782 protein-coding genes, 3 tRNA genes and 28 pseudogenes (1 of these 813 running past the window's edge) are annotated in these 922746 nt (G+C 73.2%); 360 read left to right on the top strand and 453 right to left on the bottom strand.

From position 1 onward, the window contains the following. Positions 1 to 74: 74 nt before the first annotated feature. Both Athai_RS10720 and Athai_RS10715 read right to left on the bottom strand, forming a co-directional pair. A complete protein-coding gene (locus Athai_RS10720; RefSeq protein WP_203961372.1) occupies positions 75 to 626 on the bottom strand; it encodes a ferritin in 552 nt (183 codons plus the stop codon). Positions 627 to 768: 142 nt separating this feature from the next. Beyond that, positions 769 to 1785: a uroporphyrinogen decarboxylase/cobalamine-independent methonine synthase family protein gene (locus Athai_RS10715; RefSeq protein WP_203961371.1), complete on the bottom strand. Its 1017-nt coding sequence runs from the start codon at positions 1783 to 1785 to the stop codon at positions 769 to 771. A gap of 110 nt (positions 1786 to 1895) precedes the next feature. On the opposite strand from Athai_RS10715, the gene Athai_RS10710 reads away from it, so the two are divergent. Together Athai_RS10710 and Athai_RS10705 are read left to right on the top strand one after the other, a co-directional pair. Next, positions 1896 to 3269 carry an NADP-dependent succinic semialdehyde dehydrogenase gene (locus Athai_RS10710; RefSeq protein ID WP_203961370.1) on the top strand — a complete coding sequence of 458 codons (1374 nt, stop codon included), beginning with the start codon at positions 1896 to 1898 and terminating at the stop codon, positions 3267 to 3269. A 54-nt stretch (positions 3270 to 3323) separates the two neighbouring features. Next, positions 3324 to 4307: a zinc-binding dehydrogenase gene (locus Athai_RS10705; protein ID WP_203961369.1), complete on the top strand. Its 984-nt coding sequence runs from the start codon at positions 3324 to 3326 to the stop codon at positions 4305 to 4307. A 21-nt stretch (positions 4308 to 4328) separates the two neighbouring features. Here the strand turns inward: Athai_RS10705 and Athai_RS10700 are convergent, their stop codons facing one another. Next, the gene (locus Athai_RS10700) at positions 4329 to 5120 is read right to left on the bottom strand and encodes a GNAT family N-acetyltransferase (RefSeq protein ID WP_203961368.1); all 792 of its coding nucleotides are present in this window, start codon (positions 5118 to 5120) and stop codon (positions 4329 to 4331) included. 158 nt (positions 5121 to 5278) lie between these two features. Here Athai_RS10700 and Athai_RS10695 point away from each other — a divergent pair, with 158 nt between their 5' ends. Further along, positions 5279 to 6145: an aldo/keto reductase family oxidoreductase gene (locus Athai_RS10695; RefSeq protein WP_203961367.1), complete on the top strand. Its 867-nt coding sequence runs from the start codon at positions 5279 to 5281 to the stop codon at positions 6143 to 6145. A 21-nt stretch (positions 6146 to 6166) separates the two neighbouring features. Here Athai_RS10695 and Athai_RS10690 read toward each other — a convergent pair whose 3' ends face one another. After that, entirely contained in the window at positions 6167 to 7375 is a 1209-nt protein-coding gene (locus Athai_RS10690; RefSeq protein WP_203961366.1) for an MFS transporter, read from the bottom strand. Positions 7376 to 7508: 133 nt separating this feature from the next. Here Athai_RS10690 and Athai_RS10685 point away from each other — a divergent pair, with 133 nt between their 5' ends. Next, positions 7509 to 8405, top strand: coding sequence for a LysR substrate-binding domain-containing protein (locus tag Athai_RS10685; protein WP_203961365.1), 897 nt, complete (start codon positions 7509 to 7511; stop codon positions 8403 to 8405). A 190-nt stretch (positions 8406 to 8595) separates the two neighbouring features. On the opposite strand, the gene Athai_RS10680 is transcribed toward Athai_RS10685, so the two are convergent. After that, positions 8596 to 9375, bottom strand: coding sequence for a TetR/AcrR family transcriptional regulator (locus tag Athai_RS10680; protein WP_203961364.1), 780 nt, complete (start codon positions 9373 to 9375; stop codon positions 8596 to 8598). Between the two features lie 89 nt (positions 9376 to 9464). On the opposite strand from Athai_RS10680, the gene Athai_RS10675 reads away from it, so the two are divergent. Next, entirely contained in the window at positions 9465 to 10370 is a 906-nt protein-coding gene (locus Athai_RS10675; protein WP_203961363.1) for an alpha/beta fold hydrolase, read from the top strand. Positions 10371 to 10533: 163 nt separating this feature from the next. Here Athai_RS10675 and mnmA read toward each other — a convergent pair whose 3' ends face one another. Then, positions 10534 to 11607 carry a tRNA 2-thiouridine(34) synthase MnmA gene (gene mnmA / locus Athai_RS10670; RefSeq protein ID WP_203961362.1) on the bottom strand — a complete coding sequence of 358 codons (1074 nt, stop codon included), beginning with the start codon at positions 11605 to 11607 and terminating at the stop codon, positions 10534 to 10536. A 119-nt stretch (positions 11608 to 11726) separates the two neighbouring features. On the opposite strand from mnmA, the gene Athai_RS10665 reads away from it, so the two are divergent. Then, complete coding sequence (locus Athai_RS10665; protein WP_203961361.1) at positions 11727 to 12074, top strand: hypothetical protein; 348 nt, start codon at positions 11727 to 11729, stop codon at positions 12072 to 12074. 35 nt (positions 12075 to 12109) lie between these two features. Here Athai_RS10665 and Athai_RS10660 read toward each other — a convergent pair whose 3' ends face one another. The 6 genes from Athai_RS10660 to Athai_RS10635 all read right to left on the bottom strand — a co-directional run bounded on the left by Athai_RS10660 (position 12110) and on the right by Athai_RS10635 (position 17042). After that, entirely contained in the window at positions 12110 to 13285 is a 1176-nt protein-coding gene (locus Athai_RS10660) for a cysteine desulfurase family protein (protein ID WP_203961360.1), read from the bottom strand. 44 nt (positions 13286 to 13329) lie between these two features. Then, positions 13330 to 13560, bottom strand: coding sequence for a DUF2630 family protein (locus Athai_RS10655; RefSeq protein ID WP_203965495.1), 231 nt, complete (start codon positions 13558 to 13560; stop codon positions 13330 to 13332). A 61-nt stretch (positions 13561 to 13621) separates the two neighbouring features. Next, positions 13622 to 14272, bottom strand: coding sequence for a hypothetical protein (locus Athai_RS10650; protein WP_203961359.1), 651 nt, complete (start codon positions 14270 to 14272; stop codon positions 13622 to 13624). A gap of 20 nt (positions 14273 to 14292) precedes the next feature. Then, a complete protein-coding gene (locus tag Athai_RS10645) occupies positions 14293 to 14880 on the bottom strand; it encodes a biotin transporter BioY (protein WP_203961358.1) in 588 nt (195 codons plus the stop codon). Between the two features lie 301 nt (positions 14881 to 15181). Further along, positions 15182 to 16141 carry an electron transfer flavoprotein subunit alpha/FixB family protein gene (locus Athai_RS10640; RefSeq protein ID WP_203961357.1) on the bottom strand — a complete coding sequence of 320 codons (960 nt, stop codon included), beginning with the start codon at positions 16139 to 16141 and terminating at the stop codon, positions 15182 to 15184. 121 nt (positions 16142 to 16262) lie between these two features. Next, the gene (locus Athai_RS10635; protein ID WP_203961356.1) at positions 16263 to 17042 is read right to left on the bottom strand and encodes an electron transfer flavoprotein subunit beta/FixA family protein; all 780 of its coding nucleotides are present in this window, start codon (positions 17040 to 17042) and stop codon (positions 16263 to 16265) included. Between the two features lie 187 nt (positions 17043 to 17229). On the opposite strand from Athai_RS10635, the gene Athai_RS10630 reads away from it, so the two are divergent. The 4 genes from Athai_RS10630 to Athai_RS10615 all read left to right on the top strand — a co-directional run bounded on the left by Athai_RS10630 (position 17230) and on the right by Athai_RS10615 (position 21353). Further along, the gene (locus Athai_RS10630) at positions 17230 to 18036 is read left to right on the top strand and encodes a class I SAM-dependent methyltransferase (RefSeq protein ID WP_203961355.1); all 807 of its coding nucleotides are present in this window, start codon (positions 17230 to 17232) and stop codon (positions 18034 to 18036) included. Positions 18037 to 18070: 34 nt separating this feature from the next. Further along, entirely contained in the window at positions 18071 to 19585 is a 1515-nt protein-coding gene (locus Athai_RS10625; RefSeq protein WP_203961354.1) for a DUF885 family protein, read from the top strand. Positions 19586 to 19674: 89 nt separating this feature from the next. Then, positions 19675 to 20958, top strand: coding sequence for a glycosyltransferase family 4 protein (locus Athai_RS10620; protein ID WP_203961353.1), 1284 nt, complete (start codon positions 19675 to 19677; stop codon positions 20956 to 20958). A gap of 119 nt (positions 20959 to 21077) precedes the next feature. Further along, positions 21078 to 21353 carry a hypothetical protein gene (locus Athai_RS10615; protein ID WP_203961352.1) on the top strand — a complete coding sequence of 92 codons (276 nt, stop codon included), beginning with the start codon at positions 21078 to 21080 and terminating at the stop codon, positions 21351 to 21353. Positions 21354 to 21391: 38 nt separating this feature from the next. On the opposite strand, the gene Athai_RS10610 is transcribed toward Athai_RS10615, so the two are convergent. Together Athai_RS10610 and Athai_RS10605 are read right to left on the bottom strand one after the other, a co-directional pair. Further along, entirely contained in the window at positions 21392 to 21775 is a 384-nt protein-coding gene (locus Athai_RS10610) for a hypothetical protein (RefSeq protein ID WP_203961351.1), read from the bottom strand. A 47-nt stretch (positions 21776 to 21822) separates the two neighbouring features. Further along, positions 21823 to 23619 carry an AAA family ATPase gene (locus Athai_RS10605; RefSeq protein ID WP_203961350.1) on the bottom strand — a complete coding sequence of 599 codons (1797 nt, stop codon included), beginning with the start codon at positions 23617 to 23619 and terminating at the stop codon, positions 21823 to 21825. A gap of 193 nt (positions 23620 to 23812) precedes the next feature. Here Athai_RS10605 and Athai_RS10600 point away from each other — a divergent pair, with 193 nt between their 5' ends. Continuing rightward, a complete protein-coding gene (locus Athai_RS10600; RefSeq protein ID WP_203961349.1) occupies positions 23813 to 25297 on the top strand; it encodes a carbohydrate binding domain-containing protein in 1485 nt (494 codons plus the stop codon). Between the two features lie 106 nt (positions 25298 to 25403). Here the strand turns inward: Athai_RS10600 and Athai_RS10595 are convergent, their stop codons facing one another. From Athai_RS10595 to Athai_RS10585, 3 genes are all read right to left on the bottom strand, one after another. Then, positions 25404 to 26990 carry a thiamine pyrophosphate-binding protein gene (locus Athai_RS10595; protein ID WP_203961348.1) on the bottom strand — a complete coding sequence of 529 codons (1587 nt, stop codon included), beginning with the start codon at positions 26988 to 26990 and terminating at the stop codon, positions 25404 to 25406. A 124-nt stretch (positions 26991 to 27114) separates the two neighbouring features. Then, positions 27115 to 27816: an acyltransferase gene (locus Athai_RS10590; protein WP_203961347.1), complete on the bottom strand. Its 702-nt coding sequence runs from the start codon at positions 27814 to 27816 to the stop codon at positions 27115 to 27117. 155 nt (positions 27817 to 27971) lie between these two features. Further along, a complete protein-coding gene (locus tag Athai_RS10585; RefSeq protein WP_203961346.1) occupies positions 27972 to 28193 on the bottom strand; it encodes a hypothetical protein in 222 nt (73 codons plus the stop codon). A 197-nt stretch (positions 28194 to 28390) separates the two neighbouring features. Here Athai_RS10585 and Athai_RS10580 point away from each other — a divergent pair, with 197 nt between their 5' ends. Then, positions 28391 to 28672 carry a hypothetical protein gene (locus Athai_RS10580; RefSeq protein ID WP_203961345.1) on the top strand — a complete coding sequence of 94 codons (282 nt, stop codon included), beginning with the start codon at positions 28391 to 28393 and terminating at the stop codon, positions 28670 to 28672. A 479-nt stretch (positions 28673 to 29151) separates the two neighbouring features. Here the strand turns inward: Athai_RS10580 and Athai_RS10575 are convergent, their stop codons facing one another. The 3 genes from Athai_RS10575 to Athai_RS10565 form a co-directional block, all read right to left on the bottom strand. Continuing rightward, on the bottom strand, positions 29152 to 30093 hold the full coding sequence (locus tag Athai_RS10575; protein WP_203961344.1) for a class I SAM-dependent methyltransferase: 942 nt from the start codon (positions 30091 to 30093) through the stop codon (positions 29152 to 29154). 62 nt (positions 30094 to 30155) lie between these two features. Continuing rightward, positions 30156 to 30941, bottom strand: coding sequence for an enoyl-CoA hydratase/isomerase family protein (locus Athai_RS10570; protein WP_203961343.1), 786 nt, complete (start codon positions 30939 to 30941; stop codon positions 30156 to 30158). A 127-nt stretch (positions 30942 to 31068) separates the two neighbouring features. Beyond that, positions 31069 to 31896 (bottom strand): ABC transporter ATP-binding protein, encoded by an 828-nt coding sequence (locus Athai_RS10565; RefSeq protein WP_203961342.1) that lies wholly within the window; start codon positions 31894 to 31896, stop codon positions 31069 to 31071. 86 nt (positions 31897 to 31982) lie between these two features. Here Athai_RS10565 and glgX point away from each other — a divergent pair, with 86 nt between their 5' ends. Further along, entirely contained in the window at positions 31983 to 34076 is a 2094-nt protein-coding gene (glgX, locus tag Athai_RS10560; protein WP_239156852.1) for a glycogen debranching protein GlgX, read from the top strand. Positions 34077 to 34103: 27 nt separating this feature from the next. Here the strand turns inward: glgX and Athai_RS10555 are convergent, their stop codons facing one another. Beyond that, on the bottom strand, positions 34104 to 34715 hold the full coding sequence (locus Athai_RS10555; RefSeq protein ID WP_203961341.1) for an N-acetylmuramoyl-L-alanine amidase: 612 nt from the start codon (positions 34713 to 34715) through the stop codon (positions 34104 to 34106). 375 nt (positions 34716 to 35090) lie between these two features. Here Athai_RS10555 and Athai_RS10550 point away from each other — a divergent pair, with 375 nt between their 5' ends. Further along, positions 35091 to 36080 (top strand): LacI family DNA-binding transcriptional regulator, encoded by a 990-nt coding sequence (locus Athai_RS10550; RefSeq protein ID WP_203961340.1) that lies wholly within the window; start codon positions 35091 to 35093, stop codon positions 36078 to 36080. On the opposite strand, the gene Athai_RS10545 is transcribed toward Athai_RS10550, so the two are convergent. The 10 genes from Athai_RS10545 to Athai_RS10500 all read right to left on the bottom strand — a co-directional run bounded on the left by Athai_RS10545 (position 36049) and on the right by Athai_RS10500 (position 46365). Next, complete coding sequence (locus tag Athai_RS10545) at positions 36049 to 36600, bottom strand: S26 family signal peptidase (protein WP_203961339.1); 552 nt, start codon at positions 36598 to 36600, stop codon at positions 36049 to 36051. The two genes, Athai_RS10550 and Athai_RS10545, sit on opposite strands and share 32 nt — an antisense overlap. Further along, the gene (locus Athai_RS10540; protein WP_203961338.1) at positions 36597 to 38453 is read right to left on the bottom strand and encodes an ABC transporter ATP-binding protein; all 1857 of its coding nucleotides are present in this window, start codon (positions 38451 to 38453) and stop codon (positions 36597 to 36599) included. The genes Athai_RS10545 and Athai_RS10540 overlap by 4 nt, the downstream gene beginning before the upstream one ends. Then, on the bottom strand, positions 38450 to 38992 hold the full coding sequence (locus Athai_RS10535) for a TlpA family protein disulfide reductase (protein ID WP_203961337.1): 543 nt from the start codon (positions 38990 to 38992) through the stop codon (positions 38450 to 38452). Before Athai_RS10535 ends, Athai_RS10540 begins: the two co-directional genes overlap by 4 nt. Positions 38993 to 39045: 53 nt before the next feature. After that, the gene (locus Athai_RS10530) at positions 39046 to 39612 is read right to left on the bottom strand and encodes a MauE/DoxX family redox-associated membrane protein (protein WP_203961336.1); all 567 of its coding nucleotides are present in this window, start codon (positions 39610 to 39612) and stop codon (positions 39046 to 39048) included. A 94-nt stretch (positions 39613 to 39706) separates the two neighbouring features. Beyond that, entirely contained in the window at positions 39707 to 39916 is a 210-nt protein-coding gene (locus Athai_RS10525; protein ID WP_203961335.1) for a hypothetical protein, read from the bottom strand. Positions 39917 to 40099: 183 nt separating this feature from the next. After that, entirely contained in the window at positions 40100 to 41119 is a 1020-nt protein-coding gene (locus Athai_RS10520) for an ABC transporter permease subunit (protein ID WP_203961334.1), read from the bottom strand. Next, entirely contained in the window at positions 41116 to 42006 is an 891-nt protein-coding gene (locus tag Athai_RS10515) for an ABC transporter ATP-binding protein (protein WP_203961333.1), read from the bottom strand. Before Athai_RS10515 ends, Athai_RS10520 begins: the two co-directional genes overlap by 4 nt. Continuing rightward, on the bottom strand, positions 42003 to 42395 hold the full coding sequence (locus Athai_RS10510) for a GntR family transcriptional regulator (protein ID WP_203965491.1): 393 nt from the start codon (positions 42393 to 42395) through the stop codon (positions 42003 to 42005). Before Athai_RS10510 ends, Athai_RS10515 begins: the two co-directional genes overlap by 4 nt. Positions 42396 to 42476: 81 nt before the next feature. Next, the gene (gene glgP, locus Athai_RS10505; protein ID WP_203961332.1) at positions 42477 to 45062 is read right to left on the bottom strand and encodes an alpha-glucan family phosphorylase; all 2586 of its coding nucleotides are present in this window, start codon (positions 45060 to 45062) and stop codon (positions 42477 to 42479) included. Between the two features lie 100 nt (positions 45063 to 45162). After that, a complete protein-coding gene (locus Athai_RS10500) occupies positions 45163 to 46365 on the bottom strand; it encodes an ROK family transcriptional regulator (protein WP_203961331.1) in 1203 nt (400 codons plus the stop codon). Positions 46366 to 46756: 391 nt separating this feature from the next. Between Athai_RS10500 and Athai_RS10495 the strand changes: the two genes are divergently transcribed. The 12 genes and pseudogenes from Athai_RS10495 (at position 46757) to Athai_RS10445 (ending at position 60202) form a co-directional block, all read left to right on the top strand. Beyond that, positions 46757 to 48094: an extracellular solute-binding protein gene (locus tag Athai_RS10495; RefSeq protein WP_203961330.1), complete on the top strand. Its 1338-nt coding sequence runs from the start codon at positions 46757 to 46759 to the stop codon at positions 48092 to 48094. Positions 48095 to 48228: 134 nt separating this feature from the next. Next, a complete protein-coding gene (locus tag Athai_RS10490; RefSeq protein ID WP_203961329.1) occupies positions 48229 to 49197 on the top strand; it encodes a carbohydrate ABC transporter permease in 969 nt (322 codons plus the stop codon). After that, entirely contained in the window at positions 49197 to 50057 is an 861-nt protein-coding gene (locus Athai_RS10485; protein WP_203961328.1) for a carbohydrate ABC transporter permease, read from the top strand. The genes Athai_RS10490 and Athai_RS10485 overlap by 1 nt, the downstream gene beginning before the upstream one ends. 351 nt (positions 50058 to 50408) lie before the next feature. Continuing rightward, positions 50409 to 51875, top strand: coding sequence for a glycoside hydrolase family 3 protein (locus Athai_RS10480; RefSeq protein WP_203961327.1), 1467 nt, complete (start codon positions 50409 to 50411; stop codon positions 51873 to 51875). A gap of 75 nt (positions 51876 to 51950) precedes the next feature. Next, positions 51951 to 52610: an ion channel gene (locus Athai_RS10475; protein WP_203961326.1), complete on the top strand. Its 660-nt coding sequence runs from the start codon at positions 51951 to 51953 to the stop codon at positions 52608 to 52610. After that, positions 52523 to 53029 (top strand): hypothetical protein, encoded by a 507-nt coding sequence (locus Athai_RS10470; protein WP_203961325.1) that lies wholly within the window; start codon positions 52523 to 52525, stop codon positions 53027 to 53029. Before Athai_RS10475 ends, Athai_RS10470 begins: the two co-directional genes overlap by 88 nt. A gap of 185 nt (positions 53030 to 53214) precedes the next feature. Continuing rightward, positions 53215 to 53676 (top strand): hypothetical protein, encoded by a 462-nt coding sequence (locus Athai_RS10465; protein ID WP_203961324.1) that lies wholly within the window; start codon positions 53215 to 53217, stop codon positions 53674 to 53676. Between the two features lie 171 nt (positions 53677 to 53847). Next, complete coding sequence (locus Athai_RS10460; RefSeq protein ID WP_476692251.1) at positions 53848 to 55476, top strand: maltotransferase domain-containing protein; 1629 nt, start codon at positions 53848 to 53850, stop codon at positions 55474 to 55476. A gap of 86 nt (positions 55477 to 55562) precedes the next feature. Then, the gene (locus Athai_RS35470) at positions 55563 to 55814 is read left to right on the top strand and encodes a hypothetical protein (protein ID WP_476692258.1); all 252 of its coding nucleotides are present in this window, start codon (positions 55563 to 55565) and stop codon (positions 55812 to 55814) included. A gap of 59 nt (positions 55815 to 55873) precedes the next feature. Then, on the top strand, positions 55874 to 57727 hold the full coding sequence (gene treS / locus Athai_RS10455) for a maltose alpha-D-glucosyltransferase (RefSeq protein WP_239156851.1): 1854 nt from the start codon (positions 55874 to 55876) through the stop codon (positions 57725 to 57727). Further along, positions 57724 to 57978 (top strand): annotated as a pseudogene (locus Athai_RS35050) (maltokinase N-terminal cap-like domain-containing protein); the annotation flags it as partial. The gene treS and the pseudogene Athai_RS35050, both read left to right, overlap by 4 nt. Positions 57979 to 59326: 1348 nt before the next feature. Further along, on the top strand, positions 59327 to 60202 hold the full coding sequence (locus Athai_RS10445) for a S1 family peptidase (protein WP_239156850.1): 876 nt from the start codon (positions 59327 to 59329) through the stop codon (positions 60200 to 60202). A gap of 95 nt (positions 60203 to 60297) precedes the next feature. Here the strand turns inward: Athai_RS10445 and Athai_RS10440 are convergent, their stop codons facing one another. After that, positions 60298 to 60492, bottom strand: coding sequence for a PLDc N-terminal domain-containing protein (locus Athai_RS10440; protein WP_203961322.1), 195 nt, complete (start codon positions 60490 to 60492; stop codon positions 60298 to 60300). A 62-nt stretch (positions 60493 to 60554) separates the two neighbouring features. Here Athai_RS10440 and Athai_RS10435 point away from each other — a divergent pair, with 62 nt between their 5' ends. From Athai_RS10435 to Athai_RS10420, 4 genes are all read left to right on the top strand, one after another. Then, positions 60555 to 61373: a MerR family transcriptional regulator gene (locus Athai_RS10435; protein WP_203961321.1), complete on the top strand. Its 819-nt coding sequence runs from the start codon at positions 60555 to 60557 to the stop codon at positions 61371 to 61373. A 55-nt stretch (positions 61374 to 61428) separates the two neighbouring features. Next, entirely contained in the window at positions 61429 to 62103 is a 675-nt protein-coding gene (locus Athai_RS10430; protein ID WP_203961320.1) for a uracil-DNA glycosylase, read from the top strand. 108 nt (positions 62104 to 62211) lie between these two features. Continuing rightward, entirely contained in the window at positions 62212 to 64404 is a 2193-nt protein-coding gene (gene glgB / locus Athai_RS10425; RefSeq protein WP_239156849.1) for a 1,4-alpha-glucan branching protein GlgB, read from the top strand. Between the two features lie 81 nt (positions 64405 to 64485). Next, positions 64486 to 65319 (top strand): alpha/beta fold hydrolase, encoded by an 834-nt coding sequence (locus tag Athai_RS10420; protein ID WP_203961319.1) that lies wholly within the window; start codon positions 64486 to 64488, stop codon positions 65317 to 65319. Between the two features lie 145 nt (positions 65320 to 65464). On the opposite strand, the gene Athai_RS10415 is transcribed toward Athai_RS10420, so the two are convergent. After that, positions 65465 to 66724: an MFS transporter gene (locus Athai_RS10415; protein WP_203961318.1), complete on the bottom strand. Its 1260-nt coding sequence runs from the start codon at positions 66722 to 66724 to the stop codon at positions 65465 to 65467. A gap of 61 nt (positions 66725 to 66785) precedes the next feature. Here Athai_RS10415 and Athai_RS10410 point away from each other — a divergent pair, with 61 nt between their 5' ends. Then, positions 66786 to 67424, top strand: coding sequence for a TetR/AcrR family transcriptional regulator (locus tag Athai_RS10410; RefSeq protein ID WP_203961317.1), 639 nt, complete (start codon positions 66786 to 66788; stop codon positions 67422 to 67424). A 69-nt stretch (positions 67425 to 67493) separates the two neighbouring features. Here Athai_RS10410 and Athai_RS10405 read toward each other — a convergent pair whose 3' ends face one another. Continuing rightward, the gene (locus Athai_RS10405; RefSeq protein WP_203961316.1) at positions 67494 to 68714 is read right to left on the bottom strand and encodes an MFS transporter; all 1221 of its coding nucleotides are present in this window, start codon (positions 68712 to 68714) and stop codon (positions 67494 to 67496) included. Further along, positions 68711 to 69763, bottom strand: coding sequence for a MerR family transcriptional regulator (locus Athai_RS10400; protein ID WP_203961315.1), 1053 nt, complete (start codon positions 69761 to 69763; stop codon positions 68711 to 68713). Before Athai_RS10400 ends, Athai_RS10405 begins: the two co-directional genes overlap by 4 nt. Positions 69764 to 70035: 272 nt before the next feature. On the opposite strand from Athai_RS10400, the pseudogene Athai_RS10395 reads away from it, so the two are divergent. The 3 genes and pseudogenes from Athai_RS10395 to arfB all read left to right on the top strand — a co-directional run. Then, positions 70036 to 70608, top strand: a pseudogene (locus Athai_RS10395) (DUF6642 family protein); the annotation flags it as partial. 211 nt (positions 70609 to 70819) lie between these two features. Beyond that, the gene (locus Athai_RS10390; protein ID WP_203961313.1) at positions 70820 to 72802 is read left to right on the top strand and encodes an elongation factor G; all 1983 of its coding nucleotides are present in this window, start codon (positions 70820 to 70822) and stop codon (positions 72800 to 72802) included. A gap of 67 nt (positions 72803 to 72869) precedes the next feature. Then, entirely contained in the window at positions 72870 to 73295 is a 426-nt protein-coding gene (gene arfB, locus Athai_RS10385) for an alternative ribosome rescue aminoacyl-tRNA hydrolase ArfB (protein WP_203961312.1), read from the top strand. On the opposite strand, the gene cydC is transcribed toward arfB, so the two are convergent. Genes cydC through Athai_RS10365 form a run of 4 tightly spaced genes read right to left on the bottom strand, consistent with a single transcriptional unit; the run spans position 73264 to position 78896 of the window. Continuing rightward, complete coding sequence (cydC, locus tag Athai_RS10380; protein WP_203961311.1) at positions 73264 to 74958, bottom strand: thiol reductant ABC exporter subunit CydC; 1695 nt, start codon at positions 74956 to 74958, stop codon at positions 73264 to 73266. The two genes, arfB and cydC, sit on opposite strands and share 32 nt — an antisense overlap. Continuing rightward, positions 74955 to 76724, bottom strand: coding sequence for a thiol reductant ABC exporter subunit CydD (gene cydD / locus Athai_RS10375; RefSeq protein WP_203961310.1), 1770 nt, complete (start codon positions 76722 to 76724; stop codon positions 74955 to 74957). Before cydD ends, cydC begins: the two co-directional genes overlap by 4 nt. Beyond that, the gene (locus Athai_RS10370) at positions 76724 to 77659 is read right to left on the bottom strand and encodes a cytochrome d ubiquinol oxidase subunit II (protein ID WP_203961309.1); all 936 of its coding nucleotides are present in this window, start codon (positions 77657 to 77659) and stop codon (positions 76724 to 76726) included. Before Athai_RS10370 ends, cydD begins: the two co-directional genes overlap by 1 nt. Before the next feature lie 13 nt (positions 77660 to 77672). Beyond that, on the bottom strand, positions 77673 to 78896 hold the full coding sequence (locus Athai_RS10365) for a cytochrome ubiquinol oxidase subunit I (RefSeq protein WP_203961308.1): 1224 nt from the start codon (positions 78894 to 78896) through the stop codon (positions 77673 to 77675). 140 nt (positions 78897 to 79036) lie between these two features. Here Athai_RS10365 and Athai_RS10360 point away from each other — a divergent pair, with 140 nt between their 5' ends. Next, positions 79037 to 79357: a PadR family transcriptional regulator gene (locus Athai_RS10360; protein ID WP_203961307.1), complete on the top strand. Its 321-nt coding sequence runs from the start codon at positions 79037 to 79039 to the stop codon at positions 79355 to 79357. 7 nt (positions 79358 to 79364) lie between these two features. Here the strand turns inward: Athai_RS10360 and Athai_RS10355 are convergent, their stop codons facing one another. The 8 genes from Athai_RS10355 to Athai_RS10320 form a co-directional block, all read right to left on the bottom strand. Beyond that, on the bottom strand, positions 79365 to 80039 hold the full coding sequence (locus Athai_RS10355; RefSeq protein ID WP_203961306.1) for a permease prefix domain 1-containing protein: 675 nt from the start codon (positions 80037 to 80039) through the stop codon (positions 79365 to 79367). 88 nt (positions 80040 to 80127) lie between these two features. Beyond that, the gene (locus Athai_RS10350) at positions 80128 to 85191 is read right to left on the bottom strand and encodes an NAD-glutamate dehydrogenase (protein WP_203961305.1); all 5064 of its coding nucleotides are present in this window, start codon (positions 85189 to 85191) and stop codon (positions 80128 to 80130) included. Between the two features lie 253 nt (positions 85192 to 85444). Then, positions 85445 to 86641, bottom strand: a complete 1197-nt coding sequence (locus Athai_RS10345; RefSeq protein WP_203961304.1) for an arginase family protein — start codon at positions 86639 to 86641, stop codon at positions 85445 to 85447. 165 nt (positions 86642 to 86806) lie between these two features. After that, positions 86807 to 87733 carry a tetratricopeptide repeat protein gene (locus Athai_RS10340; protein WP_203961303.1) on the bottom strand — a complete coding sequence of 309 codons (927 nt, stop codon included), beginning with the start codon at positions 87731 to 87733 and terminating at the stop codon, positions 86807 to 86809. A 130-nt stretch (positions 87734 to 87863) separates the two neighbouring features. Then, positions 87864 to 88091, bottom strand: a complete 228-nt coding sequence (locus Athai_RS10335; RefSeq protein WP_203961302.1) for a GntR family transcriptional regulator — start codon at positions 88089 to 88091, stop codon at positions 87864 to 87866. A 391-nt stretch (positions 88092 to 88482) separates the two neighbouring features. Next, complete coding sequence (locus Athai_RS10330; protein ID WP_203961301.1) at positions 88483 to 89571, bottom strand: TFIIB-type zinc ribbon-containing protein; 1089 nt, start codon at positions 89569 to 89571, stop codon at positions 88483 to 88485. Positions 89572 to 89663: 92 nt separating this feature from the next. Further along, positions 89664 to 90863 (bottom strand): SPFH domain-containing protein, encoded by a 1200-nt coding sequence (locus Athai_RS10325; RefSeq protein WP_203961300.1) that lies wholly within the window; start codon positions 90861 to 90863, stop codon positions 89664 to 89666. Positions 90864 to 91026: 163 nt separating this feature from the next. Beyond that, positions 91027 to 95307 carry a S8 family serine peptidase gene (locus tag Athai_RS10320; RefSeq protein ID WP_203961299.1) on the bottom strand — a complete coding sequence of 1427 codons (4281 nt, stop codon included), beginning with the start codon at positions 95305 to 95307 and terminating at the stop codon, positions 91027 to 91029. 130 nt (positions 95308 to 95437) lie between these two features. On the opposite strand from Athai_RS10320, the gene Athai_RS10315 reads away from it, so the two are divergent. Then, the gene (locus tag Athai_RS10315; RefSeq protein ID WP_239156847.1) at positions 95438 to 96481 is read left to right on the top strand and encodes a helix-turn-helix domain-containing protein; all 1044 of its coding nucleotides are present in this window, start codon (positions 95438 to 95440) and stop codon (positions 96479 to 96481) included. A 149-nt stretch (positions 96482 to 96630) separates the two neighbouring features. After that, complete coding sequence (locus tag Athai_RS10310) at positions 96631 to 97572, top strand: pyridoxal-phosphate dependent enzyme (RefSeq protein ID WP_203961297.1); 942 nt, start codon at positions 96631 to 96633, stop codon at positions 97570 to 97572. Between the two features lie 43 nt (positions 97573 to 97615). Here the strand turns inward: Athai_RS10310 and Athai_RS10305 are convergent, their stop codons facing one another. Continuing rightward, positions 97616 to 99310 carry a coenzyme B12-dependent isobutyryl-CoA mutase large subunit gene (locus tag Athai_RS10305; protein WP_203961296.1) on the bottom strand — a complete coding sequence of 565 codons (1695 nt, stop codon included), beginning with the start codon at positions 99308 to 99310 and terminating at the stop codon, positions 97616 to 97618. A 189-nt stretch (positions 99311 to 99499) separates the two neighbouring features. On the opposite strand from Athai_RS10305, the gene Athai_RS10300 reads away from it, so the two are divergent. Continuing rightward, positions 99500 to 100699, top strand: coding sequence for a hypothetical protein (locus Athai_RS10300; protein ID WP_203961295.1), 1200 nt, complete (start codon positions 99500 to 99502; stop codon positions 100697 to 100699). Between the two features lie 44 nt (positions 100700 to 100743). Here Athai_RS10300 and Athai_RS10295 read toward each other — a convergent pair whose 3' ends face one another. Further along, positions 100744 to 101754, bottom strand: a complete 1011-nt coding sequence (locus Athai_RS10295) for a potassium channel family protein (protein WP_203961294.1) — start codon at positions 101752 to 101754, stop codon at positions 100744 to 100746. 92 nt (positions 101755 to 101846) lie between these two features. Here Athai_RS10295 and Athai_RS10290 point away from each other — a divergent pair, with 92 nt between their 5' ends. Then, complete coding sequence (locus Athai_RS10290) at positions 101847 to 102581, top strand: nucleotidyltransferase domain-containing protein (protein ID WP_203961293.1); 735 nt, start codon at positions 101847 to 101849, stop codon at positions 102579 to 102581. Between the two features lie 378 nt (positions 102582 to 102959). Here Athai_RS10290 and Athai_RS35045 read toward each other — a convergent pair. The 10 genes and pseudogenes from Athai_RS35045 to Athai_RS10240 all read right to left on the bottom strand — a co-directional run. Continuing rightward, positions 102960 to 103139: pseudogene (locus Athai_RS35045) on the bottom strand (MarR family transcriptional regulator); the annotation flags it as partial. Between the two features lie 128 nt (positions 103140 to 103267). Beyond that, on the bottom strand, positions 103268 to 103573 hold the full coding sequence (locus Athai_RS10280; protein ID WP_203961292.1) for an MTH1187 family thiamine-binding protein: 306 nt from the start codon (positions 103571 to 103573) through the stop codon (positions 103268 to 103270). Positions 103574 to 103584: 11 nt separating this feature from the next. Further along, entirely contained in the window at positions 103585 to 104145 is a 561-nt protein-coding gene (locus tag Athai_RS10275) for an Asp23/Gls24 family envelope stress response protein (protein WP_203961291.1), read from the bottom strand. A 418-nt stretch (positions 104146 to 104563) separates the two neighbouring features. Continuing rightward, positions 104564 to 105670: an ATP-binding cassette domain-containing protein gene (locus Athai_RS35040; RefSeq protein ID WP_338028128.1), complete on the bottom strand. Its 1107-nt coding sequence runs from the start codon at positions 105668 to 105670 to the stop codon at positions 104564 to 104566. After that, a complete protein-coding gene (locus Athai_RS10265; protein WP_239156845.1) occupies positions 105667 to 106542 on the bottom strand; it encodes an ABC transporter ATP-binding protein in 876 nt (291 codons plus the stop codon). The genes Athai_RS35040 and Athai_RS10265 overlap by 4 nt, the downstream gene beginning before the upstream one ends. Positions 106543 to 106630: 88 nt before the next feature. Further along, the gene (locus Athai_RS10260) at positions 106631 to 108301 is read right to left on the bottom strand and encodes an FtsX-like permease family protein (RefSeq protein ID WP_203961290.1); all 1671 of its coding nucleotides are present in this window, start codon (positions 108299 to 108301) and stop codon (positions 106631 to 106633) included. Continuing rightward, positions 108244 to 109737, bottom strand: coding sequence for an FtsX-like permease family protein (locus Athai_RS10255; RefSeq protein WP_203961289.1), 1494 nt, complete (start codon positions 109735 to 109737; stop codon positions 108244 to 108246). Before Athai_RS10255 ends, Athai_RS10260 begins: the two co-directional genes overlap by 58 nt. Next, on the bottom strand, positions 109738 to 112773 hold the full coding sequence (locus Athai_RS10250; protein WP_203961288.1) for a hypothetical protein: 3036 nt from the start codon (positions 112771 to 112773) through the stop codon (positions 109738 to 109740). It lies immediately after the preceding gene. Positions 112774 to 112939: 166 nt separating this feature from the next. After that, positions 112940 to 113917, bottom strand: a complete 978-nt coding sequence (meaB, locus tag Athai_RS10245) for a methylmalonyl Co-A mutase-associated GTPase MeaB (protein ID WP_203961287.1) — start codon at positions 113915 to 113917, stop codon at positions 112940 to 112942. 3 nt (positions 113918 to 113920) lie between these two features. Then, positions 113921 to 115105, bottom strand: coding sequence for an acetyl-CoA C-acetyltransferase (locus Athai_RS10240; protein WP_203961286.1), 1185 nt, complete (start codon positions 115103 to 115105; stop codon positions 113921 to 113923). Between the two features lie 105 nt (positions 115106 to 115210). Between Athai_RS10240 and mce the strand changes: the two genes are divergently transcribed. The 4 genes from mce to Athai_RS10220 all read left to right on the top strand — a co-directional run bounded on the left by mce (position 115211) and on the right by Athai_RS10220 (position 120157). Further along, positions 115211 to 115726: a methylmalonyl-CoA epimerase gene (mce, locus tag Athai_RS10235; protein ID WP_203961285.1), complete on the top strand. Its 516-nt coding sequence runs from the start codon at positions 115211 to 115213 to the stop codon at positions 115724 to 115726. Positions 115727 to 116272: 546 nt separating this feature from the next. Then, a complete protein-coding gene (locus tag Athai_RS10230; RefSeq protein WP_203961284.1) occupies positions 116273 to 117592 on the top strand; it encodes a DivIVA domain-containing protein in 1320 nt (439 codons plus the stop codon). Between the two features lie 206 nt (positions 117593 to 117798). Then, entirely contained in the window at positions 117799 to 119343 is a 1545-nt protein-coding gene (locus Athai_RS10225) for a DivIVA domain-containing protein (RefSeq protein WP_203961283.1), read from the top strand. 37 nt (positions 119344 to 119380) lie between these two features. Then, positions 119381 to 120157, top strand: a complete 777-nt coding sequence (locus Athai_RS10220; RefSeq protein ID WP_203961282.1) for a trimeric intracellular cation channel family protein — start codon at positions 119381 to 119383, stop codon at positions 120155 to 120157. A gap of 67 nt (positions 120158 to 120224) precedes the next feature. Here the strand turns inward: Athai_RS10220 and Athai_RS10215 are convergent, their stop codons facing one another. After that, positions 120225 to 121094, bottom strand: a complete 870-nt coding sequence (locus tag Athai_RS10215; RefSeq protein WP_203965480.1) for a sulfurtransferase — start codon at positions 121092 to 121094, stop codon at positions 120225 to 120227. A 42-nt stretch (positions 121095 to 121136) separates the two neighbouring features. Between Athai_RS10215 and Athai_RS10210 the strand changes: the two genes are divergently transcribed. Beyond that, entirely contained in the window at positions 121137 to 121832 is a 696-nt protein-coding gene (locus tag Athai_RS10210) for an iron-dependent transcriptional repressor DtxR (RefSeq protein ID WP_275422418.1), read from the top strand. Between the two features lie 101 nt (positions 121833 to 121933). After that, complete coding sequence (locus tag Athai_RS10205) at positions 121934 to 122557, top strand: hypothetical protein (protein WP_203961280.1); 624 nt, start codon at positions 121934 to 121936, stop codon at positions 122555 to 122557. Positions 122558 to 122568: 11 nt separating this feature from the next. Here Athai_RS10205 and Athai_RS10200 read toward each other — a convergent pair whose 3' ends face one another. Further along, on the bottom strand, positions 122569 to 123171 hold the full coding sequence (locus Athai_RS10200) for a hypothetical protein (RefSeq protein ID WP_203961279.1): 603 nt from the start codon (positions 123169 to 123171) through the stop codon (positions 122569 to 122571). Positions 123172 to 123539: 368 nt separating this feature from the next. Between Athai_RS10200 and Athai_RS10195 the strand changes: the two genes are divergently transcribed. The 4 genes from Athai_RS10195 (at position 123540) to Athai_RS10180 (ending at position 126240) form a co-directional block, all read left to right on the top strand. Continuing rightward, positions 123540 to 124160: a hypothetical protein gene (locus tag Athai_RS10195; RefSeq protein ID WP_203961278.1), complete on the top strand. Its 621-nt coding sequence runs from the start codon at positions 123540 to 123542 to the stop codon at positions 124158 to 124160. 75 nt (positions 124161 to 124235) lie between these two features. After that, on the top strand, positions 124236 to 124667 hold the full coding sequence (locus Athai_RS10190) for a MerR family transcriptional regulator (protein WP_203961277.1): 432 nt from the start codon (positions 124236 to 124238) through the stop codon (positions 124665 to 124667). After that, a complete protein-coding gene (locus Athai_RS10185) occupies positions 124664 to 124993 on the top strand; it encodes a thioredoxin family protein (RefSeq protein ID WP_203961276.1) in 330 nt (109 codons plus the stop codon). Before Athai_RS10190 ends, Athai_RS10185 begins: the two co-directional genes overlap by 4 nt. An 83-nt stretch (positions 124994 to 125076) precedes the next feature. Then, the gene (locus Athai_RS10180) at positions 125077 to 126240 is read left to right on the top strand and encodes a peptidoglycan recognition protein family protein (protein ID WP_239156844.1); all 1164 of its coding nucleotides are present in this window, start codon (positions 125077 to 125079) and stop codon (positions 126238 to 126240) included. Between the two features lie 143 nt (positions 126241 to 126383). Here Athai_RS10180 and Athai_RS10175 read toward each other — a convergent pair whose 3' ends face one another. Then, a complete protein-coding gene (locus tag Athai_RS10175; RefSeq protein WP_203961275.1) occupies positions 126384 to 127088 on the bottom strand; it encodes a peptidyl-tRNA hydrolase in 705 nt (234 codons plus the stop codon). Positions 127089 to 127187: 99 nt separating this feature from the next. Then, the gene (locus Athai_RS10170) at positions 127188 to 127985 is read right to left on the bottom strand and encodes a class I SAM-dependent methyltransferase (protein WP_203961274.1); all 798 of its coding nucleotides are present in this window, start codon (positions 127983 to 127985) and stop codon (positions 127188 to 127190) included. 120 nt (positions 127986 to 128105) lie between these two features. Between Athai_RS10170 and Athai_RS10165 the strand changes: the two genes are divergently transcribed. Next, the gene (locus Athai_RS10165; RefSeq protein WP_203961273.1) at positions 128106 to 130502 is read left to right on the top strand and encodes a Tex family protein; all 2397 of its coding nucleotides are present in this window, start codon (positions 128106 to 128108) and stop codon (positions 130500 to 130502) included. Between the two features lie 687 nt (positions 130503 to 131189). Here the strand turns inward: Athai_RS10165 and Athai_RS10160 are convergent. The 7 genes from Athai_RS10160 to Athai_RS10130 all read right to left on the bottom strand — a co-directional run bounded on the left by Athai_RS10160 (position 131190) and on the right by Athai_RS10130 (position 137993). Next, positions 131190 to 131621, bottom strand: a complete 432-nt coding sequence (locus tag Athai_RS10160) for a protein-tyrosine phosphatase family protein (protein WP_203961272.1) — start codon at positions 131619 to 131621, stop codon at positions 131190 to 131192. Between the two features lie 28 nt (positions 131622 to 131649). Further along, positions 131650 to 133062 (bottom strand): bifunctional RNase H/acid phosphatase, encoded by a 1413-nt coding sequence (locus Athai_RS10155; protein WP_203961271.1) that lies wholly within the window; start codon positions 133060 to 133062, stop codon positions 131650 to 131652. Continuing rightward, complete coding sequence (locus Athai_RS10150) at positions 133059 to 133796, bottom strand: zinc ribbon domain-containing protein (RefSeq protein ID WP_203961270.1); 738 nt, start codon at positions 133794 to 133796, stop codon at positions 133059 to 133061. The genes Athai_RS10155 and Athai_RS10150 overlap by 4 nt, the downstream gene beginning before the upstream one ends. After that, positions 133793 to 134689, bottom strand: a complete 897-nt coding sequence (locus Athai_RS10145) for a Nif3-like dinuclear metal center hexameric protein (protein WP_275422417.1) — start codon at positions 134687 to 134689, stop codon at positions 133793 to 133795. Before Athai_RS10145 ends, Athai_RS10150 begins: the two co-directional genes overlap by 4 nt. A 221-nt stretch (positions 134690 to 134910) precedes the next feature. Further along, positions 134911 to 135432: a flavoprotein gene (locus tag Athai_RS10140; RefSeq protein ID WP_203961269.1), complete on the bottom strand. Its 522-nt coding sequence runs from the start codon at positions 135430 to 135432 to the stop codon at positions 134911 to 134913. A 35-nt stretch (positions 135433 to 135467) separates the two neighbouring features. Continuing rightward, the gene (locus tag Athai_RS10135; RefSeq protein ID WP_203961268.1) at positions 135468 to 136721 is read right to left on the bottom strand and encodes a helix-turn-helix domain-containing protein; all 1254 of its coding nucleotides are present in this window, start codon (positions 136719 to 136721) and stop codon (positions 135468 to 135470) included. 345 nt (positions 136722 to 137066) lie between these two features. Then, the gene (locus tag Athai_RS10130) at positions 137067 to 137993 is read right to left on the bottom strand and encodes a metallophosphoesterase (protein WP_239156843.1); all 927 of its coding nucleotides are present in this window, start codon (positions 137991 to 137993) and stop codon (positions 137067 to 137069) included. Between the two features lie 283 nt (positions 137994 to 138276). Here Athai_RS10130 and Athai_RS10125 point away from each other — a divergent pair, with 283 nt between their 5' ends. Further along, positions 138277 to 140604 carry an alpha-L-fucosidase gene (locus Athai_RS10125; protein WP_203961267.1) on the top strand — a complete coding sequence of 776 codons (2328 nt, stop codon included), beginning with the start codon at positions 138277 to 138279 and terminating at the stop codon, positions 140602 to 140604. 222 nt (positions 140605 to 140826) lie between these two features. Next, the gene (locus Athai_RS10120; RefSeq protein WP_203961266.1) at positions 140827 to 141681 is read left to right on the top strand and encodes a class I SAM-dependent methyltransferase; all 855 of its coding nucleotides are present in this window, start codon (positions 140827 to 140829) and stop codon (positions 141679 to 141681) included. A 70-nt stretch (positions 141682 to 141751) separates the two neighbouring features. Here the strand turns inward: Athai_RS10120 and nfi are convergent, their stop codons facing one another. The 5 genes from nfi to Athai_RS10095 all read right to left on the bottom strand — a co-directional run bounded on the left by nfi (position 141752) and on the right by Athai_RS10095 (position 147427). Then, the gene (gene nfi, locus Athai_RS10115) at positions 141752 to 142429 is read right to left on the bottom strand and encodes a deoxyribonuclease V (RefSeq protein WP_203961265.1); all 678 of its coding nucleotides are present in this window, start codon (positions 142427 to 142429) and stop codon (positions 141752 to 141754) included. Between the two features lie 52 nt (positions 142430 to 142481). Further along, entirely contained in the window at positions 142482 to 143498 is a 1017-nt protein-coding gene (locus tag Athai_RS10110) for an ABC transporter permease (protein WP_203961264.1), read from the bottom strand. Beyond that, entirely contained in the window at positions 143495 to 145120 is a 1626-nt protein-coding gene (locus tag Athai_RS10105) for a sugar ABC transporter ATP-binding protein (RefSeq protein WP_203961263.1), read from the bottom strand. The genes Athai_RS10110 and Athai_RS10105 overlap by 4 nt, the downstream gene beginning before the upstream one ends. Continuing rightward, positions 145117 to 146205, bottom strand: coding sequence for a sugar ABC transporter substrate-binding protein (locus Athai_RS10100; RefSeq protein ID WP_203961262.1), 1089 nt, complete (start codon positions 146203 to 146205; stop codon positions 145117 to 145119). Before Athai_RS10100 ends, Athai_RS10105 begins: the two co-directional genes overlap by 4 nt. A gap of 190 nt (positions 146206 to 146395) precedes the next feature. Next, a complete protein-coding gene (locus tag Athai_RS10095) occupies positions 146396 to 147427 on the bottom strand; it encodes a LacI family DNA-binding transcriptional regulator (RefSeq protein WP_203961261.1) in 1032 nt (343 codons plus the stop codon). 110 nt (positions 147428 to 147537) lie between these two features. Here Athai_RS10095 and Athai_RS10090 point away from each other — a divergent pair, with 110 nt between their 5' ends. Next, a complete protein-coding gene (locus tag Athai_RS10090; protein WP_203961260.1) occupies positions 147538 to 148386 on the top strand; it encodes a carbohydrate kinase family protein in 849 nt (282 codons plus the stop codon). Between the two features lie 164 nt (positions 148387 to 148550). Here the strand turns inward: Athai_RS10090 and ileS are convergent. The 3 genes and pseudogenes from ileS to Athai_RS10075 form a co-directional block, all read right to left on the bottom strand. Continuing rightward, positions 148551 to 151675 (bottom strand): annotated as a pseudogene (gene ileS, locus Athai_RS10085) (isoleucine--tRNA ligase). Positions 151676 to 152024: 349 nt separating this feature from the next. Next, the gene (locus Athai_RS10080) at positions 152025 to 152447 is read right to left on the bottom strand and encodes a phosphatase domain-containing protein (protein ID WP_203961259.1); all 423 of its coding nucleotides are present in this window, start codon (positions 152445 to 152447) and stop codon (positions 152025 to 152027) included. Next, a complete protein-coding gene (locus Athai_RS10075; protein WP_203961258.1) occupies positions 152444 to 153139 on the bottom strand; it encodes a nucleotidyltransferase domain-containing protein in 696 nt (231 codons plus the stop codon). Before Athai_RS10075 ends, Athai_RS10080 begins: the two co-directional genes overlap by 4 nt. Positions 153140 to 153417: 278 nt before the next feature. On the opposite strand from Athai_RS10075, the gene Athai_RS10070 reads away from it, so the two are divergent. Beyond that, positions 153418 to 153705, top strand: coding sequence for a hypothetical protein (locus tag Athai_RS10070; protein ID WP_203961257.1), 288 nt, complete (start codon positions 153418 to 153420; stop codon positions 153703 to 153705). Positions 153706 to 153781: 76 nt separating this feature from the next. Next, entirely contained in the window at positions 153782 to 154072 is a 291-nt protein-coding gene (locus Athai_RS10065; protein ID WP_203961256.1) for a hypothetical protein, read from the top strand. Positions 154073 to 154127: 55 nt separating this feature from the next. Here the strand turns inward: Athai_RS10065 and Athai_RS10060 are convergent, their stop codons facing one another. The 6 genes from Athai_RS10060 to Athai_RS10035 form a co-directional block, all read right to left on the bottom strand. Next, positions 154128 to 156893 (bottom strand): hypothetical protein, encoded by a 2766-nt coding sequence (locus tag Athai_RS10060; RefSeq protein ID WP_203961255.1) that lies wholly within the window; start codon positions 156891 to 156893, stop codon positions 154128 to 154130. A gap of 3 nt (positions 156894 to 156896) precedes the next feature. Beyond that, positions 156897 to 158096 carry a glycoside hydrolase family 16 protein gene (locus tag Athai_RS10055; RefSeq protein ID WP_203961254.1) on the bottom strand — a complete coding sequence of 400 codons (1200 nt, stop codon included), beginning with the start codon at positions 158094 to 158096 and terminating at the stop codon, positions 156897 to 156899. Between the two features lie 284 nt (positions 158097 to 158380). Continuing rightward, entirely contained in the window at positions 158381 to 159685 is a 1305-nt protein-coding gene (locus Athai_RS10050; protein WP_203961253.1) for an extracellular solute-binding protein, read from the bottom strand. A gap of 37 nt (positions 159686 to 159722) precedes the next feature. After that, entirely contained in the window at positions 159723 to 160616 is an 894-nt protein-coding gene (locus Athai_RS10045) for a carbohydrate ABC transporter permease (protein ID WP_203961252.1), read from the bottom strand. A 79-nt stretch (positions 160617 to 160695) separates the two neighbouring features. Then, on the bottom strand, positions 160696 to 161601 hold the full coding sequence (locus Athai_RS10040) for a carbohydrate ABC transporter permease (protein ID WP_203961251.1): 906 nt from the start codon (positions 161599 to 161601) through the stop codon (positions 160696 to 160698). 34 nt (positions 161602 to 161635) lie between these two features. Further along, positions 161636 to 162433 (bottom strand): IclR family transcriptional regulator, encoded by a 798-nt coding sequence (locus Athai_RS10035; protein WP_239156842.1) that lies wholly within the window; start codon positions 162431 to 162433, stop codon positions 161636 to 161638. 86 nt (positions 162434 to 162519) lie between these two features. On the opposite strand from Athai_RS10035, the gene Athai_RS10030 reads away from it, so the two are divergent. The 4 genes from Athai_RS10030 to Athai_RS10015 all read left to right on the top strand — a co-directional run bounded on the left by Athai_RS10030 (position 162520) and on the right by Athai_RS10015 (position 166378). After that, positions 162520 to 163728, top strand: coding sequence for a mandelate racemase/muconate lactonizing enzyme family protein (locus Athai_RS10030; RefSeq protein ID WP_203961249.1), 1209 nt, complete (start codon positions 162520 to 162522; stop codon positions 163726 to 163728). After that, positions 163725 to 164609 carry a dihydrodipicolinate synthase family protein gene (locus Athai_RS10025; protein ID WP_239156841.1) on the top strand — a complete coding sequence of 295 codons (885 nt, stop codon included), beginning with the start codon at positions 163725 to 163727 and terminating at the stop codon, positions 164607 to 164609. The genes Athai_RS10030 and Athai_RS10025 overlap by 4 nt, the downstream gene beginning before the upstream one ends. Beyond that, positions 164606 to 165427 (top strand): SDR family NAD(P)-dependent oxidoreductase, encoded by an 822-nt coding sequence (locus Athai_RS10020; protein ID WP_203961248.1) that lies wholly within the window; start codon positions 164606 to 164608, stop codon positions 165425 to 165427. The genes Athai_RS10025 and Athai_RS10020 overlap by 4 nt, the downstream gene beginning before the upstream one ends. 105 nt (positions 165428 to 165532) lie before the next feature. Continuing rightward, complete coding sequence (locus Athai_RS10015) at positions 165533 to 166378, top strand: SMP-30/gluconolactonase/LRE family protein (RefSeq protein ID WP_203961247.1); 846 nt, start codon at positions 165533 to 165535, stop codon at positions 166376 to 166378. Positions 166379 to 166441: 63 nt separating this feature from the next. On the opposite strand, the gene Athai_RS10010 is transcribed toward Athai_RS10015, so the two are convergent. Further along, positions 166442 to 168175: a hypothetical protein gene (locus Athai_RS10010; protein ID WP_203961246.1), complete on the bottom strand. Its 1734-nt coding sequence runs from the start codon at positions 168173 to 168175 to the stop codon at positions 166442 to 166444. 226 nt (positions 168176 to 168401) lie between these two features. On the opposite strand from Athai_RS10010, the gene Athai_RS10005 reads away from it, so the two are divergent. Beyond that, positions 168402 to 168911: a GNAT family N-acetyltransferase gene (locus Athai_RS10005; protein WP_203961245.1), complete on the top strand. Its 510-nt coding sequence runs from the start codon at positions 168402 to 168404 to the stop codon at positions 168909 to 168911. A gap of 189 nt (positions 168912 to 169100) precedes the next feature. Here Athai_RS10005 and Athai_RS10000 read toward each other — a convergent pair whose 3' ends face one another. Then, complete coding sequence (locus Athai_RS10000) at positions 169101 to 170033, bottom strand: endonuclease/exonuclease/phosphatase family protein (RefSeq protein WP_239156840.1); 933 nt, start codon at positions 170031 to 170033, stop codon at positions 169101 to 169103. 147 nt (positions 170034 to 170180) lie between these two features. Between Athai_RS10000 and Athai_RS09995 the strand changes: the two genes are divergently transcribed. Next, positions 170181 to 170678: a hypothetical protein gene (locus tag Athai_RS09995; RefSeq protein WP_203961244.1), complete on the top strand. Its 498-nt coding sequence runs from the start codon at positions 170181 to 170183 to the stop codon at positions 170676 to 170678. A 189-nt stretch (positions 170679 to 170867) separates the two neighbouring features. On the opposite strand, the gene Athai_RS09990 is transcribed toward Athai_RS09995, so the two are convergent. The 7 genes from Athai_RS09990 to Athai_RS09960 all read right to left on the bottom strand — a co-directional run bounded on the left by Athai_RS09990 (position 170868) and on the right by Athai_RS09960 (position 174995). Continuing rightward, positions 170868 to 171131, bottom strand: a complete 264-nt coding sequence (locus tag Athai_RS09990) for a DUF7660 family protein (protein ID WP_203961243.1) — start codon at positions 171129 to 171131, stop codon at positions 170868 to 170870. 545 nt (positions 171132 to 171676) lie between these two features. Further along, a tRNA-Val gene (locus Athai_RS09985) sits at positions 171677 to 171751 on the bottom strand. 39 nt (positions 171752 to 171790) lie between these two features. Further along, positions 171791 to 172252 carry a peroxiredoxin gene (locus Athai_RS09980; RefSeq protein ID WP_203965460.1) on the bottom strand — a complete coding sequence of 154 codons (462 nt, stop codon included), beginning with the start codon at positions 172250 to 172252 and terminating at the stop codon, positions 171791 to 171793. Positions 172253 to 172517: 265 nt separating this feature from the next. After that, a complete protein-coding gene (locus tag Athai_RS09975) occupies positions 172518 to 172952 on the bottom strand; it encodes a DUF3052 domain-containing protein (RefSeq protein WP_030444372.1) in 435 nt (144 codons plus the stop codon). Positions 172953 to 173158: 206 nt separating this feature from the next. Beyond that, complete coding sequence (locus tag Athai_RS09970; protein WP_203961242.1) at positions 173159 to 173932, bottom strand: hypothetical protein; 774 nt, start codon at positions 173930 to 173932, stop codon at positions 173159 to 173161. 124 nt (positions 173933 to 174056) lie between these two features. Then, positions 174057 to 174524: a hypothetical protein gene (locus Athai_RS09965; RefSeq protein WP_203961241.1), complete on the bottom strand. Its 468-nt coding sequence runs from the start codon at positions 174522 to 174524 to the stop codon at positions 174057 to 174059. A gap of 60 nt (positions 174525 to 174584) precedes the next feature. Beyond that, positions 174585 to 174995 (bottom strand): secondary thiamine-phosphate synthase enzyme YjbQ, encoded by a 411-nt coding sequence (locus tag Athai_RS09960; protein WP_203961240.1) that lies wholly within the window; start codon positions 174993 to 174995, stop codon positions 174585 to 174587. Between the two features lie 104 nt (positions 174996 to 175099). Between Athai_RS09960 and aceE the strand changes: the two genes are divergently transcribed. Beyond that, on the top strand, positions 175100 to 177829 hold the full coding sequence (gene aceE / locus Athai_RS09955) for a pyruvate dehydrogenase (acetyl-transferring), homodimeric type (RefSeq protein WP_203961239.1): 2730 nt from the start codon (positions 175100 to 175102) through the stop codon (positions 177827 to 177829). A 64-nt stretch (positions 177830 to 177893) separates the two neighbouring features. Here aceE and Athai_RS09950 read toward each other — a convergent pair whose 3' ends face one another. Then, positions 177894 to 179909: a sialidase family protein gene (locus Athai_RS09950; protein ID WP_203961238.1), complete on the bottom strand. Its 2016-nt coding sequence runs from the start codon at positions 179907 to 179909 to the stop codon at positions 177894 to 177896. A gap of 236 nt (positions 179910 to 180145) precedes the next feature. Between Athai_RS09950 and Athai_RS09945 the strand changes: the two genes are divergently transcribed. Then, complete coding sequence (locus tag Athai_RS09945; protein ID WP_203961237.1) at positions 180146 to 181084, top strand: phosphotransferase family protein; 939 nt, start codon at positions 180146 to 180148, stop codon at positions 181082 to 181084. A 65-nt stretch (positions 181085 to 181149) separates the two neighbouring features. Here Athai_RS09945 and Athai_RS09940 read toward each other — a convergent pair whose 3' ends face one another. The 7 genes from Athai_RS09940 to Athai_RS09910 all read right to left on the bottom strand — a co-directional run bounded on the left by Athai_RS09940 (position 181150) and on the right by Athai_RS09910 (position 189017). Next, on the bottom strand, positions 181150 to 182025 hold the full coding sequence (locus tag Athai_RS09940; protein WP_203961236.1) for an NAD-dependent epimerase/dehydratase family protein: 876 nt from the start codon (positions 182023 to 182025) through the stop codon (positions 181150 to 181152). A gap of 193 nt (positions 182026 to 182218) precedes the next feature. After that, positions 182219 to 182968: an SDR family NAD(P)-dependent oxidoreductase gene (locus Athai_RS09935; protein WP_203961235.1), complete on the bottom strand. Its 750-nt coding sequence runs from the start codon at positions 182966 to 182968 to the stop codon at positions 182219 to 182221. 12 nt (positions 182969 to 182980) lie between these two features. Beyond that, complete coding sequence (locus Athai_RS09930; RefSeq protein WP_203961234.1) at positions 182981 to 184798, bottom strand: aldehyde ferredoxin oxidoreductase N-terminal domain-containing protein; 1818 nt, start codon at positions 184796 to 184798, stop codon at positions 182981 to 182983. Positions 184799 to 184961: 163 nt separating this feature from the next. Further along, positions 184962 to 186257, bottom strand: coding sequence for an enolase C-terminal domain-like protein (locus Athai_RS09925; protein WP_203961233.1), 1296 nt, complete (start codon positions 186255 to 186257; stop codon positions 184962 to 184964). Between the two features lie 9 nt (positions 186258 to 186266). Continuing rightward, positions 186267 to 187109 (bottom strand): fumarylacetoacetate hydrolase family protein, encoded by an 843-nt coding sequence (locus Athai_RS09920; RefSeq protein WP_338028177.1) that lies wholly within the window; start codon positions 187107 to 187109, stop codon positions 186267 to 186269. A 13-nt stretch (positions 187110 to 187122) separates the two neighbouring features. After that, positions 187123 to 187974, bottom strand: coding sequence for an amidohydrolase family protein (locus Athai_RS09915; RefSeq protein WP_239156839.1), 852 nt, complete (start codon positions 187972 to 187974; stop codon positions 187123 to 187125). Positions 187975 to 188021: 47 nt separating this feature from the next. Then, positions 188022 to 189017: an aldo/keto reductase gene (locus tag Athai_RS09910; RefSeq protein WP_203961230.1), complete on the bottom strand. Its 996-nt coding sequence runs from the start codon at positions 189015 to 189017 to the stop codon at positions 188022 to 188024. A 72-nt stretch (positions 189018 to 189089) separates the two neighbouring features. On the opposite strand from Athai_RS09910, the gene Athai_RS09905 reads away from it, so the two are divergent. Genes Athai_RS09905 through Athai_RS09890 form a run of 4 tightly spaced genes read left to right on the top strand, consistent with a single transcriptional unit; the run spans position 189090 to position 192941 of the window. Then, entirely contained in the window at positions 189090 to 189767 is a 678-nt protein-coding gene (locus Athai_RS09905; protein ID WP_239156838.1) for a GntR family transcriptional regulator, read from the top strand. Positions 189768 to 189771: 4 nt separating this feature from the next. Continuing rightward, positions 189772 to 190503, top strand: coding sequence for a (Fe-S)-binding protein (locus tag Athai_RS09900; protein WP_203961229.1), 732 nt, complete (start codon positions 189772 to 189774; stop codon positions 190501 to 190503). 58 nt (positions 190504 to 190561) lie between these two features. Then, a complete protein-coding gene (locus Athai_RS09895; protein ID WP_338028126.1) occupies positions 190562 to 192301 on the top strand; it encodes a lactate utilization protein B in 1740 nt (579 codons plus the stop codon). Further along, positions 192294 to 192941, top strand: a complete 648-nt coding sequence (locus tag Athai_RS09890; RefSeq protein ID WP_203961228.1) for a LutC/YkgG family protein — start codon at positions 192294 to 192296, stop codon at positions 192939 to 192941. Before Athai_RS09895 ends, Athai_RS09890 begins: the two co-directional genes overlap by 8 nt. Positions 192942 to 192987: 46 nt before the next feature. Here the strand turns inward: Athai_RS09890 and Athai_RS09885 are convergent, their stop codons facing one another. Beyond that, complete coding sequence (locus Athai_RS09885) at positions 192988 to 193614, bottom strand: TetR/AcrR family transcriptional regulator (RefSeq protein ID WP_203961227.1); 627 nt, start codon at positions 193612 to 193614, stop codon at positions 192988 to 192990. Between the two features lie 99 nt (positions 193615 to 193713). On the opposite strand from Athai_RS09885, the gene Athai_RS09880 reads away from it, so the two are divergent. Together Athai_RS09880 and Athai_RS09875 are read left to right on the top strand one after the other, a co-directional pair. Next, positions 193714 to 194577 (top strand): ABC transporter ATP-binding protein, encoded by an 864-nt coding sequence (locus tag Athai_RS09880; protein ID WP_203961226.1) that lies wholly within the window; start codon positions 193714 to 193716, stop codon positions 194575 to 194577. Continuing rightward, positions 194564 to 195490, top strand: a complete 927-nt coding sequence (locus tag Athai_RS09875) for an ABC transporter permease (protein ID WP_203961225.1) — start codon at positions 194564 to 194566, stop codon at positions 195488 to 195490. Before Athai_RS09880 ends, Athai_RS09875 begins: the two co-directional genes overlap by 14 nt. On the opposite strand, the gene Athai_RS09870 is transcribed toward Athai_RS09875, so the two are convergent. Continuing rightward, positions 195426 to 195794, bottom strand: coding sequence for a MerR family transcriptional regulator (locus Athai_RS09870; protein ID WP_203961224.1), 369 nt, complete (start codon positions 195792 to 195794; stop codon positions 195426 to 195428). The two genes, Athai_RS09875 and Athai_RS09870, sit on opposite strands and share 65 nt — an antisense overlap. A gap of 226 nt (positions 195795 to 196020) precedes the next feature. On the opposite strand from Athai_RS09870, the gene Athai_RS09865 reads away from it, so the two are divergent. Beyond that, the gene (locus tag Athai_RS09865) at positions 196021 to 196539 is read left to right on the top strand and encodes a SigE family RNA polymerase sigma factor (protein WP_239156837.1); all 519 of its coding nucleotides are present in this window, start codon (positions 196021 to 196023) and stop codon (positions 196537 to 196539) included. Next, positions 196532 to 197347, top strand: a complete 816-nt coding sequence (locus Athai_RS09860) for a COG1361 family protein (RefSeq protein WP_203961222.1) — start codon at positions 196532 to 196534, stop codon at positions 197345 to 197347. Before Athai_RS09865 ends, Athai_RS09860 begins: the two co-directional genes overlap by 8 nt. A 25-nt stretch (positions 197348 to 197372) precedes the next feature. On the opposite strand, the gene Athai_RS09855 is transcribed toward Athai_RS09860, so the two are convergent. Both Athai_RS09855 and Athai_RS09850 read right to left on the bottom strand, forming a co-directional pair. Next, a complete protein-coding gene (locus Athai_RS09855) occupies positions 197373 to 197639 on the bottom strand; it encodes a hypothetical protein (protein WP_203961221.1) in 267 nt (88 codons plus the stop codon). Positions 197640 to 197722: 83 nt separating this feature from the next. Next, entirely contained in the window at positions 197723 to 198484 is a 762-nt protein-coding gene (locus Athai_RS09850; protein WP_203961220.1) for a GntR family transcriptional regulator, read from the bottom strand. A gap of 107 nt (positions 198485 to 198591) precedes the next feature. On the opposite strand from Athai_RS09850, the gene Athai_RS09845 reads away from it, so the two are divergent. Continuing rightward, complete coding sequence (locus Athai_RS09845; protein ID WP_203961219.1) at positions 198592 to 199026, top strand: NUDIX hydrolase; 435 nt, start codon at positions 198592 to 198594, stop codon at positions 199024 to 199026. 33 nt (positions 199027 to 199059) lie between these two features. On the opposite strand, the gene Athai_RS09840 is transcribed toward Athai_RS09845, so the two are convergent. After that, positions 199060 to 199671 (bottom strand): alpha/beta fold hydrolase, encoded by a 612-nt coding sequence (locus Athai_RS09840; protein WP_203961218.1) that lies wholly within the window; start codon positions 199669 to 199671, stop codon positions 199060 to 199062. Between the two features lie 247 nt (positions 199672 to 199918). Here Athai_RS09840 and Athai_RS09835 point away from each other — a divergent pair. From Athai_RS09835 to Athai_RS09810, 6 genes and pseudogenes are all read left to right on the top strand, one after another. Next, a pseudogene (locus Athai_RS09835) lies at positions 199919 to 201046 on the top strand (PucR family transcriptional regulator); the annotation flags it as partial. Between the two features lie 276 nt (positions 201047 to 201322). Continuing rightward, the gene (locus tag Athai_RS09830) at positions 201323 to 202276 is read left to right on the top strand and encodes an ACP S-malonyltransferase (protein WP_203961217.1); all 954 of its coding nucleotides are present in this window, start codon (positions 201323 to 201325) and stop codon (positions 202274 to 202276) included. Then, positions 202273 to 203238, top strand: a complete 966-nt coding sequence (locus Athai_RS09825; protein WP_203961216.1) for a beta-ketoacyl-ACP synthase III — start codon at positions 202273 to 202275, stop codon at positions 203236 to 203238. Before Athai_RS09830 ends, Athai_RS09825 begins: the two co-directional genes overlap by 4 nt. 108 nt (positions 203239 to 203346) lie before the next feature. Then, entirely contained in the window at positions 203347 to 203589 is a 243-nt protein-coding gene (locus Athai_RS09820; protein WP_030444347.1) for an acyl carrier protein, read from the top strand. Positions 203590 to 203725: 136 nt separating this feature from the next. Next, positions 203726 to 204961, top strand: a complete 1236-nt coding sequence (gene fabF / locus Athai_RS09815; RefSeq protein WP_203961215.1) for a beta-ketoacyl-ACP synthase II — start codon at positions 203726 to 203728, stop codon at positions 204959 to 204961. Between the two features lie 67 nt (positions 204962 to 205028). Continuing rightward, a complete protein-coding gene (locus tag Athai_RS09810) occupies positions 205029 to 205790 on the top strand; it encodes a class I SAM-dependent methyltransferase (protein WP_203961214.1) in 762 nt (253 codons plus the stop codon). 48 nt (positions 205791 to 205838) lie between these two features. On the opposite strand, the gene Athai_RS09805 is transcribed toward Athai_RS09810, so the two are convergent. Continuing rightward, the gene (locus Athai_RS09805) at positions 205839 to 207347 is read right to left on the bottom strand and encodes a sodium:solute symporter family protein (protein ID WP_203961213.1); all 1509 of its coding nucleotides are present in this window, start codon (positions 207345 to 207347) and stop codon (positions 205839 to 205841) included. A 168-nt stretch (positions 207348 to 207515) separates the two neighbouring features. Here Athai_RS09805 and Athai_RS09800 point away from each other — a divergent pair, with 168 nt between their 5' ends. After that, positions 207516 to 208361, top strand: coding sequence for an IclR family transcriptional regulator (locus Athai_RS09800; protein WP_203961212.1), 846 nt, complete (start codon positions 207516 to 207518; stop codon positions 208359 to 208361). A 100-nt stretch (positions 208362 to 208461) separates the two neighbouring features. Continuing rightward, positions 208462 to 209268, top strand: coding sequence for an NAD-dependent epimerase/dehydratase family protein (locus tag Athai_RS09795; protein WP_239156836.1), 807 nt, complete (start codon positions 208462 to 208464; stop codon positions 209266 to 209268). Positions 209269 to 209395: 127 nt separating this feature from the next. Here the strand turns inward: Athai_RS09795 and Athai_RS09790 are convergent, their stop codons facing one another. Further along, positions 209396 to 209842, bottom strand: coding sequence for an EamA family transporter (locus Athai_RS09790; RefSeq protein ID WP_203961211.1), 447 nt, complete (start codon positions 209840 to 209842; stop codon positions 209396 to 209398). Between the two features lie 184 nt (positions 209843 to 210026). On the opposite strand from Athai_RS09790, the gene Athai_RS09785 reads away from it, so the two are divergent. Further along, a complete protein-coding gene (locus Athai_RS09785; protein ID WP_203961210.1) occupies positions 210027 to 210965 on the top strand; it encodes a threonine ammonia-lyase in 939 nt (312 codons plus the stop codon). 43 nt (positions 210966 to 211008) lie between these two features. Here Athai_RS09785 and Athai_RS09780 read toward each other — a convergent pair whose 3' ends face one another. Then, positions 211009 to 212745 carry an ABC transporter substrate-binding protein gene (locus Athai_RS09780; protein WP_203961209.1) on the bottom strand — a complete coding sequence of 579 codons (1737 nt, stop codon included), beginning with the start codon at positions 212743 to 212745 and terminating at the stop codon, positions 211009 to 211011. Positions 212746 to 212994: 249 nt separating this feature from the next. Between Athai_RS09780 and Athai_RS09775 the strand changes: the two genes are divergently transcribed. The 4 genes from Athai_RS09775 to Athai_RS09760 all read left to right on the top strand — a co-directional run bounded on the left by Athai_RS09775 (position 212995) and on the right by Athai_RS09760 (position 216971). Next, positions 212995 to 215073 (top strand): MMPL family transporter, encoded by a 2079-nt coding sequence (locus Athai_RS09775; RefSeq protein WP_239156835.1) that lies wholly within the window; start codon positions 212995 to 212997, stop codon positions 215071 to 215073. A gap of 91 nt (positions 215074 to 215164) precedes the next feature. Further along, positions 215165 to 215935: a histidine kinase gene (locus Athai_RS09770; RefSeq protein WP_203961208.1), complete on the top strand. Its 771-nt coding sequence runs from the start codon at positions 215165 to 215167 to the stop codon at positions 215933 to 215935. Beyond that, positions 215923 to 216357: a sensor histidine kinase gene (locus Athai_RS09765; protein WP_203961207.1), complete on the top strand. Its 435-nt coding sequence runs from the start codon at positions 215923 to 215925 to the stop codon at positions 216355 to 216357. The genes Athai_RS09770 and Athai_RS09765 overlap by 13 nt, the downstream gene beginning before the upstream one ends. Beyond that, a complete protein-coding gene (locus Athai_RS09760) occupies positions 216354 to 216971 on the top strand; it encodes a response regulator (RefSeq protein WP_203961206.1) in 618 nt (205 codons plus the stop codon). Before Athai_RS09765 ends, Athai_RS09760 begins: the two co-directional genes overlap by 4 nt. Positions 216972 to 216992: 21 nt before the next feature. Here Athai_RS09760 and Athai_RS09755 read toward each other — a convergent pair whose 3' ends face one another. Beyond that, a complete protein-coding gene (locus tag Athai_RS09755) occupies positions 216993 to 218711 on the bottom strand; it encodes a glycoside hydrolase family 3 protein (protein ID WP_203961205.1) in 1719 nt (572 codons plus the stop codon). Between the two features lie 177 nt (positions 218712 to 218888). After that, positions 218889 to 219380, bottom strand: a complete 492-nt coding sequence (locus tag Athai_RS09750) for a DUF3145 domain-containing protein (protein WP_203961204.1) — start codon at positions 219378 to 219380, stop codon at positions 218889 to 218891. Positions 219381 to 219776: 396 nt separating this feature from the next. Between Athai_RS09750 and Athai_RS09745 the strand changes: the two genes are divergently transcribed. After that, positions 219777 to 220100, top strand: coding sequence for a hypothetical protein (locus Athai_RS09745; protein ID WP_203961203.1), 324 nt, complete (start codon positions 219777 to 219779; stop codon positions 220098 to 220100). A gap of 109 nt (positions 220101 to 220209) precedes the next feature. On the opposite strand, the gene Athai_RS09740 is transcribed toward Athai_RS09745, so the two are convergent. Continuing rightward, positions 220210 to 220848, bottom strand: a complete 639-nt coding sequence (locus tag Athai_RS09740) for a carbonic anhydrase (RefSeq protein ID WP_239156834.1) — start codon at positions 220846 to 220848, stop codon at positions 220210 to 220212. Between the two features lie 125 nt (positions 220849 to 220973). Here Athai_RS09740 and Athai_RS09735 point away from each other — a divergent pair, with 125 nt between their 5' ends. Continuing rightward, the gene (locus Athai_RS09735; protein WP_420829770.1) at positions 220974 to 221528 is read left to right on the top strand and encodes a hypothetical protein; all 555 of its coding nucleotides are present in this window, start codon (positions 220974 to 220976) and stop codon (positions 221526 to 221528) included. Between the two features lie 117 nt (positions 221529 to 221645). On the opposite strand, the gene Athai_RS09730 is transcribed toward Athai_RS09735, so the two are convergent. The 3 genes from Athai_RS09730 to Athai_RS09720 all read right to left on the bottom strand — a co-directional run bounded on the left by Athai_RS09730 (position 221646) and on the right by Athai_RS09720 (position 224128). Then, a complete protein-coding gene (locus Athai_RS09730; RefSeq protein WP_203961201.1) occupies positions 221646 to 222155 on the bottom strand; it encodes an EF-hand domain-containing protein in 510 nt (169 codons plus the stop codon). Between the two features lie 111 nt (positions 222156 to 222266). Next, on the bottom strand, positions 222267 to 222926 hold the full coding sequence (locus Athai_RS09725) for a response regulator (protein ID WP_203961200.1): 660 nt from the start codon (positions 222924 to 222926) through the stop codon (positions 222267 to 222269). Continuing rightward, the gene (locus Athai_RS09720; RefSeq protein ID WP_203961199.1) at positions 222923 to 224128 is read right to left on the bottom strand and encodes a sensor histidine kinase; all 1206 of its coding nucleotides are present in this window, start codon (positions 224126 to 224128) and stop codon (positions 222923 to 222925) included. Before Athai_RS09720 ends, Athai_RS09725 begins: the two co-directional genes overlap by 4 nt. 118 nt (positions 224129 to 224246) lie before the next feature. Here Athai_RS09720 and Athai_RS09715 point away from each other — a divergent pair, with 118 nt between their 5' ends. The 3 genes from Athai_RS09715 to Athai_RS09705 all read left to right on the top strand — a co-directional run bounded on the left by Athai_RS09715 (position 224247) and on the right by Athai_RS09705 (position 226620). After that, a complete protein-coding gene (locus Athai_RS09715) occupies positions 224247 to 224795 on the top strand; it encodes a hypothetical protein (protein ID WP_203961198.1) in 549 nt (182 codons plus the stop codon). Between the two features lie 258 nt (positions 224796 to 225053). Beyond that, positions 225054 to 225320, top strand: a complete 267-nt coding sequence (locus Athai_RS09710; protein ID WP_203965447.1) for a hypothetical protein — start codon at positions 225054 to 225056, stop codon at positions 225318 to 225320. Between the two features lie 145 nt (positions 225321 to 225465). Further along, positions 225466 to 226620: a CDP-alcohol phosphatidyltransferase family protein gene (locus tag Athai_RS09705; protein WP_203961197.1), complete on the top strand. Its 1155-nt coding sequence runs from the start codon at positions 225466 to 225468 to the stop codon at positions 226618 to 226620. Between the two features lie 225 nt (positions 226621 to 226845). Here the strand turns inward: Athai_RS09705 and Athai_RS09700 are convergent, their stop codons facing one another. Further along, entirely contained in the window at positions 226846 to 228099 is a 1254-nt protein-coding gene (locus Athai_RS09700; protein WP_203961196.1) for a phosphodiester glycosidase family protein, read from the bottom strand. A gap of 156 nt (positions 228100 to 228255) precedes the next feature. On the opposite strand from Athai_RS09700, the gene Athai_RS09695 reads away from it, so the two are divergent. Then, positions 228256 to 228615 (top strand): PRC-barrel domain-containing protein, encoded by a 360-nt coding sequence (locus Athai_RS09695; RefSeq protein WP_203961195.1) that lies wholly within the window; start codon positions 228256 to 228258, stop codon positions 228613 to 228615. Between the two features lie 175 nt (positions 228616 to 228790). Here the strand turns inward: Athai_RS09695 and Athai_RS09690 are convergent, their stop codons facing one another. Next, positions 228791 to 230881: a transglycosylase domain-containing protein gene (locus Athai_RS09690; protein WP_203961194.1), complete on the bottom strand. Its 2091-nt coding sequence runs from the start codon at positions 230879 to 230881 to the stop codon at positions 228791 to 228793. A 365-nt stretch (positions 230882 to 231246) separates the two neighbouring features. On the opposite strand from Athai_RS09690, the gene Athai_RS09685 reads away from it, so the two are divergent. Further along, the gene (locus tag Athai_RS09685) at positions 231247 to 232308 is read left to right on the top strand and encodes a fatty acid desaturase family protein (RefSeq protein ID WP_203961193.1); all 1062 of its coding nucleotides are present in this window, start codon (positions 231247 to 231249) and stop codon (positions 232306 to 232308) included. 93 nt (positions 232309 to 232401) lie between these two features. Here the strand turns inward: Athai_RS09685 and Athai_RS09680 are convergent, their stop codons facing one another. Next, entirely contained in the window at positions 232402 to 232605 is a 204-nt protein-coding gene (locus Athai_RS09680; protein WP_030444326.1) for a cold-shock protein, read from the bottom strand. Positions 232606 to 232990: 385 nt separating this feature from the next. On the opposite strand from Athai_RS09680, the gene Athai_RS09675 reads away from it, so the two are divergent. Next, a complete protein-coding gene (locus tag Athai_RS09675) occupies positions 232991 to 233212 on the top strand; it encodes a hypothetical protein (RefSeq protein WP_203961192.1) in 222 nt (73 codons plus the stop codon). Between the two features lie 2 nt (positions 233213 to 233214). Here Athai_RS09675 and Athai_RS09670 read toward each other — a convergent pair whose 3' ends face one another. Both Athai_RS09670 and Athai_RS09665 read right to left on the bottom strand, forming a co-directional pair. Then, positions 233215 to 234579 carry a hypothetical protein gene (locus Athai_RS09670; RefSeq protein ID WP_203961191.1) on the bottom strand — a complete coding sequence of 455 codons (1365 nt, stop codon included), beginning with the start codon at positions 234577 to 234579 and terminating at the stop codon, positions 233215 to 233217. Positions 234580 to 234631: 52 nt separating this feature from the next. Next, positions 234632 to 235315, bottom strand: a complete 684-nt coding sequence (locus tag Athai_RS09665; RefSeq protein ID WP_203961190.1) for a class I SAM-dependent methyltransferase — start codon at positions 235313 to 235315, stop codon at positions 234632 to 234634. 376 nt (positions 235316 to 235691) lie between these two features. Here Athai_RS09665 and Athai_RS09660 point away from each other — a divergent pair, with 376 nt between their 5' ends. The 7 genes from Athai_RS09660 to Athai_RS09630 all read left to right on the top strand — a co-directional run bounded on the left by Athai_RS09660 (position 235692) and on the right by Athai_RS09630 (position 245391). Continuing rightward, complete coding sequence (locus tag Athai_RS09660) at positions 235692 to 237017, top strand: hypothetical protein (protein ID WP_203961189.1); 1326 nt, start codon at positions 235692 to 235694, stop codon at positions 237015 to 237017. After that, on the top strand, positions 237014 to 238012 hold the full coding sequence (locus Athai_RS09655) for a glutamate ABC transporter substrate-binding protein (RefSeq protein ID WP_239156833.1): 999 nt from the start codon (positions 237014 to 237016) through the stop codon (positions 238010 to 238012). Before Athai_RS09660 ends, Athai_RS09655 begins: the two co-directional genes overlap by 4 nt. A gap of 5 nt (positions 238013 to 238017) precedes the next feature. Further along, positions 238018 to 239241 (top strand): hypothetical protein, encoded by a 1224-nt coding sequence (locus Athai_RS09650; RefSeq protein WP_203961188.1) that lies wholly within the window; start codon positions 238018 to 238020, stop codon positions 239239 to 239241. Between the two features lie 127 nt (positions 239242 to 239368). Then, complete coding sequence (locus Athai_RS09645; RefSeq protein ID WP_203961187.1) at positions 239369 to 242056, top strand: serine/threonine-protein kinase; 2688 nt, start codon at positions 239369 to 239371, stop codon at positions 242054 to 242056. Positions 242057 to 242082: 26 nt separating this feature from the next. Continuing rightward, positions 242083 to 243081 carry a PP2C family protein-serine/threonine phosphatase gene (locus Athai_RS09640; RefSeq protein WP_203961186.1) on the top strand — a complete coding sequence of 333 codons (999 nt, stop codon included), beginning with the start codon at positions 242083 to 242085 and terminating at the stop codon, positions 243079 to 243081. After that, positions 243078 to 244364 carry a VWA domain-containing protein gene (locus tag Athai_RS09635; protein ID WP_203961185.1) on the top strand — a complete coding sequence of 429 codons (1287 nt, stop codon included), beginning with the start codon at positions 243078 to 243080 and terminating at the stop codon, positions 244362 to 244364. The genes Athai_RS09640 and Athai_RS09635 overlap by 4 nt, the downstream gene beginning before the upstream one ends. 58 nt (positions 244365 to 244422) lie before the next feature. Next, on the top strand, positions 244423 to 245391 hold the full coding sequence (locus Athai_RS09630; RefSeq protein ID WP_203961184.1) for an FHA domain-containing protein: 969 nt from the start codon (positions 244423 to 244425) through the stop codon (positions 245389 to 245391). Positions 245392 to 245543: 152 nt separating this feature from the next. Here Athai_RS09630 and Athai_RS09625 read toward each other — a convergent pair whose 3' ends face one another. Both Athai_RS09625 and Athai_RS09620 read right to left on the bottom strand, forming a co-directional pair. Further along, positions 245544 to 246401 carry a hypothetical protein gene (locus tag Athai_RS09625; RefSeq protein WP_203961183.1) on the bottom strand — a complete coding sequence of 286 codons (858 nt, stop codon included), beginning with the start codon at positions 246399 to 246401 and terminating at the stop codon, positions 245544 to 245546. Between the two features lie 251 nt (positions 246402 to 246652). Further along, entirely contained in the window at positions 246653 to 247822 is a 1170-nt protein-coding gene (locus Athai_RS09620) for a glycosyltransferase (RefSeq protein WP_239156832.1), read from the bottom strand. A gap of 85 nt (positions 247823 to 247907) precedes the next feature. Between Athai_RS09620 and Athai_RS09615 the strand changes: the two genes are divergently transcribed. Then, positions 247908 to 249179 carry an NHL repeat-containing protein gene (locus Athai_RS09615; protein WP_203961182.1) on the top strand — a complete coding sequence of 424 codons (1272 nt, stop codon included), beginning with the start codon at positions 247908 to 247910 and terminating at the stop codon, positions 249177 to 249179. Positions 249180 to 249283: 104 nt separating this feature from the next. Here the strand turns inward: Athai_RS09615 and Athai_RS09610 are convergent, their stop codons facing one another. Continuing rightward, positions 249284 to 249835: a TetR/AcrR family transcriptional regulator gene (locus tag Athai_RS09610; RefSeq protein WP_203961181.1), complete on the bottom strand. Its 552-nt coding sequence runs from the start codon at positions 249833 to 249835 to the stop codon at positions 249284 to 249286. 273 nt (positions 249836 to 250108) lie between these two features. Here Athai_RS09610 and Athai_RS09605 point away from each other — a divergent pair, with 273 nt between their 5' ends. Then, positions 250109 to 250507 carry a nuclear transport factor 2 family protein gene (locus tag Athai_RS09605; RefSeq protein ID WP_203961180.1) on the top strand — a complete coding sequence of 133 codons (399 nt, stop codon included), beginning with the start codon at positions 250109 to 250111 and terminating at the stop codon, positions 250505 to 250507. Positions 250508 to 250592: 85 nt separating this feature from the next. Here the strand turns inward: Athai_RS09605 and Athai_RS09600 are convergent, their stop codons facing one another. The 5 genes from Athai_RS09600 to Athai_RS09580 all read right to left on the bottom strand — a co-directional run bounded on the left by Athai_RS09600 (position 250593) and on the right by Athai_RS09580 (position 256058). Next, entirely contained in the window at positions 250593 to 252113 is a 1521-nt protein-coding gene (locus Athai_RS09600; RefSeq protein WP_239156831.1) for a M1 family metallopeptidase, read from the bottom strand. 83 nt (positions 252114 to 252196) lie between these two features. Continuing rightward, positions 252197 to 252406, bottom strand: coding sequence for a dodecin (locus Athai_RS09595; protein ID WP_203961179.1), 210 nt, complete (start codon positions 252404 to 252406; stop codon positions 252197 to 252199). A 39-nt stretch (positions 252407 to 252445) separates the two neighbouring features. Beyond that, positions 252446 to 253306: a LysR family transcriptional regulator gene (locus tag Athai_RS09590; protein ID WP_203961178.1), complete on the bottom strand. Its 861-nt coding sequence runs from the start codon at positions 253304 to 253306 to the stop codon at positions 252446 to 252448. Positions 253307 to 254621: 1315 nt separating this feature from the next. Then, the gene (locus Athai_RS09585) at positions 254622 to 255233 is read right to left on the bottom strand and encodes a type III secretion system chaperone family protein (RefSeq protein WP_203961177.1); all 612 of its coding nucleotides are present in this window, start codon (positions 255231 to 255233) and stop codon (positions 254622 to 254624) included. 186 nt (positions 255234 to 255419) lie between these two features. After that, on the bottom strand, positions 255420 to 256058 hold the full coding sequence (locus tag Athai_RS09580) for a DUF8185 domain-containing protein (protein WP_203961176.1): 639 nt from the start codon (positions 256056 to 256058) through the stop codon (positions 255420 to 255422). A 266-nt stretch (positions 256059 to 256324) separates the two neighbouring features. On the opposite strand from Athai_RS09580, the gene Athai_RS09575 reads away from it, so the two are divergent. After that, positions 256325 to 256969, top strand: coding sequence for a TetR family transcriptional regulator (locus tag Athai_RS09575; RefSeq protein ID WP_203961175.1), 645 nt, complete (start codon positions 256325 to 256327; stop codon positions 256967 to 256969). A gap of 9 nt (positions 256970 to 256978) precedes the next feature. Here the strand turns inward: Athai_RS09575 and Athai_RS09570 are convergent, their stop codons facing one another. Then, positions 256979 to 257383 carry an acyl-CoA thioesterase gene (locus tag Athai_RS09570; protein WP_203961174.1) on the bottom strand — a complete coding sequence of 135 codons (405 nt, stop codon included), beginning with the start codon at positions 257381 to 257383 and terminating at the stop codon, positions 256979 to 256981. 133 nt (positions 257384 to 257516) lie between these two features. On the opposite strand from Athai_RS09570, the gene Athai_RS09565 reads away from it, so the two are divergent. After that, positions 257517 to 259097 (top strand): DUF1707 domain-containing protein, encoded by a 1581-nt coding sequence (locus Athai_RS09565; RefSeq protein ID WP_203961173.1) that lies wholly within the window; start codon positions 257517 to 257519, stop codon positions 259095 to 259097. On the opposite strand, the gene Athai_RS09560 is transcribed toward Athai_RS09565, so the two are convergent. Together Athai_RS09560 and ettA are read right to left on the bottom strand one after the other, a co-directional pair. Then, positions 259082 to 259489, bottom strand: a complete 408-nt coding sequence (locus Athai_RS09560; RefSeq protein ID WP_203961172.1) for an acyl-CoA thioesterase — start codon at positions 259487 to 259489, stop codon at positions 259082 to 259084. The genes Athai_RS09565 and Athai_RS09560 overlap by 16 nt on opposite strands. An 11-nt stretch (positions 259490 to 259500) precedes the next feature. Beyond that, positions 259501 to 261195 carry an energy-dependent translational throttle protein EttA gene (gene ettA, locus Athai_RS09555; protein ID WP_203961171.1) on the bottom strand — a complete coding sequence of 565 codons (1695 nt, stop codon included), beginning with the start codon at positions 261193 to 261195 and terminating at the stop codon, positions 259501 to 259503. A 285-nt stretch (positions 261196 to 261480) separates the two neighbouring features. On the opposite strand from ettA, the gene Athai_RS09550 reads away from it, so the two are divergent. From Athai_RS09550 to otsB, 5 genes are all read left to right on the top strand, one after another. Further along, complete coding sequence (locus tag Athai_RS09550) at positions 261481 to 262803, top strand: ABC transporter substrate-binding protein (RefSeq protein WP_203961170.1); 1323 nt, start codon at positions 261481 to 261483, stop codon at positions 262801 to 262803. A gap of 200 nt (positions 262804 to 263003) precedes the next feature. After that, positions 263004 to 263969 carry a carbohydrate ABC transporter permease gene (locus Athai_RS09545; protein ID WP_203961169.1) on the top strand — a complete coding sequence of 322 codons (966 nt, stop codon included), beginning with the start codon at positions 263004 to 263006 and terminating at the stop codon, positions 263967 to 263969. Then, on the top strand, positions 263966 to 264892 hold the full coding sequence (locus Athai_RS09540; RefSeq protein WP_203961168.1) for a carbohydrate ABC transporter permease: 927 nt from the start codon (positions 263966 to 263968) through the stop codon (positions 264890 to 264892). Before Athai_RS09545 ends, Athai_RS09540 begins: the two co-directional genes overlap by 4 nt. A gap of 194 nt (positions 264893 to 265086) precedes the next feature. Then, positions 265087 to 266571, top strand: coding sequence for an alpha,alpha-trehalose-phosphate synthase (UDP-forming) (locus tag Athai_RS09535; protein WP_203961167.1), 1485 nt, complete (start codon positions 265087 to 265089; stop codon positions 266569 to 266571). A 103-nt stretch (positions 266572 to 266674) separates the two neighbouring features. Beyond that, on the top strand, positions 266675 to 269227 hold the full coding sequence (otsB, locus tag Athai_RS09530) for a trehalose-phosphatase (protein ID WP_203961166.1): 2553 nt from the start codon (positions 266675 to 266677) through the stop codon (positions 269225 to 269227). Between the two features lie 78 nt (positions 269228 to 269305). Here otsB and thpD read toward each other — a convergent pair whose 3' ends face one another. The 6 genes from thpD to cobC form a co-directional block, all read right to left on the bottom strand. Continuing rightward, positions 269306 to 270214, bottom strand: a complete 909-nt coding sequence (gene thpD / locus Athai_RS09525; protein ID WP_203961165.1) for an ectoine hydroxylase — start codon at positions 270212 to 270214, stop codon at positions 269306 to 269308. Then, entirely contained in the window at positions 270211 to 270624 is a 414-nt protein-coding gene (locus tag Athai_RS09520; protein ID WP_203961164.1) for an ectoine synthase, read from the bottom strand. Before Athai_RS09520 ends, thpD begins: the two co-directional genes overlap by 4 nt. 12 nt (positions 270625 to 270636) lie before the next feature. Beyond that, positions 270637 to 271890: a diaminobutyrate--2-oxoglutarate transaminase gene (gene ectB, locus Athai_RS09515; RefSeq protein WP_239156830.1), complete on the bottom strand. Its 1254-nt coding sequence runs from the start codon at positions 271888 to 271890 to the stop codon at positions 270637 to 270639. Between the two features lie 24 nt (positions 271891 to 271914). Beyond that, a complete protein-coding gene (gene ectA, locus Athai_RS09510) occupies positions 271915 to 272466 on the bottom strand; it encodes a diaminobutyrate acetyltransferase (RefSeq protein WP_203961163.1) in 552 nt (183 codons plus the stop codon). 210 nt (positions 272467 to 272676) lie between these two features. Continuing rightward, on the bottom strand, positions 272677 to 273930 hold the full coding sequence (cobA, locus tag Athai_RS09505) for a uroporphyrinogen-III C-methyltransferase (RefSeq protein ID WP_203961162.1): 1254 nt from the start codon (positions 273928 to 273930) through the stop codon (positions 272677 to 272679). Further along, positions 273927 to 275051 carry an Rv2231c family histidinol phosphate aminotransferase CobC gene (cobC, locus tag Athai_RS09500; RefSeq protein WP_203965436.1) on the bottom strand — a complete coding sequence of 375 codons (1125 nt, stop codon included), beginning with the start codon at positions 275049 to 275051 and terminating at the stop codon, positions 273927 to 273929. Before cobC ends, cobA begins: the two co-directional genes overlap by 4 nt. Positions 275052 to 275611: 560 nt before the next feature. On the opposite strand from cobC, the gene Athai_RS09495 reads away from it, so the two are divergent. Continuing rightward, positions 275612 to 276202, top strand: coding sequence for a hypothetical protein (locus Athai_RS09495; protein WP_203961161.1), 591 nt, complete (start codon positions 275612 to 275614; stop codon positions 276200 to 276202). Positions 276203 to 276281: 79 nt separating this feature from the next. Here Athai_RS09495 and Athai_RS09490 read toward each other — a convergent pair whose 3' ends face one another. Continuing rightward, positions 276282 to 276875, bottom strand: coding sequence for a GNAT family N-acetyltransferase (locus Athai_RS09490; protein ID WP_203961160.1), 594 nt, complete (start codon positions 276873 to 276875; stop codon positions 276282 to 276284). A gap of 97 nt (positions 276876 to 276972) precedes the next feature. Beyond that, a complete protein-coding gene (locus Athai_RS09485) occupies positions 276973 to 278379 on the bottom strand; it encodes a cobyrinic acid a,c-diamide synthase CobB (protein ID WP_203961159.1) in 1407 nt (468 codons plus the stop codon). Between the two features lie 156 nt (positions 278380 to 278535). Here Athai_RS09485 and Athai_RS09480 point away from each other — a divergent pair, with 156 nt between their 5' ends. Continuing rightward, positions 278536 to 279432, top strand: a complete 897-nt coding sequence (locus tag Athai_RS09480; RefSeq protein WP_239156828.1) for an SURF1 family cytochrome oxidase biogenesis protein — start codon at positions 278536 to 278538, stop codon at positions 279430 to 279432. A gap of 34 nt (positions 279433 to 279466) precedes the next feature. On the opposite strand, the gene Athai_RS09475 is transcribed toward Athai_RS09480, so the two are convergent. Beyond that, complete coding sequence (locus tag Athai_RS09475; RefSeq protein WP_203961158.1) at positions 279467 to 281008, bottom strand: ATP-dependent DNA ligase; 1542 nt, start codon at positions 281006 to 281008, stop codon at positions 279467 to 279469. A 308-nt stretch (positions 281009 to 281316) separates the two neighbouring features. On the opposite strand from Athai_RS09475, the gene Athai_RS09470 reads away from it, so the two are divergent. Then, positions 281317 to 282132 (top strand): metal-dependent hydrolase, encoded by an 816-nt coding sequence (locus Athai_RS09470; RefSeq protein WP_203965429.1) that lies wholly within the window; start codon positions 281317 to 281319, stop codon positions 282130 to 282132. Positions 282133 to 282191: 59 nt separating this feature from the next. Here Athai_RS09470 and Athai_RS09465 read toward each other — a convergent pair whose 3' ends face one another. From Athai_RS09465 to ssb, 7 genes and pseudogenes are all read right to left on the bottom strand, one after another. Further along, complete coding sequence (locus Athai_RS09465) at positions 282192 to 282950, bottom strand: site-2 protease family protein (protein ID WP_239156827.1); 759 nt, start codon at positions 282948 to 282950, stop codon at positions 282192 to 282194. Beyond that, positions 282947 to 284308 carry a dipeptidase gene (locus tag Athai_RS09460; protein ID WP_203961157.1) on the bottom strand — a complete coding sequence of 454 codons (1362 nt, stop codon included), beginning with the start codon at positions 284306 to 284308 and terminating at the stop codon, positions 282947 to 282949. Before Athai_RS09460 ends, Athai_RS09465 begins: the two co-directional genes overlap by 4 nt. Positions 284309 to 284398: 90 nt before the next feature. Next, positions 284399 to 285556: a M48 family metallopeptidase gene (locus Athai_RS09455; RefSeq protein ID WP_203961156.1), complete on the bottom strand. Its 1158-nt coding sequence runs from the start codon at positions 285554 to 285556 to the stop codon at positions 284399 to 284401. A gap of 87 nt (positions 285557 to 285643) precedes the next feature. Beyond that, complete coding sequence (locus Athai_RS09450) at positions 285644 to 285793, bottom strand: hypothetical protein (RefSeq protein ID WP_203961155.1); 150 nt, start codon at positions 285791 to 285793, stop codon at positions 285644 to 285646. 485 nt (positions 285794 to 286278) lie between these two features. Beyond that, a pseudogene (locus Athai_RS09445) lies at positions 286279 to 287925 on the bottom strand (cobyric acid synthase); the annotation flags it as partial. Positions 287926 to 287930: 5 nt separating this feature from the next. Further along, positions 287931 to 288938: a cobalamin biosynthesis protein gene (locus tag Athai_RS09440; protein WP_239157372.1), complete on the bottom strand. Its 1008-nt coding sequence runs from the start codon at positions 288936 to 288938 to the stop codon at positions 287931 to 287933. A 365-nt stretch (positions 288939 to 289303) separates the two neighbouring features. Further along, entirely contained in the window at positions 289304 to 289759 is a 456-nt protein-coding gene (ssb, locus tag Athai_RS09435) for a single-stranded DNA-binding protein (RefSeq protein WP_203961153.1), read from the bottom strand. Between the two features lie 218 nt (positions 289760 to 289977). On the opposite strand from ssb, the gene Athai_RS09430 reads away from it, so the two are divergent. Beyond that, positions 289978 to 291003: a LacI family DNA-binding transcriptional regulator gene (locus Athai_RS09430; protein WP_203961152.1), complete on the top strand. Its 1026-nt coding sequence runs from the start codon at positions 289978 to 289980 to the stop codon at positions 291001 to 291003. 247 nt (positions 291004 to 291250) lie between these two features. Here Athai_RS09430 and Athai_RS09425 read toward each other — a convergent pair whose 3' ends face one another. Together Athai_RS09425 and Athai_RS09420 are read right to left on the bottom strand one after the other, a co-directional pair. After that, complete coding sequence (locus Athai_RS09425) at positions 291251 to 291751, bottom strand: DUF1444 domain-containing protein (protein WP_203961151.1); 501 nt, start codon at positions 291749 to 291751, stop codon at positions 291251 to 291253. 81 nt (positions 291752 to 291832) lie between these two features. Beyond that, a complete protein-coding gene (locus Athai_RS09420) occupies positions 291833 to 292294 on the bottom strand; it encodes a GNAT family N-acetyltransferase (RefSeq protein WP_203961150.1) in 462 nt (153 codons plus the stop codon). Between the two features lie 27 nt (positions 292295 to 292321). Between Athai_RS09420 and Athai_RS09415 the strand changes: the two genes are divergently transcribed. Further along, positions 292322 to 292945 carry a TetR/AcrR family transcriptional regulator gene (locus Athai_RS09415; RefSeq protein WP_203961149.1) on the top strand — a complete coding sequence of 208 codons (624 nt, stop codon included), beginning with the start codon at positions 292322 to 292324 and terminating at the stop codon, positions 292943 to 292945. Positions 292946 to 293117: 172 nt separating this feature from the next. Further along, a tRNA-Arg gene (locus Athai_RS09410) sits at positions 293118 to 293190 on the top strand. 100 nt (positions 293191 to 293290) lie between these two features. Here the strand turns inward: Athai_RS09410 and Athai_RS09405 are convergent. Beyond that, entirely contained in the window at positions 293291 to 293509 is a 219-nt protein-coding gene (locus tag Athai_RS09405; RefSeq protein WP_203961148.1) for a hypothetical protein, read from the bottom strand. Between the two features lie 193 nt (positions 293510 to 293702). On the opposite strand from Athai_RS09405, the gene Athai_RS09400 reads away from it, so the two are divergent. The 6 genes from Athai_RS09400 to Athai_RS09375 all read left to right on the top strand — a co-directional run bounded on the left by Athai_RS09400 (position 293703) and on the right by Athai_RS09375 (position 298109). Beyond that, positions 293703 to 294050, top strand: a complete 348-nt coding sequence (locus Athai_RS09400; RefSeq protein ID WP_203961147.1) for an ArsR/SmtB family transcription factor — start codon at positions 293703 to 293705, stop codon at positions 294048 to 294050. After that, positions 294047 to 294538, top strand: a complete 492-nt coding sequence (locus Athai_RS09395) for an SRPBCC family protein (RefSeq protein WP_203961146.1) — start codon at positions 294047 to 294049, stop codon at positions 294536 to 294538. The genes Athai_RS09400 and Athai_RS09395 overlap by 4 nt, the downstream gene beginning before the upstream one ends. Before the next feature lie 146 nt (positions 294539 to 294684). Beyond that, on the top strand, positions 294685 to 294873 hold the full coding sequence (locus tag Athai_RS09390; protein WP_203961145.1) for a hypothetical protein: 189 nt from the start codon (positions 294685 to 294687) through the stop codon (positions 294871 to 294873). Between the two features lie 233 nt (positions 294874 to 295106). Beyond that, positions 295107 to 296663 (top strand): hypothetical protein, encoded by a 1557-nt coding sequence (locus Athai_RS09385; protein ID WP_203961144.1) that lies wholly within the window; start codon positions 295107 to 295109, stop codon positions 296661 to 296663. A 52-nt stretch (positions 296664 to 296715) separates the two neighbouring features. Then, positions 296716 to 297177, top strand: a complete 462-nt coding sequence (locus tag Athai_RS09380; protein WP_203961143.1) for a PPOX class F420-dependent oxidoreductase — start codon at positions 296716 to 296718, stop codon at positions 297175 to 297177. Positions 297178 to 297353: 176 nt separating this feature from the next. Next, positions 297354 to 298109 (top strand): class I SAM-dependent methyltransferase, encoded by a 756-nt coding sequence (locus Athai_RS09375; RefSeq protein ID WP_203961142.1) that lies wholly within the window; start codon positions 297354 to 297356, stop codon positions 298107 to 298109. A 37-nt stretch (positions 298110 to 298146) separates the two neighbouring features. Here Athai_RS09375 and Athai_RS09370 read toward each other — a convergent pair whose 3' ends face one another. Continuing rightward, a complete protein-coding gene (locus tag Athai_RS09370; protein ID WP_203961141.1) occupies positions 298147 to 298956 on the bottom strand; it encodes a class I SAM-dependent methyltransferase in 810 nt (269 codons plus the stop codon). 158 nt (positions 298957 to 299114) lie between these two features. On the opposite strand from Athai_RS09370, the gene Athai_RS09365 reads away from it, so the two are divergent. After that, complete coding sequence (locus Athai_RS09365) at positions 299115 to 299555, top strand: GreA/GreB family elongation factor (RefSeq protein ID WP_203961140.1); 441 nt, start codon at positions 299115 to 299117, stop codon at positions 299553 to 299555. Positions 299556 to 299574: 19 nt separating this feature from the next. Here Athai_RS09365 and Athai_RS09360 read toward each other — a convergent pair whose 3' ends face one another. Then, on the bottom strand, positions 299575 to 300405 hold the full coding sequence (locus Athai_RS09360) for a class II glutamine amidotransferase (RefSeq protein WP_203961139.1): 831 nt from the start codon (positions 300403 to 300405) through the stop codon (positions 299575 to 299577). Between the two features lie 133 nt (positions 300406 to 300538). On the opposite strand from Athai_RS09360, the gene Athai_RS09355 reads away from it, so the two are divergent. Then, positions 300539 to 301624: a calcium:cation antiporter gene (locus Athai_RS09355; RefSeq protein WP_203961138.1), complete on the top strand. Its 1086-nt coding sequence runs from the start codon at positions 300539 to 300541 to the stop codon at positions 301622 to 301624. A gap of 71 nt (positions 301625 to 301695) precedes the next feature. Here the strand turns inward: Athai_RS09355 and Athai_RS09350 are convergent, their stop codons facing one another. Next, positions 301696 to 302205, bottom strand: a complete 510-nt coding sequence (locus Athai_RS09350) for a DUF6194 family protein (RefSeq protein WP_203961137.1) — start codon at positions 302203 to 302205, stop codon at positions 301696 to 301698. Positions 302206 to 302243: 38 nt separating this feature from the next. Between Athai_RS09350 and Athai_RS09345 the strand changes: the two genes are divergently transcribed. Then, positions 302244 to 302978: a MerR family transcriptional regulator gene (locus tag Athai_RS09345; protein WP_203961136.1), complete on the top strand. Its 735-nt coding sequence runs from the start codon at positions 302244 to 302246 to the stop codon at positions 302976 to 302978. A 178-nt stretch (positions 302979 to 303156) separates the two neighbouring features. Here Athai_RS09345 and Athai_RS09340 read toward each other — a convergent pair whose 3' ends face one another. Beyond that, positions 303157 to 303645 carry a carboxymuconolactone decarboxylase family protein gene (locus Athai_RS09340; protein WP_203961135.1) on the bottom strand — a complete coding sequence of 163 codons (489 nt, stop codon included), beginning with the start codon at positions 303643 to 303645 and terminating at the stop codon, positions 303157 to 303159. 336 nt (positions 303646 to 303981) lie between these two features. On the opposite strand from Athai_RS09340, the gene Athai_RS09335 reads away from it, so the two are divergent. Together Athai_RS09335 and Athai_RS09330 are read left to right on the top strand one after the other, a co-directional pair. Further along, positions 303982 to 304911 carry an RNA polymerase sigma-70 factor gene (locus Athai_RS09335; RefSeq protein WP_203961134.1) on the top strand — a complete coding sequence of 310 codons (930 nt, stop codon included), beginning with the start codon at positions 303982 to 303984 and terminating at the stop codon, positions 304909 to 304911. A 79-nt stretch (positions 304912 to 304990) separates the two neighbouring features. Then, on the top strand, positions 304991 to 305554 hold the full coding sequence (locus tag Athai_RS09330) for a GNAT family N-acetyltransferase (protein ID WP_203961133.1): 564 nt from the start codon (positions 304991 to 304993) through the stop codon (positions 305552 to 305554). 143 nt (positions 305555 to 305697) lie between these two features. Here the strand turns inward: Athai_RS09330 and Athai_RS09325 are convergent, their stop codons facing one another. From Athai_RS09325 to Athai_RS09310, 4 genes are all read right to left on the bottom strand, one after another. Next, complete coding sequence (locus Athai_RS09325; protein ID WP_203961132.1) at positions 305698 to 305973, bottom strand: hypothetical protein; 276 nt, start codon at positions 305971 to 305973, stop codon at positions 305698 to 305700. Between the two features lie 137 nt (positions 305974 to 306110). Then, positions 306111 to 306719, bottom strand: coding sequence for a GNAT family N-acetyltransferase (locus tag Athai_RS09320; protein ID WP_203961131.1), 609 nt, complete (start codon positions 306717 to 306719; stop codon positions 306111 to 306113). Beyond that, entirely contained in the window at positions 306716 to 308245 is a 1530-nt protein-coding gene (locus tag Athai_RS09315; protein WP_203961130.1) for an APC family permease, read from the bottom strand. Before Athai_RS09315 ends, Athai_RS09320 begins: the two co-directional genes overlap by 4 nt. 73 nt (positions 308246 to 308318) lie before the next feature. After that, positions 308319 to 309251: a GPP34 family phosphoprotein gene (locus tag Athai_RS09310; RefSeq protein WP_203961129.1), complete on the bottom strand. Its 933-nt coding sequence runs from the start codon at positions 309249 to 309251 to the stop codon at positions 308319 to 308321. Positions 309252 to 309716: 465 nt separating this feature from the next. Between Athai_RS09310 and Athai_RS09305 the strand changes: the two genes are divergently transcribed. The 6 genes and pseudogenes from Athai_RS09305 (at position 309717) to Athai_RS09285 (ending at position 313621) form a co-directional block, all read left to right on the top strand. Next, entirely contained in the window at positions 309717 to 310625 is a 909-nt protein-coding gene (locus Athai_RS09305) for a helix-turn-helix domain-containing protein (protein WP_203961128.1), read from the top strand. Between the two features lie 4 nt (positions 310626 to 310629). Then, complete coding sequence (locus Athai_RS09300) at positions 310630 to 310830, top strand: DUF397 domain-containing protein (RefSeq protein ID WP_203961127.1); 201 nt, start codon at positions 310630 to 310632, stop codon at positions 310828 to 310830. Between the two features lie 315 nt (positions 310831 to 311145). Further along, positions 311146 to 311664 (top strand): SigE family RNA polymerase sigma factor, encoded by a 519-nt coding sequence (locus Athai_RS09295; protein WP_203961126.1) that lies wholly within the window; start codon positions 311146 to 311148, stop codon positions 311662 to 311664. After that, entirely contained in the window at positions 311661 to 312893 is a 1233-nt protein-coding gene (locus Athai_RS09290) for a hypothetical protein (protein ID WP_203961125.1), read from the top strand. The genes Athai_RS09295 and Athai_RS09290 overlap by 4 nt, the downstream gene beginning before the upstream one ends. 97 nt (positions 312894 to 312990) lie before the next feature. Continuing rightward, positions 312991 to 313290 (top strand): annotated as a pseudogene (locus Athai_RS35245) (Scr1 family TA system antitoxin-like transcriptional regulator); the annotation flags it as partial. Further along, positions 313232 to 313621, top strand: a complete 390-nt coding sequence (locus Athai_RS09285; RefSeq protein ID WP_275422377.1) for a Uma2 family endonuclease — start codon at positions 313232 to 313234, stop codon at positions 313619 to 313621. The pseudogene Athai_RS35245 and the gene Athai_RS09285, both read left to right, overlap by 59 nt. Positions 313622 to 313667: 46 nt before the next feature. On the opposite strand, the gene Athai_RS09280 is transcribed toward Athai_RS09285, so the two are convergent. Then, a complete protein-coding gene (locus Athai_RS09280; RefSeq protein WP_203961123.1) occupies positions 313668 to 314789 on the bottom strand; it encodes a DUF4185 domain-containing protein in 1122 nt (373 codons plus the stop codon). A 403-nt stretch (positions 314790 to 315192) separates the two neighbouring features. On the opposite strand from Athai_RS09280, the gene Athai_RS09275 reads away from it, so the two are divergent. Together Athai_RS09275 and Athai_RS09270 are read left to right on the top strand one after the other, a co-directional pair. Continuing rightward, a complete protein-coding gene (locus tag Athai_RS09275) occupies positions 315193 to 315753 on the top strand; it encodes a hypothetical protein (protein ID WP_203961122.1) in 561 nt (186 codons plus the stop codon). Next, positions 315750 to 317147 (top strand): PrsW family intramembrane metalloprotease, encoded by a 1398-nt coding sequence (locus tag Athai_RS09270; RefSeq protein WP_203961121.1) that lies wholly within the window; start codon positions 315750 to 315752, stop codon positions 317145 to 317147. The genes Athai_RS09275 and Athai_RS09270 overlap by 4 nt, the downstream gene beginning before the upstream one ends. 16 nt (positions 317148 to 317163) lie before the next feature. On the opposite strand, the gene Athai_RS09265 is transcribed toward Athai_RS09270, so the two are convergent. The 3 genes from Athai_RS09265 to Athai_RS09255 are packed head-to-tail and all read right to left on the bottom strand — an operon-like array spanning position 317164 to position 319168. Next, entirely contained in the window at positions 317164 to 317871 is a 708-nt protein-coding gene (locus Athai_RS09265; RefSeq protein WP_203961120.1) for a hypothetical protein, read from the bottom strand. Next, on the bottom strand, positions 317868 to 318776 hold the full coding sequence (locus Athai_RS09260) for an ATP-binding cassette domain-containing protein (RefSeq protein WP_203961119.1): 909 nt from the start codon (positions 318774 to 318776) through the stop codon (positions 317868 to 317870). Before Athai_RS09260 ends, Athai_RS09265 begins: the two co-directional genes overlap by 4 nt. After that, positions 318773 to 319168: a GntR family transcriptional regulator gene (locus tag Athai_RS09255; RefSeq protein WP_203961118.1), complete on the bottom strand. Its 396-nt coding sequence runs from the start codon at positions 319166 to 319168 to the stop codon at positions 318773 to 318775. The genes Athai_RS09260 and Athai_RS09255 overlap by 4 nt, the downstream gene beginning before the upstream one ends. 220 nt (positions 319169 to 319388) lie before the next feature. Here Athai_RS09255 and Athai_RS09250 point away from each other — a divergent pair, with 220 nt between their 5' ends. The 4 genes from Athai_RS09250 (at position 319389) to Athai_RS09235 (ending at position 324430) form a co-directional block, all read left to right on the top strand. Further along, positions 319389 to 321086, top strand: coding sequence for a glycoside hydrolase family 43 protein (locus Athai_RS09250; RefSeq protein WP_203961117.1), 1698 nt, complete (start codon positions 319389 to 319391; stop codon positions 321084 to 321086). 126 nt (positions 321087 to 321212) lie between these two features. Next, a complete protein-coding gene (locus tag Athai_RS09245) occupies positions 321213 to 322568 on the top strand; it encodes an extracellular solute-binding protein (RefSeq protein ID WP_203961116.1) in 1356 nt (451 codons plus the stop codon). 43 nt (positions 322569 to 322611) lie between these two features. Continuing rightward, positions 322612 to 323547, top strand: a complete 936-nt coding sequence (locus tag Athai_RS09240; protein ID WP_203961115.1) for a carbohydrate ABC transporter permease — start codon at positions 322612 to 322614, stop codon at positions 323545 to 323547. A 1-nt stretch (position 323548) separates the two neighbouring features. After that, positions 323549 to 324430: a carbohydrate ABC transporter permease gene (locus tag Athai_RS09235; protein ID WP_203961114.1), complete on the top strand. Its 882-nt coding sequence runs from the start codon at positions 323549 to 323551 to the stop codon at positions 324428 to 324430. Positions 324431 to 324540: 110 nt separating this feature from the next. On the opposite strand, the gene Athai_RS09230 is transcribed toward Athai_RS09235, so the two are convergent. Further along, entirely contained in the window at positions 324541 to 326331 is a 1791-nt protein-coding gene (locus Athai_RS09230) for a glycoside hydrolase family 2 protein (protein ID WP_203961113.1), read from the bottom strand. 212 nt (positions 326332 to 326543) lie between these two features. On the opposite strand from Athai_RS09230, the gene Athai_RS09225 reads away from it, so the two are divergent. Then, entirely contained in the window at positions 326544 to 327554 is a 1011-nt protein-coding gene (locus Athai_RS09225) for a LacI family DNA-binding transcriptional regulator (protein WP_203961112.1), read from the top strand. Between the two features lie 47 nt (positions 327555 to 327601). On the opposite strand, the gene Athai_RS09220 is transcribed toward Athai_RS09225, so the two are convergent. Beyond that, positions 327602 to 328846: an APC family permease gene (locus Athai_RS09220; RefSeq protein ID WP_275422376.1), complete on the bottom strand. Its 1245-nt coding sequence runs from the start codon at positions 328844 to 328846 to the stop codon at positions 327602 to 327604. Positions 328847 to 329151: 305 nt separating this feature from the next. Here Athai_RS09220 and Athai_RS09215 point away from each other — a divergent pair, with 305 nt between their 5' ends. The 4 genes from Athai_RS09215 (at position 329152) to Athai_RS09200 (ending at position 334402) form a co-directional block, all read left to right on the top strand. Then, positions 329152 to 329937 (top strand): hypothetical protein, encoded by a 786-nt coding sequence (locus tag Athai_RS09215; protein WP_203961111.1) that lies wholly within the window; start codon positions 329152 to 329154, stop codon positions 329935 to 329937. Then, entirely contained in the window at positions 329847 to 332255 is a 2409-nt protein-coding gene (locus Athai_RS09210; RefSeq protein ID WP_203961110.1) for a putative bifunctional diguanylate cyclase/phosphodiesterase, read from the top strand. Before Athai_RS09215 ends, Athai_RS09210 begins: the two co-directional genes overlap by 91 nt. Positions 332256 to 332411: 156 nt before the next feature. After that, positions 332412 to 333560, top strand: coding sequence for an aminotransferase class I/II-fold pyridoxal phosphate-dependent enzyme (locus Athai_RS09205; RefSeq protein ID WP_239156826.1), 1149 nt, complete (start codon positions 332412 to 332414; stop codon positions 333558 to 333560). Next, positions 333557 to 334402, top strand: a complete 846-nt coding sequence (locus tag Athai_RS09200) for a hypothetical protein (protein WP_203961108.1) — start codon at positions 333557 to 333559, stop codon at positions 334400 to 334402. Before Athai_RS09205 ends, Athai_RS09200 begins: the two co-directional genes overlap by 4 nt. A 49-nt stretch (positions 334403 to 334451) precedes the next feature. On the opposite strand, the gene Athai_RS09195 is transcribed toward Athai_RS09200, so the two are convergent. The 3 genes from Athai_RS09195 to Athai_RS09185 form a co-directional block, all read right to left on the bottom strand. Further along, positions 334452 to 335510 (bottom strand): zinc-dependent alcohol dehydrogenase family protein, encoded by a 1059-nt coding sequence (locus Athai_RS09195; protein WP_203961107.1) that lies wholly within the window; start codon positions 335508 to 335510, stop codon positions 334452 to 334454. 104 nt (positions 335511 to 335614) lie between these two features. Continuing rightward, on the bottom strand, positions 335615 to 336514 hold the full coding sequence (locus Athai_RS09190; RefSeq protein ID WP_203961106.1) for an amidohydrolase family protein: 900 nt from the start codon (positions 336512 to 336514) through the stop codon (positions 335615 to 335617). 52 nt (positions 336515 to 336566) lie between these two features. Continuing rightward, positions 336567 to 337460 carry a universal stress protein gene (locus tag Athai_RS09185; RefSeq protein ID WP_203961105.1) on the bottom strand — a complete coding sequence of 298 codons (894 nt, stop codon included), beginning with the start codon at positions 337458 to 337460 and terminating at the stop codon, positions 336567 to 336569. A gap of 308 nt (positions 337461 to 337768) precedes the next feature. Here Athai_RS09185 and Athai_RS09180 point away from each other — a divergent pair, with 308 nt between their 5' ends. Next, positions 337769 to 338347: a VOC family protein gene (locus Athai_RS09180; RefSeq protein WP_203961104.1), complete on the top strand. Its 579-nt coding sequence runs from the start codon at positions 337769 to 337771 to the stop codon at positions 338345 to 338347. Positions 338348 to 338482: 135 nt separating this feature from the next. Further along, complete coding sequence (locus Athai_RS09175) at positions 338483 to 339652, top strand: Acg family FMN-binding oxidoreductase (protein ID WP_239156825.1); 1170 nt, start codon at positions 338483 to 338485, stop codon at positions 339650 to 339652. 78 nt (positions 339653 to 339730) lie between these two features. On the opposite strand, the gene Athai_RS09170 is transcribed toward Athai_RS09175, so the two are convergent. From Athai_RS09170 to Athai_RS34040, 4 genes and pseudogenes are all read right to left on the bottom strand, one after another. Further along, positions 339731 to 341206, bottom strand: coding sequence for an MFS transporter (locus tag Athai_RS09170; protein WP_203961103.1), 1476 nt, complete (start codon positions 341204 to 341206; stop codon positions 339731 to 339733). A 154-nt stretch (positions 341207 to 341360) separates the two neighbouring features. Then, positions 341361 to 342179 carry a carbohydrate ABC transporter permease gene (locus Athai_RS09165; protein ID WP_239156824.1) on the bottom strand — a complete coding sequence of 273 codons (819 nt, stop codon included), beginning with the start codon at positions 342177 to 342179 and terminating at the stop codon, positions 341361 to 341363. Positions 342180 to 342228: 49 nt separating this feature from the next. After that, positions 342229 to 343194, bottom strand: coding sequence for a carbohydrate ABC transporter permease (locus Athai_RS09160; protein ID WP_203961102.1), 966 nt, complete (start codon positions 343192 to 343194; stop codon positions 342229 to 342231). 72 nt (positions 343195 to 343266) lie between these two features. Beyond that, a pseudogene (locus Athai_RS34040) lies at positions 343267 to 344555 on the bottom strand (ABC transporter substrate-binding protein). A 233-nt stretch (positions 344556 to 344788) separates the two neighbouring features. On the opposite strand from Athai_RS34040, the gene Athai_RS09145 reads away from it, so the two are divergent. Beyond that, a complete protein-coding gene (locus tag Athai_RS09145; RefSeq protein ID WP_203961100.1) occupies positions 344789 to 347188 on the top strand; it encodes a beta-xylosidase/alpha-l-arabinosidase in 2400 nt (799 codons plus the stop codon). Positions 347189 to 347297: 109 nt separating this feature from the next. Further along, entirely contained in the window at positions 347298 to 348311 is a 1014-nt protein-coding gene (locus Athai_RS09140; RefSeq protein ID WP_203961099.1) for a LacI family DNA-binding transcriptional regulator, read from the top strand. A 149-nt stretch (positions 348312 to 348460) separates the two neighbouring features. Here the strand turns inward: Athai_RS09140 and Athai_RS09135 are convergent, their stop codons facing one another. The 7 genes from Athai_RS09135 to Athai_RS09105 all read right to left on the bottom strand — a co-directional run bounded on the left by Athai_RS09135 (position 348461) and on the right by Athai_RS09105 (position 354418). Further along, complete coding sequence (locus Athai_RS09135) at positions 348461 to 348658, bottom strand: hypothetical protein (protein ID WP_203961098.1); 198 nt, start codon at positions 348656 to 348658, stop codon at positions 348461 to 348463. Between the two features lie 656 nt (positions 348659 to 349314). Further along, positions 349315 to 350490 carry a WD40 repeat domain-containing protein gene (locus Athai_RS09130; protein WP_203961097.1) on the bottom strand — a complete coding sequence of 392 codons (1176 nt, stop codon included), beginning with the start codon at positions 350488 to 350490 and terminating at the stop codon, positions 349315 to 349317. 163 nt (positions 350491 to 350653) lie between these two features. Continuing rightward, positions 350654 to 350914: a hypothetical protein gene (locus Athai_RS09125; protein WP_203961096.1), complete on the bottom strand. Its 261-nt coding sequence runs from the start codon at positions 350912 to 350914 to the stop codon at positions 350654 to 350656. Positions 350915 to 351031: 117 nt separating this feature from the next. Then, entirely contained in the window at positions 351032 to 351262 is a 231-nt protein-coding gene (locus Athai_RS09120; RefSeq protein WP_203961095.1) for a hypothetical protein, read from the bottom strand. Continuing rightward, positions 351259 to 351537: a winged helix-turn-helix domain-containing protein gene (locus Athai_RS09115; RefSeq protein WP_203961094.1), complete on the bottom strand. Its 279-nt coding sequence runs from the start codon at positions 351535 to 351537 to the stop codon at positions 351259 to 351261. Before Athai_RS09115 ends, Athai_RS09120 begins: the two co-directional genes overlap by 4 nt. Positions 351538 to 352005: 468 nt before the next feature. Further along, on the bottom strand, positions 352006 to 352896 hold the full coding sequence (locus Athai_RS09110; RefSeq protein ID WP_203961093.1) for a glycoside hydrolase family 25 domain-containing protein: 891 nt from the start codon (positions 352894 to 352896) through the stop codon (positions 352006 to 352008). Positions 352897 to 353581: 685 nt separating this feature from the next. Then, positions 353582 to 354418 (bottom strand): NAD-dependent protein deacetylase, encoded by an 837-nt coding sequence (locus tag Athai_RS09105; RefSeq protein WP_239157371.1) that lies wholly within the window; start codon positions 354416 to 354418, stop codon positions 353582 to 353584. Positions 354419 to 354638: 220 nt separating this feature from the next. Here Athai_RS09105 and Athai_RS09100 point away from each other — a divergent pair, with 220 nt between their 5' ends. Both Athai_RS09100 and Athai_RS09095 read left to right on the top strand, forming a co-directional pair. Next, positions 354639 to 355490, top strand: coding sequence for an SAM-dependent methyltransferase (locus tag Athai_RS09100; RefSeq protein ID WP_203961091.1), 852 nt, complete (start codon positions 354639 to 354641; stop codon positions 355488 to 355490). 127 nt (positions 355491 to 355617) lie between these two features. Beyond that, complete coding sequence (locus tag Athai_RS09095; RefSeq protein WP_203961090.1) at positions 355618 to 356241, top strand: hypothetical protein; 624 nt, start codon at positions 355618 to 355620, stop codon at positions 356239 to 356241. A gap of 135 nt (positions 356242 to 356376) precedes the next feature. Here Athai_RS09095 and Athai_RS09090 read toward each other — a convergent pair whose 3' ends face one another. The 8 genes from Athai_RS09090 to Athai_RS09055 all read right to left on the bottom strand — a co-directional run bounded on the left by Athai_RS09090 (position 356377) and on the right by Athai_RS09055 (position 362862). Next, positions 356377 to 356676, bottom strand: coding sequence for a hypothetical protein (locus Athai_RS09090; protein WP_203961089.1), 300 nt, complete (start codon positions 356674 to 356676; stop codon positions 356377 to 356379). Further along, positions 356613 to 356867, bottom strand: a complete 255-nt coding sequence (locus tag Athai_RS09085; protein WP_203961088.1) for a hypothetical protein — start codon at positions 356865 to 356867, stop codon at positions 356613 to 356615. Before Athai_RS09085 ends, Athai_RS09090 begins: the two co-directional genes overlap by 64 nt. Further along, on the bottom strand, positions 356864 to 358141 hold the full coding sequence (locus Athai_RS09080) for a DUF58 domain-containing protein (protein WP_203961087.1): 1278 nt from the start codon (positions 358139 to 358141) through the stop codon (positions 356864 to 356866). Before Athai_RS09080 ends, Athai_RS09085 begins: the two co-directional genes overlap by 4 nt. A 161-nt stretch (positions 358142 to 358302) precedes the next feature. Further along, the gene (locus Athai_RS09075) at positions 358303 to 359313 is read right to left on the bottom strand and encodes an AAA family ATPase (RefSeq protein ID WP_203961086.1); all 1011 of its coding nucleotides are present in this window, start codon (positions 359311 to 359313) and stop codon (positions 358303 to 358305) included. Continuing rightward, positions 359298 to 359786: a hypothetical protein gene (locus Athai_RS09070; protein ID WP_203961085.1), complete on the bottom strand. Its 489-nt coding sequence runs from the start codon at positions 359784 to 359786 to the stop codon at positions 359298 to 359300. The genes Athai_RS09075 and Athai_RS09070 overlap by 16 nt, the downstream gene beginning before the upstream one ends. After that, entirely contained in the window at positions 359783 to 360772 is a 990-nt protein-coding gene (locus Athai_RS09065) for a DUF4129 domain-containing protein (RefSeq protein WP_203961084.1), read from the bottom strand. The genes Athai_RS09070 and Athai_RS09065 overlap by 4 nt, the downstream gene beginning before the upstream one ends. A gap of 103 nt (positions 360773 to 360875) precedes the next feature. Further along, a complete protein-coding gene (locus Athai_RS09060; RefSeq protein WP_203961083.1) occupies positions 360876 to 361706 on the bottom strand; it encodes a nucleotidyltransferase domain-containing protein in 831 nt (276 codons plus the stop codon). A 136-nt stretch (positions 361707 to 361842) separates the two neighbouring features. Then, the gene (locus tag Athai_RS09055; protein ID WP_239156823.1) at positions 361843 to 362862 is read right to left on the bottom strand and encodes a LacI family DNA-binding transcriptional regulator; all 1020 of its coding nucleotides are present in this window, start codon (positions 362860 to 362862) and stop codon (positions 361843 to 361845) included. 142 nt (positions 362863 to 363004) lie between these two features. Here Athai_RS09055 and Athai_RS09050 point away from each other — a divergent pair, with 142 nt between their 5' ends. Then, on the top strand, positions 363005 to 364249 hold the full coding sequence (locus Athai_RS09050; RefSeq protein WP_203961081.1) for a DegT/DnrJ/EryC1/StrS family aminotransferase: 1245 nt from the start codon (positions 363005 to 363007) through the stop codon (positions 364247 to 364249). Beyond that, a complete protein-coding gene (locus Athai_RS09045; RefSeq protein WP_203961080.1) occupies positions 364246 to 364992 on the top strand; it encodes an SDR family NAD(P)-dependent oxidoreductase in 747 nt (248 codons plus the stop codon). The genes Athai_RS09050 and Athai_RS09045 overlap by 4 nt, the downstream gene beginning before the upstream one ends. 85 nt (positions 364993 to 365077) lie before the next feature. On the opposite strand, the gene Athai_RS09040 is transcribed toward Athai_RS09045, so the two are convergent. Beyond that, on the bottom strand, positions 365078 to 367888 hold the full coding sequence (locus Athai_RS09040) for an aldo/keto reductase (protein ID WP_203961079.1): 2811 nt from the start codon (positions 367886 to 367888) through the stop codon (positions 365078 to 365080). 233 nt (positions 367889 to 368121) lie between these two features. On the opposite strand from Athai_RS09040, the gene Athai_RS09035 reads away from it, so the two are divergent. The 3 genes from Athai_RS09035 (at position 368122) to Athai_RS09025 (ending at position 370892) form a co-directional block, all read left to right on the top strand. Next, positions 368122 to 368976, top strand: a complete 855-nt coding sequence (locus Athai_RS09035) for an amidohydrolase family protein (protein ID WP_203961078.1) — start codon at positions 368122 to 368124, stop codon at positions 368974 to 368976. A 102-nt stretch (positions 368977 to 369078) separates the two neighbouring features. Further along, positions 369079 to 370062: an acetylxylan esterase gene (locus Athai_RS09030; protein ID WP_203961077.1), complete on the top strand. Its 984-nt coding sequence runs from the start codon at positions 369079 to 369081 to the stop codon at positions 370060 to 370062. 89 nt (positions 370063 to 370151) lie between these two features. Further along, on the top strand, positions 370152 to 370892 hold the full coding sequence (locus Athai_RS09025) for a GntR family transcriptional regulator (RefSeq protein WP_203961076.1): 741 nt from the start codon (positions 370152 to 370154) through the stop codon (positions 370890 to 370892). 172 nt (positions 370893 to 371064) lie between these two features. On the opposite strand, the gene Athai_RS09020 is transcribed toward Athai_RS09025, so the two are convergent. The 6 genes from Athai_RS09020 to Athai_RS08995 form a co-directional block, all read right to left on the bottom strand. After that, the gene (locus Athai_RS09020) at positions 371065 to 373038 is read right to left on the bottom strand and encodes a right-handed parallel beta-helix repeat-containing protein (RefSeq protein ID WP_203961075.1); all 1974 of its coding nucleotides are present in this window, start codon (positions 373036 to 373038) and stop codon (positions 371065 to 371067) included. An 85-nt stretch (positions 373039 to 373123) separates the two neighbouring features. Then, positions 373124 to 374026 carry a carbohydrate ABC transporter permease gene (locus Athai_RS09015; RefSeq protein WP_203961074.1) on the bottom strand — a complete coding sequence of 301 codons (903 nt, stop codon included), beginning with the start codon at positions 374024 to 374026 and terminating at the stop codon, positions 373124 to 373126. Positions 374027 to 374036: 10 nt separating this feature from the next. Continuing rightward, positions 374037 to 374975 (bottom strand): carbohydrate ABC transporter permease, encoded by a 939-nt coding sequence (locus tag Athai_RS09010; RefSeq protein ID WP_203961073.1) that lies wholly within the window; start codon positions 374973 to 374975, stop codon positions 374037 to 374039. Further along, positions 374954 to 376198, bottom strand: a complete 1245-nt coding sequence (locus Athai_RS09005; protein WP_203961072.1) for an ABC transporter substrate-binding protein — start codon at positions 376196 to 376198, stop codon at positions 374954 to 374956. The genes Athai_RS09010 and Athai_RS09005 overlap by 22 nt, the downstream gene beginning before the upstream one ends. A 68-nt stretch (positions 376199 to 376266) precedes the next feature. Then, complete coding sequence (locus Athai_RS09000) at positions 376267 to 378381, bottom strand: heparinase II/III family protein (protein ID WP_203961071.1); 2115 nt, start codon at positions 378379 to 378381, stop codon at positions 376267 to 376269. Then, positions 378374 to 379627: an alpha-L-fucosidase gene (locus Athai_RS08995; protein WP_203961070.1), complete on the bottom strand. Its 1254-nt coding sequence runs from the start codon at positions 379625 to 379627 to the stop codon at positions 378374 to 378376. Before Athai_RS08995 ends, Athai_RS09000 begins: the two co-directional genes overlap by 8 nt. Positions 379628 to 379775: 148 nt before the next feature. Between Athai_RS08995 and Athai_RS08990 the strand changes: the two genes are divergently transcribed. Next, entirely contained in the window at positions 379776 to 380606 is an 831-nt protein-coding gene (locus Athai_RS08990) for an RraA family protein (RefSeq protein ID WP_203961069.1), read from the top strand. Positions 380607 to 380639: 33 nt separating this feature from the next. Here the strand turns inward: Athai_RS08990 and Athai_RS08985 are convergent, their stop codons facing one another. Continuing rightward, the gene (locus Athai_RS08985) at positions 380640 to 381305 is read right to left on the bottom strand and encodes a TetR/AcrR family transcriptional regulator (protein WP_203961068.1); all 666 of its coding nucleotides are present in this window, start codon (positions 381303 to 381305) and stop codon (positions 380640 to 380642) included. Between the two features lie 191 nt (positions 381306 to 381496). Here Athai_RS08985 and Athai_RS08980 point away from each other — a divergent pair, with 191 nt between their 5' ends. Further along, positions 381497 to 382963 (top strand): MFS transporter, encoded by a 1467-nt coding sequence (locus Athai_RS08980; RefSeq protein WP_239156822.1) that lies wholly within the window; start codon positions 381497 to 381499, stop codon positions 382961 to 382963. On the opposite strand, the gene alc is transcribed toward Athai_RS08980, so the two are convergent. The 10 genes from alc to uraD form a co-directional block, all read right to left on the bottom strand. After that, entirely contained in the window at positions 382916 to 383992 is a 1077-nt protein-coding gene (gene alc / locus Athai_RS08975; protein WP_203961067.1) for an allantoicase, read from the bottom strand. The two genes, Athai_RS08980 and alc, sit on opposite strands and share 48 nt — an antisense overlap. A gap of 4 nt (positions 383993 to 383996) precedes the next feature. Next, positions 383997 to 385295, bottom strand: a complete 1299-nt coding sequence (gene allB, locus Athai_RS08970; RefSeq protein WP_203961066.1) for an allantoinase AllB — start codon at positions 385293 to 385295, stop codon at positions 383997 to 383999. Positions 385296 to 385461: 166 nt separating this feature from the next. After that, positions 385462 to 385854, bottom strand: coding sequence for an allophanate hydrolase-related protein (locus tag Athai_RS08965; protein WP_203961065.1), 393 nt, complete (start codon positions 385852 to 385854; stop codon positions 385462 to 385464). A gap of 39 nt (positions 385855 to 385893) precedes the next feature. After that, complete coding sequence (gene pucD / locus Athai_RS08960) at positions 385894 to 388248, bottom strand: xanthine dehydrogenase subunit D (protein ID WP_203961064.1); 2355 nt, start codon at positions 388246 to 388248, stop codon at positions 385894 to 385896. Beyond that, positions 388245 to 389600, bottom strand: coding sequence for an 8-oxoguanine deaminase (locus Athai_RS08955; protein WP_203961063.1), 1356 nt, complete (start codon positions 389598 to 389600; stop codon positions 388245 to 388247). The genes pucD and Athai_RS08955 overlap by 4 nt, the downstream gene beginning before the upstream one ends. Then, positions 389597 to 390067, bottom strand: coding sequence for a (2Fe-2S)-binding protein (locus tag Athai_RS08950; RefSeq protein ID WP_239156821.1), 471 nt, complete (start codon positions 390065 to 390067; stop codon positions 389597 to 389599). Before Athai_RS08950 ends, Athai_RS08955 begins: the two co-directional genes overlap by 4 nt. Before the next feature lie 2 nt (positions 390068 to 390069). Further along, positions 390070 to 390951, bottom strand: a complete 882-nt coding sequence (locus tag Athai_RS08945) for an FAD binding domain-containing protein (protein ID WP_203961061.1) — start codon at positions 390949 to 390951, stop codon at positions 390070 to 390072. 6 nt (positions 390952 to 390957) lie between these two features. Then, positions 390958 to 391827 carry a factor-independent urate hydroxylase gene (gene pucL / locus Athai_RS08940; protein WP_203961060.1) on the bottom strand — a complete coding sequence of 290 codons (870 nt, stop codon included), beginning with the start codon at positions 391825 to 391827 and terminating at the stop codon, positions 390958 to 390960. Positions 391828 to 391829: 2 nt separating this feature from the next. Further along, positions 391830 to 392147: a hydroxyisourate hydrolase gene (gene uraH, locus Athai_RS08935; protein ID WP_203961059.1), complete on the bottom strand. Its 318-nt coding sequence runs from the start codon at positions 392145 to 392147 to the stop codon at positions 391830 to 391832. A 61-nt stretch (positions 392148 to 392208) separates the two neighbouring features. Beyond that, positions 392209 to 392754: a 2-oxo-4-hydroxy-4-carboxy-5-ureidoimidazoline decarboxylase gene (gene uraD, locus Athai_RS08930; RefSeq protein WP_203961058.1), complete on the bottom strand. Its 546-nt coding sequence runs from the start codon at positions 392752 to 392754 to the stop codon at positions 392209 to 392211. Between the two features lie 208 nt (positions 392755 to 392962). Between uraD and Athai_RS08925 the strand changes: the two genes are divergently transcribed. Both Athai_RS08925 and Athai_RS08920 read left to right on the top strand, forming a co-directional pair. Continuing rightward, positions 392963 to 394495, top strand: a complete 1533-nt coding sequence (locus tag Athai_RS08925; RefSeq protein ID WP_203961057.1) for a PucR family transcriptional regulator — start codon at positions 392963 to 392965, stop codon at positions 394493 to 394495. 109 nt (positions 394496 to 394604) lie between these two features. Further along, positions 394605 to 395177, top strand: a complete 573-nt coding sequence (locus Athai_RS08920; RefSeq protein WP_203961056.1) for a nucleotidyltransferase family protein — start codon at positions 394605 to 394607, stop codon at positions 395175 to 395177. A 151-nt stretch (positions 395178 to 395328) separates the two neighbouring features. On the opposite strand, the gene Athai_RS08915 is transcribed toward Athai_RS08920, so the two are convergent. The 4 genes from Athai_RS08915 to Athai_RS08900 form a co-directional block, all read right to left on the bottom strand. Then, positions 395329 to 395949, bottom strand: coding sequence for a DUF1684 domain-containing protein (locus Athai_RS08915; protein ID WP_203961055.1), 621 nt, complete (start codon positions 395947 to 395949; stop codon positions 395329 to 395331). A gap of 69 nt (positions 395950 to 396018) precedes the next feature. Further along, complete coding sequence (locus Athai_RS08910) at positions 396019 to 397476, bottom strand: B12-binding domain-containing radical SAM protein (RefSeq protein WP_203961054.1); 1458 nt, start codon at positions 397474 to 397476, stop codon at positions 396019 to 396021. Positions 397477 to 397591: 115 nt separating this feature from the next. Then, positions 397592 to 398041 carry a lamin tail domain-containing protein gene (locus Athai_RS08905; RefSeq protein WP_203961053.1) on the bottom strand — a complete coding sequence of 150 codons (450 nt, stop codon included), beginning with the start codon at positions 398039 to 398041 and terminating at the stop codon, positions 397592 to 397594. A 284-nt stretch (positions 398042 to 398325) separates the two neighbouring features. Then, entirely contained in the window at positions 398326 to 399210 is an 885-nt protein-coding gene (locus tag Athai_RS08900; protein ID WP_203961052.1) for a LysR family transcriptional regulator, read from the bottom strand. Positions 399211 to 399297: 87 nt separating this feature from the next. Between Athai_RS08900 and Athai_RS08895 the strand changes: the two genes are divergently transcribed. From Athai_RS08895 to Athai_RS34035, 3 genes are all read left to right on the top strand, one after another. Then, entirely contained in the window at positions 399298 to 400134 is an 837-nt protein-coding gene (locus Athai_RS08895) for an aldo/keto reductase (RefSeq protein WP_203961051.1), read from the top strand. Positions 400135 to 400233: 99 nt separating this feature from the next. Then, entirely contained in the window at positions 400234 to 400719 is a 486-nt protein-coding gene (locus tag Athai_RS08890; protein ID WP_203961050.1) for a hypothetical protein, read from the top strand. Between the two features lie 51 nt (positions 400720 to 400770). Next, positions 400771 to 401880, top strand: coding sequence for a class F sortase (locus tag Athai_RS34035; RefSeq protein ID WP_239156820.1), 1110 nt, complete (start codon positions 400771 to 400773; stop codon positions 401878 to 401880). Between the two features lie 93 nt (positions 401881 to 401973). On the opposite strand, the gene Athai_RS08880 is transcribed toward Athai_RS34035, so the two are convergent. The 3 genes from Athai_RS08880 to Athai_RS08870 all read right to left on the bottom strand — a co-directional run bounded on the left by Athai_RS08880 (position 401974) and on the right by Athai_RS08870 (position 405616). After that, a complete protein-coding gene (locus Athai_RS08880; protein ID WP_239156819.1) occupies positions 401974 to 402795 on the bottom strand; it encodes an endo alpha-1,4 polygalactosaminidase in 822 nt (273 codons plus the stop codon). Between the two features lie 336 nt (positions 402796 to 403131). Next, positions 403132 to 404184, bottom strand: a complete 1053-nt coding sequence (locus tag Athai_RS08875) for an LPXTG cell wall anchor domain-containing protein (RefSeq protein WP_203961049.1) — start codon at positions 404182 to 404184, stop codon at positions 403132 to 403134. A 439-nt stretch (positions 404185 to 404623) separates the two neighbouring features. After that, positions 404624 to 405616 (bottom strand): MarR family transcriptional regulator, encoded by a 993-nt coding sequence (locus tag Athai_RS08870; protein WP_203961048.1) that lies wholly within the window; start codon positions 405614 to 405616, stop codon positions 404624 to 404626. A 174-nt stretch (positions 405617 to 405790) separates the two neighbouring features. On the opposite strand from Athai_RS08870, the gene pepE reads away from it, so the two are divergent. Continuing rightward, positions 405791 to 406519 carry a dipeptidase PepE gene (pepE, locus tag Athai_RS08865; RefSeq protein ID WP_203961047.1) on the top strand — a complete coding sequence of 243 codons (729 nt, stop codon included), beginning with the start codon at positions 405791 to 405793 and terminating at the stop codon, positions 406517 to 406519. Between the two features lie 84 nt (positions 406520 to 406603). Here pepE and Athai_RS08860 read toward each other — a convergent pair whose 3' ends face one another. The 7 genes from Athai_RS08860 to Athai_RS08830 form a co-directional block, all read right to left on the bottom strand. Further along, the gene (locus Athai_RS08860; protein WP_203961046.1) at positions 406604 to 407539 is read right to left on the bottom strand and encodes a DUF1177 domain-containing protein; all 936 of its coding nucleotides are present in this window, start codon (positions 407537 to 407539) and stop codon (positions 406604 to 406606) included. 44 nt (positions 407540 to 407583) lie between these two features. After that, entirely contained in the window at positions 407584 to 408228 is a 645-nt protein-coding gene (locus Athai_RS08855) for an aspartate/glutamate racemase family protein (RefSeq protein WP_203961045.1), read from the bottom strand. Positions 408229 to 408319: 91 nt separating this feature from the next. Continuing rightward, positions 408320 to 408997: an AroM family protein gene (locus Athai_RS08850; RefSeq protein WP_203961044.1), complete on the bottom strand. Its 678-nt coding sequence runs from the start codon at positions 408995 to 408997 to the stop codon at positions 408320 to 408322. Beyond that, a complete protein-coding gene (locus Athai_RS08845) occupies positions 408994 to 410265 on the bottom strand; it encodes an alpha/beta fold hydrolase (RefSeq protein ID WP_203961043.1) in 1272 nt (423 codons plus the stop codon). The genes Athai_RS08850 and Athai_RS08845 overlap by 4 nt, the downstream gene beginning before the upstream one ends. 1 nt (position 410266) lies before the next feature. Continuing rightward, positions 410267 to 411352: a 2,5-dihydroxypyridine 5,6-dioxygenase NicX family protein gene (locus Athai_RS08840; protein ID WP_203961042.1), complete on the bottom strand. Its 1086-nt coding sequence runs from the start codon at positions 411350 to 411352 to the stop codon at positions 410267 to 410269. Beyond that, entirely contained in the window at positions 411349 to 413028 is a 1680-nt protein-coding gene (locus Athai_RS08835; protein WP_203961041.1) for an OPT/YSL family transporter, read from the bottom strand. Before Athai_RS08835 ends, Athai_RS08840 begins: the two co-directional genes overlap by 4 nt. A gap of 100 nt (positions 413029 to 413128) precedes the next feature. Next, positions 413129 to 413905: an IclR family transcriptional regulator gene (locus Athai_RS08830; RefSeq protein ID WP_203961040.1), complete on the bottom strand. Its 777-nt coding sequence runs from the start codon at positions 413903 to 413905 to the stop codon at positions 413129 to 413131. A gap of 231 nt (positions 413906 to 414136) precedes the next feature. Between Athai_RS08830 and Athai_RS08825 the strand changes: the two genes are divergently transcribed. The 5 genes from Athai_RS08825 (at position 414137) to Athai_RS08805 (ending at position 418699) form a co-directional block, all read left to right on the top strand. Next, positions 414137 to 414661: a PadR family transcriptional regulator gene (locus Athai_RS08825; protein ID WP_239156818.1), complete on the top strand. Its 525-nt coding sequence runs from the start codon at positions 414137 to 414139 to the stop codon at positions 414659 to 414661. After that, positions 414658 to 415398 carry an ABC transporter ATP-binding protein gene (locus Athai_RS08820; RefSeq protein ID WP_239156817.1) on the top strand — a complete coding sequence of 247 codons (741 nt, stop codon included), beginning with the start codon at positions 414658 to 414660 and terminating at the stop codon, positions 415396 to 415398. Before Athai_RS08825 ends, Athai_RS08820 begins: the two co-directional genes overlap by 4 nt. Before the next feature lie 5 nt (positions 415399 to 415403). Next, positions 415404 to 417182, top strand: a complete 1779-nt coding sequence (locus Athai_RS08815) for an FtsX-like permease family protein (RefSeq protein ID WP_203961039.1) — start codon at positions 415404 to 415406, stop codon at positions 417180 to 417182. Positions 417183 to 417314: 132 nt separating this feature from the next. Further along, positions 417315 to 417812 (top strand): GNAT family N-acetyltransferase, encoded by a 498-nt coding sequence (locus Athai_RS08810; RefSeq protein ID WP_239156816.1) that lies wholly within the window; start codon positions 417315 to 417317, stop codon positions 417810 to 417812. A gap of 107 nt (positions 417813 to 417919) precedes the next feature. Then, a complete protein-coding gene (locus tag Athai_RS08805) occupies positions 417920 to 418699 on the top strand; it encodes an SDR family NAD(P)-dependent oxidoreductase (protein WP_203961038.1) in 780 nt (259 codons plus the stop codon). Between the two features lie 22 nt (positions 418700 to 418721). On the opposite strand, the gene Athai_RS08800 is transcribed toward Athai_RS08805, so the two are convergent. Next, positions 418722 to 419678 (bottom strand): GlxA family transcriptional regulator, encoded by a 957-nt coding sequence (locus Athai_RS08800; protein WP_203961037.1) that lies wholly within the window; start codon positions 419676 to 419678, stop codon positions 418722 to 418724. A gap of 95 nt (positions 419679 to 419773) precedes the next feature. Here Athai_RS08800 and Athai_RS08795 point away from each other — a divergent pair, with 95 nt between their 5' ends. The 3 genes from Athai_RS08795 to Athai_RS08785 all read left to right on the top strand — a co-directional run bounded on the left by Athai_RS08795 (position 419774) and on the right by Athai_RS08785 (position 423552). Next, positions 419774 to 421072 (top strand): MFS transporter, encoded by a 1299-nt coding sequence (locus Athai_RS08795; RefSeq protein ID WP_203961036.1) that lies wholly within the window; start codon positions 419774 to 419776, stop codon positions 421070 to 421072. Between the two features lie 73 nt (positions 421073 to 421145). Then, the gene (locus Athai_RS08790) at positions 421146 to 422081 is read left to right on the top strand and encodes a phosphotransferase (protein WP_203961035.1); all 936 of its coding nucleotides are present in this window, start codon (positions 421146 to 421148) and stop codon (positions 422079 to 422081) included. Between the two features lie 127 nt (positions 422082 to 422208). Next, positions 422209 to 423552 (top strand): serine hydrolase domain-containing protein, encoded by a 1344-nt coding sequence (locus tag Athai_RS08785; protein ID WP_203961034.1) that lies wholly within the window; start codon positions 422209 to 422211, stop codon positions 423550 to 423552. Positions 423553 to 423689: 137 nt separating this feature from the next. Here the strand turns inward: Athai_RS08785 and Athai_RS08780 are convergent, their stop codons facing one another. Next, entirely contained in the window at positions 423690 to 424043 is a 354-nt protein-coding gene (locus tag Athai_RS08780; protein ID WP_203961033.1) for an MmcQ/YjbR family DNA-binding protein, read from the bottom strand. Between the two features lie 159 nt (positions 424044 to 424202). Between Athai_RS08780 and Athai_RS08775 the strand changes: the two genes are divergently transcribed. From Athai_RS08775 to Athai_RS08755, 5 genes are all read left to right on the top strand, one after another. Then, positions 424203 to 424874: a response regulator gene (locus Athai_RS08775; protein WP_203961032.1), complete on the top strand. Its 672-nt coding sequence runs from the start codon at positions 424203 to 424205 to the stop codon at positions 424872 to 424874. An 85-nt stretch (positions 424875 to 424959) separates the two neighbouring features. Continuing rightward, positions 424960 to 426294 (top strand): glycosyltransferase, encoded by a 1335-nt coding sequence (locus Athai_RS08770; protein ID WP_203961031.1) that lies wholly within the window; start codon positions 424960 to 424962, stop codon positions 426292 to 426294. 20 nt (positions 426295 to 426314) lie between these two features. Next, positions 426315 to 427187 (top strand): hypothetical protein, encoded by an 873-nt coding sequence (locus Athai_RS08765; protein WP_203961030.1) that lies wholly within the window; start codon positions 426315 to 426317, stop codon positions 427185 to 427187. A gap of 256 nt (positions 427188 to 427443) precedes the next feature. Beyond that, on the top strand, positions 427444 to 427620 hold the full coding sequence (locus Athai_RS08760; RefSeq protein ID WP_203961029.1) for a hypothetical protein: 177 nt from the start codon (positions 427444 to 427446) through the stop codon (positions 427618 to 427620). Then, positions 427617 to 428393, top strand: coding sequence for a response regulator transcription factor (locus Athai_RS08755; RefSeq protein WP_203961028.1), 777 nt, complete (start codon positions 427617 to 427619; stop codon positions 428391 to 428393). Before Athai_RS08760 ends, Athai_RS08755 begins: the two co-directional genes overlap by 4 nt. 6 nt (positions 428394 to 428399) lie before the next feature. On the opposite strand, the gene Athai_RS08750 is transcribed toward Athai_RS08755, so the two are convergent. The 9 genes from Athai_RS08750 to Athai_RS08710 all read right to left on the bottom strand — a co-directional run bounded on the left by Athai_RS08750 (position 428400) and on the right by Athai_RS08710 (position 438261). Further along, on the bottom strand, positions 428400 to 429725 hold the full coding sequence (locus Athai_RS08750; RefSeq protein ID WP_203961027.1) for a glycosyltransferase family 2 protein: 1326 nt from the start codon (positions 429723 to 429725) through the stop codon (positions 428400 to 428402). Then, on the bottom strand, positions 429725 to 430777 hold the full coding sequence (locus Athai_RS08745; protein ID WP_203961026.1) for a glycosyl hydrolase family 18 protein: 1053 nt from the start codon (positions 430775 to 430777) through the stop codon (positions 429725 to 429727). Before Athai_RS08745 ends, Athai_RS08750 begins: the two co-directional genes overlap by 1 nt. Further along, complete coding sequence (locus tag Athai_RS08740) at positions 430774 to 431763, bottom strand: NAD-dependent epimerase/dehydratase family protein (RefSeq protein ID WP_203961025.1); 990 nt, start codon at positions 431761 to 431763, stop codon at positions 430774 to 430776. Before Athai_RS08740 ends, Athai_RS08745 begins: the two co-directional genes overlap by 4 nt. A gap of 1 nt (position 431764) precedes the next feature. Further along, on the bottom strand, positions 431765 to 432862 hold the full coding sequence (locus Athai_RS08735) for a glycosyltransferase (protein WP_203961024.1): 1098 nt from the start codon (positions 432860 to 432862) through the stop codon (positions 431765 to 431767). Continuing rightward, positions 432859 to 433611 carry a polysaccharide deacetylase family protein gene (locus Athai_RS08730; protein WP_203961023.1) on the bottom strand — a complete coding sequence of 251 codons (753 nt, stop codon included), beginning with the start codon at positions 433609 to 433611 and terminating at the stop codon, positions 432859 to 432861. Before Athai_RS08730 ends, Athai_RS08735 begins: the two co-directional genes overlap by 4 nt. 76 nt (positions 433612 to 433687) lie before the next feature. Continuing rightward, positions 433688 to 434290 carry a sugar transferase gene (locus Athai_RS08725; RefSeq protein WP_203961022.1) on the bottom strand — a complete coding sequence of 201 codons (603 nt, stop codon included), beginning with the start codon at positions 434288 to 434290 and terminating at the stop codon, positions 433688 to 433690. Between the two features lie 86 nt (positions 434291 to 434376). Beyond that, positions 434377 to 435603: an FAD-dependent oxidoreductase gene (locus Athai_RS08720; protein ID WP_203961021.1), complete on the bottom strand. Its 1227-nt coding sequence runs from the start codon at positions 435601 to 435603 to the stop codon at positions 434377 to 434379. After that, positions 435603 to 436901, bottom strand: a complete 1299-nt coding sequence (locus tag Athai_RS08715) for a carboxylate--amine ligase (RefSeq protein ID WP_203961020.1) — start codon at positions 436899 to 436901, stop codon at positions 435603 to 435605. Before Athai_RS08715 ends, Athai_RS08720 begins: the two co-directional genes overlap by 1 nt. 10 nt (positions 436902 to 436911) lie before the next feature. Next, on the bottom strand, positions 436912 to 438261 hold the full coding sequence (locus Athai_RS08710) for a nucleotide sugar dehydrogenase (protein ID WP_203961019.1): 1350 nt from the start codon (positions 438259 to 438261) through the stop codon (positions 436912 to 436914). Between the two features lie 351 nt (positions 438262 to 438612). Between Athai_RS08710 and Athai_RS08705 the strand changes: the two genes are divergently transcribed. After that, the gene (locus Athai_RS08705; protein ID WP_203961018.1) at positions 438613 to 440001 is read left to right on the top strand and encodes a polysaccharide deacetylase family protein; all 1389 of its coding nucleotides are present in this window, start codon (positions 438613 to 438615) and stop codon (positions 439999 to 440001) included. An 80-nt stretch (positions 440002 to 440081) separates the two neighbouring features. Here the strand turns inward: Athai_RS08705 and Athai_RS08700 are convergent, their stop codons facing one another. Further along, the gene (locus Athai_RS08700; RefSeq protein ID WP_203961017.1) at positions 440082 to 440792 is read right to left on the bottom strand and encodes a DUF998 domain-containing protein; all 711 of its coding nucleotides are present in this window, start codon (positions 440790 to 440792) and stop codon (positions 440082 to 440084) included. A gap of 119 nt (positions 440793 to 440911) precedes the next feature. On the opposite strand from Athai_RS08700, the gene Athai_RS08695 reads away from it, so the two are divergent. After that, on the top strand, positions 440912 to 441607 hold the full coding sequence (locus Athai_RS08695; protein WP_203961016.1) for a TetR/AcrR family transcriptional regulator: 696 nt from the start codon (positions 440912 to 440914) through the stop codon (positions 441605 to 441607). 213 nt (positions 441608 to 441820) lie between these two features. On the opposite strand, the gene Athai_RS08690 is transcribed toward Athai_RS08695, so the two are convergent. The 4 genes from Athai_RS08690 to Athai_RS08675 form a co-directional block, all read right to left on the bottom strand. Continuing rightward, positions 441821 to 442744, bottom strand: coding sequence for a hypothetical protein (locus Athai_RS08690; RefSeq protein WP_203961015.1), 924 nt, complete (start codon positions 442742 to 442744; stop codon positions 441821 to 441823). Positions 442745 to 442850: 106 nt separating this feature from the next. Continuing rightward, the gene (locus Athai_RS08685; protein ID WP_203961014.1) at positions 442851 to 443504 is read right to left on the bottom strand and encodes a response regulator transcription factor; all 654 of its coding nucleotides are present in this window, start codon (positions 443502 to 443504) and stop codon (positions 442851 to 442853) included. Beyond that, positions 443489 to 444937: a sensor histidine kinase gene (locus Athai_RS08680; RefSeq protein ID WP_239156815.1), complete on the bottom strand. Its 1449-nt coding sequence runs from the start codon at positions 444935 to 444937 to the stop codon at positions 443489 to 443491. The genes Athai_RS08685 and Athai_RS08680 overlap by 16 nt, the downstream gene beginning before the upstream one ends. Then, a complete protein-coding gene (locus Athai_RS08675) occupies positions 444934 to 445278 on the bottom strand; it encodes a hypothetical protein (RefSeq protein ID WP_203961013.1) in 345 nt (114 codons plus the stop codon). The genes Athai_RS08680 and Athai_RS08675 overlap by 4 nt, the downstream gene beginning before the upstream one ends. 153 nt (positions 445279 to 445431) lie before the next feature. Here Athai_RS08675 and Athai_RS08670 point away from each other — a divergent pair, with 153 nt between their 5' ends. Beyond that, a complete protein-coding gene (locus Athai_RS08670) occupies positions 445432 to 446448 on the top strand; it encodes a glycoside hydrolase family 18 protein (protein ID WP_203961012.1) in 1017 nt (338 codons plus the stop codon). A 286-nt stretch (positions 446449 to 446734) separates the two neighbouring features. After that, on the top strand, positions 446735 to 447703 hold the full coding sequence (locus Athai_RS08665; protein ID WP_203961011.1) for an acetylxylan esterase: 969 nt from the start codon (positions 446735 to 446737) through the stop codon (positions 447701 to 447703). 18 nt (positions 447704 to 447721) lie between these two features. Here the strand turns inward: Athai_RS08665 and Athai_RS08660 are convergent, their stop codons facing one another. After that, positions 447722 to 449269 carry a hypothetical protein gene (locus Athai_RS08660; RefSeq protein ID WP_203961010.1) on the bottom strand — a complete coding sequence of 516 codons (1548 nt, stop codon included), beginning with the start codon at positions 449267 to 449269 and terminating at the stop codon, positions 447722 to 447724. 218 nt (positions 449270 to 449487) lie between these two features. Here Athai_RS08660 and Athai_RS08655 point away from each other — a divergent pair, with 218 nt between their 5' ends. The 3 genes from Athai_RS08655 to Athai_RS08645 all read left to right on the top strand — a co-directional run bounded on the left by Athai_RS08655 (position 449488) and on the right by Athai_RS08645 (position 451918). Beyond that, entirely contained in the window at positions 449488 to 449823 is a 336-nt protein-coding gene (locus Athai_RS08655; RefSeq protein WP_203961009.1) for a YciI family protein, read from the top strand. Next, entirely contained in the window at positions 449820 to 451067 is a 1248-nt protein-coding gene (locus Athai_RS08650; RefSeq protein ID WP_203961008.1) for an RNA polymerase sigma factor, read from the top strand. The genes Athai_RS08655 and Athai_RS08650 overlap by 4 nt, the downstream gene beginning before the upstream one ends. Before the next feature lie 116 nt (positions 451068 to 451183). After that, a complete protein-coding gene (locus tag Athai_RS08645) occupies positions 451184 to 451918 on the top strand; it encodes a DUF899 family protein (RefSeq protein WP_203961007.1) in 735 nt (244 codons plus the stop codon). Positions 451919 to 452027: 109 nt separating this feature from the next. Here the strand turns inward: Athai_RS08645 and Athai_RS08640 are convergent, their stop codons facing one another. Beyond that, positions 452028 to 453260, bottom strand: a complete 1233-nt coding sequence (locus tag Athai_RS08640; RefSeq protein ID WP_203961006.1) for an acyltransferase family protein — start codon at positions 453258 to 453260, stop codon at positions 452028 to 452030. Between the two features lie 164 nt (positions 453261 to 453424). On the opposite strand from Athai_RS08640, the gene Athai_RS08635 reads away from it, so the two are divergent. Further along, positions 453425 to 454444: a hypothetical protein gene (locus Athai_RS08635; RefSeq protein ID WP_203961005.1), complete on the top strand. Its 1020-nt coding sequence runs from the start codon at positions 453425 to 453427 to the stop codon at positions 454442 to 454444. An 8-nt stretch (positions 454445 to 454452) separates the two neighbouring features. Beyond that, a complete protein-coding gene (locus tag Athai_RS08630) occupies positions 454453 to 454878 on the top strand; it encodes a DUF6924 domain-containing protein (protein ID WP_203961004.1) in 426 nt (141 codons plus the stop codon). Between the two features lie 135 nt (positions 454879 to 455013). Here Athai_RS08630 and Athai_RS08625 read toward each other — a convergent pair whose 3' ends face one another. Genes Athai_RS08625 through Athai_RS08615 form a run of 3 tightly spaced genes read right to left on the bottom strand, consistent with a single transcriptional unit; the run spans position 455014 to position 456374 of the window. Next, entirely contained in the window at positions 455014 to 455583 is a 570-nt protein-coding gene (locus tag Athai_RS08625) for a TIGR03086 family metal-binding protein (RefSeq protein WP_203961003.1), read from the bottom strand. Next, positions 455570 to 456052, bottom strand: a complete 483-nt coding sequence (locus Athai_RS08620; RefSeq protein ID WP_203961002.1) for an SRPBCC domain-containing protein — start codon at positions 456050 to 456052, stop codon at positions 455570 to 455572. The genes Athai_RS08625 and Athai_RS08620 overlap by 14 nt, the downstream gene beginning before the upstream one ends. Then, entirely contained in the window at positions 455985 to 456374 is a 390-nt protein-coding gene (locus Athai_RS08615; RefSeq protein ID WP_203961001.1) for an ArsR/SmtB family transcription factor, read from the bottom strand. The genes Athai_RS08620 and Athai_RS08615 overlap by 68 nt, the downstream gene beginning before the upstream one ends. A 137-nt stretch (positions 456375 to 456511) precedes the next feature. On the opposite strand from Athai_RS08615, the gene Athai_RS08610 reads away from it, so the two are divergent. Further along, positions 456512 to 458395: an aromatic amino acid ammonia-lyase gene (locus Athai_RS08610; RefSeq protein WP_203961000.1), complete on the top strand. Its 1884-nt coding sequence runs from the start codon at positions 456512 to 456514 to the stop codon at positions 458393 to 458395. Between the two features lie 31 nt (positions 458396 to 458426). On the opposite strand, the gene Athai_RS08605 is transcribed toward Athai_RS08610, so the two are convergent. Further along, on the bottom strand, positions 458427 to 458936 hold the full coding sequence (locus Athai_RS08605) for a MarR family winged helix-turn-helix transcriptional regulator (RefSeq protein ID WP_203960999.1): 510 nt from the start codon (positions 458934 to 458936) through the stop codon (positions 458427 to 458429). Positions 458937 to 459029: 93 nt separating this feature from the next. Between Athai_RS08605 and Athai_RS08600 the strand changes: the two genes are divergently transcribed. The 3 genes from Athai_RS08600 (at position 459030) to Athai_RS08590 (ending at position 461699) form a co-directional block, all read left to right on the top strand. After that, a complete protein-coding gene (locus Athai_RS08600; protein ID WP_203960998.1) occupies positions 459030 to 460298 on the top strand; it encodes an MFS transporter in 1269 nt (422 codons plus the stop codon). Positions 460299 to 460405: 107 nt separating this feature from the next. Beyond that, positions 460406 to 460828, top strand: coding sequence for an MmcQ/YjbR family DNA-binding protein (locus Athai_RS08595; protein WP_203960997.1), 423 nt, complete (start codon positions 460406 to 460408; stop codon positions 460826 to 460828). A 7-nt stretch (positions 460829 to 460835) separates the two neighbouring features. Beyond that, positions 460836 to 461699, top strand: a complete 864-nt coding sequence (locus tag Athai_RS08590; protein ID WP_203960996.1) for a PhzF family phenazine biosynthesis protein — start codon at positions 460836 to 460838, stop codon at positions 461697 to 461699. 294 nt (positions 461700 to 461993) lie between these two features. On the opposite strand, the gene Athai_RS08585 is transcribed toward Athai_RS08590, so the two are convergent. Next, a complete protein-coding gene (locus tag Athai_RS08585; RefSeq protein WP_203960995.1) occupies positions 461994 to 462623 on the bottom strand; it encodes an FMN-dependent NADH-azoreductase in 630 nt (209 codons plus the stop codon). 117 nt (positions 462624 to 462740) lie between these two features. On the opposite strand from Athai_RS08585, the gene Athai_RS08580 reads away from it, so the two are divergent. Then, a complete protein-coding gene (locus tag Athai_RS08580; protein WP_239156814.1) occupies positions 462741 to 463247 on the top strand; it encodes a MarR family winged helix-turn-helix transcriptional regulator in 507 nt (168 codons plus the stop codon). 28 nt (positions 463248 to 463275) lie between these two features. On the opposite strand, the gene Athai_RS08575 is transcribed toward Athai_RS08580, so the two are convergent. The 4 genes from Athai_RS08575 to Athai_RS08560 form a co-directional block, all read right to left on the bottom strand. Beyond that, positions 463276 to 466050 carry an AAA family ATPase gene (locus Athai_RS08575; RefSeq protein ID WP_203960994.1) on the bottom strand — a complete coding sequence of 925 codons (2775 nt, stop codon included), beginning with the start codon at positions 466048 to 466050 and terminating at the stop codon, positions 463276 to 463278. Next, complete coding sequence (locus tag Athai_RS08570) at positions 466043 to 468775, bottom strand: helix-turn-helix transcriptional regulator (RefSeq protein WP_203960993.1); 2733 nt, start codon at positions 468773 to 468775, stop codon at positions 466043 to 466045. The genes Athai_RS08575 and Athai_RS08570 overlap by 8 nt, the downstream gene beginning before the upstream one ends. Then, positions 468757 to 471852 (bottom strand): helix-turn-helix transcriptional regulator, encoded by a 3096-nt coding sequence (locus Athai_RS08565; RefSeq protein WP_203960992.1) that lies wholly within the window; start codon positions 471850 to 471852, stop codon positions 468757 to 468759. The genes Athai_RS08570 and Athai_RS08565 overlap by 19 nt, the downstream gene beginning before the upstream one ends. Before the next feature lie 476 nt (positions 471853 to 472328). Continuing rightward, the gene (locus Athai_RS08560) at positions 472329 to 472955 is read right to left on the bottom strand and encodes a helix-turn-helix transcriptional regulator (protein ID WP_239156813.1); all 627 of its coding nucleotides are present in this window, start codon (positions 472953 to 472955) and stop codon (positions 472329 to 472331) included. A 697-nt stretch (positions 472956 to 473652) separates the two neighbouring features. Here Athai_RS08560 and Athai_RS08555 point away from each other — a divergent pair. From Athai_RS08555 to Athai_RS08535, 6 genes and pseudogenes are all read left to right on the top strand, one after another. Continuing rightward, complete coding sequence (locus Athai_RS08555) at positions 473653 to 474489, top strand: ABC transporter ATP-binding protein (RefSeq protein ID WP_203960990.1); 837 nt, start codon at positions 473653 to 473655, stop codon at positions 474487 to 474489. Further along, positions 474486 to 475460, top strand: a complete 975-nt coding sequence (locus Athai_RS08550) for an ABC transporter substrate-binding protein (RefSeq protein ID WP_203960989.1) — start codon at positions 474486 to 474488, stop codon at positions 475458 to 475460. Before Athai_RS08555 ends, Athai_RS08550 begins: the two co-directional genes overlap by 4 nt. A 3-nt stretch (positions 475461 to 475463) precedes the next feature. Further along, a pseudogene (locus Athai_RS08545) lies at positions 475464 to 476852 on the top strand (iron chelate uptake ABC transporter family permease subunit); the annotation flags it as partial. Between the two features lie 53 nt (positions 476853 to 476905). After that, positions 476906 to 477553, top strand: a complete 648-nt coding sequence (locus Athai_RS34745; protein ID WP_338028125.1) for an iron chelate uptake ABC transporter family permease subunit — start codon at positions 476906 to 476908, stop codon at positions 477551 to 477553. 72 nt (positions 477554 to 477625) lie between these two features. Beyond that, positions 477626 to 478381 carry a creatininase family protein gene (locus Athai_RS08540; protein WP_203960988.1) on the top strand — a complete coding sequence of 252 codons (756 nt, stop codon included), beginning with the start codon at positions 477626 to 477628 and terminating at the stop codon, positions 478379 to 478381. 15 nt (positions 478382 to 478396) lie between these two features. Further along, positions 478397 to 479596, top strand: coding sequence for a hypothetical protein (locus tag Athai_RS08535; protein ID WP_203960987.1), 1200 nt, complete (start codon positions 478397 to 478399; stop codon positions 479594 to 479596). Positions 479597 to 479626: 30 nt separating this feature from the next. Here the strand turns inward: Athai_RS08535 and Athai_RS08530 are convergent, their stop codons facing one another. Further along, the gene (locus tag Athai_RS08530; RefSeq protein ID WP_203960986.1) at positions 479627 to 480910 is read right to left on the bottom strand and encodes an FAD-dependent oxidoreductase; all 1284 of its coding nucleotides are present in this window, start codon (positions 480908 to 480910) and stop codon (positions 479627 to 479629) included. Positions 480911 to 481015: 105 nt separating this feature from the next. On the opposite strand from Athai_RS08530, the gene Athai_RS08525 reads away from it, so the two are divergent. Then, positions 481016 to 481642, top strand: a complete 627-nt coding sequence (locus tag Athai_RS08525; protein ID WP_203960985.1) for a TetR/AcrR family transcriptional regulator — start codon at positions 481016 to 481018, stop codon at positions 481640 to 481642. 38 nt (positions 481643 to 481680) lie between these two features. Here the strand turns inward: Athai_RS08525 and Athai_RS08520 are convergent, their stop codons facing one another. The 4 genes from Athai_RS08520 to Athai_RS08505 form a co-directional block, all read right to left on the bottom strand. Beyond that, the gene (locus Athai_RS08520) at positions 481681 to 482424 is read right to left on the bottom strand and encodes a hypothetical protein (protein ID WP_203960984.1); all 744 of its coding nucleotides are present in this window, start codon (positions 482422 to 482424) and stop codon (positions 481681 to 481683) included. 250 nt (positions 482425 to 482674) lie between these two features. Beyond that, complete coding sequence (locus Athai_RS08515) at positions 482675 to 483061, bottom strand: PNPOx family protein (RefSeq protein ID WP_203960983.1); 387 nt, start codon at positions 483059 to 483061, stop codon at positions 482675 to 482677. Between the two features lie 208 nt (positions 483062 to 483269). Then, positions 483270 to 483557, bottom strand: coding sequence for a hypothetical protein (locus tag Athai_RS08510; protein ID WP_203960982.1), 288 nt, complete (start codon positions 483555 to 483557; stop codon positions 483270 to 483272). A 75-nt stretch (positions 483558 to 483632) separates the two neighbouring features. Beyond that, positions 483633 to 484271 (bottom strand): TetR/AcrR family transcriptional regulator, encoded by a 639-nt coding sequence (locus Athai_RS08505; protein WP_203960981.1) that lies wholly within the window; start codon positions 484269 to 484271, stop codon positions 483633 to 483635. A gap of 191 nt (positions 484272 to 484462) precedes the next feature. Here Athai_RS08505 and Athai_RS08500 point away from each other — a divergent pair, with 191 nt between their 5' ends. From Athai_RS08500 to Athai_RS08485, 4 genes are all read left to right on the top strand, one after another. Next, positions 484463 to 485410 carry an ABC transporter permease gene (locus Athai_RS08500; RefSeq protein ID WP_203960980.1) on the top strand — a complete coding sequence of 316 codons (948 nt, stop codon included), beginning with the start codon at positions 484463 to 484465 and terminating at the stop codon, positions 485408 to 485410. Further along, positions 485403 to 486242: an ABC transporter ATP-binding protein gene (locus tag Athai_RS08495; protein ID WP_203960979.1), complete on the top strand. Its 840-nt coding sequence runs from the start codon at positions 485403 to 485405 to the stop codon at positions 486240 to 486242. The genes Athai_RS08500 and Athai_RS08495 overlap by 8 nt, the downstream gene beginning before the upstream one ends. 121 nt (positions 486243 to 486363) lie before the next feature. Then, on the top strand, positions 486364 to 487329 hold the full coding sequence (locus tag Athai_RS08490) for an RNA polymerase subunit sigma-70 (protein ID WP_203960978.1): 966 nt from the start codon (positions 486364 to 486366) through the stop codon (positions 487327 to 487329). A 53-nt stretch (positions 487330 to 487382) separates the two neighbouring features. After that, a complete protein-coding gene (locus Athai_RS08485; RefSeq protein ID WP_203960977.1) occupies positions 487383 to 488015 on the top strand; it encodes a maleylpyruvate isomerase family mycothiol-dependent enzyme in 633 nt (210 codons plus the stop codon). 97 nt (positions 488016 to 488112) lie between these two features. On the opposite strand, the gene Athai_RS08480 is transcribed toward Athai_RS08485, so the two are convergent. The 15 genes from Athai_RS08480 to Athai_RS08410 all read right to left on the bottom strand — a co-directional run bounded on the left by Athai_RS08480 (position 488113) and on the right by Athai_RS08410 (position 506961). Continuing rightward, positions 488113 to 488742 (bottom strand): hypothetical protein, encoded by a 630-nt coding sequence (locus Athai_RS08480; protein WP_203960976.1) that lies wholly within the window; start codon positions 488740 to 488742, stop codon positions 488113 to 488115. Positions 488743 to 488820: 78 nt separating this feature from the next. Beyond that, positions 488821 to 490332 (bottom strand): sulfatase family protein, encoded by a 1512-nt coding sequence (locus tag Athai_RS08475; protein WP_203960975.1) that lies wholly within the window; start codon positions 490330 to 490332, stop codon positions 488821 to 488823. Beyond that, a complete protein-coding gene (locus Athai_RS08470) occupies positions 490329 to 491966 on the bottom strand; it encodes a glycoside hydrolase family protein (protein ID WP_203960974.1) in 1638 nt (545 codons plus the stop codon). Before Athai_RS08470 ends, Athai_RS08475 begins: the two co-directional genes overlap by 4 nt. Positions 491967 to 492066: 100 nt before the next feature. Further along, the gene (locus Athai_RS08465) at positions 492067 to 493341 is read right to left on the bottom strand and encodes an SGNH/GDSL hydrolase family protein (protein WP_203960973.1); all 1275 of its coding nucleotides are present in this window, start codon (positions 493339 to 493341) and stop codon (positions 492067 to 492069) included. Further along, positions 493338 to 494972, bottom strand: a complete 1635-nt coding sequence (locus Athai_RS08460) for a glycoside hydrolase family protein (RefSeq protein ID WP_203960972.1) — start codon at positions 494970 to 494972, stop codon at positions 493338 to 493340. Before Athai_RS08460 ends, Athai_RS08465 begins: the two co-directional genes overlap by 4 nt. Beyond that, entirely contained in the window at positions 494969 to 496699 is a 1731-nt protein-coding gene (locus Athai_RS08455) for a glycoside hydrolase family protein (protein WP_203960971.1), read from the bottom strand. The genes Athai_RS08460 and Athai_RS08455 overlap by 4 nt, the downstream gene beginning before the upstream one ends. An 85-nt stretch (positions 496700 to 496784) precedes the next feature. Further along, complete coding sequence (locus Athai_RS08450) at positions 496785 to 498215, bottom strand: sulfatase family protein (RefSeq protein WP_203960970.1); 1431 nt, start codon at positions 498213 to 498215, stop codon at positions 496785 to 496787. Beyond that, the gene (locus Athai_RS08445) at positions 498212 to 499096 is read right to left on the bottom strand and encodes a carbohydrate ABC transporter permease (protein WP_203960969.1); all 885 of its coding nucleotides are present in this window, start codon (positions 499094 to 499096) and stop codon (positions 498212 to 498214) included. The genes Athai_RS08450 and Athai_RS08445 overlap by 4 nt, the downstream gene beginning before the upstream one ends. Then, entirely contained in the window at positions 499093 to 500010 is a 918-nt protein-coding gene (locus Athai_RS08440) for a carbohydrate ABC transporter permease (protein WP_203960968.1), read from the bottom strand. The genes Athai_RS08445 and Athai_RS08440 overlap by 4 nt, the downstream gene beginning before the upstream one ends. After that, positions 500007 to 501410 carry an ABC transporter substrate-binding protein gene (locus Athai_RS08435; RefSeq protein WP_203960967.1) on the bottom strand — a complete coding sequence of 468 codons (1404 nt, stop codon included), beginning with the start codon at positions 501408 to 501410 and terminating at the stop codon, positions 500007 to 500009. The genes Athai_RS08440 and Athai_RS08435 overlap by 4 nt, the downstream gene beginning before the upstream one ends. Then, entirely contained in the window at positions 501407 to 503467 is a 2061-nt protein-coding gene (locus Athai_RS08430) for an ADP-ribosylglycohydrolase family protein (protein ID WP_203960966.1), read from the bottom strand. The genes Athai_RS08435 and Athai_RS08430 overlap by 4 nt, the downstream gene beginning before the upstream one ends. Further along, positions 503467 to 503856 carry a D-ribose pyranase gene (gene rbsD, locus Athai_RS08425; protein ID WP_203960965.1) on the bottom strand — a complete coding sequence of 130 codons (390 nt, stop codon included), beginning with the start codon at positions 503854 to 503856 and terminating at the stop codon, positions 503467 to 503469. Before rbsD ends, Athai_RS08430 begins: the two co-directional genes overlap by 1 nt. Continuing rightward, the gene (locus Athai_RS08420; RefSeq protein WP_203960964.1) at positions 503856 to 504788 is read right to left on the bottom strand and encodes a ribokinase; all 933 of its coding nucleotides are present in this window, start codon (positions 504786 to 504788) and stop codon (positions 503856 to 503858) included. The genes rbsD and Athai_RS08420 overlap by 1 nt, the downstream gene beginning before the upstream one ends. Next, positions 504785 to 505900 carry a LacI family DNA-binding transcriptional regulator gene (locus Athai_RS08415; protein ID WP_203960963.1) on the bottom strand — a complete coding sequence of 372 codons (1116 nt, stop codon included), beginning with the start codon at positions 505898 to 505900 and terminating at the stop codon, positions 504785 to 504787. The genes Athai_RS08420 and Athai_RS08415 overlap by 4 nt, the downstream gene beginning before the upstream one ends. 467 nt (positions 505901 to 506367) lie before the next feature. Beyond that, positions 506368 to 506961: a nitroreductase family protein gene (locus tag Athai_RS08410; protein WP_239156812.1), complete on the bottom strand. Its 594-nt coding sequence runs from the start codon at positions 506959 to 506961 to the stop codon at positions 506368 to 506370. A gap of 606 nt (positions 506962 to 507567) precedes the next feature. On the opposite strand from Athai_RS08410, the gene Athai_RS08405 reads away from it, so the two are divergent. From Athai_RS08405 to Athai_RS08350, 12 genes are all read left to right on the top strand, one after another. After that, positions 507568 to 508155, top strand: a complete 588-nt coding sequence (locus Athai_RS08405; protein WP_203960961.1) for a TetR/AcrR family transcriptional regulator — start codon at positions 507568 to 507570, stop codon at positions 508153 to 508155. A 223-nt stretch (positions 508156 to 508378) separates the two neighbouring features. After that, positions 508379 to 509542, top strand: coding sequence for an MGDG synthase family glycosyltransferase (locus tag Athai_RS08400; RefSeq protein WP_203960960.1), 1164 nt, complete (start codon positions 508379 to 508381; stop codon positions 509540 to 509542). Positions 509543 to 509571: 29 nt separating this feature from the next. Then, positions 509572 to 509928: a hypothetical protein gene (locus tag Athai_RS08395; protein WP_203960959.1), complete on the top strand. Its 357-nt coding sequence runs from the start codon at positions 509572 to 509574 to the stop codon at positions 509926 to 509928. Positions 509929 to 509941: 13 nt separating this feature from the next. Further along, the gene (locus Athai_RS08390; RefSeq protein WP_203960958.1) at positions 509942 to 510112 is read left to right on the top strand and encodes a hypothetical protein; all 171 of its coding nucleotides are present in this window, start codon (positions 509942 to 509944) and stop codon (positions 510110 to 510112) included. Between the two features lie 91 nt (positions 510113 to 510203). Beyond that, positions 510204 to 510722: a DUF2231 domain-containing protein gene (locus Athai_RS08385; RefSeq protein WP_203960957.1), complete on the top strand. Its 519-nt coding sequence runs from the start codon at positions 510204 to 510206 to the stop codon at positions 510720 to 510722. A 9-nt stretch (positions 510723 to 510731) separates the two neighbouring features. Next, a complete protein-coding gene (locus Athai_RS08380; protein WP_203960956.1) occupies positions 510732 to 511409 on the top strand; it encodes a response regulator transcription factor in 678 nt (225 codons plus the stop codon). A gap of 32 nt (positions 511410 to 511441) precedes the next feature. Further along, positions 511442 to 512803, top strand: coding sequence for a HAMP domain-containing sensor histidine kinase (locus Athai_RS08375; protein WP_203960955.1), 1362 nt, complete (start codon positions 511442 to 511444; stop codon positions 512801 to 512803). A 302-nt stretch (positions 512804 to 513105) separates the two neighbouring features. Beyond that, a complete protein-coding gene (locus Athai_RS08370) occupies positions 513106 to 513450 on the top strand; it encodes a hypothetical protein (RefSeq protein WP_203960954.1) in 345 nt (114 codons plus the stop codon). Further along, on the top strand, positions 513447 to 514337 hold the full coding sequence (locus Athai_RS08365) for an FAD:protein FMN transferase (protein WP_203960953.1): 891 nt from the start codon (positions 513447 to 513449) through the stop codon (positions 514335 to 514337). Before Athai_RS08370 ends, Athai_RS08365 begins: the two co-directional genes overlap by 4 nt. Continuing rightward, positions 514334 to 514867, top strand: coding sequence for a ferric reductase-like transmembrane domain-containing protein (locus tag Athai_RS08360; protein WP_203960952.1), 534 nt, complete (start codon positions 514334 to 514336; stop codon positions 514865 to 514867). The genes Athai_RS08365 and Athai_RS08360 overlap by 4 nt, the downstream gene beginning before the upstream one ends. Before the next feature lie 34 nt (positions 514868 to 514901). Then, a complete protein-coding gene (locus Athai_RS08355; protein WP_203960951.1) occupies positions 514902 to 516194 on the top strand; it encodes an NADH-ubiquinone oxidoreductase-F iron-sulfur binding region domain-containing protein in 1293 nt (430 codons plus the stop codon). Continuing rightward, positions 516185 to 516511, top strand: coding sequence for a ferredoxin (locus tag Athai_RS08350; protein ID WP_203960950.1), 327 nt, complete (start codon positions 516185 to 516187; stop codon positions 516509 to 516511). The genes Athai_RS08355 and Athai_RS08350 overlap by 10 nt, the downstream gene beginning before the upstream one ends. A gap of 74 nt (positions 516512 to 516585) precedes the next feature. On the opposite strand, the gene Athai_RS08345 is transcribed toward Athai_RS08350, so the two are convergent. Beyond that, positions 516586 to 516936, bottom strand: a complete 351-nt coding sequence (locus Athai_RS08345) for a DUF2200 domain-containing protein (RefSeq protein WP_203960949.1) — start codon at positions 516934 to 516936, stop codon at positions 516586 to 516588. Positions 516937 to 517080: 144 nt separating this feature from the next. Between Athai_RS08345 and arsM the strand changes: the two genes are divergently transcribed. Next, the gene (gene arsM, locus Athai_RS08340; protein WP_203960948.1) at positions 517081 to 517908 is read left to right on the top strand and encodes an arsenite methyltransferase; all 828 of its coding nucleotides are present in this window, start codon (positions 517081 to 517083) and stop codon (positions 517906 to 517908) included. A gap of 27 nt (positions 517909 to 517935) precedes the next feature. On the opposite strand, the gene Athai_RS08335 is transcribed toward arsM, so the two are convergent. From Athai_RS08335 to sigK (Athai_RS08320), 4 genes are all read right to left on the bottom strand, one after another. Beyond that, the gene (locus Athai_RS08335; RefSeq protein WP_203960947.1) at positions 517936 to 518694 is read right to left on the bottom strand and encodes an anti-sigma factor; all 759 of its coding nucleotides are present in this window, start codon (positions 518692 to 518694) and stop codon (positions 517936 to 517938) included. Beyond that, positions 518691 to 519302, bottom strand: a complete 612-nt coding sequence (gene sigK / locus Athai_RS08330; protein WP_203960946.1) for an ECF RNA polymerase sigma factor SigK — start codon at positions 519300 to 519302, stop codon at positions 518691 to 518693. Before sigK (Athai_RS08330) ends, Athai_RS08335 begins: the two co-directional genes overlap by 4 nt. A gap of 111 nt (positions 519303 to 519413) precedes the next feature. Further along, positions 519414 to 520181, bottom strand: a complete 768-nt coding sequence (locus Athai_RS08325) for an anti-sigma factor (RefSeq protein WP_203960945.1) — start codon at positions 520179 to 520181, stop codon at positions 519414 to 519416. Then, entirely contained in the window at positions 520178 to 520783 is a 606-nt protein-coding gene (sigK, locus tag Athai_RS08320; RefSeq protein ID WP_203960944.1) for an ECF RNA polymerase sigma factor SigK, read from the bottom strand. The genes Athai_RS08325 and sigK (Athai_RS08320) overlap by 4 nt, the downstream gene beginning before the upstream one ends. A 196-nt stretch (positions 520784 to 520979) precedes the next feature. Here sigK (Athai_RS08320) and Athai_RS08315 point away from each other — a divergent pair, with 196 nt between their 5' ends. Together Athai_RS08315 and Athai_RS08310 are read left to right on the top strand one after the other, a co-directional pair. Further along, positions 520980 to 521621 carry a fasciclin domain-containing protein gene (locus tag Athai_RS08315; RefSeq protein ID WP_203960943.1) on the top strand — a complete coding sequence of 214 codons (642 nt, stop codon included), beginning with the start codon at positions 520980 to 520982 and terminating at the stop codon, positions 521619 to 521621. An 85-nt stretch (positions 521622 to 521706) separates the two neighbouring features. Further along, positions 521707 to 523332: a molybdopterin-dependent oxidoreductase gene (locus Athai_RS08310; RefSeq protein ID WP_203960942.1), complete on the top strand. Its 1626-nt coding sequence runs from the start codon at positions 521707 to 521709 to the stop codon at positions 523330 to 523332. Positions 523333 to 523538: 206 nt separating this feature from the next. Here the strand turns inward: Athai_RS08310 and Athai_RS08305 are convergent, their stop codons facing one another. From Athai_RS08305 to Athai_RS08295, 3 genes are all read right to left on the bottom strand, one after another. Continuing rightward, on the bottom strand, positions 523539 to 524105 hold the full coding sequence (locus tag Athai_RS08305; protein WP_239156811.1) for a GNAT family N-acetyltransferase: 567 nt from the start codon (positions 524103 to 524105) through the stop codon (positions 523539 to 523541). A gap of 46 nt (positions 524106 to 524151) precedes the next feature. Further along, positions 524152 to 524907: a DinB family protein gene (locus Athai_RS08300; protein ID WP_203960941.1), complete on the bottom strand. Its 756-nt coding sequence runs from the start codon at positions 524905 to 524907 to the stop codon at positions 524152 to 524154. A gap of 128 nt (positions 524908 to 525035) precedes the next feature. Further along, the gene (locus Athai_RS08295) at positions 525036 to 525710 is read right to left on the bottom strand and encodes a TetR family transcriptional regulator (RefSeq protein WP_203960940.1); all 675 of its coding nucleotides are present in this window, start codon (positions 525708 to 525710) and stop codon (positions 525036 to 525038) included. Between the two features lie 69 nt (positions 525711 to 525779). On the opposite strand from Athai_RS08295, the gene Athai_RS08290 reads away from it, so the two are divergent. The 3 genes from Athai_RS08290 (at position 525780) to Athai_RS08280 (ending at position 528702) form a co-directional block, all read left to right on the top strand. After that, complete coding sequence (locus tag Athai_RS08290) at positions 525780 to 526466, top strand: antibiotic biosynthesis monooxygenase (RefSeq protein WP_203960939.1); 687 nt, start codon at positions 525780 to 525782, stop codon at positions 526464 to 526466. Positions 526467 to 526548: 82 nt separating this feature from the next. Then, on the top strand, positions 526549 to 527199 hold the full coding sequence (locus Athai_RS08285) for a class I SAM-dependent methyltransferase (protein WP_203960938.1): 651 nt from the start codon (positions 526549 to 526551) through the stop codon (positions 527197 to 527199). A gap of 132 nt (positions 527200 to 527331) precedes the next feature. After that, the gene (locus Athai_RS08280; RefSeq protein WP_203960937.1) at positions 527332 to 528702 is read left to right on the top strand and encodes a hypothetical protein; all 1371 of its coding nucleotides are present in this window, start codon (positions 527332 to 527334) and stop codon (positions 528700 to 528702) included. A 78-nt stretch (positions 528703 to 528780) separates the two neighbouring features. Here the strand turns inward: Athai_RS08280 and Athai_RS08275 are convergent, their stop codons facing one another. Continuing rightward, positions 528781 to 530004 carry a GNAT family N-acetyltransferase gene (locus Athai_RS08275; RefSeq protein ID WP_203960936.1) on the bottom strand — a complete coding sequence of 408 codons (1224 nt, stop codon included), beginning with the start codon at positions 530002 to 530004 and terminating at the stop codon, positions 528781 to 528783. A gap of 205 nt (positions 530005 to 530209) precedes the next feature. Here Athai_RS08275 and Athai_RS08270 point away from each other — a divergent pair, with 205 nt between their 5' ends. The 4 genes from Athai_RS08270 to Athai_RS08255 all read left to right on the top strand — a co-directional run bounded on the left by Athai_RS08270 (position 530210) and on the right by Athai_RS08255 (position 536099). Beyond that, positions 530210 to 532978 carry an ATP-binding protein gene (locus Athai_RS08270; protein WP_203960935.1) on the top strand — a complete coding sequence of 923 codons (2769 nt, stop codon included), beginning with the start codon at positions 530210 to 530212 and terminating at the stop codon, positions 532976 to 532978. A 153-nt stretch (positions 532979 to 533131) separates the two neighbouring features. Continuing rightward, positions 533132 to 534244, top strand: coding sequence for a sugar ABC transporter substrate-binding protein (locus Athai_RS08265; protein WP_203960934.1), 1113 nt, complete (start codon positions 533132 to 533134; stop codon positions 534242 to 534244). A 68-nt stretch (positions 534245 to 534312) separates the two neighbouring features. Further along, positions 534313 to 535326 (top strand): ABC transporter permease, encoded by a 1014-nt coding sequence (locus tag Athai_RS08260; protein WP_203960933.1) that lies wholly within the window; start codon positions 534313 to 534315, stop codon positions 535324 to 535326. Between the two features lie 11 nt (positions 535327 to 535337). Then, entirely contained in the window at positions 535338 to 536099 is a 762-nt protein-coding gene (locus Athai_RS08255; protein WP_239156810.1) for an ATP-binding cassette domain-containing protein, read from the top strand. A gap of 72 nt (positions 536100 to 536171) precedes the next feature. Here Athai_RS08255 and Athai_RS08250 read toward each other — a convergent pair whose 3' ends face one another. Continuing rightward, positions 536172 to 536951 (bottom strand): IclR family transcriptional regulator, encoded by a 780-nt coding sequence (locus Athai_RS08250; RefSeq protein ID WP_203960932.1) that lies wholly within the window; start codon positions 536949 to 536951, stop codon positions 536172 to 536174. A gap of 216 nt (positions 536952 to 537167) precedes the next feature. Here Athai_RS08250 and Athai_RS08245 point away from each other — a divergent pair, with 216 nt between their 5' ends. From Athai_RS08245 to Athai_RS08235, 3 genes are all read left to right on the top strand, one after another. Next, on the top strand, positions 537168 to 538103 hold the full coding sequence (locus Athai_RS08245) for a U32 family peptidase (protein ID WP_203960931.1): 936 nt from the start codon (positions 537168 to 537170) through the stop codon (positions 538101 to 538103). Then, positions 538100 to 539248 (top strand): mandelate racemase/muconate lactonizing enzyme family protein, encoded by a 1149-nt coding sequence (locus Athai_RS08240; RefSeq protein ID WP_203960930.1) that lies wholly within the window; start codon positions 538100 to 538102, stop codon positions 539246 to 539248. The genes Athai_RS08245 and Athai_RS08240 overlap by 4 nt, the downstream gene beginning before the upstream one ends. An 85-nt stretch (positions 539249 to 539333) precedes the next feature. After that, positions 539334 to 540341: a zinc-dependent alcohol dehydrogenase gene (locus Athai_RS08235; RefSeq protein ID WP_203960929.1), complete on the top strand. Its 1008-nt coding sequence runs from the start codon at positions 539334 to 539336 to the stop codon at positions 540339 to 540341. Between the two features lie 61 nt (positions 540342 to 540402). On the opposite strand, the gene Athai_RS08230 is transcribed toward Athai_RS08235, so the two are convergent. The 3 genes from Athai_RS08230 to sigJ all read right to left on the bottom strand — a co-directional run bounded on the left by Athai_RS08230 (position 540403) and on the right by sigJ (position 543509). Further along, positions 540403 to 541527 carry a hypothetical protein gene (locus Athai_RS08230; RefSeq protein ID WP_203960928.1) on the bottom strand — a complete coding sequence of 375 codons (1125 nt, stop codon included), beginning with the start codon at positions 541525 to 541527 and terminating at the stop codon, positions 540403 to 540405. A 106-nt stretch (positions 541528 to 541633) separates the two neighbouring features. Further along, on the bottom strand, positions 541634 to 542458 hold the full coding sequence (locus Athai_RS08225; protein WP_203960927.1) for a glycoside hydrolase family protein: 825 nt from the start codon (positions 542456 to 542458) through the stop codon (positions 541634 to 541636). A 109-nt stretch (positions 542459 to 542567) separates the two neighbouring features. Next, the gene (gene sigJ / locus Athai_RS08220) at positions 542568 to 543509 is read right to left on the bottom strand and encodes an RNA polymerase sigma factor SigJ (protein ID WP_239156809.1); all 942 of its coding nucleotides are present in this window, start codon (positions 543507 to 543509) and stop codon (positions 542568 to 542570) included. Between the two features lie 157 nt (positions 543510 to 543666). Here sigJ and Athai_RS08215 point away from each other — a divergent pair, with 157 nt between their 5' ends. Continuing rightward, on the top strand, positions 543667 to 544293 hold the full coding sequence (locus tag Athai_RS08215) for an LUD domain-containing protein (protein ID WP_203960926.1): 627 nt from the start codon (positions 543667 to 543669) through the stop codon (positions 544291 to 544293). A 38-nt stretch (positions 544294 to 544331) separates the two neighbouring features. Here the strand turns inward: Athai_RS08215 and Athai_RS08210 are convergent, their stop codons facing one another. Beyond that, positions 544332 to 544733: a VOC family protein gene (locus Athai_RS08210; protein ID WP_203960925.1), complete on the bottom strand. Its 402-nt coding sequence runs from the start codon at positions 544731 to 544733 to the stop codon at positions 544332 to 544334. Positions 544734 to 544880: 147 nt separating this feature from the next. Here Athai_RS08210 and Athai_RS08205 point away from each other — a divergent pair, with 147 nt between their 5' ends. Next, positions 544881 to 545426 carry a 2'-5' RNA ligase family protein gene (locus Athai_RS08205; protein ID WP_203960924.1) on the top strand — a complete coding sequence of 182 codons (546 nt, stop codon included), beginning with the start codon at positions 544881 to 544883 and terminating at the stop codon, positions 545424 to 545426. Positions 545427 to 545482: 56 nt separating this feature from the next. Continuing rightward, positions 545483 to 546136 (top strand): response regulator, encoded by a 654-nt coding sequence (locus Athai_RS08200; RefSeq protein WP_275422371.1) that lies wholly within the window; start codon positions 545483 to 545485, stop codon positions 546134 to 546136. A gap of 120 nt (positions 546137 to 546256) precedes the next feature. Here Athai_RS08200 and Athai_RS34030 read toward each other — a convergent pair whose 3' ends face one another. The 3 genes from Athai_RS34030 to Athai_RS08185 all read right to left on the bottom strand — a co-directional run bounded on the left by Athai_RS34030 (position 546257) and on the right by Athai_RS08185 (position 549963). Continuing rightward, positions 546257 to 548266: a sensor histidine kinase gene (locus Athai_RS34030; protein ID WP_239156808.1), complete on the bottom strand. Its 2010-nt coding sequence runs from the start codon at positions 548264 to 548266 to the stop codon at positions 546257 to 546259. A gap of 94 nt (positions 548267 to 548360) precedes the next feature. Continuing rightward, positions 548361 to 549155 (bottom strand): S1 family peptidase, encoded by a 795-nt coding sequence (locus tag Athai_RS08190; RefSeq protein WP_239156807.1) that lies wholly within the window; start codon positions 549153 to 549155, stop codon positions 548361 to 548363. Between the two features lie 187 nt (positions 549156 to 549342). After that, positions 549343 to 549963, bottom strand: a complete 621-nt coding sequence (locus Athai_RS08185; RefSeq protein WP_203960923.1) for a TMEM175 family protein — start codon at positions 549961 to 549963, stop codon at positions 549343 to 549345. A gap of 257 nt (positions 549964 to 550220) precedes the next feature. Here Athai_RS08185 and Athai_RS08180 point away from each other — a divergent pair, with 257 nt between their 5' ends. Beyond that, the gene (locus Athai_RS08180) at positions 550221 to 550625 is read left to right on the top strand and encodes a COG4315 family predicted lipoprotein (RefSeq protein ID WP_203960922.1); all 405 of its coding nucleotides are present in this window, start codon (positions 550221 to 550223) and stop codon (positions 550623 to 550625) included. Positions 550626 to 550686: 61 nt separating this feature from the next. Here Athai_RS08180 and Athai_RS08175 read toward each other — a convergent pair whose 3' ends face one another. Further along, positions 550687 to 551388 carry a DUF5134 domain-containing protein gene (locus Athai_RS08175; RefSeq protein ID WP_203960921.1) on the bottom strand — a complete coding sequence of 234 codons (702 nt, stop codon included), beginning with the start codon at positions 551386 to 551388 and terminating at the stop codon, positions 550687 to 550689. Between the two features lie 222 nt (positions 551389 to 551610). Between Athai_RS08175 and Athai_RS08170 the strand changes: the two genes are divergently transcribed. From Athai_RS08170 to Athai_RS35035, 3 genes and pseudogenes are all read left to right on the top strand, one after another. Further along, complete coding sequence (locus tag Athai_RS08170) at positions 551611 to 552618, top strand: cytochrome c oxidase assembly protein (protein WP_203960920.1); 1008 nt, start codon at positions 551611 to 551613, stop codon at positions 552616 to 552618. Positions 552619 to 552751: 133 nt separating this feature from the next. Beyond that, on the top strand, positions 552752 to 553495 hold the full coding sequence (locus tag Athai_RS08165) for a zf-HC2 domain-containing protein (RefSeq protein WP_203960919.1): 744 nt from the start codon (positions 552752 to 552754) through the stop codon (positions 553493 to 553495). After that, a pseudogene (locus Athai_RS35035) lies at positions 553492 to 555327 on the top strand (bifunctional copper resistance protein CopD/cytochrome c oxidase assembly protein); the annotation flags it as partial. The gene Athai_RS08165 and the pseudogene Athai_RS35035, both read left to right, overlap by 4 nt. Positions 555328 to 555390: 63 nt before the next feature. On the opposite strand, the gene Athai_RS08160 reads toward Athai_RS35035, so the two are convergent. Together Athai_RS08160 and Athai_RS08155 are read right to left on the bottom strand one after the other, a co-directional pair. After that, positions 555391 to 557610, bottom strand: coding sequence for a heavy metal translocating P-type ATPase (locus Athai_RS08160; RefSeq protein ID WP_275422370.1), 2220 nt, complete (start codon positions 557608 to 557610; stop codon positions 555391 to 555393). 281 nt (positions 557611 to 557891) lie between these two features. After that, positions 557892 to 558374 carry a winged helix-turn-helix transcriptional regulator gene (locus Athai_RS08155; protein ID WP_203960918.1) on the bottom strand — a complete coding sequence of 161 codons (483 nt, stop codon included), beginning with the start codon at positions 558372 to 558374 and terminating at the stop codon, positions 557892 to 557894. An 88-nt stretch (positions 558375 to 558462) separates the two neighbouring features. Between Athai_RS08155 and Athai_RS08150 the strand changes: the two genes are divergently transcribed. From Athai_RS08150 to Athai_RS08135, 4 genes are all read left to right on the top strand, one after another. Continuing rightward, positions 558463 to 559407, top strand: coding sequence for a tautomerase family protein (locus Athai_RS08150; RefSeq protein WP_203960917.1), 945 nt, complete (start codon positions 558463 to 558465; stop codon positions 559405 to 559407). 62 nt (positions 559408 to 559469) lie between these two features. After that, positions 559470 to 559946 (top strand): SAM-dependent methyltransferase, encoded by a 477-nt coding sequence (locus Athai_RS08145; protein ID WP_239156806.1) that lies wholly within the window; start codon positions 559470 to 559472, stop codon positions 559944 to 559946. Between the two features lie 178 nt (positions 559947 to 560124). Then, positions 560125 to 560799 carry a class I SAM-dependent DNA methyltransferase gene (locus Athai_RS08140; protein ID WP_203960916.1) on the top strand — a complete coding sequence of 225 codons (675 nt, stop codon included), beginning with the start codon at positions 560125 to 560127 and terminating at the stop codon, positions 560797 to 560799. A 208-nt stretch (positions 560800 to 561007) separates the two neighbouring features. After that, the gene (locus tag Athai_RS08135; protein WP_203960915.1) at positions 561008 to 562150 is read left to right on the top strand and encodes a PucR family transcriptional regulator; all 1143 of its coding nucleotides are present in this window, start codon (positions 561008 to 561010) and stop codon (positions 562148 to 562150) included. Between the two features lie 27 nt (positions 562151 to 562177). Here Athai_RS08135 and Athai_RS08130 read toward each other — a convergent pair whose 3' ends face one another. Together Athai_RS08130 and Athai_RS08125 are read right to left on the bottom strand one after the other, a co-directional pair. Further along, the gene (locus Athai_RS08130) at positions 562178 to 562711 is read right to left on the bottom strand and encodes a helix-turn-helix transcriptional regulator (RefSeq protein WP_203965396.1); all 534 of its coding nucleotides are present in this window, start codon (positions 562709 to 562711) and stop codon (positions 562178 to 562180) included. Positions 562712 to 563089: 378 nt separating this feature from the next. Continuing rightward, entirely contained in the window at positions 563090 to 563953 is an 864-nt protein-coding gene (locus Athai_RS08125) for an NAD(P)H-binding protein (RefSeq protein ID WP_239156804.1), read from the bottom strand. Positions 563954 to 564033: 80 nt separating this feature from the next. Here Athai_RS08125 and Athai_RS08120 point away from each other — a divergent pair, with 80 nt between their 5' ends. Then, positions 564034 to 564762: a TetR/AcrR family transcriptional regulator gene (locus Athai_RS08120; protein ID WP_203960914.1), complete on the top strand. Its 729-nt coding sequence runs from the start codon at positions 564034 to 564036 to the stop codon at positions 564760 to 564762. A 35-nt stretch (positions 564763 to 564797) separates the two neighbouring features. Here Athai_RS08120 and Athai_RS08115 read toward each other — a convergent pair whose 3' ends face one another. Continuing rightward, entirely contained in the window at positions 564798 to 565610 is an 813-nt protein-coding gene (locus tag Athai_RS08115; protein WP_203960913.1) for an alpha/beta fold hydrolase, read from the bottom strand. Between the two features lie 116 nt (positions 565611 to 565726). Here Athai_RS08115 and Athai_RS08110 point away from each other — a divergent pair, with 116 nt between their 5' ends. Both Athai_RS08110 and Athai_RS08105 read left to right on the top strand, forming a co-directional pair. Then, positions 565727 to 566266, top strand: a complete 540-nt coding sequence (locus tag Athai_RS08110; protein WP_203960912.1) for a hypothetical protein — start codon at positions 565727 to 565729, stop codon at positions 566264 to 566266. Further along, entirely contained in the window at positions 566266 to 567132 is an 867-nt protein-coding gene (locus Athai_RS08105) for a hypothetical protein (RefSeq protein ID WP_203960911.1), read from the top strand. The genes Athai_RS08110 and Athai_RS08105 overlap by 1 nt, the downstream gene beginning before the upstream one ends. 46 nt (positions 567133 to 567178) lie before the next feature. Here Athai_RS08105 and ligD read toward each other — a convergent pair whose 3' ends face one another. Continuing rightward, entirely contained in the window at positions 567179 to 568174 is a 996-nt protein-coding gene (gene ligD / locus Athai_RS08100; protein WP_239156803.1) for a non-homologous end-joining DNA ligase, read from the bottom strand. A gap of 121 nt (positions 568175 to 568295) precedes the next feature. On the opposite strand from ligD, the gene Athai_RS08095 reads away from it, so the two are divergent. The 7 genes and pseudogenes from Athai_RS08095 (at position 568296) to Athai_RS08070 (ending at position 572222) form a co-directional block, all read left to right on the top strand. Then, a complete protein-coding gene (locus Athai_RS08095; protein WP_203960910.1) occupies positions 568296 to 568643 on the top strand; it encodes an ArsR/SmtB family transcription factor in 348 nt (115 codons plus the stop codon). Beyond that, positions 568640 to 569128, top strand: coding sequence for an SRPBCC family protein (locus Athai_RS08090; protein WP_203960909.1), 489 nt, complete (start codon positions 568640 to 568642; stop codon positions 569126 to 569128). The genes Athai_RS08095 and Athai_RS08090 overlap by 4 nt, the downstream gene beginning before the upstream one ends. A 56-nt stretch (positions 569129 to 569184) precedes the next feature. Beyond that, positions 569185 to 569526: a hypothetical protein gene (locus Athai_RS08085; protein ID WP_203960908.1), complete on the top strand. Its 342-nt coding sequence runs from the start codon at positions 569185 to 569187 to the stop codon at positions 569524 to 569526. After that, positions 569513 to 570094: a carboxymuconolactone decarboxylase family protein gene (locus Athai_RS08080; RefSeq protein WP_203960907.1), complete on the top strand. Its 582-nt coding sequence runs from the start codon at positions 569513 to 569515 to the stop codon at positions 570092 to 570094. The genes Athai_RS08085 and Athai_RS08080 overlap by 14 nt, the downstream gene beginning before the upstream one ends. 166 nt (positions 570095 to 570260) lie before the next feature. Further along, a pseudogene (locus Athai_RS34020) lies at positions 570261 to 570332 on the top strand (hypothetical protein); the annotation flags it as partial. A gap of 155 nt (positions 570333 to 570487) precedes the next feature. Next, on the top strand, positions 570488 to 571375 hold the full coding sequence (locus tag Athai_RS08075; protein WP_239156802.1) for an FAD-dependent oxidoreductase: 888 nt from the start codon (positions 570488 to 570490) through the stop codon (positions 571373 to 571375). Between the two features lie 202 nt (positions 571376 to 571577). Next, positions 571578 to 572222 carry a GNAT family N-acetyltransferase gene (locus Athai_RS08070; RefSeq protein ID WP_239156801.1) on the top strand — a complete coding sequence of 215 codons (645 nt, stop codon included), beginning with the start codon at positions 571578 to 571580 and terminating at the stop codon, positions 572220 to 572222. 124 nt (positions 572223 to 572346) lie between these two features. Here the strand turns inward: Athai_RS08070 and Athai_RS08065 are convergent, their stop codons facing one another. From Athai_RS08065 to selD, 5 genes are all read right to left on the bottom strand, one after another. After that, on the bottom strand, positions 572347 to 572724 hold the full coding sequence (locus Athai_RS08065) for a nuclear transport factor 2 family protein (RefSeq protein ID WP_203960906.1): 378 nt from the start codon (positions 572722 to 572724) through the stop codon (positions 572347 to 572349). Between the two features lie 153 nt (positions 572725 to 572877). Further along, complete coding sequence (locus tag Athai_RS08060) at positions 572878 to 573471, bottom strand: GAF and ANTAR domain-containing protein (protein ID WP_203960905.1); 594 nt, start codon at positions 573469 to 573471, stop codon at positions 572878 to 572880. 355 nt (positions 573472 to 573826) lie between these two features. Then, positions 573827 to 575641 carry a selenocysteine-specific translation elongation factor gene (gene selB, locus Athai_RS08055; protein WP_203960904.1) on the bottom strand — a complete coding sequence of 605 codons (1815 nt, stop codon included), beginning with the start codon at positions 575639 to 575641 and terminating at the stop codon, positions 573827 to 573829. Beyond that, a complete protein-coding gene (gene selA, locus Athai_RS08050) occupies positions 575632 to 577026 on the bottom strand; it encodes an L-seryl-tRNA(Sec) selenium transferase (protein WP_203960903.1) in 1395 nt (464 codons plus the stop codon). Before selA ends, selB begins: the two co-directional genes overlap by 10 nt. Before the next feature lie 6 nt (positions 577027 to 577032). Then, on the bottom strand, positions 577033 to 578049 hold the full coding sequence (gene selD / locus Athai_RS08045; protein WP_203960902.1) for a selenide, water dikinase SelD: 1017 nt from the start codon (positions 578047 to 578049) through the stop codon (positions 577033 to 577035). A gap of 101 nt (positions 578050 to 578150) precedes the next feature. Here selD and Athai_RS08040 point away from each other — a divergent pair. Further along, positions 578151 to 578245, top strand: a tRNA-Sec gene (locus tag Athai_RS08040). Positions 578246 to 578547: 302 nt separating this feature from the next. Here Athai_RS08040 and Athai_RS08035 read toward each other — a convergent pair. The 3 genes from Athai_RS08035 to Athai_RS08025 form a co-directional block, all read right to left on the bottom strand. Then, on the bottom strand, positions 578548 to 579066 hold the full coding sequence (locus tag Athai_RS08035) for a sigma-70 family RNA polymerase sigma factor (protein WP_203960901.1): 519 nt from the start codon (positions 579064 to 579066) through the stop codon (positions 578548 to 578550). A 29-nt stretch (positions 579067 to 579095) separates the two neighbouring features. Then, positions 579096 to 579443 (bottom strand): sigma factor, encoded by a 348-nt coding sequence (locus Athai_RS08030; protein ID WP_203960900.1) that lies wholly within the window; start codon positions 579441 to 579443, stop codon positions 579096 to 579098. Between the two features lie 163 nt (positions 579444 to 579606). After that, positions 579607 to 580182 carry a PadR family transcriptional regulator gene (locus Athai_RS08025; protein ID WP_203960899.1) on the bottom strand — a complete coding sequence of 192 codons (576 nt, stop codon included), beginning with the start codon at positions 580180 to 580182 and terminating at the stop codon, positions 579607 to 579609. A 118-nt stretch (positions 580183 to 580300) separates the two neighbouring features. Here Athai_RS08025 and Athai_RS08020 point away from each other — a divergent pair, with 118 nt between their 5' ends. Further along, entirely contained in the window at positions 580301 to 581002 is a 702-nt protein-coding gene (locus Athai_RS08020; protein WP_203960898.1) for a VC0807 family protein, read from the top strand. Positions 581003 to 581142: 140 nt separating this feature from the next. Here the strand turns inward: Athai_RS08020 and Athai_RS08015 are convergent. The 8 genes and pseudogenes from Athai_RS08015 to Athai_RS34740 all read right to left on the bottom strand — a co-directional run bounded on the left by Athai_RS08015 (position 581143) and on the right by Athai_RS34740 (position 591197). Then, positions 581143 to 582911: pseudogene (locus tag Athai_RS08015) on the bottom strand (glycoside hydrolase family 15 protein). A gap of 177 nt (positions 582912 to 583088) precedes the next feature. Continuing rightward, a complete protein-coding gene (locus Athai_RS08010) occupies positions 583089 to 585056 on the bottom strand; it encodes a catalase (protein WP_239157366.1) in 1968 nt (655 codons plus the stop codon). Positions 585057 to 585450: 394 nt separating this feature from the next. Continuing rightward, positions 585451 to 586803: an MFS transporter gene (locus tag Athai_RS08005; RefSeq protein ID WP_203960896.1), complete on the bottom strand. Its 1353-nt coding sequence runs from the start codon at positions 586801 to 586803 to the stop codon at positions 585451 to 585453. A gap of 336 nt (positions 586804 to 587139) precedes the next feature. Then, complete coding sequence (locus tag Athai_RS08000; protein ID WP_203960895.1) at positions 587140 to 588282, bottom strand: glutathione-independent formaldehyde dehydrogenase; 1143 nt, start codon at positions 588280 to 588282, stop codon at positions 587140 to 587142. Then, positions 588279 to 588542 carry a ChaB family protein gene (locus tag Athai_RS07995; RefSeq protein WP_203960894.1) on the bottom strand — a complete coding sequence of 88 codons (264 nt, stop codon included), beginning with the start codon at positions 588540 to 588542 and terminating at the stop codon, positions 588279 to 588281. The genes Athai_RS08000 and Athai_RS07995 overlap by 4 nt, the downstream gene beginning before the upstream one ends. A 114-nt stretch (positions 588543 to 588656) precedes the next feature. Next, positions 588657 to 589511, bottom strand: coding sequence for an SDR family oxidoreductase (locus tag Athai_RS07990; RefSeq protein ID WP_203960893.1), 855 nt, complete (start codon positions 589509 to 589511; stop codon positions 588657 to 588659). Positions 589512 to 589614: 103 nt separating this feature from the next. After that, a complete protein-coding gene (locus Athai_RS07985) occupies positions 589615 to 591069 on the bottom strand; it encodes an MFS transporter (RefSeq protein ID WP_203960892.1) in 1455 nt (484 codons plus the stop codon). Continuing rightward, entirely contained in the window at positions 591066 to 591197 is a 132-nt protein-coding gene (locus Athai_RS34740) for a hypothetical protein (protein ID WP_275422369.1), read from the bottom strand. The genes Athai_RS07985 and Athai_RS34740 overlap by 4 nt, the downstream gene beginning before the upstream one ends. A 205-nt stretch (positions 591198 to 591402) precedes the next feature. Here Athai_RS34740 and Athai_RS07980 point away from each other — a divergent pair, with 205 nt between their 5' ends. From Athai_RS07980 to Athai_RS07965, 4 genes are all read left to right on the top strand, one after another. Continuing rightward, positions 591403 to 591933, top strand: a complete 531-nt coding sequence (locus Athai_RS07980; RefSeq protein ID WP_203960891.1) for a DUF1360 domain-containing protein — start codon at positions 591403 to 591405, stop codon at positions 591931 to 591933. A gap of 168 nt (positions 591934 to 592101) precedes the next feature. Continuing rightward, positions 592102 to 593124 (top strand): SDR family oxidoreductase, encoded by a 1023-nt coding sequence (locus Athai_RS07975; RefSeq protein ID WP_203960890.1) that lies wholly within the window; start codon positions 592102 to 592104, stop codon positions 593122 to 593124. Between the two features lie 42 nt (positions 593125 to 593166). Next, entirely contained in the window at positions 593167 to 596277 is a 3111-nt protein-coding gene (locus Athai_RS07970; protein WP_203960889.1) for an FAD-binding and (Fe-S)-binding domain-containing protein, read from the top strand. 256 nt (positions 596278 to 596533) lie between these two features. Further along, positions 596534 to 597730 (top strand): S53 family peptidase, encoded by a 1197-nt coding sequence (locus Athai_RS07965; protein ID WP_203960888.1) that lies wholly within the window; start codon positions 596534 to 596536, stop codon positions 597728 to 597730. 181 nt (positions 597731 to 597911) lie between these two features. Here the strand turns inward: Athai_RS07965 and Athai_RS07960 are convergent, their stop codons facing one another. After that, positions 597912 to 599012 carry an enolase C-terminal domain-like protein gene (locus Athai_RS07960; RefSeq protein ID WP_203960887.1) on the bottom strand — a complete coding sequence of 367 codons (1101 nt, stop codon included), beginning with the start codon at positions 599010 to 599012 and terminating at the stop codon, positions 597912 to 597914. After that, a complete protein-coding gene (locus Athai_RS07955) occupies positions 599012 to 600817 on the bottom strand; it encodes a thiamine pyrophosphate-requiring protein (RefSeq protein ID WP_203960886.1) in 1806 nt (601 codons plus the stop codon). The genes Athai_RS07960 and Athai_RS07955 overlap by 1 nt, the downstream gene beginning before the upstream one ends. Positions 600818 to 600979: 162 nt before the next feature. Between Athai_RS07955 and Athai_RS07950 the strand changes: the two genes are divergently transcribed. The 9 genes from Athai_RS07950 to Athai_RS07915 all read left to right on the top strand — a co-directional run bounded on the left by Athai_RS07950 (position 600980) and on the right by Athai_RS07915 (position 610308). Beyond that, positions 600980 to 601552: a type 1 glutamine amidotransferase domain-containing protein gene (locus Athai_RS07950; protein ID WP_203960885.1), complete on the top strand. Its 573-nt coding sequence runs from the start codon at positions 600980 to 600982 to the stop codon at positions 601550 to 601552. Positions 601553 to 601675: 123 nt separating this feature from the next. Continuing rightward, positions 601676 to 602242 carry a molybdopterin-binding domain-containing protein gene (locus Athai_RS35465; RefSeq protein WP_203960884.1) on the top strand — a complete coding sequence of 189 codons (567 nt, stop codon included), beginning with the start codon at positions 601676 to 601678 and terminating at the stop codon, positions 602240 to 602242. Between the two features lie 21 nt (positions 602243 to 602263). Next, on the top strand, positions 602264 to 604624 hold the full coding sequence (gene fdh / locus Athai_RS07940) for a formate dehydrogenase (RefSeq protein ID WP_476692257.1): 2361 nt from the start codon (positions 602264 to 602266) through the stop codon (positions 604622 to 604624). Beyond that, a complete protein-coding gene (locus Athai_RS35460) occupies positions 604543 to 604917 on the top strand; it encodes a molybdopterin dinucleotide binding domain-containing protein (RefSeq protein WP_239157365.1) in 375 nt (124 codons plus the stop codon). The genes fdh and Athai_RS35460 overlap by 82 nt, the downstream gene beginning before the upstream one ends. Position 604918: 1 nt before the next feature. After that, entirely contained in the window at positions 604919 to 605890 is a 972-nt protein-coding gene (locus Athai_RS07935; protein WP_203960883.1) for a 4Fe-4S dicluster domain-containing protein, read from the top strand. Continuing rightward, positions 605887 to 606855 (top strand): NrfD/PsrC family molybdoenzyme membrane anchor subunit, encoded by a 969-nt coding sequence (gene nrfD, locus Athai_RS07930; RefSeq protein ID WP_239156797.1) that lies wholly within the window; start codon positions 605887 to 605889, stop codon positions 606853 to 606855. The genes Athai_RS07935 and nrfD overlap by 4 nt, the downstream gene beginning before the upstream one ends. 128 nt (positions 606856 to 606983) lie before the next feature. Beyond that, on the top strand, positions 606984 to 608711 hold the full coding sequence (locus tag Athai_RS07925) for a DEAD/DEAH box helicase (RefSeq protein WP_239156796.1): 1728 nt from the start codon (positions 606984 to 606986) through the stop codon (positions 608709 to 608711). Positions 608712 to 609134: 423 nt separating this feature from the next. Continuing rightward, on the top strand, positions 609135 to 609845 hold the full coding sequence (locus tag Athai_RS07920) for a GAF and ANTAR domain-containing protein (RefSeq protein WP_203960882.1): 711 nt from the start codon (positions 609135 to 609137) through the stop codon (positions 609843 to 609845). Positions 609846 to 609996: 151 nt separating this feature from the next. Further along, the gene (locus tag Athai_RS07915) at positions 609997 to 610308 is read left to right on the top strand and encodes a DUF6458 family protein (protein ID WP_203960881.1); all 312 of its coding nucleotides are present in this window, start codon (positions 609997 to 609999) and stop codon (positions 610306 to 610308) included. Positions 610309 to 610320: 12 nt separating this feature from the next. Here the strand turns inward: Athai_RS07915 and Athai_RS07910 are convergent, their stop codons facing one another. The 6 genes from Athai_RS07910 to Athai_RS07885 form a co-directional block, all read right to left on the bottom strand. Then, entirely contained in the window at positions 610321 to 610647 is a 327-nt protein-coding gene (locus Athai_RS07910; RefSeq protein WP_203960880.1) for a DUF1048 domain-containing protein, read from the bottom strand. Position 610648: 1 nt separating this feature from the next. Then, positions 610649 to 611005, bottom strand: a complete 357-nt coding sequence (locus Athai_RS07905) for a DUF1048 domain-containing protein (protein WP_203960879.1) — start codon at positions 611003 to 611005, stop codon at positions 610649 to 610651. Between the two features lie 37 nt (positions 611006 to 611042). Next, the gene (locus Athai_RS07900) at positions 611043 to 611810 is read right to left on the bottom strand and encodes an ABC transporter permease (RefSeq protein ID WP_203960878.1); all 768 of its coding nucleotides are present in this window, start codon (positions 611808 to 611810) and stop codon (positions 611043 to 611045) included. Next, a complete protein-coding gene (locus tag Athai_RS07895) occupies positions 611807 to 612670 on the bottom strand; it encodes an ABC transporter ATP-binding protein (protein WP_203960877.1) in 864 nt (287 codons plus the stop codon). Before Athai_RS07895 ends, Athai_RS07900 begins: the two co-directional genes overlap by 4 nt. An 89-nt stretch (positions 612671 to 612759) precedes the next feature. Beyond that, on the bottom strand, positions 612760 to 613089 hold the full coding sequence (locus Athai_RS07890) for a PadR family transcriptional regulator (protein WP_203960876.1): 330 nt from the start codon (positions 613087 to 613089) through the stop codon (positions 612760 to 612762). A gap of 156 nt (positions 613090 to 613245) precedes the next feature. Beyond that, on the bottom strand, positions 613246 to 614415 hold the full coding sequence (locus tag Athai_RS07885) for a serine hydrolase domain-containing protein (protein WP_239156795.1): 1170 nt from the start codon (positions 614413 to 614415) through the stop codon (positions 613246 to 613248). Between the two features lie 448 nt (positions 614416 to 614863). On the opposite strand from Athai_RS07885, the gene Athai_RS07880 reads away from it, so the two are divergent. The 5 genes from Athai_RS07880 to Athai_RS07865 all read left to right on the top strand — a co-directional run bounded on the left by Athai_RS07880 (position 614864) and on the right by Athai_RS07865 (position 618304). Beyond that, positions 614864 to 615196 (top strand): ArsR/SmtB family transcription factor, encoded by a 333-nt coding sequence (locus Athai_RS07880; RefSeq protein ID WP_203960874.1) that lies wholly within the window; start codon positions 614864 to 614866, stop codon positions 615194 to 615196. Beyond that, positions 615193 to 616092 carry a PhzF family phenazine biosynthesis protein gene (locus tag Athai_RS07875; RefSeq protein WP_203960873.1) on the top strand — a complete coding sequence of 300 codons (900 nt, stop codon included), beginning with the start codon at positions 615193 to 615195 and terminating at the stop codon, positions 616090 to 616092. Before Athai_RS07880 ends, Athai_RS07875 begins: the two co-directional genes overlap by 4 nt. Before the next feature lie 313 nt (positions 616093 to 616405). Further along, a complete protein-coding gene (locus tag Athai_RS34005; protein WP_239156794.1) occupies positions 616406 to 616597 on the top strand; it encodes a hypothetical protein in 192 nt (63 codons plus the stop codon). Further along, a complete protein-coding gene (locus tag Athai_RS07870; protein WP_239156793.1) occupies positions 616597 to 617304 on the top strand; it encodes a diacylglycerol/lipid kinase family protein in 708 nt (235 codons plus the stop codon). Before Athai_RS34005 ends, Athai_RS07870 begins: the two co-directional genes overlap by 1 nt. A gap of 226 nt (positions 617305 to 617530) precedes the next feature. After that, positions 617531 to 618304 carry a hypothetical protein gene (locus Athai_RS07865; protein WP_203960872.1) on the top strand — a complete coding sequence of 258 codons (774 nt, stop codon included), beginning with the start codon at positions 617531 to 617533 and terminating at the stop codon, positions 618302 to 618304. 249 nt (positions 618305 to 618553) lie between these two features. On the opposite strand, the gene Athai_RS07860 is transcribed toward Athai_RS07865, so the two are convergent. Both Athai_RS07860 and Athai_RS07855 read right to left on the bottom strand, forming a co-directional pair. Continuing rightward, positions 618554 to 620596 (bottom strand): chloride channel protein, encoded by a 2043-nt coding sequence (locus Athai_RS07860; RefSeq protein WP_203960871.1) that lies wholly within the window; start codon positions 620594 to 620596, stop codon positions 618554 to 618556. A 61-nt stretch (positions 620597 to 620657) separates the two neighbouring features. Further along, positions 620658 to 621155 carry a MarR family winged helix-turn-helix transcriptional regulator gene (locus Athai_RS07855; RefSeq protein WP_239156792.1) on the bottom strand — a complete coding sequence of 166 codons (498 nt, stop codon included), beginning with the start codon at positions 621153 to 621155 and terminating at the stop codon, positions 620658 to 620660. Positions 621156 to 621402: 247 nt separating this feature from the next. Between Athai_RS07855 and Athai_RS07850 the strand changes: the two genes are divergently transcribed. Beyond that, positions 621403 to 621600 (top strand): hypothetical protein, encoded by a 198-nt coding sequence (locus Athai_RS07850; protein ID WP_203960870.1) that lies wholly within the window; start codon positions 621403 to 621405, stop codon positions 621598 to 621600. A gap of 60 nt (positions 621601 to 621660) precedes the next feature. Here the strand turns inward: Athai_RS07850 and Athai_RS07845 are convergent, their stop codons facing one another. Then, the gene (locus tag Athai_RS07845) at positions 621661 to 622227 is read right to left on the bottom strand and encodes a TetR/AcrR family transcriptional regulator (RefSeq protein ID WP_203960869.1); all 567 of its coding nucleotides are present in this window, start codon (positions 622225 to 622227) and stop codon (positions 621661 to 621663) included. A 148-nt stretch (positions 622228 to 622375) separates the two neighbouring features. Here Athai_RS07845 and budC point away from each other — a divergent pair, with 148 nt between their 5' ends. After that, entirely contained in the window at positions 622376 to 623143 is a 768-nt protein-coding gene (gene budC, locus Athai_RS07840) for a meso-2,3-butanediol dehydrogenase (RefSeq protein WP_203960868.1), read from the top strand. A 14-nt stretch (positions 623144 to 623157) separates the two neighbouring features. Beyond that, entirely contained in the window at positions 623158 to 624123 is a 966-nt protein-coding gene (locus Athai_RS07835) for an alpha/beta hydrolase fold domain-containing protein (protein WP_203960867.1), read from the top strand. Between the two features lie 137 nt (positions 624124 to 624260). Here the strand turns inward: Athai_RS07835 and Athai_RS07830 are convergent, their stop codons facing one another. The 7 genes from Athai_RS07830 to Athai_RS07800 form a co-directional block, all read right to left on the bottom strand. Next, entirely contained in the window at positions 624261 to 625853 is a 1593-nt protein-coding gene (locus tag Athai_RS07830; protein ID WP_203960866.1) for an ABC transporter permease, read from the bottom strand. Continuing rightward, entirely contained in the window at positions 625850 to 626803 is a 954-nt protein-coding gene (locus Athai_RS07825; RefSeq protein ID WP_203960865.1) for an ABC transporter ATP-binding protein, read from the bottom strand. Before Athai_RS07825 ends, Athai_RS07830 begins: the two co-directional genes overlap by 4 nt. Then, a complete protein-coding gene (locus Athai_RS07820; protein WP_203960864.1) occupies positions 626800 to 627438 on the bottom strand; it encodes a TetR/AcrR family transcriptional regulator in 639 nt (212 codons plus the stop codon). The genes Athai_RS07825 and Athai_RS07820 overlap by 4 nt, the downstream gene beginning before the upstream one ends. 88 nt (positions 627439 to 627526) lie before the next feature. Beyond that, positions 627527 to 628312, bottom strand: coding sequence for an ABC transporter permease (locus Athai_RS07815; protein WP_203960863.1), 786 nt, complete (start codon positions 628310 to 628312; stop codon positions 627527 to 627529). Positions 628313 to 628519: 207 nt separating this feature from the next. Then, positions 628520 to 629290, bottom strand: a complete 771-nt coding sequence (locus tag Athai_RS07810; RefSeq protein ID WP_239156791.1) for an ABC transporter permease — start codon at positions 629288 to 629290, stop codon at positions 628520 to 628522. Then, positions 629287 to 630282 carry an ABC transporter ATP-binding protein gene (locus Athai_RS07805; protein WP_203960862.1) on the bottom strand — a complete coding sequence of 332 codons (996 nt, stop codon included), beginning with the start codon at positions 630280 to 630282 and terminating at the stop codon, positions 629287 to 629289. The genes Athai_RS07810 and Athai_RS07805 overlap by 4 nt, the downstream gene beginning before the upstream one ends. A 101-nt stretch (positions 630283 to 630383) precedes the next feature. Next, on the bottom strand, positions 630384 to 631379 hold the full coding sequence (locus Athai_RS07800) for a winged helix-turn-helix domain-containing protein (protein ID WP_203960861.1): 996 nt from the start codon (positions 631377 to 631379) through the stop codon (positions 630384 to 630386). Between the two features lie 155 nt (positions 631380 to 631534). Between Athai_RS07800 and Athai_RS07795 the strand changes: the two genes are divergently transcribed. Both Athai_RS07795 and Athai_RS07790 read left to right on the top strand, forming a co-directional pair. Continuing rightward, the gene (locus Athai_RS07795) at positions 631535 to 632398 is read left to right on the top strand and encodes an SMP-30/gluconolactonase/LRE family protein (protein WP_203960860.1); all 864 of its coding nucleotides are present in this window, start codon (positions 631535 to 631537) and stop codon (positions 632396 to 632398) included. Positions 632399 to 632420: 22 nt separating this feature from the next. After that, positions 632421 to 633728, top strand: a complete 1308-nt coding sequence (locus tag Athai_RS07790; protein WP_203960859.1) for a lanthionine synthetase LanC family protein — start codon at positions 632421 to 632423, stop codon at positions 633726 to 633728. A 12-nt stretch (positions 633729 to 633740) separates the two neighbouring features. Here Athai_RS07790 and Athai_RS07785 read toward each other — a convergent pair whose 3' ends face one another. From Athai_RS07785 to Athai_RS07775, 3 genes are all read right to left on the bottom strand, one after another. Then, a complete protein-coding gene (locus Athai_RS07785; RefSeq protein WP_203960858.1) occupies positions 633741 to 634571 on the bottom strand; it encodes an aldo/keto reductase in 831 nt (276 codons plus the stop codon). A gap of 138 nt (positions 634572 to 634709) precedes the next feature. Beyond that, positions 634710 to 635876: an SGNH/GDSL hydrolase family protein gene (locus Athai_RS07780; protein ID WP_203960857.1), complete on the bottom strand. Its 1167-nt coding sequence runs from the start codon at positions 635874 to 635876 to the stop codon at positions 634710 to 634712. After that, complete coding sequence (locus tag Athai_RS07775) at positions 635873 to 636475, bottom strand: TetR/AcrR family transcriptional regulator (RefSeq protein ID WP_203960856.1); 603 nt, start codon at positions 636473 to 636475, stop codon at positions 635873 to 635875. The genes Athai_RS07780 and Athai_RS07775 overlap by 4 nt, the downstream gene beginning before the upstream one ends. A gap of 270 nt (positions 636476 to 636745) precedes the next feature. On the opposite strand from Athai_RS07775, the gene Athai_RS07770 reads away from it, so the two are divergent. The 4 genes from Athai_RS07770 to Athai_RS07755 are packed head-to-tail and all read left to right on the top strand — an operon-like array spanning position 636746 to position 640548. Further along, the gene (locus Athai_RS07770) at positions 636746 to 637759 is read left to right on the top strand and encodes a D-isomer specific 2-hydroxyacid dehydrogenase family protein (protein ID WP_239157364.1); all 1014 of its coding nucleotides are present in this window, start codon (positions 636746 to 636748) and stop codon (positions 637757 to 637759) included. Next, positions 637752 to 638792 carry a D-alanine--(R)-lactate ligase gene (gene vanA, locus Athai_RS07765; RefSeq protein WP_203960854.1) on the top strand — a complete coding sequence of 347 codons (1041 nt, stop codon included), beginning with the start codon at positions 637752 to 637754 and terminating at the stop codon, positions 638790 to 638792. The genes Athai_RS07770 and vanA overlap by 8 nt, the downstream gene beginning before the upstream one ends. Further along, positions 638789 to 639451 carry a D-Ala-D-Ala dipeptidase VanX gene (gene vanX, locus Athai_RS07760; RefSeq protein ID WP_203960853.1) on the top strand — a complete coding sequence of 221 codons (663 nt, stop codon included), beginning with the start codon at positions 638789 to 638791 and terminating at the stop codon, positions 639449 to 639451. Before vanA ends, vanX begins: the two co-directional genes overlap by 4 nt. Next, on the top strand, positions 639448 to 640548 hold the full coding sequence (locus Athai_RS07755; RefSeq protein ID WP_275422367.1) for a UDP-N-acetylglucosamine--N-acetylmuramyl-(pentapeptide) pyrophosphoryl-undecaprenol N-acetylglucosamine transferase: 1101 nt from the start codon (positions 639448 to 639450) through the stop codon (positions 640546 to 640548). The genes vanX and Athai_RS07755 overlap by 4 nt, the downstream gene beginning before the upstream one ends. Here the strand turns inward: Athai_RS07755 and Athai_RS07750 are convergent. After that, a complete protein-coding gene (locus Athai_RS07750) occupies positions 640541 to 641674 on the bottom strand; it encodes a sensor histidine kinase (RefSeq protein ID WP_203960852.1) in 1134 nt (377 codons plus the stop codon). The genes Athai_RS07755 and Athai_RS07750 overlap by 8 nt on opposite strands. After that, positions 641667 to 642361: pseudogene (locus tag Athai_RS07745) on the bottom strand (response regulator transcription factor). Before Athai_RS07745 ends, Athai_RS07750 begins: the two are co-directional and overlap by 8 nt. A gap of 87 nt (positions 642362 to 642448) precedes the next feature. On the opposite strand from Athai_RS07745, the gene Athai_RS07740 reads away from it, so the two are divergent. Beyond that, a complete protein-coding gene (locus tag Athai_RS07740) occupies positions 642449 to 642970 on the top strand; it encodes a M15 family metallopeptidase (RefSeq protein WP_203960851.1) in 522 nt (173 codons plus the stop codon). A gap of 262 nt (positions 642971 to 643232) precedes the next feature. Further along, positions 643233 to 644228, top strand: a complete 996-nt coding sequence (locus Athai_RS07735) for an NAD-dependent epimerase/dehydratase family protein (protein WP_203960850.1) — start codon at positions 643233 to 643235, stop codon at positions 644226 to 644228. Between the two features lie 116 nt (positions 644229 to 644344). Here Athai_RS07735 and Athai_RS07730 read toward each other — a convergent pair whose 3' ends face one another. After that, positions 644345 to 646489, bottom strand: coding sequence for an FUSC family protein (locus tag Athai_RS07730; RefSeq protein ID WP_203960849.1), 2145 nt, complete (start codon positions 646487 to 646489; stop codon positions 644345 to 644347). A gap of 246 nt (positions 646490 to 646735) precedes the next feature. Between Athai_RS07730 and Athai_RS07725 the strand changes: the two genes are divergently transcribed. After that, positions 646736 to 647986 (top strand): alpha/beta hydrolase-fold protein, encoded by a 1251-nt coding sequence (locus Athai_RS07725; RefSeq protein WP_203960848.1) that lies wholly within the window; start codon positions 646736 to 646738, stop codon positions 647984 to 647986. A gap of 157 nt (positions 647987 to 648143) precedes the next feature. On the opposite strand, the gene Athai_RS07720 is transcribed toward Athai_RS07725, so the two are convergent. The 9 genes and pseudogenes from Athai_RS07720 to Athai_RS35240 form a co-directional block, all read right to left on the bottom strand. Next, complete coding sequence (locus tag Athai_RS07720) at positions 648144 to 648890, bottom strand: aminoglycoside phosphotransferase family protein (RefSeq protein ID WP_203960847.1); 747 nt, start codon at positions 648888 to 648890, stop codon at positions 648144 to 648146. A gap of 117 nt (positions 648891 to 649007) precedes the next feature. Next, a pseudogene (locus Athai_RS07715) lies at positions 649008 to 650248 on the bottom strand (RNA polymerase sigma factor). After that, positions 650245 to 650631, bottom strand: coding sequence for a YciI family protein (locus Athai_RS07710; RefSeq protein ID WP_239157363.1), 387 nt, complete (start codon positions 650629 to 650631; stop codon positions 650245 to 650247). Before Athai_RS07710 ends, Athai_RS07715 begins: the two are co-directional and overlap by 4 nt. 5 nt (positions 650632 to 650636) lie before the next feature. Beyond that, positions 650637 to 651017, bottom strand: a complete 381-nt coding sequence (locus Athai_RS07705; RefSeq protein ID WP_203960846.1) for a YciI family protein — start codon at positions 651015 to 651017, stop codon at positions 650637 to 650639. A gap of 176 nt (positions 651018 to 651193) precedes the next feature. Then, positions 651194 to 652675, bottom strand: coding sequence for a DEAD/DEAH box helicase (locus tag Athai_RS07700; protein WP_420829768.1), 1482 nt, complete (start codon positions 652673 to 652675; stop codon positions 651194 to 651196). Between the two features lie 378 nt (positions 652676 to 653053). Next, complete coding sequence (locus Athai_RS07695) at positions 653054 to 653824, bottom strand: ABC transporter permease (RefSeq protein WP_203960844.1); 771 nt, start codon at positions 653822 to 653824, stop codon at positions 653054 to 653056. Next, complete coding sequence (locus tag Athai_RS07690) at positions 653821 to 655374, bottom strand: ABC transporter permease subunit (RefSeq protein WP_203960843.1); 1554 nt, start codon at positions 655372 to 655374, stop codon at positions 653821 to 653823. Before Athai_RS07690 ends, Athai_RS07695 begins: the two co-directional genes overlap by 4 nt. Beyond that, on the bottom strand, positions 655371 to 656072 hold the full coding sequence (locus Athai_RS07685; RefSeq protein WP_203960842.1) for an ATP-binding cassette domain-containing protein: 702 nt from the start codon (positions 656070 to 656072) through the stop codon (positions 655371 to 655373). Before Athai_RS07685 ends, Athai_RS07690 begins: the two co-directional genes overlap by 4 nt. Beyond that, positions 655961 to 656236 carry an ATP-binding cassette domain-containing protein gene (locus Athai_RS35240; protein ID WP_420829825.1) on the bottom strand — a complete coding sequence of 92 codons (276 nt, stop codon included), beginning with the start codon at positions 656234 to 656236 and terminating at the stop codon, positions 655961 to 655963. The genes Athai_RS07685 and Athai_RS35240 overlap by 112 nt, the downstream gene beginning before the upstream one ends. Before the next feature lie 235 nt (positions 656237 to 656471). On the opposite strand from Athai_RS35240, the gene Athai_RS07675 reads away from it, so the two are divergent. Next, the gene (locus Athai_RS07675) at positions 656472 to 657134 is read left to right on the top strand and encodes a response regulator transcription factor (protein ID WP_203960840.1); all 663 of its coding nucleotides are present in this window, start codon (positions 656472 to 656474) and stop codon (positions 657132 to 657134) included. Further along, a complete protein-coding gene (locus Athai_RS07670) occupies positions 657134 to 658237 on the top strand; it encodes a sensor histidine kinase (protein ID WP_203960839.1) in 1104 nt (367 codons plus the stop codon). The genes Athai_RS07675 and Athai_RS07670 overlap by 1 nt, the downstream gene beginning before the upstream one ends. 64 nt (positions 658238 to 658301) lie before the next feature. Here Athai_RS07670 and Athai_RS07665 read toward each other — a convergent pair whose 3' ends face one another. Further along, positions 658302 to 659855 carry a serine hydrolase domain-containing protein gene (locus tag Athai_RS07665; RefSeq protein ID WP_203960838.1) on the bottom strand — a complete coding sequence of 518 codons (1554 nt, stop codon included), beginning with the start codon at positions 659853 to 659855 and terminating at the stop codon, positions 658302 to 658304. A 249-nt stretch (positions 659856 to 660104) separates the two neighbouring features. On the opposite strand from Athai_RS07665, the gene Athai_RS07660 reads away from it, so the two are divergent. From Athai_RS07660 to Athai_RS07635, 6 genes are all read left to right on the top strand, one after another. Continuing rightward, entirely contained in the window at positions 660105 to 661652 is a 1548-nt protein-coding gene (locus Athai_RS07660; protein ID WP_203960837.1) for an ABC transporter substrate-binding protein, read from the top strand. A 71-nt stretch (positions 661653 to 661723) separates the two neighbouring features. Beyond that, positions 661724 to 662659: an ABC transporter permease gene (locus Athai_RS07655; protein ID WP_203960836.1), complete on the top strand. Its 936-nt coding sequence runs from the start codon at positions 661724 to 661726 to the stop codon at positions 662657 to 662659. Beyond that, on the top strand, positions 662656 to 663546 hold the full coding sequence (locus Athai_RS07650; RefSeq protein WP_203960835.1) for an ABC transporter permease: 891 nt from the start codon (positions 662656 to 662658) through the stop codon (positions 663544 to 663546). Before Athai_RS07655 ends, Athai_RS07650 begins: the two co-directional genes overlap by 4 nt. An 11-nt stretch (positions 663547 to 663557) precedes the next feature. Then, positions 663558 to 663806 carry an ATP-binding cassette domain-containing protein gene (locus Athai_RS34735; protein WP_203960834.1) on the top strand — a complete coding sequence of 83 codons (249 nt, stop codon included), beginning with the start codon at positions 663558 to 663560 and terminating at the stop codon, positions 663804 to 663806. Beyond that, the gene (locus tag Athai_RS34730) at positions 663776 to 664594 is read left to right on the top strand and encodes an ABC transporter ATP-binding protein (RefSeq protein ID WP_203960833.1); all 819 of its coding nucleotides are present in this window, start codon (positions 663776 to 663778) and stop codon (positions 664592 to 664594) included. Before Athai_RS34735 ends, Athai_RS34730 begins: the two co-directional genes overlap by 31 nt. After that, complete coding sequence (locus Athai_RS07635; protein ID WP_203960832.1) at positions 664587 to 665441, top strand: ABC transporter ATP-binding protein; 855 nt, start codon at positions 664587 to 664589, stop codon at positions 665439 to 665441. The genes Athai_RS34730 and Athai_RS07635 overlap by 8 nt, the downstream gene beginning before the upstream one ends. Positions 665442 to 665648: 207 nt before the next feature. Here Athai_RS07635 and Athai_RS07630 read toward each other — a convergent pair whose 3' ends face one another. After that, entirely contained in the window at positions 665649 to 665999 is a 351-nt protein-coding gene (locus Athai_RS07630; protein ID WP_203960831.1) for a hypothetical protein, read from the bottom strand. 210 nt (positions 666000 to 666209) lie between these two features. On the opposite strand from Athai_RS07630, the gene Athai_RS07625 reads away from it, so the two are divergent. Further along, a complete protein-coding gene (locus Athai_RS07625) occupies positions 666210 to 667109 on the top strand; it encodes a universal stress protein (protein ID WP_203960830.1) in 900 nt (299 codons plus the stop codon). A 27-nt stretch (positions 667110 to 667136) separates the two neighbouring features. Here Athai_RS07625 and Athai_RS07620 read toward each other — a convergent pair whose 3' ends face one another. From Athai_RS07620 to Athai_RS07610, 3 genes are all read right to left on the bottom strand, one after another. Then, the gene (locus Athai_RS07620; RefSeq protein ID WP_203960829.1) at positions 667137 to 667787 is read right to left on the bottom strand and encodes an Rv1733c family protein; all 651 of its coding nucleotides are present in this window, start codon (positions 667785 to 667787) and stop codon (positions 667137 to 667139) included. A 225-nt stretch (positions 667788 to 668012) separates the two neighbouring features. Next, a complete protein-coding gene (locus tag Athai_RS07615) occupies positions 668013 to 668258 on the bottom strand; it encodes a DUF1918 domain-containing protein (protein WP_203960828.1) in 246 nt (81 codons plus the stop codon). A gap of 1 nt (position 668259) precedes the next feature. Further along, positions 668260 to 669738 (bottom strand): MBL fold metallo-hydrolase RNA specificity domain-containing protein, encoded by a 1479-nt coding sequence (locus Athai_RS07610; RefSeq protein ID WP_239156789.1) that lies wholly within the window; start codon positions 669736 to 669738, stop codon positions 668260 to 668262. A gap of 265 nt (positions 669739 to 670003) precedes the next feature. Between Athai_RS07610 and Athai_RS07605 the strand changes: the two genes are divergently transcribed. Beyond that, on the top strand, positions 670004 to 670852 hold the full coding sequence (locus tag Athai_RS07605; protein ID WP_203960826.1) for a universal stress protein: 849 nt from the start codon (positions 670004 to 670006) through the stop codon (positions 670850 to 670852). 43 nt (positions 670853 to 670895) lie between these two features. Here the strand turns inward: Athai_RS07605 and Athai_RS07600 are convergent, their stop codons facing one another. Beyond that, complete coding sequence (locus Athai_RS07600; protein ID WP_239156788.1) at positions 670896 to 673361, bottom strand: cation-translocating P-type ATPase; 2466 nt, start codon at positions 673359 to 673361, stop codon at positions 670896 to 670898. Between the two features lie 219 nt (positions 673362 to 673580). Here Athai_RS07600 and Athai_RS07595 point away from each other — a divergent pair, with 219 nt between their 5' ends. The 3 genes from Athai_RS07595 (at position 673581) to Athai_RS07585 (ending at position 675924) form a co-directional block, all read left to right on the top strand. Further along, a complete protein-coding gene (locus Athai_RS07595; RefSeq protein ID WP_203966717.1) occupies positions 673581 to 674588 on the top strand; it encodes an Acg family FMN-binding oxidoreductase in 1008 nt (335 codons plus the stop codon). 150 nt (positions 674589 to 674738) lie between these two features. Next, entirely contained in the window at positions 674739 to 675563 is an 825-nt protein-coding gene (locus Athai_RS07590; RefSeq protein WP_203960824.1) for a phosphoribosyltransferase family protein, read from the top strand. 10 nt (positions 675564 to 675573) lie between these two features. Further along, a complete protein-coding gene (locus Athai_RS07585) occupies positions 675574 to 675924 on the top strand; it encodes a DUF5994 family protein (protein WP_203960823.1) in 351 nt (116 codons plus the stop codon). Positions 675925 to 675997: 73 nt separating this feature from the next. Here Athai_RS07585 and Athai_RS07580 read toward each other — a convergent pair whose 3' ends face one another. Beyond that, entirely contained in the window at positions 675998 to 676981 is a 984-nt protein-coding gene (locus tag Athai_RS07580; RefSeq protein ID WP_203960822.1) for a carbamate kinase, read from the bottom strand. Between the two features lie 290 nt (positions 676982 to 677271). Between Athai_RS07580 and Athai_RS07575 the strand changes: the two are divergent. Then, positions 677272 to 679000: pseudogene (locus tag Athai_RS07575) on the top strand (sensor histidine kinase). Positions 679001 to 679027: 27 nt separating this feature from the next. Here the strand turns inward: Athai_RS07575 and Athai_RS07570 are convergent. After that, positions 679028 to 679684, bottom strand: a complete 657-nt coding sequence (locus Athai_RS07570; RefSeq protein WP_203960821.1) for a CBS domain-containing protein — start codon at positions 679682 to 679684, stop codon at positions 679028 to 679030. Between the two features lie 277 nt (positions 679685 to 679961). Here Athai_RS07570 and Athai_RS07565 point away from each other — a divergent pair, with 277 nt between their 5' ends. Beyond that, positions 679962 to 680366 carry an Hsp20/alpha crystallin family protein gene (locus Athai_RS07565; RefSeq protein ID WP_203960820.1) on the top strand — a complete coding sequence of 135 codons (405 nt, stop codon included), beginning with the start codon at positions 679962 to 679964 and terminating at the stop codon, positions 680364 to 680366. A gap of 122 nt (positions 680367 to 680488) precedes the next feature. On the opposite strand, the gene Athai_RS07560 is transcribed toward Athai_RS07565, so the two are convergent. Beyond that, positions 680489 to 680944, bottom strand: a complete 456-nt coding sequence (locus Athai_RS07560) for a universal stress protein (protein ID WP_203960819.1) — start codon at positions 680942 to 680944, stop codon at positions 680489 to 680491. Positions 680945 to 681232: 288 nt separating this feature from the next. Between Athai_RS07560 and Athai_RS07555 the strand changes: the two genes are divergently transcribed. After that, positions 681233 to 681499, top strand: a complete 267-nt coding sequence (locus Athai_RS07555) for a DUF1876 domain-containing protein (RefSeq protein WP_203960818.1) — start codon at positions 681233 to 681235, stop codon at positions 681497 to 681499. Positions 681500 to 681577: 78 nt separating this feature from the next. Beyond that, a complete protein-coding gene (locus tag Athai_RS07550; protein ID WP_203960817.1) occupies positions 681578 to 682579 on the top strand; it encodes an Acg family FMN-binding oxidoreductase in 1002 nt (333 codons plus the stop codon). A 26-nt stretch (positions 682580 to 682605) separates the two neighbouring features. Here Athai_RS07550 and Athai_RS07545 read toward each other — a convergent pair whose 3' ends face one another. The 6 genes from Athai_RS07545 to Athai_RS07520 all read right to left on the bottom strand — a co-directional run bounded on the left by Athai_RS07545 (position 682606) and on the right by Athai_RS07520 (position 689758). Next, a complete protein-coding gene (locus Athai_RS07545) occupies positions 682606 to 685257 on the bottom strand; it encodes a bifunctional acetate--CoA ligase family protein/GNAT family N-acetyltransferase (RefSeq protein WP_203960816.1) in 2652 nt (883 codons plus the stop codon). Between the two features lie 54 nt (positions 685258 to 685311). Then, a complete protein-coding gene (locus Athai_RS07540) occupies positions 685312 to 685710 on the bottom strand; it encodes an STAS domain-containing protein (protein WP_203960815.1) in 399 nt (132 codons plus the stop codon). Further along, positions 685707 to 686735, bottom strand: a complete 1029-nt coding sequence (locus tag Athai_RS07535; RefSeq protein ID WP_203960814.1) for an alcohol dehydrogenase catalytic domain-containing protein — start codon at positions 686733 to 686735, stop codon at positions 685707 to 685709. The genes Athai_RS07540 and Athai_RS07535 overlap by 4 nt, the downstream gene beginning before the upstream one ends. A 233-nt stretch (positions 686736 to 686968) precedes the next feature. Then, positions 686969 to 687250 (bottom strand): hypothetical protein, encoded by a 282-nt coding sequence (locus Athai_RS07530; RefSeq protein WP_203960813.1) that lies wholly within the window; start codon positions 687248 to 687250, stop codon positions 686969 to 686971. Between the two features lie 130 nt (positions 687251 to 687380). Further along, complete coding sequence (locus Athai_RS34725; protein ID WP_275422640.1) at positions 687381 to 687914, bottom strand: glycosyl hydrolase family 65 domain-containing protein; 534 nt, start codon at positions 687912 to 687914, stop codon at positions 687381 to 687383. Then, positions 687914 to 689758, bottom strand: a complete 1845-nt coding sequence (locus Athai_RS07520; RefSeq protein WP_203960811.1) for a glycoside hydrolase family 65 protein — start codon at positions 689756 to 689758, stop codon at positions 687914 to 687916. Before Athai_RS07520 ends, Athai_RS34725 begins: the two co-directional genes overlap by 1 nt. Positions 689759 to 690066: 308 nt before the next feature. Here Athai_RS07520 and Athai_RS07515 point away from each other — a divergent pair, with 308 nt between their 5' ends. Continuing rightward, complete coding sequence (locus Athai_RS07515; RefSeq protein ID WP_203960810.1) at positions 690067 to 692808, top strand: cation-translocating P-type ATPase; 2742 nt, start codon at positions 690067 to 690069, stop codon at positions 692806 to 692808. An 80-nt stretch (positions 692809 to 692888) separates the two neighbouring features. Here the strand turns inward: Athai_RS07515 and Athai_RS07510 are convergent, their stop codons facing one another. The 4 genes from Athai_RS07510 to Athai_RS07495 all read right to left on the bottom strand — a co-directional run bounded on the left by Athai_RS07510 (position 692889) and on the right by Athai_RS07495 (position 696387). Further along, positions 692889 to 693401, bottom strand: coding sequence for a DsrE/DsrF/DrsH-like family protein (locus Athai_RS07510; RefSeq protein ID WP_203960809.1), 513 nt, complete (start codon positions 693399 to 693401; stop codon positions 692889 to 692891). Positions 693402 to 693418: 17 nt separating this feature from the next. Then, the gene (locus Athai_RS07505) at positions 693419 to 693733 is read right to left on the bottom strand and encodes a TusE/DsrC/DsvC family sulfur relay protein (RefSeq protein ID WP_203960808.1); all 315 of its coding nucleotides are present in this window, start codon (positions 693731 to 693733) and stop codon (positions 693419 to 693421) included. Beyond that, positions 693730 to 694971 carry a type III sulfide quinone reductase, selenoprotein subtype gene (sqr, locus tag Athai_RS07500; RefSeq protein ID WP_203960807.1) on the bottom strand — a complete coding sequence of 414 codons (1242 nt, stop codon included), beginning with the start codon at positions 694969 to 694971 and terminating at the stop codon, positions 693730 to 693732. Before sqr ends, Athai_RS07505 begins: the two co-directional genes overlap by 4 nt. 228 nt (positions 694972 to 695199) lie before the next feature. Further along, positions 695200 to 696387, bottom strand: coding sequence for a site-2 protease family protein (locus Athai_RS07495; RefSeq protein ID WP_203960806.1), 1188 nt, complete (start codon positions 696385 to 696387; stop codon positions 695200 to 695202). Positions 696388 to 696692: 305 nt separating this feature from the next. Here Athai_RS07495 and ppk2 point away from each other — a divergent pair, with 305 nt between their 5' ends. Continuing rightward, positions 696693 to 697535 (top strand): polyphosphate kinase 2, encoded by an 843-nt coding sequence (gene ppk2 / locus Athai_RS07490; protein ID WP_239156787.1) that lies wholly within the window; start codon positions 696693 to 696695, stop codon positions 697533 to 697535. Between the two features lie 49 nt (positions 697536 to 697584). Here the strand turns inward: ppk2 and Athai_RS07485 are convergent, their stop codons facing one another. After that, positions 697585 to 698313: a GAF and ANTAR domain-containing protein gene (locus Athai_RS07485; RefSeq protein ID WP_203960804.1), complete on the bottom strand. Its 729-nt coding sequence runs from the start codon at positions 698311 to 698313 to the stop codon at positions 697585 to 697587. Between the two features lie 633 nt (positions 698314 to 698946). On the opposite strand from Athai_RS07485, the gene Athai_RS07480 reads away from it, so the two are divergent. Genes Athai_RS07480 through Athai_RS07450 form a run of 7 tightly spaced genes read left to right on the top strand, consistent with a single transcriptional unit; the run spans position 698947 to position 706436 of the window. Beyond that, positions 698947 to 699825 (top strand): FAD binding domain-containing protein, encoded by an 879-nt coding sequence (locus tag Athai_RS07480; RefSeq protein ID WP_203960803.1) that lies wholly within the window; start codon positions 698947 to 698949, stop codon positions 699823 to 699825. A gap of 2 nt (positions 699826 to 699827) precedes the next feature. Next, a complete protein-coding gene (locus tag Athai_RS07475; RefSeq protein ID WP_203960802.1) occupies positions 699828 to 700394 on the top strand; it encodes a (2Fe-2S)-binding protein in 567 nt (188 codons plus the stop codon). Beyond that, on the top strand, positions 700391 to 702781 hold the full coding sequence (locus Athai_RS07470; protein WP_203960801.1) for an aerobic carbon-monoxide dehydrogenase large subunit: 2391 nt from the start codon (positions 700391 to 700393) through the stop codon (positions 702779 to 702781). The genes Athai_RS07475 and Athai_RS07470 overlap by 4 nt, the downstream gene beginning before the upstream one ends. A 20-nt stretch (positions 702782 to 702801) precedes the next feature. After that, positions 702802 to 703680: an XdhC family protein gene (locus tag Athai_RS07465; protein WP_239156786.1), complete on the top strand. Its 879-nt coding sequence runs from the start codon at positions 702802 to 702804 to the stop codon at positions 703678 to 703680. 2 nt (positions 703681 to 703682) lie between these two features. Beyond that, positions 703683 to 704276, top strand: coding sequence for a nucleotidyltransferase family protein (locus Athai_RS07460; RefSeq protein WP_203960800.1), 594 nt, complete (start codon positions 703683 to 703685; stop codon positions 704274 to 704276). Further along, on the top strand, positions 704273 to 705163 hold the full coding sequence (locus Athai_RS07455; protein WP_239156785.1) for an AAA family ATPase: 891 nt from the start codon (positions 704273 to 704275) through the stop codon (positions 705161 to 705163). Before Athai_RS07460 ends, Athai_RS07455 begins: the two co-directional genes overlap by 4 nt. A gap of 19 nt (positions 705164 to 705182) precedes the next feature. Further along, positions 705183 to 706436, top strand: a complete 1254-nt coding sequence (locus tag Athai_RS07450) for a VWA domain-containing protein (protein ID WP_239156784.1) — start codon at positions 705183 to 705185, stop codon at positions 706434 to 706436. On the opposite strand, the gene Athai_RS07445 is transcribed toward Athai_RS07450, so the two are convergent. The 4 genes from Athai_RS07445 to Athai_RS07430 form a co-directional block, all read right to left on the bottom strand. Next, positions 706420 to 707373, bottom strand: a complete 954-nt coding sequence (locus tag Athai_RS07445; protein ID WP_203960799.1) for a LysR family transcriptional regulator — start codon at positions 707371 to 707373, stop codon at positions 706420 to 706422. The genes Athai_RS07450 and Athai_RS07445 overlap by 17 nt on opposite strands. Before the next feature lie 206 nt (positions 707374 to 707579). Then, complete coding sequence (locus tag Athai_RS07440) at positions 707580 to 708758, bottom strand: PP2C family protein-serine/threonine phosphatase (RefSeq protein ID WP_203960798.1); 1179 nt, start codon at positions 708756 to 708758, stop codon at positions 707580 to 707582. A gap of 419 nt (positions 708759 to 709177) precedes the next feature. Further along, the gene (locus Athai_RS07435; protein ID WP_203960797.1) at positions 709178 to 709423 is read right to left on the bottom strand and encodes a hypothetical protein; all 246 of its coding nucleotides are present in this window, start codon (positions 709421 to 709423) and stop codon (positions 709178 to 709180) included. An 873-nt stretch (positions 709424 to 710296) separates the two neighbouring features. Then, positions 710297 to 710728 carry a hypothetical protein gene (locus Athai_RS07430; RefSeq protein ID WP_239156783.1) on the bottom strand — a complete coding sequence of 144 codons (432 nt, stop codon included), beginning with the start codon at positions 710726 to 710728 and terminating at the stop codon, positions 710297 to 710299. Between the two features lie 211 nt (positions 710729 to 710939). On the opposite strand from Athai_RS07430, the gene Athai_RS07425 reads away from it, so the two are divergent. Beyond that, on the top strand, positions 710940 to 711794 hold the full coding sequence (locus Athai_RS07425) for a patatin-like phospholipase family protein (RefSeq protein WP_203960795.1): 855 nt from the start codon (positions 710940 to 710942) through the stop codon (positions 711792 to 711794). A 148-nt stretch (positions 711795 to 711942) separates the two neighbouring features. Here the strand turns inward: Athai_RS07425 and Athai_RS07420 are convergent, their stop codons facing one another. Together Athai_RS07420 and Athai_RS07415 are read right to left on the bottom strand one after the other, a co-directional pair. Continuing rightward, entirely contained in the window at positions 711943 to 713748 is a 1806-nt protein-coding gene (locus Athai_RS07420; protein ID WP_203960794.1) for a serine/threonine-protein kinase, read from the bottom strand. Positions 713749 to 713955: 207 nt separating this feature from the next. Beyond that, positions 713956 to 714378, bottom strand: coding sequence for a MarR family winged helix-turn-helix transcriptional regulator (locus Athai_RS07415; RefSeq protein ID WP_203960793.1), 423 nt, complete (start codon positions 714376 to 714378; stop codon positions 713956 to 713958). 225 nt (positions 714379 to 714603) lie between these two features. On the opposite strand from Athai_RS07415, the gene Athai_RS07410 reads away from it, so the two are divergent. Further along, positions 714604 to 716667 carry an MMPL family transporter gene (locus Athai_RS07410; RefSeq protein ID WP_420829824.1) on the top strand — a complete coding sequence of 688 codons (2064 nt, stop codon included), beginning with the start codon at positions 714604 to 714606 and terminating at the stop codon, positions 716665 to 716667. 103 nt (positions 716668 to 716770) lie between these two features. Here the strand turns inward: Athai_RS07410 and Athai_RS07405 are convergent, their stop codons facing one another. From Athai_RS07405 to Athai_RS07395, 3 genes are all read right to left on the bottom strand, one after another. Further along, a complete protein-coding gene (locus Athai_RS07405) occupies positions 716771 to 717589 on the bottom strand; it encodes a COG4705 family protein (RefSeq protein ID WP_203960792.1) in 819 nt (272 codons plus the stop codon). A 116-nt stretch (positions 717590 to 717705) separates the two neighbouring features. Continuing rightward, positions 717706 to 718839: a serine hydrolase domain-containing protein gene (locus tag Athai_RS07400; protein ID WP_239156781.1), complete on the bottom strand. Its 1134-nt coding sequence runs from the start codon at positions 718837 to 718839 to the stop codon at positions 717706 to 717708. A 117-nt stretch (positions 718840 to 718956) separates the two neighbouring features. Then, a complete protein-coding gene (locus Athai_RS07395) occupies positions 718957 to 720555 on the bottom strand; it encodes a GNAT family N-acetyltransferase (protein ID WP_203960790.1) in 1599 nt (532 codons plus the stop codon). Positions 720556 to 720633: 78 nt separating this feature from the next. On the opposite strand from Athai_RS07395, the gene Athai_RS07390 reads away from it, so the two are divergent. Together Athai_RS07390 and Athai_RS07385 are read left to right on the top strand one after the other, a co-directional pair. Beyond that, complete coding sequence (locus Athai_RS07390) at positions 720634 to 723348, top strand: AfsR/SARP family transcriptional regulator (RefSeq protein WP_203960789.1); 2715 nt, start codon at positions 720634 to 720636, stop codon at positions 723346 to 723348. Continuing rightward, positions 723303 to 723542 carry a tetratricopeptide repeat protein gene (locus Athai_RS07385; protein WP_239156780.1) on the top strand — a complete coding sequence of 80 codons (240 nt, stop codon included), beginning with the start codon at positions 723303 to 723305 and terminating at the stop codon, positions 723540 to 723542. Before Athai_RS07390 ends, Athai_RS07385 begins: the two co-directional genes overlap by 46 nt. A gap of 27 nt (positions 723543 to 723569) precedes the next feature. On the opposite strand, the gene Athai_RS07380 is transcribed toward Athai_RS07385, so the two are convergent. Together Athai_RS07380 and Athai_RS07375 are read right to left on the bottom strand one after the other, a co-directional pair. Continuing rightward, positions 723570 to 724979, bottom strand: a complete 1410-nt coding sequence (locus Athai_RS07380) for an MFS transporter (protein WP_203960788.1) — start codon at positions 724977 to 724979, stop codon at positions 723570 to 723572. Positions 724980 to 725079: 100 nt separating this feature from the next. After that, on the bottom strand, positions 725080 to 725913 hold the full coding sequence (locus Athai_RS07375; protein WP_203960787.1) for an oxidoreductase: 834 nt from the start codon (positions 725911 to 725913) through the stop codon (positions 725080 to 725082). Between the two features lie 107 nt (positions 725914 to 726020). Here Athai_RS07375 and Athai_RS07370 point away from each other — a divergent pair, with 107 nt between their 5' ends. Continuing rightward, positions 726021 to 726917, top strand: coding sequence for a LysR family transcriptional regulator (locus Athai_RS07370; RefSeq protein ID WP_203960786.1), 897 nt, complete (start codon positions 726021 to 726023; stop codon positions 726915 to 726917). 149 nt (positions 726918 to 727066) lie between these two features. Here the strand turns inward: Athai_RS07370 and Athai_RS07365 are convergent, their stop codons facing one another. From Athai_RS07365 to Athai_RS07325, 9 genes are all read right to left on the bottom strand, one after another. Continuing rightward, positions 727067 to 728344, bottom strand: coding sequence for a hypothetical protein (locus Athai_RS07365; RefSeq protein ID WP_203960785.1), 1278 nt, complete (start codon positions 728342 to 728344; stop codon positions 727067 to 727069). Between the two features lies 1 nt (position 728345). Beyond that, positions 728346 to 728966, bottom strand: coding sequence for a hypothetical protein (locus Athai_RS07360; protein WP_203960784.1), 621 nt, complete (start codon positions 728964 to 728966; stop codon positions 728346 to 728348). Between the two features lie 53 nt (positions 728967 to 729019). Then, positions 729020 to 731161 carry a hydantoinase/oxoprolinase family protein gene (locus tag Athai_RS07355; protein WP_203960783.1) on the bottom strand — a complete coding sequence of 714 codons (2142 nt, stop codon included), beginning with the start codon at positions 731159 to 731161 and terminating at the stop codon, positions 729020 to 729022. Positions 731162 to 731202: 41 nt separating this feature from the next. Then, entirely contained in the window at positions 731203 to 732579 is a 1377-nt protein-coding gene (locus Athai_RS07350) for an FAD-dependent oxidoreductase (RefSeq protein ID WP_239156779.1), read from the bottom strand. A gap of 13 nt (positions 732580 to 732592) precedes the next feature. Further along, a complete protein-coding gene (locus Athai_RS07345; protein WP_203960782.1) occupies positions 732593 to 734194 on the bottom strand; it encodes an FAD-dependent oxidoreductase in 1602 nt (533 codons plus the stop codon). A gap of 13 nt (positions 734195 to 734207) precedes the next feature. After that, positions 734208 to 735269: a LacI family DNA-binding transcriptional regulator gene (locus tag Athai_RS07340; protein WP_203960781.1), complete on the bottom strand. Its 1062-nt coding sequence runs from the start codon at positions 735267 to 735269 to the stop codon at positions 734208 to 734210. Beyond that, entirely contained in the window at positions 735266 to 736051 is a 786-nt protein-coding gene (locus tag Athai_RS07335; protein WP_203960780.1) for an SDR family NAD(P)-dependent oxidoreductase, read from the bottom strand. The genes Athai_RS07340 and Athai_RS07335 overlap by 4 nt, the downstream gene beginning before the upstream one ends. Before the next feature lie 133 nt (positions 736052 to 736184). Beyond that, positions 736185 to 736829, bottom strand: a complete 645-nt coding sequence (locus Athai_RS07330) for a response regulator (protein ID WP_203960779.1) — start codon at positions 736827 to 736829, stop codon at positions 736185 to 736187. Then, positions 736826 to 738010 (bottom strand): sensor histidine kinase, encoded by a 1185-nt coding sequence (locus Athai_RS07325; protein WP_203960778.1) that lies wholly within the window; start codon positions 738008 to 738010, stop codon positions 736826 to 736828. Before Athai_RS07325 ends, Athai_RS07330 begins: the two co-directional genes overlap by 4 nt. A gap of 263 nt (positions 738011 to 738273) precedes the next feature. Between Athai_RS07325 and Athai_RS07320 the strand changes: the two genes are divergently transcribed. After that, a complete protein-coding gene (locus tag Athai_RS07320) occupies positions 738274 to 739236 on the top strand; it encodes an SDR family NAD(P)-dependent oxidoreductase (protein WP_203960777.1) in 963 nt (320 codons plus the stop codon). A gap of 438 nt (positions 739237 to 739674) precedes the next feature. Continuing rightward, positions 739675 to 741084 carry a tannase/feruloyl esterase family alpha/beta hydrolase gene (locus tag Athai_RS07315; RefSeq protein WP_239156778.1) on the top strand — a complete coding sequence of 470 codons (1410 nt, stop codon included), beginning with the start codon at positions 739675 to 739677 and terminating at the stop codon, positions 741082 to 741084. A gap of 261 nt (positions 741085 to 741345) precedes the next feature. Here Athai_RS07315 and Athai_RS07310 read toward each other — a convergent pair whose 3' ends face one another. Further along, the gene (locus tag Athai_RS07310; protein ID WP_203960776.1) at positions 741346 to 742266 is read right to left on the bottom strand and encodes an aminoglycoside phosphotransferase family protein; all 921 of its coding nucleotides are present in this window, start codon (positions 742264 to 742266) and stop codon (positions 741346 to 741348) included. A 232-nt stretch (positions 742267 to 742498) separates the two neighbouring features. Here Athai_RS07310 and Athai_RS07305 point away from each other — a divergent pair. The 3 genes and pseudogenes from Athai_RS07305 (at position 742499) to Athai_RS07295 (ending at position 746279) form a co-directional block, all read left to right on the top strand. Then, positions 742499 to 744399: pseudogene (locus tag Athai_RS07305) on the top strand (prolyl oligopeptidase family serine peptidase). 436 nt (positions 744400 to 744835) lie between these two features. Beyond that, positions 744836 to 745591, top strand: a complete 756-nt coding sequence (locus tag Athai_RS07300) for a hypothetical protein (RefSeq protein ID WP_203960775.1) — start codon at positions 744836 to 744838, stop codon at positions 745589 to 745591. Between the two features lie 37 nt (positions 745592 to 745628). Beyond that, complete coding sequence (locus Athai_RS07295) at positions 745629 to 746279, top strand: winged helix-turn-helix transcriptional regulator (protein WP_239156775.1); 651 nt, start codon at positions 745629 to 745631, stop codon at positions 746277 to 746279. Between the two features lie 95 nt (positions 746280 to 746374). Here Athai_RS07295 and Athai_RS07290 read toward each other — a convergent pair whose 3' ends face one another. Continuing rightward, positions 746375 to 746758: a hypothetical protein gene (locus Athai_RS07290; RefSeq protein WP_203960774.1), complete on the bottom strand. Its 384-nt coding sequence runs from the start codon at positions 746756 to 746758 to the stop codon at positions 746375 to 746377. Beyond that, on the bottom strand, positions 746755 to 747636 hold the full coding sequence (locus Athai_RS07285) for a hypothetical protein (protein ID WP_203960773.1): 882 nt from the start codon (positions 747634 to 747636) through the stop codon (positions 746755 to 746757). The genes Athai_RS07290 and Athai_RS07285 overlap by 4 nt, the downstream gene beginning before the upstream one ends. Positions 747637 to 747797: 161 nt before the next feature. Between Athai_RS07285 and Athai_RS07280 the strand changes: the two genes are divergently transcribed. After that, on the top strand, positions 747798 to 748733 hold the full coding sequence (locus Athai_RS07280; protein WP_203960772.1) for a helix-turn-helix transcriptional regulator: 936 nt from the start codon (positions 747798 to 747800) through the stop codon (positions 748731 to 748733). 52 nt (positions 748734 to 748785) lie between these two features. Here the strand turns inward: Athai_RS07280 and Athai_RS07275 are convergent, their stop codons facing one another. Further along, on the bottom strand, positions 748786 to 749703 hold the full coding sequence (locus Athai_RS07275) for an NADP-dependent oxidoreductase (RefSeq protein ID WP_203960771.1): 918 nt from the start codon (positions 749701 to 749703) through the stop codon (positions 748786 to 748788). A 498-nt stretch (positions 749704 to 750201) separates the two neighbouring features. Here Athai_RS07275 and Athai_RS07270 point away from each other — a divergent pair, with 498 nt between their 5' ends. Then, positions 750202 to 751692 (top strand): alkaline phosphatase family protein, encoded by a 1491-nt coding sequence (locus tag Athai_RS07270; protein ID WP_203960770.1) that lies wholly within the window; start codon positions 750202 to 750204, stop codon positions 751690 to 751692. Between the two features lie 193 nt (positions 751693 to 751885). On the opposite strand, the gene Athai_RS07265 is transcribed toward Athai_RS07270, so the two are convergent. Further along, positions 751886 to 752719 (bottom strand): hypothetical protein, encoded by an 834-nt coding sequence (locus Athai_RS07265; RefSeq protein WP_203960769.1) that lies wholly within the window; start codon positions 752717 to 752719, stop codon positions 751886 to 751888. Positions 752720 to 753001: 282 nt separating this feature from the next. Between Athai_RS07265 and Athai_RS07260 the strand changes: the two genes are divergently transcribed. After that, entirely contained in the window at positions 753002 to 754027 is a 1026-nt protein-coding gene (locus tag Athai_RS07260; protein WP_203960768.1) for a molybdopterin-dependent oxidoreductase, read from the top strand. On the opposite strand, the gene Athai_RS07255 is transcribed toward Athai_RS07260, so the two are convergent. Further along, on the bottom strand, positions 753957 to 754751 hold the full coding sequence (locus Athai_RS07255) for a P-loop nucleotide/nucleoside kinase family protein (protein ID WP_203960767.1): 795 nt from the start codon (positions 754749 to 754751) through the stop codon (positions 753957 to 753959). The two genes, Athai_RS07260 and Athai_RS07255, sit on opposite strands and share 71 nt — an antisense overlap. Positions 754752 to 754896: 145 nt before the next feature. Continuing rightward, positions 754897 to 755754, bottom strand: a complete 858-nt coding sequence (locus tag Athai_RS07250) for a phosphotransferase (protein WP_203960766.1) — start codon at positions 755752 to 755754, stop codon at positions 754897 to 754899. A 409-nt stretch (positions 755755 to 756163) separates the two neighbouring features. Between Athai_RS07250 and Athai_RS07245 the strand changes: the two are divergent. Both Athai_RS07245 and Athai_RS07240 read left to right on the top strand, forming a co-directional pair. Further along, positions 756164 to 756790: pseudogene (locus tag Athai_RS07245) on the top strand (phosphoribosyltransferase); the annotation flags it as partial. 15 nt (positions 756791 to 756805) lie between these two features. Then, positions 756806 to 757522, top strand: a complete 717-nt coding sequence (locus Athai_RS07240; protein WP_420829823.1) for a dienelactone hydrolase family protein — start codon at positions 756806 to 756808, stop codon at positions 757520 to 757522. Positions 757523 to 757614: 92 nt separating this feature from the next. On the opposite strand, the gene Athai_RS07235 is transcribed toward Athai_RS07240, so the two are convergent. Together Athai_RS07235 and Athai_RS07230 are read right to left on the bottom strand one after the other, a co-directional pair. Beyond that, positions 757615 to 758844 (bottom strand): MFS transporter, encoded by a 1230-nt coding sequence (locus Athai_RS07235; RefSeq protein WP_239156774.1) that lies wholly within the window; start codon positions 758842 to 758844, stop codon positions 757615 to 757617. 85 nt (positions 758845 to 758929) lie between these two features. Then, positions 758930 to 759760 (bottom strand): phosphatase PAP2 family protein, encoded by an 831-nt coding sequence (locus tag Athai_RS07230; RefSeq protein ID WP_203960765.1) that lies wholly within the window; start codon positions 759758 to 759760, stop codon positions 758930 to 758932. 120 nt (positions 759761 to 759880) lie between these two features. Here Athai_RS07230 and Athai_RS07225 point away from each other — a divergent pair, with 120 nt between their 5' ends. Further along, the gene (locus Athai_RS07225; protein WP_203960764.1) at positions 759881 to 760066 is read left to right on the top strand and encodes a hypothetical protein; all 186 of its coding nucleotides are present in this window, start codon (positions 759881 to 759883) and stop codon (positions 760064 to 760066) included. A 97-nt stretch (positions 760067 to 760163) separates the two neighbouring features. On the opposite strand, the gene Athai_RS33980 is transcribed toward Athai_RS07225, so the two are convergent. Next, positions 760164 to 760502 carry an SbtR family transcriptional regulator gene (locus tag Athai_RS33980; protein WP_239156773.1) on the bottom strand — a complete coding sequence of 113 codons (339 nt, stop codon included), beginning with the start codon at positions 760500 to 760502 and terminating at the stop codon, positions 760164 to 760166. Positions 760503 to 760895: 393 nt separating this feature from the next. On the opposite strand from Athai_RS33980, the gene Athai_RS07215 reads away from it, so the two are divergent. The 3 genes from Athai_RS07215 to Athai_RS07205 are packed head-to-tail and all read left to right on the top strand — an operon-like array spanning position 760896 to position 763145. Beyond that, positions 760896 to 761846, top strand: coding sequence for an SDR family NAD(P)-dependent oxidoreductase (locus tag Athai_RS07215; RefSeq protein ID WP_203960763.1), 951 nt, complete (start codon positions 760896 to 760898; stop codon positions 761844 to 761846). 25 nt (positions 761847 to 761871) lie between these two features. Next, positions 761872 to 762144, top strand: coding sequence for a hypothetical protein (locus Athai_RS07210; RefSeq protein ID WP_203960762.1), 273 nt, complete (start codon positions 761872 to 761874; stop codon positions 762142 to 762144). A 56-nt stretch (positions 762145 to 762200) separates the two neighbouring features. Beyond that, on the top strand, positions 762201 to 763145 hold the full coding sequence (locus Athai_RS07205) for a phosphotransferase family protein (protein WP_203960761.1): 945 nt from the start codon (positions 762201 to 762203) through the stop codon (positions 763143 to 763145). A gap of 199 nt (positions 763146 to 763344) precedes the next feature. On the opposite strand, the gene Athai_RS07200 is transcribed toward Athai_RS07205, so the two are convergent. Then, a complete protein-coding gene (locus Athai_RS07200) occupies positions 763345 to 764916 on the bottom strand; it encodes an FAD-dependent oxidoreductase (protein WP_203960760.1) in 1572 nt (523 codons plus the stop codon). Positions 764917 to 764968: 52 nt separating this feature from the next. On the opposite strand from Athai_RS07200, the gene Athai_RS07195 reads away from it, so the two are divergent. Both Athai_RS07195 and Athai_RS07190 read left to right on the top strand, forming a co-directional pair. Further along, a complete protein-coding gene (locus Athai_RS07195; protein WP_203960759.1) occupies positions 764969 to 765496 on the top strand; it encodes a nitroreductase family deazaflavin-dependent oxidoreductase in 528 nt (175 codons plus the stop codon). Further along, positions 765493 to 766791 (top strand): FAD-dependent oxidoreductase, encoded by a 1299-nt coding sequence (locus tag Athai_RS07190; RefSeq protein WP_338028176.1) that lies wholly within the window; start codon positions 765493 to 765495, stop codon positions 766789 to 766791. The genes Athai_RS07195 and Athai_RS07190 overlap by 4 nt, the downstream gene beginning before the upstream one ends. 27 nt (positions 766792 to 766818) lie before the next feature. On the opposite strand, the gene Athai_RS07185 is transcribed toward Athai_RS07190, so the two are convergent. Both Athai_RS07185 and Athai_RS07180 read right to left on the bottom strand, forming a co-directional pair. Further along, positions 766819 to 767538, bottom strand: a complete 720-nt coding sequence (locus tag Athai_RS07185; RefSeq protein ID WP_203960757.1) for an anti-sigma factor — start codon at positions 767536 to 767538, stop codon at positions 766819 to 766821. Next, positions 767492 to 768094, bottom strand: a complete 603-nt coding sequence (locus Athai_RS07180) for an RNA polymerase sigma factor (protein WP_239156772.1) — start codon at positions 768092 to 768094, stop codon at positions 767492 to 767494. Before Athai_RS07180 ends, Athai_RS07185 begins: the two co-directional genes overlap by 47 nt. A gap of 168 nt (positions 768095 to 768262) precedes the next feature. Here Athai_RS07180 and Athai_RS07175 point away from each other — a divergent pair, with 168 nt between their 5' ends. Further along, positions 768263 to 769102: a DUF4397 domain-containing protein gene (locus Athai_RS07175; RefSeq protein WP_203960756.1), complete on the top strand. Its 840-nt coding sequence runs from the start codon at positions 768263 to 768265 to the stop codon at positions 769100 to 769102. Positions 769103 to 769332: 230 nt separating this feature from the next. Continuing rightward, positions 769333 to 769812: a class F sortase gene (locus Athai_RS07170; RefSeq protein WP_239156771.1), complete on the top strand. Its 480-nt coding sequence runs from the start codon at positions 769333 to 769335 to the stop codon at positions 769810 to 769812. Between the two features lie 135 nt (positions 769813 to 769947). On the opposite strand, the gene Athai_RS07165 is transcribed toward Athai_RS07170, so the two are convergent. Beyond that, positions 769948 to 770397 (bottom strand): MerR family transcriptional regulator, encoded by a 450-nt coding sequence (locus tag Athai_RS07165; RefSeq protein WP_239156770.1) that lies wholly within the window; start codon positions 770395 to 770397, stop codon positions 769948 to 769950. Positions 770398 to 770585: 188 nt separating this feature from the next. Continuing rightward, positions 770586 to 771017 (bottom strand): Hsp20/alpha crystallin family protein, encoded by a 432-nt coding sequence (locus Athai_RS07160; protein ID WP_239156769.1) that lies wholly within the window; start codon positions 771015 to 771017, stop codon positions 770586 to 770588. A gap of 907 nt (positions 771018 to 771924) precedes the next feature. Here Athai_RS07160 and Athai_RS07155 point away from each other — a divergent pair. Both Athai_RS07155 and Athai_RS07150 read left to right on the top strand, forming a co-directional pair. Continuing rightward, a complete protein-coding gene (locus Athai_RS07155) occupies positions 771925 to 772293 on the top strand; it encodes a helix-turn-helix domain-containing protein (RefSeq protein ID WP_203960753.1) in 369 nt (122 codons plus the stop codon). 201 nt (positions 772294 to 772494) lie between these two features. Continuing rightward, complete coding sequence (locus tag Athai_RS07150) at positions 772495 to 776151, top strand: AfsR/SARP family transcriptional regulator (protein WP_203960752.1); 3657 nt, start codon at positions 772495 to 772497, stop codon at positions 776149 to 776151. Between the two features lie 208 nt (positions 776152 to 776359). Here Athai_RS07150 and Athai_RS07145 read toward each other — a convergent pair whose 3' ends face one another. The 5 genes from Athai_RS07145 to Athai_RS07125 all read right to left on the bottom strand — a co-directional run bounded on the left by Athai_RS07145 (position 776360) and on the right by Athai_RS07125 (position 781410). After that, on the bottom strand, positions 776360 to 777628 hold the full coding sequence (locus Athai_RS07145) for an erythromycin esterase family protein (protein WP_203960751.1): 1269 nt from the start codon (positions 777626 to 777628) through the stop codon (positions 776360 to 776362). Then, complete coding sequence (locus Athai_RS07140; RefSeq protein WP_203960750.1) at positions 777625 to 778443, bottom strand: ABC transporter permease; 819 nt, start codon at positions 778441 to 778443, stop codon at positions 777625 to 777627. Before Athai_RS07140 ends, Athai_RS07145 begins: the two co-directional genes overlap by 4 nt. After that, the gene (locus tag Athai_RS07135) at positions 778440 to 779390 is read right to left on the bottom strand and encodes an ATP-binding cassette domain-containing protein (protein ID WP_203960749.1); all 951 of its coding nucleotides are present in this window, start codon (positions 779388 to 779390) and stop codon (positions 778440 to 778442) included. Before Athai_RS07135 ends, Athai_RS07140 begins: the two co-directional genes overlap by 4 nt. Before the next feature lie 61 nt (positions 779391 to 779451). After that, entirely contained in the window at positions 779452 to 780525 is a 1074-nt protein-coding gene (locus tag Athai_RS07130; RefSeq protein WP_203960748.1) for a questin oxidase family protein, read from the bottom strand. A gap of 174 nt (positions 780526 to 780699) precedes the next feature. Beyond that, entirely contained in the window at positions 780700 to 781410 is a 711-nt protein-coding gene (locus Athai_RS07125) for a pyridoxamine 5'-phosphate oxidase family protein (protein ID WP_239156768.1), read from the bottom strand. Between the two features lie 16 nt (positions 781411 to 781426). Here Athai_RS07125 and pdxR point away from each other — a divergent pair, with 16 nt between their 5' ends. Further along, positions 781427 to 784237, top strand: a complete 2811-nt coding sequence (pdxR, locus tag Athai_RS07120) for a MocR-like pyridoxine biosynthesis transcription factor PdxR (protein ID WP_239156767.1) — start codon at positions 781427 to 781429, stop codon at positions 784235 to 784237. An 89-nt stretch (positions 784238 to 784326) separates the two neighbouring features. Here pdxR and Athai_RS07115 read toward each other — a convergent pair whose 3' ends face one another. Continuing rightward, on the bottom strand, positions 784327 to 785526 hold the full coding sequence (locus tag Athai_RS07115) for a cysteine desulfurase-like protein (protein WP_203960745.1): 1200 nt from the start codon (positions 785524 to 785526) through the stop codon (positions 784327 to 784329). Positions 785527 to 785799: 273 nt separating this feature from the next. Between Athai_RS07115 and Athai_RS07110 the strand changes: the two genes are divergently transcribed. Further along, positions 785800 to 786657 carry an aldo/keto reductase gene (locus Athai_RS07110; RefSeq protein WP_203960744.1) on the top strand — a complete coding sequence of 286 codons (858 nt, stop codon included), beginning with the start codon at positions 785800 to 785802 and terminating at the stop codon, positions 786655 to 786657. Positions 786658 to 786672: 15 nt separating this feature from the next. Then, positions 786673 to 787605, top strand: a complete 933-nt coding sequence (locus Athai_RS07105) for an aldo/keto reductase (protein ID WP_203960743.1) — start codon at positions 786673 to 786675, stop codon at positions 787603 to 787605. Between the two features lie 251 nt (positions 787606 to 787856). Here Athai_RS07105 and Athai_RS07100 read toward each other — a convergent pair whose 3' ends face one another. Further along, complete coding sequence (locus tag Athai_RS07100; RefSeq protein ID WP_203960742.1) at positions 787857 to 788576, bottom strand: DinB family protein; 720 nt, start codon at positions 788574 to 788576, stop codon at positions 787857 to 787859. Between the two features lie 235 nt (positions 788577 to 788811). Here Athai_RS07100 and Athai_RS07095 point away from each other — a divergent pair, with 235 nt between their 5' ends. Both Athai_RS07095 and Athai_RS07090 read left to right on the top strand, forming a co-directional pair. Continuing rightward, entirely contained in the window at positions 788812 to 791001 is a 2190-nt protein-coding gene (locus tag Athai_RS07095) for an alpha/beta hydrolase family protein (RefSeq protein WP_203960741.1), read from the top strand. 127 nt (positions 791002 to 791128) lie between these two features. Beyond that, positions 791129 to 792409, top strand: coding sequence for an MFS transporter (locus Athai_RS07090; protein WP_203960740.1), 1281 nt, complete (start codon positions 791129 to 791131; stop codon positions 792407 to 792409). A 189-nt stretch (positions 792410 to 792598) separates the two neighbouring features. On the opposite strand, the gene Athai_RS07085 is transcribed toward Athai_RS07090, so the two are convergent. The 4 genes from Athai_RS07085 to Athai_RS07070 form a co-directional block, all read right to left on the bottom strand. Beyond that, positions 792599 to 792892: a DUF1330 domain-containing protein gene (locus Athai_RS07085; RefSeq protein WP_203960739.1), complete on the bottom strand. Its 294-nt coding sequence runs from the start codon at positions 792890 to 792892 to the stop codon at positions 792599 to 792601. 254 nt (positions 792893 to 793146) lie between these two features. Then, a complete protein-coding gene (locus Athai_RS07080; RefSeq protein WP_239156766.1) occupies positions 793147 to 793605 on the bottom strand; it encodes a MarR family winged helix-turn-helix transcriptional regulator in 459 nt (152 codons plus the stop codon). A gap of 143 nt (positions 793606 to 793748) precedes the next feature. Beyond that, positions 793749 to 794399 carry a response regulator transcription factor gene (locus Athai_RS07075; RefSeq protein WP_203960738.1) on the bottom strand — a complete coding sequence of 217 codons (651 nt, stop codon included), beginning with the start codon at positions 794397 to 794399 and terminating at the stop codon, positions 793749 to 793751. Beyond that, positions 794387 to 795670 carry a sensor histidine kinase gene (locus tag Athai_RS07070; protein WP_203960737.1) on the bottom strand — a complete coding sequence of 428 codons (1284 nt, stop codon included), beginning with the start codon at positions 795668 to 795670 and terminating at the stop codon, positions 794387 to 794389. The genes Athai_RS07075 and Athai_RS07070 overlap by 13 nt, the downstream gene beginning before the upstream one ends. A gap of 135 nt (positions 795671 to 795805) precedes the next feature. Here Athai_RS07070 and Athai_RS07065 point away from each other — a divergent pair, with 135 nt between their 5' ends. Next, positions 795806 to 796321, top strand: coding sequence for a hypothetical protein (locus Athai_RS07065; protein WP_203960736.1), 516 nt, complete (start codon positions 795806 to 795808; stop codon positions 796319 to 796321). A gap of 437 nt (positions 796322 to 796758) precedes the next feature. Here Athai_RS07065 and Athai_RS07060 read toward each other — a convergent pair whose 3' ends face one another. From Athai_RS07060 to Athai_RS07050, 3 genes are read right to left on the bottom strand one after another with little or no spacing between them, the layout of a single operon-like run. Next, positions 796759 to 796956 (bottom strand): zinc-binding dehydrogenase, encoded by a 198-nt coding sequence (locus Athai_RS07060; RefSeq protein WP_239156765.1) that lies wholly within the window; start codon positions 796954 to 796956, stop codon positions 796759 to 796761. 17 nt (positions 796957 to 796973) lie between these two features. Beyond that, a complete protein-coding gene (locus Athai_RS07055; protein WP_239156764.1) occupies positions 796974 to 797213 on the bottom strand; it encodes a zinc-binding dehydrogenase in 240 nt (79 codons plus the stop codon). Positions 797214 to 797218: 5 nt separating this feature from the next. Continuing rightward, on the bottom strand, positions 797219 to 797731 hold the full coding sequence (locus Athai_RS07050) for an alcohol dehydrogenase catalytic domain-containing protein (RefSeq protein ID WP_203960733.1): 513 nt from the start codon (positions 797729 to 797731) through the stop codon (positions 797219 to 797221). Between the two features lie 51 nt (positions 797732 to 797782). On the opposite strand from Athai_RS07050, the gene Athai_RS07045 reads away from it, so the two are divergent. Beyond that, positions 797783 to 798436 (top strand): TetR/AcrR family transcriptional regulator, encoded by a 654-nt coding sequence (locus Athai_RS07045; protein ID WP_239156763.1) that lies wholly within the window; start codon positions 797783 to 797785, stop codon positions 798434 to 798436. A 400-nt stretch (positions 798437 to 798836) separates the two neighbouring features. Here Athai_RS07045 and Athai_RS07040 read toward each other — a convergent pair whose 3' ends face one another. Next, on the bottom strand, positions 798837 to 799259 hold the full coding sequence (locus Athai_RS07040; RefSeq protein ID WP_203960732.1) for a nuclear transport factor 2-like protein: 423 nt from the start codon (positions 799257 to 799259) through the stop codon (positions 798837 to 798839). A gap of 84 nt (positions 799260 to 799343) precedes the next feature. On the opposite strand from Athai_RS07040, the gene Athai_RS07035 reads away from it, so the two are divergent. Both Athai_RS07035 and Athai_RS33970 read left to right on the top strand, forming a co-directional pair. After that, a complete protein-coding gene (locus Athai_RS07035; RefSeq protein ID WP_203960731.1) occupies positions 799344 to 800183 on the top strand; it encodes a helix-turn-helix domain-containing protein in 840 nt (279 codons plus the stop codon). Positions 800184 to 800404: 221 nt separating this feature from the next. Beyond that, the gene (locus Athai_RS33970; RefSeq protein WP_239156762.1) at positions 800405 to 801949 is read left to right on the top strand and encodes a DUF1707 SHOCT-like domain-containing protein; all 1545 of its coding nucleotides are present in this window, start codon (positions 800405 to 800407) and stop codon (positions 801947 to 801949) included. Between the two features lie 413 nt (positions 801950 to 802362). Here Athai_RS33970 and Athai_RS07015 read toward each other — a convergent pair whose 3' ends face one another. Next, a complete protein-coding gene (locus Athai_RS07015; protein ID WP_203960730.1) occupies positions 802363 to 803205 on the bottom strand; it encodes an alpha/beta fold hydrolase in 843 nt (280 codons plus the stop codon). 143 nt (positions 803206 to 803348) lie between these two features. On the opposite strand from Athai_RS07015, the gene Athai_RS07010 reads away from it, so the two are divergent. Beyond that, positions 803349 to 803930 carry a TetR/AcrR family transcriptional regulator gene (locus Athai_RS07010; protein ID WP_203960729.1) on the top strand — a complete coding sequence of 194 codons (582 nt, stop codon included), beginning with the start codon at positions 803349 to 803351 and terminating at the stop codon, positions 803928 to 803930. Between the two features lie 197 nt (positions 803931 to 804127). Here Athai_RS07010 and Athai_RS07005 read toward each other — a convergent pair whose 3' ends face one another. Further along, the gene (locus Athai_RS07005) at positions 804128 to 804715 is read right to left on the bottom strand and encodes a hypothetical protein (protein WP_203960728.1); all 588 of its coding nucleotides are present in this window, start codon (positions 804713 to 804715) and stop codon (positions 804128 to 804130) included. A 268-nt stretch (positions 804716 to 804983) separates the two neighbouring features. On the opposite strand from Athai_RS07005, the gene Athai_RS07000 reads away from it, so the two are divergent. Then, positions 804984 to 806105 carry a serine hydrolase domain-containing protein gene (locus tag Athai_RS07000; RefSeq protein ID WP_203960727.1) on the top strand — a complete coding sequence of 374 codons (1122 nt, stop codon included), beginning with the start codon at positions 804984 to 804986 and terminating at the stop codon, positions 806103 to 806105. A gap of 316 nt (positions 806106 to 806421) precedes the next feature. Here the strand turns inward: Athai_RS07000 and Athai_RS35235 are convergent. The 6 genes and pseudogenes from Athai_RS35235 to Athai_RS06965 all read right to left on the bottom strand — a co-directional run. Then, a pseudogene (locus Athai_RS35235) lies at positions 806422 to 806951 on the bottom strand (transposase family protein); the annotation flags it as partial. A 66-nt stretch (positions 806952 to 807017) separates the two neighbouring features. Then, entirely contained in the window at positions 807018 to 807425 is a 408-nt protein-coding gene (locus tag Athai_RS06985; RefSeq protein ID WP_203960724.1) for an SgcJ/EcaC family oxidoreductase, read from the bottom strand. Next, positions 807422 to 808012 carry a MarR family winged helix-turn-helix transcriptional regulator gene (locus Athai_RS06980; RefSeq protein WP_203960723.1) on the bottom strand — a complete coding sequence of 197 codons (591 nt, stop codon included), beginning with the start codon at positions 808010 to 808012 and terminating at the stop codon, positions 807422 to 807424. The genes Athai_RS06985 and Athai_RS06980 overlap by 4 nt, the downstream gene beginning before the upstream one ends. Before the next feature lie 60 nt (positions 808013 to 808072). Further along, positions 808073 to 808951 carry an aldo/keto reductase gene (locus Athai_RS06975; protein WP_203960722.1) on the bottom strand — a complete coding sequence of 293 codons (879 nt, stop codon included), beginning with the start codon at positions 808949 to 808951 and terminating at the stop codon, positions 808073 to 808075. A gap of 149 nt (positions 808952 to 809100) precedes the next feature. Continuing rightward, the gene (locus Athai_RS06970; RefSeq protein WP_239156761.1) at positions 809101 to 810579 is read right to left on the bottom strand and encodes an alpha/beta hydrolase; all 1479 of its coding nucleotides are present in this window, start codon (positions 810577 to 810579) and stop codon (positions 809101 to 809103) included. Positions 810580 to 810632: 53 nt separating this feature from the next. Further along, positions 810633 to 811112, bottom strand: coding sequence for a hypothetical protein (locus Athai_RS06965; protein WP_203960721.1), 480 nt, complete (start codon positions 811110 to 811112; stop codon positions 810633 to 810635). A 161-nt stretch (positions 811113 to 811273) separates the two neighbouring features. Between Athai_RS06965 and Athai_RS06960 the strand changes: the two genes are divergently transcribed. The 3 genes and pseudogenes from Athai_RS06960 to Athai_RS35230 all read left to right on the top strand — a co-directional run. Next, the gene (locus Athai_RS06960) at positions 811274 to 812449 is read left to right on the top strand and encodes a sensor histidine kinase (RefSeq protein ID WP_203960720.1); all 1176 of its coding nucleotides are present in this window, start codon (positions 811274 to 811276) and stop codon (positions 812447 to 812449) included. Continuing rightward, positions 812446 to 813051: a response regulator transcription factor gene (locus Athai_RS06955; protein ID WP_203960719.1), complete on the top strand. Its 606-nt coding sequence runs from the start codon at positions 812446 to 812448 to the stop codon at positions 813049 to 813051. The genes Athai_RS06960 and Athai_RS06955 overlap by 4 nt, the downstream gene beginning before the upstream one ends. 809 nt (positions 813052 to 813860) lie before the next feature. After that, positions 813861 to 814094: pseudogene (locus Athai_RS35230) on the top strand (IS110 family transposase); the annotation flags it as partial. Positions 814095 to 814392: 298 nt separating this feature from the next. On the opposite strand, the gene Athai_RS06945 reads toward Athai_RS35230, so the two are convergent. Genes Athai_RS06945 through Athai_RS06935 form a run of 3 tightly spaced genes read right to left on the bottom strand, consistent with a single transcriptional unit; the run spans position 814393 to position 817505 of the window. Beyond that, a complete protein-coding gene (locus tag Athai_RS06945) occupies positions 814393 to 815283 on the bottom strand; it encodes an aminoglycoside phosphotransferase family protein (RefSeq protein ID WP_239156760.1) in 891 nt (296 codons plus the stop codon). Beyond that, positions 815280 to 816257 carry an aminoglycoside phosphotransferase family protein gene (locus Athai_RS06940; RefSeq protein ID WP_275422366.1) on the bottom strand — a complete coding sequence of 326 codons (978 nt, stop codon included), beginning with the start codon at positions 816255 to 816257 and terminating at the stop codon, positions 815280 to 815282. The genes Athai_RS06945 and Athai_RS06940 overlap by 4 nt, the downstream gene beginning before the upstream one ends. A gap of 24 nt (positions 816258 to 816281) precedes the next feature. Beyond that, on the bottom strand, positions 816282 to 817505 hold the full coding sequence (locus Athai_RS06935) for a GNAT family N-acetyltransferase (RefSeq protein ID WP_203960718.1): 1224 nt from the start codon (positions 817503 to 817505) through the stop codon (positions 816282 to 816284). A gap of 564 nt (positions 817506 to 818069) precedes the next feature. Here Athai_RS06935 and Athai_RS06930 point away from each other — a divergent pair. The 3 genes from Athai_RS06930 (at position 818070) to Athai_RS06920 (ending at position 820378) form a co-directional block, all read left to right on the top strand. Beyond that, positions 818070 to 819734: an ATP-binding protein gene (locus Athai_RS06930; protein ID WP_203960717.1), complete on the top strand. Its 1665-nt coding sequence runs from the start codon at positions 818070 to 818072 to the stop codon at positions 819732 to 819734. Between the two features lie 286 nt (positions 819735 to 820020). Further along, positions 820021 to 820212, top strand: a complete 192-nt coding sequence (locus tag Athai_RS06925; RefSeq protein WP_203960716.1) for a hypothetical protein — start codon at positions 820021 to 820023, stop codon at positions 820210 to 820212. Positions 820213 to 820219: 7 nt separating this feature from the next. Beyond that, positions 820220 to 820378: a helix-turn-helix domain-containing protein gene (locus Athai_RS06920; protein ID WP_275422638.1), complete on the top strand. Its 159-nt coding sequence runs from the start codon at positions 820220 to 820222 to the stop codon at positions 820376 to 820378. Between the two features lie 160 nt (positions 820379 to 820538). On the opposite strand, the gene Athai_RS06915 is transcribed toward Athai_RS06920, so the two are convergent. Then, positions 820539 to 821990 carry an MFS transporter gene (locus Athai_RS06915; protein ID WP_203960714.1) on the bottom strand — a complete coding sequence of 484 codons (1452 nt, stop codon included), beginning with the start codon at positions 821988 to 821990 and terminating at the stop codon, positions 820539 to 820541. 92 nt (positions 821991 to 822082) lie between these two features. Between Athai_RS06915 and Athai_RS06910 the strand changes: the two genes are divergently transcribed. From Athai_RS06910 to Athai_RS06900, 3 genes are all read left to right on the top strand, one after another. Continuing rightward, entirely contained in the window at positions 822083 to 822700 is a 618-nt protein-coding gene (locus tag Athai_RS06910; protein WP_203960713.1) for a TetR/AcrR family transcriptional regulator, read from the top strand. Positions 822701 to 822796: 96 nt separating this feature from the next. Beyond that, a complete protein-coding gene (locus Athai_RS06905) occupies positions 822797 to 823417 on the top strand; it encodes a DUF3592 domain-containing protein (RefSeq protein WP_203960712.1) in 621 nt (206 codons plus the stop codon). 70 nt (positions 823418 to 823487) lie between these two features. After that, entirely contained in the window at positions 823488 to 824945 is a 1458-nt protein-coding gene (locus tag Athai_RS06900) for a cysteate synthase (RefSeq protein WP_203960711.1), read from the top strand. Between the two features lie 7 nt (positions 824946 to 824952). Here Athai_RS06900 and Athai_RS06895 read toward each other — a convergent pair whose 3' ends face one another. From Athai_RS06895 to hppD, 8 genes are all read right to left on the bottom strand, one after another. Further along, complete coding sequence (locus Athai_RS06895; RefSeq protein WP_203960710.1) at positions 824953 to 827631, bottom strand: amino acid adenylation domain-containing protein; 2679 nt, start codon at positions 827629 to 827631, stop codon at positions 824953 to 824955. A gap of 29 nt (positions 827632 to 827660) precedes the next feature. After that, entirely contained in the window at positions 827661 to 828977 is a 1317-nt protein-coding gene (locus Athai_RS06890) for an aminotransferase-like domain-containing protein (RefSeq protein ID WP_203965368.1), read from the bottom strand. Beyond that, a complete protein-coding gene (locus Athai_RS06885) occupies positions 828967 to 830067 on the bottom strand; it encodes an alpha-hydroxy acid oxidase (protein WP_203960709.1) in 1101 nt (366 codons plus the stop codon). Before Athai_RS06885 ends, Athai_RS06890 begins: the two co-directional genes overlap by 11 nt. A gap of 8 nt (positions 830068 to 830075) precedes the next feature. Next, complete coding sequence (locus Athai_RS06880; protein ID WP_420829767.1) at positions 830076 to 830345, bottom strand: MbtH family protein; 270 nt, start codon at positions 830343 to 830345, stop codon at positions 830076 to 830078. Beyond that, complete coding sequence (locus tag Athai_RS06875) at positions 830335 to 848874, bottom strand: non-ribosomal peptide synthetase (protein WP_203960708.1); 18540 nt, start codon at positions 848872 to 848874, stop codon at positions 830335 to 830337. Before Athai_RS06875 ends, Athai_RS06880 begins: the two co-directional genes overlap by 11 nt. A 71-nt stretch (positions 848875 to 848945) precedes the next feature. After that, entirely contained in the window at positions 848946 to 867110 is an 18165-nt protein-coding gene (locus Athai_RS06870; protein WP_203960707.1) for a non-ribosomal peptide synthetase, read from the bottom strand. Continuing rightward, a complete protein-coding gene (locus Athai_RS06865) occupies positions 867107 to 870397 on the bottom strand; it encodes a non-ribosomal peptide synthetase (RefSeq protein ID WP_203960706.1) in 3291 nt (1096 codons plus the stop codon). Before Athai_RS06865 ends, Athai_RS06870 begins: the two co-directional genes overlap by 4 nt. Further along, on the bottom strand, positions 870394 to 871368 hold the full coding sequence (hppD, locus tag Athai_RS06860) for a 4-hydroxyphenylpyruvate dioxygenase (protein WP_203960705.1): 975 nt from the start codon (positions 871366 to 871368) through the stop codon (positions 870394 to 870396). The genes Athai_RS06865 and hppD overlap by 4 nt, the downstream gene beginning before the upstream one ends. Positions 871369 to 871987: 619 nt before the next feature. Between hppD and Athai_RS06855 the strand changes: the two are divergent. The 6 genes and pseudogenes from Athai_RS06855 (at position 871988) to Athai_RS06830 (ending at position 878238) form a co-directional block, all read left to right on the top strand. Beyond that, positions 871988 to 872789: pseudogene (locus Athai_RS06855) on the top strand (IS5 family transposase). Between the two features lie 154 nt (positions 872790 to 872943). Then, positions 872944 to 874450, top strand: a pseudogene (gene istA / locus Athai_RS06850) (IS21 family transposase). Continuing rightward, on the top strand, positions 874450 to 875241 hold the full coding sequence (gene istB / locus Athai_RS06845) for an IS21-like element helper ATPase IstB (protein WP_203960704.1): 792 nt from the start codon (positions 874450 to 874452) through the stop codon (positions 875239 to 875241). Before istA ends, istB begins: the two are co-directional and overlap by 1 nt. 148 nt (positions 875242 to 875389) lie before the next feature. Then, positions 875390 to 875887: an ATP-binding protein gene (locus Athai_RS06840; RefSeq protein ID WP_338028122.1), complete on the top strand. Its 498-nt coding sequence runs from the start codon at positions 875390 to 875392 to the stop codon at positions 875885 to 875887. Positions 875888 to 876540: 653 nt separating this feature from the next. Further along, positions 876541 to 877712 (top strand): IS3 family transposase gene (locus Athai_RS06835; protein ID WP_239156759.1). Its coding sequence is split into 2 segments (ribosomal slippage): positions 876541 to 876811 and positions 876811 to 877712, totalling 1173 coding nucleotides; the frame shifts between segments, so codons are not numbered across the junction. Positions 877713 to 877761: 49 nt separating this feature from the next. After that, positions 877762 to 878238, top strand: a complete 477-nt coding sequence (locus Athai_RS06830; RefSeq protein ID WP_203960703.1) for a hypothetical protein — start codon at positions 877762 to 877764, stop codon at positions 878236 to 878238. Between the two features lie 397 nt (positions 878239 to 878635). On the opposite strand, the pseudogene Athai_RS06825 reads toward Athai_RS06830, so the two are convergent. Then, a pseudogene (locus tag Athai_RS06825) lies at positions 878636 to 879160 on the bottom strand (phosphotransferase); the annotation flags it as partial. Positions 879161 to 879353: 193 nt separating this feature from the next. After that, positions 879354 to 879767 (bottom strand): annotated as a pseudogene (locus tag Athai_RS06820) (transposase family protein); the annotation flags it as partial. 152 nt (positions 879768 to 879919) lie between these two features. Here Athai_RS06820 and Athai_RS06815 point away from each other — a divergent pair. The 4 genes and pseudogenes from Athai_RS06815 to Athai_RS35225 all read left to right on the top strand — a co-directional run. Next, positions 879920 to 880255, top strand: a pseudogene (locus tag Athai_RS06815) (ISAzo13-like element transposase-related protein); the annotation flags it as partial. A gap of 108 nt (positions 880256 to 880363) precedes the next feature. Then, positions 880364 to 880904, top strand: a pseudogene (locus tag Athai_RS06810) (IS5 family transposase). 125 nt (positions 880905 to 881029) lie between these two features. Further along, positions 881030 to 882256 (top strand): cysteine--1-D-myo-inosityl 2-amino-2-deoxy-alpha-D-glucopyranoside ligase, encoded by a 1227-nt coding sequence (gene mshC / locus Athai_RS06805; RefSeq protein WP_203960700.1) that lies wholly within the window; start codon positions 881030 to 881032, stop codon positions 882254 to 882256. A 12-nt stretch (positions 882257 to 882268) separates the two neighbouring features. Continuing rightward, a pseudogene (locus Athai_RS35225) lies at positions 882269 to 882854 on the top strand (IS5/IS1182 family transposase); the annotation flags it as partial. A 529-nt stretch (positions 882855 to 883383) separates the two neighbouring features. Here Athai_RS35225 and Athai_RS06795 read toward each other — a convergent pair. From Athai_RS06795 to Athai_RS06710, 19 genes and pseudogenes are all read right to left on the bottom strand, one after another. Continuing rightward, a complete protein-coding gene (locus Athai_RS06795; RefSeq protein ID WP_203960698.1) occupies positions 883384 to 885210 on the bottom strand; it encodes an ATP-binding cassette domain-containing protein in 1827 nt (608 codons plus the stop codon). Beyond that, positions 885207 to 887039, bottom strand: a complete 1833-nt coding sequence (locus Athai_RS06790; RefSeq protein WP_203960697.1) for an ABC transporter ATP-binding protein — start codon at positions 887037 to 887039, stop codon at positions 885207 to 885209. The genes Athai_RS06795 and Athai_RS06790 overlap by 4 nt, the downstream gene beginning before the upstream one ends. A gap of 84 nt (positions 887040 to 887123) precedes the next feature. Beyond that, the gene (locus tag Athai_RS06785) at positions 887124 to 888026 is read right to left on the bottom strand and encodes an FAD-dependent oxidoreductase (protein WP_203960696.1); all 903 of its coding nucleotides are present in this window, start codon (positions 888024 to 888026) and stop codon (positions 887124 to 887126) included. 77 nt (positions 888027 to 888103) lie between these two features. After that, complete coding sequence (locus Athai_RS06780) at positions 888104 to 889639, bottom strand: lyase family protein (RefSeq protein WP_203960695.1); 1536 nt, start codon at positions 889637 to 889639, stop codon at positions 888104 to 888106. Beyond that, the gene (locus Athai_RS06775; RefSeq protein WP_203960694.1) at positions 889636 to 890613 is read right to left on the bottom strand and encodes a 1-aminocyclopropane-1-carboxylate deaminase/D-cysteine desulfhydrase; all 978 of its coding nucleotides are present in this window, start codon (positions 890611 to 890613) and stop codon (positions 889636 to 889638) included. The genes Athai_RS06780 and Athai_RS06775 overlap by 4 nt, the downstream gene beginning before the upstream one ends. Next, entirely contained in the window at positions 890613 to 891989 is a 1377-nt protein-coding gene (gene xcbD / locus Athai_RS06770; RefSeq protein ID WP_203960693.1) for a 3-sulfopropionylcysteine synthase XcbD, read from the bottom strand. Before xcbD ends, Athai_RS06775 begins: the two co-directional genes overlap by 1 nt. Then, positions 891970 to 892695 (bottom strand): annotated as a pseudogene (locus tag Athai_RS06765) (XcbA family protein); the annotation flags it as partial. The gene xcbD and the pseudogene Athai_RS06765, both read right to left, overlap by 20 nt. A 29-nt stretch (positions 892696 to 892724) precedes the next feature. Next, positions 892725 to 892907 (bottom strand): annotated as a pseudogene (locus Athai_RS35220) (DUF7714 family protein); the annotation flags it as partial. Beyond that, positions 892904 to 893719: a phosphosulfolactate synthase gene (locus tag Athai_RS06760; protein WP_203960691.1), complete on the bottom strand. Its 816-nt coding sequence runs from the start codon at positions 893717 to 893719 to the stop codon at positions 892904 to 892906. The pseudogene Athai_RS35220 and the gene Athai_RS06760, both read right to left, overlap by 4 nt. A gap of 525 nt (positions 893720 to 894244) precedes the next feature. Next, on the bottom strand, positions 894245 to 895987 hold the full coding sequence (rfbH, locus tag Athai_RS06755) for a lipopolysaccharide biosynthesis protein RfbH (protein WP_203960690.1): 1743 nt from the start codon (positions 895985 to 895987) through the stop codon (positions 894245 to 894247). Positions 895988 to 896021: 34 nt separating this feature from the next. Beyond that, a complete protein-coding gene (locus tag Athai_RS06750) occupies positions 896022 to 896942 on the bottom strand; it encodes a class I SAM-dependent methyltransferase (protein ID WP_203960689.1) in 921 nt (306 codons plus the stop codon). Continuing rightward, positions 896942 to 898117 (bottom strand): glycosyltransferase, encoded by a 1176-nt coding sequence (locus tag Athai_RS06745; protein ID WP_203960688.1) that lies wholly within the window; start codon positions 898115 to 898117, stop codon positions 896942 to 896944. Before Athai_RS06745 ends, Athai_RS06750 begins: the two co-directional genes overlap by 1 nt. A 1-nt stretch (position 898118) precedes the next feature. Beyond that, positions 898119 to 899444, bottom strand: a complete 1326-nt coding sequence (locus tag Athai_RS06740) for a protoporphyrinogen/coproporphyrinogen oxidase (protein WP_203960687.1) — start codon at positions 899442 to 899444, stop codon at positions 898119 to 898121. A 12-nt stretch (positions 899445 to 899456) separates the two neighbouring features. Continuing rightward, entirely contained in the window at positions 899457 to 903827 is a 4371-nt protein-coding gene (locus Athai_RS06735; RefSeq protein ID WP_203960686.1) for a non-ribosomal peptide synthetase, read from the bottom strand. A 141-nt stretch (positions 903828 to 903968) separates the two neighbouring features. Further along, positions 903969 to 908828 carry a non-ribosomal peptide synthetase gene (locus Athai_RS06730; RefSeq protein ID WP_203960685.1) on the bottom strand — a complete coding sequence of 1620 codons (4860 nt, stop codon included), beginning with the start codon at positions 908826 to 908828 and terminating at the stop codon, positions 903969 to 903971. An 18-nt stretch (positions 908829 to 908846) separates the two neighbouring features. Then, entirely contained in the window at positions 908847 to 909074 is a 228-nt protein-coding gene (locus Athai_RS06725) for an MbtH family protein (RefSeq protein WP_203960684.1), read from the bottom strand. Positions 909075 to 909182: 108 nt separating this feature from the next. Next, the gene (locus tag Athai_RS06720; protein ID WP_203960683.1) at positions 909183 to 909992 is read right to left on the bottom strand and encodes a TrmH family RNA methyltransferase; all 810 of its coding nucleotides are present in this window, start codon (positions 909990 to 909992) and stop codon (positions 909183 to 909185) included. A 55-nt stretch (positions 909993 to 910047) separates the two neighbouring features. After that, on the bottom strand, positions 910048 to 910419 hold the full coding sequence (gene panD / locus Athai_RS06715) for an aspartate 1-decarboxylase (RefSeq protein ID WP_203960682.1): 372 nt from the start codon (positions 910417 to 910419) through the stop codon (positions 910048 to 910050). A gap of 18 nt (positions 910420 to 910437) precedes the next feature. After that, positions 910438 to 911484 carry an NAD-dependent epimerase/dehydratase family protein gene (locus Athai_RS06710; RefSeq protein WP_203965366.1) on the bottom strand — a complete coding sequence of 349 codons (1047 nt, stop codon included), beginning with the start codon at positions 911482 to 911484 and terminating at the stop codon, positions 910438 to 910440. A 16-nt stretch (positions 911485 to 911500) separates the two neighbouring features. On the opposite strand from Athai_RS06710, the gene Athai_RS06705 reads away from it, so the two are divergent. Then, positions 911501 to 912430, top strand: a complete 930-nt coding sequence (locus tag Athai_RS06705; protein ID WP_203960681.1) for a class I SAM-dependent methyltransferase — start codon at positions 911501 to 911503, stop codon at positions 912428 to 912430. On the opposite strand, the gene Athai_RS06700 is transcribed toward Athai_RS06705, so the two are convergent. The 4 genes in view from Athai_RS06700 to Athai_RS06685 are tightly spaced (each overlapping or abutting the next) and all read right to left on the bottom strand, a layout consistent with a single transcriptional unit that may run on beyond the window. After that, positions 912416 to 913234: a sugar phosphate nucleotidyltransferase gene (locus Athai_RS06700; RefSeq protein WP_203960680.1), complete on the bottom strand. Its 819-nt coding sequence runs from the start codon at positions 913232 to 913234 to the stop codon at positions 912416 to 912418. The genes Athai_RS06705 and Athai_RS06700 overlap by 15 nt on opposite strands. Next, positions 913231 to 917664: a type I polyketide synthase gene (locus tag Athai_RS06695; protein ID WP_203960679.1), complete on the bottom strand. Its 4434-nt coding sequence runs from the start codon at positions 917662 to 917664 to the stop codon at positions 913231 to 913233. Before Athai_RS06695 ends, Athai_RS06700 begins: the two co-directional genes overlap by 4 nt. Further along, the gene (locus tag Athai_RS06690; protein ID WP_203960678.1) at positions 917661 to 920939 is read right to left on the bottom strand and encodes a non-ribosomal peptide synthetase; all 3279 of its coding nucleotides are present in this window, start codon (positions 920937 to 920939) and stop codon (positions 917661 to 917663) included. The genes Athai_RS06695 and Athai_RS06690 overlap by 4 nt, the downstream gene beginning before the upstream one ends. Continuing rightward, positions 920936 to 922746 carry the 3' portion of a non-ribosomal peptide synthetase gene (locus Athai_RS06685; protein WP_203960677.1) on the bottom strand. The gene runs 1411 nt beyond the window's last position, so the window shows 1811 of its 3222 coding nt (coding positions 1412-3222); its start codon lies off the right edge, out of view; the stop codon is at positions 920936 to 920938. Before Athai_RS06685 ends, Athai_RS06690 begins: the two co-directional genes overlap by 4 nt.

Below are 922746 nucleotides of genomic sequence, written 5' to 3'. Positions count from 1 at the left end.
CGCTGCGGACCGGGCGAACGGGGCCGCCGCAGCCGGCGCCCGGGCGTCCGGACGTCCGGACGTCCGGACGGACCCTAGATCGCGCCACCGGCGGCGCGGGGGCCGGTGGCGCCGGCCAACTGGTCGCCGACCCGCTCCCGGGCCAGGAAGTTCTCCACGTCGAACAGGTTGCCGTTGCTTCGGCGTACCACGTTGAGCAGGGTGGACATCTGCGCGATCTCCTCGACCTGCTCGCCGACGAACCACTGCACGAACTGCTCGCCGGAGTAGTCGCCGTCGGCGCGCGCCGCCGCCATCAGGGCGTCGATCTCGTCGGCGACGTCGCGCTCCTGCTGCAGCGCGAGCGCGATGAGTTCCTCGGCGTTGTCGAAGTCGTTGCGCACCTCGTCCACACCCGGCACCGCGACCGGCAGGTTCTGATCCATCAGGTACTGGATCATCATCATCGCGTGGTTGCGCTCCTCCAGCGCCTGCCGGTAGAAATGCGCGGCCAGCCGCGGCAGGTCCCGGTTGTCGAACCAGACGGCCACCGCGACGTACTGCTGGGCCGCGGTGAACTCGTTGCGCACCTGGGCCTGCAGCAGTTGGGCGAACTTGGTGCGGGGCAGCTTCTTCGGCACCGACATGTGCCGGACCATACTCCGGGTGATCGGCCGGTGACCGACCTTTGCCGCGGCCGCTCCGCCCCGGACGCTGTTGATCATGGTGTCGTCTCGACCGTCGACGTTCACCCGCCGAGACGACACCATGATCGACATGGTGCTGGGGCTAGCGGACGTCCGGCTCGTCGGCGATCCGGCGGGCGGCGTCCCGCGCGTACCGCAGCGCTGCCCGGGCCTGTTCCGGGCCGGCACCGACCAGGCCGCAGGCCTGGGTGAGCACCATCTGCTCCGGCAGCCGGCCGGCTGGCAGGCCGAGCCGGTGCCAGAACCGGCGTACCTCGTCCGCGGCGGCGGCATCGGCACCCCGCGAGGCGGTGGCCGGTACGGCGCCGGCGAACAGGCCGAGGCCGGCGTCGAGCGCCTCGCCCCAGACATCCAACCCAGCCGCATCGGACGGCAGCAGCGCGGTATCCACGGCGACCGCGGCGGCGCCGGCGGCGCGCACCACGCCGACCGGTACGTCGGCGGCGCAGCAGTGCACCAGCGCCGGCACCCCGGCCGCGGCCAGCACGGTCCGCAGGGTCTCGACGGCGTCCGGCTCGGCCACCGGCCGGTAGCTGCCGAACCCGCTCTCGGTGCGGACCCGGCCGGCGAGCACCGCCGGCAGCGACGGCTCGTCGAGCTGCAGCAGTACCCGGGCGCCCGGAACCCGGGCGGCGACGTCGGCGACGTGCCCGGCGACGCCCTCGGCCAGCGAGGCGGTCAGGTCCCGCAGCGCGCCCGCGTCGCGCAGCACCGCACCACCGGACGGCAGCTCCAGCCCGGCCGCGAGGGTGTACGGACCACCGACGGCCACCTTGAGCGTCCCGGTGTACCCCTCGGCCACCTCGACCAGCTGGTCGAGGTCACGTTCCAGCAGGTCACGGGTGCGGCGCAGGTCGCGGCCGGGGCGTGCGGCGATGCGCCAGCGGGCCGCGTACAGCTCGACCGGCAGCTCGGCGAGCAGCCCGGCGGTACGGCCGAGCAGCTCGGCGCCGGGGCCGCGGTCCGGCAGCTCCGGCAGGTACGGCAGGTCGGGCAGCTCGCCGAAGACGACGCGCAGCGCCTCGCCCGGATCGGTGCCGGGCAACGACCCGACCCCGGTCGCCGCACCGGCCGGCCACGGATACCCCTGTTCAGTCACGACGGCAGGCTACTTGGCACCGCGGCGCCGGCCGCCGACGGCGTACCCGTGGTGGGGCGGGATCGCCGAAACCCGCCACGGCGCCCCCGCCCCGGGGCGACGCTGTCGGCATGGCGATCGCGACGGTGAACCCGGCGACGGGCGAGACCCTGCGGACCTTCGACGCGTATCCGGACGACGAGGTCACGGCGCGCATCAGACGGGCGTACGAGACGTTCGGCGACTATCGGAACACCAGTTTCGGGCAGCGGGGCGGGTGGCTGCGGGCCGCGGCGGACCTGCTGGACGCCGAAACCGACCCGACGGCGCTCACCATGACCACCGAGATGGGCAAGCCGCTGCGGCAGGCCCAGGCCGAGGTCGGCAAGTGCGCGCGGGCGATGCGCTTCTACGCCGACCGGGCGGCGGAGTTCCTCGCCGACGAGCCGGCGGACGCCGCCGCGGTCGGCGCCCGCCGCGCCTACGCGCGCTATCAGCCGCTCGGCGTCGTGCTCGCGGTGATGCCGTGGAACTTCCCGCTGTGGCAGGTGGTGCGGTTCGCCGCGCCGGCGTTGATGGCCGGCAACGTCGGACTGCTCAAGCACGCCTCGAACGTGCCGCAGACCGCGCTCTACCTGGGCGAGCTGTTCGAACGGGCCGGGTTCCCGGCCGGCTGCTTCCAGACCCTGCTGATCTCCTCCGGCCAGGTGGAGCAGGTGTTGCGGGACCCGCGGGTGGCGGCGGCGACCCTGACCGGCAGCGAACCGGCCGGCCGCTCGGTGGCGTCGATCGCCGGCGACGAGGTGAAGAAGACGGTACTGGAACTCGGCGGCTCGGACGCGTTCGTGGTGATGCCGTCGGCCGACCTGGACCGCGCCGCCCAGGTCGGGGTCACCGCCCGGGTGCAGAACAACGGCCAGTCCTGTATCGCGGCCAAGCGGTTCATCGTGCACACCGACGTGTTCGACGAGTTCTCGGCCCGGTTCGTGACCCGGATGAAGGAACTGCGGATGGGCGACCCGGCCGACGAGGTGACCGACGTCGGCCCGCTCGCCACCGAGGCCGGTCGCGACGACGTGGAGGAGCTGGTGGCCGACGCGGTCGGCCGCGGCGCCACCGTGCTGACCGGCGGGGTCAGCCCGGACCGCAAGGGCTGGTACTACCCGCCGACGGTGGTCGGCGACCTCACCCCGGGCATGAAGATGTACGGCGAGGAGGTGTTCGGGCCGGTCGCCGGGCTGTACCGGGCGAGCGACGTCGACGACGCGATCCGGATCGCCAACGACACCGGGTTCGGTCTCGGCGCGAACGCCTGGACCGAGGACCCGAACGAGGCCGACCGGTTCGTCGACGAGCTGGCCGCCGGCGCGGTCTTCGTCAACGGCATGGTCACCTCGTACCCGGAGCTGCCGTTCGGCGGGATCAAGCGCTCCGGGTACGGCCGGGAGCTGTCCGCGCACGGCATCCGCGAGTTCTGCAACGTCAAGTCGGTCTGGCTCGGCTGACCGCCGCGGGCCGGCCGACCGGGCCGGCGATGGTGACCGACTCGGGAGTGCACGATGGGCGAGACGATGCGGGCAGCGGTGTGGACCCGGCCCGGCGGGCCGGAGACGATCGAGGTACGGACCGTGCCCCGGCCGGCCGCCCGCGACGGGTGGACGCTGATGCGGGTGCACGCCGCCGGGCTGAACCGGTCCGAGCTGATGACCCGGCAGGGCCACTCCCCCGGTGTCGAGCCGCCCCGGGTGCTGGGCATCGAGTGCGTCGGTACCGTCGCCGAGTCGCTCGACCCGCTGCTGCCGGCCGGTACCACGGTGGCCGCGGTGATGGGCGGCATGGGCCGGGCGTTCGACGGCGGGTACGCCGAGTACGCGCTGCTGCCGGACCGGCTGCTGATGCGGCTGGACACCACGCTCGACTGGCCGACGCTCGGCGCGCTGCCCGAGACGTTCCTGACCGCGCACGGCTCGCTCACCGCGCTCGGCGCCGGCAGCGGCGAGACCCTGCTGGTCCGCGGCGGGTCGTCGGCACTGGGGCTGGCCGCCGTCGCGCTCGCCCGCGAGCGCGGGCTGACCACGCTCACCACCACCCGCAACCCGGACAAGGTGGCCCGGCTCGCCGCCAACGGCGCCGACCACGTGGTGCTCGACGACGGTGACCTGGCGACCGCGGTACGCCGGATCCTGCCGGGCGGGCCGCACCTGATCCTCGACCTGATCGGCGCACCGACCATGCTCGACTCGCTGCGCCTGGTGCGGCGCGGCGGCACCGTGTGCATGACCGGCCTGCTCAGCGGCGAGTGGCTGGTGCCGGACTTCGAACCGGTCGGGTCGATCCCGTCCGGTACCAAGCTGACCGCGTTCGGCTCGCAGGACCTCGCCGGCCGGGCCGGCGCGGACGCGTTGCGGCGCATCGTGTCCGACGTCGAGGACGGCCGGTACCGACCGGTGGTGGACCGGGTGTTCGCACTCGACGAGGTCGTCGCCGCGCACCGGTACATGGAGCAGAACCGGGCCACCGGGAAGGTCGTCCTGCGCTGCTGACCCCGCCCGGCGGGCCGGGTGTCAGTCGGTGGCCACCGAGAACGGGGTGAACAGGCGCTTGACGTCGCCCGGTGCGGTTCCGTTGGCCGACATCAGGGTGACCCGCTCGCGCCGGGTCAACCGGCCGGCGGCCCAGTCCTCGAACTCGGGTTGGGTCGAGGCGATGTCCAGCCGGATCGGCCCGTCGCTGGCGAGGTCGGTGCACAGCGCGATCGCGGTTGCCACGTCCTCGGCGACGACCGGCCCGAGCAGGCGGTACGAACCGTTGCGCCAGCTCGCGCCGTAGCCGCCGGCGGCGAGCCGCAGCCGACCGAAGCCGGCCACCCGACGCAGCAGCCGCGACCGGTCGGCGCCGAACGCGTCGGCGTCCAGCCGCAGGATCTCCGGCAGGTCCGCCGGCCCGGCCGGACGGGTCGGCGGCAGGTCGGGCCGGTCGCCGGCCAGCGTGCCGAGGTAGGTCACCGAGCTGCCGTCGGCGACGAAACCGAGCCGCTCGTACAGCGGGCGGCCGTTGTCGGTGGCGCGCAGGCAGACCGGGCCGCCCGCCGCCGCCATCGCGTGCGACATCAGGGCGCGCCCGAGCCCCTGCCGCTCGTACCGCGCGGCGACGAGCATCATGCCGATCGCGGCGTGCGTGTCGTACCGGGTCAGGGTCACCGCGCCGGCGAGACCGCCGTCGGGTGCGTCGATCCCGTACACCTCGGCGACGTCGATCAGCAGCGCCCAGCGGCGGTCCTCGCGCAGCCAGCGGCGGTCGGCCGACAGCTCCTGGCAGGCCGGCACGTCGGCCGGCGTCAACCTGCGTATCTGCACGCCGACCATCGTCACGGCACCGGCCGCGGCGCGCCAGCGTGATTCGGCTCTCGCCAGCCTGGTCCTCGCGGTCCCAGGAGAACCGGAACCTGGTCGGCGGTGCCGCCGGGACGGACGGTGAAGGCAGCCGCGGCGAGCGTCGCGGCGGGAGGGTGATCATGACAACCACGCAGCTTCCCGGCGGCACCTACCGCGTCGGTGACCTCGACCTCACCCGCGTCGGGTACGGCGCGATGCAGCTCGCCGGGCCCGGCGTGTTCGGACCGCCGGCGGACCGGGACGCCGCGATCGCGGTGCTGCGGGCCGCGGTCGAGGCCGGCATCAACCACCTCGACACCGCCGACTTCTACGGCCCGTACGTGACGAACGAGCTGATCCGCCAGGCGCTCGCGCCGTACCCGGACGACCTGCACATCGTCACGAAGGTCGGCGCCCGGCGCGATGGCGAGGGCGGCTGGCCGCCGGCGCGCAGCCCGGAGCAGCTGCGCGAGCAGGTGTACGAGAACCTCGAGCACCTCGGCCTGGACGTGCTCGACGTGGTGAACCTGCGGGTCGGCGGCGTGCACACGCCCGAGCCCGGCTCGCTGGCCGAGCAGTTCGAGGCGCTCGCGCAGCTGCGCGAGCAGGGCCTGATCCGGCACCTGGGGGTCAGCAACGTCACCGCCGAACAGCTCGCGCAGGCGCGGTCGATCGCGCCGGTGGTGACCGTGCAGAACATGTACAACATCGCCCAGCGCAGCGACGACGAGCTGGTCGCGGCGACCGCGGCGGACGGCATCGCGTTCGTGCCGTACTTCCCGCTCGGCGGGTTCACGCCGTTGCAGTCCGGCGCGCTGGACGCGGTCGCGAAGCGGCTGGACGCGACCCCGATGGCGGTCGCGCTGGCCTGGCTGCTGCGGCGCTCCCCCAACATCCTGCTGATCCCCGGTACCTCGAACGTCGCGCACCTGCGGGAGAACATCGCCGGTGCCGGGCTCGACCTGCCGGCCGACGCCCGCGCCGAACTCGACGCGATCGGCGGCTGACCGGGGCAGTCCTCGCGGCGGCTAGCCGGGTTGCCGCGTCCGGCGGCGGTCCAGGCGCAGCACCGCGAACAGGGCGCCGAGCGCCACGACGGCGACCGCGGCGGTGAACGCGATCCCGGCGGTACGCAGCCCCCACAGGGTCGCCGCCACCCCGACCGCGACGACCGGCAGCGAGATGCCGACGTAGGCGACGACGAAGAAGCTGGAGACCGTGGCGGCCCGCTCCGGCTCGGGGCTCGCGGCGGTGATCGCGGCCATTCCGGACCGGAAGCTGAGCGCCTGCCCGACGCCGATCACCACGGTACCGGCGATCAGCGCGGCGACCGACCGGCCGAGCAGGCCGCCGGCGATCCCGGCCAGTCCGGCCACCAGCACCAGGCAGCCGACCGGCAGCGCGACCCGGCTCGGTACCCGGGCCAGCCCGACCTGGCCGAGTGCCGAGCCGGCGAACATGGTGAACACCACCAGGCCGGCCAGGGCCCGCGAGTCGAGCCCGAGCACGGTGGCCAGGAAGCCCGGCTCGATCGAGGTGAGCAGCCCGAACACGGCGAACGCCGCGAACGCCGCCACCGACGCCGGCACGAACACCGCCCGGGCCGGCGCCGCCACCGACGGCCGTTGCACGCTCAGCCGGGCGCCGGGGCGCACCGCGACCGGTTCGGGCGCGCGCAGCACGCCGATCGCGGCCGGCACCAGCAGTAGAAGGTTCGCCAGGAACGGCAGCCGCAGCGGCAACGGAGCCCACTGCGCGAGCACCCCGGCGAGCAGCGGGCCGCAGCCGAGGCCGAGCATGTTGACGGTGGTCGCGACCAGCGCCGCGGTACGCTGCCGGGCCGCCGGCGCGAGGTCGACCAGGGTCACCGTCGCGGTGGTGGTGAAGATCCCGGCGGACAGCCCGGACAGCACCCGGCCGACGAACAGCGCGGCCAACCCGGCGTCGGACAGGAACACCAGCGCCGAGGCGGCCGAGGCGGCGAGGCCGACGAGCAGCACGCGGCGCCGCCCGTACGCGTCGGAGGCCCGGCCGAACAGCAGCAGCGCGGCGATCACGCCCGCCGCGTAGACCGCGTAGATCACCGTGGTCAGCAGGCTGCCGAAGCCGTACTCGTGCTGGTAGATCGCGTACAGCGGGGTCGGCAGGGTGGTGCCGACCATGGTGACGCCGAACGCGTACGCGACGAACGCGAAGCCGACCGCCGCGCCTCGCCGGGCCGTCCGCTGCTCCGTCATGACCCCCATCGTGCCCCTTCCACCGGTTCGTCCTCGGCTCGTTCCGCCGGGCCGCCGTCCTCCCCAGCCTGCCAACCGCTCGGCGATCCCTCCAACGGATTGTTTCGATCCTGTCGATCGGTACCCTCGATCAATGGAGCTGCGGCAACTCGACCACTTCGTCGCCGTCGCCGAGGAGCTGCACTTCACCCGGGCGGCCCGGCGGGTGCACGTGGTCCAGTCCAGCCTGTCCGGGTCGATCCGGGCGCTGGAGCGCGAGCTCGGCACCGATCTGTTCGTCCGGACCAGCCGGCGGGTCCGGCTCACCGCCGCCGGCGCGGCCCTGCTCCCCGCCGCCCGCCAGGCGCTCGCCGCCGCCGCGGACGGCCGGGACGCGGTCGCCGGGGTCCGCGGGGTGCTGCGCGGCCGGCTGTCGATCGGGGTGCTGCAGACGCTCGGCGGCATCGACCTGCCGGCGCTGCTGACCGAGTTCCACCGCCGGCACCCCGGGGTGGCGCTGCGGCTGACCAACGCCAGCGCGTCCGGGCTGGCCCGGGCCACCGCCGCCGGCGAGCTCGACGTCGCCTTCGTCGACCGGCCGATCGACCCGCGCGGCCTGCGCGAGATCCCGCTCGGCAGTGAGGACCTGGTGCTCGCGGTCGCCGCCGCGGACCCGCTCGCCGCGGCCGGCACCGTCGCGCTCGGCACGCTCGGCGACCGCGACTTCGTCGAGTACCGGCCGGACTCGTCGCTGCGCCGGCGCATCGACGAGGTCTGCGTCCGGCACGGGCTGACCCGCCGGATCTGCTGCGAGGTCGACACCATCGCGCACCTGGTCGAGCTGGTCGCGCACGGGCTGGGCGTGTCGCTGCTGCCACCGCTGACCGTGCGCGGCACCGACCGGATGGTCGGGCTGCGCACCGACCCGCCGGTCCGGCGCGAGCTGCTCGCGGTCGTCGCGGCCGACCGTACCCCGCCGCCGGCCGCCACGGCCCTGCTCGCCCTGCTCCCGGAGGCGACCGCCGGCGGACGCCGCCCTCGTACGGCATGACGCCGCGCCACGACGAGCACCTGACACCGTGCCGAGCGGTCGACGCTCGAAGTAGTTCGGGGTCGACTCGCGGTGTGGTGGGGTGCTCTCGGGAGCGGCCGGGTGGAGGCCGCCGGCGCGGTCTGGAGCGGATCTCACCGGGTTTCCGTCGAGACCGTGGGAGCGCGGGCGTGGCTCTCTCGATGCGACATCAGGAGTCCGTCGCCGGCCCCGGACCGGCTGCGGATGGCGCTGCCTGCGCACGACCGGGTACCGGGTCGTCGATCTCGTCGGGCTGCAGCAGCCCGGTCAGCACGCGGGTGAGGATGCGGTCGAAGAACGACTCCGATGAATCCTCGGCCCCGGACGGCTGACCGGCCAGCGCGGTGGCGAGATTCGGGTGGTGGCCCGCCATGGCGACCTGGGCGAGATATTCCGCCTGGTCCTGCTGCCACCGCGGGATGGTCTGCCCGGCGAGACGCTGGGTGTGTATGGCTCGCGTCAGAGTGGAGACGACGGCGTTGAGGATTGCGATGGCCTCCAGCTTGGTGCGGGGACCGACGTCGAGCTCGGCCAGCGCGGCCAGGGCGTGTTCCAGGTAGCTGACCGCGTTCGGTCCCATCGGGGGCCTCGTCGCGGTCGCGTCGAGCAGCCACGGGTGCGCGAGGTAGACGCCCCTGCTCTGCCGAGCCAGGGCGAGCAGGTCGTCGAGCCAGTGCCCGGAGCCGAGTGCCGCGTAGGAGATCTCGCCGTTGACCTGGTCGATCATCAGTTCCAGCAGTTCGTCGCGGGTGGCCACATAGCGGTAGAGGGATGCCGGGCCGGCCCCCAGTGCGACCGCAACGGCCCGCATGGTGACGGCGGGCAGGCCATCCGCGTCGGCCAGGGCGACCCCGGCGGCGGCGATGCGGTCGCGGTCGAACGTGGGCGTCGGACCGCGTCCCGAGCGTTCCGGGCGCAGCCAGATGCTGTGGGTGGACGGCTCGGCCATGGACCCCTCCTGTTCTGCGAACGTCGTTTGCAGTACCTTAGTTCATATGAACTGCGAACATGGATCGCAGTAAATGAAGGAGAGCCGACATGCCCCAGCCTCAGCCGCAGCAGGAGTGGACGCCGACCCGGTACGCGCACAACGGGGATGTACAGGTGGCCTTCGACCGACTGAAGGGCTCCCAGGGCGAACCGCTGCTGCTCATCATGGGGTTGGCCACCGCCCGGTTCTGGTGGCCGGCCGGACTGTGCCGGGCATTCGCCGACGCCGGGTTCGCCGTGGCTCGATACGACCAGCGTGACGCCGGCCAGTCGAGCCGGATGCCGGACACCTCCACCGCCAACCCCTTCAAGGCCCTGTTCGCCAGGCGTGGAGACGCCTACACCGCCGAGGACATGACCGACGACGCCATCGCCGTGATGGATGCACTCGGCTGGGAGCGGGCCCATGTCTTCGGCCACTCCCTGGGTGGCGCGATCGCTCAGCGGGTCGCGCTGCGACACCCCGACCGGGTACTCAGCGTCACCTCCTCGGCGGCCCTGCCCAGCGATGTCTCTGGCCTGGGGGTGGTGCGCTACCTGCGGTTCGGCCTGCTCGCCAAGCTCGCCCGGACCAAGTTCCCCGAGGGCCGCGAAGGCGACATCGAGGCCGCCCTCACCGTCTGGCGCGGCATCGCCTCACCTGGCTACCCCTTCGACGAAGCCGCGGCGCGCGCCTGGGTCGAGGCCGAGGTGGACAGCGGCCCACGCGACAGCAAGGCACAGAGCCGCCAGATCGGCGCCCAGTGGCACGGACCGAGGCTCAAGGAGCTGCGCCACCCCACCTTGGTCCTGCACGGCGAGCAGGACCCCATCCTGCGCGTCGGCGCGGGCCGCGCCACCGCCCGCGCCATCGACGGCGCCCGCCTGGTGACCTACCCGGGCGTCGGCCACGACCTCCCCGCCGCGCTGTGGCCCGACATCGCCCACCAGGTCAGCGCTCTGGCGGTCCGTTGATTGCGATCGGGCCGCAGTCGGCCGCTGGGGCTCTGGAAGCCGAGCACGCAGACGGGACCGCCAGCTGACGCCGCCCCTGGGACGCGACCGCAGGCTGGCTGCGACGCGGCACCGGCCGTCGGGGCGGGCCGGCCGCACCGGGCGCGGGCCGGGCCGGCGTGGATCAGGCGGCGGCGGCGATCGTCGCGGAGCCGAGCACCACGTCGCCGGCCGGATCCCGGCGGTACGCCACGATCGCCTGCCCCGGCGCGACCCCGCTGGCCGGCGCCCGCAGCGTCGCGGTGAGCCCGGCGGCGTCGTACGTCACCGTCGCGTCGTACACCTCGCCGTGCGCGCGCAGCTGCACCTGGCAGTCGAACGGGCCGGCCGGCGGCGGCACCGTCCACACCGGACGCTCCGCGGTGACGGTGTCGACCGCGAGCGCCTCGCGCCGGCCCACCGTCACCGTGTTCTGCACCGGCGTGATGGACAGCACGTACCGCGGCTGCCCGTCGGGCGCCGGGCGGGTCAGGTTGAGCCCGCGCCGCTGCCCCACCGTGTACGCGTACGCCCCGTCGTGGCTGCCCAGCACCTCGCCGGTGTCCGCGTCGACGATGTCCCCCGGCTCGCTGCCCAGCTCGCGGTGCAGGAACCCGCGGGTGTCGCCGTCGGCGATGAAGCAGATGTCGTGGCTGTCCGGCTTGTCGGCGACGGCGAGGCCGCGCCGCGCCGCCTCGGCGCGGACCTGCGCCTTGGTGGAGTCACCGAGCGGGAAGACCGCCCCGGCCAGCTGGTCCGGGCGCAGCACCGCCAGCACGTACGACTGGTCCTTGGCGTGATCGACCGACCGGCGCAGCACCCCGCCGGCCAGCCGGGCGTGGTGGCCGGTGACCACCGCATCGAAGCCCAGCGCCCGGGCCCGGTCCAGCACCGCGGCGAACTTGATCTTCTCGTTGCAGCGCAGGCACGGGTTCGGGGTGCGACCGGCCGCGTACTCGGCGACGAAGTCGGCGACCACGTCCTCGCGGAACTCCTCGGCCATGTCCCACACGTAGAACGGGATGCCCAGCACGTCGGCGGCGCGTCGGGCGTCCCGGGAGTCCTCCAGGGTGCAGCAGCCGCGCGCGCCGGTGCGGTAGGCCTGCGGGTTCGCCGACAGCGCCAGGTGCACCCCGGTCACGTCGTACCCGGCGTCGACGGCGCGCGCGGCCGCCACCGCCGAGTCGACCCCGCCCGACATCGCCGCCAACACCCTCATGCCCGTTCCTTCCTCGACGCGTACCCTGCCGAGCGTATCCGGCCCGTCGGCGGTGCGGCCGCCGCGCCGGCCCGGCGAACCGATCGGGCAGTGACCCGACAGAACGGAACAAGAGGGCGATGAAGCGGCTTTCCTGGTGGCCGGTGCTGGTACTGGCGGCGCTGTGCGTGGCGAGCTTCGCGCTGCTGGTGTGGGGCGCGCACGAGGCGAAGACCGCGTACGACTGCCTGACCAACGACGTCTACCCGGCGAGCCTGGGCGACGGCGTCTGCGAGCTGCACACCCCGAACGGGGTGCGGCGCATCCCGCTGCACGGGCCGGGATTCCTGGTCACCGGCATCGCCGGAGTGGTCGGTACGGTGCTGCTGGTCCTGGTCGCGGTGCAGACGATCCGCCGGCTGCTGCGGGCCTCCCGGGGCGAACCGGGTGACCCGCCCGGACGTGGACCGACCCGTCCCCCGCGCTGAGCCGCCCGCCGGCCCGGCTGGGCCGCGCACCGGCGTCAGTGGCGGCGGGAGACCGCGGTGGCGCGGCGGGCCCGCTCGACCGCGGTCGGCAGCGCGTCCAGCAGCGCCGTCACGTCGGCCGCCGTCGAGGTGTGGCCCAGCGAGAACCGCAGCGAACTGCGAGCCCGGTCGGCGTCGGCACCCATCGCGAGCAGCACGTGACTCGGCTGCGCCACCCCGGCCGAGCAGGCCGAACCGGTCGAGCACTCCACGCCGGCCGCGTCCAGCAGCATCAACAGCGCGTCGCCCTCGCAGCCGGGGAACGAGAAGTGCGCGTTGCCGGGCAGCCGGTCGACCGGGTCGCCGTTGAGGATCGCGTCCGGCACCGCGGCGCGCACCCGCGCGACCAGCTCGTCGCGCAGCGCCGCCACCCGACGCGCCTCGTCCTGCTGCCGGGACACCGCATGGTCGACGGCGGTGGCGAGCGCGGCCACGCCGGCCACGTCCAGCGTGCCGGACCGGACCTCGCGTTCCTGGCCGCCACCGTGCAGCACCGGGGTGCAGGCCACGTCGGTGCGCAGCAGCAGCGCGCCGACCCCGACCGGGCCACCGATCTTGTGTCCGGTCACGGTCATCGCGGCGACGCCGGACGCACCGAAGTCGACCGGTACCGCGCCGAGCGCCTGCACCGCGTCGGTGTGCAGCGGCACCCCGTGGCCGGCGGCGATCGCGGCCAGCTCGGTGACCGGCGTGACCGTACCGACCTCGTTGTTCGCCCACATCGTGCTGACCAGCGCGGCCCGGTCGGCGTACTCGGCGAGCAGCGTGCCCAGCGCGTCCGGGGTCACCCGCCCGGCCGGGTCCACCGGCACCGGCAGCACGGTGGCGCCCTGGCGGTCGGCCATGAAGTGCGCCGAGTCCAGCACCGCGTGGTGTTCGGCGGCGCCGACCAGCAGTACGTCCCGGGCCGGCTCGGCCTCCCGGCGCGACCAGCTGATCCCCTTGACCGCCAGGTTGTCGCTCTCGGTGCCGCCGGAGGTGAAGATCACCTCGCTCGGCCGGGCGCCGAGCCGCTCCGCGATCTGCTCCCGGGACTCCTCGACCACCCGCCGGGCGGCCCGGCCGGAGGCGTGCAGCGACGAGGCGTTGCCGAACCTGCCGGCGGCCCGCACGTACGCGTCGAGCGCCGCCGGCAGCACCGGAGTGGTGGCCGCGTGGTCCAGGTACGCCATGAGGCCCAGCTTAGAGGTCCGCATCCGGGCCCCGGCGGCGCCGCCTATTGCAGGTAGGACTCGACCTCGGAGCTGGGCCGCACCCGCTCCGCGGTCGGGTCCTGGCCGGCGTCCTCCCGGGCCCGGCGGCGGCGCAGCAGGTCCCAGCACTGGTCGAGCTGCTGCTCGACCGCGGCCAGCCGGGCCCGCTCCTCGTCGCTGCCGCCGGCGTCGCGCAGCCGGTGCTCCTCGGCCACCAGGTCGTGGATCTGCCCCAGCACGTCCTTGTCGTTCACCGCACCCACCCCAGTTCCGTTCACCGTGGCTCGACGGTACCGGGAAACGCGCCGAGGCTGCTCAGCCTTCCCGGACCCGCTCGATCCAGGCGTGGCCCGGGTGGACCAGCAGCAACGCGGCGGCCAGCCAGTCACGCTGCGCCGGCGACAGCAGCGGGAGGGTGGCGACGAGGTCCGCCACGTCCTTGTCCCGGGCGTGCTTGGCCTTCATCAGCAGCACCACCTCGGGCCGCTGGTACGGCACGCCGGACGCGGACCGCGCGATCGTGTCGGCCAGCGGCCGGACGAGCCGATCGTCCCGCTTGCACACCCACTGCCGCCGGCTGCCCGGATCGAGGAACAGGTCGGTCCGGAACACAGCGTCCGCGGCGGTCGCGGTCCACACCTGCGCGAGGTGCGGCGGCGGTGGCCGATCCGCCGGCAGCGGCCACAGCATCCCGTCGCCGGCCGCGTACTGGGTGAGCGTGCGGTCGGCGAGCAGCGCGGCCCGGACCGCCGGGAAGTCGGCACGGCAGATGCCGAACTCCAGGTCCTCGTGACCGCGCAGCGGTCCGGCACCGGCATCGCGGTGGAACAGCTCGATCGCCCAGCCGCCGCAGACCCACCACGGCACGTCGACGCCGGCCAACCGGCGCGCGAGCTGCTCCGGCGTCCACGGGTCCCAGTTCTCCACGTCGAGGTCGGCCGGGGTGCCCGGACCGGGCACGGGCACGCCCTCCCCCGGCGCGTGGCTCACTTGCCGAAGCGGCGCACCAGCGCCCAGGTGCCGGGCAGCACACCGGCCGCCAGCGCCACCTTGATCGCGTCGCCGAGCAGGAACGGCAGCACGCCGGCGACCAGCGCCGCGGGCACCGCCATGCCGACCACGCCCACCAGCCAGGACACCCCGAACGCGTAGATCACCGCGTTGCCCAGCAGCATCGTCCCGACGGTGCGCAGCGGGGTCCGGTCGCCGGCCCGGCGAGCCAGCTCGCCCACCAGCAGCCCGGCCGCCAGGTAGCCCAGGATGTAGCCGAACGACGCGCCACCCGCGCCCGACGTGCCGCCGGCGAACCACGGCACGCCGGCCATGCCGACCGCGAGGTAGAGCGCCATCGAGGCGAGCGCCCGCCACGGACCGAGCGCGGCGGCGACCAGCAGCACGGCGAAGGTCTGGCCGGTCACCGGGACCGGCGACAGCGGTTCGATCGACACCGACAGCTGGGCGGCCAGCCCGGTCACCGCGGCGCCCCCGACGACCAGCAGCGCGTTACGGGCGACCGAACCGGGAATCAGGTCGGCGAGCACGTGCCGACGCAGGACGACCGGGCTAGTGGACACAACTTCCTCCAGGGGGTGAGGGCCGGGGCCCACGTGAAGTCAACCGCGGACAGCGTAAGACACCGCGATCGGCGCGCCTGTCGGCTTTCCCGCCCGGCACCGCGCATCGCGGCCCCGGCCGGGGGTGGTGTGCCGGGCCTTGCCGGGGCGCGGCGGAATGTCAAGCCCTCGGCACGACAGATCGCCACCGCAGACCCTGTGCCGCCGGCGGCGCCCGGCGTCGCCGGCCGCCGCGGGGCAGGGGGTGCGAAGCGGTACGCCGCCACCGCGACGTACCGCTTCGGACGGTGCGGCGATCGGGTCAGCCCTGGCGCTTGCGGATCTCCTCGACCGCCTGCGGGACGACCTTGAACAGGTCGCCGACGATGCCGTAGTCGGCGAGCTCGAAGATCGGTGCCTCGTCGTCCTTGTTGATCGCGACGATCGTCTTCGAGGTCTGCATCCCGGCCCGGTGCTGGATCGCGCCGGAGATGCCGATCGCCAGGTAGAGCTGCGGCGACACGGTCTTGCCGGTCTGGCCGACCTGGAACTGGTGCGGGTAGTAGCCGGAGTCGACGGCGGCCCGGGACGCGCCGACCGCGCCGCCGAGCAGGTCGGCCAGCTCCTCGATCAGCGCGAAGTTCTCGGCGCTGGCGACACCGCGACCGCCGGAGACGACCACGCCGGCCTCGGTCAGCTCGGGCCGGGAGCCCTTCTGCTCGGCGACCCGCTCCAGCACCGTGGCGCCCTTCGCGGCATCCGACACGGTGGTGTCCACGCTGACCCGCTCGCCGGCGGCCGGCGCCGGCTCCGGGGTCACCGAGTTCGACCGGACGGTGACGACCGGCAGCCCGTCCGCCTTCGCGGTGACGATCGTGGAGCCGGCGAACACCACCTGGGTGACCGTGCCGTCGGCGGCGATGTCGGACACGTCGGTCAGCAGGCCGGCGTCGAGCTTGACCGCGAGCCGGCCGGCGATCTCCTTGCCCTCCTGGCCGGATGCCAGCAGCACCGCGGCCGGCGACACCTCGCCCACCAGCCGGGCCAGCACCTCCGCCTTCGGCGCCACCAGGTGCCCGGCGATCTCGTCGCTCTCGGCGGCGTAGATCTTGACCGCGCCGTACTCGGCGAGCGGGCCGGCGAGCGCGTCGGCCGTGCCGGGTGCGCCCAGCACCACCGCGGCGGGCTCGCCGAGCCGACGGGCCAGCGTCAGCGCCTCCAGCGTCACCTTCTTCACGCCGCCCGACGCCGTGCCGTCCGCGACGACCAGTACCTCAGCCATCTGTCCTTGCCTCCGCGATCGCGGTCAATCGGTGCGGGCGACTAACGCCGGCCTTCTTGACCTAGCCGTACTCGTACGTGTTGGTGTCCAGTGCGAGCCGCCGACGCGGCCCCGCGCCGGGTCAGACGAACTTCTCGGTGGCCAGGAACTCGACCAGCTTGGCGCCGCCCTCGCCGTCGTCCGGCACCCGGGTACCGGCCTGCCGGGCCGGTCGCGGCTGCGCGGAGAGCACGGTGGTGTGCGCGTTCGCGCCGCCGACCTCGCCGGCGGCGATGCCCAGATCGGCCAGCGTCAGCGAGTTCACCGGCTTCTTCTTGGCCGCCATGATGCCCTTGAACGACGGGTAGCGGGGCTCGTTGATGGTGTCCCAGACGCTGACCACGGCCTTGCCGGTGGCCTGCACGACCTCGTAGCCCTCGTCGGTCTGGCGTTCGATCGTCTTCGTGTCGCCCTCGACGGTCAGCTTGCGGGCGCCGGTGAGTGCCGGCACCCCCAGCCGCTCGGCGATCATGTGCGGGATGACCTGCACCCGGCCGTCGGTGGCCTCGGCGCCGGCGAGCACCAGGTCCCACTCCAGGGTGTTCAGCGCGGCGGCGATGACCTTGGAGGTCTGCACCGCGTCGGAACCGGCGATCGCGTCGTCGACGACGTGCACGGCGCCGTTCGGGCCCATCGACAGCGCCTTGCGGATCGACTCGGTGGCACGGTCCGGACCGACGGTCAGGATGGTGACCTCGCCGCCCTGCGCCTCGGCGATGCGCAGCGCCTCCTCGATGGCGTACTCGTCCATCTCGTTGATGACGTTGCTGGCCGACGCACGGTCGACCGTCCAGTCATCGGACTTCAGCGTGCGCTCGGCACCGGAGTCCGGTACCTGCTTGACCAGGACGACGATGTTCATCGTTGCCGCAGACCTCCTGCTTACCCGAGCATTGTCAGGACACCACGACCGGTGACCGGCCGCCCGCAGCCAACATAGTCTGCCGGCCGAAGGCTCGTTCAGGGGCTATGTTACTAGCGGGTAGCCGACCGCGCGCGGCGACCACCGCGATACATCTCACAGCCGCACCCGCCCGTAGGCTGCGGGCATGCCGACCGCCCCCGCGCTGCCGCTGACCGGCGAGCGCACCGTCCCCGACCTGCCGGTGGAGAACTACTGGTTCCGCCGGCACGAGGCGGCCTACCAGGCTCTGGAACCGCTGCTGCCGGCCGGGCCGGTGCTGGAGGTCGGTGTCGGCGAGGGGTACGGCGCGGACCTGCTCGCCGCCGGCAGCGGCCCCAGTGGCGCGGCACCCGGCGCATTCGGCGGCCGGCCACGCCGGGTGCTCGGGCTCGACTACGACCCGGCCACGCTCGGGCACGTGCGCCGCCGGTACCCGGCGATCGCGGTGGCGCGTGGCAACGCGGTGGCGCTGCCGGTGCGCACCGGTGCCGTCCCGGCGGTGGTCAGCATGCAGCTGATCGAGCACCTGTGGGACCAGCCGGCGCACCTGGCCGAGTGCGCCCGGGTGCTCGCGCCCGGCGGCACCCTGGCGCTCAGCACCCCGAACCGGCTGACCTTCTCCCCCGGGTACGACCCGGCCACCGACCGGCCGCGCAACGTGTACCACTCCCGCGAGCTGTCGGCGGCCGAGCTGGCCGCGCTGGTCGCCCCGGCGTTCCCGGACTCGACCATGTACGGGCTGCATGCCGGCGCCCGGCTCGCCACACTCGATGCGCGCTGCCGCCGGCACTACGGCGCCGATCTGGTCGAGGCGCAGCTCGCGACGCCCGCCGCGAGCTGGCCGGCGGGCCTGGCGGAGCTGGTCGGGTCGGTGACCGCGGCCGACTTCGTACTGTCCACATCGGACCTGGACAGCGCGCTCGACCTGATCGTGGTCGCCGGAAAAGTGTGATCACCACGACCGTCGCGGCGGTAGATTGCCGCGCATGGATGCACGGCTGCGCGCGCTCTGTGACCTGATGGTGCCGACCGCCCGCGAGTCGGTCGGCCGGCACGAGTACGACGGCGTGGTCCAGGACCTGTCCACCGCCGGGGTGGCCGCGGCGCTGTCCCGGCTGGCGCCGGCCGGTGCGCACGTCTACCCCGACCCGCACGACGAGGCGCACGCCTCGGCCGCCGAGGACGCCACCCGGGTCGAGTACGGCGAGCTCGCCCTGCACCGCAGCAACCCGCTGTACCACGTCGCCAACCTCGACCTGGCCTGCTACGACCGGGAGTACGCGCCGGCGCCGGAGCGCGCCGCGGCCCGCGCGGCGCACCTCGCCGCCTGGCCGGACGCGGTCGACGCGGCGATCGACGCGCTCGACGCGGTGCCGGCGCCGGTCGCGGGCGCGACCCTGTCGGCGGCCCGCGGCCTGGCCGGCCAGGTCGGGCCGGCCGACGGGGACTCCGGGGTGGCCGCCACCGCCGCGCACCGCCGGCTGCTGGACCACCTCGAACGCTGCGCGCGGACCGGGCCGGCCGACTCGGCGCTGGGCGAGGCGGGGCTGGCCCGGCTGCTGTCCGCGTCCGAGGCGATGCCGGTACGGCTGGGCGCGCTCGCCGAGGCCGCCGACGCCGAGCGCCATCGGCTGCGCGCCATGCTGGCCGAGGCGTGCCACCGCATCGACCCCGACGCGGACACCGCGGGCACCGTCGCCGCGCTGGCCGCCGACCATCCCGGCATCGACGGGGTGCTGGCCGAGGCGCGGGTGCTGACCGCCGAGGTGATCGACTGGACCGCCCGGCACGAACTGGTGCCCTACACCGACGGCGAATGCCTGGTCGGCCCGGCTCCGGAGTCGCGGCGCTGGGCGATGGCGATGATGGCCTGGGCCGCCCCGTACGAGCCGGACGCGCCGGGCTGGTACCACGTGACCCCGCCGGAGCCGGGCTGGCCGGCGGCCGACCGGGAGCAGTGGCTCGCCGTGTTCAGCCGTACCAGCCTGCCGGCGATCACCGTGCACGAGGTGGCGCCGGGACACTTCTCGCACTCCCGGGCGCTGCGCCGGGCGCCGTCCGCGGTGCGTCGCACCCTGATCGGCGAGGCGTTCGTGGAGGGCTGGGCGCACTACACCGAGGAGATGGCGCTGGAGCAGGGTTTCCACGCCACCGATCCCCGGTACGCCGCGGGTGTCGCGTTGGAGGCGCTGGTCCGGGTGGTCCGGCTGACCGCGGCGATCGGGCTGCACACCGGCACGATGACCGTCGACGAGGCCGCCGCGCTGTTCACCTCGGACGCCCACCTGCAGGGTCCGGCGGCGCTGGCCGAGGCGTACCGCGGCACGTTCGACCCGACGTACGGCCGCTACACCTGGGGCAAGCTGGTGATCGGGCAGGTACGCGACCGGGCCCGGGCGGCGTGGGGCGCGGGGTTCTCGCTGCCCCGGCTGCACGCCGCGTTGCTGGAGCTGGGCGCGCCGCCGCTGGGGTTGCTCGACACCGCGATCGAGCGCGGCTGACCGGCCGGGTGCCCGCGCGCCCGACCCGGCCGGCCCGCGGCCGACCCGGGGTGGGTACCGGCCGGTAACGGGTGCCAGAATCGGTGCCCATGCGCGTGCTGATGCTGTCCTGGGAATACCCGCCGGTCGTCGTCGGCGGCCTCGGTCGGCACGTGCACGCGCTGTCGGTGGCCCTTGCCGCCGCCGGGCACGAGGTCACCGTGGTGACCCGGCACGGGACCGAGCCGGACGGCACCGACGCGCCGCTCGACGAGATCCGCGACGGGGTGCGGGTGGTGCGCGCGCCGGCCGACCCGCCGCTCTTCCCGTTCAGCACCGAGACGCTGCTGGCGTTCACGATGTCGCTGAACCACGCGCTCACCCGGGCCGCCCTGCGAGTGGCCGGCGAGCAGGGCTTCGACGTGGTGCACGGGCACGACTGGCTGGTCACGCACGCCGCGGTGACGCTCAAACACCACCTGGGTGTGCCGCTGGTGGCCACCGTGCACGCCACCGAGGCGGGCCGGCACTCCGGCTGGCTGCCCGGCGAGCTGAACCGGTGCATCCATTCGGTCGAGTGGTGGCTGACCTACGAGGCGCGCCGGGTGCTGGTCTGCTCGGACTACATGCGCTGGGAGGTCAGCCGGCTGTTCGAACTGCCCGCCGGCAAGGTCCGGGTGATCCCGAACGGCGTCGACCCGGCCGCGTTCACCGCGACACCGCGGCAGGTGCGGGCCGTCCGGCAGCGGTTCGCCGGCGACGGCCCGCTGGTGGTGTACGCCGGCCGGCTGGTGCACGAGAAGGGGGTCCAGGACCTGATCGCGGCGACCCCGACGCTGCGTCGCCGGTTCCCCGGGCTGCGGGTGGTCGTGGCCGGCGAGGGCAAGTACGCCGAGGAGCTGGCTGCCGAGGTCCGGCGCCGGCGGCTGTCCCGCACCGTGCGGTTCGTCGGTTTCCTCGGTGCCGAACTGCCCGCGCTGTTCGCCGCCGCCGACTGCGCGGTGGTACCGAGCCGGTACGAACCGTTCGGCATGGTGGCGGTCGAGGCGGCGAGCGCCGGCGCACCGCTCGCAGTGGCGGCGACCGGCGGGCTCGGCGAGTTCGTCGCGGCCGGCCTGGCGGCGGTCAGCTTCACCCCGAAGGATCCGCGCGCGCTCGCCGAGGCGGTCAGTTCGGTGCTGGCCGACGAGGTGCTGGCGCGCCGGCTCGCCCGGCAGGGCCGCAGCCTGGTGGCGCAGCGGTACGCGTGGCCGGTGATCGCCGAGCGCACCCTGGACGCGTACGAACAGGCGCGGCGGGACGAGCGGGCGCTGCGTGCGGCCGGTACGGCGGACGGCCCGGTCCCGCCGATCGTGGTACCGGACGGCAACCTGCTTCGCGACGGCTCCGCCTGACGGGCGGGAACTGCTTCGCTGCGATCGAGTCGGGCCCGCGGTTCGCGCCGTCGGACCCTGGTGCGCGGCTGAACGACGCCGGGGCGCCCCGACCGCTGCCGCGGCTGCGCCGAGCCGAGGTGCCCCGCGCCGCCGCGATCCTCGGCGTCGAAAACGAGCTCCTCGGCTTCACCGACTCCGGCCTGCCGGCGAGCGGGGAGCCGCTGCCCACCAACGGCTTCGCACTGACACCCGACGAGGTCGCGGTCGGCCGCCTGACCGCCCTGCCGTGCTACCTCGCGGTCCTGTCGCCGGACTGGCTCGCCGCGATGCACCGGGAATGCGGGAGCGCGGCGTGCGGTCCGCGATGGGGCCGGTACTCGCCGAACCCGACGGCGTCCAGGGGCCGCCGGTGACGACCCGGACCGACTGCGCCGACCGATCACGTCGCCCGTCACGGCCCGGGTTCGGCGCTCGATCCATCGCCGGCACCCGCTGACTCCGGCGGGTCGGCGGCGCCGGGCAGCCGCGGGGACGTCCCACGATCCGGGCCGGCCTGCCGCGGCAGCCCGCCGACGTCGGCCGCACCCCGGCGTGGCAGCCGGGACAGCGCTGCGGTCCACCAGGCCACCCCGATCGGCCGCCGGACCAGCCGCGCCTCCAGGTCGGCGTGCCAGAACTCGTAGCGGTCGCCGCGCTGCCGCAGGACGCCACGATCCCCCGCCTCGTCGAGGAAGTGGATCAACCGCAACGGAGTACGGCCGGCCAGCGCCAGTGTCACCCGGGCGATCTGAAGCCGACCCCACGGCGTGTAGCACAGCACCAGCCAGCCGCACATCGCGACACCGACGGCGACCCGGATCAGCAGCGGTAGCCCGGTGCGGCTCAGCAGCCCGACCGCACAGGTCGAGGTGACCAGCGGCAGCCACAGCGCCCCAGCAGCAGGGCGCGGGCACGTTCGCGGTGCAGGACGGCGATCGGCTGGGAGACGCGCGGGCGGATCCGGTCCCCGACCCAGGTACTGAGCTGCACCGGAAGGTTCGCGATAACCACGACAGCGACGTAGAGCAGCAGCATCCGTCCCACCGAGGCCAGCGCCGCGTCCCAGCCGTGCAGCCCGAACACCACCGCGAACTCGACGGCCAGCACCGCACAACCGACGCCCAGCCCGACGCGCAGCGCGATGACATCGATCCGGCGCCGTCGCCTGGTGTACTGCGAGGGCCTGGGCAGCACCGCGTACACCACCAGGAACGCGACCAGCAACGGCGGTACCCAGACCGTCCACAGTGCCCCGGCGTGCCACGGTCGCACCAGGTGGACCAGCTCGGGAAGCGCGGCGAGGGCCCAGAACGCCCCGGCGGCGATGCCGCGCAGGATCCGCTGTTCGAACCGGTCCGCGAGTTCCCACCAACCCAGGTCGTGGCGTTGGGTGGCCGCCAGCTGAGCCGCGAGGAACCGCAGGTACCGGGTCAACCGGCGGGCGTGCCGCCGGTCCACGCCCGGGTCGTCGTCGAGCCCGAACGCGGCGGCCGGGTACCGGTCGAGCAGCCGGGCTCGGACGTCGGCCACCGCGGCGTCGGACTGCCCTGCGGTCTCGCTGGCGACCTGCAGCAGCGTCTTCGGCGCCCGGTCGGCGTCGTTGTTGTCGTCGTAGACCGTGAGGGCCAGGCGCACCATCGACGGCGTCGAGAGCAGTTCGGCCAGCGGGCCCACATCGTCGCCGTCCAACCGTTCCAGCACCGGGTACCACTCGGCCTTGCCCGGATCGAACTGGCCAATGAGCGCCATCTGCTCCTTCCCGCACAGCGGTTCGATGGTGAGCACCGCCGCCTCGTCCAGGCGAAAGGCCGGGAGGTGAGCCGAGTCGGTCGCACGCAACCGGTCGCTGCGGCCGGCGAGGATCACCGGTATGTCGTTGAACGAGCTGTTCAACTGCTTGACCAGCGCCGCCAGCCGGTCGGCGCGCAACTCGTCCACGGCGTCCAGGACGGCAAGGACGTGGACTCGCTCGTCCTTGATCAACCGTTCGGCCGCGGTGTCGCAGGTCTCGCACGGGCGGCCCAACTTCGGGAACAAGTCCACCAGCTGCCCGACAAGCCAGCTGTCCAAACGCTCGATGCCGTCCCAGTGGGTTATCTCGACCATCACCGGGATCGGCGTGCGCTGGTTGGCGGCCGCCCGGGGTGGATCGTCGTCGGCTGGCGAAGGCCGTTCCAACAACTGAGCCACCAGCTGAAGTAGCAGGCTCGTCTTTCCCGCACCTTCGTGGCCGACGATCACCAGCCGACCGGACTCGACGGCCCGGTACTGCTCGACGATCGACGCCCGCGCGGGCAGCGGGTCGCGCCGCGCACGGCGCGCCTGTTCGAGCAGCGGCAGCGGGTTGATCTGCACCGCGCCACGCACCGTCCACGGCACGGTGAACGGTGCGGAACCCAGCAACCGCTGGCTGCGAGCGGCCACCTGCCACCGGCGTTTCGCCTCGTCGTGCAGGTACCGGACAGCGGCGTCCCGCGACAGGGGCTCGCGCCTGGTCAGCAGCCGGCTCGCCAGCCCGAGGAGGGTGGTGACGAGGGTGACGAGTTCCGCGACTCGCAGCGGCCAGAAGACCCAGGCAAGCGCCAGCGTCACGCCCAGGACGAGCCACAGAAGCCAGATCCCACCAAACCGGATCTTCATCCACATGAGTGTGGCATGCAACCGGCCGAACCGTGTACCGCGGCCGTGTGCCGGCAGAGCTTGACAGGCGGGGTGAAACGTACTTAAGTGCACTGCATCAGTTAGGAAACCTTACTGATATGCCGGGCGCGCGACCGGCCACGCTCTCCCCCGCATCTCCTCCTGCGTCACCCCCGCGTCAAGGAGCCCCCACATGCTTCGATCACGCCTGACCGCCGCGCTCGCGGCGGCCGGTACCGTGCTCGGCGGCGCCGTCGCCATCGGGTTCGCGGTCAGCGGACCGGCGACCGCGGCGAGCACGCTGCCGGCGCACGTGTCCGCCCCGTACTTCGAGACCTACAACGGCGACAGCCTGGCCCAGCAGGCCCAGCAGTCCGGCAACAAGTACCTGACCCTCGCGTTCCTGCAGACCGAGGCGAAGGGCTCGTGCACGCCGTACTGGGACGGCGACACCTCGATGCCGGTCGACGCCAGCCAGTACGGCAGCGACATCGACACGATCCGCGCCGGCGGCGGTGACGTGATCCCGTCGTTCGGCGGGTACACGGCGGACCACACCGGCACCGAGATCGCCGACTCCTGCACCGACGTCGGCAAGATCGCCGCCGCGTACGAGAAGGTGATCACCACCTACGACGTGACCCGGCTCGACCTCGACATCGAGGACAACTCGCTGACCGACTCGGCCGGCATCGACCGCCGCAACGCCGCGATCAAGCAGGTGGAGGACTGGGCCGCGGGCAACGGCCGCACCGTGCAGTTCGCGTACACCCTGCCGACCACCACCAGCGGCCTCGCCAGCAGCGGCCTGAACGTGCTGCGCAGCGCGGTGTCCCACGACGCGCGGATCGACGTCGTCAACATCATGACGTTCGACTACTACGACGGCGCGAACCACGAGATGGCCACCGACACCAAGACCGCCACCACCGGACTGCAGAGCCAGCTGGCCGGGCTGTACCCGAACAGGTCGGCCGCCGAGCTGTGGCACATGATCGGCGTCATCGAGATGCCCGGCATCGACGACTACGGCGCGGCGGAGACGTTCACCACCGCCGACGCGCCGGTGGTCGAGCAGTGGGCGCAGGACAAGGGCCTCGCCGCGCTGTCGTTCTGGGCGCTGCAACGCGACAACGGCGGCTGCCCCGGGACCGGCGGCTCGGACACCTGCTCCGGCATCCAGCAGGACACCTGGTACTTCAGCCACACGTTCGCCGCGTTCAACGGCGGTGGGTCCGCCCCGACGACCCCGCCCACCACGACACCACCCACCAGCCCGCCGCCGGCCGGAGGCGGCCTGACCAACGGCGACTTCGAGACCGGTTCGCTCGCCCCGTGGACGTGCACCGGCGGCACCGGCAGCATCGTGTCGTCGCCCACCCACGGCGGCTCCGGCGCGCTGAAGCTGGCGCCCACCTCGTCCGACAACGCCACCTGCAGCCAGTCGGTGACGCTCGCGGCGAACACGACCTACACGCTCAGCGCCTGCGTGCAGGGCGACTACGCGTTCCTCGGCACCACCGGAGCCGCGACCGACGCCAGCACCTGGACCAGCGCCGGCGCCTACACGAAGCTGTCGACCACCTTCACCACCGGCGGCAGCGGCACCGTGCAGGTCTTCGTGCACGGCTGGTACGGGCAGAGCGCCGTCCACGTCGACGACGTCAGCGTGCACTGATCGCGCCAGGGCGTCCCGCCGCTCGCCGGCCGGCGGGTTGCGGGCACGCCCGAGCATCGGGGGCAGGGCTCGGCGCCGGCGCGGCGCCGAGCCCTGCGGCGCAAGGCTACGCCGGGTCCGCCCGCGGTTCGATGAGCACGTTGAGCAGGTACGGCACCCGGGACTCGAACGCCCGGCGCAGCGCCGGGGCGAGTTGGCGCGCGGTCGCGACGGTCTCGCCGGCGCCGCCGAGCGCGGCCACCACCTTCTCCAGCCGCAGGCCGGGCGTCCGGTCGTCAGCGCCGCGCAGCCCGGCGGTACCGATGCTGCCGTTGTTGCCGACCACCAGCACGACCGGCAGGTGGTGCCGGACCAGCGACTCGACCTCCAGTACCGAGCCGGCGGCGGCACCGTCACCGAGCAGCCCGCACACCGGGCGGTCCGGGCAGGCCAGCGCGGCGCCGAGCGCGTACCCGAGGCCGGCGCCACCGTTGCCGTACCGGCCGCCGTCCAGCCAGCTGCCGGGCCGGCCGACATCGAGGTGGCGGGCCGCGGCGGACACCACGTCGCCGCCGTCGCCGACGATGATCGCCTCGTCGGTCAGCGCCCGGCGCAGCTCCGCGTACAGCCGGGCGGACCGGATCGGTTCGCGATCGTCGGCGAGGTGGCCGGCCTCCTGTGCCCGGGCGGTGTCCTCGGCGACGCGCAACAGCTCGATCCAGTCCGCGTGGTCGGCCCGCACGCCGCGGTGGTCGGCCATCGCGGACAGCACCAGCCGCAGGTCGCCGGCCACCCACACGGTGTCGTCGTCGTTCGGCGGGTCGGCCGGAGCGCCGGCCGGTGGCGCGTCGACGACGTGGATCAGGCGGGCCCCGGTACCGCCGCCGAGCCGCAGGTCGGGCGCGGTACCGAGGACCGCGACCAGGTCCGCCCGGGCCAGCGCGGCCCGCTTGCAGCTGCGGAAGGCGAGCGGATGGCCGGCGGGCAGCGCGCCGCGCGCCAGCCCGGTGCCGAACACCGGGACCCGCCAGGTCTCCGCGCACTCGCGCAGCGCGGCGATCGCGTCCCCGGTGTACACGTCGGAACCGGCGACGATCACCGGCCGTTCCGCCGCCGCCAGCAGCGCACCGGCCCGGGCCACCGCCGCCGGGTCCGGCTCGATCGGCGGCGGCAGCGTCGCCGGCGGCAGCTCGGCCTCGCCCGCACAGAACACCACGTCCATCGGCAGGTCGAGGAACGCCGGCCCGCGGTGCGGGGTCAGCGCCGCCAGCACCGCGGCCCGCACGTCGGTGCCGATGTTGCGCACCTCCGTACAGGTGGCCGCCGACCTGGTCACCGACCCGACGATCGCGACGTGGTCCAGCGCCGGCAGGCTGCCCGAACCCCAGCGCCACCGCGGCGCCCGACCGGCCAGTACCACCACCGGGGCGCCGTTGAAGTGCGCGGCGGTGATCGCCGAGACCGCGTTCGTCACACCGGGGCCGGCGCCGAGCACCGCCAGTCCGGGCCGGCGCCGCAGGGTCGCCACCGCCTCCGCCGCGAACACCGCGGTCTGCTCGTGCCGTACCTCCACGACGCGCATCCGGGCCGCCCGGGCCGCATCGTGAATCGCGGGGACGTGCTCGCCGGCCGGCGTGAACACCTCGCCGATGCCGTACCCGGACAGCGCCGCGACGGCCAGCTCCCCGCCGCGCCCGGACACCATCTGCCTCACTCCCTCCACCGCGGCAACCCGCCCACCGAGCAGGTGCCGGCCCGCTGCCGTACGCACCGGCCGGCGACCCGCCCCGGACGCTGGTGACCCGCCCCGGGCGCGCCACCAGACCGGCCCAGATCGATCATGGACCGGTCGGCGTCGGTCCGGGCGCGAACCGGGCAGGACGACCCGAGCCGGTCGGCGCCTCGACCCGCAGCTCCGGCGCCGGCAGCCGGCTGCGCAGCACCCGGGCCGGCACCCCGCCGGCGATCGTGTACTCGGCGATGTCGCGGGTGGCCACCGCGTTCGCGGCGAGCACGCTGCCGCGGCCGATCCGCACCCCGCGGGTGACCGTGGCCTTGGTGCCGAGCCAGCAGTCCGGGCCGATCCGCACCGGCGACTTGACGATGCCCTGGTCCTTGATCGGCCGGGTCAGGTCGGTGGTGACATGGTCGAAATCGGCCACGTAGACCCAGTCGGCGACCAGTGTCGCGGCGCCGACCTCGATGTCCAGGTAGCCGTTGATCCGCACGTCGGCGCCGAGCACCGCCTTGTCACCGATGCGTACCGTGCCCTCGTGTGCCCGGATCGCGGTGCCGTCGCCGAGGTGCGACCACCGGCCCAGCACGATCCGACCCCGGCCGCGGGGCGCGGTCAGCTCGACCCGCCGCCCCAGGAACACGAAACCTTCGGTCACCACGTCCGCCCGGCGCAGCCGCAGCAGCGCGAACCGCCAGTACCGCAGCAGGTAGTACGGGGTGAACGCGCGGTGCCGCCACACCCACGCCAGCGACGCGCGGGTCACGAACCGCGCCTGCCGCCGGTCACGCCGCCGCCGCACCATGCCCCGAACGTACCGGACGGCGCTGCGCCGTCGAGTCACCGCGGCGGGTGCCGTACCGCGGCCGGCACCGAGCCGCCGCGGCGGTGCAGCACCGTGCGGCGGCGTGGCGGCGGCCGGCGACGCGCGCCGGGCGGCCGGCTCGCCGGCTCGCCGGCTCAGCGCAGCGAGCCGACCAGGGCCCGTGCCGTGCTGGTGACCCCGCGGCTCGGGTTCTCGATGTCGCCGGAGGCGTCGAGGCGCAACACCAGGTTGCTGCGCCGGACCAACACGCTGGTACCGGCGGGCGAGGAGACCCGCACGGCCTCGTCGCCGAGCCCGGGCAGGGTGGTGCGGCCGTGCGTGCCGGACAGGTCGGAGGTGAACCCGGCGTGCGCCATTCGGGGGCGGACAGCGGCCCCTTCGTCCCGTACCGGGTCAGGGTGAGCGTCACCCGCGCGTTGCGGCCGGACGCGGCGCCACCGAGGTAGGTACAGGTCGACTCGTCGCCGGTGTCCGACGGGTAGTCGCGGACCAGGCCGGCGCCGAACGCGGACTCGACCCGCTGCGCGGTGAGCCGGGCGCACGCGTCCGGGGCGTGCCCGTACGCGCCCGGGTCGGCGAACGCACCGGTGAAGAACAGGATGCCGGCGCCGCACGGCACCAGGATCACCAGCGCGACCACGGTCAGCGCACCGAACAGGCCCGGGTAGCGCAACCAGTGTCGCCGCGGCTCGGCCGAGCCGTCGTTCAGCACGGCGGCCAGCTCGTCCAGCTCACCGGTGTCCGTCAGGTGGTCCGGCGCACCGGCGTCGCCCGGTCCGGCCGACCCGCCGTCGTCGAGCCGTTCGCTCCCGTCGACCGGCTCGCCACCGACTGACGGCCCGGCCGACTCCGACGGCTCGGGAGGCTCCGACGGCTCTGCCGACTCAGCCGACTCCGACAGCTCTGCCGACTCGACCGGATCCGATGACTCTGCCGACTCAGCCGACTCAGCCGACTCCGACGGCTCCGACGGCTCCGACGGCTCCGACGGCTCCGACGGCTCCGACGACTCTGCCGACTCGGAAGGCTCCGACGGCGGCTCTGCCGACTCGACCGGCTCGGGCTCGGGCGGCCCGCCGCCGTCGGATCGCGCTGCCAGCCCGCCGTCGTCGACCGGCGCACCGTCGTCGACCCGTTCGCCGCCCTCGGACGCCTCGGCGGGCACCTGCTCGGCGGCCGGATCGCCGTCCCGGTCCACCGGTCCGGCAGCCACGGTGGGCCGCTCCAGGGCGGGTACGTCGGCGGACAGCGCACCGTCCGGTGCCGCGGCCCCGGCGCCGGACGGTTGGTCGGTGGTACCGGCGAGGTCCGGCACTACGGCTTCACACCCGTGATCTCGACGTTGTAGAACAGCTCCTTGGGCAGCACGTGCGAGAGCACCTTGGTGTCCACACTGGACAGTGCGCGCCAGGAGCGGTAGGCGAAGTTGGCCCACCCCCAGCCGAGCTTCTCCTTCGGCACCGCGGCCTCGAAGGTGCGCACCGGCCAGCCGAGCAGCGCGGCGGTGAACTCGTCGGTGGCCACCTCGACGTCCATCGCGCCGGCCCGGACCGCGGTGCGGCGCAGTTGCTGCGGGTCGAAGGTGTGGATGTCCACGACCGCCTCCAGCGCCGCCGCCGCGGACGAGGAGTCCAGCTCGGCCTGCGGCCGGCGCCAGTCGGTGAGCCCGGGCAGCTTGGTCAGGTTCGTAGTGGCCCACCAGGTCAGCTGACCGAGCTTGCGGGCGTAGAAGTCGCCGACCTTGCTCGGCTCGCCGCAGAACACGAACCGGCCGCCCGGACGCAGCACCCGCAGCACCTCGCGCAGCGCCTGCTCGACGTCCGGGATGTGGTGCAGCATGGCGTGCCCGACGACCAGGTCGAAGCTCGCGTCGTCGTACCCGATCGTCTCCGCGTCGCTGACCCGGCCGTCCACATCGAGGCCGAGCTGCTTGGCGTTGCGCAGCGCGACCTCGACCATCCCCGGCGAGATGTCGGTGACGTGACCCTTCTCGATCACCCCGGCCTGCATCAGGTTGAGCAGGAAGAACCCGGTGCCGCAGCCCAGCTCCAGCGCGTTGCGGTACGGCCAGCCCTCGGTGCCGGCCACGTGCGCGAACCGGTCCCGGGCGTAGCTGACGCAGCGCTCGTCGTACGAGATCGACCACTTCTCGTCGTAGGTGTTGGCTTCCCAGTCGTGGTAGAGGATGTTCGCCTGCTTCGGATCGTCGCGGGCGGCCTCCACCTCGGCGGCGCTGGGCTGCGACTGGCCACTCATCGACGTTCCTCCCTCGCCGGCACGGCGACGAGGCCCGCCCGGTACCCGCACTGGCTCATGCGTCACTTTCCGGTGAAATCGGGCTTGGTCTTGGCCACGAACGCCGCCATCCCGATGTTCTTGTCCTCGGTGGCGAACAGCGCGGCGAACAGGTGACTCTCCAGCGCCAGCCCGCTCGCCAGGTCCACCGACAGGCCGCCGTCGATGGCCTGCTTGGCCGCGCGCAACGCCTGCGCCGGCCCGGTCAGGTACGGCTGGACCGAGGCCACCGCGGCGTCGAACACCGACTCGCCGGCCGGCACCACGGCGTCGACCAGGCCGATCCGCAGCGCCTCGTCGGCGGCCACGTGCCGGCCGGTGAAGATCAGCTCCTTGGCCTTCGACGGGCCGACCAGCCGGGGCAGCCGCTGGGTGCCGCCGGCGCCGGGGATGATGCCCAGGCCGATCTCCGGCTGGCCGAGCTTCGCGTCCGCGGCGGCGACCCGGAAGTCGCAGGCCAGCGCCAGCTCGCAGCCGCCGCCCAGCGCGTACCCGGTGATCGCGGCGACGACCGGCTTCGGGATGCGCGCGACGGCGTCGAACGCGGCGGACAGCTCCAGCGCCCGGCCGGCCATCTGCGCGTAGCCCTCGTCGGCCATCTCCTTGATGTCGGCGCCGGCGGCGAACACCTTCTCGCCGCCGTACACGATCACGGCGCGGATGTCGTCCCGGCTGGTCACCTCGCTCGCGGCGGCCCGCAGCTCGTCCTGCACGGTCGAGTTGAGCGCGTTCATCGGCGGCCGGGTCAGGCGGATCACGCCGACCCCCGGCTGCTCGGCGAGCGTCTCCAGCCGAACGAACTCCCCCACTGCGACCTCCTCGATCACGACACTGCGGGCCGGGTCGCGGCGCCGCCTCGCACCGACCTTAACCGGTCGGTAGCCCCCGCCCGGAGCGCACCGCCCGACGCGCCGGAGCCGGCGTCCCCACCGCAGGTCAGGGCGCCGGTACGGGCCGGGACAGTGCGGTGTAGCGCGCACCGATCCGGCTCACCGCGAGCGGTAGGCCGAACGTGTCGGACAGGTTGTCGCCGGTGATCACCTCGGCGAGCGGGCCGGCGGCCACCAGCGCGCCGTCCCGGATCAGCAGGGCGTGCGTGAACCCCGGCGGGATCTCCTCGACGTGGTGGGTGACCAGCACGATCGCCGGCGCATCCGGGTCGGCGGCGAGCGTCGCGAGCCGGTGCACCAGGTCCTCCCGGCCGCCCAGGTCGAGGCCGGCGGCCGGCTCGTCGAACAGCAGCAGCTCCGGGTCGGTCATCAGCGCCCGGGCGATCTGTACCCGCTTGCGCTCACCGTCGGACAGCGTGCCGTAGCGGCGCCCGGCGAGCGCGGCGACACCCCAGCGGGCCAGCAGCTCGTCCGCCCGCGCGTCGTCCATCGCGTCGTAGCTCTCCCGGTACCGGCCGAGCACGCCCCAGGCCGCGGTGAGGACCGCGTCGTGCACCGTCTCGTCCGGCGGGATCCGGATCACGTGGTGGCCGCCGACCAGCCCGAGCCGGGTGCGCAGCTCGGCGACGTTGGTGCCGCCCAGCCGCTCGGCGAGCACGTGCACCGTGCCGGTGGTCGGGTAGAGCCGGCCGGCGGCGAGGTTGAGCAGGGTCGTCTTGCCCGCGCCGTTGGGGCCGAGCACGACCCACCGCTCGTCCAGCTCCACCTGCCAGTTGACGTCGCGGACCAGGTCGTTGCCGTCGCGGGTGACCGTCACCGCGTCCAGCGCGACGACCAGATCGGGATCGGTGTTGGCTGCCACCGCGCCATCCAATCATGACCGCCGGCGGGTGCGATCGGGTGTCGGCAGCGATCATGGAGGGCGGGACCGGCCGATCCCCGAGCGCCGGTGGAGGTGGCATGGAGCTGGGTGCGACGCCGATGGCGGACGGGGTGCGCTTCGCGGTCTGCGCGGCGCACGCCGAGGCGGTCGAGGTGTGCCTGTCCGACGGCGCCGGCGGCGAGCGGCGGGTGCGGTTGACCGAGCGTACCGACGACGTGTGGCACGGCCACGTGCCCGGCGTCGGGGTCGGCGACCGGTACGGGCTGCGCGCGTACGGGCCGTGGCAGCCGCACCGCGGGCACTGGTTCAACCCGGCGAAGCTGCTGGTCGACCCGTACGCGCGGCGGTTGACCGGGGCACCGGCCGACCACCCGGCGCTGTGCACCGCCCGGGTCGACGGCGCGCCGGACGGCCGCGACTCGGCGCCGTACCTGCCGCGCGCCGTGGTGACCGCCGCACCGGCGCAGGTGTGGCGCCCGCCGCTGCGCCCCTGGACCGACACCGTCCTGTACGAGCTGCACGTGCGGGGCTTCACCGCCCGGCTCCCGCAGGTACCGGCGCGGCTGCGGGGCAGCTACGCCGGCCTCGCCCATCCGGCGGCGGTGGCGCACCTGCGCCGCCTCGGGGTGACCGCGGTGGAACTGCTGCCGGTGCAGCACAGCGCCACCGAGCCGTTCCTCGCGCAGCGCGGCCTGACCAACTACTGGGGCTACAACACGCTCGGCTACTTCGCGCCGGACACCCGGTTCGCGGCGACCGCCGACCCGGTGGCGGAGTTCCGCGACATGGTCGCGGTGCTGCACGACGCCGGGATCGAGGTGATCCTCGACGTGGTGTACAACCACACCGCGGAGGGCCCGCCGACCGGTCCGACGTTGAGCTGGCGCGGCCTCGCGAACCGCACCTACTACCGCCTGGAGCCGGCCGACCCGGCCCGCTACCGCGATTTCACCGGCTGTGGCAACACCCTCGACGTCCGACAGCCGGCGACCCTGCGACTGGTACTGGACTCGCTGCGCCACTGGGTGCTCGCGCTCGGCGTGGACGGGTTCCGGTTCGACCTGGCCAGCGCGTTGTTGCGGGGCGAGTCGGGCGTCGAGCAGTACCCGGGTTTCCTCGCGGCGATCGCGGCCGACCCGGTGCTGCGCGAGGTACGGCTGATCGCCGAGCCGTGGGACCTCGGGTCCGGCGGCTACCGGGTGGGCGGGTTCGGGCCCGGCTGGTCGGAGTGGAACGGCCGCTACCGGGACGCGGTGCGCGACTTCTGGCGGGGCCACGCGGCGAGCCTGGCCGAGCTGGGTACCCGCCTCGCCGGCTCGGAGGACCTGTACGGCGCGGGCGGCCGGGGGCCCGGCGCGTCGGTCAACTTCGTCACCGCGCACGACGGGTTCACCCTGCGCGACGTGGTCAGCTACGCGCAGAAACACAACGAGGCGAACGGCGAGGGCGGCGCCGACGGTACCGACGACAACCGGTCGGAGAACAACGGTGTCGAGGGCGACACCGACGATCCGGCGATCCTCGCGGTGCGCCGCCGGCAGGTGCGCAACCTGCTCGGCACGCTGCTGCTGTCGGCGGGTACGCCGATGCTGCTGGCCGGCGACGAGCTGGGCCGCACCCAGCAGGGCAACAACAACGCGTACTGCCAGGACAACGAGGTGTCCGCGGTGAACTGGGACGGCGCGGACACCGAACTGCTGGCGTTCACCGCCCGGCTGCTCGAGCTGCGGGCCACCGAGCCGGTGTTCCGGCGCCGGCACTTCTTCACCGGCGCCGCCGTCGACGGCCACCGCGACCTGGTCTGGTACCGCGCCGACGGAGCCGAGGTGACCGCCGCGGACTGGCACGCCGGTGGCGCCGGTACGCTCGGCGCCTTCCTCGACGGCGCCCGCGCCGACACGCGCGCCCCGGCGGGACGTGCGTCGGCCGGCACCCCGACGCCCTCCGCGGCAACACCTGCGTCGGCCGGTACCGGCGGGTCCTACCTGCTGTACCTGCACGGCGCCGGGGTCGACGCGCCGGTGCTGCTGCCGGAAGCCGCGGCCCGCTGGCAGGTGGTGGTGGACACCGCGGAGAGGCTGGCCGGCGAGTACCCGGCCGGCGCCCGGGTCACGATGACGGCGCGCAGCCTGCTGGTGCTGCGCGCCGTCGACGGGCCCCCGGCGAGCTGACCGCCGGTCGGTGCCCCGGCGGACCGGTCAGGCCCGGACCAGCGCCATGTACTTGTCCCAGTCCCAGTACGGGCCGGGGTCGGTGTGGTCGGTGCCGGGCACCTCGACGTGGCCGATGATGTGGTTCCGGTCCATGGCGATGCCGTACCGGTCGCAGATGTCGCGGGTCAGCTTCGCCGACGCGGTGTACATGGCGTCGGTGAACCAGCTCGGGTCGTCCACCCAGCCCTCGTGCTCGATGCCGATGCTGCGGGTGTTGTAGTCCCAGTTGCCGGCGTGCCAGGCGATGTCCTTCTCCCGCACCATCTGGTCGAGGTAGCCGTCGGCGGACCGGGTCACGTAGTGCGCGCAGGCGGCGTGGCTCGGGTCCTGGAACAGCGTGATGGTGTTGTCGAAGGTCTCCTGCGTGACGTGGATGACCACCAGTTCGATCGGGTAGGTGCTCGGCCGGTTCGACTTGGTGTAGTTGCTCGTGCTGGCCGGCACCCAGTGCGCCGCCGGGTAGTCGACGGCGCTGGCCTTGCGACCCGGCGCGGCGGACGCGCCGCCGGCGGCCAGACCGGCACCGAGCACGCCGGCGGCCCCGGCCGCGGCGGTGAACAGCGCGCGACGAGACAGTCCACTGTGGACCGATGTCATGGGCACTCCCCAGAACCAGGCCCGACGCCGGGTGGCGATCGGGCGATAACCGGATGATCCCGATCAGACAGGCTTAATACACCGGAATGCCCATGTCAATAGTTGCCATTCTAAAGAGCGGTTTCGATTCTTTCCTACACGACGGGTGTTCTCGACCCCGTCGCGGCGTGTGCCGTACCGCAGTGCCCGCCGCCGCCGAGCCGGACACCACCGCCGGCCGATACAGTCCCGGTACGCAGGCCGTGGCGTGACGGTCGCGCGAACGGGAGGTGGCATGGGGTCGACACGACGGGGGCTGGCCGCGCTCGGCAGCCCCGAGCTGGACCTGACCCGCAGGGTGCCGCGCTGCCCCCGCCCACCGGCGAGCCGGTAGCCGTGCGCGTCACCATCCGCGACGTGGCCCGCGCGGCCGGTGTGTCGGTGTCGACCGCGTCCCGGGCGCTGACCGGCGCCCGCCCCGTCGGCGAACAGATCGCCGTCCGGGTCCGGGACGCCGCCACCGCACTCGGCTACCGGCAGAACCGGGTCGCCAGCGCGCTGCGCACCCAGCGCACCGACACCATCGGGATGGTCGTCCCGCAGATCTCCAACCCGTTCTACCCGGTCCTGGTCGAGGCGATCGAACGCTGCCTGGGCGACGACAACCGGCAGTTGCTGCTGTGCGACGCGCAGCGCGACGCCACCGTCGAGTCGTCCCGCATCCACGCCCTCGCCGACCGGCAGGTCGACGGCCTGATCGTGGCGCCCGTCAGTACGGTCGCCAGCGCCGCCGCGCTGACCGCGATCGCCGGTGAGGTCCCGGTGGTCCAGGTCGACCGTTCGGTCGCCGACACCGCGCTGGACTGGGTCGGCGTCGACGACGTCGCCGGCCTGCGGCTGCTCACCGAACACCTCGCCGAGGTCGGCGCCCGCACCGCCGTGCTGGTCGGTACCGTCTCCGAGTCGTCCGCCGGCCGGACCCGGCTCGCCGAGTTCGGACCGGCCGCCGCCCGGCACGGGCTGTCGACCGCCGAACCGCTGCTCGGCGCCTACGGCGTCGAGTGGGGCGTGCGCGCCGTCGACCAGCTGCGTGCGCGCGGCGCGCTGCCGGACGCGATCGTCTGCGTCAACGACGAGATCGCCCTCGGCGTACTGCAGGGCCTGCGGGCGGCCGGCATCTCGGTGCCCGGCGAAGTGGTCGTCACCGGGTTCGACGACAACGGCTTCGCCGCCCTGGCCGACCCGCCGCTGACCACCGTGCGCCAGCCGCACCAGCAGATCGCCGCCGAGTGCCTGCGGCTGCTGGACCGCCCCCGCGGCGGCCCCACGCGGCGCATCGCGCTGGCGCCGTCGCTCATCGTCCGCGCCTCCACCACGCTGCGCTGACCGCGGCGCGCCCGGCCACCACGCCCACGACGCGGTCCCGCGGCAGCGGCCCGTACTGCCGCGAGTCACGGCTCGCGACCGGGTTGTCGCCGGCCAACAGCACCATCCCGGCCGGCAGCCGGCCGCCCGCCCCGGGGAACCCGGCCGGCACCGGGTCCCCGGCGGTGGCGACGACGCGCTTGACGACGCGGCCCGGTGCCGGGGCGGGCACCCGCAGCCCCCGCGGGCGCCCGATCGCCGAGGCGGGTCCGGGCAGCGGCCCGGTGACCGGCGGGTCGGCGACCACGACCCGGCCGCCCAGGGCGATCCGGGCCGCCCGGTCCGGCGCCAGCCGCCGGACGAGCAGCCGGTCACCGTCCCGGTAGGTCGGCGACATGCTCGACCCGCGCACGGTGACCACGAGCACCCGGCGGCGCAGCCACCACCCGAGTGCGCCCACGACGGCCCCGCCAGCCACGATCGACAGCACCACGCCGCCGATCACGCCGCCGATCACGCCGCCGATCACGCCGCCGATCACGGCGCCGACCGGACCGGCTCGGCGTAGCCGCGGGCCTGCAGGGCGAACAGCCGCGCGTACTCCCCACCGAGTTCGATCAGGCTGGCATGATCGCCCTGCTCGGCGAGCCGGCCACCGGCGAGGACCACGATCCGGTCCGCGTCTCGTACCGTGTTGAGCCGGTGCGAGATCAGCAGGCTGGTGCGGTGCCGCCGGTGCTCCCGGATCCTGGCGTGGACGGTCGCCTCCGCGTCGGCGTCCAGGCCGGCGCTCGGTTCGTCCAGGATCAGCAGGTCCCGCCGGTCCCGCAGGAACGCCCGGGCCAGCGCCAGCCGCTGCCCCTGACCGCCGGACAGCAGCACGCCGGTCTCCGGGTCGTCCCGGTCGGCGTTGTCCTGGAACATCCGGGTCAGCGGGGTGTCGTACCCCGCGGGCAGCGCCGCCAGCGTCTCGTGAATGCCGGCCAGCCGGGCCGCCCGCTCGATCCGGGTACTGTCGTCGAACACGCTCAGATCACCGACGCCGATGTTCTCCCGGGCCGGCAGCTCGTACTGCACGAAGTCCTGGAACACCGCACCGATCCGCTCCCGCAGCCGGTCCGGGTCGAGATCGCGCAGGTCGAGCCCGTCCCAGTGGATGCTGCCGCGGCTCGGGTCGTACAGCCGGCACAGCAGCTTGACGATGGTGCTCTTGCCCGCCCCGTTGAGCCCGACCAGGGCGAGCGAGCTGCCGGCCGGGATCGTCAGGTCCACCCCGCGCAGCACCCACGGCCGGTCCGGGCCGTAGCGGAACCACACGTCGCGCAGCTCGATGGCGTGGCCCAACGCCGGCACCGCCGACGGCTCGGCCGGTGCCGGCAGGTCCGGTTGCACGGTCACCACCGCCTGGTAGTGATCCAGCATCAGCAGCGCCTGGTGGGTCAGGGCGAGCCCCTGCACGATCTGCGACAGGCCGCTCTGCACGCCGGCGACCGCGGCAACGAAGACGCTGACGTCACCGACCGAGATCCGTCCGTGCCGGGCTGCGTCGATCGCCCAGACCAGCCCGCCACCGGCGATCACCGCACCCATCAGCCCGAGGCCGGCCTGCACCGCCAGGTCGCGCCGGTCCAGCGCCTGCTGGGTGCCGTTCGCCGTCCGCAGCTCGCGAAGCATCCGGTCCCGGAAGAACGGCCCGAGCCCGAACAGCCGGATCTCCTTGGCCTCCCGCGGGTTGCTCAGCAGGCCGGCGTAGAACAGCTGGCGCCGCTCGGCGTGGCCGATCCGCAGCATGGCCCGTGCCCGGCGGCGGCTGAGCAGCAGCTCCGCCCGCGCGGTCGGTATCACCGCCACCGCCAGCGCCGCCGCCAGCCACGGGTTGACGACGAGCAGGGTGCCGAGGAACCCGCCGAGGGTCAGCACGCTCTCCCCGATGCCGATCGCGTTGGTGACCACCCGGCTCGGCGCGTACGAACCGTTGTGCTGGGCCAGTTGCAGCCGATCGTGGAACCGCGGATCCTCCAGCCGTGCCAGGCCGCGCAGCCGGGAGACCACCCGGGTGAAGAGCCGGTCGAACGCCACCAGCCGGGTCGCCCGCCCCAACTGCGACTTCGCGTACGACGCGGCCCGTGGCAGCACCGTCCGGGCCACCCCGAGCAGGGCCAGCAGGACGCCGAGCCAGACCAGCACCCCGCCCAACCCGTGCCGCACCAACCCGTCGAGCACCAGTTTGAGCAGCCACGCGGTCGCGACCGGGAGGAGCCCGGCCAGCACCGCCAGCACCACCAGCGCCGCCAGACCGCCCGGCGCCGCCCGCACCGCGAGGCCGAGCGCCACCCGCAGGTACCGGCACGCGCGCGCCGGGCCCAGACCCGACTCGGTCGGCCGCCCGCTCATCCCGCCACCGGGCTCGTGACCACCTCGTACGGGTCGGTGGCCGCGACGGTGCCGTCCTCCGCGAGCCGGTACAGGGTCGGATAGCCCGCCACCCCGAACGACCGGCCCATCGGGCCGTCCAGCTCCTCGGTGACCACCATCGCCGCCGGCCGAAGCTGCGCGACCAGGTCCGCTGTCTCCTCCTCGGTACCGACGACGACGGCCAGCGCGCGCTCCCGCCCACCGGGGAGCGCCCCGGCCGCGCGGGCGAACCGCGGCACCCACTCCTTGCAGGGCTGGCAGCGCCGGGCGAAGAAGCCGACCAGCAGCGGCGCGTCCCGCCCGGTCAGCCGGCGACCGTCGACGGTGGCGGCCTCGAACTCCGGCGGCCGGTCACCGATGCGCAGCTGCGGGTCGGGCCGGCCGGCGACCCTGCCGGCGCTCAGTCGGTTCAGCCGGTCGGTGTGTTCCCGCAACCTGCGTACCAGCCCCAGCGTCAGCAGCAGGTTCAGCAGGGCGATGACACCGACCAGCACGATCGCCGCATCGAGCACGTTCACACGCTCCCTTCCGAAGGCGGCCGGGGCCGCGTCCAACGACCAGCTCGACGCCGTCAACGTGGCGGCGCGCCCGGTGTCGACGCGGCGCCGAACAGGTCGACCACCTCGTCGAGCCGCACCATCAGCGCCGCCGCGACCGCCCCCGCCACCAGCGCGACCAGTACCCCGGCCACGCCCAGGCCCGGCGCGACGGGTATCGCCGCGACGCCGCCGGGTGCCAGCCACGCACCGGCCAGCGCGGCCAGCGCCAGCAGCACGTTGCGGGCCACGTGCACCCGGCTCAGCGGTGCGCTCGACGCGCCGAAGCAGCGGCACGGCGCAGCCTCCCCGCGACGCAGCGCGGCGACGATCGCGAGCCCGAATCCGATGCTCGACAACAGGACGAGCGCGAAGCCGGCGACGGCGCCGGCACCCCCGACGACCAGGAGCAGCACGATCGCCCACTCGAGCCACCGCACCACGGTCGCCACCGGCCGGGCGGTCCCGGCGAAACGGCTGGGCAGCAACCGCCCGGTGGCCGCGACGAACTCCTGCCGGCCGGCCGTGCCCCGCTTGCCGCCGGCCGCGACCGCGAAGACCCCGGCCAGGAACACCCGCAGCCCGAACTCGACGTACCCCATCGCCCACCCCGGCTCTCGATCGGCTGGCCCGCCGGGGCGGCCGGTTCGCCGCCCCGGCGGGCGCGCTGCTCGCGCACCTCGCTGTGGTACCGGCTCAGCAGCAGCCGTCGAACTCCCACGGCCCGACCGAGCCGTCGCAGTAGACGTTCCTGACGTAGTAGCCGATCCCGCTCGTGCACGACGCGTCCGCCGCGGCGCCGCCGCGACAGCTCACGTCGATGGCGCAGACATCCTGAGCGGAGACCTCCTCGTGTGGAACCAGTCGACCGAGGACTCCGTTCAGACCACGTTGCAGCAGCCCCATCGGGCCACCTCCTCCACCAGGACGACACAACGGAGACGATGCCAAAACGGTCATAGGTGACCAGGCATCGTCAACGGCAGAATAGGTGACGATCGATGATCATTACGGCGATGTGAGGCAGGTAACGTTGCGTGCCTCGAACGATGCGGAGTGCGGCGAGAGGGCGACCCGGACCGGGGGCCGTCAACGGATCCGGCGGATCCGCCAGAGGCAGAAACCCGCCAGCGCGGCGGCGATCACGAGGTACCCGCCGGCCTCGCGCCACTGCAGCGACCAGAACCGGCTCGCCGGCTGGTAACTGACCCGCTGCCGGTAACCGAGCCGGCGCAGCCGCGCGAAGCACGCCTGATGGCGGTCGGGCTGCCCTGGTGGCGGCGGCCCACACTGGATGACCCAGTGCGGCAGGGTGGCCACCGCGTGCCCGCTCGCGTCGACCGTCTCGTTGGCCAGGATCCAGTCGCCCGGCCGATGCACCCGCACCTCCAGGTCGATGACCCGGCCGCCCGGCTGCGCGACGATCCGGCCGAGGTTGGCCGCGGTGATCGTGGTGGTGTAGCGAACGGGCTCGATCAGGTGCGGCCGGACCCACAGCGGCGTGCCCACCTGGGCGGCCGCCAGCAGTACCAGCGTCACGGCCATCGCCGGAATGCTGCGGCGGAGCACCAGGCCGACCGCGACGCCGAGCGCCAGCGCGAACACGGCGTAGCCGACGGGCACGATGCCGTGCGCGCCGAACACCAGCGGCGACAGCCGCGGCATCGAGAAGGCGCCGGCGGTCAGGCCCTTGTCCAGGTCGGTGTCGATCGGGCTGGCCCACCAGGTGAAGCCGACGCCGACGATGCCGGCGAGCACCGCCGCGGCCAGCGCGCTGACGCCGAGCTTGACGGCCAGCCACCGGGTCCGGGTGACGCTCTGGCTCCACGTCAGCCGGTACGTGCTCGCCTCGAGTTCCCGCGCGACCAGCGGGGCGCCCCAGAACAGCCCGACGGCACCCGGCAGCAGGTACAGCAGGCCGATGCCGACGCGGTACACGGTCGGGTCGGTGCCGCCCACGCTGGCCTGCGCCAGGAACGAGTTGCCGGACTCGTCTGCCAGCCGCGCCAGTTGCGGCCCGGTGCACAGCAGCACTGCGGCGAACGCGACCACGATCGCGGTCACCACCAGCGCCTGCACCCGGTACTGCCGCCAGGTCAGCCAGATCATCGCAGCACCTCCAGCTTCCGGCGGCGGGGTTCGTCGGCGGGTCCACGCAGGTATGCCAGAACCAGGTCCTCGAGGCCGAGCCGGGCGACCGACCAGGCCGGATCGTGGATCGGCGACGCGGTGCGCACCAGCAGGGTGCTCTGCCGGTCGGTGTGGCTTGCCGTGACGACCTCCTGGTCGGCGGGCAGGGTCGCCGGGTCCCGCCGGGGCCCGGTCAGCAGGTGATGGGTGGCGAGCAGGGTGTCGATCGCACCGGACAGCCGCAGCCGGGAGTCCACCAGCACGACGAGGTGGTCACAGGCGCGTTCCAGGTCGGAGATGAGATGCGAGGAGAGGAGGACGCTCAACCCGTGCTCGGCGACCGCCGCCATCAAATCCTGCAGGAACTCCCGGCGGGCCAGCGGATCGAGCGCGGCCACCGGCTCGTCCAGGATCAGCAGTTCCGGCCGCTTGGCCAGGCCCAGGGTCAGCGCGAGCTGGGCGCGCTGGCCGCCGGAGAGCCTGCCGGCCCGCTGCTTCGGATCCAGCCCGAGGCGGCGGATCCGGTCCCGCGCGACGGCGTCGTCCCACCGCGGGTTGAGCCGCGCGCCGAGCCGCAGATGGTCGGCGACGCTGAGCCCGCCGTACAGCGGGGTCTCCTGGGCGACGAAACCCACCTTGGCCAGCTGCGCCGGGCCGGTGGCCGGTCGCCCGCCGCACACCTCGATCGTCCCCGCGGTCGGGGCCAGCAGGCCGCCGGCCAGGTTGAGCAGCGTGCTCTTGCCGGCGCCGTTGGGGCCGACGAGCCCCACCACGTGCCCGGCGGGTATCTCCAACGTGCAGTCCGACAACGCCCACCGCCGCCGGTACCGCTTGCCGAGGCCGTGGGTCTCCAGCACGGCGGTCATGCGATGCCCTCCCCGGCCGCCGCGCGAAACGTGGTGGCGAACAGTGCCTCGATGCTCTCGTCGTCGAGCCCGGCCCGGCGCGCCTTGGCCAGCCACCGTCGCAGCTCCGCACGCAGCGGGCCGTGCGCGGCGAGGGTGGTGTCGGCGAGCGTGCGGGTCACGAACGTACCGACGCCGGGCCGCGCGGCGACCAGCCCGTCGTGTTCCAGCTCCCGGTACGCCTTGAGCACGGTGTTGGGGTTGATCGCCAGTCGCCCGACGACGTCCTTGACCGTCGGCAGCCGGTCGCCCTCGCGCAGCATGCCCAGCCGCAACGCGTGCCGGACCTGCTGGACGAGCTGCGCGTACGGCGCGACGCCGGACCGGCCGTCCAGGTGGAACTCGATCATCCCTTCCTCCATTTGACTACTCACCTAGCACTTTAACCCGATGGCGGGAGCCACGCGCGGCGAGCGGAAGGGACGGCGGCGTCAGGACTGGTCCGGGTAGCGGATCAGGGGCAGATCCGTCGGGCTGGCGAGCAGCGGATGAGCGGGCAGCACCCGCACCGTGCAGCCGGCGGCGCCCGCGCGGGTCAGCGGGACGTCCGCGACGTAGCGGTAGCCGTCGCCATCGCCGTCGACCACCCGCATCGGCTCGGTCGACACCGCGGTCAGCTCGTCCGAGCCGTCCTCACCGAGGGCACCGGTACACACCTGGACCTGCACCTCGTCCGGGGACAGCCGGTCGAGCCGGACCCGGGCCCGGACCCGCAGCACCCCGCCGAGCGCCGCGACGGCCTGCTCGTCGACCTCGACCTGGTCGACCGCGACGCCGGGCCACGCGGCGGTGGCCCGGCCGGCGAACTCGGCGAGCTCACGGCCCGGTGCGCCGCCGTCCGCGGCCATCCGGCGGGACGCCACCGCCGCCGGCAGGTAGAGCCGCTCCACGTACTCGGCGAGCATCCGGCCGGCGAGCACCCGCGGGCCGAGCGTGGTCAGGGTGTGCCGGACCGCCTCCACCCAGCCGGTGGGCACCCCGTCCGCGCCGCGCGCGTAGAACAGCGGTACCACCTGCTGTTCGAGCAGCTCGTACAGGGCACCGGCCTCCAGCGCGTCGCGCCGGCCGGGGTCGGCGACGCCGGCCGCGGTGGGGATCGCCCAGCCGTTGCGGCCGTCGTACAGCTCGTCCCACCAGCCGTCCCGGATGGACAGGTTGAGCCCACCGTTGAGCGCCGACTTCATCCCGGAGGTACCGCAGGCCTCCAGCGGTCGCTGCGGGTTGTTCAGCCACACGTCGCAGCCGGCGACGAGATGGCGGGCCAGCCGCATGTCGTAGTCGGGCAGGAACACGATGCGGCGGCGCAGCCGGGGATCGTCGGCGAACCCGACCATCTCCTGGATCAGCCGCTTGCCGCCCTCGTCCGCCGGGTGCGCCTTGCCGGCGATCACGATCTGCACCGGCCGGTCGGTGGCGGTCAGCAACCGCTCCAGCCGGGCCCGGTCGGCGAGCATCAGGGTCAGCCGCTTGTAGCTCGGCACCCGGCGGGCGAACCCGATGGTCAGCGTGTCCTCGTCGAGAGCGTCGGACACCCAGCCGAGTTCGGCCTCGGTGGCACCCCGGCGCAACGCCGAAGCCCGCAACCGGCGGCGTACCTCGGCGACCAGGTCGGCGCGCAACTCGCGGCGCACCGCCCACAGGTCGGCGTCCGGCATCGCGGCGACCTTCGCGAACGCGTCGGTCTCGTACGGGGTCTGCGCGGCGGCGGACTCCGAGGTGTCCACGCCCGCGCGCTGCGCCAGCTGCCACCCCGGACGAGACACCCAGGTACCGCCGTGCACGCCGTTGGTGACCGAGGTGATGGGCACCTCGGCGACGTCGAAGCCCGGCCACAGCGAGGCGAACATCTCCCGGCTGACCCGGCCGTGCAGCGCGGACACGCCGTTGGCGTGCTGCGCCAGCCGCAGCCCCATGTGCGCCATGTTGAACACGGCCGGGTCGGTCTCGGCGCCGAGCGCGAGGATCCGGTCGGCCGGCAGGCCGGGGCTCGCGTTGTCACCGCCGAAGAACCGCGCGATCGTCTCGCGCGGGAACCGGTCGATGCCCGCCGGTACCGGGGTGTGGGTGGTGAACACCGTGCCGGACCGGACGATCCGCAGCGCGGTGTCGAAGTCGACGTCGGCCGACTCGACGAGTTCCCGGATGCGTTCCAGCCCGAGGAAGCCGGCATGGCCCTCGTTGGTGTGGTACACCTCCGGCTCGGGCGCACCGGTGACCCGGCACCAGGCCCGTACCGCCCGGATGCCGCCGATGCCCAGCAGCGCCTCCTGGACCAGCCGGTGGTCGACGCCACCGCCGTAGAGCCGGTCGGTGACGGCGCGTTCGGCGGGGCCGTTGTCCGGCACGTCGCTGTCGAGCAGCAGCAGCGTCACCCGGCCGACGTGGGCCTGCCAGATCTGCGCCCGCAGCTGCCGGCCCTCCGGCAGCCCGACGCCGATGACGACCGGCACCCCGGCGGCGTCGCGCAGCAGGTCCAGCGGCAACCGGCCGGGATCCAGCGTCGGGTACTGCTCGGTCTGCCAGCCGTCCGCGGTCAGCCCCTGGGTGAAGTAGCCCGCGCGGTAGAGCAACCCGACACCGAGGATCGGCACGCCCAGGTCGCTCGCCGCCTTCAGGTGGTCACCGGCCAGGATGCCGAGCCCGCCGGAGTACTGCGGCAGCGTCTCGGTGATGCCGAACTCCGGCGAGAAGTACGCGATCGCGTCCGGCACGTCGGCCGGCAGCGTCTGGTACCAGCGGGGTTCGGTCAGGTAGCGGTGCAGGTCGGCGTGCACCGCGTCGAGCCGCAGCCGGAACTGCTCGTCGTCCGCGAGTTGGGCGAGCCGCGGCGCCGACACCTGCGCCAGCAGCCGGACCGGGTCCTGACCGACGGCCTGCCAGCCGGCCGGATCGACCGCGGCGAACAGGTCGCGGGTGGGCGGATGCCAGGCCCAGCGCAGGTTGACGGCAATGTCGTCCAGGGCGGCCAGCGGCTCGGGCAGGGTGGCTCGGACCGTGAACCTTCGGAGCGCTCTCACGGGTTCTGGACAGTACCGGCTGGGCGCCGCCGGACGGGCCGAAACGCCCGAGGCACGCCAGATCGGGTCGCGGTGACGGACCAGAAAGTACGTCGCGGCGTCACGGCGCGGGATCCGGCTCGGCGTCGTCGGCGTCGTTGCCCTCGAAGATCTCCTCCCGCGCCGACTCCAGCGCGGTCAGCACGGCACCGTGCAGCACCGGGTCGGCGGCGATGGTGGTACCGACGACCCGCGGCGCGACCGGCGCCAGCTCGCGCACCTCGCGCTCGACCCGGGCGGCGAGCTCGTCGCCGCCGGCCGAACCGACCTCGCCGGCGAGCACCACCAGGCCGGGGTCGAGCACCACCGACACGGCGGCGGCGCCGAGGGCGATGCGCCGGGCGATCTCGTCCAGCAGTGGCCCGCCCTGGCCCGGGTCGGCGACCGCGGCGGCCACCGCGGCGGCGGCGGTGCGCTGCCGGAAGCCGTGTTCGCGGGCCAGCGCCCGGATCGGCTCGGCCCCGGCGAGCGCACTGTACGGCGCCTTGTGCGCCCGGGTGACCCCGTGCACCAGCTCGACGCCCGGCACGGGAAGGTAGCCGACCTCGCCAGCGGCGCCGAGTACGCCCTGGTAGAGCCGCCCGTCGAGCATCACGCCGACACCCATCCCGCGGTCGCACCACAGCAGGACGAAGTCGTCCACGCCGGCGCCGGCGCCGAGCTGGTGTTCGGCGACGGCGGCCAGGTTCACGTCGTTGACGATGCGGACCGGCCGGTTCAGGTCGGCGGTGAGCGCGGCGAGCAGGCCGCGGTGCCAGCGCGGCAGTTCCCAGGAGAACGACACCTCACCGGAGCGCGGGTCGATCACGCCGGGCGATCCGAGTACCACGTGCCGGATCTTCCCGACGGGCACCTCGGCCGCCTTCGCCGCCTGTGCGAGCACCTCGTGCACCAGCCCGACCGGGTCGTCGGAGATGTCGGCGGCGACCTCGATCCGGCCGTGTTCGGCGCCGGTGAGGTCGGCGGCCTGCGCGGTGACGCCGTGCGGACCGATCGCCATGCCCACCACGTACGCCGCGGACGGCACGACCGCGTAGAGCTGGGCGTTCGGGCCGCGGCCGCCCGCGGACACGCCGACCCGTTCGACCAGGCCGCGCTGTTCCAACCGTTCGACCAGCTGGGACGCGGTGACCTTCGACAGCCCGGTCAGCTCGCCGAGCTTGGCCCGGGTCAGCGGGCCGTGCGCGAGCAGCAGTTCGAGGGCAGCGCGGTCATTAAGAGCTCGTAACAACCGCGGCGTGCCGGGCTGTCGGCGTCGACTCATCACCATTCGTCCTCTAGTCTTTAGGAAACTTTCCTATTAGATTCCCTCAGGGGTCCGAACAGGAAGGCGTCGGACGGCTGTCGAGGCTCAGGGCAGGCCTGCCAAGGCGGAGGTGCGAGCGCATACCGGGTGCCGGTGCGCTCGTGCCGACCACGCCGGCAGCGTCGTTCTGAGTCGACAGGCGCCGACAGTCCTTTTTGTTAAGGCCCCTAAGGGACACCCGCCAGCTTAGAGCGCCGGTTGACCGCGGGCGCCGTGCGCTGCACAGCGCCCCGGTCAACCACGCCCGTACCGGTCGCCGACCGGGCAGCCGGCAGCGGCGAACGCCGCGACCCGACCGACGAGCGCGCCGGCGGGAACCGCCCGAGCGCACCACATCCAGGGAGGATGCGTGAAACATCGGCTGATGGCCGCGGCCGGACTGGCCGCGGTTCTGCTGGGAGCCACGCTGGCGACCACGGCCTGCGGCAACGGCAGCGGCGCCGCCGGCAGTACCGGCAAGATCGACACCAAGGGCGACAAGAACGCGACCGGCACGCTCACCGTCTGGCTGCAGGTCGACGCGCAGTCCAGCTGGCCCAACGCGGTCAAGGCCGCCACCACCTCGTTCCACAAGAAGTACCCGAAGGTCACGGTCAAGGTCAGCTACCAGGCCTGGAACGATCACCTGACCAAGTTGGACGCGGCCCTGACCGGCAAGCACGTGCCGGACGTGGTCGAGATGGGCGACACCGAGACGACCTCGTACCTCGCCAACGGCGCGTTCCGGGACCTGACCGACTCGAAGAACCTGTTCGCCGACTCGGCCAACTGGAACTCCGGCCTCGCCGCCTCCTGCACCTACGAGGGCAAGGTCTACTGCGTCCCCTACTACTCGGGCAGCCGGATCGTGTTCTACCGCAAGGACATGTTCGCCAAGGCCGGCATCGGCGCCCCGCCGAAGACGCTCGCCGAGCTGATGACCGACGGCGGCAAGCTGAACAAGAAGTACGGCAGCGACCCGAAGTTCTCCGCGTTCTACATGCCCGGCAAGTTCTGGTACTCGGCGATGTCGTTCGTGCAGGACGCGGGCGGCACCATCGCCACCAAGAAGGGCGGCAAGTGGGTCGGCGGACTCGACTCGCCGGCCGCGATCAAGGGCCTGACCCAGTGGAAGGCGCTGTCCGACCAGCTGTCGGCGGCCAGCAAGACCAGCGACGAGGCCAACCCCCAGCAGTACACGGTGATGGCCCAGGGCCACGTGGCGATGATGTACGGCCTGGGCTGGGAGGGCGCCAGCGTGTCGGCCGACGGTAACGGCGGCAACCCGAAGCTGAAGGACTCCATCGGCAGCTTCGCGATGCCCAGCGGCTCCGGCAAGGAGGCCATGCAGTCGTTCGCCGGCGGCTCGGACCTCGCCATCACGGCGAAGAGCCAGCACCCGGACTGGGCGGCGGCCTGGACCGCGGCGATGACCTCGCAGTCCAACGAGAAGCTGCTGATGAAGGCCGGCAACGTGCCGAACACCACCACGCTGCTGGCCCAGGCCAAGTCCGACCCGGCGCTGGCCGCGGCCGCCTCGTCGGCCACCGACAGCTGGATGGTGCCGATCTCCACCGGCTGGCCGAAGGTCGAGAAGAGCTCCATCCTGCAGAACGGCCTGTCCGACATCGCCACCGGGAAGAAGAGCGTCGCGGACGCCTGCAAGCAGATGAACCAGCAGGTCGAGCAGGCGCTCAACGGTTCCTGACCCGACCGCGCCCGCCGGGACGGCCCGATTGCCTCCGATCGGGTCGGCCCGGCACACCCCCCGAGGTCGGTCCGGCCCGGCGAGCCTCCCCCGCCGGGCCGGACCGGCGCACCGCACTCACCGCAGGGAGCAGCATGACCGCGTACACCCAGGCGCCGGCCGAGGCGGCCGGTGCGGCACCGCCGGGGTCGCCACCGCGCCGCCGGCGCCGCCTCGCCCCCAGGACCATCGGTTACCTGCTGATCCTGCCGACCGTGCTGGTGCTGGCCGGGGTGCAGGGCTACCCGCTGGTCAAGCTCGCGCTGCTGTCGGTGCAGGACCTGACCCAGCGGGAGCTGTTCAGCGGCCTGCCGGCGCCGTTCATCGGCCTCGGCAACTACGCGAAGATCCTCTCCGACCCCGACTTCTACCTCGTGGTGCTGCGCACCGTGGCGTTCACCGCCGCGAACGTGGCCCTGACGCTGGTGCTGGCCACCGGCCTCGCGCTGGTGATGCGGGCGGCGTCGCGATGGTGCCGGCTGCTCCTCACCGTGGTGCTGATCTGCGTCTGGGCGATGCCGCAGGTGGTGTCCACGCTGGTGTTCAACTGGCTGTTCGACTACGAGTTCGGCGTGGTGAACTGGCTGGTCGGACGGCTGCCCGGGGTCGACATGAACGGGCACGACTGGTACGCGAACACGATCTCCGGGTTCGGCGTGATCACCATGATCGTGGTGTGGGGCGCGATCCCGTTCGTCGCGATCACCCTCTACGCCGGCATCTCGCAGGTGCCGAAGGAGTTGGAGGAGGCGGCCCGGGTCGACGGCGCGAACAGCCGGCAGATCTTCTTCCGGGTCACCTACCCGATCCTGCGGCCGATCTACACGATCGTCACGGTGCTGTCGGTGATCTGGGATTTCCAGGTGTTCAACCAGGTCTGGGTGGCGCGCGGCGGCCGGCCGGAACCGCAGTACCAGACGCTCGGGGTCTACTCGTTCGTGCGGGCGTTCGGCGTCAACGAGTACAGCCTGGGCGCCGCCATCGCGGTGATCACGGTGCTGCTGCTGCTGATCTTCACGGTGTTCTACATCCGGCAGAGCCTGCGCCAGGGGGAGATCGACTGATGGCCAGTCAACCCAGCACGCGAGCTCGGCGCGGCCGCCGCGGGGGCGGCCGGATCGCCGCCAACACCATCGGGATCGTCGCCTCGGTCGTGCTGATCTTCCCGGTCTACTGGATGGTGCTGACCGCGTTCAAACCGGGCGACGAGCTGATGACCTACACCCCGCACTTCGCCACGCTGCATCCCACCCTGGCGAACTTCTCCCGCGCCGTGCACGCGCCGCACTTCGCCGACGCGTTGGGCAACAGCGTGGTCATCGCGTTCAGTACGATGATCATCGCGTTGGTGCTGGCGCTGCTCGCGGCGGTCGCCATCGCCCGCTTCCGGTGGTACGGGCGGCGCGCGTTCATCTTCGCCATCCTGGTCGTGCAGATGGTGCCGATGTCCGCGCTGATCATCCCGCTCTACCTGATGCTCAACTCGATCGACCAGGTCAACAAGCTGTCCGGGGTGGTCCTGACCTACCTCGCGTTCGTCCTGCCGTTCAGCATCTGGACGCTGCGCGGTTTCGTCGCCGGGGTGCCGGCCGAGCTGGAGGAGGCGGCGATGGTCGATGGCTGCACCCGGCTGCAGGCGTTCTTCCGGATCGTGTTGCCGCTGGTGTTTCCCGGCCTGGTGGCGACCTCGATCTACGCGCTGATCCAGTCCTGGAACGAGTACATCATGGCCTACGTGCTGCTGTCCGACCAGCAGAAGGAGACGCTGCCGGTGTGGCTGGTGTCGTTCGTCTCCGCGCACGGCGTCGACTACGGGGCGCTGATGGCGGGCGCCACGATGATGGCGCTGCCCGTCGTCGTCTTCTTCGCCGTCATCCAACGACACGTCGCCAGCGGCCTGACCGCCGGCGCGGTCAAGGGGTGACACCAGTGGGCAACCGAAAGGCCGGCAACCAATGAGCGAGCGCCAGCGAGCGAATCATGGGTATCGCGCGACCCCGTGTCTCATCGCCGTTCCGACAAAGGAGGAACGGCGATGAGCCGGCGCCAGCGAGCGAATCATGGGTATCGCGCGACCCCGTGTCTCATCGCCGTTCCGACAAAGGAGGAACGGCGATGAGCCGGCGCCAGCGAGCGAATCATGGGTATCGCGCGACCCGGTGCCTCATCGCCGTTCCGACAAAGGAGGAACGGCGATGAGCCGGCGCCAGCGAGCGAATCATGGGTATCGCGCGACCCGGTGCCTCATCGCCGTTCCGACAAAGGAGGAACGGCGATGAGCGAGTCGCTACGCAGCCAGGCGCTGCGCACCCTGCTCGCCGCGTTCCCGGCCGCCACCGCGCCGGACTGGGTGCGCCGGCTGGGCGACGAGGGGCTCGGCGGGGTGGTCCTGTTCGGCCACAACATCGTGGACGAATCCCAGGTCACCGGGCTGATCTCGACGCTGCGGGCGGGCCGGCCGGAACTGATCGTCGCGCTCGACGAGGAGGGCGGTGACGTCACCCGGCTCGGCTACACGTCCGGGTCCCGCTACCCCGGCAACGCGGCGCTGGGCGCGGTCGACGACGAGAACCTGACCCGCCAGGTGTACGCGGCGCTCGGCGGCGAGCTCGCCGCGCTGGGCATCACCCTCGATCTCGCCCCGACCGTCGACGTGAACTCGGCGCCGGACAACCCGGTCATCGGTACCCGTTCGTTCGGTACCGACCCGGCCCGGGTCGCCGCGCACACCGTCGCCGCGGTCCGCGGGCTCGGCGACGCCGGGGTCGCCGCCTGCGCCAAGCACTTCCCCGGTCACGGCGCGACCCGGGTCGACTCGCACGAGGCGGTACCGGTGGTCGACGCGCCGATGTCGGTGCTGCGGGCACGCGACCTGCCACCGTTCGCTGCCGCGATCGGAGCCGGCGCCCCGGCGATCATGACCGCGCACCTGCGGGTACCGGCGCTGACCGGTGCCCTGCCGGCCACCTTCAGCCGGGCCGCGCTGGGCGATCTGCTGCGCGGCGAGCTGGGCTTCGGCGGCGCGATCATCACCGATGCGCTGGAGATGGGCGGCGCGGGCGGTGACGCCGGGATGGGTAGCGCCGCGGTCCGGTCGCTCGCCGCCGGCGCCGACCTGCTCTGCCTGGGTGCGAAGATCACCGAGGAGCTGGTCGAGACGACGGTCGCGGCGATCGTCGCCGCGGTGGGCGACGGCCGGCTCGCCGCCGAACGACTCGCCGACGCCGCCCGCCGGTCCGCGGTGCTGGCCGCCGCCACCCGGGCCGGTACCGGCTCCACCCGGGCGCCGGTACCGGACGGGATCGGCCTCGCCGCGGCCCGCCGCGCGCTGCGCGTCTACGGTGCGCTCCCCCGCTCGCCGCGACCGCTGATCGTCGAGCTGGACGCGCCGCCGACGATCGCCGTCGGCGAGGTGCCCTGGGGGCTGCTGCCGTACCTGGAGGCGGCGGACGCACCGGCCGACCTGGTCCGGCTGCGACCGCTGTCGGACGAACCCATCGACGTGGGCGGACTGGCCCGCCGGGCCGCCGGCGGGCCGCTGATCCTGGTCAGCCGGGACACCCACCGGCACGCCCGGATCCGCGAGGTGATCGAGCAGATCACCGCCGCCCACCCGCAGGTGGTCGTGGTGGAGATGGGCTGGCCGGCGTGGCGTCCGCCGCACGCGGTCGGTTATCTCGCCACGTTCGGCGCCGGACCGGCCAACGCCCGGGCCGCGGCCGAGGCGCTGCTCGCCGGCTGACGGGCGGGCCGCCGCCGGGCGGCGGGGGTTGGCCCGCGCGGGCGGCCGGTCGTTATGGTGGGACCGATCCGATCAATGGGATGTCTGGTGCCGCTGTTCGTCTATCGCCTGCTGACCCGACTGACGTTCCTGCGCAAGTGGGCAACGCCGGTGGTCGTCGTGTTGTTCGTGTTCGGCACGAGCTGGCCGCTGATGGCGGTGGCCGAGCCGGCCGGCAGCGCGTTGGTGCGCCCGGCCAACTACTGGTGGTACTTCACGGTGACCGCGGCGACGGTCGGTTACGGCGACATGACACCCGAGACGGCGCTCGGCCGACTCGTCGGCGGCTATGTCATCCTCGGCGGCATCGCGGCGCTGACCACCGTGTTCACCAACCTGGTCGCGGCGCTGGAGCAGCTACGGGGACGTCGGACGCAGGGAGCCATCACAGTGAGCCTCGCCCAACACATCGTGCTGATCGGGTACACGCCGGGGCGGACCGAGCGCATCGTGGGACAGCTGCTCGCCGACGACGCCGCGTCGGTGGTGCTGTGCACCTGGGAGGAGGTGACCAGCCACCCGATGCCGGAGCGGCCGGTCGAGTTCGTGCGTGGCGACCCGACCGACGGCCAGGTGCTCCGGCGCGCGGGGTGCACCGGGCCCGGACCGTGCTGGTCGACGCCCACGACGACAACGAGGCGCTGGCGGTCGCGGTCGCCGTCGACCACGTGTACCGGGGGTCGCACCTGGTGGTGACGCTGCGCGACATGGCGCGCGCGCCGCTGTTCGGCTACGTCGACGCCGCGATCCGCTGCGTGCAGTGGCACGCGCCGCGCATGATCACCGAGGAGCTGACCTCGCCCGGCATCTCCGACGTGTACGCGGAGCTGATGACGCACGGCGGCGCCAACACCTACTCCGTGGCGCTGCCCGACACGCTGGGCCGGGTTCCCGTGGACCGCTGCCGCACGCTGCTCAACCAGCGCCACCAGGCGACCCTGCTCGCGGCGCGTTCCGCCGACGGGCTGCTGGTCAACCCGTCGGTACGGACCGTGCTGCCCGCCGGCGCGGTGCTCTACTACATCGCCGAGCGCCGGCTCGATGCCGGGAAGCTGACCGACGGGCTGCGCGGCGCGCCGGCCGCCGAGGACGCCTCGGCGGCGCTGCGCCGGTAGCGCTGCCCGGCCTGCCCGGCCGCGACGGCGCTACCGAGGGCGCCCGCCCGACGCGCCCACCCCGCCCGCTGGGGCGAGTGCCCGCCCGGCCTGCCCCGGGCACGCCACCGGACTGGCGCGTCCGGCTGGTTGTCGGCGCGCGGTAGCGTGACACGGTCAGTGCGAAGACCGTCCGTGGAGACGTCATGTCCTACCCGCCGACCGGCGACCCGCAGTACCCCCCGCCGTACGGTCAGCCGGTGCCGGGCGCACCGATGCAGGCGCCGCCGCAGGGGCCCGCGCCGATGTCCGGGGCGCCGGGCGGCCAGTTCCACCCGGCGGCGCCCTATCCGGGGCCGGGCGGGGCACCGATGCCTCCCGGCCCGTACCCGCAGCAGCCCGCCGCCGGGCAGTACCCAGCACAGTATTCGCAGCAGCCCGCGGGCGGACCGTACCCGCCGCCGGGTGCGGCCCCGCAGTACGGCCCGCCCGGCTACGACCCGTACCGGCCGATGCAGCTCGGGCAGCCGCGCTCCAGCCGGTTCGGGGAGGTCGCCGCCGGGGTGGGCAGGACGCTCGCGATCCGGTTGGCGATCCGGATCGGTGTCGCCGTGCTGGCGGCGATCATCGCCGTCGTCATCGCGCTGGTGAAAATCGCGGCGAGCTGACCGCCGCCCGGCGGGGCGCTGTCCGCGGCCCGCATCCGGGCGCGCCTGACCGGTCGGCACCGCGGGAAAGCGGCCACGCCGTGACCGCCGAGGCAACGGTGCGACACATCGCGAGGACAGATGTGCGCGGCGTAGTGCGCAACGGCACGTCGGTGGATACCGTGGACACCGATGACCGGACGAATTCCCATCGAGTCCGTCTCCCCCGTCGTGGACTGTGGCCGGACGCCGGCCAAGGCTGTCGTGGGCGAGTGGATGACGATCTCGGCAACCGTGTACCGGGAGGGCCACGACGCCCTCGGCTGCGCCGTGGTCTGGCGCAGCCCGGCCGGGCTCAAGCAGCCCTTCACCCGGATGACCGAGGTCGGGTCGGGCACCGATCGGTGGGCGGCGCAGATCAGGCCGGACCTGATGGGCCGCTGGAGTTACTGCGTCGAGGCCTGGAGCGACCCGTACCGGACCTGGCGGCATGCGGTGGTCGCGAAGCTCGACGCCGGTCAGGGCGTCGAGGACCTCGCGAACGATCTCGCCGACGGCGCCGAGGTGCTGGTGCGAGCGATCCGGCTGGTGCCCAAGGACGACCGGCCGCGGGTCACCGAGGCGGTGCTGGCGCTGCGAGACACGGGTGCCGACCTGGCGCACCGGGTCGCCCCGGCGCTGGCGCTGGAGCGGCTGCTGTGGCACCACCCGGTGCGCGACCTGGTGTCCCGCTCGTCCAGCCAGGCCGTCTGGGTGGACCGGCCGCGGGCGGCGTTCGGCTCCTGGTACGAGTTCTTCCCGCGCTCGGAGTCCGGCCACCCCGCGGCCGAGGGCCGGCCGGAGCACGGCAGTTTCAAGACGGCGGCGGAGCGGTTGCCGGCGATCGCCGACATGGGCTTCGACATCGTCTACCTGCCGCCGATCCACCCGATCGGGGTGGTCAACCGTAAGGGCGCCAACAACGCGCTGGTCGCCGGGCCGGACGATCCGGGCGTGCCGTGGGCGATCGGTTCGGCCGAGGGCGGCCACGACGCGGTGCACCCGCAGCTGGGCAGCCTCGACGATTTCGACGCCTTCGTCGCCCGCACCCGTGAGCTCGGCATGGAGGTGGCGCTCGACCTGGCGCTGCAGTGCGCGCCGGACCACCCGTGGGTGCGGGAGCATCCGGAGTGGTTCACCCAGCGTGCCGACGGGTCCATCGCCTACGCGGAGAACCCGCCGAAGAAGTACCAGGACATCTACCCGCTCAACTTCGACCGGGACCCGAAGGGGCTGCGGGCGGAGATCCTGCGGGTGGTGACGCACTGGATCGAGCACGGGGTGAAGGTGTTCCGGGTGGACAACCCGCACACCAAGCCGGTCAACTTCTGGCAGTGGCTGATCGACCAGGTGCACGCGGCACATCCGGACGTGCTGTTCCTCGCCGAGGCGTTCACCCGGCCGGCCATGATGAAGGGGCTCGCGAAGGCCGGCTTCACCCAGTCCTACACCTACTTCACCTGGCGCACCAGCAAGGCGGAGCTGACCGAGTTCGGCGCCGACCTGGTCGCCAGTGCCGACTTCATGCGGCCGAACCTGTGGCCGAACACCCCGGACATCCTGCACGCGAGCCTGCAACACGGTGGCCCGGCGATGTTCGCAATCCGCGCGGTGCTGGCCGCGACGATGTCCCCGTCCTGGGGGTGTACTCCGGCTTCGAGCTGTTCGAGCACGTCGCCCGGGCGCCCGGCAGCGAGGAGTACCTCGACTCGGAGAAGTACCAGCTGCGGCCGCGAGACTGGGCTGCCGCGGCGGCGTCCGGGCACACCCTGGCGCCGCTGATCACCCGGCTCAACGCAGTCCGGCGGGCCAGTCCGGCCCTGCAGCAGCTGCGCAACCTGACCTTCCACCACGTCGACAACGACGCGGTGCTGTGCTTCTCCAAGCGCGATCCGGCGAGCGGCAACACCGTCCTGGTGGTCTGCTCGTTGGACCCACACAACGTGCAGTGGGGGAACACCGCACTGGAGCTGCCGGCGTTGGGTGTCGGCTGGTCGGACCGGTTCGCCGTGCGCGACGAGCTGACCGGCGCCGAGTACGACTGGGGCCAGTTCAACACGGTCCGGCTCGACCCGTACGAGCAGCCGGCCCACCTGCTGACCGTGCACCCCCACGGCTGAGCCACACCCACCCCCCACCCACACGACAACAGCGACAACGGCGAAGCGCGAGGTGCGCGGTGAGTGAGACGACCCTCCGGCGACCCCTGGAGGCGGGCAAGGCCATCCCCGATGGCGGGCGGCGGACTCCGGACGCGGACGACGGCAGTTACGTCACCGCCGACGGGCAGGTGTCGCATCCGGTACCGGACGACTTCCGTTCGGCGCGGACGTTGCCGACGGATCCGCACTGGTTCAAGCGGGCGGTCTTCTACGAGGTGCTGGTCCGGGCGTTCAACGACTCGTCGGCGGACGGCTGCGGCGACCTGCGCGGGCTGACCGCGAAGCTGGACTACCTGTCCTGGCTCGGCGTCGACTGCCTGTGGTTGCCCCCGTTCTACGCCTCGCCGCTGCGTGACGGCGGCTACGACATCAGCGACTTCTACCAGGTACTGCCGGAGTTCGGCACGGTGGAGGACTTCGTCCTGCTGCTGGACGAGGCGCACCAGCGGGGAATCCGGGTGATCACCGACCTGGTGATGAACCACACCTCCGAGGCGCACCCGTGGTTCCAGGAGTCGCGGCGCAACCCGGACGGCGACTACGGCGACTTCTACGTCTGGTCCGACGCCGACGAGCGGTACCCGGAGGCGCGGATCATCTTCGTCGACACCGAGGAGTCCAACTGGACGTTCGACCCGGTGCGGCGGCAGTTCTACTGGCACCGGTTCTTCTCCCACCAGCCGGACCTCAACTACGACAACCCGCGGGTGCAGGAGGAGATGCTGTCGGTGCTGCGGTTCTGGCTGAACCTGGGCATCGACGGGTTCCGGCTGGACGCGGTGCCGTACCTGTTCGAGCGGGACGACACGAACTGCGAGAACCTGCCGGAGACGCACGCGTTCCTGCGCAACGTGCGCAAGGTCGTCGAGGACGAGTACCCGGGCCGGGTGTTGCTGGCCGAGGCGAACCAGTGGCCGACCGACGTGGTGGAGTACTTCGGCGACCCGGACGTCGGCGGCGACGAGTGCCACATGGCGTTCCACTTCCCGCTGATGCCCCGCATCTTCATGGCGGTCCGGCGCGAGTCCCGGTTCCCCATCTCGGAGATCATGGCGCAGACGCCGGCGATCCCGTCCGGCTGCCAGTGGGGCATCTTCCTGCGCAACCACGACGAGTTGACGCTGGAGATGGTCACCGACGACGAGCGCGACTACATGTACGGGGAGTACGCCAAGGATCCGCGGATGCGGGCCAACATCGGCATCCGCCGCCGGCTCGCGCCGCTGCTGGACAACGACCGCGACCAGCTGGAGCTGTTCAGCGCGCTGCTGCTGTCGCTGCCCGGCTCGCCGATCCTGTACTACGGCGACGAGATCGGCATGGGCGACAACATCTGGCTCGGCGACCGGGACGCGGTGCGTACCCCGATGCAGTGGACGCCGGACCGCAACGCCGGCTTCTCGCAGGCCAACCCGGGCCGGCTCTACCTGCCGACGATCATGGACCCGATCTACGGGTACCAGGCGATCAACGTGGAGTCGCAGCTCAACTCGTCGGCGTCGCTGCTGCACTGGACCCGGCGGATGATCGAGATCCGCAAGCGGCACCCGGCGTTCGCGCTGGGCGACTTCCACGACCTCGGCGGCTCCAACCCGTCGGTGCTGTCGTACCTGCGGGAGTACCGCGGGCACGCCGACCCCGGGGACGAGAGTTCACCGGAGATCCACGACGTGGTGCTGTGCGTCAACAACCTGTCCCGGTTCCCGCAGCCGATCGAGCTGAACCTGCGGCCGTGGGAGGGCTGGGCGCCGATCGAGCTGTCCGGGCTGGTGCCGTTCCCGCCGATCGGCGAGCTGCCCTACCTGCTGACGCTGCCCGGGCACGGGTTCTTCTGGTTCCAGATCAGCCCGCGCGACGAGGTCACGTCGTGACCGCCGACGGCGGGCGGGCCGCGACCGATCGGGCGCAGGCGCTGGCCGCCGCGCTCGCCGGCTGGCTGCCCGAGCAGCGCTGGTTCGCCGGCAAGCACCGGGCGGTGCAGGCGGTGACCCCGGTGTCGGCGGTACCGCTGGGCGACGCGCAGCCGCGGCTGGACCACCTGGTCGTCGAGGTGGAGTACGCGACCGGCGAGCCGGAGTGCTACCAGCTGCTGGTCGGCTGGCGCACCGCGCTGCCGGACCGGCTGGAGCACACCCGGATCGGGACCGTCGGCGGGTACGTCGGGTACGCCGGGCTGTGGGACGACGAGCTGGCGGACCTGCTGCTCGACGAGCTGGCCGGCGGCGAGCACCACGGCGGGCTGGCGTTCCGGCCGGAGCCGGACGCGGTCATCGCTCGCGGCCTGCCCAGCCGGGTGGTCGAGGTGGAGCAGTCGAACTCGTCGGTGGTGTTCGACGAGGAGTCGATCCTGAAGCTGTTCCGCCGCCCCACCCCGGGTGCCAACCCGGACGTGGAGCTGAACCGGGCGCTGCGCCGGGTCGGCTGCCCGCACGTGGCGCCGTTGCTCGGCGAGATCGGCGGCGAGCTGTTCGGCGCCGCCGTGTCGTACGGGATGCTGTCGGCCTACGCGGCGAACGCCGCGGACGGCTGGGCGATGGCGACCGCGAGCGTGCGGGACCTGTTCGCCGAGGCGGATCTGCGGGCCGACGAGGTGGGCGGCGACTTCGCCGCCGAGGCGCGCCGGCTCGGCGAGGCGGTCGCGCAGGTGCACACCGACCTGGTCACCGCGCTGGGTGCCGGCCAGCGGGACGCCGACGGGCAGGCGGACCTGTCCGCGGCGATGATCGGCCGGCTCGCCGAGGCGGTGCGCACGGTGCCGGAGCTGGCCCGGTACGCGGCCGCGCTCGGGGCCGAGTTCACCGCGGTCGCCGACGTCGCGACGCCGTGCCCGGTGCAGCGCATCCACGGCGACCTGCATCTCGGGCAGGCGCTGCGCACCCCGACCAGCTGGCTGCTGATCGACTTCGAGGGCGAACCGGTCAAGCCGCTGGCCGAGCGGGTGCTGCCGGACTCGCCGCTGCGCGACGTCGCCGGGATGCTCCGCTCGTTCGACTACGCCGCCGAGCACCTGCTCGTCGGCGAGGGCGCCGACCACCAGCTGGAGTACCGCGCGCAGGAGTGGGCGACGCGCAACCGGTCGGCGTTCGCGGCCGGGTACGCGGGGGCCGCCGGCCTGGATCCCGATCGGCACCGCGCCCTGCTGCGCGCCTACGAGCTGGACAAGGCGGTGTACGAGGTGGTGTACGAGGCGCGGCACCGGCCGGCGTGGCGGTGGATCCCGCTGCGCTCGATCGCCCGGATGCTCGGTTTCGAGGTGCCCCGCCGGGCGACCTGCCCGCCGCCTGACCGCCGCGGCGGCACGCCAGCCGGTCCGGTCGCCGTATCGCCCGATACGACGGGATTTTCGGCTAAACGGAGACTCTTGCGGAATGTCTCCTTCCGAGTACCGTATGACGGGAAACGGGATTCAACGACGGTCCTACCCCCAGCCGCGGCGAGCCCCCCGCCCCGGCACCGTGAAGGAGGAACCCGTGCCGATCTCCCCTGCCCCCCGTCGCCTGGCCCGGACGATCCGGACCCTCGCCGCCGCCGTCGGCCTCGCCGCGGCGTCCGCGCTCAGCCTGCCCAGCGCCGTCACGGCGGCACCGTCTCAGCCCACCGCCAGCCAACTCGCCGGAGTCCGTGCCGCCGTGGCCGGAACCGGCGTCGACGGCATCGCCTGGTACACCGACACCGCGTCCCATCGGGTCGTGGTCACCGCCGACGCCACCGTGTCGGCCGCCGAGATCGCCACGATCAGGAAGGCAGCCGGCAGTACCGGCGCCGTCCGCGTGACCCGCACGGCGGGCGTGTTCCGGCCGCTGCTGTCCGCCGGGGCCGCCATCTACGGCGGCCAGTACCGCTGCTCGCTCGGGTTCAACGTGGTCAAGGGCGGCACCTACTACTTCCTCACCGCCGGGCACTGCGGCAAGGTCGCGGACACCTGGTACTCCGACTCCCGGCACAGCACGCTGATCGGGCCGACGATCGGCTACACGTTCCCCGGCCACGACTACGCGCTGGTCCGGTACGACAACAGCTCGCTGAGCCATCCCGGCGGCTTCACCGCGGCGAACGCGTACGTCGGCGAGTCGGTCAAGCGCACCGGCTCGACGTCCGGTACGCACAGCGGCACCGTCACCGCGCTGGACGTCACCGTGCACTACTCGGGCGGCGGCGGCACCGTGCGGGGCCTGATCCAGACCACCGTCTGCGCCGAGCCGGGCGACTCCGGCGGCCCGATGTACGACGGGTCCAAGGGGCTGGGCATCACCTCCGGCGGCAGCGGCGACTGCTCGTCCGGCGGTACCACCTTCTTCCAGCCACTGCCGCAGGCCGCCAGCGCCTACGGCGTCACGGTCTACTGACCGACCCGCACCACGCACCCGCCCTGCCGGCGAGCTGGCCGGCAGGGCGGGTGCGTGGTGCGAACCGCCCGCCGCGCCGGGACCCGGCCATGGGTTCAGCGACGGCGCCCGAGCAGCAGGTAGGCGATACCGCCGATCGGGACCGACAGCACACAGATCACCACCCAGGCCATCCGTGGCAGCAGCAGGATGTCCCGGTCGTCGGCCCGGGCGAGATCGGTCACGCAGTATCCGGCGAAGCCGGCGGCCGCGACCACCACCAGCAGGGCCGCCGTCAGCGTCGGGCTCATCGGGCAGACTCCGTGCCGACCATGTGTCGATTGTCGACCCTGATGCGGCGGGAGGCCAGGCGATGTTGACGATCGGGGACTTCGCCCGGCACGGCCGGGTGTCGGTCCGGATGCTGCGGCACTACGACGCGCTGGGGCTGCTGACCCCGGCCCGGGTCGACGCGGCCAGCGGCTACCGGTACTACACCGCCGACCAGCTGGCCCGGCTGAACCGGATCGTCGCACTGAAGGACCTCGGCCTGAGCCTGGCGCAGATCCGCGAGGTGCTCGACGACCGGCTCACCGCCGAGCAGCTGCGCGGCATGCTGCGGCTGCGGCACGCCCAGCTGCGGCAGCAGATCGAGGCGGACACCGCGCGGCTGGCCGGCGTCGAGGCGCGGCTCGCGGTGATCGAGCGGGAGGGCCGGCTGCCCACCGGCGAGATCGTGGTCAAGGACCTTCCGGCGGCACGCCTGGCGCAGCTGGCCGGGGTCGCGGCGAGCTGGGACCCGTCGGACATCACGCCCGTCATCGTCCCGTTGTACCAGCGGCTGGGCACCCTGCTCGACCGGCACGACGTGCGCCCGGTGGCGCCCGACATCGCTTGGTACACCGAGGATCCGGACGGTGGCGTGCGGGTGCACGCCGGCGTGCAGGTGACCGTGGCGCCGGACCCGGCGTACCCGTTCGAGGTGGTCGACCTGCCGGCGGTGCCGGCGGCGGCGACGCTGCTGCACCGCGGCCCGATGGCGGAGTCGGATCCGTCGTTCCAGGCGCTCGGCCGCTGGATCGGCGACAACGGGTACCGCCCCACCGGGTACCGCGAGTCCTACCTGTCCTGCCCGGGGCCCGACCAGGCCGACTGGGTCACCGAACTCCAGGAACCGGTGGAGCCGGCATGACCGGCCGGCACCCGATGTGTGCCCGTGTCGTACCCGGTGGGTAGGCTCCGCGGTCATGACTGGGCGACCATTGGCCGAGGTTGTCGACGCGAGTTGGGCACAGGCGTTGACGCCGGTGGCGGAGCAGATCACCGCGATGGGCGAGTTCCTGCGGGCGGAGAACGCGGAGGGCCGCGGCTACCTGCCGACCGGCGACCGGGTGCTGCGCGCGTTCACCCAACCGCTCGCCGACGTGCGGGTGCTGATCGTCGGGCAGGATCCCTACCCCACGCCCGGCGATGCGGTCGGGCTGTCCTTCTCGGTGGCGCCGGACCGGCGGATCCCGGCCAGCCTGCGCAACATCTTCCGGGAGTACTGCGACGATCTGGGCTACCCGAAGCCGGCGAGCGGCGACCTGACCCCGTGGGCCGAGCACGGTGTGTTGCTGCTCAACCGGTGCCTGACCGTGCAGCCGGGCAAGCCGGCCGCGCACCGCGGCAAGGGCTGGGAGAAGGTCACCGACGCGGCCATCCGGGCGTTGGTGGCGCGCGGCGGTCCGCTGGTGGCGATTCTGTGGGGCCGCGACGCGCAGTCGCTGCAGCCGCTGCTCGGCGACACCCCGGTGCTCAAGAGCGTGCACCCGTCGCCGATGTCGGCCGACCGCGGCTTCTTCGGATCCAAGCCGTTCACCCGCGCCAACGACCTGCTCGTCCAGCAGGGCGCCGCCCCGGTCGACTGGAAGCTCCCCTAGGGCGTGCGAACCGCCTCGACACCGGAGGCGGCCACCGTACGCGACATGCCGGGCACCCACCGGTGCGTCCGGGGCGCGGCGCGGGCCCCGGGCGCTTAGGGTTGTCTGGTGGCGACATCGGTGGACTCAGAAGTGCTCGACCGCCTCGTCCGAGGCGAGGCGTACGATCCGCACGCCGTGCTCGGCGCGCACCCGCTCGGCGGCGACCGGACCGTGGTGCGCATGCTGCGGCCGGACGCGCTGCAGCTGGTCGTCGTCGACGGCGACCAACGGTTTCCGGCGCGCAAGGTGCACGACGGCGGTGTGTTCGAGGCGACGCTGCCCGGTGCGCCGCGCGACTACCGGATCGAGGTGACCGGCGCCGACGGCGAGCAGCGGTTGGTCGATGACCCGTACCGGTGGCTGCCGACGCTCGGCGACACCGACCTGTACCTGATCGGCGAGGGCCGGCACGAGGAGCTGTGGCGGGTGCTCGGCGCGCACCCGCGCCGCTACTCGACGCCGAACGGCCCGGTGAACGGCGTCGCGTTCGCGGTGTGGGCGCCGAACGCCCGGGCCGTGCGGGTGATCGGCGACGGCATCGGCTGGGGCGCCTACGACGGGCTGTCGATGCGCTCGCTCGGCTCGTCCGGGGTGTGGGAACTGTTCGTCCCGGACTTCGCCGCGGACGGGCTCTACAAGTACCGCATCCTCGGGCCGGACGGCCGCTGGCGGGAGAAGGCCGACCCGATGGCGCAGTCGACGGAGGTTCCGCCGCGCACCGCGTCGCGGGTGTACCGCTCGGCGTACGAGTGGGGCGACGCGGACTGGCTCGCGACCCGGCGCCAGACCGAATGGCACCAGCGTCCGGTGTCGATCTACGAGGTGCATCTGGGCTCCTGGCGCCCCGGCGCGACCTACCGCGAACTGGCCGACGAGCTGGTGTCCTACGTGACCGAGGTCGGGTTCACGCACGTGGAGTTCCTGCCGGTGGCCGAGCACCCGTTCGGCGGCTCGTGGGGCTACCAGGTCACCAGCTACTACGCGCCGACCGCCCGGTTCGGCTCCCCCGACGAGTTCCGCTACCTGGTGGACCGGTTGCACCAGGCCGGTGTCGGCGTCTACCTCGACTGGGTACCGGCGCACTTCCCGCGGGACGAGTGGGCGCTGGCACGCTTCGACGGGACCGCCTGCTACGAGCACGCCGACCCGCGCCGCGGCGAGCACCCCGACTGGGGCACGTACGTGTTCGACTTCGGCCGCCGCGAGGTGCGCAACTTCCTGGTCGCGAACGCGCTGTACTGGTGCGAGGAGTTCCACGTCGACGGGCTGCGGGTGGACGCGGTCGCCTCGATGCTCTACCTCGACTACTCGCGCAACGAGGGTGAGTGGACACCGAACGAGCACGGCGGCCGGGAGAACCTGGACGCGGTGTCGTTCCTGCAGGAAACGAACGCGACCGTGTACCGGCGGCATCCCGGCGTGGTGATGATCGCCGAGGAGTCGACCGCCTGGCCGGGCGTGACCCGACCGACCTATCTGGGCGGCCTCGGCTTCGGGTTCAAGTGGAACATGGGCTGGATGCACGACACCCTGTCGTACGTCTCGAAGGACCCCATCTACCGGCAGTACCACCATCACGAGATGACGTTCTCGCTGATGTACGCGTGGAGCGAGAACTTCGTGCTGCCGATCAGCCACGACGAGGTGGTGCACGGCAAGGGTTCGCTGCTCGGCCGGATGCCCGGCGACGACTGGAAGCGCTTCGCCGGGGTGCGCGCGCTGTTCGGCTTCATGTGGGCGCATCCGGGCAAGCAACTGCTGTTCGCCGGCTGCGAGTTCGCGCAGGTCGGCGAGTGGAGCGAGGAGCACGGCGTCGACTGGGCCGCGCTGGAGCACCCGGCGCATGCCGGGGTGCAGGCGATGGTCAGCGACCTCAACGCCCGGTACAAGGACGCACCGGCGCTGTGGACCCAGGACACCTCGCCGGCCGGGTTCGCCTGGATCGACGCGAACGACGCCGCCGGCAACGTGTTCTCCTTCCTGCGCTGGGGCTCCGACGGGACGGTGGTGGCCTGCGTGGCGAACTTCGCCGGCGGCCCGCACGCCGACTACCGGTTGGGGTTGCCCCGGACCGGGCGCTGGACCGAGCTGCTCAACACCGACGCCGAGTCGTACGGCGGGTCCGGGTGGGGCAACCTGGGCGAGGTCGTCGCGACCGACGAGCCGTGGCACGGCCAGCCCGCCTCGGCCACCATCCAGGTCCCCCCGCTCGCCACCCTCTGGCTCCGCCACACCCCGGGCGAGCCGGAAACCGGGTGACAGGCGCGACGGCGGCGCCGATCATGGCGGGGGCAGGCGCCGCGCGGTCGTGCGCCGCCCCGAGCCGACGAGGACACCAGCATGAACGCCGTTGCGTACCAGGACTTCCAGCTCACCGCCGCGGACGGTGTCCGGCTCGCGGGTAGGTACGCGGGTGCCGGTGACCCGGTGCTGTTCCTGCACGGTTCCGGCGGCGGCCTGCACTCCTGGGCCGCGATCGCGGACCGGCTGTCCGACCGGTACCAGGTGTGGCTGGTGGCTCGGCGCGGCTACGGCCCGAGCGGGCAGCCGGCGGTGGGCAAGCGGTTCGGCGACGAGGTGTCCGACGTGCACCGGATCGCGGGCCACATCGCCGCGCAGACCGGTACCGCAGTGCACCTGGTGGGCGCGTCGTACGGGGCCTACCTGGCGCTGCACGCCGCGCGCGCCGAACCCGGTGGGCTGCGCAGCCTGGCCATCTTCGAACCACCGCTGTTCGCCGCCGGGCCGCGGATCGTACCGCTGGCCCGCCGGTACGCCGCGGCGTTCGAGCGCGGGGACTCGGCCGCCGCGGCAGCGGTGCTCAACGAGGTGACGCTGGTACCGGAGCAGATCGTGCGCGCGTTCGCCGCCTCGTCGACCGCCGAGCCGGACCCGGTCGAGGCGCAGCGGTCCGGCCTGGGCTGGCGGCACGACCTGGACGCTCTCGCGGCGGACGAGACGGACATGGCCCGGTGGTCGGCGGTGACGCTGCCCGCCCTGCTGATGGCCGGCGCCGACACCTGGCCGCCGATGCCGGAGACGGTCCGCGACCTCGCCGGGGTGTTGCCCGAGGTGCGCACGGTGGTCTGGCCCGGCCAGATGCACTTCGCCACCGCCACGGCTCCCGACCTGGTCGCGGACACCCTGCGGGAGTTCTTCGCCGCCCAGCCCTGACCGACGGCTCGCCGCGGACGGTCGATGTGGCTGCCGGCGCCGCCCACGGCTCGCGGTCGGTGCCGGCACGGCCCGCAGCCGAACCGGCACCCGGCGAGGTCCTGACCCCGGCGACCGGTCGGCAAGCGCGGGCCGCGAGGGTCGGTCAGCGGGTGCCGGGCGGGTGGAGGTCGGCGCGGCGCAGCAACGACGGCGCGGCGCAGGTACCGGCGAGCAGCAGCGCGGCGGCCCCGGCGACGGGGGCGCGCAGGCCGTACCGGTGGGCGACGAAGCCGGCGGCCAGCGCCCCGAGCGGGCCCACCCCCAGGGTGACCAGCCGGAACGCGCTGGTGACCCGGCCGAACAGCTCGTCGGGCACCAGCGACTGCCGGATGGACACCGCGACGACGCCACACAGCCCGCTCGCCGCGCCGAACACCCCGACCGAGATCCCGGCCGGTACCGGGTGCTCGGCGAGCGCGATGCCGGCCGCGCCGAGTGCACCGCAGCCCAGTGCGGTCAGCAGCGCGGCACGGCCACCGATGGCGGCGGCGAGGCGGCCGGCGAGCAGCGAGCCGAGCACGCCGCCGACCGCGAACGCCGCGACGAGCAGCCCGTAGCCGAGGCTGCCGAGGTGCAGCACGTCGCGGGTGTAGAGCACCAGCAGCGCCACCGCGACCGTGGTGACCAGGTTGATCAGCGCACCGTACGCGCAGAGCCGGCGCAGCAGCCGGTGCCCGAGCAGGAAACGCAGGCCGGTGGCCACGTCGACGCGCACCGGGGCCGCGGCGGCCGGCGCGGCCGGCGCGGCACCGGCCGGAATCGCCGCGACGAGCGCGGCGGCGACCGCGAAGCTCGCCGTGTCCACCAGGAACGGCGCGGCCGCGAGCAGGGTGAACAGGGTGGCACCGACCGGTGCGCCGAGCAGCGTGTCGGCGACCAGGACGCCGGCCTGCAGCCGACCGTTCGCGGCGGGCCGCTCGGCGACCGGGACGAGCGCGGGGACCATCGCGGCGGCGGCGGAGTCGTACACGGTGCCGAAGCTGGTCAGGGTGAACGCGACCAGCAGCACGACCGGCAGCGTGACGGTGCCGGTGAGCACGGTGCCGGCCAGCACCGCGACGATGCCGGCCCGTACCAGGTCGAGCCGCCACAGGACGCGCCGGCGGTCGACCCGGTCCGCGAGAGCGCCGGCCAGCAGGCCGAACAGGACCCAGGGCAGTTGCTCGGCGACCGACACCAGGGACACCAGCCGGGGGTCGCGGGTGACCGACGCGGCGAGCAGCGGCAGCGCGATCCAGTGCACGCCGTCGCCCAGCGCCGAGACGGTACCGGCACCCCAGAGCAACGCGAACGGCCGCGGACGTCGCGACGGCCCGCGACGCGCCCCGGCGGCGACACGGTGGGCGGGTGGGTCACCGGGCATGGCCTACCCTGATTGCATGCACAACGAACATGAACCGGAGTCTGGTTCAGGTTTTGCCGCGGTGTCAAGCCGCGGTACCCCACGACAGCAGCGAAGCAGGGCAAAACGGGACCAGATCCTCGACGCCACCGCGACACTGCTGGCGGAACTCCCGTACCCGGAGATCGGGACCAAACTGATCGCCGAACGCGCCGGCGTCTCGGTCGGCTCGCTGTATCGCTACTTCGCGGACAAGGACGAGATCGCCCGCGCGCTCGTGCTGCACTGGCTGGACCGGATGATCACGGTCCTGGACGGCGCGCTCGCCGACCCGCCGCCAGCGGCCGGCGACCTGGTCGACCGGGTGGTCGACGCGTTCGCCCGGTTCTACCGGTCCGAGCCGGGCTTCCATCAGGTGTGGTTCTTCAGCGGCCCGGCAGGTCACCTGGACCGGGCCGTCGGCGACGCGCACGACGCCGCGCTGGCCACCCGGTTGCGCGCCGCGCTGGCCACCCCCCGGTACCGCATCGACGTGTCGATGCGGCGGGCCCGGATCGCCGTCAGCATCGGCGACAAACTGCTCAGCGAGGCGTTCCGGGACGATCCGGACGGCGATCGGGAGATCGTGGCCGAGCTGAAGGTGGTGCTGCGCGGGTACCTGCTGGCCGCCGACCGATCCACCATGGACAGACCGAGCGTGGACCGATCGGCTGCGGACTGATCGACCCCGCCGCCGCCCGCGGGCGCGCTCCCGCCGGTGCGCGGCCGGCTCGGCGGGCAGGCGAACCGGTCAGCCGGCCAGCACGCCGCGCAATCGGCGGCTGGCCAGCCCGCACAGCCCGGCCAGCAACGCCGGCACCGCGCAGCCGGCGACGACCGCGCCGGCGCCGACCCGGTCGGCCAACCAGCCGAAGACGTTGAGCGTCAACAACAGCGGCGCCGTCTGGACGATCAGCAGTACCGCCTGGATCCGGGAGAGGTATTCGGTGGGCGACGCCCGCAGCAGCAGCGGGCCGATGTGCGTGGTGAACGCGCCGGTACCCAGCCCCAGAACGAACGCTGCCCCGGTCGCGGCCCGCCCCGAGCCGGCGAACGCCAGACATCCGGCGCCGAAACCGGCGAGCAGCAGGCCGCCCGCGAGCACGACCCCGGCGCGACGGGCGGTGCCACGCAGCAGTACCAGGACGATCACCGACCCGACGCCGAGCGCCTCGGCACCCACCACCCAGCCCGCCGTGGCGGCCGGCCAGCCGTGCTGCCGCACCAGCAGCGGCACCAGCAGCGAGGCGATGGGCAGCAGGCAGCCGGCGGTGACCGCGACGAGCGCCAGCAGCGCACGCAGCAGCCGGTCCGCCGCCACCACCACGATCCCGGCCCGGATCCGCGCCACCACGCCGCCGCCGTCCACCAGCCCGGGCCGGTCCAGCCGGCCGCGCAGCAGTACCAGGACGCCGAGCAACCCCAGGTAGCTGGCGGCGTCGAGCACCGAGGTGCCGAGCAGCCCGAGGGCGGCGACCAGCAGCCCGCCGAGCGCGGGGCCGACGAACGCCGAGGCGCGGCCGGCGACCTGGTTGGCCGCCATCGCGCGGCCCAACGCCCGGTCGGCGGCGAGGTGCCGGACGACGCTACCGGCAGCCGGGTACTGGAAGGCGCTGGCGGCACCCAGCAGCACCGCCACCGCGAGCAGCAGCGGTGGCCCGATCCCCACCGCGGCCACCGCGACGGCGAGCCCGGCCATCACGGCGAGCATCGACACGCTGGCCCCCACCAGTACCCGCCAGGGCCCGTACCGGTCCGCCACCGCGCCACCGAACAGGGCCAGCACCAGCCTCGGTGCCGTGGTCGCGGTCAGCACCAGCGCCGCCCACGAGCCGCCGTAGCCGGCCGCGGACCAGCCGAGCGCGAAGCCCTGCGCCGAGGAACCCAGCAGCGAGACGGCGCTGCCGGCGAGCCACCAGCCGTACCCGGAACGCGCGACCGCGTCGGCCGGCAGCCGGCGTACCGCCGTCACGGCAGGCGGACGGGCATCAGGATCGAGTAGCTGGCGGGGTCGCCGGGGTCCCGGAGGGCGAGCGGATGGATCGGGCCGGCGAAGTCGAGGACGAGCTGACCGGCGGGCGCCGCGGCCACCGCGTCGAGCAGGAAGTCGCGGTTGACCGCGGTCAGGAACCCGGCGTCGTCGGCGTCGAGCACGGCGAGCGTCCCGGCGGCGTCCACGCCGAGGGCGGCGACCGGGCCGGAGCACTCCGGTACGCTCCGCAGCGGGCCGGCCGTGAGCATCGCCCGCAACGCCGCCCCGTCGGTCGGGATACGTTGCCCACCAACCGATGCGGTCACCTGCCGGTAGTCCGGGTACTGCCCCGGCTGGGCGGTCAGACGCAGCTCACCGAGCCGCATCACGGCGCCGTCGATGCGCCCGGCGACGTGCTCGCCGGCCAGCTCGGCGAGCCGCGGCAGCGCGGCCCGCGGCACCGGTAGCCGTCCGTCGGGCCCGGTCCGGTCGGTGACCGGAACCGAGCTGACGGCCAGCCGGTACCGGTCGGTCGCGACGAGCGTCAGCCGGTCCCCGTCGACGTCGAACAGCACCGCGTCCAGCACCCCGGAGTCCTCGGCCGCGGATGGCACGGCGTGCGAGCCGGTACCGGACGGGAGGGCGAAGGTGACCGCGCCGAGGGCGCGGCGCAGCTCGGTGGGGGCGACCCGGAAGGTGGTCACCGCGGGATCGGTCTCGGACACGACGTGCTCCAGTTCTCGTCGGGCGTCGGCCAGCCCGGCCTCCAGGCGGGCCAGGTGTTCGGCGACGAGCGCACCGACGAGCTGCCGGTCGTCCCGGGCGGCCAGCAGCAGCCGCATGTCGGCCAGCGGCATGCCGACCCGGCGCAGCCGCGCCAGCAGCCGGGCGGCGGCGACCTGGCCCGGGCCGTACCGCCGGTAGCCGCTGCGCGGATCGACCTGCGCCGGCACCAGCAGCCGCGCTCCGTCGTAGAAGCGCAGCGCGCTGACCGGCAGCCCGCTGGCGCGGGCCAGCTCCCCGATGCTCAGTAGTCCCCCGTCGAACACGACCCGAACCCTCCCCCCTCGACCAACTGGAGAGTCAATCCGCGAGTGGACGACCAGCGTAGGTGCCGGCCCGCCGGCTGCCGGGAGGATGCCTGGCACGCGCGGGACCGCAGGCTCCCGATCGGCGGCAGAAACCACGAACAGTGAGAAGAAAAGTGCCGAGAGTGTAGGCGGCTGTGGAAATTCGCACGGGCTCTTTCGGGCGATGTACTCCTGTCGGGGGCGCTGCCTAGACTCCGCGTGGCGCCGTACGGCGAAGGGAGCGCTGCGGAATGTCACGAGGTGGCGTGTTCTGCGTGGAAGGTCAGTGGGCGCGCGACATGACCAGTCGCGGCTCGGTGTTGCCGACCCTGGAGCTGCTGGAGCGCATCCAGAGCATCAAGTACATCCACAAGGACGTCGCCACCGCCCAGGAGCTGGAGTACTACCTCGACCGTTGGACCCTCAAGCAGTACGACGACTTCAACGTCGGGTTCTTCGCGGTGCACGGTGAGCCGCAGCGGCTGCTGCTGACCGAGTTCAACCACCACGACAACACCATCGAGCTGGACGAGGTGGGCGAGATCCTCGCCGGCAAGTGCCCGGGGCGGCGGCTGTTCTTCGGCAGCTGCGCGGTGCTCAAGGCGCCCGACCGCGCGCTGCGCGACTTCCTCGACCGCACCGGTGCGGCGCTGATCTGCGGCTACACCAAGACCGTCGACTGGGTGGAGGCAGCCGCGTTCGAAACGGTGTTGCTGGATCGGCTGGTCAACGGCAAGCGAGTCGACTCGGCCGAGTCGACGATGCGCTCCGCCCGGTTCGCGCACTTCGCCGATCACCTCGGCTTCCGCGTCGTCTACCGCAACCGCTGACCCGGCCGCGGCCGGCCCTGGTGCGCGGCGGCAGCGTCCGACGGGACGGCAGGACGAATAACCACTGGTACCGGTTCGGGGCCGGCCCTACGCTGGCGGCGACGGTGCGGTTTTGGCATGCCCATACAGGAGGCTTCCTCGATGCGAGCGGCGCACGCGATTCTTCGCCCCAGCCTTCGGCCTTCTCTCGCATCGAGGTCTTCGCGTGCCGTCCACCGCCACCCGCTTCCTGAATCTGGGCGTTCTCGCCCACGTCGACGCCGGTAAGACAACCCTCACCGAACGGCTCCTGCACCTCGCGGGAGCGATCGACGAGCCGGGCTCGGTCGATTCGGGCACCACTCGTACCGACAGCCTCGCGCTGGAGCGCCGGCGCGGCATCACCATCAGGTCGGCGGTGGTCTCGTTCGGCTTGGGTGACCGGCGGGTCAACGTCGTCGACACCCCCGGCCACCCGGACTTCATCGCCGAGGTCGAGCGCGTCCTCGGGATCCTCGACGGCGCGATCCTGGTGCTGTCGGCCGTCGAGGGCGTGCAGCCACAGACCCGTGTCCTGATGCGCGCGCTGCAGCGGCTGGAGGTGCCGACGCTGCTGTTCGTCAACAAGATCGACAGGGTCGGCGCCGACCTCGACGCGGTGGTCGCCGCCATCCGCTCCCGGCTCACCCCCGACGTCCTGGTGATGGGCCGGGTGCAGCGGGCCGGCTCGCCGGCCGGCGCCTTCGTTCCGTACCGCGGTGCGGATCCGGTGTTCGCCGAGCGCGCGACGACCACGCTCGCCGAACACGACGACGACGTCCTGCGGTCCTACCTGGCGGGCGCCCCGGTCCCGGCCGGTGCCCTGCACGCGGACATCGCCGCGCAGACCCGAGCGGGGTTGCTGCACCCGGTGTTCGCCGGGTCCGCGGCGACCGGCGCCGGCGTCGAGGAGATCCTGGCGTCGCTCACCACGCTGTTGCCCACGGCGGAGGGGTCGGCCGACGGCCGCATCGCGGCGCGGGTGTTCAAGGTGGAGCGGGGCCCGGGCGGCGACAAGATCGCCTACCTGCGGGTGTCGAGCGGCGTGCTGCGGCCCCGGCAGCGACTCGAACTGGCCGGCGGGCGCAGCGGCAAGGCGTCGTCGGTGGAGACCTACGGCGACGGCGGGTGGACCCTCGTCGACGCAGTCGGTCCCGGCGAGATCGGCCGGGTTCGCGGCCTGTCGGCGGTACGGGTCGGCGATGCGGTCGGCGAGCTGCCGGAACCCGCCGAGCCGCAGTTCCCGCCGCCGACGCTGGAAGCCGCCGTCGAGGCGGCTCGGCCCGAGGACGGTCCCGCGCTGCGGACCGCACTGGCCCAGCTCGCCGATCAGGACCCGCTCATCGACGTGCACCTCGACGCGGCCGGCCAACCGACGGTGTCGCTGTACGGGCGCGTCCAGCAGGAGGTGCTCGAAGCCACGCTGGCCGAGGAGTACGGCATCCTGGCACGGTTCGCCGACGCCGCGGTGCTGCACATCGAACGCCCCCGCGGTACCGGCACGGCGGTCGAGCGGCTCAACACCGCGAGCAACCCGTACCAGGCGACGATCGGCCTGCGGATCGAACCGGCCGAAGCCGGCAGCGGGATCCGTTTCGTGGTCGCCGCGGCCGCCCGGGACATGCCGCTGTACCTCTACGGCGACGCCACCCGGTTCGCCGCCACCATCGAGCAGCACATCCGGGACACCCTCCGGTACGGGCTGCACGGGTGGCCGGTCACCGACTGCGTGGTCACCCTGGTGGAGGCCGGCTACAGCGTGGCCGACGGCCCACCGTCCAAGCGCGGGCCGCGCAGCACCGCGCTGGACTACCGCAAGGTCGCACCGGTCGTCTGCCGCCAGGCACTCCGGCGCGCCGGTACCCGGGTCTGCGAGCCGGTCCTGCGGGTCTCGCTGGAGGTGCCCGAGCAGCACGTCGCCGCGCTGCAGACGGTGCTGGGACGGATGGGCGCCGAGCTGACCGGCCAGTGGTCGGCCGGGCCGATGGCGCGCATCGATGCCCGGCTGGTCGCGGCCCGACTGCACGCCCTGCAACACCAGCTCCCCGACCTCACCGGCGGGGAGGGCGTGCTGGAGTACCGGTTCGACAGCCACCGGCCGGTCCGCGGACGCCCGCCCCGGCGTGCCCGGCCCGGCGCGGACGGCGAGCTGGGCGAGTCGCCGACCTGATCCGGGCGTGCCGGGCCGGGCGTAATGCGGTGACGCCGGTCGATGGGTACGGCATAGGCTGGGAATCATGCCCGAGCCGCTGACCGTGACCCGTTCGCTCGCCATTCCCGGGGCCGAGCTGCGGTGGCGGTTCTCCCGCTCCAGCGGGCCCGGCGGGCAGGGCGTCAACACCACCGACTCCCGGGTCGAGCTGTCCTGGGATCTGGTCAACTCGCCCGTGTTGTCCCCGACACTGCGCGACCGGGCGGTGCAGCGGCTCGGTTCCCGGCTGGTCGACGGGGTGCTGACGGTGGCCGCGTCCGAGCACCGCGCGCAGCTGGACAACCGGCGCGCCGCCGCCCAGCGGCTCGCCGACCTGGTCCGGAACGCGGTCGCGCCGCCGCCGCCGGCCCGCCGGGCGACCAAGCCGTCCCGCGGATCGGTGACCCGCCGGTTGAACGCCAAGCGCCGCCGCGGCGACATCAAGAAGCTGCGCCGCGACACGAACGACTGACGGCGTCGCGGGGCGTTGTCGCCCCGCGACGCCCCGCGACGCCGAGGTCGAGGACCTGGTCGGCGTGCGCCAGGGCGGTCGGGTCGTGGCTGACCAGGATCGTGCTGCGGCCAGCGGTGGCGGTCAGCACATCACGCAGCAGCCGGTCCGCATCGGCGGCCGGGAGCCCCTCCGTCGGCTCGTCCAGCAGCAGTACCGGCGGGTCGGCGAGCAGCGCCCGGGCCAGCAGGACGCGCTGCCGCTGGCCGCCGGACAGCGCGCCGCCGTCCTGGCCGAGTGCGGTGTCCAGGCCGTCGGCGGTACCGGCGAGCCAGTCGCCGAGCCCGACCCGGTGCAGTACCGCCCGCAGCTCGTCGTCGGTCGCCGCGGGGCGGCCGAGCCGGAGGTTCACACCCAGGGTGGTGTCGAACAGGTGCGCCTCCTCGCCGACGCCGCCGATCAGCCGCCGCACGTCGTCCCCGGCGTACGCCTCGATCGGGTTGCCGCCGAGCCGGATCGTGCCGCCGTCCGGCGGGACGAACCGGCGCAGCGCGGCGAGCAGGGTGCTCTTGCCCGATCCGCTCGGCCCGGTCACGACCAGCCGGCTGCCGGGCGGGATGTCGACGCTCACTCCGTCCAGCGCCGGTGCCCGGCCGCCGGGGTGGCGCACCCGCAGGGCGCGAATCGCGATGCCGACCCGGCCGGTCGGTACCGGCAGCGGCTCGTCCGGTTCGGTCACCGGAGCCGGCGCGGCGAGCACCGCGCGGACCCGGCGCAGCGCGGTGCGCGCGTCCACCAGCCGGCGGGCGGCGACCGGCAGCGCCAGCGACGGCTCCAGTGCCACCAGGACGGTCAGTGCCACCACCGCGACGGCCGGCCCGCCGGCCGGCGCCGCCAGTACGGTCGCGGTCGCGGCGGCGAGGCCCTGCAGCGCGAGGCCGGCGGCGGACAGCGCGCCGGCCACTCGCGCCTCGGCGCGGTCCCGGGCGGCCCGGTCGGCGTGCGCGGCGCCGGCGGCGGCCAGCGCGGCCGGCTCGGCGCCGTACGCGGCGAGTTCGGCGGCGCCGTCCAGCAGGTCGGTGGCGGTTACCGGCACCGACGTGTCGTCGTCGCCGGCGGCGCGGTGGCGCCGTTGGCCGGCACATGCCGGCAGCACCAGGCAGGTACCGACGAGCGCCGCGAGCAGCGGCAGCGCCGATGCCGGGGACAGCCCGGCCACCACGACCAGCCCCAGGGTGCCGGCGAGCGTCGCGCCGGCGGCCGGAACCAGGCAGCGCACGACCAGGTCCTGCACCGCCTCGGTGTCGGTGACCATCCGGTGCAGCAGCTGCGCCCGCCGCCAGCCCGGCAGCCCGCCCGGCGCCAGCGGGATCAGCGCCAGGTACACCCGTTCGCGCAGTACGGCCAGCGCGCGCAGCGCCGCGCGGTGCCCGGTGAGCCGCTCCGCGTAGCGCAGCCCGCCCCGCAGCAGCGCGAACGCCCGGACCGCGACGATGGCCACCGACAGCGCGGCGAGTGCGGGTTGCTCGGCGGCGCGCGCCAGCAACCAGGCCGCGGTGGCGAGCAGCGCGGTACCCGCGAGTTCGGCACCGGCGCCGGCCACCGCGGCGAGCAGCACCGGGCCGGCGACCGGGCGCAGCACCCGCCCGTCGCGTTTCCCTTGTCCGGCAACCGGTGTGGTCATGGCCGCGGCTCCACCAGCTCGGCGACCGGCGGCATCGGTACCGGCCGGGCGGCGGCGATGGTGGCCGGCCGGTGCGCGACGGCGAGCAGGGTACGGTCGGCCGGCAGCCGGGTCGCGGCGGCCAGTACGGCCGCCTCGGTGTCCGCGTCCAGCCGGGCGGTCGGTTCGTCGAGCAGCAGCAGCGGCGCGTCCCGGCACAGCGCGCGGGCCAGCGCCACCCGCTGCCGCTGCCCCGCCGACAGCCCGTGCCCGTTCTCCCCGAGGACGGTGTGCAGGCCGGCGGGCAGGCCGGTGACCACCTCGTCCAGGGCGGCGGCCCGGATCGCCCGGCGAATCCGCGCTTCGGGGACGTCGGGAGCACCGAGCGCGACGTTGGCGGCGAGCGTGCCGGCGAACAGCCTCGGCCGCTGCGGCAGCCAGCCGAGCCGGGCCCGCCACGCGGCCAGCTCGGCCCGCCCCGCGCTGTCCAGGTCCAGCCCGTCGAGCAGCACCCGGCCGCGCGCCGGCCGGACGAACCCCAGTACCAGCGCCAGGACCGTGCTCTTGCCGGACCCGCTCGGGCCGGTCAGCACCAGCCGGTCGCCGGCCTCGACGGTGAGGTCGAACCCGCACAGCGCGGGTTCGTCGCGGCCCGGGTACCGGACCGTCACGTCCTCGCACCGCACCAGCACCCGCCGTCGCCGGGCGGCGCGGCCGGTGGGCGCCGGCCGGGGCGCCGGTACGTCGGCGGCATCGGGACGGCCCGCTGGCCCGGTGGACGCCGGCCGGGGCCGCGGTACGGCGGCGCCGGCATCGGGTCGATCCGGTGCCACCGTGGGCGCCGCGGCATCGAGGACGGCGAAGGCGTCCTCGGCGGCGGCGAGCCCGGCGGCGCCGGCGTGGAAGCGCGCACCGAGCGCGCGCAGCGGCAGGTACGCCTCGGGCGCGAGCAGCAGCACCACCAGCGCGGTACGCAGGTCGAGGTCGCCGGCCAGCAGCCGCAGCCCGATCGGCACCGCGAGCAGCGCCAACGACAGCGCCGCGACCAGCTCCAGCACCAGCGAGGTGAGGAACGCCACCCGCAGCGCGGTCATGGTGGCGTGCCGGTGCGCGTCGGCGACCGTTCGCAGCCGTACCGCGTGCGTCCCGGCGCGGCCGAACGCGCGCAGCGTCGGCAAGCCGAGCACGGTGTCCAGGAAATGTCCACTCAGGACGGACAGCCGGCGCCACTGCCGCCGGGTGGCGGATCGCGCCTGCCGACCGGCGAGCGCGCCGAACAGCGGGATCAGCGGTAGCGTCGCCGCCACCACCAGCGCCGAGGCCGGATCGGCCCAGCAGAGCCGGATCAGCACCGCGACCGGCAGCGCGGCGGCGAGCGCGAGCTGCGGCAGGTAGTCCCGCAGGTACGGGGTGAGCCCGTCGATGCCACGGTCGGTCAGCGCGACCAGCTCGCCGGTCGGCCGCCCGGCGACCCACTGCGGGCCGAGCGACTGCGCCGCGGCGAGGACGCGGTGCCGCAGCGCCGCGGTGGCCCGCGCGGCGGTGCGACCCGCGACCGCCTCCCGGCAGCCGGCGAGTGCGGCGCGGGCGACGGTCGCCGCCGCCAGTGCCGCCGTGAGCCCGGCGACCGCGCGGCCGTCGATCACCGCGACGATGAGCCGGGCCAGCAGGTCCAGCTGCGCGACGGTCAGCGCGGCGAGGGCCGCGGCGGCGAACCAACCCGCCGCCAGGTGCCGGCGTACCTCGGGGAGCCGGGCGACGCGGGCCCGGGTTCGGCTGGCGGGCATCAGAAGAAGGCGACGGTGCGGTCGGTGACCGGGTGCCGGAACAGCCACCACAGCAGGCCCTGGTGGGCGAGCACGACCGGCGCCGCGGCGAGCAGCACCACCGCCAGCACGGTCGAGTCGCCGGCGGCCGCGGCCAGTTGCGGCGCGGCGCAGCCGAGCACGGCCAGCGCCGGCGCCGCGGCGGCGACCGCGGTACCGGCGGTGGCGCGTTTCGGCTGCCGGTGGGCCAGCGCGCGCCGGGCGTACAGCAGCCCGAGCGGGGCGAGCAGGACCAGGGCGGCGGGCGGCGCGAGCTGTGCCCGTACCGCCGGCAGGGTGAGGCCGGCGAGCGCCACCGGCAGGGTCAGCGCGGCGGCTGGCCGGGCCAGCCGCTCGACCAGCTTGACCGCGCGGGCGGCGGCCGACGGCACCCGGACGGCGGTGACGGCCGCGCCGTGCGTACCGAGCACGCCGACCACGACCAGCCCGCACACCGGGGCGAACCAGGCGGTGCCGGGATCGCCGAGGCCGAGCCCGGGCGGCAGGCCGAGGGCGAGGCCGCCGAGCAGCAGGCCCCAGCAGAACGCGAACACCAGGCTGCCCAGCGCGTACCCGGACTCCCAGCAACGGCGCCAGCGTGGCGAGTCGCGCCGGCCGCGCAGCCACAGCCCGGCATCGCGCAGCACCCATGCGGCGAGGCCGGGCACCACCGCCGGCCAGGCGGCGGCGAGGACCCGTTCGGCGGCCGGGAACGCGCCGGCGACCAGCCCGGCGGCGGCGACCAGCCACATCTCGTTGGCCAGCAGTACCGGGCCGACCCCGGTCAGCACCCGGCGGCGCGGCCGGCCGGGCGGGGCCAGCCACCGCAGCAGGATCCCGGTGCCCAGCCCGTACCCGTCGAGTACGAACCAGCCGGCCACCAGCAGCAGCAACATCGCGGTGAGCGCAGTGTGCATCCGTTGTCCCCTCTCACACCACGGCCGGCTCGGGCGCGGTCGTCTCCTCGTCGCCGAGCACCCGGCCGAGGATCAGCCGGTGCGGCCCGCGCCGCGCGAGCATCAGCAGTACCAACCAGTTCGTCACGGCGAGCCCGACCACCAGCACGCCGAACAGCGCGAGTGACACCGCGACCGGGCCGGTCGGCAACGAGGCGGCGTCCGCGGTGCGCAGCACTCCGTAGACGACCCAAGGCTGCCGGCCGACCTCGCGCACCAACCAACCGCAGACGACCGCGACGAACGGCAGCGGAATCCACCAGGTCATCACCCGCAGCAGGAGTCGCCGGCGCACGATCCAGCGGCGGATCAGGAAGGGCAGCAGGAACAGCCCGAGGTAGGCGGAGTACTCGCCGAACTGCTGCATGATCGAGAACGGCACCGAGATCCAGCCCGGCGGCCGGTCGGTCACCGGTGCCGTGCCCTTCGACGCCATGATCGCATCGACCTTGCCGGGCTGATCGGTGCGCAGGTAGTCCAGCTGAGCCCAGCCGTACTGGAAGGTGAAGAACGCGCCGACGAGCCCGACCAGGACGCCGATCCGCAGCGAGCGGAGGAACACGTCGGTGTCGTCCGGGCGCCGCCGCAGCTGCCAGGCGCTGATCCCGGCGACGACCATGCCGCCGAGCATCGACGCGGCGGGCAGCAGGTGGCGCAGCGCGCCGACCGCCTCCGGGTTGGTGAACAGCGCCCGCAGGTCGGTGACGTGCGCGGTGCCGTCGCGCAGCAGGTATCCGACCGGGTGTTGCAGGAATCCGTTGGCCACCATGATGAACACCGCGGACGCGTACGCGGTGATGGTGACCAGGTAGAACGACACCAGGTGCGCAACCTTCGGCAGCGTGCCCCAGCCGAAGATCCAGATGCCGAGGAAGGTCGCCTCGGCGAAGAACGCGATGATCGTCTCCAGCGCCAGCGGCGCCCCGAACACCTGCCCGGCGACCCGGTCGACGCCGGTCCAGGCCAGGCCGAACTGGAACTCCATCACCAGCCCGGTGACGATGCCCAGGCCGTAGTTGACCACGTAGAGCTGGCCCCAGTAGCGCGTCATGGCCAGGTGCACGTCCCGGCCGGTCAGCACGTACCGGGTCTGCATGATCGCGATCATCGGCGTCAGCCCCAGGGTCAGCACGACGAACAGGAAGTGCACGTTCGCGGTGAGCGCGAACTGCACCCGGGCCAGGTCGACGGCGGTCACGTACCCTCCCATGAGTTGACGTCCTACGTGTAGACACGCTACATGTAGAGGTCCAACACGCAACCCCGAGGGAACCCCGAGACCGGCCGGCGGGCCGCGGGCGGTGGGCGCCGAGATCGGCGGGTGGGTAGGTTGACGGCATGAAGGCGGACCGGCTCCGCGGGCACCTCGACGCGCTGGTGCTCGCCGTCCTCGACGACGGCCCCCGGCACGGGTACGCGATCGCCGAGGCGCTGTCGGCGCGCAGCGGCGGTGCCGTCAGCATGCCCACCGGCACCCTCTACCCGGCACTGCGCCGGCTGGAGCGTGCCGGCTACCTGCGCAGCGAATGGGCCACGGTGGCCGGCCGACAGCGCCGCACCTACTGGATCACCGACGCCGGCAGCCGGTTCCTCGCCGCCGAGCGGGCCGACTGGCGCGACTTCAGCGCCGTCATCGAAGGCGTCCTCGGCACCGGCTGACCGACGTTCAGGCCGGCCGGGGCGCCGCCGCCACGAACGACCGGCGGGCGCTCGCCGCAATCAGCCCCGCCGGCGCCGCGACCGCCAGTACCGACGTGACCACCGACCCGACGCCGGCCAGGCCCGGGGTAGCCAGCGACATCACCGCGCACGAGACCAGCATCGTCGCCGCGACGCCGAAGCCGAAGGCCCCCGACGCGCGGGCCAGCAGATCGGGCCGGGGCAGCACCCGCTGGCCGTAGGTGAACGCGACCAGCACCGCGCACAACGCGACCCCCACCGGGATCAACTGCAACGCGTCGACCGCCCGGGCCAGCAGCCGGTACCCGTCCGACGGCGCCGCGCCCGACCACAACCGGTGCTCGCCCAGCCGCCAGGACAGCTCGGAGAACAGCCACACGCCGAGCTGCACCGCGGCGGTCAGCAACAACGTGCGCCGGCCCTGGGACAGCGCCAGCTCGGTGCGGTACTCGCCGGCCAGCTCGCGGACCGTGCCGAAGTCGGCGACCGCCAGCTCCTCGGCCCGCCGCGCCGGCCAGCCGGCGGACCGGTAGGCCGTCGCCGCGTCGACCAGACCGTCCCGGGCCTCACCGACCAGGCTCGCCCGGGCCCGCGCCGGGCCGGGCAACGCCGCCGTCAGCGCACGCACGTACTCCTCGATCGGGCCCACTTCGCCGCGCATCCCCCAGGATGCCGCAGCGGCCCGAACCGCGCGTCCGGGAATCTCCCCGACCCGCCGGCTGCCGGGCCCGGCCGGGCCCGGCAGCAGCTCAGTTCGCGGCCAGCGCGGAGGTGCGCACCACGGTACGGATCTGGCGCAGCAGCACCGACAGCGCGGCGAGGTCCGAGCTGGTGCCGTGGAACTCGCCGATCGCGGCCAGCGCCCGGCCGATCGGGGTGGCGTTCTGCTCCGCCCACGCGTCGACCCGTTCGGTGGCCGGCAGCGACGAGTCGGTCGCCGCCAGCGCCTCGGCGGTCAGCGCCGCGAGCGCCGCGTACAGGTCGTAGCGCAGCGCCTGCCGGGCCTGCGTCTGCCACCGGTCGTGCCGGGGCAGGTTGGAGATCTTGTCCAGCAGCTCGTCCACCCGGAACCGCTCCGACATCGCGTAGTACACGTCCGCGATCTCCGCCAGCGGCCGGCCGGTCGCGTGCGCGACCTCCACCACGTCGAGCAGGCCGAAGCCCCACAGCACCCGGGTCGCGCGGTCGGCCAGCTCCGCCGGTACCCCCTCGGCGGCGAGCTCGTCGCGGTGCTTGGCGTACGCCTCCTGCTCGGCGCCGCGGTACAGGCTGCCGACCTTCGGCAGCAGCTCGGCCATGCCCGAACCGAACCGCTCGATCTCGTCCGGTACCGCCAGCGGGCTGCGCCGGTTCTGCAGGATCCAGCGCACCGCCCGGTCCAGCGCCCGGCGGGTCCGCAGCAGCGCGTCGACCTGCGCCGCCGCCGGTACGGTGTTGTCCAGCGCCTCCAGCTCGCGCCACAGCGGCGCCAGGCCGAACACGTCCCGGGTGATCACGAACGCCCGCAGCACCTCCACCTCGCTCGCGCCGGTCTCCTCCATCGCCCGGAACACGAAGGAGATGCCGCCGCGGTTGACGGTCTCGTTGACCAGCAGGGTGGTGACGATCTCGCGGTGCAGCGGGTGCTCGGCCATCTGGTCGGCGTACCGCTCGCGCAGCGCCGTCGGGAAGTAGTCGACCAGCGTCTGCGCGGTCCACGGCTCGTCCGGCAGGGTCGAGTCGAGCAGCTCGTCCTCCAGCGCGATCTTGACGTAGGCGAGGATCACGCAGAACTCCGGCGAGTACAGGCCGAGGTTCTGCTTGTCCCGGGCCGCCAGTTCCTCGTCGGTCGGCAGCCCCTCCAACACCCGGTCCAGCCGACCCGAGCGCTCCAGGTCGGTGATCAGCCGGCGGTGCACCGGCAGCAGCGGGTACGCCTGGGCCCGGGCGCAGCCCAGCGCGGTGTTCTGGTCGTAGTTGTCGAGCAGCACGTGCTCGCCGATCTCGTCGGTCATCTGGAACAGCAGCGCGCGACGCTCGTCCTCGGTCAGCTCGCCGGCCGCCTTCGCCCGGTTGAGCAGCACCTTGATGTTGACCTCGTGGTCGGAGGTGTCCACCCCGGCGGAGTTGTCGATGAAGTCGGTGTTGATCCGGCCGCCGGCGGCCGCGAACTCCACCCGGCCCAGCTGCGTGCAGCCCAGGTTGCCGCCCTCGCCGACGATCTTGCAGCGCAGCTCGCCGCCGTCGACCCGGATCGCGTCGTTGGCCTTGTCGCCGACGTCGACGTTGTTCTCGGTGCGCGCCTTGACGTACGTGCCGATACCGCCGTTCCACAGCAGGTCGACCGGCGCCAGCAGGATGGCGCGCATCAGCTCCGGCGGCGACAGCGACGTCACGTCGTCGGCCAGGCCCAGCGCGGCCCGCGCCGGGCCGGAGATCGGGATCGACTTCGCGGCGCGCGACCACACCCCGCCACCGGCGGAGATCGTCGACGCGTCGTAGTCGGCCCAACTCGACCGGGGCAGGTCGAACATCCGCCGCCGCTCCGCGTACGACGCGGCCGGGTCCGGGTCGGGGTCCAGGAAGATGTGCCGGTGGTCGAACGCCGCGATCAACCGCGTCGTCTCGCTGCACAGCATGCCGTTGCCGAACACGTCGCCGGACATGTCGCCGACACCGACCGCGGTGAACGGCTCGGTCTGGCAGTCGGTGCCCAGCTCCCGGAAGTGGTACTTGACCGACTCCCACGCGCCGCGGGCGGTGATGCCCATCTTCTTGTGGTCGTAACCCACCGAACCGCCGGACGCGAACGCGTCACCCAGCCAGTAGCCGTAGTCGATCGCGATCTGGTTGGCGATGTCGGAGAACGTCGCGGTGCCCTTGTCCGCGGCCACCACCAGGTAGGTGTCGTCGCCGTCGTGCCGCACCACGTCGGTGGGGTGCACCACGGTGCCGTCCGGCTCGATGTTGTCGGTGACGTCCAGCAGCGCCGAGATGAACATCTTGTAGCAGGCGACGCCCTCGGCCTGGAACGCTTCTCGGTCGCTCGCCGCGGGCGCCTGCTTGAGCACGAAGCCGCCCTTGGCGCCGACCGGCACGATCACCGCGTTCTTCACCATCTGCGCCTTGACCAGGCCGAGGATCTCGGTCCGGAAGTCCTCCCGGCGGTCCGACCAGCGCAGCCCACCCCGGGCCACCGCGCCGAACCGCAGGTGCACGCCCTCGAACCGGGGCGAGTACACGAAGATCTCGAACCGGGGTCGCGGCTTGGGGAGCACCGGCACCCGCTGCGCGTCGAGCTTGACCGCCACGTACGGCTTGGGCCGGCCGGTGCCGCGCTGGAAGAAGCTGGTGCGCAGGGTCGACTCGATCAGCGTCAGCAGGTTGCGCAGGATCCGGTCGGCCTCCAGGCTCGCCACGTCGTCCAACTGCGCGGTGATCGCCTCGATCAGGTGCTGGCCGTGCTCGGCGCGCGCGGAGTCGGAGAGCTGGATGCGCGGGTCGAAGCGGGTCTCGAACAGCGCCACCAGCAGCGTCGCGATGCCCGGGTAGGCCACGATGGTGTCCTGGATGTAGTCCTGGCTGAACACCGTGCCGGCCTGCCGCAGGTACTTCACGTACAGCCGGAGGATGACGATCTGCCGCCAGGTCAGCCCGGCGCGCAGCACCAGCTGGTTCAGACCGTCCACTTCGGACTCACCGCGCCAGGCGGCGGAGAACGCGTTCTCCACCTTGGCCCGCACCTGCGACATGTCCAGCGCATCCGCCGGCGGGCGCAACCCGAAGTCGTACAGGTAGATCGTGCCATCGGCGCGGCAGATCTCGTACGGCCGCTCGTCCGCGACCCGCACCCCGAGCGAGTGCAGCACCGGCAGCAGCGCCGACAGCATCATCGGCTCGCCCAGGCGGAACACCTTGAACCGCAGGTCGTCGTCGTTCTTGCGGCGCCGGTACAGGTGCATCGCGAGCTCGCCCGGCTCGTCCAGCAGCTCCAGCTTCGCCAGGTCCTTCGACGCCTCGTACGGCGTGTGCTCGTCCTGGTAGGTCTGCGGCAGCGCCGACGCGTACCGCTCGTACAGGTAGCGGGACTGCTCGTCGCCGAGCTTGGCCTGCAGCACCAGCCGGAAGTCGTCCTCCCACAGCCGGGTCGCGTCGGCCAGCTCGTGCTGGATCGCCTCCACGTCCAGCTCGCCGGGCGGGTCGGCCGGGTCGGTGCGCACCGTGACGTGGATGCGGGCCAGCTGGCCCTCGGTGACCCGGGTCGAGTAGTCCAGCCCGACACCGTTGAGCCGGTCCATCAGGATCCGCTGGATGCGCAGCCGGTTACGGGTGGAGAACCGGTCCCGCGGCAGGAACACCAGGCAGGAGATGAACCGGCCGTACGCGTCGCGGCGCACGAACAGCCGCAGCTGCCGGCGACCGGCCAGCCGCAGCACGCCCATCACCGTGCGGTACAGCTCGTCGGTGGAGATCTGGAACAGCTCGTCGCGCGGGTAGGTCTCCAGGATCTCCATCAGGTCCCGGCCGGAGTGGCTGCGCGGCGACAGCCCGGACCGGCGCAGCACCGTGGACACCTTGCGCCGCACCACCGGCAGCTCGCGGGTGGACTGCACGTACGCGGCCGAGGTGAACAGGCCCAGGAACCGCTTCTCCCCCACCACGTTGCCGGCACCGTCGAACGTCTTGATGCCGATGTAGTCGAGGTAGGCGTTGCGGTGCACGGTGGCCCGCGAGTTCGCCTTGGTGATCGTCAGCAGCCGCTTCTCCAGCGCCTTCGCCTCCGCCTCCGGCGCCATCGAGGACAGGCTGCGCGGCTTGGTCGGTGCGCCACGCAGGATGCCCAGGCCGCTGCCGTCCACCGGCGCCAGCAGCTGCTCGTCGTCGCGCTGGGCCAGCTGGTACTCGCGGTAGCCGAGGAAGGTGAAGTGGTCGTCGGCGAGCCACTGCAACAGCTCCACCGCGTCCTCGATGTCCTTGTCCGGCACCGGCAGCTGCGCGGCCTGCAGCCCGGCGGCGAGCTGCCGGGCCCGGTCCACCATGTCCGGCCAGTCCTCGGACACCTCCCGGACGTCGGTGAGCACCCGCTCGATGTCGCTCGACAGCGTCCCGAGCGCCGCCTCGTCCTGCTGCCGGTCGACCTCGAAGGTCATCCAGCTCTCCACCGTGTCGTCCGGGCCCGCCTGGTCGGCCTCCAGCCGCGGCAGCACCTCGACCAGCTCGCCCGCGGCGTCCCGGCGCACCACCACCTGGGGGTGCACCACCAGGTGGATCTCCAGGTCGTGCGCGACCAGCGCGGCGGTCACCGAGTCGACCAGGAACGCCATGTCGTCGGTCACCACCGACAGCACCGTGTGCCCGCTGTCGTCGGGGTTGCGCAGCTCCACCTGCGGCTGGCCGCTGCCGCGGCGCTGCGCCAGCTTGCGGTGCCGGCAGGTCGTCTCGTACAGCTCGGCGCCGGTCCGGCCGACCAGCTCCTCGTCCGGCACCAACCGCCAGTACAGCCGGACCAGATCGGCCATCTCGTCCGGCGAACTTCCGGCGGCACGGCCGGCGTCGGCGGTGGCGAGCTCGGCCGCCTCGGCCAGCAGCGCCTCGCGGTTCTCCACCGCCTCGGCGAGGGCGGCATCGTCGGCCACCTCGTCGATCGCCGCACCGGTCGGGTCACCGGCCGCCGGCGGTGCGCCATCGTCGCCCGGCGCCACTTCACGCCCGGTCGGAAGAGCCGAGCCGAACGAATCGGCGCCCTCCGACGTCTCGCCCGCTGCGGTCTGGTCGTCCGCTGCGGTCCGGCCCGCTGCGGCCGCCGAAGGATCCGTCGCCGAACGGCGATTCATGGGTAGCCACTCCCCTCGCCCCACCACGCTGTGGGTCATCCGGCTCCACCCTATGACCTTCCTGCAGCGTGGAGCCATCCGGTGCGGCCGGATGCGGAGCGTGCGCAACCCGACTACACACGGGCGGATGACGGCGCACCGGACATACCGGCGCCGCGATACCCAACCCCGCGCTGCGCGGGCGGTCACGTCCGCGCGCGCCAAAGTGATCGAGCCCATGCGGCCCGATGGTCGGCGGACTGGACCAGCGGGACTATTCGGGCCATCCGAGCCGGGACGAAGTACCGACTCCCGTCCCGGCGTTCGGCTCGTCGACGGGCCAACCGAGACCGGTCGACCGGCGCGGCGCGACCGGACCGGCGCCGGCCGCCGGCGGGTCCGCCAGCGCCACCGTGATCGTCGCGTGCCGCGGGGCGGAGCCGGCGGCGATCGGCGCCGACCGCCCGGCCGGACCGGTCGGCCCCGCCAGCTCGGCCGACCCGGCAGTCGCCGGGTCAGCCGCCGCAACCGGCGCCGCCGGCCGGTCCCACCGGGGCCGTAGCCCGGCCACCAGCGCATCCACCAGCTCGCGGGCGAACGTGCCGTCCGGGTCGTAGTCCGGGTCGAACACGGTGACCTCGACACCCAGACAGCCCGGCACCGCGACCAGATCGGCGAGCAGATGCTCCAGCTCCCCGTAGCCGATGCCCCCGTCGCTGGGCGCGTCGACCGCCGGCAGCACCGTCGGGTCCAGCACGTCGGTGTCCAGGTGCACCCAGAATCCGGCGGTGTCGGACAGCAGCGACGCCGCCCACGCCGCGGTGCGCGGCATCCCCTCGGCCCGCAGTACCGGCACGGTGCGGTGCGGGATGCCGGCGGCGGTGATGTCCATCCGGTACGCGTCGTCGTCGCGGATGCCGAGCACCACGATGTCGGACTCCCGCAGGTACGGCTTGAGCCCGTCGATGTTGGTCAGCCGCGCGTCGCCGCGCCCGGTGACCAGCGCCAGCTCCTCGCCGCCGGCGGCACCGACGTAGTCGGCGTTGCCCGGATGCCGGAAGTCGGTGTGCCCGTCGACGAAGACCAGCCCGTACCTGGTGCCGGCGTCGGCACCGCGGCGGCGCAGCGCGAGCGCCGACCCCAGCAGGATCGAACAGTCCCCGCCCAGCACCACCGGGAACGACTCGTCGGCGAGCAGCGGAGCCAGCCGCTCCGCCAGCTTCACCGCGTAGTCGGCGACCTGGTCGGCCTGGTTCACCCCGTCGCCGGGCGCCCACTCGCCGGGGTCGTAGCGCGGCGGCACGACGCAACCGGCGTCGCGCGCGTCGAGCCGGGCGAGCAGGTCGTGGTCGCGCAGCGCACCGGGCGCCTTGGCACACCCGGGGACCGCACCCGCCGTCGGGGGCGTCAACCCCAGATTCGACGGCGCGTCCAGCACCGTGACCGGCTTGGCCCCCCGCTCGCCCGCCATCCGTTCAGACCTGCGCGGAACGGGGGTCGGCGGGCTGCGGCCGGGCCAGCCACCCGCTGGCCGCGTTGTCGGCACGCCCGAGTGGCTCCACCACCCGGACACACCGCCGCCTGGCCAGCCTGCGGCTGGACTCGGCCTCGCTGCACCACCCCATTCCGTGCACGCCTAGAACAACGCCGACGCCAGGTCGCGACGGGCCGCGGCGACCGCCGGGTCGTCCGGTCCGGCCACGTCGAACAGGCCGAGCAGGTGCTTGCGCACCGCGTCGCGTTCCGGGCCGCGCAGCCGGCGCACCGTCTCCACCAGCCGCTGGTACGCCTCCTCGGCGCGACCGTTCATCACCTCGACGTCGGCGGCGAGCAGCTGCGCGTCCGCGTCGTCCGGGCGCTGCTGGGCGTCGGCCAGGGCACGCCGCGAGTCGACCGTCTGCACCCGGCGCATCAGCGCCACCTGGGCCATCCCGGACGTGGCCAGCGGGTCGTTCGGCCGCTCGGACAGCACCTGGGAGAACAGCTCCTCGGCGCCGTCCAGGTCACCGGCCGCGAGGTTGTCGTCGGCGTCGACGATGCGCGGGTCGACCTCCGATTCGGCCGGCGCGGCACCGCCGGCGGCACGCACCGCGTCGATCCACTGCCGCAGTTGCTGCTCCCCGATGCCGCCGGTGAAGCCGTCGACCGGCTGGCCGCCGACGATCGCGTACACCGTCGGAATGGACTGCACCCGGAACGCCTGGGCGAGCCGCGGGTTGGCGTCCACGTCGACGGTGGCGAGCACCCAGCTGCCGGCCGCCTCCGCGGCCAGCTTCTCCAGCAGTGGGGACAGCTGCTTGCACGGCCCGCACCACTCGGCCCAGAAGTCGACCACGACCGGGACCTGGAGGCTGCGCTCCAGCACCTCGGCCTGGAAGTTGGACTCGTCGACGGCGACGGACACGCCGGCCGGCGGCGTCCCCGCGGCCGGGCCGGCGGTGTCGGTGGACGGGGCCGGCTGCGCCGGCGCGGACTGGCTGGCGGCGGGCGGCCGCAACGCGCCGAGGTCCACCGCTCCACGGGTGAACGACGACGGAATCGAACGGGGGTCGAGCTGACTCATGCCACCTAGTCTTCCACCTGGATGCGGGTAGCCGCCGCCCGGCGCCGAAGGTAGCCGACCGTTCACGCGGTATGCACATATTGCCGAAAACGTCCGCCCCCGTCATGCTCCGCCACGCCCGCGATCGGCTCTATTCCTGGCCCTTGATCCAGGTGCCGCGGCGGGAGGTGACGACCAGGTCGCGGTCACGGAGCAGTGCGATGGCCTTGCGGATCGTCTGCCGGGCGAGACCGAACTCCTGCCGGAAGGTCTCCTCCGACGGGATGCGACGCCGGTACTCGCCGGAGGAGATGCGAGCCGCGATCAGGTCGGCGAGCTGGACGTACATGGGCGTCATGCCGTCCGGGTCGAGGCTCATGAACCGATGGTGTCGAACAGATCAGTCAGCCTGCGAGCGCATACGAAACTTCCCTACCCTAGACGTAGCTTGCCTATAGTTTCCTATTGACGTACGCTCCACTGCCATACCGATTCGTCCCATTCGCGCGGGGGTTCACCATGGTTCGTCGCACTGTTCATCGCACCGCGCAGGCGCCTCGGGCGGGGTCGGAGGTGTGGATCAGCCCGGCGGCCGGGGTGCACGGCCGCGGCTCCTTCTGGGCGATGGTGGTCGCCAGCACCCCGGCGCTGGTCGCGGGCGCCGCCTACCTGCGGGTAGTGCCCATCGACGACATCGACGGCGACCCCGTCGTCCGCACTTACTACGTCCGGCTCACCGGCCTGCTGGTCCGCGAGCCGAACCGAACCGATCAGTGCTGGGACAGGACGATCAGGGTGATGATGGCGGCGATGAGCAGGACACCGGCGGTGATCGCGGCGGCGATCTTGGCTGCGCTGTACGGCCGCTCGCCGTGCACCTCACCGCTGCGGGCGTTGATCATCACCTGGTACGTCTTGCCCGAGTAGAGGTAGTTCGCCAGCCACACCGGCAGCAGCATCAGCTTGTACATCAGGTTCGCGTACCGGGTGTCGAACCAGTCGATGCGCTGCACGTCGCCGCCGATGTCGCGGCGGATGTCACCCTTGATGACCGCGGCCATCTTTCCCTTGGCGACCTCCAGCCCCTGCTCCGGCTCGACGTCGTAGCGCAGCGTCTGGTAGCCGGCCAAAAACGCCGGCTGGTAGGGCACGGACTGCTGCAGCGGCCACGGCTCGAGCTTCTCGGTGCGCGACGCGTCGAGCTGCCGGGTGCCGACCACCAGCACGTCGTCGAAGAACCGCCGCACCTCCCCGGACGCCGGGTACCACCGGGTGTGCTGGACCTGGCGGGTCTGCTGGTTGCCGTTGGAGTCGGTGTAGGTCTCGGTGGTGTAGTAGTGCTCGCCGCGGGCCCCGGTGTAGCGCGACGCGGTGTGCGCGTCGTAGGTCCAGTGCGGCAGGTAGGTGCCCTTGGTCGACTCGGCGGTGGCCACCTTCTTCAACGCGCTCGGCGCGAACCAGCGGGACGAGGTCCACTTGCGCAGCGCGCCCCGGGCCGCCTTCTCGTCCAGTTGGAACGGCAGCACCGCCTCCGGCACCACCTGCTCGCCGGAACTCAGGTCGGCCACCATCGGCGCGCCGCAGAACTGGCAGGCCTGCGAGAGCGTGGTGCCCTGGGTGCGCGCGCCGCACTTGTGGCATGCGTACTGCTGGGGAGCGAGCTGCGCGACCGGCTTGCGCGGCAGCGTGGCCAGCTCCTCGATGTGGTGCTCCAGCACCTGCCGCTGGGCGAGCGGGATCGCCTGCTCGTGCCCGCAGTACGGGCAGCGCAGCGTGTTGGTGCCCGGGGCGAACTCGACCCGGGCACCGCACGACGCGCAGGGGAAGGCGTGCGGTGTGGAGGTGGCTTGTTCGGTCATGAGGGGCCTTACCGGAACAGACGATCGGACAAAAACGGCGCGCCGACCGGGGCCGCGTCGGTCCGGGGCCGCAGTGGCCCCGGGGGCGCCGGTCAGGACTGTGGCGGCAGCGGCGGCGGGGTGGCGCCGAACAGGTGGGCCAGCTCGCCGACCTGGCCGGCCGCGGTCCACTGCGCCATCCCGTTGCGCCACACCAGGGTGTCGCGGGTCAGCGCGCCGCCGGACACCTGACCGGACAGCGCGGCGGAGTCGAACGGGCCCTGTTGGGCGCCGTTGACCGCGATGTACCACTGGGTCTGCTGCGGCAGCGGCGGCGGGGCGGCCGGCGCCGGCGGCTGCTGGTAACCCTGCTGGGGCGCGCCCTGCGGCGGGTAGCCGGGCGCGGCGGCCGGCGGGTACTGCTGCTGCGGGTAGCCCTGCTGTGGGTAGCCCTGCTGCGGGTTGATGTTCTGCGCGAACCGCTGCCCGGCGGCGACGCCCATGCCCAGACCGAGGCCCTCGCCCATGCCGCTGCCCGGGGTCCCGGCGGCCTCGGCGATCGCGTTGGCGGTCTGGTATTTGGTGTACCTGTCCAGATCGCCGACCACGCCCATCTCGGTGCGCTTGTCCATCGCCTTCTCCACCTCGGGCGGCACCGAGATGTTTTCGATGATGAACTTCGGGATGGCGATGCCGACCTCGGCGAGCTCCTGGCTGAGCGCCCCGGCCAGCCGGTCACCGATGTCCTGCTGGTGTGCGGCGAGGTCCAGCATCGGCACCTCGGCCTTGGCCAGCGCGCCGGACAGCCGGCCGACCAGCATCTGGCGGAGGTACTCGGAGACCTCCTCGGTGCGGAACTGCGGGTCGGTGCCGACCAGCTCGGTCAGCAGCCGACGCGGCTCGACCACCCGCATCGAGTAGGCGCCGAAGGCGCGCAGCCGCACCATGCCGAACTCGGGGTCACGCACCATGACCGGGTTCTGGGTGCCCCACTTCAGGTCGGTGAACTGCCGGGTGTTGACGAAGTAGACCTCGGCCTTGAACGGCGAGTGGAAGCCGTACTTCCAGCCCTTGAGGGTGGACAGGATCGGCATGTTCTGGGTCTGCAGCTCGTAGGTGCCCGGCCCGTACGCGTCGGCGATGCGGCCCTCGTTGACGAACACCGCGACCTGCGACTCGCGCACGACGAGCTTGGCGCCCATCTTGATCTCGTTGTCGTACCGCGGGAAGCGCCACACGATCGTGTCGCGCGTCTGGTCGAGCCACTCGACGATGTCGATGAACTCGCCCTTGATCTTGTCGATCAGCCCCATGAGCTTCCCTTCACGCACGCGCCACCCGGTCGAGCCGCCGCTCAGGGTAACAACGGCACACCAGATCCCGGACCGACCGTACGCCGGATCGGTACGGTCGGTCCGGGCCGGCCGGTTGGTGCCGGGTGGCCGACCGGGCCGAACCCGGTCGGCCGCCCGCCGGTCAGCGGCGCAGCCGGAGCCGGTGCACCCCGCCGTCGGCGGTGCCGGCGAACAGCCAGCGGCCGTCCGGGCTGCCGGCGAGGCTGGTCACCGCCGTACTGCGCAGCCCGCCGGACACGTTGTGCCAGCTGCGCCCGTTGTCCGTACTGCGCAGTACGCCCCGACCGCCCTGCGGCAGCCCGTTCGCGGCGTACGAGGTGGTCGATGCGTACAGGGTGTGACCATCGCCGGGCGGCGCGTACAGATCGCTGACCCGCACCGGCAGCCCGCCGGTGTCCGCGGTGGCGAAGTGCCGGCCACCGTCGGTACTGACCCGGATCGCCGAGCCGCCCACCACCACCCGCGACCCGGTGACCAGGATCGACCCGACCATGCCGCCGGCCACCTTGACCGCGGTCACACCGCCGTCGTCGGAGCGGTACAGCCCGTCCGCGGCACCGAGCCAGAGCCGGTCGGCGTCGGCCGGGTCACCGGCGATCGCGGTGTACGCCCGCGGGTGGTACAGGTTCTTCCAGGTCCGGCCGCCGTCGGCGGTGACCCGCAGCCCGTACCCGTGGGCGTAGCTCTTCATCGACACCACCACCCGGTCCGGATCCGCCGGGCTGGCCAGCACCGCGTACGCGACGCCGTTGGTGCGGTCCGCGCGGGTCCAGGTAGTGCCGCCGTCGGTGCTGGTCTGCAGCTCGTAGCTGTCCACCGCCGGGAAACCGAGCGACTTCCACGCCAGCCCCGGCCGCTTCGGCGACACCCCGTAGTGCGGCGCCGAGTAGGTGTATCCCTCCTTCGCCGGACCCCACTCCGCGGTACCGGCGTCGATCCGACCGGTCGGCAGCGGCGTGCTGTAGGTGTCCGCGCCGGGTGCACCGGCCAGCAGGTGCGCCGCGCCGCCGGTGTCGGTGGCCACCGCGAGATCGGACACCTCGGCACCAGGTACGCCGATCCGCCGGTAGCTGGCGCCCCGGTCGGAGGTGGTGTAGAGGCCGCCGTTCTCCTGGGACACCAGCAGCGCGTCGTCGCCGGGCCAGGCGTCGGCGTCGGTGTCGACCGGGCCGCGAGCCGGTCGCGGCATGGTCGTCCAGCTCGCCCCGTGCTCGGCACCCAGGTAGTCGACCTCGCCCAGGGCGGCCAGCCAGATCGTGCCGTGCACCAGCGACAGCGCGCTCGGATACGAGCTGGGCAGGGCGAACTTCCTCGTCCAGCTGGCGCCGCCGTCGGTCGAGGTGTAGACCACACCCTGGTTGTCGGCGTAGACCACCGCCTGGTCGTCGGCCACCACACCGGAGACGAACGCCGACCGGTCGGACACCTCGCGGACCACGGTGGCCGGCGCCGGCTGCGCCGAGTCGAACCCGGCCACCTTCACGATCCGGCGCAGCGTCCCCACGTACAGGTCGTGCCCGGACACCGCCGCCCACTGCGGCGCGTCGCCCCAGGTCACAGCCTCGGTGCGCCAGCGGTCACCGTGGTCGCGGCTGGTCAGTACACCGGTGTCGGTGACCGCGGCGAGAGTGCCGCCGGTGGCGTCGGAGACCAGCGCGTGCACCTGGGTGTCCGGGAAGTCCAGCGTGGTCCAGGTCCGGCCCCGGTCGTCGGTGCGCAGGATCTTGCCCTGGTAGGTGGGGTCGAACACGGTGCGCAGCGTCTGGCCGGTCGCACCGTTGACCGCGAGGTACAGCCGGCTGGACCGGTGCGGGTCGACGACCACCTGGCCGTCGCCGCCGGCCGCGACCGGCAGCCGGCCCGCGCGGGTCCAGTGGCCACCGCGGTCGGTGGTGATCCACGGCGCCGGGCTGGTCCACTCCAGCAGCACGGCCATCCGCTCGTTCGCCGGCGTGGTCGTCAGGTGCCAGGCGGTGGAGTTGGGGCCCACCGGCTGCCACTTCGCCGGTTCGCTGCGCGCGGTGACCTCCAGCGCGCCGGCGCCGGCCAGCCGCGGCCCGCTCGCCGCCCAGCCGGTGACCGCGACCTGGTAGGCGCCGGCCCGGCTCAGGTGCACCTCGGCCCGGTACCACTCGTCGTGGTCGCGCCGGGCGGTCACCGTCAGCGGCTTGCCGTGCCGGCCGGCCACCCGGACCTGCGGGGCACCGGTCAGCGGGGTCGGGCTGTGCACGAACACGGTGCTCGTACCGTCGCTCGGGTCCGGTGCCGCGCGCACCACCAGCGGCCGCTCCGCCAGCAGGTACGGCACCCGCAGCGCCGGGCCCTTCGCCGGGGCCGCGGCCACCCAGCCGGACACGTTCGTGTCGCCGGACAGGTCGCGCTTCGCCGACACCGTGACGGTGACCGTCGCGGTACCGCCGGCCGGCATGGTGATGCGGGAGGGCGTCACCGTCGCGGTCCCCGGGGTGCCGTCCGCGGCGACCGGCGTCAGCGCCGTGGTCGCGGCGGCGGCGCCGTCGTTGTGCAGGGTCAGCGTCGCGCTGCCGCGCACCGTGTCGCCGGACAGGTCGGCCAGCCCCAGCGACAGGCTGCTCGGCTGCGCGGTGACGTCCGCCGCCGCCGCGCGGGCCACGTCGAGCCGGCCGGCGCCCTGCACCGTCGGGTCCACGTCGGCCAGCCCGTGCGCGGTACCGACCAGCGCGGCGCCGATCGCCGCCGCCGACCGGTCCGGGTGCGCCTGGCGCAGCAGCGCGGCGGCACCCGCCACGTGCGGCGCCGCCATGCTGGTGCCGGACATCCGGTACTCGCCCGGCCCGTACAGCGAGGTCGGTACGGTCGAGCGGATCTCGACGCCGGGGGCGACCAGGTCCGGCTTCAGGCCGAAGCCGGCCGACGGGCCGCGGGAGGAGAACGACGCCATCGTGTCGGTGACGTCGGTACCGCCGATCGTGATGCGCAGCGCGTCGGTGGCACCGATCCGGCCCAGCTCCGCGTACTGCGAGTCGTCCATGCCGAGGACGACCAGCCGGTCCATCCGCAGGCTGTCGCCGGAGTCCAGGCCGTGCGCCGGCAGGTCGACGCCGGTGGCGGCGGACGGGGCGAACTGCGGTCCGGTGTTGCCCTGCTCGTACCCGATGACCGCGAGCGCGCCGCGCTGCTCGTCGGCGCGGGCCGCCGCGATGTCGGCGGAGCTGATCCGGTCCGCGCTGGGCGGCACCTGCCAACGGCGCAGCACGATCTTGCCGTGCACGTCGCCGACCCGGTCGTAGTCCGCGTCGGTACCGGCGCCGACGTCGACCACCGCGGCGCTGACCGGCTTGGCCGGCGGGTTGGCCGACAGCGGGCTGCGCTGCACCTGCAGCGGCTCGCGCTTCGGCGCGGTCAGCGTCGCCGCCGGCAGCCGGACGCCGGAGGTGGACGCACCGACCGCGAGCACCCCCGGGGCGTCGCCCGGCGAGCTCAGCGTACCGGCGCCGGGACCGTCGTTGCCGGCCGCGGCGACCACCACGACACCGGCGGCCACCGCCGCGGACGCCGCCTGGCCCAACGGATCCGTGCCGTCGCCCGGGGCGCCGAGGCTGAGGTTGACGACGTCGGCGCGGTGCTCGTTCGCCGGATCCACCGCCGCCTCGATGCCGGCGATGATGTCGGAGGTCCAGCCGCTGCCGGAGTCGTCGAGCACCTTGTACGCGGTCAGCGTCGCGTCCGGCGCCACGCCGGTGACGCCGCCCGGCTTCGCGGCGCTGCCGGCGACGATGCCGGCCACGTGAGTGCCGTGCCCGTTGTCGTCGGCCGGGTCGGCGTCGTCGTTGGCGAAGTCGTAGCCGGCGACGACCTTGTGCCCGGCCCCGAACCCGCCGCCCAGGTCGGGGTGGGTGTAGTCGACGCCGGTGTCCACGATGGCCACCGTGACACCGGTGCCGCGTTCCGGCCGGCCCTGCGCGTCGTGCTGCTGCCACACCTGCGGCGCGCCGATCAGCGGCACGCTGGTGTCGGTACTGGTGTGCGCGCGCACGTCCGGCAGCACCGCGGTGACGCCGGGCAGCGTGCGCAGCATGGCCACCTCGGACGCCGGTACCCGCAGCGCGATCGCGTTGTCCAGCAGGGTCAGCGAGCGCTGTTCGCGCACCGCCACCCCGGCCTTCCTGGCCCGGGACAGGAACGCCCGGTGGTCGTCGGCGAGCTTGGTGCGGGCCGCACCCACCTTGGCCCGGCCGGCCGCGGCGACCGTCCGCGCCGGGGCGGCGGCGATCGCCGGCTTGCCGGACAGTTCCACGATCACCCGCTGGTCCGCACCGGACGGTGCGGCCGGCGCGGCGCCACCACCGGGGCCGAGCAGCCCCGCGGTGGTGACCAGCGCGGCCGCCGCCGCGGCAGCCAGCCGGAATCGATGCCGTCTCATCGTCGTCACTCCTCGCGGCCGGCATGAGGGGATGCACCGGCCGCCTAGATTCCAGCCGGCGCCGCCGCCAGCCACAACGCGTACGGGTGGCCCATTGCGGTCGGTGGCACCGATGGGCCACGATCCCCGGATGGTTGTCACCTCCCTGGGCGCGGCCGGGATCGGCGAACTCGACGAGTCGGTCTACCGGTACGCGCTCGCGCACGGCGACGTGACCCCCGGCGGGGTCGCACTGGCGCTCGGGATCGGCACCGAGCGGGCCGCCCGCTCGCTGGACCGGCTGCGCACCGACGGGTTGCTGCACCGGCTCGGCGGCCGTCGCCGGCGGTACGGCCCGAGCGAGCCGCGGGTGGCGGTCGAGGCGCTGCTGCGCGCCCGTACCGCTGAGCTGGACGCGACCCGGAGCGCGGTCGACGAGCTGGTCGCGTTGTTCCACAATGGACAGGCGCCGGCTCCGGACACCGACGCGATCCAGGTGTTGCACGGAGCGGAGGCGCTCGGCCACTGGTTCGTCCGGCTGCAGCAGGAGGCCCGCGACGAGGTGCTGTCGCTGGACCGTCCGCCGTACGCGTTGACGTTCAGCAACCCGATCGAGCCGGTCACCCTCGGCCAGGGGGTGCGCTACCGCGTGGTCTACGCGCCGGAGGCGCTCGACCAGCCGGGCGGGCTGGACGAGATCCGCCGCCAGGTCGCCGGCGGCGAGCAGGCCCGGGTGATGCCCGGCCTGCTGCTGAAGATGACCGTCGCCGACCGGCGGCGCGCGCTGCTGCCGCTGAGCCTGGACTTCACCGAGGTTCGTGCCGTGGTCGTGCACCGCTCCACGCTGCTGGACGGGCTCGTCGACCTGTTCGAGTCGTACTGGCGGCGCGCCGTTCCGCTGTCCCACGTCCTCGCCCACCGTGCCGCCGCCCAGGACCCCCCGGACGCCCCGGACGACGGCCAGGACGACGCCCGCGAGCCCCGCGACGCCCGGGAGGCCGGTGAGGGCGTCGATCCGGACGACCGGGAGCTGCTCGCGATGCTGGTCAGCGGGCTGAAGGACGAGGCGGTGGCGCGCCAGCTGGGCTGGTCGTTGCGCACCATGCGGCGCCGGGTGCAGCGGCTGCACCAGCGGCTCGGCGCCACCAACCGGTTCCAGGCCGGCGTCCAGGCCGCCCGCCGCGGCTGGATCTGACCGCGGCGACCGCGGCGCGGGCCAGCACGCCGCCCGGGGCCGCCCCGCCCGCAGGTCGGCACCATCGCCGCACCGCGCCGTCGCGCGCGGCCCGACCGGCATCCCAGCCGTACCAGCACCCGGCCGTGCCGGCATGAGACGGTGGACGCATGATCGAACTGACCGAGATCCGGGCAGCCGCCGACCGGATCGCGCCGTACGTGCTGCGCACCCCGACGGTGCCCTCCCCCGGCCTGTCCGAACTGCTCGGCGTCCCGGTCACGGCCAAGCTGGAAGTGTTGCAGCGCACCGGCTCCTTCAAGGCTCGGGGCGCGACGAACAGGCTGCTCCAGCTCGGCGACGCGGACCGGGGCGCCGGTGTCGTCGCGGTCAGCGGCGGCAACCACGGCATTGCCGTCGCCGTGATGGCCGGCGAGCTCGGCGTCAAGGCGACGGTGGTGATGCCGCGCACGGCGCCGGAACACGCCCGGCAGGCCGCCACCGCCGCCGGTGCCACGGTACGGGTCACCGACGACATGCCGGCCGCGTTCGCGCTCACCGCCGCGCTGCGCGCGGACGGGCTGGTCGCCGTGCACCCGTTCGACGATCCGGCGGTCCTCGCCGGTCAGGGCACCGTCGGGCTGGAACTCGCCGACGACGCCGGCGACCTGACCGACGTACTGGTCAGCATCGGTGGCGGCGGGCTGATCGCCGGCATCGCGGCGGCGCTGCGCGAGCTTCGCCCCGGGGTACGGGTCTGGGGCGTGGAAACCGAAGGGGCGCAGGCGATGTCCGCGGCACTCGCGGCGGGCGGGCCGATCGACGTGGAGCTGTCCTCGATGGTGTCCACGCTGAGCGCGCCGCGCGTCTCGCAGCTGACCTACGACCACGCGGCAGCGCTGGTCACCGATGTCCTCGTGGTCTCCGATGCGGACGCGGTCCGCGGCACGTTGGAGATCGCCGACCGGGCGAAGGTGTGGACCGAGCCCGCCGCCGGTTGCCTGCTGCCCGCCGCGCGGCGGGTGCTCGACCGGGTCGGCCCGCAGGCGCGCCTCGGCCTGGTGCTGTGCGGCGGCAACGCCACCACCGCCTCGCTCGGCCTGGGCGGCTGATTCGCGCCGGCCGGGCCGGCGACGTCCGGCCCGGCGGCAGCGGTCAGAAGCGGGCGGGTTCGGTGTAGGCACCCCAGGTGTCGCGCAGCGCGGAGCAGATCTCGCCGAGCGTCGCCTCCGCCCGGCAGGCGGTGAGCATCGCCGGGATCATGTTGCCGTCGCCGCCGGCGACCGCGACCAGCTCGGCCAGCGCCGCCCGTACCGCGGGCTCGTCCCGGCCGTCGCGGCGCCGGGCCAGCAGCGCCTTCTGCTCCACCTCGACCTCGTGCGACACCCGCAGGATGTCCAGCTCCTTGCTGACGGTGTTGAGGTGGCTGTTGACCCCGACGATGCGCTTGTCCCCCTTCTCCAGCGCCTGCTGGTAGGCGAACGCGGACTCGGCGATCTCGCCGGTGAACCAGCCGTCCTCGATGCCGCGCAGGATGCCGGAGGTCATCGGACCGATGGCGTGCTCGACGTCGTCGCCGCCGCCCATGGTGAGGATCCGGGCGAAGATCTGCTCGGCCTGCTGCTCGATCCGGTCGGTCAGCGCCTCCACGTACCACGAGCCGCCGAGCGGGTCGGCCACGTTGGTGACGCCGGTCTCCTCCATCAGCACCGCCTGGGTGCGCAGTGCGATCTCGGCGGCCTGCTCGGTGGGCAGCGCCAGCGTCTCGTCCAGCGCGTTGGTGTGCAGCGAGTTCGTCCCGCCGAGCACCGCGGCGAGTGCCTCCACCGCGGTGCGCACCACGTTGTTGTACGGCTGCTGCGCGGTCAGCGAGACCCCGGCGGTCTGGGTGTGGAACCGCAGCCACTGGGCCTTCTCGCTGGTCGCGCCGTACCGGTCGCGCAGCCACCGGGCCCAGATCCGCCGGGCGGCCCGGAACTTCGCGATCTCCTCGAAGAAGTCGACGTGCGAGTCGAAGAAGAACGACAGCCCCGGCGCGAACGTGTTCACGTCCATCCCCCGGGACAGCCCCAGTTCGACGTAGCCGAACCCGTCGGCGAGGGTGAACGCCAGCTCCTGCGCGGCGGTCGACCCGGCCTCCCGGATGTGGTAGCCGGACACCGACAGCGGCTTGTACCGCGGGATCTCGGCGTTGCAGTACTCCATCAGGTCGCCGATCAGGCGCAGGTGTGGCTCGGGCGCGAACAGCCACTCCTTCTGCGCGATGTACTCCTTGAAGATGTCGGTCTGCAGGGTGCCGTCCAGGGTGGACAGATCGGCGCCCTGCCGCTCGGCGGCGACCAGGTACATGCAGAACACCGGCACCGCCGGCCCGGAGATCGTCATCGAGGTGGTCACGTCGGCCAGCGGGATGCCGTCGAACAGCACGTCCATGTCGGCGGCCGAGTCGATCGCCACCCCGCAGTGCCCGACCTCGCCGAGCGACCGCTCGTCGTCGGAGTCGCGGCCCATCAGCGTCGGCATGTCGAACGCCACGCTGAGCCCGCCGCCGCCGGCGCCGAGCAGCATCTTGTACCGCTGGTTGGTCTGCTGGGCGTTGCCGAAGCCGGAGAACTGCCGGATCGTCCAGGTGCGCCCGCGGTAACCGGTGGCGTACAGCCCGCGGGTGTACGGGAACTCGCCCGGCCAACCGATCCGCTCGAAGCCGGGCACGTCGGCGCCGGGCGGCGGCCCGTACACCGGGTCGACGTCGTCGCCGGACAGGGTGCTGAAGTCGGCGTCGCGCCTGCGCGCCGCGTCGTAGCGCCGCTGCCAGCGTTCGCGGCCCGCCTCGATGTCGGCCGAATCCATCAGCACTCCCTAAGTCCCTGAACGATCCCTCAGGCCCACGATACTAGGACGCCCAACTATCGGGTCGCCACGCCGGTCGGGCACTGTTTCGCAGCTCTTCGACCTAACGTTACAAAGCCGCACTGTCAACAATAAACAGCGTGATCGTCCTCATTGAGGGAGGAAAGCCATCTGGCTACGTTCGGCACCATGACGATCACCAGACGTACTCTGCTGCAGGGACTCGCCGTCACCCCCGTCGCCGCTGCACTCGGTACCGCCGCCTCCCCCGGCGCGGCCAGCGCCGCCGACCCGGTCGACCCGAACCCGGAGAAGTACACGGTCAAGCACCGCACCACCACGACGGTCGGCACGACCGCCCCGTACACCCAGGTCATCGACGACATCCGCACCCTCGGCGGGCTGCCGTACGCGGCCGTGTCGACGGTGCTCGCGTCCGCCAACCGGACCGGCTTCGCGATCACCACCTCCGGCTTCCCCGCCGACTGGCGGTGGCAGAGCGGCGACGACGGCGACCCGAACTGGGTGCCGCAGGGCATCACCACCAGCGCCGACTACCACGACGACGGCCTGTTCGGCGGTCGCCAGGTCATCCTGATCTCCTGGTACGACCACGCCAACCCGTCCGACGGCAAGGGGGTCCGGATCAGCTTCGTCGACATGGCCGACCCGAACGCGCCGACCTACCGCCACGTGCTGCTCGTCGAGCCGTACTACGAGGCCAACGGCGGCGCCGGGTTGCCCAACTACCGCGCCGTCAACGTGCACGCCGGCGGCATCATGTGGTACGGCGACCTGCTCTACGTGGTCGACACCGGCAAGGGCATCCGGGTCTTCGACACCACCAGGATCATGAAGGTCACCGCCACCGGCGACAAGACCACGATCGGCCACCAGGCCGACGGTACCTACACCGCGCACAACTACGCCTACGTGCTGCCCCAGACCGCCGCGTACGACTCGCAGCAGACGATCCAGTGGTCCTGCATCTCGCTGGACCGCAGCTCCACCCCCGACTCGATCGTGGTCGCGGAGTGGGCCAGCAACGGCGACGGCAAACGGGTGTTCGCCTGGGACATCGACTACACCACCCGGCTGCTCAAGACCGGCTCGGACGGTCTCGCGCACGCGAGCTTCGCCGCCACCCCCAGCATCGACGACGTGCAGGGCGTGACCCGGATCGGCCCCAAGTTCTTCTTCAGCCGCAGCAACGGCACCCGCGGTGACGTCGTCACCTGGGTGCCCGGCAACCTGGTGCACATCGACAGCAGCCTGCCGTACTGCGAGGACCTGTCGTACGACCACAACAGCGGCTGGCTGTGGACACTCAAGGAGTCACCGACCGACGCCCGGATCGTGTACGCCCAGGCCGCCGCGGACCTGGCCTGAGCACGCCGGTACGGCCGGCCCACCCGGCCCGGTCGGCCGTACCGTCAGGCCTCCGGGAACAGGACGAACACCAGGGCATCACCGGCCGCCAGCGGTGCCGTCGCGGCCGGCAGCGGTACCGGTTTCTCCGATCCGGCGCGGACCACCGCGAGGACCCGGTCCGGAAGATCCGCGGCGCGCCGGCCCACCTCCTCCGGCGCCACTGGACGCTGCTTGAGGTCCAGGCCGTGACCGTAGGAGAACAGGTCCTGCGCGATCGTCGCGACCGACGGCTTGCACGCGGACAGCCCGACCAGCCGGCCGGCGGTCTCCGACGAGGTCACCACGGTGCGGGCGCCGCTCTGCCGCAGCAGCGGCACGTTCTCCTGCTCCCGCACCGAGGCGAACACGTCGATGCCCGGATCGACCTGCCGGACGGTCAAGGTGATCATCACCGCACTGTTGTCCGAGTGCACGGTCACCAGCACCGACGCCGCCGACCCCAGCTCGGCCTGGCGCAGCGTCTCGGCGCGCTCGGCGTCGGCCTGCACCACCGCCAGGCCTATCGCCTCGGCGGCGGCCACCGCCTCCTGCCGCGGATCGACCACCACGATGCGCCGCGGGTCGGTCCCGTCGGCCAGCAGCGCCCGCGCCGCGGCCCGGCCCTTGGTACCGAACCCGCAGATGATGGTGTGTCCGCGCACCGACGACCTCCAACGCGAAACCCGCAGTTGCTCGCGCCCCCGCTCGGTCAGTACCGCGAGGGTGGTGCTGACCAGGATGACCAGGAACAGGACACGCAGCGGGGTGATGAGCAGGATGGTGAGCAGCCGAGCCCCGGACGTGACCGGCACGATGTCGCCGTACCCGGTCGTGGTCAGGCTGACCGTGGCGTAGTACAGCGCGTCCAGGAAGCTCAGCGGACCGCCGGCCGAGTCGCGGTAGCCGCCGCGGTCCAGGTAGACCACGATGGCCGAGGCGAACAGCAACGCCAACGCGAGCAGCACCCGCCGCCCCACCTCGACCAGCGGCGGCCGTTCCCGGCGGGGCAGCCGCACCAGCGGACGACGCCACACGCACCAGACCCTACGGTGCGCCGGCCACCACGGCGCGGGGTCCCACCGGATCGGGGCCGGCGCCCACCACTCCCTCGTGCGATGCTGACCGGATGCCGACCTCGCCGGTACAACCACTGCTGGACCGGTTCGTCACCGCGCTGCGGGAGCAGGTCGGGCCGGTCGCGGTGTGGGTGCACGGTTCGTTCGCACTCGGCGACCATCAGCCCGGCCGCTCCGATCTCGACCTGCTCGCGGTCGTCGACGCCGCCCCCGACCGCGACCGGATCGGCCAGCTGCACCGCCGGCTGGACGCGGAGCCGTTCGCCGACCGGCTGCACTGCTCGTACCTGCGCCGCGACCAGCTCACCGACCCCGAGCAGTGCCACCTGACCTGGGCACACCGGCACCTGCTGGAGCGACCGGTGACACCGGTGACCCGGCGCGAGCTGGCGATCGGCGGCCGCACGCTGCACGGCGCGACACCGGCCGAGCTGATCCCGGACGTGACCGACGACCAGCTGCGCGATTTCGTCCGTACCGACCTGGCCGGGTTCTGGCGGCCGGCGACCCGGCACCCCACCTGGTGGCTGCGGGACGTGTGGGTCGACCTGGGCCCGATCACCGTGGCCCGCGCGGGCGTCACCCTGGCCGAGGGCCGGCTGATCAGCAAGGGCGAGGCGCTGCGGCTGCTGGCCGCGACCGGCGCGCCGGCCCGGCTGTGCGCCGACATCCACCGCCGCCGGTACGAGACAGCCGTCCGGCTCGGTCCGCTGGCCAGGCTGCGGCGCGCGCAGCTCGCCCGCCGGCTGGTTCGGGACCGCATCGACGCGCTGCTGGGCGACTGACCGCCGGCGCGGCCGGCCGCCGGACGATGCCCGGGCGACCCGGGCCGACCCGTCGGCGGTACTGCTGGTGGACCGGCCGCTGGCTCGGTCAGTCGTCGCCCGGGGCGCCGCGACGCCGCCCCGCTGGCCGGGCGGCGTCGCGCCCGGCCCGGAGCACCCGTCGGTGAAGTCACCGGCGGCCAGCCGCACCCGGCGCAGCGCCGCGAACACCGCATCACGCTCCGACGCGGCCAGCGCGTCCAGGCCGAACCCGGCGGCCATCAGTTCCTCGGTGGCCTCCGCCGCGACCCGGCGGCCGGGGCCGGTGATCGCGGCGAGCACTCCGCGGCCGTCGGTCGGGTTGCGCCGGCGGGTCACCAGACCCTGCCCGACCAGCCGGTCGACGATGTTCGTCGCGCTGGTCGGATGCACCATCAACCGCTCGCCGATCACCCGCATCGGCAGCTCACCGTCCCGGCTGAAGGACAGCAGCACGAGCGCCTCGTACCGGGCGAAAGTCAACTCGTAGCGCTTCAGCAGGGCGTCGAACGACGCGAGCAGCAACTGCTGAACCCGCATGATCGAGGTCGCCACCATCATCGGGCCGCTCGGGCCGAACTCGGTCTCCCAGCGCGCGCCGGCCCGTTCGATCGGATCGAACGGCAGGTTCAGCTCTCTGCCCACCGCCCCACCGTAACCAGCGGCGGTCACCGGTCGGCGAGGCGCTCCTCGATCCGCCGCACCTTCGTCTCGATCGCGTTGTCGACGCCGTCCCGGATGTCCGCCTTGAGTACCAGCGACACCCGCGACGACCGGGCCCGTACCGCGTCGGTGGCGCGCCGGACCACGTCCATCACCTCGTCCCACGACTCGCCCTCGATCGTGGTGAACATGGCGTCGGTGCGGTTGGGCAGGCCGGACTCGCGGACCACCCGCACCGCCTCCGCCACGTACTCGGCGACCGAGCCGTCCGCCCCGCTCGGCGCCACCGAGAACGCCACCAGTACCGACATGGGCCCGCCCCTCAGTCCTCGACGTGGATGTCGTCGATGATCACGTTGCACTCGCCGACGTCGGTGGCCATCATCGTCTCCACCGCCGCGATCACGTTCTCCCGGACCTGCTCGGCGACCTGCATCGCCGGGTGGCCGAACTGGACGACCAGGGTCAGCGTGATGCGCACCTGCTGCTCGGCGAGTTCGACGTGCACGCCGCGGCGAGAGGTGCCCTCACCGATCGCGATCGACTCGCGCACCGTCGAGATCGCCCGCGCCACGTCCCCGCCCAGGTCGTACACCCCGTCGACCTGCTCGGCGGCGAACGCCGCGATCTTCTCCACCACGTCGCCGGCCACCGCGGTGGTCCCGCGCAGCCGCGCCGGCCGGTCCCCCGCCGGCTCGGCCCCCGGCGCGGGCTCCGGCGCCGCCTCCCGCATCACGTGCGAACGGCCCGGCCGCGGTGCGGGTACCGGTGCGGCCGCGGCCGGCGGCGGCCCATCGGCCGGGATGCGCGGAATGATCGTGGTCGAGTCGTTGTCCGAAAGCATCGGCAGGTCGGCGATCGCGGTCGCAGCCGATCCGTTCATCCGTCGGTCCGGATCGTCCGCGGCGTGCGCCGGCTTCCCCCCGCGCGGTCCCGCCGCATGCGATCCCGCGTTACGCCCAGCTTCGGTCTCGGTCATGCCCTCTCCGTATGATCTCTGCCCGCCCCCGTCGGCACGGTGATACGCGAACGCGAGGGTACCGGCACCGACATCTCGACCCAACCGGCCGGGCCGAGTGTCGCCCGGCCATCGGGTGACACGAACGACACCCGACGCCACACCGGTACGGCCGACAACGCCGTGTCCCCGCATGGTCGCGCCCGCGCGTACGTCAGTGTCCAACGACCGGCGCGGCCGAGGGCCACCGGCAGAGATCACCGAATTGTCACCATGTGCGGAACGATCACCTCCGGACGGTACGCACGGCCGCCGCCGACGGTCCGGGCCGCACCCACCGCTCTCAGGCGCCGCCCCGGACCAGGTCGCCCTTGCCGTCCCGCAGGTGCAGCTCGGCGTCGCAGGCCGCGGCGGCGTCCGGGTCGTGGGTGGCGAACACGACGGTCGCCCCGCGCCACGCCTGCTCGCGCAGCAGTTCCACCACGCGCTGCCGGTTCTGCGCGTCCAGCTCGCTGGTCACCTCGTCGGCCAGCAGCACCCGCGCGTTCGCCGCCAGGCCGCGCGCGATCGCGACCCGCTGCTGCTGGCCGCCGGACAGCTCCTCCACCAGCTGGTCGGCCTGGCCGCCCAGCCCGACCGCCGCCAGCATCCGCTCGGTACGGGCCGCCGCCTCGTCCGGCGGCACCCCGGCGGCGAGCAGCGGTACCAGCACGTTCTCCTGCGCGGTGAGGATCGCGGCGAGGCCGTTGTCCTGCGGGATCAGCGCCACACCGGCGGCGAGGGTCTGGTCCCGGTCGCGTACCGCCTCCTCGTCCAGCAGGACCGTACCGGTCTCCGGGCCGACCAACCCGGCGATCGTCCACAGCAGCGTCGTCTTGCCCGCACCGGACGGGCCGGTCACCGCGAGCAGCTGGCCGGGCAGTGCCCGGACCGTCACGCCGGCGAGTACCGGATGGCCGCCGTAGCTGATCGTGAGGTCCGCCACGCCGACGACCTGGCCCGCGCGGGCGTCCTGCTGCTCGTCGGCACCGGGCTCGCCGGAGCGGCCCGGCCGGCGCTCCCCGGACTCGGTGCCCGCCACCACCGGGCGCTCAGGGCCGGGCCCGACCGCGCCCTCGGTCTCGGGCCCGACGGTGCGCTCGCCGTCGGGCCCGACGGTGTGCGCGGACCGCTGGGCGACCGGGAACCCGGTGCCGGTGGCGGCCGATCGGTCGCCACCGAAGTCGGCCACCGCCTCGTCCCGGTAACCGCCGACCTCGGCGCGATAGCGGGGGCCCGGATCGAAACGCGCCATCGGATCCGGGCCGGGCTGCCCGCCGTCCGGGCCGCCGACGTCGCCCGCCGTTCTCGGGGCACCGGTGTCGCGCCCGGTGCGATCGCCGTCGACCCCGCCGGCGGGATGATCGGTACCGGCGGGATCGCCGGTGCGGTCGGTGTCGGTGGGTTTCACCGCGACTCCTCTCGGGATGCGTCCTCGGCGGGGGTCAGTCGGACCGCCGTACCGTCGATCAGCTCCACCCGCAGCAGCGTGCCCGGCACGATCTCGTCCAGCACGTCCGGCGGCAGGTGCACCGAACCGTCCCGGCCGACCACCGAGTACTCCTCGCCGCGGCGGCCCTCCGCGCCGACCCGGCCGTCCCGGATGGTGACGGTGCGACCCATGCTGCCGCCGACGTCCGGGTCGTGGGTGACCACCACCACCGTCCGGCCGGCCCGGTTCACCGCGGACAGCACGTCGAGCACCTCGTCCCGGGCCGCGGTGTCGAGCTGGCTGGTCGGCTCGTCGGCGAGCAGCAGCCCGGCGCCGTTGGCCAGCGCGGTGGCGATCGCCAGCCGCTGCCGGGCGCCCGGCGCGAGATCCGGCGGGCGGGTGTGTGCCTGGCCGGCCAGGCCGACCATGTCCAGCAGTTCACGCGGGCCGGCGAGCCCGGAGCGCCGCGCCTTCGGCACGCCGGACTGCGCGAACCGCACGTTCTCGACCGCCGACACGTACGGCAACAGGTTGCGCATCGCGCCCTGCAGCATCACCCCGACGTCGGTGGACCGCAGGTACGACAACTCCGCCGCACCGGCGCGCGCCAGGTCGTGCTCGCCGACGGTCAGCCGGCCCGCGGCCGGCGTGAGCAGCCCGGCCAGCAACGACAACAGCGTCGACTTGCCGGCGCCGGACGGGCCGAGCAGCGCCACCGACTCGCCCGGCTCGATGTCGAGGTCCACGCCGGACAGCGCGACCACGTCGTAGCCCTCCAGCCGGTAGATGTAGACCAGCCCGCGGCAGGTCACCCCGATCCCCGTCACCTCGGTGACGCTGGCGGTACTCACACCCGTCCCCCCTCGTGCACGGCGGTTGCCGCTCGGCCGGAACACCCGGCGGGCACGAACCCGCGACGCCCCTGACTCGCTCGCTCGTTCACGTGGCTCCCTCCCGGAGACGTTCCGGCCGGCCGCGGGTGACGGCGGCGCCGACCGCCACCGCCGCGGCGAACCCCAACAACAGCACCGACGCGACCAGCGCGCCGCCCGGCCACCACGGGCCGGGCAACCACAACGGCGGCGGCCCACCGGTCTGCGTCACCTGCGGCAGCCGCGGTACCGCCAGCGCCGCGCCGACGCCGCCGGCGAACGCGCCCACCAGGACCCCGGTGCCCAGCAGCAGCGCGTACTCGCGCCAACCGGCCCGGCGCAGCAGCCGCCGGGACAGGCCGGCCACCCGCAGCGCGGCGAGCTCGTACCGCAGTGGCCGGGCGGTCAGGTGCGCGGTGACCAGGATCGCGGCCGCGGCGAGCAGCAGCGCCACGAACGCGGCGACCAGGTACAGCCGCAACGCGAGTGCCGGCCCCTGGCGGGCCAGCCGGGCGCGGTGCGCGGCGAGCGTGTCGGTACCGGTGATGGTCAGGCCGGCGGCGCTCAGCCGGGACCGAAGGCCCGCCGGTGCGCCCGGTGCCGCCCATACCTGGTAGCGCATCGGCGTCTCCAGCGCGGACCCGTCCGGAGCGGACCGGTCCGCGTAGGTCAGGTCGACCAGCAGCCCGTTGCGGATCGCCGGTACCGTCTCGGCCCGCGCCACGATCCGGTACGGCTGGTCCAGGCCGTAGAGCCCGGGGCCGGCGGTGCGGCCCCGGTGCCGGCCGATCCGCCCGGTGCTCACCGCCGGCAGCGGGTACGGCGCGTCCACCCGCAGCACCCGCAGGTCCTCACCGCCGGGCGCGTCGAACCGTACGGTGGTGCCACCGGCGGCCGCCGAGACGGTACTGACCGGCTGGTCCATCGTCGGCTCGACCCCGCGCCACCGGCCGGACCGGTTCATCGGGGCGACGGTCCGGCCACCGGCGGTCAGCCCGGTCAGGGTGAGATCCCCCCGGATCCGGGCCGGCGCGTCCGGCCCGCGGTACAGGTCGAAGCCGACCACGCGGCAGCCGCTGCCGCAGCCGCTGACCCGCCCGGTGAGCCGGTGCCGGCCGGTGGCCAGCCCGCCGAGCCGAACCACCCGCTGACCGCGCCGGTCGTCGGACAGCAGCGCCACCAGGGTGAGGTCCGGGCTGATGGTGCGGGCCGTCAGGTCGACGCCGAGGGTGCCGTCCCGCACGGTCAGCAGCGGCGGGGCGGCCGGCCGCAGCAGCCGGGCCAGCTGCGCCGGCGACCGGTCGGCGAACGACGGCTGCCAGTACGCGACGTCGGCGAACCGGCCCGAGTCCACCGCGAGGACCTCGGTGGTCTTCGCGCCGTTGCCGTACAGCCCGCGGGCCACCGCCATCGCCTGCTTTCCGGACGGGTCGGCCCGGCGGACCGCGTCCCGCAACTGCTGCGCCGAGGCGACCTGCACCGAGTAGACCGTCGGGGCCCCCAGGTCGGCACCGGCCCGCTGGACCTGGTTGCGCCCGGCGACATCCCACACCACCGCGCCGTAGCAGAGCAGGGCGACGGCCACCGTGGTCAGGGCGACGGTACGGGGCACCTGCCCGCGCCGGCCCACCCGGGCCGCGGCGAGCATCGCGGCGATCCGGCCGCGCCGCCGGGCCCGGGTCACCCCGCGCCGCATCGCGACCGGTACCAGCCGGCCGGCGAGGATCCCCGCCACCATCGCGACCAGCCCGCCGGCGAGCAGCCCGAGCCGCCCCCGGCGCCGGTCAGCAGCTCGTAGCAGGCGGCCACCGCGAACGCCACCAGCGCGCCCTCGGCGATGCCGGCGCGCAGCCGGCCGGAGCGCGGCGGCACCCGGCGCAGCAGCTCGATCACCGGAGTCGCGACGGTACGCCGGGCGGCCAGCGCGGCGGCCGCGAACGCACCGGCGAACGCTCCCGCCGCCGCGACGAGCACCGGCCAGCGCAGCTCGGCGTGCGCACCGGCCGCGAGACCGACCCGCGAGTACAGCTCGGTGCCGGCCAGGCCGACCGCCACGCCGACCGGTGTCGCGGCGAGCACCAGCATCCCGATCTCGGCCAGCCCGAACCCGGTCACGCCGCGGCTCGGCAGGCCGCGCAGCTTGGCCAGCGCCAGCTCCGGTACCCGCTCGTCGATCGCCGCCCGCACCACGCCGAACAGCACGAACCAGCACAGCAGTACCAGCTGCACGGCGACCAGCAGGGCGGCGGTCACGACCTGGCCGCGCTCGTGCTCCACATCGGACAGCACCCCGGTCAGCGGCGTGCTGGTGCGCAACCCGGCCGCCTCGATCCGGCTGCTGCCGGCGGCCAGCCGGGCCTTCAGCGTCGGCACGTCGTCCAGCCGGACCCGTTCGACCAGCAGCCGGAAGTCGGCGACGTTCTGGAACTGGCCGACGCCGATCGAGCGCACCGTCGCCTCGGCACCGAAGAACGCGTCGACCCGCCGGACCTCCTCCTGCTGGTCCAGGTAGACCGCGGCGTCGAAGTAGCCGTGGTCGAACCAGTAGTCCGCCGACCCACCCGGTACCCGGTACCGGCCGACCACCCGCACCGTGGTCTTGCCCGGCGTTCCGGCGTCGGCGCTGGACACGCCGCTCGCGGTGACCGGGATCCGCTGCCCCAGCCGGTACGGCGAGCGGCTGCTCGCCAACACCTCGCCGGCCGCGGTCGGGCAGTGCCCGGACGCCAGCGTCAGGTGCCGGCAGTAGCCCTGCCGGTACACCAGCCGGCCGGTGGTGCGGTCGCCGGAGACCGCCGGCAGGGCCACGGACGTGGTCACCCCGCCGATCGGCGCCGCGTAGAAGTGCTGCGACTGCATGGTCCGTGCCGCGTGCCGGGTCAGGTAACCGACCGGGATCCGGGCCAGCGCGTCCGACGACGGCGAGTTGCCGCTGCCACCGGCCACCACCGCCGGTGACTGGTCGCCGGCGGTACCGATGGACTCGACGCTGAAACCGGTCAGCCAACTCGGCGCGGCCCGCAGCTGGTCGAGCAGGATCGACTGCTCGGCCGCGCGGGCGCAGGCCGGCCCGATCACCGCGGCGGCCACCGCGACCGCCGCGATCAGACCCACCACCACCGACCGGGCGCCGCGGTACCGCAGCCCGGCGAGTGCCAGCCGGAACGTGTGCATCTAGCGTGCCCCTCCCCGGAGCAGCGCCGGCTCGACGCGCTCCAGCATTCTGGTGGCCAGTACGGTCACCGCCAGCATCGCCGCCACCGCGGCGAACATCGCGCCCGGCAACCAGTACGGGCCGAGTGCGTAGCTGCGGTGCACCCCGGCGTCGGTCGCCGTCACCAGCTTGATCGCCGGCAGCAGCAGGACCGCACCCACCGCCCCGGCCATCAGCCCGGCGAGCAGCGGGATGCCCAGCACGGCACGGAACTCGGCCCGCACGGCGCGGCGCAGCTCGCTCGCCGGCACCCCGGCGACGGCGAGCGCGGCGGCCTCGTACCGCCGGGTGCCGGCGCCGGTGTAGCAGCTGAGCAGCACCGCACCGAGCGCGAGCAGGACGGCGGCGACACCGGCCACCAGGTACAGGTGCAGCGCGAGGCCGGGCGCCTGCCGGGCCAGCCGGTGCCGCGCCTGGGCGAGGGTGGCGGTGCCGGTCACCGGCACGCCGGCGGCGGCGAGCCGGGCCGCCAGGTCGGTCGGCGCGCCCGGCCCCGCCCACACCTCGTACGTCGGGACGGTGTCGGCGCTCGCGTCCGGGGTCACCGCGGTCAGCCGCTGCAACCCGCCCAGGTCGGTCAGCAGCGCGCGCCGCCCGGCACGGGGGATCTCCCGGTCGTGCCCGACGACGGTGAACGGGAGCGGGGTACCGCCCAGCGCCGGGAACTCGAACCGGGTCGCGTGCGGGTCGTCCGCCGGCGCCGGGCCGGCCAGTACCGCCGGCAGCCGGCGCGGCACGCTCGCGTAGCCGAGCAACGCGTCGACGTCCTGGCTGCCGTCGTACCCGAGTACCAGTCCATCCGATGTGGACGGTGCCGGGGTGAGTGGGCTGCCGGCACCCATCGCCCGCCACCGGCCGGCGGTGCGCAGCCCGGCATCGAGCGCCGTGCCGTGATCGGTGAGCGCGGTGATCGCCAGCCGCGCCCGCAGCTGGCTGGAGTCGCCCGGGTAGCGGGAGATGCCCAGGCCCACCAGCCGGCAGCCGCGCGCGCAGCCCGGCAGCGCCGCGGAGTAGGAGTGGGTACCGGCGCGCAGGGTGCCGAGTTCGATCGTCCGGGCCGCGCCGACCGCGTCGGTCACCTGCGCGGTCAGCGTCAGCGCGTGCGCTCCGGTGGGCGCGTCGCCGGCCCGCACGGTCGCCGCGAGCGGGCCGCGCACCGCCAGCGGCGCTGCGGTCCGGCTGGGCAGCGCGGCGACGAGTGCCCGCAGCGACCCGGCGTCGCGGCCGGGCCAGGTGGCCGCCACCGGCAACCGGCCCGAGTCGACCGCGAGTACCGACATGGTGCCGTCGCCGTAGTGCACGCTGGTCCGCATCGCCGCCATCAGGCTGTGGCCGGCGGGATCGACCTGCCGCACCGCGGTCACCAGCTGCTGCGGGGTGCCGGCGCGCACCGTGTACACCGCGTTCGCCCCGACCCGGTCCGCGGCCACCACCGACCGGTTGTGCGCGGCGACGTCCGTGGCGACCACGGCGAACCCGAGCAGCGCCACGGCGACCGTGACCGTCAGCACCAGCCGCTGCGCGATCGGCCGGCGGGCCAGCTGCGCCCGCGCCAGCAGCCGGTACGGGCGGACCCGCCCGGACCCGGTGATCCGGCGGCGGCCGGCCAGCAACGCCGTCGCGCGGGCCGCGGCGAGCCCGACCACCAGCGCGATCAGCGGCGGCGCGAGCAGGCCCAGCGTCGAACCGGGATCCGACAGCACCTGGTACAGCGCCGCGGCGGCCAGCGCCGCGATCGCGCCCTCCAGCACGTTCGCCCGCCACCGGCCCCGCGCCGGCACCCGGCGCAGCAGCGCCAGCGGCGTCGCCCGTACCGTGTGCCGGGCCGCCACCGCGGCCGCCGCCGCGGCGCCCAGCAGCGCCAACCCGGCGGCGGCCAGCACCGGCCAGGACAGCGCCACGTGCGTACCGGGCGCGAGTACCAAGGCGGCGAGCAGCTCGGTGCCGCCGAGCCCGGCCAGCAGCCCCACCGGCGCCGCCAGCACGATCACCAGCAGCGTCTCGGCCAGCCCGAACCGCGCGGCACCCACCCCACCGAAACCCCGCAGCTTCGCCAGCGCGACCTCGGGCCCGCGTTCCTCGGTCACCGCGGCGACCGCCAGGTAGAGCACGAACAGGCACAGCAGCACCAGCGGGACCACCACCACCGGTACCGAGGACAGGATCGCGGAACGGTCCCGGCCCGCCGCGTCGATCGCCGCCGGCAGGCCGGTACTCAGGTGGCAGCCGGCCTGCTCCAGCGTGACGCCGGCGTCGACGGTCGCGGTGCGCAGCGCCCTCGCGCCGGTCAGCGAGACCGCGTCCGGCAGCACCTCGATGTCCACCTCGGCGGACGCGTCGCGCACGCCGGGGAACGCGACCGAGCGCGGGTTGCTGGACAGCAGCGGTTCGGTGTCCAGGGTGCCGAACGAGCCGCCGCCCCACCAGTAGGTCGCGCCCGCGTCCGGCATCCGGTACAGGCCGACGATGCGGTGCACGTACCGGCTGGCCGGGGTGCCCTGCGCGTCGCCGTCACCGCGGTGGAACCGGACGGTGTCACCGACCGACAGCCCGTACCGCCGGGCCGTGCCGACCTCGGCGAGCAGGCCGGTGCCACCGGCCGACGGGCAGTGGCCGGCCGCGAGCCGCAGCTGGGCGCAGAGCCCCGAGCGGTACGCCACCATGGCGTCCGGCAGGTCGGGCTGCGAGGCCAGGCCCACCGTCCCGGAGGCGCCGGCCCACCGGCGGCCGGTGACCGCCGCGAGCCTCGGGGTGTCTCGCAGCATGGTCTTCGCGGCGTCGTCCAGCGTGTCCAGACCGTCACCGGTGACCGTCAGCCCGATCGACTCCGCCGGGCGCGACCGCAGCTGGTCGGCCAGCGCGGACCGCTCGGCGGCGAGGGTGTAGCCGGGGACCAGTACCACCGCGGTGGTAGCCACCACCGACAGCACGAACACCACCAGCGACCGGCCGGCGCGATATCGGATCCCGCGCACAGTCACCCCGACGGCAGCCACCGCACCTCCCCGGCACCGCACGGCCGCCGGTCGCGGCCATGCCCTGACTGCTCGACCCGCGAGCGGCCCGGCCGGTTCAGCCCGGCGCCGGCTCCGTGACCCGATCGTTGCCGGCGGGCGGATCCGTGACGTCCCCGTGTCCGCCCCGCAATGCGGGCGGCCCGGCTCAGCGGTCGGTGAGGGTGTTCACCAAGGTGTCCGCAGCGGCGTACGGGTCGAGTTCGCCGGCGACGACCCGGTCGGCCAGCGCGCTCGTCGAGGAGTCGGGCGCCAGCTCGTCCAGCCGCCGGCTCAGCTGCGCCATCGCGATCGCGCGTACCTCCGCGGCGGCCCGGGCCGCCCGGCGCCGGGCCAGCTCGCCGTGCTCGGCGAGGTGCGCCCGGTGTTTGTCCAGCGACTCGACCAGCTCGTCCAGCCCCTCGCCGGTGGCCGCGACGCAGCGCAGCACCGGCGGGCGCCACTCGTACGGCTCGCGCCGGGCCAGCGCCAGCATCCCCCGCAGGTCCCGGGCGGCGGCGTCGGCACCGTCCCGGTCGGCCTTGTTGACCACGAACACGTCCGCGATCTCCAGCACACCGGCCTTGACCGCCTGGATCGCGTCGCCCATGCCCGGCGCGGTCAGCACCACGGTGGTGTCGGCCAGGCTCGCGATCGCGACCTCCGCCTGGCCGACCCCGACCGTCTCCACCAGCACCGTGTCGCACCCGGCGGCGTCCAGGATCCGGACCGCCTGCGGGGTGGCGGCGGCCAGGCCGCCGAGGGCGCCGCGGGAGGACATGGAGCGGATGAAGACCCCGTCGTCGAGCGCGTGTTCCTGCATCCGTACCCGGTCGCCGAGGATCGCGCCGCCGGTGAACGGCGAGGACGGGTCGACCGCGAGCACACCGACCCGCTCGCCGCGCGCGCGCAACGCACCGACCAGTGCCGAGGTCGTGGTCGACTTGCCGACGCCGGGCGCGCCGGTCAGGCCGACGACCCGGGCGCCGCCGGTGTGCGGGGCCAGCGCCGCGGCGACCTCCCGCAGTTCCGGCGCGCCGTCCTCGACCAGGCTGATCAGTCGGGCGACCGCGCGCGGCCGGCCGGCGCGCGCCGCCTCGACCAGTTGCGCCACCGTCGCCCGGGGCGCGACCGACCGGTCAGGCACCGGTCACTCCCCCGGTACCGACAGCAGCAGCGCGTCGCCCTGGCCGCCGCCGCCGCAGAGCGCGGCGGCACCCAGCCCGCCGCCGCGGCGGCGCAGCTCCAGCGCCAGGGTGAGCGCCAGCCGGGCGCCGGACATGCCGATCGGGTGGCCGAGCGCGATGGCGCCGCCGTTGACGTTGACCTTGTCGGCGTCGACCCCGAGTTCCTTGCTCGACTGCACCGCGACCGCCGCGAACGCCTCGTTGATCTCGACCAGGTCCAGGTCGCCGACGTTCTTGCCGGCCCGGCCCAGGGCCCGCTGGATCGCGTTCGCCGGTTGCGACTGGAGCGAGTTGTCCGGTCCGGCGACGGTGCCGTACGGCCCGATCTCGGCCAGCCAGGTGAGCCCCAGCTGTTGCGCCTTCTCCTTGCTCATCACCACGACCGCGCAGGCCCCGTCGGAGATCTGCGAGGCGGTACCGGCGGTGATCGTGCCGTCCGGCAGGAACGCGGGTCGCAGCCTGCCGAGCGTCTCGACCGTGGTGTCCGGCCGGATGCCCTCGTCGGCGGCGAACTCGATCGGCTCGCCCTTGCGCTGCGGCACCGACACCGGGGTGATCTCCTCGGCGAACACGCCGTTCTTGACCGCGGCGGCGGCGAGCTGGTGGCTGCGGGCGGCGAACGCGTCCTGCTCGGCCCGGCCGATGCCCAGCCGGGCGTTGTACCGGTCGGTCGACTCACCCATGGCGACCTGGTCGTACGCGTCGGTGAGCCCGTCGTAGGCCATGTGGTCGCGCAGCGTCACGTCGCCGTACTTGTAGCCGGTGCGCTGGCCGGTCAGCAGGTGCGGGGCGTTGGTCATCGACTCCATGCCGCCGGCCACCACGATGTCGAACTCGCCGGCCCGGATCAGCTGGTCGGCGTGCGCGATCGCGTTCAGCCCGGACAGGCAGACCTTGTTGACCGTCACCGCGGGGGTGGTCATCGGGATGCCGGCGGCGACCGCGGCCTGCCGGGCGGGCAGCTGCCCGGCGCCGGCCTGCAGCACCTGCCCCATCACCACGTACTCCACCTGCTCCGGCGTGATGCCGGCGCGCCGCAGCGCGGCCGAGATGGCGACGCCGCCCAGCGCGCTCGCCGGGAAGCTCGCCAGGCCGCCGAGCAGCCGGCCCATCGGGGTACGGGCGCCGTGCACGAGCACGCTTGTCATGGTGATGTCCCTCCACGTCTCACACCGCGGTGCCGCGGGCGGTCGGCGGGCGCCGGCCCGGCCGTACCGCTGGCTTAACGACCGTTCACCAGCCAGACTACCGACATGCCCACCGAACACGAGTCCGGCCGTACCGCCCGCCCCGTCGACGACCATCTCACCACCGGTACGCCCGGCGCGAACGACGGGCTCGGCGTGCTGCGCGTCGACCATGTCGGGATCGCGGTGCCCGACCTGGACGCGGCGGTCGCCTTCTACACCGAGACGTTCGGGATGACCTGCGTGCACACCGAGACCAACGCCGACCAGGGGGTACGGGAGGCGATGCTGCGGGTGGGCGACGACCGCGCCGGCGCCCAACTGCAACTGCTCGCGCCGGCGTCGCCGGACTCCTCGATCGCCCGGTTCCTGGACCGCCGGGGGCCCGGCGTCCAGCAACTCGCGTACACCGTCCGCGACGTCGCCCGCGCCGCCGACACGCTGCGCGAACGCGGGCTGCGGCTGCTCTACGACGAGCCCCGTCCGGGCACCGCGGGCTCGCGGATCAACTTCGTCCACCCGGCGGACGCGGGCGGCGTACTGGTCGAGCTGGTCGAGCCGGCCGGCGATCACGCACCGTGACTCGGCCTGCGGTGAGCGTTCCGGTACCGGTCAGGCCGTCCCCTTTGGCGCTTCCGGTCGTTGTCAGTGTCGGACCGAACGCTGCGCCGTGCCCGCCGCGGTGTGGCACGAACCGCCGCCCGCACGGGTGGAGCAATCCGAAGCACAGGCCTAAAGTGGCGCACACGGATGCAGGTGGCCAAGGTCACTGATCCGATCCAGGACACCCGTCCACACGTTGGGGACTATGTCGGCTGACGCGACGAACCGTACCGCCGGTGACGCCGCCGCTCCGCATGGTCCTGCCGACCCACCAGGTCGAGCGCCGGACAGCAGTACCGTTCCGGCACCCACCGGTCGGACGTGCGGCACCGGAGTGGAGTCCGGCATTTCTCCATCGGCACGGCACAGCCAGGGCTAGTACCATCGGGCCCCGGAAAACCCCACCAACCATCGGCAAACCGACAAATGACATCCCCCGAAACGTCGGTGGTCGCCGTTCTCCCCCCGTACGGACCGGGACCTGCGGCCTCCCTCGGCAGCCCGGGGGTCTGCGAGGATGTGTCCATGGCCCAGCAGCAGCCCTCCCTGAACTTCTTCGAGCAAGCCAACAGCCAGCCCGACTTCACCGTCGTGCTGCGCGGCTACGACCGCGCCCAGGTCGACGACTTCGTGCAACGCCTCAACGCGGCGCTCGCCCAGTCCGAGGGCAACCGCGGCGAGGCCGAGCAGCGGATGAACGACGCGCAGCGCCGGCTGCGTCAGGCCGAGCAGCGCACCGCCGCGCTGGAGCAGAAGCTCGGCGACCAGTCCAAGCAGCTGGAGGAGAACAGCCGCCCCACGCTGTCCGGACTCGGTACCAAGGTCGAGCACATCCTGCGACTCGCCGAGGAGCAGGCCAACGAGCATCGCGCCGAGGCCAAGCGGGAGGCCGAGGGCATCCTGTCCGCGGCCCGGCTGGAGGCGCGCGAGATCACCGACAAGGCGCGGGCCGAGTCGGCGGCGGTCAAGTCCGGCGCGGAGCGAGAGGCCACCGCGACCAAGACCGCCGCCGAGCGGGAGGCGTCCGAGACCCGGGTGCAGGCCCGCCGCGAGTCGGACAACCTGCGGGCCGACGCCGAACGGGAGACCAAGCAGCAGCGCACCGCCACCGCGCACGAGATCGCCGAGACCAAGGCGACCGCCGAGCGCGAGGTCTCCACCATGCGGGCGACCGCCGAGCGCGAGATCACCCAGCTGCGGGCCAAGGCGATGCGGGAGGCCGAGGAGCGCCGGGCCGAGGCGGCGAAGCTGCTCGCCGAGGCCAAGGACAAGCGCGACAAGGAACTCCAGGCGCTGGCACTGGAGCTGGCCGAGCGCCGGGAGAAGTCCGAACGCGAGGAGTCCGAGCGGCACACCGCCGCGGTCGCCCAGACCCAGAAGCTCGTCAGCGAGGCCGAGCAGCGGGCGAAGGCGGCCGAGGACCGGGCCAAGGAGATCGAGCACCGCGCCGAGACCCGCCGGCAGGAGTCGGAACGTACCGCCAACGAGACGGTCGACAAGGCCAAGGCGCTGGCCGACAAGACGCTCTCGGAGGCGCAGGCGGAGGCCACCCGGGTCACCTCGGAGGCCCGGTCGGAGGCCGACATCACCACCACCGCGGCCCGCCGCGAGGTGGAGGACCTGACCCGGCAGCGCGACCAGATCACCGCGCAGCTCGGTCAGCTGCGCGAGATGCTGGGCGGGCTGGCCAACTTCGGCGGCGCGCCGGCCGCCGCGGCGGCCGCGGCGGCGGAGAGCGTCGACAGCAAGTCCGAAGCGAGTTCGGAGAAGTCGTCCGGCAAGTCCGGCGGCAAGTCCGGCAGCGACGACCAGACGCAGCGCATCCCGGCCACCAGCGGCAGCTGAGAATCCTTTCCCAGTACGGAAAATCGCACCGGACGGCACTCCCGTCCGGTGCGATTTTTCCGTCCGGGTACGCCTGTGTACTCTCGTCGGGTCGGCCGCCACGAGGCGGGTGTGCCGACCAGAATCCAGCAGGCCGAACAAAACGCGACCCCCGTCACTCTGCCGCCTTCCGTGTGTGACGGGCCGTCACGTGTGAGGATGGGACCATGGCGCACGGCGGGGAACAGGGTCTCTTCTCGTTGACCGACGGTGGCTCGCGCGGCGAGGCGAGCTTCGAGATGGTGCTGCGCGGATACGATCGGCGACAGGTCGATCGGTTCGTGGCACAGGTCGAAGCCGACCTCACCGCACTCGCCACCGAACGAAACGACGCGTACACCCAGTTGCAGCAGGCCTCCGGCCAACTGCAGCAGGTGCAGACCGAGCTGATCGACCTGCGCCGCCGCGCCGCGGTCGACGAGCAGCCGTCCTACCGCCACCTCGGGCCCCGGGTCGAGCAGATCCTCGCACTCGCCGAGGAAGAGGCGGATGCGATCAAACACGGCGCCGAGAAGGAGATCGCGGACAACCGCGCCCAGGCCGAGCAGGTGCTCGCCGAGGCCAAGGAGAAGGCCGAGCAGGCCCGGCACGACTTCGAGACCGCACTGGCCGCCCGGCGAGCCGAGGCCGAGGAGGCCGAGGAGGCGCACCGCGCCCAGGTCGAAGCCGAGTTCGCGGAGAAGTCCGAGCACGCCACGCGGCTGGTGGCCGAGGCCGAGCAGCAGGCCGCCGCGCTGCGTGCGGCCACCGAGGAGCACGCCGCCAAGCTGCGCGAGCAGACCGAGCAGGAGATCAGCGCGCAGCGGGCCGAGGCCGAGCAGGAGCGGGCCGCGGTCACCGAGGAACTGCGCGCGCTCAAGGAGGAGACCACCAGCTACGCGAGCCGGGTCCGGGCCGAGGCCGAGCAGATCGCCCAGCAGACCACCGCGGCTGCCGAGCAGCACGCGGCGGAGCTGCGCACCGCGGCCGAGACCGAAGCGGAGCAGATCCGGCACGACGTCGCCGCGCACGACGCGAACGTCCGCGGCGACGCGGATGCGTACGCGCAGAAGACCCGGCAGGACGCCGACTCGTACGCCGAGCAGGTGCGCACCGAGGCCGAACTCGGCGTCCAGCAACTGCGCACCGCGGCCGAGGAGCACTCGCAGGCCGTCCGCAGCAAGGCCGAGGAGTCGGCCCGCCAGGCGAACGAGTCGGCCCGGCGGGACGCCGAGGCGATCCTCGGCACCGCCCGGGCGCAGGCCGACCGGATCGTCGCCGAGGCCAGCCGGAAGGTCAGCGAGCTGGACGAGCGGCGCAAGGTGATCAAGCGCGACATCGGCAAGCTGCGCGAGACGCTGACCCGGCTGACCGGTGCCAGCGCCGCGCTGCTGGACGAGGACGACGAGCCGGAGACGCCGCCCGCGACCGAGGCTCCGGCCGCCGAGGCGGACGAGCCGACCCGGGTCGACGGCATCGCGGACGAGCCGACCCGGGTCGACGGCGCCGCGCCCGGGGACGAGCCGACCGAGGCCACCGAGACCAGCCCGGCCGACGACACCGCGGTGCTCACCGACAGCACCACGATCCTGGAGCCGGTCACCGCCGATCCGGGCATCGACCGCAACAACGGCGGCAGCTCCCGGGCCAACGGCAACGACCGGCAGCACAACCGCACCCCGCGGCGGGCTCAGTACCTGCAGGCGCAGCAGCCGGGCCAGGGCCGCCGCTGACGCGGCGCGCCGACCCGGTTGACCCGGCGGCGGAGCGATGGCCGCGCTGAGCACCGACACCCTGTCGGAGGTCACCCGGGCCATCGACCTGGCCGGGGTGTTCGCCAACGCGGTGCTCGGCGGCGCGCTGGCCGCCCGGGAGCGACTGGACGTGGTCGGCCTGGTCACCCTGGCCGTCATCTCCGGGACGGGTGGCGGACTGATCCGCGACACCCTGCTGCAACGCGGTACCCCGGTCGCCCTGACCGACTACGCGTACCTGCTGACCGCGCTGGCCGGCGCCGGGGTGGCGTTCCTGATCAAGGTCGAGGGGTCGGCCTGGCGTCGCCCGCTGCTGTTCGTGGATGCGCTGGCGCTCGGCTTCTGGGCCGTCGCCGGCGCCCAGAAGACGCTGGAGAGCGGGCTGGGCTGGCTGCCGGCGGTGCTGCTCGGGCTGATCACCGCGGTCGGCGGCGGCGTGGTGCGCGACGTGCTGATCCGCCGGGTACCGGCCATCTTCGGCGGCACCCTGTACGCCGCCGCCGCGCTCGCGGCGAGCGTCGTGGTCGTCGTCAGCACCCGGCTGGGCCAGCCGACGCTCGGGGTGGCCGCCGGCGTGCTGGTGGGCGCCGGGCTGCGGCTGCTGAGCATCCAGTTCCACTGGACGCTCCCGCAGGGCCGCAACTGGACGCTGCGCGACGGGCGGGAGTGGTGGGCGCGCAGCAGCCCGCTGCTGCGGCCGACGCGCGGCCAGCAGCAGCGCGCCAGGCGGTGGGAGTCGTGGCGGGCCAGCCGGCTGTCCCGGCGCGGTGGCCGGGACCATCCGAAGCCGTGAGTCCGCGGGATCCGGCCGTGCGAGCCGCGCCCGCCGCCGGCCGGGTCACCGGCGTCGCGGCCGGCCGCTACGGCGTGTCGCCGGTCGCCACCGGGCGGTTCGGGTCGCCGACCCAGTCGCTCCAGGACCCGACGTACAGCGCGGGCCGCAAGCCGGCGACGGTCAGCGCCAGGGCGGTGTGCGCGGCGGTGATCCCGGAACCGCAGTACGCGCCGACCGGCACGCCGTCGCGCACCCCGGCCGTCGCGAACAGCGCCCGCAGGCTGGCCGGGTCGAGCAGCCGGCCGTCCGGCCCGACGGTTTCGGTCTTCGGCAGGTTCACCGCACCGGGGATGTGGCCGGCGACCGGGTCGATCGGCTCGCGCTCGCCCCGGTAGCGCTCCGCGGCCCGCACGTCCAGCAGGACGCCGGTGGCGGGCAGCGCGGCGGCGGCTCCGGCGTCCAGCGTCGGCAACTGCCCCGGCCGTACGGTCACGTCGCCGGGCACCGGCTGCGGCACCGCGGTCTCGACCTCGCCGCCGGCGGCGAGCCAGGCCCGGTAGCCGCCGTCCAGCACCGCCACCCGGTCGTGGCCGGCCCAGCGCAGCGTCCACCAGGCGCGGGCGGCGGGCAGCCCGTCGCCGTCGTCGTACACCACGACCGTCGAGTCGGCGCGGACCCCGGCGGCTCGCAGTACCGCCTGCAGCCGGTCCGGATCGGGCAGCGGATGCCGGCCGCCGTCCGGACCGGACCGGCCGGTCAGATCGTTGGACAGCTCGACGAACACGGCGCCGGGCACGTGCCCGGACAGATGGTCCGGACGGGCCGAGGGGGCACCGAGGCGCCATCGGACGTCCAGGATCGTCAGAGGGGACTGGTAGGAATCGGGTGAGGATCCGGCCGGGTCGAGGGCCGCCCGCAACCAGGCGGGATCGACCACGGTGCCGGGAGTCGTCATGGGCGTCACGACCCCAGTGTTCCGCAATCATTTTCAGGTAGCATGGTGCCCCGGGAGGGTGTGTTGAACGATCTGGTTGACACCACGGAGATGTACCTCCGCACGATCCTCGAACTCGAGGAGGAGGGCGTCGCCCCGCTGCGCGCGAGGATCGCGGAGCGACTGCACCAGAGCGGCCCCACGGTGAGCCAGACGGTCGCCCGGATGGAGCGCGACGGTCTGCTGCGGGTCGAGGGTGATCGGCATCTGGCGTTGACCGATGTCGGCCGCGAGCACGCGATCGCGGTGATGCGCAAGCACCGCCTCGCCGAGCTGCTGCTGATCAACGTGATCGGGATGCGGTACGAGGCGGCCCACGACGAGGCGTGCCGGTGGGAGCACGTGATGAGTTCCGACGTCGAGCACCGGGTCTACGAGCTGCTCGGCCGGCCGACCCACTCGCCGTACGGGAACCCGATCCCGGGGCTGCACGTGTTCGACCCGGGCGCGGTCGAGCCCGCCGCGGGCGACGAGCACAACCTGGCCAGTGCCACCGTGCGCGGCGCTGTGACGGTGGGACGCATCTGCGAGAGCGTGCAGACCGATGCGGCGCTGCTGGAACGGCTGCATGCGGCGGGCATCGACCCCGGTGCGAAGGTCCACGTCGAACAGGACGGCGACACCGTGACCATCACCCATGACGGTGCGGAGCTGCGGCTGCCCTCCTCCGTCGCCAGCCGGGTGTTCGTCACCGCCTGAGCCGTCCACCCCGACCCATCCACCGCCGTGGATGCTCCGTGTGGTTCGACTTTCCCGGGTTCGGCCTGGTGCCAACGGTTTTGCGTGGTACCCAGAAGTGGATGAGCGCACCGGTGCACCCGGCGGACGGTCAGCTGTTCCAGCCGGGAGAAGAGATCTTGTGGTGGCTGCGGCCGACCGGGGCCGGCAGCCGCGGCGGCTACCTGATTCGCCGGTTCTCGCGTGCGGTGGCGGCGTTCGCGATCGCCGGCGTGGCCACCGTGCTGACCTTCGGCGTGGTGCTGCCGCTGCTGTCCGCGGTACGACCGGACGTCACCGCCTGGCTGCTGCCGCTGCTGGCCGGCGCGGCGCTGGTGGTGGCCGGCGGCGTGCTGCTGCTCGCGGTCGGCGTGCTGGCCCTGCTGGTACCCGAGCCGGCCTGTCCCCCGCCGCCCAGGGTGGTGTCCGACCTGCTGTACGTGATCACCGACCGGCGGGTGCTGGTGGTCCGGGCGTCCCGCGGGTCGGGCCGCGAGTACCGGCCGGACGACCTGGCGCCGAGCGGTCAGCTACCGCCCGTCTACCGGATCGACGAGGTCGAGCCGGGTGTCGGCAACATCCTGGTCGGGGCGCAGTCGCCGGGTGGTTGGATCCCGCGGATGAGCCTGTGGTCGGTGCCGGAGCCGGCGAAGGTGGTGGCCCGGTTGCAGGAGTGGGCCGGCGGGACGGTCCAGCCGGCGGACTGAGCGGCCGGTTCTCAGCGCTTGGCTTCGAGCTTGCGCGCGTAGTCGGCGAGCTTGCCGACGTTTTCGCGCGCGGTGTGCGCGCCGACGTCCTTCGGGTACGTGTAGCGCAGCGTCACGATCTGCTGGTGCTTGCCGAGCCAGGCGATCTCGACGGCCGGGCCGGCGCCGTCTCCGGCGGCGAGGATCCGGCTGTACGCGGCGGATCCGAGGTTCGACACGCCGCTCGCGTCGCCCGGCGCGGCCTTGCCGAACGCCTTCGCGTCCGCCTTGGTGCCGATCACGCTGAGCACCAGTGACGGGTAGTCGGAGTAGAGCACCTGCAGCGCGCAGGCCTTCGCGCCGGAGTTGTCGCTGGCCGCCGCCACCTGGAACTCGGTACCGGTGGCCGCCTGCACGCTGGCGTAGTCGAGCAGGGTGCAGGTGCCGCCCGCCTTGCTCGGCGGGGTCGGCGACGCCGACGGGCTCGGCGCCTTCTCGAACTCGCCGGCACCGACCGGTGCCGGCGTGGCGGTCTTCGGCTCGTTCGCCGTGGGGTGCTCCAGCCGGGCGCAGCCGGACAGTGCCGCCGCGCCCGCCAGCAGGGCACCGGCGAGAGCCACACCTCTCGTACGCATCGTGTCGGTCTCCCGGGTCGGGGTCGGCCGCGCCGCGCGATCTGCCGCGCGGCGGGCGGTGCGCGTGGCCGGGTACGGCCCGGCCGGCTCCCCACCGTACGCGGCGGGTGCCGGCCGGGACGGACCGCACGTGCGTGAGCTGGACCGCATCGGCAGGAATATCGCCATGTTCCAGGACCAAAGCACCCAAGCCGAGCGGTACTGCCGGGTCGATGCGGTGCACGGCCGCACGACTCGACGCGCACCACGGCGACCGCGCCGGGGTGCGTGAACCGGTTCGCGGTAACGCGGCGGGCCGCGCGCCGTTAGACACCGCGGAGTGAGCGCAGCACGACGCTGCGCCGATCGAACCGTGATAGGAGACCCCCGTGCGCGCCACCGTGGCCCTCGCCGCCCTCACCACCGCCGCAGCCCTGGTACTGACCGGCTGCGGCGGTGGTTCCGACCAGCACGCGGCGGCGAAGGCGAGCGGATCGGCCAAGCCCAGCACCAGCCCCAGCCGGTCGAAACCGGCGTCCCCGTCCCCGGCGCCGACCGTGTCCGGCGGGCCGCACAGCCTGCTCGCGGTCAGCGAGGCGCCGATCGACCTGTCCGACGCCCAGCAGCCGCCGGCGGACGCGGTCGTGCAGTACTGGACCCGCTACGGCACCGCGGTCTCCACCCGGGACCTGAAGGGCTCCGGCCTCGCCGAGGTGGTGACCGGCAAGACGGGGGTCGCCGGTACCGGCAAGCTGGTCGACGCGCTGGCCGCGAAGAACCAGCGGTACCGGGGCAAGCTCGTGGTGAACGTCCGCAGCGTCGGGATGGGCGGCGACACCGCCACCGTGGACGCCTGCATCGACCAGAGCCGGACCCGGCTGACCGACGACAACGGCAACAAGGTCGACGAACCCGGCAAGCAGAACATCCTGCCGATCGCGCACACGCTGGTGCACGAACACGGGCACTGGCTGGTGGACCGGATCCAGCAGGGCGGTTTCACCTGCTGACACCGCGGGCCCGCCCGAGCCACACGCCCCGCTGTGCTGGCGTTGACAGCGGTGTGCATCGCTAGCGTGGGTGGCATGCGGATCGGGGAACTGGCGGAACGGTGCGGGACGAGCACCAGGATGCTGCGCTACTACGAGCAGCAGGGGCTGCTGGCCGACCGGCGCGACAGCCTCGGCTACCGGCGCTACCAGGAGTCCGACGCCCGGCTGGTGCAGGAGATCCTTGCGCTGCAACGGATCGGGTTCACGCTGGCGGAAGCGCGGCCGTTCGTGGAGTGCCTGCGCTCGGGGCACGACAGCGGGGATGCCTGCCCCGCCTCGCTGGAGGTCTACCAGCGCAAGCTGGCCGCGCTGGACACCGGCATCGCCCGGCTGACCGCCGCCCGCGATCAGGTCCGCAGCCAGCTCGCCGCGGCACTGGCCCGCCGTACCGGCGCGCCCGGTGCGCCGTGCTGCGAGTTCAGCGCCGCCGAGGCGGCGACATCGAGCCGAGAGGGGCAGTCATGATCGACACCAGCAGGGTCCGACCCGTCACCGACGCCACGTTCGCCGCCGAGGTTCTCGGCTCCCCGCTGCCGGTGCTGGTGGACTTCTGGACCGACTGGTGCCCGCCGTGCAAGCGACTCGCCCCGGTGCTCGCCGAACTCGCCGCCGAGTACGCCGGGCGGGTGGAGTTTCGCAGCATGGACGCCGAAGCGGAACCGGACACGGCGCGGTCGCTGCACGTGCTGGCCTTCCCGACGCTGGCGCTGTACCGCGACGGCGAGCTGATCCGTACGGTCGTCGGCGCGCAGCCACGCCACCAGCTCCGCAAGCTGCTCGACGTCGGCTGAGCCGCCGGACGGCGACGGGTCGCGCCGCGCGGAGCGCGACAATATCCTTCTTTGGTCAGTGGACGGCAGAAAATCCTCACCGGATGGAGTTCGCCACGATGACCAACGACCCCTCCGCGCTGGACCGGCGCACCCTGTTCAAGGCCACCCTCGGTGCCACGACCGTCGCGGTCGTCGGTACCGAGCTGGCCGGCTCCGGCACGGCATCGGCCACGCCCGCGATGCCCCGGACCGCCTCGGCGGCCGGCCCGTTCGACTTCGTGGTCGGCTGCGACCAGTGGGGCGCCCGCCCGCCGGCGAGCCCGATCCAGCTCAGCGGCAACGCCACCAACAAGATCATCGTGCATCACATGGAGTTCCCGAACAGCACCGACTACTCGCTGGACCACGCGAAGCAGCTCGCCCGGGACTGCCAGGACCTGCACATGGACACCAACGGCTGGGCCGACACCGGGCAGCACTTCACCGTCAGCCGCGGCGGGTACGTGCTGGAGGGCCGGCACCGCAGCCTGGAAACGCTGGAGGGCGGGCAGCAACAGGTGATCGCCGCGCACTGCCCGGGCGAGAACGGCAACGCGATCGGCATCGAGAACGAGGGCACGTACTTCACCGAGACGCCGCCGCAGGCGCTGTTCGACGCGCTCACCACGCTGTGCGTCACGGTGTGCCGGCAGTACCGGCTGCACGCGTACGACCTCTTCGGGCACTGGGACTTCCGCGACACCGACTGCCCCGGTGCCGCCTTCTACCGCGAGTTCCCGCAGTTGCGGCGGGCGGTGCAGACCGGGCTCGGCGAGTCCGCCGCCGACGCGCCGGAGCGCCGCTGGCCGGACATCTGGCGGTTCGTCGGCGGGCCCGTCGTCCAGCTCGGTCAGTACCTGCTGATCGCCGGCGGCGCCAAGCTCACCGCAAGCGGCACGTTCGACCAGAAGACGATCAAGGCCGTGCAGAAGTGGCAGTCCGCGCACGGCATCCCGGTCGACCCGGACGCAACCTTCACCGCGCCGACCTGGGAGACGCTGGTGCCGGCCCTCGCGCCCGGTGCGACCGGCGCCGCGGTCACCGGCGCGCAGACCATCCTCGCCCACAAGGGCTACCCGGTCACCGCGACCGGCACCTACGACGCGAACACGCAGGCTGCGGTCACCGCGATCCAGCAGTTGCACGGCCTGCCCGGCACCGGCTCGCTGGACGTCACCACCTGGTGCGCCGTCGCCGGCGGCACGGTACGCGCGGCGCTGTCCTGAGCGGCCGGTACCGCGGCGGCGTCGATGCCCGGCGCTCCCGCGGTACCGCCGCCGGCACCCTGACACCCACGGAGGTGCCGCCCGGCGCCCCGATCTCGCCCGCCGCCGCCGTGCCGCCCGGCGCCCCGGTGGTGTCGCCGGGCTCAGCGGTGCAGGGCCGGATGGTCGCCGATCACCGTCGCCGAGTTCGGCGCGACCTCGGTGAAGCCGGCGTCGTGCACGACCGGCAGCCCTGCCGCGGCGAGCCGGCGCCACCCGGCCGGGGTGGCGGTCCGTACGGCCAGCGGGAAGCCGGCGTCGGCCCAGACCTCCCGCGCCGCGGCCGGCAGCGCCGCGTAGGTGAGCTGGGCGCCGTGGCCGGTCTGCGCCATCGCCTTGCCGGCGGTCATGCTCAGCGCCGGGTTGAGCCACAACACCGGCACGCCGGCGGCCGGCTCCGCGACCGGCTCGGTGTCGTCGAAGTCGGTCCCACCCACCTGCAACCGGGCCAGGTCCGCCGGCCAGCCGTCCAGCGGCACCGGCGGGAACACCCGCACGGTCGCGCTGCGGTGCCGCAGGGTCAGCCCGTCCAGCGCCTCGGCGCGGTGCCACTGCGCGCCGCGGGCCCGGCGGACCACCTTGCGGATCCGGCCGTCGGTCCACGCGGTCACCGCGTCGTGCCACTCCCCCGCCGGCTCGGTACTGCGCGGGTCGGTCAGGAACGTCAGCACCGCCCGCGCGGACGCCTCCAGCGCGTCGGTCCGTTCCGGTGGCGCGTCCCGCTCCAGCCGCACCACCAGCGGCAGCACGTACTGCGGGGCAGCGTCCCGGGGATCGGTGTCGCGAGGATCGTTCGCCGCGTCGGTCACGGCCGCAGCATGCCACGTGGTCGTCCCGCCCGGCCGGCCGACGCGTACCGGCGCGGCCCGGATCACCGTCCCCGACCGGGCCCCGGGACGGCGGCGCGATCATCGGGCGGGCCGGTGCGCCACGGTCACGAGGTGGCTGGAGGCGCCGAGCAGGCTCGGCTCGGCCTCCACCTTGCGCAGCTGGTCGAGCACCAGCCAAGCGCCGTCCGGGTCGGCCAGCAGTTCGTCCAGCCGGTCACCGAGCGGCCACACCGCGCCCTCGACCGCGAGTACCCGGTCGACGGCCAGGCCGGCCTCGCGGGCCTCCGCGGCCGGTTCGTCGGGCCGGTGGAAGTACGCGTCGGTGAACCAGGTCCGGCCCGGCCCGGTGTTGCGGTGCACCCCGGTGGCGAGCGTCCGGTCCACCATCGCCCGGAACCGTGGATCGCCGTGGTAGCCCCGCACCACACCGTCGAGCAGCGAGGCGAACCGGCTGATCGTCGCGGCCAGCACCGGCCCGCCGGGCCGCACCACCCGCAGCGCCTCGCCCCAGGCGCGCCGTCGGTCCGCGCGTTCCAGCAGGTGGTAGAGCGGGCCGAGCAGCAGCACCGCGTCGACACTGGCGTCCGGCTGCGGCAGCGTACGGGCGTCCCCGACTGCGGCCGTGACGCCGGGCAGTGCCGCGGCGACCGCCACGTGCTCCGGTACCGGATCGACCAGGTGCACGCGATGCCCGGCGGCGGCCAGCCACCCCGCGTACGCCCCGGTGGCGCCGCCGACGTCGAGGATCGTGGCCGGCGGCGCGGGCAGGTGCCGGGCCAGGATGTCACGGGTCCGCAGCCCCTCCAGCAGGCCGGCGCCGGCGTCGAGCCGGGTGCGCTCGCCACCGCGCCGGTAGTACTCCGTGATGTCGGCCATCCACGGATCGTTCCGGGCGACCGTTCGGTCCGGCAACCGGTTTGGGTGGGTTGGGCGTGGCGGTGTCGGGGGCGGGCGGCAGAATGCTTCGCAACGCGACGTCGTACGAAGGTGGCTCTCGTGGCAGTCAGTGTCAACCAGCGGATCGCCGAGGAGCTCGGGGTGCGCGACGGCCAGGTGGCCGCCGCCGTGCAGCTGCTCGACGCCGGCAGCACCGTGCCGTTCATCGCCCGGTACCGCAAGGAGGTGACCGGCGCCCTGGACGATGCACAGCTGCGCACCCTGGAGGAACGGCTGCGCTACCTGCGCGAGCTGGAGGAGCGGCGGGCCGCGGTGCTGGACGAGATCCGCGGCCAGGGCAAGCTCGACGAGGCGCTGGAGCAGCAGATCCTCGCCGCCGACTCGAAGGCCCGGCTGGAGGACATCTACCTGCCGTTCAAGCCGAAGCGGCGGACCAAGGCGCAGATCGCCCGGGAGGCCGGGCTGGAGCCGCTGGCCGACACGCTGCTGGCCGACCCGACCCAGGATCCGCGGCAGGTCGCGGCCGGGTTCGTGGCCGAGGGTGTCGCCGACGCCGCGGCCGCACTGGACGGCGCGCGGGCGATCCTGGTGGAACGGTTCGCCGAGGACGCCGACCTGATCGGCGAGCTGCGCGAGCTGATGTTCACCCGCGGTCACCTGGTGTCGAAGGTGCGCGAGGGCAAGGAGCAGGACGGCGCCAAGTTCGCCGACTACTTCGACTTCGCCGAGCCGTACCCGAAGCTGCCCTCGCACCGGATCCTCGCGCTGCTGCGCGGCGAGAAGGAGGAGGTGCTGGAGCTGTCGTTCACCGCCGACGCGCCGCCCGCCGAGGGGGCGGCACCGGCGCCCGGCCCGACCACGTACGAGCAGCGCATCGCGGCCCGGTTCGGGGTGCGCGACGAGGGGCGCGCCGCCGACCGGTGGCTCGCCGACTCGGTGCGCTGGGCGTGGCGGACCAGGATCCTGGTGCGGCTGGGCATCGATCTGCGCACCCGGCTGTTCGGGACCGCCGAGGACGAGGCGGTGCGGGTGTTCGCGGCGAACCTGCGTGACCTGCTGCTCGCCGCGCCGGCCGGCGCGCGCGCCACGATGGGGCTCGACCCGGGCTTCCGGACCGGCGTCAAGGTGGCGGTGGTCGACCCGACCGGCAAGGTGGTCGACACCGCGACGATCTACCCGCACGTGCCGCAGCGCAAGTGGGACGCATCGCTTGCCACCCTGGCCGCGCTGGCGGCGAAGCACTCCGTCGAGCTGATCGCGATCGGCAACGGGACCGCGTCGCGGGAGACCGATCGGCTCGCGATCGACCTGATCAAGCAGCACCCGGAGCTGCCGCTGACCAAGGTGGTCGTCTCCGAGGCCGGCGCGTCGGTCTACTCGGCCTCCGCCTACGCCTCGCAGGAGCTGCCGGAGCTGGACGTGTCGCTGCGCGGCGCGGTGTCGATCGCCCGCCGGCTGCAGGATCCGCTGGCCGAGCTGGTCAAGATCGACCCGCAGTCCATCGGCGTCGGGCAGTACCAGCACGACCTGTCGTACGGCAAGCTGTCCCGCTCGCTCGACGCGGTCGTCGAGGACGCGGTGAACGCGGTCGGGGTGGACGTCAACACCGCCTCGGCGCCGCTGCTGACCCGGGTGTCGGGCATCGGTACCGGGCTCGCCGAGAACATCGTGCTGCACCGCGACGCGAACGGCCCGTTCGCCTCCCGCGCGGCGCTGAAGTCGGTGCCGCGGCTCGGCCCGAAGGCGTACGAGCAGTGTGCCGGGTTCCTGCGCATCCGCGGCGGCGACGACCCGCTGGACGGCTCGGCCGTGCACCCGGAGGCGTACCCGGTGGTGCGCCGCATCATCGAGCGCACCGGCACCGCCGTCACCGAGTTGCTCGGCAACGGCCGGGTGCTGCGCGCGCTGAAACCGGCCGACTTCGTCGACGACACGTTCGGGGTGCCGACCGTCACCGACATCCTCACCGAGCTGGAGAAGCCGGGCCGCGACCCGCGGCCGGAGTTTCGTACCGCCACGTTCGCCGACGGTGTCGAGACGCTCGGCGACCTGAAGCCGGGGATGGTGTTGGAGGGCACCGTCACCAACGTGGCCGCGTTCGGCGCGTTCGTCGACATCGGGGTGCACCAGGACGGCCTGGTGCACGTCTCGGCGCTGTCGAACACCTTCGTCTCCGACCCGCGCGACGTGGTCAAGTCCGGCGATGTGGTCAAGGTGAAGGTGCTCGACGTCGACATCGCCCGCAAGCGGATCTCGCTGACCCTGCGGCTCGACGACGAGCCCGGCGCGGCCGGTGAGCGCCGCAACGGCGCGGCCCGGCGCGGTGAGCGCGGTCCGCGCACCGAACGTGCCGGTCAGCCCGCCGCCCGGTCGGGCCAGCAGCGGACCGGGCAACAGCGCGGTGATCGGCGGCAACCGGCCGGCCGCGGCCGGCCGGCGCCGGCCGACACGGCGCTCGCCGACGCGCTGCGCCGGGCCGGCCTGGTCAAGGACTGAGCAATCCGGGCCGGACTGGTCAAGGACGATCCACCGCAGGGCCGGGCCGTCGGCCGAGCCTCCGCGCACGCGTCAGGATCCGCTGGTCGAGCCGTCAGATCGGCCGGTGAGCCTCGCTGCGCCGCTGGCCGGGCCGTCAAGGCCGGCTGGTGGGGCCCGCTGCGCCGCTGGTCGGGCCGTCAAGGCCGGCTGGTGGAGCCTCGCTGCACCCCGAGCCCCGGCCAGCGACGCAGCTGGTCGGCCTTGCATGCCAGGGGCGGTCGGCTTCGGCTCCGGGACCCCAGCCCGGTGCCGCGGGCGGTCAGGTCGCCGGCTCGGGCCCAGGCCCCGGCAGCGGCGGCTCCGGCGCCGGCGGCTCGGGTACCGGCGGGGCCGGTGCCGGGCCGGGCGGCGCCGGTGGCCCGCCCGGTTCGGGCGGGAGCGGCTCGGGTGGCCGCGGCGGCGGGCCGGGCGGTCGTTGCGGCGGCACCGGTACGGGATGGGTCGGGTCCGGGACCGTCATCTGCGCCTCCGTCTCCGACCGGCCGGTGCCGCGTCGACGCCGGCCGGTCCGCCGCCTCTCGGCAACCCCGGCGGCGGACCCCCCAGCCGCACCTTCCGGGGTCCTCTTCGGTGTGCCCAGCCAGGCCGCGCGCTAAACCCACCGGGGTCGGCCACGGCCTCCGGCCGAAGCGATGACGTGCCTGGTCAGGCCCGAAAACTGCGCACATAGCGACGCTGCCACGGGGTCTCCACGGCGCGCGGCGAGTAGTGCGACCGCACGAAGTCGACGGCGTTCTCGGCGGGCACCCCGTCGAGAACGGCCAGGCAGGCCAGCGCCGTCCCGGTGCGGCCCTGCCCACCGAGGCAGGCCAGTTCCACCCGCTCGGTCGCGGCGCGCTGCCACGCCTCGCGCAGCGCGGCGGTGGCGTCGGCCCGGTCGGCCGGCAACCAGAAGTCGCGCCACCGCACCCAGCGGGCCGGCCACCGGGTTTCCGGCGGGCGGTGGCCGAGCAGGTACACGCCGAACCCGGGTTCCGGACCGGCCGGCACCGGCCGCGCCAGCCCGCGACCGCGCACCAGCCGCCCGGACGGCAGCCGCAGCACCCCGGCCGCCCCGTCCTGCCACAACTCGCTCACCGCATCGACCCTAGCGACGGCGGCGGCGTCAGGTGGCCAGGTGGGCGGTGTCGTTGACGGTGGGGACCGCGGCGTTGCCGTCGTCGAACAGGTCGACCACCGACAGCCCGGCCGGGTCGATCTGGATGGTGTCCAGGAAGCGCCGGCCTGCGTCGAGCACGTCGCGCAGCATCAGCTTCACCATCGAACCGTGCCCGACCAGCACGACGGTCCGCTCGTGCTGGTGCCGGCGGACCTCGTGCAGCGCCTCGGTGTATCGCGCCCCGGCGGCGTCCATGCTCTCCCCGCCGGGCGGTGCGACCGAGGTGGACGCCAGCCACGCGTCGAGTTCGGCCGGCCAGCCGACGGCGATCTGGTCGAACGTCAACCCGTCCCAGGCGCCGTACGCCACCTCGACCAGCCGCGGCTCGACCCGCGGTACCGTGTCGAGCCGGTGCGCGATCGCCTCGGCGGTCTGCCGGGCCCGCGCCTGCGGCGAGGTCACCAGCACCGCGTCCGGCGCCAGGACGGCGAGCCGGTCGGCCAGCGCCGCCGCCTGCCGGCGGCCGATCTCGTCCAGTTCCGGGTCGCACTCGGCGCCGCAGAACGCGCCGCGGCGGGTCTGCGCGGTCGCGGCGTGCCGGACCAGGATCAGCCGGGTGCGGCCGGCCACCGGCGCGGCGGTCGCCGCGACCGAACCACCCGGACGCGCGGCCGCGACACCGGGCCCGCCGACCATCGCCCGCAACGCCGCGTCGACCGGATCCTCCCCGGCCGCCGTCGGAGCCGCGTCGGGTGCCGGCACACCGGGTCCCCCCGCACCGGATTCCGCCGCATCGGACGGCCGCTCCGGGCGGGAGCCCACCGGTTCGGGGTCGGCGGGGCCCGCCGCACCGGCCGGCAGCTTCGCCCCGGCGCCGGGGCCGGCCGGGCCGGCATCTCCGCCGTCCGGGCCCGCCGGGTCGGCCGGGTCGGCGGCGGCGCCAGGACCGTCCGATGTGGACGGATCGGCCAGCACGTCGACCAGCTCGACGGTGCCGAACTCGCCGGCATCCATCGCCTTGTTGGCCAGCGCGTCCGCGTGCGCGTTGCGGGCCCGCGGAATCCACTCGTAACCGATCTCGGCGAACCCGGCAGCGAGCCGGGTCGCCTCGGCGTGCAACGGTCGCAGGCCGGGATGCTTGACCTGCCACCGGCCGGACATCTGCTCCACCACGAGCTTGGAGTCCATCCGGACCGCGACCCGGCGGGCACCGAGGGCCGCGGCTGCCTTCAGCCCGGCGACCAGCCCGGAGTACTCGGCGACGTTGTTGGTGTTGATGCCCAGGTACGCGGCGCGTTCGATCAGCGTCTCGCCGGTGTCGGCGTCGAGCACGGCGGCGCCGTACCCGGCCGGGCCGGGATTGCCGCGCGACCCGCCGTCCGCCTCGACCACGACCCGCTCGTGGTGTGTTCGGGTCACAGCCCCGACTCGTCGGTGCGTACCAGGATCCGGCCACACTCCTCGTGCCGGATCACCTCCTCGGCCGCCGCGGCGCGCACCTGTGCCAGCTCCGAACCGGACAGCTCCAGCCGGCAGCCCTCGCACCGGCGGGCGCGCAGCATCGCGGCGCCGATACCGGTGTTGGCGCGGATCCGCTCGTACAGCGCGAGCAGATCGCCCGGCAGCGCCGCGGCCAGCGGGTCGCGCTCGGCGCGCCGCTGCTCCTCCTGCTCGGACAGCTGCACCAGTGACTCGTCCCGCCGCTGCTCGGCGGTGTCGCGCAGCTGGCGCACCTCGGACTGCTGCTGGCTCGCGGCGGCGAGCGCGCCGGCCGCCTGCTCGCGCTGCTCCATCAGCTCCAGCTCGACGTCCTCCAGCTCGCTCTGCCGCCGGCCCAGCGACGCCAGTTCGTGCTGCAGGCTCTCCAGCTCCTTGGCGCCGCCCCGCCCGGAGTCCAGCAGCGACCGGTCCTTCGCCGCGCGGGCCCGCACCTGCTCGACGTCGCGTTCGGCCCGGGTGATGTCGCGGTCCAGGTCGTCCACCGCCGTCTGGGCGCGGACCGTTTCGTCGGTGGCGGCGCGTAGCTCGCCATCCAGTTTGTCCAGCTCGGCCAGCTCGGGCAGGTGGTTGCGCCGGTAGGCGAGCTGGGTCAGGGCGGTGTCGGTCGCCTGCAGGTCCAGCAGTCGGCGTTGGTGCGCCGGGTCGGCCTTCACGAACGAAACTCCTCACTTCCGCTGCCCTCGGCGGCAGTGGAACTCGTACCGCCGTCGGCGGCGGGACCCGCGCCGGCGGCGCCGGACGCGGCGTGCACGGTCCACGGATCGGTCACCACCGAGGAGACTATTCCCTCCACGGCGAGCCGGTCGGTCAGCCCTGCCGCTACCTGCGCCAGCCACGGCCACTCGGTGGCCCAGTGCGCCGCGTCCAGCAATGCCGGGCCGCCCTCGGCGAGGTGCTCGCTGGCCGGATGGTGCCGCAGGTCGGCGGTCAGGTACGCGTCGACGCCGGCCGCGGTCGCGGCGTCCAGGAACGTATCGCCCGCCCCACCGCAGACCGCCACGGTCCGGACCAGTCGCGCCGGGTCGCCGGCCGCCCGGATCCCCCAGGCGGTGGCCGGCAGCGCCGCCGCGACCCGGCCGGTCAGCTCGGCCAGCGGCACCGGTGCCGGCAGCGTACCGATCCGGCCGAAGCCGCGACCACCGCCCGCCGCGGCGTCCTCGGCGGGTACCAGCGGGCGCAGCTCGGCGAGCGACAGCGTCGCGGCCAGCGCGTCGGAGACGCCCGGCGCGGCCACGTCGGCGTTGGTGTGCGCCACGTACAGCGCGATCCCGGCACGGATCAGCCGGTGCACCACCCGGCCCTTGTAGCTGGTGGTCGCGACACTCGACACGCCGCGCAGCAGCAGCGGGTGGTGCGCCACGATCAGCTCGGCGCCGGCCTCGACCGCCTGGTCGACGGTCTCCGGCACGCAGTCGACGCAGTACAGCACCCGGCTGACCGGATCGGCCGGGTCGCCGACGACGAGCCCGACCCGGTCCCACGGCTGCGCCCACCGCTCCGGGTACCACTGCCGCATCGCGTCCTGCACGTCCGCCACTGTCCCCACTGAGGCAGGCTACCGTCCGGAACGGCACCGCGGAGCGCCCGCCCGGCGAGGCCAGGGGCACCGCACCCGCCCCAGCGAGGCCAGCGGCACTGCGCGCGCCCGGCGAGGCCACCGAGCACCGCGCCCGCCCAGCGAGGCCCGGAACCGCACCGCGGCCACACCCGGCGATCCGGAGCGCCGCGGCGCGCGCCGCCGGGTCGGGCCCGCTGCGCGCCGCCGGGTCAGGCCCGCTGCGGGGTGAGCGCGTCCAGCGCGAGCCGCCAGGGCAGCGACGCGGAGGCGGCACCACCGGGCAGCGGCAGCGGGCACACGTCGTCGCCGAACAGCACCCGCACGCCCCAGTCCCGCAGCCGGTCGAGGCTGGCCCGAAACGCCGGATGCGCGGCGTGGAACCGGTTCGAGTACGGCACCGCCACGATCGGCAGGCCCCGCCCGTACGCTTCGGTCAGGATGCCCAGCAGCAGCGTGTCGCTGATCCCGGCGGCCCACTTGTTGATCGTGTTGCAGGTCGCCGGCGCAACCACGATCGCGTCCGGCTGCGGCAGCAGGTCCGGGGCGTCGGGCGCCTTGTACTCGCTGCGCACCGGGAAGCCGGTCTGCGCGACGAGCGCCGGGATGTCGAGGAACCGCAGCCCGGACGGTGAGGCGAGCACGCAGACCCGCCAGCCGTCCCGCTGCGCCGCGGCCACCAGCCGACCCACCCCGGACGCCGCCGGCGAGCCACACACCAGGGCGTACAGCACCGGCCCGGATCCGACCGGCGCGCGGTCACCGGCGTTCACACCGCGACGCCGAGGTGGTCGGCCAGTTCGGCCAGCGGGGCGGCCGGGGTGCCGTGGCTGCGCCGCAGCACGCCGGTGAGCACCTCGTGCGCGTGCGGCCGGCAGCGAATCTCCGACGGCGCCAGCCGGTCCGCCTCGACCAGCAACTCGGCCGCCTTGTCCAGATCACCGAGCTGGGTGTACGCCCGGCACACGTCGACCAGGTGATGTGCCCGGCGCTCCGGCAGCAGCGCGCCGAACGGCTCCGGGTCGAGCGACTCGTGGGTGCTGATCGCGATGCCGTGCTCGCCCAGGTCGACGGCCGCGGCGGCGCGGTGCAACGCCACGTTCGTGGGGCCGAACACGGTCCAGTAGTGGTTGGCGTCGCGACCGAGCCGTTCGGCCGCCTCGTCCGCGGCGCGCAGCAGGTCGCGGCTGGTGGCGAGGTCACCGACGCGCGCGGCGGCCATCGCGCCCTGCAGCAGCAGCATCCCGTACACGCTGAGCCGCTGCGGGGTGACCTCGGCACCGGATGCCGGCGCGAGCCGGTGGGCCACCTGCACGTTGAGGTCCAGCGCCGGCCTGGCCCGGCCGAGCGCGAGCATCGCGTTCGCCACCCGGAAGGTGGCGACGCCGGCCAGCAGCGGGTCACCGGCCCGGTGCGAGACTCCGATCGCGCGGTCGGCGGCGAGCCAGCCGAGTTCGTGCTCGCCGAGCTTGCGCAGCACCGACGCGGCGATCTGGTACGTCTGGGCGAGCAGGTGCGCGGCGTTGATCCGGGTGCCGCGCTCGGTCGCGGTCATCGCCGAGTCGTCGTACGCGGCGTCCGCGCTCTGCGCGTCGCGCAGCAGCTTGGGCAGCGAGCGGGCGACCATGCCGTACTTGGCGTGCTGGAACGACGCCCAGGCGTGCGAGATCGCCTTGCGCAGCTCGTCCAGCGAGACCTGCTCGACCAGCGGCGGCTCGAAGAACGCGACCACCTGGTCGTAGTTCTCCAGCGCGGCGCGGATCTCCTCGACCTCGACCTGGTCGACGCAGTTGACGCTGTCCGGTTGCCGGTGGCTCTCACCGCCGAACAGGACCTGCGGATCGACCTTGAGCACGTCGGCGATCTCGTACAGCACGGAGAACTTGTCCAGCCGCCGCACGCCGCGCTCGACCTTGTCCACCCAGCTCTTGGACTTGCCGATCTGATCGGCGAACAACTGCTGGGACATCCTTCGTCGGGCCCGCCAGTAGGCGACCCGGCGCCCGATAGGCAGCTCGTCCATCCCTGACCCCCTGTGCGCCGCTCGGCTGCGGGTCGGCGGATCGCCGACGCCTCGACACGGTCGGGCCCTCGCGGGGGGCGGCCGCGCCTGCCGGAACTCGTAGGAACATCACCGGTCTTGCGCTGCGCAACTAGCCGTCGTGGTCGTGTTTCATTGCATTTCTACCATCTTGGTCGACCACTTCATATGGCGCAACGAACCGGAACGGGACCAGGTGACGAGAATTCGGCCGTTCGCGTCACCCGGCCCGGTGACTGCCGCAATCGACGTAGTTGATCGTTACGCCACCGGCCGGGCCCCGTGCGACCGGTTCGACCCCGCGCGGCGCGGCGCCAGCCCGGCGCTCTAACGCGGGTCCTCCCGGTAGGGCAGGCGGGTGACCAGGCACGGACCGCCGGCGAACAGGCCACCGTCGACCGACAGCGCGCGTCCGTTGGCGTACCGCAGTGGCGCGGTGACCTCGCTCGGGTCGACCGCGAGGTGCTCCGGAATCGGGCTGTGGCCGTGCACGTACTGGTGCCCGCCGAGGGTGCCCAGCACCTCCCCCACTCGGGCCGCGCCGTCCTCGCCGCGGAAGTCGTGCCGCCGGGTCAGCTGCCGGAAGCACTCCCACCAGCGCGGCGCGTCACCCTCCACCAGCTCGGTACGCAGCGCCGTCACGATCTGCTCGACGCTGTCGCCGTAGTCCAGGTAGGCCACCGTGTCGGAGTGCGCGAGCAGGAAGTCGTCGGCACGGACCATCGCCGGCCGCTCGGTCAGCCACTCCGCCTCGTCGTCGGTCAGCGCATCCAGGTCGCTGTCCCGGCCGCCGTTGAGCTGCCAGGTGGTGTGGAAGCTGCGGGCGCCGGCCGGCAGGTCGATCAGCTCGTCGCCGAACCGCCGGCTGCCCAGCAGCAGGATCTCGTGGTTGCCGAGCAGCGTGTCGACCCGACCGCCGACCGCCGCCGCCTCGCCGCCGAGCCGGCGCACCAGCCGGATCACGCCGATCCCGTCCGGGCCGCGGTCGGTCAGGTCACCCAGGAACCACAACCGGGTGGCGCCCCCGGACCAGTGCCCGTCGGCGTCCACCAGGCCGTTGCCGGCGAGGGTGGCGAGCAGCGGTTCGTACTGGCCGTGCACGTCGCCGACCACGTAGAGCGGCCCGGCGGGCGGACCGGCCAGCGCGGCGTCCGCGGGCGAGTCGGCCGTCGACGGATCGGCCCCGGGCGGCTCGGCCGCCGGCTGGGACGCGGACGGCTCGGGCGCGGACGGTACGGAACTGGAGATCGGCACGGGCACATGCTAGATGGCGCGGCGGTGAGGTGCGGCACCGTCCGAGCGGTTCGGTGTGGCACGCGGCGTGCCGTGGCGGACATGTCGGCTGTGGCGACACGGACCGCGGGGCCGGGCCGCCGGTTCGTGCCCGGTCGCCGGGCTTGACGTCTTCGCCCGGTCGCGGTCCAATAGCGCGTGGTCGATACATCCGACCTCTTTCCGGCGCACTCCCGCGTTGGTCCGCAAAACGCGGCAGTTGTCCGATCAGAGATCGGGTGAAACCACCGATCGGGAGGAATGCATGGGACTGCCCAGGAGACACCTGCTGACCGCCGCAGCCGGTACCGGCGGCGCCCTCGCGCTCGGCGCCGCGGTGCCCGCGTCGGCCGAGACACCCGGCGCCCGACCGGCCGCCGCCGGCGAACCGGAGCCGGCCGCGCCGGTACCGGTGTCGATCGCCGCGAAGTACGACAACAACGGCATCGGCGTCGCCGCCGGCGACGCGAACATCGACGGCAGCGGGTACGGCTTTCCGGCCGGCCAGCTGCCGTCCGGCAGCGTGACCGTCGACGGCGTGCGGTACGAGTTCCCGGCCACGACCACCGCCGGCGCCCCGGACAACCTGGTCGCGGCCGGCCAGACCATCGACCTGCCGGCCGGCCGCTACCTCGCCGCGTACCTGCTCGCCACCTCGACCTACGGTCCGGCCGGCGGCGACGCGACCGTGCACTACGACGACGGCAGCACCAGCACCGCCGCGCTGTCCGCACCGGACTGGTACACCGCCGCGGGCGCGCTCGCCACCACCGACCGGTACTCCCCCGACGGGACCGACCACCACCCGGTGTCGATCTTCCCGGTGTCGGTGTGGTGCGACCCGAACCGCACCGCGACCGCGCTCACCCTGCCGGCCACCGCGCAGCCGGCGGCGGGCGCGGCCAGCCTGCACGTGTTCGCGCTGTCGTTGCAGCCGGTGACGGCCGGCCGCGCGGTGGCGGTCCGGGCCGCCGCGTCCACCACGCTGTGGTTGGGCGCGGGGCGCTCGCAGGTCGTCGCGGTGACCGTGGCCAACCTGGGCAGCGAGCCGGTCACCGCCGCGCACCGGTTGACCGTACGGGTGGCCGCCGACGGCGTGCACACCACCGCACCGGCCCGGATCGCCCGGTTGCTGCCCGGCGAGCAGGCCCGGGTGCAGGTCGGCATCCGGTCGCCGGGCCTGCCCGCCGGTACCAGGGTCGACGGCACCGTCGAGGTCACCGGGCGGGGCGTGTCCGCGCAACGGGACGTCACGCTGACCGCCGGCATCCCGCGCTACCGCGGCACCGAGACGTCGCTGGCCACCCACCAGGCGCCCAACTGGTACGACGACGCCAAGTTCGGCATCTTCATCCACTGGGGCGTCTACTCGGTACCGGCCTGGGCGCCGGTCGGCAAGGAGTACGCCGAGTGGTACTGGGCCCAGCTGGACAACCCCGACGACCCGACCCACGCGCACCACGCGCAGACCTGGGGCGAGGACTTCGCCTACGACGACTTCATCCCGCGCTTCACCGCGGCGAGGTTCGACCCGGTGGCGTGGGTCCGGCTGTTCGAGCAGGCCGGCGCGCGCTACTTCGTGCTCACCGGGAAGCATCACGAGGGTTTCGCACTGTTCGACTCGCACGTCTCGGACCGCAACGCGGTACGGATGGGGCCGCGCCGGGATCTGGTCAAGGCGCTGTTCGACGCGGCGCGGCGGCACGCACCGTCGCTGCACACCGGCGTCTACTACTCGTTGCCGGAGTGGTACAACCCGGCCGACCCGTGGCGCGGGCGCGGCCCGCAGAACCCGTACACCGGGGCGCCCGAGCCCTACACCGGCGACCGGGGCGAGACCGACTACCTGCACCAGTTGCAGATCCCGCAACTGAAGGAGCTGATCACCCGGTACCGGCCGGATGTGCTGTGGGGTGACATCGGCACCCCCGCAACCGATCCCGCGGTGCTGGCGCTGCACTTCAACCAGGCCCTGGAGTCCGGCCGGCAGGTCACCGTGAACAACCGGATGGGGCTGTCGGCCAGCGACTTCAGCACGCCGGAGTACGCGTCGTCGTTCGCGCTGTCGACGGCGAAGTTCGAGGCGTGCCGCGGGATCGACCCGTTCTCGTTCGGCTACAACGCCGCCACCCCGGACGACGCGTACGCCACCGCGGACGAGCTGATCGGCCAGCTCGTCGACGTGGTCAGCAAGAACGGCAACCTGCTGCTGGACATCGGGCCGCGCGCCGACGGCAGCATCCCGGAGATCATGGCCACCCGGCTGCGCGAGATGGGTGCCTGGCTGGATGTCAACGGCGAGGCCGTGTACGGCACCACGTACTGGGACAAGGGCGCGGCCGAGGGCGACCTGCGGTTCACCGTCGCCGGCGACCGGGCGTTCTACGTCAGCTCGCTGGTACGGCCCGGCTCCCAGCTGGTCGTGCACGCGCCGGTACCGATCACCGCCGGCGACCGGGTCGAGTTGCTCGGTTACCGGCCGGAGCTGTCCTGGCGGCACCGGGACGACGGAGCGCTGGTGGTGGACGTGCCGGCCGCCGCGGCGGACGCCGGCCGCCACGTCTGGACCTTCCGCATCTCCTGGCCGCGCTGAACCGCCCGCATCCCCCGGACCGCGTCGAGTCGCCCGGCCGCGCTGAACTCGCCGACGCGCGGCGGCAGCCGGCCGCGTCGTCCCTCCCGGCTCGGCGGTACCGAGCCGGTCGACTACACCCCCGGGGAGTACCACCGGGGTGTAGTCGACGATGCGCCCGCTCGACGATGCCTCACCGGGCCGCCGGTGCCATGCTGGCAAAAACACCCCCGGGAGGTATCAGTGACGCTGGTCGTGAACACCCACCAGGCGCAGGCGTGGAACGGCTACGAGGGCCGGCACTGGGCGCGGCACCAGGACCGGTACGACGCGCTGAACGCCGGCCTGACCGGGCCGCTGTTCGCCGCCGCCGGCATCGTGGCTGGCGAGCGGGTGCTCGACGTCGGCTGCGGCAACGGCGCGACCACCCGGCTCGCCGCCCGGGCCGCCCGGCCGGGCCGGGTGGTCGGCATCGACCTGTCCGCGCCGATGCTGGCCGTCGCCCGCGCGAGCAGCACCGCCGAACGGCTCGACAACGTCGACTACCGGCAGGGCGACGCCCAGGTGTACGACTTCGGCGCCGAGCGCTTCGACGTCGCCATCAGCCGCGCCGGGGTGATGTTCTTCGCCGACCAGCGGGCCGCGTTCGGCAACCTCGGCGGCGCGCTGCGCCCCGGCGGGCGGCTCGCGTTCGTCTCGCTCGGGGCGCCGACCGGCGACGACGAGATGTGGCAGCTGTTCGACGCCGTCCGAGCGCACGGGTCCGGCACGCCGGACACCGGCGCGCAGCCCGACTCGCTCGCCGACCCGGCCCACGTGGCCGCGGTGCTGACCGACGCCGGCTTCACCGGCATCCGGGTCGAACCGACCCGGGTACCGCTGAGGTGGGGGCGCGACGCCGCCGACGCGGCGGAGTTCCTGCTCGGCTGGGGCCCGGTGCGGCACTGGCTGCGCGACGCCGACCCGGCGGCGATCGCTGCCGCGCGCGCCGACCTGCACGCCGCGCTGTCCCGGCACGAACGGCCGGACGGGGTACGGACCTGGTCGACCTGCCTGGTCACCAGCGCCCGGCGCCCCGGCCCCGGGCCCGCGCGCTGACGCGGCCCGCACCACCCGACGGAGGGGGCGGGAGCGAACGCCCGGCCCGGCGGGCGCCGGGCCGTGGCGGTCAGTCGCTCGCGGCGGCGAGAGCGTCGCGGCAGAGCCGGTCGGCGCGGCGGGTGGTCTCCGGCAGCCGGTACCGCGGGGTCAGCCGGAGCGCCAGCGTGCACGCCGCGGCGAGGTCGAGCCGGTGGCCGACCGACACGTACACCGGCTTGACGTCGTCGCGGGTGCGCAACGCGCAGCCGAACTGCTCACCGTCGTCGAGCAGTGGCGAGCCGTCCCCGCGCTGCCGGCCGGGCGGATCGTGCCGGCCGGACAGCGGCGTCTTGGCGATGCCGATCGCCGGCCGGTCCAGGAGCACGCCGAGGTGGCAGGCGAGGCCGAACCGGCGCGGGTGGGCGAGCCCGTGGCCGTCGCACACCAACACGTCCGGCACCGTGGTCAGCGCGGCGAGGGCGGCCAGCAGGGCCGGCAGCTCCCGGAACGCGAACAACCCCGGTACGTAGGGAAACGCCGCGACACCCACGCTGGTGGCTCGGTCGACCGGCGCGAGGGTGTTCGCGTCGAGCACCACGACCGCGGCCGCCAGCCGATCATCGTCGCCGTACGCGACGTCGAGGCCGGCGACGGTCCGCAAGGGTTCGGGCAGCGATCCGGTGGTGCGCACCAGCGGCCGCAACCGGTCCTGTTCGGCTCGGGCCTGCGCCGCGGTGGCCGGCCAGTCGAGTTCGGGTACCCGCACCCGGCCACGGTACGGCCCCGGCCGGCGCGCCGGCCGGCCGGGACCGCGCCGGTCACTCGCTGCTGCGCTCGCCGCCGACCAGCCGGGACAGGGCCAGGGCGACCAGGATGACGGCCCCGTCGACAGCGTCGATCCAGTAGCTCTGCACCTGGGCCAGCGCCAGCAGGTTCTGCACCAGCCCGAGCAGCACCACACCGGTCGCGGCGCCGAGCATGTTGCCCCGGCCGCCGTTGAGGCTGACGCCGCCGATGACCGCGGCGGCGAACACGGTGAAGATCAGGTTCGTGCCCTGGTTGGCGGTGACCGCGACGACGCGGCCGGCCTCCATCAGACCGCCGAGCGCGGCGAGACCACCACCGACGACGAACACGCCGATGCGGATCCGGTCCACCTTGATACCGGCCGCCCGGGACGCCTCCCGGTTGCCGCCGATCGCGTACAGCGACCGCCCGGTCCGGGTGTAGCGCAGGTAGAGCCCGGCGACGACGAAGATCACCGCGGCCACCCACACCGAGATCGGGATGTCGGCGAAGTAGAACGAGCCGAGCGCGATGAACGACTTCGGCAGGCTGCCGACGGTGTGGCCGGACACGATGCCGGTCTGCACGCCGGCGAGCAGGATGTACATCGCCAGCGTCAGGATGAAGCCGTTGATCTTCGCCTTGACGATCATCGCGCCGTTGAACAGCCCGATCAGCCCGCCGACGAGCAGCCCGGCGAGCAGCCCGAGCAGCGGGTCGATCTCGATGCCCAACCCGGACGAGGCGGCCGGCGCGACCAGCCACGCGGCCACCATCGCCGACAGGCCGTAGTTGGACTGCAGCGACAGGTCCATGCTGCCGGTGACCAGGATCAGCGTCTCGGCCACCACCACCACGCCGAGCGCGGAGATCTGCTGGCCGACATTGGCCAGGTTGGTCAGGGTCAGGAACGAGTCGCTGACGAACGCGCCGACCACGCACAGGATCACGATCACCGGGATCAGCGCGAACTGCTGGATCAGGTTCACCGCGGCGCCGCGCCGGGCACCGGCGGCCACCAGCGCCGGCTCGACAGTGGTGTTGGTCATCGCTGCGGTTCCCCCTCGGTACCGGCGCCGGCGCCGCGGTGCCGGTCGCGCTCGTCCTTGCCATCCACAGTGGACGGTTCTGCCGGGTCCGGTGTCGCCGCGCTCGGCAACCCCTCGGCCGCGGCGATCAGCCGCTCCCGGTCCCAGGGCGGGTCGGTGAACTCGGCGAACACGGTGCCGCGTACCAGCACCACGATCCGGTTCGCGATCGCCAGATCGGCCAGATCGTCCGAGACCAGCAGCACGCCGGCACCACCGGTGCGGGCGTCCGCCAACGCGCCGAGCAGCGACCGCTTCGACGCGACGTCGACGCCCTGCGTCGGGCCCACCGCCACGACCACCTTCGGATCACGCGCGAGCGCCCGCCCGACCACCACCTTCTGCTGGTTGCCGCCGGACAGCTCGCCCACCGGCTGCCCGGTACCGGCGGAGACCACGTCGAGGCGGTCGGCCAGGGCGCGGGCCGCGGCCCGGTGCCGTGCCGGGGCGAGCACCCCGTAACGGGTCAGCCGGTCGTTGATGGTCATGGTGATGTTGTCGGCCACGCCCAGCAGCGGCACGTAGCCGCGGTCGTGCCGGTCCTCCGGCACGTAGCCCACGCCGCGGCGCAACGCCACGTCCGGCCGCCCCGGCGGTACCTCCCGGCCCGCCACCAGGATCCGGCCGCCGCGCGCCTTCACCAGGCCGGCGACCGCGTCGGCCAGCGTGCTGGTACCGGAGCCGGCCAGGCCGAGCAGACCGACGCACTCGCCGGGCCGCACGTCCAGGCTGACGCCGGCGACGCTGCCGCGGCCGTCGACGGCGGTCAGCCGCTGCACGCTCAGTACCGGCTCGGCGGTGGTGTCGCGGGTCGGTGCGGCGTCGATCGTGGTGGCGTGCACGTCCTGCGCGTCCGCGGCGCCCACCATCGCCGCGACCAGCCGGTCCTGGCCGATCTCGCCGACCGGCGCGGTCACCACGTGCCGGCCGTCGCGCAGCACGGTGACCTCGTCGCAGATCTCGTACACCTCCTCCAGATGGTGGGAGATGTAGAGGATGCCGACGCCGGCCGACAGCAGCGGCCGGATCCGGTCGAACAGCCGGCTCACCGCGGCCCGTTCCAGCGCCGCGGTCGGCTCGTCCAGGATCAGGCACCGGGTACCGGCCGAGAGCGCCCGGGCGATCTCCACGATCTGCCGCTGCTCCACCGAGATCGCGCCGGCCAGCGCCGTCACGTCGATCTCGACACCCCAGTCGGCCATCACCCGGGCGGCCTCGGTCCGCATCGCGGCCGGGCTGATGGCGCCCCACCGGCGGCGCGGCTGCCGGTTGAGGAACATGTTCTCGGCCACGGTCAGCGTCGGCACCAGCATCGAGTGCTGGTAGACGCAGGCCACCTTGCGCCGCCACGCCGCCGGGTCGCCGACCGGTGGGGCCGGCTCGCCGTACAACCGGACCATCCCGGCGTCCGGCCGGCGCAGGCCGGTCAGGATCGACACGATCGTCGACTTCCCGGCGCCGTTGCGGCCGACCAGCCCCAGGCACTTCCCCGGCTCGATGGCCAGGCTGACGTCGTCGAGGGCGCGGGTACGGCCGAAGGTCTGGGCCAGCCCCACGCCCTCGATGACGGCGGTCGAGGTCACTTCGTGGCCGCCTGGTTGCCCCACAGGCTGGGGTCGTCGACGTTGTCCTTGGTGACCAGCGGCGCCTTGATCGGGTCCTCCAGGTTGCTGCCGACGGTCACCAGCGGGCCGGCACCGGACGCCGCCTGCTGGCCCTTGGCGTACTTCTTGCCCATCAGCGCGTCCCGCGAGTAGGACACCGCGTACTTGGCGTACAGGGTGGCCGGCTGGGACACCGTCGCGTCCAGCACGCCGTCCTTGATGTCCTTCATCTCGAACGGCACGCCGTCGTTGGAGACCATGATGATGTGGCCCGGCTTGCCGACCGGCTTGTACTTCCCGGCGCTCTTCTCCGCCTGGAGGATCCCCGGCACCGGCCCGCTCCACTGGGTGTAGATGCCCACCAGGTCCTGGTGGCTGGACATCGCGGTGGCGGCCGCCGTGGTCGCGGTGCTCGCATCCCACTTCGTCGGGTACTTGGCGACCTTCAGCTTCGGGTACTTGCTCGCCATGCACTTCTCGAACGCCGTCGAGCGGTCCCGGCCGTTCAGCGACGACAGGTCGCCCTGCAGTTCGGCGACGGTACCGGACTTGGCGTGCCTGCCGATGTACTCGCACGACTCGGTGCCGTACAGCTCGTTGTCGGCGCGCACGATCATGTACGTGTCGCCGGCGCTCGGCGCCACGTCGACGGAGACGACCGGGATGCCCTTGCTCTTGGCGTAGTCCAGCGCCGGCTTGATCGCCGCCGAGTCGACCGGGTTGACGATCAGCGCCTGCGCGCCCTCCGAGATCAGGGTGCGGATGTCGGAGATCTGCTTGCCCGAGTCGTTGTTGTTGACCAGCGGCCCGATCAGCTTCGCGTGGTACTGCTTGGCGTACTGCTTCTGGTAGGAGATGTACGAGGTCCAGAAGTCGGTGTTGTTGAGCGCGAGCGAGACGCCGAGCTTGAAGGTCTCGGTCCTGCCCAGCTTGCCGCCGCCGGAGCCGCCGGACGACGAGCCCGGGCCCGACTCGGAGCAGGCCGCGAGCGGCCCGATCAGCAGCGCCGTCACCGCCGCCAGACCGATCAGCCGCCGCCAACCGCGCCGCGTGGATCCCTCCATGCGTGGCCGGACCGTGCCGGTTCGCCGCGTAGCATCCGTGCCCACCTGTCCCCCTCTGCCGGGTCGGTTCCACGTGGACCGCCGGGAATGGACGATTCACGTCGCAGCGCGACACTAACCAGGCAATCATCCGATGACAAGACCGTAAGATGCCGGAAACAGACCAGGCGCTGCGGGAATCAGCGGTCGCTCATCGGATGTCAGCGGGTGGGCGCTCTCCGGAGCCGCGCGGAATGATCCTGGTCGGCAGGACCACGGTGCGGGCCGGGCTGTCGTCCCCGTTGAGCCTCGCCACCACCCGCTCGGCGGCGATCCGGCCCATCTCCTCCGGCTCGTGACCGACCACCGTGATGCCCAGGACGTCCGCCAGGTCGAAATCGTCGAAGCCGACCAGCGCCGGCGGGGTGGCCACCCCGGTCAGCGCCCGCAGGGCACCGGCGGTGTTGACGTTGTTGCTGGTGAACAGCGCGGTCGGAGCCGGATCGGTGGCCAGCAGCTCGCGGGTGCTGCGCGCCGCGGTGGCCTGGTCGTGCGAGTCCGCCCGCACGTACCGCTCCCACTGCAGCACCCCGGCGGCACGCATCGCGTCGGCGAAGCCGGCCATCCGTTCCCGCTGGGTCGCGAGCCGGGACAGGTCACCGACGAAGCCGATCCGCCGGTGCCCGCCGCGCAGCAGGTGCGCCACGCCCGCCCGGGCGCCCGCCCGGTTGTCCACCAGTACCGTGTCGACGGCCAGCCGCACCGGCGGCCGGTCCAGGAACACCACCGGGGTGCGGCCGTGCTCCGGCTCCAGGTACGCGTGATCGGTACCGCTGGGCACCACCAGCAACGCCCGCACCCGCCGCTCCAGCAGCTCCTCGACCAGCGACCGTTCCTGGGTCGAGTCCTCGTCGGTACTGGCGGTCACCAACTGCAGGCCGGACGCGCGCAGCACCCGCTCGGCGCCGCGGGCGATCCGCGAGTAGAACGGGTTGGCCAGGTCCGAGATGATCAGGCCGACCGACGTGGAGGTGGCGCCGGAGCGCAGTTCCCGGGCGATCCGGTTCAGCCGGAAGCCGAGCGCGTCGGCCGCCCCGCGCACCCGCGCCGCGGTGGCGTCGGAGACGTGCGGGTGCCCGTTGAGCACCCGCGAGGCGGTCTTGAGGCTGACCCCGGCCTCGGCCGCCACCTGCCGCAGCGTCGGCCGGGCCGCCCGCCCACCCACCGCATCCGGACCGTCCATCGTCACTCCTCGCCATCAGGCGCCCGTACCGCAGCAGCGTAACGACCGCCGTCCCCGGCACCGGAGCGCGTCGGTCGCCGAACTCGCCGCGACCCGACGATCATGGCCCCATGACCATCTTCGTCGCCGGGCCGGTGTCCTGGAACCGACTGGTACAACTGGCCGAACTGCCCGCTCCGCGCCCGCACATGGTGGTGGCGCGCGGGTGGCACGACACTCTCGGTGGCACCTCCGCCGGCAAGGCACTGAACCTGCGCCGGCTGGGCCACGACGTCACGCTGGCCACCGTCATCGGCACCGACCCGGCCGGCGGCCGGGTCCGGTCGGCGCTCACCGGAGCCGGGGTACGGCTGCTGGCCGCGGACACCGACGTACCGACCGAGCAGCACCTCAACCTGATGGACGCGCGCGGCGCCCGCGTCTCGGTGTACCTGGAGACCGGCCCGGCCGATGCCGAGCTGCCGGTGGAACCGGTCACCGCGGCGATGGCGACGGCCTCGGCGGTGGTACTCGATCTCGCCACCCACTCCCGGGCGCTGATCCCGGCCGCCCGGTCGACCGGCGTACCGATCTGGACCGACCTGCACGACTACGACGGGCGCAGCGAGTTCCACGAACCGTTCCGTGACGCCGCCGACCACGTGTTCCTCAGCTCCGACCGGATGCCCGGCTACCGCGACTTCCTCGCCGAGCAGGTCGCCCGGGGCGCCCGGCTCGCGGTGTGCACCCACGGCGCCGACGGCGCGACCGCCCTCGACGCGCGGGGCCGCTGGTACGAGGTGGCCGCCGAGCCGGTGCCCGAGGTGGTGGACAGCAACGGTGCCGGCGACGCGTTCTTCGCCGGGTTCCTCACCCGATACCTGGCGGACGGTGACGTGGCGCACGCGCTGCGCGCCGGCGCCCGGCAGGGTGCCCGCGCGGTACTCAGCCCCGAACTCGCCCCACTCCCGGACGCCTGACCGGGCCGACCGCACCCGTTCCGGTCGGGCGGCCCCGCACCGTCTGGAACCCGGTGGGCTCGGCGCCCACCGGGCGGCACAGCGCCGGCCGGTCGCCCGCGCCACCACAGGTGACCCGGCCGGTGGGCCGCGCCACCGCAGGTGACGCGGCCGTACCGGACCGGTCAGGCCCGGCGCAGCCGGAACGTCAGGCCGAGGCCGTCGTCGGTGAACGGCCTACCGAACCCGTTGCCGTCGCCGGTACCGTGCGCGAAGTCGACCGCGAGCACCTCGTCGGCGACCAGCGCCGCGTGCTCGGTCAGCGCATCGGAGGTCTCCGCCTCGCCCGCGTCCCAGCGCACCGCGATGCGGTCGGACACCTGCAGTCCGCTCGCCTTGCGCGCCTCCTGGATCAGCCGGATCGCCTCCCGGGCCAGCCCGGCCCGGCGCAGCTCCGGGGTCACCGCGAGGTCCAGCGCGACGGTGGCGCCGGACTCGGTGGCCACCGCCCACCCCTCCCGCGGGGTCTCGGTGACGACCACCTCGTCGACGGACAGCTCGATCCGCTCCCCGTCGACGTCGACCGCGGCGGTACCGTCGCGCAGCGCCGCGGACAGCTCCGCCGCGTCGGTGGCCGCGATCGCCGCCGCCACCTGCTGGGTGCGCTTGCCGAACCGCTTGCCCAGGGCGCGGAAGTTCGCCTTCGCGGTCACGTCGACCAGCGACCCGCCCACGGTGGCGAGCGAACCGAGTTCGGTGACGTTCAGCTCGGCGCAGATCTCCGCGGCCAGTTCTTCCGGCAAATCGTCCGCGCCCGCCGCGGCGACCAGCGCCCGGGACAGCGGCTGCCGGGTCTTCACCTTCGCCTCGGCCCGGGCGCTGCGGCCCAGCTCCACCAGCCGGCGGGCCAGCGTCATCTGCCCGACAGCCGCGGGTCGACCAGCGCCTCGTCCGGTTCCGGGAACGCCGCCAGGTGCACCGACTCCGGCGCGTCCGGGGTCACCGGCCGGACCAGGTCCTGCCAGACCCGCTCGGTGACGAACGGAACGATCGGCGCCAGCAGTCGGGTGACCGTCTCGATCGCGGTGTGCAGGGTGGCGAGCGCCGCCGGATCGCCCTGCCAGCAGCGGCGCCGCGACCGGCGCACGTACCAGTTCGACAGGTCGTCGACGAACGCGGCGAGCAGCCGCCCGGCGCGCTGCGTGTCGAACCCGTCCAGCGCCGCGTCCACCTCCCGGACCAGCGTGTTGAGCTCGGACAGCAGCCACCGGTCGAGCAGCGTGCGGTCGGCCGGCTTCGGATCCGCAGCGGACGGCGACCAGTTCGCCAGCCGCGCGTACAGCGCCTGGAACGACACGGTGTTCCAGTAGGTCAGCAGCGTCTTGCGGACGACCTCCTGGATGGTGCCGTGGCCGACCCGCCGCGCCGCCCACGGCGAACCGCCGGCGGCCATGAACCAGCGCACCGCGTCCGCGCCGTTGGCTTCCATCAGCTCGATCGGGTCGAGGATGTTGCCCAGGTGCTTGGACATCTTGCGGCCGTCCTCGGCGAGGATGTGCCCCAGGCACACCACCGTCTCGTACGAGGAGCGGTCGAACACCAGCGTGCCGATCGCCATCAGGGTGTAGAACCAGCCGCGGGTCTGGTCGATCGCCTCGCAGATGAACTGGGCCGGGTAGGTCGACTCGAACTGCTCGACGTTGCGGTGCGGGTAGCCCCACTGCGCGAACGGCATCGACCCGGAGTCGTACCAGGCGTCGATGACCTCCGGCACCCGGTGGGCCTCGCCGCCGCACTGCGGGCAGGTCAGCGTCACCTCGTCGATGTAGGGCCGGTGCGGGTCCAGGCCGGTCAGGTCGCGGCCGGCCAGCTCGGCCAGTTCGGCGAGCGATCCGACGCAGGTCAGGTGCTCCTCACCGCAGCGCCAGATCGGCAGCGGGGTACCCCAGTACCGGGTCCGGGACAGCGCCCAGTCGATGTTGTTGTTCAGCCAGTCGCCGTAGCGGCCGTGCTTGACCGTCTCCGGGTACCAGGTGGTGCGCTCGTTCTCCCGCAGCAGCTCGTCCTTGACCTGGGTGGTGCGGATGTACCAGGACGGCTGCGCGTAGTACAGCAGCGGGGTGTGGCAGCGCCAGCAGTGCGGGTAGGAGTGCTCGTAGGCCAGGTGCCGGAACAGCAGGCCGCGCGCGTCGAGGTCGGCGGTGAGCGCCTCGTCGGCGGTCTTGAAGAACACCCCGCCGACCAGACCGACCTCCGGCGCGAAGGTGCCGTCCGGGCGCACCGGGTTGACCACCGGCAGCCCGTACTCCCGGGCCACCTGCATGTCCTCGGCGCCGAACGCCGGCGACTGGTGCACCAGGCCGGTGCCGTCCTCGACGGTCACGTAGTCGGCGTTGACGACGAAGTGCGCGTCCGGGATGTCGACCAGCTCGAACGGCCGCCGGTAGGCCCAGCGCAGCATCTCCCGCCCGGTGAACCGCTCACCGGTCGTCGTCCAGCCCTCTCCCAGCGCCGAGGCGACCAGCGGCTCGGCCACCACCAGCCGCTCGGTGCCGTCGGTGGCCACCACGTACGCCACGTCGGGGTGCGCGGCGACCGCGGTGTTGGACACCAGCGTCCACGGCGTGGTGGTCCACACCAGCAGCGCCGTGTTGCCGGCCAGCGGGCCGGAGGTGAGCGGAAACCGCACGTACACCGACGGGTCGACGACCGTCTCGTAGCCCTGCGCGAGCTCGTGGTCGCTCAACCCGGTGCCGCACCGCGGGCACCACGGCGCCACCCGGTGGTCCTGGCTGAGCCGGCCGTCGTCGAAGATCTTCTTCAGCGACCACCACACCGACTCGATGTAGGCCGGGTCCATCGTCCAGTAGGCGTCGGACAGGTCGACCCAGTAGCCCATCCGCTCGGTGAGCTTGGTGAACGCGTCCACGTGACGCTGCACCGACGCGCGGCACTTGGCGTTGAACTCGGCGACGCCGTACGCCTCGATGTCGGGCTTGCCACGAAAGCCCAGCTCCTTCTCCACCGCCAGCTCGACCGGCAGCCCGTGGCAGTCCCAGCCCGCCTTGCGGCCGACGTGGAACCCCTTCATCGTCTTGTACCGCGGGAAGACGTCCTTGAACACCCGCGCCTCGATGTGGTGCGCGCCGGGCATCCCGTTCGCGGTCGGCGGACCCTCGTAGAACACCCACTCGGGACGGCCCTCGGTCTGCGCCATCGACTTGGCGAAGATCTTGCTGTCCCGCCACAGCGCGAGCACCTCGTGCTCCAGCGCCGGCAGGTCGACCTGCGCGGGCACCTCGTTGTACAGCGGTGTGTCGGTCATCGACGACGATCCTCCGGCGGACGTGTGCGGCTCCGTCGAAGGGACGAGGACCAGGCCCCGCGGTACCACCCTCCTTGGCCGCGCCACCCGTGCTGCCGGGCGCGACCCACTCGTTGCGCAGCGATGCCGGATCTACTCACCGATGACGGTTTTCTGCCGGCAGCTCCGGGGTGATCTCGCCACCGCGCGCACCGACCGGGCTTCCACCGTCCCCGGATCGCTCTCGGCCGCCTGCGGCGCTACCTGTCCCCATCAGCGCCGTTCCGCTACCACCCCAGCATACCCACGACCCCGGGCCGTCCGACAGCCGATATCGCCACCTCCGGCGACCCGGCTAGAAGTCGCCCGCGGCGACCTGGAAGACGGTGAGGCCGAGGCCGCGCCAGGCCCGCACCACCTGGTCGCGGTCGTCCAGGACCAACAGCACGTCGTACCGCGGCTCGATGTGCTCGCGGAACAGCTCCGACTTGACCACCCAGTCCTTCCGGCGGTCGCCGACCCGCCGCATGTGCAGGCCCTCGTACGCCACCGCGACGTGCTCGCCGAGCCACCGCTCGGTGGCCGTCCGGCAGCCGTCGGTGCGCCCGGAGCAGAACACGATCCGCTGCCCCGCCGCGTGCAGCGCCCGAACCGTGGCGATCACCGGCCGGTTCGGCGTGTCCAGGTGCACCCGGCTCTCGTCGTACGGCGAGCGGTCGCCGCGCAGTGCGACCGTGCCGTCCACGTCGACCAGCACCGCGCTCGGCCGTCTCGTCACGCCGCCCCCTCCGTCCATCGGGCCGCCCGGACCGATCGCAGCCAGCGCTCCACGGCCGGCTCGTCCGGCCGGTCGGGCAGCGCGCTGGGCACCGTGTCCAGCGTCTCGCGGGCCCGCCGCAGCAGCCGCCGCGCCGCGGCCAGGTCGCCGTCGGCGACCCGCTCGCCGAACGCGGCGACCCCGGCCGGGTCGGCCAGCTGGATCCGCACGGTACCGGTCCGGTACAACTCCTCGCCCTGCGCCACCAGCCGGGCCAGGTGCCGCGCGTGCTTGGCGCTCCGGCGCCGAACCAGCTCGCGGTCCGCGGCCGGAACGGCCGCGCCGCCGGACAGTGCCCGCAGCTGCCGGGTCGCGTAGCCCAGGTACGCGTCCCGCACCCGCGGCGCGGACAGGAACGCGGTGCGGATCCCGATCAACCGCTCGCCCAGCCCGGTTCGCACCTCGTACAGGTCGTCCGGCAGCCAGGCGAGTTCCGTGACGGTCGGGTTGGCGCCCAGCGCCAGCCGGCACCACTTCGCCGCCTCGTGCATCGTCACGTCCGGCGCGGTGGTCACCACCGACTCCGTCGGCCGGCGCAGGCCGTGCAGCTCGACGGTGGGCACCGCGAAGACGCCGAGCCGGTCGACGTCCGAGCCCGGGCCGGCCAGCCCGTACGCGGTGGAGCCGACCACGCCGGACAGCAGTACGTGCATCGTCGCCTCCGCCCGCTCCGGTCCCCGATCGAGTCGCACGGTAGGTCGCGGCCGGAGCGGGCACAACCGGGTTGTCGGTGTGCACCGGCAGCAGACCGGGACGGTCCGCTCAGGCCGGGCCGAACTGTCACACCCGGCGACTAGCGTGCGCGGTACATCCCGCACCGATCCGGCGTGCGCGCTGCTGCCGAGCTGCGCAACGGGCGGCCGGCCTGTCGCCCGCGACATTCCCGGCCGGCGATCGGATGCCTCGCCGTTTACGTTCGTATACAGTGGAGATGGTCGTGGACGAGACCTACCGGTTCGACGACGAGAGCTACCGCCACCTCGGCGCGGCCGGTGTCGGCTGGCAGTCGGCGCTCGACGTGCTGCACGCCCGGCCCCGGTTGCGGCAGCACCTCGGCGGCGTGCTGCGGGTCGCCGCCGCCGACCGGGACGGCCGGTGGCTGACCGTGGCGCTCGTCGAGGAGGGCGACGACGGCTACCTGGTGGTCTCGGCCCGCGACCTGTCCGACGCGGAGCGGGCGACGGTGCGCCGGCTGATCGGCGAAGGAGGCTCGGCATGAGCGAGCGGCAGCGAGCGAATCAGGGGAATCGCGCGCCCCAGTGCCTCATGGGCGTTCCGACGAAGGAGGAATCCTCATGAGCGCGGCTCGGGACGATGCGATGAAGGCCCTGGAGTCCGACGACTGGTCCGGCGCACAGGTGGAGCGCGCGCCACGGCGGGCCTCCACGGTGTTCTCGGTGCGGCTTCCGGCGGAGCTCGCCGACTGGCTGGCCGGCGAGGCCGACCACCGACACGTCACCCCGAGCGCGGTGCTGCGGGAGCTGGTCGCGACCGCGGCGCGGGCCGCGAGCGCCGACAGCACCGTCACCCTCCGGCTGTCCGATCTGCACCGGGCCATCGACGCGTTGGCGCACCCGGCGGCCTGACCGGCTCGCGGCGCGGGCGGTCGGCGAGGGGTGAGCCGGCCGCCCGCACCGGGTCTCAGCGGCGGATCGCCGGGGCGTAGGCGACCGCACCGTCGGCGCCGCGGGTGACGGTCCGCAGCTCGACGGCACCATCCACTGTGGACAGGTCGAGTTGTTCCCGGAAGCTGTGGCCGCGCACCGGGGTGGTCTGCCGCCAGTTGCCGCCGACCGGCCGCCACTGCAGCCACGAGGTGATCGTCGTCCGGTACGACCAGGTGACCGTCGGGCGCGTCGTGGTACCGGTGACGGCGAAGCCGCGGTGCACTGGCCCCGCCGGATCGGCGCTCAGCGACACGTCGATCGCGAGTACCGCGAGGCCGTTGCCGGCGAGGTTCGCGGTGATGGTGTCGCCGTCCCGGCTCGCGTCGCCGGACAGCACGGTGGTGCTGCCCCAGGCGGCCCGCTGGCCGGGGTCCAGGGCGCGCGGGTCCAGCGTGGCGGTGGTGCGGGTGGCGGTCGGGGATCCGTTCAACAGCACGAGATAGAGCGTCGTACCGTCGGCGGAGCGGGCGGTGAGCCAGTCGACGTCCGGGTCGGCGACCGTCACCAGCGCGTGCGGGCGGACCAGGTGCGCCGCCCGACCGTACAGCCGGCCCGGGGCGAAGCCGGTCGGTTTGCTGGCGCCGACCTTGGCGGTCATGAAGCCGCGGTCGAAGGCGATCGCGCCGCCGGACCGCAGTTCGGCCTCGGCGACCAGGTAGTCGACCAGCCAGCCGAGGTGCCACCAGCCGTGCCACGGGTAGGTGTGCGCACCGCCGCTACCGGCGAACCAGTAGTACGACGGGATGCCGCTCGCCGGGTCGACGAACGCGTCGCGGCCGCGGGCGGCGGCCCGGGCGAGGTCGAGGAACACCCGGTCGCCGGTGAGCCGGTGGAACCGGACGAACGCGCCGGTGTGGCAGGCGAGCAGGATCGGGCCGCGGGAGTTCGCGGTGCCGTAGAACCCGGCGTGCTCGTAGTTCATCCCGGCCTGGCTGACCTGCCACTCCTCGACCGTGCGCCCCTCGAAAGTACGCGGGTCGCGGCTGGCCTGCGGGTGGGTGAACAGGTGCGCCAGGTAGGTGCGCGCCACCTCGATTGCGGCCGACCGGTAGGTCGCGCTGCCGGTGGCCTCGGCCAGGTCGAGCAGCGCCTGGGCGCAGAACACCACGTGGAAGTCGGGGATCAGCCGGGAGTCGTCGCAGACCCCGAGGTAGCGCCCGGCGCGGACGGCATGGGCGACGAACCAGTCGGCGCCGCGCCGGGCCGCGGTGAGGTAGCGCGGCTCGCCGAGGACGCGGTGGGCGACGAGCAGCCCGTACCAGGTGGCGCGGTAGTCGGTCAACTCCGGATACATCAGCGTCGTCGGGTCGTCCCGCAGGTAGCCGACGTCGAAGCTGCCGTCGGCGTGCTGCCAGGCGAGCAGCCGGTCGGCGGCCAGCCGCACCCGGTCGCGCACCTCCGCGTCGTCCGGGTCGAACAGCAGGATGTTTCCCATGTCGGCGAGCGCGTAGAACGTGGTGAACATCGGCGAGACGTAGTTGGCCGACTGCCCGGCCCGGAAGTTCTCGCTGATCCAGTCGTCGTGCCCCTGGTAGCGGCCGAAGTACTCGCCGAGGGCCGCGCCCTGGAACGGGCCCCCGTCGGCCTGCTGCTGGGCCAGCTTGAAGTTCCGCGCGTACGGCAGCCGCTCCGCCTGCACGACCGGGTCGCCAGACAGCCGGCCGAGCATCCACATCGCGCCCACGTCGGACAGCTTCGCGCTCTCCGCGCCGAGGGTGCGCCCGCCGTACGACCAGGTGTGCCACTGCGAGTCCGGGCCGGTGAGGAAGTCCTGCGAGGTGTCCAGCCGCCAGGACAGCGACTTCAGGTTCCGCGCCACGGCGAGGTAGCCGCCGATCGGGTACACCTCGGTCATCGCGTGCCGCAGCGCGGCGAACCAGCCGTCCGCGGTGAGCAGGAACCGCACCCCGAACCGTACCGTGTCACCCGCGGCGAGCCGCGAGCCCGGCTGCCCCAGCACCGGGTGGTACCCGGTCGGGGCGAAGTCGCCGGCCGCGTCGGTGCTGGCGAGGCCTAGCTGCCAGGTGGTCTGCGCGGAGGCGCCCGCCGGCCACGGGTCGCGGCCGGTGCCCGGCTCCGCGATCATCGCGACGGTCAACCCGTCCCGGCCGGTCAGCAGCGACAGCGGGGTCGGCGCGCTGCGTTCCCGGGCCACCATCGGCATCGTCGGGATGCCCAAGCCGTACCGGGAGGCGGCGGTCGGGTCGGCCTGCGGTGCGGTGCCGGTCCAGTACCCGGGGACGAGCCCGCGGGTCAGTTCACCGGCGTCGAAGGTGGCGAGGGTCGGCGTGGCGATCGAGTACCAGCCGTCGGTGGCGGCGGTGAACGCCAGCTCGACGAGCACCTCGGCACCGTGCAGCGACCAGTCGGCCACCAGCGTGCCCCGGTCGAAGGCGGCGGTGGCACGCACCGCGGCGCCGTGCCGGGCGACCGTCGTCGTCACGGGCACCAGCACCGTTCCGGCGGTGCCGTGCACGACCGCGTCGGAGGTCGGTGCGGTGTCGGCGGCGAGCACCGAGTACGTCCCGGACGGGTGCGGCAGATCCCGCCAGCCGCCCGCCGCGCGCAACCGGATCCGTTGCAGCGCGCCGGATCTCGACCAGCAGAGCTGCACCGAACCGTTGTCCAGCGGTACGGTCGCCGGGGCCGCCTGGGCCGCGCCGGTCGGCAGCAGCGCCGGTACCGCGAGGCCGGCGGTGCCGGCGCCGGCGAGCCGGAGCACGTCTCGTCGGTTCGGCATCGCTCACACCTCCCGGACGAACTTGACGGCGTCGGCGCGGGCGTTGCCGTTGCCCCGGGTCAGCGTCACCGACGAACCGGTGCCGGCCGGGAAGTCCCACGCGCCGAGCGACACCCAGCCGGTCGTCCCGGTGGTGTAGTTCAGGTGGGTGGTCGTGGTGGTGCCGCCGTGCACCACGTCGAGCCGGGAGTCGGTGTCGCTGCCCGGATAGACGGTGCGGTAGACGTAGACCTGGTAGTGGCCGGCGGCACGCAGGTTCGGCCGCCAGGTCGCGCTCGCCCCCGGCGCCGCGGACCAGCGGCTGGTGTTGCCGACGGTGAAGCCGGGCAGCGTGCTGTCGTTCCAGGCGCCGTTCTCGCTGTAGCCGTAGCTGGCCGGGGTGTCGTTGTCGACGTAGTAGTCCTTCTGGTAGTAGCGCACGTAGTCGAACTGGGCGGTGGCCGGCAGCTTCGTCTCGTCGACCGTCTCGTACCCGATCGAGGTCAGCCAGATGTTGAGGTAGTCGTGCGTGTCCGCACTCGGCGGGTAGGTCGCGGTGTCGGTCAGCGTGCCGTCCACGTAGAAGGCGACCCGGTCCTCGGTCCAGTCGAAGCCGTAGGTGTGCCAGCCGGCCGAGGTGTCGAACCCGGGCTGCGCCGTCCTGCGCCCGATGCTGGTGGAACTGCCGTCGGCCCGCCAGGCGATCACGCCCTGGCTGATGTTCTGCGGCGCGCTGGAGTTGATCTCGAACTGGTCGATCTCGGTGCGCCGCCGCGGCGTGTAGGTGTCCGTGCCGTCGCCGGCCATCGCCCAGAACGAGGTGTGCCAGCCCGCGCCGACCGGCGTCTTCGCCCGCGTCTCGTAGTATCCGTACCGGAACGGCTGCTTGCTGACCACGCCGCCGGCGGTGTAGGCGTAGCTGCCGTACTGTTCCTTCTTCAGCGCGATCGACAGCACGCCGCCGCCCTCGGACACGTTGCGGGCCAGCTGGGCACTCTTGGCCTTCTGGTCGGTGCGGAAGTTCCACCTCGTGGTGTCCACTGTGGACCCGTCGAACTCGTCGTCGAACGCCAGGGTGTACCCGTCCCCGGCCGGGGTGGTGACCTCCGGGCGGGCGCCGGACGGTGGTGCGACCTGCTGCCGTGCGGCGGCGGGCGCCGCGAGCGACGCGCCGACGATGGCGGCAGCCGCGGCCACCGCGAGTGCGTTGAACCTTCTGGACATGGGACGACCTCCGGGGGGTGGGAGAAGTCTTGCCAGTCGTTGCGTGCACTGTCGCCGAGACCGGGCGCGGTCGCGCGCCCGCCGGCCGGGCGCCGGTTGCGGCGCCCGGCCGTCGAGTCGGAGCGGGGCACCTCGGCCCCGCCGGGTCAGCCGGCGGGGCGGCGGGGTACCTCGGCCCCCGCCGGGGCCGCCGGCGGGGCGGCGGGGCGCCCGCCGGTCGGGTCACGGGGCCACGGCCACGCCCCGGGCGGTGTCGTGGGCGGCGCCGGTTCGGCCCCGGTGGGTCAGCTCGTGACGAGCTTCTGCATCGCCTCCCGCGCGTCGGACATGGCCTGCTTCGGGCTGGACTTACCGGTCAGCACCGCCTGGACCTGGGTGGCGAGCGCCTGCTCGATCTGCGCGTACTGCGGGTAGGCCCAGAACGGGTCGGTGCGGGCGGTGGGGGTGACCCGCTTGCTGAACTGGCTGATGAACGTGTCGCTGGCGACCTTCGGATCGGCGAGCGCCTTGCCGGTGGTCGGCGGGTTGCCGGTCTTGGCGAAGTAGGTGGCCTGGGTGGCGGTGTCCGCGGTGACGCTGCGGGCGAACTTCGCCGCCGCGCCGGACCCCTTGCCCGCCAGCACGACCAGCACCCCGCCCCAGGCGAACGCGATCGGCTCGTCACCGGCGTGGGCGACCGGCCGGGCGAACGGCACCAGCTGCTTCTCGATGTCCTTGTTCTTCGCCGCCGCCACCACGGCACCGCGGCCGACCGGGGCGTCCTCGTACACCCCGACCTTGCCCTGGCCGAACAGCGCGCGGGCGTCGAACCGGTCCAGCGCCGGCGCGATCAGCTTCTTGTCGTAGAGCTTCTTGTACCAGGTGACGGCCTCGATGCTGCCGTCGTCCCCGACGGTCACCTTGTCGTTCTGCACCACCGGGCTGCCGAACGTCCACATCCACGGGATGATGTCCTTGAGCTGGTCGACCTTGGTCATCGCCGCGTACGGCACGATCCCGTTGCCGAGCGCCTTCAGCGACTCCAGCATCGCCTCGAAATCGTCCACCGTGGTCGGGATCTTCTTGATCCCGGCCTTGTCGAACAGCTGCTGGTTGCCCACCATGCCGATCGCGCCGGCCGTCCACGGCAGGCCGTACTGCACGCCGCCGACCTTGCCCAGCCCCAGCGCCGCGTCGGTGTAGCCGGCGCCCGCCGCGGTCCTGGTCAGGTCGGTGAGCTTGCCGGTCGCCTTCAGGGTGGCGAGCCAGGCCGCGTCGCACTGCGCGGCGCCGGTGGCGTTGCCGCCCCGTACCTGCAGCAGCAGCTGGTTGAGGTAGTCGTTGTACGGGTACGACACCGTCTTGATCTTCGCGCCGGACGACTTCTGGTAGCCGGCGACGATGTCGCCGAGCGCCTTCTTGGTCGACGCCTCGTTGAGTGACCAGCCGGTGAACGTGAAGTTCTTGACGCCGTCGTCGGAGACGCTCTGCGCCTTGCCGGTACCGCCGGCGGACGGGGCGCACGCGGCGGCGCCGGTCAGGGCCAGGGCGCCGGCGCCGACCGCGCCGAGCACGCCGCGCCGGGTCAGGGACGGGGTGGTCTGGGACATGGCTTCTTCTCTTTCGGTCGGAGGCCCACCGGGCCTCTTAGCCCTTCACCGCACCGCTGGCCAGACCCGCGACGAGGTGGCGTTGCAGTACGACGAAGGCGATGACGACGGGGAGCGAGGTCACCAGCGACGCGGCCATCAGGTCCGGCCAGGCGGTCTGGAACTCGCCGACATAGGTGTTGACCAACCCGGGCGGCAACGTCTGCCGGTCCGGCCCGGCCAGGGTGAGCGCGAAGATGAAGTCGTTCCAGCCGCGAATGAACGCGAACAGGCCGGCCGCGATCAGGCCCGGTGCCGCGATCGGCATCATGATCCGGTGGATGATCGTCCGGGTGGGCGCGCCGTCCACCCGGGCGGCCTCGATCAGCTCGTCGGGAATGGTGTCGAAGAACCCCTTCAGCATCCAGATGCACAGCGGCAGGGTGAACGTGGTGAACGACAGCACCAGCGCGAGATAGCTGTTGAGCAGCCCGGTCGCGCTGAACACCAGGTAGATCGTGATCAGCAGCAGCGCCTGCGGGAACATCTGCGAGGCGAGTACCAGGTACATCAACGACCGGCGGCCGGCGTAGCGGAACTTGGAGAACGAGTAGCCGCAGTAGGCGGAGACGAGCACCGACAGCGCGGCGGTGATCAGCGACACCAGCACGCTGTTGAGCAGGTAGCGCAGCAGCTTCGGGGTGTGCAGCAGGTTGTCGAAGTGCGACAGCGTCAGGTGCCGGGGCACCAGGTGCGGCGGGAACGCGAACACGTCGCCGGTCGGGCTGAACGCGGTCACCAGCAGCCAGTACACCGGGAGCAGGCCGAAGCAGCCGATCACCACGATCGCGACCACCGCACCGACGCGACCTCCCCGGCCGCGCCGCCGCGCCGCGCCGGCCGCCACCTTGCTCGTCGCCGCGCGCTGCGGCGTCGCGGTCGCCACCGTCATCGGGACACCTCCGAAGTGCGCACGGTGTCGAGTGCCCGCGATCGAGCCGCGCACCGCGACGGGTACCCGGGAGCCGGGTTCATGCCGACCGCCTTTCCGAGAGCCAGACGTAGCCGACCACCAGGACGCTGAGGATCAACATCCACAGCGCGCCGATCGCACCGGCACTGCCCAGGTCGAACCCCTTGAACGCGGTGTCGTACACCGAGACCGCGAAGGTGGTGGTGGCACCCGCCGGACCGCCACCGGTCATCACGTAGATCGTGTCGAAGTGCTGGAAGTTCCAGATCATCTCCAGCAGCAGCACCATGCCGATCATCGGCCGCAGGTGCGGCAGGGTCACCGCCCGGAACCGGCGCACCGCGCCAGCGCCGTCCAGCGCGGCGACCTCGTGCAGGTCGCGCGGCACCGTCTGCAGCCCGGCCAGCAGCATCACCATCATCCACGGGAAGCTGTTCCAGGTCTTCGCCACGATCACCGCGAGCATCGCCGTCCCGGGCTGACCCAGCCAGGCGACCGGGTCGCCGATCAGGTGCAGCTTCATCAGCACGCCGTTGAGCACGCCGTAGTTCGCGTTGAAGATCCACAGCCACAGGAACGAGACCACGACGCTGGGCAGCACCCACGGGAACAGGAACAGGCCCCGCAGTACCGCCCGGCCGCGCAGGCCGACGTCGAGCGCCAGCGCCAGGCCGAAACCGAGCAGGAACGACGCCGCCGTGGTACCGATGGTGAACACCAGCGTGTGCCCGAGCGCCGGCCAGAAGTCGCCGGACAGCACCGACCGGAAGTTGTCCAGGCCGACGAACGACCGGCCGGGCAGCACCAGGCTCTGCTTGTAGAGGCTGGTCACCAGGCCGGAGACCAGCGGGTAGCAGACCACCCCACCGAGCAGCAGCAGTGCCGGCACGGTCAGCAGGAACCCGACCATCCCGTTGGACAGCCGATCCCCGCGCTCGCGCCGGAACCGGCTCACGGTACTCATGCCGCCCCCGCGGTGCGGCCCGCGTCGGCGGTCGTCATGCGCTGGCTCCCGCGGCGTGCGGCCCGGCGTAGCCGAGGGCGATGCTGATGGAGTCGGCGGTCTCCACGACGGCGCGGGACAGCTCGTCCTCGCGCTGCGGCAGATCGATCGCCGACAGCGGGCCGGACACCGACAGCGCGGCGACCACCTCGCCGGCCTGGTCCCGGATCGGTGCCGCCACGCAGGCCCGGCTGAACGCCAGCTCCTCGACCTCCTTCGTGTAGCCGTGCGCGGCGAGCTGGTCGAGCTCCGCGTCGAGGCGCTGATGGTCGGTGAGCGTGTGCGGGGTGTAGCCGACGAGCTGGTCGGCCGGCAGCAGCTCGCGCCGCTGCGCCGGGCTCAGCCCGGACAGCAGGCACTTGCCCAGCCCGGTGGCGTGCAGCGGGTTGTGCGCCCCGATCAGCACCGAGTTGCGTCGGGCCTTCGCGCCCTCGAAGTTGAGCAGGTAGCAGAGCGTGTCGCCGCGCCGCACCGCGACGTTCGCGCCGAGGCCGAGCCGGGCGGCGAGTTCCTGGGACAGCTGGCGGGCGGCCCGGTGCACCCGGTTCTGGTTGAGCGCGATGCCGGCGTAGGTGACCAGGTCCAGGCCCAGCCGGTACAGCCCGGAGACCGGGTCGCGCTCGACCGCGCCGACCGACTCCAACGTGGTCAGCAGCCGGGACGCGGTGGACAGCCCGAGGCCAGCGCGCTTGGCGACATCGGAGACCCGCAGCTCGGGCTGCCCCCCGGTGAACGCCGAGAGCACGGCGAAGGCCCGCTCCACGGACTGATTGTTGCCAACTTCGGTCGCCACGGCGCCCTCTCTTGTAACTGGCTTGCAATATGTGGAAACATAAACCTCATGTTGCAAGCCGTCAACCATTCTTCGGCCGGTACCGCATGAGGATCAGCGCGGTGCGGGCCTACCCGCTTCGACTCACCGGTCGCGAGGCCTACCTGGGCGCCTTGCCCGACGGCGCCCATCCGGCCGGCGACGACTACTTCACCCGTCCGCCCTGGCGCAGCCTGTACTCGCGGCACTTCGAGACGGTGCTGGTGCGCGTCGACACCGACGAGGGCGCCACGGGCTGGGGCGAGGCACTCGCCCCGGTCGGGCCGCAGATCGTCGCCGCCGCGATCGACCGGCTGCTCGCGCCCGCCCTGCTCGGCCGGGACCCGACCCGAGTTCGTCCACTGTGGACGATGATGTCCGGGCTAATGCGGGAGCGCGGGCACCTGGTCGGCCACCAGGCCGACGCGCTCGCCGCGGTCGACATCGCACTGTGGGACCTCACCGGGCAGCTCACCGGGCGGCCGGTGCACGCGCTGCTCGGCGGGGCGTACCGGGAGCACGTGCCCAGCTACGTCTCCGGCCTGCCCCGACCCACCGACGAGCAGCGCGCCGAGCTCGCCCGCGAGTGGGTCGACCAGGGAGTGCGGCACGTCAAGCTGGCACTGGGGTACGGGGTCGCCGCCGACCTCGCCACCTTCGACGCGGTCGCCGCCGTACACCCCGACCTGCGGGTCGCCATCGACGCGCACTGGGCGTACGACCTCGCCGACGCGCAGCGCCTCGGCCGCGGGCTGGACGAGCGCGGCGGCTGGTTCCTGGAGGCGCCGCTCGCACCCGAGGACGTCACCGCGCACGCCGAGCTGGCCGCCGACCTGGTCACCCCGGTGGCGGTCGGCGAGGCGCTGCGCAACAGGTACGAGTTCGGTGACTGGCTGGCCCGGCGCGCGGTCGACCTGTGCCAGCCGGACGTCGCCCGGACCGGGATCACCGAGGCGATGAACATCGTGGGGCTGGCCGCCGCGCACCACATCCCGACCGCGCCGCACCACTCGGTCGGGCTCGGAGTGGCGCTCGCCGCCGGCATCCACGTCGCCGCCGCGGTCGAGTCACTGCCGGCCTTCGAGTACCAACCGGGCACCGTGCCGATGGCCAACCGGATCCTGACCGAACCGATCACCGGCGGCCCCACCGGCTTCGCGGTACCGACCGGACCCGGCCTGGGCATCACGGTCGACACCGCGGCGGTCGAGGCCGCCACCCAGCAGGCCGCGGCGGTCGAGGCCGCCACCCGTGCCGCAACCGAGGAGCTGCGTTGAGAAGCGGACTGACCCGGGGCCTGATCCCGGTACTGGCCACCCCCTTCACCGACAACGGTGACCTGGACACCGACGGGCTGCGCCGGCTGGTCGACTTCCAGCAGTGGTGCGGCGTCGACGGCGTCGCAGTGTTCGGCTTCGCCAGCGAGGGGTTCACCCTCACCGCCGCCGACCGCGAGCAGATCCTGCGCATCGTGGACCGCGGGCTGGCCCCGGACCAGCCGCTGGTCGCCGGCATCAACGCGACCGCGATCCGACCCGCGATCGAACAGGCGGCGGCGTGCGCGGACGCGGGCGCGAGCGCGCTGATGGTGATCCCGCCGTACCAGGTGAAGCCGACCGCGGACCAGCTGGTCGACTTCTACGGCGAGCTGGCCGCCGCGGTCGGCCTGCCGGTGATGGTGCAGGACGCCCCCGGCTCGACCGGGGTGACCATGCCGGTCGAGCTGCTCGCGAAGCTGTCCACGCTGGACGGGGTCACCGCGGTGAAGATCGAACCGCAGCCCACGGTGCCGAAGATCGCCGCGGTCGCCGCGGCCACCGCCGACGACTTCGACGTGCTCGGCGGCCAGAACGCGCTGTTCGCCCTGGACGAGTACCAGCGCGGCGCGGTCGGTTCGATGCCGGCCTGCGAGTTCGCCGACGCGCTCGCGGTGGTGCTGCGGGACAGCGACCGCGCCGGGTTCGACCGGCTGCTGCCGCTGATCCGGTTCGGGCTGCAGCCCGGCCTCGCCTGGTCGATCCACAAGCACGCGCTGGTCCAGCGCGGCGTGCTCGACTCGGCGGCGGTGCGCGCGCCGGCCCGCGACGCGGACGCCGGTACCCTCGCGGCGCTGGCGGCGATCCTGGCCGAGCTGAACCTGCCGCGGTACCCGCGATGACCGGCCGCGGGGTGCTGGTGGTCGGCGCGTCCGCACCGATCGCCGTCGCCATCGCCGAGACCTTCGCCGCCGAGCCCGCGAAAGGTGCCGACCCGGCCGTCGGCGCGCACCGGCGAGCGACCGGGCGCGACCGCTCGCCGGGCGACGACGAGCGGGTGGTTGGCGGCGGTGACCAGGTCGCCGGGGTCGCGCTGGAGCGGCCACCGACCCCGCCGTACCAGGTGGCGCTCGCCGCGGACTGCTCGACCGCGACCGGCGCGCAGTCGGCGGTGGACGCCACGATCCGGGCGTTCGGGCGGCTCGACGTGGTGGTCCTGGCGGCGGCGGTGATGCCGGTCGCGCCGATCACCGGCACCACCGACGAGCAGTGGCGCACCGGGCTCGACGCCACCCTGGGCACCGCGTTCGCGGTGTGCCGGGCCGCGCTGCCGCGGATGCCGCGGGGGTCCGCGATCGTCGCGGTCAGCTCGGTCAACGCGACGCTCGCCGCACCCGGCCTGCCCGCGTACGCGGCGGCCAAGGCCGGGCTGGAGGGCCTGGTCCGGCAGCTCGCGCTGGAGTACGGGCCGGTCGGGGTGCGGGTGAACGCGGTGGCGCCGGGCATGATCGGCAACGCGGACCTGCCGCACGTGGCCGACGGGTACCCGCTGGGCCGGGTCGGCACGCCGGCCGACGTGGCCGGTGCGGTGCACTACCTCGCGTCGGACGCGGCCGGCTTCGTCACCGGCGCCGTGCTGCCGGTCGACGGCGGGCTGTCCATCGCGTCCCCGGCCGCCTACCTGCGGCCCGACCTCCGGGCCCGGTTTCTGCCAGACTGAGTGACCTGCGACGCGGGCGCGCTGCTCCGATCGCCGGTGCGGCACCCCGCGGTACCGGGCATCGGGCCGAGCAGGTAGCCCGATCGACGGCGAGGAGGCGTGCTGGTGGAGCAGCTCGGTGCACCGGTCGCCGGGCACGGCGAGGGTCCCTGCTGGGATCCGGCGGCCGGCCTGCTGCGCTGGGTCGACCTGGAACGCGGCGACCTGCTCGGTACACCGCCGGGCGGCGGCCCGGTGACCCGCCACCACGTCGGTACCGTCGCCGCCGCGCTGCGCCCGCGCACCGGCGGCGGCCTGGTGGTGGCGGTCGAGCACGGCTTCGCCCTGCTGGACGCGCCGGACGCGCCGCCCCGGCCGCTGCCGGAGCTGTGGGCCGACCCGACGGTACGGATGAACGACGGCGGCTGCGACACCGGCGGCCGGTTCTACTGCGGTTCGATGGGCTACGACGGCCGGCCCGGCGCCGGCGCGCTGTACCGGCTCGACCCGGACGGCAGCACGCACACCGTGCTGACCGGGGTCACCATCTCCAACGGGCTGGCGTTCACCCCGGACGGCGGCACCGCCTACTACGTGGACACCGCGACGGCCCGGATCGACGCGTTCGACGTCCAGGACGGCGCGTTCGGCCGCCGCCGGCCGGTGGTGACCGTACCGCCGGACGACGGCGCGCCGGACGGGCTGACCCTCGACGCGGAGGGGCACCTGTGGGTCGCGCTGTGGGGCGGCGGCGCGATCCGCCGCTACTCCCCCACGGGCGAGCTGGAGGAGCACGTCCCGGTGCCGGTCCGGCACGTCACCGCCTGCACCTTCGGCGGCGCCGACCTGGCCACCCTCTACGTGACCACCTCGACCGTGGACGCCACCACCGACGAGCAGCGCTACGCCGGCGCCGTGTTCGCGCACCGCCCCACGGTCGGCGGCCTCCCGCCACTCCCGTACGCCGGCTGACCCGGGCTCCAGAGCTTCCCCGAGGTTGCAGAGCCGACCCGACGTTTCAGGTCGACCACGGTGTCAGGACTGGCGGGGCCCGCCGTACCAGGGGGGCATGTCCACGACCGCCGGCGGTAGCGTCGCGACGGCCGGCGAGCCACCGAGCCACCAGCCCAACGCCACCGACGCGGCCAACGAGTCCACCGTGGCGGCGAACGCGCACAGCGACGCGTCGGACAGGTTCACCGGCAGCCCGAGCGACCAGCCGAGGTACGGCAGCGCGTAGCCGGCGCCGACCACGAACGGCACCAGGATCAGCAGCCAGGCACGACGGCGTGGCACCGCGGACTGGCCCAGCACGGCCGCCACCGTCCCGGCCAGGACGAACACACCCAACGCGATCGTCGGCTGCCACGCCTGCACGAGGGCGCCGGCGACAGCGAACATGACGCCGACCGGCAGGCCCGCGACCGCACTCACCGTGACCGCGGAGAACTCACCATTCGATACCGACCACCACCCGGCACGGCGGCACCGGACGAACATCGCCAGTATCGCCGCGATGGCGCCGATCAGTGCCAGCAGCGGCGCCGCGGCCAGCCGACCGGTGACGCCCACCCCCAAGCCCGACAAGGGCAACGGGGTGATCGCGCTGGTCTCTGGCAGCCGCACCGCGACGCGTCGCCAGCCACCGCCCGGGTCCCGTACCGCGAGGCCCTCCACTCCGTTCGCGACGACGACCTGGTAGCCACCGGCGACCGGCCGGACCACGATGTCGGTGCTGGCCAGCAGCCCGTCGTCGCGGCCGGGCAGCAGATCGTGCGCCCGCTTCAGGTACTCCCAGCGCCCCGGTGGCAGCCGCCACGCCGGGCGCCAGCTGGCTCCACCGTCGGTACTCTCCTGCACCCATAACGCGGCAGCACCCCGCGGGGGCTCGGCGGAGCCGGGATCCTCGACCGCACCGGGGATCCGGAAGCAGTGCCCGGTGACGCCGGGTACGCAGGCGAGCGTGTGCGCGGGCGGCAGTTCGGCGCCGCTGCGATCGATGCCGAGCCGGCGCGCGTCGGTGCGGCCGAGACGCCGCCACCCGCCGTCCGGGGTTCCGATCGCCGGACGGATCGTGCCGGCCACGACGACCTGGTCCCCGTCGGCGAGCACCCTGGTCACCGCCGGCTGTTGCGGCAACGCCGAGGTGCCGGCCAGCGCCACCAGCACGAGTGGCGCGCCCAGCAGCGCGCCGCCCCACCGTGCCGCCGTCCGCACCGAACCGGACCGGTGCCACCGTCCGAACCGGCTGGCGGTTCCGGTGGCACGTCGAACGACCCCACCGCCCGCAGCGGCCCGACGAACGACGGCGCCCCCGGCGGTACGGCGGGCGGGCCGGGCAGGCACCGAACTGGCGGCGAGGGTACGGCGGGCGACGGTGCGGCAGACGAGGGAGGCGAGCAGCAGGGCGGGGAGCGCGAGCAGGTCGGTCGGGTCGCGGACCACCTGCCCGCTGCCGGCGACGTGCTGCCAGCCGGCGACCGCGAGCGCGTTGCCGGTGGCGGTCGCCTTCGCCAGTACGAAGCCGGCCCCGGTCGCCGCCAGCGCCCCGGTGCCGACGAGCCGCACCGGTGCGCGCGGTACCAGCAGAGCGACCAGTACGGCGAGCGCGGCGGGCGCGACGACCAGGCCGGCGACGTCGCTGGCCTTGCCGGTGAGAAGGCCCGGCCACAGCGCCTTGCCGATCCGGTCGTTGAACAGCAGGATGCCGGCGGCGGCGAGCGTCACCGGATGCGCCACCCACCGCGCCGCGACACCGACGGTACGCATCCGGTCAGCATCGCGGCGCTCGGTCACGACCCGGCCGCGGAGCGATCCCGAATCCGCCCCGCAGGGTCGAAGCGGCCCCGAACCCGGCCCGCCTCGGCACGGGCCGCCGTCCGACCTGCGGCTCGACGCCGCCCGACCCGGATCGCCGGTGCGAAGGCGTTCCGAACCGAGCCGGGCCGGAACAACCCGGGTGCGGTGCGCCGGAACGGTGTGATGGGGTCGACGGATGATGCAGATCAGAGCCGCGGCGGCGGACGACGTCCGGGCCCTCGCCGAGATCCAGGTCGCCGCGGGTGCCGCATTCCGCGCCGTCGGGCTGGGCTGGATCGCCGACAACCCGGTGCCGACCGACGAGCAGTACCTGGGGTACGTCCGGGACGGCCGCGCGTTCGTCCTCGCCGACGGCGCGGTACCGGTCGGGTTCGTGCTGGTGGACCTGGTCGACGGCGCGGCGCACGTCGAGCAGCTCAGCGTGGCGCCCAGCCATGCCCGTCGCGGCCTCGGCGCCCGGCTGATCGACCACGTGGACGGCTGGGCCGCTGCCCGCGGTCTGCCGGCGCTGACCCTGTGCACCTTCCGCGATGTGCCGTGGAACGCGCCGTACTACGCGCGGCTCGGCTTCGTCGAGATCGGCGCGCCCGGTCCCGGCCTGGCGGCGCTGCTGCGTGCCGAGGTGGCCTTCGGCCTCGACCCGGCCACCCGGGTCGCGATGCGCCGCCCGGTTCGCGCCGCCTGACCCCAGCGGCCCGCGACCCTCGGTCACGAAACGCCGCCCGGCACCTGCGGACCAGCGCTCGGTGGCGCCCCGACCAGTCGGAACGCGACGCCCTCCCGGTGCAGACGAACGGCGTCCGGCGCGTCCGGCTGGCAGCGGCGCGGACGGATCGCTGGCCCGTGGGCCGGACGGCTGGCATCCGCGTGCCGGTCAGGTGACGACGAGGGTGGCCAGCACGGTGCGGTGATCGGTGCCGGCGACCCGGCGAACCTGGTACGCGTGCACTGCCAGCCGGCGGTCGGCCAGCACGTGATCGAGGGTGACCGCCGGGAACGGATCGTCCGGCCACGTCGGACGCCACCCGGACCCTGTCACGTCGGCCGCGTCCCGGTAACCGGTGGCGATCAGCCGGCGCAGCGGCGGATGGTCCAGCGTGGCGTTGAAGTCGCCGAGCAGCACCCGGCGCACGCCGTGCGGGGTGGCCGCCGGTTCCGCCGCGATGCCGCGGGTCCAGCAGCCCTGGTGGTCCGCGGTGTACGGCGAGCACGGGTGCACCGAGCGCACCGCGAGCCGGGTACCGCCGGGCATCGTCACCGTCGCCGACGCCTGCACGAACCCGCCGATCCCGGTCGGCGTCCGCTCGTCCGACAGCGGCAACCGGGAGTACAGCGCCGAGCCGGCGGCATACGGCGCCGGATCGGCCACCCGGTACGGCAGCAGCCGGGCGAGCCCGGCCCGATCCAGCCGCCGCTGCGCCGGCGCGGTGAACTCCTGCAGTGCCAGCACGTCGACCTTGCCCTCGTGGACCAGCCGCACCACGTCACCCGCGTCGGCGCCGCCGATCCGCAGGTTCACCGTCATCACCCGCAGGGCTCGGCCGGTGCGTTCCTCACCGGAGCCCCACGCCCGCGGGACCACCACGGCCACCAGCGCCACCATCGCGACGGCGGCCGCCAGGCCCGCCCACACCGCCCGCGCCAGCAGTGCCAGCCCGGCCATCACCGCGGCGGCGAGCACCGCCCACGGCGTCAGCGCCAGCACCGCGACCCCCGGCCACGGCGGCAACACGCCGGCGACCCGCACCGCCGCCCACGACAGGAGGACGAGCGTCAGCAACCACAACCCGCCCCGTACCGCCCGCACCGCGCCACCCTAACCAGGCGCGCCGATCCGGCCCGTACGACACGACGATCGGGCGGCCGACTCAACCCCCGACCTGGCTCCGGACGCGGCGCCGCTCGCCGCCCGCGTCGATGACCTCGACTGGCCGCCGGCTGGGATGATGCCGTGGTGGCAATCGGAGTTCGTGTCGTCGAATACAGCGGTGCTGTCGTCGGCAGGCTGGAAGCTCCGGTGGACGTCAACCGACTGTGCGCGGTCGCTGCGGGGGATCCGGCTCGCTACCCGCTGTTGGCCGGCGTCGACAAGTACGACCACACGTACTTCAATTCGCGTCAGTCGATGGTGCTGGTTCAGGAGTTGGAAGCCCTCGCGGCTGCTACGAGCGACGTGGGACTTGCCGCCGAAGCCGTCCGGCAGCTTGCCGAGCTGCTGCGCCCGGCCCGGGGCCGACCTCATCACCGGCAGCTGGTGTTCGTCGGCGACCAAGGCGGCATGACCCGGACACCCGAGCGTCACCTCGACCGTGGTCCGACACTTCTCGGTAGGCCGACGGTGGCGCGCTGGAAGCCGTTCGGTGCACCGCATCGTGGGCAGGTCGAGCATCGCCCTCGGCTGCACCGTGTCGCCCGCTGTGGCGACTTCTTGTTCGAGAAGCGTCGGTCTTGACTGGTGGCCGGGTGGTGGGCGCGGCAGGGTTCGAACCTGCGACCCCTCGCTTGTAAGGCGCACCCGCCCGGTCCGTCACCGTCTCGACTCGTCCGGCAGAGCGGGTGCCGCTGCCCTGATGTATCGGATGATCCGCTCTCGTCCGTCGTCGTTGATGTCAACTGCTGATGTCAGGCACAGGCGTGGTGTTCACTCATAGATGACCGCTGCTGCCAGCGCACGCGCGAAGAACTTCCAGTCGCCCGACTCCGGCATCGACTGGCCGAAGTTCTTGTACCAACCCGGCGAGTCCTTGATCCACGCGGCGAGCGCTTCGAGGAACCGGTCGAGCGTCGGATTCTCCCACTCCTCGCCCCGGCGGGCGAAATCGTCCTGGAGCGCGCGCACGAATGTCGCAAGTTCTTCCCGGCTGCTCACGTCTTCCGCCGGATCGGGCGGCAGTTCCCAAGGCATGGCCTGAACCTACCGACATTCGAATGCAACATCTTCCCCGATTCTTCTCCCATCCCGCCTGCCGTCGACCCACCCTTGGGGTAGCAGGCCGTGGCCAGGGCGCCAAGGTGGAGCGCCCTACTGGACGAACGACCTTGGCGCCCTGGTCGCGGTCTGCTACGGCTTCGCCTGGGTCGTCGGCAGGCGGGATGGGAGCCACCAGCCACTCGCGATCCGGTACCCGCGCTGGCTCCTCCCCCATCCTGGAGCCGGAGCCCCCGCCGGAGGCAAAGACCGTGCCGCCAGCATGCAGACGGCCCGCACCCTCCGTTGAGGATCATCAACGGAGGGTGCGGGCCGCTGTCGTTCGGGCGCCGGCTGCCGGACTGCGCGCGCCGCGCTGGAGGTGTGGGCGCGCGCCGGCCGAGCGGCCGGCGCTGCGGCCCGCGTGCGGGCCGCCTTGGTGACGCCCTCGGGCAGGACGGTTGATGTCAGCCGGTGATGTCAGAGGGCCTGGGCAAGATCGAGTTCGGTTCGAAAGACGTCGGTCTTGACTGGTGGCCGGGTGGTGGGCGCGGCAGGGTTCGAACCTGCGACCCCTCGCTTGTAAGGCGAGTGCTCTTCCGCTGAGCTACGCGCCCGGGCTGGCGACGAGGGTACCCGCCGCCAGTCGGGGACGATCAGGCAACCTCGGCCAGGGCCTTGCGCCAGGCGCCCTGGTCGCGGGCGTCGCCGGGCAGGTTCATCTCGGCGAAGCGCACCACGCCCTGCTTGTCGATCAGGAACGTACCGCGGTTGGCGATGCCCGCCGCGTCGTTGAACACCCCGTACGCGGTGGCGACGGCGCCGTGCGGCCAGAAGTCGGCGAGAATCGGGAAGTCGTAGCCTTCCCGATCGGCCCACACCTTGTGCGTGTACGGCGAGTCGACGCTGACCGCGAGCACCTGCGCGTCGTCGGTCTGGTACTGCGTCAGGTTCTCCTGCAGCTCGCACAGCTCACCCTGGCAGACGCCGGTGAACGTCAGCGGGTAGAACACCAACAGCACGTTCTTGTCGCCGCGGAAGTCCGACAGCGCCACGTCCTGGTTGTTCTGGTCCTTCAGCGTGAAATCCGGCGCCTGGGCGCCCACCTCGATCGGCATGTGCTCTCGAACGCTCCTCGTCTGTTGCCCGACGGCGGCGCGGCGCAGGGTGCTGCCGGCGCGGAGCGCCGACGGTACCGCCGCCACGGCGCCGGTGGTCGTGCTCAGCATGCCACCGGCCGGGGGTGACCCCACCGGCAGCCCGACGGCTGCCCGGGGCACGACCCAGCGGCCGGTGGCGGATCGGGGACCCGCCGCCGGCCGCGCACCCGGCACCGACGGCCAGGCGGTCTGGCACGGCCCGGCCCGTCGACGGCATGACCGGTCAGCGCTTGCCGCGACCCGCCTTCGGCGTCACCAGCCGGGCGCCGGACCAGTCCCGTGCCGCGTTGATGTTGCTGGTCTGCTGGAACCCGACCGTGCGCACGGCCTCGGAGATCTCGCTGGGCTCGACATGGCCGTCGCGCCCCGGCTTCGGGGTCAGCAGCCAGATCATCCCGGTGTCGGCCAGTGGGCTCCGGGCGTCCATCAGGGTCTCGACCAGGTCACCGTCGTCCTCCCGCCACCACAGCAGGACCACGTCGACAACCTCGTCGGTGTCCTCATCGACGATCTCCCCACAGCGGTCGATGACCGCCTCGCGGAGTTGTTCATCGACGTCCTCGTCATAGCCGATCTCCGTGACGATGCTGCTCGGCTCGATCCCGAGCCGTTCCGCCACGTTCGTCACGCCGTCGGCCTGACCAGCCGTCGCGCTCACTGTCGAGTGCCTCCTCGTCGTCGCCCCCGTGGCGCCCGAACGGGCGCCGCAGCGGATAGTCCCATACGCCACCGCAATGGTGCCGCACCGACCAAGTTACGTTCCCCGAGCCGTCCCGGCGCGGCGAATCCCGGCACCGGGCCGGAGTGGGACACACGGGTTGGCGGGAGACTAACGTGTCTCCCGCCGTCCGGGGAGCCCCACCCTTACCGGGTCGGGTACCCGGGTGACGACGGCGGGTAACCACCGGGCGGCGGCGAACCGGTCGGATCGGCCCGCGGCGCACCCGCGCCGTACTGCCCGGGGACCGGCCCGGCCTGCGGTCGCGTCCCGTACTGCGGGGGCGGCTGCTGGCCGTGCTGGGGCGCGCCGTACTGCCCGGGCGGGCCGTACTGGGGTGCCCCGTACCCGGGCGGCTGCCCGTACTGCGGGGCACCGGGCTGGCCGGCCGGCGGGGCGCCGGCCGGCGGGTACGGGGCGGACGGCTGCCCGTACGGCGGGGGTGGCGGGCCGTACTGCGTGGGCGGGCGGCGGCCCCGGCCGAAGCCGCCGGCCAGGATGCCGCCGCGGAACCCGCGCAGCGATCTGCGCACCGCGAACCCGGCGGCGACGGACAGCACCACGCCGAGGGCGGCGACGCCCAGCGGCCACAGGGCGCCCAGCGAGCTGTCCTCGACGACGTCGTCGCCGAGCGCCCGCAGTTGCACGTCCTTGCCCTCGTCGGAGTTGCTGTCGGCACCGGGAATCTCGCCGTCGTGCTGCTGGCCGTCGGCGGTCTTCCAGGTGCCGTAGCAGTCCGTCTCGTTGTGACTGCCGTGCCGCGAGTGGACCCGGCGCGTCTGGCACCGGTCGACGTGGGCGGTGACCGTCTCGCCGGAGAAGTAGGTGTGTGCCTGGAAGATTCCGACAGCAGTGAAGACGACCGTCATCAGGATGGCGATGACCAGCCAACCGACGGTACGCACGGGTCTGGAGAACACGCCGCCCACCGTAGGTCACCGAGGCACGTGCACGGCGACACGGGCACACCGGCACGGCCGGGCCGCCCCGCCCGCCGCCGCCCGAACTCGCGGCCGGCGACAGGCGCCGTCCTCGACCGTCAAATCACGGAGCGTGATCCGACTGGCCGGACCGGACCGGGTCGGCCGGCGCCCTCCGAGCCGAGCGTCGGACCTTGTGCCGTACGACGAGGATGAGCACGATGACGGCCAGCGCGCCGACAGTCAGCGCGAACGGCCACAACGCGCCGAACACGTTGCCGGAGACGACCCGGTCACCGAGCGCACGCAGGGTCACCTGGCGCCCCTCGTCGGACCGCCCGGCGTTGGGGATCGTCCCCTCGTGCCGGGTGCCGTCCGAGGTCGTCCAGTGACCGTGACAGGTTGTCTTGGTGTGTCTGCTGCCGCCCGAGTACTCCTGGTGCGTCTCGCAGTAGCCGACGACGGCGGTGACCTTCTCGCCGTCGAAGTACGTTCGCGCCTGGAAGCCGCCCACGATGGCGGCGATCACCGCCATCAGCAGCAGAACGCCGAGCCAGACCGCCAGGATGGGATTGATGCGGGGTCGAGACACCGGCACACGGTAGAGCATCTGCCGACCTGGTCCGCAACGACCTCGCAACCGGCCCCGGCCTCAGCCCGACAGCAGGGAGAACCGAACCGTCCGGACAGGGTTGTCGATATTGGTATCTACCAGGCAGATCGACTGCCAGGTACCGAGCGTCAGCCGGCCGTCCAGCACCGGCACCGTCGCGTACGGCGGGATCAGCGCGGGCAGCACGTGGTCGCGGCCGTGACCTGGGCTGCCGTGCCGGTGCCGCCAGCGGCCGTCGGCGGGCAGCAGCTCGTCCAGCGCGGTGAGCAGATCCTCGTCGGAGCCGGCGCCGGTCTCCAGGATCGCCACGCCGGCGGTGGCATGCGGTACGAACACGTGCAGCAGGCCGTCCACGCGCCCGGCCCCGGCCAGGAAACGCTGCGCGGAGTCGGTCAGGTCGGCGACGGTGGGGTTGGCCCCGGTGCGGACGGTGATCTCCTGGGAGTACATGCGCCGATCCTCGCCCACCGATCGGACCCGCGTGACGCGACCCGGCGATCGGAGGCAGGATGGCAGCAGCAGAAGACTCCACAAGAGATGACGAGGGACGACCCGTGGCCACGGAACGCAAGCGCCCGGTGATCAGCGACGGGCTCCCGAGCCAGATTCCGGACATCGACCCGGAGGAAACCACCGAATGGGTCGAGTCGCTGGACGCGGTCGTGGACAGCCGCGGCCGGCAGCGTGCGCGCTACGTCATGCTGCGCATGCTGGAACGGGCTCGGGAGCGCCAGGTCGGTGTGCCCGCGCTGACCAGCACCGACTACATCAACACGATCCCGCCCGAGCAGGAACCCTGGTTCCCGGGCGACGAGTACATCGAGCGCCGGATCCGGGCGTACATCCGGTGGAACGCGGCGATCCAGGTGCACCGGGCGCAGCGGCCGGGCGTCGAGGTCGGCGGGCACATCTCCACCTACGCCTCGGCGGCCAGCCTGTACGAGGTCGGGTTCAACCACTTCTTCCGGGGCAAGAACCATCCCGGCGGCGGCGACCAGGTCTACTTCCAGGGGCACGCGTCGCCCGGCATGTACGCGCGGGCGTTCCTGGAGGGCCGGCTGTCGGAGCGCCAGCTGGACGGGTTCCGGCAGGAGTTCAGCAACCCGGGTGGCGGGCTGCCGAGCTACCCGCACCCGCGGCTGCTGCCGGACTTCTGGGAGTTTCCGACCGTCTCGATGGGTCTCGGCCCGTTGGGGGCGATCTACCAGGCGCGGTTCAACCGCTACCTGCACAACCGCGGTCTCAAGGACACCAGCCAGCAGCACGTGTGGGCGTTCCTCGGCGACGGTGAGATGGACGAGCCGGAGACGCTCGGCGCGATCACCCTCGCGGCCCGCGAGGAGCTGGACAACCTGACCTTCGTGGTCAACTGCAACCTGCAGCGGCTGGACGGCCCGGTCCGCGGCAACGGCAAGATCATCCAGGAGCTGGAGGGCCTGTTCCGCGGCGCCGGCTGGAACGTGATCAAGGTGATCTGGGGCCGGGAGTGGGACCCGCTGCTCGCCGCCGACGCCGACGGCGCCCTGGTCAACCTGATGAACGTGACGCCGGACGGCGACTACCAGACCTACAAGGCCGAGGACGGGGCGTACGTCCGGGAGCACTTCTTCGGGCGCGACCCGCGCACCCGCCGGATGGTGGAGAACTACTCCGACGACGAGATCTGGAACCTCAAGCGCGGCGGCCACGACTACCGCAAGCTGTACGCGGCGTACCGGGCGGCGACCGAGCACACCGGCCAGCCGACCGTCATCCTGGCCAAGACGATCAAGGGTTGGACGCTGGGCAGCCACTTCGAGGCCCGCAACGCCACCCACCAGATGAAGAAGCTCAAGGCCGACGACCTGAAGAGCTTCCGCGACCGGCTCTACCTGGACATCCCCGACTCGGCGCTGGACCCGGTGCTGCCGCCGTACTTCCACCCGGGCGAGTCGTCCGACGAGTGGCAGTACATGATGGAGCGCCGCAAGCATCTCGGCGGCTCGCTGCCGGAGCGCCGGCATCCGGTGATCGCGATGCCAGCGCCGAAACCGGAGCGGTACGACATGTTCGCCGCCGGCTCCGGCAAGCAGAAGGTCGCCACCACGATGGCGATCGTGCGGCTGTTCAAGGAGCTGATGAAGGACAAGGAGTTCGGCGCGCACGTGGTGCCGATCATCCCGGACGAGGCACGCACGTTCGGGATGGACTCGCTGTTCCCGACGGCGAAGATCTACTCGCCGCACGGGCAGACCTACACGCCGGTCGACCGGGACCTGTTCCTCGCGTACCGGGAGGCCACCAACGGCCAGATCCTGCACGAGGGGATCACCGAGGCCGGGTCGGTCGCCGAGTTCACCGCCGCCGGCACCGCGTACGCCACCCACGGCGTGCCGATGCTCCCGCTGTACATCTTCTACTCGATGTTCGGCTTCCAGCGCACCGGCGACGGGTTCTGGGCGGCGTCGGACCAGATGGCGCGCGGTTTCGTGCTCGGCGCCACGGCCGGGCGCACCACGCTCAACGGCGAGGGGCTGCAGCACCAGGACGGCCAGTCGCCGCTGCTGGCGTACGCCAACCCGGCGGTCGTCGGCTACGATCCGGCGTTCGCGTACGAGATCGCGCACCTGGTCAAGGACGGCCTGCGCCGGATGTACGGCGACGCGCCGGAGGACGTCTACTACTACTTCACCGTCTACAACGAGCCGATCGTCCAGCCGCCACAGCCGGCGGACCTGGACGTCGAGGGGCTGCTCAAGGGCATCTACCGGTACGCGCGGGGCGCCGGTGACGGTCCGAAGGCGCAGCTGCTCGCCTCGGGCGTGGCGATGCCGTGGGCGTTGAAGGCGCAGCAGCTGCTCGCCGACGACTGGGGCGTGTCGGCCGACGTGTGGTCGGTGACCTCGTGGACCGAGCTGCGCCGCGACGCCGACCGGGTCGAGGAGCACAACCTGCTGCACCCGGAGCAGGAGGCGGCCACGCCGTACGTGACCGCCAAGCTCGCCGACGCGGCCGGGCCGGCGGTGGCGGTCAGCGACTACATGCGGGCGGTGCCGGACCTGATCGCTCGGTACGTGCCGACCGACTTCACCGCGCTGGGCACCGACGGGTTCGGCCACTCCGACACCCGCGGGGCGCTGCGCCGGCACTACCACGTGGACGCCGAGTCGATCACGGTCACGGCGCTGCGCCAGCTGGCCCGCCGCGGCGAGGTCGACGCGCAGGTACCGGCGCAGGCGTTCAAGAAGTACCAGCTGGACGACGTGAACGCGGCTCCGCAGGCGGAGGCCGGCGGGGACAGCTGAGTTCGACCGAGCACCGCGTCCGGCCCGGCACCGACCACAGGTGCCGGGCCGGACGCGTGCCTGGTCAGTCCGGGTCGACCGAGTCGAACGGGAGGCGCAGCACCAGGCCGTCGCGGACCGGGGCGTTGGCGCGGACCGCGGCCAGTTCGTCGGCGCTCAGCGCCCGGTCGTAGCCGCGAACCTCGTCCAGCGCTCCGTCGAACCGGCAGGCGTTGTCCAGCCGCTGGCCGACCTGGATCTGGAACGACACGGTCTGGCTGACCGAACCGGCGACCGCGTCGCCGGCGGCGACCGCGGCTCCGTCCACGTACATCGTCAGCCGGCCGGCGTGGCGTTCCAGCGCCACGTGGTGCCACTGCTGGTCGGCGTACGCCGAGGCGCTGGCGATCGACGCGGTGCCCTGCGCGGTGGTCATCAGCGCGATCAGCCGGTGGTTGGCCGGTTCACCGCGCAGCCAGACCTGCGGCGCCCTGCTTCCCATCCCGCCCAGCCACAGGATCGCCTGCTTGCCGGTACTGGCGCCGTACCGGAACCAGGCGGTCCAGGTGAAGTCGCCCGCGCCGGGCAGCTGCGCCGGGTCGTACGGGACGCGGACGAAGCCGTCCGAGCCGTCCAGCGAGACGGCCGAGCCGTAACGGCCGTCGGTGAGCGTGGGACCGCACGCCGTTCCACCCTGGCAGCGGGAGGATCCGGAGCCGGCCCACGGCCCGATCAGGTGCGCGTCGGCGTGCTGCCCGGAGACGTCCGGTGTGCTGGGCCCGGGTGACGGGTGGAACCCCAGGTACTCCTGGTTGAAGCGGGCGAACCGGATCTCGTCGCGGGCGTCGACGGTGCCGCCCTCGTACAGCAGGCCGATGCCGTCGGCCGAGATCTGCACCAGGTCGGAGTAGCCGGACCAGTCGGTGGTGATCAGCCTGCCCTGGTCCGCGTCGTCCCAGGTGCGGCCCTCGTCGTAGGAGGAGCGGATCATCATCCAGCGGCGCCGGTCGGTGTCGGACGGCGACGCGAACAGCATCCGCCGGCTACCGGCCAGCCGTAGTACCGAACCCTCGACCATCGGCGTGACCAGGTCCGGGATCGTACGGAACGGGGTCGAGAACGTCTCGCCGCCGTCCCGGCTGACCGCGTAGTCACGGTTGCCGACGTCGGTGCCGCCCTGCTCGCGCCCGGCGACGTAGATCGACCCGTCGGTGCGTTCGGCGACGCTGAGTTCGGACGGCTTCTGGGTGCTGGTGCCGCCCGCCGGATACCGGAAGGTGTCGACCGCGCCGATGTGCCAGTCGGTGCCGCCGTCGTCGGAGTACATCAGCGCGGCGTGGTTGGCGATCGGGTGCCCGGCGCCGTCGCTGGTCTCGGCGTTGACGCCGAACACCAGTCGGCCGGCGTGCGTGCCGTACCGGAGCTGGATGCCGTGGTTGGGCCCGCTGGCGTACCAGGAGTCCCAGTCCGGCCGCTTGATCTGCGCGCTGATGTCGCGCGGGGTCGACCAGCTGCGACCGTCGTCGTCGGAGTACTGCAGGTGCGGGGTGCGCGGGCAGGGCGTGGCGCAGCCCTGCGAGTCGCTGCGGCCGAGGTTGTAGGTGCTGATCAGCAGGATGCGGCCGGTCCGGCGGTCCACGATCGGCACCGGGTTGCCGTGGGTGTCGCCGTGGCCGGCGTTGACGAGTCGTTCCGGGCCCCAGGTCCGGCCGCCGTCGGTGGAGCGCCGGACGACCAGGTCGATGTCCCCCGCGTCGCCACAGTTGTCCAGCCGGTGCTCGGCGAACGCGAGCAGGGTGCCCCGGGTGCTGCGCACGATGGCGGGGATCCGGTAGCAGCCGTGGGCGAGGTCGGTCGGCGCCCGGAACAGCACCTGCTGGTCGAAGGCGGGCGCGGGTTCGGTGGCCCCGACCCCGACCCCGGCCCCGGCCCCGGCCCCGACCCCGACCCCGGCTCCGGCCCCGGCTCCGGCTCCGGCTCCGGTGGACCGTGCCGGTGCGGCGGTTGCGGCCGCGGTGGTCAGTGCCAGCAGGATGGCGGCCAGTGCCGCCACCACGCCGGGTCTGCGGGCGGAAACCGCCCGGCCGTGCGGTCTGCTCATGATGTGCGATCCCCTCTCTGCGGCGTCGGCCGCGCGGACATAGGACGTACTATGTCTATGGATCGGGATGGACAGTAGGACGATCCGGGCGACGGTGTCAACCGAGCGCAGCACGGCCGACACGTTCGCTGCGCGACGACCAGCCGGGAGCGCCGCCGGGTGGCGGGTACGCGGCTGGCGGGTGGCGGCTGTGGCATGGTCGAGGCCGACGACGCCCCACCGATCGGAGCGGCCCGATGCACGACCAGCCCAGCGGTCGAACGCTGATGTCCGATCGCGCGCACCTGGACGTCGCCGCGGCGGCGATCGCGGCGTCGGTGCTGGGCCGAGATCCCGGGCCGCTGTCGTTGGTGGGCAGCCTCTCGCACCGGGTGTCGGTCGGCGCCGACATCGTCGTCAAGGTCATCGAGGTCGACCGGCACGATCGGCTGGACCGGGAGGTCGCGCTGGTGTCCCGGCTACCGGAGGGGCTGGCGCCGCCGCTGCTGCGCAGCGGGCGGTACGGGTCCGGGGCCGGCCAGGTCCGGTACGCCTGCTACGCCCGGATGCCGGGCACGGCACCGCGGATGGGCCTGCCCGGCGTCGACGAGCCGACCGCTCGCCGGCTGGCCGAGCAGGCGGCCGAGCGGATCGGCATGCTGCATGCCTGGCGCCCACCGGCGGCGGCCGGGCGGATCCTGCGGGAGCCGATGGACCACGGCGGGTTCACCGGCCGCGACGAGTTGCTGGCCGGGGTGGAGCGGGTCGCCGCCGGGCTCGGGCTACCCGCACCGGTACTGGACCGGCTCTGGACGATCGCCGAGCGCGCGCCGGCGCGGGCGGGTACCGACGTGCCGGTGCACGCCGACTGCCACTGGGACAACTGGCTGACCTGTGACGGGCGGGTCAGCGCCCTGCTGGACTTCGAATGGGCCCGCTACGGCGACCCGGTCGACGACTGGTTCTTCCTGGCCCGGTTCAGCGGACCGCACCTGCACGCCGTCCTCGACGTACTGGGCCGCGTCACCGGGACGGCGGTCGACGCGCTGCGCACCGGCTGCGAGCTGCGGGAGGCGGCCCACCTGGTCGCGGACCTCGCGGAGAGCCTGGACCGGCCGGACGCTGCCCACCCGGGATCCGCGGGCCGGCTCGCCGAACTGACCGAGCTCACCGCCGGTCACCGCTGGTGGCCCTGACCGCCGCCGGCCGTGGCACGGCGACCTCGCCGGCGCCGCGGCCGGCCGGGCCCGCCGGCGCGCTGTCAGGCGAGTTCGCGCTTGCGCCGCTCGACGTAGTCGGCCAGGTCGATGGTGGGCTGCCAGCCCAGGGCGCGGGCCTTCGAGGTGTCGGCCTGGCCCTCGGTGCGCTCCCCGCGCCGGGCCGGGATCAGCACGTACGGCGCGTCGAACAGCTTCGCGACCGACAGCAGGCTGCGCTCCTGCCCGTACCCGAGGAGGTAGCCGTCGCCGCTGCCGTGCCGGTAGCAGGTGATGATGCCGGAGACGATGTCGTCGACGTGGGTGAAGTCGCGGGTCTGGGTGCCGGGTTCGACGACGGTCAGCGGCTCGCCCTTGGCGTACTGCCGCTCGAAGATGCCGATGACGGTGGCGTAGGGGCCGTCGGTGATCTGGCCCGGCCCGTACACGTTGTAGAAGTAGGTGACGACGTAGTCCAGTCCGTACCAGTTGGACACGTTGCGGATGTACTCGACGTTCTTGGCCTTGATCCACGCGTACGGGTTGAGGTTCTCGTCCTGCCCGCCGTTGCCGAACTTGGAGCTGGACCCCGCGTACACCAGCTTGGCGCCGTGCTCCTGGGCGAGCGCGACGACCTCCTTGGTGCCGTACATGTTGTACTCCCAGACCCGGTCCGGCTCGTCGAACGACTGCGGAATGCGGGAGTACTCGCCCAGGTGGAAGACCGCGTCCAGGTCGCCGCCGCGGTCGGCCCACAGCTTGCGCACGTTGACCGTACTGTCGTGCAGGTATTCGACCCGCTCGTCGTCGACGTGGTTGGCCAGGGTGCCGGTGAAGTAGTTGTCCACCGACACGATGTGGATGTCGCCGAACTCGGCCAGCAGCCCGCGGATGAGCCGGCTGCCGACAAACCCGGCACCGCCGGTCACCAACACCTGCATGCGTTCTCTCCTGTCATCGGTGCCGGCCGGCGGCGCTGCGGCGCCACCCCCGGTACGACCGGGCAACACGCTAGCACGCAGGGACGATCGCCCCTGGGCGTAGCGCCTCGCCCGACGGTCCAGCGCCCGGCGGTCCAGCGCGCGGCGGTCCAGCGCGCGGCGGTCCGGCGCGCGGCGGTCCGGCGCGCGGCGGTCAGGCGCGGGGCAGGCGCAGACCGAACATGCCGCCGTCGACCGGCAGCGCGGTGGCGGTGGTCGAGCCGGACGCCGGCGAGGCAAGGTAGCAGACGGCGCGCGCCACCTCGTCGGCGGCGACCAACCGGCCGATCGGCTGCCGGGCCTGCAGCCGGGCACGCTCCCCCGCCGGATCCGCGGTACGCGACAGCAGCCGCGCCACCCACGGTGTGTCCACGGTGCCCGGCTCCACGCAGTTGACCCGGATCCCGTCGGCGACGAAGTCGGCGGCCATCGCGAGCGTCATCGCGTGCACCGCGCCCTTGGTCGCCGAGTACAGCACCCGCTGCGGCAGACCGGCGGTGGCGGCGATCGACGAGGTGTTGACGATCGCGGCGTGGTCGCTGCGCCGCAGGTACGGCAGGGCGGCCCGGGTGGCGCGGGCCACCCCGACCACGTTGACGTCGAGGTTGCGGTGCCACTCGGCGTCGTCGTTGTCGGCGACGGTACCGACCGAGCTGATGCCGGCGTTGTTGACCAGGATGTCGATGCCGCCGAACCGTTCCGCCACGGCCGCCATCGCGGCGTCGAGCGCCGCGTTGTCGGTCACGTCGGCGGTCACCGGCAGCACCTGGTCGGTCGGGGTGCCGGGGTGCACGTCGAGCGCGCCGACCCGTGCCCCGGCAGCGGCGAACGCCTCCGCGCACGCCTTCCCGATTCCGGAGCCGCCGCCGGTCACCACCGCGACGAGCCCGTCCAACTCACCCATGCGTTCCTCCGTTCAGGACAGTTCGAGTCCGGCCCGCAGCCGCGCCAGGGCGGCGGCGAACCGGTCCGGGTCGAGTACCGCGCCGGCGTGCACCCCGGCCGCCACCGGCTCGGTGTGCATCCGGTCCGGCAGCCGCCGCGGCTCGGTGACGCCGAGCGCGTCGTTGATCCGGTGCTGCCGGCGCAGCCGGTCGGCACCGAGGTCCAGCAGTGCGGGGGTGTCGAGCCGGTGGCCGGTGCCGGCGGCGATCAGGTCGGCGAGCAGCGCCAGGCTCAGCGGCCTGGTCGGTGTGCTCGCGTACGGGCAGATGCCGTACGCGTCGAGCGCCGACCACAGCGCGAGCAGCACCGCGGTGCGGTCGGCCCGGTCGGCGTCCAGCCGCCGCGCCGGTTCCGGCGCGGTGAGGCCGAGTTCGCGCAGCTGCGGCCAGCAGTGTGGGGCACCGAGAGCGGGATCGAAGTCGAGGTCGTGCTCGACCGTGTCGTAGCGCGGTCCGGTTGGTGCGGCGGCGTACGCGAGGGCGAGGCCGGGCTGGATCCTCGGGTCGAACGGCGGCAGTTCGACCCCTCGTACCGCCATCGCCGCGTCCGGGACGCCGAGCCGGGCGGCGAGCCGGGTTGCTCCGTCGCGCAGCGCGGCGGCGAACTCGTCGTCGCCGTCCGCGGCGGCGGCGATGAACGGCGCCGGGTCGGTACCGAAGCCGCAGTCCGGCCAACCGGCGGGGAGCCGGCCACGGTGCGCGGCCTCGTACAGGCAGCCGAGGGTGCCGCCGACCGAGACCGGGTCGAGCCCGGCGTCGAGGCACGCCGCGGCGGCGGCCAGCACGGTGTCGGCGTCGTCGATGCCGAGGTTCGGTCCGAGCGCGGCGACCGCCTCCTGATGCAGGGCGACCGGCGGGCCGCCGGGCGGCGCGAACACCTTCAGGCAGTCGGTCGGGCAGTCCGGGCAGGGCGCGGCGGCCCGGTACCGGTCGAGGAACCGGCCCGGCGCGAGTCCCGCACCGGCGGTGGCGACGGTGTCGGTGAAGTTGTGGCGCGCACCGTATCCGGGTTCGGCGCCGTACGGCCAGACGCCGAAGCCGGGCGGGCGGTGCTGCCACTCGGTGAGCGGGTTGGCCGGCTGCTCGGCGCGGTAGCGGGCGGCCACCGTCGCCAGCGCCCGCGGGTCCGCGACCGGCGGGGCCGGCCCGCCGAGGCAGACGATCGCGACGAGGTTGCGGTCGCCCAGCACGGCGCCGAAACCGAGCCGCGGCAGCGGGAAGTACCGGTCGGTGAGGATCGTGGCGGCCCGCGCCCGGCGCCGCCCGGCGGGCCCGATCACCGCGATCCCGGCCCGTTCGCCGTAGCGGGCGGCCAGCATGTCGGTGGCGGCGACGGTACCGGTGCCGGCCAGCTCGGACGCGTCGCGCAGCTCGGCCGATCCGTTGCGCAGCAGCAGGATCGACGGCCGGTCAGCGCGGCCGGTCAGCGCCAGGGTGGCGGCCCCCGCGGCCCGCAACGCGGCGCCGAACGGCCCCTCGGCCCGAGTCTCCCCGACCGCGTCGGACAGCGGCGACAGCCCGATCGCGGCCACCCGTGCGGTACCGGGCGCGCCGCTGCCGGCGAGCGGCCCGGCGGCGAGGATCAGCGGTACCGCGGGGTCGAACGGGTCCCGGTGACCGGCCGCGACCGCGTCGGCGAGGATGCGCAGCGCGGCGAGCGACGCCGGTTCGTGGGGCGGCTGCTCAGGCGCATGGTCAGGCGCGCGGTCGGTCGCGTCGCCGGGTCCGTGGTGGGCAGGCGCGCGCGGGTCCGTTAGCACGGTTGCGGGGGCGTCGTCCAGCTCGTCCACAGCACCCCCGCACCGTCCACAGCCGGCCCGGGATCCGCCGCCCCGACCGGAATCGCGGGCTATCGTTGTGTCGGGGTCGCCCCCGGGAGGGTGGGGGAAGGTGTTTCGCGCCCGCCATCCCCCGAACCCACCGGCCTGGCCGACAGCGCGGCCAGGTCGACGTTCAGCGCCACGCCGGCCCGTCCGGGTAGCGATAGCGGGCGATCGACTCCGGCCTGATCTCGGTGGAGAACCCTGCCGCCGTGGGCGCCCGGTAGCAGCCACGCTCGATCACGGCCGGGTCGACGAAGTGCTCGTGCAGGTGGTCGACGTACTCGATGACCCGCCCGGTCAGCGACCCGGACACGGCGACGTAGTCGAACATCGACAGGTGCCGGACCAGTTCGCACAGCCCGACGCCGCCGGCGTGCGGGCACACCGGCACCCCGAACTTCGCGGCGAGCAGCAGGATCGCGACGTTCTCGTTGACGCCGCCGACCCGGGCGGCGTCGATCTGCACGATGTCGACCGCCTGGGCTTGCAGGAGCTGTTTGAACATCACCCGGTTGTGCACGTGCTCGCCGGTGGCGACGAGCGTCGGCGCCACGGCGCGGCGGATCGCGGCGTGGCCGAGGATGTCGTCCGGGCTGGTGGGTTCCTCGATCCAGTGTGGTGTGAACGGGGCGAGGGCGGCCATCCACTCGATCGCGGCGGGCACGTCCCACCGCTGGTTGGCGTCGACGGCGATGGGCAGGTCCGGGCCGACGGCGGCACGGGCGGCGGCGAACCGCCGGATGTCGTCGTCGAGGTCGGCGCCGACCTTCAGCTTGATCTGGCCGAATCCGTCGGCCACCGCCTGCTTGGCCAGCCGGACCACCTTGTCGTCCGGGTAGCCGAGCCAGCCGGGCGAGGTGGTGTAGGCGGGGTAGCCGTCGGCGAGCAGCGCGGCGGTCCGCTCGGCCCGGCCGGGTACCTTGTCCCGCAACAGCTGCAGCGCCTCGTCGGGGGTGAGCGCGTCGGTCAGGTAGCGCCAGTCGACCAGGTCGACCAGCTGCTCCGGTGACATTTCGGCGAGCAGCCGCCACACCGGCTTGCCGGCGCACTTTCCGGCGAGGTCCCAGGCGGCGTTGAGGATGCCGGCGGCGGCGAGGTGCATGACGCCCTTCTCCGGGCCGAGCCAGCGGAACTGCGAGTCGTGCGTCAGCCGCCGCCCGAACTCGCCCGGGTCGGCGCACAGCGCGGCCACGTCGGTGCCGATCACCAGCGGTGCCAGCGCACCGATCGCGGCGCACACCACGTCGTTGCCACGGCCGATGGTGAACGTGAACCCGTGCCCGTCCGGTACCGCCGGGTCGTCGGTGCGCAGCACCACGTACGAGGCGGAGTAGTCGGGATCGGGGTTCATCGCGTCGGAGCCGTCCAGTTCCCGCGAGGTGGGGAACCGGATGTCCACGGTGTCCACCGCGGTGATCGTCGCCATGGTGCCGCCTTATGCGTTGGTGAGGGACTGGCGCTGCTCGCCGAGCCCATCGATGGACAGCCGCATCGTGTCGCCGGCCGCGAGGTAGGGGAACCGGCCGGACAGCGCGACCCCCTGTGGCGTACCGGTGTTGATCAGGTCGCCGGGCTCCAGCACCAGGTACTGCGACAGGTGCCAGATCAGGTATCCGACGGTGAAGATCATGTCGGCGGTGGTGGAGTCCTGCCGCGGCTCGTCGTTGACGTACGAGCGGAGCCCCAGCTGCTGCGGGTCGCCGACCTCGTCGGCGGTGACCAGCCACGGCCCGAGCGGGTTGAACGTGGCGCAGCTCTTGCCCTTGGACCACTGCCCGCCGGACTGCTCGTTCTGGAAGGCACGTTCGGACACGTCGTTGGACACCGCGTACCCGGCGACGTGCGCCAGTGCCTGCTCCGGCGAGTCCAGGTAGGACGCCTCGCGTCCGATCACCACGCCGAGCTCGACCTCCCAGTCGGTCTTGGCGCTGTTGCGCGGGATCCGCACGTCGTCGTACGGACCGACGACGGTGTTGCTGCCCTTGTAGAACAGGATGGGCACGGTCGGCGGTTCGGAGCCGGACTCGGCGGCGTGCGCGGCGTAGTTCTGCCCGATGCACAGCACGGCGCCGGGCCGGGCGATCGGCGCGCCGACCCGCTGCCCGGCGACGTCCACCTCGGACAGTTCGCCGGCCACGTGGGCGGCGCGGACCCGCTCGACGCCGCCGGCGGCGAGGAACGCGCCGTCGATGTCGGCGGTGACCGGTGTCAGGTCGAGGTGGCGTTCGTCGTCGGTACGCAGCACCGGGCGTTCGGCGCCGGGTGCGCCGACCCGCATCAGCTTCACGTTGTCATGCCTCCAGTCGGTAGGTGGTCCGCGCGGTGGTGCCGAAGATGGCCTCGCGCTCGGTGTCGGTCGTCTCGGTGGGCAGCGCGGCGCGCAGCGCGGTCAGCACCTGGCCGTAGCTCGCGGCGGTGGTGCACACCGGCCAGTCGGAGCCGAACATCAGCCGGTCGGCGCCGAACGCCTCGATCGCGGCGGCCACGTACGGGCGCAGGTCGGCGACGCTCCAGCGGCCCCAGTCCGCCTCGGTGACCAGCCCGGACAGCTTCGCGGTGGCGTTGCCGCAGGCGGCGAGCGGCGCGATCGCGGTACGCCATTCGGCGAGCCCGGCCGCCCCGGCGCTGATGCGCGGCTTGCCCAGGTGGTCGAGCACGAACCGCAGGTCGGGATGGGCGGCGGCGGCGCGGGCGGCGGCGGGCAGTTGGTCGACCCGGACGACGAGGTCGAAGGCGAGTCCGCTGGCGGCGATCGCGGCGAGCCCGGCGTGGGCCTCGGCGGTGTCCAGGAAGTCGGCGTCGGCCCGCCCCTGCACCTGGTCTCGGATGCCGACGAGCTTGTCCGCACCGGGCAGGGTGCGGTAGCCGGCGAGGGTCGTCGCGAGGTGGGGGTCGGTCAGGTCGGCCCAGGCGACGACGCCGGCGATCTCCGGGGTGGCCGCGGCGATGGCGAGGTGGCGGGGCACCTCGCCGGCCCGGCAGCAGCCGCCCTCGACCAGCACGGTGCGCGACACACCGTGCGCACCGAGTTCGGCACGCAGGTCGTCCGCGGTGAACGGGCGCCGGATCGCGGTGAGTTCGGGCGCGTCCAGCCAGCTGTAGCCCAGGTCGGGGTCCCAGAGGTGGTGGTGTGCATCGATCACGACGTGCCGAGAGGTCGCCGCTGGGTGATCGGATGTATCTGCCGGCGTCACGGCGTCGGCACCCCCTCTTCCAGCAGCTTCTCCGCTTTCAGCTCGGACCATAGCGCGGAAGGGATCGGATGTGTGAACATGGCCGCGTTCTCTTCGATCTCCACCACACTGCGCGCACCGATCGCCACGGAGGCCACCGCCGGATGCCCGAACGGGAACTGGATCGCCGCTGCCGGCAGCGGCACCCCGTGCCGGGCGCAGACCGCGCCGATCCGCCGGGCCCGCGCCACCAGTTCGTCGGACGCCGGCGCGTAGTCGAAGGTGGCGCCCGGCCGGGGGTCTGCCAGCAGCCCGGAGTTGTACACCCCGCCGGCGATGATCGCGATGCCCTTCGCCGCCGCAACCGGGAGCAGGTCGGCGAGCCCACCGGTGTCCAGCAGCGTGTACCGGCCGGCGAGCAGGAAGCAGTCGAAGTCACCGTCCCGGGCGAAGTCGGCGAGCATCGCCGACTGGTTCATCCCGGCACTGACCGCACCGATCACCCCCTGCTCGCGCAGCTCGTGCAGGGCCCGGTACGCGCCGTCGAGCGCGGCGGCGTAGTGCTCGTCCGGGTCGTGGATGTGCGCGATGTCGATCCGGTCGACGCCCAGCCGGCGCAGGCTGTCGTCGAGCGAGCGCAGCGTCGCGTCGTAGGAGAAGTCGAACACCGGCGTCAACCCCGAGTCCTCGACGTAGATGTCCTGCCCGGCGGGGTCGGCGCCGGCGGTGCTCCCGCGCGCTACCAGCACCCGGCCGACCTTGGTGGCCAGCACGTACCGGTCGCGGTCGAGCCCGGCGAGCCCGGCGCCGAGGCGGCGCTCGGCCAGGCCCGCACCGTACAGCGGGGCGGTGTCGAACAGCCGCAGGCCCAGCTGCCAGGCCCGGCGGACGGTGTCGACGGCGGCCTCGTCGCCGACCGCGTCGTACAGCCCGCCGAGTGGCGCGGTGCCCAGCCCGAGCCGGGTGACCTGCAGGTTCGTGCGGCCGAGCCGGATGGTGCCGGTCGGGTCCATGCGTTCCTCCTCGTGCCGGTGCCGGCAGATCCTATAGGATTCTGCCGTGGCGACGATCCTGGACCGGCACCGGTGACCCCGCCGGCGCAGCGCACCACGCTGGTCGACGACGTGTACGAGTCGATCAAGGGCCAGCTGATGGACCTGGTGATCGAGCCGGGCGCGCGGGTCAACATCGAGGCGCTGGCGCGCGACCTCGCCGTCTCCCCCACCCCGGTACGCGAGGCGCTGGCGCGGCTGGAATCCGACGGCCTGGTGCGCAAACGCGCCATGTCCGGCTACACCGCCACCCCGCTGCTCACCGCCGACCAGTTCGAGCAGCTGTGCCAGCTGCGCGCGCTGCTGGAGGTGCCGGCCGCGCGGCTGGCCGCCGGCCACCCGGACGCGGCGGCGCGAGCCGCGCTGGCGACCGCGGTGACGCCGCCGTCGGCCGAGATCGACCCGAGCAACTACCGGCGGTACGCGCCGTTCACCGCGCACGATGCGGCCTTCCACGACCGGCTCGCCCGGCTGTCCGGCAACCCGATGCTGGCCGACTCGATCGTCCGGCTGCACGCCCACCTGCACCTGCACCGGCTGTACCTGCCGGCCGGGCCGACCACCGACACCGTCGCCGAGCACCGCGCCGTCGCCGCCGCGATCGCCGGCGGCCGGCCCGACGTGGCGGCGACCGCGATGGCCGAACACCTGTCCGCGACCCGGGCGCGGCATATCGTCGCGTTCAGCATCACCGAGACCGGCAAGGAGTGAGGCAGTGCGCATCGGCCTGTTCGTGACCTGCGTCAACGACCTGATGTACCCGGGTACCGGGCAGGCGGTGGTGCGCATCCTGCAGCGGCTCGGGCACGAGGTGGACTTCCCCGCCGCGCAGACCTGCTGCGGCCAGATGCACGCCAACTCCGGCTACCGGGCGGAGACGATGCCGTTGCTGCGCCGGTTCGTCGACGTGTTCGAGCCGTACCAGGCGATCGTCGCACCGTCCGGCTCCTGCGCCGCGATGGTGCGCGAGTCCTACCCGCGGCTCGCGGCCGACGATCCCGCCCTCGCCGAGCGCGTCGCCGCCCTGGCTCCCCGGGTGTACGAGCTGTCCGAGCTGCTGGTCGATGTGCTCGGCGTGACCGAGCTGGGCGCCGAGTTCCCGCACCGGGTCACGTACCACCCGACCTGTCACGGGCTGCGGATGCTGGGGTTGGGCGACAAGCCGCTGCGGCTGCTGCGCGGCGTGTCCGGCATCCGGCTGGTGGCGTTGGACGCGGCCGAGCAGTGCTGCGGCTTCGGCGGTACGTTCGCGGTGAAGAACCCGGACGTGTCGACCGCGATGCTGGCCGACAAGGCCCGGCACGTGCTGGACACCGACGCCGAGGTGCTGGCCGCCGCCGACAACTCCTGCCTGGCACACATCGCCGGCGGTCTGAGCCGGATGCGTACCGGGGTCCGGGCCATGCACTACGCCGAGATCCTCGCCAGCACCGGGGGTACCCGGTGAGCCGGCGCCGACACCGGGCGCGGTGCCACGCCGGCATCGCGACGAAGGGGGAGAGCCGATGAGCGTTGCACCGCAGGGCAGGCGGCTGCTTCCGGTGCTGCCGCACGGATCCGGGCACCTGGCGCCGCCGCAGCCGTTCCCGCAGCGGGCCCGGGCCGCGGTGGCCGACCCGCAGCTGCGGGCGAACATCCGCCGCGCCACCCGCACCATCCGGGACAAGCGCGCCGCCGCGGTGTCCGAAGTGGACGACTGGGAGCAGCTGCGGGAGGCCGGCCGGACCATCAAGCGCCGGGTCGCCCGGCACCTGCCGGAGCTGCTGGAGCGGTTCGAGCGGGCGGCCACTGCGGCCGGCGCGACCGTGCACTGGGCGCGGGACGCCGCCGAGGCCAACCGCATCGTCACCGACCTGGTCCGGGCCACCGGCAGCGACGAGGTGGTCAAGGTCAAGTCGATGGTCACCCAGGAGATCGAACTCAACGACGCGCTGGCCCGCGCCGGCATCACCGCGTCCGAGACAGATCTCGCCGAGCTGATCGTGCAGCTCGACGACGGCGAGCAGTCGCACATCCTGGTACCGGCGATCCACTACAACCGGGCCGAGATCCGCGAGATCTTCCGCCGCGAGATGGCCGACGCGCCGGCCGACCTCACCGACGACCCGGCGGTACTGGCCGAGGCGGCGCGGCGGCACCTGCGGCGCAAGTTCCTGTCCACCAGGGTGGCGATCTCGGGCGCCAACTTCGCGGTCGCCGACACCGGCAGCCTGGTGGTGCTGGAGTCGGAGGGCAACGGGCGGATGTGCCTGACCCTGCCGGAGACGTTGATCAGCGTGGTCGGCATCGAGAAGCTGGTGCCGAGCTTCGCCGACCTGGAGGTGTTCCTGCAGCTGCTGCCGCGCAGCTCGACCGCGGAGCGGATGAACCCGTACACCTCGGTGTGGACCGGCAGCGTCCCCGGCGACGGGCCGAGCGACGTGCACATCGTGTTGCTGGACAACGGGAGGTCGGCCACGCTCGCGGACACCGTGGGCCGGCAGGCGCTGGCCTGCATCCGCTGCTCGGCCTGCCTCAACGTCTGCCCGGTGTACGAGCGGACCGGCGGGATCGCCTACGGCTCGGTGTATCCGGGACCGATCGGTGCGATCATCTCGCCGCAGTTGACCGGCATCGCGGCGAACAAGTCGCTGCCGTACGCGTCGTCGCTGTGCGGCGCCTGCTACGAGGTCTGCCCGGTCAAGATCGACATCCCGGAGGTGCTGGTCCACCTGCGACAGTCCGGTGTGGACGGGGCCCGGGACCGCCCGTCCGCGGAGCGCACCGCGATGCGCACCCTGTCCTGGGTGATGTCCGACCAGCGCCGGTACGAGAACGCGCTGCGCGCGGCCCGGATCTCCACCGGCCCGGTCGCCGCGCTGACCGGCCGCGGCCGGCGCCGGCGCCCGGGCGGGCCGGCCGGCAGCCTGGCACACCTGCCGTGGCCGCTGTCGGCCTGGACCACCTCCCGGGACGCACCGCTGCCGGCCCGCCAGTCGTTCCGGGACTGGTGGCGCGCCCGGGACGATCGACCGGGCCGCTCCGCCGCGCCCGATCCCGGCACTCCGGCCGGGCCGCCCGATCCCGGCACCCCGGCCGGGCCGCCCGATCCCGGCACCCCGGCCGGGCCGCCCGATCCCGGCACCCCGGCCGGGCCGCCCGATCCCGGCACCCCGGCCGGGCCGGCGGCCCTGGGAAGCTCGGCCGGGCCGGCGGGGTCGGGCAGCGGGCGGCCCGCGCCGAGTGAGGAGCACGCCGATGAGTGAGGCCCGTGCGGAGATCATGGCCCGGCTGCGGGCGGCGCTGCGCGACGTGCCCCCCGACGAGACGATCGAGGACGTGCCGGTGGCGCGCGACTACCACCGGGACGGCACCGGCGCCGGGCCGGCGCAGCTGCGCGACCTGCTCGCCGAGCGGGTCGCCGACTACCGGGCCACCGTGCACCGCTGCGCCGCCGACGACCTCGCCGGCACCGTCGGGACGATCCTCGCCGAGCACCGGACCTCGACCCTGCTCGTCCCGCACGACCTGCCGGAGGACTGGCATGCCGGCTACCCCGGCACGATCTACCGCGACTCGGCGAACTTCCCGTACCCGCTGGCCACGCTGGACGCGACCGACACCGTACTGACCGGCTGCGCGGTGGCGATCGCCGCGACCGGCACCCTGGTGCTGGATGCCGGGATGGCGCAGGGCCGGCGGGCGATCAGCCTGGTGCCCGACCATCACGTCTGCGTGGTCGGCGCCGACCAGGTGGTCGGTACCGTGCCGGAGGCGCTGGCCCGGCTGGATCCGGTGCGGCCGTTGACGTTCGTCGCCGGCCCGTCGGCCACCAGCGACATCGAGTTCGACCGGGTGGAGGGCGTGCACGGCCCTCGCCATCTCGATGTGGTCCTGCTGAGCTGACTTCCGGGTTCGCCGCGGAACTCGCCGGTCGCCCCGGCGGCGGGCGTCAGCGCGGTGCGGCGAGGACGTGCTCGACGAAGGCGATCAGGTCGGCGACGTCGGCGTCGAACTCGGCGTCGAGGTCCAGCGGCTGGTCCAGTTCGGCGGCGAGCTCGTGGTGCGCGGGCAGGTGGTCGGCCGGGAGCTGGGCGCGGCGGGAGGTCGCCGGGAGGCTGCCGCCGGCGAACCGGCCGCCCTGCTCGCTGACGGCGAACCCGAGCACGAAGGTCGAGAGCATCCGCTCGGCCCGGGCGATCTCGGTGCGCGGCACCCCGGCGTCGAGCAGCAGCTGGTAGAGGAAGTCGATCACCGGCAGCGAGTCGGCGGTGACCGCCGGCCGGTCGAACAGCAGCGCGAACGCGGTCGGATGGCGCCGGGCGCTCTGGCGCGCGGCGCGCGCGAACCCGGCGAACCGGTCCGGCCAGGGCAGCCCGGCGGCCGGCATCGGCAGGTCGGTGATCAGCAGCTCGACCAGCCCGTCGAGCATGTCCTGCTTGCTTCCGACGTGCGGGTAGAGCGCCATCGGCGTCACACCGACGCGCTGCGCCACCGCCCGCATGGACACCGCCGCGAGACCCCGCTCGTCCGCCAGGGCCAGCGCCTCGGTCAGGATCTCGCGCCGCCGATCGGTCATCTCGACACCGTAGAACATCATCTCTTCCCTTCTCGCCAGACCCGCTATACAGTGTAGATCTTCGTCTTATACGGCGTAGATCATTTACGGGAGGCAGACATGCTGCACGCCACCGGCCTGACCAAGCGGTACGGGTCGACCACCGCCCTGGCCGGTCTCGACCTGACGGTCGGCGCGGGCGAGATCGTCGGGCTGATCGGTCACAACGGTGCCGGCAAGACCACGTTCGTCGAGATCACCGCCGGCCTGACCCGGCCGGACGCCGGGACCGTCCAGATCGCCGGCGTCGACGCCGTCCGGCGCCCCGCCGCGGCCCGCCGGCATCTCGGCCTCGCGCCGCAACACCTCGCTCTCTACCCGAGCGCCACCGTCCGGCAGAACCTCACCGTCTTCGGCGGGCTCGCCGGCCTGCGCCGCCGCGCGCTGCGCGCCGCGGTCGACGACGTCGCCACCGCCACCGGGCTGGCCGGCGTGCTGGACCGGGCGGTCGGGCTGCTGTCCGGCGGCCAGCAGCGGCGCGCCCAGACCGCCACGGCGCTGCTGCACCGCCCCGCCGTCCTGCTGCTCGACGAGCCGACCGTCGGCGCCGACCCGCAGACCCGGCAGGCGATGCTCGCCGTGGTCCGGCAGCGCGCCGACGCCGGCGCCGCCGTCTGCTACACCACCCACTACCTGCCCGAACTCGACGAGCTGGGCGCCACCCTCGCGGTGCTGCGGGCCGGCCGGGTCATCGCCCGCGGCAGTCGCGACGAGCTGCTCACCGGGCTGCCCGGCGAGCTGCTGCTCGGCTACGCGGACGGCACCGAACGCCGGATCAGCAGCACCGACCCGCGCGCCGCGCTCGCCGCCGCCGTCACCGACCCGGCCCGTACCGCCGGGCTGTCCACCGTGGACATCCGGCGGCCGTCGCTGGACGACCTGTACCACGCACTGAGCCGGGAGGCCCACCATGTCGCTGCCTGACCGCCTGCACCGCGTCGGCGTGCTGCTGCGCCACAACCTCGTCCTGGTCGCCCGCGACCCCGGTCACCTCATCGCCTACCTGGTGATGCCGATGGTGCTGATGGCCGTGCAGGCCCCGCTGTACCAGCGGGCGCTGCGCGGCGTGGCCGGTACCACCCAGGTGGTGTCCGGGATGCTGGTGATGTTCTCGCTGCTGGCCCTGTCGATCGTGGGCAACGCGGTGCTCGCCGAACGCACCTGGCGCACCTGGGACCGGCTGCGCGCCACCCCGGCCGGCGCCGGTGAGCTGATGGTCGGCAAGGCCGCCGCGGTGTTCGCGGTGCTGCTGCTGCAGCAGCTGGTGCTGCTCGGCTTCGGGGCCGGGGTGTTGCGGCTGCGGCTGGGCCCGCACCCGGTGCTGCTGGCGGTCCCGGTGCTGTGCTGGGGCGCCGCGCTGCTCGCCGGTGGCGCCGCCCTGGCCGTGCTGGTCCGCGGGCACGGCCAGCTGTCCGCGGCGTGCGACGTCGGCGGGCTGCTACTGGCCGGCCTGGGCGGCGCGCTCGCGCCGCTGTCCGCGATGCCGGGCTGGGCGCGGGCGGTGGCGCCGGTCTCCCCGGGTACTGGGCGATGGGCGGGTTGCGCGCCGCGCTGGCCGGTGACGCCGGCGAGACGGTACGAGACGCCGCGGTACTGCTCGGCCTGGCACTCGCCGCCGGCGTCGTCGTCGCGGTGCGGATGCGGCGCGGCTGGACCCGCACCGCCCTGCTGTGACCCGCGGGCCCACCCGCGACGGGAGCGGGCCCAGTGCCGACCCGACCGCAGCGATCCACCCCGGAGCGAACGCGACCGGTGGGTTCGCCCGCCGGCGGCTACGCGTCGCGAATCGAGCGGTAATAGGCGATCTTGCCCTGGATGTGCCGGCGGCGGGCGGTGAGCACCTCGATCCGCTCGCCGAGCTCGGCGTCGTGCTCGACCAGCAGGTCGATGCGCTCGTCCACGGTGCCGTCGCCGGCCCGGACCAGGTCGGCGAAGGTACGCAGCGCCGCGATCGGCATGCCGGTCTCGCGCAGGCAGCGGACCAGGTCGAGCAGTTCGACGTCGGAGCTGCGGTACCGGCGGTGGCCGCTCGCCGAGCGCTCCACCGCGCCGAGCACGCCGGCGCGTTCGTAGTAGCGGAGGGTGTCGTGGCTGACGTCGAACCGCGCCGCCACCTCGCCGGGGGTCAGGTACTCGCTCACCCGCCGAGGATCCCACCTGGAGCGCACTCCAGGTCAACCACGAATCGGGAGCCGGCCGCCGCTCGTCCGAAGTGGCCGGGGCGACGCAACCGGCGATCGGGCGGTGGCGTGTTGTGGCAGCAGCACCGCCACCCACGGGGAGCCCAACGGGATGAATGCGCCTGGAATCGCGGTACGTCCGACCTCGGCGTCGGGCGCGCTGGCGCGCACCCCTAGGCTACGGGTGGTGAGTGCCACGGATTCCGCGTCGAGCGCCGAACGCAGCTTCGACGAGTTCTACGCGGCCAACGTCCGTGGCATCACGGTGCAGATCTACGCATACTTCGGCAACATCTCCGATGCTCAGGACGTGGTGCAGGAGGCGTTCTGCCGGGCGTACCCGCGCTGGGAGACGCTCCGTGGCTACGACGACCCGGTCGCCTGGGTGCGCCGGGTCGCCTGGAACCTCGCCACCAGCAAGTGGCGGCGCATGCGCACCGCGATGAAGTTCGCCCGCAAGCAGCGTGAGGAGCACATCCCCGGGCCGGGCCCCGACCACGTCGCCCTCACCGACGCGCTGCGCACCCTGCCCGACCGGCAGCGCCGGGCGGTGGTGTTGCATTATCTGGCCGACCAGAGCGTCGCGGAGATCGCCGAGCGCGAGGGTGTCGCCCCCGGCACCGTCAAGTCCTGGCTGTACCGGGCGCGCAACGCACTCGCCCAGCAACTGACCGACACACCCCGCGGGGAGGTGAACGATGCCTGACGCAGGCCCCGACGACGACCGCGAACTGCGTGCCGCGTTCGACAGCCTCCGTGACGCCGCGCTGCACGACCTGCCCGCACCCGGCGCCGACGCGGTGCGTCAGGCAGCCCGGCATCGGCGGCGGGTGCACCAGATCGTGGCCGCCGCGGCCGCCGGCCTGGTGCTGGTGCTCGGCGGCGGCGGGGCGCTGCTCGCCACCCAGCGGGGCCACTCGCCGCAGCAGGTGACCGCGGCGAGCTCACCGTCCACCGCGCACCCGACCACCCCGGCCCCCAGCGCCACCTCGTCGCTCGGTGGGACCGCCGGCCCGAGCGAGCCGACCGGCGACAGCGGCTCCGGCGGTACGCCGACCGCCGGCAGCGGCACGCTCGCCGTGTCGGTCGGTTCCGGGCCGGCGACCACCACCGGCCCCGGCCACGACACCCAGCTGACCGTGACGGTCCGCAACACCGGTACCGAGCCGATCGCGAACGCGGTCGTCGTGATCCAGCCGCCGGACGGCCTGTCGGTGCACGGCGACAGCCCGTGCGACGCGAACGGCTGCCAGCTCGGCACGCTGCACGACCTGGCCCCCGGTGCCGAGCGCGCGGTCACCGGCACCCTGTCGTACCTGCGCACCTTCGCGTCGGCGGCCCCGCCGGCCGGCGGCACCGTCACGGTGACCGCGCAGGACGAGCAGGGCGGCACCGTGGGTACCGTGTCGCAACCGTTCCAGGTCGACGCCGGCGCCTCGCCGACCCCCAGCGGCGCCGTCAGCCCGTCCGAGCCGCCGTCCTCCCCCTCCCCCAGCCCCACCCCGAACAACTGAGGCCACGCGGCTGGCCGGCCGTCGCTCAGCACTGCAACACCCGCCAGTGCGGCCCGTCCCGGTCCAGCTCGATGCCCTCGCGGTCGGCGTGGACGTCCTGGACGATGGCCCGGACTTCGGCCACCTCGAGTTCGGCCCAGGCGGCGAGTTGCGCATCGGTTGCTCCGCGCCGGTGCGCGCGGTAGATCGCCACGTCCCGGCAGGCGATCGAGCCGTGAATCAGGTCGCTGAAGTCCCGGATCCGGGCGCGTGAGCCGACGAGCAGGCCGGGCACCGCTTCGGTAGGTAACACAGGACAACACCCCCAGAGATACAGCTTATCTAGATGAGATACGGTAGGACTCATATCTAGATGAGTCAAAGGTATTCGGGACGTCAGGGCCGGATCTCGTATTCCAGCACGTACAGGTCCGAATTCACCACGATCTCGTTGACCTCGACCGGCCGCTCGGAGGTGTGCGCCACGCGAACGACGGTGATCACCGGGACACCGGCCGGCAGCACCAACAGCCGCGCCTCGTCCGGGCTCGGCATCCGAGCCTGGACCTCCTCGACGAACCGCTCCAGTGGGTGCCCCAGCTCCTCCAGCCGCGCGTACGTACCGCCCGGCCCCGCGTCGGGCTCGGCGATCGCCGTCCCGGCCGCGATGTCGGCAGGCAGGTGTGCCGCCGAGAGCTGGAGCGGCTGCCCGTCGACGGAGTGCAGCCGGCGCCGCACGACGACGTCGGTACCCGACGGGATCCGGAGGCGTTCGGCGACGTCGTCGGTGGCGCGCTCGCGCGTGACGTCGATCGTTGCGGCGAACGTCCGATCGTCGGCGGTGTCGGCTTCCCACATCGCCCGCCCGCTACCCCACTGGCTGCGGGACAACCGCTGGACGCTGCGACGGCGGAACGGACGCCGCTGTCGAACGAAGACACCTCGCCCGTGTTCGGCGACCGCGAGCCCTTCGTGCTGCAGCACCTGGAGGGCGGCTCGTACCGTCATCCGTGCGACGCCGAACGTCTCGATCAGCTGGGTCTCGGAAGGGAGCTGGTCACCATCGCCGAGTTCCCCCGACCGGATCGAGGCACGCAGTTCATCGGCGATCTGCTGGTACGCCGGCCGACCCGGCTTCAAGGTCCGGGGCCGAGCCACCAGCCACTCCCTGTCGATCGAGGTTCCCGCCGGACGGTACACCTCTGGACGTGCCCCCGCTACCGACGAATCCCGCGCACCCCGTACCTGTCGAAGGAGTTGAGAAGATGGCGGATCTGCCCCGGCATCCGGTCGCGGTCGCGGCGGCCGTGACGGACGACAACGGCCTGGTGCTCGCGCTGCGCCGGCCCGAGGACGGGCGGTGGGAACCGCCCGGCGGCATGCTGGAGATCGGCGAGACCGTTCCGGACGGTCTGCGTCGCGAGGTTCGCGAGGAGACCGGGCTGGAGGTCGCCCCGGTGCGGTTGGGCGCGGTCTACCAGAACACCACGACCGGCACCATCGTGTTGACGTTCCGGTGCCGGGTGCTCGGCGGCCGGCTCACGGTCAACGACGAGGCCAGCGAGTTCCGCTGGATGACACCGGACGAGGTCCGCGAACGGATGCCCGAGATCTTCGCCGGCCGGATCCTCGACGCGTTGGCCGACGTCGAGGCACCGGTACGGCTGCACGACGGCAGGCGGCTGACCGCGCGGCTCTGACCGGTGCGTCGGGTGGCCGGTGGCTCGGGTCGGTCAGCCGGTGGGCCACACGACGGTGTCCAGGAACTGTTCGATCGCGGTGGCGACGACGGCGTGCGCGGCGAGGCTCGCGGCCAACGGCCCGGGCAGCAGCATGCCGTGGTCGGCGCCCGGGATCTCCGCCACGTGCGGCGTCAGCCGGCGTGCCTCGGCGCCGTCCCACGCCTCGTCCTCGGTACCGCCGACGAGCAGGAACGGCGCCTCGCTGCGGCCCAGTTCGGCGACCACCCGCGGGGTGTGCAGCAGCGGGGTGAGCCAGATCGCCGGCAGCCCCCGGTCGGCCGCGACCGAGGCGGCCCGGGTGCCGAGGGACTTGCCGACGAGCACGGTCTGGGCGCCGGGCAGGCTCTTCTCCACCCGGGCGATCGCGTCGCTGACCTGGCCGCACACCCAGGCCTCGGACTCGGCGCCGGTCAGCCAGGCGCGGGTGGCGGCCTGGTCGAGTTCCGGCGCGGTCCAGCGGACCGGCTCCACGTACGCGTCGCGTACCTCGACGGCCTCCTGCGCGAAGAACAGCAGCGGCGACTCGACGGGGTAGCGGCGACCGGGAACCAGGACAGCGGCCCGGGAAACGCCACCGGACACCGAGTCGGACGTATCAGTCATAACTGGGAACCTATCGCCCGACCGGGCACCCCGCGACCCCGGCGCGCGGTGCGCCGGATGCCGACCGTCACCGCCGCTGGGCTGGCGACCGGCAGCACCGGTACGGCGTGGCAGGCTGCAGGGTGTGAGCAGTTCAGCGGACCGGCCGGTGCCGGACGAGGCGCAACCGCGCGACGGCGAGCCCGTCTCGTCGCCGTCCCGCAGCACCGGCGGACCGCGGCCGGGCGAGCCGCCGCGGGGCGTCGCGCTGGAGGCGACGCTGCGCCGGATCGAGCGGGCGGCGGGCGGGCTGGCCGCCGAGAGCGTCGCCCGGATGGACGCGACGCTGCCGTGGTTCCGCGAGCTGAGTGCCGACCGGCGCAGCTGGGTGATGCTGATCTGCCAGTCCGGGGTCAACTCGTTCGCCGCCTGGACCCGGGATCCGGCGAAGCCGCCCGAGTTCGGCGACGAGGTCTTCGCCGGTGCGCCCCGGGAGCTGGCCCGGTCGATCTCGTTGCAGCACACCGTCGCCCTGATCAAGGTGACCATCGACGTGGTCGAGGAACGGGTACCGGAGCTGGCCGCGCCCGGTGAGGAGTCGGCGCTGGCCGAGGCGCTGCTGCGGTTCTCCCGGGAGGTCGCGTTCGCCTCCGCCCGGGTGTACGCGCGGGCCGCCGAGTCGCGCGGCGCCTGGGACGCGCGGCTGCAGGCGATGCTCGTCGACGCGCTGCTGCGCGGCGAGGTCGGCGACGCGATGGCCAGCCGCGCCGCCGCGCTGGGCTGGTCGGACGCGACGCCGGTCGCGGTGGCGGTGGGCCGCTCCCCGGCCGGCGACGCCACCTCGGTACTGCACGGGCTGCACCGCACCGCGCGCCGTATCGGCGTCGAGGTCCTCGGCGGGGTGCACGGCAACCGGCTGGTCGCGGTGCTCGGCGGCGCACCGGACCCGGTCGCGGCAACCGCGAAGCTGCTGGAGGACTTCGGCGACGGTCCGATCGTGGTCGGGCCCGCGGTGCCGTCGCTGGACGAGGCCACCGAGTCGGCCCGAGCCGCGATCGCCGGCTACCGTGCGGCGCACACCTGGCCGGACGCGCCGCGCCCGGTCTCGGCCGGCGACCTGCTTCCGGAGCGGGCGCTGGCCGGCGACCCGGAGGCGCGCCGGCTGCTGCGCACCAACGTGTACGGGGCGCTGCAGCGGGCCGGTGACCTGCTGGACACCCTGGACGCGTTCTTCGCCGCGGGCGGCGTGCTGGAGTCCACCGCGCGCGCCCTGTACGTGCACCCGAACACCGTCCGTTACCGGCTGCGCCGGATCGCCGATCTGACCGGGTTCACCGCGACGCAGCCGCGGGACTCGTTCGCGCTGCGAGTGGCGCTGGTGGTGGGCCGGCTGGACCAGGCCGCGCCGCGGCCGCCGCTGCCGGCGCCGGCGCTGGCCGACGGCCGCGCCGGCGCCGTCGACCCGACGGCACTACCCGATGCGGTGGAAAGCGGCACGCAAGGCGACGGATCGGATGCCCAGGCGACACAACTCACAGCGCCGCCGGAGGACCCGCGTACCGCCAATCACGCGGGTTGAACGCTCGTTTTGTCGACTCTCCACAACGTCCGTGGTCGGGTTTGGTTGATCAGAACCGGTCGCGAAGAGCGCCGGATCGGTCAGAGTCAACGCGTGCTCGCGATACTCGCCCCGGGACAGGGGTCGCAAAAGCCCGGGTTCCTGGCTCCGTGGCTCGACGTGGACGGCGTCGAGGCGCGGCTGCGCTGGCTGTCCACCGCTGCCGGCGCCGACCTGGTGCACCTGGGTACCGACGCCGATGCCGACGAGATCAAGGACACCGCACGCACCCAGCCACTGCTGGTGGCGGCCGGGCTGGTCGCCGCCGGGCAGCTGCCGCTGGCCGGGGCCGCGGTCGTCGCCGGGCACTCGATCGGCGAGCTGACCGCCGCGGCGCTGGCCGGCGCGCTGAGCGCCGAGTCGGCGATGCTGCTCGCCGGTGTCCGGGGCCGTGAGATGGCGGCCGCCTGCGCGCTGGAGCCGACCGGGATGAGCGCGGTACTCGGCGGCGACCCGGACGAGGTGGCCGCGGCGATCGAGGCGGCCGGGCTGACCCCGGCCAACCGGAACGGCGCGGGGCAGATCGTCGCCGCCGGTGCGCTGGCCGCGCTGGAGAAGTTCGCCGCCGAGCCGCCTGCCGGTACCCGGGTGCGGCCGCTCGCGGTGGCCGGGGCGTTCCACACCCGGTACATGGCGCCGGCCGAGGAGGCGCTGCAGCGTCTCGCCGGTGGCATCACCCCCAGCGACCCGCGCCGGCAGCTGCTGTCCAACGCCGACGGCGCCCCGGTCGGCTCCGGTACCGAGTTGGTCCGCCGGCTGGTCCGCCAGGTGACCAGCCCGGTGCGCTGGGACCTGTGCATGGCCACGCTGGCCGACCTGGGCGTCACCGCGGTGCTGGAGCTGCCGCCCGCCGGCACCCTGGCCGGGCTGGTCAAGCGCGAGCTCAAGACCCGTGGGGTGCCCGAGATCGTCACCCTCAACACCCCCGACGACCTGCCCGCCGCCCGCGACCTGATCGCACGGCACGGCGAGCCGGCCCGCAACGCCTCGACGGGAGACAACGCATGACCATCCCCGCAGGTCCCGCACGCGGTACCAAGATCGTCGCGATGGGCCACTACCAGCCGGCGAAGGTGCTCACCAACGAGGACCTGACCCGCATCGTGGACACCACCGACGAGTGGATCACCACGCGGGTGGGCATCAAGGAGCGCCGGGTCGCGGAGGGCGAGACGGTCGCCGACATGGCCACCGCCGCCGCGGGCAAGGCGCTCGCCAACGCCGGCCTCACCCCGTACGACATCGACCAGGTCATCGTGGCCACCTGCTCCTCGATCGACCGGTGCCCGAACGTGGCCTGCCGGGTGGCGAACAACCTCGGCATCACCGCGCCGGCGGCGTTCGACCTCAACACCGGCTGCTCCGGCTTCGAGTACGCGCTGGCCACCGCCGACCACGCGATCCGGGCCGGTGCGGCCCGGCGGGCGCTGGTGATCGGCTCGGAGAAGCTGACCGACGTCACCGACTACACCGACCGCACTTCGTGCATCCTGTTCGGCGACGCCGCCGGCGCCGCGGTGGTCGAGGCGGTCGCGGACGACGAGGAGCCGGGCATCGGCCCGGTGCTGTGGGGTTCGGACCCGAGCAAGGGCTCCGTGCTGACCATCGAGGGGCGCCGCGGGTACATCAAGCAGGACGGGCCGACGGTGTTCCGCTGGACCCAGACCGAGCTGCCCAAGCTGATCGCCGAGACCTGCCGGCGGGCCGGTGTCGAGCCGGCCGAGCTCGGCGGGTTCGTCGCGCACCAGGCGAACCTGCGCATCATCGAGCCGCTCGCGGCCAAGCTCGGCGCCACCAACGCGGTGGTCGCCCGCGACATCGTCGAGTCCGGCAACACCTCGGCCGCATCGGTGCCGCTGGCGCTGTCGAAGCTGATCGAGCGCGGCGAGATCGCCTCCGGCGCGCCCGTGCTGCTGTTCGGCTTCGGCGGCGGGCTCACCTATGCCGGGCAGATCGTGCGCTGCCCGTAGCCGATTTCGTAGACCGTCGCCGACCCGGCACCCCGGGTGCGGCACCATGAGACGTCGGGTACGGCGACAAGCGCCGCGACACCCGACAGGACAAGGAAGGAACACCGCATGACCCGCGACGAGATTCGCACCGGCCTGGCCGACATTCTGGAAGAGGTGGCCGGCGTGGACAAGTCCGACGTCGCCGACGAGAAGTCGTTCACCGAGGAACTGGACGTCGACTCGCTGTCGATGGTGGAGGTCGTGGTCGCCGCCGAGGAGAAGTTCGGCGTGAAGATCCCCGACGACGAGGTCCCGAACCTCAAGACCGTCGGCGACGCGGTCACCTACATCGAGAAGAACGCGGCCTGACCCGCACCGCCAGGATGGCAGCCGGCGGACCGCCGTCCCGTCCGCATTCCACGGCTGGTACGGCCGGATTCCACGGCTGGTACGCCGGCCGCACAGGCAGGCCGGTGACGATCGAAACGCTGGAGGCGACATCACGATGACGAGCCACTCCACACCGGAAGTGGTAGTCACCGGGCTCGGCGCGACGACCCCCCTCGGCGGGGACGTCGCGTCCACCTGGGAGGGCATGATCGCCGGCCGCTCCGGCATCCGGGCTCTGGACGCCGACTGGGCGGCCGAGCTGCCGGTGCGCATTGCCGGGCTGATGGTCGACGACCCGACCAACCACATCGACCGGGTGAAGGCCCGGCGGATGGACCGGTCCGAGCAGGCGGCCCTGGTCGCCGCGCGGCAGGCCTGGCGGGACGCCGGCCTGGACGAGGACGACCCGGACCGGGAACGGCTGGCGGTCAGCGTCGGTACCGGCATCGGCGGCGCGCGCACCCTGGTCGACCAGCACGACCGGCTGCTCGCCAAGGGGCCGCGGCTGGTCAGCCCGCACACCGTGCCGATGCTGATGCCGAACGGCCCGGCCGCCTACGTGGGGCTGGAGTTCCGGGTGCTCGGCGGCGTGCACTCGGCCGCGAGCGCCTGCGCGACCTCCTCGGAGGCGATCGCGCTGGGGCTGGACATCATCCGGTCCGGCCGGGCCGACGTGGTGCTGGCCGGCGGTACCGAGGCGGTGGCGTTCCCGCTGCCGATCGCCGGTTTCGCCGCGATGCGAGCGATGTCGACGCGCAACGACGAGCCGACCCGGGCGTCCCGCCCGTTCGACAAGGGCCGGGACGGGTTCGTCCTCGGCGAGGGTGCGGGCGTGGTGGTGCTGGAGCGTGCCGACCGGGCCGCCGCTCGCGGCGCGACGGTGTACGCGAAGCTCGCCGGTGCCGCGCTGACCTCCGACGGGTACGACATCGTGCAGCCGGACCCGGAAGGCACCCAGCAGGCGCGGGCGATGCGGCTGGCGATCGCCGACGCGGGGCTTTCCCCGGCCGACATCGCGCACGTCAACGCGCACGCCACCTCGACCCCGATCGGGGACATGGGTGAGATCGCCGCGATCCGCAAGGCGGTCGGCGAGCAGCCGGTGGTCACCTCGACGAAGTCGATGACCGGCCACCTGCTCGGCGCGGCCGGCGCGATCGAGTCGATCGCGACGATCCTCGCGGTACGGGACGGGATCGTGCCGCCGACCGTCAACCTGGACGACCCGGACGACGAGCTGACCCTCGACGTCGCGGCGAACGTCGCCCGCCGGATGGAGGTGCCGGCAGCACTGAACAACTCGTTCGGCTTCGGCGGTCACAACGCGGCACTCTGCTTCCAGCGCGTCTGACCGCGGCACGACGACGGCGGCCCTGTCCACGATGGACAGGGCCGCCGCACCCGTTTCGGGAGTACCGATGAAGCGCGTCGACTACGACGGACCCATCCACCGCCACTACCACGCCAGTCGCGCGCTCGGCCCGGCGGCGAGCGACACCTGGCTGTCCCGGTTCGCCGCCGCCCTGCCGGCCCGCCGGCCGCTGTCCGGGCTGGACCTCGGCTCCGGTACGGGCCGGTTCGCCCCGCTGCTGGCCGACGCGTTCGGACCGGTCACCGGGGTCGAGCCGGCGGCCGCGATGCGCTCCGTCGCGGAGCGCGAGTCGGCCCACCCGCGCGTCCGCTACCTCGCCGGTTCGGCCACCGCGATCCCGGCCGCCGACCGCGAGTTCGACTTCGGGCTGCTGTTTCTGGTGTGGCACCACGTGGCGGACCCGCCCGCCGCGGCCCGGGAGCTCGCCCGGGTGCTGCGGCCGGGCGGCACGCTGCTGCTGCGCGCCCAGTTCAGCGACCGGATGCCGGACATCTGGTGGCTGCGGCACTTCCCGGGCGGGCCGGAACTGGACGCCACGATGTACCGGCCGCTGGCCGACGAGATCGCGACGTTCGAGGCCGCCGGTTTCGCCGCGTCGCCCGGCCTGCAGGTCGTTGCCGAACCGTCCACCACGACCCGGGCGCAGCGGCTCGCCCAGCTGCGGCAGCGTTCCCAGTCGGTGTTCGAGCTGATGTCCGCCGACCAGCTCGCAGCCGGTTTCGCGGCGCTGGAGCGGGCGGTCGCGGCCGACCCGGACGGCGCGGTGCCGGACACCGAGGCGACGCTGCTCGTGCTGACCCGTACCTGAACCGCCCCGGCGCGGCCCACGGCGCCGCACCGCCGGGAGGTCCCGGTCTCAGCCGCCGGTGGCGGGCGCGGGGGCCGGCTCGACGGGTTCGCCGGTGTCGTCGTGGCCGACCACGGCGAGCATCTCGTCGGTACCGGGCCGGCGTTCCGAGGCGATCCGCCCGAGCCCGACGTAGACCACCAGCGAGGTCAGGATCGGGGTGGCGACCACGACCACCTGGCTGCTCGGGATCACGTAGTAGACCAGCACGTAGGCGGCGAGGCCGGCGGCCCAGGAGGCGATCGCGGCGCGCGAACCGCTGTGCCGGAACCACGGCAGCATGCCCAGCAGCAGCGGGATCGAGATCGGACCCATCAGCGCGGCCACCCAGGACACCACGATCGCCAGCACGCCGCCGAGGTTGGCCGACTGGGTCGCGACCAGCATGCTCAGCGCCACGAACACGACGGTGACCACCCGGGCGGTGGTGAGGCTGCCGCGGTGGGCGCGGTGTCGCAGCCGGCTGGTGATCACCGGCAGCATGTCGCGGGTGACCACCGACGAGATGGCGTTCGCGTCGGACGAGGCCATCGCCATGGTGTGGGAGAACATCCCGGCCAGTACCAGCCCGATCAGCCCGTGCGGCAGGAACGTCGTGGCCATCACCGCGTACGAGGTGGTGGCGTCGTCGACGTGCACCAGCAGCGGCGAGGCGAACATCGGGAACATCAGCACGATGGGCCACAGCAGGTAGAGCAGCGAGGACAGCCGGGCGGTGCGGCGGGCGGCGGGCGCGCCCTCGGCGGCCATGTACCGCTGCGCCAGGTTCCACATCCCGCCGTTGTACTCGATCGTCTTCTCCAGCACGTACACCAGCAGGAACACGGTGGTGTACTTGGAGGTGGTGGGTGACAGGTGGCCGTGCGGCAGCTGGCCCCACATGGTCCAGATCGCCGAGATGCCGCCGAGTTTGCCGAGCACCACGACGATCATCACGATCGCGGCGATGGCCTGGATGACGAACTGGCCGAAGTCGGTGAGCGCGTCGGCCCACAGCCCGCCGGCCGTGCAGTAGACCAGCGTGATCACCCCGGTGATCAGGATGCCCCAGGTCAGCGGTACCCCGGCGAACACGTTGAGCACCACCGAGATGGCCGCCCACTTGCTCGCCACGTCGAACACCTTCAGCAGCGCGCCGCTCCAGGCGAGCAGCTGCTGGGTGGTCACGTTGTACCGCCGGGCGAGGAACTCCAGCGGCGAGGCCACGTGGTACTTGCTGCGCAACCGGTTCCAGCGTGGCGCGAACAGCCAACTGCCGATGCCGACGCCGATTCCGATGGTGGCGAATCCCCAGAAGTAGATGGTGATCCCGTCGGTGTAGGCGACCGCGGCGTACGCGACGAACAGCACCGCGCTGTAGCCGGACATGTGATGCGAGATCCCGGCGAGCCACCACGGCATCCGGCCACCGGCGGTGAAGTAGTCGCTGACGTTGCCGATGCGCCGGTGCGACCACAGGCCGATCAGCACCATGACGCCGAAGTAGCCGGCGAGGACCGTCCAGTCGAGTGCGTGCACGATTCCACCCTCTTCGGGGTTGTCCACATATCTGAACGAAGTCTGAACTGTGAACCAATGTCGTGTACGAGAATCCTGCCGGAGAAGCTAGTGTTGGGTCACGTGCCTGTCAATGCACGAATCGGGCCGGGGCACGGTGATGGGCGGTCCGACCGCGAAGGGAGCGCCATGGCACGGCAGGCACCGGATACGGCGACGCAGCGCGCCCAGCGGGCAGCGGGCGCGGAGCCGGCCGGGGATCGGCTGGTCGAGTCCGGCGCCGGGGTGAAGTCCGCCCGGCGGGCGATCGAGTTGCTCGAGACGTTCGCCGCGGACCGCGCCTGGACCTCGCTGTCGGACCTGCACGCCCGCACCGGGGTGCCCCGCTCCAGCCTGCACGGCCTGCTGCGCACCCTGCACGATCTGGGCTGGATCGAGTCCGACGACGGCGGTACCCGGTTCCGGCTCGGGGTGCGGGCGCTGATCTGCGGCACCGCCTACCTCGACCGCGACCCGGCCCTGCCGTACGTCACCGACGCGCTGGAGCGGCTGCGCGAACGGTCCGGTTTCACCACGCACTACGCCCGCCGCAGCGGCGACCAGGTGGTGTACCTGGAGACCCGGGAGTCGCGGCACTCGGTGCACCTGATCTCCCGGGTCGGCCGAACCCTGCCGGCGCACGCCACCGCGCTGGGCAAGGCGCTGCTGGCCGAGCTGACCGACGACGAGATCGCCCGGCTGCTGCCCGCCCGGCTGCCGGCGCTGACCGAACACACCGTCACCAGCCGGGAGGGCCTGTGCACCGAACTGGCCGGCGTCCGCGCCCAGGGGTACGCGACCGAGTCGGAGCAGGGCACGCCCGGGGTGGCGTGCGCCGCCGTCGCGATCGGCTACCGGATCCCCGCCACCGACGCGTTGAGCTGCTCGATGCCGGTCGCCAAGGCCACCGACGCCACGGTACGGCGGGTCTGCGGGCTGCTGCGGGAGATCACCGAGGAGCTCGGCGCCCAGCTGCGCCGCGCCGGCATCCGATGACCCGGTACGAGTCGACCGGGTTCGGCTCGCCCGGCTCGGCAACGCCTGCCGCGCAACGGATCGGACCCGCTTGCCGGGCAACGGAAGGGACGGGTCGATCGTGACCGAGACGGTACTTGTCACCGGCGCCGCCGGTACCGTGGGCGCGCTGCTGCGGCCCCGGCTGGCCCGCCCGGGTCGACGGCTGCGGCTGCTGGACCGCGCCGAGCAGCCGCCGGCGGGCCCGGGCGAGCAGGTGGAACTGGTCACCGCGTCGGTGACCGACCTGGCCGCGATGACGGCGGCGTGCCGCGGCGCGGCGGCGCTGATCCATCTGGGCGGGATCAGCCGGGAGGCACCGTGGGAGCAGATCCTCGCGGTCAACATCGACGGCACCCGGACCGTTCTGGAGGCCGCGCGGCTGGCCGGCGTACCTCGGGTGATCCTCGCGTCCAGCAACCACGCGGTGGGGATGCGGCCGGTCAGCGATGCCGGCGACGCCGGCTTCCCGGCCGAGTCGACGCCGCGCCCGGACACCTACTACGGCGTGAGCAAGGTGGCGGTCGAGGCGCTGGGTAGCCTGTACCACGACCGGTTCGGGCTGGACGTGGTGTGCATCCGGATCGGCTCCTGCTTCCCCGAGCCGCCGGGCATCCGCGGCCTCGCGACGTGGCTGTCGCCGGACGACGGGGCCCGGCTGTTCGAGGCGTGCCTGTCCGCGCCGAGCCCGGGTTTCCGGGTGGTGTGGGGTGCGTCCGCGAACACCCGCGGGCACTACTCGCTGGCCGAGGCGCGGGCGCTCGGCTACTCGCCCCGCGACGACGCGGAACGGTTCGCCGAGCGGATCCTCGCCGAGTCGTCCCCGGCGCCCGGCGACGAGCTGCTCGGCGGCGGCTTCACCACCACCCCGGTCGGCGAACCGAACTGAACTGGTCCGCCGGGTGCACCCGCGGCGCGCCACGGCCGGGCTCATCCGGCGGCGATGAACACGATGGCGGCGCCGGCGGCGACCAGCCCGACGGCCTGACCGCGGGAGAGTCGTTCGCGCATCAGGGTCAGCCCGACCAGCACCGGGATCGCCGGCGACCGGCGTTCGGCCCCCGCGAAACCAACCACAGTGCGGGCAGCGCGGCGGCGATGCCGCACCAGGCCAGCGGTGAGGGCCGATTGCCCAGCAGCGCGACGCCGGTCAGGACCGGCAGTGCGACCCCGGCGACGTCGCTGAGCGGGACCACGATGCTCAGGTTGCCGCGGCTCATGCCGCGGTACAGGTAGCTGATTCCGACACCGGTACCCAGCCCGGACAGCGCGCCCCGGCCCAGTGCCGTCGGCGCGACGTGCCGGGCGCCGATCAGCAGGGCGGCGGCGAGCACCAGCAGCGTGCCGCCGATCTGGCCGGTCAGCGCCACCGCGAAGCTGCCGGAACGCCGGGCCAGCAGCGCGCTGAGGACGTGGTTCGTACCGAAACAGACCGCGGCGGCCAACGCCAACAGTTCACCCATGGCCACCCCGGTACCGGCTCGCCTCCGCCGGCACGGCGACCCGAACGGATGCCTCGTCCGAACCGGCGGGTATCCCGTTGGCGGCTGCCCATGACCCGGGCACCGAAACGTCCCGATCAGGATTCGGCGGCGGCGATCAGGACCGTACTGCACCGGCCGGTACGCGACCGGCGAGACTGGGCGGATGAACCTCAACGACGTACTGCGGGCCGGCCGGGCGATCGCCGGGGTGCTGCCACCGACCCCGGCCTGGTCGTACCCGCTGTTGGACGAGGCGACCGGGGCGCGGGTGGTCGTCAAGCACGAGCACGTGCAGCCGACCGGCGCGTTCAAGGTCCGCGGCGGCGTCGCGCTGCTCGCCGGGATGTCCGCCGCCGACCGGGCCCGCGGCGTCGTCACCTACTCGACCGGCAACCACGCCCAGTCGATCGCCTACGCGTGCCGGCGCTTCGGCGCGCCGTGCCGGATCGTCATGCCGGCGAATCCGAACCCGACCAAGCTCGCCGCGGTACGGGCGTTGGGCGCGCGGGCCGACTGCCACGGCGCCGATCTGACCGCGGCGCAGCGGTACGCGGAGGCGACCGCGAACGGCATGCGGCTGGTCGGGCCGGCCCACGAGCCGGACCTGATCGCCGGGGTCGGCACCGCCTACATCGAACTGTTCACCGCGCACCCGGACCTCGACGCGCTGCTGGTCCCGGTCGGTGGCGGCTCCGGCGCCGCCGCGGCCGGCGTGGTCGGCGCCGCGTTGGCGCCGGGTTGCGAGGTGATCGGCGTGCAGTCGGACGCCTCCCCCGCCGCGTACGAGTCGTGGCGCGCCGGCGAGCCGGTCGACGCGCCGAACCGTACCGTCGCGGAGGGGCTCGCCACCGGCAGCGGTTTCCCGCTCACCCAGCAGCTGCTGCGCGCCCACCTGCACGACTTCGTGCTGGTGTCCGACGAGCAGCTGCGTGCCGCCCAGCACGTGCTGCTGACCCGGGCGCACACGCTGGCCGAGGCGGCGGGTGCCGCCGGCCTCGCCGCGCTGCTCGCCGACCCGGACCGGTACGCCGGCCGCCGGGTCGGCATCGTCGTCACCGGCGGGAACGCCGGCCCGGCGGAGCTGTCGGCGGTGCTGGGTTGACCGGTCGCCCGGGCGAGTCCGGTGACCCGTCCGGGCACCGCGCTCACCGCCGGACGTAGAGGTTCAGGAACGACTCGGCGCCGGTGGAGGACAGCAACGCGCCGCCGATCTTCGAGCCGTGCAACAGGAACGACTGCTGGTAGTACAGCGGGACGACCGGGGCGTAGCTGGAGATCATCTGCTTCTCCAGCGCCGACCACCGCGGCCCCGCCTTCGCCGCGGGCAGCTGGTTCAGCTCGTCGATGTGCTTGTCGATGGACGGCTGCTCGAAGTAGGCGGTGTCGTTGTTTCCGTTGGGCCGGATGGAGCGGCCGTCGAACAGCACCGGGATCGTCGCCGCTCCCGACGGCCAGTCCGCACCCCACCCGGTCTGGTAGAAGTCGTACTTCGGGTGCTTGCCGAGCGCGGTGTTGTAGCTGGTGGCATCCAGCGCTCGCAACACGACCTTGAACCCGGCCCGCTGGAACATCTGCTGCACCAGCGGCGCCTCCCGCTGGTTGACCGCGCTGTTCGCGTAGGCGTACGTGAGGGTGGGGTGGCGGCCGTTCAGCAGCTTCTTCGCCTTCGCCAGGTTGCCGTGCGCGCCGGCCGGGAACGCGTCGAAATTCTGCCAGCCGGCGACCGTCGGCGACAGCAGCGTGGTCGCCGGCCGCGCCGCCCGCGGCCCGCCGAGTACCTGCACGATCGCGCCCCGGTCCACCGCGTACGACATGGCCTTGCGCACGGTGGGGTCGGTGATCCGCTCGCAGTTGATCGCGAAGTAGAAGGTGAAGCCGTTGGAGCCGGTCAGCGATCGCTTCATCGCCGCGGGGTTCTTCTGCACCTCGGGGATCAGCGACTGCGGCACCTGCGCGGTCGACAGCGCGGTCCGGTCGGTGCCGTTGTCGGCGACCAGCCGGTTGGTCTGCTCGACGTCGCTCGCACCCAGATCGACCTCGATCGTGTCCGGGTAGTCGTGCCGCACCGGGTCGGTCTTCGCGTCCCAGTACCTGTTGCGCACCAGCACCAGCTTGCTGTCCCGCTGGTAGCTTTCGATCTTGTACGGCCCGGACGAGAACGGATGCCGGTCGTACTTCGTGCCGGTGTCCTTGCTCGCCGGTACCGGCACGGTCTCGGCCATCGCCGCGGCGTACGGCAGGTCGCAGTGCGACTGCGGGAAGTGGAACGTCAGGGTGTCGCCGGAGACGGTCAGGTTGGGCGGCAGCGCCTGCCCACCGTCGTACGGCCCCCGGTAGTCGGCGTTGTAGACCTGCTTGCCGGTCAGCCACTGCTGGATGTAGTGCGGCCCCTCGGACAGCTCGGGCGAGAACGACCGGGCGATGCCGTGTGCCACGTCGGCGGCGGTGATCGCCGACCCGTCCTCGTACCGCATGCCCTTCTTGATCGTGTACCGCCAGACCCGGCAGTCGCCGTGCACGTCGGTGCCGGGGTTGGTGGCGAGGTCGCCGACCAGCTTGGCGTTCCTGCCGCTGGGGGTGAAGGCGGTCAGCGTGCGGGTGAACAGCTGCTCGATGATGCCGGCGTTGGACACGTAGGTGCGCTGCGGGTCCAGGTGCTCGTAGTCCTTCTCCTGCAGGATGTGCACGGTGCCGCCGGAGGTGGCGCCGGGGACCGCCGGCGCCGGCCCGAGGGAGTCTTTCGGGTCGGTGGAGATGGTGGCGTGGTAGGTGCGCGACGCGTCCGGTTTCGCGTCGGTACCGGTGTTCTTGCTGCAGGCGCCGGTCAGCCCCGCCGCCAGCACGACGGCGCCCAGGGCGGCGACGCCTCGTCCGATCCGCATGACGCTCCTCCTCGGTTGGATGCCGGCCTGCCCCGGCGTATGACAGCGTTGTCAACGGGTCGGAACCGGCCTATCCCGCACAGCACTCATCTCACCACGTAAGACGCAGAGCACCGATTACCGGCGGTGCATCACGGCCCGGCTGCAACTTTCGTTGGGGACGATGCCCCATCTTTCGCGCCAGGTACCCGACCGAATGTCCGATTAGCGTTGCCACCGGTCGAGACGAACGAGCGAGGTCGGGGTGCGATGACGGAGGCGTGGCGGCGGCTCGCCGCGGTACTGACGGGCCGCCGGAGCCGGTGGCTGGTCATGGTGTTCGGGCTGCTCGCGGCCGCCGCAGTGAGCGGCGCGCTGGCCGGCGCGACGCCGCCCGGCGCCGCGCAGGCGCTGCCGACCGGTTCCGAGTCCGCGCAGGTACGCCAGCTCGAGCAGCGGTTCCCGCAGCACGAACTCGCCCCGGTGGTCGTGGTCGTCAGCCGGTCCGACGGCGGCCGGCTCACCGGCGCCGACCTGGCCGCCGCCGACCGGCTCGGTACCGCGCTGGGCCGCCAGGTCGGCCAGCACGCGTCCGGGCCGATCAGGTCCGCGGACCGGCAGGCGGCCGTGGTGAACGTGCCGGTGGACGCCGACCGGTCGAACGCCGAGATCGGCGACACCATCGCGCGGCTCCGCGGCACCGCGCACCGCGTCGTGCCGGACCAGCTGAGCGTCCAGATCACCGGCGGACCGGCATTCGGCGCCGACATCGCCGCGGCCTTCGACGGCGCGAACGTCACCCTGCTCGCCGTCACGATCGGGATCGTCGCGGTGCTGCTGCTGGTCACCTACCGGTCACCGATCCTCTGGCTGGTACCGCTGGCGGTGGTCGGCCTCGCCGACCAGGTGGCCGCCCGTGTCACCGCCGCTCTCGGCGCCGCCGCCGACCTGCAGTTCGACGCCGGCATCATCAGCGTGCTGGTGTTCGGCGCCGGCACCAACTACGCGCTGCTGCTGATTTCCCGCTACCGCGAGGAGCTGTACCGCAGCGCCGACCACCGGACGGCACTCGCCGCCGCCGTCCGGGGCACCGGCCCGGCGATCCTCGCCAGCAACGTCACCGTGGTCGCCGCGCTGCTGACACTGCTGCTCGCGACGATGCCCAACACCCGCGGGCTCGGCGTCGCCGCCGCGGTCGGCCTCGCCATCGCGCTGCTGTTCGTACTGGTCCTGCTGCCCGCCGCGCTCGCGGTCTGCGGCCGACGGCTGTTCTGGCCGTTCGTCCCGCACCCCGGCGCCGCGCCGGCGCGGGCGGGCGGGTTCTGGCGGCGGACGGCCGGCGGCGTCACCCGGCGGCCCGCCCTGGTGGTGGCCGCCTCCCTGGTCGTCCTCGCGATCCTGGCCGGCGGGCTGCTCGGCACCCGGGTGGGGCTCAGCCAGCTGGAGCAGTTCCGCGTCTCGTCCCAGTCCGCCACCGGGCTGCGGGTACTGGCACGGCACTTCCCCGCCGGCGAGTCCGCGCCGCTGGTCGTGGTGGCCCGCGCCGGCGCGGCACCGGCGGTGACCGCGGCGGCTCGGCAACTCCCCGGCGTGCAGGTACGGCCGGCCGGCAGCTCGCCGGACGGGCTGGTCAAGCTGACCGTCGTCGACGCCGCCCAGCCGGGCAGCGCCGCCAGCCTGGACACCGTACGGCGGCTGCGCGCCGCGGTGCACGCGGTGCCGGGCGCGCAGGCGAAGGTGGGCGGCCAGACCGCGCAGGACCTGGACGTGCGGGACGCGTTCCACCACGACCTGCGCACGATCGCGCCGCTGATCCTCGCGGTCGCCCTGGTACTGCTGGTACTGCTGCTCCGCTCGCTGGTCGCGCCGGTGCTGCTGGTGGCCGTCAACCTGGCGTCGGCGATCGCCGCGATCGGCGCCGGTACGTTCGTCGGTACTCGGCTGTTCGGGTTCCCCGCGCTGGACGTGAACGTCCCGCTGGTCGCGTTCCTGTTCCTGGTGGCGCTGGGCATCGACTACACGATCTTCCTGGCACACCGCACCCGGCAGGAGTCCGCCGCGCGGGGCACCCGGGCCGGCGTGATCGCCGCGATCGGCCGCACCGGCGGGGTGATCACCAGCGCCGGCGTGGTGCTGGCGGCGGTGTTCGCCGCGCTCGGCGTGCTGCCGCTGACCACGCTCGCGCAGCTCGGCCTGATCGTCGGCCTCGGCGTCCTGATCGACACCCTGCTGGTCCGGACGATCGTGGTACCGGCGGTGTTCGCACTGGTCGGCGACCGGATCTGGTGGCCGTCCCGGCCGCACCGCCCGGACCGCGAACCCGAGCTGGTCGCCGCCGCCAATGGCTGAGGCTCGGGCCGGCGACGCGCCCGTCGCGCCCGCCCGGGGGCGGGCGAACGGTCCCGGCCGCCGGGCAGCGCCGGCTAGCGTGAGCAGCACCATGGCTGTCCGCCCGTCCCGCTCGATGGCGTTGCTGCTGCTGCGCCGCAGCGAACACGTCCTGTTCCTCGGGCTGCTGGCGCTCGGCGCCGCCGGTACCGCCGGGGAGCCGGGCTGGCCGGTCCTGCTCGCCGGCACGGTGCTGGTCGCCGGCTGGTACGCGGCCGGTGTGGTGCTGGCCCGGCGCCGCGGCACCCGGGGGCTCGCGATCGGCTGGCTCGCCGTACTGGTCGCCGGGTGCGCGGCGCTCGCGCTCGGCTCGGCGAGCTTCGTCTGGCTGGCGTTCCCGCTGTTCCTGCTCGCCACCCAGCTGCTCCCGCTGGCCGCCTCGGTGCCGGTGGTGGCCGCGCTGACCGCCGGCACGATCGCGGTGATCGCCGCCGACCGGGACCGCTGGGACGCCGCCGCGGTGGTCGGTCCGGTCGTCGGAGCGCTGGTCGCGGTCATGATCACGGTCGTCTACCGGGACCTCGCCGACCAGCTACGCCAGCGGGCCGAGCTGCTCGACGAGCTGACCGCCGCGCAGGACCGGCTCGCCGCCTCGCAGCGGGACGCCGGGGTCCTCGCCGAACGGGAGCGGCTGGCCCGGGAGATCCACGACACCATCACCCAGAGCCTGACCAGCATCGTGCTGGTGCTGCGCACCGCCCGCCAGTCCGCGGTCACCGGGGCGGCCCGGCCGTACCGGAGCCGCTGGTCGACCAGCTCGACACGGCGATCGGGGCGGCCCGCGGCGCCCTCGCCGACACCCGGCGGTTGGTGCGCGACCTGACCCCGGCCGAACTCGCCGGCGCCTCGCTGCCCGACGCGCTCCGCCGCATCGTGGCCGACCAGCCCGGCGACCGTACCCGGCTGCACGTCGAGGGGGCGCCGGCCCCGCTGCCCACCCCGGTCGCGGTCACGCTGCTGCGCACCGCGCAGGAGGCGCTGGCGAACGCCCGGGCGCACGCCGCGGCGGGCCGCGTCGAGCTGACCCTCACGTACCTGCCGGACGCGGTCAGCCTCGACGTGGTCGACGACGGGGTCGGCTTCGACCCGGCCCGGCCGCTCGGCGGCACCAGCGGTACCGGGCTGGGCATCGGCGGAATGCGGGCGCGCGCCGACGAGGTCGGCGGCAGCCTGTCGATCGACACCGCGCCCGGCCGGGGTACCGCGGTCAACCTCACCGTGCCGCGGCAGGAGGACGTCCGATGATCCGGGTGCTGCTGGTCGACGACCATCCGGTGGTACGCGGCGGGCTGCGCGCGGCGCTCGGCGCCGACCCCGAGATCAGCGTGGTCGGCGAGGCGGCGAACGGCGCGGACGGTGTCGAGCAGGCCGCGGTACTGCGCCCCGACGTGGTGTTGATGGACCTGGCGCTGGGCGGCGGCATCGACGGCGCCCAGGCGACCGATCTGATCCGCCACCAGCCCGACCCACCCCGGGTGCTGATCCTGACCACCTACGACCGGGACGCCGACATCCTGCCGGCGATCGCCGCCGGTGCTGCCGGTTACCTGCTCAAGGACGCCACGCCCGAGCAGTTGCTCGCCGCGGTGCACGACACCGCGGCCGGCCGTACCGTGCTGGCCCCGTCGGTGGCCACCCGGCTGGTGGAACGCGCCCGAACTCCGGAACCGGCGCTGACCCGGCGCGAGACGCAGATCCTGGCGATGGTCGCCGACGGGCTGTCCAACCAGGCGATCGGCCGCCGGTTGTTCATCACCGAGGCCACCGTCAAGTCGCACCTGGTGCAGGTGTACGCGAAGCTGCGGGCCGACAACCGCACCACCGCGGTCGCCGAGGCCCGCCGGCGCGGCATCCTCTGACCGCGGCCGGGACGAGACCGGTCAGCAGGCGGATCGGGGCAGGCCGGGCACCGCCACCGGGGAGCGGCCGGTCGCCCGCGCCCGGCCGGCGAGCACGTCGGCGACCGCGACCATCGACTCCTGGGTGGCGCCGAAGCTCGCCAGCACCGTCGGCGAGTGCACCTTCGCCGCCAGGTACGGCTCGTCCATCGCCACCGTGACCGCGGCGCCGGGCGACAGGTCGGCGGTGGTGTCGCCGTATCCGGTCAGCGCGACCTGGGTGCCGCCGGAGTCGCCGACCGACACCCCGTCGGCCCGCAGTGCCGCCGACAGCCAGGCGCGCTTCTGCTCGGTACCGCCGGTCACCCGCACCGTGCCGGACACCAGCGGGCCCGAACACCTGCCCCGCAGTACGGTCATCGCGGCCGCGGCCACCTGCCGGGCCACCTTCTCGTGCCCGGAGCTGTGCACGCTCGACGCGGCCGGTTGGTCGAACCGGGCCAGCCGCGCCCGCAGCGTCAACACCCGCTGCGCCGCCTCGACCAGCCGGGACCGGGGCAGCTGCCCGGACTTCAGAGCGGCGAGCAGTCCGTGCTGCGCGGCCGGCAGGTTCGGCGGCTCCAGCAGCAGGTCGTCGCCGGCGAGCAGGGCGTGCACCGCGGCCTGCCCACCGTCGTACCGATCGGTGATCGGCGCCATGTTGAGCGCGTCGGACACCACCACCCCGTCGTAGTGCAGCTGGTCGCGCAGCACGTCGTGCAGCAGCTTGTGGGACAGCGTGGCGGGCACCCCGGGGTCCACCGACTGCACGTCCAGGTGCCCGGCCATGATCAGCCAGCTGCCGGCCCCGACCGCGGCCCGGAACGGCGGCAGATCCTGCGCGTCGAGCTGCGCCCGGCTCTGCGTCAGGACCGGCATCGCGTGGTGGCTGTCGGTACTGGTGTGGCCGTGCCCGGGAAAGTGCTTGGGGCTGGCGGCGACGCCGGAGCCCTGCAGCCCGCCGACCGCCGCCGACACCTGGCCGGCGACCGCGGTCGGGTCCGAGCCGAACGAGCGCGACCCGATCACCGTGTTGCCCGGCCCACCGAGCACGTCCGCGTCCGGCGCGAAGTCCACGTTGACGCCCAGCGCGGCGAGTTCGGCGCCGGCCATCGACCACGCCGTGCGGGTCAGTTTCGGGTCGTGGGCGGCGCCGACACCCAGCCCGGTCGGCAGCGGGCTGATCCCGGTACCGATCCGCAGCACCGTGCCGAACTCCTGGTCGGTGCCGATCAGCATCGGCAACCCGGCGGTCCGGCCGGCCTGCTGCAGCCCGCCGGTCAGCCGCCGGACCTGCGCCGGCGTGGCGATGTTGCTGGTCGGGTTGGTCTCCGCGGTCGGGTCCGCGTCCCCACCGCCCTCGTTGACGAGCATCAGCCCGCCCAGGTGGTACTTGCGCACGATCCGCGCCGGGGTGTCGGCGCCGGCGATGCTGCGGTTGTGCGCGGCGGCCTGCCGGGACACCGAGTCGGCCCGGTATCCGTACGCCACCGGCATCAGCACCTGGCCGACCAGCTCGGCGTCCGACAGATGCCGGACCAGGTAGGCGGCCTGCTCGGCCGGGTCACCGGACGGGGTGGGGGTGGGCGCCGCGGATCGGTGCGGGTGGTTGCCGCCGGCGCCGGAGCCACCGTCGGCGCCGCAGCCGGCGGCGAGCAGCAGGCCGGCCAGCACGGCGGCGGCCACGGACAACGACCGGGAGGTACGGGAGGGGCGGGTCACGGCGAGTAGCACACCAGCCGGGCGGTCGCCGGGTTCCACCGGGGTCGCCCCCGCCGCCCGTACCGCGGCGGCGGCGCCGGGCTGCGGCGGCACCGGACCGCGGCGGCACCGGACCGCGGCGGCGCCGGACGGCTGGGTACGGCCGGCCGCGACGGCCCGGCCGTACCGGGGGGTTGGTCAGCCGACCTGGGTCAGCCAGGTGACCGGCGCACCGTCACCGGCGTGCCGGTACGGCTCCAGCTCGGTGTCCCAGGACGCGCCGAGCAGCCGCTCCAATCCGTGCGCGAGCGCCTCCGGACCGGCCGCGGTGGCCAGCAGCGAGCGCAACCGGTCCTCCGGTACGACGATGTCGCCGTTGGCGCTGACCGAGGCGCGGAAGATGCCGCGACCCGGCGCATACATGACGCGTTCGCCGTCGACGCCGGGGCTGGGTTCCTCGGTCACCTCGAACCGGAGCATCGCCCACTGCCGGAGGGCAGCGGCAAGCTCCGACCCGGTCCCGGCACGCCCGGACCACGAGCACTCGGCCCGCACGGTGGTCGGATCGGCGGGCTGCTGGGTCCACTCCAGTCGAACCGGCGTGCCCAGCACACGCGCGATAGCCCACTCGACGTGCGGGCACACGGCAGGCGGGCTCGAATGGACGTACACGACGCCTCTAGTCGGCACGATCGACCTCCCGGTTGACGAGGTGCGCCTTCCCCGCGTCCTCGCTCTACCAGGTGGTCGGAAACATGATGACTTGTGGCACTGGCGTTGCGCCAGCGTTCTGCGGATTTTGATGTTGTGGTTGTCTGCCGGCGGGTGGTAACGCTAGCGGAGTCGGGTTCGACGGGCGGGCCGAATGGTAACCGGAGTGGTCAAGATGACCCGGCGGTCCCCCATCCCGACCAAGCCGGTGCCGTACCGCATCGGATACGCTGGGATGCGGACGGGGTCGTGCGGCGACGCTGTCCCCCATCAGGTTGAGTGTTCTGGCCCCCCGGCTCGGCGCTCAGCGACCCGACAGCATCGCCCGGCGGAGATCCGCCGCGTGGCGATCGAGGAGTGCAAGGAGTTCCACGCGTGGCCCAGTCAAAGACCGCACGCGCCTCGGTTCGCGCTGGCCAGGCGTCCGGTGGCGCCCTCAGCGTGCTCGGCGAGTACAAGTACCTCATCCCGCTCAACGGCGGCAAGAACGTCTACGTGCGCAACCTGCTGAACGGCAAGACCACCCGGCTGCGCACCGACTCGGACAAGTTCGTCGACGAGGTCAAGTCGCTGGCCGAGGGTGGCCACGGCGCCAAGATCAAGGCCGAACTCGAGGGCCTTCAGGTCGCCTTCCCCGACCACGGTTGGGACGTGACCACCAAGCGGCTGGTCGACGCCGGCGTGTTCGGCGAGGCCTGATCCCACCGGTCGGTGCCCGACGCGATCGGGCACCGACCGCACAGCAGACGATGCCCCGGCGCGGTGCGCCGGGGCATCGTGGCGTCCGGGCCGGGCGTGGCCGGCCCGGTCAGCCGATCAACCGGACCTGGGCCCGGGTCAGGTCGTAGCGGGCGCCGAGCAGCCCGACGCTGCCGTCGGCCAGCCCGTCCCGCACCGAGGGCACCGCAGCGAGCTGGGACACCGTTCGGGTGACATGGCGGCACATGATCCGGTCGTACCGGTCGGCGCCGAGGCCGTGCCGGACCGGGCCGTCGGCACCCTCCCGGTCGACCTCCTCGATCGCCGGCGCGATCTGGTCGACCAGGTAGCCCAGGTCACCGCTTGCCGAGCCGGCGTGTTCCATCGCGTAGCCGACCGCGCCGCACCGTTCGTGACCGAGGACCAGCACCAGCGAGACGCCGAGCACCGCCACCGACAGGTCGACCGAACCGGTCACCGAGGTGTCGAGCACGTGCCCGGCGGTACGGAGCACGCAGACGTCGCCGAAGCCCTGGTCGAAGATGGTCTCCACCGGCAGGCGCGAGTCCACGCAGGTGATCACCAGCGCGTACGGCGCCTGGCTGGGTGCTGCCCGACGGGCCTGGTCGACCCCACGGTCGGCCTCGGTACGGCCGGACAGGTACCGGCGGTTGCCGGCGAGCAGCCGGCGGAGGGCGGCCGGCGGAGTCACCCTGTCCGGCCCTGGCGAGTTGGTGGTAGCGGTCACGGCTACAGGGTGCCCAGTCACCACCTGCGTTCGCCACCACCCGGTGGCCGGAGCGGCGTCGATCACCGTGGGACGACCGGACTCGGGCGGTTCGCTCGGTGCGCGCAGTGACTACTGTGACCCAGGTGGACACACCCCTTCCCGAATTCGTCAACTGGCCGACGTTCCCGTTCAGCGGTTCGCTCACGGTGCGTCCGCTGGAGCCGCCGGCACTGCCCGAGCCGCCGCGCGACGGCGAGGAGATCGCCACCTGCCGGGCCTGCCAGGCCCACGACGATGCGTACGTCTGGGTCGACGAGCGCTGGCGGGTGAAGGCCACCGACCAGCCGCCCGGCCTGCCGCTGGTGCTCTACCTGGAACCCCGGATGCATCTCGACCTGGGCGACCTGCCGAACCTGGAGGCCGCCGAACTCGGCCTGCTGACGGTACGCATCGAGCGGGCGATGCGGTCGCTGCCGGGCGTGGCCCGGGTGCACGTCAACCGGTGGGGCGACGGCGCGGCGCACCTGCACTTCTGCTTCCTGGCGCGGCCGGCCGGCGCGCTGCAACTACGCGGGTCGTTCCTGTCGATGTGGGACGACATCCTGCCGCCCATCAGCACCCACGACTGGCGGGAGAACCAGTCGTTCGTGGCGGCCTGGCTGGCCGACCAGGGCGGCACCTCGATGCTGGCGTCCTGACCCTCGGGTCCGCTCCGCGGACCCGAGGGAGGCGACAGCCGGACACGCCGGAGGCGCACCGCGTCGCGCGGTGCGCCTCCCGTACCGAGGTCGGCGCGTGCGCGCCGGTCGGTCGGCTCAGGCGCCGGTCGCGAACGGGTTGGTCGCGCCGTCGGTGGTGTAGTGCACCGTGTCGAAGGTGCCGTCGTGGTTGCTGTCGGTGGCCACCGCGTCGACGTGACCGTCGTGGTCGGTGTCGGCTGCGACCTCGTCGATCTGGCCGTCGTGGTTGCTGTCGACACCCACCTCGTCGACGCGACCGTCGTGGTTGCTGTCGACCGCCATCTCGTCCGGCGAGCCGTCACCGTTGGTGTCCACGCTCCAGGTGTCGACCCGGCCGTCGCCGTTGGTGTCCATCTCGCCGTGGTCGGGGTTGCCGTCGCCGTTGGCGTCCCAGTCGACCTGGTCGATCTTGCCGTCACCGTTGGAGTCGTACTCCCAGGTGTCCGTGTGACCGTCGCCGTTGGAGTCGAGGTCGACCTGGTCGGCGTAGCCGTCGTGGTTGGCGTCGACGATGTCGGCACTGGAGCCGTCGGTGTACTCGACCTGGATGTCGTTGCCGGCGTCGCTGGTGTCGAAGTCGCTCATCGGGGATCCCCCAGGTTGTCCAAGGCGGCGCCCTCGTGCACCGCGTTGGAGGTAACCCTAGGTGAGCCGCACAACCGCCGGATCACCGATTCGTGCCAGCACCGGTCCCGGTCACTTCGGCGGCGGTCCGTCCGCGGCCAGGCCGAGCTCCCGGGCCAGGATCGCCGCCTGGGCCCGGTTACCCAGTGACAGCTTGGCCAGTACCCGGTGTACGTGTGTCTTCGCGGTGGGTTCGGCGATGCCCAGCGCGGCGGCGAGCTCGGCGTTCGACGCGCCGTGGCCGAGCTGCACCAGCACCTGCCGCTCCCGCGGGGTCAGCTCGTCGAGTCCCGGCGGCGCAGCTGGCGGGTACGGCCGGGCGGCGAACGCGGCGATCAGCCGCCGGGTGACACCGGGCGCGACCATCCCGTCACCGGCGGCCACCACCCGTACCGCGTCCACCAGCCGCTGCGGGTCGGTGTCCTTGAGCAGGTAGCCGGCGGCGCCGGCCCGCAGCGCGCCGAACACCAGGCGATCGGTGTCGAAGGTGGTCAGGACGAGGACCTCGGTGAGCCGCTCGGCGGTCAGTACCCGGGTGGCCTCGATGCCGTCGACGCCGGGCATCCGGATGTCCATCACGGTCACGTCCGGGCGCAGTTCGCGGGCGCGCGCGATCGCCTCGGCGCCGTCGCCGGCGGTACCGACGACGGCCAGCCCAGGTTCGGCGGCGAGGATCATCGCCAGGCCGGCGCGGACGGTCGGCTGGTCCTCGGCGATCAGTACCCGGATCACGACGCCGCCTCGGGCACGCGCAGCGGCAACCGGGCCCGGACCGCCCAGCGGTTGCCGTCCGGTCCCGCGGTGAGGGTGCCGCCGAGCAGCGCGGCCCGCTCCCGCATGCCGATCAGGCCGTGACCGGAGCCCGGCGCGGCCGGGTCCCGGCCCGCGGCGGCCAGCGGGCTGGTGACCAGCACCGTGACGGCATCCGTGACGCGGCCGAGCCGTACCTCGACGGGGCCGGGCGCGGCGTGCTTGAGCGCGTTGGTGAGCGCCTCCTGCACGATGCGGTACCCGGCGAGGTCGACCGTGGTGGGCAGCGCGGCCCGGTCGGACTCGGTGAGTTCGTCGTGCAGTGTGACCGCCACCCCGGCAGTGTTCACCAGCCGCGCGACGCCACCGAGGCCGGGACGGGTGGTCGGCGGCTCGTCGGAGTCTGGCTCGCGGAGCAGGCCGATCATCGCGCGCATCTCGGTCAGTCCCTGCACGCTGTCGTTGCGCACCCGGTGCAGCGCCTCGCGCAGCGCCGGCGCCGAGTCGCCGGCGACCCGTAGTGCGGCCGCCGAGCCCACCGCGATGGCAGTGAGGTGGCCGGCGATCACGTCGTGCAGTTCCCGGGCCATCGCGGCGCGTTCCGCGGCCACCGACGCGCGATGGTCGAGTTCGGTCAGCCGGGCCAGCTGGCGGGCGTGCTCGCGGTGTTCGGCCAGCCGGTCGCGGTGCGCGCGCACGGCCGCACCGGTGGTGGCCGGCAGCACCGTCACCAGGGTGACGGCCATCGCGACCGCGACGCCGGCCTGCACCGCGAGCCGCCAGCCGGACCCGTCGGCGCGCAGCACCAGCAGCGTCACCACCAGCGCCGCGAACGTGACCACCGCGGAGGCGCCGATCAGCCACCGCACCGCGCCGCGCGGACCGTACCCGCAGGCCGCGTAGACCAGGTCGAAGAACACCTGCCAGGTACCGATGGAGCCGCCCAGCAGCAGGTCGGCGGCTACGGCGGCGACCCCGACGGCGAGGGCGAGCAGCGGGGCGGTACTGCGGAACAGGTCGGCGCAGACGATCACCGCGAACGGGATCAGCACCAGGGCCAGGGGCGTCTTCGGGTCGTACAGCCCGACCGCGTAGAGCACCGCACCGACCGCGGCGCACAGGGCGGCCGAGCCCACGTCGCGCCGCGGCGGCAGGCGCCGCGGCCACCATCCGGTCACCGCCATGGGCACATCTCACCATCACCGGGCGACCCGCCGGGACGATCGCGTACATCGTTCGGTGCATGCCGGGTTCGGCTGCCGTGACGATGCGGTGCCGGTGTGCGGCCGGGACGATCGACTGGTGCTGTTCGCGGTGATCGTGGGATGCGAGATCGGGTTCTGGGTGCTCGTCGGTGCCGGGCTGACCTGCCGGTACCTGCTGCGCCGGCGACGGGTGAGCACCGTGCTGCTGGCCGCGGTGCCGGTGCTGGACCTGGTGCTGCTGGCTGCCACCATGGCCGACCTGCTGGCCCGGCACGCGGTGGCCGGGCCGCAGCACGGCCTGGCCGCGGTGTACCTGGGCAGCACGGTGGTGTTCGGCGCCGGGATGGTGCGGTGGGCGGACCGCTGGTTCGCCCACAAGTTCGCGGGCGGGCCCCGGCCGCCGAGGCCACCGAAGTCCGGCCCGGCGCGGGTTCGGTACGAGTGGCGTGAATGGGGCAAGGCCGTCCTCGCCGCCGCGATCTCCGCCGCGCTGCTCGGGCTGATGGCGCTGGCGTTGGGCGATCCGCACCGGTCCGCGGCGCTGCTGTCCTGGCTGCCCCGGATCGGGGTGGTGCTGGCGATCTGGCTGATCTGGCCGGTGACGACCAGCATCGGTGCGCTCGGCGCGGCACGGCGAGACCCGTAGCGCACGTCGCTCGGCCCGACGCGCGACGGCACGGCACCTGCCGGCACCCAGGCTGTTCCCAGCTTGCCGGCAGGCTCGCTCCATCCAGGCGTCGTAGCCTCGGTCGGGAAGGCACCCGGGCAGTTGCCCGGCCCGGGGTGAAGCGGGGAGGTCCGGATGGGGTTGGCAGCGCGGCTGCGCCGCTTGTTCTCGCCGTCGCGCCCGCGCGGGATCCGGTCGACCGCCCAGATCCGCGCCCACCGCGGCGGCTACCAGTCCATGCTGGACCGGGAGGCCACCGCCGCCGACCTGGACGAGCTGCGCGAGTTCGTGGCGAGCCGCTCCGGCGTCGAGTTCTACCTGGAGCCGGAGACCACCGCCACCGACACCACGGTCGCCGCGGTCGCCGCGGACGGCGAGTGGATCCGCCGCCGGGTCGGCTCGGCCAAGGTCGCCAGCCGGCTGGCGACCGAGCTGCACACCCCGCTCTACGACGCGGGTGTGCTCGGCTATCCGGCCGCGATGCGCCGGTACCGGCGCGGCTGAGCCCACCCCTGCGCGTCGCATGGTGGCGATTTCCGGCACCGCCGGATGCCACCGGCGGCTCTAGGATCGAGGGTGATCCCACGGATCCGTTGCGGCGTCACCGTGCCTGTGCCACGGCGTACGCCGGTCGTGGCGGAGGTGATGGATGACCCGAGGCAAGGGCGAGCCGGCGCCCGGCACGGCACGGTGGTCCGATCCGGCCGGACCGGTGGTGGCCGTGGTCGTGCTGGCGGCCGAGCCGCCCGCGGCACGCCCGCCGGTGGAGTCGACCCGGGTCGGCGGGCGGCCGTTGCTCGACCGGACGGTACGAGTGCTGCACGCTGCCGGGGTGCGCCGGGTGCTGGTGTCGGCCGGCCGGCGCGGCCCCGACCTGGTGGCCGGGCTGGTCGCCCGGCACGCGCCACCGGCCGAGCCGTGCCCGCCACCCGCCGACCTGCCGCCCGGCCGGTACCTGCTGGTGGGCGCGGCGGCGGTGTTCGACGCGGAGACGGTGCGTGATCTGGCGACCGAGACCGGAGTCCGGTGCACCGACGCGACGCTTGCGGTGGTCGACGCCGACACCGCGCGGGAGGTTCTCGCGGCCGGCCCGGCGGACGCGGCGCTGGCCGGCATCGCCGGGTTGCGGTTGCGCCCGGCGGCCGGGTTCGCCACCACGCTCGTCGACGACCGGGACGGGCGCCGGGTGCACCGGGCGCTGTGGCAGCGGTACGGCTCGAAATCCACCGACGGACTGGTCTGCCGGTACCTGAACCGGCCGCTGTCTCGGCCGGTGACGCTGCTGCTGGCGCGGACCGGGGTGTGGCCGGACCTGCTCAGCGGCGTGAGCTTCGCGGTCGCGGTCGCCGGTGCGGCGGTGATCGGGTTCGGCGGGCACTGGTGGACGATGCTGCTGGGTGGCGTGCTGGTCCAGGCCGGGAACGCGCTGGACGGGGTGGACGGTGAGGTGGCCCGGATCGGCCTGCGCACCTCCCGGCGCGGCGCGTTGCTGGACACGATCCTGGACCGCTACGCCGATCTGGCCATCATCGCCGGGCTGGTCCTCGCGGCCGGCGGCCGGCCGGTCGACTGGGCGTTCGGGTTCGCCGCAGCCGCCGGCAGCCTGCTGGTGTCCTACATCAACGTCCTGGCGCCGGGCGCGCCGCAGCGGCTGCTGCGCCGGGACGTACGGCTGTTGCTGTGCGCGGTCGCCGCCGCGGTGTCGGCGCCGCTGGCCGGTCTCGCCGTACTCGCGGTGCTGGTGAACGCGGACGCGGCGCGGGTGTTCGCGATGGTCCTGCGCCGCGCGCCCGGCCTCCGTTGACCGCTCCCCCGGCCCCGCCGCCGGTCCGTGCGCGGCCGGGGCGGTCCCGCCCTCCGCCGGCACGGGCAGCCACCCGGGCGGCCGACAACCCAGGCGACCGGCAACCCGGGCGGCCGGCAACACGGATGGCCGGCAACACGGATGGCCGGCAACACGGATGGCCGGCAACACGGATGGCCGGCAACACGGATGGCCGGGTCCGGGTCCGGACCCGGCCATCCGGGTTCAGCGGGAGACGATGCCCAGGCCGTTGGCCACCGGGCGCTCGGCCGCGCCGACGGGCAGCTTGTTCACCAGGCTCACCCGGTCGCTGCCGGGCAGCCGGGCGGCACAGGTGGTGGAGCCACCACCGTCCAGGTTCATCGCGTCCGTCGCGCCGAAGCCGGCCAGCAGCCCGGCCTCCTCGGCGAGGGTCAGCCCGCTGCCGGACTCGGCCAGCCCGTCGGTGGTCATCAGGTACAGCCGGCGGCCGTCCGCGCTGATCCCGGCCCCGGTACGGGTGGCCGCGACCTTGTCGTCGACGCCGGTCAGGGTGGCGCCGTCGCGCATGATCGGCGCGCCGCCCACCGCGACCCGGAACGGCACGTGCGCGCCGGCCAGCCGGTACGAGACGTGCACCGGGTCACCGACGTGCAGCCCGCGCAGGGTGTCCGCACCCGCCTCGCGGCCGACCAGGACGGTACTACCGGCCGGGATCGCACCGGCGCCCGGCGCGTCGGCGACCGCGACCACCCGGCCGTGCCGGATCGTCACCTCGGCGGTGTCGGTACTGCACGGGTCGCCCCGCCTGGTGTCGCTGCCGCACACCGCACGCTCCCGCGAGGTGGCGCCCCAGGCGCTGGTGAACGCGTCGATGCCGCCCTCGGTGACCGCGTACTGGTTGAGCCCGGCCAGCGGGTACCGGTGGGCGGGGGTGACGACGCTGCCGGCCAGGGTGAGGGTGCCCAACCGGGCCCGCCCGTCGACACCGACGCCGATCACGTCGCGGGTGGAGGTGCCGGGCGCCATCGCCGGGCCGAACCGCTGCGAGTCGGGCACCGCGGCCTTGACGGCGCGGCCACCGTCGACCTCCGGGCCGTCGGAGGAGCCGGTCGCCTCGACGCCGGGATGCTGCGACTCGCTGATGTTGAAGTAGTCGGCGTTGACGCCGGCGACCGCGTGCTCGGCCGCGGTCAGCTGCGTCACCGTCTCGCGCTGGGCCACCGCGTCCGGCCGCAGCAGCCGCACCGACACGTGCCGGTCGGCGAGATCGGCGGTGACCAGCTCGCCGGTGACGGTGCCGTGCGACACGGTGGCGGTGAAGGTGGCCAGGGTGACCCCGGACGCGAGTCGCTGGGTACCGGTGAGCTGCACGTCACCGACCGCTGCGGCCGGGGTGAGCGTCGCGGGTGCCGCGACCGCGGACGCCGGTACGGCGAGCGCGAGGCCGGCCGCGGCGAGCCCGGCCGCGAGCCATCGGTGGGACCGGATACGGCGCATGGAAGTCTCCGTCCTTGTCGACTGCGGATGGATCTCAGCACCGATGGGACGGTCCGGTCAAGATCGCCTGGCTGTACGGGGCGTGACGTTTTGCCACGTAGAACCGGATAAGGCGGGAGAATATCGGTGACAGTACCCAGGACTTCGGGGGCAGGAATGATCGGAATTCAGGACATCTCGCAGTGGAAGGGCGCACCGGTGGTGGGTCCAGACGGTGGGAAGATCGGCACGCTGGAGTCGGTCTACGTCGACGCCGCGACGGACGAACCGATGTTCGCGGCGGTCCGCCTCGGCCTGCCGGGGATGCGCAAGATCGCCCTGGTACCGCTGGACGGCGCCCGGGTGGGCCGCAGCGACCTGCAGGTGCCGTACGACAAGGGTCAGATCAAGAACTCGCCGACGCTGGCAGTGGACGAGGAGTTGCCCGCCGAGCGCGAGCCGGAGATCTACGCCCACTACCAGCTGGGATACACCCCGGCCCCGACATCGTCCGGGCGCCGCCTCGCCCGCCGCTGAGCCGGCGGCCACCGGGCCGCCCCGGCGCAGCGGCGGGCCACGCCACGGGGCCGCCCCGGCGCAGCGGCGGGCCACGCCACCGCCGGTTCGCCGCGGGCCAGTCCACCGGGCCGCACGGATGCCGCCGGCCAGCCACCGCGCCGCGGATCGGGCGCGGGCGATGCGGCGAGGCCGATCAGCCGTAGGCGATGTGGTGCGAGGGTTGGTGGAAGCCGCGGATCGGGTCGCCGGACAGCGCGGTGAGCATCGTCTTCGCCACGGCGACGTCCACCGACGAGGAGACGCCGGCGCCGACCGAGTCCCACGGATTGTCCGGGGTGCAGGCGGTGGCCGCCGCGGCGATCTGCGGGGTGAACCCGACGAACGATTCGGTCGCGTTGGTCTCCGAGCTTCCGGTCTTGCCGCCGAGCGGCCGGGAGCCGAACATCCGGCCCACCTCGGGCGCCGTTCCACCGTTGCACTTGTGGTAGAAGCCCTGCTGGCCGACCGGGCAGCGGGCCGCATCGGTCGCCGCCCGGGCCACGTCCTTGGACACCGCGCGATGGCACTGCGGCTTGGCCGCGTCCGACCCGTGCCCCCGGGCGTCCACGATGGACTCGACCGGCAGTTCCTTGCAGTAGACGCCCTCGGCGGCCACCGTCGCGTACGCGTTCGCAAGGTCCAGCGGGGTGGTCTGGGCGACGCCCAGGGTGAAGGCGCCCCAGCCGTGCGCCCGACCCTTGGACGCGTACATCGCGTCGGTGTGCGCCCGGAACTTGATGCCGAGCCGCTTGGCCATGTTCACGGCCTTCTCGGCGCCGATCTTCTGCTCCAGCCAGACGAAGTAGGTGTTGACCGACCGGCCGTAGCCGTCCCACATCGTCCGGTAGCCGTCCATCCACTTCGGGTTGTCGTTCACCGGCGAGTAGTAGCCGTTGCCGGCGATGTAGTTGGTACGCAGCGGGCTCGGCGCGTGGAACCCGGTGTCCAGCGGCAGCCCGGATTCCAGCGCCGCGAGCATGGTGAACATCTTGAACGTCGACCCGGTCTGGTACCCGTTGACGTCACCACCGCCGGCGACCAGCTGGTCCACGGTGTTCGGCCGGTTCTTCATCCCGTACGGGTTCTTCTTCAGGCTGTAGTCGCGGTTGACCGCCATCGCCACCACCCGACCGCTACCGGGTTCGATCGCGGCGATCGGCAGCGCCTTGGTGTTGGTCTTCGAGTACACCGCGAGCGACGCCTTGCGCGCCGAGGCCTGCACCTTCGGGTCCAGCGACGTGACGATCTTGTAGCCGCCGGTACGCAGCGTGTTCTCCCGCGCCGCCGAGGTCGCGCCGAACTCCTTCTGCTGGTCCCACCACTGCACGAACCAGTCGCAGAAGAAGCCCCAGTCCTTGTGCTTGCTCGGTACCTCGGTGCAGCCGTTCGGCGTGCTCGACGGGTGCAGCCCGATCGGCGCCGCCTTCGCCTTGGCCGCCGCCGCCTTGCTGATGTAGTGCAGCTTGGCCATCGAGTCCAGCACGTACGAACGGCGCACCAGCGCCGCCTTGCGCCCGGCGGCGCCGGACTCCGGGTCGAACGCGTCCGGCGACTTGACCACGCCGGCCAACAGCGCCGCCTGGTCCAGCGTCAGCTTGTCCGGCGTGGTGTCGAAGTAGACGCGCGCCGCCGCGACGATCCCGTACGCCTGGTGGCCGAAGTAGACGATGTTCAGGTAGCCCTGCATGATCTGCTTCTTGGACAGCTTGCGCTCCAGCGCGAGCGCGTAGCGCATCTCCTGGATCTTGCGGGCCATCGACTGCTCGGTGGCGGCGTGCAGCTCCTGCGGCGTCTTCGCCGAGTAGATCCGCACGTTGCGCACGTACTGCATGGTCAGTGTCGACGCGCCCTCGGAGACCTGCCCGGCGCTGCGGTTGGCCAGAAGTGCCCGCACCACGCCGCGCGGGTCGACGCCGTGGTGCTGGTAGAACCTGGTGTCCTCGGCGGCCACGATCGCGTGCTGCATCACCGTCGGGATGTGATCGATCGTGGTGGGCGTCCGGTTGTCCGAGTAGAACGTCGTGATCAGCGTCTTGCCGTCGTTCGCGTACAGGTAGGAGTTCTGCGGCGGCGGCGGGATCTTCAGCTGGTCGGAACTGTTGGTGAACACCCCGGTGCCCGACTTGACCGCGAGGCCGCTGACCCCGAAGCCGGGGAACGCGAGCAGCGCCACCACGATGCCGGCGAGCACCCCGCAGACCAGCAACGAAGCCAGGTCACCCAGCAGCGAATTCTGTCGACGCACCAACACCACCCTCGTCCCGCACCGAGAGGCGTAAAGGATCTCCCCGTACCAGAATGGCACAGAACCGGATCAGCCCGACGATCCGCGTGCCAGTCATCCTTGATCATCGATGCTTTTCCTCCGGCACGGGGGAGGATCCGGGAATCTCACCGGTAAAGAGTCGGCGACGGCTCCGCCGCCGGAGGGGGGCGCCGGGCCCGTGGCGAAAACCGGTCGCGGCCGGCGCCGATTAGGTTCACCCGCCGGTCAGCGGCATACTTGGGCGCACACCGCGGAGCCACCCCCGGTCCCCCACCGGCTCCGCCTGCGGTGCGGTGACGTCCGGCGCCTGGGCGGCACGTTCACGGATCGTGCCGGAGGCCACGATGACCGTCCCGTACCCGAAAGCGCTCGCCGCACCGGAGCCATGGCACCGAACCGGCTCGGACTACGCGGAGCTGTCCCGCCGGATCCGCCGGGCCGGGCTGCTGCGCCGGCGCACCGGCTACTACGGCGCCAAGATGGCGATCAACGGCGTGCTGTTCGTCGCCGGCTGGGTCGCGGTCCTGCTGCTCGGCAACTCCTGGTACCAGCTGATCGTCGCCGCCGCCCTCGCGGTGGTGTTCACCCAGCTCGCGTTCGTCGGCCACGACGCCGGCCACCAGCAGATCTTCCGCTCGCACCGGATCAACCGGCTGGTCGGGATGCTGCACGGCAACTTCGCCGTCGGGCTGTCGTTCGGTTGGTGGGTGAGCAAGCACAACCGGCACCACGCGAACCCGAACGACGAGGACCGGGACCCGGACGTGGCGCCCGGCGCGCTGGTGTTCGTCGAGGAGCACACCGCCACGCGGCGCGGCCTGGCCGGCCTGCTGACCCGATCGCAGGCGTACCTGTTCTTCCCGATGCTGCTGCTGGAGGGGTTCAACCTGCACGTGGCGAGCGTGCGGGCGCTGCTGCGGCCGTCCGGCAAGGCGAAGATCGCCGAGGTGGCGCTGCTGGTGGCGCACATCGGTGGCTATCTGACGATACTGCTGCTGGTCATGTCGCCGGTGCACGCGCTGGTGTTCGCGGCCGTCCAGCAGGGGCTGTTCGGGCTCTACATGGGGTGCAGCTTCGCCCCGAACCACAAGGGCATGCCCACGCTGCGGCGCGAGGACAACGTCGACTACCTGCGCCGGCAGGTGCTCACCTCGCGCAACGTGCGAGGCGGCCGGTTCGTCGACTTCGCGCTCGGCGGGCTCAACTACCAGATCGAGCACCACCTGTTCCCGAGCATGCCGCGGCCGAACCTGCGCCGGTCCCAGCCGCTGATCCAGGCGTTCTGCACCGAGTACGGCGTCTCGTACCGCGAGACCGGGCTGCTGCGGTCCTACCGGGAGGCGCTGCGGCACCTGCACGAGGTGGGTGCGCCGCTGCGCCGGGCCGCGGCGGCCGAAACCGCCTGAACCGGACACGAAAGTTCAGTGAACGACAAACGACCCCCGATGCGCATCGCATCGGGGGTCGCTTCGCGTCTGGTGTGTAACCAGGCCCGTGGCTCAGATGCCGCGGACGCGCTCGGCCTGCGGGCCCTTCGCGCCCTGCGTCACGTCGAACTCGACGCGCTGGTTCTCCTCGAGGTTCCGGTAGCCGGAGCCCTCGATGGCGGAGAAGTGGACGAACACGTCCGGCTCGCCGCCGTCAGGCGTGATGAAGCCGAAGCCCTTGTCCGGGTTGAACCACTTGACCGTACCCTGTGCCATGACTCTCCTTGTGGTAGCTACTCGGCCGCCGCGCGGGCGACCGCCTTGTTGCGGCGGGAGCCGATCGACCCTTCGGAGAGATCTTCCCGAAAAACGAGACGCCCCGCTGTCACAAATCCCGCGTGCGCATCAAACGTTCGGGGAAACTACGACTGCAACGCCAAAAGGATACACGACTCGGAGCCGTTCGGGGTCGTACCGGCGTGCCGTGGACCACGCCCGGTTACCCGACCGGTACCAGTGCCCGCGCTTCCCGCTGGCCGGCGCCGACGGCGCCGTTACGATCGATGGGAGGCCGGTGCGTTGCCGTTGGGCGCCCGGCCCCGGCCGCACGGGCCGCCATTGCAGGTGGCCGCTCACCACCCACGCGGGAAGGGGCGGACTCATGCCTGATGTGGAGATCGAACTCGTCGGCGGACCCCGGGACGGGGAACGCATCACGGTGCCGCTGACCGATCCGGTGCCAGCACCGCACCTGGAGATGACCACGGTGGACAGCACCGTGGACGGACTGCCCGACATCTGGCGGTTGAACTACCGCCGCGACGACGCACCCACCGGCGACGCCGTCTGGCGCTACCGGTTCCTGTCCACCCAACACGGTTGACCCTAGGTTCCCGATCCGGCCGCCGGCGGCGTCTCGTCGCCGGCGGCTCCGTGTTCGACCGCCCGCGCCCCCTCGGCCGGCTCCGGCTCCCCCGCCGGGCCGGGCCCCGCCGCCGACTCCGGCATCGCCACCGCGTCGCCGGTCGCCGCGACCGCCGCGTCGCTGGCCGGGTCCGTCGCGTCCCTGGCCGGCGCGGCCATCGCCACCTGCACCTCCGCGGCGTCGGCCAGCCGGTTCAGCCGCCCCAGCTCGGCGCCGACGACCACCAGCATCAGCACGTCCACCAGCACCGACACGGTGGCCACGAACTGCGTGACGTCGAACTCGAACACCCGGGTGAACAGCAGGTTCACCAGCAGGCTGCGGTGGAACCAGGTGAAGGCGCGAAGCCGGTCGCGGCCCAGCCGACGCCAGCCGCCGATCACCAGTACCAGGCAGGTGACCGTCGAGGCCAGTCCGAGGACCAGCGGGATCGGTCCCGGCGCGCCCCGCCAGACGGCCCCGGCCGGGCCGTCCAGCCGGCCGACCAACCGAACCCCGAACTGCGCACCGGAGTACGCGATCTGGGCCAGCAGCACGACCAGGGTGATGGCCGGCAACGCCTGCGCGATCCGGCCCTGGCCGTGCACCTCGCGGCGGGCCCACAGCCGCAGCCGGGCCAGCAGCCGGTGCGGGTCGACGAACCGCAGCGGGTCGAACAGCTCGACCGGGTCGTCGGGTACCGCGCCGATCAGGGCGGTCGCCTCGGTCCGGCCGGGCGCCCGACCGGACCGGCGCAGCTGCCGGCCGGCCGCGGCCCGGCGGCGCGGGGTGAACCCGCCGACCACCCCGGCGACCGCCTGGTCGACCGCCGCCGCGAGGTGCTCGGACGGGTGGTGCGGCCGCCGCCCGTGCAGCGCGTGCACCAGCAGCACCAGGACCACGACCAGCACGTACATGATCGCCGTCGCGGGCCGGTAGAAGTAGTCGTTGTCGCTGGTGACGAACTTGCCCACCTCGTCGATGAACAGCCCGATCCCGATCCCGGCCAGCACCGAGGCGAGCGGCCGGATCACCGGCCCGACGAACGACAGCAGCAGCACCAGGCCGACGATCATCAGCAGCCCGCCCCACAGCACGTGCGCGATGTGCAGGCCACCGCCACCGACCTGGGGGTACCCGGCCAGTGCCAGGCCACCGCGGACCAGCAGCACGGTACTGACCGCGGCGACCAGCATCGCGGTCAGGTGCGCGGTGGCCTGCGGATCCCGGGGCAGGCCACGCACCAGCAGCCACCGGGACAGCCCGCGGCCCGGCAGCTGGGTCAACCCGGACGCCGGCGCGGCGGGCTGCGGCGTGGCGGCGGGCGCGGGATCGTTCGGCGGCATGGCGGACACCCTACGAAACCGGCCGCCGCCACACCGGCCCGGGCGCCGCCGCTCAGGGGCGCCGGAACCAGATCATCGGATTGTGCCGACCGGGGTGCACCGGGTCACCGAATCCCAGGTCGGCCCGGCACTCCTGCAACCGCCGGTACGCCTCCGGTGCGCGCCGGGCCGCCGCGGTGAAGTACCCGGCGCCGGCGCCGCGCAGGTGTCGCAGCAGTACCGAGCCCTCCGAGTACGGCCTGGCCCGGCGACCGTGGAACACGTCGTGCACGCTGACCGGCGTACCGGCCGGGACCGCGGGCAGCAGCCGGTCCAGGTACCAGCGGGCGAACCGGGCGGAGTGCGCCGCGTCCAGGAACAGGTAGTCGATCCCGTCCGGCATCGGCTGCCGGCGGACGTCACCGGCGACGAACCGCCAGCGCCCGGCGGCGAGCGCCGCCGGCACGTTGCGGCGGGCGTTCTCGATCCGGTCGTAGCTGGTCAGCGTGCCGGTCTCGTTGTCCCGCAGCGCCCGCAACAGCCAGCTGGTCGACCAGCCGTGCAGGCAGCCGATCTCCACCACCCGCTCCGGCCGCTGCTGGCGCACCAGCAGGTAGGTCAGCTCCGCCTCGATGTCGTCGAGTTGCGCCCGCATTCCCGGCCGGTCGGCGAGCAGCCGGCGCTGCTCGTCGCGTACCGCCTGCAGTGGTTCGTGGTGTTTGACGTAGAGCTCTATCGCGTCGTCGATCGTCAGCACGACCGCTTCGCCCCCTTGTTACCGCTGGTCCGGGCAGTGACGACGGGACGGTAGGAGCGGGAAGGCGGGCGGCACGTCCCGCGGCGGAGCCAGAACCGACCCCCTACTCCGGCGGTAGCCGGGCCGGCCGCGTCCCACCCCGGCGGGACATGCCGGACATCGGCACCGACCGGCCCGGACCCGGCCGAGCTCGGTACCGCCGGGGGCACGGCGGCGCGATCGCGCCGGTTGACACGACCGGCTATGTTGGCCCGAAAACACGACGGAGGGCATCGATGCTGGGCAGCACGTCGGGCACCGGCCGAACGGGCCGGGACAGGGTCTGTGCCCACCCCACCGGTCGGCGCACGGCCCGGGCCGACGGGCCGGTGCCGCGATGACGCTCGCCCCGACCGCGCCGACGCCGCCCGCGCCCGCCGTCGACCCGACCAGGCCCGGGCTCGGCGCCCTGGCCCGCACCACGCCGGGCCGGTTGACCATCCTGCTCGCCCTGCTCGTCGTGCTCGGGCTCGCGTTCGGTACCGCGATGGTGGTCGGGGTGCAGCAGCGCGGCGGTCGGCTCGACGAGGTGCGCTCGCATTCGGGCCCGCTCACCGTGCAGGCCCAGCAGCTCTACCGCTCGTTGTCCGACGCGGACGCGACGGCGGCGTCGTCCTTCCTGACCGGCGGGGTCGAGTCGGCCAGCGCCGCCCGGCGCTACCAGCAGGACATCGCCGAAGCCGGCAAGGCGCTCGCGACCGCGAGCAACTCCGGCGGCGCGAACGCCCGGGTGGTGCAGCAGTTGACCAGCCAGCTGCCGGTCTACACCGGGCTGGTGGAAACCGCCCGGGTGTACAACCGGCTCGGCATCCCGCTCGGCGCCGCGTACCTGCGCGAGGCCTCCGGCCTGATGCGCGACAAGCTGCTGCCGGCGGCGAAGTCGCTGTACCAGGCGGAGACCGCGCGGCTGACCGACGACCGGTCGGCGGCGGCCGGGTTCCCCTGGGTGGCGATCCCGGTCGGCCTGCTGCTGCTGGCCGGGCTGATGGTCGGGCAGGTCCACCTCAGCCGCCGGACCAACCGGGTGTTCAACCGCGGGCTGCTGGTCGGCTGCGCCGCGGCGGTGGTGTCGCTGCTCTGGCTGACCGCCTCCTGGGGTGCGCTGGCCAGCCACCTCGGCTCGGCCCGGGACACCGGTTCGGCGCAGGTCGAGGCGTTCGCGCAGATCCGGTTGACCGCGTTGCAGGCGCGCGCCGACGAGTCGCTGACCCTGGTGGCCCGCGGCAACGGCGCCGCCTTCGAGAAGGACTTCCGGCAGCGGATGACCGATCTGGTCGGAACGAACGGCAGCGGCGGCCTGATCGGCGCCGCCCGCAGCGGTGCGAACGACGCGCAGCGCCGCCAGCTCGACACGGTCCGCAGGGATGTCCGCGACTGGCAGGCTGCGCACGCCAAGGTGCGCTCGCTCGACGACGGCGGCCGGTACCCGGAGGCGGTGCAGGTCGCGATCGGCTCCGGTGCGGGCAGCGCCGCGGATGCGTTCGGCAACCTCGACCGGCACACCGCGAGCGCGATCGAGGCCGCCAACGGTCGGTTCACCGACCAGGCGAGCGCCGCCGCGTCGAGCCAGACCGGGGCCGCGATCGGACTCGGCCTGCTGGCCGCGGTGTGCGTGCTCGGCACCACGGTCGGCCTGCAGCGCCGGGTCGCGGAGTACCGATGAGGCAGACGATGCGGGAGGGCACACCGGTGCGGCGACGCGTGCGCGGGGTTCTGGCGGCGGGGGTTGCGCTGGCCGCGCTGCTGGTGGTGGCCGGCTGCGGGGCGTCCACGCTGCCCGATGCCGGCACGCCGGCGGCGCCGCCGCGGCCGGTCGGGGTGCAGGACCCGGCGAAGATCCCGGGCGCCGACTCGCAGGACACCTCCTGTGCGGCCGACAGCTACCGGCCGCACGGGTCGCCGGCCGACATGCTGCACGGGCCGGCGGTGTCCCGGATCAGGAAGCGCGGCCGGCTGGTCGTCGGTGTCGACCAGAACACCTACCTGTTCGGCTTCCGCGACCAGAACAACGACCTGCAGGGCTTCGACATCGACATGCTGCGCGAGGTGGCGCGGGCGATCTTCGGCGATCCGGACAAGATCCAGTTCAAGGTGATCACCTCCGCGCAGCGGATCCCGGTGCTGCGGAAGCACCAGGTCGATCTGGTGGCCGACGTGATGACCGTCAACTGCGAGCGGTGGAAGCAGGTGGCGTTCTCCTCGGTCTACTTCGACGCCGGGCAGCGGGTGCTGGTGCCGTCCGGGTCGACCGCGAGCAAGCTCGGTGATCTGGGCGGCAAGAAGGTCTGCGCGGCGAAGGGGTCCACGTCCATCCGGGCGATCGCGGCCGACCCGGCGAAGCCGGTTCCGGTCGCGGTCGACGACTGGACCGACTGCCTGGTGATGCTGCAGCAGCGGCAGGTCGCCGCCATCTCCACCGACGACACGATCCTCGCCGGACTGAAGAAGCAGGACCCGAACACGAAGGTGATCGGCCCCAAGTTCACCGACGAGCCGTACGGGATCGCGGCGAACCTCGACGACGTCGACCTGGTCCGGTTCGTCAACGGCGTGCTGGCGAAGATCCGCGGCGACGGCACCTGGAAGAAGCTCTACGACCAGTGGTTGACGGTGCTCGGACCGGCGCCGAAACCGCCGGCCGCCCAGTACCGGGACTGACCGCGATGGCCACGGCACCACTGCGGCGCGAGGAGGCCGACCAGCGGCTCACCGCGATCGGCGCGGAGTACGACCGGCTCGCCGCCGCCATGTATGCGCTGGACTCGCATCCGGCGCTGCGTTGGCTGCGGGCCGGCGGCGCGACCGGCGCGACCGCGGAGCGGCTCGCCGATCTGCCCCAGCGGGTCAGCGTGCTGTGGGCGCACTTCAGCGTCGCCGGCGACCTGCTGGAGGCCGCCCGGGCGGCGCGGGCGAGACACGGCCGGCCCACCGACGACGACCTGGCAGAGCTGACCGCGCTGCTGCGCGAGCCGATGGTGGCGCTGGACGAGGCCGGACTGCCCGCCGACGGTACCGGCGGCCCGGTCGCCCGCCGGCTGTGCCTGGTCGACCTGATCCCGATGGTGCTGGCGGACGCCGAGGCGGCCGGCAACCGGCTGGCCGCGGTGCAGGGCGCGCTGACCGCGCTGACCGACCTGCTGTCCCCGACCGCGGACGCGGTGGACGCGGTCGCCACCCTGGGCACCGAGTTCGGGGCGACCGACCTGGTCCGGCCGCTGACCGACGAGCTGGACGCGGTCCGCGGCCAGGCGCTCGGCGACCCGCTGGCCGGGGCGCCGGACGGTACGCCGACGGCGGCGGTGACCGCCCGGCTCGGCCGGCTCGACGCCGCCGCGGCGGCGGCCCGGTCCCGGCTGTCCGGGCTGGTCGCGCTGCGCGACGACTATGCCGGCCGCCGGGCGGCCTGGACCGACGCGCTGACCGCGCTGGCCGAGGCGGAGCACGCGGCCGCGGCGGCGTACCGGGCGACGGCGGCGAAGATCGCCGATCCGGGCCTGCCGCCGGTGCCGGCCGCGGCGGAACGCCTGCGCGGTCGGCTGGCCAACCTGGACGAGCTGCACCGGGGCGCGGCCTGGCCGGCCCTCGCCGACGCGGTGGCCGCGACCGAGCGCGAGATCGCCGCGGCCGCCGACCGGGCGCGGGAGCTGCACGGCGCGGCGGACGGGTTGCTCGCCCGGCGCGAGGAGCTGCGCGGCCGGCTCACCGCCTACCGGGCGAAGGCGGCCGCCCTGGGCCGGTTGGAGGACCCCGAGGTGGCCCGCCGCTACGGCGCTGCCGAGCGGCTGCTCTACACCGCGCCGTGCGACCTGCCGGCGGCGACCCGCGCCGTGTACGGCTACCAGCAGGCGCTGTCCGAGCTGGCACGGCAGAGGGAGGGCTCGGCATGAGCGAGCGCCAACGAGCGGACCACGGACCCGGCGCGGCTCGGTACCCGCGGAGCACGCGGCGGCGGGCACGCCGTGGGCATCGCACGGCTCGGCGTCTCGTCGGCGCCCCGACGATGGAGGACAGGCCATGAGCGAGCGCCAGCGGGCGAATCCTGGGGAGGGCGCCTTCGTGCCTGGTGCCGGTACCGGCGAAGGGGCCCGCACGAGTGCCGCGCCGTGCCAGCAGCCGGGCTGCTCCGGCCAGTACGCCCCGGACGGCTACTGCGACCAGTGCGGGTCGAAGGCCGCCGCCCGGCCGCCGAGCCAGCGCAACCCGGCGCCGTCCGTTGGCGCGCCGCCGGCCGCCGGGACCGTCCCGGGCGCCGGCGGTCCCGGTGCTGCCGCGCCGACCGGTTGGCCGGCCGGCGCGAGCTGCCAGCAGCCGGGCTGCGCCGGCCACTACGCCCCGGACGGCTACTGCGACCAGTGCGGATCGAAGGCCGCCGCTCCCCCGGCCTCGGTGCCCGGCCCGGCACGTCCGACCTCCGGGCCACCGGCCGCAGGTGGCGGGCTGCCCGGAGCTCCGGTGTCGCCGCCGTTGCCGGGCGACCCGAGCGTGCCGACCGGCGCGATGACCGGCGGTTGGCGGCCGACCGGTGCGACCGCCGGTTTCTCCGGTCGCACCGGAGCCGGCCTCGGCGGCGCCTCCGGCACCGGTACCCGCAGCAGCCGCAGCCGGGCCACCGCGCGCGGTGGGCTGGGTGCCGGCCTGGTCGAGGTACCGCCGGTGCCGCTGCGCGATCCGACCACCGCCGTGATGGCCGACCCGAAGGTGTCGGAGTCGCGCCGCTACTGCGGCAAGTGCGACCAGCCGGTCGGCCGCTCGCGGGATGGCCAGCCGGGTCGGGCCGAGGGGTTCTGCCCGCAGTGCGGTACCGAGTTCTCGTTCCTCCCGGGCCTGTCCGCCGGCGAGGTGGTCGACAACCGGTACGAGATCCTCGGCTGCCTGGCCTACGGCGGGCTCGGCTGGATCTACCTGGCCCGCGACCGGCACGTGTCGGAGGGCGGCGCGGACCGCTGGGTGGTGCTCAAGGGCCTGATCAACACCGGCGACCCGGACGCGATGGAGTCCGCGGTCGCCGAGCGGCGGTTCCTGGTGGAGGTCGACCACCCGAACATCGTCAAGATCCACGACTTCGCCCGGCACCCGGACCCCAAGACCGGTGAGCTGATCGGCTACATCGTGATGGAGTACGTGGGCGGCCAGTCGCTGAAGGACCTGGCGCTGGATCACCGCGACGCCGCCGGGCAGCGCGCCCCGCTGCCGCTGCCGCAGGTCCTCGCGTACGGGCTGGAGGTGCTGCCGGCGCTGGGCTACCTGCACGGTCGCGGGCTGGTGTTCTGCGACTTCAAGCCGGACAACGTGATCCAGGCCGAGGAGCAGCTGAAACTGATCGACCTGGGTGCGGTGCGCCGGCTGGACGATCCGGACGGCGCCATCTACGGCACCCCGGGCTATCAGGCCCCGGACGTGGCCACCCGCGGCCCGTCGGTGGAGTCCGACCTGTACACGGTGGGCCGGGCGCTGGCGGTGCTCAGTTTCACCTTCACCGGCTTCTCCAGCAGGTACGCCACCTCGCTGCCGTCGCCGGCCGAGATCCCGCTGTTCGCGCAGGAGCCGTCGTTCCACCGGCTGCTGGTCCGGGCCACCCACCCGGAGCCGGAGCGGCGGTTCGCCTCCGCGGCGGAGATGGCCGACCAGTTGCTCGGCGTGCTGCGGGAGGTGCTGTCGGCAGCGGACGGGATACCCCGACCGTCGATGTCGACGCTGTTCACCGCGGAGCGCCAGCCGTTCGGGACCGGCGCCGGCGACGTGTCCACCAGCCCGGCGGCTGCCGGTGGCGCCCGGCTGGACGGGCGGGAAGTGGTGGCCGCGCTCCCGCTGCCGCTGGTGGATCCGGCCGACCCGGCGGCGGCGTTCCTCGCCACCGTCGACGCCGCCGCGCCGGCCGAGGCGATCCAGGCGATGCGGCAGGCGCCGGCGCGCACCGTCGAGGTGGCGTACCGGGTGATCCGGGCGCTGATCGAGACCGGTGACGTGCCGGCGGCCCAAGCCGAGTTGCGCCGGCTGGACACCCCGGACGCGGACTGGCGGCACGGTTGGCATCGTGGTCTGCTCGGCCTCGCCGCCGGGGCGCCCCGGGAGGCGCTCGGCGCGTTCGAGGCGGTGGCGGCGGCGCTGCCGGGCGAGCCGGCGGCGCTGCTGGCCGAGGCGGTGGCCGCGGAGCTGTCCGGTCACACCGACCTGGCACTGGCCCGGTACGCCCGGGTCTGGCGGGTCGACCACGGGTACGTCAGCGCCGCGTTCGGGGTGTCCCGGCTGCTGCTCGCCGCCCGCGACCGGCAGGGCGCGATCGCGGTGCTGGACGAGGTGCCGGACTCGTCCAGCCGGCACACCCGGGCGCAGATCGCCGCGATCCGGGCCCGCCTGGACCGGACCGCCGGCGCGTGGGCCGAGACCGACCTGGTCGACGCCGCGGCCCGGCTGGAGAAGCTCGGGCTGGACACCGGTACGCACGCGCAGCTGTCGGTGGAGGTCTTCGTCGCGGCGTTGGAGTGGCTGGGTGTGCCGGCCGACGCCGCACCTCGCAGCACGCCCGGGCGTCCGCCGCGGCAGGCCTCGGGCACCGTGCTCGGTCGGCGGCTGGTGGAGCGCGAGCTGCGGCTCGGCCTGGAGGCCGGCTACCGTGCCCTGGCCAGTCTGGAACGCACCCCGCTCGCGCGCTACGCGCTGGTCGACCGCGCGAACGCGGTCCGGCCGAGGACGCTCGTCTAGGAGGACACGTGGTAGGCAATCCGGCCATGGCGCCGACGATCGACTGCCCGGCCTGCGGGGCGCCCGCGTCCGCCGGGTTCCGGTTCTGCGAGGCGTGCGGCACGCCGCTGCACGGCGTACCGGCGCCACAACTCGCGGTCGAGTGGGTGTCGTCGTCCACCGCGCCGCAACGGTGCGAGGCGTGTGGGCACACCGCGTTCACCCCGGACGGGTACTGCGAGCAGTGCGGCCAGCGCGGGCCGACCGGCCCGGACCACAGCGAGTTCGACCTCGGCCTGGTCGCCGGGGTGAGCGACATCGGGCACCGGCACGAGCGCAACGAGGACGCCTTCGCTCTCGGTGGCCTGCCGGGCACCGCGCTGGTCGCGGTGTGCGATGGGGTGTCCTCGTCGTCGCGCGGCGACGCCGCCTCGCATGCCGCGGTCGACGCCGCGTTGCCGGTGCTGCGGACCGCGCTGACCGAGGGTTCGCATCCCGAGCGGGCGATCGGCCGGTCGGTGCACGCCGCCCGGGAGGCCGTCGCCGCGGTCGCCGGGCCGGACCAGGGCAACCCGCCGAGCTGTACCTTCGTCGCCGCGGTGGTGGCAGCCGGCGCGATCACCGTCGGTTGGGTCGGCGACAGCCGGGCGTACTGGCTGCCCGACGGCGCCGTGCCGCGCCAGCTGACGGTGGACGACTCGCTGGCGAACGAGCTGATCGCGTCCGGGATGCCCGCCGACGAGGCCCGCGCCCAGCCGCACTCGGGTGCGCTGGTGCGCTGGATCGGGGTCGACGCCGACGACGGCCCGCCGAAGGTGCTGACGTTCACGCCGGAGGGTCCGGGACGGCTGATCGTGTGCAGCGACGGGCTGTCCCGCTACCGTTCGGCGCCGGAGGCGTTGGCGTCGGCCACCCCGACCGGGCCACCCCTCGCGGTGGCCCGCCAGCTGACCCAGCTGGCGCTGGACGCCGGCGGCGTCGACAACATCACCGTCGTGGTCGTGCCGTACCCGCCGGCGGCACCGGCCGAAGGGAGCGCTCAGTGAGCCCGCAGTCCGGCTTCACCGCCGAGGTGTACCAGAACCCCTATCTCGCCGCTGGCGCGGAGACCGTCGACGCGGTGATCACGGTGACCGCCGGCGAGGGCGGCGCGGCGCCGGCTCCGACCGGTACGCCGAGCGCGGCCGAGGCCATCATGATCGACTGCTCGGGTTCGATGGGTTACCCGCGCAGCCGGATGATGGAGGCGATCAAGGCCACTGGCGTCGCGGTCGACACGCTGCGCGACGGCGTGCTGTTCGCGGTGATCGCCGGCCGCAGCCGGGCCGAGCAGGTCTACCCGAGCCACGGCATGGTCGCCGCCTCGGCCGAGACCCGGGCGGCGGCGAAGCGGGCCATCTCCGGCCTGACCCCGAGCGGCGGGACCGCGATGGGCAGCTGGCTGGCGCTGGCGAACAGGCTGTTCGCCGACGTTCCGGCGCAGGTCAAGCACGGCATCATGCTCACCGACGGGCGAAACCAGCACGAGACGCCGGAGGCGCTTCGGCAGGTGCTGGCCGAGTGCGAGGGCCGGTTCAGCTGCGACTGCCGCGGGGTCGGCGAGGACTGGGCGGCCAGCGAGCTGCGCACCATCGCGTCCGCCCTGTTGGGCAGCGCGGACGGGCTGGAGGAGCCGGCCGAGCTGCCGGCCGCGTTCCGGGCGATGACCGAGCAGGCGATGGGCAAGTCGGTCGCGGACGTGAAGCTGCGGTTGTGGACCCCGGCCGGGTCCACGATCAGGTTCGTCAAGCAGGTCTTCCCGCAGGTGGAGGAGCTGACCGGGCGCCGGGTCCCGGTGAGCGACCGGATCGGCGAATACCCGACCGGCGCCTGGGGCGCGGAGAGCCGCGACTACCACGTCTCGGTGCAGGTGCCGCCGGGCACGCTCGGCGAGGAGCGGCTCGCCGCCCGGGTCAGCCTGGTCTCCGACGACAACGTGATCGCGCAGTCGCTGGTGCTCGCCCGGTGGACCGAGGACGACGCGCTGTCCACCCAGATCAACGACCGGGTGGCGCACTACACCGGGCAGGCGGAGCTGGCCGAGGTGATCCAGCAGGGCCTGGAGGCACGAGAGTCCGGCGACGACGCCACCGCGACCGCGAAGCTCGGCCGGGCGGTGCAGCTGGCCGACGAGTCCGGGCACGAGCAGACCGCGAAGCTGCTGCGTCGGGTGGTCGACGTCGAGGACGCGGCGACCGGTACGGTCCGGCTGCGCCGGGACGCGTCGTCGCTGGACGCCGAGCTGACCAACGTCCGATCCACCAAGACGATCCGGGTCAAGCGGTCCTGACGGCGGTCGCCCGGTGGCGGCGCCGGCACGACCGGCCGGTACGGATTCGAAAGGCTGCATGCACATGCCGATCTGCCCGAACGGACACAACTCGACCGACGCCGACTACTGCGACGAGTGTGGTGCGGCGATCGGTGGTGCCGCGGCGTCCGCCGGGGCGACCGCGGTGGCGACCGAGGCGTCGGCGGCGCCGGCCCCGCAGACCTGCCCGCAGTGCGGCGCGACGCGCACCGGGCGGTTCTGCGAGGTGGACGGGTACGACTTCGTCGCGGCCGACCTGCGTGGCGACCAGCCGGCCGCCGCTACCGGCGATTCCGGCAGCGGGCAGGCCGGTGGCGGCGGTGCCGGCAGCGGGGAGGCCGGTGGCGGTGCCGGCTCCGGCGGTACCGACGCCGGCGACACGGCCGGCGGCGGGGCCGCGGCCGGCCCGAACGCCGGGAACGGCGGCGCCCACCCGACCGGTGCCGGTGCGGGTGCGAACGACACCGGTCCAGCCGGCGGGCAGGACGCCGGCACCGGCGGCGCGGGTACCGCCGCCGGCGACGTCGCGGAGGGCAAGGGCGCCGCCGGGGACGGCGAGGGCGGTGCCGGCCACCCCAGTACGGCGGGCGATGCGCCGGCGGGGACGCGCTGGCGCCTCGCGGTGCGCGCCGACCACGACTACCACCTGCGGGTGCTGGCGATGAACGGGCCGGACGCGGACCACATGGAGTTCCCGAAGTTCGCCCCGGAGCGGCAGTTCGCGCTGCAGCACGATCAGGTGCTGGTCGGCCGGGCCAGCCGGTCTCGCGGCATCGAACCGCAGATCGACCTGACCGGCCCGCCCGAGGATCCGGGCGTGTCCCGCTCGCACGCGATGTTGGTGCGCGGCGCCGACGGCTGGTCGGTGGTCGACCTGGATTCCGCGAACGGCACCTACCTCAACGACTCCGACCAGCCGATCGCGGCGAACCACCCGGTGCCGCTGCACGACGGCGATCGGATCCATGTCGGCGCCTGGACCACGCTGCGGCTGCTCACCGCGTGATCACCGGGTGAGGGGCCGTCGACCGGCCGTGGCCGGAAGCGGCGCGCACCACCGTGCTGTTCGCCGACCCGGGTGGCGGGTACGACCAGCTGGCCGGTTGTCTGAAACGCCGCCGCCCGCTCTGACACCTCGGTGCGGCGGTGCGGGACGTCTCAGCGGGACAGGAAATCGAGGTACTCCCGGGCCAGGATGGCCTTCCACCAGTTCCGTGCGATCGCCCACTCCTGCGGGTGGGCGTCCCACTGCCAGTTCGGCTCCCAGCTGCCGTCCGGGTTCACGGTGCGCCGCAGCTGGTCCTGCTCAGCGGCGATCAGCTCGGCGTACGGCGCGGCGAACTCGTCGCGGCCCCGGGCGAACAGCGACGACGGTCGCACCACGTATTCGCTCCACCGGGCCGGATCGCGCTCCAGCAGCGCCGCCACGTCGGCCGCCAGCCGCGCGGCGAACCCGGCCGGCGCCTCGGCGCCGAGCGCGCGCAGGTCGTCGTACAGGTCCAACGCGCAAGGCAGCTCGGTCATCGTCACCGGCCCGCCCGCCACGTACCGCTCGATCAGGGTGGTGGCGTCGTCGGCGACCGGCAGGCCGGCCCGCAGCAGGAAGCCGAGCAGCGACGCCGTCGGGTTGATCCCCCACACCCGGTCCTCGGGGCCGGTGTCCTGCCACCACGGCGCGTGCGGGTACGCGTTCGTGGACGGATCGGTGGCGTTCCAGCGACCGTCCGGACGGCGGGTGGCGAGCAAGTGGTCGACGGCTTTGCCGACCAGCGGCACGTTCCGGTCGTAGCAGTCGATCTCGCGCAGCACGGTGGTGGCCCGCCAGGTGCCGATCGGGGTCGAGTGCGGTGAGAAGTTGTCCGGCTCGATCGCCCAGCCGAACCCACCGTCCTCGTTCTGGTACGCCGCGAGCACCGTCAGGACCTGGACGCGCCGGTCCTGGCCGCGGGAGTGCTCGAACAGCAACAGCTCCAGCGGCCTGGCGTTGCGCCGGATGAAGGCCACGGTCTCGTCCATCGGAGGTCCTTTCCCCGCCGGCTCGCCACACCGTAGCGGTCGGCACCGACAGCCACCGCACGATCCGCCCGACAGCGCCGGCAGACGGCCCCGGCGTCACGCGCGGCCGGCCGACCCGGCCGGACCGGCGCGCGCTCGACCCCCAGGATCGGTGCGGGGCCGGTCGGCACCGCCATGGTCGGCGGCCCGCCGCGCGGTGCTGGTCGGACGCGACGACGTCGGCGGGGAGCCGCTTGGCGGTACCGTGCCGGTCAGCCGTAGGTACGGCCCTTCCACGCGGCGCCGCGGCCACGGTAGTGCGCGACGGCGGACTCGACGGTCATCGCCGCGTACAGCAGGCCGGTGGCCGGCAGCAGCAGCGCGGCGACCGCCGGCTGCCGGTAGTAGCGCAGCATCGGCAGGTACGTCGCCGCCTGCAGCAGCCAGGCCGCGGCGCCGAGCCCGGCAGGCAGCCAGTGCGCGGAGACCGCACCGACCACGGTGGCGACCACCGGCACCGCGAACAGCAGCAGCAGGCCGAGCACGGTACCGGCGAGCAGCGCAAGGTCGTGCCGCAGCTGGGCGTACGCGCTGCGGGCCACCATCCGCCACAGCGAGCGCAGCGTGGGGTACGGCCGTACCGAGTCGGTGCCGTCGGCCAGCCCGAGCCAGATCCGGCCGCCGGCTCGGGCCACGCCGCGGGCCAGCGACACGTCGTCGATGACCGCGCCGCGGATCGCCGTCACTCCGCCGGCGGCGGCGAGCGCGTCCGCCCGTACCAGGGTGCAGCCGCCGGCCGCGGCGGCGGTCCGCGCGGACGGCCGGTTCACCCAGCGGAACGGGTAGAGCAGCGCGAAGAAGTAGACGAACGCCGGGACCACCAGCCGCTCGGCGGCCGAGACGGTCCGCAGCCGGGCCATCTGCGACACCAGGTCGAGCCGGTGCCCTTCGGCGGCGGCGACCAGCGCGGTCAGAGCACCCGGCCGATGCGCGATGTCCGCATCGGTCAGCAGCAGGTACTCGGCGCCGGCGCCGGGCTCGGTGCGGGCGGTCGCGGCGGCGACACCGGCGCGCAGCGCCCACAGCTTGCCGGTCCAGCCGGCCGCCGGTTCCCCCGGCGCCAGTACCCGTAGCGGCAGCCGGGCGGTCGGCGCGGCGGCGAGTTTCGCGGCCAGCTCGGCGGTGCCGTCGGTGGAGTTGTCGTCCACCACCAGCACCCGCGCCGGGCCCGGATAGTGCTGGGCGAGCAGGCTCGGCAGGCTGTCGGCGAGCACCGCCGCCTCGTCCCGGGCCGGCACCACGGCGACGACGCTGGGCCAGCGCTCGGGCGGGTCGGTGGGCGGCGGCAGCCGCTGGTCGGTACGCCAGAAGCCGCCACGGGCCACCGCGAGCCACAGCCAGGCGGCGAGCGCTGTCGCGGCCGCCACGATCAGCGCCAACACGGCGAGCAGCGTACGCATCCACGGTCGGCGCGCATCGTTGGGTACCCTACGTGATCATCACATCGCAATGAGGAGTGGTGCATCGATGCGTCGAGCCACCGTCGTCGCCGGACTGTTCGCCGCGCTGCTGGTCGCCGCGCTACCGGCCGCGGGAGCCAGCGCCGGCGGCGCCCAGTCCAGCGTGGTCTCCGCCGACCCGGTCGACTGGACGCCGAACGTGCTCGACGGCACCGTGTACGCGGTCGCCGTGGTCGGCGACGAGGCGATCGTCGGTGGCGACTTCCACCGGGTACGCAGCGCCGACGGCGACATCGAGCTGACCCGGTCCGGCCTGTTCGCGTTCCAGCTCGGCACCGGCGCGATCTCCGCGAGCTTCGACCCGCAACCGAACGGCACCGTGCGCGCCCTCGCCGCCGGGCCGGACGGCACGGTGTACGTGGGTGGCTCGTTCACCGAACTCGCCGGCGGGGCGCACCACGGCCTCGCGCGACTGTCGGTCACCGACGGGACCGCGACAGCCGGATTCACCGCCGGCATCGACACCGGAACCGTCCTCACTCTCGCCACGGACGGCTCCGGACTGTACGCCGGGGGTACCTTCGGCGCCGTCGGCGGCACCGCGCGGCCGGCACTGGCCCGGCTGTCCACCCGAACCGGCGCCGTCGACACCGGCTTCGACGCGGCCGTCGCGCAGCAGCGTTCCGGCCGGCTGCGGGTCAGCCGGCTCGCCCTTTCCGGCACCGGCGCGCTCGGCATCATCGGTACGTTCACGCAGGTCGGCGGGCAGTCGCGGAACCAGCTGGCGGTGGTGTCGGCGGGCACCGGTGCGGTGCGGAACTGGTACACCGACGCGTACCGGCCGCAGTGCAACGAGGCGTACAACAGCTACCTGCGCGACATCGACTTCGCCCCGGACGGGTCGTCGTTCGTGGTGGTCAGCACCGGGCACCAGGCGGGGCCGAAGGCGATGTGCAACTCCGCCGCGAAGTTCGAGCTGGCCGGCGCCGGCCGGCACCACCCGGCCTGGGTCAACCGCACCGGCGGGAACACCCTGCTGTCGGTGGCCTGCACCGGCGCCGCGGTCTACGTCGGCGGGCACCAGCAGTGGCTGGACAACCCGTACGGCGACAAGTCGGCCGGCGCCGGCGCGGTGTCCCGGCCCGGGATCGGCGCGATCGACCCGGCCACCGGCAAGGCGCTCGGCTGGAACCCCACCCACGACCGCGGCAACGGCGTCGACGTGCTGCGCACCTACCCGGCCGGCACCGGCCATCCTGGCGGCCTGCTGGTCGGCAGCGACACCGAACACATGGGCCACGAGTACCACGCCCGGATCGGTGCCTTCCCGCTGTCCTGACCCCGCGAAGCCAGGCCGGGACCCTGTTCCTGGGCTCGTCGTCGAAGCGGCCTCCGCCCGGAGACCGCCTCGTGGATCCGCCGGCGACGGCCGGCGGATCCACGTCAGCGAGGCCGGAGGCCGTCGAACATCATCCGCAGGGTGGCGGCGCGCAGCGCGTCGTCGGTGATCGTCGGAACCGCCCGGGACGCGCCGTGGATGAACACGAAGACCTGCCCGACCGCGACGTCCTCGCGCACCGCGCCGGCCCGCTGCGCCCGGTCGAGCAGCGTGGCGACCGCCTTCGTCACCCGCTCCCGCACCGGCGCGACGACCTCGTCGGTACCGATGCCGGCCCGCTCCAGCGCGTCCGCGTAGGCGATCTTGAGGCCGGACGCCTGCACGGTACGGGCCAGGAAGTCGAACAGTGCGGCGCCCGGATCGGGGTCCTCGGCGAGCCGCTCGGCGTCGTCGGCCAGCGTCTCCAACCGGGCGGCGAGCACCGCGGACAGCAGCGCCTCCTTGGTCGGGAAGTGCCGGAACACGGTACCGACGCCGACCCCGGCCCGGCGCGCGATCTGCTCGGTGGAGGCGCCGAGCCCGTCGGCGGCGAACACCTGCTGAGCGGCGTCGAGCACCCTGGCCCGGTTACGGGCGGCATCCGAACGGGGACTCATGCCCGCTCTCCGCTGCGCTCCGACCGGCCATGAGGCACGGGGGCACGACGCCCACGATTCGCTCGCTCACGCTCACTCATGCCCGCTCTCCGCTGCGCTCCGACCGGCCATGAGGCACGGGGGCACGACGCCCACGATTCGCTCGCTCACGCTCACTCATGCCCGCCCTCCATCGTGCTCGTGCCCCGCTGGACAAACGGAGCCATCACTCCGTATCCTCGAAACGGAGTGGCCGCTCCGAATTCTACCGTCGCCACGCCCGAGGAGTTCACCATGTCCGACACCGCCACCCCGCGCCAGGTCTTCGAGGCCCTGCTGCACGGCATCACCACCGGCGACCTCGCCGGCCTGTGGCAGCTGTACGCCGAGGACTGTGTCGTCGAGATCCCGTTCGCCCGGCCCGAACCGCTGCGTTACGAGGGACTCGCCGCGATGAAGGAGCACTTCGGCAACCCGCTGGCGGGTCGCCTCCAGATCGTCGCGGAAGACGTCCAGGTGCACCAGACCACCGACCCCGAGCTGATCGTCGGCGAGTGGGTCTACCGGTTCACCGCCGGCGACCGGACCGTGGCCTCGCGCAACATCCAGGTCATGCGGGTCCGCGGCGGCAGGATCGTCTGGTCCCGTGACTTCCACGACCACGGCGCGGTCGCCGAACTGATCGCCGGCTGACCGCGCTGGCGGGACCGCTTCGACCCGCGCGCAGCCAGGTCGGGCCCGGGGTCGGGACGGCTGGCGCCGTCCCGACCCCGGCGGCTCAGCGCCCGGCGAGCAGCGCGTCGGTGTGCCGGATCCGGCTCAACGAGGCCGGCGCGCCGGCCGGCACCGCGCCGCCCGCCGGCAGGTGGAACACCGAACGTGGCGGCTTGCCGGTGCTGAACAGCCAAGTGTCGAACAGCTGCGACAGATCGCGCCCGGACAGCCGCTCGGCCAGCCACTCGAACTGCGGGATGCTGCCGTTGCCGTACCGGTGCGTCGCCGCCCAGGCGCGCAGGATGCCGAAGAACGTCCGGTCCCCCACCACGTCGCGCAGCGCCTGCAACGCCATCGCGCCCCGGTCGTACACCGCGTCGGAGAACTGGTGCTTGGCGCCGGGATCGCCGGGCTCGACGCTCCACAGTGGATCGTCGGCCGGGTGCGCGTCGTAGTCCGCCAGCGCCACCGACAGCGCGCTGCCGGCACCGACGTGCTCGGAGTACAACCACTCGGCGTAGCCGGCGAAGCCCTCGTTGAGCCAGATGTCCGACCAGTGGTGCACCGAGACCGAGTCACCGAACCACTGGTGCGCGTTCTCGTGCACCACCACGTACGGATCGAAGGAGGTCTCGAAGAAGTCCAGCCCGTACATCGGCCGGGTCTGGTCCTCCAGCGCGAAACCCGCCTCGTAGTTGGGCACGATCCCGCCCAGCGACTCGAACGGGTACGGCCCGAACAGCGAGCTCTCCCAGTCGATCACCGACGCGGTCAGCCCGACGCTGGCTCGCGCATAGAGCGCGTGATCCTTGCTCAACCCCTGGTCGTACGCCTCGATCACCGGCCGGCCGCGCGCGTCGGTCGAGGTGTCGAGGTCGTAGTGACCCACCGCGAGCACGGCGAGATAGGTCGCCATCGGGCGGCTCTCCCGCCACCGCCACCGCGTCGTACCGTTTCCGGCGGGCTGCGTGCCGGCCAGGATGCCGTTGCTGATCGCCTGGTAGCCGGTCGGCACCGTCACGTCGATCGCATAGCTCGCCTTGTCCAGCGGGTGGTCGTTGCTGGGGTACCACCACCAGGAGATCTCCGGCTCGTTCGCCGCCACCGCGCCGTCGGCGGTGCGCATCCACGAGGTGAACCCCTCGGCGGTCACCGTGGACGGGACCCCGTGGTATCGCACCCGCACCACCATCCGCTGCCCGGTGTGCAGTGGCCGCGCCGGGGTCAGCACCAGCTCGTGGTCGCCGCTGCGGGCGAAGCGCGCCGGCCGACCGTTCACCGTCACCGCGTCGGTGGTGAGCGCGAAGTCCAGGTCGAACCGGGTCAGGTACTGCGTCGCCCGGCCGGTCAGCGTCGCAGTGCCGGCCAGGTGGTCGTTGCCGGGTCGGTAGTCCAGATCCAGGTCGTAGTGCGAGATCCGATAGCCGCCGTTGCCGTAGTCGGGGTAGTACGGGTCGCCGATGCCGGGCGCGCCGACGCCGCCCGACGCGGTCGCTGCCGCCGGCGCCACACCGGCGGCGAGGACGGTGGAAAGGGCCGCCGCGCCGAGCGCGGTGAGCACCCTGCCGATTCTGTTACCGGACACGGATTCACCTCCGGGGACGAAATCTCCGGAAGGAACCTATCGAACATGTCGGTCGGCGCGACCGCGATGCCGGCCGGAACGGATCACTCCTCGATCCGGAACCCGACCTTCAGCCCGACCTGGTAGTGCGCCACCCGGCCGTCCTCGACGTGCCCGCGTACCTGGGTCACCTCGAACCAGTCCACGTGCCGCAGGGTGCTGCAGGCGCGGGAGATTCCGTTGTCGATCGCCTGGTTCATCGACTCGGACGAGGTGCCGACGATCTCGGCCACCCGATATGTGTGATCGGTCATGCCTCACCATGACATGCCGGGCCACCCGGCGGATCCCGATCAGGTCAACCCGAGCTCGGCACGCAGCCGCGGCAGCACCGCGAGCAGCTTCGGATGGCCCGGCCGCCGCGTCACCAGCGACAGCCGCAGCCGGGTTCGGAACGGCAACCGGTCGATGACCTCGCCGGGCCGCAGGTCGGTCGCGACCGCCGAGCGGGGCAGGACCGCGAGATGACCGCGGCGGCGGGCCATCGCCACCGTCGTCGGCACCGAGGCGCCCCGTCGCACCGTGGCGCCGAGCAGCGTCAGCCGCTGCCGCGTCGGGGCGCCCTGCATGTCGTACGTGTAGCAGACGACCTCGCGGTCCCGCAGCGGCGTGCGGCCGGCCCCGGGCCCGGCGACGCCGGCCGGCCGGAACCAGACCAGCTCGTCCCCGCCGACCGACCGGGACTGGGTGCCACGCGGCAGCTCGACCTGCTCGGCGATGGCCACCAGCGCGGCGTCCATGGTGCCCTCGGCGACCCACTCGATCAGCCGGTCGCCGTGGTCGACCCGCTGGTCGACCACGGCGTCCGGCAGCAGCGCGTCCAGCACCGGGAACAGCGCGGCGGCCATGCTGGCGAACGTGCCCACCACGATCGGCCGGGCGGTGTCGGCCGACTGCGCGGCGGCGAAGACCCGGTCCAGGTGGCCGAGGATGTGCTCGGCCTGCCGGGCCAGTTCGGCGCCGGCCGCGGTCGGTCGGGCGCCGGTGGTGTCGCGTTGGAACAACCGCAGCCCGACCCGCCGCTCCAGCCGGGTCAGCCGGGCGCTCGCGGCCGGCTGACTGAGCCGTACCGACCGGGCGGCAGCGCCGATCGAGCCGCACCGGGCGACGGCCACGACCAGCTCCAGGTCATCGATGTCCGGGCGGGAAGCCATAACGCGAGTCTATGGGTCGCGGCCAACATCAGCCCGCTACCGGCGACCGCCGGCGGCACCGACGATGAGGCCATGTCCGTACCGAGGCGCGATGTCACGATCATGCTGGGCACCACGTTCGTCGTCTGGCTGGGCCAGCGGATCACCGCGGTGGCGATGCCGCTGGTGGCGCTGGCGGCGAGCCACTCCGCCTGGTCCACCGGCCTGGTCGGCGGGATGGCCGGGCTGCCGCTCGTCACCGCGCCCTGGTGGGCCCGGCGCTGCTGGCAGCGCCTCACCAGCGGCCGGGCGATCGCGCTGGTACTGGCCGGGCAGGTGGTCGGCCTGCTGATCGTGCCGGTCGCCGCGATCGCCGGCCACGTCGGCTGGTACGCGCTGGCCGCGACGGGCCTGGTCTCGGGCGGCTGCACCGCGCTCGCCGGGCCGGCGCAGCGCAGCCTGCTCGCCGAGATCGCCGAGCCACTCGGCGACTACGCCGCGGCGAAGGCGCTGGCCTGGCAGGACTTCGCGCACCGCAGTTCGATGGTGGTCGCGCCGGCGCTGGGCGCGCTCGCGGTCGGCGCCTGGGGTCCGGTACCGCTGCTGTGGTGCGAGGCCGCCGGTGTCGCGGCAGGCGCCGCGCTGCTCGCCACCGTGCGCGCCCACGCCACCGGCGTGACCGGGGCAGCCGCCGCGGCGGTCGAGCGGCCGACGATGCGCGCGGCGCTGCGGGCGCACCCGTCGATCGCGGTCGGGGTGGCGATGTCCGGCCTCGGCGGCCTGGTGTGGTTCGCCTTCACGCTGGGCCTGGCGGTGCGCGGCGCCGAGGCGCACCGGCCGGGTGCGCTCATCGCGGCCGCGATGACCGGCTACGGGCTCAGCTCGGTGCTGTCCGCGCTGGCCAGCCCGCGGCTGCTGCCCCGGCTGCCCTGGCTCGCGACGGCGGCCGCCGCCTGGATCGGGCTCGGGCTGATGTTCGTCGGGGAAGCCGGCGCCGGCGCCTCGGTACCGCTGATCGCCGCGATCGCCGCGGGCGGCGGCCTGCTCGCCCCGCTCGGCAACGGCGCGCTGGACGCGCTGATCGGTACCCGGACGGCCGGCGCGGAGCGCCGCACCGCGTTCGCCGCCGCGGACTTCGTGCACGACGGGGCGGTGTCGGTCGGCCTGGTCGCCGGCGGCACGGTGCTCGGGCTCGCCGGCACCACCGGCACGCTCCTGGTCGCCGGCCTGGCGCAGCTCGCCGCCGGCGTGGCCGGGCTTGCCTGGCGGGCCCGGCGCCGCGCGATCCGGCGCGACGGGATCCGGCGCCGCGGGATCCGGCGCGGCGCCGACGGAATCAGAGCACGGCGCCGTCGCCGTGCAGCCAGTCGGCCCACGCCTCGGCCACGTCCACCGCGCAGCCGAGCAGCTCGTCGAGCAGCTGGTCGTGCGCGCCCGGAACCAGCGGCACCTGCATCTCCGCGTACAGCGGGAGCCGGCCCGACTCGCCGGGCTCGCCCAGGTACGCCTTGAGGAAGCGCCGGTCGTGGTTCCACGAGTTGACCGCCGGGAACGCCTGCGACGCCCACTCCGGCGCGACCGTCCCGTGCGCCCGGGCGCGGACCATCAGGATGTCGCGGTCCGGCCCCTCCAGGGCGAACATCACCGCGTGCCGCTCCCACATGGCGACCAGGTTGCCGGTACCGGGGTCGGTCAGGAAGTACACGTCGAGCCGGCGCAGCGCCGCCGACAACCGGTCGGTGGTCACCGGGCTCGGCCCGCTGCTCGCCGCCTTCAGCAGCGGCATCAGGTCGTGCACGCCGGTGCGCTCGGCCGGCACCCGGCGCCGCACCGTCACCGCATCGATCGGCCCGAAGGCCTCCGGACCGAACGCCCTGTCGTCGGCGACCTGCTCGGCACCGTCGTTTCGAGAAACACCGTCGCGCTGGCTCCTACGCCACCATGGCATCGCGTCGTCCCCTGCTCGCTTATCGGGAGGTGTCCGAGCGCCGGCGGGTACGCACGCACGATCTTCGGGCGCCGGCACGATCGGATCTGGTTGTCGGTGAGCCGACCGGTGGGACGCCGGTTTGGGGGGCTCCGCGGCCGACGTTACCGGCGATCGGCAAGCACGTCGCGGTCGCTGTTGGACAGATCACCCGTCACTGCGTGTGATCTCACCGTGGTTCACCGGATCGAGCGTCAGCCCACCGGGGCGTTGGTACCACGCCGTGCCGTTTCGGGCCTGCGCCGACAGCCACCGTCCCGAGATGCCGAAACGTACCGGTTCGTCAGCCAGGAAGCCCATCCGTACCAGCGCCAGCACCACCCGCATCGGCACCCCGGCGCGGACCGTACCGGAAGCCAGGGTGATGCCCGGGTGGTCGAGCAGGGCGTCCCGGACCCGGCGCTCGCCGACGCCGCGGCCGGTCGAGTCGCGCAGTGTGGTGGCGGCGAGCTCGGCGATCCGGCGCAGCTCCGGCGCCGGTACCTGCTCCACCGGTTCGGCCGCCGCCGGGGGGAGCGCACCGCGCCACCGCGCGTCGTACCGGGCGGGCAGCGCACCGTCGGGCAGCGCGGCGAGCAGGTCGGCGGCCCGCACCGTGGCGTCGTCGGCCAGCTCGCTCCGGACACTTCGGCCGACCAGCACGGCGAACGGCAGCCGGGACCACAGTGCGACCAGCCCGCCGCCCGCCGGCCGCAGCCGGACCAGCGCGGCGGGATCCAACCGCACCAGCCGGGCGCAGTAGGCACCCGCGTCGGGCACCGACTCCGCGGCGATCACCCGCACCACGCCACCCCTTCCCGGCCGACCGGCACCATCGTCCCGGTGCCCCGATCCGCAACCTGGCTGGACCCTATCCGGCCCGGTCCGCGAGCGGCACCTCAGCGGTCGGTACGGGATGCGGGCCAGCGGACAGTGCGTACGGGCCCGCGCCGGGCACCGGGTACTCGCGGGTGATCGGGTACCTTCGCCCGTCCGGTGCGGGCCGCGAAGGTGACGGCGAGCTACACGTTGGTCAAGCACATATTTCGGCTCGACCCAGGTATGGTGCCGGCATGACCGCCGAACCGGTGGGTCTGCGTGCCCGTAAGAAGCAGCAGACCAGGGCCGCCATCTCCGACCAGGCCACCCGGCTGTTTCTCGCCCGCGGGTTCGACCGGGTCACGATCGCGGAGATCGCCGAGGCCGCCCAGGTCGCCAAGATGACCGTGACGAACTACTTCCCGCGCAAGGAGGACCTCGCGCTCGACACGCACGACGAGTTCGTGACGCTGCCGGCGGCCACGGTGCGCGACCGGCAGGTCGGCGAGTCCGCCCTGGCCGCGCTGCGCCGCGGCTATCTCGCCGCGGTGGCCGCGCGGAACCCGCTGATCGGCTTCGCCGGCGCCGAGTTCGCCCGGCTGATCACCGGCAGCCCGGCCCTGGTGGCCCGGTTGCGCGAGTTCCACGAGGACCGGGAGGCCACGCTCGCCGAGACGCTCGCCGACGAGACCGGGGCCGAACCCGACGACGTCGTGCCGCGAGTCGCCGCGGCACAGCTGGCCGGCGTGCACCGGGTGCTGTTCACCGAGGCGCTGCGCCGCACCCTGGACGGCGCCGCCAACGACCGGATCGCCGCCGACCTCACCCGGCTCGCCGAGACCGCGTTCGCCCTCCTGGAGCCGTCCCTCGCCGGCTACGCCGTCCGCGCCGTGGCCTGACGCGGCGCCTCAGGCGTCCCGCCAACGAGACAGGAACTCGCGCTCCGCCGCCGACAGCCGGCGCGGCCGGCCCGCCGCCAGGTCGTACGGCACGAGCACCGAGGTGGCGCGGGACGCCAGCCGGCCGTCGTCGAACAGCTCGTAGCAGACCCGGAACGAGGCGTTGCGGATCTCGGAGAGCCACAGCTCGATCCGTACCGGCTCGCCGAAGTCGACCGGGCGCAGGTAGTCGACCTCGTGCCGGGCGATGACCGTACCGGCCTCCAGCGACGTGATGCCCTCGGTACGCGCGGTGAGGAACATCAGCGCGGCGCGCGCCTCCTCGTACAGGGTGAGGAACCGGGCGTTGTTCACGTGCCCGTAGGCGTCCAGGTCCGACCAGCGGACCGCGCACTCGTACTCGAACCGGGCCACGTCGCGTCCTCCTCCTTCGCCGCCGGAGCGACCCTATCCGCTCGGCCGCGCACACGACCGGCGGGCGACCGGATCCGGCCATCGCCGGCGAAACCGCCAAAACGGCGTTGACCAGGTACGTTACTGTCAGCCGGTGCAGCTGGGGTGGCGGGACGGCGGGTACGGCGACCTGCGGGCGAGCAACGAGGATCGCGCCGCGGTGCGACGGGTGCTCCGCATCGCCGAGGGTGAGGGCCGCCTCGACGCGGCCGAGTACGACCGGCGGCTGCGTGCCGTGGACACCGCCGAGACCCGCGCCGGGCTGGCCGAGCTCACGACCGACCTGCCGGTGCGGCGCGGTGAACGGGAATGGGACGACCGGGCGCGGGTCCGCACCGCCGACCGGGACACCGCGATCGCGGTGCTGGCCCGCGGCTCCCGGGACGGCCGGCTGTCGGCCCGGGAGTACGAGCGGCGCATCGCGGCGGTGCCCGAGGTGGTCCGGTACGCCGACCTCGCGCAGCTGCTCGCCGGGCTGCCCGGCTGGCCGGGCGCCCCGGACACGCTGCTGGCCGGCGACACGGACCGCGAGGTCGCGCTGGCCGCGCTGGCCGAGGCGGTGGCCGAGGGCAAGGTCGGCGCCGTGGAGCTGCCGGCCCTGGACGCGGAGATCGCCCAGGCTCGGTGGTGCTCCGATCTGACCACGATCACCGACCGGCTGGCCAAGCGGGTCGGTGACCGTGCGCGGGCGGCCGTGGTCGACGAACTCGACGCCGCTTACCAGGCGGGTCAGCTCGACGCGCGGGAGCAGGCCGATCGGGTGACCCGGGCACGGCGGGCCAGCAGTCCCGCGCAGTTGGCCCGGTTGGTACGCGACCTGGCTGGCGCCGATCGGCGCCCGTCGGACGCGGATCGCGCGAAGACGACGAGCGCGCTGGCCCGTGGTCTGCAGACCGGGCGGCTGACCCTCACCGAGTACGACCGGCGGCTGGTCGCCGCCGCCGAGGCCACCGGCACGGCGGCGTTGCGGGAGCTGGTGGCAGACCTCGTCGAGGCGCCGCGACGGGTCCGGCGCACCCCGCTGGACATGCTGTTCGACGCGCTGATCCTCAACTCCGCACTGATTCCTCTGCCGCGGTACCGGTGGCTGACCTGGCTCGTCAAGCCACTGTTCGGGCTGCTGGCCGCCGCCGTCACGACCGCGGTCGTGGGAATCGAGGCGGCGGCGCTGGTGACCGGCGAGTGGGGGTTCGCGGTCGGGTTCCTGCTGCTCGGTTTCGTCGTCGGCATGCTCCCCGTCACGGTGTGCTTCCTGCTGCTCCGGGCGCTACTGCGGCGGCTCTTCGGCCGCGGCGAAGCGGACCGCGAACAGACGATCCTGCATCAGGTGCGGTCGGCGCTGCAGGAACGCCGGGACGTGCGGGAGGCCACGGTGAACTGGGACTTCCCGGCGCTGGACATCGAGATCGACGGGGTCGCCGACCGGCGCGAGGTCGCCGAAGAGGCGGTGCGCCTGCTGTGGCCCACCCGGCTGTACCCGCTGCGTGCCGTGCGGGTGCGGGACTGGTCGAGCAGCCACGACGAGCGCCCGGTCCAGGTGCGGCTCGACCGGGCGCGACGGCGTCACCTCCGGGACACGTACGGACCCCGGCCGTACGGCCCGTTGCCGCGCTGGGAGGACGAGCGACCGCCGGGGGGCACCACGGGCCGCGACCGGCGTCAGGCTTCGTCGTAGCGCGCCAGGAACTCCCGTTCGTCGGGCTCCAGCGGCCGGGACCGCCCGGCGTCGTAGTCGTAGCCGACCAGCACGCACTCGCACCGCGCGGACAGCGTGTCACCGTCGCGCATCTCGGCCAGCAGCGTCCACGAGCTGGTACCGATCTTCGCGACCCAGGTGTCGATGTCGAGCAGCAGCCCGGGGCGGTAGGTGACCGCGGACAGGTAGTCGACCGCGACCCGCGCGGCGATGAAGCCGCGGCCACCCGGCGCACCCGCGTACCCGGCCGGCGAGGACGCCAGCATCGCCATCCTGGCGTCCTCGAACATCGTGAGGTAACGGGCATGGTTGAGGTGCCCCAGCATGTCCGGGTCGGACCAGTGCACCTGCGCCCGATGCCGTGCGCGCACCCCGCGGCCCCTCAGTCCCGGGTGAGCTTGCGGTAGGTCACCCGGTGCGGGCGGGCCGCTTCCGGGCCGAGCCGTTCGATCTTGTTCTTCTCGTACGCCTCGTAGTTGCCCTCGAACCAGAACCACCGCGGCCGGCCCTCCGCGTCCAGGCCCTCCCAGGCCAGGATGTGGGTGGCGATGCGGTCCAGGAACATCCGGTCGTGACTGGTGATCACCGCGCAGCCGGGGAAGTCCAGCAACGCGTTCTCCAGCGAACCGAGCGTCTCCACGTCCAGGTCGTTGGTGGGCTCGTCGAGCAGCAGCAGGTTGCCGCCCTGCTTGAGGGTCAGCGCCAGGTTGAGCCGGTTGCGCTCGCCGCCGGACAGCACCCCGGCCGGCTTCTGCTGGTCCGGCCCCTTGAACCCGAACGCCGCGATGTACGCCCGGGACGGCATCTCGACCTTGCCGACCATCAGGTGGTCCAGCCCGTCGGAGACGACCTCCCACAGCGGCTTGTCCGGGGCGATCCCGGCACGGTTCTGGTCCACGTAGGACACCTGCACCGTCTCGCCGATCCGGATCGTGCCACCGTCCGGCTTCTCGTCGCCGACCAGCATCTTGAACAGCGTGGTCTTGCCGACGCCGTTGGGGCCGATGACGCCGACCAGGCCGTTCTGCGGCAGCGTGAACGACAGCCCGTCGAACAGCGTGTGCTCGCCGTCCCCCGGAACCTTGAACCCCTTGTGCAGGTCCTCGACCTCGACCACGACGTTGCCCAGCCGCGGGCCCGGCGGGATCTGGATCTCCTCGAAGTCCAGCTTGCGGGTCTTCTCCGCCTCGGCGGCCATCTCCTCGTACCGGCCGAGCCGGGCCCGGCTCTTGGTCTGCCGGGCGCGGGCGTTGGAGCGCACCCACTCCAGCTCGTCGGACAGCCGCTTGCGCAGCTTCGCGTCCTTGCGCCCCTCGACGCTCAGCCGGGCCGCCTTCTTCTCCAGGTAGGTGGAGTAGTTGCCCTCGTAGCCGTGCACCCGGCCGCGGTCGACCTCGGCGATCCACTGCGCGACGTGGTCGAGGAAGTACCGGTCGTGCGTGACGGCGATGACGCACCCGGGGTACTTCTCCAGGTGCTGCTCCAGCCACTGCACGCTTTCCGCGTCCAGATGGTTGGTCGGCTCGTCCAGCAGCAGCAGGTCGGGCTGCTCCAGCAGCAACTTGCACAGCGCGACCCGGCGGCGCTCACCACCGGACAGGTCGGTGACCGGCGCGTCCGGCGGCGGGCAGCGCAGCGCGTCCATCGCCTGTTCCAGCCGGGAATCCAGCTCCCACGCGTCGGCGTGGTCGAGCTGCTCCTGCAGCGCCCCCATCTCGGCCATCAGCTCGTCGGTGTAGTTGGTCGCCATCTCCTCGGCGATCGCGTTGAACCGGGCGAGCTTCGCCTTGGTGTCCGCGACCGCTTCCTCGATGTTGCCCAGCACCGTCTTCGCCTCGTCCAGCGGCGGCTCCTGCATCAGGATGCCGACGGTGGCGCCCGGCGCCAGCTCGGCGTCGCCGTTGGACAGCGGCTCCAGCCCGGCCATGATCTTCAACAGGGTGGACTTGCCGGCACCGTTCGGGCCGACCACACCGATCTTGGCGCCGGGCAGGAAGCTGAGCGTGACGTCATCGAGGATGACCTTGTCACCGTGCGCCTTTCGCGCCTTACGCAGGACGTAGATGTACTGGGCCACGGTGGCCACAACCTCCGGGACTTCTCGACTGCCGGGCTGCGGCGGGGCGGACCCCGCCTCTAGACGCTCAATCGTCTCAGGCCGGCCGCTATTCCCGGCACCGGGGCGGCCGGGGCGCCCGCCGGGCGTACCGACGGTGATCGCGGGGCGAAAGTGTCGGCAAGGTAACGGCGGTTGCCAGCAGGTTACGCGTCGGATGGGATGTGTGTCACCACGAATGTGCGGCGCCGGTGGTTGACATGTCCGGCGTACCTCATGTTCTTCACGTCGAAGGAGCAGCCAGGAATGCGGATCAAGCGTTCGATGGCACGACGCGCGGTCGCCGCGCTCGGGGTTCTCGCCCTGGCCGGCAGCCTCGCCGCCTGCGGTGACTCGGGCGGCGACTCGGCGTCGGGCGCCAAATCGGACAAGCTGACCGGGGTCGGCCCCATCACGCTCGCCACCGGCAAGGACACCACCGGCACCCTGAACGAGATCCTCGCCGAGTGGAACAAGGCGCACCCGAAGCAGAAGGTGACGCTCACCGAGCTGCCGGAGGACGCCGACCAGCAGCGGCAGCAGATGGTGCAGAACGCGCAGACCAAGTCCGACGCGTACACGATCCTCAACCTCGACGTGGTGTGGACCTCCGAGTTCGCCGCGAACGGGTGGGTCGAGCAGCTGCCGGAGAGCGAGTTCGCGATGGACAAGTACCTCGCGCCGGTGGTCAAGACCGCCAAGTACTTCAACAAGCTGTACGCGGCGCCGTACGCGTCCGACGGCGCGCTGCTCTACTACCGCACCGACCTGCTCAAGCAGGCCGGCATCGCCAAGGCGCCCACCACCTGGGACGAGATGAACGCGGACTGCACCAAGGTGCTCAAGCTGCCGGCCGGCAAGGGCATGTCCTGCTACGGCGGCCAGCTGGACAAGTACGAGGGCCTGACGGTGAACTTCTCCGAGGCGGTCGACTCGGCCGGCGGCGAGGTCGTCGGTGCCGACGGCAAGCCGAACGTGAACACCCCGGAGGCCAAGAAGGGCCTGGACTTCCTGGTCGACGGCGTCAAGGACAAGACGATCCCGAAGGACGCGCTGACCTGGAAGGAAGAGGAGTCGCGCCGCGGCTTCGAGAGCGGCAAGGTCGTCTTCCTGCGCAACTGGCCCTACTGCTACTCGCTGATGGCGAACAAGAAGGACGCGGGCAACAAGGTGTCCGGCAAGTACGGCGTGGCGCCGATCCCGGGTCTGTCCGGGCCGGGCAAGGGCACGCTGGGTGGGCACAACCTGGCGATCAGCAAGTTCGCCAAGAACAAGAAGACCGCGCTGGACTTCATCAAGTGGTTCACCAGCGAGAAGAACGAGCGGACCTGGCTGACCAAGAACTCGCAGGCCCCGGTGTACGGGTCGCTCTACGACGACCCGGCGCTGCAGAAGCAGTTCCCGTACCTGGCGACGCTCAAGCAGTCGATCGAGAAGGCCGAGCCGCGCCCGGCGATCGTCAACTACGGTGACGCGACCGCGGCGATCGAGGAACAGGCGTACGCGGCGATCTCCGGCAGCAAGTCCTCGGCGCAGGCGCTGAAGGACCTGCAGGCCAACCTCACGAAGATCACCAGCAAGGACAAGTAACCGCTGTACCGACGGCCGGGCCCGGTTTCCGGGCTCGGCCGTCGGGTCTCTCCGGGCCGGCCCGACGCCGCACGCGGAGGCCGGCCGTCCTCCTCCCCCGCGCGTCCCTGGAAAGGCTGACCGATGAGTTCTGTGCCCGCAGGCCGCCCGCTGCCGCCCGGCGGCGCCGGCCGTTCCCGCCCCGTACCGGGGGTGACGTCATGACCGCCGCGGTCCAGGCACCCACCCCACCGGCCAAGGCGGAACGCCCGGTGCGGCTGGACCGGCGTCGCGGCGTCGGCCGGTTCGCCGCCGCCCTGCTGTCGCCCACGGTGCTGGTGCTGGCGCTGGTGATCGGCTACCCGATCGTGTCGGCGCTGCGCCTGTCGTTCCAGGTCACGCACCAGGGCATCAACCCGACCACCGGGATGGTGGAGAACACCAGCCACGTCGGGCTCGCCAACTACGCGGGCATCTTCAGCGGCGACTCGGCAAGCCAGTTCTGGAACGCGTTCTGGAACACCACCACGTTCACCGTCGCCGGTGTCGCGATCGAGACGGTGATCGGGGTGGCGATGGCCCTGATCATGCACAAGGCGTTCCGCGGTCGCGGCATCGTGCGGGCCAGCGTGCTCGTACCGTGGGCGATCCCGACCGCGATCTCCGGCCTGCTGTGGAAGTGGATCTTCCAGTCGGACGGCATCGCGAACACCGTGCTGCACACCCACGTGCTGTGGACCACCGAGGGCTTCCACGCCTGGGGTGCGGTGTTGATCGCCGACGTGTGGAAGACCGCGCCGTTCATCGGGCTGCTCGCGCTCGCCGGCCTGCAGGTGATCCCGGGCGAGGTGTACGAGGCGGCGAAGGTGGACGGCTCCGGCGCGTGGCGGACGTTCTTCCGGATCACGTTGCCGCTGGCGCGACCGGCGCTGGTGGTCGCCGTGCTGTTCCGGATGCTGGACGCGCTGCGCATGTTCGACCTGCCGTTCGTCCTGATCGGGGCGCACAAACACTCGGTGGAGACGCTGTCCACGTTCGCCTGGTACGAGGCGTCCAACCTGCGCTACGGCACGGCCGCCGCCTACTCGACGGTGCTGTTCCTGTACATCGCGGTGGTCGCGTTCGTGTTCGTCAAGGTGCTGGGCGCCGACCTGATCGGCCGCGGCGTGGAGGGGAAGAAGAAATGACCTCAATGCCTCCCGCCGGTTCCTCCGTCCAGCTCGCCGGCCCGCTCGCGGCCGACGCCACCCGCACCGCCACCGGCGTTTCCGGCAAGCGGGGCAAGCGGCGCGGCGGGACGAGCCCGTGGGCGTACGTGGGGATCGCGGCCATCGTGCTCTACTGCCTGGCGCCGTTCTACTGGATGGTCGTGTCGGCGCTGCGCCGGCCGGCCGACCAGTTCTCCAACAAGGCGTTCCCGTGGCCGATCTCGCTGACGAACTTCGAGAGCGCCTTCAAGCCGAGCAACGGGTTCGGTCGGGCGCTGCTCAACTCGCTGGTGGTGGCCGGGCTGACCACGATCCTGACGCTGATCATCGGGATCACCGCGGCGTACGTGCTGGCCCGGTTGGAGTTCCGGTTCAAGAACGTGATCCTGGCGGCGATCATCGCCACCTCGATGTTCCCCGGCATCTCGCTGCTGGTGCCGCTGCTCAAGCTGTTCGTGTCGATCCACTGGATCAACACGTTCCAAGCGATGATCCTGCCGAGCATGAGTTTCGCGCTGCCGCTGGCGGTGTTCAACCTGACGGCGTTCTTCAAGCAGATGCCGTTCGCGCTGGAGGAGGCGGCGCAGATCGACGGCGCCTCGCCGATGCAGGCGTTCCGCAAGGTGATCCTGCCGCTGGCCGCACCGGGCGTGTTCACCACCGCGATCCTGACGTTCATCGCGGCCTGGAACGAGTTCATCATCGCGCTGTCGGTGACCAACAAGCAGGACATGCGCACCGCGCCGGTGATCACCTCGCTGTTCACCGGCCAGTACGGGTACGACCAGCCGTTCGGCACCCAGATGGCGGCCGGCGTGGTGGTGACCGTACCGCTGGTGATCCTGGTGCTGTTCTTCCAGCGCCGCATCGTCGAGGGGTTGACCTCCGGCGGCGTGAAGTAGCCCACCGGGCGGTCCCGGCCGGGGTACCCGATTGCGGGTGCCCCGGCCGTTTCGCTGCGGCCGCCGCGTTGTTTGCACCCGTTCGTCCCGAAAACGCTCACGGTGAGATTCACCTTACCGACCGCTCCGCCGGCCGGCAGCCGGGCATTCAGTAGGCTCGATGCCTGTCCGGTCCGGCGACGGTAGGAGGCAGCGTGTCGACAGCCAGCCCGTTCGTGGTGGTGGCCAACAGACTTCCGGTCGACGAGGTGACCACACCGGACGGCAGTCGGGAATGGCGCCGCTCCCCCGGCGGGCTGGTCACCGCACTGCACCCGATCATGCGGGCCGAGCACGGTACCTGGCTCGGCTGGGCGGGTGGGACCGGTCCGGCCGCCGACGAGTTCGAGCTCGACGGGATGCGGCTGCACCCGGTGGCGCTGTCCGCGCAGGAGTTCGAGAAGTACTACGAGGGGTTCTCCAACGCCACCCTGTGGCCGCTGTACCACGACGCGGTCGAGCCGCCGGTCTACCGGCGCAGCTGGTGGGACAACTACCGGGAGGTCAACCGGCGGTTCGCCGCGGAGACCGCGAAGGTGGCCGCGGACGGCGCGGTGGTGTGGATCCAGGACTACCAGCTGCAGCTGGTCCCGGCGATGCTCCGGGAGCTGCGGCCCGACCTGCGGATCGGCTTCTTCCTGCACATCCCGTTCCCGCCGGTGGAGCTGTTCATGCAGATGCCCCGCCGGATGGAGATCATGCAGGGGCTGCTCGGCGCCGATCTGGTCGGCTTCCAGCGCCCGCTGGCCGCACAGAACTTCCTGCGGCTGACCCGACACCTGCTCGGCCTGCATCCGAAGGGGCCGGAGGTGCGGGTGGGCGACCGCACGGTGCGGGTGGCGGCGTTCCCGATCTCCATCGACGTCGGCGAGATCGAACGGCTCGCCGGCAGCGAGTCGGTGCGGGCCCGCACCGCGGAGATCCGCGAGGAGCTGGGCAATCCGAAGCACATCATCCTCGGCGTCGACCGGCTCGACTACACCAAGGGCATCGACCGGCGGCTCAAGGCGTTCCGGGAGCTGCTCCAGGAGGGCACCCTCGCGGTACCGGACGTGGTGATGGTGCAGGTGGCGACGCCGAGCCGGGAGCGGGTGGCGCACTACCAGACCCTGCGCGACGCGGTGGAACTGCAGGTCGGCCGGATCAACGGCGACTACGGGAAGGTCGGCGTGCCGGCGGTGCACTACCTGCACCAGTCGGTCGACCGGGCCGAGCTGACCGCGCTGTACTGCGCGGCCGACGTGATGATGGTGACCCCGCTGCGGGACGGCATGAACCTGGTCGCGAAGGAGTACGTGGCGGCCCGGGTCGATCTCGGCGGCTCGCTGGTGCTGTCCGAGTTCGCCGGGGCCGCCTCCGACCTGCGCCAGGCGTACCTGGTGAACCCGCACGACACCGACGCGCTCAAGGACGGCCTGGTGCGGGCGGTGCGGGTCGATCCGACGGAGGCGGCGCGCCGGATGCGGGCGATGCGCCGGTTCCTGCGCGGGCACGACGTGGATCACTGGGCCCGGTCGTTCCTGACCGCGTTGGGCGTTCCGGAGGCCACCGACGCGCTCGACTCGGTCGCGACGCCGGCACCGCAGACCGGCCGCGCCGCCCGCCGACCGACCCGCCGCGTCGACGGCGCCCCGCGCTGACCGTGCCGCCCCGGGAGAGACCGATGACCCAGTTCGCCCGACCCGACGCGCCCCGCGGAGCCGGCATGAGTACCGACGACGCGATCACTCCCGCGGAGGCGGCATGAGTACCGTTGCACCGACCGAGCCGTTGGACGCGGCGCTGCGGGAGACGCTGGGCCGGCTGGCCCGGGTGCCGCAGCTGCTGGTGGCGGTGGACTACGACGGCACGCTGGCGCCGATCGTGGACGATCCGGCGGCGGCCCGGCCGCTGCCGGAGGCGGTGGCCGCGCTGCGCGCGCTGGCCGAGCTGGCGCAGACGAAGGTGGCGGTGGTCTCCGGCCGGTCACTGCGCGACCTGGCCGCGCTGTCCCGGCTGCCCAGCGAGATCCATCTGGTCGGCAGCCACGGCTCGGAGTTCGACGTCGGCTTCGTGCAGCAGCTGTCGGAGGAGGCCCGGCAGCTGCGCACCACGCTGCAACAGCAGGTGGAGCGGATCGCCGCCGGCGCCCCGGGGGTACGGCTGGAGGCGAAGCCGGCGAGCGTCGCGGTGCACACCCGCACCGCGAGCGACGAGGTGGCGAGCAAGGTCAACGCGGCGGTCCGGTCCGGGCCGGCGACGCTGCCCGGGGTGCACGTGACCGAGGGCAAGAAGGTGATCGAGCTGTCGGTGGTGCACACCGACAAGGGCACCGCGCTGGACACGCTGCGCAGCCGGCTGGGCGCGTCCGCGGTGCTGTTCATCGGCGACGACGTCACGGACGAGAACGGCTTCGCCCGGCTCCGCGGCCCGGACGTCGGGGTGAAGGTCGGTTTCGGTGACACCCGCGCGACGCATCGGGTGGCCGATCCGGTCGAGGTGGCGAAGCTGCTCGCGCTGGTGCTCGACATCCGCCGCCGCTGGTTGTACGGGGAGCGTGCGGTGCCGATCGAGCGGCACTCGATGCTCGCCGGCGGCGACAACCTGGCGCTGCTCACCCCGGACGCGCGGATCACCTGGCTGTGCCATCCGCGACCGGACTCGGCGGCGATCTTCGCCGACCTGCTCGGTGGCAGCCCGGCCGGGCACTTCAGCGTCGCGCCGCAGCGCGGCGGGCTGCCGCTGGGCCAGAAGTACGTGGGTGGCTCGATGACGGTGCAGACGCGCTGGTCCGGGCTGAGCGTCACGGACTGGCTCGACCCGGCCGGTCCGGCGAACCGCACCACCCTGGTCCGGCAGCTGACCGGCAGCGTCAGCGTCCGGGTGCAGTTCGCGCCGCGGCCGGAGTTCGGCCAGGTGGCGGTGCGACTGCAGCCGCTGGGTGACGGGCTGGTGATGCTCGGCTCGAACGAGCCCGCGGTGCTCTACTCCCCCGGCGTGGACTGGGACATCGTCCGGGAGGGCGAGCACGACACCGCGCACGCGTTGATCGACCTGCGGGCCGCGGGTGGCAGCGCGGTGTTGGAGCTGCGCTGCGGCACCGACAGCCTGGAGGCGGATCCGCTGCCGGCCGACCGGCGGGCCGACGACGCCGCGCGGCAGTGGCGCGGCTGGCTGGACGGGTTGCGGCTGCCCGGCGTGAGCACCGATCTGGTGGCGCGCAGCGCGCTGACCCTGCGGGCACTGACCTACCGGCCGACCGGTGCGATCCTCGCCGCCGGTACCTGCAGCCTGCCGGAGGAGCTGGGCGGGGTGCGCAACTGGGACTACCGGTACTGCTGGCTGCGGGACGCGGCGCTGGCGGCCCGCGCGCTGGTCGACCTCGGCTCGGTGGACGAGGCGGAGGGGCTGCTCGCCTGGACCGCCGGGGTGATCGAACGTACCGGCGGGCATCCGGAGCGGCTGCACCCGCTGTACACGGTGGAGGGGCAGACGCTCGGCCCGGAGGCGGTGATCGACACGCTGCCCGGCTACGCCGGGTCCCGGCCGGTGCGGGTGGGCAACGCGGCGAACAAGCAGCTGCAGCTCGACGTGTTCGGCCCGATCGCCGATCTGGTCGACGCGGTGGCACAGCGTCGCGGGGTGGTCAGCGACTTCGATCGCGAGGTCCTCACCGCGATGGTGGACGCCGTCGCGCGGCGGTGGTTCGAGCCGGACCACGGCATCTGGGAGCAGCGGCAGCCGCCTCGACACCATGTGTACTCGAAGGTGATGTGCTGGCAGACGGTCGACCGGGCGTTGCGGGTGGCGGCGCGGCACGGGTTGCCGGAGCGACCGGACTGGGTGGAGCTGCGCGCGGCGATCGCCGACAACGTGCTGGAGTACGGGTGGAACGAGCAGGTCGGCGCCTACACCACCGCGTACGACGGGACCGACCTGGACGCCGCCTCGCTCTGGGTGGGGCTGTCCGGGCTGCTCGCCGACGACGACCCGCGGTTCCTGTCCACGGTGCTCGCCATCGAGGCGGAGTTGCGCAGCGGGCCGGTGGTCTACCGGTACCGCTCCGACGACGGGATGCCGGGCGTCGAGGGCGGTTTCCACGTGTGTACCGCCTGGCTGATCGAGTCGTACCTGCGCACCGGCCGCCGGGCCGACGCCGAGCAGCTGTACGGCCAGCTCGTCGCGTGCTGCGGGCCGACCGGGCTGCTGCCCGAGCAGTACGATCCGCTCGCCGAGCGGGGTCTGGGCAACCACCCGCAGGCGTACAGCCATCTGGGCCTGATCCGCTGCGCGCTGCTGCTCGACGCGCGCCGCTGAACCGTCCACTGTGGACACGCTGTGGGCCGCCGCGATCGAGTGTCGCGGCGGCCCACGGTGTCGCGGTGTCCCGGGTCGTCAGCCGACCGGGGTGAAGTCCCGGCTGGCGATGAACGGCGGGCGCGCCGACGGCGCCGCGAACGGCTCCACCGTGGTGTTCTCCACGCTGTTGAACACCACGAAGATGTTCGACCGCGGCCACGGCGTGATGTTGCCGTTGGAGCCGTGCATGCAGTTGCAGTCGAAGATCGTCGCCGACCCGGCCGGACCGGTGAACTGCTCGATGCCGTGCTTGTTCGCGAGCAGCTTCAGGCTGTCCTGGTCGGGAGTGCCGATCTCCTGTTCCTTCAGCGACTGCTTGTAGTGCTCGGCGGGTGTCTCGCCGACGCAGGAGACGAACGTGCGGTGCGAGCCCGGCATGATCATCAGGCAGCCGTTCTGCGCGAAGTTCTCCGTCAGCGCGATGGAGATGCTGCACGCGCGCATCGCCGGCATGCCGTCCTCGGCGTGCCAGGTCTCGAAGTCGGAGTGCCAGTAGAAGCCGGCGCCACCGAACCCGGGCTTGTAGTTGATCCGACTCTGGTGCACGTACACGTCGGAGCCGAGGATCTGTCTCGCCCGGCCGACGACCCGCTCGTCCGCGACGAGTTTCGCCACCAGGTCCGAGATCTTGTGCACCTCGAAGATCGAGCGCACCTCGTTGGACGTCTTCTCCACGACGGTGCGCTCGTCCGCCCGGACCGCCGGGTCACTCGCGAGCCGGTCCAGCTCGGCCGAGTAGGTCTCCACCTCGGCTTCGGTGAGCAGCTGGTCGACGCTGAGGTAGCCGTTCTTGTCGTACTCCTCCAGGGTCTGCGTGTCGATCGGCCCGGCCGCACCGGTCGACCACACCACCGGGTCACGGCGGAAGATCAGGCTCGGCGTGGGGCGCTTGCGCGTCGGGTACTCGTCGGGCACCGTCGTCGGCAGGGTCACGGTCGTGGTCATGCGGACACCTCCTGGGTGGTCTCTTCCTCGACGATCAGCGGATAGACACCGTTGTCGTCGTGCACCTCACGGCCGGTCACCGGTGGGTTGAACACGCAGATCGTGCGGATGTCGGTGATCGGGCGCATGATGTGGTGCTCGTGCCCGTCGAGCAGGTACATGGTGCCGGGCACGATGTGGTGCTTCTCGCCGGTCTCGGCGTTGGTCAGCTCGGCCTCGCCGTCGATGCACAGCACCGCCTCGATGTGGTTCGCGTACCACATGTGCGTTTCGGTGCCGGCATACATCACCGTCTCGTGCAGCGAGAAGCCGACCTTCTCCTTCGCCAGCACCAACCGCTTGCTGCGCCAGGTCGCTGCCTTGACGTCGCGGTCGGTCTCGGTGATGTCGGCAAGTGAACGAACGATCATTGGTCCTCCAGCTCAGTGTGCGGCGTCGGCGACCGCGTCGGCGAGGATCTCGAGTCCCTCACCCAGTTCGTCGTGGCCGATCGTGAGCGCGGGCATCAGCTTGGCGACCTCGCCCTCCGCCCCGGCGGTCTCGATGAGCAGGCCGCGGTCGAAGGCACCGGTCACCACCTTCGCCGCGACGTCCGCGTCGGCGAAGGCGAGGCCCCAGGCGAGTCCCCGCCCGCGTACCGCGATGTCGAGTTCGGCGTGCTTCGACGCGATGGCGTTCAGCGCCGACTCGACCACCTCACCCTTCGTCGCCGTCTGGGCCGGCAGCAGGTCGTCGGTCCAGAACAGTTCGAGGGCGCGGGTCGCGGTCACGAACGCCGGATTGTTGCCCCGGAACGTGCCGTTGTGCTCACCCGGCGACCACACGTCCAGTTCCGGACGCAGCAGCACCAGCGCGAGCGGCAGCCCGTACCCGCCGATCGACTTGGACAGGCACACCATGTCCGGCTCGATGCCGGCCACCTCGAAGCTGAAGAACGGCCCGGTTCGGCCGCAGCCCATCTGCACGTCGTCGATGATGAGCAGGATGTCGTGCCGTTTGCACAGGTCGGCCAGCGCGCGCAGCCATTCCGGCCGGGCCACGTTGATGCCGCCCTCGCCCTGCACGGTCTCGACGATGACCGCGGCCGGCGCGTTCAGCCCGCTGCCCGAATCGGCCAGCAGCCGCTCGAACCACAGGAAGTCCGGCACCTGGCCGTCCAGGTAGTTGTCGAACGGCATCGGCGTCGCGTGCACCAGCGGAATGCCGGCACCGCCGCGTTTCATCGCATTGCCGGTGACCGACAGCGAGCCGAGGGTCATCCCGTGGAACCCGTGCGTGAAGCTGATGATCGACTCTCGTCCGGTCACCTTGCGGGCCAGCTTCAATGCCGCCTCGACGGCATTGGTACCGGTCGGTCCGGGGAACTGGACCTTGTAGTCCAGGCCCCGCGGGGCCAACACGTGCTCGCGCAGCGCCGCCAGCAGGTCGCGCTTGGCGGTCGTGTGCATGTCCAGCCCGTGCGTGACGCCGTCGCGTTCGAGGTACGCGAGCAGCGCGCGTTTCAGCTCGGGTTGGTTGTGGCCATAGTTCAGTGCGCCTGCACCTGCGAAGAAATCAATGTAGGCGCGACCGTTCTCGTCGTACATTCGACTACCGATGGCGCGGTCGAAAACAACCGGCCAGGTCCGGCAGTAGCTGCGGACTTCGGATTCGAGATCGGCGAAGAGATTCATCATCCTCCGTCGGTTGTTCGGTTGTGGTCAGCGTGGCAGCGGACCGATTCGGAACAGCACCTCCTCGTTGTGCGGGCCACCACTGAAATGCTCTTCGGTAAACAGGGATTGTTTGGTGAGCGAGGCACCGCGAGCGCGGGCGAAGCCCGCGAACAGACGCGCCGAGGGCACGTTGTCTGGTGTCACCGTGGCCTCCAGGAAGACCACGGACTGCGTCCTCGCAACCCGATCGACCAGCGCGTCCAGCGCGCGCACGGCCAATCCACGCCGCCGGTATGTGGCGTCGACCGCCACCTGCCAGACAAACAGCGTGTCCGGCGCGTCGGGGCGCACGTACCCGGTGACGAACGAGGTCACCGAGTCACCGTCACAGCCCACCACCGAGGTGGCCGCGAAATCGCGACACCACAGCAGATAGCTGTATTCGGAGTTGACGTCGAGCGTGCCGGAATCGGCCGCCATCCGCCACAGTCGGGACCCGTCGGCAACCGTCGGGGCCCGAAAGACGACCGAGCCGCCGCGGTCGTCGGTCATCGACTCGACGCTCGCGGTTGGCGAATCCTGCGGTTGCCCGGTCATGGCTGCCGACGATAGCCGGGGGCCCTGACCGCTCAACCGGAAGGGCGCACAGCAGGCCCGGATTCCCAATAGCCACAACAGATCCCGAGAAACTGTGGCATAATTAACAGAAATTAACTTGGCCGAAACTCTGGCCAGCTAACCCACCGCACGAGTAACGTAAGACGGATCCCCTGATCGACGCTGCGCTCCTTCGGTGCGACCCTCGGATCAGCCCGCCGCGATCGCGGCGACCACCGCACCGATCACCACCACCGCCGGCGCGCCGACGCGCTCCCGCTCCGCCGCCGCGGCGATCGTCGACAGCGTCCCGCGCACCGTCCGCTGTTCCGGCGTGCCACCCCGTTCCACCACGGCAGCCAGCGTGTCCGCGGCGCGCCCGAGCTGGATCAGGCGGTCCGCGATCGCGGCCAGGTTCCCCACCGCCATCAGCAAGACCACGGTGCCGCGCAACCGGGCCAGCGCCGGCCAGTCCACCAACGAGTCCGGGTGGTCCGGCGGGACGTGCCCGGAGCACACCACCAGCTCGTGGGTGATCCCACGGTGGGTGACCGGAATGCCGGCCAGCCCGGGTACCGCGATCGCGCTGGACACCCCGGGGACCACGGTCACCGGAACGCCGGCGGCCAGGCAGGCCGCCGCTTCCTCCCCGCCACGCCCGAACACGAACGGATCGCCGCCCTTGAGCCGCACCACGAACCGGCCGGCCAGTGCCCGCTCCACCAGGACCGCGTTGATCGACTCCTGGGCGAGCTGACGGCCGTGCGGGATCTTCGCCGCGTCGATCACCTCGACGTCGCTGCGCAGCCCGTCCAGCAGCAACTGCGGCGCCAGCCGGTCGACCACCACGACATCGGCGCGGGACAACAACCGGCGACCACGTACAGTGATCAGCTCCGGATCGCCCGGCCCGGCACCGACGAGCGCGACGCCGGGAACCGGGCGCGGCGCCGCCGGTACCAGTCGGCCGGCGGGCGCCGTTTCCGGCGCCCGGAACCGGGGCGCGTCGAGGCTGCCGTCGGCCAGTCCGGCGGCGATCGCCTCGCGCAGCCGGACCGACCGGCGCGGGTCACCGCCACCCCAGACCGCGACGGTCAGATCGTCGGCACCGGTGACCGTCGGCGTCCAGGCGGTGGCCGCGGCGGCGTCGTCGGCCCGGACGCAGAACACCCGTACCGACTCGGCCGCGGCGGACACCGTGGCGTTCACGGCGGGGTCGTCGGTGGCCGCCAGTACCAGCCACTGACCGTCCACATCGGACGGTTCGAACTTCCTTTGCTGCCAGGTGATCTCGCCCAGCGTGGCGCGCTCGTCCAGGGCCGGGGTGGCGGCCGGTGCGACGAGCATGACGACCGCGCCGGCGGCGAGCAGCGCGGGTATCCGCCGCTGCGCGACCGCACCGCCACCGACCACCAGCACCGGCCGGCCGGCCAGCCGCAACCCCAGCGGGTACGGCCCGGTCACCGGGCACCGCCGAGCGCCACCAGCGCCGCGACGAACCGGTCGGTCGTGCCCGGGTCCCGGACCGTGACGCGCAGCCAGTCGGCACCCAGCCCGGGGAAGGTGTCGCCGCGCCGCACCGCGTACCCGGCGGTCCGCAACGCGGCGCGCAACCGGTCCGCGCCCGGCCGATGCACCAACACGAAGCGTGACCTCGGTACGCCGACCACGGGCAGTCCCACGGCGGCGAGCCGGCCCACCAGGTACCGCCGGTCGGCATCGAGCTGCTCGGCGATGCGCCGTTCCGCGGCCACCGCGCGGGGCTGCGCCAGAGCCAGGGCGGCGGCCAGCGCCGGCGACGAGACCGGCCACAGCGGCTGCGCGGCGGCGCACCGGGCGACCAGGTCCGGTGCGCCCAGCAGGTACCCGATGCGCAGCCCGGCGAGCCCCCAGGTCTTGGTGAAACTGCGGATCACCACCAGGCCGGGCAGGTCCCGCCGGCCGGCCAGCGACTCCGGTTCACCGGGCACGGTGTCCGCGAACGCCTCGTCCACGACGACGACCCGGCCGGGCCGGCACAGCCCGGCGATCGTGTCCGCCGGGTGCAGCACCGACGTCGGGTTGGTCGGGTTGCCGATCACGACCAGGTCGGCGTCGGCCGGCACCAGCTCGGGCGCCAGCACGAACGGCGGCGGCAGGATCACCCGGTCGACCCGGTGCCCGGCCGCCCGCAGCGCCGCCTCCGGCTCGGTGAACTGCGGATGCACCAGCACCGCCCGGCGCACCGGCAGCGCCCGCGCCAGCAGCACGAACGCCTCCGCGGCACCGGCGGTGAGCAGTGCCTCGGGCGCCGAGCGGCCGTGCCGGGCGGCTACCGCGCCGCGCGCCGGTGCCGGATCGGGGTAGCGCGCGAGGTCGTCGAGCGCGGCCCGGACCGGCTCGGTGAGCCAGCCGGGCCCCGGGTCGTGCCGGACGTTCACCGCAAGATCCACGAGCCCGGGCGCCAGTTCGGTGTCGCCATGATGACTCAGATCGACGTCGCCGGCGGCTAGGCTCCGCACCGGACATCCGGCGGCAGGCCCACCCGATCCCGTGATGGGCGCTTCATCCGATGATGCGGTGACGAAGCCACCACCGTCCGACATACCCGGAGCGTCCGGAGGCATCACCACGATCGCGTCGTCGGTCGCGCCCCCCAGCTCCATAGCCATGACGCCATTCTCACAACCGAACGAACGGCCGAGTGTGTGCGGGTCGGTCTTGTCTTAATGTGCCTCGCTGGGATTTCGTGACCCGCCAACCCGGCATGCCGGTCGAGCGGCGATCGGCGCGGCCGGTCGACGGCCACGAAACACCGCAGTCTCGGCGTACGGGAGGATTCAGCGTTGACGACTCCACAGAGCGGCTCGCCCGACGAACGTCGCAACGCGACGCCGCCGGGCGGTGGTCGGCACCGTTCGGATCTGCCCGTGCAGCCGCCGAACGGACCCACCACGGCCGGCCCGGCCCCGAACGGGTTCGCCGCACCGCCGCCCAGCTCACCGGGCCCGTACGGGTCGCCCGGTCCGTACGGACCGCCCGCCACCGGCAGCTATCCGCCGCCGGCCGGCGCCCGGCCGTACCTGCCGTCGGCGCGCCCCGCGCCCCGAGCGAGCCGGTCGCACCGCCGGACTCGGCGGCCGGGCGGTACCGGTCGCTGAAGGACATGTCGGCCCAGCAGCCCGAGACGCCACGGCGCACGGCACCGCGCCAGACCGGCATGCCGGAGTCGCTGCAACACCTCACCACCGGTACCGAGCAACCGAAACAGAAGTGGACCCGGCGCCGGTGGACGATCCTCGGCAGCGTCGCCGGCGCCGTGGTGCTGGTGCTGGTCGTCGGCGGCTACTTCGGCTACCGGGCGCTGGCCCCCTACTACGGGCTGGGCTACGTCAGCGGGCGCTCCACCACGGTCGCCGGCGTCACGCTGACCACCACGCAGGTCAAGTGCGGGCTGTCCACGCCGCCGTTCGGGGAGCGCGGCACCCCGCACGGCGCGTACTGCGCGATCGTCGTCTCGGTCCACAACGGCGGCAAGCAGACCGCGGTGATCAACCTGCGTACCTGGACCGCCGACCTGGACGTCGGGCTGGACCACGTCGAGCCGGTCACCGAGTGGCTGGCGTTCCGCAACGAGATCGTCGAGACGGGGCAGAAGGCCAGCTACCAGCTCGCGTACGACATCCCCACCGGGGCCCGGCTGGAACGGCTGCACCTGGTCATCGGGGATCAGAGCGGCACCATCGCCACCACCTGAACCGGTACCCGCGCCGCCCCGTACCGGCCGGGGTGGCGCGGCCGGGCGATGCATCGGGGCGGACGACGAGGTTACCGAGTCAGCCGGCGGCGTGCGGTTCGCCGCGCAGATCTGCCGGCACCAGCGACCAGACGCTCAGATCGACCCGGCCCGACTCGACCACCCCGGCGTTGCGCAGCAGTCCCTCGTAGACGAAGCCGGCCTTCTCCGCCACCCGCCGGGAGGCCACGTTGCCGGCCGCGACGCGCACCTCGACCCGCTGGAACCGGTGCTCCAGGATCAGGTCGACGGCGAGCGCGTCGGCGGCCTCCGCGGTGTAGCCGAATCCGCGCGCGTCGGGCGCCACCGCGTACGAGATCTCGGTGCTGCGGGTGCCCCAGTCGGTGCGCTTGGTCCACAGCAGGCCGACCAGCCGGTCGTCGTCGCGCTGCACGATGCCGTAGTGGTCGCCGTCGCCGCGGGTACGCCGCTCGGCAGCCATCCAGGTGCACCACATCTTCGCGTCGGCATCCGTGTACGGCGAGGGGAGCGCCATCCACCGCCGGGTCTGCCGATCGGCGAACACGGCGGTCACCTCGGCCGTGTCCGCACCGGTCAGCGGTCGCACCAGCAGCCGAGGCGTCACCACCGTCAGCTCCGGGAAGCGGGCAGCCGAAACTGTCTGCGCGGTCATCTGCCCTGCCTCTGTCATACCGCCCCCGCGGGACCAAAGCACGTCAACAGTACTCACCTGCCGTGCGCGGAACAAAGCCACCGGCACGGCACGAAAGTCAGCCGATGGCCGCGACGAACCGCGCGGCCATCTCGGGATGGCCGGCCCAGTGTACGGTCAGGAACGAGGCGTGCACCTTGCGCCAGATGAAGCCCTCCGGCCGACCGCCGTTCCACTGCCAGGCGGCGTTGTCCCCGGCTCGCGGCGTCACCGTGGCGCGGTGGTGTTTGTGCCCGACCACCCGCGCACCGACCTTCACCACCGAACTCGACGCCCGCGCCACCGCATCCCGGTAGCCCAGCACCAACAGGTTCGTGGTCTGTGCGGACGCATCGAACATGCCGCACATCTCGCGGCCGTCGTGCTCCTTGACCAACCAGAGCAGACCGGCGTTCTCGGCGTAGATCGGGCCGTCCTCCCGCGCCAACGCGACCACGTCGTCGCGCAACCGCCGGTTCGCGGACAGCTCGTCGGCGAACGCCTCCGGGAATCCACCACCGAACACCAGGCCACGGGTACCCGCGGGCAGCCGCTCGTCGCGCACCGGGTCGAACGGCACCACCTCGGCGCCCGCGGCGGCCAGCAACTCCCCGGTCTCCGGGTAGGCGAAGCTGAACGGATCCGAGCCGGCCACCGCGACGATCGGCCGTTCACCGGCGGCCGGCAGCCGCTCGGTGGCGTAGCCCACCGCGGCCGGCGAGACCGGCGCCGCCGACTCGGCCGCGGCGCCCAGCGCCGACTCCGGCCCCCAGGCATCCACCGACAGCGGCGGCGCCGACCGGGCCAGCGCGAGCAGCCGCTCCAGATCGAGCCGGGCCAGCATCCGCTCCCCCAGCCGGCGCACCGCGCGCACCGCGTCGACCGCGCCGTCCACCACCGGCACCATCCCGTACGTCCGGGGCGGCAACTGGCTGAAATCGTGCCGGCGCAGCACCCCCAGCACCGGGACGCCGATCTCGCCGAGCGCGGAACGCAGGATCTCCTCGTGCCGGTCGGAGGAGACCCGGGTCAGGATCACCCCGCCGAGCCACAACTGGTCGTCGTACGCCCGGAAGCCGTGCACCAGCGCGGCCGCCGACTGCCCCATCGCCGCGGCGTCCACCACCAGCACCACCGGCGCCCGCAGCATGCCCGCCACCTGGGCGGTGTTCTCCTCCCCGGCCCGCCCGGACAACCCGTCGTAGAGGCCCATGGTGCCCTCCACGATGGCCACGTCGGCGTCCCGGGCGCCGTGCAGGAACAGGCCGGGCAGCAGGTCGCCGCCGACCATCCGTGGATCCAGGTTGCGGCCGACCCGACCCGCCGCCAGACCGAGATAACCGGAATCGACATGATCCGGGCCGATCTTGAACCCGGCCATGGTCAGACCGCGTGCCGCCAGCGCGGCGATCAGGCCGACGGAGACGGCGGTCTTGCCGTGCCCGGACGAGGGCGCGGTGATCACAAGGCGGGGAACGGCGGGCATCGGAGCACTCCTCGGTGAGGAAAGGGCAATGATCCACCGACAGTCTGCGCAACGCATGCAAGCCACTCCCCAGCGCCCCCGGCGCCGCCGCCCCGCGCAGGTCGGTAGCGTTGACCCGTGCCCGAGACCGGCCCGCCGACGCCCCACGCTCTGAGCGTGCTCCGCACGCCCCGCTGGGTGCTGTTCGGGCTGCTCGCGGTCGCGCTCGCGGTGGTCATGGTCTTCCTCGGCGTCTGGCAGCTGCACCGCTACCAGCTGCGCAGCAGCATCAACGACCGGATCGACCGGCACGCCGCCGCGGCACCGGTCGCCGGGACCGACCGGATCCTGCCAGCCGGGCGCAGCCCGTCGGACGCCGACGAGTACCTGCGCGTCCGGCTCACCGGCCGGTACGACCCGGCCCACCAGATGCTCGCCCGGGTCCGCACCGTCAACGGCAACGTCGGATACGAGATCCTCACCCCGCTCCGGCGCTCCGACGGCACCGCCGTGCTGATCGACCGCGGCTGGCTGCCGCCGGCCGACCCGGACGGCGCAGCCGATCCGGTGGTGCCGACCGCGCCGAGCGGCCAGGTCACCGTGATCGGCCAGGTACGGCTGCCGGAGAGCGGTGGCAGCGGCCCGACCCGACGCAACGGGCACGTGGAGGTGCGCCGGATCGACCCGCGGCTGCTCGCCTCCGCGGTGCCCTACCCGATCGCCGGCGGCTACGTGACCGCCACCGCGCAGACCCCGGCACTGTCCGACCGGTTCGTCCAGATACCGATCGACCACCAGAACGCCGCCATGAACCTGTCCTACATCCTGCAGTGGTGGTTGTTCTCCGGCATGGCGCTGGTCGGTTTCGGGCTGCTGATCCGCTGGGAGGCGCGCAAACGGGCCGGGCTGTCGGCACCCGGCGACGGGCGGCGCGGTGCACGGTCGGCGGGGTCGTCGCCGGGGCGCGGTTCGCGGCTGCCCGAGGACGACGAGAACGACGCCGACTCTCCGGCACGCACGGCGGTGCCCGACCGGTCGTCCCGGTTGCCCGAGGACCATCCCGGCACCCGTTGATCAGGGTCACCGCCGAGCCAGCGGCGCCGGGCGGTCAGCCGGCCGGCTCACCGCCCGCGGCTCGCCAGATCTCCCGGACCGTGTCGATGGTGTCCGCCTCGGCCGCCGACTTGTCCTCTCGGTAGCGCAGCACCCGGGCAAACCGCAGCGCCAGCCCGGCCGGATAGCGCGGGCTGGTCTGCACCCCGTCGAACGCGATCTCGACGACCAGCTCCGGCCGGACCCGGACGAGGTAGCGCCCGGACTCGGTGGCGAGTTCACGCAGCCGCTCGGTCTGCCATGCCAGCATCGCGTCGGTCAGCCCCTTGAACGTCTTGCCGAGCATCACGAATCCGTCCGGCCCGGCCGCGCCGAGATGCAGGTTGGACAGCAGACCACGGCGGCGGCCGTGCCCCCACTCGGCGGCCAGCACGACCAGGTCCAGGGTGTGCCGGGGCTTCACCTTCAACCAGCCGCCGCCGCGCCGCCCCGCCTCGTACGGCGCGGCGAGCGACTTGATCACCACGCCCTCCTGTCCGGCGGCGACGGCGTCGGCGAACCGCTGCTGCGCCTCGGCCGGCGATCCGGTGGTGCGGCGACCGACCCGAGCCGCGTCGGGCACGATCCGGGCAAGCTCGGCGAACCGAACCGACGCCGGCTCGTCGAGCAGGTCGGCCCCGTGGGCGTGCAACACGTCGAAGAAGAACGGGTGCAGCGGAAGCTCCGCCGGGTCGGGTGCCCGCCGCCCGACCCGGGCCGCGGTCACCTGGAACGGTCGCGGCCGGCCAGCCGCGGTCAGCGCCAGTGCCTCACCGTCGAGCACCAGGCTGCGCGCCGGCATCGCGCGGGCCGCCTCGACCAGCTCGGGCACCCGATCGGTGATGTCGTCCAGGCTGCGGGTGAACACCGCGACGTCGCTGCCGTCCCGATGCACCTGCACGCGCACCCCGTCCAGCTTGTCGTCGATCGACACCGGCGTCTCGTCCGGCGCCAGCCGGCGCATCGCCTCGGCCACGTCCGGTGCCGGCTGAGCCAGCATCGGAGCGAGCGGCCGGCCCACCGCCAGCCCGAACTCGGCGAGTGCCGGCTCGCCGCCGGACAGCGCGGCGGCGGCCACCGCACGCAGGTCACCGGAGCGCAGCAACGCTCGGCGGACGGCAGCCGCATCGACTTCGGCGGCGCGGGCCACCGCCTCGGCCAGCACGCCCGCCAGCGCGCCCTGCCGGACCTCGCCGGCGACCAGGCCGGACAGCAACCGCTGCTCGTCGGCGGTGGCGGCGCCGAACAGCTCACGAAGCAGGTGCCGCCGCCGGGCGGTGGCGCCGGCCCCGCGCTGGCCGGCGATCTCGGCGAGCGCGGTGTCGACCGCGACGACCGTCAACGTCGACTCCTCGACCGGTGCGGGCAACTCGCGCAACCCGGCCCAGCCGACGCCGAGCTGGCGCTGGCGCAGCTCCCCGGACAGGTACGCGACGCCGGCCGGCACCTCCGCCGGCGCCAGCCGGCGCAGCGCATCGGCGAGCAACTCCACCTTGGCCAGCCGGGACCGGGTCGCCGCCACCGCGGCGGACGTCGCCGCCACCTCCGCGAACAACATCAACCCATCCTGCCCGGCCGGTACGACACTCTCGCCGCGATCGGGTGCCACCGCACCCTCGCCACGATCGGCTGCTACCGCGACGGCCGGACCGTCCAGATCGGACCGTCCTGATCGGAGGCCCGGCCGGGACCGGACGCCGGGAACGTCGTACCCATCTGGCACAGTGGGCGCGGCCGTGCCGATCGGTGCGTTCCGGTGCCGCACCGGCCCGTCGGTACGAGCGGCGACCGCATCGTGCCATTCGGTGCATCGACGCCACCGTCCTCAGGTGGCGCAGCGAGTTTCTGGGGAGGATGCCGACGATGGTGATGGGGCCGACACACGCGATGTCCGGCGCCGCGGCCTGGTTGGCCGGCTGCTGGGTCGCCGGGCACTGGTGGGACTACCACCCCGGCCCGGTGCAGCTCGGTGTCGGCGCCGCGGTGTGCGCCGGCGCGGCCCTGCTGCCCGACCTCGATCTGTCCGGCCGGGTCACCGCGAACAAGGGCGGCGCGACCGTCGCGCACACCTTCGGTGTCGTGTCGCTGTTCCTCGCCGAGTGCGTCGAGAAGATCTCGCTCGGGGTGTACAAGCTGACCCGGATGCGCCGCGATCCGCGACGCCACAACGGCCACCGCACGCTGACCCACACCTGGCTGTTCAACGTCGGGCTCGGCTTCGGCGTCGGCGCACTGTGCGCCAGGTTCGGCAAGTGGGCGGTGATCGGCGTGCTGTTCTTCATGTTCGCGCTGGCCATCCGCGGGTTGCTGCACACCTGGGCGAAGAAGCGTGGCTGGCTGATCACCACGCTGTGTGCGCTGGCCGCCGCCTTCGGTGCATACTCGCTGCTGCCCACCGGCCGCGGCTATCCGATGATCGGCGCGGCCATCGCCGCCGGCGGCATCGTGCACACGTTCGGCGACATGATCACCAAGCAGGGTTGCCCGGTGATCTGGCCACTGCCGACCGGGCGACGCACCTGGCGTGAGTTCGGCGTGCCCGACGCGGTCGCGGTCAAGGTCGGCGGCGGCGTCGAGCGAAGGCTGCTACTGCCGGTGTTCGTGCTGGTCGCGGTCGTCGCCGGGGTCGCGGTCCTCTCCCCGGGCTTCTTCCATCACCTGGCCGACTCCGCGCTCGGCTGAGCCGGCCGCTGCCGGTGTGCGGAAGCCCGGTGCCGGCCCGCACCGGGCTTCCGGGACGCTCAGGTCCAGAAGCGGAACAGCTGGTCGCCGGTCGCCACCGCGCCGAGCGGAATCCCGACCAGGTCGGCGAGGAAGAACACCAGCCGGAAGAACAGCGCGTTGACCCGCGGCTCCCACAGCAACGCGAAGATCAGCAGCATGCCGTACGGAGCGATCATCGCCGCACCGCGCCGCCAGTGCGGCGGCAGCCACGGTTCGAGGATCCCGTAGCCGTCCAGGCCGGGCATCGGGACCAGGTTCAGCACGCTCGCGGTGACCTGCAGGAAACCGAGGAACGCCAGTGCCGACCAGAAATCCACGTGCGTCGAGTTCGCCGCACCGAGCCAGAACGGAACCGCCAGCGCCACGGCCAGCACCACGTTGAACGCCGGGCCCGCGCCCGAGACGAGGCTGTGCCGCGCCCGACCACCGATTCGGGCGCGATCCACCCAGACCGCACCACCGGGCATGCCGAAACCGCCCAGCAGGACGAACACCAGCGGCAGCACGAACGACAACAGCACGTTGGAGTACTTCAGCGGGTTGAGCGTCAGGTAGCCACGCTCCACCACGCCACCGTCGCCGAAGCGGTAGGCGAGGAACGCGTGACCGAACTCGTGCAGGCACAGCGAGACCAACCAGCCCGAGCCGACCAGGACGAACGCGTCGACCCGGACGTTGCCCAGACCCGTCCAGGTCGCGGCGGCGGACAGCACCAGCAGCGCCACCAGCCCGAGAAAGATCCAGGACGGGCGGCGCTGCCGGTCGGCGGGTCTCACCGACCCGATGCCCGGGCCAGCTTGGCCAGCAGCAGCGCCTCGGCCACGCAGGCCCGCCGCCACTCGCCGAGGTGCAGGCTCTCGTTGGCCCCGTGCGCCCGCGAGTCCGGATCCTCGACCCCGGTCACCAGGATCGCCGCCGACGGGAAGGCGTCGGCGAACTCCGCCACGAACGGGATCGAACCGCCGATACCCATGTCCACCGGCGCCGCACCGTCCCACGCGGTCCGGAAGGCGTCCCGGGCCGCGTCGAACACCGGGCCCGTCGCGTCGATCTGGTACGGCGCGCCCAGCTCACCGCGCGTCACCGTCACCGAAGCACCCCATTCGACGTGCGTCCGCAGGTGTTCGACCAGCGCGGCCATCGCCGCCTCCGGGTCCTGGCCGGGCGCGAGCCGCAGGCTCACCTTGGCGCGCGCGGACGCAACCAGCGTGTTGGACGCGTTCTGCACCGACGGGCAGTCGATACCGATCACGGTGATGGCCGGCTTGTTCCAGTTGCGCTCGGTGATCGAGCCGGTGCCGACCAGCTGCACGCCGTCGAGCACGCTGGACTCCTCACGGAGCCGCTTCTCCGGCATCTCCACGCCGGTCGGGCCGGCCTCGTGCAGGCCGGGGACCGCGACGTTGCCTGCCTCGTCGTGCAAGGTGGCGAGCACCCGACACAGGGTGGTGAGCGCGTCGGGCACGACCCCGCCGTACATCCCGGAGTGCACCGCGTGCTCCAGCGTCCGCACCTCGACGTAGCAGTCGGCCAGGCCACGCAGCGAGGTGGTCAGCGCCGGCGTGCCGACGTCCCAGTTGCCGGAGTCGGCGAGGACCAGCACGTCGGCGGTGAGCAGCTCCGCGTACTCGTGCAGGAATCGCTCCAGCGTCGGCGAGCCACACTCCTCCTCGCCCTCGATGAACAGGGTGACGCCGACCGGCGGCCGGCCGTCGAAGGCGCGGATGGCGGCCAGATGCGCGGTCACCCCGGCCTTGTCGTCCGCGGCGCCGCGTCCGTAGAGCCGCTCCCCCTGCTGGGTCGGCTCGAACGCGGCGGTGTTCCAGCCGCTCTCGTCGCCGACCGGCTGCACGTCATGATGCGCGTAGAGCAGCACCGTGGGGGCGCCCGCCGGCGCCGGGATGCGGCCGACGACCGCCGGCTGGCCGCCCTCGACGCTCAGGATCTGGACGTCGGGCACACCGGCGGCGCGGCAGAGGTCGGCGACCATCTCCGCCGAACGCTGAACGTGCCCGTGGTCGAAGCCCGGGAACGCGACGCTCGGCACCGTGACCAGCCGTTCCAGGTCGGCGCGCACTTCCGGCAGGACCCGGTCGACCGCTGCGGTGACGTCCGCATCGCTGGGTGCACTCACGCGGCACCTCCCCGATCGGGTCGCGGCGAGGAGGACAACGGCGCAGGTCGGGGTGGGGTCATCGTCATGGTCCGGATCGTATGCACCCGGTCAGCGATCGTCTCCCCCCGGGTCCTCGCCGCGACGGGCGTCGCCGGACACCCAGGCACGCAGCTTGTCCGCACCCGCCTTGGCCCACTCACCCGCGACGTTCGCCCCGTCGCCGAACCGGCGCAGCAGGCCAGCCAGCGGGTCCTGGGACCGGGCGAAGGCGTCCTGGTAGGACTTGGCCGCCGCCTTGACCTCCTCGCTGACCGAGGCGTCCGCATCGTCCTCACGCAGCGGGTAGTCGCCGGACAGCACCCGCCGGTACTCCCCGGTCTCCACCCAGCGGCGCAGTTCGGCGGCGCGCGCGACCGGCATCGGATGCGTCGACGCCTCCAGCAGCATCAGCTTGACCAGGCTGTCGCGCAGGTCGCCGTTGGCCCGGTCGTACTCGTTCGCCTGGGCCAGGAACGCCGCGGTGTCGATGTCGGACAGGTCGCCGCCGCCGGCGAACTTCATGTGCACCCGCAGTGCGGCCGCCGGATCCTGCCCGGCGAGCAGGCCGGCCCGGTCGGACGACAGCTCGGCCTTGCGGTACCACTCCATCAACGCAGCGACGATGCCGCGCAGGGCGAGCGCACCGAGCGGGATCCAGTTCAGCCCGCGCATCAGCTCCAGCAGCCACACCAGCAGTGTGTGGTAAACGGCGTGCCCGGAGCGGATGTGGCCGAGTTCGTGCCCGAGCACGAAACGCAACTCGTCGTCGTCCATCATCTGCACGGTGGCGCTGTTGACCACGATGAACGGCTTGTCCATGCCGAACGCGCCGGCGTTGGCGAACGGGGTCTGCGAGACGTACAGCTCCGGCAGGTCGGCCGGTTCACCGGCGTCGAGCGCCGCCGCGGCCTCCAGGTAGACGGCGTGCACCCGCGAGTACTGCCAGCCGTTGGCCCGGATCGACGAGCCGAGATACTTCATCCGGAAGTAGCGCTCGTTGAACAACCCGAAGAACTTGCGCAGAACGTCGTCGAACCCGCGAAGCTCGCGCAACGCGACCAGGGCGCCACGATCGGCCGGATGCTCCCACGCTCGCGAGCTGATCCCGGTCAGGGTGACCCGACGGCGCGCCGGCTGCCGGGCGCCGGCGTCATCCCGGCCCGGGCTGCCGCCCGCACCATCCTGACCGCTGCCGCCGCGCGATCCGTTGCCGGTCGAGTCGGTCATCGTGCCCTCCCGCGATGTCGTTCGTGTGCTGTCAACGCTAGGCCGTCCCGGCCACTGCCGGCTGCCTTCCGCACCCGCAAGATGCCCCTACGGGAAACCCTGGCACGTCTCGGCACCGGGAACTATCCGGACAAAGTGTGTTTCCGGCCGATGATCGATCGCCGGAGCACCATCCACCACCACCTCGACCCGCTCGACCGTGCGATCGGCCGCGAAGTGCTGGTCCTCGTCGGTCATCCACCTGGTCCAGTCGGGCACGACCCCGGCACCGTCCCGGCGCACCCCCGGTCGAACCGGAGCTGGCGGTCGGTCTGCACATAGCACGAACGGGTCAGCAGCGGCCGGGCCGCTGCCCGGGCGGTGGTGACGCCGTCGAGCACCAGCACGTCCGGCCGGCCGATCTGCTCGAACCGGTCCGGGAACGCACCGCGGTGCCAGTCGTAGCGCCGGAACCGCGCCGGCTCACCCCGGCGCAGCGGACAGAGCACCCATTCCTCCAGGCGGGGCCAGAACGACACGATGTCCAACCAGCCCTGCAGCAGGTCGTCGGTGTGCAGCAGGAACACCCGGGCACCGGTGGCGGCCAGCGCGTCGGTGAGCCGGGCCGCGAACGTGCTCTTGCCGGAGCCCGCGCGCCCATCGACCGCCACCAACCGGACCGGGCCGCAGCGGGCCGGTGCGGCCCGGATGCCGGCGGCGAGCCGCTCGAACGAGACGACCTCGCGGCCACCGGTCACGACCGGTTCGGCCGGCCGGGCCGGCGGCGCGCCGGTGGCCGAGATGGCCCGGTCGGTACCGGAGACCACCGCGAGCACCCGACCCGGACGCGCCGATGGGATCGGGGGCGGGCCGGGCGGCACGAAGGGCAGGCCGGCCGGTGCACCGCCCCCGATCAGCCGGTCGAGTGCCGTGCCGTCGAGATGCTTCTCGACCAGGTCGCCGAGGCGATCGAGGGACGCCTCGCGCAGTGCGGGGACGTCGGTGTCGGGGGCGAGCCGGAAACCGTCCCGGCCGGCCAGCCGTGCCACCTCGGCCAGGAACGCCCGGCGGAACTCGTTGCCGTCGAAGGCACCGTGCCAGTGGGTGCCGAACACCGCGCCGGAGCGGCAGCCTTCCGGAGCGCCGGCCGCGTCCGTGATCAACGGGGTGACGTGCGCGTCGTAGCCCACCTCGGCGCGGCCGTGATGGATCTCGTAGCCGCGCACCGGTGCGGCGAGTGCGGTGCCGGCGACCCGGCCCAGCTTCTTGTCGGCGACGAACCGCACGTGCACCGGCAGCAACCCGAGCCCGTCGACCTGCCCGCGGCCGCTCTCCACCGGATCGTCGATCAGCGCGCCGAGCATCTGGTAGCCGCCGCACAGCCCGAGCACCGGCCGCCCGGCCGCGGCATGTGCCCGGATCGGCGCGTCGAGCCCGCGCTCGCGCAGCCACTCCAGGTCGGCCACGGTGGCCTTGCTGCCGGGCAGCACGATCAGGTCGGCGTCGGCCAGCTCGCCGGTCGTGGCGGTCAGCCGGACCGAGACGCCCGGTTCAGCGGCGAGCGCCTCCAGATCGGTGGCATTGGAGATGCGAGGCAGCCGCACCACGGCGATCCGCAGCCATTGTTCCCCGCGGGCCGGACCCGGTCGGCCCAGCAGCCGGCCGTCGGAGTACGACAGGGAGTCCTCGGTGTCCCACCACAGGTCCGGCTCGTACGGCAGCACGCCCAGGGTGGGCCGGCCGGTCAGTTCGGTGAGCATGCTCAGGCCGGGCGCGAGCAGTTCGGCGTCGCCGCGGAACTTGTTGACCACGAAGCCCGCGACCAGCCGCTGGTCGGCCGGCTCCAGCAACGCAAGCGTGCCGAACATGGAGGCGAAGACGCCGCCCCGGTCGATGTCGCCGACCACGATCGTGGGCAGGCCGGCGCTGCGGGCCAACCCCATGTTGGCCAGGTCACCGGACCGTAGGTTGATCTCGGCGGGGCTGCCCGCCCCCTCACAGATCACCACGTCGTACTCGGCGCGCAGCTGGTCGAGGGTGCCCGCCACGATCCGGCCGAGTTCGGCGCGCAGCGCGCCGCCCTGCCCGGCGGAGACCTCGCCCCGGGCCCTGCCCAGCACGACGAGCTGGCTGTGACGGTCCGACCCCGGCTTGAGCAGCACCGGGTTGAACCGCACGCTCGGCTCCAGGCCGCTCGCAGCAGCCTGCCACGCCTGCGCCCGGCCGATCTCGCCACCATCCAGCGTGACCGCGGAGTTGTTCGACATGTTCTGCGCCTTGAACGGCGCGACCCGCACTCCGCGGCGACGCAGGTACCGGCACAGCCCGGCGACGAGGGTGCTCTTGCCGGCGTCGGAAGTGGTTCCGGCGACCAGCAGGGCTCCGCGCAGCTCGGTCACCAGGACCGCCCGCGTCGAGCCGCGATGCGGTCCACCACCCGCAGGCCGGCGCGGCGCAGCAGGGCGCGGCGGGCCGGCGCGGTGGCCAGGTGCCCGGCGGTGAGCGCGACCGTCGCCGCGCCGACCGCCGCGGACAGCCGGGCCGCGCGGACGATGTCGACTGGTTCGACACGGCGCCCGTCGCCCAGTTGCGGCCGCTCGTCGACCCGGCCCGCATACACGTTGCGGCCGCCCAACCGAACGCCGAGAGCGCCGGCCGCGGCAGCCTCGCACTGACCCGCGTTGGGACTGGGATGCCGGAGCCCGTCCCGCAGCCAGGTGCGCAGTGCGGCCCGACGGCTGCCGCCGACCAGCGGTGCAGCCGCGACGGTCAGCGCCGCGGTCAGCCGCGCCGGGGCCAGGTTCGCCAGGTCGTCCAGCCGGGCCGCCACCGCGCCGAAGCGTCGGTAGCGCGGCGACCGGTGCCCGACCATCGCGTCGAGGGTGTTGATCGCCCGATAGCCGACCAGGCCAGGCAGCCCGGCCAGCGCGCCCCAGCACAGCGGCGCGACCACCGCGTCCGAGGTGTTCTCGGCGACCGATTCGACCGTCGCCCGGGACAATCCGGCCGTGTCCAGTGTGGACGGGTCCCGGCCGCACAGCCCCGGCAGCCGGGACCGTGCGCCGGCGAGGTCGCCTGCGGTGAGGGCGGCGGCGACCCCGGTGGCCTCGCGGCGCAGCGAGGTGCCGCCGAGCACCAACCAGGTGGTACCGGCGACGGCGGCGGCGCGGGCCAGCGGTCGGCGCCGGGTGGCCGCGGCCACGCCGAGCGCCGCTGCCACCGGGACGCCGATCGAGACCGCGGCGAAGCGCAGGCCGGCCGCCCGGGACGGCTGGTAACTGTGCCGCTCCCAGCGCTGCACGAGCGACCCGAACCCGGCCACCGGGTGCAACCGGCGCGGATCTCCGACCACCAGATCGAGGCCGGCGCCGAGGACGAGACCGGCACCGTTGGCCGCCGCCAGTTGCCAGGCGGCGAGGTCGCCGGTGGTTCGCGGCCCGGCGGCCAGCAGCCGCGCCGACCGCTCGGCGAGGGTCCGCGCCAGGCCGGCCGAAACCCGCGACCCGAGACCGGACCGGGCGGCGGCCCCGGCCAGCAGCTCGGCGCCCCGGCGTACCGCGGGCAGCCAGGCGTCGAGCGCCGGGGCCGAGGCACCGCGACGACGCGCCGGCGCGAGCGCCCGGCCGTCCAGCAACGCGACGGCAAGGCGGACGATCTCGTCGCTCCTGACCATGGCATTCCTCCCCGAATCGCCGCGAGCCCGGCGCCAGCCCGACGACCCGTCATTCGGCAGCCTATGTGGCGCCCGGCTGGCCTCCGACACCCGTGTCAGGCCGCCTCCGGTGTGGCGGTGGCCGGCTCCGGGTCGGCGCCGCCCAGAGCGAGCACCGTGGCCGGGCCGGCCGGCTCGGCATGCGGCGAGGCCCGTCGCTGGAAGGTCGCGGTGCCGCGGCTGAGGTCGGGGCCGACGGTGGTCGCCTCGACCTCGTACGACCAGCGTCGGGTGCCGTCGGTGGCCTCGTAGGACCGGCTGTAGAGGTTGCCGGAGACCAGCACCGGGTCGCCGCGGTGGACCGACGCGGCGACGTTCTCGCCGAGCCGGCGCCAGCAACTGACCCGCAGGTGGAGCGAGTTGCCATCGACCCAGCTGCCCTTCTCTCGGTTGAACGTGCGCGCGGTGGTGGCGAGGCTGAAGTTCGCCACCGGCACGTCGTTGGTGCGGGTGTGCGTCAGCCGGACCTCGCTGATGACCGTGCCGACCAGGGTGAGCTTGGTTTCGAACATGCTGGCTCCCGTGACAGGCGGCCGAACCACCGGATCCGGCCGCGGCTGATGACCGCTCGCCGCCACCGTGCCGCGCCGTACCGTCCGGTGCCGGCCGGTCGCCGGGATCTGTGGACGACGCCGAGGGCTGTGGACCGTCTCGACGCCTCGCCGGTTTCGTGCTACCCGCGACCGACCGGTCCGGTACCGTCCGGGGCCGAGACTCGGGAGGCGAGCCGGTGGACGGTACCCGCGGCAGCGGCGACGGGCCGGTCACGGTGCACGACGTGGCGGTCGCCGCCGGCGTGTCCCGGCAGACCGTGTCGAACGTGGTGAACGCGCCGGAGCGGGTCAGTCCGGCGACCCGGCAGCGAGTGCGGGCGGCCATCGACGAGCTCGGCTACCAGCCGAACCGGGCGGCCCGGGCGCTGCGCGCGCACGCGTCCCGGCTGATCGGGTACCGGATCCGGCCCAACCGTCCGGACGCGCTCGCCGCGATCCTGGACCGGTTCCTGCACGCGTTCGCCGAAGCGGCCCGGGATCTGGACCATCACCTGCTGCTGTTCGCCGCGGCCGAGGCGGACGAGGTGGCCGCCTGCGGACGGCTGTTGCGTGGCGGTGCGGTCGACGGGTTCGTGCTGACCGACCTGGACTACCGGGACCGGCGGCCGGCGGCGATCGCGGCGCTGGGCGCGCCGTTCGCGTCGTTCGGCCGCACCGGCGACGAGTTCGTCTGGGTCGACGTGGACAACGCGGCGGGTACCGAGCGGGCCACCGAGCATCTGGTGGCGGCCGGGCACCGGCGCATCGGGTACGTCGGAGTGCCGGCCGGCGACCGGATCGGCGACGACCGCGAGTCGGGCTGGCGCACCGCGATGCGTCGCCACGACCTGGACGAGCGCCTCGCCCGGCACGCCGCGGACAGCATCGAGGCCGGTATGCGGGCCGGCGGCGAGCTGCTGGACGCCGCCGAACCACCGACCGCGATCGTCGCCGCGACCGACGTGTTCGCGGTCGGGGTGCTGCGTGCGGCCGGCCAGCGCGGCCTGCGGGTCGGCCCGGACCTGGCGGTCTGCGGTTTCGACGACACGCCGACCGCCGACGTGCTCGGGCTGACCAGCGTGCGGCAGCCGGTCGAGGAGGTGGCCCGGGCGATGATGGCGGTGCTGGCGCCGCGACTACCGGGTGCGCCCGCCGAACTGCCACCGCCGCCGACCACCCGGCTGTTCGTTCCGGACCTGGTGGTGCGCGACTCGACCAGCTGACCACCGCCCCGGCTGGCCCGGCGAGCCGGCCGGGCACAGCGTGCGCCCGCTTACCGGGTGGCTGCCCCGCCGGCCGCCCAGGTGCGCCGCGCGCCTGCCTGCCGGATGGCTGCTCCGCCGGCCGCCCAGGTGCGCCGCGGTCTGTTTGGCGGCGGCGTGCCCCGCCGGCCGGCCGGCGTACCGACCAGGTGCGCGACCCGGCTGCCGGCCGGGCGAACGGCAGGTGGACGGTCCACAGTGGAGGTGGTCAGAGCGACTCCCAGCCGCCCTGGCGCCACACCAGCAGCCGCCGGCTGAGCAGGTTCTCGTGACCGGCGAAGAAGACCCGTTCGCAGGCCCGGTGCACCTTCTCCAGCCCGGCCTGCGACTCGCTGCCGGTCACGAACATCACGTCCCGGGCCGGCGCGCCGACGACCACCTCGCCGTCGACCTGCTCGGCCAGGCTGGACCAGACGTCGTCGGAGGTCAGCAGCGTGGCCTCGACACCCTCGAAGGAGAGCGTGAACACCGGCGGGAGGCCGTGCACCTCGACCCGTTCCAGCTGCCCGGCCAGGTTGTCGGCGGCCGCTCGCCGCAGCTGACGGTGTCCCAGGTCGAGCGCGGTCAGGTCGTCTGCGGTGACCAGCCGGTCGCCGTGCGGCGGCGGCAGGTGGTAGCCGACCACCAGGTCGGCGTACCAATCCTCCAGCACCGGCGCGTCCGGGCCGGCGGTCGGGAACGCGCTCGCGACGTCTCGGGACAGGGGCATCGGAATGATCGCTGACACACTCGGCTGCACGAAAGGAAACGTACTGCCTGCCGCCAAGTCCGCGCTGACCCGACCCCGCCGTCAGACCGGCCCCGCCGCCGGCAACGCCTTCTCCAGCCAGTGCGTCGCGGACGGGTTGTCGTTGTAGCGCGCGATCTCCCGGTACCCGTGTCGGCGGTAGAGCCGCAGCGCCTCGGTCAGCGGCGCCGCGGTGTCCAGCCGCATCGTGTGGCAACCGAGATCACGCGCGGCGTCCTCGGCGACGGCCAGCAACCGGCCACCGAGCCCGGTGCCGCGGCCCGCGGGGCGCAGGTACATGCGTTTGAGTTCGGCGATGCCGGGGGCGATGGTGCGCACGGCCAGGCAGCCGAGCGGGGTGCCGTCGTCGGCGCAGCACACGATCATGCTGCCGTCGGCCGCCTCGACGTCCGGGTCGCCACCGCCGCCGTCGAAGTCGGCCAGCCGCGCCGCGACCTCGGACAGGTACTCACGTAACAGTTCGGCCGCCGGTCGGTACGCCTCGGCCCCGCTCAGGATCTTCATCGTACGACGTACGGTACGTTGTACGGCATGCCGACGCAACGGCTCACCCCCGAGCAGATCACCGCCGCCGCACTCGACCTGATGGACGCCGAGGGCCTCGCCGCGGTCTCCATGCGGGCGCTCGCCCAGCGACTCGGCGTCGGCACCATGACGCTGTACGGCTACTACCGCTCCCGCGACGAGCTGCTCGACGCGGTGGTCGATGCGGCCACCGCGGATGCCGCGAATCACCGCACTTCAGGCCGTACCAGCGCGAAACCGCTGGCGGAGCTGACCGCACTGTTCACCGCACTGCACCGGACCCTGTCCGAACATCCCGCCTTGTACCGGATCCGGATGTCCCGACCGTTCCTGAGTCCAGGCGTCCTGCGGGTGTGCGACCGGGCCCTCGGCCAGCTGCGCCGGGCCGGGCTGGACGACGCGGCGGCGGTCCGCGGCTACCGCACGCTCTACCTGTTCACGCTCGGCTGCGTCACCTATGCCAGCCAGGATGCGGCGGGCACCCGCAGCGCGCTCGACGCGTTGCCACCCAGTGATTTCCCTCACCTGAGCGCGCTGGCGCCGACCATGGCACACACCGCCGGTGGCCCCGACGAGTTCGACACCGGGCTTGCCACGCTGCTCACGGCCCTCCTCGGCCAGCACGGCTGACACCCGCCCGCGCGGCGACGCCGCGGTGCGCCGGGAGCGCGCCGACCGACCATCCGGTTCCGGCCCGTTGCCGCCGTGCCGGGACTGGCGTCACGGTTCGCACTCCGCCAAGATGTCTCGGGGGCCACCCACGGTAGCCTTCAGCCGCGAGCTGATCCCCTCGGCGAGCGACGCGCCCGTAGCTCAGTGGATAGAGCAGCTGCCTTCTAAGCAGACGGTCGTAGGTTCGAGTCCTACCGGGCGCACCTCGTTTCTGCAGGTAGACGCAGTGGACTCAGCTACGCGTAGTCGTCCGAAGGCCCCGGAGTGGCAGTGGCGGGCAGCAGAGCGCACCCGGCCGGAGCGCTAACGGTTCTTGGGATGGAAGCCGAGGATGCCGACGTGCTCCTCGGCGTAGCGGTCGTACCCGGGTTCGAACTGGCCGGACGAGGTGCCCGCGTCGCCGCGGCCGAAGCGCGTCTCCCGCCACAGCGCCAGCGCGACCGGCGCGAGTTCGGCGTGCCCCGCGTCTTTCGCTTCGATCTCGACGATGTGGCCGGCGGTCTCGATCCGAACCCGGGTCATCGAACCCTCCTCGTAGCGGCGCTCGGCCGGCGACCTCCGCGGCCGCCTCCACGATCGCAGCCCGGTACCAGTCGCACCTCCCCTGCCTCGGCAACTCGACTGACGGTTCGGTGGAGCCGGTGCGGTTCGACGGGTCGACCGCCACCCGGGAAGCGGTTGTGGCGGGCCGGCGATCGCGCTAACGTACAACCAAATGGTTGTAGATGAGTTCGCGGACGGCGAGCTGGACCGGGTCTTCCGCGCACTGGCGGACCCGACCAGGCGCGACATCCTGGCCCGCACCCTGCGGTCCGGTGAATCGGTGTCGTCGCTCGCCGGCCACTACCGGATGAGCTTCGCCGCCGTGCAGAAGCACGTCGCCGCGCTGGAACGAGCGGGCCTCGTGCGCAAACGCCGACACGGGCGGGAGCAGATCGTGCACGGTAGCCCGGAAACCCTGCATCGGGCCGCGACGCTGCTGGCGCAGTACGAGCGGCTCTGGTCCGACCGCGCCACACGCATCGCCGGCGTTCTCGCCAACGAGGAAGGGAGTACGACATGACAGTCCCGAACGGCACCGCCGACCCGACCACCCTGACCCTGACGTTCGTCGCGGAGTTCGACGCCGCGCCGGAGGCGGTCTGGCAGGTGTGGGAGGACCCGCGCAAGCTGGAGCGCTGGTGGGGCCCGCCGACCTACCCGGCGACGTTCACCCGGCACGAGTTCGTCGCGGGCGGCGAGTCCCGCTACCACATGACCGGGCCGGACGGGGACCAGCCGAGCGGCTGGTGGCGGATCGAGGCGATCGACCGGCCACGCTCGCTGGAGTTCAGCGACGGCTTCGCCGGCAGCGACGGTGAGCCGCTGCCCGGCGACGAGCCGGTCACCATGCGCGTGACGTTCGAGCCGACCGACCGCGGTACCCGGATGACGACCGTGACGCACTTCGTCAGTACCGAGCAGATGGAGAAAATGATCAAGATGGGGATGCAGGAGGGCATGGGGCTGGCGATGGGCCAGATCGATGCCGTACTGGCGTCCGCCGGCTGAGCCGGCAGCCGGGTCACCGCCCGGCGATGCCGGCCGGCAGGGGGCGCGGCGGGGATCGACCCTCCCGCCGGCCCCTCCAGGTGATCTTGGCCGAAAGCCCGTCGCGGCACCGGTGCCCGTCGCTACGTTGTGGCGGGGGTGGGGACATGAGTGCGAACACCGGGGTGAGCACCGGCATCGGGGTCGTGGGGTCGATCATCATCGCGATCTCGTGCGGCTACATGGCCTATCTCAAGGGCCGCGGCAAGTGGCTGTGGGGCATCCTCGGCTTCTTCTTCACGCTGGTCATCCTGATCATCGTGATGCTGTTGCCGCGCAAGACACGTCGCCCGTGACGCCCGGGACCGGCACCGGAGCACGGCGGCCGGACGGATCGGCGGAAATCGATGGGTAAGGGTTCTCGTTCGGCCCGGTGATCATGGCCAGCGGCGTGGCACGCTAGCAGGTGGTGACCGCGCGATCGCGGAAACCGTAGAGTGCATCCCCGGCTGGTTGGAATGCCGTATACGAGGGTATTAGTAACTCATGATCGAGTGACGTCGTGGCCGCGGCGGGCTGGAGGCGGGACATGGGTATCCGACGGGATTTCGACACCCACGACGTTGCGCTGCAGGACACCGGTTTCCGGCCTGATGCCGACTTCGAGAGCGCCGTGCACGGCTACGACCGCGGCCAGGTGCGGCGCTACGCCGAGCGGGTCGAACGGACCCTGACCGAACTCGCCGTCCGGATGGCCCGCAGCCAGGACCGGGAGCGGGCGCTCGCGCTCCAGATCGCCGAGCTGCGGGCCGACCAGTATGCCGAGCAACGTGAAGTCGCCATCGCCGAACTGTCCCACACCCAGTTCCTCGGTGGCCGGATGGAACAGTTGCTCGGCGCGTCGGAGCAGCTGGCCGCCGAGATCGTCGAGCAGGCACACACCGAGGCCGAGCGGGTCCGGGCGGAGGCACGCGACGCCGCAGAGGAGGCCCGGACCGCGGCCCGGAACGAGGCTCGGGCCCGCCTGGGTACGGTGCGGCGCGAGATCGACGAGACGCTCGGCGCGGCGCGGCAGGAAGCCGCGAACATGGTGTCGGCCGCGCAGCAGGAAGCGACCACGATGCTGACCGGGGCGCACCAGGAAGCGGATGCCACCGTGCACTCGGCGCGCGCCGAGGCGAACGCGACGCTCTCGTCGGCCCGCGAGGTCGCGGCCGGTTCGGTGGAGGCGGCCCGGCAGGAGGCGGACGAGGCGCTGACCGCCGCCCGCACCGAGGCGCGGCAGACGCTGACCGACGCCCGCGAGGAGGCGGACGGCACGCTGGGCGCCGCGCGGCAGGAGGCGCAGCAGACGCTCGGCGAGGCACACCGCACCGCGAAGAGCACCATCGACGCGGCCCGCGCGCAGGCCGAGCAGGCGGTCACCGCGGCGCGAAGCCAGGTCGACCGGATCCGTACCGAGGCGACGGCGGCCGCGACCGCGGAACGGGACGCGGCACACCGGGACGCCACCGCGTTGCTGGCCGCGGCCGAGCGCGACGCCACCGCCGAGCGGGAGGCGGCGCACGCGGAGGCGACCACCGAGCTGGACACCGCACGCCGGGAGGCGGCCACCGAGCGGGAGAACGCGCGCAACGAGGCGGCGGCGGAGCGGGAGACCGCGCACGACAAGGCGACCGCGGAGCTGATCGCGGCGCACGAGGCCGCAGAATCGGAGCGCCAGCAGGCGCACAGCCAGGCCACCGCGGAACTCGCCGACGCGCACCTGAAGGCCAGCGCCGAGCTGACCGACGCGCACGAGCGGGCCACCGCCGAGCTCGCCGCGGCCCACCAGCAGGCATCCGACCAGCTGGCGGCGGCCAACCGGGAGGCCGAGCAGACCCGCGCCGAGGCACGGGCGCAGGCCGAGCAGATCCTGGTCGACGCGCGGCACCGGTTCGCCCAGCTGACGCAGCTGCGGCACCGCATCCAGCACGAGATCGCGACGATCCAGTCGACGGTCGAGGCACTGGCCGGCGACGCGGCACCGCCGCTGGACAGCAGCGCCGACCCGCGCTGGCCGGTGGAGAACGCTCCGCGCCGGCACCGCGCCGACGACCGCAAGGTGACCGAAGCTCTGTCCATCGTGGACACCGCGGAGCACTGAGTACCGGATCACCGAGTCGGCGCCGGCACCGGTGCGGTCGTAGGGTCGGGGCATGGTGAGCTATGCAAGTGCGAACACGGTCGAACGCGACGAGCTGCTCGACTTCGTCCGGCCGCGGCACCATGCGGTGCTGATCACCACCCGGCGGGACGGCCGGCCGCAGGCCTCTCCGGTCACCTGCGGCACCGACGGCGCCGGCCGGGTGGTCGTGTCGACCTACCCGCAGCGGGCCAAGGTGCACAACGTCCGGCGTGATCCCCGGGTGACACTGTGCATCCTGTCCGACGAGTTCGACGGGCCGTACGTGCAGCTCGACGGCACCGCCGAGGTGCGCGACCTGCCGGCGGCGCTGGACGACCTGGTCGAGTACTACCGGGGCATCGCCGGCGAGCACCCGGACTGGGACGAGTACCGGGCCGCGATGCAGCGCCAGGGCAAGTGCCTGATCCGGGTCACGATCGAGCGCTGGGGCCCGATCGCCACCGGCGGCTTCCCGCCACCGGCCGCCGACTGACCCCGGCACCGGCCGCCTCCTGCTTCCCGACCTCGCCGCCGGCTGCCGCTCGATCCCGGCGCCGGCCACGCTTGGTACCGGCGCCGAACCCGGCCCGGGCGCGGTGGCAGGGCCGGCCGCCGGTGGCGCCGGAAACCGGTCGCGCCGAGGCCGCCCGGTCCGCCAGACTGCGAGGCATGCCCCGCACCTTCGACGATCTCGTGGCCGAAGCGCTCGCCGTACCCGTCGGCTGGGACTTCGGCTGGCTCGCGGGGCGGGCCACCGAGGCGCGGCCGTGGTGGCGCTACGCGCGGCTGGTCGGCAAGCGGATGGCCGGCGCCCAGGCCGCGCTGGACATCCAGACCGGTGCCGGTGAGCTGCTCGCCGGGTTGCCGGTCGTCCCGCCGCGGCTGGCCGCGACCGAGTCCTGGCCGCCGAACGTGGCGCTGGCCCGGCAGCGGCTCGCGCCGGTCGGCGGCACCGTCGTCGAGGTCGCCGACGACGCCGATCTGCCGTTCGACGACGCGTCGTTCGACCTGGTCACCTGCCGGCACCCGACGGTGCTGCGGTGGCCGGAGATCGCCCGCGTGCTGGCACCCGGCGGCAGTTACCTGTCCCAGCAGGTCGGTGCGGGTTCGGTGCGGGAACTGACCGATGCGCTGATGGGCCCGCAGCCGGTCAGCCAGGTGCGGGCCGCGGCGCGGGCGCTCGGCGGCGCCGAGGCGGCCGGGCTGGATGTCGTCGCCCTGCACCAGCAGTCGCTGCCGATGCGGTTCGACGACATCGCCGCGGTCATCGTGTTCCTGCGGACGGTGATCTGGATCGTGCCGGGCTTCGACGTGGAGCGCTACCGCGACCGGCTTGCCGCGCTGCACGAACAGATCAGCGCGCACGGGCCGTTCCGGGCCACCTCGGAACGCTTTCTCATCGAGGCCCGCCGCCCGGGCCGGTGAGCCGGCGCCGCGGTCGCCCGGTCGGCGACGGCGGCGGTCAGGCCGGGACGGTACCAGCGGCGAGCAGCGCCGCGGTGGGAATCGCGCAGTCGCCCGCCGGGCTGCGGTACGGCTCCGCCAGCCGTTCCAGCGCGGCCCGGATCCGATCCCGGGTCGCCGCCGGTTGCCCGGCGAGCAGCACGCTGGCCGCGCCGATGCCACCGTCGAGGCCGGCCCACCAGTCGGCGACGGTGGTCCGGTGCCGCCAGTCCAGCCGCCGTACCGTCACCCCGGTCAGCCCGGCCACGGACAGCAGCCCGGTCAACCCGGCCACGGTACGGGGAAAGTCGTGTTCGGCGGCGAGCCGCGGCAGCTCGACCGGCTGGACGCCGACGGCCTGCACCGCCTTTCCGAGAAGCGCCTGCAGCGGCGGCTGCGGGTACGGCCAGATCGTCACGGCGACGCGGCCACCGGGTCGGGTCAGCCGGGCCAGCTCGGTGACCGCGGCGGCCGGTACCCCAACGTGGTTGAGTACGAAGTTCGCCAGCACCGCGTCGAAGGTGCCGGTCCGGAACGGCAGCGCCGGCAGGGCGCCGACACCGACCGCGGCGGCCGGTACGGACCGGCGCGCCGCAGCGGCCATTCCGGGGGCGGCGTCCACGGCGGTGACCGCGGCGCCGCGGGCCGCCGCCAGCGCCGCGACGGTGCCGGTCCCGGTACCGACGTCCAGCGTCCGGGTGCCGCCGGCCACGCCGGCCGCGGCGAGCAGCGCGTCGGCCGGGTGGGCGCACAGTGTGGCGAAGGTACGGGCGAAGGCGGCGGTGCCGCCGCGCCACTGCTCGCGTTCGTAGCTGTCGAAGACGGTCATGCCACGCCGCTCCCCCGGGTCTGCCGGATCGGTGCCGCCATGATCGCCGAACCCACCGCGGCCGGCACCGGCAGGGTCGATAATCGCGGGATGATCGGCCAGGCCCGCCTCGACGTCCGGACACCGCGGACGGCGGGGCGGCCCCGCGGGAGGTGCGAATGAGCGAGCCGGATCCGGTGCAGCGGTTGCGCGACGAACTGGAGTCGGTCGGCGAACAGCGTCGGCGGCTGGCCGAGACGCTGGCCGACGACCGGCAGCCGGGAGACACCGCCGATCAGGCCGAGGGCATCGAGCGGGCCAACGAGCTGCGCCGGCTCGATGCGCGCATCGAGCAGTTGCAGGGCCTGTTGGCGGGCGGCGACACCGGGACGGGCCTGCCCTTCGGTACCCGGGCGGTGCTGCGGTTCGCCGACGGCGACACCGAACGCATCGAGATCGCGCCGGTGCCGGCGTCGGGTACCACCGGGGCGGCGATCACCCGGGACAGCCCGCTGGCCCGTGCCCTGACCGGCCACGCCGTCGGTGACACGATCACCTGGCGCACCCCCGGCGGGGACGCCTCCGCCGAACTCGTCGAGCTGCGCCCCCCGGCCGGCTGACGGCGCCGGGCGGTGGCGGTCAGACCGGCTCGGGATGGAAGTCCTGCAGGAAGTCGCGGCCGGGATCGACCAACCCGCAGGCGGACTCCGGCACCTCGTGCCACGCGCCGGGCAGGTCGCCGAGCGGCTCGGACACGATGATCCGGGTCTGCTCGGACAGCCGGCGGAAGTTGGCGTTGTCCGGGTACAGCTCGCGCAGCGCCTCGATCCGCCGGGAGTAGAACAGCGACCGGGACTGGTGCTGTGTCGAGTACCGGAAGACCCAGACGTGCTCGCCGTCGGAGGTGGCGATCGTCATCTGCATCGGGTCGCGGATGTCGTGCGCCGCGGCGACGCGTTCGACGTGACCGACCATCCTGGCCACCCCGGCGATCGGGTCGTCGCGCAGCCCGTAGCTGAGCGCCAGGTAGAACATCAGCTCCGAGTCGGTCGAGCCCTCCAGGTGCGGGAACAGTTCGGGCTCGATCGCGAGGACCAGTTCCCGTTTGATCTGGTGGAAGCCGTGGATCTCCCCGTTGTGCATCCACAGCCAGTCCCGGTACCGGAACGGATGGCAGTTGCTCTCCTGCACCGGGCTGCCGGTGGAGGCCCGGATGTGCGCGAAGAACAGCGGGCTCTCCAGGTGCTCGGACAGCTCGCGCAGGTTCCGGTCGCCCCAGGCCGGGCCGATGCCGCGGAACAGGCCGGGCGGGCGTGGCCCGTCGTACCAGCCCATGCCGAAGCCGTCGCCGTTGAGCGTCGTCGCGCCCAGCTTGGAGTGCATGCTCTGGTCGATCAGCGAGTGGTCGACCTTGTACAACAGTTCCTCGGGCCGGATCGCCGACCCGGCGTACACCAACCATCGGCACATACCCCCATCATCGGCGGCGCTCCGGCTCGGCCGGGCCGGAATGCCGCAGCATCACCCCGCTCCCCGTCTCCGCCACATCGGAGCTGGACGATTCACCCGACACCGGACAGGTGGTTCTGCCAGGGTTGAGCCCATGCGGGTACGGGTGTCCTGGACGCTGATCGTCCCGGTACTGGCCGTGGTGGTGCTGGCGGTGTCCTGGGGCCGCCACCTCGGGCCGGTACCGGTCGCGCTGGTCGCGGTGCTGCTGGCCGGCGCGGTACTCGCCGCGGTGCAGCACGCCGAGGTGGTCGCCCACCGGGTCGGCGAACCGTTCGGTTCGCTGGTGCTCGCGGTGGCCGTGACGATCATCGAGGTCGCGCTGATCGTGACGCTGAGCGTGTCCGGTGGCGCGAAGTCCGAGACGCTCGCCCGGGACACCGTGTTCGCCGCTGTCATGATCACCACCAACGGGATCGTCGGGTTGTCGCTGCTGATCGGCTCGGTGCGGCACGGGCTGGCCCGGTTCAACCCGGAGGGCAGCGGCGCGGCGCTGGCGACGGTCGGTACCCTCGCCACGCTCAGCCTGGTGCTGCCGCGGTTCACCGGTTCCTCGGCGGCCGGCGAGTTCTCCGGGCCGCAGCTGGTGTTCGCCGCGATCGCCTCGCTGGCCCTGTACCTGGTGTTCGTGTCCACCCAGACCCGCCGGCACCGCGACTTCTTCCTCCCGGTGGAGACCGGTACCGCGGCGGCGGATCCGGATCGGCCGGCGCCGGCGCCGTCGAACCGGCGGGCGCTCGCGAGCCTCGGCCAGCTACTGCTGGCGCTGATCGGCGTGGTGGGGCTGGCGAAGGTCGAGTCGCCGGCGATCGAGGCGGGGGTGCGCGCGGTCGGCTTCCCCGCCTCGTTCGTCGGCGTGGTGATCGCCCTGCTGGTACTCGCGCCGGAGACGCTGTCGGCGACCAGATCGGCGCTGCGGGACCGGGTGCAGATCAGCCTGAACCTCGCGTACGGCTCGGCGATGGCGTCGATCGGCCTGACCATCCCGACGATGGCGCTGGCCTCGATCTGGCTGCCGAACCGGCTGGTGCTGGGGCTGGGCCCGACACACATCGTGCTGCTCGCACTGACCGTCGTGGTCAGCGTGCTGACCGTGGTACCGGGCCGGGTCACCCGGCTGTCCGCCTGCGTGCACCTGGTGCTGCTGGCCGCGTTCGTCCTCCTCGCCATCCGGCCCTAGGCCGTGTCTTCGTGGCCAGCCACCCGGCTGCGCCGGGCCCGTTCGCCCGGGCGGAGCCACGAAGACACGCCCTAGGAACTCCGGTCACCGCCGGGGTCGGGGTCTCCGACCGCGTGCCCGCGATCGTTGCGGCGCTCGGCCCGGTGCCGCGCCCGGTCGTGCGCCTGCCGGAGCAGGCGGGTCGCCAGTTCGGTCGTCCGGGCGGCCGGGTTGACGATCGACACCCAGCCCTGCGCGCGGTACACCGGGTGCGGGATGACGACGTCGGTGGCGGTGTGGTCCCGCGGCGTCGCGGTGGTCCGCGGATTCTCCCCGATGAGTTCGACGAACGCCGCGGTGCCCACGTGGATGTTCAACCGCCAGCGATCCGGGCGGTCGAGGTCGCATCGGTCGTCGTCGGGGTAGTTCTTCGTCACAATGGTGGCGTAGGGCTGCTCGCGCCGGGGCACCCGCCCGTCGGGGGCGTAGTAGAAGAAGTGGTCCCCCCAGGCGAGCTCCGGGAACGCGCTGCCCTCGGCCGGCGCGAGTTCCAGCACCCCGTCGAAGCCTCGGATCGTTTCCAGCAGTCGGTCCATACTCATGGTTCGAGCATGTACTTGAAGTGCTAGTGGAGGGTTCGATGGACCGTGCCGGCGCGGGTACCGCTCCGCTGACCACCGCGGCGGTGGCGGCGGCCGCGGGCTGCTCCGCTCAGCAGGTACGCGATCTGGAGGCGCTCGGGGTGATCCCGGCCGCGGTCCGCTCCGGCAACGGGTACCGGCGGTTCTCCGCCGCGCACCTGAACGCGCTGCGCGCGTACCGCGGCCTCGCCGACGCGGTGGGGCCGGTCGACGCCAGACAGGCCATGCGGGCCATTCGCCACCAACCGGCGGACCAGGGGGCGGCGCTGATCTGCGGGTTCCACGCCCGGCTCAACAAGGAGCGGGACCAGGCTCTCGCGGCACGCCGCGCGCTGGTGGCCATCCAGGCCGAGGCGGGCACCGACGCCGAGCCCGTCGAAGGCGACTCGATGACCATCACGGAGCTGTCGCAGGCGCTCGGGGTCAGGGCGTCCACGCTGCGCTTCTGGGAGCAGGCCGGCCTGCTGACACCCGTACGCATCGGCACGCCGGCGGGTACGGCCCGCCGGTACCCGCTTGCGGCCATCCGGGAGGCGCGCATCACCGCGGCCCTGCGTGCCGGCGGCTACCGCATTCCCGACGTGCTGGCGGCCATCACGGCGACCCGCGAACTCGGCGAGGTGAGCCACTCGCTCGCCGCGCTCGACGCCCGGCTGGCCGCCATCGCAGACCGGGCACTGGCCCTGCTGCGGGTCGGCGACCTGCTGGCGGAGATCGTCGAGTCCCGGCGGTGACGGCACGGTCGGTCGCCCCGGCGCAGGGCTCTGGGCCTCCCGGGCTCCGGGGCCTCCCGGGCTCCGGGCTTTTGGGCTCCGGGCTTTTGGGCTCCGGGCTCCGGGCTCCGGGCTCCGGGGGTATGGCACCGGCGCCCGGCCCGCGGCGGTCCGGGACCGGCCACGGACCGGGCGTCGATCACTCCCCGCCGACGGCGGCGAACGTACCGGGCTCGTACGAGCTGCCGGGGTTGTGCACCATGACGTTCATCCGGGTGGCTGCGTTGATCATCGCGATCAGGCAGACCAGCGTGCCGAGCTGGTCGTCGTCGTAGTGCTCCCGGGCGGCGGCCCAGGTCTGCTCGGCGACACCCGGCCGGCCGTCGCCGAGCCGGGTGCCCTCCTCGGCGAGCGCCAGCGCGGCGCGTTCCGGCTCGGTGAACACGGTCGACTCGCGCCACACGGCGACCAGGTTGATCCGTACCGGGGTCTCGCCGGCCGCCGCCGCCTCCTTGCTGTGCGCGTCGACGCACAGGCCGCAGCCGTTGATCTGACCGACCCGCAGCTGCACCAGCTCGCGCAGCGTCTTCGGCAGGGTGGACCGTTCCAACGCCATGGCGGCGTTGGCGAAGCGCTTCAGCGCCTTGCCCGCGGTCGGGCTGGCGAACAGGTCGAGTCGGGGTTCCATCGCAGTGTCCTCACTGTTCGAGGTGGCCGCGCGGGGTGGGCGCGGCTGGTGACGACCATGAAGATGCCGCCGCCAGGATCGGTGTGACGGCGCTGCGCTGTGACCTGCTCCACCCGGCCGGGCTGTCACATCGCGCCGCCGGCCGGCGTCTCGTGCACGGCGGCCGACGCCGAGGGCCGAGCGGCCGGCAGCGCCGGCAGGTCAGGTGGTCGGCAGGATGCCGGATGGGCACCAGCCGGGCCCGGCAGTATCGGGCGGCACGGCGTGGGCGGGGCCGGGGTCGGCGGCGTCAGGGCGCCGTCCGAACGGTGTCGCGGCAGCGAGGAGGAGCGGGCGATGAGCGGAACGGACGAGCGGCGCGGCGCCGACCGCGCGGACCGGGGCACCGGGCCGGGACGCCCGGATCCGGCCACCGAGGTGTTCCTCGCCCACCGCAACCTGTTGTTCACGGTCGCCTACGAGCTGCTCGGTTCGGCGACCGACGCCGAGGACGTGTTGCAGGAGACCTGGCTGCGCTGGATCGGTGTCGACCTCGACGCGATCCGGGACGAGCGGGCCTACCTGGTCCGGATCACCACCCGCCAGGCGCTGACCCGGCTGCGCACGGTCCGCCGCCGCCGGGAGTCCTATGTCGGACCGTGGCTGCCGGAGCCGCTGCTGACCGCGCCGGACGTGGCCGAGGACGTCGAACTCGCCGACAGCGTCTCGATGGCGATGCTGCTGGTGCTGGAGACGCTCGCGCCGACCGAGCGCGCGGTGTTCGTGCTGCGCGAGGTGTTCGACCTGCCGTACGAGCAGATCGCGGCCGCGGTGGACCGGACGCCCGCGACGGTGCGCCAGATCGCCCACCGGGCGCGCGCGCACGTGGCGGCGCGCCGGCCGCGCGAGGCCGTGTCGGCGGCACAGTCGCGCGGGGTGGTCGAGGCTTTCCACCGGGCCGTCGAGACCGGCGACCTGCAGCGGCTGCTCGACGTGCTGGCACCGGACGTCGTCCTGCTCACCGACGGTGGCGGCGTGGTGCCGGCGGCGCTGGCGCCGATCGTGGGCGCCGAGCAGGTGGCATCGGTACTGGGCAGCATCGCCGGCACCGCGACGCTGCGGTCCGTGCTGGTCAACGGCCACCGGTCGGTGTTCGTCCGGTTCGACGACGGTACCGCTGCGGTGGTCGCGGTGCGGATCGGTGCGGGCCGCGTGACCGGCCTGTACGCGGTTCGCAACCCGGAGAAGCTGGCGCACCTGGACCGCCCCTCCCCGCTGCGCCGTTGAGCTCGCGGCGGTTCCGGTCGGTGAACGTCCGGTTTCGGTGCGAACCTGGAACGACCGATCGTCGAGACGGGGCAGGCAGATGAGCGAGTACGAGGTCCGGCCGCTGCAGCCGGACACCTGGGACGGGTTCGCCGCGCTGGTGGAGCGGCACAACGGCGTCTTCGGCGGCTGCTGGTGCACCTGGTTCCACACCATGCCCGCCGACAAGGAGCGTAGCTACCAGGCGAACCGGTGCCTCAAGCGGCGGCTCGTCGACGAGGCGCGGGCGCACGCGGCGCTGGTGTTCGACGGCGCGCGGGCGGTCGCGTGGTGCCAGTACGGCAGCCCGGCCGAACTGCCGAACATCTACCACCGCAAGCAGTACGAGGCGGAACTCGACGTCGTCCCCGACTACCGGATCACCTGTATCTTCGTGGACCGCCGGTACCGGCATCGGGGGCTGTCGGCGATCGCGCTGGACGGCACGCTGGCGCTGATCGCCGCGGCCGGCGGCGGCGTCGTCGAGGGGTACCCGCACGACAACGCCGGCGCGCGCAAGTCGGTGCTGTACGACGGGACCAGGGCGCTGTTCGAACGGGCCGGCTTCGAGTACGTGCGCAGCAAGGGCACCGGCAACTGCGTGATGCGCCGCACCGTCCCGTGAGCGCACCGGACCGTCAGCGCGAACCGTCCCGTGGGCGCACCGGACCATCAGCGCGCACGTCCCCCGGCGCGGACCATCGGCGGGCACCGGGCGGCGGCGCGTCGAGCCGTGCCGTGGGGCCGTCGGCGTGCTGCGCGCGCCGGTCAGAAATCGCGCACCGGGTCGACCTGCGGCGGCTCGTCGTCGGGTAGCTGGTAGGCCACGTCCTCCGGCGGCATCGGCAGGCTCGTCGCGCCGAACGGCGAGGACGGCCCGGCGTCGTCCGCGAGCAGTTCGCTGACCGGGCGGCCGAGCGCCGCGTGGCCGGCCCGGCCGGTCTCGCCACGCTCGGCGAACGCCGGATCGACCCCGTACGGGCCGGGACGGCCGCCGGTACCGGCGTTGGGCCGGTTGTCCGGCCGCTTCTCTGACTGCGCCATCGCACTCACCTCCGCGCACCGCGCGATGTCCGCCCCACCAGTCTTCCGCACCGGAGGCCGGATCGACGCCCGGTGCGGCCGGAAGCGGCCCCGATCGGGCGAACGATCGCCCGGTTTGGGTCGAACGCCCGGCCCGCTCAGCCGGCGTCCCGCGTCTCGCGCAGCATCGGGTACAGGGCGGGTGCGCCCGCGGCGGGGCGGATGTCGGCGCCGCACGGCCGGTACCCCAGCCGCCGGTAGAGCCGCGCCGAGTCGGCCGAGGAGGCGATCAGGAACGCCGCGGTACCGGCCCGGTCGAGCCGACGGTGCCGGTGCGCCAGCAGTGCGGCGCCCAACCCGGACCGCTGCCGCGCCGGCGTGACGCCGACGAAGCCGAGGTAGGCGTAGCCGGGCCGGTCCGGGTACCGGTCGTGCATCGCCTCGTCCAGCGCGGTGAACCGCCCGACGTACCGGCCGCACGCCGCGGCCAGTCGCGCCGGGTAGTCGGCTGGCACCAGGTCCGGTTCGCCGTCGCGCCCCGGGTACCAGAGGGCGGCGGCACTGTCCACGTCGGTGACGTCCACGGTGGCCGCGCCGGCCAGCGCGTGCCGGGCGACGATCGCCCAGTACCTGGGGTAGATCTCGCGCCGCTGCGCCAGGTCGGGCACCAGCCAGTCGGCGAGGTCGCCGTGCAGGAAGGCCTCCGACAGCAGCCGGGTGAGCCGGTCCGCGTCCCCGGGGCCGGCCGACCCGATCGGCACCGTCACCCGTCACCGCCGAGCACCACCGCCTCGCTGGTGGCGGCCGGGCTCGGCTCGGGCACCGGGTCCGGGCCGGTGACCAGGTGCCGGCCGCCCTGCCCGATCCGTCCGTACGCGGTGCGGTTGGTGACCCGCCGCAGCAGGCCCCAGACGATCCCGAGGACCGCGACGGCGCCGATGCCGGCCGGCAGCGCCCGCGCCCAGAACGAACCGTTCGGGATGCCGACCAGGGTGCCGAAGTTGACCGTGGTGACGCCGGCGATCACGGCGAGGCCGAGGAAGCCGAGTACCGGGGCGATCCGGGACTGCCAGACGTTCTCGTTTCGCCGGTGCCGGACGAAGTAGACGAGCGCTGCGGCGCAGCACAGCGTCATCAGCAGCAGCACGCCGTACCCGGCGAAGACCGTACCGCCGAAGAACAGGGCGGTTTCCGGGTCGGCGCCCAGCGACACCATCACCACGATGATCGTGAGTACCAGCACGGACTGCGCGATGGCGCCGCCGGCCGGCGCCGCGGTGCGCGACCAGGTGCGGCCGAAGACGCCGGGCAGCACCCGGTCCCGGCCGAGTGCGAAGAAGTACCGCGCGCCGGTGTTGGAGAAGCCGATCGCGGCGGCGAGCAGCGAGGTGCACAGCAGGATCTGCGCGATCCGCAGGCTCCAGCCCGGCACGTACGGCGAGACCAGGTGGAACAGGTACTGGTCGGCGTACTTGCCGGCGCCGGCCACCACGTTGCCCGGACCGGCGGCGACGGTCATCGCCCAGGCGCTCAGCGCGTAGATGGCGGCGGTGAACGCGAGGGCGCCGTACACGGCGATCCACGGCGCGCCCTTCTTCGCCTCCTCGCTGTAGTTGTACGAGTCCTCGAAGCCGACCAGGCCGGTCAGCGCGATCACCATGCCGACCAGCGCGGTACCGCCGCCACCGAACAGCTCCACCGGGTTGAGCGCGGCGAACGACACCGAGCCGTGCGGGTGCGCGATCTCGATGACGTCGAACACCAGGATCGCCGCGATCTCGGCGACCAGGGCGACGGCGAGGATCCGGCCGGCCAGGTTGACCTTGAGCACGCCGAGCACGGTGATGACCACCAGCGCGGCGATCGCCACCCACCAGGGCGAGATGTCCGGGCCGAACAGCTCGGTGACCTGCCGCGCGCCGGCGACCCCGAACCCGCCGAGCAGTCCGGCCTCCATCGCCGCGTACGACACGACCGCGACCAGCCCGGCGGCGACCGCGGCGACCCGGCCGATGCCGGCCGCGACCGTCACGTACAGCGCACCGGCGTTCGGGATGCGCCGGCCCAGCGCCACGTAGCCGACCGCGAACCACCACAGGATCAGCGCCACCGCGAGGTAGGCGATCGGGATGGAGGTCAGCCCGGTGACGGCCCAGCCGTTGGTCAGGCCGGCGCCGACCACGGTCAGCGGCGCGGCCAGCGCGATGACGTAGCCGCCGAGCGTGCCCCAGGACAGTCTGTTGCGGGCCAGGCGGTTGGTCACCGCGCTGGCCGGGAAGGCTTCCACAGCCACGGGAAGGACCCTTTCGTGAGGGGATGGCGCGACCCCGGTGCGGTGTCGCGGAGCGCACCGGGGCTGTCGCGGGTCAGTGCCGTCGGGTCACGGCGGCCTGCAGTGCGCTCGCGGCGTCCAGCACCGACTGCAGGTCGGGGGTGAGCCGCAGGTCGGAGGGCATCGGGAAGTGGTCGGAGAACTCGCGGCGGACCACCGCCATCAGCCCGATCGCGTCGTAGAGCCCGAACAGCACCCGGTCGGACTCGCCGATCGGCTCCCGGTCGCGCAGCTTGCGTGGCAGCCGGGTCAGCGCGTTGACCGAGGCGGTCGGCTCGACGTCGAGGAACACCTGCCGCCGGCGCAGCCCGGACCGGCGCTGCTCCTCGACGACCAGCCGCGCCATCGCGAGCCGCTCGCCGACCATCCGGTAGGCCCGGTCGGAGAGGTACTCGACGAACTCGACGACCGGTCGCCGCTGGTCCCGGGCGTCCTCCACGATCTCCGACAGCACTCGGTAGCAGAGCGGGTCGCGCGGCGGTGCCTCCAGGTAGAGCCGGTGATCCGGCGCGAGCACCGGCTGGCCGGTCTCGGCGGCCGGGAAGGTGCGCAGCAGCCGCTGCCGGCCGTGCACCTGGTCGTCCCGCCAGGTCAACATCAGCTCGGCGACCAGCGCCGCGGCGCAGCCGATCCCGACCAGCCGGTGGTTGATCCGGGTGGCGCCGGTGAACGCGTCGGTGGCACCGCGGAACAGTTCGTCGGCGATCGGCCGTACCTTGGCGCCACCGGCCGACGGGCGGGTCACGCCGGACGGCAGGTACGCCGGGTCGGTCCGCGGCGGGCGGGCCTGCTCGGGGTACGGGGCGTGCGGCGGCTCGGCACGTGGAGCGTGCGGCGGCTCGGCGCGTGGAGCGTGCGGCGGCTCGGCGCGTGGCGGCGCCGGGGGGCCGGGCCTGCTCGGCGGGGCGGCGTCGGGGTGCAGCTGCTCGTACCACCCGGAGTGGTTCGTACGCCGCGGGTCGGTCACCGTCGGCCTCGCCGGCGTGGTGGATGCGGGAGTGATCGGGGCATCGGCGGCTGCGTCCTATCCGCCGTGCGGCAGCGGGCGAGGGAATCCGAACATTTGCGTGCAGACAATGCTGTACTGGGTGAACCTCACGCCGTCTCCACCTGGTAGGGACAAGGAAGACATATGTGCCAGGCCCGGCACGCATGCAGTGAACACCACGGCGCCGGTTTTCACAAGGTAGCGGAACCGGTATCGCGTAACCGACTCGGCATCCCGATCATGACTGTTCGTGCTTGCCGGGGCGCGACTGGATCGGTGCACCAGTTCTGCAACATCCGAGTGACAAGTACCGCATCGTGCCGTTGGTGCCGCCCGCGCTCCCTCAGGTTCGGTCCGGCCACCTAATACACTCGTCCGAGCCAGACAGCCGGGCACGATCCGCCGCGCCCCGGCGCCGCCAGGGCACAGCGTCAGGGGGTCACAATGCGTAATCGGTCGAGCCTCGACGCGGCGGCGACCGAGAGCGGCGAGTCGGTCGGCGCGGCGTGGGCCCGGCGCAAGGTCGGCAACCTGCTGCGGGAGTTGCGCGAGCGAGCCGGGTTCACCCAGGAGGACGCCGCCGAGTTCATCGAGCGGCACGTGACCACGCTGTACAAGATCGAGAACGGGCTGCCCGGGGTGAAGCTGCGGCCCAAGGGCGACATCGACGGCCTGGTCGAGCTGTACGGGGCGGACGACGCGACGCACCGCCGGCTCACCGAACTGCTCGCGCTGACCCGGCTGAAGGGCCCGTTCACCCGCTACCGCGACGTGGTGTCGCCGGAGTTCGACCTGTACCTGGGGCTGGAGGGCAGCGCGACCGAGCTGGTCAGCTACGAGCCGGACCTGGTGCCCGGCCTGCTGCAGACCGAGGCGTACGCGGCGGCCATCACCAGCCTGCCCGGCGGTGACGGCCGCAGCCGGCCGCCGACCGAGGTGGCCAAGCGGGTCCGCCTGCGGCGCAGCCGGCAGAGCGTGCTGACCCGGGCAACCGACCCGCTGCGGCTGGACGTGGTGCTCTCCGAGACCGTACTGCGGCGGCCGGTCGGCGGGCCGCAGGTGCTCGTCGACCAGCTCGACCACATCGTCGCGATGACCGAGCTGCCGACCGTGTCGGTGCGGGTGGTCCGGTTCGATGCGGGCCTGCACCTGGGCTACACGACCGGCCAGTTCATCGTGCTGCGCTTCCCGGAGGACCATCCGATCGCCTACAGCGACGGGTTCCTCGGGGACAACTACTTCAACAAACCGCAGGAGGTGGCGCGTTACGACGAGGCATTCGCCGACATCAGCAAGCACGCCCTGAACGCCGCGGACAGCCGCGCGCTCATCGGGCAGATCATGAGGGAGTGACCACGTGAGTGGCCTGACCGGCGCGGTGTGGCGCAAGTCCAGCCGCAGCAGCGCCAGCAACCAGTGCGTCGAAGTGGCGACGAACCTGTCCGGGATCGTCGGGGTACGCGACTCGAAGGACCCGGCCGGGGCCGCCCTCGCGGTGGCCCCGACGGCGTTCGGCGCGTTCGTCCGCTTCGCCGCGGGGTGTGCCACCGCGCGATGACCCGGGTACGGCTTCCTGCCCGAAGCCGGCACCCGAGCCATCGCAGTGGTGAGACACCGCGAGACATGATGCCGCATGCGGGCACGTACCGCTAGGCCGCATCACTGTCAGTAGCCGGCCCGCGGATCCGAGGCGGATTCGCGGGCCGCACCGCATCGGCCGGCGACGCGCTCCGGCGCAGACGCCGAGGCGGATGCGCGGGCCGCGCCCTCGCCGCACCCCGGCGCGGTCCGGGCGCGATCCCGACAAGTTCGCCGGGACATCGAACCTCGCTCGGCCTCTCGGCCCTCGTAGGCAGTGTCAAGGGAGGTACGGGTGAAGAAACTCGACGGGTTCACGGAGTTCGTGACCGCCCGGTTACCGGCGCTGACCAGGCTCGGGTTCGCGCTGACCGGCGACCACCAACTCGCCGAGGACCTGGTGCAGACCGCGCTGTTCCGGTTGGCGCAGCGCTGGGGCCGGGTGGACGAACCGCAGGCGTACGCGCGCCGCATCATGATCAACGAAAGCACCTCGTGGCATCGTCGCCGCCGGCTGCGGGAGACGTCGCTGGCCGCGGCCGGCGACCCCGCCGCCCCGGTCGAGGTGGCCGAGTCGGTCACCCGGCGCGAGGCGTTCATCGCCGCGCTACGCAGGTTGACGCCGAAGCAGCGCGCGGTGCTGGCGCTGCGCTACTACGAGGATCTGTCCGAAGTGGACACCGCTGCGGCGCTGGGGTGCTCCGTCGGCACCGTCAAGAGCCGCACCCATCAAGCGATCCGCCGGCTGCGCGAGCTGGCACCGGAACTCGCGATCGGCACCGACCGGTCGCTCGCCGAGGAGGTTGCCCGATGAACGAGCTCGGCCAGCTGTACGAGGAGGCCACGGCGACCAGCCGGCCGGCGTCGGCGCAGGCCGTCACCCAGCGCATCCAGCGCCGCTTCCGGCGGCGCCGCGCCGGACGGTTCGGCGTCGGGGCGCTGGCCGCCGCCGCGCTGGTGCTCGGCGGCGTCGCCTGGCACGGTGGTGGCGCGACCCCGCCGGCACCGATCGACACCGCGGCGCAGCTGCCCGCCAACCGCCCGGTTGGTCGCGGCGAGTACCTCCAGCCGTACTTCGCCAACGACGGGACGCCCCGCAACGCGCTGCTACGCACCCGCTCCGGCTCGCGCTACGTCGTACCCGGGCAGGTCGGCCCGAGCGTTGCGCTGATGGGTACCCCGCTGTCGCCGAACGGCCGCTGGCTGGTCACCTACGCCGGAACCGACGTCGTGGTGCGTGACCTCACCGGCAACCGCAGCTACCGCACCGGCCGCGCCGGCAAGGACGGCATCCCGGTCGCCTGGTCGTCGAACGACCGGTGGCTGGTGCTGCGCGGCGCGCCGGACGGCAACCGCGTCGACGACACGCTGTTCCGGGTCGATCTCCGGAACGGCGCGGTACGCAAGCTGGCGCTCGGCGCGCACCACTCCGCGGCCGAGATCGCCGCGATCCTGCCGAGCGGCGAGCCGGTCTTCGAGGTACCGGGCAGCAAGCCGACGCCGAAGCCGACCAAGGCACCGCAGCAGCGCTACGGCACCGGCATCTACCAGGTGGTCGACCCGGGCACCGGCGCGCTGCGCAAGGGTTACTCGGTGCCGAACGCGCAGCTGTGGCAGGCCGAGGACGTGGCCCGCATCGATCCGGCCTCCCCGAAGCACACCCCGCGGCTGGCCTGGGTCGCGCAGACCCGGTCGCCGCTGATCCTGTCGCCGGACGCCACCCAGGGCGCCGCCGTGACCACCCAGTACGGCCGGCGGACCACGCTTCGGCTCGGCGTACTGGACGTGACCGGCGGCGTCGGGCGGGCCGTCAACGTGGTCATCTCGCCGAACGGCACCGCGGCCGACGGGATCTCGGCGGTACGGGAGTGGCGACCGGTCACGCTCGACCACGGCAAGCTCACCGTGCTGGGCCGCACCGGGTCGAACGCCTACGTCGTCCGGCTCACGATCGACCTCGCGGCGCACAACGCGGTGGCCGTCGACAAGATCCACTATCCGGAGGACAGCCTGCCCGCCGGCGTCGTCTCGACCGCGCGCTGACCGGCTACCGATCCGCTACGGGCCGCCCGCGAGGCGGCCCGTAGCGTGCGACCGCGCCCGAAACAGCACCGTGTCCGTTGGAGTTTCCCCGCAGGCCATGCAACCGTGTGCGGTCCTCGCGGCTCATGAAGGGTGGGGACGATTCCGTAACCGGGAGGGCGAATGGGCCGTCGATCGAACACCGGTCATCGCCAACACGATCACAAGCCGTGTACCTGGCCAGCTTGAACACCTGTTGGCGATGGCCGATTACCCACGAGTGACCGTTCAGTTACTGCCGTTCAGCGTCGGGGCGCACCCTTGTATGGACGGTGGCTTCTCCATCCTGGAGTTCACCGATGTCGAGGACGCGACGCTCGTCTTCGTGGACAGGACGGTCGGATCGACCTGGGCCGAGCGCCAGTCCGAGGCTCCGAGTCGCAGTCAAGGAGTCCAGGGTGCTCGATGTCGCCGTGTTCCGCCGCGAGATCGACCTCTACAGCGCGTACTTCGAACCCACGGACATCGAAGTGGCCGTCGAAGTGGTGTGGCCGAGTAGCCGGGACGATGACTACGTGGACAAGCCCAAGCTGTACGCGCAGCTCGGGATCCCGGAGTTCTGGCGAGTCGATCAGGACGCAAACGAAGTGATCCACGTGTGTCGCCATCGGCTCGACGAGGCCGACGGCAGCTACCTGCTCTACGACGACACCACCCTCGATGCACTGGAGACCGAGACCGGTCGATAGCGGCGGCACGGCCCCGGCATCCGCGCGGATGCCGGGGGTGTCGGCGTCAGTGGGCGAGGCCGTTGATCTGGTAGTGCATGACGCGGTAGTCGGTGCTGTCGTACCACTGGCTGACGCAGATGTGGTAGTCGTCGAAGGTGGAGCCGGGGATGACGAACCCGCCGTAGGGGCTCGCGACGAGGTTGCCGACCTCCAGGCCCGGCGAGGTCGGCACGATGATGGTCTGTTCCGGCGTGGTGAACAGGTTCGAGGTGGGCAGCGGGAACACCTGCGCGCGGATGCCGAGCGCGTCCATGTTGAGCCAGCTGAACGAGTACTGCCCGCCCATCGCGCGGAAGCAGGTCTCACCCCACTTGCGGGCGCCGGTGATCGTGGTGGGCGCGTTCCCCCAGGCCCAGGCGCCGTTCGCGTAACCCCACGGCTGGTAGGCGGCGGGCACCCCGAGCTGGTCCTGCGGTACCCGGTGCAGCAGCAGGCCGGAGGTGACGTCCCGGTTGAACACCGTGGACAGCACGTAGCAGTACCCGTCGTCGGCGACCGCGTAGGTCTTCTGCTGGAACTGCCCGCCGTACAGATCGGCCGGCCACTGGCAGAGGTACTCCCAGGTCTCGCCGTTGTCGGTGGAGCGCCAGAAGTCGGTGTGGTCGGTCTGGTAGATCACCCCGCGCATCAGGTGCAGGTACATGGTGTCGCCGACGGTGAACACGTCGGACGGGATCGCGGTGGTGTAGCCGCCGCCCACCGGCGCGTGCCCCTCCGGTACCAGGCCGACCGCGCTCGATCCGCCGACCGCACCGTCGATGGTCAGCGAGCCGAGGTCGGCCGAGGAGGAGCGCAGGCCGACCGGCGCGCGCCAGTTCGAGCCGCCGACGCCGTCGCCGTCGAACGTGTCGCCGCAGACGAACAGGATCGACCCGTTCGGGCAGCGGGCCGGGATGCCGAGGTCGGTCCATGGGGCGGCGAAACCGCCGGTCTCGGCCGGGCCGGTCAGGTTCTTCACCTTGAATCCGGTGATCACGTCGGGGTGCACGGTGCCGGCGCTGGCGACGGCATCCAGCGCGCCGGCACCGAGTGCGACGCCGGCGGCGGCGCCGAGGCCGGCGGTCAGCAGCCGGCGCCGGCCGATGGCCGGTCCGGCGGGGTCGCGGCGGTCTCTGCCTGTGGTCACGGTTCGCCTCCGATGCGTCGGTGCAGCTGACCGGATGTCGTCGATGGTCCACCTTGCCAGCTGAGTACCTTTTGGGTGAGAAATCGAATTCTCATACCTGGGAGCCGAGCTGACAAGACCCCGGCCACCCGGCCGGGGTGGCACACCCGCGCCGCCGGCGCGCGCGCCGCGCGTCCGCCGCCAGCTCGGCGCGCGCCGTGGCCCGACCGCGTCGACGCAGCCGTACCCCGACCGGGCCGGGCGCCGGCCGGGCGGATGAACGAGGGCTATCCGGGCCGAACCGCGCGAGGCACCTCGAACACCCGCCGATCGGTTAACTCGGATGTGCCACAGTCGCCGCTTTCCCCGCGTACCGCGGTGACCGGCCTCTTTACTGGCCAGAAGTCGATCTTTGGAGGTACGGATGGCCGCTACCGGGACCGCCGACCGTGCCGGCGCGCGGTGGCCGGCGATCGTCGTCGTGCTACTCCTCGCGGTGCTCGTCGGCGCGATCACGATCCTTGCGAGGAGTACCCCCGGGTCGACCAGAACGGCCGATCCGCACGAGACGGTGACGCTGACCGCCGACGCCGAGTCGACCCGGGTCGACCCCATCCCCGGGTGGCAGATCGACAGCCAGTCCGACGCGCAGCTGGTCCTGACGCATCGCGGCGACCGGGTCAGCGTGACCGCGCTGACGGTCACCGGACCGCCGCCGTCAGCCGAGACGTTGTTCCAGCGCCGGGCCCGGCTGCTGACCGTGGCGCACATCGCGGCGACCCAGGAGTCGGTCCAGCGCACCAGGCACGGGTACGCGGGCGGGACCGGTACCGCGGTCGGCGACGACCGGATCGGCCGGCTCAGCGTGCTGCGGCAGGCCGACCGCGTGGTGTCGGTCCTGGTCCTCGCCGCGCCGGAGCGTCTCGACGGCTACCAGCCGCAGCTGAGTGCGCTGTACGACTCGATCTCGGGGGCGAACACATGACCGCGCCGGCACTCCCGTCACCACGCGAACTGCTGTGGCAGCCGCGCAACTGGACCTACTGGGTGTACCTGGCGCTGCTGGTCGTCGCGTTCTTCTCGCTGCTGTCGGCGTTCCAGCCGTTGCAGGTGCTCGCGCCGGCGGCAGCGGCGACCGCGGTCGGTGCCAACCTCGCCCTCGGCGTCGTCGTCGGGCTCGTCGTCGTCTGGCTCAGCGTGATCCACCGGCCACCGACGACCCTCGCGGTCGCCGCGGTCGCCTGGGGCGGCATCATCGCCGTCGCGATCGCCTTCTACGTCAACGACAACCTGCTCGCCTCGCTGTCGACGACGCTCGGCGCGCAGACCGCGAACGACTGGGGCGCCGCGATCGCCGGCCCGAGCAACGAGGAGTGGCTGAAGGCGGTCGGTACCCTCGCGGTGATCGGCATCGGCATCCGCTGGGTGTCCCGGCCGATCCACGGGCTGTTCATCGGCGCCTGGTGCGGGCTCGGCTTCCAGGTCGTCGAGGACATCTCGTACGCGATGAACGGCGCGCTGAACGACCCGAGCAGCGATGCGACCGGCCTGGCCCAGATCCTCGGCGTACGCGGGATCCTCGGCCTGCTGCCGTCGCACTGGGTGTTCGCCGCCTGCTCCGGCTACGGCATCGGGTACGCGCTGCTGCGCCGGGACCGCCCGTTGCCGGTGCGGGTGCTGTTCGCCGTCGGGATGTTCGCGGTCGCCTGGTCGATGCACTTCCTGTGGAACTCGCCGCTGATCACCGGGCAGCTCGAACCGATGATCGGGATGCTGGTCAAGGTGGTCGTCATTCTCGCCGGATTCTTCGTCGTCTACCGGCTGGCGATGCGCGCCGAGTGGCGCTGGTACCGGCACGTCGTCGCCACCGACCCGGCCCTGGCCGGCGCTGCCGGAGCAGACGGCGGGGCGCAGCCGGGTCTCGGCACGCTGGTCACCGACGCGGAGATCCGGTCGCTGCGTACCAGGCGGCGCCGGTACCGGGTGCGCCGCCGGTTGCGCGGGACGGTGCGGCGGGAGGCTCGTGGCTCGGCGAACCGGCGGGGCGCGAAGGCGCGCGGTCGCCAGGCGGGCCGGCTGATCCGCCGGCTGCAGCGGGCCCAGGGCTGGCTCGCGATCACCGCGGCAACGGCGCCCGACCAGCTGCCGGCGCTGCGGACCCGGATCACCAGCCTGCGCATCGATCTTGCCCGGTTGGGCGCCGCGCCCGGCGGGAGCGGTACCGAACGGCGCCGCCGGCACCGCCGCGCCGACCGGCAACGCGAACGCCGCGACGTCGACCGGGCGCGCGAGCGACGCGGTGCCGACCGGCCGGGCGGCGCCGGACTACGGGAGCCGTCCGGTACCGACGCGGCGAACACCGACGGCGGGGAACGGTAGCCGGCCGTTCCCGCCGTCAGATCTGCAGCCGGCGGACCGTGAGCAGTCCGCCGGCGAGCAGCAGCGCGGCCAGACCGGCGAGGATCGCGGCGACCGGGCCGGTGGCGAGCAGGTGGCCGAGGCGGAGCCAGTTGTGCGTCCAGGTGACGATCGCGGCGAGCAGGGTGAGCAGGGCGCCCTGCGCTGCACCGAACACCACGGTGCCGATCAGGCCGGCGCCGCGGTGGACCAGGCCATACCACATGCCGTAGGCGAACACGAGCACGAACGCGGCGGAGGCGGTCAGCCAGGTCTGCCACCAGGTTCCGTCCAGCACGCCGGGCACCCGGAAGTACGCCATCCGGATGCCCCAGCCACCGGTGCCGCGCTCGACCACCTGGCCGATCGTGACGACGGTACCGAAGCAGGCGGCCAGCCCGGCGGCCAGCGCGCTGGCGCCGAGAAAGTAGGTGCGGCGGCTGACGCCGAGTGCCAGGCCGAACGGAAGGGCTCGGGCGACCGTCTGGATGCCGAGGGCGAACACCACGGCGAACGCGGCGAGCAGGCCGCCGACCCAGCGCTGCGCGGAGTGGTCGTCGGGGAGGAGTTTGAGGATGACGACGTCGAGGCCGAAGCCGAACGCGGCCCACAGCCAGGGCAGCACCAGGTAGGTGACGCGATCCAGCAGCAGGTAGCGGGACACGGTGAGGATCGGCGGAACGCGCGGTGCGGCGGTGGTGGTCACGATGCCCCCGTCGGGATGAGTGTGGCGCCCGCCGCGGAGTCCACGGCGTGCATGGCCAGCTGTTGCAGGGTGAGGTAGCCGACGTCGAGGCGCAGGTGCTCGGCGAGTTGCCGGTCACGCTGGTCGAGCCGGCCGGCCATCACCACCGTGGCCTGCGCGCCCAGGGCACGGCGGCTGAGCGTCGCGCGGTCGGCGACGAAGCGGTCGACGTCGTCGGTCCGACCGGTGACCGTGACGGCGTTGCCGCGCAGGTCGTCGGTGAGCGCGTCGATCACCAGCCGGCCGTGGTCGATGACCAGGACCCGTTCCAGCAGGTCGGCGACCTCGTCGATGAGGTGGGTGGAGAGCACGATGCAGCGCGGATGTGCGGTGTAGTCGGCCAGCAGGTGCTGGTAGAACATGTCCCGCACGGCGGCGTCGAGGCCGGCGACCGGCTCGTCCAGCAGGGTCACCTCGGCGTGCGCGGCCAGCCCGAGCACGATGCCCAGCGCGGCGCGCATGCCGCGGGACAGCTTCTTGATGCTGCGCCGCACCGGCAGCTCGTACGCGTCGAGCAGGGTTGCGGCGAGCCCGGCGTCCCAGTTCGGGTAGCACAGCGCGGCCGCGGCAAGCGCCTGCTCGATCTTCAGGTCGGGGTAGGTCTGGTCCTCGCGGATGAGCACCATCCGGCGCAGCACCGCGTCGTTCTCCAGCGGCGCCGCGCCGAAGACCCGCACGCTGCCGGTGCTGGCGAACCCCTGGCCGGTCAGGATGCGCAGCAGGGTGGTCTTGCCGGCACCGTTACGCCCCAGCAGACCGACGATCGACGGGCTCGGGATCTCGAAGCTGACCTCGGACAGGGCCTGGTGCCCGCCGCGTCCCGGGTATCGCAGGCCCAGGCCCGAGACCGCGACCGCCGGCGTCACGACGTGCTCCGGGCGGGCGCCGGGGCCACCGCGGCGAGCTCGGCGAGTTCGTCGCGCACCAGCGCCAGCAACTCCTGCCGGCCGAGCCCGAGCCGGTTCGCCTCGGTCACCAACGGCCGCACGTAGCTGTCGGCGAACTGGCGCCGGCGTACCCGCATCAGCCGCTCGCGCGCCCCGGCGGCCACGAACATGCCCACGCCGCGCCGCTTCTCCGCAATCCCCTCGTCGACCAGTACGGACAGGGCGCGGGCGGCGGTGGCCGGGTTGACTCGGTGAAAGGTCGCGAGTTCGTTGGTCGAGGGAATGCGTTCCCCCTCGGCGAGCGTGCCGTCGGCGACCTCGTCGGTCAGCCGGTCGGCGATCTGGGCGAAGATCGGTCCACTGTCTTTCACGCGTCACTCCCGCCGGACAGAGCTGGTTGGTTCATTAGTTGAGTAGCATACCCCACAACCAGTGCACCAGTTAACCCACTGCCCATGAGCCGGCTCGGACGTCTCGACGCAATCTCTACAACGTTGTACATTTCTGGCAACACTCCGAGGGCCCGTTGCGGGGTGCCCGCCGCGCCCGGCACGGACCTGGCACCGGGCCCCGTCCCTCGGGAGGTACGCCATGGCCGTAGCACTTCCCCGGCTGGCACCCAGACGGGTGCTCGCGGCGGCCGCGCTGGTCGCGGTCGCACTGTTGATCGGGGTCCTGCTGTCCCCCACGAGTCAGGCCGGCACGCCGCGCGCGACCGGCACGTTCGCGAACCCGATCCGCGGCACCACCAGCGATCCGTACCTCGTGCGCTGGAACGGGTACTACTACCTGACCAGCACCGACGGCTGCGACGGCGGCTGGCTGTGCGTGTGGAAGTCGGCGACGCTGACCGGGTTCGGCAACGCCGAGAAGCACGACGTGTGGCAGATTCCCAGCGGCGCGCCGAACTCCGCCGAGGTGTGGGCCCCGGAGATCCACCGGATCGGCGGCACGTTCTACATCTACTACACCGCTGGCGCCGGGGCGGATCACCGACTGTACGTGTTGCAGGCCGACGGCGCGGACCCGACCGGCGGCTACCACGAGGCGAACACCGGTGCGCCGCACGGGCAACTGACCGAACCCAGCGGGCAGTGGGCGATCGACCCGGACGTGTTCACCGGCGCCGACGGCACCCTCTACCTGGCCTGGTCCGGCTGGCGGTCCACATCGGACACCGCGCAACGCATCTACGTGGCGCCGATGAGCGATCCGCTGCACGTGTCCGGCAACCGGGTGGAGATCTCCGCACCGACCCGGCCGTGGGAGACGGTCGGCAACCCCGACCAGCCGGACCAGTCCTCGGTCGGGTACTTCCCGGTGAACGAGGGCCCGGTCGGTTTCCGGCACGGCGGGAAGACCTACCTCACCTACTCGGCGAGCTTCTGCGGCACCCGCAGCTACGCCGTCGGGCTGCTGACCAACGGCAGCAACGACGTGCTGAACGCGGCGGCGTGGAGCAAGACCGGGCCGATCTTCAAGTACCACGGCGGGGTGATCGGATCGGCATCGTTCCAACCGATCACGTCACCGGACGGCACCGCGGACTGGTTCATCGTGCACGACAACACCACCGGCTGCGATCCGGGTCGGCGGCTGCGCGCGCAGCAGCTGTACTGGGACCCCCGGGACGGCTCGCCGCTGCTCGGCTACCCGGTGAACGACGGCGTGGCGCTGCCGTTGCCGTCCGGCGAGCCGGGGTCGAGCCCGAACCCGAACCCGTACGCCTCGGGCTGGGGCGACGCGTTCGGCGACGCGGCGGAGGGCAACGGCAGCGCGGGCCGGCGTACCGGCAACTGGACGGTGACCGACCCGCACAGCGCGGCGCTCACCTCGTTCGGCGGCACCGGCTGGACCAGGCTGTTCTACGCGGCGAACCCGAACTACGAGAACTTCACCGTGTCCGCCGACGTGGCGTGGACCGGCACCGGCAGCACCTCGGCGTACCCGAAGTACGGCATCTACGCCTCCTACGCCGACGCGGCGAACCACGTCGAGGTCTTCCTGGACCGGCAGTACGACGTGCTCGCCACCCACGCGGTCGTGCAGGGCGTCGAGCAACCGTGGCAGAACTCGCCGCTGCCGGCCGGCTTCGACCCCGCCGCATACCACACGCTGAAGGTGGTGAAGTCGGGCGCGCACTACACGTTCTTCCTGGACGGGGCGCAGGCGCAGGACCGCACGTTCACCGGCACCACCTTCCCGGTGCTGCTCAACGGGCAGCCCGGCCTGGTCACCGAGGACAGCACCGCGGCCTACCGCAACGTGACGGTGACCGACACCTACTGACCGCTCCGCCGGGTCACCGGGCGGCGGCCGTCGCGACCTCACGCCGGTCGCCGCCCGACACGCGGTCTTTACAGGAAATGTACAACGATGTAAAAACAGGGTCACCCGCTCCGGCAGGAGGCCGCCATGACCGTCTCGTACCCGCAGGGCACCTCCCGGCGCGCCGCTCTCGGCGCGCTCGGCCTGGCCGGCGTCGGGGCGCTGACCGCCGGCTGCGGAAGCCCACTCGCGGCCGGGATCGCCGGCACCGGGCCGGATGCGACCTCGCTGACCTACTGGAACCTGTTCACCGGCGGCGACGGCATCAACATGGTCGCGATGACCGACAGGTTCCGGGCCCGCCACCCTCGCGTGCACGTCGACGCGGTCACGCTCGCCTGGGGCACGCCGTACTACACGAAGCTGGCGCTCGCGGTCATCGGCAACCGGCCGCCGGACGTGGCGATCACCCACCTGTCCCGGCTGCCCACGCTCGCCGACGGCAACCTGGTCGAGCCGCTGCGCGCCGACGACCTGGCCGCGCACGGGCTGACCGGCGACCGGTTCACCACCGCCGCCTGGCGCAAGGGCCAGGTCGGCGGCAGCCAGTACGCGATCCCGCTGGACACCCACCCGTTCGTGATGTTCTACCGCACCGACGTGTGCAGGAAGGCCGGCCTGCTGGACGCATCCGGGAAACTGAAACCGATCGAGGGCACCGACGGGCTGATCGCGGCGCTGTCCGCGTGCGCGAAGGTGACCGGCGGGTACGGCGGGGTGGTCAACGTCAACGCCGACCCGGCGACCTGCTGGCGCTGGTTCGACACGCTGTACGGGCAGCTCGGCGGCCAGGTGCTCGCCGACAACGGCACCCGGATCGTGCTCGACGACGCCAAGGCGGAGCGGGCGCTCTCGTTCGCCCGCGAGCTGACCGTGCAGCGCAAGCTGATGCCGTCCAACATCGACGGTTCCGGCGTGACGCAGCTGTTCGCGTCCGGCAAGGTGGGGCTGCTGTTCGACGGCGAGTGGCAGATCCCGACCTATCAGGGTGCGAAGACGCCGTTCTCGGTGGCGCCGGTGCCGAACCTGTTCGGTGGCACGTACCACTGCTTCGCCGACTCGCACGCGCTGATCCTGCCGCGCAACGCCCGTCGCGACGCGCGGCGCCGCGACGAGAGCCTCACCCTGGTCCGCGGGCTGCTCGACAACAGCCTGATCTGGGCCAAGGGCGGGCACATCCCGGCGTTCCGCGAGATCCAGGACTCCGCGACGTTCCGGAAGATGGAGCCGCAGTCGCAGTACGTGCCGGCGGCGAAGGCGGCGATCTACGACCCGGCCGGCTGGTACTCCGGTGCCGGCTCCGACTTCGAGAACATCATGGGCTTCGCGGTGTCCGCGGTCGAGGCCGGCCAGCTGCATCCGGCCGCCGCGATCGCGCAACTGCGCCAGAAACTGGCCGACTACGCCGGCAAGCCGGCCCCGGTGGGAGGGACGCAGTCATGAGCGAGCGCCATCGTCGGGTCACCGCGGCTGGAAGGGAACGCCGATGAGTGCCACGGCTGCCGCGCCGCCGACCGGCGCGCTGCCCGGGGTGCGGGACACCCCGCGCGGCGCCGGCACCATCGGACAGACCCGGGCCGGCTTCGGGCTGCTGACCCCGTTCCTCGTGCTCTACCTGGCGTTCCTGATCGGCCCGGCGCTCTACGGGCTGCTGATGAGCTTCTTCGACGGCAGCTCGGTGCGCTCCGGGCTCGGCCCGTTCGCCGGCTTCGGCAACTACACCGAGGCGCTGACCAGCAGCGACTTCTGGTCGTCGATGTGGCACACGGTGCTGTTCACCCTGCTGACCACGCCGCCGCTGGTGCTCGTGGCGCTCGCGCTCGCGATGCTCACCGACCGCATCCGGCGCGGCAGGTGGTTCTTCCGGCTGGTGTTCTTCGCCCCCTACGTGATGCCGGTGACCTGCGTCGGCCTGGTCTTCACCTGGATGTACGTGCCGCAGACCGGGCTGTTCGCCACCTGGCTGGACGCGCTGGGGCTGCCCGCACCGGCCTGGTTGGCCGACCCGAACTGGGCGATGATCGCGGTCGCGCTGATGACCGTGTGGTGGACGATCGGCTTCAACTTCGTGCTCTACCTCGCCGGGCTGCAGGACATCCCGCGCGAGCTGTACGAGGCGGCCGCGGTGGACGGCGCCGGCCCCGGCGCGCAGTGGCGGCGGATCACCGTACCGCTGCTGTCCCGGACCACGGCGCTGGTCACGATGCTGCAGACCATCGCCTCGCTCAAGGTGTTCGACCAGATCTACCTGCTCACCGTCGGCGGGCCCAACTACTCGACCCGGCCGGTGATCGAGTACATCTACGACGTCGGGTTCACCGACTTCCGCACCGGTTACGGCGCCGCCGCCTCGATGCTGTACTTCGTCGTGATCCTCGCGGTGTCGGCAGTCTGGTTCGCGATCAGCCGCAGGAGGGCCTGAGATGGCGACGCTGACGGTACCCGAGGCCCCGATCCGGACCGCGCCGGCCAAGGCGCCGGTGGACCCCCGGCACCGCGCCTTCACCGTACTGTGCGTGGTGGTGCTGGTGGTGTTCGCCGCACTGTGGCTGGTGCCGATGGTGTGGGCGGTGGACACCTCGATCCGGCCGGAGAGCGAGATCACCACCGCGCCCGCCACCTGGTGGACCAGCCATCCGACCCTGGACGCGTACCGCCAGGTGCTGTCCGCCGGCCGGATGCCGGTCTGGTACCTGAACAGCTTCCTCGTCGCGCTGCTGACCGCGGTGTTCGCGGTCGTGGTGTGCTCGATGGCCGGCTTCGCGGTGGCCCGGGTGCGTTTCCGCGGCCGGCGCATCGTCACCGGGCTGGTGCTGGCCGGGCTGCTGATCCCGCCGCAGACGCTGATCATGCCGCAGTTCCAGGAGTTCGCCGGGCTGCACCTGCTCAACACGTACTGGGCGCTGATCCTGCCGTCGGTGCCGACCTCGGTGGCGGTGTTCGTGTTCGCGTCGTTCTTCGCCGGGCTGCCCGGCGAGCTGGCCGAGTCGGCGCGCATCGACGGCGCCGGCTGGTTCCGGGTGTACTCGCGGATCTTCCTGCCGCTGTGCCGGCCGGCGGCGTCCGCGGTGTTCATCTTCACCTTCGTGTGGAGCTGGAACAACTTCCTGTGGCCGCTGTTGACGATGACCTCGACCGAGGTGATGACGATCCCGGTCGGGCTCAACGTCGTGCAGGACTCCTACGGCATCCGGTACGCACAGGTGATGGCCTCCGCGGTGCTCGGCGCGCTGCCGCTGTTCGCGGTGTTCCTGGTCGTCCAGCGCCGGATCGTGGAAGGCATCGCCAACACCGGCATCAAGTAGCCCCGGCCCCGGCCCGTCCCGTCGGATCGATCATGGTGTCATCGGAGCGGAATGCGCTTGCCGAGCAGGACAACACCATGATCAACCCGCACCGGGACGGCGGGGCGGGGTCAGCGTTCGGTGGCGGCGGGACGCTGCTGGGCGGCGCGCAGGCGGGCCAGGTCGACGCCGGGCTTGACGCTCCGGTCGAAGCGGTAGATGCCGTTCTGCTCCTGGAAGACGTCGGTCAGCTGGGTGTAGCAGTAGCCGAACATCCGGCGATCGCCGAGCAGCGCGCCGACCAGGCCCTCGAACCGCTGGTGGAACTCCTCCACGGTGGACGGCCGGACCCCGTACCCCCAGGAGTACTCGTCCTCGCCCGCGTCCGGGTTCCACCAGATGCCGCCGAACTCGCTGACGAAGTACGGCTGCCCCGCGTACGGCAGCGACCAGGAGTCGGCGGCGTCGCCGCCCGGGTTGGTGTACGGGAAGCCGTCGACCACCTCGGCGGTGAACGTCGCCGGGTCCTGCGTGTAGTTGTGCGAGTCGTACACGTCGGCGCCCGGGACGCGGTGGGCGTAGCCGGAGGCGTCCAGCACCGGCCGGCTCGGGTCGGCGAGCTTGGTGGCGAGGTACATCGCCCGGGTCACGTCGTCGAGCACGGTGATCTGGTCGGTGCGGCGCTGCCAGGTCTCGTTCAGCGGGCACCAGCCGACGATCGACGGGTGCGAGTGGTCGCGCTCCAGTGCCTCCAGCCACTGCGCGACGTAGCTCGGGTCCGGCCGCTGGTTGTCGCCGTCCGGGCCGTAGCCGTTGCAGCCCCAGTCGCCGAACTCCCCCCACACCAGGTAGCCGAGCCGGTCGGCGTGGTAGAGGAATCGCTCCTCGAACACCTTCTGGTGCAGCCGGGCGCCGTTGAAGCCGGCCGCCATCGCCAGCTCGATGTCCTGCCGCAGCGCCGCGTCGTCCGGCGCGGTGAGGATCCCGTCGGCGTAGTAGCCCTGGTCGAGCACCAGCCGCTGGAACACCGGCGCGCCGTTGAGCCGGACCGCGGTGCCGTCGATCGACACCGACCGCAGCCCGGCGTAGCTGTCCACGGCGTCCACGACGGCGCCGTCGGCGTCGAGCAGCTCCAGCCGCAGCTGGTAGAGGTGCGGGTCGCCCGGCTGCCAGACCCGGCGCCGCGGGGCCGGGACGGCGAGGCGCAGCCGCGGCGCGAGGTCGAGGTCCGCGGCGGTGTCGCCGACGGCCACGACGCCGTCGGCGTCGGACAGGGCGGCCCGCACCCGGTACCCGGCGCGGTTGGCCGACAGCGGCAGCACCAGGTCGAACGCGGAGCCGGCCAGGTCCGGGGTGATCCGCGGCCGGCGCAGGTGCACCGCCGGGACCGGTTCGAGCCACACCGTCTGCCAGATGCCGGTGGTTCGGGTGTAGTCGCAGTCGTGGTTGGCGTACCGGGTGGACTGCTTGCCGCGCGCCTGCGGCCCGGTGCGCGGATCGCGCGCCCGTACCACGATCGTGGCGGTCTCCCCCGGCGTCGCCGCCTCGCCGAGATCGACCGTGAAGCCGGTGAACCCGCCGCGGTGCCGGCCGACCTCGGCGCCGTCGACCCAGACCGTTGCGTCGTGATCGACCGCGCCGAAGTGCAGCAGGATCCGACGGCCGGCCCAGCCGGCGGGCACCTCGACGTCCCGGCGGTACCAGACGGCGGTGTGGAAGTCGGTGTCACCGATGCCGGACAGGCTCGACTCCGGGCAGAACGGCACCGTGATCTCCCCGGTGAGCTCGCGGCCGACCAGCCCGCGGTCCATCCCGCTGTCGCCCCGGTCGAACTCGAACTGCCAGGGTCCGTTGAGGTTGAGCCAGTCCGGCCGGGCGAACTGGGGCCGCGGGTATTCCGGGCGCGGTACGGGGTGGGGCACGGTGGCGCTCTCCTCGACTGGTGTGCGGCACGTCCCGGGCAGTCTATTACATCGTTGTAAAAGGGGCCCGGCCGGGAAACGACGCATCGCCGGGGCCGCTCCGGCGCACCGATGATCGTCCGACCAGGACCGCGCACCCGCCAACCGAGGGCACTCGACGCGGTCGGGATACGCTGCGGGGCGGCGCGAACCCGGTCGGTGGCGGAGGTGAGATGGGTACCAACCTGAAGGACGTGGCGGCGCTCGCCGGCGTCTCGGTCAAGACCGTGTCCAACGTCGTCAACGGGTACGTGCACGTGTCCGCCACGACCCGGGAACGGGTGCAGCGCGCCATCGACGAGCTCGGCTACCGGCCCAACGCGACGGCACGCAGCCTGCGCTCCGGGCGCAGCGGAGTGCTGGCCCTCGCGGTACCGGAACTCGGCGTGCCCTACTTCGCCGAACTCGCCAGCCTGGTCGTCGATGCCGCCGCGTCCCACGGGTACACGGTGCTGATCGACCAGACCGCCGGCGCCAGGGACCGGGAACTCGTCGTACTGGGCGGCATCCGGCACCACCTGGTCGACGGGGTGCTGTTCAGCCCGCTCGCGCTCGGCGTCGCCGACCTGCGCCGGCGCACCGACTCGACGCCGATGGTGCTGCTCGGTGAGCGCGGCCTGCGCGGCCCGACCGACCACGTCGGCATCGACAACATCCGGGCCGCCCGCGAGGCCACCCGCCATCTCGCCGAGCGCGGCTGCCGGCGCATCGCCGCGATCGGCGTGCAGTCGGTCGGCACCGGGGCCACCGCCCGGCAGCGCTACGCCGGCTACCGCAAGGGGCTCGCCGACGCCGGGCTCGACCCCGATCCGGCGCTGGCACTACCGGCGCCCCGGTTCCACCGCGCCGAGGGGTACGCGGCGATGGCCGCGCTGCTCGACCGGCCGGACCCGCCCGACGGCGTGTTCTGCTTCAACGACCTGCTCGCCCTCGGCGCGCTGCGCTGCCTGCACACCCGCGGCGTCCCGGTGCCGGGAAGGGTCGCGCTGATCGGCTTCGACGACGCCGAGGAGGGCTCGTACGCGACGCCGTCGCTGTCCACGATCGCGCCGGACAAGGCGACGATCGCGGCCACCGCGGTCGAGCTGCTGCTGTCCCGGATCCGCGCCGACACCCCGCCGGACCGGCCGCGCCGGCTGTCCGCCGGCTACACCCTGATCGCCCGCGAGTCCTCGGCCCGCTGACGCCCCGCCGACCAAGCGGCCCGCCAACCGACGCCGACCGACGACCGTCAGCCGACCGACGCCGCCCGGTGGCGCAACACCAGCAGCCGGCCGGCCAGGCCGGCCGCGAACAGCACCACGCCGGCCAGCAACGAGACCCAGGGCAGCGTGCCGACCAAGGTCAGGCAGCCCAGCACGCCGAGCACCTGCAGCACCCGGGGCCACCGCCGGTCGGCCGCCGGCTGGGTGAACGCGGACGCGTTCGCGACGCCGTAGTAGACCAGCACCCCGAACGACGAGAAGCCGATCACGCCGCGCAGGTCGGCGCCGAGTACCAGCAGCGACACCACCACCGCGAGCGCCAGCTCGGCGTGGTGCGGCACCCGGTACCGCGGATGCACGGCGGCCAGCCAGCGAGGCAGGTCGCCGTTGCGGGCCATGGCGAGGCTGGTCCGGCCGATGCCGGCGATCAGCGCCAGCAGCGCGCCCAGGCTGGCCAGCGCCGCGCCGACCCGGACCACCGGGGACAGCCCGCCGGCACCCGCATCCTGGACCGCCTCGGCCAGCGGCGCGACCGCCGCGGCCAGCCGGTCCGGCCCGGCGGCGAGCAAGGCCGCCACCCCGACCACGGCATACACCACCACGACGATGCCGAGGGCGACCGGGATCGCGCGCGGGATGGTACGGCGCGGGTCGCGCACCTCCTCACCCAGCGTGGCGATCCGGGCGTAGCCGGCGAACGCGAAGAACAGCAGCCCGGCCGACTGCAGGATCCCGTACGGCCCGGCCGCGGTCACCGCCGGCCAGCCGCCCAGGTGCGCGGTCGACGCCCCGCCGCCCACCCCGACCCCGACCACCAGTACGGCCAGCGCCACCAGGGTGGCCGCCACCAGGATCCGGGTCAGCAGCGCCGTCTTCGTCACGCCCCGGTAGTTGACCGCGGCCAGCGACAGCACCGCGGCCACCGCGACCAGCCGCTGGAGCCACGGGTGCCCCGGGATCGCGTACGCGGCGAAGGTGAGCGCCATCGCCGCGCAGGAGGCGGTCTTGCCGACCACGAATCCCCAGCCGGCGGTGAAGCCGAACCAGTCGCCGAGCCGCTCCCGGCCGTACACGTAACTGCCGCCGGAGGTGGGGTAGGCCGCGGCGAGCTGCGCGGACGAGGTGGCGTTGCAGTACGCGATCAGCGCGGCGATGGCGAGGCCCACCAGCAGGCCGGTCCCGGCGGCGCGGGCGGCCGGGCCGAACGCCGCGAACACGCCGGCACCGATCATCGAGCCGAGCCCGATGATCACCGCGTCGCCGGTGCCCAACCGGCGAGCCAACTGTGGGGTGGGTTCCGTGGCGTCCGTGCCGAAATCATACGGGCCGCCCGGCCCGGCCAGCCGGCAGGAATCACGACACTCGACGCGCCGGCGCCGCCTCCACTTCTACGGCAGGTAGACGATCTTGGCGCATCCGCGGCGCCGGGACGCGTGTGATGTCCGTGGCCGCGGGCGCGTAGCAGGACGCTCCAGCGCCGGGAGAGATAACGTTCCGTGGTGGAAGCCGGGCGTATCGTGGGCTTCCACCGGTGCCGCCCGCGGTGGCACCGGCAGCCGGCGTCGGGGGGTGGCAGATGGCCGCACGGCCGGAGCTGACCTGGCGGCTGGCCGCCGGTTACTCGGCGTGGATGGCCGTGCTCGCCGCCGGCTACTTCGCCCGCCCCGACTGGCACCTGGTCACGTGGGGGCTGATCGGGCTCAGCTGCGTGGGCGGCATCATCGCCGGCATCGTGCTGTACCGGCCGGCGCGGATCTGGCCGTGGCTGCTGCTGGCCGCGGCCAACCTCGCCTACAGCTCCGGCGACACCGTCTACAACGTGCTGACCACCTACTTCGGCGCGGTCAACCCGTTCCCGTCGGCCGCCGACGTGCTGTACCTCGCGACCTATCCGCTGTTCGCGATCGGTCTCGCCGGTTTCAACCGGTACCGCACCGGTCGCGACCTGGGTGCGGTGATCGACGCACTGATCGTCACCGGCGGCGTCGGCCTGCTGTCCTGGGTGTTCCTGATCCAGCCGCTGCGCGCCGAGCACGATCCGCTCAACCGGATCACCGCCATGGCGTACCCGCTGGGTGACGTGCTGATGCTGCTGATGCTGGCCCGGCTGGTGTTCTCGCCCGACGGCACCCGCAACCCGTCGGTGCGGCTGCTGACCATCGGCACCGCCGGCATCCTCGGCTCCGACGTCGCGTACGGACTGTTACAGCTCAACGGGCACTGGGCGGTCGGCAGCGCGATCGACGTCGGCTGGCTGCTGTTCTACTGGGCGTGGGGCTGGCCGCCCTGTGGCCGTCGATGGTGGGCCTCACCGAGCAACTACCACCCAGGCCGGCCGGTCTGCTGCCGCTGTCCCGGCTGATCATGATCAGCGCCGCGGCGCTGATCCCGCCGGTGCTGCTGCTGGTCGAGGTGATCATCCACGACCAGTCCTTCGTCCGGGCCGGCATCGGCGCGACGATCGTGCTGTTCACGCTGGTCATCCTGCGGCTGGCCGGGGTGGTCCGGACGCACCGGCGGGCGGTGGAGCGCGAACGCGCGCTGCGCAGCTCCGCGGCCGACCTGGTCGGCGCGCTCGACCACGGCCAGATCTGCGACCGGTTGCGGGAGGCGGTCGACCGCCTGGTACCGGCCGGCGCACCGCACCGCTCGCTCGCCGCGGTGCACCGGGGCGAGCAGGTCATCGAGGTCACCGGCGATCCCGACCCGCTGGTCTGGCGGCGCGGTTCGATCCCGGTGGTCCGCGACGTCGCGCTGGGCCACGCCGGCACCACGATCGTGCCGACCGGCGAGCTTCCGGAGATGCTGGCGGACCGGTTCCGCGGCTCGGACTGCGTACTGCTGTGCGCGCTGCCCCGGGAGGAGGCGCGGCCCCAGGCGTCCGGTGTGCTGGCCGTCGGCGCCGACCGCGCGGCGCTCGCCGCCAGCCAGGACGCCCTGGAGACCCTCGCCGCGCAGGTCGCGCTCGCGGTGGGGCGGGTCGACCTCGCCGAGGAGGTCGGCCGGCGCAAGAGCGAGGCGTACTTCCGCACCCTGGTGCACAACTCGTTCGACGTCATCCTGATCGTCGACGAGGGCGACACCGTGCGGTACGCGAGCCCGTCGGCCGCGACGATGTTCGGGGAACCGCCGCTGCCCGGCCAGCTGCTGCCCGAGCTCGTCGGCACCACCGACCGCAGCCGGGTGATCGCCTCGCTGGGTCGGATGCGCGCGTACGACTCGGCCGAGGGGCACGAGGAGTGGCGGCTGAGCGCGGACCAGGACGGCGAGGTCTTCTGGGAGGTGCGGTACGCCAACCTGCGGGCCGACCCGACCGTACGCGGGTTGGTACTGACACTGCGCGACGTCACCGCGCGCCGCCGGCTGGAGGCCGAGCTGCGGCACCGCGCGTTCCACGACCCGCTGACCGGCCTGGCGAACCGGCCGCTGTTCGCCGACCGCGTCGCGCACGCGCTGGCCCGCGCCCGGCGTACCGGCAAGCTCGCCGCGGTGATGTTCGTCGACCTGGACGACTTCAAGATCGTCAACGACACGCTGGGGCACTCGGCCGGCGACGGGCTGCTGGTGGCGGTCGCGAACCGGCTGTCCGGATCGGTCCGGGGCTCCGACACCGCGGCCCGGCTCGGCGGCGACGAGTTCGCGCTGCTGCTGGAGGACGTCGACTCGGTGGCCGACGTGGAACGCATCGCCGCCGGGCTCACCGACACGCTGGCCCTGCCGTACACCCTGACCGACGGCACCACCCGCGCCACCGCGAGTGTCGGGATCGCCACCTCGGCCGAGTCCGGCGACGTCGACGAGATGTTGCGGCACGCCGACCTCGCGGTGTACGCGGCGAAGGCCGCCGGCCGCCGCCAGTGGTGCCGGTTCCAGCCGGAGCTGCACACCGGGATGCTGGAGAGCCGGGCACTGTCGGCGCAGCTGGAGGAGGCGGTCCGCTCCGACGAGTTCCGGCTGCGCTACCAGCCCATCGTGGAGCTCGCGGACGACCGGATCGTGGCGATGGAGGCGCTCGCCCGCTGGCCCACCCGGCGGCACGGCGTCGTCCTGCCGGAACGGTTCATCACGCTCGCCGAAGAGACCGGCCACATCGTGCAGCTGGGCGCCTGGGTGCTGCAGCGGGCCACCGCGGACCTGGCCGGCTGGCGGCGTCGCACCGACTGGTCGACCCCACCGTACGTGAGCGTCAACGTCTCGGCCCGGCAGTTGCACGACGGCGGGTTCGTCGCCGGGGTGCACACCGCGCTGGAGTCGGCACAGCTACCCGGCGAGGCGCTGGTACTGGAGCTGACCGAGAGCGTGCTGATGGGCCGGCACGACAAGATCGAAACCGACCTGCGCGCGTTGAAGTCGCTCGGGGTACGGCTGGCCATCGACGACTTCGGCACCGGGTACTCGTCGCTGAGCTACCTGCGCGAGCTGCCGATCGACGTGATCAAGATCGACAAGTCGTTCGTCCGCGGGATCACCAGCAGCCAGCAGGACCTGCGGCTGTTGGAGGGCATCATCCGGATCACCGACACGTTCGGGGTCCAGCTGATCGCCGAAGGCATCGAGACCGCGCAGCAGCGCGACCTGCTCATCGAGATCGGCTGCGGCTTCGGCCAGGGCTACCTGTTCTCCAAGCCGGTGCCGCCCGGCGAGGCCGAGCGGATGCTCACCGCCTCCAACGACCGATGACCGACGACCGGCAACCGACGACCGACGCCGAAGACCGGCACCGAAGACGGCGACCGAAGACGGCGCCCGAAGACCAGGAAGGAACGCCATGGCCCTCCCTCGACCCGCTGGCCGGACCTGACCGAACTGCAGCGCTCCCACCCGATGTGCGACGCGGTGATCGACGAGATCGACGGCCGCCGCATCCGGATCGGCGACCACTGGCTGACCGACTTCGCCTCCTGCAACTACCTCGGCTTCGATCTCGATCCGGAGATCCAGGCCGCGATCGAACCGGCGGTGCGCCGCTGGGGCACCCACCCGAGCTGGTCCCGGCTGCTCGGCAGCCCGCGGCTCTACGTCGACATCGAGGACCGGCTCACCGAACTGCTGCACGCGCCGGACGTGCTCGCCCTGCCCACCATCACGCTGATCCACGACGCGGTGATCCCGGCGCTCGCCGCCGGCGGCACCGTGTTCGTGGAGGCACGCGGGCACCGCTCGCTGTACGACGCGGCGAAGGCGGCGACCACCACCGGCGCCACCCTGCGCCGGTTCCGCGCCGAGGACCTGGACGCGCTGCGCGCCGCGCTGCGCGACGCCGCCGCCCCCCGCCTGGTCTGCCTGGACGGCGTCAACAGCATGACCGGCAACCTGCCGGACCTCGCCGACATCGCCGCGGTCTGCGCGCAGTACGACGCCACCTGCTACGTCGACGACGCGCACGGGTTCGGCGTGGTCGGCGAGCGGCGGCCCGGCGAGACCAGCCCGTACGGGATGCGCGGCAACAGCGTGCTGCGCCACCTGGACGTCGGCTACGACCACGTGATCCTCGTCGGCGGCTGTTCCAAGGCGTACTCGTCACTGCTGGCGTTCCTGGCGCTGCCCACGGCGGTCAAGGAGCACCTGAAGGTCGCCGCCGCGCCGTACCTGTACTCCGGGCCGTCGCCGACCGCGTCGCTGGCCACCGTGCTCGCCGGGCTGGACGTCAACGAGCGGCGCGGCGACGCGCTGCGCGCCGACCTGTACCGGCGCACCGCCCGGGTGCTCGACACCGTCCGCACGCTCGGGCTGGTCACGCCGAACCGCAGCGGGCTGCCGGTGATCGAGCTGCCGATCGGCGCCGCGGGAATCGCCGAGGTGGGCCAGTTCCTGTTCGACCGCGGCATCTACGTCACGCTCGCGCCGTACCCGCTGGTACCGCGGGACGAGGTGGGCGTGCGGATCCAGGTCACCGCGGCCAACACCGACGCCGAGATCGACGAGCTGAACGCGGTCCTGATCGAACTCGCCGACCGCTTCGAACTGCCCCGGGAGCAGGCATGACAGCGCAATCACGGCCCGGCGCGCACGACGCCACGACAGCCCCCGGTACTGGCGGCGCCACGCCGCGGCAGGGGGCGCAGGACGCCGCGCCGCGGCAGGGTGCGCAGGACGCCGCGCCGCGGCGCAACGCCGACGCGGACTGGGACGCGTGGCCGGTCGAGCAGTACCTGGCCGAGAACTACCGCACCCTGCACCCCAGCGACGCGGCGGTGATCGCCGCGCACTCCGCGCTGTACCGGCGGATCGAGCCCGGCTCGCTGGAGCGCACCGTGGAGCTCGGCGCCGGGCCCAACCTGTACCCGCTGCTGCTGGCCGCGGCGGCCAGCCGGCACATCGACGCGGTCGAGCCGGGCGCCGCCGGGGTGGCGTACCTGCGGCGCACGCTGGCCGACGGGCCGGAGCCGAGCTGGCAGCCGTTCTACGCGGAGTGCCGGCGGCTCGACCCGGCACTGCCGGCGACCATGCGGCAGGCGCTGTCGGTGGTGCAGGTGCACCGCGCGCCGCTGACCGCGCCGCCGGCCCCGCCGTACGACCTGGCGTCGATGCACTTCGTCGCGGAGAGCGTGACCGCCGAGGAGGACGAGTTCCGGTCGCTGTGTGCCGGCTTCGTCGCCGCGGTGCGGCCGGCCGGGTGGCTGGTCGCGGCGTTCATGGCGGGGATGCCCACCTACCGGCTCGGCGACGGGTCGGTCTGGCCCGGCCTGCCGGTGACCGCCGAGATCCTGCACGACGTGTTCGAGCCGCTGGTCGACGACCTGGAGATCGTCGCCGTCCCGCGTGACGACACCCTGCCGGCCTACGGCGACGACGGGATGCTCGTCCTGCACGCCCGCCGCCGCTGAGCACCCGCCAGCCACCGGCCGGGGCCGGTCCGCGTCGACCGCGGCGCGGTCAGCGGCCCGCCCCGGCCGGCACCAACGCGATCTTGCCGCGGTCGCCGGTGTCGGCGAGCCGGTACGCGGCGTCGGCGTCGGCGAGGGCGAACCGGTCGGTGACCACGACCTCGGGGTGCAGCTGCCAGCGGGCCAGCCGGTCCAGCAGCTCGGCCATCCGGTACGTGCTGGTCACCCAGGACCCGTGCACGGTCAGCTGTCGGTGCAGCAGCAGCGGGCTCGCCTCGACGTCGAGCCGGGCGCCCTCGCCGAGCAACACGACCCGGCCGCGGCGGGCGGTGCCGCGGACCGCGAGGGTCCGGCCGGCGGTCGCGCCGGAGCAGTCCACCGCCACCTCGCAGCCGGCTCCCCCGGTCAGCTCGGCGATCGCGGCGTCCGCCTCGTCGACGGTCACCGCCCGGTCGATCGCGCCGAGTTCCAGCGCGGCGGCCAGCCGTCGTGCACTGACGTCGACGCCGATCCGCAGCGGCGCGCCGAGGGCGCCGCCGAGCAGTCCGACGGCCTGGCCCACCGGCCCGAGGCCGATCACCAGCAGCCGGTCCGCGCCGGAGACGGCGGCCCGGCACAGCCCCTCGTACGCGGTGCCGAAACCGCACGCGACGCAGGCACCGTCCACCATGGACAGTGACGGGGGCAGCGGCAGGCAGTCGCGGGCCTGCGCGAGCAGGAACTCGGCGTGCCCGCCGTCCCGCTGCCAGCCGTACGCCGCGCGCTCCGGCGACGTGCAGCTGATCTGGTACCCGAGCCGGCAGTCGGCGCAGCGCCCGCAGCCGCTGACGTGGTAGACGACCACCCGGTCGTCCACCGCCAGCCCCGCCACCTGCGGACCCACCTGGACCACCGTGCCGGCCGGCTCGTGCCCGGCGATCACGTCCTGGTACGCCTCCGGGCCGGCGCCGAGGTGCTCCCGGTAGATGGCGCGCAGGTCGCTGCCGCAGATCGTGGAGGCGCCCACCCGCAGCAGCACCTGTCCCGGCCCCGGCACCGGGACCGGCACCGACGCCAACCGCACCGTGCGCTCACCCGGCAGGTACACCCCGGTCATCGTCTCGCCCATGCGCCCTCCCACTTCGCCGGCCCCGAGGGCCCGCATCCGTGCAGCCGCCACGGCCCTCCCACCGACCCTAGGGTCCGTACCGGCCGTCGGCGGTGTGCAGGTGGTCACCCCGCGGCGACGTCGGCGAGCAGCCGGGCGGCGTTGTCGTGCAGGACCGCGCGCAGCCAGTCCGGACCGAGACCGAGCCGGTGCAGCGCGGCGACCTGGTGCGCGTAGGGGTAGGGGATGTTCGGGAAGTCGGAGCCGAGCACGATCCGGCCGGCGAGCACGTCGAGCAGCGGTACCAGCTCCGGCGGGAACGGCGCGATCCGCTCGGCGAAGTCGGTGAACGCCATCGTGGTGTCCAGGTACACGTGCTGGTACCGCCGCGCCAGGTCGAGGAAGTTCGCGTAGTCCGGCATGCCCAGGTGCGCCACCACCAGCCGCAGGTCCGGATGGCGGGCCAGCACCTCGCCGATCGGCCCGACGCCGGTGTGCGCACCCTCCTCCGGGCCCCGGCCGCAGTGGCAGACCACCGGGACCCGGTGCGCGGCGAGCAGCGCCCAGACGCCGTCGAGCAGCGGGTCGCGCGGGTCGTACCCGCCGACCTGCAGGTGCGACTTGACCACCACGGCGCCCCGGCGCAGCGCGTCGGCCAGGTAGCCGACCGCGTCCGGTTCGGGAAAGAACGTCGCCGACGGCAGGCAGTCGGGTGTCGCTGCGGCGAACTCCAGCGCCCAGTCGTTCAGCCATCGGGCCATGCCCGGCTTGTGCGGGTAGACCAGCGCCGGGAACCGCAGCACACCCAGCGAGCGCAGGTGCGCCAGCCGCGCCGGCTGCGCCCACCGGTACGTGATCGGCCAGCGCACGCCGAGCAGCGGCTCGGCGCGGTCGAAGTAGCGCCAGACCTTGTGCAGCACCCGGTCCGGCAGGAAGTGCACGTGCAGGTCGATCGCCCCGGGCAGGCCGAGCGCCCGCAGGTAGCCCGGCACCGCCTCGTCGTCGTCCGGCGGCAGGATCGGCATCGCCCGATCGTACGAGCCGGCCCGGCGCGGCCGGCTCGGCACCCGGAACCGGTCAGCGGGAGCGGATCACCGCGACCGGGCACGGCGCGCGATGCAGCAACGACCGGCTGGTCGAGCCGAGCACCAGGCCGGCGAAGCCGCCGCGACCGCGGGAACCGACCGCGAGCAGCCAGGCGTCGGCGCTGCGCTGCAGCAGCTCGGGCACCGGCATGCCGTGCACCAGTACCGGTTCGACCGGCACGTCCGGGTACTCGGCGCGCATTCCGGCGAGCGACTCGGACAGCATCCGCCGCTCCTCCTCGGCCACCTCGTCGAGGTTGTAGTAGAGCGGCACCCGGTCGTGCGGGCGGTCCGAGCCGGGCGCCATCCAGGCGTGCACGGCCACCAGCCGGGCCCGCCGCCAGGAGGCCTCGGCGAACGCGAACTCGATCGCCGCCCCGGACAGCGTCGACCCGTCCACGCCGACCACGACCGGGCGGTCGACGCCGGAGGGCGGTACGTTCTCGGTCGCCGGGACGACCACCACCGGGCCGCTGGCATGCGCCGCGACCTGCGCGCTGATCGACCCGAGCAGCAGCCCGGAGAGCCCGCCGACGCCGCGCTGGCCGACCACCGTCAGGGCCGCGTCGCGGGACCGTTCCACCAGCACCCGGGCGGGCGACGCCTCGACGAAGTCACCGTCGATCGTGACGTTCGGGTACTCGGTGCGCAGCAGGTCGACCTCGGCGGCGAGCTGCCGGCGGGCGTCGTCCCGGATCTGCTCGGTGTCCGGCGGATCCCCACGCGGTTCCACCGTGTACGCCTGGGCGGGCCAGCGGAACGCGGCCACCAGCCGCAGCGGGTGCCGGCGCAGGCTCGCCGCGTCGGCCGCCCACCGGGCGGCGGCGAGGCTCGCCGGTGAACCGTCGACGCCGACCAGGATCGGCGGGTTGGCGGTGCCGGTCATGTCGTTCCCCTCCCTGCCGACCGTCGGGCCGTCGGCACTGCCGGCCGTCGGGTTCGGCGTCGTCGGCACTGCCGGCCGTCGGGTTCGGCGTCGTCGGCACTGCCGGCGGTCGGGTTCGGCGGTGCGCCGTGGACGGCGTTCGCGGGGGTGGGTACCCGTGATCGTACCGGCGCGGCGGCTCCCGGACCCGGTCCTCGCCCCGACGACACCGGCCGATCGGGCGCCGCACCTCGCCCGTTCGGCCGACCTCGGCGCCGCGCGCCAGCCCCGATACTTGCCCAGGCAAAAACCAGAGAGGACTCAGGCCGGTGACAGCTGCGGGCGCTACCTGGTTGGTTCCGACCTTCGGTGTGCTGGCCGCCGGCTACCTGCTCGTCCTCATCGCCTGGGCGCTCTGCCGGCTGGTGTCGGACCGCCGCGGTGGCGGGACACCCGGCCCGGACGACCCGGACGACCCGCGGGTGTGGTTTCGCACCGGTACGGTCCGCTGGCTGCCGGAACGGCCGGACGAACCGGCATCGCCGGCGAGTTCCGACCTCGGCCCGTCGCTGGCGCTGTGGCGCGACGTGCTCGGCTTCGACGTGACCACGGCCGGCGAACCGGTCGGTACCGGTGAGGAGCCGTCGCTGCGCGTCGTCCTCGCGGCAGGCGGTCGCCGCATCGAACTCGCGCCGGGCCGCCCCGGCGGGTACCGGGCGTTCGATGTCCGGGGCATGCGGCTGGCGCTGCTGGTCGACGATCTCGACGCCGTCCTGGCCGCCGCCGACGACGCCGGCTGGCACCGGACGGACCCACCGGTACCGGGAGAATTCGACGCACCCGGTCCGCGGTACGGCTACCTGCGCGACCCGTCCGGGACGACCGTCGAGCTGATCCAGCCCGCCTGATCCACCGGCTGCCGCGAATCCGCCGGCTACCGCGAACGGGCCCACCAGCCGGGCACCGGGCCGCACAATGGACCGCAGGCAGACTCACCGCGGGTAGCGACGTCGGCCAGCGGCGTGGCGTGGGAGGAGTTGCGGATGAGTGAGCTCCGCGACCTGCTACGGCGGGCCGAACGCGACCTGCAGCGCGGGCCGCGCGGCGCCGAGCACTCCGATCCGGCGCGGCTCTGGCGCGAGCTCGTCGAACTGCGCGAACGGGCCGCCCACACCGAGGACGAGCCGCGGCTGATCGGCGCCGCCCGGCAGCTCGCCGAACGGGCCGCGGGCGTGGCCGCCGGGCCGGCGGTGAGCGCCGAGACGCTCGTCGGCACGATCGCCTCCGCGATACTCGCGCCGTCGATGCACAACAGCCAGCCGTGGCGCTTCGCCGTCGGTACCGGGCGCATCGAGGTGCGGCTGGATCCGGAGCGGCGGCTGCCGGTGGCCGACCCGGACGGCGTCGCGGCACGCATCGCCTGCGGCGCGGCGCTGCACAACCTGCGGCTGGCGTTCCCGGTCCGGCTGGGCCGGGCCGCCGACGTCGCGGCGCTGCCCGACCCGGCCGACCCGGAACTGCTCGCGGTGGTACGGCCCGGAGTCGCCCGGCCCGCCGCACCGCGGGAGCAGGCGCTGCACGCCGCGATCGCCCGCCGGCACAGCAACCGGTACCCGTTCCGCGACGACCTGCCGGTCGACCCCGCGCTGCATGCCACGTTGACCGAGGCGGCACGTACCCGGGGCTGCTGGCTGGACCTGGTGGTGGAGCCGGCGACGCGACGGATGCTCGGCGAGCTGATCACCGACGCCGACCGGGTACTGCGCGCCGACCCGGCGTACGAGCAGGAAGTGTCCCGGTGGATCCGGCGGGACGCGGGCGCCACCGACGGCATACCCGGCCGGGCCGCCGGCCCCCGACCGGAGCCGGGCGACCTGCTGCCCGGCCGCGACTACGGCGGCGCGCCGCGGCGCCCGGACCGCGGCTTCGAACCGGCGCCGCTGGTGGCGGTGCTGGGCGGACCGGGCGAGCATCCGGCCGACCAGGTCGCCGTCGGCGAGGCGTTGCAGGCGGTGCTGCTCGCCGGCACCGACGCCGGCCTGGCGGCGTCGCTGTACTCCCAGGCGCTGGAAGTGCCGGAAGCCCGGTCCCGGCTGCGCCGGATGTCCGGCCGGCTCGGCTCGCCCTACCTGGTGCTGCGGATCGGCTACCCGTCACGGCCGATGTTCGCCACCCCGCGCCGGCCGGTCCCCGACGTCACCGACCTGCTCTGAACCGGCCGGCTCGCCGGTCGACGGGCACCGGCCCGGCGGCCGACGGGGCCGCGGCCCGCGGAGCGCCCGGTTGGGGGCTCACCGGTCGTCGCGGACGGGAAAGCGGCGCGGGGCGATCAGAACACAGCCGACGCCGAGGACCGCGGTACCCAGCAGCGCCAGGAACACCTGGTGGCTCGCGGTGTGCACGGCGGCCCGCAGGTAGTGCGCGACCGCCGACCGCGGGTCGGCCGCGAGCGCCCGGCCGATGCCGTCGACCTGCCGGGGCACCGGGCCCAGGTCGGGTACCGGCCTGGTCAGCGCGGCGGACAGGCTGGCGTTGCTGATCGCCGCGTACACCGCGGCGCCGATGCTCTGACCGAGGTAGCGGCCGAACATCGTGCCGCCGGTGACCACGCCGCGCCGGCCGTAGTCCACCGTGGACTGGGTGCCGACCAGCATCGAGGTGGACATCAGCCCGAAACCGCCGCCCATCACCACGGTCGCGACCACCAGCTGCCAGGCCGGCCCGCTCGGCGGCACCAGGACCAGCACGCCGGTGGCGAGCACCACCAGCAGGGTGCCGGCCAGGGCGGTGTCCCGGAACCCGATCCGCAGGTACAGCCGGTTGGACAGGCTGGAGGAGATCGGCCAGGTGATGCTCATCGCGGCGAGCACGAACCCGGCCGCGGTCGGCGACAACCCGGACACCTGCTGCGCGTAGCTGGGCAGCACGGTGTTCATCCCGATCACGATCAGCCCCAGTACGACCATGGTCAGGTTCGCGCCGACCAGGGTGCGGCGGGTCCACAGCCAGCCCGGCAGCACCGGCTCGGCCGCATGCCGTTCGACCACCACGGCCACCCCGGTGAGTACCGCCGCGACGCCGAACACGCCGATGCCGGGAGCCGACAGCCACGGCCACCGGCTGTCACCGGACAGCAGCCCGACGATCAGCGCGGCGGTGGCACCGAGGATCAGCGCGGCACCGGCGTAGTCGATCCGGTGCCGCTTCCGCTCGATGCGTTCGGTCAGGTGGCGGAGCAGCATCCAGAGCGCGAAGCCGCCGAGCGGCAGGTTGATCAGGAAGATCCACCGCCACGAGACGTACTGGCTGAACAGCCCGCCGGCGGCCGGCCCGACCAGCGCCGAGATGCCCCACACGCTGGACAGCCAGCCCTGCACCCGGCCGCGTTCGGCGATCGTGTAGAGGTCACCGGCGACGGTCGCGACGGTCGCCTGGATCGACCCGGCGCCGAGGCCCTGGATGCCGCGGAACACGATCAGCGCCAGCATGCTCGGTGCCGCCGCGCAGGCGGCGGAGGCCGCGAGGAACGTGGCCACCCCGGCGATCAGCACCGGCTTGCGCCCGTACAGGTCGGCGAGCTTGCCGTACAGCGGGATGGTCACCGTCTGCGCCAGCAGGTAGGTGGAGAACACCCAGGCGAACAGGTGTCGGCCGCCCAGGTCCGCCACCACCGAGGGCAGCGCGGTCGCCACGATCGTGGTGTCCATCGCGGCCAGCCCCATGGTCAGCACCAGCGCCACGAGCACCCGGGCCCGACGGTCGGCCATCGGTCTCCATTCGTCCGCTGCGGCGTCCCCGTTACCCGTGCTCGGCCGGGTCGTACTTCGTCACCTGGTACACGTCGGGCAGCGTCACCGGGCACCAGCAACCGTCGTCGACAGGCCGTCAGGGTATTTCGGCCGAGCCGGTCAGCGCCAGCGGTCAGCGGCCGAAACCGGCGGCGAGGCCGCGGAGCAGGTGCCGGCGGCCGAACAGGTAGAGGGCGAGCATCGGCAGGGCGGACAGCACGACGGCGGCCATCAGGCCGGGCACGTCGGTACCGTGCTGGCCCTGGAAGTTCCACAGCCCCAGCGGCAGCACCCGCCAGCGCGAACTCTGCGTCAGCACGAGCGGGAACAGGATGCCGTTCCAGGCGTTGAGGCCGGCCACGATGCCGACGGTGATCAGCCCCGGCCGCGACAGCGGCAGCACCAGCCGGGTGAAGACGCGGCCGTTGCCGGCGCCGTCCAGCTCCATCGACTGGTACAGCTCGTCCGGGATGTCGCGCAGCGAGCTGGTCAGCACCACGATCGCGAGCGGCAGCGAGAACGCCGCGGTGGGCAGCACGATCGCGGTGAGCGAGTCGTACAGCTTCAGCCGGGTGATGATCAGGTACACCGGGACGATCACCGCCTGCGCCGGGATCGCCAGCCCGAACAGGAACACCGACAGCCAGACGCGGACCAGCCGGCTGCGGTTGCGCACGATCGCGTACGCGGCCGGCAGCGCGGCGCCGAGGGTGAGCACGATCGTCGCGACGGTCACGATGGCGCTGTTGCGCAGGAAACCGCTGAAGCCCAACCGCAGCGCCCGGCCGTAGTTGTCCAGGCTCAGCTGGGTCGGCACCGGCAGGGCACCGTGCGACAGGTACGCGTCGGCCGGCCGCAGGCTGGTCACCACGATGAAGTAGACCGGGATCGCCACCACGAGCAGCCACAGCACCAGCGCGATCGCCGCTGGTACCTTGCCGCGCCGCCTCACGGCCGCCCACCCGTTCGGGTGGCGCCGGCCGGACGCGCACCGCCGGGGCTCACAGCCCCTCCCGGTCGCTGTCCATCCGGGCGAACCCGCTGGCCCGCACGATCAGCACGGACAGCGCGGCGCCGACGACCACCAGCAGCAACGCCAGCGCGCTCGCGTAGCCCATGTCGAACCCGACGAACCCGGTGCGGTACATGTGCAGCGGCAGCACCTCGGTCGCGTCGCCCGGCCCGCCACCGGTCAGCAGCAGGATCGTCTCGAAGTAGGTCAACGAGCCGACGATCATCAACACCGACGAGGCGACGATCGTGTGGCGCAGCTGCGGCAGCGTCACGGAGACGAACCGGCGAACCCGGGTGGCGCCGTCCAGCGCGGCGGCCTCGTACAGCTGGGTCGGGATCTGGCGGGCGGCGCCCTGGTAGATCAGGGTGTGGAACGGCACCCACTGCCAGGCCAGCACCGCGACCACCACGTACAGCGCCCGGTGCGGGTCACCGAGCAGGTTCGGTGCCGGGACGTGCAGCGCGTTCGCGAGCGCCGCCGGCACGCCGAAGTTCGGGTCCAGCAGCGCCTGCCAGCTCAGCGCGATCGCCGCGAGCGACAGCAGCAGCGGCAGGAAGAACACCGCCGACAGCACCGCCCGGTGCCGCTGCGGGCCGGCCGACCAGACCCCGAGCAGCAGCGCCAGCGGCGTCTGTACCAGCCAGGACACCGCGGTGAGGAGCACCGTGATGCGGATGCCGTGCGGTACCTCGGTGTCGTGCAGCAGCGATCGCCAGTTCGCCAGGCCGGCCCAGTGCGGTGCGCCCAGCCCGTTCCACTCGGTCAGGCTCAGGTAGGCCACCACCACGATCGGCAGCAGCGCGAACACCACGAACAGCACCCCGGCCGGCACCAGCCAGCCGAGCCCGGGCCGCTGCCGGTACGCCGCGGAACCCGTGCCGCCGCCCGGCGGCCGGCCCCGGCGCCGGGAACCGTCCCGGCCGCGTGGGAGGCTCGCGGTGGCGGTGTTCATGCCGCCTCCGCGGGACAGATCACGTCGGCGGTGTTCATGCCGCCTCCGCGGGACAGATCACGTCGGCGGTGTTCATGCGGCGGCGTCCATCGCCTTGACGAAGCCGGCCGGGTCGAGTTGCTTGACGAACAGCTTCTGCACGTTGGTGTTGACCGCGGTACCCACCGACGGCGACAGCGCCTGGTCCCAGGCGAGCTGGAAGTGCGGCGCGGCGGACACCAGGTCGTAGCAGAAGGTGGCGAAGTCGGCGGCCTTGCTCGCGGCGAGCTTCGGCTTGATCCCGTTCACCGGTGGGATCTCCCCGATGCCGATCATGCCGCCGACGTACTCGTCGCTGGCGAGCGTGTCGAGCAGGAACGCCGTCGCCTGCCGGACGTGCTTGCCGCCCTTCACCACGGAGAAGTAGTTGGTGGGCACGCCGACCACGTTCTTCGCGTCGCCCTTGCCACCGGGTACGGACGGGAACGGCACCCAGCCGAGCTGGTGCCCGGACACGAACTTCGGGCTGGACGCCACCTGCGTCTGGTACTCCCAGGAACCCATCACGTGCATCGCGCACTTGCCGGTCGCGAGCAGCTTCGACGCGGCCTGGTTGTCCGAGCTGACGGACGGATAGCTGGTACCGAAGGCGCCACGCTCGACCAGTTGCACGCAGTGCTCGGCGGCGGCGCGGATCGCCGGATGCCGCCAGGCGCCCGGCTTCTTCGCCACCAGCGCGTCCACCACGGCGGGGCCGCCGATCCGGTCGGTGAAGTACATCAGGTAGATCAGCTCGGTCCAGCCCTGCGCACCGGCGAGCGCGATCGGGGTGATCCCTTGCGCTTGAAGGTGTCCACCAACCTGAGCAGGTCCGGATAGCTGGCCGGTGGCTTCGCGCCGGCCGCGTCGAACACCTTCTTGTTGTAGAACAACACTTCCGGCTGCATGCCGGACATCGGCAGCCCGTACTGCTTGCCGGTGATGGTGGCGCCGGCGAGGACACTGGGCAGGAACGCCTTCGCGACGGCGGGGTGGTCGGCGAGCGCGGAGTCCAGCGGCTGCACCTGGCCGGCGTCGACGAACTGGGCGAGATTGCCGCCGCCCCAGTTGAAGAAGATGTCCGGCGCGTTCGGCGAGCCCATCGCCACCTGGAGCTTCTGCTTGTAGGGGTCGTTGACGTAGGTGGTCATCTCGACCTTGACCGACGAGTTCTTGTTGAACGCGTCGATCCGCTTCTTGAGCACCGGGTTCTCGGTGTCGCTCTGCAGCACCCACAGCCGGATCGCGCCGCTGTCACCGCCGGCGGGTCCGGACGTGCCGCAGCCGGCGACGGTGAGCCCGGCGGCAGCGCCGGCCAGTCCGAGTACCGATCGTCGGGTCATCCGCATGGTCATGTCTCGCCCTCCCGCACAGTCGGGCCGCCCACCATCCCAGCAGGCGTGACGAACATCCGAAAAGTCGCCGAAACTTTCGGATCGCTCGTAAGCTACGACGCGGCGCGCTTCCGGTCAAGACCTCCCCATCGTCCGGCTCTGTCGGTATGTTGTGACTGGTTGGCCTGGATCATGAACCGAAACTTTCGGTCTCCGGGTGGCCGCGGCCGGGAAGGAGTCGGATGACCACCTGCGACAGGGACGCCACCCCGCCGGAGATCTGGCGCGACGTGTCCCGGCCGGCCGACGAGCGGGTCGCGGACCTGCTCGCCCGGCTCACCCCGGCCGAGAAGATCGCCCAGCTGTACGGGATCTGGGTCGGCGCCGACGCGAACGGCGGCGGCGTCGCGCCCTACCAGCACGACCTCGCCGACGAGCCGGTCGACTGGCCGGCACTGATCGTCGACGGCCTGGGCCACCTGACCCGCCCGCTCGGTACCGCGCCGGTCGAGCCGGACCGCGGTGCGGCCGCGCTCGCCGCCGCGCAGGCCGAGATCGTCGCCGCCGGCCGGTTCGGCATCCCGGCGATCGCACACGAGGAGTGCCTGTCCGGGTTCACCACCTGGGGTGCCACCGTCTACCCGACGCCGCTGGCCTGGGGCGCCAGCTTCGACGCCGAGCTGGTCGAGCAGGTCGCCGCCCGGATCGGTACCGCGATGCGCTCGGTCGGCGTGCACCAGGGCCTCGCGCCGGTGCTCGACGTGGTCCGGGACCCGCGTTGGGGCCGTACCGAGGAGACCATCGGCGAGGACCCGCACCTGGTCACCGCGATCGGTACCGGCTACGTGCGCGGGCTGCAGTCGGCCGGCGTGATCGCCACCCTCAAGCACTTCGCCGGCTACTCCGCCTCCCGCGCCGGCCGCAACCTCGCACCGGTGCCGATCGGGCCACGGGAGCTGGCCGACGTGATCCTGCCGCCGTTCGAGGCGGCGGTGCGGCTCGCCGGCGCCGGGTCGGTGATGCACTCGTACACCGAACTCGACGGGATGCCGGTGGCCGCCGACCCGGCGCTGCTCACCGACCTGCTGCGGGACCGCTGGGGGTTCACCGGCACCGTCGTCGCCGACTACTTCGGCGTGTCGTTCCTGCAGACGCTGCACGGCGTCGCCGCCGACCCGGCGGAGGCGGCCGCACTCGCCCTCGCCGCCGGCGTCGACATCGAGCTGCCGACGGTCCGCTGCTACGGCGCCCCGCTGCGCGACGCGCTCGCCGCCGGCCGGGTACCCGAGCATCTGATCGATCGGGCCGCCCGGCGGGTGCTGACCCAGAAGTGCACGCTCGGCCTGCTCGACCCGGACTGGCGGCCCACTCCCCCGGCGCTGGACCGCGACCGTGCCGCCGACGGCGCGGGCAGCGCGAGCGCCCGGATCGACCTCGACGGCGCGGCGGACCGGCAGTTGGCGCGCCGGCTCGCCGAGGAGTCCGTGGTGCTGCTGCGCAACGCGGGCGGCGCGCTGCCACTGCCGCCCGCGGGGCGGATCGCCGTGGTGGGGCCGAACGCGGACGATCCGCGGGCGATGCTCGGCTGCTACTCGTTCCCGAACCACGTCGGGGTCCGCCATCCCGGGCTGCCGCTCGGCATCCCGGTCGAACCGGTGCTCGGCGCGCTGCGGGCCGAGCTGCCGGACGCCACGATCGGGTACGCCCACGGCTGCGGCGTCGACACCGGCGACGACACCGGCCTCGGCGCCGCCGCGGCCCTCGCGGCCGACGCCGACGTGTGCGTCGCGGTGCTCGGCGACCGGGCCGGGCTGTTCGGCCGCGGTACCTCCGGGGAAGGGTGCGACGTGGCCGAGCTGCGGCTGCCGGGCATCCAGCAGGAGCTCCTCGCCGCCCTGGTCGCGACCGGTACGCCGGTGGTGGCGTTGCTGCTCGCCGGCCGCCCGTACGCGCTGGGCGAGCTGGACGACCGGCTCGCCGCCCGGGTCCAGGCGTTCTTCCCCGGGGCGGAGGGCGGGCCGGCGATCGCCGGGGTGCTGTCCGGCCGGGTCTGCCCGTCCGGGCGCACCCCCGTGTCGGTGCCGCACCTGCCGGGCGGGCAGCCGACCACCTACCTGGCGCCGCCGCTGGGCCACCGCACCGAGGTGTCCAGCATCGACCCGACACCGCGCTACCCGTTCGGGCACGGCCTGTCCTACACCCGGTTCCGCTGGTCGGACGTGCTCGTCGACGGGCGCGCGCCCGGCACCGAGCCGGTGCGCGTCGCAACCGACGGCGCGGTGCGGCTGTCGGTACTGGTGCGCAACGTCGGCGACCGCGCCGGCACCGAGGTGGTCCAGCTCTACCTGCACGATCCGGTCGCCGAGGTGACCCGCCCGGTGGTCCGGCTGGTCGGCTCGGTACGGGTGCCACTCGCCCCCGGCGGCACTGCACGGGCCGAGTTCACCGTGCCGGCCGAGGCCGCCGCGTACCCCGGCCGGGACCTGTACCGGCTGGTCGAACCGGGCGAGCTGGAGCTGCGGCTGTCGGCCTCCAGCGCCGACCACCGGCACACCGTGGCGCTGCGGCTCACCGGCCCGCGCCGCCGGCTCGACGACCGGCTGCCCGGCGCGGTGCTCGCCCGGGTCGAGGGCGCACCGTAACCTGCGACAGCAGCACACCCCCGCGCCACAGCTCGGCGTCACGCCCCGCCCCGGCGACGCGACGGCAGCCGGCCGCGAGGGCAGCACATCCGTCTGCGAAGGAGGCAGCGTGGCCGACGACTCCCGCGTCACCATCACGGCGATCGCGCGCGAGGCGGGCGTGTCCGTACCCACGGTGTCCCGGGTCCTCAACGGCCGCTCGGACGTCGCGCCGGACACCCGTGAACGGGTCGAGCAGCTCCTGCACCAGCGCGGGTACCGGCGGCGGCAGTCGCGGTCCCGGCCCACGGCGGGGCTGATCGACCTGGTGTTCAACGACCTGGACAGCCCCTGGGCGGTGGAGATCCTGCGCGGCGTCGAGGAGGTCGGGCACGCCGCCGGTACCGGGACCGTGGTGTCGGCGCTGCACCGGCGCACCGGCCCGACCCGGCAGTGGCTGGAGAGCGTGCGGGACCGGTCCACCGACGGGGTCATCCTCGTCACCTCCGACCTGGAGCCGACGCTGCGGGCCGAGCTGCACCGGCTGGACGCGCCGGCGGTCGCGGTCGACCCGGCCGGCACGCCGGCGCTGGAGGTCCCGACGGTCGGCGCTACGAACTGGGCCGGCGGGCTGACCGCCACCGAACACCTGCTCTCGCTCGGCCACCGGCGGATCGGGCTGATCGCCGGTCCGCCGCGACTGCTGTGCAGCCGGGCCCGCCTGGACGGGTACCGGGCCGGGCTGGAGTCGGCCGGCATCGCCGTCGACGACGCGCTGATCGCGCCCGGCGACTTCTACCACGAGTCCGGCTTCCGCGGCGCCGACACGCTGCTGGACCTGCCCGACCCGCCGACCGCGATCTTCGCCGCGAGCGACCAGATGGCGTTCGGGGTGTACGAGGCGGTGCGGCGTCGCGGCCGACGGGTACCGGACGATGTCAGCGTGGTCGGCTTCGACGACCTGCCGGAGGCCCGCTGGGCGAGCCCGCCGCTGACCACGGTGCGCCAGCCGCTGGCCGACATGGGCCGGGTCGCGGCCCGTACCGTGTTGCAGCTGGCCGCGGGTCGGGCGCCGGACAGCCGGCGGGTCGAGCTGGCCACCGAGCTGGTCCGGCGGGAGAGCACCGCCGGACCAGCCGGCTGACCCGGTGCCGGCGCCGAACCGGTGCCGGTGCCGGGACCGGAGCCGGGCCGGGCCGGGGCGGGCCGGGGCGGGGCGGGTGCCGGGACCGGAGCGGGGCCGGCCCGGCGGCCCGGGAGCTGGCGTCCGTCCGGCTGGAACGGCGGTCAGCGTCAGCGGTACAGGGTGCGGATGCTGATCTCGTCGCCGCCACGGCGGCGCGTCGTGGGCGTGGCGCGGGCGTAGCGCCGGGCGGTGGCGTCGGCGTAGCGGCGCAGCCGCCGCTCGGTGCGCCACGCGCCGTACAGCACGACCGTCGCCGCGATGTCGACGCACAGCAGCGTCACCAGAAGCACGATCACGAGCCGCATCGGCAGACCCTCCCGAGGTGACCGCCACGCGTGGGGACGGCGCGGCGGGCTGGCGCTCATCGGGGCGTGTCGGGCCGTGCGCGGTCGGTCGGTGGGCCGCACCGGTCGATCCGGTACGGCCGGCGATCGCATCGGCGGGGCCGCTTCGATGGGCGTCGGCGTGAATCGCGCGGCGGCGGGGCGCGTCGGGGCGGCTCTGCACCGAGTCGTCCGGACCCGGGCCGCGCCGGGCGTTGGAGACGGCAGCTTAGTACCAGATGCGCTGGGTGACCAGCGACGCGCCGCCGATCCGGGCGGAACCGACCCAAACATCACGCTCGGTGAGCGCCGCAGCGCGCGGCCGTCATCGGCCGGCGATTCGGGCACCGCGGGTCGCAGCCGACCGCCGGGGTGAGGCGTGTATGGACAGCGCGCCGGGCGCGGCTGGGGTGTGTCCGGCGCGCACCTCGGGGGTGGGGTCGGGCGGGTCGCGGGACGCGGGGAGGACGACCCGCGGCCCGCCCGCCGGCTACTCCCGATGCGAGCGGCGGAGGTGGACCGCAGCTGCCGCCGGTGCCCGCACCGCCCCCGGCTGCCCCCCGGCTGACCCCGGCTGACCCCGGCTGACCCCGGCTGACCCCGGGTGACCCCGACTGGCCCGGCTGGCCCGGCCGCGGCTACCCGGGCTGCGCGCCGGTGCTGGCGCCGGCACCGGCTGCGCGGCGCCGCATGTACCAGATCGCGCCGGCGATCGACAGTGCCGCCACGAGCAGCGCGGCGGCGCCGATGACGGTACGCAGCCACCAGGCGGGCGGCGGTCCGTAGTCGGCGGCGCCCCGGGCGATCGTCAGATGCCGCGAGTCGATCAGGGTGATGGCGACGTCGTCGAGCGCGGCACCGGCCGGCAGGGTACCGATCCGCCGAGCGGTACCGGCGTGCGCCAGCGGCTGCCGCAGCAGCGCACCGCGGTCGGTGACCAGCAACGTCTGCGCGTCCGCCCAGCCGACGAACCGGGCGTGCCGGTCGGCCAGCGGGGCCGGCGGCGCGTCGCCGCTGCCCGGGTCGGTCGACGCGAAGTGCACCGACGCGCCGCCGGTACCGGTGAGTGCGAGCCAGCGGCCGTCCGGTGACCAGGCGTGCGGCCCGGCGAGGACGCCGCCGACGTCGGGCAGCCGCCCCGCCAGGACTCCACTGCTGTGTGCCACCTGCACGTCGCCGCCGACCTGCACCGCGATGCTGCCGCCGTCCGGGGAGAACGCGGCGGCGCGCGCGGTGCCGGTCACCAGCAGCAGGCTGGTACCGGCCTTCGGATCGAGCAGGATCACGCTGTCCGGCCCGGATCCGACCGCGGTCACCGCACAGACGATCCGCCGGCCGTCCGGCGCGAACGCCAGCGCGCGGACCCGCCGAGCGTGGTGGATCCGGTACGAGCGGACCGAGCCGTCGTCGAGCCGCACCAGCCGCAGCACGTCGTCGATGCCGCCCACCGCGACGCTGCGCCCGTCCGGGCTGAGCAGACCCTCCCCGTCGGTGTGCCCGGTGAACACGTGCCCGCCGAGCACGCTGCGGTAGTCGGTGCCGTCCGCGCCGATCGCGAGCTGCCCGGAGTCGCCGTACCCGACGAGCGCGATCGCCGCCCCCAGCGGCGCCCGCCGCACCGACGAGGCGGTCGACGACCAGCCCCCGACCGTACGGGGAAAGGACGGTCGCCGCGGCGCCGCCTGCCGCCCCGACTCGGCGGCCAGCCACGGCACCAGCACCAGCGCCACGACCACCACCAGTACCCCGGCCGCCACGAGCAACGGAGTCCTGACCCGCCGAGCCGCCGCCGGCGCCTGCTCAACCAGTTGCATTGCCCCATCTTGCCCGGATCAACCCCCACGAGTGACCCCGCACCCGATCACCGTCCACCGGCCCATCGGCAACGTGCACCGGGCGGCACCACGCTGCGCATGCACGCAGACAGACTGCCGCGATCGACCGCACGCCGGATGCCCCACCCCAGGGCACCGCTGGTCAGCCGGCGTGGCGGCTCAAGAACTTCACGAAAGCGTAGAGCGCACAGAGGAAAGCGACGACGCCCACCGATGCCAGCACCATGGCAACCACCTCGCCCGAGAACGTCGACGGCCGTGCACCGAAGTCGCTCAGACCCGACGCTCTCCGCTCGCCGTCTCCCGTCCTTCGCCAGTTTCGCCAGGCCACGAACCCGCCGACGATCGCCATGCAGGCCACGATCATCGCGGTCAGGCTCGGCCAGATCGTCGTGGTGTCCATCAGGTCGATCGAAGGACGGGAAGACGGCCCCATCATCCATCACTTCCCCACTCAGCAACATCGCGTACCGGCACCGGTGCACCGGGAGACAACCAGGCTCGACGTCGACGCTCGGCGTTACTTCACGACCAGGATCGCGCCGACGAAGGCGGCGATCCCGCACAGCAGGGTCACGCCGGCGAAGAAGAACCGCTGAAACGTCAGGAGCCCGTCGCCATTTTTCCGGGACGTGGCCCGGTCGTAGAACTCGTTGAACCACGTCTTCCGGGCAAGCGCACACACGCCGAGTCCGCAGAGGAACAACCCCAGCACGACGAGCGAAAACGCATCACCAACGGCTCTGCTCATTCGCCGGCCCTCATCAGCACACCACGGTCAGGAATCGGAGTCTCGGTCGGCCGACTTGACCACGTAGACCGCCACGCCGGGAGGATCTTGACCACGCCACGATCGGCCAGTAGGCGCAGGGCGTGCCGCAGCGTGTTCCGGCCGACGCCCAGATCCCGGGACAGCTCGATCTCGCCGGGCAACCTGACCGGCCACTCGCCCGACTCGATCCTGGCCTCGATCACGTCGGCCGCCTGCTCGTACTTGTAACGCGGGACGTCACCGGAGATCTCCATGAGGCCATGGTCGGTGTCCAGAAGGGCCGAGGCTCGTTGGTCAGCGGCAAGTAGCTCCTAGGAGTTCCTGGACTCGGATGGGCGCGGAGCGTAGAGTCCACGGCCAGCAGACACTCCCGCGAGCAAGCAAGAGCGGCTCGCTCGCGGCACCAGCCGAAAGTAGGTCCAGCATGGGTCAGGGAATCGTCCACCGCAGGGTCAAGGTCCCACCGGCAGGCTCGCAGGTCTTCATCTCCCCGCCGCCGGAGTCCACGGCCAAGGGAGTTTCTGGGGACTGCTCGTCTCCAGCACCGACGGGCTGGTCGACGACCACGCGTACCTCAGGGTCTGCCGAATCGAGGATGTCGACGGTGACGCCACCGTTCGGACGTTCTACTGCCGACTGTCCGGGCTGCTCGTGAAGGACGCCGCGTGACTTCTGGCTGGCCCTGGTCCGGTCCGGGCGCGATGTTCGCGCAGTGAGGGCGGTCAGGTGGCGCGTTGGGCGACGCGGAGGCTGGCGCCGGCCAGTACCGGGGCGGCCCGGTCGGTGCCACCGGCGTCCGGCCAGACCGCGACGTCGAAGTACAGGTGCTGGCCGTGGTGGGCGTAGCGGCGGACCGGGACGTTGACGTACTGGTCGCCGGTGGTGCAGACCCCGTCGTCGAGCACGTCGATGCCGGCGACGCGCTTGGACCTGTGGTGCGTGGTGTCCCAGTCGTGGATCACCAGCCGGGCCTGGTAGTGGTCGCCCGGCTTGGTTCCGGTGATGCGCAACAGGAGGACGCCGTCCACATAGGACGATACCGGGGCGACGTAACCGGGGTAGGTGCCGTTCGCGTGCGCGTGTCCGGGGTCGGCGTACTCCTTGCTCCACCGGATCAGGGTGAAGTCGCCGAACGACAGCTTCGTGTCGCTCGCCCCGAGGCTGGTCTCGATCATCACGTCCTCCTCGCTGACCAGCTGCCGCAGTGCGGCCAGCGAGCCGGCGTACTCGTTGGTGTCACCGATCGACGGCCGCGCGTCGTACTGCAGGATGGTGAGCTTGTCGTAGCCGCCGTAGCCGGCGACCCAGTCGCTGGTGCGCACGTTGTCGGCCTTGCCGACGTAGCCGCGGTTCGGCGCCGCCCACAGCCCGGCGAAGCCGAGGCTCGCCACGTTCCAGCCGCGCGGCCGCAGCCACCAGTCGCCGGTGTAGAACAGGATCGGTGCCCCACCGGTACGCGAGTCCCACCGCTGCTTGAATGCCTTGACGTCGGCCCAGGTCGCGTCGTCCTCGCAGTCGAGCTGCCACAGGTGCCCGCGCAGCTCGGGCCCGAACAGCGCCCGGGCCCGCGCGACGAAGTGGTCGGCCTGCCCGGAGCCGTTGCCGGCCCGCACGTAGTGGTAGCCGCCGAGTACGGGCAGGTGCCGGCCCGGGCGAACGCCAGGTTGTGCGCCGCGTACGGGTCGAGGTAGGTGGTGCCCTCGGTCAGCTTGTGGCACAGGAACGAGGCGGCCACCCCGTCGAACCCGGTCAGGTTGCCCTGATGGTTGGAGCAGTCGATCCCGTACAGGGTCATGACGACTCCCCGCGCCGCGGCCCGCCCTCGTCGGCGGAGCCAGCAGAACCGGCGGGAGCGCCGGAACCGGCGGGGCGGCCCGAACCGGCGGGAGTGCCGGAACCGGCGGAGCTACCGGAAGCGGCGGGGCTACCGGAGCTGGGCGGGCCGCCGGGCCGCTCTGCCGGTATCGGCCCCTGATCCGCGTCGCCCGGGCCGGCCGGTGCGTACTCCCCGGATCGCGGTACCGGCCGGGTCGACGGCTGGTGTTGCTCGGCGGTGACCATCGTCCCGCTCCCCACGTCTTCGATGCCGACTTGACCTTACTCAACAGGAAACAGCTGTTAAGTAGCCTATGTCCGCTAACGAGCAAGTGCGAACCATCGCCTCGCACCGGGTGAACGATCATCCGATCGGTACCGGCGAGGCCGGGTAGCCGACCGGCGCACCGGCGGCGAAAGTCCCGGCACGCGACCGGCGAGCCCCGAGGACGAGGCGCCACCGGCGGAGGCCCGCGGCACGTCTCAGGCGCAGCCCAGACGGCTGGCGAGTTCGGTGAGCGCGGCGCCGAGCGGCCGGTCGACCCGGATCGCCGCGAGCGGATCGCCGCGGGTGGCACCGCGATTGACGATCGCGATCGGGATGCCGCGCTTGCCGGCGTGCCGGACGAACCGCAGCCCGGACATCACCGCCAGCGACGAACCGAGTACCAGCAGGGCGTCGGCGCCGTCGACCAGGCGGTAGCAGTGCTCGACCCGGTCTCGCGGCACGCCCTCGCCGAAGAACACCACATCCGGTTTGAGCACGCCGGACCCGCAGGACGCGCAGTCGACCAGCCGGAACCGGCGCACCTGCTGCTCGGCCAGCTCGACGTCACCGTCCGGGTTGACCGCGCCGGCCGTGGCGGTGAAGCCCGGGTTCGCGGCACGCAGCCGGCGCTCCAGTTCGGCCCGGTCGCTGCTGGCCCGGCAACCCAGGCAGATCACCCGGGACAGGCTGCCGTGCAGCTCGGTGACCTCGCGCGCGCCCGCGGCCTGGTGCAGGCCGTCGACGTTCTGGGTGATGATGCCGGACACCCGGCCGGCGGCCTGCAGCGCGACGAGCGCCCGATGCCCCGCGTTCGGCCGGGCGCGGGTGATGGTGCGCCAGCCGAGATGGCTGCGCGCCCAGTACCGCCGGCGACCGTCGAGACTGCCGACGAACTGCTCGTAGGTCATCGGGGTATGCCGGCGCAGGGTGCCCGTTTCGCCGCGATAGTCCGGGATCCCGGACTCGGTGGACAACCCCGCACCGGTCAGCACCAGCACCCTGCCCGCCTCGACCACCCGGCTCAGTTCGGTCAGGCTGGTGGTCGCCGGCACGGCGGCGCCGGAGGGCGTCCAGGTCAGGGTGGGTCGGATACGCACGATCGCAGCCTACGTCGGCCGGTGCGCGATGCCACCGATCGTCGGCCGTCCCGTACCGCCCGACCAGCGCTCCCGTACCCGCCGGCCGGGGACCGGAGGGTGCCCGTTGTGACGACGCGGACGCACATCTGGATGGCGTAGGTTGCTGCCCAACAGCCCCGATCGGGAGGACCAGATGGCAGCAGAACCGCACGGTGCACCGACCACGCCAGCACCCGGCGCGATCGACATGTCGGTGCCCAACCCGGCGCGCATCTACGACTACCTGCTCGGCGGGGCGCACAACTTCGCGGTCGACCGGGAGACCGCCGACCGGGTGATGGCCGCCGGGAAGGTCGGCCCGAAGATCGCCTGGGCGAACCGGTCGTTCCTGCGCCGCGCCGTCCGGTACATGATCGCGAGCGGCATCGACCAGTTCCTCGATCTCGGTTCGGGTATCCCGACGGTCGGCAACGTGCACGAGATCGCGCAGGCGGCGAACCCGGCCGCCCGGGTGGTGTACGTGGACAGCGATCCGGTCGCGGTCACCCACGCCCGGCAACTGCTCGCCGACAACGACCACGCCACCATCCTGGACGCCGACCTGCGCGACGCCGACGCGGTGCTGCGGGCCGCCGACCGGACCGGGCTGCTGGACCTGTCCCGGCCGCTCGGCATCCTGCTCGTCGCCGTCTTCCACTTCGTCCCGGACTCCGCCGACCCGGCCGGCATCCTGCACCGGTACTGCGCTGCCGCCCGCGGCGGTGGCCTGCTCGCGCTGTCGCACTACACCGACGAGGCGTACAGCGCGGAGAAGCGCGAGCTGTCCAAGGTCGGCGTGCAGGAGTACCAGGAGCGCACCCGGACGGCGCCGATCTCCCGCCACCGCGACCAGCTGGCCGAGCTGCTGGCCGGGGCCGGGCTCGACCTGGTCGAGCCCGGCATCGTCTGGGCGCCGCAGTGGCGACCCGATCCGGGTGACGAGGTGCCGGACGACCCGTCCGACACCGAGATCCGCGCCCTGGTCGCCCGCGTCCCCGCGCACTGACCCGGCACCGAACAGCACGTTCCGTCGGTACCGGCGCGCCGGTCGATGGTCGTGCCGACGATTTACCGCCGAGTTACCGGGCTCCTGCATCGTCGCCGGCAGCCATGCCGTCACGAAGGAGAAGTCCGTGCGTCGAACCACCGCATCCGCCGTCGCCTCGCTCGCCGTCGTCGCGCTCGCGGCGACGGGTTGTCAGGGAGCCGGCACCGACGGCGCGTCCGGCGTCGCCCGCTCGGCCGCGCCCACCTCGGCCGCGCCGAGCAGCGCCACGCCCGCCCCGTCCACCGGCGGCACCGGGGCCGGCAAGCCGGTCGCGGTGCACGAGACGATCACCGATCCGGTGATGGGCGACAAGGTGCTCGTGCGGCAGGTGGTCCGCGACTTCCCGGTACCGGCGAGCATGTCCGCGGTCGCCGACCGGGAGATCGTGCTCGTCCAGGTGCGGGCCACCGCCGGCAGCAAGTACTACGCCGGCTGGCAGGCCACGTCGCTGTCGGTGGTGGCGAACGGCGAGGAGAACCCCGAGACGTCGACCGACGCCCTCATCGCGGCGATGAAGCGGGCCGGCTACCCGCCGATGGCCGACGACGGCGACCTGGACACCGGCAAGTCGGGTGGCGGTTGGCTCGCGTTCGTCGTCGACCCGGAGGACGTGCCGCGGCTGACCCTGCGGATGAAGCGGCCCGCGGCGACGACCAGCGATGGCGGGTCGATCAGCGCGCACGACTTCGACGTCCCGCTGGCGCGCTGACAGCCGACCGGCCGGCCCGCCGGCCCGCCGGCCCGCCGCTCGCGGCGGCGCGGCGTGCCCGGCGGCCTGCGGCTCGCGGCGGCGCGGCGTGCCCGGCGCCCGCCCGTCGCCGCTGAACGGCGGCGGCCGGACGGATCAGCGATCCGGTGCCGTCGACCGGGTCGGGGCGAAGGCAAGCCAGCCGGCGGCGGCCAGGGCGACGGCACCGATCGCGAACAGCAGCAGCGAACCCGGCACCGGCAACGCTTCCAGCGCAACGAGGACCAGCACGGTCGCGAGGACCGCGAGCACCGCCCGGCCGCGGCGACGCAGCCAGGCCCGCGGCCCCGGCCAGTGGTCGTCCGCCGCCTCGGCGGACAGCAGGTAGCCGGTCAGGGCGAAGCTCGCGCAGCAGCCGAGCGCCGCGCCGGCCAGCGGCGACGACGCGCCGGCCACCGCGAGCCCGCCCAGCAGTACCCCTGCACCGCGGTCAGCGTCACCGCCACGCCGCGGTGCCACCAGGCGCCCAGTACCAGGGTGAGGGTGCCGGTGATCAGCAGCAACCGGCCGCTGACCGGTCCGGACAGCGCCGGTACCACCAGCAGCACGGCGCCGGCGAGCAGCTGGGCGACCCGTACCGCCCTCACCGGGACCGCCCCCGCGGCGGCATCCGGCGAGCCAGCTCCAGCGCCGCGGACAGGCTCGCCGGATCCGCGGCCGGCAACGTCATCCCGCCCAGCTCGGCGATCTCGCGGGCCATGATCGCCCGTTCCGAATGCCACAGTTTCAACGCCGCCCCACCCGGGAACCCGTCGATCCCCGCCGGCGGTGCCCCGGCCGCCGGCTCCGCCGGCAGTGTGTCCAGTACCAGCATGGCCATTCCGCGCTCCCCCAGCCGCCGGACCACCTCGACGACGCGATCGGACAGCAGCGGAGTCAGCAGTACCACCAGGGCGCCCGGTGGCAGCGCGGGCAGCGGGATCCGCGGCGGGCCGGCGATCGGTACCGACCGGTCCCGGCGTACCGACAGCACCGAGTCGACGATCGGGTACAGGGTGCGCCGGCCCAGGCCGACCGGCAGCCAGCGCAACAGGCCGGACAGCGTCACCACACCGACCCGGTCGCCGGCGGCGAGCCACGAGGCGGCCAGGCTCGCCGCGGTACGCACCGACACGTCCAGGCTGCTGCCGCCCGCCGGCCCGACATCCGAGTACCCGTCGATCATGAGCACCACGTCGGTCAGCCGTTCGGCGTGCCGCAGCACCACGTGCGGCCGCCCGTACCGGGCGCTCGACGCCCAGTGCACCAGCCGGACCGGGTCGCCCGCCTGGTACGGCCGGATGCCGGCGAACTCGACGCCGGTGCCGGTGCCGGCCACCACGTGCTCGCCGACCAGCTGCGGCAGCCGGGCCGGATGCGGCGGAGCAGCCGGCGGCACGGTCTGCGGATAGACCGTCAGCTCACCCAGCGGTACCCGCAGCCGGGCCCGGTCGAGACCACCCGGGGCGAGCACCGTGACCAGCGCGTGCTTCAGATCGAGCCGTGCCCAGCACTGCGGTACCAGGGTGAAGGTGAACACGGTGGTCGCCGTGCGCACCGCGACGCCCTGGTTCGTGCCGTCCACCGGGAGGTCGTCGTCGAGCGTCACCGACAGCTGCTCGACCGGCGCCGGTACCGTGAGCCGCAACGCCAGGGTGACCGTGTCGCCCTCGACGCAGCGCGGCGGATCCAGCGACACCGTCGCGGTCAGCGTGTCCGGCCGGTCCCGCCGGGACCGCATCGCGAGCAGCAGCAGCGGCGGGGCCGCCAGCGCGAGCGCCGCCGGATGCCCGACGATCAGCGCGACCACCACCGCCGCGACCGCCAGCACGCCGAGCCGGGCCGCGGCGAGCGTGCGGCCGTACCGTACCGACAGGGGCACCGACGATGCGCCGCTGCCGGCCACCGTCGACCCGGTGGACGGCACTCCGGCGCCTCGCGGCCCGGCAGCCCCGGTGGGTACGGCGGTTGCGGGGTCGCCCGCGCTCGGGGTGGCCAGCGCGATCGCTTCCGGCGTCCCGGATGCCGGTTCGGGTGGGCCGCTCATCCGGCCCGGTCCAGCCGCGGGACCGGGACCCGGCCGACGATCTCGGCCAGGACCTCCGCGCCGCCGATCCGGCGCGCCCACATCTCCGGCCGCAGCCCGATCCGGTGCGCCAGGGCCGGTACCGCCAGCGCCTTGATGTCGTCGGGCAGCACGTAGTCGCGGCCGGCGAGCAGCGCCGCGGCCCGGGACGCGGCGAGCAGCGCGAGGCAGCCCCGGGGACTGGCACCGACCTGTACCGACGGGTGGGCCCGGGTGGCGTCGACCAGCGCGACGATGTAGTCGACCAGGTCGCGCGACACCTCGACACGTTCCACCGCGGCGCGCATTCCGCGCAGCGTGGCGGCGTCCAGCACCGGGTCGAGCGTCACCTCGGGGGTGTCCCGGGCCAGCCGGGCGACGAGCAGGTCCGCCTCCTGCGGCGGCGCCAGGTAGCCGATCCGGACCCGCAGCAGGAACCGGTCGAGCTGCGCCTCCGGCAGCGGGTAGGTGCCCTCGTACTCGATCGGGTTGTCGGTCGCGAGCACCAGGAACGGGTCCGGCAGTGGGCGGGCCGTGCCGTCCACACTGACCTGGTTCTCCGCCATCGCCTCCAGCAGCGCGGCCTGCGTCTTCGGTGGCGTGCGGTTGATCTCGTCGGCGAGCAGCACCTGGGTGAACACCGGGCCGGGCCGGAACGTCAGGTCACCGGTGCGCTGGTCGTACACGGTGGCGCCGAGCAGGTCGGCCGGCAGCAGGTCAGGAGTGAACTGGATCCGGGTGAAGTCCAGGCCGGTGACGGTGGCGAGCGACCGGGCGATCAGCGTCTTGCCCAGCCCCGGCAGGTCCTCCAGCAGCAGGTGGCCGCCGGCCAGCACGCCGGTGAGGACCAGCCGCAGCACGTCGGACTTGCCGATCACGGCCCGGCTCAGTTCTGCCAGCACGGCGTCGAGCCGCTCGGCGATCTGCGGCCCGGTCAGGGCCGGTGCGGTACCCACCCGGCTGTCGGCGACGCTCACAACGACTCCCATCGGTCGATCAGGCGAAGCAGGACGGTACGGCCCGGCGCCCGATCGGTGGCCTGCGGTGCCCGCGCCGGGCACACGTACGGCCAGAGGTCGGCGCCGATCGCGGCGCACGCGGCGGGCTCGTCGTCGAGGTCGATGCCGCGGTCGGCGAGCGCCGCACCGAAGTGCCGGCGCAGCAGCCGCCGGGTGCTCGGGTCGTACCGGGCGTTCGGCGTGGCCGCCCCGGACAGCTGGCCCTCGATCGCCCGCAGCGAGCCGTACCCGGCCAGCGGGTCGGCCGGCTCGTCCTCGGTACGGGCCGGGGGCCGTTCACCGCGGCCGGCCAGCACTCGCCCGGCGTACCGCTCGCGCAGCCCGACCAGCACGCAGACGACCACCACCGACAGCATCGAGACCACGCCGAGCCGGCCGCCGAGCGCGTACCCGGCACCGGCCGCGAGAACGGCGGCCAGCACGGCACCCGACGCCGCCCTCATCGCTGGCCCGACGGGTCGTGCGGCGTCGCGCCGGCGGCGCCGGGCGTACCACCGCCGGGCGCGCCGCCCGAAGCGGTACCGCCGCGCGCGTCGCCGCCGTGCCGGCCACTCTCCTGCCAGTCGCCGTCGTGCCGGTCGCCGTCGTGCCGGTCGCCGTCGTGCCGGTCGCCGCGGTGCCGGTCCAGCTCGGCGAGCACGCCGTCGAGGGCGCGGCGGGCCGCGGCAGTCGCATGCCGGTCCACCGGATGCGCGGAATAGCGGGCCTCCCCGAACAGCGCGACCAGGTCGGCGCCCGCACCGTCGGCGCGCAGCAGGCCGGCATCGGCGGCGCGGCGCACCACCTCGGCGGGCGTGTCGGCGTCCGCGGGCGCACCGGCACCGGCCGCGAGCGACCGCTCCATCGCCCGGTAACAGGCCAGCACGGCGCCGCGCGGGTCGTCGGCGGTGTCCAGCGCGACCCGGCCGGCGTGCGCGGCGGCACGCAGCGCGCCGGGCTCCGGCGGGGCGTCGACACCGCGCACCGGGGCACGGTCGGCGCGCGGCCGCAGCAATAGCGCGACCGCCACCGCGACCGCCACCACCAGCAGCGCGCCGACCAGCACCATCCACCGCGGCGGCTCCGGCAGCGGCTGCCGCGATCCCGGCGCTGTTCCGCCGGTCCCGGCCCCGCGCCGGTACGGCTCGCCGCCCCCGGTCAGCAGCGTGTAGACCACCACGCCGACCATCAGCAACAGGCCGAGCCCCATCGCGATCAGCAGGGCCGGCGGGATCGGCAGCCGTTGCACATCGCCGGGCTCGGGGCGGCGACGGTACCGGGCCGCCCGGGACACCGCGATCGGCGCCGACACGGCCAGTACCAGGAACCCGGCGGTCAGTACCCGAAACTGCAGCGAGCCGGGTTCGATGCCGACCAGGTTGTGCGCATCGGTGCGCGCGCCGCGTCCGGCGGCCAGCCCGACCGCGGCGACGACCAGCAGGGCCACCACGGGCAGCCACCGGCCAAGCACGGAAACGTACGCCCTCACACCCTCCACGACGCCTGGCGGGTGCCTCGCGTTGACGCCGAGATCGGATCGAGACCTGCTCGTATCAGTCGGGCAACGCCACGCCCAGCTCCCGGTCGAGGTGTTCGCGCAGCGCGGCGACCATCTCGGCCGGCCACGACGCGCCGCTGCGCTCCGCCAGCGCACGGGCCAGCGGCAGGAACAGCCCGGCGCAGGCCAGGTGCGCGGCCAGAACCGACTCGCGGGTCGCGGCGATCGGCGGCAGCGCGGCCAGCTGCGCCATCCGTTCCGGCGCAAGCAGGCTGCGCAGGTGCAGCGCGCCACCCGGGTCCGGCGCCGCGACCTCCTCGACCATCAGCTGGATCAGCAGGGTGCGGGCCAGTCCGGCGCCGGAGGCGCCGACCACGTACTCGTCCCGGCCGAGCACCACCGGAAGCAGCCCGAGGATGCGCAGGAACTCCCGGGTCAGCCGGTCCACCGCCGACGCCGCCGGCCCGGTGCGGGACGCCGGTCCCGCCAGCCGGGCGGCGAGGCCGTCCGGGTCGAACAGCGCCAGCAACCCGTCGGCGGAGCGCTCGGACAGCTCGTCCGGGTCGACGAACGAGACGTCGAAACGCAGCCAGCCGGCGGTGATGTGGTTGACCACCGTGCTGCCGAGCCGCTGGGTGTGCACGATCGGGGCGACCGACCCGGCCAGCCGGGACCAGTCGTCGAGCAGCGCGGGCCGGTCGGCGCCGGCCACCGCGACCAGCACGTCGACGTCGCTGTACCGGTCGCCGGCGCCCCGGCCGAGGCTGCCGGTCAGCCACGCCGCCCGGATCCGCTCGTCGGCCCGCAGCGCGGCCGTCAGCCGGCGCAGCAGCGCGTCTCGATCGGTCCGCGCCCCGGTCGTCGCGGCCGCTTCCGGAACGTCCACCGTGCCTCCCACCGTCCGCGCCGTGCGGCGCCACCCCGCCCGATCGTGCGGCGGCCGTTCTCGGCCGTGCAGCGGGCCCTGGTCGCACGGTATCCCCGCCGTCCCGGACCGCACGCCGGGCCCCGTCGTGGCGGGGTCAACGGGGCGGCGCGGCCGACGAGTCGCGCACCACGAGCGTCACCGGCAGCGGCGCGGGCTGGTGCGGGTGCCGGCCGGCGCGCAGTTCGGCGGCCAGGCCGCTGGCCAGCCGGCCCTTCGCGGTCAGGTCCTGGCGGACGGTGCTGAGTGCGGGGTCGGCCGATCCTGCGGTCGGGGTGTCGTCGAACCCGACGACGGTGAGCTGATCGGGCACCCGCAGGCCGAGCCGGCGGGCGGCGTCCAGCACCCCGGCCGCCAGCTCGTCGGACAGGCACAGTACGGCGGTGGGCCGGGCGCCGGTCGTCAGCAGTGCGGCGGCGGTGCGGGCGGCGGCCGGCCGGGAGATGCCGGCGGCGACCCAGACGGCCGGTTCGATCCCGGCCCCGGCCAGCACCTCGCGGTAGCCGGCGTACCGCTCCCGGTCCACCCGGTACCGGCTGGCCAGCGCCTGCCGGAGGTCGACCGGTCCACCCAGGTTGCCGGCACTCAGCGGGGTACCGAGGACGGTGACGTCGCGGTGCCCCAGCTCGACGACGTGTCGGGCCGCGGCGGCGGCGCCGGCCCGGTCGTCGGTGCGCACCAGCGTCGCGCCGCGCCGGGCCGGCCCGTCGAGTACCACCAGCGGCAGCCCGCGCTCGCGCACCGCTCGCAGCACGGGTGCCCGGTCCGGCAGCGAGTACGCCACGGCGCAGTCGACGTGCGCCTCGCGCAACTGGGCCGGGGCGGCGGCACCGCCGGGTACCAGCAGCAGCGCGTCGGGGGCGACGGCGGTGGCGAGGGCGTCCAGGGTGATCGACAGGGCCGGGTCGCAGAACGCCGTGGACACGCTCGCGTCCAGCAGGAACGCGAGCGCACCGGACCGGCGGGCGGCGAGGCTGCGGGCGACCGGGTGCGGTCCGGGGTAGCCGAGCCGGCGAGCCACCCGGAGGATCTCGCCGCGCAGCGCGGCGGAGAGCTGGTCGGGCCGGTTGTACGCGTTGGACACGGTCGCCCGGGACACCCCGGCGGCGGCGGCCACGTCGTCGAGCGTGGGGTGGCGGCGGGTGGCGGGCTCACCCCGCCAGCCTACGAGACGCACCCGGTCGGCGCCCGGAACCCTGGACGCGTCTGAAGCGCTCTAGATAGGATGACGTTGTCCGCACACGCCAAGGGGGTGCACGATGAGCTTCACCGTTCCGTACAGCGGGGTGTCCAACCGGCTCGGCGAGGCCGAGATCGCCGCGGTCGTCGACGCGCTGCGGTCCGACACGCTGGCCATGGGGCCGCGCGGCGCCGAGTTCGAGCGCCGGTTCGCCGACCGGATCGGCGCCAGGCACGTGCAGGCGACCAGTTCGTGCACGAGCGCGCTGTTCCTCGCCGCGCAACTGCTCGACCTCGGCCCCGGCGACGAGGTGATCACCACCCCGCAGACGTTCTGGGTCACCACCTGGCCACTGCAGGCCCGCGGCTGCCGCATCCGGTTCGGCGACATCGACCCGAACAGCCTCACCCTCGACCCGGCCACGATCGAACCGCTGATCACCGAGCGGACCCGGTCGATCTGGGTGGTGCACCACGGCGGCCAGGCCACCGACATGGACCCGATCATGGCCCTCGCCCGACGGTACGGGTTGAGCGTGGTGGAGGACTGCGCGCATGTGCCCGGCGGCACCTACCGCGGGCGGGCGCTCGGCACCATCGGCGACATCGGCTGCTTCAGCTTCCACTCGCTGAAGAACATGACCACCGGCGAGGGCGGCGCGCTGGTCACCAACGACGACCGGTACGCGGAGATGGCCCGGGCGCTGGGCACCATCCACACCTGGGGCGACACCGTGGCCCGCCGAGACCCGCACATCGGGCCCTACCCGCAGCCGGCGTACTACCGGGACGCGCACGTGCGATCGTCCTACACGCTGGACTACCGCGACGGGCGTTACCTGGTGGGCAACAACTACCGGATGAGTGAGCTGTCCGCGGCGCTGGGGATCGCCCAACTCGACCGGCTGGACGAGCTGAACGACCGCCGCCGTGCGATCGCCGCCCGGCTCGACGACGGGTTGCGCGACGTGCCCGGGATCGGCCTGCAGGTGGCGAAGCCGTACGCGCACCACATCTACCACCTGTACACGATCTTCTACGATCCGGCCGCGGTCGGCGCACCGAAGGACGACTTCCTGCGCCACCTGCAGGAGGTGGAGGGGGTCGAGATCGTCCTGCGGTACTTCCCGATCCACCTGCTGCCGGAGTTCCGCGCCGCCGGCCACAGCTACGGCGAGTGCCCCGTCGCCGAACGCACCTACTTCGAGCACCAGGTGCAGCTGCCGATCTACCCGCACCTGACCGACGCGCAGATCGACCACCTGATCGGCGCGGTACGCCGCGGCGTCGCGGCGCTGCGGTCCGGCGCGCGGAGCCCGCGATGAGCCCGCGGGCCCGGGTGGCGCTGGTGACCGGGGCGTCCCGCGGCCTCGGTGCGGCTATCGCGACGGCGCTGGCCGCGGACGGCGCCGCGGTGGCGGTGAACTACGCGCGCGACGCCGCGTCGGCGGACGCGGTGGTGGCGGCGATCGAAGCGGCCGGCGGCCGGGCCGCGGCGTTCCGTGCCGACGTCACCGACGAGGCCGAGGTGACCAGCCTGCACCAGGCGGTCGTCGCGGCGCTCGGCGAGGTGGACGTGCTGGTGGCCAACGCGACCGGCCCGCAGCCGGAGATCGGCGTCGAGTCGCTGCGGGTCGACGACCTGCTGACCCAGTTCCGGTTCTTCGCGGTGAGCCCACTGCTGCTGGCCCAGCAGGTACTGCCGGGGATGCGCCGACGCGGCTGGGGCCGCATCGTGCAGATCGGCTCGGAGGCGTTCGAGCTGGGCACGCCGGGCTCCAGCGCGTACGTGGCGGCCAAGGGCGCGCAGCTGGGCCTGACCCGGTCCTGGGCGCGCGAGCTCGGCGGCACCGGGGTCACCGTCAACCTGGTCGCGCCCGGCTTCGTCCCCACCGAGCGGCACGTCGGGGTGCCCGACGCCGACCGCGACCGGTACGCCCGGGGCGTACCGATGGGTCGGCTCGGCACCGCCGACGAGGTCGCGGCGGCGGTGACGTACCTGGCGTCGGACCGGGCGGCATTCCTGACCGGGCAGCGCATCGCGGTCAACGGCGGCAACACGCTCTGAGCAGCAACCGCGCGCCGCACCCGGCGGTCCCGCCCGGTCACCGCTGCGGGCGGCCGGCCGCGGTGTGCTGCGCGGTGCGGTCCGGCTATCCGGCCAGCAGCGACGGCGGGACGAAGCCCGCGCCGGCCAGCCGGTGCCACAGCTCGTCCGGTACCGGCGTCGCCGCCGCCCGGACGTTGCCGGACACCTCGTCCGCCGAGCGGCACCCGACGACGACCGACCGGACGGCCGGGTGCAGGTACGGGAACTGGATGGCCGCGGCGGCCAGCGGCACGTCGTACTCGGCGCAGATGGCCCGGCACAGCTGCGCGCGGGCGAGCGCCTCCGCCGGCACCGGGCGGTAGTGGAACATCGCGGCCGGGTTCGGATCGGCCAGCAGCCCGGTGTTGAACACCCCGCCGACCACCACCGCGGTACCGAGTCGCTGGCACAGCGGCAGCAAGCGGTCGGCGGCGTCGTGGTCGAGCAGCGAGAGGCGGCCGGCGATCAGCACCACGTCCGGCTCGTACCGTTCGACGAGGTCGGCCAGCGGACCGCAGTTGTTCATGCCGAAACCGATCGCGCGCACCAGGCCCTCGTCGCGCAGCCGGCGCACCGTCGGGTATCCGGTCGCCGCCACCTCGTCTGCGAACTCGTCCGGGTCGTGCAGGTAGACGATGTCCACTGTGGACCGGTTGAGCCGGCCCAGGCTGTCCCGCAGCGACGCGCGGATGCCGGCCTCGGACCAGTCCGGGACCACCGTGGTGGATGCGGCCGCACCGGTGCCGGGTCGGAGCCGCCAGCCGACCTTGGTGGACACGATCGGGGCCGGCTCGCCGGTCGGCAGCAGCGCGCCGAGCCGGGTCTCGGCGAGGCCGTGGCCGTAGCGCGGCGCGGTGTCGAACAGCCGGACGCCGGCCGACAGTGCGGTCGCCACCGTGGCGGCGGCGTCCGCCTCGGACACCTCGCTGAACAGCCCGCCCAGGGGCGCGGTGCCGATCCCGAGTCGTGGCAGCTCAACGACGGTCATCGTGGTCCCCGGATCGTGCCGCGGCGCCCGGTAGGTGGGCGACTCGGTTCGTGGTGTCAGCGCGAGCGCGAGCCGCAACCGGCTGCGCGCCGGCAGCTCCACCCGCAGGTAGCGGGCCTCGACCGGCCGCGGCGGCCCGTCGTCGACGGCGACCGTGCGCAGCCGGTGCTCGGCGAAGGTACCCGCCTGCACGATCAGGGCTCGTGGCGCTGCGGCGAGGTTCACCAGTTCGACCACGGTGTGCCCCGGATCGGTGTCGGTGACCAGCGCGGCGACGTCGGCCGGCAGGCCCGGCCGGCCCGCGCCGGCATCGTGGTAGCGCAGGTGCAGCCGCACCAGCCCACCGTTGTAGAGCACCTGGGGCGACCCGGTGGTCAGCAGCAGCAGCGCCTCGGTGAGTACCGGGTTGCGGTCCTGCCAGTGGTGGATGTCCAGGGCGCTCGGGCCGGTCGCCGGATCGAGCGGGTCGTGGTCGATCGCCTCGACCCGCTCGGCGGTCACCGCGAGCGCGGCGCGCAGCGTCCGCTCCGGGAAGTGCGGGTTGCGCCCGGCGAGGAACTCGTACCACGGCTCCTCGTGTCCGGCCTCCTCCTTGCGTCGCTGCGGGTGCACCGCGGTCCAGTCCCAGCTGGCGCCGGCCCGCAGCCGTTCGATCCGGTCCCGGTCGGCCGGGTCGCGGCTGACCTGCCACAGCGTGATCGGCCAGGCCGCGGCGAGCACCGTGTGGTCGAACCAGCCGGAGTCGTTGTGTCGCTGCGGAACCATCAGGGTGGTCTCGCCGTCCATGGTGGACAGTTGCGGTCGCCACCGGCCGGCGAGGGTACCCATCTGGTCGGGTCGGCGCGCCGACGCGTGCGCCAGCGTCGCGTCCAGCGGGTTGCGAGCGAGGTCGAGATACCCCGGGTCGCCGGACAGCAGCTGGGCGTTGACGGCACCGATCAGGGTGGCCGGGGCGACCGAGTGCAGCCCGTGCGGCCACGCCCAGCCGTAGTGCCCGCCGTACCAGCGGCCGTCCAGGTGCTGGCCGACCACGCCGGTGCTGCCGGCGTTGTCCGGCAGCACCTCCCGCCCGGTGAGCCGGTCCCGCCATGCCATCACGTAGTCGAGCACCCAGTCGGCGTAGCGCCGCTCCCCGGACAGCAGGTACGCGTTGGTCGCGAGGCTGGTGACCGCCAGGTTGACGACGGTGTCGCCGCGCCCCATCCGCCGGTCCATCTCCCGCCCGTACGACCGGGCGCGGTGCGGATCGCCGGCCAGCTGGTCGAAGTCGGTGACACCGTCGACGAAGTCCAGCGGCAGGCCGTAGGGCCGCAGCGCCGGGCTCCACGGGAAGTACGTGTCGGAGTCGACGAACCCGTACCGCGGCCCGTCGGCGCCGGTGTGCGGGGCGCGGATCACCCGGTGCACCGGGTCGTAGTTCGGGCCGCCCGGCAGGTACAGGTCGGCGAACCGCAGGCCGAGTTCGCGCAGCGCCGCGTCGTCCGGGTCGGCGAGGCACAGGGCGTAGTAGAGCAGCAGCCCCTCGCCCTGGTGGAACCAGTCGTAGCCGCGTTCGATCCCGTCCCGCAGCATGCCCATCTCGGTGAGCTGGGCGGTCACCCCCTGCCAGTGCCGGCGCGCCGCGGCCAGGATCGCCGGGTCACCGCCGAGCAGGTACAGCGTCGGCCAGTTGAAGAACGGCTCGTAGAAGTCGTCCACGCCGTCCCGGTCGTCGAGCCCCTGGCCGAGCCGGTCGGTGAACACCAGCCGGCCGTCTCCCCGGGTGTACCGGTCGGAGAAGCGCCGCCACGCCACGTCCTGCGCGGCGAACAGCTCCCGCTCCAGCCGCGCCCAGTCCGGCGCCTCGGTGACGGGCCGGCTTGCCCGTACCGTCGGGGTGCGGGTCATCGTGGCACCGCCGGCCCGCTGCCGTGGTCGCCGCATTCCCGGCCGGCGGCCGGCGGTGCGCACCGTGGCCGGCACCGGGCCCGTCGCCGCTGCGGGGTGCCCCGCTCGGGAGGTTCGCGCACTGCCCATCACCCGACCGTCTTAATCGCTGATCGATACCCGATGGCTAAGATCTTCACGAGCCGCGCCGGGCCTGTCAACACCGGCGGCCGGCCGTACGGGAGCGAGCACGCATGATCGACTGTCACGCCCACCTGTGGGACCCGGCCGCCGGGCACCCGTGGATACGTCCCGGTTCACCGCACCACCGCTCCTTCGGTATCGACGATCTGGCCGCGGCCGACGCGGGTACCGGCGCCGAGTCGACCGGAACGATCCTGGTCGAGGCGTCGCGCGGGGACGCCGGTGAGACGCTCGCGCTCGCCGAGACATACCGCACCCACCCCGGCCTGGTGGCCGGCTATGTGGCCAACCTGCACGTACATGCCGCGGCCGGGCCGGCACGGTTCGCCGCGCTGCTGGACCGGCTGGGCGCCCACCGCCCGCACGGCATGCGGCTGGGCGGTGCGGAACTGGCGGACACGCCGGCGCCGGAGCGAGCGCTGCTGCCGGTGCTCGCCGAGCGCGGTGTGGTGCTGGAACTCCACCTCGGTCGGAACGCGCTCACCGACGCCGCGGCGCTCGCGGCCCGCGAGCCGGCGCTGACGGTGGTCGTCGACCACCTCGGCAACCCGCCCCACCTTCGCACCGATGGACTGGCCGGCTGGCGCCGCGGCCTGGCGCTCGCCGCGGCCCGACCGAACGTGGTGGTGAAGCTCTCCGGGCTGGCGACCCAGCAGCGCGGCGTACCGGGTGGCCGGGTCGCCGCGCTGGTCGGCGAGGTGGTCGACGCCGTCGGGCCGGACCGGTGCGTCGTCGGGTCGGACTGGCCGATCTGCCTGCCGGCCGCCACCCGGGCCGAGTCGCTCGCGCTGGCGCGGGCCGGCCTGGCCGGGCTGACCGCGGCGGAACGCGAACGAGCGCTGGCCGGCACGGCCACCCGGATCTACCGGCTGCGTCCGGCGCGGCACGGCGGGTCGGCGAGTTGACATGCTCCGGGCCGGCTGGTTGACATGCTCCGGGCCGGCTGGTTGCATGCCATAGATGATCGATAGGCGATGATCCGTCGCCCCGACCGCGGAGACACCACGATGGCCCTCTTCGACCTGCCCCTGGAGCAGCTCGAAACGTACCTGCCGGAGCTGCCCGAACCGGTCGACTTCGACGAGTTCTGGGCCAAGACGCTCGCCGAGCAGCGGGCGCACGAACTCGCCGCGCGGTTCGAGCCGGTACCGAACGGGCTCGCCACGATCGACACCTACGACGTGACGTTCCACGGCTACGGCGGGCACCCGATCCGCGGCTGGCTCCAACTGCCGGCCGCCCGCAGCGGCCCGCTGCCGGCCGTCGTGGAGTACCTGGGCTACGGCAGCGGACGGGGGGTGCCGCACGAGAAGCGGCTGTGGGCCGACGCCGGCTACGCGCACCTGGTGATGGACACCCGCGGGCAGGGCGCCGAGACACCCGATCCCGACCCGGCCAGCGGCGACGTCGCCGCCCCCGGCTTCCTCACCCGGGGCATCCTCGACCCGTACCGGCACTTCTACCGACGGCTGTACACCGATGCGGTGCGGGCGGTCGAGGTGGTGCGTGGGCACCCGGCGGTCGACCCCGGCCGGGTCGCGGTCGCCGGGACCAGCCAGGGCGGCGGGATCGCACTCGCCGCCGCGGGACTGGTACCGGACCTCGCGGCGGTACTGCCCGACGTGCCGTTCCTGTGCCACTTCCCGCGGGCCACCACCATCACCGACAAGCCGCCGTACGTCGAGGTCTCGCAGTACGTCAAGCTGCACCGCGAGCACGCCGGCACGGTGCCGCGGACCCTGGCGTACTTCGACGCGGCCAGCCACGCCCGGCGGGCCAGCGCGCCGGCACTGTTCTCGGTGGGCCTGATGGACCACATCTGCCCCCCGTCCACCGTGTACGCGGCGTTCAACCACTACGGCGCGCTGGGCGCGGCGGGCGCCGACAAGCAGATCCACCCGTACCCGTTCAACGACCACGAGGGCGGTGGCCCGACACACGAGGTGGTCAAGCTCGGGTGGCTCGCGGAACGCCTGAAAACCGCCGCCTGACAACGATCCGCCGCGGGCGTCCGTCGGCCTCCGGCCGGCCCCGCGTGCGTATCATGGGTGCGGTCCGGGCAGCGCACGATGGGACGTTCATGGCATCGAGACGACAGGACAGCGGCGCGGCCGGTGGCTTCGCCACCACGCTGGCCACCAACAAGGGCCAGTTTCGCAACACCCTGATCTCCGACCGGGTGTACGAGCTGCTCCGGCAGGCGATCGTGGACGGCGAGCTGGCGCCCAACGAGCGGGTGGTCGAGTCGGAGATCGCCCGCCGTCTCGGAGTCAGCCAGGCGCCGGTCCGGGAGGCGGTCAAGCAGCTGGCCCGGGAGGGGCTGCTGATGCACGTGCCGCGGCGCGGGAACTTCGTCGTCGAGATCTCCACCGAGGACGCCGACCACGCGCGGCAGGTCCGGGAGCCGCTGGAACGGCTCGCCGCGCAGCTGGCCACCGGCCGGCTCACCGACGAGCAGCTGGCCGAGCTGGACGAGCTGGTCGACCAGATGCACCGAGCGGTCGCAGCCAACGATCTGAGCCGGTTCCGGGATGCCGACATCGCCTTCCACACCCTGGTCAGCCGCAGCGCGGGGAACCCGTTCCTGTTCCGGATGTGGGAGGTGCTGGAGCCCAGCCTGCGGGCGCTGCACGCGATCGCCGACCCGCTGTTCGAGGGCGACTGGCACGCGATGGCCGACGAGCACGGCCGGCTCGTCTCGTTGTTGCGGGCCGGCGACGCGGCTGCCGCGGCGGAGGCGTTCGCCGGGCATGCCGCCGGCCGCGCGCCGGTGCCGGACCGGCGCACCGCCAAGAAGACCGCCCGCCGCAAGCGTCCCTGACACCGGCGGGCCCGCTCCGGCGCCGCCGCGCGAGCCCGCTGTGGCTCCCGGCCGCGAGCCGGCCCCGGCGCCATGTTGCGAACCCGGGTCCGGCGCGACGCCGGGCGAGCGACGCGGCGGCGGATCGGGCCGGCAACCGACCCGATCCGCCGCGCACACTGCCGGCCGGCGCTCAGCGCCGGGCGCCTGCGGTCCACATCACCGCACCGTACTGGTAGGCCCCGAGGCTCGGCGTCGGATCGGTGGAACCGTCGTTGATTCCGGGCAGCGGGATCGCCTGGTTGCGGGCCGGCGAGTCGGCGCTGAGCCGGTAGTCGTGGCCGGCCGCGTCGACGAACTTCGGATCGACGTCGCCGCCGAGGTTGTGGGACAGCACCATGCCGCCGTCGGTGGCGCCGTCCGAGCCGGCGATCGTGCCGATGTTGTCGTACACCTTCGTCCCGGTCGACTGGCCGGGCCCCTTGACGTAGAACAGGGTCATCCCGCCGGTGTTGTTGTAGACCCCGTTGTCGTGCGACCCCGAACCGAGCCCGTTGAGCATCACCGTACCCTCCAGGTTGTTCCACCCCACGTTGTTCGCGATGACCAGGTCGCTCTGCCCGTTGTCGGCGTACACCCCGGCGACCGCGAACGGCGTCACCCCCGGCGTCGGCGTACCGTCGTGCAGCAGGTTGTGGTCGATCGAGGTCTGCCGCATGTCCGCACCGCAGCAGGTGTAGATCCCCGCGGTGTCCAGGCTGAGCCGGGCGTACTGCGAGATGTCGTTGTAGGCGATCCGGTCCGCACCGGCGGACCCGTCGGCGTCGACGCCCCACTGCAGGTTGATGCCGCTGCGGCCGAGCCGGTACATGGTGTTGTGGGTGACCGTCTGGCTGTTGCCCTGCACCGCGACCCCGGCCGCGTAGGTGCCGAGGTAGTCGACGTCGTGGATCACGTTGTCGGTCGCGGTGTTGTGGCTGCCGGCCAGCGCGATGCCGTTGCCGGCGCTGTAGGCGAGGTCGCTGTCGAGCACGGAGTTGTTGCTGCCCTTGATGATCAGCCCGGTGTCCGCGACACCTCGGGTCACCGTGGAGCCGCAGTCGGTGGCGCCCCGGGTGATGTCGGTGTAGTGCGACAGGTACCGCCCGGTGAGGTGGTCGAGCAGCACGTGGCTGCTGGCCGTCCCGGTGCGCACGGTCGAGGCGAACAGGCCGAGACCGGTGACGGTGGTGTAGCTGGCCTCGTCCAGGTCGAAGGCGAACTGCCGCCGCTTGGCGGTGATCCGGTGCCCCGCCGGGTCGTCCGCGCTGTAGATGTAGAGCTGCTTCGCCGCCGGATCGTAGAACCACTCCCCCGGGTGGGCGAGTTCCCCGATCTTGCCGGACAGCGCGTACCGGGTGTCGGTGGGCACCACCTTGTGCACGCACGGCGGCGCCGCGCTGAGCACCACCGATCCCACCTCGGAGCTCTGTACCGTGGTGGTGGCGGAGACGTACCAGTAGCCGGTCAGCGCGCGGGCACCGGTCCAGTAGCCGGCGGGCCGGTCCAGCGCCGCGTCGACGATGGTCGCGTCGGCGCTGCCCGCGCCCGCGTGCTCGATCGTCGGCGTGACCAGATCCAGCCCCGGATAGGGGAACTGCGCCTCCACGTCCATCCGCCGGTCGGTGAACACCTGCACCGTCGTCACGTCCGCGCCGAGGTCGACGCCCGCTCGGTACACGTGGCCGTCGGCCACGGCGGCGCTGAACGCCGAGTCCGCGGCGTACGGGTCGGTCTTCGCGATCCGGTCGACGTCGGCGCTGGTGACCCGGGCGAAGCCGGTCACCGGATCGGCGCCGGTGACCGTGACGTGTGCCCCGGGTACCGGCCGGTAGGTGATGGGCCGGCCCTGCAGGCCGGATCGGGCCGGTGTGACCGTCTCGGCGTAGGTGCCGGAGCCGATCAGGCAGGTGTCGCCCGGTTCGAGCACGTCGGCGCACCGCTGCAGGTGCCGGAACGCGGTCGCCATCGAGCGGCCGGGTGCCGCGTCGTTGCCGCTGGGTGAGACGTAGTAGGTGGCGCCGGCGCCGTGCAGGTGCCCGGCGACGGCGGGGGTGCCGGTGGCGCCGAGCGCCACCGCGGCGAACGCGCCGGCCAGTGCCGGCGCGAAGAGTCTGGTTCTCCGCACGTGCGTGTCCTTCCGGTACTCGGACGGTTCACTGTGGACGGTCCCCCGTGCAGCGGGCCGGCCCGGACGCGGGCCGGCCCGGGTGTCAGCCCTTCACGGCTCCGACGGTGAGCCCGCTGACGATGTGCCGTTGCAGGTAGATGAAGAAGATGATCACCGGCGCGACCGCGAGCAGCAGGTTCGGGAACACCTTCGTCAGATCCGTGGAGTACTGGCTGATCCCGGCGTAGATCGCGGTGGTCACGGTGTAGTGCCCGGAGCCGGGGCTGAGCAGCATCTGCGGGCTGACGAAGTCGTTCCAGATGCCGATCGAGTTGAGGATCAGCACCGTCACCACCGCCGGCCGCATCAGCGGGAACACGATCCGCCAGAACGTCCGGTAGCGGCCGGCGCCGTCGATCGCCGCCGCGTGGTCGATGTCGACCGGGATCGTCCGGATGAACCCGACGAACAGGAAGATGCTCACCGGCAGGGTGGACGCCACGTCGTGCGCGACCAGGCCGGTGATCGTGTTCACCAGTCCGACCGCGCGCAGTACGTAGATGACCGGGATGACCACCGCGGCGCCGGGAATGAAGGTGCCGGCGAGGAAGTACAGCAACAGCAACCTGGTCCGGCGCCGCGCGCTGCGCGCGATCACGTACGCGGCCGGGCCGGCCATCGCGATGCACAGCACGTCGACCACCACGACCAGGAAGACGGTGAAGCCGTACCCGCCGATCACGTTGAACTGCGGGCTCTCGATGGCGTCCAGCAGGTACCGCCCGGTCAGCTCGCTCAGCGGAATGCCGAACGGGTTGTCCGCGATCTGCTGCTGCGGCTTGAAGCTGTTCACCAGGAGCAGGTAGACCGGCACCGCCATCGCGACGAACAGCAGCCCGAGCATGACCAGCCGCAGCGGCGACGGCCGCCGGCGCCGCCGCGGCCGAAGCGACTCGGGCGCGCGGAAGGCGGACGGCGTCGCCTCGGTCTCGGTCTGTACCACCACGTGCGCTCTCCTATCCTGCCGCCGCCTGGTCCTGCCGGTTGCGCAGCGCGGTCACCAGCAGCGCCAGCGCCGCCGACACCACCATCAGGAACACCGCCTGCGCGGTCGCGTAGCCGACCTTGGTACCGGCGAACGACCGGGCGAGGATCAGGTACGAGTAGGTCTGGGTGGAACCGGCCGGGCCGCCTCCGGTGAGGCTGACGATCAGGTCGTACGCGCGGATCAGCCCGACCAGGTTGAGCACCGTGGCGACGGTGACCACCGGCGCGATCATCGGCACCACCACCCGGCGGTTGGTCTGCCACCTCGACGCGCCGTCGATCGCCGCCGCCTCCAGCAGTTCGGCCGGCACCGTCTGCAGCGCGGCGACGAACAGCACCACGTTGAATCCGAACCCGGCCCACACGATCACCCAGATCAGCGAGACCAGCGCGAGGTGCTCGTCGAACAGGAAGCCGACCGGGCCGATCCCGAGCTTGGCCAGCGTGGAGTTGACCGCGCCGTTGGTGCCCAGGATCGCCGCCCACAGGTAGCCGAGGATCAGCGCGCTGATCACGTGCGGGTAGTAGGCGAGGGCGCGGAAGAACGAGTTGGACCGCGACCGTCCCTTGAGCAGCAGGGCGTACGCGAGTCCGCCGCCCACCATGCCGATCGTGCCGACGACCGCGATGGCCGCCGTGACGTACCAGGCGTGCGTCGAGTCCGGATCGGCGAACAGGTGCCGGTAGTTGGCGAGCCCGACGAACAGCGCGTCGGAGAACCCGTTCCAGTTGGTCAGGCTCAGGTAGACCGCCACCCCGACGGGGACCACCGTCATCACGGTGTACAGCGCGACGGCCGGCCCGGCCATGCCCAGCGACACGGCGGTCTCGCGCAGCCGGGTCGAACCGCGGCCGGCGCGCTCGCCGGCCGCGGCCCGCCGGCGGATCAGCTCTGCGAGTTCCACCACGTGTCCAACCCGTTCGCGACCTTGCTGGCCGAGGCCCCCGAGTACAGCGACTGGACCTCGGTGTTGAGTTCGTTGCTGTAGCCGTCGATCGGTTGCCGCGCGCCGGCCTTGACGAACACCGACGGCGCGGCGTCCAGGATCTTCTGCACCGAGGCGCCCAGGCTGGACATGTCGTAGGGCATCCCCCGGCGCAGGTTGCCGTCGGCGGCGAGCTGGCTCTTGACCGCCGTCGGGTCGGTGACGAGCCACCTGACGAACTCGATCGCCTCGGCCTTGTGCGGCGAGTTGTTCACCACCAGGTAGGGGTCGGCGATGTTGCCGAACTGCCCGGACGGGTACCTCCCGTCGGTCGGCATGGTGAACACGCCGAGCTGGTCGCTCTTCTTGGCCTGGTCGGCCGCGGGGACGAAGAACGAGCCCATCATGTACATCGCGGACTTGCCGTTGAGGAAGGCGTTCTGGCCGTCGGCGTAGGTGAGCCCGAGCGCGCTCTTCTGCAGGTACCCGGCGTCGATCCAGCTCTTGTACCGTTTCAGGTAGTCGAGGTAGCCGCTGGTGGCGAAGCTGACCTTGCCGCTGGCGCGCTTGGTGGTCCAGTCCGGGTCGGCGGTGAGCACGCCGGAGTCGGCCAGCAGCGAGAACTGCGCGCCCGGCACCCATTGCCCGGCGGTCTGCAGCGGCGTGTAGCCCGCCTTCTTCAGCGCGCCCATCGCCGCGGTCAGCTGGTCGAGGGTCTTGATCGACGCCGGATCGAGCTTCGCCTTGGCGAACGCCGCCTTGTTGTAGAACACCAGCGACTGGATCTGTTCTCCGACACCGACGAGGTAGCGCTTGCCGTCGACCGCGTACTGGTCGGCGAGCGGAGTCTGCTTCGTCCAGGCCTGGTCGGTCAGGTCGGCGAACAGGCTGGCGTTGTCCTTGGTCGGGGTGATCTGCTGGGCGATGTCCGGCGGGTCGCCGGCGGCGAGGTCCTGGTTGAGTTTCGCGCTGGCCGAGATGGTTCCGGTCAGCTCCAGCTTGACGTGCACGCCGGGGTGCGCCTTCTCGTACGTGGCGAACAGCTTCGTCCAGTACTGCTGCGTCAGGTTCGGCGTGATGTTGACGATGATGCGCAGCGTCGTCTGGCCGGGCTTGTCGCCTGAGCCGCCACATGCCGCGGTCGAGGCCAGCACGGCGGTGGCCGCGACAACGGCGATGCCGGCCCGACGCAACAGACGTCTCATGTCCGCCTCCGTTAACAGAGTCGTAAATAATCGATAGTCGAAGATGTAACCACGAGTGGGAGTGAAGGTCAACACACTCCCGCCGCGCGGAACGCGACGACGACCCGTCCGTCGCGGACCGTGCCAGCGCCGTGCTCGTCGGTCGCGGTCAGCGTCAGCCGGGTCAGCGCGGGTCCCCAGCTGCGCCGCAACACCGGATCGTCGATCTCCTGCCGGGACAGCGAACCGGTGGCCCGCCGGGCATCCCACTCGATCCGCAACACGCCCGCCACGAGCGCGAAGCCATCACCGAGCCGTACCTCGCCGGCGAGCAGCTGCCGCAGCAGCACCGGCCCGGCGGCACCGGCCCACTCGTCGGTCACCAGCACCCGGGCCGGCTCGCCCGCGGCCCGGCCGGTCAGCCGCACCTCCCGGCGCAGGCTCGTCACGGCGCCGGGAGGGTACGCGCCGGCGAGCTCGGCGCGCAACGCCGCCATACCGGCATCGAGCACCACCTCGACGTCCCGGGCCCGGTACCGGTCGCCCGGTCGCTGCCCCGCGCCGGGCTCGGGCACGTTGTGCCAGTCGCTGCGCATCGGCCACCCGGCGTACCGGTCCGGCCCGAACGTGGCCGCGGTGTAGGTCGGCCGGCCCGCGTCGACGACCAGCGGCGTCCCGTCCAGCGCCACCCAGTAGCTGCCGACGTCCAGATGGTTGTGGTGCTCGCCGTTGTGCCCCGCCTTCACCGCCACGGCCAACCCGGCACTGGTACCCGCCGCCTCGCGAGCCACCAGCAGCTGGGTACCCGGAAACCAGCAACGGTCCGGCAACCACGGCTGCGCGGCCGCCCCTCCCGGACCGGACACGATCGGTCCCCGGCCGCTCGCCTCGGTGTTGTCCAGCCGCTCCCCGCCCGCCGGCGGCACGTCCGGGCGCACCACGTCCCGACACGCGGCGTCCAGGGACACGGCGTCCGGGACGAGCATGCCGGGGGGTGCGGTCGCGGTGGCCGCGGCGCACCAGTCGGGGTCGGCGAGGGCGGCGAGGGCGCGGCCGAGGCCGCCAGCCGGGTGCACCGCGCGGCCGGTGGCCCGTGCCCCGGCGAGCGCGTGCGCCACCGTCGCCGGCTGCGCCAGCCGCCGGCCCCACCGGTACGGCACCTGCCAGGGCTGCTCGCCCGGCAGCCGGGCGGGCGCATCGCCGACGTTGACGTACCAGTCGGCACCCAGATGCACCCGCTGCGGGTATCGCAGTACCGCGGCCAGTACCGGCACCCGCTGGATGCCGGGTACCGCGTCGACCGCGGCGAGCAGGTCCAGCGCCTCCAGCAGTCGGCACGGCCCCTGCCACCAGTACGCGATCCCCTCGTCGAGACCGCCGTCCGGCGGCAGCGCCGCGAGGTAGTGGTCCAGCCCGGCAGCGGCGAGCCGGACCAGCCGGGCCCGCCGCGCCGGGTCGTCGCACAGCAACAGCGACGCCGCGAGGACGGCACCGTGGATCCACGGGTTCCAGTTGTTCGGCCGGCCGCCGGCGCCGATCCACGGCCAGTCCCGGGTCCGTTCGAACGGGCCGAGCACCCGCCGGTCCGCCTCGCGCCGCAGCCGGCGGCGCAGCCCCGGCAACCGGACGTCCAGGTACCGGCCGAGCGCGTGGTCGGCCCAGGCGAACAGGGACACGACCTCCGCCGCGCCGAGGTCGAGGTAGGGCTGGTCCGGGTCGGCCAACAGCTCGCCGCGCGCCGCCGTGTACCGGTCGTGCGGGGCCCAGCACCAGGTGGTCGCCTCGGCGAGCAGCACCAGCCCGTCGATCGCCGCGTCCAGGTGCGGGCAGTCACCGGCCGGGGCAGCCGCCGGCGCCACCTCTCCGGTCAGTACCGCCGCGAGGGTCAGCCGGGTGATCCGGTCGCGCAGCCGCCACACGGTCGTCTCGTACTCGCCGCGGGCGCCGTCCCGGAAGGTCCTCGCCCAGCTGCCGGCGAGCGGCTGCGGCGCCGGGCCGGCCAGTTCCTCGGTCGCCGCCGCGAGCACCGTCGCCCGGGTCCTCGGCTCCACCCGGTCCCACCGGGCCCGGTCGGTGACATCGGCGACGCCGATCCGGCGCCCGGGATCGGCGAGCAGCCGCACCAGCTCGGCGTCGGTCGGGAGCATCCCGGTGATCGGCCGCGCCGGGACGCGCGGTGCGCCACCGCCGGCCGGATCAGGCATCGTCGGTGAGGATCAGCTCGACCACCGGCAACGCCACCTCCGGCGCCACCACCGGCAGGGTCAGCGTGAGCGTGCCGGCGTCCTGACCGGGTGGCGCGAGGTTGTTGTGCTCGTGCGCGGCTCCGTCCAGCGCGGTGCACCGCACCTCCGACCCGTCGTGCAGCAGCTGCGCGTAGCGCACCCGGCCGGCGAGACCGGCGAGGTGCACGTGCTTGAGCGGCCAGGACGGCAGGTGCAGGTAGAGCCGGTTGCCGCGCTGGGTGTACAGCGCGTTCGGCGGCGGCGGGAACGGGCTCGGGCCGGCGCCATGGACCGACCGGGCATGCAGGTCCATCCACTCGCCGATCGCCCGCAGCGTCCCGGCTGCCCGCCGATCCACGCCGCCGCGTCCGGTCGGGCCGACGTTGAGCAGCAGGTTGCCGCCGCAGGCCACCGACTGCACCAGCATCCGGACCAGCAGCCCCGGATCCTTGTACTCGTGGTTGTCCCGGTCGTAGCCCCAGGAACCGTTGAGCGTGTGGCACGCCTCCCAGCGCACCGGGACGCCGGCGCGGGTCAGCGGCCGGTCCGGCTGGTACTGCTCGGGTGTCACGTAGTCGCCGCCGAGACCGAGCCGGTCGTTGACCAGGATGCCGGGTTGCAGGCCCCGAACCAGGTCGAGCAGTTCGCGCGCGCCCCAGGCGTCCGGCCCCTTGCCGGGGTAGCTGAAGTCGAAGAACAGCAGGTCGATCGGGCCGTAGCCGGTGAGCAGCTCGCGGACCTGCCCGTGCAGGTACTCGCGGTAGCGGCGCAGCTCGCGTCCCCGGCCGGCGGCCTCGTCGTCGCGCAGCGGGTGGTGCCGGTCGACGGTGAAGTCGGGATGGTGCCAGTCCAGCAGCGAGTAGTACAGGCCGACGCGCAGCCCCTCGGCCCGCATCGCGGCGACGAACTCGCCGACCAGGTCCCGCCCGGCGGCGCGCATGCTGGTGTAGTCGGTCGACGCCGAGTCGTACAGGCAGAACCCGTCGTGGTGCTTGGCGGTCAGCACCGCGTACCGCATGCCGGCGTCCTTGGCCGCGCGGGCGAGCGCGGCGGCGTCGAACCGGTCCGGGTCGAACCGGTCGAGGTAGCGGTCGTAGTCGGCCTGCGTCATCCGTTCCCGGCTGCGCACCCACTCGTGCCGTGCCGCGAGGCTGTACAGGCCGAAGTGGACGAACAGTCCGAACCGTGCGGCGTCGAACCACGCGCCGCGTGCACCGTCGGGCACCGCGGGACCTCCCCCAGGTTGACAGCCGTCGTACCGCGGCTGTTACATCTATCTACCATCGATAGACGATAATGTCATGACCGATGTGCGCCGGCCGCCGCACGACCCGGTGCCGGGCGGCCACCGACGCGCATGGAGAGGCAGTGCAATGAACCCGACAGGCGGCCCGACGGCGCCGACGACGAGCGACACCGAGACCTACGACTCGATGCTGGCGCCGGTGCAGGCCGCCTCGTTCACCCGGCCCACCGAGCCGATGGTGACCGCGCTGGCCGACGTCGGCGCCGCCACCGCGTGCGCCAAGCTGCACCAGCTCGGCATCACCCGTACCTTCATCGACGGCCCGGTGCCGCTGCACCGCACCCCCGACGTCAAGGTCGTCGGCGGCGCGGTGACCCTGCAGTTCCTCCCGCAGCGCGAGGACGTGTTCTCCGGTACCGCGCAGGAGGACGCCGAGCGCAGGACCGCGCTCTGGCAGGTACTGGAGTCGATCCGGCCCGGCGACGTCCTCGTGGTCTCCGCCTACGCCAGCCACTTCACCGGCTGCCTCGGCGACATGCTGGTGCGCTACTTCAAGCTGCGCGGCGGTGCCGGCATCGTCGTCGACGGCCGGGTGCGCGACGCGGCCCGCATCCGTGCCCTCGGCGTACCCGTCTGGTGCACCGGCGTGACACCGCACTACGCCTCGCAGAGCGAACTGTTCCCCGCCGCGTTCAACGTGCCGGTCGGCGCCGGCGGCGTGCTCGTCACCCCCGGCGACCTGATCGTCGCCGACGAGGACGGCGCGGTCGTCGTACCGCAGCACAGCGCGCTGACGATCGGGCAGGACTCGATGGAGCACCAGGACCGGGAGGCGTTCGCCCGGCGCCGCCTCGACGAGGGCGGCCGGCTGTCCGACTACTACCCGCTCACCGAGGCGAACCTCGCCGAGTACCTCGCCGCCCGCGGCGGCGCCCCCGGCCCGGCCGCGGCGGGCTGACCGCCCCGGCGCCGGTCGTGCCGGGGCCCTCGTTCACCGCCGGGGGCTGCGCCGGTGGCGGGTGACCGGCGCCAACCACACGCCGACGATCGCGTCGATCAGTCCGTCCGCCGTGTCGCGCCAGGTGGCGCGGCGCAGCGTTCGGCCGTCGGCCAGCGCCTGCTCGCGTTCGGCGACCATGTGCACGAGCATCAGCCGGGTCATGTCGGACCGCTCCCGGCCGACCTCGTCGGGCAGCTCGGGCAGGCAGCGCCCGAGCCCGGCAAGGATCCGCTGGATCGACGGGCGGGCCAGCGCCTCGTCGGTGGTCAGCGCGCGCAGCGCCGGATCGGTGGTCACCTGCGCTCCGAACCGGCCGAACCAGCTGGGGCTGCCCAGCTCGGCCAGGTGGTCGGTGAGCGGCCGCACCAGGCAGCCGACCCAGTCCCGCACGCTGTCGGAGCCGGCGGTCTCGGCCACCAGCTCGACCCTGATCTCCTCGATCCGGTCGTTGTGCCGGCGAAAGATCGCCCGGATCAGGTCGGCCTTGGTACCGAAGTGGTAGCCGACGGCGAAGTTGTTGCCCTGCCCGGCGGCCTCGCCGACCTGGCGGTTGGACACGGCGGCGAGACCGCGCTCGGCGAACAGCCGCTCGGCCGCGAGCAGGATCTGTTCCTTCGTCGTGTCGGACCGCTCGGTCCGTGCGGCTCTGCCGGACATCGCCACCACCTCACCTGCCATGTTGCCCGCCGCGCGCCGCCGGCCGGCACCGGGTACCGGGCGCCGTGGCGGCGTGGCCTCCGTCACGCCGGTTCCGGCAACGTCCCGCGCGGCCCGAAGCGGACCAGCTGGCAGTGTTACTTTAAGTCAGGCGACTGACTTATCGCAGCACCCTTCCGGAGGTTCCCGCCATGCCCGTCGACACCTCGGCACCGCCTGCCGCACCGCCCCGGCCGATGGTCGTCGTGACCGTGCTGGCCCTCGCCGGGATCGTGGTCTCGCTGATGCAGACCCTCGTCATCCCGCTGGTGCCGCAGCTGCCGACGCTGCTGCACGCCGATACCGGCGACGCCACCTGGGCGGTGACCGTCACGCTGCTCGCCGGCGCGGTCGCCACCCCGGTGATGGGCCGCCTCGGCGACATGTACGGCAAGCGCCGGATGCTGCTGGTGAGCCTGGCGATGCTCGCCGTCGGTTCCACCGTCGCCGCGCTGAGCAGTTCACTCGCCCCGATGATCGTCGGGCGCGCGCTGCAGGGCCTGGCCGCCGGCGTGATCCCGCTGGGCATCAGCATCATGCGCGACGAGCTGCCGCGCGAGCGGCTCGGCTCGGCCATCGCGCTGATGAGCGCCTCGCTCGGGGTCGGCGGCGCACTCGGGCTGCCGCTCGCCGCGCTGCTGGCCGAGCGCACCAACTGGCACGTGCTGTTCTGGGTCTCGGCCGGGCTGGGCGCGGTGGTGGCGGTGCTCGTCGCGCTGCTCGTCCCCCCGGCGCCGGCCCGCACCGGCGGGCGGTTCGACGTGGTCGGCGCGGTCGGGTTGTCCGCGGCACTGGTCTGCCTGCTGCTCGGCGTGTCCAAGGGCGCCGACTGGGGCTGGGGCAGCGGCACCACGATCGTGCTGTTCGTCGCCGCCGCGGTGCTGCTGGTGGCCTGGGGCGCCTGGGAGCTGTCGCACGGCCAGCCGCTGGTCGACCTGCGCACCACCATCCGCCGGCAGGTACTGCTGACCAACCTCGCGTCGATGGTGTTCGGCTTCGCCATGTTCGCCCAGTCGCTGGTGCTGCCCCAACTGCTGCAGGCACCCACCGCCACCGGGTACGGGCTGGGCCGCAGCATGCTCGCCGCCGGCCTGGTGATGGCGCCGTCCGGCCTGGTGATGATGGCCGTCGCGCCGCTGTCGTCGCGGATCACCGCCAGCCGGGGACCGAAGGTGACGCTGATGACCGGTGCCCTGATCGTGGCGATCGGGTACGGCGCGGGCATCGTGCTGATGTCGGCCGCCTGGCAGCTGGTCGTGGTCTCGGCGGTGATCGGCGCCGGGATCGGCCTGGCCTACGGGGCGCTGCCGGCCCTGATCATGGGCGCCGTGCCGACCTCGGAGACGGCGGCGGCGAACGGGCTGAACACGCTGATGCGCTCGATCGGCACCTCGGTGGCCAGCGCGGTGGCCGGGGTCATCCTGGCGCAGCTGACGATGACGCTCGGCCCGGCCACGCTGCCCACCCAGGCCGCGTTCCGGGTGGTGCTGGCGGTCGCCGCGGCGGCGGCCGTGGTCGCCCTCGGCGTCGCCGCGTTCCTGCCCGGCCGGGGCAGGGCCGCCGGGCAGAACCTAGCCCGCGCCGGCGCCGAGCAGCGCAGCCCGGACCGGGTCGGGTAGCGCCCGGTACGGGCGTTCCGCCGCGGCGGCCCCCAGCACGACGCGGGCGTGCGGCTCGGGCAGCGCGTTGGCATAGCGCAGCGCCAGCTCGTCGAGCGCCGCGGTGGTGGGCGACCCGTACAGCCGGAACCGGGCCAGGCCGCCGTCCGGCACCAGATCCAGCCGGACCCGGTGCACCGGCTCGCCGGCCGCGAGCCGGAAGCGGTGGCAGGTGCCGGGCTGCAACCCGGTCTCCGGCAGCACCTCCCGGATCGGCGTCCCGTCGGCGGCCTGCCCGGTCAACCGGACCGCGCCCGGCGCGTTCCCGAGGAAGTGCCGGGCGTCGATCTCCGCCAGGTGGGGCACGCCGGGGATGCCGAGGGCCAGCTCGACCCAGTCGTTGCCGTCCGCGCGGCGGCGCCGGGTCTCGAAGCCGTCACCCATCACCGCTGCCGGGTCGGGCAGCAGCAGGTTGTCGGCCGGGGCGAAGAAGCTGTCGCTGCGGTCCGCCACGTACCCGCCGAGCGCGGCGCCGGTCAGCTCGGCCGGGCAGCCGGCGAGGTCGCGCGGATCGGGCAGCGGCGCACCGAACACCCGCAGCCGGGCCACCCCGCCGTCCGGGAAGATCCGCAGCCGCACGTGCGTGTACCGATGCTCGTCGGTCACCGCGAACTCGTGCGCGGTGTCGCCGCGCAGCGACCGGACCGGTACCAGGGTGGTCCAGTCGGTGAGTTCGTCGACGCCCGGGTAGCCCTCGGCGGCGGTCGCCTCCACCGCGCACCGCTCCGGGAAGTTGCCGGTGAAGTGCGCGGTGTCGACCACCACCCGGCGGACCACGCCGGGCGCGCCGAGCCGGACCACGGCCCAGTCGGCGCCGGGGCTGCGCCGCCGCCTGGTCTCCCAGCCGTCGTAGATCTGGCCGTGCGGGCCGAAGGTGCGAGCCGCGAAGCTCGGCGCGGCCGGTTCGATCAGGTTCTCCTTGCCGGCGAAGAACTCGTCGTTGGCGGCGATGACCGTACCGCGAACGGCGACCGAGGCGAGATCCAGCATGCGGTCAACTCCCTGTCGTCGCAGCGGCCGGCCGGCGCAGCAGCCGGCCGGACGGCTCGGCCGGGTCGACGACCTGGCCGCGCAGCCAGGTGCGGTGCACGACCCCGGTCAGCCGCCACCCGGCGTACGGCGTGACCGGGTGCCGGTGGTGCAGCGCGGCCGGATCGACGGTGAACGTCTCGTCCGGCGCGAACGCGACCAGGTCGGCGTCGGCGCCGACCGCGATCCGCCCCTTGGCCGCCAGGCCGACCAGCCGGGCCGGTCCGGCTGCCATCCAGCGCACCACGTCGGACAGGGTGTGCCCGCGGCGCCGGGCCTGCGTCCACACCAGCGGCAGGCCGAGCTGTACCGAGGCGATGCCGCCCCACGCGCGGTCGAACCCGCCGCGCTTGAGCTCCGGCGGGGCCGGCGAGTGGTCGCTGACCACGCAGTCGAGCCGGCCCCGCGCCAGGGCCCGCCACAGCTCCTCCCGGTTCGCCGCCGACCGTACCGGGGGGCAGCACTTCGCCGCGGTCTGGTCGTCGGCGATCTCCTCGGCGGCGAGCGTCAGGTAGTGCGGGCAGGTCTCCGCGGTCAGGCCGGTACCGGCCAGCGGCTCCAGCGCGCTCGCCGCCGAGACGTGCAGCACGTGGATGCGCACCCCGGTGGTCGCGGCGAGCCGGACCAGGCGGCGGACGGCGGCGCGCTCGGCACGTTCCGGCCGGGCGGCGAGGAACTCGGCGTAGCCGCCGCCGGACGGGCGGCCCAGCTCGGCCGCGTCCTCGGCGTGCACCAACAGCAGCGCGTCCAGCTCGGCCAGCCGGTGCGCCACCGCGGTCAACTCGGTGGCCGACAGCGGCGGGAACTCCGGCACGCCCGAGTCGGTCAGGAAGCACTTGATGCCGAACACGCCGGCCTCGTGCAGCGCGGCGATCCGGTCCAGGTTCCCCGGCACCGCGCCGCCGAAGAACCCGACGTCGATCGTGCACTGGCCGTCGGCCGCGGACCGCTTGCACGCCAGCGCATCGGGGTCGACGGTGGGCGGGATGCTGTTGAGCGGCATGTCGATCAGCGTCGTCACGCCGCCGGCGGCGGCGGCCCGGGTCGCGGTGGCGAACCCCTCCCACTCGGTCCGGCCCGGCTCGTCGACGTGCACGTGGCTGTCCACCAGGCCGGGCAGCAGCGCGAGGTCGCCCAGATCGGTCCCGCCGCCGCCGTGGTACGCCGAGATCCCGGTGATGCGGCCGGCCCGCACCTGCACGGTCGCCGGCCGCTCGCCGTCGGGCAGCACCACCCGCCGGGACCGGACCCGCCACTCGTCCATCCGCCCTCCCTTCACCGATCGTCCGCCGGGCACCGCCGGCGGATCCGTCCGCCCGCGTCGAAGCGGGAACGTGCCACCACGAGGCCGCGGCGACCGGCACCGGGCCGCCGGTCACCGACCGGTACCGGGTCGCCGGCCGACAGCCGGCAGCCGCCGGGGCGCACCGTCACGTGGCGGCGCCCGGCTGGTCGGCGCGGTAGGCGCGCCAGTCGGCGAACCGGTCGATGACATCCAGCCTCGCGGTGCCGCGGTGCTCGCGGCGCAGCACCGTCGCGAGCGCCCAGGCGCCCTCGGCGAGTTCCACCGCGCCGAGTTCCAGCTCGGCCGGCTCCGCCGGCAGCAGCGCGCCACCGACGGTCGCCAGCGGCACGTCGTACAGCTCACCGCGCACCGCCACCCCGCCGGCGCCGACCCGTTCCAGGGCCGGGAAGCGGTCGTCCACCGCGTACATCCGGTACGCCGGGACGGTCCGGGTGACCGCGACCAGCGGGGCGCCGCCGAGCCGGTCGTGCAGCCGCCCGCCGCGCATCCCGTCCCCGGTCAGGAACAGCAGTGTCATCGTCGTCTCCCGGTCGATCGGTGGGTGGTCGCGGTGGAATCAGTCGATGAGGTCCGGTGGCCGGATCGGGACCCGGCGGACCGGCTTGCCGGTGGCCGCCCGGATCGCCGCCAGGACCGCCGGGCCCGCCGAGATCGTCGGCGGCTCGGCGGCGCCGCGCACCCCGTACGGCGCGTTCGGGTCGGCCAGCTCCAGCACCCGCACCGACATCGACGGCATGTCGAGGATCGTCGGGATCAGGTAGTCGGTGAACGACGGGTTGCGGACCTTCCCGCCGGACACCTGGATCTCCTCCATCAGCGCCAGGCCCATGCCCTGGGCGCTGCCGCCGTGGATCTGGCCCCGAACCGCCTCGGGGTTCATCGCCTTGCCGACGTCCTGCGCCGCGGCCAGCTGCACCACCTTCACCAGGCCGAGTTCGGTGTCCACGTCGACGACCGCGCGGTGCGCGCAGAACCCGAACTGGAGGTGCGCGAAGCGCTGCTGCCCGGTCTCCGGGTCGAGCCGCCCGGTTCGGCGCGGATGCCACTCGACGGTCTCCTGCACCGTGTCGTCACCCAGTACCTCGACGAGGTCGGCGACGGTCTCGCCGGCCGCCGTGACCACCTTGCCGCCGACCAGCTCCAGCGCCCGATCACCGCCGACGCGGTCGAACACCCGGCGCCGGACCCGGCGGCACGCCTCCTGCACGGCGCCACCGGTCAGGTACGTCTGCCGGGACGCCGACGAGGAGCCGGCGCTGCCGATGCCGGTGTCGGCCGGCGGGATCACCACCTTCGCCACGCCGAGTTCGGTCCGGGCGATCTGCTGCTGCAACGTGACGTGCCCCTGGCCGACCTCGACCGCCGCGGTGGTCACCACCGCGACGGCTTCGCCGCCGAGGACGCGCAGCGCGACCCGGGCCGTCGAGTAGTCGTCGAAGCCCTCCGAGTAGCCGACGTTCTTGAACCCGACGGCGTAGCCGACCCCGCGCCGCACCCCCTCGCCGTGCGTGGTGTTGCCGGCGCCGCCGGGCAGGCCGAGCGGGTCGCGGACCGGGTCCGGGTCGGCCGGCAGCGGAAGGTCCCGTACCGCGGTGAGGATCTCGCGCACCGCGGCGGCGCTGTCCAGCAGCTGGCCGGTGGGCATGCTGGAGCCCTCGTGCAGCGCGTTGCGCAGCCGCAGCTCCACCGGGTCCAGGCCCAGCGCGTCGGCCAGCCGGTCCATCTGCGCCTCGTACGCGAAGGCGGCCTGCACCGAGCCGAACCCGCGCATCGCGCCGCACGGCGGGTTGTTGGTGTACATCCCCCAGACGTCCATAGTCACGTTCGGCACCTCGTACGGGCCGGCGCCGAGGCTCACCGCGTTGCCGGTCACCGCGGTGGTGGTCGACGCGTACGCGCCGCCGTCCAGCACGATGTCCCCCTTGACGTACACCAGCTTCCCGTCCCGGTCCGCCCCGGTCTCGTACCGCAGGGTGGCCGGATGCCGGTGCACGTGGCCGAAGAACGACTCCTCGCGCGAGTAGCAGAACTTGACCGGCCGGCCGGTACGCAACGCGAGCAGGCAGGCGTGGATCTGCATGGACAGGTCCTCGCGGGCGCCGAACGCGCCGCCGACACCGGCGAGCGTCAGCCGTACCTTGTCGGCGGGCAGCCCCAGGCAGGGCGCGATCTGGCGTTGGTCGCCGTGCAGCCACTGGGTCGCGACGTAGAGGTCGACGCCGCCGTCGGCGGCCGGTACCGCGAGACCCGACTCGGGCCCGAGGAACGCCTGGTCCTGCATCCCGACCTGGTACTCGCCGCGCACCACCACGTCGGCGACCGCGGCCGGATCGCCGCGGCGGATCCTCGCGTACCGCACCACGTTGCCGTCCTCGTGCACCCTCGGCGCGTCCTCGGCGCGGGCCGCGCGCGGGTCGGTGACCGGCTCGCACACCTGGTAGTCGACCGCGATCGCGGCGATGGCCCGGCGGGCGGTCTCCGGGTGGTCGGCGGCCACGATCGCGACCGGCTCGCCCTGGTAGCGCACCCGGTCGATGGCGAGCACCGGCTGGTCGACCCGGTCCAGCCCGAAGTGCTTGCTCGGCCCGGGGATGTCGTCGTGGGTGAGCACCGCGGACACCCCGGGCATGGCCACCGCGGCGGTCAGGTCGACGCCGCGGATCCGGGCGCTCGGGTGCGGGCTGCGCAGCGTGGCGCCCCACAGCATGTCGTCGGTCCACAGGTCGGAGGAGTAGGCGAACTCGCCCCGTACCTTGAGGATGCCGTCCGGCCGGTCCGGGCTGGCGCCGACGCCGCCGGCGATCGGCAGGCTGAGGTCCTGGGCGGACCGGGTCGGCGGGCCCGCCGCCGCCCCTTCAGCCCGCGCCGCCCCCGATCGAGCGCCGGCGGTGGGCCGGGTCGGTGCACTCATCGTTCGCGCACCTCCCGCATCCGGGCCGCCTGCCTGGCCAGGTCCCGGCTCGCCGTCGCCGTCGACACGGTGCGCAGCGCCCCGTGCTCGATCACCGGGCGGCCGCCCACCAGCAGCGTGTCCACCGCCGGCGCGGCGCCCAGCACCAGCGCGGCCACCGGGTCGGCGATGTCGGCGTGCGCCAGGTCGTCGATCCGCCACACCGCGACGTCGGCGAGCTTGCCCACCTCCAGCGAACCGAGCTCGCTGGTCCGGCCGAGGCACGCGGCACCACCCATCGTCGCCAGCCGCAGCGCCACCCGGATCCGCATCGCGGTCGGGCCGCCGCGACCGCGCGCGGTCAGTACCGCCTGGCGCAGCTCGGTGACCAGCCCACCGTCCTCGTTGGACGCCGGGCCGTCCACGCCGAGACCGACCGGGGTACCGGCGTCCAGCAGCTCGCGCACCGGGCTCGTCCCGGCGCCGAGCCGGGCGTTGGAACTCGGGCAGTGCGCGGTGGCGCTGCCGGTCGCGGCGAGCCGCTTGATGTTCTCGTCGGACAGGTGCACGGTGTGCGCGAACCACACGTCCGGGCCGAGCCAGCCCAGGCCCTCCAGGTACTCGGTGGGGGTGCAGCCGTGCTCGGCCAGGCACTGCCGTTCCTCGTCGCCGGTTTCGGCCAGGTGGGTGTGCAGCCGCACCCCGTACCGGCGGGCCAGCTCGGCGGACTCGGCGAGCAGCCGGGAGCTGACCGAGAACGGCGAGCACGGCGCGACGCCGACCCGCAGCATCGCGTCCGGGCTCGGGTCGTGGTACCGCTCGATCGTCTCGGCCGTCGCGGCCAGCACGTCGTCGGTGCGCTCCACCGCCTCGTCCGGCGGCAGCCCGCCGTCGGACGCGCCCCGGTCCATCGACCCGCGGGTCGGGTGGAACCGCAGCCCGACCTGGTCGGCGGCGGCGACGCCGGCACCGAACAGGTCGCCGCGGCCGGCCGGGAAGAGGTAGTGGTGGTCGGCGGTGGTGGTGCAGCCGGTCAGTGCCAACCGGGCCAGCCCCGCCACCGACGCGGCGTGCACCACGTCGGCGTCCATCCGGGTCCACGCCGGGTACAGCGTGACCAGCCATTCGAACAGCGTCGAGTCGGTCGCGAGCCCGCGGTACGCCCACTGGTAGAGGTGGTGGTGCGCGTTGACCAGCCCCGGGGTGACCAGGCACCCCGCGGTGTCGATCCGTCGCCCGGCCACCGAGTCCGGCGCGGCACCCGCGCCGACCGCGGCGATCCGGCCGTCCTCGACCACCACGTACCCCGTCTCGTACTCGGTGTCCCGGCCGTCCACGGTGGCCACCACGCCGCCGGTGAGAACGAGGCTCATCGGGCCACCTCCCGGCCGGCGCGCCGCGCCGCCGCGAGGCGTACCGCATCGAGGATCTTCTCGTACCCGGTGCACCGGCACAGGTTGCCGGACAGCGCCTCGCGGATCGTCGCGTCGTCCGGCGCCGGGTTGCGGGCGAGCAGGTCGTGCGCGGCGACGATCAGCCCCGGCGTGCAGAACCCGCACTGCACCGCACCGGCGGCGAGGAACGCCTGCTGCACCACGTCCAGCGCGTCCCCGTCGCACAGCCCCTCGACGGTACGCACCTGCCGGCCCGCCGCCTGCCCCGCGGCGACCAGGCAGGCGCACACCGGCGCACCGTCCAGGTACACCGTGCAGGAGCCGCACTCGCCCTGCTCGCAGGCGTTCTTCGAGCCGGGCAGGCCGGCCCGTTCGCGCAGCACGTAGAGCAGGCTCTCACCCGCCCAGACGTCGTCGACCACCCGTTCGGTCCCGTTCACGGTCATCGTCAGGCGCATGTCCGACCCCCCTGTCGGTACTCCCGGAGGCTCCACGTCGCCGTCCGCCGGGCCAGTACGGCCAGCGCCCGGCGCCGGTAGTCCGCGGTGCCGCGCACGTCGTCGATCGGCGCCGCCGCGGCGGCGACCAGCGCACCGAACCGCCGCAGCACCGGCTCCGACACCGGGGTACCCACCGTCCACCAGCGACGGTCGGCCAGTTCGGCGGTGAGGAACCGTTCGGCCTCGGCGCACCGGCGCGGTGTCGGGGCCGCCGAGCCGAGCGCCACCCGTACCCGCTCGGTGGCCGGGTCCAGCGCGAGCGCCAGCGAGCAGACCGCGATCACCATCGCGTTGCGGGTACCGACCTTGGCGAACTGCTGCGGCCCGGCCGCCGCCGGCAGGTGCACCGCGACGATCAGCTCGTCGGCGGCCAGCGCGGACCGCTTGACCCCCTGGTAGAACTCGGTCGCCGGGATCCGCCTGGCGCCGCGCACCGAGGCAACCTCGATCGAGGCGTCGGACACCAGCAGCGGCGGGTGCGCGTCGCCGGCCGGCGAGGCGGAGCCGAGGTTGCCGCCCACGGTGCCCCGGTTGCGGATCTGCGGCGACCCGACCGTCCGCGAGGCCATCGCGAGCGCCGGCAGTGCGGTCGCCAGTTCCGCCACGATCCGCTGGTAGGGCAGCCCGGCGCCGACCCTGATCGTGTCGCCGTCCCGGTCCCAGCCGTCGAGTTCGTCGAGCCGGCCGAGATCGAGCAGCGCGCCGGGCCGGCCGCGGTCGAAGTTGAGCTCGACCATCAGGTCGGTGCCGCCGCGGATCGGTACCGCGTCCGGCCGCCGCGCGCGGATCGCCAGCGCCTCGGCCAGCCCGCGCGGTCGCAGGAAGTCCATCGTGCCCTACCAGTCCATCATGGACGGTGCCGCGTCGTCGCGGGTCACCGTCCCCTCGATCAGCCCGTACGGGCGGTCCGCCGCGTAGTAGACGGTGTCGGCGTTCTCGATGCCGTGCGGGGACAGGTCCACCAGGAAGTGGTGCTTGTTCGGCAGCGACAACCGGATCTCGGCGATCTCCGGATGCGCGGCGAGCACCCGCTCCCCCATCGCGTACAGCGTCTGCTGCAGCGAGTAGCTGTAGGTCTCCGCGAACGCGGTCGTCAGCAGCCGCCGGACGTCCCGGTACGACGTGCCGAAGTCGCCGTCGGCGGACCGGTGCCGCCAGCGCGCGTCCACGGCGGTGGCGAGGACCCGGTCCCGCGTCTCGGCGAGCGTGGTGTACCGGTCCCTCGCGAAACCCCAGAACTCCGAATCGGTGGTGTTGAGCAGCGTCAGCCCGGTCAGCCCGGACCCCACCTCGACCCCGTCGGCGGTGCCGCACACCTGGGCGGTACGCAGGCAGGTCCCGTTGCGGGCGAACGAGTGCGGCGCCGGTCCGCCGTCGCCCTCGATGCGGTCCCACGGCTGCTCGGTCAGCCGCACCACGGCACGGCGGATGGCCGGCTGGCTCGCCACGAAGTGCCGCGCCAGCCGCAACCCGAACTCCTCGATCTGCCCGACCCCGTCGGCGGCGAACGCGAACACGGTGTTCTTCTGCGCGTCGGTGGTCAGCACGTTCCTGTTGTCGCCGCGCAGGTGCACGTCCGCCAGCTCACCGGACAGCGACACGCTGACCGTCACGTCGGCCAGGGCGTGCCGGTCGGCGGCGCGGTCCACCCGGACCAGGTGCACCTCCGCCTTGCCGTACCGGTTGTCACCGAGCACGATCCCCACGGTCAGCTCCCTCGGTAGGTCGAGTACGCGAACGGGCTCAGCAGCAGCGGCACGTGGTGCCGCGCCCCGGCATCGGTCACCGTGAAGGTGATCGCCACCTCGGGGAAGAACCCCTCGGTGCCGGTCGCCGCGAACCAGGCCGCGGTGTCGAACACCAGCCGGTACCGGCCGGGCGCGGCCAGCGGCAACCCGGCCAACCGGCCGTCGCCGTCGGTGACCCCCGCGCCGAGTGCGGTGCCGTCGGCCGACTCCAGCCGGACCGGCACACCGGCCGCGGGCCGGCCCCGGCCGGTGTCCAGCACGTGGGTCGACAGGCTCATCGGCCCTCCTCGGTCGGCCGCCCGGCGAGGCGCCACCGGCCGCAGCCGCGGCTCTGCTCGCTCATGGCATCGCCGGCTCGTCGGCCGCCGCCAGCTCCGCCAGCAGCCGGTCCAACCGCAGCGCGGCGATCGCGGCGAGTTCCCGGCGTACCACGACGCGTTCGGTCGCCTCGTCGTTGCGCAGCCGCTCGGCCAGCGCGGCGAGGATCTGCGCCCGGCTGCGGCCGGTCGCGCAGATCAGGAACACGTGCCCGAACCGCCGCTCGTACGCCTCGTTCGCGGCGACCAGCGGGTCGCCCGCACCGCCGCCCGCGGGCGCGGCCCCGGCCGGTACGGACGCGGCCGACTGTTCGGCGCGGGACCAGGCGGCCCGCCGGTCGTCACCGCGGGGCGGCGCGCCGATCCGGGGATGGTCGGCCAGCGCGGTCGCGACCGCGGACCAGTCCGCGCTGGCCAGCGCCGCGTCCGCGGCGGCCCGCAGCGCGGCCCGGTCCCGGTACGGGCGGCCGGCGGCCACGGTCTCGGCCCAGCCGGGCGCACCGCAGCACCCGGCGAGCGACGCCCTCGGTGCCGGCAACGCGTTGAACACCCGCAGCCCCCGGTCCATCCGCCACTCCCCTCGTCGGTGCCGCGCCGATGTCGCGGTACCGACCTGCCAGCACTACCCGGACCGGATCGGCTGACACCCGGCCGGCCCGTCGGTAGTAGAACCCGCCGCGGGCGGGCCCGGCCAGGCACCGAAGCTCCGAAAGGACGACCGGTCCCGAACCCCCGTCTTGTACGTTCCTCCAAGACCCGGCGGCTACCGTGGGTACGTGCGGCTACGTGCCCTGCTCGACGCGCCGGATCTGCGGCTCCGCCTGCTCACCGGTGGCTCCCAGCTGGACCGGGCGGTCCGCTGGGTGTACACGACCGATCTGCCCGATCCGCGGCGGTATCTGACCGGTGGCGAACTCGTGCTCACCGGAATGCTGTGGCGGCACGGTCCGGCGGATTCGGCCGCGTTCGTCGCCGCCCTCGCCGAGGGCGGGATCGCCGCGCTCGCCGCCGGGTACGCGGACGACGAAACCCAGGCGGTACCGGACGATCTGGTCCAGGAGTGCCGGCGGCGCGGTGTGGTGCTGTTCGAGGTGCCGCCGGACGTGTCGTTCGCGACCGTCACCGAACGGGTGGTCCGCGCGGTCACCGAGGAACGGCCCGGCGGCGCCGAGCAACGCTGGCGGGACCGGCTGCACACCCTGGTGGCCACCGGCGCGGGGCCGGACGACATGTGCCGCCTGCTCACCGACCGGATCGGCGCCGACTGCGTCGTGCTGTCCGCGGCCGGCCGCCGGGTCGCCGGAACCGGCCTGCTGCCTGCCGACGACCGCCGCCGCCTCGCCCGCCGCTACCTGTCCGCCGAGCCGCTGCCGGCCACCGAACGGCTGCCCGCCGGCCGGTACACGCTGCTGGCGATCTCACCGCGGCAGCCGCGCATCGCGGGCTGGTGCCTCGCCGTCGCCGGCGATCTCGACGCCGACGATCCGGGGGTACGCGGCCCGGTCGGCGAGGTGTGCACGCTGCTCGCGCTGGAGTGGTCCCGGCAGGAGGAAGCCCGCCAGGTCGCCGACCGGCAGGGCGCCCAGCTGGTCCGGCTGGCCGGCTCCGACTCCGCCGCACCCGCCGACGTCGCGTCCCGGTTGCAGGTCGCGGGTTTCGCGCCGGATGAACCGATCGCGGTGGTGGTGGCCGCCGCCACCGGCGCCACACCGCCGACCGCGCTGCTGGGGGAGATCTGTGCCGGGCGGTCGGACCGGTCGCTGGTCACCGGGGTCGACGGCGAGTCCGTTGCGATCGTCGCGACCGACATCGACCGGTTCGGCGAGTTCGTCGAGTACGTCCGCGCCCAGGCCGAGGCGCTGCGACCCGGCCTGTCCGGTTCCCGGGTCGGCATCGGGGTGGCGGCGGCGCCGGCCTGCGCGGCCGGGCTGCACGGCGCGTTGGAGGAGGCCCGGGCGGTACGCAGGCTCGGCGAGCACCGGCCCGGCCAGGTGCGGGTGGCCGGTTCCGGGGAACTGACCTCGCACGGGCTGCTGCTCGCCACCGTGCCGGACGAGTTGCGTCGCTCGTACACCGACCGGCTGCTCGGCCCGCTCGTCGGGTACGACGCGGCGCACCGCACCGACCTGCTGGCCACCCTGGAGGCGTTCCTGGACTGCGACGGGTCGTGGACCCGCTGCGCCGCCCGGCTGCACCTGCACGTCAACACACTGCGGTACCGGATCGGCCGGATCGAGCGGCTGACCGGCCGCGACCTGTCCACCTTTCCCGGGCGGGTCGACCTCTACCTCGCGCTGAAGCTCGCATGAGCAGCCGGCGCGGCGCGCGGGCGGCACGCGGGCGGACCCCGGACCGCACCGGACCGGCCGACCACCGGTGCGTGCGCCACCGCCGCTCGAAGCGCCGCGGAGGTCGGCCATGACCGGTACGACGGTGGCCGGGCTGCTGCTCGCGGCGGGAGCGGGGCGCCGGTTCGGGCGGCCCAAGGCACTGGTGTCGTTTCGCGGCCGGACGCTGCTGGAGCACGGCGTCGCCCTGCTGACCGGCGGTGGCTGCGATCCGGTCTACGTGGTGTCCGGCGCCGCGCCGCTGACCTGCCCGGGCGCCACCGTGGTGGCCAACCCTGGCTGGGCTACCGGGATGGGATCGTCGCTGCGGGCCGGCGTCGAGGCGTTGCCGGCCCGCGTCGACGCGGTCGTCGTCGCGCTGGTGGATCAGCCGCTCGTCGGGCCGGCGGCGGTGCGCCGGTTGCTGGCGGCGTACCGCCGCGGTGCCCGGCTCGCGGTGGCCGGCTATGCCGGTCGGCCGCGCAATCCGGTGCTGCTGAGCCGGGAGTACTGGCCGGGCGTGCTGGCGTCGGCCCGGGGTGACCGGGGGGCACGCGGGTACCTGCGGAGCCATCCGGAGCTGGTGACGCTGGTCGACTGCGACGGTACCGGGTCGCCGGCCGACATCGACACCCCCGAGGACCTGGACTCGCTGTCCGGCTGAGCACCCGCTGGCACCGGCCCGGGTTTCGGTGCTGCTCGGCGATCCGGTGCTGCCGGCGATCCGGAACGCGGCACTGCCCGGAATCGGAGCGTCCCGCTACCGCACCGGGCGCTCGCGTCCCGCGCCACCCGGCACCCGTGACCGCCGTCGGTCAGAGGCGCTCGCCGGCGCGGATCTCGGCGGCGAGCGTGTTCTCGGCCGGCGCGAGCGGGCACACCCAGCTGTCGTCGTACCGGCAGGACGGGTGGTAGAGGAAGTTGAGGTCCAGCAGCAGGCTGCCGCCGGAGCCGCCGAGGTCGGCGCCCTTGGCGGTGTCCAGCAGGTAGCGGCCGGCCCCGTAGCTGGTGCGCCCGGCGGTGCCGTCGCGCACCGGCAGGAACAACCCGCCGCCGTACTGCCGCGTCCACCACACCGCGAGCGTGCCGGACACCGGCGCGGGCAGCCGCACCGAGCCGATCAGCTCGTAGCTGGTGACGCCGTCGGCGCCGGTGTCGACCTCCCGGCGCTGCGGCGCGTCCGGCGGCGTCACCGGCAGCTCGAAGCGCAGCGCCGGATCGTACGGCCAGTAGGGCAGGCCGGTGCCCCGCAACGGATCGGTGGCCGCGAGCGGGCTCTGCGGGTGCCGGCCGAACAACGCGTCGCGCCCGGCTCGCCAGCGGGCGTGCCCGGCGACCGGGTCGGCGGCGGCGCGCACCTGGGCGTACAGCTCGGCGACGGTGCGGCGCCAGTCGGCGAGCTGCAGGGCGGTGTCCGCGTCGGTCCTCGACTCCATACCCCGACGCTACCCCGCCCCGCCCGCGCGGGCCGGAGCTGTCGCGGCGCCGGCGCCGATCCCGGACGGCTACCTGGCCGGGTCTCGCGGGCGGGCGGTGTCGAGAGACGGTGACGCTCCCGGGCGGGCAGCCCGTGCGGTGCGAGCGGGCGGGGCCGAGCGGCGGGCACCGAAGCTGCCCAGCAGCGACTCCAGGAACGGCAGCGCGCGGGACACCTGGCGGGCCCGGATCAGCGGGTGCCACAGCGGGGAGAGCTTCTTCCAGCCGCCCGCGTAGGCCAGGTGCCGCAGCCGGTCCCGACCGGGCGGTTTGGTCCCGGCGCCGCGCCAGATCGCCGGCCAGCGGTAGAAGTCCCGGTACGCCCGCCGGTACCCGTCGGTCAGCTCGGCCGCGGTCAACCTGGCCGGCCGGTACACCACGTGCCGGGTGTCGTACCGGTCCCAGTCGGTGTGCAGGATCCTGCCGGCCTGCTGCATCCGTTGGTACAGCGCGGTTCCCGGGTAGGGCGTCATGATGTGGAAGGTCGCGGTCTCGATCCCCTGGCCGACCGCCCAGTCGACGGTGCGGTCGAACACGTCCGGTCCGTCGTCGTCCATGCCGAACACGAAGCTGGCGTTGACCATCACCCCGGCCCCGTGCAGCCGCCGCACGACAGCCGCGTAGTCCCGGCCGATGTTCTGCCGCTTCCGCTGGGCCGGCAGGTTGGCGTCGTTGACGGTCTCGAAACCGACGAACAGGCTGCGCAGGCCGGCGTCGACCGCGCGCTCCAGCAAACCCGGCGCGAGCACCGAGTCGACGGTGCCGGCGGCCTGCCAGACCCGGCCCATCCCCCGCATCCCGTCGAACAGCGCCTCTGCGAAGCGCCGGTTGCCGAACAGGTGGTCGTCCAGGAAGTACAGGTGCCGGCCGGGTAGCCGCTCGATCTCGGCGAGCGCGTCGTCGACCGCCTGGGTGTAGAACGACTTCCCGCCGGTGAAGAAGGCGTCCTTGTAACAGAAGTCGCAGTGGTGCGGGCAGCCGCGGGACACCACCAGCGAGTTCGGCACCAGGTAGCGGCGCCGGTCGATCAGGTCGCGCCGCACCGGCGGCAGCCGGACCAGGGTGCGCTCGCGCGACTCGTACCGCGGTCTCGGGCGGCGCGCCCGGAAGTCGGCCAGGAACGCCGGCCAGATGTCCTCGCCCGGGCCGAGGAAGATCGTGTCGGCGTGCCGGGCCGCCTCCTCCGGCAGCGACGTGACGTGCAGCCCGCCCATCGCCACGTGCACGCCCTTCGCCCGGTACGCCGCCGCGAGCCGGTAGGCCCGCCGGGCCGACGTGATGTACGGCTGGATCACCGCGAGATCGGGCCGGTCGTCGTCCAGCCGCAACGGTTGCACGTGCTCGTCGACGATCCGCACCTCGTCGGAGTCGGACAGGTAGCCGGCCAGCGTGGCCAGCCCCAGCGGGGGAAACAGCGAGTACTTGATCGGCCGCAGCCGCGGGCTGGTCGCCTCGGTCAGCGCCGGCAGCACCATCGTGACTCTCATGCCCGGCGAAGCTACTCACCGGTTGTGCGGATTCCCGGGATCCGCCGTGCACACGGTGCACCGAAACCGTGCCGGTTCCGTGGCGCCGGGCGGGCCACCGCGGCCGGCGCGGGCCTCAGCAGGTCTTCCAGCCGGACGAGGTCGACCGGGTCCAGCGGCAGGTGTCGTGCACGCGGTGGGTGTCCCGCAGCGTCGCGGTGTCCCCGTTGTTGTTCCAGATGTGCCAGCCGGAGCCCCAGTAGAAGGTGCGGTGCGTGTGCCTGCCCTTGCCGGAGTGCAGCCAGAGGCTGTCGTGCGCCTTGATGGTGTAGGTGGGGAACGTGTACCGGTGGCCGGCCGCGTCCCGTACCGACCAGCCCCGGATGCTGACCGCCCTGCTACCGGAGTTCGAGATCTTCACGTACTCACCGTTGACGTTCCTGGTGGTGTCGGCGCCGGGGGCGTTGTACTGGATGCCGGCGAAGTGCACCGCCGGGGTCGCCGCCGTGCCCGGTGTCGCCGTCAGCACCACGGCCGCCAGACCGGCCGCGGCCGCCCCGATTCCGACCCGCATCGCCGCACGCATACGCCGCTCCTTCGCTCGCGCCGCCACCCGGCGACGCACGGTGATCACACCGTAGCTTTCGGGCCGGGCCGGGCAGCTCAGCCGGTCGGCTGCTCGCGCGCGCCGATCGGTTCGCGCCGGATGCCCTGTCGCACAACCGCTCCGGTACCTCCGGTCGACGGGTCGGCCGGCCGGCCACGCCGCGCCGCCGGCGACGTCCTCTCCGATCAGTGCCCGGACCTGCCGGCGCGGCCGGTCGCCGGCCCGCACGAGCCGCGGTGACCAGCGGACCCGCAGTACCCGAGTCAGCGGCGGCCGGCGTCGCGCAGCGCGGCGAGGGCTGCCCGGATGGCGGGCTGGCGGGCCGCCGCGGACCGCCAGACCGCGAACACCCGGCGTACCGGTGCCGGCCGCACCGCGGCGAACCGAACCCCGTCCGGTACCGGATCGCGGCCGAGCCGGGGCAGCAGCGCGACGCCGAGCCCGGCGGCGACCAGCGCCAGCTGGGTGGCGTGTTCGCTCGCGGTGTGCGGGACCCGGGCGTCCGGCACGGTGCGGCGCAGCCAGTCGTGACACAGCTGCCCGGCCGACCAGCCGACCCAGTCGTCGGCGGCGAGTTCGACCAGGTCGAGGGTCGGGCGGTCGGCGAGCCGGTGCCCGGCGGGCAGCGCGACGTCGAACACGTCGTCGAGCAGGCCGGTCCGGGCCGAGCCGGCCGGCAGGGTCAACGGCGACTCCGGCCAGTCCTGGGCGATCGCGAGGTCGAGATCCCCGCTGGCGACGGCCGGGAGCGCCACGTCCGGCTCCTGCTCCGCGGTGCGTGTTCGCAGCGCCGGGTACCGGTCGTGCAGCGCCGCGAGGGCGGTCGGCAGCAGGCCGCGGGCGGCGGTGGCGAACGCGGCGAGCCGCAGCTCACCGACCACCGCGCCGCGGTGCCGGGCGAGGTCCGTCTCGACCGCCTCGGCCTGGGCCAGCAGCGCACCGGCGTGCTCGGACAGCAGCAGCGCGGCGTCGGTGAGCCGGATGCCGCGACCGTTGCGTTCCACCAGCGGCTGGCCGATCTCCCGCTCCAGCCGGGCCATCTGCTGGGAGACGGCGGAGGTGGTGACGTGCAGGGTGGCCGCGGCGCCGCGGACCGAGCCGGTCGCCGCGATCGCACGCAGCACTCGCAGCCGTTCCAGATTGAGCACGTAGTGATGCTACGCGATTCGACAAAGACAGTCTTGCTTGTCTTAACGATATGCGTCCCGCACAGTGGAGCGGGCGAAGGGAGACCCATGACAGACACGTTCCTGCTCGGCGGTGACCTGCCGGTGCGCCGGATCGGATTCGGTGCGCTGCGGCTGCCCGGGAGACCGGCCGCGGCACGCACCCGCGCCGTCGCGGTGGCCCGACGGGCGGTCGACCTCGGCGTCACGCTGATCGACACCGCCGACTCGTACGACCTGGGCGACAACGAAACGTTGCTCGCCGAGGCGCTGCACCCGTACCCGGACTCGCTCGTGCTCGCCACCAAGGCCGGCCGGATCAACCTCGGCGACGCCTGGTACGACTGCGGCCGGCCGGAGTACCTGCGGCAGCAGGCCGAACTGAGCCTGCGCCGGCTGCGGCTGGACCGCATCGACCTGTTCCAGCTGCACCGCATCGACGCGACGGTGCCGCCGGCCGACCAGTACGGGGCGTTGCGGCAGCTGCGCGACGAGGGCAAGGTGCGACACGTCGGGCTCTCCGAGGTGTCGGTGGCCGAGATCGAGGCTGCCCGCCGGATCGTGCCGGTCGCCGCCGTGCAGAACCGGTACAACCTGAGCGACCGGCGGCACGAGGACGTGCTGGCGTACTGCGAGCGGCACGGCATCGCGTTCCTGCCGTGGCTGCCGGTGGCGCCCCGTACGCTCACGCCGGCCGCGCGGGCGGTCGCCGCCCGGCACGACGCGACGCCGCCCCAGGTCGCGCTGGCCTGGCTGCTGCAGCGCTCCCGGGTGCTGCTGCCGATCCCCGGCACGGCGAGCCAGCGCCACCTGGCCGAGAACGTCGCCGCCGCGACACTGCAACTGTCCACTGAGGACGTCGCTGCACTGACGGCCGAGCCGGCGGGGCTGCCCGACCGGCCGTGACACCCGGCAGGGTGGCAGCTGGCCAGAACGTGATCACGAACGGCCGGCAACGTTTACGGTGACTGAGTCACCTCATATGCGATTTGGGGGGTGTAGGGGATGTCCTTCGTGCGCAGGATCGTCGTCGCCGGGGCGTTCGGTGCCGCTGGTGCATCCCTGGCCCTGTCGTCCGGTGCCTCCGCGGCGCCGGTCGTCGCGGTCGTGGTGCAGGGCAGCACGGTCACGGTGAGCACCTCCGACTGCGCCTCGACCGGCGCCGTCGCAGCCATCCAGACCGGCTCCAACGACGCCACCGAGCAGGACATGGCGGGCAACCCGGAGGCGAGCGGCGTGCTGAGCGCGACGTTCAGCAACGTCCAACCCGGCACCTACACCGCCACCGTCAACTGCAAGAACACCTCGACACCCGACCCCGGTACCAAACAGTTCACGGTGACGCCGGGCGGCAACCCGGACACCGGTGACGGGGCGACGGCGCAGCTGGGCGGCGGCAGCACCGCCCTCGCCGCGGCGGGCCTGGGCGTGCTCGGCGTGGTCGCGGCAGGCGGCGTGCTGCTGCTGGTACGGCGCCCGAAGAAGCACTGACGCGTCACGGTGTCGGGCCGCGGGCCGCTCGGGCACCGGGACGGAGGGGTGATGACGCAGCCGGCGAGCGACCCCGGCGGCCGGGACTCCGAGGCCCCGACCGTCGAGTTCCCGGCGCCCGCCTTCCCGGCACCCGAGTTGCGGGCACCCGCCTTCCCGGCACCCGACTTCCCGGCATCCGACTTCCGGGCACCCGCGGCCCCGGCCCCGGTGCCGCCGACCGCCGGGCATCCGGGCGCCGGAGCCGACACCGTCGAGCTACCCGAGCGGGGCGCCGAACGCGAGCCGCGCGGGCGCCCCGAGGGTGACGGCGCGCACGAGCGGGGCAAGCAACCCGAGCGAGACGTCGAACGCGAGCGGCCCGGCCGGCCCGAACGAGACGGCGCGCACGAGCGGGGCGGGGAACGCGACGGACCGCCCCCGGCCGAGTGGGATCCGCTGGCGCACGGTGGGGCGGCGGGTTGGCGGACGGTGCTCGGCGTGCTGCTGGTCCTGGGCGGCGTGCTCGGCGCGACACTGCTGGTCCTCGCGATGATGCGGGCCCCGACGCCGCCGCCGCAACCGACCGCGGCGCAGGCGCCGCCCAGCGCCGTCGTCGCACCGCCCGCGCCGAGCACCAGCGCGACACCAGCGCCGTCGGCTGCCGCCCCGCTGCCGCCGTCGACACCGGTACGCATCGACGTGGCGCGGGCCCACATCCACGCGCCGATCATCGCCACCGGCCTGGACGCGGACGACACCGTCGCGGTGCCGCCGATCGACCACCCGTACCTGACCGGCTGGTACGACCGGAGCGTGACGCCTGGACAGTCCGGCGCCGCCGTGCTGCTCGGCCACGTCGACTCGCACCGCACCGGCCCCGCCGTGTTCTACTACCTCGGCGCGCTCACCCGCGGCGACACCGTCCAGGTGACCCGGGCCGACCACACGGTCGCGGTGTTCACCGTCGACGGCGTCGCCGGGTACGAGAAGACCCGGTTCCCGGCGACCGCGGTGTACGGGCCGACTGCCGGGCCGAGCCTGCGGCTGGTGACCTGCGGCGGCCGGTTCGACGAGCGAACCCACAGCTACGAACGCAACGTGGTGGTGTTCGCGAGCCTGACCTCGTCGCACCGGGAGACCGCCGCGGAAGCGGCCCGGCCACTGCAGACCACCTCCTGACCGACCGCTGCACCCGGCGCCCGCGCCGGGCGGCGGGGCCGCCGCCTGGTCCGGTCGATCGGCGTGCGCTCCCCCTGGGTTCGGGCGGGAGGATCAGCAGGCGTCGTGGACGTAGCTGGCGGAGCCGGGCGCCGTGACCTCCCGGTCGCGCAACACCACCGAGAGTCGCTCGCCCACGGTGCGGCAGGCCCGGACGAATCCGGCCCGGTCGTACTCGATGACGAACACCTCGTCGCCGTACACCGCCGTGTAGTCGCCGCACTCGCCGTACTCGGCGCACTCCTCGGCGACCGCGAAGTCGAACCCGGCCCGCCGGCCGGCGGCCGACACCTCGGCGGTGTTCTTCTGGCCGATCGCGAGCCCGTCCGCATGCGCCCGGGCAATCAGCAGCCCTGCGTACGCCAGCGCGTCGGAGCGGTCCAGCAGCCGCCGCGAGCGGGTCCACGAGTCCAGGTTGTCCGGCTCGACGGCGCGGAAGCCGTCCCTGGCACACCCGTGCATCCAGCGGCCGACGACGGCGGCCAGCGTGGCGCGCTTCGCCGCGGTCGAGGTGTCCAGCAGCACCTCGCCCCAGTCGGGGTCGACCACCTCGTTGCCGTCCGCATCGTGCAGCAACAGGTCATCGTGGTGGGCGCGCCACCATCCGAGCTCGCCCGGCTGGGTCTGGTAGGCGTTCACGTAGCAGATGGTGTAGACGCCCGGCGCCGGCCGCGCGCTGCGGTCCCGGGACACCACCCGCACCCCGCTCGGCGGCGGGTAGGGCGCGCCGAGCTGGTAGTCGACACCGGCGTTGCCCGGCGGGGCCACGACGTCCGGCACCCCACCGGCCGGCACGCCGGCGGCGACCAGCGTCGCGGCCAGCACGATCACGGCCGAGAGCGCGCGACGGGTACCGGAACGGGAACGGTCGATCACGACGACACTCCGAGCCGTTCGGGATCGGCCCCGCCTCGGGCGACGACGCCCTGGCGACCTTGGTGCCGGCACCGGAGAACACCGGCGTCGACCGGGCCCGATCTACCTGGTCGGCACGACCCGTTCGGCACGGTGTCGTGTCGGGGTGCATACAACCGTCGGCCGGCGTGGTTGTCAAGGACGCCGCCCCCGGGCCGGCGCCGACGCCTGCGCCCCTCCCGGGGCCCGGCCGAAGCGGGCGAGGGCCCCGACCCCCGGCGGCCGGGGTCGGGGCAGCCCGTGCACGACGGGTTCGGGGCGCCGATGGCGCCCCGAACCCGATCCGGCCCGCAGTGTTCAGCCGCGGTGGCGGGCCAGGTAGCGGCGCCGGCCGAGGAAGAACAGGGCGGCACCGGCCAGCAGTACCGCGGCACCGCCGCCGGCGATCGCGCCGGTGCTGGTGCCGGTGACCGGCAGGGTGGAGCCGTCGCCGCCGCCCTGGCCGCCGGTGGCGGTGATGTCGAACGCTGCGCTGTTGTTCTTGGCGTTGGTGTCACCCGGCGTCTTGGTCGTCACCGTGATGCCGCCGTCGTGGCCGACGTCCGCCTTGTCGATGGTGAACTTCAGCGCGAGCGTGGCGCCCTTGCCGGCAGCGACGACGGCATCGTCGCTGTGGCACGTCGCCTTGGCGCCCTTGGTGGCCCACTCGCAGCCCTTCGGCAGCTCGGCCAGGCTGGTGCCGGACGGTGCGACGATGGTGATGGTGCCGCCGATCAGGTCGGACGGGCCGGTGTTGTCGCCCCTGGCGGTGACCGTCACGGTGTCGCCGACCGCACCGCTCGCCTTGGTCGCCGAGACCACGTAGTCGTAGTGGTTCGCGGTGGTGGTGATCGGCGTGCTGACCGTGTTCGGGCCCTTCAGGTCGTGCCAGTCCTCCGTCGGCTTCCCGCTGGCGTCCAGCGGAACCACCAGCGCGACGACGGTACCGATCGACTGCGGCCCGGGCGCGTTGGCCGCCACACTGAACTTCGCGTCGTTGTCGGCCCGCTGGCCGGGCGCGAGCTTGCCGCTCTGGTCGGTGATGGCGCAGCTCCAGAGCGTCTGCGCACCCTGGTCCTCGGTCTGCTTGCAGGCCTTGTCCTGCTGGATGTCGGGAATCGTGACGTAGCGCGGGATCGCCACGTTCATCAGCACCCCGTCGGTGGCCTGCCCGCTGACGTTCTGCACCGAGTAGTGGAAGCTGCCGGAGCCGCCCGGGGCGACCGCGGCGGGCTTGGTGATCGTCGCCTGCAACGCGTGGTCGCTGCCGGGATCGGCGGCGGCCGGCGTGGCGAGGGCGAGTGCACCGGCACCGGCGGCCACGACGGCGCCGAGGCCGGCGAGCACCCTTCTCGTTGCGAACCCTGACATCTGGCTTCCTCCAGCACTGGTTTCGGTCGATCACACCGCGGCGCCTCGTCCGGCTCGGCGGCTCGGTTCATGTCCACACACGACACTGCACAATGGACGCAACCGGTCGGCGCCGGCGCCGGCGATCGGGCGTGGCGCCCTGCCCGCAGCGGTTTCCGCTGGTACGACGGGGTTTCCGGCGCCCGCGATGGACCGTAACCGCGCGTCCCGCGGCCGGCAACGGCGTCGATCACCGCCTCGACGACGGTTCGGATGTTTCCGAATCCTCGCGCGGCCGCGGTCCGGACCATCGGTCAGCTCGTCGACACGGTGGGTGCCCGCCCGGCGGGTCGGCCGTGCCGGGCGCCGGCGCCCGCCGCCCGGCGGGCCGGGGTCGGTCGCGAATCTTCCGAACCGTCCGCCGGCGGCCCGGAGCCCGGCGACGGCCCGAGGCGCGCCGTCAGGGCGTGTTGAGCAGATCGCGCAGCCGCCGGCCCCGCGGGGTGAGGGTCACGTACACGTGCCGGCCGCGGCGTTCCCGGCTGACCAGCCCGGCGCCGGACAGGGCATCGACGATGCCGGTGACGGCGCTGCGCGAGCGGTAGGTGGCATCGGCCAGCTCGCTCATCGTCAGCGGTACCGACAGCCGTTGCAGAACCTCGGCCCGCGAGCCGCCGAGTGCCGCGGCGAGCAGCGAGTCGGCCGACTCCCCCGCGCCCGGCCACAGCGTCTCCAGGCCGGGCAGCCCGTACGCGATCCAGGACCGCTCCGGGTCGTCCAGGTCGTGTGCCATCACCCGGCGGCCGGACACCAGCGGGATCAGGGTGAGCGCCCGCCCCCGCACGTCCAGCCGGCCCGGCTGCACCGACGGCAGCCGCAGCACGCCGGCGGCGAAGCTGGCGCCCGGCAGTACGGTCGTGAGCAGGTCCGGCACGGTGCGCCGGACGAGCGTCTCACCGGCCCGGGCGATCTCGGTCGCGATCAGGTGCTCGGCCCGGCGCCACACCGGCCCGAGCACCGTCCACGCGGCGCGCAGCACGTCCACGTAGCGGCCGAGCCAGGTGCGCGGCGCGCGCAGCACCGGGTCCCACAGCGCCGGCGCGCCGTCCGGGAACGCCTGCCCGATGTCGGCCACGATGTCCTCGCCGCGCAGCGCGGACAGCGCCGCCATCGCCGCGTCGAAGCCGACGTCGCGGTCGACCCGGCGGTACGGCAGGGTCAGCAGGTCTGGGGTGCGCGCGCTGCCGGCGGTCAGCGGGTGCAGCGTCTCGGCCGCATGCTCGGGCATGGCGTGCCGCAACTCCCGCCGCCACTGCGGATGCACGTCCCGGTCCCAGCCGCCGACCGCGTCGTACAGTGCGGTCAGCGCGCTGAGCATCGGATGCAGCGCCACGCTGACCCGCAGCCCGTCCCAGCAGGCGCAGTGCACCTCGTCCGTCCCCCGCCGATCCATCGACCCGTCCCCGCGCTGGTGTCTCGCCCGCGCCCGGCAGAGCGCGCAAATCGGAAATCGAATTTCACTGTAGGTACGGACGCAAGCGCCACGGCCGGTCGACGGCGGGCGACCGGGTCGCGCGCACCCCCGCCCGGCACACCGCGGGCGACCGCGTCGCGTAAGAATGGCCGCATGGACCTGCTGCTGCTGTCGAACTCGCGCACCCACGGCCACGGCTACCTGGAGCACGTGCGCGACGAGATCACCGAGTTCCTGGCCGGCGCCACCGAACTGGCCTTCGTGCCGTACGCGCTGCGCGACCACGACGGCTACACGGCGACCGTCGCCGACGCGCTCCGGCCGCTCGGGGTGACGGTGACCGGGGTGCACACCGCGGCCGATCCGGGCGCGGCGATCGACGCGGCGCCGGCCGTTTTCGTCGGCGGCGGCAACTCGTTCCGGTTGCTGAAGACGTTGCAGCACACCGGGTTGGTCGAGGCGATCGGCAGCCGGGTGCGGTCCGGGGCGCTGCGCTACATGGGCGCCTCGGCGGGCACGAACATGGCCTGCCCGACGCTGCGTACCACCAACGACATGCCGATCACCGAGCCCGCCTCGTTCGCGGCGCTGGGGCTGGTGCCGTTCCAGATCAACCCGCACTACGTCGATCCGGACCCGTCGTCGACCCACATGGGCGAGACGCGCGAGCAGCGCATCACCGAGTTCCTGGAGGACAACGACGTGCCGGTGCTCGGCATCCGCGAGGGTGGCCTGCTCCGGGTCCGGGACCGATCCGCCCGGTTGGGCGGGGTGAAGGGCGCCCGGCTGTTCACCCGCGACGCCGAGCCGCGCGAGTTCGTGCCCGGCGACGACGTGTCGTTCCTGCTGTCCGGTACGCCCCGCTTCGACGCACCGGCCTGACCTCGGCGATCCCGCCTCGCGCGGGTCTGCTACCGGCCCGCCGCCCCGTGCCGGCCGGCGGGCCGGGGTCCTGGGCCGGCAGCCTCAGGCGTTGCCCTGGGTCTGCAGCGCGGTCATCGGGCCGTACCGGGTGACCAGGTGCTCGAACTCCGCCTGGTCGTGAAACCGCAGCGCGCCCCGGCCGAAGTCCTTGGCCACCTCGATGCAGAACCGCACTGCGGACTCCACGCTGGACAGCTGGGTGGCGCCGGTGGCCGACCCGGCGACCGGCGTCTCGGTGGTGATCGCGACACCGACCACCGGGGCCGCCGTCGAGGTGGTCGGCTGCAGGATCGAGTTCACGTGGTAGGCACCGTTGCCGTACGGCGTGATGTCCGCCATCGCCAGCGGCAGCACCGCCGGCAGCGAACCGGTGACCCGTTGCTGCACCGCCAGCAGATCCTCGGACACCCGCAGGATCCAGCCCTGCTTGACGGTCGGCGAGATCGCGAAGCCGTTGACGTTGACGATCCGGTTGCCCTTCGTGGTGTCCACCGACAGCACCGCGTCGGCGTCCGGGTCGACCTCGTGCTCGTTCATCGCGGCCAGGTCGACCGGGGAGTCCATGAACGGGACCGGATCGTGCGGCCGGGTCGGTGCGTCCGGGCAGATGTGCGTGGCGACCACCACATCGCCGTCGAGCACGTCGCCCCGGGCATGCATGGCCGACAGCTTCGCGGCGACCGACACCGCGGTCAGCGCGCCGTCGCCGTCGGAGACGAAGCCGATCTGTTCCGGCCGGGCGCCGAGCCCGCCGAGCCGGCCGATCACGCTCAGCGTCGGGGCGTCGCCGCCGGCCGCCGCGCCACGCCGGCCCGGGACGGTCAGCCGGACGAAGTCCGTACTGCCCTTGTCGCCGCGCACGGTGTGCACCGCCGGCTGCGGCGCGCCGCAGGCCACCAGGTACTCCGCCACCGCGGTTCCGGTGACGGCCGGGTCGTCGAGCAGCTCGTACGCGTCGATCACGTGCCGCCAACTCATGGGTCCCCCTTGCGTTCTGTCCTGTGTGGAGTGTCGGGTGTCGCTCAGCGCATCGCGTACGAGGCGAGCAGGCCGCCGGCCAGCACCGCGTCGACGGCCGGAACGCCGAGCCGGTCGCGGATCGGACCGGCCAGGCCGATCGTGGTCATGCCGGTACAGGCGAACAGGATCGCCTCGGCCCCGGCCGAGACCAGCTCCCGGCCGGCGTCGACCGCGCGGTCGACGGCGCCTGGTTCCAGCAGGTCGGTGGTCTGGTGCACGCCCGCGGGCCGCAGCGAGCCGACCAGCCGGTCCCCGAGCACGGCGGCCACCGGGGCCGGCGGCTCGGCGTTGAGCCCGAGCACCCCGATCCGCCCGCCGAGCCCGAGCGCGACCGCGGCGGCGGCCGAGCCGGCACCGATCACCGGTACCGGCAGGGCGGCGCGCGCCGCGACGAGCGCCGGGTCGGCGGCACAGCTGATCAGGATCGCCGTCGCGCCGCCGTCGACCAGCTCGGCCGCCAGGTCGAGGATCTTCGGCTCGGCCGCCCGTTCGGTGGCCGCGTCGTGGATCCCGTGCGGCTGGTCCGGAATGCACGCCGAGGTCGTCGCGAGCTGGTACCTGGCCTGGATCGCCGCGCCGTGCGCACCGACGAACGCCGGGTCGTCGCTGGTGACCACCCGGACGACGCCCAACAGTCCGTCACTCATCGTCGTCCCTCCTTCGCGAGGACGGCGCGGCATCCAGCCGCTCGCGCGGGTTCGCGCAGCACCGTTTCTCGTTCCCTTCCCCCGGCGCCGGTCAGGCGACCAGCTCGCCGGCGAGGCGGGCGACCACCGACCGGGCCAGCAGCACCGGTACGCCGGCGGCTTCGGTGGCGGCGGAGCGCATCGCGGCGGTGTAGCCCATGCAGTCGAGCACGATGCGGGTCGCACCGCCGGCAGCGAGCCGGGCCGCGGCGGCGGCGACCGCCGCGACCGCGCCGTCCGCGTACGGAGTCGCCGCCGCCACGGTGACCGCACCGACGACCGGTTCCCACTTGCGCCGGCTCATCGCTTCCTGTTCCGGCAGCGGGCACACGATGCCGACCGGTTCACCGGCGCACAGCGCGGCGACACCGCCGAGCAGCAGCGGCTCGGCGAACAGCAGCGGCCCGTCGTGCGCCAGCGGCGGGAACGTGCCGGTGCACACCACCAGGGTGGCGTGCACGGCGCGCCCCACCTCGGTCACCGCGTCCTGCACCGCGCCGACCGCGGCATCGTGGTCGAGCAGCACCGAGGTGCCGTCGGCGAGCCGGGTGGTCAGCACGTGCTCGGCGCCGGCCGCCGGCCCGAGCGCGGCGATCTGGGCACCGGACATCCCGTCCAGCGCACCGCGTTCGGTCACCGCCGAGGCGGGGAGGCCCAGCGCCGGCAGCATCTCCGGAACCATGTCGACCCGCGGCGACTGGCCGATGGTGACGAGACCGAGGGTGCTCACCGGTCCTCCGCCGCCATCCGCAGCAGGGTGTCCAGTACCGCCGGGGTCTCCCGCAGCCCGTCGTGCTGGTAGGCGTTGGTGATCCACGGGCGCACCGCGCCAACCAAGTCCACTGTGGACAGCGACAGTTCCCGGGGTACGTACATGTCGTCGTGGTAGACCGCCGCGTACACCGGTACCTCGTTGCGCCGCAGCCGATCCACGTCGTACAGGGCGGGCCAGTCGGCCTTCGCGGCGAGCAGCTCGGCCGCCGGGGCGAGCGGCACCAGCGCCGGATCCTCGGCGAAGTGGAACGGGTGGTAGGTCTCGCCGGTGAACAGGAACTCCGGGTTGTCCACCGCGAAGTTCTCGCGCCGCCGGTACTCGCGCTCGGCGGCCCAGTTCGACGCGGCGCCCTGGTTGTAGATCAGCTCCTGGAACACCGCGTACAGCGGGCGGGTGGCGAGGGAGACCTCCGCCTGCACGCCGGCGAGGAACGTGTCGGACAGTTCGCCGCCGACGAACGCCTCGTCCAGCAGGAAGTGCAGCGCGTCGAAGCTGCTTCGCTGGCCCAGCCCGACGCCGAGCCCCTGGAACCGGCGCGGGGAGAGCCGTTCCCCGGTGGGCAGCCGCACGTCGTGCTCGGCCAGGTGCCCGGCGATGCGGGCGGCGAGCGGCCGGTCGTCCGGGTACCGGGCGAAGTACGCGCCGTTGCGTTCGGCGGTCCGGTCGAAGGTCAGCCGGTACACGTCGGCCGCCGAGGCGGTCGGCGAGGACAGCCCGCCGGTGACGAACGCCCGGCGGATGCCCTCCGGGGCGTACGACAGGTAGGTCAGCGTGACGAACCCGCCGTAGCTCTGGCCGAGCGTGTCCCACTGCGCGTCACCACCCAGGTAGCGGCGCAGCAGCTCGGCGTCGGCCACGATCGAGTCGGCGCGGAAGTGGGTCAGGTAGCCGGCCTGTGCGGCGGTGTCCCCGCACTGCGGCAGCGTCTGCCGGTTGACCGGGGTGGACCGGCCGGTGCCGCGCTGGTCGAGCAGCACCACCCGGTAGTCGTCGAGGGCGCGGCCGACGAACCCGCCCCGGTTGGCCGGGCGGACCGCCTTGCCGCCCGGCCCGCCCTGCAGGTACAGCAGCCTGGGCAGCGCGCTGTCGGCCTTGGCGGCATCGACCAGCTCGCGGGCGAACAGCTGGATCGTCTCGCCGGCCGGGTTGGTGTGGTCCAGGGGCACGTCGATCACGTGATCGGTGTAGACCACGCCGTGCTGGCGGAAGGTTCCGACGATCATCTCAGTACCCCGCGATCCCGAGCCGGTGGCAGATCTCGACGAGGGTCGGATGCACGTACCGGCCGTCGATCTCGATGGCTTCGCCGTCCAGCTCGATGGTCGGGTTGAGCAGGCTGCCGTCGGTGTGCGCCGGCGCCACCCAGTGCTCGCCGCCGATCCAGGCCCCCTTGGTACCGATGCCCAGTTCCACGCAGCCGAACACCCGCTCGTCCTCGACGATGCGGCCGGTCGGTTTGGTGACGCCGGGGTTGAAGCCGAGCGACCAGTGCGCGATGCGGAACATGTTCTCACCGGTGGGCAGCGCGGCCTGGGCGTCCATCCAGCCGCGGAACGTGGTGGCGTCCGCACCGTCACCCTCGATCGAGGTCACCACGCCGTTCTCGACCGCCATCCGGATCGGCGCGCGCAGCAGGCCCAGCTCGTTCGGCGGCCAGCACGCGCCGTCGAAGACCAGGATCCCCTGTTGCGTCTCCTCCAGCGGATTCCAGGAGATCTGGCCGGCGAGCATCACCGTCTCCCCCGGCTTCTCGGCCGGCTTGCCGCGCAGGTTCACCGGCCGGCCGCCGTTGCGGGCCCGCAGGTCGGTGCCGGCCGGGGTGGTGACGTGTACCTCGTCGGCGGCGGACAGCAGCGCCACCAGCGCCCGGCCCAGCTCGGTCGTACCGGCGAAGTCGACCCGGCCGACGGTGTCCACCAGCATCTGGACGTCCATCCCGGTCAGGTTCGCGTACCGGGCGCCGGCGGCCATCGCGGCCCGGAACGCGTCCGAGTGCATGATGTAGCTCAGGGTGTACTCGATCCACACGTCGGCGTGCGCGATGGCCCCGGCGACCGGGGCCGGCGGTTCCATCGCCACGGTCGGCCGGGTGTCGTAGCGGATCACCGTCGGCGTGGCGCCGGCAGCGGCGGCGGCCTGCGCGGTCAGCTCCAGCACTCGCCCGTCGGTGGCGGTGTCGCCGGTGATGACCACGTTCTCACCCGGCTTGACGAGCATGATCTCCTCGACGAGCTTGCGGGCGCCCAGCGCCGCCTCAAACGAGAGGTACTCCGGGCGCGACTCGATGCGACTCGTTACTTCCATGCTCATCCCTTCACGATCCGGCTCACGTCGGTGACGGAGCTGCCGGCGATCAACCCGGCACCGAACAGGTTCAGTTCGGTCGCTGCCTTGTCCCTGCCGCGCACCCGGCCCCAGACGATCCGGAACACCAGCGCGCCGAGCACGAACCAGCACGCGTACGGGCTGAGGATCAGCAGTCCGGTGGCGAGCAGCACGCCCATCTGCCGGTTCGGTCCGCCGATCAGCTGGATCGCCGCGCCGGGGATCGCCCACAGCAGGATGTTGACCAGCATCGAGGTGTCGGTCAGGCCGTGGCTGACGGTGTCCGCGTAGACCTTCGCGACCGGCGGGATCTGGCCGGAGTCGAAGTAGGACTGCCAGACCAGCGCGACCACGATCAGCGCCACCGCGAACCCGACGAGGCCGGCGAGGTACTGCTGCTTGCGGCCGGCGCGCTCCACCAGCCGGTGCGGCACGCCGCCCTGCCGGACGATCCAGCCGGCCTTGAAGTCGTACCCCATGTCGGCGAAGGCCGGGCCGGTCGCCGCGACGTAGGCGACGAACAGCGCCAGCGGCACCGTCGGGAACCCGATGACCAGTCCCAGTACCAGGAAGATCAGCGTCACCGCGAACGCCGGGAACCAGCCGGAGTGCATCGCGGCGAGACCGACGATCAGCTCGTGCACCAGCGCGGCGAAACCGGCGAGCAGGCACCAGCCGATCAGCGCCGGTACCGAGAAGTGCCCGATCAGGCCGCCCAGCAGCGCGACGATCACCGCGCCGAGGGCGAACAGCAGGTACCCCTCGCCGAGCGCGCGGCGCAGCCCGCGGGAGTCGACGCTCGGCGGCTCGTCGGCCAGCCCCGGCGCGGCGGCCTCGGCCTCCGGCGACGCCGGCGCCGCGGCCCGCTCCGGTACCGGCTTGGCGCGCTCCCGGCGGAACAACAGCACCAGCGCCTGGACCAGGGCGACCAGTCCGGCGCCGACCATGAAGCCGTGCGGGATGTACATGGCGTTGAGGTCGACGCCGAACCACTCCTGCGCGTACTGCCGGAAGCCCAGGCCGACGCCGAACATGCCGAGCGCCCAGATGTTGCCGATCAGGGCGACCCCGGCGGCGGAGAACGGCAGCGCGGCACCGGCGATCTTCACGAACGAGCCGGCGAAGCCGACCAGTCCGGACAGCCCGAGCAGTGCCGCCTTCCGGCCGCCCTCGTCGCCGGCGATCATCGTCTCCGCGGCGGCGACCCCGGCCGGCCAGGTCGCCTTCGCCGGGTAGAGCTTGGAGTCGAACACCCGGAACAGCACCCAGGCGTCCACCGCGAGGCCGATCGCGGCGCCGGCAAGCATCGGCCAGACCAGGTCGCGGCGACCGATCAGGAACGGGACGGCGATCGGCACCAGCAGCGAGTTCGCCGCGGCGAACGTGGCGCCGGAGATCGCGCTCTGCACCAGGTTCTGCCGGTGGATCGAGCGCATCTTGCGCAGCTGGTTGATCGGGATCCGCCCGACCAGCATCGCCACCAGCGCGCCGATGACCGCGGTGTTGGCCGAGACGCCCAGCGTGGTGATCAGGTGCAGCCCGATGAAGGCACCGAGGACCGACAGCACGATGGTGAGGACCAGTACCACCGGCTCGACGGTGCGCGGATGCGACCTGGGCCCGTTCAGGACGGCGCCCTTCGGGATCGTCGGGTTGGTCATGACTCTCCTTTGGCGTGGCGTGTCGCCGCTTCGTGGCGCCGCCCTCTGGCGTGGCGTGTCGCCGCTTCGTGGCGCCGCCCTCTGGCGTGGCGTGTCGCCGCTACGTGGCGTCGCCGCCCAGCAGCCGGGTCAGTGCCGCTCCGGCGGCGCGCACCCGGTCGACGACGCGATCGACCTTTCCCGACATCCGGTCCTGCGGTCCGATGACGACCAGCGAGCCGACGACCTCGCCGGCGGCGAAGACCGGCGCCGCCACCGAGGTCACGTTCTGGTCGAACTCGCCGTGCGAGACCGCGATGCCTTCCGCGCGGATCCTGGCGTAGCGATCCGCCAGCTCGTCGAGCGAGGCGATGGTGTGCTCGTTGAACCGCTGCAGCGGTCCCTCGCCGAGCAACTGGTCGATCTGGTCCTTCGGGTAGAAGGCGAAGATCGCGTGACCGGCCGCGCCACCGTGGCCGGGGATGGTCTCCCCCACGGTGGCCGAGTAGCGGACCGGGCCGGTCGAGTCCACCGCGAGCACGCACCGGTAGTGCGCGCCGTGCGGCACGTTCAGCACGGAGCTCTCGCCGAACTCGTCGACCAGTTCGGCGAGCAGCGGCCGGGCGGCCGTCTCGAGGCCGCCGCCGCGTTCGGCGGTGCGGGCCAGCACGGCGATGGCCGGGCCGAGCCGGTACCGCCGGCTGTGCGGGTCGGCGAGCACGAAGCCGCGGCCGGCGAGCGTGGCCAGCAGCCGGTGCACGCCCGCCTTGTCCAGGCCGAGTTCGCGAGCGAGGTCGCTGACGCCCCACTCGGGTCGGCGCTGGAACGCGAGCAGCACCCGCAGCGCCCGATCGGCGGTCCGGGCCGGACCGCGGTCGCCGTCACCGGTTGCGTTCATGAACCCTCCGTTCGACGTGTTTCAATAGTTGAAACATTGTTCAATTATCTGACACGCTTGCGGGGAGTATTGCCCGGCCGGACGCACCCGGTCAAGCGTTTCCGCTGCTCGATCGAGCGCCGCGGCGATCCATCACCCAGCCGGTACCAGATCGGGTGAGGGCGCCGATCCATCCGGCTGATCTTGACGAGCGGACAGCTAACCGCTATCTATGAGAGCTAACCGTTAGGGGTGTCGGTGCAGGATGTGGTGTTGGCCCTGCTGGCCAAGGAACCCGCACACGGGTACCAGCTGCGCGCGCGACTGCGCGCGGCGCTGGGCCCGCTGGGTGCGGAGCTGAACGCCGGCCAGGTGTACGTCACGCTGGCGCGGCTGGAGAAGGCCGGGCTGGTGTCGGCCGAGCGGTCCGCCGGACCGGACCGGGACCGCAAGACGTACGCGCTGACCCCGGCCGGGCAGCACCGCGTCGCCGAGTGGGTCGGCGAGGTCAGCTGGCCCAAGCCGGACCTGGCGGAGTTCCATCTCAAGCTCGTCGCGGTGGCGGCCGGCCGGCTGGCCGACCCGATCGCGGTGATCGACGCGCAGCGCCGCGAGCTGCTGCGCCGGCTGCGGGACGCCCAGCGGGCGGCGCTGGCCGAACCGGACGACTCGATGGCCGCACTGCTGTTGGAGGGGATCGTGCTGCGGTTGCAGGCCGACCTGCGCTGGTTGGAGACGTGCGAGAAGACCTGGGTGCCGCGCCGGGGCGACGCGTGACCGGGTCGGGGTTCGCGATCCGGGCCCGCGCGCTGTGCAAGGAGCACGGCGAGGGGCAGACCCTGGTCCGCGCGGTCGACGAGATCGACCTGGACGTACCGGACGGCCAGACGCTCGCGGTGACCGGGCCCAGCGGCTGCGGCAAGTCCACCCTGCTGCACCTGCTCGGCGGTCTGGAACGACCCACCGGCGGCGCGCTGTGGCTCGCCGGCCGCCGGGTCGACGGGCTCGGCGAACGCGCCCTGGCCCGGCTGCGCCGCCGTACGGTCGGATTCGTGTTCCAGGCGTTCCACCTGGTCGAGGAGCTGTCCGCGGTGCAGAACGTGGAGCTGCCGGCGCTGCTGGCCGGCGACTCGCCGCGGGCCGCCCGGCGCCGCGCGGCCGAGCTGCTGGACCGGGTCGGCCTCGCCGCCCGGTCCCGGCACCTGCCGTCGGCGCTGTCCGGCGGCGAGCGCCAGCGGGTCGCCATCGCCCGCGCGCTCGTCAACGCCCCGCTGGTGGTACTGGCCGACGAGCCGACCGGGAACCTGGACAGCGCCGCCACCCGCGAGGTGCTGCGGCTGTTCGAGGAGCTTCGCCGGGGCGGCCAGACGCTGGTGATCGTCACCCACGACGACCGGATCGCGGCCACCGCCGACCGGTTGGTCTCGATGCGCGACGGCGCGTTCGTCGACGACGTCTGGTTGGCCGCCGCCGCGCCGACCGGGCTCGGCGGGCTGCTCGGGCTGGACGGCTGACGCGGATGGGGCGAGTCTTCCTGATCGGCCGGTTGATCCGGACCGACCTGCGGCGCTGGCCGGTGCCCGCGGTGCTGTTCGTGATCGTGGTCGGGGTCGCGGCGGGCACCCTGGCGGTGGGCATGGCGCTGGGCCGCACCACCGCGGCCGACTACGCCGCGACCCGGGCCGCCACCAACGGCCCGGACCTGATGATCCTCACCGCCGACCAGCTGCCCGCCGAGCGGGCGGCGTTGCGCTCGATCGCCCGCCGGGACGGCGTCACCGGGCACGTCGGGCCGTACCGGCTGCTGCGCGGCGCGACGCTGTCCGTGCACGGACGGCGGATGACGGCGACGGTGGAAGGTCGCGGTACGACGCCCAGCAGCGTGGACCGGCCCCGGGTCACCGCCGGGCACTGGCTGCGCCCGGGCGGCGCGGTGCTCGAACGGGGCTTCGCCAGCGCGCTGCACATCCGGGTCGGCGACCGGGTGCTGCTGGCCGGCCGGTCGTTCCCGGTCGTCGGCATCGCGGTCACCACCGCCACCGGCGTCTACCCGGGCGCCGGGCTCGACGTCGGGCCGAACGACTACGCCGGCCTGATCTGGCTCACCGACGCCGACCTCGGCCCGCTGACCACACCCGCGCTGCGCCCCGGGTACGCGATGGGGTTGACCCTGGCCGACCCGAACGTCAAGGCATTCCAGAACGCGATCAGGCCCGCGCTGCGGGCGAATCCGGACGTCCGGGTCAACACCCGGGGCGCGTTCACCACCGAGGACAGCAGCAACCGCGTCCTGGCCGACACCGAGGCGGTGCTGCAGATCGGCGGCTGGCTGATGGCCGTCGCCGGGCTGGCCGGGCTGGCCAGCCTCGCGACGCTGCGTTCCGACCAGCAGGTCCGCCGGGCCGGCCGGTTGAAGGCGGCCGGCGCGACACCCGGACTGATCGGGACGGTGCTGCTCGCCGAGTACGCCGTGCTCGCGCTCGCCGCGGCGGCGGCCGGGCTGCTGGCCGCCCGGCTCATCGTGCCGGCGATCGGCCACCCCAGCGACAGCCTGCTGCACGCGCCGGTGTCGATCGGCGCCGGCACCGCGGTACCGGTGTGCGCGCTGGCGCTGCTGGTCGCGCTGCTGACCTCGGCCGGGCCGGCGATCCGGGTGGCCCGCACCCCGACGGTCGCCGCGCTGGCCGGCGCCGGCGGTCGCGAGCTGACCCACCCGGCCGGGCTGACCGGCCTGGCCGGCGCGCTGCCGGTACCGCTGATGCTCGGGTTGCGGCTCGCCGCGCGGCGGCTGCGCCGGGCCGTGCTCACCGCCGCCGGAGTCGCCGCGGTGGCCGCGGTGATCGCCGGGCTGCTGTGCTGGCACGCGCAGCCGCAGTCCGGCTCGCTGACCGCCCGCACCGAGCACACGTACCACGCGATCGTCGCGATCACCGTCGCGCTGATCGCGCTGGCGGCGCTGGATGCGATCGTCATCGTCTGGTCGACCGCACTGGACGGGCGGCGCTCGCTCGCGGTGGCGCGCGCGTTCGGCGCCACCCCGGCCCAGGTCACCGCGGCCCTGGTGATCGCCCCGCTACCGGCGGCGGCGGCCGGTGCGGCGGTCGGAATGCCGATCGGGCTCGGCCTGTACTGGCTGGTGTCCAACGCCGGGGCCCGGATGGCTGCCACGCCACCGACCTGGTGGCTGCTGCTCGGCGCCGCCGGCATCGTGCTGGGTGTCGCCGTCCTCGGCGCGATCCCGGCCCGGCTGGACGCCCGCCGGCCGGTCGCCCCGGTCCTCGGCGCCGAGACCCACTGAGCAACCGGCGCAGGACCGACGAAGGTCCCGCGACCGAACCGGAGCAGCCCCGGCGGCCGGCGGCGGCACGGTTGGCATACTCGGGACCGGCCGGGGGCGAGCAACCCGGGAGCCGTGCGGAAGGGCGTCGTCGTGGCCGAGACCGAAACGGGTGCCGGGTCGGAACCGGGAACCGGACCGGGCTGGGCGCTGCGCGCCGCGGTCGACGACGATCTCGAACCGCTGGCCGAGCTGCGGGCCATCGTGATGCGCGCGGATCTGACCCGGCTCGGGCGGTACGACGAGCACCGGGTCCGGCAGCGGCTGCGCGACGGCTTCACCCCGCGGTACACGTCGGTGATCGTCTCCGCCGGCGAGGTGATCGGCTGCGTCACGGTACGGCCGGCCGACGACGGGCTGTGGTTGGAGCACTTCTACCTCGCCCCGCACCGGCAGGGCGGCGGCGTCGGCTCGGCCGTACTGCGTCGCCTCCTGGCCGACGCCGACGCCCGGCGCCGGCCGGTACGGCTGATCGTGCTGCGGGGCAGTGCCGCGCGCCGGCTGTACGAACGGCACGGGTTCGTGTTCGAGCGCGAGGATGCCGTCGACGTGTACCTGGTCCGCCCGGCCGCCGCCCCGGCACCGGCCTGAGTTCGGGCGACCCGCGAATCCGTCACTCCCGACGCGGGCCGTCGTGGCCGGCCGGGCCGCCGTGCCGGCACGCTCTGGAGTCGGTCGGCACTCTAGAGTCGGTCGGCATGAGTACGGGTGAGTACCTGGCCGGGCTGTTCTCGCTGGACGGGTTGGTGGCGGTGGTGACCGGCGGCAGTTCCGGGATCGGCCGGGGCATCACCGATGCGCTGGCCGGCGCCGGGGCGAGCGTGGTCGTGGTGGCGCGGACCCGTTCGGCGCTGGACAGCACGGTCGCGGAGCTGACCGCGGCCGGCCACCGCGCCGCCGCGGTCGACGCCGACCTGGCCACCCGGGACGGGGTGCGGTCCGCCGCCGAGCGGGCCGTCGCCCCCTTCGGCGAGCCGGACATCCTGGTGAACTGCGCCGGCATCAACCTGCGACCGCCGATGAGCGAGCTGACCGAGCAGGACTGGGACAGCACGATGGCCGTCAACCTGACCGCGCCGTACCTGCTCGGGCAGCGGTTCGGCCCGCGGATGGCCGACCGCGGCTTCGGCCGGATCATCCACGTCACCTCGCAGCAGGCGCATCGCGCGTTCGTGGACAGCGGCGCGTACGGGGTGTCGAAGGGCGGGCTGGAGTCGCTGGCGCGATCCCAGGCGGAGGCCTGGTCGCGGCACGGCGTCACCTGCAACGCGCTGGTACCGGGCTTCGTCCTGACCCCGTCGAACGCCCGGCTGCAAGGTGACCCGGAGCGGGTGGCCGCGCTCGCCGCCCGCACCATGGTCGGCCGCAACGGCCGGGCCGACGACTTCGCCGGTGCCGCGGTGTTTCTCGCCAGCCGCTCCGCCGGGTACGTCACCGGCCAGTCGGTCTTCGTCGACGGTGGCTTCTCGGTGCACTGAACCGGTTGCGCGGCAACGGGTTTCAGCGAGCGGCGCCGAACGCCTCGCGGTACCGGCCGGGGGTCGTGCCGGTGCGCCGGGCGAACTGCTCGCGCAGGGCGAGCGGGCTGGCGAAGCCGCACCGGTGTGCCACGGCGGTGATCGGCAGGTCGGTGTCCTCCAGCAGTTCCCGGGCCCGCCGGACCCGCTGTTCGAGCAGCCAGCGGGTCGGCGACTGGCCGGTCTCGGCGCGGAACCGGCGGGTCAGGGTGCGTGCCGACATTCGGGCCCGCTCCGCCATCGAGCCGAGCGAGTGCGGCTCGGCGAGGTGCTCGGTCAGGTACCGGCGCAGCTGCGCCAGGTCGTCGCCGGGCCGGCCGGGCACCGGGCGCTCGATGAACTGCGCCTGTCCGCCGTCCCGGTGCGGCGGCACCACCATCCGGCGCGCCGCGTGGTTGGCCGCGGCGCCACCCAGGTCGCGCCGGATCAGATGCAGGCACAGGTCGATCCCGGCGGCGAGCCCGGCCGAGGTGAGCACCCTCCCCTCGTCCACGTAGAGCACGTCCGGGTCGACCCGGACCGACGGGTACCGCTGGGCGAGCAGCGGCGCGTGCGCCCAGTGCGTCACCGCTCGCCGGCCGTCCAGCAGACCCGCGGCGGCCAGCGCGAACGCGCCGGTGCAGATCGAGGCGAACCGGCCGCCCCGCTGGTACGCCGCGCGCAGCGCCGCGCACGCCGCCGCCGGCACCGGCTCGGTCAGCCCGCCGAAACCGGGCACCAGCACGGTGTCGGCGCGGGCCACCTCGTCCAGCCCGTACCCGACCTCCAGCGGCACCCCGGTGCCGGTGCGCACCGGACCGGGCGCGAGCCCGCAGAGGCGCACCCGGTAGCCGTCCGCGCCGGTGCCGAAGTCGCGCAACGTCTCGCCGAGCACCTGCACCGGGATGGCCAGGTCGAACAGCACCACATCGGGCAACGCCAACACCGCGACCGATCGCATGGCTGGAATCCTACCTGAGATGTCTTTCCAGCCACTCCCCGTTCCGGCCGCCGGCCTGCCAGGCTGCCTCCGGGCCGATCGAGAAGGGACCACGCGTGACGCAGACCAGCACCACCGAGGCGGCCGGGCCGACCCGGTACCGGCGCAACCTGGCGATCCTGACCGTCGCGCAGGCGCTGTTCCTGTGCGGCACCAGCGTGGATCTCACCCTCACCGGACTCGTCGGGTACCGGTTGGCGCCGACGCCGACGCTCGCCACCCTGCCCGCGGCACTGATCACGGTGGCGACGCTGGCCGGCACCGGGCCCGCTGCGGCGCTGCTCGCCCGGTACGGCCGGCGGGTCGCGTTCCCGGCCGGTTCGATCACCGCGGCCGCCGGCGGGCTGGTCTCGGTCCTGGCGGTGAGCGTGGCGAGCTTCCCGCTGTTCTGCCTCGGTACCGCGCTGGTCGGTGGCTACCAGGCAGCGGCCGGGTACTACAGCTTCGCCGCCGCCGACGACGCGCCCGCCGGCCGACGCGGCCGGGCCGTCGGCACCGTACTGGTCGGCGGGGTGCTCGCCGCGGTCGTCGGACCGTTCCTCGCCACCACCGGCGTGCACGCCCTCCCGGTCCCGTTCGCCGGGGCGTACCTGCTGGTCACCGTGCTGGCGCTGGGTTCGGCCGGGCTGCTGCGGCTGCTCCGGGAGGCGCCCGTGACCGCACCGGCCGACGAGCCGGACGCCGCGCGGGCGCGACCGCTGCGGGTGATCGTGCGTACCCCGCGGTTCGTCGCCGGCGGCGTCGGTGGTGCGGTCGCCTACCTGGTGATGTCGCTGCTGATGACCGCCGCGCCGATCGCCGCGGTCGACGAGCACCACTCCGTCGCGCAGGGCGCCAGCGTGGTGCAGTGGCACCTGGTCGGGATGTTCCTGCCGGCGCTGGTCAGCGGGCACCTGGTGCAGCGGCTGCGACCGGTGCCGGTGCTCGTCGCCGGGATCGTACTGGCCGTGGCCGGCGCCGCCGTCGCCGCCAGCGGGACCGGCGTGATCACGTTCATGGTGGCGCTGATCCTGGTCGGGGTCGGCTGGAACCTGATGTTCGTCGCCGCCACCACGCTCGTTGCCGCCAGCTACCGGCCCAGCGAGCGGGTGCGCACCCAGACCGCGGCGCAGACCATGGCGCGGGTCGCTTCGGCGGCCGGCTCGCTGTCCGCGGGCGCGCTGCTTGCCACGATCGGCTGGGACCGGACCGCGTTGCTGACCCTGATCCCGCTCGCGGTCGCCGCCGGGTGCCTGGTCCCGGCGGTTCACCGCCGCCGCACCATCCCCACCGACGCCGCCCCCACCACGGCCACCGCCGGCGCCGCCGGTGCTGCCGGTGCTGCCGGCGCTGCCGGCGCTGCCGGCGAAGGCTGACCCGCCGCCGGCAACCGGCAGGTCCGGCCGAAATGCGGTTGGGTGGCGGTGGACGCCTCGCGATACTGCGGCCATGAAGGACAGGCCGGCCGGCGTGTCGGACGAGCAGCTCGCCGCCGCGGTGAGCGACGGGTGGGGAGTCGAGGTCCGGTCGGTGACCTACCGGCCGGTCGGGTTCGGCAGCTACCACTGGGAGCTGGACGCCGGCCGCCCGCTGTTCGCGACCGTCGACGTGTTCCACGACGACGCGGCCGCCGGGCTGCGCCGACTGGGCCGCGCGCTCGACACCGCGCTCGCGCTGCACCGTGACGCGGGCCTGGAGTTCGTCGTCGCGCCGCTCCCGGCCGGTACCGGCGCGTCCGTGCTGCCGCTCGGCGACCGGCACTCCGTGGCGGTGTTTCCGCTGGTCTCAGGCGAGGCGGGCCGGTTCGGCGCGCACCGCGAGCAGGACGCACCCCAGGTCCTGAACCTGCTGATCCGGCTGCACGCGGCCACCGTGGACGCGCCGCGCACCGAGCTCGCCCTCCCCGGCCGGGACCGCCTGGAGGACGCCCTGCGCACCCTCGACCGGGTATGGACCGGTGGCCCGTACGCCGAGCCGACGCGGGCGCTGCTGATCCGCCGCGCCGACCGGATTTGGTCGCTGCTGGCCGAGTTCGACCGGCTCGTCGAGCGGGTGCGCGGCGCCGCCGGCGGGTGGGTCGTCACGCACGGTGAACCGCATCCGGGCAACGTGCTGCGCGGACCGGACGGGCCGCGCCTGATCGACTGGGACACCGTGCGGCTCGCCCCGCCGGAACGCGACCTGTGGATGCTGGGCGGCGCCGGCCTGCACGCCGAGTACGCCCGCCGCACCGGCCGGTCGGTCTCGGCCGCCGCGCTGGAGCTGTACCGGCGGTGGTGGGCGCTGGCCGACATCGCCAGCTACGTCACCGAACTGCGCCGCCCGCACGACATCAGCGCGGACAGCACCGCGTCCTGGACCTACCTCAACCACCATCTCGGCTGACCGCGGCCACCATCGTGGCCGGCGCCGGCCGCGGTGGTTGGCCTCACACCGCGCCCCGGACCGCACCGCGCCGACCGGGCGGCTGGGACGATGACGGTCCGGAGGTCGCCGTGGCGAGGGAGTGCGGATGCTGGAACGGCTCGGCGAGTTCTGCACCGCGGCGTTGGCCGCGCACGGCTGCCCGTCGGCCTCGGTCGCGGTGGTCCGGGACGGCACCGTGGTACTGGCCGAGGCGTACGGGCTGGCCGACGTCGCCGCGGGCCGCCCGGCGACCCCCGACACCGGATACCTGCTGGCGTCGGTCACCAAGCCGATGACGGCCACCGCGGTGTGCGTCCTCGCCGACCGCGGGCTGCTGGACCTCGACGCGCCGTTGCCGGCGGCCGAGCTGGCGATGCCGGCGGGCGTCGACTGGCCGGCGCCGACCCCGCGCCAGCTGCTCCAGCACCGCGGTGGCCTCACCGGCCACTACGACTTCCAGTACGGGAAGGATCCCGAGCCGCCGATCGACGTGTCCTTCTACACCCGGGCGTACCGGCGGCCCGGCTCCGGCTACGAGTACGCCAATCTCGGCTACCGGCTGCTGGGCACCCTGGCGGAGACCGCGAGCGGGCTGCCGCTGCCGCGGCTGCTGGCCCGGGAGGTGTTCGCGCCGCTGCGGTTGGCCAGCTGCGCGCTCGGCACGGACGCACCGGGCCCGGTCGCCACCCGGTACAGCATCGACGGCCGCGGCTACCCGGCGGAGCTGTCGACCAGCCACCCCGGCGCCACGCTGGGCCGGGCGACGGCGGCCGACCTGGCGCTGTTCGGGCACCGGCACGAGACGCTGCTGGCGCCGTCGACGGTCGCCGCCACCCGGACCGCCGCCCCGATCAGCGACCACCTCGGGTACGGGCTGGGTTGGTGCGTGTCCCGCGGCGCCGGGCCGCTGATCGTCAGCCACGGCGGCGGCATGGGCGGTGTCGCGACGATGGTGGTCGCCGTGCCCGAGCTGGCGCTGTCGGTGGCGGTGCTGACCAACAGCACCGGCAAGGCGGCCCGCGACGCCATCGTCGACCACCTGCTGCGGAGCGAGGTCCCCGGTTACCGGCCGGCGATGATCAGCACCGCGGGTACCGCACCGGCGCGCCCGGTCGCACCGGCCGTCGGCGACTGGTCGGGCGAGATCACCACCCCGGACGGGCCGGTGCCGGTCACGCTGCGGGTGCGCCGGGACGGCCCGGCCGATCTGACGCTGGCCGGTGGCACTGCGACCGCGACCGCGGTCCCGTCCGGTGAGTGGGACCTCTCCGCCACCTTCGACCTCCAGCTGCCCACCGCCGACGCCCGGCGCAACAGCCCGCTGCTCGGCCTCACCGTGAGCGCCACCCAGGGTGCGCTGACCGGCGCGGCCCGCACGTACCGGGACGGCGACCGCACCGGCTGGCTCGGCAACCTGCTGAGCCACCCTGTCCGGCTGATCCCCCGTTGACCGCGATACCGGGAGCCCGGGCCCGGCGGGGCTCCGTGCGGTGCCCACCGCCGGCCGGATCCGGGCCGCGCTGAGCGGCACTGCCCCGGCTCGCCGGTACCAAGCCGCTGCCGGCGAACCGTCCCTTGTGGATGCTGTCAGTCCGGCAGGTACCGGGCCACCAGCCGTTTCGGTGCCTGCGCGGCCCACGCCTGGCGTACCCAGTCGTGCAGCTGGTCGGCCGCGACCCCGGCCAGCCTGACCTCCAGGCCGAGGAAGCTGCGCCGGGCATCGCTTCGCCGGACCACCCTGGTGTGCTCGGGGTCGGCGGTCGCGGCGCGCACCGCCGCCTCCTCGGTGAGGCAGCAGACGACGGTGGACTCGTCGGCGCCCAGGCCGAGGAAGGTGCGGCCGTGCACCGACCACTTCGGCGTCCGGAACCGGAAGTGCTGCGTCTCGGTCGCCTCGGGCAACGCCATCGCCCAGCCCCGAAGCTGCGCCGTGTCGGTCATGACGAACCATTCTGCCGCGCCCGCCGGCCGATCGCCCCGCCACCCGCGACGACCGTTCGGCGCCTGATACCGGCCGACGATCCGGGCGGCACGACGGTGGGGCCGGTGCTCCGTCGTTCGGACGATGACAGAACGACGGTGCCGGCGCAGCATCGGTGGGTGGACCCGATCCGGGTACTGGTCGTCGACGACCAGCCGCTGTTCGCCGAGGCGTTGGCGGTGTGGCTGGCACGGCAGCCGGGGTTCGAGGTCGTCGGCGCGGTGCAGACCGTCGCCGCGGCCCGGGAACTGCTGGCCGGCGCGCACGTCGACGTGCAACTGGTCGATCTGGATCTCGGCGCCGATTCGGGGGTCGAGCTGCTCGATCACGCCCGGGACCGGTACCCGCTGCTGCGCTCGGTGATCCTCAGCGCGTCGCGGTCCCCGGAGGCGGTGGCCACCGCGGTACGGCACGGCGCGGTGTCCTGGCTGTCCAAGACCGCCGACGGGGACACCCTGCTGCAGGTGCTGCGCGGGGTGCTGCGGGACGAGTCCTGGATCCCGCCGGAGCTGCTCGCCGGCCTGCTGCGCACCCTCACCGAACCGGCCGGCAGCCCGGTACTGGACCGGCTGACCGTACGGGAACGCCAGGTGTTGCAGTGCCTGGTGGACGGCATGACCCGGGCGCAGATCGCCGAGTTGCTGTTCATGTCGCCGAACACGGTGCGTACCCACACCCAGAACCTGCTCGGCAAGCTGCCGGCGCACTCGGCGTTGGAGGCGGTGTCGGTCGCGTTGCGGTGCGGGATGCGACCCAACGACGTCGGCCCGCGTCGGGCATCCGCCGAATGACGTAGCGCCGGCTGGTCAGTTCGCGAGGTTCACCGCGCCGCGGCGGGGGTTAGCGTCGAGGAACCCGCCGCGGGAGGGTCGTGTGATGGGACACCGGATCCGGGTCGCCACCGTGATCACCAGGCTGGCCGCCGGGGCCGGCGGGGTGGCGCTGCGCGGTGCGCTCGCCCTGGACCCGGAACGGTTCGCGGTGACCGTGGTGACCGGTGCCGCGGCGCTGTTCCCGGGCCGGTCGGCGCGGCCCGGGGTGCTCGCCGGCGACGCGGCGCTCGCGGTCGCCGAGCCGGGCGACCTGCTGGCCCGTGCGGCGGCGGCCGGCCTCGCGGTACGCCGGATCCCGGCGCTGCTGCCGCAGCCGGCGCCGGCTGCCGACGCGCTGGCGTTCGCCGCGCTGGCCCGGTTGCTGGCCGACTTCGACGTGGTCCACACGCACTGCGCGAAGGCGGGCGCGCTGGGCCGCGCGGCCGCGTACCGGCGCGGCGTGCCCCGCATCGTGCACACCCTGCACGGGCTGCCGTGGCACGACGACCAGCCCGCCTGGCGGCGGCTGGCGTACCGGCGGATCGAGCGCCGGCTGGCCGGCCGGACCGACGCGTTCCTCGCCGTGGGTGCCGCGGTACGGGCGGCGGCGATCCGGCACGGGCTCGCCGCGCCCGGCGCGATCCGGACCATCTGGCCGGTGGTCGACCCCGATCCGGCACCGGCCGACCGGGCCGCGGCACGCCGCCGGCTCGGCCTGCCCGCCGGCGTACCGGTGGTCGGTACCGTCGGGCGGATCGACACCCAGAAGGCGCCGCTGGACTGGGTCGACGGGCTCGCCGCCAGCGGGCCGTCGATCTGGGGGGTGTGGGTCGGCGACGGGCCGCTGCGCGCGGCGCTGCGGGACCGGGTCGCCCGGCGTGGGCTCACCGACCGGGTCCGGCTGGTCGGCCACCGCGACGACGTGCCGGCACTGCTCCCCGCGTTCGACGTGTTCACGCTGGCCAGCCGGTACGAGGGGATGCCGTGCGTGCTGGTGGAGGCGATGCGGGCCGGAGTGCCGGTGGTCGCCACCGCCGTGGACGCGGTACCCGAGCTGGTGGTGCCGGAGGTGACCGGCCTGCTGGTGCCGCCGGGCCGGCCGGAACTGCTCGGCCGGGCGGCCCGGCGGCTGCTCGCCGAACCGGACACGGCGCGCCGGTTCGCCGCCGCGGCGGCGAACCGGCTGGACGACCGGTACGAGCCGGCGGCGCTGGGCGCGGTCCTGGCCGCCACGTACACCGGCGTCGACGACGCCCGCGACGCCGAACCGGCGCCGGGTCCGGGACCGGCGCCGGGCACCGGCCCACGACCCGGCCCGGAACGCGGTCCGGCGCCGCGGCCCGGCGGCGACCGCGCGGCGCGGCGGTGGCGCGACGCCACGGACCCGGCGGTGTCATGACCGGGCCGCAGACTGCCGCCATGGTCGAGGCGCACCGGCTCGGCCTGCGCATCTGGCTGGAGGCCGACCTGGTCCGGCCGTGGCAGGACGGGCCGGCCCGGTTGCACGCGGCGCTGCGTACCGTGCACGGACTGGCCCGGGAACCCGGCGTGGTCGGGGTCAAGTTCACCGAGGCGCTCGGCTACGCCGACGGGTTGACCGTTCCGGGGCGAATCGGCCGGTTCCTCACCGAGGTGGGCGACGCGCTCGCCGGCGCCGCGCCGGGACGGCTTCGGCTGCTGGACCTCGCCGTACCGGAACTGTCCTGCCTGCCCGACGACCCGGCCCGGCCGCACCTGGCGACGGTCGCGGCGGCGCGACTGCGCGGCCGGTACCCGCAGCTGGCGATCGACCACGTGCACGACTACCTGCGGCTCGGTGCGGCGGATGTGGCGCAGGTGGCGACGCTGCCCCGCTCGTCGGCCACCTACGCCGGGTGGGGTGTGGACGACGACACCGCGCAACGGTCCGCCTGGTCGGCCACCGTCGGTTACTGGGGCCGGCTGGTCCGGCTCTACGCGCGTGCCGATCTGACCCATCCGGGCGCCTACCCCGGCGACGCGGACTCGGCCGCACGGCGGCTCCGCGGCGCGGTCGACGTACCGCTGCGCGCTGGCGCCGAGGCGGTCGACGCGTGGACCTGGCGCCGCCCGTACCTGGGCTGGGTGGCGCGGCTGGCCGACCCCGGCCCGCGCCGCAACCTGCTGTGGGACGGGCTGGTGGCCCGGCACGGTGCCGGCACCCGGCTGCTGACCCACCTGGATCCCGGCGCTCCGGAACGCACCGTCGGCGCGGATCTGGCGATGATCGCCACCGCCTGTACCGACGTGTACCTGGCGGTCGGCGTCGACTGAGCCGCCGGACCGGGGTGGCCGGTCCGTTCGGCCGGTCCGGCCACCCGCCGGACGGTGCCGATCCGACGAACGGACACCCGGGCGCGGTACTGACGGTTCGTTCGCGGTCCGGCCGTCCATTACTCGCCAGGCACCTCGGCCCCGCCCCGGATTGTGTGCTGTCGTGGGACGAGATCTTCCGGGCCGCCGACCCGCACCAGCCAGGTGCGGTCACCGACCCGACGGGGGGAACATCATGCCTGGCCACCACCAGCCCATGGGGCGCCAACCCGGCGACTCGGCCGGCCCGCACCGGCGGCTCGGACCCGACGTCCGGCACGAGATCGTCACGATCATGCTGCTGACCCGGGCGGTCACCGACGCCGTCGACGTCGGCCCGGACAGCCGGGCCCGGCTCGACCAGCTGCTGTCACCGGGTGGTGCCCGACCATGACCGCCACCGGAACGATCACCGCCCCGGCCGGCGCGGCGCTGCGTTCCGCCCCGCGCACCGCGGCGGTGACAGCGACCGGGCCGGCGGCGGTACCGGGCCGCGCCGGTACCGGATCGGCCGGCGCCCGGGTGCTCGTGTGCGACGACCACCTGGTGTTCGCCGAGTCGCTGGCCATGGTGTTCGTGGACGCCGGGTACCAGGTCACCGCGGTGACCCGCAGCCTCGACGAGGTGCTCGGGGTGCTGCACGCCTTTCCGGTGGACGTGTGCGTGCTCGATGTGGGACTGGATCTCGGCGACCGGTTCGAGCGGCTCGCCGAGATTCGTGCGGCCGCGCCGGCGACGCGCCTGGTCCTGCTGGCCGGCCGCCGGCAACGGCAGGTGGCACCGGCGGCGCTCGCCGCCGGGGTGTCGGGGCTCGTCGACAAGGGCCAGCACGTCGCGGCGATCCTGGACACGGTGGCGCGGGTGTGCGCCGGCGACACCGTCGTCGGCCCGCCGTACCAGCAGTTGCCCCGCCGCGGTTCGGTGCCGGAGCTGTTCCGGCTGGCCGCGTTCCTGACCCCGCGCGAACGCGAGGTGCTGTGCCGGCTGGTCCGCGGGGAGCACACCGCGGCGCTGGCCCGGTCGATGGGCGTCACCCCGGCGACCGCCCGCTGCCACGTCCAGAACGTGCTGACCAAGCTCGGCGCGCACACCCGCCTGGAGGCGGTCACCGCCGCCGTACGGTGTGGCCTGGTCGACGCCGCGAGCGGCGAGTGGCTCGCCGGCTGAGCCCCGTCAACTGGCGGTGTCCAGCGTCGAGGGTGCGGTGACCGGATCCGGCGGGCGCCTGGTCGGCGAGGTCCACCGCCCGGTGGAGCGGGCCACGAACGCCCGCGGCAGCGTGTAGAGCGTCACCGCCGCGTCCACCACCCGCAGCAGCACGAAGAACGGCAGGTACAGCAGGTACCGCGGCCGGCGCTGCAGGCATGCCACCAGCACCGTGGTCAGGTAGTCCGGCAGCAGCACGCCGACCGCGAGGGTCTCCAGCCGGACGTAGCCGTGCACCGTGGACAGGCCGGGCAGGCTGGCCGCCGCCGGTGCCAACTCCGGCACCGCGAGCAGCAGGAACAGCAGCGGCAACAGCACGAACAGCACGCTGCTGGAGACCAGTTCCAGCAGCGTGAGGGCAAGGACCACGGAGAACAGGTTGCGGCGCAACCCGTGCCGGCGCACCGTCTGCCACAGGCCGAGCGACCACCGGGTGGTCTGCGTGAGGTAGTCACGGAAGGTGTCCGGGTCCTGGGTGGTGGCCGCGGCGGCGAGCCGGAAGCCGACCCGGCCCAGCCGCCGGCGGTACACCTCGAAGGTCATGTTGAAGTCCTCGATGACCAGTCCCGGTGGGTTCATGTCGATGCGGGGCAGGATCTCGGTGCGGTACAGGCTGGCGAAGCCCGGCACGATGTGCGTGGCGTTGAGCGACCGCCAGGTCTGGCCGTACTTGAGCAGCCGCTGGGTCATCGTGTAGATGCGCTCCCGGTGCGCCACGATCAGCTGGCCGGTGTGCGACAGCGTGTCCGGCGACCAGTGGGTACGGGCGCAGCCGGCGACCGCGACGACCGCCGGGTCGTCGAACAGCGGCAGCGCCGCGTCGAAGTACCCGTCGGCCAACTGGGTGTCGGCGTCCAGCAGCAGCACCGCCCGGTACCGGCGGACCAGCCCGAAACGCCGGATCGCGTACTGCAGCGCGCCGGCCTTGCCGAGGTTGCCCGGGGTGGCGACGACCCGGGCGCCGCAGCGGCGGGCGATGGCGACGGTGTCGTCGGTGGAACCGTCCGAGACCACGTGCACCGCACCGGCCGGTACCAGCCGCCGCACGGCGGCGATCGACGCCGCGAGCACCACCGACTCGTTGTGCGCCGGGATCAGCACGGCGACCTCGTCCAGCCCGATCGGGCCGGTACGGGGTGCGTCCGGGTCGCGCAGCAGCCGCGGTCCGGGCGCCGCCTCGGGCCGGTCACGCCGGCGGACGAAACGGTCGTCGACCAGCCGCAGCAGCCCGATCAGGCCCCACAGCGTGAAGTTGAGGCCGAACACGAACACCAACAGCAGCCAGGGGAACATCAGCCACCTCCGCGCGCGGCGGCGCGCCAGATCGCGCCGTCCGCGGCGCCCTCGTTGAGCCAGAAGAACACCCCGGCCAGATGCGCGGACCGGGCCAGCGCCAGCTTCGCGGCCACGCTGCGGTCGTTCTCGAACCACACCTCGTGCCGGCGGCCCTGCGCGTCCCGGTACCGGTACCACGGTGCCTGGGCGGCGGCGTCCCACCGGACCGGGACGTGCCGGTCGGTCGCGGCGCGTTCCAGCGCGGCGGCGCTGCGGTCGGTGCCGCGGTGACCGACCCAGTCGTACCCGGACAGCGACATGCCCAGGACGAGCTTGCCGGCGCCGATGGTCGCGGTGGCGTAGCGCACCACCCGGCGTACCCACGGGGTCGGCGAGATCGGCCCGGGGCCGGAGGTCTCCCAGTGGTAGTCGTAGGCCATCAGCCGCACCTGGTCGACGGCGCGGCCGAGCCGCGGGTAGTCCTGCGCGACGTTGCGCGGCGCGTAGCCGGCAGCGCTGTCCTTGGCGAACAGGTCGACGCTGAGGGTGCGGCCCCGCGCGTGCAGCGCGGCGGCGACCTGCCGTACCAGCGCGGTGAACGCGGCCCGGTCGCCGGCGCGCAGGTCCTCGTAGTCCAGGTCGATCCCGGACACGTGCGGGGCCTGCGCGAGCGCGATCAGGGACCGGACGTGCCGGGCCCGGGCGGCCGGGTCGTGCAGCACCCGCGACACCGGGCCGTAGGAGAAGGTGCCGTCGAGCGCGTTGGCGACGGTCGGCACGTACCGGGTGCCGGGCGGCCGGGACCGCAACGCCGCGGTGTCCGCGCCCGGATGCTGCGGCACGACGGTGCCGTCGGCGGCGATGCCGTACACCCAGGGCGAGTACGTGTCGATCCGGCCGGTTTGGCCGGCCAGCCCGGCCGTGCCGAAGTTCCAGTACGGTACCGCGGCGAGCACCCCGTCCCTCCACTGTGGATGTTCCTGTCGCGTGCAGCCCACGAGCGTTCCGATCAGCAGCAGCAGCACCGCCGCGAGCGCCGGCGGTCGGTACCTCGTGCCGCGGTGGTTCATGAGGTGGTGAGCATCCGGTCTTCCAGCGGGGTGGCGCGATGCTCGTCGATGACGTCACGCAGGATCGCGTCCAGATCGCGGCTCGGGACGAACCCGACCAGCTCCCGGGCCCGCCGGCAGTCCGGCACCCGGCGCATCATGTCCTCGTAACCGTCGCCGTACGCCACCTGGTACGGGATGCGGTCGATCGTCGAGTGCGACCCGGTCAGCGCCAGTACCCGCTCGGCCAGCCCACCGATGGTCACCTGCTCGGCGGAGCCGAGGTTGAACACGCCGCCGATCGCGTCGCGGTGCGCCAGCAGTGCGGGCAGCGTACCGGCCACGTCCGCGACGTGACAGAAGCAGCGGATCTGGTCGCCGGTGCCGTACACGGTCAGCGGCACCCCGGTCAGCGCCTGGCCGACGAACCGGGGCACCACCATCCCGTACCGCCCGGTCTGGCGCGGCCCGACGGTGTTGAACAGCCGCACCGTGACGGAGCGCAACCCGGCCCTCCCGTACGCGGTGACCAGCGTCTCGTCGATCGCCTTCGCCTCCGAGTAGGACCAGCGGCTCTTGGTCGGCGAGCCGATGATCCGGTCGTCGTCCTCGCGCAGCCCGACCCGGTCGTTCTTGCCGTAGATCTCGCTGGTGGAGGCGAGCAGCAGCCGCACGTCGTACCGGTGCGCCGCGGCGACCACGTGTTCGGTGCCGTGCAGGTTGGTGCGCAGGCTGTCCAGGGTGCGGTCCCGGATGGTGAACGCGCCGACCGCGGCGGCCAGGTGGTAGACGGTGTCCGCGCCCAGCACCAGCCGGTCGACCAGGTCGGCGTCCAGCACCGAGCCACGCACCAGCCGCAGCCCGGGATGGTCGGCGACCGCGGCGAGGTTCTCCCACCGGCCGGTACTCAGGTCGTCGAGCACGGTGACCCGTTCGCCGGCGGCGAGCAGGGTCTCGGTCAGGTGCGAGCCGATGAAGCCGGCTCCCCCGGTGATCAGTGTCCGCATCTCATCCCCCCGTGGTTGCGGCGGCGAGCCGCTCGTACAGCGCGTCGATCCGGTCGGCGACCGAGGCCACGCCGTACCGGTCGGTGATCGCCTCGACCGGCCGGCGGTCGGCGTGCGGTGCGGCCAGTACCGCAGCCAGTTCGGCGCGCAGCCCGGCCACGGTGCCCGGCACCCGGCGCGCCTGCGGCACGTCCAGCCCGGCCAGCGCCGGGCAGGTGGTGTAGCGCACCGGCAACCCGGCCGCCAGCGCTTCCAGCGCCGACAGCCCGAACGTCTCCTGGGCCGAGGCGGTCAGGAAGACGTCCATGGTGGACAGCAGCGGCCCGACGTCGTGCCGTTCGCCGGTGAACCGGACCCGGTCGGCGACGCCGAGTTCGGCGGCCAGGGCGCGCAGTGCGGCCAGCTCCGGGCCGTCGCCCACCACCAGGAACAGCCGTCCCTCGGTCAGCAGCGGAGTCACCGCCCGCAGCGCCAGGTCGACCCGTTTCACCGGGTCCAGCCGGCCCAGCATGCCGAGCACCACGGTGCCGGGCGGCACCCGAAGCTCGGCCCGCAGCCGGTTCCGGGCGACCGGATCGAACCGGGACCGGTCCAGGTCCACGGCGTTGGGAATCACCGTGATCCGGGCCGCGGGCACGCCCCACCGCACCAGCCGGTCGCGTACCGTCTCGGACACCGCGACGGTGACCTGGCCGCACCGTTCGCTCGCCAGGTACAGCGCGCGCACCCCGGCGCTCATCCGGCGCCGCTCCAGGTGCGTCTCGCCGATCGAGTGCTCGGTGGACACGATCACCGGTGTCCGGGCCAGCCGGGCCGCCGCCCGCCCGTAGATCTGGGCGCGGTAGAGGTGCGCGTGCACCACGTCGTAGCGGCCGGCGGCGATCAGCCGGGTCAGCCGCGGCAGCGCGGACACCTGGGTGTTGCGGCGCATGCCGAGGTCGCGCACCCCGATGCCGGCGGCGGTCAGCCGGTCGGCGACCGGCCCCGGGTTGTACAGGCTGAGCACGTCGGCGTGGTGCCGGGTGTGCGACAGGATCGTCGGCAGCTGCAGCTCGGCGCCGCCGACGCCCAGCCCGGTGATCACGTGCAGCACCTTCACGATCGCCCTCCCCTGGCCAGCCGGGCCCGGTAGAGCAGCCGCTTGCCGGTCAGCCGCAGCCCGCCGTCGCGCTGGCCGACGTAGATCCGCGGTACCGCGGCGACGCCGAGCGCCGACCGCGGCGCGTCCACCGCGCACGCGTACCGGTAGCCGGCGGCGGTGACGGCGGCGCGCGCGGCGGCGTCCATCGACCCGTACGGGTAGCAGAAGCCGTCGACGGGGCCGCCCAGCACCGCGGCCAACCGGTCCCGGCTGCCGGCCACCTCGTCGTGCAGCGTCCCGCCGGCGAGCCCGGCGAGCGGTACGTGTCGCGCCCCGTGCGCGCCGATCTCCCAGCCCGCCCCGGCGAGCGCGGCGAGGTCCGGCCCGTCCAGCAGCGCCAGCTCGCCGCCGTCCCAGTCGTTGACCGCGCCGATCCGGTCGGCCACCACGAACACGGTCGCGGTGCAGCCGAACCGGCGCATCAGCGGCAGCGCGTGCCGGACCACGCCGGCGTACCCGTCGTCGAAGGTGATGCCGACCAGGCCGGCACCGCGCCCGGCCCGGCGCGCCGCGAGAAGTTGACCGACGCCGACCCCGCGCAGCCCGAGCCTGCGCAGCGTGGCCAGTTGCGCGCCGAACCGGCGCGGCGACACCGCGAGCCGGTGCGGGTCGGCGGCCAACCGGTCGACGGTGTGGTACATCAGCACCAGCGGTACGTCGCGCCAGCGCCACGGCGCCGCCGGCCGGGTCCGCTCGATCACCGCCATCGCCGATCACCTCCCCGTGACGCCGCCGTCGCGGCGCCTGCGACTCCCCGTGGCGCCACCGTCGCGGCGCCCGCGCTCACCGCCATGGCCGCCACTCCCGTACCGTCGTGGTGAGGATCTTCAGGTCGCGGCGCAGCGTCCAGCCGTCGATGTAGCCGTTGTCGGCGACCACCCGGGCGTTCAACGGGGTGTCCCCGCACAGGCCGCGGACCTGGGCGGCGCCGGTGAGGCCGGCCGGCATCCGGTACCGGTCCGGGTAGCCGGGCACCGTCGCGGCGAACAGCTCGGCGAAGTGCGGCCGCTCCGGGCGCGGCCCGACCAGCGACATCTCCCCCCGCAGCACGTTGACCAGCTGCGGCAGCTCGTCCAGGTGGCTGCGGCGCAGCGCCGCGCCGAAGCCGGTCACCGCGCCGGCCGGCACCGTCCAGCGCACGTCGGCGTCCGGGTCGGGCGCCACGGTGCGCAGCTTGACCAGCTCGAACGGTGCGCCGCCGGCGGTCAGCCGGACCTGCCGGAACAGGACCGGCCCGCCGTCCAGCAGGCGGATCGCCAGCGCCAGCAGCGCGATCAGCGGCGCGGCCACCGCGAGCAGCGGTACCCCCAGGACCAGATCCAGCGCCCGCTTGCGCCGGTACCGCCGCACCAGGACGCCGCGGTAGCCCGCTGCCGGGGCGCGCACGACTGCCCTGCACGACGCCGGATCCGCGCGGTACCCGGATCCGGCGCGGATGGGCCGCGCCCCGGCACGAGGGGTGGTCTGGGCGCTCATCCGGCCGCCCGGGCCAAGGGCCGTCCCGCCGGTACGGTGCCGGTCAGGTGCCGGGCGATCCGGCGCGCGGCGAAGTCGCAGCCGTGCACGAACCGCATCACCGGGCCGAACGAGTTGGCCACCACCGGCCCGGTGAAGTACAGGCCGGGCACCGAGGACTGGAAGGCGTGGTCGACCGCGGGAGCGCCGTCCAGGGTGGCGATGTCGGCGGCGAGCCGCTCGTCCAGGAACGCCAGCCGGGACAGCTCCGGGCGGAAGCCGGTGGCCGCGATGACGTGGTCGGTGGTGATGCGTACCGGCCCGGAACCGTCGCGCAGGGTCAACCGGACGGAGTCGGCGCCGGGCTCGACCCCCACCAGCTCGTGGTCGGTGAGCACCGGCAGCCGGCCCTCCACCCGCGGGCGCAGCCAGTACGCACCGGCGGGCCCCAGTGCGGTACGGGCGATCCGGGCCCGGCGGCGGGCCGGCAGCCGGTGCAGCAGATCCGGCCGGGTCGAGTAGAGCAGCGTGGTCCAGCCGGAACCGAGCGGCGCCTCCGGTTCCCGCAGCCGTACCCGCAGCGAGCGCCGGGCCCGCAGCGGGTCGCCGTTCCAGACGACGCGCGGCGCCCGCACCACGACCCGTACCGTGGCACCGGCCTCGGCGGCGAGCGCGGCGGTCTCCAGCGCCGCCTGGCCGCCACCCAGCACGGTCAGGTCGGTACCGGCGAAGCGGCTCAGGTCGGTGTGCGCCGACGAATGCGTGACCAGGGTGTCCGGCAGGTCGGCCAGCAACGGCGGGATGCGGTCGAAGTGCTCGACACCGACCGCCACCACCACCCGCCGGGCCAGCAGCGTCTCCCTGTCGTCGAGCGCCAGCTCGAACCGGTTCCCCACCGGCCCGATCCGCCGCACCAGCGTCTCGGCCACGTCCGGCACCTGGGTGTGCTGGAACCACCCGCCGTAGGCGACGAAGTCGGCCAGCCGCACCGGCCTGCCGTACGGCACGTACGGCTCGCCGCGGTGCGCGCAGTAGGCGGCGAGCGTCGCCGCGCCGGCCGGGTCGGACAGGTTCGAGGCGTACGGCTGGGACTTCAGCTGCATCCCCGCCGGCATCGCCGTGCGCCACAGCGCCATCGGCCGGCCGAACACCCGGACTGCCAGGCCACTGCCGCGCAGGTGCGCCGCCAGCGACAGCCCGTACGGCCCGGCACCCACGATGGCCACATCGATCATCCTGTTCATCACGCCGTTCCTTCCGCCCCGTCGATCGGTACCGGTCCGGCCGAACGCGCCGGCCTCAGCGGTGTGGTCAGCCGCCCCGACCTCGCCGGCCGGGACGGGAGCGCCGAGCCGCCGAGCCGGCGCCGACCGATCGGGCGGTGCGCCGCACGCCACGCGGTGCGCAGGCACATCAGGCCGAACGGGGCGAGGTCGTCGGCCGCGAACCAGGCGGCCTCGTCGACCCCGCGCAGGCTGCGCAGCCAGGCTCGGAGACCCAGCTCGCCGCGGCGCAGGTAGCCCAGCGCGGCGAAGGTGTCGTAGTTCTCCACCACGAAGCGGCGGCCGGCGACCGGCACGCCGTCCGGTACCGGCCGCCCGGTGAGGTCCAGGTGCGCGGCCCGCGCCACGTCGACCCCGTCGGTGGTGGTGAACAGCCGGAACTGCGCGCCGATGCGCGGGTTGAAGTCCAGCAGCCGGAACCGGCCGTCGCGCGCGTCGCGGCGCAGGTCGCAGTCCATGATCCCGCGGTAGCCCAGCCGGGACAGCAGCGCCGTCAGCTCCGCGGTGAGCGCCGCGTTCGGTACGCACTCGCCGAGGCTGGTGAGCCCGGCGTGCGGCGGGTACGAGCGGTGCTTGCGACCGGTGAACGCGGGCCGGCAGACCGAGTCGGCGTCGCAGTAGCCGTGGAAGAACCAGTCGTTGCCGGGCACGTGCTCCTGCAGCAGCACCGGCACCCCGGTCGCGTACACGGTCGCCAGTGCGGTCGGGTCCGGCACCACCGTGGTGCTGCGCAACCCGCCGGTGTCCCGCCACGGTGCGGTCAGCTTCGCCACCACCGGGTAGCCGACCCGTTCGGCGAAGCGCCGAGCCTCGGCGGGATCGCGGGTCTCGACCGACTCCACCGCCGGCAGCCCGAGTTCCCGGCCGAGGGCCGCGAGGCTCGCCTTGCCGGCCAGCCGGCGAGGCAGCGCGGGCGGTGGCGCGGCGAACGAGAACCACCGCCGCAGCACCGATCCGTGCTCCGCCAACAGGATCGCGCCGGCGTCGTCGGTGGGGATCAGCACCGCCCGGCGGCCGATCCGCTCGGCGACCCGGGCCAGGCCGGCCAGCACCCGCTGCGGCTGGTCCGGGTCCGGCAGCCAGTCGAGCCGGCCCCGCAGGTACCGCGACCGTGCCGCGGGCGCGAGCGGATCCTCGCGCACCGCGTACATCTCGACGCCGGCGCGGCCCAGGCTGCGGATCACGCCGAGGCCACCGTGGTGGAACACGTTGCGGTCCAGCTTGAGCACCACCGCGGGGACGTCCCGGTCGAGTCGCATCGCCGCTCCCCTAGACGATCTGCCGGTGCGAGGCGACGTCGAAGCGGTACGTCGCGTCGAGCACCCGCGGGCAGTCGGCCGCCCAGCCGTACTCGACGCCCGGGTGCACGGTGTGCACCAGCGCGAGGTCCCAGTCGCCGCCGTGCGGGGCTCGCTCGCCGCGCAGCCGGGTGCCGTCCGGCAGCACGCACTCCGCCACCAGCGGGTCGTAGTAGTGCACGTCGGCACCGCGCCGGGCCAGCTCCGCCAGGATCTCCACCGCCGACGAACCGCGCAGGTCGCGGACCCCGGGCTTGTAGCTGACCCCGATCACCAGGATCCGGGCGCCGCGCAGCGCACCGCCGGTCTCGGCGAGCAACTCCACCGCGCGGGTCACCACCCGCCGCGGCCGGGCCGCGATGGCCGTCATCGCCTGCTCGATCAGCGGCGCCGGATGCGCCGAGGTACGCAGCTGCCAGAGCAGGTAGTGCGGGTCGCACGGGATGCAGTGGCCACCGACGCCCGGCCCCGGGAAGCAGGCCAGGAACCCGTACGGTTTGGTCGCCGCCGCGCTGGTCACCTCGATCGGATCCAACGCCAGGTTCCCGCAGATGTCGGCGATCTCGTTGGCCAGCGCGAGGTTCACCGCACGGTAGACGTTCTCGTACAGCTTGGCCAGCTCGGCGGCCTCCGGCGTGGAGACGGTGTAGACCGCGTCGGTCAGGTACCCGATCAGGCGGGCGGCGCGCTCGGCGCACCGGGGTGTCTCGCCGCCGACCAGCCGCGGGGTCTCCCGCTGCCGGTGCGCGGGGACGCCCGGGTCGATGCGCTCCGGGCTGAACGCCACGCAGACGTCCCGGTCGACCTCCAGCCCCCGGTCCCGCAGCGGCTCGATGAGCATCTCCCGGGTGGTACCGACGTAGCTGGTGGAGGTCAGCACGATGGTCTGGCCGGCACGGGCGTGCTCGACGACCGCGGCGCACGCCGCCCGCAGCGCGCTGGTGTCCGGTACCCGGTGCCGGTCCACCGGGGTCGGCACGCAGACCACCACCGCGTCCACATCGGACAGCAGCGCCGGGTCCCGGGTGAGCCGCAGCCCACCGTCCGCCAGCGCCGCCGACAGCGTCGTGCGGTCGTCGTCGGGCAGATCCACCGCGCCGGTACGGATCGCGGCCAGCCGCTCGGCGCTGACGTCCACGCCGATCCCCGGCACGCCCCGCGCGTACAGTCCCAGCGCGGTCGGCAGGCCGACGTAACCCAACCCGACGATGCCCACCGACAGCGCTTCGGTGTCCGGAGCCGCCGCGGCGCCCTGGATCAACCGCGAGCGCACGTCGTCCAGCGGGCCGTTGACCGCCAGTGCGAGCTCCAACCCGGCCATGGCGACACCACCTCGTGTCCCTCGGGCGGCCCGGCGGGGACGCGCCAGCGTCCGTCGAGCCCGGTACGCCGCCGGCTCCCGGCGGCCCTGCGTGCACCGTAGGTCGCCGAGGTACCCGCGGTCTCCGGGCGAAGCGCGTAGCAAGCCCTACGCCGATTGGCGGAGCGGGCCGGCGGTACCGGTGCCGGCCCCACGGCGCGGGTGAGCCCAGAACCTGCGATCGGGCCGCGGATCCGGGCCGGCCGGCCGGTCCGCCGCGGCTGGCAGCGGCGGCCGGTCGAACCGCTGGCGTAGCCCGGTCTACGTCGTTTGACGGGGGCGCCGGCAGGCCGGCCGGCTTAGCGTGAGGCGATGCGCGCGCACCGCCTCGCCCGTGGCTGGCTGCTGCCGGCCTGGCTCGCGTTCGCACTGCTCGTCGCCGGGTTGGTGGTCGCCGCAGGGCACCGGGGCGGCCGGCCAGCGCCGCCGGCCGACCCGCTCGCCGGCCTGGCCGCGGTTCCCGCCGCCCGTGGCGCGCCGACCGGTCATCGCCTGGTCGTGTCGCTGACCTTCGACGACGGCTACGCGGACCAGCTCGTCGGCGCCCGCGAACTGTTGCGGCACAAGCTGCCCGGCACCTTCTACGTGCCGTCCGGGTGGGTCGGCCTGCCCGGGTACCTGTCGCTCGCACAGGTGCGCGAGATGCGCGCGAAGGGGCTGGAGATCGGCGGCCACACCGTGCTGCACGAGAACCTGCCGGACGTCACCGCCGCCGAAGCGCGCCGGGAGGTGTGCGACGATCGCAGCAACTGGCTGCGCTGGGGCATTCCGGTGACCTCGTTCGCCTACCCGTACGACGCGCTCGGACCGCGGGAGCGCCGGATCGTGCGCGACTGCGGGTACAACAGCGCCCGGCAGCTCGGCGACCTGCACTCGGTGCGTACCCCGACCGACTGCACCGAGTGCCCGTACACCGAGCGGATCCCGCCGCCGGACCCGTACGACGTGCGGGCGCCCGCCGAGTTCGACAGCGGCTGGACCCTGGCCGACCTGATCAACGAGGTTCGCGGCGCGGAGCGGCACGGTGGCTGGCTGCCGCTGACGTTCCACCACGTCTGCGACGGCTGCAGCGACATCGGGATACCGCCGCGGACGTTCCGGCGGTTCCTGGACTGGCTGGCCCCGCGCGCCGCCCGGGGAACGGTGGTCCGGCCGATGGACGCCGTCGTGCGCGGCCCGGTCCGTCCCGCGCACCGGCTGGCCGCACCGGCGCCGGTGGCACCGCGGCACAACGCGGTGCGCGACCCGTCGCTGGAGAACTGGCAGCACGGCGAACCGGCCTGTTTCCGGCACACCGGGTTCGGCCACAACTCGGCCGCGGTGAGCCGCACCGGGGCCGCGCACGGCGGCCGGTTCGCCGCCCGGTTGACGGTACGCGGCTACCACTCCGGCGGGGCGCAGCTGATGCCGTCGCTGGACCTCGGCAGCTGCGCGCCCGCGGTCGCGCCGGGGCGGCGGTACACGCTGGGCGTCTGGTACACCGCGACCGCCGCAACCCGGCCGGTGCTCTACTACCGCACCGCCCGGGGCGCCTGGACCGCCTGGCCGGTGCACCCGCCGAAGCAGCCGGCCACCGGAACCTGGCGGCACCTCTCGTGGCGCACCCCGCCGGTACCGGAGGGCGCCACCGCGGTCTCGTTCGGCCTGCGGCTGACCTCGGCCGGCACGGTGACCACCGACGACTACCGCCTGGCCGAGTGACCGTGCGGGGTGCGTGCCGGCCGGCCCTGAAGCCGCACCGTGACCGACCGGCCCGCAGCCGCGGCCCGGCCCGCACGCGCTCAGGCGCCGGGCTTCGGGGTGGCGCGGTAGAGCCGCACCGACACCGCGGCGAGCCAGGCCCAGGCGAGCAGCACTCCGGCAGTGAACCCGAGCACCACGGGGGCGCTGCTCGAACCGCTGGTGATCCCGGCGAACGAAACCAGGAACAGCACCCCGGTCAGCGCCGAGTAGAGCGCCCAGCCACGGTGGCCGAGCCGCCGGAGGCGGCGGGCGTACACCAGGCACGCGGCGATCAGGCACAGGAACCCGAGGCCACCGGCCGCCAGGTGCAGCATCCCGTGCCAGGAGACCTCGGCCGCCCGGCCCGCGGGAGTACCGATCGGGAAACCGTTCGCCGGATCCGCGACGAACGCGCCGGCCAGCACCAGCCCGATCCCGTACCCGGCGACCAGCCGTGGCACCCACCGGCAGCCGGGCGTGCCAGCCAGCGCGCGGCGCATGCCGACGGCCGCCGCGACCACCATCGCCCCGGACAGCACCAGGTTGGCGATCTGGATCCAGCCGAGGCTGCCGTTGGCGAGCAGGCTCCAGTCGTGGTGCGCGAGGTCGAACCCGCGCCGGGTCATCGCCTGCGCCAGGCTGACCAGCACGTAGAACGGGCCGGCCAGCACGCCGTAGCCGAGCAGCGAGCGAGTGACGGCGCGGCTGCGGTCGCAGCTGCTCCGGCTCCGTGCCGCGGCGGCCCCGACCGGTTGCGTGGGTGTCGTCATGTCAGCCTCCCGGGTTGGACCGCATCGTCTGATTCATTGGACTGATCAGTACCGAGTGGACTGGACAGTACCGCATCGGGTACTGTCCAGTCCAGTACGGCGGAACACCGGGAGGGCAGATGGGCGAACCGGCCGGGAACACCCACACCGACGAGCTGATCGTGCGCATCGGCCGTGCCGCGTCGAGCGACTCGGCCGGCGCGACCGGCAAGCGGGGCGCCATCGTGCAGGCGGCCACCGGCCTGTTCCTGCGCCAGGGCTACCAGGGCACCAGCACCGACCAGATCGCCGCCGCCGCGGCGGTGTCCAAGCAGACCGTCTACAACCAGTTCCGGGACAAGAAGACGCTGTTCGCCGAGATCATCCTCGGCGTCACCGCGACCGCCGAACGGTTCGCCGCCGAGGTGCCGGCCGAACTCGCCGAGGTGCGCGCCGCCGACGATCTCGAACCGGCGCTGCGCTCGTTGGCCCGGCGCTACCTGTCCACCGTGCTCAATCCGCAGGTGCTCGCCGTGCGCCGGCTGATCATCGGCGAGTCCGGCCGCTTCCCCGAGCTGGCCCGCGAGTACCACCGGCGCGCGCCGGCCCGGGTGCTCGCGGCGCTGGCCGACGTGTTCTCCCGGCTCGCCGACCGGGGCCTGCTCACCGGCGACCCGGGCGACGCCGCCGAGGACTTCGCCTTCCTGGTCCTCGGGCCGGCGCTGGACCGCGGCATGTTCCACGTCGACGACGACCGGGTGCCCGAGCCGGAGATCCGCCGCGCCGCCGACCGCGCCGTCGCGGTGTTTCTCGCCAGCTACCGGGCCGCTCGCTAGGGCGTGTCTTCATGGCTCCGCCCGGGCGAGCCGGAGTCCGTTGGTTCGCGCGCAAGGCGGAGGTGCGGGTGCATACCGGTGTCGGATGCGCTCGTGCCGACAACGCCGCGAGCGGGCAGACGGGCCCGGCGCAGCCGGGTGGCTGGCCATGAAGACACGCCCCAGGGTCCGACGCGTGGTCCGGTGCGGCCCTCGGCACGCGACCAGCCCCGCCTAGTCGTCGGGACGGCGGTGCTGCGCGGCCCGTCGCTGCGCGACCTGCGCGGTGCGGTCGGCCCGGGTCAGCTCCCGCCGCGCGGTCCGGGCCCGCTCCTTGGCGGCCTGCTGCTCGCGGCCGGCGCGGTCCAGTTCGCTGCTGAGCTCGGCGATCCGCCGCTCCGCGGCACGGACCGCGGACTGCGCGTCGGCCAGCTCCCGCTCCGCCGCCGCCCGCGCCTCGACGCTGGTCCGCAGCGCCCGCTCGGCCTCGGTGCCGCGCCGGGTGCCGGTGCCGTGACCGGGCGCCGAGCCTGCGGTACCCCGGTCGGCCGCGGGTCCGTCGGTACCCGATCTGCCGGCGCCGGCCCGGCGCCGCGGCCGTCCGGCCGACGTGCCGCGGCGGGCCGCGGCCGCCCCCAGCTCGACCACCTCACCGCCGGCCGCCGCGGCATCGCCCGGGGCGGCGACGGCGGCCAGCCCGGCGGTGGCGAGCGGCCGGTCCAGCCGGCCGCGGATCCACCGCTGTCCCGCCTGGGCGTCGGCGACCACCGCGTGCAGCGTCTGCTCGACCTCGCGGCGCGCGTCGGCGCCGAGCGGGTGGCCGGCCGCGGCGGCCAGCCGGGCGGCGTCCCCGACCAGTACCGGAATCAGCCGCCGTTGCTCGGCCGACAACGCCCGGATCCGGGAGCCGTCGAGGTCGCGGTACGCCGCACGCAGTTCCTCGCCCAACCCCAGCAGCCGCTGCGCCTGGGCCGACCGGGTACGGGCGAGCAGGTTGCCGGCCCACGCGGCCACGGTCGGCCGGCGCAGCGCATGGATCCGGGCGGCCAGCGCCCGCTCGCCGTCGGACCGTGCCGCCTTCTCCCGGTCGGTGCGTGCCGCGGTGAACTCGCTGGGCGACAACGCGTACAGCTGGTCGGCGACGGCATCCAGATCCATCACGCAACACCATCCACTCGGTCGGCGACCCCCCGCCACGACCTCGATGCACCAGCCTACGACGGCAGCGGCGGCGCGGCGGGCACAACCGGGACCCCGCCGCAGATCAGCTACCGGCGCCGTCGAGGTAGGCGAGCACCGCCCGGACCCGGCGGTTCGTGTCGTCGGCAGCCGCGATGCCGAGCTTGGCGAAGATCGACGTGGTGTACTTGCTGATCGCGCCCTCGCTCAGGAACAGCCTGGCCGCGATCGCCGCGTTGGACAACCCCTCGGCCATCGACTCCAGTACCGAGCGCTCCCGCTCGGTGAGGGCGGCGAGCGGGTCGACCCGGGCCGGCCGGCCGAGCAGTTTCGCGACCACCGTCGGATCCAGCGCGGTACCACCGTCCGCGACCCGCTGCAGCGCGTCGGTGAACTGGTCGGCGTCCAGCACCCGGTCCTTGAGCTGGTAGCCGATCCCGCCCCGGTCGTCGGCCAGCAGCTCGCGCGCGTAGAGCTGCTCGACGTGCTGGGACAGGATCAGCACCGGCAGGCCGGGGATCTCCCGGCGGGCGGTGAGCGCCGCCTGCAGGCCCTCGTCGGAGAACGTCGGCGGCAGCCGGACGTCCACGATGGACACGTCGGGCCGGTGGGTGCGCAACGCGTCGAGCGCCTCCGGACCGGTACCGACGGCCGCGACGACGGTGTGCCCGTACGCTTCGACCAGCCGGACCAGCCCGTCCCGCAGTAGGAACAGGTCCTCGGCTACGACAACGCGCATGGCACCGCCACCGTGATCCGGCTCGGCCCACCGGCCGGGCTGTCGATCCGCAACACCCCGCCGAACGCCGCCATCCGGCGCTCGATCCCGGCCAGCCCGGACCCGGTCAGCCCGGACCCGGCCCCGCCGGCACCGGGCTGCCCCGTCCCAGCCGGCTGGCTCGCCCCGGCCCCGCCGGCACCCGGCTGCCCCGTCCCAGCCGGCTGGCTCGTCCCGGCCGGTGCCGGACCGGCGCCCGGTGCGGCACCGCCGATACCGTCGTCGGTCACGGTCGCGGTCAGCACCCGCTCACCGTAGTCCAGGTCGATCTCGACCCGGCTCGCCCGGGCGTGCTTGACCGCGTTCGCGAGCAGTTCCGCGACGGCGAAGTACACCGCCGACTCCACCGGCCGCTCCGGCCGGGCCGGCAGCGTGCTGCGCACCTCGACCGGCAGCGCGGCGTCCAGCGCCAGCGCCCGTACCGCGTCGACCAGGCCCCGCTCGGCGAGCACCGGCGGGTTGATCCCGCGTACCAGCGCGCGCAGCTCGGCCAGCGCCGCCGCCGACGAGGTACGGGCCTGCGCCAGGATCCGCTTCGCCTGGTCCGGGTCCCGGTCGACCAGCCGCTCCGCGGCGCCCATCGACATGCCCAGCGCGACCAGCCGGGCCTGCGCCCCGTCGTGCAGGCCGCGCTCGATGCGCTCCAGCTCGGCCGCCTGGTTCTGGGTCAGGTCGGCCCGGATCGCCTCCAGCTCCTCGACCCGCTGGTCGAGCCGGCGCGGCGACGGGCCGAGCAGCCGGGTCCCCAGCGGACCGAGCAGCCGCCAGCCGAACGGCGCCGCGGCCAGGCCGGCCGCGCACAGCGCCGCGCCGTACCCGATGCCACCGGGCCGGGCGAGCAGGTAGCCGCCGGCCGCGAGGCAGGCCAGCGGTGCCGCGGTCGCCGGCAGGACGGTGACCGCGGCGACCAGCAGCCAGCGCGCGTCGCGGCGCAGCTGCGGGTCGTGGTGGCGGGCGTCGAGACCGGCCCGGCGGCGGGCCTCGCGCTCCGACTCGTGGTAGGCGTAGCCGTTCCACCAGAAGCCGGTGGCCATCCGGGTGACCGGCAGCACCGGGTTGTACCGGGGTTCGATCGTCACACCGAGCCAGCGTCCGGCCGCCCAGCGGGCGGCCCGGCTCAGTGGCCGGCCGAGGAACGCCACCACGAACCAGCCGGCCGCACCGGTCCACACCAGCGTCATCGCGACCTCACCGGCGGTCACCAGCAGCAGTACCGGGAGCGGGGCGGACAGGTCGGCCGACCAGGTCCGGGCAAACCGGAACCCGAAGAACGAGACGGGCACGGCGACCGCGGGCAGCACGCCGGTCACCCCGACCAGCACCGCCGACCGGTACAACCCGAGCCCGACGGCGCGCGCCCACCGCAACGGACCGTCCTCGGCCGACCGTGTCATCGCCGCCCTCCCCGCATCGTCGTCATTGTCGCAACCGGCGCCGGCCCGGCCGGCGCCGCCGACCCACTCGCGCGGGTCGCCGATCCGGTAACGCCGGGTTCCGTCCCGCCCCGCGGTGCACCGCTCGGCTTGGCCGACAGCCGGGCGGCGCGGCGCCGGCCGACCGCACCGCTGACCGCGAGCACCGCACCGACCGCGGCCAGCGTGACGGCGTGGATCAGCAGCCCGGCCGCGACGATCTCCGACACCGCGGCCAGCGCCACGCCGGCGACGACGAACACGGCGCCCAGGCCGGCCCGGATCCGCGGCGAGACGCGGTTCAACAGCAGCAGTAGCAACACTTCTCGGCTCCGTTCGCTTCGTCCCCGGGCAGCCTGCCGGGCGACACCGACGACGCTACGAACCGTGCGGTGCGGCCGGTATCCGTCCACACCCCGGGACGGGTGGGTCCAGCCCCACCCGTCCGGCCCGACCCCGGTGGCAGGATCTGCGGCATGCCCCGGCTCCTCCCGCGGCGACGCTGGCCGCGCCGCGCGCTGCTCGTGGCGCTCGGCCTGGCTGCCGCCGCCGTACTCGTGGCGGCTGCCGGTGCGGTGGCACTGCAGGTCGAGGGCAGCGGCACCCCTGCGCCCACCGCCCGCGGCACCGGGCACGACGCCGAGTGGCTCGGCCACGCGTGGGTCGACGGCCGGAAGAGCCAGTCCGACGTGGACGCGCTGGCGGCCCGGTTGCGGCACACCGGCATCCGCGACCTGTACGTGCATGCCGGCCCGTTCCGCGACGACGGCAGCCTGGACCGGTCGCAGCGGCCCCGGGCCAGGTGGCTGGTGACCGCGCTGCACCGGGCGTTGCCGGGGGTACGGGTGCAGGCCTGGCTCGGCGCCCATCCGGTGCCCGGGCAGCTGCGGCTGGGCTCCGCGAGGACCCGGGCCACGATCCTCGCCTCGCTACGCCAGGTGCTGCGCGACGGGTTCGACGGCGTGCACTACGACTTCGAGCCGGTCGCCGACGGCGACGCCGACCTGGTCACCCTGCTTGCCGCGAGCCACCGGGCGACCCGCCGGTACCATGCCGTCCTGTCCCTGTCGGCGAGCCTGCTCGCGCCGGTGCCGGGGCTCGCCAGCACGATCCGCGCGCTGCCGGGCGGGCCGCGGGGCGTCTGGTCGCCCGGTTACCTGCGCCGGCTCGCGGGCCACGTCGACCAGGTCGCGGTGATGCTGTACGACAGCTGCCTGCCGACCGCGACCAGCTACGCCGGGTACGTCCGCCGGGCCACCGGCCTCGCGCTGGGCGTGGTGCCGGGCAACGTCGCCCTGTTGATCGGCGTACCGGCCTATCACGACCGCACCGCCTGCCACCGCGGCGACGCCGAGACGATGGCCGCCGCGCTGCGCGGGGTGCGGCTGGCCCTCGGGCACCGGCCGCGACGCCGGACCTTCGGGGTGGCGCTGTACGTCGACTTCGCCGCCACCGCGGCGGACTGGGCCAGCTACCGCACCGCCTGGTCCTGACCGCCTGGTCCTGACCGCCTGGTCCTGACCGCCTGGTCCTGACCGCCTGGGCCTGACCGCCTGGTCCTGACCGCCTGGGCCTGACCGCCTGGGCCTGACCGCCTGGGCCTGACCGACTGGGCCTGACCGCCTGGGCCGGGCACGCCGGGGCCGTGCCGGACCGGCCCCGCCCGGCCGACGCCGCGGTACCGGGGCCGCGTCGGGCCCGGCCCGGATCCGCCCACACCGCGCGATGCCCGCGTACCGGCTGGTCGGGTGCGAGACCGCGACCGTTAGGTTCAGCGGCATGGGCATCCTCGCGCACGGCTTCGGCTTCGACCCGACCTACGGCTACGACCTCGACCGGTTGCTCGCCGTGCCGGCACCGGTGGCGCCGGCCGGGTTCGCCGAGTTCTGGCGCGGGCAGTACGCGGCGGCGCTGGCGGTCGATCCGGACCCGGTGCTCGGGCCGGTGGAGGACAAGCGGGACGGCTGCCAGGTCTTCGGGGTCACCTTCAGCTCGGTCGGCGGCGTACGCCTGGGCGGTTGGGCGGTGCTGCCGGACGAGCGACCGGCCCGGCACGGTTTCGTCGTGGGGCACGGTTACGGCGGCCGGGCCGCAGCGCGGTCGCCGTTGCCGCTGCCGTGCTCGGCCGCGATCCAGCCGTGCGTCCGCGGGTTGCCCGACCGGGGCCGGACGCCCGGCATCCCGGACACCACGGCCGAACACGTACTGCACGGGATCGAGGCGCCGGAGACGTACGTCATCGGCGGCTGCGTCGCCGATCTGTGGTGCGCCGCCACCGCGCTGCGCCAGCTGGTACCGGAGCTGACCGAGCGGTTGGGCTACCTCGGCGAGAGCCTCGGCGGCGGGCTCGGCGCGCTGGCACTGCCGTGGGACGAGCGGTTCGCCGCCGCGCAGCTGACCGTGCCGACGTTCGGCAACCAGCCGCTGCGACTCACCCTGGACTGCGCGGGCAGCGGCGAGTCGGTTCGCCGGTACGCCGCGCGCCATCCGGAGGTGACCGAGGTGCTGGCGTTCTTCGACGCGGCGACCGCGGCCCGGCAGCTCACCGCGCCCACGCTGGTGGCCGCGGCCCTGTTCGACCCGTCGGTGCCGCCGCCGGGCCAGTTCGCGGTGCACAACGCGCTGGCCGGGCCGGCCGAGCTGGCGGTGCTGACCGCGGGCCACTTCCAGTACCCGGACCTCGACGCCGAGACCGCCGCGCTGGCCGCGGCGACCAGCCGCTTCTTCGCCGCCCACCTGGCCGCCTGATCGCCGGGCCGGGCCCGGTCAGGCGCGGGCGACGCGGTACAGCACGTCGTGGCCGAACCGCGGGCTGCGCCCGAGCTCGTGCAGCCGCACCCCGGCGTGCCGTAACGCGGCGGCCTGCCCGGGATAGACCACCAGGAAACGGATCCGGTAGGCGCCGAGCAGGGCGGCGCGGCGGGCGTGGCCGGTCGCCGGGTCGAGGATCGCCGCCCGGGCGGCGCGGCGCGCCGGCGCCGAGCGCAGCCACGGTTCCGGGTAGGCCGGGGCCAGCGTGAAGATCCGGTAGCCGGGCAGCATCCGGGCGGCGTGGTACGTACCGGCCAGCACGGTCCGTCCGGTGCCGATCCAGCGGGTGACCCACCCGTAGCCCACCCAGTCCCGTTTCGTCGCCAGGTGCCGGTCCAGGCTCGCCGGCAGCGGCGCGGCGTAGTGCAGCACGCCGGCCTGGGTGGGCAGCGCCACCAGGCAGCCGAGCGCCGCCGCGGCCACCGTCAGCCGGCCGCGGCCCGTGCCGGGACGGCGGGCGAGCTGTTCGGCCACCTCGATGCCGACCGCGAGCTGCCCCGCCAGCAGCACCGCCGGCAGCAGCCGGGCCCAGGTGGCGTGCCCGGTGACCCAGCCGTACCCGACGAACAGCCCGGCGAGAACGGCCAGCCAGGCCAACGGATCGGTGCGCCGCCGGTACACCCGCAGCGCCAGGGCCGGGATGCCGGTGGCGAGGCCGAGCCCGTAGAAACCGAGCAGATGGTGGTAGAGCGGCGCCTGGATCCGGTCCAGCCCGCCGGTCGACGACAGCAACGACAGCACCGGGAAGTACGGCCAGGTGGCGAGCGCGGCGGCCGCGATCGCGACGGCGGCCGACCAGCACGCCACTTCGACCAGGTTCAGCCGGCGCCGGCCGCCGACGACCAGTGCCAGGCAGCCGAGCGCCGCCGCGACCGCGGTGAACTGGTGGTCGAGTACCACGTCGGCGGCGAGCAGGCCGGCGACGGGGAAGGTCCAGGGGCCGCCGCGCCCGACGAGCCGGGCGGCGACCAGCCCCCACAGGTGCAGCGTGACGCCCAGCGCGAACGCGGCCGGGTAGGACAGCGTGATGGCCAGCGACTGGAGGCCGAGGAACCCGCTCCAGGTCAGCAGCGTGGTGCCCTGCAGCAGGAGGATCGCGACCAGCGCCGCGAGCGGCGCCCACGGCGCGGTCGACAACCGTCGGACCAGGTGGTGCAGGCCGCTGGCGATCAGCAGCGCGTTGCCGAGCGCCGAGACGCGCAGCACGTCGTACCCGCCGAGGCCGGTGACCCGCGCCAGCAGCGCCTGGACCAGGCTGTACGGCGAGTAGTAGGGGCTGGCGGCGTGCGCGCCGACCAGCGGGTCGGGCGGGTCGCCCAGGTGCCGGGACAGCTGCTCGACGACGGCGATGTGCAGCCCGGTGTCACCGCTCCACGGAAACCACCAGGCGACGGCGAGGCCGAGGGCGGCGCCGACCGCGTAGAGCGCCACGGTCGGGACGAACCGGCCGCGGCGCGGCACGACGGCGCGCCGCGGCATCACCTGCGTCAGACCGACGAGCACCGTACGACCCCCCGTGAAACGTCCGGTTCCTGCCGGCCGGGGGGATCAGGGGCCCGTTTCGGGCCCGGTGCCGGTGCGATGGCCTCGCCCATCGAGCCTAACTACGACAACGTTATGTAGTAGATAACGGCCGCTCAGAACTGGGCTCGATCCGCTGCGTGTCCGTCCTCAGTAGACGGACACCGCAACGGTACGCACCGGCGAGGCAGAATGTGGCGATGAAGTACGCGCTGTTGATCTGCGACGACGAGACGGCCGCACCGAGCAACGAGGAGCTGGCCGCCGACCCGGTGCACCAGGCGTGGCTCGACGACCTGGAACGCCGCGGCGCCCGCCTGACCGGCGCCCGGTTGCGTCCGGTGGTGGACGCGACCACGGTGCGGGTCCGGGACGGCGAGACGCTGGTGTCGGACGGCCCGTTCGCCGAGACGAAGGACTTCGTCGGTGGTTTCGCCATCGTCGAGTGCGCCAGCCTGGACGAGGCGATCGAGATCGCCGCCGGCCATCCGTACGCGCGCTGGGGCGCGGTCGAGATCCGCCCGGTCTGGGAGTGAACGCGCCCGGCGACCGGGTCACCGCGGCGGTCGAGACGGCGTACCGGGAGGAATGGGGCCAGCTCGTCGCCACCCTGATCGGCCTGACCGGCGACTGGGACCTCGCCGAGGACTGCGCCCAGGACGCGTTCGCCGCGGCGCTCGCCACCTGGCCGCGGGACGGGGTGCCGCGCCGCCCCGGCGCGTGGCTGCTCACCGCGGGTCGGCACCGCGCCCTCGACCGGCTGCGTCGCGACGCCACCGGCGCGGCCAAGCTGCGCCAGCTCGCGGTGCTCGAACGCGACCCGGCGGTGGCGGCGGCCGAGGAGATCCCGGACGACCGGCTGCGCCTGATCTTCACCTGCTGCCACCCGGCGCTGCCGTTCGCCGCCCGGGTCGCGCTGACGCTGCGCACCCTGGCCGGGCTGACCACCACCGAGATCGCCCGGGCGTTCCTGACCACCGAGCCGGCCATGGCACAACGGCTGGTGCGGGCCAAGCGCAAGATCGCCGAGGCCGGGATCCCGTACCGGGTGCCGCCGGCGGAGGTGCTCGGGCAGCGGCTGTCCGCCGTGCTCGCGGTGCTGTACCTGATCTTCAACGAGGGGTACGGCGAGGAGCGGCCGAACGCGCGCCGCGCGTTGACCGCCGAGGCGATCCGGCTGACCCGGGTGCTGTGCCGGCTGCTGCCGGCCGAACCGGAGCCGGCCGGACTGCTCGCACTGATGCTGCTGCACGAGGCGCGCCGCGCCAGCCGCACCGCCGACGGGACGCTGGTGCCGCTGGAACGCCAGGACCGGTCGGCCTGGGACGCGGCACTGATCGCCGAGGGGGTCGCGGTCCTCGACGGGGCGCTCGCCGCCCGCCGCACCGGGCCGTACCAGGTGCAGGCCGCGATCGCCGCCTGCCACGCCACCGCACCGGACCCGGCGAGTACCGACTGGGGCCAGATCGCCGCGCTGTACGCGACGTTGGCGCGGTTGGCGCCGTCGCCGGTGGTGGCCCTGAACCGGGCGGTCGCGGTGGCGATGGCCGACGGGATCCCGGCCGGCCTGGCGCTGGTCGACGAGTTGGCCGCCGACGGCCGGCTGGACGGCTACCACCTGCTGCCGGCGACCCGGGCGGACCTGCTGCGCCGCGCGGGCCGTACCGGCGAGGCCCGGCAGGCGTACCGGGACGCGCTGGCGCTGGCGCCGACCGGGCCGGAGCGCCGCTACCTGGAGGCCCGGCTGGCCGAGCTGGCCCCGGACGAGCCCGCCACCTGACCTGCCGCGCCGGCCGGGAGACGCCACCGGGAAATTGTTTCGCTGCCGGTGTCGATCCGGCGGCGCGCGGTTCGTCGGTGGGGTGAGAGTCCACCGACACGGAGGGAACGGTTCCGATGAACACCGAGATCGACACCGCGGCGCCTGCCATCACCGATCGCGCCGCATACCAGGCACAGCTGGACGAACTGCGCAGCAGGGAGAAGGAGCACAGCCGGGCCGGTGACGCGATCGCCGCGGCCCGGCGGCGGCTGCCGATGGTGGAGGTACCGGCGGCGAGCCCGCTGATCGGCCCGCACGGGCCGGTGACCTTGCTGGACGCGTTCGAGGGGCGGCGCCAGCTGATCGCGTACTACCAGATGTGGCACACCGGCGCACCGGCCGCGCAGCAGTGCCCCGGCTGCACGTTCTTCAACAGCCAGGTGCGGGAGCTGGCGTACCTGCACTCGCGCGACGTGACCTACGCGACCCTGTGCCAGGGCCCGTACGAGCAGAGCGTCCGGTACCGCGACTTCATGGGTTGGGACGTGCCGTGGTACTCGGCGCAGCCATCGCTGGACACCCTGCTCGCCGGCCGCGGCCCGTTCGTACTGGCCTGTTACCTGCGCCGGGGCGACCGGGTCTTCGAGACGTACTGGACCACCGGGCGCGGGGTCGAGGCGATGGACCAGAGCTACGGCCTGCTGGACCTGACGGTGTACGGGCGGCAGGAGCCGTGGGAGGACTCGCCGGCCGGCTGGCCGCAGGACATCCCGGACCCGGCCCGGGTCGGCGACCGCCCCGCCGCGCAGTGGTCCCGGATCCGGGCCGGACGCTCCGACGACCTGGGTGCCCCGGCCACCGCCGACTGATCGGGCCCGGCCGCCGGCCCGGCGGCCGGCTCCGGCCACGCCGGCCGGTCGCGCCGGCAGGATCGGCGGTCCGGCGCCGCGGCCGGGCCGCGGCCCGAACCGGGCCCGGTCACAGCACCCGGCGAACGCCGGGCAGCCGCCGGATCGGGCCGGCCAGGGCGAAGCAGGCCGGCACCGTCACCGCCGCCAGCAGTACGACCTTCGGCAGCGTCGGCACCGCGAGTGCGGAGAGGCCGTAGCCGGCGGCGGTCACCACCGCGGCGTGGCTGACGTAGACGGTGAACGCGTGCCGGGACAGGTACCGGCGCAGCGGGCCCTGGCCGTCGAACCGGTGGCGGAACAGGGCGATCAGGGCGAGCAGCAGGCCCACCGCGAAGCCGGAGTCGAACAGGGCGTAGCACAGCGAGCTGGGGGTGCCGTGGCCGGTCCAGCCGGTGAGGCCGCCGCTCAGAGCCAGTGGCAGGAACAGCACCGTGGCCCCGGCCGCGAGCCCGGCGCCGAACCAGCCGAGCCGCGGCGTGACGGCGTGGAACCAGCCGCGCCGGTACGCCAGCGCGCCGAGGGCGAAGAACCCCGCGTACTGCGGCAGGTAGGCGCCGGTCGGAAAGTCGACCACCGGCAGCCAGAACCCTTCCGGTACCACGATCCGCAGCGCGTACGTCGCGAGCGCCAGCAGCGCCACGAACCCGAGCACGGCGCGCCGCTTCGGCGCCCCGCCCGCGTCCTCCGCCCAGCGCAGCAGCCCGTTCGGGCGGCCCGGCCGGCCGACGCCGGTGCCTGTCGCGGGCTCTCCGGCCCGCGGCGACCGGCCGCGGGTCCGCGATCGACGGGCGCCGGCCACCGCGCGTACCGCCGCGTAGCAGCCGTCGAAGACCAGCAGCGCCAGCGCGAACCACAGCGGCCCGGACCCGATCGCGTGCAGGTACGCGGTCCCCAGCGAACCGCCGTGGTAGTCGCCGACCGACAGGATCGGGTTGAGCACGAAGTAGAAGACGAGCAGCGGGATGCCCAACCGGACCAGCCGGTCGCGCAGGAACGCCCGGGCACCCTTCCGCTGGTACGAGCCGGGCGTGAAGTGCCCGGACAGCAGGAAGAACGCGCCCATGAACCATGCCTGGTTCAGCATCAGGAACGCGGTGAGGCCGATTCCGACCGCGGTGCTCGTCGGCTGCTCGTCGTAGTACCACATGCCCAGACCGCTGTAGCCGACGGCGACGTGGTGCAGCACCACCAACACCGTGAGCAGGATCCGCAGGTTGTCCACGAACCACAGGCGGCGCCCCGCCCGGTCGCCGGTCCCGTTGCGCACCAGGGAATCCGGCTGGTCTCGCAACACGCTCATGATGGTCTCCGTTCGCCGATGTCCTGCCGCGTCACCGGCAGCAGGACGAACGTACGAAGCGGGTGACATCGGCGGTATCCCGCTGGACCCCGTGCCGGGTGGGTCCAGGCCCACCATCGGCGAGCAGCCGATTAATAGAGTGGTTGCTCTGGTAATGTGCTCTCATGACCCGGGAACGGACGGAACGACGGTGGCCGCTGCTGGTCGGGCTGTTCCTGCTCGCGCCGTACCTGGGCGAGTTCCTGCTCGGCAACCAGCCGATCACCGCGCTGCCGTGGCTGCTCGCCCTGGCACCCATGTACGGCGGGGGCGCGCTGCTGGTCCGGGAGGTCGGGCGCCGCCTCGGCGGCGGCTGGCCGGTGCTGGTGCTGCTCGCCGCCGGGTACGCGCTGCTCGAAGAGGGCCCGATCGACCAGATGCTGTTCAACCCCGGCTACCTCGGGCTGCCCAGCTTCGCCGGCCTCGCCCCCATCCCGGGGCTCGACATCAGCGCGGAGCTGGTGCAGGGATCGCTGACACTGCACACCATCTGGAGCATCTGCGTGCCGATCGCCCTCGTCGAGGGGTTCGCCACCGAGCCGCTCCGGCCGTGGCTGCGCCGCACCGGTCTCGCCGTGACCGCGGCGATCTTCGTCCTGGGCTGCACCGCGCTGGCCTTCGTGCAGTACGACACGTACCGGTTCGTCGGCAGCGGCGGCCAGTTCGGCGTCGTCGCCGTCGCGATCGTGCTGCTCGTCGCCTCGGCCGTGCTCGTCGCGCGGCGCTGGCCCGGGCCACCGCGGATCGACCCGCGGCGCCGGCCGGCACCGCCGGCCGTGCGCGTCGGCGTCGCCGCATTCCTCGTCTCCAGCGGCTACTGGGCGATCGACACCGTGCTCTCCTGGTTCCTCGGCGCGTGGCCGCAACTGGCGATCTGGGCGGCCTACGCGGCCGGCTGCGCGGTACTGCTGGTGCGCTGCTCGCACCGCGCCGGCTGGGGCGCCGGGCACCGGCTCGCGGTCGCCGGCGGGTTGCTGCTCACCTACGTCTGGTACGGGCTGGTGCACGCCACCGACCTCGGTACCCCGCTGCCCCTCGCCCTCGCCGGCACCATCGCGTTCGGCGCCGGCGCGATCGCCCTGCTGTTCGCCGCGGTACGGGCGCACCACCGGCACACCGCCATCACCGTCGTCCCACCGGAATGAGAAGGCACATGCCGCAGCCACTCCCTGCCACCGAGGTCGCACTGCTGGTCCGCACCGGCTTCGCCGACGACACCGGGTGGACCTCGATCCTGACCGACGTGTTCGAGCCGGAGGAGGACAGCGGCCTCGGCATGCAGGCCGGCGTGCACCCGCTGAACGACCCGCAGTACGCCGGATGCACCCTCGCCGAGGTGCTCGCCCTGGTGCCGCCGGAGTACCCGCACACGTTCCTGTTCGTGGTCGACGACGTCGCGCTGCGCGAGTTCCGGCACCCGCTCCTCGTCGTCGACCTGCACCCGGCGGAGCGGGGACGCAGTTTCCGGTGCGTGCCGGAGGCGGTGCGCACCATCGAGGCGAACCTGTTCACCGACAACCTCAGCTTCGACGAGCTCGTCGCCGGCGCCGACGCCGACGGCATCTACCGCAACCACTGAGCCACCACCTTCCGGCCCGGTGGGCGGAAGATGGGGCAGGCGGTGCGGTCGGGCGGCCGGTGCGGTCCGGCCGCCCGTCGTGGTCAGGTGGCGCAGTACGGTCAGACACCCAGCGCGAGCAGACAACCGGTGCGGTCAGGCGGCCCAGTGCGGATCGCGGCCGATGAAGCCGATCAGCCGGGCCTGCACGTCGGCGTCGTCGCTCACCGCGACGCGCGGCCCGTACTGGCCGGACGAGCGCAGGATCTCCTCCATCGGCTCCAACCCGCCGAGCAGCTGCCCGCAGAAGTCGGCGTCCAGCCGGTCGTCCTGGCCGGTGGCCCGGGCCAGGTCCCAGGTGTGCATGAACACGTCGGCGGTGTAGAACTGGTCGATCGCGGCATCGAGCGGCACCGTGCCGAGGTGCGGGTTGGACAGGCTGCGGTGCACCGTCTCCGGGTCGTCGAGGATCGCCTGCACCGACTCGGTGTGCGCCTGCCAGGCGGCCACCGGGTCGTCGTCGACCGACGGCCGGGCCGGCAGCTCGATGCCGGCGCCGGCGGCCAGGAACGCCGGGAACCAGTCGGTCAGGTGGCGCACCACGTCGCGGGCGGTCCAGCCGGCGACCGGCGCCGGCGCATCCCAGCGGTCGGCGCCCCGGACCCGGTCGGTGAACAGGCCGGCAACCTGCCGGTGCCGGTCGGCCGGGCGGTCAGACAGTGCCATCGTCGAGCATCCTCTCCAGCTTCGCGTAGCCCTCGGCGATGCCGACCTCCATGCCGCTGCGCAGGATCGCGTCGCGGGCCTCGAAGCTGTCCACCAGCGACTGGGTGTGCAGCCGGGTGCGGCCACCGCCGAGTTCCTCGAACCACATCGTCTCCAGCGCGACACCCTCCGGCGCCCCCTCGTACGTGAAGGTCTGCACCAGACGCGCCGGGCCGACCTCGTGGAAGCAGCCGTGGAACCAGTGCTCGGTGTCGCCGTCGACCGAGACGTAGCGCCAGCTGCCGCCGGTGCGCGCGTCCCAGTGGTCGATCCGGGTGGTCAGCGCATCCGGCCCGACCCACCGCACGAACAGCCCCGGGTCGGTGTGCGCGCGCAGCAGTTGCGCCGGCGTCGCGCCGAAGTCACGCGTGACCCGGACGATCGGCAGCCGGCGGTCCGCCTCGATCCTCGCCTCGGTGAGCTGGCTCATCGTCGTCTCCCCCCATCTGCGCCAGGACCGCGTCCAGGCGCTGGTAGCGCTGTTCGACCCGCACCCGGTGCCGCTCGATCCAGGTGTCCAGCAGGTCCAGGGCCTCGATCTCCAGCCGCACCGATCGGGGTTGCGGGCCGCGCGGTCGGCTGACCAGCCCGGCGTCCTCCAGCACCCGCAGGTGCTTGTAGATCGCCTGCAACGAGATCCGGTACGGCTCGGCGAGCTGGCTCACGGTGGCATCGCCGTCGGCGAGCCGGGAGACCATGTCGCGCCGGGTCGGGTCGGCGAGGGCGGCGAAGGCTCGGGTCAGCGTGTCCATCGCACCCCCTTTCAACTCATCGGTTTAAAGAGAGCCTAGCCGGCACCCGCCACTCCGTCAACCTCTCGGTTGAAAGCGCAGTATGAGTGGGCCGGGCGGCGAACACCCGGCGGCGACTCGGTGGGACTGGGGGCAGGGTGCGCGACGGCGACGAGCGGCAGGTGCGGGTCGACCGGGTCGCCGTTCCCGGCATGGCCGGGCACGGCACGACGAACCGGCAGGGCACGATCGGGTACGGCACGAACGGGCAGGGCACGAACGGGCACGACACGAGCGGGCAGGACACGAACCTGCGCGGCGTGCGAGGCGGGCCCGGCGCGGACGGGCACGACACGAACCTGCGCGGCGTGCGACGCGGGTCCGGCGCGGACGGGTCCGGCGCGGACGGGCCGGGTACCGGCAACCCTGACGCCGCCGGGCCCGACGCGGGCGGTCCCGACGCCGCCGAACCCGGCGCGGACCGATCGGACGCGAGCGTTTCGGGTACCGACCGGTCGGCCCGGGGCGGCTTCGGCGCCGACGCGATCCGCGCGATCGCCGACGGCGCCCGGCTGACGCTGTCGCCGCGGCTGCTCGCCGAGGTGGCCGCCAACCGCGAGCAGGTCCGCGCCGCGCTCACCGACCCGAACCGCCCGGTGTACGGGGTGACGACCGGCATGGGCGCCTTCGCCGGCCGCCGCCTCGACCCCGACGAGCAGGCCAGCCACCAGCTCCGGCTGCTCACCGCGCGGGCGGTCGGTGAGCCGCCCTGGCTCCCGGTGGCGGACGTCCGAGCGCTGCTGGCGATCGTGCTGCGCACCGCGCTGCGGCCGGAAACCGGGGCGAGCGCCGAGCTGTGCCGGTTCCTCGCGGACCGGCTCAACGACGGCTTCCATCCCGCGGTGCCGCGCGAGGGCATCGGCTGTGCCGGCGAGATCATCCCGCTGTGCCACGCCGGCCAGGCCCTCGCCGGGATCGGCACGGTACTGGCCGAACGCGACCCGGCCGCGCCGGGCGGGGATCCGGCCGCCGCGGCCGGCCTCGCAGACCCGTCCGGCGACCGCGTCGAGGTACCCGCCGCCGAGGCGCTCGCCGCCCGTGGCGTCGAGCCGTACCGGCCGGGTCCGAAGGAGGGCGTGATCCTGCTGGAGGGCATCCCGGTGGCCACCATGCACGGGATCCGGCGCGGCGCCGAGGCGGCCACCGCGACGGAGCGGCTGCTGGTCGCCGCGGCGGCGACGATCGACGCGCTCGGTGCCCCCCGCGCCGGGTACGACCCGCGGCTGGCCGCGGGCGATCCGGTGCTGGCGGACCGGTACGCGCGGCTGCGGGCGCTGACCGACGGCGGCACCGTGCGGGCCGGCGTGCTGCACGCGCCGGTGTCGTTCCGGGTGGTACCGCAGGTGCTCGCGCACCTGAGCCGTACCGTCGCGGATCTCGCCGGCGCGGTGGACCGGGCGCTGGGCTGGGTGACCGACTCCCCCGCGTTCCTGGCCGGCGAGTTCGTGTCCACGGCCGGTTACCACGCCTGCGAGCTGGGGCTGCGGCTGGACGCGGTGACCGCGGCGCTCACCCACGCCGCGGAGTCGAGCGTGCAGCGGATGGCACGGCTGCTGGACGAGCGCTACAGCGGGCTGCCGCCGCAGCTGGCTGCGGTACCCGGGCCGCAGGCCGGGCTGGTGACGGTGCACAAGCGGGCGGTCGGCGAGTTGCAGGCGCTGCGGCGCCTGGCGGCGCCGGCGACGCTGGGTTCGCTGGACACCTCGGCCGGGCAGGAGGACCTGCAGGCGTTCGCGCCGGCGGCCGGCGAGCAACTGCGTGCCGCGCTGGACCGGGTCGAGTCGATCACCGCGGCCGAGCTGCTCACCGCGTACCAGGCGTGGACGGTGCGGGGAGCGGCGATCGCGCCGGCGCTGGTACCGCTGCGCGCGGCGATCGGCGAGCTGGTGCCGCCGGTGTACCAGGACCGGCCGCTGGGCGTCGACCTGCGCCGGCTGCGCACCGCGCTGCGGTCCGGCGCCCTCGACGTGGCCTCGGCCTGACCGGCCCCCGGCGCGGGCCGGGTCCGGCCGGTCAGTCGGGCAGCGACTCGATGTGCAGGGTGAGCTTCTTCAGGATGCGGTTGAGTGCGGCGCGTTCCCGCTCGGTCAGGCTGCCGACCAGCTCGTCCTCGGCGGTGCCGCGGTTGGCCATCGCGCCGCGCCAGATCTCGGTGCCCTTCGGGGTGATCTGGACGATCACCCGCCGCCGGTCCTCGATCGCCGAAACCCGCCGGATCCAGCCCTTCTTCTCCAGCGTGTCGAGCCGGCCGGTCATCCCGGCGCCGGAGATCTTCAGGTCGTCGGCGAGTTCGCCGGGTGAGGCCGAGCCGGGGGTGTTCCGGATCATCAGCTCGTGCAGCGTCTTGTACTCCGACTCCTGCAGGTCCGAGGCGGCCGCGGCACGCTTCATCGTCTCGCCGAGGTAGTGCGCGATGCGCCCGATCCGGGTGACGATGCCTTCGACCTGGTCGTCGTACGAAATGCCCGACCAGTGGTCTCGCCAACGGGCCACGTGACGGTCGGTCCAGTCCTCCGGCGGCATACCCCCATCCTAGCGACAGTGCTTCGGCGACGAGAATCTCGCTGGCGAAAATTTCGTTGACGAAAGATTCGCCAGCGAAATACCATCATCGCCATGACCTCTGCTCCGGCCGCGGCGCGGCCGCTGGCGTACCGCAACTTCCGGTTGCTCGTGATCGGCGCCGGCACCAGCTCGTTCGGCAACGCCATCACCCCGGTCGCCCTCGCCTTCGCGGTCCTGGCGCTCGGCGGCTCGGCGAACCAGCTCGGCCTCGTCGTCGCCGCGTACGCGCTGGCCGACGTCGCCACCGTGTTGTTCGGCGGCGTGCTCGGCGACCGCCTGCCCCGCGCGGCGATGATGCAGGGCTCCGCGATCGCCGCGGCGGCGACCCAGGCACTGATCGCGGCCAGCCTGATCGGCGGCTGGTCGAGCATCTGGCTGCTCGGGGCCGTCGGCGCCGTCAACGGATGCCTCGGCGCCCTGGCCAGCCCCTCATCCTCGGCGATGACCCGGCACACCGTGCCGGAACCGTTGCTGCGCAAGGCGGTCACCCAACGCCGGCTGGCGCAGAACGGCGCCCAGATCGTCGGCTTCGCGGTCGCCGGGGTGATCGCCGCGACGCTCGGTTCCGGCTGGGCGATCGCGATCGACGCGGCCACCTTCGCCGTCGCCGCCGCCTGCTATCACCTGCTGCGGGTGCCCGAGCCGGCGCGGGAGCGGCACGCGTCGATGCTGGGCGACCTCGGCGCCGGACTGCGCGAGGTGCTCCGGCACACCTGGCTGTGGATGCTCATCCTGCAGGCCCTGCTGTACCACCTGTTCTACGGCGGCGTGCAGGGCGTACTGGGCCCGATCGTGGTGTCGGCGACCTGGAGCAAGGCGGCCTGGGGCTGGGCGCTGGCGGCGCTGATGATCGGGTTCCTCGCCGGTGGCCTGCTGTCGCTGCGCTGGCGACCGCACCGCGGGTTGTTCCAGGGCACCCTGTTGCTCGCGTTGACCGGCTGCTTCCCCGCCGCGATGGCCCTCGGCGTACCGGGAACGCCCGGCCTGGTTCTGGTGCTGACCGGCGCGTTCCTGCACGGCCTCGGGCTGGAACTGTTCTCCGTCAGCTGGGAGCTGTCCATCCAGCAGAACGTGCCCGAGGACAAGCTCTCCCGGGTGTACTCCTTCGACATGGTCGGCTCGTTCGTGGCGCGGCCGGTCGGGCTCGCGCTGACCGGGCCGCTGTCGGTGCTGACCGGAACCACGTCCTGGCTGTGGGTGTGCGCGGTGATCATGGCGGGCGGCTCGCTCGCCGCCGCGATGCTTCCCTCGGTCCGGCAGCTGCGCCGGCACGACCCGGCCCCCGTCGAGGAACTGGACCCGGTCGGCTCCGGTACCTGACCAGCACCGCACCCCGACCGGGCGGGTCGGCGCGACCGCGGTCGGCCGTGGCGACCCGCCGCTGCGTGGGCCGGCCGGTGCCCCTCCCCCGCGCCTACACTGGTGCGATGGCGGGCGACGGGCGGCCGGCACGGGTCGAGGACGTGCACCAGCTGGCGCGAGCGATGCCGTACGTGAAGGTCGAGCGGGGATCGACCGGCAACCCCGTCTACAGCGTCGGCGGGAAGTCCTTCGTGTTCTTCCGCACGCCGCGGCCGGACGCGGTCGACCCGGACACCGGCGAGCGGTTCCCGGACGTCATCGTCTTCTGGGTCGAGTCGGAGGCCGACAAGCAGGCGCTGGTGGCCGATCCCGACTCGCCGTTCTTCACCACGCCGCACTTCGACGGCCACCGGTCGGTGCTGGTCCGCGCCGAACACCTGGACCGGTTGAGCTACCAGGAGCTCGCCGAGGTGGTGCAGGACGCCTGGCTGTCGCAGGCCTCCGCCCGCCGCGCCCGGGCCTGGCTCGACGCCCACCAACTGACCTGAGGACCCGATGACCGACCAGATACTGCACTACACGGCGTTCACCAGCACCCCCGACGGCGGCAACCGGGCCGGGGTCGTCCTGGACGCCAGCGGGTTGAGCGATGCCCGGATGCTGGAGATCGCCGCGGCCGTCGGGTACTCCGAGAGCGCCTTCCTGACCCCGGGCGCCGGGCCGCGCGATCACACGTTGCGGTTCTTCAGCCCCCGGGCCGAGGTGGACTTCTGCGGGCACGCCACCATCGCGACGGCGGTCGCGCTCGGCGACCGGATCGGCCCCGGCGACCTGCTGTTCCACACCCCGGCCGGCCCGGTACCGGTACGCGTGGCCCGGCGCGACGGGGCGCTGACCGCGACGCTGTCCAGCGTGCCGCCCCGGGTGTACCCGGTCGACCCGGCGGACCTGGCCGAGGCGCTCGCAGCACTGCGCTGGCCGGCGAGCGAGCTGGACCCCGCGCTGCCTCCGCGCATCGCGTTCGCCGGGGTCCGTCACCTGGTCCTGGCGGCGGCCACCCGGGGCCGGCTCGCCGCCCTGGACTACGACTTCGACCGGCTGCTGGCGCTGATGCGGCGGCTGGAGCTGACCACCGTCCAGCTGGTGTGGCGCGAGTCGGCGACGGTCTTCCACGCCCGTGACCCGTTCCCGGTCGGCGGCGTGGTGGAGGACCCGGCGACCGGGGCGGCGGCGGCCGCCTTCGGCGGGTACGCCCGCGAGCTGGGGCTGGTGCCTGACGATGCGCGGCTGACCATCCACCAGGGGTACGACATGGGCCGGCCGAGCCTGCTGCGGGTCGATCTGCACCCTGGCGAGGCGTCGGTGCGGGTCACCGGCACGGCGGTACCGATCGACCCGCGGCCGACGGCCGCACCCTAGGGCACCTTACGGAGTCCCACGTGCCGGCGGCACCTGGGAGCTGCACCGCAGGTCGGCCTGCCGGCCCGGGCGCCGCATCTCGGGTGCCGCGCGCCGGCGCCGCATCTCTGGTACTGCGCGCCGGCGCCGCATCTCGGGTGCCGCGCGTCGGCGCCGCATCTCGGGTGCCGCGCGTCGGCGCCGCATCTCGGGTGCCGCGCGTCGGCGCCGCATCTCGGTGCCGCGCGTCGGCGCCGCATCCGGGTACCGCGCGCCGGGCGCCGCGGCCCGGAGGAGGGCACGGTCGTCCGACGGTCAGGCCGCCAGGGCGCGGCCGGCCTCGGCGGCGGCCTCCTCGGCGCTCTTGCGCAGCATGGCGGCGTGCTCGCGGAACTCGTCCAGCGCCGGGTTGACGCCGACCAGGGTGAACTCGCGTTCGACCACGGTCAGCTGGGCGCCCCACACGTCGGCGAGGATCCGCCGCAGGTAGCCGGTGTTGTGGTCCCAGCCCTCCCGCGGCGTGCCCGGCCCGTACGCGCCGCCGCGGGTGGTGACCAGCACCACGGGCGTGCCGGCGAGCAGCGCCGCCCCCTGGTCGGCGCCGGCGATGGCCAGGTCGATCCAGGTCTTGACGTGCTGTGAGACGCCGTAGTTGTAGAGCGGCAGGGCCAGCACGGCGGCGTCCGCGGCGCGCAGTTCGTCGGCGACCTCGCCGGCCAGCGCCAGCGCCGCCCGAGCGGCCGGGGTCCGCTGCTCGTCCGGGACCGCCTTGGCGCCGAGCGCGGCCCGCCAGGCATCGGCCGGCAGCGGCTGCTCGCCCAGGTGCCGGGTGACGATCGGGTCGGCCGGCCGGGCGGCACGGAATGCGGACACCACCTGGTCGGCCAGTGCGCTGCTGCTCGAACCGTCGCCCTGGATGCTCGAATCGATGCGCAACAGGGTCATGAAGGGTGCTCCTCGCGACGCACCCGGCGACGCGGGCGCCGGGCTAGTTGAATGTTCAATCGGCACCGTAGCGCGTTGCAATTGAACATTCAAGTTCCCCTGCCGTAGACTTGCCGCGTGCCCACCGAACGAGCCGCCGACGAGGTCCCCTGGCTGCGGCGTGACCAGCAGGAACACTGGATCGCGTTGATGGGTGTGATCAGCACCCTGCCGCCGGCGCTCGACGCGCAGCTGAAGCGGGACGCCGGCCTCAACCTGTACGAGTACCAGGTGCTCGTCCAGCTCAGCGAGTCGCCCGACGGGTCCGTCCCGATGAGCGATCTGGCGATGATGGCGCGCGGTTCGCTGTCTCGCCTCTCCCACGCGGTCGGCCGGCTCGAACGCTCCGGCTACGTCCGCCGGGTCGCCTGCCACGAGCACGGGCGGCGCACCGCCGCGCTGCTCACCGACGCCGGCCGGGCCAAGCTCGAACAGACGGCGCCCGGACACGTTCGGGAGGTCCGGCGGCTGGTCATCGACGCGCTGACCCCGGAACAGCTCACCGCGCTGGGCGCGGCAGCCAGGGAGATCGTCGCGGTGACCGCACCGGACGTCGCGGCGGTCCTCGACACGATCGGACGGTGACGGCGCCGCACCGCCCGTCGCCGGCGGCTCAGCCGAGCGCCTCGTCGTCGGCCGGTTCGACGGCCGGGAACAGCTCGGCCAGCTTCCCGGCGAGCATCGCCCGGCCCGGCACGCCGAGCTTCCGGTAGCAGTTCGTCAAATTCTTCTCCACCGCCCGCCGGGTCACCCCGAGCAGTTCGGCGATCTGCCGGTTGGAGCTGCCGCCCGCCGACAGCCGGGCCACCTTCAGCTCGGCCGCGGTGAGCGGGCTCCCGGCCCGGCCCGGCTCGCCCAGCAGCGCCGCCGCGCGGTCGGCGACGCGGTCGGCGCCGGCCCGCCGGGCCAACCGCATGCCGCGCACGAGCCGCTCCGGCGCATCCGGCCGGCCCGCCGCGCGCAGCCGCACGCCGTACTCGACCAGGGTCCGCGCCAGCTCGGCGTCGTTGCCGGCGTCGGTGAGCACGTCGACCGACTGGGCCAGCAGCTCCACACCCGCCGGCCCCTCGGTGAGCCGGCCCAGGATCCGCAGCGACCGCCCGATCGGGATCGGGCAGCCCCACCAGGTGGCCCGGTCGTACTCGCGCTCCATCAGCTGCCGGGCCCGCCGGGACCGGCCCGCCGTCACCAGCGCCCGGGCCGACCAGCTACCCACCGGCAGCAGCGCCGGATTGCGCCAGCCGAGCCGCTCCAGTTCGGCCAGGCACTGCTCCCAGTCGTCCCACTCCGTCGAGGTCGGGCCCCGATCGAGCGCGAGCGCCGCACGCAGCGTCTGGGCCAGCAGCCGCAGGTGCGGCCGGGTCGCGGTGGTCGGGTCCGGCCACACCTCGGCCACCCGGTCCAGGATCCGCCGGTCGCCCACCTTCAGTGCGGTGGACACCAGCCCGATCGCGCCGGTCGGATCCAGCGTCGCGCCGGCGCCGCGGGCCAGCCGGGTCGCCCGGAGCAGGTCGCGCCGGCATTCGGCGAGGTTGCCGCGCAGCCAGTGCAGGGTGGCCCGGCCGATCAGTGCCAGCAGCACGTCGTCAGGGGGCCGGCGGCCACCGGGCAGCAGCGCGGTGGACAACCAGTCCGCCACGTCGGTCGTCTCCCCCGCGGCGAGCGCGCAGGCGACCGCCAGCGGCGCGGGGGTGTGTGCCAGCAGCGGCCGGTACGGCAGCTGCTCCAGCAGCCGGCAGGCGAGCCCGGCGACCTGGGCACCCGAGGTCCGCACGGTCAGCGTCGCCGCGTACAGCAGCACCGCGACCAGCTCCCGCTCCGCCTCGGTGTCGAGGGGCGGCAACGCGCCGTACCCGGCCCACCGGCCCAGGGTGTCCCGCAGCGCGTCGCCGTCGTCCAGGTCACGAAAGCGGCGGCGGGCCTCCAACCGCAGCGCCAGCTCCCGGTCCACCGGAAGGCTCTCCCGGGTCGCCGGCAACGCACGTGCGGCGGCGTCGATCAGCCCGAACAGGTCGTCGGCGCCGGTCAGCGCGATCGGGGTCAGGCGGGACAGGATCGCCGCCCGGGAGCGTACGTCGGGCATCAGCCGGGCGGCCCGACCCACGTGCCGGATGGCCGCCACCGGATCGGTGCGCAGCTCCGCCTCGGCCAGCCGGGCCAGCAGCCGGGCCCGTTCCGCCCCGTCGTCCGTGCAGTCGATCAGCGCCCGTCGCAGGTAGCGCACCGCCCGCCGCGGGTCGTGCGCGCGCAACGCCGCCCGCCCCGCCGCCGGCAGTACCCGGGCCGCGCAGGCCGGCGGCGCACCGGACACCGCCATGCACTCGTCGGCCACCTCGTCGATGGGGTGGCCGGCCGCGTCGAGCGCCTCGGCCGCGCGCCGGTGGAACTCGTCCAGCTCCGCCGGCGACATCGCGTCCTCGACCACGACCTGGGCGTACCCGCGCAGCCCCGCCCGCAGCAGGCCGAGCCGGTCCAGCCGCCGCCGGGCGAACCGGCTCTGCACCTCGTCCAGCCCGGCGACCGCGGCGACCGTGGCCGGGCCGGCCCCGGACGGTAGCAGCACCAGCGCCCGCGCGTACGCCCGGACCTCGTCGGCGAGCGCGTCGAACGCCTGCACCAGCCGCTCCCGCAACGGGGACGGGCAGCCGGACGGGTGCCCGCCGGTACCGACCAGGGATCGCAGTACCAGCGGGTTGCCGCGGCTCGCCCGGTGCAGGCCGGGCGCCTCGGCCGGATCGCGCCCCGCCGCGCGCAGGATGTCGGCGACGGCGCGCTCGGACAGCGGGGCGGGCCGCAGTACCACGTCGGCCGCCTGCACGATCTCGTCGACCGGCTCGGCCTCGACCGCGCTCGTCTCGTACTGCACGGCGACGGCCACCGCGACCGGCATCTCCTCCCGGCACGCGACGAGATCCGCCAAGAACGCCAACGAGAGCAGGTCGGCACGCTGCAGGTCGTCGACCACCAGCAGCAGCGGGCGCTGCGCGCAGATCCGGCGGACCAGCAGGCGCAGCCCGTACCCGACGTCGGGGTCGTACCGCAACCGGGACACCGCGGCGAGAACGCTCGGATCGTCGCCGAACAGCGGCGCCGCCGCGGACGCCGCGCCGGCCAGCCACCCCGCGGCGTTCGCCGCCGGTACCGCGGTGACCAGCGGGTAGAGCAGCGCTCGCAGCACCGCACCGCCGAAGTCGCGTTCCAGCCGGGTCGCCTGGGCACGCGAGACCTGCATGCCGGCCGCCGCGCCGACCCCCGCCACCGCGGCGAGCAGCGCGGACTTGCCGGCGCCGATGCCGCCCTCGGCCACGATGAGCTGCCCGCGGCCGGACAGCGCCGTGGCCAGCGCCCGCTGCGCCGCGCCGAGTTCGCCGTCGCGTTCCTCAAGCACCGCCGGCACCCGCGCGGACGGCACGATCCAGCGCGGCGGCCAGTTCGGCGCGGCGCCGGATCCCCAACTGTCGGTACGTGTTGGTCAGGTGCAGTTCGACGGTGCGCAGGCTGACCCGGCGGCGCTGCGCGATCTGCTTGTTCGACAGCCCGGACGCCGCCAGTTCGGCGACCGCACGCTGCGCCGCGGACAGCGCCGGCCCGGCGCCTCGCTGGCAGCGCTGGAGGATCGCGGCCGCCCGGTGCAGCACCGGCGGCCAACCGTGGCTGGCCGCCAACTGCTCGGCCTCCCGGGCGGACGACACGGCGAGCGCCACGTCACCGACGGCCGCCGCGGCGGCGGCCAGATCCACCAGCGCCCGCGCGTACCGCAGCCGGGACAGGCAGCCGCGCAACGTGTCCACCGCGCTGCGCAGTTGACTCAGCCGCTGACCCTCGAAGGCCTGCCCGGCGCAGACCCGGACCAGCCCGAGCGCGCTCGGCGCGCCCCACGCCTCGGCCCGTACCAGCGCGTCGGCGATCAGCCGGGCGGCCCGCCGCGGGCGGTCGCTCGCGGCGTCGGCGACCGCGGCGTACGCCCGCCAGTTGAGCAGCGCCGGGTTGTCCAGGCCGTCGGCCGACATCCGCCGGCCGCACTCGTGCAGCAGCGCGCTGGCCACCCCCATCCGCTCGCGGCGCAGCTCCAGCACCCCGCGCGCGTAGAGCAACGCCGACCAGCCGAAGCCGCCGGAGCCGGCCGGCGACGGCTGCAGCTCGGCGAGCTCCTGCGCGGCGTCGAACCGTTCCTGCTCGATGTCGAGCATCATCTGCACCGCGACCACCTGGCGCAGCACCGCCGGCGGCCAGGCGTGCGGGGCCAGGTGCCGCAGCGCGCGCTCCAGCGCCTGCTCGCCCGCGGTGAGGTGCCCCTGCCGGTACGAGAGCTCGGCGTACACCAGCAGCGCATGGATGAGCACCGTGTCGGCCCGCGCCCGGGTCGCGTCGGCGAGCACCGAGTCCAGTACCTCGCCGGCTCCGGCCAGGTCGTCGGCGAGCAGCAGCACCCGGGAGGCGACGAGCCGGGGATGGAACAGCGGGGTCGCCGCCGCGGCCCGGGCGATGGCCAGCGCCGCGGTACGCTCTTCCGCCCGCACGGTGAGCCACCAGGCCCGGCCGGCGAGCTGCGCGGCCGAGGGCAGCTCGCCGCGGGTCAGCCAGGCGTCCTCGTCGTCCTCGTACCCGCGCGGGTGAGCCAGCCAGGACAGCCCGAGCAGCCCGGCCCGTTCCGCGTCGCTGCGCGCCGAGCGCAGCCCCGCCCGCAGCGCCGGCCGGCAGTCCGACCCGCCCAGCGACAGCAGATCCGCCGCGGCCAGCCGGTGCGCCACCTCGTGCAGGCTCGGGTCGCGCAGCAGCGTGCCCAGATGACGTTCGCCGGCATCCGGCGAGACCGACAGCTCCGTCGTGCCCAGTGCGAGCAGTAGCGCGCCGCGCCGCGGCCCGTCACCCTCGGTGTCGAGCGCCCGGCCCAGCAGCCGGACCGCGGTGTCACGCCGGCCGTCCCGGGCGGCCCGCCAGCCGACGTCGGTGAGTACCTCGACCGCCCACGCCGGCCGCCGCGACCCGGCCAGGTCCAGCCACTCGGCGAGCACGTGGTCGTCCACCGCACCGGTGCGGCCGATCTCGGCTGCCCGCCGGTACAGCTCCGGCAGTTCGGTCGGGCCCAGCCGGCCCAGGATGCGGTCGACGACCTCCGGCCAGACCGGGTGCAGCCGGTCGGTGTAGGCGAACAGGCCGGTGGCGAGCAGCCGGTCCAGATCCACCGCGTCCACCCCCGCCAGCTCGCACAGCGAGCCGAAGGGCAGCTCCCGGCCGGCCACCGCGACCGCCTGCAGCAGCCCGGTCAGCTCCGCCGGTACCCCGTCGTACACCCGGTCGACGTAGCCGGCGATCACGTCGGCGGTCACCGAGGACAGTCGCGGCAGCAGCGCCGGGCCGGCCGTCGTGTGCGGGCAGCGACGCACGATCGCATGTACCAGTGCCGGGTTGCCGCGGCTGGCCGCCGCGACCGCCTGCACGTACTCGTCGGGTACCGGGCCGGCGAGCCGGACGCACACCTCGCGCACCCCGGCGAAGCTCAGCGGGCGCAGCTGGATGCGGTGCGGCGCGGTCAGGTCGGCGCAGCGGCCGGTGGCCCAGCGAAACCAGGACGCGACCCCGCACACGACCAGCGCGGGACCGCCGCCGCTGCGGCAGGCCAGCCGGGTCAGCCAGCGCAGGCCGGCCGGGCCGGCCCGGTGCACGTCGTCGACGGCGAGCAGCGTCGGCGTGGCCGTGGCAAGCCCCGCCTCCGCCTCCCGCATCAGCGCCGCCGGGATGCCGACCGATCCCGGCGGGTCCGACTCCACCGTGCCCGGCCCGGGCGCCGAACCCACCGTGCCCGGCCCGAGGGCCGAACCCACCGTGCCCGGCCCGAGGGCCGAACCCGGCGTGCCCGGCGCCGGGACCGTGCCCGGGGCGTCGGGCACCGGGCGCGCGAACCGGATCTGCACCACCGCGATCCCGGCTGCGCGGGCATCGGCTGCCGCGCGCGCCAGCAGTGCGGACCGCCCCATCCCCGCGGGGCCGGCCACCAGAACCGCGCCGGACTGCCCGTCGCCGAGCGCGTCGATCCGCCGCCGCAGCGCGTCGATCGCCGAGGTGCGCTCGGCGAGCCGGTCCTCGGCTCCGATCACGCCTCCGGCAGCCATCGCTGCGATGCCTCCGGCGGCGTCCGGTGCGGCCCGTCCGGTACCCGTGCCCGCGAGGTCTCCGGTGACCGCCATCCGGTCGCCTCCGGACGCCGGCGCTGCGGCGCGGCCGGCCGGGCGTCGGCGGAGGTCAGGACCGCGGCGAGGCGCCGCCGATCCGGTACGCCGGTCTTGCGGTAGACGTTGGTCAGGTGGAACTCGACGGTGCGCGTCGACAGGAACAGTTCCGCGGCGACCTGCCGGTTCGTCAACCCCTGGGCGGCAAGCTCGGCCACCCGGCGCTCGCTGTCGGTCAGCCGGCCGGTCGGCGACCCGGCCGGCCCGGGGTCGGCGCCGGCCGGCCGGGTACCACCGGCGGCGGACAGCGCGGTGCCCGCGGCCCGGCGCAGCTCCAGCAACCCGAGCGACTCGGCGCCGGCCAGCACGGCGCGCAGTTCCTGCCGCGCGGCGTGCCGGTCGCCCTCGGCCAGCAGCAGCCGGCCGATCCGCAACCGGGCCTCCAGCCGGGGCACCGGGGCGCGCTCGCCGCTCGCGTCGGCGGCGTCCCGCGCCAGCCGCAACCGGTCCGGTTCGGCGGCGAGCATGCTCGCCGCGAGCAGGTACCTGCCGCGCGCGTGCGGGGTGGGCCAGCGCCGGGCCAGCGCGCCACCGCGATCGAGGTAGGGCTCGGCGAGTTCGGGCCGGCCGGCGTCGGCCAGCACCGTCACCGCCTCGAACCACCACGGTGCCAGTAGGTGATCGACGATGCCGGCCCGGCGCAGCGCCGCGCCGTGCTCGTCGAGTACCGCGACCGCCGCGCGCCAGTCACCCTGCCGCCCGTGCAGCCGCGCGGTGATCGAGGCGTACATGCCCCGCAGCCACACCGAATCGTCGACCACGTCGCGGGGCAGCTGCGCGACGATCCGGCCGGCCAGGTCGGCGCGGCCCTGCGCCAGCCGGCAGCCGGCGAGGACCAGCCGCGGCCCGGACGTGTCCGGTCGCCAGCGGCAGCGGCGGGCCGTGCCCAGCGCCACGAGCGCCGCATCGACCGCGTCCTCGATCCGGCCCAGCTGCAGCAGGATGACCGCGCGAGCGAGCTGGGCGACGTACTCCGCGCCGGGCTGGCGCAGCCGCCGGCTCACGCCACAGGCCCGGTCCAGCAGCCGCAGCGCGCCGGGCGCCTCGTCCAGCAACAGCAACAGGGTCGGCCCAGCCATCCCGGTCCACCCGGCCAGGGCCCGATCGCTGCGCGGCATCCCGTCCGCGTACCGGCGTGCGGTGTCGAGGTCGCCGCGGCACAGCGTGTGCAGCACTCCGCGCAGCGCGGTCAGCTCGTCCTCGACCGACTCGCGTACCCCGAGCAGCCGGTCACCGTTGGCCGCCCGCCGGCCCGGGCCGGCCGGTTCGGTGAGTTGCTGCCAGGCCTGTCGGGTACGGCCCAGCCGCATCATGCCGATCGCGCCGACGGCGGCGCGGATCCGTACCCGCAGCGCCGCGTCGGCGGCGGTGGCCGACTCCCGCGTCGCCGCGGACAGCTGCCGCTCCGCATCGCACAGCGCCGACCAGCCGCCGTCGGCACGGCCGAGCACCAGTTCGGCCCACCCGCGGCACAGCGCGAGCCGGGCCGCGACGCGCACGTCGTGACCGGTGCCGCCGGCGTGGCCGGTGCCGGCGTGGTCCGGGCCGCTGGCATGGCCGGTGGCACCGGCGTGGTCGGGGCCGCCGGCACGGTTGGTGGCGCTGGCGTGGTCGAGGTGGCTCAGCGCGAGTTCGGGGTCGGTGCGCAGCAGCGCGGTCGCGAGTTCCAGCCGGATCGACAGCTGGTCGGGGCGCTCCTGCCGCAGCCGGGACAGGTAGTCGACCGCAGTGGGCGACCCGGCGGAGACCGCGCTGGTCGCCGCGGCGTGCACGGTGTCGAGCATCCACCGCTCGTCCAGCCGGGGCAGCCGCAGCAGCAGGTCGGCGATCTCGGCCAGCGGCCGGCCGGCGTCGTCCATGAGCCGGGCGGCCCGGGCCAGCAGCTGGTTCGCGGTCGGCTCGGACAGCTCGGCGACCAACGCCTCGCGCAGCAGCGGCTGGCCGAAGCCCGCCCCGGCCGGCTCCAGCACGCCGTCGCGGCGCAGCTGCGCGGTCGCCTCGGCGGCGACCCGGGACGGCAGTCGCAGTGCGCCGCCGATCAGGTCGGCATCGGCGGTGCCCAGCAGGGCGATCGCCCTGGCGACCTGGCTGCGTACCCGCGGCCAGCGCAGCAGGTCGGCGAACACCCGGGGACCGATCGACGACACCGCACCGGATCGAAGCTCCGCGGCACCGGCGTCGTCGGGCCGGATGCGGCACGCGCGCAACGCCCCGACCAGGCGCTCCAGTGCGGCCGGATTGCCGCCGGACAGCTCGGCGCAGCAGCGTCGGAACCGGTCGCTGGCCGGTTCCCGGTACGCCTCGGCGAGCATCTCGCCGACTGCCGCCTCGGTGATCGGACCCAGCTCCATCGCCTCACAGCGCCCCTCGGCGACCATCCCGTCGACGACGGCCGTCGAGCGGGTCCGGTGTCGCGACTGGCCCAGCAGCAGCGTCACCGGATGACGGGCCGGTAGTGACGACAGCAGCGCCAGCCACCGGGCGGACGCCTCGTCGCACCACTGCACGTCGTCGACGACGAGTACCAGTGGCGTCTCGGCGAGGCGCTCCTCGATGTGCTGTCGCAGGCCGACGAGGAGGTCGCGCTGGCAGCGCCCGGCAGCGACGGCCGGGTGGGCCGGTCCGGGAGGCCCGGCCGGATCGGTCGGGTGCGCGACAGTGCGGGCGATGCCGAGCCCGGTAGCGTCCCGGAGTGCGACACCCAGTTCCGCGATGATCTGCCTGGCCACCGCGAACGCGGTGTCTGCGCTGTCGTGTCGGCAGCAGACCCGGACGGTGGGCGCGGCCGGCAGGTCGGCCGCGGCGAGCAGGCTGCTCTTGCCCACTCCGGAGGCGCCGCGCACGACGACCGCCCGGGACCGGTCGCCGGCGGCCGACGCCAGCGCGGTCCGCAGCCGACGCAGCTCCGCGGCGCGCCCGAACAGTCGCGGGGGCGTGGTCACCGCCGAGGTCCGTGCCACCTGCCCTCCCCAGGAAGATCCAAGCAGGATCCGCTGGTGGTCCGCGGCCGTTGCCGGCCGAACTCACCGACCGCAAAGTACCCCGTAAGGCAAAGTTTCACGCCCACCGCACTGGGCGCCGCGGTGACCGGAACGCCGCGGCGAGCGGGGACCGGCGCCGGCCGGGGCGAGCGTTCTCACCTGGCGAGACGACGAGTGTGCCGGTCCGATCGCGGTCGCCGGCCGGTGACCCGGCGGTACGGTACGGCGCAAAGTCACGGTGAAATAACGAGACGGCGGCGCGCACACCCCGAGGGGCCGGCCGGCGCGGGGGGAGCCCGGCCGGCCGCCTCGGGAGCCGGGGCGCCGCAACATCGCGGTGCGGCGACGGGTCCGCAGCGCCGCATCATCGCACTGCGGCGACGGGTCCGCAGCGCCACGCGTCACGCTGCGGCGACAGGTGACGCCGACGGCGGATGAGCGCCGGCCAGCAGGTGTCAGCGCACGACGTAGTCGCGCACGACCTGCGGCGGCCAGCAGCCGATCCGGAAGATCCCCGCCGAGAACGCCTTGGAGGCGAGCGAGGCACGGTTGGGCACGTTGAACTTCCGCAGCATCGTCCCGATGTGGTACTCGACCCCCTGCCGGCTGAGGTAGAGCTTCGCGGCGAGCTGGATCGTGGTCATACCCATCGCGACGCCTTCCAGGATGCGGGCGTCGAGATCGGTCAGCAACTTGGTCGAGCCGATCAGGTGCCGGCCACTGGACCCGCCCGGGCCGGGCGAGATCAGCACCGCCACCGATCGGGGTTGGCCGGGTTCGCGGTCGACGGCCACGCCGGTCAGCTCGCCGCCGGCGCCGCTGTCCTCGTCCGCCCAGCGGGCCGCGACCCGTTCCAGCGCGCGGGTCTGGCCGCGGACCAGGCGGGCCAGCTGGCGGCCGAGGTGGTGCCGGATGCTCGGGTGCAAGAGCTCGCAGAAGCTGCGCTCGACCCCGGTGCCGTACCAGCCGGCGAAGACCGCGTTCGAGTCGACGACGTACAGCCGGCTGTCCAGCACCGCGAGCCCGATCCCGGAACGATCGAACAGCGAGCGCCACAGCGGACTGCTGTCCACCGGGCTCACTGCGGCTCGTTGGGTCGCCACCGGCGCGACCGGCACCACCGACATCATTGCCTCCGTATTCCCCCAGGACCCGACACGACGGTGCGCCCGGAATTGCGGCCGAGAGCCATCGACATCGTGTGGAAACAAACCGGACCCTATTCAGGTAAATCGACGACGGTCAACGTCTTCGATGCCGCTGGGGGAAAACTGTGGTCGGCGGGGTTCGGTTCGGTCGGCCCGACTACGGTTGCCACCGAACCATGATCCACACCGTCTCGCGGCGACCCGTTCGTACGGGAACGTAGTGCTGGCCTCACCGACTGTCGTCAGAATAACCGCCAAAAGCCGTCAACCGGGCCGGCGCGGCGGGCGGCGGGGGCGCACCGTACCGAAGTTTCCCGAAAGGCTACGGACCCGTCGGTATCGGCCCGGCCGGCCGGCCGCTCGGAATGGCCGGTTGATTGATTCCGAAAATACCTGTAACGCGAACTCGGCAAAGGCCGGGAAATCAAGGGACCAAGGTCCCGCCAGGGTCCCGCAGAACGCGGCGCTCCGTCGAACCGGCAATGAACAATCGCCGCCATCCGAGACACCGGCAGCGGGACCGCCGGCACGGCGTCCCGACCGGGCACCGGCGTGACACCCCCGGCACCCTCGGCAGGCCGGTGCCCACCCCCGGCGACCATCAAGTCAGGGTAGGCTAACCTCAGTCGGCGTGACGAGCATCGATGCCCGCAAGCTGACGGTCGCCTACGGTGGCGACGACGTCGTCCACGGCGCCTCCCTCACGCTGCGCCCGGGCGAGGTCACCGCGCTCGTCGGGCCCAACGGCAGCGGCAAGTCGACCCTGCTGCGCGCGATCGCCCGGCTGCACCGAGCCCGCCTGGGTGACGTCAGGCTGCGCGAGAGCGCCGACGGCGGCACGGACGTCGACTGCCTCGCCCTCACCGCGAAGGCGTTCGCGCGCCGGGTGGCGCTGCTCGGCCAGGACCGACCCACCCCGGGTGGGCTTCGGGTCCGCGACGTCGTCGAGTTCGGCCGGTACCCGCATCGCGGCCGGTTCGGCGGCGGCGACCCGGGCGGCGCCGACGAGATCGCGCACGCCATCGAGCTCACCGGGCTCACCCCGCTCGCGGACCGGCCGGTCGACCAGCTGTCCGGCGGACAGCGGCAGCGGGTCTGGCTGGCCAGCTGCCTGGCCCAGCAGACCGGCGTGCTGCTGCTCGACGAACCCACCACCTACCTGGACCTGCGCTACCAGGTGGAGCTGCTCGACCTGGTCCGCGACCTGGCCGACGATCGCGGCATCGCGGTTGGGGTCGTCCTGCACGACCTCGACCAGGCCGCCGCGGTCGCCGACCGCGTCACCCTGCTCTCCGCCGGCGACGTGCTCGCCGACGGCACCCCCGAGGCCGTCCTGACCGCCGACCGGCTCACCGCCGTGTACGGGATCCGGATCGACGTCGACACCGACCCGGCCACCGGCCGGCCGCGAACCCGCGCGGTCGGCCGGCACCACACCCGACCCGAAAGGCTGCGCAGCACCTCATGAAACGACTCCTCGCCGCGGGCGCCATCCTGGCAGTGGCCGCGCTCCCCCTCACCGCCTGCGGTACCACCGAACCCGTCACCCGCCAGGCGTCGAGCGCCGGTGCCGTCACGCTCACCGACGCCACCGGCACGACGGTGCACCTCGACGCACCCGCCGCCAAGGTCGTCGGTACCGAGTGGAACGCGGTCGAGGACCTCGTCTCGCTCGGCATCACGCCCGCCGGGGTGGCCGACGTCAAGGGCTACCGCGACTGGGACAGCGCAGTACCGCTGAAGGGGTCACCGACCGACATCGGCAAGCGGAACGAGCCCTCCACCGACAAGATCGCGGCGCTGGCGCCCGACCTGATCGTGACCACCACCGACCTGCCCGCGTCCGCGGTCACCCAGTTCCGCCGGATCGCACCCACCCTGGTGATCGAGTCGGCGAAGGCGTCCGACCAGCTCGGCGTGCTGAAGCAGAACCTGGACCTGATCGCGCGGGCGACCGGCAGGACCGGTACCGCCACCTCGGTGTGGCAGCGGTTCGAGTCCACCCTCGCCGCGGCCAGGAAGAAGCTCGCGCGGGCCGGACTGGCCGGGCAGCACGTCGCGTTCGCCGACGGGTACGTGACCGCCGACAAGGTGACCCTGCGGCCGTACACGGCGGGCTCGGCACTGGGCACCGTCAACACCCAACTGGGCCTGGCGAACGCCTGGAGCGTCCGGGGCGACAAGGCCTACGGGCTGGGCTCCACCGATGTCGAGGGGCTGACCGCGCTGCCGGCCGACACGACGTTCCTGTACATCGAGAACGACGCCGACTCGACCACCCCGTTCACCACGGCGCTGCGCGACAACCGGGTGTGGACCTCGCTGCCGTTCGTGCAGTCGGGCGACACGCACCGGCTGCCGGACGGGATCTGGATGTTCGGCGGTCCCGACTCGATGGCCGCCTACGCGGACGCGGTCGTCTCGGCGCTGACGAAGTAAGCGATGGCGAACACCGCACCGGCGACCGAGCTGCCCGCGGTCCAGCGGCCGGCGCCGCACCGCCGGCGGACCGCGCTCGGAGCCGGGCTGCTGGTCCTCGGCGTCGCCGCGATCGCGGCCCTCGCCGCCGTGGACCTCACCCAGGGCAGCGCGGCGGTGGGGCTCCGGGACGTGTGGGCGGCGCTCGCCGGGCACGCCGGCGCCACCGACACCTCGGTGGTCGCGGCCTCACGGCTGCCCCGTACCGCGGCGGGTGTGCTGGTCGGAGTCGCGCTCGGGGTGGCCGGCGGCGCGATGCAGTCGGTGAGCCGCAACGTGCTCGCCGCGCCCGACACGCTCGCCGTCAACGCCGGCGCCTACCTGGCGCTCGGGCTCGTCGCCGTCACCGGCACCGCGGTACCGCTGCTCGCCCAGTCCGGTGTCGCCTTCGCCGGCGGTCTGGTCGCGGCCGGCGCCGTCCTGGCGCTGTCCGGGCCGGGCGGCGGCACGGTGCGGCTCGTCCTGGCCGGCAGCGCGCTCACCCTCGGCCTGGGTGCCGTGACCCAGGCGCTGCTGCTGCTGTTCCCGGAATCGACCAACGGCCTGTACGCCTGGGGCCAGGGCAGCATCGGCCAGAACGGTTTCGCCGGCGTCACCGGGCTGCTGCCGGTGATCGTCGTCGGTACCGCCGGGTTCCTGCTGGTGTCCCGCCGGCTCGACGTGCTCGCGCTCGGAGACGACACCGCCCGGTCGCTGGGCGTGCGGGTGGCGCCCACCCGCACGCTCACCGTGGCACTCGCGGTACTGCTCAGCGCCGCCGCGGTGACGCTCGCCGGCCCGATCGGGTTCGTCGGGCTGTGCGCGCCGGCGCTGGCCCGGCCGCTGGCCCGCCGGTTCCCGCTGCTGCACCGCAGCTGGGCGTTCCTCGGCGTCGCCGGCCTGACCGGTACCGCGGTGGTGCTCGGTTCCGACGTGCTGCTGCGCGCCGCGGTGTCCGGGCAGGACGCGGTCGCCATCCCGACCGGCGTGGTCACCAGCGTGGTCGGTGCGGCGTTCCTGGTCGCGCTGGCGATCCGGTCGACCGACACCGGGCAGGCCGCCCAGTTGCCGGCCGGGCGGCTCGCCGGGCGCCGCCGGACGGCGACGGTGCTGATCGTGCTGGTCGCCGCGCTGTGCGCCACGCTGGTCGCCGCGCTGCTGCTCGGCGACGCCAAGCTGCTGTCCGGTGACGTGCTGAACTGGGCAACCGGCCGGGCCGGTCGAGTCGTGTCGTTCATCCTGGACACCCGGGCACCACGGGTCGCCGCCGCGGTGCTGGCCGGCGCCGCGCTCGCGCTCGCCGGTACCGTCGTGCAGGCGGTCACCCGCAACCCGCTCGCCGATCCCGGCCTCCTCGGGGTGTCCAGCGCCGCCGGCCTCGGCGCGGTGCTGGCGGTCACCGCGGTACCGGTGATCGGTTCCTGGGGGTGGCCGGCGCGGCGTTCGCCGGGGCGGCGCTCGCCGCCACGCTGGTGTTCGGGCTCGCCGCCCGCGGCGGCTTCCGGCAGAACCGGCTGGTACTGGTCGGTGTCGGGGTGTCGACCGGGCTCACCGCCGGCATCAGCCTGGTCATCGTGCTCACCGACCCGTTCAACCAGGCCAAGGCGCTCACCTGGCTGTCCGGCTCCACGTACGGGCGCACCTTCGCCGACGCGGTACCCGTGGCGGTGGCGCTGGTCGCCGCGATCGCGTTCGTCGTGCTGCGCCGGCGCGAGCTGGACCTGGTCTCGCTCGACGAGGACACCCCGCGGCTGCTCGGTGTCTCGTTGGGCCGCAGCCGGCTGGTGTTCCTCGCGCTGTCGGTACTGCTGATGGCGACGGCCGTCGCCGCGGTCGGCACGATCGGTTTCGTCGGACTGGTGGCGCCGCACGCGGCGCGGGCGCTCACCGGCCGCCGGCACGCCCGGGTGGTACCGGTGGCGATGCTGACCGGTGCGATCCTGGTCGGCGTGGGCGACCTGCTCGGCCGGACCGTGATCGCACCCGCCCAGCTCGGTGCCGGCGTGTTCACCGCGCTGCTCGGCACCCCGTACTTCCTCTGGCTGCTGGTGCGCGCCCCGCGTGCCACCCGCTGAACTCCCGGCGATGCCGGCCCGCCGGCGGTGGTCGGCGCGGTAGCGTACGGGCAGTCGCCGCGGAGGGGTGTCGTGTACCGGTTCGAGGAGCAGACCAGGGACCGGCTGCGGGAGTTGGCGCCGTCGTCGACGGCGCTCGTCCCGGTCGGTTCCACCGAGCAGCACGGGCCGCACCTGCCGGTGTGCACCGACACCACCATCGTGACGGCGCTCGCGCACCGCGCCGCCGAGGCCGCCGAGGTGCCGGTCGTGGTCACGCCCACCCTGCCGTACGGGTTCGCGCACCATCACCTGCCGTTCGGCGGCACCGTGAGCCTCGCGCTGGCCGGCTACCTCGACGCTCTCACCGACATCGGCAGGAGTCTTGCGGTCGACGGCTTCCGGCGCATCGTGTTCCTCAACGGGCACGGCGGCAACGACGGCGCGGTCCGCTCGGTCGGCGACCGGATCGTGTTCGAGCGCGAGCTGGACGTGCACGTCGCCGGCACCTCGTACTGGACCTGCGCCGCCGAGGTGCTGGCCGGCACCGAGCTCGGCGTCGGCCCGGTGCCCGGCCATGCCGGCGGGTTCGAGACCTCCTGCATGCTCGCGCTGCGGCCCGACCTGGTCCGCCGGGAGCTGGCGCCGGCGCCGGAGCCCGACCTGCAACCGTTGGCGTACAGCGACATCCCCGGCGCGACGATCCGCCGGGCCGGTGTCTGGGCGGCGAGCGACGGCCGCACCGACGACTCGCGGCACGCCAGCGCCGAGGCCGGTGAGCGCGCCCTGGCGCTGGTCGCGGCCAGCGTGACCGCGTTCCTCACCGAGTTCCACCACTCCGTGCCGTGAAGTGAGGCGCCTGCCATGACCGAGCCGACCCAGCAGCGACCGCGGGTCGCGGTGCTCGTGACCACCTGGTTCCCCGGCTCGCACGCCGACGTGATCGCCACCCGGCTGGTCGAGGGGTACGAGTGGCAGGGCGCGCACCGGCCGGCCCGGGTCGAGGTCGCCTCGGTGTACCTGGAGCAGCTCGGTTCGCGCTCCGAGGTGTGGGCGCAGCCGGACATCGGCGTCGAGATCACCGACCGCAACGGCGTACCGCGGTTCCCGACCGTGGCCGAGGCGCTCGGCGTCGGGCGGCCGGGGGTGCACGTCGACGGGGTGGTGATCGTCGGCGAGCACGGCGACTACGAGCTCAACGAGTACGGCCAGACGATCTACCCGCGGCGGCGGCTCTTCGACGCCGCGGTGGCCACCATGCTGGGCGCCGGCCGCACCGTCCCGGTCTTCAACGACAAGGGCCTCGCCTGGTCGTACCCCGATGCACTGTCCATGGTGGACGACGCGGAGCGGCTGGGCGTCCCACTGCTCGCCGGTTCGACGATCCCGCTGTCCTGGCGGGTCCCGACGGGGGCGCAGTGGCCGCTGGGCGAGCGGATGGACGCCGCGGTGGTCGTCGGCTGGGGACCGACGGAGCGGTACGGGTTCCACAACCTGGAGGCGTTGCAGGTGCACGCCGAACGGCGCGCCGGTGGCGAGACCGGCGTCGCGACGGTACGGGCGCTGACCGGCCGGGCGGCGCGGGACGCGCTCGAGACCCGGATCGTCGACGCGGCGCTGTTCGACGCCGCGCTCGGCACGTTCGAGCTGACCGCCGACCAGGCGGCGCGGGCCCGGGCCAGCGTCCGGGACGTCTTCCTGATCGAGTACCGGGACGGGCTGCGCGCCGCGGTGGTGCTCTGCAACGACGTGCTGCGCAACTTCGGTACCGCCTGCCGCGGGCCGGAGCACCGGTTGGCCTGCCAGATCTGGCTGCCGGGTGCCCCGCACGACCACTTCATCTTCCTGGTCCGCCAGATCGAGACGCTGGTGACCACCGGCGTGGCGCCCTACCCGGTCCGGCGCACGCTGCTGACGACCGGGATGCTGGACGCCGCCATGCACTCGCTGCACGCCGGCACCCGCGTCGACACCCCGACCCTGGACCGCGGCTACACCCCGGTGGCGACCGTCGCCGACACCGGCGTGGCGCTCCCCAGACCCGAGGGCGTGCCCACCCCCTGACGCCGGGCCCGATCGCCGGCCTCGCCGGCCTCAACGCCGGCGTACCGTGCCGGGTGGCGGCGACGCCGTGTTCGGTGCCGCGGTGGCCGGTGCCTCGCCGGCCGAGGCCGGCACGGGCGGCAGGTGGTGGCGCAGCGGGCTGCGGTCGAGGCCGGTGATCCAGCCGGTGACGGTGCTGTTCACCCGGGGAATGCGGGGCAGCGCCCCCAGCGCCACCCGGCGCAGCCGCCGGGTGAACGGGCTGGCCGCCAGCGCCATCCGCGTCATGCGATCGGTGAACCGCAGCACCTCCAGCGCGGCGGCGCGTCGGTGCCGCTGGTAGTCGTCCAGGGTGTCGGGGTCGGCGGTCCCGGCCAGCACCGCGGCCAGCCGGGTGGCGAGATCGTAGGCGTCGGCGATGCCGGTGTTCATGCCCTGCCCGGCGGCCGGGCTGTGCACGTGCGCGGCGTCACCCACCAGGAACGTGTCGCCGATCCGGAACCGGTCGGCGACCCGGTGATGCACCCGGAACCGGGAGGACCAGGACGGCTCGGCCGCCAGCCGGGCCCCGGTCTCGCGGCGGGCCAGCAGCTGATCCAGGTAGGACCGGTCGGGGCGCTCGGGCACCGCTGCTGCCGGTTCGACGGTGGCGACGATCCGGTGGTTGCCGCCGGGAAGCAGCCCGAGCACCGTGACGCCGTCGGCGGACAGCACCACGGCTGCCTCGTCGGCGGCGGTCGGCGCCTGCCGCAGCGGTACGTCGGCCAGCACGAACTGCATCGGGTAGGTGCGGCCCGGGAACTCCTGCCCGACGCTGGCGCGCACGGTGCTGTGCGCGCCGTCGGCGCCGATGACATACCGCGCGCGCAGCGCGAACGGCTGCTCCCCGGCGTGACCGCGCAGCACCTGGCCCGCGCGGTCGACCTCGACCGTCTCGACCCGGTGCCGGCGCCGCACCGATCCGCCGAGCTGGCGCAACCGGGCCAGCAGGAGCCGTTCGGTGCTGCTCTGCGGGACGCTCAGCGCGAACGGGTAACCGCTGCGCACGGTCGTGAGATCGATCGCGGTGACCCGACGGCCCCAGTCGGCGAGAACGAGCCGGTGGATCCTCCGGCCCGCCGCCACCAACTCGTCGGCCATCCCGAGTTCGGCGAGAATCTCCAGCGTCGAGGCGTGCACCAGGCTCGCGTTGGAGGTTCGCGTGGGCTCGCCGGCCGCGTCCAGCAGCACCGGCACGAGCCCGAGTTCGGCCAGTCGGATCGCGGCGGTCAGGCCGGCCGGCCCGGCGCCCACGACGACCACGTCGGCAGCTGCCGGTTGGGTTCGGTTGCTCATCCTGCACCCCACGAAGAACGGTGTGTTTCTCAGAAGACCAGGGTTCTTACAGTCATGTCCCTTGGTTAAGATACAGTCTGTATCTGATTGGGAGAAGGAGAAGGGATGACTTCGGCGAGCGAGCGAGCGGGCCGACGCCGGGGCCCGGCGTTGGAACGGGCGATCCATGCCGCGGTGCTGGAGGAGCTCGCCGACGTCGGCTACGCCCAGCTCGCCTTCGACCGGGTGGCACGACGGGCCCGGCTGAGCCGGGCATCGCTGTACCGCAGGTGGGACCGCAAGGCAGACCTGGTCGCCGACGCACTCGCGCACGCGCTGCCGCCGCTGCCGGCCGTGCCCGACACCGGCAACGTACGGGACGACCTGCTCGCCTGCTTCGCGCAGATGCATCAGCTGGTCGACCGGCTCGGCACCCTCGCCGTGCAGGCGCTGGCCGCGGAACTGCGGGGCCCGGCCGACAGCGCGCTACGCACCCTGCTGCGCGATCAGGTCCTCGAACCGCGGCTGCAGACCGTGCTGGACATCCTGCTCCGCGCCGCGGCCCGCGGCGAGGTGCGCCCGCAGGCGGCGACGCCGGTACTGGCCCGCACCGGGCCGGCGCTGATGTTCCAGCACCTGCTGCTGTACGGCAGCCCGCCGGCCCACGCCCTCGTCGAGGACATCGTCGATCGCGTCGTGCTGCCCGCCGCCACCGCCGCCCCGGCCGCCGGCGCCGAGCGCCTCCCGGCGTGAACGCGGCGCGGCCGTGCGGCAGCGGGACGGCCCGCGCGTCAGCCGGCGGTCAACCCGCGCGCCAGGTCGAGGGCGAGGATGCGATCGACGTACAGCAGGGTCTCCAGCCGGGCGCCGGCCGGTACGGCCCCGTCGAGGTCGTCGAGCGCGCGCAGCAGGGTGACGGCATCCAGGTCGTCGTCGCAGGCGTCCCGGATGCGCGCCAGCACCGGTGCCGGGATCGGCGCCGACGGCTGCCGGGCGGCGAGCGCCACCTCGGCACGCCACCGGGCCAGCCGCCGGTCCGCGGCGGCGAGCCGCACCTCGGCCACCGTCTCCCGCCGCGGCCGGCTCAGCAGCGCCAGCCGTACCGCGGTCGGGTCGGCCCCGTCCACGTCGAGGTCGGCGACCGGCGCCACGGCGAGGACCGGGCGACCGGCACCGATCACGCCACCCCGCAAATCGATGCCGCCCGGCTGCCGCGGGTCCGCGGCGGCGACCACCAGCTCCGCGCCCGCCGGCGCGGCCCGGACCTCGTCCGGCGGCACGATCCACAGCGCGCGCAGCCGATCCCCCGCCGGAGCCAGCGCCTCCGCCGACCCGACCAGCGTGGTGCGCACCTGCCTGCCGTGCAGGCCCTCCAGCACCCGCCGGGCCAGATCCGCCACCAGCAGCACGCGCACCGCCTGCCAGCGGACCGCGTCGCCGCCGGACGGCGGGACCACGGAGAGCCGGACCAGCCGGCTCGGCTGCTCCCCCACGGGCATCGCCGCACCGCTGCGATCGTCGATCACGGTGAGCATCGGCACCCTCCGGCCCGCTGGATCGTTCGACCGTAACAGCACGGGAACGGCCTGCCGCCGGTTCGCCCGCGCACCATCGCGCCGCGGATCCGAACACCCCCGCCCGGCCTGCCGCCGGTTCGCCCGGGCACCACCGCGCCGCGGATCCGAACACCCCCCGCCCGACCATGCCGTCACGGGTGCGGCGCGAGCCGGCTACCGACCTGCTCCGCCGCGGACCTTCGCGGACGCCGTCCTGCGGTGCCGGCGTTCAGCGGGTGCGGAGCAGCCGGTACTCGGCGCGCCGGGTCAGGGTGAGCACGAGCCGGGCCGGGAAGCCGAACGCGCGCCGGCCGCGCTCGGCCGGGTACCGCTCGACCCCGACGATCGGGTGCGGCACACCGCCGACGACCAGCTCACCGCCGCCGGCGGCCACCACGTTGCGGTACCAGTTGACGTTCTCGCCGTAGGTCAGCTCGGCGACGAAACCCTCCGGTACCCGGGCGACGATCAGCGGCGTCTCGTACCGCCGGCCGGAGCTGCGGCCGACGTGCCGCACCAGCGAGAACGGGCCGCGGCCGGCACGGGCCAGGCGCGTGGTGCCACGGTTGAGGGTGTTCTTGAGCAACCAGAACCACGCCCGGCGGGCTCGCGTCATCGCCCGTACCTCTCTCTCGGTCTCCGGCACCCCGTGGACGGGACCGTCCGGCACCGACCCGGCTCGGCATCATTCTGCGCCGGGTCCCGGGACGGCGCGAACCGTACGACCGCGGCCGGCGGGCACGCCCTGCCGCCGGCCCCGCGGCGGCGGCGCCGGCAAGGCGCGCGGATCGTCGGCCGGGCACCGCATCCGACCGGCGCCGGCGTCACGCGCGGGGTACCCGGATGGTCAGTCGCCAACGTCGCCGGGCGCCGACCCGCTGCCACCCGTCCCGGTCCGGCCCGACCGCCCGGAACCACAACAGCCGGAACGTCGCCGCCCCGATCAGCGCCTCCGCGTCCCGGCTGGCCGCATCCGGATGCAGCATGAGTACCGCATGCTTGGTTTCGGCGGTCAGCACGGCGACCCGCGGATCCGCGGGCTGCGCACCGACGGCTATCTCCAGGGTCCCGCCGAGTGCGGCGAAATCGGCGATCGCACTGTGCTGCGTCACCAGCAGAACACTAGGGACGAACCGGGGCGGCCACTATCGGCCAGGTAGCCGATACGACGCGGCGCGACAACGGCCTCAGGTCGAGGGCGCGGCGGTGACGGCGGTGGTGGCGGCGGCGGCCAGTTGGCCGAGGTAGTTGGCCGTCAGGGGCGCCCGGGCCACGGCGAGCCGCCAGTACAGCGGGCCGACGATGAGGTCGACGAAGAAGTCGGGGTCGACCGGGCTGGTCAGTTCACCGCGCCGCCGCGCCCGCTCGATGAGCAGGGTGCCGATGCCACGCTGGTTGTCGCTGAGCGCCTCGTGCAGGATCGTCGCGATGGCCGGGTTCCGCGCCGCCTCGGCGAGCAGGTCGGGCACGATGTGCGCGGCGAGCGGGTGGCGCAGCGCGTGGGCGGCGATCATGAGCACCGTCTCGATGTCGCCGTGCAGGCTGCCGGTGTCCGGTAGTTCGGTGATGTCCACCGCGACGGCGGACACCATGTCGATGACCATTTCGAGCTTCGAGCCCCAGCGGCGGTAGACGGCGGTCTTGCCGACCCCGGCCCGGCGGGCGACCCGTTCGATCGACATCCGGCCGTACCCGCCCTCGGCGAGTTCGGCGAAGACGGCGGCGCGGATCGCCTCGGTCACGTCCTCGCGCAGCACCGCGGCGCCGGCTGGCGTGCGTTTTGCCCGAGATGGAGACTCCTCGGACTCGTCGCTTGCCGAACGCATCCGCGCAGTCTAACGCCGGGACGAACCTGTTGCGTTCGCTCGCCCGACCGGCCTACCGTGGGTCGATACGACGATACGGTATCGTCCCGGCGTGAACGGTCGGCGCACCGTACGTCCAGGTCGACGGCCGGTTCGGCCGGGCCGCGACGAGCACCGACCGCCCGGCGGCGGCAACCGAGCGAGGAGCACGGATGGGTGACGGAGTTCAGGCGACCGCGACCGAGCCGCCCGGCTCACCGGGCGCGGCACGGGGCGGCGGGACCGGCGGCGCCGGTACCGCGGATCTCGGGGAACTCGCCCGGCGGTACGGGCTGGCGGTCAGCGGCGCGCGACCGGGCCTGGTCGAGTACGCCCGGAAGGTGTGGGGGCGCCGGCACTTCATCCGGACGTTCGCCAGCTCCAAGCTGGCCGCGCAGTACACCACGGCGCGGCTCGGCCAGGTCTGGCAGGTGGTGACGCCGCTGATCAACGCGGCGGTGTACTTCCTGATCTTCGGCGTGCTGCTGGGCACCCACCGGGGCATCGACAACTACATCGCGTACCTGTGCGTCGGAGTGTTCATCTTCAACTTCACCCAGCAGGCGGTGCAGGCCGGCACCCGGTCGATCCCGAGCAACCTGACGCTGATCCGGGCGCTGCACTTCCCGCGCGCCAGCCTGCCGGTCGCCGCGACCATCTCGCAGTTGCAGCAGCTGGTCCTGTCGATGGTGGTGCTCAGCGGCATCGTGCTGGTCACCGGCGAGCCGCTGACCTGGCACTGGCTGCTGATCGTGCCGTCGATCCTGCTGCAGACGATCTTCAACGCCGGGCTGGTGATGATCGTCGCCCGGCTCGCCGCGAAGACCACGGACCTCGCCCAGCTGGTGCCGTTCGTGATGCGGGTCTGGATGTACCTCTCCGGCGTCTTCTACAACACCAGCGTGGTGGCCCGACACGCGCCGCACCTCGTGGTGACCGCCCTCAACTGGAACCCGTCGTACGTGTTCATCAGCCTGATGCGGCACTCGCTGATGACCTCGGTACCGGCGAACACCCTGCCGGGCCACCTGTGGCTCAAGGCGGCCGGGTGGGCGCTGGTGATCGGGCTCGGCGGGTTCGTGTTCTTCTGGCACGCCGAGGAGGAGTACGGCCGTGGCTGACCAACCGGTACCCAGCTTCTTCGACGAGCAGGCGGAGACCCTCGACGACCGGGTAGCGCCGGCCGACCGGGAACCCACCGTCATCGTCGACGACGTGCACATCGTCTACCGGGTCTACGGCGCGAGCGGCGGCCGGAACTCGCCGACGGCGGCGTTGAGCCGGATCCTGCGCCGGCAGAACTCGCCGTCGATGCGCGAGGTGCACGCGGTCAAGGGCGTCACCTTCGTCGCGCACAAGGGCGAGGCGATCGGCATCGTCGGCAGCAACGGCTCCGGCAAGTCGACCCTGCTGCGCGCCATCGCCGGTCTGCTGCCGCCGCGCAGCGGCACGGTGTACACCAACGGCCAGCCGTCCCTGCTCGGCGTCAACGCCGCGCTGATGAACGACCTGACCGGCGAGCGCAACGTGGTACTCGGCTGCCTCGCCATGGGGATGAACCCGGCGCAGGTGAAACAGCACTACCAGCAGATCGTCGACTTCTCCGGCATCAACGAGCGGGGCGACTTCATCTCGCTGCCGATGCGTACCTACTCCTCCGGCATGGCGGCCCGGCTGCGCTTCTCCATCGCCGCGGCGAAGAGCCACGACGTACTGCTCATCGACGAGGCGCTGGCCACCGGCGACGCGGCGTTCCAGAAGCGCAGCGAGGAACGGGTCCGGGAACTGCGCGGTCAGGCCGGCACCGTGTTCGTGGTCAGCCACCAGAACCGGACGATCCGCGACATGTGCGAGCGCACCCTCTGGCTGGAGGCCGGGGTGCTGCGGATGGACGGCCCGACCGAGGAGGTCATGTCGGCCTACGAGGAGTTCTCCCGGACCCGGCGCCGCTGACCACCCCGCCCGGCGCCGCTGACAACCCGCCCGGCGCCGCTGACAACCCGCCCGGCGCCGCCGATCACCCCGCCGGCGCCGCTGGCCGCTCCGCACCCGGACGTCGTGCGACCATGTCCGGGTGCGGCAGGCGACACCGGGAGTCGAGGACATCGAGGCGCTGCGTGGGCCGCTGACCGGCTACTGCTACCGGATGCTCGGTTCGGCGGCGGACACCGAGGACGCGGTTCAGGAGACGGTGATCCGCGCCCACCGCCGGCTCGACCGGTTCGATCCGGCCCGGGCGTCGCTGCGCACCTGGGTGCACGCCATCGCGACCAACGTCTGCCTGGACCTGCTGCGCGCCGCCCGGCGGCGGGAGCTGCTGGCGCCGGTGCCGGCCACCGTGGACGGTGAGCTGGGCGCCCCGCTGCCGGCCGACGCCTGGCTGGAACCGATGCCGGACAGCCGCACCGTGCACGCCGCCGACCCGGCGGAGCTGGCCGTCCAGCGGGAGAGCGTCCGGCTGGCCTTCCTCGCCGCGCTGCAGCACCTGCCGCCACGGCAGCGGGCCGCCCTGCTGCTGCGCGACGTGTTCGGGTTCACCGCGGCCGAGACCGCCACGGCGCTGGAGCTGTCGGTACCGGCGGTCAACAGCGCGCTGCAGCGGGCCCGGGCCACCCTCGCCGAACGCCGGCCGGCGCCGGGCGCGGTGGCCGAGCCGGCCGACCCCGCGGTACGGGACCTGCTGGCCCGCTACGTCGCCGCGTTCGAGGCGCACGACGTGGCGGGGCTGCGGGAACTGCTGCACCGGGACACGGTCAGCTCGATGCCGCCGTTCGCGTGGTGGCTGTCCGGCCGCGACGCGGTGCTGCGGGCCTTCGGCGGTTCCGACGCGTGCGCCGCCGACCGGCTGCTGCCAGTACACACGAACGGGACGATCGGCTACGGCCAGTACCGGCCGGCCGAGGACGGGACGTTGCGGCCGTTCGCGATCGTCGCCCTCGAGGTGCGGGACGGTCTGGTGGTGCACCAGATCACCTTCCTCGGCACCGGCCCGCGCTTCGGCGAGTACGGCCTGCCGGAGTTTCTGCCCGCGCGCCGATGAGTTTCGCCCTCCCGGCACGTACCAGAGGCGTACTGCCGATCAGGAGGAGCGAGATGACCGAGAAGGACACCCAGCCGACCGGGGAGAACACCCTGCCGGCCGAGGCGAGCATGCTGCAGGCCGAGACGTTCGCGGAGCGGGAACGGCTGGCCGCGCTGCTGGCCGGGTTGAGCCCGCAGCAGTGGGCGGCGCCGTCGCTGTGCGCCGGCTGGCGGGTGCGCGAGGTGGTCGCGCACGTGACCATGCCGTACCGGATGGCCAGCGCGGACGAGTTCCAGGCCGCGCTGTCCGCGTACGGCTTCGACTTCGACCGGTACGCCGACGCCGAGGCGCGCGAGACCACCGAACGGCTCGGCGACGCCGAGCTGCTCGCGCTGTACCGGGACAACGTGCGGCACCCGTGGCAGCCGCCGGGCGACGGGCCGGCCGGCGCACTGAGCCACGAGGTGATCCACGGCCTGGACATCACCGAGGCGCTGGGCCTCCCCGCCGTACCGACCGAGCGGATCGCGCGGGTGCTGGAACACGTCGGCACCAAGAACCTGGCCTACTTCGGTACCGACCTGAGCGGCATCAGCCTGGCCGGCACCGACGCCGACGTCACGGTCGGCGACGGCACCCCGGTGCCGGCCCCGGTCAAGGAGATCCTGCTCGGCATCACCGGCCGCCGACCGCTGCCGAGCTGATCCGCCGCCGGAACGGCACGGCGGACCCGCAGCCACCGCTGGACCGGGAGCCGGCGATTCGTGACGCCTGCCCCCGGCTCGCCGGGGGCAGGCGCGCTCAGAACACGATGGCGCGTCCGACGACGCCGCCCACGGTGAGCAGGCCGAGCGCCAGCAGCATCCCGACGGCCGCCAGCGCGGTCCCGATCCAGCGGCGGCGCCCCGGACCCGGTCCCAGCGCGAGCCACGCCACCGCGGCGAACAGCAGCCCCTGGGCGAGGAACCACGGCTCGTTGAACAGCAGGTCCTGCAGGTCGGCGGCGCGGCGGTCGATCTCCGCCCACATCGGCGGGTAGGGCACCCGGATCGCGCCGGCGAGGCTGAGGATGCGTTCGGCGATGTCGACCAGCGCGTGCATGCAGCCGGCCACCGCACCGGCCCAGCACACCGCGAGCAGTACCGGCCGGGCCCGGCGCCGCCGCCACAGCGGGAGGGCCGCGACGGGTACTGCCGCGGCGGTCGCGATGACGATCGCGCCGGCCGCGTTCAACAGCTGGAACGTGGTCTGCGCGGCGGGCTCGATGGTGCCGGGCAGGAAGGCGTGGCCGCCCAGGGCGTAGTAGCCGCGGTACGCCGCATACCACAGCGCCCACCCGCCGGCGGCCAGGCTGACCCGGCGCAGCCGCCGGCGGGGGTCGGCACGGGTCGGCAGGTGACGGGTGACGGTGGTCGTCTCCGGCGTACTCATGCACCTCACGGTGCCGCCGCCACCGCGGGCGGGGCTCCCCCGGTGGCGGGAACCGGCTCCCCCGCGGGTGTGCGCCGGTCAGCTGGTGGACTCCGCCGGCGCCGGCAGCGCGACGTCGAACGCCAGCCCGCTGCTGGCATCCACGCAGATGCCGCGCAGCATGTCGTAGAGCCGCGCCACCAGTTCCGGCTCGTCGTCCCACCGGTTGGTGGTCTCGGCCGGATCGGTCACCATGTCGTACAGCTGGCCGGCCGGGTGCTGCGCGTCCCACGGCGGGGCGGCGTGCGGCTTACCGCTGCCGGTGGCGAAGAGGTTGTCGATCGACGGCTCGGAGAAGCCGCCGCCGGAGCCGGCGGAGAAGATCGCCTTCCAGCGTCCGGCCCGCAGCGCGAACCGGCCGCCGAGGCTGTGGTGCACGATCGGCCGCTCGGCGTCGCCGGCCTCGGCGCCGGTGAGGATCGGCAGAACGTCCCGGCCGTCGTCGACCGGAACGGCCGCACCGGTCGCCGCCGCCGCGGTCGGCAGGATGTCGGTCAGGCAGATCGGCGCGTCGGTGCTGGTGCCGGCCGGGAAGTGGCCGGGCCACCGGGCCACGAACGGTTCCCGGTGGCCGCCGTCCCACAGGTCGCCCTTCTGGCCGCGCCAGTCGCCGTTGGGCCGGTGCAGCCGGAGGTCCCCGTCGTCGGTGAAGTGGGTGACGGCGCCGTTGTCGCTGGTGACGATGAACAGCGTGTCGTCCAGCTGTCCCTTGGCCTCGATCGCGGCGCGCAGCTCGCCGACCGCCCAGTCGACCAGGCAGACGCCGTCGGCCCGATCGCCGAGGCCGGAGCGGCCACGGACGAAGGCCGGCGGTACGTTCGGCCGGTGCGGCGCCGACGGCGCCAGGTAGCACAGGAACGGGCCGGTGGCCGCCTCGACGAAGGCGACCGCCTCGCGGGTGAACCGGACGTCGCACTCGCTCTCGTCGAACGCCTCGACCTGCAGCCCGGGCCGCTGCTCGGTGAGGTAGCGCTGCTTCTCCCGGTCCGGCACCCCGACGGTGCGGTCCTGGTCGAGGAACGCGTACGGCGGCATGTCGAGAGAGCCGGCGATGCCGAAGAACCGGTCGAAGCCCAGCGCGGTAGGCCCGCCCGTGACCGGTGCGGTGTAGTCGATGTCCCGGCCGAAGTCGGTGTCCACGTCGTCGTGCAGCGCCGCCCCGGGCGCGAACGCGTCGCGTACCGTGCCGTCGGTGTGCCGCCAGCCGAGGCCGAGGTGCCACTTGCCGAACGCACCGGTGGCGTAGCCGCGGTCGTGCAGCATGCTGGCCAGCGTGGTGCGGTCCGGCTCGATCAGCGCCGGGCCGTGCCCCATCAGCACGAAGTTCTTCAGCGGGCCGCGCCAGGCGTACCGGCCGGTCATCAGCGCGTACCGGCTGGGCGTGCACACCGCGGACGCGGAGTGGCAGTTGGTGGCGCGCACCCCTTCGGCGGCGAGCCGGTCGATGTTCGGGGTGGGTATCCCCGAGCCGTAGCAGCCGAGGTCGCCCCAGCCCATGTCGTCGGCCAGCACGACGACGACGTTGGGCCGGTCGGTGGTGGTGTCGCTCATGTCCAGCAGCTCCCGTCGGCGCTCTTGACGATGCGGATCGCGTTGGTGGTGGCGGGATCGATGGTGAAGTCCTCCGCGTCGCCGATGCACCTGTTGTCGGTGAACACGTTGACGAAGTTGACGTCACGGACCTTGTGCGTGCCGTCGATGCCCTGCACCACGTTGGGATGGGTGTAGTTGGTGTACGCGTGGATGTTCCGGAAGATCAGCTGGTCGAGCTCACCGTAGCCGAGGGCCGGGTCGTACCACTTGTTGTTCTCCACGGTGAGGTAGAACAGCCGCCAGGTGGCGTTCTCGACCCGGATGTTCTCGAACAGGTACCGGTTCGGGGTGCCCGCCCCGGCGTGCAGCGCGCGGAACACCGCCGACTTCTCGATCTGGTAGTGCTCGGCGTGGATCACGTCGTCGTCGTACACGTGGAAGTTGCTCGGGTCGTTCTCCAGGTTCCAGCTGATCATGAACGGGGCGCCGTTCTCCAGCTGCCACACGGTGTTGCCGCGCACCACCTCGTCGCCCCAGAACAGCTTGATCGAGTCGTCGTTGGACTTGACGAAGTTGTTCTCCACCAGCGCCTTGTTGCCGGCGACCATCCCGTCGGTGCTGTACCACCAGGACATCGTCTTGACGTTCTCGATGGTGGTGTACTGCGCCAGCGCACGCACGTTGAACCGCGGCGCGTTGACCAGCGTGATGCCCTCGATCAGCAGGTTCTGCGAGGACTGGTCGGCGATGTCGATCATGCCGGGCTGGTTCTTGTTCGAGTCCTGGTTGCCGGTGTCCATGAACGACCCGTCGAGCACGCCGCGACCCTTGATGGTCACGTTGTCGACCGGGCCGTTCGCGATGAACGCGCCCTGCACCCAGGCGCCGCCGGCCAGGTAGATCGTCTCGTTGGAGTGCAGCACGTTCCCGGACCCGATCTGGTGCACGCCGGGTCCGAAGTACAGCACGTTCGGGTCGCCGGTGGCGGGTGGGACGTCGTTCTCCGCGGGGTTGGCGAACACCAGCATCGGGTGCTGGATCGGGTTGTGGATGTTCGGCTGGAACTCCACCGACACGTTGCGCGGCTGGCTCATGGTGAAGGTGCAGGTGTCGCCGGCGAACGAGGTGCTGATCGCCGCCGAGTACGGCCGGACCAGGCAGCCGGTCAGCCCGCTGCCCGCGAGCGCGGTCACCCGTACGGTCACCGAACCGGTGAACGAGAAGGTCGTCCAGGAGGTGTCCGCCTCCCGGTTCGTGTCGTGCTTGGCGGCGAGCGACTCGTACACGAACGACGGCTGGTCGTCGACCGTCACGGAGTACTGGTCGGAGGCCGGGATCCCGGACGGCCCCGGGTACAGGCTGAGCGCCGGCCCGGTGCCCGGCGTGATGTCGCCGTACGGCAGGCTCGCGCGGTGGTTCGCGACGTCGGCGAGCGTCGCGTCGGTGGAGCCGGTGATGCTGTCGGCGATCGAGTCGACGGTCGAGATGTCGCCGTCGATCGGTGTGCGCACCCCGCCGTAGTCGTACTGGTTGCCCACGTACGGCGCGCCGTTCGCGTTGGCCGGCGTCGCGCCGGCGATCGCCGCGGCCGTCGCGGTGACCACGACGGCGGCCGCGGCGCAGAGTCTGCGAAGACGGATCCTGGTGTGCATGGCCACTCCTCCATGACGGAACGCGGGTCGGCTGGTGACACGTTGGTATCGCCTGATGGCGGCGCGGTTCCGGCGTCGTCCCGGTCGCGGTGCGCGCGGTTCAGCCATGCCGACACCCCGACAGCGGGGACAGGTCCGACCGGCTCACCGCGTCCGCCATGACCCGGTAGCCGAGGTCGTTGGGGTGCAGGTCACCGACGGTGTGGTAGCGCGGTTCGATGGTCAGCGGGTCCGCCGGGTCGCGCAACACGCGGTCGAAGTCGGCCACCGCGTCGAAGGCCCCGCCGGTCCGGATCCACCGGTTGACCGCCTGCCGGGTCTGCTCGTGGGCCGGCGTGTCGTACACCGAGCCCCCGAACGGGGTGATCGTGCCGCCGACCACCCGCAGGCAGCGTTCGTGTGCCTGCGCGACGAGCCGTGTCATCCCGGCGACGAGTTGCGGCGCGGTGGCGCCGGCGCCGATGTCGTTGACGCCCGCCAGGAACACGACGGCGGTGACGCCGGGCTGGTCGAGCACGTCACGGCCGAACCGGTGCAGCGCGGACTCACCGCCGCCCGCCGTGTCGGCGAGGATCTGGTTGCCACCGATGCCCTCGTTGAGCACCGCGTAGCCGGCCAGCCGGTCCGCCAACCAGTCGGGGTAGGTGTGCCCGGCGTCGAGGGTGGAGAAGGCGCCGTCGGTGATGGAGTCGCCGAACGCCAGCACGGTGCCACGCACCGGCGGGCCCAGCACGTCCACGCCGTCGAGGAAGAACCACGACGGCGTGATGGCCTGGTACGGCGAGCCGCCGGGCTCGGTTGCCCAGTTGCCGGCGCCGGAGACGTAGCTGGTCATCTGCGCCTTGTTGTGCCAGGTGGCCGGGCCGGTGGCGGCGGCGAGGTAGACGCTGACGACCAGGTTGTGCCCGGCACGCGCCGGCACCGGTACCGGATCGCTGACCGCCTCGCCGCCGGCCGCGACGGTGACCGCGTCGCCGCCGCCGAAGGTGGCGACCTGCTGGCTGCCCGGCACGACGATCGGGCCGGCGTCCTGCTCGGCCACGGCGACCGTGCCGATTCGCAGGCCGGCGGTGCCGTACCGGTTGGACAGCCGGATCCGCACCGCCGTTCCGCGCACCGTGGGCCGGACCACCATCCGTACCGTCCGGTTGCCGAACCCGTCGTGGCTCGGGCCGCTCGCGACCGGCGGCTGCGGCGCGGCCCGCCAGGCCGCCTGCCAGACCGGTGCCCTGCTCGCGGCGTCCCGCCGATCGGCACTCGACGTCTCGGCGTCCCCGCGGTCGTGGGTCGCGTGGTGGACGGCGGCGTATGCGGACAGCGGCACCGCCAGCGCCAGTACGGCGACGGCCACGGTGCCGATCCGCCGCCGCCTCATCGGTGCCCACCTGCGGTCGTGACGAACCGGATCGCGTCCGAGTTCGACTGGTCCACCACGAGGTTCGCGTCGGTGGCGGAACGGATCGGTTGCCCGCCGATCGTCACGTCCTGGAACGTCACGTCGGCCACGGTGTGCTCCGGATCGATGCCGTGTACCTGGCTGGCGATCCGGAACGGGCCGTCCGCGGTGACGTTGCGGAAGATCAGGTCGCGAACCTGCCCGTACCCGAGCGCCGGGTCGTACCACTTGTTGTTCTCGAGGGTGAGGTCGAACAGCCGGTAGTGCGCGTCGGCGACCCGGATGTTCTCGAACAGGTAGCGGCTCATCGTGGCGGCGCCGGCGTGCAGGGCACGGAAGATCCCGGACTTCCGGATCGAGTTGTGCTCGGCGTGGATCACGTCGTCGTCGTAGACGTGGAAGTCGGCGGCGTCCCGTTCGATGTTCCAGCTGATCATGAACGGGGCGCCGTTCTCCAGCTGCCAGATGGTGTTGTGCCGGGCGATCGTGTCGCCCCAGAACAGCTTGATCGAGTCGTCGTTCACCTTGACGAAGTTGTCCTCCAGCACCGAGTCGTGCCCGCCGACCATGCCGTCGGTCGAGTACCACCAGGACATCACCTTGACGTTGTGGATCGTGGTGTACCGGGCGAGCGCCCGCACGTTGAACCGCGGCCCGTTCACCAGCGTGATGCCGTCGACGAGCACGTTGCTGGACGACTGGTCGGCGATGTCGATCATGCCCGGCTGACCCTTGTTCGAGGCCTGGCTGCCGGTGTCCAGGAAGCCGCCGTCGAGGATGCCGCGGCCCTTGATCGTCACGTTGTGCACCGGGCCGTGCGCGATGAACGCGCCCTCGACGTAGGCGCCGCCGGCCAGATAGATCGTCTCGTCGTCGTGCAGTTCGACGCCGCTGCCGAGGTGGTGGAAGCCGGGCCCGAGGTACAGCACGTTCTCGTCGCCGGCGGCCGGCGGCGTGTCGACCTCCGGCGGGTTGGCGAACACCAGCATCGGGTGGGTGACGTAGGCGCCGGCCTGCGGGGTGAACTCGACGCTCACGTTCGCCGCCGAGGTCAGCGCGAACACGCAGGTCTGCCCGACGAGGTGGGCGCGGACCTCGGCCGAAGCCGGGCGTACCAGGCAGCCGGTCGCCGCGATCGGTTGCAGCGCGGTCACCGCGACCACGATCGGGCCGGTGAAGGAGAACGAGGTCCAGGAGGTGTCGACCTCCTTGTTGGTGTCCGTCTTGCGGGCCAGCGCCTGGTACACGAACGACGACCGCGGCTGCCCCGGCCGCTGCGTCACGCTCACCCGGTACCGGTCGGAGGCGGCCACGCCGGCCGGCGCCGGGTAGGTCCACAGCGCCGGACGCTGCCGCGGCGGGGTGATGTCGCCGGACGCGAGCTGCGCCCGGTGCGCGGCCACCTCCCGGGCCACCGCGTCGGTGCGGCGGGTGATCCGGTCCGCGGTGGCGTCGACCTGGGGCAGCGGCCCGTCGATCGGCGTCACCGCGCCGCCCTGGTGGTACTCGGTGCCCAGGTAACGGTGCGCCGGGTGCGCGTTGGCCGGTGCCGCGCCGAGCGCGACGAGGGCGAGCGCGACAGCGGCGGTCAGTACGCGGGTGCGTTTCATCGGGCACCTCCACAGTGCGGGCCGGCCAGCACCCGGATCTGGCTGGTGGCGTCGGGATCGAGCCGCAGGTTGGCCGCCGCCGCGGTGGTCAGGCAGCGCTCGCCCATCCGCACGTCGACCAGGTCGACGTTGCGGAAGCCGTGTTCGGCGTCGATGCCGTTCAGCACGCTGGGCAGGGTGAACGCGCTGGCCGGCGGCGCCGTGACGTCGCGGAACACCAGTTCGGAGAAGGAACCGTAGCCGAGCGCGGGGTCGTACCAGCGGTTGTGCTCGACGTTGAGGTAGAACAACCGATAGCTGGCGTCCTCGATGTGGATGCGTTCGAACAGGTAGCGCTGCAGGTGGCCGGCACCGGCGTGCCGCGCGTCGAACACGCCCTGGGTCGGTGCGTTGTACTGCTCGACGTGGATCACGTCGTCGTCGTAGACGTGGAAGTTGGCCGAGTCCTGCTCGATGTTCCAGCTGAGCATGAACGGCGCGCCGTTCTCCAGCTGCCACACCACGTTGTCCCGGACCACGCTGTCGCCCCAGAACAGCTTCAGCGAGTCCTCGTTCACCTTGACGAAGTCGTGTTCGACCAGGCTCTTGTTCCCGGCGACGATGCCGTCGGTGTTGATCCACCAACCGATCATCTTCACGTTGCGCACCGTGGTGTACGAGCTGAGCGCGCGCACGTTCAGCCGCGGGCCGTCGATCAGGGTCAGCCCGTCGATCAGCACGTTGCTGGACGTCGGGTTCGTGGCGCAGGTACGGGCCGGGTCGCCCTGGTTGTCGCAACGGATGTCGATGAACCCCGGCTGCTTCTTGTTCTCCGCCTGGTTTCCGGTGTCCAGGAACAGCCCGTCGAGCACGCCACGCCCCTTGATCACGACGTTCTTGACGTCGATACCGACGAACGTGCCCTCGACCCAGGCGCCGCCGGCCAGGTAGACGGTCTCGTTGTCGTGCAGCGCGACGTTCGGCCCGATGCGGTGCACGCCGGGTCCGAAGTAGAGCACGTTCCTGTCGTCCGGCGACGGCACCTGGCGTTCCAGCGGGTTGGCGAACAGCAGCATCGGGTGCGTCACCACCGGCCCGTCCTGCGGGGTGAACTCCACCGACAGGTTCGCCGGCCGGCGCAGCGCGAACGTGCAGGTGCCGTCGTGGTACCGGGTGCGCACGCCGGCCGAGGCGGGGCGCACCAGGCAGCCGGTCGCGCCGGTGCGGTGCAGTGTCCGTACCGACACCACGATCGGGCCGCGGAAGGAGAACGACGACCAGGAGGTGTCCTTCTCCCGGTTGTTGGGCCGCCGGGCGGCGCGGGTGTAGGTGATCGGGTCGTGCGACCGGCCGGCCTGCGACACGGTGGTCGCGTACCGCGTGGAGGCCGGTTCGGTGTCCGGCCGCGGGTAGGTCACGAGCTTCGGGCGGCCGGTGGTCACGGCGTAGTCGTCGGCGCTGTAGGGCAGCCGTGCCCGGTGCGCGGCCAGGTCGTGCAGCATCCGGTCGGTCGAGGAGGTGATCTGCCCGGCGAGGCGATCCACCGCTGGCTGCGGCCCGGCCAGCGGTGTGGCCTGACCGAGATCGTACCGGGTGCCCACATACGGGGTGCCCACATACGGGGTGCCCGCGTACCGGGTTTCCGACGATCGGGCGTCGGCGGCGGCTGGTGCGCCGATCGCGGTGACCGCGGTGAGCGCTACGACGACCGCGGCGCCGAGTCTGTGCAGGGGGATGCGGACGCGCATGGTGACTCCTCTACTGGGGGGATGAGGATCGCCTTGCTGTCCGGCCGGTCCGCTCTCGATGTCGACGCGGACCGGCCGGGGTGGTTCAGCCGAAACGGAGCCGGTGCTCGGCGTTCGCGTCCCACTCGTTGAGGCCGGGTACGCCGAACGCGGGCGCCAGCACGTAGTGGTCGTAGGTTTCGGCCATCCGGTCGCGCAACAGCTGGTGGTGGTGGCGCAGCAGCTGCGTCTGGGCCGGATCGTCGACAAGGTTGGTCAGCTCGTACGGGTCGTTCTCCAGGTCGAAGAACTGCCAGGGCTTCCCGCCGTCCGCACCGCCGAGCACGGTGTACTTGTAGCGCCCGGTGCGGATGCCGCGCCAGGTCTGCTCGTGGAACGGAATGTTGGGCCGCATCTCGGCCACGAACTCCAGCAGCACGCCCTCGCGGTCCAGCGCGTCGGTGCCGCCGCGGGCGATCGGCGCGAGATCCAGCCCCGGCTTCGGATCTCGCGGGGTGATGCCGGCGAGGCCGAGCAGCGTCGGGAACAGGTCCTCGGTACCGACCGGGTCGGCGATCACCCGGCCGCCGGCACCGAGGTTGCCGACGATCAGCGGGATGCCGATCGACTCCTCCCACGGTCGCTGTTTGGCGAGCAGGCCGTGGCAGCCGAGCAGTTCGCCGTGGTCTGCGGTCAGCGCGATGACCGTGTTCTCCAGTGTCCCCGCAGCGCGCAGGCTCTCGACGAGCCGGCCCACGTTGTCGTCCAGGTTCTCGATCGCCGCGTAGTAGGAGCGCAGGTCGTCCAGCAGGTCCCGGTTTCCGTCACCCCGGGCGCGGATCTTGTAGTCCTTGTCCAGCTCGACGTTGTCCCGCAGGGTCAGCTCGCGGCCCCGCCACCGGTCCAGGTACTCCTGCGGTGCGGTGAACATCGGGTGCGGCGGTTCGACCGACAGCACCATGGCGTACGGCTTGTCGCGTGCCGCGGTCGCGTAGTCCGACGCCATCGAGAACAGCGCGTCGGTCTGGTAGCCCTCGATCTTGTGCATCGTGGGCTCGTCGTTGGTGGAGTACCAGGTGTCGTACGGGTCGTTGCAGATGTCGAAGCCGGTGAAGGTGCCGAACCGGCCCTGGAACGGCCGCGGCACCGGGGTGCGGGACGCCTTCACCACGGTGTGCCCCGGGTAGTGCCCGAAGTTGCCGTACAGGTGCCACTTGCCGAACAGCGCGGTGTCGTAGCCGTGCTCGTTGAACTCGTCGGCCAGGGTGCGTTCGGCCGGCGACATCCGCCACTCGATCGCCGGGATGAACCGGGTGTGCGCGTACTCGCCGGTCATCAGCGAGAACCGGTACGGCACGCACACCGGGTAGGTCGAGCAGGCCGCGTCGAACCGGGCACCGGAGTCGGCGAGCGCGTCGATGTGCGGGGTGGCGACGTTCGGGTCGCCGTAGCAGCCGAGCGCCTGCCGCCGCAGCTGGTCGGCGATGATCAGGATGACGTTGGGACGGTCGGCCGCGGGGACCGGTGCAGTGCTCACTTCAGACCACCAGAGGTCAGGCCGGCGACGAACCGTCGCTGCAGCACGAGGAACAGGATCAGGATCGGTACCAACATGAACAGCGCCGCCGCGCTGGACAGCCCCCAGTTCGTCGAGTTCTCGTCCTGGAAGGCCATGAAGCTGGTGGAGATGGGCCGCTTGGCCGGGTCGTGGATGAACGTGATCGCCCAGAAGAACTCGTTCCACGCCCACAGCCCGACCACCAGCGCGACGGTCATCAGGCCGGGCCAGGCCAGCGGCAGCATCACCCGGCGGGCGATCTGCACCTCCGACGCGCCGTCCAGCCGGCCCGCCTCGACGTACTCCTTGGGCACCTTGAGCAGGAACGAGCGCAGCAGCAGCGTCGCGAACGGCGCGTCGGTCGCCCAGTAGATGACGATCAGCCCGAACAGGTTGTCGGTCAGCCCCAGGTCGGTCCACAGCGAGAACAGCGGCACCACGAACAGCTGCACCGGCATCGAGGAGGCCAGGAACAGGTAGGTGATGACGCCACCGCGGCCGGGCAGGTCCAGGTGCGACAGCGCGTACGCGGCGAGGCCGGCGATCACGCAGGTACCGGCGGCCGAGCCGACCACCAGGATGGCGCTGTTGCGCATCGTGGCACCGAAATCGCCCTGCTGCCAGGCGATGCTGAAGTTGCTCCAGCTCAGCGACGTCGGCGGGGCCAGCGGGCTGGCGCCGATCTGCGCGTTGGACTTGAACGCGTTGAACACCATCAGCACCGCCGGCCCGATCGCGAACAGGGCGAGCACGGTCAGCACCAGGTACGCCGGGAAGTGCAGGTTGCGGCGGCGACGGCGCCGCGGCGCGGTGCCGGGCCGCAGCGCCGAACCGCGTCGTTCGATGACGGTGCTGCTCATTCTTCCCACCCCTTGCGCCGCAGGAACTGGTACACGGCCAGCACAAGGCCCACGATCACGGTCATGGACAGGCCCAGCGCGGCGGCGTAGCCGGCCGAGTACTGGTTGAAGGCCTGGTCGTACATCAGCGTCGACACCACGTCGGACGAGTTGGCCGGACCGCCGTGGGTCATGATGAAGATGTAGTCGAACGCCTTGAGCGACCAGATGATCGTCATCAGCACCACGAAGATCATCGTGGGCCGGATGCCGGGCAGGGTCACCGACAGGAACTGGCGCCAACGGCCCGCGCCGTCCAGCCGCGCCGCCTCGTACAGCTGGACGTCGACGCCCTGCATCGCGGCGAAGAAGATCACCGCGAGGAACCCCCACCAGTGCCAGTCGACCACGAAGTTCACCGCGTACAGCGAGGTCTTCGGGTCGCCGAGCCATGCCTGGTCGATGCCCAGCGTGTGCCCGATCCCGCTGTCCGGGGACAGCAGCATCTTCCAGATCGCCGCGTTGATCACGCTGGCCGTCACGTACGGGATGAAGAACAGCGTGCGGTACAGCATCCGGAACCGCGTCACCTGGTTGATCAGGTGCGCGCCGAGCAGCCCCAGCGCCATCGGTACGAACAGGAACAGCACGAACCAGATCGCGTTGTGCAGCAACGCTTCGCGCACCGCCGGGTCGGTGACCGCCCGGACGTAGTTGGCCCCACCGACGAACTTCGCCGGCCCGATGCCGGACCAGTCGGTGAACGAGTACCAGACGGTGGCGAGCGAGGGCCCGAGCACCACGATGACGTTGAGGACCAGCAGCGGAGCGAGGAACGCCCAGCCGATCAGCCCACGTCGCAGCCGCAGCCGCCGCGCACCGGAGCGCGGCGGAGCGGCCAGCGCGGTACCGCCGGGCGCCGGGGCGGCGGTCACTTCGCCGCCCCGCGCGGCATCAGCTTCGGGATGGTGCCCTGCTGCCGCTCCTGGTCGAACAGGGTCGCCAGCTGCTTGCAGTACGCGGCCGGGGTCATCTTGTTCGTCAGCACCTTCTCCAGGCCCTGGAAGACGAACGTGTCTGACTTCGGCGGCCACCAGGTCCAGGTCACGTACCCGTAGTTGCCGGTGTCGATCGCGGTGTTGAGCGAGGTGAGCACCCGCTTGGCGCGCGGGTCGATGCGGGACGGGATGTCGCTGTCGGAGAACGTGATCGGGATGTTGTAGGTGGCCGGCACGTCCGCCATCCGGCCCAGCGCCGCGGACTTGTCGCCGTAGTACCAGTCGAGGAAGTTCGCCGCGGCGTCCTGGTTCTTGCTGGCCTGGTTGATGGCGAACGACCCGCCGATCCCGATCGGGAACGTGTTCGGCTGCACCGACGAGGACAGCGGCGGCACCGGCATCCAGTCCCAGTCGTTGTCGTTGCCGGCCTTCGAGCCGAAGAACTGCCCGACGTTGCTCATGTACCACTCGCCCTGCGGGACGGTGGCCACCTTGCCCTTGCCGAAGTTCGCGCCGACCTCGGCCGCCGGTACCGAGAAGTACTTGGCGACGCTGCCGCCGATCCAGCCCTTGTCGAAGTACGACTTGAGCAGCGTCACCGCATCGACGAACACCGGGTCGGAGAACTTCGCCTTGCCGGTCAGCGCCTGGTACACCGCCTCCGGGCCGGAGACGTTGTTCCAGAACACCGTCATCAGCCACTCGCTCGCCGCGGCCCAGTCGGTGTTGGACGAGCCGAACGGGACGATGCCGTGCCCGGCGGCCTCCTTGGCGAACTCCTCCAGCTCGGAGCGGTTCTGCGGCTTGCTCCAGCCCTTCTGCTCGAACAGCGTCTTGTTGTAGTACAGCAGCATCGTGTCCACCCGCATCGGCAGCGCGTAGAGCTTGCCGTCCACGGTGAACGCGTTGATCGCCCACTCGGCGAGCTTCCCGTTCCAGCCCCACTTCTTCGCGTACGGGGTGAGGTCGGCGAGCACGTGCGCCTTGCTCCACGCCATCGTCTGGGTGGCGGCGGGGCCGCGCACGATGTCCGGGCCGGATCGGGACTGCAGCGCGGTCTGCACCAGTCGGCGCAGGTCCTGGCCCTTGTAGTAGGTGGTCTTCATGGTGATCTTCGGGTACGCCTTCTCGAAGCCGCCCTGCACCTTGTCGGTGAAGTACTGCTGGTTGGCGTCGCCGGTGATGTCGATCCACAGCTTGACGGTGCCGGTACCGTTGCCGGCCGATCCGCCGCCGCCACCGCCGCACGCGGTGAGCAGGCTCGGCACGGCGGCGCCGGCACCGAGCAGGCCGACGCTGGACAGCAGACGACGACGGCTCAGGGATGGTCCAGTCATGGGGTGTCCTCGGGGAGCGTGACGCCGGGCTGCGAGGCCGGATCGGCGCCGGTGGTTGGGGAGAACTGTGTGACGTCGACGACCTGGGTCGCGGTGCGGCCCTCGGTGACGGTCAGTGCGACGCCGCCGCTGTCGAACGCGTCGTCGCGCTCGTCGAACAGCGACCGACCGTCGACGCCGGCGCGGATGCGATCGCCGTCGACGGTGAGGAACAGGTGGTAGGTCCGGCCGTAGGACCAGTCGTAGCGCTGCCGGGCGAGCACGGTCGGCTCGCCGTTCGGCACCCCGCGCACCAGCCGGACGTGCTCGCCGGCCAGTTCGACCGCGTAGTACCGGCCGAGGCCCTGAACCCGGGCGGCCAGGCCGGCCGCGGCGGCCAGGTGCGGGGTCACGTCCGCGGTCACGGTGTAGTCGCGCCAGTCCCGGGTGCCGGTGATCAGCATGCCCCGGCCGCGGTTCTGCACGATCCGGAACGGTTCGGGCCAGCGGTCGTCGAACCGGTCGACGGCCGGGACCCAGGCCCGGCGCCACATCGCGCCGCCGTCGGCCGGCCGGGTCAGCCGGACCGCCGGCGCACCCTCCCAGGTCAGGTCGCGCAGCGTGGCCGGGCCGGCGGTACGGATGCCGACCGCCACGACGGGTTGCCCGTCGAGGTCGGGCACGGTCCAGATCAGTTCGGTGTCGCGGCCGGCCGGGCCCTCGAGGGTGCGTGGCTCGTCGCTGCCGGTGTACACCCGCAGCACGAGTTGCGCCGCACCCTCGACGGTGGCCCGGATGGTCTGGCCCGGGTACAGCGTGGGGCTCGCGACCAGCGCGTAGATCGGCATCCGCTGCGCCTCGGGCGGGATGAACGTCGGCGTGACGACCGTTGCGGCGCCGTCGATCGCCAGCCGCCCGCCGGGGTTGGTGACGGTGGCGGCGCCGTCGACCACCTCGAACCCCTGGACCGAGCCGGGCAGGGTGAAGTGGAACCGCTGCGCCGGTACGGGTGCCGGCGGCGCACCGTAGCGGGCGCGGCCGATCCCGGCCAGTACCAGCGCCTCCCTGGCCGCGTCGGTGACGCAGGAGCCGCCGTCGGCGGCGGGCAGGTAGATCCGGTCCGCGAGCGGGCCGCGCCAGTCCTGCCGGGACAGGCCGGCGAGGCCGCCGAACACGCCGCAGATCGCGCCCACGTTGCCCGCGTTGGAGTCGGTGTCCCAGCCGGAGGTGCACACCACGGTCATCGCCTCGTCGAAGGCGCCGCCGCTGTGTGCGAGCGCCGCGATCACGATCGCGTGGTTGGGCACCACATGGCAGTTCCCGCCGTAGATGTGGTAGCCGTACCTGTCGTCGATGCGCTGCCGGGTGGCCTTCCAGTCCCCGTCCGCGGCCCAGGCCCGCACGTCCCGGTGGATCTCCGCGATCAGGCTGTCCGCCGGGATCAGCGTCACCACCTCGTCCAGCAGCCGGCCCATGTCGTCGGCGGTGAACGCGCCGGCGACCAGCGCGGCCACCACCCGGGCGGCGTGGATCGCCGCGCCGTCGTGGCTGACCCGGGCGGCGCGTTCGGCGAGATCGGCGGCGCCGGCCGGGTCACCCGGGCAGGTCAGCGCGAAGCCCTCGACGAAGATCTGGGCGCCGACCTGCTCGGCGACGACGGTGCCGTTGCGGGCGATCGAACCGCTCTCCGGCGGCGCGATACCGGCCCGCATCCGCAGGTAGGCGGTGTGCTCGGTGGAGTTGCCCAGACCGCCCCACCACAGGATGGAGGTGTCCGGGACGATGTAGTTCAGCCAGGCGTCGCCGACGTCCACCGACGTGGGGTCGACGCCGGCGTCGCGCAGCGCGCGCGGGAACACCAGCGTGCCGCTGATGTCGTCGTCGGTGACGACCAGCAGGTGGTGCTTGAGCGCGACGTCGGCCCGATCGTTGACGTAGTAGGTGATGTCGCCGAGTTCCGCCTGGATCCGGTCGTACCGCCAGCCCTCGTACGGGCGGCCCAGGTAGACGGCGATCACCTTGCCGAGCACGCCGGCGTAGACGCGCTCGGTGTAGTCCGCTGGCACGGTAGGAGACATCAGAACGCCACCCCCGCCCGCAGGACGATGTTGGAGAACGGCGTGTCCTCCCCGGTCCGGACCACCGCGGCGGCGCCGGCGGTGTGCGCCTTCAGCTCCTCGTGCGAGGTCCAGGTGACGGCGATGTCGCCGAGTTGCCCGATGATCTCGTCGATCAGCTTCGCGTCGGTCAGCTCGGTGGCGAGCGTGGCGTGCTCGACCACCAGCTCGGCGAGGATCGGCCGCAGCACGGTCAGCAGCCCCGGCTCGCCGCGGGCCACGGCCAGGTCGACGACCTCCACACCCCGCGGTACCGGCAGGCCGGCGTCCGCGACCACCAGCAGGTCACCGTGGCCGAGGCCGGCGGCCAGCGCCGCGAGCCGCGGATGCCACAATCCCGATCGGCGCATCAGGCACCCTCTCCCATCCGTGCGTCCAGCTGGTCCCGGCCGTACAGCGCGGCCTGCGCGCCGCGCCCCTCGGTCGCCGCGGCGCCGGCCGCGCAGCCGGCCCGTACCGCCCGCGGCAGGCTCCGACCGTCGGCCAGCGCCGCAGCGAGGACGCCGCAGAACGCGTCGCCGGCGCCGGTCGTGTCGAGCACCGCGGCCGGCAGCGCCGCCTGGTGCCAGGCCTCGTCACCGGCGCAGGCGACCGCGCCGTCGCCGCCCAGCGTGATCACCACCGCCGCCGGCCCGAGCGCGCGCAGCGCAGCGGCGACCGGTAGCCAACCGGCGGTCTCCCCCGGCGGCCCGGTCCCGGCCAGCGCGGTCGCCTCGGTCTCGTTGACCACCAACACATCCACGCCGGCCAGCAATTCGGCCAGGCCGCCGCTGGCCGGCGGCGGTGGCGCCGCGTTGAGCACCACCCTGGCGCCGGCGGCGCGCGCCGCCGTGGCCGCCGCGGCGGCGGTCGCCAGCGGTACCTCCAGCTGCAGCAGCACCACGTCACCGGCGCCGAGGTGCGCCGGCAGATCGGCCACCGCACCCGCCGTCAGCGCCGAGTTGGCGCCCGGCGCGACGACGATGGTGTTCTCCGCGTCGGCGGCGACCGTCACCAGCGCAAGCCCGGTCGGCTCCGAGCCGGTCTCGATCAGCCGGTCGAGCCCGACACCCTGCTCGGCGAGCGCGCTACGCAGCAGCCGACCGAACGAGTCGGCGCCGACCGCGGCGTACAGCTCGGTGTCGATCCCCCATCGGCTCGCCGCGACCGCCTGGTTGGCGCCCTTGCCGCCGGGCAGCAGCGCGGTGCCGGTCGCCAGCAACGTCTGCCCCGGCGCCGGCAGCGTGGGTACCTGGGTGGTGACGTCCACGTTCGCGCTGCCGACCACGACGACCCGACTCATGCCGGTACCCCCGCGTCGTCGCCCGGGTTCGGCGCGTCGGTGTGCAGCCCCGCTTCGTCGCCCGGGGCCGGCGCGTCGCCGTCCGCACCGGACTCGTCGCCGACGACCGGATCGGGGCAGCCGCAGGAGCCACGCGCTACCAGGTCGACCGGCAGCACCGAACTCGCGGTGTCCGCGTCCGGGTCGTCCAGGCGGTCCAGCAGCCGGCGTACCGCGGTCTGGCCCAGCTCGTCGAACGGCTGCGCCATCGTGGTCAGCGCCGGCGAGGTGTACGCGGCGGCGGCGATCCCGTCGAACGAGGCGACGGCCACGTCGTCGGGGCACCGGATGCCGAGGTCCTGCATCGCCCGCAGCACCCCGATCGCCTGCTGGTCGCTGGCCACGAACACCGCGTCGAACCGGCCGTCGGCGAGCATCTCCCGCGCGGCTCGGTACCCGGCCCGGCGGCCGAAGGAGCCGTGCCACACCGACATCTCGCTGGGGCGTACCCCGGCCTCGGCCAGCGCGTCGCGCCAGCCGGTGACCCGGGCGTTCGCCGGTACCACGTCTTCCGGGCCGGCGATGCAGCCGATGCGGCGCCGGCCGTGCGCGAGCAGGTGCTCGGTGGCGGTACGGGCGCCGCCGCGGTGGTCGGCCATCACGGCCGCGGCGTACCGGCCCGGGGTCTGCCGGTCGAGCGTCACCCAGGCGACGCCGGACTGCTGCAGTTCGGGCAGGCAGCTGGTCGGTCCGTGCGCGGGCACCAGGAACAGGCCGTCGACGCGGCGGGCGAGGAAGGTCCGCACGTACGCCGTCTGCCGGGCGTCGTCCTCGGCGGCGTTCCCGATCAGCAGCGTGTAGTTCTCGGCGAACGCCGCCTCCTCGATGGCGCGGGCCAGCTGGGCGAAGAACGGGTTCGAGGTGTCCGGTACCAGCAGCCCGAAGGTCATGGTCCGGTTGAGCCGCAGCGACCGGGCGATGCCGTTGGGCCGGTAGCCGAGTTGCTCGATCGCGGCGAGCACCCGGGCCTTGGTCTCCGGCGCGACACCGCGCGGTCCTCCGTTGAGCACGTAGCTCACGACCGCCGGCGAGGTACCCGCCAGCTTCGCCACATCTGCCCGGCGTACGGCCACCGAACCTCCTAGCAACGCGTGTTGCTGCATCAGTTGCCGAAGATGGTGTGACGAGGCGGTTAACAGAAGCAACACGTGTTGATTCGTCGTGGCCGAATCGTGACCTGGCACACCGTGGTCCGCACTGCCGCGCTGACCGTGCGTGGCCGGCGCCGCCGGACCGCCGGACCGCCGGACCGCCGGACCGCACGACCGCACGACCGCACGACCGCACGACCGCACGATCGGAAAGTCGGAGACGGAGGGCCAGCACGGGGTCGGAAGGCGAGCGGGGCGGGAGGTCCAGCGCGGGGCCGGAGGCCAGGAGTGCCTGGCCGCAGAGTCGGTGACCGGAAGGTCGATGGCGGGGGCGCCCGCCGGGCAGGCGGGGCCCCGCACCCTCCGGACAGCCGGGCAGGCGAGGCCCCGCCTTCTCGGGGCAGCCGCTCAGGCGGTGCCGGCCAGCTCGGCGCCCACGAGGCAGCCGGTCAGGCGGTGCCGGCCAGCTCGGCGTCCTCGGCCGCGCCGGTACCCGGAGTCGCGGTGGGCCAGCACAGTTCGCTCAGCGGCTTGCGCTCCCGGCGCGCGGTGACGGTGCCGTGCGCGGGTGCGCCGTCGTCGGCGTGCCCGATCGCCGTCATGGACGTCGCCTCCCAGTGCGGCGGAACGGCGAACTCGGCCTCGACAGCCGCCCGGTCGAAGGCGCGGAACTGGTGGGCCTGCAGACCCAGCGCCACCGCCTGCACGGTCATGTGCGCCACCGCCTGCCCCAGGTCGTAGTGGGCGAACTCGGAGTACTCGAAGTCGGTGCCGGCGACGAATCGCTGGGCCAGATTCACCACGAGCAGCCCCGCCTCCGGCGCCCACGCGGACGAGCTCCGGGCGAGGTGCGGCGCCAGGCGGCGATGGGTCCGGTCGCCGCGGCGCGCGACGAGGAACGCCCACGGCTGGGAGTTGCCCGCCGACGGCGCGCGCCGGGCGGCCTCCAGCAGCACCTGCAGTTCGTGCTCGGTCACGTCGCGGTCGACCCGGAACCGCATCGGACTGTGCCGCTCGGCGAGCAGGCGGTGGAGGGCTGGCATGGGCTGCATGGCCGTGCCAACCCGCGCCGAGCGGTCCGCATTCCCGCCTCGCCGACCGCGCCACCGACGGCGCGGCGAGTCTCGGCAGTGGGCCACCCTGGGTGGCGGCGGACTGCGGCGACCGCAACCGAACGGTTGCGATGCCACCACCGACCGTACGGGTCAGCCGAACGTGTGGACTTCGATCACACCCATGCCCCCGGGTTGGCCACTCGCGCCGGTGGCCAGGTAGGTTTCTGGACAGCGCGGCGGTCATCCGCTGGGGGGCGTAGGACCGGTCGCGCAGTGGGGGGAGTCGTCGAGCGGTATCGGGGGGTTCTGCTCGACCCGAGACTTCCACGGGCCCCGCCGGTGTCGACCGGCGGGGCCTCTTCACGTCTGGCGCCGATCCGCGCGTCGCACACATCCGCCACGCCGACACCGGTGGATGAGCGGACCGGCCCCCGGGAGACGAGCGGGCACTCACCGACTCGGCCGGCAGCGGGCCGACGCCGGCCGGTCCGCACGACTGCTGCTAGGCGAACACGACTGCTGCTAGGCTAACCGGATCAGTGTTCCTGCTAACCTCATCGGAACGCGGTTCCGGATCGAAGCCGAGGAGCGGGCGTGGCCGCAGCGCAGGAGACCGGGAAGCCGGCCCGAGCCCGGCGCGCCGACGCGGTGCGCAACGAGCAGTCGCTGCTGACCGCAGCAGCCGAGGTATTCGTCGCGGCCGGCGTCGACGCGCCGATCCGCCAGATAGCGGCCAGGGCCGGGGTCGGGCTGGGCACCATCTACCGCCACTTCCCCACCCGCGCCGATCTCGTCGTCGCCGTGTTCCGGCAGCAGGTCGAGGAGTGCGCCGAGGCCGGTCCGCGGCTGCTCGCCGCCGCCGACTCCCCCTTCACCGCGCTGCGCGAATGGCTCGACAGGTTCGTCGACTTCCTCGTCACCAAGCACGGCCTGGCCGCGTCGGCGCAACCCGACAGCAGCGGGTTCGCCGCGCTGCACGACTACTTCGTCGACCGGCTGGTGCCGGTCTGCCGGCAGCTGCTCGACGCCTGCGCCGGGGCCGGTGAGATCGACACCGACCTGACGCCGTACGAGCTGCTGCGCGGCATCGGCAACCTGTGCATCGCCGCGGACGAGCGGTACCAGCCCGGCCGCCTGATCGACCTGCTGCTGCGCGGCCTGCGCGCACCGTCCGCGAACTGACCGGCAGCGGGGCCGGCAGCGCGCCGGCATACCGGCCGGGTACGTGCGATCTTGTGGTAGCCGGCATGTGCGGGCCACGTGTTCGTCACCCTCCCGTAGGCCGGCATCGGATGTACTGGGCAGCGCCTGCCACCGGCCCGATCGTCGGCCAGCGCCGCCCACCGGCGGCTGCCGGCGCGGCGGGCGACAACGAACATCCAGCGGCCGCGGGAAAGGGCACGCCGTGACCCACATCGCGATCATCTCGGCGAGCGTCGGCGCCGGGCACGACGGCGCCGCGGCCGAGCTGGGTCGCCGGCTGACCGCAGCCGGGTACCGGGTCGACACGCACGACCTCGTCGAGTTGCTGCCGAAGCCGTTCGGGTCGCTGCTGTCCCGCGGGTACCAGCGGCAGTTGCAGAGCGCGCCGTGGTTGTGGCATGCGACCGCCAGCACGTTCGACCGTGCCGTACCGGCGGCTGCCGCCGCCCGTGCCACCCGGACCGGTGACCGTCGGATCCTGGACGTGCTGCGCGCCGACACGGCGGCGGTCGTCTCGACCTACCCGCTGGCCAGCCAGATGCTGGGGCGGCTGCGCCGGTCCGGCCAGCTCGCCGCCCCGGTGGTGACGTACCTGACCGACCCGTACGTGCACCGGACGTGGATCGCCGACGGCGTCGACGCGACGCTCGCCGTGCACGCCGCCACCGCGACCCAGGCGCGGCGGCTCGGCGCCCGGAACGTACGGGTGGTGGCGCCCGCGGTGGCCCCCGGGTTCCGGCCCGCCGCCGGCGCCGACGAGGTCCGGCTCGCCCGGCGCGCCTTCCGGCTGCCGCCCACCGGCCCGCTGGCGTTGATCGTCGCCGGTTCGCTCGGCCTCGGCCGGCCGGAGCGCACCGCGACCGACGTGCTGGGTACCGGGCTGGCCACCCCCGTCGTGGCCTGCGGCCGGTACCACCCGCTGCGCCGGCGGCTGGCCGCGTTGCCCGGCCCGGTACCGCTGGGCTGGGTCGACGACATGCCCACCCTGATGCGCGCGGTCGACGTGGTCATCCACAACGCCGGCGGCCTCACCAGCCTGGAGGCGCTCGCCGCCGGGCTGCCGACCCTCACCTACCGGCCGTTGGCCGGCCACGGCCGAGCCAATGCCGCCACTCTCGAACAGGCCGGCATCATCCCCTGGGTACGCGACGTCGAGCAGCTGGACGACGCCCTGCGCGCCGCGCTGGGCCGGCCGGATCGCCGGAGCGCCCACCGGGCCGCGCCCGATCCGGTGGCCGCCATCGTCGGCCTGATCGACCGGCCGTCGGCGACCCGCGAGCACGTACCGGCCCGGTGGCCAGGGCCGCGGCCGCGGGGCGCCGGTACCCGGCTGGCACGCCGGCCACCGACCCGCAGCCACCGCTGACCCGCTCGTTCACCGGAGAGGAGCGATCGATGTCGATCCGCTGCCAGACCTGCCAGCATCCGGATCTCGACCACTTCGACGGTGTCTGCTGGCACAGCTCACCCGAGGACCACTGCTGCGAGATCCCGGACCTCGGCACCCCGCAGTGCCGGTGCGAGGACTACCGGCCGCCCTCGGCCCCGCCGGCGGATCCGAACCCGGCGCCGGGGCGGGCGGTGTGCGTCGTGCCGCGGCCGACCGGCGGTCGGCCGCTGCCCGGGCCGCTCTCCCGGCCCCGGTCGGCTCGCCCGGCCGGGGCGCCGGCGCGGCATCGGGTCGAGCGCCCCGGAGCTGCCGAGAACCGCCAGGGCCCCGATCGCCGGTTCCCGGTGCATCCGGGCCGGTGAGTCGCGGCGACCGGTGAGCCGGGCCACATCCGGGCAGCCGGTCGGATACTCCAGCAACCCGCCGCCCGCCGCGCTGGTCGTCCGGGACGCGGCGGCGACCACGGCACACACGCTGCTGGGCGCGACGAAGATCACCCGCTGGCCGCCCGACGGCGGTGTGGCGACGCGCCGCCAGGCCGCGTGACAACCAGGGACGAGTCGGACGTCTCATCGAGTTCTCATGGTGGCCGGCGAGGATGCGCGGGCTGTTTGCATCGACTTGTGAGGAGGTTCCCGTGTTCGGGAAGATCGCCGGGCTGCCCGCCCACGTCCTGCTGGTCCACGTGGTCGTGGTGCTGGTGCCACTGACGGCGCTGGCCGCGGTGGCGTGCGTGGTGTGGCCGGCACTGCGGCGGCGGATCGGCGTACTGCTGCCGATCCTGGCGCTGGTCGCCCTGGTGGCGGTACCGCTGACCACCCAGGCCGGTGAGTGGCTGGAACACCGGGTACCGGAAACCGCCGCGCTGCACGCACACACCCGGCTCGGCGACAGCCTGCTGCCCTGGGCCGGCGGGCTGTTCCTGATGTGCGCGGTGATCTGGCTCGTCCACCGGCTGCCCGCCTCACCGCTCGCCGACGGCCGGACGGTCAGCGGCGGCGGAACTATGCTGCGGGTCGTGCTGATCGTACTCACCGTCGTGCTGGCGGCCGGCAGCGTGACGCAGACCTACCGCATCGGCGACTCCGGGGCACGGGCCGCCTGGCAGGGCCGGTTCGCGTCGAACGCCGCGCCGCACGGCGACCGGGACGACTAGGCTTTCCGCGTGGTCATCGGGGTGGCCGACGACGAGCCGGCGGTCCGCGACGCGCTGGTCCGGGCGCTGCGCTTCGAAGGGTACGAGGTGTGCACCGCCGCCGACGGCGCCGCGGCGCTGCGACTGTTCGTCGAGCACGACGTGGAACTGCTCGTGCTCGACGTCCGGATGCCCGGCATGGACGGCCTCGACGCCTGCCGGGCGCTGCGCGCCGCGGGCAACCCGGTGCCGGTGCTGATGTTGACCGCGGCGGACGCGGTGCAGGACCGGGTGGCGGGTCTCGACGCCGGCGCCGACGACTACCTGGCGAAGCCGTTCGCGCTGCCCGAGCTGCTGGCCCGGATCCGGGCGTTGTTGCGCCGCGCCGCGCCCGCCGCACCGGAGGTCCTCGGATACGACGACCTGCGGCTGGACACCGCCACCCGGGAGGTACGGCGGGGTGATCGGCTGCTGCGGCTGACCCGCACCGAGTTCAGCATCCTGGAGATGTTCCTGCGTCACCCGCGGCAGGTGCTGTACCGGTCGACGGTGGTCCAGGCGATCTGGGGCGGTGACGTGTCACCGACGTCCAACAGCCTGGACGTCTACGTCGGGTACCTGCGGCGAAAGCTGGAGGCGGGCGGTGAGCCGCGGCTGCTGCACACCGCCCGCGGCATCGGCTACGTCCTGCGGGCCACGCCGCTGTGAACCGGTGGCGCGGTCTGACGTTGCGCGTCCGATTGACGTTGATCGCGGCCGCGGCGGTCGCGGTGGCGGTCGTCGGGGTCTCGGTGGTGGCGTTCGTCGCGGTCGGCCACCAGGTCGGCGCGTCGGTCGACCTGACGCTGCGCCGGGACGCCGAGACGGTGGCGGCCGCGCCGGACCAGTGGGCGCACCGCACCGTGGTGGACGGCGACGACGGCGCCCGCGGCGACCCCGATCACGACCACGACCTCAGCCCGCGGGTGCAGGTACTGGACTCGGCCGGGCGGCCGACCACCTCGACCGGGCTGCCGGTGACCGCGCGGGCGCGGGCGATCGCCGCCGGGCAGGGCCGGGAGGCGTTCGAGCAGGTGCAGGTGCATGGCACCGAGTACCGGATGCTCACCCGGCGGTCGGCCGACGGTGGCGCCGTGCAGGTCGCGGTGTCGCTGCACGGGGCGCACGAGACGATGACCGGGGTCGGGCTGGCGATCCTGGTCGTCGGGATCGTCGGCGTCGCCGCCGCGGCGGCGCTCGGTGCGTTCGTCGCCCGGGCCGGGCTGCGGCCGGTCGACCGGCTCACCGCGGCGGTGGAGCACGTCACCGTGACCGCCGATCTGGAGGCCGGGATCGACGTGTCCGGCCGCGACGAGATCGGCCGGCTCGCCACCGCGTTCAACACGATGCTCGCCGCGCTGCGTTCGTCCCGGGCGGCACAGCGGCTGCTGGTCGAGGATGCCGGCCACGAGCTGCGTACCCCGTTGACCAGCCTGCGGACCAACATCCAGTTGCTGATCCGGGCCGACCGGCAGCGGGAGCGGCAGCTGTCCGACGCCGATCGCGGACGGTTGCTCGCCGATCTCGACGCGCAGACCGCCGAGCTGACCCGGCTGGTCGGTGAGCTCGTCGACCTGGCCCGCGACGACCATGGCGCGGAGCTGGTCGAGACGGTCGACCTGGCTGAGCTGATCGACCTCGCGGTGCAGCGGCTGCCCGCCGGGACACCCGTCGACACCGAGTACCAGCGCGTGTCGGTACCGGGCCGGGCCACCTCGCTGACCCGAATGGTCGCGAACCTGCTCGACAACGCCGTCAAGTGGAGCCCGCCGGGCGCGCCGGTGACGGTAGGGTTGCGCGCGGCCGCCGGGCCGGACGGTGCGCCGGGCGCGGAGCTGTCGGTCGCCGATCGAGGCCCCGGGGTGGCGGAGGCGGACGTACCGCACATCTTCGAGCGATTCCACCGCGCGCCGACGGCACGCTCGGTGCCCGGTTCGGGCCTGGGTCTGGCGATCGTCGCGCAGGCCGTCGCCCTGCACGCCGGTACCGTCCGGGTCGAGCCGGTACGCCCCACCGGCGCCCGCTTCGTCGTCTGGCTCCCCGCCGCACCGGCCGGTTCCTGAGGCGGCGGGCGGGCGCCCCGGGCGGTGGGACGTCGGTTCCGGGCGCTGGGACGTCGGTTCCGGGCGCTGGGACGTCGGTTCGGACGCTGGGGGCGGCGGTTCCGAGCCGGGCACGCGCCGGGTGATGCCCGTCGCGGTCTCATCGTTGGTTCATGAAGTGGTGTCACGGTGGGCGTGGGTCGGGGACAGCCCGACCCGGAACGGGTGAACCGGGCGACCTTTCAGCCAGCTCTCAGGTTGGCGACAGGTCGCTCTGGGTGTCCGGACCGACGCTTGCAGTACGACCAGCCGAAGGGGGCGCCATGGACACCGACCCGAACGCACGGTTGTGGCGGGGACGTCGCAGGCTGCGGCGAGTCACCGGCGGACTGGCCGTCGGCGCCGCGGCGGTGGCCGCCGCGTTCGCCGGCGTGTTCGCCAGCGGCGTGACGCACACCACGACATCGTCCGGTACCACGCAGTCTTCCGGCAGCTCGACCGGTGCCGGCTCGGACGACCAGGGCACCGGAGCCGGCACGGGCTCCGACGATGGCGCCGGTACCGGCTCGGACGACCACCGGGACGGGAACCAGCTGACGCCGCCGACCCAGGCACCCACGTCCTCGTCGGGCAACTCGGCACCGAACGCGCGGTCCGGTGCGTCATGACACCGACCGCCCGGTTCCCGCGCTGGGGTGGCACCGTCGTGGTCGCCACCGTCGACCGCGCCGCACTGTCCGGCGCGGTGCGGACGACCCGCACCGTGCTGTCCACTGTGGACCGCGCGGCCAGCCGGTTCCGGCCCGACTCGGAGGTACGGCGGGTCGAGGCCGCCGGTGACTGGCGACCGGTCGGCGCCGTACTGGCCGAGCTGGTCACCGCGGCACTGCGGGTGGCGGCGGCCACCGACGGGCTCGTCGACCCGACCGTGTCGGTTGCCGACCTCGGGTACGACCGGGACATCGCGGCGCTGCCGCCGGAGGTACCGGCCCGGCCGGTGCGGCCGGCGCCCGGCTGGACCCGGATCGGTTGGCGCCCGGCGGAACGGTTGCTGCGGCTGCCACCCGGCGTCCGGCTCGACCTCGGCGCGACGGCGAAGGCGTTGACCGCGGACCGGGCGGCCGAGCGCGCCGCCCGGCGGTACGGCAGCGGGACGCTCGTCGCGGTCGGGGGTGACGTGTCGGTCGCCGGCGGCGGGCCGGTCGACGGCTGGCGCGTCGCGGTCGGCGACGACCACGAGCGCCCCGCCCACGGCGACCCGGTGGTGGCGATCACCGGCGGCGGCCTCGCCACCTCGGGGGTGACGCGGCGGCGCTGGCAGCGCGACGGGGTCACGGTGCACCACATCGTCGACCCGCGTACCGGTCGCTGCGCGGCGCCCTGCTGGCGCACCGTCACCGTCGCCGCGGGCAGCTGCCTGGACGCCAACGCCGCCAGTACCGCCGCGATCGTCCGCGGCGCCGGTGCCGCCGGCTGGCTTGCCGAGCAGACGTTGCCGGCCCGGCTGGTCGATCTCGACGGCCGGGTCACCACGGTGGCGGGGTGGCCGGCATGACCGCGCTCTGGTACGCGGCACGCGGCACCGGTGTGGTGGCGTTGCTGCTGCTGACCGCCACCATGGTGCTGGGCCTGCTCGGGTCGATGCGGTCGGGGTCGGTGAACTGGCCGCGGTTCGTGGTCGGTGGGCTGCACCGCAACCTGTCCCTGCTGGCGGTCTCGTTCGTCGGGGTACACGTGGCGAGCAGCGTCGTCGACACCTACGCGGGGATCGGCTGGTGGGACGCCGTCCTCCCGTTCGGCTCCGTGTACCGGCCGTTCTGGTTGGGCCTCGGCGCCGTCGCGTTCGACCTGATGCTGGCGCTGATCGTGACGAGCCTGCTGCGCGGCCGGATCCGGTACCGGTGGTGGCGCGCGGTGCACTGGCTCAGCTACGCGTGTTGGCCGTTCGCGATCGTGCACGCCTGGGGCACCGGCACCGACGCCGGTGGCGGCTGGGTGCTGGCGTTGACCCTCGGCTGCCTGGCGGCGGTCGCGGCGGTGGGCGTCACCCGCCTGGTGGTCGCCCCGAAGCGCCGGATGCCGTGACGTACCACCGATGCCGGGACGGCTGGAGGTCTCGATGACCAGTACGACACCGATCGCCGCCACCGCGCGGCTGCTCCCCACCCGTGGGGTGCAGCTGGGGCGGGGCGCCCGGATGCCGTTGGCGGCGGCCGGCCTGGCCGAACACCGGGCCAGGTACGGTGCGGTGCCGGCGATCCGCGACGCGCGCGAGCTGGCCGCGGTGGTCGACGCGGCGGGGGTGCGCGGTCGTGGCGGGGCCGGCTTCCCGACCGCCCGCAAGATCACCGCGGTCGCCGCCGGCCGGCGCCGGCCGATCGTGGTGGTGAACGCCTGCGAGTCGGAGCCGGCCAGCAACAAGGATGCCGTGCTGCTGCGCGGCGCGACGCATCTGGTACTGGACGGGGCGCTCATCGCGGCCCGCGCGCTGCGCGCGCCGACCGTCGTGGTGTGCCTGCACCGCGGTGATCCCGTTACCGCGCAGCTGAGTGCGGCGATGGCGGAGCGGGGCGGCGACGGCGTCGACTGGCGGCTGGCCGAAGTGCCCCGCCGCTACGTGGCGAGCGAGGCGTCGGCGCTGGCCCGGTTCCTGACCGACGGCGAGGCCCGCCCCACCGCCCGGCCGCCGCGCCCCGAGCAGCGCGGGGTGCGTGGCCGGCCGACGCTGATCGACAACGCGGAAACGCTGGCGCAGTTGGCACTCGCGGTCCGGTACGGGCCGGACTGGTACCGGGCCGTGGGCACCCGCAGCGACCCCGGCACCGCGCTGGTGACCGTCAGCGGCTGCGTCGCGCGGCCCGGCGTGTACGAGATCGAGCTGGGTGCACCGCTCTCCGCAGCGATCGGTGCCGCTGGCGGCCCGGCCGCACCGATCGGCGGCACCCTGGTGGGCGGCTACGGCGGCACCTGGGTACGTGATCCGGGGTTGCCGCTGAGCCACGACCCGGCCGGGCCGGACGGCACCACGATCGGCGCCGGCGCGATCGTCGCGCTGCCGGCCGACGCCTGCGGCGTCACCGAGACCGCCCGGGTGCTGCGCTTCCTGGCCGGCGAGTCGGCCGGCCAGTGCGGGCCGTGCGCGTTCGGCCTGCCCGCGGTGGCCGACGACGTGGCGCGGCTCGCCGCCGGGCGGGTGGACGCCGACCTCGCGGCCCGGCTGACCCGCCGGTTGCGGCAGGTGAACGGCCGCGGCGCCTGCGCGCATCCGACCGGGGCGGTACGGCTCGCGCGGTCGATGCTGCGGGCGTTCGCCGACGACCTCCGCGCCCACCAGGCCGGCCGCCCGTGCCCACCGCGACCGCCGGTGCTGCCGATACCGGCGCCGACCATGATGGAGCGGACATGGCAGTGAACAACCGGGACAGGCCGCATCCGCCGGGCAGCCCGCGGGCGCGGGGCACCGCCCCGCTGCCCGACGCCCGCCGGGGCCGGGCCGCCGTCACCGGCGCCCGGGGTGCCCACGCGCCCAGGGATCCGGCGCTGCGGGTCGATCCGATCGGCTGCCAGGCGCACGGCCTGTGCGCCGAGTTGCTCCCCGGCTACGTGACGCTCGACGAGTGGGGGTACCCGATCGTGCCGGCCGGACCGGTACCGCCGCAGCTGCGGGCCGCTGCCCGCGCCGCGGTCCGGGAGTGCCCCACCCTCGCCCTGCGCCTCGCCACCGAGTAGTCGCCGGCTCGACGTCGGCAGCGGCGCCGGACCGGTCCGGTGGCGCGGTGTCGCCAGGAGCCGGCCGGGGACGGTCAGGCGCGCAGGATCCTGGCCATCGCCTTGCCCCTGGCGAGTTCGTCGACGAGCTTGTCCAGGTACCGGATCTCGCGCATCACCGGTTCGTCGATGTCCTCCACCCGGACGCCGCAGACCACGCCCGTGATCAGGGAGCGCGCCGGGTTGGGCCGGGGCGCCTCGGCGAAGAACGTCTCGAAGTCGACCTCCCTGGTCAGCTGCGCGTCCAGGCCGGCCTGGTCGTATCCGGTCAGCCAGCGAATGATCTCGTCGACCTCGGCCTTGCGTCGCCCCTTCCGTTCCGCCTTGGTCACGTAGTGCGGGTAGACGCTGGCCACACTCGTCGTGTAGATGCGATGTCCGGGCACGACGCCTCCTTGCCGTGAGCGTGTCCTCCGGACATCCCACCACATCGGCGCTCGGGCAGGGTCGACCACGCTGCCTTGACAGATGTCTAATCAAGGGGCACTCTCTGATTAGACAGACATCAATTCAGAGACGAGGTACCGACCATGACTCCGCAGCAGACCACCGGAGACGCCCTGCGCGACGAGGTGCGCGCCCGCTACGCCGCGGCCGCCCGAAGGATCACCGCCGCGGCGCCGGCCGCCGGCTGTTGCGGCAGCACCGACAACGCGGCGGTGCTGGCCACCATCGAGGCCAACAGCGACTGCTGCGGTGCGGCCCCCGGCGGCACCGTCGAGACCGAGCCGTTCGGTGCCGCGCGGTACGACCAGGCGGACCGCGACCAGCTTCCCGCCGACGCGGTGACCGCCTCGCTCGGTTGCGGCAACCCGCTCGCGGTGGCCGACCTCAACGAGGGCGAGACGGTCCTCGACCTCGGATCCGGCGGCGGGATCGACGTGCTGCTGTCCGCGAAGCGCGTCGGCCCCACCGGCAAGGCGTACGGGCTGGACATGACCGACGACATGCTCCAGCTGGCCCGCCGCAACGCCGAGCAGGCCGGCGCCGACAACGTCGAGTTCCTCCGGGGCGAGATCGAGCGCATCCCGCTGCCGGACGAGACCGTGGACGTGATCATCTCCAACTGCGTGATCAACCTGTCCACCGACAAGCCGGCGGTGCTCGCCGAGGCGTTCCGGGTCCTCAAGCCGGGCGGCCGGATCGGCGTGTCCGACGTCGTCGCCGAGGACCGGCTGAGCCCCGCCGAGCGCGCCGAGCGCGGCCAGTGGGTCGGCTGCATCGCCGGCGCGCTGTCGGTCACCGAGTACCACGACGGGCTCACCGCCGCCGGATTCACCGGCATCGAGATCACCCCGACCCAGCAGGCGGCCGACGGCATGCACGCCGCGATCGTCCGCGCCACCAAGCCCGCCTGACCGGCCCGGCCGGCGAGATCGGGCCGGTCAGGGGCGCAGCGGCACCGACGCCCACAGGTCGGTGGGTCGGGGCGACCCGCCGGCCGGCTCGGTGGAGATCGCGAACGTCCGGGCGGCCCGGACACCGGTCAGCACCCGGCTGGCGGCGGCGGCACCGACCGGCAGGACACCGGCGTCGCGCGGCGTGCCGGCGACGACCAACCACAGCTGGTAGGTCCGCCGGCCGGACAGCGCCGGCAACCCGGCGAGGCTCACCACGGCGAGGTCCCGCCGCCGGGACAGCACCAGCCGCCCGCGCGCGCCGCCCGGCAGTGTCGCCGGCACCAGCGCGGCGTCGGGCGCGGACAGGATGCTGTCGATCCGCCGCTGCCGGGCCTGCGCGGCAGCGGCGGTGCGCCGGGCGTCGTCGATCCGACCCTGCTGCACCGCGTACGTGCCGAGCACCGCGGCCAGCACCAGCACCACCGCGGCCGCCGCGGCGCCGGCCCAGCGCCACCGCGGGCGACCGACCGGCCGGCGGTCGCGCGCCGCCGGCGGCTCCTGCCGGGTGTGTCGCACCTCGGCCAGCACCGCGTCGCGCAACCGGGACGGCGGTACCGCCGTCGCGGCGTCGGCCAACCGTGCCGCGGTGCCGCGCAGCTCGGCGACCTCCGCGGCGCAGGTCGGGCACTCGTCCAGGTGCGCCCGCACCACCGCGCGGTCCGCCTCGTCCAGCGCATCCAGGACGTACGGACCGATCAGGGTGTGCGCCGGATCGTCCCGGCCGGGGTGCTGGCGGCCGGTCATCGTCGACTCACCTCCAGACAGTCCCGCAACCGGATCAGCGCGTCGCGCATCCGGCTCTTGACGGTCGGCAGCGCCACGTCGAGGCTCTCGGCGACCTCACGGTAGGTGCGACCACCGTAGTAGGCAAGATCGATCGCCTGACGCTGCACGGCGGTGAGGGTACCCAGGCACCGGCGCACCCGCTGGTACTCCAGCCGCGCCGCGACGGTGTCCAGCACATCGTCGACCACGCCGCCGCCGGGCGGCCCGCCCGCCCGACGCTCGCGATCGCGTCGCGCCTCGGCGCTGCGTACCCGGTCGACCGCCCGACGGTGGGTCACGGTCAGCACCCAGACCAGCCCGGAACCGCGCTCGGGCCGGTAGCGGGCCGCCGTGCGCCAGATCTCCAGCAGCACCTCCTGGCAGACCTCCTCGGCCTGCGCAGGGTCCCGGACCAGCCGCAGGCAGAGCCCGTACACCCGGGGAGCGACCGCGTCGTACAGGTCGCCGAACGCCCGCTCGTCCCCGCGCGCGGTGCGCACCAGCAGCGTCCCCACCTCGTCGCGCGGGCGCGCCGGCGGAGCAGCCTCGGCGGCCGCTTCGCCGGCACCGTCGCGTCTGCGCTGCACCACACCTCCCCCGCGACGAACATCCCCCCGATGCTAGGGCTGTCCACGCAGCTCCGTCGGTGCCAGCCGGAGCTGCGCGGCCACCCGGGACCGTCTCTCCCCCGGCGGCGCTCACCCGGTGAGCGGCACCGAAGCCCAGATGTGCGTCGGTGTCGGCGATCCACCGGCCGGCTCGGTGGAGATGGCGAACGCCGTCGCCGGCGCGATCCCCGACAGCACCCGGGTGGTCGACCGGGAGCCGACGTCGAGCGCCCCGGCCGACGCCGGGCGGCCGGTGCCGGGCACCAGCCACAGCTGGTACGTGTGCCCGCCGGGCAGCGCCGGCAGCCCGGTCAGGGTGACCACGGCGCGGTCCGCGCCCCGGGACACGACCAACCGGCCCCGCGCACCGTCCGGCAGCGCGGCCGGTACCAGTTCGGCGTCCGGCGCGGCGAGCACCGCGGCCACGTCCCGCTGCTGGCTCTGCGCCACCGCGTTCTGCTGCCGGGCCCGCGCCACCCGGCTCTGCTGGACGCCGTAGGTCACCAGCACGGCGAACACCACCAGCAACACCACCGCGGCGACCGCGTCCCAACCATGCCAGGCGATGCGGTGCGCGGTGGGCTCGCCGCGCGCGGGCGGCGGTTCCTGCCGGGTCCGGCGCGCCTCGGCCAGTACCCGCTGCCGCAACCGATCCGGTGGGGTGCGGGTGGCCGAGTCGGCCAGCCGGGCGGCGGTGGCAGTCAACTCCGCGATCTCGGTGTCGCAGGTGGTGCAGTGCAGCCGGTGCCGTTCCACCGCGCGGCGTTCCGGGTCGGTGACCCCGTCCAGGACGTACGCGCCGACCAGCGCGTGCACGTCGTCGGTGGGTCGTCGCCGGATCAGCCGCCCGGGGTTCATCGGGCCACCGCCAGGCAGTCGCGGAGCCGGATCAGCGCGTCGCGCATCCTGCTCTTGACGGTCGGCAGCGGCACGGCGAGCAGCTCCGCCACCTCGCGGTAGGTCCGACCGTGGTAGTAGGCCAGCGTCACCGCCTCCCGCTGCAGCTCGGTCAGCGCCCGCAGACAGCGGCGGACCTGCTGATGCTCCATCCGGATCGTCACCTGCTCCGCCACCTCGTCGCCGCTCTCCGGTGCGGCGGTCGCCGCCGCCCGCTCCTCCCGGTCGGTACGGGCCTGCGCGCTGCGGACCCGGTCGACCGCGCGCCGGTGCGCCACCGTCAGTACCCAGACCAGACCGGTGCCGCGATCCGGCCGGTACCGCGCGGCGCGCCGCCACACCTCCAACAGGACCTCCTGACTGACCTCCTCGGCCTGCCCCGGATCGCGCAACACCCGCACGCACAGCCCGTACACCCGCGGCGCGACCTGCTCGTACAGGTCGGCGAAGGCCGGCTCGTCGCCGCGCGCGGTGCGCACCAGCAGCGCGCCGACCGGGTCCTCGCCGTCCGTCGCCTGCGGTACCGGCCGCCCGCCGCCGAACCGAACTCTCTCCCGTACCACGAGACCTCCCGCTCGTTGCCGACTGGTGTTCGGCGCCGCAGCCGCCCCGGATGGGTCCCGGCTGGGTGGTCGGGCCCCCACCCGACTCGTTCACCGGCACGGTGGGCGGCGACCCATCCGGACCGCCCGGTGCCACGAATCCCGTCCGTTCCACGCAGACGTTCCACGACAGTTCCGACCGAGACGAGGTTCGATCATGGGTAGGAAGCATCTGGTGGCGGCGGTGGGTCTGACCGCCGCGTTGGCGTTGCCGCTGGCGGCGTGCGGCAGCAACGACTCCGGCGGCAGCGGCTCGTCGAGCACGCCGTCCGCCGCGGCGACGAGTACGAAACCGGCCGAGCCGGCGTCGAAGCCGTTCGGTGCCGCGTGTTCGAAGATCCCCACCGACCCGTCGAACCCGGGCAGCACCGCCGCGATGGCGAAGGTACCGGTGGCCACCGCGGCGAGCGGCAACCCGCTGCTGTCCACCCTGGTGTCGCTGGTGAAGAAGGAGAAGCTGGTCGACACGCTCAACGGGGCGCCGAAGCTGACGGTGTTCGCCCCGGTGAACGACGCGTTCGCGAAGATCCCGAAGTCGACCATGAGCAAGCTGACCGACCAGCAGATCGTCTCGATCCTCAAGCTGCACGTGGTAGGCGAGCGCCTCGGCCCGGACCAGCTGACCGGCAGCCACAAGACGCTCAACGGCGCGTCGCTGACGGTCTCCGGCAGCGGCGACTCGTTCACCGTCCAGGGCCCCGGCAACAAGACACCCGCCAACGTGGTGTGCGGCAACGTGCAGACCGCCAACGCGACCGTGTACCTGGTCGACACGGTACTGATGCCGGCGATGTCCTGACCCCCACCAGGCTCGTCGGTGGCGGGCGGGGGTGCGCCGGCCGCGCCTCCGCCCGTCCGGTCACTCGTCGGTACGGGGAGGGCGCATGTTCGGCTGGAGCAGGGTACGGGCCGCGGCCCGGCGGTTCGGTCTCGGGGCGGTACTGGGGCTGGTGAGTGCGGTGCTGGCGCTCGGCGTCGGCCGGCTGGCGGCCGCGTTCGTCCGGCCCGAGTCGGCGCCGGTGATCGCGGTGGGCAACCGGTTCATCCTGCTGACGCCGGAATCGTTGAAGGACTTCGCGATCCGCACGTTCGGCCAGCAGGACAAGACCGCGTTGCTGGTGGGCATCCACCTGGTTCTCGCCGGCTACGCGATCGTCGTCGGGGTGGCCGGGCTGCGTCGCCGGTGGCTCGGCGTGGCCGGGGTGGCGGCGTTCGGCGCCGTGGGGGTGCTCGCCGCGGTCACCGGGAACGCGGCGGGGCCGCTGGACGCGGTCCCGTCGGTCCTCGCCGCGGCAGCCGGCATCGCCGGCTTCCTGCTGCTGCGACGGCTGCTGCGACGCCCGCTCCCGGTGGCCGGCGACGGTACCGGCCGATCGGGCGGCACCGATCCGGATGAGGCGACCGCCGGTGGAACCGGCACGCCCGGCACCGACCGCCGAGCGGTGCTGCAGGCCGCCGGCGGTGCGGCCGGCCTGGTCGTCCTGGGCGGTGCCGCCGGTACCGCCGGCGCGACGCTGCAGGACCGCCGGTACTCCGCCGCGTCGTCCCGCTCCGCGGTCCGCATCCCGGCACCGGCCGAGCGGGCGAAGCCGGTCCCGGCCGGGACAGAGCTGTCGGTGCCGGGGATCAGCCCGTGGCGGACGGCCAACGCGGACTTCTACCGGGTGGACACCGCGCTGGCGCTGCCGCAGGTACCGGCCGACTCCTGGCAGCTGCGGGTGCACGGCATGGTGGATCACCCGCTGACCCTCTCGTACCAGGATCTGCTGCGCCGGCCGCTGATCGAGCGCGACATCACGCTCAGCTGCGTGTCCAACGAAGTCGGCGGCCACCTCGCCGGCAACGCGCGCTGGATCGGCGCCCGACTCGCCGAACTGCTGCGCGAGGCGGGCGTGCAGCGCGGTGCCAGCCAGCTGGTGTCCCGCTCCGCCGACGGCATGACCATCGGTACCCCGGTCGAGACGGTCCTGGACGGCCGGGACGCGCTGCTCGCCGTCGCGATGAACGGCGAGCCGCTACCGATCGCGCACGGCTTCCCGGTGCGGATGCTGGTGCCCGGCCTCTACGGGTACGTGTCGGCCTGCAAGTGGCTGGTCGACCTGGAACTGACCACCTTCCGCGCCTACGACCCGTACTGGGTGCGGCGCAAGTGGTCCCGGTTCGGCCCGGTCCGGACCGCTTCCCGGATCGACACTCCCAAGCCGTTCGGGCAGGTGGCGCCCGGCACGGTCACCGTCGCCGGGGTGGCGTGGGCGCAGCACCGCGGCATCGCCGGGGTCGAGGTGCGCATCGACGACGGCCCCTGGCAGCGCGCGCGTCTCGCCCGGACCGTGGACGACGACGTGTGGCGACAGTGGTCGTTGCGCTGGCAGGGCGCCACCACCGGCGACCACCAGCTGACCGTACGGGCCACCGACGGGACCGGGGCCACCCAGCCGCAGACCCGGCGGACGCCGTTCCCTCGCGGCGCGACCGGCTGGCACAGCATTGCCGTCACCGTGACCGGCTGACCGACCCGGGCCGACCGACGGGCCAACCGATCCGGGCCGACCCGCCGGGCGCACCTACCGAGCCGACCCGCCGGGCCACCGGGCCGCCGGGCAGGTCTGCCGGGCCGGTCTGCCGGGCCGACCGATGTGGGCCAACCGATCCGGGTCGGCCCGGCGGGCCGACCCGGCCGTTCGCCGGCACACCGGTCGCGGCGCCCACGCACCGGTCAGCTCGGGTCGACGACGCGGGCGACGATCCAGGCGTGCTTGCCGACCGGGCGGAGGCGTTCGAACCCGAGCTGCTCCAGCAGCTCGACGGTGCCGCTGAACAGGAACCGGCCCGGCGTCGAACGGTCCGCGGTGGTCTCCGAGATCGCCTCGACCACCCCGCCACCGGCCGCCGCGATCTGGTCCAGCGCCCCGACCACCGCGGCCCGCGCGATCCCCTGGCCGCGATGGCGCTTGTCGACGAACACGCACGTGATGCGCCAGTCCGGCCGGGGCGGTGGGTCCTTCTCGTACTCCCGCCGGTTCTTGATCCGCGACAGTTCCTCCGGGCTGCCGTACTGGCACCAGCCCTGCGCGGCGCCGTCCGCGTCCAGCACGAGTGCGGCGTGCGCCCGGCCGGCGCGTACCCGCTCCTGCTTGGCGGTGCGGAAGTCCAGGCCGGGCTCGTTGCGCTCCGGGTGGAACCCCATGCACCAGCAGCCGCCGTAGATGCCGTTGTTGCGTTCGACCAGGTCGGCGAACCGGTCCCAGGTACCCGCATCCAACGCGACGATCGTGCGCGACACTGCCCTCTCCCGTCTGCTCGTGGTTCCCCGCTCCGGCACGCGCCGGTCACTCGGCCGGCGACTCGATGACGTCCAGGTCGCGCACCGCGAACCGCAGGTGCTCCCACTCCTCGTCGAAGATCACGTGCAGGCAGGACCGGACGGTCTCCGGGTACTGGGCGTTCCACGGGTTCGCCCGCGGCTCGTCCAGCAGCTCGGGGGTGAGCGCGGCGAGCTGGTCGCGCACCATGGTCACCCGGCCGGCCCGTACTTCCAGGACGTCGGGATAGCTCGGCGTCTCGGTGACGAAGATCGACATGTCCAGGCCGTCCTCCTCGGCGCCGGTGTTCGGCAGGCCGAGCGGGTGCCACGGTCGGTCGAGCTGCCGCACCGCGCGGCCGAGCCAGGTGTCGGTGGCGAAGATCAGGTGCCGCAGCGTCTGCGCGAAGGACCACTCGCCGGCCACCGACACCTCCACCGCGTCCGATGGCAGCGCCGCCACCCGTGCCAGCACCGGCGCCCAGCCGCGTTCCAGCGCCGCCCACGCCGCCCGCAGGCCGGCCGGGTCGGTGGCCCGGCGCAGGGCACGGCCCGGGAACCGGCGGTCGAGTTCGGCCTCGACCAGCGGTACCACGTCGACGCCGTTGATGCGCAGGTAGCCGTCCCCGTCGGCGAGCCAGGGGGCGTCGATCTCGGCGTCCTGGATGTCCACACCCCGCAGTACCGCGCCGGACAGGTTCGCGCCGACGAACCGGGCGCCCCGCAGGTCGGTCTCGACGAACCGCGCCCCGTGCAGGTCGTCCGACTGCCCGAAGGTCGCCATCGCTGCTCCTTGTCCGGCGGGCGGCGCCGGCGCCACCCGCCCGTGGCACCGGCCGGAAGCAGCGATCGTACGGCAATCGCCCCGGCCCGGCCGGCCCGTCGGGCCGATCCGGTGCCGCCGCCGCACGGTCAGCGGCGGTCCCGGTGTGGCGGCGTGACGCCGACGGGCTCCGGCGCGCGCAGGTCGAGCGCGGCGGGCAGCGCCGCGAACGCGTCGTCGAGGTGCCCGATCAGGCCCTCGACCTTGGCACCGCCGGCGCGGCTCTTGTCGCCGCGCACCCAGTCGCGGGCCGCGCACCGCCAGGCGGCCAGGGTGATCTCGGCGAGCAGCCGGCCCGGCAGGCCGCCGCCGCCGAGCGCGGTGTCCAGCACCTCGACGACGCGGTACTGCGTCTGGATGCCGGCCGCGTCGCTGGCGGCGCGCAGCGCCGGGGTGCGCGCGATCAGCCCCCGGGTGGCGAGGAACCGGCGCAGCCACTCGTCGCCCATCGCGCGGATCGTGTCGATGAGGGTGTCCCGCAGCACCGCGAGGACGCTGCCGCCGAACTCCCGTTCGGACAGCCGTCGCAGGTATGCCTCCCACAGCTGGGTCTCGGCGGCCAGGGCCACCGTCTCCTTGGCGGCGAAGTAGCGGAAGAAGGTGCGCTTGGACACCTCCGCCGCCTCACCCAGGTCGTCGAGCGTGACGGCGTCGAAGCCGCGCTCCAGGAACAGCCGCAGCGCCGTCTCGTGCAGCAGCACCCGGGTGCGCTGCTTCTTGCGGTCGCGTAGCGAGGGCGCCTGGGCGGCGCCGGTCTCCGTCACGCAAGAAGCTTATCAGAGGCATTAGCCACTGGTGGTAAAGTGCCACTGAGAGGCACTTTGGAGGAAGTCATGTGGACCGACGACGAACCGGTTCCGGACCCGCGCCGCGCCGCGGCCGGCGTGGCGCTGATCGGCGAGTGGGAGGTGCGGCCGGGTGACCAGCGCCGGGCCGCCGACGCGGTGCTCGCCGCCTGGCGTGAGACCGCGCCACCGGTGGGCCTGCTCAGCCACCACTGCCTGCTCGGCGAGGACGGCGTGACGGTCCTGCACTACCAGCAGTGGACCCGCCCCGGCGCACCGCGCGCGTTCGCCGGCGGCGCCCGGCGCCGCTGGCTGGATGCGGTCCGGGCGCGGGTGCCCGGCATCGACCATCGGCGCGTCACCGCCTGCCACGGGTACCGCAGCACCGTCCGGGCACCGGCGGCACCGGCGACCGGTTGCCTGGTCACGGTCACCGTCGACTTCGCCGGCACCGACCCGTACCGGGCGCGGGAGTGGGTCGACGGCGTGTTCGCCGCCGCCGGTACCCCGGAGCCCGGGGCCGCCAGCGGCCTGATCGCGGCGCACTTCCACACCGGGCTGGACGGCACCCGGGCGGTCAACCTCGCCGAGTGGACCACGGCCGCCGCACACCGCGCGGCGGCCCGGACCCCCGCGCCCCGGCTGCGCGCCGCCGCCGGCGGCGCCCCCGGGGTGGCCGGCATCGCCGTCGCGCGCTTCACCCCGTACCGCGGGATCTCCGTCAGCACCCGGTGAGCGCGGCGGCGACGGGTGGGCGACGGTGGATCGGCTGGCGTAGCGTCGATCACCCGTCCCCGACGATGCGGTGGTCCGTTCCATGAGTGATGCCGGTGGCTCCACCCACGGCGAGGACCCCACCGCTCGGCAGCGGCGGGTGTGGGACGACAGCGCCGCGCACTACGACCGGCAGATGGCCTTCTTCGAACGGATCTGGTTCGGCGGTGGCCGGGAGTGGCTGGGCGAGCGCGCCCGGGGCCGGGTGCTGGAGGTCGCCCCCGGCACCGGGCGCAACCTGCCGCACTACCCGGCCGACGTGACGCTGACCGGGGTCGAGCTGAGCCCCGCGATGCTCGCCATCGCCCGTCGGCGCGCCGCCGAGCTCGGCCGCGAGATCGACCTGCGGGAGGGCGACGCGGAGCATCTGCCGCTGCCCGACGCCTCGTTCGACACGGTGGTGTGCGCGCTGGCGCTCTGCTCGATCCCGGACCCGGCCGCGGCGATCGGCGAGATGTGGCGGGTGCTGGTCCCCGGCGGGCGGCTGCTGCTGGTCGACCACGTCGCGAGCACCTGGCCACCGATCCGCGCCGCGCAGTGGCTGCTGGAACGCTGGACGATCCGCAGCGCCGGCGAGTACTTCACCCGGCGCCAGCTGCCGCTGGTGCGGGCCGCCGGCTTCGAGATCGTGGCGACCGAACGGCTCAAGGCCGGCAGCGTCGAACGCGTGTTCGCCCGCAAACCCGCCGCCTGACGGCGACGCCGCGACGCGCGGGTGAAAAGGCGGAGATCACCGGTTCGTGCGAGCCGACCCGCGATGAAATCACCGAGAGCGATCGTGGATCTACGCTGAGCGCGATTCGGTGGTCTATCCGAAGAGGTCAGCATGCCCACGACGGATCTCCTGCTTCGCGACCGGCTGCTCGCCGTCCTGACGTGCCTGTGTGTGGTGGGCGCCGCCATCGCCGGGGCCAGCCCGGCGCGGGCCGCATCCCAGGGTGGTGCGCCCGACCCGGCCGTCTCGCCGGCCGCAGGTACCGCGGCGGTGGGTCGGGCCGGGGCGACGGCGACGCCCGGCCGGGTGGTGTCGGACGACCCGGCGGGCTGGACGCCCGACGTGCTCGACGGGGCGGTCTACCAGGTGATCCAGCTCGGCGGGCTGATGTACGCGGCCGGCTCGTTCAGCCGGGAACGCGAGGCCGGCTCGCAGCGAGTACGGCGGGTCGGGTCGCTGTTCGCGTTCGACGCCCGGACCGGCGCCATCGACACCCGGTTCCGGCCGCAACTCGACGGGCCGGTCACCGCGGTCGTGGCCGCGCCGGACGGACGGTCGCTGTACGTCGGGGGCTCGTTCCGGTCCGGCGGCTCGGCCCGCGCGCCGTACCTCGCCCGGGTGGACGCCAGCACCGGCGCGGCGTGGCCCGGCTTCCGCCCCGCCGCGCTGGACCGCGCGGTGGACCGGCTGGTACTGGTGGGCGACCGGCTGATCGCCGGGGGCTCGTTCCAGACCGTCGACCAGCGGGCCCGGCCGGCGCTGGCCTCGTTCGACCCGGCCACCGGTCGCGCCACCGCCGACGTCGACCTGCACCTGACCGAACCGCGGCACACCTCCAGTGGGGCCAGCGCACCGATCAAGGTCACCGCGCTGGCCGCGACGCCGGACCGGCAGAAGTTGATCTTCGGTGGGAACTTCGACCGGGTGGCCGGCGCGACCCGCTACCAGCTCGCGGTCGCCGACCTCGGCACCGGCGCCGCCCGGCTGGACCCGTGGTCCACCACCCGCTACCAGCCGGAGTGCTCGGACCACTTCCCCACCTACGTACGGGGCATCGCGGTCGCCCCGGGCGGCGGCTGGTTCGTGGTGACCGCGACCGGCGGCGGCCGGGCCGGCAAGCTGTGCGACGCGGTCGCCCGGTTCGACCTCACCGGCGGCGGCAGCCCGGCCTGGGTCAACTGGACCGGCGGCGACACGCTGCTGTCCGCGGCGATCACCGACGCCGCCGTGTACGTCGGCGGGCACCAGCGCTGGATGAACAACCCGCAGGGCAACAACAGCGCCGGCCCCGGTGCAGTGTCCCGGCCCGGCATCGCCGCGGTGTCCCCCACCAACGGACGGGCGCTGCCCTGGAATCCCGGCAAGGACCGCGGGGTCGGCGTGTTCTGCATCCTCGCCACCGACGCCGGGCTGTGGATCACCAGCGACACCACCCACGTGCACGGCGAGTACCACGCCCGGATCGCCTTCTTCCCGGCCTGAACCGGCCGCGACGGGCCGCGACGCGCCGGCCCCAGCGACACGAACCATCTCGTGCACCGGGGCGGCGCGGCCGGCGGCTCAGAACGCGGGAAACGCCCCGCCCGAGGGGTGGAACGGGTCCCGGTCGCCACGGAAGGCCCGGGAGGCGGCGGCGACCGCGCCGGGACGCAGCTCCTCGACGCGGCCGGCGGCGGCCAGCTCCGCCAGGGTGGTACCGCCGAGGTACGCGGCGCCCAGTTCGGTCGCCGACAGCCGCAGGTCGGCGCGGTCCCGGGTGCGCTCCCATTGGACGCCCCCGTCGCCGGCGCACAGCCGGTAGCGGCCGGCGTTCCACGGGCAGAACTCGTCGTCGAGCTGGAACGCCAGGTCGACCGGGCCCGCGTAGCCGCGGGCGGTGAGCGCCCGGCCGACGTCCACCAGCCGTACCCACAGGTTGTCGACCACGGTCGCGCGCACCGACCGCGGGTCGCGCAGCAGGTGCGGCAGCACCTCGTCGGTCGAGCCCTCGTAGCGGACGTGGTCGTGCGCGTCGAGCTCGATCAGGTACCGCCACAGCGCCGTGTACGACTCGCGGGTGGTCGCGGCGAGTTCGACCACCTGCACCGTGCGCTGCCGGGACCGGTAGAACGCGTAACCGCGGACCGCGCCGGTCCCGTCGGTGTGCACCGCGAAGCGCAGCGCGGTGCCGCCCTCCCGCACGTGCTCGGCGTCGTAGAGCCGGGCCGCCCAGTACCTGTCGGTACGGTCGACCCAGCCGGCGGTGTCCCGGCGCGCCGTGTCGTACACCTTCTCCAGCAGCGGCCGGGCGGCGTCCACGTCGAGCAGCGCGATGCTGCCGCCGTCCGCCGGCACGTCCGGGCGCATCGCCATGAACCGGGTGTCGCCGTCCAGCAGCGCGAGGTGGCTGGCGATCCCGTACCCGAACCGGCCGTAGATGGTCGCCTCGGCGGCGTTGAGCGCGGCGACCGGTTCGCCGCCGGATTCGTGCAGTTCGGTGAACTGGCGGCGCATCATCGCGGTCAGCAGGCCGCGCCGGCGGTGCGTGGGCAGCACCGCGACCAGCGTCACGCCGGCCACCGGAACGTACCCGCCGGGAACCGTCAGCGACCGCCCGTAGATGGACATTCCGCCGATCAGCTGCTCGCCGTCGAACGCGGCCGTGGTGCGTTCCGGCTCGATGGAGGTCTGCGCGCTGCGCAGCGCGCCGTCGCGCCAGTCCTGGCCGTAGGTGGTGGTGATCATGCGGGCCCAGGTCTCGAACTCGTGGGCGGCGATGCTGCGCAAGGGGTAGGTGTTCGTCATGCGTCGAGCCTCGCCGGCTAAACAGCCGTCCCGCATCGGGCAATCTCGGTATTTACCGTCCCGCCCGGCCGTCCCGGGCTGACACGGCTGCACCGGCGCGCCCGGCTGCGAGCGCACCCGGGCCGGGCCGCCGGCCGTCCGGCGCACCGGCCACCGGCAGCTCGGCGACCACCGGCGTGCCGCCCGGATCTCCTATGCTGGCTCGGTGGCGGTGCAGCAGGTGGTCAGCCCGGTGCTGGTGGGCCGGGACGAGGCGTTGGCGACGCTGGCCGCGGCCGTGCGGACGGCGGTCACCGACGGCCCGGCGGTGGCGTTGCTCGCCGGGGAGGCGGGCCTCGGCAAGTCGCGGCTGCTGGCCGAGTTCACCCGATCGGCGGGCCCCCGGGTACGCGTCGTGGAGGGTGCCTGCACGGAGCTGGCCGGTGACGGCCTCGCGTACGCACCGTTCGTGGCGGTGGTGCGGCGGCTGATCCGCAGCGGAGCGGCCGGCCGGCCGCACGAGCTCGCCGACTGGTTCCCGCAGCTCGGCACCGCGGGCACCGGCACCGGCGGGAAACACCGGCTGCACGAAGCGGTACTCGCGCTGTTCGAGCAGGTCGCCGCCGACCGGCCGCTGCTGGTGGCGATCGAGGACCTGCACTGGGCCGACGCGGCGAGCCGCGAGCTGTTCGGCTTCCTGGCCCGCAACCTGGCCCAGCCGGGCGTACTGCTGGTGGCGACCTACCGGCCGGCCGGGGCCGATGCCGGGCGGCTGGGTCCCCTGCTGTCCGAACTCGCCCGCGGCCGGCGTACCACGACGCTGCGGCTGGCCCCGCTCACCGAGCCGGAGGTCGGCCACCAGCTCGCCGCGATCCTCGGCGCGCGGCCCGATCCCGCCGCGGTACGCCGGATCCACGAACGCAGCGACGGCAACCCGCTGTTCGTGGAGGCGCTCGCCCGGGCCGGTGACCGCACCCCGGACAGCCTGCGCGACCTGCTGCTGTACGGGCCGCGGTCGCTGCCCGCGCCGGCCCGGCGCCTGCTGGGTACCGCGTCGGCGGCCGGCGGGCACGTCGACCACCGGCTGCTGGCCGCGGTGGCCGACCCGGACACCGGTGACGACCTCGACCTGCTGCTGCGCGAGCTGGTCGACCGCAGCCTGCTGGTGGTCGACGGCGACGGATACGACTTCCGGCACGCACTGATCCGGCAGGCGGTGTACGAGGACCTGCTGCCCGGGGAGCGGGCCCGGGTGCACGCCCGCTACGCCGCAGCGTTGCGGCACAGCGAATCGCTGGCGGAGCTGGCCGCGCACGCGTACGCCGCCGGCGACCACGAGACGACGCTGACGGCCGCCCACCGGGCCGCGGCCCGGGCGTACCGTGGCTACGCGTACGACGAGCAGTTGCACCTGCTCGACCGGGTCCTGGCGGTCTGGGGCCGGGTGCCCGATCCGGCCGCCCTGCTGGGCGCCGACCGGGTGGACGTGCTGACCGCGGCGGCCGAGGCGGCCATGCTCACCGGCGACTACCGGCACGGCATCGAGCTGGCCGGCGCCGGCCTCGCCGCCGTGGACGAGCGGGCGGAGCCCGGGCGGGCCGCGCAGCTGCTGGAGCATCGCGGTCGGCTGTCGATCCGGCTGGACGGTACCGGCATCGCCGATCTGGAACGGGCGCTCGCGCTGCTGCCGGACGACCCGGGCAGCGTGCAGCGCGGCCGGATCCTGGGCATGATGGCGATGGGCCGGCCGTTGCGCTCCGCGGAGTCACGTGCCGAGTTCACCGCCGCGCTGCGCGCCGGACGGCACACCGGCGACCCGACCGTGACCGTACGAGGCCTGCTGGGCGTCGGCGCGATGACCGGTGAACCGACCCTGCTGGCCGAGGCGGCGACGCTCGCCGATCGGCTCGACAGTCCGGACCTGGCCCTGACCGTACCGATGTACCAGGCCGCGCTGCACACTCGGCTCGGCGACCAGCAGCGTGCCGTCGCGGTGGCCGGCGAGGGCATCCGCCGGGCCCGGCGGCTCGGCCTGGCCCGCAGCCGCGGTGCCGAACTCGCCCGGTACGCGGTGCGTGGCATGATCCTCGCCGGCCGGTGGGACGAGGCGGACGCGGTACTGGCCGAGGCGCTCCGGGAGGATCCGCCGCCGTCACCGCGACTGGCGTTGCGCATCCTGGCCGGCCTGCTGGCGCTGCTGCGCGGCGACCTCGACCCGGCCGACGAGGTGGCCGCGGAGGTCGCGGACATCGACGGCAGCGAGCTGCTCGGCCTGCTGGCCCGGCACCAGCTGCTGTGCCTGGTCGCGCTGGCGCACGGTGACCTGGACCGGGCCGACCGGCACCTCGACCGGGCGCTCGCCGATCCGGCGCTGGCCGCCAACTACGGCAACGACGTGCGGCCGATCCTGGTCGCCGGGGCGCTGGTGCAGCGTGCCCGGCTGGACCGGGGTGGCCGCGGCGCGTCCGGTGTCCCGGCCCGGCGGGCCCGGCTCGCCGCGCTCGATGCGGCGGTCGAGGTGGACGGGCCGTTCGACGGGGCGCAGCAGGCGACGCTGCGGGCGCTGCTCGAGGACCGCGGCTTCGACCGCGCGGTCACCGCGTGGCGCGACCTGGGTCAGCCGTACGAGCTGGCCGAGGCGCTGGTGCACAGCGTGCGCGCCGAGCAGCCCACCGACGGCGCGGCGCGGCTCCGGGAGGCGGCGCTGCTGGCCGACCGGTTGGGCGCGGCGCCGCTGACCGAGCGGATCGCCCGGGTGGCCGGGGCGACGCCGGCCCGGCACGGCCTCACCGACCGGGAACGCGACGTCCTCGACCTGCTCGCCGAGGGGTTGAGCAACCGGCAGATCGCCCAGCGGCTGCACATCTCGCCGAGCACCGCCGGGGTGCACGTCTCGCACATCCTGAGCAAGCTCGGCGCCGCCACCCGGACCGAGGCCGCGGCCATCGCGCACCGCGAGTCCCTCACCGAGCACCGCACCGACGCCCCGGCCTGACTCCCTGCGGTACGGGCGCGGCGGCCGCTCCGGCGTGCCCGCCGCCGACCGGTCTGGCGCGTTTCCGCCTCGCTGGGAAGGCTTGACAACATTCGTGATACCGAACATAGTTCGGTATCACGTACATCGTCGAGAGCCGGTGTGAGGCCGAAATTGACTGACGAGCGCGCCGCCACGGATCGTTCGCGGCGAGACATCCTCAAGTGGTTCGGCGCCGGCGGCGGTGCGGTGGCCGCGACCATGGCCCTGTCCGCCTGCAAGGGCGCACACAGCGACGACCCCGGTGGCACCGGCGCCACCGGCAACTTCCCCAAGCCGGGGAGCAAGTGGAAGTTCGTGTTCATCAATCACGTCACGACGAACTCGTTCTTCGCCCCGACCCAGAACGGCATCAAGGACGCCGCCGCGTTGCTGGGGCTGGACTACCAGTGGACCGGCGCCGAGGACGGCAACGTGTCCACCATGGCCACCGCACTGGAGACGGCGATCTCCGGCGGCGCGGACGGGATCGCGGTCGCACTGACCGACGACAGCGCCTTCAAGAACGGCTGCAAGAAGGCGTTCGACAAGGGCATCCCGGTCGTCGCCTACAACGCGACGGCCGCCGGCAACTACGCCCTGGCCTACATCGGGCAGGACCTGTTCCTGTCCGGGTACAAGATGGGGCAGCGGATCCTGTCGGACGTGCACTCCGGCGAGATCATCGTCGGGATCTCCCAGCCCGGCGGCAACAACGTGCAGCCGCGGCTGGACGGCATCAAGAAGGCCATCGCCGACGCGGGCGCCAACGTCACCGTGCACACCGTCAACACCGGCGCCGAGCAGGCGGCCGAGCTGTCGGCGATGGAGGCGGCGTACGCGGGGCGCAAGTCGGCCAAGGGGGTCTACGCGGTCGACGCCGGCAGCACCGCCGGCATCGCGCAGATGGTCAAGAAGCAGGGGCTGAAGGGCAAGTTCCACGCCGGCGGCTACGACACCCTGGACGACACGATCGAGGGGGTGAAGTCCGGCGCGCTGGACTTCACCATCGACCAGTCCGCCTACCTGCAGGGCTTCCTGCCGATGCTCACGCTCTACCTGTACCGACTGTCCGGCACGCTGGTGCACCCGCCGGAGATGGACACCGGCCTGACCTTCGTCACCGCCGACAACGTCGCGCCCTACACCAAGGCGGAGTCGGTGTACGAGGGCGCGAAGGGCAAGCGGCTGCTGCCCATGCCGGCGAGCCTGCCGCTGCCGGCGCCGCTGACCGTCACCCAGTCCTGACCCGCTCGCCCGCCGGTGCGCATCTGCCGGCGGGCCGGGAACGCACCCTCGTTGCGGAGAGCGCCCAGATGACAGAGACTCCCACGAAGTCCACTGTGGACGCACCGGACCGCGCGGGCCGCGGCGCCGGCCGGCTGCTCGTCGACGGCCTGCTGCGCCGGCGGGAACTGAGCATCGCGCTGGTCACGATCGTGCTCGCGCTCTACTTCGCCCTGACCACCCAGGGCTTCGCGGACAGCTCGAACTACCACATCATCGCGCAGTACTTCGCGCCCTGGGCGATCATCGCGGCGGGCGAGGTGATGCTGCTGATCTGCGGTGAGATCGACCTGTCCGCCGGCTACATGTTCACCCTGTCGCCGTTCGTGCTGGCGGTGTTCGTCAACAACGGCGCGCCGCTGATCGTGGCGCTGGTCGGCGCGCTGATCGTCTGCGCCTGCGTCGGCGTCGCCAACGGGCTGATCGTGACGGTGTTGAAGATGCCGTCGTTCATCACCACCCTGGGCATGTTCTTCCTGCTGTGGGGCGTGGCGCTGCTGCTGTCCGGCGGTTCGCCGGTACACGCGCCGGAGGGCGGTGCGCTGGTCGCGGCCATCGGCGGCTGGCAGTGGTCGGAGCTGTGCTGGGCGATCGGCATCGTCATCGTGATGCAGGTGGTGCTGTCCGGCACCAGGTTCGGCATCTACACGTTCGCGGTCGGCGGCAACCCGACCGCCGCCTCCGAGGCCGGTATCCGGACCCGCCGGATCAAGACCGCGTGCTTCGCACTGACCAGCTTGCTGGCCGGCTTCGCCGGCATCCTGGACGGGGTGCGGGTCGGCTCGTTCGACCCGACCAACGGCGGCGCCAACTACATGTTCCTCGCGGTCGCCTCGGCGGTGATCGGCGGTACCGCGCTGCTCGGCGGATCCGGCACCGTGGTCGGCGCGCTGATCGGTGCGATCGCACTGGGCATCGTGCACGAGGGGTTCACCCTGGCCGGCATCAACGCCAACGCGTTCAACGCGGTACTCGGGATCGCCGTGCTCGCCGCGATGATGCTCAACATCTACCTCGGCCGCTTCAGCCGGGCCGGCACCTGAGAGGGCGAACAGTGCACAGCACGAACGACTCCCCCGCGGCGATCCGGGCCGAGCACGTCGGCAAGCGGTTCGGCCCGGTCACCGCGCTGCGCGACATCAACCTGTCGGTACGCCCCGGCGAGATCCTCGGCCTGATCGGTGACAACGGCGCCGGCAAGTCGACGCTGATCAAGATCCTCACCGGTTACCACAGGCCGGACAGCGGCCAACTGCACGTCGGCGGCGAACCGGTCAGCCTGCGGTCGGTCTCGCACGCCCGGTCGCTGGGGATCGAGACGGTGTTCCAGGACCTCGCGATGATCAACGGCCTGCCGGTCTACCTCAACCTGCACCTCAACACCGAGCGGGTGTACCGGCCGATCCCGTTCCTGCGCCGCAAGGAGATGAAGCGCCGGGCCCGGGAATGCCTGGACTCGATCGGCATCGACATCCCGTCGGTGACCACCGAGGTGGGCCGGCTGTCCGGTGGTCAGCGGCAGGCGATCGCGGTGGCCCGGTCGGTCTACTCCAACGCCCGGATCCTGCTGCTGGACGAGCCGCTGGCGGCGATGGGAGCCCGGGAGGGCGGTCTGATCCTGCGCCTGCTGCGCACCCTGAAGGAGCGCGGCGACCTCGCGATCGTCCTGATCGCGCACAACTACACCCAGGTCGTCGACATCTGCGACCGGGTCAACCTGTTGCAGCACGGCCAGATCACCCTGGACAAGCCCACTTCGGAGACCTCGGTGACCGAACTGCTCGACCTGGTGGCCGCCGAGTACCGGGTGCAGTGAGGTCGGCGTCGCTGCGGGGGCGCGGCCCCGCACCGGTCAGGCGCGTGGCCGGGCCGGGCGGCCCCGCACCGGTCAGGCGCGTGGGCGGGTCGGGCGGTGGCCGAGGCGCGCCGACAGGGCGTCCGCGCCGTCGCGCACCACGGCGGTCAGCGTCGCCGCGCTCTCGTCGGTCCAGCGCAGCACCGGGACCGAGACGCTCATCGCCGCGACGACCTCGCCCTCGTGGTCGCGCACCGGCGCGGCCACGCAGGCCACCGCGTCGTTGGACTCGCACCGCTCGTACGCGATGCCGTCGGCGCGCACGGTGGCCAGGTGGCGGCCGAGGGCGGCGACCGAGGTGATGCTGTTCGGTGTCATCGCGGTCAGGGCGGCCCGGCTCGGGTAGCGGGCACTGAACGCGTCCGCCGGCAGCATCGCGAGCAGCAGCTTGCCCACCGCCGTGCAGTGCGCGGGCAGCCGGCGGCCGACCGCGGAGACCATCCGGACCGGCTGGGTGCTGTCCACCTTCGCCACGTAGACGACTTCGGTGCCTTCCAGCACCGCCACGTGCACGGTCTCGTCGCAGCGGGCGGCGACCTCGCTGGCCACCGCCTGGCCTTCCCGGGCCAGGTCGAGTTGGCCGGCGAAGACGCCGCCGAGCTGGAAGACCCGCATGCCCAGCCGGAAGTGGCCGGGCCGGTCCGGCACCGTCGACAGGTAGTGCCGGTCGCAGAGCGTGTGCACCAGCTCGTGCACGGTGGTACGGGGCAGCCCGAGACGGGCGGTGATCTCCGGTGCGGTGAGCGTCTCACCGTCCAGGAACAGTTCGAGGATGTCCAAGGCCCGGACCACTGCGGGCACCGCTCGCCCCATGATTCACCTGCGTTTTCTCTTGGTCGGTCGGTTCACGATAGCCAAGCGGCGCGCGCGGCCGGAGGGCGCGTCGCGTGCTTGACGGGATGACCGATCAGCCGTTAGCGTCCGATATATCGACTCTCATTCGTGTTATCGAACAAAGGTAGCGCGCCTGTCCGCGGTCGCCGAGGCCGCCGCGCGCGAGCTGGCACCGATGCACCCAGGGATGTGACCGTGGAACGTACCCGAGCCTTCCTGCGCTCGATCGACCTGCCGGACCGCGATCCGGGCACCCCGCCGGCAAGCCGGAAACGGTTCCCCGACGGCGCCCAGTACCGGGTGGAGATCCCCAGCGTCGAGGGCCCCGAGGTGCTCGCGGCGGTGCTCGCCGAGGCCGACCGGCGCGGCGTGCCGGTGCACCGCGTCTCGCAGGGCAGCGGCACCATGCTGCTCACCGACGCCGAGGTCGCGGCGATGGCCTCGACCGCGGCGGCACGTTCGATCGAGGTCAGCCTGTTCACCCGGCCGCTGGCCGGCTGGGACACCGGCGCCGCCGCTGGCGCCAGCGGCGCCACCGCGCTCGCCGCCCAGGCCCGCGGCACCGAACAGCTCGTGTACTGCCTGGAGGACCTGCGCCGGGCCGCCGAACTCGGCATCCGCAGCGTGCTGGTCACCGACCTCGGGGTGCTGCGGGTGGCCGCGCGGATGCGTGCCGCCGGTGAGCTGCCGGCCGACTTCGGATTCAAGGTCAGCGTCCAGATGGGGCTGTCGAACCCGCCGGCGATCCAGCTCGCCGAGCAGCTCGGCGCGAACACCTACAACGTGCCGACCGACCTGTCACCCGCCCAGCTGGCCGCGATCCGGGCCGCCGTCGACATCCCGCTGGACGTCTACATCGAGGCACCGGACGATCAGGGCGGCTTCGTCCGGCACTACGAGATCGCCGAGATCGTGCGGGTCGCGGCGCCGGTGTACCTCAAGTTCGGGCTGCGCAACGCGCCCAACATCTATCCCAGCGGCAGTCACCTGGCCGCGACGGCAACCGCGCTCGGCGTCGAGCGGGTACGGCGGGCCGAGATCGGCCTCGGCCTGCTCGCCCGGTACGCACCGGACGCGGTCTGCTCGACGCTGCCGGCGGCCGGGCTGGCAGTACCGGAGGCGATGGCATGAAGATCAGCGCGATCGACACGTTCGTGCTCGGCACCCCGTGGCGCAACCTGACCTACGTGCAGGTCAGTACGGACGAGGGGCTGACCGGGGTCGGCGAGACGCGGATGCTCGGGCACACCGCGGCGCTGCGCGGCTACCTGACCGAGGCGGTACCCAAACACGTCCTCGGGCACGACCCGTTCGACATCGAGCCGCTGGTACAGCGGATGAAGTACCGCGACTTCGGGCGGGCCGGCGAGATCGTGATGTCCGGCATCGCGTGCGTCGAGATGGCCTGCTGGGACATCGTCGGCAAGGCGCTGGGCCAGCCCGTCTGGCGGCTGCTCGGCGGCAGGGTCAACGACCGGATCAAGGCGTACGCCAACGGCTGGTACACCGTGGAGCGCGAGCCGGACGAGTTCCACGCCGCGGCCCGCCGGGTCGTCGAACGCGGCTACCGGGCGTTGAAGGTCGACCCGTTCGGCCCCGGCCGGTGGGAGCTGTCGCCGGCCGAACGCCGCCGCTCCATCGAGCTGGTCGAGGCGGTCCGGGACGCCGTCGGACCCGAGGTGGAACTGCTGGTCGAGATGCACGGGCGGTTCACCGCCGCGGAGGCGGTCCGCATCGGGACCGCGCTGGCCCCGTTCGACCCGGCCTGGGTGGAGGAGCCGGTACCGCCGGAGAACCTGGCCGCGCTGGCCACGGTGCACGACAAGCTGGCCATCCCGGTCGCCACCGGCGAGCGCATCCACGACCGGATCGAGTTCCGGGAGCTGTTCGAACGCCGCGCCGCCGACATCGTCCAGCCCGACATCGGGCACACCGGCGGCATCGCCGAGGTACGCAAGCTCGCGGCCACCGCCGAGACCCACTACCTCCAGGTCGCGCCGCACAACGTGGGCGGGCCGGTACTGACCGCCGCCAACCTCCAGCTCGCCACCTGCACGCCCAACTTCAAGATCCAGGAGCACTTCAACGACTTCGCGGACGAGTTCGTCAAGGCGGCGGCGCCCGGCGTCCCGGAGGTCGTCGACGGGTACTTCAGCGCGCCCACCGCGCCGGGCCTCGGCGTGACGCTGAACCCGGACTTCATCGCCGAGCATCCGCCCACCGAGGCCGCCTTCGACCTGTACGCCGAGGGCTGGCAGTACCGGGGCACCCGGTGACCGCCGGCCCGAACGGTGCCGTGCCCGCGCCCCCGGCCAGCACGCCGGTGGCCGGCGCTGCCGTCGCCAGAGCCGCGGTCACCTCGTGAGCACGGTGTGGTTGGACGCACCGGGCACCCTGCGGGTGGCGGGCAGCGACCGGCCGGAGCCCGGCGCCGGCGAGGCGGTGGTGCGGGTCGGGTACGCCGGGATCTGCGGGTCGGACCGGGAGGCGCTCGCCGGCACCCGGCCCGCGCCGTACCAGCGCTACCCCGTGGTGCCCGGGCACGAGTGGTCCGGCACGGTGGCGGCGGTGGGCACCGACGTCGACCCGGACCTCGTCGGCCGCAAGGTCGTCGGCGAGGGGTTTCGCAACTGCCAGGTCTGCGCTGCCTGCCGGCGCGGTGACGCGAACCTGTGCGCCGCGCCGTACGCGGAGACCGGGTTCACCGAACCAGGTGCCTGGTCGGACTGGCTGCGGTTGCCCGCCCGGCTGCTGCACACCCTGCCGGACGCCGCCGACCTGCGCGCCGCGGCCGGCCTGGAACCCGCCGCCTGCGTCGCCGCCGCCTGCCTGGAGGCCGCGGTGACGACCGGCGATCGGGTGGCGGTGGTCGGCGGTGGGATGCTGGGGCTCCTCGCCCTGCAGCTGCTGCGCGCGGCCAGCCCGGCCGAACTGGTCCTGGTCCACCCGAACACCCGGCGGGCCGCCCTGGCCACGGCCTGCGGCGCGGACGAGCTGGTCACCGTCGCCGCCGCGGGCACGCTCGCCGGCCGGTTCGACGCGGTACTGGAGACCGCCGGCGCACCCGGCGCCGCGCAGCAGGCCGTCACGCTGACCCGGCGCGGCGGCCGTACCGTGCTCGCCGGGCTGCCCAGCGGCACCGATGTCCCGCTGGTCCCGGCCGAGCTGGTCACCGCGAAGGCGACCGTGCACACCGTGTTCGGCGCCCCGCCGCGGGCCTGGACGCACGCGGTCCGCGCGTTCGCCGCCGGCATCCTCGACCCCGGCCCGCTGATCACCCACGAGCTGGCGCTGGACGAGGTGGCCGAGGCGTTCCGGCTGCTCGACGAGCGGCGCGACGACACGGTCAAGGTGCTGCTGCACCCCTGACCCGACGACCGGCACGCGATGCCCACCGTCCGCGTGGACGGCAGGCATCGCGTGCCGCCGATCAGCTGAGGACCCGGGGGCCGATCTTGAAGATGGCCAGTGTGTCGTCGATGGCCGGGCCGGTCGACTGGTTCGCCGCCTTGGTCATGAAGGACGTCTCGGCGCCCACCCAGCCGCGGAACCGCCCGCTGTCGTCGATGACCTGCAGCGACGGCTTCACGTGCGAGTTGAGCTGGTAGCAGCTCTGCTTGTGCGTCTTCGCGTTCCAGGCCAGGCAGCGGAACCAGTGCTCGGTCGCGTCCCGCCGGTCACCGCCGAAGTGTGCCAGGTAGTAGTTCACCGTGGCGCTGGTGGGCGTGTCGCCCGGCGGGTAGGCCACGCAGCCCTTGCCCGGCTTCGACTTGCCGGCCGCACCGAGGCAGCGGCCGTCCTTGCACTGCCGGAAGATCCGCAGGTCGTACGCACTCGGTCCGCCGCTCAGCTTCCCGGCCACGATGCCGTTGAACCGGTAGGCGTACTTGACCCGGTTGGCCGACTGCATCAACGTGGCCGCGCTGGCGTTCGTGGACAGGCTCGCGTTGGAGCCGAACGCGTAGCCGGTGGTGGCGCTGTAGCCGCGGCCGACACCACCCCAGACCAGCTGCACCAGGCTGCCATCGGTCGAGCCGCCCGCCTTCTGCACCCGGGTGACCGTCCACTTCTCCTGCACGTACCGGTCGCCGCTGGGCCAGGCGACCACCAGCGCGGTGCCGTTCAGCGCGTACTTGCCGGTGACGGTCTCCGTCGCCCCGGTCAGGAACCGCTTCATCGTCTGCGTGTAGCACTGCGTCGCGCCGCAGCCGGACGCCAGCACCGGCGTGTCCACCCGGATGTCTCGCTTGTTGGTCTGGTTCCAGCGCCACCACTTGCCGGTGACGGTGCCGTTCGACGGGTGGAAGACGTAGTAACCGAGCCGCTCCCAGTTGGTCGTGCTGCCGGCCTTGAACGAGCCGACGCTGACCACGAAGTTCGCCTTGCCGCCGGGCAATGCCTGCGCGGCCGCGCTGGACCGCGAACTGCCGGTGTCGAGCGGCGCCCGCTGCGCACCGGCGCTGGCCGGCAGCACACCGACCCCGACGAGAACGGCGGCGGCACCGGCGACGATCCCCGAGACCACCCGGGTCCGCCGGCTGATCCTCTTCTTCATCTACCAAACCTCCCCCAGCGCGGACATTCCACGCACCCATGTGACGCACAGGGTCGCATATCGATGCTCGTCACCGACGGTGCGCGCTGTCTCCCACGAACCGGGGCTACCGGCCGGAGCGCATGTGGTCGATGAGGCGGGTGGCGCGGTCGCCGACCTGGTCGGCCCAGCGGGAGTCCTGCATCGCGTTCGCCGCGGCGTTCCAGTCCCCGTTGGTCAGCGCGGTGTGCAACTGGTGGAACTGGCCGAGCGTGGCCGGGCCCATGTTGAACGCCATGTTGGCCAGCACCCGCTGGCGGGCCGGATCGAGCTGGTCGAAGCCGGCGTAGTAGTCGCGTGCGGTGGTCACCGCGGTACCCACGTCGTGGCGGAACAGCTGGTTGATCTGGTCCTGGGTCAGATCCCGGGTGCCGGCGCGTACCGCGTCGTAGTCCGCCCCGACCGCGGCCAGCCGGCTGCGCGCGTCGCCACGGTCGAGGTTGAACCCGATGCCGACGGTCGGATGCCCCTCGGTGTCGGTGTACACGTGTGGCCGGCTGTCCTCGTCCTGCGCGAGCTGATCGCGCAACTGCCGGTCGGTGGTCATGTCGACGCCCTGCGAGCCGGCGCCGGCCGGTGCCGCCGCGGCGCCGTCGCCGTAACCGGCGGCGACCGCCCGGTCGGCCTGCTGGTAGGCCTGGTTGCTCGCATCGACGGCCTGGTTGACCTGCTGCAACCCCTGGTGCAGCAGCCGCAGCGAATCGACCTGGCTGCCCTGCAGGCTCGCGTTCGCCGCGGCCACGTCGCTGCCGATACCGGCGAACGAGGCACCGTCGAGCACCGTGGCGGCCAGCTCGCTGATCACGTCACCGGCTTCGGCCAGCAGCGAGCCGACGGTACCGACGTTCTCGGTCACCGCCTGCGGTTGGATCTGGAACGAGTCGGTGGACATGCGCGCACTCCTCGGACGGGTTCGGCCCACCCATCGTGGCGCCGTCCGTGCCCGCCGGACACGACACAATTACCCAATCTCCGCGCCAACCCGGGGCTCCGGCGCCGGTTCACCGCCGCGACCGGCTCGACCCCGGCCGGGCCGACCAGTGGCGGAGCTTGTCGGGATTGCGGACGACCCAGATGTGCCGGATCCGGTCGCCGGCGACGTCGAACGCGAACACCGTCACGATGGCGCCGTCACGTTCGACCACCAGGCCCGGCGCCCCGTTGACGGTACGTTCGTGCAGCGTGGTGCCGGGATCCCTGCGGCGGGCCAGCTCGACCCAGGCGCGCGCGATCCGATCGCCGCCCTCGATCGGATGCCGGAACGTCACCGCGTTGCCGCCACTGTCGGCGGTCGCCACCGCGGCCGGATCCAGCAGACCGAGCAGCGCGTCGATGTCCTGCGCCTCCCATGCCTGCCGGAAGCTGCGCACCACCGCGGCGTGCCGGGCGGCCGGCGCCGGCGTGGCCCGCGCGGTACCCAACCGGTGCCGGGCCGAGGAGGCGAGCTTGCGGCAGGCCGCCGGGCTGCGGCCGACGATGTCGGCCACCTCGACGAACGAGTAGCGGAACACGTCGTGCAGGATGAACGCGACCCGCTCCGCCGGGGTCATCGCGTCGAGGACGACCAGGAACGCCATGTTCACCGACTCGTCCAGACTGACCCGATCGGCCGGGTCGACGGCGCCGCCCGGCTCGCCGAGCACCGTGTCGGGCAGCGGCTCGGGGATCCAGTCACCGACGTAGCGTTCCCGCCGCATCCGGGCCGAGCCGAGCAGGTTGAGGCAGATCCGGCTGGCCACGGTGGTCAGCCAGGCGCCGGGGGACGCGATCCCGGCCCGCGCCGGCTCGGACATCGCGTACCAGCGGGCGTAGGTCTCCTGTACCACGTCCTCGGCCTCGGCCAGCGAGCCGAGCAGCCGGTACGCCACGTTGATCAGCTGGCGCCGCTCGGCCAGCGCCGTGTCCGGGCCCGGGCCGTCGCCCGCCTGCGTTCCGCTGCCCACTGCGCCGCCCTCCCCGTTCCGCGTCGCCCACTGGTACGACCGGATGGCCCGCCGAAGTGTGAGGTGCGGCGCCGGCCTCACATCCGGTGGCGCTGTCCGGTCGGACCCGGTGGCGGCGAACTCGCCCCCCACGTCGAACAGCACACGGGAGATCGACATGATTCCGGCACCGACCACCTCGTTCACCGAACCGGCCACCGGCGAACGGCTGGAGCGCACGGCCGCCGCGCTGCGCGCGCACGGCTTCACGGTGGAGATACACGACACCCTGGCCGCGGCCCGCGGCCGGGTCCGGGAGCTGATCCCGGCCGGCGTGAGCGTGTTCACCGGGGCCAGCGAGACGCTGCGGCTGTCCGGGATCGAAGCCGACCTCAACACCAGCGGGCGCTACGACGCGCTCAAACCGCGGGCGGTGGCGATGGACCGCGCCACCCAGGCGGACCAGATCCGGCGGATGCTCGCCACCCCCGACGTGGAGATCGGCAGCGTCGCCGCGGTCACCGAGACCGGCTCGCTGGTCATCGCGTCCGGCAGCGGCAGCCAGTTGCCCGGCTACGCCGGCGGCGCGGCGCGGGCGATCTGGATCGTCGGCGCGCAGAAGGTGGTACCGGACCTGCCGGCCGCGCTGCGCCGGGTCGAGGAGCACTGCCTGCCGCTGGAGAGTGAGCGGGCGATGCGGGTCTACGGCACGCCGAGCGCGATCACCCGGTTGCTGGTGCTCAACGCCGAGTACCAACCGGATCGCGGCACCGTCCTGCTGCTGCGCGAGGCCGCCGGGTTCTGAACCGCGCCGGGCCGGCGCGGTTCGTCGCAACCGCCCGGTCAGTCCGCGTCCGCCGGGTACCAGCGCAGCTCGATCGTGTTGCCGTCCGGATCGCGGACGTAGATCGACTGCGCGTCGCCGCGCGCCCCGTACCGGCCGACCGGCCCCTCCAGCACGGTGAACGTGCCGGCGTCGATGACCTCCTGCCAATCCAGCGGGTCCACCACCAGGCAGAAGTGATCCACGTTGGATTCGGCGCGGGGCCGGTGCAGCAGGTCGATGATCGTGCTCTCGTTCACCCGGACGGACGGGAACGGGACCTCGCCGCGCCGCCACTCCTCGACCCGGACCGGCTCCAACCCGAGCGGCCCGCAGTAGAACGCCAGCGACCGCTCGACGTCCTCGACGTTGACTACCAGATGGTCGAACGCCTTCACCCGCACCGTTGCCCCCTTCGTCACGGACCGATGCCCGGATCCTAGGCCCCGGCTACGACACTCACCCGACGTCGGGCCGACATCGACCGCGGTGGGTGCGGGTACGGCCGTCCGACCAGGCCCACCGGGGCGGCGGTCCGGACGGGCGCACCTGGCCCCTAGGATGGCGGCGTGATCGCCCCGGATGACCGCCGGACCGCGGTGGTGGTGCTGGTTCCCGGTGCGGACCGGGTCGTGCGGCGCTGGCGCGACCGGCACGATCCGCACGCCGCCGCCGGCGTCCCGGCGCACGTCACGGTGCTCTACCCGTGGATCCCCGCCGACGCGTTGACCGCCGAGGACGAGCGCGCGCTCGCCGCGCTCGCCGCCGCCCACGACCGGTTCGCGCTCGACTTCGCCGGCTTCGGCACCCTCGGCCGGACGCTCTGGCTCGCGCCCTCCCCCGCCGAACCGGTGGTCGCGCTGACCCGTGCGGTGGCCGCGCGGTGGCCGCAGCACCCGCCGTACCGCGGACGCTTCGACGGCGACCACCCGCACCTGACCATCGCCGACGGGGCGGATCCGGTGCTGTTCCCCCGGATCACCGACGACGTCGGCGCCCACCTTCCGCTTCGGGTCGACGTCACCGAGCTGACGCTGGTCGAGCAGCGCGCCGGCGGCTGGCGGCTGCGACGGTCCTTCCCGCTCGGCACCGCGGGGTCGCCAGCCGGACGCTGAGGGCCCGGCGACGCGCGACTGGCCGGATCCGGGCGGGTCGCGGCTATCGTGACGGCGTGGCGGAGACGATCCGGGTGCTGGTGGTGGACGACCATCCGATGTGGCGCGAAGCGGTGGCCCGGGACCTGCGCACCGCCGGGTTCGAGGTGGTCGCCGACGTCGGGGAGGGCCAGCAGGCGGTGCGGATCGCGCCCGCGGTGCGACCCGACGTGGTGGTCCTCGACCTGCAGCTGCCCGACATGCCCGGTGTCGAGGTGATCCGCGGCCTGCTCTCGGTCCGTGCGGAGACCCGGATCCTGGTGCTGTCGGCCAGCGGCGAACGGCAGGACGTGCTGGACGCGGTGAAGGCGGGGGCCGTCGGCTACCTGGTGAAGTCCGCCGGGCGGGACGAGTTCCTGGCAGCGCTGGCCCGCACCGCGCAGGGCGACCCGGTGTTCACCCCGGGGCTGGCCGGCCTGGTGCTGGGCGAGTTCCGGCGGCTGGCACGAACCGAACGGCCGGCCGACGGCGACGCGCCCCGGCTGACCGACCGGGAAACCGAGATCCTCCGGCTCGTCGCCACCGGGCTGTCCTACCGGCAGATCGCCGAGCGGCTCACCCTGTCGCACCGCACCGTGCAGAACCACGTCCAGAACATCCTGGGCAAGCTGCAGATGCACAACCGGGTCGAGCTCGTCCGGTACGCGATCGAGCACGGTCTGGACGGCTGACCTCGCAACGGCCGAGACGACGCCGACCCGGCCGCGAGCCTTCGGCCCGGCGACGCCGACCGGGCCGCGAGGCTTCGGCGCGGCGACGCGGGGCGGCGGTTCGGCAGGCGGTGCGGCGGGTCAGCGGCGCGGCAGGCGGAGTTCGACCTCGGTACCCGCGTCGCCGGAGCAGCCGATCTCCGCGCTGCCGCCCAGGTTGCGGACCCGCCCGACGATCGACTGCGCGACGCCGAGCCGGCCCTGGGCCGCGGCCTGCGGCAACCGGCCGGCGCGGATGCCCACGCCGTCGTCGCGGATGCTGACCCGCACCTCGCGCGGATCGTCGTCCACCAGTACCCAGGCGTGGGCCCGCTCGCCGGCATGCCGCCGGACGTTGTCGAGGGCGGCGATGACCGCAGCGGCGAGTTCCCGGGCCCGGTGGACCGGCAGCAGCACCGGCTCGGCCGGCAGGGCAAGCTGGACCTGCGCCGACTCGTACGGGGCGAGCAGCACCCGCAGGTCGATGTCGCCGGACTCCGCCGCCGCCGCGTCCGCGCCGGCGATCAGCCGGCGCAGCGCGTCACCGTGTACCTTGGCCAGCTCGGCCAGCCGGGCACCGTCCGGGCCGAGGTCCGGGCCGTGCCGCGCGACCAGCGCGAGCACCTGCAGCGCGCCGTCGTGGATGGGGCGGGCCAGCCGCTCCCGTTCGGCGATGGCCGCCTGCCGCCGGATCTCCTCGGCGGCCCGGCGTTCGGCCCGGCGGGTCACCAGGAGTTCCGCGCCGTACAGGGCGCCCACCGCGGCGGCCGTAACCAGCAGCCCGGTCGCCGCGGTCGAGAGGTGGTACACCGGGTTCAGGTAGCTCGACTCCGGCAGCCCGTCCGCGCCGAGGTAGGTGGCCTGCAGGATCTGGTGACCCGCGTACACGAGGACGGCCACCAGCGGGCCGAGCGCCACCGGCAGCTCGGTCCGGTGCGCCACCGTGGCCGCCGCGCTGCCCGCCAGCGCCGTCGCGGTGGCGCACAGCCCGACCAGCAGCAGCGCACCCGGCACCGACTCCCGTTGGTAGATCAGCTTCTCCGGCGCGCCGGCCGTCGCGGCGACTGCGATGAACAGGGCCACCGCGCAGAACACCGCCGCACCGGCTGCCAGTGGCACCCGACGGCGGCTCGCCGCGCCGGCCGCGCCGAGCGCCACCCCGAACACTGCGGCGGCCCAGCGCAGCGGCGTCTCGCCCGCCAGCGCCCACACCGCGAGCAGCAGCGGAGCCGCGACCACGAGCTGGACCACCGCCACCGTCAGCCCCGCCGCCGCGCCCCACCGCCCCGCCAGCCCGGCCGCGCCGAGCCCGGCGAGCAGGACCAGCGCACCGGTCACCCCGGCCACCGCGGACGGGTGGCGCATCAGCGCGCTCATGGTCACGCCGAGGATGCGGGACATCCGGTCGTCGGTCGACAGGTTCGGCAGCATCAGCGCCGCGGCGGCGACACCGGCGGCCAGTACCGGCCGGATGCGCCGCCGGGGCGCGCGCGGCACGGTGCGTGCCGCTACCAGCGCGGAGCCCGCGAGCACGGCCGGGACGGTACCGGCCAGCGCGGCGACGGTCAGGCCGACGTGCCAGGCGCCCATCTCCGGTACCTGGCGCAGCCAGCCCGCGCCGACCATCGTCGCGCCGACCAGCAGCGCACCGGTACCGCTGCCGGCGGCCACGGCGCCCCAGCCGACGTGCCCGGACCGGATCAGCCAGCCGGCCGCACCGAGTACGCCGATGAGCGCCACGGGTCCGGCCGCATCGGCCGCCCAGCCGGCCAGCAACCACCCGGTGCTGGACATCCCGGGCCGACCGGGTACCTCGGTGTAGGCCATCGGCACGGTGAGGCCGATGCCGGCCAGGATCAGTCGCGGCCAGTGCCGGGCCCAGATCACCGCGAGCACGGTGACCACCAGGAGCATGCCACGCGGCAACACCCACTGCCACCAGACCTGCGGCTCCGCGGCCAACGGCCCGGCCGGCGGCCCGGCCAGTACCGTCGAGACCGGGGTCGTCGAGGACGCGCCGACGGTGAGTACGAGACAGCCGCCGGACACGGCGGCCAGCGTCCGGGCGAGCCTGGCCGCGGGCAACCGGGGCACCGCGGCGGGGATCGTCACCACAGGATCCTCCCTCACGTCCGGCCACCGGCAATCGTCCCGACGGCCGAACCGGGCCGGCTGGCGGATCCGGCCGGCCCGGCACCGGTACCGGTCAGCCGAGGTGACCGGTGATCCAGATCAGGTTGGTGTCGACCCGCGACGTGGTCTCGTCACCGGTGTGCGGGCAGTCCGGTCCGGTGGACTCGACGCCCACCAGCACGTCCCCCGCGTCGGTCTCGGCGAAGTACGGCGCGCCGGAGTCGTACGGGCAGGCGCTGGTGTCGGCCGACGGCTGGTAGCCGGCGACGTACACGTCCTGCGCGTCGAGGCCGGTCACGGTGAACCGTCCGGTCTGCAGGTGGGTGACCGGCGACCCGTCCGCGGTGGTCGCGCCCCAGCCGGTGAGCCGCAGTACCTCGCCGTCGTGCGGTACCCCCTGGCCGAGCGCGATCGGCTGCACGTCGGTGATCGGCGTCGCCAGCTTGGCCAGCGCGAGGTCGGTCGACGGGTCCTGCCGGACGTCCACCACGTCGACCACGTGCCCGGTCGTGTCCGCCAGATCGGTGCGGCCCACCGTGGCGGTGGTACTGCCGTACTGCGGCGGGCCGCCGACCGGGTTGCGGTTCACGTCGTGGAAGCAGTGCCCGGCGGTGATCACCCACTGCGGGGCGACCAGCGCGCCGGAGCAGGCGCTGTCGTACGTCGAGCCGTCCGGGCGGGGGATGTCGGTCATGGTGAACTTCACCGAGAATCCGTACGCGCCGTCGGGTGCCGGATCGCCGTGCGTGATGTGCGGGACGACGGTCGCCTGCGCTGGCAGCGATCCCAGCCCGGCGACCAGCGTCGCCACCGCCCCGGCCACCGCGAACGCCCGCCGCAGCCTTCCGTGCCCTCGTCTGTTCTGCACTCTCGGTCCTCCTCGTCGGTGTGCTGCCACGAGGAGAATCGTTCCGGCCGCGGCGGCCGGCCGGCAGGGTGCGCGCACTCAGATCCGGGTTGAGTACCCGCGCTCGGCCCAGGGCCTGCCGACCCGGTAGCGGAAGGCCGGACACCTGGCTTGCCCGGCGGGCGGAGCCGGGTGACCGGCGGGCCGCTCAGCGTTCCAGCGCCGGCCAGAGCCGCCGGACCAGGGCCGCCGCCTGTCCGCCCAGCACCAGCAGCAGCAGCGGGAAGTAGCTGAGTACCGGGACGAACACCGAGAGCAGCAGCGCGATCGCGTCGACCACGGCGTCGACCGCGGCGGGGATCACGCTCGGCCGGTGCGGCGCGCCCGGCGGGCGCTGCCGGCGCACCGCGGCGGCGAGCAGCGCCAGCAGGATGGAGCTGACCAGCAGCGACCCGATGTAGAAGATCTTCGTCGCGACCTGGCTGCCGGTCGCGGCCAGCAGCGCGGTCGGGAACGGCAGGAACACGATGGTCAGCGTCCACGCGATCAGGGACCAGAAGATGTCCGACCGGTCCTCGACCGCGCCCCGCACGATCTCGTGCTGGGCCCGCCACATCCGGGCGATGACCACGAAGCTGAGCACGAACGCGCCGAACTGGCCGGCGTGGTCCCGGACCACCTGCCAGACCGAGTCGTCGGACTCGATCTCGCCAGCCAGGTCGACCAGCGGCAGCACCAGCAGGGTGATGGCGATGGCGACGGCCGCGTCGACGAAGGTCAGTAGCCGATCGAGGTCACGGCTGCGCTCGATCGAATCCGGCGATAGCACGCGGGAACCATATCGTAGGAGGTTCGATTCGTTCCGAATCACCCTCCATGTCACGGGTTGTCGCCGCACGGTTGCGCGGGAACTTCCGACCCCGCCGCGACGACTCCCTGGAGAAGGCGAGTCTGTCACGAGAGGCGGCAGGGATGCATCGGGTACCAGGCGCGACGCTGGCGGTCCTCGCCACGGTGGCGGCGGGTTCACTGGCGGGATGCACGTCGGCCGGCGGCCCGCCAGGGTCGGGATCCGCGGGCGGTCGCGTGGTCATCGACGCGAAGCGGCTGCCGTCGCTGGGTACGGTCCTGGTCGACCAGCACGGCAAGACCCTCTACATGTTCCTGCCGGACAGGAAGCACGCGGTGACCTGCACCGGGCGCTGCCTGGGCACCTGGCCGCCGGTGGTGGTCGGCCAGGGCGGTTCGCCGAAGGCGGGGTCCGGTGGCGTCCGCCAGGGGCTGTTGGGCACGGTGCCCGACGGGCAGGGTCGTTCGGTGGCGAGCTACGCAGGGTGGCCGCTCTACACCTATGCCGGGGACACCGCCCCGGGGCAGACTTCCGGGCAGGCCCTCGACGACAACGGCGGTCCGTGGTACGTGATGCGGGTCGACGGGCATCCCGTGATCCCCAGCGGGTCGCCCTCACCCGGCGCCTCGTCGACATCCTGAGATCGCCGGTTTCGGGCCCCGCCGCGCCGTTTCGATCGCCCCGGCGCGGCACGAGATGCGCTCACATGCCCGTCATGCCGCCGTTCTCCGTGCTGGACGGATGCGGCATGCCCAACTGCATGGCGAGAAGCATGTAGGCCATGCCGAGCGCCATCAGCGCCAGGGTGGCCCGCAACGCCAGGTCGTGCCGGTCCCGGGAGGCACCGGCGGCCGGCTCGGTCGCGGTACGGTCGACGACGCCGACGGCCGCCGCACCGGCGGAGGCCGGTACCGGTGCGGGCTCCAGGCGCAGCCCGGCGACCCGGATGGCGATGCGGGCCGGGGCGTCCAGCGACGGCAGGACGCCGGCGATCCAGCCGACCGCCTCCAACCCGAACCATCCGATCAGGACCCAGATCAGCAGGACGAACCCGGCCACCGGCATGGCGAACATGCACAGCATGCCGGCCTGGCTGACGGCCGCCAGCAGCCACGGCAGGCATCGCCGATGCCGGCCCAGCTGAACCAGTCCGGCACCCAGGGCGAGCACGGTGCAGGTGGCGAAGACCGCTTCCCCGACCACCGCGGGCACCGGCGTCCTGCTCAGCGGCAGCGACATGTCGATCATGCCGAGCGCCATCAGGACGTGGCCGGCGTGCCAGACCCGGGACTCGCGGCTGCCGTGCCGCAGGTGCACCGCGTGTGCCACCGCGACGATCACGAACAAGGTCGTGGCCAGCACCTTGAGCCAGGTCGGTAGCCAGGCATTGGTCATCGTGGTCATGCCGACCTCCCTGGGGCTTGTCGTCCACCTGCTTCGTCGGTATAGGTCGCCGGGAGTGGCCGGCCGGTTCCCGGCGGACCGATGTCGTCGTACCGCCCGCACCAGGTTCCCGCGATTCCGGCGTCCCGGGAACCCCCGTACCGGCTCCGACGACTAAGTCGTGGGGATGGTTGTGGAGCTGGCCCGAGCGGGGCCGCTCCGGATCGCAGGAGGAGCGTCTCGATGGTGACCGGGATCGGTGTGGCCGTGGCGCTGCCACCGGAGTTGACCGCCACCCGGGCGGTCACCCTGTGGCGGTGGGATCCGGTCGCCATCGTGCTGGTCCTGATCGCCGCGGGGCTGTACGGGTGGGGGATGTGGCGGGTCTGGCGACGGCATCCGCGGCGGCCGTGGCCGGCGTTGCGCGCCGCGTCGTTCTATGCCGGCCTGGCCGTCGTGACGGTGGCGCTGTGCAGCAGCGTCGGGGTCTACCAGGACACCCTGTTCTGGGTACACATGGTGCAGCACCTGATGTTGATCATGGTGGCACCCGCGCTGCTGGTGGTGGGCCGACCGTTGATCTTGCTGCTGCATGCCAGTCGCAACCCGGTACACACGGCGGTAAAACGGATACTGCGCTCCCGCCCGGTGACCGTGCTGACCTGCCCGCTGGTCGGCGTGCCGGTCTACGCCGCGGCGGTGGTCGCCACGCACCTGACCGGGTTCATGAACGTGGTGATCACCAACCCGTGGGCGCAGACCGGCGAGCACGCGCTCTACCTGATCGCCGGCTGGCTCTACCTGGCCCCGGGTTTCGGCCGCGAACCGATCCGGTGGCGGCTGTCCCCACCGGCGAAGATCCTGCTGGTCGTCCTCGCGATGCCGATCGACACGTTCACCGGCGTGGTGCTGCTGATGACCCGGCACGAACCCTGGTCCGCCTACCTCGACCAGCACCGGAGCTGGGGCCCCACCCCGCTCACCGACGTGCACTGGGGCGGCGCGGTGATGTGGATCGGCGCGGACGCGGTGATGATGGTCCTGATCGTGGCGGCGCTGTTCAGCTGGCTCGCCGCGCCCCGGCGGGAACGCGGCCTGCGCTGGGTGGAGCAGGCGCGCCTCACCGCACTCGAACAGCGCACCGGCACGGCCACCACCGGCCACACCGACGTCGACGAGGACGAACAGCGTCTCGCCGCCTACAACGACTGGCTGGCGAGCATGGCCAGGCACGATGACCGCCGACGCTGATCGGCCGGCGCGGCCACCGGCTGTCCCCGGTACCCGTCTCGCGGCGCGGCCCGGGCGAGGCGGCCGACCGCGGCCCGGGCACCGATCCCGGGACGTCGGGAACCAGGCGGCGCCGCCCGACGACTTGCACAGCATGGAGTGCGATCAGTGCCGGGAGGCGCTGTCGGCCCGGCTGGACGGGGAGCCCGAGCCAGGGTCGGCGGTACAGACCGATCACCACCTGGCGGGGTGTCCCGGCTGCCGGGAGTGGCAGCGGCGGGCCGGCGCGCTGACCCGGCGCCTGCGGCTGCGGCCGGTGCCGGAACTGCCCGCCGTGCGGGTCGAGCTGACCGCACCGGTGCCGACCGCTGGCGGCGGTGCCGGTCCGTGGCGCATCGCCCTCGCGGTCGTCGCGGTCGGGCAACTGGCACTCGCGGTGGCGCAGATCCTCGGCTGGCACGCCGGGATGCTGATGTCCACCCCCGGGCCGCACGACATGGGCGCGCATCTGTTCGACGAGAGCACCGCCTGGAATCTCGCGCTGGCGGTGGCGATGGCCTGCGTGGCGTGGCGCGCCGGGACCGCCACCGGCCTGATCCTCGTCGTCGGCGGCTTCCTGGTGGCGCTGACCGTGTTCTGCGTCCGGGATCTCGCCGCCGGTGAGGTGACCGCGGCGCGGTTGGCCGAGCACGGCCTGCTGGTGGTCGGGTTCAGCCTGATGCTGACCGTGCGGCGAAAGTCGGCGCAACCGGGGGGTCCGGCCGAGACCGCCCTGGACGGCGCCGGCATGCCGGAGGCCGAGCCCCGGCCCGCCGCACCGGCCGACACCGAGCCGGATTCCGGCGGTCCACCGCGTACCAGGTGGTTGCACCCGGTCGACCGGCATCAGGCGGCATGACCATCGCCCGCCGCGGGTACCCGCGGACCACGGTGCTGCTGGTCGCGCTGCTGCTGGCGAGCGTCCTGGTCGGCGCGGTCGTCGGCATCGCCGGGGTCGGCCCGTACCGGGCGCTGGGGAACGGCGATCCCGGCGCGCTGGTGCGCTACGGTGCGCCGCTGGTCCGGCTCGCCGCGGACGCCGCCGCCACGATGTGCGTCGGGTTCCTCGTCACCGCGACCTTCTTCAGCGGCCGGCCGCAGCCATCGGGGGTGATCAGCCCGCTGGGCTACGCGCGGCTCCGGATCGCCGGCCGCTGGGCGGTGGCGTGGCTGCTGGCGGCCCTGGTGCTGATCCCGTTCGACGCCGCCGACACCGGCGGCATCCCGTTCGTCCGCACCCTGTCTCCGGGTGCCCTGGCGGCGCTGCTGTCCGCGCTGGAGGGTCCGAAGGCGTGGCTGACGGTCGCGGTCGTGGCCGGGCTGGTCGCGATCGGGTGCCGGGTCGCGCTGCGCTGGACCACCGCGGTCGTGCTGGCGGTACTGGCGGTGCTGGCCCTGCTGCCGCCGCTGGTCACCGCGCACGTGTCGTCGGACACCGGGCACGACGTGTCGACCTCGGCGCTGCTGCTGCACGTACCGGCCGCGGTGCTCTGGCTGGGCACCGTCGTGGCGCTGGCGTGGCGGTCCGGTGGCTGGTCGGGCGCGGTGGCGGCCCGCTACCGCCGGCTGGCCACCTGGTGCTGGCTGGTGCTGGCCGGCTCGGGCCTGCTCGACGCGTACTACCTCGTCCCGGCCGACGGCATGACCAGCGGGTACGGCCTGCTGCTCGGGGTCAAGCTGATCCTGGTCGGCGGGCTGGGGTGGCTCGGCTGGCGGCTGCGTGGCCGCGTCATGGCCGGCCGGCCGCGGCGGCTCGTGGTCGGCGAGGTGCTGGTGCTCGCCGGCACGTTCGGCGCGTCCGTCGGTCTCACCCACCTCGCGCCGCCCTCGCTCGTCGGCCATCCGGTCAGCGCCGACCAGACGCTGCTCGGGTACGACCTGGCAGGCCCGCCGACGCTGCTGCGGTTGCTGTTCGACTGGCGGGTCGATCCGATCTACCTGGCGTTGACGGCGCTGCTGGTGGCCGGATACCTGGTCGGGCTGCGCCGGCTCGGACGCGACCGCCGGTCGTGGCCGGCGTCCCGGACCGCGGCCTGGTTCGGCGGCTGTGCGGTGCTGCTGCTCGCCACCTGCTCCGGCGTCGGCCGGTACGCGGCGGCGATGTTCAGCGTGCACCTGGCGGCGCACATGCTCGTCGGGATGCTGGTCCCGATCCTGCTGGTACTGGGCGCTCCGCTCACGCTCGCCGGGTCGGTCCTGCCGCGCACCGGCGCGCAGCGGGCCCGCCGCGCCCTGCGGAACCTGCGGGACTCGGCCGGGCTGCGCTGGGCGACCCATCCGGCGGTCGCGGCGACGCTGTTCGCCGGGGCGCCGTTCCTGCTGTACTTCACCGACCTGTTCGATCTGGCCGCCCGGTTCCACTGGGCGCACGTGGGATGGAACCTCGCCTTCCTGGCCGTCGGGTACCTGTTCGCCTGGGTGGCCGTCAGCCCGGACCGGCTGCCCCGCGAGGTACCGCAGCTGGCCCGGCTGGGCATGCTGCTCGCCGCGATGCCGTTCGACGTGCTGTTCGGTGCGCTGGTCGTCAGCACCCACCGGATCCTCGGCAACGGCGCCGCCGGCGCGAACATGTACTCCGCGCTGGGCCTGCCGTGGGTGCCCAGCCTCGCCGCCGACCAGCGACTGGCCGGCGCGCTCGCGCTGGTACTCGGGGAGCTGGCGCTGCTGGTCGCGCTGGTCGCCGTGGTGGCCACCTGGCGGCGGGCCGAACGCCGGGAGGACGCCGGCTACGACGACCTGCTCGCCGCGCTGCGATCAGCCGGCCGGGGTGCTCCGGTCGGATCGGGCGAAGCCGCGCAGCCGCAGGCTGTTGGACACCACCAGCAGCGAGGACAGGGCCATCGCGCCGCCGGCGATGAGCGGGTTGAGCAGCCCGGCGGCGGCGATCGGTAGCGCCGCCAGGTTGTAGCCGAACGCCCAGAGCAGATTCCCGCGGATGGTGCGCAGCGTCGCCCGCGCCAGCCGGATCGCCGCCGGCACCACGGTCAGGTCGTCGCGCACCAGGATGACGTCCGCGGCGGCGAGCGCCACGTCGGTACCGGTGACCACGGCGAGGCCGAGGTTCGCCGCGGCCAGGGCCGGGGCGTCGTTGACGCCGTCGCCGACCATCGCCACCGATCGCCCGGACCGGCGCAGATCGGTGATCACCGCGGCCTTGTCGGCCGGCAGCACCTCGGCGATCACCTCGTCCACGCCGACCTGTTCGCCGACGGCGCCGGCGGCGGCCTTGCCGTCGCCGCTGAGCAGGACGGTGCGCAACCCCATCCGGTGCAGCTCCGCGACGGCGGCCGGGGCCTCCGGGCGCAGCGTGTCGGCCAGTGCGAAGGCACCGGCCAGTGCACCGTCGACCGCCACCAGCACACCGGTACGACCGTGCCCGGCCCACTCGGTTCGAACCGGTTCGGCCGCATCGGTGTCGATGCCACGGTCGGCGAGCAGCCGTGGCGAGCCGACGAGCACCCGGTGGCCGTCGACGTCGGCGGCGGCGCCCAGCCCGGCCTCGGCGACGAACCCGTCGACCGCCGGCAGCGCGCCGACCTGCTGCCGCGCGTAGGCCTCGATCGCCCGGCCGGCCGGATGCTCGGAGGCGTGCTCCACCGCGCCGGCGCGGCGCAGCAAGGTGTCCCGGTCGACCCCGGGGGCCGGCCACACGTCCACGACCGACATCCGGCCGGTGGTCAGCGTGCCGGTCTTGTCCAGTACGACGGTGTCCACCGCGCGGGCGGCTTCCAGCGCCTGATGCCCCTTGAGGAAGATGCCCAGTTGCGCGCCGCGGCCGGAGGCGGCGAGCAACGCGGTCGGCGTGGCGAGTCCGAGCGCGCAGGGGCAGGCGATGATCAGTACCGCGAGCCCGGCGCTGAACGCCGGCTCGAACGGCTGGCCGAGCAGCAGCCGCGTTCCGACCGTGGCCACCGCGAGCAGCAGCACGACCGGCACGAACACCGCCGAGATCCGGTCCGCGAGCCGCTGCACCCGCGCCTTGTCCGTCTGCGCCCGCTCCACCAGCGCGACCAGCTGGGACAGCTGGGTGTCGGAGCCCACCCGGGTGGCGCGCACCACCAGCCGCCCGGCCACGGCGGTGGTACCGCCGGTCACCGGGTCGCCGGCCGCCACCTCGGTCGGCCAGGACTCCCCCGTCATCGCGCTGGTGTCCACGGCGCTGTCGCCGGACAGCACGGTGCCGTCGGTGGCGATCGTCTCGCCCGGCCGGACCACGAACCGGTCCCCGACCCGCAGCCGGCCGACCGGTACCCGGTGTTCGGTGCCGTCCTCGTCCAACACGGCGGCATCCCGGGCGCCGAGCATCGCCAGGGCGCGCAGCGCGTCACCGGCGGCCCGCTTCGCCTTCGCTTCGAACAGCCGGCCGGCCAGCACGAAGATCGTCACCACGGCCGCGACGTCCAGGTACACCGAGCCGGCCGGGCGCAGCAGCAGGCCGAGCGCACCGTCGCCCTGCCCGGTCTCGCCGCCGGTGCGGAAGATCGTGTACAGCGACCAGGCCGACGCGGCGACGATGCCCAACGACACCAGGGTGTCCATCGAGCTGGTGCCGTGCCGCGCCGCGATCACCGCCTTGCGGTGGAACGGCCAGGCGCACCAGGTCACCACCGGCAGGGTCAGCGCCGCGACCACCCACTGCCAGCCGGTGAACCGCAGCGAGGGCGCCAGCACCATGGTCAACGACAGGTCCGCCAGCGGCACCCCGATCAGCAAGGCGACGGCCAACCGCCGCCACAACGAGCGGACCCGCTCGTCCGGCCCCGCCGGCTCGGCGCGCCGTACCGGTCGAGCCTGGTACCCGGCCCGCTCCACCTCGGCGACCAGCGCCGCCACGGTCAGCGCCGACGGTGCCTGGACCGCGGCCTTCTCGGTGGCGTAGTTCACGCTCGCGGTGACTCCGGGAAGCTTGTTGAGCCGTCGCTCCACCCGCGCCGCGCACGCGGCGCACGTCATCCCGCCCACGGCCAGTTCCACCGACCGGGTCACCTCGACCGCCGACGACACTGCGCACCCCCAGCACGAACCGGCGCGCCACCCCGGCGCCCATGGTTACTGTCGTCCGGGCCGCCGGTCTGGTTCCCCTGATCGGCGAATCCGGTAACGGAGGCCCGGTCACCGGCCGCCAGATCCGATCCAGAACCGGGCGAACCAGGGGAAACCGGATCGACGAGCGTACGCCCAGTCGTCCCCACCCCGGCCGGCGACAGCAGGGCGGCCCGGCACGGCCGGGGCGCCGAGCGCGGGCCGGGTGGGTGTCAGGATCGGGGCGAGCGCCGAAGCGGTACGGCGCCGGGTCCGGGTTCGACGTCGATCTCGTCCAGGCCAGCCAACCGGTGCCCGGCCTCGCACCGGAGCGTGACCGCGACGGGGCTGCCGCAGCCGTGGTGCCGGTGGATCGTCGCCGGCCCGGTGGGGCCCGCCAGGTGCCGGTCGCCCCACGATTTCAGCGCCGAGAGCACCGGGAACAGCTCCTCGCCGGAGGCGGTGAGCCAGTACTCGTGGCGTGGCCGCTGGCCGGGCTCGCGGTAGGGGCGGCGCTCCAGCACGCCCCCGTCGACGAGCATGTGCAGCTGGCGGGTGAGCACCGCCGGGGAAATCCCGATGTGCTCGGCGATCTCGTCGAAGCGGTGCAGTCCGCGGAACACCTCACGCAGCACCAGCAGCACCCACGGCTTGCCGACGAGGTCCAGGGTCAGCGCGATGCTGCAGTTCTCCGGGCTCTGTTCACGCCAGTCCACCCTCGAAGCCTAGCTGGCTATTTGACTGAAAGCCAGATCGGGTGCATGCTGCTGACTATCACATTGGAAGTCAGACAGGAGCAGTCGCATGCCTCTCGTCCGTATCTCCGCACCGACCACCGGCAGCGCCGACACCCGCCGCGCCATCGCCGACGGCGTGCACCGCGCGCTGGTCGACGCGATCGGCATCCCCGACGGCGACCGTTTCCAGCTCGTCACCAGCTACCGACCGGACGAGGGCATCTTCGATCCGCACTACCTCGGCATCGCCCGGCGCCACGTCGTCGCCGTCGAGATCACCCTGGTCCGAGGCCGCAGCGACGAACAGAAGCGCGCGCTGTACCGGCGCATCACCGAGGAACTCGTCGGCGTCGGCGTGCGCAGCCAGGACGTGCTGGTCACCCTCACCGAGAACGACCGCGCCGACTGGTCGGTCGGCGACGGCCAGGCCCAGTTGCTGGACCTCCCGCGGCCGGGCCTGCCGGAGCGCGCTCCGGCGACCGGCGACGCCGCCGGAGCCATCGAACACGTCACGGCCACGTTCGGCGCCGCCACCCGCAACCGCCTGGCCGGCAGCGCCGATCCCGGCCGAGCCGGGGCGTTCGCAGCGCTGGAAAGCTTCTACCACGCGCTCAACCACGCCGACCTGGAGCTGCTGGCCGCGGTCTGGCTGGACGATCCGCTCGTCCAGCTCGACAACCCGCTCGGTGGCGTCCGGCGCGGACGCCAACCGATCATCGACCTCTACGCGCGGGTGTTCGCCGGCCCGGCCCGGCTCCAGGTCCGGTTCGAGGACATCACCGTGTACCACCTCGCGCCGGACGCGATCACCTTCGCGGGACGCGAACACGGCAGCTACGGCGACCTGGAGCTGGCGATCCGCACCACCCGCTTCTTCGCCTACCGGCCGGCCTCCGGCGGCTGGCGCCAGGTGCACCACCACGGGTCGATCGACGACCCCGACCAGCTGCGCCGCTACCAGCAGGCGGTGGCCGGCCCGGGATCCGCCGCGGTCGAGCCGCTGCCCGCCTGACTGCCGGCGCGCACAGCGTCCCGGCGGTGCCGGTGGCGCCGCGGGCTGGTTAGGCTTCGGCGGTGAACGATCCGAACGACATCGTGCTGCGCCCGGTCGCCCGCGTCCTCGGTGGGCGCCCCGAGATGTACGAGGACCACTGGTACGACGTGCGGGCCGTCATCCGGCTGGACGACCGGTTCGAGCCCTCGGCGGTGCAGGGGCTGGCCGACTTCTCGCACCTGGAGGTGGTGTTCCAGTTCGACCGGCTGGACGAGGCGGACGCGCAGACGCAGCCGCGGCCCCCGCGCAAGAGCCCGGACGGCCCGCTGCTGGGCGTCTTCGCGCACCGCGGCCCGTTCCGGCCCAACCGCCTCGGCGTCTCGGTGTGCCGGCTGCTCGCGGTGGACGGGCGCGATCTGCAGGTGGCCGACCTCGACGCCCTGGACGGCACCCCGGTGCTGGACATCAAGCCGTACCACGTCGAGTTCGGCCCCACCGACCCGGTCCGCCAGCCGGCCTGGGCGACCACCTTGATGGCCGAGTACTACCGGGCCTGAGGCCACCGGCGGGCCCGAGGTCACCGGTCGGGCCGTGCGGCGCCGGCCGAGGGCGAACACCCTGGCACCGCCCGGCGCCGGGCGAGGACGAACAGCCCGGCGCGGCCCGGTTGCGCCCGTACCGGCGCGGGCTGTTCCCCGGCGATGACACGTCGCGGGCAGGGGGGACAATCCGGCGATGCCGAACACCGATCCCGTGCCGGCCCGCGCGCCGGAGGCCGGCGACTGGCTGGCGGACGTGCGCCGCTCCTACGACACGGTCGCGGTCAGCTACGCCGAGTTCGTGCGCGATGCGCTGGGCGGCGAACCCCACCTTCGTACCGCGCTGGCGTCGTTCGCCGAGCTGGTGCGGGCCGCGGGCGGCGGTCCGGTGGCGGACGTCGGCTGCGGACCGGGCCACCTGACCAGCCACCTGCGCGGGCTGGGGCTCGACGCGTTCGGCGTGGATCTGTCCCCCGGGATGATCGACGTCGCCCGCCGGGCCCACCCCGGGCTGCGGTTCGATGTGGGCTCGATGACCGACCTCGATCTGGGTGCCGCCTCGGTGACGGGGCTGCTCGCCTGGTGGTCGCTGATCCACGTCCCGGACGAGGAGATCCCGACCGTCCTCGGCGAGTTCCGCCGGGTGTTGCGACCGGACGGGGCGCTGCTGCTCGGCTTCCACGTGGGCGACGGGTCCCGGCTGAAGACGCAGGGCTACGGCGGGCATCCGATGCAGGTCCACGTCCACCGCCGGCGACCGGCCCGGGTGTCGTCGTGGCTGCGCGACGCCGGGTTCGTCGTCGAGGCCGAGCTGCTGCTCGCACCGGGGTCGCCGGCCCCCGGCGCGGTCCTGTTCGCCCGCCGTCCCTGACCCACGGCAACAGCGTGCCCACCCGTACGCGGGGCCACGATGCGGTGGCTTCGGGGTCGCGCCGAAGCCGGGGTGAGTGAGCAGCAGGACGTTGACACCCGCAACCCGGCGACGATCACGCGCGTCCGGCGGCGGCGCGCCCCCGTACCCTGTGCGGGTGCCCCGGAGCGCCCCCACGACCACAACTGCCGAGCGGATCATCGAGCGCATGGCCCCCGGCCTGCCCGCGATGCTCGATCGGATGACCGACCGCCGGATGGTCGAACTGCCGATGTACTCCTCGGGCGCGGCCGGCGACCGTGCCGAGGTGCGGAAGCTCGTCGAGGCCAACGTCCAGGAGGTCTTCGACCGGCTGACCGGGCGGCGCGCCGACCTGACCGCGGCCGAACACAGCGGCCGGCTCCGCGCCCAGCAGGGGCTGGCACTGGCCGATCTGCTCACCTCGTTCCGGCTGGGCTACGACGAGGTGTGGGAAGCGATGATCGTGGCCGCCCGGCTCCCGCCGGCCATCCCCGCCGACGACGTGGTCGACCTGTCGCACCTGATGTTCCGGCTGCACAACCGGGTCGGCGACGCGCTCATCCACGCCTACCGGGAGGAGGCACAGCACATCCTGCTCAGCCGGGAACGCGAACGCGCCGCGCTGGTCAACGTGCTGCTGTCCGACACCACCGGGGTGGGCACCGTGGTCGACATCGCCGGCATGCTGCGGCTGCCGATGGACGGGACGTTCGTGGTCGTGGCTGCCGCGACCCACCTCGGCCAGGACCCGCTGCCCCGGATCGACTCGTATCTGTCCGCGGTGGACGTGCCCTCGGTCTGGCACCTGCGCCAGGACGCGCTGGTCGGCCTGCTGTCGCTCGGCCACGCGGCGCGCAACGCCACCGCACTGGATGTGCTCGCCCGGCACGCCAGCGGTCCGGTCGGGGTCAGCCCGGTGTTCGAACTGCTGCGCCGCGCCCCCTGGGCGCTCGGCCTCGCCGAACTCGTGCTCCGGCGGCACGGTGGTACCGATCCGGTCGAACAGTTCCGGGACACCCCGATGAACGTCCTGGTCGCCTCCGCTCCGGGCGCCGCGCAGGACGCGGCCCGCACCGTGCTCGGCGGCCTGCTCGACCTGCCGGCAGAACGCCGGGACATGCTGCTGGGCACGCTGATCGCCTGGGTCGAGGCCGGCGGCTCGGCGCCCGCCACCGGCAGATCGCTGCGCTGCCACCAGAACACGGTCCGGCACCGGCTGCGGCGGATCGAGCTGATCACCGGTCGCAGCCTCACCCACCCCGGCGAGTGCGCCGAGATCGTGGCCGCCTGCCACGCCTGGACCCAGCTGCCGCGCCAGACCGCGAGCTGAGCCGGCGGCACCTCGTCCGGCCGCCGGTCAGGTCACCAGGCCGGCCCGGAACGCCTGCGCCACCGCGTGCGCGCGATCGCGCGCGCCGAGCTTGCGGTACAGCCGGCGGGCGTGCGTCTTCACGGTGTCCTCGGCGATGTGCAGGTCGCGGCCGATCTCGGCGTTGGTGCGCCCGTGGCTCATCCCGCGCAGTACCGCCAGCTCCCGGTCGGTCAGCGCGCAGCCGGGCCCGGCCGGCGCGGTGCCGTCCGGGCGTACCGATCGAAGCCCGTGTGCCAACGCCACCGCCAGCCGTACCCCGTGCCGGCCGCCGCCGACCACGCCGCGGGCCCCGGCCGCGAGGACGGCGGCGACCAGCTGCGGGCTGTCCGCCCCGACCACCACCACCGCGGTACGCGGGCTGCGGTGCAGGATGTGCCGAACCAGCGGTACGCAGCCGGGCCGGACGGTGGCGCAGTCGACGAGCACCGCGTCGGTGGGGTGCTCGGTCAGCCGGTCCAGCACCCCTTCGCCGGAAGCCACCGGGTACACGGTGTGCCGCCAGCGGATGCCGGCGAACATCTCCCGCACCGCCGGGGTGTCCCGGACGCAGACGACCACCGAGCGTGCCCCTCCGGACCCGCGCCGAGGTGGTCGGGGGCCGCGCGGTGCCGGCACCGGTACCCCGGTCGGCCGGGTTCCGGTCCCCGGCCGACCGCCGGCCGGGAGCCCCACCGGGCCGCGGCCGGGCCACCGGCGACCGGCATCGACCGTACCGTCGGCCGTTGCTCCGACGGACCCGCCCCGAACACCTGTCACGGTCACCTCCGGCCTCGACCCGCGCGCCACCTCGTACAGACTGACGACAGCGCGCGCTTCGGGTCGTTGGTGGCCAGGACACCGTTTCCGGCCTGCCGTTGTCGCCCACCACACCCGGCCGCCGGGCCCGCGGGGCTCGTCTCACCCGGCGACGATCTCCGCGATCAGCTGCGGAACGGTGCGCGGTTCGCGACCGAGCAGGGTCGCCAGCCGTGGGTCGGTGCCGGCGAAGAAGCCACGCTCGGCGGCCTGGTACATGCCGAGCGAGAAGCGCGCCATCGCTTCCTGCTGGCCGGCAGCGACCTGGGCGGCGACCCACTCGTCCTCGTCCACCACCTCGAACCCGATCGGCCGGCCGGCCCGCGCCGCGACCATGTCGGCGATCTGCTCGAAGGTCGGCGCGGCCGAGGCGGTGAGCGTGACCGGGCCGTCGTCCGCACCGTGCGTGGCGAGGAGCGCGGCCGCGGCCTCGGCGAGATCCTCCCGGCCGGTCCAGGACACCGGGCCGTCGGCGGGTACCGAGACCACGCCGGTCTCCCGCCAGGGCCCCAGCAACCATTGCAGGCTGTGCGCGTAGAAGCCGTTGCGCAGCGAGGTCCAGGCGACGCCGGATTCGGCGAGCAGTTGCTCGGTCGCCGCGTGGTCGCGCCCCGGCCCGAACGGGGTGTCCGGGGCCGCGCCCTGGTGGCTGGTGTACAGGATGCGACCGACCCCCGCCCTCACCGCGGCGTCGATGGCGTTCCGGTGCAGGCCGACCGCGTCGGCGGTCGGGTCGTTGGAGGAGACCAGCAGAAGCTGGTCGGCGCCCTCGAACGCGGCCGGCAGCGAGCCCGGATCGCGGTAGTCGCCGGTCCGCACGTCGACACCGCGGGCGGCGAACCGCGCCGCCTTGCCGGGGTCGCGGGCCACCACCGCGATCTCGTCGGCCGGTCGCATCTGCAGCAGCTGGTCGACCGTCGCGCCGCCGAGTGCGCCGGTCGCCCCGGTGATCACGATCATGGACATCAACCTCCGTTATCGATGGAATCACATCCACCGTATCAACGGAAACAGCGCGATAGCAAACCTCCGTTATCGTTGGTTACGTGAGCGAGGTGAACGGCAGCCGCGGCCGGACGCGGTCGAAGATCGTTGCGGTCGCGGCGCGGCTGCTCCAGCAGGAGGGCCCGGCGGCGGTCACCACCCGCGGCGTCGCGGACGCGGCCGGCATCCAGGCACCGACGATCTACCGCCTGTTCGGCGACAAGGACGGCCTGCTCGACGCGGTGGCCGAACACGTGATGGCCGAGTACGTCGCCACCAAAACCGCCACCGTGCGCGCCGCGTCGGCGGCCGACGTCGACCCGGTCGAGGAGCTGCGCGCCGGATGGCGCCAGCAGATCGCCTTCGGCGTCGCCAACCCGACCCTGTTCCGCCTGCTGAGCGACCCGGAGCGGGTGCTGCTCTCGCCGGCGGCACAGTCCGGCAAGCGGGTCCTGGAGACCCGGGTACACCGGATCGCGGCGACCGGCCGGCTACGGATCGGCGAGCGGCGTGCGGTCGACCTGATCCAGGCCGCCGGAACCGGCGTCATCCAGACGTTGCTCGCCACCGCCCCCGGCGACCGCGATCCCGGCCTCGCCGACAGCATGTTCGACGCGGTCCTCCGGCAGATCCTGACCGACGGCCCGGCCCGTACCGACGATCCGACCATGGCGGCGGTCGTCGCCTTCCGCGCCGTCGCGCCGGAACTGGACGTCCTGAGCGGCGCCGAGCGCGACCTGCTCACCGAGTGGCTGGACCGGGCGATCGAGGCCCCCGGCGCCGCGGGCTGAGACGGCCGCCGGTGCCGCCCGGGCGGCCGGGACGGTCAGCGCGGCGTGGGCGGGCCGGCCGGTGCCCGCCACCCCTGCCGCGCCCGGCAGCGCGCCGCGAACGCACGCACCGGTTCGCCCCAGGCGGCGGGATGCGACCATACGAAGGTGTGCGCGCCCGGCATCGACGCCAACTCGCCGTCGGTCGCCGCGGCGGCGAGCGTGCGTACCCAGCCGGCGTCGCTGATCCGATCGTCGTCCCCGTACAGCACCAGCACCGGCACCCGCAGCCGGCGTACCGGCTGCTCGATGTCGTCGGCCAGGCAGCATCGCGCCAGCCGCAGCAGCCGGCGGGGCCCGGCCCGACGCCACTCCGCCAGGTGCGAGGCGGTGAGTCCGCCCGGCTCGCGGACACCGTCTCGACGCCACCGCAACGCCAGCCCCACCAGCCCGCGAACGGCCGGGTCGACGGTCGGCGAGGCCAGCGCGACGCCGACCACCCCGGGCGCCCCGACCGCCGCGTGCGCGGCGATCTGGGTACCGGCGGAGTGACCGCCCAGCACGAATCCCGCCTCGCCGGTCTGGTCGGCGAGCCAGGCCCGGACCGAGTCGGCGTACTCCGCGATCCCCAGCGGGTACGGCGGCTCACCGCTGCCGGCCAGGCCCGGCAGGTCGACCAGGTGCGCCCGGGTCCAGCGACCCAGCGTCGCCAGTGCCGGCAGCAGGTACGCCGAGACGCCGAGTCCCTGCACGATCGCGACCTCCGGGACGCCGGGCCGCGGCCGGCCCACCGCCCGGCTGCGCATCCGGCCGTACGGTCCGTGGAACTGGCTGGTGACGCCCGTTACCGGCGCCGCACGTCGGTTCATCACCGGTAGCTACCCGCTCGGCGCGCCGTCACACCTGGCGCCGTTTCACCACCGGCACCGCGGGTATCGGATGAAGGGGCGGATCGGGGCGCCGGTACGCCAGCCACGAAGCGGAGGTGGACGACGCAGTGCGAGCAGGCCAGCGGGCCCAGGTCGCGCCCGAACGGGCGGTGGCGGCCTTCGACTCGGCCTCGGCGTTCCTGCGGGCCACCGCGCGCGCCCTGCGCGGGGAGGACTTCGTACGGCTGGGCCAGGGGCGGTTGGCCGGCGCCGGCGCGCGGCTGACCGCGCTGCTGCCGGAGCGGGTCAGCAGGCCGGTCTACACCGCGTCGGGCGCCAGCGAGGGCGTCCCGGCCGACCGCCTCGGCGGCGTCGACACCGAGGCGATCGCCGAGTGGGCGGTGCGGCACTATCCGGGAACGGGCTACCCGGTCGCGTTCCTCGGTTCGTCCAACGGGGCGCTCACCCACCTGTGTGCCGCGCTCGGAGCACCGTGGCTGCCACAGACGACGCTGGTACCGGTTCGCTGGCGGGACAACGATCCGGACCGCCCGACCGGGCCCGCGAGTTCGGCGCGCGGGTGGCCCCGCCGCTGTTGGAACGCAATCCGGACGTGGCACTGCACCACATGCACGACGCGAACCAGGACCGCCTGATGATCGCCAGGATGGCGTACTTCCGGCTCAAGTGGCTGCGGCTGCCGCTGGCGTACCGGCGGTTCCTCACCGAACGCCTGGCACCCGGGGCCCCGATCGTACTCGTCGAGGACGGCTCGGCCTGGCCGGTCGGGCGGGTCGCCGAGCGGCACGTGTTCCAGACCGGTGCCCGCGGCGGCCTCGGCCCGGAGGACTACCTGCACGGGTCGTCGCGGATGGCGCGGTTCCAGCAAGAGCAGGGCTCGTCGCGGCCGGCGCCGGTGGCGCCGCCGGCCGACGAGTGGGCGGCCGAGGCCGAGTGGGGGTTCGCGCCGGAACTGCGCGACGACCTCGCGTCGTTCGCCGCCCGGCACGCACGCCCGCTGTACCGGCTGCGGCTGGACGAGCCGGAGGCGTTGAGCCCGGTGGTGGCCGAGCTGGAGCGCCGCCGGCGCGGCACCGACCGGCTGCTGGTCGAGTCGTTCATCATGCTGGATCCGGTGCAGGCAGGGCGAACCGGCTCCGCCCCGTTCTGGACGGTGTTCGCGGTGGAGCACTCGGCCGCCGCGTTGGAGCGCTACCTCGACGCGACCGAGCCGTACCGGGACATCGACGTGCTGCTGTTCAACCACGGGGTGCGATCCGCTGGCATGGCCGGTGTCGACCGTTGGTCGGCGCTGGCCCGCCGGGCTCGGCACCGTGGCCGGCTGCTGGCCGTCGATCCGGACCGCTTCCCGGCCGACTTCGCGAGCCTTGCCCGGTTCGTTCCGCTGTTGCGGCGCGAACCGGCCGGGCGGCAACCGCACGCGGGGATCACCCTGACCGACATCGCCGACGAGGCAGCGCGATGGCCCGGTGTGCGGCTGACCCCCAACGACGGCCGGTGACGCGGTTCGCGCCAGGGCCGGGCCGGCGAGCGGCGCGGCGAACCATCTACTGTGGACGTTCGCGGACCACCTGCGCCGGGCTCTTGTCGCGGCGCAGGCCGAGAAACCGCGGATGGCGGAGCAACCCGTCGCTGGTCCACTCGGTGAATCCCGCCTGCGCCACCAGCTCCGGCCGTACCCAGTGCACGCCGCGGCCCCGGGGCGGCGTGGCGAACGGTGCCGAGTCGGTTTCCAGCGCGCCCAGCCGGTCCCGCAACCGGCGCAGGGTGGCCCGGTCGTAGCCGGTGCCCACCTTGCCCGCGTACCGCAGCTTGCCGCGCTCGTAGTAGCCGACCAGCAGGGCACCGAACCCGGTACGGGAGCCGGCCGGGTCGGTGAAGCCACCGATGACGAACTCCTGCTCGTCGACGCACTTGAACTTCAGCCAGTCGCGGCTGCGGCCCGGATGGTAGGGCGCGTTCGCGCGCTTGGCGATCAGCCCCTCCCATCCGGCTCGGCAGGCGTGCGCCAGGTACTGCTCGCCCCGCGCGTTGCGATGCGCGGTGTACCGCAACGGATCGGCGAACCGGATCGCCCTGCGCAGCACCGCCTTGCGCTGCCGCAGCGGTACCCGGGTCAGGTCGTACCCGTCGGCGTACAGCACGTCGAACAGGTAGTAGCGGATCGCGACGCCGGTCGCGCGCGACCGGTCCGGATCGGCGATCTGCATCCGCTGCTGCAGCCGGGCGAAGCTGGTCTGGTTGCCCTCGAAGGCGACCACCTCGCCGTCGACGATCAGGTCCGGCGTCCCACCGGACAGCGCCTCGGCCAGTTCCGGGTAGCCGGTCACCGGCCGGTCGTTGCGCGAGGTCAGGCGTACCCGGCCGTGCTCGCGGACGGCGAGCACCCGCTCCCCGTCCAGCTTGCGTTCGAACAGCCAGTCCGGATCGGAGAAGTACCGGTCGGTCAGCGTGGCCAGCATCGCCTGCGGGACCCGCGGCCGGCGCGCCGGCCGCAGCTCGTTCCGCGACGAGTCCGGCAGCGCGTCGAGCAGTCCCGCCATCGCCGATGTCACCTCCGAGCGCCTGGTGTCCGCTGCCGGGTACCCAGTCGGTGGACACCCACACGCTCCGCCGCCACGCCGCGCCTCGACAGCGGGATGGGTAAGTAGTAACTTACGCATCATGCGGACGTCGACGCTCGACCCATGGCAGGCGCTGGCCGACCCGACCCGGCGCCGGGTGTTCGGCCGGATCGCCGACGGGCCGTGCTCGGTGACCGAGATCGCCCGCGACCTGCCGGTCAGCCGGCCGGCGGTCTCCCAGCACCTGCGCGTCCTGCTGGACGCGCGGCTGGTCGACGTGCACCCGCAGGGGCGGATGCGGGTCTACGAGATCCGGTCCGACGGCCTGGCCCAGCTGCGCCACGAACTCGACTCCTACTGGCGGGCCGCGCTGAGCAGGTTCAAGGACCTGGCCGAGCGCAGCTACCAGCCGCCCGCCGCGGCAACAGAGAGGACCCCGACACGATGAGCACGACGCGCGACGACCGGACCGCACTGCAGGTCGACATCGTCGTCGACGTTCCGGTCGAGCACGCCTTCCGCGTCTTCACCGAACGGTTCGACGAGATCAAACCCCGGGAACACAACCTGCTCCCGGTACCGATCGAGCGGACGGTGCTGGAAGCCGAGGTGGGCGGCACCGCCTACGACGTCGGCATCGACGGCAGCCGGTGCACCTGGGCTCGGGTGCTCGCCTGCGAACCGCCGCACCGGCTGCTTCTCAGCTGGGACATCGGGCCGCGGTGGCAGATCGAGACGGACCCCGCTCGCACCAGCGAGATCGAGATCCGGTTCATCCCGGAGGCGCCCGAGCGCACCCGGGTGGTGCTCGAACACCGGCATCTCGACCGGCACGGCGAGGGCTGGGAGGGCTTCACCACGCTGGACTCCGGCTCGGGCTGGCCGCTGTACCTCGAACGGTACCGGGCGGCGACCCGGCGGCATCCCGGCTGAGCCCGGCGCGGGCACCGTCCACGAGGAACCAGGAAGCAGATCGTCAGGGGGGACAGATGGGTACCGAACGCGGCAGCATCCGGCACCGCGACCGCGCGGCGGCACTGCGCGCCGCGGTCGCCGGCGACACCGGAGTCACCGCCCCGCCGCTTCGCGTGGCCGTGGCGGCACGAGCCTCGGGCGGGCCATCCGTCGCGGAGCCGTACGACACGCTCACCCGGCGGATCGCGGACGCCTCGGACCGGGTGACCGACGCCGAGGTCGACGCGGTCCGTGACGCGACCGGAAGCGACAAGGCGGCGTTCGAGATCGTCCTGGCGGCCTGCGTCGGGGCGGGGCTGGCGCGCTGGGACGCCGCCGTCCGCACGATCGAGGAGGCGACCGATGCGCCTGCCTGAGGTCGAACGCGGCGACAGCCTGCGCAACCGGGCGCTGATTCGGGTGATCTCGTTGGCGCTGGGCGCGCGACTGCCCGATGCCGCCCGGGTTGCCTTCTACCACAAGGGATTCGTCGGGTCGGCCCTGGGCGCCTGGGCCCAGCAGGCGATGCGCGGGCCGAGCGAGTGGTCGGTGTTCGAGCGGGAGCTGATGGGTGCGATGGTGGCGAGCTGGAACTCGTCCCCGTTCTGCGTCGGGGCCCACCGCGCCATCGCGACGCGCGGCATCGACGGCGCGACCGCCGACGCCTGCCTTTCCGACTATCACCGCGCGCCGATCCCGGGCCCGCTGCGCGCGACGCTCGCCCTGCTGGAGACGATGACGCTGCGCCCCGGCGAGCTGCACGCCGCCGAGGCCCGGGCGGCGATCGAAGCGGGCGTGAGCCGGCAGCAGCTGATCGACGCCGCGGCGGTGGCGACGCTGTTCAACATCATCACCCGGTACGCCAACGCGCTGGACTTCGTGATCCCGACCGACGCGGAGTTCGACAAGGCGGCCGGGATGATGCTCAAACGCGGCTACGCCTGACCCGAGAGCCGGGTTGGTGCCTCGCCGGCCGGCACCGGTGCCGGCCGGCGAGGTGGTCTCCGCCTCGCGCTCGCCGGGTGGCCGGACGGCACGGGCGGGTGGCGCCCAGCTCGGGCTGCACGACCCGGTTGCGATACGTCGTAGCTGATCAATACACTGTATCGACATGAGACGTCGTATCGCCGTGGTCGGCGCCGGGCCCGCCGGCCTCACCTTCGCCCGCGTGCTGCACCGCCACGAGCACCCCGTCGCCATCGTCGAACGTGACCCCGCCCCGACGCCCGCCCTCCCGGCGGCACGCTCGACCTGCACGAACAGCTGGGCCAGCGGGCGCTGGACAAGGCGGGGCTGCTGGCGGAGTTCGAGGCACTGTCCCGCCCGGAGGGGCAGGCCATGCGCATCCTGTCCCCCGACGGGACCGTGCTGCGCGACTGGAAGCCCCGCCCGGACGACCGGGCCAATCCCGAGATCGACCGCGGGCACCTGCGTGACCTGCTGCGCGGACCACTCGATGTGCAGTGGGGCCGCGGCGTCACGCAGGTGGTGCCGGCAGGCCGCGGCGCACTGGTCCACTTCGCGGACGGGCGGCAGGAAGGCTTCGACCTCGTCGTCGGCGCGGACGGTGCCTGGTCCCGGACCCGCCCCGCGGTGTCCCCGGTGACGCCGCGCTACACCGGGATCACCTCGGTGGAGACCACCCTGGACGACGTCGACGCCCGCCATCCGGACCTCGCCCAGCTGATCGGCGACGGCTCGGTGGCCGTGTACGGGGAGAACCGATCCGTTGTCGCCCAGCGCAACAGCGACGGCCGGGCCACCGTGCACGCCCAGTTCCGCGCACCGCTGAACTGGCACGCCCACCTGGACCTGACCGACCCGGAAGCGGTGCGGTCGAGCCTGCTGACGCGGTTCGACGGCTGGGCCACCCCCATCCTCGACCTCCTGCACCGGGGCAGCAGCTTCGTCCATCGCCCGCTGCACGTCCTGCCGGCGTCCCACACCTGGACCCACGTGCCCGGAGTGACGTTGCTGGGCGACGCCGCCCACCTGATGCCCCCGCTGGGGGCCGGCGCGAACCTCGCGATGCTGGAAGGCGCCGAACTCGCGGAGGTGATCGTCGCCGACCCGGCCGATCTGGACGAGGCCGTCGGTACCTTCGAGGAACGGATGTGGGCCCGGGCCGGCCGGTGGGCGACGATCACGACGGCCGGCCTGGAACGCCTGGTGAGCCCGAACCCGGCCGACGCCGTCGCGCTCTTCGACGACGTCCAGCCGGGCTGAGCCCCCGGACCGGCCCCGCCATCCCGCGCAGCGCGATCCCCGACCTCGGCCGCCGGGCGGGGCCGAACTGCGCGACGGCCGCGGACTCCCGGCCGCGGGCGAAACGTCGGAGGTGGCTCTGCGGCGGGCCAAACGTCGGGTGCGCCGCGGCGACCGGCGAAACGCCGGTGCGGCGCGGCGACCGGCTGGCTATGGTCCGGAAGTGGCCCACACCTATCCCCCGCTGAACGTCCGGATCCGCACCCCGCGGCTGACCCTGGCCGGCGCGTCCGACGAACTGCTGGAACGCCTGGTGCCGCTGGTAAGGGCCGGCATCGCCGACGCGGAGCCGTGGCCGTTCGACGACCCGATCTCCTTCTACGAAGACAGCCCGGAACGCGAATGGCAGTGGCTGCGCAGCATCTGGCGCGGTCGCGGCCACGTGAGCCCGGACCGGTGGCGGCTGTACTTCGCGGTGCTCGTCGACGGCGAACCGGTGGGCATGCAGGACCTCACCGGCCAGGACTTCGCGCGGTTCGGCACGGTGACCAGCTTCTCGTGGCTGGCTCCCGGCCGCCGCGGGCAGGGCCTCGGCACGGAGATGCGGGCGGCGATCCTGCACCTCGCCTTCGCCGGGCTGGGGGCGCGCGAGGCCGGCAGCGACGCCTTCGTCGACAACGAGGCCTCCAACCGCGTCTCCCGCGGCCTGGGCTACGAACCCAACGGTACGGACTGGGACACCCGTCGCGGCGAGCCAGCACTGATCCAGCGGTGGCGGCTCACCCGGGAGGCGTGGGCACGGGAGCGTCGCGGCGACATCGAGCTGATCGGCGTCCAGCAGTGCCGGGCCGTGCTGGGAATCGGCTAGTGCGGGGACCGCACAGGTTCACCGGGTGGCGGGCGCACGCCCCGCGACGCCGCAGCCTGACCGACCGCGAACCGCAGCCCCGGAGTGCCGGGAAGTGACGAGAAGGATCGCGGCAGAAGGACGCTCAGGAGGCGAGCGGCTCGATCTCCCCCGCGAAGACGATGACCTGGTCGATGAGGCTCCGGCGCAGATGGACGACGTCCGTTCCCACCAGGCGGGGACCACCGTCCGGTGTGGTGAAGACCCACTGGTACCGGGCCCACTCGCCGGGCATGTCCACCGCCGAGGAGCGCACCATCCTGCCGACCCCCGCCGGATGGCGCCGAATGTCCTGCACGAACCGCTCGACCACCGCGAACCCTTCGCTGCGACCCAACGGCCCCCAGAAGACCACGTCCGAGGTCAGGGCCTGGGAGAGCAGCGAGGTCGCAGAGCTGTCGTCCGAGGCGTTGAACGCGGAGATGAAGGTGTCGATCGCGCAGCGTGCCGTCTCTTCCTGCATGCCCCAGTAATACCAGCCATGGCGCGTCCCACTCGTGCCGCGAGCCGCCTACCGGTCACGGTGGGCCATCCCGGTCACAGCGCCCGCGCACCCGGGGGCGGGCCGGCGCGCCACAGCATGGCGGGCCGGCCCGCGGTGCGTCGCCGGGCGACGCTACTTCGGCAGTTCGACCACGCCGGTGGCGGTGACCTCCGCGGCGAGGTCCCGCAGCTTGACGTTGCGCTCCTGCGAGGCGCGGCTCAGCAGCGCGAACGCGGCGTCGGCGCCGAGCTTGTACCGCTCCATCACGATGCCCTTGGCCTGCCCGATGAGGTCCCGTGACTGCAACGCCACGGTCATGTTGGCGATCCGGCGGGCAGCACCCAACACCACCGCGATCTCGGCGGCGACCGCGGCCGCGGCGCTTCGGGTGACGGTGCCGAACTCGCCCGGCCGATGGCAGTAGACGTTCAGGGCCCCGTGGCCGTGCTCGACCGGCAACCGGAGGGACAGGATGGCGTGCACCCCGCTCAACACCGCCCTCGGAGCGAACTCCGGCCAGTCGGCCGAACCATCCAGATCGGTGCAGGTCACCGGCCCGTCCGCGGTCATGGCGTCGAAGAACGGCCCCTCGTTCAGCATGTACTGCAGGCCGTCCAGCCGGCGGGCCCGCGGATCGGACACCGCGAGCGTCCACGGCCCCACGTCGTCGATCGCCGTGATGCTGACGCAGTCGGCGGCCGGGATACCGTCCGCCGCGGGCGTCACGGCCGCGGGCAGCAGCGAATGATCAGGAACGATACGAAGGATGTCAACAGACCGGGCCGCGCCGGCCGACGATGATGTCCTGGTATCGACAACGAAGTCCCCCCAGACAGAACGGGCGTTCGTCAGGTGCACCGGATCGGCCCGCGCCACGCGCGACCCGACGCACGGCGAAGGCGGACTCGGCTGCCGCCATGGTAGACCGGGCCGGGCCGGTCCGCCTCTGCTGAACCGCAGAACAGCCCTCGGGACGACGTCCGGACCGCGCTCGGCCGGGCCCGCCGCCGATCACCGGCACCGCGACGGGGCACCGCTCGCCGGGGCGGAATCGGCGCCGTCCCGGCGTACCCGGTCGGGCTCACCGCGCCGGGCGATCGGCCGGACAGCGACGGCGGGAGTCGGGGAGGCGCCGGGTCCGGGCCTGCCGGTCGAGCAGTTCCAGCAGCGGCACCGCGACCCGGCGGGTGGTGCCGAGGGCCTGCCGAGCCGCGCTGAGAGTGAACGGCTGGGGCAGGCCGGTCAGCACCGCGACGGCCGCGTCCGGGGCGTCCGGGGCGACGACGACACCGCTGGCCAGTTCGACCAGAAGACCCGCGCGGACCGCGGCGGCCAGTTCACGCGGACCGAGGTCCAGCCCGGCCAGTTCAGCGGCGGTCGGCGCCGCCCACGGCCGCGGCATCCGGGCGAGCAGGGTGGCCACCGCCGCCTCGACCGGACCCGGAGCCGCGGTGCCGGCGTCCGGCGGGGTGAGTCGGCCGCCGGTGACCCGCAGCCGCCCGTCGGCGAGCGCGAGGACCAAGGCCGGGCTGGGTAGCCGCAGGGTACGGCGGGCGGCGGCGACCGGCAGCCCGGCCGACAGCGGGTCGTCGCGCGCGTGCCGCGCCACCTGGTCGACGAGTTCGTCGCCGAGCCGGCGCCACAGGGCCGGATCGGCAAGCCAGCCGCCGGCCAAGGCGGCCCGGTGGCCGGCGGCCGACTCGGCCGGTACCCCGATGGCGGCCAGGTCGGCGACCCGGGCGAGACCGCGGCGGCGCAGTTCGCCGGCCAGATCGGGCCGGTCGGTCATGGCGGCCAGCTCCGCGGCCCGGTCGGCCGCCCGGCGCGGCCGTTCCACGACCGTCGGATCGCCCGGGCGCGGCCGACCGAGCGGCGGTGGCGCGGGGTCGAGGACCGACGCACCCGCCACGATCCGGTGCCGCCCCGGCTCGCGCAGGATCAGCCGGTCGCCGATGCGCAGCGGCAACGGTTCCGGGAGCAGGATCCGGGCGGTGTCGGCGCCGAGCCGGCGCACCCGTACCGGTAGTGCCACCGCGCCGACGTGCAGGTGCAGCTGCCGGGGCAGCGGGTCGACGAAGCGACTCAGCCGCACGTCAACGGCGGTACCGACCCGCCACCGGCCGGGCGAGAGCAGTACGGCGCCGCGCGGCACGTCACCGGCATCGACGCCGCGCAGGTTGAGCGCCACCCGGGCCACCCCGCTCGCGGCACCGACCGGTTCGTCGAGGCAGTGCAGCCCGCGTACCGTCACCGGCCGGTCCTGCGGGGACAGCAGCAACCCGTCGCCGACCCGCACGGTACCGGCCGGCAGCGTGCCGGTGACCACGGTGCCGGCGCCGCGGATCGTGAACGACCGGTCGATCCACAGCCGCACGTCCGCATCCGGCTCGGGTACCGGCAACCGCCGCACGAGCGCGTCCAGCGCGGCGCGCAGCTCGTCGAGCCCGGCACCGGTGGTGCCGGACACCGGCACCGCGGGCAGCTGGGACAGCGGGGTGCCGGCCAGCCGTTCGCGGGCGGCGGCCGTCGCCGCGGCCGGGTCCGCGCGGTCGCAGCGGGTGATCGCGAGCACGCCGTGCCGGACGCCGAGCGCGGCCAGCGCGTCGAGATGTTCCGTCGACTGCGGCATCCAGCCCTCGTCGGCCGCGACGACGAACAGCACCGCCGGTACCGGGCCGACGCCGGCCAGCATGTTGCTCACGAACCGGGCGTGACCAGGCACGTCGACGAACGCGACGGTCGCCCCGGACGCCAGCGTGGTCCACACGTACCCCAGGTCGATGGTGAGCCCGCGGCGGTGCTCCTCGGCCCACCGGTCGGGATCGCGGCCGGTCAGCGCCCGCAGCAGGGTGGACTTGCCGTGATCGACGTGCCCGGCGGTGGCGATCACCTGCACCGGGCCACCGCCAGGACCGCGTCGGCGAGGAGCCGGTCGTCGGCCGGGTCGACGGCGAGCACGTCCAGCAGGCAGCCGTCGTCGGCGACGCGGCCCAGCACCGCGGGATCACCGCCCCGCAGCAGTTCCCCGTACCGGGTGGGTAGCCGCACGGCGCCGCTGACCAGCCGCACGCCGGGTGCGCTGCCGCCGCCGACGACCCCGTCGCTGCGCTCCGCGGCGGCCTCGATTCCGCTGGCGCGCAGCAGGTGTGCGAGCGCGGTTGCCCGGCGCATCCGGTCGGCCGGGTCGGCGTCGAGCGCCGCGGCGACCGGCGGCGCGGGACCGCGCAGGGTCGCCTCCAGCGCGGCCAGCGTCATCTTGTCGGCCCGCAACGCGCGGTACAGGGGGTGCCGGCGCAGCCGGTCCAGCGTTGCCGCGTTGCCCAGCAGTACCCCGGCCTGCGGGCCGCCGAGCAGCTTGTCCGCCGAGAAGCAGACCACGTCCGCGCCCTCGCGCAGGGCGGTCGTCGCGTCGGGTTCGTCCGGCAGCAGAGGGTGCGGTACCAGCAGGCCGGAGCCGAGGTCGGCCAGCACCGGCACGCCGAGCCCGGCCAGCTCCCCGATGCCCGCCTCGGCGGTGAAGCCGCTGATGGTGAAGTTGGACCGGTGCAGCTTGACGATCAGGCCGGCATCCGGGCCGACCGCGGCCCGGTAGTCCTCGGCGCTCGTCCAGTTGGTGGTGCCGACCTCGTGCAGCCGCGCGCCGGTGCTGGCGAGCAGGTCGGGCAGCCGGAACCCGTCCCCGATCTGCACCAGCTCGCCGCGGCTGAGCACGATCTCCCGGCCCGCGGCGAGCGCGGTGGCGGCCAGCACGACGGCCGCCGCGTTGTTGTTGACCACCAGCGCCGCCTGCGCCACCGGGACCGCGGCACGCAGCGCGGCGAGCGTCCCGGCGCCGCGCACGCCGCGCCGGCCGGTGCGCAGGTCCAGTTCCAGGTCGCCGGTCCCGCAGCTGGCGGCGACCGCGGCACGGGCCGCCGCCGACAGCGGCGCCCGACCCAGGTTGGTGTGCAGCAGCACCCCGGTGGCGTTGACGACCGGCCGGCCGGTCGCGGCCCGCGGCGGCAGCGCGTCGAGCACCGCGGCCGGTACCGACTCCGGCGCGATCGCACCGTCCCGGCAGCGCTGCTGCATCTCGGTCACGGTCGCCTTGACCAGGTCGCGGCCGAGGTCGGCGACGCGCCGCGCGATCGCCGGGTCGGCGAGCAGGACGTCGGTACGCGGCACCCGGCGGCGCGTCCCGGCCGCGTTCGGGGCGGCGACGGTGGTCGTGGGTGCACCGGCTGCCCTGTCGCCGTGCGTCGTCGTCGGCTCCGGCGCCGTCGGGTCGCGGTGCGCGGTCATCGGCCCTCAGCGCACCCGGATCACGGCGTCGCCGGGCGGCACGAGCTCACCGATCACCGGCAGGCCGGGCAGTTCACCGGCCAGCAGCAGGCCGCCGGAGGTCTGCGCGTCGGCGAGCAGCAACGCCTCGTCGGCCGGCACCGCGGACAGGTCGCAGTGCGGCGCCACCCAGTCGAGGTTGCGGCGGGTACCGCCCGGTACGAACCCGGCGGCGACCGCGTCGCGCGCGCCCGCCAGGTACCGCACCGCGCGGTGCTCGACCACCGCGGACACGCCGGACGCGCGGCACAGCTTGTACAGGTGGCCGAGCAGCCCGAAGCCGGTCACGTCGGTACCGCAGTCGATCCCGGCGGCGACCGCCCGTTCGGACACGGCCCGGTTGAGTTCGGTCATGGTGGACACCGCGTCCGGGAACACCTCGCCGGTCGCCTTGTGCCGGTTGTTGAGCACCCCGAGGCCGAGCGGCTTGCTCAGCACCAGCGGCAGCCCGGGCCGGCCGCGGTCGTTGCGGATCATCCGGGCCGGGTCGACCAGCCCGGTCACCGCCATCCCGTACTTGGGTTCCGGGTCGTCGATGCTGTGCCCGCCGGCGAGATGGCAGCCGGCAGCGGCGGCCACGTCCGCGCCGCCGCGCAGCACGTCGGCGGCGAGGTCCCAGCCGAGAACGTCACGCGGCCAGCACAACAGGTTGAGCGCCACCACCGGCCGGCCACCCATCGCGTACACGTCGGACAGCGCGTTGGCCGCCGCGATCCGGCCCCAGTCGTACGGGTCGTCGACCACCGGGCCGAAGAAGTCGGTGGTCGCCACCACACCGGTCGGCATGCCGGTCGACGCGTCCAGACCGACCACCGCCGCGTCGTCACCGTTGTCCAGGCCGACCAGCAGCTCGCCGACCGTCGGCGCCGCCGGTGCCACCCCGGTCAGGCCGGCGACCAGGCGTTCCAGCTCCCCGGGCGCCACCTTGCAGGCGCAGCCGCCGCCCCGCGCGTACTGCGTCATCCGCGTGCCGGTCACGGTCATGCCATCGACCCTGTCACGTCCCACACCGGCGTGTCCGCTTTTCGCGTCGAATCGCGCGGGTGCACGATGGGGTGCGGCGGCCCCGTGGGTGGCGGGGCCGTGGAGGCGTATCCGGCCTGGTGACCGGCGCGGTCCTCAACACCGTCGAGGCCGAGCAACTCGACCTGGCGGGTTCGATTCCCGTCCGCCTCCGCCACACCGCCCGGTCGCCGCTCCGGCGGCCGGGCGAACCGCCGCCGGGCCGACCGGTCGCCGGGCGACCGCGGTGGGCAGACCCCTGCCGGCCGACCGGCGTGACAACGGAGGCTGCCGGCGGCGTGCACACCGCCGGCAGCCTCCGTCGGGGCGCGCCTGCCGGACCGCGGCGCGCCGGGCCGGCCATCGCAACGGGGCCGTTCCCGTCGCGACCCCCCTGGCCGGCAGTGAAACACCTTCCCCGCCATGGGCGTGCCAAACGTCGCACCGGCAGCTGTTTTGCCCAGCTGGTTCGTTGCCCGCTCAGGCCGCATGCCGCGCCCGTAGGACCGGAGCCCGGCGTCGTGGATGGCCGACCACGATCTCGTCGCTGTCACCCTCCAACCAGGCCCGGATGGCAGCCAGCGTGGACGACAACAGCCGCGAGATGTGCATCTGCGAAACACCCAACCGATCAGCGATCTGCTGCTGGGTCAACTCATCGAAAAACCGCCAACGGATCAACTGCCGCTCCCGCACCGGCAGCCGCTCCAACGCCGGACGCAACGACACCCGCTCCGGCACCTGCTCGACCGACTCGTCGGCAGCACCCACCAGATCACCGACCTCACTGCCGTCATGATCCCAACCAGCCGGCGCGTTCAACGACGCCACACTGTAGGCGGCATCAGCCCGCAACCCCGCATCCACCGACTCCGAGTCGACCCGCAACTCCTCGGCGATCTCGGCCACCTGCGGCGTGTGCCCCAACCGCTGCTCCGCCCGCTCGGTACCAGCCCGCACCTCACTGCGCAACTCCTGCAACCGGCGCGGGACCCGCACCTGCCAGCACTGATCACGAAAGTAGCGCTTCAGCTCCCCCGGATCGTCGGCACCGCATACCCAGCCAGCCCACCCCGCTCCGGATCGAACCCAGCCACCGCCTTGACCAGACCCAGCCTCGCCACCTGAACGAGATCATCCACACTCTGCCGCCCATGCGGGAAAGCCCGAGCGATCCCGTCCGCCATCGGAAGAAGAGTCTCGACCACCGCGTCCCGAGCCCGGCACCGGCCCGGATCGTCCTCGGGCAGGTCACCCACCCGGTCCAACAACTGCTCGCAGTGATCGAGTTGTTCGTCGCTGACACGTCCCACGGCGCTTGGCACCCCCGGCGCTTCCACGGCACCCGTCGCACTCGGCGCCGCATCGGTTTCCATGCCCGTGGTTGGACCTCTCAGCTGTACCCCCGCAGCACCCTCGTTCAAACAGGATCGGCAGTTCCCGCCCCGGCCGGGCCCGTTTCACGCATCATGCCCCGGCCGTACGTGGAACGGCTGTCGCCGGCCGTCGAGCCGGGCGCCGGGCTGTGGTGCGCGGCGATCAGCCGACCGGCCCGTCGGTCGGGTCCGCCGATCGATGCTCTCCGGCCTGCTGCCACTCGTCGATCTCGGCGACGGAGTCCAGCGCCCAGTCGCGGATCGCCGGCAGTTGCCGCAGCCCGAACGTCGCGGCGAGATGACCGAACTTCATCGGTGGCAGCCGGTCCTCGTTCGGTAGCGAGCCGATGAACGCGGTGAGGTGGTCGAGGCGCTGCTGGGCCTGCTCGGCGTACTGCCGCAGGTGTTCCCGGGCTTCGGCCGGGTCCAGCACGAACGTCAGGAACAGCCGGAGCAGGAACTCGTTGCGCACCACGGCACTCTCCGGCGGTGTGCGCAGCCACTCGACCAGCGCCCGCCGGCCCGGGTCGGTGATCGCGTACGTCTTGCGGCCGCGCGCCCCCTGCGCGACCACCTCGACCAGCCGCTCGTCCGCCAACCGCCCCAGTTCCTGATAGATCTGGTTGTGCTTGGCATGCCAGGCATAGCGGTCCAGGGTGGCCTCGAACCTCCTGGCCAGCTCGTACCCGCTGCCCGGCTCGTCGGCCAGCAGCCCCAGCAGTGCGTAGCGCAGCGACATCCCGCCTCCTCGTCCGTGCCACCCTATCGACCCGTAGGACTTGACAGTCAGATTCGTACATGTCATTTTCTACCTGTAGCGAGAACGGCACGACCACCCCGTATTCGAGGAGGGCCCGATGACCACGCACGACCCCGCCCCGTCCCGCACCGCCGCCGGATCGGGACTGCGCCCGGTGATCGTCGGCCTGCTGACCGACCTGGGCGTCCCGATCGCGGTGTACTACCTGCTCCGCGCCCTCGGCGTCGAGCCGTACCAGGCGATGCTCGGCGGTACCGTCGCCGCCGGGCTGCGGCTCGCCTGGGTGGCGGTGCGGTCCCGCCGGTTCGACGGCATCGCCGCGTTACTGGCCGCGATGTTCGCGTTCGGTCTGGTGCTGTCGCTGGTCAGCGGCGACCCCCGGTTCCTGCTCGCCAAGGACTCGGCGATGACCGGGCTGGCCGGGCTGGTGTTTCTGGGCAGTGCCGTCGCCGGCCGACCGGCGATCTACGCGCTGCACCGACGGATGGTCGCCCGCACCCCGCAGGCGCGCGCCGCGACCGAACGCCTGTGGGCGACGACGCCACCGTTCCGGCGCATCATGACGGCGATGACCGTGGTCTGGGGGGTCGGACTGCTCGCCGAGTCCGCGATCCGGGTCGCGCTGGTCTACCTGCTCGACCTCGATGTCGCCGTCGCCGCATCGGGACTCCTGCAGGTCGTCGCGCTGGTCACGCTGCTCGGCTACACGATGATCGCCCGCCGCCGAGCGGTACGCCGGGCCGACCGGATCGACCACCCGGCGCCCGCCACCGTCGCCGCACCGGTCCTCCTGCGCTGACGACCGGTCCCCCCGGAGGGCCGATCGTCCGAGCGGTTCACCCGCCCGGCCGGCGGTCGACGCGCACCGGACGCCGGGCGCGCTGCCCAGGTCGGCCGGGCCTGCCGCGGAGGCCGCCCCCGCCGCTGCTGTAGCGCCGGTCAGCCGGTGGTGTCCAGGCCGACCGGGTCCGGGCGCAGCGGATCGGCCGCGGCCGGTCGGCTCAGTACCGCGGCCGCCTCCATCAGCGCACCGTGGACGAAGGCCTGCGGGAGGTTGCCGCGCAGCTGTCGTTGCGCGACGTCGTACTCCTCGCTGAACAGCCCGGCCGGACCGCACGCGGTGCGGTTGCGCTCGAACCAGCGAACCGCGGCCTGCGTGTCACCGTGCTGGTGCACCGCGATGGCCAGCATGAAGCCGCACAACAGGAACGCACCCTCCGCCTCGCCGAGCGCACGCCCCTCGTGTTCGAACCGGAAGGCGAACCCGTCGCAGGTCAACCGCGCCACGTAGGCCTGCAGGGTGGCGAGATCACGCGGATCACCGACCGGCGTCGCGCCCCGAATTCCGGCTATCACCAGCGCGGCGTCCAGGGTCGGGTCGTCGGCGGCCCGCTGCCAGCGGCCGGACGGATGCGTACCCCAGGTGGCGGCGTCGGTGACCAGGGCGTCGGCGAGGCCCGCCCACCGATCCCCGATGCCGCGTACCGCGCGCAGCCCGGCGGCACAGATCAGCCGACTGTGCGTCCACCGCCGCGGATCCAGCTCCCAGATCCCGGCATCCGGTTCCTGCCAGCGCCGTTCGATCGCCTCGGCGGCGACCTCGATCGCCTTGCGGCCGGCGGCGTCCAGCCGCCCGGCCCGTTCGGCGGCGCCGAGGGCGAGCAGCGCCTCGCCGAACACGTCGAGCTGGAACTGTTGCCGTGCCCGGTTGCCGACGACGTCCGAGCCGCCCGGATAGCCGGGCAGGCCCAGATGGCGCTGTGCCGGGACGCTGTCACCGTCGACCGTGTACGCCGGGCTCAGCTGGTCACCGTGGTCCAGCAGCCGCGCGGTCAGGAACCGGGTCGCCCCGTCCAGCAGCGAGTTCGCCCCGGTCGCCGCCGCCTGCGCCGTCATCGCCTGGTCCCGGATCCACACGTACCGGTAGTCGTAGTTGCGGCCCGCCTCGGCACGTTCCGGCAGGCTCGCCGTCGCCGCCGCGACCATCCCGCCGTCCGCGGTGCTCATCCCGCGCAGCACCGCGTGGGCGTGCCGCACGTCCCGCTCCGCGATCGTGTTCGGGGACAACCCATCCGACCGCCACGCGTCCTCGGTGCGCCGCCAGCAGGTCGTCGCGTCCGGCGCACCGGTCACCGCCTCGCCCATCGCCAGCACCAGATCGTGCCGGCCCCCGGCCGGGACGGTCAACTCGGCGACGAGACGACCGTCGCCGTCCGGCCGGGCGTCCGGCAGGCCGGCCCAGTGCCAGCGCACCGAGCCCGACGCACCCCGCCACCCGGATTCGGTCCGGTGCAGGTCGGCGGCCGGGTGCCGGCCGAACCCGGCGCGAACATCGAGCATCACCCGGACCCGGGCCGGCCCGTCGACGGCGACGAGCTGGCGTAGCAGGACCACCTCGTTCCGGTCCCCGGGAAGGCCAGCGCCTCCCGGCACTCGACGATCCCGCTGCCGGTGATCCAGCGGCTCCGCCAGATCAGCGTGCCGTCCTCGTACGAGCCACCCCACACGTACCGCTCGGCCGGTGCGACCAGATAGCAGCCGGCGCCACCGAGCAAGGTGCTGAACACCGCGTCGCTGTGCCAGCGCGGCACGCACAGCCAGCAGACGTCGCCGCGCGGCCCGACGAGCGCTGCCCGCTCCCCGTCGGCGAGTACGGCATACTCGCGCAGCACGTGCGGGGCCACTTCGGGAAATTCCTGGTCCGCCATACTCGGCGGGTACCCATCGAAGGCCGTGGTAATCCCCGTGGGCGCGGCGGCGGGGCCGGGTCCCCGCGGCGGCCCGGCGACGCCGACCGCGGCGGATCGCCCCGCACCCGCGGCGGATCACCCCGCACCACCGCCCGGCACGCCCGATCGGGCACCGGATCGGTCGGGGCGGTCGGGTCAGGCCGCGATGGCATCGACGTCGCGGGTGAAGATGCGATGCTTGGCCAGCGCCGCCTCGAAGTCGTCGAGGAAACGCCGCCAGGCGTCGGAGTCCGCCGGATCGGCGACCAGGACCACGCCCTGTTCCGCGTCGGCGCGGGCCGCATCGTCCGGCATCGCGGCATCCAGCAGGCGAACCACCAGGTCGGCACCGGCACCGATGCCGGCGACCGGCTTGCCGTGCTTGTACGCCTCCAGCACGTAGTGCGTGGCCGCGCCGTCCGCTTCGAGTGCGGACACCGCGTCGGCACCATCGGGCACCAGCACCGCGTCGTAGAGTACCGAGGAGACTGTGGTGTGCGACCGGTCCGCCGACACCGCCTCACCCTCCATAGTGGATAGTTCGCCGTCGCGCAGGCCCAGCAGCTCGGGCCGGGCACCGCACCCGGTGAGCGCATCGAACAGCGGGCGCAGCGTGGCCCCGGACAGGCCGTCCGCGGCCAGCACCGCGACCGTCCGGGTGCTGACGCTGTCGCCGATCAGGTTCGCCATGCTCAACGCCGGCGAGCTGCGTCCGTGGTTGCTGGTCGCCGCGGCCGGTGGGTCGACGCCGATCCCGGCGGCCACGGCCGCCGCGAGGTCGTGGTCGATCTCGTTGATCCGGTCGACGGCCCGCTCCCGGACGTGCCGGTGCTCGCACTTGCCGAGTTCGAACCGGAACGCCGCGACGATGTGTTCGCGTTCCCAGTCCGCCATCGAGTTCCAGAACAGCGTCGCCTGGCTGTAGAAGTCCTGGAAACTGGGGCTGCGTTCGCGGATCTTCGTGCCGCTGACCGTCTGCGTGTGGTGCACGTACGCCCCGGCGTCGGGCGACGCGGTCACCGGGCAACCACCCGGGTTCAGCGAGTTCGGCGTGTAGCTCGCCGGCCCGACGTGGATGTCCTGCTGGCCGTACCCGTCGCGCTGGTTGTTGGCGACCCGGGCGACCGGCCGGTTCACCGGGAGCTGGGCGAAGTTCGGGCCGCCCAGCCGGATCAGCTGGGTGTCGAGGTAGGAGAAGTTGCGCGCCTGCAACAGCGGGTCGTTGGTGAAGTCGATGCCCGGCACCACGTTGCCGGTGTGGAACGCGACCTGCTCGGTCTCGGCGAAGAAGTTGTCCGGGTTGCGATCCAGCACCATCCGCCCGATCGGCCGGACCGGCACCTGCTCCTCCGGGATGATCTTCGTCGCGTCGAGCAGATCGAAGTCGAACGCGTGCTCGTCCTCCTCGCCGACGAGCTGCACGCCGAGCTCCCACTCGGGATACTGGCCGCTCGCGATCGCCGTCCACAGATCGCGGCGGTTGAAGTCCGGGTCCTTTCCGGCGCACTTCTGCGCCTCGTCCCAGACCAGCGAGTGCACCCCGAGCAGCGGGCGCCAGTGGAACTTGACGAAGGTGCCCTGGCCGGCGGCGTTGACGAACCGGAAGGTGTGCACCCCGAAACCCTGCATCATCCGGTAGCTGCGCGGGATCGCCCGGTCCGACATCAGCCACATCACCATGTGCATGGCCTCCGGCTGCAGCGACACGAAGTCCCAGAACGTGTCGTGCGCCGACGCGGCCTGGGGCATCTCGTTGTTCGGCTCCGGTTTCACCGCGTGCACGAAGTCCGGGAACTTGATGCCGTCCTGGATGAAGAAGACCGGCATGTTGTTGCCGACGAGGTCGTAGTTGCCCTGCCGGGTGTAGAACTTCGTGGCGAAGCCACGCACGTCGCGCACCGTGTCCGCCGAGCCGCGCGACCCGGCGACCGTGGAGAACCGTACGAACACCGGCGTCTCCAGGTCCGGGTCCTGCAGGAAGTCGGCTCGGGTCACGTCGGACATCGACTCGTACACCCGGAACCTGCCGTACGCACCCGCCCCGCGGGCGTGCACGACGCGTTCCGGGATCCGCTCGTGGTCGAACCTGGTGATCTTCTCCCGCGCGTGGAAGTCCTCCAGCAGCGTCGGCCCGCGATCACCGGCGCGCAGCGAGTCGTCGGTCTGCGCGACCCGTACCCCTGGTCGGTGGTGAGATGCTGGCCGGCCGGGTCGTTGCGTGCGGCGTCGAGATCGTGTTGCTTGTCGAAACCGCGTTCCGCGGACTGCGGTCCCTGCTGGGTAGGCTGCTGCTGGTCGGCCATCGCCGTCTCCTCACCGTCAGCCGAGTCGTTGCCACGAGACCGCGGCCACCGCACGGGTGATCCCACCGCGCGCCCGGGCGAACCGAGCTGGCGCGTCCCGATCGTCGTCGCAGCATCGCTACCCGGCCACCGCACCGGCAAACTCTGGTACCGGATCCGGCCGCGGGCGCCGCACCGGGTCACCGCACCGCCCCCGGCCGGTCGACCGGGTGGGTTCACCGGCCCGCCTCCGGCGACGCCTCCGGCACCGAGGCGAGCGCGGTCGCCACGTCCCGCAGGTAGGTACGCAGCCCGAGCAGGGCGATGAGCCCGGCAACCGGCAGCGGGGCCATGAACAACAGCACCGAGTACGTCCAGCCCTGCGGTACGGTGCGCAGCGAGTCGGCCACCAGCCCGAGCCCCACCGGCCCGCTGGTCTCGGCCATCGCGCGAAGCGCGGTGCGCACCGCCTCGGCCCGTCCCCACAACCGGGGGTGCATGATGTCCAGCCGGGCCGCGTCGAACGGCGGGTTCGCCGCCGCGAGGATCGCGGTGCCGATCATCAGCAGCGGCACCGCCACCAGCGCGCTGGTCGTCGCGATGGCCGCCGCGAGCACCGGGGAGAGGATCAGCAGGCACACCGCGGGCATGGCGACCCGGACGCGGGGGTGGCCGCCCCGTAGCAGCCGGTCGGTGAGCCGGCCACCGACCATCACCCCGGCCACGGCGCCGACGCCGATCACCACGACGAGCAGGCTCGCCACCGACTTGGGGATCGAGTACTGCCGCATCGCGTAGACGATCGCGAAGGACCGGATCGCGGCGAAGAAGAAGTAGCCGAGCGCTGATGCGACGATGACCACCAGGTTGGTCCGCACCCGGAGCACGTAGCCGATCGCCCACCACAGCGAGCGCTGCGCCGGGTCGTCGTGCAGCACCATCCGCCGCACCGGCCGGACACCACGCTCGGCGAGCATCCTCGGCACCGGATCGTGCGCGTCGCGATCCGGCCCGCGGGCGGGGCCGCCGCGTGCCGGCTCGGGCAGCCGGCTGATCAGCCAGGCAACCAGCGCACCGATCGGCACCAGCCAGAACATGGCGATACGCCAGGAGGACAGGCCGGCGATCTCGCCCGCGACGACGAAGCCGCAGCCGGTGCCCACCAGCTCACCGCCGAGGATCACCCCGTACACCCGGCCCCGGCGGGATCCCGGCACGTAGTCGCCGACCAGGGAGGCGATCAGCGGTCCCGCCGCGGCAGTCACGACGCCCAGCAACGACCGGGCCCCCAGCATCCACCAGTACGACTGGGCGCTGCCGGACAGTGCCAGGGCGACGGCCCAGCAGGCGACGCTCACGGCGAGTATCCGAACGCGCCGGAACCGGTCGGCGACCACGCCGACCGGGATGGCGAACAGCGCGCCGAGCAGGGTCACGACCGACACCAGCAGTCCGATCTCGGTGTTGCCGACGCCGAACGCGTGTTCGATGTCGTCGCTGGTCGCCGCGATGCTCGCCAGGTCGGCGCCGCTGAGACCCAGCGTCGCACCGAACAGCACCGGGATCCGTGCCGTACTGCCGCCGGTCATCGGGGGTCCGACCGCCGCCGGGCCGCCGTGGCGGCCCGGCACACTGCGGGCGCCGCGACCGCGGTCGTCCCGATCCTTGCTGGCACGCAGGGCGACTACCCGGCCGCGCCCCGTCCACGCCCCCGGCTGCCGCCGAGCACCTCGGTTTGTCCCCGGCAGCCGTAGGCATCCGACACCGGCGGACCGGACCACCGTGCGGGCCGAGGGCCCGATCTCGCCCGCATCCGGCCGCACCGCGTCCGGCGTGGCGCCACCACACGGGAGGCCGAGATCCAGCAGCGCGTGCCGCGCCGTGGCGGCGGCACGCGCTGCTCGCCGGAGCCGGCGATGGGCTCGTCAGGCGGCCGGATGCAGCAGTACCTTGGTCCAGCCGTCCTCGCGCCGGTCGAAGCGTTCGTAGGCGTCCGGCCCGGCGGCCAGCGGCAACTCGTGCGAGACGATCCAGCCCGGCCGGGACCTCCCGGCGACGATCATGTCCCGCAACTGCCGGTTGTACCGCTTGACCGGCGCCTGGCCGCTGCCCATCCGCAGCCCCTTGGCGAAGAACGTGCCGTAGTCCCACCCGATCCGGCCCTGCCGGGCCGCCTCGTCGACGCCACCCGGCTCCTGCGGCAGGTAGACACCCACCACACCGATGGCGCCGGCGCTGCGGACCACCCGTACCAGGTTGTCCAGGGCCAACGCCGGATGCTCCTGGCCGGTGGCGTCGTGCGCCTGGTAACCGACCGCCTCGACCCCCTTGTCGGCCCCGGCGCCGCCGGTGGCGTCCATGATCTGCTCGACCGGATCGCCCTGCGACAGGTCGATCGGCACGGCGTCGATCTCGGCCGCCAGCCGCAGCCGGTCCGGCTCCTTGTCCACCACGTACACCCGGCTCGCGCCGCGCAGGTAGGCGCTGTGCGCCGCCATCAGCCCCACCGGACCGGCGCCGAACACCGCGACCCGGTCCCCGGGACCCACCTGGGCGAGCTCCGTGGCGTGGTAGCCGGTCGGGAACACGTCGGAGAGCATCGCGAAGTCCGCCTCGTGCCCGGTACCCGGCGGCAGCGCCAGCAGGTTGAAGTCGGCGTACGGCACGCGAAGGTACTCCGCCTGGCCCCCGGCGTAGGGCCCCATCGACGCGTAGCCGTAGGCCGCGCCGTCCATCCCCTCGGTCGGGTTGGTGCGCAGGCAGTACGAGGTCCAGCCGGCTTCGCAGTTGCGGCACGTCCCGCACGCGATGTTGAACGGCACGGACACCCGGTCGCCCACCCTGCGGTGCATCACGCCCGACCCCACCTCGGTGACCACACCCATGTTCTCGTGGCCGAGGATGGTGCGGTCGGCGACGTCGGTACGCCCCTCGTACATGTGCAGGTCCGAGCCGCAGATGTTGGTGGTGCTGATCTGCACGATCGCGTCGGCCGGGTCGGTGATCGCCGGCTGCTCCACCGTCGCCAACTCGACCCGCCGCGCGCCGCGGTAGAGCAACGCCTTCACCGTGTTCCTCTCTCCGCGGCCGGTGGGCGCACCCGCCCCCGGCCGGCGCCCGCCGCGCCGGTGGCGTCGTCGTTCCGCCGCTCCTCCCAGCGATCCGCGACGCGGTCGAACCTGCGCCGGAGAGCCTCGCGGGCGAACTCGTACGCCTGCCTTCCATCACCGAAGCGTCGAATGGCTGCCTCGTGCGCCAACAGCCAGGTCGCGCGGGCGGCCCGCGGCGACTGCTGGAGCGCCAGGGGCAGCTCCTGCATGGCCGGCATGTCATCCTCCGTACTCGTGGTCACCTGACGCGTTTCCACCAGGCGGTCCACCAAACCGGCGCGGGGAGCCGACGACCCTTTCGATGCCGGGGCACCCCCGTGGCGGCGGCACGATCAGCCCGGCAGCGTCTCCCCGCCGATGGGCGCCAGCACCTCGCCGGTGTAGTACGAGGACAGCTGGTCGCTGGCGAAGAACACGTAGGACGGCGCGATCTCGTCCGGATGCGCGGCCCGCCCCATCGGCACGTTCTCGCCGAACTGCTGCACGTGGTCGGCCGACAGCGTCGACGGGATCAGCGGCGTCCACACCGGGCCGGGCGCGACACAGTTCACCCGGATCCGCCGCTCGGTCAGCGACTGCGCCATCGAGTAGGTGAACGCGAGGATGGCGCCCTTGGTCGCCGAGTAGTCGATCAGGGTCTTGTTTCCCCGCAGCCCGTTGATCGACGAGGTGTTGATGATCGCCGCACCGTCGGGCAGGTGTTGCAGCGCCGCCTTGGTGGTGTGGAAGAACGAACCGAGGTTCACCGCCAGGGTGCGGTCCCACTGTTCGGTGTCGATGTCGAGCAGCGAGTCCGCCGGCGACTGGTAGGCGACGTTGTTGACCAGGATGTCCAGTCCACCCAACGCCGACACGCCCGCCGCCACCACATCGGCGCAGTGCGCCGGATCGGCCATGTCACCGGGCAGCAGCACGCACCGGCGGCCCTCCTGCTCGACCAGCGCCCTGGTCTGCTCCGCGTCGCGGTGCTCGGACAGGTACGACACGGCGACGTCCGCGCCCTCCTTGGCGAACGCGACGGCGACGGCACGGCCGATGCCCGAGTCTCCCCCGGTGATCAGCGCCCGCCGGCCGGACAGCAGCTCCCGGCCCCGGTAGTCGCGCATCTGGTCGTCCGGCACCGGCTGCATCTCGCCGGTGGTACCCGGATAGTCCTGCTGCTGCGGCGGCGTCTCACTCGTGCTCATGCCGACCGGCTACCCACCGGGGTTCGGCACAAACCGCGGCCGGACGGGTCGGCGTCGACCGCCCCGCCGCCCCGGGGCCGTTCAGGTGTTCGCCGGCGACCTGTCACTGTCCGGGCCCGCGGCCGAACACCGCAACGACTGCCGCACCGGCCACGCACAGCACCACCTCGATCAGGTAGACCACCAGGTAGCCGGTGAACGTCGGGGTGGCCGCCGCCGACCCGGCGAACGCGGCCAGCACGATCGTGCCGACCTGCCCACCGGCTCCCCCGGCCAGCCGGCGCACCGTGCTGTTCAGCGCGGTCGAGGCGGCCGCCACGTCGGCCGGGACCCCGGCCGTCACCACCGCGCTGCTGGCCTGCAACCCGGCGCCCGCGCCGACACCGAGCACCAGGCTGGCCACCAGTGTCAACGGTACCGAGCTGCGGTCCAGGGCCAGCAGCACCGCGCTGAGCGCCAGCAGCAGCAGACCAGCGGCAGACACCAGCCGCGCTGGGATCCGCCGCTCCAGCACACCGGCGATCGGCGCGGCGAAGGTCTGTCCCACCGCGATCGGCAGCATCAGCAGACCGATCGCCGCGCTGTCCAGGCCCAGGCCGTAACCGGCGCCGTGCGGATCGGTCCGGGCCAGTTGCGGGATCACCAGGTAGCTACCGAACAGCGCCCAGCCGAGCCCGATCGCCGCGAGATTCGCCACCGTGACCGGCCTGCGGCGCAGGATGTGCAGGTCGACCAGCGGGTTGCCGACCGACCGTTCCCGCCACACCCAGCCGGCCGCGGCCAGCACGGCCAGGACGAAAACGCCGATCGTGCCGGCGGCCGTGGCGCCGAGGGTGATCACCAGGGTCAGCGCGCCGAGCAACGCGATCGAGGCGAGCGCGAGCAGCCCCGTACCGATCAGGTCGTAGCCACCGCCGGCGCGTTCCCGGGTGGCGGGCAGCAGCCGCAGCGACAGCGCCCAGCCGACCGCCACCAGGACCGCCCCGGCGGCGAACACGGCCCGCCAGGACACGTGCTGCGCGAGCAGCCCACCACCGACGAACCCGAGAGCGGTCCCGATCCCGAACGCGGCACCGAGTGCGGACACCGCGCCGGTGGTACGGCCGGCGGTGGCGCTGCGGGCCAGCGCGAGCGCCAGCGGGTAGACGGCGCCGCCGACACCCTGCACCGCCCGGCAAGCCAGCAGTACCGGCAGGTTGGGGGCCACGGCGGCAGCGGCGGACGCGACGGCGAACACGCCGAGCCCGGCCAGCAGCACCCGGCGCCGCCCGTACAGGTCGCCGAGCCGGCCGAGCGCCGGGGTCGCCGCAGTCGCCACCATCAGGTACACGGTGACCAGCCAGGACGCCCACTCCGGCGACGCGTGCAGGTCGACCTGCACGTCGTGCACGGCGGGTACCACCGCGGTCTGCTGCACGGCGAAGCCGACCACCGCCACGATCAGCGTCCCGACGACCCGGCGAGGCGAGGCCGAGGCGTCCGGTGCGGTGGCGTGGGCCGAACCGACCCGCCCGTCACTGCGGATCCGGGCGGTGCCGTGCGGTCGCCGGTCGCTCACGGCGCGCGCAACGCCGTGCCGGCGCCGGTCCACCCGGACCCGGACGGCCCGGACACCCCGGCTGGGGTGGTGACGGACAGCGCCGCGGCGGTCGTTTCCCGGTCGGTCCGCTCGGGCGGCTCGCCCATTCATCCGTTTCCGATGGTGTACCGGGTGGGCGCGCGCACCGTGCACCTCCTCGCCGTGGATGCCGCCGACACCGCTGCGATACCCAGTACGCGGGCGGGCAAGCACGAGACTTCGACCACACACCGCGTCGCGTCCGGGACCGGCAAGGTGTTGCCGGGGCGGGTGCGGGTAGGTCCGCTGCACCGCCGGCAGAAGGGAACGACCATGTCCACACGCGCACGCCGCACCATCGACCGGCTGGCAGACCGGTACAGCGGGCGGGAGGCGCCGCGCCCGCTGTCCGGCTACCTCACGGTTCTCGCGATCTACTCCGGTGCGGCGGCGACCGGGACCGCGCTGGCCCGGCTCACCGGCCGGCGGGTGCCCCGGTTGTCGCCGTCCGACGTGTTGCTGTTGACGACGGCCACCCACAAACTGAGCCGGCTGCTCACCAAGGACGCCGTCACCAGTCCGCTGCGCGCGCCGTTCACGCGGTACCGGGAGCCGGCCGGGCAGGGCGAAGTGAACGAGGAGGTCCGCGCCTCCGGTACCGGGCACGCCTTCGGGGAGCTGCTGGTGTGCCCGTACTCCGCGGCGGTCTGGGTGGCCACCGGGTTGACGGCGGGAATGGTCTTCGCGCCACGGCTGACCCGCCTGGTGGCAACGACCTTCACCGCGGTGGCCGGATCGGACTTCCTGCAGCTCGGCTACGAAGCCGGCAAGCAACACCTGGACCGGATCAGTTCCGCGACGTGAGGCCGGTCCGGGGCCGGGCGCCGGGGCCGGGCAGCCGCCGGGGTCCGCGGCCGTACCGGGCGAGTCCGGCCAGCCGCCGCCGGCGCGGCGGCCGCTGGCCGTTGCTTCGCATATCTCGGCGCCGACCGGGTATGTGCAGCTGAACCGAGTCAGCCGGAAGGGGGACGCATGCCGCAGGTCGTCGTGGTGACCGGTGCCAGCGCAGGGGTGGGTCGAGCCGTGGCTCGATCGTTCGCGCGTCGAGGTGACCGGATCGGGTTGCTCGCCCGCGGCGCGGAGGGACTCTCGGCCGCCGCGGAGGACGTGCGCCGGGACGGCGGTACCCCGCTCGCGGTGCCGACCGACGTGGCCGACGCCGGGCAGCTGGCCGACGCGGCGGAGCGGGTCGAGCGCGAGCTCGGACCGATCGACGTGTGGGTCAACGTGGCGATGACGACCGTGTTCGCACCGTTCGAGCGGATCGAGCCGGAGGAGTACCGTCGCGTCACCGAGGTCGACTACCTCGGCTTCGTGTACGGCACGATGGCCGCGCTGCGGCACATGAAGCCGCGCGACCACGGCACCATCGTGCACGTCGGGTCGGCGCTCGCCTACCGCGGGATCCCGCTGCAGTCCGCGTACTGCGGGGCCAAGCACGCGGTACAGGGGTTCCACGAGTCGCTGCGCTGCGAGTTGCTGCACGAGGGCAGCAAGGTGCGGGTGACGATGGTCCAGATGCCCGGCCTCAACACCCCGCAGTTCTCCTGGGTGCGGTCCCGGCTGCCGCGCCGGGCCCAGCCGGTACCGCCGATCTACCAGCCGGAGGTCGCCGCCCGGGCCGTCCTGCACGCCGCCGACCATCCGCGCCGGCGGGAGTACTGGGTCGGCTCCAGCACCGCGGTCACGCTGCTGCTCAACGCCGTGGTCCCGGGGCTGCTGGATCGCTACCTGGCGCGAACCGGGTTCGCCGGCCAGCAGACCGAACAGCCGCAACGCGACAGCGACCCGGAGAACCTGTGGCAGCCCGCCGACGGCCGGTCCGGTCACGACTTCGGTGCGCACGGCCGGTTCGACGACGAGGCGAGGAGCACCGACCCGCAGCCGTGGCTGTCCCGCCACCACGGGGTACTGGCCACCGCCGCGGCCACCGCCGCCGGGGTGTGCGGCGTGGTGGCGGCCCGGCAGCTGCGGGGCGGGCGGCATCCGGCCTGACCGGCACCCCGCCAGCACCGACCGGATGAGCAGCGAAGGGTGATGAGTGACGTGACAGGTCCGGTACGCGAACAGACGCCGGCGGATCTGGCCCAGTTGGACGTGACGGGCCTCGCGACGGCACTGCGGGACCGGGTGGACGGCGAGATCCGGTTCGACGCGGGCAGCCGCGGCGCGTACGCGACCGACGCCTCCAACTACCGGCAGGTGCCTCTCGGGGTGGTACTGCCGCGCTCGGTCGACGCGGGTGTCGAGACGATGCGGGTGTGCGCCGAGTACGGCGCGCCGGTGCTGTCCCGGGGCGGCGGTACCAGCCTGGGCGGCCAGTGCACCAACGTCGCGGTGGTCGTCGACTGGACCAAGTACTGTCACCGGCTGGTCTCGGTGGACCCGGAACGGCGCACCTGCGTGGTCGAGCCCGGCATCGTGCTGGACGAGCTGAACCGCCAGCTGTCCGAGCACGGCCTGAAGTTCGGGCCGAAGCCGTCCACGCACAGCCACTGCACGCTGGGCGGGATGATCGGCAACAACTCGTGCGGCGCCTCGGCCCAGGCGTACGGCAAGACCGTGGACAGCGTGCGCCGGCTGGAGATCTGTACCGCCGACGGCGCCCGGTTCTGGATCGGCCCGACCAGCGACGAGGAGTACCGGCAGATCCTCGCCGCGGGCGGCCGGCGCGCCGAGATCCACCGCGGCCTGCACGAGATCGCGGAACGCTACGCCGAGGACATCCGGTCCGGGTACCCGGACATCCCGCGCCGGGTGTCCGGCTACAACCTCGACTCGCTGCTGCCCGAGCACGGCCCGAACCCGGCGCGGGCGCTGGTCGGCAGCGAGGGGACGCTGTGCGCGGTGCTGCAGGCCGAAATCGACCTGGTCCCGGTCGAGGCCGCCGACGCGATCCTGGTCCTCGGTTACGACGACGTCTGCGCGGCCGCCGACGACGTGCCGGCGATCCTCGCGCACAGCGAACCGGGCCAGCTGGAGGCGATCGACGGCCGGATGGCGCAGCTGATGCACGAGGAGCACGCCTACCTCGACTCGCTGGACCAGTTGCCGGCCGGCAACAGCTGGCTGCTGGTGCAGTTCTTCGGCGACGACAAGGCGGCCGCGGACCGCAAGGCGACCGACCTGGTCACGGCGCTCGGCAGGACCACCGACGACGATCGGGTGGCGCTGTCCGACGACACCGTCCGCGAGCAGGAGATGCTGAAGGCACGCGAGGCCGGGCTCGGCGTCACGGCCCGGCCACCGGACGACCGGGAGACCTGGGGCGGGTGGGAGGACTCCGCGGTGTCGCCGGACCGGCTCGGCGACTACCTGCGCGAGCTGAAGGCGCTGTTCGACGAGTTCGACTACGACCATCCGGCGGTGTACGGGCATTTCGGCCAGGGCTGCGTGCACACCAGGATCCCGTTCGAGCTGACCACCACCGACGGCGTCGCCACGTTCCGCGAGTTCCTGCACCGCGCGGCCCGCCTGGTGGTGTCCTACGGCGGGTCGCTGTCCGGCGAGCACGGTGACGGGCAGGCCCGCGGCGAGCTGCTGACGATCATGTACGGCCCGCGGCTGGTCGAGGCGTTCGGCGAGCTGAAGCTGCTGCTCGACCCGGACAACCGGCTGAACCCCGGCAAGGTCGTGAGCCCCAACCGGGTGGACGGCCAGTTGCGGCTGGGCGCCGACTGGCATCCGGGTACCTTCGACACCGAGTTCGGCTACCCGCACGACGACCACAGCTTCACCAATGCGGTGCTGCGTTGCGTGGGCATCGGCAACTGCCGCTCGCACACCGGCGACGTGATGTGCCCGTCGTACCGGGCCACCGGCGAGGAGGAGCACTCCACCCGCGGCCGGGCCCGCCTGCTGTTCGAGATGATGAACGGGCACGGCGACTCGCCGGTCCAGGACGGCTGGCGCTCCACCGAGGTGCGCGACGCGCTCGACCTCTGCCTGGCCTGCAAGGGATGCAAGAGCGACTGCCCGGTGGGCGTGGACATGGCCACTTACAAGGCGGAGTTCCTGTCGCACCACTACGCGCGCCGGTTGCGCCCCACGGCACACTACGCGCTCGGCTGGCTGCCGCTGTGGGCGCAGCTGGCCCGGCCGGCACCGCGGCTGGCGAACGCCGCGCTGCGGGCGCCGGTGGTCTCCAGGCTGGGCAAGCGGATCGCGGGTGTCGCCGCGGAACGCGACGCGCCGCCGTTCGCGGCGCGGCCGTTCGTCGACTGGTGGCGGGCGCAGGGCCGCGCCGAGCCGGATCCGCGCGATCCGCGGACCGTGGTGCTGTGGCCGGACACGTTCAGCAACCACTTCCATCCGCACGTGGCGCGCGCCGCGGTACGGGTGCTGGAGGCGGCCGGCCTGCACGTCGCGGTCCCCCAGGAGCCCGTCTGCTGCGGGCTGACCTGGGTCTCCACCGGCCAGTTGAAGACCGCGAAGAGGGTGCTGCGGCGCACCGCCGCGGTGCTGCGACCGTGGCTGTCCGCCGGTACCCCGATCATCGGGCTGGAGCCGTCGTGTACCGCGGTGTTCCGCTCCGACGCCCCGGAACTGCTGGGCGACGACCCGGACATCGAACGGCTGGCCGGCCAGGTGTCGACGTTCTCCGAGGCGCTGCTGCGGTACGCGCCGGAACAGTGGCGACCGCCGCAGCTGGCCCGGCGCGCGCTGGTGCAGACGCACTGCCACCAGCACGCGGTGCTGGGCAGCGACCCGGACACCGAGCTGCTGCGCCGTGCCGATGTCGACGCCGACTTCCTCGACTCCGGCTGCTGCGGCCTCGCCGGCAACTTCGGCTTCGAACGCGGCCACCACGAGGTCTCGATGGCCTGCGCGGAACGGGTGCTGCTGCCCGCGGTACGGGACGCGGCGCCGGACACCCTGGTGCTCGCCGACGGGTTCAGCTGCCGCACCCAGATCGAGGAGGCGGGCACCGGCCGTCGGGCCATGCACCTGGCCGAGGCGCTGGCGATGGGGCTGTCCGGGCACGCACCGGTCGAGCGCCCCGAGCTGGTCGCGGCGCCGCGGCCGGCACCGTCGCGACGGGACGGCAGGGCCGCCGCCGCGGTCGCCGCCGGGCTGCTCACCGGCGCGGCGCTCACCGCCGTACCGCTGGTCCGCGGGGGCATCCGCAGCCTGCGCGGCCGTCGCTGAAGTCCCGCGTGCGGTGGCGCCGCCACCGCGCGCGGCCCGGAACGCCCCCATGAACCGGAGCGCCCCATGAACCGGAGCGCCCCCCATGAATTCGCCGGCCACGCTCGGGGCGTTACATCCTTGATTGAGGCTTCCGTCCGGCCTGTCTGATCGCTACGCTCCGCCTTGTCCGTGGAGGTTCTGCCGGGACCGGGCGTCACGAGCCCGCTCCGTCCGAACCTCCGACCGGGACCCCTACCCCTCAAGGAGGTTCCCCATGGGTTCACGCCTGCGTACCGCCGCGGTGGCGGCCATCGCAGCAGCGGGGCTGGTGAGCATGTCCGGCGCCGCCCTCGCCGCCCCGGCACAGGCCGGCACGACCGGGCGCACGATGCGCTCGTGCGCCACCCCGACCGCCGGCCACGCGCACTGCCTCGCGGAGATGCGTACCGACGTGCACCGCAGCAACGCCGCGGTCCGCCGGGCCGCGGCGACGCCGTCCGGGTACGGCCCGGCGGACCTGCAGTCGGCCTACAACCTGCCGTCGGCCAGCGCCGGTAGCGGGCAGACCGTGGCGATCGTCGACGCGTACGACGCGCCGACCGCCGAGCAGGACCTGGCGGTCTACCGCAGCCAGTACGGCCTGCCGGCGTGCACCACCGCCAACGGGTGCTTCCGCAAGGTCGACCAGAACGGCGGCACCCGCTACCCGCACAAGAACGGCGGCTGGGCGCAGGAGATCTCGCTCGACCTCGACATGGTGTCGGCGGTCTGCCCCAACTGCAACATCCTGCTGGTGGAGGCGAAGACGGCTTCGTTCGCCAACCTCGGTGCCGCGGTCGACCGGGCCGCCACCATGGGCGCGGACGTGATCAGCAACAGCTACGGCGGCTCGGACGCCTCCGACGCCAACTACGGCCAGTACTACAACCACCCGGGCGTCGCCATCACCGTCAGCTCCGGCGATGCCGGCTACGGCGTCGAGTACCCGGCGTCGTCGCACTACGTCACCGCGGTCGGCGGCACCTCGCTGCGGCAGGACTCCAGCTCGCGTGGCTGGTCCGAGTCCGTGTGGAGCGGCGCCGGTTCCGGCTGCTCCAGCTACAACGCCGCGCTGTCCGGCCAGTCCGGCGTCGGTACCGGGTGCGGGAACCGGGCGGTCGCGGACGTCTCCGCGGTGGCCGACCCGAACACCGGCGTCGCGGTCTACGACAGCACGGCCTACCAGGGGTACTCGGGCTGGATGGTGTTCGGCGGCACCAGCGTCGCCGCGCCCGTGATCGGGGCCGTCTACGGCCTCGCCGGCAACGCCGGCAGCATCGACAACAACTACCCGTACGCGCACGCCTCGTCGCTGTTCGACGTGACGAGCGGCTCGAACGGGTCGTGCAGCACCAGCCAGTGGTGCACCGCGCGCAGCGGCTGGGACGGTCCCACCGGCCTGGGCACGCCGAACGGCACCGGCGCGTTCTGACCGGCCGGGTGCCTGTCGGCGCGGCGCGCCGACAGGCACCCGACAAGCCCGCTGGCCGCCCCAGGGGCACGGGCAAACCGGATTGCCGCCCCGGTGCACTGGCAAACCGGATTGCCGCCCCGGTGGGCACGGGCAAACCGAATGGCCGTCCCCGGGGCGGGCACCGGCGGGACAACGAAGGTCAGGCGACGCGGTACGGCTCGGCGTCGGCGGGGCGCAGCCGCAGGCCGTGGCCCGGGATGGCCAGGTCGGGGCGGGCCGCACCACCGGACGGGTCGGGTACCCCGTCGAACAGCATCCGTTCGATCCGGTCGTGGTCGGCGAACCACTCCAGGTGCCGGAAGTTCGGGGTGGCCGCGGCGACCGGCACGCTCAGGCTCGGCGCGCAGTGCCCGGAGACGTCCCGGTTGTGCGCCGCGGCGACCGCCGCGATCCGCAGCCATTCGGTGTAGCCGCCGCACCGGGTCGTGTCGATCTGCAGGCAGTCGACCGCATCCACCATCCGGGCGAAGTAGACGAGGTCGTAGCCGTACTCCCCGGCCGCGACGTCCGGCTCGACCAGATCGCGGATCCGGCGCAGCCCGGCCAGGTCGTCCGACGACACCGGCTCCTCGAACCACAGCACGTCCCACTCGGACAGTCGCCGGCCCACCCGGATCGCCTGCCCGACACCGTATCCGCCGTTGGCATCGACGTAGAGTTCGACGTCCGGGCCGACCGTCGCACGGGTCAGCGCGATGCGCTCCAAGTCCCGGTCGACCCGGCTGCCCCAGGACTCGCCGATCTTGATCTTGACGCGGCGCAGTCCGCGGGACAACCAGCCGGTGAGCTGGTCGGTGAGCTGGCGGTCGTCGTAGCTGGTGAACCCGCCCGAGCCGTACACCGGGACCTCGGCGCGGGCCGAGCCGAGCAGCCGCGCCAGCGGCAGGTCGGCGAGCTGCGCCGCGGCATCCCACCACGCGGTGTCCACCGCCGACAGCGCGCAGGAGACGAGGCCGGGCCGGCCGAGGTTGCGGATCGCGCGCTGCATCCGACCCCAGCCGTACGGCACGTCCAGCGCGTCCACGCCGACCGCCGCGTCGGCGAGCTTCCCGCGGATCAGCGGTACGCAGGCGGCGTCGGCGTAGGTGTAGCCGAAACCGGTGACCGGCCCGGCCCGTACCGAGGCGGTCACCAGCGTGGTGGAATCCCAGGACAGCGTGCCGTCGGCCTCCGGTACCTCGGTCGGCACGGTGAACGCGGCGGCGTCCACGGCGTCGACCGTGACGTCCGGCCGCGGCACTAGTGCTTCCGTCCCTGCGAATCACCCGGCAGGAACTCCTGCACCTTCGACTTGACGCCCTCCTTGAGCACGCTCCACCGCTCCGGATCGCCCTTCACGATGGCCTCGGCCGCCTTCTCCATCTGATCCCAGCTGGCGTGCGGCGGGATCGGCGGTACTGACGGATCGGTGACGAACTCGATCAGGCACGGCCGGTCGGCGGCGATCGCCTGCTCCCAGGCCGCGGTCACCTGGTCCGGCTTGGTGACCTCGATACCGGTCAGCCCGATCAGGCTGGCGTAGGCCGCGTACGGGAACTGCGGCAGCTTCTGCGACGGCTCGAACTGCGGTGAGCCGGCCATCGCCCGCATCTCCCAGGTGACCTGGTTGAGATCGCCGTTGTTGAGCACGCCGACGATCAGCCGCGGATCGTCCCACTCCTGGTAGTACATCGCCGCGGTGAGCAGCTCGTTGATCCCGTTCATCTGCATCGCGCCGTCACCGACCAGCGCGAACGCCGGCCGGTCCGGATGCGCGAACTTGGCGCCGACCGCGTACGGCATCCCGGGGCACATGGTGGCCAGGTTGCCGGACAGCGACGAGCGCATCCCGGCGCGGATCTTCAGGTGCCGGGCGTACCAGTTCGCCGCCGAACCGGAGTCGGAGGTGATCATCGCGTCGTCCGGCAGCAACGGCGACAGCGCGTGGAAGACGTACTCCGGGTTGATCGGTTCCGCCTCCACCGCGGCGCGCCGGTCCATCACCTCCCACCACCGGGTGACGTTCGACTCGATCTCCTCCCGCCAGGCACGCTTCTGCTTCCGTTGCAGCAACGGAACCAGCGCCCGCAGCGTGGCCGCCGCGTCGCCGACGAGGTTCACCTCGTACGGGTAGCGCATGCCGACCATCGTCGGGTCGATCTCGATCTGCACCCCGCGCGCCTGATCCAGCTCCGGCATGAACTGGGTGTACGGGAAGCTCGATCCCACCGTGAGCAGGGTGTCGCAGCCCATCATCATCTCGTAACTGGGCCGGGTGCCGAGCAGCCCGATCGCGCCCGTCACGTACGGCAGGTCGTCGGGCAGCACGTCCTTGCCGATCAGCGCCTTCGCCACGCCGGCACCGAGCACGTCGGCGGCCTGCTCGACCTCGGCGACCGCGCCGGCGGCGCCCTGGCCGACCAGGATCGCGACCTTCTCCCCCGCGTTGAGCACGTCGGCGGCGCGGCGGATCTCGTCGTCGGACGGTACCGGCGCGCCACCCTTCGCCATGCCGAGACTGGACGGCACCATCTTGAACGCGTGCGTCGGTGGCGAGTAGTCCAGCTCCTGCACGTCGCCCGGAACGATCAGGGCGGTGACCGTGCGCCGCGACATCGCCACCCGCATCGCCCGGTCCAGCACGTTCGGCAGCTGTTCGGGCACCGTGACCATCTGCACGTAGTCGGCCGCAACGTCCTTGAACAGCGCCATCAGGTCGACTTCCTGCTGGTACGAGCCGCCCATCGCGCTCCGGTTGGTCTGCCCGACGATCGCCACCACCGGCACGTGGTCCAGCTTCGCGTCGTACAACCCGTTCAACAGGTGGATCGCGCCGGGACCGGAGGTCGCCGCGCACACACCCACCCGGCCGGAGAACTTCGCGTAACCGCATGCCTCGAACGCGGCCAGTTCCTCGTGCCGAGCCTGAATGAACCTCGGTTTGTCGTCGGCCCGCGCCCACGCGGCCAGCAGTCCGTTGATGCCGTCCCCGGCATAGCTGAAGACCCGCTCCACACCCCAGTCGCGGAGCCGTTCCAACAGGTAATCGGCGACCTTCTGCGCCATGACGCCCCCAACCGCACGGTTTCCGTGTCGAGTGCTGCCTACCCCGTGACGCGCTCGCTACACGTCCGGGTGTCGGCGCCGGCCGGGACGGCGCCGACCGGGTTAGCGGCCCGTCGCTGGGTAGGACGGTCGGGAAGGACCAGACGGAGAGGGGTGGCGACGATGAGCGGCGAGTTGTCCGGCCGGACGGTGGCGTTCCTGATCGCGCCGGAAGGCGCCGAGCAGGTCGAGTTCACCGAACCGTGGCAGGCGGTGACCGAGGCCGGCGGTACGCCCCGGCTGGTGTCCACCGCGGACGGCAAGGCACAACTGTTCGAGCACCTCGATCGGGGGGAGACCCGGGACGTCGACGTGACGGTGTCGGCGACCTCGGCCGACGAGTACAACGCGCTGGTGCTGCCGGGCGGGGTCGCCAACCCCGACCAGCTGCGCGCCGATCCGGACGCGGTGGCGTTCGTCGACGCGTTCTTCGCCGCCGGCAAGCCGGTCGCGGTGATCTGCCACGGGCCCTGGACGATCGTCGAGGCCGATCGGGTCCGCGGTCGCACCCTCACGTCCTGGCCGAGCGTGCGGACCGACATCGTCAACGCCGGCGGGCACTGGGTCGACGAGCAGGTGGTGGTCTGCGAGGACGGGCCGAACCTGCTGATCAGCAGCCGCAAGCCGGACGACCTGTCGGCCTTCTGCCAGACCCTGGTACAGCGTTTCGCCACGCTGACCGCGGGCAACACCTGAGCCCCCGGGGGTCGCCGGGCGAAACAGCCGGCGGCGAGGTTTACCGCGACCGGCACCGGGTACCCGCTGGCTGACCGACCGCATCCGCTGCGGCCGGCGCCTGCGGTGTGCGGGAGGTGACGCGTGGGCGTACGGACCTGGATCGAGGGTTGGCCGGTGTACCGGCAGGCGCTCGGCGCGGACCGCACCGGCCGCGGCGCGGCGGCGCGCAGCGGTGCCACCGATCGGCTGACGCCGCGCACCGAGACCGCCGACGAGGTCGTGAAGTCGGTCTGCCCGTACTGCGCGGTCGGGTGCGGTCAGGACGTCTACGTGCAGAACGGCCGGGTCACCCAGATCGAGGGCGATCCGGACTCCCCGGTCAGTCGTGGACGGCTCTGCCCCAAGGGGTCCGCCTCGCTGCAACTGACCACAGGGTCGAGCCGGGTGCAGCAGGTCCTCTACCGCCGGCCGTACGCCGACCACTGGGAACATCTCGATCTCGACACCGCGATGGACATGATCGCCGACCGGGTCGTCGCGGCCCGGCGGGACCACTGGCAGTCCGAATCGCACGGTGCGCGCACCCGGCGCACCATGGGATTCGCCAGCCTCGGCGGCGCGACCCTGGACAACGAGGAGAACTACCTGATCAAGAAGCTGTTCACCGCGCTGGGTGCGGTGCAGATCGAGAATCAGGCGCGCGTTTGACACTCCGCCACCGTTCCCAGTCTGGGAACCTCGTTCGGTCGCGGCGGCGCGACGACCTTCCAGCAGGACCTGCAGAACTCCGACTGCATCCTGATCCAGGGCTCCAACATGGCCGAGTGCCATCCGGTCGGGTTCCAGTGGGTGATGGAGGCGAAGGCGCGCGGCGCGACGATCATCCACGTCGACCCGCGGTTCACCCGCACCAGCGCGCTGGCCGACCTGCACGTCCCGCTGCGCGCCGGCAGTGACATCGTGTTCCTCGGCGCGATCGTCAACCACGTGCTGCAGCAGGAGAAGTACTTCCGCGACTACGTGCTGGCCTACACCAACGCCGCGTCGATCGTGACCGAGGAGTACGGCGACCCCGAGGACCTGGACGGCCTGTTCTCCGGCTTCGACGCCGAGAACCGGCAGTACGACTTCCACACCTGGCAGTACGAGGGCCGCGAGGTGCAGGCCGCCGCGGCGCAACGCGACCTGGAGTACGAGGACCGCGCGGTGCGCAGCGCCGGGCGCGGCGAGGCGCACGGCTCCGGCGGCGCCCGGTCCGGCACGGCCCGTACCGACCCGACGCTGCAGCACCCGCGCTGCGTCTTCCAGATCCTCAAACGCCACTTCCAGCGGTACACCCCGGAGATGGTCGAGCAGTCCTGCGGGGTGTCACCGGAGCTGTTCGCGCGGGTGTGCGACGAGCTGACCCGCAACTCCGGCCGCGACCGCACCAGCGCGTTCTGCTACGCGGTCGGGTGGACCCAGCACACCGTGGGCGTGCAGTACATCCGGACCGCGGCGATCCTGCAGGCGCTGCTGGGCAACATCGGCCGGCCCGGCGGCGGCATCCTGGCGCTGCGCGGGCACGCCTCGATCCAGGGCTCGACCGACATCCCGACCCTGTTCAACCTGTTGCCCGGCTACATACCCATGCCGTACGCGCATCCCGGCCAGGACCTGGCCGCGTTCCTGGCCGCGGAGGGCACCGAGAAGGGTTACTGGGCGAACATCGGCGCCTACACCACCAGCCTGCTCAAGGCCTGGTGGGGGGACGCCGCGACCGCCGACAACGACTACTGCTTCGACTACCTGCCCCGGCTGACCGGCAGCCACAGCACCTACGACACCGTGCAACGCCAGATCGCCGGCGAGTGCGTCGGGTACTTCCTGCTCGGCGAGAACCCGGCTGTCGGGTCCGGGAACGCGAAGATGCAGCGGCTGGGCATGGCGAACCTGGACTGGCTGGTGGTGCGCGACCTGGCCATGATCGAGAGCGCGACCTGGTGGCAGAACGGACCCGAGATCGAGACCGGGGAGATGGCCACCGCCGACCTCAAGACCGAGGTGTTCTTCCTGCCGGCCGCGGCGCACACCGAGAAGAACGGCAGCTTCACCAACACCCAGCGGATGCTGCAGTGGCATCACGAGGCGGTGAAGCCGCCGGGCGAGGCGCGCAGCGACCTGTGGTTCATGTACCACCTGGGTCGGCGGATCCGAGCCAAGCTGGCCGACTCCACCGACGAGCGGGACCGGCCGATCCTCGACCTCACCTGGGACTACCCGACCGAGGGCGGGATCGAGGAGCCGTCCGCGGAAGCGGTGCTGGCCGAGATCAACGGCAGCGACGCCGACGGCAACCCGTTGAGCAGCTACGAACAGCTGGCCGACGACGGCTCGACCCGGTGCGGCTGCTGGATCTACTGCGGGGTACGCGCCGACGGGGTCAACCAGGCCGCCCGCCGCAAGCCCGGCCGCGACCAGAGCTGGGTCGCGCCCGAGTGGGGCTGGGCGTGGCCGGCCAACCGGCGCATCCTGTACAACCGGGCCGCCGCCGACCCGGACGGCCGGCCCTGGAGCGACCGTAAGGCGCTGGTCTGGTGGGATGCCGAGCAGCGCCGGTGGACCGGGCACGACGTGCCCGACTTCCCGGCGACGAAGGCACCCGACTACCGGCCGGACGACGACGCCCGCGGGCCGCAGGCGCTGTCCGGCACCGACCCGTTCATCATGCAGGACGACGGGAAGGCGTGGCTGTTCGTCCCGGCCGGGCTGACCGACGGTCCGCTGCCCACGCACTACGAACCGCAGGACTCCCCGTTCGACAACCCGCTCTACCGCCAGCAGCGCAACCCGGCCCGGGAGGTCCTGCCGCTGCGGCACCCGGCGAACCGGATGCAGCCCAGCGGCAGCGAACCCGGCGCCGGGGTCTACCCGTACGTGGCGACCACCTACCGGCTCACCGAGCACCACACCGCCGGCGGGATGAGCCGGTCGCTGCCGTACCTGGCGGAGCTGCAACCGGAGTTCTTCTGCGAGGTCTCCCCGAACTCGCCGCCGAACGCGGCCTGGCCCATCTCGGCTGGGCGACGATCGTCAGCGCCCGCGGCGTGATCGAGGCCCGGGTACTGGTCACCGACCGCGTCACGCCGCTGACCGTCGCCGGCCGCACCATGCACCAGATCGGCCTGCCGTACCACTGGGGACCGACCGGCTACAGCACCGGCGACGCGGCGAACGAGCTCACCTCGATCTCGCTGGACCCCAACACGCACATCCAGGAGAGCAAGGCGTTCGCCTGCGACATCCGGTCCGGTCGCCGCCCCCGCGGGCCGGGCCGCGCCGCGCTGCTGCGCGAGTACCAGCGGCGGGCCGGGATCACCGACCAGACCGGGATGGAGATCTGAGATGGCTGCCGCGCCGCACCAGGATCCCGCCGACCGCGCCGGCTACGCCGGGCATCCACCGCGGATGGGGTTCTTCACCGACACCAGCGTCTGCATCGGCTGCAAGGCGTGCGAGGTCGCCTGCAAGGAGTGGAACGCGGTACCGGCGGACGCGCTGGACCTGACCGGCATGTCGTACGACAACACCGGCGGGCTGGGCGCCGACAACTGGCGGCACGTGGCGTTCATCGAGCAGCGCCGTCCCCTCGGCACCGCGCACACCGGGGTCAGCCACGACGACCTCGACGTGCTGGCCCTCGCCGGGCAGGGTACGGGCGCCCCGGAGCAGGCGCCGGCAACCGGGACGCCGCCGGCCGGCGACATCGGCGCGGACCGGCCGCCGCAGCCGGACGGGCGCACCGAGCTGCGCTGGCTGATGTCCTCCGACGTGTGCAAGCACTGCACCGAGGCGGCCTGCCTGGACGTGTGCCCGACCGGGTCGCTGTTCCGCACCGAGTTCGGCACCGTGGTGGTGCAGGAGGACATCTGCAACGGTTGCGGTTACTGCATTCCCGCCTGCCCGTACGGCGTGATCGACCAGCGCAAGGACGACGGGCGGGCCTGGAAGTGCACGATGTGCTACGACCGGCTCGGCGCCGGGCTGGAACCCGCCTGCGCCAAGGCCTGCCCCACCGACTCCATCCAGTACGGTCCGCTCGACGAGCTGCGCGAGCGCGCCGACGCGCGGCTGCGCACCCTGCAGGACGCCGGCGTCGACGACGCCCGGTTGTACGGCCGGGACCCGACCGACGGGGTGGGCGGCGACGGCGCGTTCTTCCTGCTGCTGGACGAACCGGAAACCTATGGCCTGCCACCCGATCCGGTCGTCACGACCCGGGACCTGCCGGGCATGTGGCGCCGCGTCGGGCTCGCCGCCGGTGCGCTGGCCGCCGCCGCGGTCGCCGCCTTCGTCACCACCCGGAGGAGCCGATGAGTCACCGCAGCAGTGCCGGACCGGCCGACCGGACCCGCCGGCGGCGCGGCGGCGAGCAGCCGATGGTGCCGCGCGCCGAGTTCGGCTCGTACTACGGCAAACCGATCCTGAACCCGCCGGTGTGGGCCGCCGCCGACGTCGGCGGCTACCTGTTCTTCGGCGGGCTCGCCGGCACCAGCGCGGTGATCGCGGCGGGTGCCCGGCTCACCGGCCGGCCGCGGCTCGCGCGGCTCTGCGCGGCCGGCGCGGCGGGCGCCGGCGGTCTGTCGTTCGCCGCCCTCATCCACGACCTGGGCCGGCCGGACCGGTTCCTCAACATGCTGCGGGTGCTCAAGCCCACCTCGCCGATGAGCGTGGGTACCTGGCTGCTCGGCCCGTTCGTGCCGCTCGCCGGCGTCGCCGCGGCCTCGGCGCTGACCGGCCGGTTCCGCGGCCTGGGCCGGCTCGCCGGCACCGGCGCCGCGGTACTGGGCCCCGCGGTGTCCGCCTACACCGGCGCGCTGATCGCGAACACCGCCGTACCGGCCTGGCACGACGCCCACCGCGACCTGCCGTTCGTGTTCACCGCCTCCAGCGCCGCCGCGGCCGGCGGGCTGGGCCTGTTCGCCCCGACGAGGGAGTCGGCTCCGGCGCGGGTGCTGGCGATCGCCGGTGCCGGTTGCGAGGTACTCGCGTTCGAGCGGATGCGGCACCGGATGGGGCTGACCGCCGAGCCGTACGGCACCGGCCGGCCCGGCCGGCTGGTCAGGGCCGGTACCGTGCTGTCGGTGGCCGGTGCGGTCGGCGCCGTGCTCGGCCGGCGCAGCCGGGTCGCCAGCGCCGCCTCCGGCGCCGCGCTGCTCGCCGCGTCGCTGTGCACCCGGCTCGGCATCTTCCACGGCGGCGTCGCCTCCGCGGAGGATCCGAAGTACACCGTGGTGCCGCAGCGTGAGCGGCTGCGCCGATCCGCTGGTGACCTTCCGTAGCCGATATCGCACCGACAGGCATGAGCGTGGTACGCACCGGTGCCGACGGGGCCACCGCCACCCGGTCGATGTCCCGGCACCGGGGGAACCGCGGTGAGGCCGCGAACGCTTTCCACTACGATCTGTTGGTGCCCGATACTGAAACGACGCCGACTTTCGATGACCTTGGCCTGGACGGAAGGATCATCAAGGCACTTCGGGACGTCGGCTACGAGACCCCTTCGAACATCCAGGCGGAGACCATCCCGCTGCTGCTCGCCGGAGCGCACGTGGTCGGCCTGGCCCAGACGGGCACCGGCAAGACCGCCGCGTTCGCGCTGCCGATCCTGTCCCGGATCGACCTGACCCAGAAGGCGCCACAGGTGCTGGTCCTCGCGCCGACCCGGGAGCTGGCGCTGCAGGTGTCCGAGGCGTTCGAACGTTACGCCGCGCACATCAAGGGGCTGCACGTGCTGCCGGTCTACGGCGGCCAGGGGTACGGCGTCCAGCTCTCGGCGCTGCGCCGCGGGGTCCACGTCGTCGTCGGCACCCCCGGACGGGTGATGGACCACCTGGAGAAGGGCACCCTGGACCTGAGCCAGCTGCGCTTCGTGGTCCTCGACGAAGCCGACGAGATGCTCAACATGGGTTTCGCCGAGGACGTGGAGCAGATCCTCGCCGACACCCCGGACGACAAGCAACTGGCGCTGTTCTCGGCGACCATGCCGGCCCAGATCCGCCGGATGGTCACCAAGCACGCACCCGACGCCGTCGAGGTGAGCGTCAAGGGCAGGACCACGACGGCGGCCAACGTTCGGCAGCGGTACCTCAAGGTCGCGCACGCGCAGAAGCTGGAGGCGCTCACCCGCATCCTGGAGGTGGAGAACTTCGACGGGTTGATCCTGTTCGCCCGCACCAAGCAGGCCACCGAGGAGCTGGCCGAGCGGCTCCGGGCCCGAGGGTTCTCCGCCGCGGCCATCAACGGCGACATCGCCCAGGCGCAGCGGGAACGCACCATCAACCAGCTGCGTTCCGGCAAGCTCGACATCCTGGTGGCCACCGATGTCGCCGCGCGCGGGCTGGACGTCGAGCGGATCAGCCACGTCGTCAACTACGACCTGCCGACCGACTCCGAGCCGTACGTGCACCGCATCGGCCGGACCGGCCGGGCCGGCCGCAGCGGCGACGCGATCTCGTTCGTCACCCCGCGGGAGAGCCATCTGCGGCGGGCGATCGAGCGATCGGTCGGGGTCAAGCTCGACGAGATGAGCCTGCCGACCGTCGAGGACGTGAACGCGCAGCGGATCGAGAAGTTCACCGCCGCGATCTCCAACGCCATGGAAGACGCGCAGTTCGCGAACTTCCGGGACCTGGTGCAGGACTACGAGCGCGGGCACGACGTTCCCGCGCTGGACATCGCCGCCGCCCTCGCCGTACTCGCCCAGGACGGCCAGCCGCTGCTGCTGGAGGAGGCGCCCGAACCGCCGCGGCCCGAGCGGCACCGGCCGCGCGAGCAGCAACGGATGGCGACGTACCGGATCGCGGTGGGCAAGCGCCACCACGTCGAACCACGCATGATCGTCGGCGCGCTCGCCAACGAGGGCGGCCTCGCCCGGTCGGACTTCGGCCGCATCGACATCCGCCCGACGCACAGCCTGGTCGAGTTGCCTGCCGAGCTGCCCGCGGCGACCTTCGAACGGCTCGCCGACACCCGGATCTCGGGCATGCTGATCGACCTGCGCCCGGACCGCGGTTTCGGGCCCGGCGCGGGCACCCGGCGCGGCCGGCCGGCCGGTGACCGGCCGGAGCGCGCCCGGACCGCCCGGCCGGCCGACGGCCGGGCCAGGAAGCCGCGGCACAAGAAGCACGACCGCTGACGGCGGGGGCGGGTGCGGGACCGGTGAGGAAGGCGACGATGCGTTCGGTGGCCGTGGCAGGTTTGGCACTCCTCGCCCCCGTCGCCGTCACCGACTGTTGCCGGCCCTGCCCGGTTCCAGCCGGTTTCACTTCTCGTTTCGTGCGATAGGAGCGACGCGGCTGGGTAGCAGACGAGCAGCCGTGGAGTCGAAACCACCGTGCTCCGTGGTCAGTCGGGGCGGTACCGCACGGCCGGCGGGCCACCCCGACGCCGGTTCCGGATGGCGCGAGCGCCCCGGCCGGCCATGGATCGACGGGCCGGCGGCGCGGCCTGGGCGTACTGTCGAGCTACGCGATCGACTCGCCACGGCCCGCGGTTCGCTCGCGCTGGTGGCGACCCCCGGACGTCACGTCCCATCCGGCTCCGGCGAATGGATGTTCAGATGACGATGCGTGACGTCGCTGGTGACCTGGCGGCGGAGTTTCGTGCGCTCAACGAGCATCTGCACGCCGCCGGTGACCGCGCCGCGGCGATGCAACGCCTCGTCGATCTGGCCTCCGAGTGGCTACCCGGGTGCGCGTGGGCCGCGACCACCGTGTGGCCGGTCGACCGACCCCCGCACAGCTCGACGGTCAGCGGTGAGGTCGCCCGCATCGTCGACCAGTTGCAGTACGACCTGGGCGACGGGCCGTGTCTGGATGCCGCCAGAACCGGCGAAGCGGTGCGCATCGCCGACCTGTCCGCCGAGGACCGGTGGCCGGCGTTCTGCCGGCAGGCGCTGAGCGACACCCCGGTCCGCGGCATCCTGTCCTACCCGCTGCTGGACGGCGACCAGCGGATCGTGCTCAACCTGTACGCCGACCGGCCGGACGCCTTCGACAAGGAGGCGTTCAACACCGGAACGCTGTTCGCCGCGCACGCCGCGGTGCTGGCCGCCCACGCCGACATCGCGAGCAAGGCGGCCAACCTCACCCAGGCGCTGAGCACCAGCCGGCAGATCGGCGCGGCCATCGGCATCCTGATGTCGGCCTACACGATCACCGACGAGCAGGCGTTCGAGCTGCTGCGCACCACCAGCCAGAACCTCAACCGCAAGCTGCGGGACGTGGCCCGCGACGTCACCGACACCGGCGAACTACCGGCCCGCCGCTGAACCGCACCGACCGCGATGGCGACCGCCCGGTACCGGGCGCCGCGCGGTGCCGCGCGACCGCCGCTGTTTCGTCACCTCGCGGTACCCGTTGCCGGTCTGGCGCGCATACCTCCCGGCTGCATCGGGTACCCGGTTGGTGAGGAGGTGCCCGATGAGTGTCGGAGTTGGCATCCTGCTGTTGGTGGTCGGCGCGATCCTCGCGTTCGCGGTCCGCGCCGACCTGCACTGGCTCAACGTCACCGCGATCGGCGCGATCCTGATGCTGGCCGGGGTGGTCGAGCTGGTGATCACGCTGGTGGTGTGGAACCGGCGACGCCACCAGACCGCGGTGACCCAGCGCGAGGTCTACCGGGGCGGCGAGCCCACCGTCGTCACCGAACGCCGGTCGGTCAACGACGCGGACGCGGCCGAACGCGGCCCGGGCGGCAGCATCCGGGCCCCCGGCCCGGAACGCCGCGCCTGACCGCGACCCGACTCACGTTCCGGCGTTCCCGGCCTTCTTGCCGACGGACTCCTGGTAGAGGTCCGCGTAGGTGCGCGAGTCCTTGATCAGGTCGTCGCAGAAGGCCGCGACGTCGGTACCGATCAGTTCCAGGACGCCCTTGCCGGCCGCCGCGCCCTGCTCGAAGAACTCGACGATCCCGGGCAGCAGCGGGCCGTCGACCAGGTCGACCGGGCCGACCTTGAAGTAGTACTTCTGGATCTCCTGGTAGACGATCCGGTAGTCGCGGGGCAGGGCCTTGACCCGCGCCACGTGCGCCCGCCACTGCTTCTTGCCCTCGATGATGTCGCGAATACCCATGTCAGCCTCCCAGCTGTCCCAGTTTCCGGGCGACGTTGCGGTTCAGCTGCTCCCGCCACCGGTCGCGGTGGTTGCGGGCGCCGGAGCCGCCGGCCAGCGCCGTGCAGAAGCCGTCGATGTCGTCGCCGAGCACCTCGTGGATGTGCTGCCCCTCGGCGGCCGACTCCTCCAGCAGCCCCAGTGCACCGTCGAGGATCGGCGTCAGGTTGCGGCCGGTGAAGTTCGCGTACGGCATCAGCCGGCCCTTGATCTGCTGCCAGGCGTCCTGGTAATCGGCCGGCAGCGCCGCGGCGCGGGTGTCGAACGCCTTCCACTCCCGGCTCAGGTCGCTTCCCGTGATGGTTTCCCAGAAGTTCATCCGTCGCCCTCCTTCGAGCGGGTCGTTTGCTGGTGGTTCAGGAGATCTTGCGGCGGTAGACGAGCATCGCGCCGGTGAAGGCGACCAGCAGGATGCCGACCATCCAGCCGAGCGCGATCCAGATGTCGTTGCTGACCGGTTGCCCGGCGAACAGGTGGCGGATGGTGTCGACGATGGGCGTCACCGGCTGGTTCTCGGCGAACCACCGCACCGGCCCGGGCATCGTGCTGGTGGGCACGAACGCCGAACTGACGAACGGCAGGAAGATCAGCGGGTAGGAGAACCCGCTCGCGCCGGAGATCGACTTCGCGGTGAGCCCCGGGATCACCGCGACCCAGGTCAGCGCGAGGGTGTACAGGATCAGGATGCCGGCGACCGCGAACCACGCCGCGACACCCGCGCCGGTGCGGAAACCCATGGCGAACGCGACCCCGAAGACCACCGCGATCGACACGAGGTTGGCGACCAGCGAGGTCAGTACGTGCGACCAGAGCACGCCCGAGCGGGCGATCGGCATCGACCGGAACCGGCCGAAGATCCCGGTGGTCATGTCGGTGAAGATCCGGAACGCGGTGTACGAGACGCCCGAGGCCACCGTCATGAGCAGGATCCCCGGCAGCAGGTAGCCCAGGTAGCTGCCACTGCTGGCACCGTGGCTGATCGCGCCGCCGAACACGTAGACGAACAGCAGCATCATCGCGATCGGGATGACCGCGGTGGTGATGATGGTATCGGCGCTGCGGGTGACGTGCTTGAGTGATCGCCCGGTGAGAACGGCGGTGTCGCCGATGACGTGCGCGCTCATGATCGTTCCTCCTGGTGCTTCGCAGCGGCCGGATCCGGGCCGGACGCGGTGTCGGTGCCGGTCGCGCCGTCGGGGCCGGACGCGGTGTCGGTGCCTGTCGCGGTGTCGCCGACCAGGGCGAGGAAGACGTCCTCGAGGCTCGGCTGCTTCTCCACGTACTCGACCTTGGCGGCCGGCAGCAGCCGCTGGAGCTCGGGGAGCGTGCCGTTCACGATGATCCGCCCCCGGTGCAGGATCGCGATCCGGTCGGCGAGCTGCTCCGCCTCGTCGAGGTACTGCGTGGTCAGCAACACCGTCGTGCCGGCCGCGGACAGTTCCTTGACGGCGTTCCACACCTCGACCCGGGCCTGCGGATCGAGCCCGGTGGTCGGTTCGTCGAGGAAGATGACCGGCGGGTTGCCGATCAGGCTCATCGCGATGTCCAGGCGCCGGCGCATGCCACCGGAGTACGTCGCGACCTTGCGCCCGGCGGCCTCGGTCAGCGCGAACCGCTCCAGCAGGTCGTCCGCGACCGCGCCGGGCTTGCCGACGTGCCGCAGCCGGGCCACCAGGACCAGGTTCTCGCGCCCGGTGAGGATCTCGTCGACGGCCGCGAACTGCCCGGTCAGGCTGATCGCGGCGCGCACGTCCGCGGGCTGCCGGACCACGTCGAAGCCGTCGACGCCGGCGGTGCCGCTGTCTGGCCGTAGCAGGGTGGCCAGGATGTTCACGATGGTGGTCTTGCCCGCGCCGTTCGAGCCGAGCAGCGCGAAGATGCTGCCGCGCGGCACGTCGAACTCCACGCCACGCAGCACCTGCAGTTTCCCGTACGACTTGGTCAGGTTCCGCACCTGGATCACGGGCTGTTGTCCGGTGGGCATCGGGTCGTCTCCTGCTCGCTCGGCGGGTCGTCGCTTCCGCGGCCCGGTCACGGTGCCGGACCGGGCGGCCGGTGTCGGGTCCGGCACGGTCACTCGCCTCCCTCGCGCAGTCGTTCGAGCCGTTGTACGAGGAAGCCCCAGGTCTTCCAGAACTCGTCGAGGTAGTCGCGACCGGCGGCGTTGAGGGAGTACACCTTGCGCGGCGGCCCCTTCTCCGACGCGACCTTCTGCACGTCGACCAGCCCGTGCCGCTCGACCCGCACCAGCAGCGCGTACACGGTGCCTTCCGCGATGTCGGAGAAGCCCTGGTCGCGCAGCCAGGCGGTGATCTCGTACCCGTACGCGGGCCGGCCGGACAGGATCGCGAGAACGATGCCCTCCAGCGTGCCCTTGAGCATCTCCGTCGCCAGCTTGCCCATCGACGCTCCCTACTCAGTAACGTTGACTACCGGTAGATAGTAACGCCGACTACCGGTAGATAGCAACACTGAATAGCTCGGCCACCGCCCCGCCGGGCGGCCGGACGCACAGGCAGGAACCACCCAGCACGCGCCGGACGTCGAAGCAGGACGGGTTCAGTCGTCGATCGCCTGGTAGACGGTGGTCCAGAAGTCGTTCCACATCCGCAGCCGCTGGTCGCCCAGGTGCGCCCGCTGCAGGACGACGATCGCGGTCAGGTCCTCGGCCGGATCGTTGTACCAGGCCGTGCCGTAGAAGCCGGACCACCCGTAGCTGCCGACCGAGGGGCCCAGGTGCGTGCGCCGGGTTACCACCGACATTCCGAAACCCCAGCCTCGGTTGTCGAAGTACCCGGGCCAGAAGCCGGACACCGCCTTCTGCGCCGGAGTGAGGTGATCGGTGGTCAGCAAGCTCGTCGACAACCTGGAGAGCACCCGCTCGCCCCGGTGAGTGCCGCCCGCGAGCAGAGCCGAGGCGAAGGACAGATAGTCCTCGGCGGTCGAGACGAGGCCACCACCGCCGCCTTCGAACACCGCCGGCCGGCTGAACGACCCGTCCGGCGGATCCGCGACCACCGCCGCGCCGGCCGGGCCGGGGTCACGCTCGTACGCCGTGGCGAACCGGGCCAGGCCCGCCCCGTCCACGCTGAATCCGGTGTCCTTCATGCCGAGCGGCTCGCAGATCCGCTCGCGCAGCGCCGCCCCGAACGACACGCCGGTGGCGCGCGCGATCAACGCACCGGTCACGTCGGCGCCGGTCTCGTACATCCAGCGCGCACCCGGCTGATGAACCAGCGGCAGCGCGCCCAACCGCCGCACCCACTCGTCCAGATCCGGCTCGCCGATCGTGTCCAGCGCATCGGCGATCGGAACCGTTCCCGGCTCGGCGACGACCATGCCAGTACCGAGGGTGAAGGTCAGCAGGTCGCGCAGGGTGATCGGGCGCGCCGCCGGGACGGTGTCCGCCAGCGGCCCTTCGGGATCGGCGAGCACCCGCATGTCCGCCAGCTCCGGAAGCAGCTCGTCCACCGGATCGTCCAGCCGGAGCGTGCAGTCCTCCACCAGGGTCATCGCGCACGCGGCCACGACCGGCTTGGTCATCGACGCCATCCGCACGATCGTGTCCGGCGCCATCGGGACGGCCGAACCCGCGCCCTCGAACGCCAGCGTCCCGACCGCTTCGACGTGCCTGGCGCCGCGGCGGGCAAGGACCACCATCGCACCGGGCACGAGGCCGGAGCCGACCTGCCGATCGAGCAGCTCGCGCACCCGGACCAGCCGCCGCACCGAAAACCCACCTGCCGACACCCGCCGCCTCCTCGACTCGTCCCGTTCGACTCCACCGGCAATGCCCGCTCGACGGGATCGATCCCAGCGTGATCGCCCGAGGCACCTGCCCACGGGGAGCACAGCGAAGGATCACCGTGCCGAGTGGGCCCGCCGGGACGATGATCCCGCGCCGGTACGACGAAACTCCGTGCGGCGCCGCCGCCGGTGCCGGTGCGAGGATGCCTGGATGGCGGGATCGCCTGGGCGGCCTCGATCCCGGCGGATCGGGTCGATCTCGGCGCGACCCCCGCCGGGCAGCGGATCTGCCAGAAAGGAGGCTTCGTGCACACCTCGGCGCCGCGGATGAAACTCGTGCGCTGATCTCCTCGACCATCCGACCATCCGACCCACCGGTCAGCGGCGGCGGCTGCGCGGCCCGACCGTCGTAGAGTGCTATTTTGCAATTATGCGAAACAGCGAAGAGGTGTCGGCCGACCCGGAGCTGCTGGCCCAGCTCAAGGCGACCGCGAGCCCGGTTCGGCTGTCCGTCCTCGCCGACCTCAAGCGGCCCGCCGAGCGCTACCCGCCGCAGGTCGACGGCGACTTCGAGGCCGACGGCGTCTGTGCCGACTTCATCCGGGCCCGGCTGGGCGTGTCCGCCGCCACCGCCTCGCGCCACCTCGGGCTGTTGACCGACGCGGGGCTGCTGCTCCGCACGCGCCGCAAGGGTTGGACGTTCTACCGCCGCAACGAACCGGCCATCACGGCGTTCACCCGCCGGCTGGGCGCGACGCTGTGACACCCGTCCTCGACTACGTGCACGTGAACGTCTTCAGCGCACGGCCGTACCAGGGCAACAGCCTCCCGGTCTTTCCCGACATCCCGCCGCTGAGCTCGGCGCAGCTGCGCACCGTCACGCGGGAGCTGCGCCAGTTCGAGGCAGTCTTCCTGCGGCCGACCGACCGGGCCGACACCGCGCACGCCCGCGTCTTCGACCAGCACGGGGAGCTGCCGTTCGCCGGCCACCCGCTGCTGGGTGCCGCGGCGGTACTGCACCACCGGTCGGCGGGCGCGCCGGAGCGCCGATGGCAACTCGAACTGGTCGGCCGCACGGTCGAGGTCACGACCACCCGGTCCGGCCCCGAGGTGTACTCGGCGACCATCGACCAGGGCCGGCCCGAGTTCCTGGGCGAGGTGACCGGCCACCGGGAGATCGCGGAGGCCTTCGCACTGGGCCCGGCCGACCTGCGCTCCGATCTGCCGCTGGAGGTCGTGAGCACCGGGCTCCGTTACCTCGTCGTACCGGTGGTGTCCGGGGCGCTGGCCCGGGCCCGCATCCACGCCGACATCGGTGCCATGCTGCGCGCGCATGGCGCGCAGTTCGCGGTGCTGTTCGACGAGGACGGCGCGGAGATCCGGCACTGGGACAACGACGGGACCGTCGAGGACATCGCCACCGGCAGCGCCGCCGGTGTCATCGGCGGCTACCGGCTGCGCCACGGCCTCGCCGGCGACGACGTGAGCTTTGCGCTCAGCCAGGGCAGGTTCACCGGCCGGTCCGCGCGCCTCACGGTACGGGCCCGGGGCAGCCGGCACGACGTCCGGGCGGTGCGCGTCTCCGGCGACGTCGTGCTGCTCGGTACCGCCAGCCTGGCCGTACCGCCGACAGCCGACGACGCTGCCGCGCGGAGCTGACGCTCGCGGCGCGGCCGACTCCCCCGGCGTGACGCCCACCGGGTTAGTCGCTGCCAGCGAGCGTGCGCCCGCTGTCGGCGCGGCACCGCCTCGCCCGGGTGACAACCACTGCCGGACCGGGAAACCAGCACCGTCCACACCCGACGTACGCCGCAGATCGACGGTTCACCGGCCGGCGCGGTTCCGGGTGGCCGACGGCGCCGCTTACCTGCCCGATCACCAGCTTGCCCCAGGTCTAGCCGCCGGCCCGCCGGCCGCGCCGGAGCCGGGCTCCGCCCGGCGGGCGGGGCCCGGAGACGGCAGACTGTGTCGCATGGACGACGAGGGCCCGCTGCGCTGCGCCGTGGTGTCGAATCCCGCCAAGGTCGACATCCGGCAGGTCCGCGCCGACGTGACGCGGGTGTTGGACGGGGCCGGCTGGCCGGCTCCGGACTGGTACGAGACCACCCCGAGGAGCCGGGCGCCGGCCTCGTCGAACAGGCGGTACGGGCCGGCGCCCGGCTGATGTTCGTCTGCGGTGGCGACGGCACGGTGCGCTCCTGCGCCGGCGCACTGGCGGGTACCCGGGTGCCGATGGCGGTGCTGCCCGGCGGTACCGGCAACCTGCTCGCCGCGAACCTCGGCATACCGACGGACACCGCCGCCGCCGCGCACCTGGCGGTGGCCGGCACCCGGCGGCGGATCGACGTCGGCGAGGTCGACGGCGAGGTGTTCACCGTGATGGCAGGCATGGGTTTCGACGCGCACATGCTGCGCGCCACCCCGGAACCGCTCAAGGCCCGACTCGGCTGGTTCGCCTACCTGCTGGGCGGGGCGCGGCGGCTGCGCGACCGCCCGATGCGGGTGAGCGTCGCGCTGGACGACCGGGTGGTGCTGCACCGGCGGGCGCGTTCCGTCCTGGTCGCGAACGTCGGCCGGTTGCAGGGCGGGCTGAACCTCCTACCGGACGCGAGCCCGGACAACGGAACCCTCGACATCGCGATCGTGACGCCCCGCTCGCTGGCCGACTGGGCCCGCCTCGGTACCGCGTTGCTGCTGCGGCTGCCCCGACCGCCACGGATGGAGGTCCATCGCTGCCGCGAGGTCACCATCCGCAGCGTCGCGACCCAGGCGCGGGAACTCGACGGCGACGTCGTCGCCACCGCAGCGCGGCTGCACGCCCGGGTGCGGCCCCGGTCCCTGACGGTGTGCGTACCGGCGGAGCCGGCCTGAGCCGCCAGCGCCGCCCCACCGAGCCCGGCGGCAGCCCGTCAGCCTGCCGAACCGGACCGACGGCGGCAGGTGCCGGGCGGTGCCTGCCCGGCCCGGTGATCGCCCTCGAACCGACGCGGGAGCGGGCACCGCTCGCCCGGTGGCGGCCGGGTCGCACACCGCAGTGCGTGGTCGGTGAGCGCGGCCGGGACGCACCACGAACGAGGCGCCGCAGTATCGTCAGGGGATGAGGACAGTGGCCGAAGTGCGGCAGCGATGGCTCGATGCGTTGCCCAGGATGGTCTGCCGGCCGGGCATGTACTCCCACGACGGGTTTGCCTTCGACCTGCTGGCAAGGGGGCTGCTGGAGGAGCTGTGCTTCCTCGACGAGCGGGAAAGCGACCTGGACGATGCCCGGGCCGAGTTGAGGCGGTTCGGCAAGACCGGCGTTGCGGGGCCGTTCAAGGCGCTGTTCGGTGACGAGCGAGGCTGCGTGGCCGAGGTGGCGTCCGTCTTCTCCGCACTGTTCCACCGGCTCGGCTACCTCGACCTGGACCGTCTGCTGGACACGGACGAGTGGAGCCTGCTGACAACCGGCCTGCGAGAACGATTCGACGGGCGCGACGTGCGGCTGAGCGAGGTCGAAACCTGGTTCGGATCTCCGAGCCTGCTGATCGACCAACGGATTGCCTGCTACGCACCCGCGGACAGGTCCGGCTGGGTCTACTTCGACTGTTTCGCCGAGCACCGAACCGACTATGTCCCAGGTGAAGGCCACTACGAATGGCACCAGGACGCCGATCCTCTGGTGCGCATGGTCCGCCAGCCCGCGGCCGACTTCGAAGGCGGCCTGACGCTGACGCTCTACGGCAAGGTGCTGCGTTGGGGCCCGGGTTGGTGGCTGCGACACGATACCGGCCTGTCCGAGGAACAGCGAGCGATCGCCCGCCAGCTCCGCATGATCGAGGCGGCTGATCCGTCACAGGCGCTGCGACCGGAGCGAGGCGTGCCACGCCACTGAGGGGTGCCTCGACGGACCCCGGTCGAGCGGGGCGAGTTGGCTGCGCGCGATGCGGAGGGCGGTTCGGATGTCGGGTTCACCCCCCGACGGACCGACAACGCTGCGAGCGGCAGGGGGCCGCGAGGCCGGCCCGCAAACAGGACCAGTGGCCTTCGCGACCCCCGAAACGGGACCGCCGCAGCCGGCACGCGGACTTCGAGACAGCTCCCGGCCCAGCCGTGGCTCGCCTCGGCGGCGACCCGTACCGGATCAGGCCGGGGTGCGCTCGGCGGCCAGGTCGGTGAGGGTGTCGGCGTGCTCGGTGGGGACCAGGACGGTGACCCGGTCGTCGCGGGCCAGCTCGGTCCCGGCGGTGACCGGGACGGCGTGGCCATCCCGGCGCAACGCCATCACCCGGGTGTTGGGCGGCCAGTCGATCTGCCCGATCTGGCAACCGACCAGCGGCCCGCTACCCGTCAAGGCCAGGGTCACCACCCGGAATCCGCCGAGCGCAGGTCGGTCCGGGCGGGCCCGTTCGGCGGTGGCGCGCACCGCCTGCCGGTAGGCGGTGAGCACGTCCCGGTGGGTCAGCCAGCCGACGATCCGGGTGCCGTCGTCGGACAGCACCGGCAGGCCGTCCTCGTCGGCGTCGTTGAGCAGGTCCAGTGCACTGCTGAGGTTCTGGGTGCCGGACAGCGCCGGCGGCAGCGCGGCGAGCCGTCCGGCGTTGTCGTCGAGCGCGTTGTCGGTGGCGGCCCGCTCGGCGTCCCGGGCGGTCAGCACGCCACGGTACCGACCCGTGCCGTCGACCACCGGCACCACCGCGTCGTCGGTGTCGGTGAGCCGGGCCAGCACCGAGTCCAGTGGCGCGTCGGCGGCGATCGGCGCCGGCATGGCCCGCATCGCGGCGGTCACCGGCATCGACTCCAGCGGGCTGGCCGGCTTGCCGCGCAGCAGGTCGATGCCGCGACGGCGCAGCTTGAGGGTGTAGATGGTGTCCCGGGACAGCTTCCTCGACAGCGCGGTGGCGAGCACCACCGCCGTCATCAGCGGCAAGATGATCGAATAGTCGCCGGTCAGCTCGAAGATGATCAGCACCGCGGTGATCGGCGCCCGGGACGTGGCGGCGAACACCGCGCCCATCCCGACGATCCCGTACGCGCCCGCCGAGCCGACGATGCCCGGCACCCCGGCATGGGCGAGTTGACCGAACGCGGTGCCGAGCATCGCGCCCAGGAACAGCGAGGGTGCGAAGACCCCGCCGGAGCCGCCGACCGCGATGGTCAGGCTGGTCGCCAACATCTTGCCGGCCAGAAGTATCAGCAGGAACCACAGCACGTAGTGCCCGCTGATCGCGCCGGACAGCACCGGGTAGCCCACCCCGTACAGCTGGGGCAGGACGAGGAGCACGCCGCCCAGCAGCACGCCACCCACCGCGGGGCGCAACCATTCCGGGCCGCGCCACAGCTTGTCCGCGAGGTCCTCGATCCCGTACAGCACCTTGACGAACGCCACGCCCACCACCGCGGCGAGCAACCCGAGCAGCGCATACGCACCGAACTCGGCGGGCGAGGTGAGGTGGAAGGCCGGCAGGTGCAGGAACGGCTCGTCGCCGAACACCGCCCGGCCGATCACCGCCGAGGTCACCGAGGCGAGCACCACCGCGCCGAACGACTCCACGCCGAAGTCGCCGAGGATCAGCTCCATCGCGAAGAACACGCCGGCGATCGGCGCGTTGAACGTCGCCGAGATACCGCCGGCGGCCCCGCAGGCGACCAGCAACCGCAGCCGCCGCTCCGGCAGCCGCACCAGCTGGCCGAGCGAGGATCCGAGCGCCGAGCCGATCTGCACGATCGGCCCCTCCCGGCCGACCGAGCCGCCCGAACCGATGCACAGCGCCGACGCCAATGCCTTGACGACCGCCACCTGCGGGCCGATCCGGCCGCCGCGCTCGGCGACCGCGAGCATCACCTCCGGCACCCCGTGCCCGCGCGCCTCCCGCGCGAACCGCTGCACGATCGGCCCGTATATCAGGCCACCCACCACCGGTGCCAACACGACGAAGAAGATGCCCAGCCACGGCACCAACGGGTTGATCGCATGCCCGACGTCGGAGTAGTCGGAGTGGCCGGTGAACAGCTCGGTGAACCAGCCGATCAGGTACCGGAACGCGACCGCGCCGAGGCCGGCGCCGGCGCCTACCGCCAGCGCCAACGGAATCAGCCCCGTCGGGGTCCCGCGTAACCAGTCGAATCCCCGCGCCAGTCGCGTCGAGGGACGCCGCACGACCGACGCCTGTGCTTCGCTGCTCATGCCCGCTCTCCGTGGTTCGAGGTACTGGTGCGGCAAGGCACACGCGTCCCGGAGCGCCGGGTCATGCCCTGCTCTCGTCCTCGTCCGGCAACGCGAAGCCCAGCCACCACCCGGTTTCCGGGACCTCGCCCGCCGCGTCGGCGAAGGCCCGCAGCGCGCCCTCCGCGCCGGCCCGCTCGGCGGCCGGCATCGTCGCGACGATCCGCGCCACCTCGGTCCGGCGACGGCGGGTCACCGTTCGGACCAGGCGACTGCCGGCCGGCCGCAGCGCCACCGACACCGCCCGACGATCGCCCGGGACGGGCCGTCGCTCCACCAGATCCGCCCGCACCAACCGCTCGATCAACCGGGTCGCCGTGGACGGGTTGACCCCCAACTCGGCGGCCAACTCGACGCCACGCTGCGGCCCGCGACTGGCCAGCACCACCAAAGCCCGGTACTGCGGCAGGGTCACCTCCGACGGCAACCCGGCGACCGATCGCGCTGCCACGGCCACCAACGCGCGGCTGGCCGAGATCAACGCATCGACGAGGTCGTCCCCTGCCGCCGTTCCATGCACCAGGACATTATTGCCCTATGCAATGACCATCCGCCACGTCAGGTGGCCGGTATCACGTCGGAGCGTCAGCCCGCACGAGCGCTCGGTACCGCGCGCCGGCCGCGACGACACCGGCCGGTACCGCCGGGCCGAACCCGGCGCCGTTGACGGGGCGCGTTCGGACGGTAAGGTAGCCGACCGTCGCGCCCCTCAGCCTCGACCGCGCCGGGACGCTGTCCACTTCGGACGAACCGGGAGGATCGACGGCGTGCCACGCTCCGCGGACAACGAACGCACCTACACGATCCGGCAGCTGTACGCCGAACTCGCCCGATACCACCAGACGTTGCAGGACACCGGGCGGCACTCGCCCAGCACGATCGAAACCTACGTGGTGCATCCGGTACGGTTCCTGCGCTGGCTCGCCGGCGACTACGACCCCCGCCAGTCCGACCCGTGGCCGTGAACAGGGTTCCCGGACAAGGCGCAAACCCGGAGTCGGCGGGGATCAGGCGCTGCGGGTCGGTTATTTCAGGGCGGCGGCGGCGAGACGCAGCTCGCGGAACGCCTGGTCCAGTTCGCCATGCAGGCCGAGCGACGGATCCTGCATCCACCGGTGGGTGGCAATGGTGAAGGCGTCCATCCCGACCTGAGCGCACAGCGGGGCGGTGCGGGCATCGACACCACGAGCCCGTAGCGCGTCGGTCAGCGCGCCGACCAGCAGCGCGTGCTTGGCCAGGGATCGTTCCCGCAGCGCGGGGGTCTGCTCGATGAGGCGGGCGCCGGGCTCGGTGAGCGGTCGGTTGCGCTCGAACAGGGGCACCGACTCGTGGAAGGCGGCCCGCAGCGTGGGCAGTGCCTTGGTCCCGTGCGGCACGGCGGCGACGGCCGCGACGAGCAGGTCGCGCAGTTCGGTCTCGCGGTCGAAGAACATCTCGCGCTTGTCCGCGAAGTGCCGGTAGAAGGTGCGCTCGGTGACGCCCGCGCGGGCGGCGATGGCCTCCACCGGGGTCTGGTCGAACCCGCGCTCGGTGAACAGTTCGAGGGCGGCCTGCAGCAGTCTCCGACGCGCTGCTTCTCCACTCCTCGGCATGGGCACGACCCTACCACGTTGCGTCAGACGCTGACGCCTTGTTACGTCAGTAACTGACCAATCTTTGCGTCAGACTCTGCCACGTTGTAGCGTCAGACTCTGACACATCTGTTGTCAGGAACTGACGGAAAACCTGGAGGTTGTGCGCGTGCAACGTCGATTCGACGGCAAGACCGTGATCGTCACCGGGGCCAGCTCCGGCATCGGGACCGGCATCGCTCGGCGCTTCGCCGACGAGGGCGCGAACGTCGTGCTCGCGGCGCGGCGCCGGGACCGGCTGGACGCGCTGGCCAGCGAGCTCGGGACCGACCGCACCCTCGCGGTCGCCACCGACGTCACCCGACCCGACGACGTACAGGCGATGGCCGACGCCGCCGCGACCCGGTTCGGCGGCCTGGACGTGCTGGTGTCCAACGCCGGCGTCGGACTGGGCAAGCAGTTCGAGCAGACCACCCTCGACGACTGGCGATTGGTCATGGACACCGACGTGGACAGCTGCTTCCTCGGCGCCCGGGCCGCGCTGCCCCACCTCAAGCGCAGCCGCGGCAGCATCGTGCAGATCGCCTCCGCCTCCGGGCTGGGCGGGGACCGGATGCTCAGCGCCTACAACGCCGCCAAGGGCGCGGTCGTGAACTTCACCCGCGGGCTCGCCTTCGACCTCGGCGAGTTCGGCATCCGCGTCAACACCGTCGCACCGTCCCTGACCATCGGCCCCGAACACGCCGACGATCCCCGGGTGGCGGCGCTGGTCGAACGGTTCGACCGGCGCCGGGCGCTGCCCGGTTACAGCACGCCGGCGGACATCGCCGCCGCGGTCGCGTTCCTCGCCTCCGACGACGCCCGCTTCGTCACCGGCGCCATCCTGCCCGTCGACGGCGGCATCACGGCCGGCAGCGGCCAGCCGCCGCTGTACTGAGAGTGAGTCGACCCGTGAACTACGACATCGATCCCGAACTCGCGGCGGCGCTCGCCGCCATCCCGAAGGGCCCCAACGGTTCCCTGCTGGATTTCTCCGACATCCCGGCGTTCCGTGCCCGGATGGACGCGGCGAGCCGGCAGCTGCCCGTACCCGAGCCGGATCCCCGCGTCCGCATCGAGACGCTCGCTGTTGCGCGCGGGGACGGAACGACCCTCGACGTGGTGATGTTTCACCCTGACGGGCCCGATCACGCCCGCCCGGCGCTGGTCTACTTCCACGCCGGCGGTCAGGTCATGGGCAGTGCCCACGACCGCGCCGGTTTCGCCTACGGTGCTGCCATCGCCCGCGAACTCGACATCGTGCTTGCCGCGGTCGACTACCGGCTCGCACCCGAAACCCCCGCCCCCGGCGCCGCCGAGGACGGCTACCTCGCCTACACCCACCTCGCGGAAACCGCGGCGAGCAACGGGATCGACCCGGATCGCATCGGACTCGCCGGCGCCAGCGGCGGGGGCGCCCCGGCCGCCGCGACCGCGCTGATGGTCCGGGACCGCGGGGACCGCCGGCCCCGGCTGCTGTCGCTCAACTACCCGATGCTCGACGACCGGCACCGGACCCGGTCCAGCCAGGAGATCGTCGATCTCGGCATCTGCGACCGCCGGGAGACCCGGTACGCCTGGGCGGCCGTGCTGGGTGACCGGGTCGGCGCCGACGACGTGCACCCGTACTGCGCGCCGGGCCGGGCCACCGACCTCGCCGGGCTGCCGGACACCTTCATCGCGGCAGCCCAGTACGACGTCTTCCGGGACGAGAACGTCGACTTCGCGCAGCGGCTGGTCGCCGCCGGTGTCCCGGTCGACCTGCACCTCTACGCCCACGCGTACCACGCCTGGGACGTCTTCGCCCCGTCCTCGGCCCTCGCCGCCAGCTTCGAGCGGACCTGGCACCAGTACCTCCGCCAGCGGCTGCACGGCTGACCGGCCACCGCCGCGCCCGGCGCGCCGGGCCGTGCTGCGAAGCCCGGTGTGCCGGGTCCTGTTGCGGAACCCGGCGCGCCGGGCGGTGCGAAGCCCGCGTCCCGGGCCTGCGCCGACGGTCCCCGCTGCCGGTCCGCTCAGGACCGGGGCACGTCCCGGCGGCGGAAGGTGACGAACCCGGCCACGGTCAGCACGATGGCGACGACGGCCAGCGCGGCGAGATCGGCGGGGTCGACCGTACCCAGCGGTGGGTTCCCGACGTGCGTGCTGGGAGCGAGGTCGAGGACCCACTGCGCGAGTTTCAGGCCGGGGCCGAGGAAGGCGATGAACGTCGCCACCGCGTACCCCGCCCAGGCGAGGCCGAAGCCGCGCGGCCACCAGCCGAACAGTGCCAGCGCGAGACCGCCGAGCACCAGCTCCGCCGGCAGATAGGCCAGGCCGGCCGTGATGATCGCGCCGAACTCGGCGGTGTTCCCCACCGACTGCGCCGTCGCCAGCCCGAGCACCACCGAGGAACCGACGACGACGAGTACCAGTCCGGCGGCGACGACGGCCGCGTGCCCGGCCAGCCAGCGGCCCCGGGACAGGGTGCCGGCGAGCCGGGTCTCCAGCCGGCCCTGGGACTCCTCGGCACGCAGGGTGCCGATCGCCTGGATGACGTAACCGGTGCCGATGACCGCCAGGTACAGCTGGGTCACCGCGGCGAAGCCGTCCAGCGGTCGACCGCCGTGGATGCCCATTGCGGTGGCGAGCGCCGGGTTGCCGGCCATCGCGTCGAGAAGCTGCCGGGCCAGCGCTCCCATCATCGCGGTGAGCAGCACCCCGCCGGCCAGCCAGCCCGCGGTCGCCGGGCCGTGGATCCGCACCGCGAGGCCGATCGGCCCGCGCCCCCACCGGGTCGCCCGCGCCGGGCCCGCACCGCCACGCAGCAGGGCGCTGCCCAGGTCCCGTCGGGTCGCCAGCCACACGGCCGCACCGGCCGAGGCGAGCCCGACGGCCACCGGGATCGCGAGCACCCACCACCGCTGGCGGGCGAACGGCGCCGTCTTCTCGACCCAGCCCAGCGGAGACAGCCAGCTCGACCAGCTCTTCGTGGTGTCGCCGATGCCGCGCAGCACGTACCCGGCGGCCAGCACGATCAGGCTCCAGGTGTAGACGCCGCGGGCATGGTGGACGAGCTGCGCGAGCAGGGCCGCGATCCCGGCGAATGTGAAGGCCAACGCGCCGAGCGCCGCGCTGTAGAGGATCGCCGCCTGCACCGGGACCCCGGCGACCGCCAGGCCGGCGGCGAACAGTGCCGAGGTGGCCAGTACCGCCGCGCTGGCGACGGTGAGCGCCGCCAACACGGGCTGGTGCCGGGCGATCCGGCCGCCGAGGAGCGTCTCGAGCCGGCCCGACTCCTCCTCCCGCCGGGTCGAGCCGGCGACCAGCGCGATACCCAGCAGCGGAAGCAGGAACGAGGCCAGGAAACCGAACTCGTCCTGGATCACCCCGCCCAGGCTGTCGATGCCCTCGACGTGGCCGTTGATCGCGGCCAGCGCGCTGCCGGAGGTGACCGCCGCGGCGTAGCTGTGGATCTTCGCGGGGGTGTCGTAGAGGCCGGCGATGGAGGCGGCCGTCCCGATCATGCTCGCGGCGAGGGCGAGCACCCAGACCACGATCCCGCGCCGCCGGGTGCGCCAGACGATGCCGACCATGGCGGGAAGGCCGCCGGCCGGTCCGGCGCTCATCGCGCCGCCCCGGCAGCAGCATCGCCGCTCTCCCGGGCGTCGAGCGCCTCCCCGTAGCTGTGCAGGAACAGCGCATCCAGGCTCGGCGGGGTGACGGTCAGGGTGTGGATCCGCGCGGCGTGCAGGCCGCCGATCACCGCGTCGAGGTGCTCGGCGTCGATGGTGAACCTGATGTCGAGCTTGCCGTCCAGCGGTTCGCAGGCCCAGTCGGCCACTCCTGCCGCGCGGGCCAACCCGTCGGGTTCGCGGGCGGTGACGGCATGCACCGCGGTCCGGGTGTGCCGGCGCAGCTCGGCGAGGCTGCCGGTCGTGACGGTGCGGCCGTGGCGGATGATGCTCACCCGGTCGGCCAGCGCCTCGACCTCGGCGAGCAGATGGCTGGACAGCAGCACCGTCACCCCGTCGTCCCGGCGTTCGCGCACGCACTGCTGGAAGGCCTGTTCCATCAACGGATCGAGCCCGGACGTCGGTTCGTCGAGCACGAGCAGGTCGGCCGCCGCGGCGAAGGCCGCGACGAGCGCGACCTTCTGCCGGTTTCCCTTGGAGTAGTCCCGGATTCGTTTCGTCGGGTCGAGATCGAAGCGCTCGATCAGCTGGCGCCGGCGCTGCTGGTCGACCCGGCCGTGGGTGGCACCGATCACGTCGATGCACTGGCCGCCGGTCAGGCCGGGCCACAGCGCGACGTCACCGGCGACGTAGGCCAGCCGCTCGTGCAGCCGGGCGGCGTGTCGCCAGGGGTCGGCGCCGAACAGTTCCACCTGCCCGCTCGTGGCCCGGCTCAGCCCGAGCAGGATGCGAATGGTGGTGGACTTGCCTGCCCCGTTGGGCCCGAGGAAGCCGTGCACCTCGCCCGGCCGTACGGTGAGGTCCAGCCCGTCGAGGGCGCGAACCTTGCCGAACGACTTGGTCAGGTCCCGTATCTCGATGACGGCGGTGGCCGAGCGTTTCACGAGGGTTCCTCCCCGGGCGCGGTCACGAACACGCCCTTCGTGTAGACGGCGGTGACCGCCCGGGTCCAGCGGGCGATGCCCTCCGGGGTGAGCGGGTCGACTCCGATCGCGGCGGCGATCTGGTTGCGCAGCAGCACCAGCGAGAGGTCGTTGACCAGCAAGAACGCCGCGAGCGTCGCCGGGTCTTCGGCCGGCTGGACGGCGCCGATCGCGGTCAGCGACTCGAGCATCCGGCGGGTCAGCGCGACCCAGCGACCGAAAAGCGCGGCACCGGCCGGGTCGTTGACGAGCAGCAGCCGGCGCAGGTAGGCGGGCAGCGGGGAGCCGTGCGGGAAGGCGCGCGCGAACATCTCGGCGACCGAGACCCAGTTGTCCGAGGTCACCGCAGCCGTCAGGTCCTGCTCGTCCATCGCGAACAGCGTGTCGAAGGCGTGCCCGGCGTACTCGTCCACCGCCGCCCGCAGCCCGTCCTTGCTGCCGAAGTGGTGCACCACCAGCGCGGGTGAGACGCCGGCGGCGGCCGCGATCTCGCGCATGGTGACGGCATCGTGCCCCCGCTCGGCGAACAGGCGCAGCGCCGCGTTGCGGATGGTGGCCTTGGCGGTGAGATCTCCCTCGTCGGCGACTGAACTCATGTTCATGATGCTAAACGCTTGTACAGCCCGCCGGCAAGGCCGCCGACGCACCGAAACGGCGCGCGACGGGAGCTGCCACCAGTACGGATCAGAGCAGGTCGAGCGTCGCGTGGCGGCGGCTGCCGCGCTCGAAGGCGGCCAGCAGCACGATCGCGAGCAGGGCGTAGCCGACCGCCAGACCCAGCTCGGCGCCGAGCGGCGCGACCAGCGCGGACAGCCGCGCGCCCCCGGCGGCCTCGCGGGCGGCGGTCGCCGCGTGCCGCAGCGGCAGCAGCGCGCCGGCCACCCGCAGCACCGGCGGTAACGCCGCCGGTGCCACGTTGACGCCGCTGACCAGCAGCAACACCGCGTCGGCGACGTTGGACACCAGCCACACGTCGCGGAAGCGCAACCCGATGGAGCCGAGCGTGAGACCGAAGAACGCGCAGCACAACGACCCGGCGGTGATCGCCAGCGCCAGCCCGGGCAGCGCCCGGACGCCGATCGGTACCCGCAGCAGCAACGCACCGACGATCAACGTGAACGCCGACACCAGCACGCCGTTCACCGCGTACGGCAGGGCGCGGCCACCGAAGACCGCGGCGCGGCGCAGCGGGGACAGCAGCAGCGGACCGAGGGTGCCGTACCGGCGTTCGTTCGCCACCGCCATGGTGCCGCCGTACACGCAGGCCAGCGCGGCACTCAGCACGGCGTTGCCGACCAGGTAGCCCAGATCGTCACCGACGTGCAGGGTGCGGCCGAGGTAGACGAAGAACAGCAGCTGGAAGATCGGGGAAACGAGCAGGGTCCCGACGAACATGGCCGGCGTGGTCCAGTTGAACAGGGCCCGGTAGGCGATCGCGCCGCCCACCGTGAGCAGTCTGAGAGTGCGCATGGTTCCTCACTGTGACAACCGATCCGGCCAACCCGGATCCATTGTGGATGGACGGGGGTCCGAGGTTCGGGTACGAAGGTGGGCACGGTCCCGGCGGGCGTGACGCCGGATCCGCAAACGAAGGCGGGCACCGTCTCGGGGGCGGCTACACGGGGTCCACAATGGACTGCTGGGTACCGGCGGAGCCGCCGGTCCGGCCGGCCGCGCTCAGGTCAACGCGAGGGTCGCGGTGACCCGGGCGCGCCGTTCGACGAAGTGCAGTGCGAGAGTGCCGAGGGCCAGCGCGATCAGCGCCTCGCCGACGCACACCGCGAGCGCCGGCCACACCGGGCCGCCGGTCACCGCCGCCCGCAGGGCGCGGGCGCCCCAGGTGGTCGGCAGCGCGGCGGCGATCGGTCCGGTCCACCCGGGCAACGCGGTCACCGGCACCAGCATCCCGGACAGCAGCCAGACCGGGTAGCCGAGCGGGTTGACGATCGCGTTCGCGTTGCGCAGCAACACGAACGTGCTCGCCAGCAGCAGCCCGAACGCGCCCAGCGCCAGCACGCACACCGGCGCGGCCAGCACGAACCACAGCGGCGCGGCGAACGACGGCGGCACCCCGAGCAGCAGCACACCCCACAGCAGCGTCGCGAGCACCGAGTACAGCCCGACCAGGCCGGTCGCCAGCGTGATCGGGAGGATCTTGAACACCGGCCGCATCGGCGTGATCATCAGGATCTCCAGGGTGCCCTGGAACCGCTGGTTCTGGATCGCGGCGCCGGAGCCGAACAGCACCGAGGACCAGACGCCCATCATCCCGGCGCCGACCGCGGCCAGCAGCAGCGCCGGCGGGTTCGTGCCGGCCCGGAACAGGTAGACCGCGAGCGTTGCCTGCACCAGCGGTACCAGCAGCGAGATGGTGATCTCCAGCGGTGACCGGCTCTGCTGCTTGACCTGCAACAGGGTGCCCAGCAGCAGCATCCGTACCGGGTTCACGCCGCGGCCCCGGTCCGCGCCGAGTTGACGATCGCCACGTACGCGTCCTCCAGCGTCGGTGCGCGCGTCTCCACCCGGCCGAGCCGTACCTCGGCCAGCTCCCGCAGCACGGCGGGCTGCACGTCGACGTGCGCGTCGGTCTGGATGTGCAGCGTCTGCTGCTGGCCGGCCACCTCGACCGTCGCGTCGCGCACCCCGGCCAGCGCGTCGAGGCGCGCCAGATGCGCGTCGGTGACCCCGTACGCCTCGACCGACAGCACCCGCCGCCCGGCCGCCGCGTGCTTGAGCTCGTCGGCGGTACCGATCGCGGCGAGCCGGCCGGCGGCGATCACCGCGATCCGGTCGCACAGCTCCTCCGCCTCGGCCATGTAGTGCGTGGTCAGCAGCACCGTGGTGCCGGAAGCGGACAGTTCGGCGATCATCGCCCGCAGCTCGCGGGCCGCCACCGGGTCCACCCCGATCGACGGTTCGTCCAGGAACAGCACGTCCGGTTCGGGCAGCAGCCCGCGGGCGATGTGCAGCCGCTGCCGCATGCCCCGCGAGTACCCCTCGACCCGTTCGTGTTCGCGGCCGGTCAGGTCGACCCGTTCCAGCAGGGCACCGATCCGGGCCCGCTGCTCGCGCGCCGGCACGCCGTACAGCTCGGCGAAGTAGCGCAGGTTGTCCAGCGCCGAGAGCCGCTCGTAGAGGCCGCGGTCGCCGCCGAACACGTACCCGATCCGGCGCCGCACCGCGCGGGTGTCACGCACCACGTCCAGCCCCATCACCCGGGCCGTACCGGACGTCGGGGCGAGCAGCGTGTTGAGCATCTTGATGGTCGTCGTCTTGCCGGCGCCGTTCGGGCCGAGCAGCCCGAACAGCTCGCCGCGCGCTACCGCGAAGTCCACCCCGCGGACCGCCTCGACGGTGCCGCGCCGGGGGCGCAGCCAGCCGGTCCGGGTCCGGTACGTGCGGTGCAGCCGCACCGCCTCGATCGCCAGTTCACCTGCCATGCCGGGCACGGTAGGAAGCCGCCGCCGGCCGGCGCCAACGATTCGGCAGCGCCCGAATCGACCGACCCGGAGGCGCCGACGGCGCGGGCCCGACCGGCCGGTCAGGCGACCGTGCCGGCGGCGGCCTCGGCCAGCAGCGTCAGCAGCGCGGTACCGGTCTCGGTGGCCTGGTAGAGCACGGTACGGCCGTGCCGGCGGCGGGCGACCACGCCGGCGGCGACCAGGGTGCCGAGATGCTCCGACACGGTGCTGGGGGCCAGCCCGAGCCGGCGTGCCAGCATCCCGGTACTGGTCGGGGCGACGAGCTCGCGCAGCAGCGTCGCGCGCCCCCGGCCCACCAGCAGCGCCAGCCGGTCGGCGGGCGCCGGCGGTACCGGCTCGCCGGCCAGCACCGCGGCACCGCGCGCCTGGTAGGAGACCGCGGTGACGCGCGGGTGGTCGGTGGAGCACATCAGCCCGCCACGGGAGAACACCAGCGGGATCAGCAGCAGTTGCTTGTCGACCACCCGTTCCCGGTAGTCCACCTGCTTCACCAGGGTCAGCACCGGACGCTGCCAGCGGACCCGGTCGTGCAGGTCGGCGAGCAGCGCGTCCGCGCCGTCGGTGGCGAGCGCGCGGGCACGGTGCAGCAGTTCCTCGTCGAGCACCGCCCGCAGCGCCGGCCAGTACGGTTCGATCGCCCGCTCGTGGTAGGCGAGCAGCTGGTCGGCGAGCCGGCGCAGCGCCGCCCGCGGCTCCGTCCGGAACGGTGCCAGGGCCGCGGGCGAACCGCCCGGATGGTGCCGGTCGAGCTGCGCGGCGACGACGGCCGGATCGGTGTCGCACAGCGCGGTCAGCTCGTCGGCGATCGTCGGCGCCGGCCCGGCCGGGATGGGCGACAGGAAGTCCGGCGAGTTGCCGTCGGTGGCCGCCGGGTACCACCCGATCCCGGTGGCCGCCACCGCCTCGACCGCCCGGCGGGCCCAGTCCTGGTACGGGTAGGGCGGCCGGCCACCGGTGCGGTGCACCAGGTGCAGGCTGCACACGGTCTCCCACAGCGGGCTCAGCGCGATCCGGGTGCGGGACAGTGTCGGCTCGTCCAACTCGATCCGGATCACGCCAGGAGCATAGACAGCCCGGCGGCGGCGCGGCGGCGAGTGTGACGGACGCTGCCGACGCCGGATCGGGACGAGCCGTCGATGTGCACCCACCGGCGACGAACCCGGCAGCGCATGCCGGCCCCGCGGCCCGTACCAACCGGTACCGTGACGGCGTGCTGAACGAGTACCTGCTGCCCGGCGACGGCGTGTTCCCGGAGGGGATCACCGAGGGCCCCGACGGCGTCACCTTCTACGTCTCCAGCTACGCCCAGGGCACGATCTTCCGCGGCCACCTCGACCGGGCCGAGACCGAGGTGTGGCAGCCCGCCGGCGCCGACGGGCGCACCCAGGCGGCCGGGATGGCGGTCGATCCGGCCGGCCGGCTGCTGGTGTGCGGCGGCCAGACCGGACGGCTGTTCGGTTACGACACGGGCAGCGGCGCGCTGGTCGCCCGCCACCGGGTGCCGGATCCGACCCTGCTCAACGACGTGTGCGTCGCCGGCGGGTACGCGTACCTGACCGATTCGGCCCGGCCGGTGCTGTGGCGGGTACCGCTGGGTGCCGCGGTGGGCGCGCCCGAAGAGTGGCTGACGGTGCCGGATCCGGGCGAGTTGCCCTATCTCAACGGGATCGTGGCGCTCGATGCGGGCGCCACGCTGCTGGTCGCGGCGCAGGGTACCGGCCGGCTGTGGCGGGTGGAGGTCGCGACCGGGACGGTCGAACCGGTCGACGTCGGCGGGGTGCCGGTCAACGGCGACGGGATGGTCGTGGTCGGCGACCTGGTCTACGCCTGCGACAACATCGATCTGCCCGACGGCGGTGCGGAGTACGTGCTGACCGCGCTGCGCCCGGCGCCGGACCGGCGGTCGGCGGCGATCGCCGGCCGCTGGCCGCAGCGTCTGACCGACACCCCGACCACCGTCGCGCACCTGGGCGACCGGCTGCTGCTGGTGCACTCCCAGTTCGCCGGGCAGCACGACGGCAGCGCGGCGGCGCCGTTCACGGTCGGCGCCGTCCCGGTGCCGCCGGCCGGCTGACCCCGCGCCGTACCCTGGGCGGGTGCGTGCGGCGACGGAGTACCGGGAAACCGGCGAGGCGGCCTGGTCGTGGGTGCTGGCGCAGCTGCGCGACGACGACGGGCCGTGGCTGCCGGAGACCGTGCCCACCGGCGACGCACCGGAGCCGGCGCCGGCCACCGACCGGGACGGAACGTACGGCGGGGTCGCCGGCCTGGCGCCGGTGCTGGCCGAGATCGCCCGGTCCCGGCCGCTCACCGGCGCCGAGCGCGAACTGGCCGACGGCATCGTGCGCCGGCTCACCGCGACCGCGCCGGAGCGTACCGAACCGTCCTGGGCCGACGGCCTCGCCGGCCACGTCCTCGCGCTGCGCCAGCTCGCCCCGGGTGCCGAGCGCGTCGCGCTGCACCGGTTGGTCGAGCTGAGCACGCCGGACGGCTGGCCCACTACCTTCGAGCTGGAGACCAGCGCCCCGGTCACGGACCTGATCATGGGTACCGCCGGGGTGGTGCTGGCCGCCGCGTGGGCCGGCGGCCCGGACGCCGGCGCGCTCACGGCGACCGGCGGTGCCGCGCTGCTGCGGGCGGCCGAGGAGACCGGCGACGGGCTCGACTGGCGGCTGCATCCCGGCTACCCCGCCAGCACACCGAACTTCGCGCACGGCACCGCCGGGGTGGCGAGCGCGCTGGCGGTGGCGGGCACGGCGCTGGGCCGGGACGACTTCGTCGCCGCCGCGGTGCGCGGTGCGCGCCACCTGCTCGCCGTCGGGTCGCTCGCCGACGGCGGTTTCGTCGTCCCGCACACCCTGCCGTACTCCAGCCGCGACGTCGAGCCGGTCACCTACGGCTGGTGCCACGGGCCGACCGGGCTGAGCTACCTGTTCGCCGCGCTCGGGCACGCCGGGGTACCGGACGTCGGCGGTCACCCGGTGCCCGAGCTGCGCCGGCGCTGCGTGCGCGCGGTGCTCGACTCCGGCCTGCCGCGCCGGCTGCGGCCCGGTTTCTGGGACAACGACGGCCGCTGCTGCGGTACCGCCGGCGTCGGCGACATGCTGCTCGACACGGCCCAGGACACCGGCGACGGGCAGCTGCTGGCACCGGCCCGCACGATGGGCGACGCGCTGCTCGACCGCGCGGTCCGGGACAGGACCGGCGCCCGGTGGCGGTTCGTCGAGCACCGGATCGAGCAGCCGCTGCTGCCACCCGGCACGTCGTGGATGCAGGGCGCCGCCGGCATCGCGGCGTACCTGTTCCGGCTCGCCCGGGTGCTCGACGACGGGCTCGACGCCCCGGTCGTGGACCGGCCCGAACAGTGGTGGGCGGTGCCGGCCGCGCTGCGCGTCACCGGGTGAGCCCGGCCGCGGTCACCACCAGGCGTTCTCCTGTGCCCGGTCGGTACCGCCGGTGCGGTCCAGGCCGTCCAGCGCGGCCATGTCCTCGTCGGTGAGGGCGAAGTCGAAGACCTGGGCGTTGCTCTCGATGCGCTCCCGGTGGGTGGACTTCGGCAGCACGACCAGCCCGCGTTGCAGCGCCCACCGGATCAGCACCTGGGCCGGGGTGCGGCCCAGCCGATCGGCGATCCCGGCCACCCGCCGGTCGCCCAGGTGCCGGCCGGTGCCCAGCGGGCTGTACGCCTCGATCGCCACGTCGCGCTGCTCGCAGGCCGACAGCAGCCCGCGCCGGAACTCGAACGGGCTGAACTGCACCTGGTCGACCACCGGCGGCACCTCGGCCACCTCGAACAGCGACGACAGCTCGGCCACGTCGAAGTTGGACACCCCGATCGAGCGCGCGTAACCGCGCTCGTGTGCCCGCTGCATGCCGTCCCACGCCCAGGTCGGCCCGCCCTGCGGCCAGTGGATGATGTACAGGTCGACGAAGTCGACGCCGAGCCGCTCCAGGCTGCGCTGCACCTCCTGCTCCGGGTCACGGTGGCCGGGAAAGAACTTCGTGGTGAGGAAGACCTCGTCACGCGGCACCCCGCTGTCGCGCAGCGCCCGCCCGACGCTGCGCTCGTTGCGGTAGGCCTGCGCGGTGTCGATGTGCCGGTATCCGGCGGCCAGCGCCCACCGCACCGCGTCCTCGCACTCGCGCCCGTCCGGGATCTGCCACACCCCCAAGCCCAGTAGCGGGATCTCGTTGCCGTCGGCAAGCACCCGGGACCGCCGGTCCGCCGCACTGGCTGGGTCTGTCATCGCACGCTCCTCCACTCGGTTGGGCCACCGTCGAGCGTATCGATCCGGGACGGCCCGGTCCGCCACAACCGGGAGTCGGCAGCGAACCGGTCCGGCCCGTGGCACGGGCGGTGGGCCGCGGCAGCTACCGTCGTTCGGTCACGAACGCGCCGGTGGCCGCGCGCCGGCGAAGGGGCCGTCGCCGGCGAACGCGTACCCGGCGAAGCGCCGGGCGATCCGTTCGTGGCTCGCGGTGTCCGGATGCAGGGCATCGGGCAGCGGAAGCTCGTCGGCGTCGGCGGCCCCGTACAGCGTCCGGCCGTCGAGGTAGTGGAGTGCCGGGTCGTGCCGGCTTTCGACGATCTCGGCGAGCGCGTCGCGGATGACGGTGAGCGTCAGCCGGCCGAGCGCCCGGTCGCCGGGCGACCCGCTCGCCGCGAAGCGCAGCCGACCGGTCCGCAGGCTGTCCGGCTCGATCATTCCCGGCCCTGGCGTGTCCTCGTGGATGCCGCAGAAGACCGGCGAGACGAGCAGCAGCGGCGTCGCCGGGTGCCCGTCGCGGATCGTGTCGAGGAAGCCGTGCACGGCGGGCACGAATGCCCGCCGGCGCATCGCATCCGAGTTCACCACGTTGATGCCGAGCTTGAGGCTGATGAAATCGGCCGCGGTGTCGCGGATGACGCGGGCCAGGAACGGGTCGACGAGTGCACTGCCGCCGAAGCCCAGGTTGCGCAGCTCGACGCCCGCCTGCCGGGCGGCGATGGACGGCCAGGTTCGCGCCGGGGTCGTGGCGTTCGAGCCCTGGCTGATCGAACTGCCGTGATGGACCCAGACCGGGCCCGGCGACTCGGCGGGGGCGACCGGTGCGTCGCCGCGGAGGTCGAGGAGCTGTACCGACTCGTTGTGCGGCAGCCACAGCTCGACGCGCTTCTCCCCCGCCGGCAATCCGTCGAAGGCCGAGACGTGCGGTGGTCCCGGAACGCGGTGGCTGGCACCCGTGGACAGGTCGATCTCGACCGCATCGCCACCGGTCAGCGTGTCGCTTGCGACGAGCCGGCCGTCGATCACCAGATCGACACTTCCGCGCGGGCGTGCGATCCCCCGGTACGTGGTGTGGGTGGGGTGCGTCACCAGCTCCAGCCGGCGCGCCGCGGTCACCCCGACGACGCGCACCCCCGCGGGCTGGGCCTCGGCGAACAGCAACTGCGGGTCGGCGAGCCCCGCGCGCACCCAGCCGGGAAGACGATGTGGCAGCACTCCGCGAGGCGTTCTTTCGAGATCTTCGAAGCCGCGGAGCAGGGCGGGTGAGATGGGGGTGACGATCATGACTTCTCCTGTCGGGGACCTTCCTGGGGCGGCGCTGCCGGCCAGTGGCGCAGCAGTGCATCGAGGGCGTCGACGGCGCGCTCCCAGGACACGTCGGGTTCGGGGTCGCGGTACGCGAAGCTGCCCGCGCGTTCCAGCGCCAGGTAGCCGGCGATGGCGCCGCCCAGCAACCGGATCGCGTGCACGTGCTCCGACTCGGGCAGGGCGTAGCCGCGCAGCACGGCGCCGGTCAGTGCCACCACCGATCGCGCCGCCTCCGACGCGGCCACCGCCTGGTCCGCGCGCCGCTGGAGCGACTGCCAGCGACCGGGTGCCTCGCTGGCGAACCCGCGGTGCGCCTGCATCAACCCGCGCAGCGCGGTGCGCCCGGATCGGCCCGCGGTCGCGAGGGCGATCCGGCTGCCGAGCTCGCGCAGCGCGGCCTCGGTGATGCCGTCGCGGAGCGCGGCGAGGTCGCGCACGTGGGCGTAGAGGCTGGGAGCCCGCACTCCGAGCCGGCGGGCCACCTCCGACAGCGAGACGGCCTCGAAGCCCACCTCGTCGGCGAGCGCCCCCGCGGTGTCGACGATGCTGGCGACGGTCAGGGCGGCGCGTGGCATGCGACCAGCCTATCACCATTAGAGATTTACCTATAGTCTATAGAAACCCCTGGTGATCGCGCCGGACCGGCGGTGCACCCGCCGCCGATCCCCGAGGACGACGGCGAGGCCGGCTTCCTCGTCCGAGGCGAGGCCGCCCCGGACGAGCCGACCGGCGCCGGCTATTACCCGCAGGTAACATATCGTCGCCGTATCGGAATTCCGATACGTGCCGGCAACGCGCCGTCGCCTTGACTGAGCGCCATGAGCTACCGGCAGCCAGCACGCGTTGTGGCCCGCCCCGCCCGACCGCCGGCATCCGCGTCCGCATCGACGGCACCAGCCACCGGAATCACCGTGTACGGCTGCGGCCCGGACGAGGAGACGCTGTTCCGGGCGCTGGCGCCGCGCCTCGGCGTGCTGCCGACGATCACCCACGCCCCACCGTCGGCGGACAACGCCGCGCTGGCGGCCGGCCACCGCTGCGTCAGCGTCGGCCACAAGACCCCGATCACGCACGCCACGCTGCGCGCGCTGAGCCGGGCCGACGTGCGGTACGTGTCCACCCGCAGCGTCGGGTTCGACCACATCGACGTCGACTACGCCGCAACGCTGGGCATCCAGGTGGAGAACGTCGCCTACTCACCCGACAGCGTGGCCGACTACACGCTGATGCTGATGTTGATGGCGCTGCGGAATGCCCGATCGGTCATCGTCCGGGCCGAGCACCGGGACTTCCGGCTGCACGAGGTACGCGGACGCGAGCTGCGCGACCTGACCGTCGGCGTCGTCGGCACCGGCCGCATCGGCGCCGCGGTGATCGACCGACTCGCCGGCTTCGGCTGCCGGGTCCTGGCTCACGACGCGCACCCCGGGCCCGCGGCCGGACACGTGCCGCTCGACGAGTTGCTGGCGCACAGCGACATCGTCACCCTGCACACCCCGCTCAACGCGGGCACCCACCACCTGCTCGACCGTCGCCGGATCGGGCAGCTACCGCCCGGCGCGATCGTCGTCAACACCGGACGCGGCCCGCTCGTCGACACCGACGCCCTGGTCGCCGCGCTGGAAGCCGGCGAGCTGGGCGGCGCGGCGCTGGACGTGGTGGAGGGCGAGGAAGGCATCTTCTACGCCGACTGCCGCGACACGCCGCTGGCCGGTACGACGCTGGCCCGGCTGCACCAGCTGCCGAACGTCATCGTCAGCCCGCACACCGCCTACTACACCGACCACGCACTGCGCGACACGGTGCAGAACTCCATCGCCAACTGTCTCCGATTCGAAAGCAGATACCACCATGGCTAGGTTGAAGGTCGGCATCGTCTTCGGCGGCTGCTCCGAAGAGCACCCCATCTCCGTCAAGTCCGCTCGGGAAGTGGCGAAGAACCTCGACCTGGAGAAGTACGAGCCGTTCTACATCGGCATCACCCGCAGCGGCGCCTGGAAGCTGTGCGACGGCCCCGCGGCCGACTGGGAGGCCGGCAACTGCCGCCCGGCCGTGCTGTCCCCGGACCGCGGGGTGCGCGGGCTGCTCGTCTTCGACGAGGGCAAGTACGAGACGATCGAGCTGGACCTGGTCTTCCCCGTACTGCACGGCAAGCTCGGCGAGGACGGCGCGATGCAGGGCCTGCTGGAGCTGTCCGGCATGCCCTACGTGGGCTGTGACATCCAGAGTTCCGCGCTGTGCATGGACAAGTCGCTGGCCTACCTGGTGGTGCGCAGCGCGGGGATCGCCACCCCGGACTTCTGGACCTTCCAGGCGGGCGAGACGATCGATCCCGAACAGTTCGACTATCCCGTGTTCGTCAAGCCGGCCCGGTCCGGTTCCTCCTTCGGTGTCGGCAAGGCACGCAGCGCGGCGGAGTTGCCGGGCGCGGTGGCGGCGGCCCGGGAGTTCGACTCGAAGGTGCTGGTCGAGCAGGCGGTCGCCGGCACCGAGGTCGGGTGCGCCATCCTGGGCAACGACACCGACCTGGTGGCCGGCGAGGTGGACCAGATCACGCTGTCGCACGGCTTCTTCAAGATCCACCAGGAGAACGCGCCGGAGACCGGGTCGGAGAACTCCACGGTGACGGTGCCGGCGAACATCTCGCCGCAGACCCGGATGCTCGTCCGGCAGACCGCCAAGGCGATCTACCGCGCGCTGGGTTGCCGCGGGCTCGCCCGGGTGGACATGTTCCTCACCGACGACGGCACCGTGGTCCTCAACGAGGTCAACACCTTCCCCGGCACCACCTCGTACAGCCGGTACCCGCGGATGATGGCCGCCGCCGGGCTGCCGCTGACCGAGGTGATCGACCGGATCGCGGCGCTGGCGCTGGCCGGAGGCCGGCGGTGAACGCCGACTTCGCGTTCGTGGACGAGCTGGTGCCCGGGATCCGTTGCGACGCCAAGTACGCCACCTGGGACAACTTCACCGGCAAGCCGGTGGACGGCTACGCGGCGAACCGCATCGTCGGTACCACGGCGCTGTGCGCCGCGCTGGACGACGCGCGGCGGCGGGCCGAGGCCCTCGGGTTCGGTCTGCTGCTGTGGGACGCCTACCGCCCGCAGCGCGCGGTGGACTGCTTCCTGCGCTGGTCCACCCAGCCGGAGGACGGCCGGACCAAACCGCGGCACCACCCGAACATCGACCGCGCCGCGATGATCGAGCAGGGGTACGTGGCCAGCAGATCCGGGCACAGCCGGGGCAGCACCGTCGATCTGACCCTGTACCACCTCGCGACCGGGGAACTGGTCGCGATGGGCGGCGGCCACGACCTGATGGATCCGATCTCGCACCATCGGGCGCCGGGGGTCGCGCCGGCCGCGGCGCGGCACCGCGCGCAGCTGCACGACCTGATGCACGCCAGCGGATTCCGCTGCTACCAGCGCGAGTGGTGGCACTACACGCTGGTCGACGAACCCTACCCGGACACCTACTTCGACTTCCCCATCGTCGCCACCCGCGAGATCCGGGACGTGGCGCCGCGGGTCCGCTCCGGGGTACCGGCGTGACCGGGCCGCGCGTGGTGGTCGCCGGCGGACACTCGGCCGGCCACATCGAGCCCGCGATGAACCTCGCCGACGCGCTGCGTCGGTTGGATCACACCGCCCAGATCACCGCCCTCGGTACCGTTCGCGGGCTGGACACCACCCTCGTTCCGGCCCGCGGCTATCCGCTGGAACTGATCCCGCCGGTTCCGTTGCCGCGCAGCCTGAACCTGGCGCTGCTGCAGACCCCCGGCCGGCTGCGCGACTCGGTACGGGCGGCCGGGGCGGTGCTGGACCGGGTGCGGGCCGAGGCGCTGGTGGGCTTCGGCGGCTACGTGGCCGCGCCGGCCTACCTGGCCGCCCACCGGCGGAACCTGCCGATCGTGGTGCACGAGGCGAACGCCCAGGCCGGCGTCGCCAACCGGCTCGCCGCCCGGTTGACCACCCACGTGTTCACCGCCACCCCGGCGGTACGCCTGGCGCACGCCACCGCGATCGGCATCCCGCTGCGGCCGGCGATCACCGGGCTGGACCGTCCCGCGCTGCGTGCCGCGGCCCGGGAGCGCTTCGGGCTGCGACCCGACGGCCCGGTACTGCTGGCCACCGGCGGCTCGCAGGGCGCCCGGGCGATCAACGTCGCAGTGTCCGCCGCCGCGCCGGCACTGCGCGCGGCCGGGGTGCAGGTACTGCACATCACCGGACCGCAGCACGAGGTCGAGGCGCCGGCCGGGGACCCGCCGTACGTGGTGCTCCGCTACGTGGACGAGATGCGGTACGCCTACGCCGCGGCCGACTTCGTGATCTGCCGTTCCGGCGCGATGACCTGTGCCGAGCTGGCGGCCGTCGGCCTGCCCGCGGCGTACGTTCCGCTGCCGCTGCGCGGCGGCGAGCAGCGGCACAACGCCGAGCCGGTGGTCGCCGCCGGCGGCGCGCTGCTGGTCGACAACGCCGACCTCGACCCGGCCTGGATCGAGAAGAGGCTGCTGCCGGTGCTCACCGACCCGGGACGGATCGCGTCGATGTCCGCGGCGGCGTCGGCGGCCGGCGCTCCCGACGCGGACCTGGTACTGGCCCGGCACGTCCTCGCCACGATCGCCCGACGGCGGGCGGCCGTCACCTAGGTTCGGGCTGCTGGCCGCCGGCCGGCCCCGGGATGCCGGGCGGACCCGGTGGCGCGGCCGGCAGCTGCACCGTGACCCGCAGCCCGCCGGAGGCCAGCGGGACGAGCGCGAGCGTGCCGTCGTGTGCCCGGGTGATGCTCTTGACGATGGCCAGACCGAGACCGACCCCGCTGTGGTCGCGGCGAACGCGCTGGCTGCCCCGCTGGAACGGCTCGGTGAGCGTCGCGACCAGCTGCGGACTCAGCTGCTCACCGGTGTTGTCGACCGTCAGCACGACGACCCCGGCGAACGCCGCGGTGTTGGTCCGGACCGTGCCGTGTTCCGCGAGGTTGTGCACGATCGCGTTGTGCAGCAGGTTCGTGGTCAGCTGCAGCAACAGCGGATAGGAGCCGACGGTCGGGCTGACCTCGCCGGAGGTCTCGATGGTCACGCCACGCTTCTCGGCCAGCGGCAGCAGCGTCTCCGCCGCCTCCTCGACGAGCAGCGATAGGTCCACTCGTTCCCGGGTGAACGACCGCCGGTCCGCCCGGCTGAGCAGCAGCAGCGCCTCGGTGAGGTCGATGGCCCGGCCGTTGACGTAGTGCAGCCGATCGACCAGCTCCGCCGTGTCGTGGTCCGGATCGTTGCGCGCCACGTCGAGCAGTGTCTGCGTGATCGCGAGCGGCGTGCGCAGCTCGTGCGAGGCGTTGGCCGCGAACCGCTGCTGCTCGGCGACCTGCGCCTCGATGCGGGCGAGCATCGCGTCGAAGCTGTCGGCGAGTTCCCGGAACTCGTCCTGGCGGCCCTCCAGCTCGATCCGGTGCGAGAGCGACCCGGCGGCGACCTTGCGGGTCGCGTTGGTGATGCGAGTCAGCGGGGCGAGCATCCGCCCGGCCAGGATCCACCCGCCGACCAGGCCGAACACCAGCAGGAACGCCAGCATCCAGATCGCCTTCGGGACGAACGCGCGAAGCAGGTCCGAGCGGTTGGGAATCAGCGGGCCGGGGGTGATGATCGCGCGGTCGGGAACGTAGCGCAGCAGGAAGAGCGCCACGACCGCGAGCAGCAGCGCGCTGGCGACCATCAGGAACCCGGCGTAGCTGAGCGTCAGTTTGAACCGGACGCTCAGCCCGGGCGGCCTATCCACGGTCCGCCCCCTCCCGCCCGGTACCGGAGCCCGGGTCGATGCGGTACCCGACGCCGGGCACGGTGGCGATCACCCACGGCTCGCCGAGCCGCTTGCGCAGCGCCGAAACGGTGATGCGGACCGCGTTGGTGAACGGATCGGCGTTCTCGTCCCAGGCGCGCTCCAGCAACTCCTCGGCGCTGATCACGCCGCCGTCGGCGGCGACGAGAACCTCCAGCACCGCGAACTGCTTCCGGGTCAGCGCGATGTAGCGACCGTCCCGGTACACCTCCCGGCGGAACGGATCGAGCCGCAACCCGGCGATCTCCCGTACCGGTGGCCGGCTGTGCGCGCGGCGACGGTCCAGCGCCCGCAGCCGCAGCACCAGCTCGCGCAGCGCGAACGGCTTGGTCAGGTAGTCGTCGGCGCCGAGCTCGAAGCCGGATGCCTTGTCGTCGAGCCGGTCGGCCGCGGTGAGCATCAGGATCGGCATGCCGCTGCCGGAGGTGACGATGCTCTGCGCGACCTCGTCTCCGGAGGGCCGGGAATGTCGCGATCGAGCACCGCGATGTCGTAGGCGTTGACGCTCAACAGCTCCAGCGCGGTGTCGCCGTCACCGGCGATGTCGGCCGCGATGGCCTCCAGCCGCAGACCGTCGCGGATGGCCTCGGCCATGTAGGGCTCGTCCTCGACCACCAACACACGCATGACCCCGATGCTAGGAGCCGGCGCATATCGTCGGCATACCAAAATCCACATACGGCCCGGCAACACGGCGCCGCGTTGACTGGCCGCATGCGACAAACCACCGCAGCACCAGCGAAGACCGGCAGGACCCCGCCGCCGGCCGTGACCCGTACCACCACCGAGGCGGACGGCGTGCTGCCGGCCGGCGTGACGGTGTTCGACGATCGCCGTCCGGGGGTCACGAACCTCGACCCGGACCTGCTTCGCGCCCTGCGCGCGGCCGCGACCGACGCCGCCCGCGAGGGTGTCGGATTCCGGGTCAACAGCGGCTGGCGATCGCCCGAGTACCAGAACCAGCTCCTGCGCGAGGCGGTCACGAAGTACGGGTCGGCCGAGGAGGCCGCCCGCTGGGTCGCCACCGCGGACACCTCGGCGCACGTGGCCGGCCGCGCGGTCGACATCGGGCCCATCGACGCCACCGCCTGGCTGTCCCGGCACGGCGCCCGGTACGGGCTGTGCCAGATCTACCGCAACGAGCCCTGGCACTACGAGCTGCGCCCGGAAGCGGCGGAACACGGCCGCCCTCCCCTTTATCCCGATCCCACCCACGATCCCCGAATGCGCCCTTGACCGGAGCGGCGCCCGGCCGAGTAGGGCGAGCCTGACGGTCGAGGGCTTGCCCCGGACACAGGTGTGCAGCTCCTACCGTCGGACCATGCAACGCGATCAGCAGAACGTTCCGGCCCGGACGGTGCGGGCACTGGTGCAGCGATCCCACCCGGCACCGACCGCTCTGCTGTGAGCGTATCCGCTGCTGGCGAACGCATCCGGCGCGTCGGCCCCGCGGCTGCGACGATGCCGCAGGGACCGTACGAGGAGGAGGGCCGTTTCGATGCGAACACTGGTACTGGGTGGCACCGCGATGCTGTCGCGCGCGGTGGCGGAGGCCGCCCGTGACGCCGGGCACGACGTGGTGTGCCTGGCCCGCGGGAAGACCGGTGAGCCGCCAGAGGGCGTCCGGTTCGTCCGGGCGGACCGGAGCCGGCCCGGGGCGTACGACGGGCTCGACGGCGAGTTCGACGCCGTGATCGACGTGGCACGCCGGCCCAGCGAGGTGCGCTCGGCACTCGCCACGCTGGCCGACCGGGCCGGTCACTGGACGTTCGTGTCGACCTGCAACGTGTACGCGGACGACGCGACGCCCGGGCAGGTCGCCGACACCGCACCGCTGGTCGCACCGGCACCGGCCGACGTGGACGAATCCGACCCGGAGAACTACGGGCGCTGCAAGCGCGCCTGCGAGCTGGCCGTGGTCGAGGCGATGGGCGCCGACCGCGCGTTCCTGTGCCGGGCCGGCCTGCTGGTGGGCCCGCGCGACGCGATGGTCCGCTTCGGATACTGGCCGAGCCGGCTGGCCCGCGGTGGCGAGGTGCTGGCGCCCGGCGATCCGAACCGGCCGGTGCAGTGCATCGACGCGCGCGACCTGGCCGACTGGATCGTGCGAGCCGGAGCCGACGGGCTGGCCGGCGCCTACGACGGGACCGGCCCCACCATGCCGATGAGTGAGTTCCTGGCCGAGATCGCCGCCGGGGTCGGCACGAGTCCCGAGCTGACCTGGGTGGCTCAGGACTTCCTGGTCGAGCACGGGGTCAACCCGTGGGCCGGGGAGCGATCCTTGCCGTTGTGGCTGCCGCTGCCGGAGTACGGCGGGTTCCTGACCCGGGACGTCACCCGGTCGCTGGCCGCCGGCCTGCGCACCCGGGGCCTCGCGGAGACGGCCCGCGACACCCTCGCCTGGACCCGCGACGCGTGGCGCCCCGGCGAGCGCGACGGCGGCATCAGCGCCGAGGACGAGGCCGCGCTCCTCGCGGCCTGGCACGCCCGCTGAACCGCCGGGCGAAGCGGTGGTCGCCGCCCGGCGAACCCGGGCGACGACCGCGGACGCACCGCACTCGGCGGCCAACCACCCGCCAGCCGCGTCCCCAACCTCTCAGGACAGAACACCTAGCGCCACCAGGGAATGCCGCGCAGCCGGGCGACCTCGGCCGCGGGCACGACGAGGCTGTCGAGGGCCGGCCGGATGTGCTGCAGGTGTTGCTCCACCCACAGCGTGCAGGGCAGGGTGTCGGTCGCGGCGGCGGCGGCGACCGGTCGCAGCGTCGGGATCCGGATGGCGACGGCCGGCGCCGGGGACGGGCCGGCCGCGCCCGGCCGGACGAGCAGGTCGGCCAGATCGTCGAACCAGCGGGCGATCCGTGCCGCCTGGCCGCTCAGCTCATCGCTGACCGGGTCCGGACCGGCGTCCGGCGAGGGCAGGCTGGCCAGTGACTGCGCGGTCAACCGCAACCGGATGGTGCCGCCGACCAGTCGCCACAGCTGCTGGGTGGCCAGATGCCGGGTCCCGCGTTCGGCGAGCAACCCGCGCACCCCCTCGTCCAGCCGCAGGCCGGCCGTGACGGCGCGGGCCGGTTCCGGTTCCTGCTGGCGCAGGCCCAGCGCCCAGTCCACCGACTGGGCAAGGTACCTGCCACCTTCCCGGAACGCGTCCGCGACGTCGTCGCCGACCACCGCGCTGGCACCGCGCGGCCAGAACAGCACGCCGACCACGAGGCTGACCGCACAGCCGAGCGCGACGTCCTCGATCCGAACCACGCCGATCGACCAGCCCACCGGTACCAGCAGGTTGTAGAGCACCGAGACCACGATGGTGAACGCCGCCTGGCCGGCCGCGAACGGCAGCGTGCCCGGGGCGTACCCGGCGACCAGCACGGCGATCGGCAGCGCCACCCACAGCGCCCCCGGGCCGGTCCCGACCACCAGCAACAGCGCCGCGCCGACGACGAACCCGACGACGGTACCCAGCAGTGCCCGCACCGCCGTCGAGCCGGTGCCGGCCGCGTTGGTCCGCAGCACCGACAGGGTGCCCAGCACCACCCAGAACGCGTGCTGAACCCCGACCAGGTCGGCGACCAGCACCGCGGCGGCCAGCGCGAAGGCGCCCCGCACGCTGTTGCGAAACCACACCGACCGCAGGTTGGCGTGCCGCCAGGCCAGGGCCAGCACGCCGGCCCGGGGCGGCCGCGCGGCAGGCAGCCCGTACCAGCGGCGGGCCTGCTCGGCGGCGGTCGCCGGGTCCGAGCACCCGGCGGCGATCAGGGCGTCCAACGTCGCCGCCCGCACCGTCAACGCGCTGGTCTGGGCGTGGAACGCCTGGTGCACCGCGTCGGCGAAGTCGCCGTCGCCGGCCGGCATCCGCCGCAGGGCGGCCACGCTGGACCCGATCGCGCGCTGCAACCCGGCCAGGTCCGGCATCTCGGCTCCACCGGACGGCAGGGCCGCCACCCGGCGCAAGGTGTCCCGGGTCGCCGCGTACAGGTCCCGCTCGACCGGGGCCAGCGTCCGCAGGTCCGGGTACTCGCGGAGCCCGTCCTCGAGCACCGCGGTCGCCCACTCCAGCATCCCGACCAGGCTGGTCAGCGCCTGGTCGGCGACCGTCGACCCGGTCGGCCGGTACGGGGTGGCGGTGAACGCCGCGAGCAGTTCGTGCTTGGCCGCGAGCGCCGCCGCGCGGTCGGCGTCGGTGCCGGCGCCACGCAGCGCCGCATCGAGCCGGTCGGCCAGCGCGCCGGCACTCGCCGCGACCGCGGCCCGCAACCGGTCGCCGGGCGGGCGCGGCGACAGCAGCAGTACCGCGGCGGCACCGACCACGCTCGCCAGCCACCAGCCGGCCAGCCGGGAGCCGAGCATGTCGATCGTGCCCGGCGACGCCGCGGGCAGCACGTACGCCAGCAGCGCGGCGGTGCCGCCGGCAGCCGCGTTCGGCCCGGCGATCCCGGCGAACAGCACCAGGAACGTCACCGGCAGCGTGACTGCCGCCGCCACCCACGGCGACGCGTTCACCGCGGTACCGAGCACCAGCAGGGCGCTGCCGGCCACCGCCAGCCCGCCGTGCGCCAGCGCACGGTCCCGGCGCGTCCCCGAGAACGATGCCAGCACCAGCGTCGCGAACCCGCCGAACGCGGCGAAGGTGGCCATCTGCAGATCGCCGATCACCTCGTAGGTGAGGGCGAACAAACCGGGAACCACCACCATGGCCCGCACCGCGCGAAACGCCGCCGCCGACGACCACCACCGCATCCGCGCCAACACCACCGGAGCATAGCGAGACCGGAGCGCCACCCGGGCGATCGGCGAGTCGTGCCGAGACCAGCGCCATACCACCGGCTCGGGCGCGCCCGTACCGCGCGTCGACGCGAGGCACTCGCCGATCGCCGCGGCGGCCGAACGTGCCGTTTGCGCGGTGGGTGACGGTTGTCGGGTGTCGGTCGATGTGCTTGCGGGTGACGATCATGATCCCTACGCTGCGGTGCCCAGCCGAAGGGGAGGAGAACCGCCATGCGCCCGATTCCCGGTCATGATCCCTCCGTCGCAGCCGCCGAGCGCCGCGCCGCGAGCGGCGATCCCGCCGGCGCCGTGGCGCTCTGGCAGGCGGCGGCGGAGGCCGGCGGTCCGCTGATCGGTGCACCGGACGCCACGGGTACCCGGCTGCCCGTGACGTTCCTGTGGCGCGGGCGGGCCGACCGCGTCGTGCTCATCGGCCCGCACGACTACGGCGATCTGCGCCGCACCGAACTGACCCGGTTCCCCGGTACCGACGTGTGGCACCTGACCCTCGACCTGCCGGCCGGTGGGGTGCTCAGCTACGCGTTCTCCGAGAACGACCACGGCGACGTGCTCGACCCGGCCGCCGAACTCGTGTCCCTCCGGGGCTGGCGACCCGACCCGCTCAACCCGCGGCGGTTCCGGTGGGCGGCGAACGCCGACGGCGCCGAACCGGACCCGCTCGGGCATGCCCGGTCCGCGCTGTACCTGCCGCCCGCGCGACCGCATCCGGCCACCATCGCCCGGCCTGGGGTGGCCCGGGGGCAGCTGACCATGCACCGGATGCGCCGCCGCAGCACCGGGCTCGCACACGACCACCGGGTCTGGGTGTACCGCCCCGCCGGCGATCCCGGCACCGACCGGCACGTCGCGGTCCTGCTGGACGGAGACTGCTACGTCGCCCCGATGCTGTCGACCCCCACGATCCTGGACAACCTGATCGCCGACGGCAGCATCCCGCCGACCTACGCGATCATGGTCGCCAGCGTGGACCGGCTCGCCGAGCTCAACGGAAACCGCACCTTCCTTCGCGCCCTCACCGACCACCTGATGCCCTGGGCCGCCGGGCGCTGGCCGATCAGCGCCGATCCGGCCCGTACCATCGTCGGCGGCTCCAGCCTGGGCGCCAACTGCGCGGCGTACGCGGCGCTCGGCGCGCCGCACCGATTCGGCGCCGTGCTCTCCCAGTCCGGCGCCTACCAGGCGCCCGCGCCGGCGCGCTTCCCCGGCGGCCCGATCCGGCAGTACGCCGGGGCCGATGGGCCGCGGCTGCGCTGGCACCTCACCGTCGGGTCGTGGGAGACCGACCCCGACACCCGTGCCGGTGCCGACGGCAGCCTGCTGGACGCCAACCGACGGTTGCGCGACGTCCTCGTCGCCGGCGACCACCAACTGCGGTACTCGGAGTTCGCCGGCGGCCACGACTACCTGTGCTGGCGCGACGCGCTTCCCGATGCCCTCACCGCGCTCATCGGCGCGCCGTGACGGCGGTGCGCGGGCCGGCGACCGGTTGGGGACGGCGCCGGGACGCTCGGCGGCTGCCGGCGGCGCCAGGACGCTCGGCGGCAGCGGGCTCGGTGATCGGTTGGCAGGCAACGGATCCGCCGCCGGCGCGGCACGCAGCCGAGGCCGACCCGCCGTCTCACATCCGGGATCTGAGCACGTCGACCTCGCAGCCCGGCGCGAACGGGTCGAAGCCGTGCTCGGCCAGCCAGCGAACCGCCAGCAGGCTGCGCACCGACCACCACGCGCGGATCACGTCCAGGTCGACGTCGGTGCCGTAGCCGGCGAGGACGTCGCCGAGGCGGTCCTGGTGCCCCAGCGTCAGGGTGGCGAGATCGCGCCGGGCATCGCCTGGGCCCGCCTCGGACCAGTCGATGATGCCGGTGATCTCCTCGCCGTCGACGAAAACGTGCGCGACGTGCAGGTCGCCGTGGGTGAACACCGGGGTCCAGGGCCGCAGCGCGGCCTCGGCGACCCGGCGGTTGCGGGTGACCAGGTCGGCGGGCAGGATGCCACCGGTCACCAGCCGCCCGCACTCGGCGTCGAGTTCGGCCGACAACTCTCCGATGCCCCGGCCACCCCGGGCGGGCCAGGGCGGCAGCGGCGCGTCGTGCAGATTTCGGAGGGCGGCGCCGGCCGCGGCCCAGGCCGCGGGCGATGCGGTCGACGGCTCACCGAGCCGGGCGATCTCGGCCCCCGGTACCGCGGCGATCGCGAGCACGCTCGGCCTGTGCCACAGGACTTTCGGGGTCGGCACGGGCGCCAAGGCCATCGCCTCGGCCTCGCGGTCGAGGCGCGCCCGGTCACCGTCCACCTTCAGGAACACGTCCCCGACGCGCAACGTCGCGCGCTCCGAGTGGGCGACGACGACACTGACCTCATCCATGGCTGACCAGTATGGCCGGGTGCGCGCCGCCCGTCGCCGGGTTTGTCGCCGGCGCCGAGGCACCCACGGCCACCAGCGGACCACCGCCGTCCGGGTCCTCGCCGGCCCGAGCGGCGGTCAGCCGGCGAGCTGGTCGCGGCGGCGGGTGAGGTAGGCCCGCTCGGCGGGGTTGCCGGCCAGCCCGATCGCCCGGTCGTACGCCGTCCGCGACTCGGCGCTGCGGCCGAGCCGCCGCAACAGGTCGGCGCGGGTGGCGTGGAAGGCGTGGTAGCCGTCGAGGGCCGCGGTCAACCGGTCGACCTCGGCCAGCGCGACGTCGGGCCCGTCGACCTCGGCGACCGCGACCGCCCGGTTGAGCCGCACGATCGGTGCGGCGTCGAGTACGACCAGCCGGTCGTAGAGGGCGACGATCTGCCACCACTCGGTGTCCCGGGCGGACGGGGCCGCCGCGTGCACGGCGTTGATCGCCGCCAGCAGCTGGTACCGCCCGGGAGCCTCGCCGCGGGCGACCGCGGCGACCCGCTCCTGCACCAGTGCCTGCCCCTCGGCGAGCAGGTCGCGGTCCCACGCACCGCGGTCCTGTTCGCCGAGGGTGACCAGCTCGCCGGTGCGGGACACCCGCGCCCTGCGCCGCGCGTCGATCAGCAGCATCAGGGCGAGCAGCCCGGCGACCTCGCCGTCGTCCGGCAGCAGGGTTCGCAGCATCCGGCCGAGCCGGATCGCTTCGTCGGTCAGGTCGACACGCACCGCGGCGTCTCCCCCGCTGGCGAGGTAACCCTCGTTGAACACCAGCAGGATCACCGCGAGTACGCCCGCGAGCCGCTCCCGGATGTCGTCGGCCGACGGTACCCGGTAGGGGATGTGCGCCGCCTTGATCTTCGCCTTGGCGCGGGTGATGCGCTGCGCGACCGTGGTCTCCGGTACCAGGAAGGCGTGCGCGATCTCGGCGACGGTGAGCCCCCGAGCAGCCGCAGCGTGAGCGCCACCCGGGCCTGCATGGCGAGCGCCGGGTGGCAGCAGGTGAACACCAGCCGCAGCCGGTCGTCCTGCACCGGGCCGGTCGGTTCGGGCGGCGTGTCGTCGGCCAGCAGCCCGGCCGCTTGCTGCCGGGCGTCCCGCTGCGACTCGCGGCGGATCCGGTCGATCGCCCGGCGGCTCGCGGTGGTCGCCAACCATCCACCCGGATTGGCCGGTACGCCGTCGCGCGGCCACCGTTCGACCGCGGCGACGAACGCCTCGGCGGTCGCCTCCTCGGCGACGTCCAGGTCGCCGAACCGGCGCGCGAGCCTGCCGACCAGCCGCGCCCACTCCTCGTGGTGGGCGCGGGCGATCGCTTCCTGGACGGAAGGTTGCGTCACGGCTTCAGCAGGTCGCCGAACGACTCCTCGGTCTGGAACGGGCGTACCTCGACCTTGCCCCGGCACGCCTTCGACCCCTCGGCGGCCAGCGCCAGCGCCCGGTCCAGATCGGGCGCCTCGATGACCCAGAAACCGCCGAGGTACTCCTTCGTCTCCAGGTACGGGCCGTCGGTGAACACCGGTGTCTCGCCCTGCCCGTCGACGGTGGTGGCGGTCGTCGCGGGCGCCAGGCCGTCGGCGAACACGAAGTGCCCGTCCCGGCGCAGCTTCTCGTTGAAGGCGCCGGTGTCGGCGAACGCCTGCAACATGGCCGCCTTCGACGGGTAGTTGCCGAACTCGGTGGGTTCGGCCGGTCCGTAGACGGACAGCAGGTAGCGCGGCATCGTGCTCACTCCCCCTCGCCGGAGCCGTGGCCGACGTGCCCGGGACCGGGGAACCGGTGCACCTCCTGCGGCCAGTCGAGCGCGGTCGCGAGCCGGCCCGCCCAGTACCGCGCGGTCTGGTCGTCGGGAACGTCCACGACGCAGAAGCCGCCGAGGTGTTCCTTGGTCTCGACGTACGGACCGTCGGTGAAGACGGGTTCGCCGTCGACGGACCGGACACTGCACAGCGCGGTGGACCGGTCCAGTGCCCCGTTGGTGAAGATCAGCACGCCCGCGTCCCGCATCTCGGCGACCACGGCCCGGCTCGCGGTGCCCTTCGCCCGGATCTCCTCCTCGGTGTGCTCGGGCACCCACTCGTCGTTGAACGCGATCACGTACTCGGTCATGCTCGTCCCCTTTCGCCCTGGAACGAGGAGTCCGCCGGACTCCCCGCGTGCGGCGGCCACCGCACACTCGTTCCACGAACGCCCACCCCTCGATACGACACCATCCCGCAAACTTTCCACGGATGCTGCCGGCACGGTGGCGGTACCGGGGCGCGGCGCCCAGGCGAGTCGACCGGTCAGTGCCGCCGGGCGCTGAACGCCGCGGCGCTGTGCCCGGTCCCGGCCCCGGATGCTCGGCCGCGGCGGCCACCCTGCCCCGCGGCGGGCTGCCGAGCCGAGCCACCGTGCCCGGTTCCCGACGTACGACGACGCCGGTCGTCCTGCCCCGCGCCGCTCGCGACGGGCTGGTGCGCCGCCGCGCGCGACCGGCCCCGGCCACCGCGCCGCCGCCCACGGCCGCCGGGCTGGGTCGAGGTCGGAGCATCGGAACCGCCGGCGGGTGCCGCGGTGCGGGTGTCCTGCTGCAGCATCGCCGGGTCGGCGAGCTCCCGGCTGCCGGGCGCGATCGAGGCCAGTACCGGATGGTCCGGCGAGGTCACCCGGGTGGTCGGCGCGTTGATCCGGGCGGCCCGCAGCAGCTGGCGCACCTCGCGGGCCTGCTCGGAGCTGGCCAGGGTGACCACCGTGCCGGAGCCACCGGCCCGCGCGGTGCGCCCGGACCGGTGCAGGTAGGCCTTGTGATCGGCCGGCGGGTCGGCGTGCACGACCAGCGCCACGTCGTCGACGTGGATGCCGCGGGCGGCGATGTCGGTGGCGACCAGCGCCGCCACCCGGCCGGACCGGAAGTCGTCGAGGTTTCGGGTACGCGCGTTCTGGCTCAGGTTGCCGTGCAGTTCGGCGGCCGGCACCCCGTTCCGCTGCAGCTGGCGGACCAGCGCCTTCGCGCCGTGCTTGGTGCGGGTGAACACGACGCTGCGGCCCGGCGCGCTGGTCAGGTCGACCAGTACCGGCAGCCGGTGTTCCCGCTCGACCTGCAGGACGTGGTGGGTCATGGTGGCCACCGGCGACTGGGCCGAGTCGGCCTCGTGCCGCGCGGGCTTGGACAGGTAGGCGCGGACCAGCGTGTCGACGTCCCGGTCCAGCGTGGCGGAGAACAGCATCCGCTGCCCGCCGGCCGGGGTGTGCCCCAGCAGCCGGCGCACCACCGGCAGGAACCCGAGTGCCGCCATGTGGTCGGCCTCGTCGAGCACGGTGATCTGCACCGCGGACAGCGAGCAGTGCCCCTGGCGCATCAGGTCCTCCAGCCGGCCGGGGCAGGCCACGACCACGTCGACGCCGCGCCGGAGGGCCGCGACCTGCGGGCCCTGCCCGACGCCGCCGAACACGGTGCGCGAGGTGAGCCGGGCGGCGGCGGCCAGCGGTTGCAGCGCCTCGTCGATCTGGCCGACCAGCTCCCGGGTCGGCGCCAGGATCAACGCGCGCGGCGTGCCGGGCTTCGGACGGCCGCCGCCGGTGAGCCGGGCGACCAGCGGCAGCAGGAAGGCCAGCGTCTTGCCGGAGCCGGTACGGGCGCGGCCGAGCACGTCGCGCCCGGCGAGCGCGTCCGGGATGGCCGCCGCCTGGATCGGGGTGGGGGTGTGCAGGTTGCGGGAGGTGAGCACCTCGGCCAGTCGTGCGGGCAGGCCGAAGTCGCTGAACGAAGAAGACAAGAAGACCACTATCTGTGCGATGTCCCGCCGACAACCGGAACCCGAGGGACTCGGCCGGTCAAGCGCGGAGCAGGTGCCCGGACGGACCCGGGTGCTACGACACGCCGACAACTCGCGGCAGGAGCTCAACGAGCTGATGCATCGATCATAACCGTTGTGGATCTCGCCCGCCGGACGCCGCATACCCGACGCCCGACGGCCCACCGCGAAATCCGGTCACCGGCTCGGATACCACCCCATTCGACGTGGCTCACCTCACCACATCCGCCGGCCGGCGTCGATCCGGTGTGGCCCCGCCCACGGGGGCGGGGCCACTGGCGGCGCCCCGCCGGCGCCACGAGGCACCAGGGGGCGGGACGCCGCTGGCGGCGCCCAGCGCCTGCCGGCTCAGGCGTCGCGGAACCGGAGCAGCAGGCCACCGATCAGCAACGCGACGGCGGCCCACGCGGCGAGCACGCCGATGCCGACCCACGGCGCGACGGGCAGCTCGCGCAGGTGCCTGGTGGCCTGCACGGTGAGCCCGGCGGACATCGGCGCAACCTGCAGGAGGTGACGGCGGAGCGGATCGCTCACCGCCTGCGCGAGCAGCGGCGGCAGGTAGAGCACGCCGAGCACCACCCCGATGGACACGGCCGTGTCCCGCACGGCGGTGGCGATGCCGAGGGCCAGCAGCGCGACCAACGTCAGATAGATGGCGCTGCCGGCGGCGGCGCGCAGCGTCGGGCCGGGCACGACCGACCCGAACGCCGCCGGCACGGCGCCGCGTCCGCCGGTGTGGAGCACGAGTCGTGCCGTGACCAGGGATCCCGCCACGGCGACCAGCCCGGTGGGCAGGCTGAGCGCGGCCACGATCGCCGCCTTGGCCCCGAGCACGGTGATCCGGCGGGGCATCGCGGCGAGGGTGGTCCGGATCATGCCGGTGCCGTACTCCTCGGCGACGGCCAGCACGGCCAGCACGGCGACCACGGCCTGCCCGAGATCGATGCCGGTGAGGGCGAGCTTGGTGAGGTCCTGGCCGCCGCCTCCGGAGGACTGGTGGGTGCCGGCCACGACCGCCGCGCCGACACCGATGGTGAGCACGGCGGTACCCAGGAGCAGCCAGCCGGTGCTGGTGAGGGTGCGCAGCTTGGTCCATTCGGCGAGCAGTGCGGCGGTCATGCGTCCCTCCGGTTCAGCAGCAGCCGCGCCGCGCCGAGAGCGACCGCGGTGTAGCCGGCGAGTACCAGCAGCCCGGCCCAGGCCGGCAGCGGGTAGTAGCCGTTGGCGAGGGTGTACGGATAGTCCACCAGCGACGATCGCGGCAGCACGCCGAGGACGGCGAGCGCGGCGGCCGGGGTCAGGCGGAACAGCCAGCTCTCCGCCGCCCCGGGCAGGCTGGAGCCGACCAGGTACGGCAGCACGAACACCACGATCCCGGCGGTGACCGCGCCGGCGCCGCGGCGCAGCATCGTACCGAGCGCGAGCACCGCGACGGCGGTCAGCGCGGTGACGAGGCCGCACCCGACGACGACACCCCCGACGGTCGCGACGCCGGCCGGGAACACGTACCCGCCGTTCCCGGTGAGGATGTGGGCACCGACCGGGACGGCGACGACGGCGGCGACGGCACCGATCACGAAGCCGATCGCCCCGATGACGATCGCCTTGGCGGCCAGCACCCGACCCCGCCGGGGTGTCGCGGCGAACGTGGTACGGATCAACCCGCGGCGGTACTCGGTGGTGACGAACAGCGCCGCCAGCACGATCAGCACGATCGACCCGGCGATCAGCCCGAGCAGCAGCGTGCTGCCGACGGTGTTGGTACCGAGGACGCCCTGGACGACGGCGGGCGCGATGTCGCCGGAGCCGGTGAGTACGAAACGGCCCCCGGTGCTTCGGGCACCGCCCGCGCCGAGGATCGGGTAGAAGTCGTTCTGGCTGGTCCCGACGCCGTGGCTGCGCCAGTCGCCACCGGTGGCGCCGGTGACGGTGACGTGCCGGAAGCGGCCGGTGGCCTGGGTGGGGCGGCCGGTCCGGCCGTGGAACACCACCGGCGAGGTGACGAACAAGCCGACCCGTACGGTGCCGGGCAGGCCGGCCAGGTGCGCGACGCCGATCCGGTGCCAGGAGGCGCCGTCGGCGGATTCGTAGCCGGTGATCGTGTCGCCGCTGCGGGCCAGCCGCAACCAGCGCGCCGAGGCGGCCGGCCGGAGCCGGGCCGCCCGGTCGTGCGTGTAGTCGTACTGGAAGCGAATCCCGTGGCCGCCGGTGGCCAGCACCGCCGCGTACGACGAGCCCGGCCGGGCGGTCGGGGTGAGCAGGATGCCGGCCTTCGCCCAGTCGGCCAGGCCCGGGCGGGTGGCGGACGGCGAGGGCGCGACGTTCACCGGGTTGGTGGAGATCCGGCCGGTGAGCGAGACGAGCTGGGCGGTGACGGTGCCGTCGCCGGCCAGTGGCCGGCTCAGGTACCGGTAGCTGTCGGCGACCGCTTCGCCGTCCGGCCCGGTCGGTACGGCCGGGTGGCCGCTACTGCAGGTGCCGGTGCCCGTGCAGGTGCCGCTGTGGATGCCGTTGGCCACCAGGTAGGTGAGCAGGACGGACAGCAGCACGGCGATACCGAGGCCGATCAGCCAGCCGCGGACGGTACGGAACTTCACCCACTCCGCCCGCAGCGCCGACCGGAGCCCGGGGTTCCGCTCGAGACCGGGCGAGCCCGTGGCGGCCGTCATCGTGCCCGCTCCGCACCGAGAGCGGCCCGGTACTCGGCCTGACCGGCGGTGAGCCGGAGGTAGACGTCCTCCAGGGTGGCCCGCTGGCTGGACACCTCCGAGAACGACACGCCCGCCTCGCCCAGTACCGCCACGATGCGCTGCGCGTCGGCCCCGGCGACGGCGACGGTCTGCGGGCCGGTGACGGTGCCCGCCAACCCGGCTCCGCGCAACGCCGCCACCGCCGCGGCCGGCTCCGCGGTGCGCAGCAGGACCTGGTCGCTCGACGCGCCGGCGACCAGCTCGTCGACCGTCGCGTCGGCGAGGACCCGGCCGCGGCCCACCACGACGACCCGATCGGCGGTGCCCTGCAACTCGCCCATCAGATGACTGGACACCAGCACCGCCCGCCCGGCGTCGGCCAGCGAACGCAGGAAGCCCCTGATCCAGATGATCCCCTCGGGGTCCATCCCGTTGAACGGCTCGTCCAGGATCAGCACCGGCGGGTCGCCCAGCATCGCGGCGGCGATGCCGAGGCGTTGTCGCATCCCCAACGAGAACCCACCGGCCCTGCGGCGCGCGGCACCGCCCAGGCCGACCAGCTCGATCACCTCGTCGACCCGGCGTACCGGCAGCCGCTGCGACCGGGCCAGCCACAGCAGGTGGTTGCGACCGGACCGGCCCGGCTGTACGGCGCCCGCATCGACCAGCGCGCCCACCTGCCGCAGCGGCGACCGTAGCCGCCGGTACGGCATCCCGGCGACCAGCGCGTGGCCCCGTCCGGGGCGTCCAGGCCGAGGATGACCCGGATGGTGGTCGATTTGCCCGCCCCGTTCGGGCCGACGAAGCCGGTCACCTGCCCGGGCGGCACGGTGAAACTCATCCCGTCGAGTGCCTGGGTGGCCCCGAATCGCTTGCGCAATCCGGATACTTCGATCGTCTGGTCGCTCACGGCGTCGTCCGTTCGGTCGTCGGCTGGATCACGGATCGTTGTAGTGATCGGGCCGTCGCAGCACCGTCGCGGCCGCTGCGACCCGGTTGCGACCCGGCAGCGGGGATGCTGGGCAGATGACACGAACGTGCACCGGCCGCCCGGCCCGGTATGGAGGTGATCGCCGATGAGGGTGCTGGTCGTCGAGGACTTCGAGGTGCTGGCCCGCTCGATCGGCACCGGGCTCCGCCAGGAGGGCATGGCCGTCGACGTGGTGCTCGACGGGGCCGACGCCCTCGACCACCTCGCGCTGACCCGCTACGACGTGGTCGTACTGGATCGGGACCTGCCCGGCGTGCACGGGGACGACATCTGCCGCCGGCTGGTCGCGGACGGGGCGGAGACCCGCGTGCTGATGCTCACCGCGGCCAGCACCGTACAGGACCGGGTGGACGGTCTGGATCTCGGTGCGGACGACTACCTGCCCAAGCCGTTCGACTTCGCCGAGCTCGTCGCCCGGGTCCGGGCACTCGGCCGGCGGGCGACCCCACCGGTACCGCCGACGCTGCGCTACGCCGACATCAGCCTGGACCCGGCACGCCGGGTGGTGACCCGGGCGGGTCGGCGGCTGGATCTGAGCCCGAAGGAGTTCGCCCTGCTCGAATGCCTGCTGACCGCGCCGGGTGTCGTGCTGTCCGCCGAGCAACTGCTCGAACGGGCCTGGGACGAGGCGGCCGACCCGTTCAGCACCGCGGTCAAACACACCATGCGGCGGCTGCGCGGCAAGCTCGGCGAACCGCCCGTCATCCACACCATCCGCGAGGGTGGATACCGTATCGGAGACGCCTGATGCCAGCGCCACGACCGCTCACCTCGCTGCTCCGGGCCCGGCGGCCGGTGCTGCGGGCCCAGCTCACTTTGCTCTACTCCGGGCTGTTCCTCGCGGTGCTCGCCGCGGTGCTGCTCGCCACCAACCTGCTGTACGGGCACACCGCCTCCCGCGCCCCCGCCGGTGCGCCCGCCAGTCCGGCCGACTCCAGTAGCCGGTTCGACGTCGGACCCGCCCTCGTCGGCCTGTCCGCCGCGATCGTGGCGTTGCTCGGTGCCTGGTGGCTCGCCGGCCGGTTCCTGCGACCGCTGCACGCCATCACCACCGCCGCGCAACAGATCTCGGCCACCAACCTCAACCGGCGACTGGCCGTCCGGGGGCCCGACGACGAACTGACCCGGCTGGGCAGCACGCTCAACGACCTGTTGAGCCGGTTGGAGGCCGCCTTCGCGGCGCAACGCCACTTCGTCGCCAACGCGTCGCACGAGCTGCGTACCCCGCTCGCCGGCCAGCGGACGCTGCTGCAGGTCGCGCTCGCCGATCCGCACGCCGACGCGGCGTCGCTGCGGGCGGCCTGCACCCAGGCGGTTGCGCTGGGGGCCCAACAGGAGCGGCTGATCGACGCCCTGCTGGTCCTCGCCACCAGCGAACGCGGCATCGAGCGGCACGACCCGTTCGACCTCGCCGAGCTCACCGGGGCGGTGCTCGCGGGCCGTCGGGCCGAGGCCGACGAGCGCCGCATCCGGATCGACGCCCGGCTCGACACGGCTCCCGCTGCCGGCGACCCCCGGCTGGTCGAACTGCTCGTCGCGAACCTCGTGGACAACGCCCTACGCCACAACGACGCCGACGGAACCGTCGAGATCGCCACCGGTCCGGGCCCGGCCGGCGGGGCGACGATCACGGTCGGCAACACCGGCCCGGTGGTCCGCCCGGACGAGATCGACCGGCTGTTCCAGCCGTTCCAGCAGGCCGGCGGGCAGCGCCTGCGGCACGACGACGGCCACGGGCTCGGGCTGGCCATCGTCGCGGCCATCGCCCGTACCCATCAGGCGACGCTCACCGCGCGCCCCCGGCCCGCCGGCGGTCTCGACGTCACCGTCGACTTCCCGCCCGGGCACTGACGCCGCCGGAGCACCGGCATCGGCCGGCCACGCACACCGGCAGGGCGGACGGGTCGGCGTCCGCTCAGGGCAGGACCACCCGGGTGTTGGTCGCCGCGGTGAGCGAGTTCTCCCGCAGGTACGCGCGGCGCGGCGAGATGTCCACCGGCGCCGCCGACCGCGGCCGGTCCGCCGGGACCGCCTGGACCACGAGTTCCTGGATCTGTGCGGGTTCGACCGGCGTCAGGTGGATCATGCACAGCAGTTCGCCCCGGGCGCCGGGGATCGACCAGGTGAGGTCCGCCGGGGTCGCGGCCGAGACGATCCGCGGTGCCGGGCGGGCGTCGTCGAGCGGCCCGATCTGGTCGACCAGCGCCTCGATGTCGGCGCGACGCTCGGCCAGCGACCGGTCGAAGTCGACGTTGTCGGCGAGGATCCGCGCGGCCAGCTCGTCGTCCCAGGAACGGATCAGCCGCTCGGCGTCGTCGCGGAGCCGCACCGTCTCCGGCCACAGCACGATCGTGCGTGCCGGCACCCGGTCGCGGGCGAGGATCCGGCCGAGCGCCTGCAGGCACAGCTCCGACGGGTTGCCGCGGTGGCTGTTGGTGAGCACCACGACCCCGTTGCCGGAGTCCGGATGCCAGCACATGAACAGCGAGAAGCCGGGCAGGCCGCCGCCGTGCGAGACGATCGTGCCGCGCTGCGCGTCGAGCGAGATGCGCAGGCCCAGCCCGTACCCGCCGATCATGGGCTGCAGGCTGCCGTCCGGCTGGACGCTCAGCGACGGGGTATCCACGATCCGTGTCCGTTGCATCGACCGCCGGGCGGCGCGGCTGAGGATGTCCACGTCGCCCGGGCGCGGCGGCTGGAAGGCGGAGCCGAGCCAGGCGATCCAGCGGGCCAGGTCCCGAACCGTGCTCATGATCCCGCCGGCAGCGGCGAACGCGTCGGAGACGTTGGGGGCGTAGGGAACCCAGTTCGCGGCCGGGTCGAGCGAGTAGCCGGTGGCGCGCCGGATGCCCGCGGGCGCGGCGTTGTCGAACCACGTCGAGGTCAGCCCCAGCGGGGTCAACACCTCGTCGCGGACGAACTCCTCGATCGGCCGGCCCACCGCGCGCCCCACGGCGAGACCGGCGAGCGTGTAGCCGAGGTTGGAGTACTCGTACTCGGTACCCGGAACGGTGCTGTAGCGCAGCCCCTTGGCCACCTGGTCGAGGACGACGTCGACGGACGCGTCGATGAACGGGTCCACCCAGGAGTTGTCCTCGGTGAGCCCACCGGACATGCTGAACAGCATGCCGAGCGTCGGCGGCGGGCACGGATCGTCCAGCGTGCCGGACGCGGTGAACTGCGGGAAGTACGTGGTGATCGGATCGTCCAGCGACAGCAGCCCGCGTTCCTCGGCGACGAGTGCGGCGGCGGCGACGAAGCTCTTGGACATCGACGCGATCGGGAAGACGGTGTCCGGGTCCGGTACCAGGTCGGCGTCGTTGGCGGCGCCGAAGCCGGCGCCGTGGCGCAGGCCGTCCGCCGTGACGATCCCGTAGGCCAGCCCTCGTGCCTGGTCCGCCGCGACGTACTGGCCGAAGAACGCATCCAGCTCGGTCTCGATCGGGGTGCGGATCAGCTCGTTCGACATGCCGCGATCACCTTCGGTAAGCAGTGGGCAGGACACCAGGAGCCTACGCACAGAACGGATCGGCCTTGCTCTTTACATGAACTAAATTTGCTGGCAAGTTCTGTTCGTCTGCACAAAAAGTTCACGGAGCGTCGGCCCTACCCTGCTGGCACCCGATCCGAGCGTCCCGGCCGCAACCCCGGCCCCGGGCCGCTCGGCTCAGTTCGCAACCGTCGACATCGCCGATGTCCCGACAGAGAGTTCGCATCAATGAAACGGTTCAAGACGCTGTGTGGTGCGCTGGCGCTCGCTTCGACCGTGGCGCTGACGCTGACGGCATGCGGCGGGTCGGGCACCGGCTCGGGCGTCCCCCAGTCCGGTGGCGACCTGGTGATGGCGCGTGCGGACGAGGCGACCAGCCTGCTCCCGTCGGTTCCCACCGACAACGCCTCGATCTGGGTCATCGAGGAAATCTATGACACGCTCACCGTGCCGGACCAGAGCGGCAAGAGCGTCCAGCCGTCGCTCGCGACCTCCTGGTCGCAGTCGTCGGACAAGCTCAGCTGGACCTTCAAGCTGCGCAAGAACGCGAAGTTCACCAACGGCCAGGCGGTCACCTCGGCGGACGTGAAGTTCTCCATCGAGCAGAACCAGAAGAGCGACGCGCCGTTCTCCTTCATCGACACGGTGATCACCAAGATCGACACCCCGGACCCGGCCACCGTCGTGTTCCACACCAAGAAGCCGTGGTCGCCGCTGCCGGCGGACATGGCGCTGTACGCGAACTCGATCGTGCCGAAGGACTACGCCGGGAAGTCGGCCAGCCAGTTCGCCGCGCACCCGATCGGCTCCGGCCCGTTCAAGTTCGCCAGCTGGTCGAAGGGCAGCAGTCTGAAGATCGTCAAGAACACCGGCTACTGGCGCAAGGGCACCCCGCACCTGGACTCGGTCACCTTCACCACGGTGCCGGACAGCAACACCCGGGCCACCCAGCTCGCCAGCAACCAGATCCAGATCAACGAGTACCCGTCGAACTCCAGCATCAAGTCGCTGAAGGCGCAGCCGAACCTCACGGTCAGTATGTTCCCGTCCAGTGAGATCGACTACCTGTCCATGAACGTGCGGCGCGCGCCGTTCGACGACGTCGACGTGCGCAAGGCGGTCAGCCAGGCGATCGACAAGAAGGCGATCCTGAAGGCCGTGTACTACGACCACGGCACACTCGCCGGCGGCTTCCTCTCCCCGACCACCTGGGCGCACGACGCGTCGATCAAGCCGGTACCGCACGACGTGGCGGCGGCGAAGGCGACGCTGGCGAAGTCGTCCCACCCGCACGGCTTCAGCACCACCATCACGATCTCGTCCGGTTCGCAGGACGCATCGAGCGAGGCCCAGCTGGTGCAGGGCGACCTGGCCAAGATCGGGATCAAGGTCAAGATCAAGACCTTGGATCCCAGTGCGATCTCGACCGCCAAGCACGCGGGAAACTACGACATGGCGTTCGGCCTGTACACCACCGACATCGTGGACCCGGACGAGATCGCCCGGTTCGCCGGCACCTACGACGGTGGCTCGAACACGCTGTACTCGGGCTACAAGAACTCGAAGATGGACACGCTGGCCGCCACCGCGAGCAGCTCGCCGGACCAGAGCGCCCGCAAGGCGGCGTACGACCAGATGCAGCAGATCATCGCGGACAACGTGCCCTACATCCCGCTGTTCTACGTGCCGGGCATCTACTCGTACGGCAAGGTGAGCGGGTTCCACCCGGCCGCGACCGGCAACTACTTCCTTGAAAAGGTCCAGCTGACCAAGTGAGCGGCACGTCCGGGTCCCCGGGCGGGGCCCGGACGTCGTCGACGGCTTCGCCGCAGCCGCAAGGAGGTTCGATGCTTCGTTGGTTCGCCCGACGCCTGCTGCTCGCCATCCCCGTCATCTGGGGCGTGGTCACCATCTCGTTCGTCATGATGCACCTCGCCCCCGGCGATCCGGCCCGTACCGCGCTCGGCGAGAAGGCCAGCGACGCCTCCGTCGCCGCGCTGCGCCACCAGTGGGGGCTCGACCAGAGCCTGCCGCTGCAGTACGTGTCCTACCTCAGGCAACTGGTGCACGGTGATCTCGGCACGTCGGTCTACTACCACGCACCGATCACGTCGCTGATGGCGCAACGGCTGCCGGTCACGCTCAGCCTGGTCGTGTTGAGCGCGATCCTCACGATGCTCATCTCGGTACCGCTGGCCTCGCGCAGCGCCACGCACCCCAACGGCCTCGCCGCGCTGGCGGTCCGGTTGTTCAACGCGATCGTGCAGGGCGCGCCGACGTTCTTCATCGGGGCCATGCTGATCCTGTTCCTCGGGGTACGGGTGGCGATCTTCCCGGCCGGCGGCTACCCGGCCAGCATCGGCGGCCGGGCCTGGGCGCTGGTACTGCCGGCGTTGACGATCGCGCTGGGCACGGTGCCGATCATGGTGCGCGGGCTGCGCGCGGCGATGACCGAGTCGTACGGCAGCGAGTACGTCGCCTTCGCCCGATCGAAGGGCCTGCCGGAACGGCCCATCCGGTACCGCTACGTGCTGCGCAACGCGGGCATCTCCGGGGTCAGCATCCTCGGCATCCAGGTGGGCGCGCTGGCCAGCGGTGCGCTGGTGATCGAGCAGGTCTTCGCGATCCCAGGGATGGGTTCGATGCTGATGACCGGGATCCTCAACCGGGACTACGCCCTCGTCCAGGCATGCACCCTGGTGTTCGGCCTGCTGGTGGTCGTGGTCTACCTCGGGACCGATCTCGCCTACGCCCGCCTGGACCCGAGAGCGAGGTTGTCATGACAGCGACCGACGCGGTCGCGGCCGCCCGGACGGCGGTCGCCCCCGGGGGCAGGACCCGGTCGTGGGCGCCCGCCTGGATGCGCCGACACAACCTGCAGCTGTGGATCGGCGGCGGCATGCTCGGGCTGATCGCGCTGGCGGCGATCTTCGCGCCGCTCATCGCCCGGCACAGCCCCATCGACCCGGACGCCGCGCACGCCCTGCTGCCGGTGTCCGCCGACCACCCGTTCGGCACCGACAACCTCGGCCGGGACATCTTCGCCCGCGTCGTGTACGGCGCGCGCAGCGACCTGACGATCGCGATCGTCGCGGTTGCCGCGCCGTTCGTCATCGGGCTGGCGTTCGGGATCGTGTCCGGCTACTTCGGCGGCTGGTTCGACAGCATCATGATGCGGCTGGCCGACATCGTCACGGCGTTCCCGTTCTTCATCCTGGTGATCGCGCTGGTGTTCCTGATGGGCAACGGCGCCTGGAGCATCTTCGTCGCGATCACCTGCGTGTCCTGGGTCGCCTACGCCCGCCTGGTACGCGGCGAGGCGATGGTGTTGCGCAACAAGGAGTTCGTGGCGGCCTGCCAGGCCAGCGGCATCTCCACGCCCGGGATCCTGGTGCGGCACTTCGTGCCCAACGTGGTCAGCCAGGCCGTCATCTACTCGATGAGCGACATCGTGATGAACGTCGGCGTCATCGTCACCCTGAGCTACCTCGGGCTCGGTATCACCCCGCCCACCCCGGACTGGGGTTCGATGATGGCCGGCGGCCAGCAGTTCCTCGCGGGCGGCTACTACGGCATGACGCTCTTCCCGGCCGGCGCGGTGATCTGGACCAGCCTCGCGCTGTCGTTCATCGGGGACGGCCTGACCCACCAGCTCCGGATCGATCGGTAGGAAGGCCTGGCATGACAGTCGACTCCACCGACGAGCTGCTGACGGTCGAGAACCTCTCGCTGGAACTGGACATCGGCGGCCAGCAGCTGAACGCGCTGCGCGACGTGTCCTTCTCGCTGCGCGCGGGCGAGGCCCGCGGGCTGGTGGGCGAGTCCGGCTCCGGCAAGAGCCTGACGCTGCGGGCGATCCTCGGCCTGCTCCCCCGAACGCCCGCATCACGTCGGGCCGGATGGTGGTCGCCGGGCAGGAGTTCGACCTGACCCGGACCAGCCGGGAGGACAGCCGGCGCATCGCCCGGTTGCGCGGCTCGTCGATCGCGATGATCTTCCAGGAGCCGGCGGTGGCGCTCAACCCGGTGATGCCGGTCGGCCGGCAGATCGTCGACGCGGTGGCCCGCCGCGACGGGCTCGGCAAGCGCGCGGCGCGCGACTACGCGCTGCACCTGATGCATCTCGTCGGCATCCACGACGCCGAGGCGAAGATCGACGCGTACCCGTTCGAGCTGTCCGGCGGGCTCAAGCAGCGGGTGATGATCGCGGCGGCCGTCGCGGGCGAACCGAAGCTGATCCTGTGCGACGAGCCGACCACCGCGCTGGACGTGACCGTGCAGAAGCAGATCCTCAGCCTCTTCACGCACCTGCGCGACGAGCTGCACGCCAGCCTGCTCTACGTCACCCACGACCTCGCCGTGGTGGCGCAGCTGTGCGACTCGGTCACGGTTCTCTACTCCGGCGAGGTGATGGAGTCCTCGGACGATCTGCGGGCGGTGTTCGACAGCGCGCAGCATCCCTACACCGAGGCGTTGCTGCGCTCCACCCCGGACGTCGACCGCATCGAGCGGCGGCTCTACTCGATCCCCGGCAGCGCGGCCTCGCTCAGCGAGCGCACCGACGGGTGCCAGTTCGCGTCCCGGTGCGAGTACGCCCAGCAGGACTGCGGCACCGGGTGGATCCCGGACACCTCGCAGACGGCGGGCCGGGTCGTGCGCTGCCTGCACAAGGTCGATGAGCCGGCCCCCGGCGTACCCGTAGGAGGTGCCGATGACTGACGTCGGAGAAGAAGCGGCGGCCGGGACCCCGGAACCGCTGCTGGACTGCACCGATGTGAGCATCAGCTTCCGGCAGCGCGGCAGCTCGACGCCGTTCTACGCGGTACGGGACGCCTCGCTCCGGGTGGGCCCGGGCGACATCGTCGGCCTGGTGGGCGAGTCCGGGTCCGGCAAGTCGACGCTGGCCCGTGCCGTCGTCGGGCTGCAACGGATCGACTCCGGTTCGATCGTGTTCGAGGGCAAGCGGTTCGGGCGCAGCCGCACCGCCGAGGACCGGCGCGGAATCCAGATGATCTTCCAGGATCCGTACGGTTCGCTGGATCCGCGGATGAAGATCCGGTCGGCCCTGGCCGAGATCATCCGCCGGCACACCGAGCTGCGCGGCAAGCAGATCGACGACCGGTGCGCCGAGTTGATGGACATGGTGCGGCTGCCGCGCTCGATCCTGTCGTCCCGGCCCGCCGGCATGTCGGGTGGCCAGCGCCAGCGGGTCGCGATCGCGCGGGCGCTGTCGATCCGCCCGCGGCTGCTGGTCGCCGACGAGCCGGTCGCCGCGCTCGACGTGTCGGTCCAGGCGGGCATCGTGAACCTGCTGTCGGACCTGCGTCGCGACGTCGGGCTGTCGATCCTGTTCATCTCGCACGACCTGTCCATCGTGCGGACGCTCTGCGACTCGGTGAGCGTGATCTACCGCGGGGACATCGTGGAGGCGCGACCGTGCGCCGAGCTGTTCGAGGACCCGCAAAGCGACTACACCAGGACGTTGCTGAGCGCGATACCGCGGCTCAACGGCCCGCGCACGGAAGGGCTCGCGCAGGGCCAGTCCCTCACCGTACGGCGGCCGTGACCTCCTCGGCGCGCGGCGCCACGCTGCCCACCCCCGCCGTCCGGCCGGCCGCAGCGACCAGCACCGGGCCGGCCCGAGCGGGGCGACCGTGCGCCAGGCGGCCGGTACCGGAGGGGCTGGCGATCGGGCCGGTACCGGAGGGCCGGCGCAACGATCAACGGGCGTGATCGTTGCGGCACTGCGGCCGGTGGCGCGATCGCCGGAAGCTCAGTCGGTACCGGAGCGAGTCGACCGGGCGGCCCGGGCCTTGCGGGAGCGCCGGCGCGGCCGGAAGACCACGACGGGGAGGAAGATGCCCAGGACGTAGCCGAAGTCGTACCAGTTGCCGTTGTTGTGCACGTCGTAGATGCTCACCTCGCTGGTGAACAGCGACACGACGAACGTGATGGGCAGGATCAGCCCCTGCCACAGTCCCGCCCAGAATCCGGCGGTGTGGCCGGTTGCGACGGATGCCACGTTGTTCGGGCCGGCCGCACCGGCGCAGCCGGCCAGCGTCAGCACGAGGGCGATCGCCATCCCGGCGCCGGCAAGCCGCCGGCGCGGTCGGTATGCGGCCATGACGGTTCTCCCTCCAGGAGCCGGCCCGAGCTGTCCGGTACGCCGGACCGTGGACCCACCATCCGCCGCCGGGTCGTCCGGCGGGAGGGCCGGACGGATCGGGTCGGCGGGAGTTTTGGGCCTGCGAATTCCCAAACCGACCGGACATCGCCGCCGGCGATGCGATGCTGAGCGACGTAGCGTTCGTGATCGCCAGCCCGAGGAGTCACGATGCCGGTCCGGGTGTTGCTGGGCTACGACGGCTCGCCGGCGGCGGGCGCCGCGATCGAGGCGGCCGCACTGCTGTTCCCGCACGGCCAGGCCCGGATCGCGCACCTGTGGACACCCATGTACGCCGACGACAGCCTCCGGCACCGGCTGTGGACCGGGCGCGGTCACGTCGACGAGTTCGTCGCCGCCATCGAGTACGAGGGTGAGCGGGAGGCGCGGCAGATCGCGGCGATGGGCGTCACCCTGGCACGGGCGGCCGGGTGGGAGGCCGAGCCGCTGGTGGCACGCAGCCTCGGCGGGGACGGCGTCCATCTCGCCGAACTCGCCGAAACGCCGGCGGCCGATCTGATCGTCGTGGGGGCGCGCGGCCTGGCCGGCGCGCGGGCGGTACTGGGCAGCGTCTCGGACATGGTCGTGCACTACGCGACGCGCCCGGTGCTGGTGGTCCCGTACCCGTTGCTGGAGGCGGAGCATGCCGCGCTGGCGGCGGGCCCGGTGGTGGTGGGTTTCGACGGGTCGACCGGTTCCGGCCACGCGCTGCGCATCGCTCACGAGCTGCTGCCCGGCCGGGAGCTGCTGCGGGCGACGGTGGACGACGGGGAGGTTCCGGCGCAGGCGCCGGCGCCGCCGATCCCGGAGGAGCTGGTGACCCGGCTGCACCTCCGCCGGCACGGCTCCTCGGCCCGGGACACCGCCGCCGCGCTGGCCAGCTGCGCGAGCAGCGCGGACGCCGCCCTGGTGGTGGTCGGCTCGCGGGGGCGTTCGGCGGTCCGGGAGATCCTGCTGGGCAGCGTCGCGGTCGCCACCCTGCACCACGCGCACCGGCCGGTGCTGGTGGTGCCGGCCCTCGCCGACGGCGACGGCACCGACGCCGACGCCGACGCCGACGCCACGAGGTGAATTTCGGCCCGACCGGCCGTGCGGCGGTCAGTGGTGGTGGCCGCGGCGCGGCCGGCGGGTCCAGATCGGTTCGACACGCAGCCACTCGCGGTCCCAGTCCCACAGGCGCCGCCGGTCCAGGAGCAGCCGCGTACCGAACACCGCCAGGCCGCCCGCCGCCGCCACCGCCAGGAACACCGCCAGGCCGGGGCCGACGCCGTCCATGACCGTGCCCAGCCGGCTCTCCGGACGGGTGGTCTGGTGCTCGTGGGTGTCGAACCACACGGTGACGCGGGCCCCGGCCGGGGTGTCGGCCGCGACGTGCACCGTACCGGTGCGGACCCCGGTGGAGGTGTGCCACCGGGCGAGTACCGGCACCTGGGTGCCGACGCCGTTGGCCGAGCCCCAGCCCGGCGCGGCCGAGGGTGCGTCGCGGACCAGGACCACCCGGTGCGTGTGCGTACCGGCGCGGGCCAGCTGTGCGGTGTGCTCGGAGTCGGCGGCCGACTGGGCACCGACCATCGCTCCGACGACCGCCGCCAGCAGCACCGCCGCGCACGCGGTACGCAGTACCGCGGCCTCGACGCGGTCCGAGTGCCGGCACATCGGGTTGTGGCCCGGCCACAACCGGCGAACGGCCCGGCGCAGCCACGGCAGCGGCCGCCGTCCCACCCGACGGTCCTGGTGCCGGATCGACATGACAGCCCCCCGCTGCGGTTCGGCGGCCGGCCCGCGGCACCGACACGAGCATCGACGACGGTCCGGCACCTCCCATCCTCGGCGCGACCCCAGGAGCGGTACAGAGCTGGCCGGCCCGGTCGACTGCGTCCCTCGTCCCACCCAGGCCGGGCCGCTCGGCACCCGCCCGGGGCCCGACCGTGCCGGGCGGGCCGCGGGCGGCGGGAGGCCGCCCAGCTGCAGCCGTCAGGGCGCGGGTGCGGCGGGTCGGAGCGTGCTGGCGGTGTTGTCGACGACGGTGCGCCGGGCCGGTTCGATGCGGGCGCCCTCACCCGGGAACACCAGCCCCTCCTTCCCGTCGTCGAGCCAACGCACCCGGTAGGGCGGGCTTCCGTCGGCATGGTCGACGCCGAGCACGATCCCCACTCGGTAGGCCTGTTCGTGCCGGGCGACCAGCAGCCGGTCGCCCGGGTGCGCCGTCAGGGTGGTCATCTCACCGCTCGGCGTTGCTGGCGGTGCGCGGCTGCGGCAGCCGCGGTACCGGGCTCGTCGACTGCTCGGTGCTCGCCGGCGCCGGGTGGCGCCGCACCGGATGGATACCGACGCGTTCGTCCTCGCGGGGAACGACCGTGCACCAGTCCAGCTGCTGCCGGATCCGGCGGGCCAGTTCGGTGGCCGCGGCGGGCTCGCCGTGCACCACGAAGCACGTCTCGGGCGCGCCCGGGGCGTGGCCGAGCCAGCTCAGGATGGCGTCGGCGTCGGCGTGCGCGGAGAACTCACCGAGCCCGACGACCTGCGCCCGCACCGGCACGTACCGCCCGTACGCCTTGATCGCGGTGGCGCCGGAGAGCAGCCGGGCGCCCCGGGTACCCGGCACCTGGTAGCCGGGCAGCAGCACCAGGTTGCGGGGGTCGGGAAGCTGCGCCATCAGATGGTGGACGACCCGGCCCCCGGTGGCCATCCCGGCGGCGGACAGGATGATGCACGGCTGTCGCGGCTCGTTGAGCCGCGCCGACTCCTCGACGCTGTGGGCCAGGTGCAGCTCGCCCGGGTCGAACGGGTCGGTGGCCGCGTCCAGCAGGGCGGGCCGCAGCTCGGCCGAGCGGCTCCGGACCGCCTGCCGGTAGACCCGCAGGGCGGCGAGCGCCATCGGGCTGTCGACGTACACCGGTACCCGCGGCAGCAACCCCGCGGCGACCATCTCGGCCAGCCGTACCAGCAGGATCTCGGTGCGGTCCACGGCGAAGCAGGGCACCAGCACGCTGCCGCCCCGGCGCAGCGCCGCGTTGATCAGCGCGGCGTCGCCGGCGAGGTCGGGCAGCGGGTGCCGCCGGTTGCCGTAGGTCGATTCGACCACGATCTGGTCCGCGGCCGGTGGCGGGTCGGGCGGGCGCAGCAGCGGGTGATCGGCGCGGCCCAGGTCGCCGCTGAACAGCACCCTGCCGTCGGCGCCGGTGTCGAGGAGCACGCAGGCCGAGCCGAGGATGTGTCCGGCGCGGCTGAGCGTGACGGTCAGCTCGTCGCCGATCGGTACCGGGGTACCGAACGGGGTCGGTCGGAGCAGCTCCAGGCTGCGGGCCGCATCGGCGTGGGTGTACAGCGGCAGCGGCGGGTCGTGCCGGGAGTAGCCGTGCCGGGCCGCGTAGCGGGCGTCCTCCTCCTGCAGGTGGGCCGCGTCGGTGAGTACGATGCGGGCCAGCTCGGCGGTGTGCGGCGAGCAGTACACCGGGCCGGTGTAGCCCGCACGGACCAGCCGGGGCAGCAGGCCGATGTGGTCGAGGTGGGCGTGGCTGACCACCACCGCGTCGATGCCGGCCACCTCGACCGGGAACGGCCGCCAGTTGCGCCGCCGCAGCGCCGCGTCGCCCTGGTACATCCCGCAGTCGACGAGGACCCGCCGCGCACCGGAGTCGATCAGGAACCGGCTGCCGGTCACCGTGCCCGCGGCGCCGAGAAACCGAAGCGTGCTCATCGCCACCACCCCCGTGCCGCGACGTCCCCCTCAGCACAGCCCGTCCGCCGCGCGGTCGGCAGGGCCATCGGCCCGGCGGTTTCCGGACCGATGTGCCCACCTCGAACGGGTGCCCGGCGCCGGCGGCGGCACGGGGTCCGAACGGCCCGGCACCGCCGGTGCGTTCGGTACTGCTGGCGCCCGCCAGCGCCGGCCAGCCTGGCGGGATGGATCGTCCCACGGTGGTCGGCCCTGCCGGCGCCGGCGGAGGCAGGGGGGTGACGTGATGGGTAACGCGCCGATCGTGGTGGGCGTCGACGGATCGAGCTGGAGCGAGGCCGCACTGGACTGGGCTGCCGCGGAGGCGGTCCGTCGCGACACCACGTTGACCGTGTTGTACGCGTTCGAGTGGCCGATCATGGGCGTTCCGTTCAGCGCGATTCCGACCGGTTACGACCCGCGGCAGCCGGCTCGGCGGCTGGTGCTGCGGATGGCCGACCGGGCCCGCGCGCTGGTGCCCTCCCTGCAGGTCACCAGCCGGTTGGAGAACGGGCCGCCGGTCCGGCGGCTGCTGTCCGCCGCTGACCGGGCGTCGCTGGTCGTGGTCGGCAGCCGCGGCCTCGGCGGCTTCTCCGGACTGGTGGTCGGCTCGGTGAGCTTGCAGGTCGCCGAGCACTGCGACCGGCCGGTGGTCGTGGTCCGCGGCGACGGGCCGGCCCGTACCGACGGGCCGGTCGTCGTCGGCGTGGACGGCCCGGCCGGCGATCCGGCGATCGGTTGGGCGTTCGAGGAGGCTGCCGCCCGTCGCACCGGCCTGGTCGCCGTACGGGTGTGGCCGACGGGGCCGACGCCCGCGCCGGACCCGGGTGATCCGGCGGAGCGGGACGTCGCGGCCGCCAGCCACGAGCAGCTGGAACGGTGGCACCAGAAGTACCCGCAGGTACCGCTGGAGATGCGGGACCTACGGGGGCACGCCGCCGCCCTGCTGGCCGAGCAGTCGGCCGCCGCGCAGCTGGTCGTGGTCGGCGCCCGGGGCCGGGGCGGGTTCGCCGGGCTGCTGCTCGGTTCGGTCAGCCAGGGTGTGCTGCGCCAGGCGCGCTGCCCGGTCGCGGTGGTCCGGGACTGTTCCGCCTGATCGCGACCCCGGGCGGCCACCGAAGCCGCCAGGGTGCACCGCGTCAGCCGGCCCTCGCCGGCCGCGCGCGTCGCAGGCGCCCGGCGACGGTGAGCGCCAGCCCGGGTACCGCACCGAGTAGCAGGCAGCCGACCAGCTCGATGCCGGAGACCGGACTCGTGCCGAGCAGCTCCCGCAGCGCCGGTACGGTGACCGCCGCCAGCTGCAGGATCGCCGAGGAGGCGACCGCGGCGTACAACGCGCGGTGATCCTCGTCGCGGCCGGACGGGCGGGCCCGTACCGCCAACGCCACCCCCAGCTGCGCGAAGCCCAGCACCAGGAACAGCAACGTCTGCCACGGCCGGCCGGTCGCGGCCCCCCAGCCGCCCGCGGCGAGACTCAGCAGCGCGATCAGCGTGCCGGTCAGCCCGACCCGCCAGCCCAGGCCCGCGCCGAGGATCGCCTCCCCCGGCGGGCGTGGCGGTGCATCGAGCAGGTCCCGGTCGGGCGGTTCGGCGCCGAGCGCGACGCCCGGCAGCCCGTGGGTGAGCATGTTGACCCACAGGATCTGCGCGGGCAGCAGCGGTACCGCCAGCCCCAGCGCCGGGCCCGCCAGCATCACCAGGATCTCGGCGAGGCCGCCGGACAGCGCGTACCGCAGGAACCGCCGGATGTTGGCGTAGATGCGCCGACCCTCCTCGACGGCGACGCCCACGGTTGCCAGCTCGTCGTCGGCCAGGACCAGGTCGGCGGCCTGCCGGGCCACCTCCGTACCGCCGCGGCCCATCGCCACGCCGATGTCGGCGCGGCGCAGCGCGGGAGCATCGTTGACGCCGTCGCCGGTCATCGCCACGATCTGACCGGCCGCCTGCCAACCGGCGATCAGGTCCATCTTGGCTTCCGGAACGCTGCGCGCGTGTACGGCGTCGTCGGCGATCCCCACCTGTCGGGCGACGGCGCGGGCGGTAGCCGGGTGATCCCCGGTGACCATCACCACCTCGATTCCGGCGCGGTGGAACCGATCCAGCAGCTCGGGCATGCCGGGACGGATCGGGTCGGTGAGCGCGACCAGCCCGCGCGGCGCCAGCAGGCCCGGCCACCGGTCCTCGCCGGGCAGCGTGTCGCAGTGCGCGTCGCCGACCGCCAGCACCCGGTATCCGCCGCGGGTGAGCCGGTCGGCGCGGTCGAGCAGCGGGTCGCCAGGTGGCAGCAGTACCTCGGGTGCACCCTTGCCGACCAGCAGATAGCCGCCGTCCGGGTCGTCGTGCGCGGTGATCATGCGACGGGTGGCGGTGTCGAAGCCGATCTCCGCGACCCGCCGGAACCGGTCCCGGACCGGTTCGACGGCGACTCCCAGTCGCCCGGCTGCCGCCGCCAGGGCCGCTTCCATCGGGTCCCCCACCGCGCCCCAGTCGCCCCCGGCAGCTTCCGGCGGCCGCAGCTCGGCGTCGTTGCACAGCACCAGATCCCGGGCCAGCCGGTCGAGCTGCGCCGGGCGCGATGCGCCGTGCAGCACCGACACCGTGCCGGTCGGCGCGTAGCCGTTCCCCGACACGGCAACGACCGTGTCCGGCAGGACGACCCGGTCGCAGGTCATGGTGCCGGTGGTGAGGGTGCCGGTCTTGTCGGTGGCCAGCAGCGTCACCGACCCGAGCGTCTCCACCGCGGGCAGCTGCCGGACGATCGCGGCACGTCGCGCCATCCGGTAGGCGCCGAGCGCCAGCGCGATCGTCACGACCGCGGGCAGCGACTCCGGTACCGCGGCGACCGTCAGGCTCACCGCGACCAGCACCATCTCGGCCCACGGCTGCCCGCGCAGAACCCCGACGGCCAGCACCACCACCGACAGCGCCACGCACGCGATGCCCAGCGCCCGGCCAAGGCCGACCAGCCGCCGCTGCAACGGGGTGCGGCGCCGCGGCTGGCCGGCGACCAGCGCGGCGATCCGGCCCAGCGCGCTGGCCGGGCCGGTCGCCGTGACCTCGCCCTGGGCGGTGCCGGCGACCACGACGGTACCGGCGAGCGCATCGTCGCCGGCCTCGTGCGGTACCGGAACGCTCTCCCCGGTCAGCGCCGCCTCGTCCAGGCTGAACCGGTCGGCACGGTCCAGCCGCAGGTCCGCCGGGACGATGTCGCCGCCGGCCAGCCGCACCACATCGCCCGGTACCACCTCGGCGGCCGGGAGCTGGCTCAGCCTGCCGTCCCGGACCACCCGTGCGGTGGGGGCCGCCAGTTGGCGCAGGGCGGCGACCGCGTGGTCGGCCCGTACCTGCTGGATCACACCCACCGTGGTGTTCAGCGCGATGACCAGGCCGATCACGATCGTGTCGGTGGTGTCGGCCAGCAGCACCGTCACCGCCATCGCCGCCAGCAGCACGATGATCAGCGGATCGCTCAGCTGACCCGCGACGCGCCGCACGAGGCCCGGTGGGCGTGGTGGTGTCACCTCGTTGCGCCCGCAGCTGGCCTGCCGCCGGCGCGCCTCGACGGTCGACAACCCTTCCAGGCGGGTGTCAAGTGGACGCTGCACGCGTTCATCGTTCCGCCGGGCGACGTCCGCGAGCAGGGCTGAACGGCCCTGCTCGCCGGGACCGGAGCCACCGGCCGGCCCCGCGCCGCCCACGTGTCCGGCCCGGCGTGCGCTGGCATGCCCGAACGACCGGCCGGCACCGTGCCGGATGGCCCTGCGCGACGCGGCCGGGCCCGGCAACGATGTGCGCAGGACGCGACCAGAAAGTGGGGATGGATCGTGGCAGCCATCAACTTCAGCGATCAGACCGGACCCAGCCGCAGCCATGCCATGGACAGTCCGCTGGGTCGCGCGGCCATGGCCGCGCTGCGCGCACCGTCGATCCTGAACACCCAACCGTGGCGGTGGCGGATCCGCAACGAGACCGCGGAACTGTGGGCCGACCGATCCCGCCAGCTGACCAACCTCGACCGGGAGGGCCGGCTCCTGATCCTCAGCTGTGGCATCGCGCTGCACCACGCCGCGACAGCGCTGACCGCGATCGGTCACTGCCCCGAGATCGAGCTGTTCCCGGACGCCGGCGAACCGGACCTGCTCGCCCGGCTGTGGGTCGGTGATGCGCACCGGACCACCCCGGACGAGCTGCACGCCTTCCAGGAGATGCTGTCCAGGCGTACCGACCGACGACCCGGGCCGACCAGCCTCGCCGTACCGGCCCACCGGCTGCGGGAGCTGCGGGCATCCGTCGAGCAGTGCGGTGCCCACCTGCACCTGGTACGCGAGGAGGAACTGCCGGTCCTGATGGTGGCCGCCGAGCATGCCGAGCAGATCGAGTCGGCCGATCCGGGGGCGCGCGCCGAGCTGGCCCGCTGGGCGCACCGGCCGCCGGCCGCCCGCGAGGGGATCTCGGCCGACACCGTCGCGCCCGAGGTCGTTCGGCGGGTGCCGCACCGCCAGTTCCTGTTCGACGGCGACGCGCACCTCGATCCCGGTGCGGGCAACGATCGTACGGCCGACTACGCGATCCTGTTCGCGGACGGGGACGAGCGCCGCGACTGGCTCACGTCCGGGCAGGCGATGTCCGCGCTGCTGATCACGGCGACCAGGCACCGCATCGCGGTCAACCCGATCAGCAACGTCGTCGAGGTGGCGGCGACCCGCGCCACGCTGGCCAGCCTCCTCCACCGGTTGGGCCATCCGATGCTCGGCATGCGCCTCACCGTCGCCACCGCGCCGGCCCCACCGCTGGAGACCCGCCGATCGCCGGCCGCGGTGATCGAGGACTGAACCGGTCGGCATCCCGGCCCGCATCGGTGGGCCGGTCCGCCGGCGCCCGTCCGCGAGGGTCCGGGGCGACGCGGTCCCGCCTGCGGCGGGCCGTCCGGCACTACCCGCGCGACCGGTCGCGGGACACCATCGGTACGGGGGTGACGGAGGATGTTTCGGGATCGGGGGGCGGCCGGGGAGATGCTGGTCCACCGGTTGACACAGCTGTGCCTGGCGGAGTCGGTGGTACTGGGTGTCGCGGCGGGCGGTGTCGCGGTCGGCTACCCGGTGGCGCGCCGGCTGGGCGTACCGCTCGATGTGGTGGTGGTACACCGGCTGCGGGCGCCGGACTCGCCGCACGCCACCCTCGGGGCGGCAACCGAGGACCGGATCGTGGTGGGCGACCGGCCGCCGATCGACGGCATCCGGCGGGCACATGCCGCGATCGACCGGCAGGCTCGTCGCTTCCATCAGCGGCACGCACCGGTACCGCTGGCCGACCGGACCGCGGTCGTCGTCGACGACGGGGTGATGACCGGCGCGACCGCGCGGGCGGCCTGCCTGCTCGCCCGGCGTCGTGGCGCCCGGCGGGTGGTCTTCGCCGCGCCGGTGATGCCGATCCGTGCCATCGCCGACCTGTCCGATGTCGCCGACGATCTGCCGCGAATCGTGACGGCACCGTCGGTACCGGTGCTGTCCCCTGGTACGCCTCGTTCCCGACGCTCGACGACGAGGACGTGGTGGACCTGCTGGACCGGTTCGACGCGAAGCTGGCGAACAGCTCCTGACCGCGCCGACGCTCGGTGGCTTCCGGGGTATCGTGGGATCCGCCGAGACGGTTGCGGCCGTCGCCCGGACCCTGCGGGGTGTGCCGATCTTGCTGGTCGACGGAGCAGGAGTCGCAGGGGGATCCGCCAGGGATCTCGCCACGAGTCGGGTGCGCTCTTCGGTTTGACCATCGCTGTCCACGACAGGTGCATCGAACCGACGAGGTAGCGATCTTTCGATGTCCAACGTCCGTCTCGCGTTGTCGCCCATGCATTCCGGTGAATCCGGCGGCGCCTGGTGGCCGAACAGCCATCAGCCCGGGTGGGAGTTGCCGGAGATTCTGACCGTCCTTGGCAGGCTGAGGTGGGTTCGGCTGTCCTGGGACGACTGGAGCGTGCATCCCTCCGTCATCGAGCTTGCCGACGGCGAGATCCCGCTCGGCTGGAACCACGGAATCCTGGCCCACCGGGCCCTGTTCTGCCGATCGTCCGACTACCTGATGCTCACGGTGATCCCGCCCGAGACAGCGCCCCAGCGGGCCCGAGCGCTGCTGGCCGAGGCAGCCGGCTTCCCCGCCGCCAGCCGCTGACGGGGCGGCGGCCGGCGCCACCGCCCCTCGGCGGGGAACGGCATCCCGGCCGGGCAACGTGCCCGGGCCGGGATCACGTCGCGGGAGGAGCCGCCGGCCCGCCGGCGCGCACGGGCGGCGCCGACGCGGCGACCGGTGCGCCGGCGACGAGCGTACCGGCGTGTCCGGCCAGGATGTCGGCCGCGTCGGCGAGGCGACCGATGCCGGCGACGGCGGCGCGGCCCGTGGCGCCGTGCTGCTCGACGAACCGGCAGGCGGCCTCGACCTTCGGCGCCATCGATCCGGCCGCGAAGCTCATCTGGCGCAGCTGGGCGGGGGTGGCGCGGTGCAGCGGCCGGGCCAGCGGGGTACCCCAGTGCTGTTCGACGTGCGCGACGTCGGTCAACATCAGCAACGCATCGGCGTGCAACCGCGTCGCGATCAGCGCCGCGGTCAGGTCCTTGTCGATCACCGCATCGGTTCCGGCCAGCTGGCCGTCCGCGGTACGGACCACCGGCACCCCGCCGCCACCCGCACACACCGGAATGGTGCCGTTGCGCAGCAACAGTTCGAGTACCTCGATGTCGAGAATGTCCTGCGGTTCGGGGCTGGGGACCACCCGCCGCCACGTGTTGCCGTCGCGGCGCAGCGTCCACCCGTGTTGCTCGGCGATGGCGTGTGCGGTGTGCGGCTCGTAGCCGATACCGATGAACTTGGTCGGGTTGTGGTAGGCCGGATCGCCCTCGTCGACCAGCGTCTGGGTCAGCAGCGACGCGACCGGCGTGCTGGGCAGCGCGTTGCGCAGCTCCAGGCTGAGCCAGTGCCCGATCATGCCCTCGGACTCGGCGCCCAGAACGTCCAGCGGGTACGGCCCGTCGAGGGTGGCGTCCTGGGTGGACTCGACGGCCAGCAGCCCGACCTGGGGCCCGTTGCCATGGGTGATGACCAGCTGGTGGTCGGCCGCCAGCGGCGCAACGGCACGTACCGCCTGCCGGGCGCGGATGTGTTGAATCCCGGCATCCGGCTTGTCGTGTCGTTGCAGCAGCGCGTTGCCGCCCAGGGCAATGACGATCAACATGGCGTTCACCTGCTTCCCCGCGTGGTCTCGGCAGCAACATCCGAGGGCACTCGGCGCCCATCGTCGGCTTCCTCCGCATTGTCGAACCGTGGACTGCCGGCCTCGCCTGCGATGCTGCCCGCCGCCCGGCGACCGCGGCAGTGTCGATGGGTGCAACCGACGGGGGCCGGAGGGCCTCCGCACATCGGGGCACGACGGCCGTCGACGCGAGGCGCCGTCGCCGGTGTGACGTGCTGCCCACGCCGGTCGAACGCGCGCGCCCCCGGCCGGCGCTGGCTAGGCTCACCGGCATGGCGGTGAACCAACCAGCTGCCAGCGACCCCGGGGCGTACCGCCGCGCCGCCCTCGGTCTGGAAGCCACGCCCCGGGTGCAGCTCGACGAACTGCTCCGCGAGCTACTCGACCGGGTCGGCGAGGTCTCCCGCAGCCGCGAGCACCTCCGGTCGCTGCTGGATGCGGTGGTGTCGATCGGCACCGATCTGGACGTGCACAGCACGCTCGCCCGGATCGTGGAATCGGCCTGCTGGCTCACCGACGCCCGTTACGGGGCGCTCGGCATCCTCGGTCGAGACCGCAGCAGCCTGGTCGATTTCATCACCCGCGGCATCGATCCCGACACCCAGCAACAGATCGGGCGCCTCCCGCGCGGACACGGCGTGCTGGGGCTGTTGATCGACCATCCCGAACCCATCCGGCTCGACGACATCACCCAGCACGGCAGCGCCTACGGCTTCCCCGCGCACCATCCCCCGATGCGTACCTTCCTCGGCGTGCCGATCCGCATCCGCGACCGGGTGTTCGGCAACCTCTACCTGACCGAGAAGAGCGGCGGCGGCGGCTTCACCGAGGACGACGAGAAACTCGTCGTCGCGCTGTCGGTCGCCGCCGGTGCCGCCATCGACAACGCCCAGCTGTACGAGCTGGCCAGCCGCCGGCAGCGCTGGCTGGAGGCCTCCGCGGAGATCATGAACGTGCTGCTGGACGAGCACATCGACGAGGACGCCGCACTGGGGTTGATCGCCGACCGGGCCAGGGAGGTGTCCGGTACCGACCTGGCCGTGATCCTGCTGGCCAGCGACGAGGGCGACCGGCTGACCGCCCAGGTCGTGTCCGGCGCCCATCCGGCCGCGCTGCGCGGCGCCTCGGTACCGGCCACCGGCGGCGCCCTGGCCCGGGTCCTGGCCGGCGACAACAGCACGCTGGCCGACCTCGCCGACGCCGCCGGCTGGCCGGTCGAGCTGCACACCGGCCCGGCCCTGCTGGTACCGCTGTCGGCCAGTGGCCGGATTCTCGGTGCTCTCGCGGTTGCCCTGTCCGACGACGAACGCCCACTGAGCATGCCGGACCTCCCCTGCTGGAAACCTTCGCCGGGCACACCGCCCTCGCCCTCGCCCGGGCGCGCGATCAGCAGGAGCGGGAACAGTACGCGATCCTCGGCGATCGCGAGCGCATCGCACGCGACCTGCACGACCTGGTGATCCAACGCGTGTTCGCGGCCGGCACGCAACTGGCCACGATCGACCAGCTCGGCGTCAAACCCGACGTGCACCAACGCATCAATGCCGTGATGGACGATCTGGACACCACTATCCAGGACATCCGCGGCGCGATCTTCCAGCTTCGCACCACGGTGCCCGACGACCTGCGCGCCCAGATCCGCGCGGTGGTCGCGCAGGCCGACGCCGTTCTCGGGTACCACGTCCGGCTGCACCTGCGGGGCCACTGGACACCGTGGTCACCGGGGAGCTGCGTACCACGCTCGTCGCCGTCGTCCGCGAGGCGCTGTCCAACGTCGCCCGGCACGCCCACGCGCACGCCTGCACGGTCGACGTCGGGGCCGATCCTTCGGAGCTGCGGCTTCAGGTCACCGACGACGGGGTCGGCATCGACGCCGGCATCGCCCCGGTCACCGGCGGGCTGGCGACCATGGGCAGCCGGGCACACCAACACGGTGGTTCGTTCGGCTGGTCCTCCGCCAGCCCGTCCGGTACCCGTCTCGACTGGTCGGTCCCGTTCTAGGGCGTGTCTTGTGCCCCCGATGGGCGCTCAGGCGGACACCCGCCGGGCGGTCAGCTTGTTGACCACGTCCACCACGCCGTTGACCGCCCGGGTGAGCTGGGTGACCAGCGGGATCATCGCGTCGTGTTCGACCTGCCCGGACAGCGTGACGATGCCGTCGTCGACCTCCACGTAGATCTCGGTGGGGTCGGAGGCAAGCGCCCCGCGCACGACCTCCCGAACGACGTCGCCGCGGATCTCGGCGTCGCTGCGGAGGAAGTCCTGCAGCAGGTCCCCCCGGGACACGATGCCGACCAGGGCACCAGTCTCGTTCACCACCGGCAGGTGGTTGACGGCACCGTCGTGCATCAGCCGCGCCGCCTGCACCAGGCTGGCATCCGACGACACGGTCAGTACCGGGGTCGACATCAGGCTGGTGACGCGATCGCTCGCCGCCTTGATCATGGCCTGGCGCTGCCGGTGCCGGGCGAACAGCCGGGGTTCCAGCGTGTCGGGTACCAGCGCGACCTTGGCCAGCAGGTCCGACTCCGAGGCGATTCCGGCCAGGTGCCGTTGTTCGTCCAGGACCGGGATCGCACCGATCCGGTTGCCGAGCAACAGTTCCACTGCCTGCTTGTAGGTGGCGTCTTCGTTGATCGTGACAACTGGAGCGGTCATCACGTCGCGCACCTTCGTGGTCGCCATCGTCCCTCCCGTACCGTGCCCGGCCACGACCGGCGTCGGGGCCGAAGGTTCCGCCGCCCGCCCGGCGCCGGTTCCCGCGTTGTCTGCAGGAAACGCCGGGGTGCCCGTCGCCGGGCAGTGCCGATCGGACCGAGACCCACCTGCTTGTCGACCCATCCGTCACCCGCACGGCTCGCGCTCCGGGCCGAACGGCCTGCCCGCGGCATGGCGCGCGGCCCTTGGCGTCGCGGCGGTCGGCGGCCACAGTGGCGGCACACCCGACGATGGAGGTGTCGTGATGGCTGGTACAAGTGTCGAACTGTTGCCCCGGGAGCTGTGGGACTGGTTGCCCTGGCCGGGAATGCGACCCTGGCGTGACGCGGCGTCGATGCGGATCGAGGACTCGCTGGATGACGGGCAGTACGTGATCCGCGCCGAACTGCCGGGTATCGACCCCGAAACGGGCCTGGCGGTGACGGTGTCCAACGGTCTGCTCAAGATCCACGCCGAGCGACGGTCGGAGTCCAAGACCCACCGGCACGACGAGTTCTCCTACGGCTCGTTCGACCGGATCCTGCCGCTGCCCGAGGGAGCCGACGAAGGCAGCGTGACGGCTCGGTACGACAAGGGTGTGCTGGAGATCCGGATGCGGGTCGAGGGCAAGCGCGCCGAACCCCGCACCGTACCGGTCGAGACCGAATAGCCACGCCCGAGAGCCGGGCTCGTCCCTGCTGGCGCCGGTGGGCCTCGTGCTCCCGGCGCCGGTGGTTGTTCCCGGCGCCGGGTGACGTACAACGCCGGCACGGTCACGGGCGCGGCGAGCGTTCAGTCGGCGGCGGCCCGGACGATGACCACCGGGCATCCGGCATGCTGGGCGCAACGCTGGCTCACCGAGCCCAGCAGCGCCTGGACGAAGCCGCCCTTCCCGCGGGAACCGACGACCAGCAGATCGGCGTTGCGGGCGGCGTTGATCAACGCGGTGGCCGGGTTCGCGTTCATCACGTGTGCCTCGATGCGCACGCTCAGCCCGGTTTCCTTCACCGCCTCGTCGATCGCGTCATCCAGCACCTCGCGTGCCGCACCGGAGAGATCGACGTCGAGACTGGGCGCCATCCCGTGGTACGGCGGCATCTCCCAGGCCGTGATCGCCTCGACCGGTGTCTCGGTCACCGTTGCCTGCCGGATCGCCCAGCGCAGCGCCTGCTGCGCGGATGCCGAGCCGTCGACCCCGACGACGATGCGCCCGCCGTGCTGGTGCGCGCCACCCATGACTGTCGACATCAGAACCCCCCACAACGCTGCGTACCGACCAGTCCAGCCGTTGCGGCGGCCCCCGCGTAGGGCCATCGGGCGGTGCGGCGGGGGCCGTTCGGCTCCGCCTCGGGCGCGTCCAGCCGTGCCGGGGCCGTGGTACCCGACCGGCGATGTCTGCCCGCCCGACGTCGTGCCCACCGGCACGGATGTCCGCCGGCCCGAAGCGGTGCCGACCGGCACGGTGGCGGCGATCCGATTGGCCCTGTGCCGCCCGTGGCTACCGGTGTGTGCTCGTCGGAAAGGAAGGAGTACGCCATGCATCAGAAGCGCTGGAACGTCGAGATCTTCGTGGACGACGACGAGGGCCGCAGCTATGCGGAGGCTCGGTTGCACACCGGCGAAGCCGAGTCGGTGACCGGGCGCGGTCGTGCCCGGGTCAACCCGGCCGACGACGACATCCCGGAGATCGGCGACGAACTCGCCGTGGCACGCGCCCTGACCGACCTCGGACACCGGCTGCTGTTGACCTCGTCCCGGGACATCTCGGCGGTCACCCATGACGAGGTTCGGCTCACCCACTGACCCGACCGGCGACCAGCGGCGGTCCGATCGTGCCGGGACACCGGCTCGGCGCGCGGGCAGCGCCGTCAAGGAGCATTCATGGCTACGATCGACCTCCCTGCCGCGCCGGCGGGAGACCGAGGTGCGTCGTCCGGGCCGTTGTGGCGTGCGGTGAGCATCGCGCTGCGCGCCCCGTCGATCTTCAACACCCAACCCTGGCGATGGCGCCTCCGGTCCGGCAACGCGTGGCTGTCGGCCGATCGGACCCGCCAGCTGGCCAACATCGACCCGGACGGCCGGCTGCTCACGGTCAGCTGCGGTGTCGCGCTACACCACGCTGGGCGCGCCCTGGCCGCCATCGGCCACCGACCCGACATCCTGCGGTGGCCCGACCCGGACCGGCCCGATCTGCTGGCCCGACTGTCCGCCGGGGCCGCCCGCGAGCCGACGCCGGAGGACGTCCGGGCGCTGCACGCGATGCTGTCGCGCCGCACCGACCGCCGCCCCAGCGCGCAGGACGTGCAGCTGCCGGGCTACCAGCTCGATGCGTTGCGCGATGCGGTGGAGGCGCACGGCGTGCACCTGCACGTGGTGCGCGAGGAACAGCTGCCGGTGCTGGCCGTGGCGGCGGCGCATGCCGCCCAGGTCGAACTCGCCGACCCGGAGCTGCGCGACGATCTCGACCGCTGGACCCATCGCTCGCCCGCCGAGCACGACGGGATCACCGCCGACACGGTGGTCGCCTCGGTCGCCCGGCGCGTCCCGCAGCGGCCGTTCCTGCCCGACCGTGAGGCGCAGCTGTCTCCCGGTACCGGCAGTGACCGGTCGGCGAGCTACGCGGTGCTGTTCACCGACGCCGACGACCGCCAGGCCTGGCTGGCGGCCGGTGAGGCGCTGTCCGCGCTGCTCATCGACGCCACCCAGCGACACGTCTCGGTGAATCCGATCAGCAGCGCGGTCGAGGTTGCGGCCTCCCGCGCCGAGCTGTCCGGGATGCTCTGCCACGTCGGCTATCCGGTGCTGGCACTGCGGTTGGCTCTCGGCGCCGGGCGCCCGCCACGGTCGCCCCGCCGGGCACCGTCCGACGTGATCGACACCTGACGGCCGGCCCGCCGCGGGCCGGCCGGTCAGCGCGCCGGCCGTAAGGTCCGGCTGTAGGGGTCCGGCGCCTCCTCCGGTGCCGCCAGGCGCATCCGGACGTCGACCGGGGTCACACCGCCGGGCCCGGCGATCACCGGATTGAGGTCCAACTCGGCGATCTCGGGCAGGTCCACGGCCAGCCGCCCCAGCCGGAGCAGCAGCTGTTCCACCGCGCTGGTGTCGACCGGCGGGTGGCCGCGCTCGCCGCGCAGGGCGGGGGCGATTCGCAGCCCGCGCCACATCCCGGCGGCGTCCCGGTCGGTGAGCGGCAGCAGGTGCACGGTACGGTCGTCGATCAGTTCGGTCAGGGTGCCGCCGGCGCCGAGCAGTACCACCGGACCGAACAGCGGATCGTGCCGGATACCGGCGAGCAGTTCCACACCGGGCCGGATCATCGGCTGTACCAGCAGATCGCCGGCGGGCTGCCCGGTCACGGCGACGATCTCGGCGACCGCTGCGCGCACGGCGCCGTCACCCGACAGCCCCAACCGCACCGCGCCCGCCTCGGCCTTGTGGACCAACCCGCCGGTGGCCGGCTTCACCGCGACCGGGTACCCGAGGTCCCGACCGGTACGGACCGCGTCGGCGGCGGCGACCACCCGCCCCGGGAACGGGATGCCGTAGTCGGCCAGCACCGCGATCGCGGTCCCGGCCGGCACCCAACCGGCCCCCGCCGTGTCGAGCTGGTGCCGCACCCGGGAACGCGCCGGGTCCGGTCGCAGGCCCGGCGGCGTCACCTGCACACCGGGCGGGGTGTGCCGCCACCGGGCGTAGCGTGCCGCGTGGCCGACCGCGCGTACCGCGCGTTCCACCGACGGGTACACCGGGACACCGCGCGCCCCGAGTCGCGACGGCGGGTCCGCCACACCGACCAGGACCACCGCAGCCGGTACGGTCGGCGCCGTGTCGAGCCCGCGAACGACGGCGTGCAGCATCTCGGTCGGGTCGACGGTACGGATGGCGATCAGGGTGACCAGCACACTGTCGACGGCGGCACTGGTCGCCAACCGGCCGACCGCGTCGGCCAGAACCGCGGGCGTGCAGCCGGCGCCGAGATCGACCGGATTGCGCTGCCCGGTGGCGGGCAGGGTCGCGACCAGCGAGTCGGGCAGCGCGGGGACGGCCAGCCCCGCCGACTCGGCGGCGTCCGCGGCCAGGATGTTGAGGCCACCGGCGTTGCCGACGACGCCGACCCGGTCACCGGCCGGCAGCGGCTGGTCGACCAGCATCCGGGCGGCGTCCAGCAGCTCGTCGGGATCCGCCGTGCGGACGACACCGGCCTGCGCGAACAGCGCGTCGACGATCGCGTCGGGGGTGGCCACCGCGGCGCTGTGCGAGGCGCCGGCCCGCTGCCCGCTGCGGCTGCGGCCGCTCTTGACCGCCAGCACCGGTTTGCGGCGCCCCAGCGCCCGGGCCAGCCGGGCGAACCGCCCCGGGTTGCCGAACGACTCCAGGTACAGCGCCACCGCGCGGGTCGACTCGTCGTCGTACCAGTAGGCCAGCAGGTCGTTGCCGGACACGTCGGCCTTGTTGCCCAACGAGACGAACGTCGAGATGCCGACGGCGGCGCGGGACGCCCCGTCCAGCAGCGCCACGCCCACGGCGCCGGACTGGGAGGCCACCGCCAGCCCGCCCGGCAGCGGGCGGTGCGGGGCGAACGTGGCGTCCAGCCGCACCGCCGGAGCGGTGTTGAGCACGCCGAGGCAGTTGGGCCCGATCACCCGCATGCTGGCGCCGCGGGCGATCCGGATCAGCTCGCGCTGCCGGTCGAGCCGGCCGGCGTCGCCCAGGTCCTCGGCGAGCACCACGGCGGCCCGCACACCGCGGTGCGCGGCGTCGCGCAGCACGGCCGCGCAGGCCGGTACCGGCACCGCGATCACGGCGAGGTCCGGCGGCTCCGGCAACTGGTCGACCGAGGGGTAGCACACCACCCCGCACACCTTCTCGGCATGCGGGTTGACCGCATAGACCGGCCCGGCGAAGCCGCCTTCGAGGATCGACGCCAGCACCTCGTGCCCGACTCCGCCGGCCGACCGGCCGGCGCCGACGACCGCAACCGACCGCGGCGCCAGGGCGGGCAGCAGCGAGTGGCGTTCGGCGTTGCGGGCCCGGGCGTCGAGTCCGGCCAGCGCGGCCTCCCCCGGGAGCGTGGCGATCCGGATGCCCACCACGCCCGACGCGGCCGGGTCGTACCCTGCCGCGAGGCCGTGCGAGACCGCCAGCATGGCCGTGTTGACCGCCAGCACCTCGCCGGTGAGGGTGCGGATGCCGTTGCGGCGCCCGATCGCGGCCAGCTCCTCCACCAGCAGGGTGCCGATCCCCCGGCCGTGCCACCCGTCGGCGACCAGGACGGCCAGCTCGGCGGTGTCGCCGTCGAGGCGCTCGTAGGATCCGAGCCCCACCAGGTCGGCGCCGAACTGGGCCAGCACGGCGGCGTGGTCGGGGCCGGCCGGGCGGGTCAGCCGTGCGAGCTCCGGCTCCACCACGTCGGTTCCGGAGCTGAAGAACCTCAGGTACCGGCTCTGGGCCGACAGCCCGGTCAGCAGCGTCCGGATCTGGTCGGCGTCGCCGGGCCGGCACTGCCGCAGCCGTACCACCTGCCCGCCCGTGTCGAGAACGTCGACGCCCGGCTCGGTCATTGTCGCCTCCTGCACACGATTACGGTCGAGTGACCGGACCGGGATCCGCCGCGCCTACAGGTAGGCGCGGTCGTCGATCTGGTCCCGGATCCGTCCGGCGACCGCGCTGGGCACGTCGTCGTAGATCGCGACCCCCGCCGGTACACCGGTCAGGAACAGCGTGGTGCGGACCAACGGCTGCGGATCGCAGAGCCGCACGTCGAAACCGCGGCGCGCCAGCGCGGCGATCGCCCCGAGCAGGCCGTCGATACCGTCGGCGGTAACGAGATGCAGCCCGGACAGGTCGAGCAGGACCACCTCGCCGGTGCGGTGGGGCCACAGGTCGGACAGTTGGTGGGCCGGGCCGCGCGATGCGGCGCCGACCGTGCCGTCCCACTCGATCAGCAGACCCCTCGGCGTCCGGCGGACGCGCACCGGCGGCAGCTGTTCGACGCCCTCGAACGTGCCGCTCACCGGTTCAGCACCACCTTCAGCGCGCCGCTGCCGGCCGGATCGGCGAACACGTCGTAGGCGTCGGCCATCTCCGCCAGCTCGAACCGGTGCGTCAGCAGGTCCGACGGGTCCAGCAACCCTTCGGAGTACATCGACAGCAGCTGCGGCGTCGACCAGCCGTCGACCAGCCCGGTGGTGATCGTGACGTCGCGGATCCACAGGTCCTCCAGGTGCAGGGCCGCCGGCGCACCGTGCACGCCGACGTTGGCCACCCGCCCGCCCGGGCGTACCAGCCGGGTGCACAGCTCGAAGGACTCCGGCCGGCCGACCGCCTCGATGGCCACGTCGGCGCCGAGCCCGTCACCGAACCGGCGGAGCGTGGCCGCGGCCTCGTCGGGGTCGATGGCGGTGCTGGCCACCCGCAGTGCCACCTGGCGCCGGGCCGGTGCCGGGTCGATCGCCACGAGCTGCGCGGGCGAGTAGAGCCGCGCGCACAGCATCGCCGACCAGCCGATCGGCCCCGCGCCGACGACGGCGACCACGGAGCCGGGTTCGACCCGACCGTTGCGCACCCCGACCTCGTAGGCGGTGGGAACGATGTCGGCGAACAGCACGGCCACCTGGTCCGAGATCGTGTCGGGCAACACGTAGGTGGACAGATCGGCGAACGGGACACGGGCGTACTCGGCCTGGACTCCGTCGATGAGATGGCCCAGGATCCAGCCGCCGCCGTTGCGGCACTGCCCGTAGTGACCGAACCGGCAGGCCGGGCACCGGCCGCAGCCGGAGATGCACGACACCAACACGCGATCGCCGACGGCCCGCCCGGCCGACGTGCCGGCGGCGACGACCGTACCGACCGCCTCGTGTCCGAGTATCCGTCCGGGTTTCACCTCGGGTACGTCACCGCCGAGGATGTGCAGGTCGGTGCCGCAGATCGTCACCGCGTCCACCCGGACCACGACATCACGGTCGTCCTCGATCCCCGGGTCCGGCACCGTCGTCCACGACTTGTCCCCGTTCCCCTGGTACACCAACGCCTTCATGTCCTCCCCCTTGCCATCGCCGTGGCATCGACCTCGTCGATGAAGGCTCCGCGACGCCCGCGATCGGGCGCCTCGCCCAGCCGTTCCGGTTGGTCTGCTGCCAGGCTCGTCCCGGTGCGGTGCCACCGGGCAGTGCCGAACGCCTCCCGGCGGCAGGCACTCCATCCCCGTACCGCGGTTCGCGGCGGCGATCCCACCGGCCCCTCTGGACACCGATCCGGTACCGGTGCTGGTCAGTGCTGTTCGCCGCCGGGCCGACCGGCCGCCCGAAGCGTTCGGTCGGCGACGACCGCCACCAGGATGGTGGCCGACGGATCCCGGTCGAGCGCCAGTTGGTGCGCGACGGTGGTCTTGATCCGGTCGCCGACGTACTGCGGTACCCGCTGGGCACAGGCGATGCGTACCCGCACCCCACCGCCCCGCTCCTCGATCTCGACCCGGTGTGCCGGCCGCATGCCGTACTCGCGGAGCACGTCGCCGACGATCGTCATCACCTGGCGACGGATCCCGCTCAACCGTGCTGATTCTCGAACCTGCGATGGCATCGGTTCCCCCTCCCACCGGTAGCCTCGGCCACCCGGTTCGGCCGGCACAGTGCCGAACGGCCGGGCCGGAGCGGGACCCCAGGGACCGCCGGCGGCGGGGCTAAAGGGTGAGCCGCAGCGTGTCGGCGGGTGCCAGCAGGTGGTCGGCGCCGCGGTGGCGGACCACGATCGGGTGCTGCCGGCCGGGCCGGGAGCTGATGGTGAGTTGGTCGTGGCGGATGGACACCGCCAACGAGTGGCCCTGGTACCGCTGCCGCAGCTCCAGGGTGCCCAGTTCGGCCGGCCAGCGCGGTTCGACCAGCAGCGCGTCGTCGTGCACCTCGATACCGGCGAAGCAGCGGCGGACCAGGTCGACGCTGCCGGCCATCGCGCCCAGATGGATGCCTTCTGCCGTCGTTCCGCCCTGGATGTCCGCGGTGTCGGCCGACAGCACCTGGTCGAGGTAGTGCTCGGCCTGGTGCCGGTGCGCGCGGGCCAGGACCCAGGCGTGCACCAGCGCGCTGAGCGTCGAGCCGTGCGAGGTCCGGGCGAGGTAGTAGTCGATCAGGTGCGGGAGGTCCGCGACGCGAAACGGGCAGCCCAGTTGGGCCAGCACTTCGGCGAACTCGCCGGCCGGCAGCAGGTGCAGCAGCATCAGCACGTCGGCCTGCTTCGACGCCCGGTAGCAGTTGACGTCCCGCCCTCCGCCTCCAGGATGCGGTCCAGTCGCTGGATGTTGCCGTACCGGGTGCGGTAGTCGGCCCAGTCCAGCTCCGCGAGGTCCTGGTAGCCCTCGAACTGGGCGAGCAGCCCGTTGTCCAGCATCGGTACCGCCAGCCGCCGCATCACCTGCTCCCAGCGGGACGGTTCGTGGGTACCCAGCCCCAGCCGCTCGGACAGCTCGATGCGCGGCGCCTCCGGCAGCTCGGCCAGCAGGTCGCCGGCGCGGCGGAGCACCCACGCGGTCATCACGTTGGTGTAGGTGTTGTTGTCGATGCCGGGACGGTCGCTGCCCGGGTACCGGGTGTGGAACTCGTCGGGTCCGACGACGCCGCGGATGACGTAACGGTCCTGGGAGCGGTCGTAGCGCGCCAGGCTGGCGAAGAACCGGGCCACCTCGACCAGGATCTCCGCCCCCTGCCGGTACAGGAACTCGCGATCGCCGGTGGCCCGGTGGTACTGCCACACGTTGAAGGCCACCGCGAGCCCGACGTGGTGCGCCAGGTGGCTGTGGTCGTCCACCCAGCGTCCGGACCGCGGGTTCAGGTGGGTGGTGGGGCTCTGCTCCCGGCCGTCGCTGCCGGACTGCCACGGGAACATCGCACCGACGTGCCCGGCCCCGGCCGCCGCGGTGCGCGCCGCCGGCAGGCGCCGGTACCGGTACTGCAACACGGCGCGGGCCACCTCCGGCAACCAGGCCGTCAAGGTCGGAACGACGAACAGCTCGTCCCAGAACACGTGGCCCCGGTACGCCTCGCCGGACAGTCCGCGCGCCGGTACCCCGACGTCCAGGTCGGCCGTGTGCGGTGACAGCGTCTGCAGCAGGTGGAACGTGTGCAGCCGGACCGCCCGGAGCCGCTCCGGCGGGCCGCCGAACGTCGTCCGGATGCCGTCCCACAGCTGGCGCCACGCGAGCACGTGCCCCGGCAGCATCGCGTCGAAACCGCCGGCGCGCCGGGCCGCCCCGGTCGCCGCCTCCCGCGGCTCGCAGATCGCGCGGTCCCGGGAGGTGAAGTAGGTGACGGTCTTGTCCACGGTCAGCTCGCCGCCCGCGGCGAGGTCGGTGTCGACCTGCCACCAGATCCGGTCCCCGTCGCGCACCGCGCGCCACCGGTCGACCGGCGCACCCAGCAGTTCGTGCGTTGCCGCCGTCACGACACGCACCTGGGACTGGACGGTCGCGGTGTCGGCGACCAGCACGCCGTCCTCGTCGGCCGCCAGGGACAGCACCCGCAGGTGCCGGCCGGCAAGCTCGGCGTACCGGTCGACGCCGGAGTTGGTCACCGACGCGTCCAGCCCGCTGCGCAGCCGCACCGCGCCCGACCAGTCCTCCGCGTGCAGGGTCACCGACGAGGCCGCCCGGTGCGGGTCGGCCATGTCCACCAGGCGGCGCTGGACCACCGTGGACGTGCGGCCTGCCGTGTCGCGGTAGCGCAGCTGCCGGGTCAGCACGCCGCATCGCAGGTCCAGCTCCTGCCGGTAGGACAGGATCGTCACCTCGGACAGGTCGAACCACCCGCCGCCGTCCACCGAGTAGCTCCAGGGCAGCCAGTCGGTGACGTTGACCATGCTCTCGTCGGCGGTCCGCGACCCGGCCACGGTGCTGGTGAGCCGGTCGTAGCAGCCGGCGAGGTAGCTCCCCCGGTACCCGCCGGAGCCGGGCTCGGGGGCCGCGCCCCGGGTCGCGAGGTACCCGTTGCCCAGGGTGCACAGCGCCTCCCGGAGGCGCTCCTCGTCGGGCCGGAACCGGTCGTAGCTCAACCGCCACGGGTCGGCCATGCCAACTCCTCCCGCCGCGATCGACTCGGTCCGGCCCGATCCGCCGCGGCGGTGCCGAACCGGGCGGCGCGTACCGATGGGGCGAACACCCCCGAGGATCGGGCACCACGCCGGTTACCGGCAGGGCCATCAGGGCCGCCCCGACCGAGCCGACCGGCCCGGCCGCCGCGGCACCGGACCGCCTCCGTTCGGATCCCCCGACCGCCTGCCGCGGATACCGGCGCCGCCTGCCGCCGGTACCGGATGCCCGACGGTGATGGGCCGGACGACCCATCACACCGGTACGGCAGTGGGCCGATCCTGGGCATATGTCCGTACCCGCGGCGCCGGCCGAGGTCGAATCGAGCCGTACCGATCCGCGCGAGGCCGTCGCCCTGCTGCAGCGCCATCTGCGTTCCTCACCCCGGGGCCTGACCAGCCGGGAAGCCGCGCGCCGGCTGACCCGCTACGGGCCAAACACGCTGCGCCAGCAGAGCAGCCGGCACTGGGTGCGCGACCTCGCCGCGCAGTTCACCCACCCGCTGGCGCTGCTGCTGTGGCTCGCCGCGGCGCTGGCCGCCGCCGACCGCACGCTGGTACTCACCGCCGCCATCGTGGCGGTGATCATCCTCAACGCGGTACTCGCCTTCGTTCAGGAGCATCGCGCGGAGCGAGCGGTGGCCGCGCTCGCCGGATACCTGCCGCAGCACGCCAGCGTGCTTCGCGACGGGCAGCAGACCAGCGTTCCGGCGGCCGAGCTGGTCCCCGGCGACGTCATGATCGCCGCCGAGGGTGAACGCATCTCGGCCGACGCGCGGCTGCTGGACGGCGAGGTCGAAGTCGACCTCTCGGCACTGACCGGCGAGTCGCTGCCGGTCGCCCGCGCCGCCACCCTGGTCGACACCACCGGCGAGCTCCTCGATGCCCGCGACCTGCTGTTCTCCGGTTCGATCTGTACCCAGGGGTCGGCCCGTGCGATGGTCTACGCGACCGGCATGTCCACCGAGATCGGCCGCATCGCGTCGCTGACCGGTCGGCTGCACCGCGACCAGAGCCCGCTGGAACGGCAGGTCAAGCGGGTCGCCTGGCTGATCGCCGCTGTCGCCGTCGGGATCGGGCTGCTGTTCTTCCCGATCGGGATCTTCGCCGCCGGGATGTCGCTGCCGGACGCCGCGAACTTCGCGATCGGGCTGCTGGTGGCCAACGTCCCCGAAGGGCTGCTGCCCACCATCACCCTGGCGCTCGCCGTCGGGGTCCGGGAACTCGCCCGCCTCGGCGCCGTGGTCAAACGCCTCAGCTCGGTCGAGACGCTCGGATCCACGTCGGTGATCTGCACCGACAAGACCGGCACCCTGACCCGCAACAAGCTGACCGCGGTCGCCGTGTGGACGCTCGCCGGCGAGACTCCGCTGCGACCGGCCCCGGACCGGCCGGCGCCGGTCTGCCGGCTGCTCGCCGAGACGGTGTGGTCGTGCAACACCGCCTCGATCGACGCGCAGGGCCGGGAGTACGGCGACCCGACCGAGGTCGCCCTGGTGGCCGCGGCGAACCAGCTCGGCATCGACACCGATCCCACCGGCCGCCAACACGACCAGCGACGCGTCTACCCGTTCGACCCGTCCATCCGGCTGATGTCCACGGTGGACGAGCAGGCCGGCACCCGCCAGGTGCACACCAAGGGGGCGCCCGAGGACGTGCTGGCGCACAGCACCCGGATCATGACCGCGACCGGGGCGGCCGTCGAGCTGACCGCCGACGTCCGGCAGCAGGTCACCGCCGCCATCGACCGGTACACCGCCGCCGGGCACCGGCTGATCGCCGGCGCCTGCGGCACCGTTCGGCAGGTTCCGAGCGAGCGCCGCGACGTCGAGACCGGGCTGTGCTTCCTCGGCCTGATCGCCATGATCGACCCGCCGCGACCCGAGGCCGCCGCTGCCGTGGCCGCCTGCCGTACCGCCGGTATCCGGATCGTGATGGTCACCGGGGACCATCCCGGGACCGCCCGGACGATCGCCCGGCAGGTCGGCATCGCCGACGCGGCCACCCCCGTCCTGACCGGCGGGCAGCTGGCCGCGATGCCCGAGCCCGACCTGGCCCGGCTGCTGACCAGGAGCGAGAACCTGGTGTTCGCCCGGACCTCGCCGGAGGCCAAGCTGCGCATCGCCGACGGCTTCCGCGACCTCGGTCACGTCGTGGCGATGACCGGCGACGGTGTCAACGACGCACCGGCCCTGCGGCACGCCGACATCGGGGTCGCGATGGGCCGTTCCGGTACCGACGTCGCCCGTGAAGCGGCGGTGCTGGTGTTGACCGACGACAACTTCGCGACCATCGTCGCCGCCGTCACCGCCGGACGCCGGGTCTATGCCAACGTCCGCAAGTTCATCCTGTACATCTTCGCCCATGCGGTACCCGAGGTCGTCCCGTTCCTGCTCTACGCGCTGTCCGGTGGCGCGATCCCGCTGCCGCTGACGGTGTTGCAGATCCTCGCCATCGATCTGGGTACCGAGACCCTTCCGGCGCTGGCGCTGGGCCGGGAGCCCGCCGAGCCGGGCATCATGCACCAGCCGCCCCGGACCCGGCGATCGGGCATCATCACCGGCCCGCTGCTCGCCCGGGCGTGGGCGTTGCTCGGCGCCGTGTCCGCAGTGCTCGTCACCGCCGGGTTCTTCCTCGTGCTGTGGCACAGCGGATGGCGCCCCGGCGCCGACGTGTCGGCGAGCACCCCGCTGCACCACGGGTACCTGCAGGCCACCACGATGACCTTCCTCGGCATCGTGGCCTGCCAGATCGGTACCGCCTTCGCCGCCCGTACCGACCGGGTGTCGCTGCGCGCGATCGGGCTCACCACCAACCGGCTCCTGCTGTGGGGCATCGCGTTCGAGGTGGCGTTCGCCGCCGCGCTGTGCCTGGTGCCGGGGATCCGGTCGGTGTTCGGCACCGCGCTGCCGCCGACCTGGGCACTCGCCCTGCTGCCCGGCTTCCCGCTGCTGGTCTGGGCCGCCGACGAGACGTTCCGCTGGCGGCAACGGCGCCGCCCGGCGGAGCCGTCCGGCGGGCGCGACGGCTGAAACCCGACCGGACCGCCCGCGTTCGTGGTCGACACCCGCCGGATCGGCCCGGTCCTGCCTGCACCCGCCACCGGGTCGGCTCAGATGAACAGGAGCTGGGCGCCGTCGGTCTTCTCGATGAAGTCGGCGGCCGAGATGATGCCCTCGACCGGCTCGTACAGGTCGTTCTCGTCGACGTGCATCATGTCGGCGGACATCCGGCACGCCCACAGGTGACCGCCCGAATCGACGATCTGGTCCAGGAACTCCGGCACGTCCGGCACGCCGATCTCGGCGATCTGCTGGCGCATCCGGTGGGTGGCCAGCGCGGTCATCCCGGGCAGGCCGCCGAGTCCCTGCGGCAGGTGCGTGGCGGTGTTGCCCAGCATGGTGAACTTCAGGTCCCGCATCCGGGACTTGGTGATCAGGTCGAAGCCCCAGAAGGTGAAGAACATCTGGGTCGGCACGCCCTCGCCGAGCGCGGCGTTGGCCAGTACCAGTCCCGGGTACGCCATGTCCAGGTTGCCCTTGGAACAGATGATGGCGAGGCTGCGTCCCGGTGCGGCGCCGCCGAAGTCCGGTACCGGCGCTTCCTGGGTGTCTACTGTGGACATCGTCGTCTCCTGTGCGGTCAGACGCAGCCGCGCGGCTTGGGCAGCCCCGCGATGTACGCCATCTTCTTCGCCGGCTTGGCGCCGAACAGCTCGAACAGTTCCTTGACCGGGATTCCGCCGACCACCGCGACCCGCCGCAGCGTCGCGGTCTCGCCCCGGGCCGGGAAGTCGTTGCGCAGGAACCGGATCGCGGCCCGGTGCCGGTCGGTGAGGGTGATGCCGATCCGCGCGGCGAGTTCGTCGGCGAGCGCCTCGTCCCACTCGTCGTACTCGGTGAGGAAACCCTCGCCGTCGACGTGCAGTTGGTGCCCGGCGATCGTGGCGACACTCATGATGCGACCTCCTGCGGTACGTGCTTGCCGGCCTTGGACATCCGGGCGGGCAGCGGGAGCGGACGGTCGGGCAGCAGGGCGTGCCAGTACATCCAGCGGAACGCGTGCTTTCCCCAGTGGTTGAGCCGGGTCGGGCGCAGCAACCGGAACGGCCCGAGTCCCGGCACCGGGTAGCTGCCCGGGAGCGGCTCGGTGTCGTAGTTGAAGTCCAGCAGCAGCGCCCGGCCGTCGCCGCACTCGACGAAGCAGTTCGCGTGCCCGTCGAAGTCGGCCTCGGCCGGGCGGCCGTGCAGCCGCGCGGCGAGCGCGTCGGCGAACAGCTCCGCCTCCACGTGCGCCACCGAACCGGCCTTCGAGGTCGGTACGTCGTTGGCGTCGCCCAGCGCGAAGATGTTCTCGTACCCGGCGGCCTGCAGGGTGTGGCGGTCGACGGGTACGTGGTTCAGCTCGTCGCCCAGGCCGGAATCGGCCACGTAGTCGGCGCCCATGTTGAGCGGAACGGTCACCAGCAGGTCGTAACCGAGCCGCCGCCCGTCGTACGAGACGATCCCGTCGCCGGTGACCTGCTCGGCCATGAAGTCGGGTTCCACGATGATGTTCCGGTCGGTGAGCATCGAGCCGAGCAACTGCGAGGCGACCGGCCGGGTGAACGCGCCCGGCAGCGGCGTGGCGTAGGTCAGTTCGGTGCGTCCGCGGAGCCCGCGACGCCGCAGGTGCGCGTCGAGCAGGAAAGCGAACTCCAGCGGCGCGACGGGGCACTTGATCGGCATGTCGACCACGTCGATCACGACCCGGCCGCCGCCGAACCGTTGCAGCGCGCCGGCCAGCCGCTCCGCCCCGTCCAGGGTGTAGAACTCGTGCGCGGTGTCGCCCCACTGCGGGCCGAGCAGGCCGGGCGTCTGGTCCGGGCGTGGCGTGGTGCCGGTCGCGATCACCAGGTACGTGTAGTGCAGCAGCTCGCCTCCGGCGAGCCTCACCAGGTTGTCCGCGGGCTTGACCAGCTCGACCTGGCCGCGAACCAGCCGCACCCCCGACGCCAGGTAGCGGTGTCGCGGCCGGACCAGGTCCGGCCGCTGGTACTCCCCGAAGGGCACCATCAACAGCCCCGGCTGGTAGAGGTGTTCGTCGTCGGCGTCGACCACGGTGATGTGCCACTCGTCGCGGTCCAGCCGGCGGCGCAGGCGGTTCGCCGCGATCGTTCCGGCGGTACCGCCGCCGAGAATCACCACCTGGCCCATCTCCGTACCCCCGTCCGACGGCCGACGCGGCGTACGCGTCGGGGTTGGCGTCTGCGTCCAGCACAGCCGCTCGGGCCGCCGGCGGACAGAGCCGCCCGGCCGCCCGGCGAGGGACCATCGGCCCGTACCGGCGGGCCGGCCCGGTGCAGGTGCCGCCCCGCGGTGTCGGACGGGGTCGACCACGCCGTTGCTACCGCCGTGTCCGAACTGGGTGGTACGAGCGGCCGCTCAGCCGAGCCCGATGCGCGGCGGTGGTTCGGCGTCGACGTCGGGGCGATCGTCGCCCGCGCCGGGTGGGATGCCGAGTGCGGCGAGTTCCACGGTGCGGGCCAGGTCGGCGCTGTCGAGCACCCCGGCGAGGTTCCCGGCCGGATCGACGACCGGGATCAACCGACCCGTCGCGGTCACCCGCAGGGCGTCGGTGAGCGCTTGGTCGGTGTGCAGCAGCTGGTCACCGCGTACCGGTACGGCGAGCGTGTCGAGCCGAACCGTGGCGCGGGCGGGGGCGGGCACCTGGGCGAGCCCGCGCAGGCTGACCGTGCCGAGCACCCTGCCGTCGATGGTGACCACCGGGAACTGGCGGTGGCTGCTGCGGCTGGCCACCGACCGCACGAACGCCTCGACGGTCTGGTTCTCGTACCCGCAGACCGGAACGGTGTGGACGATGTCGGCGACGGTGGCACCGGTCAGCAGTTCGGTCACCGCGGTCGTGCGCTGTTCGGCGCCTGCCGCCCAGCTCAGGAACAGTCCGACCAGCGCGAGCCAGATCCCGGACACGTTGCGGGCCAGTACCACCTCCAGGAAGCCCGCGGCGACCAGCAGCGTGCCGAGCAGGCCGCCGGTGTAGGCCGCGGCCCGGGCGCCGGCGGCGCGGCTGCCGCGCACCCGCCACACGATCGCCCGCAACACCCGGCCACCGTCCAGCGGGGCGCCGGGCAGCAGGTTGAACGCGGCCAGTACGGCGTTGATGGTGGCGAGCCAGAGCAGGCCGGCCACCGCCAGCCGGCCCAGCCCCGCCGCCTGGGCTGCCACCGCGCCGCCGGCGGCGAGCGCGCCGCAGGCCACGCTCGTGACGGGCCCGGCCAGCGCGATGAGCAGGTCGGCGCGTGGCGTCGGCGGCTCGCCGTCGAGTTCGGACACGCCGCCGAGCAGCCAGAGCGTGATCCGGCGAACCGTGATGCCGTAGTGCCGGGCGACGAACGCGTGCGCCAGCTCGTGCGCGAGCAGGCAGGCGAGGAACGCACCGGCCGTGGCGGCACCGGCCACCCAGTACGCGGTCACGGTCTGGCGCGGGGCCGCCGCGGGCAGCACGGTCGCCGCCAGGCCGTCGGCCAGCAGGAGCATGATCACCAGCACCGACCAGTGCACGCCGACCGGGATCCCGGCGATCCGCCCGAGCCTGATCGTCTGGCGCATCCCGTGCACCGCCCTCCCCGGCCTCCGGACCCGGCCGGCGCGCACCGCCGGATCGTGGCGTCTCGCGGTCGCGGTGGTCGTCCGGACGACCTGGTGGCGTCGGCGGTGAAGACTCCGGCGCGCCCAAGCCCCGTCCACACGCTCGTCGCATCCGTACCGCCAGTTGACCCATGGGCCCCGGGGTACGCACAGAGCCGGACGGCAGGTGTCCGCGGGCTGGACGGACCGGCGCCGCGCCGCCGGTGATCTCCCGCCGTCCGGGACGATTCGCCGATACGCTGGCGTCATCCGACGGGGAGGCCGAGGTGGCGCAGCGGAAGGCAACCGGCGACCGGTGTGCGGCAGCCGGAACCGCCACCGACCGGTTGCCGCGCAAGCTGTACGAGCGGGAGCTGCGGCGGCTGCAGATCGAACTGGTCCGGCTGCAGGAGTGGGTGCGCGCCGAGGGCGCCCGGCTGGTGGTGATCTTCGAGGGCCGCGACGCCGCGGGCAAGGGCGGCACCATCAAGCGGGTCAGCGAGAACCTCAACCCGCGCGTCGCCCGCATCGCTGCGCTGCCGGCGCCGAGCGACCGCGAGCGCACCCAGTGGTACTTCCAGCGGTACGTCGAGCAGCTGCCGGCCGCCGGGGAGATCGTCCTGTTCGACCGGAGCTGGTACAACCGGGCCGGCGTGGAGCGGGTGATGGGCTTCTGCACCCCCGACCAGTACCGGATCTTCCTGCGGCAGTGCCCGATCTTCGAGCGGCTGCTGATGGAGGACGGGATCCTGCTGCGCAAGTACTGGTTCTCGGTCAGCGACGTCGAGCAGGAGCGGCGGTTCACCGACCGGCTGACCGACCCGATGCGGCAGTGGAAGCTGTCGCCGATGGACCTGGAATCGATCACCCGCTGGGAGGACTACTCGCGGGCGAAGGACGAGATGTTCGTCCACACCGACATCCCCGACTCCCCGTGGTACGTGGTGGAGAGCGACGACAAGCGGCGGGCCCGGATCAACATGATCGCGCACCTGCTGTCCACGGTGCCCTACCACGCGGTGCGGCGGCCGCCCATCGAGCTGCCGCCCCGGCCGCCGGCACACGGCTACCAGCGGCCACCGCGCAGCGAGCAGACCTACGTGCCCGACCACGCGTCGTCGCTGCGCTGACCCACCGCACCCCGCGGTCCGGGCGGGGACGGGCGCCGTGCGGCGTCGGCTACCGTTGCGGTTCCGGTTCCCCGCCGAGGCGCAGCGACCGGTCGACGATGAGCCGAGCCACCTCCGTCACCGCCAGGTCGTGGCTGAAGGCGTAGCCCCGCAGCCGCATCAGCGCGACTTCGGCCGTCACCCCCAGCTGCATCTGCACCATGCCCGTCGCCTGATGCACTTCGAGGTGCGGGTCGGCCAGCCAGCTCAGGTCGGCGATCGGGTGCCCGTCGATCTCCTCCATGATCCGCGCGGTGGCCAGGTCGGCCAGGATCAGCCCGTCGGTGAGCTGGGCCGCGGTCAGCGGGCCGGGGCTGGCACGGTACGCGTCCAGCGACCCGAGCCGAGCCACCCCGATCTGCAGCGGGAACGAGAACACCGCCGCGGCACCGAGCCGGGCGGCGGCAGCGGCGAAGATCGGCCAACGCGACGCCAGAGTAGCGGTGTCGCTGATCAGGACCGGCCCACCCGATTCGAAGGCATCGAGGCACGGGCCCTCCCCGACCGTGAGCTGCAGGTCCTCCAGCGCGGCGCTGGTGCTGTTCGTGGCATGAACCAGCCCCCGGCTCGGGTGCGTGCCGTGGTCGTCGTCCGCGAGGTGCGACAGCACGGTCACCCCGGCCCCGGTGACCGACAGTTCGGTGACGCATCGGGCGCACACCAGCGCCACCGGCGACCCCGGCCTGGTCGCCCGGTCGGCGGACAGCTGGGCCTCCAGCCACTGCCGTCTGTCTGACATGGGCCGCCACCCTTCACCGCACCCCCAAGGATGGCTCCCTGCGGTCCGGGTCGCTACACGTGGTCGTCAACTCTCGCGGTACGCGTTTCCACGCGGCTCAGGCCGCTTCCACGAGACCGAGTGAGCGCCGCGACGGACCCGGTGCCGGTGCGCCGGGTCCGTCGCGACCCAGCTCGGTACACGGTGCGTGGCTCCATCCCGCCATTACGCACATGGCTTCACAAATGGCTACAGCGGGGTTGCGCAGCGTCCGGCAGCGGAGGAAAGTGACGCTGACCCCGCCGTGGCCGAGACCCCGCTGCTGGACGGTAACGGTGAGGGATGGTGTCCGCATCACGTTCGGGGGATGCGCGGGCAGCCCGGGTGGGTCACCGTTTCCTCGGACGCTTGGTCCGGCCACGGCGGGTCCCACCACCGTGGGCCGAACCGCACCCGATTCTCACCGACCCGGCCCCGGACCCCTCCTCGCGGATCCGATCACCGCGGCACCGCGTACGCGGGTGGGACGGGGATCGGCCGCCGGGAGCCCTTAAGCGTTCGGTTGTCCGACGATTGACGGACCAGCACGACGGGTGTGTGCTCGGTCACAGGGACTCGGAGACGAGTCGGTACACCGTGCGTGGGGGGGCTGTCATGCAGGTTCCCGGACCGTTCGAATACGACCGCGCGACCAGCGTCGACCAGGCGATCGGGCTGCTGGAACGGCGCGGCGAGACGGCGCGGCTGATCGCCGGTGGGCACAGCCTGCTGCCGATGATGAAGCTGCGGCTGGCCGACGTGGAGTACCTGATCGACATCAACGACCTGCACGACGAGCTGGGGTACGTGCTGGTCGAGTCCGATCGGGTCCGGCTCGGCGCCCTGACCCGGCACCGCGAGCTGCTGGAATCCGACGAGCTGGCCGCGGTACTGCCGATCTTCCGGGACGCCGAACGGGTCATCGCCGACCCGGTGGTACGCAACCGGGGCACGATCGGCGGTTCGCTGTGCCAGGCCGACCCGTCCGAGGATCTCTCGGCGGTGTGCAGCTGCCTGGACGCCGAGTGCGTCATCCGCGGCAGTACCGGGCAGCGGGTGGTACCGATGGCCGAGTTCCACCGCGGGCCGTACGAGACGGCCGTCGGCGACGGCGAGATGCTCGTCGAGGTCCGTGTCCCGCGGCACCCGGACTCGTCGTCCGCGTTCGAGAAGGTCGAGCGCCGGGCCGGGGACTGGGCGGTGGTCTCGGCCGCGGCCGTGGTGACGATGGCCGGCGGCGTCATCGCCGACGCGCGGGTCGGGTTCGCGGCGGTCGGCCCGCACACGGTGGTGATCCCGGCGGTGTCCGAACTGCTGCGCGGTGAGGCGCCGGGCGAGCAGCTGTACGAGCGGGCCGGGGCGGCGGCCGCCGAGCACTGCGACCCGACCACCGACATGCGCGGTACGGCCGCCTACAAGCGGCATCTGGTGCAGGAGCTGACGCGGCGGACGCTGCGCCGGGCCGTCCAGCGGATCAGCGACGGGGGGTCCTGACCATGCAGGTGACGATGACGGTGAACGGCACCGAGGTGACCCGCGAGGTGGAGCCCCGGTTGCTGCTGGTGCACTTCCTGCGCGACCATCTCGGGTTGACCGGCACGCACTGGGGCTGCGACACCAGCAACTGCGGCACCTGCGTGGTCTGGATGGACGGCGAACCGGTCAAGTCGTGCACCGTGCTCGCCGCGATGGCCAGCGGCCACGAGGTGCGCACCGTGGAGGGCCTGGCGCACGAGGACGGCACGCTGGATCCGATCCAGCAGGGGTTCATGCGCTGCCACGGCCTGCAGTGCGGGTTCTGCACCCCGGGGATGATGATGACCACCCGGGCGCTGCTGGACCGCGACCCGCACCCGAGCGAGTCCGACATCCGCGAGGCGATCTCCGGACAGATCTGCCGCTGCACCGGTTACGCGACGATCGTCCGTTCGGTGCGGTGGGCCGCCGAGCACCCGGACGGCGCGGTACCGGCCGCCGAGGAGGAACCCGCCGCCGCGGAGCCCGCCACCGAACCGGCTGCCACCGAGGCGGCGCAGCCCGTACCGACAGGGAGCGCGTCATGACCACCGTGCACGAACCGCCGGTCGAGCAGGTCGACAACGACCAGCACCCCGTCGGGTACGGGCGGATGCTGCGCAAGGAGGACCCGCGATTCATCCGCGGCCGCGGGCACTACACCGACGACGTGCAACTGCCCGGGATGCTGCACCTGGCGATCCTGCGCTCGCCAGTCGCGCACGCGCGGATCGTGTCGATCGACACCAGCGCGGCCGAGGCGCATCCGGGCGTCAAGGCGGTGATCACCGGCGAGGCGCTGGCCGGCCAGGGGCTCGCCTGGATGCCGACACTGTCCAACGACGTGCAGGCGGTACTGGCCACCGACAAGGTCCGGTTCCAGGGCCAGGAGGTCGCCTGCGTGGTCGCCGAGGACCGGTACGCGGCGCGGGACGCGCTGGAACTCATCGACGTCGAGTACGACATGCTGCCGCCGGTGATCGACGCCCGGCACGCGCTCGACCCCGACGCACCGGTGATCCGCGACGATCTGGAGGGCAAGACCGACAACCACTGCTTCGACTGGGAGACCGGCGATGCGGCCGCCACCGACGCGGTGTTCGCCGCGGCCGACGTGGTGGTCAGCGAGGACGTGGTGTACCCGCGGGTGCACCCGGCGCCGATGGAGACCTGCGGCTGCGTCGCCGACTACGACCCGGTCGAGGGCAAGCTGACGCTGTGGTCGACCAGCCAGGCGCCGCACGCGCACCGCACCCTGTACGCGATCGTCGCCGGGTTGCCGGAGCACAAGATCCGGGTGATCTCGCCGGACATCGGCGGCGGGTTCGGCAACAAGGTACCGATCTATCCGGGGTACGTGTGCGCGATCGTCGGGTCGCTGCTGACCGGCAAGCCGGTCAAGTGGATGGAGGACCGCTCGGAGAACCTGACCAGTACCGGGTTCGCCCGCGACTACATCATGCGCGGCGAGATCGCGGCGAGCCGGGACGGCAAGATCCTCGCCGTCCGCACCAACGTGCTCGCCGACCACGGCGCGTTCAACGGCACCGCGGCACCGGTGAAGTTCCCGGCCGGGTTCTTCGGCGTGTTCACCGGCAGCTACGACCTGAAGGCCGCGTACTGCAAGATGACCGCGGTCTACACCAACAAGGCGCCCGGCGGCGTCGCGTACGCCTGCTCGTTCCGGATCACCGAGGCCGTCTACCTGGTGGAGCGGCTGGTCAGCCGGCTCGCCGACGAGCTGGGCCAGGACCCGGCGCAGCTGCGGCTGGCCAACTTCATCCACCCCGACCAGTTCCCGTACGCCACGCCGACCGGCTGGGTCTACGACTCCGGCGACTACGCGGGAACGCTGCGCGAGGCGATGCGCATCGCCGGCTACGACGAGCTGCGTGCCGAGCAGGTACGCCGCCGCGAGCGCGGCGAGCTGATGGGCATCGGGGTGTCCACGTTCACCGAGGCGGTCGGCGCCGGGCCCCGCAAGGACATGGACATCCTCGGGCTGGGCATGGCCGACGGCTGCGACCTGCGCATCCACCCGACGGGTAAGGCGGTCGTTCGGCTGTCGGTGCAGTCCCAGGGTCAGGGGCACGAGACGACGTTCGCGCAGATCGTCAGCGAGGAGCTGGGCATCGGCCCGGACGACATCGAGGTGGTGCACGGCGACACCGAGAACACCCCGTTCGGCCTGGGTACCTACGGCTCGCGCTCCACGCCGGTGTCGGGTGCGGCGGCGGCGCTGGTGGCCCGCAAGGTACGCGACAAGGCACGGATCATCGCCGCCGCGATGCTGGAGGTGGCGCCGACCGACCTGGAGTGGGTCAAGGGCTCGTTCCAGGTGGCCGGCGACCCGGGCAAGGCGGTGACGATCCAGCAGGTCGCGATGCGCGCGCACGGCGCCGGCGACCTGCCGGAAGGCATCGAGGGGTCGCTGGACGCGCAGATCACCTACAACCCGCCGAACCTGACGTACCCGAACGGCGCCTACCTCTGCGTGGTCGACATCGACCCCGGTACGGCGCAGGTGAAGGTCCGGCGGTTCGTCGCCGTCGACGACTGCGGCACCCGGATCAACCCGATGATCATCGAGGGGCAGGTGCACGGCGGCCTCACCGACGGGCTGGGCATGGCGCTGATGGAGATCATCGCGTTCGACCCGGACGGCAACTGCCTCGGCGGCTCGCTGATGGACTACCTGATCCCGACCGCGCTGGAGACGCCCGACTGGGAGACCGGGTACACGGTGACGCCGTCGCCGCACCACCCGATCGGGGCCAAGGGCGTCGGCGAGTCCGCGACCGTCGGCTCCCCCGCCGCGATCGTCAACGCGGTGATCGACGCGCTCAAGCCGCTCGGGGTCACCGCGCTGGACATGCCGCTCACCCCGTCCCGGGTCTGGGAGGCCATGCAGGGGCGCGCCACGCCACCGATCTAGCCGAGGGGCGGTGTTGTGCGGTGACCGATCCTGAGGGTGCCGCGGAGCAACGGTTGCGCGCCGCGGGCACCGCGTACGTGCGGGCCACGGTGGTGCGGGCGCAGCCGCCGACCTCGGCGCTGCCCGGCGACAGCGCCGTGGTGCTGGCCGACGGCACCATCGACGGCTTCATCGGTGGCCAGTGCGCGACCGGCTCGGTACGGGTCGCCGCGCTGGCCGCGCTGCGCGACCGGGAACCCATGCTGCTGCGCATCCTGCCCGACTCCGCCGCGGACTTCCCGGACGTACCGGGTGCGCAGCTGGTCGTCAACCCGTGCCTGTCCGGCGGCGCGATCGAGGTGTTCCTGGAACCGCGGCTACCGGCGCCGGTGGTACGGGTCGTCGGCGGGTCACCGATCGCCCGGGCGGTGCGGGAGCTCGTGCCGATGGTGGGGTTCGAGGTCGCCGACGACGACGGCGGCCGGGCGGCGACCGCGGTACTGATCGCCACCCACGGCGGCGCGGAGGCGACCGCGATCCGGACGGCGGTGGCCGACGGGGCCGGGTACGTGGGGCTGGTGGCCAGCGAACGCCGGGGCGCCGCGGTGCTCGCCGAGACCGGGCTGTCCGAGGCCGAGCTGGCCCGGGTGCACTCGCCGGCCGGGCTGCCGATCGGTGCCCGCACCGCACCGGAGATCGCGCTGGCCATCGTCGGCGAGATCGTCCGCGAGTTGCGTACCGGCGACCTGCACGCGCCGGCGCCTGCCGAGCCGGCGCCCGCCCGGCAGGCGGTCGACCCGGTGTGCGGGATGACCGTGGTGGTCGGCCCGGACACCCCGCGACTGGCGGTGGGCGGCGAGGAGTTCTTCTTCTGCGGGCCGGGTTGCCGGGACCGGTACGCCGAGAAGGTGGGCTCCTGACCATGGCGGTGACCGGGGTGGTGCTCGCGGCCGGCGGGTCGGCGCGGCTCGGCGCGCCCAAGCAGCTGTTGCCCTACCGGGGCGCACCGCTGCTGTCGGCGACGCTCGCGACGGCCCGCCGCTGCGGCTTCGACCAGTTGCTCGTCGCGCTCGGCGGCTCGGCCGAGCAGATCGTCACGCAGGTGGACCTGAGCGGGGCGGAGGTGGTGCACAACCCGGATTTCGGCACCGGGTGCGGCTCCTCGATCCGGACCGCGATCGCCGCGGTCGACCCGGCGGCGGACGGGATCGTGCTGCTGCTCGGCGACCAGCCCGGCGTGGCCGCCGCGGTGGTGCGCCGGCTGGTCGGCGCGGCGCGGGCGGCGGCGATCGGGATCTGCCGGTACGACGGCGGGCTGGGGCACCCGTTCTGGTTCGGCCGCCGCACGTTCGCCGCGCTGGCCTCGTTGCACGGCGACAAGGCGGTGTGGAAGCTGCTGCACTCCGGCCGGTACGAGGTGGTCGAGGTCCCGGTGCCCGGCCCGGTCCCGATCGACGTGGACACGATCGACGACTACCGCGCGCTGCTCGCCGCCGACGCCGGGGGCGGCGGGTGACCGAGCAGATCGGCGCTGCCGAGACCCTGGCCGACCGGATGGAGCGAGTCGGCTACCTCGTCGACGACGGGCTCGCCACGGCGCTGTTCCTCGCGGTACGGCTCGGCCAGCCGGTGCTGCTGGAGGGCGAGCCGGGCGTCGGGAAGACCACCGCGGCCAAGGCGCTGGCCGGCGCCCTGGACACGGCGCTGATCCGGTTGCAGTGCTACGAGGGCCTGACCGCCTCGGAAGCGCTGTACGAGTGGAACTACCAGCGGCAGCTGCTCGCCATCCGGCTCGCCGAATCGCACGGCGACCGGTTGCGCGACGCCGACCTGTTCACCGCCGAGTTCCTGTCCGACCGGCCGATCCTGCAGGCGATCCGGTTCACCGGACCGCGACCGCCGGTGCTGCTGATCGACGAGATCGACCGGGCCGACGACGAGTTCGAGGCGTTGCTGTTCGAGTTCCTCGGCGAGTCGGCGGTGAGCATCCCGGAGATCGGTACGTTCACCGCCGCCCGCCGGCCGATCGTGGTCCTGACCTCCAACCGCAGCCGGGAACTGCACGACGCGCTGCGCCGGCGCTGCCTGTACCACTGGATCGAGTTCCCGTCCGCGGCCCGGGTGGCGCAGATCCTGCGCCGGGCGGTGCCGGCCGCCGCCACCGCGCTCATCGCCTCGGCGGCCGACTTCGTCGGCCAGGTCCGGGCCCTCGACCTGGACAAGCCGCCCGGCCTGGCCGAGGCGATCGACTGGGTCTCCGCCCTGTCGATGTTGGGGGTCACCGAGCTGACCCGGCCGGACGCGACCCGCACGCTGGCCGCGCTCGCGAAGACCGCGGACGACCGGGACGCGGTCACTGCGGCGTTCGGCGCGCTCGACGGGCCCGACCGGGCCCGGGCCTGACGACGCGCCGGGGGCAGCCGTGCCAGCCAGCCAGCAGGGCACCAGCGGCGCCGGGCCGGTGCCACCGCTGCTGCGCGGTGTGGACCGGGCGGCGTTCGCGGCCGGCCTGACCCGCCGGCTGCGGGACCGCGGCGTGGCCGTCGACCTCAGCGCCGCCGGCACCTTCGCCCGCGCGCTCGCGGCGCACCCGCCGGCCACCCGGACCGAACTGTACTGGACGGCGCGGATCGCGCTGGTACGCCGGCAGCCGGACCTCGCCGCGTTCGACGCCCTATTCGCGGCCCTGTTCGCCGGTGCCGGCCTCGGTACCGACCCGCCGGCCCGGCGCCGGCCGCTGCCGCCGACCGGCGCGCTCGCCGCGGTACCGGCGCCCACCGCACCGGCACAGCCCGGCACCGGACTGCCGTGGGCGACACTGCCGGCGGTGGTCGGCAGCGCCGAGCGGACCGCGCCGGACGGCCCGGCCGTACCGCAACGGTTGCCGACCGCCGCGGCGGGGTGGGCGGACGTCCCGTTCGAGGCGCTCGACGACGAGCAGGTCGCGCTGCTCGACGACTGGCTGCTGGCCGGGCTGCCGCGGCTGCCGACCCGCCGCACCAGGCGTCTCGCGATCCGCCGGCGCGGCAACCGGGCGGCGTTGCGGGAGACGATGGCGAGGTCCCGGCGCACCGGCTGGGAGCCGATCGAGCTGGTGCGTACCCGGCCGGTACGCCGGCCGCGCCGGCTGTTGCTGCTGTGCGATGTCAGCCGGTCGATGCAGGCCGAGGCGACCGCGTACCTGCACCTGGGGCGCGCGTTCGTGCGGGCCGCCGACGCGGAGGTGTTCGCCTTCGCCACCGGGCTGACCCGGCTGACGCCGGTGCTGCGGCGGCGGTCCGCGGCGGACGCGATGGCGCAGGCCACCGCAGCGGTCGGCGACCGGTTCGGCGGTACCCGCATCGCGACGAACCTGCGCGCCCTGCTCGACTCGCGCCACGGCGATCTGCTGCGCGGCGCGATCGTGCTGATCGGCTCGGACGGTTGGGACAGCTGCCCGGCCACCGAGCTGGCCGCGCAGCTCGCCCGGGTGCGCCGCCGGGCGTACCGCCTGCTGTGGATCAACCCGCGCGCCGCGGTACCCGGCTTCCAGCCGCGGGTGGCGTCGATGGCCGCGGCGCTGCCCTACTGCGACCGGATGCTGCCGGGCGACACGTTCACCGCGCTGCGCCGGGTGATCGACGCGGTCGCCGACTGCGACGTTCCGGTACGCCGGCCGGTCACGACCACAGCGTGATGTGGATCGACGGCCGGAACCGTCCGATGTTGACACCCGAACCGCGCATCATCGCCTGGATCGCCCGCGGCGTACCGATGAACCGCACCAGCTCGGCGGCCGGCGACCGACCGGTGCCGGCCAGCACCACCGTGTGCCACACCCCGTCGACCGAGGTACCGGGGCCGGACAGGCGCGTGAGCGCCGTGCTGGCCAGGTCGGCGGTGACCGCGAACGCCGGCGCCATCGCCACCCCCTTGGAGCGCTTCGCCTGGTCGACCGCCGCGGCATGGCTCTGGAAGATCTGTTGGTGCTCCTCGGGTACGTGCAGCCGCTGCAACAGCTGCGACACCGCGCTGATGTCGTTGGCGGCGGACGGCCCGAGCAGCCAGGTCTGCGCCCGCAGCTGACCGGCGTCGACCGTGCTGCCGGCCAGCGGGTGCTCCGGCCCGACCACGGCGATCATCCGGTACCGCAGGAACGGCCGGCACACCAACGCATCGTCGGGCTCCGCCGGGCACGGGCCGATCGCCACGTCGACCTCGCGGTTGTGCAACGCCATCGCGAACCGGCTGGGCGAATGCACACTCAGTTCGACGTCGAGATCCTTCGCCCGCGCGGTGAACAGGTCGATCAGCCCCGGCGCGACCTGCTCGGCGAACATGGCGGAGGCGGCGATGCGCAGCAGCCGTTGGTTGCCCGCCGCCTGCTTGACCTCGAACACGGTCCGTTCCTGCAGCCCGATCAGCTCGGCGGCACGGCTGGCCAGCCGCAGCCCGCCCGGGGTGAACGCCAGGCCCGTCGAGGTGCGGACGAACAACCGGTCACCCAGCTCCCGGCGCAGCTTGGCGATGTGCAGCGACACGGCCGCCTCCGAGACCCGCAGCTCGTCGGCCGCACGCCGGACCGATCCGAGGCGCACCACCGCGGAGAATGCCCGGAGTTGTGTCGGGGTCACCGATCCCCCCTTCGACCGCCGGCCACCATGGGCCCGGTTCCAACGTACCTCCGCGCAACCTGCCGATACGGGAGTTCGATGGAGGAACCCGGGCAGGGCGTCGGTGGGCGCGACCAGGTCGGTCCCGAACGCGACCGGAAGCCCGTCAGGAACCCCGCCGCCAGCACCGTGGCGGTGGCGCGGAGGTACCGCACCGCGGCAGCCGGTCAGCCGCCGCTGGGCGTCCGGGAGTCGGCGGGCAACAGATCCAGACAGGCGACGACGGCATCGTCGTCGAGGGGAGATCCCCGGTAGTCCAGGACATCGCGGATGATCGTCCGCACCGCCTCGCCGGCGGGCTGCAGGCGGGTCCGGCGCAGCACCTGCCCGAGCGCGGTCAGCCGGTACTGCAGGTTCGCCGAGTTGGGCGCGTCGTACACGCCGTCGCTCACCACCAGAATCCGGTCGCCCGGCTTCACCGGGACCGCCGATGCGGTGTAGTCGGTCTCCTCTTCGAGGCCCAGTGCCGGCTGGGTGGGCAGGTCGAGAGTGGCGATGGCGGTACCGCGCAACCGGATCATCTGCGCGCTGCCGGTCGAGACCGCCGTCAGCCGGCCGGTGACGGTGTCGTACCGCAGCAGCAGGGCATCGACGTACTGGCCGCCCTGATGCTGGGTGTACAGCAGGTCGCTGGCCAGCGCGGCCTGCGCGGCGATGTCGTCGCCGGAGCGGCGAGCGTTGCGCAGCGCAGCGACGACGAAGTTGGTCAGCACGGCCGCCGAAGTTCCCTGGTTGTAGCCGTTGATGACGGCCGCGGTCAGCCCCTCCGGATCGGTCGACCAGTCGAAGGTGTCGCCGCACACCTCGTAGGCGGGCTCCAGCTGGCCGGCGAACGCGAAGTCGGGAGTGGCCACCGATCGGGCCGGCAGCGTGTCCCACTGGATCTCGGCGGCGAGAGTGAGCCGCCGGCGCCGCCGGGTGCGCCGGAACCGGTCGGTGATGTTCTCGACGACGACGATCTCGTGGGCGACGTGCTGGGCGATGATCTCCCACTCGCCCGCCACGTCCTCGTCCGGCTCGTCGGTGAAGGTCACCACGAGCACGCCGAGCCGTTGGCCCCGGGCGGTCAGCGCACAGATCAGCCGGTGGGTCTGATCGCCGGATTCCACCTGCGCCGTCCGCTGCGAGGCGAAGACCCGCCCTTCGGGCGTGCCGTCGATGGGCACCGGGGCCGCCGCGCCCTGGGCGGCGACCATCGCGGACATGTTGTAGTCGACGATCAGAATGTCGACGCCACTGAGCGGGTAGTGCGTCTTCGCGGCGGCGGTGAGCAGCGCGGGCAGCTCGGTGCCCTGACCGCTCCGCAACGCGGTGAGGATCTGGCTGGTGCGGTCGGTGGTGGACATCCCGTCGCCTTCCGTGGACGCAGCACGGCCGCGCTCCGGCAAAGTTGCAGCACGGCAAACATACACGCGGGTACGCGGGAATGGTGGCCGGCGCCGGGCGTCCCGGGCCGCCAGTGGTGACGACCACGGCCGTTCGTGAGGATCGGGCGATATGACCGGAGGTGGGCGCACGGTCGACGGATCCGCTGCGCCGGGCTCGTCCCGCAGCCACCGGTTGCCGGTACCGCGACGCTGATATCGGCTCATTGCCGGCTATTGCGGTCAGGATCGCGCTCGGTACGCGCGACGAAAGCCGCCCCGCCGGCCGCGGCGATCCGCTCCAGGTGGGCGCGGATCGGCCCCGGCAGAGCCGCCCGGATTCCCGGGCGGCACCGGACGAGGGCTGCCCCGGATGGCGACGGCCGGATGTCCCGGTCCGGTCAGGGGCGGACCGGCACCGGGCGGACCACCAGCCCCGGCTCCGCACCGCCGGGTCGGCAGTGCGGGCACCGATGCGTCCCGTCGATCTGATCGGGGTCGATCCACCACCCGGAGAACTCCGCGACGCCGCGCAACAGGTTCCAGTCATAGCAGGAGTCGTCCCAGCAAACCAGCTGCGTGGCACAACCATCGCAGACCAACTCGTAGTAGGGCTGGGCATCCTCGTCGAACCAGATGCGACGCATGGCTGCCTGCTCCTTCCTTGCGGGCACGCGTGACCGGCCAGCGGCGGGCACGATCCCCGCGGTGACGTGCGGGCCCGACCGGCGATCGCCCTTGCGGCCGGCGATCCTCCGTGGCCGGCAGACCCGGCCGCGATCGCGGACCAGGCCGGGGTCACGGTTGCCGGGGCCACGGAGTCGACGGTGGGCGCCGGTGGCGCCGTACCGATCCTGCCCGCCACGCTGCCCGGACAATTAATTGTCTTACAGCAATTACATTGCACGACAACGGATCCGCATCACCGGCGTGGGCGGGAATGCGGTCGAATGGATGAACTGTGCCGGCCGGCCCGATCCCATCGGTCGTGGGCCACCAGCGGTGCGGCATTCTCCGGCAGCGCGAGACGTCCGCCGCCGGGCGGCCCACACCCCCGAAGTCGGCCGCCCGGCGGACGTCGTACCGCGATCATCGCCGTTCGGGTCGAGCCGCCACCGCGACGCGATCCCGTTCGCCGATCGCGCAGGCGATGCGGGTACAGCGTGAAGGCTAGCGCATCAATTGCCGTGGGACAAACAATCGACGAAGCCGGACGGGATGGCGTCCGGCAGCGCGAGGTGTCGAGCCGGCCGCCGCGGCGGCGGTGAGGAGCCTGCGGGGCACCTGGTGCGAGGTGGCCGGCATCCAGGCCATCACCTCGCCGATCCACCTTTCGATATGTTTGCCCTGCGACAATGAAAGCGGCTGCATCGTTCGCACCGGCGCGCACCTGGCCAGCCGGGAGTCGAGCCGGTTCCGGACGACCCGACACTGGAATGTCTCCTCGACCCGCCACCTTGAGCAAGCGACGCGCACCAGGGTCGCCAGGGGGCCGAGACCGTGTGATCGTCTGTTTTCCTTCAATACCGGAGGAGTTCGCAGAAGCGGTCCAGGGCGCGGTCGGTGCGGCGGCGGTCGCCGGTGGTCGTGAGGTCGAACAGGAGGCCCCGGATGACGGCCATGACCAGCGTGGGAGTAACGGTGTCGTCGGGGCCGGTGGCGATGTCGCGAAACGGGGTGCCGAGGGCGTTGAACCAGTTCGTGATCGCCTCGGCCTGGTTCGGGTAGTTCTCGGGGTGGGCCAGGCCGTCGGCGTGCACCTCGAAGATCAGCCGGACGTAGGGGACGCGCTCGGGTGCGCTGATCCAGGCCCAGATGCCGCGCAGGCGTTCCTCCGCAGAGGCCGCCTCCGGCGGGAGGTTCTCGGCCAATCGTGTCGCGCCGCGGCGGCGAGCCTCGGCGAGGACTGCAGACACCAGCTCCTGCTTGCTGCCGAAGTCATAGAGCAGCATCCGCGGGCTGGTATCGAGAGCCGCGGCCAGCGGCCGCAAGCTCAACCCGGCCAGGCCATGACCCAGTACGTAGTCGGTCGCTCGCGCCAGCGTGCGCTCCCGCCGCGCGGGATCTGGGGGCCGCCCCACGGTGGATCATCCTCTCGGTCCTACGGATCTGAGCCTACGTCAATATATGGTACGACTGTTTCAACAATGGAAGGAGACAGTCATGCACGCGCTCGATCGGGCACTCGCACTGGGTGCTGGAGGCCCTGTTGGTGCGGCCTGGATGGCCGGGCTGGCCTGCGGACTGAGCCGCGGCGGGGTGGATCTCAGCGAGGCCGATCTGATCGTCGGCACCTCGACTGGCGCGATCATCGGCGCGGTGCTGGCCACCGGTCAGGACCCCGGCCGGCTCGCCACCCCGGTGCGCCCCGCCGGCTCCGACGCCACCCCTCCCCAGGTCGACGAGCGCCGGCTGGGCGAGGCGTTCGCCGTGCTCCGCGATGCCGCCTCGAACCCGGACGAGGCGCGACGCAGAGTGGGCCAGATCGCGCTCGCCGCCGAGACCGGCCCCGAGCAGGCACACATCGCCCGGATGCGCGCCATGGCCGGCGCAGACCAATGGCCGGACCGGCAGCTTCTCATCACCGCGCTGGACGCCGAGACCGGCGAGCAGGAGGTCTTCGACCGTGCCAGTGGCGCACCGCTGCCCTGCGCCGTGGCGGCAAGCACGGCCTTCCCGGGGATCTACCCACCGATCACCATCAACGGTCGCCGATACATGGACGGCTCCCTGCGGTCGGCGACCAACGCCGGACTCGCGGCCGGAGCCCGCACGCTCGTCGTGATCGACCCGCAGGCGCACCTGTTTCCCCGTGAGTTGCTCCACCAGGAACTGGCGGCCGCTGGCGCACCCACCGTGGTGACCATCGAACCCGATCCGGAATCAATACGCGCATTCGGCTCGAACCTGAATGACCGGACGGCCTGGGAACCGGCCTACCAGGCGGGTCTTCGCCAGGCCGCCGATGCCGCAGAACGGCTCCGCCTCGCGTGGAGGACCGGATCAGACGCTGACTGAGCGCCGCCCGATCGTCGGGGTGTACCTGGCGGAGCGCCTTGTCCCCGAGCCGAAGTCGACGCCAGCTCTACTGGCCGCTGATTCGCGACCAGCCACCGACCGTCAGCTGGCCGTCCAGTCGTCAAGATCACGATCTACCGCTGGAGTATCAGCCGTCCTGGTTCGTCAGGACGGTGACGGCGGCGCCCTTCTCGTTGCGCGCGGAGACCGACGGATGCGGTTTGCCCTTCGCGCGGTACGGGCCGAGCGCGGTGAACCGGCCGTCCCGGCTCTGGCCGTCCACGGTGATCGAGGCGACGTGCCTGCTGCCGGCGGCGAGGAAGTACCACTGTCCGGACGGAGCCTGCCACCAGGCGGTGGCGACCAGGTCCTTGGCCAGCCGGGTACAGGCGTGCCCGCTGGTGGTCCGGGCCACCACGATGGGCGCGTCGCCGTCCGGGACCAGCGCGCTGGTGCTGTCGCCGCTGCCGTCGGCCTGATCGACCCGGAGGCACACCCAGCTGGCGTCGACCGCTTCGGGCAGCTGACCCGCCCAGAAGCGCCAGTTGGTCATCGAGTCGGCACCCGCCGCGTGGTCCTCGGAGCAGCTCATCTCCTGGAACACCTGCGGACCGTCCTGGTAGGTCAGTTCGTGCGGGCGGGTGATGTGTGGTGGTGGTACCGGCGGGATGTACATCAGGTGCGGCATGGCCGCGGCACCGGTGTCGCCGACGGCGATCGGCTCGTCCAGGTCGGCGCCGACCGCCGTGAGCCGCAACACCGGACCCCGCCAGCATCCCGGTCGGCTGGGCGGGGCGGCGACCGGCCCGGAAACTCCATTGTGGATGGTGAGCCGGTGCCAGCGGGCGGCGGTGGAGCCCCACTGCGCCCGGCGCACCCAGGGCGCCAGCAGGTAGCGGGTGCCGGCCGCCGTGGTGGCCAGCCGCAGCGCGCTCGCCGCGTACACGTCGGCTCGGGGCGCCTGGTCCACCTCGGTGCGCCCGTCCCCGTGCCGTTCGGTGTACCGGGCGAGCGACCGGCCGTCGGACAGCAGGACGACGGTGTGGCCGTCCAGGTTCCCCGCGTAGAGCACCGAGGCGGAGGCGCGGGGCGCCGGCACCGCGGCGGATCCGCCACCCCCGGATCCGGCCCCGGTGGCCGCGGCGGTCGCGGTCCAGGACCGCGCGGCCCGCTGGATCAACGCGGTGCGGCCGGTCAGCTCCCCGCGGGACGGCCACAGTTGCACGCCGGGGTGGAACGAGCCGCGCCACGCGCCGGCGTCGACCAGGTGGGTGGCCGCTGCCGGTGTGGTCGCCGCGGGCCGGCGCGCGGCCGGGCGCCCGGCTCGGTGCAGTACCAGTCCGGCGGTGACGGCCAGCGCGACGGCGGCGGCCAGCGCGATCGTCCCGATCGCGGCGCCCCGCAACCGCAGCGCCGACGGATCCGGGGCCCGCAGGCGTACCACTGTCGGGTCCATCGGCGCCTCCCGCAGCAGGCGTTCCTGGTCGTCGACGGCAAGGCCGTCCCGCCTGGCGAGCCGATCGCGCACGGCTTGGGCGTCGGTCAGTGCCGCAGCCGTGTCGGTGACCCCGGCGTCGCGCAGTACCTGGCTTGCGGCGGTGCGCCCGAGGCGTTCGCCGACCAGCAGGCCGTACCCGGCGCGCACGGCCGGCGCGGAGGTGGCCAGCGCGGCGTCGATGGCCGCGTGCCCCTCGCCGGGTGGCGCGGGTGCCGCTCGCCAGCCCGGTGCGGGCCGGTCGGTGCGGCGCAGGCCGGCGCGGACGAGCCGCGCGAGCAGGGTGCGCGCCGCCTCCTCGGTCCCGGTGGCCGGCCCAGACCGGTGCGGCAGCGCCCGGCGGGCGAGCCGGTGCGCCCGGCCGGCGCGGCGCTGCCGGTTCAGGTCGTCGGCGGACAACAGGAACGCCATCCGGACCAGCCGGGGATACGTGGTCACGTACGCTGACCGGAGTCGCACCAGTGCCTTCTTCCGCCCGACGCCGCTTCCCGGCGCATCCCGGGAGACAACGCACGAAACCGGCACGGGACACGCGGCGCAGCCGAACAGCGCGGTTCGCGACGGCCAGGTACCAGGCCGAGCCACCCGCTCGGCAGGTTGGGCAGCGGAAGGCCACGCCACACCGCGCCCGGGGAAGCCCGCCCGCTCGGCAGGTTGGGGCAGCGGTCAGTCCGCGACCGGTGGGGTGGCGCCCCTCGGCGCCTCGTGCTCGCGGTTGCTGTCGCCTGCGCCCGGCCTGCCGGGCTCCGCACCGGTCGCGTAGTCGCGCATGGCGGTGGCGATCTGGTCCAGGACGGTGCGCACCGTGGTGCGCTGGTCGTCGTCGAGCTGATCGGTGATGAGCACGATCTGTTCGATCAGCGGCCGGAGCGCGGCCCCGACCTCGCGCCGGGCGTGGTCGGTGACTGCGAGCGTGACGCGGCGCCCGTCGTGCGGGTCCGGCTCGCGCTGCACGTGGTCTGCGGCGACAAGGCGATCGACCAATGCGGTTGCCGACGCCGATCGGATCCCGAGCCGGTCGCCGAGTTGGACCGGGCCAATCGGCTGTTCGGTCAGCATGACGTGGTCGACAGCCTGCACGTCGGTCACCCGCACCCCGAGCCGGCGGGCGAGCGCGGCCTGCATCTGCCTGCCCGCCTGGAGGAGGCGCCGGACGCTGGTCGCGATGTCGCGGGCGTCGTTGGACTGAACCACGGCGACATCATAGCTAGATGATCGAGCGTGTTGTAGAGTCGACGTGTGGCTAGAAAAGCTAGCAATATCGTTCGGCCCGACGACGACTCGAACCGGTCCCGGCCGCCCCGCCGGCGCTGGTTGTGGTGGCTGGTGCCCGCCCTGCTCACCGGGTTGTGGGTGCTCGGCGTCGGGCCGCTGGGTTCCTCGATCGGCAAGCTCGCCGACGTGCAGACCAACGACAACGCCGCGTTCCTGCCGGCCAGCTCCGAGTCCACCACAGTGCAGAAGCTGGCGCGGGGTTTCACCGACACCGACGCCGTTCCCGCCATCGTCGTCTACCAGCGCAGCCCGCGCCTCACCGACGACGACGTCACCGCGATCCGGTCCGACATCGCCCGGCTGAAGGGCTGGAAAGCGCTGCGGGGCCCGGTCAGCCCCGTCACCGTCAGCCCGGATCACCGGGCCGCCCAGGTCGTCGTACCGCTGTCGGCCGGCTCCGATCTCAGCGCCGACGTCGCGGCGCTGCGGGACCGCCCGGCCCCGCCCGGCGTGGCCCTGCACGTCGCAGGGCCGGCCGGGCTCAGCGCCGACCTCGGCAAGGCGTTCGCCGGTATCGACGGGACCCTGCTGCTGGTCACCGGCGCCGTCGTGTTCCTGATCCTCATCGTGGTGTACCGGTCGCCGCTGCTGCCCGTGATCGTGCTGACCACCGCCACCCTCGCGCTGGCGCTGGCCGGTGCCGTGATCTACCAGCTCGCGGCGCACGGCGTCATCGAACTCAACGGGCAGAGTCAGGGGATCCTGTTCATCCTCGTCATCGGCGCGTGCACCGACTACGCGCTGCTGCTCGTGGCCCGCTACCGCGAGGAACTGCGACGCGCGCCGGACCGGTTCGGGTCGCTGCGCACCGCGTACCGGGCGGCACTGGAGCCGATAGCCGCTTCCGGCGGCACCGTCATCCTCGGCGTGCTGTGCCTGCTGGCCACCAACCTGAAGTCCACCCGCGGGCTCGGGCCGGTCGCGGCGATCGGGATCGCCGGCTCGTTGCTGGCCGCGCTGACGTTCCTGCCGGCTGTCCTCGCGCTGCTGGGCCGGGCGGCGTTCTGGCCGGCGATCCCGCACTACGACGCGCACCACCGGCCGACCCATCGCCGCTGGACCCGGATCGGAGAACGGGTCGCGCGGCGCCCCCGGCCGGTCTGGCTGGCCGTCGGCGTCGTCCTGGTCGGCCTCGCGGTGGCGTTCCTCCCCCAGCTGAAGGCCTCGGGTACCACCCAGACCGCGCTGTTCCTGCGCAGCCAGGACTCGGTGGTCGGCCAGCGGGTGATCGCCGACCACTTCCCGGCCGGTGCCGGCAACCCCACCCAGATCGTGGCCAACGCCGGCGCGGCCGACCGGGTGATCGCCCGAGCCCGCACGGTGCACGGGGTGGTTCCACGGAGCGTGGCCACGGTCGGCGCACAAGGCGCGCCGGTCGGGCCGGCCAAGGTCGTCGACGGCCGGGTACTGATCGACGCCACCCTCACCGACGCCCCGGACTCGGCGGCCGCGATCGACACCGTGCATCGGCTGCGCACCGAACTCGCCGCTGTTCCTGGCGCGCATGCGCTGGTCGGTGGCTACACCGCGATCCAGGCCGACACCCTCGCCACCTCGTCACGGGACCGCACCATCGTGATCCCGATGGTGCTCGTGGTGATCCTGCTGGTGCTGATCGCGTTGCTGCGTTCGCTGGTCGCCCCGCTGTTGCTGGTGGCCAGCGTGGTCGCCTCCTTCGCGGCGACGCTGGGCGTGTCGGCCGTGGTGTTCAACCACGTCTTCCACTTTCCCGGCGCGGACCCCTCGGTGCCCCTGTTCGCTTTCGTGTTCCTGGTCGCGCTCGGTGTCGACTACAACATCTTCCTGATGAGCCGGGTCCGGGAGGAGGCCCGCCGGGTGGGTACCCGGCAGGGCACCGTCATCGGCGTCGGCAGCACCGGCGGTGTCATCACCTCGGCCGGGGTCGTGCTCGCCGCCACGTTCGCGGCACTGGCCGTGATTCCGATCCTGTTCCTCGCGCAGATCGCGTTCCTGGTCGCCTTCGGTGTCCTGCTCGACACCTTCCTGGTGCGGACCCTGCTGGTGCCCGGCCTGATCATCGACCTCGGGCGGCGCTCGTGGTGGCCGAGCCGGCTGAGCCGGCAACCGGATCCGACGGAGTGAACGACCGCCTGGTAGCCGGGTTTCTCGCCGCTGGCACCGCACCGGCTTCGGCCGCAGCGGGGTGCGTGCCGGCGAGGTGAGCGGGCCCCGATCGGGCCGCCGGTCAGCGTGGCCGGCCGGCGGCCAGCGCCGGCTCCCGGCCCAGCTGGGGCTGTCGCTGCACGTCCCGGCGGGTCACCGCCAGGTATCCGACCACGCAGGCGATCGCCGCGGCCAGCCCCAGCGCCACCGGGCCGTCGCCGAGCCCGACGCCGCCGGCCTGCGCCGGCTTGCCCAACCAGTCGGCGACCGAGGCACCCAGCGGGCGGGTGAGCACGTAGGCGCACCAGAACGAGAAGACCGGGTTGAGCCGCAGCCACCGGTAGCCGACCACCGGCACCGCCATCACGGCGGCGAACAGCACGGCCGACATCAGGTACCCCCAGTGCAGCGTCACCGCGGTCAGATCGCCGACCGCGGTACCCAGCGCGAACGTGGCCACCACCGCGGCCCAGTAGAACAGCTCGCGGCGCGCCGAGGCGATGCTGTGGATCGACAGGGTGCCCTCCACCCGGTGCCACGTCGCGAACACCGCCGCCAGGGCCACCCCGTACACGACGCTGGAGGCGACGTAGGGCACCCCGAAACCCACGTGCAACACGTCGGCGGCCATCGTGCCGAACACCCCGACCATGACCACCGCCAGCCAGTACGTCCACGCCACGTAGCGGCGCATCGCGAACTGCGCGACCAGCGCGGCGGCGAAGCACACGAATCCCAGCGCCACGGCCAGGACCGGGTCCATCACGTGCACCAGGTAGTCCGACGTCGACTCGCCCAGCGCCGTGGACAGCGCCTTGGCGACCCAGAAGTACACCGTGATCTCGGGGACCCGCAGCGCCAGTCGCGACGCCGGCCGAGAGGTGGTGGTTCGCTCGCTCATGCCCGCACGCTACTACACAAGATGTAGTAGCAAATTGCGGCCGTGCCGCCACCGCAGCGGCCGGCCGGCCTACCCGGGCGGGGCGGGGCCGGGCCGGATCGCGACAGCCTGCGCCGTCAGCCGAACACCGCGGCGACGAGGCGCTGCGTACCCTGCTGGAACGCGCCGGCCAGCGACATCGTGGCGTCGTCGGGGTAGTTCAGCGCGGCGGTCAGCGACGTGCCGCCGTCCGGTGTGCTGAACATCAGCGCCGCGTGCCCCGCCATGCCACCGTTGTGCGTGATCACCGTGCCGCCCGCCTCGATCTGCTGAACGAACACGCCTAGCCCGTAGCCCATGTTCGGGATGGGCGTCGCGCGTGGCGTGCACATCTCGGCCAGCAACTCGGCCGGCAGCAGTTTGCCGGTCACCAGCGCCGAGATGAACGTCTCCAGGTCCCGGGTGGTCGAGATCATGTCACCGCCGCTGGAGATCCACGACGGGTTCTGGTTCGTGACATCGACCGTCTTCTCCGCGCCCTGGTCCTCGTACCGGTAGTACGCGTGCGCGTGCGGCTCTGGCACCCCGGTCTGGGTGGTCGGCTCGATCGTGCCGGTCAGCCCGAGCGGCGTGAGGATGAGCCGATCCATCTCCTGCGCGACCGGACGGCCGGTCACCTTCTCGACCAGCAGCCGGGCCACCACGTAGTTGGTGTTGGCGTAGCTCCAGTCCGTACCCGGCTCGAAGCGCGCCGGCTTGCCCACCGCCAGGCGCACCAGCTGCTCCGGCTGGTAGGTCGCGAACCGGTTGTCCACCCACTCCTTGCCGGCCGTCGTGGCCGGGATCCCCGGTACGAACGAACCGTCGTCGTAGTACTCGCCGGTGAAGTTGAAGATGCCGCTGGTGTGCTGGAGCAGCATCCGCACCGTGATCCGCCGGTCGATGCCGAACTCGGGCAGGTACTCGTCGACCGGAGTGTCCAGCTCGATCCGGCCCTCGGCCACCAGTTGCAGAACCAGTGTCGCGGTGAACGTCTTGGTGTTGCTGCCGATCCGGACGTGCCCGTCGACCGGCGGCTTCGCCGTGCCGCCCAGCTCGGCCAGGCCGGCGCTGCAGACCCACTCGCCGCGACCGTCGCGTACTCGGGCGGTGATGCCGGTGATACCGGCCGCGACGATCTCGTCGAGGATCGCCGGTAGGTCCGCGCGCTCCGGCCCGGCGGCGACTGTAGCGGGTTCGAGCGCGCTGGTGGTGCCGTGGTTGTCGGTCATTGCCGTCTCCTTGTTCGTGTGGTGCATACGTGGTCTGTCTGTGCGATGAATCCAAGCCCTGATTCCGTCCGGCGCGAAGCCGAGCGGTGCGGGTGGTGCCGGCCCCTGCTGGCCGTGTCAGCTCGCGGGCAGGTCGAGCTGGAACTCGCGGGTGCGCCGGTACGGGCGGAAGCCCAGGTCGCGGTTGACGGCCAGCATGTGGACGTTGTCCTCGGCGTTGTCGGTCTCGATCTCGACGATGCCGGGATGCTCGGCGCGCAGCCGGCGCACCATCGCGGCCTTGAGCCACAACCCGAGCCGGTGACCCCGGTGGGCGGGTACGACAGCGGTGTCGTACTGCAGCGCCCGGCGGGTCTCCCCGGACGGCACGACGATCTCGGTGTAGCCGGCCAGCTCGCCCTTTCCGAGCGCGGCGACCGTCAGCAGCAGATCGCCACGGTCGGCCAGTACCGCCGCCATGGCTCGGACCCGCTCGGCGGTCCAGGTCTGGCTGCCGTAGTCCATCTCGCCGGTGGGCATGTCGTTCATCGCGTTCTTGGCGGCGGCGAACGCGCCGGCGTGTTCGTCCGGCACCGTCCCCTGCCACGACACGAGTTCGTAGCCGGGATGCTCGGCGTCGGCCTCGGCGTCGTCGGCCCGCGCGACGTCGAGCAGCAGGTGGTCCAGGGCCAGTACCTGCCGGAAATCACGGGCGAGGCAGAACGCGGCTCCCGGCCCGTCGGCAGGCGCAGCGGCGAGCAGGCTGCGGCGCCGCTCCGCCCGCGCCGCCGAGACGGCCGCGGCCAACAGCCGCGAGCCGACCCCGGACCGTCGCTGGGCCGGGTCGACGTGCAACTCCAGCTCGGCCAAGTGATCCTGTCCGGCCGAGCTGAACAGCCGCAGCGCGGCCACCCCGACCACCGCGTCGTCGGCCCCGGTGGCCAGCCAGAACAACCGGCGGCTGTCCAGCCCGGCGGCGGTGAGCTGGGCCCGGATCTGCTCGACCGTGGGCCGGGGGCCGGTGGGCAGGTCGGCGGCCAGCGATGCGGCCACGACCGCGTGCCAGGCAACGGCGTCCTCGGCCGAGACCTGTTGCTTGGTGGTGATGCCAGTCACGAGTGCTCCTTGCCTAGAAGGGTGGTGTTGTGCCGTGGTTTCGGCCGATCCGCGGTGCCGTGCCGCCGCGCCCGGCCGGTCCGTGTGCCGCACCAGCGGCCAGTCGACGTCGACCCTGCCGACCTTGGCCAGGTAGTTGGTGAACACGTTGACTGCCACCTGCGCGACGACCTCGACGATCCGCGCGTCGGACAGGCCGGCGTCACGGATCCGGGCCAGCTGATCGTCGGAGACCTCCCCTCTGCCACGGACCATCGCGGCGGCAAGCGCCAGCGCAGCGCCGGTGCCGGAATCGTCCGCGTCGCCCCATCTCGCCCGGGTGACCTCATCTCCCGACATCCCGGTCACCCTGGTGCCGAGGAACGAGTGGGCGGACAGGCAGTAGTCGCATCGGTTCTCCTGAGCGACCAACAGCGCGATGCGCTCGCGTACGTCCGGTGGCAGGTTCCCCGCCGCATCGAGCGCGCCGAGTACGGCGACGTACCCCTCCAGCACGGCGGGGCTGTTGGCCATCACCTTGGTCAGATTGGGGACGATCCCGAGGGCCCGGTGCGTGGCGGTCAACAGTCGTACGGCATCACCGGTGGCGGTCTCCGGATCGACGATCGGCAGTGGCGGCATGCCGGCAATGCTGCCCGCCAGCCTTGATAGATTCCCGATGCGTTCTCGATGTATGCGCTGGTGGACGGGGGTGACGGCATGCGGTTCGCGGTCCTCGGCCCGGTACTGGTGGTGGCCACCGGGCAGGAGCCGGAGCCGGCCCGGCTGGCGCCCCGGCACCGAGCGTTGCTCGGCTACCTGCTGCTGCATGCCGGCGTCGTGCTCAGCACGGATCGGCTGATCAACGCGATGTGGGGGCCGAAACCGCCAGATTCCGCCCGGGCGCAGATTCAGACCACCATCGCGGCGATCCGGCGGACGCTGCGCGAGCCCGGGGCCGACCGGATGCTGGCCACTCGTCCCGGCGGGTACGTGCTCACCCCGGCGCCCGGGCAACTCGACCTGGACGAATTCACCGACCTCGTCACGAGGGCACAGTCCGCCGTCGACGACCCGCGGCGCACCGTGGACCGGCTCCGGGCAGCGCTGAACCTGTGGCGGGGCGAGCCCTTCGCCGGTATCACCGGCCACTACGTCGACGGTGCCCGGGCACGGTTGGACGGGCAGCGGCTGCATGCGATCGAGCTGTTGGCCGACGCCGAACTGGCACTGGGCCACCACGACGGCATCATCGACGAGCTGCTCGGGCACCTGGCGGCCAACCCGACGCGAGAACGGCTGTGTCGAGCACTGATGCTCGCGCTGCACCGCGCCGGACGGCAACCGGACGCACTGCACGTGGCACGTAGCTTCCGGGCCACCCTGGCCGAGCAGCAGGGGCTGGACCCGGGCCACGCGTTCGGCGCGCTCGAACAGGCAATCCTGCGCGACGACCCCGATCTACGGGCGCCCGCCGCCGAGCCACCGCGACCGCGACCGCGACGGCGACCGCGACGGGTGAACTTCCTGCCCTACGACCTGCCGGACTTCACCGGGCGCGCCGACGAACTCGACGTGCTGGCCCGCCGGTGGACAGACAACAACGGTGCGGTCGTGACGATCGCGGCGATCGACGGGATGGCCGGAGCCGGCAAGACGGCGCTCGCGGTGCACGCGGGGCACCGTCTCGCGGACCACTTCCCCGACGGACAGCTGTTCCTCGACCTGCAAGCGCACACCGCCGGACAGACACCAGTGGACGTCGATGCCGCGCTTGGCGCCTTGCTGGGGCAACTCGGCATACCAGCGGATCAGCTCCCGGAGTCGGGGGCCGATCGCGCCGCACTGTGGCGATCCGAGCTGTCCGGCCGCCGGGTGCTGGCCGTGCTCGACAACGCCGTCGGTACCGATCAGGTACGGCCGCTGCTGCCTGGCACCTCCCGCGCCCTCATCATGGTCACCAGCCGCCGACGGCTGACCGACCTGGACGGCGCGCATGCACTGTCCGTCGACGTGCTACCCGCCGCGGACGCGGTGGAGCTGTTCACCTCGATCGTGGGCGAACGCGCGGCCACCGCACCGATCGCCGTACTCGATGTGTTGCAGTTGTGCGGCTTCCTGCCACTGGCGGTCCGCATCGCCGCCGCGCGCCTGCAGCACCGGCCCAGCTGGACCGTCCAGTACCTGGCCAGCCGGCTTCGCGACCAGCGCCGCCGGCTGGCCGAACTGGCCACCTCACAGCGAGGTGTCGCCGCCGCGTTCACCCTGTCGTACGAACAGCTGGATCCCGATCAGCAACGAATGTTCCGGCTGCTCGGGCTGCAGCCGGGCCGTGACCTCAGCCCTGCCGCGGCGGCCGCGCTCGCCGGCCTGCCGCTGGAACGGGCCGAGCTGCTGCTGGAGGAGTTGCTGGATGCGCACATGCTGGCACAGCATGAGCCCGGCCGCTACACCTTCCACGACCTGCTGCGCGAACATGCCCGGGCCACCGCCGCGGCGCAGGAACGCCCCGGCGCCCGGAAGGCGGCTCTCGACCGGCTGTTCGACCACTATCTCTACGTGGCAAGCGCGGCGGTCGACCTGCTCCACCCCGAATCCCGGAACCGTCGACCGCGCATCCCGGTACCCGAGCCGCCGGTCTCGGCCCCCCGGGACGAGGTCGCGGCTCTCGCCTGGCTGGATGCCGAACGCGCGAACCTGATGGCGGTCGGCCGACACGCCGCCGGGGACGACCGGTTCGGGTACGTCAGCGACCTGGCCGCCACCCTGCATCGATACCTGCTCGGCCACGCGCACCAGGACGACGCGCTGGTACTGCACGATCTGGCGCTGCGGGCGAGCCAGCGAAGCGGCACCACCGACGCCGAGGCACGCACGCTGCTCGATCTCGGCGAGGTGCACTACTGGTGGCACGGCGGATACGAGCAGGCGGCCGAGTACTACCGGCTCGCCCTGGACCTGGCGCGCGAGATCGGAGACCGGGGCATCGAGGCCCGCGCCCTGCATGATCTCGGCACCGCGCACAAGCGACAGCGGGAGTACGAGCGGGCCGGCGAGCACTATCGGCGGTCCATCGCGCTGTTTCGTGCCCTCGGCGACCGGGCCGGTGAAGCCAACTCCCTGACCGATCTCGGAATCGTCTACCAGCGGCAGGGGCGTCGCCAGGACGCGCACGACCACCATCGGCGGGCACTACGCAACTATCGCGGCACGGGTTCGCACATCGGCGAAACCATCGTGCAGAACAACCTCGGGTTGCTGTACCAGCGCGAAGGCCGCTACCACGACGCCCGCCGACATCACCGGGACGCGTTGCGGCTGTCCCGCTCCCACGGTTTCCGGGGGACGAAGCCGAGTCGCTCAACGGGCTGGCCGAGGCCGCCCGGTGGTTGGGCGACCTCGCCGGCGCCGTCGCCGACCACGACACGGCGCTGACGCTCGCCCGCGAGATCAGCTACCGCCCCGAGCAGGCCCGCGCGCACGACGGACTGGCCCGGGCCCACCGCGATCTCGGCCACCTCGACATCGCTCGTGACCATGCCCAGCAGGCGCTGGACCTGTACGCGACGCTCGACGTCCCCGAAGCGAACGAGATCCGAGCGTTGCTCGCCGACCTCGGCCAGCCGTGAGAACTCGGCACCGGCGGCGGGCGCCGGTCACGCTCGGCGGACCGGGGTGCCGCGCCGGGCGCGGGGCAACGACAGGGTGACGGCGGCGGTGAGCACGAGGCCGCCGGCGGCGACCAGCAGGCTCCAGCGCATCCCGGCGAGAAAGGTCTCCGCGCCAGCCAGCAGCGCCCCGAACACCGCCACCGCGATCGCGCCACCGACCTGGCGACCGGTGTTGAGCACGGCGGAGGCGGTGCCGGCCCGATCGGCGGGTACCGCGTCCAGCAACAGTGCGGTCAGCGCCGGTACGGTCAGCGCGCCGCCGAGGCCGACCGGCACCATCAGTGCCGCGACCGCCCACACGTCGGTGTGACCACCGACCGTGAGCAGCGCCAGCAGCCCCGCCGTCGAGACGAGTTGCCCGGCCACCATCGGTACCCGGGGGCCGAACCGCTCCGCCAGCCGGGCCGAGGCCAGGTTGACCACCGCGACCAGCGCGGTCATCGGGATGAACAGCAGGCCGGCGGCGAGCGCGGTCTGCCCGCGCTGCTGCTGCAGGTACAGGCTGAAGAGGAACACGCCGCCGTAGTAGGCGGCGTTGAGCATGAAGCCGATCACCAGCGACACCGCGACGACCCGCGAGCGGAACAGCGGTAACGGCAGCATCGGATGGTCGCCCCGGGCCTGCGTGACGAGGAACACGACCGCCGAGACCGCGGCGACCGTCAGCGACACCACCACGACCGGACGGCCGAACCCGATCGCGCCGCCCTCGATCACGCCGTAGGTCAGTGCACCCATCGCGGCCACCGCACTCAGCTGACCGGTCAGGTCGAGGCGTGCCGGCAGGCGTGGGGAAGTCGGTACCCGGGCGAGCAGCACGACCGCGACGGCGGCGGCGGGCAGGTTGGCGAAGAAGATCCATCGCCAGCCGACCGTCGCGGTGATCGCGCCGCCGAGCACCGGGCCGGCCGCCACCGCGACGGCACCGCCGACGGTCCAGACCGCGACAGCCCGCGCCCGCTTCGCCTGGTCGGGGTAGCCCTGCCGAACCAGCGCCAGCGACGCCGGCATCAGCACTGCCGCCGCGGCGCCCTGCACCAGACGCGCGCCGATCAGGACGACGAGGTCGGGTGCCAGGCCGCACGCCGCCGAGGCCACCGCGAACAGCACCAGCCCGGCACCGAACGCCCGGCGAGCGCCGATCCGATCGGACAGCGCACCCGCGGACAGCATCAGCGCGGCGAACACCAACGCGTACCCGTCGATCACCCACTGCAGCCCGGCCATGCCGCCGCCGACTGTCCGGCCGATGTCGGGCAGCGCGACCGTGACGATCAACGCGTCCAACGAGATCAGGAAGAACCCGAGCAGGGCAGCGACCAGTACCGCGGTCGAGCCGTGCCGCGCCCCGGCCCGCACCGGGCCGGGGGTACGGGACACCAGAAGCGATTTCATCAGGACTGACTCCGAACACGTTCCAGGGCGGGCGCGGTCGACGTCGACCGAGGGGGTGGGTCCGTCAGGTGTCGACGCCGGCCGGAGGGGCGGGTGTGCGTCAGGCGTCGACGTCGGTGGAGCGGGCGAGCCGCTCCCAGGCGCGAAGCTCGGTACCGGCTGCGTCGAGGTGCGCACCGATCGCGTCGGCGGCGTCGTTGCCGAGCGGCAGCCGCAGCGGCGGTTCGTCGGCGTCCAGCGCGATGAGTATTGCGGCCGCGGCCTTCGCTGGGTCGCCGGGCTCCTGGCCGCTGCCACCCGACAGGCCGGTACGAACCGGGCCCACGGTGTCCTGGTACGCCTCCAGCGCCGTGGCCTGGCGCAGCGCCGCCGGGCCAGCGAAGCCGGTGCGGAACGCGCCCGGCTCGACGATCAGTACCCGAATGCCGTGCGGGGCGACCTCGGCGGCCAGCGCCTCGGAGAGCCCTTCCAAGGCGAACTTGGTGGCGCAGTAGGCTCCGACGCCGGCGAAGGCGAACCGGCCACCCATGCTGGTCAGTTGCACGATGGCGCCCGAGCCGCGCCGCCGCATCTGCGGCAGTACCGCCCGGGTGAGCGCGGCCGGGCCGAAGAAGTGCAGGTCCATCAGGTCGCGCAGCTCGGTGTCGGTGGTCTCCTCGACCGCGCCGACCATGCCCCGCCCGGCGTTGTTGACCAGGACGTCGATCCGGCCGTGCCGGGCCGTCACGGCGTCGGCGGCGGCGTGAACGGCGGCGATGTCGGTGACGTCCAGCCGCAGCGCCTCGACCTGGTCCGGGTGGGCGGCAACCAGATCGTCCAGCGGCGCGGTACGGCGGGCGGCGGCGACCACGATGTCGCCGGCGGCCACCGCGGCCTCGGTGATCGCCCGGCCGAAGCCACTGCTCGCCCCGGTGACCAACCACACCCTGTTCATGTCCTGCTCCTCGTTGTCGATGGCCCGCGGGTTCCGGGCGGTCCTGGGTCCAACCCTGCCGGCGATACCGGCTTCCCGTCCAAGACCTGCCGTGATAACCAATGGCTATGGATGTGCACGGACGAGACCTGCGGTACTTCGCCGCGGTGGCCGAGGAATTGCACTTCACCCGCGCGGCCGAGCGGCTGTACGTCTCGCAGCCCGCGCTGAGCAAGCAGATCAGGATGCTGGAGAAGCAGCTCGGTGCGCCGCTGTTCGAGCGCGACCGGCGCGAAGTGCGGCTGACCGCGGCCGGCACCGCGCTCCTGCCGTACGCGCAGCGCATCCTCGCCGAGTGGGAGGGCGCCCGGGACGCGGTCGCCACCGCCGTCGCCGACCAGGCGGCCACGCTCGTGGTCGGGATGAGCACGAGTCCGGGCCGCGGCGGCGTGCTCCCCGCGATCCGCTCCCGGTTCACCGCCGCCCGACCCGACGCGAGCCTGCGGCTGCGCCACGTCGGTTGGCACGACCCGACCGGCGGGCTCGCCGACGGCAGCTGCGACGTGGCCTTCGTGTGGCTGCCGTTACCCGACCCGGACCGGTACCGATGGGTCGTCGTTGCCGAGGAACCACGACTGCTGGCGCTGCCCGACGACCATCCGCTCGCCGACGCCGAGCCCGTCGACTTCACCGACCTGGTCGACGAGCCGTTCCTGGCGCTGCCGGAGAGCGCCGGCCCGCTGCGCGACCACTGGCTCGCCACCGACGCCCGGGACGGCCGGCCGGCCCGGATCGGCGCCGAGGTCGCCGGTACCGAGGAGACCTACGAGGCGCTCGTCGCGGGGTTGGGCGTGGTGCTGGTCGCGGCCGGCAACGCGCCACTGGTCAGCCTCGGGGGCGTCGTCACCCTGACCGTGCGGGGCATCCCGCCGAGCTGCTTCGTGCTGGCCTGGCGCGCGGACGACCACCGCCCGCTGATCCGCGAGTACGTGCGGGCGGCCGAGCAGGCAACCCGGGCGCGCTGAGGCATCCTGGTACCGCTGGCGGGCCGGTCCCGGTCGACGTGAACATCCGGTCGGGCCCATCGGGCTGGCGCCACGGTCGGCCCAGGCACGGGACCGGCCGGCGCGAGCCCGGAGAGGCGTGTGCCGGCGGGTCGTCCGGGCCGAGGCGCTCAGAGGTAGAGGGCGGCGGTCAGGACGAGGCCGGCCACGCCCAGCATCCAGGTGTACGGGAGGGTGCGGACCAGCACGCGTTGCGGCCGCACCCCCGCGTACTCGGCGCTCCAGACGGTTTGCGTGCTGGTCGGGTCGGACACCCCGAGCACCTGGTTGTAGGACGACATCAGCCCGAGCACGCCCATCACCGGGTACACCCCGCCGGCGACGAGCACGCTGGCGATGCCGGCGCCGAGGCCGTAGATGTTGAACGGGCCGCGGTACAGGCACAGCGGGGTGAGCAGGCCGAAGACGAGCACGAACAGGATCGGGTTGTGCGGGCTGATCGCGGTGGCGACCGGCTTCAGCGCGTTCACCGCGCCGGGCAGTTGCACCGCGGTCAGCAGCATCCCGATCGCGATGAACAGCACCAGCGGCGGCGCCGCCACCTTGAACCCGTCGTACAGCGAGCGCAGCGCGCGGGGCGCCAGCTGGCTCGGCCGGGTCGTGGTGACGAGCGCGTAGACCACGCCGACCAGCAGCGACGGGATGATCGGCACGTCCAGGCCGAGCGCCAGCACGATCGGCACCAGCGGGGTGAGCAGCGAGTACCACCGCGCGTCGGCGGCGCGCCGGACGGCACCGGCCGGGCGGGCGGCGGTACGGACCGCCCAGCCGTGCTGCACACCGCGGCGCCGCGACTCGATCAGGATGAACCCGACGGCGAACACCACCACGATCGGGAACATGTAGAGCTGGAAGTGCCGGATCGTCGCGATCGGCAGCTTCAGCGCGGTCGACAGGTACTGCCAGGATGCCAGTTCGAACGGGATCCCGGCGGCGACCCCGAACACGATGGTGCCCGCGGCGGTCACCGGCGGTACGCCGACGGCGATCATCGCGGGGATCCCGATGATGCCGGCGAGCATCGCGGCGGGCGCCGAGCCGGTGACCGCGCCGCACAGGATGGACACCCCGAACAGTCCGAGCGCCACCACGTACGGTCGATCGCCGGCGAACTCGACGGTCTTGCGCACCAGGGTCGAGGCGATGCCCGTCTCCCCCATCAGTGAACCGAGCCACGCGCCGAGCAGGATCGCGATCATCGTCTGTGCCAGCAGTACCGCGCCGTCCTGCAGGACGACGGTGGTGACGCCCTTGTCGCCCATCAGCGGTGCGCCCGCCAGCAGGCCGATGACGAAGGCCATCAGGATCAGGGCGAATCCGGTGGGAATCTTGCGGGTCAGCATGAGCACCACGCCGACCGCCATCACGGCGAGGATCGCGACAACCATGTCAGTGCTCACTTCCGACGGGTGCCAACGGTGCGAGGTCGAGCTCGGCGGACAGTGCCGCGGTGATCAGCAGCGGGCTGACCGGCAGCCCGCAGGCGCGTCGCGCGAAGGCGTGCGCGACCAGTTCGTCGGCGCCCAGCACGTGACCGCGCAGCACGATCGGGCCGACCCGCAGCAGTACGTGGTCCAGCCGGTGCTTGAGCGCGGCGCCGTCCGCGCCGTGCAGCAGGTGGTGGACGGCCTCGTGGGCGAGCGCGGCGTCGCGCACGCAGCCGGCCGGGAACCAGGCGCGCCAGCCGCGCCGTTCGACCTCCGCGTCGGCCCGGGCAACGGCGTCGGTGAACACCCGTACCGCCGGCGGCCGGCCGCCGTAACGCGCGAGGGTCAGCTGGCCGGTGGTGACGCCACCGGGCTGTTCGGTCACCGGGAGCGCCAACGATGCGGCGATCTCGTCCACGGTCCGGCCCGCGTACCGCCGGGCGAGGCCGGCGCCGGTCTCCGCCGCGATGCCCGACCAGCGGCGCAGCAGCGGTTCCGGGCGCGCCTCGTGGGTGGGCAGCGCGGCGAGCAGGCGCGCACCGAGGACGACCTCGTCGGTCTCGACGGGCGGCCTCGCCGTCACGCCGGGGAGGCACCGCGGCGCGCGGTCCCGGCTACCCGCATCCCTCCGGCCGTTCATCGGCGCACCTCGGTGATCGAGACGAGCGGCTCGTCCGGGGTGCGGCCGTCCAGTTCGGCGCGGGCCAGCGCGAGCACCTGGCCCCGGGTGGTGACGCCGGCCAGGTCGACGATGCGCGGGCCGACCAGCAGCCGCATCGCGGGCAGCTGGGAGCCGCCGTCGCCGTAGGTGGTGTGCGTGGTGATCTGTTCGGTGAGCGTGGCGTCCGCGGCGCCGACGGTGGTCTGCGCGATCACCGCGTCCGGGCTCTGCAGCCGTACCACGCCGTCCCGGTCGACGACCCGGACCGGGCGGTGCGGCCGCACCCAGCGGCTCAGCGCACCGCCGCGGCGCACCTCGGCGCCGAACACGGCGTGAGTGGGTGTCTCGGCGAGCAGCCGTACCTCGGCCGGCGACCGGTCCAGGCTGTCCGCCGCGATCCGCTGCCGGTCCACCGTGTCGCCACCGGTACGGTCCGGGGCCCGCAGTTCGGTGGCGCCGGTGGCCACCGCGGTGATCGTGTTGGTCTGGGCGTCGACCGTGACGTCGACCTCGACGGTGGCAGGTGTCGCGCCCTGCGCGACGACGGCCCGCTCGGCCTCGGCCCGTACCGCGAGGACGTCCTGCTGGGACGGGTTCGGCACGATGCGCTCGACCGATTCGCGGACCAGGGCGAGCGCCACCCCGATCGGGCTGATCACCTCGTTGTGCGCGGCGATGCTCGCGGCCAACCCGGTCGCCGCGCCGAGGTGGGGGGTCACCGACGCCGCGCCGCCGCCACCGCCGACCAGCCGCAGCCCGCGCTTGTCCAGCCGGTAGGCGGCGATCAGCTCGTCGACCACCGCGCGGACCCGGCCGGTACCGGCGTCGAGCACCGCACGCGCCGCGTCCGGCACCGTGCCACCCAGCAGCGCGGCGAGCGGCGCGAAGGCCAGCCGCGCCGCGGCCGGATCGGCGTAGGCGTGGTCGCCCTCCGGTACCAGGTTCAGGATGTTGGCCGCGCAGGTCATCGTCAGGGCGAACCGGCCGCCGTCCGCATCCACCACGACGTAGTCGTCCGGGTCGCCGTCCATCGGCGCCACGGTCGCCAGCCGGGCACCGGCCAGCGCGGCCGGATCGGCGAAGCAGGCGTACTCCAGGCCGGCGATGTGCGCGCTGCGCGGCCCGACGTCGACCACCTTCCCGCTGCGCGCCCGGACCATCGAGCCGCCGCCGACCCCGACCGTCCGCACGTCCAGCGAGGACAGGTACGTGTCGTGGCCGCCGACCTTGGCGTGCCGGACCACGACGCTGCCGCGGCGGATCACGCTGATGTCGGTGGAGGTGCCGCCGGTCTCCAGGAAGATGCCCTCGCTGACCTTCTCGGCCATCAGCGCGCCGGCCACCCCGGCGGCCGGCCCGGACAGTACGGTCAGCAGCGGCCGGCGGCGCATCTCGTCCAGCGACATCACGCCGCCGTCGCAGCGCATCACCATCAGCGGGGCGCTGATCCCGGCGTCGGTGATGCTGCGCTCGACCAGGTCGGCGGTGTCCAGCATCCGGGGCAGGATGCTCGCGTTCACCACCGCGGTGCGGGCGCGCTTGCGCAGCCCGTACAGCTTGGTGATCTCGTGGGTGGTGGTGGCCAGCAGGTCCCGCTTGCGTGCCGACTCCGCGACCGCGTTCTCGCCGGTGGCGTCGTCGACGCTGAACGCCTGGACGCCGACCACCACCTCGGCGCCGGCACCGCGCACGGTCTCGACGGCGGCGTCGGCGTCGGCGGGTTCGGTGGCGACCGGCACGTGCGCGTACCGCACCGCCAGCCGCTTGCCGGGGGCGAGTTCGATGCGGCCCAGCGAGTGCAGCCGCCGGGTCAGCAGCCCTTCCAGGCCGCGCCCGACGCCGACCAGCCCGACCGTGGCGACGTCGCCCTCCAGCAGCGCGTTCGTCGCCTGCGTCGTACCGTGTGCGAGGAACCCGACGTCGCCGGCGGTGGCGCCGATGCTGTCGAGCAGCTCGCGCAGGGCGTCGATGATGCCCCGGGCCACGCCGTCGGCGTGCCGGTGGGTGGTGCGCACCTTGACCTGACCGAGAAGTTCCAGGGTCCGCGCGTCGAGCGCGACCGCGTCGGTGAACGTGCCGCCGACGTCGATGCCGACCCTGATGCGGGATGCGGTCATCCGACGTCTCCTTCCCTCCGATGTGGACAGTGTTGGTCGGCTCAGCCGACCGGAACGCCGAGGTAGGCACCCGCCTCCAGCAGGGCCCGTTGCAGCTCCGGTACGGACAGCGCGCGGGGTGGCACGCCGTCCCGGACGGCCAGCGCGGCGGCGGTGCCGGCGGCCTCCCCCATCGCGAACGCCGGTGGCATCACCCGGATCGCGGCCAGCGCCTCGTGGCTCGTCGACACGCACCGGCCGGCGACCAACAGCCCGTCCACGCCGCGCGGGACGAGGCTGCGGTACGGGATCTCGTACACGTTCGCGGTGCCGGCCGACTCGTCGACACCCCCGCCGGACCCCGTCGGGTCGTGGATGTCCACCGGGTACCCGCAGAGCGCGACGACGTCGTCGAAGTGCCGGGCGCTCTGCAGGTCGGCCAGGGTCAGCCGGTACTCGCCGACGATCCGGCGGCTCTCCCGCACCCCGACGGTGGTGGCCGTGTCGAGCAACTCGCAGCGCTCGAAGCCGGGCAGGTCCGCGCGAAAGAACTCGACCAGCCGCAGCACCTGCTCGCGGCCCTCGATCTCGGCGGCGGTCAGGTCGGCGACGTCGGTGCCGTCCCGGTGCAGCACCCGGCTGGTGTTGATCCGCCAGACACCCGGCCGCAGCGTCCGGTACATCCCGACGCCGCGTCGCGGGGCCGGGAACCGCCCCTCGCTGCGGGCCCGCGCCACGACCGACTCGTACGGCCGGCGGTCCTCCGGGTGCGACCGCACGTACCGCTCGACCGCCTCGTCGTCCACGCCGGCGACCCGGAAGAACACCGTCATCGGCTGCGCCAGCCCGTCGGTGTCGCGGCCGAACTCGGTCGGTACGCCGGCGGCGGCAGCCACGTCGCCGTCGGCGGAACAGTCCACCGTGACCCGGGCGGGCAGCAGCGCCAGGCCGCTCTTGCTCGCCGCGACCACCCCGGTCACCCGGCCGTCGCGGACCACCGTGTCGGCCACGAAACTGTGCAGTCGCAGCAGAACGCCGGCCTCCCGGCACAGCTGGAGCGCGACCGCCTTCGCCGCCTCGGGCTCGAACGGCGTCACCTTGTCGTGCCCGTACTCGATGAACCCGGAGTACGCGTCGCCGGCGCGGGTGCGCGACGGGTGCAGCGCCCCGCCGGCGGCCTCCATCCGGCGGACGAACTCGTCGAACACGCCGCGAATCAGCTGCTCGCGCCCGTCCAGCGAGTACGAGGTCATGCAGGGGCCGACGAGCCCGGCGGTCAGGTTGCCGCCGAGGAAGCCGTAGCGCTCCACCAGGCGGGTGCGCGCGCCGGTGCGGGCCGCCGCGACCGCCGCCGCCACGCCGGCCGGCCCACCGCCGACGACCTGGACGTCGACCTCGTCCTCGACCGGGATCTCGGTGCTGTAGCGCAGTGTCGTCACGTGTGCCTCCCGCTCAGTAGCCGCGTACGTCCGGCCAGTGCCGCTCGACGCCGGCGGCGTCCAGCACCCGGCCGAAGTCCTCCAGCAGCGCACCGTCGCCCTGCACCTGGTGCGGGGTCACCCCGCCACGCAGGCAGAACGCCGCGAGCTCGCCCGCCACCTCGCCGACGTTCCACTCCACCGGATGCAGCCGGTAACAGCCGTTGGAGATGTGCGTGGTGCCGATGTTCTTGCCGGCCGCGACGAGGTTGGTCTCCCGCCGGGGCAGCAGCGCGCCGAGCGGGATCTCGAACGGCACGCTCGCGATGTCGACGTAGTTGTGGCCGCCGGTCGACGGGTGCAGGTCGATGCGGTAGCTGCCGATGCCCACCGAATCGGCGTACCGGGTGCCGCCGTACGGGCCGACCACGTCGAGCGCCACGTCGTTCTCGGTGACCGTGGTGCGCGCCCGGATGCGCCGCGCCTCCCGTACGTACGCCGACTTCGCCAGCCCGTCCTCGGTGCCGACCACGTCACGGCGCAGCCGCAGCCCCGGGTACCCGGTGCCGCCGTCGGGTCGCGGCGCCTCGGTCTGCAGCCAGTACAGCACCGACAACGACAGCTGCTTCGCCTCGGCGAGGGCCGCCTCGGCGTCGTCGCCGAGCGGGGACTTGAGCCAGTAGTCGTTGAGCGGCCAGTTGACCAGGGTGATGTCGGAGTCGAAGCTGCCGGGCAGGTGCAGTCCCCGGGCCAGGATCCGCCGGAACATCCACAGCTCGCGGTCGCCGGCGTTGGCACTCTGGTCGGCGAGTACCGCCAGCGGGTCGCCGTCCGGGTTCGGCAGGAAGGTACGCTCGACCGGCTCCAGCGTCCGCGGGTCCGGCGCGGTGAAGCCCAGCAGCGGACCCGGCCAGAACTCCGGCGTGTACGACCGCCAGAAGTCGTAGCTCGCCGGACGGTCGATCACGTGGTGCTCGCCGGCATGGTGCGACACCGCGAAGCAGTACGTGATGCCCTGCATCGTGTCCGGCTGCGCCCGGTCCGGTGCGTGCGGCTCGCCGTGCTCGGCCTGCGACTCGGCGCCGGTCACGTGCTCGATGCCGGCCAGCGCCAGCAGATCGCCCAGTTCGCTGGCGTCCAGCACGTACCGCGCCGAGACCGCGATCCGCTGCCCGGCGGCGTCCTCCAGCGTCACGCCGGTGATCGCACCGCCGTCGGTCCCGGCGCCGACCGGGCGATGCCGCAGCAGCACCACCAGCCGGCCGGACGACCGGTACGGCGCCAGCATCGCCTCGATCACCGCGAGCGCCACCCGGGGCTCGTGGCACAGCTTGCTGACCCGGCCGGCGCCCGGGTTCAGCCCGGCCCAGGACCGCGCCGGGGCGCGCAACGGGTACCAGGTGCGGTAGTGGTCCCGGATGCCCTCGCGCAGCCGGCGGTACCGCGCGGTCGCGCCGAACTGCTCGATCCACGGATGCTCGTCCGGCGGTACCGCCTGCGCGGTGAGCTGCCCGCCCAGCCAGTCGGTCGGTTCGGTGAGCACGACCCGCTGGCCGGCGGCGCAGGCCGCGAGCGCCGCCGCGACACCGCCGAGCCCGCCGCCCACGACGAGGACATCCGTTTCCTGGTCGGGCATCTGGCCCCTTCCCTCAGTGTGTTCCGGTCGCGGGCGGCGCCCCGACGGTCTCGCCCGCCAACGGCTGGCAGCCGAGGATCCGGCGGATCCGCACGTCCGGTTCACCGGCGATCAGCCCGGTGAGCATCCGTACCGCGGCGCGACCCATCTCCCGCCGCGGGATCGCGAAGCCGCTCAACGCCGGCAGCCCGGGAGACCGGCCCACCCGGTCGCCCAGCAGCGCCAGCGAGAAGTCGTCCGGGCAGCGCAGCCCGGCGGCACGCGCCGCCGACTCGACCGCGGTGACGGCGAGGTCGGTGTCGGTCTCCTCGGCCACGATCGCGGTCACCCCGCCGGACAGCCAGGAGCGCAGCCGCACCGCGTCCACGTCGGCGCCGTCGGTGCGCACCACCTCGGCCCGCATCCCGGTGCCGGCGACCGCCGACCGCAGGCCGGCCTCCCGGTCGGCGGACGCGGGCGCGTCGTCCTTCTCCCGCACGTACGCCAGGTGCCGGTGGCCGAGCTCGGCCAGCCGGCGCACCACGTCGGCCGAGGCGGACACGTAGTCGGCCCCCACGTACGGCAGGCGCTCCCCCAGCTCGTCGTGCCGGCCGATGTAGACCAGCGGGTAGCCGTCGTCGAGGAACCGGCTCATCGCCTGCTCCGGTACGTGCCGGCCGAGGAACAGGCAGCCGTCCGCCAGCCGCACCCGGTTGAGTACCTCGCTCGCGCCGGCCTCGGTCGAGCTGGACGAGGTGAACAGCAGCAGGTCGTAGCCCTGCGCCGCGGCCTCCTCCTCGACGCCCACCAGGAACGGGTAGTACGAGTGCTGCACGTCGGTGGGGAACGTCGCGGTGAACGTGTACAGCCCGAGCAGGTTGTTGGTCCGTCGGGACAGCCGGCGCGCGATCGGGTCCGGGACGTAGCCGAGCGAGCGGGCCGCGTCCAGCACCCGCTGCCGGGTCTCGCCCGACAGCGCGACGCCGGCCTTGTTCCCGCCCAGTACCAGCGAGACCGTCGGCTGGGACACCCCGGCCAGCCGGGCGATGTCGGCCTGCGTCGGCCGGCTCGGCCGGCGCTCCTCCCGGCGGCTCACCGCAGCATCGACCCCCCGTCGACGTCCAGCGCGGTGCCGTAGACGAACGGCGCGGCGGGCGACGACAGGAACAGGATCGCGGCGGCCATGTCGTCCGGCCGACCCATCCGGCCCATCGGCAACCCGGCGGCGATCCGCTGCTTCAGCTCGTCCGGCACGCCGTCGTGCAGCGGCGTGTCGGTCGGCCCCGGCACCAGCGCGTTGATCCGCACGCCGCGGCCGGCGAACTCCCGCGCCACCGACTTGACCAGCGACAGCACGCCGGCCTTGCTCGCCGCGTACGCCGCGTCGGCGATCAGCCCACCGCCACCGCGGAACCCCGCGTCGGAGGCGACCGCGACGATGGTCCCGCTGCCGCGGGCGACCATCTGCGCCAGCGCGGCCCGTACCACCGAGAAGGTGCCGACGAGGTTGACGTCGAGCACCCGGTGCCAGTGTTCGGCGTCCTGTTCCAGCAGCGGCCTGGCGGTGATCACCGCGGCGGCGTGCACCAGGTGGTCGACCGGCCCGTACCGCTCGGCGATCTCGGCGAAGACCTCGGCGACCCGGGCGGCGTCGGTGATGTCGACCGGCATCGCGACCGCGCCGGGCAGCGCCGCGGCGGAGCGCTCCAGCAGCGGCGCGTTCCGGTCGAGCAGGACCACCCGGGCGCCGTGTTCGTGCAGTGCCGTCGCGGTCTCCAGCCCGATCCCGCCGGCGGCGCCGGTCACCACCGCGACGCGGTCGCGAAACCCGGACCCGAGCGCACCCCACACCGCCGCACCGTCGCTGTCCGATGCCATCAGATCCCCTTACTAATACGGATTAGCGGGAACCATAGGATGCTCCTCGGGCAGTGTCAAGGCCGGCCCACTCGCCGGATCCCGGCAACCGCCGGTAACCGCCACCGGGCGGCACGAACCTCCGGGCGGCGGCTCAGCTCGCTCCGATGCCGTGGCGAGCCGCGAGCACGGCGAGGCTGATCCGACTCGTGGTACCCGTCTTCGCCATCAAGCTGGCCACGTGCGTCTTGACCGTGGTGACGCCGATGTGCAGGGAAGCGGCGATCTCCGCGTTCGCCGCCCCGTCGACGACCAGCGTCAACACCTCGCGTTGCCGAACCGTCAGCTCGGGCAGCGGGTACGCGGTGTCGGTGCTGCGCCGCTCCAGGGCAGCGGCGACGATCCGCCGCAGGACGCCGGAGCTGAAGGGCGACTCGCCCTCCGCGGCCCGGCGGACCGCGTCGAGGAGGTCGGCGGGTGCGAGGTCCTTGGCCAGGAACCCGCAGGCACCGGCGGCGAGCGCCGGGTACAGATGGTCGTCGTCGTCGAACGTGGTTAGTACCACGATCCGGGTCGCGGGACGCGATCGCAGGATGCGTTCGGCGGCACCGATCCCATCCAACACCGGCATCCGCAGATCCATCAGCACCACGTCGGGTCGTTCCCGCTGGGCGAGCCGCGCCGCGTCGAGGCCGTTGGTTGCCTCGGCGACCACCGCGATGTCGGGCGCGGTCTCGCACAGCATGCGCAGGCCGGCACGAACGATCTGCTGATCGTCGGCGAGCAGGACACGGATCATGTCACCGACGCTACCGCCCGGCCGCCGGGAGGCAGCCGAGCGGCCAGCAGCCAGCCGGCGCCGTCCGGGCCGGCGGTGAGGCTCCCACCGGCCAGTTCGATACGCTCCCGGAGCCCGATCAGCCCCTGTCCGCCACCGGGCCCGGCGACGGCGGGAGCATTCGCGCCGAAGTCACGGATCGACACGGAGGCCGTGCCGCCGCGGAGCCGGACCTCGAGCGCGACGCGGGCGGCGGGCCCGGCATGTCGGGCCGCGTTGGCGAGGCCCTCCTGCACCATCCGCAGTACCGCGATCCTGCGCACCGGGTCCAGCGCCCGGACCTCGTCGTCGACCCGAGCCTCGACGACGAGGCCGGTCGCGTTCGCGGTCGCCACGGCCTGCCCGATGGCGGAAGGCAACTCGCCGGCAGCCAGCAACAGCGGGCCCGGATCCTGGTGCGCCAACGTCGGATCACGCAGCACCACCAGCAGCGCCCGCAGGTCGGCGAGGGCGCTGCTGGCCGAGGCGTACACATCGTCGAGTACCGCCGCCAGGCGCGGGTCGCGATCCGGCATCGCGTGTCGGGCCGCACCGACGCGGATGAGCATCGAGGACACGTGATGAGCCACCAGATCGTGCAGCTCCCGCGCGATGGCGGCCCGTTCCGCCCGCCGTACGGCGTGTTCGGCGAGAACCCGCTGGCGCTCGGCGTCGGCGGCCCGGTCCGCGGCGTCCGCGGCACGGCGGACGGCAGTCTTCAGGACCGCACCGATCAACACCGGAGTGGCCACCACCGCGGCGATACGGTACAGCCAGCCGAGGGCCCCGTCCGGGAAGGTCTGCGCGGCATGGGTGGCATAGGCCGCGGCGACCGCGAGAGCGCCGACGGATGTGAGGGCAGCCGATCGGCGGGCGGCCAGTTCGAACAGGGCCAGGCTGGCCATGATCTTCAAGCCGACGGCGGTGCCGGGATCGGCGTACTCGGCGACGATCAGCAGCGCCGCCTGCAGCACCGTGGCGGGCAACGGCCACCGTCCGCCGCCCAGCGCGGCCACGATCGAGCCGGCGATCACCAGCCAGTCGATGATCGACGGCGCGTCCCCGGGCCGGGCCACCAGCACCAGGTACGCCACCGCGACCGGGACGAACAACAGCCGCGCCGGGCTCGACGGCCGAGTCATCGCGTCCAGCATGGTTTCCATCCCCGCAGGCTAGATGGACGTTCCATCGCCGCAGGCTAGATGGACATCGAGCGGTTGGGCTCCTCCCACGGGAGGAGCCCGCCTCCTGCCGGCGGTCGCCGGACCGGCTCGGCGACGGAGGCGTCCGGGCAGCTGGCCCGGGAGGCTGGGGGACGTTCGACTCTCCCGGCGCTCTACTGCCGCCTCGCCCGGCGAACCGGCCCGACGCGGAGCCGTCGACGATCGCCGCCCCGGCGATGCCGTCCCGATCTCAGGAGGTAAACATGACCGACGAGCCGGAAACCACCGAGGACCACGGCGCCCGAACGCCACGCCGCTACTCGCGACGACGGGTGCTGGGCACGGCCGGCGGCGCCGCCGCCGTCGCCGCCGTCGCCTTCGCCGGTGGGGTGGCCCTGGTGCAGGGGGCCGGCGCCACCCCGACGCTCCAGCCCGGGCAGCGCCGCCGGTTCGTCGGCAAGGTCGTCCTGATCACCGGCGCGACCTCGGGCATCGGCCGGGCCGCGGCGATCCGGTTCGCCGCCGAAGGCGGCAAGGTCGCGTTCTGCGGCCGCCGCCGCAACCTGGGTCGGGCGGTGCAGGAGGAGATCCGTGCCGCCGGTCACGAGGCGACCTACATCCATGCCGACGTGCGCGACGAGCACAGCGTCCGGGCGTTCGTCGACGCCGCGGTGCGCAGGTACGGCGGGCTCGACGTGTGCTTCAACAACGCCGGAATCACCATCCAGAAACCGCTGCACGAGTACACCGCGGCGCAGTGGGACGACGTGCTCGGCACCGACCTGCGGGGCAACTTCCTCGCCCTCAAGTACGAGATCCCGCACCTGATCGATCGCGGTGCTGGGGTGGTGGTGGTGACCTCGTCGTCGAACGCGCTGACCACCACCGGCGGCAAGGCCGCCTACACCGCGGCCAAGTGCGGCATCCTGGGGCTGGTCGACTGCGCCGCGTTCGACTACGCGCGGCACAACATCCGGGTCAACGCGCTGGTGCCCGGCACGACCGACACCGATCTGGTACGTAGGGCCGCCGGCACCGAAGGTCTCCCCGATCCGGTCTGGGAGACCATGGCACGCATCTACGGCAAGTCCAACGTCCCGGCGATGCGACGGATGGCGAGCCCCGACGAGATCGCGCTCGGGGCCCTCGCGTTGGCCTGCGACGACTTCCCGTACATGACCGCCTCCCGGATGGTGCTCGACGGCGGCGTCAGCGCCTACTCGTGATCGTCCGGCCCGACGAGTGAGGTGGCGGCAGCCGGGACCGCCCCGGCCGCCGGGCGAGGTGGCTGCGACGCCGGAACCGCCGCAGCCCACCGGGCGAGGTGGCTGCGGCGCCGGGACCGCCGCAGCCCACCGGGCGGTCCGGGAGGACCGGCCGGGGCCGATGCCGGCATGCTGCGCAACGTGCTGGCCGCGCCGAGCCACCACCCGCCCGGACGCCGGGCGCGACAGGGACGTCCCCGCAGTGTGCTCGCGCCACACCGGTACTGCCACGACTGTGGCTCGCGCGCACATCGGCTCGCGCCCGCCGCGGCCCTAGCGTGAGGCGGCGAGGCAGCGCGAATCGTTCGCCGTCCTCTCCCGAACGGCCGGCACGATCGGCCCGCGGACGCACGCGTCGGGCCGCGACAGCCGGATTCCCCAGCGCGAGGAGGGTACGACATGACAACCGGCAACTCGGCACCCACCATGCCGCCCGGACGCGGACGCGGCGCGTGGCGGTGCCGCACCCGGCGGGGCCTGGCCACCGGGGCGGCCGTTCTGGTCGCCGCCGTACTCGCCGCACCGGTGCCGGCCGGTGCCGCCGAGCACTGCCCCGGCGCCGACCGCGCCCGGGTACCCGGCGCGCAGTATCAGATCAGCGCCTGCCTGCCGGACCTCACCACCGCCGGCACGGTGGCCAGCGGGCACACCGACCCCGCCGACTACGCGGGCCTGGCCGCCACCGGTACCCGCAACCCGTCCGGGGTACCCGGCCTCCAGATCGACGGGTACTTCCCGGACAGCTCGACGACCAACACCGAACACGGCTGGGAACACGACGCGCAGTTCGTGCTCCGGCTGCCCGACCGCTGGAACGGCGGGCTGGTGGTCACCGGCGCGCCGGGCAACCGGCACCAGTACTCGCTGGACGACACGATCTCCGACTGGGCGCTGGCCGCCGGGTACGCCTACGCCGCCACCGACAAGGGCAACACCGGCGCCGACTTCTGGCGCGACGGCCGGCGGCCCGGCGACGCCATCGCCGAGTGGAACCGCCGGGTCACCCAGCTCACCGTCGCGGCAAAGGCGACCCTGGTGGCGCACTACCGGCAGCCGGTGCGGCGCACCCTGATGACCGGGCTGTCCAACGGCGGCTACCTGACCCGCTGGCAGCTGGAGAACCACCCACAGCTCTACGACGCCGGCATCGACTGGGAGGGCACGCTGCTGCGCGCCGACGGCCCGAACCTGCTCACCTACCTGCCGACCGCGCTGCGCGCCTACCCCGGGTACGCGAGCACCGCCGATCCCGCCGCACACCGGGCGATGCTGCGCGCCGGCTTCGCGCCGGGCTCGGAGTTCCTGTGGCCGTTCCACTACCAGTACTACTGGGACCTGACCCAGCGCGTCTACCGCGCCGAGTTCGACCCCGGCTACAGCCCGGACGACCCGGCCGGTACGCCGTTCTGCACGTCCGGCACGCCGCACTGCGACGCCGACTACGACTACGCCAGCCGGCCCGCGTCGGTGCACCGCGCGATGCGGCGGGTGCAGTTGACCGGCCGGATCGGCAAGCCGCTGATCACCCTGCAGGGCACCCTGGACTCGCTGCTGCCGATCGCCACCGACTCCGACGAGTACGCCCGGCTGGTCGCCGCGCACGGCCGCGGCCAGCTGTACCGGTACTACCGGATCGCCGACGGCAACCACGTCGACGGCCTGTACGACAGCTTCCCGCAGCGGTTGCGGCCGATCCTGCCCTGCTACCGGGCCGCGTTCAGCGCCATGACACGGTGGCTGGACGACCACGTCGACACCCCGCCGCCCAGCGGTACCGTCCCCGGCCGCCGAGCGGCACCGACGTGGTGAACACCTGTTCGCTGGCCGGGTGAGCCGGCCAGCGCGCCGGCCGCGCGTGGGGCCCCTCCGGGGGCCGGCCGGGCCGGCTCCGCTCGGGGTACCGGCCGACCGGCCGGCGCGGTGCGATGGGTACGAACACCCTGCCACGAAGTCACTGGGGTGTTCGGGCCGCGGCGGCGGTCCGATGGCGGTGCTCGACCGCCAGCCACAGTCCATAGTGGACACCGGACGGGCCGGCGCCGGAACGTGCACCGGCTCCGATCGCGAGGCTCACCTCGGTCTCCGGCCAGCCGCACGATCGCGCAGCACCCGGTCGAGCGCCGCACGTCCGGCCGGACCCCACGCCGGCTTGCCGCCGGGCAGTCCGCGGTCCCCGTTCTGGCCCATCAGCATCAGGAACAGGCTCTTGAGCACCGCCAGGCCGCGGGCGCGGCGGATCGTCGCAGCGTCGGCCTCCCGGTACCCGGCGAAGAAGCGGGCGGCGGCGCCGGCCGGCAGCAGTACCCAGGCGGCAGCCAGGTCCGCTGCCGGGTCACCGGCGCACAGCTCACCGAAGTCGATGACGCCCGCCAGCGTCCCGTCCGCCACGACGACGTTCGCCGGATGCAGGTCGCCGTGCACCCACACCGGCGGACGCTGCCATCCGGGGGCCGCGACGGCGTCGTCCCAGACGGCTCGTGCCTCGGCGGCGTCGGTACCGATCGCGTCGGCCTCGACGGCGTCGAGGAAGCCGTCGAAACCGTCCGTGCAGTCCCGGGGATGCGCGCCGCGGCCGGCCGGCGCGTCCGCCGGGGCCGGCACGTGCAGCGCCCGCAGGAACGCCGCCAGCGTGTCGGCCGCCTGCCCACCGCGGGTGATCGACCCGCGGTCCAGCGGCACGCCCGGCACCCAGGTCACGACCGTCCACAGCTTGGCGAAACGCTCGGTGGGCGCGCCACTGCGTACCGGGACGGGAACGGGCAGCGGCAGGCACGGAGCGAGCACCGGCAGCCACCGGCGCTCCGCGAGCTGGTGACCGGGATCGGTGTCCATCCGCTGGATGCGCACCGCCAGCTCGTCCCCGAGACGCCACATCTGGTTGCCCCAGCCGCCGGCCACCTCGCGCAGCGGCAACTCGGCCAGATCCGGATGCTGGGCACGCAGCAGCTGCCGCACCAGACCCGCGGTGACCTCGGTCGCCCTCTCGGTCATGGGCGGCAACGATACCGGCTTCCGGCCACGCCGACGCCTCCGACCGGCCCGGCGTCCCTCCCGCCGCGGCGCGGCACCCCGGCACCCGCGCGCCGCGGCGCCGCACCCCGGCTCCCGACCACCGGCCCGGATCGGGCCGGTACCGTCCGATCGATGCCCGCGGTGGCGTCACCCCGGGCGCCAGCGCCACGGCCCGTCCGGGTGGCGCTCGCGCCCCTGACAGACTGACCGGATGACCCGGTTGACTGCCGAACACGTGGTCGGGGCTCGCGTCCCGCAGACCCCGGCCCTTGCCGGGAACGGGCGGCTGCTCTGCTACGTGCTTGCCCCCACCAGCTGCACCGGTGACCACCTGGACACCGCGCTGTGGCTCGTCGACCTCGACGGCGACGGGGAGTGGCGTCGGGTGACCGCCGACACCGCAACGGAGTCGCAGCCGCGCTGGTCGGCGGACTCGGGCACGCTGTACTTCCTGTCCGACCGCACCGAGCGTGGCATCGCGCAGCTACACCGGTTCACCCGGACCGACGACGCGGTGGTCGCGTCGACCCGCTGGCGCGCCGGCATCATCGACCACCTACCGCTCGCCGACCCCCACCTGGTCGCGCTGCTGGCCGAGGACGAACCCACCGCAGCAGACGAGCGCCGCGCCCGGGACCGCGACGACGCCATCGTCGTCGGCGAGCGCGAACCCCGCGCCCGGCTGCGCCTGCTCGACCTGCGTACCGGCGAGGTCGCCACCCCGAGCGCGTTCGGCGACCGGCACGTCGTGGAACTGCGGCAACGCCCCGACGGTGGGCCGCTCGCGGTACTGACCCAGGCCAGCGCCGACCCGGACTACGGGCCCCGCAGCGGCCGGCTGCACCTGTTCGACCCCGTCACCGGCACCGCGGAGGATCTCGGGCCGGTCGAGGCCGACGCGCACTCGCTGGCCTGGTGGCCGGGCGAGGACGGTTGGCACCTGGGGTACCTCGCCCTCACCCCACCGGTCCTGCAGGCCGGTACCGCCGTGTTCGACCTGGCCATGGACAGCCGCGCCCGCCGCAACCGTACGGCCGACCTGCCGATGTGCCCGACCGAACTGTGCCAGACCGACGCGGCGCCGCTGGTGGTGCTCGCCGACGGGCTGAACACGACCCTGGCCCGGCTCGACCCGGACGGTGTCACACCGCTGTCGCAGCGCGGCGGTCAGCTCGACACCCTCAGCACCGACGGTGCGGGCACGATGATCGCGGCCGTCGCCGGCGGCCGTTACCAACCCCCGGACGTGCACGTCGGCCCACCGGCCGGGCCGCTGCGCAGGGTCACCGACACCCGGCCCGAGCTGGACGCCGTCACCTTCGGCACCCAACGCCCGCTGACCTACCGTGCCGCCGACGGCCTCGACCTGGACGGCCTGCTCGTCCTGCCGGCCGGACGATCCGCCTCGGACGGCCCGTTCCCGCTCGTCACGATCGCGCACGGCGGCCCCTACGACCGGTACGACGATCGCCTCCAGCTGTTCTGGCACCCCAGCGCGCAGTGGCTGGCCGCCGCCGGGTACGCGGTGTTCCTGCCCAACCCGCGCGGCGGGCAGGGCCACGGGCACGCCTTCGCCGCCGCCGTCGCCGGCCGGGTCGGGCAGGAGGAATGGACCGACATCCTGACCGGAATCGACCTGCTCGTCGCCGAGGGCATCGCCGACCCCGACCGGCTGGGCATCGCCGGTGGCAGCCACGGCGGGTTCCTGGCCGCCTGGGCCGTCGGGCAGACCGAGCGGTTTCGCGCCGCGCTGGTCAGCGCCGGCGTCACCGACTGGGGGATGCTCGCCGCGACCGGGGAGAACGGCCAGTTCGAGGCGGCGCTCGGCGGCAGCACCGGATGGTGCGGCATCGGCCCGCACCCGCACGACGCGGTCAGCCCCGTCTCCTTCGCCAGCCGCGTTCGCACCCCGGTGCTGATCCTGCACGGCGCCGAGGACACCAACGTCCCCTCGGGCAGGCCGTGTACCTCCACCGGGCGCTCCGCCACTTCGGCGCCGAGCACGAGTTCGTGATCTACCCGCGGGAGGGCCACTGGATCCGCGAACGCAACCACCAGCTCGACTTCCTGCGCCGCACCCGCGCCTGGTTCGACCGCTGGCTCCAACCCTGACCGGCACCAGGTAGCCCCGGTACCTTCATCGCCGCCGGCCATGGGGCTCCCGGTCTCTGGCCGGCATGATTGTTCCCCGGTAGTTGGCATGATCCGGGAGTGGTGTCACCCCGCGGTGCCCCGGGCCGCAAGCGGTCTTCGACAAGCGGCTACCGAACAGGGAGCCCAGGATGCGGGCCGTGCTCGACAAGCTCGCCGCCGCCAGGCACGGCACCTCCGCAGCGAGAGGCGGTGGCGCAGCGACACCGCCCACCGAGTACTGCCGCACCCATCCCTCGACCTGATCAGGTCCAACACCGCCTGCCAGTCCTCGACCGGAGCGCCCGCCACGGGATGTGAGCAACTCCTCATTTCTACTTTAAAAATTTGTCTAGCTGGTAGATTTTCTTGTGCATCGACACCCGTCGGTGCGGACCGGCGTGCGAAGCGAGCTGACATGACATCTGGACCCTGGTACCTCTCGGCGCTCGTGGTGATCGGCATCGGGCTGATCCTGTTCAGCACCGCGCGAGAGCTGCGGAACTCGGCGAAGGCCGCCGGCATGGGCGACGCGACCGCGACGCGGGTGACCGCGCTGTTCGCGGCGGGATACACCGGATGGATCGTGCTGACCGCTGCGCTGGCAGCCACGCACGTCTACCGGATGGACAAAGCCGCCATCACGCCGTGGTTGCTGGCGGGATTCGCGGTGCCCCTCGCCGTGCTGCTGCTCCTGGCTCGGCTACCGGTCGCGGCGCGGATACTGTCCGGACCGCACGTCGTGGCCCGGCTCGCCCGGCCACACGAGGTGCGTATCGTCGGCGTGATCTTCCTGCTCGCGCTCGTGCTGGGGTTGCTGCCCCCGGCCTTCGCGCTGCCCGCCGCGCTCGGCGACATCGCCATCGGCCTCACCGCACGCCGGGTGTCCCGCGGCCTGCTGCACGGCGATGGCAAGCGACGCGCGATCTGGTTCAACCTCCTCGGCATCGCCGACTTCGTCACCGCGTTCACCATCGCGTTCCTCGGCGGACCCGGCAGCGACCCGATCCTGCACCTGACACCCACCACGCAGTACGTGTCCACGCTGCCGCTGGCGCTCATCCCGACAGCCGGCGTACCGCTGCTGTTCGCCCTGCACATCCTGTCCCTGACCCGGCTGCGGACCACGAGCACCAGCACCACGGCACCGGTACGGCCGATCCGCACGGCATAGGATCGTCATGATCGACGCGAAGGTGGGACCGAGGACCGTGCGAAGCTACCAACAGAACTGCCCGATCGCCCTCGGCCTCGACATCCTCGGCGACCGTTGGACGCTGCTGATCCTGCGGGAACTGGTCGGCGGCCCCCGCCGGTACGGCGACATCCGTGCCGAGCTGCCCGGAATCGCCACCAACCTGCTCGCCACCCGGCTGCGGGAGCTGGACGACGCCGGCCTGGTCCGCCGTACCGAGTTGCCAGCACCAGCAGCCCGAACCGTGCTGGAGTTGACCGAGCCCGGCTGGCGCTACGTCGTACCGATCCTGTCCGCCGTCGCCCGGTTCGGACTCCGCGACTGGGACACCACAGCCCCCGGCGCCGTTTCCCCCTCCAGCGGATTCCTCGCCGGCGTCCTGCTTGCCTTCGACCCGCAGGCCGCAGCGGGCCTGACCCTCGACGTGGCCGTCGACGTCGACGACCGCCGCTTCACCTTCGCCGTCGACACGGACCGCCTCGCACCGTCCACCGCCGCACCGGAGGTGACCATCACGGCCCGATCCGCGGACCTCATCACGCTACGAACAGCCACCACCGCTGCCCAACGTGCCCGCGCCCTGCGGACCATGACCTTCACCGGCCCACCCGACCGCGTGGACCATCTCCGACGAGCATTCCACCTGACCACCACGTCACCACGTTGAGCCGGCGGCGCCACGGAGGTGCCACCGTGCGGGCCAGCCGCCGTCTCCGGCACCGCCGCCGCCACGCCCCAACGGTGACGGGCCACCCGGCGGCGTCAGGTTCTGGGGGTCGAGCGGATCAGGGCCCAGCGGCCCCCGGTCAGCCGCCAGACCCGGTACGCGGTGCCGGTTCCGGTGGCCTGCCCCGGCTGATCGAAGATGGACACCACCTGCGCGCAGCCTTGCTCCGGCAGCGGCGCGACGAGGAAGGCCCGGTGGCCCGGCCGTTCGGCGTCGGCGGACAGGTCGGACCGCAACCGTGCCACGGTGGCGAGCACCGGTTCGACGGTGACCGCGGCCGCAGGCCAGCTCGCCTGCAGCTGCGCGCGCTCCGCCTGCCAGGCGCCGTCCTCCCAGCGCGACATGGGGCCGAGACACGCGTCGAGCGCGTGGTACGCGTAGCGCGACGTGGACGCGTGGATCCCGTCCCGGCCGATCACGATGCGGTCGGGCGGCGCCGGGTCACCGACGGCCGCACCACCAGGGGCGATCTCGATCCGTTCCACCACACCGGCGGCAAGCACGACGCTGGTCTGGTGGCCGGCAAGCGGACCGTCGTAGCGCAGGATCTCCCGGTCCACTGGCGCGGAGACACCCCGACGGCCTCCGCGCCAGTGGAGTCGCCCGCCGGCGGGCCCAGCCGCGCCAGCACCGTGTCGCGCCCCGTTCCGGGCCGCAGCGCGAACACCGGCCCCGCCTTGACGGTGCCGGCCTTCGCCCCGGCTCCGGTCGCCGGGGCGGCACGCACGTCCCGGGTACCGACCGTGGCAGCCGGCGCCGTCGTCGGCCGCGCCGCGCTACCGGCCGCGCGAGGCCGGTACCGCGCGCCGCGCGCCTTGGGGAGGCGGATCGAGTGGCGGCGCACCGCCGCCCGGGGCTGGCCCGGCGCGATGCGGACGCCGTGCGCGTGCTGCGCCCGGTCCAGCGCCGCCAGCAGCGGCGCGACGGACAGGAGGATCACGAGGGTCAGGATCAGGACCGCGGCCAGGGCACCGCCGGCGCTCGTCCAGTCCGACCGCGCCGCGAGGTACCCGACCACCGCGACCAGCACCGCGAGCCCCGCGACCAGCACGGCGAGCCAGATCCGCTGGATGCGCAGGGTACGCTCCGCGCTCGGCACCAGCACCTCCACCGACTGCCTGCAGGTGCCGCAGTGCACGCGGTGCCGGGCGCTGCCCTCGGCGGGCCGCCGCGCCGCGATCGGCTGCACGGCCCAGCGGGTGCTGGTCAGCTGCGTGTTGTAGTACGTGGTGCTGGTGAAGTCCAGGAAGTGCGCGAGCCGTACGTCCGGTACCTCGTCGATCCGGTGAAACGCCATCGCGCTGCCTCGCCCCGCTCACACCCGCCCCGGAGGGGCTGCCCTGCGTTCCGGCCTCCGGCCGTGGACCGGAACCAGTCTCCGGGCCGCACCGCACCAGCTCAAGGAGAGAACGGGTCAGTGGCAGCTTCCGGACATACGACGGCGAATACGATGGCGGCATGCTGGACTCCGTACTCTCCCAGCGAGCAGGCGAGCTGTACCAGCGGCTGCTCGCCGGTGAGCGTCACATCCTGGCGCCGGCCGCACTCGACCACGACGTGCACGAGTTGGTGCTGGCCGGCTTCGCCCGGGTCCAGGACGGCGATCCACCGGTGCTGCTTCCGATCGCACCCGCCGTCGCCGCGCAGGAGGTACTCGGCGAGCTGGCCGCGCGGATCGCTTCCTGGCAGGAGCAGACCGCGCACACCGTGCACGAGCTGATCGTGCTGCAGCGCGACGCGCTGAGCGTCGACGGCGGCCCGGTCCGGTCCCCGGCCGACGTGGTCACCGAACCGGACCGGATCCTGACCCTGGTCGACAGCGTCCAGCGCGGCGCGCGCGACGAGTTGCTGTCCCTGGACACCACCGCGGCGGCCGGGTGCCTGTGCCAGCCGAGGCTCTCCCCCGCCGCCGACGAGCCGCCACGGACCTGGAAGACGATCTTCACCACCGACTTCGCCACTCCCGAACTGGCCTGGATCGTCGACGGCACCCGAAACGCCGGCGGCGAGACCCGCCTCGCCGCGACGCTGCCGATGAAGCTGCTGGTCGCCGACCGGTCCACCGCCCTGGTACCGCTGGACGAGAGCGGCTCGGCCGGCTTGGTGCTGTTTCGCTCCCCGTCGGTGATCGGGGCACTCGTCGACCTGTTCGAGAGCCTGTGGGACCGGGCGGCGCCGTACCCGGCCGCGCCGAGCCACACCGGTGACCTGACCCCCTACCAGCGGCACGTGCTCGCGCTGTTGGCCGGAAACCTCAAGGACGAGGAGATCGCCGCCCGCACCCACGTGTCGATCCGTACCGTGCGGCGCAACATCGCCGCGATCCTCGACCGGCTCGGCGTCACCACCCGCTTCGCCGCCGGCGTGCAGGCGACCAAACGCGGCTGGCTCTAGGCGAAGCCGTTGTCACCAGGGCGATCGGCGGGTCGCCCGGTGGCCTCGCCGGCTACGGACGAACCTGAACGACCGTCTTGCCCTTGCGGCGCTCGGCCGGGTCGAGCGCGGCGACGGCCTCGTCGAGGTGCGCCACCGTACCGATGTTGGTCCGCAGCCGCCCGTCCCGCACCCGCTGCACGATCTCCTGCAGTTGGGCCCGATCGGACTCGACCACGAAGTCGACCGCCACGCCGTCGGCGGGCCGCGCCTCGACCGGCCCGACGACCGACACCAGCCGGCCGCCGGGCCGGATCAGGCGCGCGGACCGCTGCTGCACGTCGCCGCCGATGGCGTCGAAGACCAGATCGACCTCGCCGACGTCGGTCAGGGCGTCGCTGTCGAGGTCGACGAACTCCTGGGCACCGAAGTCGAGCGCCTTCTGGCGGTCGGCGGCCCGCCCGGTACCGATGACGTAACCGCCGAACTCGCGCGCCAGCTGGGTGACCATCGTGCCCACGGCGCCGGCCGCGCCGTGCGCGAGAACCCGCTGACCGGCCCGCAAATGGCCGTGGTCGAACAGGCCCTGCCACGCGGTCAGCCCCGAGATCGGCAGGCTCGCGGCCACCGTGAATTCGACGTCGCCGGGCAGCGGGGCGAGGTTGCGCGCCTCGACCGCCACGTACTCGGCGAGGGTGCCGTCGCGGTGCCAGTCCGCGATGCCGAACACCCGCTGCCCGACGGACAGCCCGGTCGTGCCGTAGCCCAGCGAGCTGACCACGCCGGCCAGCTCGTGCCCGGCCACCGATGGCGTGCGATCGCGACCGGCCCGGTCGACCCAGGTCGACGGCCACTCCAACTCGGTCGGAACGAACCCCGACGCGTGCACCGCGACGACGACGTCGTTGATCGCCGCCGCCGGTTCGGGCCGCTGCGCCAGCGTCATCCCGGCCAGGCCCGCAGCCTCGTCCGTCACCACGATCGCCTTCATGACCTCGGTCCCCTCGAGCTTGGTCGTTGCCGGCACCGCCTTCCCGGTACCTGCCGCTCAGGTGTCTGGTGTCGGCGCGACTCGACGTCTTACCGGCTGCCGGGTAACGGATCGGTGGCAATTGTGCCGCGCGCCTGTCGCCGGGGCAGCGAGATCCGGCAATCGTGGCAGCCAGCGCGGGGTACGGCGCCGACGCGGCACCGCCGTCCCGGCCAGCTGCCAGACTGAGCCATCCCGGTGGACGACCTGGTCGGGCGCACGCTGACGCTCGATTGCGGGTTCGGGCCCGTGACCTTCGCGGTCCGACGCCAGCAATCGCTGCGGACGCGGCGATTTTCGACACAACATGCAAAATACGGGTAATCTACCGCCACCGTCGCCTTGCGGACGGACCGATCATCGACTGTCATTCATGGCGCGGGTGGTGGCACGTCACGTAGCAGCCACCAGCCGCCGACATCCTCGCGGAACAGGCCCCCCACGGTTCGAGGAGTACAGATGCCGGAAGACCCCCCGCACGGCACCACTCGACGCAGGTTCCTCGGTACGGCTGGCGCGACGGCGGCCGGCGCGGCAGCACTGTCGCTGCTGCCCGGGTCGATGCGCAAGGCGCTCGCCGCCCCGGCCGAGCCGCTGCACTCGTTGCGGCAGATCGAGCACGTCATCTTCCTGATGCAGGAGAACCGCTCGTTCGACCACTACTTCGGCACGCTCAAGGGTGTCCGCGGGTTCGACGACCCGGACGCGATCACCCTGTCCACCGGGCGTTCGGTGTTCCACCAGCCCGACCCGGAGAACCCGGACGGCTACCTGCTGCCGTTCCGGTACGACACGAAGACCACCAGCGGCATCAAGGCGTACGGCACGGGACACGCCTGGGACGCGCAGCACCTGTCCGGCAACGGCGGGAAGATGGACAACTGGGTGCCCACCCATCGCAGGCTGGACGGGGCGACCAGGGGCCCGTTCACCATGGCGTACTACACCCGGGAGGACCTGCCCTTCCACTACGCGCTCGCCGACGCCTTCACGGTGTGCGACAGCTACTTCTGCTCGGTGCTCGGCCCGACGCACCCCAACCGCGTGATGGCGATCAGCGGTACCGTCGACCCGGACGGCACGCTCGGCGGCCCGGTCGTCGACAACCACTCCACCGGCTTCCGTTGGACCACGTACCCGGAGCGGTTGCAGCGGGCCGGGATCAGCTGGCGCTACTGCACCGCATACCCGCCGGACACCGATCTGGGCTGGTTCAAGGCGTTCCAGGACGCCAGGCCGGGCGATGCGTTGTACGACAACGCGATGGTGCCGTACTCGCCGTCCATGGTCGCCGACATGATCCGCGGCGGCGACCTGCCGTCGGTGACCTGGCTGGACGCCCAGTACCTGCCGTCGGTGTACGGGCTGCCCGAGGCTGCCGAGGGTCCCGGCAACTTCCCGGCGGCCGGCGCCGAGTACATCTGGACGGTGCTCGACGCGCTGGGTTCACGGCCCGACGTGTGGGCCAAGACCGTCTTCGTCATCGTGTACGACGAGAACGACGGCCTGTTCGACCACGTGCCGCCGCCGCGACCGCCGGAGGGTACGCCGGGCGAGTGGGTCACCGTGGACCCGCTGCCCGCCGGCGCGGTCGGGATAGCCGGCCCGGTCGGCCCCGGCTACCGGGTGCCGGCGCTGGTGATCTCGCCGTGGAGCACCGGCGGCTGGGTGTGCAGCGAGCCGTTCGACCACACCTCGCAGCTACGGTTCCTGGAGCGGCGTTTCGGCGTGCGCGAGAGCAACATCAGTGCCTGGCGCCGCCGTACGGTGGGGGACCTGACCTCGGCGCTGCGGCTCGGCCACGCCGCCCCGAGGTTCCCGCGGCTGCCCGACCCGACGCCACTGCTCGCGGTCGAGCAGCGGGAGGCGGCGACGCTGCCGCTGCCGACCGTGCCGACGAGCCAGCAGGTTCCGCACCAGGAGCCGGGCCACCGTCCGCACACCCGCTGACCGGCTGGCGGTGTGCCGGGGCACGTGCGCGCCCCGGCACACCGCCACCGTCCGGACGCGGCTCACCCGGCGGACAGCGTCACCGGCGACACTCGGTCACCACCACCGGGACCACCGCGTGCGAACGCGTGCCCGATCGTGCCGGTCTACCGAACCCGTCCCGCCGTGCCCGGTGTCGTGGTGCCGCCCGCGTTCAGGGCGCCACCAAGCTCGCAACGGAGCGGCGCGGAGCCTGCCCGGCGGGACGCGAGAGGTAGAACTCCGTGTGGTACCAGCCGTCGGCCTCCCGGCCGGTCGGGTCGACGCCGGCCCCGGCCAGCGCCTCCAGCGTGCTCCGCTGCTCCTGGTCGTCGAAGAACCGGCGCTGCTTGAACGTACGGTCGGCGAGCCGCTCGGTCACCAACCCGCACCGGTCGAGCACGGCGGCGATCGGCTCGTACCCGACGGTGCGCAGGGTGAAGGCGGCGACCCAGGGCGGGGCGTCGCGGCGTCGCAGCAGCCGTTCGAACGTGTGGCTGGTGATGTACCCGATGCCGCCGGTGACGGTCACCAGGTCGGCGCCGTCGGCGGCGGCGCGCAGCGGGTCGCTCGCCGGCTGGTCCTCCAGGTTCTCGGCGAACGCCTCGTCCAGCAGACCGGCGCCGGTCGCGTACCGCAGAGCCGGGGCGGACGCGTCCACCCCGATGACCCGCACGGAGTTCGCGGTCCGCCGCGCGGCGAAGTACTCGCGGTCGGCGCGCATCAGCGCGTCCGGGGACAGGCCGGCCAGGTCCGCCTGCGCGTAGCGGCGGCGCAGGTCGTCGAGCGTGAGGTCGTGGTTGAGCAGTGCGGCGGTCAACCCGTACGAGCAACACAGGTCCAGAACGGTGACCGGGCGATCGTCCCTGGCCAGCAGCGAGGCCAGCCGCCGGAAGACCACGCTTCCGTGCGTGGGGATCTGGTAGTCGAGCGGGCCCAGCGTCGCGAAGTACGCTCGCGGGTCCGGTTGGTGGTAGATCTCGTCGAAGCTCTTCTTGTCCCAGCCCACCAGGGCGGTCCTCCTCTTCGGTCAGTTGCACGGTGGAATGCGCGTGTCTGGTTTGTTCTGATCTGTATCGATCGTCATGTAGCGCATGATAGGGGAAGATCCGGTCCGGGGCGGGTGCCGATGTTCCGCGCAGCCGACGCCGGAGCGAGGCTTCTCACCCCGGCCCCGCACTCCTCGCGCCGGACACCCGCGGCGCCCGGTGATCCGGTGTCGCGCCCGCGGGCGGTGCCGGGCCGGCCGGCGCCGGTGGCCGGGCCCGCGCGGGAGCGGGAGACTGGAACGGTGCGTTCGCTGCGCGCCGGACGGCGTACCAATCTGGCGTTGCTGGTGCTGCTGGTGCTGGCGATCGGCACCGGCGCGGTGGCGTTCGCGCTGGGCACACCGGTACCCGGGCTGCTGATCGCGGCAGCGCACGCGGTCGTCGGTCTCGCCCTGGTCGCTCTCGTACCGTGGAAACGGGTCATCGTGCGCCGCAGGTGGCGGCGGACGGGGCACCGCGGTGGCATGATCGGTGCCGCGCTCGGTGTGCTGGTGGTGCTGTCGATCGGCGCCGGTGTCGCGCACGGCCTGGCCGGCGACCTGTCGGTCGGCGGCATCAGCCTGATGCAGGTACACGTCGGTGCCGCGGTGGCCGCGGCGGCGTTGCTCGTCGCGCACGTGCTCCTGCGCCCGCAGCGGCCCCGGCGCACCGACCTGTCCCGGCGGACGCTGGTCCGGCTGCTGGGCGTCGGCGCCGCCGGCGGTGGGCTCTACCTGGCGCTGGTCGGGCTGGACCGGCTCGCGGCACTGCCGGGGGCGCGGCGCCGGGTCACCGGCTCGTACCCGACCGGCTCGGGCGATCCGGCCGCGATGCCGGTCACCCAGTGGTTCACCGACCGGGTGCCGGCGCTGTCCGTCAGCGACCACGACCTGCTGGTCGACGCCGGCGGCCGGACCCGGCGGGTGCCGTACGCGACGCTCGCCGCCGCCACCGACCAGGTGCGCGCGACGCTGGACTGCACCAACGGCTGGTACGCCGAGCAGCGGTGGCAGGGCGTGCGGCTGGACCGGCTGCTCGGTGCGATCGATCCGGGCGCGGCGGTACGGGTCGTGTCGGTCACCGGCTACCACCGCAGCTTCCCGGCCTCCGACGCGCCGCACCTGCTGCTCGCCACCGGTGCCGCGGGCGCGCTGCTGTCTGCCGGACACGGCGGGCCGCTGCGGCTGGTCGCGCCAGGGCGGCGCGGTTTCTGGTGGGTCAAGTGGGTGGCACGCGTCGAGGTACTCGACCGCCCCTGGTGGTGGCAGAGCCCGTTCCCGCTTCGCTGATCCGCCGGGGGCGAGCGGGGATGCGGGTCAGCTCGTCGCGGCACGCCCGGCTAGCCGGGCGTGCCGCGGCCAGCCAGGGCTGCAGGCCCTGCCGCGCGCGCCGCAGTACCTCGCCGGGAGAGAGCTGATCGGCTCGTTCGACCATCACGACATGCCAGCAGTACCGGGCGACCGCGCGCAGCGTCACCTCCCGCTCGCGCTGCAGGTACGTGACCGCGGACGCGACGTCGGTCACCGGCGGGCTCACTCCGTACCCGGCGAGCTTGGCGACGTACCAGTCGAGCCACTGCACCCCTGTCCTGCTCGCGGCGCGGGACAGGGCGGTCTCGGCGTTCCCGTCGAGAAAGACCATGACCGGGCGGACCGGTGCGAGTACCTCGGTGAGCTCGGTGAGGAACGCATCGATGGTCCGCTCGTCGTGCCCCATGGCCAGCAGGGTGGGGACGAACGGCACCAGCGCGTCGGCGATCACCACATCGACGCCGCTCGCCAGGACCGACTCGACGAAGCGCCCGGTTGCCGCGAGCAACGTCTCCCGCTCGACCCGGCCCGTGGCAGTGAACTCCGCAGCCACCGCGGCGAACTGCGGCCGGGTCAGGATCTCCTCCTCACGGAAGTGGTCCACCCGCAACGCCGTACCGGCCAGCCATCGGGACAGCCCGCCGCACAGGGTGGACTTGCCCATTCCCGGAGCTGCCCCGCACACCGCGATCAGGACCGTCATGACCGCCGAGCCTGGAGGTCGTCGCGCAACCGTTGGCCGGCTCGGTCGTCGGTCCTGCCGACCAACGGGCCAACACAGCGCCACCGCACGACCCTCCCGGGCCAATCTGCCCGATCGTGACGGGGCCTCCGGGGGCGCCCGGTTGCTACCACACGACATCGTCGAGTGCCGGCCATGGCGGGCCCTCCCGCAGGGCGTGCAGGAACGCCACTCCCGACTCCCGGCCGCTCGGGTGCCGATCGTTGCGGTTCCAGCGATGCGCCGCCACGATCGCGAGTACGACCGCCCGGCACTCGCCGACCAGGTCGTGGTCGGCGTCGGAACGGAGCTGGCCGACCTCGCGGGGCGCCCAGGCCAGGTCGTACTCGACTGGCCCGTGCGCGGTGTTCTCGAAGTCGATGAACAGCGGCCCGTCCTTCGTGGCGAGGACGTTCCCCGGGTGCGGCTCGCCGTGCAGCAGTTGCTCGGGCGCGCGCCGGTCGACGATCGATCGCCCCAGCTCGCGCAGCGTGTCGGCGAGCAGCGCCCGGTCGGTGTCCGCGAGATCGGGAGTGACCGCACGGCTGGCAACGTCTCGTCGAACGGCAGCCACTCGATCCATCACGTGCGGCGCCGGGACCTCGATCCTGCGCAGTCCGGTATGAAGACGGCCGAGTGCCTGGGCGTATTCGGCCGGTGGAACGGTTCGAGACCGCACGGGTTCGAGGTACGCCCACATGGTGATCTCGAAGCCGGCACGCACGAAGACGCGTGGTTCGACCCGAGCATCGAGCGCGGCGACCGGGCCGTCCACCTGCGCCAGTTGCCGCACCACGTCGACTTCCCGCTGCACGCTGGCGAAGTGCGTGATCGGCGCGACCCGGGCGACGACGTCGCACGGCGTCAGCCGGATCACCAGCCGGTTGGAGTCGCTGAGAACGATCCCGTCGTCGACGGCCAGGTCGAGCTCCGCGGCGGTCGACATCGCGGCGGCCGTCGCACGCCTCCTCGCAGCCGCATCCATCTCCGGGCCTCCTCCCCGCCTGCACAGTCGTAGCACCATGGCGCCATCCCGGCCCAGCCAGCACCCGGCGAGCCCGGATTCCGGGCTCGCACCGCCACCGGGCGATGCCGCGGGCCGAGGCGAGGGCGATAGGCCCCCGGAAGCCGGGCCGAACGGCCCCGCACCGCAACCCCGGCCGGGAACACGATGGAACTGGCACCCGACAGGTAGCCCGGGTCATCGGAGGCGAGTCGAGTAGTGGCCACCCAGCGATGGGCCGGTCCCACTCTCGCTGCCGTTTGCGGCAGGTCTCCAACCGGTGACGAGGGCCGGCCCTGCCGGGTGTCTTTGGGGATGGTGCATCGGCATCGATCGGCCAGCGCGGTCGATGCGCTCGGCGGCCGAGCGCGACCGGCCCGGGAGCGAAGACATGGATCGAGACGAGAACACCCGGATCCTACCGGACCGGGTAGCAGCCGGACGGCGGCTGGTCCCACTGCTGTCGGAGTTCCGGGACGGTGACACCGTGGTACTGGGCCTGCCGCGCGGTGGCGTCGTGGTCGGCTATCAGGTGGCACGCGGCCTGGACGCCCCGCTCGACGTCCTCGTCGTGCGCAAGCTCGGGGTGCCGGGCTGGCCGGAGCTGGCGGCCGGCGCGATCGGCGAGGGTGGGGTACGCGTGCTCAACCCGGGTGTGGTCCGCGGCGAGGGCGTCGACGATGCCGAGCTGGCCGCAGTGGAGCGGACCGAACGCGCCGCGCTCGACCGCCGGCTGGCGGGCCTGCGCCGGGTCCGCCCGCAGGTCGACCTCGCCGGTCGGACGGCGCTGATCGTCGACGACGGGATCGCCACCGGCGCGACGGCTCGGGCCGCCTGCCGGATCGCCCGCGCCCGCGGGGCCCGCCGCGTCGTCGTCGCGGCCCCCGTGGCGGCGGCGTCGAGCGTCGCGGCGCTCTCGCCGGACGCCGATCAGGTGGTGTGCGACCGGACCCCGCGGCGGCTCGGCGCAATCGGCTCCTGGTACGAACACTTCCCGCCGGTCGATGACGGCGAGGTCCAGCACCTGGTGGCGCTGGCTGCCGCGCCGCGTCCGGCCGCGGATGCCGGCGACATCCGGGTGTCGATCCCGGCCGGACCGGTGACGCTGCCCGGACTGCTCGCCGTGCCCGGAGGGGCCGGCGGGATCGTCGTCTTCGCACACGGCAGCGGCAGCAGCCGGCTCAGCCCGCGCAACCAGTACGTGGCACGCCTGTTGAATCGGGCCGGGTTCGCGACACTGCTGTTCGACCTGCTCACACCGGACGAGAGCATCGACCGGCGCAACGTGTTCGACATCGACCTGCTGGCCCGCCGGCTGGCCGCCGCGATCGGCTGGATCCGCCACCAGCCCGCCGTCGCCGGGCGACCGGTGGGCCTGTTCGGTGCCAGTACCGGAGCCGCCGCCGCGCTGGCCGCCGCGGCCGACCCGGCGCTCGACGTCGGCGCCGTCGTGTCCCGGGGCGGCCGGCCGGATCTCGCCGATCGGTGGCTGCCGGCCATCGGCACACCGACCCTGCTGATCGTCGGTGGCGCGGACCCCGTCGTCCTGACGCTCAACCGGGAGGCCCTCGATCGGCTGGCCGGGCCGAAGCACCTCGCCGTGGTGCCGGGCGCGACCCACCTGTTCGAGGAGCCCGGCACGCTCGACCAGGCGGCCGCCCTCGCCACCAGCTGGTTCGCCGAACACCTCGCGGCGGCGCGCGCCGGCCACGCCGGCGTTGCCGACCGCGGGGCCCGAGGACGCCGCTGACCCCGACGGCGACGCGGCATCGAGGATCGTCTCGGGTGGCCGCCAGACCGGATCCGGGGCACCTGGTCGTCGAGTTCAGGCGTTCCGGCCGGCTACCGGCCGGTGCGTACTCGACGAGCGGCCCACGCGGGTGCCGCGGTGGCCGCCGCGAGCAGCAACGCCAGCCCGGTCAGCCCGCCGGTGACGGTGGTACCGGCGGCGAGCGCGCCGACCAGCAGCGGCCCGCCGGCGTCGCCGGTCTCCCGGCCGACCTCGGCGGCACCCATCGTGGTACCGAGTCGGTCGGGTGTCGTCGCGGCGGCGAGCGCAGTGAAGCCGAGCGTGGTGGCGAGACCGGTACCCAGGCCGATCAGGAGAGCCGCCACCGGCAGCCCGGCGACCGGCGGCAGCCAGCCGGCACCGACGTACCCGGCCGCGGCGAGTCCGACACCGAGCGCCATCCCGGCCGCGGCAGGCAGCCGGCCCGCGTCGTGCAGTCGCCCGGCGTACGGCTGGACCACGGTGGCGGTGGCTGACAGCAGGGCGACCATCCCGCCGGTGACCAGCGGGCCGAGCGCGGCGCCGCGGACCGGTAGGAACCCGACGCCGGTGGACAGGGCGGCGGTCGCGGCGGCCAGTGTGACGGTGGGTACCAGGAATCCGGGCCGGGCGAAGGCGCGCACCGCGTCGGCGAGGGTGGCACGGTGCCGGGGCAGTGGCGGTACCGCGCGCACCGTGAGCGCAGCCCACAGGCAGACCGCGGCGGCCAGCAGCCCGAGCGCCGCGAACAGGATCCGGTACCCGCCGAGCCAGACGAGCAGCCCGCCGAGCAGCGGGCCGAGCGTGTAGCCGAGGCCCTTCGCCGCGCCGTACCCGCCGAACGTCCGGCCGCGAGACCCAGCCGGCCGCAGCCGGGCCAGCAGGGTGCCGGCCGCCGGTGAGAACGCCGCCACGGACGCGCCCTGCCCCAAGCGGGCGACGCCGACCAGTGCGGGGGCGCCAGTGGCGGCGACGGCGATGCAGGCGAGCCAGAACCCGGCCAGCCCGGCGAGCAGCACCGGCAGCGGGCCGATCCGGTCGGTGAGGGCACCGAACACCGGCTTCAGCACCACCTCGGCACCGTCGTACACGGCCAGCAGGACGCCGAGGGTCAGCAGCGACGCGTGCCCGGCATGGGTGTACCCGCCGAGGTTCGCGGCCACGCTGTGTGCGCCGAACGCGGTGACGAACCCGGCCGCGTACAGCGGCCGTACCTGCCGTCGCCGGGTGGCCGGCGGCAGGCTCGGGTCCGGGCCGGCGGTCACCGCGCCTCGGACCTCCGCATCGTCGGCGCCCACCGGCACCCGACGTCCCCCACCGGTACCAGCACCGGCACCGCGAGGTGGCCGTAACGGCCGAGCAGTGCGCCCAGATCGACGAACGCCGCAGTCACCGGTATCGGCCCGGACCCGGCAGGTCAGCGGTCGTGGTCACGTCGACCCCGCCGGGCTCGGCACGCCGCGACACGGTGGCGCTCGGCTGGTCGCCGCGAGCGGCGTGCGAGGCCGGCCCGACCGGAGCCCGCCGGTCGTCCGGAGTCGACGGGTATCGCTGCGCGACGCCGACGGCCGGACGAACCGGCGCCGCGGTGATCATCGGCCGCAACGGTGTGCGGGCCAGCGCCACCAGCAGCCGTACCACCAGGTTGCGGGCGACACCGATGACCAGTGCCGCGACCGCGGCGCCGATCAGCAGCCCACCAGCGACATCCAGCGGGTAGTGGACCCCGCAGTAGACCCGCGCGAAGGCCAGGAACACCGCCAGCACCGCGGCAACGGCACCCCACCTGCGCGAGGCCACCAGCAGCCCGGCGGCGAACGCTCCGGCCATGACCGCATGGTCGGAGGGGAACGACGGGTCGGCCGAGTGACTCAACAGCAGCAGCACGTGCGGCATCGCCACGAACGGTCGGGGCCGGTCGACCAAGGGGCCGACAACCTGGTTGACCAGCAGTGCGAGCACCGTGGCCAGACCGGTCAGGGCCACCGTGGCGATCGATGCGAACCCGTCGTCGCGACGCCGGGCCAGCAACCCACAGACCACCCAGATCGTGGCGAGACAGGCCAGGCCACCCCAGAGGGCGTAGGCGGCCATGAATCCATGCGCCCATCCGGTGTGCGCCGACAGCTGGTTGATGTCCCAGAACAGGCTGCGGTCTGCTGCCATGCCATGCCTTTCGAGGTAGAGGGTGAGCCAGCTCAGTGCTTCGTGTCGGCGCACGCGGCGCTCCCCACCCGCACTCGGCACCTGCCGCCCGAAGGAACCCAGCAGCCTCAGCTACTACATTTCAGCGTCGTAGCTATTGTTACTACACTCGCTGTCGTAGATCGAGGGCGGCCAATGGGCAGCGGCGCACTCAGGGCTGCCGAAGGGCTGATTCGGCGCGACACCCGTGCCGACGAGCCGGCGCTCGACAACGCCACGGTGAGCACCACCGAATCGGCGATCGCCGGTGTTCCGGTATCGCCGCTCACCGGCGCCCATCGCGACCGACGGCGGCCGGCCGACGGCAGGGACACATCGTGACCCTGCTCGAGCCGCCGGTCCGATCCAGGCTCAGCGGCAGGGCACGTCTCCGGCACACACGCCGCGATCGACGTCGCCGGCGCGTGCCGGCGGTCGCTCAACTGCCGGAATGGACGGCGCCGTCCTGCACTGCGGTGGCCATGACGCCGTGCAGCAGCAGGCCGATCAAGCGGGTTGCCAGTCCCCTTTGATTCTCCTGGCCGGCGATCAGACTGATTCCGCCGAGTCCCATCAGCACGTCGTTCGGGTCGGCGCCGGTACGTAGCGTGCCGGCGGACGCGCCCGCATCGAGCAGTACCGCAATGGCGGCCCGGAGCTGATCGCGCGTACGCAACCGGTCCTCCTCCGACAGCAGGACCACCCGCAGCACGTCGGCCATCCCCTGCTTGGTGGCCATGAAGTCGATGAACCTCTCCATCCAGGTGGGCAGTGCCACCTCCGGCGGGAGCGTCCGCAGCAACTCGGGTGAGGCTGCGCAGAGGTGAGCAAGCTCGTTGCGGTAGACCGCCTCGACCAGGGCTTCTCGGGTGGGGAAGCGCCGATACAACGTGCCGATCCCGACGCCGGCCTGCTGCGCGATCGCCTTCAGCGACGCCTGAGTGCCCTCTCGGGCAAATGCCTCCCCGCGACCGCGAGCAGCCGCTCCTGATTGCTCCGCGCATCCGCACGGAGCGGTCGATCAGCCATCGTCCTCCTGCCTTCGCCGAGGCTGTGACTCGCATCGCCTTGCTAAGCGGAGCCGAATCCGGTTACCGTCGAACAATAGCGGAGCCGAGTCCGCTTACAGCCTAGCGGCAGCCCAGCCGCCCATCCAGGAGGGCACAGGACCATGTCCGATCCATTCACCACACCGTTCGGGGCCACGTCGACGGCCGCCGAGGTCATCGCCGGAGTCGACCTGACAGATCACCGCGCGATCGTGACCGGCGGGTCGTCCGGTCTTGGCATCGAGACGGCGCGCGCGCTCGCCGGCGCCGGAGCGGCCGTCACCCTTGCCGTGCGCGACATCGCCGCCGGCCAGCAGGTCGCCGAGGACCTGGCCACGACCACCGGCAACAAGCAGGTCTCGGCCGCGCCATTGGATCTGGCCGACCAGACATCGGTGGCCGCATTCGTGTCGGCCTGGCGCGGGCCACTGCACATCCTCGTCAACAACGCCGGGATCATGGCGCCCCCGCTGTTGCGGACCGTCCAGGGCTGGGAGATGCAGTTCGCGACCAACCACCTCGGCCACTTCGCCCTCGCGGTCGGCCTGCACCGGGCCCTGGCCGCGGCCGGTGCTGCCCGGATCGTGGCCGTCAGTTCGGTCGGGCACATCAACGGCAACGTCGACTTCGACGACCTCAACTTCGATCGCCGGCCGTACGACCCGTGGCTGGCCTACGGACAGTCGAAGACGGCCAACGTCCTGTTCGCCATCGAGGCAGCGAAGCGGTGGGCGGCGGACGGGATCACGGCCAACGCGCTGAACCCGGGCCGGATCACCGGCACCAACCTGAGCCGGCACATCGGCGACATCGCGAATGCGCCGGCATCGTTCGAACCGACCAGCACCGACGTGTCGTGGAAGACCATCGAACAGGGCGCCGCGACCTCGGTGCTGCTCGCGGGGTCACCGCTGGTGGCCGGTGTCACCGGACGGTACTTCGAGGACTGCCAGGAGGCGGGCCCGAACCAGCCCGGCGTACGCCGCGGCGTCGCCGCCTACGCGCTCGATCCGGAGGCCGCCACCCGACTCTGGCAAGTCTCCACCGAACTGATCCACCCCACGATCCGCTGAAACCCGGCTTCGCGAACCCCGGCCAATGGAAGAGGTGCGGCGCCGGATCCACTGCGGCATCGACACCGCCGACCTGCCCGGCATCGCCGACCGGCCGCCCACCCAGCACCGCCTGGCGGTCAACACCCGACGCAGCGACGGATCCCGCATCCGCCTCTGCCTGACCGGTCACGGCGGGCTCGCCACCCGGCTCTCCTCGTTCGTGCACCACCACACCGACGATCGGCCGCACCCGCCTGCTTGCTCGGGGCCGTTCCAGCTGGTGACGGCCGCCCGGCCGGCTGGTCACTGCCGCTGACCGGCAGCCCAGAAAACCCCTATCGCGGCAGGTCCCGGCCGAATAGCCTCGCGCTCATGACCGAAGGCGACTGGAGGGACGGCGGGTTCAGGCAGCGTCGCCCCTCCGCGGAAACCCTCGCCTGGGTTGCGGCGTCGATGGGAGCGGGCAGTCGCGTCGTCGGCCATCGCCGGCTGACCGGTGGCGTCTGCTCCGCCGTGCATCGGCTGACCGTCGAGCGGCGTGGAAGGCGAACGTTCGTCGTGCTGCGACAGTATCCGGGCGGGCTTGGCCTGCAGGCGACCGTGCAGCGGGAGATCGCCAACCTGCGGGTGGTGGCGGGAAGCGGGATCCCGGTGCCGAGCGTCCTCGCTTCCGACGTTTCCGGCGCATCGACGGGCGGGGCGCCATCGTTGCTGATGACCCGGTTGGCAGGGCACGTGGACCTCAGCCCGGCCGACCCTCGGTCCTGGCTGACGAGGATCGCGGAGCTCGCCGCGTCACTGCATTCCCTCGATCTGCCCGCGAGGCCGTTCCGGCCGTGGACGGATTCGTGGATCGCTCCTCTCGATGGTTTCCGGGTGCCGGCCGGTGCACGGAAGCCGGCCGTGTGGAAGGCGGCGTTCGATGCCATGGCGGCGCCGCCGCCGAAGGACACCGCCGTCTTCCTGCACGGCGATTTCCTGCCGGTCAACATGCTGTGGTCGCGCGGCAGGATCACCGGGCTGACCGACTGGAACGGCGTCCACCGGGGATCGCGCGCGATCGACGTCGGGCAGTGTCGGCGATACCTTGCGGCACTCCACTCGCCCGAGTGGGCCGAGCAGCTTCGGTCGCGGTACGAGTCGATCGCCGGGGTGGCCCTCGATCCGTGGTGGGACCTGTATGCCCTGCTGCATTACGACGACAGCCAGCCGAAGTGGATCCGTGGTCAGGTCGCCGGGCGCCGTCCGGTCGACGTGTCCGGCATGGCTTCCCGGGTCGAGGTCGCCGTGGAGACAGCACTACGGCGCCTCGGATGACCGCGGATCAACCGGGTTGTCGTGCTGGCCGAGGCGATGGACGAGCCCTACCGCAGGTTCGGTGGTCCGGGCGCGGCGCCACGGAGAACTCGCTCGTGCCCTGCCGACGGCGATCCGGGTCGACGGCTTCGCCGGGCCCGCGTACCGGAAGCTGATCGCACCGCGGCCGACCTCGTGTTCGGTACCGTGGCGGCGAACGTCACCGGCGCGACCCGGCGCGGGCGCCGAGCAACCCTCGGGTGGGTACCGACCAGATCGGTTCCACCGGGTGGCCGTAGCAGGTGAGGATCTGGTTGGCCGCCCGGATCCCGGTCAGCGCCGCGCGTTCCATCAGCGCGGCCGGCACGGGCGAGCCGACCCAGTCGCCGGCCAGCTCCAGGCCGGGCAGCGCGGTTCTGGTGCCCGGTCGCTGCGCGCCACGACCGACGGGGAAGCCGGCGGCGTCGTGGCCGATCCGGCAACGGCGATGAACCACCGACGAAGCGGCGACCTCCGGCCACAGGTCGGTCAACTCCGACAACATGGTGTCGGCGACGTGTTCGCTGTCGGCGTTCCGGTTGCAGGCGTAGGCGTGCAGTTCCACCACTGCCCCGCCGGTGCGCTCGTGCCAGCGCCGGGCGTGCGGATCGAAACGATGGTAGAGCGTGATCGAGTCCAGCTCCTGCGCGTCACCGATGCTGGTGAACACGGCGCGGTCGGCGCCGACCTCCCCGGACAACCAGTACCTCGCCACCGCGTACGGCGGGCCGACGAACGGTGCGGTGGCCGCGGCGCGCAGCCGCGGGTCGCGTTCGGTGATCTCCGGGGAGGCGGCGAGGATCGAGCCGGCCGACCGGGCATCGGCCGCCAGTACGACGCGGTCCACCTCGATGCTCTCGGCGCCGGCGTGCCCACGCCACCTGCCGGCGGCCGTGTGCTCGAGGCGGGTGACCGAGCGGCCGAACTCGAACTCGACCCGGTGCCGCTGCGCGTACCGCTGCAGGGGAGTCCAGATCGCGGTCTGGTAGTCGGCCCGTGGCGCGTCCATCCCCAGGCCCTCCGGGTTGGCCAGGAAGTAGAAGTGGAACATCGCCACCAGTTCGGCTGCCGACATGCTGCCGGCGTCGTTGAAGAAGGAGTGCGCGAACACGTTGAACAGCATGGCGCGAGCCCGGTCCGGCAGCCCGAGTTCGGCGAGGAAATCCCGTGCGCTCAACCGATCCAGCCGTCGCGGGGTGCCGGAACCGTGGTAGGCGAGCAGCTCCCGAGCCAGGTCCTGGTTGGCGTGCCGCAGCTCACCCAGGCGCAGGCTCGGCGATCGCGCCACCAGCGCGGCGATGCTGACCGGCGGTGTCGGCGGTAGCGCGTCGAACTGCTCGTCCGGGAAGCGGGAGGACACCACCGGATAGCTACCCAGCGGCTGCAGCAGGCCGCCGTCGGGGTCGATGCGCGACAGGACGGCGCGCCAGTTGTAGTACTGCCGGAAGAAGCCATGGAACCCGTGATCGATCGGCTGTTCCGTCCCGTCGGGCAGCGTGTGCGGCACGGCGCAGAGGCGGCCACCGAGCTGCGGTGCCTGTTCCCAGACCATGACCGGAAATCCGCGTTCGGCCATCACCACCGCAGCGGACATCCCGGCAATGCCGCCACCGATCACCAGCACCGACCCGACCGGGCCGCCCGGGTGGCGGGAGGCGGAGGGTTGGATCTGCAGCCGGCGCCGCACGCCGAGCGCGCGCCCTACGAGGCGCGAGAAGCCGGCGAGTGCGGCGGAACCGGTCGACGGCGCCATCTGACCTCCTCCGATCGACGTGCGTGTACTGGCCCGGAAGCATACGCTGACGATGCGTCGATTTGCGCATCGATTTTATCTAGCTAGAATAGCTAGCTACAAACTGGGGGTGTCGATGAACCCACTGCGCGACGAGATCGTCACGACCAACCGGAAGATGATCGAGCGAATACTGGCCGACCCACCGGGTCAGCTTCACCGCGACGCCTGCGCTCTTCGCGTACTCGAGACCGTCGGCCGGCTCAGCGGGCGTCCGCACCGCACCCCGGTCGGACTGCTGGAGCACGACGGACAGCGCTACCTGGTCTGCCCGGACCGGAACCGAGACTGGCCGGCCAACCTACGCGCCCGGCCACGGTGCCTGCTTGCGGCCGGGTCGCAACGCATCGAGTACCGCACGACGCCCATCGACGACGACGAGGCAGCCCGCGCCGTCGCGGCGTACCTGTCGGCCACGGCGCAGCCGTGGGTGAGCGCGGCGTTCCCGGTGCACGACGGCGCCAGCCTCGCCCAGATCGCCGCGGCGATGCCGCAGATGGCGGTGTTCCGACTGTCCCCACCAGCCAATGGGCGGCCATGATGGCCGCGCGACGTTCCTGCGTCATCGTCGGCGCCGGGCCGGGCGGGTTGCTGCTGGGCTACCTGCTGGCGCGCGCCGGCGTACCCGTCACGGTGCTGGAGACCCACCGCGACTTCGATCGCGACTTTCGCGGCGACTCGCTACACCCCTACACGCTGGAGCTGTTCGACCAGCTCGGCCTTGCCGGCCAGCTGTTGCAGCTGCCCCATCACCAGGCGCGGTACTTCCGATTCCACACCCCGTCCGGCTCGGTGACCACGGCCGACTACGGGAAGCTCGACACACCATTCAACTACGTGGCGCTGATGCCGCAAGCCCGATTTCTCCAGTTCCTCGCCGCCGAGGCCGTCCGCTGGCCGAACTTCGAGCTGCGGATGGGATGTCGAGCGCGTGGACTGCTCGAACACCAAGCCGCCATCCTTGGTGTCGAGCTGGGCAGCGGTGCACCGTTGTATGCGGACCTCGTCGTTGCCGCCGACGGCCGGTACTCCCGGATGCGGCGCGCGGCCGGCATGAAGACGACCAGGCTTGGCGCCACCACCGACCTGTTGTGGTTCCGGTTGCCGCGGCACGACCAGGATCCACCCGATGCCGATGTGGACCTGTTCTTCGGCCGACACCAGTACGTCGGTCTGCTGGGCGGTCCGGACAGCTGGCAGGTGGGAGTCAGCCTGCCCAAAGGCGGATACCCGGCGCTGCGGGACGCGGGAGTGGCGACAGTCCGAGACGTGGTCGCAGGTCAGGTCCCATGGCTTGCCGACCGCGTCCAGCTACTGACCGGCTTCGACCAGACCACCTTGTTGTCGGTCGACATCAGCCGACTGCAGCGGTGGTGGCGGCCCGGGCTGCTGTTCATCGGCGATGCCGCCCATGTGATCTCCCCGGTCGGCGGCAACGGAATCCTGATGGCCGTGCAGGACGCCGTGACCGCCGCCAACCTGCTGGCCCCGCCGCTGGCTCACCATGCCGTCACCGACGAGGGCCTCGACAGGGTCCAGCGCCGACGCGAGCCGGCGCTGCGGCGCGTGCAGGCGGCACAGGTACGGGTCGAACGCCGCTCGGCCCGCGCCCGTCGCGCCGGCCGGCCGCTGTTGCCCACACGCCTGTTGCGTGCGGTGACCGCGGTTCCCGGCGCCCGCGCCCGAGCCGCCAGGGCCAACGCCTACGGCCCGCAGGCACCGACGCTCGCGTCATGGATTCTCGAGGGGTTGGGGTCGTGCCCAACGGCACCGCTCCACGGGGGAAGCGAGGGACGCCAGGCGGACCAGCCCAGGTCGTCGGCGGAGGCGCCGTGAATCCAGCGAGAGATGAGCGACTCTCCGTCACTCCCGCAACCGACCACGCAGCATGCTCTGACCGTGCGCGGCCTGACCGACTCGTTGCAGCGAGACATCCACGATCGAGAACCGGCCCAGCGAGATGGAGGTAGGGACCGGAAGCTCGACGCTACCGTTGTTGAGCACGCCGACGGGAATCATCGTGGCATGCCCGTCGAACAACCAGACCTCGTACAGGCCCGAAGTCTCGGGCATGCCCTTCAACGACACCTTCAGGCTCTTCTTCCCCGAACGCGACACGACGCTCACCTCGCCGCGAGCTTGCGCTGGCGCGGCGGTGGTGGGCACCAGCGACGCAGTCGCCACCACCGAGGTGCCCGCGCTACGCAGTTGCTGCGCGCCCACTGTCACGCCCGCGCCGAGCACGATCGCGGCGACGACGGCCGCTGCCGTCAAGGCCCAGCGACGGCGAGGTCGGGAGCGAGATGGCGGCGCCACGCCGGCCAGCGATCCAGTTCCGGGATCCGGCGCCAGGGCAAGCCTGGGTGCGACGCCGGTCTGCTCGGCGATGCGCTCCCACATCCCGGCCGGAGGCTCGGGAAGCTCCTGATCATCACGGCTTGCGCGGGCGAGATCAGTGACCTTGCGGAGGCTGGCAAGTTCATCGGCACAGCGATCACAGTCACGCACGTGTCGGGCCACGGAACCGTCATCGGGCTCACCCAAGGCGATGAGTGTCAGCTTGTCGCTGCTGGGGTGGGACACGGCTCACCTCCCAGCGGTCCTTCAACCTCGACATGGCACGCCGAAGTCGACTCTTGACAGTGCCCAGCGGCAAACCGGTCCGCTGCGCGATCTGCTGATGGCTCAGGTCGTCGAAGAACGCGAGGTGCACCAGCCGTTGCTGCTCGGGTGGAAGCTGCCTGATCTCGTCCGCCATCACCAAACGGTCGACGATGCCATCCACCCCGTCGGCGCGACCCGCGTCGGACGGGCTCAGCGCCGCCTCGACCGTCATCACCCGCTCGTGCCGCCGACGGGCACGGAGTTGGTCGATGGACCGACGCCGCGCGATCGCCAACAGCCACGTCAGCAGACTCCCCCGCGCCGGATCGTACGACTCGCGAGCCTGCCAGGCCGACACGAAGGTTGCCTGAAGCACGTCCTCGGCGTCGGTCGCGGTGGGAAGCACCGACCGTGCCAACCGCCAGACGGCCGGTCCGTACCGGTCGAACACAGCACGCAGTGCCCCGTCAGCTCCATCGCGGAACTGGCTTGGCAGCGGGTCAGGGGAATCCCCGGCATCACCGGCAGAGATCACGATCCTCCGCCCCGAGGTGCGTTGGCGCGCGGTGCATCACGAACACTCTAGCCCGGAGCGGTTCTCGATGAATCCAAACGGCCCGGTGCGTACGTATCCCCATCGACAGCACCGCACGGCGCTCGCAGTAGCGCCGAGCGAAGACACGATCTTGGGGGACTGACGATCATGACCTTCTCGCACCTACGGCGAATCGGCATGGCTGCCGCCATGTTGGTCGCGGGAGCCGCAGCTGGAGTAGCAGTGGTCACACCGGCCTCAGCGGCCGAGGATTCCAGCGTGTCGGTCGTGCACGGCATTCCGGGCCAGCCGGTCGACGTCTATGTCAACGGCAAGAAGACGCTGAGCAACTTCCAACCGACGAAGGTCGCCGGGCCGCTGTCGCTTCCGGCAGGCAGCTACGACGTGGCATTGACCAAACCAGGCGGATCGGTGGACTCGCCGATCATCGAGAACAAGTCGCTGGCCGTGCCCGGCGGCAAGAACCTCAGCCTGGTCGCACATCTGACCGCGGACGGCAAGCCGGCCCTGACACCGTTCGTCAACGACACCAGCATGATCAAGCCGGGGATGGCACGGCTGGTGGTCCGGCACACTGCCGCGGCACCCGCCGTGGATGTTCGCGCCGACGGCAAGGTGGCTTTCGCCGACCTCACGAACCCCAAGCAGGCGTCCGCAGACCTGCCCGCCGGAAGTGTCAAGGCCGACGTGGTCCTGGCCGGCACCAACACCGTCGCCATCGGCCCGCAAACGCTGAACCTGCAGGCCGGAACCGAAACGATCGTGTACGCGATCGGCTCCGCCAAGGACAAGTCGCTCGCTCTGGTCGCTCAGAACCTCACCGGCCTGGGTGAGGCACCGGGTGGAATGCCGGCCGGAACGGGCGGACAGGCCGCATCCGGTGGATCCGGCTGGTGGTTCGCCGGCGCTGGCGCGGGGCTGGTGCTGCTGATCGTCGGGATGGCGTTGATGCTCTCGCGCCGGCCGCACCCGGTCTCCCGGCACTGATCCATCGGATGATCCAGAGAGCGCGGTCAGGCGGGCGCCGGGCGCTCCGTCCCGGCGCCCGCCGACGCCGACGGTATGGTGTGCTGCTCGTCGCCGTCGCCGTCCTGACCCTCACGACGACCGGCATCGCGTGGTGGCACTCGCGGCCTCCGGGCGAGATCGGTAGCTCGTCTGTTCGGGCACTGGAAACCGCGTCTCCGCGGTCCCGCACGAGTGACGCTGGGCCAGCGGTGCGGGCTGGCGAGCTGCCGAAGGCACGTCATCAGGTAGCGCCGACCCGAATCGACATCGGCGCGATCGGCGTCAGGGCGCGGGTGGTGGCCACCGGTGTCGACTCGCACGGCGACTTCTCCGTGCCGCCCAGCGTCGACACGGTGGGCTGGTACAGATACGGGCCCGACCTGACTGCTTCAACGGGTTCCATCGTCATCGGCGGACACGTCGACAGCGCCACCGAGGGCGTCGGCGCCTTCTTCCACCTCACCAACCTTCGCCCAGGAAACCGGATCAGACTGTCGACAGCCACCACCACTCGCTGGTTCCGGGTCGTGGCACGAGAACGGATACCCAAGGCAACGATCGACCTGGGCAGGTACTTCAGCCCCGTTGGCGCTCCGCGCCTGACCCTGTTCACCTGCGGCGGCAGTTTCGACCGCGCTCATCGTTCGTACGCCGACAACATCGTCGTGACCGCCGTGCCCGCCCGGTGAACGAGCCCAGGTGCGGCGGTCGTCGCGGACCAGATCGTCGTACGGCCGCGCGTGTTCGTCGCGGTGGACAGCTCAGCTCGTCGGGCACCTGCCTCCGGTGGCCGCTGAACTCCGGCCGCCCGGGGCGGCCGGAGTTCAGCGGTCGACGATGTCCGGGCTGGAAGTGGTGGCGGGATCGGTAGCGACGTTCTGCGAGCTGGCGGTGGTGTCCAGTTGCCGGTGCAGTTCGGCGATCTCGGCCCGGGCGTAGGCGAGTTCGACCTGCAGGGTCACGATGCGGCACGCGGCGTCCATCGACAGGCCCTCGTCGACCAGCACTCGGGCCTGGCTGGCCAGGCCCAGGTCGTGCTGGCTGTAGCGGCGGTGCCCGCCGGCCGAGCGTTGCGGGTCCAGGAGCCCGTTGACGCCCAGCTGACGCAGGAACGCCTGGCTGACCCCCAACAGGTGCGCCGCGGTCCCGATCGTGAACGCCGGCGTTCGCGTCCCGATCAACCCGGACCGATCGAGCCCGGGCGCCGGCGAGTCGGGTGCCTGCGGGTCGGGTGCCCCGAACCCGGGTGTCTCGGGTGCGCTGTCTGCGAACACCGGACGCCACCTTCCTGCCGTGTTGCTGGCTGCCCACCCCGCTGAAGGATCACCGAACGGGGTGGGCAGCCAGCACCGAGAAACCGTCAGCCGAAAGATCCGATCCCGGGCATCACCTCTTCGCGCGAGAGTCGATCACCCCAATGCGCCGGGCCCCTGCCTGCCCGTGTTCGAGCACCGGGTCCCGGTCAGCCGGACTCGATGACCTTCCGGTTACCGCCGGCGGGGCGGGCGATCGGGATCCGCCGCGGCTTGGCGTGCTCGGCGACCGGGATCGTCACCGTCAGCACGCCGTTGCGGTAGTCGGCCGACACCTTCTCCACATCCAGCCCGTCACCCAGCACCATCTGCCGGGTGAAGGTGCCCACCGGACGCTCGCGCGCCACGAACTCCGCACCCTTCGGCGCGTCGACGTCACGCCGCGCCCGCACTGTCAACGTGTTGTTCTCCGCGGTGACGTCCAACGAGTCCTCGTCGATGCCGGGCAGATCCAGCCGCACCTGGTAGGCGTCCCCGGACTTGAACGCGTCCATCGCCGCCCAGCGGGCCCGCCAGGCCGGCTCGGTGGCCCAGCCGTTGGCGAACTGCTCGATCTCCCGGAACGGATCAAACCGCACCATGCTCATCAACCATCACTCCCGCAACGATCAACAAACACCACAACGTGTCGGGCCGGCGCTCAGGCCAGCCGTATCGGCCCTCCAGGCCACGGCCGCCACGGGCTGCGCGGATGCCAGACCCGGCGGCCACGGCGCCGCGGCCACCGCCGCCCACGCGCCGTCCGATCGATGGTGGCCGACATCGATCACTCACCTCCACAGCAACAAACCACCCCTAGCCATGGGGCAAATCCTGTAGTGGCGAGACCAATTTTAGCGGTCCAGCGGGCGCCGTCAAGCCGGTCCGCCGATCCCGCCGATCCCGCCGAACGACGCGGCACGCCGGGCCGACCACTCCGGGACTCGCCGCCACCGCCGCCGGATCCGACCGGGAGCGCGCGATGCCGCGCTCCACCCCGGCCCGCGACACGCGAAAATCTGGGCTCACGGCCCTAGACATTCGATGAAACGTCGCCTAGGGTTTCCCCTGTCAACAGCGAAGACCAGGACGAACGCCGACGCAGTAGCCGCGCCGTCGAGGGCGCGGAGGCAGGCCCGAGCTGGGTTTGCCGACGAGTGGAGCGCTGCCGGAGCAGGTGGACGGCGAGACCGGATCACCCGCATCGACAGCCGGTAGAAGGAAGTGAAGGTTCGCAGGAAAGGGAGGGTGACAGACACCGTTGGATCGCCCGCCCGGGCAGCGATGTCGATGCCGGGCGGACACCGTCGAGAGTCCATCGAGACCGAGGTGGTGATCTCCGGTCACGTTTACGCGATCCCCGCACCTTGTGGTCCCGTGACCCGGGTGCGGAAACAAGGCGCCGACACGATGTCGGCAGTTGGTGGTATCGATCCCGAACCCTGGGCCCCCGGCGTACCCGCGCCGGGGGCCCTCGACTGCGTCTGGCCGAGGCCAACAGGAGGGTGCATGGGCCAACAGCTCGAAGACATGTTCGACGACGACAACTACCCCGCATACACCATGGGACAAGCGGCCGAGCTGGTCGGAGTCTCCCAGGACTTTCTGCGAAGCCTGGAAACGAGACTGCTCAACCCGCACCGGTCCGAGGGCGGGCACCGCCGCTACTCCCGCTACCAGCTCCGTCTCGCCGCCCGTACCCGCGCACTGGTCGACGAGGGCACCGCGATCGACGCCGCATGCCGGATCATCGTCCTGGAAGACCAACTCGCCGAAGCCCAACGCCTCAACCGCCAGTACCAGCAGGACACCGACCAGCCGAAACCGCTCAGTCACGGCGGGTCCGACGACGAAACCGGGCCACGTGCCGGGGCGTGACGATCCCGGCGCGGGCGTCACGCCGGCGCGCTGCGCGAATCGGTGAACCGGGCGTTCATCGACCCGGCTGCGGCCGGGTGGCACGGAGAGCGGTAGCCGCCGCGCCGAGCGGGCAGGACCCGTTCGGGCCCGCGTCGTAACCGGGTCCGGTCACGACGACCGGACCCGAGCAGCGCGGCACCGGGCTGGCAGAGTGGTGGGGTGGACGTCGGGGTGCTCGGGCCGCTCGCGGTGCAGGTCGATGGCGGCCCGCTCCGGATCGGCGGTGCGCGGCTGCGCCGGCTCCTGGTGCGGCTCGCCGTCGACGCCGACCGGGCGGTGTCGGTCGACGAGGTGGCCGACGCGGTGTGGCCGGACCGGCTGCCGGACGACCCGGCGCACGCGCTGCAGTCCCTGGTCTCGCGACTGCGGCGGCTCCTGCCCCGCGACGCCCCGATCCGGTCCGGACCCGGCGGTTACACGCTGGCGCTGGCGCCGGAGGCCGTCGACGCGATCCGGTTCGAACGCCAGGCCCGGGACGGTCGACGGGTACTGGCCGACGGCGACCCGGTGCGGGCGGCGAGCCTGCTGCGGGGCGCGTTGCGGCTCTGGCGCGGCGCGCCGCTGGCCGACGCCGCGAACGCGCGGTACGCGGTCGCCGCCGCCGCCCGGCTCGCCGAGCTGCGGCTCGCCGCGACCGAGGACCTGCTCACCGCCGATCTCACGGCCACCCCGGACCGGGCCGACCTGGTACCGCGGCTGACCGAGCTGGTCGCCGAGCATCCGTTGCGGGAACGCGGGCACGAACTGCTGATCCTGGCCCTGACCGGGCAGGGCCGCCGGGCGGAGGCGCTGGCCAGGTACGCGGCGACCAGGCGGACCCTCGCCGACCAGCTGGGCACCGAGCCAGGGCCGCCGTTGCAGGCGGCGTACCGGGCGGCACTGCGCGACGGGCCCGCAGTGCGGTACGGGCAACCGGCAGCAGGCGACCAGCCCACCACAGCACGCGACGAGCGCGCCGCGCCTGGCGAGCGGCCGGCACCGCCCGACGAGCGGCCCGCGCCTGGCGAGCGGCCGGCACCGCCCGACGAGCGGCCCGCGCCTGGCGAGCGGCCGGCACCGCCCGACGAGCGGCCCGCGCCGCAGAACACCTACCCGGGGCCGCGACCGGCGAGTACCGAGCAGTCGACCGCCGCCGGCCGGCGGGCGACGCCGGGTGCCGACCGACCCGCCGCCGGAGACGGTCCGCCGGCACCGGACGCGACGCCGTCCGGGTCGCTCGACGCCACACCGGCCGCACCCGGTGGGACCGGGCCCCGGGCACACCCCGCACCGTCCGGGTCCGGGGTGCCGCCGCACCGCGGGCGGCGAGGCAACCTGCGGGTGCCGCTGATCGCGCTGGTCGGGCGGGACGGCGCGCTGGCCGAGGTGGGCCGCCGGTACACCGACACCCGGCTCGTCACGCTGACCGGCCCCGGCGGGGTGGGCAAGACGCGCCTGGCGGTCGCGTACGCGAGCGGTCTCGGCGACGCGACGCCAGTGTGGCTGGTCGAGTTCGGCGCGATGTCCGACCCGGCCGAGGTGCCGCACGCGGTCACCGCCGCGCTGGGCCTGCGCGCCACGCGGCCGGGCGGCGCGCGGGCGGTGGACCGGCTCGTCGAGGTGCTGTCCGTGGACGCCGCGCTGCTGGTGTTCGACAACTGCGAGCACCTGATCGACGCGATCGCCCAGCTGGCCGAGGAGTTGCTGGGCCGCTGCCCGGGGCTGCGGATCCTCGCCACCAGCCGGGAGCCGCTACGACTTGTCGGCGAGGCGCTGTGCCCGGTGCCGCCGCTGGGCGTACCGGCCGCCGGTGCCACACCGGACGCGGTGCGTGACAGCCCGGCGGCACGGCTGTTCGCCGCCCGGGCCGGTGCGGTACGGCCGGGCTTCACGCTCACCGACGACACCGCCACCGCGGTCGCCGAGATCTGCCGGCGCCTGGACGGTCTACCGCTGGCGATCGAGCTGGCCGCCGCCCGGTTGGGCGCGCTGAGCGCGGCGCAGGTGGCGGCGCGGCTCGGCGACCGGTTCGCGCTGCTGACGCGTGGCAGCCGCACCGCGCTACCTCGGCACCGCACGCTGCGGGCGGTGGTCGCCTGGAGCTGGGACCTGCTGACCCCGGACGAGCGCGACGCGGCGGAACGGCTCGCCGTGTTCCCCGGCCCGATCGGCGTACCCGCCGCGGCTCGGGTCTGCGGCCTCTCCCCCGACGCCGTCCTCGACCTGCTGTCGGGGCTCGCGGACCGGTCGCTGCTGCAGCCGGTGCCCGGTGCCGAGCCGCGGTTCGTGATGCTGGAGACGATCCGTCAGTACGGGCTGGGCCGGCTCGCCGAGGCAGGCCGGACGGCGGCGGCGCGCGCCGCGTACTCCGGCCACTTCCGGGACCTGGCCGAGCGGGCCGCGGCGCCGCTGCGCGGGCCGGGGCAGTTGCCCTGGCTGGCCCGGCTGATCGACGACGAACCCGACCTCGCCGCCGCGGCGCAGCGGGCGGCGGCCGACGGCGACGCGAACACCGCGATACGGCTCGGCGCCGCGCTCGGCCAGTTCTGGACGATGCGCGGCGACCACGCCGCCGCGACACGCCGCCTGGCCACCGCCCTGACGCCGACCCCGTCCGGCCCCGACCGTCACCCGGCCACCGCGTCGGAGCCAGCCGCGACCGACGCGGACCGCGCGCGGCCGGTGGAGGTCGGCTCGTCCGCGCACCCGCCGGCCGCCAACGGTACCGCGGCCCGCGTGCCGGGAGGTCCGGTGCGGCTCGGCCCACCGGAAGCGGTGCGCGCTGCCGCGGTCTGGTACCTGTTCAACGCGGTGCTCGCGGGCGATCGCGGCCCGCGGCCGTCCACAGTGGACGCGGCGTGGGCCGGGCCGAACGACCCGGACGGCGCCCTGCTCGGTGCGCTGCTGGCGCTGCACGACGACGACGCCGCTGCCGGCGCCGAACGGGTGGACCGGCACCGGGGGCATCCCGACCCGTGGGTACGGGCGATGCTGCTGCTGGTGCGGTCCATGCTGGCCGGCAACACCGGCGACATGGCGGCGATGCGGCGCGAGCTGGCCGGCGCGGTCGCCGCCTTCCGCGTGGTCGGGGAACGCTGGGGTCTCGCCACCGCGCTGACGTACCAGGGGCTCACCGACGGCACGCTCGGGTCGTTCGACACGGCCGCGGCCGCGCTGACCGAGGCGATCGCGCTGCTGGACGAGATCCGTGGCGACACCACGCTGCAACGGGTCTCACTCGCGCAGGCGCACCTGCACACCGGTGATCTGGCCCGCGCCCGCCGCGAGATGACCGACGTGGTCGCGGCCGGACGGTCGGCCGCCGGGTACCAGGTGATCGCGCACATCCTGCTGGGCAACCTGGCCCGGCACGACGGCGACCGGGACGAGGCGCGTCGGCAGTACGCGGCGGCGCGCGCCGACCTCGACCGGTCGCCCGGGCACGAACCGTTGTTCGGCGCGATGCTGCATGCCGGCATCGCGCACCTGCGGCTGGACGAGGATCGTCCCGACGCGGCGCGGCGCCACCTGGCCACCGCGTACGGGCTGGCCGGGCCGCTGCGAGACCTGCCGGTCACCGCGATGGTGGGGGTGGCCGCCGCGCGGTTCGCGTGGCGTCACGACGCCGCGGACGAGGCGGCCGTCCTGCTCGGGGCGGCGCACGCGCTGCGCGGTGCGGCCGACGCGTTCAATCCGGACGTCGCGGTCCTCGCCGAACGGCTGGCCGCGACCCTGGGCGCGGCCGGGTATGCGGCGGCATACGAGCGCGGGCGCGCGCTGGACCGGACCGCGGCGACGGGCGCCATCGCCGCCGCGGCCACCGGCGAGCCGGGCTGAGCGACGCACCGCGGGCTGGGCTGAGCGACGCGCCGCGGGCCGGGCTGCCGGACGGTGCCGCAGGCCGGGCTGAGCGAGGCGCCGCAGGCCGGGCTGCCGGCTGGTGCCGCAGGCCGGGCTGGACGAGGCGCCGCGGGCCGGGCTGCCGGATGGTGCCGCCGCCGGATCGCCGGCGTCGCCCGGGCGGCGCCGGCGATCCGGCTTCGTGTCAGCGGGTCCCGGTGACGTGGTCGGTGCAGCTCGTGCGGGGCAGGTAGGCGATCGCGTCGAACGCGTCGAACACCGGTACGCCGGCGAACTCGTGCTCCATCCGCATCAGCCGGTACGCCTCGGTGTCGCCGACCGCGTGCCGCGCGGCCCGCAGGTCGGCCACCGTCAACGGTGCGCCGGCGCCACCGAACGCGGCCTCCATGCAGTCGTCGGGCACCGGCGGGGCCGGCTGCGCGACGAACTCGATCCCGGCCGGCAGCGCCGGATCCATCCGTCCCGCGGCGACCGTTCCGCCGCCGCCGGTCAGCGCGATTGCCACGTACCGCTCACCCAGCTCGCGTGCGAGGTGGTACCCGGCGGGCAGCAGGCCGGACGGGCCGTCGTGCGCGATCGGCGTCCGCCGCAGGTGCACGTTGTGCAGCCCCAGCACGACCCGCGCGGACGGGTCGGCGGCCAGCAGGTGCAGCACCCACTCGGCCATCGCCGCGTCCAGCGACGTGGTACCCAGGGCCAGCCCCAGCCCCGCCGAGTCGCGGTGGAACTGGTCCAGGTACCACGTGCAGCGCAGCCGGGCCAGGGCACGCGCGTACCCGGGGTCGGGCCGGCGCATCGTCTCCATCCGGCCGAGCAGCCGGCCGATCGCCGCGCTGACCGCGTCGCGCCGGGCCGGATCGCGCGACATCCCGGCGAGCCACCGCATCGGCACCGGCTCGTCGGTCGCCGGCGAGTCACCACCCCGAGCGGGAGCGCCGATCGCGGTCAGTACCTGCTCGGCCAGCGGCAGCGCGTCCGGGTCGGCGGCGCGCAGGTACTCGGCGATCGCGGTGAGCTCCGGCAGCGGCATCCCACCGCCGGACCCGGGTACCGCGCCGGCGAACCGGCCCCGTCGCGCCGGCGCGTCCGCGTTGTACCGGCGCAGCCACGACATGTGCGCGTCGAACTCGTCGCACCGGTCCAGCCCCATCCCGGGCAGCTTCGGCCGCGGCCCGGGTGCGCCGGCCACCCACGCGTCGAGCGCGTCCGCCTCGGTCAGCGGCGCCTCGAACACGTAGGTGTCGAAGCCGCACCGCTCGACCAGGAACCGGTTGACCCGGTGCCGCACCCGGTAGAACTCGGCCACGTGGTGCGCGCTCTCCCCGATCCCGACGACGCGGGCGTCGCCGATGAGTTCGCGCAACGGTTCCAGGTCGTCCAGCGGTGCATCCGGGTCGATGGTGTCGGCGCGCATCGCGTACTGCCGCACCCAGTCGGCGAACGACGTGCTCATGTCCGCCTCCGGTAGGCCAGGACGGCCAGCGGCGCGAACACCACGAACAGCACCGCCGACCACACCAGCGTCGCGGTCACCGCACCGGCGACCGGCCCGCCGACCAGCAGCCCGCGTGCCGCGGCGACCACGTGGTTGACCGGGTTGACCGACACCCACGCCTGCAGCCAGCCGGGCAGCGTCTGCCGTGGCGCCACCATGTCCGTGCCGAACGCCAGCGGGAACATCCCCAGCACCACGACGCTCTGCACCACCGAGGTCGTCCTGACCACCACCCCGATCAGCACGTACGCCCAGGCCAGGCAGAAGCCGAACACGACCACCAGCCCGACCGCGGCCAGCGCCGGCAGCACGCCGGTGGTGACCCGGAAACCCATCGGGTACGCGCAGGCGAACAGCACGGCGATCGACAGCAGGTAGCGCACCAGGTCACCGAGCACCGAGCCGACCAGCGGCACGGACCGGCCGATCGGCAAGCTGCGGAACCGATCGAACACGCCCTGCTTGATGTCGATGTTCAGGTTCACCCCGGTGGTCACCAGGCCCGCCATGATGACCGTCAGCACCAGCACGCCCGGGAACACCCGTTGCAGGTACGCGTGGCTCGACCCGGCGACCGCGCCACCGAACAGGTACACGAACATCAGCAGGAAGATGATCGGCGCGAACACCGCGTCGCCCAGCGATCCCGGGTTGCGCCGGATCTTGGTGATGTTGCGTCCGGCCAGGGCGAACCCGTGCCGGACGAGCCCGAGCCGGCGCACCGGCAGCGGGGTCTGCCCGGTGTCCGCCGCGGCCGTCAGGGTGTCGCTCATGCCGCCACCTCCTTATCGCCGGTGCCGTGCCCGGTCAGGGTCAGGAAGACCTCGTCGAGGCTCGGCAGCCGCAGCGACAGCTCGGTGACGACGATGCCCGCGCCGCCGAGCCGCTGCACCACCTCGGGCAGCACCTCGTCGCCCCGCGTCGGCGCGACGACCACGCCGTTCGCGGTGTCCGGGAGCTGCCCGGTGATCGCGCCGACGATGCGCGCCACCTCGTCGGCGCGTTCGACTTCCCGGGGCCGTACCACCAGTGTCTGGCCGCCGACCCGCTGCTTCAGCGCCGCCGGCGTGCCGGCCGCGACGACCCGGCCGTGGTCGACCACCGAGATCTCGTCGGCCAGCGCGTCGGCCTCGTCCAGATACTGCGTGGTCAGCAGCACGGTCACCCCGTCGGCGGCCATCGCGCGCACCATCCGCCAGACGTCGCCGCGCCGGGCCGGGTCGAGGCCGGTGGTCGGCTCGTCCAGGTACACCACCGCCGGGTCGCCGACGAGGCTCGCGGCGAGGTCGAGCCGGCGCCGCATGCCGCCGGAGTAGGTCGACACCTTGCGCCGCGCGTCGTCGGCCAGCCCGAAGCGGTCCAGCAGCTCCGCCGCCCGCGCCTTGGCCGCGTCCCGGCGCAGGTCGAGCAGCCGACCCACCAGCGCCAGGTTCTCGGCGCCGGTCAGGTCCTCGTCAACGGCGGCGTACTGCCCGGTCAGCCCGATCAGCCGGCGGAGCTTCGCCGCGTCGCGTACCGGGTCCAGCCCGCACACGCGCACCCGGCCGGAGTCCGGGCGCAGCAGCGTCGCCAGGATCCGCACCACCGTCGTCTTGCCGGCGCCGTTCGGCCCGAGCAGGCCGAGCACCGTACCGTCCCGCGCCGACAGGTTAAGCCCGTCCAGCGCCGTCTTGCCGCCGAACCGTTTCACCAGGCCCTCGGCCTGTATCGCATCCCTCATGTCGGCAGGCTCCGCCCTGCCGCTCACAAACCGCGCGCAGACCGCTCGCAGCGACGCCGCGCTAGACTTCCGGCCTGATCAGCTCCCGGGCGCGCAGCGCCGCGGCCAGCGCGTCCGGGTCGCCGGTCCGTTCGTAGACGTCCACCGCGGTGTCGGTGAACTTGATGACGTGCTCGTCGCCGTTGTCGACGGCACGGTCGATCAGGTCGGCGACGGGGTCGTCGGCCCGCGGGGGCTCGGGCAGCTCGGCGCGCGGCGCCGGATCCGCGGGCTCGTAGCCCGCGACGACCGCCGCGACCGCCGACCACACCGCGGTCAGGCTCGGCGCCCACAGCTCCCTGGGCAGCGCCGGCAGCGTGTTCTTGACGGCGTTCGGGGCGGTGGCGGTGTGGACGAGCAGGATCGGGCTGCCGTGCGCGCGCCGCAGGTAGCGCACCGTGGCGGCGTGCACCAGGTCGTCGAGCAGGCGCGGCACGTCGTCGGGGTCGGCGGCCGGCCGCAGGGCGGCCTGCGCCTCGGGCCAGCCGTGCAGCGTGGCCAGCCGGCCGAGCCGCTGGGCGATGAGCCCGGACTGGTCGGCCAGGTGCGGGATGCCCGCCAGGGCTTCGGCCGGGTCCAGCGTGCCGCGCGGCCCGGTCGCCGCCGGGATCGGGTTCGCTCGGGCGGCCCAGAAGGCCAGGCCGTGTGCCAGTTCCTGCTGGGCGATCGCGCTGCTGTCCTCGCCGAGCGCGCGGACGGCGTGACCGACCCGGATCGCGCCGTGTGTCGCGCCGGCGGTGATGCCGGGCAGCAGCGTCGGCCACCATTCCCGCAGGACCTCGGCCCACGGACGTTCCGCGATCTGCCGGCCGAAGTAGGCGGTCCAGTCCCCCAGCCGCCCGCGCCCGCCGCCGATCGCTCGCGGCAGGTTTCGCCGGGTGATCTCCTCGCGGGCGTCGGGCAGCTCGATCAGCCGGGTCAGGTAGCGGTCCAGCCACGGTTCCAGCTGCGCACCGTGGCCGCGCCGGACGAGTACCTCCGCCGCCATCGGGCCGTGGTTCGCCAGGCCGTTGTTGCCGTCCCGGTCGCCGCCGAACTCCGGTCCGGTGCGGTGCAGCCGGTCGTACGCCTCGTCCAGGTATCCGGTCGCCGTCATGGCCGTCCTTTCGTTTCCGGTCACGTGAAGCCGAGTTCGGCCGTGCGCCGCCGTTGCGGTGCGCGGCCGGGTGACGAGCGGGCGTGCTGCGCGGCAGCGAGCCAGGCGAAGGGTCAGCACGGATGGACCTGAGCGGCACGGCCGCCGCCGGCAGCGAGACATCGTCCGGGCCGGTCATCGGCGGTTCTGCCGGCCCTCCTTCGCCGCGTCGGGATCCGGGCCGTAGACGGCCCGGACGCTGCGCGGCAGGGGCAGGCCCACCGGCAGTTCCGGTGCCGGTTGGGGTGGCCCGAATCCGGTGGCGAACGGCAGGACCCCCGCCCACGCGTCGTCGGTCGCGTCGGGGCTCCGGCCGTCGCTGGGCGGGCCGGTACGTACCTTGACCGACGCCTCGTCCCACGCCATCGCCAGGATGCTCGTCTTCGCCAGTTCCTTCTCCGACGGTCCGCGCACCTCGTCCCATCGTCCGGGTACCAGCCGCTCGGTGAAGGCACGCAGCGCGACCGCCCGCCGGTCCGGCGACACGGGCGCGAATCGCCCGAAAAGTACTGCGGAGCGGTAGTTGGCAGAGTGTTCGAACACCGACCGCGCCAGCACCAGCCCGTCGAGAACCGTCACCGTCAGGCACGCCTCCGCACCCGCGGCGAGCACCCGCATGGCGCGGCTCCCGGTAGAGCCGTGCAGGTAGACGACATCGCCGACGCGGGCGTGCAGGAACGGTATGCACCAGGGCTGCCCCGAGTCGACGAACGCGACGTGCGCGACCAGCGACGCATCCAGCACCTGCTCGACGTCGGCCCGCGTGTACCGGCCGCGGTCGGCCGCGCGCCGCACGCGAATACGATCTGTGATCACGTTGCCAGTGTGGCCGCCGATCTGGCCCACGTTAAGGTCCAGATCGATGGAGTATGACGAGGCCAGATGGCTGGTGCTGGCGCGACGGCCCGGCGAGAGGCTCGCCGACGCGGTGCAGCGCGTCGTCCACGACGCCATCCGGGCCGGCTCGCTGCGGCCCGGCGTGCGGCTGCCGTCGTCGCGGACGCTGGCCGCCCACTTCGGGGTCTCCCGCGGCGTGGTCACCGAGGCGTACGAGCAGCTCACCGCGCAGGGATACCTGGTCAGCCGCACCAAGGCCGCGCCCGTCGTCGCCGCCACCGACCGGTCCGACGGCGCACCGCGGCGACCGGCCGAGCGGAGCGGCACCGCGCCGGTCCGGTTCGACTTCACGGCCACCACCCCCGATGTCGCGCACTTCCCGGCGCAGCGCTGGGCGGCGTACCTGTCGATGGCCGCCCGGTCGCTGCCGGCCGCCGGGTACGGCTACGGCGACGTGCGGGGAACCGAGCACCTGCGCCGGACCCTGGCCGACCACCTGGGGCGCACCCGTGGCGTGGCCGCGGATCCGGAGCACATCCTCGTCACGCACGGCACCGCGCAGGCCGTCGACCTGCTGATGCGCGTCCTCGCCAGCGCGGGCGGGCGGTGCATCGCGGTCGAGGACCCGTCGCTGACCAGCCAGGCCGACCGGATCCGGGAGCACGGACTCGCCGTGTCGCCGACACCGGTCGACGCGTCGGGCCTGCGGACCGACCGGCTCGACGTCGATGCGGTCATCCTCACGCCCGCGCACCAGTTCCCGACCGGGGTCGTGCTCTCCGGCGAACGTCGGCGGCAGCTGGTCGGTTGGGCCCGGCGCACCGGCGGGCTGCTGGTCGAGGACGACTACGACGCCGAGTTCCGTTACGACCGGCAGCCGGTGCGGGCCCTGCACGGCCTGGACCCCTCGTCCGTGGCCTACCTGGGCACCACGTCCAAGACGCTCGCGCCGGCGCTCCGCCTGGCGTGGATGGTCCTGCCGGAACGGTACCTGCCGGAGGCGCGCCGGATCCGGCACCTGATGGACGTCTGCCCGCCGGCGGTCGACCAGGAGGCGCTGGCCCTGATGATCGAGCACGGGCACTACGACCGGCATGTCCGTCGCGCCCGCAAGACGTACCAGCGGCGCCGGCGCCGGCTCGCCGAGGCCGTCGACGAGCGCCTGCCGGGCTGCCGGATCGAGGGCATCGCCGCGGGCGTGCACGCGCTGCTGCGGCTGCCGCCCGGCGCGAACGGCGCGGCCGTCGCGGAACGGGCGCTCGACGCGGGCGTCAGCGTGGCCCCGCTGAGCCGGTTCGCCTTGGCCGCCACGTCGTTCCACGGGCTCGTCCTCGGCTACGGACGCATCCCGAGGACCGGCTCGACGACGCGGTCGCCGCGCTGGCCTCGGCGATCCGCCCGTGACGATCGGCCCGGCGCGGGGAGCATCCGGGATCGCCCGTACCGTGGTGTCACCCGGCAGGCGCACCGCCGAACCCCCGCGCCGGGCCGCATCGCTGCCGAGGCGGGTTGCGGGCCGCATTCCCGGTGCGGGCGTCCACCCCTCCGTACACTGGGCGGGGGGACTGGTTCACCGGTGAATCGATATCTGCGCGTCTTGCGGTTCGCGCTCACCCAACAGGCGAACGCTTACGGGTTCACGCTTGTCATCTGGGGCACCGGTGCGGTGGCGATCGGGAGCCTCGGTCATCCTGGCCCGCTCGACGTGTTCGCCTACATCGGCGGTGCGTTGCTGTCCGTGGTGCTGATCGTGGCCACCACGTTCGGTCCCCGGGGCGCGCTGCACGCGGTGGAACCCGAGCGCCGCGCGTTCGCGGCCATGCACCTGCTGTCGGTGCCGGTGGCGATCGCGGCCGGGTGGGCACCGGCAGCCCTGCTGAACGGATGGTTCGGCTACTTCCTGGCCTCCTTCACCGCGGTCCTGGCCTACGAGGCGATACTCGCCCTGCAGATCGACCTCTCGTTGATCGGCGCGCGGCGACCGCTGGACACCGAGGCCAGCCCGCGCTTGAGTACCCTGCGGCCCCGGCCGGCGAACGGTGGCCAGCCCGTGACCCGCCAGCCCGACGACCTCTGCCCGAGCGTCATGTGCGCCGTCGATGGCAGCCCGTCCAGTACCGAAGCCGCGCGACAGGCGGCGCTGCTGACACCGGCGGGCGAGCCGCTGCGATTCGTGACGGTGACCCGGGAAGCCGATCTCGTCGGCGCGTGGGGCAGTCCACGCCACCTCGTCCTCGACGGCTGGCAGGATCGACTGGGGCCGGCGCTGACGGCCGTGCCGGAAGGCAGGACGGTCGAGGCGTACCCGATCCTGACCTCGGACCCGGCCGGTGTCGCACTCGTCCGGGAAGCGAGCCGCCAGCACGCCGGGGTGATCGCGCTCGGCTGGCACGACCACCCGCATCCGTGGCCGGGGAACGTGGCCACCATCATCCACCACGCGCCGTGCGACCTGCTGATCGCCCGCCTCGATCATGGCGCGCCGCGCGCCTTCCGCGTCATCCTGACGATCTTCGACGGCTCGGCGCCCGGACGCACCGCGGTACGGGTCGCCGCGACGCTCGCGAAGCGTCTCTCCTGCCAGCTGACCGTACTGGTCACCACACCTGCCCCGGTACCCGAAACGTCGGATGCGACGGTGCTGCACCGACAACCGTCGCGGCTGGGCACGGCGCTCCGGCAACTGCCCTGCGACCTGCTCGTCGCACCGCACGACGGCGTCGGCCGCCCTGCCACCCACGGCCTCACCATGCACTTCGTGCGTTCCTGCAACGCATCCGTGCTGCTCCTTCGCGCGGAGCGGTCCCCCGGCATCCGGCGCATTCCGCGACCCTGAAACCGGACCGACGGCAGGCCGACCACACGGTACGGACGCCGCCGGAACCGTGCCGGGCCGACCGGCCGAACCGGCACGGAACGAGTGTCTCAGCGAAACGACGCCAGCCCGTCGAGCAACCTGTCCACGTCGTCGGAGGTGCTGTACGGGGCCAGACCCGCTCGCAGGGCCGGGTTCGGCAACGGCAACGCGGCGAAGGGCTCGTACGCGTAGAACGACCCGGCGGGGGCCAGCACGTCACGTGCCGCCAGGTGCAGCTGGGCGGCGCGCGCGTCGCGGCCCTCGAAACCCAGCAGCAGCGTCGGGGTCCGGTCCGCCGCCGTCGAGTACAGCGTGACGGCGTCGCCGAGCGCCCGCAGCCCCTCCTCCATCCGGGTACGCAGCGAGTGCTCGTGCTCGTGCAGGGCGGCCAGCGAATGCGCGAGCCGCTCCCGGCGGGTGACCCCGGTACCGGGGTCGAGCGTGGCGAGGAAGTCCACGGCCGCGGTGGCACCCGCCAGGATCTCGTACGGCAGCGTGCCGAACTCGAAGCGCTCCGGTACCGCGTCGGAGGACGGCAGGAGCTTGTCCGGGCGCAGCGACTCGAGCAGCTCGGGTGTTCCGGCGAGCACCCCGCAGTGCGGCCCCAGGAACTTGTACGGCGAGCACACGAACAGGTCCGCGCCGAGGGCCGGCACGTCCACCAGCTCGTGCGCGGCGTAGTGGACGCCGTCCACGTACACCAGGGCGCCGACCTCGTGCGCCCGGTCGGCGATCCGGCGTACCGGCGGTTTGGTCCCCAGCACGTTCGAGGCGGCGGTGAGCGCGACCAGCCGGGTACGCGGTGACAGCGCCCGCTCGAACGAACCGAGGTCGAGATCCATCGTCGCGCCGTCGATCTCGATCCAGCGCACGGCCACCCCGACCCGTTCCGCCGCCTGGATCCAGGGCCGGACGTTGCTGTCGTGATCCAGGCGGCTGACGACGATCTCGTCGCCGGCGGCCCAGTCCTTGGCCAGATGCCGGGAGAAGTCGTAGGTGAGCTGGGTGGCGCTGCGCCCGTGGACGATGCCGCGCGCGGGCACGTTCAGCAGGTCGGCGTACGCGGCCCGGAAGTCGGCCACGGCTCGCCCGGCGTTGCGTTCGGACGGGCTGACCGTCCCGCGGTTGGACAGCGGGCCGGTCAGCGTCGCGGCGATGGCATCGGCGACGGCACGCGGGGTCTGGGTACCGCCCGGTCCGTCGAAGAAGGCGAGGCCGGTGTCCAGGGACGGGAAGTGGGCTCGGAGCGCGGTCAGGTCGATCGTCATGGCCTCGGCTTTCGGGAGACGTGTGGTGGTCGCGGGGAGAGCGGCGCTGCCGGCAGCTCTCCCCGACTCTGCCTGCCTCGGCGACGAGGTCCCGCGCCGGGGCGGCGGTGTCCCGCGCTGGGCGGCGGCGTGCGCATCGGGCCGGACGGCGCTGGGTGATTCACCTCCGCCACTTCTGAATCCGATAACCAGCCCTTGTTGGACTTCCGGATCACCGATTCCTAGAGTGAACGCGCGGCGTCGGTTGGCGCCCGCGGACGGAGGACGAAGCACATGCACCAGCGCACCATCGGCGGTCATCCCGTCTCGGCGATCGGACTCGGCGGCATGCCCATGTCGATCGAGGGACGCCCCGACGAAGAACGTTCGATCGCGACCATCCACGCCGCGATCGACGCGGGGGTCACCCTCGTCGACACCGCCGACGCGTACCACCGCGACGCGAACGAGGTCGGGCACAACGAGGAGCTCATCGCTCGCGCGCTGCGTGGCTACGGCTCCGGCGCCGACGGCGTACTCGTCGCGACCAAGGGCGGCCACCTGCGCCCCGGCGACGGCACGTGGACCCGCAACGGTGACCCCGAGTACCTCAAGCGCGCGGCCAAGGAGTCCGCCCGCCGCCTCGGCGTCGACGCGATCGGCCTGTACCAGTTCCACCGCCCGGACCCCTCGGTGCCGTACGCCGACTCGGTGGGCGCGATCCGCGACCTGCTCGACGAGGGCGTGATCCGGATGGCCGGCATCTCCAACGCCGATGTCGGGCAGATCGACGAGGCCCGCGAGGTCCTCGGCGGCCGGCTGGCGTCGGTGCAGAACCAGTTCTCGCCCGCGTTCCGCTCCAGCCAGGGCGAGCTCGAACACTGCGCCGAACTCGGTATCGCGTTCCTGCCGTGGAGCCCGCTCGGCGGCATCAAGAACGCCAAGGACCTCGCCGCTCGCCACGGCGTCTTCCAGGAGGTCGCGGACGAGGTCGGCGCGAGCGTCCACCGGGTCACCCTGGCATGGCAGCTGGCCCTCGCGCCGGTCGTGATCCCGATCCCCGGCGCCTCCCGCCCCGAGAGCATCCGTGACTCCGCGGGCGCCGCCGACCTCGTGCTCACGGCCGACCAGGTCGCGCGCCTGTCCGCCTGACCTTCGAGGAGACCTGTGAAGACCTTCACCCTGCCCGGCACCGACATCGTGGCGCCGAACGTCGTCCTCGGGCTCATGCGCATCCAGGACAAGACGGACGAGGAGGTACGGACGCTGGTGAGTACGGCGCGGGACGCCGGGATCACCTTCCTCGACCACGCCGACGTGTACGGATCCAGCCTGCACGGCTGCGAGCGCCGCTTCGCCGAGGCGCTGAAGCTGACCCCGTCCGAACGCGAACGGTTCGTGATCCAGTCGAAGGCCGGCATCGTGCCAGCAGGGCCTTACTTCGACTTCTCCTACGAGCACATCGTCGAGTCGGTCAACGGCTCGCTGGCGGCGCTCGGCACCGACTACCTGGACATCCTGCTGCTGCACCGGCCCGACGCGCTGGTCGAGCCGGCGGAGGTCGCCCGGGCCTTCGACGAGCTGTCGGCGGCCGGCAAGGTGCGCGCGTTCGGCGTCTCGAACCACACGCCGCGCCAGATCGACCTGCTGCGCACGCACGTCACGCAGCCGATCGTGGCGAACCAGCTGCAACTGTCGATCACGCACGCGCCGATGATCGCCCAGGGCGTCGCGGCGAACATGCAGGGCCTGGACCAGTCGATCGCCCGCGACGACGGGATCGTCGACTACTGCCGGCTGAACGACATCACGGTCCAGGCGTGGTCGCCGTTCCAGGCCGGCTTCTTCGACGGTCCGTTCCTCGGTTCGGACCGCTATCCCGAGCTGAACGCGGTGGTCGACCGCCTCGCCGGGAAGTACCAGGTGCCGGCCGAGGCGATCGCCGTCGCGTGGATCACCCGCCACCCGGCGCAGATGCAGGTCGTGCTCGGCACCACCACGCCCGAGCGGGTGGCCGCCGCGGCCCTCGGCTCGGAACTGCCACTCACCCGCGCCGAGTGGTACGAACTGTTCCGCGCCGCCGGATACACCGTGCCGTGAACTGCCCGCGGCCGCCCGTGCCGGGAACTTCCCGCGGCCGTCAGCGGATGGACGGCGGGTTCCGGCGCCGGCAGGACTCGGACCTCGGACCCCCTGCGGAAAAGCCGCGAGAACCGCACCGGGCCGCCCCTCACGGGCCGCCCGGTGCGGCGGATGTCGCAGAGGTCCGGCCGAGTGAGCGGGTGACCGGCACCCGCCTCCCCTCGAGACCTCCGGCCATGCCCACCGTCGGACGCCGGGCCGGCCGCCCCCTACTCGGCGTCCTGCGCCTCGATCAGGTCGAGATCGCGGACGCAGAAACCGTGGTGCTCGAAGGTCTCGGTGAGCACCGTGCCGAGACACTGGCGCACCGAGCGGCCCCGCGCGTACGGCGGCCAGACATCGTCGGCCGGCACCGGAGCTGGGGCGGCGAGCTGCTCAGCCGTGACCCCGGCCAGCCACGCCTCGAGTTCGGCGGCCTGTGCCTGACGCACGCTGACGATCTCATCCAGGGCCGGGTCGAGCGAGAGGTCGAGCCCGTGCGCTCCACGATAGGGCTCGACGTTCGGCCCGAGGCCCATCGGCGTGAACGGCGCCGTGGAGCCCAGGCAGCAGCGGCGGAACCACGAGTCGTGGACGAAGACCAGATGCCGCATCGTCTGCGCCGCCGACCACTCGTCGTTCACGCTGCGGCGCTCGACCCCGGGCGTGCGGCGGATCCGCGCGATCGTGGCGGCCCAGTCGGCATCGAGCTGGCGCGCCGCCTCGTGCAGCTCGGCCGGATCCTCGGAGCGGATCAGCACCCGCACCGGATGACGCCGGTCGAGCTCTGCCTCGACGTACTCCGTGACCTCGACACCGTTCACCACGAGGTTGCTGACGAGCCCGTCGATCAGGGCATCCTGCATGACGACGCCAACCAGTCGCGCCCCGGTCAGGTCGCACTCGCGAAACTCCGCACCGTGCAGGTCCTCGTCCACAAATCGCGTCATGCCGCGCATCCTAGGTCCGAGCACCGACAATCCCGCCTCCCCGCTCGATCCGGCCGCGACCGAGTCCGGACCGGGCGAGGAACGCGACAGCGTCCCGGCGACCCCAGTGAACGCCTCTCGAACAGCCCGGCAGCGCCGCCGGCCGGGCCTTGATCCGGTACCTCCGATGCCGTGCCACCGAAAACACTACGCGTCGCGTACTATCGTGTCGCGTACTAGTTCGACGGAGGTGTCGATGAGCGGGAACGAACTGCCGGCCGCGGTGCGCCGGGCGTCCTGGGCCGGGATCGCGATCGCGGCGCTGTTCACCGCGTTCGCCTGGACCACGACGCAGCTCCACGCGGTGCGCGCACCCAGCGCCTGGCACCACGACCCGTACGACACGGTCGTCTCCTGCACCCAGTTCCTGGTGCCGGCGCTGGCCGTGGCGATGCTGGTACGCATCGTCGACCGCACCGGGCAACGGATCCCGCCGGCGGGCGACCTGCTGCGCGCCGGTCGGGTCCTGGTCGGGCTGGTCGGCGCGACCGTGGCCGTCGACTGGATCGCGGTGGCCCTGCGCACCGATCGGGCCCCGTGGAACGCGACCGGGCGAGCGCTGATCGTGGCACTGGCCGTGCTGACCGTCGGCACCGCGCTGGTCGCCGGCACGGTGCGGCACGCCTCCCGGGTTGCCGGCGCCGACGACGGCGCAGCGCAGGCACCCGACTGGACCGACGGCGTACTCGCCTCGCTGGCCGACCTGCTCGCCCGCTTCGGGCGACCCGGCAGGGCAGCGGCCGGCGCCGTCGGCTGGCTGCGCCGGGTGGCGGTCGGCGGGCGGCACGGGCTCCGCCGGCACCGCCTGGCCACCGCGGCGCTGGTCTGCGGCACCTTCGCGGCCGGGCTCACGCTGGCCGAGGCGCTCGGCGACGGGCTCGGTGCGCAGCCGGCGGCGGCAGCGGCGACCCGCACCGCGGTGGGTACCGCCTGCCTGCTGACGGCCGTCCTGCCGCTCGGCGGCTACCTTCGGGTGCTGCATCTCCGCCCGACCAGGACACCCGCGCCGCCCGCCACCCCGAGACCACCGGGCCGCGCCGGGCGCCGCCCCGCGCTGGTCTGCGCCGGCTACGCGATGCTCGCCGGCGTGCCGGTCGCGGTGGGGCTGCGCGCCGGCATCGGTGCCCTGTTCGACTATCCGGTCACCGGATGGGGCAGGCTGGTACGCCTGATCATCGTGGTCGCACTGCTCTTCGGGTCGCTCACCGCGCTGACGCAGGCGATCCGGCGCCGCCGCCACCGCATCAGCCAGGCGCTGCTCGGCCTGCCGCTGGTGGTCCTGCTCGCGCTCGCCGGCACGGTGACCTACCTCGGGGTACGGCACGTGTTGCCACGCACCCTGCCGGCGCCGACGGGCCCGTACCAGGTGGGGCGCACCGCCTACGACTGGACCGACGGCCACCGCATCGACCCGCTCGCACCCGATCCCGGCCAGCACCGCGAGCTGTCGGTCTGGGTCTGGTATCCGGCGCCCGCCGGCACCACCGGCGCACCCGCACCGTACGCGCCGGGGCACTGGGCCGGCATGCTGCAGTTCGGCATCCTCGCCAACCGACTCGACGCGGTACGCACCCACTCGATCGAGGGCGCGCCGGTGTCCGCCGGCCGGTTCCCCCTGGTACTGCTGGAACCCGGGATGGGGCTCGGCGCACCGCAGTTCAGCACCCTGGCCGAGAATCTCGCCAGCCACGGCTACGTCGTCGCCGGCGTCACCCCCACCTACAGCGCCAACCGCACCGTCCTGCACGGGCACGCCGTCGACGCCACCACCCGCGGCAACCCGCGGAACTTCAGCCAGGCCGCCGGCGACCGCCTGGTACCGGTGTGGGCCGCCGACGCCCGCTTCGTCGCCCGGCGGATGGCCGCTGTCGGCGGTCCGCTGTCCGGCCACGTCGACGCCACCCACGTCGCCTACCTCGGGCACTCCTTCGGCGGAGCGGCATCGCTGCAGGCCTGCCACGACGACCCGCGCTGCGCCGGGGCCGCCGACCTGGACGGCACCCCGCACGGGCAGGTGGTCACCACGGGGCTGACGGCGCCGATGATGCTGCTCGGTACCCCCGGCGACTGCCTCGCCGGCACCTGTCACCCGGCCGACGCCGCCCACCGGGAGATCCTCGCCGCCAGTACGTCGCTGCGGGCGGCGAGCAGCGGGCCGAGCTTCCGGTACGAGATCGCCGGTGCCGAGCACTTCAACTTCACCGACTACGGCGCGTACTACATTCCCCGGGCACTGCACGGGCTGACCCAGCTCGGCCCCATCGACGGCGATCGCGCGCTGGTCGTGGTGTCCGCCTACGTCACTGCGTTCGTCACCGCCGTCCTGCGCGGTGGTCCGCCGCCCGAGCCGGACCGTCGCTATCCGGAGGTACACGCGGTCACCTGACCTCACGCGAGCCCTTCACAAGACCGATCGACGCTCAAGCGGAGGCGGACCGGCGGGCCGCTGCCACAGCTCATTGCCGCCCGGGATCGCAGCGCTACGATCGCTGCTTCGGACGAGCGGAGGGCCGTTGCGTCGCCAACACGGGCTCGGTGAGGACTTCCGCAGGCTGTGGGCCGGTTACACGGTCAGCGCCGCGGGGAGCGCGGTCGGCTCGGGGGCGCTGCCGCTGATCGCGCTGCTGGCCCTGCACGCCTCGACGTTCCAGGTGTCGCTGCTGGCGGGGTTGTCGGCGGTCGCCAGCGCGGCGATCGCGCTACCGCTGGGCGTGCGGATCGAGTACCGGCGCAAGCGCCCGGTGATGATGTCCGCGGACGTGCTGCGCTTCGCGGTGCTGGCGAGCGTGCCCGCCGCCGCGGCCCTGGGGGTACTGACCTACCCGCAGTTGTGCGTCGTCGGCGTCGTGCAGACAGCGGCCTCGGTGGCGTTCAACGCGGCGAGCGGCGCGCATCTCAAGGCGCTCGTCGAGCCGGCCGGCCGGATCCGAGCCAACAGCGCCTTCGAAACGACGAACTGGGTCAGCTCCAGTGCGGGCCCACCGCTGGGCGGACTGCTGATCGGCGTGCTGGGCACGACGGCGACGATGGCGGTGGACGCGATGTCCTTCCTCGGCTCGGTGGCCGGGATCCACCGCATCCGCCGGCCGGAGCCCACCCCACCCGCCCGTACCGACCCGCCGCACCTGTGGCGCGACGTCACCGCCGGATGGCGCCACCTGCTCGCCCGGCGCGGCCTGCGGGTGCTGTTCGTCAACTCCCTGCTGTTCGGCGGCCCGGTCATGATGGCATCGCCCCTGATGGCCGTGCTCATGCTGCGCAACCTGGGCCTGGCACCGTGGCAGTACGGCCTGGCACTCGGCCTGCCGTGCCTGGGCGGGGTGCTCGGTTCACACCTCACGCCCGCGCTGACCCGACGCCTGGGACCGCGCCGGACCCTGCTGCTGTCCGGAGCCGGCCGCGCACCCTGGCTACTCCTGCTGCCGCTGACACCCGCCGGCGCGCTCGGCGTCGGCGCGATCGTCGCCATCGACTTCGGCCTGCTGTTCGCCGCCGGGGTGTTCAACCCGTCGTTCTCGACCTATCGGATGGACGCGACCGACGATGCGTTCATGTCCCGCGTCGTCACCAGCTGGTCGATCAGCTCGCGGGTGGTGCAGGCGCTGTTCATGCTCGCCGGCGGCGTGATCGCCGACCTGCTGGGCGTTCGCCCGGCGCTCGCGATCGCCGGGACGCTGTGCCTGGCCAGCGCGTTCCTCCTACCATGGCGCCATCGTCGATCCGCCGCCGTGCCCGCCCCGCGCGCCGAGCCGGCGGCCGTCGCTCCCCGGCCCGAGACGGCCGCACCGGACTGACCTCGGCGACCTCCCGTGGACGGCGGTCCAAGCGTTGCCGACTCGCTCGCACCGGTCGCCGACATCATCGACGACCGGTCCTGGTCCACGGCTACGCTCGGCGCGGCACCGACGGCGCTCCTTGCAGGCACAGCGAACGATCGGCCGCCACGTTCACGACCTGGTGTCGCTGTTCGAGCGCCGCACTCGTCAGTCGAGGCCTTCGACGATGCGGAAGTCGCGCTCGACGCCGTCGGCGAGTGCGTCCAGCGCCTCCTGGTAGGCCGCACTCGCACGCGCGGCGACCGCCTGTTCGAAACTGTCGAACTCGACCAGGACGGTGCGCTCGGCGATCCCGGCGTCGTGGCCGACGACCCGGCCGCCGCGGACGATGGTCCGCCCGCCCGCGGCCCGGACGGCTGGACCAGCCAGCTTGTTGTAGGCAGCCAGCTTCTCGGGGTCCGCGATGGTGCGGTAGACGCTGACCCAGTAACCCTTGGCCACGGTGCCTCCTGTGTTCGGTGGTGATGCTCGGATCCATGTCGGCGCGCTGTGGCAGCGAGCCGGCGGCAACGGCGTCGACGTCGGACGGATTCGGTGCTCGGCTTCCGGTTCGACACGACCAGCCCCGGCCGGGCGCACCGGCTGGGGCTGTGCTCGGACTGGGTCGCGGGTGGTGAGCGTCAGCGAGGGGCAGCGGGGCCGGCCACCGTCGTGATCGCCGTCGCGGTGATGCCGGCCAGCGCCGCGGTCCGCGGTCACCGGACCGGCTCTTCTCGGCCGCGGCTTTCCCACTCCGCCAGCCGCAGCAGCGCCGGAAGCGCTGCGGCGAGAGCCTCGACCTCGTCGCCGGTGAGTTCGTCGATCAACCGCGCGTACGCGTGGACGCCCGCCTGGTGCCGTGTCCGGACGTAGGACGCGCCGGCCTCGGTCAGGCACACCAGCGTGACCCGCTTGTCGGACGGGTCGCCCTTCCGCTCGACCAGCCCGGACTCCTCCAGCACCCGGACCAGGACGGTCATCGCGGGCTGGGTGACGCCCTCGGCCACCGCCAGATCGGTGATCCGTCGCGGGCCGGTCTTGTCCAGGGTGGCCAAGGTGGCGGCGGATGCCAGGCTCATGTCGCGAGGGAGCCGCCGCACGGCGCTGGTGGCCAGCTCGTAGAGGGCCGACCCGATGGCATCGGAAGCCCGGTGCCCGGTGTCTCGACGACTCACGCCTGAAGCATAGCAGATTTATATGAATCGTTTATGCATTGCCTGGCGTCGCTGAGCCGCCGCCCGCCCGTCTCACGAGAACCCCTGGCGGTCGGTGACAACGAGTCGCGTTCAGGTCCAGGTGCCCCAGGCCCACAGCAGCGCTATGCGGTCGCGACGCCGAGGAAGCGCAGTACCGCCAGGACGCGGCGGTGGTCGGCGTCGGCCCTGGGCAGGTCGAGCTTGGTGAAGATGCTGTTGATGTGCTTGGCGACCGCGCTCTCGCTCACCACCAGTTCGGCCGCGATGCCGGAATTGGACCGGCCGCCCGCCATCAGCTCCAGCACCTCCCGCTCGCGCGGTGTCAGCCGGTCGAGCGGGTCGCTGTGCCGGCGCACCAGCAGCTGCGCGACGACCTGCGGGTCGAGCGCGGTGCCGCCGGCCGCCACCCGTCGTACCGCCTCGGTGAACTCCTCGACGTCGGCGACCCGTTGCTTGAGCAGGTAGCCGACGCCCGAGGTGTTGGCGGCGAGCAGATCGGCGGCGTACCGCTCCTCCACGTACTGCGACAGCAGGAGCACGGCGGTACGCGGGTACTGGCGGCGGATCACCAGCGCGGCGCGTACTCCCTCGTCGGTGAAGCCGGGCGGCATGCGCACGTCGACCACGGCGATGTCGGGCCGGTGCTCCTCGACGGCCGCCAGCAGCCCTTCCGCGTCGGTGACCTGCGCGCACACCTGGAAGCCGGCCGCCTCCAGCACCTTGACCACGCCGATGCGCAGCAAGAGGGAATCCTCGGCGATCACGGCGCGCACGGCAGCTCCACGGTGATGACGGTCGGGCCCCCGGCGGGGCTGCTGCAGGAGTACGTGCCGTCGACGGACGCGACGCGCCTGGCGAGCCCGGCGAGCCCGGTGCCGCCGGCCGCTGCGAGATCCGCGCCGCCCGCGCCGTCGTCCGCGACGACCACGAGCAGTGTCTCCCCGAGCCGCTCCACGGTCACGTCCGCCCGGGTCGCCCGGGCGTGTTTGACCACGTTCGTCAGGGCCTCGGAGACCACGAAGTACGCGACGGCCTCGACGGTGGGTGAGGGGCGCTGCGGCAGGTCCACCGCCACGCGTACCGGGATCGGGAGGCGGGCGGCGACCCCGGACAGCGCGGCGTCGAGGCCGCGGTCCTCGAGGACGGCCGGGTGCAGGCCGCGCACCAGGTTGTTCAGCTCGGCGATCGCCTCCTTCGCCTCGCGGTGCGCCTCGTCGATCACCGTGCGGGCGTCCGCCGGTAGGTCGCCGAGGGTGGACCTGGCCAGTCCCAGGTTGACGGCGAGCGCGACGAGGCGCTGCTGCGCGCCGTCGTGCAGGTCGCGCTCGATCCGCCGCCGCTCCTCGTCGGCGGCGTCGAGCACGCCGGCCCGGCTCGCGGTGAGGTCGGCAACCCGGCGGGCCAGCTTCTCCGTACGGCTGGGGCCGAGCAGGACCTCGGCCGCCCGGCTCTCCAGCCGTACCAGAGCGCCGGTCAGCCGGGGCGCGAGGAACAGCAGGGCGAGGCCGCCGGCGGTGAGGTACGCGGCCTGCACGGTGTATCCGAGGTCACTGACCCGCCACTGCGGGGGCAGCGCCCAGATCCACACGTAGATGGAGGCCGCCGCGAGAGCGGCGGCCCAGACGGCGAGGACGGCAAGGTCCACGACGGCGAGCAGCGGACCCGCCACGGCGTGGTAGCAGGCCTGCCGCCACCAGGACCGGGTGGCCAGCCGGCGCACCGCCGACTTCCAGCCGCGTCCCGGCCCGGGTACCGCAGGGCGCGGGAGGTCCCTGCCGACGAGCGCCCGGTAGCGCCGCCTTTGCCCGGCGGTCAGCAGAGGCGTCACCACGAGCGCGAGCAGCACGGGCAGCGCCGCCAGTGGGAGCAGCGCCGGCCGCAGGGTCGCGGCCGGCACCAACGCCGCCAGCGTGCCGACCAGCCAGAGCCACAATGGCACCACGGCGAGGTGGAGCGGCAGGCCGGCGGCGACGAACGCGGTCCGGCGTCCCGCCCCGCGGAACGGCCCGGCCAGCACCCGCTGCGGCCACGTCGCGAATTGCATGCGTCAAACGGTAAAGCCGCAGGCCATCCCCGTGCCATGAGGCTCCTGCCCGGCTCGGGGGTGCACTTGTCTCCACCCCGGGTCGGAACCCTGCGTGACTGACGGCGCCCTGGTGCGCGGCGGAGGCTGGAGCGCGTGAACGGGAGAGCCGGCGGCGAGCGGGGGAAGACGATGCGTGAACTGGCCTGGTGCGATGCGGAAGTGGTCGGTGCCGAGGACCTCGACCGCGCCGAAGTCAACCCGCTGCGCGAAGGAGCGGAGGGGCCGCGCCCGCCGTGGGGCATGCGGCGGGCCGGGTGGCTGCTGGTCGCCTGCGGGCTCGCCCTGCTGCCGTGGCTGTACGTGTTGGCCACCGACCTGCCGGCCACCGCGACCGCGGCGCACTGGCCGGTCGCCTGGGTCGGGCTCGACGCGCTGGAGGCGCTCGGCCTGATCGCCACCGGCCTGCTCGCCGCGCGGGGCGACCGGCGGCACGCGCTACCGGCCGCCGCGACCGCGACGCTGCTGGTGGTGGACGCCTGGTTCGACACCACGACCGCGGCCCCGGGCGGCGACTTCGCCACCGCGGTCGCCATGGCGCTCGGCGCCGAGCTGCCACTCGCCGCGCTGTGCGGCGGGCTGGCGCTGCGGACACTGAGCCGCTCCGCGTGACGCCGAGGTACCCGGCGACGTACCGGGAACGAATCCATCCACCACAGCTGGTGTGGGACATCAGCCTGCATCCTCAGCTCCGAAGCCTGCACGGCCGGAGGCGTCAACACCAAAGCCGAACGGATCACGAGGCAGAGGCGCGGCCACACCGTGCCGGAACTGCCAGGCGTCGCCGGTGCCCCGGAGGATGCCGACCTGGGTGCAGAAGTCGAGGAACCGCCTGAGCCCCAACGGAAGACGACCGATCAAGCCCGCCCACACCCACGTACCGGAGCCGGTCCGGGCTGATCGCGGCGCCGGCCAGCAACGTCAGGTCACCCACGACGACCGCTGCCGACCTCGACGGACAGAACTCCAGGAACGTCATGGCCCCGGCGGCGAACAGCACGATGTCCTGCGATCGGCTGTGCACCAGGCCGAGAGCCAGCGACAGTGGGTCACGGTGTCAGGACGACACGCCCGAAGACATCGCCGGCATCCATACGCCGGTGGGCGTCTGCCGCGGCTTCGAGCGGCAGGACGGCGTGGACGACGGCGCTGAGGTCGCCCCGCGCCGCGGCGTCGAACTGGTCGGCGCGTACCCGGGCCACGTCAGCTCGCGGCACCGTGTCCAGGCTGAAGGTCGCGACCGACACGGACCGCTGGAACCGGCTCAGCAGCACCGAGCCGAAGTCCGCCGGCGGGGGCCGGCGACGAGGCCGACCAACACCAGCCGGCCATTGGGTACCAGCCGCGTGAGGAACGCGGGCAGCGCTGGCCCGCCGACGATGTCGACGATCACATCGAAGCCGGCTGGTTCGTGACCGCGCAGACTGTTCCCGGCACGGTCCAGCACGTGGGTCGCGCCGTACTCCATCAGCCGCTCGCCCCGCTCGGCTGACGACGTGGTCACCGCGACTACCCGTGCGCCAGCTCGGGCGGCGATCTCCACGGCCGCGATGCCGATGCTGCCGGCCGCACCACGTACCAGCACGGCCTCCCCCTGGTGAAGTACGCCTGCCGCAGGGCGAAGTGCGCCACCGGGGCCGCGCTGCCGAGTGTCACCGCGTCGACGGCCGCCAGGTCGGTGGGAAGCGGCGTGACGTTCTCGATCCGCGCGACCACGTGCTCGGCGTAGCCGCCGGAGACGCCGGTGAACGCCCAAACGCGTCGGTCGAGCCACGACGCCTCGACGCCCTCCCCCACGGCCGTGATCGTCCCAGCCACCTCGCTTCCCGGTACCAGACCATCCTGAGGCATGGACGGGCCGAGCGCGCCCAGCGTGCCGCGCCGGATGACCGCGTCGACTCCGCCGACCCCGATCGCCTCGGTCTGGATGACGACCTCGCCTGCGCGTGGGCTGGGGACCGGGACCTCGACGATCTTCATGCCGGCCGGGCTGCCGAAGGTACGGATGGAGACTGCTCGCATGCATCGCTCCTGGCTGGTTCGATCCGGTTGACTCCAGTACGATCGAACGTAGTGGACGTGTGCGTCCACTTTCCTGTGGTGAGAGAGATCGGCGGAAAGATGACTCACCTGCTGCGTGTCGACGCAAGGGAGAACCGCGACCGGGTCCTCGCCGCGGCCCGGGAGTTGTTCGCCGAATCCGGACTGGAGGTGACGATGCGACAGGTTGCCCGGCGTGCCGGCGTCGGACCCGCGACCCTCTACCGCCGGTTCCCGACGAAGCACGACCTGGTGCTCGAGGCGTTCGAGCACGAGCTCGCCGAGTGCAGCTCGATCGTCTACGACGGCGCCGCCGACCCGGACCCGTGGCGCGGGTTCTGCTTCGTCGTCGAGCGCACCCTGCTCCTCAACGCGCGCAACCAGGGCTTCACGGACGCATTCATGTCGGCGCACCCCGACGTCGTCGACTTCGCGGCACACCGCGAACAGCTGGGCCGTACCGTCACGACCATCATCCGTCGCGCGCAGGCTGCAGGTCGGTTACGTCCGGACTTCGTGTTCGATGACTTCGCGGTCATCCTGCTCGCCGGTCGCGGGCTCACCGCCGCACCCGCCTCCACGCGCGACGCAGCAGTACGCCGTTTCGCGGGCTTCACGATCGACGGCCTCCGCGCCGCCGCCACCGAGGCAGACATCCGGTCCGGCAACGGTCGATCGCCGTCATAGCAACGACTTCCCCGGCAGTAGGTGGCCACGACGAGCAGCCCGCCTCGCCAAGGCCATCCACGTCCTCCACGACCACGAACACACCGCAGAATGAAGGGCTCATGTGCGTGTCTCGACACGACCTGCACTAGCCTGCTGTCCAGGTGAACGGGTCGTCGACGCGCTCGATGGACGGTGATACCGGTGCCGGCAGCCAACCACCCGAGTCTGCTGCGCACCTCGCCCCGGTTCGGTTACTACTGGCTGGCGCGCACCATCTCGATGGCCGGCACGGCCGCCAGCGGCACGATCCTGCCGCTCCTGGTCTACGACCCGACCCAGGCCGCGACGACCAACGCTTCCGGGGCAATGCCGCCGGAGCATGGCGACCCGGCCGGGCCGGCGGAGTTCTCCGCTCGCGTCAGCCGACGTACTGGTGGTCGGTGCGGATCCGTCCCGCATCGTCGACGGTGATGACGTCGGCGCCTCCACCGTCGACCGTGCCGTTCGCGGTCGACCGCATCGACCAGCGCACCGCGTACACGGCGGGCATCAGGACGGACACCTCGTCCACCACGAACACGTGCTCGCCGGACGCGACGAACATCTGGTACGCGCGGTCCACCCGGCGACGTAGCGCGTCGTGCCCGCGTACCACCAGCGGCGGCGCCGGGACCGCCAGCTCGGCGGCGGCGTCCCGGATCTGCTGGGGTGGGTGGACGAGGACGTGGACGGCGTCGGGGGCCCAGAGTTCGGTGATGATCGCGGCGCGGGCCGCGGGGTCGGGTTCGTTCCACTGCGCGAGGTACCGGTCGGCCAACGTGGTGGCGTCTGTGCTGTGCATGCGCTGAAGTCTGCGGCCGGTCCGGCGGCGATGCGATTCCCCGGAAGGAATGGCGTGCACACCACCGTCGGGTATGAAGAAGCCATGACGAGCACGCTGTCGGGCGGGCGGTTCGCGGCGGAGCTTCGGCTGTGGCGCCACCGGCGCCGGCTCAGCCAGCTGGAGCTGGCGACCGCCGCCGGTACCACCCAGCGCCACCTGAGCTTCCTGGAACAGGGCAGATCCCGGCCGGGCCCGGCGATGGTGGTCCGGCTCGCCGAGTCGCTGCGGCTGTCGCTGCGGGAACGCAATGCCCTGCTGCACGTCGCCGGCTTCGCCCCGGTGTACCCCGAATCCGGCCTCGGTGCTCCCGCACTCGGGCCGGTCCGGCACGCGCTCGACACGATCCTGCACGGCCACCTGCCGTACCCGGCGGTGGTGGTCCGGCCCTACGGTGAGCTGGTCGCGGCGAACGCCGCGTTCGGCGTACTCACCGAGGGCGCCGACGAGTCGCTGCTGGTACCGCCGGTGAACGTGTTGCGGCTCGCGCTGCATCCGCGCGGCATGGGCCCGCGGGTGGCGAACCTCGCGGACTGGGGCCGGCACATCACCGGCGGGCTGCGCGACCTGTCGCGCCGCAGCCCGGACCCGGCGCTGGCCGCGTTCGTCGCGGAGCTGGACGGGTACCTGCCCGACGTGTCGCCGGGGCCGGAGTACCTGGGCTTCGCGGTGCCGTTGCGGCTGCGGGTCGCGGCCGGCGAGCTGCGGCTGATCACCACGCTGACCTCGTTCGCGACCGCGGTGGACGTGACGCTCTCGGAGCTGCGGCTGGAGGCGTTCCTGCCGGCCGACGAGGCGACGGCCGAGATGCTGCGCCGATGGCACACCGACAGCGCCGATCCCGCGCCCCCGGCCGACCCGGCGGCCCGCCGCGGCGCCGGCTGAGCCCGATCGACCGGCGGTGACGACCGCGATCCGTTGGTCGGCCGCACGTGCCCTTCGGGCGACCGGCGCGGGCCACGGCGGCCTGCTCGTCGAGCGTCACCGGCTCACCGGTCCACGACACCCGGAACCGCCGCCGCGCATCGATCCTGCTCTGGCGGCCAAGATCGATGCCAGCCACGGCGCTCGGGATCGATTTTGTCGCGAGCTCCTATGCTCGCGCCATGATGTTGGGGTGGTCGGACGGGGGGTACGGCGAGCTGCGCGCCACCGCCGATGACCGGCGCGCGGTACGGCGCCTGCTGCACACCGCTGAGGCCGAGGGCCGGCTCGATGCGGCCGAGTACGACCGACGGCTGCGCGCCGTGGACGACGCGGGCACCCGGGCCCGGCTCGCGGCGCTGACGAGCGACCTGCCCACCCGGCGGGGCGAGCGCGACTGGGACAACCGCGCCCGTATCCGCTCCGACGACCGCGAACTGGCCGTTCGGATACTCGCCGAGGCCGCCGCGCACGAGCGACTGTCGAGCGCCGAGTACGAGCAGCGCGTCGCCACACTGCCCGCGGTCGTCAGGTACTCCCAGCTCAAGCGGCTCCTCGACGGCCTGCCCGGCTGGCCGGACGCGCCCGACGATCTGCTGGCCGACACCGCGGACCGCGACGCGGCCCGTACGGCCCTGCACGAGGCGGTGCGCGACCACCGGCTCGACCCGGTCGAGGTACCCGTCCTGGACGCCGAGATCGGCCAGGCCCGGCGCCGATCCGACCTCGCCCGGCTGGTCGCCTCGCTCGACGACCGGGTCGGGGACCGCCGCCGCGACGAGGCCGCCCGCGACCTCGATGCCGCGTACCAGGCGGGTCAGCTCGACGCCCACGAACAGGCCGAGCGCGCGGCGAAGCTACGTCACGCCGTCAGCGGCCCCCAACTCACCGCGTTGCTGCGGGACCTGACCGGTGCCGACCGGCGACCCGCCGACTCCGACCGCGCGGCCACGATCCGGGCGCTGGGCACCGCGCTCGACCGCGGCCGGCTCACCCTGCCCGAGTACGAGGATCGCCTCGCCGCCGCGGCCGCGGCGATCACCACCTCGGCGCTACGCGACCTGCTGGCCGATCTGGCCGACCCGCCGAAGCGCCGTCGCCGCGGGCCGCTGGACGTCGTGTTCGACCACACGGTCGGAAACTCGGCCCTGCTGCAGCAATCAGACCGCTGGTGGAGACGACCGTTTCCCAAACCGGCCTGGAAACTTGCCGTCGGCGCAGCGCTGATCGCCCTCGCCGGGCTGACGGTACGGTTCCCGATCGCCATCGTCGGGTGGGTCGTCGGGGGTGGCTTCGCTCTCCTGATCTACATCTGGGCGCTGGCGCTGCTCGTCGGACGCCGCGCCGGCACGACCATCGATCGGCGCGCCGAGTGGCTCCGGCGCCGCGTGCAGGACGAACTGCGCGCGCTTCCCGGCGTGTCCGGCGCGAGCATCAGCTACGGGGGATCGAACTGGCGGGAGAAGCCCGACAGCAGCGTACTCACGGTACGGCTCGAACTCGACTCCCCGGACCAGCCGCCACGCCAGGAACTCATCGACGCCGTGGCGCGGGTGTTGTGGCTCAGCCGCATCTACCCACTCGGATCGGTCGGCCTCATCCTGGGGTCGGCCGATGACCGACACACCATCGAGATGAACCGAGCCGGCCGGCGCCGGCTGCGCGAAACGTACGGACCGCGCCCCTACGGCCCGCTCCCCTCCTGGCACACCGATTCCACGGACTGACCGACCCGGGCGGTTCGGCCGGTCCTGCCGACCCGCTTCGGCAACCTGGGGTGCAGCGGTCGGTCGGAATCGGCGTGACCCATGGGTGCACGACGTCTTCCGGCGGGCCGGCCTGCGCACCAGCTCTGGTGGCCGTGCTGCGACCCGGCGGCAACGAATGTGCGGTCCATCGGTGAAGAAGCGCGGAATCGACCGCGAGGACGACACCAGCGTGGCGGCGGGATCACCGCGCCGCATCGTGCGACCGGGCGGCATCGACATCGTCGGTCGCGGCTTCCAGTGCCGTGGCGCGAACCTGCACGTGTTCATCAACGGCGCCTGGTACCGAATCGGACTGGACGCTCTGTGTCGCACCCATGGACGATCGAGCCGCCCGTGGGCGGCGGTGAGCGTTCGGTGCGCCCACCTTCGGGTCAAGTGCGGCCCAGGACGGCGCGGATGATCTCGGCGCTGGCGGCCGGCTCGGATGCGAGTCCCTGGTGGTCGCCGGGGAACTCGATCGGCCGAACGCCGAGCAGCTCGGCCAGTATCCGGGCGGATCGTGCCGGCACGCCTTCTCCGGATGCGGCCCCGACCCCGACGGTGATCCGGACCCGGCCGGAACGTAGGGCGGCGACGTCCGCGGCGAAGCGCAGTACCGGCAGCAACAGGTGGGCCAGGAAGTAGTCCAGGTTGCCTTGGGTGCGGGACCCGCCATCGCGGGCCAGGGCGGGCCGGTGGGGCATCAGGGGAGGCTCGGCGTGACCACCCGCGGCGGTCGCGTCGGCGGCGAGGAACGTGCCAGCTGCGTCGATCCACGGCGTGTCGTGGACGTCCTGGAACGCCGCGCGCCAGCGGTCGCGGTCGGGCAGCAGTCCCGGCAGCGGGGGTTCGTGCACGAGCAGTTCGCGCACCTGCTCGGGGTGGTGGGCCGTCAGGTGCAGACCGGCGAGCGCGCCGCCGCTGTTGCCCACCACGTAGCACGGCTCACTTCCCAGCGCAGCCAGCAGCCGGTGGGCGTCGTCGCTCAGCGACGCCACCTCGGTGTCGACGGGTGGCCCGGCGAGCAGGCCGCGAGACGGGCCGCGCCGGTGGTACGTGACGACTGCGTAACGGTCGGCGAGGCACGCCGCCACCCCGGACGGCGCTCCCAGGTCCGTGGGCCCGCCGGGAATGATCAGCAGCAGCAGCGGCCCGGTCCCCCGTACCTCGTAGCACAGGCTGGCGCCAGGGACCTCCAGCGTCCCGGTCTCGATCGGTGCCTGGACAAGGTTCATCGGCGTTTCCGTTCTCGGTCGTCGCAACCAGGACAGGAGGCGCCCGGCTCAACGGAACGGGACGTCTCGTTTGCTGTCGAACAGCGTAAGTCAACCCTTCCTGCACGTCAACACGAGACGTCTCGTTCCGCTAGACTGTCGGCATGACTCCCGCACCCAATCCCGAACGCCGCAACGAACGCTCCCGGCGCGCGACCCTGGACGCGACCATCGAGCTGGTCGGCGACCGCGGGTACGCGCAGGTCACGATCGAAGCCATCGCCGCCCGGGCCGGGGTCAGCAAGCAGACGATCTACCGGTGGTGGCCGTCGAAGGCGGCGCTGGCCCTGGAGGCGATCAACGACTTCGTCGGCGAAGCGATCGACTTCCCCGACACCGGCGACGTCGCGGCCGACCTCGTCCAGCAGCTCAACGAGGTCGTCCGCCTGCTCAAGGGCCCGATCGGGGCAGTGTTTCGTGGCATCGTCGCGGACGCGCAGAGCGACCCGTCGATCGGCGCCGCGCTGCGCGAGAACATCATCGAACCCCGCACCCGACTGTGCGAGAAACGGCTGACCGCCGCCATCTCCACCGGCCAGCTGCGCTCCGACATACCCACCCGCGCCATGACCGAGATGATCTACTCGGTCGTGTACTTCCGGCTCCTGTTCGGCACCGACGAGCTCGACGTCGGCGACATCCCACAGATCCTCGACCACACCCTCACCGGCCTTCGCCCCCGATAGCCGAACCTCGGTCGTGGCTCCCGCAGGGCGACGCCGATCCTCGACGCCGGCTGCCGAAGATCGGCGAGACGGCGCTGCGCTAGCCGGAGACGCTGCCGTCGGCCCCGTCGAGGGTGACGATCAAGAAAGACGCCGCCGGCCGGTGCGTCGCCCCGTTCGTGGTGCAGGCCAGCCCGGAGGAGACGCTGTCTGCCGCGTCAGCGGTCGAGGACGGTGTGGGTGACGTTCGCGGTGTGCCCGCCGACGGTGTACGTGACGCCGACGGCCAGCGCGACCGCGAGCGCCACCAGCAGGACCGCCGCCGCGACCAGTTGCTGTGGTGGCCGAACCCACCGCGACCCCGGTGACGGCGGCGTGCCCGGCTGCGCCGCACCGATCGAGTAACCGCGCCCCCTCTCCGCTCCGATCGAGGTGTGGTCGGCGATTGTCCGGACACTCCCCGGCGCCGGTCCGAGATCGGCGGGCTGCATCGACACGGGTGCACGGTCGGGGTCGGTCCGGGGTGGGGCACCCTGGTCTAGGGCGGCGCGGGCGGCTGCCCACGGGCGTACGTCGTCGATGCCGCAGGCGCGGACGAACGCGACGAGCAGCTCCTCGCGCGGCAGCCGGTCGCGGCCGAGCATGCTCGCCGCGGTCGAGTACGGCAACGTGTCTCCGGCGGCGCGAGCGCGGCGTTCCAACTGCCGGTAGCTGCGCCCGGACCAGGCCTTGAGCCGCCGCAGTTCGACCATGAAGGCGGCCCGGTCCGCCGGTGCCGTCGGCTCGGGCGGTGCGGTCTCCGGCATGTGTACCCTCCTCGGCTCGCCGGGCTTCGCCGGCTCTGCGGCTCCTGCTCGGCTCGTTGGTCCTGCACGGCTCGTTGGTCCTGCACGGCTCGTTGGTCCTGCTCGGCTCGTTGGTCCTGCTCGGCTCGTTGGTCCTGCTCGGCGGCCTGGTCATGCTCGGCGCGCCGGTTCTGCTCGGTCGTTCGGCGGTCGTACCGCCAGTGTCTCGCACAGTCTCGAACAGGCCGACGTCTTGTTCGCCGCCCCGACCGCCGGCAGCGTGGGACCGATGAGGCGATGGGTACGCCGGCTGGGCCCGGCTGCGGTGCTGATGGTGGCGGCGGTGACGCTCACCGGTTGCGGCGACGGGATGGCGGACGCGCACTGCCCATGGCGTGCGGAACCGGTGGCCCCGTTCGTGACACGCACGTTTCCGGCCGGGGCGAGCGGCACCGTGCTGGTGGCCGCCGACGACCGCATCCGGTACTGCCAGGGCGTCGGCTGGGCGGACCGGCACGCCCACCGCCGCGCCGGCTGCGACACCGGCTACGACATCATGTCGATCACCAAGCAGTTCACCGCGGCGGCGATCCTGAAGCTCGCCATGCAGGGCAGGCTACGGCTCGGCGACCGGATCGACCGCTTCCTCGGCCCGGTACCGGCCGACAAGCGCCGCATCACGGTGCGTCAGTTGCTGACGCACACGGCCGGGCTGGTCGAGTCGCTCGGCGACGACTACGACCCGCTGTCGCGCGACGCGATGGTACGGACCGCCCTGGCGTCCCGGCTGCGCTCGGCGCCGGGGCGCGAGTTCCGCTACTCCAACGTCGGGTACGGCCTGCTCGCCGTGATCGTCGAGCACGCCGCCGGCACGAGCTACGAGCGATACCTGGCCCGGTACCTGTTTGCGCCGGCCGGCATGACGCACACCGGGTACGTGCTGCCGCGCTGGCGGCGCGGCCAGGTCGCGGTGGAGTACGACGACCGGGGCCGGTCGCACGGCCGCCCGTTCGATCATCCTTGGGCGGCCGACGGACCGTACTGGAATCTGCGGGGCAACGGCGGGATGCTGTCCACCGCACGGGACATGTTCCGCTGGCAGCGGGCGTTGACCGGTGACGCGGTGCTGTCGGGATGGGCGAAGCGGCAGCTGTTCGGCCGGCACGTCCGGATGGCCGACTCGGACGACCACTACGGCGACGGTTGGGTGCTGTCGGACACCGACGTCGGCGAGGTCGCCTGGCATGACGGCGGCGACACCTGGTCGCTCGCGGTGTTCGCGCGATCGCTGCGGGACGACCGGATGGTGTTCTGGGTCAGCAACCACGCCTACCAGCAGCATCGCTGGAACCTGGAGAACGCTCAGGCCGAGCTGACCATCGGCGCCCTCTGCCGCGCCCGCACCGACTGAACAGCGATCAGGCATGGCTGACGCCACCGCGGGAATCGAGCCACGCGGCCGTCGGCTCGTCCGGTCGCGCAACTCCGCATGGTCAAGATCGGTGGTGCGTACGGAATCCTCGTTCAGCGGTGCCGACGAATCCCGCCCAGTCCACCAACCAGCGCTGCAGAGCGGCACCCGAGACCGGTGACTGCCCGCCGTGCCTCCGAGACTCGGGCACCCCTGCGGCTCGGAGTGCCTGTGTCTGTCCATGCTGGACGGTCACCGCATCGCCGTGCACGACAACCGCCCCGGCCAGCGGGCCGCAACGACTCACCTCCGGGTCGCCCTGGTAGCCGCCTCGGCCATCACCGCCGCGCCGGCACACTGGTGGTCGACACCGGAGTCGGTGCAGGCGGTGCAGTCGTTGCGGTTGCCGGGCAACGGATCTCCCACCGCGACGGTCAGCCGGGTGTTGGCGTCGATGACGACCTGCAGGTTGGTGGAGTACCGTTAGTTCTTCGACCGGGCCGACATGCTCCGGTTGTGGGTGGGCAGCAACGTGCCGTCCACGATCAGCACCGCCGCTGGCCGATGCCGGCGGGTCTGGGACTCCAACACCAGGTGTGGGGCGAGGTGATCGACGATGCGCCCGGCCGCGGACTTCGATACTCCGAACAGCGGGGCGATCTGGCGCAGGGCCAGGTTGGTGCGGTAGTGGCGACGGCCACCAACAGCACCCGGTCGGCCAGCGGCAGCCCCCCACCGGCGCCCGGCACCGGTCTGCTGACCGCCGCGACCAGCCACGATGCCCACGAACTTGGCGAACTGTCGCTCGGACAGACCGGTGAACACCGGGATCCACTGCAGGCTGATCGGACCTGATCGTCTGCTCCACACCAAGATCAACGACCGAACCCGCCCACGATTACGGGACAACCTTTAGCGGGTGGCGTAGGTGTGCTTGGCGCGGGTGCTCATCTCGGTGTTGTGGAATGCCACGCATTGCCAGCGTCCGGAGCTGCGCCGCAGGGTGTAGGTCTGAAACTTGTCGAAGTCGATCGGGTCGGTGGTGCCGATGCCGCCGATCGTGGTGACCACGGCGGTGTCGGGGTCCAGGATCCGTACGTCGATCGGCTCGACCACCATTCGGGTGCCGCGCTGCCAGCGGGTGAACACTTCGTGGTGGGTCTGCTCGATGGCCGCGCGGCCGAGCAGCGCGTCTCCCAGGAAGATCACGTAGGAGGCGTCGTCGGCGAACTCGGCCGCATAGCGTGCTGCGTCGCCGGCGTCCCAGGCCTGCCGCACTCGATCGAGGTAGTCCTGCACCGTGTCCTGCTCGAGCGTCATTGACTTCTCCTGTCTTCGAGGCCGCTCCGGCGGGCGTCGTTCGTTCCAACTGAAACTATTACGTTTGGAATCGTTTTGCCAACTTCGGCCGCGGTGGTGGGAGTCGGATCACCAGACTCGGGCCGGGCGCCCCCGGGCTCGACCGCCGCGTTGTCGTACACGATGCCCAGCAGCCGGCGCAGCTCGGCCTTCTCGGCGTCGGACAGCCCGGCGGTCAGGCGACGCTCCGAGGCACCCGCCAGCTTGGTCAGCGAACGCAGCTCGGATCGGCCGTCCAGCGTCAGCTGGACCAGTTTGACCCGGGCGTCGACCGGCGATTCGCGGCGCTGGACCAGACCCCGCTCGATCAACAGCGCGAGCAGGGCGACGAGGCGGCTCGGCGGGATACCGAGGGCCGCGGCGAGTTGCTGTTGGGCGTGCTCGCCGCCGTCGCGCAGGCCGCGCAGTACCGCGAAGTGGCGCGGATGCAGGTCGCGTTCGGACAGCGCGCGCTCGAACGCCAGCGCCGCGGCGTTGCCGACCGCGGCGACCGCGAAGCCGAGCGGCTCGTCGGGGCCGATTCCGTGGGTGACAGGTGCCTTCCTCACCCGGACACCATAACTTCCAACCGGAACGATATCGCCGGCGCGGCGCCGGCATGGGCCGGCTCAAGCGGCCAGCGCGTCCAGCTGGGCGAGGTGTGCTGGATCCAGCCGCACCGTGGCCGCGGCCACGTTCTCCTCCAGGTGCGGGATCGAGGTCGTGCCGGGAATCGGCACCATGTTCTCGGCTCTGGCGAGCAGCCAGGCGAGCGCGAGCTGGGCCGGTGTGGCACCGGTCGCACCGGCGATGCCGCGCAGCGGGCCGTCCGGCTGGGCCAGGGCACCGATGTCGAGCGGGAACCAGGAGATGAACGGAATCCCCTGCCGTGTGCAGTGGTCGAGCACGTCGTCGTGCTGGCGCTGGGTGAGGCTGTACTGGTTCTGCACGGAGGCGATGTCGACGATCTCGCGGGCGGCGGTGATCTGGTCCACCGTCACCTGGTTGAGTCCGATCGCGCCGATCTTCCCCTCCTCCTGCAGCTTCTGCAACTCGCCGATCTGGTCTTCGAAGGGCACCGCGGGGTCGACCCCGTGCAACTGGTAGAGATCGATGTGGTCGACGCCGAGCCGACGCATGCTCAGTACGCACTCCTGCCGCAGGTACTCGGGGCGTCCGAGCACGGCGTAGGAGCCTGGACCCGACTGCGTCTGGCCGCCCTTGGTGGTGATCAGCACGTGCTGCGGGTACGGGTGCAGCGCGGTACGGATGATCTCCTCGCTGATGTGCGGGCCGTACACGCTGGCGGTGTCGATGACATCCACGCCCAGCTCGACCGCGCGCCGCACCAGCCGGACCGAGTCCCCCCGGCTGGCTGGTTCGCCCCAGACGCCGGGACCGACCAGGCGCATGGCGCCGAAACCGAACCGGTGCACGGTCTTGCCGGCCAGCCGGATCGTGCCGGATGCGTGGCCGACGCGGTCGCCGGCGGATGGTTCGTCGCTCATGTGTGCTCCTTGTCAGGTCGGCGGTCGGGGCGACGCCGGGGCCGGCATCGAAGACCCGGCACGGCGGCGGGGCCGGGGCGGGCGCGCACCGTTCGAACCGCGGTCTCGACGAATCGGACCGGCTGTTGCCCGGCGTGCGGGGCCGGTGGTCAGGGGCTCGCGGGCTGCGCGGGGCAGTACGCGTCGTGCGATGGTCGCCGGCCGGTCGCCAGGTAGTCGGTCACGGCGTTGTTCGCGCAGCGGTTCGAACCCGTCAGGTAGACCACGTGCCCGCCCTGGTCGACGGTGAGCAGCCGGGCCCGCCGGCCGAGCGCCCGGCGGGTGCGCAGCGCCCCGCGCAGCGGGGTCGCCGGGTCGCGCAGGTTCTGCACCATCAGGATGGTGGACGGTCCGCGGTCGGTGATCGTCACCGTCGGCTCCACCGGAGCGTGCCAGAAGGCGCACGGCCGGATGTTGGCCGCGAACGCGCCGTACATCGGGTAGCGGACCCGGTCGAGCGCGACGTTGCGCTGGTAGGTCGCGACCGACCTCGGCCAACGGGAGTCACCGCAGATCACCGCGAGGTAGGCGGCGGGGTAGTTGTCGGTGTAGGCACCACCGCCGGCGCCACCGACGCACGGCAGCGGCTGGTTCGCGTCCAGGGCGTGCCAGGTGGCGGCCAGGCAGGCGAAGCCGCTGTCGGCGCGGATCCCGGCCGCGGTGACGACGCGGAACGTCGTACCGTCGTAGCCTTGGACCGGCTCGTGGTCGAGCCGCGCGGCGAGCCGGAAGTAGGTCCGGCGTACCGCACGCGGTGTGCGGCCCAGGTGGTACCGGCCGGGTCGGGCGGCGGCGAACCTTGCGAAGTCGGGGAAGCGGGTCTCGAAGCCCGCCGCCTGGCTGCGCAGCGCCGCGACGTCGTAGCCCTCCGGCGGCAGGCTGCTGTCGAGCACCACGCGGTCGCCGCGATGCGGGAACAGCGTGGCGTACACGGCGCCGAGGTAGGTGCCGTAGGACTCGCCGTAGTACGAGATCCTCGGTACGCCCAGCGCGGCCCGGATCCGGTCCATGTCCCGGGCGGTGTTCGCGGTGGTGATGTAGGGCAGCAGGTCCGCGGTGGCCGACGTGGCGCACTGGCGGGCGAGCCGCTTCGCGGTCACCGCCTGCTTCGCCACGTCGGCCGCGTCGGCCGGGCTCCGCGGGTTGGCCGCCACCCCACCCTGGGCAGCGTCGAAACCGCAGGTCACCGGGGTGCTCTGGCCGACGCCGCGCGGGTCGAAACCGATCACGTCGTACCGGTCGCGTACCGTCCGGGGCAGCTTCAGCAGGTTGGGGGCGGGAAGTCCAGGCAGGCCCGGCCCGCCGGGGTTGACGACGAGCACACCGCGCTTGCGGGCCGGGTCGGTGCTCGCCAGGCGAGAGACCGCGACCCGGATCGTTCGGCCGCTGGGGTGCCGGTAGTCGAGCGGCACTCTCAGCCGTGCGCACTGCAGCCCCGCCTCGACCGGGCTGGGGCACGCGCCCCAGTGCAGCGTCGACCGGGCCGGCGCGCCCGGCGCCGCGGACGACGCGCCCGCCGGTGCCGCACCCGGGATCATCGCCGCGGCGGCGGCCACGACGGCCAGCGCCGCGAAAGGTGTCCTGCGCATGGTTGCGCTCCTCATCGCCTCGAAACGGTGGGTGACGCGTGCACCGCGGCGGATCAGCCGCCCGCGAACGCACTCGCCCGCACACCCGCGGCGGCCCGCTTGCGCCGGGCGCGGTGCAGCACGACGACCAGCACGAAGACCTGCAGCAACAGTTCCAGGCTCGGCAGCTCGGCGGTCACCTCGGTACGGACGTGCCCGGCACGGCGGATCGTGCCCGCGGTCGCACCGTCGTCGCCGACCATCGCGTACTCCCGGCTGGCCGGCGCGGTCTGCCGGAAGCCGACGGTGCGCCCGGAGCAGCTCAGCTGCCAGCTGCGGCCGACCCGGTCGGTGGTCGCCACCACCGCCCCGTCGGCGTCGAGAAGCTCGTAGACGCCGCTGAAGCGGTGCGCGCGGACAAGGTAGCCGGCGCCGTGCAGGGTGAACCGCGCACCGATGCGCCCCCGGCGTAGCAGGACGCGCGTCAGCGGCCGGCCGTCCTCGGTGAACTCGTACTGCTGGCCTGGCGGATGCGCCCTCTTCGCATGCAGCATGAGCACAGTGCAGCACCGGCCGCCCCGCCGCACCCATGCCATTTGTCATACCTGCCCCGATCGGGTCGAGGGCCGGCACGTGCCGGCCCGCATCGCCCACGCTGCAACGCCCGGCGGCCGCTGGTGCGGGCGCGCGACGGCCCGCCCGTACCATGGCCGAGGTGGGGGCAGGCGATCGGGACGACTTCTCCGCGAGCCAGTGGCCGGACTGGAGTTTCTGGAAGGACCGGCCGGATGGCCGCCGGGGCCGGGTGGCCGTGGTTGCCGCCATCGCGCTGGCCTGCCTCACCCTGGCCGCGCGGGCCGTCGGCATCGCGCGCGGCACCGGGCCTGTCCCGCTCACCTGGCTCGCGGCCGTCCTGGTCGTCTGCTACGGCGTCGGCTGCGTCCTGGCCCCCTGGTACGGCACGGCGGCGCTGCGCCGCGGACGCATCGCCATCGTGGCGGTGATGTTCCTGCTCGGGGCGGCACCTGCGGTGCTCCTGGCCGCGCCGCATTACCTGACCGATCTGACCTACGCCCTGTCGATCGCGCTGATGCTGCTGCCACTGCGCCATGCGCTGCTGCTGGGCCTTGCGACCGTGGTGGCGCAGATCGTCTGGATGCTGCTCGCCCAGGGCGAGGTGGCCTGGGTGCAGGTGGCCATCCTCGTCGGGGTGACCGCGACACTCGGCACCGTCTTCGCGCTCAACTTCACCGTCGTGCACCTGCGGGCGGCCCGCGAGCAGGTCGCGCGGATGGCCGTCCACGAGGAACGCGAGCGCGTCGCGCGCGACATGCACGACGTGCTCGGCCACAGCCTGTCCACGATCACCGTCAAGCTGGGTCTGACGCGGCGCATCCTGCAGTCCTCCGGCGACGTGGCCCTGGCCGTCGGCGAGGTCACCGAGCTGGAGAACATGGCGCGCGCGGCGCTGTCGGAGATGCGGGCCACCATCTCCGACTACCGCACCCTGTCGCTGGACAGCGAGCTGGCCGGTGCCCGCACCGCGCTGCGCGCCGGCGGCGTCCGGGCCGACCTGCCCGCCACGACCGACGCCGTGCGGGCCGAGCTGCGCGAGGCGTTCGGGTACGTGGTGCGGGAGGCGGTCACCAACGTGCTGCGCCACTCCGACGCCGAACTGTGCACCGTGCGCCTCGGGACCGACTGGATCGAGATCACCGACAACGGCGGTACCGCGGGCGGGGCGGGCGCCGGGAACGGACTCACCGGACTGGCCGAACGGCTGGCCGCGGTGTCGGGCACCCTCGAACACGGGCCCGCCCCCGGCGGCGGGTTCCGGGTCGTCGCCCGGGGCCCGGCCGCCGCGCTCGCGCAGGAAGCCGAACCGGCATGATCCGCGTACTGCTGGCCGACGACCAGGCACTCGTGCTCGGCGCCCTCGCCTCCGTGCTCCGGCTCGAGCCAGACTTCGACGTCGTCGCCGAGATCGGTACCGGCACCGAGGTGCTGCCCGCGGCGCTGCGCACGCAGCCGGACATCGCACTGCTCGACGTGCAGATGCCCGGCCGCGACGGCCTGGCCGTCACCGCCGATCTGCAGCGCGCGCTGCCCAGCTGCCGCACCATCATCTGTACGACGTTCAGCCGGCCCGGCTACCTGTCGCGGGCGCTGTCGGCCGGCGCGTCCGGGTACGTCGTGAAGGACTCCCGGCCCGAACAGCTGGTCGACGCGATCCGCCGCGTCCACACCGGCCTGCGGTTCGTGGATCCCGCCCTCGCCGCCGAGGCGCAGGCGGCCGGCGCGAGCCCGCTGACCGGGCGCGAGACGGACGTGCTGCGTGCCGCCGCCGAGGGCGGCACCGTGGCCGACATCGCCCGGGAGCTGCGCCTGTCGGAGGGCACCGTACGCAACCATCTGTCGTCGGCGATCGGCAAGACGCAGGCCCGTACCCGCGCCGAGGCGGCCCGACTCGCGGAAGCCAGCGGCTGGCTGTGACACCACACACCTCATGCCCGCGGTCCCGCCCATCGCCAGCCCCGCGCCGAGGCCGCCGCCGGGCGCCGGCCAGCGCTCCCGACCGTCGCAGTTGCGTACCGCTCGGAGCTCGCTCGAACTCGGCAGGCCGCGGCGCGTCCTTCGCGACCCGGACGCCACCGACAAGGTGTAGATCAGCCGATCGGTGCGCAGCACGTTCGCCAGCACCACCGCATCGCCCGGGTCGGATTTCCCGCCGGCCGGCGCGTGCCGTTCCTGATACCGGGCCCACCCTGGGATTGATCGGGTAGACGGCGAACCCGGCCGCCTGCAACGCGACCACCATCAGGTTGGTCGGTCTCGATGGCGACCGCGACGCTGGTGGATCCTCAGCGTGCTCGGCGGTCAGGGCCAGCAGGGCACCCCGGCCCGTGGCTCCGGCGTCGATACGTGCCCTGGCGACCAGGTGCCGCCACGATCCCAGGGCACTCCGTCCGGCCACAACGTCCCCGCCACCACCTCATTCGAACACGCGTTCGATACCGAGTCCAGGATGTCGCCCGCGAGACGTACGCGATGCCAGCCCAGGCCGACTCGCCCCGTTACCTTTCTCGTGTTCCCAACTGGGGACGCTCGGTCGCCCGGCTCGGTATGACTGATTGCCCCTGTCGTAGGCATGATCCGGGGGGTGTTGTCGCCGGGCCGGGTGGCGTCGGCGGATCGCTGATAGGGACACGGCCGCCCAATGGGTTGGTCTCTTCGTAACGTGGCTGCCGACAGTCCGACGCCTGGACCCGCGACCGAGCCCGACCGTGACGAGGAGGCGACACGTGCCCGGCGACTTCTGCGTGTTCCTGGGCCTGGACGTTGGCAAAAGCGAGCATCACGCGACCGGTCTGGCCCCTGACGGGCGCCGGGTGCATGATGCGCCGCTGCCCAACACCGAGACCCGGCTGCGCGAGGTGTTCGACAAGCTTGCCCGGCACGGCAGTGTCCTGGTCGTGGTCGACGAGCCGGCCTCGATCGGTGCCCTGCCGGTCGCGGTCGCACGCTCGTGTGGGCACCTGGCCGTCTCGCTGCGACAGGTACTCGACCAACGCGCCCAGGTGGCCGTCGAGGTCGAACAGGTACTTGATGCCCACCCTCTTGCAGTCGAAGGGCGCCGCGCACGGCGGAACCGAACACGTCCAGGCGGCGAACGCCGAACATGCGGCACAGCTCGGCGATCTCCCGCCGTTTGGCAACGACCACCGGGTTCGCACCGATCACGGTACCTCCCTTGCCGATGCTTGCCGCTCATCCACGGATCCGCGGATGCCGAGTCGGGGAACAGCCGAGCCAACCCACTCAGCAGTGGTGAACTCACGAGCCGGCGAGAATCGCGGCGAGCGTGCGGCGCGCGGCGTCGGCCATGACCGGGTTGGTGTGCACGTAGTACGGCAGCGCGACGATCGCCTGCGCCAGCGCCCAGCCGCGCCCGCGTGACCAGGTGGCGTCGTCGACCCCGACCACCGCCCGGTACGCAGCGCGCCCCGCGGCGTCGAACGCGTTCCACGCCGGCATCAGGTCGACGGCCGGATCGCCGACGCGCACGGTACCCAGGTCGAGCACCGCCGCGAGCGCGCCGTCGCGCAGCAGCAGGTTGCCGGGCATCAGGTCGGCGTGCAGCCAGACTCCGGCACCGGCGTACGCGTCGGCGGCGAGGCAGTCCGCCCAGATCGCGCCGAGCCGACCGGTGTCGGCCAGCGCCGCCGAGTCGGCCAGCGCGCACTGCACGTCGTCATCCACTGTGGACAGTGGCGAGCCGCGGCCGGACGTCGGCACGACCCGGCCGCCGGTGTCGACGCCGCGCAGCGCGGACACGAAGCTGCCGAGCATCGTCGCGACGCCGACCTGGTCCGCGATCGGGCGCCGGTCGCCCGACTCCCCCGACAGCCACCGGCACACCGACCACCAGCCCGGGTAACGGTCGTCGGGTGCGCCGAACTCGACGGTCTCCGGTACCGGTAGCGGCAGGTGCGGCGCGAGCAGCGCGGCGTGGTCGCGTTCGGCGCGCAGCTCCGCGCCGTCGTCGGGCCGCAGCGGGAACCGCAGCACGAGCTCGGCGCCGAGCCGGTACATCGCGTTGACGGTGCCGTGCGAGCCGACCCGGCGTACCGGAAGCGCCCGCCACCGCGGGAACCGCTCGGCGACCAGTGCGGCGACGTCCGCCTCGGTCAGGTCCAGCTGGTCGTCGTGCATGCGTGTGGTCATGGCCGCCTCCCGGACCGGCCGTGCCGGCCGCGATGCTCGGCCAGCACCTCGCCCAGCACGCGGCGGTTGACCTCGGCCTGCGGCGGGTCGCGGTCGATGCACTCGGCGAGCATGAGGACCGCCTTCCACAACGCCCAGCCACGGGCACGTGCACGGGTGCCTGCGTCGTCGCCGACGGTCTCGAGGAACGCCCGCCGGCTCTCCCCGGCGAACACCTGCCACGCGATGACCAGGTCGCAGGCCGGGTCGCCGACCCCGGACGTGCCGAAGTCGAGCACCGCCGACAGCCTACCGTCGGCGACCAGCAGGTTGCCCGGCGCGATGTCGCCGTGGAACCAGACCGGCGGCCCGGACCACTCGGCCGCCAGCGCGCGCTCCCACGCCTCGATGGCCAGGTCGGTGTCGACGCGCCCGGCGAGCGCGGCGAGGCTGCTCCGGGTCTCCCCGTCGTAGTGCGCCAGCGGGCCGCCCCGGTGGAAGCTGTGCAAACCGGCGGCCGGCCCGCCGGTCGCGTCGCACCGGCGCAACGCAACCACGAACTCGCCGACCGAGACGGCGAAGCCGACAGGGTCGTCGACCGGCCGCGACAGCATCGTCTCGCCGGGAAGCCAGCCGCGCACCGACCACGGGTACGGATACCCGGCGCCCGGCTCCCCCCGGGCCAGGACCGTCGGCACGGCCACCGGCAGCGACGGTGCCAGCCGCGGCAGCCACTCGTGTTCCTTGTCGACCGCCGGCACGTAACCGGCCGCGGTCGGCAGCCGCACGGTCATCGTGTCGCCGAGCCGGTAGGTCCGGTTGTCCCAGCCGTCGACGGGTACCGGCCGCACCGGCAGCGCCGCCCAGCGCGGGAACTGCTCGGCGAGCAGCCGCCGCACCAGATCCGCGGTGATGCCGGCGCGGCCGTCGGGCGGGGTCGTCATCTCGGCGTCCTCCTCGTCGAGCGCGGCGCCGGGCAGCAATGGGGCCGTCATGTCGATCTCTCCTCGGTCGGTTGGTCAGAATGCCGGGAACGCCGGTCCGGACGGGTGGAACGGGGCACGGTCGGTGTGGAACGCCCGGGCGGCGACCCGCAGCGCGCCCGGGGTCAGCTCCTCGACCCGGCCGGCCTCGGCCAGCACCGCAAGCGACGTGCCGCCCAAGTAGGCCGCGCCCAGCTCGGTCGCCGACAGTCGCAGGTCGGCGCGCGCCGCGGTGCGCTCGCAGCTCACGGCGTCGTCGGCTGCGGACAGCCGGAAGCGCCCGGCGTTCCAGCCGCAGAACGCGTCGTCGACCTCGAACACCAGCTCGACGTCGGTCGCGTACCGGCGGGCGGCGAGCGCCCGGTCGACGTCGACCAGCCGTACCCACAGGTTGTCGACCAGCGTCGTGTCGGCCGCCCGTGGGTTGACCAGCAGGTGCGGCAGCACCTCGTCGGTGGCGCCCGTGTAGTCGAGGTGGTCGTGCGCGTCCAGCTCGATCAGGAAGCGCCACAGCGCCGCGTACGCGGGGCGGGTCGTGGCGACCAGCTCCACCACCTGCACCCGGCGCTGTCGCGACCGGTAGAACGCGTACCCGGTGACCGCGCCGGCGGCGTCGGTGTGCACCGCGAACCGCAGCGCCGTCGCGCCGTCGCGGGTGTGCTCGGCGTCGTAGAGCCGGGCGTCCCAGTATCTGTCGGCCCGGTCGACGAAGCCGACCGCGTCGCGGCGCGCCGTGTCGTACACCTTCTCCAGCAGCGGCCGGGCCGCCTCGGCGTCGTGCAGCCTGATGGTGCCGTCGCCGAACTCGACGTCGCCGCGCAACGCCATGAACCGGGCGTCGCCGTCGACGACCGCGAGGTGGCTGGCGATGCCGTACCCGAAGCGTCCGTAGATGGTCGCCTCGGCGGCGTTGAGCGCGGCGACCGGCTCGCCGCTCGATTCGTGCAGCTCGGTGAACTGGCGGCGCATCATCGCGGTGAGGATCCCGCGGCGCTGGTGCGTGGGCAGCACGGCGACCAGCGTCACGCCGGCCACCGGCACGAACGCGCCGGGAACGGTCATGACGCGCCCGTAGATGGACATTCCGCCGACCAGCTCGGCGCCGTCGAACACGCCCGTGGTGCGCTCCGGTTCGATGCACCAGCGGGCGTTGCTCAGCGCGTCCTCGCGCCAGTCCTGGCCGTACGTCGTGGAGACCATGCGCGCCCACGTCTCGAACTCGTCGGCGGCGATGGCCCGCAGTGGGTAGCTCGCTGTCATGCGTCGAGCCTCGCCGGCTAAACACCGGCGGCGCATCGGGCGAACTCGGTATTTATATGCTGGCCGGCATGGCGGAACGGGTGGTAAGCCCCCGTCCCGATCGGGCAGGACGACGCGCTGGCGGCGCTGGTGGCTGCCCTGGACGCGGCGGTCGCGGACGGCCCGGGTGTCGTGATGATCTTCGCGGAGGCCGGCATCGGCAAGTCGTGCTCGCCGAGTTCGTCCCGGCGGCGCGACCGCGGGCGCGGGTCCCGGCGGCGCGTGCGCGGAGCTGGGCAGCGACGGGCTGGCGTACGCGCCGTTCGTCGCGGTCGTGCGGCGGCTGCTGCGCGGCGACGGCACGCCGGCCGGCCGGTACCGGGAGCTGGCCGCGCTGTTCGGCGAGCTCGACGACGCCGGTGCCGGCCGCGGTGGCCGGCACCGGCTGCACGAGGAGGTACTTGCCCTGCTCGAGCAGGCCGCCGAGCAGCAGCCGGTCCTGTCACGATCGAGGACCTGCACTGGGCGGACGCCGCGACAGTCGAGCTGTTCGGGTTCCTGGCCCGCAACCTGGCGCAGCCGGGCGTGCTGCTGGCCGCGACGTACCGGCCGGCCGAGGCGGACGGCGCGCGGCTCGGTCCGCTGCTGTCGGAGCGAGCCCGGGGCCGGCGTACCGCGACGGTGCGGCTCGACCCGCTCACCGAGCCGGACATCGGCCGCCAGCTCGCGGCGATGCTCGGCACCCGGCCGGACGCCGCCGCTGTACGTCGGGCCCACGCGCGCAGCGATGGCAACCCGCTGTTCGTCGAGGCGCTGGCCCGCACCGGCGAGCGGACCCCGGACGGCATGCGCGACCTGCTGTTGTACGGGCCGCGGTCGCTGCCGGCGCCGTGGTCGACGACGCTGCTGGCGACCGTCTCGGTCGCCGGCGGCGTCGTCGACCCCCGGCTGCTTTCCGATGTGGCCAGGCTGCCCGCCGCGGAGCTGGACGCACTGCTGCGCCGACTGGTCGACCGCAGCCTGCTGGTGACCGTCGGCGACGGGTACGACTTCCGGCACGGGCTGATCCGGCACGCCGTGTACGAGGACCTGCTGCCCGGCGAACGGGTGCGGCTGCACGGCCGGTACGCGGACGCGTTGCGGCACGCCGACGCGCCGGCCGACCTGGCCGCGCACGCGCACGCCGCCGGCGACCACGTGGCGACGCGCGCCTCCCGCTACCGTGCAGCAGACCGGGCGTACCGCACGTATGCGTACACCGAGCGGTTGCGCATGCTCGATGTGTGGGACCGGGTGCCGGACGCGGCGGCCAGGCTCGGCGTCGACCGGGTGGACGTGCTGACCGCCGCGGTCGAGTCCGCCATACTCACCGGCGACTATGCGCGCGGCATCGAGCTGGCCACCGCGGGACTTGCCGCCGTCGACGAGCGCGCCGACGCCGGGCGCGCCGCGCTGCTGCTGGAACACCGCGGCCGCCTGTCGATCCGGCTGCACGGCACCGGGATCGGCGACTTCGAGCGGGCGCTCGCGCTGCTGCCCGACGATCCGGACAAGCGTGCAGCGGGGCCGGCTGCTGGGCATGATGGCGATGGGTCGGCCGGCGGAGACCGACACGACCCGCGCGGAGTTCGCCGCGGCGCTGGGTGCGGTCGGCGCACCGGCGATCCGACCGTCACGGTGCGCGGGCTACTCGGCGTCGGCGCCCGGCGGCGCGATCTCGACCTGCTGGCCGAGGCCGGCACGCTCGCCGAGCGGCTCGACACGCCGGATCTGCTGCTGACCGTCCCGATGTACGAGGCGGCGACCCGTACCCGGCTCGGCGACCACGCCGGCGCCGTCGCAGCGGCCCGCGACGGGATCCGCCGGGCCCGCCGGCTCGGCCTCGCCCGCAGCCGCGGCGCCGAGATCGCCTGGCACGCCGCGCGCGGCCTGATCCTGACCGGGCGCCCGCGACGGTGCTGGACGGGGCGCTGGCCGACGATCCGCCGCCGGCGACCCGGCTCGCCCTGCGGATCCTCGTCGGCCGGCTCGCGCTGCGGCGCGGCGACGTGCCCACCGCGGCCGGGCCGGCCGCCGAGGTCGAGCGGATCGACACCAACGACACGGCCGCGCTGCTCCCGCGCCATGAGCTGCTGTGCCTGCACGCGATCGCCGAGGGCGACCCGCAGCGCGGCGACGCGTTCCTCGACCGCGCGCTCGCCGATCCCGCGCGGGTCCGCCACCACAGCAGCGACGCGCGGCCGGTGCTGATCGCCGGCGCGCTGGTCCAGCGGGCGCGGCTCGCGGGCGGCGACGGGACCGGAGCGTACCGGGTCGGCAGTGCGGCGGGTGCGCGGGGCGAGGTGGCGGACGGCGTCGCGGCGCGCCGGGCGCGGATCGCCGGGATCGACGCGGCGATCCGCGTCGACGACCCGTACGGCGAGGCGCAGCGCCGCCACGCTGCGAGCGCTGCTGGACGACAAGGGTTGGGACCGGGCGGTCACGGCGTGACGGACGCTCGGCCAGCCGTACGAGCTGGCGCTGTGCCTGTTCCACGGTGCTCGTCGCGCTGTCCGGCGCGACGACACCGGTGGTACGGCCCGGCTCCGGGAGGCGGCGCGGCTGGCCGACTCGCTCGGCGCGGCGCCGCTCGCCGAGCGGATTGCCGCCACTCGACGACGCGGCACCGGCACGGCACGGGTTGACGGCGCGCGAGCGCGAGGTGCTGGCGCTGATCGCGACGGCCTGACCGGCGGATCGCGCAGCGGCTGAGCATCTCGTTGAGCACGGCCGGCGTGCACGTGTCGCACATCCTGGCCAAGCTGGGCGCCGCGACCTGTACCGAGGCGGCGGCGGTCGCGCACCGCGAGGGCCTGACGGCCGACACCGCCACCGACGGCCAACCCCACGACTGAGCCTTCCGGCACCGGCGCAGTGCCGGGTGTCGAGCACCCGGCACCCGGTCATCGCCAGCGCCCGGCCGGACCCGACGTCGATCATCCCCGCCGGTGCGCCCGGTGGGGATGATCTCGTGTCGCACAACGCTCCGGCCGGGACCGGACTGCTCCACAGTGGCTACTTCGTCAACGCGGGTGTGCGTGCCGGCGTCGGGGCCTGCTGCCGGACGGCCCGGGAGCTACGCGCGAGGGTGTGGATGACCAGGGCCGCGACGAGCGTGAGGACCAGCGCGATCCCGAGGACCCACTCCATCGACGAGGTGTACCCGAGCTTCCCGTGTCCGCTGCCGAGCAGGGCGAAGAAGATGGAGCCGAGGCCGGTGACCCCCGCCGCGGACGCGAACTGCTGCGTCGTGGTGAGCACGCCGGACGCGATGCCCGCACGGCCAGTGTTGATCTTGCCGAGCACCGTTCCGAACAGCAGCGGGATCGCCAGCCCGTTGCCGAACCCGACCAGCATCATCGGCACGACGATGCACACCGCGGAGGCGTGCGTGCCGGACAGCTGCAGCACGGCCACCAGTACGCCGTAGCTGACCACGCTGATCGACAGGCCGATCGTGATCAGCCGCGGCCCGACCTTCGTGGCGATCTTCTGCGCCCGGATCGACGCGACGGCAAACGCCAGCCCCAGCGGCATGAACGTCAGCCCGGCCTCCAGCGGGGTGAGACCGAGCCCGGCCTGCATGAACACGCTGAGCGCGAACGTGAAGCCGAAGTACCCGGAGTACAGGGTCAGCGTGACGACGAGCCCGCGGGAGAACGCGGTGTCGGCGAACAGGCCGAGGTCGAGCACGGGCTGACGGCCGCGCCGGCTCAGCCGGCGTTCCCACAGCAGCGTCGCCACCATCACGGGCACCGACGCGGCGAGGCTGATCCAGGTCCACAGCGGCCAGCCCTCGGTGCGGCCGAGGGCCAGCGGCGCGAGGGCAAGGGCAAGGCTGGCCGACAGGCCGATCACACCGACCGGGTCGAGGCCGGCCTTGCGGGCCGGCGTGACGCGCGGCATCAGCTTGGCGGCGGCCACCGCGGCGGCCAGCCCGATCGGCACGTTGGCGAGGAAGATCACCCGCCAGCCGAGCCCGGCGATGTCGAACTGGAGCAGCAGCCCGCCGAGGACCTGCCCAGCGACCGACCCGACGCCGATCGTCACGCCGAACCAGGCAAGCGCCCGGGGTCGTTCCTGCGAGGGGAACACCGCCGTGATCGTCGCCAGGACCTGCGGGACCATGGCGGCCCCGGTGAGCCCCTGCACCAGCCGCGCGGCCACGAGCTCGCCGGGCGACTGGGCCAGCCCGCACAGCAGCGACGCCGCGGTGAAGGCGAGCGTGCCGAACAGGAACATCCGCCGGGTGCCGAGCAGGTCGCCGAGCCGCCCGCCGGTGATCAGGCCGCTGGCGTACGTGAAGCCGTAGCCGGCGACGACGAGCTCCAGCGCGGCCTGCCCGACGTGGAGCTCGCGCTGGAGCGTCGGCCCGGCGACGTTCACGACGTAGAGGTCGAACTGGGCCATGAACAGCGCGGCGAGCAGCGTGGGGAGCATCCGCCACCGCTTCGGGTACGGGGTCATCACAGACCTCCATGGGTACTAAACGAGAGATGATTTGCGTTAGTATCAGGAGCGTGTCACGACCGGAGGTGCTAATGCAAGAACATTCTCATTTGGATGTCGGTGATGCAGATCCCCCGCCAGGGACCGCCCGCCCGGGCGGGCGCACCGCGCGCAACCGCGAGGCCGTCCTCGACGCCGCCCTCGGTCTGCTCGCCGAGCACGGGTACGCCGCAACCTGCGTCCAGGACATCGCGACCCGGTCCGGGGTCGCCGCGTCGACCATCTACCGGCGCTGGGGCAACCGCGACGGCGTGATCCTCGACCTCGCCGGGACGCTCGTCGCCGAACCTGTCGGCGCCCTGCCCGACACCGGCGACCTGGAACGCGACCTCACGCTGCTCGGGCGGGTGATCCTCGACGTGATGAGCAACCCGCGCGACGGCGTGGTGCAGAGCACGCTGGTCGCCGCCGGGGTGCACTCACCGACGGCCCGGCGGACGCTGGCGCAGATCATCAACCGGCGCGTGGAGGACACGAAGATCATCGCCGAACGGGCGGTCGAGCGCGGCGACGTCCCCGCCGACACCGACGCCGGAAAGGTGATCAACACCCTGGCCGCGCCGATCTACCACCGGTGGTACATCCTCGGCGAGGAACCCACCGACGACGAGCTGGCCGGGTTCGCGCGCGTGGCGGCACACGCCGCCCGCGACGCCCTGCTCACCTGACCGCCGCCACACCGTCGGCGCGGCGGAATCGACCCCGCCGCGCCGGCCGTCCCGTTCTGTCTTGTTCTCGCCGCTGCCATGTGCTGAACTGACCGGATGGGAAGCGGCGGACAGGTCGGGCTGCGCCGGTTCGGCGCCCGCGTCAACATCGGCGCGAAACTCGCCCTCATGGCCGCGCTGTTCGCGCTGCTCGCCGGGTTCGGATACTGGTGCGTCCTGGATGGCCGGCACCGGCTGCACGACGCCGCCGTGATCGCCGCGCGCGGGCGCACCGTGCCCGGGACCATCGTGGCAACGCGCAGGGATCGGGGGCCGCAGAGCAACACGCGGTGGGTCCGGGTCCGCTACACGACACCGGCGGGCACCTACGAATACTGGCAGGCCGGCGGGGAACACGTCGGCGACGTCGTGCGCGTCCACTACGTGCCTGGCCGACCCGCGACCGCGACGATCCGCTCGGACGCCTACAGCCGGGCCGGTGACATCGGCGAGATCGTCATCGGCGCTGGCATCATGCTCGTGCCGCTGGTGCTGATCGTGGCCGCCGCGGCGGACCGGGACAACCGCAACGCGGTCCGCCGGTTCGCCGCCGCACTGCGCAGATCCGCCTGGCTCGCCGCGCGGCCCACGTCGTCGTCGGCCGCGCCGCGGCGCGCCCCGGGGCCACGGCACCCGGGTCAGGGTGCGGACGGAGGAGCCGCCGCCCGCAGCACGTGATCGACGAGCGCGCGCAGCTCGGCGTTGGCGATCAAATGCGAGGTTGTCCGGCCCACGGAATCGGTTCCCGATGGTGATACGGCGCAACCTTCGCGGTCGGCGACGATCCGTGCGTTATTCTCGGCGCGGCATCAGGCGTCGCGGCCCGGACACACCCGCCACTCCCGGTCGCGCGGCCGTTCGGCGTTTCTCCCGCGAACAACCGGAGTGCTGTGGAAGCAGCCGCGAGAAATCCCAAGGGGGCAGCGTGGAACCAGCCGCCGGGCCGCGGGGTCGTGCGCACGACCCCGCCTATCACGTCGTCTGCCCGGTCTGCTCGTGGCGCAGCGTCGACGACGGCCTGATCCTCGACTGCCCGAGCCGGCACGAGCCGGCGTTGCTGCAGGTCGATCCGGCCAGCCGAGCGGTGCCGGCGGGGCCGGACCCGGGACCGTTCCGCTACCGGTCGTGGCTGCCAGTTCGGCGTGACGTGCCGAATGCGTCCGGCACGGTCGTCTACCGCAGTACCGCGCTGGCCGGCGAGCTCGGCCTGCGCCGGCTGTGGGTGGCGTTCAACGGGTACTGGCCGGAGCGTTCCGGCGGCATGGCGACGGCGACGTTCAAGGAGCTTGAGGCGTACTGCGTGCTGGGCCGGCTGCCGGCCGACCCGCCGCCGCTGGTGGTGTCGTCCGCCGGAAACACGGCCGCGGCATTCGCGCTGCTGGCCTCCCGGCGACGCGTTCGGTGTGTCGTCGTCGTCCCGGTGCGCGGCGTCGGACACCTTCGCTTTGCCGAACCGCTGGATCCGTGTGTGACGATGGTCGCTCTGAACGGGGCCGATTATGCGGACACGATCGCATTCGGCGAGTCACTGGTCGCGATGATCGGCGGCGTGTCGGAGGGCGGCACGCGCAACATTGCCCGCCGCGCCGGTCTCGGTACCGTTCTGCTCGCGGCGTTCGACGAGATCGGCGAGCTGCCGGAGTTCTATTTCCAGGCGGTCGGCAGCGGCGCCGGCGCGATCGGCGTGCACGAGACGGCCCAGCGCCTCGTCCGGGCGGGAGTCGCGAGCCGCACACCCCGGCTGATGCTCGGCCAGAACGCGGCGTTCGCCCCGCTGTACGACGCCTGGCACCGGCGACCGAAGGGCCCGGTCGCGGCGGTACCGCCGGTGTTCGCCGCCGAGCTGACCAACCGCCGCCCGCCGTACGCGGTCCGCGGCGGTGTCCGGGACTGCCTGAGCGCCAGCGGTGGCGACATGCTCGTCGCCGACGGGGCCGCGGCGCACGCCGCGGGCGAGGCGTTCCGGCGACTCGAAGGTGTGGACATCGAGCCGGCCGCCGCGGTGGCGGTGGCCTGCCTGCAGCAGGCCGTCCGGGCGCGGCGCGTCCCGCCGGACGCGACCGTCCTGCTCAACGTCACCGGCGGCGGACGGCTGCGGGCACACGCCGACGCGGTGCCGGCCCCGGTGCTCACCGCGGAGGCGGGACGGGTCGCCGACCCGGCGTTCCTCCGGCGGCTCGACAGCGCGTACGACGGCGTCCGCTGACGCCCGCTCACCGCCCGTCCACGGTCACCACTGCCGCGCCCACGGTCGGGTCGGCGAGCAGCGCCCGCTCCACCTCGGCCAGTTCGATGCGGTGGCCGTGGATCTTCACCTGGGTGTCCTCCCGGCCGAGGAACTCGATGACCCCGGACGGCAGGAACCGCCCCAGGTCACCGGTCCGGTACAGCCGGCGGCCGGTGCCGGCGTCGACCAGGAAGTGTTCGGCGGTGCGACCGGCGTCTCCCTGGTAACCGCGGGCCACGCCGACCCCGCCGATGTACAGCTCGCCGGCGACCCACTCCGGCCGGTCGGCCAGGTCGTCGTCGAGCACGTGGAACGTCTGGTTCGTCAGCGGCCGGCCGTACGGGATGCTCGACCAGCCGGGTTCCACCTCGCCGACGGGATGGTGGATCGACCAGATCGACGCCTCGGTCGCGCCGCCGAGGCTGACCACCGACAGCCCGGGCAGCACGGCCCGCGCGCGGTCGGGCAGCGTGACCGGGATCCAGTCGCCGGACAGCCACGCGAGCCGCATCGTGCCGACCCGTCGGTCCGGCACCGATTCCAGGTGGTCGACCAGCAGTTGCAGCTGCGCCGGCACCGAGTTCCACACGGTGACGCCGTGCTCGGCGATCAGCCCGGCCCAGTGCTCGGGATCGGCCGGCGCGGCCGGATCCGGCAGCACCAGCGCGCCGCCGGCGGCGAGCGTGCCGAAGATGTCCCACACCGACAGGTCGAAGCCGAGGCTCGCCAGCGCGATCACCCGGTCGTCCGGCCCGATGCCGAACCGGGTGTTCATGTCGGTCACGGTGTTCACCGCGCCCCGGTGATCGATCATCACACCCTTCGGCCGCCCCGCCGAGCCGGACGTGTAGATGACGTACGCCAGGTCGGCCGGCGTCGCCCGCGCCGGCGGCACCGGCGTGCCGGCGGGCGCGGGCGGCACCCGGTCGACCGCGATCGGCGCCAGGCCGTCGGGCCAGGGCCGGACGGGCAGCCAGGACTGGGTGAGCACGGCGACCGTGCCGGCGTTGGCGAGGACCACGTCGCGCCGCGCGACCGGCTGAGAGGCGTCGACGGGCAGGTACGCGCCGCCGGCCAGCAGCACGCCGAGCACGGCCACGACCTGTTCGACGCCCTTCTCCATCACCACCGCGACCATCCCGCCCGGACGCAGCCCGGCGTCGCGCAGCCGCCCGGCGACTCCGAGCGCCCTGCGCAGCAGCTCACCGTGGCTGACGGTGCCGTCCCGGCCGATCACGGCGGGCCGGTCCGGATCGCGCAGCGCCCACGCCACGGCCCCTTCGTGCAACAGGCCACCCGGCACCGGCGCCACCGTGTCGTTGTACGCCGCGCGGCGCGCCCGCTGCGCGGCCGGCAGCCCGACCGGGGTGACAGAGTGCCAGGCGGCGTCGCCGGCGGCCAGCCCGCGCAACAGCGCCGCGTGCGCATCGACCATGTCGTCGAGCACTCCCGGCGCGAAGGACTCCTCGCGCGCGTCCCAGCGCACGACGAGACCGCCGTCGTGTTCCTGCGCCTGGCAGTCGAGCCAGGTACCCGGGATGCGGGCGGCGATGCACGGGGACGCGGCGGACGGCGACGGGGCCGCGCCGATCGCGTCGGTGTAGCCGATCGGCGGAGGCCCACCGGCCCGACCGGTACGCGCGGCGAGTTCCCGGGCCACCGCGACACCCGACCAGTGCCGGTGTTCGGCGTCGTGGGCGACGGTCGCGGCCAGCCGCCGGGTACGCCCGGCGAACGTGTCGCCCGGCTCGTGCCGCACGGCGAGCAGCGCCGGCTCGGCGTGCGGGCCGACCGGGTCGCCGTCGCGGGTGTCGCCGACACCGACGACGGTCAGCGTGAACGACCGGTTCCGGCTCCACCGGCCGACCACCTCGGCGTACGAGTACAGCACCGCCGACGCCGGGTCGACGCCGGCCGCCGCCGCCCGCGCGGTCAGCGCCGCCCACTCCCCCGCGTCCAGCGCGACCCGACGCCGGCCCGGCATTCCGGCGCGCGCCCCCGTACCGGCCGGCTCCGCCGCGGGCGGGCCGGCCGGCGCGCCGGGTGCCGCGGCGGGCAGCTCCGGCGCGGGCGGCACCTCGTCGAGCAGCGCCGCCCAGTACGCCCGGTCGGCGGCCAGCCCGCCGGCCTCCGCGGCGGCCCGCGCCGCCAGGTGCCACTGGCGGAACGAGCGGCCCGGCACCGGCCACGACCGGCCCGGCTCGGCGTACCGGTGGTGCAGCTCCGCCAGCACCGCGCGCAGGCCGCGCAGGTCGCAGGCGAGCGCGTCGACGGCGACGGCCACGACCCAGCCGTCCCGGGTGCGCACCGCGCGCACCGCGGCGAGCGGCCGACGGTACGGGTCGCGGGCCGCCCCGGCCAACTCGGCACGCACCGCCGCGAGCCCGTCGTCGGCCACCCGCACGTCGAGGTCGCCGCCGTCCGGCGGCACCCGCTGCGAGCCGGTGCGCTCCACCGCGACGCGCAGCATGTCGTGGTCGGCGACGAGCCCGCGCCAGGCGGCGGCGAGCCGGTCGAGGTCCAGCTCGGCGTATCGCAGCTCGCCGTAGCCGACCCGCGGCGCGTCGCCCGCACCGGCCCGCCGGTCCAGCAGGTCGGCCACCTGCCCGTCGGTGAGCGGGAACGGCCGGTGCCGCTCGGCCGGTTCGCTGTCCGGGTCGCGCATCGTCTCTCGTCCTTCCGGTGTCGGTGCCCTCAGGCGGTGCGGTCGTCCTCGGCGGCGAGAAACGCGGCCAGCCGGGACAGCCCCTCGTCGATCTGCTCGTCGGTCAGCAGGCTGAACGACAGCCGCAGGTGCCGACGTCCGCCGTCGCCGACGTAGAAGTACGCCATCGGCGTCCACAGCACCCCGAACTCGCGTGCGGAGCGCTCCAGCGCCTCGTTCGTCACCGGGAAGCCGACCTCGACCACGACGAAGAAGCCGCCGGTCGGCGCGTTCCAGGTGACGTCGGTGCGGTCGCCGAGGTGGCGTTGGAGCCCGGCGAGCACCCGGGCGAGGTTGCGCTGGTACCGCGCGCGCAGCGGCTCGTTGCGCGCCGCGAGGCTGCCGCCGCCACGGACCAGGGCGCCGCCGATCACCGCCTGCGCGACCGGCGAGGTGTTGACGCTCACCATGCTCTTGATCTTGGCGAGCTCGTCGGCGAACAGCGACCCGGTGCCGTCCGCGGCCCGCACCCGCTGATCGGCCACGACGTACCCGACGCGGGCGCCGGGCAGCACGGTCTTGGCGAACGACCCCAGGTACACCACGCGGCGCGCGGTGTCCAGCGCCTTGAGCGTCGGCAGGCGGCCGTACCCGTCGTGGAACATGCCGTACGGGTTGTCCTCCAGCAGCAGGATGTTCTCGCCCTCCGCCAGCTCCAGCAGGGCGCGCCGGGTCGGCAGGTCGAGGCTGAGCCCGGACGGGTTGGCGAAGTCGGGCATCATGTAGCAGGCCCGGGGTCGGCGGCCGGCCGCCCGCGCCCGCCGCACGGTCTCGCGCAGGTCGTCCAGGTCGACGCCGGTGGTGCCGCCGGACACCGGCAGCACCGGCAGGTCCAGCAGCCGGGCGGCGCCGGTGAAGCCGACGTACATCGGCGACAGCGACAGCACCACGTCCCGCTCGTCGGCCCGCAACGCGCGCAGCGTCAGGAACATCGCCTCCTGGCAGCCGACGGTCACCACGATCGACTCCGGGTCGACGTCGATGCCCTCGTCGGCCCGCAGCTGCGCGGCGATCAGCCCGTGCACGATGCCCTTGGTGCGCCCGTACTGGAACAGGGCCCGGTCGGCCTCGGCCTCCGACGCTCCGGTCCCGGTGCGCAGGTACTCGTGGAACGCCTCGATGTCGTCGTGCAGTGAGGCCCGGTCGAAGAACCCCTCGTACGGTCGGCCAGGCGCGAACGACACCGCGTCCGGGTACCGGCCGGTGATCTCGTTGAGGAAGTTCATCGAGGTCAGCGACGGATCGCCGAGCGAACCGTGCAGCAGGTCGGCCGCCAGGTCCGGCCCCGTCTCCAGCTCACCGAGCATGTCCAACCCCCAGCACGTCCAGGGCCGCCGCGGCGGCCGGGTCGGCGCAGCCGGCGAGCGTCAGCCCGCGCGCCAGCTCCGCACGCACGATCTCCAGCACCCGCGCCACCCCCGACTCGCCGCCGGTCGCCAGCCCCCACAGAACCGGCCGGCCCAGCAGCGCGCCGGACGCGCCGAGCGCCAGCGCCCGCAGCACGTCGGTGCCGCTGCGGACCCCGCCGTCGAGCAGCACCTCGGCACGGTCGCCGACCGCCTCGACGACCGCCGGCAGCGCGTCGACGCTGGCCGCGGCGCCGTCGAACTGCCGGCCGCCGTGGTTGGACACGACGACCGCGTCGGCGCCGCGGTCCACCGCGTGCCGCGCGTCCCGCGGATCGAGGACGCCCTTGACCGCCAGCGGCAGCGCCGTTCGCTCGCGCAGCCACGCCAGGTCCTGCCAGCCGGCGTCCGGCGCGAACATGGCGCTGGTGTGCACGGCCACGGCCGAGTCGCCGTCGACCCGGTCGTGCGCGGCGACCGGCCCGCCGGACAGGTTGACCGGCCCGACGTCGGCGGGCAGCGTGAATCGGTTGCGGACGTCCCGCAGCCGGTTGCCGAGCACCGGGACGTCGACGGTCACGAACAGCCCGCGGTACCCGGCACGTTCGGCGCGGGCGACCAGCTCAGCCAGCAGGCCGCGGTCGCGCAGCCAGTAGAGTTGGAGCCAGGGCGCGCCGCCCAACTCGGCCATCTCCTCGATCGTGGCGCTGGCCAGCATCGCCGCGACGAACGGCACCCCGGCGTCGCGCGCGGCCCGCGCCACGGCCGACTCGCCGTCCGGGTGCGCGAGCCGCTGGTAGGCCATCGGCGCCACCGCGACCGGCATACCGGCCGCTGACCCGAGCAGCGTGCCGGCAGTGGTCACCTCGGACAGCCCGGCCAGTACCCGCGGCAGCAGCCGCACCCGGTCGAGCGCGGCGCGGTTGGCGGCGAGGGCGGTCTCGCCGTCGGCGCCGCCCTCGATGAAGTCCCACACGTCGCCGGGCAGCAGCGACTCGGCGAGCCGGCGCACCGCGGCCAGGCTTTCCGGCGCGACGCCGGAGCGGGTCATGTCGGCGCCTACCCCTCCGCCGACGCGCGCGACGCCGCGTCGGCCTCCATCGCCTCGACCAGGCTGCGGGGTCGCATGTCCGTCCAGTGCTCCTCGATGTAGTCCACGCAGGTCTGGTGGTCGCTCTCGGTCAGCGTGACGGTCCAGCCGGGCGGCACGTCGATCGCGGCCGGCCACAGCGAGTACTGCCGCTCGTCGTTGATCAGCACCAGAAACCGGCCGTCGGTGTCGTCGAACGGGTTGGGCATGTCGGTGTCCTTCCATGTGCTACTGGTCAAGCTCGCGCAGTCTGCGCGCGAGCCGGGTTCCGATCTCGGCCGCCGGCTCCGGTCGGAGCATGTCCAGGTGCCGGCAGTCGACGCGGTGTTCCTCGATGTCGCCGCCGACGTACGGCCGCCACGACTCGGCGAGCTGGCTCGGGTCGGCGTCGACGCTGGCGGCGAAGTAGAGCAGGTCGCCGCCGTAGGTACGCGGGGCGAAGCCCCGGGCGAGTCGTTCGATGTTGACCGTGGCGCGGTAGAAGCCGGCGAAGTTCTCCTCGGCCAGCACGGCCAGGCCGGGATCGAGCTCCCGCACCCGGTCGAGCACGAGCGGCGTGATCTCCGCGCCGTCCGGGTCGGCCGTCGCGTCCGGCGCCAGGTGCCGCAGGCCTGCGACGAGGTCGCGCTCGGCCGGCATCCGGAACCCACCGTCACCGGTCACGTGGCCGTCGAGCATCGCCAAAAGCTCCACCCGCTCGCCCAGCTCCTCCAGCCGGACCGCCATCGCGTGCGCGACCGCGCCGCCGAACGACCAGCCCAGCAGCCGGTACGGGCCGTGCGGTTGGACCCGCCGCACCTGCTCCAGGTAGTCGGCGGCCATCTCGTCGATCGTGGTCGGCAGCCCGTCGACGCGGGTGATCGCGCGCGCCTGCAGTCCGTACACCGGCTGGTCGGCGTCGAGGTGGCGCAGCAGCCGGGAGTAGATCCAGCTGATCCCGATCCCGGGGTGCACGCAGAACAGCGGCGGCCGGTCCCCGGTGGGCCGCAGCGGAAGCAGCACGTCGAAGCCGTCGTCGCCGGTGTCGTCGCGGCCCGTGACGTGCCGCGCCAGGCCGGCCGGCGTCGGCGTCGCGAAGACCGCACGCAGCGGCACCTCCGCCCCCAGCACCTCGCGGACCCGGCTGATCAGCCGGGTCGCGAGCAGCGAGTGCCCGCCCAGGTCGAAGAAGTTGTCGTCGACGCCGACGGCCGGCAGGCCGAGCGTCTCGGCGACGAGGCCGCACAGGACCGCCTCCGCGGGCCGCCGCGGCGCCGACCGGCCCGCCAGCCCCGACAGGTCCGGCGCGGGCAGTGCCCGGCGATCGACCTTCCCGTTGTGGGTGAGCGGCAGCCGGTCGAGCAGCACCACCAGCGACGGCACCAGGTACGTCGGGAGCGTGGCGCCCAGTTCGCGGCGCAGCGCCACCGGGTCCGGTGTGTGCCCGGCGGCGGCCGTCACGTACCCGACGAGCCGCTCGTCGCCGGGGCGGTCCGCACGGGCGACCGCCACGGCGTCCGCCACGCCCGGCGACGCCGCGAGCGCGGCCTCGATCTCGCCCAGCTCGATCCGGAAGCCGCGGATCTTCACCTGGTCGTCCGCGCGGCCCAGGTACTCCAGCTCGCCGTCCGGCCGCCACCGCACCACGTCTCCGGTGCGGTACATCCGCTCGCCGTCGCCCCACGGGCAGGCCACGAACCGGCCGGCGGTCAGCGCCGGCCGGGCCCAGTAGCCGCGGGCCAGCGCCGCGCCCGCGACGTACAGCTCGCCGGCCACCCCGACCGGCACCGGCCGCAGCGCGTCGTCGAGCACGTGGACCCGGGTGTTGGCGAACGGCCGGCCGATCGGCACCGGGCCGTCCGCGATCTCGGCATCGGTCGGCACCGGATGCTGGGTACAGCCGACCGTCGCCTCGGTGGGGCCGTAGTGGTTGACGATCGGCACTCCGGGGTGCCGATCGCGCCACTCGCGCAGTTGCTCGCCCCGCACGGCGGCGCCGCCGACCATCAGCTGCCCGGTCGGCGAGCACCGCGCCGGCAGCGCCGAGGTCAGCAGCGCCAGGTGGCTCGGGGTGACCTTGACGAAGTCGTAGCCGAGGTCGTCACGGTCGAGCAGGTCGGCCAGCCCGTCGTCCAGCGCGGCGACGTGCACCCGGCCACCGCGGGTCAGCGCGCCGTACACGCTGGTCACCACCGCGTCGAAGGAGATCGACGCGTGCAGCAAGGTAGTGCCGGCGAGCGTCGGGTACGACTCGCGGCACTGCGCCAGGTAGTTGACGACCGAGCGGTGCTCGACCACGACGCCCTTCGGCCGGCCGGTGGAGCCGGACGTGTAGATCACGTACGCCGGGTGCGTCGGCAGCAGCGCCGCGCCCCGCTCCGCGTCGGTGAGGTCGTGCTCGGGCCGCGCCGCCAGCGCCTCGACGACGCCCGGATCGTCCAGCACGACCGCCGGTACGTCGGTGTCCGGCGCCAGATCCGCGGTGGTCAGCAGCAGCCGCGGCCGGATGTCGTCGAGCAGGAACGCGATCCGGTCGGCCGGGTACGCCGGGTCGACCGGCACGTACGCCGCGCCTGCCTTGAGCACCGCGAGCATGGCCACGACCACGTCCGCGGAGCGGTCCAGCAGCAGCGCCACCCGTTCCTCCAGGCCCGCGCCGTGCTCGACGAGCAGCCGGGCGAGCCGGTTGGCCTGCGCGTTGAGCCGCGCGTACGACAGGCGGGCGTCCGCGGCGACCACGGCCTCGGCGCCCGGCGTGCCGGCGACCTGCCGTTCGACCAGGTCGGTGACGGTCGCCTCGGGTACCGGCCGGGCGGTGGCGTTCCACTCCTCGACCAGCAGACGCCGCTCGGGCTCGTCGAGCACCGGAAGCTCGCCGACCCGGACGTCCGGATCGGCGGCGACCCGGCGCAACACGCGCACCAGCCGGTCGGCGATCGCGGCGACGGTGGCCGCATCGAACAGGTCCGTGGCGTACTGGATCATGCCCTGGACGCCGGTCGGCTTGCCGTCGCCGGAGCGCTCCTCGACCAGGTACACGCCCAGGTCGAACCGGGCGGCGCCGCCGGAGAACGGCACCAGGTCGGCCCGCATCCCCGGCACCCGGACCCCTTCGTCGGTGCGGTTCTGCACCGCCAGCATCACCTGGAACAGCGGGTGGTGCGCCAGCGACCGGTGCGGGTTGAGCACATCCACCAACCGCTCGAACGGCACGTCCTGGTTCGCATACGCCGCCAGGTCGGTCTCCCGCACCCGACCCAACAGCTCCCGGAACGACGGATCCCCGCCGGTATCCGTCCGCAACACCAACGTGTTGACGAAGAACCCGACCAACTCGTCCAACGCCTCGTCGGTACGACCCGCGATCGGCGACCCGATCGGCACGTCCGACCCCGCACCCAACCGCGTCAACAGCGCCGCCAGCGCCGCGTGCAGCACCATGAACACCGTCGTACCGGTGCCACGCGCCAGCTCCACCAGCCCGGCGTGCGTCCCGGCGTCGAGCGCGAAGTCGTGGTGGGCGCCGCGGTGCGTGGCGACCGCCGGCCGCGGCCGGTCGAACGGCAGCGCGAGCTGCTCCGGCAGCCCCGCCAGCCGCTCCCGCCAGTACGCCACCTGGCCGGCGATGCGGCTGCCCTCCTCGTCCGGGTCACCGAGCAGTTCCCGCTGCCAGAGAGCGTAGTCGGCGTACTGCACCGGCAGCGGCTCGAACACCGGCGCACGACCGTCCCGACGCGCTGCGTACGCCACCGACAGGTCCCGCAGCAGCGGGCCGGTCGACCACCCGTCCGTTGCGATGTGGTGCACCACCAGCACCAGCACCCACGACCCGTCGCCGGCGTCGGACAGCCACACCCGGACCGGGATCTCCGCCGACAGGTCGAACCGGTACCCGGCCGCCGCCGTCACCAGCGCGTCGACGTCGTCGACCCGGCCGACCTGCACCGGCGCCCCGGCGGCCTCCGCGGCCAGGACCGTCTCCGCCGGCCGCCCGTCGACCTCGGTGAACACGGTGCGCAGCGACTCGTGCCGGCCGATCACGTCGGCCACCGCGGCGCGCATCGCGTCGGTGTCGACCGCGCCGGTCAGCCGCATCGCCAGCGGCACGTTGTAGGTCGCGCTCGGCCCCTCCAGCCGAAACAGGAACCACAGCCGCTGCTGCGCGAACGAGACCGGCACCACGTCCGGACGCGGCACCGGGCGCAGCGCCGGGCGCGGTGTACCGGAGTGCTCGTCGAGGACCGCCGCGAGGCCGGCCGCGGTCGGCGTCTGGAAGATCTCGCGCACGCCGAGCTCGACACCCAGCACCGCGCGGATCCGGCTGACCAGCCGCGTCGCCAGCAACGAATGCCCACCGAGGTCGAAGAACGAGTCCCGGACACCGACCGCCGGCACGCCGAGCACGTCGGCGAACACATCGGCCAGCACCTGCTCGCGCGCGCTGCGCGGTACCTCGTCGCCGGCGCCGAAGTCGGGGTCCGGCAGGGCCCGGCGGTCCACCTTGCCGTTCGCGGTGACCGGCAGCGTGTCGAGCACCAGCACCGCGGCCGGCACCATGTAGTCCGGCAGCAGGTCGGCCAGCCGAGCGCGCAGCGCCGCCGGCGCGGGCCGGGCGTCGCCGGGCGTCACGTACCCGAGCAGCCGCCGCTCACCGCCCGACTCGCCGCGCGCGTCCACCACCGCCTGCCGTACGTCCGGCAGCGCGGCGAGCGCCGCCTCGACCTCGCCGAGCTCGACCCGGAACCCGCGGATCTTGACCTGCTCGTCGGCGCGGCCGACGAACCGGAGCCCACCGGCGTGTCGGCGCACCACGTCGCCGGTGCGGTACATCCGCTCGCCGGCACCCCACGGGCAGGCCACGAACCGCGCGGCGGTCAGGTCCGGCCGACCCAGGTAGCCGCGGGCCAGGCCGGCGCCGGCCACGTACAGCTCGCCGGCCACGCCGTCCGGCACCGGCTGCAGGTACTCGTCGAGCACGTACACCCGGGTGTCGTCCAGCGGCCGGCCCAGCGGGAGCCAGTCGGCCCGCGGCGCGTCCGGCTCGACGACGTGCTGCGTGGCGCACAGCGTGACCTCGGTCGGCCCGTACAGGTGGCGCACCCGCAGCGTCGGGCAGGCCGCCCGGACCCGGTCGACGGCGGCGGCCGACACCGCGTCGCCGCCGGTCAGCAGCTCGGTCAGCGGCGCGAAGCAGGCCGGGTCCTGCTCCGCGACGACCCGCAGCAGGCCGGCGGTCAGGTGCGCGTGGGTCACCGCGTGCCGGTCGAACAGGCCGCGCAGCCAGCCGGCGTCGCCGTCCCCGTCCGGCGCCACGACGACGCAGCCGCCGCGCAGCAGCGTCACCCACACCTCGTAACAGGAGGCGTCGAACGCGTACGGCGCCTGGAACAGCACCCGCGTGTCCGGCCCCGTACCCCAGCACGAGTCCGACACCAACGACACGACGTCGCCGACCGTGGCCACCACACCCTTCGGCGCCCCGGTCGACCCCGACGTGTACATCACGTACGCGGCGGAATCGACGCCGGCCGCGGCGAACGAGCCCGCGTCGGCGTCGCCGGTGTGGTCCGACACGTCCAGCACGGCCCGCCCGTCGGCCGCCGGGTGCCCGCGGTGCGCCGCGTCCACCAGCAGCACCGACACCCCCGCATCCGACAACACCCACCGCGTCCGGGCCACCGGCGACCGCGCATCCACCGGCACATACGCCGCGCCGACCCGCCACACCGCCAGCATCGCCACCACCAGATCCACCGACCGGTCCAGCAACACACCGACCCGGCCACCCGGACCAACCCCCCGCGCCACCAGCCGCCGCGCCACCCGATCCACCCGCGCCGCCAACTCCGCGAACGACACCCGCTCGTCCCCGAACACCACCGCGTCCGCGGACGGCGCCTCGCGCACCCGGGCGTCGAACAGCTCGGTCAGCGTGGCGGCCGGGGCCACCGGCCCGGTGCCGCGCGGCAGCAGGCGGCGGCGCTCCGCGTCCGCCAGCAGGTCGAGGCTGCCGACCCGGGTGCCGGGGTCGGCCACGACCTGCCGGAGCACCCGCGCCCAGCGCGACACGACCGCCTCGACGGTCGCGGCGTCGAACACATCGGTCGCGTACTCGGCCAGCCCGACCAGGCCGCCGTCCGCGCGGTCCACGAGGCTGAGGCTCAGGTCGACGCGGGCCGCGCCGGCCGTCGCCGGCAGCGGCTCGGCCGACACGCCGTCGAGGCGCAGCGCGTCACCCGCGTCGTACTGGTACGCCAGCATCACCTGGAACAGCGGGTGGTGCGCCAGCGACCGGTGCGGGTTGAGCACATCCACCAACCGCTCGAACGGCACGTCCTGGTTCGCATACGCCGCCAGGTCGGTCTCCCGCACCCGACCCAACAGCTCCCGGAACGACGGATCCCCGCCGGTATCCGTCCGCAACACCAACGTGTTGACGAAGAACCCGACCAACTCGTCCAACGCCTCGTCGGTACGACCCGCGATCGGCGACCCGATCGGCACGTCCGACCCCGCACCCAACCGCGTCAACAGCGCCGCCAACGCCGCGTGCAGCACCATGAACACCGTCGTACCGGTCTCCCGGGCCAGCCGGACGACCCCGGCGTGGACGTCGTCGTCGAGCCGGAACGGGTGGCCGGCGCCGCGGTGCGTGGCGACCGCCGGCCGCGGCCGGTCGAACGGCAACGCCACCTGCTCCGGCAGCCCCGCCAGCCGCTTTCGCCAGTACGCCACCTGACCCGACACCACGCTGCCCGGGTCCTCGACGTCACCCAACAGCTCCCGCTGCCACAGCGCGTAGTCCGCGTACTGCACCGGCAACGGCTCGAACACCGGCGCACGACCCTCCCGACGCGCCGCATACGCCACCGACAGGTCACGCAACAACGGACCCATCGACCACCCGTCCCCCGCGATGTGGTGCAACAACACCACCAACACCCACGACCCGTCCCCGGCGTCCACCAACGACACCCGCACCGGGACCTCCGCCGACAGGTCGAACCGGTACCCGGACGCGTCGGCGACCGCCGCGTCGACATCACCGGTCCGACCGATGGTGACCGGGACGCGCAGGTCCGCGGGATCGAGGACCCGCTGCACCGGACGGCCGTCCACCTCGGCCACGACGGTACGCAGCGCCTCGTGCCGCTCCAGCACGTCACCCACCGCCGCGGTCAGCGCGTCCGCGTCCACCGTGCCGGTCAACCGCAGCGCCAGCGGCACGTTGTACGTCGCGTTCGGCCCCTCCAGCCGGTCCAGGAACCACAGCCGCTGCTGCGCGAACGACACCGGCACCAGCTCCGGACGCGGCATCCGACGCAGCGCCGGCCGGGCCGTACCCGCGTGCTCGTCCATCGCGCGCGCCAGCCCGGCCACCGTCGGCGCCTCGAACACCAGCCGCACCGGCACCTCAACACCCAGCACCGACCGGACCCGGCTCACCAACCGGGTCGCCAGCAACGAATGCCCACCCAGATCGAAGAACGAGTCCCGGGCACCAACCGCCGGCACACCGAGCACCTCGGCGAACACCCCGGCGAGGATCTCCTCCCGCGGACCGCGCGGCGCCTCGTCGGCGGCGCCGAACTCGGGAGCCGGCAGCGCGCGCCGGTCCACCTTCCCGTTGTCGGTCAGCGGCATCACGTCGAGCACCACCACCGCCGCCGGCACCAGATGCGCCGGCAACGACCGGGCCACCGCGCGCCGCAGCTCGCCGGCCTCCGGTACCCGGTCGGCGTCGGCGGGCGTCACGTAGCCGACGAGCCGGCGGTCACCGGGCCGGTCCTCGCGCGCGACGACCACGGCCCGGCCGACCGGCGCCAGCGCGGTCAGCGCCACCTCGACCTCGCCCGGTTCGATCCGGAACCCGCGGATCTTGACCTGGTCGTCGGCCCGGCCGAGGTAGTCGAGGCCACCGTCGCGCCGGCGGCGGACCACGTCGCCGGTGCGGTACATCCGCTCGCCGGCACCCCACGGGCAGGCCACGAACCGCGCGGCGGTCAGGTCCGGCCGACCCAGGTACCCGCGGGCCAGGCCGGCGCCGGCCACGTACAGCTCGCCGGCCACGCCGTCCGGCACCGGGCGCAGCCGGTCGTCGAGCACGAACGCGGCCAGGTCGGCCAGCGGGACGCCGATCGGGCTGCCCACCCCGGCCGGCTCGTCGCCGAGCGGCGCGTACGTGACGTGCACCGTGGTCTCGGTGATGCCGTACATGTTGACCAGGGCCGGGCCGTCCGGGCCCGCCAGCCGCCGCCACTCGGACACCTGCGCCACGTCCAGCGCCTCCCCGCCGAAGATCACCCGGCGCAGCGCCAGCCCGGCCAGCGCTGCGGAGTCCCGCCGGGCGATGTCCACCAGCTGTGCGAACACCGACGGCGTCACGTTCAGCACGGTGACCCGTTCGGCGGCCAGCAGCCCGATCAGCTCGGCCGGCGACCGGGTCAGCTCGCCCGGGACCACCACGACCGTGCCGCCGGAGGCCAGCGCCCCGAACGTCTCCCACACCGAGAAGTCGAACGCGTACGAGTGGAACAGCGTCCACACGTCGCCCGCGGTGAACCGGAACGCGTCGCGGGTCACCGCCAGCAGCCGCGTCACGTTCGCGTGCGAGACGACGACACCCTTCGGCACGCCGGTCGAGCCGGACGTGTGGATCACGTACGCCGCCTGTCCGGGGTGCAGCGGCGCTCCGCGGTCGGCGTCGGTCGGGTTGCCAGCCGGCTGTTCGGCCAGCGACCGTTCGGTGGCGTCGTCGCCGAGCACGACGGGCAGCACGCCGTCGGGTAGCAGGTCGCGGTGGGCCGCGGTGAGCACGACCGCCGCGGGCCGCGTGCCGGACAGCACCAGTGCGACCCGGTCGGTGGGCGTGTCCGGGTCGACCGGCGCGTACGCCGCGCCGGCCTTGAGCACGGCCAGCATCGCCACGACCGTGTCCTCCGACCGGGGCAGCACCAGCGCGACCCGGTCCTCGGTCCGCACCCCGCCGGCCAGCAGCAGCCGCGCCAGCCGGTTCGCCCGCTCGTTCAGCTCCGTGTACGTGCTGCGCCGGTCGCCACACACCACCGCGCACGCGTCGGGGTCGGCGCCGACCCGGTCCTCGAACAGCCGCACCAGCGTCGCCGGCTCGTCCGGTGTCCGGGGTGCCACGGCCAGGGCCGCCCGCTCGGCGTCGTCCAGCAGGTCAACGCCGGACAACCGGGTGTCCGGGTCGGCGACCAGCGCGCGCAGCAACCGCACCCACCGCGCCGTCAGGTCGTCCACGGTGCCCGCGTCGAACAGGTCCGTCGCGTAGTCCACCCAGCCGCGCAGCCCGGCCGGCGCACCGTCCGCGTCCCGGTCCTCGCGCAGATTGACGCTGAGGTCGACGAGCGCGCCGGCGGCGTCCAGCGGCAGCGGCGTGACGTCGGCGCCGGGCAGCGTCAGGCCCGGCTCCGCGGTGTTCTGCAGCGCGAGGATGACCGAGAACAACGGATGGTGGGACAGCGACCGGGACGGGTTGAGGATGTCCACCAGCCGCTCGAACGGCACGTCCTGGTGCGCGTACGCCGCGAGGTCGTCCTCCCGGACCCGGGCCAGCAGGTCCCGGAAAGTCGGGTCGCCGGACGTGTCGGTGCGCAGCACCAGCGTGTTGACGAAGAACCCGACCAGCTCGTCCAGCGCCTCGTCGGTACGACCGGCCACCGGCGAGCCGATCGCGATGTCGGTGCCGGCGCCGAGCCGGGTCAGCAGCGCCGCCAGCGCCGCCTGCAGCACCATGAACACCGTCGTACCGGCGTCGCGCGCCACCGCGGTCAGGCCGGCGTACAGCGCGGGGTCGAGGTCGAACGGGCGGGTGCCACCGCGGTGCGAGGCGACCGCCGGCCGCGGCCGGTCGAGCGGCAGCGTCAGCTCCTCCGGCAACCCGGCCAGCCGCTGGCGCCAGTACGCCACCTGGCCGGCGATCAGGCTGTCCGGCCGGTCCGGGTCGCCGAGCAGGTCGCGCTGCCAGAGCGCGTAGTCGGCGTACTGCACCGGCAGCGGCGCCCAGCCGGGCGCGGTGCCGGCGCGGCGCGCGGCGTACGCGGTCGCCAGGTCGCCCAGCAGCGGTCCCATCGACCATCCGTCGCTGGCGATGTGGTGCGCGAGCAGCACGAGCGTGACCGCGCCGTCGCCGGTGTCGGCCAGCCACGCCCTCAGCGGCGGCTCGGTCGCCAGCTCCAGCCGGGTGGCGGCCCACCCGGCGACCAGACCGGGTATCTCGTCCGCGGCGACGCGCAGCGTCTCCACCGGCACCGCGGTCGCCGGCAGCACGGTCTGCGCCGGCCGCCCATCGACCTCGCCGAACACGGTACGCAGCGCCTCGTGCCGCTCGGCCACGTCGGTGACCGCTGCGGCCAGCGCCGCGACGTCCACGTCACCGCAGAGCCGGAGCGCCATCGGCACGTTGTACGTCGTGCTCGGCCCCTCCAGCCGGTAGAGGAACCACAGCCGCTGCTGCGCGTACGACAGCGGCACCAGCTCCGGCCGCGGCACCGGCCGCAGCGCCGGCCGGGACGTGCCGGCGCGACCGGCGACCACCGCGGCGAGACCGGCCGCGGTCGGCGTCTCGAACACCGCACGCACCGGGACCTCGACGGACAGCACCGCGCGGATGCGGCTGATCAGCCTCGTGGCCAGCAGCGAGTGCCCACCCAGGTCGAAGAAGCCGTCGTCGACACCGACGCCGTCGACACCGAGCACCTCGGCGAAGATCGCGCACAGCGCCGCCTCGGTCGGGGTACGCGGCGCGGTACCGGTCGCGGCGGCACCGAAGTCGGGGGCCGGCAGCGCGCGCCGGTCCACCTTGCCGTTGGCGGTCAACGGCAGCTCGTCGAGCACCATGACCGCGGCCGGCACCATGTAGGCGGGCAACAGGTCGGCGACCCGCCGGCGCACCGCCGCCGGGTCGGGTCGCCGCGCCGGGTCCTGCGGCGTCACGTACCCGACGAGCCCGCGACCGGTCCGCGCCGCGGGGACGTCGGCGGCCTCGTACCGGCGTGCCGACGGCGCCGCGTCGGGCAGTTCGACCAGACTGAGCCGGCAGTCCGGGTCGGCGACCATCGCGGCCAGCAGCACGGTCCACGCCTCGGTCAGCGCGCGCACCGTGCCGGCGTCGAACAGGTCGACCGCGTACTCGACGGCGCCGTCGATGCCGCCGGGCTGGCCGCCGGCCCACCGTTCGGTCGCCAGCACGCTCAGGTCCACCCGCGCGCTGTGCCCGGCGAACGGCATCGGTTCGGCGGCGGCGCCGTCCAGCCGCAGGGACGTGCCCGCGTCCTCGCTCTGGAACGCGAGGATCACCTGGAACAGCGGGTGGTGCGCCAGCGACCGGTGCGGGTTGAGCACATCCACCAACCGCTCGAACGGCACGTCCTGGTTCGCATACGCCGCCAGATCGGTCTCCCGCACCCGACCCAACAGCTCCCGGAACGACGGATCCCCGCCGGTGTCGGTACGCAACACCAACGTGTTGACGAAGAACCCGACCAACTCGTCCAACGCCTCGTCGGTACGACCCGCGATCGGCGACCCGATCGGCACATCCGACCCCGCACCCAACCGCGTCAACAGCGCCGCCAGACCGGCCTGCACCACCATGAACACCGTCGTACCGGTCTGGCGGGCCAGCGCCGACAGCCCGGCGTGCAGTTCGGCGTCGATGGCGAACCCGACGACCGCCCCCCGGTACGAGGCCACCGCCGGTCGCGGCCGGTCGAACGGCAACGCGAGCTGGTCGGGCACCCCGGCCAGCCGGTCCCGCCAGTACGCCACCTGCCCGGCGAGCCGGCTCTCCGGGTCGTCTGCCGATCCGAGCAGCTCCCGCTGCCACAGCGCGTAGTCCGCGTACTGCACCGCAAGCGGCTCGAACACCGGCGCCTGGCCGCCCCGCCGCGCCGCATACGCCACCGACAGGTCCCGCAACAACGGACCCATCGACCACCCGTCCCCCGCGATGTGGTGCAACAACACCACCAACACCCACGACCCGTCCCCGGCGTCGAGCAACGACACCCGCACCGGGACCTCCGCCGACAGGTCGAACCGGTGGCCGACCGCGGCATCGATGGTCGCGGCCACCTCGCCGGCGCAGACGGCTGCCACCGTCACCGGCACCGGCACGTCGGTGGCGCCGAGCACCGTCTGTACCGGCTCGCCGTCCACCTCGGTCACGACCGTGCGCAGCGCTTCGTGCCGGCCCAGCACGTCACCCACCGCCGCGGTCAGCGCGTCCGCGTCCACCATGCCGGTCAACCGCAGCACCACCGGCACGTTGTACGTCGCGCTCGGCCCCTCCAGCCGATGCAGGAACCACAGCCGCTGCTGCGCGAACGACACCGGCAGCAGCTCCGGGCGCGGCAGCCGGCGCAGCGCCGGCCGGGCCGCGGCGTGCTCGCGGTCCAGCAGCGCCGCCAGCCCCGCCACCGTCGGCGCCTCGAACACCGCCCGCACCGGCACCTCGACACCCAGCACCGACCGGACCCGGCTCACCAGCCGCGTCGCCAGCAGCGAATGCCCACCCAGATCGAAGAAGCCGTCGTGCACGCCGACCGCCGGCAGGCCCAGCACGTCGGCGAACACGCCGGCCAGCAGCTCCTCCCGCGGGCCGCGCGGCGCCTGCGGGTCCACCGCGGCGTACTCCGGCTCCGGCAGCACCCGACGGTCCACCTTCCCGTTACCGGTCAGCGGAAGCGCGTCGAGCACCACCACCGCCGACGGCACCAGGTAGTCGGGCAGCCGGTCGGCCAGCAGGCGGCGCAGCGCACCCGGGTCCAAGCGCTCGCCGGCCCGCGCCGGCGTCGCGTACCCGAGCAGTCGCCGCTCGGCGCCCGGTTCGCCGCGCACCACCACGACCGCCTGCCCGACACCCGGCAGGGCCGCCAGCGCCGCCTCGGCCTCGCCCGGCTCGACCCGGTACCCGCGGATCTTCACCTGGTCGTCGGACCGGCCCAGGTATTCCAGCGCGCCGTCGCCGCGCCACCGCGCCACGTCGCCGGTGCGGTACATCCGCTCGCCCGCGCCCCACGGGCAAGCCACGAAGCGGGACGCGGTCTGCGCGGGCCGGTCGCCGTAGCCGCGCGCCACGCCGGTGCCGGCGACGTACAGCTCGCCGGCCACTCCCGCCGGGACCGGCCGCAGCCGCTCGTCCAGGACGAACACCCGCATCGCGGCGAGCGGCCGGCCGAGCGGCAGCCGGTCGCCGACCTCCTCGGCCGGCTCGACGGCGTGCTGCGTGGCGCACAGCGTGACCTCGGTCGGCCCGTACAGGTGGCGCACCCGCAGCGTCGGACAGGCCGCCCGGACCCGGTCGACGGCGGCGGCCGACACCACGTCCCCGCCGGTCAGCAGCTCGCTCAGGGCGCCGAAGCAGCCCGGCTCGCGCTCGGCGACCGCGCGCAGCAGCCCGGCGGTCACGTGCGCGTGGGTGACCCCGTGCCGGTCGATCTGGTCGCGCAGCCAGCCGGCGTCCGGCTCCGTCGGCGGCGCCACGACGACACAGGCGCCGGCGACCAGCGGCACCCACAGCTCGTAGCAGGACGCGTCGAACGAGTACGGGGCGTGGAACAGCACCCGGTCACCCGGGCCGACCCGCCAACATCCGTCCGTGGCCAGCGCCGTCACGTCGGCGACGGTGGCGACCACGCCCTTGGGCACCCCGGTCGACCCGGACGTGTACATCACGTACGCCGCGCCCCGGACGTCGGCCGGCCGCACCGGCGGCACCGCGCCGTCGCCGTCCACGTGCCGGACCGGCGCCACGCCGGCCACCTCCGCGTCACCGTCCACGTTCAGGACCGGCACGCCGGCGGTGCCGGTGACGTCGTGGTCGGCGTACCGGTCGTCGACCACGAGCAGCCGCACGGCCGCGTCGTCCAGCATCCAGCGCAGCCGGTCGGCGGGGGCACGCGCGTCGAGCGGCACGTACGCCGCGCCGGTGCGCAGCACCGCCAGCAGCACCGTGACCAGGGTCGGCGACCGGTCCAGCAGCACGCCGACCCGGACCTCCGGTCCGACGCCGTGCCCGGCCAGCCGGCGGGCGAGCCGGTCCGCCCAGGCGTCGAGCCGCCGGTACGTGACGCTCCGCCCGCCGCCCCGCACGGCGACGGCGTCCGGCGTCTCGCGGACCCGCGCGTCGATCAGCTCGACCAGACCGGCGGCCGGGATCTGCGTGTCCATGGCCGGCAGCAGCCGCTCGCGCTCGTCGTCGGCGAGGATCTCCAGCCGGCCGATCCGCCCGTCCGGGTCGTCCGCGACCTGCCGCAGCACCCGCAGCAGCCGGTCCACGACGGCGTCCACGGTGGCCGCGTCGAACAGGTCGACCCGGTACTCGATCCGGCCGCGCATCCCGGCCGCGGCGCCGTCCGCGGCCCGGTCCTCGGTGAGCTGGACGCTCAGATCGAACCGCGCGGCGCCGTCCGGCACGACCATCGGCTCGGCCCGCACACCCGGCAGCTCGACCGCCGCGTCGGCGTTGTTCTGCAACGCGAGCATCACCTGGAACAGCGGGTGGTGCGCCAGCGACCGCGTCGGGTTCAGCGCGTCCACCAGCAGCTCGAACGGTAGGTCCTGATGCTCGTACGCGGCGAGGTCGATGCCGCGCACCCGTGCCAGCAGCTCCCGGAACGTCGGGTCGCCCGAGGTGTCGGTGCGCAGCACCAGCGTGTTGACGAAGAACCCGACCAGCTCGTCCAACGCCACGTCGGTGCGCCCGGCGACCGGAGTGCCGACCGGGATGTCCGGGCCGGCGCCGAGCCGGCTCAGCAGCGTCGCCAGTGCCGCCTGCACCACCATGAACAGCGTCGCGGAGCCCTCGCGCGCCAGCCGCACCAAGCCGGCGTGCACCACCGGGTCGACGGTGAACTCGCGGCCGGCGCCCCGGTGCGCGGCGATCGCAGGCCGGGGCCGGTCGACCGGCAGCGTCAGCCGATCGGGCACGCCCGCGAGGCCGCGCCGCCAGTGGTCGAGCTGCCGGGCGTGGACGCTGTCCGGGTCGTCCGGGTCGCCGAGCAGGCCCCGTTGCCACAGCGCGTAGTCGGCGTACTGCACCGGAAGCGGGCGCCACCGCGGTGGGCCGCCGGCGCGCCGCGCCGCGTACGCGGTCGACAGGTCGCGCAGCAGCGGTCCCATCGACCAGCCGTCGCCGGCGATGTGGTGCACCAGCACCAGCAGCACCCACGACCCGTCGCCGGTGTCGAACAGCGACACCCGCACCGGCGCCTCCGCCGACAGGTCGAACCGGTACGACGCCGCCGCGGCCACCGCGTCCGTCACCTCGGCCGCGTCGACCCTCTCGACGCGCACCGGCACGGCACCGTCGGCGGGCAGCACCGTCTGCACCGGCTGCCCGTCGACCTCGCCGAACACGGTACGCAGCGCCTCGTGCCGGCCGACCACGTCGCCGACCGCCGCGGTCAGCGCCGCGACGTCCAGCTCGCCGGTCAGCCGCAGCGCCGCGGGCATGTTGTACGTCGCGCTCGGCCCCTCCAGCTTGTGCAGGAACCACAGCCGCCGCTGCGCGAACGACACCGGCAGCCGGACCGGACGCGGCATCGGCCGCAGCGCCGGCCGGGACGCCCCCCGCCACCCGTCGACGAGCGTGGCCAGCCCCGCCACCGTCGGGGTCTCGAACACCGCCCGCACCGGCACCTCGACACCCAGCTCGGCACGGATCCGGCCGACCAGGCGGGTGGCCAGCAGCGAGTGCCCACCCAGGTCGAAGAACGAGTCCCGGACGCCGACGGCCGGCAGGCCGAGGATGTCGGCGAAGACCGCCGCGAGGATCTCCTCGCCGGGGGTGCGCGGCACCGCGCCGTCACCGGCATACCCGCCGAACCCGGGTGCCGGCAGCGCTCGCCGGTCCACCTTGCCGTTCGCGGTCACTGGCAACGCGTCGAGCACCACCACCGCCGACGGCACCAGGTGGCCCGGCAGCGCGCCGAACAGCTCCTGGCGCAGCGCCCGCGGATCGGGCCGCCGGTCCGGGTCGGCCGGCGTCACGTACCCGACGAGTCGCCGGTCGCCCGGCGTGTCCTCCCGGACCACGGCCACCGCGTCACCGACGGGGTCCAGCGCGACCATCGCCGCGGCGACCTCCGCCGGCTCGATCCGGAACCCGCGCAGCTTCACCTGGTCGTCCGACCGGCCCAGGTACTCCAGGCCACCGTCGGGCCGCCGGCGCACCACGTCGCCGCTGCGGTACATCCGCGCACCGCGGCGCCACGGGCAGGCGACGAACCGGCCGGCGGTCAGCGCCGCGCGGCCCAGGTAGCCGCGCGTCACGCTCGGGCCGGCGAGGTACAGCTCCCCGGCCACGCCGGTCGGCACCGGGCGCAGCCGCTCGTCCAGCACGTAGCAGACCGTGTCGGGCAGGGCGCGGCCGATCCGGCTGCCCACGCCCGGCTCCGTCTCCGGCTCGACCGGCAGGTACGTGTTGACGACCGTCGTCTCGGTGATGCCGTACATGTTCATGAAGCCGGGACCGTCCGGGCCGGCCAGCTCCCGCCACGCGGCGATGCGGGCGGGGTCGACCACCTCCCCGCCGAAGACCACCCAGCGCGGCGCGGCGCCGGCCAGCCGGTCCGCGTCCCGGCGGGCCGCCTCCACGACCCGCGCGAACACCGACGGCGTCACGTTCCACACCGTCACCGCGTGCTCGCCGAGCAGCCGGAGCAGGTCGGCCGGCGACCGGGTCACCGACTTCGGCACCACCACCAGCCGGCCGCCGAACGCCAGCGCGCCGAACGTCTCCCACACCGAGAAGTCGAACGCGTACGAGTGGAACAGCGTCCACACGTCGTCCGCGCCGAAGCCGAACGTCCGCAGCCCGGCGTCCAGCAGCCGCACCACGTTGCGGTGCTCGACCACGACGCCCTTCGGCGTGCCGGTCGAGCCGGATGTGAAAATCACGTACGCGGCGTTCCCGGGTCGCAGCGGGCCACGGCGCTCCGCGTCGGTCACCTCGGCGGCCGACCGGGCCGCCAGCCCGGCCACCGTGTCCGGGTCGTCCAGCACCACCGGCGCGTCCGCGTCGGGTACCGCGCCGAGCCGGTCCGCGGTGGTCAGCACCACCGTCGGCGTACCGCCGGAGGTGGCCGCCACGTCGTCGAGCACCAGCGCGATCCGTTCGGCCGGGTAGTCCGGGTCGACCGGCACGTACGCCGCGCCCGCGGTGAGCACGGCCAGCATCGCCACGACCATCTCCACCGACCGGGGCAGCACGAGCACCACCCGGTCGTCCGGACCGACCCCCCGGTCGGCCAGCAGGCGGGCCAGCCGGTTCGCCCGCTCGGCCAGCTCCCGGTACGTCACGCGCTCCGCTTCGTACACCACCGCGCAGGCGTCCGGCGTGGCCCGCACCCGGGACGCGATCAGGTCGATCAGCGTGTCGTCCGGCACCGTCGGCGCGGCCGTCGGTCCCGGCCCGGTCAGCGCGCGAGCCTCCGCCGCGTCGAGCAGGTCGAGTGCGCCGATGCGCCGGTCCGGGTCGGCGGTGACCTGGCGCAGCAGCCGGATCCAGCGCTCCGCCAGCCCTGCCACCGTGTCGGCGTCGAACAGGTCCGTCGCGTACTCGATCCAGCCGTCGACGCCGGCGGCGCCGGACCGCTCGGTCAGTGTGATGCTGAGGTCCATCCGGGCGCTGCTGGAGGCGACCGGCACCGGCCCGGCATCGGACAGGCCCGGCAGCTCGATGCGGGCGTCCCCCGCGTTCTGCAGCGCCAGCAGGATCTGGAACAGCGGATGGTGCGCCAGCGTCCGGTGCGGGTTGAGCGCGTCGACGAGCCGCTCGAACGGCACGTCCTGATGGTCCTGTGCGGCCAGCGCGTCGGCGCGGACCTGGGCCAGCAGCTGCCGGAACGTCGGGTCGCCGGACGTGTCGGTGCGCAGCACCAGCGTGTTGACGAAGAACCCGACCAGCTCGTCCAGCGCCTCGTCGGTGCGCCCCGCCACCGGCGTACCGACCGGGATGTCGGTGCCGGCACCCAGCCGCGTCAGCAGCGCCGCGAACGCGGCCTGTACCACCATGAACGGTGTGGCACCGGCGTTTCGCGCGACCCGGAGGATCGCGGCGTGCAGCTCGGCGTCGAATCCGAACGCGTGGCTGGCGCCGCGGTGCGAGGCGACCGCCGGCCGGGGCCGGTCGAACGGCAACGCCAGCCCGTCCGGCAAGCCCGCCAACCTGTCCCGCCAGTACGCCACCTGCCGCGACAACACACTGCCCGGATCCTCCGCCGCACCCAACAACTCCCGCTGCCACAACGCGTAATCCGCATACTGCACCGGCAACGGCTCCCACCCCGGCGCCACACCCGCCAACCGCGCCGCATACGCCGCCGACAGATCCCGCAACAGCGGCCCCATCGACCAGCCGTCCCCGGCGATGTGGTGCAGCAGCAGCACGAGCACCCACGAGCCGTCGCCGGTGCCGGCCAGCCAGACCCGGACCGGGATCTCGGTCGCCAGGTCGAACCGGTACCGCACCGCGGCGTCCACCGCAGCCGGGACATCCGCCGCGGCCAGCCGGACCACCTCGACCGGGACCTCCACCTCGTCGGGGGGCAGGATCGTCTGCTCCGGCTGCTCGCCCCGCTCGGTGACGACGGTGCGCAGCACCTCGTGCCGGCTGACCACGTCGGCGACCGCCGCGGTCAGCGCCGCGGTGTCCAGCTCGCCGGCCAGGCGCAGCACCGTGGGCATGTTGTAGGTCGCGCTCGGGCCGTCCAGCCGGTACTGGAACCAGAGACGCTGCTGTGCGAACGACAACGGCACCATCGCAAAGACTCCCCAGGCTCAGCTCGTCCGGCGCGGGCCGGTGGTCGGTTCGTGCCGGCGGTGTGCGGCGCTCACGATTCGCGCCCCCGGTTCCGCATCGAGCGCAGCGCCGGGCGGGTGTTTTTCGGCGCACGCTCGGCGGCTGCGGCGAGGCCGGCGACGGTCGGCGTCTCGAACACCGCGCGGACCGCGAGCTCCACCCCGAGCACGGCGCGGATGCGGCTGACCAGGCGGGTGGCGAGCAGGGAGTGCCCGCCGAGGTCGAAGAAGCTGTCGTGGACGCCGACGACCGGGACGGTCAGGATGTCGGCGAACACGCCGGCCAGCACCCGTTCGTTCGGCGTGCGCGGGGCGGCTTCCCCGGCGCCGGCGGCGAAGTCCGGCGCCGGCAGCGCCCGCCGGTCCACCTTGCCGTTCGCGGTCAGCGGCAGCGCGTCGACGACCATCACCGCCGCCGGCAGCATGTGTTCGGGCAGCCGCTCCGCGACGTGCCGCCGTACCCGGGCCGGCAGCTCCGACACGACGCCGGCGAGGGCCGGCTCATTGGCCAGCGGACCGGTTGCCTCGGTGCCGACGGTGGCGGTGATCGGCGGGTGGCCGGCCGGCGCGAGGATCGCGTCGAACCGGTCGACACCCACCGCCGACCACGTCGTCACCGCCGTCCACCCGCGACGCGCCGCCTCGGCATGCACCGCCTCCGGATCCACCGCGCCGGCGTCCTGACGGCCGGTCTCGGTGGCCAGCCGGGCGTTCGGAATACCGGTCAACCGCACCGGACCCGCCAACCCACCCAGCCGCGCCCACACGTCAGGTGTCCACGGCCGCTCCGGTACCTCGACACCATCCGGTTCCCGTGACCCGCCGCCGGTGCGCAGCACCACCTCGTAGCGGTGCCGCGTCAACTCGTTGTGCGCGACACCACGCTTGAGCCGCACATCCACCGCCGCGATCCCTGGCACCCCCGCCGCCCACCGGACGAACCACTCCGGCCGCAGCACCAGCTCCTTCTCCAGCAGCACGGCGCGGTCGACGGCCGCGTCCAGTTCGGCGTCCGTGGCGTGCGGCTGCCGGTGCCGGTGGACCGCGGCGCGCAGCGCGCGCAGCGTCCCCGCGTGCCGCACATCGCCCACCAGCACCGCACCACCCGGCGCCAGCACACCCACCGCCCCACGCAACACCCGATCCAAATAACCCGCATCCGGGAAGTACTGCACCACCGAATTCAGGACCACCAGATCGAACGACCCGGCCCCCAACCCGCTCAAGTCATCCGCAGGCTGCACCCGCAACCGAACCCGATCACCCCACGACACATCGGACAGCCGCCGCTCCAGCCGGGCCACCGCCTCGGCCGACAAGTCAGTCCCGACATACTCCTCAACCCCCGGCGCCAACCGCGCCAACAACAACCCCGACCCGACACCCAACTCCACGATCCGACGCGGCGCCAACTCCGCCACCCGATCGACCACCGCATCCCGCCACTGCCGCATCTCCCCGACCGGAATCGGCTCACCCGAATAACTCGACACCCACCCGGTGAAATCCTCCCGCCAGTCAACCGAACGAGCGCCGGCATACATCGAGTCGTACACACCACGCCACTCCCGCACGGCGCCGGTGTCGCGGTCGGTGGGGGCGTCGGCCAGCCGCGGCGTCACGTACGCGACGAGCCGCCGGTCCCCCGCGTCGTGCGACCAGAGCGTCACCGCGGCCCGGCCGACCTGCGGGTGTGTGCGCAGCGCCGCCTCGATCTCACCCGGCTCGATCCGGAAGCCGCGCACCTTCACTTGGTCGTCGGCCCGGCCCACGTACTCCAGGCCGCCATCCGGGCGCCGGCGCACCACGTCACCGGTCCGGTACATTCGCGCGCCGGCCGACCACGGGCACGCCACGAACCGGGACGCGGTCAGCGCGGGCCGGCCCAGGTAGCCGCGGGTCACGCCGCCGCCCGCGACGTACAGCTCGCCGGCGACGCCGACCGGCACCGGCCGCAACGCATCGTCCAGCACGAACGCCGCCAGATCCGGCAGCGGCTCCCCGATCGGGCTGCCGGCGCCGGGTTCGGCACCCGGGACCAGCTCGGCGTGCGTGACGTGCACCGTGGTCTCGGTGATTCCGTACATGTTGACCAGGCGCGGACCATCCGACCCGGCCAACTCCCACCAGGCGTCGACCGTCGCCGGGTCGAGCGCCTCCCCGCCGAACACGATCCAGCGCAGCCGCAGGCCGGACAGCAGGCCGGGCGCGTGCCGCGCGGAGTCCACCAGCTCGGCGAACACCGACGGCGTCAGGTTCAGCACGGTCACCGAACGCGCGGCCAGCAGGGCCACCAGCTCCGCCGGCGAGCGGGTCGCCGCCCGCGGCACCAGCACCAGCCGACCGCCGTACGCCAGCGCGCCGAACAGCTCCCACACCGAGAAGTCGAACGCGTACGAGTGGAACAGCGTCCACCCGTCACCGGCACCGAACCCGAACCGGTCGGCGGTGGTGTCCAGCAGCCGCACCACGTTGCGGTGCGCGACGATGACCCCCTTCGGCGTGCCCGTCGACCCGGACGTGTAGATCACGTACGCCGCCGCGCCGGCCCGGGCCGCCACCCCGAGGTCACCGGCCGGGTACCCGGCCAGCCGCGCCGCGGTCCGCGGATCGTCGACCAGGACGCGGGCGACGCCGGCCGGCACCCGGTCGGCCAGCCCCGCGGTGGTGACCACCGCCCGCGGTGCCGCGTCGGCGAGTACGAAGCCGACCCGTTCGGCCGGGTAGTCCGGGTCGACCGGCACGTACGCCGCACCGGCCTTCAGCGTGCCCAGCACCGCCACCACGGCGTCCACCGAGCGCGGCAGCAGCAGCGCCACCCGGTCCTCGGGCCGGACGCCGTCGTCGACCAGCAACCGCGCCAGCCGGTTCGCCCGCGAGTTCAGCTCGCCGTAGGTGACACGCTCGTCGTCGGACTCGACGGCGCACGCACCGGGGTCGTCCCGGACCCGCCGTTCGACGCGCGTCACCAGCGTCTCCGTGGAATCCGCCGCGGAGACCGCAACCGGCCCGGCGGTCAGCCGGCGGTGTTCGTCGGCGTCGAGCAGGTCGACCGCGCCGATGCGCGCGTCCGGGTCGGCGGTCACCGCCGCCAGCGTCCGCGTCCAGCGGGCGATCAGCGTCTCGACGGTGCCCGCGTCGAACAGGTCCGTGGCGTACTCGGCGAGTCCCTGGATGCCGGCCGCGTCGCCGGTCCGCGGTTCGAGGTGCAGCAGCAGGTCGAACCGCGCGGTGCGGCCCGCGGTCGGCTCGTCCGCCACGTCGAGCCCGGGCAGGTCGGCCCGGCCGGGTGCGTTGTTCTGCACCGCCAGAGCCACCTGGAACAGCGGGTGCCGGCCCAGCGACCGGCGCGGGTTGAGCACGTCGACCAGGTGCTCGAACGGTACGTCCTGATGTGCGTAGGCGGCCAGGTCGGTCTCCCGAACCCGGCCCAGCAGCTCCCGGAACGTCGGGTCCCCGGACGTGTCGGTGCGCAACACCAGCGTGTTGACGAAGAACCCGACCAGCTCGTCCAACGCCTCGTCGGTACGGCCCGCGATCGGCGACCCGATCGGCACGTCCGTGCCGGCGCCCAGCCGGGTGAACAGCGCCGCCAGCGCCGCGTGCAGCACCATGAACACCGTCGTGCCGGTCTCCCGCGCGAGCCGGTCGACCGCCCGGTGCAGCGCGTCGTCGAGGTCGAAGCCCAGTACCGCGCCCCGGTGCGACGCCTCCGCCGGCCGGCGCCGGTCGTAGGGCAGCGCCAGCTCCTCCGGCACGCCGGCCAGCTGTCCGCGCCAGTACGCCACCTGCCGCGACACCGCGCTGTCGGTGTCGTCCGGCGCGCCCAGCACCGCGCGCTGCCACAGCGCGTAGTCCGCGTACTGCACGGCAAGCGCGTCCCACGCCGGGGCGCGGCCGGCGCACCGCGCCTGGTACGCCGTCGACAGGTCACGCCAGAATGGGCCGGCCGACCAGCCGTCCGCGGCGATGTGGTGCAGCAGCACCAGCAGCACCCAGGACCGGTCGTCGACGCGCCACAGGTGCACCCGCACCGGGATCTCGGTCGCCAGGTCGAAACAGTGCCCGGCCGCGTCACGCACCGCCGCGTCGACGTCTCCGGGTTCGATCCGGCCGACCCGCATCGGCACCGGCGCGTCCGCCGGGTCCAGGATCCGCTGCGTCGGCAGCCCCTCCACTTCGGTGAACACGGTGCGCAGCGCCTCGTGCCGGCCGACCACGTCGGTGAGCGCGGCGGTCAGCGCGGCGACGTCCGGCTCGCCGGTCAGCCGCAGCACCATCGGCGAGTTGTACGTCGGGTTCGGCCCGTTCAGCTTGTCCAGGAACCACAGCCGCTGCTGGGCGTGCGAGACCGGCAGCACCGCCGGCCGCTCCGCCCGCCGCGGCGCCGGCCGCGACACTCCGGCCGTGCGCTCGACGACCTCGACCAGGCCCGCCACGGTCGGCGCCTCGAACACCGCACGCACCGGGACCTCGACACCCAGCACCGCACGGATCCGGCTGACCAGCCGGGTCGCCAGCAGCGAGTGCCCGCCGAGCTCGAAGAAGCCGTCCCGCGGGCGTACCGCCGGCACACCCAGCACGTCGGCGACCACGCCGCAGAGGATCTCTGCCAGCGCGCCGCGCGGCGCCGCGCCGCCGGCCGAGGCGACGAGCCGGGGAGCCGGCAGCGCGCGCCGGTCGACCTTGCCGTTGCTGGTCAGCGGCAGCGCGTCGAGCACGGTGACCGCGGCCGGTACCAGGTGCTCCGGTAGCCGGCCGGCGAGGCGCCGCCGCAGCCGCGCGGCGAGCGCGTCGGTGTCCGGGCCGGCGTCGCGCGGCGTCACGTACGCGACGAGCCGCCGGTCGCCGGCGTCGCGCCGCCAGACGGTCGCCACCGCCGCGGTCACCTCCGGCTCGGCCCGCAGCGCCGCCTCGATCTCGCCGAGCTCCACCCGGAAGCCGCGGATCTTCACCTGGTCGTCGGAGCGCCCCAGGTACTCCAGCGAGCCGTCGGCGCGCCAGCGCACGACGTCGCCGGTCCGGTACATCCGCTGGCCGCGGCCCCACGGGCACGCGACGAACCGGGCGGCGGTCAGGCCCGGTCGGGCGTGGTACCCGCGGGCCAGGCTCGGCCCGGCGACGTACAGCTCGCCGGCGACACCGGTCGGCACCGGACGCAGCCGGTCGTCCAGCACGAACGCGGCCGCGCCGGCGACCGGCGTACCGATCGGGCTGCCCAGCCGGGCCGGTGTCGCCGGCGCGAGCGTCGCGGCGCTGACCACGACCGTCGTCTCGGTCAGCCCGTACTGGTTGACCACCCCCGGTCCGCCGTCGGCGAACAGCCGGCGCCACGCGTCGACACGCGCCACGTCCACGCTCTCGCCGCCGACCACCACCCATCGCAGTCGCAGCCCGGCCAGCAGCTCCGGGCGTTGCGCGCTGGTCTCCATCACCTGCGCCAGCTCCGACCACGACAGGGTCAGCACCGTGACCGCCCGTTCGGCGGCCAGCCGCAGCAGGTCGGCCGGCGCGCGGGTCACCGACCGGGGCACGACCACCAGCGTGTCGCCGGACAGCAGCGCGCCGAACAGCTCCCACACCGACGCGTCGAACGCGCACGAGTGCACGAGCGTCCAGACGTTCCGGTCGGCGCCGGCCGGCCGGGGCCGCAGCAGCCGCACGACGCTGCCGTTCGGCACGGCGACGCCCTTCGGCACGCCGGTCGAACCGGACGTGTGGATCACGTACGCCGGGTGCTCCGGCAGCACCGCTGCGGTCCGGTCCGCGGCGATCGGGTCGTGTCCGCCGTGGGCGGCCAGTTCCGCCGCGGTGTCGGCCGCGTCCAGCACGATCCGGTCCGGCGCCGCCGGAAGGTGGTCGGCCAGTTCGGCGACGGTGACGACCGCCGCCGGCCGGGTGTCGTCGAGCACGAACCGGATCCGGTCGGCCGGGTGGTCCGGGTCGAGCGGCACGTACGCCGCGCCTGTCTTGAGCACGCCGAGGATCGCCACCACCAGCTCGACCGAGCGGGGCACCAGCACGGCGATCCGGTCCTCCGGGCCGGCGCCGCGCGCGGCGACCAGCCGACCCAGTCGGTTGGCCCACTCGTTCAGCTCCGCGTAGGTGAGGCGCCGGTCGCCGCACACCAGCGCGTCCGCGTCCGGGTCGCGGCGCACCCGCTGCTCGAACGCGGCGACGAGCGTGCCGCCGTCGGCGCCCCGGGCGGCCAGCCGGGACCGCTGGCCGGCCAGCCGGCGCCGCTCCGCGTCGGTCGGCCGGTCCGCGCGGCTGATCGGCGCGTCCGGGTCGGCCACCGCCTGCCGCAGCAGCCGCAGCCAGCGGTCGGTGACCGCGGCGACCGTGTCGGCGTCGAACAGGTCGGTGGCGTACTGCACGTGGCCGGCCATGCCGGCGGTGCCGTCGGCGCGCGGCTGGAGGCTGAACGACAGGTCGAACGTGGCGGTCTCGGTCGACACCGCCGCCGGTGCCGGGTCCGCGGCCGGGAACGTGGCGGCGTCGGGCCGGGTGCCCTGCACCGCGAGCAGCACCTGGAACAGCGGATGGTGCGCCAGCGTCCGGTGCGGATTGAGCGCGTCGACCAGCCGCTCGAACGGCACGTCCTGGTGCTCGTACGCCGCGAGGTCCGTCTCCCGCACCCGCGCCAGCAAGGCCCGGAACGACGGGTCGCCGGACGTGTCGGTGCGCAGCACCAGCGTGTTGACGAAGAACCCGACCAGCTCGTCCAGCGCCTCGTCGGTGCGCCCCGCCACCGGCGTACCGACCGGGATGTCGGTGCCGGCACCCAGCCGCGTCAGCGTCGCCGCCAGCGCCGCGTGCACGACCATGAACACCGTGGTCCCGGTGTCGCGGGCCAGCCGGTCCACGGCGGCGTGCAGGTCCGCGTCGAGCGTGAACGCGTGCTCGGCGCCGCGGTACGACGCCTCTGCCGGCCGGGGCCGGTCGAACGGCAGCACCAGCCCGTCCGGCAAGCCCGCCAACCTGTCCCGCCAGTACGCCACCTGCCGCGACAACACACTGCCCGGATCCTCCGCCGCACCCAACAACTCCCGCTGCCACAACGCGTAATCCGCATACTGCACCGGCAACGGCTCCCACCCCGGCGCCACACCCGCCAACCGCGCCGCATACGCCGCCGACAGATCCCGCAACAGCCGCCCGGCCGACCAGCCGTCGCACGCGATGTGGTGTACCAGCAGCACGAGAACCCAGTCGCCGTCGCCCGAGCGACCGGCCCAGACCCGGACCGGCGCCTCGGCCGACAGGTCGAACCGGTACCGGCACACCGCCGGCACGTCGACGGTCCCGGTGACCTTCACCGGGCTCGGCACGGCGTCCGGCTCGAGGACGGTCTGCACCGGGTGGCCGTCCTGCTCGGTGACGACCGTCCGCAGGATCTCGTGCCGGTCCAGCAGATCGCCGACCGCCGCGGTCAGCGCGGCGGCGTCCGGCGGCGCGGACAGCCGCAGCACGGTCGGCACGTTGTAGGTCGCGCTCGGCCCCTCCAGCCGGAACAGGAACCACAGTCGCCGCTGGGCGAACGAGACCGGCACCAGCTCCGGTCTCGGCCGGCGACGCAGCGCCGGGCGCGCCGTGCCGGCCCGCTCGTCGACGAGCCGCGCCAGCGCGGCCACCGTCGGCGCCTCGAACACGGCCCGCACCGGCACGTCGGCGCCCAGCACCGACCGGATCCGGCTGACCAGCCGGGTGGCCAGCAGCGAATGCCCACCCAGCTCGAAGAACGAGTCCCGGACGCCGACCGCCGAGACGCCCAGCACGTCGGCGAACACGCCGGCGAGGATCGCCTCGGTCCGGGTGCGCGGCGGCTGGTCGGTCGAGCCGGCGAAGTCGGGCGCCGGCAGCGCCCGGCGGTCCACCTTGCCGTTCGCGGTGACCGGCAGCGCGTCGAGCACCAGCACCGCGGCCGGCACCATGTAGTCCGGCAGCAGCCGGGCCAGCTCATCGCGCAGCGCGACCGGGTCGGGGCGGTGGCCGGCGGCCGGGGTGACGTACCCGATCAGCCGGCGGTCGCCGGGCCGCTCGTCGCGCGCGACGACCACGGCCTGCCCGACGGACGCCGTGCCGGCGAGCGCCGCCTCGACCTCGGCCAGCTCCACCCGGAACCCGCGGATCTTCACCTGCTCGTCGCCCCGGCCGACGAACTCCAGGACACCGTCGGACCGGCGACGCAGCACGTCTCCGGTGCGGTACATCCGCTCGCCGTCGCCCCACGGGCAGGCCACGAACCGGGCCGCGGTCGACGCCGGGGCGCCGAGGTAGCCGCGGGCCAGGCCGGCGCCGGCCACGTACAGCTCGCCGGGCACGCCGACCGGGACCGGCCGCAGCGCGTCGTCGAGCAGGTACAGGCGGGTGTCGTCCAGCGGGCCACCGAGCGGCAGCCGGTCGGGGTCGGGCGTGCCCGGTTCGAGGACGTGCCGGGTGGCGCACAGCGTGACCTCGGTCGGCCCGTACAGGTGGCGCACCCGCAGGTCCGGACACGCCGCGCGGACCCGCCGTACCGCGGCGGCCGACACCACGTCGCCGCCGGTCAGCAGCTCGGTCAGCGGCGCGAAGCAGGCCGGGTCCTGCTCGGCGACCGCCCGCAGTAGGCCGGCGGTCAGGTGGGCGTGCGTGACGCCGTGCCGGTCGAGCCGGTCGCGCAGCCAACGCGCGTCCGGCTCGGCCCGGTCGGCCACCACGACGCAGCCGCCGCGCAGCAGCGTCACCCACACCTCGTAACAGGACGCGTCGAACGCGTACGGCGCCTGGAACAGCACCCGGTCACCGGGGCCGGTGCCCCAGCCCGAGTCGGTCGCCAACGACACCACGTCGCCGACCGTGGCCACCACACCCTTCGGCATCCCGGTCGACCCCGACGTGTACATCACGTACGCCGCCGCACCCGGGTCCACCGTCCGGCCCGGCAGCACCGCGTCGACCTCCGGGTGCCCGGCGGCCACCTCGACGACATCGCACCCCGCCGCCGTCGGGTGCCCGCGGTGCGCCGCGTCCACCAGCAGCACCGACACCCCCGCATCCGACAACACCCACCGCGTCCGGGCCACCGGCGACCGCGCATCCACCGGCACATACGCCGCGCCGACCCGCCACACCGCCAGCATCGCCACCACCAGATCCACCGACCGGTCCAGCAACACACCGACCCGGCCACCCGGACCAACCCCCCGCGCCACCAGCCGCCGCGCCACCCGATCCACCCGCGCCGCCAACTCCGCGAACGACACCCGCTCGTCCCCGAACACCACCGCGTCCGCGGACGGCGCCTCGCGCACCCACCGGGCGAACGCCTCGATCACTCCCGGTGCGCGCTCCGGCGCCGGGGCGCCGGTGCCGGCGGCGAGCAGGTGCCGCAGCTCCGCATCGTCGAGCACCCGCAGCGCGCCGAGGCGGCAGTCCGGGTCGGCCACCGCCTGCCGCAGCACCCGCGCCCAGCGTTCGGCCAGCGTCTCAACGGTCGCGGCGTCGAACACGTCCGTGGCGTACTCCGCCCAGCCGGCGACGCCGGCCGGGCCGCCGTCCGGCGCACGCCGCTCCACCAGGTTGACGCTGAGGTCGAGCCGGGCGGTACCGGTGCGCACCGGCACCGCCTCGACGCGCACGCCCGGCAGTGCCAGGTCGGCGTCGTCGGTGTTCTGCAGCGCCACCATCACCTGGAACAGCGGGTGGTGCGCCAGCGACCGATGCGGGTTCAGCACGTCCACCAGCCGCTCGAACGGCAGGTCCTGATGCTCGTACGCCGCCAGGTCGCTTTCGCGCACCCGGTCCAGCAGCTCCCGGAAGGACGGGTCCCCGCCGGTGTCGGTGCGCAACACCAGCGTGTTCACGAAGAACCCGACCAGATCGTCCAACGCCTCGTCGGTACGGCCCGCCACCGGCGAGCCGATCGCGAGGTCGGTGCCGGCGCCGAGCCGCGTCAGCACCGCCGCCAACGCGGCCCGCGCCACCATGAACACCGTCGTCCCGGTGTCCCGGGCCAGCCGGACCATCCCTTCGTGCAGTTCGGCGTCGAACCCGAACTCGCACATGGCGCCGCGGTGCGTGGCGATCGCCGGCCGCGGCCGGTCGAACGGCAACGCCACCTGCTCCGGCAACCCCACCAGTCGCTCCCGCCAGTAGGCCGCCTGGCCGGCCGAGACGCTGGCCGGGTCCTCGACGTCGCCCAACAGCTCCCGCTGCCACAGCGCGTAGTCCGCGTACTGCACCGCAAGCGGCTCGAACGCCGGTGCCTCGCCGCCCCGCCGCGCCGCGTACGCCACCGACAGGTCCCGCAACAGCGGACCCATCGACCAGCCGTCGCAGGCGATGTGGTGCACCAGCAGCACGAGCGTCCACGACCCGTCCCCGGCGTCCACCAACGACACCCGGACCGGGACCTCCGCCGAGAGGTCGAACCGGTGCGCCGCCGCGGCGTCCACCGCCGTCGCGATGTCCCCGGCCCGACCCACCTCGACCGGCACCGCGACATCGGCGGCGTCCAGGATCCGCTGCACCGGCTCGCCGTCGACCTCGGTGAACACGGTGCGCAGCGACTCGTGTCGGGCCAACACATCGGCGAACGCCGCGGTCAGCGCCGCGACGTCCAGCTCGCCGGTCAGCCGCAACACCGTGGGCATGTTGTACGTCGCGCTCGGGCCTTCCAACCGGTGCAGGAACCACAGCCGGCGCTGCGCGAACGACACCGGCACCACGTCCGGCCGCGGAACCGGCCGCAGTGCCGGCCGCGCGGTGTCCGCGGCGCGGTCCACCGCGGCGGCGAGCCCGGCGACGGTCGGCGATTCGAAGACGGTACGGACGGGGAGCTCGACGTGCAGCGCGGCGCGGATCCGGCTGACCAGCCGGGTGGCGAGCAGGGAGTGCCCGCCGAGGTCGAAGAAGCTGTCGTGGACGCCGACGCCCGGTACGGCGAGCACGTCGGCGACGATGCCGGCGAGTTCCCGCTCCCGCGCGGTGCGCGGTGCGCCGCCGCGGACCGGCGCGTCGAAGTCGGGTGCCGGCAGCGCCGCGCGGTCGACCTTCCCGTTCGGCGTCAGCGGCACCGCGTCGAGCACCGTGACCGTGGCCGGTACCAGGTGCGCGGGCAGCCGCTCGGCCAGGAACCTGCGGAGTCGGGCGGGCAGTTCACCGGCGACCCGACCGGAGCGCGGGTCGTTGCAGAGCGGCCCACCGTCGTGGGCCACCGTGGCGGTGATCGGCGGGTGGCCGGCCGGCGCGAGGATCGCGTCGAACCGGTCGACACCCACCGCCGACCACGTCGTCACCGCCGTCCACCCGCGACGCGCCGCCTCGGCATGCACCGCCTCCGGATCCACCGCACTCGGGTCCGCCGCACCCGCCTCGCGACCGCCGGCCTCGGTGGCCAGCCGCGCGTTCGGAATACCGGTCAACCGCACCGGACCCGCCAACCCACCCAGCCGCGCCCACGCGTCGGGCGTCCACGGCCGCTCCGGCACCTCCACCGCACGCGACAGCTCCGACTCCCCGGGCTCGCCGTCGGACATCGACGCGGTGCGCAGCACCACCTCGTAGCGGTGCCGCGTCAACTCGTTGTGCGCGACACCACGCTTGAGCCGCACATCCACCGCCGCGACCCCTGGCACCCCCGCCGCCCACCGGACGAACCACTCCGGCCGCAGCACCAGCTCCTTCTCCAGCAGCACCGACCGATTGACAGCGGCACGCACCTCCGCCTCGGCGGCGCGCGGATGCCGCGACCGGTGGATCGCCGCGCGGAACGAGCGCAGCGTCCCCGCGTGCCGCACATCCCCCACCAGCACCGCACCACCCGGCGCCAGCACACCCACCGCCCCACGCAACACCCGATCCAAATAACCCGCATCCGGGAAGTACTGCACCACCGAATTCAGGACCACCAGATCAAAAGACCCAGCCCCCAACCCGCTCAAGTCATCCGCAGGCTGCGCCCGCAACCGAACCCGATCACCCCACGACACATCGGACAGCCGCCGCTCCAGCCGGGCCACCGCCTCGGCCGACAAGTCAGTCCCGACATACTCCTCAACCTCCGGCGCCAACCGCGCCAACAACAACCCCGACCCGACACCCAACTCCACAATCCGACGCGGCGCCAACTCCGCCGCCCGATCGACCACCGCATCCCGCCACTGCCGCATCTCCCCGACCGGAATCGGCTCACCCGAATAACTCGACACCCACCCGGTGAAATCCTCCCGCCAGTCAACCGAACGAGCGCCGGCATACATCGAGTCGTACACACCGCGCCAGTCTCCGACGAGCTCGTCCGCGTCCGCGGCGGCGTCGGCGGTCGGCGACGCCCGCCGCGTCACGTAGGCCACGAGCTGGTGGTCGTCGTCGGAGCGCTGCCAGCCGGTCACCACCGCGGCCGACACCTCGGGGTGCCGTTCCAGCGCCGCCTCGACCTCGCCCAGCTCGATCCGGAAGCCGCGCACCTTCACCTGGTCGTCGGCCCGGCCCACGTACTCCAGCGACCCGTCGGCACGCCGGCGCACCACGTCACCGGTCCGGTACATTCGCCCGCCCGCGGCCCACGGGCACGCCACGAACCGGGACGCGGTCAGCGCCGGCCGCCGCCAGTACCCACGGGTCACGCCGCCGCCCGCGACGTACAGCTCCCCAGCGACGCCGACCGGCACCGGCCGCAACGCATCGTCCAGCACGAACGCCGCCAGATCCGGCAGCGGCTCCCCGATCGGCGATCCGGGCCGCGTCCACGAGTCCGCGGTCAGCTCCGCGTGCGTGACGTGCACCGTGGTCTCGGTGATGCCGTACATGTTGACCAGGCGCGGACCGCCCGGCCCGGCCAGCTCCCACCAGGTCCGGACCGGACGCTCGGCCAGCGCCTCGCCGCCGAACACGATCCAGCGCAGCGCCTCGCCACCCGGCCGGCCCGACCCGCGGCCGGCCTCCTCGACCGCGCGGGCGAACACCGACGGCGTCACGTTCCACACCGTCACCGACTCCGCGGCCAGCAACCGCAGCAGGTCGGCGGGCGAGCGGGTCACCGTCTGCGGCACGACGACCAGCCGTCCGCCGTACGTCAGCGCGCCGAACAGCTCCCACACCGAGAAGTCGAACGCGTACGAGTGGAACAGCGTCCACACGTCACCGGCACCGAACCCGAACCGGCCCGCCGTGACATCCAGCAGCCGCACCACGTTCCCGTGCGTGACCACGACACCCTTGGGCGTACCCGTCGACCCGGACGTGAAGATGATGTACGCGGCGTGCGACGCCGTCACCGGCCCGCCGCGCTCCCCGTCGGTGACGTCGTGTCCCGGCGGACCGGTGGGGTCGGCGTCGTCCAGCAGGAGCGTCGGGGCCTCGGCGAGCGCCGACACCCGCGAGTGCACCGCCGCGGTCGTGACCACCACCCGCGGCGCCGTGTCGGCCAGGACGAACCCGATCCGCTCCGCCGGGTAGTCCGGGTCGACCGGCACGTACGCCGCGCCCGCCTTCAGCACCGCGAGCACCGTCACGACCAGCTCGCTCGTGCGGTCGAGCAGCAGCGCCACCCGGTCGTCCGGGCCGACGCCGCGCGCGATCAGCCGCCGCGCCAGCCGGTTCGCCCGCTGGTTCAGCGCCCGGTACGAGACGCGCTCGTCGCCGCAGACCACCGCGCACGAATCCGGCGCCTCCCGGACCCGCCGCTCGAACGCCGCGACCAGCGTGGCGTCGGCGGCCACCGGCGCGACCGCCGGCCGGCGCCGCTGCGCGGCCAGCAGGTCGCGCTCGCGCTCGTCGAGCACGTCCAGCCGGCCGATCCGTGCGTCCGGGTCGGCGGCGCAGGCCCGCAGCAGCCGCAGCCACCGGGCCGCCAGCCGCTCCACGGTGTCGCCGTCGAACAGGTCGGTGGCGTACTCGATCCAGCCGCGCAACCCGTCGCCGGGTTCGTCCCGCGGTTCCAGCGTGAACAGCAGGTCGAACTTGGCGGTGCTGCCCGCGTACGGCTCGCGGGTGGTGGTCAGCCCGGCCAGCTCCGCCCGGCCGGGCGTGGTGTTCTGCACCGCGAGCGCCACCTGGAACAGCGGGTGCCGGCCGAGCGAGCGCCGCGGGTTGAGCACATCCACCAACCGCTCGAACGGCACGTCCTGGTTCGCATACGCCGCCAGGTCGGTCTCCCGCACCCGACCCAACAGCTCCCGGAACGACGGATCCCCGCCGGTGTCGGTGCGCAACACCAACGTGTTGACGAAGAACCCGACCAACTCGTCCAACGCCTCGTCCGTGCGACCCGCGATCGGCGACCCGATCGGCACATCCGACCCCGCACCCAACCGCGTCAACAGCGCCGCCAGACCGGCCTGCACCACCATGAACACCGTCGTACCGGTCTGGCGGGCCAGCGCCGACAGCCCGGCGTGCAGTTCGGCGTCCACGTCGAAGCCCACCGTCGCGCCCCGGTACGACGCGATCGCCGGTCGCGGCCGGTCGAACGGCAGCGCCAGCTCCGCTGGCAGTCCCGCCAGCCGCTCCCGCCAGTAGCCGACCTGGCGGGCGATCGCGCTGCCCGGATCGTCCGGGTCGCCGAGCGCGGCGCGCTGCCACAGCGCGTAGTCCGCGTACTGCACCGGCAGCGGTCGCCACCCCGGCGCCCGGCCCGCGGACCGCGCCGCGTACGCCTCCGACAGGTCGCGCAGCAGCGGCTCCATCGACCAGCCGTCGCTGGCGATGTGGTGGACCAGCAGCACCAGCGCCGACGAGCCGTCGTCCGCGTGGTACAGCCAGGCGCGCACCGGGATCTCTCGGGTCAGGTCGAACTGGTACGCCGCCGCGTCGGCCACCGCCGCCGCCACCGCACCGGCCGGCAGCTCCGCCACCCGCAGCGGCGCCGGCACGTCGTCCGGGTCCAGGATCCGCTCCGTGGGCTGCCCGTCGACCTCGGTGAACACGGTGCGCAGCGCCTCGTGCCGGCTCAGTACGTCGGCCAACGCCGCGGTCAGCGCCGGTACGTCCGGGCGGCCGGACAACCGCAGCACCACCGGCACGTTGTACGTCGCGTTCGGCCCCTCCAGCCGGTCCAGGAACCACAGCCGCTGCTGCGCGAACGACACCGGCACCAGCTCCGGACGCGGCATCCGACGCAGCGCCGGCCGGACCGTACCCGCGTGCTCGTCCACCGCGCGCGCCAGCCCGGCCACCGTCGGCGCCTCGAACACCAGCCGCACCGGCACCTCGACACCCAGCACCGACCGGACCCGACTCACCAACCGGGTCGCCAGCAACGAATGCCCACCCAGATCGAAGAACGAGTCCCGGGCACCAACCGCCGGCACACCGAGCACCTCGGCGAACACCCCGGCGAGGATCTCCTCCCGCGGACCGCGCGGCGCCTCGTCGGCGGCGCCGAACTCGGGAGCCGGCAGCGCGCGCCGGTCCACCTTCCCGTTGTCGGTCAGCGGCATCACGTCGAGCACCACCACCGCCGCCGGCACCAGATGCGCCGGCAGCAGGCGGGCCAGCTCCGCGCGCAGCCGGGCGGGGTCCGGCGGCGCGTCGGCGTCCGCCGGGGTCACGTAGCCCACCAACCGTGCGTCGTCGGCGCGGTCCCGGCGCACGACCGCCACCGCGCGGCCCACCGAACGGTCACCAGCCAGCGCCGCCACCACCTCGCCCGGCTCGATCCGGAACCCGCGCACCTTGACCTGGTCGTCGGACCGACCCAGGTACGTCAGCTCGCCGTCGGCGGCGCGACGCACCACGTCGCCGGTGCGGTACATCCGGGCGCCGGGAAGCCACGGGCAGGCCACGAACCGGGCGGCGGTCAGCGCCGGCCGACCCAGATAGCCGCGGGTCACGCCGGGTCCGGCGACGTACAGCTCGCCGGCCACCCCGTCCGGGGTCGGCCGCAGGTGCTCGTCGAGCACGAACGCGGCGAGGTCGGCCAGCGGCCGGCCGATCGGACCGTCCGCGCCGTCGGCCACCGTGGTGTGCACGGTGGTCTCGGTGATGCCGTACATGTTGACCAGCTCGGGACCGCCGTCGCCGGCCAGCGCCCGCCACTCGGCGACCCTCGCCGGGTCGAGCGCCTCCCCGCCGAAGATCACCCACCGCAGCGCCGGCGGCAGTCCGGGCGCCTCGCGGGCAGCGTCCACCACCCGGGCGAACACCGACGGCGTCACGTTCCACACCGTCACCGACTCCGCGGCCAGCAGGCCCAGCAGCTCCGCCGGAGACCGGGTCACCGGCGCGTCGACGACCACCAGCCGCCCGCCGGAGGCCAGCGCCCCGAACACCTCCCACACCGAGAAGTCGAACGCGTACGAGTGGAACAGCGTCCACACGTCACCGGCACCGAACCCGAACCGGTCCGCCGTGACATCCAGCAGCCGCACCACGTTCCCGTGCGTGACCACGACACCCTTCGGCGTACCCGTCGAGCCGGACGTGTGGATCACGTACGCCGCGTCGGCCGGCGACGGCTGCGCCGGACGCGGGACCGGGGCCGCGGCCGCGTCGCGATCGAGCACGACGACCGGACCGTCGTACGCCGCGGCGACCCGCCCGGCGTACGCGGCGGTGGTGACCACCGCCCGCGATCCGGTGTCGGACAGCAGGAAGCGGATCCGCTCGGCGGGATGTTCCGGGTCGACCGGCACGTATGCCGCGCCGGCCTTGAGCACGCCCAGCATGCCGACGACCGTCTCGGCCGACCGCGGCAGCACCAGCCCGACCCGGTCGTCCCGGCCGCAGCCGTGCGCGGCGAGGGCCGCGGCCAGCCGGTCGGCCCGCGCGTCCAGCTCCGCGTACGTCAGCCGATGGTCCCGGAACGTCACGGCGCACGCGTCCGGCGTCCGGCGCGCGCTCCGCTCGAACAGCGTGGCCAGGCTCTCTCCGGCGGCCTCCGGGTCGACGCGGCGCGGGCCGGCCACCGCCCGGCGGTACTCCTCGTCGTCGAGCAGCCGCACCCGGCCCACCGGGCGATCCGGATCGTCCGCGACCGCCCTCAGCACCCGGACGAGCCGTTCCGTCAGCCGCTTCGCCTCCGCGGCGGTGAACAGCTCCGCGCGGTAGCTGAGCCGCAGGTCGGTCCCGTCGCCGACCATCAGCGTCAGCGGGTAGTGCGCCCAGTCGCCGCGGCTGAGGTCCCGGACGCGCAGCCCACCCGCCGAGGCCGGCAGCGCCGGCGCGTTGTCGAACACGACCAGCGTGTCGAACAGCTCGCCGAGGCCGGCGGCACGCTGGAGGTCGACCAGATCCAGGTGGCGGTGCCCGGCGACGCTCGCCTGCTCCCGCCGCACGCGCGCCATCAGCGCGCCGAGCGACTCGGCGGCGTGCATCCGGACCCGGACCGGCACGGTGTTGATGATCAGGCCGACCATCCGGTCGCTGCCGACAAGCTCCGGCGGGCGCAGGTCGGCGGTCAGGCCGAAGACCACGTCGTCGTGCCCGCTCAGCCGGGCCAGCAGCACCGCCCAGGCGGCCTGCACGACAGTGTTGACCGTGACGCCGAGCTCCCGCGCGCGGTCCCGCAGCGCCGGGCCGAGCGACGCCGGCAGGCTCCGCGTGACCGACTCCGGCCGCGCCGCGACGTCCCGCAGGTCCGCGGCGACCAGCCGGGTCGGCTGGTCGAGGCCGGCCAGCCGCTCTCGCCACGCCGCCTGCGCCGCGACCCGGTCCTGCCGCAGCTGCCAGGCCAGGAAGTCCCGGTACGACGGGACGGCCGGCAGCGGGTCCGCGCCGTCGTACAGCGCGAGCAGCTCGGTCAGGAACAGCGCCACCGACCGGCCGTCGAGCAGGATGTGATGGTGGGTGAACAGGAACCGGTACCGGTCCGCGGCCAGCCGCACCAGGGTGAACCGGACCAGCGGCGCGGTATGCGGGTCGAATGGCGTGCGCTGGTCCGCCTCGACCAGCTCGGCGAGCGCGGCCTCGCGGTCGGGCCGCTCGGACAGGTCGACCTCCCGCCACGGGAGCCGCACCGCCTCGGGAACGACCTGCACCGGCTGGTCGGTCAGATCGGGGTAGAACGCGGCGGTGAGGTGCCGGTGCCGGCGCAGCAGCGCCTCGACCGCGCCGCGCAGCCGGTCCGGCCGCAGCGGGCCGGTCAGCTCCAGGTCCTGTTGCACCACGTACAGCCCGGTGGTGGCGGCGGACTGCAGGTCGTACACCGCGTGGAACAGCAGGCCCCGCTGGAGCGGCGCGAGCGGCAGGATGTCGGCTGCCCGGGACGTCGTCATGGCGCGCTCCTCAACTCCGTCTCGATCCGGTCGATCTCGCTCTGGTCGAGGGAGACCAGGAGGTCCGACGGGGTGAGCCCGCCTGCGTCCGGCCGCCGCCCGTACGCGACCAGGCCGGTGAGCGCCTCGAACCACAGCCCGGCCAGCTCCGCCACTTCGCCGCGGTCGACCAGCCCGGCCGGCCACGACCAGTGCGCCGACAGCTCCGGACCGGCCGGCCGGTCGTGTGTGATCGCGTTCAGCTCGACCGCGTGCGGCAGTGGGCGGGGCGGGTCGCCGTAGCCGTCCAGGGCGATGCCGTCGGTGGCCGGCTGCCACGCGCCGTCGCCGGCCGCGCCGAAGCGGCCGAGGTAGTTGAAGCCGAGCTGCGGTCGCGGGCAGGCGGACAGCACCGCCGCGGACTCCTCGTGCAGGTACCGCAGTTGACCGAAGCCGAACCCGTGGTCGGGCACGGCTGCCCGCTGCTCCTTGATGCGCTTGACCGCGTCGCCCAGCGCCGGCCCACCGCCGGTCACCTCGTCCCAGCCGACCGGCCCGGGATCGAGCCGCACCGGATGGATGCTGGTGAACCAGCCGACGGTGCCGGCGACGTCCACACCGGGGTCGACGGAGCTGGCGTCGCGGCCGTGGCCCTCCAGGTCCAGCAGCACCGACGTACCGGCCGCGCCGCGCCGGGCCCGCCACCGCGCCACGGCCAGCGCGAACGCGGTGAGAAGCACGTCGTCCACGCCGGCGTGAAACAGCGCCGGCACCTCGCCGAGCACCGCGCCGGTCGGCGCCGCGGGCAGCGTGCGGGTCAACTGCCGCAACGTCGCGCTGGTGTCGGTGGCCGGGTCCAGGGGGCGGCGGGTCAGCGGCGGATCCGGTGCGCGCAGCATCCCCGTCCACGCCGGCAGCTCCGCTGCGCGCCGCGCCGCCCGCCCGGCGAGCAGACCGGCAAAGCGCCGGAACGACGTGCCGCCCGCCGGGCGCCGCCACGGCCGGCCGGCCCGGGCCGCCCGCCACGCCTCGGGCAGGTCGTCGCGCAGGATCCGCCACGACACACCGTCCACGACCAGGTGGTGGGCGACGAGCGCGAGCCGGCCCGGCTCGCGCGGTCCGGCGTCGAACCACACCGCGCGCAGCATCGCGCCGGTGGCCGGATCGAGCCGGGCCACGGCCGCCCTGGTGGCCCGCGCGATCTGCTCCGCGCGCTGCGGCTCGTCGAGCCCGGCCAGATCGACCCGGGTCAGCAGGTCCGGCGCCTCCCCGGTGCCGGGCGCGCCGACCGTCGCCCGCCAGTCCCCGCCGACGCGGGTGAGCCTCAGCCGCAGCGCGTCGTGCCGGTCCAGCAGCGCGCGTACGGCCGCGGCCAGGTCCACCTCGCATGCCTCGGCCGGCACCCACACGAGCAGCGATTGGTGGAATCGCTCGACCGGCCCGCCGATGTCGTCGAGCAGCCACCGCATCGTCGGGGTCGGCGGGAACGGCCCGGTCGGCACGTCGTCGGCCGCGTCGTGGTCGGCCCCGTCCGCCGGTGCCGCGGCGGCCGCCAGCCCGGCGACGGTCGGCGTCGCGAGCGCCGCGCCGACCGGGACGACCAGGCCCGCCCGGCGCGCCCGGGCCAGGATCTCCAGCAGGCCGATGCTGTCGGCACCCAGCGACAGCAGGTCGTCGTGCGTGCCGACCCGGTCCAGGCGCAGCACCTCGGCGGCGACCCGGCCCAGGATTTGCTCCCGGGTGCCGGTCGGGGCCGCCGCGCCGACCCGGGCGGCGAAGTCCGGTGCGGGCAGCGCGCCGCTATCCAGCTTGCCGTTGCCGGTGACCGGGAACGCGGCCAGCACCAGGACCGCGGCCGGAACCAGGGGTTCGGGCAGGACCAGGCGCAGCCGCTCGGTCAGCGCCGCCGGGTCGGGCGCGGTCGCGCCGTCGGCGGTCACGTACCCGACGAGCCGGCGCTCGCCCGGCCGGTCCTCGCGCAGCAGGACCGCGGCCCGGCCGACGCCGTCGCACGCCGCCAGAGCCGCCTCGATCTCGCCCGGCTCGACCCGGAAGCCGCGGATCTTCACCTGGTCGTCGGTGCGTCCCAGGTATTCCAGGGGGCCGCCGGCCCGCCGCCGCGCCCGGTCGCCAGTGCGGTACATCCGCTCGCCGCTGCCCCACGGGCAGGCGACGAACCGGCCGGCGCTGAGCCCCGGCCGCCCGAGGTAGCCGCGCGCCAACCCGACGCCGGCCAGGTACAGCTCGCCCGCGACGCCGTCCGGGACCGGGCGCAGCCGGTCGCCCAGCACGTACGCCCGGATGCCGGTGATCGGCTCACCGATCGGCGGGTCGGCCGCACCCTCGGCCGCGTCGCACCGCCAGGCTGTCACGTCGATCGACGCCTCGGTCGGCCCGTACAGGTTGTGCAGGCCGGCCTCGTACGTGGCGAAGAACCGATCCCGCAGGTCGGCGGTCAACGCCTCGCCGCTGGCGAACACCGCGCGCAGGTCACCCAGCCGGTGCGGGCCGGGCCGCCCGTCCGATCCGTGGCGCACGAACGCATGCAGCATCGACGGCACGAAGTGCACCACGGTGACGCGCTCGGTCTCGATCAGCTCGGTCAGGTAGCCGGGGTCCCGGTGGCCGCCGGGATGCGCGACCACCAGCCGCGCCCCGCACGCGAGCGGCGCGAGCAGCTCCCACACCGACACGTCGAACCCGTACGGCGTCTTCTGCAGGAACCGGTCCGCCGCGGAGAACCCGTACCGCTCGATCATCCAGGTCAGCCGGTTGAGCACGCCCCGGTGCGGCAGCACGACGCCCTTCGGCGCGCCGGTCGAGCCGGACGTGTGGATGACGTACGCCGGGTGCTCCGGGCGCAGCGGCGAGCTCCGCTCGGCGTCCGTCACGTCGTGGCCGGGTCCGGCATCCAGCCGCCGACGCGTCTGCGGGTCGTCGCACACGACGACGCGGTACCCGTCCGGCACCGTCGCCGCCAACGCCCGCTCGGTGACCACCACCGCCACGTCGGCCCCGGCGAGCAGTGACCGGATCCGCGCCGGCGGGTGGTCCGGCTCGACCGGCACGTACGCCGCGCCGGACTTGAGCACCCCGAGCACCGACACGACCAGGTCGGCCGAGCGCTCCAGCAGCAGCGCCACCCGGTCCTCCGGCCCCACGCCGAGGCCGATGAGCAGCCGGGCCAGCCGGTTCGCGTGGGCGTTGAGCTGCCGGTAGGACAGGCGCTCGCCGCCCGCCACCACGGCGCACGCGTCCGGGCTCGCCGCCGCCTGCGCCTCGACAAGCGTGGCCAGCGTCGGTGTCACGGCGACCGCTGTGCCTCGACCGCCTCGTACAGCGCGGTGATGTTGCCGCTGCCGAACGTCCGGGCGCCGAACCGCTCGATGAGCTCGAAGAAGAATGTGCCGCGCGGGTGGACCGAACGCGTGAAGATCTGAAAGAGCTGACCGTGCTCGTCCTCGTCGGCCAGCACATTCGTGTCACGCAGCTCGTCGGTGGAATGCCGCGCCAGGGTGATGTGGTCGGTCAGCAGCCGGTAGTAGGCGGCGGGGGTGCCGAGAAACTCGACACCCCTTCGCTGCGCCTCGCGCACCGTGATGACAATGTCGCCTGCGGTGAAGGCGATGTGCTGCACGCCGGCACCGTCGTGGTTCTTGAGGAAATCGTCGATCTGGCCCGGATCACGGGACGGGTCCGGAGCGATGATCGTGAACGTCACCGTGCCGGCCGCGCTCTGCACGACCGTCGAGAGCATTGCCTGGCCACCGACCACGATCCGCTCCGAGAAGATCGAGCGAAAATCAAGAACCCGCACGTAGAAATCCACGGTCAGATCGAGCTGACCAGCCTCGACGCATACGGCGAAATGATCGATTCGGCCGAGCCGCGGCCCGTCCTCGTCCGGATCGGCGGTCCGGACAGCGTCCAGCGGAACGAACGTGTGCGTCACGTCGCCGAAACCGCCGACCGAGGCGGTCTGCACGCCGTCCCGCACCGCTGGCGGCGCCACCGGCGACGCGCCGCGCCGCACCGCGCCGGCGAACGCACGCGCGACATCCGGCACGCTGAGCGCAATGTCGGCCACGCCGTCGCCGTGCCGCTCCACGTACGCCCGGGCCGGATGCTCCGGGTCCAACCCCTCGACCAGGCGCAGCTCGATGCTCGACTTGCGCAGCACCGCCTGACGGCTCCGGCCACCACCGTCCGAGATCGACCGCGCGGTCGATCGAAACCCGTAACCGTCGACAAGCTCCGCGATCTTCGCGTCCAGGTTCACCACGAAGAACGTCGTCGGCCCGAGACCGAGCTTCGCGAACCCGTCGTCACCCTCGCCCACAGAGAAGCCCCCTCGCAGCCGGAAACGCTGCCGGCCAAACTGGCCGACAACCGGCCCGATTCATCCCCGGCCGCTGCCGGGCGACCGACGCCCGCGCGATCACCTGTGCCACCCCCGATACGGTTCTGTCCCGCTCGTGGCAGGAGACCAAACCGAGCTTTCCAGTTACGAACGTCGATATTCGGCACAATGCTAGTGAGCGGCCGCGACAGACCTCAACCGTGGCCCTTGAGAGGCATCTCACATGAATCCGGGCAACCCCAAAGGCCAGCTCGAACGTCCACCGTCATTGCCGGCACCGAATACGATGCCGCTCCGATCCGGCCGCGGCGCCGCCACTCCGGCGCCCGACCGGCAGCGGCGTTGCGGATCCGAGGACGTCCGGCGCACCCCGCACGGAAGCCGGTTTCGCTTGCGGCACGGCGGATCGGGCCGAGATGCCGGGCGCTCCGGGCGCGCGGCGCCCCGGGTTGCATCGACGATTCCCCTTAGAGATCAGTTCAGAATGAGTCGGCGGGTCGGCTTTGATTGCGCTGCAGGCTGTTCGAGGGCTTCCGGTGTGCAGGATGAGGTACTCACCGACGCGTTGTGGGCTCGGCTGGAGCCGCTGACCCCGGTGCGTCAACGGCGTTTCCGGTATCCGGGACGTCGGCGGGTCGCTGATCGGGCCGTGCTGGAGACGATCCTGTGGGTAGCGCGCACCGGGGTCGGCTGGAATCGGGTTCCGACCAGGCTCTTCGGCGCCTCGGGTGCGACGTGTTGGCGGCGGTTGGCCGAGTGGCAGCAGGCCGGGGTCTGGCAGACGCTGCACGAGAACCTGCTGGCCGAACTGCGGACCGCCGGTCTGCTGGATCTGTCGGTGACCCTCGTCGATTCCTCGCACCTGCGGGCGTTGAAAAAGGGGATCTGACCGGCCCCAGTCCAGTCGACCGCCGCAAGGGCGGGTCCAAACATCATGTGATCACCGACGGCGCGGGCATCCCGCTGGCGATCACTCACCGGCGGACACCGCAACGACGTCACCCAAACTGATCCCCCTGATCGACGCCATTCCACCGATCCGCGGCGTGGTCGGCCGCCCATGGCGCAGACCACCACACCTGTACGCCGACCGCGGCTACGACCACGACAAGTACCGCCGAATGGTCCGCGCTCGCGGCATCACACCGGTCATCGCCCGACGCCGCACCGCTCACGGTACCGGCCTCGGCGTCATACGCTGGCCCGTCGAACACACCTTCGCCTGACTCCACGCCTTCAAACGCCTGCGCATCCGCTACGAACGCCGAGCCGACATCCATGAAGCGCTCCTCGGCATCGCCTGCTCAATCATCTGCCTCCGCAAACTCATTCTGAACTGATCTCTTACCCCGTCACCGGGCAAACGTGAGCGCGGCCAGCGCATACTCCCCGTAGGCGGCCATTTGTTGAGCATTTCGTGGCCAGTGTTGTCCCCGGTCACGGCCAGATACCTCCCCGGACCTGGACAGTTGCCGGCCGGCGAGGCTGGTCGGTGTGAAGCGCAGCGGGGAGATCGTGGAGATTCTGGAAGCGTTCGACGCTACGGGGAGTTACCGTGCGGCGGCCGAGTTGGCGGGGTGCGATCACCACACCGTCGCCCGGTATGTGAAGTTGCGGGCTGATGGTGGCCGACCGGTGGAGCGGCAGCATCGGGCCCGGCCGATCGATGAGTACCTGGACAAGATCGAAGAGCTCGTGGCCGCCTCACGAGGCCGGGTGCGGGCTGATGTGGTGCATCGCCGGATCGTCGCGATGGGCTTCGGCGGCGGGCAGCGCACGACCCGGCGGGCGGTGGCGCAGGTGAAGGCGCGGATGCGGGCCGGGTTCCACCGCGTGTATCGGCCCTGGATCGTCGAGCCGGGCCTGTGGTTGCAGTGGGACTGGGGCGAAGGTCCCCGGATCGGCGGTCGGCGGACGGCGTTGTGGTGCGCGTGGCTGGCCTGGTCCCGCTTCCGGGTGGTGATTGGAGGTGTTCGACAAGACGTTGCCGACGATCGTGTCGTGTCTGGACGCGACGCTACGGCGCATCGGTGGCGTGCCGACGTATGCGTTGACCGACAACGAGAAAACCGTCACCGTCGAGCACGTCGCCGGGGTCGCGGTCCGCAACGCCGACATCGTCGAGGTGGGCCGGCACTACGGGATGACCATCCGGACCTGTCTGCCGGCCGACCCCGAGACCAAGGGCGGCAGCGAAGCGACCGTGCGGATCGCGAAGGCCGATGTGGTGCCCACGGCGGCGAACCTGCTGCCGGCTTACAAGACGTTCGGCCAGGTGGAGGCCGCGTGCCGCGAGTTTTGCGAACAGGTCAACACCCGCGTGCATCGCGAGTCTCGCCGACGGCCGGTTGATGCGTTGGCCGAGGAACGAGGGCGGCTGCATCGGTTGCCGGACAAGCCGTTTACCGTCGCGTTCGGCACCACCCGACGTGTCAGATGGGACTGCACGATCTCGGTGGAAGGCGTGCGCTACTCGGTGCCGCACGAGCTGGTCGACACCAGGGTGTGGGCCCGATTCGGCGGCGACGAGCTGATCGTCACCGCCGTCGGCGAACACGGCCCGGCCGAGGTCGCTCGACACACGCGTTCGGCTCCTGGCAGCCCGTCGATCCAGCCTGAGCACTACCCGCCGCGGCCCGAGCACACCGACCAGCGCGTCCCGAAGGCCACCACCGCCGAGGAAGCTGCGTTTCTGACGATCGGGCCGGGTGCCGCCGCGTGGCTGGTCGAGGCCGCTGAAGCCGGCACCCGGCGCCTCGCCTCGAAGATGGCCGAAGCCGTCGCTTTGGCCAAGCTGCACAGCATGGCCGAAGTCGACCAAGCGCTGGGCCCTGCGGCGATCGCCGGCCGCTTCGCCGACGACGACCTGATCTCGATCCTGACCCACCAGCACGGCCGCGCCGCGGCCGAACCCTCCCGCGCCAGCGAGGCCCACAGCCTGCAACCTGGCACCTCCGCCTGGAACCGTTTTGGCCTTACCCCGCAAGGAGAACAGCACTGATGACCACCCCGATCCGCGCCATCACCGGCACCACCGGCGACCCGATGTCCGAAGCCATCGGGCTGACCCGCCGGCTCAAACTGCCCCACCTGCGCCGAGCTCTGACCGATCTGATCCCCACCGCGAAGGCGCAACGCTGGGACCCCGCCGAGGTCGTCCGAGTGCTGCTGGCCGAGGAAGCCGCCGGCCGTGATCAGGCGAACCTGCGCACCCGCCGCAAACGGGCCGGGTTCCCCGCCGGCAAGACCTTCGGCGACTGGGACGAGACCGCCTCCTCGATCCCACGGCCCACCCAGGACGCGCTCAAAACCCTGGAATGGGTGCAACGCACAGAAAACCTCTGCGTCTGCGGACCGTCCGGAACCGGCAAGTCCCACTTCGCCGAAGCGCTCGGACAAGCCGCCGTCGAGGCAGGCATGTCCGTGGCCTGGTTCACCATCGAAGACCTCGGCGCCCTGGTCCGCCGCCACCGCGCCGACGACTCCCTGGCCCGCGCGATGGCCCGACTCGTCCGATCCGACCTGATCATCATCGACGACATCGGACTACTACCCGTCTCACCCGACGCCGCCGAGGGCTTCTACCGGCTGGTCGACGCCGCCTACGAACGACGCTCCCTGGCAGTCAGCTCCAACCTGCACCCGTCCGGGTTCGACGAGATCATGCCCAAAACCCTCGCGACCGCCACAGTCGACCGGCTCCTGCACCACGCCCACGTCGTCGTCACCCAAGGTGACAGCTTCCGGCTCACCGAAGCCACCACCGGCAAGGGAGTCACGCCACTGAAGTAACCGCACCACCTCAACGGCGGGGAGCTATCTGGCCGCCAACGGGGACCGACATCCGGCCGCCAGCGCATGCAACAACTGGCCGCCACCGGGGAAAACAACTGGCCATTGACACAAACGGGCCCGGGTCTCGGTGATCAGCTTCATCGGCATGCCCGCGGAGGAGGCACGCCAGGGGTTCGTCAACCAGCTACAGATGGCGTTGTTCGCCTGGATCAAGAAGAATCCGGCCACCGACCGACCGCTGCTCGGCCTGCTGGTGTTGGACGAGGCACACACGCTTGCACCTTCCGGCGGCATGACCGCCTGCACCCAGAGCACGTTGGCGCTCGCGTCCCAGGCGCGCAAGTACGGGCTGAGCCTGGTCGTCGCCACCCAGGCGCCGAAGGGCCTGCACAACCGGGTCTCGGGTAACTGCGCCACCCAGGTCTACGGGTTGCTCAACAACCCGACCCAGGTCGAGGCGGCAAGGGAGATGGCGCGGGCGAAGGGCGACGACGTCGAGGACGTCTCCCGGCTCCGCAGCGGCGAGTTCTATCTGGCTTCCGAGGGTTCCAGCCCGCGCAGGATACGGGTACCGATGTGCCTGAGCCACCATCCACGCAGCACGCTGACCACCGACGAGGTGTTGGCCCGGGCGCGGAGGTGACCGCCGGAGGACACGGTGCCGGGCGGCTCTGGGCCGGGCGGTGATCGCGGTCGTGCCGATCCGGTCGACCGGCACGCCGGTGCGCCAAGACCGGTGAGTCAAGTTCCAACGCGTCGTGAAAGGTTCGGGCGGCCTGCTACCCAGCCACGGATGGGTGATCCTCCCGTGAGACGGCTCACACTGCTGCAGTTTTGAACGATCCAACGATGCAGTTAGGGATGAGCAGCAACAACGCCCAGACCACTGCCCCCATCTGATCTGGCTCAGCGGGCCGCTCCCGGTCCACCGTCACAGCCCTCTTCCCCCGGCTCGGCCCGCCAGCCACCGACGCCTCGGCCAAGCTCACCGGTCTCGTTCTCCGGAACTGTTCCGGAACAAACCGTTTCCGCTATCCGCCCAGCGGATCTGCTCCGGAACGATGCGCCGCCGAGGGCCGATCTGCTCCGGAACGTTCACGCAGCACCGGACATCTGCGCGCTGCCGGTGTCGACGGCCGACTGACCGCCGTTGTGCGGATCCGGCCCCGGCCAGGCCGCGCAGTACACAACCGACGCCACACCACACCAGCCCACGGTCCGAGCACTCGGGACTGCCCAGGGTTTGGTTGACACCTGATCTGTGAGGCTGCTGGCCTTGCTGGAAGGATGTTTGCTGTGCCCAAGCCCTATCCCCGTGAGTTTCGGGACAATGTGGTCGCCGTCGCCCGTGCCGGCGGCGCGCCGTTGACGCAGATCGCGAAAGACTTCGGGATCTCCGAGTCGTGCTTGTCCAACTGGCTGCGTGCCGCGGACGTGGAAGACGGCCAACGTCCGGGAGTGACCCGCGAGGAGTCCGAACAGCTGCGTGAGGCGAAGAAGCGGATCCGGCTGTTGGAGCAGGAAAACGAGGTCCTGCGCCGGGCCGCTGCCTATCTGGCCCGGGACATCAACCCAAAATGACCTACCCGCTCGTCCGTGACCTGGCCGCGGCCGACGCCCCTGTCCGGGTGCCGGTCGCGGTGACGTGTCGGGTGCTGGGCTTCTCCCGGCAGGCCTACTACCAGTGGCTGGCCGAGCCGGTGTCCCAGCGCGACGTGCAGGATGCGTATCTGACCAACGCCGCGATCGATGCCCATGCCGACGATCCGGAGTTCGGATACCGGCTGGTTGCCGACGAACTACGTGCCGCCGGCCACCACGCCTCCGACAACCGGGTCTGGCGGCTGTGCCGCGACCAGCGGATCTTCTCGACTCACTCCCGCAAGCGGGAGCTGGGCCGTAGGCCGGGGCCACCGGTGCATGACGATCTGCTCAAGCGTCCTGGAGGTGGCCGGAACTTCACCGCCTCGGCACCGAACAGGGTGTGGTTGACCGACATCACCGAACACCCCACCGCCGAAGGCAAGCTGTATCTGTGCGCGATCAAGGACCTGTGGTCCAACCGGATCGTCGGCTACTCCATCGACTCCCGGATGACCTCTGACCTGGCCGTCGCCGCGCTGCAGCACGCCGTCGCGGTGCGCGAACCAGGTGGCACGATCGTACATTCCGACCGGGGCAGCCAATTCCGGTCCCGGAAATACGTCACCACACTGCACCAGGCCGGGCTGACCGGATCGATGGGACGGGTCGGTGCCTGCGGCGACAACGCCGCCATGGAATCGTTCTTCGCCCTGCTGCAAAAGAACGTCCTCAACCGCCGCCGCTGGACCACCCGCCACCAGCTGAAGCTCGCGATCGTCACCTGGATCGAAGCCACCTATCACCGGCGTCGCCGTCAAACCCGCCTCGGACGACTGACCCCGATCGAGTTTGAGACCATCTACACCACCACACACGCGGCCTGACACCCGCCAACCCCGAGTGTCAAACAAACTCGGGGCAGTCCCGTCGCGGATGACGATCCGGGTGGCCTACAGCGACCGCGACGTCGAGGAAGTCACCGCGGCCATCGGCCGGCCCAGCGGCGCGCAGCCTGCTCCGGCCACCGACGCCGACATCGCCAACCTGGAGCGCCGTACCGCAGAACCAGCCCGCAAACATGTTGACGGTGTCGTGACTGCGTTGCGCAACAACGGATTCACCGGGTACAACCCAGTCTCCCGCGACCCGAAACGCAAGAGCAACCGCGACTACCTGCGGTGGGAGCTGCGGTGGCCGAACGGGACCGTCACCTCTCTGTACCAGGAGCCGAGCGGCGTGCTGGGCACCCACGCGAAGATGGTCGAGGACCGGCCCGAGTACTTCTTCATCCAGTACGGGGTTGACACCGACGGAGACGACGTCACCGCCGAGGATGTGGCCGCCGAGCTGGCCCGCTATGTGGATCGCATCCGCACGTTCGACGCCTCCCGCCCCGCCCATCGCCGGTAGCTCGCTGCAGTCCCGGACCGTAATTCGGTCCGGAACCGCGCGCCCCGCCTACCGCCGAGCCGGCTTCCACGATGCCGGCCGATGCCCATCAGGCAAGCCGTGTAGCTCGGTTACGGCCGCCACGTCGCCTCGTTGGCAAGCACGGCTTGGGCCTGAGACATGAAGCGGGGACTTTCAGGGTGCGTGGGATCGCCGGTATCGGTCGCGCCAGCACGTGTTCTGGTAGTAGGTGATGGTCTCGGCGATGGCATGCTGGCCGGCTGCCGCAAGAACCGGGTTGGTGACTCGGTAGACGCGTACCGCCCCAAGCCCGGCGCTCAACGCCCAACCGCGTCCCCGCACCCAGGTGGCGTCGTCGACGCCAGCTTCGGCGCGAAACGCTCACGGGTGCTGGCAGTCAGCTGGGTCCATGCGGCAGCATGTCGCAGGCCGGATCACCCAACCCGAGGAGTCCGAAGTCGATGACGCCGGTCAGCCGGCCGTGCGTCGCGAGCAGGTTCGAGGGAAACGGGTCGCCGTGGATCCACAGCGGCGAGCCGCCCCATGCTGGAGCCGCCAACGCCGCCTCCCACACCGCGGTCGCCAGGCCGGCGTCAAGGACACCGGAGGCGGCGAGGTGATCAATAGTGGATCGGACGGCTTCGTTGTCGCGGGTGTTGACTGGCGTGGCCCGAGTCGACAGCGGCCCGTCGGTGGCGTCGACTCGCTGAAGCGCGGTGAGGAACCGCCCGAGTTGGACGGCTAAGTCATCCAGGTCGACAGTGGCATGGTGGGCGAGGTCCTCGCCGCCCAGCCACCGATACACCGACCAGGGGTAGGGAAACCGGTCGTCGGGCGTGCCTGTGCCCAGCGGCACAGGCACCGCCAGCGACAGAAGTGGAGCAAGCTTCGGCAACCAACACTGCTCCTTACCCACCATCTCGGCGGCTCCGGGTAGACGCGCACGGCCATGTCGTCGCCCAAGCGGTAGATCGCGTTGTCGGTGCCAGCCGACGCAACCTTGACGAGGGACAGGTCAGCCCACTGCGGGAACTGCTTCGCGAGCAACCGGGCGACCAGCGACCCATCGATGTCGGCCTCATCCGGATGCATCTTCGACGTCGACATGGTGCCGTCGGGGTGGAGACCACCTGTAGGTTCATCCCGTGCATCCGGTGCTTGCCGGAGTAGAACGGCCGGTCAGCCGCTACCCGGTCGATCGGGACCAGGGTGCCGTCGATGATCACGAAGGCTGCCCCGTCACGGCGAGCGCGCCGCAACGCGGCGCGAAGCTTCGGCGCCCGATCGGCCAGCAACTCGACGGTCTCGTTGACGTAGCGCCAGCAGGTGGTCGTTGACACTGCGAACCCTGCCCCGACCTGTGCGAACGGTTCGCCCTGACGCAGGTACACCAGCACCAGCAGCGCCTGCTGTCCCGCGTTGAGCGCCAGCCACGGCGAGCCGAGTTCTCGCCGGCGAGCTCGGATCAGCCCAGACACGAGGGTCACGGTCTGGCGTGACAACGGCAGCGCGGCACGGTAGAACAACATGCAGAAGCCCTTGCTTTCCGACGTGCGGATCTTGGTCGATCGCCGTCAGAGCAAGGGCTTCGCTACATCCCAGGCTCCAACACGCCACCCTCGGTCACGAAAACGTCTCGATCCCCTGTGGCGCAACACATTCCCACGCAGATGAAAAGAGCTCATTGTGTCACTTTCCGCCCGGAACATCGAAGTGGAACAAGGTCGAACACCGGCTGTTTTCGTTCATCTCGATCAACTGGCGGGGCCGGCCGCTGACCGACTACCAGACCATCGTGGAGACTATCGCGACTACCACAACCAGCACCAGGCTGAGTGTGGAGGCCGTGCTGGACACGGGAACCTACCCCACCGGTGTCAAGATCAGCAACGCGCAGATGACGACGGTTCCGTTGCAGCGGTATGCCTTCCACGGCGAGTGGAACTACCTGATCCACCCCCACCTCATCGCTGAATCAGTACAAGACAAGCCCATCAGCCTCGAACAGACCGCGTAATCCCCGCCGCCTCCTTAGAAGTCCTAACAAAATTGATCTTGGCTCTTGACCGTTGTTGATCTTGGCCGGTAGGACTGTCGTGTGCGTAGGGGTGAACAGCCGCCGTGGATCGTCTCTGACCGGTTGTGGGAGCGTGTTGAGCCGTTGCTGCCGGCGCCGCGGCGTCGGCCGGGTGGGCGTGGCCGGCCGCGGGTAGCCGACCGGAAGGTGCTGTGCGGGATCTTGTTCGTGCCGCACACGGGGGTCCAGTGGGAGTTTCTGCCGCAGGAGTTGGGGTTCGGTTCGGGGATGACCTGCTGGCGTCGACTGGCCGAGTGGAACGACGCCGGGGTCTGGCGTGGTCTGCATGAGCTGCTCCTGGGCGAGCTACGAGGTGCCGGTGCGCTGGATTTTCGCGGGCGGTGATCGACGGGACGCATGTGCGGGCCCTGCGGAAGTGCCCAAAAGCGGTCCGAGTCCGGTCGACCGTGCCAGGCCGGGCTCGAAACACCACGTGATCACCGACGCGAACGGCATCCCGCTGGCCGTGTCATTGCACGGCTTCCGGCGGCTACGCACCCGCTGGGAACACCGGGCCGACATCCACGAAGCGTTCCTCGGCCTGGCCACCTGCATCATCACCTACCGCCGCCTCACCCGATTCTGTTAGGACCCCTTAGCGGCGAACCAGGTCGCGGGTAGGTGACCAGCCAGGACATGCCGCGTTCCACCACCCAGCAGAGCCGGCCAGAGGCCGCCATCGGTGGTCGTGTTCGATCTTGTTAGCCTGGCGCCATGGATTCCTGGTCGGCGCCCGTCGTGCCACGGCTGCCCGGCGCTGCGGTGCCCCTTGCCCTGTTCGACACGGCCACCCGGACGGTGCGGCCGAGCAAGCCGGCGACCCCGCCCCGGCTGTACGTGTGCGGCATCACCCCCTACGACGCGACGCATCTGGGACATGCCGCCACGATGATCACGTTCGACCTGATTAATCGACTATGGCTCGATACAGGGCAGGTCGTGCAGTACGTACAGAACGTGACCGACGTGGATGATGGGCTGCTGGCGCGCGCGGCGAGGGACGGTGAGGAGTGGACCGCTCTGGCCGAGCGGGAGATCGCGCTGTTCCGCACCGACATGGAGACGCTGCGGATCCTGCCGCCGGAGCACTACCTGGGCGCGGTCGAGGCCATCCCCGAGGTGGTGGAGCTGGTCGAGCGGCTGGTCGCGCAGGGCGCGGCGTACCGGCTAGGGGATGACACCAACGATGTTTACTTCGACACTCGGGCCGCCAAGTACTTTGGGTACCAGTCCGGGTATGACCGAGCTACCATGCTTTCGCTGAACGCGGAATGCGGCGGTGACCCGGACCGCGCCGGCAAGCGGGACCCTCTGGACCCTCTGCTGTGGCGCGACAGCCAGTATGCTGGCCAGCCGAGCTGGCCCTCGCCGCTAGGTGCTGGCCGCCCAGGCTGGCACATCGAGTGTGCGGCGATCGCGCTGCGCTGGCTGGGTTCCACGGTCGACGTACAGGGTGGCGGCAGTGACCTGATCTTCCCGCACCATGATTTCTCCGCAGCGCACATCGAGGCGATCACCGGCGAGCGGCCGTTCGCGAAGCACTACGTGCACTGCGGGATGATTGGACTGGACGGCGAGAAGATGTCCAAGTCCAAGGGCAACCTGGTCCTTCTGTCGAGGCTACGGGCCGTGGGAGTGGACTCGATGGCGGTACGGCTGGGGCTCTTGGCTGGGCACTACCGCACCGACCGGCCGTGGACCGAGCCGGTGCTGGCCGCAGCAGCGGAGCGACTGGCGCGGTGGCGCGCCGCGGTACGCCGGTCAGCCGGGCCGCCCGGGGAGGAGCTACTACGCGCGCTGCGGGAGCGGCTGTCCGCCGACCTGGATACACCCGGGGCCTTGGCGGCGGTCGACAGGTGGGCGGCCAGCGACGGTACTGACGTGACGGCACCCGCTCTGGTAACGGATGCGGTGGACGCACTACTCGGAATACGCCTCTGACAGTGATCCACAGGTATCGGTGACCGAAGGTTTCTACAGCCCCTGCAGACCTACGACAGCATGATCGGCGCGGAACTGGGCGAGTTGCCCGTGGATGGCTGCATCACCAAAGGGTGGCGGGCAAGCCGCCGGGCGCACTCCGGTGGACCGCGGCAAACGGGGCCTGAAACGCTCGGTGCTCGCGGAGGCGCGTGGTGTCCTGCTAACAGTCATGGCTGCCGGAGCTAACCGCCACGATTCCCCGCTGCTAGTGCCCACCCTGGGAGCCGCCCACAAGTACGTCGGCGACCTACCCCGAGCAGGTCAACGTCAGTCTGGGCCGGGGCGGCGACAAACCCTCGTACCGCCCTTGCCAAGCGACCTCACCGGCGAGATCGTCCGCGAGGGCCTGCCACCCCAATCCAGGCCGGACACGCTGGGTGGTCGAACGCGGGCACCCGTGGATGAACGGCTTCAGCAAGCTGCGGCCAACCGACAGTACAGCCAGACCATGTACCTCTACCTCTCCACCGCCATCGTGGTGCTACGTCTGCTCATCAGCAGCGCGACGCCGCTCAACCGCTGCGACAACCACCCCACCACCCGGCGTCTCGAGTAAACACCTAATGCCGGACCCTCGTAGCCTGAATCCACGGGCGGGGCTGTCAGATCCTTTTTGTATGAGCCTCTGACGTGATCGATGGTGGTTACTGGTTGGTGATCCGGTCGGCGAACATGATGGCGAAGGCGTTGAGGGCCTGTCGCTAGCCGTTGATCCGGCCGGTCAGGTTCTGGCCGGCGCGACGCTTCTGTTTGACAACGAGGTAGAGCACCTTGAGTGCCGCCTGCTCGGACTCCGCTGGCGAATTCGCGGTGTGTCGTTACCAGTCTGTTTGATCCTGATCCCGGACGCTGTTGTCCGTGCTGGACAGTATTTTGAGGATCTGGGAAGGTCGGGATGTCACTGTCGCCGCGCGAGGATCATGGCATACCAACCGAAAACCGATCGCGTGGCGCGAGCAGCGTTTCCGAAGACGACCTTCTGTATGGGTCCTTGAAGATTCCCGACGGCCCATTCGTGCAGTGCGCCGACTGCTTCACCAGCGCAACACCTCAACGCCCAGAGTTTCATCGTACCCTCTGCCGCGTCAAACGAGCGATGAGCGGCCGGCGCCCTCTGGGGGAGCTGCCGGATGATCCTGCCCATAACCCTGAGCTTGCAGTTCATACAACTGAGCGTATACCCCATTTAGCGCCATCAGCTCGGCGTGGCTTCCGGCCTCCGAAACAGCGCCATTCGCAAGTACAAGGATGAGATCCGCCATGCGTACAGTGGAGAACCTATGGGAGATTACCACGGTGATCGCACCGTTCTTTTCTGCTAGGTTCCGTGCATGGACCATTTGTCGTCGGTAGACGACATACTCGCTGTGCGCGTCCAGGGACGCCGTCGGTTCGTCGAGTACGAACAGGAGGGGACTAGTGCGCATGAACGCGCGGCTGAGCGCTATGCGCTGCCACTGTCCACCTGATAACTCGACACCATCGCGGGAGGCGTCCAGAGGGGTATCGAGGCCCAGCGGCAGCTTCGCGACGAACCCCAAGGCATCTCCGGCGTTTAGAGCCTCCGTTATCCTCGCATCATCAGCTAGCCTGGTCAGATCGCCACAGCCAGCCGACTCACGTACTTGCCATGCAAATTTCGCGAAATCCTGGAAGCTCGCCGTGATTCTGCCTTGCCACTGTTTATGGCCGACTTCGTCCAGCCGCAGCCCATCTACCGTAATGTGGCCCGACGACGGGGTATACAGACCACACAATAGCTTTATCAGCGTAGTCTTGCCAGCTCCGTGCTCTCCTACGATCGCCACGGTCGAACCGGCCGGAAGGCGGATGCTCAGATCGGACAACACAGGAGCAGCGCCACGTGGGTAGGAAAACGAGACTCCGTGGAAGGCGATGCCATCCGTGAGAGAAGAGGGGATCGGCCGCGACGACGCCGCAAGTTGCAAGGCGGCATCGTTGCGAAGCGCCAGATAAGCATCCAGGAAGTGGGCGCCTTCGGCAGTCCGATGCAGCTGGTGAACAGTGTCCTCCGCCTGTTTTCTTAGATTCGCAATGAGAGTAATGACCAGCAGCATGTTTCCGGCCATGGCTTGACCGACAGAGCCCGATCGCACGACAGAGATCAGTGCGGAGCCGTAGCAAACAATGAATATTGACCAGGAGGCAACGTCGAAGATAACCGACCGCCATAGCGCGCGATCCTTCCGCCTCACGACGTTGCGCCAGATGCCGTCCGCGAGGTCGATTAGCGTTTTGACGGAATCCGCAATTCGCATTTCCATGGCTGCCGCAGGATCAGTGTGTAGGCGGAAGAGATGGTCAGCGAGGCGCGTCTGCTCAACCGTGTCAACCATGCTGCGGATGACCTGCTGCCGCTCTCTGCGCTGCAGCCAGAGCACCGGCGCCAAGATCAGGGCGAGGAGCAGCAGTTCGGCTCGGACCGTGGCCAACAGCACCAGAACAAATGCCAAGCGCAAGACGGTGGCAACGGCGTCGAGAACACTCAGCGAGTAGTGGCCGATCAGATCGCCGCCGCTCCGCAGTATCCCAACCCTGTCGGTGAACTCAGGCGATTCCAAGGTCTCCAGGTCACCGCATTGTGCGATGAGGCCAAGAATCTGTCCGTCCAGTTGCACACTGACAGACTCGGCAAGAAGGTAGGTCAGGTTCGTTCGTGCCGAGCCGCCCACGGCAGAGACCGTCCAACACAGGGCCGCAGCGGCCGCATCAAGGAGCGACCTTGACAGGTCCCGCTGTGCGGCCGACACGATGAGAGCGCGCAATGCCAGGCCCAGGCAGCCAATCGCAGGAATCTCTATGATCAGTAGTAGCACATAGCCGACCACCGCTCGCCGACGCGCACGCCAAGCGGTCCGGAAGAGGAACAAGAGTATGGAAGCGCGGCTCATGTCGCATCACCCCCTCCATGAGCAGGATGATCGCCGAACCGGTCAGCCTGGAGAGCGAACATTTTCGCATACCGTCCGCCCAAGGCAACGAGCTGGTCGTGTCCGCCGTCCTCGACTACCCTGCCATCGTCGATGAGAACGATTCGGTCGGCTTTGCGCACCGACGAGAGCCGATGTGAGATCAATACGACGCTTGCCCCCTCGGCCGCGTCGAGAACACGTGAGAACACATCCAACTCCGCTCGGACGTCAAGGTGTGCGGTCGGCTCGTCCAGCACGAGCAGCTGCGCTCCCCGCGCCACCGCATAAAGCGCACGAGCCAGCGCTATGCGCTGCCATTGCCCTCCCGAAAGTTCCACGCCGCCTTGGTAGCGAGCAGACAAGGGCGTATCCCATCCGAGTTGCATCCTGCCAAGAAGGTCTTCGATGCCAGCCTGCCGCGCCACAATGTCGAGCAGTCCGGGATGCGCAGACTCTTGTGAAGCACCAAGCACAATGTTCTCGCGCAGCGAAAGGTCGTAATGTACGAAATTTTGCAGGACGACTGCCAGGCGCTTCTGCCAGGCGCGCGCACCATAGTCGTCGAGGCTCCTGCCATCGATCGTGAGCTGGCCAGCCGACGGACGGTACATGCCGGACAACAATTTCAACATCGTTGACTTGCCGGCGCCGTTCATTCCGACAATTGCGAGCTTCTCTCCGCTTGCGATCTCCAGATCGAATCCGTCCAGGACCGGACGGCTCGCACCGGGGTAGTGGAATTTGATCGCGGAAAATCGAACTACCGGCGGCGCTGTCGACCCCTGGTACGGGTGCAGGGAGCTCTCCGAGCTCGATGAAAGCCGTGATTGTAAATGATCGAGGGCCAGTAGCGTCGGCAGGCCAGCGAAGTGAACGTCGAATGCCTCGTAATCCATGCCGTTTGCAGCCACGACACCCCAGAACGCTCCAAGATAGATCGCTAACGAGCCCGGCGTGATCTTCGCGGCGGCCGCGGCCCACACCAAGGTGCCGAGACCGGCCAGGACCGCCACGCCAAGCGGAACGACCAGGAATGCCGTCTTGCGCAGGACGCGCGCTCGAATCGCCGCCAGATGAAGCACTCGGCCACTCATGAGCCGCTGATGTCGTCCTATCGCCCAGTCGCCCAGGCCGAAGATGCGGGATTCCTTGGCCGCCCAGGGCGAGGCGACCACATCTGCCCAACGATGCGCCTTTCGTGTCACCGGCGTCAATTTTCTTACGACGCCATGCTGTCCGAGCCATTCGCGACGCACACACATTCGTACCACGAACGTCACTGCGAGTAGTCCGATCGCAAGCGGCCAGGAGAAACGCCCGAGCACCAAGGCGGCGAAGCACGAGCCCACGGTCCGCGCGCTGATGGCGATCTGGCCGGTCGCACCCGTGCCGAAGCTGTATGAGGCCCACCCGGGCAGGCCCTTCAGCAGTGCCTCTTCGAGATCGTTCCTGACCGCGGGATCCTCGAGATGTCCGATTCCTTGCGGGCCGCCGACCAGCCGTGAGATGCGATGCTGGTGCCAACCGTCTAGTCGTTGAGAAACGCTGAACGTGAGCGCCGCACCGACAGTCTCAGTGGTGTGCGCCAGCAACATTAAGCCACACGCGGCGGACACCAGTGCCGAGACTGTCGCCAGCTCTTCGCCATCGGCCAACAGCCTCGAGACGAGCAGGCCCATCGCTAATCCGACGATTGTTGGCAACACCATGCGAGCGAGGTTGACAATCCATAGCGCGATGAACCAGCCCCAGCCTGCCTTACGCGCCACGGCGATAAGGCGCATGGAGAGCCACAGACGCCTCGTCATGCCCGCCAGCCGAGGTTGTCGTGCGCCCAAAATCCATCCATTCTCGAGGTACTGCGAATCAATCGATCCAGCAGCCGGCGTATATCAGTCGCCGAACGCGATATCCTCACAGATCTGCCGCGCAGCATTGATTCCACTGCAGGCCGCGCCCGTCCACATGAAATACGGCGAGCCAGGGTTATTTCCGGCACTGTAGACTCGCGGATGGGAGGTTTTACCGAAGGGCGTTGCGCGTGGATATCCGTTTGGGCTCAACTCAAGTCCGAGCTGCCTCGGCAGAAGCTGATTCGGTCGGATTATGAAGTCCAGTACGACGGTCCCGGCTATCAACTCTCTGCCTTTAGCTGTCAGGAGGCGCAGCTTCCCCGAGTCGAGTACGGTGGCCGACGTGACACTGTCGACGAACACCCTAGAACCGATCATCCGAAGCCGATCAGCGAATTCATGTTGAGCGGCGTCGGGGTCGGATACCAGAGTCGTGAGATCCTTGGTGTACTGCTGGCACAGGAGCGCGTGCTTGAGGGCTTCCTCACCAGTCCCTACGGATACGAAAGCAGCGCCGTCGTGCTCATAAGTATGGCAGTACGGGCAGTCAAACACCGCTTTTCCCCACGCTTCCATCGGTACCCAGGATGGCATCTCATTCACGGTACCGGCGGCGAGGAGCAGGCGCCGGCCGATGTAACTGGCGCCCCCCCGGGTCACCAGTTCGATGCTGTCTGCGCTGGCACGGGCAGTGTCTACCGCGTCCCATACGAAGGCGGCACCGTAATGTTTGGCGTCAGCCTCCATCTTTGCGAATACGTCTGTAGGCCGAGTTCCGTGCGCATACGGAACATTGTTGATGACCTCCGCGGTGGAGTTGCGCCGAGCGGTCAGTGAGATAATCAAGATGCGGTGTTTCGTTCGCGCCAACAGCACGGCGGCGGATAAACCGGCGGCTCCCGCCCCGACGATGACAACGTCGTAGGGTATACGGTCGTTCACAGGGCTCCTTTGTTATGCGGTTGGGCAAACACAGCCAGTCAAGTGAGCTACTTCTGGGCACTGTAGAGGGGCTGTCCTCATTGCTGCGCATTGCCTCCGTGGCCAGCTCGGATCCGAGTGAGGCCAACGGCAGCATCAACTATCTCCTCTTCCACACTCGCGATATGCTCACGCCGGTCATCGCGCCAGCCGCTTGCATTCCGCACCCGCTCCAGCAGAGCGCATGCATGATCCTTCACTTGTCCCGGCGCACTGCCTCCGACAACGGTCCGAGTAGCCACAATGTGGCTTGGATCAAGCGCATCACGAAGGATGGTTGCATCTATCCCAAGCCGTCGGCGCAGAATCAGCTCAGCAGCGTTCTCGACGTCAAGCTCGCTCATCGTCGCGCGGTCCTCATCTATCGCGCAAGCTACGGCGCGACCGACAATTCGATAGGCAGATCGATAGTCCACTCCGTTTCTGAGGACTAGCTCTTCGGCAAGGTCTGCAGCGCCTGTGAATTTAGTCCCTGCGGCGAGAGTCAGCGCCTCCTCGTCGATCTGCAAGGTCCGCACGACTTCGGAGGCAAGCTCGACTACCCGGTTGGCTGTGTCAAGAATCTGTGCGACCTGACCGTAGGTATTCAGCCAATTGTCGGTGCGGGCGGACGGTGTACGGGCCGTCGCCACAAGGCCGGTGAGCATGCCGACCATGGTGTTCGCCGAAGCCCGAATGACGGCGAGGGCGTAAGGATTCCGTTTCTGAGGCATAAGGACGGACGCCCGGCAGAGCGAAGCGTCCAGCCCGACATAGCCGAAACCAGGACTCGTAAAGATCTCCAGGTCCTCGGCGAGGCGATCTGCCGTGATCACGGCACAGAGCGCCGCGAAAGCCACCTCGATGAATTCGTCAATTGCCCACATCGCGTCTCGGGTGTGTGCCGCGGGCACGGCGAAACCGAGCCGTTCGGCGAGGATGTCGCGATCGAGGGCGAGCCTGGTGCCGCCGACGCCGCCGGCCCCGGCCGGCGAGCGGTCGATCAGGGCGAAGGCGTTCTCGAGCCGCGTGAGGTGCCGGACGCACTCCTCGCCAAAGCCGCCCAGGTAGTGTCCAAAAGTAGACGGCTGCGCAGGCTGCAGGTAGGTGTTGTCCGCCCAGACGGTCTCCGCCTGTTCACTCGCGCGCCCACTCAAGACCTCAGCGAATCCAGACACGGCCTCGTGAAGATCAAGCAGGCGGTCGCGCACCGCGAGGCGAAAGGCGATCCGGCCGGCTTCCCGCCGCGTCCGACTGGTGTGCAGCCAGCCGGCGCCCGCACCGAGCCGTCGCTCGAGTTCTCGCTCTCGGCTGTTGTACGCATCGCCATATAAGGGGTCGTAGGGGAATTCCGAAGCCGGTTGGGAGGTGATCTGGAGTAATTGCTCAGCCAAGGCCGCCGCGGCTTCGTCTGGCACGACTCCCGCCTCATGAAGGGCGCGGAGATGGACGAGGTCGGCCATGCCAAGTCCGTGGTGGAGCAGTTCCGCATCCGCGATCTCCGTGCGGTATCCAGACTCAACCATGGTCCGCGCCGGACCGCTGGTGATCCGCGCTTCGGATCCTAAGTATCCTGCTGGAAACGGAGTCGTCATATCTGACCTTCCGATGTGTCGAACAACGTTGGTGCCCCGCCCGTGACCAAGAACACCACCGGACCGTCGATAGAACCTCGCCTTGCCGCATCGATCAGGGCGGCCATGGCCTTGGCGCCAAACACAGGGTCGAGAAACACACCCGTGGTCTGGGCTACGATGCGGGTCGCCTGCTCTCCCGCCTCGGACGCACGACCGTATCCAGGGCCGATATAGCCGTCGATGATTACGACATCGTCAAGGTCTTTGCCGTGGCTTGCTGGGAATCCCAGTTGCGTGACCTCGTCGGTCAGCACGGCCACCCGGTGCGCGCACTCCGCTGCAGGTCGACTTACGGTGACCCCGACCACCCCATAAGTGGCGGCCAAGCATCGTGCACCAGCGAGGAGGCCCGCCTGCGTCCCGCATGAGCCAGTGGCGAGCCAGACGAATTGTGGCGTAAGGTCACGCTCCCGAAACTGGTCCGCCAGTTCGCTATTGGCTTTGGCGTAGCCGACTGCGCCAAGAGCTGTCGCCCCACCGCGTGGCAGGTTGTACGGGCGACGCCCCTCAGCTCTGAGCTGCGCCGTCAGCACCTCAAGCGCCGAATCGACCGACGCACGTTCGAAGTTGCCGGTAAAGCGGATGTCCGCACCCGCAAGCTCGGCCAAGGCATGATTGCCGGACGGACGCCTGGGCAGTCCATAGTAGACGAGATATGGATCGAGGCCATACCGACGAGCCACCAGCGCCGCCAGCATCGCCCAGTTCGATTGCGGTCCCCCTCCAGTAATCAGGCAATCCGCGTCGCGTGCCAGCGCATCCCCAATCAGGAATTCCAGTGCCCTGATCTTGTTACCCCCCAGCCCGGTCCCAGTGAGATCATCCCTCTTCAACCATATGTCGACGCCGATCCTATTGGACAGCTGCGGTACGCGTTGCAGCGGAGTGGGCCCATCGATCAGCTCAACGCGCCGTAGCGCATTCGCCGCCATCACCTTGCGCCGCCATTCTTGCTCCTCGGGGTGTCCAATGTCTTGAGGACCCGGTCAACGAACATGCCGGCGGCGCCGACGGCAACGTCGAGGTCAAGGCTGGCGTCGATCTCCGATACTGATAGATGCGTGAGCACCTCTCGATTGGCGAGCAACGCGTCACGCATGCTCAAACCATTTGCGCGGCCATTCATCGTGGCCTCGTAAATCAGCGTGTGCGCCGAGTGCTTGCCGATCTTGGCAGAGAGGACGCGCATCACCGGCTCAGACATGAGGTAGCCGGCGCAGGCATCGACATTATCTTTCATCCGATCAGCGTTCACTTGGAGCCCGTCGGCCAGACGGCAGCAGAGGACAAGCGCGGTGCAGGCGAGCAGACAGGCCTCAGGGACGGCAAGCCATTCTGTCTTCCAGGACCGGCCGTCACGCTCATGTTCGTGCACCATGGCTTCCAGCCCCAGACCCGCGTTGGAGCGGATCACCTTCGCTAGGGTAACCAGGTGCTCGGACAACTCTGGATTGCGCTTGTGCGGCATGGTTATGCTTCCCACCTGGCCCGGCGTCCAAGTCTCGGCCAGTTCGCCGATTTCTGGCCGTTGAAGTTCATATACCTCTTGACCAATTTTGGCCAATGTGGAACTCATCATACCCAGAAACCCCAAAAATTCAGCCACACCGTCCCTAGCCGTTATCCACGGAATATCCGGCACTCCGAGTCCAAGTCGCGCGGCGAACGCGGACAGTAGTCGCTCGGATTCTGGCATCCAGAACTCCATCGTCCCCAAAGCGCCGCCCAATTGGACCACTTCAATGCGAGGCCGGATATCGCGGAGCCGTTCCCGGTGGCGAGAAAGCTCCGAAGCCCACACCGCGGCCTTGAAACCGAAGGTGATTGGCAGACCGGGCTGTCCGTGAGTCCGCCCGCACATTACCGTGTCTCGATGAGCAATGGCGAGGCCGGCGATCGTGTCCAGGAGGTGCCCGAGGTCACGGTCAACGATGTCAAGCACATAGCGCGCGGTCAGTGCGGTCCACGTGTCCGTGAGGTCCTGGACAGTGGCCCCGTAGTAGACCCACTCCGCAGCTTCTTCGGGCAGCACGCAGCGCAAGCTACGGATAAGCCCGAACGTTGAGTGGCCAGTCGCCCGCGTTGCGCAAGCCACTTCCTCTAGGTCAAACAATTCGACATCAGCGTGTGCGGCGATTGCTACGGCTGCCTCGTGGGGAATGATACCGACCTCGGACTGCGCCGATGCCAACGCGCTGAGAATCTGCAGCCAGACCTTTATGCGCCCCTTATCATCAAAGTATCGATGAATCTCCTCGGTGCTCCATAGGTGCCGATAAAGCAATGAGTCAGCCGGATGAGCTCCCATCACTCCCCCTCTTGCGCACGACCGCGGTCGCGGGCTGTGGGAGGCCCGCGAGATGCCGCAGCGCGCTGCGTACCTCATCGAGGTTGGCTCCCCAAGGCACGACCGCCATGCCATCACCGATTTCGACGCCGCGCTCGAGTAGACAGCATTTGGTAAGGGTCAGCCTTGAAGGGTCAGTGAGGCGGTCACGCGGACAAATATTGATTTTCACCGGCTCATCGCCATAAAAGTGTCGGTAAAATTGTGCGGACCGCTCGCAACCAACCAACAACCAGTCCTTCCGTTGCGCGGGACGAGTGTCGAGGTACTCCACGAGACCATCCAGATTTGCGCGGCTACCTCGACATGGAAGCAGATGAACAGGGGCGGGGTGTAAAGTCGCCCGCTCAGAGAGGTCCACCGCGTCCAGCTTGAGCTCGATCGGCGGCAGATCCTCGTCGAACGCCACCGCTTGTTTAGCCATTTCGAGCAGCTTCGGCGGGAATGGCGGAACTACCTCGGCGACCTGGATCCGCAACGGAGCAGGGCACAAGATGAAGTTCACATGCTCGAACTTGCCGTGCACCACATATGCGGTGATGCCTGGCCGTGCATGAGTAGCCGCCACATCCGCAAGCGCCGTCGCGTTGCCGACGTCCGTTGTCGGCGACTCGATCCACAGCAGCTCAGTGGGCGCAGCCAATACGGAGCACGAGCCGACACGTAGGAAGAGCTCGCCCCAGGCTCCTTGTCGATCTGTACCAGCGCTGCTAAACCGGCATTCTTCAACACAAGATAGTCAGTGCGCCGATAAACCTCGCGACCCATGAGGAAGGATTCGATGGACGTCTCAGTGAGAGAAATATCGACTTCTTGGATGGATAGGCCTCGATAAGGACTACTTGTCGCGTTCGCTTGCTTCCGATGCTGACCGGTCATGCCAAAACGGTTCCGCACTCGGGAGAGACGGACGCTCCCAAGGCGGTATCCGCCCTCAGCCCCAGCCGCAAGGTCTCCAGAGGCAAGACTTCCTCGAGCGACACGTTGCCGAGGTTCACTGCGGTACCGAAGTGCTGGATGAGCCAAAGTTGCTGGGCCTTCTGAGGCGCTTCGAGGATGACCCGGTTCAGCGGGATCCGGGCGCTGATCGCCTCGACCAGGTCGGACCGCACAGCTTGGTTCTTCTGGTACAGCCCTACCGTGCCACTCTCGCGGCCCTCCGCGATAACGAGCTCGGCCCCGGATTCGAGATCCGATTCCATCTCGCCCGCCCACTGCGCCGGATCGACGTGCACGTCGGCGGACTTTGCACCTGTTTCAGCGAGGACCGAGAAGTCCTTCGAGAGGTTCCGGATCAATGTGCTCTTCGTCTTCTGGCTCATCAGTTGTAGGCCATTTGAAACCTCGAGCGTCGAGAGTCCAACCTTCTGAGCCCATCGGCAAAACTCGACAAGCCTGCCCTGAGCGGCGCAGATTTCGAAAAGTGTGCCGCCCAGACACGTCTTGATACCTAGCCGGGAGCACAGCGCGATGCGCTGGGTTATCGATGGGTCTACGTAGGCAGTCCCCCAGCCAGTCTTCAGGTAGTCGACATATTGCGCAATCTGCCCCAAGAAGGATTCGAGCATAAGAATCGGCATGCCCTTGTCAAGGACATGTGTAATGCCAGAGACACGCGGCTTAGCCGAGCGCTCCGGCAGCACGAGGAAACCCGGGCGGGTTCGGCCGTCCTCAGTCGACTGCAACTGCATTCTCCTTCACTTTTGTCTCAATAGGGCCAAGTCTAGGGAAGAGCACAGCGACGGGATCTCTTGATGACCGATCCTGCGGTGCAATATCAGGCTCGAGCACATCCTCCGACGCTGTACTCACGTCGCGCCGGCACCATAACCGAGTCAGAACGTCACGGCGCATGCGAGCCTGATCAGGGGATGACGAGAATTTTGCTTTACCCTGGCGAACAGGTATCAGGAGCACAGTCGCTGACACGTCCATTCCCGCTACGCGATCCACGGCGCATCTCGGTGTGGCCCTGGGCGCTGCGGCAGCGAAACACCGTCAGGGTGCGCACCGGGTCGAATCGGCCCGCATCGCTGCCGCCACGGCAATCACGCACTTCTTAGTGGATGTCGGACAGTGTGGCGGGGTATAGCGGGGGTGCTTGGCCAATCGGAAGTTCGCATCGCTGTGGCCGCGCCTCTGTCGCTGACCGGACGGCGTGGTGGTCGGGCCCGGATCGCCGTGGGCCTGGCGCACGGGTGCGGCCGCCGAGCCGATCACAACCGGGAAGGTCCCGTCTGCTCGCGCAGGTCTCGCACGGCTTGTCGTCGCGGCGACAGATCCCGAGCGGCACGACGCAGGTCAACGACTCCGGGCATAGCAACCGCGCCTGCGGACAGGCCATCGACGAACTGGTCAAGTACGTTTCCGACCCTCTCGATGTGGGCCTCGGTCAAGCCCGGGTAGACCCCGATGAAGAACCCTGAGTTCATGATCCGATCAGCCCCCGTCATCTGGCCGACGGTCCGCACCGCCGGCGTGCCGTCCGCACGGACCCGGTCCCAGTATGCGGGCTGCCGAATCAGGTTCCCTCCGAAAATCATCCGGGTCTGCACCCGGTGCGACTCGAAGAAGCCGACTATCTCGGATCGGCCGAACGGGGCGTCCGGTCTCGGCAGCACCTTGAAGCCAAACCAGCTCGGGTCGGACCCGTCCTCCGGGTACGGCAGCTCGAACAGGTCTTCGTAGCGGCCGAAAGCCTCCCGAAGCAGCTCCCAGTTGCGTCGGCGCAGCCGATTGAACTCCGGTAGCTTCTCGAATTGTGCACAACCAATCGCCGCCTGCCAGTCAGTTGGCTTGAGATTGTAGCCGACGTGACTGTACACAAACTTGTGGTCGTAGCCTTGGGGTAGGTCACCCAGTTGCCAGGAGAAGCGCTTGCCGCAGATGTTGTCCTGCCCCGAGTCACACCAGCAGTCCCGCCCCCAGTCCCGCAGGCTCTCCACGGCACGCACCAACATCGGATCCGACACCACATTGACCGCGCCGCCCTCTCCCATAGTGATGTGGTGCGCCGGGTAGAACGACAACGTGGAAAGGTCACCGAACCTGCCGACCAGCGCAGGGCCGGCCGGAGAACGGTAGGTTGAACCGAGCGCGTCGCAGGTGTCTTCCACGAGCCACAGCTCATGCCGCCGGCAGAAATCCAACACCGCGTCGATGTTGAAGGGGTTGCCGAGCGCATGGGCAAGAATCACCGCCTTGGTCCGCTCCGTGAGCGCCGCCTCGAGTTGGGTGACGTCGACGTTCCCCGATCCCGGATCGGTATCCACCAGCACCGCCACGCAATCGTTCTGCAGAATTGGATTGACCGTCGTGGGAAACCCGCAGGCCGTGGTGATCACCTCATCGCCCGGCCGCAGTGCGCGGTCGCCGAGCAGGCTCGAGGTGAGTGCTGAAACGGCCAGAAGGTTCGCCGAAGAGCCCGAGTTGACCAGGACCGTTCGGCGCACGCCGAGGTAGCGGGCGAGATCGCGCTGCAGCCGTTCGCCGAACCGGCCGAGCGTCAACCAGAAGTCGAGCGACGCCTCCACCGCGAACTCCAGCTCACGATGGTCGAATACCCGGCCCGAGTAGGGGACCGCGGAGGTGTTGGCCTCGGTACGGCGAGGATGGTGGTAGGTCTCGTAGAACCACCGCGACGTGTCGGTGATTCTGGCCCGCAGCGCACGAGACAACGCAGGGCCGCTGATCTGGCCCACCACGGTCAGGCTGTCGGCGGGGAGCGTCGAGGTATCCAGATGCGAGATCTGCAAGTCGTCGTCTTCGTCCACGGGTCGGCGCACGAAGTCTTCTGCTTGTATGTTGACCGTCTGGTCTCCGCCGATCCCCCACGAAGCGGACGCCACCACGTACTTGGCTGTCTCGCTCAGTTCCCCGAGCACGACGCCGAGTCGCCTATCACTGGGCGATTCGGCTTCCCAGGCGACGACAGCTCCCGGAGCAATGGATATTGCCATCGATCACACTCCTAGGTGTACGGATCCTGGTCCCTCACCCGCGCTTGCGAACGGCCAGTTGCCAGTCGCGGAACAGCACGTCGTATCTACCGTAGATCATCGCCAGGAACGCGTCGACCGCCGGTTTGACGGGAAAACCGAACGAGCCCGGGAACAGCGCGTCCTCGTAGTCATCGAAGACGACGAAGCCACCCGGCTTCAGTAGCTTCCAGGCGAGCGCGGCGTCCTGTACGACGTCCAGCCCAGCGTGTGAACCGTCGACGTAGATCAGGTCGAATGTCTGGGGGTCGAGGAACTGCAGGACCTGCTGTGAGGGTCCCCGTAGCTTCACGACCCGATGCGCCTGGCCGGTAGCGCGCATGTTGTAGTCGAAGTTGCCTTCTTGGCCGTCGTAGGCGATGAATGGATCGACGCACACCACGGAGCTGCCCTCGCCGGTGAGCAGCTCGCGCAGCAACCAGCACGTCGAACGGCCCTCGAAACAGCCAACCTCTAGGATTCGCAGGCCCGCAACGCCGGCTAGGTGGCCGAAGTGCTTTCGCCACACGGGTTCGTGATAGTAGAACCAATCGTGACTGAACCTGCCGTCACCGTCCAGGAGCCGCAGCGGAAAGCTCTCCACAATGTACTGGCGGAGCTGCCGCTTGTTCTCCTGCGACACGGCCTCCTGGCGCAGCAGACCCTCGACGAGGTCCCGCACCTGCTGTCGGGCTATCGCGAGGCTCGGTGCGCTGATCCGGCCGCATCGGTGCTCGATGTCCAAACGCGACAGTTCGGCAACGCTGGCGCCGAGGACCTCCGGCACGTCCTCGTCGCCGATGTCCTGAGCACCGAGCCGCAGGAACCAGTCGAGGTAGCGGGCGTGGAACGACGGGCTCAATACCATCACGCGCGAGCGGATGGCGTGGACCCGTCGCTGTTCGTCGGCGAAGTCCGCGTCGTCCGTCGGTGTCATCAATTGAGCAGCTCCTCGATCCGGTCGCAGGCGCTGGCGACCCCGTTATTCATACCCATCACAGCCGCCCATTCGGCGGCCTTCTGCCGGTGTTGGGTTTCGTCGCACAGTCGACGCAACCCCTGAGTCACCTCCGCCGGCCGCCATGCCGCGGGCGGCACGGCAATCGCCACCCCCAACCGTTGCGCCCGTGCCGCGTTGTCGGGCCGGTCCACACCCTGCGCCAGCACCAGTTGCGGCACCCCGGCCTCGAAGCAGCGGGCAACCGTGCCGATTCCACCGTGATGCACCACCGCCGCCACATGTGGGATCAGGGCAGCGAGCGGCAGGCTCTGTCGGTGCTCCACCCTGCTGTCCCGCCGAGACGATATGAGACCCGGCTCGCCGCCGACCGCCAGTACGCGAAACCCCGCGCATAGAGCGCCCTTGACGGCCGCGCGATGGAACCCGGGCGCCAGCATCATCCCGCTGCCGGCCGTCACGAGCACCGGCGGAACGCCGTCTCCGAGGAACTGCCAGATGTCCGCTGGCAGCGGCCGACCGCGATCGTCCGGGAAGCCGGTGGTGTACAACCCGGGTGTGTTCTCCATATCGGGGGCAAACCAGTACGGCCACAGCCCGAGCCGCGGCGATGCCTCCACCCACGACAGCCAGTTGTCGACCGGAGCCAAGCCGAAACGGTGGCGTTCGATGTTCAGGGCGTCAAGGTACGCGCCGCCGTGCAACTGGTCGATACCGCGTGCCTCGTCCACGGCGTGCGGGGACACCAGCGACCACGCCGCAACGACGCCGGCGGCCTGCGCGGCGTTGATGGCGTCGGTCTCGGTGACATAGCGGGCTATGACGACTGAGCCGTCGGAGCCCACCCGCCGTGTCACTTCGTCGAACTTGAGTTTCGCGCGCGTCGCGTTGTGGTACCAACCGGCAACGCGGCGCCTGGCGTCGGCGTCGTGATTTCGCGTGACCAGTTCCGCACTGGCCTGCAGCAGTCGCTTGTACTCCTCAGGCGTGTCGAGCGGCACGAACTCGAGGCCCGCCGCACGCGCGCGCCCGGCGTACGGGGCATGGCTGATCAGCGTGCACCGGTGTCCACGTGCGGTCAGACCTCCGCCGATGGCGACGAGCGGATGGACGTCACCCGCCGTGCCCGTCACCACCATGACAACCGTCGCCATGTCAGGGACCGTCCGGCACGGCCGGTGCGGTGATCCGCTCGGTGACCCCTGCCGCGGCCCGCCACCCGGAATGGATGGCGTCGTCTGTCCAGTAGTATTTCCATTCCCCGTAACGGCCCGCGAGGGTGATGCCACACTCAGCGACAAACGGCCGGATGACTGACAGTGCCGACGCATGTCGCTGATTGACAACGACGTTGGCGTAGGGGATGACACGGACCCGACTAAACAACACCTCACTCTGGTCCCGCAGGATGCCGACCCGGATCAGCTCACCGACGACCCGGTCGGCGGTGCGCGCGGGGTCCTGACGAAGCGGACGCTCCCGCGAGAAATAGACCTCAGCCTGGACGGAGGAGCAGCCGGCCGGGGCCATCGACGCGGCGTAGCGGCTCGGCGCGCTCAGGCGTGAGATGCAGATGTCCTCGTCGTAGAAGTACAGCCAGTCGTAGGACGTCACCTCCGCGCGTTTGATGCCGATATCGACCAGCACGACGGAGGTGCACAGCAAGTCGTCGGTCGCCTGACGCACTGGCACCGGCACCGGCACCCCGCCGATGCGGCGCAGGAGCTGGTCCAGCGGCATCGTCGAGATCAGCTGGTCGTACGGTTGACACGAACCGTCCGCGAAGTGCAGCTTCCGCGTGGCCACGTCCACGATGGACACCTCCTTGTCGACGATGACATTCGCGCTCTCGCCGAGTTCCCGGACGTACGAGCGGAACGCACCGGCGCGCGGATACCGGTAGGTCTTGAGGTAGTGGAACGTCCCGGCCATGTCGGGCGTCAGCGCGCCAAGGACCATCTCGCGCGCCGACGGTCGCTGCATTCGGGGACCAATCCAATCGGTGGAAAGCTGGGCGGGCTCTACCGTCCAGTATTTGCGGGTGTAGACGTAGGGAAACGTTTCGGCGAAGGTACGCCCGTAGGTGGCGACCAACCATTCGGCGTAGTTCGATGCCTCTGTGGGTGCCGGTCGCGGGGCGAAGAAGTCGAGGATGCAGTCGGCAACCAGATCAGCCGGTAGGCCGTGCAGGTGCACCTGGACCGGATGGGTCGTCCAATGGCCGTGAAAGTAGCACCCGATCGACGCGGTCAGTTCGCCCGATCCGCCGGAGCTTCGCTCAAACATTTCGCGGATCACCGCGTCGCCGGTGAAGGACACGTGTGGGCCCTCGTCAAACCAGAAGCCGTCGACCTCATCGCTGTGTGCGTGCCCGCCCCAATGGGGCTTTGCCTCGTAGACGTTGGCGTCGATGCCCGCCGCCGCGAGACGTTGTGCGGCGGCGAGCCCGGCCAGCCCAGCACCGACGATGGCTATCTGCACCTGCTACCTCCGTTACCTCCGCGCGCCGAGCCGCTCGACGAGCCCGTTGAGCACCGGCGCGCCCGCGCACTGCAGGCGGGCAGCGCCGTAGCCTGCTGCGGCCAGCGCGGCAAAGTGCTCGAGCACGGTCTTGTGCTCCGGTAGACCCAGGGTCGGCGCCAGCCCGGTGTCGGCGGCTAGCAGTCCGGCCGCGAGCGTACATCCCATGATTTCGTTCGGGTCGCGGCGGCGCGCGTGCTCGACTCCCGGCAGATTCGACATCCACGGCGGTACGTATCGATCCTCGGGTAGCGGGACGGGCGAGCGGACGATGCCGGCCTCGATGAACATCGCGTCGGCTGCGACGATCATGCGCTGGTTGGCGGCCTCGACGTCGAAGCAGTGGGGGTACGAGTCGTCAACCACGATCGTTGCGGGTCTCACCTTGGACACCTCGATGACGTCGGGCATGCTCGTCGCGCCGATGATGGTCGTCGCGGCGTATGCCTCGTCCGGCAGCATGCCACCCGAAGGCAACAGCTGCAGAGCGCCCCGATAGTCGAAGCACTCGCGAAGCTCGTCAGCGAACTCGGTCAGCTGGCTGTACTTGCCGTACAGATCGCAAAGCATGATCGACTCCGGGTGTGGCTGCGTCGCGAGCAGCAGTCGCAGGCTCGACGTACCGATCGAGCCGAGACCGAGTGCACAGAGGCGTTCGTCCTCCAGCGATCGGGCCGTTCGACCCAGGGCCTCGGTAACGGTGTGCACGACGGCGCAGGCGGTGACCGGATGACCGGTGGTGATTGTGACCGGCGATGAGCCCTGCATCCGCTCGGCGAGCGCGGCACCGTACCGGCTGGCCGACGGCAGCAGGCCGGTCAGCGAGACGGCACGAGCGCCCAACCGGTCGGCCCGTCGCATAGCAGATTCGAGCATGTCGACGGCCGCCGTCTCGTCGATGAAGAGCTGACTCCCACTACATGGCAGGATCAGGACGCCGATGCGGCCCGCCGGCGTGGTTATGACATTGCCGAGGGTAGCCCCGGAGTCATGCAATTCGACGCCGCACCGGTCACGCAGGACTCCCGCCGCTATCCACGAGTCAGGGAGGTAGGTCAGGGCCGCTGCATCCAGAGCCGGCGCGCGGCCCTCCTCGATTGCGAGGTCGGCGCGGTCAGGTTGCATCCGCACGAGGTCCGTTGCCGGAAAGCGCGGTAGGGACGGGGCCTGGGACCGCCGCTCCGCGCCGATGCGAATGGGCGGAGCACCGGCGACGGCCGGCACGTTCGCCACTGCGGTTCGGTCGAGCGCGGCTGCCAGTTGAGCGACGCTCGGATGGTGGAAGACCAGGTGAGTGGTGACGTCGCGGCCCAACGCCGCCGTCAGTCGGGCCGCCAGCCGGGTTATCAGGAGCGAGTGGCCGCCCAGGTCGAAGAAGTTGTCGTCGGCGCCAACGGAAGCCAAACCGAGCACCTCAGCCCATACCGGCGCGATCACCCGCTCGGTCGGTGTTGCCGGCGCCCGTCCCGTCTGGGATGGCTGCACCTCGAAGTGGCGCAGCCCCTGTCGATCGACCTTGCCGGTCCGCGTGGTCGGCAGGGCGTCGAGCACCACGAACACCGACGGCACCAGCAGGTCCGGAAGCCGCGACCGAACCGCCTCGCGGAGGGCGCGTCCGTCAAGCTTGCTGTCGCGCTCCACGGTGACGAACGCGACCAGGCGGGTGTCGTCGTCGAACGCGCGCGCTGTCACCGCGCAGCCGGTCACCCCTGGCACTCGGTGGATCGCGGCCTCAACCTCGCCAAGCTCGATTCGCGCACCCCGGATCTTGACTTGGCCATCGAGTCGCCCGGCAAACTCCAGTACGCCTTGGCGGCGCCAGCGCGCACGGTCGCCGGTACGGTACAGGCGATCGCCGTTACCCCAGGGATCGGGCACGAACCGCGACGCCGTCAGCCCGGGTCGTCCCGCGTACCCCCGGGCTAGTGCCACGCCACCCACGAGAACCTCACCGACGACGCCGGGGGGCACCAGCCGCAGCCGATCGTCGACGACGCGGACGACGACACCGTCGATCGGTCGACCGATCGGCACAGGGCCCGCTGCCTCGTCCACGCAATCCCAGGCGATCACGTCGGCGCCGACCTCGGACGAACCGTAGAGGTTCACGAGCCGCATAGCTGGCATTCTGGTGCGCAGTTCGGTGACGAGCCGACGCTCGATCGCCTCACCGCTGGTCATGGCCAGCCGCAGCGCCGGCAGTTGGGTCGCCAGATCGGGGATCGCCAGCATCGCCCGCAATAAGGACGGCACGAGCACGACACGGGTAACACCTGCCGAGGCCAACCGATCGACGAACCGTTCCACCCGGCGGACCGTCGAGTCGTCGATGATGACGGTCGGCACGCCGGCGAGGAGCCCGACGAGGTACTCGGCCACCGCGTCGACAAAGGATACCGCGGTCTTCTGCACGCAGACTTCCCGCGCGTCGAACGGATACGCGCGCCATGCCCACCGCAGCCGGTTGAGCAGTGATCGGTGTGTGCCCATGACCGCTTTCGGCACGCCGGTAGATCCTGAGGTGTAAATGACGTAGGCGAGCCCCTCGGACCGGAGCGCCGGCATCGGCGGCAGGGGGCCGCCCGGGCGGTCCACGTCGTCCACGGTGATCAGCGCCGCGCCGAGGCCGCAGAATCTGTCTGCCAGCGCGGCGGTGGTCAGCACCACGTGCGCCTTGCTGTCCCGGACCGCGGAGACACGCCGTTGCGGGGACAGCGCGGGATCCACGGTGAGAAACGCGGCGCCGCAGCGCAGCACCGCGAGCACCGCCGCGATCAGCGCCGGCGAGCGGGGAATGCATAGCACGACAACCTTCTCGGCGGCGGCCCCCTGCTCATCCAGGGCGACGGCGAGGGCGTCGACCAACCCCGACAGTCTTAGGTACGACCAACGTTCATCGTCCATCACCAGTGCCGTGGCGTCCGGTTCGAGCGCGACTCGCCGATGGAACAGCCCCACCAGGTCGAGATCGTCCGGACTGGCCGCGGGGCCGGCGCTCCACTCGTGCAAGGCGCGTTGCTCATCCGCCGACAGCAGTGGTACGTCACCGACCACCGCCCGGGCGTCGCGGGCGATCTCGGCCAACAGCCGTTGCCAGTGCTTTACGATCCGCTCCACCGTCGGCCGGTCATACAGGTCGGTACTGAATTCGACGGCACACTCGAGCCGGCCATCGCGCGGCACCGCAGCAATGCCGATGTCCATCTGAGCAGAGGTTCCGGCCACGTCACGGTAGCCGACCCGTAGATCCGCCAAGCCAAACGCGTGCGCCGGCGCGTTGTGCAGCACCAGCATCACCTGGAACAGCGGCGACTGCGACTGGTCCCGGGCGAGCGTCAACTCCCGCAACACTCGCTCGTACGGGAGGTCCTGGTGGCTGTAGGCGTCGAGGCAGACATCGCGCGCCCGCACAAGCAGGTCCCGGAACGTCTCGTCCAGGCGCACACCGATGCGCAGCGGCAGCAGGTTGATGAAGCAGCCAATGAGGTCGTCGAGGCCCGGTCTGGTGCGGTTGGCCACCGGTGTGCCGATGACGATGTCGGTTCCCGCGCCATAACGGGACATCAGCGTGGCCAATGCCGCATAGAGCACCATGAACAGCGTGGCATCGGCCGATCGCCCGAGCTCGACGAGTGAGGTGACCACCTCGGACGGGACGACGAAGGTTATTGTTTCGCCGCGGAATGTTTGAGTCGCGGGCCGAGGCCGGTCGCCGGGGAACGTGACGGTGTGCGGTGCTCCGTCGAGATGTCCCCGCCAATACGCGACGTCGGCGGTCACTTCGCCGCTCTGGCGCTGCCAAGCGGCGAAGTCGGCGTAGCGCAGCGGCAGTTGCGGCAGATCCGGCTCGGTGCCCGACGCGTACGCGCCGTAGAATTCCTTGAGCTCCCGGGAGAGGACTGCGGCCGACCAGCCATCGAACGCGACGTGGTGCACCGTCAACACCAGGGTGTACCCGTCATCGGGCAGCGTCACGAGGCACGCGCGCAACAGCGCACCGCGCCCGAGGTCGAACGGTCGGTGCTTCTCTTCGACGGTGACGCGGTCGACGGCCGCGGTGGCTCCCGTGCCGCTGCGCCCCCGCGCGTCGATCCGACGCAACGACACCCGCGCGGGCGGGGTTGCCTGCTGCATCGCAACGCCGTCAACGACCCGGATGGCGGAACGCAGAACGTCGTGGCGCGACGCCAAGCCGGCGAGAGCCCGTTCGAGCGCGGACACGTCTAGCACACCGTGGAGATCCAGAGCCATCACGACGTTGAACTGACCGAGGTCGGATTCGAGCTGACTGAGGTACCAGATCCGCTCCTGCTGGTAGGACAGCGGTGTCCACTCCCCTGCCATCCCTGGCAACGGTCGATCGACGCGATCGGTCTGCGCATTGTGCGAAGCCAGCAGTTCTTCGAATCGCGCTCGCTGAACCGGGGTCAGCGCGGACAGCTGCCTTTGAAGGTCGGCTCGGATCCCGTCCGGCTCCATTGTGTGTTACGCCGCCCCGTCGCACACGACCGAGAGCCGCACGCCTGCCTGTCGCAAGCGGCGTGCGCCATCGACCAGGGCGGGCCAGTGACGGAGTAGGTCGCCGAACTGCGCTACGAACTCTTGCGTCAGCTCTCTGGCGCGCTGCAGCCCATGGTCGACGAGCAGGTCGAGCGGCACGGTGAACTCCTGCCGCTCCATCGACTCCCGTCGCACCCTCAGATACGAGGCCAGGTCGGCCGTCCAGAACCGCGGTCCGCCGGCGGCCAGGCGCGTTTCCATCTCGGCGAGCTCCGCCTCGGCCCGCGCGCGGACCACACGTTCGACCTCGGCATGGAACTCCGGCTCCGGCGACCGCGCGAGGTCACCCAGGTGCCGCCCGAGCGCCCGCATCCGACCCGCGTCGGTAAGCATGACGTCGTCTGCTTCCCATGCCTGCACCAGCGCGACGAGGACACTGCTGAAGTCGACGCCGGATGCGCTGCGCACCACTTCGCCCGGCCAGAATCTGCGCCTCTCCATCGGCTCGTGTCGAATGGCCAGCGGCACGTGTCCGAAGTACGCGCCAGGCATGCACGCCGTTGCCGTCGCCCCGCTGACGGTGTCGTTGCCGCGTGCCGACGGCAGGTTCGGCATCGCGATGTCGCGGTTGTCCAGGCCGTAGAAGGTGTTCATAAAGCTGCCCACCCGGCCAGCGAACGTCGGCCGGTCGACGAAGCGCAGGTTCAGTCGGCTCGTGCAGGCTTGCCGGTACGTCGCCTCGTCGCGAGTCAGCCGGGTGAAGCTGTCACCTTCAAGACGCAGGTACGGGCTGGGCGAGGCCCAGCCACAGTCACCGACGAGACTCGGGACGGTGACCGCGACGCGGCCATGCACACCGGGCGCGCCGCCGACCAGAGCCGGGTCGAGCCGCTGGACCTCAATCGGCATGTTTCGGTCGCGAAGCCCGGCCGCGAATCCCGCTGGCGACCGCCCGAGCATCGCCTCCTGTGCGGCCAACAGGTCGACGTCGACCGGCTCGATTGCGGCGAACATCTCCTCGCGGGAACCGAACGCCCAATTGCTGTCAGGCACACCTAGCCGAACGGCGACGGCATCCGCCGACGCACCGGGCGGCATGAAGAGATCGCAAATGGTGTCGTCGTCGGCCGACATAACCATTTCGCCGACGGTGTCCAGCAGCCACGAGTTGACGTTGCCGCCGTTACTGAAGGTTCCATCCCGATGCCCCAGCAGGGCGTGGACAATCACCTCGCGGGGCACATCGGTCTCGCGTGCCAACCGCTCGGCCCACGCATGCTTTTCTTCGAAACCGGCGTACCGGATGGTCCGGCCGGTGCGCGCGGCCATGGATGAGAGCAGTTCGCGGTACCGTGCACGGGTAACCGCTTCGGCGGAGTTGTCCAAGACGGCAAACTCGACGCTACGACGGTGGCGCTCCGCGTTGGCGATGTAGCTCGACAGGCCACGCTCAAAAGCGGCGACCCGGTCGCAGGTTGGCATGACGAACGTGGTGATGATCCCGGGATTGTCGTTCGCGCTGTCGGCACCGCTCATCAGCGCCGCGACCGGGTCGGTGACGTCGACCACCGGTGCGGGACGCTCGCGTAAGACACCGCAGCCACGTGGAGATTCGCCAGCGGCTTCCTTGAGGAGGCGCTGGATGAGGTCGGGAGACGCCGCGTCGGCCATCATCCGGGTGATCGCGAGCGCCAGTCCCGCCACCGTGGGGTCTTCGAAGAACACTCGAACCGGCGGCACCCGCGGGAAGTGTTCGCGCAGCTTGGCGAGCACGCCGGTCAGCAGCAGCGAGTGGCCACCGAGATCGAAGAAGCTGTCGTCGACGCCAACGTCCGGGGCGCGCAGCACCTCCCGCCACACCTGGGCGACAATACGCTCGGTGGCCGTGCGCGGCTCCCGGCCGTCGCCCGACGCCGACACCGGCGCAACCTCCATTGTGGACAGCGCCGCACGGTCGAGCTTGCCACTGTTCGTCAGCGGCAGCGCGGCGACGGTCGAAAAGACCGACGGTGCCATGCCATCGGGCAACTGGCCGCGGATGAAACGGCGCAGCGCGTCGATGTCGACCGAGGTGCCGCCCTCCATTACCACGAACGCGACCAAACGGTCGATGCCGTCGAGGGCGCGTCCGGCAACCGCGCAGGCCGCCACGCCGTCGAATCCGGCGATCACGGCCTCGACTTCGACGGGCTCGATGCGCACGCCGCGAATCTTGAGCTGATCGTCGAGTCGACCGCAGAACTCCAATGAGCCGTCCGGTCGCCACCGGGCACGGTCACCCGTCCGGTAGAGCCGCTCACCATTGCCTCCGGGATCCGGCACAAACCGGGCCGCGGTGAGACCGCTGAGGCCCAGGTATCCCCGCGCCAACGCGACCCCGCCGAGGTACAGCTCGCCACGGACGCCACACGGCGTCGGGCGCATGCGTTCGTCGAGGACCAACGCGCGCACGCCCGCTATCGGCCGTCCGATGGGCACCGTGGCGCCGTCCAGCGGCCCGCACTCCCAGGCCGTCACGTCGATCGCCGCCTCGGTCGGGCCGTATAGGTTGTGCAGCCGCACCGGCAGCTCGGCGCCCAGAGCCCGGCTCAGGTCCGCCGGCAGCACCTCGCCGCTGCAGAACACCTGCCGCAGTGCGGCGCAGCGGTCAAGTCCGGGTTGAGCCACGAATTCGCGCAGCATCGACGGCACGAAGTGGGTGACCGTGATCGACTGTTCGGCGATGAATGACAGCAGGTACTGGGGGTCGCGGTGGCCGTCGGGCCTTGCCATCACCAGGGTCGCCCCGCAGATCAACGGGAGGAAGACCTCCCAGATCGAGACGTCGAACGAAATCGGCGTTTTGTGCAGGACGCGATCATCCGCGCCGATGCCGTACGTGTCGCGCATCCACAGCAGCCGGTTGACGATGCCGCCATGAGTGTTGACCGCGCCCTTCGGACCGCCGGTCGAGCCGGAGGTGTAAAGCACATATGCCGCGTCCGCATCACGACACGCCACCGCCACGAAGTCAGCCGGTGGCGGGGACAACTGGTCGTCGAGAAGCACCAGGGCGGCGGGCGACACACCGGCTGGGACATGCCGGGTATGCGTGACGACCGCGACAGCGGCGGATTCGGTGAGCATGGCCGCGGACCGCTCGGCTGGCTCGCCCGGCGTGATCGGCAGGAACGCGGCCCCGGCTTTGAGAACGCCGTACAACGCGGCTACCAGGTCGGTGCAGCGCTCCAGCACGACCGCGACCACATCACCACGCCTCACGCCGTTATCGGCAAGCGCGCCGGCGATGCCGGCGGCACGCTGCTCCAGTTCCCCGAACGAGAGACGGCCGTCAGCAGCGACCACCGCGACGGCGTCCGGCCGCCGCGCCGCCTCCCGGGCGACCAACTCGTGCAGACCACCCGGCGCGCGCAGCACATCGCCGCCGCACTGCCAACCGGCTAGCTCGGCACGCTCCGACCCATTCATCAACGCGAGCTCGCCGACAGGCACGGTCGGTCGCTCGACCGCCGCACGCAGCAGCTGCTGCCAATGCCCGATCAACCGGTCGATGGCGGGCGGATCGAACAGGTCGGTGCTGAACTCGACGAAACCATGAAGACTCGCCGACTCCTCGATGACCGTCACCGTCACATCGAGTTGGCTGTGCGAGGTCGGCACCACCAACGCGGTCTCCGCGAGACCAGGTAGGTCGAGACGCGCTTCTGCTCCGGGTTGCAGCACCAGCATCGTCTGGAACAGCGGGTGCCGATCGGCGCTGCGCTCCAAGCCGGCAAGTCTAACGAGTCGCTCGAAGCGGATGGCCTGATGCGCGTACGCGTCGAGGCACATGGTGCGGGTCCGATCCAACAGCTCCTCGAACGACTCCCTCATGTCCACCCGCAGACGCAGCGGGAGCAGGTTGACGAAGCACCCGATCAGGTCGTCGAGTCCGGACGCCGTCCGGTTGGCGATTGGCGCGCCGATGACGACGTCACCACCCGCACCGTACCGGGAGAGGAGCGTCGCGAACGATCCGTACAGCACCATGAATCGCGTTGCCGACCGGGTTCGACCGAGATCCGACAGGCCGGCGGCGGTCTCTGCGTCGATTGTGAAGGTCCGGGTCGCACCGTGGTAGGACTGCTTCGCTGGACGGGGTCGGTCGCCAGGAAACGCGGTGAGAGCGGGTGCACCCGCGAGCTGTTCCCCCCAGTACGCCGCATCCGCCGGGTTCTCGCCGCGCTCACGCTGCTGCGCCACGACCTCGGCGTACGGCAGCTTGAGCTCCGGCAGTTGGGCCTCCACATGGAGCAGTTCCCTCGTGTACAGCGCCCGAATCTCCCGGACCAACACAGCGACCGATGTGCCGTCGAACGCGATGTGGTGCACGGTGAACACCAGGATATGTTCGTCGTCTGCGATGCGGAGCAGCATCGTGCGCAGCGGCGGCTCGGACGCGAGTGCGAACTCACGCTGCACCTCGGCAGACACGAGCTCCATCGCATCCTCAGGACGACCGCGCAGGTCCCGGACCTCGAACATCGGCGGCCGGTCGTAGGGCACCCGATGCGGTTCGCCGTCGTGCTCGGCGTACGTCGACCGCAGCGGCTCGTGGCGGGAACACAACACCTCGATGCTCGCGCGCAACGCCGCGACATCGAGCGAGCCGCTGAGCCGACGAGCGAGATGTGTATTCAGCGAACCCATGGTGTCGGCGCTTTGGTCGACGAACCAGATCCGTTGCTCGGACGGCGACAGCGCGCCTGGCACGAACTCGACGCCGGCGCGGCCGGCCGGAGCTTCACGGCCGTGCCGCAGCTGTTCCGCGAGGGCCGCGCGCACATCGCCGGTGTGGGTGTCCATACCTGGTGACTCCTCGGGTCAATCCGCTATCTGCTGGCGCAAACTCAGTGGACGCAGATCGGTCCAGACCTCGTCGATATACGCCAAACAAGACGCGCGATCGCCCCGGTGACCGGCTTCCTGCCATCCCGAAGGCAACGACAATTGGCCCGGCCAGATCGAGTACTGCTCCTCCGCGTTGACCACGACGAAAAACCAACCACTCTCGTCGTCAAAGCCGGTGGCCCCTGCCGGTCCGTCAAGCATCGGTCCTCCTGCAGTCCTGCGTGTACGCGATCGCCCCTCAGCCAAGGCCAACCTAAACATCGCGGCAGGAGGCCAACAACCGCTTCCACGCGGGAAGCGGTTGCCGTCTCACATCGTGGCAGCGCCCGTGGACCGCTGTCGTACCGCCTCGTACACGGCAATGGCAGCGGCCGTGGCGACGTTCAGCGAGTTGATCCGACCGAACATCGGGATCTTGACGCGAGCCTGGGCGGCCGCAAGGAAGGCGGCAGAGAGGCCCCCCATCTCCGAGCCGACCGCGATCGCCACCGCACCGGTCAGGTCGACGTCGGTCAGTCCCGTGTCGGTGCCCGGTGTAGTGGCCACCAACCGCACGGCGTGCTCGTCCAGCCATCGCAGCACGTCGTCGGAGGTACCGGACGCCACCGGCACGCTGAAGATCGTGCCCTTGCTGGCCCGAACGAGATTCGGATTACCCCAGTCGATGACCGGGTCGGCAGCGAGCACCGCCGCCACCCCGGCCGCGTCCGCGGTACGGAGGATTGCGCCGATGTTCCCGGGCTTCTCGACCGCTTCGCACACCAGCAACAGCGAGTCCGGCGCGATCCTCAACGACGTCAGGACGTCCGCCACAGCCGGGACCACCGCCAACCAGCCGTCCGGGGACTCCCGGTAGGCGACCTTCTCGAACGCCGCCCGGCTCAGCCGAAGGACCTCAGCACCGGACGCCGTCGCCCGCTCGACAACCCCCTGATCATGGCGCCCGAACTCTGGGCAGAAATACAGCTCCTTCGGCCGGACTCCCGCATCCAACGCCAGAACAAGCTCCTCGTACCCTTCCACCAGGGTCACCGACAGCCGTTCCCGCGCCCGGCGGCGGCGCAGCGCCACCAGCTGCTTCAGCCGAGGGTTGCTCAGGCTCGTGATCTCGAGGTGCATTCCGCCCATCGTAGCCGCGCCCCCGGGTCGCTCCGCGCACCGGGCGGCAGCTCGATCAGCGGTCGAGTGCCTGGTAGCGGTCCACCAACCGGTTGCGTTCGTCCACGAAGACGACGGTCGGAGCGTAGGACAGCGCCTCGTCGTCGGGCATTGCCGCATACCTGATGATGATGACCAGGTCACCCGGGCTGATCAGGTGGGCGGCCGCGCCATTGATGCCGATGACACCCGAGCCGGCCTGACCCTCGATGACATACGTCTCCAGCCGGGCCCCGTTGGTGACGTCCACGACGTGCACGTGTTCGCCGGGCAGGAGATTGGCCTTCTTCATCAGCTCCGCGTCAACCGTCAGGGAACCGATGTAATTGAGGTCCGCCTGCGTGACAGTGGCGCGATGAATCTTGGACTTCAGCATGCTCCGGTACATCGATCCCCTCGCGTTAGGTCAGCCTGCCACACGAAGCTGCCCGTCAAGGCGTCCGGTGTTCTGGAGCGCCCGAATGAGCTTCAGCCGTTGAAAACGTGGCCCCTCTGCGTCCTCTCGGCGAATACCGAATCGGCGGTACCCCCGGACGAGCTGCTCGATCCCATCTCTGGCGCTCCATCGCGCACGAAAGGCCGGCACCTCGCTCGTAATGCGCTCGCAGGACACCCGGTAGTCGCGACTGTCGGGATTCGTCGTGCCGGCGATGGTCATCCGGCTGCCCGGCACCGCCTCCGCCACAATCCGGGCCACATCCCGGATCTGATAGTTTTCCGCGGTCTGCCCGACGTTGAAAGCACGCGCGTGAGTGGCCTCTCGCGGAACCCTCAGCAGGGCCACGAAAGCTGCCGCGATGTCCTCGACGTGCACGAAGGGGCGCCAAGCCGTGCCATCGGACCGGACCGTGATCTCTCCGGTCAGCACGGCCTGAGCCGTCAGGTCGTTGATGACGAGGTCGGTGCGCAGCCTCGGCGAGTAGCCGTATGCGGTACCGCTGCGGAGGAACACCGGGCTGAACGTTTCATCCGCGAGGCTGCCGAGCGCACCTTCCGCCCGCAGCTTCGAATCGGCATACCATGACAGCGGGTTCAGTTCGGAGCACTCATCCAGCAGACGACCTGGTTTGGCCGCTCCGTAGATCGAGCACGAGGAGGAGAACAAGAAGCGACGGACACCCGCCCGCTTGGCCGCCTCTGCGAGCCGCACCGTGGCATCAGTGTTGATCCGGGTAGTCAACTCCGGGTCAATGTCGCCGAGCGGGTCGTTGCTCAGCCCGGCAAGATGGATCACAACGTCCGCCCCGTCGAGATCAGCCGGCGTCACGTCGCGCACGTCGAGGCACCGCCCACCGTCATCGGGCGCCGGCCCTAGCGTGCAGTCCTTGAACAGTCCCACATCCAGTCCCAGCACGTCGTGACCGGCCGCCCGTAGGCGAGGAGTAAGAACGCTGCCGACGTAGCCGAGGTTGCCAGTGACAACGATTCGCAAATCCGAGTCCTGGGGTGCCATCACCAACCTAGAATAGATGGCTGCGGACGTGATTGTGCTTGCCGAGGTGAAACACATGGATGGGTCTCACACGATAGACGGCTCGGCGCGCACCCGCCTCGCGCGGCGACTGGCGCAGCGGCAGTCGAGGCGGGCACCGGACGGCCAGGACCATCGCGAACCCGAGTCCCCTGGACCGCTGATGGCCCGGGACAACAGCACCGGCGCGTTCTACGACGTGGTCACTTCGCGTCTGGACAGCACACCGGTCGGCCGATGGGCACTGTTTCTCAACCTCGGTTACGCGGACGGCCCGGACGACCGCGCATGCGTGGACCTGCCACGAAACACGCTCGACCGGGCCTCGGTCAAGCTCGTACTGGAGCTCATCGGCGACTGCACCATGGACGGCCGACGGGTGCTCGACGTCGGGTCCGGGCGCGGTGGGACGGTCAGCGCGCTCCTCAACTATTTCAACCCTGCGATCGCCGTCGGTATTGATCTGTCACCGGCAGCAGCGGCGTTCAGCCGACGAGCGGTCACGGATCGCCGCGCCGGGTTCTCGGTCGGCGACGCCCAACGCTTACCGTTTTCCTCCGGCTCGTTCGACGTCGTCACCAACGTGGAGTCATCGCATTGCTACCCCGACAGGCGTCGCTTCTACGCCGAGGTACGAAGGGTGCTCTGCGACGGCGGCACCTTTCTCTACAGCGATCTGCTGGACACCGCAACGTTGGATAATCACCTTGCTGGGTTGCGTGAGCTAGGTCTTGCGCTGCAACTCGACCGCGACATCACCGCGAACGTGCTCGCGTCGTGTGGCCGGATCGCCGAACGAAGGCTACAGTCGTTCGGTACCGAAGACGACGCTGCCCGGGACTTTCTCTCGGCCCCCGGTTCGCCCACCTACGAGGCCCTGCGCACCGGACAGAAGACGTTTTTCATCTGGCGGCTACGCGCCGCGTAGTCCGGCCGACGACGGTTGCCACTGCTGCCCGGCCGTCACTGTCGGCCCCTTGAACAGATCCAGCTCACCGCGCCGGCACATCTCGTTGAGACGCGTGTAGTCAGCATAGCTGTCCATCGGCTCGAACATGCCATGATGCCGGAACGCCGAAAGCTGGCCCTCCGCTGCCACTTCCGGCAATAAACCCGCCTCCAGCTGTGGTGAGTTGACGCTGAGTCGGTGCAGCACGCGACGCTCGAGCACCGCGAAGCCGATATTCACCCACTCGTTGAGCTTAGGCTTTTCGAGGAACGCCGATACCGCGTCGTCGTCTCCCATGACGAGGTGACCGAACGGTGACGTCGGACGAGCGGCGGTCACGGTCGCCAGGCGGCGCTGGCGCGTGTGAAACCCGTGCAGCTCCGTCAGGTCAACATCACTGAGCACGTCCCCGTACGCGACGATGAACGAGTCGCTGCCGATGTACGGCTCTGCGCGCTTGAGGCGTCCGCCCGTCGGAGTGTCCAGACCGGTGTCCGCGAGCACGACGGTGAACGGAACACCGTCGGCGACGGCCATCTGCACTGCCCGATCGGACCGGACGACCGGGCTACTGCCGGCGCGGGCTTGGAAGTGAGCCCGGATGGCTTCGGCGCGGTAGCCCAGGCACATGACGAACCTGCGGCAGCCGTACCCGAGGAAATGCCCGATCAGATGGTCGATCATCGGCCGGTCGCCGACCTGCAGCAGGGACTTGGGTTGGGTCTCGGTGGCAGGCTTGAGCCGCGTGCCTCGGCCGCCGCACATGATGACGACATCTATCACGGTGATGCCCCTTCCCGCCTGAACAGCGATTCCATCTCCGAGCACAGCCGCCCGACCGTCGGCGCCTCGAACACTGTCAGCAGCGGGACATCGAGGTCGAAGCCGTCGCGCAACCGAGCGACAAGTTGCATCGCGAGCAGTGAATGGCCGCCGAGCTCGAAGAAGTCGTCGTCGACACCGATCGACTCGATGCCAACGAGATCCTGCCAGATGTCAACCATCGCCTCCTCCAGCGCGTCCGACGGAGCTCGGTAGCGCGTACTGAGCTCCGGCCGCGGGTGGCGGGCGGACACGATGGGCGAGGCTTCGGCCTGCGCCACGGCATGCTCATCTGTGGCGGGATGTGGCGCCCTTTCGAGCCGGTCGGCCAGATCCGTGACGGACACATACACCTGCTCCAGATCGAGGAGCCGGAAAACGCGATCGAACACGTCGTCGGCGTCTTCTTCGCGGATCAACCGGGCATCACGCTGTGCCGATCGGTACGCCGATCCACGGCCTTCATCTGGATCCTCCCAACCGTCGAAGTTCACCACCGACCAGGCGCCTGGCCGGCTGCGTGCGGCGAGCCGCACCTCCGCCTCGAGGCAGGCGTTGGCCGCCGCGTAGCTGCCGAACCCAAGCCCGCCGAGCAGCGTGGCGAGCGAGGAGAAGGCCAGGACGAAGTCCGGCTCGTGCGCGGCCAACGCCGTTCTCAGTGCGCGCACCCCGCCGAGCTTGGCTCGCAGGTGCCGCTCCGCGTCGGCCTCACCGCTGTCCGCGAGGAGCTTGAAAGCGTCCGTCTCAGTCACCGCGGCCGCGTGGATCACCCCGTGCACCGGACGGTCGAAGAACCGGCTTGCTTCGGCCAACGCCGCCGCCAACCGATCGGGTTCAGCGACATCGACTGCGATCGGCAATACCTGTGCACCGGCCGCTTCCACGTCGACAAGACGGCGCGCGGTGGTCGACATCGGGTGCGCCGGGTCCGCGGCGATCTCGGCCCACTGGTGTCGCATGGGGGCCGGACGACGCCCGACCAGAAGCAGCTTTGCCGCATATTGCCGGCCCAGGTAGCGCGCCAGCAGGAGCCCGAGTCGGCCGAGGCCGCCAGTCACCACGTACAGCCCGCCGTGCCGCAACCGGCATTCGGGGAGGTCGGTGGCTGCGAGATCGAGGGAGGCCGCGGACCGAACGAAACGACGGTGACCGCGCAGCGCGACCCGCGCACCGGCGGGCCCGGCGAGCTCGTGGGCCAGGGCGGAAGCCGGCGTGCCGTGCACTTCCACGTGATCGCTGAGGATTCCGGGGAATTCCTGCGACACCACCGTGATGACGCCCGCGACAGCGGCGGAGGACGGCGCCAACCGCTCGTCGCCGCCGACCGGACAGACTGGGCCAGTTACCACCGATACACGTATCCGCTCCGCCGCATTCGCTTCGGCGAGCGAGCGAACGAGAAGCGCCAGGTCACCGTATGCGGCCGTCGCTTCCGCCACCGCGGCGGCGGGACCGCCGCCGGGCTGCGCCGGTTCGGGGTCCGATAGCCGCACGACCCGCGTTCGTACGTCAGCCCGGGCGATGCGCGCCGCGAGCCTCCGGTACGCCCCGGGATCGGCGGCGTCTGCTGGAATCCTGTCGACTTCCCGGTGCGCCGCCCGCAGGACGCTCGCCAGTTCCTCCGCCGCGTCGGCCCCGCCGCCGACCAGCACCCAGCGCGGTTCGGTGTCGCCCAACGCCCTTTCCACTCGAACCGGTGAGCGCGGCTGCTCGCGCCAGACCGCCTGGGAGAACCAGCGATCAGTCCCGCCGCGTTCGGACTCCCGGCCGGCGGCAGTGGCGTTACCATCCGCCGACGTAGCCCACCAATGGCGTCGCCGTTGGAACGGGTAGGTGGGTAGGACGACGGTGCGCGGTCGGTGACGCGTCCAGCCGCGGGCCCAGTCCACCCGGACACCGGCCAGCCAGAGGTTGCCGAGCGTTTGCGCGACCGCGTTCTCGGCGTTATCAACGAGCCCCCATACGGTGTCCTGCGCGCCCTGCGCGGCGGCGAGAGCGACCCCGACCCGACCCGGGCCGACCTCAAGGAACACGGGATCGAGGTCCTGGCGCAACATCGCGATGCCGGCGCCGAACCGGGTGGGCTCGCACAGGTGCCGCACCCAGTAATCCACCGACGCAACCTCCTCCGCCGACGCCCAGTTGCCGGTGAGGTCGGAAACGAACGGGCCGGTCGCGAGAGCGAATTCGATCGGCTTGAGTGCCGCCGCGAAGTCCTCGAGGAGCGGTTGTACCGCCGGGGTGTGGAAGGCGCGGTTTACCCGCAGCCGGGTGACCGGCACGGCGGCCGAGGCCAACTCCTGCCTCAGCGCCTCGACGGCGGCCACGTCGCCGCCCACCACGCACTGGTCGGGTGCGTTCACCGCGCTGAGCGCCAGTGACGGGTACCCACGCAGCCGGCGCGTGACGTCGTCCTCACCGGCGCCGATCGCGAGCATGGCACCAACCGGTGCTTGCTGCATGAGCCGACCACGGGCGGCGACCAGGTCCAGCGCGGACGGCAACGAAAACACGCCGCAGAGGCAGGCCGCGACGTACCCACCGACGCTGTTCCCGAGCATGGCCGACGGCTCGATGCCCAGGTGAATGAACGACGACGCCAGCGAGTATTCCACGGCAAACAACGCGGGCTGGGTCAGCCAGGTTTCGTTCAGGTCGTGAGTCGGTTGCGCTTCCCCGAAAATCACCTCACGCAGATCGGCTCCGTCGAGTTGACCGTCGAGCAGGCGAGCGCACTCGTCCAAATGCTCACGGAACACTTCGTTGACACGGTAGAGGTGCCGCCCCATGCCCAGGTACTGCGCGCCCTGCCCAGGAAACAGAAACGCCACCGGCCGATCGACCCCGTCCTGCTCGACCGCGCGGATCGCGCCGCCACGCTCGCCCAGCAACGCGCCGGCGGCCTCGTTCGCATCACGGGCAACGACCACGGCCCGGTGCCGAAAGTATCGACGCCCGCGCTGCAGGGTCCACGCGACCGCGTCCAAGGGCTGCGATGGCCGATCCCGAAGCCACTCACCCAGGCGGGCGGTGGCCTCCGCGAGCGCCGCGCCCGTACGCGCGGACACGAGCAGGGGGTACGCCTCGCGGTCGGCCGGCTCCCCGGGATCGCTCGTCGCAGAGGCAGGCGGCTCCTCCAGAACGACGTGCACGTTCGTGCCGCCCATGCCGAACGAGCTGACCGCCGCACGTCGGGGGCCTGGCCAATCCCAGTCCGTCGCCTCCGTCTGGATCCGCAACGCACCGCCGGCCAGGTCGAGGTCGGGGTGGACCGGCGCGGCGTGCAGCGACGCCGCCAGGTGACGATGTTTCAGGCACAGCACAGCCTTGACGAGGCCGGCCAGTCCGGCGACATGGTTGAGGTGACCGAGGTTGGACTTGAGCGAACCGATCGCACACGGCTCCTTCCGGTCCGGCAACCCGTACACGGTGGCCAGCGCGCGAATCTCGATCGGATCGCCAAGGTTGGTTGCGGTTCCATGCGCCTCGACGTAGCCGACTGTCCGCGGGTCCACGCCGGCCAAGGCGAGCGCCTCCCGCATGACGTCGATCTGCCCCCGCAAGCCGGGCGCCGTGAAGCCCACCCGGTCGGCCGCGTCGTTGCCGATGGCCGATCCCTTGATCACCGCATGGATGGGATTACCATCGACGAGCGCCCGGTCCAGCCGCTTGAGCAGCACCACGGCCACCCCGTTCGCCTCGACCGTGCCCTCGGCGCCGGTTCCGAACGAACGGCAGTGTCCGTCGGGGGACAGAATGCTTCCGGGTGCCCACCGGTACCCCCGCACCTGCGGGAACCGAACCGACGCGCCACCGGCCAGGGCGAGGTCCACCTCGCCGGTCAGCAAGCTCTGAGCGGCCAGGTGCACGGCCACGAGGGAGGACGAGCAGGCCGAGGAGATGACCACGCTCGGCCCGCTCAGGTTGAGCTTGTACGACACGCGCGAGGCCAGGAAGTCGACGTCGTTTCCGACCTGTGCGAGCAGCGGCTGCTCGGTGCTGCGGGCCGCCGGATACGTCGACGCCGGGGCCGCAGCGAACACGCCGACCCGACCGCAGCCCTCCCCCAGGACAAAGCCCGCCTCCTCGGCCGCTTCCCAGGCGCACTCCAGAAACAGCCGCTGCTGCGGATCGATCAGCTCCGCCTCACGTGGGCTGTACCCGAAGAGTTCTGCGTCGAACAGGTCGGCCTCCGGCAGGACGCCCCTGGCCGGAACGTAGTCGGGGCGGTCAACATCGGCGGCCGGAACACCCGCGGCAATAAGTTCCTCGCGGCTGAAGCGGCTGATCAGTTCCCTGCCGTCGCGCAGCGCGCGCCACAGCTCGGCGACGCTGCGGGCACCTGGGAACCGCCCGGCCATCGCTATGACCGCGATGTCATTGCTGGTCATCGCCGACCCTCCCGCTGCGCGCGTAGGTTGAGCAGCGCGCTCGTGCGAGCGTCACCGCGCTCCTCATCGATCTGCTGTCCGGCCAGCCCGCCGGAGCGTGCACTGCCAGCGGCGTCTATCAGCGTTGCTTGGGCCGCCACGGTGGGGTTGGCGAAAAGCTCCACCATGGACAGCCAGGACCAGCCGGCACCCCGCAGATTCTGCAGCAGGGCGAACATCAGCAGTGAATGCCCACCAACGTCGAAGAAGTTGTCTTCCACGCCCACGTGTGCGGCGCCGAGCACGGACCGCCAGGCAGCAGCGACTGCACGTTCGGTAGGCGTGCGTGCCGGGGTGCCCTCGAACCGACCGGCTGACGGCAGCTCGACGTCCCGCAGCGCTCCCCGATCGACCTTCCCGCTCGGGGTCAGCGGCAGACTCGGCACCGCGACGACCATCGACGGTACCATCGCCGCCGGCAACCGATCCTGGATGAATGCCCGCAGTTCCGCCTCGTCCGCGTCGTTCGCCGACGGACCACCGGCGGCTACCACGAATGCGACCAGCCGCAGGTCCTGCGGCCCGAACCGGCGCGCGACCACGACGCACCGCTCGACTGCCGGATGTTTGGCCAGAACCGACTCCACCTCGCCCGGCTCGATGCGGATCCCCCGGATTTTCACCTGCGCATCGGCACGACCCACATACTCCAGGGTTCCGTCAGCCAGCCGGCGGGCACGGTCGCCCGACCGGTACAGCCGTGCGCCGGGTGTGGTCGGGTCCGGCACGAACCGTTGCGCTGTCAGCCCGGCCTGGCCCACATACCCGTGAGCCAGGCCGGCTCCGCCCACAAAGATCTCACCGGCGACGTTGTCCGGAACGGAGCGCAGCGCCGGGTCGAGCAGGCGGACGGACCAGCCGTCGAGTTCCGCGCCGATCCGGCTGGTCGTCCCGCTGGTGGACAGCGTATCGCCGGTCACCTCGTGCCAGGTGGTGTGCACTGTTGTCTCCGTGATGCCGTAGAGGTTCACCAACCGGGGTCGCCGCTCCCCGTACCGGCAAAGCCAACTGCCCAGGCCGATGGTTCCGAGGTCCTCCCCGCCAAAGAGCACCAACCGCAACGCCTCTCCAACACCGCTCGCGGACCGGGCGTCCGCCGTGATGAACCCGCCGAAGGCCGATGGCGTCTGGCAGAACACGGTGACCCCTTGCGCCCGGACGAGCTCGTGCAGCGCGTCGGGAGCCCGACTGATCTCCGCGGGCACCACCAGCAAGCGACCGCCGTACGCGAGCGCGCCCCACAGCTCGAAGACCGAAAAGTCGAACGCATACGAATGGCACATCGTCCAGACATCACGCTCGTCGAACTGCCCGTGGCGGTAGGTTGAGTCCAGCATCGCCGCCACATTGCCGTGATCGATCAGCACTCCCTTTGGCGTACCCGTAGAGCCAGAGGTGTAGATGACGTAAGCGAGCTGACCCTCCGCGACCGGCGGCAGCGCGGCGTTCTGGTCGGCCCCGGCCGCGTCGTCGTCGACGGCCACCACCCGCCCGTCGATTCCGTCGATCGGCCGCTCCGGAGAGTCGACGACCACTAGTCGGACGCCGGCGTCCTGCGCGATGAACCGGTGGCGCGCGACCGGATGCGTCGGGTCGAGTGGCACATAGGCGCAGCCCGCCCGCAGGATTCCCAGAACCGCCACGACCAGGGCCGCCGAGCGCCCCGAGACAAGGCCGACACACTCGCCCGGCCGCGCGCCGAGCGCGACCAGCCGGCGGGCCAGGGCAAGGGAGCGGGCGTCCAGTTCGCGGTAGGTATGGGTGTCTTCGCCATAAAGCACCGCCGGAGCATCGGGCTGGCGCGCCACCTGGGCGGCGAATCGGTCGAGGACCGTACCGCCCGTAGCGTCGACCGGCGCCGGAGTCGGGCGCACCGCCGGTCGGGACGAAGGCGTACGGCTGCCCACGTCGGCGAGGACGGCGCCCACCGTGGCACAGTCCGGGGAGGCCAGCCGGTCGAGGATCGCAGCCCAAGCCCGCAGTAGGCCGTCAAGGTGCGCCCGTGGGATCCGACGAGCGTCCGCGCTGAGCTTGAGCCTCGGCTGTGCGCCGACCGGCATCCCGGCGGTCAGGGCGTAGTTCGTCGCCTCGTGGACGCCGAGATAACGCACGTCCACCCCGGCAACGCCCGTATCGGCCGCGAGTGTCCCCTGTGGATAGTTCTCGATCGCGAGGATGTACCGGAAGAGCTGCTCGCCCGCCGGCAACTGCGTCCACTCGCGGAACCGAGCGACGTTCACGGCGTCGTGCTGAGCCGTCCGGGCCTGGGTCTGCTGGATGCTGCGCAGCCACGCTTGGCAAGATTGCTCGCGCGCCAGGCTTATGCGCATCGGCAGGGTGTTCACGCACAGTCCGACCATCCGGTCCCCGCCCGGGCGCTCGTGGTCCCGCACGGCGGTCACCACGCCATAGACAACCTCGTGCGGCGCCTGCGAATCGTGACGGGCGAGCAGGACCGCCCAACCGGCCTGCAGCACCGTGGAGAGGGTCACTCCGTTGCGGCGAGCGGCCGCACGCCACGCGTCCAGCCGGCCGGGCGCAACAATCAGCTCACGGTCGCACCAGTCAGGCTCGGACACCGTTGCCGTCGGCCGGTCGAGATCGAGGTGCACCGGCGTCCCGTACCCACGCAGCTCGCGCGACCAGAACTCATCGTCGTCCGGCTCCGTCCGCCGAGCCTGCCACGACACGTACTCGCGAAACGACGGCGCCAGCGGCTGAACCGCCTCTGGCTCGCCGCGCACGATTCGCGCATACCGGTCGAGCACCTCATCCGAGACCAGGGCGGCCGACCAGCCGTCGAGGATCACATGGTGGTGGCTCCACACCATCAGGTGCCGTTCCTCGGACATGCGGACCAGCAGCACCCGCATGAGCGGTGCTTCGGCGAGGTCGTAGCCGTGCATCCGGTCGGCTCGCATGATATCCGCGACGCTGTCGGGCTGCGCAGCCGCGTCGACGCCGCGGAGGTCGTGCGTGATGAAGGGCAGCTCCACCGTTCGGAGGACCGCCTGCACCGGACGGGTCACGCCATCCCAGATCACCGCCGTCCGCAGCGCCTCGTGCCGTGCGACGGTCGCCCGCCAGGACGTGCGAAGAGCCTCGGCGTCGAGCGGACCGACGAGATCGAACCGCATCTGCACGACGTACAGGCCCCGCTGGTTCTCCGCGACGCAGTGAAAGACCAGCCCCGCCTGCATCGGCGTCACCGGGTAGATGTCCTCGACTTCGCTCATGTCGACCGCCTGTCGTATCGGGCGAGGATCCGTTCGAGCTCGTCGGTCGTCAGGCCCGCATCCGCGTACCGGATCGTGTCCGGCGGCTTGGCGAGCAGCTCCGGCTGGCTCAACAGATCGTGAATGCCAGTGGCTATGGACTCCACAGTGGACCGGCGGTGACAGTCGGCGTGGTACACGACGGTCGAACGCAGCGTGCCTGACACGATTCTCGGGTGGTATTCCAACAAGTACGGTCGGACTCCGAGCTTTCCGGTAGGTGGACCAGAGCTCGCGTCCGACAACCGCCAACCCATCGCGCGGTTGACCAACGCCTCGGACCGTCCCAGATAGTTGAACAGCAGTTCGGGCACCGGATCCGCGACGAGCTCTGGCGCCCTGCCCACATACCGAGCCAATCCGTAGCCGAGGCCGGACATCGGCGCGCTGCGAATGGCTTCCCTGGCCGCCCATACCAGGGCCGCCGGCTCCCGGTCGTCGCCCAGATGCACCGGGTACAACGAGGTGAACCAGCCCACCGTGCGAGTGACATCGAGCTCCAAGCCGAGATCCTCCCGACCGTGCCCCTCCACATGGACCATGGGCGGTGGACCACCGAGCACTGCGCACAGTGCCGCGACGAACGAACCGAGCAGCAACTCCGGCAGCCGCAGGCCGGACTCGCCGATGGCGCCCACCAGCATGTCGACGCGCTCCGCCGGCAACGTGGCATTGAACTCGGCGCGGCCGGCGAGGTCGTTGACGGCGGTGGGATCGTCCCGGGGCACCCCGGCCGTGCCGGTCGGCATCGACTCTCTCCACCGCACCGCCGGGGTCATCACGTCCACACGCGCACCGACGTCGGCGCAGGCGCGTGCCCAGGTCGTGAACTGGTTGGCCGGCGCCGGCATTTCCGGCCCCAGCCCACGACGAGCCTGGTCGTACATCTGCTCGAGATCGTCGACGAGGATCTGCCAGGAAACCGTGTCGACGACGAGGTGGTGCGCCACGAGCAGCAGCCGATCGGCGTCCGGCCCGCTACCACGCACCAGCACCGCCCGCAGCAGCGGACCGTCGCGCAGACCAAGGGCGGCGTGCGCCGCAGCGACGGAACCGGCGAAGGCCGCCTCCCGACCCTTCACATCGACATCGGACAGGTCGACGACCGAGAACGCCACGCGAGCGGGTCCGGACGACAGTTGTTGCGTCCATCCGTCCGCGGTCCGCTCGAACCGCAGGCGAAGGGCGTCATGTACGGCCGTGACGTGAGTCACCGCGCATTCCATCGCGGCCGCGTCGGTGCCGGGCGGCAGATCCAGCAGCACCGACTGGTTCCAGTACCCGGGCTCGGCCAGATCCAACTCGAAGAACCACTGTTGGATCGGGGTCAACGGCACCGGACCGGTGCCCGCCGCGGCCGAGCTCGCGATCTGACCGGACCTGGCCGCAACGGCGACTGCGGCCAGTCGGGCGGGGGTAGGGTTGTCGACTACGTCCCGGACAGTGATTCCCAGACCCGCCTTGCGGGCGCGCGCGACGAGTCGGATGGCATGGATGGAGTCTCCGCCAAGACCGTAGAAGCTGTCGTCCGGGTCGACCTGGTCGCGGTTGAGCACCTCAGACATGAGACCGGCGAGCAGCGCTTCCCGTGGATAACGTGGCTCATTGGACGGACCGCCGCGCTTCGTTACGCCGACGACTGCGCTTGCGTCACCGTCCAGGCTACGGGCGGCGAGCTCCAACACCGCCGCGCGGTCGACCTTGCCGTTGCCGGTCAGCGGCAGGCCGTCGACCGGCACGATTCGCGCGGGAACCATCCACTCGGGGA

This window comes from Actinocatenispora thailandica, assembly GCF_016865425.1.
GTDB lineage: Bacteria > Actinomycetota > Actinomycetes > Mycobacteriales > Micromonosporaceae > Actinocatenispora > Actinocatenispora thailandica.
The sequence above is the reverse complement of the archived record's forward strand: the minus strand, read 5'-3'. Positions and strand labels throughout refer to the sequence as shown.

What these genes read in the sequence shown, in the direction of transcription:
- Athai_RS08310 (WP_203960942.1), top strand. Translation starts at nt 521,707, where the DNA reads ATGTTCGGCTGGAGCAGGGTACGGGCCGCGGCCCGGCGGTTCGGTCTC.
- Athai_RS08830 (WP_203961040.1), bottom strand. Translation starts at nt 413,905, where the DNA reads ATGAACGCAACCGGTGACGGCGACCGCGGTCCGGCCCGGACCGCCGAT.
- Athai_RS09875 (WP_203961225.1), top strand. Translation starts at nt 194,564, where the DNA reads ATGTCGCTGCCTGACCGCCTGCACCGCGTCGGCGTGCTGCTGCGCCAC.
- Athai_RS08365 (WP_203960953.1), top strand. Translation starts at nt 513,447, where the DNA reads ATGACACCGACCGCCCGGTTCCCGCGCTGGGGTGGCACCGTCGTGGTC.
- selD (WP_203960902.1), bottom strand. Translation starts at nt 578,049, where the DNA reads ATGACCGTGACCGGCACGCGGATGACGCAGTACGCGCGGGGCGGCGGC.
- Athai_RS06725 (WP_203960684.1), bottom strand. Translation starts at nt 909,074, where the DNA reads ATGCTTGACGGACCGGCAGGGGCCACCGGCTTTGACGACGAGAGTGGT.
- Athai_RS08785 (WP_203961034.1), top strand. Translation starts at nt 422,209, where the DNA reads ATGCTGGAACGGCTCGGCGAGTTCTGCACCGCGGCGTTGGCCGCGCAC.
- Athai_RS10260 (WP_203961290.1), bottom strand. Translation starts at nt 108,301, where the DNA reads ATGGTGGCGGGGATCCTCGCCGGCCGGCTGGTACCGGTCGCGATGCGG.
- Athai_RS08915 (WP_203961055.1), bottom strand. Translation starts at nt 395,949, where the DNA reads ATGGAGTCGAGGACCGACGCGGACACCGCCCTGCAGCTCGCCGACTGG.
- Athai_RS08770 (WP_203961031.1), top strand. Translation starts at nt 424,960, where the DNA reads ATGGGACACCGGATCCGGGTCGCCACCGTGATCACCAGGCTGGCCGCC.
- Athai_RS07100 (WP_203960742.1), bottom strand. Translation starts at nt 788,576, where the DNA reads ATGACGCGATTTGTGGACGAGGACCTGCACGGTGCGGAGTTTCGCGAG.
- Athai_RS08475 (WP_203960975.1), bottom strand. Translation starts at nt 490,332, where the DNA reads ATGAGCGACACCACCACCGACCGGCCCAACGTCGTCGTCGTGCTGGCC.
- Athai_RS10280 (WP_203961292.1), bottom strand. Translation starts at nt 103,573, where the DNA reads ATGTCGGTACTGGTGGCGTTCTCGGTGGCGCCGAGCGGGGCGGACGGC.
- Athai_RS34730 (WP_203960833.1), top strand. Translation starts at nt 663,776, where the DNA reads ATGGTGGTCGCCGGGCAGGAGTTCGACCTGACCCGGACCAGCCGGGAG.
- Athai_RS08240 (WP_203960930.1), top strand. Translation starts at nt 538,100, where the DNA reads ATGAAGATCAGCGCGATCGACACGTTCGTGCTCGGCACCCCGTGGCGC.
- Athai_RS08115 (WP_203960913.1), bottom strand. Translation starts at nt 565,610, where the DNA reads ATGAACCGACGTGCGGCGCCGGTAACGGGCGTCACCAGCCAGTTCCAC.
- Athai_RS08125 (WP_239156804.1), bottom strand. Translation starts at nt 563,953, where the DNA reads ATGTCCATGATCGTGATCACCGGGGCGACCGGCGCACTCGGCGGCGCG.
- Athai_RS08890 (WP_203961050.1), top strand. Translation starts at nt 400,234, where the DNA reads ATGTCCTTCGTGCGCAGGATCGTCGTCGCCGGGGCGTTCGGTGCCGCT.
- Athai_RS06940 (WP_275422366.1), bottom strand. Translation starts at nt 816,257, where the DNA reads ATGACGGCCCCATTGCTGCCCGGCGCCGCGCTCGACGAGGAGGACGCC.
- Athai_RS10320 (WP_203961299.1), bottom strand. Translation starts at nt 95,307, where the DNA reads ATGAGACGGCATCGATTCCGGCTGGCTGCCGCGGCGGCGGCCGCGCTG.
- Athai_RS10210 (WP_275422418.1), top strand. Translation starts at nt 121,137, where the DNA reads ATGGTGCCCCGGGAGGGTGTGTTGAACGATCTGGTTGACACCACGGAG.
- rfbH (WP_203960690.1), bottom strand. Translation starts at nt 895,987, where the DNA reads ATGGCAATATCCATTGCTCCGGGAGCTGTCGTCGCCTGGGAAGCCGAA.
- Athai_RS07650 (WP_203960835.1), top strand. Translation starts at nt 662,656, where the DNA reads ATGACAGCGACCGACGCGGTCGCGGCCGCCCGGACGGCGGTCGCCCCC.
- Athai_RS10480 (WP_203961327.1), top strand. Translation starts at nt 50,409, where the DNA reads ATGAGCGAGTCGCTACGCAGCCAGGCGCTGCGCACCCTGCTCGCCGCG.
- Athai_RS09935 (WP_203961235.1), bottom strand. Translation starts at nt 182,968, where the DNA reads ATGGGTGAGTTGGACGGGCTCGTCGCGGTGGTGACCGGCGGCGGCTCC.
- Athai_RS07820 (WP_203960864.1), bottom strand. Translation starts at nt 627,438, where the DNA reads ATGAGTTCAGTCGCCGACGAGGGAGATCTCACCGCCAAGGCCACCATC.
- Athai_RS08680 (WP_239156815.1), bottom strand. Translation starts at nt 444,937, where the DNA reads ATGACACGGTCGGCCGAGGACGGTCCGTTGCGGTGGGCGCGCGCCGTC.
- Athai_RS10475 (WP_203961326.1), top strand. Translation starts at nt 51,951, where the DNA reads ATGGGATGTCTGGTGCCGCTGTTCGTCTATCGCCTGCTGACCCGACTG.
- mshC (WP_203960700.1), top strand. Translation starts at nt 881,030, where the DNA reads ATGGATTCCTGGTCGGCGCCCGTCGTGCCACGGCTGCCCGGCGCTGCG.
- Athai_RS09070 (WP_203961085.1), bottom strand. Translation starts at nt 359,786, where the DNA reads ATGAGGGCGGCGTCGGGTGCCGTGCTGGCCGCCGTTCTCGCGGCCGGT.
- Athai_RS10415 (WP_203961318.1), bottom strand. Translation starts at nt 66,724, where the DNA reads ATGCCCGGTGACCCACCCGCCCACCGTGTCGCCGCCGGGGCGCGTCGC.
- Athai_RS09190 (WP_203961106.1), bottom strand. Translation starts at nt 336,514, where the DNA reads ATGCCGATCCTGCCGCCGGACGACGACGAGGCGGTGCCGGGCTACCTG.
- Athai_RS09340 (WP_203961135.1), bottom strand. Translation starts at nt 303,645, where the DNA reads ATGGAACCCCGACTCGACCTGTTCGCCAGCCCGACCGCGGGCAAGGCG.
- Athai_RS35240 (WP_420829825.1), bottom strand. Translation starts at nt 656,236, where the DNA reads ATGAGTTTCACCGTGCCGCCCGGGCAGGTGACCGGCTTCGTCGGCCCG.
- cobC (WP_203965436.1), bottom strand. Translation starts at nt 275,051, where the DNA reads ATGTCGGACGGTGGTGGCTTCGTCACCGCATCATCGGATGAAGCGCCC.
- Athai_RS09780 (WP_203961209.1), bottom strand. Translation starts at nt 212,745, where the DNA reads ATGCGGATCGGACGAGGCGTCGCCGCCCTGGGCGCCGTCGTGCTGGCG.
- Athai_RS08285 (WP_203960938.1), top strand. Translation starts at nt 526,549, where the DNA reads ATGAGTGATGCCGGTGGCTCCACCCACGGCGAGGACCCCACCGCTCGG.
- Athai_RS07920 (WP_203960882.1), top strand. Translation starts at nt 609,135, where the DNA reads ATGACGATGCGTGACGTCGCTGGTGACCTGGCGGCGGAGTTTCGTGCG.
- mnmA (WP_203961362.1), bottom strand. Translation starts at nt 11,607, where the DNA reads ATGAGGGTGTTGGCGGCGATGTCGGGCGGGGTCGACTCGGCGGTGGCG.
- Athai_RS10360 (WP_203961307.1), top strand. Translation starts at nt 79,037, where the DNA reads ATGAAGGCGGACCGGCTCCGCGGGCACCTCGACGCGCTGGTGCTCGCC.
- Athai_RS07330 (WP_203960779.1), bottom strand. Translation starts at nt 736,829, where the DNA reads ATGATCCGTGTCCTGCTCGCCGACGATCAGCAGATCGTTCGTGCCGGC.
- Athai_RS07355 (WP_203960783.1), bottom strand. Translation starts at nt 731,161, where the DNA reads ATGACCGCATCCCGCATCAGGGTCGGCATCGACGTCGGCGGCACGTTC.
- Athai_RS10060 (WP_203961255.1), bottom strand. Translation starts at nt 156,893, where the DNA reads ATGCCGAACCGACGAGACGTGCTCCGGCTCGCCGGCGCCGGCACCGCC.
- Athai_RS09395 (WP_203961146.1), top strand. Translation starts at nt 294,047, where the DNA reads ATGACAGTCCCGAACGGCACCGCCGACCCGACCACCCTGACCCTGACG.
- Athai_RS08135 (WP_203960915.1), top strand. Translation starts at nt 561,008, where the DNA reads ATGGCCCCCGGCCTGCCCGCGATGCTCGATCGGATGACCGACCGCCGG.
- Athai_RS07570 (WP_203960821.1), bottom strand. Translation starts at nt 679,684, where the DNA reads ATGGCGACCACGAAGGTGCGCGACGTGATGACCGCTCCAGTTGTCACG.
- Athai_RS07320 (WP_203960777.1), top strand. Translation starts at nt 738,274, where the DNA reads ATGACCGACGAGCCGGAAACCACCGAGGACCACGGCGCCCGAACGCCA.
- Athai_RS08175 (WP_203960921.1), bottom strand. Translation starts at nt 551,388, where the DNA reads ATGACCACGATGACCAATGCCTGGCTACCGACCTGGCTCAAGGTGCTG.
- Athai_RS08225 (WP_203960927.1), bottom strand. Translation starts at nt 542,458, where the DNA reads ATGTCCACCGACTCGTTCCAGATCCAACCGCAGGCGGTGACCGAGAAC.
- Athai_RS08720 (WP_203961021.1), bottom strand. Translation starts at nt 435,603, where the DNA reads ATGAACAGGATGATCGATGTGGCCATCGTGGGTGCCGGGCCGTACGGG.
- Athai_RS08535 (WP_203960987.1), top strand. Translation starts at nt 478,397, where the DNA reads ATGACCGAGCCGACCCAGCAGCGACCGCGGGTCGCGGTGCTCGTGACC.
- Athai_RS07815 (WP_203960863.1), bottom strand. Translation starts at nt 628,312, where the DNA reads ATGCGCACTCTCAGACTGCTCACGGTGGGCGGCGCGATCGCCTACCGG.
- Athai_RS10640 (WP_203961357.1), bottom strand. Translation starts at nt 16,141, where the DNA reads ATGGCTGAGGTACTGGTCGTCGCGGACGGCACGGCGTCGGGCGGCGTG.
- Athai_RS08280 (WP_203960937.1), top strand. Translation starts at nt 527,332, where the DNA reads ATGCCCACGACGGATCTCCTGCTTCGCGACCGGCTGCTCGCCGTCCTG.
- Athai_RS09305 (WP_203961128.1), top strand. Translation starts at nt 309,717, where the DNA reads ATGCGTAATCGGTCGAGCCTCGACGCGGCGGCGACCGAGAGCGGCGAG.
- Athai_RS09910 (WP_203961230.1), bottom strand. Translation starts at nt 189,017, where the DNA reads ATGGACCCGACCGGCACCATCCGGCTCGGCCGCACGAACCTGCAGGTC.
- Athai_RS08805 (WP_203961038.1), top strand. Translation starts at nt 417,920, where the DNA reads ATGAGTACGGGTGAGTACCTGGCCGGGCTGTTCTCGCTGGACGGGTTG.
- Athai_RS07190 (WP_338028176.1), top strand. Translation starts at nt 765,493, where the DNA reads ATGATGGCCGCGCGACGTTCCTGCGTCATCGTCGGCGCCGGGCCGGGC.
- Athai_RS09360 (WP_203961139.1), bottom strand. Translation starts at nt 300,405, where the DNA reads ATGTGCCGATGGTTGGTGTACGCCGGGTCGGCGATCCGGCCCGAGGAA.
- Athai_RS10675 (WP_203961363.1), top strand. Translation starts at nt 9,465, where the DNA reads ATGCCCCAGCCTCAGCCGCAGCAGGAGTGGACGCCGACCCGGTACGCG.
- Athai_RS07740 (WP_203960851.1), top strand. Translation starts at nt 642,449, where the DNA reads ATGCGACAAACCACCGCAGCACCAGCGAAGACCGGCAGGACCCCGCCG.
- Athai_RS07035 (WP_203960731.1), top strand. Translation starts at nt 799,344, where the DNA reads ATGACGAGCACGCTGTCGGGCGGGCGGTTCGCGGCGGAGCTTCGGCTG.
- Athai_RS09040 (WP_203961079.1), bottom strand. Translation starts at nt 367,888, where the DNA reads ATGACCCGCACCCCGACGGTACGGGCAAGCCGGCCCGTCACCGAGGCG.
- Athai_RS09590 (WP_203961178.1), bottom strand. Translation starts at nt 253,306, where the DNA reads ATGGCTTCCCGCCCGGACATCGATGACCTGGAGCTGGTCGTGGCCGTC.
- Athai_RS10230 (WP_203961284.1), top strand. Translation starts at nt 116,273, where the DNA reads ATGGCCCAGCAGCAGCCCTCCCTGAACTTCTTCGAGCAAGCCAACAGC.
- Athai_RS10240 (WP_203961286.1), bottom strand. Translation starts at nt 115,105, where the DNA reads ATGACAAGCGTGCTCGTGCACGGCGCCCGTACCCCGATGGGCCGGCTG.
- Athai_RS08750 (WP_203961027.1), bottom strand. Translation starts at nt 429,725, where the DNA reads ATGTTCCCCTGGCTGCTGTTGGTGTTCGTGTTCGGCCTCAACTTCACG.
- Athai_RS09990 (WP_203961243.1), bottom strand. Translation starts at nt 171,131, where the DNA reads ATGCCTTGGGAACTGCCGCCCGATCCGGCGGAAGACGTGAGCAGCCGG.
- Athai_RS10170 (WP_203961274.1), bottom strand. Translation starts at nt 127,985, where the DNA reads ATGGCCGACATCACGGAGTACTACCGGCGCGGTGGCGAGCGCACCCGG.
- Athai_RS06885 (WP_203960709.1), bottom strand. Translation starts at nt 830,067, where the DNA reads ATGACCCGCTCCGGCGTCGCGCCGGAAAGCCTGGCCGCGGTGCGCCGG.
- Athai_RS08445 (WP_203960969.1), bottom strand. Translation starts at nt 499,096, where the DNA reads ATGAGCAGCACCGTCATCGAACGACGCGGTTCGGCGCTGCGGCCCGGC.
- Athai_RS10500 (WP_203961331.1), bottom strand. Translation starts at nt 46,365, where the DNA reads ATGAGTCGACGCCGACAGCCCGGCACGCCGCGGTTGTTACGAGCTCTT.
- ligD (WP_239156803.1), bottom strand. Translation starts at nt 568,174, where the DNA reads ATGGCGGGACTGCTCGACGCGCTGCCGGACTCGTCGCGGAACGAGCTG.
- Athai_RS07935 (WP_203960883.1), top strand. Translation starts at nt 604,919, where the DNA reads ATGGCTGCCGCGCCGCACCAGGATCCCGCCGACCGCGCCGGCTACGCC.
- Athai_RS09640 (WP_203961186.1), top strand. Translation starts at nt 242,083, where the DNA reads ATGGCGCCGACGATCGACTGCCCGGCCTGCGGGGCGCCCGCGTCCGCC.
- Athai_RS07130 (WP_203960748.1), bottom strand. Translation starts at nt 780,525, where the DNA reads ATGACGGCGACCGGATACCTGGACGAGGCGTACGACCGGCTGCACCGC.
- Athai_RS06915 (WP_203960714.1), bottom strand. Translation starts at nt 821,990, where the DNA reads ATGACCCCGTACCCGAAGCGGTGGCGGATGCTCCCCACGCTGCTCGCC.
- Athai_RS08685 (WP_203961014.1), bottom strand. Translation starts at nt 443,504, where the DNA reads ATGCGCGTTGTCGTAGCCGAGGACCTGTTCCTACTGCGGGACGGGCTG.
- Athai_RS09885 (WP_203961227.1), bottom strand. Translation starts at nt 193,614, where the DNA reads ATGACCGATCGGCGGCGCGAGATCCTGACCGAGGCGCTGGCCCTGGCG.
- Athai_RS09595 (WP_203961179.1), bottom strand. Translation starts at nt 252,406, where the DNA reads ATGACCGATCACACATATCGGGTGGCCGAGATCGTCGGCACCTCGTCC.
- Athai_RS08630 (WP_203961004.1), top strand. Translation starts at nt 454,453, where the DNA reads ATGCCGCAGCCACTCCCTGCCACCGAGGTCGCACTGCTGGTCCGCACC.
- Athai_RS08085 (WP_203960908.1), top strand. Translation starts at nt 569,185, where the DNA reads ATGGGTACCGAACGCGGCAGCATCCGGCACCGCGACCGCGCGGCGGCA.
- Athai_RS10710 (WP_203961370.1), top strand. Translation starts at nt 1,896, where the DNA reads ATGGCGATCGCGACGGTGAACCCGGCGACGGGCGAGACCCTGCGGACC.
- Athai_RS08985 (WP_203961068.1), bottom strand. Translation starts at nt 381,305, where the DNA reads ATGTCCGGCAGAGCCGCACGGACCGAGCGGTCCGACACGACGAAGGAA.
- Athai_RS08755 (WP_203961028.1), top strand. Translation starts at nt 427,617, where the DNA reads ATGACCGCCACCGGAACGATCACCGCCCCGGCCGGCGCGGCGCTGCGT.
- Athai_RS07390 (WP_203960789.1), top strand. Translation starts at nt 720,634, where the DNA reads ATGCGGTTCGCGGTCCTCGGCCCGGTACTGGTGGTGGCCACCGGGCAG.
- Athai_RS07275 (WP_203960771.1), bottom strand. Translation starts at nt 749,703, where the DNA reads ATGAAGGCGATCGTGGTGACGGACGAGGCTGCGGGCCTGGCCGGGATG.
- Athai_RS08700 (WP_203961017.1), bottom strand. Translation starts at nt 440,792, where the DNA reads ATGACGACACCCACGCAACCGGTCGGGGCCGCCGCGGCACGGAGCCGG.
- Athai_RS07050 (WP_203960733.1), bottom strand. Translation starts at nt 797,731, where the DNA reads ATGCGAGCAGTCTCCATCCGTACCTTCGGCAGCCCGGCCGGCATGAAG.
- Athai_RS06935 (WP_203960718.1), bottom strand. Translation starts at nt 817,505, where the DNA reads ATGACAGCGAGCTACCCACTGCGGGCCATCGCCGCCGACGAGTTCGAG.
- Athai_RS07505 (WP_203960808.1), bottom strand. Translation starts at nt 693,733, where the DNA reads ATGAGTGTCGCCACGATCGCCGGGCACCAACTGCACGTCGACGGCGAG.
- Athai_RS33970 (WP_239156762.1), top strand. Translation starts at nt 800,405, where the DNA reads ATGATGTTGGGGTGGTCGGACGGGGGGTACGGCGAGCTGCGCGCCACC.
- Athai_RS09495 (WP_203961161.1), top strand. Translation starts at nt 275,612, where the DNA reads ATGTCGGCCCAGCAGCCCGAGACGCCACGGCGCACGGCACCGCGCCAG.
- Athai_RS10625 (WP_203961354.1), top strand. Translation starts at nt 18,071, where the DNA reads ATGGATGCACGGCTGCGCGCGCTCTGTGACCTGATGGTGCCGACCGCC.
- Athai_RS08690 (WP_203961015.1), bottom strand. Translation starts at nt 442,744, where the DNA reads ATGGATCTGGATGCCGTCGCCGACCAGCTGTACGCGTTGTCGCCCAGC.
- Athai_RS06965 (WP_203960721.1), bottom strand. Translation starts at nt 811,112, where the DNA reads ATGCTGCATGCGAAGAGGGCGCATCCGCCAGGCCAGCAGTACGAGTTC.
- Athai_RS09425 (WP_203961151.1), bottom strand. Translation starts at nt 291,751, where the DNA reads ATGCCCCTGTCCCGAGACGTCGCGAGCGCGTTCCCGACCGCCGGCCCG.
- Athai_RS10630 (WP_203961355.1), top strand. Translation starts at nt 17,230, where the DNA reads ATGCCGACCGCCCCCGCGCTGCCGCTGACCGGCGAGCGCACCGTCCCC.
- Athai_RS09950 (WP_203961238.1), bottom strand. Translation starts at nt 179,909, where the DNA reads ATGAGCAGACCGCACGGCCGGGCGGTTTCCGCCCGCAGACCCGGCGTG.
- Athai_RS07725 (WP_203960848.1), top strand. Translation starts at nt 646,736, where the DNA reads ATGCGCCCGATTCCCGGTCATGATCCCTCCGTCGCAGCCGCCGAGCGC.
- Athai_RS10100 (WP_203961262.1), bottom strand. Translation starts at nt 146,205, where the DNA reads ATGGAGGGATCCACGCGGCGCGGTTGGCGGCGGCTGATCGGTCTGGCG.
- Athai_RS07970 (WP_203960889.1), top strand. Translation starts at nt 593,167, where the DNA reads ATGAGTGACGTGACAGGTCCGGTACGCGAACAGACGCCGGCGGATCTG.
- Athai_RS08550 (WP_203960989.1), top strand. Translation starts at nt 474,486, where the DNA reads ATGAAACGACTCCTCGCCGCGGGCGCCATCCTGGCAGTGGCCGCGCTC.
- Athai_RS08705 (WP_203961018.1), top strand. Translation starts at nt 438,613, where the DNA reads ATGCGCGCGCACCGCCTCGCCCGTGGCTGGCTGCTGCCGGCCTGGCTC.
- Athai_RS09380 (WP_203961143.1), top strand. Translation starts at nt 296,716, where the DNA reads ATGGTGAGCTATGCAAGTGCGAACACGGTCGAACGCGACGAGCTGCTC.
- Athai_RS07910 (WP_203960880.1), bottom strand. Translation starts at nt 610,647, where the DNA reads ATGGGTATTCGCGACATCATCGAGGGCAAGAAGCAGTGGCGGGCGCAC.
- Athai_RS09585 (WP_203961177.1), bottom strand. Translation starts at nt 255,233, where the DNA reads ATGCCATGGTGGCGTAGGAGCCAGCGCGACGGTGTTTCTCGAAACGAC.
- Athai_RS07520 (WP_203960811.1), bottom strand. Translation starts at nt 689,758, where the DNA reads ATGGCCGACCCGTGGCGGTTGAGCTACGACCGGTTCCGGCCCGACGAG.
- Athai_RS10315 (WP_239156847.1), top strand. Translation starts at nt 95,438, where the DNA reads ATGGTTGTCACCTCCCTGGGCGCGGCCGGGATCGGCGAACTCGACGAG.
- Athai_RS10510 (WP_203965491.1), bottom strand. Translation starts at nt 42,395, where the DNA reads ATGATCGAGTTCCACCTGGACGGCCGGTCCGGCGTCGCGCCGTACGCG.
- Athai_RS06830 (WP_203960703.1), top strand. Translation starts at nt 877,762, where the DNA reads ATGACGATCCGGGTGGCCTACAGCGACCGCGACGTCGAGGAAGTCACC.
- Athai_RS10585 (WP_203961346.1), bottom strand. Translation starts at nt 28,193, where the DNA reads ATGGCGCACGCCGGGTTCACCTCCGACCTGTCCGGCACGCACGGCCGC.
- Athai_RS06735 (WP_203960686.1), bottom strand. Translation starts at nt 903,827, where the DNA reads ATGGCAGGGGAGTGGACACCGCTGTCCTACCAGCAGGAGCGGATCTGG.
- Athai_RS07485 (WP_203960804.1), bottom strand. Translation starts at nt 698,313, where the DNA reads ATGTCAGACAGACGGCAGTGGCTGGAGGCCCAGCTGTCCGCCGACCGG.
- Athai_RS07950 (WP_203960885.1), top strand. Translation starts at nt 600,980, where the DNA reads ATGAGCGGCGAGTTGTCCGGCCGGACGGTGGCGTTCCTGATCGCGCCG.
- Athai_RS09450 (WP_203961155.1), bottom strand. Translation starts at nt 285,793, where the DNA reads ATGACCGACGAGGACCAGCACTTCGCGGCCGATCGCACGGTCGAGCGG.
- Athai_RS09355 (WP_203961138.1), top strand. Translation starts at nt 300,539, where the DNA reads ATGCGGGTACGGGTGTCCTGGACGCTGATCGTCCCGGTACTGGCCGTG.
- Athai_RS08740 (WP_203961025.1), bottom strand. Translation starts at nt 431,763, where the DNA reads ATGCGGACACTGATCACCGGGGGAGCCGGCTTCATCGGCTCGCACCTG.
- Athai_RS08945 (WP_203961061.1), bottom strand. Translation starts at nt 390,951, where the DNA reads ATGGACTTCCTGCGACCGCGCGGGCTGGCCGAGGCGCTGGCGATCCGC.
- Athai_RS09485 (WP_203961159.1), bottom strand. Translation starts at nt 278,379, where the DNA reads ATGCCCGCCGTTCCCCGCCTTGTGATCACCGCGCCCTCGTCCGGGCAC.
- Athai_RS08335 (WP_203960947.1), bottom strand. Translation starts at nt 518,694, where the DNA reads ATGACCGGCCGCCAGCACCCCGGCCGGGACGATCCGGCGCACACCCTG.
- Athai_RS09025 (WP_203961076.1), top strand. Translation starts at nt 370,152, where the DNA reads ATGGCATCGAGACGACAGGACAGCGGCGCGGCCGGTGGCTTCGCCACC.
- Athai_RS07905 (WP_203960879.1), bottom strand. Translation starts at nt 611,005, where the DNA reads ATGAACTTCTGGGAAACCATCACGGGAAGCGACCTGAGCCGGGAGTGG.
- uraH (WP_203961059.1), bottom strand. Translation starts at nt 392,147, where the DNA reads ATGAGCCTGTCGACCCACGTGCTGGACACCGGCCGGGGCCGGCCCGCG.
- Athai_RS10290 (WP_203961293.1), top strand. Translation starts at nt 101,847, where the DNA reads ATGCCGACCTCGCCGGTACAACCACTGCTGGACCGGTTCGTCACCGCG.
- Athai_RS08835 (WP_203961041.1), bottom strand. Translation starts at nt 413,028, where the DNA reads ATGACCAACCCGACGATCCCGAAGGGCGCCGTCCTGAACGGGCCCAGG.
- Athai_RS07430 (WP_239156783.1), bottom strand. Translation starts at nt 710,728, where the DNA reads ATGCTGCTCTATGACTTCGGCAGCAAGCAGGAGCTGGTGTCTGCAGTC.
- ectA (WP_203961163.1), bottom strand. Translation starts at nt 272,466, where the DNA reads ATGACCGGGCAACCGCAGGATTCGCCAACCGCGAGCGTCGAGTCGATG.
- Athai_RS07630 (WP_203960831.1), bottom strand. Translation starts at nt 665,999, where the DNA reads ATGGCCGCATACCGACCGCGCCGGCGGCTTGCCGGCGCCGGGATGGCG.
- Athai_RS10180 (WP_239156844.1), top strand. Translation starts at nt 125,077, where the DNA reads ATGGAGTTCGCCACGATGACCAACGACCCCTCCGCGCTGGACCGGCGC.
- Athai_RS10095 (WP_203961261.1), bottom strand. Translation starts at nt 147,427, where the DNA reads ATGGACGGTCCGGATGCGGTGGGTGGGCGGGCGGCCCGGCCGACGCTG.
- Athai_RS08840 (WP_203961042.1), bottom strand. Translation starts at nt 411,352, where the DNA reads ATGAGCATGGAAGTAACGAGTCGCATCGAGTCGCGCCCGGAGTACCTC.
- Athai_RS07805 (WP_203960862.1), bottom strand. Translation starts at nt 630,282, where the DNA reads ATGGCAGGTGAACTGGCGATCGAGGCGGTGCGGCTGCACCGCACGTAC.
- Athai_RS09385 (WP_203961144.1), top strand. Translation starts at nt 295,107, where the DNA reads ATGGGTATCCGACGGGATTTCGACACCCACGACGTTGCGCTGCAGGAC.
- Athai_RS07510 (WP_203960809.1), bottom strand. Translation starts at nt 693,401, where the DNA reads ATGTCCACAGTAGACACCCAGGAAGCGCCGGTACCGGACTTCGGCGGC.
- Athai_RS09800 (WP_203961212.1), top strand. Translation starts at nt 207,516, where the DNA reads ATGGCACGGCAGGCACCGGATACGGCGACGCAGCGCGCCCAGCGGGCA.
- Athai_RS09720 (WP_203961199.1), bottom strand. Translation starts at nt 224,128, where the DNA reads ATGGCGGTGACCGGATGGTGGCCGCGGCGCCTGCCGCCGCGGCGCGAC.
- Athai_RS07475 (WP_203960802.1), top strand. Translation starts at nt 699,828, where the DNA reads ATGCAGGTGACGATGACGGTGAACGGCACCGAGGTGACCCGCGAGGTG.
- Athai_RS08635 (WP_203961005.1), top strand. Translation starts at nt 453,425, where the DNA reads ATGACCCGGGAACGGACGGAACGACGGTGGCCGCTGCTGGTCGGGCTG.
- Athai_RS10525 (WP_203961335.1), bottom strand. Translation starts at nt 39,916, where the DNA reads ATGGGGCTGCTGCAACGTGGTCTGAACGGAGTCCTCGGTCGACTGGTT.
- Athai_RS09785 (WP_203961210.1), top strand. Translation starts at nt 210,027, where the DNA reads ATGAACCTCAACGACGTACTGCGGGCCGGCCGGGCGATCGCCGGGGTG.
- Athai_RS09345 (WP_203961136.1), top strand. Translation starts at nt 302,244, where the DNA reads ATGGACCGTGCCGGCGCGGGTACCGCTCCGCTGACCACCGCGGCGGTG.
- Athai_RS09655 (WP_239156833.1), top strand. Translation starts at nt 237,014, where the DNA reads ATGAGGCAGACGATGCGGGAGGGCACACCGGTGCGGCGACGCGTGCGC.
- Athai_RS06690 (WP_203960678.1), bottom strand. Translation starts at nt 920,939, where the DNA reads ATGAGCGAAGTCGAGGACATCTACCCGGTGACGCCGATGCAGGCGGGG.
- Athai_RS08855 (WP_203961045.1), bottom strand. Translation starts at nt 408,228, where the DNA reads ATGAGTGACGGACTGTTGGGCGTCGTCCGGGTGGTCACCAGCGACGAC.
- Athai_RS34005 (WP_239156794.1), top strand. Translation starts at nt 616,406, where the DNA reads ATGGACGACGAGGGCCCGCTGCGCTGCGCCGTGGTGTCGAATCCCGCC.
- Athai_RS10055 (WP_203961254.1), bottom strand. Translation starts at nt 158,096, where the DNA reads ATGTCCAGAAGGTTCAACGCACTCGCGGTGGCCGCGGCTGCCGCCATC.
- Athai_RS10355 (WP_203961306.1), bottom strand. Translation starts at nt 80,039, where the DNA reads ATGCGCGGCGAAGTGGGCCCGATCGAGGAGTACGTGCGTGCGCTGACG.
- Athai_RS10600 (WP_203961349.1), top strand. Translation starts at nt 23,813, where the DNA reads ATGCTTCGATCACGCCTGACCGCCGCGCTCGCGGCGGCCGGTACCGTG.
- Athai_RS09520 (WP_203961164.1), bottom strand. Translation starts at nt 270,624, where the DNA reads ATGATCGTTCGTTCACTTGCCGACATCACCGAGACCGACCGCGACGTC.
- rbsD (WP_203960965.1), bottom strand. Translation starts at nt 503,856, where the DNA reads ATGCGCCGATCGGGATTGTGGCATCCGCGGCTCGCGGCGCTGGCCGCC.
- Athai_RS07830 (WP_203960866.1), bottom strand. Translation starts at nt 625,853, where the DNA reads ATGAGCGCCGGACCGGCCGGCGGCCTTCCCGCCATGGTCGGCATCGTC.
- Athai_RS09130 (WP_203961097.1), bottom strand. Translation starts at nt 350,490, where the DNA reads ATGCAACTGGTTGAGCAGGCGCCGGCGGCGGCTCGGCGGGTCAGGACT.
- Athai_RS09420 (WP_203961150.1), bottom strand. Translation starts at nt 292,294, where the DNA reads ATGAAGATCCTGAGCGGGGCCGAGGCGTACCGACCGGCGGCCGAACTG.
- Athai_RS10680 (WP_203961364.1), bottom strand. Translation starts at nt 9,375, where the DNA reads ATGGCCGAGCCGTCCACCCACAGCATCTGGCTGCGCCCGGAACGCTCG.
- Athai_RS10070 (WP_203961257.1), top strand. Translation starts at nt 153,418, where the DNA reads ATGGTCGTGGACGAGACCTACCGGTTCGACGACGAGAGCTACCGCCAC.
- Athai_RS07880 (WP_203960874.1), top strand. Translation starts at nt 614,864, where the DNA reads ATGCGAAACAGCGAAGAGGTGTCGGCCGACCCGGAGCTGCTGGCCCAG.
- Athai_RS08980 (WP_239156822.1), top strand. Translation starts at nt 381,497, where the DNA reads ATGCCCGTCGACACCTCGGCACCGCCTGCCGCACCGCCCCGGCCGATG.
- glgX (WP_239156852.1), top strand. Translation starts at nt 31,983, where the DNA reads ATGGAGCTGGGTGCGACGCCGATGGCGGACGGGGTGCGCTTCGCGGTC.
- Athai_RS07845 (WP_203960869.1), bottom strand. Translation starts at nt 622,227, where the DNA reads ATGCCGAGGAGTGGAGAAGCAGCGCGTCGGAGACTGCTGCAGGCCGCC.
- Athai_RS10340 (WP_203961303.1), bottom strand. Translation starts at nt 87,733, where the DNA reads ATGAGTCAGCTCGACCCCCGTTCGATTCCGTCGTCGTTCACCCGTGGA.
- Athai_RS08745 (WP_203961026.1), bottom strand. Translation starts at nt 430,777, where the DNA reads ATGAACCACCGCGGCACGAGGTACCGACCGCCGGCGCTCGCGGCGGTG.
- Athai_RS06775 (WP_203960694.1), bottom strand. Translation starts at nt 890,613, where the DNA reads ATGGCGGCGAATGCGCTACGGCGCGTTGAGCTGATCGATGGGCCCACT.
- Athai_RS08665 (WP_203961011.1), top strand. Translation starts at nt 446,735, where the DNA reads ATGGGCATCCTCGCGCACGGCTTCGGCTTCGACCCGACCTACGGCTAC.
- Athai_RS10660 (WP_203961360.1), bottom strand. Translation starts at nt 13,285, where the DNA reads ATGGCGTACCTGGACCACGCGGCCACCACTCCGGTGCTGCCGGCGGCG.
- Athai_RS10345 (WP_203961304.1), bottom strand. Translation starts at nt 86,641, where the DNA reads ATGGCGGGCGAGCGGGGGGCCAAGCCGGTCACGGTGCTGGACGCGCCG.
- Athai_RS08590 (WP_203960996.1), top strand. Translation starts at nt 460,836, where the DNA reads ATGACCGACCAGATACTGCACTACACGGCGTTCACCAGCACCCCCGAC.
- Athai_RS08130 (WP_203965396.1), bottom strand. Translation starts at nt 562,711, where the DNA reads ATGTTCGCCGGCATCCGCTGGCGGCACACCGTGTACCCGGTGGCTTCC.
- Athai_RS07365 (WP_203960785.1), bottom strand. Translation starts at nt 728,344, where the DNA reads ATGGTTGTCGCGATCCTCGCCGTGATGGCGGTCGGCGTGGTGCTCATG.
- Athai_RS07775 (WP_203960856.1), bottom strand. Translation starts at nt 636,475, where the DNA reads ATGCCACGCGCCGCCCTGACCGTCGCCAGCATCGTCGACACCGCGGGG.
- Athai_RS08615 (WP_203961001.1), bottom strand. Translation starts at nt 456,374, where the DNA reads ATGGACACGCTGACCCGAGCCTTCGCCGCCCTCGCCGACCCGACCCGG.
- Athai_RS07665 (WP_203960838.1), bottom strand. Translation starts at nt 659,855, where the DNA reads ATGTCGAACGAGCTGATCCGCACCCCGATCGAGACCGAGCTGGATGCG.
- Athai_RS09100 (WP_203961091.1), top strand. Translation starts at nt 354,639, where the DNA reads ATGGCAGCAGAACCGCACGGTGCACCGACCACGCCAGCACCCGGCGCG.
- fabF (WP_203961215.1), top strand. Translation starts at nt 203,726, where the DNA reads ATGACGAGCCACTCCACACCGGAAGTGGTAGTCACCGGGCTCGGCGCG.
- Athai_RS09980 (WP_203965460.1), bottom strand. Translation starts at nt 172,252, where the DNA reads ATGCCGATCGAGGTGGGCGCCCAGGCGCCGGATTTCACGCTGAAGGAC.
- Athai_RS08470 (WP_203960974.1), bottom strand. Translation starts at nt 491,966, where the DNA reads ATGCACACCAGGATCCGTCTTCGCAGACTCTGCGCCGCGGCCGCCGTC.
- Athai_RS10075 (WP_203961258.1), bottom strand. Translation starts at nt 153,139, where the DNA reads ATGCACGTACTGCTGTCCGGCGTGGTCGGCTCCACCGCGTACGGGCTG.
- Athai_RS07250 (WP_203960766.1), bottom strand. Translation starts at nt 755,754, where the DNA reads ATGGATGCGGCTGCGAGGAGGCGTGCGACGGCCGCCGCGATGTCGACC.
- Athai_RS09925 (WP_203961233.1), bottom strand. Translation starts at nt 186,257, where the DNA reads ATGGCGACGATCACCGCGGTGGACACCGTGGACATCCGGTTCCCCACC.
- Athai_RS08500 (WP_203960980.1), top strand. Translation starts at nt 484,463, where the DNA reads ATGGGTGACGGAGTTCAGGCGACCGCGACCGAGCCGCCCGGCTCACCG.
- Athai_RS08420 (WP_203960964.1), bottom strand. Translation starts at nt 504,788, where the DNA reads ATGAGTCGGGTCGTCGTGGTCGGCAGCGCGAACGTGGACGTCACCACC.
- Athai_RS10555 (WP_203961341.1), bottom strand. Translation starts at nt 34,715, where the DNA reads ATGACATCGGTCCACAGTGGACTGTCTCGTCGCGCGCTGTTCACCGCC.
- Athai_RS10370 (WP_203961309.1), bottom strand. Translation starts at nt 77,659, where the DNA reads ATGCACACTGCGCTCACCGCGATGTTGCTGCTGCTGGTGGCCGGCTGG.
- Athai_RS09005 (WP_203961072.1), bottom strand. Translation starts at nt 376,198, where the DNA reads ATGAGACGTCTGTTGCGTCGGGCCGGCATCGCCGTTGTCGCGGCCACC.
- Athai_RS09490 (WP_203961160.1), bottom strand. Translation starts at nt 276,875, where the DNA reads ATGACCGCGCAGACAGTTTCGGCTGCCCGCTTCCCGGAGCTGACGGTG.
- Athai_RS07720 (WP_203960847.1), bottom strand. Translation starts at nt 648,890, where the DNA reads ATGGATGAGGTCAGTGTCGTCGTCGCCCACTCGGAGCGCGCGACGTTG.
- Athai_RS07470 (WP_203960801.1), top strand. Translation starts at nt 700,391, where the DNA reads ATGACCACCGTGCACGAACCGCCGGTCGAGCAGGTCGACAACGACCAG.
- Athai_RS10720 (WP_203961372.1), bottom strand. Translation starts at nt 626, where the DNA reads ATGTCGGTGCCGAAGAAGCTGCCCCGCACCAAGTTCGCCCAACTGCTG.
- Athai_RS07965 (WP_203960888.1), top strand. Translation starts at nt 596,534, where the DNA reads ATGGGTTCACGCCTGCGTACCGCCGCGGTGGCGGCCATCGCAGCAGCG.
- arsM (WP_203960948.1), top strand. Translation starts at nt 517,081, where the DNA reads ATGACTCCGCAGCAGACCACCGGAGACGCCCTGCGCGACGAGGTGCGC.
- Athai_RS10215 (WP_203965480.1), bottom strand. Translation starts at nt 121,094, where the DNA reads ATGACGACTCCCGGCACCGTGGTCGATCCCGCCTGGTTGCGGGCGGCC.
- Athai_RS09650 (WP_203961188.1), top strand. Translation starts at nt 238,018, where the DNA reads ATGGCCACGGCACCACTGCGGCGCGAGGAGGCCGACCAGCGGCTCACC.
- Athai_RS07040 (WP_203960732.1), bottom strand. Translation starts at nt 799,259, where the DNA reads ATGCACAGCACAGACGCCACCACGTTGGCCGACCGGTACCTCGCGCAG.
- Athai_RS09225 (WP_203961112.1), top strand. Translation starts at nt 326,544, where the DNA reads ATGGGTACCAACCTGAAGGACGTGGCGGCGCTCGCCGGCGTCTCGGTC.
- cydD (WP_203961310.1), bottom strand. Translation starts at nt 76,724, where the DNA reads ATGCCCGCCAGCCGAACCCGGGCCCGCGTCGCCCGGCTCCCCGAGGTA.
- Athai_RS07370 (WP_203960786.1), top strand. Translation starts at nt 726,021, where the DNA reads ATGGATGTGCACGGACGAGACCTGCGGTACTTCGCCGCGGTGGCCGAG.
- Athai_RS07115 (WP_203960745.1), bottom strand. Translation starts at nt 785,526, where the DNA reads ATGACGATCGACCTGACCGCGCTCCGAGCCCACTTCCCGTCCCTGGAC.
- Athai_RS10190 (WP_203961277.1), top strand. Translation starts at nt 124,236, where the DNA reads ATGCGGATCGGGGAACTGGCGGAACGGTGCGGGACGAGCACCAGGATG.
- Athai_RS08075 (WP_239156802.1), top strand. Translation starts at nt 570,488, where the DNA reads ATGCGCATCCTGTCCCCCGACGGGACCGTGCTGCGCGACTGGAAGCCC.
- Athai_RS08525 (WP_203960985.1), top strand. Translation starts at nt 481,016, where the DNA reads ATGACTTCGGCGAGCGAGCGAGCGGGCCGACGCCGGGGCCCGGCGTTG.
- Athai_RS07400 (WP_239156781.1), bottom strand. Translation starts at nt 718,839, where the DNA reads ATGACCGACAACCACGGCACCACCAGCGCGCTCGAACCCGCTACAGTC.
- Athai_RS09685 (WP_203961193.1), top strand. Translation starts at nt 231,247, where the DNA reads ATGACCGTCCCGTACCCGAAAGCGCTCGCCGCACCGGAGCCATGGCAC.
- Athai_RS10065 (WP_203961256.1), top strand. Translation starts at nt 153,782, where the DNA reads ATGAGCGCGGCTCGGGACGATGCGATGAAGGCCCTGGAGTCCGACGAC.
- Athai_RS06870 (WP_203960707.1), bottom strand. Translation starts at nt 867,110, where the DNA reads ATGACGACGTCCCGGGCAGCCGACATCCTGCCGCTCGCGCCGCTCCAG.
- Athai_RS09400 (WP_203961147.1), top strand. Translation starts at nt 293,703, where the DNA reads ATGGTTGTAGATGAGTTCGCGGACGGCGAGCTGGACCGGGTCTTCCGC.
- Athai_RS09540 (WP_203961168.1), top strand. Translation starts at nt 263,966, where the DNA reads ATGACCTCAATGCCTCCCGCCGGTTCCTCCGTCCAGCTCGCCGGCCCG.
- Athai_RS07315 (WP_239156778.1), top strand. Translation starts at nt 739,675, where the DNA reads ATGACAACCGGCAACTCGGCACCCACCATGCCGCCCGGACGCGGACGC.
- Athai_RS08870 (WP_203961048.1), bottom strand. Translation starts at nt 405,616, where the DNA reads ATGGATCGGCGGGGGACGGACGAGGTGCACTGCGCCTGCTGGGACGGG.
- Athai_RS08465 (WP_203960973.1), bottom strand. Translation starts at nt 493,341, where the DNA reads ATGAGGCGGCGGCGGATCGGCACCGTGGCCGTCGCCGTACTGGCGCTG.
- Athai_RS08140 (WP_203960916.1), top strand. Translation starts at nt 560,125, where the DNA reads ATGCCGAACACCGATCCCGTGCCGGCCCGCGCGCCGGAGGCCGGCGAC.
- Athai_RS07195 (WP_203960759.1), top strand. Translation starts at nt 764,969, where the DNA reads ATGCGTCGATTTGCGCATCGATTTTATCTAGCTAGAATAGCTAGCTAC.
- Athai_RS09125 (WP_203961096.1), bottom strand. Translation starts at nt 350,914, where the DNA reads ATGGACACCACGACGATCTGGCCGAGCCTGACCGCGATGATCGTGGCC.
- Athai_RS08105 (WP_203960911.1), top strand. Translation starts at nt 566,266, where the DNA reads ATGATCGCCAGGATGGCGTACTTCCGGCTCAAGTGGCTGCGGCTGCCG.
- Athai_RS09770 (WP_203961208.1), top strand. Translation starts at nt 215,165, where the DNA reads ATGGCTGTCCGCCCGTCCCGCTCGATGGCGTTGCTGCTGCTGCGCCGC.
- Athai_RS08480 (WP_203960976.1), bottom strand. Translation starts at nt 488,742, where the DNA reads ATGAGTACGCCGGAGACGACCACCGTCACCCGTCACCTGCCGACCCGT.
- Athai_RS10490 (WP_203961329.1), top strand. Translation starts at nt 48,229, where the DNA reads ATGACCGCGTACACCCAGGCGCCGGCCGAGGCGGCCGGTGCGGCACCG.
- Athai_RS09115 (WP_203961094.1), bottom strand. Translation starts at nt 351,537, where the DNA reads ATGGAGATCTCCGGTGACGTCCCGCGTTACAAGTACGAGCAGGCGGCC.
- Athai_RS09350 (WP_203961137.1), bottom strand. Translation starts at nt 302,205, where the DNA reads ATGAGTATGGACCGACTGCTGGAAACGATCCGAGGCTTCGACGGGGTG.
- Athai_RS08595 (WP_203960997.1), top strand. Translation starts at nt 460,406, where the DNA reads ATGGCGGGCGACGGGCGGCCGGCACGGGTCGAGGACGTGCACCAGCTG.
- Athai_RS08955 (WP_203961063.1), bottom strand. Translation starts at nt 389,600, where the DNA reads ATGAGCCTCGTTCTCACCGGCGGCGTGGTGGCCACCGTGGACGGCCGG.
- Athai_RS06705 (WP_203960681.1), top strand. Translation starts at nt 911,501, where the DNA reads ATGGCTGCGGACGTGATTGTGCTTGCCGAGGTGAAACACATGGATGGG.
- Athai_RS06875 (WP_203960708.1), bottom strand. Translation starts at nt 848,874, where the DNA reads ATGGTGCCGTTGTCGTTCGCACAGCAGCGTCTCTGGTTCCAGTACCGG.
- Athai_RS07615 (WP_203960828.1), bottom strand. Translation starts at nt 668,258, where the DNA reads ATGACCACCCTGACGGCGCACCCGGGCGACCGGCTGCTGGTCGCCCGG.
- otsB (WP_203961166.1), top strand. Translation starts at nt 266,675, where the DNA reads ATGAGTACCGTTGCACCGACCGAGCCGTTGGACGCGGCGCTGCGGGAG.
- Athai_RS09235 (WP_203961114.1), top strand. Translation starts at nt 323,549, where the DNA reads ATGGCGACGCTGACGGTACCCGAGGCCCCGATCCGGACCGCGCCGGCC.
- Athai_RS10465 (WP_203961324.1), top strand. Translation starts at nt 53,215, where the DNA reads ATGTCCTACCCGCCGACCGGCGACCCGCAGTACCCCCCGCCGTACGGT.
- Athai_RS08435 (WP_203960967.1), bottom strand. Translation starts at nt 501,410, where the DNA reads ATGACTGGACCATCCCTGAGCCGTCGTCGTCTGCTGTCCAGCGTCGGC.
- alc (WP_203961067.1), bottom strand. Translation starts at nt 383,992, where the DNA reads ATGCTGGATCTCGCCTCGGTCGCCGTTCGCGGTACGGTCATCGCCGCC.
- Athai_RS10125 (WP_203961267.1), top strand. Translation starts at nt 138,277, where the DNA reads ATGGGACTGCCCAGGAGACACCTGCTGACCGCCGCAGCCGGTACCGGC.
- selA (WP_203960903.1), bottom strand. Translation starts at nt 577,026, where the DNA reads ATGACCGCGCACCGCGACCCGACGGCGCCGGAGCCGACGACGACGCAC.
- Athai_RS07515 (WP_203960810.1), top strand. Translation starts at nt 690,067, where the DNA reads ATGTCCGTACCCGCGGCGCCGGCCGAGGTCGAATCGAGCCGTACCGAT.
- Athai_RS07255 (WP_203960767.1), bottom strand. Translation starts at nt 754,751, where the DNA reads ATGACGGTCCTGATCGCGGTGTGCGGGGCAGCTCCGGGAATGGGCAAG.
- Athai_RS08430 (WP_203960966.1), bottom strand. Translation starts at nt 503,467, where the DNA reads ATGTCTCCTACCGTGCCAGCGGACTACACCGAGCGCGTCTACGCCGGC.
- Athai_RS08895 (WP_203961051.1), top strand. Translation starts at nt 399,298, where the DNA reads ATGACAGACACGTTCCTGCTCGGCGGTGACCTGCCGGTGCGCCGGATC.
- Athai_RS07610 (WP_239156789.1), bottom strand. Translation starts at nt 669,738, where the DNA reads ATGAGCACGCTTCGGTTTCTCGGCGCCGCGGGCACGGTGACCGGCAGC.
- Athai_RS07480 (WP_203960803.1), top strand. Translation starts at nt 698,947, where the DNA reads ATGCAGGTTCCCGGACCGTTCGAATACGACCGCGCGACCAGCGTCGAC.
- Athai_RS07605 (WP_203960826.1), top strand. Translation starts at nt 670,004, where the DNA reads ATGGGTAACGCGCCGATCGTGGTGGGCGTCGACGGATCGAGCTGGAGC.
- Athai_RS08845 (WP_203961043.1), bottom strand. Translation starts at nt 410,265, where the DNA reads ATGATCGTCGGAACCTTCCGCCAGCACGGCGTGGTCTACACCGATCAC.
- Athai_RS08905 (WP_203961053.1), bottom strand. Translation starts at nt 398,041, where the DNA reads ATGCGTGCGGCGATGCGGGTCGGAATCGGGGCGGCCGCGGCCGGTCTG.
- Athai_RS09285 (WP_275422377.1), top strand. Translation starts at nt 313,232, where the DNA reads ATGTCGAGGACGCGACGCTCGTCTTCGTGGACAGGACGGTCGGATCGA.
- mce (WP_203961285.1), top strand. Translation starts at nt 115,211, where the DNA reads ATGCCCACCGAACACGAGTCCGGCCGTACCGCCCGCCCCGTCGACGAC.
- pucD (WP_203961064.1), bottom strand. Translation starts at nt 388,248, where the DNA reads ATGAGTGCACCGACCCGGCCCACCGCCGGCGCTCGATCGGGGGCGGCG.
- Athai_RS07135 (WP_203960749.1), bottom strand. Translation starts at nt 779,390, where the DNA reads ATGAGGGATGCGATACAGGCCGAGGGCCTGGTGAAACGGTTCGGCGGC.
- Athai_RS08600 (WP_203960998.1), top strand. Translation starts at nt 459,030, where the DNA reads ATGACCTCTGCTCCGGCCGCGGCGCGGCCGCTGGCGTACCGCAACTTC.
- Athai_RS07210 (WP_203960762.1), top strand. Translation starts at nt 761,872, where the DNA reads ATGGAAGAGGTGCGGCGCCGGATCCACTGCGGCATCGACACCGCCGAC.
- Athai_RS09175 (WP_239156825.1), top strand. Translation starts at nt 338,483, where the DNA reads ATGAGTGAGCTCCGCGACCTGCTACGGCGGGCCGAACGCGACCTGCAG.
- Athai_RS07425 (WP_203960795.1), top strand. Translation starts at nt 710,940, where the DNA reads ATGCACGCGCTCGATCGGGCACTCGCACTGGGTGCTGGAGGCCCTGTT.
- Athai_RS07550 (WP_203960817.1), top strand. Translation starts at nt 681,578, where the DNA reads ATGGCTACGATCGACCTCCCTGCCGCGCCGGCGGGAGACCGAGGTGCG.
- Athai_RS09370 (WP_203961141.1), bottom strand. Translation starts at nt 298,956, where the DNA reads ATGACCGTCTTCGACAGCTACGAACGCGAGCAGTGGCGCGGCGGCACC.
- Athai_RS07545 (WP_203960816.1), bottom strand. Translation starts at nt 685,257, where the DNA reads ATGACCGAGCCGGGCGTCGACGTTCTCGACACGGGCGGGCAGGTGGTA.
- Athai_RS07895 (WP_203960877.1), bottom strand. Translation starts at nt 612,670, where the DNA reads ATGCCCACCGGACAACAGCCCGTGATCCAGGTGCGGAACCTGACCAAG.
- Athai_RS07270 (WP_203960770.1), top strand. Translation starts at nt 750,202, where the DNA reads ATGCCGGAAGACCCCCCGCACGGCACCACTCGACGCAGGTTCCTCGGT.
- Athai_RS08670 (WP_203961012.1), top strand. Translation starts at nt 445,432, where the DNA reads ATGCCCCGGCTCCTCCCGCGGCGACGCTGGCCGCGCCGCGCGCTGCTC.
- Athai_RS07005 (WP_203960728.1), bottom strand. Translation starts at nt 804,715, where the DNA reads ATGCCGGAGACCGCACCGCCCGAGCCGACGGCACCGGCGGACCGGGCC.
- Athai_RS06900 (WP_203960711.1), top strand. Translation starts at nt 823,488, where the DNA reads ATGGTGATACGGCGCAACCTTCGCGGTCGGCGACGATCCGTGCGTTAT.
- Athai_RS07495 (WP_203960806.1), bottom strand. Translation starts at nt 696,387, where the DNA reads ATGCGCCAGACGATCAGGCTCGGGCGGATCGCCGGGATCCCGGTCGGC.
- Athai_RS09860 (WP_203961222.1), top strand. Translation starts at nt 196,532, where the DNA reads ATGCCTGACGCAGGCCCCGACGACGACCGCGAACTGCGTGCCGCGTTC.
- Athai_RS09615 (WP_203961182.1), top strand. Translation starts at nt 247,908, where the DNA reads ATGCGTCGAGCCACCGTCGTCGCCGGACTGTTCGCCGCGCTGCTGGTC.
- Athai_RS08815 (WP_203961039.1), top strand. Translation starts at nt 415,404, where the DNA reads ATGGGGCGAGTCTTCCTGATCGGCCGGTTGATCCGGACCGACCTGCGG.
- Athai_RS09365 (WP_203961140.1), top strand. Translation starts at nt 299,115, where the DNA reads ATGAGCGAGCCGGATCCGGTGCAGCGGTTGCGCGACGAACTGGAGTCG.
- Athai_RS09185 (WP_203961105.1), bottom strand. Translation starts at nt 337,460, where the DNA reads ATGACCGGCACCGCCAACCCGCCGATCCTGGTCGGCGTCGACGGTTCA.
- Athai_RS06780 (WP_203960695.1), bottom strand. Translation starts at nt 889,639, where the DNA reads ATGACGACTCCGTTTCCAGCAGGATACTTAGGATCCGAAGCGCGGATC.
- Athai_RS10610 (WP_203961351.1), bottom strand. Translation starts at nt 21,775, where the DNA reads ATGTGCGGCTGGCTGGTGCTGTGCTACACGCCGTGGGGTCGGCTTCAG.
- Athai_RS08875 (WP_203961049.1), bottom strand. Translation starts at nt 404,184, where the DNA reads ATGTCAGGGTTCGCAACGAGAAGGGTGCTCGCCGGCCTCGGCGCCGTC.
- Athai_RS09940 (WP_203961236.1), bottom strand. Translation starts at nt 182,025, where the DNA reads ATGCAGGTGTTGGTGACCGGCGGTGCCGGGTTTGTCGGCAGCCGGCTC.
- Athai_RS09135 (WP_203961098.1), bottom strand. Translation starts at nt 348,658, where the DNA reads ATGCGGCTCGTGATCGTGCTTCTGGTGACGCTGCTGTGCGTCGACATC.
- Athai_RS08520 (WP_203960984.1), bottom strand. Translation starts at nt 482,424, where the DNA reads ATGCTCACCGTGATCGACGATCGCAGCGGTGCGGCGATGCCCGTGGGG.
- Athai_RS10310 (WP_203961297.1), top strand. Translation starts at nt 96,631, where the DNA reads ATGATCGAACTGACCGAGATCCGGGCAGCCGCCGACCGGATCGCGCCG.
- cydC (WP_203961311.1), bottom strand. Translation starts at nt 74,958, where the DNA reads ATGACCACACCGGTTGCCGGACAAGGGAAACGCGACGGGCGGGTGCTG.
- Athai_RS07205 (WP_203960761.1), top strand. Translation starts at nt 762,201, where the DNA reads ATGACCGAAGGCGACTGGAGGGACGGCGGGTTCAGGCAGCGTCGCCCC.
- Athai_RS10530 (WP_203961336.1), bottom strand. Translation starts at nt 39,612, where the DNA reads ATGGGGTACGTCGAGTTCGGGCTGCGGGTGTTCCTGGCCGGGGTCTTC.
- Athai_RS08250 (WP_203960932.1), bottom strand. Translation starts at nt 536,951, where the DNA reads ATGGGGCGAGCGGTGCCCGCAGTGGTCCGGGCCTTGGACATCCTCGAA.
- Athai_RS07460 (WP_203960800.1), top strand. Translation starts at nt 703,683, where the DNA reads ATGGCGGTGACCGGGGTGGTGCTCGCGGCCGGCGGGTCGGCGCGGCTC.
- Athai_RS09960 (WP_203961240.1), bottom strand. Translation starts at nt 174,995, where the DNA reads ATGTACTCCCAGGAGATCACCGTCCGCACCGGGGCCAACCCCACCGTC.
- Athai_RS09700 (WP_203961196.1), bottom strand. Translation starts at nt 228,099, where the DNA reads ATGCGCCGTATCCGGTCCCACCGATGGCTCGCGGCCGGGCTCGCCGCG.
- Athai_RS08625 (WP_203961003.1), bottom strand. Translation starts at nt 455,583, where the DNA reads ATGGCACTGTCTGACCGCCCGGCCGACCGGCACCGGCAGGTTGCCGGC.
- Athai_RS10620 (WP_203961353.1), top strand. Translation starts at nt 19,675, where the DNA reads ATGCGCGTGCTGATGCTGTCCTGGGAATACCCGCCGGTCGTCGTCGGC.
- Athai_RS08710 (WP_203961019.1), bottom strand. Translation starts at nt 438,261, where the DNA reads ATGGCCGGGTTGGAGCTCGCACTGGCGGTCAACGGCCCGCTGGACGAC.
- uraD (WP_203961058.1), bottom strand. Translation starts at nt 392,754, where the DNA reads ATGGACCGGGGGCTGCGGGTGTTCAACGCGTTGCCGGCACCGAGGGCG.
- Athai_RS07325 (WP_203960778.1), bottom strand. Translation starts at nt 738,010, where the DNA reads ATGGAAACCATGCTGGACGCGATGACTCGGCCGTCGAGCCCGGCGCGG.
- Athai_RS09880 (WP_203961226.1), top strand. Translation starts at nt 193,714, where the DNA reads ATGCTGCACGCCACCGGCCTGACCAAGCGGTACGGGTCGACCACCGCC.
- Athai_RS09610 (WP_203961181.1), bottom strand. Translation starts at nt 249,835, where the DNA reads ATGAGTCCCCGTTCGGATGCCGCCCGTAACCGGGCCAGGGTGCTCGAC.
- Athai_RS09405 (WP_203961148.1), bottom strand. Translation starts at nt 293,509, where the DNA reads ATGACCCGGGTTCGGATCGAGACCGCCGGCCACATCGTCGAGATCGAA.
- Athai_RS09290 (WP_203961125.1), top strand. Translation starts at nt 311,661, where the DNA reads ATGAACGAGCTCGGCCAGCTGTACGAGGAGGCCACGGCGACCAGCCGG.
- Athai_RS08395 (WP_203960959.1), top strand. Translation starts at nt 509,572, where the DNA reads ATGTCGATCCGCTGCCAGACCTGCCAGCATCCGGATCTCGACCACTTC.
- Athai_RS07375 (WP_203960787.1), bottom strand. Translation starts at nt 725,913, where the DNA reads ATGAACAGGGTGTGGTTGGTCACCGGGGCGAGCAGTGGCTTCGGCCGG.
- Athai_RS10685 (WP_203961365.1), top strand. Translation starts at nt 7,509, where the DNA reads ATGGAGCTGCGGCAACTCGACCACTTCGTCGCCGTCGCCGAGGAGCTG.
- Athai_RS07710 (WP_239157363.1), bottom strand. Translation starts at nt 650,631, where the DNA reads ATGCCGCGCTACCTGCTGTCCGTCTACGGACCGGCCGAACCCACCGAG.
- Athai_RS09680 (WP_030444326.1), bottom strand. Translation starts at nt 232,605, where the DNA reads ATGGCACAGGGTACGGTCAAGTGGTTCAACCCGGACAAGGGCTTCGGC.
- Athai_RS08765 (WP_203961030.1), top strand. Translation starts at nt 426,315, where the DNA reads ATGGTCGAGGCGCACCGGCTCGGCCTGCGCATCTGGCTGGAGGCCGAC.
- Athai_RS06720 (WP_203960683.1), bottom strand. Translation starts at nt 909,992, where the DNA reads ATGCACCTCGAGATCACGAGCCTGAGCAACCCTCGGCTGAAGCAGCTG.
- Athai_RS10515 (WP_203961333.1), bottom strand. Translation starts at nt 42,006, where the DNA reads ATGACCGCCGTGCTGGAGACCCACGGCCTCGGCAAGCGGTACCGGCGG.
- Athai_RS08860 (WP_203961046.1), bottom strand. Translation starts at nt 407,539, where the DNA reads ATGAGTTGGCGGCACGTGATCGACGCGTACGAGCTGCTCGACGACCCG.
- Athai_RS08965 (WP_203961065.1), bottom strand. Translation starts at nt 385,854, where the DNA reads ATGACACTGCTGTTCCTGACCGGGGACGGGATGCGCGGCGGGCGGCTG.
- Athai_RS07310 (WP_203960776.1), bottom strand. Translation starts at nt 742,266, where the DNA reads ATGACCGAGAGGGCGACCGAGGTCACCGCGGGTCTGGTGCGGCAGCTG.
- Athai_RS09775 (WP_239156835.1), top strand. Translation starts at nt 212,995, where the DNA reads ATGACGGAGGCGTGGCGGCGGCTCGCCGCGGTACTGACGGGCCGCCGG.
- Athai_RS09890 (WP_203961228.1), top strand. Translation starts at nt 192,294, where the DNA reads ATGAGTGAGGCCCGTGCGGAGATCATGGCCCGGCTGCGGGCGGCGCTG.
- Athai_RS07785 (WP_203960858.1), bottom strand. Translation starts at nt 634,571, where the DNA reads ATGACAGACCCAGCCAGTGCGGCGGACCGGCGGTCCCGGGTGCTTGCC.
- Athai_RS07565 (WP_203960820.1), top strand. Translation starts at nt 679,962, where the DNA reads ATGGCTGGTACAAGTGTCGAACTGTTGCCCCGGGAGCTGTGGGACTGG.
- Athai_RS10460 (WP_476692251.1), top strand. Translation starts at nt 53,848, where the DNA reads ATGACCGGACGAATTCCCATCGAGTCCGTCTCCCCCGTCGTGGACTGT.
- Athai_RS06695 (WP_203960679.1), bottom strand. Translation starts at nt 917,664, where the DNA reads ATGACCAGCAATGACATCGCGGTCATAGCGATGGCCGGGCGGTTCCCA.
- Athai_RS07620 (WP_203960829.1), bottom strand. Translation starts at nt 667,787, where the DNA reads ATGTCGATCCGGCACCAGGACCGTCGGGTGGGACGGCGGCCGCTGCCG.
- Athai_RS10420 (WP_203961319.1), top strand. Translation starts at nt 64,486, where the DNA reads ATGAACGCCGTTGCGTACCAGGACTTCCAGCTCACCGCCGCGGACGGT.
- Athai_RS08170 (WP_203960920.1), top strand. Translation starts at nt 551,611, where the DNA reads ATGGTGACCGGGATCGGTGTGGCCGTGGCGCTGCCACCGGAGTTGACC.
- Athai_RS10200 (WP_203961279.1), bottom strand. Translation starts at nt 123,171, where the DNA reads ATGCGTACGAGAGGTGTGGCTCTCGCCGGTGCCCTGCTGGCGGGCGCG.
- Athai_RS08410 (WP_239156812.1), bottom strand. Translation starts at nt 506,961, where the DNA reads ATGCCAGCCCTCCACCGCCTGCTCGCCGAGCGGCACAGTCCGATGCGG.
- Athai_RS06890 (WP_203965368.1), bottom strand. Translation starts at nt 828,977, where the DNA reads ATGCTCGGTGAGCTGGAGACGGGGCCGGACCTGGCGGCCGACCTGCTG.
- Athai_RS08920 (WP_203961056.1), top strand. Translation starts at nt 394,605, where the DNA reads ATGACCGGTACGACGGTGGCCGGGCTGCTGCTCGCGGCGGGAGCGGGG.
- Athai_RS10485 (WP_203961328.1), top strand. Translation starts at nt 49,197, where the DNA reads ATGGCCAGTCAACCCAGCACGCGAGCTCGGCGCGGCCGCCGCGGGGGC.
- Athai_RS07175 (WP_203960756.1), top strand. Translation starts at nt 768,263, where the DNA reads ATGACCTTCTCGCACCTACGGCGAATCGGCATGGCTGCCGCCATGTTG.
- Athai_RS34035 (WP_239156820.1), top strand. Translation starts at nt 400,771, where the DNA reads ATGACGCAGCCGGCGAGCGACCCCGGCGGCCGGGACTCCGAGGCCCCG.
- Athai_RS07155 (WP_203960753.1), top strand. Translation starts at nt 771,925, where the DNA reads ATGGGCCAACAGCTCGAAGACATGTTCGACGACGACAACTACCCCGCA.
- Athai_RS10110 (WP_203961264.1), bottom strand. Translation starts at nt 143,498, where the DNA reads ATGACCAACACCACTGTCGAGCCGGCGCTGGTGGCCGCCGGTGCCCGG.
- Athai_RS09195 (WP_203961107.1), bottom strand. Translation starts at nt 335,510, where the DNA reads ATGGGCGAGACGATGACCGGGGTGTACCTGCCGGGTGAGCGCACGGTG.
- Athai_RS10635 (WP_203961356.1), bottom strand. Translation starts at nt 17,042, where the DNA reads ATGAACATCGTCGTCCTGGTCAAGCAGGTACCGGACTCCGGTGCCGAG.
- Athai_RS09550 (WP_203961170.1), top strand. Translation starts at nt 261,481, where the DNA reads ATGCGGATCAAGCGTTCGATGGCACGACGCGCGGTCGCCGCGCTCGGG.
- Athai_RS08570 (WP_203960993.1), bottom strand. Translation starts at nt 468,775, where the DNA reads ATGGCTGCCGGAGGCGTGATCGGAGCCGAGGACCGGCTCGCCGAGCGC.
- Athai_RS34740 (WP_275422369.1), bottom strand. Translation starts at nt 591,197, where the DNA reads ATGGGCGAGCCGCCCGAGCGGACCGACCGGGAAACGACCGCCGCGGCG.
- Athai_RS08290 (WP_203960939.1), top strand. Translation starts at nt 525,780, where the DNA reads ATGTGGACCGACGACGAACCGGTTCCGGACCCGCGCCGCGCCGCGGCC.
- Athai_RS07405 (WP_203960792.1), bottom strand. Translation starts at nt 717,589, where the DNA reads ATGAGCGAGCGAACCACCACCTCTCGGCCGGCGTCGCGACTGGCGCTG.
- Athai_RS06905 (WP_203960712.1), top strand. Translation starts at nt 822,797, where the DNA reads ATGGGAAGCGGCGGACAGGTCGGGCTGCGCCGGTTCGGCGCCCGCGTC.
- Athai_RS10220 (WP_203961282.1), top strand. Translation starts at nt 119,381, where the DNA reads ATGGCCGCGCTGAGCACCGACACCCTGTCGGAGGTCACCCGGGCCATC.
- allB (WP_203961066.1), bottom strand. Translation starts at nt 385,295, where the DNA reads ATGGACGAGTGGCGGGTCCGGTCCCGGCGGGTGGTGCTGCCCGACGGC.
- Athai_RS10590 (WP_203961347.1), bottom strand. Translation starts at nt 27,816, where the DNA reads ATGGTGCGGCGGCGGCGTGACCGGCGGCAGGCGCGGTTCGTGACCCGC.
- Athai_RS08230 (WP_203960928.1), bottom strand. Translation starts at nt 541,527, where the DNA reads ATGAAGAAGAGGATCAGCCGGCGGACCCGGGTGGTCTCGGGGATCGTC.
- Athai_RS08760 (WP_203961029.1), top strand. Translation starts at nt 427,444, where the DNA reads ATGGGGCGCCAACCCGGCGACTCGGCCGGCCCGCACCGGCGGCTCGGA.
- Athai_RS08030 (WP_203960900.1), bottom strand. Translation starts at nt 579,443, where the DNA reads ATGGAAACCGATGCGGCGCCGAGTGCGACGGGTGCCGTGGAAGCGCCG.
- Athai_RS08150 (WP_203960917.1), top strand. Translation starts at nt 558,463, where the DNA reads ATGCCTCTCGTCCGTATCTCCGCACCGACCACCGGCAGCGCCGACACC.
- Athai_RS08090 (WP_203960909.1), top strand. Translation starts at nt 568,640, where the DNA reads ATGAGCACGACGCGCGACGACCGGACCGCACTGCAGGTCGACATCGTC.
- Athai_RS08640 (WP_203961006.1), bottom strand. Translation starts at nt 453,260, where the DNA reads ATGAGCGTGTTGCGAGACCAGCCGGATTCCCTGGTGCGCAACGGGACC.
- arfB (WP_203961312.1), top strand. Translation starts at nt 72,870, where the DNA reads ATGCCCGAGCCGCTGACCGTGACCCGTTCGCTCGCCATTCCCGGGGCC.
- Athai_RS07860 (WP_203960871.1), bottom strand. Translation starts at nt 620,596, where the DNA reads ATGAGCAGCGAAGCACAGGCGTCGGTCGTGCGGCGTCCCTCGACGCGA.
- Athai_RS10305 (WP_203961296.1), bottom strand. Translation starts at nt 99,310, where the DNA reads ATGGATTCGGCCGACATCGAGGCGGGCCGCGAACGCTGGCAGCGGCGC.
- Athai_RS10185 (WP_203961276.1), top strand. Translation starts at nt 124,664, where the DNA reads ATGATCGACACCAGCAGGGTCCGACCCGTCACCGACGCCACGTTCGCC.
- Athai_RS07010 (WP_203960729.1), top strand. Translation starts at nt 803,349, where the DNA reads ATGACTCCCGCACCCAATCCCGAACGCCGCAACGAACGCTCCCGGCGC.
- Athai_RS06730 (WP_203960685.1), bottom strand. Translation starts at nt 908,828, where the DNA reads ATGGACACCCACACCGGCGATGTGCGCGCGGCCCTCGCGGAACAGCTG.
- Athai_RS07655 (WP_203960836.1), top strand. Translation starts at nt 661,724, where the DNA reads ATGCTTCGTTGGTTCGCCCGACGCCTGCTGCTCGCCATCCCCGTCATC.
- Athai_RS07625 (WP_203960830.1), top strand. Translation starts at nt 666,210, where the DNA reads ATGCCGGTCCGGGTGTTGCTGGGCTACGACGGCTCGCCGGCGGCGGGC.
- Athai_RS10205 (WP_203961280.1), top strand. Translation starts at nt 121,934, where the DNA reads ATGAGCGCACCGGTGCACCCGGCGGACGGTCAGCTGTTCCAGCCGGGA.
- Athai_RS10520 (WP_203961334.1), bottom strand. Translation starts at nt 41,119, where the DNA reads ATGATCTGGCTGACCTGGCGGCAGTACCGGGTGCAGGCGCTGGTGGTG.
- Athai_RS34725 (WP_275422640.1), bottom strand. Translation starts at nt 687,914, where the DNA reads ATGCTGCTGCACCTGCTGCCGGCCGGCGAGTTCGCCGAAGTGCTGGCC.
- Athai_RS07225 (WP_203960764.1), top strand. Translation starts at nt 759,881, where the DNA reads ATGGGCAGCGGCGCACTCAGGGCTGCCGAAGGGCTGATTCGGCGCGAC.
- Athai_RS08300 (WP_203960941.1), bottom strand. Translation starts at nt 524,907, where the DNA reads ATGGCGACCTTCGGGCAGTCGGACGACCTGCACGGGGCGCGGTTCGTC.
- Athai_RS09820 (WP_030444347.1), top strand. Translation starts at nt 203,347, where the DNA reads ATGACCCGCGACGAGATTCGCACCGGCCTGGCCGACATTCTGGAAGAG.
- Athai_RS09710 (WP_203965447.1), top strand. Translation starts at nt 225,054, where the DNA reads ATGCTGGACCGGGAGGCCACCGCCGCCGACCTGGACGAGCTGCGCGAG.
- Athai_RS09160 (WP_203961102.1), bottom strand. Translation starts at nt 343,194, where the DNA reads ATGAACACCGCCACCGCGAGCCTCCCACGCGGCCGGGACGGTTCCCGG.
- Athai_RS08800 (WP_203961037.1), bottom strand. Translation starts at nt 419,678, where the DNA reads ATGCGATCGGTCGCGGTGTTGGCGTTGCCCGATGTGGTGCTGTTCGAC.
- thpD (WP_203961165.1), bottom strand. Translation starts at nt 270,214, where the DNA reads ATGACCACGACCGTGACCCTGCCGACGACGGTGCCCGACGAGTACCCG.
- Athai_RS07675 (WP_203960840.1), top strand. Translation starts at nt 656,472, where the DNA reads ATGAGGGTGCTGGTCGTCGAGGACTTCGAGGTGCTGGCCCGCTCGATC.
- Athai_RS07900 (WP_203960878.1), bottom strand. Translation starts at nt 611,810, where the DNA reads ATGAGCGCGCACGTCATCGGCGACACCGCCGTTCTCACCGGGCGATCA.
- Athai_RS09270 (WP_203961121.1), top strand. Translation starts at nt 315,750, where the DNA reads ATGACCGCGCCGGCACTCCCGTCACCACGCGAACTGCTGTGGCAGCCG.
- Athai_RS09660 (WP_203961189.1), top strand. Translation starts at nt 235,692, where the DNA reads ATGACGCTCGCCCCGACCGCGCCGACGCCGCCCGCGCCCGCCGTCGAC.
- Athai_RS07705 (WP_203960846.1), bottom strand. Translation starts at nt 651,017, where the DNA reads ATGACCGAGTACGTGATCGCGTTCAACGACGAGTGGGTGCCCGAGCAC.
- Athai_RS08505 (WP_203960981.1), bottom strand. Translation starts at nt 484,271, where the DNA reads ATGCGTTCGGCAAGCGACGAGTCCGAGGAGTCTCCATCTCGGGCAAAA.
- Athai_RS08515 (WP_203960983.1), bottom strand. Translation starts at nt 483,061, where the DNA reads ATGACGCGAGCCCGCCGGGCGTGGTTCTGGTTGCTCAAGAACACCCTC.
- Athai_RS08990 (WP_203961069.1), top strand. Translation starts at nt 379,776, where the DNA reads ATGAACCCGACAGGCGGCCCGACGGCGCCGACGACGAGCGACACCGAG.
- Athai_RS07670 (WP_203960839.1), top strand. Translation starts at nt 657,134, where the DNA reads ATGCCAGCGCCACGACCGCTCACCTCGCTGCTCCGGGCCCGGCGGCCG.
- Athai_RS07300 (WP_203960775.1), top strand. Translation starts at nt 744,836, where the DNA reads ATGACATCTGGACCCTGGTACCTCTCGGCGCTCGTGGTGATCGGCATC.
- Athai_RS08645 (WP_203961007.1), top strand. Translation starts at nt 451,184, where the DNA reads ATGAACACCGAGATCGACACCGCGGCGCCTGCCATCACCGATCGCGCC.
- Athai_RS09790 (WP_203961211.1), bottom strand. Translation starts at nt 209,842, where the DNA reads ATGGGTGAACTGTTGGCGTTGGCCGCCGCGGTCTGTTTCGGTACGAAC.
- Athai_RS06790 (WP_203960697.1), bottom strand. Translation starts at nt 887,039, where the DNA reads ATGACGAGGCGTCTGTGGCTCTCCATGCGCCTTATCGCCGTGGCGCGT.
- Athai_RS08315 (WP_203960943.1), top strand. Translation starts at nt 520,980, where the DNA reads ATGGGTAGGAAGCATCTGGTGGCGGCGGTGGGTCTGACCGCCGCGTTG.
- Athai_RS07695 (WP_203960844.1), bottom strand. Translation starts at nt 653,824, where the DNA reads ATGACCGCCGCACTGCTCGCCGAATGGACCAAGCTGCGCACCCTCACC.
- Athai_RS06795 (WP_203960698.1), bottom strand. Translation starts at nt 885,210, where the DNA reads ATGAGCCGCGCTTCCATACTCTTGTTCCTCTTCCGGACCGCTTGGCGT.
- Athai_RS09335 (WP_203961134.1), top strand. Translation starts at nt 303,982, where the DNA reads ATGAGCGGAACGGACGAGCGGCGCGGCGCCGACCGCGCGGACCGGGGC.
- Athai_RS08370 (WP_203960954.1), top strand. Translation starts at nt 513,106, where the DNA reads ATGGACACCGACCCGAACGCACGGTTGTGGCGGGGACGTCGCAGGCTG.
- Athai_RS07590 (WP_203960824.1), top strand. Translation starts at nt 674,739, where the DNA reads ATGTTTCGGGATCGGGGGGCGGCCGGGGAGATGCTGGTCCACCGGTTG.
- Athai_RS07140 (WP_203960750.1), bottom strand. Translation starts at nt 778,443, where the DNA reads ATGAGCGACACCCTGACGGCCGCGGCGGACACCGGGCAGACCCCGCTG.
- Athai_RS09120 (WP_203961095.1), bottom strand. Translation starts at nt 351,262, where the DNA reads ATGAGCAGAGCCGTTGGTGATGCGTTTTCGCTCGTCGTGCTGGGGTTG.
- Athai_RS08325 (WP_203960945.1), bottom strand. Translation starts at nt 520,181, where the DNA reads ATGAACCCCGGGCGGCTGATCCGGCGACGACCCACCGACGACGTGCAC.
- Athai_RS08730 (WP_203961023.1), bottom strand. Translation starts at nt 433,611, where the DNA reads ATGGCGGTGATCGAGCGGACCCGGCCGGCGGCGCCGTGGCGCTGGCGC.
- xcbD (WP_203960693.1), bottom strand. Translation starts at nt 891,989, where the DNA reads ATGGGAGCTCATCCGGCTGACTCATTGCTTTATCGGCACCTATGGAGC.
- Athai_RS07955 (WP_203960886.1), bottom strand. Translation starts at nt 600,817, where the DNA reads ATGGCGCAGAAGGTCGCCGATTACCTGTTGGAACGGCTCCGCGACTGG.
- Athai_RS10255 (WP_203961289.1), bottom strand. Translation starts at nt 109,737, where the DNA reads ATGCACACGTTCCGGCTGGCACTCGCCGGGCTGCGGTACCGCGGCGCC.
- Athai_RS09895 (WP_338028126.1), top strand. Translation starts at nt 190,562, where the DNA reads ATGAGCGTTGCACCGCAGGGCAGGCGGCTGCTTCCGGTGCTGCCGCAC.
- Athai_RS08360 (WP_203960952.1), top strand. Translation starts at nt 514,334, where the DNA reads ATGACCGCGCTCTGGTACGCGGCACGCGGCACCGGTGTGGTGGCGTTG.
- Athai_RS07555 (WP_203960818.1), top strand. Translation starts at nt 681,233, where the DNA reads ATGCATCAGAAGCGCTGGAACGTCGAGATCTTCGTGGACGACGACGAG.
- Athai_RS08215 (WP_203960926.1), top strand. Translation starts at nt 543,667, where the DNA reads ATGATTCCGGCACCGACCACCTCGTTCACCGAACCGGCCACCGGCGAA.
- Athai_RS08275 (WP_203960936.1), bottom strand. Translation starts at nt 530,004, where the DNA reads ATGACGAACACCTACCCCTTGCGCAGCATCGCCGCCCACGAGTTCGAG.
- Athai_RS07395 (WP_203960790.1), bottom strand. Translation starts at nt 720,555, where the DNA reads ATGCCGCCACTGCCGATCGTCGATCCGGAGACCGCCACCGGTGATGCC.
- Athai_RS09730 (WP_203961201.1), bottom strand. Translation starts at nt 222,155, where the DNA reads ATGAGCGACTTCGACACCAGCGACGCCGGCAACGACATCCAGGTCGAG.
- Athai_RS07585 (WP_203960823.1), top strand. Translation starts at nt 675,574, where the DNA reads ATGTCCAACGTCCGTCTCGCGTTGTCGCCCATGCATTCCGGTGAATCC.
- Athai_RS09625 (WP_203961183.1), bottom strand. Translation starts at nt 246,401, where the DNA reads ATGGACGAGACCGTGGCCTTCATCCGGCGCAACGCCAGGCCGCTGGAG.
- Athai_RS09390 (WP_203961145.1), top strand. Translation starts at nt 294,685, where the DNA reads ATGAGTGCGAACACCGGGGTGAGCACCGGCATCGGGGTCGTGGGGTCG.
- Athai_RS09050 (WP_203961081.1), top strand. Translation starts at nt 363,005, where the DNA reads ATGAGCTTCACCGTTCCGTACAGCGGGGTGTCCAACCGGCTCGGCGAG.
- Athai_RS07160 (WP_239156769.1), bottom strand. Translation starts at nt 771,017, where the DNA reads ATGGTGCGGTTTGATCCGTTCCGGGAGATCGAGCAGTTCGCCAACGGC.
- Athai_RS07780 (WP_203960857.1), bottom strand. Translation starts at nt 635,876, where the DNA reads ATGATCGTCACCCCCATCTCACCCGCCCTGCTCCGCGGCTTCGAAGAT.
- Athai_RS06970 (WP_239156761.1), bottom strand. Translation starts at nt 810,579, where the DNA reads ATGCGCAGGACACCTTTCGCGGCGCTGGCCGTCGTGGCCGCCGCCGCG.
- Athai_RS07890 (WP_203960876.1), bottom strand. Translation starts at nt 613,089, where the DNA reads ATGGGCAAGCTGGCGACGGAGATGCTCAAGGGCACGCTGGAGGGCATC.
- Athai_RS09605 (WP_203961180.1), top strand. Translation starts at nt 250,109, where the DNA reads ATGTCCGACACCGCCACCCCGCGCCAGGTCTTCGAGGCCCTGCTGCAC.
- Athai_RS09145 (WP_203961100.1), top strand. Translation starts at nt 344,789, where the DNA reads ATGACCACCTGCGACAGGGACGCCACCCCGCCGGAGATCTGGCGCGAC.
- Athai_RS08080 (WP_203960907.1), top strand. Translation starts at nt 569,513, where the DNA reads ATGCGCCTGCCTGAGGTCGAACGCGGCGACAGCCTGCGCAACCGGGCG.
- Athai_RS10040 (WP_203961251.1), bottom strand. Translation starts at nt 161,601, where the DNA reads ATGAGTACCGTGAGCCGGTTCCGGCGCGAGCGCGGGGATCGGCTGTCC.
- Athai_RS10705 (WP_203961369.1), top strand. Translation starts at nt 3,324, where the DNA reads ATGGGCGAGACGATGCGGGCAGCGGTGTGGACCCGGCCCGGCGGGCCG.
- Athai_RS07345 (WP_203960782.1), bottom strand. Translation starts at nt 734,194, where the DNA reads ATGCCCGACCAGGAAACGGATGTCCTCGTCGTGGGCGGCGGGCTCGGC.
- Athai_RS10440 (WP_203961322.1), bottom strand. Translation starts at nt 60,492, where the DNA reads ATGAGCCCGACGCTGACGGCGGCCCTGCTGGTGGTGGTCGCGGCCGCC.
- Athai_RS09575 (WP_203961175.1), top strand. Translation starts at nt 256,325, where the DNA reads ATGACCGCCGAACCGGTGGGTCTGCGTGCCCGTAAGAAGCAGCAGACC.
- Athai_RS10335 (WP_203961302.1), bottom strand. Translation starts at nt 88,091, where the DNA reads ATGAGCCTCGACCCGGACGGCATGACGCCCATGTACGTCCAGCTCGCC.
- Athai_RS07535 (WP_203960814.1), bottom strand. Translation starts at nt 686,735, where the DNA reads ATGAAGGCGTTGGTGTACCAGGGGAACGGGGACAAGTCGTGGACGACG.
- vanA (WP_203960854.1), top strand. Translation starts at nt 637,752, where the DNA reads ATGGCTAGGTTGAAGGTCGGCATCGTCTTCGGCGGCTGCTCCGAAGAG.
- Athai_RS09675 (WP_203961192.1), top strand. Translation starts at nt 232,991, where the DNA reads ATGCCTGATGTGGAGATCGAACTCGTCGGCGGACCCCGGGACGGGGAA.
- Athai_RS06840 (WP_338028122.1), top strand. Translation starts at nt 875,390, where the DNA reads ATGCCCGCGGAGGAGGCACGCCAGGGGTTCGTCAACCAGCTACAGATG.
- Athai_RS09945 (WP_203961237.1), top strand. Translation starts at nt 180,146, where the DNA reads ATGCACGACCAGCCCAGCGGTCGAACGCTGATGTCCGATCGCGCGCAC.
- Athai_RS08355 (WP_203960951.1), top strand. Translation starts at nt 514,902, where the DNA reads ATGACCAGTACGACACCGATCGCCGCCACCGCGCGGCTGCTCCCCACC.
- Athai_RS09250 (WP_203961117.1), top strand. Translation starts at nt 319,389, where the DNA reads ATGGCCGTAGCACTTCCCCGGCTGGCACCCAGACGGGTGCTCGCGGCG.
- Athai_RS08460 (WP_203960972.1), bottom strand. Translation starts at nt 494,972, where the DNA reads ATGAAACGCACCCGCGTACTGACCGCCGCTGTCGCGCTCGCCCTCGTC.
- Athai_RS07280 (WP_203960772.1), top strand. Translation starts at nt 747,798, where the DNA reads ATGCTGGACTCCGTACTCTCCCAGCGAGCAGGCGAGCTGTACCAGCGG.
- Athai_RS06945 (WP_239156760.1), bottom strand. Translation starts at nt 815,283, where the DNA reads ATGACCACACGCATGCACGACGACCAGCTGGACCTGACCGAGGCGGAC.
- Athai_RS10540 (WP_203961338.1), bottom strand. Translation starts at nt 38,453, where the DNA reads ATGAGCGGGCGGCCGACCGAGTCGGGTCTGGGCCCGGCGCGCGCGTGC.
- Athai_RS07380 (WP_203960788.1), bottom strand. Translation starts at nt 724,979, where the DNA reads ATGAAATCGCTTCTGGTGTCCCGTACCCCCGGCCCGGTGCGGGCCGGG.
- Athai_RS10020 (WP_203961248.1), top strand. Translation starts at nt 164,606, where the DNA reads ATGACCGGCCGCGGGGTGCTGGTGGTCGGCGCGTCCGCACCGATCGCC.
- Athai_RS09030 (WP_203961077.1), top strand. Translation starts at nt 369,079, where the DNA reads ATGGCCCTCTTCGACCTGCCCCTGGAGCAGCTCGAAACGTACCTGCCG.
- Athai_RS07735 (WP_203960850.1), top strand. Translation starts at nt 643,233, where the DNA reads ATGCGAACACTGGTACTGGGTGGCACCGCGATGCTGTCGCGCGCGGTG.
- Athai_RS09045 (WP_203961080.1), top strand. Translation starts at nt 364,246, where the DNA reads ATGAGCCCGCGGGCCCGGGTGGCGCTGGTGACCGGGGCGTCCCGCGGC.
- Athai_RS09475 (WP_203961158.1), bottom strand. Translation starts at nt 281,008, where the DNA reads ATGTTGTTCGCGGAGGTGGCGGCGACGTCCGCCGCGGTGGCGGCGACC.
- Athai_RS09415 (WP_203961149.1), top strand. Translation starts at nt 292,322, where the DNA reads ATGCCGACGCAACGGCTCACCCCCGAGCAGATCACCGCCGCCGCACTC.
- Athai_RS08790 (WP_203961035.1), top strand. Translation starts at nt 421,146, where the DNA reads ATGAAGGACAGGCCGGCCGGCGTGTCGGACGAGCAGCTCGCCGCCGCG.
- Athai_RS10605 (WP_203961350.1), bottom strand. Translation starts at nt 23,619, where the DNA reads ATGAAGATCCGGTTTGGTGGGATCTGGCTTCTGTGGCTCGTCCTGGGC.
- Athai_RS09330 (WP_203961133.1), top strand. Translation starts at nt 304,991, where the DNA reads ATGAGCGAGTACGAGGTCCGGCCGCTGCAGCCGGACACCTGGGACGGG.
- Athai_RS08695 (WP_203961016.1), top strand. Translation starts at nt 440,912, where the DNA reads ATGGGCGAACCGGCCGGGAACACCCACACCGACGAGCTGATCGTGCGC.
- Athai_RS09920 (WP_338028177.1), bottom strand. Translation starts at nt 187,109, where the DNA reads ATGCGGGTCGGCGCACCCGGCGCCGAACGCCCGGTGCTGCGTACCGAC.
- Athai_RS10090 (WP_203961260.1), top strand. Translation starts at nt 147,538, where the DNA reads ATGACCATCTTCGTCGCCGGGCCGGTGTCCTGGAACCGACTGGTACAA.
- ssb (WP_203961153.1), bottom strand. Translation starts at nt 289,759, where the DNA reads ATGTTCGAAACCAAGCTCACCCTGGTCGGCACGGTCATCAGCGAGGTC.
- Athai_RS10275 (WP_203961291.1), bottom strand. Translation starts at nt 104,145, where the DNA reads ATGAACGGATCGGCTGCGACCGCGATCGCCGACCTGCCGATGCTTTCG.
- Athai_RS08910 (WP_203961054.1), bottom strand. Translation starts at nt 397,476, where the DNA reads ATGAGAGTCACGATGGTGCTGCCGGCGCTGACCGAGGCGACCAGCCCG.
- Athai_RS07000 (WP_203960727.1), top strand. Translation starts at nt 804,984, where the DNA reads ATGAGGCGATGGGTACGCCGGCTGGGCCCGGCTGCGGTGCTGATGGTG.
- Athai_RS08485 (WP_203960977.1), top strand. Translation starts at nt 487,383, where the DNA reads ATGACCGAGAAGGACACCCAGCCGACCGGGGAGAACACCCTGCCGGCC.
- Athai_RS08065 (WP_203960906.1), bottom strand. Translation starts at nt 572,724, where the DNA reads ATGCAGGAAGAGACGGCACGCTGCGCGATCGACACCTTCATCTCCGCG.
- Athai_RS07660 (WP_203960837.1), top strand. Translation starts at nt 660,105, where the DNA reads ATGAAACGGTTCAAGACGCTGTGTGGTGCGCTGGCGCTCGCTTCGACC.
- Athai_RS07200 (WP_203960760.1), bottom strand. Translation starts at nt 764,916, where the DNA reads ATGGCGCCGTCGACCGGTTCCGCCGCACTCGCCGGCTTCTCGCGCCTC.
- Athai_RS09075 (WP_203961086.1), bottom strand. Translation starts at nt 359,313, where the DNA reads ATGGGAGTCGTTGTGAGCGTCGCCGACAGCCGGGTGGGTACCGCACCG.
- Athai_RS10135 (WP_203961268.1), bottom strand. Translation starts at nt 136,721, where the DNA reads ATGGACGAGCTGCCTATCGGGCGCCGGGTCGCCTACTGGCGGGCCCGA.
- Athai_RS07095 (WP_203960741.1), top strand. Translation starts at nt 788,812, where the DNA reads ATGAGCGGGAACGAACTGCCGGCCGCGGTGCGCCGGGCGTCCTGGGCC.
- pdxR (WP_239156767.1), top strand. Translation starts at nt 781,427, where the DNA reads ATGGAGTATGACGAGGCCAGATGGCTGGTGCTGGCGCGACGGCCCGGC.
- Athai_RS10330 (WP_203961301.1), bottom strand. Translation starts at nt 89,571, where the DNA reads ATGACCGAACAAGCCACCTCCACACCGCACGCCTTCCCCTGCGCGTCG.
- ectB (WP_239156830.1), bottom strand. Translation starts at nt 271,890, where the DNA reads ATGATGAATCTCTTCGCCGATCTCGAATCCGAAGTCCGCAGCTACTGC.
- Athai_RS34735 (WP_203960834.1), top strand. Translation starts at nt 663,558, where the DNA reads ATGACAGTCGACTCCACCGACGAGCTGCTGACGGTCGAGAACCTCTCG.
- Athai_RS10010 (WP_203961246.1), bottom strand. Translation starts at nt 168,175, where the DNA reads ATGCGTACCGTCGGTGTCGCGGCGCGGTGGGTGGCGCATCCGGTGACG.
- Athai_RS07335 (WP_203960780.1), bottom strand. Translation starts at nt 736,051, where the DNA reads ATGGCATCGGACAGCGACGGTGCGGCGGTGTGGGGTGCGCTCGGGTCC.
- Athai_RS06710 (WP_203965366.1), bottom strand. Translation starts at nt 911,484, where the DNA reads ATGGCACCCCAGGACTCGGATTTGCGAATCGTTGTCACTGGCAACCTC.
- Athai_RS09670 (WP_203961191.1), bottom strand. Translation starts at nt 234,579, where the DNA reads ATGCCGCCGAACGATCCCGCGCCCGCCGCCACGCCGCAGCCCGCCGCG.
- Athai_RS09810 (WP_203961214.1), top strand. Translation starts at nt 205,029, where the DNA reads ATGAAGCGCGTCGACTACGACGGACCCATCCACCGCCACTACCACGCC.
- Athai_RS10665 (WP_203961361.1), top strand. Translation starts at nt 11,727, where the DNA reads ATGAAGCGGCTTTCCTGGTGGCCGGTGCTGGTACTGGCGGCGCTGTGC.
- Athai_RS09200 (WP_203961108.1), top strand. Translation starts at nt 333,557, where the DNA reads ATGACAGCGCAATCACGGCCCGGCGCGCACGACGCCACGACAGCCCCC.
- Athai_RS07980 (WP_203960891.1), top strand. Translation starts at nt 591,403, where the DNA reads ATGTCCACACGCGCACGCCGCACCATCGACCGGCTGGCAGACCGGTAC.
- Athai_RS07285 (WP_203960773.1), bottom strand. Translation starts at nt 747,636, where the DNA reads ATGGCGTTTCACCGGATCGACGAGGTACCGGACGTACGGCTCGCGCAC.
- Athai_RS07440 (WP_203960798.1), bottom strand. Translation starts at nt 708,758, where the DNA reads ATGTCCACCACCGACCGCACCAGCCAGATCCTCACCGCGTTGCGGAGC.
- Athai_RS09455 (WP_203961156.1), bottom strand. Translation starts at nt 285,556, where the DNA reads ATGACCGACTCGACCGGCAACGGATCGCGCGGCGGCAGCGGTCAGGAT.
- Athai_RS10695 (WP_203961367.1), top strand. Translation starts at nt 5,279, where the DNA reads ATGACAACCACGCAGCTTCCCGGCGGCACCTACCGCGTCGGTGACCTC.
- Athai_RS07990 (WP_203960893.1), bottom strand. Translation starts at nt 589,511, where the DNA reads ATGAGCACGAGTGAGACGCCGCCGCAGCAGCAGGACTATCCGGGTACC.
- Athai_RS09275 (WP_203961122.1), top strand. Translation starts at nt 315,193, where the DNA reads ATGGCCGCTACCGGGACCGCCGACCGTGCCGGCGCGCGGTGGCCGGCG.
- Athai_RS06895 (WP_203960710.1), bottom strand. Translation starts at nt 827,631, where the DNA reads ATGCGCGACCCGGACAGCGAACCGGCCGAGCGGCACCGGCCGTTCCCG.
- Athai_RS07435 (WP_203960797.1), bottom strand. Translation starts at nt 709,423, where the DNA reads ATGCGTCGCATCTGGTTCGACGAGGATGCCCAGCCCTACTACGAGTTG.
- Athai_RS07915 (WP_203960881.1), top strand. Translation starts at nt 609,997, where the DNA reads ATGAGTGTCGGAGTTGGCATCCTGCTGTTGGTGGTCGGCGCGATCCTC.
- Athai_RS08620 (WP_203961002.1), bottom strand. Translation starts at nt 456,052, where the DNA reads ATGAGCCAGCTCACCGAGGCGAGGATCGAGGCGGACCGCCGGCTGCCG.
- Athai_RS09325 (WP_203961132.1), bottom strand. Translation starts at nt 305,973, where the DNA reads ATGGCGCAGTCAGAGAAGCGGCCGGACAACCGGCCCAACGCCGGTACC.
- Athai_RS08260 (WP_203960933.1), top strand. Translation starts at nt 534,313, where the DNA reads ATGACAGAGACTCCCACGAAGTCCACTGTGGACGCACCGGACCGCGCG.
- Athai_RS09760 (WP_203961206.1), top strand. Translation starts at nt 216,354, where the DNA reads ATGATCCGGGTGCTGCTGGTCGACGACCATCCGGTGGTACGCGGCGGG.
- Athai_RS08585 (WP_203960995.1), bottom strand. Translation starts at nt 462,623, where the DNA reads ATGACCCTGTTGCGCATCGATTCGAGCATCCAGGGCGACGGTTCGAGC.
- Athai_RS08655 (WP_203961009.1), top strand. Translation starts at nt 449,488, where the DNA reads ATGAAGTACGCGCTGTTGATCTGCGACGACGAGACGGCCGCACCGAGC.
- Athai_RS08605 (WP_203960999.1), bottom strand. Translation starts at nt 458,936, where the DNA reads ATGCCGCCGGAGGACTGGACCGACCGTCACGTGGCCCGTTGGCGAGAC.
- pepE (WP_203961047.1), top strand. Translation starts at nt 405,791, where the DNA reads ATGGACCTGCTGCTGCTGTCGAACTCGCGCACCCACGGCCACGGCTAC.
- Athai_RS08455 (WP_203960971.1), bottom strand. Translation starts at nt 496,699, where the DNA reads ATGCGCGTCCGCATCCCCCTGCACAGACTCGGCGCCGCGGTCGTCGTA.
- Athai_RS10350 (WP_203961305.1), bottom strand. Translation starts at nt 85,191, where the DNA reads ATGAATCGCCGTTCGGCGACGGATCCTTCGGCGGCCGCAGCGGGCCGG.
- Athai_RS09545 (WP_203961169.1), top strand. Translation starts at nt 263,004, where the DNA reads ATGACCGCCGCGGTCCAGGCACCCACCCCACCGGCCAAGGCGGAACGC.
- Athai_RS09240 (WP_203961115.1), top strand. Translation starts at nt 322,612, where the DNA reads ATGAGTGCCACGGCTGCCGCGCCGCCGACCGGCGCGCTGCCCGGGGTG.
- Athai_RS10690 (WP_203961366.1), bottom strand. Translation starts at nt 7,375, where the DNA reads ATGACGGAGCAGCGGACGGCCCGGCGAGGCGCGGCGGTCGGCTTCGCG.
- Athai_RS07995 (WP_203960894.1), bottom strand. Translation starts at nt 588,542, where the DNA reads ATGCCGGCCATGCAGGAGCTGCCCCTGGCGCTCCAGCAGTCGCCGCGG.
- sqr (WP_203960807.1), bottom strand. Translation starts at nt 694,971, where the DNA reads ATGGGCCAGGTGGTGATTCTCGGCGGCGGTACCGCCGGAACGATCGCG.
- Athai_RS07215 (WP_203960763.1), top strand. Translation starts at nt 760,896, where the DNA reads ATGTCCGATCCATTCACCACACCGTTCGGGGCCACGTCGACGGCCGCC.
- Athai_RS08095 (WP_203960910.1), top strand. Translation starts at nt 568,296, where the DNA reads ATGCGGACGTCGACGCTCGACCCATGGCAGGCGCTGGCCGACCCGACC.
- Athai_RS06975 (WP_203960722.1), bottom strand. Translation starts at nt 808,951, where the DNA reads ATGAGCGACGAACCATCCGCCGGCGACCGCGTCGGCCACGCATCCGGC.
- Athai_RS07015 (WP_203960730.1), bottom strand. Translation starts at nt 803,205, where the DNA reads ATGAACCTTGTCCAGGCACCGATCGAGACCGGGACGCTGGAGGTCCCT.
- Athai_RS08780 (WP_203961033.1), bottom strand. Translation starts at nt 424,043, where the DNA reads ATGACCGACACGGCGCAGCTTCGGGGCTGGGCGATGGCGTTGCCCGAG.
- Athai_RS10435 (WP_203961321.1), top strand. Translation starts at nt 60,555, where the DNA reads ATGTTGACGATCGGGGACTTCGCCCGGCACGGCCGGGTGTCGGTCCGG.
- Athai_RS10300 (WP_203961295.1), top strand. Translation starts at nt 99,500, where the DNA reads ATGACGATCACCAGACGTACTCTGCTGCAGGGACTCGCCGTCACCCCC.
- Athai_RS07580 (WP_203960822.1), bottom strand. Translation starts at nt 676,981, where the DNA reads ATGTTGATCGTCATTGCCCTGGGCGGCAACGCGCTGCTGCAACGACAC.
- Athai_RS10225 (WP_203961283.1), top strand. Translation starts at nt 117,799, where the DNA reads ATGGCGCACGGCGGGGAACAGGGTCTCTTCTCGTTGACCGACGGTGGC.
- Athai_RS09845 (WP_203961219.1), top strand. Translation starts at nt 198,592, where the DNA reads ATGGCGGATCTGCCCCGGCATCCGGTCGCGGTCGCGGCGGCCGTGACG.
- Athai_RS06985 (WP_203960724.1), bottom strand. Translation starts at nt 807,425, where the DNA reads ATGACGCTCGAGCAGGACACGGTGCAGGACTACCTCGATCGAGTGCGG.
- Athai_RS08165 (WP_203960919.1), top strand. Translation starts at nt 552,752, where the DNA reads ATGGAGTGCGATCAGTGCCGGGAGGCGCTGTCGGCCCGGCTGGACGGG.
- Athai_RS09825 (WP_203961216.1), top strand. Translation starts at nt 202,273, where the DNA reads ATGACCATCCCCGCAGGTCCCGCACGCGGTACCAAGATCGTCGCGATG.
- Athai_RS09695 (WP_203961195.1), top strand. Translation starts at nt 228,256, where the DNA reads ATGATCGGAATTCAGGACATCTCGCAGTGGAAGGGCGCACCGGTGGTG.
- Athai_RS07560 (WP_203960819.1), bottom strand. Translation starts at nt 680,944, where the DNA reads ATGTCGACAGTCATGGGTGGCGCGCACCAGCACGGCGGGCGCATCGTC.
- Athai_RS10045 (WP_203961252.1), bottom strand. Translation starts at nt 160,616, where the DNA reads ATGACGGTGGCGACCGCGACGCCGCAGCGCGCGGCGACGAGCAAGGTG.
- Athai_RS08020 (WP_203960898.1), top strand. Translation starts at nt 580,301, where the DNA reads ATGACCACGCACGACCCCGCCCCGTCCCGCACCGCCGCCGGATCGGGA.
- Athai_RS09035 (WP_203961078.1), top strand. Translation starts at nt 368,122, where the DNA reads ATGATCGACTGTCACGCCCACCTGTGGGACCCGGCCGCCGGGCACCCG.
- nrfD (WP_239156797.1), top strand. Translation starts at nt 605,887, where the DNA reads ATGAGTCACCGCAGCAGTGCCGGACCGGCCGACCGGACCCGCCGGCGG.
- Athai_RS09630 (WP_203961184.1), top strand. Translation starts at nt 244,423, where the DNA reads ATGCACATGCCGATCTGCCCGAACGGACACAACTCGACCGACGCCGAC.
- Athai_RS07870 (WP_239156793.1), top strand. Translation starts at nt 616,597, where the DNA reads ATGTTCGTCTGCGGTGGCGACGGCACGGTGCGCTCCTGCGCCGGCGCA.
- Athai_RS08350 (WP_203960950.1), top strand. Translation starts at nt 516,185, where the DNA reads ATGGCAGTGAACAACCGGGACAGGCCGCATCCGCCGGGCAGCCCGCGG.
- istB (WP_203960704.1), top strand. Translation starts at nt 874,450, where the DNA reads ATGACCACCCCGATCCGCGCCATCACCGGCACCACCGGCGACCCGATG.
- Athai_RS10050 (WP_203961253.1), bottom strand. Translation starts at nt 159,685, where the DNA reads ATGTCCCAGACCACCCCGTCCCTGACCCGGCGCGGCGTGCTCGGCGCG.
- panD (WP_203960682.1), bottom strand. Translation starts at nt 910,419, where the DNA reads ATGTACCGGAGCATGCTGAAGTCCAAGATTCATCGCGCCACTGTCACG.
- Athai_RS09215 (WP_203961111.1), top strand. Translation starts at nt 329,152, where the DNA reads ATGGCCGCACGGCCGGAGCTGACCTGGCGGCTGGCCGCCGGTTACTCG.
- Athai_RS07145 (WP_203960751.1), bottom strand. Translation starts at nt 777,628, where the DNA reads ATGAGCACGTCGTTCGCCGACTGGGTGCGGCAGTACGCGATGCGCGCC.
- Athai_RS10575 (WP_203961344.1), bottom strand. Translation starts at nt 30,093, where the DNA reads ATGAGTGGCCAGTCGCAGCCCAGCGCCGCCGAGGTGGAGGCCGCCCGC.
- Athai_RS09000 (WP_203961071.1), bottom strand. Translation starts at nt 378,381, where the DNA reads ATGCCTGATCCGGCCGGCGGTGGCGCACCGCGCGTCCCGGCGCGGCCG.
- Athai_RS09170 (WP_203961103.1), bottom strand. Translation starts at nt 341,206, where the DNA reads ATGGCCGACCGTCGGGCCCGGGTGCTCGTGGCGCTGGTGCTGACCATG.
- Athai_RS06745 (WP_203960688.1), bottom strand. Translation starts at nt 898,117, where the DNA reads ATGGCGACGGTTGTCATGGTGGTGACGGGCACGGCGGGTGACGTCCAT.
- Athai_RS07690 (WP_203960843.1), bottom strand. Translation starts at nt 655,374, where the DNA reads ATGACGGCCGCCACGGGCTCGCCCGGTCTCGAGCGGAACCCCGGGCTC.
- Athai_RS08005 (WP_203960896.1), bottom strand. Translation starts at nt 586,803, where the DNA reads ATGACCGGCGGCAGTACGGCACGGATCCCGGTGCTGTTCGGTGCGACG.
- Athai_RS07975 (WP_203960890.1), top strand. Translation starts at nt 592,102, where the DNA reads ATGCCGCAGGTCGTCGTGGTGACCGGTGCCAGCGCAGGGGTGGGTCGA.
- Athai_RS10030 (WP_203961249.1), top strand. Translation starts at nt 162,520, where the DNA reads ATGAGGATCAGCGCGGTGCGGGCCTACCCGCTTCGACTCACCGGTCGC.
- Athai_RS08715 (WP_203961020.1), bottom strand. Translation starts at nt 436,901, where the DNA reads ATGCGACTCGACCGGGACGTCCCCGCGGTGGTGCTCAAGCTGGACCGC.
- Athai_RS09645 (WP_203961187.1), top strand. Translation starts at nt 239,369, where the DNA reads ATGAGCGAGCGCCAGCGGGCGAATCCTGGGGAGGGCGCCTTCGTGCCT.
- Athai_RS08950 (WP_239156821.1), bottom strand. Translation starts at nt 390,067, where the DNA reads ATGACCGTGAACGGGACCGAACGGGTGGTCGACGACGTCTGGGCGGGT.
- Athai_RS07070 (WP_203960737.1), bottom strand. Translation starts at nt 795,670, where the DNA reads ATGCAATTCGCGACGTGGCCGCAGCGGGTGCTGGCCGGGCCGTTCCGC.
- Athai_RS06955 (WP_203960719.1), top strand. Translation starts at nt 812,446, where the DNA reads ATGATCCGCGTACTGCTGGCCGACGACCAGGCACTCGTGCTCGGCGCC.
- Athai_RS06760 (WP_203960691.1), bottom strand. Translation starts at nt 893,719, where the DNA reads ATGCAGTTGCAGTCGACTGAGGACGGCCGAACCCGCCCGGGTTTCCTC.
- Athai_RS08530 (WP_203960986.1), bottom strand. Translation starts at nt 480,910, where the DNA reads ATGAGCAACCGAACCCAACCGGCAGCTGCCGACGTGGTCGTCGTGGGC.
- Athai_RS09375 (WP_203961142.1), top strand. Translation starts at nt 297,354, where the DNA reads ATGCCCCGCACCTTCGACGATCTCGTGGCCGAAGCGCTCGCCGTACCC.
- Athai_RS10430 (WP_203961320.1), top strand. Translation starts at nt 61,429, where the DNA reads ATGACTGGGCGACCATTGGCCGAGGTTGTCGACGCGAGTTGGGCACAG.
- Athai_RS07635 (WP_203960832.1), top strand. Translation starts at nt 664,587, where the DNA reads ATGACTGACGTCGGAGAAGAAGCGGCGGCCGGGACCCCGGAACCGCTG.
- Athai_RS10325 (WP_203961300.1), bottom strand. Translation starts at nt 90,863, where the DNA reads ATGGGGCTGATCGACAAGATCAAGGGCGAGTTCATCGACATCGTCGAG.
- Athai_RS09705 (WP_203961197.1), top strand. Translation starts at nt 225,466, where the DNA reads ATGACCCGAGGCAAGGGCGAGCCGGCGCCCGGCACGGCACGGTGGTCC.
- Athai_RS07110 (WP_203960744.1), top strand. Translation starts at nt 785,800, where the DNA reads ATGCACCAGCGCACCATCGGCGGTCATCCCGTCTCGGCGATCGGACTC.
- Athai_RS08025 (WP_203960899.1), bottom strand. Translation starts at nt 580,182, where the DNA reads ATGTCGCTGCGCTACGCACTGCTGGGGCTGCTGGCCGACGAGCCGGGC.
- Athai_RS10005 (WP_203961245.1), top strand. Translation starts at nt 168,402, where the DNA reads ATGATGCAGATCAGAGCCGCGGCGGCGGACGACGTCCGGGCCCTCGCC.
- Athai_RS06750 (WP_203960689.1), bottom strand. Translation starts at nt 896,942, where the DNA reads ATGACACCGACGGACGACGCGGACTTCGCCGACGAACAGCGACGGGTC.
- Athai_RS09840 (WP_203961218.1), bottom strand. Translation starts at nt 199,671, where the DNA reads ATGACTGATACGTCCGACTCGGTGTCCGGTGGCGTTTCCCGGGCCGCT.
- Athai_RS07865 (WP_203960872.1), top strand. Translation starts at nt 617,531, where the DNA reads ATGAGGACAGTGGCCGAAGTGCGGCAGCGATGGCTCGATGCGTTGCCC.
- Athai_RS09245 (WP_203961116.1), top strand. Translation starts at nt 321,213, where the DNA reads ATGACCGTCTCGTACCCGCAGGGCACCTCCCGGCGCGCCGCTCTCGGC.